Source organism: Enterococcus sp. AZ015 (assembly GCF_050499225.1).
In the GTDB taxonomy this organism is placed as follows: Bacteria; Bacillota; Bacilli; order Lactobacillales; family Enterococcaceae; genus Enterococcus_D; species Enterococcus_D entomosocium.
In genome coordinates, this window is record NZ_JBMHEX010000001.1 from 1,858,357 (window position 1) to 2,781,102 (window position 922,746).

General features: G+C 43.0%; 835 protein-coding genes, 5 tRNA genes, 1 pseudogene, 1 riboswitch and 6 other annotated features (2 of these 848 cut by a window edge). Of the genes and pseudogenes, 185 read left to right on the forward strand and 656 right to left on the reverse strand.

Going from position 1 to position 922,746, the window contains the following annotated elements; all coding sequences use genetic code 11:
- Positions 1-516, reverse strand: partial view of a hypothetical protein gene (locus IGK85_RS08720; RefSeq protein ID WP_008380126.1) — the start only. The gene continues 816 nt to the left of window position 1, outside the view; 516 of the gene's 1,332 nt are visible here — the first part of the coding sequence; its start codon is at positions 514-516; the stop codon falls past the left edge of the window.
- Positions 517-646: 130 nt separating this feature from the next.
- Between IGK85_RS08720 and IGK85_RS08725 the strand changes: the two genes are divergently transcribed.
- Positions 647-826: an SPJ_0845 family protein gene (locus IGK85_RS08725; protein ID WP_008380128.1), complete on the forward strand. Its 180-nt coding sequence runs from the start codon at positions 647-649 to the stop codon at positions 824-826.
- Between the two features lie 111 nt (positions 827-937).
- Here IGK85_RS08725 and IGK85_RS08730 read toward each other — a convergent pair whose 3' ends face one another.
- Positions 938-1,819: a helix-turn-helix transcriptional regulator gene (locus IGK85_RS08730; RefSeq protein WP_008380130.1), complete on the reverse strand. Its 882-nt coding sequence runs from the start codon at positions 1,817-1,819 to the stop codon at positions 938-940.
- 316 nt (positions 1,820-2,135) lie between these two features.
- Here IGK85_RS08730 and tnpA point away from each other — a divergent pair, with 316 nt between their 5' ends.
- Positions 2,136-2,588, forward strand: coding sequence for an IS200/IS605 family transposase (tnpA, locus tag IGK85_RS08735; RefSeq protein WP_315041940.1), 453 nt, complete (start codon positions 2,136-2,138; stop codon positions 2,586-2,588).
- A 129-nt stretch (positions 2,589-2,717) separates the two neighbouring features.
- On the opposite strand, the gene yihA is transcribed toward tnpA, so the two are convergent.
- The 7 genes from yihA to IGK85_RS08770 all read right to left on the reverse strand — a co-directional run bounded on the left by yihA (position 2,718) and on the right by IGK85_RS08770 (position 9,419).
- Positions 2,718-3,302 carry a ribosome biogenesis GTP-binding protein YihA/YsxC gene (gene yihA, locus IGK85_RS08740; protein WP_008382206.1) on the reverse strand — a complete coding sequence of 195 codons (585 nt, stop codon included), beginning with the start codon at positions 3,300-3,302 and terminating at the stop codon, positions 2,718-2,720.
- A gap of 70 nt (positions 3,303-3,372) precedes the next feature.
- Positions 3,373-4,617, reverse strand: coding sequence for an ATP-dependent Clp protease ATP-binding subunit ClpX (clpX, locus tag IGK85_RS08745; RefSeq protein ID WP_005235713.1), 1,245 nt, complete (start codon positions 4,615-4,617; stop codon positions 3,373-3,375).
- A 226-nt stretch (positions 4,618-4,843) separates the two neighbouring features.
- Positions 4,844-6,127, reverse strand: a complete 1,284-nt coding sequence (tig, locus tag IGK85_RS08750; protein ID WP_005235710.1) for a trigger factor — start codon at positions 6,125-6,127, stop codon at positions 4,844-4,846.
- A 119-nt stretch (positions 6,128-6,246) separates the two neighbouring features.
- A complete protein-coding gene (locus IGK85_RS08755; protein WP_008382205.1) occupies positions 6,247-7,194 on the reverse strand; it encodes a hypothetical protein in 948 nt (315 codons plus the stop codon).
- Positions 7,195-7,231: 37 nt separating this feature from the next.
- Positions 7,232-8,062, reverse strand: coding sequence for an RDD family protein (locus IGK85_RS08760; protein WP_008382204.1), 831 nt, complete (start codon positions 8,060-8,062; stop codon positions 7,232-7,234).
- A 2-nt stretch (positions 8,063-8,064) separates the two neighbouring features.
- The gene (gene sppA, locus IGK85_RS08765; protein WP_008382202.1) at positions 8,065-9,096 is read right to left on the reverse strand and encodes a signal peptide peptidase SppA; all 1,032 of its coding nucleotides are present in this window, start codon (positions 9,094-9,096) and stop codon (positions 8,065-8,067) included.
- Between the two features lie 32 nt (positions 9,097-9,128).
- Entirely contained in the window at positions 9,129-9,419 is a 291-nt protein-coding gene (locus IGK85_RS08770) for a hypothetical protein (protein WP_005235701.1), read from the reverse strand.
- 445 nt (positions 9,420-9,864) lie between these two features.
- Here IGK85_RS08770 and glmS point away from each other — a divergent pair, with 445 nt between their 5' ends.
- Positions 9,865-11,676, forward strand: coding sequence for a glutamine--fructose-6-phosphate transaminase (isomerizing) (gene glmS, locus IGK85_RS08775; RefSeq protein WP_008382201.1), 1,812 nt, complete (start codon positions 9,865-9,867; stop codon positions 11,674-11,676).
- A 289-nt stretch (positions 11,677-11,965) separates the two neighbouring features.
- On the opposite strand, the gene glmM is transcribed toward glmS, so the two are convergent.
- The 4 genes from glmM to nifJ all read right to left on the reverse strand — a co-directional run bounded on the left by glmM (position 11,966) and on the right by nifJ (position 19,284).
- Complete coding sequence (gene glmM / locus IGK85_RS08780; protein ID WP_008382200.1) at positions 11,966-13,321, reverse strand: phosphoglucosamine mutase; 1,356 nt, start codon at positions 13,319-13,321, stop codon at positions 11,966-11,968.
- A 39-nt stretch (positions 13,322-13,360) separates the two neighbouring features.
- Positions 13,361-14,452 (reverse strand): CdaR family protein, encoded by a 1,092-nt coding sequence (locus IGK85_RS08785; protein ID WP_008382199.1) that lies wholly within the window; start codon positions 14,450-14,452, stop codon positions 13,361-13,363.
- Positions 14,449-15,330 carry a diadenylate cyclase CdaA gene (gene cdaA / locus IGK85_RS08790; protein WP_005235688.1) on the reverse strand — a complete coding sequence of 294 codons (882 nt, stop codon included), beginning with the start codon at positions 15,328-15,330 and terminating at the stop codon, positions 14,449-14,451. Before cdaA ends, IGK85_RS08785 begins: the two co-directional genes overlap by 4 nt.
- A gap of 270 nt (positions 15,331-15,600) precedes the next feature.
- Positions 15,601-19,284 (reverse strand): pyruvate:ferredoxin (flavodoxin) oxidoreductase, encoded by a 3,684-nt coding sequence (gene nifJ / locus IGK85_RS08795; protein WP_008382196.1) that lies wholly within the window; start codon positions 19,282-19,284, stop codon positions 15,601-15,603.
- Between the two features lie 227 nt (positions 19,285-19,511).
- On the opposite strand from nifJ, the gene IGK85_RS08800 reads away from it, so the two are divergent.
- Positions 19,512-20,027 carry a DsbA family protein gene (locus IGK85_RS08800; protein ID WP_005235682.1) on the forward strand — a complete coding sequence of 172 codons (516 nt, stop codon included), beginning with the start codon at positions 19,512-19,514 and terminating at the stop codon, positions 20,025-20,027.
- A gap of 88 nt (positions 20,028-20,115) precedes the next feature.
- Here the strand turns inward: IGK85_RS08800 and whiA are convergent, their stop codons facing one another.
- From whiA to uvrB, 7 genes are all read right to left on the reverse strand, one after another.
- Entirely contained in the window at positions 20,116-21,051 is a 936-nt protein-coding gene (gene whiA / locus IGK85_RS08805; protein WP_005235679.1) for a DNA-binding protein WhiA, read from the reverse strand.
- A gap of 18 nt (positions 21,052-21,069) precedes the next feature.
- Complete coding sequence (locus tag IGK85_RS08810; RefSeq protein WP_008382192.1) at positions 21,070-22,071, reverse strand: gluconeogenesis factor YvcK family protein; 1,002 nt, start codon at positions 22,069-22,071, stop codon at positions 21,070-21,072.
- Positions 22,068-22,958 carry an RNase adapter RapZ gene (rapZ, locus tag IGK85_RS08815; RefSeq protein WP_005235675.1) on the reverse strand — a complete coding sequence of 297 codons (891 nt, stop codon included), beginning with the start codon at positions 22,956-22,958 and terminating at the stop codon, positions 22,068-22,070. Before rapZ ends, IGK85_RS08810 begins: the two co-directional genes overlap by 4 nt.
- Positions 22,959-23,071: 113 nt before the next feature.
- The gene (locus IGK85_RS08820) at positions 23,072-23,782 is read right to left on the reverse strand and encodes an amino acid racemase (protein WP_008382191.1); all 711 of its coding nucleotides are present in this window, start codon (positions 23,780-23,782) and stop codon (positions 23,072-23,074) included.
- Between the two features lie 3 nt (positions 23,783-23,785).
- Positions 23,786-25,039, reverse strand: coding sequence for a carboxylate--amine ligase (locus IGK85_RS08825; RefSeq protein WP_035007337.1), 1,254 nt, complete (start codon positions 25,037-25,039; stop codon positions 23,786-23,788).
- 308 nt (positions 25,040-25,347) lie between these two features.
- Positions 25,348-28,164, reverse strand: coding sequence for an excinuclease ABC subunit UvrA (gene uvrA, locus IGK85_RS08830; RefSeq protein ID WP_008382188.1), 2,817 nt, complete (start codon positions 28,162-28,164; stop codon positions 25,348-25,350).
- Positions 28,165-28,177: 13 nt separating this feature from the next.
- Positions 28,178-30,169, reverse strand: coding sequence for an excinuclease ABC subunit UvrB (uvrB, locus tag IGK85_RS08835; protein WP_008382187.1), 1,992 nt, complete (start codon positions 30,167-30,169; stop codon positions 28,178-28,180).
- A gap of 270 nt (positions 30,170-30,439) precedes the next feature.
- On the opposite strand from uvrB, the gene IGK85_RS08840 reads away from it, so the two are divergent.
- Positions 30,440-32,593 carry an amino acid ABC transporter substrate-binding protein/permease gene (locus tag IGK85_RS08840; protein ID WP_008382186.1) on the forward strand — a complete coding sequence of 718 codons (2,154 nt, stop codon included), beginning with the start codon at positions 30,440-30,442 and terminating at the stop codon, positions 32,591-32,593.
- A 1-nt stretch (position 32,594) separates the two neighbouring features.
- On the forward strand, positions 32,595-33,332 hold the full coding sequence (locus tag IGK85_RS08845; protein ID WP_005235668.1) for an amino acid ABC transporter ATP-binding protein: 738 nt from the start codon (positions 32,595-32,597) through the stop codon (positions 33,330-33,332).
- A 53-nt stretch (positions 33,333-33,385) separates the two neighbouring features.
- Here IGK85_RS08845 and IGK85_RS08850 read toward each other — a convergent pair whose 3' ends face one another.
- Positions 33,386-33,625, reverse strand: a complete 240-nt coding sequence (locus IGK85_RS08850; RefSeq protein WP_008382185.1) for a hypothetical protein — start codon at positions 33,623-33,625, stop codon at positions 33,386-33,388.
- A 391-nt stretch (positions 33,626-34,016) separates the two neighbouring features.
- Here IGK85_RS08850 and IGK85_RS08855 point away from each other — a divergent pair, with 391 nt between their 5' ends.
- Both IGK85_RS08855 and IGK85_RS08860 read left to right on the forward strand, forming a co-directional pair.
- Positions 34,017-34,559: a hypothetical protein gene (locus tag IGK85_RS08855; protein WP_008382184.1), complete on the forward strand. Its 543-nt coding sequence runs from the start codon at positions 34,017-34,019 to the stop codon at positions 34,557-34,559.
- 105 nt (positions 34,560-34,664) lie between these two features.
- A complete protein-coding gene (locus tag IGK85_RS08860; protein WP_008382183.1) occupies positions 34,665-35,420 on the forward strand; it encodes a hypothetical protein in 756 nt (251 codons plus the stop codon).
- A 95-nt stretch (positions 35,421-35,515) separates the two neighbouring features.
- Here the strand turns inward: IGK85_RS08860 and IGK85_RS08865 are convergent, their stop codons facing one another.
- From IGK85_RS08865 to IGK85_RS08885, 5 genes are all read right to left on the reverse strand, one after another.
- Positions 35,516-35,971 carry an S-ribosylhomocysteine lyase gene (locus IGK85_RS08865; RefSeq protein ID WP_008382180.1) on the reverse strand — a complete coding sequence of 152 codons (456 nt, stop codon included), beginning with the start codon at positions 35,969-35,971 and terminating at the stop codon, positions 35,516-35,518.
- A gap of 12 nt (positions 35,972-35,983) precedes the next feature.
- Entirely contained in the window at positions 35,984-36,628 is a 645-nt protein-coding gene (locus IGK85_RS08870) for a class I SAM-dependent methyltransferase (RefSeq protein WP_008382177.1), read from the reverse strand.
- Between the two features lie 2 nt (positions 36,629-36,630).
- Complete coding sequence (locus IGK85_RS08875; protein ID WP_008382175.1) at positions 36,631-37,776, reverse strand: cystathionine gamma-synthase; 1,146 nt, start codon at positions 37,774-37,776, stop codon at positions 36,631-36,633.
- Positions 37,766-38,731 (reverse strand): PLP-dependent cysteine synthase family protein, encoded by a 966-nt coding sequence (locus IGK85_RS08880; RefSeq protein ID WP_005235659.1) that lies wholly within the window; start codon positions 38,729-38,731, stop codon positions 37,766-37,768. The genes IGK85_RS08875 and IGK85_RS08880 overlap by 11 nt, the downstream gene beginning before the upstream one ends.
- 406 nt (positions 38,732-39,137) lie before the next feature.
- A complete protein-coding gene (locus tag IGK85_RS08885; protein WP_008382170.1) occupies positions 39,138-40,238 on the reverse strand; it encodes a glycerol dehydrogenase in 1,101 nt (366 codons plus the stop codon).
- Positions 40,239-40,492: 254 nt separating this feature from the next.
- On the opposite strand from IGK85_RS08885, the gene IGK85_RS08890 reads away from it, so the two are divergent.
- Positions 40,493-41,788: an ISL3 family transposase gene (locus tag IGK85_RS08890; RefSeq protein WP_429968628.1), complete on the forward strand. Its 1,296-nt coding sequence runs from the start codon at positions 40,493-40,495 to the stop codon at positions 41,786-41,788.
- Between the two features lie 159 nt (positions 41,789-41,947).
- Here IGK85_RS08890 and dnaJ read toward each other — a convergent pair whose 3' ends face one another.
- From dnaJ to IGK85_RS08920, 6 genes are all read right to left on the reverse strand, one after another.
- Positions 41,948-43,117 carry a molecular chaperone DnaJ gene (gene dnaJ / locus IGK85_RS08895; protein WP_005235650.1) on the reverse strand — a complete coding sequence of 390 codons (1,170 nt, stop codon included), beginning with the start codon at positions 43,115-43,117 and terminating at the stop codon, positions 41,948-41,950.
- 126 nt (positions 43,118-43,243) lie between these two features.
- Positions 43,244-45,073, reverse strand: a complete 1,830-nt coding sequence (gene dnaK, locus IGK85_RS08900) for a molecular chaperone DnaK (RefSeq protein ID WP_005235649.1) — start codon at positions 45,071-45,073, stop codon at positions 43,244-43,246.
- A gap of 52 nt (positions 45,074-45,125) precedes the next feature.
- Complete coding sequence (gene grpE, locus IGK85_RS08905; RefSeq protein WP_005235647.1) at positions 45,126-45,713, reverse strand: nucleotide exchange factor GrpE; 588 nt, start codon at positions 45,711-45,713, stop codon at positions 45,126-45,128.
- 38 nt (positions 45,714-45,751) lie between these two features.
- Positions 45,752-46,795 carry a heat-inducible transcriptional repressor HrcA gene (gene hrcA / locus IGK85_RS08910; protein ID WP_008378117.1) on the reverse strand — a complete coding sequence of 348 codons (1,044 nt, stop codon included), beginning with the start codon at positions 46,793-46,795 and terminating at the stop codon, positions 45,752-45,754.
- Positions 46,796-46,977: 182 nt separating this feature from the next.
- Positions 46,978-48,168 carry a radical SAM family heme chaperone HemW gene (gene hemW / locus IGK85_RS08915; protein WP_008378119.1) on the reverse strand — a complete coding sequence of 397 codons (1,191 nt, stop codon included), beginning with the start codon at positions 48,166-48,168 and terminating at the stop codon, positions 46,978-46,980.
- Positions 48,169-48,611: 443 nt separating this feature from the next.
- A complete protein-coding gene (locus IGK85_RS08920) occupies positions 48,612-49,259 on the reverse strand; it encodes a hypothetical protein (protein WP_005235640.1) in 648 nt (215 codons plus the stop codon).
- A gap of 117 nt (positions 49,260-49,376) precedes the next feature.
- Here IGK85_RS08920 and IGK85_RS08925 point away from each other — a divergent pair, with 117 nt between their 5' ends.
- Positions 49,377-50,243, forward strand: coding sequence for an aldo/keto reductase (locus IGK85_RS08925; protein WP_005235638.1), 867 nt, complete (start codon positions 49,377-49,379; stop codon positions 50,241-50,243).
- A 136-nt stretch (positions 50,244-50,379) separates the two neighbouring features.
- On the opposite strand, the gene iadA is transcribed toward IGK85_RS08925, so the two are convergent.
- From iadA to truB, 4 genes are all read right to left on the reverse strand, one after another.
- Positions 50,380-51,564, reverse strand: a complete 1,185-nt coding sequence (gene iadA, locus IGK85_RS08930; protein WP_005235636.1) for a beta-aspartyl-peptidase — start codon at positions 51,562-51,564, stop codon at positions 50,380-50,382.
- A 30-nt stretch (positions 51,565-51,594) separates the two neighbouring features.
- Positions 51,595-53,286 carry a putative basic amino acid antiporter YfcC gene (gene yfcC / locus IGK85_RS08935; protein ID WP_192810776.1) on the reverse strand — a complete coding sequence of 564 codons (1,692 nt, stop codon included), beginning with the start codon at positions 53,284-53,286 and terminating at the stop codon, positions 51,595-51,597.
- Positions 53,287-53,525: 239 nt separating this feature from the next.
- A complete protein-coding gene (ribF, locus tag IGK85_RS08940) occupies positions 53,526-54,479 on the reverse strand; it encodes a riboflavin biosynthesis protein RibF (RefSeq protein WP_008378129.1) in 954 nt (317 codons plus the stop codon).
- A gap of 2 nt (positions 54,480-54,481) precedes the next feature.
- Positions 54,482-55,408 carry a tRNA pseudouridine(55) synthase TruB gene (truB, locus tag IGK85_RS08945; protein WP_008378131.1) on the reverse strand — a complete coding sequence of 309 codons (927 nt, stop codon included), beginning with the start codon at positions 55,406-55,408 and terminating at the stop codon, positions 54,482-54,484.
- A gap of 122 nt (positions 55,409-55,530) precedes the next feature.
- Here truB and IGK85_RS08950 point away from each other — a divergent pair, with 122 nt between their 5' ends.
- Positions 55,531-56,109: a phosphatase PAP2 family protein gene (locus tag IGK85_RS08950; RefSeq protein ID WP_005235629.1), complete on the forward strand. Its 579-nt coding sequence runs from the start codon at positions 55,531-55,533 to the stop codon at positions 56,107-56,109.
- 51 nt (positions 56,110-56,160) lie between these two features.
- Here the strand turns inward: IGK85_RS08950 and rbfA are convergent, their stop codons facing one another.
- From rbfA to IGK85_RS09010, 12 genes are all read right to left on the reverse strand, one after another.
- Entirely contained in the window at positions 56,161-56,511 is a 351-nt protein-coding gene (gene rbfA, locus IGK85_RS08955) for a 30S ribosome-binding factor RbfA (protein WP_005225925.1), read from the reverse strand.
- 32 nt (positions 56,512-56,543) lie between these two features.
- Positions 56,544-59,249, reverse strand: a complete 2,706-nt coding sequence (gene infB, locus IGK85_RS08960) for a translation initiation factor IF-2 (RefSeq protein ID WP_429972227.1) — start codon at positions 59,247-59,249, stop codon at positions 56,544-56,546.
- 12 nt (positions 59,250-59,261) lie between these two features.
- Positions 59,262-59,564 (reverse strand): YlxQ-related RNA-binding protein, encoded by a 303-nt coding sequence (locus IGK85_RS08965; protein WP_005235626.1) that lies wholly within the window; start codon positions 59,562-59,564, stop codon positions 59,262-59,264.
- Positions 59,557-59,853 carry an RNase P modulator RnpM gene (rnpM, locus tag IGK85_RS08970; RefSeq protein ID WP_005225922.1) on the reverse strand — a complete coding sequence of 99 codons (297 nt, stop codon included), beginning with the start codon at positions 59,851-59,853 and terminating at the stop codon, positions 59,557-59,559. Before rnpM ends, IGK85_RS08965 begins: the two co-directional genes overlap by 8 nt.
- A gap of 16 nt (positions 59,854-59,869) precedes the next feature.
- On the reverse strand, positions 59,870-61,084 hold the full coding sequence (gene nusA / locus IGK85_RS08975; protein ID WP_008378144.1) for a transcription termination factor NusA: 1,215 nt from the start codon (positions 61,082-61,084) through the stop codon (positions 59,870-59,872).
- A gap of 21 nt (positions 61,085-61,105) precedes the next feature.
- A complete protein-coding gene (gene rimP / locus IGK85_RS08980) occupies positions 61,106-61,579 on the reverse strand; it encodes a ribosome maturation factor RimP (protein WP_008378146.1) in 474 nt (157 codons plus the stop codon).
- Between the two features lie 207 nt (positions 61,580-61,786).
- Positions 61,787-62,140 (reverse strand): DUF2752 domain-containing protein, encoded by a 354-nt coding sequence (locus IGK85_RS08985; RefSeq protein ID WP_034695542.1) that lies wholly within the window; start codon positions 62,138-62,140, stop codon positions 61,787-61,789.
- Positions 62,125-62,559 (reverse strand): DUF4234 domain-containing protein, encoded by a 435-nt coding sequence (locus IGK85_RS08990; protein WP_008378150.1) that lies wholly within the window; start codon positions 62,557-62,559, stop codon positions 62,125-62,127. Before IGK85_RS08990 ends, IGK85_RS08985 begins: the two co-directional genes overlap by 16 nt.
- A 174-nt stretch (positions 62,560-62,733) precedes the next feature.
- Entirely contained in the window at positions 62,734-64,674 is a 1,941-nt protein-coding gene (gene thrS, locus IGK85_RS08995) for a threonine--tRNA ligase (RefSeq protein ID WP_005235617.1), read from the reverse strand.
- A gap of 310 nt (positions 64,675-64,984) precedes the next feature.
- Positions 64,985-65,161: a 2-hydroxymuconate tautomerase gene (locus IGK85_RS09000; protein WP_005225916.1), complete on the reverse strand. Its 177-nt coding sequence runs from the start codon at positions 65,159-65,161 to the stop codon at positions 64,985-64,987.
- Positions 65,162-65,249: 88 nt separating this feature from the next.
- Positions 65,250-65,747 carry an ASCH domain-containing protein gene (locus IGK85_RS09005; protein WP_005235615.1) on the reverse strand — a complete coding sequence of 166 codons (498 nt, stop codon included), beginning with the start codon at positions 65,745-65,747 and terminating at the stop codon, positions 65,250-65,252.
- Entirely contained in the window at positions 65,717-66,589 is an 873-nt protein-coding gene (locus IGK85_RS09010; RefSeq protein WP_429972229.1) for an aminoglycoside 6-adenylyltransferase, read from the reverse strand. Before IGK85_RS09010 ends, IGK85_RS09005 begins: the two co-directional genes overlap by 31 nt.
- 140 nt (positions 66,590-66,729) lie before the next feature.
- On the opposite strand from IGK85_RS09010, the gene helD reads away from it, so the two are divergent.
- Positions 66,730-69,012, forward strand: coding sequence for an RNA polymerase recycling motor HelD (gene helD, locus IGK85_RS09015; RefSeq protein ID WP_008378157.1), 2,283 nt, complete (start codon positions 66,730-66,732; stop codon positions 69,010-69,012).
- 62 nt (positions 69,013-69,074) lie between these two features.
- On the opposite strand, the gene IGK85_RS09020 is transcribed toward helD, so the two are convergent.
- From IGK85_RS09020 to fabT, 24 genes are all read right to left on the reverse strand, one after another.
- Positions 69,075-69,734 carry a hypothetical protein gene (locus IGK85_RS09020; RefSeq protein ID WP_008378159.1) on the reverse strand — a complete coding sequence of 220 codons (660 nt, stop codon included), beginning with the start codon at positions 69,732-69,734 and terminating at the stop codon, positions 69,075-69,077.
- Positions 69,735-69,944: 210 nt separating this feature from the next.
- Positions 69,945-70,667 (reverse strand): YebC/PmpR family DNA-binding transcriptional regulator, encoded by a 723-nt coding sequence (locus IGK85_RS09025; protein ID WP_005225911.1) that lies wholly within the window; start codon positions 70,665-70,667, stop codon positions 69,945-69,947.
- 79 nt (positions 70,668-70,746) lie between these two features.
- The gene (locus IGK85_RS09030) at positions 70,747-71,913 is read right to left on the reverse strand and encodes a nucleotidyltransferase (RefSeq protein ID WP_008378162.1); all 1,167 of its coding nucleotides are present in this window, start codon (positions 71,911-71,913) and stop codon (positions 70,747-70,749) included.
- A gap of 27 nt (positions 71,914-71,940) precedes the next feature.
- Positions 71,941-72,669: a class I SAM-dependent DNA methyltransferase gene (locus IGK85_RS09035; protein ID WP_016612181.1), complete on the reverse strand. Its 729-nt coding sequence runs from the start codon at positions 72,667-72,669 to the stop codon at positions 71,941-71,943.
- A complete protein-coding gene (gene rsfS, locus IGK85_RS09040) occupies positions 72,669-73,010 on the reverse strand; it encodes a ribosome silencing factor (protein ID WP_034878521.1) in 342 nt (113 codons plus the stop codon). The genes IGK85_RS09035 and rsfS overlap by 1 nt, the downstream gene beginning before the upstream one ends.
- 11 nt (positions 73,011-73,021) lie before the next feature.
- Positions 73,022-73,621, reverse strand: a complete 600-nt coding sequence (gene yqeK, locus IGK85_RS09045) for a bis(5'-nucleosyl)-tetraphosphatase (symmetrical) YqeK (protein WP_008378167.1) — start codon at positions 73,619-73,621, stop codon at positions 73,022-73,024.
- Complete coding sequence (locus IGK85_RS09050) at positions 73,611-74,252, reverse strand: nicotinate-nucleotide adenylyltransferase (RefSeq protein ID WP_005235597.1); 642 nt, start codon at positions 74,250-74,252, stop codon at positions 73,611-73,613. The genes yqeK and IGK85_RS09050 overlap by 11 nt, the downstream gene beginning before the upstream one ends.
- 12 nt (positions 74,253-74,264) lie before the next feature.
- The gene (gene yhbY / locus IGK85_RS09055) at positions 74,265-74,576 is read right to left on the reverse strand and encodes a ribosome assembly RNA-binding protein YhbY (protein ID WP_008378170.1); all 312 of its coding nucleotides are present in this window, start codon (positions 74,574-74,576) and stop codon (positions 74,265-74,267) included.
- 15 nt (positions 74,577-74,591) lie between these two features.
- A complete protein-coding gene (gene yqeH / locus IGK85_RS09060; RefSeq protein WP_008378172.1) occupies positions 74,592-75,710 on the reverse strand; it encodes a ribosome biogenesis GTPase YqeH in 1,119 nt (372 codons plus the stop codon).
- A gap of 1 nt (position 75,711) precedes the next feature.
- Positions 75,712-76,236, reverse strand: coding sequence for a YqeG family HAD IIIA-type phosphatase (locus IGK85_RS09065; RefSeq protein ID WP_008378174.1), 525 nt, complete (start codon positions 76,234-76,236; stop codon positions 75,712-75,714).
- 359 nt (positions 76,237-76,595) lie between these two features.
- Positions 76,596-77,321 (reverse strand): amino acid ABC transporter ATP-binding protein, encoded by a 726-nt coding sequence (locus tag IGK85_RS09070; RefSeq protein ID WP_008378176.1) that lies wholly within the window; start codon positions 77,319-77,321, stop codon positions 76,596-76,598.
- Between the two features lie 16 nt (positions 77,322-77,337).
- A complete protein-coding gene (locus IGK85_RS09075; RefSeq protein WP_005225900.1) occupies positions 77,338-78,027 on the reverse strand; it encodes an amino acid ABC transporter permease in 690 nt (229 codons plus the stop codon).
- Positions 78,028-78,049: 22 nt separating this feature from the next.
- Positions 78,050-78,895 carry a transporter substrate-binding domain-containing protein gene (locus IGK85_RS09080; protein ID WP_005225899.1) on the reverse strand — a complete coding sequence of 282 codons (846 nt, stop codon included), beginning with the start codon at positions 78,893-78,895 and terminating at the stop codon, positions 78,050-78,052.
- A gap of 189 nt (positions 78,896-79,084) precedes the next feature.
- On the reverse strand, positions 79,085-79,870 hold the full coding sequence (locus IGK85_RS09085; protein WP_008378179.1) for an acetyl-CoA carboxylase carboxyl transferase subunit alpha: 786 nt from the start codon (positions 79,868-79,870) through the stop codon (positions 79,085-79,087).
- Positions 79,863-80,732: an acetyl-CoA carboxylase, carboxyltransferase subunit beta gene (gene accD, locus IGK85_RS09090; RefSeq protein WP_008378181.1), complete on the reverse strand. Its 870-nt coding sequence runs from the start codon at positions 80,730-80,732 to the stop codon at positions 79,863-79,865. Before accD ends, IGK85_RS09085 begins: the two co-directional genes overlap by 8 nt.
- Before the next feature lie 12 nt (positions 80,733-80,744).
- Positions 80,745-82,109: an acetyl-CoA carboxylase biotin carboxylase subunit gene (locus IGK85_RS09095; protein ID WP_008378184.1), complete on the reverse strand. Its 1,365-nt coding sequence runs from the start codon at positions 82,107-82,109 to the stop codon at positions 80,745-80,747.
- Positions 82,110-82,116: 7 nt separating this feature from the next.
- The gene (gene fabZ, locus IGK85_RS09100) at positions 82,117-82,545 is read right to left on the reverse strand and encodes a 3-hydroxyacyl-ACP dehydratase FabZ (protein WP_005225895.1); all 429 of its coding nucleotides are present in this window, start codon (positions 82,543-82,545) and stop codon (positions 82,117-82,119) included.
- A gap of 4 nt (positions 82,546-82,549) precedes the next feature.
- Positions 82,550-83,032 (reverse strand): acetyl-CoA carboxylase biotin carboxyl carrier protein, encoded by a 483-nt coding sequence (accB, locus tag IGK85_RS09105; protein ID WP_008378185.1) that lies wholly within the window; start codon positions 83,030-83,032, stop codon positions 82,550-82,552.
- Entirely contained in the window at positions 83,033-84,271 is a 1,239-nt protein-coding gene (gene fabF / locus IGK85_RS09110) for a beta-ketoacyl-ACP synthase II (protein WP_008378187.1), read from the reverse strand.
- Between the two features lie 12 nt (positions 84,272-84,283).
- Complete coding sequence (gene fabG, locus IGK85_RS09115) at positions 84,284-85,021, reverse strand: 3-oxoacyl-[acyl-carrier-protein] reductase (protein ID WP_008378189.1); 738 nt, start codon at positions 85,019-85,021, stop codon at positions 84,284-84,286.
- Positions 85,022-85,030: 9 nt separating this feature from the next.
- Complete coding sequence (gene fabD / locus IGK85_RS09120) at positions 85,031-85,954, reverse strand: ACP S-malonyltransferase (protein ID WP_008378194.1); 924 nt, start codon at positions 85,952-85,954, stop codon at positions 85,031-85,033.
- Between the two features lie 123 nt (positions 85,955-86,077).
- Positions 86,078-86,302, reverse strand: coding sequence for an acyl carrier protein (locus IGK85_RS09125; protein ID WP_005225890.1), 225 nt, complete (start codon positions 86,300-86,302; stop codon positions 86,078-86,080).
- A 52-nt stretch (positions 86,303-86,354) separates the two neighbouring features.
- Positions 86,355-87,317 (reverse strand): beta-ketoacyl-ACP synthase III, encoded by a 963-nt coding sequence (locus IGK85_RS09130; RefSeq protein WP_005225889.1) that lies wholly within the window; start codon positions 87,315-87,317, stop codon positions 86,355-86,357.
- Between the two features lie 9 nt (positions 87,318-87,326).
- Positions 87,327-87,767: a fatty acid biosynthesis transcriptional regulator FabT gene (gene fabT / locus IGK85_RS09135; RefSeq protein ID WP_008378199.1), complete on the reverse strand. Its 441-nt coding sequence runs from the start codon at positions 87,765-87,767 to the stop codon at positions 87,327-87,329.
- 320 nt (positions 87,768-88,087) lie between these two features.
- Between fabT and IGK85_RS09140 the strand changes: the two genes are divergently transcribed.
- The gene (locus IGK85_RS09140; protein ID WP_008378202.1) at positions 88,088-89,029 is read left to right on the forward strand and encodes a GIY-YIG nuclease family protein; all 942 of its coding nucleotides are present in this window, start codon (positions 88,088-88,090) and stop codon (positions 89,027-89,029) included.
- 68 nt (positions 89,030-89,097) lie between these two features.
- Here the strand turns inward: IGK85_RS09140 and IGK85_RS09145 are convergent, their stop codons facing one another.
- The 7 genes from IGK85_RS09145 to IGK85_RS09175 all read right to left on the reverse strand — a co-directional run bounded on the left by IGK85_RS09145 (position 89,098) and on the right by IGK85_RS09175 (position 95,247).
- Positions 89,098-89,328: a YkuJ family protein gene (locus IGK85_RS09145; RefSeq protein ID WP_005225886.1), complete on the reverse strand. Its 231-nt coding sequence runs from the start codon at positions 89,326-89,328 to the stop codon at positions 89,098-89,100.
- A gap of 83 nt (positions 89,329-89,411) precedes the next feature.
- On the reverse strand, positions 89,412-90,287 hold the full coding sequence (locus tag IGK85_RS09150; protein ID WP_005235572.1) for an NAD(P)-dependent oxidoreductase: 876 nt from the start codon (positions 90,285-90,287) through the stop codon (positions 89,412-89,414).
- A gap of 74 nt (positions 90,288-90,361) precedes the next feature.
- Positions 90,362-91,594 carry a glycosyltransferase family 4 protein gene (locus tag IGK85_RS09155; protein WP_008378207.1) on the reverse strand — a complete coding sequence of 411 codons (1,233 nt, stop codon included), beginning with the start codon at positions 91,592-91,594 and terminating at the stop codon, positions 90,362-90,364.
- Between the two features lie 31 nt (positions 91,595-91,625).
- On the reverse strand, positions 91,626-92,636 hold the full coding sequence (locus IGK85_RS09160; protein ID WP_005235568.1) for a glycosyltransferase: 1,011 nt from the start codon (positions 92,634-92,636) through the stop codon (positions 91,626-91,628).
- Positions 92,637-92,901: 265 nt separating this feature from the next.
- Positions 92,902-94,629 (reverse strand): phosphoenolpyruvate--protein phosphotransferase, encoded by a 1,728-nt coding sequence (gene ptsP, locus IGK85_RS09165; protein ID WP_008378209.1) that lies wholly within the window; start codon positions 94,627-94,629, stop codon positions 92,902-92,904.
- Positions 94,629-94,895, reverse strand: coding sequence for a phosphocarrier protein HPr (locus tag IGK85_RS09170; protein WP_003126335.1), 267 nt, complete (start codon positions 94,893-94,895; stop codon positions 94,629-94,631). The genes ptsP and IGK85_RS09170 overlap by 1 nt, the downstream gene beginning before the upstream one ends.
- Before the next feature lie 160 nt (positions 94,896-95,055).
- Positions 95,056-95,247 carry a hypothetical protein gene (locus tag IGK85_RS09175; protein ID WP_005235564.1) on the reverse strand — a complete coding sequence of 64 codons (192 nt, stop codon included), beginning with the start codon at positions 95,245-95,247 and terminating at the stop codon, positions 95,056-95,058.
- Positions 95,248-95,518: 271 nt separating this feature from the next.
- Between IGK85_RS09175 and IGK85_RS09180 the strand changes: the two genes are divergently transcribed.
- Both IGK85_RS09180 and IGK85_RS09185 read left to right on the forward strand, forming a co-directional pair.
- Positions 95,519-97,780, forward strand: coding sequence for an ATP-dependent Clp protease ATP-binding subunit (locus IGK85_RS09180; protein ID WP_034872578.1), 2,262 nt, complete (start codon positions 95,519-95,521; stop codon positions 97,778-97,780).
- 151 nt (positions 97,781-97,931) lie between these two features.
- Positions 97,932-98,243 carry a DUF1827 family protein gene (locus IGK85_RS09185; protein WP_008378223.1) on the forward strand — a complete coding sequence of 104 codons (312 nt, stop codon included), beginning with the start codon at positions 97,932-97,934 and terminating at the stop codon, positions 98,241-98,243.
- Between the two features lie 161 nt (positions 98,244-98,404).
- Here the strand turns inward: IGK85_RS09185 and IGK85_RS09190 are convergent, their stop codons facing one another.
- Both IGK85_RS09190 and IGK85_RS09195 read right to left on the reverse strand, forming a co-directional pair.
- A complete protein-coding gene (locus IGK85_RS09190; RefSeq protein WP_237714954.1) occupies positions 98,405-99,724 on the reverse strand; it encodes a helix-turn-helix domain-containing protein in 1,320 nt (439 codons plus the stop codon).
- A 471-nt stretch (positions 99,725-100,195) separates the two neighbouring features.
- A complete protein-coding gene (locus IGK85_RS09195) occupies positions 100,196-100,663 on the reverse strand; it encodes a hypothetical protein (protein WP_008378227.1) in 468 nt (155 codons plus the stop codon).
- 1,031 nt (positions 100,664-101,694) lie between these two features.
- Between IGK85_RS09195 and IGK85_RS09200 the strand changes: the two genes are divergently transcribed.
- Both IGK85_RS09200 and IGK85_RS09205 read left to right on the forward strand, forming a co-directional pair.
- Entirely contained in the window at positions 101,695-102,177 is a 483-nt protein-coding gene (locus IGK85_RS09200; protein WP_005235554.1) for a hypothetical protein, read from the forward strand.
- A 19-nt stretch (positions 102,178-102,196) separates the two neighbouring features.
- A complete protein-coding gene (locus IGK85_RS09205) occupies positions 102,197-103,255 on the forward strand; it encodes a WxL protein peptidoglycan domain-containing protein (protein ID WP_005235552.1) in 1,059 nt (352 codons plus the stop codon).
- 140 nt (positions 103,256-103,395) lie between these two features.
- Here the strand turns inward: IGK85_RS09205 and IGK85_RS09210 are convergent, their stop codons facing one another.
- The 8 genes from IGK85_RS09210 to IGK85_RS09245 all read right to left on the reverse strand — a co-directional run bounded on the left by IGK85_RS09210 (position 103,396) and on the right by IGK85_RS09245 (position 112,676).
- Positions 103,396-104,166 carry a hypothetical protein gene (locus tag IGK85_RS09210; RefSeq protein ID WP_008378229.1) on the reverse strand — a complete coding sequence of 257 codons (771 nt, stop codon included), beginning with the start codon at positions 104,164-104,166 and terminating at the stop codon, positions 103,396-103,398.
- Positions 104,167-104,831: 665 nt separating this feature from the next.
- A complete protein-coding gene (locus IGK85_RS09215; RefSeq protein ID WP_429972231.1) occupies positions 104,832-106,412 on the reverse strand; it encodes a peptide chain release factor 3 in 1,581 nt (526 codons plus the stop codon).
- Positions 106,413-106,604: 192 nt separating this feature from the next.
- On the reverse strand, positions 106,605-107,414 hold the full coding sequence (locus IGK85_RS09220) for a MetQ/NlpA family ABC transporter substrate-binding protein (protein WP_008378233.1): 810 nt from the start codon (positions 107,412-107,414) through the stop codon (positions 106,605-106,607).
- A gap of 11 nt (positions 107,415-107,425) precedes the next feature.
- Entirely contained in the window at positions 107,426-108,094 is a 669-nt protein-coding gene (locus tag IGK85_RS09225; protein WP_008378235.1) for a methionine ABC transporter permease, read from the reverse strand.
- On the reverse strand, positions 108,081-108,806 hold the full coding sequence (locus IGK85_RS09230) for a methionine ABC transporter ATP-binding protein (protein WP_008378237.1): 726 nt from the start codon (positions 108,804-108,806) through the stop codon (positions 108,081-108,083). The genes IGK85_RS09225 and IGK85_RS09230 overlap by 14 nt, the downstream gene beginning before the upstream one ends.
- A gap of 10 nt (positions 108,807-108,816) precedes the next feature.
- Positions 108,817-109,833 (reverse strand): lipoate--protein ligase, encoded by a 1,017-nt coding sequence (locus IGK85_RS09235; protein WP_005235525.1) that lies wholly within the window; start codon positions 109,831-109,833, stop codon positions 108,817-108,819.
- A 238-nt stretch (positions 109,834-110,071) separates the two neighbouring features.
- Complete coding sequence (locus tag IGK85_RS09240; RefSeq protein WP_005235523.1) at positions 110,072-111,448, reverse strand: hemolysin family protein; 1,377 nt, start codon at positions 111,446-111,448, stop codon at positions 110,072-110,074.
- Positions 111,449-111,560: 112 nt separating this feature from the next.
- Positions 111,561-112,676 (reverse strand): AI-2E family transporter, encoded by a 1,116-nt coding sequence (locus IGK85_RS09245; RefSeq protein ID WP_008378242.1) that lies wholly within the window; start codon positions 112,674-112,676, stop codon positions 111,561-111,563.
- A gap of 142 nt (positions 112,677-112,818) precedes the next feature.
- Here IGK85_RS09245 and IGK85_RS09250 point away from each other — a divergent pair, with 142 nt between their 5' ends.
- Entirely contained in the window at positions 112,819-113,262 is a 444-nt protein-coding gene (locus IGK85_RS09250) for a GNAT family N-acetyltransferase (RefSeq protein WP_005235519.1), read from the forward strand.
- A 58-nt stretch (positions 113,263-113,320) separates the two neighbouring features.
- Here the strand turns inward: IGK85_RS09250 and IGK85_RS09255 are convergent, their stop codons facing one another.
- From IGK85_RS09255 to recX, 4 genes are all read right to left on the reverse strand, one after another.
- Positions 113,321-114,283: an N-acetylmuramoyl-L-alanine amidase family protein gene (locus IGK85_RS09255; RefSeq protein WP_005235517.1), complete on the reverse strand. Its 963-nt coding sequence runs from the start codon at positions 114,281-114,283 to the stop codon at positions 113,321-113,323.
- Between the two features lie 160 nt (positions 114,284-114,443).
- Positions 114,444-114,977, reverse strand: coding sequence for a nucleoside tri-diphosphate phosphatase (ntdP, locus tag IGK85_RS09260; protein ID WP_005225863.1), 534 nt, complete (start codon positions 114,975-114,977; stop codon positions 114,444-114,446).
- Positions 114,978-115,070: 93 nt separating this feature from the next.
- The gene (mutY, locus tag IGK85_RS09265) at positions 115,071-116,222 is read right to left on the reverse strand and encodes an A/G-specific adenine glycosylase (RefSeq protein WP_005235515.1); all 1,152 of its coding nucleotides are present in this window, start codon (positions 116,220-116,222) and stop codon (positions 115,071-115,073) included.
- Complete coding sequence (gene recX, locus IGK85_RS09270) at positions 116,215-117,009, reverse strand: recombination regulator RecX (protein WP_008378247.1); 795 nt, start codon at positions 117,007-117,009, stop codon at positions 116,215-116,217. The genes mutY and recX overlap by 8 nt, the downstream gene beginning before the upstream one ends.
- 114 nt (positions 117,010-117,123) lie before the next feature.
- Here recX and rlmD point away from each other — a divergent pair, with 114 nt between their 5' ends.
- Positions 117,124-118,500: a 23S rRNA (uracil(1939)-C(5))-methyltransferase RlmD gene (rlmD, locus tag IGK85_RS09275; protein WP_008378249.1), complete on the forward strand. Its 1,377-nt coding sequence runs from the start codon at positions 117,124-117,126 to the stop codon at positions 118,498-118,500.
- 330 nt (positions 118,501-118,830) lie between these two features.
- Here rlmD and glyS read toward each other — a convergent pair whose 3' ends face one another.
- The 5 genes from glyS to IGK85_RS09300 form a co-directional block, all read right to left on the reverse strand.
- Positions 118,831-120,903, reverse strand: a complete 2,073-nt coding sequence (gene glyS / locus IGK85_RS09280; RefSeq protein ID WP_008378252.1) for a glycine--tRNA ligase subunit beta — start codon at positions 120,901-120,903, stop codon at positions 118,831-118,833.
- A 1-nt stretch (position 120,904) separates the two neighbouring features.
- A complete protein-coding gene (glyQ, locus tag IGK85_RS09285) occupies positions 120,905-121,816 on the reverse strand; it encodes a glycine--tRNA ligase subunit alpha (RefSeq protein ID WP_005225852.1) in 912 nt (303 codons plus the stop codon).
- Positions 121,817-121,831: 15 nt separating this feature from the next.
- Positions 121,832-122,071 (reverse strand): hypothetical protein, encoded by a 240-nt coding sequence (locus tag IGK85_RS09290; RefSeq protein ID WP_008378255.1) that lies wholly within the window; start codon positions 122,069-122,071, stop codon positions 121,832-121,834.
- A 298-nt stretch (positions 122,072-122,369) separates the two neighbouring features.
- The gene (locus IGK85_RS09295; protein ID WP_008378257.1) at positions 122,370-124,127 is read right to left on the reverse strand and encodes a glycoside hydrolase family 35 protein; all 1,758 of its coding nucleotides are present in this window, start codon (positions 124,125-124,127) and stop codon (positions 122,370-122,372) included.
- Positions 124,127-126,139, reverse strand: coding sequence for a beta-galactosidase (locus IGK85_RS09300; protein WP_429968728.1), 2,013 nt, complete (start codon positions 126,137-126,139; stop codon positions 124,127-124,129). Before IGK85_RS09300 ends, IGK85_RS09295 begins: the two co-directional genes overlap by 1 nt.
- A gap of 121 nt (positions 126,140-126,260) precedes the next feature.
- On the opposite strand from IGK85_RS09300, the gene IGK85_RS09305 reads away from it, so the two are divergent.
- The gene (locus tag IGK85_RS09305; RefSeq protein ID WP_008378261.1) at positions 126,261-127,067 is read left to right on the forward strand and encodes an AraC family transcriptional regulator; all 807 of its coding nucleotides are present in this window, start codon (positions 126,261-126,263) and stop codon (positions 127,065-127,067) included.
- Here IGK85_RS09305 and recO read toward each other — a convergent pair.
- From recO to IGK85_RS09350, 9 genes are all read right to left on the reverse strand, one after another.
- Entirely contained in the window at positions 127,061-127,834 is a 774-nt protein-coding gene (recO, locus tag IGK85_RS09310; RefSeq protein ID WP_005235491.1) for a DNA repair protein RecO, read from the reverse strand. The genes IGK85_RS09305 and recO overlap by 7 nt on opposite strands.
- 93 nt (positions 127,835-127,927) lie before the next feature.
- The gene (era, locus tag IGK85_RS09315; protein WP_008378264.1) at positions 127,928-128,827 is read right to left on the reverse strand and encodes a GTPase Era; all 900 of its coding nucleotides are present in this window, start codon (positions 128,825-128,827) and stop codon (positions 127,928-127,930) included.
- 35 nt (positions 128,828-128,862) lie between these two features.
- The gene (locus tag IGK85_RS09320; protein ID WP_016612211.1) at positions 128,863-129,252 is read right to left on the reverse strand and encodes a diacylglycerol kinase family protein; all 390 of its coding nucleotides are present in this window, start codon (positions 129,250-129,252) and stop codon (positions 128,863-128,865) included.
- Positions 129,236-129,712: an rRNA maturation RNase YbeY gene (ybeY, locus tag IGK85_RS09325; RefSeq protein WP_008378268.1), complete on the reverse strand. Its 477-nt coding sequence runs from the start codon at positions 129,710-129,712 to the stop codon at positions 129,236-129,238. The genes IGK85_RS09320 and ybeY overlap by 17 nt, the downstream gene beginning before the upstream one ends.
- Positions 129,712-131,913, reverse strand: coding sequence for an HD family phosphohydrolase (locus tag IGK85_RS09330; RefSeq protein ID WP_008378271.1), 2,202 nt, complete (start codon positions 131,911-131,913; stop codon positions 129,712-129,714). Before IGK85_RS09330 ends, ybeY begins: the two co-directional genes overlap by 1 nt.
- A gap of 21 nt (positions 131,914-131,934) precedes the next feature.
- Entirely contained in the window at positions 131,935-132,894 is a 960-nt protein-coding gene (locus tag IGK85_RS09335) for a PhoH family protein (RefSeq protein WP_016612213.1), read from the reverse strand.
- Between the two features lie 186 nt (positions 132,895-133,080).
- Complete coding sequence (locus IGK85_RS09340) at positions 133,081-133,530, reverse strand: GatB/YqeY domain-containing protein (RefSeq protein WP_005235483.1); 450 nt, start codon at positions 133,528-133,530, stop codon at positions 133,081-133,083.
- A gap of 33 nt (positions 133,531-133,563) precedes the next feature.
- The gene (gene rpsU / locus IGK85_RS09345; RefSeq protein ID WP_002356740.1) at positions 133,564-133,740 is read right to left on the reverse strand and encodes a 30S ribosomal protein S21; all 177 of its coding nucleotides are present in this window, start codon (positions 133,738-133,740) and stop codon (positions 133,564-133,566) included.
- A 160-nt stretch (positions 133,741-133,900) separates the two neighbouring features.
- Positions 133,901-134,332, reverse strand: coding sequence for a Fur family transcriptional regulator (locus tag IGK85_RS09350; protein WP_008378408.1), 432 nt, complete (start codon positions 134,330-134,332; stop codon positions 133,901-133,903).
- Positions 134,333-134,427: 95 nt separating this feature from the next.
- Here IGK85_RS09350 and IGK85_RS09355 point away from each other — a divergent pair, with 95 nt between their 5' ends.
- Positions 134,428-135,315: a pyruvate, water dikinase regulatory protein gene (locus IGK85_RS09355; protein ID WP_008378409.1), complete on the forward strand. Its 888-nt coding sequence runs from the start codon at positions 134,428-134,430 to the stop codon at positions 135,313-135,315.
- A 79-nt stretch (positions 135,316-135,394) separates the two neighbouring features.
- Here IGK85_RS09355 and thrB read toward each other — a convergent pair whose 3' ends face one another.
- The 6 genes from thrB to trxB form a co-directional block, all read right to left on the reverse strand.
- Positions 135,395-136,264 carry a homoserine kinase gene (gene thrB / locus IGK85_RS09360; protein ID WP_008378411.1) on the reverse strand — a complete coding sequence of 290 codons (870 nt, stop codon included), beginning with the start codon at positions 136,262-136,264 and terminating at the stop codon, positions 135,395-135,397.
- Complete coding sequence (gene thrC, locus IGK85_RS09365) at positions 136,261-137,319, reverse strand: threonine synthase (protein ID WP_008378413.1); 1,059 nt, start codon at positions 137,317-137,319, stop codon at positions 136,261-136,263. Before thrC ends, thrB begins: the two co-directional genes overlap by 4 nt.
- Positions 137,320-137,321: 2 nt before the next feature.
- Complete coding sequence (locus IGK85_RS09370) at positions 137,322-138,572, reverse strand: homoserine dehydrogenase (protein WP_429972233.1); 1,251 nt, start codon at positions 138,570-138,572, stop codon at positions 137,322-137,324.
- Positions 138,573-138,688: 116 nt separating this feature from the next.
- Positions 138,689-138,982 (reverse strand): ArsR/SmtB family transcription factor, encoded by a 294-nt coding sequence (locus tag IGK85_RS09375; protein ID WP_005235473.1) that lies wholly within the window; start codon positions 138,980-138,982, stop codon positions 138,689-138,691.
- A 246-nt stretch (positions 138,983-139,228) separates the two neighbouring features.
- Complete coding sequence (locus IGK85_RS09380; RefSeq protein WP_008378417.1) at positions 139,229-140,956, reverse strand: phospho-sugar mutase; 1,728 nt, start codon at positions 140,954-140,956, stop codon at positions 139,229-139,231.
- A gap of 147 nt (positions 140,957-141,103) precedes the next feature.
- Entirely contained in the window at positions 141,104-142,036 is a 933-nt protein-coding gene (gene trxB, locus IGK85_RS09385; RefSeq protein ID WP_008378419.1) for a thioredoxin-disulfide reductase, read from the reverse strand.
- 185 nt (positions 142,037-142,221) lie between these two features.
- On the opposite strand from trxB, the gene IGK85_RS09390 reads away from it, so the two are divergent.
- Together IGK85_RS09390 and IGK85_RS09395 are read left to right on the forward strand one after the other, a co-directional pair.
- Complete coding sequence (locus IGK85_RS09390) at positions 142,222-143,607, forward strand: MATE family efflux transporter (RefSeq protein WP_008378420.1); 1,386 nt, start codon at positions 142,222-142,224, stop codon at positions 143,605-143,607.
- Positions 143,608-143,760: 153 nt separating this feature from the next.
- Positions 143,761-144,231 (forward strand): glutathione peroxidase, encoded by a 471-nt coding sequence (locus IGK85_RS09395; protein ID WP_008378422.1) that lies wholly within the window; start codon positions 143,761-143,763, stop codon positions 144,229-144,231.
- A 231-nt stretch (positions 144,232-144,462) separates the two neighbouring features.
- Here the strand turns inward: IGK85_RS09395 and IGK85_RS09400 are convergent, their stop codons facing one another.
- Both IGK85_RS09400 and IGK85_RS09405 read right to left on the reverse strand, forming a co-directional pair.
- Positions 144,463-145,896 carry a 6-phospho-beta-glucosidase gene (locus IGK85_RS09400; RefSeq protein ID WP_008378424.1) on the reverse strand — a complete coding sequence of 478 codons (1,434 nt, stop codon included), beginning with the start codon at positions 145,894-145,896 and terminating at the stop codon, positions 144,463-144,465.
- A gap of 20 nt (positions 145,897-145,916) precedes the next feature.
- A complete protein-coding gene (locus IGK85_RS09405; RefSeq protein ID WP_008378426.1) occupies positions 145,917-147,308 on the reverse strand; it encodes a 6-phospho-beta-glucosidase in 1,392 nt (463 codons plus the stop codon).
- Positions 147,309-147,568: 260 nt separating this feature from the next.
- Here IGK85_RS09405 and IGK85_RS09410 point away from each other — a divergent pair, with 260 nt between their 5' ends.
- Complete coding sequence (locus IGK85_RS09410; RefSeq protein WP_005235454.1) at positions 147,569-148,489, forward strand: MurR/RpiR family transcriptional regulator; 921 nt, start codon at positions 147,569-147,571, stop codon at positions 148,487-148,489.
- A 76-nt stretch (positions 148,490-148,565) separates the two neighbouring features.
- Here the strand turns inward: IGK85_RS09410 and IGK85_RS09415 are convergent, their stop codons facing one another.
- The 18 genes from IGK85_RS09415 to IGK85_RS09500 form a co-directional block, all read right to left on the reverse strand.
- Complete coding sequence (locus IGK85_RS09415; protein ID WP_005235453.1) at positions 148,566-150,485, reverse strand: beta-glucoside-specific PTS transporter subunit IIABC; 1,920 nt, start codon at positions 150,483-150,485, stop codon at positions 148,566-148,568.
- A 197-nt stretch (positions 150,486-150,682) separates the two neighbouring features.
- Complete coding sequence (gene licT, locus IGK85_RS09420; protein WP_005235451.1) at positions 150,683-151,525, reverse strand: BglG family transcription antiterminator LicT; 843 nt, start codon at positions 151,523-151,525, stop codon at positions 150,683-150,685.
- Positions 151,526-151,939: 414 nt separating this feature from the next.
- Entirely contained in the window at positions 151,940-153,049 is a 1,110-nt protein-coding gene (locus IGK85_RS09425; protein WP_005235448.1) for a LacI family DNA-binding transcriptional regulator, read from the reverse strand.
- A 148-nt stretch (positions 153,050-153,197) separates the two neighbouring features.
- Positions 153,198-153,932, reverse strand: coding sequence for a hypothetical protein (locus IGK85_RS09430; protein ID WP_005235446.1), 735 nt, complete (start codon positions 153,930-153,932; stop codon positions 153,198-153,200).
- A complete protein-coding gene (locus IGK85_RS09435) occupies positions 153,929-156,058 on the reverse strand; it encodes a hydantoinase/oxoprolinase family protein (protein ID WP_005235444.1) in 2,130 nt (709 codons plus the stop codon). The genes IGK85_RS09430 and IGK85_RS09435 overlap by 4 nt, the downstream gene beginning before the upstream one ends.
- A 62-nt stretch (positions 156,059-156,120) precedes the next feature.
- Positions 156,121-157,473 (reverse strand): SLC13 family permease, encoded by a 1,353-nt coding sequence (locus IGK85_RS09440; RefSeq protein WP_008378434.1) that lies wholly within the window; start codon positions 157,471-157,473, stop codon positions 156,121-156,123.
- Between the two features lie 668 nt (positions 157,474-158,141).
- Positions 158,142-159,917 (reverse strand): ABC transporter ATP-binding protein, encoded by a 1,776-nt coding sequence (locus IGK85_RS09445; RefSeq protein ID WP_008378435.1) that lies wholly within the window; start codon positions 159,915-159,917, stop codon positions 158,142-158,144.
- On the reverse strand, positions 159,917-161,665 hold the full coding sequence (locus IGK85_RS09450; protein WP_008378437.1) for an ABC transporter ATP-binding protein: 1,749 nt from the start codon (positions 161,663-161,665) through the stop codon (positions 159,917-159,919). The genes IGK85_RS09445 and IGK85_RS09450 overlap by 1 nt, the downstream gene beginning before the upstream one ends.
- Before the next feature lie 198 nt (positions 161,666-161,863).
- Positions 161,864-162,082 carry a YneF family protein gene (locus tag IGK85_RS09455; RefSeq protein ID WP_005235432.1) on the reverse strand — a complete coding sequence of 73 codons (219 nt, stop codon included), beginning with the start codon at positions 162,080-162,082 and terminating at the stop codon, positions 161,864-161,866.
- Positions 162,083-162,189: 107 nt separating this feature from the next.
- Positions 162,190-162,993 (reverse strand): ABC transporter permease, encoded by an 804-nt coding sequence (locus IGK85_RS09460; protein WP_008378441.1) that lies wholly within the window; start codon positions 162,991-162,993, stop codon positions 162,190-162,192.
- Between the two features lie 2 nt (positions 162,994-162,995).
- On the reverse strand, positions 162,996-163,904 hold the full coding sequence (locus tag IGK85_RS09465; protein ID WP_005235429.1) for an ABC transporter ATP-binding protein: 909 nt from the start codon (positions 163,902-163,904) through the stop codon (positions 162,996-162,998).
- A gap of 252 nt (positions 163,905-164,156) precedes the next feature.
- The gene (locus IGK85_RS09470) at positions 164,157-165,680 is read right to left on the reverse strand and encodes a helix-turn-helix domain-containing protein (protein WP_008378444.1); all 1,524 of its coding nucleotides are present in this window, start codon (positions 165,678-165,680) and stop codon (positions 164,157-164,159) included.
- Positions 165,681-165,977: 297 nt separating this feature from the next.
- Positions 165,978-167,027, reverse strand: a complete 1,050-nt coding sequence (locus IGK85_RS09475; protein ID WP_008378446.1) for an LPXTG cell wall anchor domain-containing protein — start codon at positions 167,025-167,027, stop codon at positions 165,978-165,980.
- A 182-nt stretch (positions 167,028-167,209) separates the two neighbouring features.
- Positions 167,210-168,832 carry an Ig-like domain-containing protein gene (locus IGK85_RS09480; protein WP_008378448.1) on the reverse strand — a complete coding sequence of 541 codons (1,623 nt, stop codon included), beginning with the start codon at positions 168,830-168,832 and terminating at the stop codon, positions 167,210-167,212.
- Between the two features lie 265 nt (positions 168,833-169,097).
- Positions 169,098-171,188: an ABC transporter permease gene (locus IGK85_RS09485; RefSeq protein WP_008378450.1), complete on the reverse strand. Its 2,091-nt coding sequence runs from the start codon at positions 171,186-171,188 to the stop codon at positions 169,098-169,100.
- The gene (locus IGK85_RS09490; protein WP_008378452.1) at positions 171,160-171,936 is read right to left on the reverse strand and encodes an ABC transporter ATP-binding protein; all 777 of its coding nucleotides are present in this window, start codon (positions 171,934-171,936) and stop codon (positions 171,160-171,162) included. Before IGK85_RS09490 ends, IGK85_RS09485 begins: the two co-directional genes overlap by 29 nt.
- 89 nt (positions 171,937-172,025) lie before the next feature.
- A complete protein-coding gene (locus tag IGK85_RS09495) occupies positions 172,026-172,973 on the reverse strand; it encodes a sensor histidine kinase (protein WP_008378454.1) in 948 nt (315 codons plus the stop codon).
- Positions 172,970-173,665: a response regulator transcription factor gene (locus tag IGK85_RS09500; protein ID WP_008378457.1), complete on the reverse strand. Its 696-nt coding sequence runs from the start codon at positions 173,663-173,665 to the stop codon at positions 172,970-172,972. The genes IGK85_RS09495 and IGK85_RS09500 overlap by 4 nt, the downstream gene beginning before the upstream one ends.
- A 162-nt stretch (positions 173,666-173,827) precedes the next feature.
- On the opposite strand from IGK85_RS09500, the gene IGK85_RS09505 reads away from it, so the two are divergent.
- A complete protein-coding gene (locus tag IGK85_RS09505; RefSeq protein WP_005225804.1) occupies positions 173,828-174,445 on the forward strand; it encodes an FMN-dependent NADH-azoreductase in 618 nt (205 codons plus the stop codon).
- Positions 174,446-174,585: 140 nt separating this feature from the next.
- Here IGK85_RS09505 and IGK85_RS09510 read toward each other — a convergent pair whose 3' ends face one another.
- From IGK85_RS09510 to tyrS, 4 genes are all read right to left on the reverse strand, one after another.
- The gene (locus tag IGK85_RS09510; RefSeq protein WP_008378460.1) at positions 174,586-174,972 is read right to left on the reverse strand and encodes a cytidine deaminase family protein; all 387 of its coding nucleotides are present in this window, start codon (positions 174,970-174,972) and stop codon (positions 174,586-174,588) included.
- Positions 174,973-175,016: 44 nt separating this feature from the next.
- Entirely contained in the window at positions 175,017-175,910 is an 894-nt protein-coding gene (locus IGK85_RS09515; protein ID WP_008378462.1) for a deoxyribonuclease IV, read from the reverse strand.
- A gap of 88 nt (positions 175,911-175,998) precedes the next feature.
- Entirely contained in the window at positions 175,999-176,910 is a 912-nt protein-coding gene (locus IGK85_RS09520; RefSeq protein WP_008378464.1) for an AEC family transporter, read from the reverse strand.
- A 70-nt stretch (positions 176,911-176,980) separates the two neighbouring features.
- On the reverse strand, positions 176,981-178,243 hold the full coding sequence (tyrS, locus tag IGK85_RS09525) for a tyrosine--tRNA ligase (protein WP_008378466.1): 1,263 nt from the start codon (positions 178,241-178,243) through the stop codon (positions 176,981-176,983).
- A gap of 262 nt (positions 178,244-178,505) precedes the next feature.
- Here tyrS and IGK85_RS09530 point away from each other — a divergent pair, with 262 nt between their 5' ends.
- On the forward strand, positions 178,506-180,944 hold the full coding sequence (locus IGK85_RS09530) for a transglycosylase domain-containing protein (RefSeq protein WP_016612234.1): 2,439 nt from the start codon (positions 178,506-178,508) through the stop codon (positions 180,942-180,944).
- A gap of 142 nt (positions 180,945-181,086) precedes the next feature.
- On the opposite strand, the gene ccpA is transcribed toward IGK85_RS09530, so the two are convergent.
- Positions 181,087-182,085 (reverse strand): catabolite control protein A, encoded by a 999-nt coding sequence (gene ccpA / locus IGK85_RS09535; protein ID WP_008378470.1) that lies wholly within the window; start codon positions 182,083-182,085, stop codon positions 181,087-181,089.
- A gap of 194 nt (positions 182,086-182,279) precedes the next feature.
- Here ccpA and IGK85_RS09540 point away from each other — a divergent pair, with 194 nt between their 5' ends.
- Positions 182,280-183,380, forward strand: a complete 1,101-nt coding sequence (locus IGK85_RS09540; RefSeq protein WP_008378471.1) for a M24 family metallopeptidase — start codon at positions 182,280-182,282, stop codon at positions 183,378-183,380.
- 54 nt (positions 183,381-183,434) lie between these two features.
- Positions 183,435-184,313 (forward strand): NAD-dependent epimerase/dehydratase family protein, encoded by an 879-nt coding sequence (locus IGK85_RS09545; protein ID WP_008378472.1) that lies wholly within the window; start codon positions 183,435-183,437, stop codon positions 184,311-184,313.
- An 82-nt stretch (positions 184,314-184,395) separates the two neighbouring features.
- Here the strand turns inward: IGK85_RS09545 and IGK85_RS09550 are convergent, their stop codons facing one another.
- The 6 genes from IGK85_RS09550 to hprK form a co-directional block, all read right to left on the reverse strand.
- Positions 184,396-185,076 carry a YtxH domain-containing protein gene (locus IGK85_RS09550; RefSeq protein ID WP_005235400.1) on the reverse strand — a complete coding sequence of 227 codons (681 nt, stop codon included), beginning with the start codon at positions 185,074-185,076 and terminating at the stop codon, positions 184,396-184,398.
- A 14-nt stretch (positions 185,077-185,090) separates the two neighbouring features.
- Positions 185,091-185,516 (reverse strand): DUF948 domain-containing protein, encoded by a 426-nt coding sequence (locus tag IGK85_RS09555; RefSeq protein ID WP_005235398.1) that lies wholly within the window; start codon positions 185,514-185,516, stop codon positions 185,091-185,093.
- A 160-nt stretch (positions 185,517-185,676) separates the two neighbouring features.
- Entirely contained in the window at positions 185,677-186,594 is a 918-nt protein-coding gene (gene galU / locus IGK85_RS09560) for a UTP--glucose-1-phosphate uridylyltransferase GalU (protein ID WP_008378473.1), read from the reverse strand.
- A 17-nt stretch (positions 186,595-186,611) separates the two neighbouring features.
- Positions 186,612-187,640 (reverse strand): NAD(P)H-dependent glycerol-3-phosphate dehydrogenase, encoded by a 1,029-nt coding sequence (locus tag IGK85_RS09565; protein WP_008378474.1) that lies wholly within the window; start codon positions 187,638-187,640, stop codon positions 186,612-186,614.
- Between the two features lie 75 nt (positions 187,641-187,715).
- Positions 187,716-188,546 carry a prolipoprotein diacylglyceryl transferase gene (gene lgt / locus IGK85_RS09570; protein WP_005235390.1) on the reverse strand — a complete coding sequence of 277 codons (831 nt, stop codon included), beginning with the start codon at positions 188,544-188,546 and terminating at the stop codon, positions 187,716-187,718.
- 14 nt (positions 188,547-188,560) lie between these two features.
- On the reverse strand, positions 188,561-189,496 hold the full coding sequence (hprK, locus tag IGK85_RS09575; RefSeq protein WP_005235388.1) for an HPr(Ser) kinase/phosphatase: 936 nt from the start codon (positions 189,494-189,496) through the stop codon (positions 188,561-188,563).
- A 157-nt stretch (positions 189,497-189,653) separates the two neighbouring features.
- Here hprK and IGK85_RS09580 point away from each other — a divergent pair, with 157 nt between their 5' ends.
- Entirely contained in the window at positions 189,654-191,354 is a 1,701-nt protein-coding gene (locus IGK85_RS09580) for a M3 family oligoendopeptidase (RefSeq protein WP_008378475.1), read from the forward strand.
- A 63-nt stretch (positions 191,355-191,417) separates the two neighbouring features.
- On the opposite strand, the gene IGK85_RS09585 is transcribed toward IGK85_RS09580, so the two are convergent.
- From IGK85_RS09585 to rplU, 37 genes are all read right to left on the reverse strand, one after another.
- Positions 191,418-191,777 carry a phage holin family protein gene (locus IGK85_RS09585; protein WP_005225788.1) on the reverse strand — a complete coding sequence of 120 codons (360 nt, stop codon included), beginning with the start codon at positions 191,775-191,777 and terminating at the stop codon, positions 191,418-191,420.
- Positions 191,777-192,085 carry a PspC domain-containing protein gene (locus IGK85_RS09590; RefSeq protein WP_005235384.1) on the reverse strand — a complete coding sequence of 103 codons (309 nt, stop codon included), beginning with the start codon at positions 192,083-192,085 and terminating at the stop codon, positions 191,777-191,779. The genes IGK85_RS09585 and IGK85_RS09590 overlap by 1 nt, the downstream gene beginning before the upstream one ends.
- A gap of 49 nt (positions 192,086-192,134) precedes the next feature.
- Positions 192,135-193,697, reverse strand: a complete 1,563-nt coding sequence (liaX, locus tag IGK85_RS09595; protein WP_008378476.1) for a daptomycin-sensing surface protein LiaX — start codon at positions 193,695-193,697, stop codon at positions 192,135-192,137.
- 525 nt (positions 193,698-194,222) lie between these two features.
- Complete coding sequence (gene phoU / locus IGK85_RS09600) at positions 194,223-194,900, reverse strand: phosphate signaling complex protein PhoU (protein ID WP_008378477.1); 678 nt, start codon at positions 194,898-194,900, stop codon at positions 194,223-194,225.
- 11 nt (positions 194,901-194,911) lie between these two features.
- Positions 194,912-195,670: a phosphate ABC transporter ATP-binding protein PstB gene (pstB, locus tag IGK85_RS09605; RefSeq protein WP_005235379.1), complete on the reverse strand. Its 759-nt coding sequence runs from the start codon at positions 195,668-195,670 to the stop codon at positions 194,912-194,914.
- Between the two features lie 31 nt (positions 195,671-195,701).
- On the reverse strand, positions 195,702-196,508 hold the full coding sequence (gene pstB / locus IGK85_RS09610; RefSeq protein WP_005225783.1) for a phosphate ABC transporter ATP-binding protein PstB: 807 nt from the start codon (positions 196,506-196,508) through the stop codon (positions 195,702-195,704).
- A 13-nt stretch (positions 196,509-196,521) separates the two neighbouring features.
- Positions 196,522-197,406 (reverse strand): phosphate ABC transporter permease PstA, encoded by an 885-nt coding sequence (gene pstA, locus IGK85_RS09615; protein WP_008378478.1) that lies wholly within the window; start codon positions 197,404-197,406, stop codon positions 196,522-196,524.
- Positions 197,406-198,326, reverse strand: a complete 921-nt coding sequence (gene pstC / locus IGK85_RS09620; RefSeq protein ID WP_005235375.1) for a phosphate ABC transporter permease subunit PstC — start codon at positions 198,324-198,326, stop codon at positions 197,406-197,408. The genes pstA and pstC overlap by 1 nt, the downstream gene beginning before the upstream one ends.
- Positions 198,327-198,423: 97 nt before the next feature.
- Entirely contained in the window at positions 198,424-199,278 is an 855-nt protein-coding gene (locus tag IGK85_RS09625) for a phosphate ABC transporter substrate-binding protein PstS (protein WP_008378479.1), read from the reverse strand.
- A 399-nt stretch (positions 199,279-199,677) separates the two neighbouring features.
- The gene (locus tag IGK85_RS09630) at positions 199,678-200,409 is read right to left on the reverse strand and encodes an alpha/beta hydrolase (protein WP_008378480.1); all 732 of its coding nucleotides are present in this window, start codon (positions 200,407-200,409) and stop codon (positions 199,678-199,680) included.
- A 96-nt stretch (positions 200,410-200,505) separates the two neighbouring features.
- Positions 200,506-202,179: a DNA repair protein RecN gene (recN, locus tag IGK85_RS09635; protein WP_008378481.1), complete on the reverse strand. Its 1,674-nt coding sequence runs from the start codon at positions 202,177-202,179 to the stop codon at positions 200,506-200,508.
- 15 nt (positions 202,180-202,194) lie between these two features.
- Positions 202,195-202,644 (reverse strand): arginine repressor, encoded by a 450-nt coding sequence (gene argR, locus IGK85_RS09640; protein WP_005235362.1) that lies wholly within the window; start codon positions 202,642-202,644, stop codon positions 202,195-202,197.
- Between the two features lie 97 nt (positions 202,645-202,741).
- Positions 202,742-203,563 carry a TlyA family RNA methyltransferase gene (locus IGK85_RS09645; RefSeq protein ID WP_008378483.1) on the reverse strand — a complete coding sequence of 274 codons (822 nt, stop codon included), beginning with the start codon at positions 203,561-203,563 and terminating at the stop codon, positions 202,742-202,744.
- Positions 203,560-204,456: a polyprenyl synthetase family protein gene (locus tag IGK85_RS09650; protein ID WP_005235358.1), complete on the reverse strand. Its 897-nt coding sequence runs from the start codon at positions 204,454-204,456 to the stop codon at positions 203,560-203,562. The genes IGK85_RS09645 and IGK85_RS09650 overlap by 4 nt, the downstream gene beginning before the upstream one ends.
- The gene (locus tag IGK85_RS09655) at positions 204,453-204,674 is read right to left on the reverse strand and encodes an exodeoxyribonuclease VII small subunit (RefSeq protein WP_005235356.1); all 222 of its coding nucleotides are present in this window, start codon (positions 204,672-204,674) and stop codon (positions 204,453-204,455) included. Before IGK85_RS09655 ends, IGK85_RS09650 begins: the two co-directional genes overlap by 4 nt.
- Positions 204,655-206,007, reverse strand: a complete 1,353-nt coding sequence (xseA, locus tag IGK85_RS09660; protein WP_008378484.1) for an exodeoxyribonuclease VII large subunit — start codon at positions 206,005-206,007, stop codon at positions 204,655-204,657. The genes IGK85_RS09655 and xseA overlap by 20 nt, the downstream gene beginning before the upstream one ends.
- Positions 206,008-206,859, reverse strand: a complete 852-nt coding sequence (locus tag IGK85_RS09665; RefSeq protein ID WP_005235351.1) for a bifunctional methylenetetrahydrofolate dehydrogenase/methenyltetrahydrofolate cyclohydrolase — start codon at positions 206,857-206,859, stop codon at positions 206,008-206,010.
- A gap of 293 nt (positions 206,860-207,152) precedes the next feature.
- On the reverse strand, positions 207,153-207,617 hold the full coding sequence (nusB, locus tag IGK85_RS09670) for a transcription antitermination factor NusB (RefSeq protein ID WP_005235350.1): 465 nt from the start codon (positions 207,615-207,617) through the stop codon (positions 207,153-207,155).
- Positions 207,610-208,035, reverse strand: a complete 426-nt coding sequence (locus IGK85_RS09675) for an Asp23/Gls24 family envelope stress response protein (protein ID WP_005225770.1) — start codon at positions 208,033-208,035, stop codon at positions 207,610-207,612. Before IGK85_RS09675 ends, nusB begins: the two co-directional genes overlap by 8 nt.
- Positions 208,036-208,244: 209 nt before the next feature.
- Entirely contained in the window at positions 208,245-209,309 is a 1,065-nt protein-coding gene (locus tag IGK85_RS09680; RefSeq protein ID WP_008378489.1) for a M24 family metallopeptidase, read from the reverse strand.
- Between the two features lie 214 nt (positions 209,310-209,523).
- The gene (locus IGK85_RS09685; protein ID WP_005225767.1) at positions 209,524-209,763 is read right to left on the reverse strand and encodes a GlsB/YeaQ/YmgE family stress response membrane protein; all 240 of its coding nucleotides are present in this window, start codon (positions 209,761-209,763) and stop codon (positions 209,524-209,526) included.
- Between the two features lie 74 nt (positions 209,764-209,837).
- Positions 209,838-210,203, reverse strand: a complete 366-nt coding sequence (locus IGK85_RS09690; protein WP_005235348.1) for a DUF956 family protein — start codon at positions 210,201-210,203, stop codon at positions 209,838-209,840.
- Between the two features lie 116 nt (positions 210,204-210,319).
- The gene (locus IGK85_RS09695) at positions 210,320-211,231 is read right to left on the reverse strand and encodes a PTS system mannose/fructose/sorbose family transporter subunit IID (protein ID WP_008378490.1); all 912 of its coding nucleotides are present in this window, start codon (positions 211,229-211,231) and stop codon (positions 210,320-210,322) included.
- A 20-nt stretch (positions 211,232-211,251) separates the two neighbouring features.
- Complete coding sequence (locus tag IGK85_RS09700) at positions 211,252-212,055, reverse strand: PTS mannose/fructose/sorbose transporter subunit IIC (protein WP_008378492.1); 804 nt, start codon at positions 212,053-212,055, stop codon at positions 211,252-211,254.
- Positions 212,056-212,085: 30 nt separating this feature from the next.
- A complete protein-coding gene (locus IGK85_RS09705; protein WP_008378493.1) occupies positions 212,086-213,078 on the reverse strand; it encodes a mannose/fructose/sorbose PTS transporter subunit IIA in 993 nt (330 codons plus the stop codon).
- Positions 213,079-213,146: 68 nt separating this feature from the next.
- A complete protein-coding gene (locus IGK85_RS09710; protein WP_026008065.1) occupies positions 213,147-213,641 on the reverse strand; it encodes a PTS system mannose/fructose/N-acetylgalactosamine-transporter subunit IIB in 495 nt (164 codons plus the stop codon).
- A 229-nt stretch (positions 213,642-213,870) separates the two neighbouring features.
- Positions 213,871-216,645: a sigma-54-dependent transcriptional regulator gene (locus IGK85_RS09715; protein ID WP_051013021.1), complete on the reverse strand. Its 2,775-nt coding sequence runs from the start codon at positions 216,643-216,645 to the stop codon at positions 213,871-213,873.
- 230 nt (positions 216,646-216,875) lie between these two features.
- Positions 216,876-217,409 carry a GNAT family N-acetyltransferase gene (locus tag IGK85_RS09720; protein WP_008378501.1) on the reverse strand — a complete coding sequence of 178 codons (534 nt, stop codon included), beginning with the start codon at positions 217,407-217,409 and terminating at the stop codon, positions 216,876-216,878.
- Between the two features lie 96 nt (positions 217,410-217,505).
- Positions 217,506-218,414 carry a diacylglycerol/lipid kinase family protein gene (locus tag IGK85_RS09725; RefSeq protein WP_008378502.1) on the reverse strand — a complete coding sequence of 303 codons (909 nt, stop codon included), beginning with the start codon at positions 218,412-218,414 and terminating at the stop codon, positions 217,506-217,508.
- Between the two features lie 145 nt (positions 218,415-218,559).
- Complete coding sequence (phnE, locus tag IGK85_RS09730; protein ID WP_008378503.1) at positions 218,560-219,351, reverse strand: phosphonate ABC transporter, permease protein PhnE; 792 nt, start codon at positions 219,349-219,351, stop codon at positions 218,560-218,562.
- Positions 219,348-220,130 carry a phosphonate ABC transporter, permease protein PhnE gene (gene phnE / locus IGK85_RS09735; protein ID WP_005235330.1) on the reverse strand — a complete coding sequence of 261 codons (783 nt, stop codon included), beginning with the start codon at positions 220,128-220,130 and terminating at the stop codon, positions 219,348-219,350. Before phnE (IGK85_RS09735) ends, phnE (IGK85_RS09730) begins: the two co-directional genes overlap by 4 nt.
- Positions 220,127-220,915 (reverse strand): phosphonate ABC transporter ATP-binding protein, encoded by a 789-nt coding sequence (phnC, locus tag IGK85_RS09740; RefSeq protein ID WP_005235328.1) that lies wholly within the window; start codon positions 220,913-220,915, stop codon positions 220,127-220,129. Before phnC ends, phnE (IGK85_RS09735) begins: the two co-directional genes overlap by 4 nt.
- A 95-nt stretch (positions 220,916-221,010) precedes the next feature.
- Positions 221,011-221,946, reverse strand: a complete 936-nt coding sequence (gene phnD, locus IGK85_RS09745; RefSeq protein WP_005235326.1) for a phosphate/phosphite/phosphonate ABC transporter substrate-binding protein — start codon at positions 221,944-221,946, stop codon at positions 221,011-221,013.
- Between the two features lie 463 nt (positions 221,947-222,409).
- A complete protein-coding gene (locus IGK85_RS09750; RefSeq protein WP_005235322.1) occupies positions 222,410-222,874 on the reverse strand; it encodes a GNAT family N-acetyltransferase in 465 nt (154 codons plus the stop codon).
- Positions 222,875-222,983: 109 nt separating this feature from the next.
- Positions 222,984-223,277 carry a 50S ribosomal protein L27 gene (gene rpmA, locus IGK85_RS09755; protein WP_003126181.1) on the reverse strand — a complete coding sequence of 98 codons (294 nt, stop codon included), beginning with the start codon at positions 223,275-223,277 and terminating at the stop codon, positions 222,984-222,986.
- Between the two features lie 12 nt (positions 223,278-223,289).
- The gene (locus IGK85_RS09760) at positions 223,290-223,634 is read right to left on the reverse strand and encodes a ribosomal-processing cysteine protease Prp (RefSeq protein ID WP_005225752.1); all 345 of its coding nucleotides are present in this window, start codon (positions 223,632-223,634) and stop codon (positions 223,290-223,292) included.
- Between the two features lie 26 nt (positions 223,635-223,660).
- A complete protein-coding gene (gene rplU, locus IGK85_RS09765) occupies positions 223,661-223,969 on the reverse strand; it encodes a 50S ribosomal protein L21 (RefSeq protein WP_005225751.1) in 309 nt (102 codons plus the stop codon).
- A 19-nt stretch (positions 223,970-223,988) separates the two neighbouring features.
- Positions 223,989-224,059: a sequence feature (ribosomal protein L21 leader region), on the reverse strand.
- Positions 224,060-224,228: 169 nt separating this feature from the next.
- Here rplU and IGK85_RS09770 point away from each other — a divergent pair.
- On the forward strand, positions 224,229-224,882 hold the full coding sequence (locus IGK85_RS09770; RefSeq protein ID WP_008378509.1) for a uracil-DNA glycosylase: 654 nt from the start codon (positions 224,229-224,231) through the stop codon (positions 224,880-224,882).
- A 17-nt stretch (positions 224,883-224,899) separates the two neighbouring features.
- Here the strand turns inward: IGK85_RS09770 and leuD are convergent, their stop codons facing one another.
- The 4 genes from leuD to IGK85_RS09790 are packed head-to-tail and all read right to left on the reverse strand — an operon-like array spanning position 224,900 to position 229,431.
- Positions 224,900-225,487 (reverse strand): 3-isopropylmalate dehydratase small subunit, encoded by a 588-nt coding sequence (gene leuD, locus IGK85_RS09775; RefSeq protein ID WP_005235316.1) that lies wholly within the window; start codon positions 225,485-225,487, stop codon positions 224,900-224,902.
- Positions 225,487-226,869 (reverse strand): 3-isopropylmalate dehydratase large subunit, encoded by a 1,383-nt coding sequence (gene leuC, locus IGK85_RS09780; RefSeq protein ID WP_005235315.1) that lies wholly within the window; start codon positions 226,867-226,869, stop codon positions 225,487-225,489. The genes leuD and leuC overlap by 1 nt, the downstream gene beginning before the upstream one ends.
- Positions 226,850-227,914 (reverse strand): 3-isopropylmalate dehydrogenase, encoded by a 1,065-nt coding sequence (gene leuB / locus IGK85_RS09785; RefSeq protein ID WP_008378510.1) that lies wholly within the window; start codon positions 227,912-227,914, stop codon positions 226,850-226,852. Before leuB ends, leuC begins: the two co-directional genes overlap by 20 nt.
- Positions 227,911-229,431 carry a 2-isopropylmalate synthase gene (locus IGK85_RS09790; protein ID WP_008378511.1) on the reverse strand — a complete coding sequence of 507 codons (1,521 nt, stop codon included), beginning with the start codon at positions 229,429-229,431 and terminating at the stop codon, positions 227,911-227,913. Before IGK85_RS09790 ends, leuB begins: the two co-directional genes overlap by 4 nt.
- A gap of 575 nt (positions 229,432-230,006) precedes the next feature.
- Between IGK85_RS09790 and IGK85_RS09795 the strand changes: the two genes are divergently transcribed.
- From IGK85_RS09795 to IGK85_RS09805, 3 genes are all read left to right on the forward strand, one after another.
- Positions 230,007-230,705, forward strand: a complete 699-nt coding sequence (locus IGK85_RS09795; protein ID WP_008378512.1) for an O-methyltransferase — start codon at positions 230,007-230,009, stop codon at positions 230,703-230,705.
- Between the two features lie 145 nt (positions 230,706-230,850).
- Positions 230,851-230,924, forward strand: a tRNA-Arg gene (locus tag IGK85_RS09800).
- Positions 230,925-231,553: 629 nt separating this feature from the next.
- A complete protein-coding gene (locus IGK85_RS09805) occupies positions 231,554-232,411 on the forward strand; it encodes a PhzF family phenazine biosynthesis protein (protein WP_008378513.1) in 858 nt (285 codons plus the stop codon).
- Between the two features lie 152 nt (positions 232,412-232,563).
- Here the strand turns inward: IGK85_RS09805 and trpA are convergent, their stop codons facing one another.
- From trpA to trpE, 7 genes are read right to left on the reverse strand one after another with little or no spacing between them, the layout of a single operon-like run.
- Complete coding sequence (trpA, locus tag IGK85_RS09810; protein ID WP_429972236.1) at positions 232,564-233,340, reverse strand: tryptophan synthase subunit alpha; 777 nt, start codon at positions 233,338-233,340, stop codon at positions 232,564-232,566.
- Positions 233,337-234,530 carry a tryptophan synthase subunit beta gene (trpB, locus tag IGK85_RS09815; RefSeq protein ID WP_008378520.1) on the reverse strand — a complete coding sequence of 398 codons (1,194 nt, stop codon included), beginning with the start codon at positions 234,528-234,530 and terminating at the stop codon, positions 233,337-233,339. The genes trpA and trpB overlap by 4 nt, the downstream gene beginning before the upstream one ends.
- Complete coding sequence (locus tag IGK85_RS09820) at positions 234,527-235,174, reverse strand: phosphoribosylanthranilate isomerase (RefSeq protein ID WP_008378521.1); 648 nt, start codon at positions 235,172-235,174, stop codon at positions 234,527-234,529. Before IGK85_RS09820 ends, trpB begins: the two co-directional genes overlap by 4 nt.
- Positions 235,171-235,929 (reverse strand): indole-3-glycerol phosphate synthase TrpC, encoded by a 759-nt coding sequence (gene trpC, locus IGK85_RS09825; RefSeq protein ID WP_008378523.1) that lies wholly within the window; start codon positions 235,927-235,929, stop codon positions 235,171-235,173. The genes IGK85_RS09820 and trpC overlap by 4 nt, the downstream gene beginning before the upstream one ends.
- 26 nt (positions 235,930-235,955) lie before the next feature.
- Positions 235,956-236,990 (reverse strand): anthranilate phosphoribosyltransferase, encoded by a 1,035-nt coding sequence (trpD, locus tag IGK85_RS09830; RefSeq protein WP_008378525.1) that lies wholly within the window; start codon positions 236,988-236,990, stop codon positions 235,956-235,958.
- A complete protein-coding gene (locus tag IGK85_RS09835; RefSeq protein ID WP_008378526.1) occupies positions 236,990-237,586 on the reverse strand; it encodes an aminodeoxychorismate/anthranilate synthase component II in 597 nt (198 codons plus the stop codon). The genes trpD and IGK85_RS09835 overlap by 1 nt, the downstream gene beginning before the upstream one ends.
- Complete coding sequence (gene trpE / locus IGK85_RS09840; protein ID WP_008378527.1) at positions 237,567-238,973, reverse strand: anthranilate synthase component I; 1,407 nt, start codon at positions 238,971-238,973, stop codon at positions 237,567-237,569. The genes IGK85_RS09835 and trpE overlap by 20 nt, the downstream gene beginning before the upstream one ends.
- Positions 238,974-239,031: 58 nt before the next feature.
- Positions 239,032-239,277: a binding site (T-box leader), on the reverse strand.
- A 66-nt stretch (positions 239,278-239,343) separates the two neighbouring features.
- Positions 239,344-239,556, reverse strand: a binding site (T-box leader).
- An 812-nt stretch (positions 239,557-240,368) separates the two neighbouring features.
- Between trpE and IGK85_RS09845 the strand changes: the two genes are divergently transcribed.
- On the forward strand, positions 240,369-241,820 hold the full coding sequence (locus tag IGK85_RS09845) for a helix-turn-helix domain-containing protein (RefSeq protein ID WP_005235280.1): 1,452 nt from the start codon (positions 240,369-240,371) through the stop codon (positions 241,818-241,820).
- 16 nt (positions 241,821-241,836) lie between these two features.
- On the opposite strand, the gene IGK85_RS09850 is transcribed toward IGK85_RS09845, so the two are convergent.
- The gene (locus IGK85_RS09850; RefSeq protein WP_008378529.1) at positions 241,837-244,401 is read right to left on the reverse strand and encodes an HAD-IC family P-type ATPase; all 2,565 of its coding nucleotides are present in this window, start codon (positions 244,399-244,401) and stop codon (positions 241,837-241,839) included.
- A gap of 269 nt (positions 244,402-244,670) precedes the next feature.
- Between IGK85_RS09850 and IGK85_RS09855 the strand changes: the two genes are divergently transcribed.
- Entirely contained in the window at positions 244,671-245,009 is a 339-nt protein-coding gene (locus IGK85_RS09855; RefSeq protein ID WP_008378531.1) for a RidA family protein, read from the forward strand.
- A gap of 69 nt (positions 245,010-245,078) precedes the next feature.
- Here the strand turns inward: IGK85_RS09855 and IGK85_RS09860 are convergent, their stop codons facing one another.
- On the reverse strand, positions 245,079-246,245 hold the full coding sequence (locus IGK85_RS09860; RefSeq protein ID WP_081487913.1) for a glycerate kinase family protein: 1,167 nt from the start codon (positions 246,243-246,245) through the stop codon (positions 245,079-245,081).
- A gap of 167 nt (positions 246,246-246,412) precedes the next feature.
- Between IGK85_RS09860 and IGK85_RS09865 the strand changes: the two genes are divergently transcribed.
- The 4 genes from IGK85_RS09865 to IGK85_RS09880 are packed head-to-tail and all read left to right on the forward strand — an operon-like array spanning position 246,413 to position 249,492.
- Positions 246,413-247,603 carry a helix-turn-helix domain-containing protein gene (locus tag IGK85_RS09865; RefSeq protein WP_008378546.1) on the forward strand — a complete coding sequence of 397 codons (1,191 nt, stop codon included), beginning with the start codon at positions 246,413-246,415 and terminating at the stop codon, positions 247,601-247,603.
- On the forward strand, positions 247,596-247,823 hold the full coding sequence (locus tag IGK85_RS09870; RefSeq protein WP_005235274.1) for a PLD nuclease N-terminal domain-containing protein: 228 nt from the start codon (positions 247,596-247,598) through the stop codon (positions 247,821-247,823). The genes IGK85_RS09865 and IGK85_RS09870 overlap by 8 nt, the downstream gene beginning before the upstream one ends.
- On the forward strand, positions 247,820-248,731 hold the full coding sequence (locus IGK85_RS09875; protein WP_008378547.1) for an ABC transporter ATP-binding protein: 912 nt from the start codon (positions 247,820-247,822) through the stop codon (positions 248,729-248,731). The genes IGK85_RS09870 and IGK85_RS09875 overlap by 4 nt, the downstream gene beginning before the upstream one ends.
- On the forward strand, positions 248,728-249,492 hold the full coding sequence (locus IGK85_RS09880; protein ID WP_008378553.1) for an ABC transporter permease: 765 nt from the start codon (positions 248,728-248,730) through the stop codon (positions 249,490-249,492). The genes IGK85_RS09875 and IGK85_RS09880 overlap by 4 nt, the downstream gene beginning before the upstream one ends.
- Positions 249,493-249,544: 52 nt before the next feature.
- Here the strand turns inward: IGK85_RS09880 and IGK85_RS09885 are convergent, their stop codons facing one another.
- The 4 genes from IGK85_RS09885 to IGK85_RS09900 form a co-directional block, all read right to left on the reverse strand.
- Positions 249,545-250,162: a YitT family protein gene (locus IGK85_RS09885; RefSeq protein ID WP_008378566.1), complete on the reverse strand. Its 618-nt coding sequence runs from the start codon at positions 250,160-250,162 to the stop codon at positions 249,545-249,547.
- A gap of 168 nt (positions 250,163-250,330) precedes the next feature.
- Positions 250,331-250,891: an NAD(P)H-binding protein gene (locus IGK85_RS09890; protein ID WP_008378567.1), complete on the reverse strand. Its 561-nt coding sequence runs from the start codon at positions 250,889-250,891 to the stop codon at positions 250,331-250,333.
- A 66-nt stretch (positions 250,892-250,957) separates the two neighbouring features.
- Entirely contained in the window at positions 250,958-251,362 is a 405-nt protein-coding gene (locus IGK85_RS09895) for a MerR family transcriptional regulator (protein WP_008378568.1), read from the reverse strand.
- A 75-nt stretch (positions 251,363-251,437) separates the two neighbouring features.
- Positions 251,438-252,418 carry an aldo/keto reductase gene (locus tag IGK85_RS09900; protein WP_005235260.1) on the reverse strand — a complete coding sequence of 327 codons (981 nt, stop codon included), beginning with the start codon at positions 252,416-252,418 and terminating at the stop codon, positions 251,438-251,440.
- 173 nt (positions 252,419-252,591) lie between these two features.
- Here IGK85_RS09900 and IGK85_RS09905 point away from each other — a divergent pair, with 173 nt between their 5' ends.
- Complete coding sequence (locus IGK85_RS09905) at positions 252,592-252,993, forward strand: HIT family protein (RefSeq protein ID WP_254905026.1); 402 nt, start codon at positions 252,592-252,594, stop codon at positions 252,991-252,993.
- A 67-nt stretch (positions 252,994-253,060) separates the two neighbouring features.
- Here the strand turns inward: IGK85_RS09905 and IGK85_RS09910 are convergent, their stop codons facing one another.
- Genes IGK85_RS09910 through IGK85_RS09920 form a run of 3 tightly spaced genes read right to left on the reverse strand, consistent with a single transcriptional unit; the run spans position 253,061 to position 257,272 of the window.
- Positions 253,061-253,909 carry a PRD domain-containing protein gene (locus IGK85_RS09910; RefSeq protein ID WP_008378570.1) on the reverse strand — a complete coding sequence of 283 codons (849 nt, stop codon included), beginning with the start codon at positions 253,907-253,909 and terminating at the stop codon, positions 253,061-253,063.
- 20 nt (positions 253,910-253,929) lie between these two features.
- Positions 253,930-255,393 carry a glycoside hydrolase family 1 protein gene (locus IGK85_RS09915; RefSeq protein ID WP_008378571.1) on the reverse strand — a complete coding sequence of 488 codons (1,464 nt, stop codon included), beginning with the start codon at positions 255,391-255,393 and terminating at the stop codon, positions 253,930-253,932.
- 46 nt (positions 255,394-255,439) lie between these two features.
- Positions 255,440-257,272, reverse strand: a complete 1,833-nt coding sequence (locus IGK85_RS09920) for a beta-glucoside-specific PTS transporter subunit IIABC (RefSeq protein WP_008378572.1) — start codon at positions 257,270-257,272, stop codon at positions 255,440-255,442.
- A gap of 336 nt (positions 257,273-257,608) precedes the next feature.
- Here IGK85_RS09920 and IGK85_RS09925 point away from each other — a divergent pair, with 336 nt between their 5' ends.
- The 8 genes from IGK85_RS09925 (at position 257,609) to IGK85_RS09960 (ending at position 264,915) form a co-directional block, all read left to right on the forward strand.
- Positions 257,609-258,499, forward strand: coding sequence for a dihydrodipicolinate synthase family protein (locus IGK85_RS09925; RefSeq protein ID WP_008378574.1), 891 nt, complete (start codon positions 257,609-257,611; stop codon positions 258,497-258,499).
- Positions 258,500-258,521: 22 nt separating this feature from the next.
- Positions 258,522-259,169, forward strand: coding sequence for an HD domain-containing protein (locus IGK85_RS09930; RefSeq protein WP_005235250.1), 648 nt, complete (start codon positions 258,522-258,524; stop codon positions 259,167-259,169).
- Positions 259,170-259,484: 315 nt separating this feature from the next.
- The gene (locus tag IGK85_RS09935) at positions 259,485-260,549 is read left to right on the forward strand and encodes an ABC transporter permease (RefSeq protein ID WP_008378576.1); all 1,065 of its coding nucleotides are present in this window, start codon (positions 259,485-259,487) and stop codon (positions 260,547-260,549) included.
- A gap of 11 nt (positions 260,550-260,560) precedes the next feature.
- The gene (locus IGK85_RS09940; RefSeq protein ID WP_005235241.1) at positions 260,561-261,277 is read left to right on the forward strand and encodes an ABC transporter ATP-binding protein; all 717 of its coding nucleotides are present in this window, start codon (positions 260,561-260,563) and stop codon (positions 261,275-261,277) included.
- Positions 261,274-262,761 (forward strand): phytoene desaturase family protein, encoded by a 1,488-nt coding sequence (locus tag IGK85_RS09945; RefSeq protein WP_005235239.1) that lies wholly within the window; start codon positions 261,274-261,276, stop codon positions 262,759-262,761. Before IGK85_RS09940 ends, IGK85_RS09945 begins: the two co-directional genes overlap by 4 nt.
- A complete protein-coding gene (locus tag IGK85_RS09950; RefSeq protein WP_008378577.1) occupies positions 262,751-263,674 on the forward strand; it encodes a phytoene/squalene synthase family protein in 924 nt (307 codons plus the stop codon). Before IGK85_RS09945 ends, IGK85_RS09950 begins: the two co-directional genes overlap by 11 nt.
- A gap of 2 nt (positions 263,675-263,676) precedes the next feature.
- Positions 263,677-264,237, forward strand: a complete 561-nt coding sequence (locus IGK85_RS09955; protein WP_008378578.1) for a TetR/AcrR family transcriptional regulator — start codon at positions 263,677-263,679, stop codon at positions 264,235-264,237.
- 99 nt (positions 264,238-264,336) lie between these two features.
- Positions 264,337-264,915 carry a TMEM175 family protein gene (locus tag IGK85_RS09960; protein WP_008378587.1) on the forward strand — a complete coding sequence of 193 codons (579 nt, stop codon included), beginning with the start codon at positions 264,337-264,339 and terminating at the stop codon, positions 264,913-264,915.
- 106 nt (positions 264,916-265,021) lie between these two features.
- On the opposite strand, the gene IGK85_RS09965 is transcribed toward IGK85_RS09960, so the two are convergent.
- From IGK85_RS09965 to IGK85_RS10005, 9 genes are all read right to left on the reverse strand, one after another.
- Positions 265,022-266,026 carry a sugar kinase gene (locus IGK85_RS09965; RefSeq protein WP_005235232.1) on the reverse strand — a complete coding sequence of 335 codons (1,005 nt, stop codon included), beginning with the start codon at positions 266,024-266,026 and terminating at the stop codon, positions 265,022-265,024.
- A 9-nt stretch (positions 266,027-266,035) separates the two neighbouring features.
- Positions 266,036-266,785, reverse strand: a complete 750-nt coding sequence (gene dagF / locus IGK85_RS09970; RefSeq protein WP_008378590.1) for a 2-dehydro-3-deoxy-phosphogluconate aldolase — start codon at positions 266,783-266,785, stop codon at positions 266,036-266,038.
- Entirely contained in the window at positions 266,782-267,888 is a 1,107-nt protein-coding gene (locus IGK85_RS09975) for a DgaE family pyridoxal phosphate-dependent ammonia lyase (RefSeq protein WP_008378592.1), read from the reverse strand. Before IGK85_RS09975 ends, dagF begins: the two co-directional genes overlap by 4 nt.
- Entirely contained in the window at positions 267,872-268,984 is a 1,113-nt protein-coding gene (locus IGK85_RS09980) for an amidohydrolase/deacetylase family metallohydrolase (RefSeq protein ID WP_008378594.1), read from the reverse strand. Before IGK85_RS09980 ends, IGK85_RS09975 begins: the two co-directional genes overlap by 17 nt.
- 4 nt (positions 268,985-268,988) lie before the next feature.
- Positions 268,989-270,083: a DUF871 domain-containing protein gene (locus IGK85_RS09985; protein ID WP_035006620.1), complete on the reverse strand. Its 1,095-nt coding sequence runs from the start codon at positions 270,081-270,083 to the stop codon at positions 268,989-268,991.
- A 1-nt stretch (position 270,084) separates the two neighbouring features.
- Positions 270,085-270,336 (reverse strand): hypothetical protein, encoded by a 252-nt coding sequence (locus tag IGK85_RS09990; RefSeq protein ID WP_005235223.1) that lies wholly within the window; start codon positions 270,334-270,336, stop codon positions 270,085-270,087.
- 27 nt (positions 270,337-270,363) lie between these two features.
- Positions 270,364-271,662, reverse strand: coding sequence for a PTS sugar transporter subunit IIC (locus IGK85_RS09995; protein WP_005225702.1), 1,299 nt, complete (start codon positions 271,660-271,662; stop codon positions 270,364-270,366).
- A 387-nt stretch (positions 271,663-272,049) separates the two neighbouring features.
- Entirely contained in the window at positions 272,050-273,354 is a 1,305-nt protein-coding gene (locus IGK85_RS10000) for a PTS sugar transporter subunit IIC (RefSeq protein ID WP_008378600.1), read from the reverse strand.
- Between the two features lie 12 nt (positions 273,355-273,366).
- Positions 273,367-274,758 (reverse strand): glycoside hydrolase family 1 protein, encoded by a 1,392-nt coding sequence (locus IGK85_RS10005; protein WP_429972238.1) that lies wholly within the window; start codon positions 274,756-274,758, stop codon positions 273,367-273,369.
- A gap of 170 nt (positions 274,759-274,928) precedes the next feature.
- Between IGK85_RS10005 and IGK85_RS10010 the strand changes: the two genes are divergently transcribed.
- Positions 274,929-275,699, forward strand: coding sequence for a MurR/RpiR family transcriptional regulator (locus IGK85_RS10010; protein WP_008378604.1), 771 nt, complete (start codon positions 274,929-274,931; stop codon positions 275,697-275,699).
- 23 nt (positions 275,700-275,722) lie between these two features.
- Here IGK85_RS10010 and IGK85_RS10015 read toward each other — a convergent pair whose 3' ends face one another.
- Positions 275,723-276,460: a MurR/RpiR family transcriptional regulator gene (locus IGK85_RS10015; protein WP_008378606.1), complete on the reverse strand. Its 738-nt coding sequence runs from the start codon at positions 276,458-276,460 to the stop codon at positions 275,723-275,725.
- 14 nt (positions 276,461-276,474) lie between these two features.
- Positions 276,475-276,978 carry a GNAT family N-acetyltransferase gene (locus IGK85_RS10020; RefSeq protein ID WP_008378608.1) on the reverse strand — a complete coding sequence of 168 codons (504 nt, stop codon included), beginning with the start codon at positions 276,976-276,978 and terminating at the stop codon, positions 276,475-276,477.
- A 171-nt stretch (positions 276,979-277,149) separates the two neighbouring features.
- On the opposite strand from IGK85_RS10020, the gene IGK85_RS10025 reads away from it, so the two are divergent.
- Complete coding sequence (locus tag IGK85_RS10025) at positions 277,150-277,413, forward strand: hypothetical protein (protein ID WP_008378610.1); 264 nt, start codon at positions 277,150-277,152, stop codon at positions 277,411-277,413.
- Positions 277,414-277,526: 113 nt separating this feature from the next.
- Here IGK85_RS10025 and IGK85_RS10030 read toward each other — a convergent pair whose 3' ends face one another.
- The 3 genes from IGK85_RS10030 to IGK85_RS10040 all read right to left on the reverse strand — a co-directional run bounded on the left by IGK85_RS10030 (position 277,527) and on the right by IGK85_RS10040 (position 279,930).
- Entirely contained in the window at positions 277,527-277,697 is a 171-nt protein-coding gene (locus IGK85_RS10030; RefSeq protein ID WP_005225698.1) for a hypothetical protein, read from the reverse strand.
- Between the two features lie 131 nt (positions 277,698-277,828).
- Entirely contained in the window at positions 277,829-278,704 is an 876-nt protein-coding gene (locus tag IGK85_RS10035; protein WP_005235206.1) for a cation diffusion facilitator family transporter, read from the reverse strand.
- Between the two features lie 200 nt (positions 278,705-278,904).
- On the reverse strand, positions 278,905-279,930 hold the full coding sequence (locus tag IGK85_RS10040) for an NAD(P)/FAD-dependent oxidoreductase (protein WP_008378613.1): 1,026 nt from the start codon (positions 279,928-279,930) through the stop codon (positions 278,905-278,907).
- Between the two features lie 266 nt (positions 279,931-280,196).
- Here IGK85_RS10040 and IGK85_RS10045 point away from each other — a divergent pair, with 266 nt between their 5' ends.
- Complete coding sequence (locus IGK85_RS10045) at positions 280,197-280,922, forward strand: alpha/beta fold hydrolase (RefSeq protein WP_008378615.1); 726 nt, start codon at positions 280,197-280,199, stop codon at positions 280,920-280,922.
- Between the two features lie 2 nt (positions 280,923-280,924).
- Entirely contained in the window at positions 280,925-283,471 is a 2,547-nt protein-coding gene (gene mprF / locus IGK85_RS10050) for a bifunctional lysylphosphatidylglycerol flippase/synthetase MprF (protein WP_429972239.1), read from the forward strand.
- Between the two features lie 65 nt (positions 283,472-283,536).
- On the opposite strand, the gene IGK85_RS10055 is transcribed toward mprF, so the two are convergent.
- Together IGK85_RS10055 and IGK85_RS10060 are read right to left on the reverse strand one after the other, a co-directional pair.
- Complete coding sequence (locus IGK85_RS10055; protein WP_005235198.1) at positions 283,537-284,496, reverse strand: SPFH domain-containing protein; 960 nt, start codon at positions 284,494-284,496, stop codon at positions 283,537-283,539.
- A complete protein-coding gene (locus IGK85_RS10060; RefSeq protein ID WP_016620494.1) occupies positions 284,493-284,768 on the reverse strand; it encodes a hypothetical protein in 276 nt (91 codons plus the stop codon). The genes IGK85_RS10055 and IGK85_RS10060 overlap by 4 nt, the downstream gene beginning before the upstream one ends.
- Before the next feature lie 184 nt (positions 284,769-284,952).
- On the opposite strand from IGK85_RS10060, the gene IGK85_RS10065 reads away from it, so the two are divergent.
- Together IGK85_RS10065 and IGK85_RS10070 are read left to right on the forward strand one after the other, a co-directional pair.
- Positions 284,953-285,363, forward strand: coding sequence for an organic hydroperoxide resistance protein (locus IGK85_RS10065; protein ID WP_034872372.1), 411 nt, complete (start codon positions 284,953-284,955; stop codon positions 285,361-285,363).
- Positions 285,364-285,421: 58 nt separating this feature from the next.
- Positions 285,422-285,856: a MarR family winged helix-turn-helix transcriptional regulator gene (locus IGK85_RS10070; RefSeq protein WP_008378623.1), complete on the forward strand. Its 435-nt coding sequence runs from the start codon at positions 285,422-285,424 to the stop codon at positions 285,854-285,856.
- Between the two features lie 50 nt (positions 285,857-285,906).
- Here the strand turns inward: IGK85_RS10070 and IGK85_RS10075 are convergent, their stop codons facing one another.
- Both IGK85_RS10075 and IGK85_RS10080 read right to left on the reverse strand, forming a co-directional pair.
- Positions 285,907-286,269: a hypothetical protein gene (locus tag IGK85_RS10075; protein WP_008378626.1), complete on the reverse strand. Its 363-nt coding sequence runs from the start codon at positions 286,267-286,269 to the stop codon at positions 285,907-285,909.
- A gap of 278 nt (positions 286,270-286,547) precedes the next feature.
- Complete coding sequence (locus IGK85_RS10080; protein WP_005235188.1) at positions 286,548-286,916, reverse strand: DUF7006 family protein; 369 nt, start codon at positions 286,914-286,916, stop codon at positions 286,548-286,550.
- 455 nt (positions 286,917-287,371) lie between these two features.
- Here IGK85_RS10080 and IGK85_RS10085 point away from each other — a divergent pair, with 455 nt between their 5' ends.
- Positions 287,372-287,548 (forward strand): hypothetical protein, encoded by a 177-nt coding sequence (locus IGK85_RS10085; protein WP_005235184.1) that lies wholly within the window; start codon positions 287,372-287,374, stop codon positions 287,546-287,548.
- A gap of 54 nt (positions 287,549-287,602) precedes the next feature.
- Here IGK85_RS10085 and IGK85_RS10090 read toward each other — a convergent pair whose 3' ends face one another.
- Genes IGK85_RS10090 through IGK85_RS10100 form a run of 3 tightly spaced genes read right to left on the reverse strand, consistent with a single transcriptional unit; the run spans position 287,603 to position 291,422 of the window.
- Positions 287,603-289,762, reverse strand: coding sequence for a lectin-like domain-containing protein (locus IGK85_RS10090; RefSeq protein WP_008378631.1), 2,160 nt, complete (start codon positions 289,760-289,762; stop codon positions 287,603-287,605).
- An 18-nt stretch (positions 289,763-289,780) separates the two neighbouring features.
- Positions 289,781-290,830, reverse strand: a complete 1,050-nt coding sequence (locus IGK85_RS10095) for a DUF916 and DUF3324 domain-containing protein (protein WP_008378633.1) — start codon at positions 290,828-290,830, stop codon at positions 289,781-289,783.
- Between the two features lie 16 nt (positions 290,831-290,846).
- Positions 290,847-291,422, reverse strand: coding sequence for a WxL domain-containing protein (locus IGK85_RS10100; protein ID WP_008378634.1), 576 nt, complete (start codon positions 291,420-291,422; stop codon positions 290,847-290,849).
- A gap of 184 nt (positions 291,423-291,606) precedes the next feature.
- Between IGK85_RS10100 and IGK85_RS10105 the strand changes: the two genes are divergently transcribed.
- Positions 291,607-293,112, forward strand: coding sequence for a helix-turn-helix domain-containing protein (locus IGK85_RS10105; RefSeq protein WP_005235177.1), 1,506 nt, complete (start codon positions 291,607-291,609; stop codon positions 293,110-293,112).
- Between the two features lie 83 nt (positions 293,113-293,195).
- Here the strand turns inward: IGK85_RS10105 and IGK85_RS10110 are convergent, their stop codons facing one another.
- The 7 genes from IGK85_RS10110 to IGK85_RS10140 all read right to left on the reverse strand — a co-directional run bounded on the left by IGK85_RS10110 (position 293,196) and on the right by IGK85_RS10140 (position 302,852).
- Positions 293,196-294,083 (reverse strand): SDR family oxidoreductase, encoded by an 888-nt coding sequence (locus tag IGK85_RS10110; protein ID WP_005235175.1) that lies wholly within the window; start codon positions 294,081-294,083, stop codon positions 293,196-293,198.
- A 245-nt stretch (positions 294,084-294,328) separates the two neighbouring features.
- Complete coding sequence (locus IGK85_RS10115) at positions 294,329-296,029, reverse strand: DUF4091 domain-containing protein (RefSeq protein WP_008378638.1); 1,701 nt, start codon at positions 296,027-296,029, stop codon at positions 294,329-294,331.
- 2 nt (positions 296,030-296,031) lie between these two features.
- Entirely contained in the window at positions 296,032-297,003 is a 972-nt protein-coding gene (locus tag IGK85_RS10120) for an alpha/beta hydrolase (protein ID WP_008378639.1), read from the reverse strand.
- A 3-nt stretch (positions 297,004-297,006) separates the two neighbouring features.
- A complete protein-coding gene (locus IGK85_RS10125) occupies positions 297,007-298,371 on the reverse strand; it encodes a glycoside hydrolase family 1 protein (RefSeq protein ID WP_008378642.1) in 1,365 nt (454 codons plus the stop codon).
- Positions 298,364-299,269 (reverse strand): ROK family protein, encoded by a 906-nt coding sequence (locus tag IGK85_RS10130; RefSeq protein ID WP_035006625.1) that lies wholly within the window; start codon positions 299,267-299,269, stop codon positions 298,364-298,366. The genes IGK85_RS10125 and IGK85_RS10130 overlap by 8 nt, the downstream gene beginning before the upstream one ends.
- A 9-nt stretch (positions 299,270-299,278) precedes the next feature.
- The gene (locus tag IGK85_RS10135) at positions 299,279-300,631 is read right to left on the reverse strand and encodes a PTS sugar transporter subunit IIC (protein WP_008378647.1); all 1,353 of its coding nucleotides are present in this window, start codon (positions 300,629-300,631) and stop codon (positions 299,279-299,281) included.
- A 19-nt stretch (positions 300,632-300,650) separates the two neighbouring features.
- Positions 300,651-302,852 carry a glycoside hydrolase family 3 N-terminal domain-containing protein gene (locus IGK85_RS10140; RefSeq protein WP_008378649.1) on the reverse strand — a complete coding sequence of 734 codons (2,202 nt, stop codon included), beginning with the start codon at positions 302,850-302,852 and terminating at the stop codon, positions 300,651-300,653.
- A 160-nt stretch (positions 302,853-303,012) separates the two neighbouring features.
- Here IGK85_RS10140 and IGK85_RS10145 point away from each other — a divergent pair, with 160 nt between their 5' ends.
- From IGK85_RS10145 to IGK85_RS10155, 3 genes are all read left to right on the forward strand, one after another.
- Entirely contained in the window at positions 303,013-304,188 is a 1,176-nt protein-coding gene (locus tag IGK85_RS10145; RefSeq protein WP_008378650.1) for a helix-turn-helix transcriptional regulator, read from the forward strand.
- A 106-nt stretch (positions 304,189-304,294) separates the two neighbouring features.
- The gene (locus tag IGK85_RS10150) at positions 304,295-304,552 is read left to right on the forward strand and encodes a hypothetical protein (protein WP_008378653.1); all 258 of its coding nucleotides are present in this window, start codon (positions 304,295-304,297) and stop codon (positions 304,550-304,552) included.
- Positions 304,553-304,898: 346 nt separating this feature from the next.
- Positions 304,899-305,084, forward strand: a complete 186-nt coding sequence (locus IGK85_RS10155; RefSeq protein ID WP_008378656.1) for a hypothetical protein — start codon at positions 304,899-304,901, stop codon at positions 305,082-305,084.
- Between the two features lie 49 nt (positions 305,085-305,133).
- Here the strand turns inward: IGK85_RS10155 and IGK85_RS10160 are convergent, their stop codons facing one another.
- From IGK85_RS10160 to IGK85_RS10170, 3 genes are all read right to left on the reverse strand, one after another.
- Positions 305,134-306,603 carry a glycoside hydrolase family 1 protein gene (locus IGK85_RS10160; RefSeq protein ID WP_008378658.1) on the reverse strand — a complete coding sequence of 490 codons (1,470 nt, stop codon included), beginning with the start codon at positions 306,601-306,603 and terminating at the stop codon, positions 305,134-305,136.
- Between the two features lie 91 nt (positions 306,604-306,694).
- Positions 306,695-308,596, reverse strand: a complete 1,902-nt coding sequence (locus tag IGK85_RS10165; protein ID WP_008378661.1) for a beta-glucoside-specific PTS transporter subunit IIABC — start codon at positions 308,594-308,596, stop codon at positions 306,695-306,697.
- A gap of 169 nt (positions 308,597-308,765) precedes the next feature.
- Positions 308,766-309,608 carry a PRD domain-containing protein gene (locus tag IGK85_RS10170; protein WP_008378663.1) on the reverse strand — a complete coding sequence of 281 codons (843 nt, stop codon included), beginning with the start codon at positions 309,606-309,608 and terminating at the stop codon, positions 308,766-308,768.
- A gap of 1,047 nt (positions 309,609-310,655) precedes the next feature.
- On the opposite strand from IGK85_RS10170, the gene IGK85_RS10175 reads away from it, so the two are divergent.
- Positions 310,656-311,519, forward strand: a complete 864-nt coding sequence (locus IGK85_RS10175) for a helix-turn-helix domain-containing protein (RefSeq protein WP_008378664.1) — start codon at positions 310,656-310,658, stop codon at positions 311,517-311,519.
- Between the two features lie 311 nt (positions 311,520-311,830).
- Here IGK85_RS10175 and IGK85_RS10180 read toward each other — a convergent pair whose 3' ends face one another.
- Positions 311,831-313,624 carry an oligopeptide ABC transporter substrate-binding protein gene (locus tag IGK85_RS10180; protein ID WP_008378667.1) on the reverse strand — a complete coding sequence of 598 codons (1,794 nt, stop codon included), beginning with the start codon at positions 313,622-313,624 and terminating at the stop codon, positions 311,831-311,833.
- Positions 313,625-313,985: 361 nt separating this feature from the next.
- On the opposite strand from IGK85_RS10180, the gene IGK85_RS10185 reads away from it, so the two are divergent.
- The 5 genes from IGK85_RS10185 (at position 313,986) to IGK85_RS10205 (ending at position 318,744) form a co-directional block, all read left to right on the forward strand.
- On the forward strand, positions 313,986-315,287 hold the full coding sequence (locus IGK85_RS10185) for a DUF1576 domain-containing protein (RefSeq protein WP_005235137.1): 1,302 nt from the start codon (positions 313,986-313,988) through the stop codon (positions 315,285-315,287).
- Positions 315,284-315,634, forward strand: a complete 351-nt coding sequence (locus IGK85_RS10190) for a hypothetical protein (RefSeq protein ID WP_008378669.1) — start codon at positions 315,284-315,286, stop codon at positions 315,632-315,634. The genes IGK85_RS10185 and IGK85_RS10190 overlap by 4 nt, the downstream gene beginning before the upstream one ends.
- Positions 315,635-315,802: 168 nt before the next feature.
- Positions 315,803-316,165 (forward strand): YxeA family protein, encoded by a 363-nt coding sequence (locus tag IGK85_RS10195; RefSeq protein WP_005235132.1) that lies wholly within the window; start codon positions 315,803-315,805, stop codon positions 316,163-316,165.
- 7 nt (positions 316,166-316,172) lie between these two features.
- Positions 316,173-316,925, forward strand: coding sequence for an ABC transporter ATP-binding protein (locus IGK85_RS10200; protein ID WP_005235131.1), 753 nt, complete (start codon positions 316,173-316,175; stop codon positions 316,923-316,925).
- Between the two features lie 13 nt (positions 316,926-316,938).
- Positions 316,939-318,744 (forward strand): ABC transporter permease, encoded by a 1,806-nt coding sequence (locus tag IGK85_RS10205; RefSeq protein WP_008378672.1) that lies wholly within the window; start codon positions 316,939-316,941, stop codon positions 318,742-318,744.
- Between the two features lie 97 nt (positions 318,745-318,841).
- Here the strand turns inward: IGK85_RS10205 and IGK85_RS10210 are convergent, their stop codons facing one another.
- From IGK85_RS10210 to IGK85_RS10320, 23 genes are all read right to left on the reverse strand, one after another.
- The gene (locus IGK85_RS10210; RefSeq protein ID WP_008378674.1) at positions 318,842-319,555 is read right to left on the reverse strand and encodes a demethylmenaquinone methyltransferase; all 714 of its coding nucleotides are present in this window, start codon (positions 319,553-319,555) and stop codon (positions 318,842-318,844) included.
- Between the two features lie 247 nt (positions 319,556-319,802).
- The gene (locus tag IGK85_RS10215; RefSeq protein ID WP_008378675.1) at positions 319,803-323,846 is read right to left on the reverse strand and encodes a pectate lyase-like adhesive domain-containing protein; all 4,044 of its coding nucleotides are present in this window, start codon (positions 323,844-323,846) and stop codon (positions 319,803-319,805) included.
- Positions 323,847-323,867: 21 nt separating this feature from the next.
- Positions 323,868-324,494 carry a hypothetical protein gene (locus IGK85_RS10220; RefSeq protein WP_005235123.1) on the reverse strand — a complete coding sequence of 209 codons (627 nt, stop codon included), beginning with the start codon at positions 324,492-324,494 and terminating at the stop codon, positions 323,868-323,870.
- On the reverse strand, positions 324,487-325,110 hold the full coding sequence (locus IGK85_RS10225) for a hypothetical protein (protein WP_005235120.1): 624 nt from the start codon (positions 325,108-325,110) through the stop codon (positions 324,487-324,489). Before IGK85_RS10225 ends, IGK85_RS10220 begins: the two co-directional genes overlap by 8 nt.
- Positions 325,111-325,112: 2 nt before the next feature.
- Entirely contained in the window at positions 325,113-326,159 is a 1,047-nt protein-coding gene (gene pilM, locus IGK85_RS10230) for a type IV pilus biogenesis protein PilM (protein ID WP_008378677.1), read from the reverse strand.
- 108 nt (positions 326,160-326,267) lie between these two features.
- Positions 326,268-327,020 carry a prepilin peptidase gene (locus IGK85_RS10235; RefSeq protein ID WP_008378680.1) on the reverse strand — a complete coding sequence of 251 codons (753 nt, stop codon included), beginning with the start codon at positions 327,018-327,020 and terminating at the stop codon, positions 326,268-326,270.
- Between the two features lie 96 nt (positions 327,021-327,116).
- A complete protein-coding gene (locus IGK85_RS10240; RefSeq protein WP_008378681.1) occupies positions 327,117-327,641 on the reverse strand; it encodes a type II secretion system protein in 525 nt (174 codons plus the stop codon).
- 75 nt (positions 327,642-327,716) lie between these two features.
- Positions 327,717-328,928, reverse strand: coding sequence for a type II secretion system F family protein (locus IGK85_RS10245; RefSeq protein WP_008378683.1), 1,212 nt, complete (start codon positions 328,926-328,928; stop codon positions 327,717-327,719).
- 3 nt (positions 328,929-328,931) lie between these two features.
- Entirely contained in the window at positions 328,932-330,242 is a 1,311-nt protein-coding gene (locus IGK85_RS10250; RefSeq protein WP_008378685.1) for a type IV pilus twitching motility protein PilT, read from the reverse strand.
- A gap of 91 nt (positions 330,243-330,333) precedes the next feature.
- A complete protein-coding gene (locus IGK85_RS10255) occupies positions 330,334-331,908 on the reverse strand; it encodes a GspE/PulE family protein (protein ID WP_008378687.1) in 1,575 nt (524 codons plus the stop codon).
- A 14-nt stretch (positions 331,909-331,922) separates the two neighbouring features.
- On the reverse strand, positions 331,923-333,971 hold the full coding sequence (locus IGK85_RS10260) for a hypothetical protein (protein WP_008378689.1): 2,049 nt from the start codon (positions 333,969-333,971) through the stop codon (positions 331,923-331,925).
- Positions 333,958-334,644, reverse strand: coding sequence for a PulJ/GspJ family protein (locus IGK85_RS10265; protein ID WP_005235107.1), 687 nt, complete (start codon positions 334,642-334,644; stop codon positions 333,958-333,960). Before IGK85_RS10265 ends, IGK85_RS10260 begins: the two co-directional genes overlap by 14 nt.
- A 43-nt stretch (positions 334,645-334,687) precedes the next feature.
- Complete coding sequence (locus IGK85_RS10270) at positions 334,688-335,383, reverse strand: type IV pilus modification PilV family protein (RefSeq protein ID WP_005235106.1); 696 nt, start codon at positions 335,381-335,383, stop codon at positions 334,688-334,690.
- A 25-nt stretch (positions 335,384-335,408) separates the two neighbouring features.
- Entirely contained in the window at positions 335,409-335,732 is a 324-nt protein-coding gene (locus IGK85_RS10275; RefSeq protein ID WP_005235105.1) for a hypothetical protein, read from the reverse strand.
- A gap of 38 nt (positions 335,733-335,770) precedes the next feature.
- Positions 335,771-337,225 (reverse strand): hypothetical protein, encoded by a 1,455-nt coding sequence (locus tag IGK85_RS10280; RefSeq protein WP_035006635.1) that lies wholly within the window; start codon positions 337,223-337,225, stop codon positions 335,771-335,773.
- A 13-nt stretch (positions 337,226-337,238) separates the two neighbouring features.
- Positions 337,239-338,282: a hypothetical protein gene (locus IGK85_RS10285; RefSeq protein WP_008378699.1), complete on the reverse strand. Its 1,044-nt coding sequence runs from the start codon at positions 338,280-338,282 to the stop codon at positions 337,239-337,241.
- A complete protein-coding gene (locus tag IGK85_RS10290; RefSeq protein WP_034872257.1) occupies positions 338,275-339,654 on the reverse strand; it encodes a glucosaminidase domain-containing protein in 1,380 nt (459 codons plus the stop codon). Before IGK85_RS10290 ends, IGK85_RS10285 begins: the two co-directional genes overlap by 8 nt.
- Positions 339,587-339,961 carry a hypothetical protein gene (locus IGK85_RS10295; protein WP_005235091.1) on the reverse strand — a complete coding sequence of 125 codons (375 nt, stop codon included), beginning with the start codon at positions 339,959-339,961 and terminating at the stop codon, positions 339,587-339,589. The genes IGK85_RS10290 and IGK85_RS10295 overlap by 68 nt, the downstream gene beginning before the upstream one ends.
- Complete coding sequence (locus IGK85_RS10300) at positions 339,958-341,265, reverse strand: hypothetical protein (protein WP_429972241.1); 1,308 nt, start codon at positions 341,263-341,265, stop codon at positions 339,958-339,960. Before IGK85_RS10300 ends, IGK85_RS10295 begins: the two co-directional genes overlap by 4 nt.
- Positions 341,266-341,402: 137 nt before the next feature.
- Entirely contained in the window at positions 341,403-342,488 is a 1,086-nt protein-coding gene (locus IGK85_RS10305; RefSeq protein WP_008378707.1) for a DivIVA domain-containing protein, read from the reverse strand.
- Positions 342,489-343,278: 790 nt separating this feature from the next.
- Positions 343,279-344,007 (reverse strand): GntR family transcriptional regulator, encoded by a 729-nt coding sequence (locus tag IGK85_RS10310; protein ID WP_008378710.1) that lies wholly within the window; start codon positions 344,005-344,007, stop codon positions 343,279-343,281.
- Between the two features lie 101 nt (positions 344,008-344,108).
- Positions 344,109-345,464: a PTS cellobiose transporter subunit IIC gene (gene celB, locus IGK85_RS10315; protein ID WP_008378712.1), complete on the reverse strand. Its 1,356-nt coding sequence runs from the start codon at positions 345,462-345,464 to the stop codon at positions 344,109-344,111.
- Positions 345,448-345,960 (reverse strand): hypothetical protein, encoded by a 513-nt coding sequence (locus IGK85_RS10320; RefSeq protein WP_008378714.1) that lies wholly within the window; start codon positions 345,958-345,960, stop codon positions 345,448-345,450. Before IGK85_RS10320 ends, celB begins: the two co-directional genes overlap by 17 nt.
- A 418-nt stretch (positions 345,961-346,378) precedes the next feature.
- On the opposite strand from IGK85_RS10320, the gene IGK85_RS10325 reads away from it, so the two are divergent.
- Complete coding sequence (locus IGK85_RS10325) at positions 346,379-346,747, forward strand: iron chaperone (protein WP_008378716.1); 369 nt, start codon at positions 346,379-346,381, stop codon at positions 346,745-346,747.
- Between the two features lie 77 nt (positions 346,748-346,824).
- Here IGK85_RS10325 and IGK85_RS10330 read toward each other — a convergent pair whose 3' ends face one another.
- A complete protein-coding gene (locus tag IGK85_RS10330) occupies positions 346,825-348,165 on the reverse strand; it encodes a peptidoglycan DD-metalloendopeptidase family protein (RefSeq protein WP_008378718.1) in 1,341 nt (446 codons plus the stop codon).
- Between the two features lie 282 nt (positions 348,166-348,447).
- On the opposite strand from IGK85_RS10330, the gene IGK85_RS10335 reads away from it, so the two are divergent.
- Positions 348,448-348,879 (forward strand): GNAT family N-acetyltransferase, encoded by a 432-nt coding sequence (locus IGK85_RS10335; protein ID WP_008378720.1) that lies wholly within the window; start codon positions 348,448-348,450, stop codon positions 348,877-348,879.
- Between the two features lie 157 nt (positions 348,880-349,036).
- Here the strand turns inward: IGK85_RS10335 and IGK85_RS10340 are convergent, their stop codons facing one another.
- From IGK85_RS10340 to IGK85_RS10435, 20 genes are all read right to left on the reverse strand, one after another.
- Positions 349,037-350,443 carry a family 1 glycosylhydrolase gene (locus tag IGK85_RS10340; protein WP_194188348.1) on the reverse strand — a complete coding sequence of 469 codons (1,407 nt, stop codon included), beginning with the start codon at positions 350,441-350,443 and terminating at the stop codon, positions 349,037-349,039.
- A gap of 13 nt (positions 350,444-350,456) precedes the next feature.
- Positions 350,457-352,343 carry a beta-glucoside-specific PTS transporter subunit IIABC gene (locus tag IGK85_RS10345; protein WP_008378724.1) on the reverse strand — a complete coding sequence of 629 codons (1,887 nt, stop codon included), beginning with the start codon at positions 352,341-352,343 and terminating at the stop codon, positions 350,457-350,459.
- A 95-nt stretch (positions 352,344-352,438) separates the two neighbouring features.
- Positions 352,439-353,278, reverse strand: coding sequence for a PRD domain-containing protein (locus tag IGK85_RS10350; protein WP_008378725.1), 840 nt, complete (start codon positions 353,276-353,278; stop codon positions 352,439-352,441).
- Positions 353,279-353,509: 231 nt separating this feature from the next.
- Entirely contained in the window at positions 353,510-354,820 is a 1,311-nt protein-coding gene (locus IGK85_RS10355; protein WP_008378726.1) for an alpha-glucosidase/alpha-galactosidase, read from the reverse strand.
- A 19-nt stretch (positions 354,821-354,839) separates the two neighbouring features.
- Positions 354,840-355,661 carry a carbohydrate ABC transporter permease gene (locus IGK85_RS10360; RefSeq protein ID WP_008378727.1) on the reverse strand — a complete coding sequence of 274 codons (822 nt, stop codon included), beginning with the start codon at positions 355,659-355,661 and terminating at the stop codon, positions 354,840-354,842.
- 14 nt (positions 355,662-355,675) lie between these two features.
- Positions 355,676-356,572 carry a carbohydrate ABC transporter permease gene (locus IGK85_RS10365; RefSeq protein WP_008378728.1) on the reverse strand — a complete coding sequence of 299 codons (897 nt, stop codon included), beginning with the start codon at positions 356,570-356,572 and terminating at the stop codon, positions 355,676-355,678.
- 50 nt (positions 356,573-356,622) lie between these two features.
- Complete coding sequence (locus tag IGK85_RS10370; RefSeq protein WP_008378729.1) at positions 356,623-357,888, reverse strand: ABC transporter substrate-binding protein; 1,266 nt, start codon at positions 357,886-357,888, stop codon at positions 356,623-356,625.
- 136 nt (positions 357,889-358,024) lie between these two features.
- A complete protein-coding gene (locus IGK85_RS10375) occupies positions 358,025-359,047 on the reverse strand; it encodes a LacI family DNA-binding transcriptional regulator (protein ID WP_005235039.1) in 1,023 nt (340 codons plus the stop codon).
- A gap of 219 nt (positions 359,048-359,266) precedes the next feature.
- Complete coding sequence (locus tag IGK85_RS10380) at positions 359,267-359,959, reverse strand: response regulator transcription factor (RefSeq protein WP_008378730.1); 693 nt, start codon at positions 359,957-359,959, stop codon at positions 359,267-359,269.
- An 11-nt stretch (positions 359,960-359,970) separates the two neighbouring features.
- A complete protein-coding gene (locus IGK85_RS10385; protein ID WP_008378731.1) occupies positions 359,971-362,571 on the reverse strand; it encodes a sensor histidine kinase in 2,601 nt (866 codons plus the stop codon).
- A 12-nt stretch (positions 362,572-362,583) separates the two neighbouring features.
- A complete protein-coding gene (locus IGK85_RS10390) occupies positions 362,584-363,120 on the reverse strand; it encodes a potassium-transporting ATPase subunit C (protein WP_008378732.1) in 537 nt (178 codons plus the stop codon).
- 41 nt (positions 363,121-363,161) lie between these two features.
- Complete coding sequence (gene kdpB, locus IGK85_RS10395; RefSeq protein ID WP_008378733.1) at positions 363,162-365,192, reverse strand: potassium-transporting ATPase subunit KdpB; 2,031 nt, start codon at positions 365,190-365,192, stop codon at positions 363,162-363,164.
- Positions 365,193-365,204: 12 nt separating this feature from the next.
- On the reverse strand, positions 365,205-366,881 hold the full coding sequence (gene kdpA / locus IGK85_RS10400; RefSeq protein WP_008378734.1) for a potassium-transporting ATPase subunit KdpA: 1,677 nt from the start codon (positions 366,879-366,881) through the stop codon (positions 365,205-365,207).
- 272 nt (positions 366,882-367,153) lie between these two features.
- A complete protein-coding gene (locus IGK85_RS10405; RefSeq protein ID WP_008378735.1) occupies positions 367,154-373,084 on the reverse strand; it encodes a bacterial Ig-like domain-containing protein in 5,931 nt (1,976 codons plus the stop codon).
- Between the two features lie 28 nt (positions 373,085-373,112).
- The gene (locus IGK85_RS10410) at positions 373,113-373,841 is read right to left on the reverse strand and encodes a LytTR family DNA-binding domain-containing protein (RefSeq protein ID WP_005235024.1); all 729 of its coding nucleotides are present in this window, start codon (positions 373,839-373,841) and stop codon (positions 373,113-373,115) included.
- Between the two features lie 659 nt (positions 373,842-374,500).
- Positions 374,501-375,544, reverse strand: a complete 1,044-nt coding sequence (locus tag IGK85_RS10415) for a DUF916 and DUF3324 domain-containing protein (protein WP_008378736.1) — start codon at positions 375,542-375,544, stop codon at positions 374,501-374,503.
- A gap of 111 nt (positions 375,545-375,655) precedes the next feature.
- Positions 375,656-376,303: a WxL domain-containing protein gene (locus IGK85_RS10420; protein ID WP_005235021.1), complete on the reverse strand. Its 648-nt coding sequence runs from the start codon at positions 376,301-376,303 to the stop codon at positions 375,656-375,658.
- Positions 376,300-376,608 carry a hypothetical protein gene (locus IGK85_RS10425; protein ID WP_008378739.1) on the reverse strand — a complete coding sequence of 103 codons (309 nt, stop codon included), beginning with the start codon at positions 376,606-376,608 and terminating at the stop codon, positions 376,300-376,302. Before IGK85_RS10425 ends, IGK85_RS10420 begins: the two co-directional genes overlap by 4 nt.
- Positions 376,609-376,622: 14 nt before the next feature.
- Positions 376,623-378,092 carry an adhesive domain-containing protein gene (locus IGK85_RS10430; protein ID WP_429972242.1) on the reverse strand — a complete coding sequence of 490 codons (1,470 nt, stop codon included), beginning with the start codon at positions 378,090-378,092 and terminating at the stop codon, positions 376,623-376,625.
- A gap of 102 nt (positions 378,093-378,194) precedes the next feature.
- On the reverse strand, positions 378,195-387,623 hold the full coding sequence (locus tag IGK85_RS10435; RefSeq protein WP_429972244.1) for an Ig-like domain-containing protein: 9,429 nt from the start codon (positions 387,621-387,623) through the stop codon (positions 378,195-378,197).
- 1,153 nt (positions 387,624-388,776) lie between these two features.
- Here IGK85_RS10435 and IGK85_RS10440 point away from each other — a divergent pair.
- Positions 388,777-389,661, forward strand: coding sequence for a helix-turn-helix domain-containing protein (locus IGK85_RS10440; RefSeq protein ID WP_005235013.1), 885 nt, complete (start codon positions 388,777-388,779; stop codon positions 389,659-389,661).
- A gap of 71 nt (positions 389,662-389,732) precedes the next feature.
- Here the strand turns inward: IGK85_RS10440 and IGK85_RS10445 are convergent, their stop codons facing one another.
- Complete coding sequence (locus IGK85_RS10445; protein WP_008378745.1) at positions 389,733-391,295, reverse strand: polysaccharide deacetylase family protein; 1,563 nt, start codon at positions 391,293-391,295, stop codon at positions 389,733-389,735.
- A 234-nt stretch (positions 391,296-391,529) separates the two neighbouring features.
- Here IGK85_RS10445 and IGK85_RS10450 point away from each other — a divergent pair, with 234 nt between their 5' ends.
- Entirely contained in the window at positions 391,530-392,201 is a 672-nt protein-coding gene (locus IGK85_RS10450) for a CPBP family intramembrane glutamic endopeptidase (RefSeq protein WP_005235009.1), read from the forward strand.
- 81 nt (positions 392,202-392,282) lie between these two features.
- Here the strand turns inward: IGK85_RS10450 and IGK85_RS10455 are convergent, their stop codons facing one another.
- A complete protein-coding gene (locus tag IGK85_RS10455; protein ID WP_008378749.1) occupies positions 392,283-395,186 on the reverse strand; it encodes a MucBP domain-containing protein in 2,904 nt (967 codons plus the stop codon).
- A 635-nt stretch (positions 395,187-395,821) separates the two neighbouring features.
- Here IGK85_RS10455 and IGK85_RS10460 point away from each other — a divergent pair.
- A complete protein-coding gene (locus IGK85_RS10460; protein WP_008378751.1) occupies positions 395,822-396,436 on the forward strand; it encodes a helix-turn-helix domain-containing protein in 615 nt (204 codons plus the stop codon).
- 268 nt (positions 396,437-396,704) lie between these two features.
- Here the strand turns inward: IGK85_RS10460 and wecB are convergent, their stop codons facing one another.
- Genes wecB through IGK85_RS10550 form a run of 18 tightly spaced genes read right to left on the reverse strand, consistent with a single transcriptional unit; the run spans position 396,705 to position 415,459 of the window.
- On the reverse strand, positions 396,705-397,829 hold the full coding sequence (gene wecB / locus IGK85_RS10465; RefSeq protein WP_008378753.1) for a non-hydrolyzing UDP-N-acetylglucosamine 2-epimerase: 1,125 nt from the start codon (positions 397,827-397,829) through the stop codon (positions 396,705-396,707).
- Between the two features lie 2 nt (positions 397,830-397,831).
- Entirely contained in the window at positions 397,832-398,941 is a 1,110-nt protein-coding gene (locus tag IGK85_RS10470; RefSeq protein ID WP_008378756.1) for a capsular polysaccharide biosynthesis protein CapF, read from the reverse strand.
- Positions 398,938-399,960 carry a polysaccharide biosynthesis protein gene (locus tag IGK85_RS10475; protein WP_008378758.1) on the reverse strand — a complete coding sequence of 341 codons (1,023 nt, stop codon included), beginning with the start codon at positions 399,958-399,960 and terminating at the stop codon, positions 398,938-398,940. The genes IGK85_RS10470 and IGK85_RS10475 overlap by 4 nt, the downstream gene beginning before the upstream one ends.
- On the reverse strand, positions 399,950-401,179 hold the full coding sequence (locus IGK85_RS10480) for a hypothetical protein (protein ID WP_008378760.1): 1,230 nt from the start codon (positions 401,177-401,179) through the stop codon (positions 399,950-399,952). Before IGK85_RS10480 ends, IGK85_RS10475 begins: the two co-directional genes overlap by 11 nt.
- A complete protein-coding gene (locus tag IGK85_RS10485) occupies positions 401,163-402,422 on the reverse strand; it encodes a lipopolysaccharide biosynthesis protein (RefSeq protein ID WP_429968733.1) in 1,260 nt (419 codons plus the stop codon). Before IGK85_RS10485 ends, IGK85_RS10480 begins: the two co-directional genes overlap by 17 nt.
- The gene (locus IGK85_RS10490) at positions 402,385-403,464 is read right to left on the reverse strand and encodes a glycosyltransferase (RefSeq protein ID WP_008378764.1); all 1,080 of its coding nucleotides are present in this window, start codon (positions 403,462-403,464) and stop codon (positions 402,385-402,387) included. The genes IGK85_RS10485 and IGK85_RS10490 overlap by 38 nt, the downstream gene beginning before the upstream one ends.
- Positions 403,412-404,587, reverse strand: coding sequence for a glycosyltransferase (locus tag IGK85_RS10495; RefSeq protein ID WP_008378766.1), 1,176 nt, complete (start codon positions 404,585-404,587; stop codon positions 403,412-403,414). Before IGK85_RS10495 ends, IGK85_RS10490 begins: the two co-directional genes overlap by 53 nt.
- 6 nt (positions 404,588-404,593) lie before the next feature.
- On the reverse strand, positions 404,594-405,580 hold the full coding sequence (locus tag IGK85_RS10500; protein ID WP_008378769.1) for an SDR family oxidoreductase: 987 nt from the start codon (positions 405,578-405,580) through the stop codon (positions 404,594-404,596).
- 2 nt (positions 405,581-405,582) lie between these two features.
- A complete protein-coding gene (locus IGK85_RS10505; RefSeq protein ID WP_008378770.1) occupies positions 405,583-406,893 on the reverse strand; it encodes a nucleotide sugar dehydrogenase in 1,311 nt (436 codons plus the stop codon).
- The gene (locus tag IGK85_RS10510) at positions 406,886-407,980 is read right to left on the reverse strand and encodes a glycosyltransferase family 4 protein (RefSeq protein WP_008378772.1); all 1,095 of its coding nucleotides are present in this window, start codon (positions 407,978-407,980) and stop codon (positions 406,886-406,888) included. The genes IGK85_RS10505 and IGK85_RS10510 overlap by 8 nt, the downstream gene beginning before the upstream one ends.
- Positions 407,977-408,858 (reverse strand): NAD-dependent epimerase/dehydratase family protein, encoded by an 882-nt coding sequence (locus tag IGK85_RS10515; protein WP_008378776.1) that lies wholly within the window; start codon positions 408,856-408,858, stop codon positions 407,977-407,979. The genes IGK85_RS10510 and IGK85_RS10515 overlap by 4 nt, the downstream gene beginning before the upstream one ends.
- Positions 408,855-409,469, reverse strand: coding sequence for a sugar transferase (locus IGK85_RS10520; protein ID WP_192810775.1), 615 nt, complete (start codon positions 409,467-409,469; stop codon positions 408,855-408,857). The genes IGK85_RS10515 and IGK85_RS10520 overlap by 4 nt, the downstream gene beginning before the upstream one ends.
- Before the next feature lie 12 nt (positions 409,470-409,481).
- On the reverse strand, positions 409,482-411,299 hold the full coding sequence (locus tag IGK85_RS10525; RefSeq protein WP_008378780.1) for a polysaccharide biosynthesis protein: 1,818 nt from the start codon (positions 411,297-411,299) through the stop codon (positions 409,482-409,484).
- 12 nt (positions 411,300-411,311) lie between these two features.
- The gene (locus IGK85_RS10530) at positions 411,312-412,076 is read right to left on the reverse strand and encodes a tyrosine-protein phosphatase (protein ID WP_008378782.1); all 765 of its coding nucleotides are present in this window, start codon (positions 412,074-412,076) and stop codon (positions 411,312-411,314) included.
- A gap of 23 nt (positions 412,077-412,099) precedes the next feature.
- Positions 412,100-412,807, reverse strand: a complete 708-nt coding sequence (locus IGK85_RS10535) for a CpsD/CapB family tyrosine-protein kinase (protein ID WP_005234973.1) — start codon at positions 412,805-412,807, stop codon at positions 412,100-412,102.
- Between the two features lie 9 nt (positions 412,808-412,816).
- Positions 412,817-413,596 carry a YveK family protein gene (locus IGK85_RS10540; RefSeq protein ID WP_008378786.1) on the reverse strand — a complete coding sequence of 260 codons (780 nt, stop codon included), beginning with the start codon at positions 413,594-413,596 and terminating at the stop codon, positions 412,817-412,819.
- A 15-nt stretch (positions 413,597-413,611) separates the two neighbouring features.
- Positions 413,612-414,544 (reverse strand): LCP family protein, encoded by a 933-nt coding sequence (locus IGK85_RS10545; protein WP_005234969.1) that lies wholly within the window; start codon positions 414,542-414,544, stop codon positions 413,612-413,614.
- Between the two features lie 45 nt (positions 414,545-414,589).
- Positions 414,590-415,459 carry a hypothetical protein gene (locus IGK85_RS10550; RefSeq protein WP_008378789.1) on the reverse strand — a complete coding sequence of 290 codons (870 nt, stop codon included), beginning with the start codon at positions 415,457-415,459 and terminating at the stop codon, positions 414,590-414,592.
- A gap of 860 nt (positions 415,460-416,319) precedes the next feature.
- Here IGK85_RS10550 and IGK85_RS10555 point away from each other — a divergent pair.
- Positions 416,320-417,789: a helix-turn-helix domain-containing protein gene (locus IGK85_RS10555; protein ID WP_008378791.1), complete on the forward strand. Its 1,470-nt coding sequence runs from the start codon at positions 416,320-416,322 to the stop codon at positions 417,787-417,789.
- A gap of 298 nt (positions 417,790-418,087) precedes the next feature.
- On the opposite strand, the gene IGK85_RS10560 is transcribed toward IGK85_RS10555, so the two are convergent.
- From IGK85_RS10560 to IGK85_RS10570, 3 genes are all read right to left on the reverse strand, one after another.
- A complete protein-coding gene (locus tag IGK85_RS10560; RefSeq protein WP_008378793.1) occupies positions 418,088-419,281 on the reverse strand; it encodes a 3D domain-containing protein in 1,194 nt (397 codons plus the stop codon).
- 205 nt (positions 419,282-419,486) lie between these two features.
- The gene (locus IGK85_RS10565) at positions 419,487-420,254 is read right to left on the reverse strand and encodes a putative ABC transporter permease (RefSeq protein WP_005234965.1); all 768 of its coding nucleotides are present in this window, start codon (positions 420,252-420,254) and stop codon (positions 419,487-419,489) included.
- Positions 420,255-420,392: 138 nt separating this feature from the next.
- A complete protein-coding gene (locus IGK85_RS10570; protein WP_005234961.1) occupies positions 420,393-420,770 on the reverse strand; it encodes a DUF7006 family protein in 378 nt (125 codons plus the stop codon).
- Between the two features lie 489 nt (positions 420,771-421,259).
- Between IGK85_RS10570 and IGK85_RS10575 the strand changes: the two genes are divergently transcribed.
- Positions 421,260-421,883, forward strand: coding sequence for a hypothetical protein (locus tag IGK85_RS10575; protein WP_005234960.1), 624 nt, complete (start codon positions 421,260-421,262; stop codon positions 421,881-421,883).
- Between the two features lie 62 nt (positions 421,884-421,945).
- Here IGK85_RS10575 and IGK85_RS10580 read toward each other — a convergent pair whose 3' ends face one another.
- The 3 genes from IGK85_RS10580 to IGK85_RS10590 form a co-directional block, all read right to left on the reverse strand.
- Complete coding sequence (locus IGK85_RS10580) at positions 421,946-423,802, reverse strand: glucosaminidase domain-containing protein (protein WP_005234959.1); 1,857 nt, start codon at positions 423,800-423,802, stop codon at positions 421,946-421,948.
- A gap of 33 nt (positions 423,803-423,835) precedes the next feature.
- Positions 423,836-425,326, reverse strand: coding sequence for an NlpC/P60 family protein (locus IGK85_RS10585; RefSeq protein WP_005234957.1), 1,491 nt, complete (start codon positions 425,324-425,326; stop codon positions 423,836-423,838).
- A 367-nt stretch (positions 425,327-425,693) separates the two neighbouring features.
- Positions 425,694-426,314 carry a TetR/AcrR family transcriptional regulator gene (locus IGK85_RS10590; RefSeq protein WP_005225615.1) on the reverse strand — a complete coding sequence of 207 codons (621 nt, stop codon included), beginning with the start codon at positions 426,312-426,314 and terminating at the stop codon, positions 425,694-425,696.
- Between the two features lie 109 nt (positions 426,315-426,423).
- Here IGK85_RS10590 and IGK85_RS10595 point away from each other — a divergent pair, with 109 nt between their 5' ends.
- Complete coding sequence (locus IGK85_RS10595; RefSeq protein ID WP_005234954.1) at positions 426,424-427,026, forward strand: ECF transporter S component; 603 nt, start codon at positions 426,424-426,426, stop codon at positions 427,024-427,026.
- A 132-nt stretch (positions 427,027-427,158) separates the two neighbouring features.
- Here the strand turns inward: IGK85_RS10595 and IGK85_RS10600 are convergent, their stop codons facing one another.
- From IGK85_RS10600 to IGK85_RS10635, 8 genes are all read right to left on the reverse strand, one after another.
- Complete coding sequence (locus IGK85_RS10600) at positions 427,159-427,518, reverse strand: DUF1304 domain-containing protein (protein ID WP_005234953.1); 360 nt, start codon at positions 427,516-427,518, stop codon at positions 427,159-427,161.
- 2 nt (positions 427,519-427,520) lie between these two features.
- The gene (locus IGK85_RS10605; RefSeq protein WP_005234951.1) at positions 427,521-427,808 is read right to left on the reverse strand and encodes a putative quinol monooxygenase; all 288 of its coding nucleotides are present in this window, start codon (positions 427,806-427,808) and stop codon (positions 427,521-427,523) included.
- A gap of 14 nt (positions 427,809-427,822) precedes the next feature.
- Positions 427,823-428,458 (reverse strand): nitroreductase family protein, encoded by a 636-nt coding sequence (locus IGK85_RS10610; RefSeq protein WP_008378805.1) that lies wholly within the window; start codon positions 428,456-428,458, stop codon positions 427,823-427,825.
- Between the two features lie 14 nt (positions 428,459-428,472).
- A complete protein-coding gene (locus tag IGK85_RS10615; protein WP_008378808.1) occupies positions 428,473-428,880 on the reverse strand; it encodes a MarR family winged helix-turn-helix transcriptional regulator in 408 nt (135 codons plus the stop codon).
- Between the two features lie 209 nt (positions 428,881-429,089).
- Positions 429,090-431,756: a cation-translocating P-type ATPase gene (locus IGK85_RS10620; protein ID WP_008378811.1), complete on the reverse strand. Its 2,667-nt coding sequence runs from the start codon at positions 431,754-431,756 to the stop codon at positions 429,090-429,092.
- Positions 431,757-432,528: 772 nt separating this feature from the next.
- A complete protein-coding gene (locus tag IGK85_RS10625; protein WP_005234947.1) occupies positions 432,529-433,446 on the reverse strand; it encodes a cation diffusion facilitator family transporter in 918 nt (305 codons plus the stop codon).
- Between the two features lie 177 nt (positions 433,447-433,623).
- On the reverse strand, positions 433,624-434,751 hold the full coding sequence (locus IGK85_RS10630) for an LCP family protein (RefSeq protein ID WP_008378814.1): 1,128 nt from the start codon (positions 434,749-434,751) through the stop codon (positions 433,624-433,626).
- Between the two features lie 193 nt (positions 434,752-434,944).
- Positions 434,945-435,409: a VOC family protein gene (locus IGK85_RS10635; RefSeq protein ID WP_008378816.1), complete on the reverse strand. Its 465-nt coding sequence runs from the start codon at positions 435,407-435,409 to the stop codon at positions 434,945-434,947.
- 77 nt (positions 435,410-435,486) lie between these two features.
- Between IGK85_RS10635 and IGK85_RS10640 the strand changes: the two genes are divergently transcribed.
- The 6 genes from IGK85_RS10640 (at position 435,487) to IGK85_RS10665 (ending at position 441,037) form a co-directional block, all read left to right on the forward strand.
- Entirely contained in the window at positions 435,487-435,840 is a 354-nt protein-coding gene (locus IGK85_RS10640; protein WP_008378818.1) for a helix-turn-helix transcriptional regulator, read from the forward strand.
- Between the two features lie 5 nt (positions 435,841-435,845).
- The gene (locus tag IGK85_RS10645) at positions 435,846-436,418 is read left to right on the forward strand and encodes a WYL domain-containing protein (protein WP_008378820.1); all 573 of its coding nucleotides are present in this window, start codon (positions 435,846-435,848) and stop codon (positions 436,416-436,418) included.
- Positions 436,419-436,491: 73 nt separating this feature from the next.
- Complete coding sequence (locus IGK85_RS10650) at positions 436,492-436,851, forward strand: hypothetical protein (protein WP_005234941.1); 360 nt, start codon at positions 436,492-436,494, stop codon at positions 436,849-436,851.
- Between the two features lie 149 nt (positions 436,852-437,000).
- Positions 437,001-437,540: a GNAT family N-acetyltransferase gene (locus IGK85_RS10655; protein WP_008378822.1), complete on the forward strand. Its 540-nt coding sequence runs from the start codon at positions 437,001-437,003 to the stop codon at positions 437,538-437,540.
- A 15-nt stretch (positions 437,541-437,555) separates the two neighbouring features.
- Complete coding sequence (locus IGK85_RS10660; protein WP_008378825.1) at positions 437,556-439,286, forward strand: ABC transporter ATP-binding protein; 1,731 nt, start codon at positions 437,556-437,558, stop codon at positions 439,284-439,286.
- Positions 439,283-441,037 carry an ABC transporter ATP-binding protein gene (locus IGK85_RS10665; protein ID WP_008378827.1) on the forward strand — a complete coding sequence of 585 codons (1,755 nt, stop codon included), beginning with the start codon at positions 439,283-439,285 and terminating at the stop codon, positions 441,035-441,037. The genes IGK85_RS10660 and IGK85_RS10665 overlap by 4 nt, the downstream gene beginning before the upstream one ends.
- A 69-nt stretch (positions 441,038-441,106) precedes the next feature.
- Here IGK85_RS10665 and IGK85_RS10670 read toward each other — a convergent pair whose 3' ends face one another.
- The 6 genes from IGK85_RS10670 to IGK85_RS10695 all read right to left on the reverse strand — a co-directional run bounded on the left by IGK85_RS10670 (position 441,107) and on the right by IGK85_RS10695 (position 447,113).
- On the reverse strand, positions 441,107-441,379 hold the full coding sequence (locus tag IGK85_RS10670) for a GNAT family N-acetyltransferase (RefSeq protein WP_005234932.1): 273 nt from the start codon (positions 441,377-441,379) through the stop codon (positions 441,107-441,109).
- Complete coding sequence (locus IGK85_RS10675) at positions 441,367-441,645, reverse strand: (4Fe-4S)-binding protein (RefSeq protein WP_008378829.1); 279 nt, start codon at positions 441,643-441,645, stop codon at positions 441,367-441,369. Before IGK85_RS10675 ends, IGK85_RS10670 begins: the two co-directional genes overlap by 13 nt.
- A 190-nt stretch (positions 441,646-441,835) precedes the next feature.
- Positions 441,836-444,028 (reverse strand): alpha-galactosidase, encoded by a 2,193-nt coding sequence (locus tag IGK85_RS10680; RefSeq protein WP_008378831.1) that lies wholly within the window; start codon positions 444,026-444,028, stop codon positions 441,836-441,838.
- 40 nt (positions 444,029-444,068) lie between these two features.
- Positions 444,069-444,890: a carbohydrate ABC transporter permease gene (locus IGK85_RS10685; protein WP_008378833.1), complete on the reverse strand. Its 822-nt coding sequence runs from the start codon at positions 444,888-444,890 to the stop codon at positions 444,069-444,071.
- Positions 444,887-445,762 (reverse strand): carbohydrate ABC transporter permease, encoded by an 876-nt coding sequence (locus tag IGK85_RS10690; protein WP_005225588.1) that lies wholly within the window; start codon positions 445,760-445,762, stop codon positions 444,887-444,889. The genes IGK85_RS10685 and IGK85_RS10690 overlap by 4 nt, the downstream gene beginning before the upstream one ends.
- Positions 445,763-445,823: 61 nt before the next feature.
- Entirely contained in the window at positions 445,824-447,113 is a 1,290-nt protein-coding gene (locus IGK85_RS10695) for an ABC transporter substrate-binding protein (protein ID WP_008378836.1), read from the reverse strand.
- A 168-nt stretch (positions 447,114-447,281) separates the two neighbouring features.
- On the opposite strand from IGK85_RS10695, the gene IGK85_RS10700 reads away from it, so the two are divergent.
- Together IGK85_RS10700 and IGK85_RS10705 are read left to right on the forward strand one after the other, a co-directional pair.
- A complete protein-coding gene (locus IGK85_RS10700) occupies positions 447,282-448,805 on the forward strand; it encodes a response regulator transcription factor (RefSeq protein ID WP_008378838.1) in 1,524 nt (507 codons plus the stop codon).
- Positions 448,802-450,505 (forward strand): sensor histidine kinase, encoded by a 1,704-nt coding sequence (locus IGK85_RS10705; RefSeq protein ID WP_008378840.1) that lies wholly within the window; start codon positions 448,802-448,804, stop codon positions 450,503-450,505. The genes IGK85_RS10700 and IGK85_RS10705 overlap by 4 nt, the downstream gene beginning before the upstream one ends.
- A 109-nt stretch (positions 450,506-450,614) precedes the next feature.
- Here the strand turns inward: IGK85_RS10705 and yicI are convergent, their stop codons facing one another.
- The 4 genes from yicI to IGK85_RS10725 form a co-directional block, all read right to left on the reverse strand.
- The gene (gene yicI / locus IGK85_RS10710) at positions 450,615-452,897 is read right to left on the reverse strand and encodes an alpha-xylosidase (RefSeq protein WP_008378842.1); all 2,283 of its coding nucleotides are present in this window, start codon (positions 452,895-452,897) and stop codon (positions 450,615-450,617) included.
- A 12-nt stretch (positions 452,898-452,909) separates the two neighbouring features.
- Entirely contained in the window at positions 452,910-453,785 is an 876-nt protein-coding gene (locus IGK85_RS10715; protein WP_008378845.1) for a carbohydrate ABC transporter permease, read from the reverse strand.
- Complete coding sequence (locus tag IGK85_RS10720) at positions 453,782-454,648, reverse strand: carbohydrate ABC transporter permease (RefSeq protein WP_008378847.1); 867 nt, start codon at positions 454,646-454,648, stop codon at positions 453,782-453,784. The genes IGK85_RS10715 and IGK85_RS10720 overlap by 4 nt, the downstream gene beginning before the upstream one ends.
- A gap of 71 nt (positions 454,649-454,719) precedes the next feature.
- Complete coding sequence (locus IGK85_RS10725; RefSeq protein WP_035006650.1) at positions 454,720-455,994, reverse strand: ABC transporter substrate-binding protein; 1,275 nt, start codon at positions 455,992-455,994, stop codon at positions 454,720-454,722.
- A gap of 117 nt (positions 455,995-456,111) precedes the next feature.
- On the opposite strand from IGK85_RS10725, the gene IGK85_RS10730 reads away from it, so the two are divergent.
- Positions 456,112-457,059 carry an AraC family transcriptional regulator gene (locus IGK85_RS10730; protein WP_008378851.1) on the forward strand — a complete coding sequence of 316 codons (948 nt, stop codon included), beginning with the start codon at positions 456,112-456,114 and terminating at the stop codon, positions 457,057-457,059.
- An 82-nt stretch (positions 457,060-457,141) separates the two neighbouring features.
- Here the strand turns inward: IGK85_RS10730 and IGK85_RS10735 are convergent, their stop codons facing one another.
- The 6 genes from IGK85_RS10735 to IGK85_RS10760 form a co-directional block, all read right to left on the reverse strand.
- Positions 457,142-458,569: a 6-phospho-beta-glucosidase gene (locus IGK85_RS10735; protein ID WP_008378853.1), complete on the reverse strand. Its 1,428-nt coding sequence runs from the start codon at positions 458,567-458,569 to the stop codon at positions 457,142-457,144.
- 16 nt (positions 458,570-458,585) lie between these two features.
- Positions 458,586-460,457, reverse strand: a complete 1,872-nt coding sequence (locus IGK85_RS10740; RefSeq protein ID WP_008378855.1) for a beta-glucoside-specific PTS transporter subunit IIABC — start codon at positions 460,455-460,457, stop codon at positions 458,586-458,588.
- A 116-nt stretch (positions 460,458-460,573) separates the two neighbouring features.
- Positions 460,574-461,410, reverse strand: coding sequence for a BglG family transcription antiterminator LicT (gene licT / locus IGK85_RS10745; RefSeq protein ID WP_008378857.1), 837 nt, complete (start codon positions 461,408-461,410; stop codon positions 460,574-460,576).
- Positions 461,411-461,638: 228 nt separating this feature from the next.
- The gene (locus IGK85_RS10750; protein WP_008378859.1) at positions 461,639-462,685 is read right to left on the reverse strand and encodes a hypothetical protein; all 1,047 of its coding nucleotides are present in this window, start codon (positions 462,683-462,685) and stop codon (positions 461,639-461,641) included.
- Positions 462,686-463,035: 350 nt separating this feature from the next.
- Complete coding sequence (locus tag IGK85_RS10755) at positions 463,036-464,145, reverse strand: NADH-dependent flavin oxidoreductase (protein WP_086296968.1); 1,110 nt, start codon at positions 464,143-464,145, stop codon at positions 463,036-463,038.
- 171 nt (positions 464,146-464,316) lie between these two features.
- Complete coding sequence (locus IGK85_RS10760) at positions 464,317-464,688, reverse strand: MarR family winged helix-turn-helix transcriptional regulator (protein WP_016613534.1); 372 nt, start codon at positions 464,686-464,688, stop codon at positions 464,317-464,319.
- A gap of 321 nt (positions 464,689-465,009) precedes the next feature.
- Between IGK85_RS10760 and IGK85_RS10765 the strand changes: the two genes are divergently transcribed.
- The gene (locus IGK85_RS10765) at positions 465,010-465,669 is read left to right on the forward strand and encodes a hypothetical protein (protein WP_008378864.1); all 660 of its coding nucleotides are present in this window, start codon (positions 465,010-465,012) and stop codon (positions 465,667-465,669) included.
- Positions 465,670-465,712: 43 nt separating this feature from the next.
- Here the strand turns inward: IGK85_RS10765 and IGK85_RS10770 are convergent, their stop codons facing one another.
- From IGK85_RS10770 to IGK85_RS10815, 10 genes are all read right to left on the reverse strand, one after another.
- A complete protein-coding gene (locus IGK85_RS10770; protein ID WP_035006656.1) occupies positions 465,713-467,089 on the reverse strand; it encodes a TrkH family potassium uptake protein in 1,377 nt (458 codons plus the stop codon).
- 77 nt (positions 467,090-467,166) lie between these two features.
- Positions 467,167-467,796 (reverse strand): V-type ATP synthase subunit D, encoded by a 630-nt coding sequence (locus IGK85_RS10775; RefSeq protein WP_008378868.1) that lies wholly within the window; start codon positions 467,794-467,796, stop codon positions 467,167-467,169.
- Complete coding sequence (locus IGK85_RS10780; protein ID WP_008378870.1) at positions 467,777-469,174, reverse strand: V-type ATP synthase subunit B; 1,398 nt, start codon at positions 469,172-469,174, stop codon at positions 467,777-467,779. The genes IGK85_RS10775 and IGK85_RS10780 overlap by 20 nt, the downstream gene beginning before the upstream one ends.
- On the reverse strand, positions 469,158-470,945 hold the full coding sequence (locus IGK85_RS10785; protein WP_008378873.1) for a V-type ATP synthase subunit A: 1,788 nt from the start codon (positions 470,943-470,945) through the stop codon (positions 469,158-469,160). Before IGK85_RS10785 ends, IGK85_RS10780 begins: the two co-directional genes overlap by 17 nt.
- A gap of 15 nt (positions 470,946-470,960) precedes the next feature.
- Entirely contained in the window at positions 470,961-471,269 is a 309-nt protein-coding gene (locus IGK85_RS10790) for a V-type ATP synthase subunit F (protein ID WP_005225570.1), read from the reverse strand.
- Positions 471,259-472,245, reverse strand: coding sequence for a V-type ATPase subunit (locus IGK85_RS10795; RefSeq protein WP_008378876.1), 987 nt, complete (start codon positions 472,243-472,245; stop codon positions 471,259-471,261). Before IGK85_RS10795 ends, IGK85_RS10790 begins: the two co-directional genes overlap by 11 nt.
- Positions 472,246-472,248: 3 nt before the next feature.
- Positions 472,249-472,833 (reverse strand): hypothetical protein, encoded by a 585-nt coding sequence (locus tag IGK85_RS10800; RefSeq protein WP_008378878.1) that lies wholly within the window; start codon positions 472,831-472,833, stop codon positions 472,249-472,251.
- A gap of 13 nt (positions 472,834-472,846) precedes the next feature.
- Complete coding sequence (locus IGK85_RS10805; RefSeq protein ID WP_005225567.1) at positions 472,847-473,317, reverse strand: V-type ATP synthase subunit K; 471 nt, start codon at positions 473,315-473,317, stop codon at positions 472,847-472,849.
- Entirely contained in the window at positions 473,314-475,275 is a 1,962-nt protein-coding gene (locus tag IGK85_RS10810) for a V-type ATP synthase subunit I (RefSeq protein ID WP_008378881.1), read from the reverse strand. Before IGK85_RS10810 ends, IGK85_RS10805 begins: the two co-directional genes overlap by 4 nt.
- On the reverse strand, positions 475,253-475,585 hold the full coding sequence (locus IGK85_RS10815) for a hypothetical protein (protein ID WP_008378883.1): 333 nt from the start codon (positions 475,583-475,585) through the stop codon (positions 475,253-475,255). Before IGK85_RS10815 ends, IGK85_RS10810 begins: the two co-directional genes overlap by 23 nt.
- 111 nt (positions 475,586-475,696) lie before the next feature.
- Positions 475,697-475,750 (reverse strand) — a sequence feature (sodium ion sensor (DUF1646 type); this cis-regulatory element may regulate processes involved in with the transportation of sodium ions).
- A 720-nt stretch (positions 475,751-476,470) separates the two neighbouring features.
- On the opposite strand from IGK85_RS10815, the gene IGK85_RS10820 reads away from it, so the two are divergent.
- The 8 genes from IGK85_RS10820 (at position 476,471) to IGK85_RS10855 (ending at position 481,307) form a co-directional block, all read left to right on the forward strand.
- Positions 476,471-476,683: a hypothetical protein gene (locus tag IGK85_RS10820; protein WP_008378885.1), complete on the forward strand. Its 213-nt coding sequence runs from the start codon at positions 476,471-476,473 to the stop codon at positions 476,681-476,683.
- A gap of 24 nt (positions 476,684-476,707) precedes the next feature.
- Complete coding sequence (locus IGK85_RS10825; protein ID WP_016613544.1) at positions 476,708-477,235, forward strand: GNAT family N-acetyltransferase; 528 nt, start codon at positions 476,708-476,710, stop codon at positions 477,233-477,235.
- A 57-nt stretch (positions 477,236-477,292) separates the two neighbouring features.
- On the forward strand, positions 477,293-477,778 hold the full coding sequence (locus IGK85_RS10830) for a tetratricopeptide repeat protein (RefSeq protein ID WP_008378889.1): 486 nt from the start codon (positions 477,293-477,295) through the stop codon (positions 477,776-477,778).
- Between the two features lie 257 nt (positions 477,779-478,035).
- A complete protein-coding gene (locus tag IGK85_RS10835) occupies positions 478,036-478,407 on the forward strand; it encodes a hypothetical protein (RefSeq protein WP_008378891.1) in 372 nt (123 codons plus the stop codon).
- A gap of 116 nt (positions 478,408-478,523) precedes the next feature.
- Positions 478,524-479,108 carry an AAA family ATPase gene (locus tag IGK85_RS10840; RefSeq protein ID WP_008378893.1) on the forward strand — a complete coding sequence of 195 codons (585 nt, stop codon included), beginning with the start codon at positions 478,524-478,526 and terminating at the stop codon, positions 479,106-479,108.
- Positions 479,109-479,211: 103 nt separating this feature from the next.
- Entirely contained in the window at positions 479,212-479,634 is a 423-nt protein-coding gene (locus IGK85_RS10845) for a VOC family protein (RefSeq protein WP_008378895.1), read from the forward strand.
- A 228-nt stretch (positions 479,635-479,862) separates the two neighbouring features.
- Complete coding sequence (locus tag IGK85_RS10850) at positions 479,863-480,051, forward strand: hypothetical protein (protein ID WP_005234854.1); 189 nt, start codon at positions 479,863-479,865, stop codon at positions 480,049-480,051.
- A gap of 404 nt (positions 480,052-480,455) precedes the next feature.
- A complete protein-coding gene (locus IGK85_RS10855) occupies positions 480,456-481,307 on the forward strand; it encodes an Rgg/GadR/MutR family transcriptional regulator (RefSeq protein ID WP_008378897.1) in 852 nt (283 codons plus the stop codon).
- A gap of 71 nt (positions 481,308-481,378) precedes the next feature.
- Here the strand turns inward: IGK85_RS10855 and IGK85_RS10860 are convergent, their stop codons facing one another.
- The 4 genes from IGK85_RS10860 to IGK85_RS10875 form a co-directional block, all read right to left on the reverse strand.
- On the reverse strand, positions 481,379-482,605 hold the full coding sequence (locus IGK85_RS10860; RefSeq protein ID WP_035006661.1) for a glycoside hydrolase family 3 protein: 1,227 nt from the start codon (positions 482,603-482,605) through the stop codon (positions 481,379-481,381).
- A 130-nt stretch (positions 482,606-482,735) separates the two neighbouring features.
- Positions 482,736-483,266, reverse strand: coding sequence for a folate family ECF transporter S component (locus IGK85_RS10865; RefSeq protein ID WP_005234846.1), 531 nt, complete (start codon positions 483,264-483,266; stop codon positions 482,736-482,738).
- A gap of 26 nt (positions 483,267-483,292) precedes the next feature.
- Positions 483,293-483,394: riboswitch (THF riboswitch) on the reverse strand.
- A 233-nt stretch (positions 483,395-483,627) separates the two neighbouring features.
- On the reverse strand, positions 483,628-483,810 hold the full coding sequence (locus IGK85_RS10870) for a hypothetical protein (RefSeq protein WP_005225550.1): 183 nt from the start codon (positions 483,808-483,810) through the stop codon (positions 483,628-483,630).
- A 31-nt stretch (positions 483,811-483,841) separates the two neighbouring features.
- Positions 483,842-485,107 carry an MFS transporter gene (locus IGK85_RS10875; RefSeq protein WP_008378903.1) on the reverse strand — a complete coding sequence of 422 codons (1,266 nt, stop codon included), beginning with the start codon at positions 485,105-485,107 and terminating at the stop codon, positions 483,842-483,844.
- A 222-nt stretch (positions 485,108-485,329) separates the two neighbouring features.
- Between IGK85_RS10875 and IGK85_RS10880 the strand changes: the two genes are divergently transcribed.
- Positions 485,330-485,986, forward strand: coding sequence for a Crp/Fnr family transcriptional regulator (locus IGK85_RS10880; protein WP_008378905.1), 657 nt, complete (start codon positions 485,330-485,332; stop codon positions 485,984-485,986).
- Between the two features lie 54 nt (positions 485,987-486,040).
- Here IGK85_RS10880 and IGK85_RS10885 read toward each other — a convergent pair whose 3' ends face one another.
- The 15 genes from IGK85_RS10885 to IGK85_RS10955 all read right to left on the reverse strand — a co-directional run bounded on the left by IGK85_RS10885 (position 486,041) and on the right by IGK85_RS10955 (position 500,280).
- Positions 486,041-486,433, reverse strand: coding sequence for an OsmC family protein (locus IGK85_RS10885; RefSeq protein WP_005234839.1), 393 nt, complete (start codon positions 486,431-486,433; stop codon positions 486,041-486,043).
- Positions 486,430-487,320, reverse strand: a complete 891-nt coding sequence (locus IGK85_RS10890; RefSeq protein ID WP_008378908.1) for an ATP-binding cassette domain-containing protein — start codon at positions 487,318-487,320, stop codon at positions 486,430-486,432. Before IGK85_RS10890 ends, IGK85_RS10885 begins: the two co-directional genes overlap by 4 nt.
- Entirely contained in the window at positions 487,320-488,198 is an 879-nt protein-coding gene (locus IGK85_RS10895) for an ABC transporter ATP-binding protein (RefSeq protein ID WP_005234835.1), read from the reverse strand. Before IGK85_RS10895 ends, IGK85_RS10890 begins: the two co-directional genes overlap by 1 nt.
- Positions 488,199-488,201: 3 nt before the next feature.
- The gene (locus IGK85_RS10900) at positions 488,202-489,032 is read right to left on the reverse strand and encodes an ABC transporter permease (RefSeq protein ID WP_005234832.1); all 831 of its coding nucleotides are present in this window, start codon (positions 489,030-489,032) and stop codon (positions 488,202-488,204) included.
- Complete coding sequence (locus IGK85_RS10905) at positions 489,032-489,991, reverse strand: ABC transporter permease (protein WP_005234830.1); 960 nt, start codon at positions 489,989-489,991, stop codon at positions 489,032-489,034. The genes IGK85_RS10900 and IGK85_RS10905 overlap by 1 nt, the downstream gene beginning before the upstream one ends.
- A gap of 72 nt (positions 489,992-490,063) precedes the next feature.
- Positions 490,064-491,644, reverse strand: a complete 1,581-nt coding sequence (locus IGK85_RS10910) for an ABC transporter substrate-binding protein (protein ID WP_016613557.1) — start codon at positions 491,642-491,644, stop codon at positions 490,064-490,066.
- A 50-nt stretch (positions 491,645-491,694) separates the two neighbouring features.
- Positions 491,695-492,525 (reverse strand): MetQ/NlpA family ABC transporter substrate-binding protein, encoded by an 831-nt coding sequence (locus IGK85_RS10915; protein ID WP_005234826.1) that lies wholly within the window; start codon positions 492,523-492,525, stop codon positions 491,695-491,697.
- Between the two features lie 255 nt (positions 492,526-492,780).
- Positions 492,781-493,875, reverse strand: coding sequence for an aminotransferase class I/II-fold pyridoxal phosphate-dependent enzyme (locus IGK85_RS10920; RefSeq protein WP_008378913.1), 1,095 nt, complete (start codon positions 493,873-493,875; stop codon positions 492,781-492,783).
- On the reverse strand, positions 493,865-495,064 hold the full coding sequence (locus IGK85_RS10925; RefSeq protein WP_008378916.1) for a MalY/PatB family protein: 1,200 nt from the start codon (positions 495,062-495,064) through the stop codon (positions 493,865-493,867). The genes IGK85_RS10920 and IGK85_RS10925 overlap by 11 nt, the downstream gene beginning before the upstream one ends.
- Complete coding sequence (locus IGK85_RS10930) at positions 495,054-496,022, reverse strand: homoserine O-succinyltransferase (RefSeq protein ID WP_008378918.1); 969 nt, start codon at positions 496,020-496,022, stop codon at positions 495,054-495,056. The genes IGK85_RS10925 and IGK85_RS10930 overlap by 11 nt, the downstream gene beginning before the upstream one ends.
- Positions 496,023-496,421: 399 nt before the next feature.
- Positions 496,422-497,192: a C39 family peptidase gene (locus IGK85_RS10935; protein ID WP_008378919.1), complete on the reverse strand. Its 771-nt coding sequence runs from the start codon at positions 497,190-497,192 to the stop codon at positions 496,422-496,424.
- Positions 497,193-497,330: 138 nt separating this feature from the next.
- A complete protein-coding gene (locus tag IGK85_RS10940) occupies positions 497,331-497,942 on the reverse strand; it encodes a hypothetical protein (protein WP_005225537.1) in 612 nt (203 codons plus the stop codon).
- A gap of 118 nt (positions 497,943-498,060) precedes the next feature.
- The gene (rsmA, locus tag IGK85_RS10945; RefSeq protein WP_008378923.1) at positions 498,061-498,948 is read right to left on the reverse strand and encodes a 16S rRNA (adenine(1518)-N(6)/adenine(1519)-N(6))-dimethyltransferase RsmA; all 888 of its coding nucleotides are present in this window, start codon (positions 498,946-498,948) and stop codon (positions 498,061-498,063) included.
- Positions 498,945-499,517 carry a ribonuclease M5 gene (rnmV, locus tag IGK85_RS10950; RefSeq protein WP_005234813.1) on the reverse strand — a complete coding sequence of 191 codons (573 nt, stop codon included), beginning with the start codon at positions 499,515-499,517 and terminating at the stop codon, positions 498,945-498,947. Before rnmV ends, rsmA begins: the two co-directional genes overlap by 4 nt.
- The gene (locus tag IGK85_RS10955; RefSeq protein ID WP_008378926.1) at positions 499,510-500,280 is read right to left on the reverse strand and encodes a TatD family hydrolase; all 771 of its coding nucleotides are present in this window, start codon (positions 500,278-500,280) and stop codon (positions 499,510-499,512) included. The genes rnmV and IGK85_RS10955 overlap by 8 nt, the downstream gene beginning before the upstream one ends.
- Positions 500,281-500,465: 185 nt before the next feature.
- Here IGK85_RS10955 and IGK85_RS10960 point away from each other — a divergent pair, with 185 nt between their 5' ends.
- The 3 genes from IGK85_RS10960 (at position 500,466) to IGK85_RS10970 (ending at position 502,524) form a co-directional block, all read left to right on the forward strand.
- On the forward strand, positions 500,466-501,182 hold the full coding sequence (locus tag IGK85_RS10960) for a hypothetical protein (RefSeq protein WP_008378928.1): 717 nt from the start codon (positions 500,466-500,468) through the stop codon (positions 501,180-501,182).
- Between the two features lie 173 nt (positions 501,183-501,355).
- Positions 501,356-502,216, forward strand: coding sequence for a metallophosphoesterase (locus tag IGK85_RS10965; RefSeq protein ID WP_005234806.1), 861 nt, complete (start codon positions 501,356-501,358; stop codon positions 502,214-502,216).
- A 134-nt stretch (positions 502,217-502,350) separates the two neighbouring features.
- Positions 502,351-502,524 (forward strand): hypothetical protein, encoded by a 174-nt coding sequence (locus tag IGK85_RS10970; protein WP_005234804.1) that lies wholly within the window; start codon positions 502,351-502,353, stop codon positions 502,522-502,524.
- 27 nt (positions 502,525-502,551) lie between these two features.
- On the opposite strand, the gene IGK85_RS10975 is transcribed toward IGK85_RS10970, so the two are convergent.
- Entirely contained in the window at positions 502,552-504,309 is a 1,758-nt protein-coding gene (locus tag IGK85_RS10975; protein ID WP_008378930.1) for a metal ABC transporter permease subunit, read from the reverse strand.
- Between the two features lies 1 nt (position 504,310).
- Positions 504,311-505,033, reverse strand: a complete 723-nt coding sequence (locus IGK85_RS10980; RefSeq protein ID WP_008378931.1) for a metal ABC transporter ATP-binding protein — start codon at positions 505,031-505,033, stop codon at positions 504,311-504,313.
- A 572-nt stretch (positions 505,034-505,605) separates the two neighbouring features.
- Here IGK85_RS10980 and IGK85_RS10985 point away from each other — a divergent pair.
- Positions 505,606-507,120, forward strand: coding sequence for a flavocytochrome c (locus IGK85_RS10985; RefSeq protein ID WP_008378933.1), 1,515 nt, complete (start codon positions 505,606-505,608; stop codon positions 507,118-507,120).
- Positions 507,121-507,211: 91 nt separating this feature from the next.
- Here the strand turns inward: IGK85_RS10985 and IGK85_RS10990 are convergent, their stop codons facing one another.
- From IGK85_RS10990 to IGK85_RS11005, 4 genes are all read right to left on the reverse strand, one after another.
- Positions 507,212-509,269 carry a beta-galactosidase gene (locus IGK85_RS10990; protein WP_008378936.1) on the reverse strand — a complete coding sequence of 686 codons (2,058 nt, stop codon included), beginning with the start codon at positions 509,267-509,269 and terminating at the stop codon, positions 507,212-507,214.
- A gap of 9 nt (positions 509,270-509,278) precedes the next feature.
- A complete protein-coding gene (locus IGK85_RS10995; protein ID WP_008378938.1) occupies positions 509,279-510,133 on the reverse strand; it encodes a sugar ABC transporter permease in 855 nt (284 codons plus the stop codon).
- A gap of 1 nt (position 510,134) precedes the next feature.
- A complete protein-coding gene (locus IGK85_RS11000) occupies positions 510,135-511,370 on the reverse strand; it encodes a carbohydrate ABC transporter permease (RefSeq protein WP_016613570.1) in 1,236 nt (411 codons plus the stop codon).
- A gap of 139 nt (positions 511,371-511,509) precedes the next feature.
- The gene (locus IGK85_RS11005) at positions 511,510-512,781 is read right to left on the reverse strand and encodes an extracellular solute-binding protein (RefSeq protein WP_081487915.1); all 1,272 of its coding nucleotides are present in this window, start codon (positions 512,779-512,781) and stop codon (positions 511,510-511,512) included.
- A gap of 254 nt (positions 512,782-513,035) precedes the next feature.
- Here IGK85_RS11005 and IGK85_RS11010 point away from each other — a divergent pair, with 254 nt between their 5' ends.
- Positions 513,036-514,034 carry a LacI family DNA-binding transcriptional regulator gene (locus tag IGK85_RS11010; protein WP_008378943.1) on the forward strand — a complete coding sequence of 333 codons (999 nt, stop codon included), beginning with the start codon at positions 513,036-513,038 and terminating at the stop codon, positions 514,032-514,034.
- An 82-nt stretch (positions 514,035-514,116) separates the two neighbouring features.
- On the opposite strand, the gene IGK85_RS11015 is transcribed toward IGK85_RS11010, so the two are convergent.
- From IGK85_RS11015 to IGK85_RS11095, 17 genes are all read right to left on the reverse strand, one after another.
- Complete coding sequence (locus IGK85_RS11015; RefSeq protein WP_008378945.1) at positions 514,117-514,638, reverse strand: GNAT family N-acetyltransferase; 522 nt, start codon at positions 514,636-514,638, stop codon at positions 514,117-514,119.
- Between the two features lie 17 nt (positions 514,639-514,655).
- The gene (locus tag IGK85_RS11020) at positions 514,656-515,417 is read right to left on the reverse strand and encodes a YibE/F family protein (RefSeq protein WP_008378947.1); all 762 of its coding nucleotides are present in this window, start codon (positions 515,415-515,417) and stop codon (positions 514,656-514,658) included.
- A complete protein-coding gene (locus IGK85_RS11025; RefSeq protein WP_008378948.1) occupies positions 515,414-516,445 on the reverse strand; it encodes a YibE/F family protein in 1,032 nt (343 codons plus the stop codon). The genes IGK85_RS11020 and IGK85_RS11025 overlap by 4 nt, the downstream gene beginning before the upstream one ends.
- Before the next feature lie 168 nt (positions 516,446-516,613).
- Entirely contained in the window at positions 516,614-517,573 is a 960-nt protein-coding gene (locus tag IGK85_RS11030; RefSeq protein ID WP_008378949.1) for a D-2-hydroxyacid dehydrogenase, read from the reverse strand.
- On the reverse strand, positions 517,570-518,901 hold the full coding sequence (locus IGK85_RS11035; RefSeq protein WP_008378950.1) for an APC family permease: 1,332 nt from the start codon (positions 518,899-518,901) through the stop codon (positions 517,570-517,572). The genes IGK85_RS11030 and IGK85_RS11035 overlap by 4 nt, the downstream gene beginning before the upstream one ends.
- A 123-nt stretch (positions 518,902-519,024) precedes the next feature.
- Entirely contained in the window at positions 519,025-520,245 is a 1,221-nt protein-coding gene (locus tag IGK85_RS11040) for an MFS transporter (RefSeq protein ID WP_008378951.1), read from the reverse strand.
- A 188-nt stretch (positions 520,246-520,433) separates the two neighbouring features.
- Complete coding sequence (locus IGK85_RS11045; RefSeq protein WP_005234774.1) at positions 520,434-521,033, reverse strand: YczE/YyaS/YitT family protein; 600 nt, start codon at positions 521,031-521,033, stop codon at positions 520,434-520,436.
- 107 nt (positions 521,034-521,140) lie between these two features.
- Positions 521,141-522,625, reverse strand: a complete 1,485-nt coding sequence (locus IGK85_RS11050; RefSeq protein ID WP_008378952.1) for a response regulator transcription factor — start codon at positions 522,623-522,625, stop codon at positions 521,141-521,143.
- On the reverse strand, positions 522,618-524,366 hold the full coding sequence (locus IGK85_RS11055) for a sensor histidine kinase (RefSeq protein WP_008378953.1): 1,749 nt from the start codon (positions 524,364-524,366) through the stop codon (positions 522,618-522,620). Before IGK85_RS11055 ends, IGK85_RS11050 begins: the two co-directional genes overlap by 8 nt.
- Entirely contained in the window at positions 524,359-524,979 is a 621-nt protein-coding gene (locus IGK85_RS11060; RefSeq protein ID WP_008378954.1) for a DUF624 domain-containing protein, read from the reverse strand. Before IGK85_RS11060 ends, IGK85_RS11055 begins: the two co-directional genes overlap by 8 nt.
- 274 nt (positions 524,980-525,253) lie before the next feature.
- Positions 525,254-526,723 (reverse strand): ABC transporter substrate-binding protein, encoded by a 1,470-nt coding sequence (locus IGK85_RS11065; protein ID WP_008378955.1) that lies wholly within the window; start codon positions 526,721-526,723, stop codon positions 525,254-525,256.
- Between the two features lie 27 nt (positions 526,724-526,750).
- Entirely contained in the window at positions 526,751-527,671 is a 921-nt protein-coding gene (locus tag IGK85_RS11070) for a carbohydrate ABC transporter permease (protein WP_005225516.1), read from the reverse strand.
- 13 nt (positions 527,672-527,684) lie between these two features.
- Positions 527,685-528,566: an ABC transporter permease gene (locus IGK85_RS11075; protein WP_086294872.1), complete on the reverse strand. Its 882-nt coding sequence runs from the start codon at positions 528,564-528,566 to the stop codon at positions 527,685-527,687.
- Between the two features lie 240 nt (positions 528,567-528,806).
- Positions 528,807-530,198 carry a glycoside hydrolase family 1 protein gene (locus tag IGK85_RS11080; RefSeq protein ID WP_008378956.1) on the reverse strand — a complete coding sequence of 464 codons (1,392 nt, stop codon included), beginning with the start codon at positions 530,196-530,198 and terminating at the stop codon, positions 528,807-528,809.
- Positions 530,191-531,066 carry an ROK family protein gene (locus IGK85_RS11085; protein WP_005234751.1) on the reverse strand — a complete coding sequence of 292 codons (876 nt, stop codon included), beginning with the start codon at positions 531,064-531,066 and terminating at the stop codon, positions 530,191-530,193. Before IGK85_RS11085 ends, IGK85_RS11080 begins: the two co-directional genes overlap by 8 nt.
- A gap of 3 nt (positions 531,067-531,069) precedes the next feature.
- Positions 531,070-533,748, reverse strand: a complete 2,679-nt coding sequence (locus tag IGK85_RS11090; RefSeq protein ID WP_218193211.1) for a glycoside hydrolase family 38 C-terminal domain-containing protein — start codon at positions 533,746-533,748, stop codon at positions 531,070-531,072.
- 73 nt (positions 533,749-533,821) lie between these two features.
- Positions 533,822-535,111 (reverse strand): glycoside hydrolase family 125 protein, encoded by a 1,290-nt coding sequence (locus IGK85_RS11095; protein ID WP_008378962.1) that lies wholly within the window; start codon positions 535,109-535,111, stop codon positions 533,822-533,824.
- A 155-nt stretch (positions 535,112-535,266) separates the two neighbouring features.
- Between IGK85_RS11095 and IGK85_RS11100 the strand changes: the two genes are divergently transcribed.
- Both IGK85_RS11100 and IGK85_RS11105 read left to right on the forward strand, forming a co-directional pair.
- Positions 535,267-536,319 carry a GntR family transcriptional regulator gene (locus tag IGK85_RS11100; RefSeq protein WP_005234743.1) on the forward strand — a complete coding sequence of 351 codons (1,053 nt, stop codon included), beginning with the start codon at positions 535,267-535,269 and terminating at the stop codon, positions 536,317-536,319.
- Positions 536,320-536,324: 5 nt separating this feature from the next.
- A complete protein-coding gene (locus tag IGK85_RS11105) occupies positions 536,325-538,475 on the forward strand; it encodes a GH92 family glycosyl hydrolase (protein WP_008378965.1) in 2,151 nt (716 codons plus the stop codon).
- Between the two features lie 85 nt (positions 538,476-538,560).
- Here IGK85_RS11105 and IGK85_RS11110 read toward each other — a convergent pair whose 3' ends face one another.
- Positions 538,561-539,367: a Cof-type HAD-IIB family hydrolase gene (locus IGK85_RS11110; RefSeq protein ID WP_008378966.1), complete on the reverse strand. Its 807-nt coding sequence runs from the start codon at positions 539,365-539,367 to the stop codon at positions 538,561-538,563.
- A gap of 172 nt (positions 539,368-539,539) precedes the next feature.
- Here IGK85_RS11110 and IGK85_RS11115 point away from each other — a divergent pair, with 172 nt between their 5' ends.
- The 5 genes from IGK85_RS11115 (at position 539,540) to IGK85_RS11135 (ending at position 546,723) form a co-directional block, all read left to right on the forward strand.
- A complete protein-coding gene (locus IGK85_RS11115) occupies positions 539,540-540,535 on the forward strand; it encodes an ROK family protein (RefSeq protein WP_008378969.1) in 996 nt (331 codons plus the stop codon).
- A gap of 37 nt (positions 540,536-540,572) precedes the next feature.
- Positions 540,573-542,414 carry an FAD/NAD(P)-binding protein gene (locus IGK85_RS11120; protein WP_008378971.1) on the forward strand — a complete coding sequence of 614 codons (1,842 nt, stop codon included), beginning with the start codon at positions 540,573-540,575 and terminating at the stop codon, positions 542,412-542,414.
- A 189-nt stretch (positions 542,415-542,603) separates the two neighbouring features.
- On the forward strand, positions 542,604-543,542 hold the full coding sequence (locus tag IGK85_RS11125; RefSeq protein ID WP_008378973.1) for an AAA family ATPase: 939 nt from the start codon (positions 542,604-542,606) through the stop codon (positions 543,540-543,542).
- A gap of 2 nt (positions 543,543-543,544) precedes the next feature.
- A complete protein-coding gene (locus IGK85_RS11130) occupies positions 543,545-544,588 on the forward strand; it encodes a DUF58 domain-containing protein (RefSeq protein ID WP_008378975.1) in 1,044 nt (347 codons plus the stop codon).
- Positions 544,585-546,723 (forward strand): transglutaminase-like domain-containing protein, encoded by a 2,139-nt coding sequence (locus IGK85_RS11135; protein ID WP_008378977.1) that lies wholly within the window; start codon positions 544,585-544,587, stop codon positions 546,721-546,723. The genes IGK85_RS11130 and IGK85_RS11135 overlap by 4 nt, the downstream gene beginning before the upstream one ends.
- A 58-nt stretch (positions 546,724-546,781) precedes the next feature.
- Here IGK85_RS11135 and IGK85_RS11140 read toward each other — a convergent pair whose 3' ends face one another.
- Complete coding sequence (locus IGK85_RS11140) at positions 546,782-549,433, reverse strand: cation-translocating P-type ATPase (protein WP_035006737.1); 2,652 nt, start codon at positions 549,431-549,433, stop codon at positions 546,782-546,784.
- Between the two features lie 349 nt (positions 549,434-549,782).
- On the opposite strand from IGK85_RS11140, the gene IGK85_RS11145 reads away from it, so the two are divergent.
- Positions 549,783-550,526, forward strand: coding sequence for an NADPH-dependent oxidoreductase (locus IGK85_RS11145; protein WP_008378980.1), 744 nt, complete (start codon positions 549,783-549,785; stop codon positions 550,524-550,526).
- Between the two features lie 120 nt (positions 550,527-550,646).
- Here IGK85_RS11145 and IGK85_RS11150 read toward each other — a convergent pair whose 3' ends face one another.
- Positions 550,647-550,997, reverse strand: coding sequence for a hypothetical protein (locus IGK85_RS11150; protein WP_008378982.1), 351 nt, complete (start codon positions 550,995-550,997; stop codon positions 550,647-550,649).
- Between the two features lie 162 nt (positions 550,998-551,159).
- Here IGK85_RS11150 and IGK85_RS11155 point away from each other — a divergent pair, with 162 nt between their 5' ends.
- Together IGK85_RS11155 and IGK85_RS11160 are read left to right on the forward strand one after the other, a co-directional pair.
- Positions 551,160-551,468: a DUF5960 family protein gene (locus IGK85_RS11155; protein WP_008378984.1), complete on the forward strand. Its 309-nt coding sequence runs from the start codon at positions 551,160-551,162 to the stop codon at positions 551,466-551,468.
- A 127-nt stretch (positions 551,469-551,595) separates the two neighbouring features.
- Complete coding sequence (locus IGK85_RS11160; RefSeq protein WP_008378986.1) at positions 551,596-551,802, forward strand: hypothetical protein; 207 nt, start codon at positions 551,596-551,598, stop codon at positions 551,800-551,802.
- A 143-nt stretch (positions 551,803-551,945) separates the two neighbouring features.
- Here the strand turns inward: IGK85_RS11160 and IGK85_RS11165 are convergent, their stop codons facing one another.
- Both IGK85_RS11165 and pepV read right to left on the reverse strand, forming a co-directional pair.
- On the reverse strand, positions 551,946-552,239 hold the full coding sequence (locus tag IGK85_RS11165; RefSeq protein ID WP_008378988.1) for a hypothetical protein: 294 nt from the start codon (positions 552,237-552,239) through the stop codon (positions 551,946-551,948).
- Positions 552,240-552,459: 220 nt separating this feature from the next.
- Entirely contained in the window at positions 552,460-553,884 is a 1,425-nt protein-coding gene (gene pepV, locus IGK85_RS11170; protein ID WP_008378990.1) for a dipeptidase PepV, read from the reverse strand.
- Between the two features lie 159 nt (positions 553,885-554,043).
- On the opposite strand from pepV, the gene IGK85_RS11175 reads away from it, so the two are divergent.
- A complete protein-coding gene (locus IGK85_RS11175; protein ID WP_008378992.1) occupies positions 554,044-554,880 on the forward strand; it encodes an NAD(P)H-hydrate dehydratase in 837 nt (278 codons plus the stop codon).
- Between the two features lie 74 nt (positions 554,881-554,954).
- Here the strand turns inward: IGK85_RS11175 and IGK85_RS11180 are convergent, their stop codons facing one another.
- From IGK85_RS11180 to IGK85_RS11220, 9 genes are all read right to left on the reverse strand, one after another.
- The gene (locus IGK85_RS11180) at positions 554,955-557,009 is read right to left on the reverse strand and encodes a beta-galactosidase (protein WP_081487916.1); all 2,055 of its coding nucleotides are present in this window, start codon (positions 557,007-557,009) and stop codon (positions 554,955-554,957) included.
- The gene (locus tag IGK85_RS11185) at positions 557,006-559,243 is read right to left on the reverse strand and encodes an alpha-galactosidase (protein WP_008378996.1); all 2,238 of its coding nucleotides are present in this window, start codon (positions 559,241-559,243) and stop codon (positions 557,006-557,008) included. Before IGK85_RS11185 ends, IGK85_RS11180 begins: the two co-directional genes overlap by 4 nt.
- Positions 559,244-559,251: 8 nt before the next feature.
- Positions 559,252-559,719 (reverse strand): hypothetical protein, encoded by a 468-nt coding sequence (locus IGK85_RS11190; RefSeq protein WP_034878452.1) that lies wholly within the window; start codon positions 559,717-559,719, stop codon positions 559,252-559,254.
- Positions 559,720-559,772: 53 nt separating this feature from the next.
- Positions 559,773-561,107, reverse strand: coding sequence for a PTS sugar transporter subunit IIC (locus IGK85_RS11195; RefSeq protein WP_008379001.1), 1,335 nt, complete (start codon positions 561,105-561,107; stop codon positions 559,773-559,775).
- 100 nt (positions 561,108-561,207) lie between these two features.
- Entirely contained in the window at positions 561,208-562,242 is a 1,035-nt protein-coding gene (locus tag IGK85_RS11200; protein ID WP_008379003.1) for a LacI family DNA-binding transcriptional regulator, read from the reverse strand.
- Positions 562,243-562,382: 140 nt separating this feature from the next.
- Positions 562,383-562,985, reverse strand: coding sequence for a hypothetical protein (locus IGK85_RS11205; protein WP_008379005.1), 603 nt, complete (start codon positions 562,983-562,985; stop codon positions 562,383-562,385).
- Positions 562,982-563,842 carry a carbohydrate ABC transporter permease gene (locus IGK85_RS11210; RefSeq protein ID WP_005225484.1) on the reverse strand — a complete coding sequence of 287 codons (861 nt, stop codon included), beginning with the start codon at positions 563,840-563,842 and terminating at the stop codon, positions 562,982-562,984. Before IGK85_RS11210 ends, IGK85_RS11205 begins: the two co-directional genes overlap by 4 nt.
- Positions 563,842-564,753, reverse strand: coding sequence for a carbohydrate ABC transporter permease (locus IGK85_RS11215; protein ID WP_008379008.1), 912 nt, complete (start codon positions 564,751-564,753; stop codon positions 563,842-563,844). The genes IGK85_RS11210 and IGK85_RS11215 overlap by 1 nt, the downstream gene beginning before the upstream one ends.
- Before the next feature lie 132 nt (positions 564,754-564,885).
- Entirely contained in the window at positions 564,886-566,202 is a 1,317-nt protein-coding gene (locus IGK85_RS11220; RefSeq protein ID WP_008379010.1) for an ABC transporter substrate-binding protein, read from the reverse strand.
- Positions 566,203-566,444: 242 nt separating this feature from the next.
- Here IGK85_RS11220 and IGK85_RS11225 point away from each other — a divergent pair, with 242 nt between their 5' ends.
- Positions 566,445-566,948 carry an isochorismatase family cysteine hydrolase gene (locus tag IGK85_RS11225; RefSeq protein ID WP_008379012.1) on the forward strand — a complete coding sequence of 168 codons (504 nt, stop codon included), beginning with the start codon at positions 566,445-566,447 and terminating at the stop codon, positions 566,946-566,948.
- Positions 566,949-567,018: 70 nt separating this feature from the next.
- On the opposite strand, the gene IGK85_RS11230 is transcribed toward IGK85_RS11225, so the two are convergent.
- Positions 567,019-567,303, reverse strand: coding sequence for a hypothetical protein (locus tag IGK85_RS11230; RefSeq protein ID WP_005234711.1), 285 nt, complete (start codon positions 567,301-567,303; stop codon positions 567,019-567,021).
- A 288-nt stretch (positions 567,304-567,591) separates the two neighbouring features.
- Between IGK85_RS11230 and IGK85_RS11235 the strand changes: the two genes are divergently transcribed.
- The 4 genes from IGK85_RS11235 to IGK85_RS11250 all read left to right on the forward strand — a co-directional run bounded on the left by IGK85_RS11235 (position 567,592) and on the right by IGK85_RS11250 (position 570,357).
- Positions 567,592-568,725, forward strand: coding sequence for an alcohol dehydrogenase catalytic domain-containing protein (locus IGK85_RS11235; RefSeq protein WP_008379016.1), 1,134 nt, complete (start codon positions 567,592-567,594; stop codon positions 568,723-568,725).
- Between the two features lie 19 nt (positions 568,726-568,744).
- Positions 568,745-569,089 carry a YrhK family protein gene (locus IGK85_RS11240; protein ID WP_429972246.1) on the forward strand — a complete coding sequence of 115 codons (345 nt, stop codon included), beginning with the start codon at positions 568,745-568,747 and terminating at the stop codon, positions 569,087-569,089.
- A gap of 28 nt (positions 569,090-569,117) precedes the next feature.
- On the forward strand, positions 569,118-569,333 hold the full coding sequence (locus IGK85_RS11245) for a DUF378 domain-containing protein (protein WP_008379021.1): 216 nt from the start codon (positions 569,118-569,120) through the stop codon (positions 569,331-569,333).
- A 181-nt stretch (positions 569,334-569,514) separates the two neighbouring features.
- Entirely contained in the window at positions 569,515-570,357 is an 843-nt protein-coding gene (locus tag IGK85_RS11250; RefSeq protein WP_008379024.1) for a hypothetical protein, read from the forward strand.
- A gap of 51 nt (positions 570,358-570,408) precedes the next feature.
- Here the strand turns inward: IGK85_RS11250 and IGK85_RS11255 are convergent, their stop codons facing one another.
- The 10 genes from IGK85_RS11255 to IGK85_RS11300 all read right to left on the reverse strand — a co-directional run bounded on the left by IGK85_RS11255 (position 570,409) and on the right by IGK85_RS11300 (position 580,892).
- Positions 570,409-571,272 (reverse strand): formylglycine-generating enzyme family protein, encoded by an 864-nt coding sequence (locus IGK85_RS11255; protein ID WP_008379026.1) that lies wholly within the window; start codon positions 571,270-571,272, stop codon positions 570,409-570,411.
- Positions 571,273-571,287: 15 nt separating this feature from the next.
- On the reverse strand, positions 571,288-572,064 hold the full coding sequence (locus tag IGK85_RS11260; RefSeq protein ID WP_008379028.1) for a sulfite exporter TauE/SafE family protein: 777 nt from the start codon (positions 572,062-572,064) through the stop codon (positions 571,288-571,290).
- Positions 572,061-573,173 (reverse strand): radical SAM/SPASM domain-containing protein, encoded by a 1,113-nt coding sequence (locus IGK85_RS11265; RefSeq protein WP_008379030.1) that lies wholly within the window; start codon positions 573,171-573,173, stop codon positions 572,061-572,063. Before IGK85_RS11265 ends, IGK85_RS11260 begins: the two co-directional genes overlap by 4 nt.
- 29 nt (positions 573,174-573,202) lie before the next feature.
- On the reverse strand, positions 573,203-574,690 hold the full coding sequence (locus IGK85_RS11270; protein ID WP_008379032.1) for a sulfatase-like hydrolase/transferase: 1,488 nt from the start codon (positions 574,688-574,690) through the stop codon (positions 573,203-573,205).
- Positions 574,691-574,703: 13 nt separating this feature from the next.
- Positions 574,704-576,638, reverse strand: coding sequence for a beta-glucoside-specific PTS transporter subunit IIABC (locus IGK85_RS11275; protein WP_008379034.1), 1,935 nt, complete (start codon positions 576,636-576,638; stop codon positions 574,704-574,706).
- 110 nt (positions 576,639-576,748) lie between these two features.
- Complete coding sequence (locus tag IGK85_RS11280) at positions 576,749-577,570, reverse strand: PRD domain-containing protein (RefSeq protein WP_008379036.1); 822 nt, start codon at positions 577,568-577,570, stop codon at positions 576,749-576,751.
- A 214-nt stretch (positions 577,571-577,784) separates the two neighbouring features.
- Positions 577,785-579,098: a DUF438 domain-containing protein gene (locus IGK85_RS11285; protein WP_008379038.1), complete on the reverse strand. Its 1,314-nt coding sequence runs from the start codon at positions 579,096-579,098 to the stop codon at positions 577,785-577,787.
- A complete protein-coding gene (locus tag IGK85_RS11290) occupies positions 579,095-579,328 on the reverse strand; it encodes a DUF1858 domain-containing protein (protein WP_008379040.1) in 234 nt (77 codons plus the stop codon). The genes IGK85_RS11285 and IGK85_RS11290 overlap by 4 nt, the downstream gene beginning before the upstream one ends.
- Before the next feature lie 113 nt (positions 579,329-579,441).
- Positions 579,442-580,176, reverse strand: a complete 735-nt coding sequence (locus IGK85_RS11295) for an ABC transporter permease (protein ID WP_008379042.1) — start codon at positions 580,174-580,176, stop codon at positions 579,442-579,444.
- Positions 580,173-580,892, reverse strand: a complete 720-nt coding sequence (locus IGK85_RS11300; RefSeq protein WP_008379044.1) for an ABC transporter ATP-binding protein — start codon at positions 580,890-580,892, stop codon at positions 580,173-580,175. The genes IGK85_RS11295 and IGK85_RS11300 overlap by 4 nt, the downstream gene beginning before the upstream one ends.
- A gap of 96 nt (positions 580,893-580,988) precedes the next feature.
- Here IGK85_RS11300 and IGK85_RS11305 point away from each other — a divergent pair, with 96 nt between their 5' ends.
- From IGK85_RS11305 to IGK85_RS11315, 3 genes are read left to right on the forward strand one after another with little or no spacing between them, the layout of a single operon-like run.
- On the forward strand, positions 580,989-581,741 hold the full coding sequence (locus IGK85_RS11305; RefSeq protein WP_008379048.1) for a polysaccharide deacetylase family protein: 753 nt from the start codon (positions 580,989-580,991) through the stop codon (positions 581,739-581,741).
- Positions 581,738-582,715, forward strand: coding sequence for an ABC transporter substrate-binding protein (locus tag IGK85_RS11310; protein ID WP_005234681.1), 978 nt, complete (start codon positions 581,738-581,740; stop codon positions 582,713-582,715). Before IGK85_RS11305 ends, IGK85_RS11310 begins: the two co-directional genes overlap by 4 nt.
- Before the next feature lie 51 nt (positions 582,716-582,766).
- On the forward strand, positions 582,767-583,171 hold the full coding sequence (locus tag IGK85_RS11315; protein ID WP_035006739.1) for an arsenic metallochaperone ArsD family protein: 405 nt from the start codon (positions 582,767-582,769) through the stop codon (positions 583,169-583,171).
- Between the two features lie 21 nt (positions 583,172-583,192).
- Here IGK85_RS11315 and IGK85_RS11320 read toward each other — a convergent pair whose 3' ends face one another.
- Positions 583,193-583,852, reverse strand: coding sequence for a YczE/YyaS/YitT family protein (locus IGK85_RS11320; protein ID WP_008379053.1), 660 nt, complete (start codon positions 583,850-583,852; stop codon positions 583,193-583,195).
- A gap of 92 nt (positions 583,853-583,944) precedes the next feature.
- On the opposite strand from IGK85_RS11320, the gene IGK85_RS11325 reads away from it, so the two are divergent.
- The gene (locus tag IGK85_RS11325; protein ID WP_008379055.1) at positions 583,945-584,616 is read left to right on the forward strand and encodes a cyclic nucleotide-binding domain-containing protein; all 672 of its coding nucleotides are present in this window, start codon (positions 583,945-583,947) and stop codon (positions 584,614-584,616) included.
- Positions 584,617-584,738: 122 nt separating this feature from the next.
- On the opposite strand, the gene IGK85_RS11330 is transcribed toward IGK85_RS11325, so the two are convergent.
- The 24 genes from IGK85_RS11330 to IGK85_RS11445 form a co-directional block, all read right to left on the reverse strand.
- Positions 584,739-586,181, reverse strand: coding sequence for a glycoside hydrolase family 32 protein (locus IGK85_RS11330; protein ID WP_008379057.1), 1,443 nt, complete (start codon positions 586,179-586,181; stop codon positions 584,739-584,741).
- 43 nt (positions 586,182-586,224) lie between these two features.
- On the reverse strand, positions 586,225-587,601 hold the full coding sequence (locus IGK85_RS11335) for a PTS transporter subunit EIIC (protein ID WP_008379060.1): 1,377 nt from the start codon (positions 587,599-587,601) through the stop codon (positions 586,225-586,227).
- Positions 587,602-587,747: 146 nt separating this feature from the next.
- On the reverse strand, positions 587,748-588,743 hold the full coding sequence (locus tag IGK85_RS11340) for a LacI family DNA-binding transcriptional regulator (protein WP_429972248.1): 996 nt from the start codon (positions 588,741-588,743) through the stop codon (positions 587,748-587,750).
- Between the two features lie 373 nt (positions 588,744-589,116).
- The gene (locus IGK85_RS11345; RefSeq protein ID WP_008379064.1) at positions 589,117-590,427 is read right to left on the reverse strand and encodes an NCS2 family permease; all 1,311 of its coding nucleotides are present in this window, start codon (positions 590,425-590,427) and stop codon (positions 589,117-589,119) included.
- Positions 590,428-590,588: 161 nt separating this feature from the next.
- Complete coding sequence (locus IGK85_RS11350) at positions 590,589-591,188, reverse strand: NUDIX hydrolase N-terminal domain-containing protein (RefSeq protein ID WP_008379067.1); 600 nt, start codon at positions 591,186-591,188, stop codon at positions 590,589-590,591.
- A 206-nt stretch (positions 591,189-591,394) separates the two neighbouring features.
- Positions 591,395-592,015, reverse strand: coding sequence for a zeta toxin family protein (locus IGK85_RS11355; RefSeq protein ID WP_016613624.1), 621 nt, complete (start codon positions 592,013-592,015; stop codon positions 591,395-591,397).
- A complete protein-coding gene (locus IGK85_RS11360; protein WP_005234664.1) occupies positions 592,016-592,882 on the reverse strand; it encodes a class II fructose-bisphosphate aldolase in 867 nt (288 codons plus the stop codon).
- Between the two features lie 22 nt (positions 592,883-592,904).
- Positions 592,905-593,297, reverse strand: a complete 393-nt coding sequence (locus tag IGK85_RS11365) for a hypothetical protein (RefSeq protein ID WP_005225457.1) — start codon at positions 593,295-593,297, stop codon at positions 592,905-592,907.
- Between the two features lie 18 nt (positions 593,298-593,315).
- Complete coding sequence (locus IGK85_RS11370; protein ID WP_008379073.1) at positions 593,316-594,605, reverse strand: PTS sugar transporter subunit IIC; 1,290 nt, start codon at positions 594,603-594,605, stop codon at positions 593,316-593,318.
- A gap of 31 nt (positions 594,606-594,636) precedes the next feature.
- Entirely contained in the window at positions 594,637-594,939 is a 303-nt protein-coding gene (locus tag IGK85_RS11375; protein ID WP_005225455.1) for a PTS sugar transporter subunit IIB, read from the reverse strand.
- A 24-nt stretch (positions 594,940-594,963) separates the two neighbouring features.
- Complete coding sequence (locus tag IGK85_RS11380; RefSeq protein WP_008379075.1) at positions 594,964-597,033, reverse strand: BglG family transcription antiterminator; 2,070 nt, start codon at positions 597,031-597,033, stop codon at positions 594,964-594,966.
- A gap of 235 nt (positions 597,034-597,268) precedes the next feature.
- Positions 597,269-598,318, reverse strand: a complete 1,050-nt coding sequence (locus IGK85_RS11385) for an FUSC family protein (RefSeq protein ID WP_008379077.1) — start codon at positions 598,316-598,318, stop codon at positions 597,269-597,271.
- Between the two features lie 261 nt (positions 598,319-598,579).
- Complete coding sequence (locus IGK85_RS11390; protein ID WP_008379079.1) at positions 598,580-599,800, reverse strand: NAD(P)H-dependent oxidoreductase; 1,221 nt, start codon at positions 599,798-599,800, stop codon at positions 598,580-598,582.
- 26 nt (positions 599,801-599,826) lie between these two features.
- A complete protein-coding gene (locus tag IGK85_RS11395) occupies positions 599,827-600,432 on the reverse strand; it encodes an NADPH-dependent FMN reductase (RefSeq protein WP_005234653.1) in 606 nt (201 codons plus the stop codon).
- Positions 600,433-600,456: 24 nt separating this feature from the next.
- Positions 600,457-601,395, reverse strand: coding sequence for an FAD:protein FMN transferase (locus tag IGK85_RS11400; protein ID WP_429968739.1), 939 nt, complete (start codon positions 601,393-601,395; stop codon positions 600,457-600,459).
- Positions 601,396-601,596: 201 nt separating this feature from the next.
- Complete coding sequence (locus tag IGK85_RS11405; RefSeq protein WP_008379085.1) at positions 601,597-602,448, reverse strand: helix-turn-helix domain-containing protein; 852 nt, start codon at positions 602,446-602,448, stop codon at positions 601,597-601,599.
- A 65-nt stretch (positions 602,449-602,513) separates the two neighbouring features.
- Positions 602,514-603,236 (reverse strand): deoxynucleoside kinase, encoded by a 723-nt coding sequence (locus IGK85_RS11410; RefSeq protein WP_008379087.1) that lies wholly within the window; start codon positions 603,234-603,236, stop codon positions 602,514-602,516.
- 16 nt (positions 603,237-603,252) lie between these two features.
- A complete protein-coding gene (locus tag IGK85_RS11415; protein ID WP_005234647.1) occupies positions 603,253-603,693 on the reverse strand; it encodes a nucleoside 2-deoxyribosyltransferase in 441 nt (146 codons plus the stop codon).
- Positions 603,690-604,268: an LOG family protein gene (locus tag IGK85_RS11420; protein WP_008379089.1), complete on the reverse strand. Its 579-nt coding sequence runs from the start codon at positions 604,266-604,268 to the stop codon at positions 603,690-603,692. Before IGK85_RS11420 ends, IGK85_RS11415 begins: the two co-directional genes overlap by 4 nt.
- A gap of 323 nt (positions 604,269-604,591) precedes the next feature.
- Positions 604,592-604,999 (reverse strand): helix-turn-helix domain-containing protein, encoded by a 408-nt coding sequence (locus IGK85_RS11425; RefSeq protein ID WP_008379091.1) that lies wholly within the window; start codon positions 604,997-604,999, stop codon positions 604,592-604,594.
- Between the two features lie 246 nt (positions 605,000-605,245).
- Positions 605,246-606,469, reverse strand: a complete 1,224-nt coding sequence (locus tag IGK85_RS11430) for an amidohydrolase family protein (protein WP_008379093.1) — start codon at positions 606,467-606,469, stop codon at positions 605,246-605,248.
- A gap of 16 nt (positions 606,470-606,485) precedes the next feature.
- Complete coding sequence (locus tag IGK85_RS11435) at positions 606,486-607,847, reverse strand: hypothetical protein (RefSeq protein WP_005225442.1); 1,362 nt, start codon at positions 607,845-607,847, stop codon at positions 606,486-606,488.
- A gap of 348 nt (positions 607,848-608,195) precedes the next feature.
- Positions 608,196-609,119: a peptide-methionine (S)-S-oxide reductase MsrA gene (gene msrA, locus IGK85_RS11440; RefSeq protein ID WP_035006687.1), complete on the reverse strand. Its 924-nt coding sequence runs from the start codon at positions 609,117-609,119 to the stop codon at positions 608,196-608,198.
- 325 nt (positions 609,120-609,444) lie between these two features.
- Positions 609,445-609,990, reverse strand: coding sequence for a cysteine hydrolase family protein (locus IGK85_RS11445; protein ID WP_035006689.1), 546 nt, complete (start codon positions 609,988-609,990; stop codon positions 609,445-609,447).
- Positions 609,991-610,110: 120 nt separating this feature from the next.
- Here IGK85_RS11445 and IGK85_RS11450 point away from each other — a divergent pair, with 120 nt between their 5' ends.
- Positions 610,111-610,518, forward strand: coding sequence for an Lrp/AsnC family transcriptional regulator (locus IGK85_RS11450; protein ID WP_008379099.1), 408 nt, complete (start codon positions 610,111-610,113; stop codon positions 610,516-610,518).
- Positions 610,519-610,557: 39 nt separating this feature from the next.
- Positions 610,558-610,818 (forward strand): annotated as a pseudogene (locus IGK85_RS11455) (hypothetical protein); the annotation flags it as partial.
- 15 nt (positions 610,819-610,833) lie between these two features.
- On the opposite strand, the gene IGK85_RS11460 reads toward IGK85_RS11455, so the two are convergent.
- From IGK85_RS11460 to rlmH, 7 genes are all read right to left on the reverse strand, one after another.
- The gene (locus IGK85_RS11460; protein WP_008379101.1) at positions 610,834-611,184 is read right to left on the reverse strand and encodes a type II toxin-antitoxin system PemK/MazF family toxin; all 351 of its coding nucleotides are present in this window, start codon (positions 611,182-611,184) and stop codon (positions 610,834-610,836) included.
- Complete coding sequence (locus IGK85_RS11465; protein WP_016621415.1) at positions 611,178-611,468, reverse strand: AbrB/MazE/SpoVT family DNA-binding domain-containing protein; 291 nt, start codon at positions 611,466-611,468, stop codon at positions 611,178-611,180. Before IGK85_RS11465 ends, IGK85_RS11460 begins: the two co-directional genes overlap by 7 nt.
- A gap of 259 nt (positions 611,469-611,727) precedes the next feature.
- Positions 611,728-611,895 carry a PTS glucose transporter subunit IIA gene (locus IGK85_RS11470; protein WP_016621416.1) on the reverse strand — a complete coding sequence of 56 codons (168 nt, stop codon included), beginning with the start codon at positions 611,893-611,895 and terminating at the stop codon, positions 611,728-611,730.
- Between the two features lie 345 nt (positions 611,896-612,240).
- Entirely contained in the window at positions 612,241-612,339 is a 99-nt protein-coding gene (locus IGK85_RS11475) for a type I toxin-antitoxin system Fst family toxin (RefSeq protein ID WP_074534955.1), read from the reverse strand.
- A gap of 87 nt (positions 612,340-612,426) precedes the next feature.
- Positions 612,427-613,185 carry a type I methionyl aminopeptidase gene (gene map, locus IGK85_RS11480; RefSeq protein WP_005234612.1) on the reverse strand — a complete coding sequence of 253 codons (759 nt, stop codon included), beginning with the start codon at positions 613,183-613,185 and terminating at the stop codon, positions 612,427-612,429.
- A 42-nt stretch (positions 613,186-613,227) separates the two neighbouring features.
- On the reverse strand, positions 613,228-613,965 hold the full coding sequence (gene truA / locus IGK85_RS11485) for a tRNA pseudouridine(38-40) synthase TruA (protein WP_005225435.1): 738 nt from the start codon (positions 613,963-613,965) through the stop codon (positions 613,228-613,230).
- Positions 613,966-614,030: 65 nt separating this feature from the next.
- Positions 614,031-614,510 carry a 23S rRNA (pseudouridine(1915)-N(3))-methyltransferase RlmH gene (gene rlmH / locus IGK85_RS11490; protein ID WP_008379108.1) on the reverse strand — a complete coding sequence of 160 codons (480 nt, stop codon included), beginning with the start codon at positions 614,508-614,510 and terminating at the stop codon, positions 614,031-614,033.
- Between the two features lie 373 nt (positions 614,511-614,883).
- On the opposite strand from rlmH, the gene IGK85_RS11495 reads away from it, so the two are divergent.
- Positions 614,884-616,188, forward strand: a complete 1,305-nt coding sequence (locus tag IGK85_RS11495) for a S1C family serine protease (protein WP_008379110.1) — start codon at positions 614,884-614,886, stop codon at positions 616,186-616,188.
- 67 nt (positions 616,189-616,255) lie between these two features.
- On the opposite strand, the gene ytpR is transcribed toward IGK85_RS11495, so the two are convergent.
- The 4 genes from ytpR to pepA form a co-directional block, all read right to left on the reverse strand.
- Positions 616,256-616,870 (reverse strand): YtpR family tRNA-binding protein, encoded by a 615-nt coding sequence (ytpR, locus tag IGK85_RS11500; protein ID WP_005234600.1) that lies wholly within the window; start codon positions 616,868-616,870, stop codon positions 616,256-616,258.
- Between the two features lie 272 nt (positions 616,871-617,142).
- Entirely contained in the window at positions 617,143-617,604 is a 462-nt protein-coding gene (locus IGK85_RS11505; protein WP_008379114.1) for a universal stress protein, read from the reverse strand.
- A 12-nt stretch (positions 617,605-617,616) separates the two neighbouring features.
- A complete protein-coding gene (locus IGK85_RS11510; RefSeq protein WP_008379116.1) occupies positions 617,617-617,937 on the reverse strand; it encodes a thioredoxin family protein in 321 nt (106 codons plus the stop codon).
- A gap of 132 nt (positions 617,938-618,069) precedes the next feature.
- The gene (gene pepA, locus IGK85_RS11515; RefSeq protein WP_034872382.1) at positions 618,070-619,146 is read right to left on the reverse strand and encodes a glutamyl aminopeptidase; all 1,077 of its coding nucleotides are present in this window, start codon (positions 619,144-619,146) and stop codon (positions 618,070-618,072) included.
- Positions 619,147-619,438: 292 nt separating this feature from the next.
- On the opposite strand from pepA, the gene IGK85_RS11520 reads away from it, so the two are divergent.
- Positions 619,439-619,783, forward strand: coding sequence for a peptidase (locus IGK85_RS11520; protein WP_005234590.1), 345 nt, complete (start codon positions 619,439-619,441; stop codon positions 619,781-619,783).
- A gap of 60 nt (positions 619,784-619,843) precedes the next feature.
- Here the strand turns inward: IGK85_RS11520 and IGK85_RS11525 are convergent, their stop codons facing one another.
- The 3 genes from IGK85_RS11525 to IGK85_RS11535 form a co-directional block, all read right to left on the reverse strand.
- Positions 619,844-620,878 carry a hypothetical protein gene (locus IGK85_RS11525; RefSeq protein ID WP_008379124.1) on the reverse strand — a complete coding sequence of 345 codons (1,035 nt, stop codon included), beginning with the start codon at positions 620,876-620,878 and terminating at the stop codon, positions 619,844-619,846.
- A gap of 77 nt (positions 620,879-620,955) precedes the next feature.
- The gene (locus tag IGK85_RS11530; protein WP_005225423.1) at positions 620,956-621,357 is read right to left on the reverse strand and encodes an Ohr family peroxiredoxin; all 402 of its coding nucleotides are present in this window, start codon (positions 621,355-621,357) and stop codon (positions 620,956-620,958) included.
- A gap of 181 nt (positions 621,358-621,538) precedes the next feature.
- Entirely contained in the window at positions 621,539-621,787 is a 249-nt protein-coding gene (locus IGK85_RS11535) for a GlsB/YeaQ/YmgE family stress response membrane protein (RefSeq protein WP_005225422.1), read from the reverse strand.
- Between the two features lie 425 nt (positions 621,788-622,212).
- On the opposite strand from IGK85_RS11535, the gene IGK85_RS11540 reads away from it, so the two are divergent.
- Both IGK85_RS11540 and IGK85_RS11545 read left to right on the forward strand, forming a co-directional pair.
- Positions 622,213-622,434, forward strand: coding sequence for a hypothetical protein (locus tag IGK85_RS11540; protein ID WP_237714956.1), 222 nt, complete (start codon positions 622,213-622,215; stop codon positions 622,432-622,434).
- Positions 622,435-622,447: 13 nt separating this feature from the next.
- A complete protein-coding gene (locus IGK85_RS11545; RefSeq protein WP_035006693.1) occupies positions 622,448-622,636 on the forward strand; it encodes a hypothetical protein in 189 nt (62 codons plus the stop codon).
- Positions 622,637-622,707: 71 nt separating this feature from the next.
- Here IGK85_RS11545 and IGK85_RS11550 read toward each other — a convergent pair whose 3' ends face one another.
- The gene (locus IGK85_RS11550; protein WP_005234580.1) at positions 622,708-623,649 is read right to left on the reverse strand and encodes a magnesium transporter CorA family protein; all 942 of its coding nucleotides are present in this window, start codon (positions 623,647-623,649) and stop codon (positions 622,708-622,710) included.
- A 186-nt stretch (positions 623,650-623,835) separates the two neighbouring features.
- Between IGK85_RS11550 and IGK85_RS11555 the strand changes: the two genes are divergently transcribed.
- Both IGK85_RS11555 and IGK85_RS11560 read left to right on the forward strand, forming a co-directional pair.
- Positions 623,836-624,663: a manganese catalase family protein gene (locus IGK85_RS11555; RefSeq protein WP_008379129.1), complete on the forward strand. Its 828-nt coding sequence runs from the start codon at positions 623,836-623,838 to the stop codon at positions 624,661-624,663.
- 128 nt (positions 624,664-624,791) lie between these two features.
- The gene (locus tag IGK85_RS11560) at positions 624,792-625,631 is read left to right on the forward strand and encodes an aldo/keto reductase (protein ID WP_008379131.1); all 840 of its coding nucleotides are present in this window, start codon (positions 624,792-624,794) and stop codon (positions 625,629-625,631) included.
- Between the two features lie 50 nt (positions 625,632-625,681).
- On the opposite strand, the gene IGK85_RS11565 is transcribed toward IGK85_RS11560, so the two are convergent.
- The 4 genes from IGK85_RS11565 to IGK85_RS11580 form a co-directional block, all read right to left on the reverse strand.
- Positions 625,682-628,771 (reverse strand): alpha-mannosidase, encoded by a 3,090-nt coding sequence (locus IGK85_RS11565; protein WP_008379133.1) that lies wholly within the window; start codon positions 628,769-628,771, stop codon positions 625,682-625,684.
- Complete coding sequence (locus IGK85_RS11570) at positions 628,768-629,598, reverse strand: carbohydrate ABC transporter permease (protein WP_008379135.1); 831 nt, start codon at positions 629,596-629,598, stop codon at positions 628,768-628,770. The genes IGK85_RS11565 and IGK85_RS11570 overlap by 4 nt, the downstream gene beginning before the upstream one ends.
- Before the next feature lie 9 nt (positions 629,599-629,607).
- On the reverse strand, positions 629,608-630,501 hold the full coding sequence (locus tag IGK85_RS11575) for a carbohydrate ABC transporter permease (RefSeq protein ID WP_008379138.1): 894 nt from the start codon (positions 630,499-630,501) through the stop codon (positions 629,608-629,610).
- Between the two features lie 85 nt (positions 630,502-630,586).
- A complete protein-coding gene (locus IGK85_RS11580) occupies positions 630,587-631,957 on the reverse strand; it encodes an extracellular solute-binding protein (RefSeq protein ID WP_008379140.1) in 1,371 nt (456 codons plus the stop codon).
- Between the two features lie 414 nt (positions 631,958-632,371).
- Here IGK85_RS11580 and IGK85_RS11585 point away from each other — a divergent pair, with 414 nt between their 5' ends.
- Complete coding sequence (locus tag IGK85_RS11585; protein ID WP_429972250.1) at positions 632,372-634,318, forward strand: helix-turn-helix transcriptional regulator; 1,947 nt, start codon at positions 632,372-632,374, stop codon at positions 634,316-634,318.
- A gap of 149 nt (positions 634,319-634,467) precedes the next feature.
- Here the strand turns inward: IGK85_RS11585 and IGK85_RS11590 are convergent, their stop codons facing one another.
- Genes IGK85_RS11590 through IGK85_RS11610 form a run of 5 tightly spaced genes read right to left on the reverse strand, consistent with a single transcriptional unit; the run spans position 634,468 to position 638,818 of the window.
- A complete protein-coding gene (locus IGK85_RS11590) occupies positions 634,468-635,205 on the reverse strand; it encodes an SIS domain-containing protein (protein WP_008379144.1) in 738 nt (245 codons plus the stop codon).
- A complete protein-coding gene (locus IGK85_RS11595) occupies positions 635,206-636,456 on the reverse strand; it encodes a PTS ascorbate transporter subunit IIC (RefSeq protein ID WP_005234555.1) in 1,251 nt (416 codons plus the stop codon).
- A 2-nt stretch (positions 636,457-636,458) separates the two neighbouring features.
- Entirely contained in the window at positions 636,459-636,740 is a 282-nt protein-coding gene (locus IGK85_RS11600) for a PTS sugar transporter subunit IIB (RefSeq protein ID WP_005225413.1), read from the reverse strand.
- Positions 636,741-636,752: 12 nt separating this feature from the next.
- Positions 636,753-637,181, reverse strand: coding sequence for a PTS sugar transporter subunit IIA (locus IGK85_RS11605; protein ID WP_005234553.1), 429 nt, complete (start codon positions 637,179-637,181; stop codon positions 636,753-636,755).
- Positions 637,178-638,818, reverse strand: a complete 1,641-nt coding sequence (locus IGK85_RS11610) for a BglG family transcription antiterminator (RefSeq protein ID WP_008379149.1) — start codon at positions 638,816-638,818, stop codon at positions 637,178-637,180. The genes IGK85_RS11605 and IGK85_RS11610 overlap by 4 nt, the downstream gene beginning before the upstream one ends.
- Positions 638,819-639,019: 201 nt before the next feature.
- On the opposite strand from IGK85_RS11610, the gene ypfJ reads away from it, so the two are divergent.
- On the forward strand, positions 639,020-639,910 hold the full coding sequence (ypfJ, locus tag IGK85_RS11615) for a KPN_02809 family neutral zinc metallopeptidase (protein ID WP_008379150.1): 891 nt from the start codon (positions 639,020-639,022) through the stop codon (positions 639,908-639,910).
- 284 nt (positions 639,911-640,194) lie between these two features.
- Here the strand turns inward: ypfJ and IGK85_RS11620 are convergent, their stop codons facing one another.
- The 6 genes from IGK85_RS11620 to IGK85_RS11645 all read right to left on the reverse strand — a co-directional run bounded on the left by IGK85_RS11620 (position 640,195) and on the right by IGK85_RS11645 (position 646,292).
- Complete coding sequence (locus tag IGK85_RS11620) at positions 640,195-641,010, reverse strand: ABC transporter permease subunit (RefSeq protein WP_008379151.1); 816 nt, start codon at positions 641,008-641,010, stop codon at positions 640,195-640,197.
- Positions 641,007-641,891, reverse strand: coding sequence for an ABC transporter ATP-binding protein (locus IGK85_RS11625; protein ID WP_008379152.1), 885 nt, complete (start codon positions 641,889-641,891; stop codon positions 641,007-641,009). The genes IGK85_RS11620 and IGK85_RS11625 overlap by 4 nt, the downstream gene beginning before the upstream one ends.
- Before the next feature lie 445 nt (positions 641,892-642,336).
- A complete protein-coding gene (locus tag IGK85_RS11630) occupies positions 642,337-643,167 on the reverse strand; it encodes an energy-coupling factor transporter transmembrane component T family protein (RefSeq protein WP_005234547.1) in 831 nt (276 codons plus the stop codon).
- On the reverse strand, positions 643,157-644,866 hold the full coding sequence (locus IGK85_RS11635; RefSeq protein ID WP_008379154.1) for an ABC transporter ATP-binding protein: 1,710 nt from the start codon (positions 644,864-644,866) through the stop codon (positions 643,157-643,159). The genes IGK85_RS11630 and IGK85_RS11635 overlap by 11 nt, the downstream gene beginning before the upstream one ends.
- A 26-nt stretch (positions 644,867-644,892) precedes the next feature.
- The gene (locus IGK85_RS11640; protein WP_008379155.1) at positions 644,893-645,447 is read right to left on the reverse strand and encodes an ECF-type riboflavin transporter substrate-binding protein; all 555 of its coding nucleotides are present in this window, start codon (positions 645,445-645,447) and stop codon (positions 644,893-644,895) included.
- Positions 645,444-646,292, reverse strand: a complete 849-nt coding sequence (locus tag IGK85_RS11645) for an SAM hydrolase/SAM-dependent halogenase family protein (protein ID WP_008379156.1) — start codon at positions 646,290-646,292, stop codon at positions 645,444-645,446. Before IGK85_RS11645 ends, IGK85_RS11640 begins: the two co-directional genes overlap by 4 nt.
- Positions 646,293-646,384: 92 nt before the next feature.
- Positions 646,385-646,624: a binding site (T-box leader), on the reverse strand.
- Between the two features lie 631 nt (positions 646,625-647,255).
- On the opposite strand from IGK85_RS11645, the gene IGK85_RS11650 reads away from it, so the two are divergent.
- A tRNA-Leu gene (locus tag IGK85_RS11650) sits at positions 647,256-647,337 on the forward strand.
- A gap of 93 nt (positions 647,338-647,430) precedes the next feature.
- Here the strand turns inward: IGK85_RS11650 and IGK85_RS11655 are convergent.
- Positions 647,431-649,083, reverse strand: a complete 1,653-nt coding sequence (locus IGK85_RS11655) for a peptide ABC transporter substrate-binding protein (RefSeq protein WP_086373195.1) — start codon at positions 649,081-649,083, stop codon at positions 647,431-647,433.
- 562 nt (positions 649,084-649,645) lie between these two features.
- Here IGK85_RS11655 and IGK85_RS11660 point away from each other — a divergent pair.
- Positions 649,646-650,098, forward strand: coding sequence for a DIP1984 family protein (locus tag IGK85_RS11660; protein ID WP_005234539.1), 453 nt, complete (start codon positions 649,646-649,648; stop codon positions 650,096-650,098).
- A 234-nt stretch (positions 650,099-650,332) separates the two neighbouring features.
- Here the strand turns inward: IGK85_RS11660 and IGK85_RS11665 are convergent, their stop codons facing one another.
- The 4 genes from IGK85_RS11665 to IGK85_RS11680 form a co-directional block, all read right to left on the reverse strand.
- Positions 650,333-651,049, reverse strand: coding sequence for an NADPH-dependent F420 reductase (locus IGK85_RS11665; RefSeq protein ID WP_008379159.1), 717 nt, complete (start codon positions 651,047-651,049; stop codon positions 650,333-650,335).
- Complete coding sequence (locus IGK85_RS11670) at positions 651,042-652,103, reverse strand: LLM class flavin-dependent oxidoreductase (RefSeq protein ID WP_008379161.1); 1,062 nt, start codon at positions 652,101-652,103, stop codon at positions 651,042-651,044. The genes IGK85_RS11665 and IGK85_RS11670 overlap by 8 nt, the downstream gene beginning before the upstream one ends.
- 154 nt (positions 652,104-652,257) lie before the next feature.
- Positions 652,258-652,620, reverse strand: a complete 363-nt coding sequence (locus IGK85_RS11675) for a TIGR02328 family protein (protein WP_008379164.1) — start codon at positions 652,618-652,620, stop codon at positions 652,258-652,260.
- 14 nt (positions 652,621-652,634) lie between these two features.
- Positions 652,635-653,603, reverse strand: a complete 969-nt coding sequence (locus tag IGK85_RS11680; protein WP_008379166.1) for an NADP-dependent oxidoreductase — start codon at positions 653,601-653,603, stop codon at positions 652,635-652,637.
- A gap of 267 nt (positions 653,604-653,870) precedes the next feature.
- Here IGK85_RS11680 and IGK85_RS11685 point away from each other — a divergent pair, with 267 nt between their 5' ends.
- Positions 653,871-654,950, forward strand: a complete 1,080-nt coding sequence (locus IGK85_RS11685; RefSeq protein WP_429972251.1) for an ABC transporter substrate-binding protein — start codon at positions 653,871-653,873, stop codon at positions 654,948-654,950.
- Positions 654,951-656,555, forward strand: a complete 1,605-nt coding sequence (locus IGK85_RS11690; RefSeq protein ID WP_008379171.1) for an amidohydrolase — start codon at positions 654,951-654,953, stop codon at positions 656,553-656,555.
- Between the two features lie 117 nt (positions 656,556-656,672).
- Here IGK85_RS11690 and IGK85_RS11695 read toward each other — a convergent pair whose 3' ends face one another.
- From IGK85_RS11695 to IGK85_RS11705, 3 genes are read right to left on the reverse strand one after another with little or no spacing between them, the layout of a single operon-like run.
- On the reverse strand, positions 656,673-658,103 hold the full coding sequence (locus tag IGK85_RS11695) for a glycoside hydrolase family 1 protein (RefSeq protein ID WP_008379173.1): 1,431 nt from the start codon (positions 658,101-658,103) through the stop codon (positions 656,673-656,675).
- A gap of 28 nt (positions 658,104-658,131) precedes the next feature.
- Positions 658,132-660,003, reverse strand: a complete 1,872-nt coding sequence (locus IGK85_RS11700; RefSeq protein ID WP_429972252.1) for a beta-glucoside-specific PTS transporter subunit IIABC — start codon at positions 660,001-660,003, stop codon at positions 658,132-658,134.
- The gene (locus tag IGK85_RS11705; protein WP_008379178.1) at positions 659,993-660,850 is read right to left on the reverse strand and encodes a PRD domain-containing protein; all 858 of its coding nucleotides are present in this window, start codon (positions 660,848-660,850) and stop codon (positions 659,993-659,995) included. The genes IGK85_RS11700 and IGK85_RS11705 overlap by 11 nt, the downstream gene beginning before the upstream one ends.
- A 721-nt stretch (positions 660,851-661,571) precedes the next feature.
- On the opposite strand from IGK85_RS11705, the gene IGK85_RS11710 reads away from it, so the two are divergent.
- Complete coding sequence (locus IGK85_RS11710; RefSeq protein WP_005234527.1) at positions 661,572-661,718, forward strand: hypothetical protein; 147 nt, start codon at positions 661,572-661,574, stop codon at positions 661,716-661,718.
- Between the two features lie 219 nt (positions 661,719-661,937).
- On the forward strand, positions 661,938-662,522 hold the full coding sequence (locus IGK85_RS11715; protein WP_005234526.1) for an SOS response-associated peptidase: 585 nt from the start codon (positions 661,938-661,940) through the stop codon (positions 662,520-662,522).
- Positions 662,523-662,604: 82 nt separating this feature from the next.
- Here IGK85_RS11715 and IGK85_RS11720 read toward each other — a convergent pair whose 3' ends face one another.
- The gene (locus IGK85_RS11720) at positions 662,605-663,210 is read right to left on the reverse strand and encodes a short chain dehydrogenase (protein ID WP_008379180.1); all 606 of its coding nucleotides are present in this window, start codon (positions 663,208-663,210) and stop codon (positions 662,605-662,607) included.
- Positions 663,211-663,411: 201 nt separating this feature from the next.
- Positions 663,412-663,643 (forward strand) — a binding site (T-box leader).
- Between the two features lie 49 nt (positions 663,644-663,692).
- Here IGK85_RS11720 and IGK85_RS11725 point away from each other — a divergent pair.
- Complete coding sequence (locus IGK85_RS11725; RefSeq protein WP_008379183.1) at positions 663,693-664,532, forward strand: MetQ/NlpA family ABC transporter substrate-binding protein; 840 nt, start codon at positions 663,693-663,695, stop codon at positions 664,530-664,532.
- Between the two features lie 138 nt (positions 664,533-664,670).
- The gene (locus IGK85_RS11730; RefSeq protein WP_008379185.1) at positions 664,671-665,582 is read left to right on the forward strand and encodes a LysR family transcriptional regulator; all 912 of its coding nucleotides are present in this window, start codon (positions 664,671-664,673) and stop codon (positions 665,580-665,582) included.
- A 137-nt stretch (positions 665,583-665,719) separates the two neighbouring features.
- Here IGK85_RS11730 and IGK85_RS11735 read toward each other — a convergent pair whose 3' ends face one another.
- From IGK85_RS11735 to fdrA (IGK85_RS11785), 11 genes are all read right to left on the reverse strand, one after another.
- Positions 665,720-667,468: an ABC transporter ATP-binding protein gene (locus IGK85_RS11735; protein ID WP_008379188.1), complete on the reverse strand. Its 1,749-nt coding sequence runs from the start codon at positions 667,466-667,468 to the stop codon at positions 665,720-665,722.
- Positions 667,452-669,206, reverse strand: a complete 1,755-nt coding sequence (locus IGK85_RS11740) for an ABC transporter ATP-binding protein (protein ID WP_005234510.1) — start codon at positions 669,204-669,206, stop codon at positions 667,452-667,454. The genes IGK85_RS11735 and IGK85_RS11740 overlap by 17 nt, the downstream gene beginning before the upstream one ends.
- A gap of 463 nt (positions 669,207-669,669) precedes the next feature.
- Positions 669,670-671,313 carry a peptide ABC transporter substrate-binding protein gene (locus IGK85_RS11745; protein WP_008379190.1) on the reverse strand — a complete coding sequence of 548 codons (1,644 nt, stop codon included), beginning with the start codon at positions 671,311-671,313 and terminating at the stop codon, positions 669,670-669,672.
- A gap of 28 nt (positions 671,314-671,341) precedes the next feature.
- Positions 671,342-672,052, reverse strand: a complete 711-nt coding sequence (locus IGK85_RS11750) for a gamma-glutamyl-gamma-aminobutyrate hydrolase family protein (protein ID WP_008379192.1) — start codon at positions 672,050-672,052, stop codon at positions 671,342-671,344.
- A gap of 293 nt (positions 672,053-672,345) precedes the next feature.
- Complete coding sequence (ssb, locus tag IGK85_RS11755) at positions 672,346-672,828, reverse strand: single-stranded DNA-binding protein (protein WP_035006702.1); 483 nt, start codon at positions 672,826-672,828, stop codon at positions 672,346-672,348.
- A gap of 228 nt (positions 672,829-673,056) precedes the next feature.
- The gene (allD, locus tag IGK85_RS11760) at positions 673,057-674,118 is read right to left on the reverse strand and encodes an ureidoglycolate dehydrogenase (RefSeq protein WP_008379197.1); all 1,062 of its coding nucleotides are present in this window, start codon (positions 674,116-674,118) and stop codon (positions 673,057-673,059) included.
- Between the two features lie 48 nt (positions 674,119-674,166).
- Positions 674,167-675,384: a dicarboxylate/amino acid:cation symporter gene (locus IGK85_RS11765; RefSeq protein WP_008379199.1), complete on the reverse strand. Its 1,218-nt coding sequence runs from the start codon at positions 675,382-675,384 to the stop codon at positions 674,167-674,169.
- A 13-nt stretch (positions 675,385-675,397) separates the two neighbouring features.
- Complete coding sequence (gene arcC / locus IGK85_RS11770; protein WP_008379201.1) at positions 675,398-676,330, reverse strand: carbamate kinase; 933 nt, start codon at positions 676,328-676,330, stop codon at positions 675,398-675,400.
- Positions 676,327-677,577, reverse strand: a complete 1,251-nt coding sequence (locus IGK85_RS11775; protein WP_008379204.1) for an MFS transporter — start codon at positions 677,575-677,577, stop codon at positions 676,327-676,329. Before IGK85_RS11775 ends, arcC (IGK85_RS11770) begins: the two co-directional genes overlap by 4 nt.
- A gap of 15 nt (positions 677,578-677,592) precedes the next feature.
- On the reverse strand, positions 677,593-678,414 hold the full coding sequence (locus IGK85_RS11780; protein WP_008379206.1) for a DUF2877 domain-containing protein: 822 nt from the start codon (positions 678,412-678,414) through the stop codon (positions 677,593-677,595).
- Positions 678,404-681,412, reverse strand: coding sequence for a DUF1116 domain-containing protein (fdrA, locus tag IGK85_RS11785; protein WP_008379208.1), 3,009 nt, complete (start codon positions 681,410-681,412; stop codon positions 678,404-678,406). Before fdrA (IGK85_RS11785) ends, IGK85_RS11780 begins: the two co-directional genes overlap by 11 nt.
- A gap of 116 nt (positions 681,413-681,528) precedes the next feature.
- Here fdrA (IGK85_RS11785) and IGK85_RS11790 point away from each other — a divergent pair, with 116 nt between their 5' ends.
- From IGK85_RS11790 to IGK85_RS11800, 3 genes are all read left to right on the forward strand, one after another.
- Complete coding sequence (locus tag IGK85_RS11790; RefSeq protein ID WP_008379210.1) at positions 681,529-683,106, forward strand: PucR family transcriptional regulator; 1,578 nt, start codon at positions 681,529-681,531, stop codon at positions 683,104-683,106.
- Positions 683,103-683,900, forward strand: coding sequence for an alpha/beta hydrolase (locus tag IGK85_RS11795; RefSeq protein ID WP_008379212.1), 798 nt, complete (start codon positions 683,103-683,105; stop codon positions 683,898-683,900). Before IGK85_RS11790 ends, IGK85_RS11795 begins: the two co-directional genes overlap by 4 nt.
- Positions 683,901-684,104: 204 nt before the next feature.
- Positions 684,105-685,250 (forward strand): cation:proton antiporter, encoded by a 1,146-nt coding sequence (locus IGK85_RS11800; protein WP_008379214.1) that lies wholly within the window; start codon positions 684,105-684,107, stop codon positions 685,248-685,250.
- Positions 685,251-685,406: 156 nt separating this feature from the next.
- Here the strand turns inward: IGK85_RS11800 and abc-f are convergent, their stop codons facing one another.
- The 4 genes from abc-f to IGK85_RS11820 all read right to left on the reverse strand — a co-directional run bounded on the left by abc-f (position 685,407) and on the right by IGK85_RS11820 (position 691,139).
- Positions 685,407-686,876, reverse strand: a complete 1,470-nt coding sequence (gene abc-f, locus IGK85_RS11805; RefSeq protein ID WP_008379216.1) for a ribosomal protection-like ABC-F family protein — start codon at positions 686,874-686,876, stop codon at positions 685,407-685,409.
- Positions 686,877-687,235: 359 nt separating this feature from the next.
- On the reverse strand, positions 687,236-688,504 hold the full coding sequence (locus IGK85_RS11810) for a dicarboxylate/amino acid:cation symporter (protein ID WP_008379218.1): 1,269 nt from the start codon (positions 688,502-688,504) through the stop codon (positions 687,236-687,238).
- Between the two features lie 18 nt (positions 688,505-688,522).
- Positions 688,523-689,773: an MFS transporter gene (locus tag IGK85_RS11815; protein WP_005225368.1), complete on the reverse strand. Its 1,251-nt coding sequence runs from the start codon at positions 689,771-689,773 to the stop codon at positions 688,523-688,525.
- A gap of 151 nt (positions 689,774-689,924) precedes the next feature.
- Entirely contained in the window at positions 689,925-691,139 is a 1,215-nt protein-coding gene (locus IGK85_RS11820) for a pyridoxal-phosphate-dependent aminotransferase family protein (RefSeq protein ID WP_008379221.1), read from the reverse strand.
- A 130-nt stretch (positions 691,140-691,269) separates the two neighbouring features.
- On the opposite strand from IGK85_RS11820, the gene IGK85_RS11825 reads away from it, so the two are divergent.
- Complete coding sequence (locus IGK85_RS11825) at positions 691,270-692,901, forward strand: PucR family transcriptional regulator (RefSeq protein WP_016613699.1); 1,632 nt, start codon at positions 691,270-691,272, stop codon at positions 692,899-692,901.
- Between the two features lie 30 nt (positions 692,902-692,931).
- Here IGK85_RS11825 and arcC (IGK85_RS11830) read toward each other — a convergent pair whose 3' ends face one another.
- The 7 genes from arcC (IGK85_RS11830) to allC are packed head-to-tail and all read right to left on the reverse strand — an operon-like array spanning position 692,932 to position 700,899.
- The gene (gene arcC / locus IGK85_RS11830; RefSeq protein ID WP_008379225.1) at positions 692,932-693,867 is read right to left on the reverse strand and encodes a carbamate kinase; all 936 of its coding nucleotides are present in this window, start codon (positions 693,865-693,867) and stop codon (positions 692,932-692,934) included.
- Entirely contained in the window at positions 693,840-694,703 is an 864-nt protein-coding gene (locus tag IGK85_RS11835; protein WP_008379227.1) for a DUF2877 domain-containing protein, read from the reverse strand. The genes arcC (IGK85_RS11830) and IGK85_RS11835 overlap by 28 nt, the downstream gene beginning before the upstream one ends.
- 37 nt (positions 694,704-694,740) lie before the next feature.
- A complete protein-coding gene (locus tag IGK85_RS11840) occupies positions 694,741-696,003 on the reverse strand; it encodes a DUF1116 domain-containing protein (RefSeq protein WP_005234461.1) in 1,263 nt (420 codons plus the stop codon).
- A 12-nt stretch (positions 696,004-696,015) separates the two neighbouring features.
- Positions 696,016-697,770: an acyl-CoA synthetase FdrA gene (fdrA, locus tag IGK85_RS11845; RefSeq protein ID WP_008379230.1), complete on the reverse strand. Its 1,755-nt coding sequence runs from the start codon at positions 697,768-697,770 to the stop codon at positions 696,016-696,018.
- An 8-nt stretch (positions 697,771-697,778) separates the two neighbouring features.
- Complete coding sequence (allD, locus tag IGK85_RS11850; protein ID WP_005234452.1) at positions 697,779-698,855, reverse strand: ureidoglycolate dehydrogenase; 1,077 nt, start codon at positions 698,853-698,855, stop codon at positions 697,779-697,781.
- A gap of 13 nt (positions 698,856-698,868) precedes the next feature.
- Complete coding sequence (gene allE, locus IGK85_RS11855; protein WP_429972253.1) at positions 698,869-699,654, reverse strand: (S)-ureidoglycine aminohydrolase; 786 nt, start codon at positions 699,652-699,654, stop codon at positions 698,869-698,871.
- Between the two features lie 15 nt (positions 699,655-699,669).
- Positions 699,670-700,899 (reverse strand): allantoate deiminase, encoded by a 1,230-nt coding sequence (gene allC, locus IGK85_RS11860; RefSeq protein WP_008379235.1) that lies wholly within the window; start codon positions 700,897-700,899, stop codon positions 699,670-699,672.
- Positions 700,900-701,068: 169 nt separating this feature from the next.
- Here allC and IGK85_RS11865 point away from each other — a divergent pair, with 169 nt between their 5' ends.
- Positions 701,069-701,941, forward strand: a complete 873-nt coding sequence (locus IGK85_RS11865; RefSeq protein ID WP_008379237.1) for an alpha/beta hydrolase — start codon at positions 701,069-701,071, stop codon at positions 701,939-701,941.
- An 86-nt stretch (positions 701,942-702,027) separates the two neighbouring features.
- Here IGK85_RS11865 and tkt read toward each other — a convergent pair whose 3' ends face one another.
- From tkt to rhaB, 11 genes are all read right to left on the reverse strand, one after another.
- On the reverse strand, positions 702,028-704,031 hold the full coding sequence (gene tkt / locus IGK85_RS11870; protein WP_429968741.1) for a transketolase: 2,004 nt from the start codon (positions 704,029-704,031) through the stop codon (positions 702,028-702,030).
- A 165-nt stretch (positions 704,032-704,196) separates the two neighbouring features.
- A complete protein-coding gene (gene alsE / locus IGK85_RS11875) occupies positions 704,197-704,889 on the reverse strand; it encodes a D-allulose 6-phosphate 3-epimerase (RefSeq protein WP_008380955.1) in 693 nt (230 codons plus the stop codon).
- Positions 704,890-704,960: 71 nt separating this feature from the next.
- Positions 704,961-706,061, reverse strand: coding sequence for a PTS fructose transporter subunit IIC (locus IGK85_RS11880; protein WP_005234436.1), 1,101 nt, complete (start codon positions 706,059-706,061; stop codon positions 704,961-704,963).
- Positions 706,062-706,085: 24 nt separating this feature from the next.
- Positions 706,086-706,406, reverse strand: a complete 321-nt coding sequence (locus IGK85_RS11885; RefSeq protein WP_008380953.1) for a PTS fructose transporter subunit IIB — start codon at positions 706,404-706,406, stop codon at positions 706,086-706,088.
- Positions 706,407-706,430: 24 nt separating this feature from the next.
- The gene (locus IGK85_RS11890; protein WP_429968742.1) at positions 706,431-706,883 is read right to left on the reverse strand and encodes a PTS sugar transporter subunit IIA; all 453 of its coding nucleotides are present in this window, start codon (positions 706,881-706,883) and stop codon (positions 706,431-706,433) included.
- A 58-nt stretch (positions 706,884-706,941) separates the two neighbouring features.
- Positions 706,942-707,379, reverse strand: a complete 438-nt coding sequence (locus IGK85_RS11895) for a PTS sugar transporter subunit IIA (RefSeq protein ID WP_008380949.1) — start codon at positions 707,377-707,379, stop codon at positions 706,942-706,944.
- On the reverse strand, positions 707,372-708,850 hold the full coding sequence (locus IGK85_RS11900; protein ID WP_008380947.1) for a BglG family transcription antiterminator: 1,479 nt from the start codon (positions 708,848-708,850) through the stop codon (positions 707,372-707,374). The genes IGK85_RS11895 and IGK85_RS11900 overlap by 8 nt, the downstream gene beginning before the upstream one ends.
- Before the next feature lie 345 nt (positions 708,851-709,195).
- Positions 709,196-710,347 carry a lactaldehyde reductase gene (fucO, locus tag IGK85_RS11905; RefSeq protein ID WP_008380945.1) on the reverse strand — a complete coding sequence of 384 codons (1,152 nt, stop codon included), beginning with the start codon at positions 710,345-710,347 and terminating at the stop codon, positions 709,196-709,198.
- An 84-nt stretch (positions 710,348-710,431) separates the two neighbouring features.
- Entirely contained in the window at positions 710,432-711,256 is an 825-nt protein-coding gene (gene rhaD / locus IGK85_RS11910) for a rhamnulose-1-phosphate aldolase (protein ID WP_008380943.1), read from the reverse strand.
- Positions 711,257-711,263: 7 nt separating this feature from the next.
- A complete protein-coding gene (rhaA, locus tag IGK85_RS11915; protein WP_005234414.1) occupies positions 711,264-712,517 on the reverse strand; it encodes an L-rhamnose isomerase in 1,254 nt (417 codons plus the stop codon).
- Complete coding sequence (gene rhaB, locus IGK85_RS11920; RefSeq protein ID WP_008380940.1) at positions 712,492-713,976, reverse strand: rhamnulokinase; 1,485 nt, start codon at positions 713,974-713,976, stop codon at positions 712,492-712,494. The genes rhaA and rhaB overlap by 26 nt, the downstream gene beginning before the upstream one ends.
- A gap of 151 nt (positions 713,977-714,127) precedes the next feature.
- On the opposite strand from rhaB, the gene IGK85_RS11925 reads away from it, so the two are divergent.
- Positions 714,128-715,009: an AraC family transcriptional regulator gene (locus IGK85_RS11925; protein WP_008380937.1), complete on the forward strand. Its 882-nt coding sequence runs from the start codon at positions 714,128-714,130 to the stop codon at positions 715,007-715,009.
- A gap of 57 nt (positions 715,010-715,066) precedes the next feature.
- Here IGK85_RS11925 and IGK85_RS11930 read toward each other — a convergent pair whose 3' ends face one another.
- Both IGK85_RS11930 and IGK85_RS11935 read right to left on the reverse strand, forming a co-directional pair.
- The gene (locus IGK85_RS11930; protein WP_008380935.1) at positions 715,067-716,881 is read right to left on the reverse strand and encodes a beta-glucoside-specific PTS transporter subunit IIABC; all 1,815 of its coding nucleotides are present in this window, start codon (positions 716,879-716,881) and stop codon (positions 715,067-715,069) included.
- Complete coding sequence (locus IGK85_RS11935) at positions 716,878-719,535, reverse strand: glycosyl hydrolase (protein ID WP_008380933.1); 2,658 nt, start codon at positions 719,533-719,535, stop codon at positions 716,878-716,880. Before IGK85_RS11935 ends, IGK85_RS11930 begins: the two co-directional genes overlap by 4 nt.
- A gap of 152 nt (positions 719,536-719,687) precedes the next feature.
- Here IGK85_RS11935 and IGK85_RS11940 point away from each other — a divergent pair, with 152 nt between their 5' ends.
- Entirely contained in the window at positions 719,688-720,656 is a 969-nt protein-coding gene (locus tag IGK85_RS11940) for an AraC family transcriptional regulator (protein ID WP_008380931.1), read from the forward strand.
- A 172-nt stretch (positions 720,657-720,828) separates the two neighbouring features.
- Here IGK85_RS11940 and IGK85_RS11945 read toward each other — a convergent pair whose 3' ends face one another.
- The 50 genes from IGK85_RS11945 to rpoN all read right to left on the reverse strand — a co-directional run bounded on the left by IGK85_RS11945 (position 720,829) and on the right by rpoN (position 773,639).
- Positions 720,829-721,683, reverse strand: coding sequence for a GRP family sugar transporter (locus IGK85_RS11945; RefSeq protein ID WP_008380929.1), 855 nt, complete (start codon positions 721,681-721,683; stop codon positions 720,829-720,831).
- Positions 721,684-721,786: 103 nt separating this feature from the next.
- Positions 721,787-724,372, reverse strand: a complete 2,586-nt coding sequence (locus IGK85_RS11950) for a glycoside hydrolase family 38 C-terminal domain-containing protein (protein WP_008380926.1) — start codon at positions 724,370-724,372, stop codon at positions 721,787-721,789.
- Between the two features lie 2 nt (positions 724,373-724,374).
- Positions 724,375-725,511 (reverse strand): PTS fructose transporter subunit IIC, encoded by a 1,137-nt coding sequence (locus IGK85_RS11955; protein WP_429972254.1) that lies wholly within the window; start codon positions 725,509-725,511, stop codon positions 724,375-724,377.
- Positions 725,501-725,818 (reverse strand): PTS fructose transporter subunit IIB, encoded by a 318-nt coding sequence (locus IGK85_RS11960; protein ID WP_008380922.1) that lies wholly within the window; start codon positions 725,816-725,818, stop codon positions 725,501-725,503. Before IGK85_RS11960 ends, IGK85_RS11955 begins: the two co-directional genes overlap by 11 nt.
- 23 nt (positions 725,819-725,841) lie before the next feature.
- Positions 725,842-726,291, reverse strand: coding sequence for a PTS sugar transporter subunit IIA (locus IGK85_RS11965; RefSeq protein ID WP_005234407.1), 450 nt, complete (start codon positions 726,289-726,291; stop codon positions 725,842-725,844).
- A 1-nt stretch (position 726,292) separates the two neighbouring features.
- A complete protein-coding gene (locus IGK85_RS11970; protein WP_008380918.1) occupies positions 726,293-728,197 on the reverse strand; it encodes a BglG family transcription antiterminator in 1,905 nt (634 codons plus the stop codon).
- 302 nt (positions 728,198-728,499) lie between these two features.
- The gene (locus IGK85_RS11975) at positions 728,500-730,329 is read right to left on the reverse strand and encodes a hypothetical protein (protein ID WP_008380916.1); all 1,830 of its coding nucleotides are present in this window, start codon (positions 730,327-730,329) and stop codon (positions 728,500-728,502) included.
- Positions 730,304-732,568 carry a glycosyltransferase family 2 protein gene (locus tag IGK85_RS11980; RefSeq protein WP_051013031.1) on the reverse strand — a complete coding sequence of 755 codons (2,265 nt, stop codon included), beginning with the start codon at positions 732,566-732,568 and terminating at the stop codon, positions 730,304-730,306. The genes IGK85_RS11975 and IGK85_RS11980 overlap by 26 nt, the downstream gene beginning before the upstream one ends.
- Positions 732,565-733,605 (reverse strand): bifunctional glycosyltransferase family 2/GtrA family protein, encoded by a 1,041-nt coding sequence (locus IGK85_RS11985; RefSeq protein ID WP_008380912.1) that lies wholly within the window; start codon positions 733,603-733,605, stop codon positions 732,565-732,567. The genes IGK85_RS11980 and IGK85_RS11985 overlap by 4 nt, the downstream gene beginning before the upstream one ends.
- Before the next feature lie 60 nt (positions 733,606-733,665).
- The gene (locus tag IGK85_RS11990; RefSeq protein ID WP_008380910.1) at positions 733,666-734,718 is read right to left on the reverse strand and encodes a GGDEF domain-containing protein; all 1,053 of its coding nucleotides are present in this window, start codon (positions 734,716-734,718) and stop codon (positions 733,666-733,668) included.
- 332 nt (positions 734,719-735,050) lie between these two features.
- Entirely contained in the window at positions 735,051-736,160 is a 1,110-nt protein-coding gene (locus IGK85_RS11995) for a GGDEF domain-containing protein (RefSeq protein ID WP_008380908.1), read from the reverse strand.
- Between the two features lie 4 nt (positions 736,161-736,164).
- Positions 736,165-736,872, reverse strand: a complete 708-nt coding sequence (locus tag IGK85_RS12000; protein ID WP_429972255.1) for an EAL domain-containing protein — start codon at positions 736,870-736,872, stop codon at positions 736,165-736,167.
- A gap of 110 nt (positions 736,873-736,982) precedes the next feature.
- Complete coding sequence (locus IGK85_RS12005) at positions 736,983-737,165, reverse strand: hypothetical protein (RefSeq protein WP_008380904.1); 183 nt, start codon at positions 737,163-737,165, stop codon at positions 736,983-736,985.
- Positions 737,166-737,269: 104 nt separating this feature from the next.
- Positions 737,270-737,341: transfer RNA gene (locus IGK85_RS12010), tRNA-Gln, on the reverse strand.
- 4 nt (positions 737,342-737,345) lie between these two features.
- Positions 737,346-737,429 (reverse strand) — tRNA-Tyr (locus tag IGK85_RS12015).
- An 85-nt stretch (positions 737,430-737,514) separates the two neighbouring features.
- Positions 737,515-737,748: a DUF2969 domain-containing protein gene (locus IGK85_RS12020; RefSeq protein ID WP_005228752.1), complete on the reverse strand. Its 234-nt coding sequence runs from the start codon at positions 737,746-737,748 to the stop codon at positions 737,515-737,517.
- A 122-nt stretch (positions 737,749-737,870) separates the two neighbouring features.
- The gene (locus IGK85_RS12025) at positions 737,871-738,518 is read right to left on the reverse strand and encodes a CBS and ACT domain-containing protein (RefSeq protein ID WP_008380901.1); all 648 of its coding nucleotides are present in this window, start codon (positions 738,516-738,518) and stop codon (positions 737,871-737,873) included.
- 3 nt (positions 738,519-738,521) lie between these two features.
- Positions 738,522-739,223 carry an ABC transporter ATP-binding protein gene (locus IGK85_RS12030; protein ID WP_005234392.1) on the reverse strand — a complete coding sequence of 234 codons (702 nt, stop codon included), beginning with the start codon at positions 739,221-739,223 and terminating at the stop codon, positions 738,522-738,524.
- Complete coding sequence (locus IGK85_RS12035) at positions 739,223-739,999, reverse strand: ABC transporter ATP-binding protein (RefSeq protein WP_008380898.1); 777 nt, start codon at positions 739,997-739,999, stop codon at positions 739,223-739,225. Before IGK85_RS12035 ends, IGK85_RS12030 begins: the two co-directional genes overlap by 1 nt.
- Positions 739,980-740,957, reverse strand: a complete 978-nt coding sequence (locus IGK85_RS12040) for a branched-chain amino acid ABC transporter permease (protein WP_008380895.1) — start codon at positions 740,955-740,957, stop codon at positions 739,980-739,982. Before IGK85_RS12040 ends, IGK85_RS12035 begins: the two co-directional genes overlap by 20 nt.
- Before the next feature lie 9 nt (positions 740,958-740,966).
- Positions 740,967-741,845, reverse strand: coding sequence for a branched-chain amino acid ABC transporter permease (locus IGK85_RS12045; RefSeq protein WP_008380893.1), 879 nt, complete (start codon positions 741,843-741,845; stop codon positions 740,967-740,969).
- A 108-nt stretch (positions 741,846-741,953) separates the two neighbouring features.
- A complete protein-coding gene (locus tag IGK85_RS12050; RefSeq protein WP_008380891.1) occupies positions 741,954-743,141 on the reverse strand; it encodes an ABC transporter substrate-binding protein in 1,188 nt (395 codons plus the stop codon).
- A gap of 283 nt (positions 743,142-743,424) precedes the next feature.
- A complete protein-coding gene (locus tag IGK85_RS12055) occupies positions 743,425-744,306 on the reverse strand; it encodes an ROK family protein (RefSeq protein ID WP_005234383.1) in 882 nt (293 codons plus the stop codon).
- Positions 744,307-744,432: 126 nt separating this feature from the next.
- Entirely contained in the window at positions 744,433-744,891 is a 459-nt protein-coding gene (locus IGK85_RS12060) for a GNAT family N-acetyltransferase (protein WP_008380888.1), read from the reverse strand.
- A 39-nt stretch (positions 744,892-744,930) separates the two neighbouring features.
- Complete coding sequence (gene yidD / locus IGK85_RS12065) at positions 744,931-745,206, reverse strand: membrane protein insertion efficiency factor YidD (RefSeq protein WP_008380886.1); 276 nt, start codon at positions 745,204-745,206, stop codon at positions 744,931-744,933.
- A 92-nt stretch (positions 745,207-745,298) separates the two neighbouring features.
- Complete coding sequence (locus IGK85_RS12070) at positions 745,299-745,475, reverse strand: DNA-directed RNA polymerase subunit beta (protein ID WP_008380884.1); 177 nt, start codon at positions 745,473-745,475, stop codon at positions 745,299-745,301.
- 20 nt (positions 745,476-745,495) lie between these two features.
- Positions 745,496-746,788 (reverse strand): UDP-N-acetylglucosamine 1-carboxyvinyltransferase, encoded by a 1,293-nt coding sequence (gene murA / locus IGK85_RS12075; RefSeq protein WP_008380882.1) that lies wholly within the window; start codon positions 746,786-746,788, stop codon positions 745,496-745,498.
- Between the two features lie 90 nt (positions 746,789-746,878).
- Positions 746,879-747,112, reverse strand: a complete 234-nt coding sequence (locus tag IGK85_RS12080; RefSeq protein ID WP_008380880.1) for a DUF1146 family protein — start codon at positions 747,110-747,112, stop codon at positions 746,879-746,881.
- A 158-nt stretch (positions 747,113-747,270) separates the two neighbouring features.
- Positions 747,271-747,693: a F0F1 ATP synthase subunit epsilon gene (locus IGK85_RS12085; protein WP_005228716.1), complete on the reverse strand. Its 423-nt coding sequence runs from the start codon at positions 747,691-747,693 to the stop codon at positions 747,271-747,273.
- A 31-nt stretch (positions 747,694-747,724) separates the two neighbouring features.
- Positions 747,725-749,131, reverse strand: a complete 1,407-nt coding sequence (atpD, locus tag IGK85_RS12090; RefSeq protein WP_005234377.1) for a F0F1 ATP synthase subunit beta — start codon at positions 749,129-749,131, stop codon at positions 747,725-747,727.
- Positions 749,132-749,157: 26 nt separating this feature from the next.
- Positions 749,158-750,060: a F0F1 ATP synthase subunit gamma gene (locus IGK85_RS12095; protein ID WP_005228710.1), complete on the reverse strand. Its 903-nt coding sequence runs from the start codon at positions 750,058-750,060 to the stop codon at positions 749,158-749,160.
- 16 nt (positions 750,061-750,076) lie between these two features.
- Positions 750,077-751,633, reverse strand: a complete 1,557-nt coding sequence (gene atpA / locus IGK85_RS12100; RefSeq protein ID WP_008380876.1) for a F0F1 ATP synthase subunit alpha — start codon at positions 751,631-751,633, stop codon at positions 750,077-750,079.
- Positions 751,634-751,656: 23 nt separating this feature from the next.
- Positions 751,657-752,199, reverse strand: a complete 543-nt coding sequence (locus tag IGK85_RS12105) for a F0F1 ATP synthase subunit delta (RefSeq protein WP_005234375.1) — start codon at positions 752,197-752,199, stop codon at positions 751,657-751,659.
- Complete coding sequence (atpF, locus tag IGK85_RS12110; RefSeq protein ID WP_005228706.1) at positions 752,186-752,710, reverse strand: F0F1 ATP synthase subunit B; 525 nt, start codon at positions 752,708-752,710, stop codon at positions 752,186-752,188. The genes IGK85_RS12105 and atpF overlap by 14 nt, the downstream gene beginning before the upstream one ends.
- A gap of 88 nt (positions 752,711-752,798) precedes the next feature.
- On the reverse strand, positions 752,799-753,011 hold the full coding sequence (gene atpE, locus IGK85_RS12115) for an ATP synthase F0 subunit C (RefSeq protein ID WP_005228705.1): 213 nt from the start codon (positions 753,009-753,011) through the stop codon (positions 752,799-752,801).
- A gap of 32 nt (positions 753,012-753,043) precedes the next feature.
- Positions 753,044-753,763 (reverse strand): F0F1 ATP synthase subunit A, encoded by a 720-nt coding sequence (gene atpB / locus IGK85_RS12120; RefSeq protein WP_008380872.1) that lies wholly within the window; start codon positions 753,761-753,763, stop codon positions 753,044-753,046.
- 293 nt (positions 753,764-754,056) lie between these two features.
- Entirely contained in the window at positions 754,057-754,515 is a 459-nt protein-coding gene (smpB, locus tag IGK85_RS12125) for an SsrA-binding protein SmpB (protein WP_008380870.1), read from the reverse strand.
- A gap of 15 nt (positions 754,516-754,530) precedes the next feature.
- Positions 754,531-756,891, reverse strand: a complete 2,361-nt coding sequence (rnr, locus tag IGK85_RS12130) for a ribonuclease R (RefSeq protein WP_008380868.1) — start codon at positions 756,889-756,891, stop codon at positions 754,531-754,533.
- A 3-nt stretch (positions 756,892-756,894) separates the two neighbouring features.
- The gene (locus IGK85_RS12135; protein WP_005234371.1) at positions 756,895-757,647 is read right to left on the reverse strand and encodes an alpha/beta hydrolase; all 753 of its coding nucleotides are present in this window, start codon (positions 757,645-757,647) and stop codon (positions 756,895-756,897) included.
- Positions 757,648-757,770: 123 nt separating this feature from the next.
- The gene (secG, locus tag IGK85_RS12140; protein ID WP_005228700.1) at positions 757,771-758,007 is read right to left on the reverse strand and encodes a preprotein translocase subunit SecG; all 237 of its coding nucleotides are present in this window, start codon (positions 758,005-758,007) and stop codon (positions 757,771-757,773) included.
- Between the two features lie 156 nt (positions 758,008-758,163).
- Positions 758,164-758,436 (reverse strand): GNAT family N-acetyltransferase, encoded by a 273-nt coding sequence (locus IGK85_RS12145; RefSeq protein ID WP_008380865.1) that lies wholly within the window; start codon positions 758,434-758,436, stop codon positions 758,164-758,166.
- 17 nt (positions 758,437-758,453) lie between these two features.
- Positions 758,454-759,410: an alpha/beta hydrolase gene (locus IGK85_RS12150; RefSeq protein WP_005234368.1), complete on the reverse strand. Its 957-nt coding sequence runs from the start codon at positions 759,408-759,410 to the stop codon at positions 758,454-758,456.
- 144 nt (positions 759,411-759,554) lie between these two features.
- A complete protein-coding gene (locus IGK85_RS12155) occupies positions 759,555-764,561 on the reverse strand; it encodes a Cna B-type domain-containing protein (protein ID WP_429968743.1) in 5,007 nt (1,668 codons plus the stop codon).
- Between the two features lie 525 nt (positions 764,562-765,086).
- A complete protein-coding gene (locus IGK85_RS12160; protein WP_008380861.1) occupies positions 765,087-766,142 on the reverse strand; it encodes a hypothetical protein in 1,056 nt (351 codons plus the stop codon).
- A gap of 328 nt (positions 766,143-766,470) precedes the next feature.
- Positions 766,471-767,772, reverse strand: a complete 1,302-nt coding sequence (gene eno / locus IGK85_RS12165) for a surface-displayed alpha-enolase (protein ID WP_005234360.1) — start codon at positions 767,770-767,772, stop codon at positions 766,471-766,473.
- Positions 767,773-767,884: 112 nt separating this feature from the next.
- Positions 767,885-768,640: a triose-phosphate isomerase gene (tpiA, locus tag IGK85_RS12170; RefSeq protein WP_008380860.1), complete on the reverse strand. Its 756-nt coding sequence runs from the start codon at positions 768,638-768,640 to the stop codon at positions 767,885-767,887.
- Positions 768,641-768,703: 63 nt separating this feature from the next.
- Positions 768,704-769,894, reverse strand: coding sequence for a phosphoglycerate kinase (locus IGK85_RS12175; protein WP_008380859.1), 1,191 nt, complete (start codon positions 769,892-769,894; stop codon positions 768,704-768,706).
- A 99-nt stretch (positions 769,895-769,993) separates the two neighbouring features.
- Complete coding sequence (gap, locus tag IGK85_RS12180; RefSeq protein WP_008380858.1) at positions 769,994-770,995, reverse strand: type I glyceraldehyde-3-phosphate dehydrogenase; 1,002 nt, start codon at positions 770,993-770,995, stop codon at positions 769,994-769,996.
- A gap of 40 nt (positions 770,996-771,035) precedes the next feature.
- Complete coding sequence (locus tag IGK85_RS12185; RefSeq protein WP_005228675.1) at positions 771,036-772,073, reverse strand: sugar-binding transcriptional regulator; 1,038 nt, start codon at positions 772,071-772,073, stop codon at positions 771,036-771,038.
- Positions 772,074-772,319: 246 nt separating this feature from the next.
- Positions 772,320-773,639, reverse strand: a complete 1,320-nt coding sequence (gene rpoN, locus IGK85_RS12190; RefSeq protein WP_005234348.1) for an RNA polymerase factor sigma-54 — start codon at positions 773,637-773,639, stop codon at positions 772,320-772,322.
- A gap of 51 nt (positions 773,640-773,690) precedes the next feature.
- On the opposite strand from rpoN, the gene IGK85_RS12195 reads away from it, so the two are divergent.
- A tRNA-Arg gene (locus IGK85_RS12195) sits at positions 773,691-773,762 on the forward strand.
- Positions 773,763-773,926: 164 nt separating this feature from the next.
- Here the strand turns inward: IGK85_RS12195 and rpoE are convergent.
- Together rpoE and IGK85_RS12205 are read right to left on the reverse strand one after the other, a co-directional pair.
- A complete protein-coding gene (gene rpoE, locus IGK85_RS12200; protein WP_005234347.1) occupies positions 773,927-774,535 on the reverse strand; it encodes a DNA-directed RNA polymerase subunit delta in 609 nt (202 codons plus the stop codon).
- Positions 774,536-774,619: 84 nt separating this feature from the next.
- On the reverse strand, positions 774,620-775,057 hold the full coding sequence (locus IGK85_RS12205) for a DUF1934 domain-containing protein (protein ID WP_005234346.1): 438 nt from the start codon (positions 775,055-775,057) through the stop codon (positions 774,620-774,622).
- A 221-nt stretch (positions 775,058-775,278) separates the two neighbouring features.
- Between IGK85_RS12205 and IGK85_RS12210 the strand changes: the two genes are divergently transcribed.
- From IGK85_RS12210 to yidA, 3 genes are read left to right on the forward strand one after another with little or no spacing between them, the layout of a single operon-like run.
- Positions 775,279-776,100: a lipoate--protein ligase family protein gene (locus tag IGK85_RS12210; RefSeq protein ID WP_034878392.1), complete on the forward strand. Its 822-nt coding sequence runs from the start codon at positions 775,279-775,281 to the stop codon at positions 776,098-776,100.
- Positions 776,084-777,454, forward strand: a complete 1,371-nt coding sequence (locus tag IGK85_RS12215; protein WP_008380856.1) for an HD domain-containing protein — start codon at positions 776,084-776,086, stop codon at positions 777,452-777,454. Before IGK85_RS12210 ends, IGK85_RS12215 begins: the two co-directional genes overlap by 17 nt.
- A 9-nt stretch (positions 777,455-777,463) precedes the next feature.
- Positions 777,464-778,282 (forward strand): sugar-phosphatase, encoded by an 819-nt coding sequence (gene yidA / locus IGK85_RS12220; protein WP_005234343.1) that lies wholly within the window; start codon positions 777,464-777,466, stop codon positions 778,280-778,282.
- A 42-nt stretch (positions 778,283-778,324) separates the two neighbouring features.
- Here the strand turns inward: yidA and IGK85_RS12225 are convergent, their stop codons facing one another.
- Positions 778,325-778,768 carry an NUDIX hydrolase gene (locus IGK85_RS12225; protein ID WP_008380853.1) on the reverse strand — a complete coding sequence of 148 codons (444 nt, stop codon included), beginning with the start codon at positions 778,766-778,768 and terminating at the stop codon, positions 778,325-778,327.
- 147 nt (positions 778,769-778,915) lie between these two features.
- Here IGK85_RS12225 and gloA point away from each other — a divergent pair, with 147 nt between their 5' ends.
- Positions 778,916-779,290 carry a lactoylglutathione lyase gene (gene gloA / locus IGK85_RS12230; RefSeq protein WP_005234340.1) on the forward strand — a complete coding sequence of 125 codons (375 nt, stop codon included), beginning with the start codon at positions 778,916-778,918 and terminating at the stop codon, positions 779,288-779,290.
- A 76-nt stretch (positions 779,291-779,366) separates the two neighbouring features.
- The gene (locus IGK85_RS12235; protein WP_008380852.1) at positions 779,367-780,080 is read left to right on the forward strand and encodes a gamma-glutamyl-gamma-aminobutyrate hydrolase family protein; all 714 of its coding nucleotides are present in this window, start codon (positions 779,367-779,369) and stop codon (positions 780,078-780,080) included.
- 72 nt (positions 780,081-780,152) lie between these two features.
- Here the strand turns inward: IGK85_RS12235 and IGK85_RS12240 are convergent, their stop codons facing one another.
- The 9 genes from IGK85_RS12240 to zapA form a co-directional block, all read right to left on the reverse strand.
- On the reverse strand, positions 780,153-781,406 hold the full coding sequence (locus IGK85_RS12240; protein WP_008380850.1) for an ABC transporter permease: 1,254 nt from the start codon (positions 781,404-781,406) through the stop codon (positions 780,153-780,155).
- On the reverse strand, positions 781,399-782,298 hold the full coding sequence (locus IGK85_RS12245; protein ID WP_005234329.1) for an ABC transporter ATP-binding protein: 900 nt from the start codon (positions 782,296-782,298) through the stop codon (positions 781,399-781,401). The genes IGK85_RS12240 and IGK85_RS12245 overlap by 8 nt, the downstream gene beginning before the upstream one ends.
- Before the next feature lie 17 nt (positions 782,299-782,315).
- A complete protein-coding gene (locus IGK85_RS12250; RefSeq protein ID WP_005234326.1) occupies positions 782,316-782,996 on the reverse strand; it encodes a DUF2812 domain-containing protein in 681 nt (226 codons plus the stop codon).
- Positions 782,983-783,309: a PadR family transcriptional regulator gene (locus tag IGK85_RS12255; RefSeq protein ID WP_005234324.1), complete on the reverse strand. Its 327-nt coding sequence runs from the start codon at positions 783,307-783,309 to the stop codon at positions 782,983-782,985. The genes IGK85_RS12250 and IGK85_RS12255 overlap by 14 nt, the downstream gene beginning before the upstream one ends.
- A 123-nt stretch (positions 783,310-783,432) precedes the next feature.
- Positions 783,433-785,667 (reverse strand): L,D-transpeptidase, encoded by a 2,235-nt coding sequence (locus IGK85_RS12260; RefSeq protein WP_008380848.1) that lies wholly within the window; start codon positions 785,665-785,667, stop codon positions 783,433-783,435.
- Between the two features lie 178 nt (positions 785,668-785,845).
- Positions 785,846-786,160: a thioredoxin gene (gene trxA / locus IGK85_RS12265; protein ID WP_005228645.1), complete on the reverse strand. Its 315-nt coding sequence runs from the start codon at positions 786,158-786,160 to the stop codon at positions 785,846-785,848.
- Positions 786,161-786,256: 96 nt separating this feature from the next.
- Entirely contained in the window at positions 786,257-788,620 is a 2,364-nt protein-coding gene (locus IGK85_RS12270) for an endonuclease MutS2 (RefSeq protein ID WP_008380845.1), read from the reverse strand.
- Between the two features lie 78 nt (positions 788,621-788,698).
- Positions 788,699-789,253 (reverse strand): CvpA family protein, encoded by a 555-nt coding sequence (locus IGK85_RS12275; RefSeq protein WP_005234314.1) that lies wholly within the window; start codon positions 789,251-789,253, stop codon positions 788,699-788,701.
- 23 nt (positions 789,254-789,276) lie between these two features.
- Positions 789,277-789,717 carry a cell division protein ZapA gene (gene zapA, locus IGK85_RS12280; protein ID WP_005228634.1) on the reverse strand — a complete coding sequence of 147 codons (441 nt, stop codon included), beginning with the start codon at positions 789,715-789,717 and terminating at the stop codon, positions 789,277-789,279.
- Between the two features lie 216 nt (positions 789,718-789,933).
- Between zapA and rnhC the strand changes: the two genes are divergently transcribed.
- Positions 789,934-790,860, forward strand: a complete 927-nt coding sequence (rnhC, locus tag IGK85_RS12285; protein WP_429972256.1) for a ribonuclease HIII — start codon at positions 789,934-789,936, stop codon at positions 790,858-790,860.
- 88 nt (positions 790,861-790,948) lie between these two features.
- Here rnhC and IGK85_RS12290 read toward each other — a convergent pair whose 3' ends face one another.
- Positions 790,949-791,929, reverse strand: a complete 981-nt coding sequence (locus tag IGK85_RS12290; protein ID WP_008380840.1) for an ROK family protein — start codon at positions 791,927-791,929, stop codon at positions 790,949-790,951.
- A gap of 159 nt (positions 791,930-792,088) precedes the next feature.
- Here IGK85_RS12290 and IGK85_RS12295 point away from each other — a divergent pair, with 159 nt between their 5' ends.
- The 3 genes from IGK85_RS12295 to IGK85_RS12305 are packed head-to-tail and all read left to right on the forward strand — an operon-like array spanning position 792,089 to position 793,992.
- Positions 792,089-792,481: a VOC family protein gene (locus IGK85_RS12295; RefSeq protein WP_008380837.1), complete on the forward strand. Its 393-nt coding sequence runs from the start codon at positions 792,089-792,091 to the stop codon at positions 792,479-792,481.
- A gap of 13 nt (positions 792,482-792,494) precedes the next feature.
- Positions 792,495-793,136, forward strand: coding sequence for a sugar O-acetyltransferase (locus IGK85_RS12300; RefSeq protein WP_005234309.1), 642 nt, complete (start codon positions 792,495-792,497; stop codon positions 793,134-793,136).
- A 19-nt stretch (positions 793,137-793,155) separates the two neighbouring features.
- The gene (locus IGK85_RS12305) at positions 793,156-793,992 is read left to right on the forward strand and encodes a histidinol-phosphatase HisJ family protein (RefSeq protein ID WP_008380834.1); all 837 of its coding nucleotides are present in this window, start codon (positions 793,156-793,158) and stop codon (positions 793,990-793,992) included.
- A 119-nt stretch (positions 793,993-794,111) separates the two neighbouring features.
- Here the strand turns inward: IGK85_RS12305 and IGK85_RS12310 are convergent, their stop codons facing one another.
- From IGK85_RS12310 to IGK85_RS12325, 4 genes are all read right to left on the reverse strand, one after another.
- Positions 794,112-795,836 (reverse strand): ABC transporter permease/substrate binding protein, encoded by a 1,725-nt coding sequence (locus IGK85_RS12310; protein ID WP_005228611.1) that lies wholly within the window; start codon positions 795,834-795,836, stop codon positions 794,112-794,114.
- Complete coding sequence (locus IGK85_RS12315) at positions 795,829-797,043, reverse strand: quaternary amine ABC transporter ATP-binding protein (RefSeq protein WP_005228609.1); 1,215 nt, start codon at positions 797,041-797,043, stop codon at positions 795,829-795,831. The genes IGK85_RS12310 and IGK85_RS12315 overlap by 8 nt, the downstream gene beginning before the upstream one ends.
- A gap of 135 nt (positions 797,044-797,178) precedes the next feature.
- Entirely contained in the window at positions 797,179-797,832 is a 654-nt protein-coding gene (locus IGK85_RS12320; RefSeq protein ID WP_005234303.1) for a GntR family transcriptional regulator, read from the reverse strand.
- Positions 797,833-797,886: 54 nt separating this feature from the next.
- A complete protein-coding gene (locus IGK85_RS12325; protein ID WP_008380831.1) occupies positions 797,887-799,080 on the reverse strand; it encodes an NAD(P)-dependent oxidoreductase in 1,194 nt (397 codons plus the stop codon).
- 94 nt (positions 799,081-799,174) lie between these two features.
- Between IGK85_RS12325 and IGK85_RS12330 the strand changes: the two genes are divergently transcribed.
- The gene (locus IGK85_RS12330; protein ID WP_008380829.1) at positions 799,175-799,798 is read left to right on the forward strand and encodes a DapH/DapD/GlmU-related protein; all 624 of its coding nucleotides are present in this window, start codon (positions 799,175-799,177) and stop codon (positions 799,796-799,798) included.
- Positions 799,799-799,992: 194 nt separating this feature from the next.
- Positions 799,993-801,546 carry an AMP-binding protein gene (locus IGK85_RS12335; protein WP_008380827.1) on the forward strand — a complete coding sequence of 518 codons (1,554 nt, stop codon included), beginning with the start codon at positions 799,993-799,995 and terminating at the stop codon, positions 801,544-801,546.
- 73 nt (positions 801,547-801,619) lie between these two features.
- On the opposite strand, the gene menC is transcribed toward IGK85_RS12335, so the two are convergent.
- Genes menC through menB form a run of 6 tightly spaced genes read right to left on the reverse strand, consistent with a single transcriptional unit; the run spans position 801,620 to position 808,960 of the window.
- Positions 801,620-802,747 (reverse strand): o-succinylbenzoate synthase, encoded by a 1,128-nt coding sequence (gene menC, locus IGK85_RS12340; RefSeq protein ID WP_429968744.1) that lies wholly within the window; start codon positions 802,745-802,747, stop codon positions 801,620-801,622.
- A gap of 15 nt (positions 802,748-802,762) precedes the next feature.
- On the reverse strand, positions 802,763-803,602 hold the full coding sequence (gene menH / locus IGK85_RS12345; protein ID WP_008380823.1) for a 2-succinyl-6-hydroxy-2,4-cyclohexadiene-1-carboxylate synthase: 840 nt from the start codon (positions 803,600-803,602) through the stop codon (positions 802,763-802,765).
- Entirely contained in the window at positions 803,599-805,311 is a 1,713-nt protein-coding gene (gene menD, locus IGK85_RS12350) for a 2-succinyl-5-enolpyruvyl-6-hydroxy-3-cyclohexene-1-carboxylic-acid synthase (protein WP_008380821.1), read from the reverse strand. The genes menH and menD overlap by 4 nt, the downstream gene beginning before the upstream one ends.
- On the reverse strand, positions 805,304-806,668 hold the full coding sequence (locus tag IGK85_RS12355) for an isochorismate synthase (protein WP_005234289.1): 1,365 nt from the start codon (positions 806,666-806,668) through the stop codon (positions 805,304-805,306). Before IGK85_RS12355 ends, menD begins: the two co-directional genes overlap by 8 nt.
- On the reverse strand, positions 806,646-808,145 hold the full coding sequence (menE, locus tag IGK85_RS12360; RefSeq protein WP_008380818.1) for an o-succinylbenzoate--CoA ligase: 1,500 nt from the start codon (positions 808,143-808,145) through the stop codon (positions 806,646-806,648). Before menE ends, IGK85_RS12355 begins: the two co-directional genes overlap by 23 nt.
- Positions 808,145-808,960: a 1,4-dihydroxy-2-naphthoyl-CoA synthase gene (gene menB / locus IGK85_RS12365; protein WP_005228595.1), complete on the reverse strand. Its 816-nt coding sequence runs from the start codon at positions 808,958-808,960 to the stop codon at positions 808,145-808,147. Before menB ends, menE begins: the two co-directional genes overlap by 1 nt.
- A 188-nt stretch (positions 808,961-809,148) precedes the next feature.
- Here menB and IGK85_RS12370 point away from each other — a divergent pair, with 188 nt between their 5' ends.
- Together IGK85_RS12370 and IGK85_RS12375 are read left to right on the forward strand one after the other, a co-directional pair.
- Positions 809,149-809,517, forward strand: a complete 369-nt coding sequence (locus IGK85_RS12370) for a PaaI family thioesterase (RefSeq protein WP_008380815.1) — start codon at positions 809,149-809,151, stop codon at positions 809,515-809,517.
- Positions 809,518-809,718: 201 nt separating this feature from the next.
- Complete coding sequence (locus IGK85_RS12375; protein ID WP_008380813.1) at positions 809,719-810,918, forward strand: AI-2E family transporter; 1,200 nt, start codon at positions 809,719-809,721, stop codon at positions 810,916-810,918.
- Positions 810,919-810,964: 46 nt separating this feature from the next.
- Here the strand turns inward: IGK85_RS12375 and IGK85_RS12380 are convergent, their stop codons facing one another.
- The 15 genes from IGK85_RS12380 to IGK85_RS12450 form a co-directional block, all read right to left on the reverse strand.
- Positions 810,965-811,909, reverse strand: a complete 945-nt coding sequence (locus IGK85_RS12380; RefSeq protein ID WP_005234281.1) for an ROK family protein — start codon at positions 811,907-811,909, stop codon at positions 810,965-810,967.
- Positions 811,906-812,544: a GyrI-like domain-containing protein gene (locus IGK85_RS12385; RefSeq protein WP_005234279.1), complete on the reverse strand. Its 639-nt coding sequence runs from the start codon at positions 812,542-812,544 to the stop codon at positions 811,906-811,908. The genes IGK85_RS12380 and IGK85_RS12385 overlap by 4 nt, the downstream gene beginning before the upstream one ends.
- Positions 812,545-812,821: 277 nt before the next feature.
- A complete protein-coding gene (locus IGK85_RS12390) occupies positions 812,822-813,502 on the reverse strand; it encodes an amino acid ABC transporter permease (protein WP_005234278.1) in 681 nt (226 codons plus the stop codon).
- Complete coding sequence (locus IGK85_RS12395) at positions 813,502-814,353, reverse strand: transporter substrate-binding domain-containing protein (RefSeq protein WP_086297847.1); 852 nt, start codon at positions 814,351-814,353, stop codon at positions 813,502-813,504. Before IGK85_RS12395 ends, IGK85_RS12390 begins: the two co-directional genes overlap by 1 nt.
- A 12-nt stretch (positions 814,354-814,365) precedes the next feature.
- Complete coding sequence (locus IGK85_RS12400; protein WP_008380808.1) at positions 814,366-815,817, reverse strand: amidase; 1,452 nt, start codon at positions 815,815-815,817, stop codon at positions 814,366-814,368.
- Positions 815,818-816,076: 259 nt separating this feature from the next.
- Positions 816,077-816,919 (reverse strand): DUF368 domain-containing protein, encoded by an 843-nt coding sequence (locus tag IGK85_RS12405; protein ID WP_005234267.1) that lies wholly within the window; start codon positions 816,917-816,919, stop codon positions 816,077-816,079.
- Positions 816,920-817,040: 121 nt separating this feature from the next.
- Positions 817,041-817,550 (reverse strand): GNAT family N-acetyltransferase, encoded by a 510-nt coding sequence (locus IGK85_RS12410; protein ID WP_008380805.1) that lies wholly within the window; start codon positions 817,548-817,550, stop codon positions 817,041-817,043.
- A 113-nt stretch (positions 817,551-817,663) separates the two neighbouring features.
- Positions 817,664-818,290: a glycosyltransferase family 32 protein gene (locus tag IGK85_RS12415; RefSeq protein WP_005234264.1), complete on the reverse strand. Its 627-nt coding sequence runs from the start codon at positions 818,288-818,290 to the stop codon at positions 817,664-817,666.
- A gap of 176 nt (positions 818,291-818,466) precedes the next feature.
- On the reverse strand, positions 818,467-819,570 hold the full coding sequence (locus tag IGK85_RS12420; RefSeq protein ID WP_008380802.1) for an alpha-hydroxy-acid oxidizing protein: 1,104 nt from the start codon (positions 819,568-819,570) through the stop codon (positions 818,467-818,469).
- Between the two features lie 145 nt (positions 819,571-819,715).
- Positions 819,716-820,138 carry an NUDIX hydrolase gene (locus IGK85_RS12425; protein ID WP_008380800.1) on the reverse strand — a complete coding sequence of 141 codons (423 nt, stop codon included), beginning with the start codon at positions 820,136-820,138 and terminating at the stop codon, positions 819,716-819,718.
- A gap of 106 nt (positions 820,139-820,244) precedes the next feature.
- Positions 820,245-820,562 carry a DUF1292 domain-containing protein gene (locus tag IGK85_RS12430; RefSeq protein WP_005228559.1) on the reverse strand — a complete coding sequence of 106 codons (318 nt, stop codon included), beginning with the start codon at positions 820,560-820,562 and terminating at the stop codon, positions 820,245-820,247.
- A 22-nt stretch (positions 820,563-820,584) separates the two neighbouring features.
- On the reverse strand, positions 820,585-821,016 hold the full coding sequence (ruvX, locus tag IGK85_RS12435) for a Holliday junction resolvase RuvX (protein ID WP_005234242.1): 432 nt from the start codon (positions 821,014-821,016) through the stop codon (positions 820,585-820,587).
- Positions 821,016-821,282: an IreB family regulatory phosphoprotein gene (locus tag IGK85_RS12440; protein WP_005228556.1), complete on the reverse strand. Its 267-nt coding sequence runs from the start codon at positions 821,280-821,282 to the stop codon at positions 821,016-821,018. Before IGK85_RS12440 ends, ruvX begins: the two co-directional genes overlap by 1 nt.
- Positions 821,283-821,427: 145 nt before the next feature.
- Positions 821,428-822,258, reverse strand: a complete 831-nt coding sequence (locus IGK85_RS12445; protein WP_008380795.1) for a TIGR03943 family putative permease subunit — start codon at positions 822,256-822,258, stop codon at positions 821,428-821,430.
- 3 nt (positions 822,259-822,261) lie between these two features.
- Positions 822,262-823,209, reverse strand: a complete 948-nt coding sequence (locus IGK85_RS12450) for a permease (RefSeq protein WP_008380792.1) — start codon at positions 823,207-823,209, stop codon at positions 822,262-822,264.
- A gap of 220 nt (positions 823,210-823,429) precedes the next feature.
- Here IGK85_RS12450 and IGK85_RS12455 point away from each other — a divergent pair, with 220 nt between their 5' ends.
- Positions 823,430-823,792, forward strand: a complete 363-nt coding sequence (locus IGK85_RS12455; RefSeq protein ID WP_008380790.1) for a thioredoxin family protein — start codon at positions 823,430-823,432, stop codon at positions 823,790-823,792.
- Positions 823,793-823,884: 92 nt separating this feature from the next.
- Here IGK85_RS12455 and IGK85_RS12460 read toward each other — a convergent pair whose 3' ends face one another.
- Positions 823,885-824,559 carry a redox-sensing transcriptional repressor Rex gene (locus tag IGK85_RS12460; RefSeq protein WP_005228549.1) on the reverse strand — a complete coding sequence of 225 codons (675 nt, stop codon included), beginning with the start codon at positions 824,557-824,559 and terminating at the stop codon, positions 823,885-823,887.
- A gap of 217 nt (positions 824,560-824,776) precedes the next feature.
- Between IGK85_RS12460 and IGK85_RS12465 the strand changes: the two genes are divergently transcribed.
- The 4 genes from IGK85_RS12465 to add all read left to right on the forward strand — a co-directional run bounded on the left by IGK85_RS12465 (position 824,777) and on the right by add (position 829,955).
- Complete coding sequence (locus IGK85_RS12465; RefSeq protein ID WP_008380786.1) at positions 824,777-826,708, forward strand: ABC-F family ATP-binding cassette domain-containing protein; 1,932 nt, start codon at positions 824,777-824,779, stop codon at positions 826,706-826,708.
- A gap of 100 nt (positions 826,709-826,808) precedes the next feature.
- Positions 826,809-827,531 (forward strand): C39 family peptidase, encoded by a 723-nt coding sequence (locus IGK85_RS12470; RefSeq protein WP_008380783.1) that lies wholly within the window; start codon positions 826,809-826,811, stop codon positions 827,529-827,531.
- Between the two features lie 148 nt (positions 827,532-827,679).
- On the forward strand, positions 827,680-828,786 hold the full coding sequence (gene ald, locus IGK85_RS12475) for an alanine dehydrogenase (protein ID WP_008380781.1): 1,107 nt from the start codon (positions 827,680-827,682) through the stop codon (positions 828,784-828,786).
- A 152-nt stretch (positions 828,787-828,938) separates the two neighbouring features.
- Positions 828,939-829,955: an adenosine deaminase gene (gene add, locus IGK85_RS12480; protein WP_008380779.1), complete on the forward strand. Its 1,017-nt coding sequence runs from the start codon at positions 828,939-828,941 to the stop codon at positions 829,953-829,955.
- 68 nt (positions 829,956-830,023) lie between these two features.
- Here the strand turns inward: add and IGK85_RS12485 are convergent, their stop codons facing one another.
- The 16 genes from IGK85_RS12485 to IGK85_RS12560 form a co-directional block, all read right to left on the reverse strand.
- Positions 830,024-830,791, reverse strand: coding sequence for a histidinol-phosphatase (locus IGK85_RS12485; protein WP_008380776.1), 768 nt, complete (start codon positions 830,789-830,791; stop codon positions 830,024-830,026).
- A 273-nt stretch (positions 830,792-831,064) separates the two neighbouring features.
- Positions 831,065-832,048 carry a LacI family DNA-binding transcriptional regulator gene (locus IGK85_RS12490; RefSeq protein WP_008380774.1) on the reverse strand — a complete coding sequence of 328 codons (984 nt, stop codon included), beginning with the start codon at positions 832,046-832,048 and terminating at the stop codon, positions 831,065-831,067.
- Between the two features lie 286 nt (positions 832,049-832,334).
- Positions 832,335-833,174: a sugar phosphate isomerase/epimerase family protein gene (locus IGK85_RS12495; protein ID WP_008380772.1), complete on the reverse strand. Its 840-nt coding sequence runs from the start codon at positions 833,172-833,174 to the stop codon at positions 832,335-832,337.
- Positions 833,146-835,818: a beta-galactosidase gene (locus IGK85_RS12500; RefSeq protein WP_008380770.1), complete on the reverse strand. Its 2,673-nt coding sequence runs from the start codon at positions 835,816-835,818 to the stop codon at positions 833,146-833,148. Before IGK85_RS12500 ends, IGK85_RS12495 begins: the two co-directional genes overlap by 29 nt.
- 193 nt (positions 835,819-836,011) lie before the next feature.
- Positions 836,012-838,222 (reverse strand): helix-turn-helix transcriptional regulator, encoded by a 2,211-nt coding sequence (locus IGK85_RS12505; RefSeq protein WP_008380767.1) that lies wholly within the window; start codon positions 838,220-838,222, stop codon positions 836,012-836,014.
- Positions 838,223-838,308: 86 nt separating this feature from the next.
- Complete coding sequence (locus IGK85_RS12510; protein ID WP_005234200.1) at positions 838,309-839,187, reverse strand: carbohydrate ABC transporter permease; 879 nt, start codon at positions 839,185-839,187, stop codon at positions 838,309-838,311.
- A gap of 11 nt (positions 839,188-839,198) precedes the next feature.
- Positions 839,199-840,146, reverse strand: coding sequence for an ABC transporter permease (locus tag IGK85_RS12515; protein WP_005234199.1), 948 nt, complete (start codon positions 840,144-840,146; stop codon positions 839,199-839,201).
- A complete protein-coding gene (locus tag IGK85_RS12520) occupies positions 840,131-842,644 on the reverse strand; it encodes a hypothetical protein (protein WP_005234198.1) in 2,514 nt (837 codons plus the stop codon). The genes IGK85_RS12515 and IGK85_RS12520 overlap by 16 nt, the downstream gene beginning before the upstream one ends.
- On the reverse strand, positions 842,619-843,293 hold the full coding sequence (locus IGK85_RS12525) for a YesL family protein (RefSeq protein WP_008380762.1): 675 nt from the start codon (positions 843,291-843,293) through the stop codon (positions 842,619-842,621). Before IGK85_RS12525 ends, IGK85_RS12520 begins: the two co-directional genes overlap by 26 nt.
- Positions 843,293-843,961 carry a DUF1961 family protein gene (locus IGK85_RS12530; RefSeq protein WP_008380760.1) on the reverse strand — a complete coding sequence of 223 codons (669 nt, stop codon included), beginning with the start codon at positions 843,959-843,961 and terminating at the stop codon, positions 843,293-843,295. The genes IGK85_RS12525 and IGK85_RS12530 overlap by 1 nt, the downstream gene beginning before the upstream one ends.
- A 264-nt stretch (positions 843,962-844,225) precedes the next feature.
- Positions 844,226-845,740, reverse strand: a complete 1,515-nt coding sequence (locus IGK85_RS12535) for an extracellular solute-binding protein (RefSeq protein ID WP_005234195.1) — start codon at positions 845,738-845,740, stop codon at positions 844,226-844,228.
- Between the two features lie 419 nt (positions 845,741-846,159).
- Entirely contained in the window at positions 846,160-847,413 is a 1,254-nt protein-coding gene (locus IGK85_RS12540; protein ID WP_008380756.1) for a glycoside hydrolase family 28 protein, read from the reverse strand.
- A 424-nt stretch (positions 847,414-847,837) separates the two neighbouring features.
- A complete protein-coding gene (locus IGK85_RS12545; RefSeq protein ID WP_008380754.1) occupies positions 847,838-849,451 on the reverse strand; it encodes a glycosyl hydrolase family 28 protein in 1,614 nt (537 codons plus the stop codon).
- 75 nt (positions 849,452-849,526) lie between these two features.
- A complete protein-coding gene (locus IGK85_RS12550; protein WP_005234188.1) occupies positions 849,527-850,360 on the reverse strand; it encodes a carbohydrate ABC transporter permease in 834 nt (277 codons plus the stop codon).
- Between the two features lie 3 nt (positions 850,361-850,363).
- Positions 850,364-851,323 carry a carbohydrate ABC transporter permease gene (locus IGK85_RS12555; RefSeq protein WP_016608843.1) on the reverse strand — a complete coding sequence of 320 codons (960 nt, stop codon included), beginning with the start codon at positions 851,321-851,323 and terminating at the stop codon, positions 850,364-850,366.
- A 189-nt stretch (positions 851,324-851,512) separates the two neighbouring features.
- The gene (locus IGK85_RS12560) at positions 851,513-852,823 is read right to left on the reverse strand and encodes an ABC transporter substrate-binding protein (protein ID WP_005234184.1); all 1,311 of its coding nucleotides are present in this window, start codon (positions 852,821-852,823) and stop codon (positions 851,513-851,515) included.
- Positions 852,824-853,087: 264 nt separating this feature from the next.
- Between IGK85_RS12560 and IGK85_RS12565 the strand changes: the two genes are divergently transcribed.
- The 3 genes from IGK85_RS12565 to IGK85_RS12575 are packed head-to-tail and all read left to right on the forward strand — an operon-like array spanning position 853,088 to position 856,930.
- Positions 853,088-853,744, forward strand: coding sequence for a DUF624 domain-containing protein (locus tag IGK85_RS12565; RefSeq protein ID WP_008380749.1), 657 nt, complete (start codon positions 853,088-853,090; stop codon positions 853,742-853,744).
- Positions 853,713-855,482 (forward strand): sensor histidine kinase, encoded by a 1,770-nt coding sequence (locus IGK85_RS12570; protein WP_008380747.1) that lies wholly within the window; start codon positions 853,713-853,715, stop codon positions 855,480-855,482. Before IGK85_RS12565 ends, IGK85_RS12570 begins: the two co-directional genes overlap by 32 nt.
- Positions 855,479-856,930: a response regulator gene (locus IGK85_RS12575; RefSeq protein WP_005234181.1), complete on the forward strand. Its 1,452-nt coding sequence runs from the start codon at positions 855,479-855,481 to the stop codon at positions 856,928-856,930. Before IGK85_RS12570 ends, IGK85_RS12575 begins: the two co-directional genes overlap by 4 nt.
- 155 nt (positions 856,931-857,085) lie before the next feature.
- Here the strand turns inward: IGK85_RS12575 and rhaM are convergent, their stop codons facing one another.
- Positions 857,086-857,397 (reverse strand): L-rhamnose mutarotase, encoded by a 312-nt coding sequence (gene rhaM / locus IGK85_RS12580; RefSeq protein WP_008380743.1) that lies wholly within the window; start codon positions 857,395-857,397, stop codon positions 857,086-857,088.
- A gap of 39 nt (positions 857,398-857,436) precedes the next feature.
- Positions 857,437-858,543: a glycoside hydrolase family 88/105 protein gene (locus IGK85_RS12585; RefSeq protein WP_008380741.1), complete on the reverse strand. Its 1,107-nt coding sequence runs from the start codon at positions 858,541-858,543 to the stop codon at positions 857,437-857,439.
- 132 nt (positions 858,544-858,675) lie between these two features.
- On the opposite strand from IGK85_RS12585, the gene IGK85_RS12590 reads away from it, so the two are divergent.
- A complete protein-coding gene (locus tag IGK85_RS12590) occupies positions 858,676-859,560 on the forward strand; it encodes an AraC family transcriptional regulator (RefSeq protein ID WP_008380738.1) in 885 nt (294 codons plus the stop codon).
- A gap of 122 nt (positions 859,561-859,682) precedes the next feature.
- Here the strand turns inward: IGK85_RS12590 and IGK85_RS12595 are convergent, their stop codons facing one another.
- From IGK85_RS12595 to IGK85_RS12605, 3 genes are all read right to left on the reverse strand, one after another.
- A complete protein-coding gene (locus tag IGK85_RS12595; RefSeq protein ID WP_008380737.1) occupies positions 859,683-861,107 on the reverse strand; it encodes a 6-phospho-beta-glucosidase in 1,425 nt (474 codons plus the stop codon).
- An 11-nt stretch (positions 861,108-861,118) separates the two neighbouring features.
- On the reverse strand, positions 861,119-862,975 hold the full coding sequence (locus IGK85_RS12600) for a beta-glucoside-specific PTS transporter subunit IIABC (protein ID WP_005234172.1): 1,857 nt from the start codon (positions 862,973-862,975) through the stop codon (positions 861,119-861,121).
- A gap of 213 nt (positions 862,976-863,188) precedes the next feature.
- On the reverse strand, positions 863,189-863,344 hold the full coding sequence (locus tag IGK85_RS12605) for a hypothetical protein (protein ID WP_008380736.1): 156 nt from the start codon (positions 863,342-863,344) through the stop codon (positions 863,189-863,191).
- A 98-nt stretch (positions 863,345-863,442) separates the two neighbouring features.
- On the opposite strand from IGK85_RS12605, the gene IGK85_RS12610 reads away from it, so the two are divergent.
- Positions 863,443-864,264: an MBL fold metallo-hydrolase gene (locus IGK85_RS12610; protein WP_008380735.1), complete on the forward strand. Its 822-nt coding sequence runs from the start codon at positions 863,443-863,445 to the stop codon at positions 864,262-864,264.
- A 35-nt stretch (positions 864,265-864,299) separates the two neighbouring features.
- Here IGK85_RS12610 and IGK85_RS12615 read toward each other — a convergent pair whose 3' ends face one another.
- The 6 genes from IGK85_RS12615 to IGK85_RS12640 all read right to left on the reverse strand — a co-directional run bounded on the left by IGK85_RS12615 (position 864,300) and on the right by IGK85_RS12640 (position 870,587).
- Positions 864,300-865,187, reverse strand: coding sequence for a MurR/RpiR family transcriptional regulator (locus IGK85_RS12615; RefSeq protein WP_008380734.1), 888 nt, complete (start codon positions 865,185-865,187; stop codon positions 864,300-864,302).
- A gap of 125 nt (positions 865,188-865,312) precedes the next feature.
- Entirely contained in the window at positions 865,313-866,491 is a 1,179-nt protein-coding gene (locus tag IGK85_RS12620; protein WP_035006986.1) for an MFS transporter, read from the reverse strand.
- Positions 866,492-866,780: 289 nt separating this feature from the next.
- Positions 866,781-868,547 (reverse strand): 1-deoxy-D-xylulose-5-phosphate synthase, encoded by a 1,767-nt coding sequence (locus IGK85_RS12625; RefSeq protein ID WP_008380732.1) that lies wholly within the window; start codon positions 868,545-868,547, stop codon positions 866,781-866,783.
- Positions 868,548-868,955: 408 nt separating this feature from the next.
- Positions 868,956-869,123: a hypothetical protein gene (locus IGK85_RS12630; protein WP_005234163.1), complete on the reverse strand. Its 168-nt coding sequence runs from the start codon at positions 869,121-869,123 to the stop codon at positions 868,956-868,958.
- Complete coding sequence (locus tag IGK85_RS12635) at positions 869,116-869,409, reverse strand: zeta toxin family protein (RefSeq protein WP_231472762.1); 294 nt, start codon at positions 869,407-869,409, stop codon at positions 869,116-869,118. The genes IGK85_RS12630 and IGK85_RS12635 overlap by 8 nt, the downstream gene beginning before the upstream one ends.
- A 170-nt stretch (positions 869,410-869,579) precedes the next feature.
- Positions 869,580-870,587 carry an aldo/keto reductase gene (locus IGK85_RS12640; RefSeq protein ID WP_008380731.1) on the reverse strand — a complete coding sequence of 336 codons (1,008 nt, stop codon included), beginning with the start codon at positions 870,585-870,587 and terminating at the stop codon, positions 869,580-869,582.
- A gap of 253 nt (positions 870,588-870,840) precedes the next feature.
- On the opposite strand from IGK85_RS12640, the gene IGK85_RS12645 reads away from it, so the two are divergent.
- A complete protein-coding gene (locus IGK85_RS12645; RefSeq protein WP_005234159.1) occupies positions 870,841-871,287 on the forward strand; it encodes a MerR family transcriptional regulator in 447 nt (148 codons plus the stop codon).
- A gap of 140 nt (positions 871,288-871,427) precedes the next feature.
- On the opposite strand, the gene IGK85_RS12650 is transcribed toward IGK85_RS12645, so the two are convergent.
- The 5 genes from IGK85_RS12650 to IGK85_RS12670 are packed head-to-tail and all read right to left on the reverse strand — an operon-like array spanning position 871,428 to position 875,800.
- Entirely contained in the window at positions 871,428-872,501 is a 1,074-nt protein-coding gene (locus tag IGK85_RS12650) for an ABC transporter substrate-binding protein (RefSeq protein ID WP_005234158.1), read from the reverse strand.
- Entirely contained in the window at positions 872,498-873,334 is an 837-nt protein-coding gene (locus IGK85_RS12655; protein ID WP_005228535.1) for an ABC transporter permease, read from the reverse strand. Before IGK85_RS12655 ends, IGK85_RS12650 begins: the two co-directional genes overlap by 4 nt.
- On the reverse strand, positions 873,331-874,140 hold the full coding sequence (locus IGK85_RS12660; RefSeq protein ID WP_005234157.1) for an ABC transporter permease: 810 nt from the start codon (positions 874,138-874,140) through the stop codon (positions 873,331-873,333). Before IGK85_RS12660 ends, IGK85_RS12655 begins: the two co-directional genes overlap by 4 nt.
- A gap of 12 nt (positions 874,141-874,152) precedes the next feature.
- The gene (locus IGK85_RS12665; RefSeq protein WP_005228533.1) at positions 874,153-875,241 is read right to left on the reverse strand and encodes an ABC transporter ATP-binding protein; all 1,089 of its coding nucleotides are present in this window, start codon (positions 875,239-875,241) and stop codon (positions 874,153-874,155) included.
- A gap of 16 nt (positions 875,242-875,257) precedes the next feature.
- The gene (locus IGK85_RS12670; RefSeq protein WP_008380724.1) at positions 875,258-875,800 is read right to left on the reverse strand and encodes a helix-turn-helix domain-containing protein; all 543 of its coding nucleotides are present in this window, start codon (positions 875,798-875,800) and stop codon (positions 875,258-875,260) included.
- Between the two features lie 386 nt (positions 875,801-876,186).
- On the opposite strand from IGK85_RS12670, the gene IGK85_RS12675 reads away from it, so the two are divergent.
- Genes IGK85_RS12675 through IGK85_RS12690 form a run of 4 tightly spaced genes read left to right on the forward strand, consistent with a single transcriptional unit; the run spans position 876,187 to position 879,159 of the window.
- Positions 876,187-877,176 carry an acryloyl-CoA reductase gene (locus IGK85_RS12675; protein WP_008380723.1) on the forward strand — a complete coding sequence of 330 codons (990 nt, stop codon included), beginning with the start codon at positions 876,187-876,189 and terminating at the stop codon, positions 877,174-877,176.
- Positions 877,173-877,922, forward strand: a complete 750-nt coding sequence (coaB, locus tag IGK85_RS12680) for a phosphopantothenate--cysteine ligase (RefSeq protein WP_008380720.1) — start codon at positions 877,173-877,175, stop codon at positions 877,920-877,922. Before IGK85_RS12675 ends, coaB begins: the two co-directional genes overlap by 4 nt.
- 32 nt (positions 877,923-877,954) lie before the next feature.
- Positions 877,955-878,512, forward strand: coding sequence for a phosphopantothenoylcysteine decarboxylase (gene coaC, locus IGK85_RS12685; protein WP_008380717.1), 558 nt, complete (start codon positions 877,955-877,957; stop codon positions 878,510-878,512).
- 2 nt (positions 878,513-878,514) lie between these two features.
- Complete coding sequence (locus tag IGK85_RS12690) at positions 878,515-879,159, forward strand: ECF transporter S component (protein WP_005228527.1); 645 nt, start codon at positions 878,515-878,517, stop codon at positions 879,157-879,159.
- Positions 879,160-879,225: 66 nt separating this feature from the next.
- Here IGK85_RS12690 and IGK85_RS12695 read toward each other — a convergent pair whose 3' ends face one another.
- The 4 genes from IGK85_RS12695 to IGK85_RS12710 form a co-directional block, all read right to left on the reverse strand.
- Complete coding sequence (locus tag IGK85_RS12695) at positions 879,226-880,446, reverse strand: hypothetical protein (protein WP_008380714.1); 1,221 nt, start codon at positions 880,444-880,446, stop codon at positions 879,226-879,228.
- A 116-nt stretch (positions 880,447-880,562) separates the two neighbouring features.
- The gene (gene murB, locus IGK85_RS12700) at positions 880,563-881,447 is read right to left on the reverse strand and encodes a UDP-N-acetylmuramate dehydrogenase (RefSeq protein WP_375137363.1); all 885 of its coding nucleotides are present in this window, start codon (positions 881,445-881,447) and stop codon (positions 880,563-880,565) included.
- Positions 881,448-881,585: 138 nt separating this feature from the next.
- A complete protein-coding gene (locus tag IGK85_RS12705; protein ID WP_008380710.1) occupies positions 881,586-881,936 on the reverse strand; it encodes a type II toxin-antitoxin system PemK/MazF family toxin in 351 nt (116 codons plus the stop codon).
- Entirely contained in the window at positions 881,930-882,205 is a 276-nt protein-coding gene (locus tag IGK85_RS12710) for an AbrB/MazE/SpoVT family DNA-binding domain-containing protein (RefSeq protein ID WP_005234145.1), read from the reverse strand. Before IGK85_RS12710 ends, IGK85_RS12705 begins: the two co-directional genes overlap by 7 nt.
- Before the next feature lie 214 nt (positions 882,206-882,419).
- Between IGK85_RS12710 and IGK85_RS12715 the strand changes: the two genes are divergently transcribed.
- Positions 882,420-883,172, forward strand: a complete 753-nt coding sequence (locus IGK85_RS12715) for an exodeoxyribonuclease III (protein ID WP_008380708.1) — start codon at positions 882,420-882,422, stop codon at positions 883,170-883,172.
- Positions 883,173-883,256: 84 nt separating this feature from the next.
- Positions 883,257-883,790 carry a 3'-5' exonuclease gene (locus IGK85_RS12720; protein WP_005234143.1) on the forward strand — a complete coding sequence of 178 codons (534 nt, stop codon included), beginning with the start codon at positions 883,257-883,259 and terminating at the stop codon, positions 883,788-883,790.
- Positions 883,791-883,865: 75 nt separating this feature from the next.
- Here IGK85_RS12720 and IGK85_RS12725 read toward each other — a convergent pair whose 3' ends face one another.
- The 5 genes from IGK85_RS12725 to IGK85_RS12745 all read right to left on the reverse strand — a co-directional run bounded on the left by IGK85_RS12725 (position 883,866) and on the right by IGK85_RS12745 (position 887,418).
- Positions 883,866-884,381, reverse strand: coding sequence for a GNAT family N-acetyltransferase (locus IGK85_RS12725; RefSeq protein WP_008380705.1), 516 nt, complete (start codon positions 884,379-884,381; stop codon positions 883,866-883,868).
- A gap of 16 nt (positions 884,382-884,397) precedes the next feature.
- Positions 884,398-884,922: a GNAT family N-acetyltransferase gene (locus tag IGK85_RS12730; protein ID WP_008380704.1), complete on the reverse strand. Its 525-nt coding sequence runs from the start codon at positions 884,920-884,922 to the stop codon at positions 884,398-884,400.
- Complete coding sequence (gene tsaE / locus IGK85_RS12735; RefSeq protein WP_008380702.1) at positions 884,915-885,388, reverse strand: tRNA (adenosine(37)-N6)-threonylcarbamoyltransferase complex ATPase subunit type 1 TsaE; 474 nt, start codon at positions 885,386-885,388, stop codon at positions 884,915-884,917. Before tsaE ends, IGK85_RS12730 begins: the two co-directional genes overlap by 8 nt.
- 215 nt (positions 885,389-885,603) lie before the next feature.
- Positions 885,604-886,587: a phosphate acetyltransferase gene (gene pta / locus IGK85_RS12740; protein ID WP_008380699.1), complete on the reverse strand. Its 984-nt coding sequence runs from the start codon at positions 886,585-886,587 to the stop codon at positions 885,604-885,606.
- A 141-nt stretch (positions 886,588-886,728) separates the two neighbouring features.
- On the reverse strand, positions 886,729-887,418 hold the full coding sequence (locus IGK85_RS12745) for a uracil-DNA glycosylase (protein ID WP_008380697.1): 690 nt from the start codon (positions 887,416-887,418) through the stop codon (positions 886,729-886,731).
- Positions 887,419-887,550: 132 nt separating this feature from the next.
- On the opposite strand from IGK85_RS12745, the gene IGK85_RS12750 reads away from it, so the two are divergent.
- Both IGK85_RS12750 and IGK85_RS12755 read left to right on the forward strand, forming a co-directional pair.
- On the forward strand, positions 887,551-888,420 hold the full coding sequence (locus IGK85_RS12750; RefSeq protein WP_005234136.1) for a Cof-type HAD-IIB family hydrolase: 870 nt from the start codon (positions 887,551-887,553) through the stop codon (positions 888,418-888,420).
- Between the two features lie 39 nt (positions 888,421-888,459).
- Positions 888,460-888,981, forward strand: coding sequence for an LURP-one-related/scramblase family protein (locus IGK85_RS12755; RefSeq protein ID WP_005228514.1), 522 nt, complete (start codon positions 888,460-888,462; stop codon positions 888,979-888,981).
- Between the two features lie 4 nt (positions 888,982-888,985).
- Here the strand turns inward: IGK85_RS12755 and IGK85_RS12760 are convergent, their stop codons facing one another.
- Positions 888,986-889,552 (reverse strand): GNAT family N-acetyltransferase, encoded by a 567-nt coding sequence (locus IGK85_RS12760; protein ID WP_005234129.1) that lies wholly within the window; start codon positions 889,550-889,552, stop codon positions 888,986-888,988.
- Between the two features lie 93 nt (positions 889,553-889,645).
- A complete protein-coding gene (gloA2, locus tag IGK85_RS12765) occupies positions 889,646-890,023 on the reverse strand; it encodes an SMU1112c/YaeR family gloxylase I-like metalloprotein (protein ID WP_005234127.1) in 378 nt (125 codons plus the stop codon).
- A gap of 135 nt (positions 890,024-890,158) precedes the next feature.
- Between gloA2 and nrdI the strand changes: the two genes are divergently transcribed.
- Positions 890,159-890,608 (forward strand): class Ib ribonucleoside-diphosphate reductase assembly flavoprotein NrdI, encoded by a 450-nt coding sequence (nrdI, locus tag IGK85_RS12770; RefSeq protein ID WP_005228511.1) that lies wholly within the window; start codon positions 890,159-890,161, stop codon positions 890,606-890,608.
- A 41-nt stretch (positions 890,609-890,649) separates the two neighbouring features.
- Entirely contained in the window at positions 890,650-892,299 is a 1,650-nt protein-coding gene (locus IGK85_RS12775) for a MutS-related protein (RefSeq protein ID WP_008380690.1), read from the forward strand.
- A 67-nt stretch (positions 892,300-892,366) separates the two neighbouring features.
- Here IGK85_RS12775 and IGK85_RS12780 read toward each other — a convergent pair whose 3' ends face one another.
- From IGK85_RS12780 to IGK85_RS12800, 5 genes are all read right to left on the reverse strand, one after another.
- Positions 892,367-894,187, reverse strand: a complete 1,821-nt coding sequence (locus tag IGK85_RS12780) for an LTA synthase family protein (protein WP_008380687.1) — start codon at positions 894,185-894,187, stop codon at positions 892,367-892,369.
- Between the two features lie 190 nt (positions 894,188-894,377).
- Positions 894,378-895,202, reverse strand: coding sequence for an ammonia-dependent NAD(+) synthetase (gene nadE / locus IGK85_RS12785; RefSeq protein ID WP_008380685.1), 825 nt, complete (start codon positions 895,200-895,202; stop codon positions 894,378-894,380).
- A 62-nt stretch (positions 895,203-895,264) separates the two neighbouring features.
- Positions 895,265-896,731: a nicotinate phosphoribosyltransferase gene (locus IGK85_RS12790; protein WP_008380683.1), complete on the reverse strand. Its 1,467-nt coding sequence runs from the start codon at positions 896,729-896,731 to the stop codon at positions 895,265-895,267.
- A 244-nt stretch (positions 896,732-896,975) separates the two neighbouring features.
- Positions 896,976-897,332, reverse strand: coding sequence for a DUF1827 family protein (locus tag IGK85_RS12795; RefSeq protein WP_008380681.1), 357 nt, complete (start codon positions 897,330-897,332; stop codon positions 896,976-896,978).
- Positions 897,319-898,200 (reverse strand): HAD-IIB family hydrolase, encoded by an 882-nt coding sequence (locus IGK85_RS12800; RefSeq protein ID WP_005234118.1) that lies wholly within the window; start codon positions 898,198-898,200, stop codon positions 897,319-897,321. The genes IGK85_RS12795 and IGK85_RS12800 overlap by 14 nt, the downstream gene beginning before the upstream one ends.
- A gap of 114 nt (positions 898,201-898,314) precedes the next feature.
- Here IGK85_RS12800 and IGK85_RS12805 point away from each other — a divergent pair, with 114 nt between their 5' ends.
- On the forward strand, positions 898,315-899,088 hold the full coding sequence (locus IGK85_RS12805) for a MerR family transcriptional regulator (RefSeq protein ID WP_008380678.1): 774 nt from the start codon (positions 898,315-898,317) through the stop codon (positions 899,086-899,088).
- Between the two features lie 60 nt (positions 899,089-899,148).
- On the opposite strand, the gene IGK85_RS12810 is transcribed toward IGK85_RS12805, so the two are convergent.
- Entirely contained in the window at positions 899,149-900,066 is a 918-nt protein-coding gene (locus IGK85_RS12810) for a LacI family DNA-binding transcriptional regulator (protein WP_008380675.1), read from the reverse strand.
- 13 nt (positions 900,067-900,079) lie between these two features.
- Positions 900,080-900,343: a hypothetical protein gene (locus IGK85_RS12815; protein ID WP_005228502.1), complete on the reverse strand. Its 264-nt coding sequence runs from the start codon at positions 900,341-900,343 to the stop codon at positions 900,080-900,082.
- Between the two features lie 194 nt (positions 900,344-900,537).
- On the opposite strand from IGK85_RS12815, the gene IGK85_RS12820 reads away from it, so the two are divergent.
- The 3 genes from IGK85_RS12820 to IGK85_RS12830 all read left to right on the forward strand — a co-directional run bounded on the left by IGK85_RS12820 (position 900,538) and on the right by IGK85_RS12830 (position 902,661).
- Positions 900,538-900,786, forward strand: coding sequence for a helix-turn-helix domain-containing protein (locus IGK85_RS12820; RefSeq protein ID WP_008380673.1), 249 nt, complete (start codon positions 900,538-900,540; stop codon positions 900,784-900,786).
- A gap of 176 nt (positions 900,787-900,962) precedes the next feature.
- Positions 900,963-901,898, forward strand: a complete 936-nt coding sequence (locus IGK85_RS12825) for an ABC transporter ATP-binding protein (RefSeq protein WP_005234114.1) — start codon at positions 900,963-900,965, stop codon at positions 901,896-901,898.
- Complete coding sequence (locus IGK85_RS12830) at positions 901,891-902,661, forward strand: ABC transporter permease (protein WP_005228499.1); 771 nt, start codon at positions 901,891-901,893, stop codon at positions 902,659-902,661. The genes IGK85_RS12825 and IGK85_RS12830 overlap by 8 nt, the downstream gene beginning before the upstream one ends.
- Before the next feature lie 51 nt (positions 902,662-902,712).
- Here the strand turns inward: IGK85_RS12830 and IGK85_RS12835 are convergent, their stop codons facing one another.
- Positions 902,713-904,542, reverse strand: a complete 1,830-nt coding sequence (locus IGK85_RS12835; protein WP_008380669.1) for a glucose PTS transporter subunit IIA — start codon at positions 904,540-904,542, stop codon at positions 902,713-902,715.
- 290 nt (positions 904,543-904,832) lie between these two features.
- On the opposite strand from IGK85_RS12835, the gene IGK85_RS12840 reads away from it, so the two are divergent.
- On the forward strand, positions 904,833-906,032 hold the full coding sequence (locus IGK85_RS12840; protein ID WP_005234111.1) for an enolase C-terminal domain-like protein: 1,200 nt from the start codon (positions 904,833-904,835) through the stop codon (positions 906,030-906,032).
- 94 nt (positions 906,033-906,126) lie between these two features.
- On the opposite strand, the gene IGK85_RS12845 is transcribed toward IGK85_RS12840, so the two are convergent.
- The 5 genes from IGK85_RS12845 to IGK85_RS12865 form a co-directional block, all read right to left on the reverse strand.
- Positions 906,127-906,834 (reverse strand): GntR family transcriptional regulator, encoded by a 708-nt coding sequence (locus IGK85_RS12845; protein ID WP_008380666.1) that lies wholly within the window; start codon positions 906,832-906,834, stop codon positions 906,127-906,129.
- Positions 906,831-907,157: an MGMT family protein gene (locus IGK85_RS12850; RefSeq protein WP_008380664.1), complete on the reverse strand. Its 327-nt coding sequence runs from the start codon at positions 907,155-907,157 to the stop codon at positions 906,831-906,833. The genes IGK85_RS12845 and IGK85_RS12850 overlap by 4 nt, the downstream gene beginning before the upstream one ends.
- A 139-nt stretch (positions 907,158-907,296) precedes the next feature.
- The gene (gene uxaC / locus IGK85_RS12855; protein WP_008380663.1) at positions 907,297-908,685 is read right to left on the reverse strand and encodes a glucuronate isomerase; all 1,389 of its coding nucleotides are present in this window, start codon (positions 908,683-908,685) and stop codon (positions 907,297-907,299) included.
- A gap of 16 nt (positions 908,686-908,701) precedes the next feature.
- A complete protein-coding gene (gene uxuA, locus IGK85_RS12860; protein ID WP_008380661.1) occupies positions 908,702-909,778 on the reverse strand; it encodes a mannonate dehydratase in 1,077 nt (358 codons plus the stop codon).
- Between the two features lie 3 nt (positions 909,779-909,781).
- Positions 909,782-911,377, reverse strand: a complete 1,596-nt coding sequence (locus IGK85_RS12865) for a mannitol dehydrogenase family protein (RefSeq protein WP_008380658.1) — start codon at positions 911,375-911,377, stop codon at positions 909,782-909,784.
- A 188-nt stretch (positions 911,378-911,565) separates the two neighbouring features.
- Here IGK85_RS12865 and IGK85_RS12870 point away from each other — a divergent pair, with 188 nt between their 5' ends.
- Positions 911,566-912,234: a GntR family transcriptional regulator gene (locus tag IGK85_RS12870; RefSeq protein WP_008380656.1), complete on the forward strand. Its 669-nt coding sequence runs from the start codon at positions 911,566-911,568 to the stop codon at positions 912,232-912,234.
- A gap of 97 nt (positions 912,235-912,331) precedes the next feature.
- Here IGK85_RS12870 and IGK85_RS12875 read toward each other — a convergent pair whose 3' ends face one another.
- Positions 912,332-913,168, reverse strand: coding sequence for a YitT family protein (locus tag IGK85_RS12875; RefSeq protein WP_005234105.1), 837 nt, complete (start codon positions 913,166-913,168; stop codon positions 912,332-912,334).
- 58 nt (positions 913,169-913,226) lie between these two features.
- A complete protein-coding gene (locus tag IGK85_RS12880) occupies positions 913,227-914,147 on the reverse strand; it encodes a cation transporter (protein WP_008380653.1) in 921 nt (306 codons plus the stop codon).
- Between the two features lie 325 nt (positions 914,148-914,472).
- On the opposite strand from IGK85_RS12880, the gene IGK85_RS12885 reads away from it, so the two are divergent.
- Positions 914,473-915,264 (forward strand): L-threonylcarbamoyladenylate synthase, encoded by a 792-nt coding sequence (locus IGK85_RS12885; RefSeq protein ID WP_005234103.1) that lies wholly within the window; start codon positions 914,473-914,475, stop codon positions 915,262-915,264.
- 107 nt (positions 915,265-915,371) lie between these two features.
- Here IGK85_RS12885 and IGK85_RS12890 read toward each other — a convergent pair whose 3' ends face one another.
- Positions 915,372-915,689: a hypothetical protein gene (locus tag IGK85_RS12890; protein WP_008380648.1), complete on the reverse strand. Its 318-nt coding sequence runs from the start codon at positions 915,687-915,689 to the stop codon at positions 915,372-915,374.
- A gap of 514 nt (positions 915,690-916,203) precedes the next feature.
- On the opposite strand from IGK85_RS12890, the gene IGK85_RS12895 reads away from it, so the two are divergent.
- Positions 916,204-916,521, forward strand: coding sequence for an RNHCP domain-containing protein (locus IGK85_RS12895; RefSeq protein ID WP_008380645.1), 318 nt, complete (start codon positions 916,204-916,206; stop codon positions 916,519-916,521).
- A gap of 208 nt (positions 916,522-916,729) precedes the next feature.
- Here IGK85_RS12895 and IGK85_RS12900 read toward each other — a convergent pair whose 3' ends face one another.
- The 5 genes from IGK85_RS12900 to IGK85_RS12920 form a co-directional block, all read right to left on the reverse strand.
- On the reverse strand, positions 916,730-918,499 hold the full coding sequence (locus tag IGK85_RS12900) for an ABC transporter ATP-binding protein (RefSeq protein WP_005234100.1): 1,770 nt from the start codon (positions 918,497-918,499) through the stop codon (positions 916,730-916,732).
- 2 nt (positions 918,500-918,501) lie between these two features.
- Positions 918,502-920,211 carry an ABC transporter ATP-binding protein gene (locus IGK85_RS12905; RefSeq protein WP_008380642.1) on the reverse strand — a complete coding sequence of 570 codons (1,710 nt, stop codon included), beginning with the start codon at positions 920,209-920,211 and terminating at the stop codon, positions 918,502-918,504.
- A 229-nt stretch (positions 920,212-920,440) separates the two neighbouring features.
- Entirely contained in the window at positions 920,441-920,842 is a 402-nt protein-coding gene (locus tag IGK85_RS12910; protein ID WP_008380641.1) for an MmcQ/YjbR family DNA-binding protein, read from the reverse strand.
- 287 nt (positions 920,843-921,129) lie between these two features.
- Positions 921,130-921,747 (reverse strand): LysM peptidoglycan-binding domain-containing protein, encoded by a 618-nt coding sequence (locus IGK85_RS12915; protein ID WP_008380639.1) that lies wholly within the window; start codon positions 921,745-921,747, stop codon positions 921,130-921,132.
- 328 nt (positions 921,748-922,075) lie between these two features.
- On the reverse strand, positions 922,076-922,746 hold the 3' portion of the coding sequence (locus tag IGK85_RS12920; RefSeq protein ID WP_016612741.1) for a uracil-xanthine permease family protein. 613 nt of this gene lie beyond the right edge of the window; 671 of the gene's 1,284 nt are visible here — the last part of the coding sequence; its start codon lies beyond the right edge, outside the window — the gene reads right to left on this strand; it ends in the stop codon at positions 922,076-922,078.

Below are 922,746 nucleotides of genomic sequence, written 5' to 3' on the forward strand. Positions count from 1 at the left end.
CCCAGCAAATTGATTGCAATCAATACCGATCTCTTGTTCAAAATTTTTCCGCTTCGGTAACGCGTTGATTTCAGCAATCGATTGAAAATTTTGTCTTTTCTCGATTCGCTCGACGTTATGCATCAGGTACTCATCATATGAACGCAAATAGCCAAACATTCCATCTCTTTGCATCGTTTCATCGAAGTAACTTAAAATCACTGTTTTCTGTGTGGAGAATACGTCTTTCGTAAACAGGTGCCGTTGTAAAACAGCCTCTTGAATGATATGGATACTGGACTCATTTTGGCCGTCCGTCACAATCAATTCAGTATTGATTTCTTCAGGGGCGCTATGCAGCAGTTGACTGACCTCATCAAAATCATAAGGTTTCTTTTCTTGCTGATTGTAATAGTATTCCGTCGGCTGATAGCTAAGACGAACCAAAGCGAACCAATTTTCAATCAACAAACGCAACTGTGATGCTTCCATTTGTGTCGATTGTAGAAAGCCGTAAATTTTTTCAGTTTTGATCATCGCTATCCCTCTTTTCTATCCCCTTTCTTTAATTATAGTAAAGGGAGAAACGATTGAACACTATTTCGCTTTTTTTTGGTGAAATCTACGACCGTTCGTGGTAAACTAAAGGCGCTTGGAGGTGAACCTTATGGGCTTAAAATTCCAACGAGAAGACTCGCTAGATAAAATGTTTGATGATTTTGCCTTTCTTCCCGATAACGACAAAGACAATAAAAAGCAGGAAAAGGACATTGAGCGTTTCTTAAAAAACGAACCTGATGATGAAAAAGAGCAAAAAAAAGCAAATAATATAAAAAAAGCAGACTAACAAAAAAGGCACAGGACTGTGAGGTCCTTGCCTTTTTTACCTTTTTAGCTAAGAAATGAGCGACCAAATCAACTTATCTGGGAGAATTAGAATCTGATCCTCCTTCTCACATTACAACTCTTCATATAAAACACTTTGCCGTAAGCGAATCAAGCCGATAATCACCAGACAAAGAATGAAAACGACGCCTGCTAGGATCGTGACCACAAAGCCAGCTACCACGATTGGGGATTGAGTAAAGCGAATCATTGGTTCAAAAAAAGTGGTTTTGATCAAATCCGGGATGTCTGTCGCTAGCAGTTGCTGAATCGCATGATTGAAATCCTTTGCCGTTGCACTCGATGGCAAAACAGCCATAAAACTCCCTACACCATAATTTGCAACTCCAATCCATGCAACAGCAACATTTCCTAATGCAAGTAATCCGATACCAACATTTCCAACAACAACCGATCCAACGGCGATATTTCCTATACCAACGAGCAAGGCAAAACAGAAATGACCAAAAGCGAACGCGCCGATGCTGATGGTCCCGATTGCCAACGCGCCAAAGGACATAACACCGATCGATAGCAGTCCCAAACTGATAAGCCCCATAGCAATGACCCCTTTGGCTTTAACGCCAAGACAGAACCAGCCAGACGCAGTGGGTACCTCTTTCATCAGAACAAAAAACTCTCGAACGCTCGTCACTTGATTCAGTAATAAGAATAAATTGGGAATCAAAATGTGCATTAACGGAAGCCGTAGAACCCTCCGTTCACTTTTGTATTCATAATAGTAGGTTTCTTTCTTTTCTTTTAATAGCTCTTCCACTGGAGTGCCTAATAAATCGGCGAGACGAACCAATGTCTCGATGTCTGGCAACCCATTTCCTCGTTCCCATTTTGAAATGGCCTTATCAGAAACAAATAACCTCGCAGCTAATTCCTTCTGGGTTAAGTTATGTCTTGATCGATACTCTTTTAATTTTTTACTTAATGTTTCATGCATTTGACCACACCTCCTTGTTACAAGTTTAACAAATATTAAGGAGATTTTCGCTAAAATTGGGCAAATTTGGCACTCTACGCTCCGTAGAATAGCCTAAATCCCCAATTTTTACTTTTAAAAAGCAAAAAAACGAAGGGAGCGACTTGCTCGCTTCGTTTCTTTATTAATGACTTTAGTCAGTTTCGTTCGCGTAGCGTACGAAACAAAAAAACCGCGCGTTTCTACGCGTGGACGAAATAGCTTTAGCGATAAAAAACTCCTTTCGATATACTAATAGTGGCTACCAACCGCATATCAGATCGAAAGGAGTTTTTTTATGTCTAACGACGATAAAAGTTTAGCACATACCAGATGGAATTGTAAGTATCACATAGTCTTCACCCCGAAGTATCGACGAAAAGTGATTTATGGAAAGTTAAGAGTAAGTATTGGTCAGATATTAAGAAAATTGTGTGAGATGAAGGATGTTGAAATCATTGAAGCTCTTGCCATGCCTGACCATATTCATATGTTAGTAAGAATACCACCAAAGATTAGTATTTCTAGTTTTATGGGCTACTTAAAAGGACGAAGTGCAACCTTAATCCATGAAAAACATGCGAATTTGAAATATAAGTATGGGAATAAAAGCTTTTGGTCCAAAGGATACTACGTGAGTACGGTTGGGTTAAATCAAAAAACAATCGAAAAATATATTCGAGAACAAGAAGCAGATGATCGAATAAGAGATAGTATAAGTAAACAAGAGTATGTAGATCCATTTAAATAGTTAAAGAGAGATAGGGCTGTGAGCGGTTGGTGGTCATTTAAAAAGCCCCTTTTAAGGGGCTAGCGAGTGGTGAGCCCTTCTAGGGCTGTTAAAAAGCCACCCGTTTCACGGGTGGATATTTACTCAAAATTATTTGATTGCTGCTTCGATGGCTTTCCATGCTTCTTCTTTTCCTTGTTTGGTAATGGAAGAAAAAAGAATGAACGTATCAGCTGGATCAAAGGACAACGCTTTTTTGATCATACTTTCATGCTTATTCCATTTCCCACGAGGGATTTTGTCTGCTTTGGTGGCAACAACGATCACAGGGATCTCATAATACTTTAAAAATTCATACATTTGAACATCTTCTTGGGAAGGTGCATGGCGCAAATCTACCAAAGATACTACTGCTCGCAGCTGCTCTCTTTGTTCGAGGTACGTTTCAATCATTTTTCCCCATTTTGCTCGCTCGGTTTTTGATACTTTTGCATAGCCATAGCCAGGGACATCGACAAAATGCAGCGTATTTTCAATCAAATAAAAATTCAATGTTTGGGTTTTCCCCGGTTTTGACGAGGTTCGGGCTAAGTTTTTACGGTTAATCAATGTATTGATAAAGGAAGATTTACCGACATTGGAGCGCCCTGCTAAGGCAATCTCCGGTAAGGGTGTATCTGGGTATTGTGCTGGTGAAACAGCACTAATGACGATCTCAGCTTCATGTACTTTCATTGGATCGCTCCTTTTCATTTTTTTCAAAAAGAAAGCCGGATAGCAATGAAACTATCCGACTTGGTCTCGATTAGACTGCTTTTTTTGTCTCTTCATTGTAAATGATTTTTGGTTCGCCAAGTCCTTTCGCAGCTTCTTCCGTAATAGTGACTTTTTGAATCGACTCATCAGAAGGAACATTGAACATGACTTCCATCATGATATTTTCGATGATCGAACGTAATCCACGAGCACCGGTGTTTCGCTCAATTGCTTGCGCAGCAATCGCACGTAAAGCCTCTGGCTCAAATTCGAGTTCTGTGTCATCTAATGCCATCAATTTTTGATATTGTTTGACAAGGGCATTTTTTGGTTCAGTCAAAATATGCACTAAATCATCTACCGTCAATTTCTCTAAAGCAGCCATCACTGGCAAACGGCCGATAAATTCAGGGATCAAACCGAATTTAAGCAAATCTTCAGGAATGATCTGTTGCATCACGCTCTCGCCTTCTTCAAGACGTTTGTTGTTTGTACCAAACCCAATGGTTTTTTCACCTAAACGGTTTTTAACAATTGTTTCGATCCCGTCAAACGCCCCACCAACGATAAAGAGAATATTGGTCGTATCGATTTGGATCATCTCTTGATGCGGATGTTTCCGTCCCCCTTGAGGCGGCACACTAGCAGTGGTTCCTTCTAGGATTTTCAGCAAAGCTTGCTGAACACCTTCACCGGAGACATCACGAGTAATCGATACATTTTCACTCTTACGGGCGATTTTATCGATCTCATCAATATAGATAATCCCTTTTTCAGCCATTTCTACATTATAATCAGCAGCTTGTAAAAGCTTCAAAAGAATATTTTCCACATCTTCACCGACATAGCCGGCTTCTGTTAAACTGGTTGCATCAGCGATTGCAAAAGGCACATTCAGTGAACGTGCTAGCGTTTGTGCCAAAAATGTTTTACCTGAACCTGTTGGTCCGATCAAGCAAATATTGCTTTTCTGTAACTCCACATCTTCAGCTGTCGTTTCTACATTGACGCGTTTGTAGTGATTATAAACCGCTACAGCCAATGTTCGTTTGGCACGATCTTGTCCAATCACATATTCATTGAGGACATTCAATAGTTCTTGCGGTTTCGGCACTTCGGTAAACTCCCGAACTGCTTCTTCGTAAAACTCTTCATCAATGATTTCTTTGCACAAATCAATGCACTCATTACAGATATAGACCCCAGGCCCTGCAACGATCTTTTTCACCTCTTCTTGCGTTTTTCCGCAAAAAGAACAACGAACAGCTTCATTACCGTTTGTATTATCGTACATACTGTTCACCCCTTGAAAATTTTCCAACCTATTTAAAGGAGTGGAATTTGGTTTACTAACTTTGCAGTCTTAAACAATCATATCATAACTTTTTTGAAAGAAAAAGTCATTTTTACTTTGCCTAACGTTTTCTTATCATTTGTTAGTAATTCCAAAATATCCCCTATTTACTCCCATGAAAAAACGGCCAACACCACTAGATGTTCGCCGTTTTTAAGAGTTTTGCCTACGCTTCTTTTGCAGTGCCTGTTACAAGTTCAACTGCTTTTTTCATTGTAATATCATGTTTCAACATGTCTTCTGTTAAGACGCGTTTGATTTGATCTACTGGCATATTGTAAGCTTCAGAAAGTTCTTTGATTTCTTTTTCGATATCTTCTTCTGTTGCTTCCAAACCTTCTTCTTTAGCGATTGCTTCAATGACAAGGTTTGTTTTCACGCGTGTTTCTGCTTCGCCTTCAAATTGTGTGTGAAGATCTGCTTCAGTTGAACCAGTTAATTGATAATACATTTCTGGTGAGATTCCTTGACGTTGCATATTGTTCAAGAACTCATCCATTGAACGGTGTACTTCATCATGTACCATTGAATGTGGTAATTCAACGATTTCTGCGTTTTCAACTGCTTGACGGATCGCAGCTTCATCTTTTGCATCTTCTGCTGCTTTTTCTTTTGTTTCAGTCAATTCAGCACGATATTTTTCTTTTAATTCAGCTAATGATTCAACGCTGTCATCAACGTCTTTTGCGAATTCATCATCTAATTCAGGAAGTTCTTTTGCTTTTACTTCGTGAACCGTTACTTTGAAGACTGCTTCTTTACCAGCTAAATCTTCTGCTTGATAATCTTCTGGGAAAGTCACGGTAACGTCTTTGCTATCGCCAGCTTTTGTTCCTACTAATTGTTCTTCAAAACCAGGGATGAATGAGTTTGAGCCAAGTTCAAGTGAGTAGTTTTCACCTTTGCCGCCTTCAAATGTTTCTTCTCCTAAGAAGCCTTCAAAGTCGATAACGACTGTGTCGCCATTTTCAGCTGCTTCGTCTTCTTTGATAACTAATTCAGCTTGTGCTTCTTGTTCGCGTTTGATGCGTGCATCAACGTCTTCTTCTGTTACTTCACGGTCTTGTTTTTCAACAGTTAAATCTTTGTAATCACCAAGTTTTACTTCAGGTTTTACAGTAACTTCTGCTTTGATTACCCAGTCTTGACCTTTTTCCATGCTGTCAACGTCGATTTTTGGTTGCGAAACAGGATCGATCCCTGCTTCTTTTACAGCAGCTTCATAAGCTTCTGGAAGAACAGCGTTCAATGCATCTTCATACAACGCTTCTTCGCCGTACATACGGTTAAATACTTGGCGTGAAACTTTCCCTTTACGGAAGCCAGGTACGTTAAGATTGCCTTTCACTTTATTGAATGCAGTCGTCAAGCCTTTTTGGATTTCCGCTTGAGCGATCGTAAATGTCAAAACACCATCATTGGTGCCTGTTTTTTCCCATTTTGCAGTCATTTATTTCCCTCCGAATATTAATTGATTTACATATGAAATAGCTTCATGCATACCTTTAAATAGTACACTAACGTTGTTTAATTGTAAACATTTTACCATGAAAGTTGCGAATTTTTCTTTCAGCGAATGCTCAAACGTAGGATATTGCGCAAGTGTCGTTTGCGTTCTTCCATTTCATTGTCTGCTTTTGGCTGTTCTTTTTCTTCAAATAACCCGCGATAATCTTCAATGTAGCTTGCCACCCATGCGTTTGCCTCTTCTTTTGCCGGTAAAAACGGGTAACTTATCGCTAAATGATCATCGATTTCTGCTGAGACACTTTCCGCTAAAATCGGGTCCTCTTGGGCGATCGTTTCTTCGATCGCTTTATGGATCGCTTTAACAGCGTCATCCTCCTGTAAAAGTTTCAATTCTTTCGGAACGATTTGCTGCATATTCCCAAGGTAATCGATTAGGTCAAAAGGTTCGTCCACTTCAAGACGCACGAGCTCATCCACTAATTTAGGTAGCAAATACGGATTTTTGATGGAAGCCAACGTGTCATGCATCAGCGAGATAAATTGTGATTTGGTAATTGCTTGGGTAAAAACGTGCCACTCTGTTGCACTCACCGGTTGATTGGCTTCATCTAATGCGCGTAAATGCTTGCGTTTCCCATGAAAATCTTCCAATCCTAAAATTTGTTGTACTTCTTCTACTTTAGCTAGTTCACTAGCCAACTGTTCCTGATAGCGTTTTGGAATTTTTGTTTTCTGACCTAATGTAAGCCAGCGCCGAGTTTTTAAGTATTGACCATCCAAGATCAGCAGATGACCAATTTGTAAAAAACCATCAGTTTGTTTCAAATAATCATCTAGATAGTCTTCCGCAAGATCTAACGCTTTGGCAAAATCATTCAGCTGTTGCAAGCATTCCACGAGCCATTGATTGATCTCAAAACTGGCGTTTTTTTGATAAAGTTCATTGTACAAACGATAAGCCTGCAAAAACTCTTTTGACTGGTAGGCTTTTTCTGCCGCCAGACGAAGCCGCTCATTTGGTCCTGGGAAATCAATCGTCTCACCCATTCACGACCCCTCCTTTACTAATTGCTTGATCTGCTAGTTAGTTTTGTGCACCAATCATTACGTGATTGGCATCCACCTGTTTATTAAAGGCCTTGATCAAATTGATGGTTACCACACTTGTTTCTGCAAAATAATCCGCAGCCTGCTGCTTATTTTTATTAAAGACGATTGGTAAATAACCGAGATAAAAGAAAACATTGAATTGCAGAACATAGCGCCCGCAAAGTTCGCGAATCAAGACCGTTTGCCAACTGAGTTCTTCTTCTACAAAAGAAATAACTCGGATGCCAAAGAGCATTTTCCCAATTGTTTGGCCATGATTCAGCTTCGTCATCAGAACAAAATAGCCCAGATAGATCGCTAAGGCACAGATGTTGTAAAGACCAAACCGCTGATTGGTTGCCGTTAGATTCGCTAGATTATAGATACTGCCGATCGTCATTTGCGTGATTGCCCGGATCACTAGAAGATCCACTAAAAAAGCAAACAAACGAATCCAAAAACCGGCAAAAAAGTAGCTAGGAAAGTCATTAAAGAACCGTTTGTCTTCGGTCTGTTTTTCAGGTTCTTCAAAATGCTGCCACGCTTTTTGTCTTTCTTCGATCTCACTTTGGTTATACTCTTCTTCTTGAAAAGACGTCAAGACTTGTTGATAAAAATCATCGGGATGGTTTACTTGTGCGTTCTTCATCGCTTTGCTGGCGTTTACTGGTTCGGCTGTTTCTGAAACCTGCGCTTCAGTTCGCACATCCGTATGACCGGTTGACGGTGTGGAGGTTTCGCGCTGTTCCCTTTGATCGATTGTTGTACTTGTGTGACTGTCATCCGTTGACGATGTGCCAGTGGAATACTTGTTTTTATCTGTCATAGTTATTCACCTCCATAATAATAAAGAGGTTTAGGGGCATCGCTTGTTCCTAAGCTTTCCATCAATTGGATCACTCGTTCTGTATTTGATTCTTTTAGTCCTTGCAGTTCGGCTAAACTTGAACCTAACCAAGTAGAAGCAAATCCAGTAGATGAAACGTCATAGCTGAAAATCTCTGCATCTTCCAAGCCTAGATCTGCTTGCATTGCTGCTAATGTATCTTCAGGAAAACCGATTTCATCCACTAAGCCAACAGACACTGCTTGCTGACCATCATAGATGCGGCCATCAGCGATCTTTCTAACGGCTTCTTCTGTCATGCCGCGTCCTTCAGCCACAATTTTAACGAACCGACCATAAGCATTGTCGACATAGGTCTGCAAGACTTCTTTATCGGCTTCTGTTGGCTCTCTCGTTGCTGAACCTACATCTTTTAGTGCACCACTTTTATACGTATTGTCTTCGATCCCTAGCTTTTCGAATAAGCCGGCATAGTTGAGCCCCGACATGATCACTCCGATCGAACCGGTAATCGTTTCATCCGTTGCGAAAATTTTATCAGCACCTGCCGAAATATAATAACCGCCACTGGCTGCCATGTTTTTCATACTGACATACATCGGAATCCCTAACTCTTTGATTTTTGCTAATTCACGAGCAATCTCGGCACTTTCATAGACGCCGCCTCCTGGGGTATTGACTTCCATCAAGATGCCCCCAATAGTTGGATCTTCTTGGATCATCCGTAGTTTTTCTAAAAATCGCTGATGATCATAAGATTCTGTTGTGAATAAGCCGCCACTGGAGCTGCTGGCGATCGTTCCTTCTAAAGATAAGCGAACAATGCGATTGTCTTGATCTCCGGCAACTAACGTTGTCTCTTCGATCGCATTACTTCCGTAGAACAAAGCATTTAAACCTTGCAGCGTTTGAGTTTCCTCTTGCTCTGGACGATTTGTGATTACTGAAAAAACCCCCGAGCAGATAAATAACCCTGCTGCGATCGCCGCTGCGATCCATCTTCTTTTATTCATTTTCCCACCTAACTTTTCACCTTTCCCATAATTTAGTATAGATTTTTGATGACGATCACTGCTTCTTCGTCTCCAACCGCATCAAATTTCTCGCTTTTTTCAGCTAAGACGTAGCCGCCAAAAAATTCCTTTGTTAGTTCATCCTGGACTTTGAATGTTTGCGCGGTTTCCACGGTGACTGATCCGGGTAAAATTTCTTGCAAGCTGTCCCAGCCCGTATCCAACATGACCTTTGTTTCATCTGTGACATTAGGATCTTTTTCTATCGCAGCTACTATTTTCTTTAGCTCTGAAAAAGTCATACAATTTACAAATTCTGGCATTTCATTCCCTCACTTTCTTACTTTTTTATTGTAGCGAACTTAAAAAAAAAAGCATAGCTTTATGAGGAAATTTCTTGGGAATCTTATTCGACAAAGCTATGTCAGCTATTTTGATTCCCTATAGACTGGTTCAAATCAACCTTACCAATAACTATACCAATTATTTTCATATAACTTACAGTTGACAGAAACAGGAATAAATATTATGATATTGCTTGTATTTCTATAAAATATTTCACAAGGAGGATAGATAGACCAATATGGATAGCGCCTGATCTGGAAACAGATGACGAGGAAAGAGTTTATCGAAACATTCGGCGGATGACTCTAGGGACTGCACTCTACAGGCAAGAACAAATCTCATCGTAAGATGATGACAAAGACTTGCTGCGCAGATAGAAATACATAATGCCAAACTAAATTTTTTGAAAGTAGGATTATCATTATGTGTGGAATTGTAGGAATCGTAGGAAAATCAAATGCAGAACGAATTATTTTAAACGGATTGGAACGCTTAGAGTATCGGGGCTATGACTCAGCAGGCCTTTATGTCGCTGATCGGACTTCGGATCATTTAGTGAAAGCCCAAGGAAGAATCAAAAACTTGGAAGAAAAAGTGACTTCTGAAGTAACAGGAACGATCGGTATCGGACATACCCGTTGGGCGACCCATGGCAAGCCATCAGAAATGAATGCTCATCCTCACACTTCGGCAAACCAAGCACTCGTTTTGGTTCATAATGGTGTGATCGAAAACTTTGAAGAGCTTCATCAAGAATATTTAAGCAACCACCAGTTTGAAGGTCAAACAGATACCGAAATCGTTGTTCATTTGATTGAAGTGTTGAAAGAGCAAGACAACAGCACGACCAAAGCGGCCTTTAAAAAAGCTTTGTCCTTGATTCGCGGCTCTTATGCCTTTGCTTTAGTAGAAAAAAAAGATCCAGAAACCATTTATGTTGCTAAAAATAAAAGTCCCTTATTGATCGGTTTGGGAGATGGATTTAATGTCATTTGCAGCGATGCCTTAGCAATGCTCGATCAAACGACTCATTTTGTTGAGATCGAAGATGGCGAAATGGTGACCGTAACAGCCGATGCGATCGAAATCGAAGATCCAAAAGGAAACCTTGTGTACCGTGAATCTTATGAAGCACAACTAGATCTGACTGACATCGAAAAAGGAACGTACCCTTACTACATGTTAAAAGAAATCGATGATCAACCAACCGTGATGCGCCGCTTGATCCAAGAATATCAAGGAGAATCCGGTGAAGTAGTAATCGATCCAGCGTTAAAAAACGAACTTTTAGCGAGCGATCGAATCTACATCATCGCATGTGGTACCAGTAATCATGCTGGTTGGGCAGCAAAATCCATTTTAGAAAAGCTAACACAGATCCCTGTTGAGGTTCACTTATCTAGTGAGTTTGGCTACAACATGCCATTGTTGTCAGCAAAACCCTTCTTCTTGTTCTTATCACAAAGTGGTGAAACGGCAGATAGCCGTCAAGTATTAGTGACGATCAACCAGTTAGGTCTTCCTAGTCTGACGATTACCAATGTTGCTGGTTCTACTCTTTCTCGAGAAGCGAACCATACCTTATTGCTTCATGCTGGTCCAGAAATCGCCGTTGCCTCTACAAAAGCATATACCGGACAGATCGCTGTCATGACCTTATTAGCAAAAGCCATTGGTGATGAAAAAGCTGTCCCTGAAGCATTGGATTTTGACGTGTTCCATGAACTAAGCATCGTTGCTTCTGCAATGGAGGCTTTAGTGGATGAAAAAGCTGTTATCAGTCAATTTGCTGAAGATTTTCTTTCCGAAACCCGTAATGCATTTTACATTGGTCGTGGGAATGATTACTATGTATCAATGGAAGCGGCATTGAAATTAAAAGAAATTTCTTATATCCAAGCGGAAGGCTTTGCGGCTGGTGAATTAAAACACGGCACCATCGCGTTGATCGAAGAAGGTACACCAGTGATCGGTGTGATCACGGAAGAAGTGACTGGCTCTCATACGCGAGGCAATTTGAAAGAAGTCGAATCTCGTGGGGCTCACACCCTTGTGATCGTTAGTCAAGAGTTAGCAAAAGCGACTGATCAAATCATTTTGCCAAATGTTCATCCATTGGTAACCAGCTTAGTGGCAGTCGTTCCAACACAGCTGCTGGCTTACTTCGCCACTTTACAACGCGGATTCGATGTTGATAAACCAAGAAACTTAGCAAAATCCGTTACCGTTGAATAGTTTTTAAAAAAACTGAAACCGAATTGGTTATCTTCTGTTTAATAAAAAGAACTCCTCGTTCGATGACTCGATCGTTCATAGGGGTTCTTTTTTCTTGTTTTATGCACAACAAATCCGAAAAGACTTTTAAAAGCAACTATACTTCGCAAGGCTTGCCCACGGCGTGTTCCCTTTTAAGCGTTGTCGACAAATTCGTTGACAAGTTTCTCTAGTTCGCAAGTTGGCTTCTTGCTGGTAAGTAGACAAAAAAGACGACCAAAGAATATCTTTGATCGTCTTACTTCTTCATTTATTCCGCACCGATTTCTTCTCGAACGACCGCTGCGATTTTTTCAACATAGTAATCGACTTTTTCAATGGTTGGTGCTTCTGCCATCACCCGAAGCAATGGTTCTGTTCCTGAAGGACGAACCAAGATCCGGCCTTCACCGTTCATTTCTGCTTCTGTCTCTTCCACGATTTTACGGATAGCTGGAACATCCATCGCACCATTTTTATCTGTCACTCGAATGTTGACAAGTTTTTGTGGATAGATCGTTACCTCTCCTGCTAATTCCGACAGTTTCTTGCCCGTTTGTTTCATGATATTCAATAGTTGAATTCCTGATAGTAAACCGTCACCTGTCGTATTGAAATCCAAGAAAATCATATGCCCTGATTGCTCGCCACCGAAATTATAATCGTTTTTACGCATTTCTTCTACGACATAACGGTCACCGACTTGTGTGATCACATCTTTCAGACCAATTGCTTCCACTGCTTTGTGGAACCCTAAATTGCTCATGACTGTTGTAACGATCGTTCCTTGGTTCAAGCGTTTTTGTTCTGCTAAATATTTTGCACAGATATACATGATCTTATCGCCATCAACGATATTTCCTAGTTCATCAACTGCGATGACCCGATCGCCATCTCCATCAAATGCAAGACCAGCATCGGCCCCTTTTTCAACGACGAATTCGGCTAATGTTTCGGGGTGAGTCGAACCAACACCATCATTGATGTTCAACCCATCTGGGGAAGTTCCCATTGTGAAGAATTCTGTTTCTAGATCGGCAAACAAACGATTGACGCTTGTAGCTGTTGCGCCATTTGCTGCATCGACACAAACCGTGATCCCTTCTAAATCGTCAGGAATCGTTTGACGTAGAAATTGAGAGTATTTCAATAACCCTTCTGGGAACTCATCCACCGTTCCTAAGCCATCGGCAGAAGGTCGAGGAAGTGTATCTTCCGGCGCATCAAGCAATGCTTCAATTTCAGCTTCTTGTTCATCGACTAATTTAAAGCCATCATTTCCGAAGAACTTGATCCCATTGTCTTGTGCAGGATTGTGAGAGGCAGAGATCATCACACCTGCGCTTGCTTTTTGTACTTTCGTCAAGTATGCCACTCCTGGTGTGGAAATAACGCCTAATTGAAATACCTCGATCCCAACGGATAACAAACCAGCAATCAATGCGCTTTCTAGCATTTGTCCAGAAATTCGTGTGTCTCGCCCAACCAATACGCGAGGACGACGGTCCCCGGTTTCATGTTGACTTAGTACATAGCCGCCGTAACGCCCCAATTTAAATGCTAACTCAGGTGTCAATTCCTTGTTAGCTTCTCCTCTAACACCATCAGTACCAAAATATTTTCCCATTTTAATAACCTCTCTTATTCATTCTCTACAGTCAAACGACTAAGAACTACTTGTCGTCGTGCTGCTTGCGGAATTCTCTGTTTGTTCGTTCGTCGTGTCGACTGTTGAAGAGTTGTCTTGAGAATTCTCACTATTCACTGCTTCATTGCTATCATTGTTTGATTGATTCTCCGTAGTAGCTTCTGCAACCGGTGTGATTTGGATCGTCACGACCGTTGGATTGATTGTTGTCCCTTCAGGCATTGGAATGGTTACTGTCCGTTCCGTCGTTGTCGTGATCTCACTAACGTCCACCGGCACACCGATCTGTTGGGTTTCATCCAAGATACTTTGTGGTCCTGTCAGAACGGCACTGATACTGCTCATGCGATAAATGTAATGGGAGATCCCGTCTGGAGTTGTCCCTTGTTGTGTAACAAACAATTCAATTTCTTTGCTTGGAGCCTCCATCACCAATGCAACATCTACCGAATCAGGATCCGCGATGATCGCTAATGGATTGTTGTCGCTATCCCAGGCTTCGATGGTTCCATTGACAGTGATCGAATCCCCAGTGATATCATCTGGATTTACGATCGCTACCACTCGGTCGATTTCAGCTAATGTTTGATCGCCAGTTGTGATTTCTACTTTCTGCGGATCGACACTCATTGAATCGACGCCGTAACCACTCGTTGCTCCGTCAGTGGAGATGACGGGTTCAACGGTAAACGTTTGGGTCACTTTTTTCTCGATCGTCACAGTGACTGTTTTTGGTTCGATTTCAGCTGTGACGCTTGAACTAAGATTTTTTACTTCTAAAGGGACCTCATGGGTTCCTTCATCGAGCCCAGTCAAATCAGCTACGACTCGAAAGCTCCGTGTTTCCTCACTACGTTCTGCATTCAATTGTACACGATTTCGACTAGATAAAGTCACATCCACTGTTGTTTCAAATCCTTGGATGAAATATTCATCCGTGTCGTAGGTGGTCTGAATCGGTACATTTTCGATCTCTTCCTCATAAGGATTTGATGTTCCCGCAAGATTGACTTGCAGGCTTGATCCGCTGGCGATGAAAAACAAAACCAGACTAAAGAACAGCGCTAGTATACCATAAAATACGTTTTGACGACGCTCTTTCTTGATCATTTTCTTCCTCCTTTGTTGACCCCTTCAAAGAAAGATTGCAGCAAGTTGCGTTTGCCAGGTTTTTCTTCCGGAACTAATTCGCGATTCAACACGTCGAGATACTCTTGGCGAGAAAGTTCAGTCAGCATGCGATTATTTAGCGTAATACTAACGTCGCCGGTTTCTTCTGAGACGATAATGGTCAATGCGTCACTGACTTCTGATATCCCAACAGCTGCTCTATGACGTGTCCCGAATTCTTTCGGAATCAGTGGACTTTCTGACAATGGCAAGTAGGCACTAGCAACAGCGATCTTATCATCTCTTAAAATGACTGCACCATCATGCAGCGGTGTATTAGGAATAAAAATATTGATCAGTAGTTCGCCCGTCACATCCGCATCTAAGGGAATCCCAGTTTCGATGTATTCTTCTAAACCAGTCGTCCGCTCGATCGTGATCAATGCACCGATCTTTCGTTTTGCCATATATTGAACAGCTTTGTCCAATGCTTGGACCAAAACTTCATCCCGCCGTTTTTCGTTTTTAGAAGTCTTGAAGAAGGAGCTGCGTCCAAGATGCTCTAGCCCCCGTCGAATTTCTGGTTGGAAAATAACAATTGCGGCGATCACCCCATAAGTAATGACTTGATCCATCAACCAAGATAGCGTCTTTAATCCTACGATACCAGCCAAAAACCTTAGAACAATGAACAGTCCGACTCCTTTGAACAACTGGATCGCTTTTGTCCCTCGCACAAGCTGGATAAGCTTATAAACCAAGTACCAAACAACGATCACATCTAAAACATTTACTAAAAAAGACCAAGAAAATATATCAAATGAGAGCAATTCTCTCCAATAATCTAAATTAAAAAAATCCCTGAAATTTATCAACATAAACAGCCTTCCTTTATTCTTAAGACTTCAGATAATAGTATAACATAGGACCTCTTCAAAGATTTGAAAAAAAACAAATTTATGAAAAAGTTTTGAAAAAATAAACAGCTCTTTTATTTAGTTTACCATTATCATGAAATCATTGTTTGTCAAAGGTCTTAGAAGATTTCATCTAAAAGAGCTTCTTGCACGCATTTCATAGGAAAAACAACAAACGACCCTGAAAAAACGTGATAAACCGTTTTTCCAGGGTCGTTCCTCAGCTAGTGATTATTCTTGCTGACGACGTTTCGCGCGCGCTGCACGCCGTGCTGCTCTTTCAGCGAGCTGTTCTTCGCTTAACGGCTGTTTTTCTCTTCGCACACGCTCCGTTTTTACTGCCATTGGTTGTTCTGTATCAGTACTTACATTTTTTTCAAGCTTTGCTCGAATTTTTTCTTCTTGACCTGCTAAGCGGGCATAGTTATAGAAACGAGTTTTCGCATCTGAAACGGTTTTTTCAAACAAGGCTTGCGCCGCATTGGGATTGGCAGACTGCAAGGAAGCAAATCGGACTTGGGTCTGCATAAAGGCAGGCATTTGATCAAATGCTGGCTTTTTGAAATCGAGCGTCATTGGCTGTTTCCCATTTTCTGCCAACAGCGGGTTATAGCGGTAGAGACTCCAATACCCTGATGCAACTGCTTCTTGCGCTTCTTTCAAGGATTGACGCATTCCGCCAGCAAGACCGTGAGTGATACATGGCGTATAGGCAATGATGATTGACGGTCCCGGGAACCGCTCGGCTTCTTCAAAGGCTTTGATCGTTTGCATTTGATTAGCACCAGATGCGATTTGTGCGACGTAGACATGTCCGTAGGTCATCGCCATCATTCCTAAATCTTTTTTGGAAACAAACTTGCCACTAGCAGCGAATTTAGCAATAGCCGAAGTTGGTGTCGCTTTGGAGACTTGCCCCCCCGTATTGGAATAAACTTCATTATCTAACACAAGAATATTGACATCTGCACCAGAAGCGAGAACATGATCGATACCGCCAAACCCAATATCATATGCCCAGCCATCGCCACCTATCATCCATTGGCTTGGCTTAACAAACAAATCTTTTTCCTGCAGGATTTTGTTCAGCTGAGGTGTCGTGGAAGCCTCAGCTTCTAAGGCGGCGATCAATTTTGCTGCTCGCTGCTGTGTCCCAGCACTTTCTTCTCGATGAAGGTCCCAATCATCAATCAAAGCCTGCAATTCTTCTGATACAGCGGCTTTCAATGACTGCAACTGGGCTGCTAATTTCTCCCGTCGGGTTTGGTTGGCTAAGAACATGCCATAGCCATATTCGGCATTGTCTTCAAACAGCGAGTTTGACCAAGCTGGACCCTGTCCTAAGTGATTGGTTGTATAAGGGGATACTGGTGAGGTTCCACCCCAAATCGAAGAGCAGCCGGTCGCATTGGCGATCATCATGCGATCACCAAACATTTGGGTCAGAAGTTTGACATAAGGGGTTTCCCCACAGCCCGCACAAGCACCAGAGAACTCCAATAAGGGCTTATTGAATTGGGAGCCCAAAACAGTTCCTGGTTTTGCTGGATTTTCCTTTTGGCGTAAAGTCATCGCAAAAGCCCAATTTAAAGCTTGCTCTTTTTGTTCTTCGTAAGGACGCATCGTCAAAGCTTTCCCTTTGGCGGGACATGCCTCCACACAAAGGCCGCAACCTGTACAATCTTCAACGGAAACTTGAATTCGATATTTTTGGCCGTTCGCTCCTCGCATCTCTCTGACGATAAAGCCTTCCGGTGCTTCGGTTAATTCATCTTCATCTGCCAAAAACGGGCGGATCGCCGCATGAGGACAGACGAAGGCACACTCATTGCACATGGTACAGCGATCTGATAGCCACTCAGGCACTTCAACAGCGATGCCCCGCTTCTCAACCGCTGTTGTCCCGACAGGGATCACCCCTTCAGTCATTTGGTTCCTTACGAGGGTGCCGACGGATAGTTGATTGCCTTCTTGACGGTTGATGGGTTCCACAATTTCCCGCACAAATTGTGTCATAGCAGTGGATGTCCTTTCCGGCACTTCGATTGTTGCCCACTCGCTTGGAACAGGGATTTCTTGTAATAATTCGATGGTGCGATCAATGGCTGCTTGGTTCTTTTCAACGATCGCCATCGATTTGTGCCGATAACTTTTCAGCGCCTCTTCTTTTAAAATCGGCAAGATTTCCTCGGTCGGAATGATGTTTGCCAAGTAAAAGAAGGCTGTTTCCATCGCGGTATTGATCCGCCCACCTAAGCCAACTTCCATTGCCAACTGCATGGCGTTGATGGTATAAAAACGGATCTCGTTTTCAGCAAGATAACGTTTCATCTTCTTCGGTAGATTATTTAAAATTTGCTCTTGTGACCAGGTCGTATTTAATAAAAAGGTTCCGCCTTTTTTGAGTCCTTTCAGCAAATCATACGTATGCAAATACGCAGGCGTATGACATGCAACGAAATCCGCGTGTTCGATCAGATAGGTAGAACGAATGGGGGTATCCCCAAATCGCAGATGGGAAACCGTTAGACCACCAGATTTTTTCGAATCATAGTGAAAATAGCCTTGCACATATTTTTCGGTATGGTCACCGATGATTTTGATTGCTGACTTATTCGCCCCAACGGTCCCATCAGAGCCGAATCCCCAGAATTTCGCTTGGAAGGTGGATGGATCAGTTAGATCTAGCGTGCCTTTTGATGGCAACGACAATTGTGTCACATCATCCGTGATCCCAATGGTGAAGCGTTTCTTTTGGCTCGCTTTTGGCTTAATCAATTCGTCATAAACGGCAACGATTTGATCAGGCGTCACATCTTTTGACCCAAGACCATAGCGTCCACCAATGATCGTCGGCCGAATCGCTGCATCATACATGGCACTTTGCACATCCAAAAGCAAAGACTCTCCGTTGGCACCAGGTTCTTTGCTGCGATCCAATACAGCGATACTTTTGACGGTAGCAGGCAGTTTTTCTAAGAAAACTTCTAATGGGAATGGTCGATACAGATGGATCGACAAGACTCCCACCTTGCGTCCAGAAGCGCACAAATGATCCACCGTTTGCTGGATCGTTTGCGTCGAGGACCCCATCGAAACGATAACTTCTTCGGCGTCCGCAGCACCATAATAATCCACTAAATCATAGTTGGTTCCTCTTAAAGCATTGATTTTCTTCATGTAAAAACGAACGATCTCAGGCAATGTTTGATAGTGCTGATTGATCGTTTCCCGCTGTTGAAAATGGATATCAGGATTTTGATTCGTCCCACTCGTTGTTGGGTGATTCGGATTCATCGCTTTTTGACGAAAAGCAGCCAACTTTTCATGATTAACCAGTTGTGCGAGTTCTTCATAGTCCAGCACCTCGATTTTTTGAATCTCGTGACTGGTTCGGAAACCATCAAAAAAGTTTAAAAATGGAATGTTGGCTTCAATTGCTGCTAAATGAGCGACTGGCGCTAAATCCATTACTTCTTGAACACTGCTTTCCGCTAGCATAGCAAAGCCTGTTTGTCGAGTGGCCATTACGTCGGTATGATCTCCGAAAATATTCAAGGCATTGGTTGTTACTGCTCGGCTGGCGACATGAAAGACGCCTGGCAGCATTTCCCCAGCAATCTTGTACATATTTGGTACCATTAACAAAAGTCCCTGAGATGCCGTATAGGTCGTCGTTAAGGCGCCGGTTTTTAATGAGCCGTGAACCACACCCGCCGCCCCTGCTTCAGATTGCATTTCAACCACTTTCACCGGCTGCCCAAAAAGATTATGCTTTCCCTGAGCAGACCACTGATCCACTAATTCAGCCATGGTTGAACTAGGGGTTATCGGATAGATCGCCGCAAGTTCCGTAAAGGCATAGGAAATATAGGCAGCTGCCGTATTGCCATCCATTGTTTTTCTTTTTCTCATCTATATAACTTCCTTTAATCATCATTTTGCACAATAAAACACAATTCATTATAGCTGAAAATTAAGGAATATAAAAGCACCGGCTGGGTAATTTTCTTTATTTCGTGAAACGAAATACATAGTATTTAGCTAATTTCCCTCCTCATTTCACAGACTCGGATCAAAAGACCTGAGGCTTTTCTTTCAGTAGAAACTTCGGTAAACTAAAAGAAAAAGGAGGAATCTTAATGGATATTTCAATCATCAAAGCACAAGAAACAAATGCGGTAACAGGGATACATATCGGAGACCCTTCCGCTAAACCGATCGTCGAATTTATGAATTTGCGTTGTCCTTATTGTCGGCAATGGTTTGAGGAATCGTTACCGACCTTAAGTGAAGCTGTCACAGCTGGGAAACTACGCCGTGTCATCAAATTATTCGACAAAGAAAAAGAATCATTGCAACGAGGCAATGTGATGCATCGGTTTGTTTCCAGTACAGATCCTCAGGCAACGATCGCTGAGATTACAAAAATTTATCAAACACAAGACGAATGGGGTCATTTATCTTTAAATGAAGTGGCAGAATATGCGAAAAATACCTTAGGGCTATCTGAACAAAATCATCCTGCGATCGCCGGAGAAATTGTGGAAGAAGCGAAAAACGCCAACATTCAATTTGTGCCAACGATTATCTTAGATGGGCACATTTTTGATGAATCGATCACTGCTGAGGAATTAACTGCATTGATCAATGAGTAACCACAAATAAAAGAGCAGGAGCAGATTTGACGCGAACATCCACGTCAAATCTGCTCCTGCTCTTTTGATTCATTTTTATTCCATTCGACTAGCTGACTTGTTCACGAAGATGATCGGCAAATTCGTTGATTTTTCGAATGCGATGATTGATCCCTGATTTCGAGATCGCTCCTGATGGAATCATTTCTCCTAGCTCTTTCAAGCTGACCTCGGGATGTTCCAAACGTAATTCGGCGATTTCTTGCAGCTTTTCAGGTAGAGCTTGCAAGCCAACTCGATCTTGAATAAACTCGATATTGTCGATCTGCTTCGAAGCAGCATCGATCGTTTTGTTCATATTGGCGGTTTCACAATTCACCAAACGGTTGACTGAGTTACGCATGTCTCGCACGATCCGCACGTCCTCGAATTTCAACATGGAATTGGTGGCACCGATCAGTGTCAAAAAATCAGCGATTTTCTCAGCGCCTTTCAAGTAAGAAATATACCCATTTCTACGTTCTAATGCACGGGCATTCAAACCATATGCGTTTAGCATATCGCAAATATCTTGGTTATGCTCCTCGTAGATGGAATAAATCTCTAAGTGATAGCGGCTAGTTTCTGGATTGTTGATCGATCCTGATGCCATGAAAGCCCCTCGTAAATAGGAACGCATTTTTTGAGTATTGCCCATGATCTCATCAGAAACATGGCTTTGAAACATCAGCCCGTCCATGATATCTAAGTCCAAAAGCACGCGCTTTGTCTCTTGCTTCAAACGAACGATGTAGACGTTGTTCTTTTTTAATTTCATTTTGCGACGGACCAGCAACTCGCTGCGCACGTCGTAATGATCTTTTAGTAAAGAGTAGATGCGTCTGGCAATCGCCGCGTTTTCTGTTTGAACGTTTAAAACAAATTGCTGGTTGTTGATACTTAATGACCCATTCATCCGAATCAAAGCTGCCAGTTCTGCTTTGGCATGTTCGCGATGAACTTCTAATGCAGTCAATTCTTTTTTTACTTCTGCTGCAAAGGACATAAAAAAATCCCTCCTTTCTTAGATTTTGGCCCCGTAAACGATACGTAGAAGTTCTTCAATCACTTTATCTCCGTCATGAAAAACTCCGCCATCTCTAAGCTCCAGAAAGTCAGCTGAAATGACACGGCTGGCTTCTTCTCGCAGTCCTTGGAAATCGTGTTTCACTTGTACAAGATATTCATCATAAATCTCTGGGTCCATATATCCTTCTGGAACTTTCTCGGTGTTGACTAACACCGTATCAATAAAGGGTTTGCCTAAATGCTTATGCAAGACTCTCACATGGTCGGCATCACTAAAGTGTTCGGTTTCACCTTTTTGGGTCATGATATTACAAATATAAACCGTTTCAGCTTGTGTTTCCAACATTGCTTGGCCGATCTCGCTGATCATGAGATTGGGCAAAATACTAGTAAAGAGACTACCAGGACCCAAGACGATCATATCTGCCTCCATAATTGATGAAACAACTTTACGAGCTGCTTTCGGCTCATCATTATTTTCTTGATTACGAACAAAGACCCGTTCAATCGTTTTGCGATCAACCGCGATTTTGGACTCTCCTACCGCTTCGGTGCCGTCTTTAAAAACAGCGTGCAACACCAATGGCAGATCTGAGGAAGGATATACTCGTCCATCGATATGCATGATTTTCGACAAAATTTGAATGGCTTCATACGTACTGCTACGCATTTCAGCAATCGCCGCAATAATCAAGTTCCCAAGGGCATGATTGGCTAAAAATTTGTCTTCCGCTTTAAAACGGTATTGAAAAATATCATTATACAATTGCGGCATATCAGATAGAGCCGCCAGAACATTGCGCAGATCCCCCGGTGGTGAAATAGAGGAAACCAAATTGCGGATCTCGCCGCTGCTACCGCCATCATCAGCGACCGTAACGATCGCTGTGATGTCGACACCTTGATTCCGCAAGCTCTTCAGGATGACTGGTAACCCAGTTCCGCCACCTACCACAACGATCTTCGGCTTTCTGATCCGGTACGTTTTCATTTTCATGAACGATTCACCGTCTCTTTGCGCTTATCTTTGTCGCGATGAGTAATATTGACGCGATAGTCTTCTGCCAAAACCGCACCGATGCGCTCCGATAATGCAACCGAACGGTGTTGACCCCCAGTACAGCCGATAGCCACCGTCAAGCTGCTTTTACCTTCCTTGACATAGCCTGGCATGATCGTTTGCAACAGTGTACTAAATTGCTGATAGAATTCTTCCGTTTCTGGAAAAGACATGACGTAATCATACACGGGTTCATCTTTACCCGTTAAAGGACGCAACTCTGGAATGTAATGGGGATTCGGTAAGAAACGAACATCCATCACGATATCAGCATCGATCGGCAAGCCATACTTGAAGCCAAACGAAAGTATTTCAATACGAAACCCTGTCTCATGAGAAGCACGAAATTCTTGATTGATTTTTTCTCTCAGTTGCCGTGGGGTCAACGTCGTTGTGTCGATAACAATACTGGCACGCGTCTTCAAATCGTTTAAGATCGCTCGCTCTTTGCGAATGCCTTCCGTAACTAAGCCATCCATCGCTAATGGATGTGCTCTTCTCGTTTCCTTGTATCTTGACACCAATTCATTGTCCGATGCATCTAAAAAGAGCATCCGTGTGTCGATAAAATTCGTGTTTTCAATATCGATCAACATACTTTGGATTTCTTCAAAAAACGATCTTGAACGCAGATCGACAACTAAGGCAATTTTTGTCACTTTTCCTGATTCTTTGATCAGTTCCCAAAATTTAGGGATCAAGCTTGGGGGCATATTGTCGATACAAAAGTACCCCATATCTTCAAAACTCTGGATAGCGACCGTTTTGCCGGCTCCGCTCATCCCAGTAATAATGACCAATTCTAAATGATCCACTTCAGTCATAGGTAAAACTCCTTTCTGAAACAACTCTATTATATCATGCCGGGCGTATCATTGGAACACCGGCATAAAAAAAGACGTTAGCTCAAAAAATGCCGCTAACGTCGCTATCAGCTTTAGATTGCTTGGCGATTTGCCAATGCTTTTTCGATCGTCCGATCAACTAAAATCGATTGGGCATCGACGACTGGATACGGATTATCAGTCACAAATTCATCCATCAAGGACAACTCGGTACATCCAAGCACTACGCTTTCACAGCCGATACGTTCGGTGACTTCTTCCAGTATCTCAAAGTAAAGTTCTTGATCCAAGTGATCATTTTCTTTGATTCGATCATAGATCAATGTATTGACCTTTTTTTGGATCGTCGGCTCTGGAAGATAGACGTCAAGTCCCAACTGGCGCAATTCTTTCTCATAGATGCCGGCTTTGACACTGCCTTCTGTCCCTAGAAAGGCCACTTTCCCAGTGACGCCTTTTTCTAAAACGACTTTCGCTGCCTCACGAGGCATATGCAAAATCTCGATCTCAGTAGCAGCTTGCAACTCATCAAAAAAATAATGCGCTGTGTTACAAGTCAACACAATAAAATTAGGCTTTAACAAATTTTGTTTTTCGATGTCGTCCATTAAATATGGAACAGGGTTTTCTAACGTGTTGTCTAAAATATATGCCGTCCGATCTGGGACTGTGGCATGATTGAATAAAACATAGTTCAAGTAATCTTGGTCTTTATGGGTCTGTGTCCGTCGGTTTAAAATACGGACAAAACTTTCCGTCGCTAACGTTCCCATGCCACCTAAAATACTAAAAAAATTCTCCATCTTCTAGCCTTCTTTCGTATGGAAATACGTTTTGAATCGTTTGTTGTATAGATGGAACATTCTCTTTAATAGAATCCAACGCTTCAGCGATAAGTCTTCTTTATAAAAGACGGTCGTTCCCCAGCGATTGTCTGCTAATAATTTTTTTGCTCGTTCTTTCGCAGGATTTTCTTTTGCGTAAGTCAAGAAGATGTTTTTTGGTACACCTAGCCATAATTTCGCCTCCGGCGCGTCAGCTTTGCCATAAACCGTTTCTGTGTAAGGTTTTTCGAAGACTAAATCTTCAGTGATAAACTTTGCCAAATTCAATCCGCTTAAGGTAATAAAGAAACTGCTTCTTCCTTGACGCAAGTTGATTTCAAATAATTTATATTGCCCGTCGCGCGCATCATATTTCAAGTCAAAATTGGCAAATCCAACATACTCGATCTCTTTTAAAAACTTACGAATCATTTGATAGATTTGATCATTTTCATCTGGAATGATCACGACATAATTCCCAACAGCGCCAGGGGTTGGGTCTTCTAGTAAAGGATGACCTAAGCCCATCACACGAACTTCGTGATTCTCATCAACATAGGCATTTAAAACCCGCATGTTGCTGTCGTCGCCAGGAATAAAATCTTGGACGATCATTTCATATTGATAACCCGCTTGGTAAATGCGAGAAACGATTTCTTCAAATTCTGTTCGATTATCAATAATAAAGGCTTTTTTGCGTCCTTCAAAATCAACTGACAGCCACGCGACACTATTTGCTGGTTTCAAAGCCACAGGAAAATCAAAAGGCAGCTCTCCTTTGAACGTTCCTTCCGTCAACAGTTCAGGCGTTAAAATGAAGGTCTTAGGATAAGGCAAGCCATATTCCTCGCAGACTTCGTAAAAGCTTACTTTGTTGATCAACCGTTTTAGTAAAGAATAATCGTTAGCGATAAAGGTATAATAGGGCTTCAATTCTTCTTTATGCTTCGCTAACAGTTCCGCATAACCATCGCCGCAAGGAATCAACAAATATTTCATCGCAGGATCGTTGTAAGTATTTTTTCCTAACTTGATCAACGTTTCAGTGAATCCGGGATCATGGTCAAAACCTTCCACTTGATTGATTTTTACAATTTTACTAAAGCGGGTTGGCGCAAGTTCGGCGCCTGCATAGGCAACTGATTGAATACCATATGCTTCGTGGAACGCTCTGGCCATACCATAAACATTCATATCGCTTCCTAATAATATGGGAAGAAAATTTTCCTGACTCATCAAAAATCACTCTCTCTTTTGAATACGAAAAACGACCTCTCTCGTTTCGTTTAATTACAATAGCATTATAATACCACAAAGAAAAAAGCAATCAAAGTATCTATCTTTGATTGCTTTCTCCCACTTTGAACGGATAGAACTTATAGGCAGTTTATTCAATGCGAATATACGTATACCTATTGCTATTCTAACAAATAAAATTTTGATTTCAAGCCCTTATCATGAAATTTGCAGATATTTCACGCTTCCTTAAACTTTAGCGAAACCTATTGACAGACAAGTGAAAAAGTGAGTGCTTTTTCATCTGCTTAAAGGACTTTTTTCAAATAATGACCGGTGTAGCTGTCTGAAACCGCAGCAATTTCTTCTGGTGTACCAGTTGCAATGATCATCCCACCGCCTTCGCCACCTTCTGGACCTAGGTCAATCACATGGTCCGCTGATTTGATGACATCCAAGTTGTGTTCGATCACTAAAACGGTGTTGCCAGCGTCGACAAATCGTTCCAAAACTTTCAACAAACGGGCAATATCATCCGTATGCAGACCAGTCGTCGGTTCATCTAAGATATAAAAACTCTTGCCATTGGAATTTTTGTGCAGTTCACTGGCAAGCTTCATCCGTTGCGCTTCCCCACCAGACAAAGTAGTCGCTGGTTGTCCCATAGTGACATAACCTAAACCGACATCGACGATCGTTTGCAATTTTCGATGGATTTTGGGAATATGTTGGAAAAATTCCACTGCATCTTCCACGGTCATATCTAAGATTTCCGAAATATTTTTTCCTTTGTAATGAACTTCTAACGTTTCTGAGTTATAACGTTTGCCATGACAAACCTCACAAGGTACGTAGACATCAGGTAAGAAGTGCATCTCGATCTTGATGATTCCGTCCCCTTTACATGCTTCACAGCGTCCACCTTTTACATTAAAACTAAAGCGGCCTTTTTTATAACCACGGACTTTCGCCTCATTGGTTTTAGCAAATAAATCACGAATGTCATCAAAGACACTGGTATACGTTGCCGGATTGCTTCGAGGTGTCCGACCAATCGGGCTCTGATCGATATCGATCAATTTCTCAATAGCTTCATAACCAGTAATGGTTTTAAAGCGGCCAGGTTTGTTCGAATTCCGATTGATTTTTTGCGCCAAGGCTTTTTTCAAAATTTCATTGACTAATGTTGATTTACCAGAGCCAGAGACCCCTGTAACTGCGACGAACTTTCCTAATGGAAAATCGACCGAAATGTTTTTCAAGTTATTCTCAGAGGCACCGGACACACGAATCTTTTCACCATTGCCTTTGCGGCGTTCCGTCGGTGTTGGGATTTCTCGTTTTCCAGATAAGTATTGACCTGTTAAAGAAGACTCATTGGCAGCGACTTCATCGGGAGTGCCTGCAGCGACGATCTCGCCACCTGCATGTCCTGCACCCGGACCGACATCGATCAAGTAGTCTGCTGCCCGCATCGTGTCTTCGTCATGCTCGACGACAATCAGGGTATTCCCGAGATCACGCATTTTCCGCAATGAATCTAGCAAGCGATCATTGTCTCGTTGGTGAAGACCGATCGATGGCTCATCAAGAATGTAAAGCACCCCAGACAAATTGGAGCCGATTTGTGTTGCCAAGCGAATTCGTTGCGCTTCCCCACCAGAGAGTGTGCCTGACGCACGACTCAAGGTCAAATAGTCCAATCCGACATTTTTTAAGAAGCTTAAACGATCATCGACTTCTTTCACGATCGGACGTGCAATCATTTGCTCTTGTTCCGTTAGTTTCAATTCTTCGACAAAGTTCAAGGCATTGTTGATCGCCAACTCACTCATTTCACCAATATGCTTCCCATTGACTTGCACGCACAGCGCTTGAGGGTTCAAGCGATAGCCATGACAGGTTTTACAAGTCAACTCTGTCATATACAAACGCATTTGATCACGGGTAAAATCAGAGTTGGTTTCATGATAACGGCGTTTGATATTTGGTAAGATCCCTTCAAAAGCGACCTCAACATCACGCACCCCACCAAAATCATTCTCATAATGGAAATGGAACATCTCCCCATTCGAACCATTCAAGATAATATCTCTGTGTTCTTCTGGCAATTCTTCAAATGGTGTGTCCATATCGATATTGAATTCTTGACAGGCTTGTTCCAGCATTTGCGGATAATATTGTGAACTGATTGGATTCCATGGCAATAGTGCGCCTTCACGCAACGTTTTGCTTTGATCGGGAATCACTAAGTCGACATCGACTTCTAGCTTCACGCCAAGACCATCACAGTCTGGACAAGCACCAAAAGGCGCGTTGAATGAAAAGAGTCGTGGTTCTAATTCTCCAACCGTAAAACCGCAATAAGGACAAGAATAATGTTCACTGAAGAGCATTTCTTTTTGGCCGATCACATCGACTACCGCGTAGCCGTCCGCTAACCGTAATGCCGCTTCAAAAGAATCAAACAGGCGTGAACGTATGCCTTCCTTCACAACAATCCGGTCGATGATGATGGCAATATCGTGCTTTTTATTTTTTTCTAATTCAGGCGCTTCAGAAACATCATAGACTTCACCGTCTACGCGCATCCTTACATAGCCTTCTCTTTGGATACGTTCGAAGACTTTTTTGTGCTGCCCTTTCTTTTGGTAAACGATCGGTGCCAACAATTGGATCTTGGTGCGTTCTGGTAATGCCAAAACTTCATCCACCATCTGCTCAACCGACTGACTAGTGATCTCGATGTGATCATTTGGACAAATCGGGTGACCGATTCTAGCGTAAAGAAGCCGCAGATAATCATTGATTTCAGTAACCGTCCCTACTGTTGATCGCGGGTTCTTGCTGGTGGTTTTTTGATCGATAGAAATCGCTGGACTAAGTCCATCAATGCTATCTACGTCTGGTTTATCCATTTGACCTAAAAACTGACGGGCATACGCCGATAGACTTTCTACATATCGGCGTTGTCCTTCGGCATACAACGTATCAAAAGCTAAGGAACTTTTCCCTGAACCCGAAAGACCAGTAACAACAACGAGTTGGTCTCTGGGAATCGTCACATCGATATTTTTTAAATTATGGGCCCGTGCCCCATGGATCACGATTTTATCATTTGCCATAGTGTTTCTCCTTCTAATCAGCAGCTTTTAGCTCAAGAATAGTATCTCTTAAGGTAGCAGCCGTTTCAAAATCCAATGCTTTCGCAGCATCTTTCATCTCTTTTTCTAGCTTCAGCAACAAGGTTGCTTTTTCCTCACGACTCAGTTCTTCATAAGAAGTCGTGGTGTATTCACCGGTCTCTTCTGCTACTTTTGTGATCGCGATCAGATCGCGAATTTCTTTAATAATGGTTTTCGGTACGATCCCATGTTCTTCGTTGTAGGCTTCTTGGATACTTCGGCGTCGCGCCGTTTCATCGATCGCTCGCTGCATCGAATCAGTCATTTTATCAGCGTACATGATTACTTTTCCTTCAGAGTTTCGGGCTGCCCGTCCAATGGTTTGGACTAATGAGCGTTCGCTGCGCAGGAAGCCTTCCTTATCGGCATCAAGAATCGCAACCAGAGAAACTTCCGGCACGTCTAACCCTTCTCGCAGTAAGTTGATTCCGACCAGTACATCAAATTCACCGAGGCGCAGGTCTCGAATGATCTCTGTTCGTTCCAATGTTTTGATGTCACTGTGCAAGTATTTGACTTTGATCCCTAATTCTTTGAAGTAATCCGTCAAATCTTCAGACATTTTTTTCGTCAAGGTCGTCACAAAGACCCGTTCATTTCGCTCGACGCGCTCATTGATTTCTCCCACGAGGTCGTCAATTTGACCCATGATCGGTCGCACTTCGATCACCGGATCTAACAGACCAGTTGGTCGAATGATTTGTTGAACGACGGTATCGGTTTGATCGTATTCATAGGGTCCAGGTGTTGCTGACACATAGACGATTTGATTGACATGCTTCTCAAATTCTTCCAAGCGTAACGGACGGTTGTCCAGTGCAGAAGGCAAACGGAAGCCATAATCCACTAACATTTGTTTTCTAGCACGGTCACCATTATACATCCCACGAACTTGTGGCATCGTTACGTGTGATTCGTCGATTACTAATAGAAAATCATCTGGGAAGAAATCCAATAACGTATAAGGCGGTTCGCCTTCTTTTCGTCCATCCATGTGGCGAGAGTAGTTTTCGATTCCTGAGGTATACCCCATTTCTCGCATCATTTCAATATCATAGTTGGTTCGCTGCTCTAAACGCTGTGCTTCCAGCAGCTTATTTTCTGCTCGCAAAACTTTCAGTCGTTCATCGAGTTCACTTTGGATTGAAGCGATCGCATGTTCCATATGGTCTTCATTGGTCACAAAGTGGGTTGCCGGAAAGATCGACACATGTTCGGTGTCACTCATGATCTCGCCCGTCAAGGCATCGACTTCACGAATCCGATCGATTTCATCGCCAAAAAACTCAATGCGTAACGCTCGCTCATCACGAGAAGCTGGGAAAATCTCCACAACATCGCCGCGCACGCGAAAACGCCCCCGTTGAAAATCGATGTCGTTTCGTTCAAATTGGATCTCGATCAATTCTTTTAATAGTTGATCCCGAGACTTTTCCATCCCTACTCGTAAAGAAACAACTTGTCTTGCATACTCGATCGGCGAACCTAAACCGAAAATACAAGAGACAGAAGCTACAACAATCACATCGTTTCTCTCTAATAAAGAACTTGTCGCCGAGTGACGGAGCTTATCGATTTCATCGTTGACACTGGAGTCTTTTTCGATGTATGTATCACTGGAAGGAACATACGCTTCTGGTTGATAGTAATCATAGTAACTGACAAAGTACTCGACTGCATTATTTGGGAAGAAGTCCTTGAACTCGCCATATAATTGTCCAGCCAGTGTTTTATTATGGGCAATGATCAATGTCGGTTTATTGACTTCCTTGATTAGATTAGAAATCGTATAAGTCTTACCGGTCCCAGTGGCTCCTAACAAAATCTGTGCTTTTTTTCCACCGACCACCCCGTCAACCAATTGATGGATCGCTTCTGGTTGATCCCCAGCTGGTTGATATTTTGATACTAAGTCAAATTCATGGGAAGTTGTTCTTTCGATCATCTTCATTCCCCCTCGATTATTCTAAACGACAACAAAAAAAGAAAAACTCGCTGCCGCTTTTCCATAAATAAGTATATCATAGCGAACATACTTTCGCCATCATTTGCTATGAAAGTTTCATGCGATTAAGCATAACTTAACATGTTTGATTTTCTAACATCTGATGTGAGGTTTAAACGATTTTGTCATATTTTTAAAGAGAAAGACTTGTGTGTTGAAGAAAAAATCCATATAATCTATAAATACGTTATATCTAAAGGGGGAATTTTCTTGAAAAGAAAACACATGTCCTTCGCTTTAATCGCGCTGATTATCAGCATTTTTACGCTCTCAGTAAAGTCAGCAAGTGCGGAGGAAACTACGTATAAGATAGGAACAGATTTAACATTTGCTCCTTTCGAATTCCAAAATGAAAATAATGAATACGTTGGGATCGATATAGATTTATTAAATGCGATCGCAGAAGATCAAGGTTTTGCAGTTGATTTACGTCCTTTAGGTTTTGACGCCTCCATTCAAGGCGTGCAATCAAATCAGTTAGATGGCATGATCGCTGGGATGAGTATCACAGATGAACGTAAAGAAACCTTTGATTTCTCTGATCCTTATTTCGATAGTGGGATTCAAATGGCAGTAGCTGCTGACAATGACAGTATTACTAGCTACGAGGATCTTGAAGGCGAAACGGTCGGTGCAAAGGTTGGTACCGAAAGTGCCCGCTTTCTAGAAAGCAATAAAGACCAATATGGCTACGACATCAAATTATATGATGACGCTACTGGACTATATGGCGCTGTACGCAATGGTACTGTGGCAGCCGCTTTTGATGATTATCCAGTGCTTGGCTATGCTATCAACAATGGCGAACCAATGAAGCTTGTCGGCGAACCTGAAAAAGGCGCTTCTTACGGATTTGCCGTCAGAAAAGGCCAAAATCAAGAACTCCTGGAAAAATTCAACGCTGGTTTAGCCAATATGAAAGCTTCCGGCAAATACGACGAAATCGTCAATACTTACATCACAACGTCTGATACAGATGCAGGCACTAGTGAAATGGTGAAAGTCGAACCAAAGAAAGATGTTTACCGAATTGCCAGTGACTCAGCCTTCGCTCCATTTGAATTCCAAAATGAAGACAATGAGTATGTAGGGATCGATGTTGATTTAATGAACCGGGCGGCAGAATTGCAAGGGTTCAATATCGAATTCAATTTCATCGGCTTTTCCGGAGCTTTACAAGCGTTAGATGGTAACCAAGCAGATGGGATGATCGCTGGGATGACGATCACTGATGAGCGTCGTCAATCCTACGACTTCTCTGACTCTTACTTTGAAAGCGGCATTCAGATCGCTGTAAAAGAAGGCAATGATTCCATCAAATCCTATGAAGATCTAGATGGAAAAACCGTCGGTGCAAAAGTTGGGACAGAAAGTGCAGACTTCTTGATCGCCAACGAAGAGAAATATGGCTATTCCATCAAATATTATGATGCTGCCGATCAATTATATGCGGCTGTTAACGGCGGACAAATCGATGCCATGATGGATGATTATCCAGTGATTGGTTATGCCATCAGCCAAGGTCAAAAACTAGTGACACCGATTGAAAAAGAATCTGGTGGTCAGTACGGTTTTGCGGTGAAAAAAGGCCAAAATCCTGAACTGATCCAAATGTTCAATGAAGCATTGAAAGAAATGAAACGGACTGGGGAGTACGATCAAATCATCAATAAATACATTGAAGATGGATCTGCCACAGAAAAACGAGTGGATGAATCAACGATCACTGGTTTGATCAGCAACAACTATAACGTCTTATTAAAAGGATTATGGAATACCCTTTTACTAGCATTGATTTCTTTTGCCTTAGCATTAGTGATCGGAATCATTTTTGGACTATTTAGTGTTGCTCCAATCAAAGCATTGCGGGTTTTTGCAGGGATCTATGTTGACATCATTCGTGGTATTCCTATGATGGTATTGGCTTTCTTCATCTTCTTCGGCCTCTCCGATGCGATTGGTATCACGATTCCGGACTTTGCTGCTGGGGTCATTACATTGACCTTAAATGCCAGTGCCTATATCGCTGAGATCGTCCGTGGTGGGATCAACGCGGTGCCAAAAGGTCAGATGGAAGCCTCTCGTAGTTTGGGGATGACCTACACTCGGACAATGCAGAAAATCATTTTACCGCAAGCGATCAAAATCATGATTCCATCTTTCGTTAACCAATTCGTTATCTCGTTGAAAGATACAACGATCATCTCGGTTATTGGAGTCGTAGAATTATTGCAAACTGGGAAAATCATCGTTGCACGAACCACACAAAGTACCTATGTCTACTTGATCATCGCGATTATTTACTTAGTCGTGATCACAGCTTTAACGAAACTTGCAAAAGTTTTAGAAAAGAAGGTGAAATAGCATGAAAGAAAAAATCTTAGTTGAAAATCTTGTAAAAAAATACGGCGACAATACCGTATTGAACAATATCAATGTTTCAATCGCTGAAGGAGAAGTCGTTTGTGTGATCGGCCCTTCAGGATCTGGGAAATCGACGTTCTTACGCTGTTTGAACCGCTTAGAAGAACCAACCAGCGGCGATATTATCGTTGACGGCGCACATCTGATGGATAAAAACACCAATATCAATGCTGTTCGTCAACATATCGGCATGGTGTTTCAGCATTTCAATCTCTTCCCTCACTTGTCGGTTTTAGAAAATATTATTTTAGCTCCAATGGATCTAAAAAATGCTTCTCGGCAAGAAGCGGAACAAAACGCGATTCGTTTATTAGAGACGGTGGGTTTGGCAGATAAAAAAGACATGTACCCGGACAATCTGTCTGGAGGACAAAAACAACGGGTGGCAATCGCTAGAGCCTTAGCAATGAATCCCGATGTGATGTTGTTCGATGAACCAACCTCCGCCCTCGATCCAGAAATGGTTGGAGATGTACTCAATGTTATGAAGGATTTGGCAAAACAAGGAATGACCATGGTAATCGTTACTCATGAGATGGGCTTTGCCAAAGAAGTAGCAAACCGTGTGATGTTTATTGATGGCGGTAATTTCTTGGAAGACGGTACACCTGAGCAAATCTTTTCCAACCCTAAGCACGATCGTACGAAAGATTTCTTAGACAAAGTATTGAATATCTAAAAAAATCCTCTGCAACAGCTCTTTTCTCGGACTGTTGCAGAGGTCTTTTTTTTTTATTGATTTTTTCGTTTGGTTTCTTCTGAAATCCGCTTTTGATTTTCACCTAAAAATACTTTTGTATCGATAGGGTTGGCTTTGTTCGCCCCTCCGACGCCAGTATCAACCATCTTTCCCCAACCCTTCAATGGCTCTTTCCCTGCTGCACGAAGTTGCGCATTTTTTAAACGTAACGCTTGTTTTTTCGCTTCTTTTTTCGCTTGATGTTTTGCTTGCCACTGCTTTAAGATGCTCATCTTCATTCCCTCCTCTCCTTGTTATGAATCCTTACATAAATTCTTAGCAACCGGTATGCTGGTTCCTGTTGATCTGGTAAGAGTATACAGGGTTCACCTTTAAAATAGCAAATTTTTATTGAGTAGTTAAATCTATTATAACATTTCCTTTTCACCATCGTAAGCTGCAGATACTAATTTTACTAAAACCATGAAAGGACATTTGAAATCAAGTAGCCAGATCAGAAGCAACATGTTACACTTATTAAACAACACTCCCTCCAAACCAAAATAGGTATACAAACATTTTTCTTTTTTTATTTTATAGCAAATGACGGGATTTTCCTAATAAAAAACCAACATTAAAATAACAAAGGAAGGCCAAGAAAATCATTTTGGAGGAACCTATCTTATGAAAACCATCATTTTATTTTTCCCACTAATGATACTCTCCCTCTTTCTCACTGGCTGTACCTTGATTGACGAAATCATGGATGACAACACCAAAAGCAGTTTTTCACCAGAAGCAACGTCGTCTTCTCAATCTTTGTCAGCTTATTCAGAAACCAGAGCTTCTTCTTCCAGAACTGAGAACCATGCATCAGAACCCGCATCAGAAACAACTCCTTCTTCTGATGACGTTGCACAAGCTCAGAGCAGTACCGAAACAGCTGCCCCTCAATTTTCGTATTGTGAACAATTGCAGATCGGGCTGCCGCGACGGTGGAATCGAACAGTCAACAAAGACTTGCTCCATCAACTGCAAATAGGAATGTCTTGCGATCAAGTTCTTGAAACCATGGATGGCCTTCCTTCTTGGCGACTAGCAGTCGTAGGTGTGGAATCCAATGCCTGGATCAATTCCGATGGTGAAGCAATCATTGTCACTCTTATTAACCGAACCGTTTCTGATGTGGCCTGGCATGATCAGTTTTCTGAATCAGAAATTGAGTAATCCATTAAGCGATCTCACGTGACTGATATTGGTAAAACGCATGATGAAATTCAATCACCACTTTTATCAGAAGTCATCTAAAAAACTTGGGAGTTGAAGGATCAAATGACACTGAGTCGACTTAGAAAAAAAATCCGGGAGCATAGCAGAAGAAGCCTTTTGCTTTCTTTGGGTATCAGTTGTTTTTTGCTTGGCGCTGCCCTCTTCTACAGCGAAAACCAGCCGGCAGCTGCCTACGAGCAGTTTTTAGAGATCGATTACTTAACTGCTTTACTGGAAGAAAGACCTTCCCCTGAGTCCATCAGCGATCTTGGCCTCGATCTCATCAAACGTAGTGATCGGGTAAACCAAGAGCGCAGTGCCATCAACCGAAAGCGGCGCCGCGAAAATGTGATCGTCACAGAAGAGACTAGAAAAGTTTTTTCTCCCGATCAAGGAGCAATGGTTGATGAAGTAAGAAAAGTAACCACTCGCTTACCTGATTCAGCCATTGATTTGTTATCAATAATGGTTGATAGCAGCGCTCTCGAGACAAAAAGAGTGCCTTTAGGTTCACGGGACAAACTGTCCAAAATCAGCTTTGATTTTGACTTTGATGATTCTGGTAATGAAAGATTAGCGAAAATCACATTGGTTGATGTCCCAGAATTTTTCGGTATTGATTTCTCACGATTCGAGAAAGAGGCTGATGTTGAGGAGATCAAAGAGACATTGATCGTACAGTATGGTTTAGATGCTCACATCAGGGACGTTAGCGCCATTCGGAGACTTTTCTTTGTTCATGAAGGATTTGAGTTTTACATTAGTCATACCTACAATCCGAATGGAGTCGGCATCACCGTCCAAGCGGTAGAACCATAAACGAAAAATAGTGAATCCCCCCTCTCTTTGCGGGATTAACAAAAAAAGCGTCCGCGAATACAAACGCAGGCACCTTTTTTCTACTTCTATTTTGTTTAGGCAAAAACGGTCGACCAATTGTCACGTTCATCAAGAAATTCTTGCGCTAATTTTTGCGCACCTTCTAAGGTATGGTTCGCCGCCCAACCGCATTGCACTTCATTGCTGGCAGGTACTTCAGTTGCTTGCAAAACATCCTTCATGGTTTTTTCTAGGACTGTCAAAATCTCTTCATAATCGTCATGATTCAAGACAGTCAGATAGAAGCCGGTTTGGCATCCCATGGGTGACCAATCCACGATATAATCTGCATGATTACGAATCAACTCTGCCGTCAAATGTTCTAAAGAATGCAGACTTGCCATATCCATATGTGCTTGGTTCGGCTGCTTCAAACGAACATCATATTTGATGATGGTATCATTTGTTCCTTGTTTTTTATCGGCAACCCGTACATAAGGTGCTTTGACTTTCGTATGATCCAAATTAAAGCTTTCAACATTCATTTTCATTGTACTTCTCTCCTACTCTTTTTGTGCTTCCACAAGCCAAACATACTCATTGATTTGCTTAAAACGACTGGTAAACCCATGTTGGCGAAAATATCGTTCGATATCCGCAGTAACTGGATAGTACTCCCGTTGCAGATCAGCGGCTAGTCGCTGGTGTCCAGCTTGCCGCGCTTCATCGATTAGCTCCATTTTTCGGGCTAGGGAAAGAAACATCGTATCCCCGAAAAGCACTTTCCCGCCTTTTGGCAGCATCGCCGCATATTTGCCGATTGCCCGTTGTTTTTCGTCCTCCGTAAGATGATGAAAAACATAGGTAGAAACGATCGTATCGATTACATCCGTGATTTCAGGAAAAATCTCCATATCACCATCTACAAAAGTCACTTTAGAAAGACTGGGTTTTGACTTGGCGATCCGCCGCATCTCTGGCGATGGCTCGATTGCCAGCACGTTTTTTCCTTGATCAAGCAGAGCTTGTGTTAGATTTCCAGTGCCACTACCAAATTCTACCACAGACTGCCCTGCTTTTTCAGCTATTTCAGCGAGTAACCGTTCATATTTGAAAAAAACCGCTCGATATTCTTCATCCTTACCTGCAACTGTTTCATCGTACTCAGCTGCCCAGTCAGAAAAAATTGGAATAAACTCTCTCCCCATCACTAGCTACCTGCCTTTTCAAACGCTTGCTCTAAATCTGCCTGCAGATCCTCACCGTCTTCGATGCCCACCGACAACCGAATCAAGCCATCTTTGATCCCAGATTGCTCACGAATTTCTTTAGGGATCGAGGCATGGGTCATCACGGCTGGCACTTCTACCAAGCTTTCCACGCCACCTAAGCTTTCTGCTAAAGTAAAAATCTTTAATGATTCAACAAATTCTGCTGTTTTCGATTCATCGTTTAGTTCAAAAGATATCATACCGCTATACCCAGACATCTGTGATTTGGCGATCTCATGACCTTCATGGTCAATCAATCCTGGATAATAGACCTTTGCGACAGCTTGATGTGCTTGTAAGTAGTGGGCAATTTTCATCGCATTGTTTTGATGTGCTTTCATCCGCAAAGCAAGTGTTTTGATGCTTCGTTGGATCAACCAGCTATCATGAGGCCCCAATACACCGCCAATAGCGTTTTGTAAAAAGGCAATTCTTTCGGCGATTAGCGGCTCTTTGGCAACCGCTAATCCAGCTACTACATCACTGTGTCCACCGAGATACTTGGTAGCACTGTGAATCACAATATCTGCGCCTAATTGTAGCGGCTTTTGAAAATATGGCGTCGCAAAGGTATTATCCACGATCGTCAAGAGATCGTGCTGGGCAGCTAGTCTCGCAACCGATTTGATATCCGTGATTTTTAACAGCGGGTTCGTCGGTGTTTCCAGAAAAATCGCTTTGGTCTCCGGAAGAATTGCTGTTTCAATAGCAGCTAAATCATCGGTTTTGACAAGTGAATAAGTCAACCCGCTTTTTTCTAATACTTGATGAAGCAAACGAAATGTCCCGCCATAAACGTCATCTCCTAAAATGACATGATCTCCTGTCTGAAAAAGCGTGAAGATCGCATGGGTGGCTGCTAATCCAGAGGCAAAAGCAAACCCTTGAGCGCCTTCTTCAAGATCCGCAATCAATTCTTCTAAGGCAAAACGAGTTGGGTTGCCTGAACGACTGTATTCATATTGCTTTGGCTGACCAAGAGCATTTTGCCGATAGGTAGATGTTTGGTAGATTGGCACACTGACTGCACCGGTGAATTCGTCTTCGCTGATACCGCCGTGAATTACTTTTGTATTAAAATGCATTGTTTGTTCCTCCTATGAATGGTGTGATTGCTGATTGGCCAGCATAAATCTTTTTTGATAGATAGCGGTCGCCACCATCGGGAAAGACTGTGGCGATCGAGCTTCCGGTTGGTAATTCGAGGCTTTCTTTTACTGCTGCTGCCATCACGGCTCCACTTGAACTTCCAACAAGCAGACCATAGTTTCTTGCCAAGTAACGAGTAAAGGCAAAGCCTTCGGCATCACTTATCGTATAAATGTTATCAATAAGCAAATCGTCAAAAAATTGTGGAATGAACTCAACACCGATCCCTTCAATCTCGTGGCCATGGGCAGGACCGCCGTTCAAGATTGATCCTTCCGGTTCAACAACAGCAAGACGAGTGCTTGATTTTTGCTTCTTTAAGTACGTCGCGACACCCGCAAAAGTACCACCACTGCCAGCGCCTGCAACAAAGCTGTCAATTTTTCCATGTAATTCCTGATAGATCTCAGGCCCCAATGTTGCTTGATAGGCTGCAGGATTGTTCTGATTATGAAACTGCAATGGCATAAAACTATTCGGCTGTCCTTTTGCTAATTCCTTTGCTTTTTCGATTGCCCCTTGAATGCCAGCTTCCGTTGGTGTATGAACGATAGTTGCGCCTAATGCCTCAATCAATTGCTGCTTTTCAATGCTGAATTTCTCTGGAATAACAAAAATCATTTTTAGTCCATGCTCGATCCCGGCAATAGCTAAGCCAATCCCGGTATTTCCGGCTGTCGGTTCAATTACTGTTGTCTCATGATTGATTGTACGCTCACGAAATGCCTCATCGATCAAGTACTTTCCTAAGCGGTCCTTAATGCTGCCACCAGGATTTAAATATTCAAGTTTCGCATAGATTTTACTTCCCTTTTTTCCGCCTAAAGCTGCGGCATCAAATTCAAAGAGCGGGGTATGCCCTATCAATTCTTTTACATTTTTAACGATCATCGTTTGACTCCTTATTCAGATTTTTAGGCAAAACTTGTAAGCTTCATATACCTATTTTGGTTTACAATCATCAGCCGTCGCCAATGAAAGCGGTAAAAAAAAGCAAACAAAAAGGGGTACTGACTATTACATCAGTACCCCAAAAAAATGTCGTCTTATCCGGATAGAAGCGAATCACTAAAAAAATCAGCGATCTACTGCGACAAAGGAACTAATAATAGGCATGACAAATGGGTATGCTGCTTTTTGCACCATACAACAACAACAGGTAGTTTGTGTGTTGAAGTTCGTCATGTCTTGTTCCCTCCTTTAATTTGCTTGTTATCAAAATAGCACGACTCTTTTTTTTTGTCAAATATTTTTTTTAATCAACAAGTATCGATCAATGAACGTTTATAAAATAACATTAAAGAGGATAATAAGCTGTCACATAGGCATCCACGGCTTTGATCGCGGCTACAACATCTTCTGCGGATACCGTGAACGGCATATTGTGAATCGTCTCCCCTTCGATGGTTGCTTGTTTACCGACTTTCATGAGCTCTGCATCGCTAACATCAGAAAGATGCATTTCAGCTAATGTCGTTGGTAATTCCAACGCCTGATACAACTCAATATATTGGTCAATTTCATCAGGATCCGCGTTTTCCAGCATCAATTGTGTAAGTGTCCCGTAAGCAACTTTCTCCCCATGAGTCAAATCATGGACGTCTCCTTCAAGGGCTGTCAAGCCATTATGGATCGCATGAGCTGCTGCCAAACCAGCACTTTCAAAGCCTAAACCACTTAACAGAGTGTTGGCTTCCACGATTTGTTCAAAAGCTTCGGTAACGACTTGTTTTTTATTTGCTTGATAGGCTTTCAGTGCATTCTCAAAAAGAATCTCTTCGCATTTTTCAGCGATTGCCATGCCGGCAATTGGTTGAATACCACCCACCATATTCTTACTATGGCTTCGGGCAACGGCGCGTGCTTCGACATAGGTTGCTAGTGCATCCGCAATACCCGCTGCAAGTAATTTGGCAGGCGCTTTCGCAATAACGGCTGTATCCACTAAGACAAGTTCAGGGTTTTTGTTGTAAAAACGATATTTTTCAAAGCGACCTTCATCTGTATAAATAACAGAAAGTGCCGAAGTTGGTGCATCAGTAGAAGCGATCGTTGGCAAAACAGCAATCGGTATGTTTAATTCATCCGCAACAGCTTTCCCAGTATCGATGGCTTTCCCGCCACCTAATGCAGCAATTACTTCAATGGATTCGCTTTTGGCTTTAGAGACGATACGATCGATTTCATTTGCAGAAGCTTCTCCACCAAAAATTTCCTTTACCGGACCTAAATCAGCCGCTTTGAGATTTTCAAATAAATCTTCCCCGGCAATTTTCCAAACTGTTTCATCGGTCAAAAGCAGCACTTTCTTTCCTAGATCTTTAATGTGAGATAAACCATCCTTCAATACTCCTTTTCCTTGAACGTATCGTGACGGACTCGCAAATATTCTTTCCATTGTATCTCCTCCTTCAATTGGTCTACTTTTATTGTGACACACTAAGCAAGCGATTTCAAAGGAAAAGAAAAAAAGATGGCCAAGAAGATTCGATTCTCGCACATACTGCACATTTATAGGCTCTATAATTTATGGGACTGATGAATCAGAATTGATTCTTCAGTCCCATTTTCATTTTAGGTATTAAAAAACATATCGTTCTCTAGTATGATTAAATCACCACAAAATAAACAACTGAGAGGACGATATGCTATATGAATGATTCTATCAAAAAAATGCTGAGAATAATAGAGAAAGATTTGATGATTACAGAGGTCTCTTACGAGAACCTTCAGAAGAAAAAGACGTTGGTCGTCGATGCTGTTCTCTCGCCTACTCCTCGTGCTTGTAGAAGTTGTGGTTCTACTGTGGTAGATGGAAACGGGAAAGCAATTATAGTGAAAAATGGGAAGAAGGAAACGATTGTCCGTTTTGAACAATACAATCATATGCCTTTGGTTATGCGCCTAAAAAAGCAGCGCTATACCTGTAAAAACTGCCGAACCCATTGGACTGCTCAAAGTTATTTTGTCCAACCCAGACATTCAATCGCAAATCATGTTAGATATAAAATTGCTTCTTTACTGACTGAAAAAGTATCTTTATCTTTTATTGCGAAAAGCTGTCAGGTATCTTTGACCACCGTTATTCGTACATTGAAAGAGTTTAAAAGCTATTTGCCAAAGCAATCTAAGAAGATTCTCCCCAGAGTATTGATGGTTGATGAATTTCGTTCGCATGCTTCCATAGAAGATAAAATGAGCTTTATTTGCGCAGATGGCGAAACAGGAAAATTAATAGATGTTTTGCCTACGCGTAAATTACCTCGATTAACAAGCTATTTCTTAGGTTGTACCAATCCAGAAGAAGTAGAATTCTTGGTGACAGACATGAACGCCGCCTACTTCCAGCTCACCAAACGTGTTCTGCCAAATGCGAAAGTAGTGATTGATCGGTTTCATATTGTCAAACACATGAATCAAGCGTTCAATGAGTTGCGTATCCGTGAAATGAATGAACTTCGTAATGCCGGACAGAAAAGCCAGGCAGAAAAACTGAAAAAGAACTGGCGCTTTTTGCTAAAAAATCGTGCAAACATCAACCATTATGAATACAAAACATGGAAAAGTTTCCGAGCACCAAAATACCCATTTCTTACTGAAGCAATGATGATTAATCGATTGCTTGAGTTTTCTACGCCCCTGAAGGAGGCGTATCCCTTTTTTCATGAATTAGTTGAAGCCTTTCGAGACAAAGACCCTGACTTATTTTTCTCCTTATTGACAGAACTTCCCGAAACGTTAGATGACAGCTTTCGGGAGAAGCTTCAAAACCTTCTGACCTATGAAGAAGGCATCACCAACGCAATGATCTATCCTTATTCCAATGGAAAAATAGAAGCGAAGAATACCCACATAAAGACAATGAAACGAGTATCCTACGGATTTAAATCATTCGAGAACATGAGAATTAGAGTCTTTTTGATCAATCAATTAATCAAAGTAAGATAACAAAAAATCTGAGCCAGAATGTGGTTCATTCTGACCCAGATTTGATTTTACGCAACTCATCAGTCCTTATTGACAAAGAGCCCATTTATAGCCATACAAACACTCATGCCCTTATAAAACTGATGGTTTTATAAGGGCATGAATTGGATTATTTACTTGTTATTTCTTTTTCCCACCAAAAGCATCTTTCATTTTATCAAAAAACCCTTCTGGTTGTTGTTCGGTGGTTTCATGACCACTAGCTTTTGCATAAGCCCGCAATGCTTCTTTTTGTTCCTCATTTAAGTTCTTAGGTGTGATCAGCTTCACTTTGACTTGTTGATCGCCATTGCCGCCTCCCCGTAAGCGAGGTGCTCCTTTACCGCGTAAGCGGAAGTTCGTACCTGTTTGGGTCCCAGCTGGGATTTTTAACTTCACATTCCCGTGAACGGTTGGCACATTGACCTCATCTCCTAAAGCTGCTTGGACAAAGTTCAACGGCAACTCGTAATAAATCTCTGAACCGTCACGATCAAAAATATCACTTTCTTCCACACGGAAAACAACGTATAGGTCCCCATAAGGACCACCATTGGTTCCAGCTTCCCCTTGGCCAGATAAACGCATTTGTTGTCCATCTTCGACACCTGCAGGCACGTTGACTTTTACATTATGTTTTTTCTTTTCATGGCCAGTACCATGACAGGTTGTACATGGTTCTTTGATTTCTTTCCCAGTTCCATGACAAACATCACAGGTTTGACGGCTCATTACACGACCAAGCGGTGTTTGACGTTCAACATTGATAGTACCTGCACCATGACATTTATGACAGGTTTCTGGTGAAGTACCTGGTTTTGCCCCGTTCCCGCCGCAGGTATGACAGGTTTCTTCACGATTGTATTGAACAGTTTTTTCCACTCCGAAAATCGCTTCTTCAAAGGAAAGATCAACCGCATATTGCAAGTCTGCTCCTTGTCGAGGTGCATTAGGATTGGCTGCTCTGCCGCCTCCACCACCAAAAAACGATTCGAAAATGTCTTCAAATCCACCAAAACCGCCACCGGAGAATCCGCCACTGTTAAAGCCGCCGAATCCACCGCCATAACCGCCTCCGTAGTTCGGATCGGTACCAGCATGACCATACTGGTCATAAGCAGCTCTTTTTTGGGAATCACTTAATATTTCATAGGCCTCAGAAATCTCTTTAAACTTTGCTTCTGCATCAGGTTCTTTATTGATGTCTGGATGATATTGTTTTGAAAGCTTACGATAAGCTTTTTTGATTTCGTCATCCGAAGCCCCTTTTTGTAGACCTAAGACCTCATAATAATCTCTTTTGTCTGCCATTGGCTTCCCTCCACTCTATTCTTGCGTCTCTCGTATTTTAGCATATAATTCGCTCTAGAAAAATACGTTTCGCAAATTCATAAGAAAAAGCCAAAGCGGTGACTTTGGCTTTTTCACAAACAGCGATTATTTATCGTCACCGTCTACTTCTTCAAAGTCGGCGTCAACCACATCGTCTGCGCCGCCTTGTGCAGCTTCTGGATTTTCTTGTGCTTGTTGTTGTGCTGCTTGTTCGTATAATTTAACGGTTAAGTTTTGTACGATTTCATTCAAAGCATCACGTTTCGTTTTCATTTCTTCTAAGTTGTTTGCTTCAACCGCAGCTTTCAACTCATCACGAGCTTCTTCCGCTTTTTTGACTTCGTCTGCATCCACTTTGCCTTCAAGCTCTTTCAATGTTTTATCAACAGTGAACAACAATGCATCGACGTCATTGCGTAGATCAACTTCTTCTTTGCGTTGTTTGTCAGCTTCAGCGTTTGCTTCAGCATCTTTTACCATGCGTTCGATTTCTTCATCTGATAAACCTGAAGATGATTTGATCGTGATTTTTTGTTCTTTTTGTGTACCTAAATCTTTTGCAGAAACATTAACGATCCCATTTTTATCGATATCAAATGTTACTTCGATTTGAGGGATGCCACGAGGTGCTGGTGGAATATCCGTCAATTGGAATCTTCCTAATGTTTTGTTATCAGCAGCCATTGGACGTTCCCCTTGCAAGACATGGATATCAACGGCTGGTTGATTGTCTGCTGCAGTTGAGAAGACTTGTGATTTACTTGTAGGGATCGTTGTGTTACGATCGATCAGTTTTGTGAAGACAGCACCCATCGTTTCGATACCTAATGATAATGGTGTAACGTCTAGTAAGACAACATCTTTCACATCCCCAGTGATCACGCCACCTTGGATCGCAGCCCCCATCGCTACCACTTCATCTGGGTTTACTGATTTGTTTGGTTCTTTATTGGTTTCTTTACGTACAGCATCAACTACTGCCGGAATACGAGTTGAACCACCAACTAAGATCACTTCGTCGATTTCTGATTGTGATAGCCCAGCATCTTTCAAAGCTTGACGTACTGGAATTTTTGTACGTTCTACTAAGTCTGCTGTTAATTCATCAAATTTCGCACGAGTCAAGGTCATTTCCAAGTGCAATGGACCAGCATCGCCAGCTGTGATAAACGGTAAGCTGATTTGTGTACTTGTTACACCTGACAAGTCTTTTTTCGCTTTTTCAGCAGCATCTTTCAAACGTTGCAAAGCCATTTTATCTTTTCCAAGATCAATGCCGTTTTCTTTTTTGAATTCTGCTACCATGTGATCGATGATTTTGTTATCAAAGTCATCCCCACCTAGGTTGTTGTCCCCAGCAGTTGATAATACGTCAAAGACGCCATCACCTAATTCAAGGATCGATACGTCGAAAGTACCGCCACCTAAGTCAAAGACCAAGATTTTTTCATCTTTATCTGTTTTATCTAACCCATAAGCTAAAGCTGCGGCAGTTGGTTCATTGACGATCCGTTCTACTTCAAGACCGGCAATTTTACCAGCATCTTTGGTTGCTTGACGTTGTGCATCGTTGAAGTATGCAGGAACAGTGATGACTGCTTTTTCAACTTTTTCCCCTAAATAGTCTTCAGCAAATCCTTTGATGTATTGAAGAACCATTGCGGAAACTTCTTGTGGTGTATACGATTTGCCTTCAACTTCTACTTTGTATCCAGCTTCACCCATATGGCGTTTAATAGAAGAAATCGTATTAGGATTTGTCACTGCTTGGCGTTTTGCAACTTCCCCTACTTGGATCTCACCATTTTTGAATGAGACAACAGAAGGTGTGGTACGGTTTCCTTCTGGATTCGTAATGATTTTTGCTTCGCCGCCTTCAAGGACAGCAACAGCTGAGTTTGTTGTTCCTAAGTCGATACCGATAATTTTACTCATAAGTAATACACTCCCTTTTTTAATTTAAACATCTACTTATAGATAGAAAGAACTATTGTGCAACGATGACCATGCTTGCACGCAAGACACGATCATGCAATTTATACCCTTTTTGCAAGACAGTAACGATTGTGTCTGCCGGTGTTTCATCAGAGGCAGGTACAGTCTGCACCGCTTGATGCAAGTTCGGATCGAACATTGCACCTTCAGCAGGAATCTCTTCGATTCCCTCTTCTTTTAAGGCTTGACGCAGACTTTCAAGAACCATTTCAACGCCTTTTTTCAAATTCGCCGCTTGGTCTTGATCGACATCTGCTGCCATCGCTCGTTCCAAATTGTCGATTGCTGGCAACAGTTTTTTGCCAAGATCTTGCGAGCGGTATTTTTGTAAAAGTTCCCGCTCGTTGCGGTTACGTGAAGTGATATTTGCGATCTCTGCACGAGCACGCAGGAATTGATCTTCCAATTCATTATTCTTTTCTTGCAAAAGTTCCAATTCGCTTTTTTCCACTGTTTCTTCCTCTGGTTGAGGAGTCTGTGCTTCAGTTTCAGTTGATTCATTTGAAGATTCAGTTGTTTCTGCGGTTTCTTCAGCAGTTTTATCTAATTCTTCATCTAAACGCTCTTCTTTTTCCGTCACGTTTCAACCATCCCTTCTACGATTTGTTTCATTGCCGCTTATTCATTGGCAGCGTCTAATGCGCGATAATAATCGGCCAATTTTTTTGCTAACTCGCCTCGAAAAACTTCCATCAAACCAAACATCCGTGAATACGGCATACTTGATGGACCTAATAAAGCGATCGTTCCTTGTCCATGACCTTCGATTTCATAGCTAGCTTGGATCAGACTCATATTTTGTAACAAGTCATTGCCAAGCTCAGAGCCGATTCTGATTTGAATCGCAGAATCTCTTGGCGCCAGCAGCTGTGTCAGCTGATCTGCATTTTTCATAAATGAATACATCGATTTGAACTGACTAACATCTTGCGTCGGTTCAAAATCCAGAAGATTCATTCGCCCGCCGACGAAGATTTTTTCTTGAAAAATGTGGCTCAGCATCGTATCAAAGAGATCAACGATTCCGTCAGTCGTTTGAAAATACTTATGCAGAATCATAGGAATCTCTGTTCTTAAACGATGGTAGACCGTCATTAGAGGCTCACCGATCAATTTGTCGTTGATGATCCTTACCATTTTTTCCAAATCTTCGCTGCTCATCGATTCAGGAAGAGTAAAGACTTGATTTTCGACATTCCCTTTATCCGTCACGATGATCGCGATGATCTGTCGTGCATTCAATGGGACGATTCGAAAACCGGTCAATTTCCTTTCCTTCATATCTGGCCCGAGAGACAACGCTGTATAGCTAGTCAAGTTGGACAAGATCGTGGCAGACTGCTGGATGATTTCATTGATTTCATGAAAATCTTTTCCAAAAGAATGACGAATGGTTTGAATTTCGTTTTGGTCAACTTCCGATGGCTTCAATAAGTGATCAACGTAATAGCGATACCCTTTTATTGACGGCACACGCCCTGAAGATGAATGTGTCTTTAACAGAAGTCCAGCTTCTTCCAGCGCCTTCATCTCATTACGAATGGTGGCAGAGCTAGCTTCAACCCCATCTTCCATCAATCGCTTCGAGCCCGTGGGCTGACCAGTATTCGTATAATTTTGGATGATGAGGTGTAAAATCATTTGTTGTCTAGGTGTCAACATTTTATCCACTCCTCCGTTAGCACTCATTCCTATTAAGTGCTAACACGATTATAAATATACCATATTTGCTAGGAATGTCAAGTATTTGCATCACTTTTTTAGCACTCTTTCTAAGAGAGTGCTAAAAAAGAAATCAAAAAAAGAAGCAGCACGAAATGGCTACTTCTCTTACTCGTTCTTTCTTATTTTTCTCCATCCAAGAGAAATGCTTCAAACACTTCGTTGCCAATAAACATCCCAGCTTTCGTTAAAAAGACACGGTCACCTTGACTAGCCAACCAGCCTTTTTGAATCAACTGTTCGCTCGTTGAACCATAGATTTCCTGAAAAGACTTCCCGAATTTTTCTGCAAACTGTATTTTTGAAATGCCGACCTTTTTACGAAGGCCTAAAAACAGTTCCTCTTCCATTTGATTGCTGGTTGTCAATTCTTCGATTTCGTGGATTGGCAACTGATTTTCCTGTAATGGTTTCAAATAATGCTGGATTGGACCTTTGTTCTTGTAGCGAGTCTGTCCAAGATACCCGCTGGCGCCTGCCCCAAAGCCAAAATAATGTTCATTGTTCCAATACACTAGATTATGTAAGGACTCATACCCTGGTCGTGCAAAATTACTGATTTCATATTGGTTCAATCCAGCTTTTGTCATCGCGGCGATCGCCTCATCAAACATCTGCGTTTCAGCTTCTTGAGAAGGCAGTGCCATTCTCCCTTGGCGAACCCAGTTCATAAACATGGTTTTGTTTTCTAAAATCAAAGAATACATCGCATAGTGAGGCAACCCGAGATCAATCGCTCGCGTCAGTGTATCACGGAAGCTTTCTATGCTTTGTCCCGGAAGTGCATAAATCAAATCGATCGTCACATTCTGAAAATCATGTTTTTCCAGCAGCTGAATAGTTGAATAAACATCTTCAGCGGTATGCTTGCGGCCAATTTTTTTAAGCAAGCGATTATCAAAGGTCTGGACCCCCATCGACAAGCGATTGACTTGATGATTTTTCAAAACCAGCATTTTTTCTTCACTCAAATCACCAGGATTTGCTTCCACTGTAAACTCTTTGGTTGTGTGTGTTGGCAGCAATTCATGCACACCTGAAAGCAATCGATCCAGTTGGTTCGCCGAAAGCGACGTTGGCGTCCCGCCGCCGATATAAATCGTTTTCGCCTCATTGAGAGGCTGACGCAAGAGGGTCAGCTCAATTTCTTTTAGTAACGCTTCGATGTACTCATCCACTGGCTGCCCTTCTAAAAACACTTTGTTGAAGTCACAGTAGTAGCAGATATGTTCACAGAAAGGTATATGTATATACGCAGAAATATTTTGCGCGCTTTTTGTAGATGGATCGTTTATTGTTTGACCTTCAGGCATTCCTAAGTAATTCTCCTCTACCTTCTTTTTTGCTCCCACCGCTGAGAGCACCGGCACTCATTGTAGCATAGTTCTTAGAATTCTCCTATCACTTGGACTATTTTTAAGCAAGAAAAAACACCACTTCCAAGAAGTGATGTCTTTAAATATTCATAGAAAAAATAAAGAGCACTACTCTTATTAAGTACGGTAAAATACCGCTTTTGTTCTTATCCCGCCCAGAAAAAAATCTGTTTGTTACAAGAACTAACACTTCCCCCAAACTGTTAGCGCCACAATAGATAAGCTGTTGTTGACGGCTTACTTAACAAGAGCAGGACTCTTATTCATGAAAGACAATTGCTTGTCTTATCTGACTTAAGTATACCTTTTTAAAAAAATTAAGTCCTATCATCTTTTTCACCAGTCTATGAAAACGATGAGAATCTTCACCTTGGTAACAGTTATAAAATGTGCAGCAAAATATCGATCAGATAGCGGATCAACCGATACGCAATAAATAAGAAGAAAATATTTCCCAGCAAGAATTGAAAGACATTGCCAATCGATCCCTTAAAGGAGCGAAAACTGAAATAACGCGACCAACGATTGAACCCGTTTTGGCGGTTTCGTTTCAAACGATACGCTTCATCATACTTCATCTCCAAGAGGTCATAATAAAAAATCATCAAGGGTTGTTGCACAAAGAAAACTTTTTTATAGCCTGCCATCAACGTGTACTGCTTATTATTGGAAGGAAAGTTGCGATTGCCGTTTTTCTTCACGCGCATCGTTGTTCCATCATTCATTTGGAACGCATAATGATCCTCAAATTCTGTCAGTTGATGAATTTGCGGCACCTGATTTTCTTCTTCGAAAGCAAGTACGACCTCACTCGCTCGCTGATAAAGTGAAACCAACCACGCCATTATGCCTAGCAATATAACTAGCAAAATGATATTTAAAAGCAAACTTTCTTGTAACAAAAGTAAATAACCTAAGATAATCAAAATCGCCACACCAAGGGCAATCATTCTTCTACGGAAATAACTGCGATACATCAATTCAAAAGAGCGCCGATAATAGGCAAAATCTTCTTTAACAAAATCCATTTTTTCCACATCTTTCTGTGTTTAGGTTGCTGATAATGTATCAAAGATCCTTTTGAAAGTCAATTTCCCTCAAAAGTTTCAGCGTCTGATTTGTTTCAAACAAGAAAACGTTTTATAATGGAAGATGTAACAAAAAAAAGCGATGAAAGTAGGTTGAGATACGTGATATTACAAGAAACATTTACCTTGCAGAACAAACTGGCAATTCCTAAGATTGGCCTTGGAACCTGGCAATCTTCTCCAGAAGATGCTTACAACGCAACAAAATTTGCCATTCAAAATGGTTATCGACATGTCGATACAGCGGCAGCTTACAAAAACGAAGAAGCGGTTGGGAAAGCTGTGCGCGATTCAGGCGTTGCCCGCGATGAAATTTTTGTTACCACGAAAGTACCTGCTGAGTTAAAGACCTACCAAGAAGCGGTTGATAGCATTGATGCTTCTCTAAAAAAACTTGACTTAGGGTATATCGATTTGATTTTGATCCATGCCCCTCGTCCTTGGAAAATCATGGGAAACAATCCAGAAAACAAAGATTTTTATCTTGAAAACATCGATGTTTGGAAAGCATTAGAAGAAGCCTACTTAAGTGGAAAAGTAAAATCGATTGGTGTTTCCAACTTCGATCAAAAAGATTTGCAAAATATTTTTGATCATTGCGATGTGAAACCGATGGTCAACCAGTTTATTTACCATATTGGCCGCACAAATGAAGAACTATTGACATTTTGCAAAGCGCACGAAATTTTAGTGGAAGGCTATTCACCAATCGCTACTGGTCGTTTACTCGATAACGATGCAGTGAAGACGATTGCTGAAGCCTATGGAAAATCTATTCCACAACTTTCAATTCGTTACTTGCTACAAAAAGACATTCTGCCATTGCCAAAATCCGTTCATGAAGAATACATTGCTGACAATGCCAAAGTTGACTTTGAAATTTCTGAAGAAGACATGAAGAAATTGGATGAGTTGCAAGCTTAAGAATACTTGCGTTTAATTGAAAAAAGCAGTCCGATCAAGTCCAGTAAATGCTGGTCATGGATCGGGCTGCTTATTTTCTTCTACAACTCTGTTTAGAAAAACAACCGTTTCTTAGTCTGTTAAAACTGAATTCTTCTTATGTTAGTTGTTCAAAGGTACCCCACACTTTTACTTCTTGTTCTTCTACCATTGTTCTGCCTTTTGCTAGAACCGTTTCTACTGCTAATGAGTCTTTGTTCAGCAAGCAAATATCAGCATCCATCCCTGCTGCAAGACGTCCCTTTTGATCAAGCTTCAATACTTTCGCTGGATTGGAAGTGATTGCTCGAATGGCGATCTCCAATGGAATCTGCTCTTTTTGGACTGCTTCTTTAATGCCTACCATCAGCGCTCGCGAACTGCCGACACCCAGACCTATGAATTGATTGTTTTCATCAAAGTACGGGAGGCTGCCTTGCCCATCAGAGGTCATGGTAAATTGATCCAGCCCGATCCCTTCTGCTAACAAACGTTTCAATCCTTTACTGAAGCGAACCTCATCGTCTTCTTTTTCCCAGAAATCAGGATCTTCACTCGCCGTAAAATCGATCGTTCCACCCATTTTTGCAAAAGCAATACTTGCTTCGAAAAGCTCGCTGGTCCGATTGGCATGTGTCGGTAAAAATTGGCTGATTGGAATCTCTGTCTCTTCGATGGTTCGTAAAAGCAGCTCATATTTTTTCTTTCCTCCACCTAAGTGGACGTTTACGATGCCTGCTTTTCCAGAAAGCATCCCACCGACACGAGCATCCGCCACCGCGCGGGTAAATTCTTCGAAACTTGGTTGTGAAGAACGATGGTCAGAAACGGCAATTTCACCGATACCAATAATTTTATCGATAGTCAAAAAATCTTGGATGATGGAATCCGTGATGGGCGTCAAAGGCAATCGATACGAACCGTCATAAAGATAAGTCGTGATGCCTTCCGCCTCTAGTCCACGCGCCTTACTGATCAAGGCAGTCATATCTCTGCCTACTCCGTCAGTACCTAAACAGCCAACCACTGTCGTTACTCCTGCAGAGGTCAATTGACTCAATTTCACTTCTGGTGTCCGGTTTTGAAAGCCGCCTTCCCCGCCACCTCCTAAGATATGAAAGTGGCAGTCAATAAAGCCGGGCACAGCGAGTAACCCTGTGCCATCGATTTCTTCAAGAGGAACACCTGAGAATCCTCCTTCAATCGAATCTTGAATAGCAATGATCTTGTCTTCATTTAATAAAATATCTTTTTTTCCTAAATAGTCAGGAGCGTAAACCTCTGCTTGTCGTATCACCTTCATAAGTGCTTCCTCCTTGTGCCTGATTGCTTCTTATTGCAAGCCGATTGCGACCGCAATAAAGATAAAAATCGTTCCTAATACAAATAAGAAACCTTGCATTTTGATCTGGAATTTCGCCCATTTCACCCATTCGATTCTTGCGACACCTAAGACACCGATCAGACTTGCCGATACTGGAGTGAAGGCATCCATAAAGCCCGAGCCTAATTGATAAGCCAAGACAGCGATCTGTCTAGAGACACCTAAAAGATCGGCTAATGGCGCCATGATCGGCATGGTTAATGCAGCTTGACCTGAATTTGAAGTCACGATCAAATTGAAGAAGCTTTGGAAAATGTACATGAACCAGGCACCAATAAAAGCTGGAAAATTGCTTAACAATCCGCCGATGCTGTGCAAAATCGTATTCAACGCTGACGGCACATTGGCATCAGAACCGCCGAGAACCAGAAGAATCCCTTTGGCCATCCCTACAACGATTGCAGTTCCTGCCAATTCTGAGGCACCAGATTGAAAGGCACTCGCCACATCATTCAAGCCCATATTTTCTAATTTGAAAAGAACCGCTATGATTCCTGCCCCTAAGCCCATAACAAAGAATTGAGAAGCAATCTCGGGAATATAGTAGCCTTTCTGCGTCACACCCCATACGATCCAGATCAAAACCGCCAGCATTTCAACCAAGATCAATTTATGACCTAATAAAAATGGTTTTTGCTCACTGGAGGTTTTTTCAAGATGATTTCTAAAATACGCATCCGATTGATACGTTAGCGATTTCTCAGGATTCTTGCGAATTCTTTCGGCATAGATCATGAGGTACCCTGCGGATAGTGCGGTAACCACGACCCACATGATGATTCGGAACGTTGCGCCTGAAAGAACGGGAATACCTGCGATCCCTTGAGCTACTGCCACACTAAATGGACTCATCCACGAGGTGGCATTTCCAATCTGGGAGGCGACATAGGTGACGGTGACCGCCACGATCGAATCATACCCCAATGCGATCACGAAAGGCACCATGACCATCGAAAACGGAATGACTTCTTCTGCCATCCCAAAGGTAGCGCCCCCAAATGAAAAAGCAAAGAACAACAGCGGCAATGCCAAGCGTTCTAATCCACGAGTTTTGCTGATAAATGCAAAGATCCCCGCATCAATCGCTCCGGTCTGCATGATAATACCAAACGCACCACCGACCACTAGGATCAGTGCTGCGATCCCAACTGCTGAGCCGTATTTATCACCAGAAACCAATCCTTCAAAAACAAAATTTAAGAAGCCGAAACCGTTAAAGTCATCAGTTCCCCAAACCTTGGCTGTTTTGTGCAGTTTTTCAGAAGTATCATAAATTTTTTCGCCGTAAAGACTGTAAAGGGTGTCATCGGTTAGTCCCACCTCGTCTAATTGACTCTGGGACAACTCTTTAGGCCCTTCAGCTAAAACAGCTGCTAAAGCCTCAGGATCGACATCTAATTCTTCCAACTCTTGTGGATCCTCTTCCAATTGATTCAACTGTTGATAGACGTATTCGTTATCTAACGGGTAGGCATAACGAAACGAATCTTGCATCAAGACCGTTCTGGTACTTATTTCCCCATTTGCATCGGTATACTCGATTTCTTGTGTACTGAATTTCCCGGCGGGAACTAAGAAAGTCAGCAACCACGCCAACAATACGACCCCAAAGATGATGACATACGTATGAGGCGTTTTCATTTTAGTTAAATCTTTCTTTTCTTTCCCCTTTTTCGCTTTTTTTCCAATTGTCACTTTTTCTCTCCCTTTCCCTTTGCAGCGTTCTGCATAAATTATCATTTTTGCCTATTTTTTAGTATATCGAAAAAACGTTTTTTCCTCATGGGGAAAGCATTAGAATTCAAATAAACTACGTTATAAAAAGAAAGAAAAAGAAAAAGTGAAAAGAAGCCAGAAACGCTTCTTTTCACTACGAATGCTTAGTTTTCTTCAGAAAGCCCATCAAAATAAGTTTCAGTGTCTCGTTCATCTTGCTTTAATTGTTCGATCAACGCTTGTGCGCCATTGAAAGCGACTTGATCACGTAAGAAATGATGCCAGCGGATCGCCACGGTTTCACCATAGATATCTTGGTGAAAATCGAGAATATAGATTTCAACTGTTAACTGGCGCCCCTGACCAAACGTATCATTGTGACCAATCGATCCCATCGATGGATACCACTTGTCACCGACTTTGATTTCCGTCACATAGACGCCTTCTTTTGGCAACCGAACGGTGCTCTTTACTTTGATATTCGCGGTTGGAAACCCAAGTTCTCGTCCTCTAGCATCACCGTGAACGACGGTTCCTTCAAATTCATAAATATACCCTAACAAGCGATTGACTTGTGCCATATCGCCATTTTGTAGGGCAGAGCGAATGCGTGTGGAGCTAACCTTTTCTTCATCAAACGATTCTTGCGCGACAGTCACAACTTCAAAACGATTTTCTGCATATGTTGGTAACAGCGCCATGTTGGCTATCTCTTTCTTGCCGTAGGTATAGTCGAATCCAGCAACAACAACTTTTGCATGCAGACCGATCATGTATTCATCCACAAACACCTGTGGTGCCAGATTTGCAAAAGCAGAAGTAAACTCAATGATATAAAGAATATCTACTCCAAGCTTTTCCATATGCGCTTCCTTTTGAGCCAAGCTGGTCAGGTATTGCATTTTTTCAGGATCGACTTTTTGAAAAACGATCGAGGGATGTTGATTAAAGGTCATTAATGCCAATTTTAACCCTTTTTCTTCTGCGATCTTTCGTCCTGTTTCAATGACTTTCTGATGACCTAGATGTACGCCATCGAAAAAGCCTAACACTAAGACGATCTCCTCATCAGGAATCGTTTCGTGATCATAAGGGTGTCTCATTTCAATGATTTCCATGTTCATTCTCCTATTTCTGTACGGATGACTTTTACCGGTTTCATCATATCTTGGTATTTGTCATGAGCTTTATAGATACTGATCAATTGTTCTCGATAAAAAATCGCCACTAATTCCTCTGGGCGCTCTTGTAATCCAAACACGCTGAAAGGCAAGCGCATGCCATTTTTTACTTTCTGCCAGAGGTCCGCATCGATCGTCACTTGAACAAACTCCGATACCCCATATTCCACCGGTAGCAGTAGTTCCGAAACACGTTGTTCATCGACTGCCTTTTGCACCTCTGCAATCGTGTAAGATTGTTCTTTAGAAAAACCACCGCTTTTTAAGCGAGTCAAATCAGACATATGCGCGGGTACACCCAGCAATTTCCCTGTGTCGACCGCTAACGTGCGAACATAAGTCCCTTTTCCACAAGAAACTTCAAAACGCCAGCTTTGCGTATTGTCCTCATGAAAAACCGGCTCTGAAATTCGTTTGAAGGAATAAATTTCTGCTTTGCGCTGTGGTCGCTCGACAGTTTCATTGTTGCGAGCATATTCGTAAAGTCGTTTGCCATTGACTTTGACCGCCGAATACATCGGCGGGATCTGGGTAATCGTCCCCGTCAACTCTTTCATTGCCTGATCGATTTCTGTCTTCGTAAACGGACGAGTTAGTGCTTGTTGTTCAACGATATCCCCCGATCGATCTTCTGTAGTGGTACTGAAGCCCAAGGTGATTTCCCCGGTGTAGACTTTTCCAGAATCAACCAAGTATTCGACGATCTTCGTTCCTTTTCCGATACAAATGGGCAAGACACCATCCACGTCAGGATCTAGTGTGCCGCTGTGTCCGATTTTTTTTGTCTTTAATATTTTTCGTAATTTAAACACGCAGTCGTGACTTGTTTGTCCACGCTCTTTCCATAATGGTAAAATCCCGTCCATCGTATTCCTCCATTTCACTTCAACTTGCTTATTATAACATATAAAAAAAATTCATTGCACGACAAAATCCTTTTCGCTCCTTCTCATTACATGATAAACTAAGCATATAAGGAGGTCCTAAAATGGTTGTTTTAACGATAGGGTCATTTATTGGATTTGCCATCTTTTTGATCATGATTCAGCTCGGCACGATGCAGCGTTGGGAAGAAGCGTTTGCTTTGCAGATCATCCAAAGCCGTACGCCTTCTTTGACGCGCATGATGCACTTTTTTACCAATTTAGGAAAAGCCTTTCCGACAGTTGCGATCGCTTTACTATTGTTTGTCTTTCCATCATCGCGGGCGGATCTTGCACCAAAAACAGCAGTCAGTATCTTCATAGTATCAGCAGCTGCTTACCTGATCAAACGGATCGTCCGACGAGATCGTCCGATCGATCATCGTTTAGTTGAAGAAAAAGATCACAGCTTTCCTAGTGCCCATGCTGCCACATCCGCTGCCATGTACGGAACGATCGCCTTGAATCTTGGACAATTGGTTCCCTCAGCAGTCCTTCCGATGACTCTGCTGGCAGTTTTGTTAAGCTTTATGATCGGCTTTAGCAGAGTCTACTTAGGGATCCATTTTTTAACAGATGTGATCGGAGGCTGGCTCTTGGGGACAGGTGTTGCTGGACTGGTAACTTTACTGATGAATACCTGATGCTCTTTTCAAATAAAAAAGAACAGCTTCGATTGGAAGCTGCTCTTTTTTTTATTCTTCTGAGTGCAATGCGCGAATCATTTCATCAATTTTATTCCCGTATTGTACTGATTCATCCAATTCGAATTGGATTTCTGGAACTTTATAGAGCGTTAACGCTTGACCTAATTCACGACGAACCAAGCCAGTTGCTTTTTCCAGTCCTGCTTGGGCTTTTTGCTTATCTGAAGCTAAGTCCGTTAGGGTGCTGTAAAAGATCGTTGCTTGCTGTAAATCTCCAGTTACTCGTACATCTGTGATCGTCACATCTTGCACGCGAGGATCACGAACTTTTTTACGAAGAATTTGATTGACTTCTTTTAAGATTTCTTGTGCCACTCGGCGATCTCGATAGTTAGCCATTCAAAAAGCCTCCTTGTATAGTTGTCATTCCGTTATTTTGTCGGTACTTCTTCCATGACATAGCCTTCGATCACGTCATCAACTTTAAGATCGTTGAATTTCTCGATCATCGCGCCACATTCAAACCCTAGCTTCACTTCTTTGACATCATCTTTGAAGCGTTTCAAGCTGGCAAGTTTGCCTTCATAGATAACGATGCCGTCACGGATCACGCGGACGCCACTGTCACGGCGAATACTGCCTTCCGTTACGTAGCAACCTGCGATCGTGCCCACTTTAGATACTTTGTATGTTTCACGAACGATCATTTGACCAGTGATTTTTTCTTCGAATTCAGGATCAAGCATCCCTTTCATCGCAGTTTCGATTTCTTCGATCGCTTTGTAGATGATGCGATGCAAACGAATATCGACTTTTTCCGCTTCCGCTTGCTGTTTGGCTTGCGGTGTTGGACGGACGTTGAATCCGATGATGATGGCATTACTTGCTGCTGCTAGCGTTACATCACTTTCATTGATTGCACCAACGGCTGAATGGACGATGTTCACTCGCACACCTTCAACATCGATTTTCTTCAATGAAGCAGCTAATGCTTCAGCTGAACCTTGTACGTCTGCTTTGATGATGACATTTACTTCTTTCAGTTCGCCTTCTTTTAGACTTTCAAACAAGTTATCCAATGTCACACGACTGCTTGATGCGCGTTGCTCCATCAAAGCACGTTTTGCACGTTCTTCACCCGCTGCTCGAGCTGTTTTCTCGTCTTCAAAAGTAACGAAACGATCACCTGCTTGAGGCACATCATTCAATCCTGTGATTTCGACTGGTGTAGCAGGTCCAGCTGCTTTATCACGACGACCTAAATCATTCGTCATTACGCGAACACGACCGAAAGTATTCCCTACAACAATTGGATCACCTACATGAAGAGTCCCTTGTTGAACCAATAGTGTTGCTACAGGACCTTTTCCTTTATCAAGGCGCGCTTCAATGACTGTACCGATCGCCCGTTGGGTAGGATCAGCTTTCAAATCTTCGACTTCTGCTACTAAGAGGATCATTTCAAGCAATTCTTCAATGTTTTGCCCAAATTTCGCTGAGATTTCAACGAAGATCGTATCGCCACCCCAAGCTTCTGGGATCAACTCATGTTCACTTAATTCTTGCATCACATGTTGTGGGTTAGCACCTGGTTTATCGATTTTGTTTACTGCAACGATGATCGGCACTTTTGCTGCTTTCGCATGGTTGATCGCTTCTACTGTTTGTGGCATCACTCCATCATCAGCTGCGACAACAAGAATCGTGATATCGGTGATACTTGCTCCCCGTGCACGCATACTAGTGAAGGCCGCGTGTCCAGGAGTATCTAAGAAAGTAATTGGTTTGCCATTGATGTCGATTTGGTAAGCGCCAATATGCTGCGTAATTCCCCCAGCTTCACCACTTGTTACGCGTGAATGACGTAAAGTATCAAGCAATGTTGTTTTCCCGTGGTCAACGTGACCCATGATCGTCACAACAGGTGGTCGTGATACTAAATTCTCTTCAATTTGTTCTTCTGCTTCGAAGAATTTATCGATGTCTGCGATATCCACTTGAACTTTTTCTTGTGGTTCGATTCCGTAATCGGTAGCAAGCAGTTCAATCGTATCTTTATCTAAAGGTTGGTTTTGATTGACCATAACCCCCATCATAAAGAGTTTCTTGATGATCTCTGCTGGTTCACGGTAGATTTTTTTCGCGATATCCGCTACGTTCATGCCTTCTGAATATTCCAATACTTCTGGTAGCTCACGGAATTTACGTGCTGGAACTGGCGGTTTCTTTTCCGTCTGCTGACGGCCTTTTTTGCCTTTTTTATTGAATTTGTTGCGATTGTTATTGTTGAAATTATTGTTGCGTCCACCGTAGTTTGACTTGCCGCGGTTTTGATTTCCTCCACGAGAATCATTCGATCCTTGCGGACGGTTATTGTTACGGTCTGCCCCTTGCGTATTTCCTGCAGATTGAGCGGCCGGACGGTTTTGTTGCCCTTGGTTATTTGGACGGTTTTGCTGTCCTTGGTTTGTTGGGCGATTTTGTTGCCCTTGATTATTCGGACGGTTTTGTTGTCCTTGGTTTGTTGGGCGATTCTGTTGCCCTTGATTATTCGGACGATTTTGTTGTCCTTGATTGTTCGGACGATTTTGTTGTCCTTGATTGTTCGGACGATTTTGTTGTCCTTGGTTTGTTGGGCGATTTTGTTGCCCTTGATTATTCGGACGGTTTTGTTGTCCTTGGTTTGTTGGGCGGTTTTGTTGCCCTTGATTGTTACGATTCTCTTGGTTATTCACTCGATTATGACTTCCTTGGTTATTTGGTCTGTTACTTCCTTGACTGTTCGTGCGATCTACTTGTCCTTGACCAGCAGGACGGTTATTGCTTTGCGTAGTTCGCTGTTGACTTTGATTGTTATGACGGTTTTGGAAGTTAGGATTATTTCTTTGCGTTTTAAATTTCTTTTGTTCTTGTTTTTCCGGCTGGTTGGCTGGTTTCTGATTTGCGGGATTTGAGTTTGCAGATGTTTTACCATTTGGATTGCCGTCTAATGACTGCTGCAATTTTTGCGCCTCTCCATCTGAGATCGCGCCCATATGATTTTTGACATCAAAGCCTAAAGATTGTGCTTTTTCAACAACCTCTTTGCTCGACTTATTCCATTCTTTTGCAAGTTCATAAATTCTTTTTTTTCCCATGCAATCACCTTCCTAACCTAATATTAATTCCTGCACCTTCCTTGCAAATCCTTGATCTAAGATGCCAATGACCATTCTTGGTTTCCCAATGGCCGCACTGATTTCATCAGCAGAAAATGCATCTAGGAGCGGAATTTCGTAATAAGAACTTTTGTCCTTAATTTTCTTTTGTGTATTTTTACCAGCATCACTGGCGATAATGACTAAAGCAGCTTTCTCATTGCGAATCTCTTTTAAAGTCATTTCTTCACCAGTTACTAATTTCCCAGCACGCATGGCTAGTCCTAACATATTTAATGCTTTGGTTTTATTCATTTGCAAATAACTCTTTTCGCGCTTTTTGGTGCGTTACATAGTCCAATAGTTCTTGGTAAAATTCATCTGTCAATTTCGTTTCCAGCACTCGATCCAAGATACGCTTATCCCATGCTTTCTGGGCTTCAGCCGGTTCGATCGCTATATAAGCTCCCCGACCTGGCATTTTTCCTGTCGGATCGATGGAAACAACGCCTTCTTTTGAACGAGTGATACGAAGCATTTCTTTCTTAGGTAGCATTTCGCCTGAAATCACTGATTTTCGTAAAGGAATTTTTCGTTTTTTCATCACGATCTCACCTCAACTATTTTTCGTCAAACTCAACATTTTCATAATCATCCGCAGTCATGTCTGATGGAAGGATCGCTTCATCAACTGTTTCTGCAGATTCTGTTGCTTCTGTACTGATTTCTTCAGCAGCTTCTGAAGCATTGGCATCATACTCATCGATATAGTCGCCTTCATCCAGCTTCGCATAAAATTCTTCCATGTCTGTTTCTGATTTGATATCGATTTTGAAGCCAGTCAATTTGGCTGCTAGGCGAGCATTTTGTCCGCGTTTACCGATCGCTAATGATAGTTGGTAATCAGGCACGACAACAGTACAAGCCTTCGGATTATCAACATCAAAAATAACGTCGCTGACTTCTGCTGGATTCAACGCATTGGCGATGAAGATCGCTGGATCTTCATTCCATTCCACGATGTCCATGTTTTCGCCTTTTAGTTCATTGACGATCGCTTGAACCCGTTGACCTTTAGGGCCAACACAAGTGCCGACTGGATCGACGTTGGCATCAAAGGAACGAACAGCAACTTTGGCACGATCCCCTGCTTCACGAGCAATACTTACGATCTCTACAGTACCATCATATACTTCTGGCACTTCTTGTTCAAATAATCGGCGCAGCAAATCTGGATGGCTGCGGCTAACGAATACTTGAGGTCCTTTTGAAGTATTTTCAACACGAGAAACGAATACTTTGATCCGATCATGGGGTTGATAAAACTCATTTGGCATTTGGTCTTGTTTTGAAAGCACGGCTTCAATTTTGCCTAAGTTTACATAGATATAACGATTGTCTTGGCGTTCAACGATTCCTTGCAAAATGTCTTTTTCGTACGCACTAAATTCGTTATAGATAATGTTTCTTTCCGCTTCACGGACCCGTTGCAAAATGACTTGTTTTGCCGTTTGCGCCGCAATACGACCAAAATCTTTAGGCGTTACTTCAAAGCGGATTTTGTCGCCGATTTCATAAGCGGGGTTGATTGTCATCGCTTCTTTTAATGAAACCTCTAGTTGCGAGTCCATGACTTCTTCTGTCACTTCTTTGACTGCATAGACGTGGATATTGCCTTTTTTCTGATCAAATTCTACTTCCACATTTTGTGCTTGCCCGTAATGACGTTTGTACGCTGAAACCAATGCCGCTTCCAAGGCATCGATGACAATCTCTTTTGAAATGCCTTTCTCTGCTTCTAATGCATCCAATGCATTCAACATTTCTTTACTCATGATTCTTTCATTCCTCCGTGTTTAAAATTGAATGGCTAAACGAGCTTTGGCAATATTTTTCCGGTCGATCGTTCGTTCTTTTTCTCTGGTTTTGATTCGGGTCTTCATAACTAGCTGATTTTCATCGAATGACTGTAAAAAGCCTTCGAACTGTTTTTCTCCATCAATCGGTTGATATAAAGAAACATGAATGTACTCGCCGACTGCCCGTTGATAATCTGCTTCTTTCTTCAATGGACGCTCGGCGCCAGGGGAAGAAACTTCCAAGAAATAGGCCTGTGGAATAGGATCAGGTTCGCATTGGTCTAATTGTTCACTAAGTTGTTCACTGACAAAGGCACATTCCTCGATATCGATTCCGCCTTCTTTATCAATGAACACACGAAGAAACCAATTTTTCCCTTCCTTCACGAATTCTACTTCAACTAATTCAAATTTTTGCGCATCCAGAATAGGGGTCACTATATCTGTAACAGTTTCCACTACCGTACTCACAACATCGCCTCCTTTATTTCTCAACGAAACGAACTTCATTCCATTAAAAAGAGTGAGCGAAAAAACCGCTCACTCACTCTAAGTATCATTACATTGTAAATATAACACAATTTTCATAAAGATTCAACTACTGTCGCATGTTCCCTTCGCTTTCAGAAAAAAACAAAGCATTTTCTTAAAGATTTTTAATGCTTGGGTGAATGGCTGTTAGTGAATCACTTGACCAATCCGACGTAGTAGTTGTGGGAAAATGCTCTCTGGATCAAAGTCCATTGGCGCGTCATGTGGAAAATGAAGCCAGAGCCGACCACCATAAACCACTAGTACCAAAAGTGTCAATGTCACCCACAGGTTGTGACTGTAGTAAAGTTTGCTGATTTTCGGATTTTTTTTGAATAAAACGATTCCGAATACGATCGGCACTAACCAAAACAAGGGATGAAAATGCAGCGCACCTTCAAGATCACCCTGAAATAAGTGCAAGTAGGCGCGCGTCATGCCACAACCTGGACAAGGAAACCCCGTTAACCATTTAAACGGACAAATCAATAATCTACCCAATCATCTGAATCAGACGAATCGTTTGTATTGTTAGATGAGGTCATGGCATTTTGATCAGCCGCTTCCCACATTTGGTTCATATCACCTTGTAAAATCGCCATGTTGATGAAATCAAAAGCAAACAGGCTCAAGACGACAAAAAGAATTTTGTTGTCACTCAGACGAGGCATATTCGCTCGCTGTTGTGCACTCATAAAGATATCCGCAATTCGGTACCACCAATAAATTTGATACAATCCACAAGTAAGGATCGTGAGTAAAATCGACGTCTCTGGCGAAAGACGATTATCCCCGCTGTATTCTGCCAGCTCTTTGGTTGTTTGGTACATCCAAAAGAATGTATAAATGCCACAAGTAATAAATGTTAATAAAATGACCGATACAACCGATTTCTTTCTAACTCCGTAATTATAATTCATCACAAACTCCTTCTAGTTTATTCCTTTTTATCACATACTAATTATACACGATTTTATTCACAAAAACAAAAAAAATCTAATCATTTTATTTTATATAGATTAAAAAAGGTAAATAGCACCTACTGAAAGCAGGTGCCTATACTATAAAATCATTCGTTTTCTTTGAACCAAAAGCTATGCTCGGCTATAATTTTTCACTTCAGCAGCCATTGCATCAACAAACAGATTCAATTCTTCGACTTGGGTCTCCTTGCTGCCGTAGCGACGGATATTGACTGTCGCATCATTGACTTCTTGATCCCCAACAACAATTTGGTAAGGAATTTTTTGGGTTTGTGATGCACGGATCTTATACCCCATTTTTTCGTTGCGGTCATCCACTTCCACTCGCAGTCCTTGCGCTTGCAGGCGTTCTTTGATTTCGTAAGCATAGTCGCTGTGGGCTTCGACTGAGACCGGAATGATCGATGCTTGGATTGGTGCCAACCAAGTCGGGAATGCCCCTTTATAGACTTCTGTCAGGTAAGCCACAAAACGTTCCATCGTTGAAACGATTCCGCGGTGGATCACCACTGGACGGTGATTGTTTTCGCCATCTTCACCAACATATGTTAGATCAAACCGTTCAGGCAATAAGAAATCCAATTGGATCGTTGACAAGGTTTCTTCCATACCTAAAGCTGTTTTCACTTGGACATCTAGTTTAGGTCCGTAGAAAGCTGCTTCACCGTCAGCTTCAAAATAATCCAATTCTAATTCATCCATGGCCGCTTTTAGCATTGTTTGCGCATTTTCCCACATCGCATCGTCATCAAAATATTTGTCTTTGTTTTGTGGATCGCGATAACTTAAACGGAAACGATAGTCAGTAATATTAAAGTCTTCGTAAACGCCCACCATAAGATCCAGTGTCCGTTTGAATTCTTCTTTGATTTGATCAGGACGAACAAATGTATGACCATCATTTAAGGTCATTTCCCGAACCCGTTGCAACCCTGATAGTGCCCCTGATTTTTCATAGCGGTGCATCATTCCTAATTCAGCGATCCGAATTGGTAGTTCACGATACGAATGGATGTCATTTTTGTAAACCATCATGTGATGCGGGCAATTCATTGGTCGTAGAACCAGCATTTCGCCATCCCCCATATCCATTGGTGGGAACATGTCCTCGTGGTAATGATCCCAGTGCCCTGATGTTTTGTATAAATCCACGTTTGCCATGATTGGTGTGTAAACGTGTTGGTACCCAAGGCTAACTTCTTTATCCACGATATAACGCTCGATCGTACGACGGATCGTTGCTCCTTTTGGCAACCAGAAAGGCAAACCCGCGCCGACTTCAGGGGACAACATAAACAATTCTAATTCTTTCCCTAATTTACGATGATCGCGTTCTTTTGCTTCTTCTCGTAAACGAATAAATTCCTTCAAGTCTTTCTTATCGAAAAAGGCTGTTCCATATACCCTTTGCATCATTTGATTATCAGAACTTCCACGCCAATAGGCTCCGGCTACTGATAACAATTTGTACACTTGGATACGACCTGTCGATGGGACATGAGGGCCGCGGCATAAGTCAACAAATTCTCCTTGCTGATAGGCAGTAATCGTTTCGTCATCTGGTAATTCTGTGATCAACTCAACTTTGTATGGATCTTCAGCAAAAAGAGCCAAAGCTTCCTCTTTTGTTAATACACGTCGTTCAATTGGCAGATTTTCTTTAATGATTTTCATCATTTCTGCTTCGATTGCTGGTAGATCTTCCGCAGTTACTGGGTTTTCCCCATTGTCTGTGTCATAGTAAAAACCAGAATCAATTGCAGGTCCTACTCCAAAATGGATCGATGGATAGAGTCTGCGCATGGCTTGAGCCATTAAATGAGCTGTCGAATGACGAAGTAAACCTAAGGCGTCTTCATGATCGGGTGTCACGATCTCAATCGTTGCATCTTCTTCGATCGGACGTGAAAGATCGATCAGTTGTCCATTGACTTTTCCAGCTAAGGCTTTTTTTGCAAGACTTTTCGAGATACTTTCAGCAATCTCTTTAGTTGTTACCCCAACAGCAAATTCTTTTTTTGCACCATCAGGAAATGTAATAAATAATGACATATGAATGTCCTCCTTTGAATGATTTCAATCAATAAAAAAGTCCTAGTATCGGTTACGATACTAGGACGATCACTCGTGGTTCCACCTATTGTTCGAAAACAGAAAAAGTCTGTTTTCCTCTTCATGAGATAACGGTTCAACCGCCTCCGTTTCGACAGAGGTCTAAAAAAGTGGTCATCCTTTGGTTTTCTTCCAGGAAATTTTCAGCCAAGATTTCCCTCTCTTATCGAAGACTCTCAAACTCAGGTGTCTTTTTTATTGATCGATTATGGCTCAATTAAACCACTACCTACAAGAAAAAGCAAGAGAATTATTTCCAATCGCCATTCACAGCATAGGTTCCTTGCTTCATTTCATTGATGATGACATGGATATGCTCCTTAGGGGCACCCGTATTTTTATGGACCGCCTCAGTGATTTCTTTCATCATATTCGTCAGTTGTTCTTGCGAACGCCCTTCAACTAGTTCGACATGAATAAATGGCATACGATTTCCTCCTTTGTTTGCTTTTGATTATACACCTTTTTCAAAAAGACAAAAGCTATTCCCATGATTTCCAAAGAAAAACGTGTCTTTATTCCTCCTGATACACGACAGAAAACTTTTCACAAACGCATAGCATTTGATCGTGAAAAGACAACCCCGCTGAGGCATAAGCTCGTCGAAAAAAAGCTTCATGAACACGGCGCCAATAAGCCAAAGTGCGATCTCCTTCCCCTTCTAAAAAGGCAAACGCTGCTGTCACTTCATCAAATGGCACGATCGACACTGACTCTAAATAAAGAACAGCTCTTGGTACATCCGAACCATCTAAAAGGACACTATACGTTTCTGATTGTGGCAATGCTTCTTGCTCGATTTCATAGAGCGCAGCGGCGGAGGTCGTCGCTGTCTTTTTGCCAGCTAAAACAAGTGCTGCCAGTTCATCCGCCATTTCTGAAGTATCACCAAAGGACCAAGCATCTTCATAGGTCAGAGAAGATTGATTTCTTGGATTTGCTTTTAAAAACCGCTGCCAAAACGCTTGAATCTGACTGTCTTTTATTTTTGGTTCTCTGGTCTCATCTGCCAATTTTTTTCACTCCAATACTTCGTATATGTTTGGACATTCTCAGCTTCTTGCCAATCATAGGCCAACCCTAATTTATCGCTGATTTTCTTTGCTTGCTTATCAAATCGTTTTTGCATCTTCAAAAGGGACTGACCGCAAGCAGTGATCGTGGAAAAATCAAGCAATGAGGTCAATTCCCGCCACTCCTTTTCCGTTAGAAACGACTGCAGGTATTTATGATTTTTCCCAGTACTCACCTGAAATTGCTGAGCATGGGCAACAAACAAATCTTCTATCCATAACAATTCTTGCCAACAAATGGTGTATAAATGATCCGTAGCATAAATTAGTTGCTTTCGAAGCAGCCCTTTCACGACATACGTGCTTACCCACCAAAATTCGTTGCAGTGTTCTTGAAAAGCGGCTTGGGTCGGGCGCTTGATCCAGTAATGCGAATGATTTGCTTGATTAGCAAAACTTAGTAATTGGTCTGGATCAAGCAGCGGCTGCAAGCCTGGTTCTTTAGCAAGACGATCGACCAGTGCAAGTGGACATAGCATGAGATCGATTCTTACTCCGTCTAAAAAATGCATCAAGTACGTAAAACACCCGCCCAAACTCGGCGGATAAATCGTGCTAGCTTCCGGTGTTTGCCTGATCATGATTGATCCAAAGGCTTCTAACCATGAAGAATCATAGACCAAAGGCTGAATATCCTCCATCACGAAGACCACGTCAAAATCCTGCAAAATATCTTTTGGCGCCTGTGGATCGGTCCGTGAACCAGATAAACCGATGGCACGTGCCCCAACACGTTTCCCAACAGACAGGATCAATTGGCGCAATTCTGCTTCTTCTCTCACCTTTTCCACCTCTATTTCGTTTCGTTTTTGAACACCTAAGCTCTTTTTATAAATATTAGCATAGTTTCTTTTTTTCCACGACATTCACAGGGAAAATATGCTATAATTTTATGTCGCAATTTTTTTAAGGAGGATCCTTCGTGAACGAACGTCAAAAAGAACAACAACATGTCAATGAAACCATTGCTCTGATCCACAGAGAACAAGCGATCCTTTCGCAGCAAAAACAAGAATTAGCCGCTAAAATGGATGATCAATTAAAAGAAATCGCCGATAAGAAAATTCGCGGAGGCGACAGTGAAGCCTTTTATGAATCAGTGATCGAGTACCAGCAGCATGAACAAGAACTGCTGATCAAGTATCAAACCGCAGAATCACAAGAAAAACGCGTCAAAACCCTAACAACGATGGCAGGCAATCCCTACTTTGCTCGAATCGATTTCAAAGAAGAGCAAGAAACCGAGACCCTCTATTTAGGGATCGCTTCTTTACGAGACAAAGAGGAAGAAACGATCGTCATTGACTGGCGCGCACCGATCGCTAATCTTTACTATGAAGGAGAACTTGGTGAAACATTCTACGAAACAGACACCGACCGTTTTACGGTAGAGCTGCTCTTAAAACGCCAGTTTAAAATTCAAAATGGTGAGATCTTATCGATGGTCGATACTTCGGAGATCATCAATGACGAATTTTTATTGGAAATCTTGGATGAGGCCTCTTCTTCTCAAATGCGTAACATCGTTTCAACGATCCAAAAAGCACAGAACCAAATTATTCGTGATACCACCAATAAATTTTTACTGATCGAAGGGATTGCTGGAAGTGGGAAAACCTCTGCTTTATTGCAACGGGTCGCCTTTTTACTTTACCGTAATCGCAAATGGCTGGACGAAAAACAAGTCTTGCTGTTTTCACCCAATCATTTGTTTTCTGACTATATATCCATGGTCCTGCCTTCATTAGGGGAAAGTGAAGTGCCCACAACAACCTTCCACCACTTTATCCAATTGATTCTGACTGGCTATGAAGTAACAAAAGAAACCCAACAAGAAGAGAACTTTTTAAGCGGCGACGATGATGCCATTGAAAAAATCAAAAGTAGTCTTTTCTTGGTGGAAAAAATCAACCGTTATGTCCGTTCGATTGCACCGATCGGCCCCTTGTTCCGTGATCTAAAAATCCAAGGGCAAACCTATTTGACAAAAGAACAGATTCGCCGCTGGTACCAAGAAACCAATCATGAATTGCCGATTTACCAAAGAACCCAACTGCTTCAAACAAAATTATTAAAAAAAATCGGCGGCTTGGAAAAAGATGAAGCCAAAAAAGACTGGGTCAAAGAAGCGACCGAAGAGCAATTGCAACAAGTATTTACCAACGATCCTCATCAAGAATACAGCGAAGAAAACGAACGCCGTTTGCGGAAGAAACTCAGACAGCAGATCGTCCGTAAGAAGTTCCGTTCCTTGACGCGGGGAGTGAAAAACTTTCAGTTTATCAACCAAGCCAAGCAATACTTACACTTTTTACAATCGGTTGAGTCTGCTGCAGTCAAAGAAACTGGCATCGAGGCTGCGGCTTGGCAGCAAAGTATTGCCAACATTCGCCAAGGAATGCGCCAAAGACAAATCAAACAAGAAGACGCCGTTTTGTTTTTCTTACTGATCAAACAGCTTTATCCTGTTCACGTCGAAGAAAAAGCTCGGTTTATCTTTATCGATGAAATGCAGGATTTTCCACCAGCACAAGTGGCTCTGCTGCGTCAGCTTTATCCAAAGGCTGGTATCACCCTGTGCGGCGATTTGAACCAAAAAGTTTATGGCAATGAAACGATCGTCGGAGCATTAGCAGAATTATTCCCCCACGAAAGCGTGAAACGTTATCAATTGAAAACCAGCTATCGTTCGACTAAGGAAATCACAGATTTCGCCAATCAATTTTTAGTTGGCAGTGATCAAGTGGAATTGACGGCTCGTAAAGGTGCGGTACCAACAATTGTTAAAGGAACTGAATCTGAAAATCTGGCTTTCCTAGAAACCAGTATTCGAAAGGCAGCGGAGAATCAGCGTTGGCGCACCGCGATCATTTGTAAAACCGCAAAGGATTGCCAGCAGTTATATGCCCAGCTGACAGAAACAATGCAGGAACAAGTGCAGCTGATCACCTCTGAAGAAGACTTCATGAAACGCAATGTCATGATCTTCCCGGCCTTTTTAGCAAAAGGGCTAGAGTTTGACCAAGTATTTGTCTGGACACCAGGTGCCACTTTCGCGACTGAACAAGACCAATTGATTTTTTATACAATGGCGACACGGGCGATGCATCAGTTGACCGTCCTTACCCAAGAAGAATTGCCGCTTCTAGTGAAAGCTGATCCTGCCACTTATCAGTTTCAAGAAGCATCACGGATTGACGAATAACCTAACAAAAAAACATCACTTTCGACTGATTCTCAAATGAAACCAGCCGATTGTGATGTTTTTTAGCCTTTTAATTCGCCAATAAATAAGCGGGTTTCTGGATAACGCATCCCAACGATTGTTAAAATCATCTGCAGCTCAGAAACGTGTTCCGGATCTTCTGGAACAAATAATTTTGTATGACGTCCGATACTGCCATTATCGATCAAACGATGGGTACGATTCCATTGACTAAATTCCTCGATCGTTGTAAAGCGACTAAGAGGAAAACCAGCACCGTCGAGAATTTCCGTCAATCGAAAAAGCACATAAGAACTATCGATCACCAATTCTTTTCTGTGAGGTAAAGCACGCGTTCGCTTATAATCAATAATTGCTTTTTCTGGTCGGTGTTCCAAAAGCCAATCCAACAGCATGAAGAACCCTTCCATTCGATAATCATCGATAAAGAGCCGTTCAGAGTATTCCGACATGCGAAAGACCAAAGGAATCAAGAATCGCTCTTTATAAATTAACAAGGGTGCGCGATCAACGACGACATTTAAATAACGATTCAAATAAGAAGAACCACGATAATCGCCTAGACGATACCCTTCCACCCCATACTTTTGATATTTCCGACAAAGAGCCGAGCAGTCAGAAATCGATACAGACACTTCTGCTAGCTTTTCAAAACCACTTAAGATTCGATTAAATGGCTCTAAAACGATTTTTTCTTCCATGTCTGCCCCCCTAACGAGTTGTTTGCTTATGTAGTAAATCATAACATATAAAATGTCTGGAAACCAACTGAAAAGACGATGAATATTGAAGAATTTTCAAGAGAAGTGCTTCTCGCTCTCTTGTTTTTTTCACTTGACTAAACAACGGAAGGTTGATGAAAAAAACACCAAAAACTGGCAGCCAGATCACCTCTAGGCTGCCAGTATGTCTTATTCTTCAGCGTCTGCCACATTGTGATAGACATTTTGAACATCTTCAAGATCTTCTAATACATCGATCATTTTTTCGAATTTTTCTAGATCATCGCCAGTTAAGGTTACTTCATTTTGAGGAATCATTTGCATTTCAGCAATTGAAAATTCGGTGATTCCTTTTTCTTTCAAGGCTTCCTGAATGGCATGGAAGTCACTTGGTTCACCGTGAACGATAATTTGTCCATCTTCTTCAACAACATCACGAACATCGATCTCTTTGTCCATCAAGTATTCTAAGATCTCATCGGCATCGTCACCAGCAAAGCCAAATAATGCTGTGTTATCAAACATATAAGCAACTGCCCCAGAAACACCCATATTCCCGCCGTTTTTACCAAAAGCGGCCCGAACATCGGCTGCGGTACGGTTGACGTTGTTTGTCAAAGTATCGACGATCACCATTGATCCATTTGGTCCAAATCCTTCATATCGAAGTTCTGAGTATTGTTCATCGCCAGAACCTTTGGCTTTTTCAATCGCACGGTCAATAATGTGTTTTGGCACATTGTAGGTTTTCGCACGTTCGATAACAAAGCGTAATTTTTGGTTCGCGTGAGGATCAGGATCACCCGATTTTGCTGCTGCGTAGATTTCGATTCCAAATTTTGCATAAACTCGGCTATTGTTTGCATCTTTAGCAGTTTTTTTCGCTACGATATTTGCCCATTTACGACCCATGATTTCACTTCGCTTTCTTGTTTTTAAAAATCCTTATTCATTATACTTGTCAAATGGCGTTCTGTGAAGCAATTTTCACTTATTTATCAATAAAAAGCGGAATTCTTCGAAAATTTTGTTCTGAGATTTGAGGATTCCCTTGCTGATAAATCTGGTCGATCCGCAATGACAAGCCGTAGCGCTGTGCTTCTTTCTTACCGAATTTAGCGATCAGCGGCAGGGTCAGCTCTTTTTTGACTTCTTTTAAATATTGCTGCCCTTGCTTTGTATAGCCTAAGACTCGAATAAAGGGATGTGCTTGGGCTTCCTTCATTTCAGCTTTTGTCACTTGGAACAATACATAACAAGCAAGACGCTGCAGTCTCGTTTGGGTATAGCGTTTTGTCTTTAACAACTTGATAAAATCTGCAAACGAATCCGCCGCAGTCACATATTGTTTTAGTCGATATTCTAGTCCTTCTTCCATCTGGTAAATAGCAGCTAATTTTTCGAGGGGGGCAGAAATGATCTGGTATTGAAGATACGGCCAAAAGGCTTCCCAGTCGACTGTTTTTTGCGAAAGAAATTTTTGTGTTGCTTCAGGAACAAAATCCACAACAGCTTCACCTTGTTTGAGTCCTTGACGAATGGCTGTGGCACTAGCGATCGTTGGATGCTTAAATTGTTCTGAATGATAAGAGGCCGCAATTCGTTGAATGGGAACAAGCCTCATTGGTTTTTCATAACACAACACTTCCCGTGCATACGCCATACCCAACAGATGATTCGGCTGGTCTTTTTCTGCATGGTACTCAGGATAAAGCTCACTGAGGACCATACTCATTTTTTGACTATAGGTAGCATTTTGCCTAGCTATGCGTTGAAATGCGTCATCGATCATCCGCTGATTTTCTTTTTCAAACTGAGCGAACTTTGCATAGTCAAAGGGTTGTTTCGCATCTGTACCAAAACACAAAGAATCACATTGCAGATTTTGTAAGATCCTAATCGCTCCCGCTGCAAAAAAATCAGCAGACTGGACGGCCCAAGCGGATGGCAGTTCAACGACCAAATCGACGCCATTTTGCAATGCCGCTTGGGCTCGTTGCCATTTATCGATGATTGCTGGTTCGCCACGCTGTAAAAAATTCCCACTCATCACGGCTACAATGACATCAGCGTTGGTTTCTTGCCTGGCTTTGTCCACATGGTATTGGTGGCCATGGTGAAAAGGGTTATATTCTACGACTAGTCCGCAAGCCTTCATCGACATCCCTCCTGTTTTACATAACGGTTACTTATGGCAGACAAAAAACCAGCGACGGCTTTTTTCATTTGGTTTTGTATCGATAAAATCAGCGTAGCATTCAACATTAGCAAAACCAGCATTTTCTAACATTCTTAAATAGCTTTCGAGAGGATAGGTTCTTTCTTGATGAAGCTCATCTAAGCGTTCAAACAACCCATTCTCTTGTGCAACAAAAAAGGTCAAGAAATGTTCAATGCTATGGTCTTTTTCTCCTTGATAGCTTTCCCAAAGAAAGGCAAATTCATCCGTCTGGTAATGGTAGCTATAATCAGGAAACACTTCATTGATTTGATATAAGGAATGCACATCAAATAAAAAGACGCCATCTTCTTCTAAACAACTGTAAACACCATCAAAAACTTGCTGCACACTCTGCTCGTCTTCCATGTAGCAAAGGGAGTCAGAATAGCAAGTAATAGCTTGATAGGTGCCAATATCTACGAGATCCAGCATGTCACCCGCAACAAATTGCACAGCCGCCTCTTCTTTTTCAGCCCGTTGACTAGCGATCATCAGCATCTCTTCTGAAAGATCTAACCCAGTCACATCAAACCCAGCCTTGGCAAATTCAACGGCTAACGCACCGGTTCCACAAGCCAATTCTAACAGCTGTTTTCTTTTTCCTAAATGACGACAAGAAAAATCCAGCCACTTTTTATAGAGACTGGAATCCATTACTTCGTCATAGACAAATGCGAAGGTTTCGTAAGCCATTACGCCACGACCCATTCATTAAGATCCACAAGCGGCGCATCAGACCATAATTTTTCTAGGTTGTAAAAAGCACGTTCTGAGGCACTGAATACGTGAACGATTACGTCACCTAAGTCGATCAAGACCCATTTTCCACCATCTTTTCCTTCGACACGGCGAACAGATACTTGACTTTCTTCTTCTTTATCGATGACTTCATCAATGATCGCATTGATTTGACGTTCACTATTTCCTGAACAGATCACAAAGTAATCTGCTAGCAAAGAGATTTCCCGCACATCTAATGCCATAATATCTTCGGCATGTTTTGAATCGGCGGCTTTTACAGCAATTTCTAATATTTTCTGACTATCTATGGTAATTCCCTCCTATATTTGGCTACCCAAAAATTGTAGGTTTCGATCGTTTTTGGGTAGATAACTGCTTCTGTTTCGATCAAATGAAGCAAGGTATGTTTCGTTTCGTAAGCAACAGCGGCATCTAAGTCGATCATTGCGATTTCCCTAGCCTCAACGACTCCAGGAAACGTACGCCCGGGTTCGATATAATCTGCTACATAGATGATTTTATCTAGTAGGCTCATCTTGGCAGCTCCGGTTGTGTGCAAACGGATCGCTTGTAAGATTTCTTCGTCATCGATTTCTAATTCTCGTTGAACGAAATCAGCACCGACGAGTCCATGCCAGATAGCATTGTTCCAGTTCAAGAGATCCAATTCAAATCCGTCTCTACGAATGACTAATTGAAATTCTTCATCGCTGCGTTCCTTCGCATAATCATGCGTCAAAGCAGCGATGCTGGCTTTGACCGGTGAAGCACCATATTTTTCCGCAAGGGCAACGGCCGTTTTTTCGACACCCAACACATGCTCAAAGCGCTTTTGACTCATCTGCATTTGGACCTTTTGCATCAAAAGTTCCCGTTCTGCTTGTGTGTAGTGTTCACTCTTCATCCAAGTACAACCCCTTTTCTTGAATATAGTGTAACACATTATCTGGCAATAAGTAGCGAACCGAACAACCTTGTTGCACTTTTTTACGAATTGTTGTTGAGCTGACATCCATTAGAGGAATATCGATCCAAATAATCGGGTATGGGCTATCGATCGGCACTTCCGGGCGGCGAACCCCCACAAAAGTTACCAATTCCATCAGCTCATCGATTTGATGCCATTTTGGTAAATAGTTCACCATATCCCCGCCAATGATAAAATAATAATTAGTATCTGGATTCTTAGCTGTCAATTCCCGCATCGTATCAACCGTATAACTCTTACCTTTTCGTTCCAACTCAATGGTCTCTACAGCAAATCGCGGATTATCGGCGACCGCCAACTTCAACATCGCTAAACGATGCTCAGCGGGGATTGTCTTTTTCTCATCAACATGAGGCGGTAAATACTCAGGCATGAAATAAACTTTATCCAGCCCTAATGCTTGCCCTACTTGCTCACCCATGACCAGATGTGCGTAGTGTACTGGATTAAAATTTCCACCAAGAATGCCCACTTGCTTTTTCGGTACAAGTTCTTGTGTTTGTGTCTCTAAAACCGTTTGTACCTTTCCAAATGTTTGTCCTTGCATGCCTTCTCCCTCCTAAATTGAACGAACTTTGCTTGAAATTGTTTGGTATTTTTCTTTACTAGACGGTTTGAATAAAACGATCACTCGTCCGATGATCTGAACCACTTCACAGCCAACTTTCTCACGGATCGTTTCAGCTGCTTCGTCAGCAACCTCATCGGTATTTTGGAGTAATGAGACTTTGATCAATTCCCGTTTTTCTAGTGCTTCTTCAATTTGCGACACCATCGCGTCATTCAAGCCGCCTTTGCCGATTTGAAAAATCGGGTTTAGATGGTGCGCTTCACTTCGTAAAAATCTTTTTTGTTTTCCTCGTAAGTCCATAATCTTCCTTCTTCCTTATACTAATGCTTTACGTCTAAGCACATCGACACCTTTTGGCGCCCACCCGGCGATGACACATGGTTTGGTGATCGTGATCCAGCCAAGTCCAGCAAAAACGATATCGGTTTTTTCTTTGATTGAAAATTCGAAACGGACGAGTTCAGGAAAATCCGCCACTTCATCTGCTCGTGGCGGCTGCAGCAGCCCACCAACATGTTTCTCATAAAATTCATCGGCTTTACTTAATTTGGTCCGATGGATCGCTACATCATTCGCTACATAGGCAACAAACGAACTTCGTTCTCCTTGTATGAAATCAAAACGGGCAAGTCCCCCTAAGAACAAGGTTTGTTCAGGGTTCAATTGATACACTTTCGGTTTAATTTCTTTGGCTGGTGCCACGATTTTCAGATCTTTTTTACCTAAATAGTGTGCCATTTGATGACGATGAATGATTCCTGGTGTGTCGATCAAAAAGTGCCCGTCGTCCAATGGAATCTCAATTTTATCCAATGTAGTTCCAGGGAATCGCGAAGTGGTGATCAGCTCGTTGATCCCTGCTGTTTGTTTGATGATTTGATTGATCAATGTTGATTTTCCAACATTCGTCACACCAACCACATACACATCACGACCTTCACGATACGTTTCGATCGCTTGTAGCAACGCTTGGGTTTCACCCGGTTTCTTGGCACTCGTCAACAATACATCGACGGGTCTTAAACCGACTTCGTAAGCCCGTTCCTTCATCCATTGGGTCATTTTCGATTTTTTCAAAGATTTCGGTAAAATATCCACCTTGTTGCCCACTAATAAAACAGGATTATCACCAACAAAGCGGTGCAGTCCTGGGATCAATGAACCATTAAAGTCAAAAATATCGACGACATTAACGATCAAGGCGTCTTTTTCCCCGATTTCATTCAGCAAACGTAGGAAATCATCGTCTGTCAGCGCGACATCTTGGATCTCATTGTAATGACGCAAGCGGAAGCAGCGTTGACAATAGACTTCTCCTGATTCAAGTCCTTTTTCTAATGCAGATTGCGGGGTGTACCCCAATTCGTTAGGATTTGTTGTTTGAATCAATGCCCCGCAGCCGATACAGTGAATTTCTTCGATTCCTTCTGTCATATTAAATTCCTCCACGCCATTTTAACTCTGGGTTGTGTTTCAATAAATAGTTCATGATTTTTCTTTCTGCTGCTCGATTAAACTGGGTTTTCCAAGAATCCGTTGGGATCACTGGTTTCACTAGAATGCTGCGAACACCAGCACGATTGGCACCTCGTACATCCGTCATAATCTGATCGCCGATCATGACAACCTCTTCTTTTTTCAAGCCTAATTGCTGATACCCTTGTTTGATCCCTCTTGAAAAAGGTTTTAATGCGCGGTGTACGTACTTTAAACCAAAAGGCGCAACAGCCCGTGCCACGCGTTCACTATTGTTGTTAGAAACGACAATCACCGGGATGCCAGCGTTTTTCATTTCCAATAACCAGTTTTTTAATTCTTCGGTTCCATCAGGATTATTCCAAGCAATCAAGGTATTATCAAGATCGGTCAAAATCCCTTTGATCCCCTGTGCCTTTAGTTGGCTAGGGGTGATTTTATAAATCGCATCGACCATCCAAGTCGGTTTATAATTTGAAAACATAGAATCTCCTTTACTATCTGATTTCTTCGCATGTTAAAAGTCGGCGACTAGTCATCGATCCACATAGTCGATCTTTAAAAAGAAACCGTACTAGCTGTTGACAAGCAAGCAGGCAGTTTCTAAAAGGATCAGACCTCTTCAACCTGTAATTATACAATAGAATCTTTTTGAATACTAGCAAGTGCGCCAGTTTCTGCAGGTTTCTTGTAAAAGAACTGAAAAAGGAACCTGCCAAGACAACCGTTTGTTCTATCACTTCTTTAATGTAGTCATTTTTCCGTCAAAAAAGCATCCTTTTACTGAAAGGATGCTTAGGAAAGGTCCAAATTTATCACTAACAACTGCGAACTTCTCGCAGTTTACAATACTTTACTCAAAAAATCAATGGTTCGTGGATTTTTCGGATGATCAAAGATCTGTTCTGGCGTTCCTTCCTCCATAATGATTCCCTGATCCATAAATAAAATCCGATCCGCGACTTCTTTCGCAAAGCCCATTTCATGAGTGACGATGACCATCGTCATTCCTTGCTGAGCCAAACGCTGCATAACGGACAATACTTCGCCAACCATTTCAGGGTCTAACGCAGAAGTCGGTTCATCAAAGAGCATCACATCCGGTTCCATCGCCAAAGCTCGTGCGATGGCGATTCGCTGCATTTGTCCACCAGAAAGACTTTGAGGATAAGCTTTTGCTTTATCTGGTAAACCGACATCATTCAGAAGTTGTTTTGCCAACTGATCCGCTGCCGATTTTGCTACCTTTTTGACTTTCGTCGGGGACAAGGTAATGTTTTCTAAAACCGTCATATTCGGAAAAAGATTAAAATTTTGAAAAACCATACCCATTTTTTCCCGCATCTTATATAAATCATTTTTTGGATCGGTAATATCGGTTCCTTCAAAAAAAATCTTCCCGCTTGTCGGTACTTCTAATAGGTTTAAACAGCGTAAAAACGTACTTTTTCCTGACCCAGATGGCCCAATCACCACCACGACTTCTCCTTGATCGATCGTCGTGGTGATCCCTTTTAGCACTTGATTGCTGCCAAAGGTTTTGTGTAACTCTTGAATATCTAACATCATAGCTTGTCTTCTCCTTTTAACGACGATAGCCTTTGCCTAGTTTCTTTTCCCATAAACTCAATAGTCGCGAAGTCGTAAACGTCAAGATGAAGTAAATGACCGCCGCCACATAGAAAGGCGTTAATGGTTGGAAAGAACTGGTGACAACGATCTGCGCACTGTTCATCAGCTCGTAGATGCCGATCGTTGAAAGCAAAGAGGAATCCTTGATCAAAACGATAAATTCATTGCCTAGTGGCGGCAAAATGTTGCGTAGTGCTTGTGGCAACACGACATAACGCATCGTTTGAAAAGGCCGCAGCCCTAAAGATCCTGCCGCTTCTGTTTGTCCGTAATCAACGGCATTGATCCCTCCTCGGACGATTTCAGCAACGTATGCCCCGGAATTTAGTGATAAGGCAATGATCCCTGGAAAGAGCCGCCCAAAATCAAGACTCAGCACGCCGATTGAGACCGTCGGCAAAGCAAACATTCCTTGCAAAAGACCAAAAGCGATCAAAATTTGCACCAGCATCGGTGTGCCGCGGATGACTTCAATATACGCATTAGCAAACCAGCGCAAAGGCGTCACTTTTGATAATTTCATTAGGGCAAAAATCACCCCTAGAATCGTTCCAAAGATCACGGTGATGATAGAGATCACGATGGTGATCACCACACCAGAAAGAAAATAAGGGTAATATATCGCTAAAAAGGATAAATCCATAATTGTGTCTACTCCGTTCTATCTATTGCGCCGCATTTTCATTGGCTAGATCTGTGTTCTTTTGTACATACTCATCGATTGTACCATCTTCAATCAATTCTTTCAAAATACTGTTTAGCTCTTCTTGTAGTTCGGTACTCCCTTTAGGTAAAGCAATTGCATAAGAATCGCCTTCAGATGCTTCTAATGCTACATCAGTGATCACGAGGTCATCATTTTGTGCAACATACGATTCAGCAACCGCACTTTCAAGGACCAAACCGTCGATCGAGCCTTGTTTCAATTCATTGACTAGATTCGGGACTTTGGCAATGGAAACCAATTGCGAATCAGCTAATTGGTCTTGAACGATCATTTCTTGGATCGAGCCTTTTTGAGCGCCTACTTTTTTGCCAGACAAGCTTTCGATTGAATCAAATGCCGACTCGTTATTTTTATTGACAACTAATTTTTGTTCTGGTGTAAAATAGTTGTCGGTGAAATCAAAAGTCTGTTTACGTTCGTCAGTTGCTGAGATGCCTGAAACAGCGATATCGGCTTTTCCTTGTTGCAAAGCAGTCAAAACAGCATTGAAATCAAGGTCCAAAATATTTACTTCAACACCAAGACGATCAGCGATCTCATTGACCATATCGATATCTGCGCCCACGATCGTATCTTTGCCATCGATCAAGGCATGGAATTCAAAGGGAGCAAAGTCAGCAGAAGTTGCCACATTTAACACACCAGCTGCTTTGATGGCTTCCAATTGATTATCCGCCGAACCGCTGGCACTAGAACTTCCAGTACTCGATGAGCCGCCATTCCCACAAGCTCCTAAAACCAAAATCCCCGTCAATACAACAAGTGCTCCAAATAATTTTTTCATTAAAACGCTCCTCTTCAAAACAAATATTTATGCAATATAATCTTCTTATATTCAGAATATATACATAATAGCACAGAATAATTAAATTTTAAACTAAAAACTTTGTCATTTGCACGATTTATTCAATAACACTTTCAATAAAAAAATACTAGGATATCCTTCCTCTAATTAGAGTGGATATCCTAGTTGTTAAAATCGGCGAAAACGCTGATACCTTGCCTCAAGCAATTCTTCTGTTTGTAAGGTAGAAAGTTCAGCAAGTTTCGTTGAAATTGCCGCTTTCATCTGTTCCATCAATTGCTCTTTCGGTAAAAAGGCCTCTTCATTGGTTTCAGCAATCACTTTTTCAATAACGCCTAATTCATATAGTTCTTGGGCAGTGATCTTCATCAAGCCAGCAGCTTCTTTGGCACGGCTGCCATCTTTCCATAGGATCGAAGCAAAGCCTTCGGGAGATAAAATGGCATAGATCGAATGTTCCATCATCCAAACCTCATCGCCTAATGCCAGTGCTAAGGCACCGCCGCTGCCGCCTTCACCAATGATGATTGCCAAGATCGGCACCGTTAAATCGGACATTTCCATCAAGTTACGGGCAATCGCTTCGCCTTCTCCGCGCTCTTCCGCGCCAATACCGCAAAATGCCCCTGCTGTATTGATCAATGTGACCACAGGTCGCTGAAATTTTTCGGCTTGCTTCATTAAGCGTAACGCTTTTCGATAGCCTTCAGGATGTGGCGAGCCAAAGTTTCTGCGTAAGTTTTCAGGCAGATTACGGCCTTTTTGAATACCGATCACGGTCACTGGCTTGCCATCTAAACAAGCGATCCCACCAACGACAGCTTCATCTTCGCCAAATAGACGGTCTCCATGAAGCTCTTCAAACTCAGAAAAAATGCCTTCAAAGTAATCCAGTGCCGTCAAACGGTCTTTGCTGCGAGCGAGTTCAACGATTTCGTGGGCTGCTCTAGTCATTGCGATCCCATCCTTTCCGCGTATGCAAAGAAATCAAATGGTGGATTTTCTCCCGCAAGTTCGTCCGTGGAACGATTTGATCGACAAAGCCATGATCTAGCAAGAACTCTGCTTTTTGAAAATCTTCAGGTAATTCCTGACGAATGGTTTGTTCAATCACTCGTCGTCCAGCAAAACCAATCAAGGCTTGCGGTTCTGCTAGAATGATATCCCCTTCCATCGCAAAACTAGCGGTAACGCCACCGGTGGTCGGGTCCGTTAAAACCGTTAGATAAAACAAGCCAGCTTTACTGTGGCGTTTTACCGCCGCAGAGATTTTTGCCATTTGCATCAGTGACAAAATTCCTTCTTGCATCCGTGCACCACCTGAAGCGGTAAAAAGAACAACTGGTAGCTGTTTTTCGATCGCACGTTCAAACAAACGGGTGATTTTCTCCCCCACGACCGTTCCCATGCTGCCCATGATGAAATTCGCATCCATGACACCGATTGCTAACGGCAATCCTTGCACTTTGGCCTCTCCTGTCAGGACAGCCTCATGCAACCCAGTTTTTTCTTGCATTTGTGCGACTTTATCCAGGTACCCTGGGAAATCAAGGGGATCTTTTGTGGTTACATCTGTGTCCCATTCTTCAAAGCTTTTCTCATCAATCGTGATAGCGATCCGTTCCCAGGCACTGATTCGGAAATTATACCCGCAGTGAGGACAGACTTTTTCCGCCCCCATCTCCTTCGTATAAAGCGTTCGTTTGCAACTAGGACATTTCGCCCAAAGATTATCTGGGACGACTGGTTCATTCGTTGGCAGCTGACCTCGATTAGGATTGATGCGAATGTAGTTTTTTTTCTTAAATAAAGCCACTCAACTTCCCTCCTATTGTTCAGGTGTCCAATTCGGCAAAAATTCCTCTTGTAAAAAGGCGGTAGTATAGTCTCCCGCAATCACTTTCGGGTGACTGATCAAGTCCATTTGGAATTCTGCATTCGTAATGACACCATCGGTCACTAATTCGGCTAACGCCCGCTGCATCTTCATCAACGCTTCAAAACGATTCTCGCCGTGAACAATCACTTTAGCGATCATCGAATCATAATAAGGTGGGATCGTGTAGCCGGAATACATGGCACTGTCTACACGAACGCCTAGACCGCCACTTGGTAAAAACAAACTGTTGATCTTACCAGGAGAGGGTGCAAAATTGAAGGCTGGATTTTCTGCATTGATCCGACATTCGATCGCCGCGCCCGTCATCTTGATGTCAGCTTGCGTCAAGCCTAGCGGTTCGCCACTAGCGACTTCAAGTTGTTTTTTGACTAAATCAATGTTTGTCACCATTTCGGTGATGGGGTGTTCCACTTGGATTCGAGTGTTCATTTCCATGAAATAAAACTCCCCAGTGTCCGCCATTAAAAACTCGATCGTGCCAGCATTACGATACCCTACCGCTTGTGCGGCACGCACCGCTGCTTCTCCTAGTTCTGCTCGCTTGCTTTCAGAAATCACCACAGAAGGGGATTCTTCCAACACTTTTTGGTTGTTGCGTTGTAGCGAGCAATCGCGTTCACCAAGGTGGATAATATTACCAAAAGAATCACCTAACACTTGCACTTCTATGTGTCGAGCAGGATAAATGATTTTTTCAATGTACATTTCATCGTTGCCAAATGCCGCTTTCGCTTCTTGCTGCGCCGAAGCAAAATGATGCGGCAATGCTTCTTTATCGGCGACTTTCCGTATCCCTTTACCGCCACCGCCAGCTGCTGCTTTGAGCATGACTGGGTAACCAATCTCTTCAGCGATCGTTAAAGCTTCTTCCACATCAGAAATCGCGCCTTTGCTTCCGGGAATGACCGGTACTTCTGCTTCGATCATCAAGCGTCTTGCATTGATTTTGTTTCCCATTGCATCGATAGTCTCACTCTTTGGCCCAATAAAGACGATATTGCATTCCTCGCACATCGCAGCAAAGCGGCTATTCTCTGAAAGAAAGCCAAATCCAGGATGGATCGCCTCAGCCTTTGTGACGATCGCAGCGCTTAGGATCTGCTGTACATTCAAATAAGAGTCGGCTGCTTTGGCAGGTCCGATACAAATCGCTTCATCGGCAAGCTCTGTATGCAACGCTTCTTTATCTGCTTCTGAATAAACGGCGACCGTTTGAATACCTAATTCGCGACAAGCGCGAATGATACGTACGGCGATTTCGCCACGGTTTGCGATCAATACTTTAGAAAACATGTCTCACCTATCCAATCATGAAAGTCAATTCTGCTTCCGCCACTTTTTTCCCATCAACATAGGCAATTCCTTTGCCGATGCCGGCTGCAGATTTCACTTTGATTATTTCTACTTCTAAGATCAAGGTATCGCCCGGTGTTACTTTTTTTCTGAATTTCGCTTTGTCTAAACCGCCAAAGTAGGCAGTTTTCCCACGAAAATCTTCCAATGATAGCAATGCCACAGCACCTGCTTGCGCCATTGCTTCCACGATCAATACTCCGGGCATCACTGGTTCATGAGGAAAATGACCTTGGAAAAATGGCTCATTGATAGTAACGTTTTTCTTCGCAACGACCCGTTTGCCTTCTTCTAACTCCTCTACCCGATCCACTAAAAGCATCGGATAACGATGAGGGATGATTTCTTTGATTTCTTGAATCGTTAATGCGCTCATTGCTTTACCCTTCTTTCACACGGAATAATGGTTGATTGTATTCAACGATTTGTTCGCTTTCAACCAAGACTTCAACTAATTCGCCATCGACGTCGCTGACGATTTCATTCATGACTTTCATCGCTTCAACGATACAAAGAATATCGCCTTTTTTCACGTGATCGCCGATTTGCTTAAAGTTATCTTTGTCAGGACTTGGCTTCAAATAAACGACACCCACTAATGGAGAGACAACTTCTTTGCCCTCTAAGACAGGTTTTGCCACTTCTACTGTGTCAGGTGTTGCTGAGACAGCAGGCGTTGGTGCAACAGGAGTTGGCGCAGCATTCGCTGCAGGAGCAGGCGCAGGTGCAGAGGATGCATTTTGTAGCCCACTTGTCGTATTTTTATTAAAATAAAGTTCAAAGGTCTCTTTTTTTAATTGAAGCTCAGTTAACGTCGATTGATCGAATTGGCTGAGCAGCTCTTTTACCTCATGTGTTTCCAATTACGCTTCCTCCCAACGTTTCAGCAAGATCACTGCATTATGACCGCCAAACCCAAGTGAATTACTCATGGCATAGGTCAAATCTGCTGGTTGGCTTTGATTGATAACAACGTTCAAGTCGATCTCAGGATCTTGTTCTGTCACGTTGATGGTTGGTGGAATAAATTGATGTTGTAATGCTAATAGTGAAGCAATGGCTTCGATTCCACCAGCCGCCCCAAGCAAATGACCAGTCATTGACTTTGTACTGCTGACATATGGTTTTTTATAGTCTTCCCCTAATCCGTATTGGATCGATGTCGCTTCTGCACTGTCATTGGCGGGCGTGCTTGTACCGTGGGCATTGATGTAGCCAACTTCAGCTGGGGTGATCGCCGCTTCTTGCATCGCCAATTTCATTGCTTTTCCAGCACCTGATCCATCAGGGTTTGGTGCAGTCATATGGTAGGCATCACAGTTCGCACCATACCCTACGACTTCACCTAAAATCGTTGCCCCACGTTTTTGCGCATGCGCCAATGATTCTAAAATGAAGACACCAGCGCCTTCACCCATGACAAACCCACTACGATTTTTATCAAACGGAACGGAAGCTTTGTCAGGGTCTGATTCAGTGGTTAACGCCGTCAGAGACGCAAAACCAGCAATACCGATTTCACAGATCGTCGCTTCTGAACCACCAGCGATCATAACATCTGCATAGCCATGCTTGATGTTCCGAAAAGCTTCACCGATTGAATGGGTACCAGAAGCACAGGCGGAAACAGTCGTCGTACAAATGCCTTTCGCACCTACCCGTAACGCAATGTTGCCGGCAACCATATTTACAATCGACATCGGTACGAACATTGGTGATACTCGATTTGCTCCTTTGTCATGCATCCGAATCACTTGATCTTGAATCGTTGGCAAGCCGCCGATCCCTGAACCAACCATCACGCCAAAACGATCCACATCAATGGTTTCTGTATCTAACTTCGCCATTTCCATCGCTTCTAACGCCGCATAAATTCCATAAATGGAAAAAAGATCCATCCGCTTCGTATCTTTTTTAACGAAGTACTTTTCTAACGGAAAATCTTTGACTTCAGCGGCAACTGAGATCCCTGTTGCTTCTGCGTCAAATTTTGTAATCGGGCCGATGCCGTTGGTCCCGTTTTGTAAACTTGCTAAAAATGTTTCTGGGTCATTTCCGATTGGAGAAGTGACGCCGTATCCTGTAACTACTACTCGATTCATCTATTCTTCCTCCTACCCTTGCATTGCCATCCCGCCGTCTACACTGATCACCTGACCAGTGATGTAGGGGCTTTTTGCTAAAAAGACTGCTGTTTGCGCAACATCCTGTGTGGAACCAAAACGCTGTAATGGAATATTTGCCAATGATTGTTCTTTGACTTTATCCGACAGCACTTCAGTCATCTCTGTTTCGATAAATCCTGGGGCGATCGCATTGCAGGTGATCCCCCGAGCGGCACCTTCACGAGCGGCAGATTTCGTAAAACCGATCACGCCAGCTTTACTTGCCGCATAGTTGGCTTGCCCGATATTTCCCGTCAAGCCGACCACACTCGTCAAATTGATGATGCGGCCTTCTCGCAGCTTCATCATTTTTTTCAACGCGTGCTGCGTCATATTGAAGGTACCAGTCAAATTGATTTTGATCACTGAATCAAAATCTTCGGGTTTCATTCTCAACAATAATTTGTCATTCGTGATTCCGGCATTATTGACTAAAATGTGGATCGGTCCGACTGCCGCTTCTGCTTCCAAAAGCATGGCTGCCGCTTGATCAAAATCAGAAATGTCCCCATTGATCGCTACACATTTCACGCCGTAGCTGGTGATGCGATCGATCAATGACTGGGGAATTTCTTTTCGTCCATTTAAAACGATATTCGCTCCTTCTTTGGCAAAGGCTTCCGCGATGGTAAAACCGATCCCTCGCGAGCTACCAGTTACAAAGACGTTTCTATTTTGCAGATCCATAAATTCCTCCTAGTTGAATCGGGCTAGTGTATCTGCCAACGTTTGGCTATCTTCTACACGCGCAGTCTGGATTTCTTTGTCTATTTTCTTCATAAAACCGCTCAATACTTTTCCTGGTCCGATCTCGATGACTTGTTGGATGCCAAGCTGCTTCAGTGTCGCAATGCTTTCGTAAAAACGCACTGGCGATTTCACTTGCAGCGTCAACAGTTCCTTGATTTGGTCTTGCTGCATTGGCTGCGCGGTTGTATTGCTGATGACAGGTACTTGCAACTCATCAAAGGTGATTTGAGCTAATTCCTGTGCTAATTGCTGCGATGCGGGTTCCAACAACGCAGTATGGAAAGGACCACTGACATTTAAAGGAATCACCCGTTTGGTTCCAGCAGCTTTTAACAATTCCACCGCTTTATCCACTGCCGGCGCTTCACCGCCAATGACGATCTGCTGCGGCGTATTGTAATTGGCTGGTGTCACGATCCCGACTTGACTTGCTTCTTTACAGATTTCTTCAATCGTTTCAGCGGGTGTGTTCATCACAGCGACCATTTTCCCAACACCTGCTGGCGCCGCACTTGCCATATACCGACCGCGCTTTTGCACCAATGCGACTGCGGTCTGGAAATCAAGCGCACCACTAGCGACTAAGGCTGTATATTCACCTAAACTCAAGCCAGCAACAGCATCTGCTTTGATTTCTTGCGCATCCAAAAGTCGCCAAAAAGCCGTGCTTACTGTTAAAATGGCAGGCTGTGTATATTCCGTCTGGTTTAAACGTTCGTTTTCAGTAAAGCATAACTCGGCCATATCATATCCTAGAATCGTGCTGGCCTGTTCAAACGTCTCACGAACGATTGCTTCTTGGTGATAGAGCTCTTCCCCCATTTTTGGGTACTGTGCACCTTGACCGCTAAATAAAAAGGCTGTCTTCATTTTGCACTCCTTCATTACTTTGATGGTTATCGTTGGAGAACATGGATTCTTGCAGTTCGTCTATGAATCAGCAAAAACACGTTCTTAAAAAGGAAAGGCTAGGCTGTCTGCCTAGCCTTTGTTTTATGCTTGTTGTTTTTCTACATATTTAACTAGATCTTCAACGGTTGTGATACCATCTTCTGTTTCGATCTTCACATCGAATTCATCTTCGATCTCGTTAATGATTTGGAAAAGATCCAAGCTATCTGCTTCTAAATCTTCTTGGATGTTCGTGTTCAATTTGATTTCTTCTTTTTCTTTTCCTAATTCTTCTGCTACGATTTCTTGAATTTTTTCGAATACCATGTGTATATTCCTCCAATGTGTTTTTCAATAGTAATTTTGTTTCGTGAACAAGTTATAAGGTGGCTAACATAGTTCCCCATGTCAATCCGCCGCCAAAACCTGAGAACACCACTTTTTGACCACTGCCAAGGGACAGTGTACCTCGTTTGATTTCTTCATCTAGCAATAACGGAATCGAGGCTGCCGAAGTATTGCCATAATCTTGCATATTTTGCAAAAATTTCTCACGGGGCTGCTTCAGCTTGCGAGCAACTTTGTCTAAAATACGAGAATTTGCTTGGTGAAGCAAAAAATAATCGATTGCTTCATCTTGTGTCAGATCATTGATCGAGGCGACCACATCACGCGTCGCAAAATCAAAGATTTCTCGTCCAATCATTTGCATACAAGCACTATACGCCGGAGCGTTTTGTGAAAAAGGATTCTCATTCGTGCGAAAACCAGATGTCAAGGACATGCCTCGCGTCCCATCTGCTTTTAAAGACTCTTTGAGTAAATGCTGCTCTGAAGATGCTTCCAGCAATAGTCCACCGGCACCATCTCCGAATAAAACAGCCGTCGAACGGTCGTTCCAATCCAAGACTTTTGAAAGTACTTCTCCACCGATGACCAATCCTTTTTTAGCGCCTGTTCGAATCAGTTTTTCAGCCATAGACAATGCATAAACGAAACCAGCACATGCTGCACTGATATCAAAAGCAAAGGCATTGACTGCCCCAATCGCTCCTTGGACTTGGCAAGCAACCGCCGGTGTATTGAAATCCGGTGTGATCGTCGCTACCAAGATAAAATCCAGACTTTCTGCTGAAAGCTGAGCATCTTGCAAGAGCGTTTGAGCGACGCGAATACAAAGGTCAGAAGTGTTTTCGCCAACAGCGACTCTTCTACGTTTGATTCCCGTACGAGAATGAATCCATTCATCTGAAGTATCCATCAAATTTGATAGATCATCATTTGTTACGATTTTTTCTGGAACATAACTTGCAGTCGCGGTAATTTTCCCAAACATATTCATCCATTATTCTCACTTATAATCTTGTAAAAAGTCATGCAGATTTTTCAGTGCTTTCAACAGTGCCTGTTCCTCTTCAGGAGACATCTGACTCAAGACACCTTTCACCATCTCACGATGAAAATGCTGATGAACACGATAAAGGAGTTTTCCTTTTTTCGTCAAACCTAGTTTGACGACTCGCCGATCATCTTCACTGCGAATCCGTTCTACATATTCTTTTTTCACCAAACGATTGATCGCGATGGTCAAAGTCCCAACAGTGATCGAAAGCTCTTTGGCAACTTCAGTCGTGGTCTTTTTTTTGTACATCCCGATGGCTTCGATGGTATGCATTTCGGTAATTGAAAGGTCTTTGAATTGAGATTTTTTCAATTCAGATTCTTCAATCACTAAGATGTCATTAAAGACGCTGACTAAGTAGTCATTAACTGTTTCTAAATTGGGTTCCATAACCTTCACCATCCGAATACTTTGATAATCAAATCATTTGATAGTCAAACTATATCGGAAGTTATTGAGAAATGCAAGAATTTTTTCGAACTTTTTTGATTTTTAAGCGCATTTTTATTTAAGAATTGATTTTCTAAGATTCTAAAAGCTGCGAGTTGACAAAATAGTCCGTTTCCGTTATAGAGAAATTTCCTTTGAATATCAAAGTTTATCATTGCGTTGGCTCCACTCTATTTCTAATTTTTTCTTGTCAATGGCCAGCAAACGTTGCTCTCTTACGCTTCATCTGCTACTCTTTGGAGGAAGGAGAGGAACGATCGATGAATCCGAACAAAGAGTTTCTAAAAAACAAAGCAAATGCACTGCCTGAAAAGCCTGGTGTTTATCTAATGAAAGATCAGCACAACGAAGTCTTGTATGTAGGAAAAGCCAAATCATTGAAACAGCGTGTCGTTTCCTACTTCCGAAAAAACCAGCAGCATGCCAATAAGGTGCTTCGCCTTGTTTATAATGTTGTTGATTTTGAAACGATCGAAACAAATACAGAATTGGATGCACTTTTACTTGAATGTCGTTTGATCCAAGCTTTTCATCCTATCTACAACCGACAAATGAACCATTCAGCCAACTACTGCTTTGTTGACTTGACGAATCATACCTTCACGATCACTCAAACACCACAAATTGGCAGTTATGGCCCCTTTCGGCAAACAAAAAAATTGCCGATGTTGTTTCAATTATTGTCAGAAACCTTTCAATTGCCGACTGTCAACGAACTGACGCTACTGACCTTACGTAAGCAACTCCCTCAAATGGATGCGTATCCCTTGGAAGAGAAGTGGCGAGAAATCGGCTGTTTTTTTGCTGGACAAAAAACCGAGTGCTTCTCACTTTTGGATGAACGCTTAACCTATCTTATTGATCATTTATTATTTGAACAAGCAAGTTTGCTACAGGGAGAAATCCATTCGGCGCAAAGCTTTTACCAAGAAATCGTGAGGGTCAATCAGTTTATTCAAGAACCAGAAGTGATTTTTTCTATTCCCCTTGACTTAGAGGAGCCAGTATCACAGACGACTCAACTCAAATACTATCAAGTCAGCTTTGGTAAGTTGATCCAAACAAACATTCTTTCTCCCGAAGAAACATTCCAGCCACTTCCGCCAGCAAGCGCTGCGCTGCCTTTAGCCCCGGAAGATCTCGATCCATTAGGGATCATCCTTAATCACCTGTACCGCCAAGAAAAAGCAGCAGATAAATAAAAAACAGCAAGCCCAAGTAGGCTTGCTGTATAGAAATGAGAAAGCGACAACGAACGTCCCACTCATTCTTATTGGATCAAATCATAGATTTCCATGGCTACAATATCAACATTATCAAATTGATAAGATTGACTTGATTCTGCTTCCGTTAATTCAAACGTTTCTGTCGAATTGTCATAAGTAACGGTACATTTTTCGACGCCTTCTTTTTCAAAACGACGTACTTGAACTTCATTGTCTTGCGCTTCGACCATCGCTTCTAAACGTTTGATGATAGCGACTAATTGCGAACTTTTCATTCGTAAGCCTCCTTTTTCTGTCCGTTATATTGTATCAAAACATCCTCTATCTTGCATTGATTTTTCGTATTTTTTTTGTCATTTTAAGATTTTTTTCCATCTTGCCACCAAAGTTTAATCAGCGCCTGCGTTCCGTCATTTTCATAGCCTTTTTCAGCCAACTGATCATACAATTTTTTAGCTAAAGTGGTGCTTGGCAAATCCAATCCCATCTTCTTGGCTTCATCCAGAGCGATCCCCAGATCTTTGATGAAATGTTTGACAAAAAAACCTGGTGAATAATCCTCTTTTAGGATACGTGGACTGTAATTCGTCATGGACCAATTGGCAGCACCACCGCCAGAAAGGGTGTCAATCACTCGTGGTAAATCTAGACCCGCTTGGTTCGCATAGACCAGCATTTCTGTCATCCCCGTCATGGTTCCGGCAATCATGATCTGATTGGCCATTTTCGTATGCTGACCCTTTCCAGCCCCTCCTTGAAGTTGAAACGTCTTTCCTAATACTTCAAAAAGTGGTTTTACTTGTTGGTAAGCTTCTTCATCGCCACCAACCATAATCGTTAGCGTGGCGTTTCTCGCACCAAGATCACCACCAGAAACTGGCGCATCAATACTCGCTGCTCCTTTTTCCTTCGCTGTCTGGTAGATTCGTTCTGCCAAATCAGGTGTGCTGGTTGTAAAATCCACCAATGTTTTGCCCGTCACAGCCGTTTGAAAAATCCCTTGAGGCCCATAGTAAACCTCTTCAACGTCGGATGGATACCCAACCATTGTAAAGATGATTTCACTTTCTGATGCAACTTCTGTTGGGGTGTCACACCAAATTGCTCCATTCGCAACGAGTTCATCTGTTTTTGCTTTCGTCCGATTGTAAACATTCACTGTATGTCCTGCAGCTAAGAGATGACCAACCATCGCTTGACCCATGACACCAGTACCGATAAATCCTAATTTCATGCAGATCCCTCCAATATAAAAAAGTTCATGTCTTTAGTATACGCTAAAAACATGAACTTGCGAAAATTTTCTGTTTAATCGATCGTTCGGCGAAATGCCTTTAATTTTACTTTGAATTTTTCTAACGTCTGCTCGGTTTCTTTCTCGATGCGTTCGGTTTCATAATAGGCAACCATATCATGGTAGAAAGACAGCATCGACTCACCAAAGCGTAATGCCGAGATCTCGTACATCTTCCTAGAAAGAACTTCGGGATCAGCAGGAATCTTTTGTTCATAATAATCAATAAATGCTTTTGCGAAATCCCGATCACTCTCATAGGTGACGCCTAACGATGGATCATCGATCAAGGTGTTTAAGTAATCATTGCCTTCAACGACTAATGGGGTCCCAGCAGCCATTGCTTCCGTGTATGTCAGTCCTTGTGTTTCTGAAGTGGAGGCACTGACGAAGTAATCGGCAGCGTGGTAATAGATCGCCACTTTATCATTCGCCACTTCGCCGACAAATTGAACATGGTCAGTTAGCGCCATATCCACCACTTTTTCTTCTAATTTTTCTTTATGCGGACCTTTCCCCACGATCACTAATTGCGCATCAGGAATCTTGGTTAGAATTTCCGGCATCCCATCGATGATCGCTTGGATATTCTTTTCATAAGAAATACGACTGAGGGAAAGCAGCATGGGTTGATCCTCAGTGATGCCTAATTTCTCCCGCAATTCTTTTTTCATTTCAGATGTAATGTCCGGTCGACGAAACTTCTCGACTTCGATCCCTGTGGGGATGATCCGCATCGGTGAAACCACACCATACCCCCTCAGCGTATCGATGACTCGTTCACTTGGACAAACAACACCTGTCGAGTGGTTGGCAAATAGCCGCGAAAGATATTTCACGTGAGACGGCCGTAAGACCTTCCCATTGGCGATGTAGTGCAAGTAGTCTTCATACATCGTATGGTAGGTATGGATCACAGGAATTTGCAATTTGCGCCCCACCATTTTCCCTAACATCCCAGAGCCAAACTCGGTATGGGTATGGATCAATTCCAACTCTAACTCTTTGGCGATCAAATAGGCATACAACATGCCGCGCACTACGATTCGCCGATCTTTGAAGGACACAAACGGGACACTTGGCATGCGAATGATATCTTCTTCGTCCAGATCAGCATTGGGATCGGTCGTAGTAAAGATATACACTTTATGGCCTTTTTTCTCAAGCTCTTCTTTCAATGTCTTGATCGATGTCGCCACACCACTTACCTGGGGGAAGTAGGTGTCTGTAAAAAATCCGATTTTCAAAACGGTACCTCCAAACTTTACATTAGTTTCTTTATTCCGTATTCATCACTTTTGTATAAACTTCTTTTAGCTCATATCCGATTTCATCAATACTCTTTTGCTTGGCCGTTTCATAACCCGCTTCACTTAACTGTGGCAACGTGCCATCTACGATTCCTTTGATTTTCTCGATAAACCCTTGATTGGTTTTCTCCATGTATGCATTGTGCCCATTGCTTAGCCACCCTTTATATACTGGAATATCCCGAACAAGCACATTTTGGTGGCTGGCTAACGCCTCAAGGACCACGATCCCTTCTGTTTCTTCATAGGAAGGAAAGAAGAACAGATCAGCCGCTGAATATGCCCCTTCGATGATGTCTCCTTTGATATAGCCGGGAAACAGCACATTTTCTGGATGGTCTTCATTGACAAGGTCGCGGATCTGCTTAGGAATCGTCATCATTGGTGTATGACCAAACCAGATAAACGTATATTCAGGCAATTGTCTAGCTATCTCTACAAAATCAAGAATGCCTTTTCGTTCAAAAAACAAACCGACCGATATAATGACTTTTTGATCAGGTAAAAGCTGAAAATACTCACGAAAGGCTTTTTCTTTCTCATGATCCGGCTGATATTTGTCAAGATCGATCCCGTTTGAGATCGCTTCGATCGGCACTTGGATACCATACCCTTCCAAAAGTTCTTTCGAATAAGGGGTCGGGGTGATCAATTGATCGGCTCTGGAATAAAGATTGATCAAATATTTTTTATATAATGGCGAAAGCTGATTTGAACCGATAAATGAATTTCGAAAATCCTCTTCTGTAGAATGGGCATGGTAAATCACTTTTTTTCCTTGTCTTTTGGCTTTATTGACCATATGCATACTATTGATTCCATACGTGTTGATGTGAAGAATGTCATAATCCTCATCATTTTTATCAAGAGTAAAAGGAATCCCGACAGATGTCAGCGCTCGTTGCTGATGGGCCAATGCGCGACCGATACCTGATTTAGCTAATAATTTTTCTCCTTCAAAATAAAGAAGTACTTTCAAAGATGATTCCTCCTTGGAAATGCTTATATCTGATATTAGTATACCATAGGCGATCGCAGAGATACTCCTACCATGGTCCTAGATTTTGTTCCCCATTTAACCATGATACGGGAAAAGCTCAGGGAATCATAGCTTAATTCCAAGATATGACAAAACTGTTCGTTTTCTGAAAAAAGTAGTAAGTTGTTGCAAGTCAAATCAAACAAAATGTCTTCTTAAAACAAAAAAAGGCAACAAGCAAAAATTGCTTGTTGCCTAGAAATGATTATTTTACATACTGTTCGATTAACTCTACAACTTCTTCCATTGTATCGCAATCTTCTAAAGCACGTTTTGCTAATTCTTGCATGTCAGTGGTTGACAAACGTTTCATTAAGCTACGTGTTTTCAGAACAGATGTTGCACTCATTGAGAACTCATCTAAGCCCATACCTACAAGAAGTGGCACAGCAGTTTGATCGCCGGCCATTTCTCCACACATACCAGCCCATTTGCCTTCAGCATGCGCTGAATCGATCACGTTTTTGATCAAGCGTAAGATGGATGGGTTGTATGGTTGGTACAAGTAAGACACGCGTTCATTCATGCGGTCTGCAGCCATTGTGTATTGGATCAAGTCATTGGTACCAATACTGAAGAAGTCAACTTCCTTCGCAAACTTGTCTGCTAAGACAGCTGCTGCTGGAATTTCGATCATGATTCCGACTTGGATCTCGTTAGAAATCTCAACGCCTTCGTCAATCAATTTTTGACGCTCTTCTTCATACATTTTCTTCGCTGTACGGAACTCTTTCAATGTTGCCACCATTGGGAACATAATACGTAAGTTACCATGAGCAGAAGCACGTAACAACGCACGAAGTTGGGTACGGAACATGTCGTCCCCAAGTTCAGACAAGCTGATACGCAATGCACGATAGCCTAAGAAAGGATTCATTTCATGAGGCAATTTTAAGTAAGGAAGTTCTTTATCGCCACCGATATCCATTGTGCGGACAACCACTGGTTTTCCAGCCATTCCTTCTAAAACTGCTTTATACGCTTTATATTGGTCTTCTTCTGTTGGGAAATCAGGAGAATCCATGTACAAGAATTCAGTCCGGTATAAACCGACTGCTTCTGCACCATTGTTGTGGACACCTTCTAAATCTTTTGGTGTACCAATGTTCGCAGCTAATTCAAAGTGCTTACCATCAGCCGTAACTGTTTCAGCATCTTTTAATTTTTCCCACTCTGCTTTTTGATCTGCGTAGGCTTTCCCAGCTTCAACAAATTCAGCCGCTTGGTCATCTGTCGGGTTGACGATAACGTCACCGATAATGCCGTTAACAGCTAAGATGTCGCCCGCTTTCACTTTTGCAGTGATCTCCATCGTTCCAACGATTGCTGGGATTTCAAGAGAACGTGCCATGATTGCGGAATGAGAAGTACGTCCACCGATATCTGTTACAAAAGCTTTAACAAAGTTGCGGTCTAATTGTGCGGTATCACTTGGTGTCAAGTCATGCGCAACAACGACTACTTCTTCGTTGATCATTGAAGGATTAGGCAAAGTCACATTCAACAAATGCGCCAAGATACGTTTAGCAACATCTTTGATGTCAGCTGCCCGTTCTTGCATGTAAGCATTGTCATCCATTGCTTCAAACATACCAATATACATGTCAGTAACTTCTTTCAATGCAGCTTCTGCATTGACTTTGTTATCTGTCACGTTTTGTTTGATTTGACCGATCATCTCAGGATCTGAAAGAACCATTAAATGAGCATCAAATACTTGTGCTTCTGCTTCACCTAAAGTTTGCGCTGCTTTGTCGCGGATTTGTTGTAATTCCGCTGTTGACTTCGCTAACGCATCATCTAAGCGTGCTTCCTCTGCTGCAGTATCTTCAACTGATACTTTTGAAAAAGATAAATCAGGTTGTACTAACAGGTAGGCTTTCGCAACGGCTACACCATCACTAGCAGCAATTCCTTTTAGCATCTCAACCATTATTCAGACAAACCTTCTTTTTTCATTGTTTCTACGATTGCAGCGATTGCATCTGCTTCGTCAGCACCTTCAGCAGTGATAGTTACATCAGAACCTTGGCCAACACCTAATGACATTACGCCCATGATTGATTTAAGGTTTACTGATTTACCTTTGTACTCTAAGTTGATATCAGAGTTGAATTTGCTTGCTGTTTGAACCAATAATGTAGCTGGACGTGCGTGAATCCCTGTCTCAGCAACTACGTGAAAATCTTTCTTTTCCATATTGATCAATCTCCTTTATGATACGTTTTTTTGTGTGAAGGCAAAATTTCCATGCATGCAATGATACCCGAAAAAAATCGCCCTTTCAACTGTTAAGATTACCATTTTTTTCCTCGATAGACAACCGTTTTCTCTTAAATAAACGATTGAAATAAATGTCCTATTTATTTTCTTGCACGTAACGGTAGATGATCTTCCCATTTAACCCCGCTTCTCCGACAAAAGAAGACCGGTCTTCCAACTGGAGCCAGACATCTCTAAACGCCAGAAATTCCGGCTGTTGGACAATCAATTCTTGGATCTCTCCATTGCGTAAACGTACTACTTCTGCAGCAAAATCTCTGTTCTCCAACGTCTATTCTCACCTCTTTCTTTCTATTATATAGGAATTACTTTTTATTTAAAAGACCGCTTCTATAAGTGAAATCGAAGGGAAAATTTTTAAAGGTAAAATTCTTGCAGTCTGACAAAAAGTTAGTATAATAGAATTATGGTCAGTAAAGGTCAATAACACATTACCTTGAAGGTGACCGTTACTTTGCCCACAGCCCCTTTTCTTTTACAAGCAATCAAATGCGCCGTAAAATAGGGTTGTTGGAACAAATATGAAAGGTCGTGAATCTATGCTTTGTCAAAATTGCGGCAAAAATGAAGCTTCAATTCATTTATATGCCAATGTCAATGGTCAAAGAAAACAACTCGATTATTGTCAAAGTTGTTACCAAAAATTAAAAGCACAATCTGGGAATGCTGCAGCTGCAATGGCGCAAGATCCTTTTGGATTTGGCAATCTTGATGATTTATTCCGTCAAATGTCTCGTCAAATGCAGCAAGGAAATACCCCTTATGAACAAACCCCACCGACACAAACTGGCGGTAACGGTTTTGTTGGCGGGCAACCACCACGCAATAACCAAGCGCCTGCGGGTCTGCTGGGAGAATATGGCATCAATATCACTCAAATGGCTCGTGATGGTGAAGTCGATCCAGTGGTCGGTCGTGATTCAGAAATCAAACGCGTGATCGAGATCCTTAATCGCCGAACCAAAAATAATCCTGTATTGATTGGTGAACCTGGGGTTGGGAAAACTGCCGTTGTTGAAGGGTTAGCCCAAAAAATCGTTGATGGTGATGTGCCACAAAAATTGATGGAAAAAGAAGTTATTCGTTTGGACGTTGCGTCGCTTGTTCAAGGCACAGGTATTCGTGGCCAATTTGAAGAACGCATCCAAAAATTGATCGAAGAAATCAAGCAAGCGGAAAATGTGATCTTGTTTATCGATGAAGTCCATGAAATCGTTGGCGCTGGTGCAGCCGGCGACGGAAATATGGATGCTGGAAACATCTTAAAACCAGCTCTTGCCCGTGGAGAACTACAAATGGTCGGAGCAACGACGTTAAATGAATACCGCATTATCGAAAAAGACGCCGCTTTAGAACGGCGTTTGCAACCAGTACGTGTGGATGAACCTTCTGTGGAAGAAACCATTCGTATTTTAAAAGGCCTACAACCGCGTTATGAAGATTACCATCATGTGAAATATACGGATGAAGCGATCGCAGCTGCCGCTACCCTTTCTAACCGTTACATTCAAGATCGATTCTTGCCTGATAAAGCGATCGATCTGCTAGATGAAACAGGTTCGAAGAAAAACTTGACGATCCAAATCGTTGATCCAAAAACGATCGAAAAGAAATTACAAGAAGCGGAAGAACAAAAACAAGCTGCCTCTCGAGAAGAAGATTTTGAAAAAGCTGCTTACTATCGCGATCAAATCAACAAGCTTCAAAAAATGAAAGAACGTCAAATCAGCGAAGAAGAAACGCCTGTCATCACCGAAAAAGACATGGAACAAATCGTTGAAGAACGGACAAATATCCCTGTTGGGGAATTAAAAGAAAAAGAACAAACCCAGTTGAGGAATCTTGCGGATGACTTGAAAGCTAAAGTTATTGGTCAAGACGAAGCAATCGACAAAGTTGCAAAAGCGATCCGCAGAAATCGGGTCGGTTTAGGCAAACAAAACCGTCCGATCGGCTCTTTCCTATTCGTCGGTCCAACCGGTGTCGGTAAAACCGAATTAGCAAAACAATTAGCTTATGAAATGTTTGGTTCTGAAGAATCAATGATTCGTTTCGACATGTCAGAATACATGGAGAAACACAGTGTATCCAAATTGATTGGTTCTCCTCCAGGCTATGTTGGCTATGAAGAAGCAGGTCAATTGACTGAAAAAGTTCGTCGGAATCCTTACAGCTTGATTCTATTAGATGAAGTAGAAAAAGCCCATCCTGATGTATTGCATATGTTCTTGCAAATTCTCGATGATGGTCGCTTGACCGATGCTCAAGGACGTACCGTCAGCTTTAAGGACACCTTGATCATCATGACAAGTAATGCCGGAACCGGCAAAGTTGAAGCTAACGTTGGCTTCGGTGCGGCGCGTGAAGGTATCACTCGTTCCGTTTTGAATCAATTGAATAATTACTTTACACCAGAGTTTCTCAACCGCTTTGACGGCATCATCGAATTTAAAGCTTTAAGCAAGGAAAACTTGTTATCGATCGTGTCTCTCATGCTGCATGAAGTCAATCAAACCCTTAGCCAACAAAAACTGCATATCGACGTTCCACAAGACGTGCAAGAAAAATTGGTGGATCTTGGTTATAGTGCAACGATGGGGGCTCGCCCATTGCGTAGAACCATCCAAGATCAAATCGAAGACGGCATTGCAGAATTTTATCTTGAGCATCCACAAGTACATCAACTAAAAGCACAATTAGAAGATGCAGATAAAATCATTGTGACCTCCGCTGAGTCCCCTGCACCTCTTGAAGAAGCCAATCCGGCTTCTGAAGAAGAAGCATCGGAAACAAACGAGTAACAAGCTGCCAAAACGTGTAACGAAACGTTTCCTTTGCCAGACAACCATGTTTTGCCAAAAAATTGGGTAATTCCGAGTTGTCTGGCTTTTCTTTTGAAAAAAAACGCCCTATAATGTTATTAATAAATACATAGAATGTGAGGTGAGTCTGGTGAAATTAATCAATGTTACGAACAGCCATTCTCGACTAGTATTGAATCAACTTGAAAATACCGACGCGGAACTTGTAAAGGTTTACACAGCCGGAGATACAACTGTGATCTTTACCTCAGCGCCGAACCACAATGAAATTTTGCTGATCAATAAAAAAAGAACTATTCGCCCGACGGAAGTTGAAGAAATCAAAAATTACTTCTTGAAAAAATTACCTGATGGCTCTTATGATCCTGCAACGATCTCTGTGATCCAAATGCCCGAAGTGGTGGAAATCTCCATCAAAAAAACGTTATCCTCATCACGTTAGCTTTGCCTGATCACGGGTTTAAAAAATATCTATAAAAGGTGACTGTCGCAGCCCTCTTTTATAGATATCTTTTTTTGTCTTCTCTCTTCCTTCTATTAGTTAGTACTTCGACCAACGATACCTGATGTTCAAGTAAAAAAAGAGAGCCATACGCTCTCTTTTCAAGTATATTTATTAGAAATCATCGACTGGATCATCACATTTAGATTGTGCCAATCCTTGGTACTATGAACATTGCCAAAAAATGTGAATTTCTGCGACTCATTATGGATTAGCACGCCATCAGAAACCAATATATCTGAGTCTCCTAAATTCGAACTAAAGTGAATCACATTTTCATTGTAAATTTTCAACAGTTTGTTTTTAATGACCGGAATATATTCTGGATGGTTCAAAAGAGAAATACCAATGCGAATCGGTTCCTCTTCCTGGATAGGTAAATAAGACGCTGTGATCTGAGCGATTTTCCTTAAGAAGAGGGCTTCTTTTTCTATTACAAACGAATGGCGCTGCAAGGCAGCTGCAATCAGCTCTTCCACCTCTAATACTCGTTCGTTCGTAGAGGACAAATCTTCAGTAGACACAAAACTATCCAAAAAGAGATGAAGACAGCCCCATGTATTCATCACTAATTCATAGGTAATGAATTCTTCGATCTCTTTAGAAAGATTATACTTTTGCGACAAGACAGCTACAACATCGGCAGAAAATTCGACCAGCGGATTTCCTAAAAGATTTCTCAGCTTTTGGCCCAAAAGTAGTTTTTCTTGATCCGAGATCGTTTCAGGTATGAAAAGAAAAACCCAGAAATGATAAAAAATCTGTTCTTTCTCAATATCTTGCTGACTTCTGATCGGCAGCAGCTTGATCACTTGCTTTTCCCCATCTATTTGCTTGATTTGCTCATAAATAGTGATGGAAGCATCGTCTAACTCATTGACAATATAGCCTCTCAACACCGCATTTTCAATGATTGAAAACATAATGTCGTGCTTCACTTTTGTGGTTTTTAACGGCTCATATTCTTTAGCTGCTAATTCAACGCTGGCACGGGTTCGCTGATTGATGTATACATTACAAGCCATGATCTCAACTAAATAATGATACATCCTCACACACGGCTCTGCCCCTGTCAAATCAATGGAATCTGTATTGTTATTGATAGTAATCGGAACATTTTGGATAACCAGCATTTTCTTAAGATAGCTGATCAATTTATAACAATAAGAAATACTAAAAATCAATTCTTCCGAGATGTCCACCATACGGGTCTTTCTTTTTCTTAACAAATAGGATAATAGACGATAATAAGGAGATTCTAAGAAATATTTTTTCTTTAGATTCACAAAAATATGCAGGCTTTGTTCTTCATTTAATTCTCGTGACAAATAAACAGTTCTCTTTTTCAGCAAAAAAATTGACTCGTCAAAAGTCGTAAACTCTCTCATATCTTCGGCGATTTCATTGATCAATATTTTCACCTGATACAAAGATTTGTTTGTCGTTTCACATATTTTATCGAGAGACAGCTGCTTCTCCAAAATGATATTTCTAACAACAGTTAATTTATCTACCTGTTTTTTGGTTAAATAAAACCTATACAATTTTTCTATATACTCCAAAATTTTTTACCCGCCTTATTTAAAAAGTATCCCAGTATCCAATTATAGTAAAATAAACTTAAATTTAAGCTCTTTTTTCATTAAACGGACAATTTTAATAAAAACTTCAGAAAAATCCCCTCTTCTTTAAAACAGTACGGGTGAGAAAAACTTGTGAAACGATTCTTATTTTTTGTAACAAAAAGTGTTGGAAACCCTGAAAAAGAACCTGTGAATTAGCTGTTTCCATAAACTTAGAAAAAATTCGTATTCTTTCATTGATTGGTAAGTGACTTGGAGAGTAAAATCATTTTCTAGCTGGACAAACTTCTTTGAGGAATCAAGTTCATTTCAAAGAGCTTGTAATAAAATATCTTCTCTTTTTAGCCAGCAATCTTTGTATTCATAAATGTTGATGATCGACAATTCATCACTCATTTGATTGATTGACCGCATGATTTCTTCATCATCCGAATCAACATTGCCAATGACATGCAAATCATAATGAACACCAGATTTATCCACGCACTCAACGATATAGCTGATCACATCTCCCCAAAAATGTTCCAATCGATGAGTGCCGCCTGCTTTTTCTAACCTTGAACGTTCAGCGATACACAAAACGTTTTTCGAAGAGTATTGCAAGATGTTGATTTCCCCTAGTGATTGTGCTAAGTAGTCAAGAACCGATTGGCGATCATCTTCTTGATCCACAATTAAATTTCTCTCTAAAATCGTATTCGTCTTGTTGCTGAAAAAGCGCACAGTCAACATAGTAGCATTCTTTTGTCGACTGAAATTTATTTTGGTTTGCAGCATTTTGATTCACTCCTTAAAAGAACTTTGATCCTCTGCTATTAAGGATATAGTAAGAACCAGCCGATTTTTATCGTCTTTTTTTCAAAAAAACTACAAATAAAATAATCATTGTTCCTCATTTTTCTTTCTACTGACTAAAAGACCTGTTAATTAGAAACGAGTAGCAACTTCATAAAAATAAAAGAGACAAAAAAACTCTAAGGTTTCTTCAAAGAGTCTTATTGTATATTCTCCTAATATTATGAATCCTACTAAAATCTAGTATTAATGAGATAGTAATTCTAAACAGCTAATTTTTTTGAGATATTTTTAAAATGAAACAAGTACGGATTTATAATTTTAAGCTTGAAGCAACCTTTAATATCTCTGTCCCGTTAAGGTAGAAGATTTGTAGGTACAGATTACAAATTGAATAAAAACATTAATTGATAATTTTCAAATCTATGACTTTGATTGCCTATTCAATAGAAATGCATAAATAGAACAATACGTTCAATCCCCACCTATGCAATAGTTCATACTCGTATAACTACTTCTATAAATAGTATCTTAAAAATGATAGAAGATTGTATTCTACTGAATTGCAGATGTTCACGAAAGAAATAACAGATATGAATCTTCAGAACTGATTCCCCTGACAGCGACTGATTCAGAGCAAATTCTCAGAGACTACGAATAACAATATAATTACTTTGCTAGGTCGAATCCTAGTTGGAACGACAATTCTTTCAACTCTGAGAAGATCTTGACTTAAAATATTAGCCAAATTGTAACATTGCAACAAAATTGTTTTCATATAAATCATTACCGCACGGACAATTGCTACACAGAAAAATATGTGGACTTGATAATCAACATCACTTGACTACTAGAAAATTTGATTAAATTATTTTATAAAAAATCAGATTAATAAAATACTTTCTACTTTTTCATTAAAAATAGCGCAAAAACGGATAATAACTTAATACATCATCATTGTATACTTTATTTAAGCAGTAAATCATCTGCAAAAATTAAAGTGAGGTTTTATTATGAAAAAAGTTATTTTGGGTACTACATTGGCAACATCTTTACTACTAGTAGGAGGAATCACTGCGTCAGCAGATGTTGCTATGCCAGAGGTTCCCTCTGTTCCATTTGCTGTTACTATAACAGAAGGAACATCTAGTTTTGCATTTAATGATATGAATTTAAACGAAACGTTCGAAATAAGTCCAGCATTATTTGTCAACGGAACAATGACAGGAACTATTGAAAACGTTGGCGGAACATTAACAAACTTAACTCGTTCAGTTAATAAAGTTACAATTACAGTTTCTTCTGATTCTGAAGGAATCGTTATCACCGAAAATGGTGATGTTGCCGTTGAAGCAGAAGCTATTTCCCAATCAGTAGCTACCAGCGTAGATACAACTTTCACATTCAATCGTCAAACTGCTTTGCTAGATGGCACACCCACTATCACAGTTACTGCATCAGATACTACTGACTTAGACAATGGCCAAGACCTTTAATTCTTAAAAAGGATAACATATGGATAAAATATCAAAACACAGAGACTCCTTTCTAAGAGTTTCTGTGTTCTTCCTCATATTGACAATAATCGCAAATATAAATATAAGTATTGCAACAGCGAATGAGACAACGAATACTTTAAAACTATCGCTTAGCGATACCGAATATGAGACATCAAGAAATACTATTACTCTTCCTTCTGATGTTGATAAAAAGTATACATTTGACATTAAATTGGAAAACATCGGAGCTGGTGATTCATCAATAGTGGTCACTCCCTTTGCTTCAACTGCTATTTCAAGAGAATCCTCTATTTTGTACACTTCGAATACAGAGAACCTTCTCGATGATAAATACGACTTTTCAAATTATGTTACTATCGCTTCAGAAGCTATAGACGAAGAGAATCAAATAGAAATTGCTCCTAATGAATCTGTTGGTGTCAGCATTACCATAAATGTTCCAGACGACATAGAGCTTGAAGGTACTGTAATGGGTGGAATTAATTTTAAGCAAATATTAGGTGTTCAAACAGCTGAAGATTCTATTAGTATTGCGTCTGCCTACGAGTCTATCATTTTTATCAACTTAATTTTTAGCAAATATGAGGATATTCAAGATATTATTTATCAAGATTTCTCATTTGTTGCTCTTCAGGACACGATAAACCTACAATTTTATGCCCTCAACTATAATCCTATTTTAGGCAACTTAAACAATGCGCTCTACGAACTAATAAACCCAAATGGAGAAACAATTGCCTCTGGAGAGTTAGCAGATTCCGTTCTTTTAACGCCGTTAACCAAATCAAGAATGCAGATTCCTTTAATAGACGATAGTGAGCTTATTGAAGGCGAATACCGTTTAACAATAGAAACAACTAGAAAAGCGATCACCACTACTTTTTCTTATGAGAAAGAGGACTTGGATAACTTCAAAAAAGAGAACCGTCCAACGAACGCTGCCAACGTTCAGACAAATAATCAAATCCTTATCTGGATCATCTTTGTTCTCATTGCAGCGCTAGCAACTGCAGTCATCTACATTTTAAAATCAAAAAGAAAAAGAGAGGGCTAGTTCCTCTCTTTTGTTCTGCTTCTACTTATTCCATTGGTCATCAATTATTGAGAGATTCCTTTTTAAAGAAATGTTGCGTATCTTCTCTCCATGGTTTCCTCTTTAGGAAGAAATAGAAGAAGTGAGACAAGAAAAACTGCTCATATCAAATAAGCGGTTTTTCCTAATATAAATCTAAACATATTTGTTTCAATGATCATTTCTTTTGAAAAAAATGTTGCTGTCTCACATTGGCTTTTCTTCCCTAAAAAAAACTCAGTACCAGCCTCATCCTCAACATCACTGATTGAATCTTCTAGTTTGGTAGAATCCTTATCAAGCGAGTCTTCTTCCAAGTTTGCTTGCTCGTCGTAAATAGATTCTGCTTCTTCCTTTTGGCTCTCAGAATCATCTTCGATGCCATTGTCTTCTTGCTTTTCATCGTCTTGGTCTTCAGTCATTAAATTCTCATCCGATATCTCTTCTTTTTCCTCATCCGTCTGATTCATTTTTATATCTTTCGTAAAGGTCTCTGAATCATCAATTGCTGTAAAAGTGACTGATAGGTAGTACTCAGAGTTGGAATCAAGATATTCCTTTATGTTCAATGTTGCAGCTACGTTAAGAATCATTGATGCTTCATCAGTATCCTCAATCTGAATGATTTTCTCTTCCGAACCGTTCACGCTGTTTAGTTCTGCTGAAAATGCCTTCCCGACAGCTGTGATCTCTACGCCAAAAGCACCTTCACTGCCGTTGCTATCGACGGTCAGCTGAAGATCTTGTGTGGTTTTCAACAAATAATAGTGTTCGTCCTTAAAGTCAATCGTGTTCAAATCAAAAATCAACGTTTCGGAAACCTCATCAGCCGCAGCCTCTACTGTTGGAAAGAAAAATATCGCCGAAAATATAAATAACAAACTTTTTAGCACTACATGGTCCCCTTTCTTCTTTCAGAAATCACTTTTATTTAACAAATAATCATTCGCTTTAGCAAAATCGATCTATAGATAACTAGTAGACTAGCAATGAGACTAATTCATTTTGAAGTTATGAAGCCATGGTTCACCAACTGAAAACTTAAGCCATCTGTTAGAAGTGCTTCAAATGAAGTTTTAAGGGCTATAACCGAATCATGCTCAGATAAAGAAAGTTTAGTCTTCACTAGTAGCATCTGACAAAAAGAACTTGTCCCTCGATCAAATGATTAAATGACCTCTATCACTGGCAATCTATTCTCTGCTTTCCCTCTACTTTCAAACAAGTGAAAATTTCCTGAATCACCAAATGTGCCTATGATATTTTTCTATTCATTTCAAGTGCACTTCCTTGCGGTCATCTTTAATACTACGCTCTTTTTCCAACTCTTTTTATCTTCTTTTAAAAGAATGTTTATAAATTAGGATAATTGTCTGATCATTGGACCATTGCCCCAATCACACAGCCTTCTTTCTGTATCAAAAGCACGTTTTCAGCAAAAAAAAGCCCCTTCTTATCCATTTTGATAAGAAAGGACTTTCTACGATCGTTCAATTCAAAAAGATCAGCCTTACGTACAGAGTTGCGCATACCTAGACAGGCTCGCGGGAAACGGCTCTTACATCAAACTCTTCAATTCGACATCTGGGTACTTATCTGCGAACCAACGCATCGCAAATTGATTCTCAAACAAGAACAATGGCTGGTCGAAACGGTCTTTCGCTAAAATGTTACGACTGGAGCTCATACGCTCATCCAAGTCTTTCGGATCGATCCAACGGGCGATCTTGTGGCCCATTGGGGTCATGATGACTTCCGCATTGTACTCATTCATCATGCGATATTGGAAAACTTCAAATTGCAGTTGCCCGACAGCACCGATGATATACTCATCACTAAGATACGTCTTGTACAACTGGATAGCCCCTTCTTGGACCAACTGATAGATTCCTTTATGGAAAGATTTTTGCTTCATCACATTTTTCGCAGTAACTTTCATAAAGAGTTCCGGAGTAAACGATGGCAGCTCTTCGTAAGCAACTTTTAGTTTTCCTTCATAGATCGTGTCACCGATTTGATAATTCCCCGTGTCATAGACACCAATAATATCTCCGGCGACAGCTTCTTCAATATTTTCACGGGTATCAGCCATAAATTGAGTCACATTGCTGAGTTTCATTTTTTTGCCAGTACGTTCTAAAGTAACGTCCATGCCTCGTTCAAAGGTTCCTGAACAAATGCGGACAAAGGCGATCCGGTCACGATGGGCAGGATTCATGTTTGCTTGGATCTTGAATACAAACCCAGACATTTCTGGTTCATAAGGACTGACTTCCTCACCAGCTAGTGTTTTATGTCCGTAAGGTGCTGGTGCAAAAGTCAAGAAGGTTTCTAAAAAGGTCTGTACGCCAAAATTTGTGAAAGCAGAACCAAAGAATACAGGGGTTTGATCGCCCCGAGCGATTTTTTCTGTATCAAAGGCGTCGCCAGCTTCTTGCAGCAATTCCACTTCTTCTAAAACTTGTTGGAACAGCCCATCTTCGGCAAATGGATGATCTGCTGGGAATTGACCATTTTCATCTAGGGCAACTAAACGTTCCCCACCGTGATTGTCAGGACGGTAAAATTCGACCCGTTGGTTGTGGATATCATACAGTCCTTCCAAGCCTTTCCCCATGCCGATCGGCCAATTCATTGGAAATGATTCGATCTCTAAAAGATCTTCTAGTTCTTCTAATAATTCTAATGGTTCGCGGCCATCACGGTCGAGTTTATTGATAAAAGTAAAAATCGGAATACCACGTTTTTTAACGACCTGGAAGAGTTTTTTCGTTTGTGCTTCGATCCCTTTTGCGCTATCGATCACCATGACAGCACTATCCACCGCCATCAAGGTACGGTAGGTATCTTCAGAAAAGTCCTCATGCCCAGGGGTATCTAAAATATTGACCCGTTTGCCTTGGTAATCAAACTGCATAACGGAACTGGTAACGGAGATCCCCCGTTGTTTTTCGATTTCCATCCAGTCGGACTTTGCGAAATTACCAGTCTTTTTCCCTTTGACCGTACCAGCTTGGCGAATCGCGCCACCGAATAATAATAATTGTTCTGTAATGGTTGTTTTCCCCGCATCCGGATGGGAAATAATCGCAAAGGTACGGCGACTATCGACTTGTTGTTTTAATTTTGGATTATCCATTGATTCTATTGCTCCATTTCTTGTATTTACAATGCGAACAGTGTCTATTTTAGACTGTCGCTAGTTTTCTGACCAAATCAGTATATCATGGATAAGGGTGATAAAAAAGCAAAAAAAGACAAGAAACCCCTTTGACTACTCTCTTTTAGAGAGTTAGGCAAAGGGCGCTCCTTCCATTTTGATAGAAATAAATTAAAATGCTGGCAATAAGGTATCGCTATGCTCGTTTTCTAAAAACTCACGAACTTTATCGCTAGTCATGGCACGGCGCAATACAGCGATTTTTTCAGAATCTTGATTGTCTTCTCGAGCAACCAATGAGATAGCAAAGCGATCATCGATGGTCTTTTCTAAGAAAAGGGCATCTGCTGGTTTCAAACCGATTTTCGCGATATAGGTTGGGTAATTGTATACCAAAGATACGTTTGGTTCATCATAGGCTTCCGCAAGATTCAGTAAATCGACAGATAACCACTCAAAATTTTTCGGATTTTCGGTAACATCTTTAAGTGTTCCATTGACACCAACGCCTTCTTTAAGGGTGATCAATCCTTCTTCTGCTAAAATCGCTAACGCTCGACCTTCATTGGACACATCATTTGGCAATGCGACTTTCGTTCCTTCTGGAATATCATTGATATTCGTATACTCTTTGGAATAAAAACCGACTTTTGCGTTGTAGATTTTATCTAGTGCCACTAGGTTTGCATCTTTTTCTTCATTATACATTTGCATATATGGTTCATGTTGCGCAAAGTTAGCATCGACCTCGTCATTATTCAGCAACTCATTGTACTGGATATTGTCATTGACTTGGACCAATTGGATTTCCCAGCCATCTTCCACTGCTTCAGCTGCAACCTTTACGACATCGGTCATTGGCGTCGTTTGCGAAGCGACCTTGATGATTTTCTCTTCGCTCGCTTCATCAGAACCTGTACCGCAAGCCCCCAATACACCTAATGCCAATACACTCAATCCTAAAACAAATCCTTTTTTCACTTTTATTCCTCCTATTTTCGTTTATCAAGTTTTCTTGCTGCTTGATTGCCAATCCCTTGCAGGATAAAGACCAAAAGAATCATGATGATAATTGCAAAATACATCACGCCATACTCATAACGCTGGTACCCATAACGGATCGCAAAATCGCCGATACCGCCGCCACCAACGATCCCCATCACCGTCGAATAAGAAACCATGCTGACTGCTGTCGTCGTTAAAGATAAAATCAAGCCGCTTCTAGCTTCCACTAGTAAAAACGACCAAACATACTGCCATTGACTGACACCAAGAGATTTCGCCAAATAAGAAACTTCTTCTGGAACATCCAACAGCACTTGCTCCGTCAAACGAGCAAAAATACTCATAGCAACGATGCTCAAAGGAAAACTGGCGGGAATCGGTCCAAATGAGCTGCCTAAAAGCATCCGCGTCAACGGGATCAACGCTACAACAAATAATAAAAAAGGAAACGAGCGGATGATCGTCACAATGAGATTCAAACACTCATAAAGAAATGAGACTTTTTTCCCTCGGCTGCGACTGAGAAAAAGCCAGACACCTAACGGTAGACCTAAGACAATGGCTGCGAGCATCGAAATGCCCATCATGATCGCTGTTTCTTTCAAAGATTGCAGCAATTCAGGCAGATAATACAAAATACTCTCACTGATCGTCATGCAGCAGACTCCTCTCCACTTTGCTCACATAAGAGCTTTCAATGCGGACGATTGGTTGTGGCTGATTGGCAAACTCCGCCTCAAAGACGGCGTCCTCCAATACAAACACACGTTGACAAATTTGTCGGACGGCCGATAGCTCATGACTGACAAAGACGACAGCTGGTTGAAACGTCTGTTGAACATTTTGCAGCAAAGCAAGAACATCGGCTTTCGTATCTTCGTCCAGCGCACTAGTGGGCTCGTCACACAGCAAGATTTTTGGCTCACGGATCAAAGCCCGTGCAATAGCCACTCGTTGTTTCTCTCCGCCGCTTAACTTGGCCGGATAGATGTGGGCTTTATCTTCCATGCCAACAAACGAAAGCATCTCAAGTACCATATCTGCTGACTTTCCCATTAACTTCAAGGGCAAATAGACATTTTCGAAAACGGTTCGATTGTGTAACAGATTGTAATTTTGAAAAATCATGCCGATTTCTTGTTGTGCACGTAGCAGATGCTTTTTATTCGATGTATCGATTTTTTTGCCATCAAAAAGTAATTCCCCGCTGTCTGGGGTTTCAATCAAGTTTAAAAGCCGCAACAACGTCGATTTTCCTGAGCCGCTTTTGCCGACGACCCCAACGATTTCTCCTGCCTGAACAGAAAAAGACAAACCACCGAGAACTTTTCGATCGTAACGCTTTGTGAGATTGATCGCTTCTAACATCTTTTTCCTCCTAATCAAACAGCAATGCTAAAAATTCAGAAGCGGTCATCTGATGGATAAACTGATCAATGGCGATTCCCTCTAGCAAGCGGCTAATGGTGCTTTTTTCAAAATCAATACCTTGCAACATCGCTTCAAGTTCACTGATCTCTTTTTGTCCAAAAAAATCACCGGTAATTTGAATCGCTGCAATCTTGCCTTTGTTGACAGTAAAATCGACTTCAACAATCCCAACCTGCTCAAACCGCTTTCTTTTTTGCCATTCGAAAGCAGGCGCTTCATTAAAAATCCACTCATTATTGGCATATCGTTCTTCAAAGAGTGTTTGGATCGCTTGTCGATCGGTTTCCGTTAAGACGATCTCTTGCTCACTGATTTCATCAATCGATTCTACTTCATAGATTCGGCAAAGCAGTGTATCTCGAAATTCCTTGGTATCCATTGATTGGTATTGCTCTGCCAAAAAGGGCTTGATATTCGTCACACTTTTCCGAACTGATTTCGTGGCTTTAGAAGCAATTTTTTCTTGGGCAACATGTAGAACTTTCGTCAATTCTTCTAGATCCACATCATACATCAATGTGCCATGGGAATACGTCCGGCCTTTTTTTGTATACATCGCATTGCCAGAAAACTTTTTCCCATCAATGAACAGATCATTACGGCCATGTACTTCAACATCCTTGGCTCCCATTGCCGCTAAGCCTTTCATGATAGGTTGTGTTGCACTTTGATAGTCACCAAAGCTCGTGGCATCTTTTTTGGTGACAAAACTAAAACTCATATTGCCTAGATCGTCATAAACCGCTCCACCACCAGACGTTCTGCGAGTCAAAACGATCTTACGGCTTCTTAGATAGTCAAAATCAATCTCTTGATACGCATTTTGATTTCTGCCGATTATAACACATGGTTTTTGTATGTATAACAGAAGACAAGGCTCCGAAACATCTACGTTATTCATCAAATACTCTTCAGTCGCCAAATTGTAACGGATATCTTCACTAAGCATACGGTAAAATTTCATTTCAAGCCCCTCATTCTCATTATATTTCTATGGATATTCTCGCTTTTCTTACGGAAAATTGCAATCAAACTGCTTAACGATAAGATACACGTGTTTTTTTATCTGTTTTTAAACTGTATTATTCAATAAATTTATCGTAACCGTTTCTTCCATACAAATCAAGGGGAATACGTAAAAAAACGAACAAAAAAGACCAAAGCAACTGCCTTGGTCTTTCTCATTTCATTTATACGGAACTTTAACGGCGAGGCTCATCTTCCTCAAAATCTTTACGGAAATAGCGCCGCTCTTCCTCTGGTTCCACTTCCCCTTCTTCCGGGTCGTGGAAAATCACCCGGATCTTCAAGACGCGTGATCCTTCCATTTCTTCAGAGATCAGCTTCACATTGTCCACTTCGAAGGATAGTTTTTCTCCTTCATCGGGGATTAATCCTAAAGCAGTGATCAAATATCCTGCCATCGTATCCACATCACTCATATGCAAGCTCATGTTGAAGGCTTCATTAAAATCATCGATCAACATGCGTCCTTGGATGACATATTCTTTATCTGAGATTTTTTCATAAAGCTCTTCGACTTCATCTGATTCATCATCGATCTCGCCGACGATTTCTTCTAGCAAGTCTTCTAGTGTAACCAATCCAACGACGCCGCCATATTCATCAAGCAAAATCGCCATTTGGTTTTGGGTTTTCTTTAATTCATAAAGCAAATCATCGATAAAGACCGTTTCTGGCACAAACAATGGTTCCTGCAGGATTTGTTTGATGTCCATCGTATCAAAGCCGTATTTGTACGCACATTTCAAAAGATTTTTGGTATGTAGAATCCCTACGACTTTGTCTTTATCTTCATTATATACAGGAATACGAGAATAATTTTCTGCTAAAATTTCAGTCAAAATTTCTTCTACTGAGTCATTGATGTCCACCATAAAGGCTGAGGTTCTAGGAACCATGACTTCCCGGGCGACTTTCGTGTCTAATGAAAAGATCCCTTGCAGCATCTCTAATTCATCTTCTTCAAAGACCCCTTCTGTTTCCAACATATACCGCATTTCATCACGGGTCATCTTCGTGTCTTCATCGTCAAATTCCATTGGAGTGATGCGCGCCAATAAACTTGTCGAAGCAGATAAGAACCAGACGAAAGGTTTTGCAATAATCCCGATCGTTCGAATGACACCAGAAGTGAACTGGGCAACTTCTTCTGATTTGTTCATGGCGATCCGTTTTGGATACAACTCACCGAAAACGATCGACACATACGTCAAGATCGCTAAAACAATAATGTTCGCTAAGCTTTTAGCCGCCGTCCCTCCACCTAATAAAGGTGCCAAACGGGTCGACAAGGTATCTGCCAGAGATGCCCCAGATAAAATATTCACCAAGGTAATCCCAACTTGGATCGTTGACAAGAAATTTGTTGGATTATCAATGATTTTCAATAATTTTTGTGATTTGACATTTCCTTCTTCCGCTTTTTGCTCCACACGGTTTTTGTTAACTGAGACAACTGCGATCTCAGAGGCCGCTAGAAAAGCGTTGATCAATGTCAAAACGATCAATAATAAAATTTGCGCTAGAAGCGACTGACTCTCGGGGTCAGCATTCATAATAGCATTCTCTCCTTATTTTTTCATTTTCTAAAAAAAATCGTGGGCTTAGCCCACGATAAAATCCTATCACAAAGTTTTTTTCTTTGCAATAAAAAACACCAGTCATTGATTATTCGATCAACCGTTCCTGATTTTTCTTAATTTTGTCGTCTTTGATCAGGCGAACAATAAAGACGACGATCGTTCGGCAAATCGCATAAAATGGCACACCTAGGAAAATCCCCAGCAAGCCAGCTAGATTTCCAGCAACTAATAAGACCAAAATGATCGTTAACGGATGGATCGCCAATGATTTTCCGATTACATTCGGGTAAATAACATTTCCGTCTAATTGTTGGACGACCAGAACCACGATACAGCATAATAATGCGCGAAATGGTTCATCAAAGACCGTCACTAACACCGCCGGAATCAAACCAAGATATGGGCCTAAATAAGGGATCAAGTTTGTGACGCCTGCAATTACCCCAAAAAGAAAGGCATAGTTAACGCCGATCATCCAGTAACCAATAAACGTGAAGGTAGCGACAAAAATACATTCGATCGCTTGCCCACTAATGTAATTGGATAATGTCTTGTTTAAGTCACCTAGCAACCCAACAATCTGATCTCGTCTTCTTTCTGGAAAGACAGTTTTCAGATTAGGAACTAGCTTTTCTCCATCCTTCAACATGTAAAAAAGGATGAATGGTACTGTAACGATGATCATCGTCGCGGAAGCAATCGTACTGACGATCGATCCTAAGCTAGTGGATAACCCACTAAGAAACTGCTGCAGCAAAGAACCATAAGAAAGATTTAGGTTTTCTAACTGCTGCGCGATATCGATTTGTTTGAAAAATGGATCATCTGCGATTCTTGAGATCCAACTTTCCATATTTTTGGCAAATGTTGGAATATTTTCCGCCAATGAAGTAATCTGACTCACTAGATTAGGAATAACGCTGACGAAAATCAAGATGATTGCTGCTACTAATAACAACAGAACCAATATGACAGCAAACAGTCGTTTTATTTTTGTGGTTTTCATCAAAAATAAGACGATTGGATTTAGCAGGTAATACAGAAAGCCAGCAATCAATACTGGTGCAAATAAAGTAGAAAAAAACGTGCCGATCGGTGCAAATAGAAAATTGACTTTACTTAACACAAACACGAGTGTCACTAAAACCAATGCTTCCAATGACCAAAAGAACAGTTTTGATTGTTTGAATTTGTCGAACAAAAGATTCCCTCCCTTTTTTATAACATTATAGATGATTTTGAAAAAAAAAGCTTGCGACTTTAGCCGCAAACAAAAAAAATTTGTAAAAAAAGTGGTATACTATTAAAAATAACGGAGAAATCTTAGCTGAGGTGAATTTTTTATGCATATTGCACAAACAAAAGATACGCTGAGTGACATTTATTTGGCGTCATTGAAAATACGAAATCAAGTATTCGTGAAAGAGCAAGGTGTTCCATTAGCATTGGAAGTAGATGAAAATGAAGCATTGGCAGTCCACTTTGTCTTATATGACGACGATAATGAAGCAGTCGCAACCTTGCGTTTCTTACCTATCTCTGATCATGAAGTGAAGTTGCAGCGAATGGCGGTCCCCGCTGCTCATCGAGGTTCAGGTTATGGCAGACAACTGATCGAAGGTGCGGAAGCCTTCATTCAAAAACAAGGAATCAAAAAAGTCACTTTAGGGGCACAAATAACCGCAAAAGAGTTTTACTTGAAGTTAGGCTATCAGCCTGAAGGCGATGTCTTTTTAGACGCAGATATGCCCCATATCAAAATGAGCAAAACCTTTAACGAGAAGTGATTCCTTAAAACAGCGACCACAAAACAGATCCTTCCTCTGTTTTGTAGTCGCCGTTTTTTTATTTCTCTGCTTCAATGATCTCTTCAATCGCTGCCAGCAACGCTTGCGCCACCCTTTGATCATACCCTTCACTTGTAATCATTGCCAAATCATTGTCACTGTTCAAATAGCCTAACTCCAATAATACTGCTGGAAGATATTGTTCTCGCAACACATAATAGTTACCAAAACGAGTGCCGTTGGAACTCAATGCCACCGAAGAACTCAAATTGGCAGTGATCGTTTCTGCCATCTCTTTTGCCCCAGTATAGTAATAGTAAGTTGTCAGACCTTGATTACTGTTTGGTATTTCTGAATTATCGTAATGAATACTGATAAATAAATCTGGTTCTTCTGAAAGCGAAGCAGCGGTGATATCAGACAGCGAGAGATAACGATCTTCAGTGCGAGTATAACTGACTTGAATACCTGCTTCTGTCAACACTTCGCCGATCGTTTGGACCGTTGCTAGCGTCAAGTCTTTTTCCATGATCGTTTGATCCGTTGACAGTGCCCCAGAATCTTCGCCGCCGTGACCTGCATCAAGGACGACTTTGAAGTTCGATAGATCTTTTGGGATTGCCGAAAGCGCGACTTCTTGAATCGATGATGATTGCTTTTCAATATAACCAGTTACCCCATCGTCTGTTTGAATTTCAACCATGTCTTCTGTTTGACTGATGAAGGTTGCCCAACTTCCCCGATGGATTTTTCCAATGACTGTCTCTTGACTTGTTGACTGATAAATCGGTACATAATCGTTCTCACTTTCAATCGCTGCATCGTATTCTGAGGGATCTACATAAATTTGAACCATACTGGCAGTCTGAGCGGTCTCTTCTGTTTGAGCGTTAAGCTCAGTTTGAGAAGTACTTTCTTGACTCTCCTCACGAGCGGATTGGTCGTTTCTCAACACAGCAAACCCCGCTGCAAAAAGCAGAATCATGGTGGTCCCGATAACAAGCTTCCCTTTTTTCTTCATGTGCTTCCCCCACTAATTTTCTTGATCTCTCTATCATGGGACTGTCAGCTTAAACAGAACTTAAAACCTGCTGATTGAAGCATTCCATTAGAAACAAAAAAAACTTCAACCAACTTGGTTGAAGTTTCTTAGGGAAAATGAGCGATTCGACCCATTTTACTTATTTTTGAGACAACTGCTTGTAGCGATCATACCAAATGTCCACATACCCTTGCGAAAAGGGTCCTTTGCCATTATTGATCCAATCTACTAAAATTTTGACATTTTCTTTCAAGATAAAATCAATGTCTTGCGGATATTGCATAATCTTACTGTGCAATTCATACTCATCCACATCTAGTAAACGTTTCTCGCCATCAGGAAATACTTTGATATCAAGGTCATAATCGATATATTTCAATGCCTCTTCATCAAGTAAATACGGTGAAGCAAGATTACAATAATAGGAAACCCCCTTTTCTCGAATCATTGCAATAACATTAAACCAGTATTTTTTATGAAAATATACAATTGCTGGTTCACGGGTAACCCAGCGTCTTCCATCTGATTCGGTCACTAATGTATGATCGTTGACCCCTATCACTGAGAATTCACTGGTCTTTAAGACCATCGTATCCCGCCACGTTCGATGCAAATTGCCGTCATGTTTGTAGCTTTGAATGCTGACAAACTCTCCTTCTTTTGGAACTCGCATAGCAACCCTTCCCTCAGCAAGAAAACTTGCGTTTTGTTTGGGTGTTCATTACACCGACATCGTTAATATTATAGCAATAAAAGAAAGCTTTGCCTAGAAATCTTTATCGAGTTTCTGATATTTCTTTAATTGCTCGACTAATTTCTGCTGAGGTTTTGGAAAAACATAGTTTTCAAAGGATTCTTTGGCAGCCCATTCGCTGTCTTGTAACGGGATTTCTCCCCGTTTTCTACCGTAAAATAAAAGGACATGCCATTTCAAATGGCTAAAAATATGAGTGATCTCGCCGAAATGTCGTTTTTGCCAAACGACAGGAAGACCAGGAAAAATCTCGAGTGCATCCTCTTCTGCAATCAAATCCAACTGCAACTGTTCCTCTTTTACCCATGTTCGCTGCAAAGCATCATATTGTTCTTTCGTTACTTCTACCAACGGAAAATGCCACATAGAGGCCAATAAGCCTGTTTCAGGTCGCTGCACGAGTAGAAACGAACCTTGATCTTCGATGGCGCCAGCGATGTAATAGACATCTTTCGGCTTTGCTTTTTTCGATTTCACTGGAAAGTCTGTTTGTCGATTCTCCGCATATGCAAGACAGTACTGACCGATGGGACACTCTTCACATTTCGGTGTAGTGGGTGTACAGATTCGTGAGCCAAGATCCATCAAGGCTTGATTAAACTCACCAGGTTCATCGGGGGAAATGATTGTTCTCATCGCCTCGTCAAATGGTCTTCGGCTGCTGGCTTTCGCAATATCTGCTTCGATACAAAATAACCGACTGACGACCCGCATCACATTTCCATCGATTGCCGGTTCTGGCAAGCCAAAAGCAATACTGCCAATGGCTCCAGCTGTGTAGGGACCAATTCCTTTTAATGAGCGAATCTCTTCAATTGATTGGGGCATTTCTCCGTCGAATTCGGCAACGATTTGCTGTGCAGCAGCCTTAAGGTTACGGGCACGAGAGTAATAACCTAAACCTTCCCAAACCTTTAAAAGCTTTTGTTCTTCGGCTGCCGCCAAGTCTTGGATCGTCGGGAATTGTTCCATAAAACGATAGAAATAGCCAATCACTGTTTCCACTCGTGTTTGTTGAAGCATGATCTCTGAGATCCAGATTGCATACGGATCGTTGGTCGCCCGCCAAGGCAGATTGCGTTTTTCTTTATGATACCAAGTTAAAAATGTTTCTTGGAACGTCTTGATTTTTTCTTCATCCCAAGTTTCCCATTGCTTACTCATCCATTACTTCCTCATCTAAGAATCGTTGTATATCATCGATGGCAAACCCTTTTTGATAAAGGCCTTGCTTGATTTTCATTTTTCGTTTCATCAATGGTAACCGCTGATGCCGCCGCATAAGTCGGGCCCCTTCTCTTTGGAGCGCTTCATTTTCTTGGTCCTCATCTTTTTCCATCGGTAATTCATCCAAAATCATCTGAATGACTCCTTGATGAAAACCTTTTTGCATCAAATGCATTTTTATCTTTTGGATCATTTCTTTATGGCTTTTGTTGTGAAAACGACGCATCGCTTTTTCAGCCGTATGATACCCGACTTCAAACTGCATTTCCTCGGTATACAAAGGCAATACTTCCTGAATCACAGGATCTTTCAAGCCTTTTTTTCTCAATTGCTGACTGATGACCACGGGTCCTTTATCACTCATGCGGACTTGGGTGCGAATGTAGCTTTCTCCGTAGTTTTTGTCATCGATCAAATTCAACTCTTTCAGACGTTCAACGACTAAGTCTCGGTCTTGTTTTTCGATTTCTTTGTCTTTCAAATAGGTACGGACTTCCATTTCAGAACGCAGCTGATAGCTGATATAGTTCATGGCTTGCTGCAATCCTAAATCAAACCCCGCACTTTTTTTGATTTCTTTTAATTCTTCTTCACTCAGTTCCTTGCCTTTTAATAGCCGAAAACGGACCAAAAGATCTTCTGAGACCCGCAGCGTTTCACCTTCTGATGTCGCCACTTCATAAAATGGTCCTTTTCCTTTATTGATACGAATAATTGTATTCATCTTCTTCACCTCGCGAACGTACATTCTATTTTACCACAACTACGATGAAATTCCTTCTAATCAAGCTGAAAAAATGTGGTAAAATGAACTGACTATTTTATTTAAGGAGTTCACATGGCAAATACACAAGTCCAGCTTGGACAAAAACTACAACTAACGATCAAACGCTTGGGGATCAACGGAGAAGGCATCGGGTATTACAAAAAGCTGATCATCTTTGTTCCCCGTGTTCTACCGGGGGAACAGGTCATTGCCGAAGTCACCAAAGCCTCTCCCCGCTTTGCTGAAGCTAAGATGACCAAAATCATCAAGCCAAGCAGCGATCGCATCCAACCACCCTGCAAGTTTTACGACCGGTGCGGCGGCTGCCAATTGCAGCACTTAGTCTACGACAAACAATTAGACTTCAAAAAAGACCTATTGAAACAAGCACTTGAAAAATTTAAGCCAAAAGGTTACCAACAGTTTGAACTAAGGGATACTTTAGGCATGGATGTTCCTTGGCATTACCGCAACAAAGCACAATTTCAATTGCGTTACAACAGTCAAACCAAACGAATCGAAGCGGGTTTATACGAAATGGAGTCTCATCGCTTAGTCGCCATTGATGATTGCCTCGTACAAGAACAAGATACGCAAAAAGTGATCAACGGCATCGTCCAATTGTTGAACAAATACCAGATCCCGATTTACGATGAACGAAAAAATAGCGGGATTTTACGAACATTGATGGTTCGCATCGGGATCGCCACTGGCGAAGTCCAAGTTGTTTTCATTACCAATTCTGTCAAACTGCCGCAAAAAAATGCGCTGATTCGCGAGATCAATCAGCGCTTGCCGCAAGTCGTTTCCATCATGCAAAATGTGCAAAACAAAAAAACGTCCGTCGTCATGGGAGAGGAAACGATTCATCTTTGGGGCAAAGAAGCGATCGAAGAACGGTTGAATGAACTGACCTTCGACTTGTCCGCCCGCGCATTCTTCCAGCTGAATCCGCAGCAAACCAGCGTCTTGTATCAAGAAGGGTTAAAAGCCCTTGACTTAAGCAAAAATGAAACAGTTGTTGATGCTTACTGTGGTGTGGGGACGATTGGGTTGAGTGTGGCACCTTATGCCAAAGAAGTCCGCGGCATGGACATTATTCCTCAAGCGATCGAAAATGCCCAAGAAAATGCCCACCGTATTGGTGCCCAAAATACCCATTATGAAACGGGAACTGCTGAGGAGCTCTTACCAAAATGGTTCAATGAAGGCTTCAAACCTGATAGCATCATTGTTGATCCGCCAAGGACAGGCTTGGATGAACGATTATTGCAAGCTTTGCTGAAACAACCACCGAAGAAGATGGTCTATATATCTTGTAATGTTTCTACTTTAGCAAGAGACTTAGTCCAATTAGCCAAAGTGTTTCACGTAGAATATCTGCAATCAGTAGATATGTTTCCACAAACCGCCCGCTGCGAAGTGGTGGTAAAATTGACCCGCAAATAAACATTCGCCTGACAAATCATCTTGTGATCTGTCAGGCTATTTTATTGCACCTATCGTTTCAGCGTATTTTCAATGGAAAAATGAATCGGTCTGTATGATGAGAATCTTTGTATCATTATAATCATCATCAAATCCCCAATCATTAAAGCCGAAGAATCGTTCGATCCCTTGAAAAGTAATGGGTCAAAATGTTTTTTATTATATAATATTTAACACTGCAAGAAAGCAATTCTAAGTACAAAAAAAATCGAGAAACATAGAAAAAAAGCCAGAACTGATTCTTTCAGTTCCAGCTTTTTTATTCAGAAATGTGCAACTGCAAGCTGCTTTTTATTTTGTAATCAAAGCATCTAAACTAGCCACTGCCAGACTCATCTTCGCGATTTTATCCAACAAGGCAAAACGGTTGCGGCGAATCTGTTCATCTTCCACCATGACCATTGTTTGATCAAAATAAGCTTCAATCAATGGGCGCAGTGCCACTAAGCTTTGGTAGTTTTCTTCCATCGTTTGATGTGGGAACTTGTTCTCTACTGTTAAGACCGCTTCATACAAGGCAGTTTCAGAGTCGTTTTCAAACAAGGCAGGATCAATTGCTGCTTGTTCCAATTCGGCTTTTTTCGCTAAATTGATTACTCGGGTCAAGGCTTCCATCGATGGTTTGAAGTCGGTGTCTTGCAGATGTTCTCTTAACATCTGAGCCGTTTCAAATAGCGTACTGATATCTGCTTGGCGTGCGCCTAAAACAGCTTCAATGACATCATGACGCGTATTTTTGCTGAGTAAGAATTGACGCAGACGGCTTTTCACAAAATCGGTCACTTGTTCTTGACCTGCGGCAAGTTGAATACCAAAAATTTCCGGTTGGGCATTAATAGCTTCACGAATCTCTTCTTGTAACTGAGCAAATGGGAAATACCAGCGTTTTTCAGCTAGGATGCGGATAATTCCGTACGTTTGCCGGCGGAGTGCGTAAGGATCGTTTGAACCACTTGGAACCATATCGACAGCGAAGAACGCAAGCAAGCTGTCCAATTTATCCGCAATGGCTAAAACAGCCCCGATTTTCGATTGCGGCAGTTCACCTTCTGCTGAGATCGGCATGTAGTGTTCACGAATCGCTTGGGCAACTGTTGGTTTTTCTCCTTGGATCAAGGCATACTTTTCCCCCATGATTCCTTGCAATTCAGGGAATTCTCCCACCATATTTGTCACTAAATCAAATTTATAGATTTGAGCTGCCCGTTGGAGATCAGTCAGTTCTTCTTGTGTTAAACCAACAGTATTCCCGATGATTTGTGCAGCTAATCCAACACGCTGCATTTTTTCATACAAACTGCCAATTTTTTCGTGGAAGGTGACTTGCTTAAGCTTTTCCACGCAATGGTCGATGGTCAATTTTTTGTCCTCATTATAGAAAAACTCAGCATCTTCTAGACGGGCGGTCAGTACTTTTTGGTTTCCTTTGATGACATTATCAATTTTCACGGCATCCCCGTTGCGGGCAGAGATGAAATGCGGCAGCAATTCTCCATCAAGGGTGCGGACATCGAAGTAGCGTTGATGTTCTTTCATAGAAGTAACTAACACTTCTTCAGGTACAGAAAGATATTTTTCTTCAAAGTCCCCTACAAAAGCTGTTGGGTATTCAACCAGATTTGTCACTTCTTCGAGTAGGTCTTCATCTAAATCGATCCGCCAGTTGTTTTCTTGAGCGATCGCATTGATTTGTGAGGTGATCATTTGTTGACGTTCGCTTGGATCAGCAATGACAAACTGATGCTTCATTTTCTCCAAATAGTCATCCGCATGATCAAACGTGACTGCCTCACCTAAGAAACGATGACCTTTTGACTCGCGTCCGGTAACAATATCAAGGATTTGGAAAGGAATGACTTGCTCACCAAAGAGTGCGACGATCCAATGAATTGGTCGGATATATTCAAAATCGTAGTCTGCCCAGTGCATCGTTACTGGGAAAGTCAAACTCGTGATTACTTCCTGCAATCCTTTCAATACCTCAACGGTTGGTTGACCTTGGGTATGTTTCGTTACATAGACATACTCAACACCTTTTAATTCACGGAAGGTGATGTCATCGGTTGTCAATCCTTGTCCCCGAACAAATCCTTGAGCTGCTTTCGACCAATTGCCTGCTTCATCTAACGCGATTTTTTTCGCTGGTCCTTTGACCTCTTCTTGCGTATCCGCTTGTTTTTCAGGAAGACCAGTGACATAGACTGCCAAACGACGAGGTGTCGAATAAGCTTCAATCGCTGTATAAGGTAATGCATGAGCATCTAAGAAAGCTGCCGTTTTTTCTTGTAATTGTTTCATACTTGGGGTTACGACATGCGCAGGTAATTCCTCTAAGCCGATTTCTAATAATAGGTTTTGTGCCATCTTATTTTCCCTCCTCAATCAGTTTTTGCGCCACTTCTGGATCAAGCAATGGATAACCGAGGTTTTCCCGTTCTGCTACAAATAGTTTTGCTACTTGACGGGCCATATTACGGATACGTGCGAGGTACCCAGCACGTTCAGTGACGGAGACTGCGCCACGAGCATCCAACAGGTTAAAGGTATGGCTGCATTTTAAGATATAGTCGTAAGCTGGATGAACTAAGCGTTCATCGATACAGCGTTTTGCTTCTTTTTCAAAACGATCGAAGTTCCCTAAAAGCAAGTCTTGGTCACTGACTTCAAAGGAGTATTTTGAATGTTCATACTCAGGTTGGCGGAAAATCTCACCATATTTGACACCTGCAGACCATTCAAGATCGTAGACACTTTCAACTTCTTGAATATAAGATGCTAGACGTTCTAAGCCGTAAGTGATCTCTGATGTCACTGGCTTACACGCTAAGCCACCAACTTGTTGGAAGTAAGTAAACTGGGTGATCTCCATCCCATCTAACCAAACTTCCCAACCAAGACCTGCACAACCCATTGAGGGGTTTTCCCAGTTATCTTCGACGAAACGAATATCATGTTCTAATGGATCGATCCCTAAAAGACGCAAGCTTTCTAAATAAAGCTCTTGGATATTTTCAGGAGAGGGCTTCATCACGACTTGGAACTGGTGGTGCTGATACAAACGATTTGGGTTTTCCCCGTAGCGGCCATCAGCTGGACGGCGAGAAGGTTCTACGTAAGCGGCGTTCCATGGTTCTGGACCGATTGCACGTAAAAATGTGTATGGGCTCATGGTTCCAGCCCCTTTTTCTGTATCATAGGCCTGCATCAGCATACAGCCGTTTTCAGACCAGAATTTTTGCAAAGTCAAAATCATCTCTTGCACAGTTAGTTTACTCATCTTTTTCTTCCTTTCTTATAACGCATTGACGACAGGATAAAACTCGACAACTGATCCGGGGATCAATTTCACTTCGACCACGGCATCTGCTTCTAAAATATCAGATAAGTCGTAAAGCATTTGGTCTGGACTCGTTGTAAATTCATGTAAAAGCTGTTCATCCTTTAAAAGGCGAACCTGCAGTGGAATACTTGCTAATACTTTGAGCTTTTTTTCGGTAAACGCACTTGCTGGAATCGTCATATCAAATAACATAATAAACCTCCTTTATTTTTGGCTATTCTTAGTGTGAAACATAAAAAAGTCCCTATATCTATACAAAGTGTATAGATATAGGGACGATACATTCGCGGTTCCACCCTACTTCCGACAAGTCGGCAGCTTCATTGATCATGCTCACGGACGCCTGCGAAATAAGGTTCCAACTTGGCTTTCACTCTCCCAAGTTCGCTTCATGGAATGGTCTTCTTTCTTTCTTCCGGTCATAGCACGGATTCGATTACCCTTATGATAGTAGTTGAAGCTAGGGTTTGTCAATGATTAATTTGAACTTTTATCCTTCTGGACCTAAATCCGCCTGATCATGAAAGACGATCTCATCAGCGATTTTCCCATCACTTTCAAAAACAATGATCTCATTCATTCCAGTTTTTAAAAACGGCGCCGGGACGTACAAGCGCTGCTGCGGTCCTTTTTCCCAGAAACGGCCGATCATATGACCATTGACTTGGACAAACCCTTTGCCCCAGCCCGGCAATTCGATAAAGGTATCTGCACATTCATCAAAAACACATTCAAAGCGTGAGAAACTTGGTTGGCCTTTTTGCCATTTCCCTTGGAAATCAATGGCATGCAAATTATCCATCGGCAAGGGATAGATTTCCCAGTTGCTTTGGAATGCGCCATTAATGATCACACCGTCTTTAATGCCTTTGTGCTGATGGTTCATTTTAACGGAATAATTGACCCGCCCCATATTCTCCACCAAGATCCCCAACTCGTTTTCTGATTCTGATAGATCGAAACTGTAGGATTGACCGATTTCTCGATCGTAATCGATGCGCAAAAGTTCCTGGTTGATAAACGTATGGGCACGATCCATCGTATTGATCAGACGGTAGTCGGCAATCTTCCGTGCAGGCCCAATCAGTGAGCGATAGTAGATATAACCTGTCGCTTGATTGCAGGCTTCCATCGATAAAGGGTAATTCCTTATGATCGGTTGACTGATCGTGTCGATCGTCGAAAACAAGGAGACTCGTTCTTTCACTGAGAATGTTCCATAAGCTTTTCGCTCAAGTTTCATACTCAAGGGAAACTCAGGAATTTCCGCATAGTCAGCGATCACTTTTTTGAAGGCTTGGTATTTGGCAGTAGGTTCTCCCCATTCTGTCAACAAGGCATCATAATCATAGCTAGTGACATCCGGCGCTAAACGCTCGTAATAGTTTGACCCGTTCATAAAGCCAAAATTGGTCCCGCCATGGAACATATAAATATTGACAGAACCTTCTGCCAAGCAATCCTGAAGTTCCTTTACTGCATCAGCCGTTGATGTTGTATGATGATGGTCATCACCCCAAGCATCAAACCAGCCGATCCAAAATTCCATGACCATCAGTGGCCGTTTTTCTCCGTGAAATCTTCGAAGTTTTTCAAAGTTTTCCTTGATGTTGGAGCCGCAGTTGATCGTTGGCAATGCCAAGTCTTTGATACTGCCGTTTTCTAACATATCGTGCCAAGGTCCGTCAGAGGTCACTAACGGCGTTTCTACACCCTGTTGCCGCATCGCAGCCACCATTTTCCGCAAATACTCTTTATCATTGGCGTAGCTGCCGTATTCATTTTCTACTTGCATCATTAAAATCGGACCGCCTTGGGTGATCTGCAGATCCCGCACTTGTGGAAACAAATGGGCGAAATAACGAGTGATTTTTTCCATAAATGGTGGATAATCAAACCGAAGCTTCATCATAGGATCTTGCAATAGCCAATAAGGCAACCCACCAAATTCCCACTCCGCACAAATATAAGGTGCTGGTCGCAAAATCACATAAAGCCCTACTTCTTGTGCCGTTTGGATAAATCGCCGCAAATCAAGGATCCCCTCAAACTGATAGACACCTTCTTGTGCTTCATGGAGATTCCAAGGAACATAGGTTTCCACTGTATTACAGCCCATCAAGCGTAGCTTCTCTAAACGATCTTGCCAATATTCAGGAACGACACGAAAATAGTGGATCGCTCCAGAGATCACTTTAAACGGCTTGTTGTCTAAATAAAAGTCATCTTCAATAGCAAAAGTTCGCATCAGTTACGCTCCTCTTTGACGATATAGGTGGTGTACTGTGCCAGTTTCGTTTCTGAAGAAAGAACCTCACCCGTCAGGAGATCCGTTTCTCCGACGAAAATTTCTGGTAAAGGCTGTGCTTCTTCGTGGAAATTGATGATAACGAAGAATTTCGCCTCTGCATTTTCACGACAGGCAACTTCTAGTTTTGTTGCTTCCTCGATCACTGGGGTGATATCGTTTTCTTCGACAATCGTTTTGAAAAGCTGATCTTGCAGCTGATCTTCCAACTGTCCACCAAAGTAATAGACGGTGCCATCGCCAAACATATTTTTCGTCACTGCCGGCATTCCTGCATAGAAATTGCTTGTGTAATGCGCTAGCGCTTCGGCGGTTTCTAAATGGATCAAATCGCTGACTAAATTACTGGTTCCTGTCAGTTCTTCATTGACTAAGGAAACGCCGTTTGATTGTTCTGGGGCTAATGCATCGATTTCTTCCACCCAGATGCCAGCTAACTCCCGCAATGGCCCAGGATAGCCCCCTAAGTGAACGTTGTCAGATTGATCAACGATACCGCTCATATACGTGGTAAGTAAAGAACCACCTTGTTTGACGAAATCAGTGAGCCGCTCTTGCATTCCTTCTTTGATCATGTAGAGAACAGGTGCTGCGACTAATTTGTATTTTGATAAGTCAGCATCCACGGGAACCAAGTCGACGGCAATATTTTGTTCATGAAAATAACGATAGTAGCGATGGATCTGTTCTACATACTTCAGATCAACGGTCGGACCACTCGTATATTCTAATGCCCAATAATTGTCCCAATCGAAAATCACGGCAACCTGTGATTGAGTTTGCGTCCCAATAATGTCTGAAAGCTGCGCTAATTCAGCACCAAGAGCTGCCGTTTCTCGGAAAACTCGCGTGTCTTCATGACCGACATGTTCGATAACAGCTCCATGGAATTTCTCACAAGCACCGATGGAACGTCGCAATTGGAAATATTGGATCGTGTCCGCCCCATGAGCGATCGTTTGGTAGCTTTGCGCCCGCATTTGTCCCGGTTTTTTTAATGAGTTATAGGGTTGCCAGTTTTGTTGAGAGGGTGTTTGTTCCATCAGCATAAAGGGCTGTTGTTTCAAGCCGCGCATTAGATCATGTGTCATGGCTACTAAACTCCATGGCGTATTATACGCTGGATAATTATCCCACGAAATAAGGTCCATTTCCTTCGCCCACTTGAAATAATCCAGTCCTTTAAAGGTTCCCATCAAATTCGTTGTAATCGGTGTCGTGGGATCGATTTTCCGAATAGCGTCCCGCTCCATCATATAGTTTTTTAAAAGGCTATCCGAGTTGAAGCGTCGGTAGTCAATAGAAATTCCTGCAAATGCCGTCTTGTCATAGCCGATTCCTTCTGACAGCGCATTTGGCAGAACGATTTCATCCCATTCATATACAGTATGACCCCAAAATTCCATATTCCAGGCTTTATTCAGTGCTTCGATCGTTTGATATTTATCCTTTAGCCAAACACGAAACGCTTTTTCACAGTTGTCGCAATAACATTCGCCGCCGTATTCATTATTGATGTGCCAACAAGTCACTTGTGGATTTTCGCCGTAACGTTCGGCTAATTTCGTTGCCAGACGTTCTGCGTATTTTTGATAAACCAAACTATTGGGACAGGCATTATGCCGTTGCCCAAACTTATGATGGCGTCCATCATAATCGGTGCGAGCGACTTCCGGATACTTCTTAAACATCCAAGCTGGCAAAGCGGCTGTGGAAGTGGCTAAGACGATGTCGAAGCCCTCCGTACTTAATTTTTCGATGATTTGATCCAATTCCTCAAAATCATAACAATTTTCAGAGGGTTGGATCTTTGCCCATGAAAAAACATTGACGGTCGCGCTATTGATACTTGCTTTTTTAAAGATCCGAATGTCTTCTTCCCAAATCTCTTTCGGCCACTGATTTGGATTATAATCGCCGCCGAATAGAATTCGATCAAAAAATTTTGTCATATAAGTGAACGCTCCTTTAAAATAAAATGATTTCTACTCTCTTATTGTAAGGCTTTTCATTTTGTTGTAGTATAATACATGAAACACTATTTTATAACTTTTCGAAACATGGAGGTTGAACATGCCTATTTATTTTTATCAAACAAACCAGCAGTTGCCTTTGTCGCTTGAAAGTATCGGAAACGATTGGCCACAAGATGACGTTGTTCGTCTCGATGGCTACCCTTACTTTCATTGGCTGCAGACAGAACAAGGAGAAGGTCGCGTCACCTTTGGTCAAGAATCCTTTATTTTACGTCCCAGTGAAGGCATCTTGATTTTCCCTTTCACTCCTCATCGCTACTATCCCTTATCAGATTGGAAAACCTCCTTCGCTACCTTTCAAGGACCTTTGGCAGCTGAGATATTAAAACAATTTACAAGTCAACCTTATCTTTTAGTTGAAGAGTCTAAAACTTTTTCCTATATGACTTGGATCAAACAACGCATTAAAGAAGACCAAAAAATAAGCTGGGATCCGTTACGGGCTTCTAGTGAGTGTTATCGTTTTTTGCTGGCGATCATGCAAGAGCGCTCTGGGAATCCAACCGAAAAACACCCCTTGTTTCAACAATATCTGGTCCCTGTTATACAAGAAATCGAAACCAATTATGATCAGGCGATCACGATCAAAAAATTGGCTGGTTTAGTCTATGTTTCGCCTCAATATCTCTCTCGGTTGTTCCAGCGTTTTTTAGGACAATCCACCGCCCAATACTTATTAAACTATCGCATGACCCGTGCCAAAGAGCTTTTGGTGGCACAGCCGGATCTGCCCATTCAGCAAGCCGCTTTTGCTGTAGGGTTTCAGGATGCGAGTCACTTTACCGCATTATTCAAAAAAAGAGTCGGCTTAACTCCATTGAAGTTTCGCCAACTCTATCATTGATTTTTCGGTTTTAAGACGTCTTGCCATTGCCCCATCTGATCGATAAACTTCTTACTTTTTAAATGAATGCCCACATATTCATCATACAATAGATCGATCACTTGTCGAATCGCTGCTTTCGTTTCTGGCTTTAATTTGATCGAAGCAATCTGCTCGTAGGATATTTGCGAAAATAAGCGAATAAAATGGATCGCACGAGAATCCGCATGATAGCGACGTTCGTCCATCCCCCAGTGTTGTTCGCATAAAATACCGCTATACTTTGAGGAATAGTCAAACCGACCGTCGGTTTTTCCGCAGATGGCACAATGGGTCCAATTCGGAGTGATCCCGAAACGGTGCAAAATCTGGATCTCAAAGATATTGGTGATGATCTCTGCGTCGTTCCCTTGATCCATTAAGTGCAATGCCTCATGTAAAAATTGGTATAGATGTGGGTCATAGACCCGATCATCGATAGCAGAATCAGCCAAATTCAACAAGTAGGTCGCATAACCAGCAATAAAAATATCACTTTGGATCGTACGAAAAGGATGGATGTCTTTGGCATTGTTTAAAAAGGACAAGCCTTCCGTTTTGATGGTTCCCATGTAGGTGGCTTCAGTATAGGAGAGCAACGCTGGTGCCAAGGGGTTATTTTTCCGATGAGCACCCTTGACATAAAACATTTGCTTCCCGGCAGATTCCGTAAAGATTTTGACTAGCTTGTCTTTTTCTTTATGGTCCTTTGAAAAAAGCAAAATTCCTTTTGTTTCAACAAGATTCATCGTCGCACCTCATTTCTTGAAAAAAACTGATCCAGTTCGCTAACTGCATCAGTTTTTCCTCTTTAAAGCAGACCGTGATGGATCTGCCTTTCCTTAATACTCATCTTTACGATAGCCGTAATCCGTTAAGAAGGTTTGCTTGTCGCGCCAATCTTTTTGAACTTTCACCCATAATTCCAAGAAGACTTTGTCATCTAGTAAGTGTTCAATATCTAGACGGGCTTTCGTCCCGATCTGCTTCAGCATTTTACCGCCTTTACCGATGATAATGCCTTTTTGGCTGTCACGTTCGACAATGATCGTCGCTTGAATATGCACCTTATCATTATGATCTCGTTTCATGGAGTCAACGACGACCGCTACCGAGTGAGGCACTTCATCTCTGGTCAGCAGCAAGACTTTTTCCCGTACCAGCTCGGAAACGATAAAGTATTCCGGATGGTCAGTGATTTGATCTTCTGGGAAATACTGAGGACCTTCAGGCATTTCATCGACCAATAGTTTCATTAGCGTTTCGAAATTATTGCCTTCCGTTGCAGAAATCGGTACGATCTCGGCAAAGTCCATTTGTGAGGAGTAATCTTCAATGATTGCCAATAAAGCATCCGGATGGACTTTATCAATTTTATTGATCACTAGGAAAACCGGCGTCTGGCTTTGACGCAACCGTTCGATGATAAAATCATCACCCTTGCCGCGCTTTTGATCGGCACTGATCATAAATAGTGTCACGTCAACTTCACGAAGTGCGCTATAGGCGGTTTCCACCATAAAATCGCCTAGACGGTGTTTGGGTTTATGGATCCCTGGTGTATCGATAAAGATCAGCTGTGCGTCATCTGTCGTATAGACCCCTTGGATTTTATTACGAGTCGTTTGCGCCTTGTCACTCATGATAGCGATTTTTTGTCCTACAACTCGATTTAGTAGTGTGGATTTCCCAACATTTGGCCGTCCGACGATCGCAACGAAGCCTGATTTGTGTGTTGTCATTGTTGTTCCCCTTTATCTTGTGGTTTTAGTGCGTATCAGAAGAGCTGCAGTAATTTTGGCAAGAAGATGATCGCTGCGACCACTAATGCAAAAACTGCGGTCATCAGCACAGCACCAGCTGCCATATCTTTGATTTTTTTCCCGATTGGATGGAAATGAAAGTCCGTAAACATGTCAACGACATTCTCAAAGACTGTATTGATGATCTCCACGATCCAGACCAAGAAAACGGCTAACAGCAGCCAAAGCCATTCCATTTGATTCAAACGGAAAATAAAACCTGCAATGATCGCAACGATGCCTAACCCAACATGTTTACGCATATTACGTTCCTCTTTAAAGACGGTTTTTATACCGGTGAAAGCAAATTCGATTGACGAGATAAACTGTTTATTTTTCCCAATATTCTTATCTTTTGAGTCCATAGGCATCCAGTATTTCCTTTTGCAATCCAAACATTTCCTTTTCATCTTCTGGTGTCATATGATCATAGCCATTGATATGCAAGAAACCATGCAGCGCCAAGAAACCAAGTTCCCGATCATAGGTATGCCCATATTCAGCAGCTTGTTCCTTTGCCCGTTCTATGGAGATCATAATGTCTCCTAGATCACGAGGCATCTCTTCAAGGGCTTCGTCAAAAATAATCGGCATCTCCTCCGCCGTTTCTTCTTCGAAGGCAAAACTGATGACATCTGTCGGCATATCTTTGCCGCGATACTCCCGATTGATTTCTTGGATGGCTGCATTGTCCATAAACGTGACGGACATTTCCGTATCCTCTGGAAGGTCTAAATGTCCTGCAGCAAATTGCAGAAGTCCTTCGATCTCTTTGATCTTCGTTTCCCCCACTGAATTTGTCTCATCTAAAAAGGTAATCTCCATTAGCGCTCTCTTCTTTCTTGTTCTTCTTTCATTTTCTCTGCTTCCGATTTCATTTTTGGGTATTTGATCCGTGAATGGAAGGTACTGCATAGTCCGTTGACCAGTGATTTTTCAATCATCCGGATTTCTTTCAACGTTAGTCCCGTTTCATCTAATTGACCGTCTAAGATCCGATCATTGATGAGATTCGCAACAAATTCTTGAATTTTTTGATTGGTCGGATTTTCCATCGCTCGAACAGCTGCTTCACAACTGTCAGCGATACTCACGACACCCGCTTCTCGTGTCTGCGGTTTTGGCCCAGGATAACGGAAATCTTCTTCTGTCACCTCGGGATTACGCTCTTGAGCTTTTACATAGAAATAACGCATCAGAGTTGTGCCATGGTGTTGACGGCAAATATCGATCACCATCCGCGGCATTTTGGCTTCTTCGAGAATTTCCGCTCCGTCGATCACGTGACCGAAGATGATTTGTTTGCTGTCTTCCGGCAGCAAAAAATTATGCGGGTTTTCGGCACCAGCAGGTAAATTTTCTACGAAGAAATTGGCATGTTTGACTTTGCCAATATCATGGTAATAACAAGCCACGCGGGTCAGTAAGCTTTGCCCACCGATCTCGGCGACGGCATTGGCGCTAAGATTAGCAACCATCATACTGTGATGATAGGTCCCTGGTGCTTCTTCCAGCAACTGCTTCAATAACGGGTGGTTCGGGTTACTCAATTCATTCAACACGATCATACTTTCATCCGTTACCAATAATTCGATATATGGATGCAGCCCCATCGTCAGCAAATAGCTAAGAAGCGAGCCGGCCAATCCACAGACGAGTGTTGTCCACGTATTGCCGCGGGCCAAATCCATTCCTTGGAAAATGACCAACATGATGCTTAAGAGTAATGGGAAAACGATCACCCACATGACTGCGATTTTCCCTTGACTGGCGATACGTGCTCGTTTGATCATCGTCCCCATCAACCCAGAGAAGAGATAGGTCACTAAAACAGTCGTCAACAAGTTGGTCCCACTGGAATCAAAGTAAATGAAGAGTGCACTGACCACTTGGAAAATCGCGGCTAATATCCCTAAACGTCTGCTGGAGAAAATGCTTAGAATCAGCGGTGTAAAGGCTGCTGGGAAAAAGAGCGGAATAAAGGTCACTAATTCTGATTGGAACAGTTGGAAAAATTTCATGATCAAGATACTGAATGCCATCGCCAAAATATAAAAAGTGACGGCGTTCATTCGCTTTTCAACATCTTTTGTCTGTCTTGTATAATAAAACAGCATAAGCATTTGTAAGCAGGTCGCTAAAACTAAAGCGATTAATGGAAAAACTGAGAAGGTCTGATTGGTCATTCCTAAAAGCTGCAGCTTTTCCAATGCGTTGGCATCGATCTGTGATCCTTCACGAACAATGATCTCTCCTTGATAGATCATTACCGGTGGAACAGCATCCATGGCGGTTTGTCTCGCTTCTTCCGTCCGCTTTTCATTGGGAATATCATTGACGACGATTCCTTGATTGACAATGAAGCGTAAAACGGACGCCATATCCGAAGTAACATCTAGAAATTGGATCTTGTCTTCCGCCTCTGAGCGGAAAGTACTGAGTTCTGTTTGACGGATCTGTTTGGCCATTTGCTCGTCTACTAGCTGCAACGCATAGGTTCGTACCGTATTCAATTCATCGGTACTTAATGAAAACAATGTCGACAAAAAATTATTCGTCAATGACTGATAGAAATCAAGTTCATCATCACTCATTTTTTCAAACTCTTTTTTCAAGGCTGCGATGTATTCATCCGTACTCGGTTTAGGGATATTTTCATCCTCATCCGCCTCAGCAACTTCTTTTGCATGTGCCTCATCCGTTGATTTTTTGACTGAATCAACTAAGTCAAAAAGGTGGTCGATGCGATCGTGCTGTGTCTGCGCTAGAGTATCCTGATAGGTGTACTCTGGCGGAACCGCTTCTGCTGCCAATTTGCGTTTTTGTTCCGTTGCAGTAGTGTTTTCGATCGTTTTATTGGCACGAATGTTTTCTTCCGCCACCTGGCCTTCGCTATAATCGACATTATTCTGTTTGACACTGGTGTACATGATACCAATCGAAAAAAGAAAGAAGAGAAACATCAAAACTGGTAAATAAAACTTCCCGAGTCTTTCTCTAAGTTTCCGTAGTGGTTGAATGATCATAGTTCTCCTCCTGAAAGACGATCAGCGCTTGTCTTTAAGATCTGCTTCTTCATAAGCTCGAATGATATCGGCCACAACTGGGTGCCGCACCACATCTCCTGCTTCAAAATTAGCAAAAGCAATTTTAGGGATCTCCTGCAACGTTCGCTCCGCATGGATCAAACCGCTTAAAGTCCCTTTTGGCAAGTCGATCTGACTCGTATCGCCATTGACGATCATTTTGGAGTTGAATCCTAAACGCGTCAGAAACATTTTCATTTGAGCGATCGTCGTATTTTGCGCTTCATCTAAAATGACAAAGGCATCTTCTAGCGTACGTCCACGCATATATGCCAATGGTGCGATCTCAATGACGCCTCGTTCCATCAGACGGTTCGTATGATCCATCCCAAAAATTTGATACAACGCATCATAAACGGGGCGTAAGTAAGGATCGACTTTTTCTTTCAAATCGCCTGGCAGAAAGCCAAGGTTCTCTCCTGCTTCAACCGCGGGCCGTGTCAAAATAATCTTTTGCACTTGACCTTTCTTTAAAGCAGCGATCGCCATTACGACGGCCAGAAAGGTTTTTCCGGTTCCGGCTGGTCCGACCCCAAAGACCACATCATGTTTACGGACAGCTTCGATATATTTCTTTTGACCGGCATTTTTTGCCCGAATCGGTTTCCCATTACGGTCCTTGATGATTTCTTCTTCATACATATCTTTGAAATAATCAAGACTGCCTTTGTTTACCATGTTCAAAGCTGTGATCACATCAGGAGTACTGATATTGATGCCTCGTTTGATCAACTCTTGCAACGCTCGGATCACGGATTGTGCTTTTTCTGTAGCTTCCGCTTCGCCGACGATTTGGATCAGCTCCCCACGAGTGTGAATGACCGTCCCCGTCGAGTCTTCAATGATTTTAATGTTCTTATCGTGAGCACCTAAGAGTAAACGAACGTCATCGTTCTCACTAAGTGTTATCTCGATCGTCATAGTTTTGTCTGTCAAATATGTTACAGCTCCTTTTTTGGCGTTCTTATTAATAATAACATAAGATGGAAAAAAGAAAAATTACTTATAAAGTCCAAGGGTAGTTTCCTTTTTGTCCTTATGCTTTTTTTAAGTTTTTGAAATCAGAAAAAAAGCCGCGAGCATGTCATCCATACTCGCGGCGTGAGCTTACATTTGATCCAATAATTCTTTAACGATCGCATTGACTTGATTGCCGTCTGCTTTGCCTTTGACTTGCGGCATTACAGCACCCATCACTTTTCCAAATTCTTTGGAAGAAGAAGCACCAGTCTTTTCAATCGCTCCAGCAACGATTTGGCGGATTTCCGCTTCATCAAGTTGTGCTGGCAAATATTTTTCAACAACTGCAATTTCAACTTTGACTTTCTCAGCTAGATCATTTCGGTCAGCTTTCTCAAACTCATGTAAAGAGTCCCGACGTTGCTTCATCTCACGAGATAAAACGGTCAACTCTTCTTCTTCATTCAAGTCAGAACCTTTTTTGATCTGCTCATTTTGAATTGATGCTTTCAACATGCGGATCACCTGCAAGGTTTCCTTGTCTTTGGCTTTCATCGCTGTCTTCATGTCATCATTCAGTGTACTTAGTAGTGTCACACTACCAGCTCCAATTCTCAAAACAGTAGAAAATTAGAATTTTTTGCGTTTTCTAGCTGCTTCAGATTTTTTCTTACGCTTTACGCTAGGTTTTTCGTAAAATTCACGTTTACGAGATTCCTGTAAAGTACCCGCTTTTGACACGGAACGTTTGAAGCGACGAAGAGCATCGTCAAGTGATTCGTTTTTGCGAACGACTGTTTTTGACATGTAAATTCCCTCCCTCCGAGCTTAAAAAGTAACCGTAGTTGTTATTGAAATAAAATCCCAAAAAACACGACTGTCCTTTAAAAATTATAGCTAACCCCTGAAAAAGTGTCAAGGCATTCTGTTAAAAAAGTCTTCGATACTGTCAAGTTTGTTTGGGTTTTCATTGACATTCTTCACAACGACCCAAAATCTCGAAGCGATGACCCTCGATCAAACAACCGGGAAGCTGTTCTTGAAAGAAGTCCATTGGGCAAATATGCAGTTCTTTTGTTTTGCCACAAACCGTGCAAATAAAGTGATGGTGATGATGGTCTTCTAATTCTGCACAACAGTTATAGCGAAACTTCATCTCACCGTTCAGTTCTGTTTCTTCTAAAATACCGATCTCAGAAAAATCGTGCAAATTCCGGTAGATCGTATCATAACTCAAGCCAGGGTACTTTTCCGACATGTATTCGTGAATTTCTTTTGCCGGTAAATAGCGATTGCGTTTCACTAAATAGGTAATGATCGCTTCTCTTTTTTTCGTATTTTTAAAGCCATTTTCTTTCAACGTTGTCATGGCATGCTCTATGAGCGTTTGATTTTTCATCGTAGACCCTCCTGATAAATCAAAATCATTCCGATTCTATCAATCTTAAGTATGGTATAATGAAATCAATAAAAAAGCAAGAGAGGATTTTTCTTATGAAGCCAAATGAACCAGAACAACTAGACTTGCAAGAAAAATTGCAAACCAGTGCTGCAGTGACGATGTTCGTTTTGTCGGACTCTGCCGGTGAAACAGCATCGAAGCTTGCCCAAGCGACAATGGCACAGTACCCCAGCGTCGAATTTAACCTTTTTAGACGCACGTTTATCCACACGAAAGAGCACTTGATCAAAGCATTATCAGATGCTAAGAAACACAATGCCATTATTCTTCACACTTTGATCAAAGAAGAACTCGTGGATTTGACGAATCATTTTTGTGAAGAAGCGGATCTCTATCATTTCGACGTATTAACACCGCCTGTCAGTGAAGTGGCACGCCGCACTGGAGTAGCACCTTCGCGAGAGCCAGGGGCTTTGCACCACCTGAACGAAAATTATTTCAAACGCATCAAAGCCATGGAATTTGCGGTCATGTACGATGACGGAAAAGACCCTCGTGGCTTCTTGGAAGCAGATGTCGTGTTACTAGGGGTTTCTCGAACCTCAAAAACACCGTTGAGTCTATTTTTAGCGAACAAAAACTTAAAAGTCGCTAATTTGCCTTTGGTTCCACAAGCCCACATCCCGAAACAGCTCTGGGAAATCGATCCGAAAAAAATCGTCGGGTTAACAAATGATCCGAATGTGTTAAACAGTATCCGCAAAGAACGGATGCGTTCTTATGGCCTGAACCCTGACTCTGCATATTCCGATATTGAAAAAATCAAAGCAGAGCTGACGTTTGCTAATGATCTTTATGAGAAATTAGGTTGTGTCGTGATCAATGTCGCTTCCCTTTCCATCGAAGAAACCGCCTCAATGATTTTAAATGCATTAAACTTAGAAGACCATAGCTATTACACTTCAGAGACAAAAGACTGACAACGATAAAGCAATAAAAAAAGATGAACAGACTGCCGTCTGCTCATCTTTTTTAGGATATCTATCATTTCAAAGTGTTTTAAAAAACTTGCAGCCCTTCACGATCGATTTGTAATTGTTCGATATACGCATTGCTCTCCAAGGCATGTAGAAGTTTTGAGATTCGTTCTGCCCGTTCCTCTGGGACGATCGCTAAGACCGTTGGTCCAGCGCCGCTTAAGAAACAGCCATAGCCGCCTTCTTCTTCGCAAATCTGGCGAATGGTCGACAAGTGTGGCACAAGCTTTTCCCGATAGGCTTCATGAAAACGATCCTGCTGCATTAATTTCCCTGCAAGAGGCAGATTGCCATTGATGACCGCTGCGATCATAACATTGGCGATCGCACTGGCCTCAACTGCTTGCTCGTGAGAAAGTGTTTGCGGCAAGACTTGACGACTTGCTTCAGTCAAAAGTTCTTCATGAGGAATATAGGCAATGATCTCGCATTCTGGAAAATGATGCTTTACTAAATACGTATGCTTGTGCTGATGGTCATAAGCAGCAACTGCAAAATCTCCATAGATCGCTGGTCCAACATTGTCAGGATGCCCTTCAATGGCAGTTGCGATCTCAAGCTTTTGTGCTGCACTCAGATTCATGTGTGCCATTCGGTTGGCTAGTTCAATACCAGCGACGATCACCGAGGAACTACTGCCTAAGCCTCGTGCCAAAGGAATATCCGAACTCATACGGATCTTCAGGGGTTTCATGTCTGGTGCTAATTTTAGTGCCACACGCAAAAGTAAGTTAGTTTCATCGTTTGGGATCTCTGAGCCTAGCTCATGGATGATTTCCCATGTATCGTTTTCTTTTAAAACTTCGATGAACAAATACTTTGACAGGGCAATCCCGCAGGAATCAAAGCCAGGCCCTAAATTCGCACTGGTTGCAGGAACGCGGATCTTCATAACTTGGCAACTCCTTCACGAAGATGCTGGCGCATTTCTTCTAAATCACTCATTTTATTGATGGTTACTTCTGTCGCTTTGATAGCTGTATCAGGATCCTTCAGACCATTTCCAGTAAAGACGGCAACGACAGTCTCACCTGGTTTGATTTTCCCTGCTTTCACGTGCTGGATGACACCAGCCAGCGAGGCAGCTGAGCCTGGTTCAATAAACACACCATCTTGCGCAGCAATTTTACGGTAAGCATTCAAAATTTCCTCATCGGTTACTGCATCGATGTGTCCATTTGATTCATCACGAGCGGCTTCTGCCAACTGCCAGCTGGCTGGATTGCCGATCCGAATCGCTGTAGCGATCGTTTCTGGCTGTTCGATGACTTCCCCACGGACGATGGCAGCCGCACCTTCAGCTTCAAACCCATGCATTCTTGGCAACGCGGTGCCTTTTTTCTCATGCCATTCTTTGAACCCTTTCCAATATGCCGAGATATTCCCTGCATTGCCGACAGGAATCGCAAGAACATCCGGCGCTTGCCCTAATTGTTCGCATACTTCAAAGGCAGCTGTTTTTTGTCCTTCTAAACGATAAGGATTGACTGAGTTTACTAGTGCCACGGCTTCGGTTTCTGCAATATCTCGTACTGCTTTTAACGCTTCATCAAAGTTTCCTGGGATCGAAATGATGTCGGCTCCATAAACGATTGCTTGCGCCAATTTTCCCATAGCGATCTTGCCATCTGGAATAACAACGTAAGCTTTGATCCCCGCTCTGGTCGCATAAGCTGCTGCTGCCGCACTGGTATTTCCTGTCGATGCACAGACGATTGCTTTGGCACCTTCTTCCACCGCTTTTGCCACCGCCATCACCATGCCGCGGTCTTTAAATGAGCCTGTCGGATTCAGGCCTTCGTATTTTCCATACAATTGGATCCCTAATTCATTTGAAAGACTTGGTAATGGGATCAGAGGTGTATTTCCTTCAGCCAGCGACAATGCTGGGGTATTTTCGTTGACTGGGAGATATTCCTTGTATTGATGCAATAATCCTTGATACATGTTTATTCCTCCATCACTTTCATTATTTGCACGTTTTGCGTATTCGCGTATGCCTTGAGTGCTACTGTTAGTTCCTTTTCACTGATTGGCTTCGTGATTCCAGCTATTCGTTGGCTTGCTACATCAAATGCTGTGTGCTTTGATTCAAACCATTCTGGGAAAGAAGCTGCATTAAGGTCTTTATTTGAAAAGGAAACATAGTGTTGCACAGGAAGTTCTTGTACCGAAGCCAATGCTGTTTCTTTTTCAAAGGTTAAAAAAGGTTCAACGATCCCGAATGTTTTGTTTTTAGCCAATACCGTCAAATCGGCAACCACACTAGTGGCTGTCGGACGCGATCCAGCCCCTGGTCCATAAACCATCGACTGATCAATTCCGTCGCTTTTGATAAAAATACCATTGAACTCATTTTGGATCGTCGCCAAGGCGTGGTTTTTTGGCACTAACACCGGCCCAACCGATACAGTAAGGGAACCGTCATCAGTCTTTTGAGCTGCGCCAATCAATTTCACTTCATAGCCAAAAGCTTGTGCCTGCTTAATATCTTCTACAGCTAATCCGCGAATACCTTTTGTTGCAACATCTGCAACGTCGATTGTTTTCCCAAAAGCAAATTTGGTCAGGATCACCATTTTATAAGCCGCATCGATACCGTCAACATCATTGGTAGGATCTGATTCGGCAAAACCTTTTACTTGAGCTTGTGACAACGCATCTTCATAGGTCATGCCATCTTCCGTCATTTTCGTCAGCATATAATTGGTCGTCCCATTGACGATGCCAAAAATTCCTGTGATGGTATCAGGTAGATAGTGGGTGCTCAATGTGCGCAAAATCGGAATTCCTCCCCCCACACTGGCTTCATAATAAAGAGAAACACCGGCTTTTTCAGCAATTGCCAGCAGTTCAGGTCCATGGGTGGCAATCAAATCTTTATTTGCCGTCACAACATGCTTTTTATTTTCTAAAGCAGCTGAAATAAACGCTTTTGCCGGATCGATCTTCCCGATCAATTCCACAATTACGTCGATGGTCTCATCTTCAAACAACTCATTTGCCTCATTCGTCAAAGCAAACCCATACTTAGCTGCTAACGCAGACTTATCCTCATAAGGCGAAGCTAATGCTTTCGTGATTTGCACACTGACTCCTATGCGTGCCAGAATGGCTTCTTTTTGCTCTGCCAACACTTGGCATACCCCGCTGCCGACAACACCCATTCCTAATAATCCAATGTTCAATTGCTTACCCATAATGCCCCCTAACTGAAAACGTTATTAAAAACCGTTCATCTAATTTTAATATTTCCACTAGCATACCAAAAACAATAAGAAAAAACTAGGACTTTTGAGAAATTCTCGCCCTAGTTTTAACGGTGATGGATATGTTCGAATGTTTTTTGCAAAATATCCACAACATGTTTGTCATCAAGACTATAAAGGATGGTTTTTCCTTGTCTTTCCGACTTTACGATCCGATTATCTTTCAATAGTTTCAACTGATGAGAGACTGCTGATTGTTCCATATGTACTTGTTCCGCGATTGAAGTGACATTGCGTTCACCCTCTTGAAGGGACAACAAAATTTTTAATCTGGTCGGATCACTAAGCATCTTAAAAATCTGCGTTACTTGCTGAATTTCCTCTAATTTAGGCGGAGTCATCGCGCCACATCCTCTCTTATTTCCTTTTGCATTTTAGCCCCTGATAGACGGCTTGTCAATCAGCGGCCGCCAAACAAGGAGAAGTAATTAGATAAAAGACAAGAATAGATCCAAGTGTCAGAAAATTCCCTTTAGAAGCTTAGGTCCCTCAACAACTGTTCGTTGGGGAAACAAATGCTTCTTTTTCTATCACTCGGATCATTCAGTCAAATTGCAATTTTTTGATTATGAAGGCAGCAGATGACTTTAATCACCTGTGATTTCTTCAATCGCTGCTTGCAGATCAGCAATTTTTTGTTCTGCTGCTTCTGCCGTTTCGCCTTTTACACCAATATAAAACTTGATTTTCGGTTCGGTCCCAGAAGGACGAACCGCAATCCAGCTTTCATCTTCCAAGGTGTATTTCAAAACATCAGAAGGCGGTGTGGTCATTTTTTGTTGGTGACCATCTAAGCCCACACGAGTCAACAGTTTAAAGTCTTCTGTTTGTACGACAGGGGTTCCTGCGAAGACAGAAGGTGCTTTTTCACGGAAAGTCTTCATCAAGGCAGCAATCTTAGTTGCCCCTTCCATGCCGCTCATCGTTACAGAAATCGTTTTTTCTGCATAATAACCGTACTCTTCAAAAATATCTTGCAGACCGTCATACAATGTTTTGTTTGATTGTTTGTAAAAAGCAGCCACTTCTGCTAATAAAACGAGCGCTTGGATCGCGTCCTTGTCCCGTACGAATGGTTTTACTAAGTAGCCATAGCTTTCTTCAAAGCCAAACATAAAGGTTTGAGAATGGTCTTTTTCAAATTGTTGGATTTTTTCGGCAATAAATTTAAAGCCGGTCAATACGTTGATCATATCCACATCGTAGGATTTAGCGATCGCTGTTGGCAATTCACTAGAAACGATCGATTTTAAGACTGCTGCATTTTCTGGCAATGTCCCAGCTGTTTTATGGGCTTCTAAAATGTAACGGATCATCAATGCGCCTAACTGATTACCTGTCAACACTTGGTAGTTGCCATCTAGCATTCTTACTGCAGCTCCTAAGCGATCGGCATCTGGATCTGTTGCGATCAACAGGTCAGCACCTTCTTTTTCTCCTAAAGCAATCGCATATTCAAAGGCAGAGTGCTCTTCTGGATTCGGTGATTTTACTGTACTGAAATTTGGATCAGCAACCGCTTGAGAAGGTTCAATAATGAATTGTTGGAAACCAGCTTGTTTCAACGCTTTCTCCCCAAGCATCCGCCCTGTTCCGTGAAGTGGTGTATAGACAAGTTTCAAATCTTTGCCCACCGTATCGATCAATTCTTGATCGATCGTGACTTCTTTGATCTCTTTCAGATAGGCAGTATCGATTTCTTCGCCAATAATAGAGATCAAGCCGCTGTTTTTGGCTTCTTCTTCACTTAATACAGGGATCTCTAACGGATTTTCAATTTCCCGAACGAATTTTGTCAATGCATCCGCATCTGCTGGTGGCATTTGTCCACCATCTTCCCCATATACTTTGTAGCCATTGTATTCGGCTGGATTGTGAGAAGCTGTGATCATGATTCCAGTAAAGGTTTTTAAGTAACGCACAGCAAAAGATAATTCTGGCGTCGGACGTAAGCTTTCAAAGACGAAGGCTGGAATATCGTGTTTTGCCAATGTTTTTGCCGCTTCCATCGCGAACTCAGGTGAAAAATGACGGGAATCATAGGCGATCGCTACGCCACGACGTCTTGTTTCAGGATCTTGTGTATCCATAAAGCGAGCCAATCCTTCGGTTGCTTGACGAATCGTATAAATGTTCATCCGATTGATACCAGGTCCTAAAATTCCTCGCATACCGGCAGTCCCAAATTCCAAAGGCATATAAAAAGCGTCTTCTAACATCGCAGGATCTGCTTCTAATGCGGTCAATTGTTCTTTTAATTGTGGATCTAAGTGTTCACTGTTTTTCCATTGATTAAATGTTTGTTCCCATGCCATAAAATAACCTCTCCTTTTTCCGTTAAAATGCTCTAAAATTAGTATAACACTACTTACAGATTTCTCAAAGAATAACCAAACGAAAAATAAAAACAGCTGCTATCAAAAGTGATTGACACTTTAAAAATAACAGCTGATTCCATTAAACTATTTCGTTAATTGAGCATCCTTTTGTGTTTCAATAAAATCAAACACTTGTTGACCAGCAATACTGCCATCGCCGACTGCCGTCGTGATTTGACGCAAGCCTTTTTCACGAACATCGCCAACCGCGTAAACACCAGGAATTGAAGTTTCCATCTGCTCATTGGTTAAAATCCAGCCAGCATCATTCGTGATACCGCTGGCTTTGAATGGTTCTGTCAACGGATCTAAACCAACATAGATAAAGACACCGCCAGCAGCTTCTTCTGTCACTTCATCCGTTTTTACGTTTCTGATTTGCACGCCAGTCACGACCATCTCATTGCCTTTGATTTCTTCAACAACAGAATCCCAAATAAAAGAGATTTTCTCGTTGGCAAATGCGCGGTCTTGAATGATTTTTTGTGCTCGTAATTCGTCACGACGGTGAACGATCGTTACTTCGGAAGCAAATTGTGTTAAGTAGATAGCTTCTTCGACTGCCGAGTCGCCTCCGCCAACAACAATCAAGCGTTTGTTACGGAAAAAGGCACCGTCACAAACCGCACAGTATGAAACACCGCGTCCCGCAAATTCTTCTTCGCCTTTGACGCCTAACTTTCTATGTACGCATCCTGTGGCAATGATGATTGTTTTCCCTTGATAAGTTTTGTCTTCGGTGGCAACTTCTTTGAATTCACCTTGATCCGTGATGCTCTGAACAATCCCATAGGCATTTTCAACACCAAATTTAATGGCACCTTCATACATTTTAAATGCTAATTCAGGGCCTAGGATTGATTCGTATCCTGGGTAGTTTTCAACTTCAGCCGTATTGTTCATTTGACCGCCAGGTGCGCCTCGTTCAATCATTAGTACTGATAAATTCGATCTTGACGCATAAAGCGCTGCTGTCATCCCCGCAGGGCCTGCGCCGATGATAATTACATCATACATATATTTCCCTCCAATTTGGACTACCCATACTTTACTTTCAAAAGCAAATTCTTTCAACTCATCTGCTTACAAAAAATAATAAGATATTCCTGCTTTTACTTTTGAAAATTACATTGACTTTCTTTTCAATTTTTGTAAAATTTTCACGATACGTCTATTATATAGAAAATAAGGAGTCCTTACAATTGAATAAGAAAAAACTTTTAGGAAAATCAGACCGTGAACTGCTTTTCCTCAGCTGGCCGATTTTTGTTGAGCTATTTTTGCGGGTCGTTATTGGGAATGTCAACGTTTGGATGATTTCTCATTACTCCGAGCCAGCAGTAGCGGCCGTCAGTGCTGCCAATCAACTATTGAATTTAACGGTCTTTATTTACGGTTTCATCACCGTGGGTACTCAGATCATTATCGCACAATTGATTGGTGCGAAAAAACGCGACCAGATACCGAAAGTCATCAATACCGCTCTTTTTGGCTCATTGTTCATCGGGATTTTGATCAGCTTAATGTTCCTTTTCGGCTCAACCTATCTCCTTCGTTTCATGGGATTGGATGCTGAATTAGTTGCTTTAGGTCATGGGTACTTACAAGTGTATGGGGGAAGTCTGTTCCTTTCATCGATCACGGCGGTCATAATTGCTGTCATGCGTAGCCACAGTTTCACAAAACCTGCGTTATTGGTGCCGATGTTTGCTAGTATCCTAGCCGTCATTGGGAATTACTTTGTCTTATATAGCCCCTTTGGTTTACCGAATTTTGGTGTGACCGGATTGGCATTTTCTAGCGTCTTTGGTAATTCGATTGGTTTAATAATTGCCGCAATGTTGCTGAAGAAGCATGTGAATTTTTCTGTTTTATCTGCCCGTTTCTCGAATGTCTCTTGGGGTGTGATGAAAAACATTTTGACTTACGGATTGCCTTCTTCTGGCGAGTCTCTTTCCTATCAAGGAGCGCAAGTCGTAGTGACGATGATCGTGGCTCAACTTGGTGCCAGCGTCTTGATTGCAAAATCTTACGTAACAGCTATCACCCAATTTGTTTATTTGATTGCCTCCGCATTGAGTCAAGGGAATCAAATCATGATTGGCCGCAATGTCGGTGCTGGAGAATACGATCGCGCGCATCAGCGAGGCATGCGCACGATGGTGATCGGGATCATTGCCTCGGTAACGATCTGTTTATTGACTTACTTGTTTATTGAGCCAATCATGGGAATCTTTACCACCAACGCGGAAGTGATCGAGATTGCCAAAGGTGTCTTTTTGGTAGAGATCGTTTTAGAAACGGCGCGTGCAGTCAATATGATCCTTGTGGGTTCCTTAAATGCAAGTGGCGATGTGAAGTTCCCATTGATCTGTAGTCTAGTTGTTCTATGGGTCATCAGCTTACCGTTTTCCTATTCACTGGCGATCGTCTTTAAATTCGGCTTGATCGGCGTTTGGATCGCTTATGCCATTGACGAAGCATTGCGCAGCGTCTTAATGATTTATCGTTGGCACTCCGGTGTATGGAAAACTAAATCTGTCGTTCATCCACAAGAAACAGAACCCGAAGTATTGCCAGAAGCATAATTAAAGTCCAGCGGTCTCGGTGACTGCTGGACTTTTTTGTTTTCCATAAAAAATAAAATGCGCCAAGAAGTTTGCTTGGTTTTTTTGAAGACTTTGCTCTATACTTGTCTCAGAAGCTATCGACTACGATTTACATTAAAAGGAGCGTTTGCTATGTCAATCTATGACTACCAAGCAACATTGGAAAATGGCGAAACTTATTCGCTAGCAAAATACGAAGGTCAACCGCTAGTGATCGTCAATACAGCTACGAAGTGTGGTTTGAGCCCGCAGTTCAAAGAATTACAAGGTCTTTATGAAACTTATAAAGACCAAGGATTGGTCGTTTTAGGGTTTCCTTCTGATCAGTTCAAACAAGAAGTCGGGTCAGCCGAAGAAGCCGCAGCCTCTTGCCGAACCACCTATGGTGTCGACTTTCCGATGCACAAGTTAACAGTGATCAATGGAAAAGACGCGGATCCCTTGTTTCGCTATTTGGAAGAAGAAGCACCTGGCACGCTAGGAAAAGCCATTAAATGGAATTTCACGAAATTCTTGGTGGATCGCCAAGGTAAAGTCGTTGAGCGTTTCGCTCCCCAGACAAATCCTCAAAAAATGATTCCAGAAATTGAAAAAGTTCTTTAAAAAACAGAGAAAGGCGATTTTGAGGACAAAACATGTCATCCTTAAGGTCACCTTTTTGTGATTGCTACAACATACACATTATACAACAATCACATTGGCGCTTGTCAAAATATCTGAATGTCTATTTCTTCTTAAAGAAACCATTCGTTACAAAGATTTCAAAAAGACTTTAAAAAAACTGCAGTTGATCCCCTTTGATTTCTCAACGGGATCAACTGCAGCTTCTTTTGATTAGTTATTCGATAAATCTTCACCATTTGAAGCAATCACTTGTTTGTACCAATCAAATGATTTTTTCTTTGTTCGTTTCAAGGTGCCGTTTCCTTCATTGTCACGGTCCACATAAATGAAACCATAGCGTTTTTTCATTTCACCTGTTCCAGCTGAAACTAAATCGATACAACCCCAAGTCGTGTAACCCAATAAGTCGACACCATCTTGTTCAACCGCATCTTTCATTGCTTGGATATGCTCTGCCAAATATTGGATGCGGTAATCATCTTCCACATAGCCATCTGCATCTGGTGTATCCACAGCGCCTAGACCATTTTCAACGATAAACAATGGTTTTTGGTAACGGTCATAAATGTCATTCATTGTAATCCGCAAACCAAGTGGATCAATTTGCCAACCCCACTCACTTGCTTCCAAGTATGGGTTTTTCACAGAGGCAAAAATATTGCCAGCCGTTTGTTCTAACAATTCAGCGTCCGTTGTTGATACGCGTGAAGAATAGTAAGAGAAAGAAATAAAGTCTACGGTGTGAGCTTTCAACAGCTCAAGGTCGCCTTCTTCCATTTTGATTTCGATCCCATTGCGTTCCATTTCTTTCAGCGCATATTGTGGATATTCCCCACGTGATTGAACATCAATAAAGAAATAGTTTTCGCGATCTGCTTTGCGTGATTCCCAGACATCTTCTGGTTTGCTTGTATATGGATAGTACGCGCCAGCAGCCAGCATACAACCTACTTTGTTTTCAGGATCAACTTCGTGAGCGATTTTCGTTGCGATTGCGGATGCCAACAACTCGTGATGAGCCGCTTGATATTTCACTTGCTCAACGTTATCGCCTTCTTCAAAATAAAGTCCCGCTCCCATAAATGGCGCATGTAGAATCATGTTGATTTCGTTGAAGGTCAACCAGTATTTTACTAATCCTTTGTAGCGGTTGAAAATCACGTTACACAAGTTTTCATAGAATCCGACTAATTCACGAGAACGCCATGCTCCGTATTTTTCAACTAAATGCATTGGGCAATCAAAGTGAGTGATCGTTACTAATGGTTCGATCCCATATTTGTGGCATTCTTTGAAAAGATCTTCATAGAACTTCAAGCCGTCTTCATTTGGTTCTGTTTCATCCCCTTTAGGGAAAATCCGACTCCAAGCGATCGACAAACGGTAGGTTTTAAAGCCCATTTCGCCAAATAGCGCGATGTCTTCTTTGTAGCGATGATACATATCGATCGCTTCTTTTGCTGGGTAGAAATGTTCGTCATCAAAATCGAACATTTTCATTTGACCAGTAATGACTGGAAAACGATCTTTGCCGATCGGTACCACGTCAACGTTTGCCAAGCCGCGTCCTCCTTCTTGGTAGCCTCCTTCACATTGATTGGCAGCTGTTGCGCCGCCCCATAAAAAGTCTTTTCTAAATGCCATGTTTCTTTCCTACTTTCTCTTTATTTAACTAGTTCGCGATCAAGTTCGCGGGCTACTTCATCTTGTACTTCTACGCCTTCTTTTTCAAGACGTGCGATCGTTTCCTTAAATTTAGGCAAGTGATCTTTGTGGGCAATAAACAGTTCGTCCATGACACGTTTTGCCGTATCACCTGATGGAACCAATGGGTTGATGGTGAAGGCTTGTAATGCGATATTGTAATCCCCAGTCACTGCTGCTTCGATCGTTAATAATTCCATTGCTTTCATTACCTGTAACCAACCTTTTTCAGCTGTCGGTAACTCACCAAAGGCAACATTTCTAGCACCTTGTCCGCCAACGTAAGCTGTTACTTCAACTACGCAATCGGCAGGAAGATCTGGAACGGCGCCTTCATTTTTTGTTGAAACAACGATTTGGGTATTTTTATTGGCATAAATGGAAGCAATCGTTTCACACGCTGCATCTGAGTAATACGCACCACCACGTTTTTGCAGCTGTTCAGGTTTATGATCCAATTCAGGGTCTTTGTACAACTCAAACAATTCGGCTTCGGTTTGTTTCACTTGCTGTGCACGGGTCCCAACAGTCTTGTATTCTTCGATCGCATGATTCAGCATTTCTTCTTGACGATAGTAGTAACGATGATAACCGCAAGGGATCATCTTCATTTGTTCTAGCTGTTCTTTGTAAAATGGAATATCAAAGATATTCTTCGGTAAGCCATTGTCTTCTTCATACATTTTATCAATAATATCCATCGTTACATCGTTGCCGTGTGAATCAGCAACTTTGTGCCAATGGAAGTGATTCAATCCTGCAAATTTGTAGATCAATTCGTCCGGTTCTTTACCGATCAAGGCTGGCTCAATCATGGTTGCCATGACTGGCACATTACACAACCCGATCACTTTGTCCCATTTTCCGTAACGCACGATTGCTTCAGTCACCATGCCGCTTGGATTCGCAAAATTGATCAACCAAGCATCCGGACATAAACGTTTCATGTCTTCAACAATTTCAAGAATGATTGGAACCGTACGGAACGCTTTGAACATTCCGCCAGGGCCGTTGGTTTCTTGACCAATCATGCCATAATAAGCAGGAATTCGTTCATCTTTAATGCGGGCATTCAGCAACCCTACTCGAAATTGGGTCGTAACGAAATCAGCATCTTTTAGCGCTTCTTCTCGATCCAATGTCATGTGGATTTTTACATCGTAGGGTGACGCATCCCACATCCGTTGTGCCATCGCACCAACGATTGCTAATTTTTCTTTTCCTGCTTCGATATCTACTAGCCAAATTTCACGAATCGGCAATTCTTCATAGCGTTTGATAAAGCCTTCCATTAACTCCGGGGTATAGCTGCTGCCGCCACCAATGGTTGCAATTTTAATTCCTTTTGTCATTGTATTGCTCCTTTGCTATTTTATTTACATTCTTATTATCATTCATAAAAACATTTGATTCAATGTAAATAGCATATTTAGAAAAAGCGTTTGCAAATCTCGCTTCTTCTTGCAGATGTTTTGTAAAAAAGATTTACAAAGAGCATCAAATAAGGAATAATTAGGATGTAAACGATTCGCTAGGTACTGAATAAAAACGAATTTTTGTAAAAACCATTTACAAATAATCATAAAAAAATGTAAAAAGGAGCATATATACCATGTTGTTACAAGAAAAAATGCGCCAAATCAAACTAGCACCAGCGGAACGATCGTTGATCGATTATTTATTAGCCAACCCGACTGCGATGGCGGATCAAACCATTAAGGAATTGTCAGAAAAGACCTACGTTCATCCTTCTACTTTTATTCGGATTGCCAAAAAATTAGGCTTCAATGGTTGGCTCGACTTAAAAACGGCCTTTGTGGAAGAGCAAACTTATATGAGCAGCCATTTTACAGATGTAGATGCGAACTTCCCTTTTTCCTCCCATGACGGCATTATGACCATCGCCAAAAAGTTGGCAAAGCTTGAACAAACAACGATTGAAGATACGCTTTCCTTGATCCATCATGATGAATTACAAAAAGCGAAACAATCGTTGCTCAACGCCAACCATATCAAGATCTTCGCCAGTAATGCCAATACCTTGATTTCTCAAGACTTTGTTTTGAAGATGCGGCGTTTAGGAAAAAACATTCACGTCTGCGACACCTTCGGCGAGAGTGCTTACGAGGCATCTAACTGTACCTCCGATACGACCGCGATCTTGATTTCTTACACCGGTGAAAACAAAATGGTCAAAGAAATCGGTAAGATCCTTGCCGAGCGGCAGGTTTCCATCATTGGCATGACGAGTATCGGGGAGAACTCCTTGGCGAAATTAAGTAATTGTGTTTTGAATATCACGACAAGAGAACGGCTCTACTCAAAGATCGCCAACTTTACGATCAATACGTCCGTTTGCTACTTGCTGGATTTGTTGTACGCAGTCGTCTTTTCGGAGCATTATGAAAAAAACTTGCAGCATTTGATCGATATTGGCATGGCTTATGACAAGCGCCCTACATCATCGACGATAATCGCTGAGCCAACCTACGATAAAAATCTTCATTATAAAGACTCACTGTTTCCCAATTAAATGACTGACAAAAAGCGATCGCTTCACATGGGCGATCGCTTTTAACCTTACGTAGAACTTGTTAGAAAGTTTTTGGCTAAACTAAAGCCGTGATCAAATCATCGGAACAGCCTACCTCACGTTTGTCTGACTCGATGATATCCAAATAATCGGCGGAGTTGGTGACTAACACTGGGGTCTCAATATTAAATCCAGCTTTGATCAATGCATCCTTATCAAAGGTGATCAATTTTTGTCCGCGAGTCACCGTGTCTCCTTGCTTCACATGGGCTTCAAAGTATTCACCGTTTAATTGAACAGTATCTAAACCAATATGGATCAAAAGCTCTAAGCCGTTCTCAGAGATCAACCCAATGGCATGTTTGGTTGGGAACAAGGTCATTACTGTTCCGTCAAAAGGAGCCACAACTTCGCCTTTTGAGGGATGGATCAAGATGCCTTTTCCTAGAATCCCTTGTGCGAAGGCTTCATCTTTTGCACTGCTTAGTGGTGCGATCGTTCCTTCAACAGGGGAAGTGATTACTTCTTTCCGAACAGTCATCGCTGGTTGTCCTTCTGCGATTTCTTCTTCCACCGCATCATCTTTCCAGAAAGCCATCGTCAAACCAAAACCAATCGCTGCAGCGATCAAGATCCCGATGACCGAGAACCACATGCCACTGGCATCGCCTTCTGGAGTGATATAGTTAAAGATTCCAAAGACGCCTAAACCACCAGAGGTATAGCTCGTTGTGCCATTGATCATTAAGAAGGCACCTGCGACCGCCCCACCAATCATTGAGAAGAAAAACGGCATTTTTTTCGGTAACGTGATCCCATAAATTGCTGGTTCTGTTACACCAAAAAGTCCTGAGATAATGGCTGGTGGACATAGAGCTTTTAGTTTTTTGTCTTTAAGTTTAAAGTACATAGCCATCACTACCGCTGTTTGGGCAAAGCTGGCACCAAATGATGCTACCAAAATTTGACTGTAGCCGAGCTGTGTCACTTGCATAATGTGTAGTGGCACAACTGACCAATGCAAGCCGAAAATAACCAAGACTTGCCAGAAGAAGCCTAATAACAAACCATAAATCGCTGGAGAGAAGTCCATCAATGCTTCAAATCCTGAGCTTAAAAGATCCGTCAACATACTGATCACAGGTCCAATCACCAAAAAGCCAATTGGCAATGCAATCAATAAAACCAAGAAAGGCACTAAAAATGTTTGGACAACAGACGGAATGATTTTCTTCGCCAATTTTTGAACTTGTGCAGCGAATGCGATGATAAAGATTACTGGAACCACACTACTAGTATATGTCGCACCAACCCACGGAATCCCTAAGAAGGTTTCATACGCTGGCAAGCCTAATAAGCTATAAGGTGCAGCAGCTCCCTCGCCAGCTCCGGCAACAAATGCCGCTTGCAAGGCTGATCCTTGAATCGTCGGATAGCAAAGCGCCGACCCGATCACGATTCCCACCATTGGATTTAAGCGGAATTTTTTTGCTGACGTATACCCTAAAATCACCGGCATAAACATGAAGATCGAATCGCCGATCGCATTGAACATAACGTACGTCCCAGTCGTCGTTGTATAATCGATCAAGCCTGTTGTACCAATAAAAAGCAACAGTGCATTTAGACCTTTGATCATCCCGGCCGCACACAAAGCACCTAAGAAGGGTTGGAAGCAGCCGCTCAAAATATCGATCAAACGATCAAACAAGTTGCCACCTGAGGCTGTTTCTTCAGCATCACCACTGATTCCTGCAACATCGATCACTTCTGCATAGACATCTGGCACATGGTTTCCGATAACCACCTGGTATTGACCGCCACTCTTCATGACCGTCACGACACCTTCCATGTTCTTTAAGACTTCATCATTTGCGACGCCTTCATCCTTTAATTTAAAACGCAGGCGTGTGATACAATGCGTCAAGCTATTGATGTTCTCTTTCCCACCGACATTTGCGACAATTTTTTCTGCTAATTCACGATATTTACCCATTTTTGATTCCTCCAATTTTTTTGTATTGAAGGTTTAGCCAACTGAATGTCACTATCCAAAATGTTTCGTCTTTGATATGCTGCTTCTTAACTAGCGGTCCTAAAAATACGTTTTAATAAAAATCATTGCCAAAAAATTATTCTTTCTTCTATATCTTGCACTGAGTAAAACTCCTTCTCCTTTCTTCTTTATTTCAATCAACGATTTTTTTGCACAAGTCTGGCAATATGAATCGTTAAATACAAACTTTCGTCACTGGACATTTGATACTGATATTGATTTTCTAATAGTTCAGCGATTTTTTGTACGCATTGATACGCATTTCGGTACTTCACTTTGACCATAGCCAAAAGATCTTCATCGGTTTCATCCGTATGAGGGGTATGGTTTTGCATTCTTGAGACAAAAAATTTCAAATGCGTAGTGAAGCGATAAAAATAAACGGACTCTTCATCAAAGGTGGTTTTGAAAAAATATTTAACAATGTTAATGATGTCTTGCATCGTTTGGGTTAGCTCAGCAATATTGCCTTGGTCACCATTTTCGGTTTGCGCATTGACCAGATGCAGAGCAATAAAGCCAGCTTCATCATCTGGCAGCTGAATCCCGTAATGTTCTTTGATTTTTTCTACTGTTTTGCAGCCTATTTGGTACTCATCGGGGAAAAAACGCTTGATATCCCACAATAAGACATTTTTGACCGTCATTCCTTTTTTCGATCGTTCAATGGCACAGTGCATATGATCTGTCAGCGAGATGTAGATGGAATCATTGATGGGGGATGACAATTCTCGCCGAGCATACTCAATGATCTCATTGGATAATTCAAGATATTCCAGTGGTAAGTCAGCAAGCAGCTCTTGAAATTGAGATAAGATCGTCTGATTTTCTAAGCGATATACTTTATCGACCGTTTCTGAAGAAATGTCATCTCCCACTTTTTTCTTAAAGGCAATCCCCCGCCCCATAACAATAATCTCGTTTTGACTTTGATCGGTAGTGATCACAACATTATTGTTTAACACTTTACTGATTTTCATGTCCTACCCCCACTTACTTTATCATTGCGGATATGGTTCATTGCTTGTCTTTATTGTTTAGCCAACAGTCAACACAGAAAAAACCTCATGAAAGCAGCGCAAATACCGCAGCTTCATCAGGTTTAGCTTGTTAAAAATCAACAATCACTATCCATTAGAACCAGTTCTATTATCTTTATCATAGCAAAGGTAGAAAGCGCTGTCAATCGTTGTTCGTTATTTTTACTGACACCTAATACGAATCTATTGATCGTTTGTTGAAAACACGAGGGATCAATTTTTATTCGTTCTTATCTTAGATAAAGACAAAACCTTAACGAACGATAAAAAACCGCTCCCCAAAGACTTGACTGATCAGTCTAATGATGGGGAGTCGGCTATTATGTCATTTGCTTCTTGTTTTTTCAAAAAAAGCTAATCATCTTGTTTACGATAATTTTTTTTGATGTAAGGCTGGTTTTCTTGGTTCATACGGATAACGATTTTATCAAAACTATTGTCACTCACTTGTGTCGAACCACTCATTTTGATTTTTGGCTGTACTTCGATCACTTTTGGTTTATACTGCATTTTCCCTTTTGAGATCCGCTTGACTAAAAGTTCAGCAGCTTGCGAACCAATTTCATACGACGGTTTTTCAATCACAGACATTTCATGATGATAAAGTTTGTTCCAGCCTAAATCATCATAGCCCCCGATCGCAACGTCTTCTGGAATCCGCAAGCCCAAGCTATAGATCACATGGATCAATGCAAACATCAACTCACTGTTTTCAGCTAATATTGCTAAACGATAGCCTTGATTTTTTTTCAACAATTCGTTTAGTGATTCCTTACACGCGTCAAATGCCACTTGTGTTTCTTCGATCTCAAATGCTAGTTGCTCAGGATTTCTGACTGCGATTTTAGAACTTTCCAGAAAAAGAGCAAGTTTTTTCTTCCGACTAGGCGTTGTGAGCGGTGGTGTAAAGTAAGCGACTCGATCAAAGCCTTCTGAATAAATACGTTGAATCATCTCGGCCGTCGCTTTTTCATTATCAACGATGACTGTATCAATCATCAATTCTTCGATCGTGCAATCAGCCAGCACGATTTTGACCTTTTGCTCAGTCAAGCTTTTCACGAATGCTTCGTCCTGATTCGACGATAGAATAAGCCCTTCCACTTGACGGTCGATCAACGCTTGGATTTGATCCTGCTGAGAAATATTTTTTTGATCGGTTTCAACAAGAATCACCTGAAAAGATTTTCGTATACAATAATCATTGACGCCTCGAACTAAAGCTGCTACTTCCGGGATCATGATATTGCTGACAACGATGCCGATCAATCCCGTTTTATTGTTTTTCAACCCCTGTGCTAGCGCATTTGGACGGTATTCAAGCTCTGCGATCACTTCTTCGATGCGCTTTTTTGTCTCTGCTGACATAAATTCATATTTGCCATTCAAATATCTAGAAACGGTGGTTTTTGAAACATTTGCTTTTTCTGACACCATCTTAATGGTGATTTTCTCATTTGCCATTCAATCCACGCCTTGCTTTTTGCTGTTGGTCAATTATATCATGGAACCCTTGAAAAATGAACAAGGACCGATTTCGTTCGACACGGACTGTCCTATCTCAATAGTGACGGATCGTAAAGAAGCCGCTAAGTGAGCTATTTTCAAAGAACTAGCCCATTGCTTCAATGTGGCGCATTTCTTGCTGCACGACTTCATATATACTTTTTGAAAAGTCCACTTCCAACGGATAAGAAAGCAAAATATCTAATATTTGAGGCACAAAGTCTGCCTCACACAGTTCTTTTGCAAAAGCCATCGCAGCAATTTCCGAAGCACAACCAACCGTTGACCGGTGCTCGTAGGAAAAAAAGCGCCACAGTGGGATCGTTTTGGTGATATGGTACATCGTGGCACCATGTTGCTCTTCTAAATAGTGAAAAATTTCATGGGCGATCAAGATCCCTCGGACAACTTCTGGTTTAGGCAATATTTGCGAAGATTGAGTCAGCACAGTGTAGGCAGCAATGGGTTCAGTGATCAATTCAATGGAGCGCTCCATGACAAACTGCGCAAAGACCATGCGAAACTTCGTCGGTTTTCCAGATCTTTCCGTAATTGATAAACCAAGCTTATTCGCCAAGTACCAGGCACGATCTGCCTTTTCCTGTTTTTTCAAATCAAACTGGTCGAGCATTTTTTGCGCCCATGTTCTACCACATAAGATGGCTTCTTCAATGATTTCGTTTTTTTCCTCTTCCCTCACTTTATTACGTAGCATCTCGCGGGTAAACTCAAATACTCCCCAACTGAATTCGCTGATGGGCATGAGCTGTTCATACCACTTTTCTAATAATGCCAGATCAACCGTATTTTGCTGTTTTAAGAAAAACCTCTGCTTGATCATAGGGAGTTCGCCGCCAGAATCATCACTTCTTCATTAGAATCTAAAGTCGACATTTCGATATCGATCAACAACATCAATGCCTCCAAATCGTTTACTGAAAAATCCATCACCCGAGGTCCGGCACAAATATAGAAATCTGGACGCAAAATCACTTCTGTCTGATAGATCGCCAAATCATCCCATAGTTGCTCGACTGCTTGCACATAATTCTCCGCGGTGGTTTTGATGACCTTCCCTGAAGCTCGTTGTACTTTAATAAAGCCTTTTTTATCAAGGATTCGAATTGCCGGATTGTCTCCTGTAGAAACACGGGTTCCAAACACATAAAAATGCGAGCTTTTCTCTAAAAGATCAATTTCGTTAGTAGGTAGCCCTAAATCGCCCGCTGCTAATTCTTGGGCTTCCTCGACGGTTGCCTCTGCTAAAAGATCCGTCGTCTTGACTTCGGTGGAACCAGTTGCAATGGCTGTGACTTTAGACGTTTGAGGATCGATTTCGATAAAGACTTCCACACTTTCTGGGGTAGCCCCACTCTCAATGGCTTTATTGATAGCCTCTGTTTTGATTGATCGCAAGTCTTCTTTCGAAGGCGAAGGAATAATCCGTTCAACGACATCTCGTACCATCGCTAGGGCGACGCCAATAGAGGAAATCACTTCAGCATTCTCCGGAATCGAATATTTTACGCCCATTTTTTCTGACAAGTAGATAATTAATGACGAAGCGCCGCCACCAACTCCTACTAATGAAATCTGGCTTTTTTCTAGTTTGTATTTTTCTGCTAAAGCCAAAATGACTGGCTCTAATTTTGCGTAAGAACGCTCCATGATTTGAGTCGCGATATCTTCGATCGTCGTGCCACAATAATCCGCTAATACGCCCATCGCTTTTCGAGCCGCTTCGATATTCCCATAAGAGAAATGTTCCGGTTTGATCAAGCCCAACACGTTTGCTGCACATGAGTTGGTGATGGTTACCCGATCACCATTATCAAATTTGATTGCAACATAATCTGCAGGATCGCCTTCTTTCGGACTAAAGAATTCCACCGTTCCTCCTGTCCAGTTGATTGGATCAGAGTAAACTGCGTAGTCAAGACCGGCAATATGTGCAGAACGAGGTCCTACATCTACCACTCCATTAGCAGTTGCGCGAATCATGGACCCCCCTGCACAGCCCGTGATTCGTACATCCAAACTGGAAATGTATGTTTCATGTCCGCCAACGACAGAATAGTCGATCGCTGGCCGTCCGTTTTTAATGACACCGATATTGGTGGTTGTGCCGCCTACTTCAAAATACACGCCATTTGATGCTCGTAAATACATCAGTGAACCCATTACTGAAGCTGCCGGACCCGAGAGCATGGTCAGAACTGGCCGCTTTTTCATCTCAGCAATCTCCATAACCCCACCATCGCCTCTCATGATCATTAAGGGTACATCTACACCAGACTCCTTCACAGAGACTTCCGTGGAATTTGCGACAGATAACATTTTAGGTAAAATACTTGCATTGATAGTGGCAGTTCGTGTCCTTCTGGTCAATCCGTAAAGTTTCGTGATATCTGAAGCAACAGTACATGGAATTCCTTTTTCTGTACAAACTTCCATCACTAGATTCTCAGCATCATTATTATCTACACCAAAAGCCATACTAGCGACGATCACTTCTGATCCTTGCCTCACTAGATCATCGATCATTTCTTCAACACTCGCTTTATTCATTCCTTTGAGTTTTGAGAAGGCATTGATGATCTTAATGGATCGCTGATTCCCTAGAACGATATCGGCAATTTTTAATTGACGCTTTGCCAGAAATCCTTCGAAACCACCATGAGCCATACCGAAAACACCAATGTCAGCCACATCCCCTTCAATCAAAGCGTTCGTGGCTTGGGTGGTTGAATGAGCAACAAAAATCACACTTTTTGGGTCAATATCATTTTCTTTCATACAATTTTGAAAACTCTCGACAACGCCAGCAGCTACCCCCCGTTCATGATCATGAGTGGTCTTCACGCTGGATTTTCCTATGATCTCGTGAGTCAGATTATCGATAGCGACAGCTTTTGTATGGGTACCGCCTACATCGATCCCCATTCTAACTTTTCTTAATTCACTCATTTCCACTTTCCTCCTACATCCATAGTTGCATGATTTATTGATTAGCTACGTTCTTTCATCGACTAGTTATTCAAACCGAACAAAATGAGCGCAATGATACACAGGATCGCACTAGAAAGCCACCCAGCTGGTATCGAAAACTTCATGAAATCTTTAGAACCAACTTTATGATGTCCTAGACCCCATGCTACCCATGACTGAGTAATATCCAAATGCTGAGGAGCGATCGTGACCACAGCGAAAAGTGGAAAAATGAATGCCAGATCCCAATTTGTGGCAGCTAAGATCACTGCCGCTACTGCGCCTCCTGATCCGACTAAGTTCAAAGGACCGCGGAAGAAACCAAGGGGCGCTAAGATGGCAAATAAGATCGCAAGAGCCACGGTACTATGAGGAACTAGACCGCCAACGATTGGTTCAAAGAAAGGAACCGCTAGACTTGCAGCTGAATTAAACATAGCCAGTACTAATAAGAAACCTACCAGGGGCGCAACATCGACAGCACCATCTGCAAATTGTTTAGCTAACATGCGGCAAATATTCACGAAACCACCTTTTAATTTTCCGCAAGTCAGTAAGGCGTACAAAGCTGCGAGAATAAATGCTGGAATAATAGGAAATTCAGCAAACACAACGAGTAAGACTGGTGCGATCACAGCTACCCAAGAATACCAAGGAGCATCGCCTGAAGTTGCGCCAGGTGTGGAAGCCCACGCTTTGACTTTTGATGATTTCGCACGACTTAAAGCAATATTGGCAAAAACCAATGTCACAAGTAAGGAAACGACTAGTGCAATCATGCCGAATGTGAAATAATCGGAAAACCCATATTCCATCATGGATTGACTTCCGTCAGGTTGTAATGCCGCTAAAATACCTTGGTATTGCACAAAATTTGTTACATTGGCAAAAATTCCCGCCATGATGGAACCCATAAAAGCGAATAAAGCGATCGCTGTTGGAATACCCAACGCTTGCAAAATTGGCATAACGATCACTGCGATAGAGATTACAGGACCAATGCCCGTCATGGATGTGAAACATAAAGCAGTAACAGTACATAAAAGGGTCATGGTGATCCGTGGTTTATCCCCACCAAGCTCAACAACCTTGCGAATCAGCGTTGCTGCGATCCCTGTATCCATCAAAATCCGACCAAAGAAGGAACCGAAGAAAATATTGACCAGAATCGAACTAGCAAAACCGGCGGGTCCTGTTTGATAAATATTTGTGATCGTATCGACAAAATTCAAAGCTGTTAAATCCGGACTCAACGCATTGCCAATAAAAGCTAAAACGGTCCAAAGTGTTGCCATAACGAAGAAACCCACCATCAGGTTGAACCCTTTGACGCAGTACCAAACCATTCCTAAGAAAGAAACGATCATTAAAATACCAATTATAATTTCTACCATAAATTTTCCCTCATCTTTCCATTTGAACTTTTTTTGTTCATACATCGTGTTGCAAGTTTCTACGTTTGCTACTTCCCCTATTCTCGCTGAATGCGACCTTTATCATGAAATAATCGGCTAGACTTGTGACCATTTCCCACGTTTGCTTCCCTCCTCTTTTTTGTTAACCGTTTTAGTTAACCGGTTAACAAAAATTTTAAAAAAATAAAACAACGAATAATATCTCGTGTTTATCCACTATCTTTAAGCTTCCACTCGATTCTCCTTCGATCCCTTCTCGATGGGGAGCTGCCACTATTCAAATCAACCTCCATATTCCACTCTCGTCGGTTGGGCTCTTCGTAAAAGATAGGCTCAGGATGCTTGCCTTTTGATTAGAGCCGCTTCCCTCCTGTTTCTCCTCTATGATTCGATCCTCTTGTTTGCACAACATTTCACATAAGGCTCCTCTGACACTCGCCTGACCGAGCGTAATTACTAGTCTAAACCGAAAAGGATCCTAACCGATTAATCATTTGTTTGACTAGGTGCTAGTTGTTTTAATGTCTACATGATAGCAAAGGGTGAAAACGCTGTCAATCACAAATAGAAATTTTTGCTTCATTTGTTCAATTTATACAAAATAGACCTTAAAATACCTACGTGGTATTTTAAGGTCTATTGGCCGTTTAAACTTCACTTGCCTGCAAACGGTACATATCGGCATACAACCCTTTTTGAGCCAAAAGTTCATCATGGGTGCCTCGTTCGACGATCGAGCCTTTATCAAGCACCAAAATCAACTCAGCATCGCGAATGGTAGACAATCGATGGGCGATCGCGATCGTGGTTCGCCCTTGACGCATATTTGCCAAGCCTTCTTGGATCAGTCCTTCTGTTTCAGTATCGATATTGGCAGTCGCCTCATCCAAGACCAGCACTTTCGGATCGGTCACCATCGTTCGGGCAAAGGAAATCAATTGCCGTTGCCCGCTTGAATAACTGGCACCCCGTTCAATCACTTTGGCGTGGTATTTACCAGGTAGTTTTTGAATAAAGGCATCTGCTTGAACAAATTTTGCTGCTGCTTCGATCTGTTCTTCACGAATATCCTGATTCAATAAGCGGATATTGTCAGCGATGTCCCCATAAAACATGAAAGCATCTTGCAATACGAGTCCAACTTTTTTCCGAAGCTCTTCCATCGTGAAGTCGCGGATATCTTGATCATCGATCAAAATTTGCCCTTCCCCAAATTCGTAAAAACGCATCAACACATTGATGATCGAGCTCTTGCCACTTCCTGTGTGACCGACTAAAGCTACGGTCTCACCTGGATAGGCGATGAAAGAAATATGATTCAATACGTTGTTTTTTCCATCATAGGAAAAACTGACATCGCGAAATTCAATTTTTCCTTTGGTGATGGTTTGACTGGCATCGGAGTTTTGCTGCGGCGTATATTCTTCGTTATCCATAATCTTCAAAATCCGGCTGCCGGCTACCATCCCATCAGTAAAGACGCTGAGAAAATCCATCATCTGTGTCATTGGATTAAAGAATCCTTGAATATAGGTCGTAAAGGCGAAAATTAACCCAACTTCAATCGGCGATTCTAAAGCATCAAACCCAAAGAGCGTCAATGACAAGGCGATCGCTAAGGCATACAACAAACTAATGATTGGTGATAGTAGCAGCGCATTCGTGCGGATCATAGCGTATCTGGTTTTCAAATAATCATCGTTGGTCGCTTCGAATTCTTCATTCAGCCGCGCCTCTTGACGGAATTGCTGAATGATCTGCATACCAGAAATCGATTCATTCAATTTCGTATTCAGCTGACTCAGTTTTTCCCGCATTTGACGATAGATACGAGAGCTGAATTTTTGATAATACCAGATGACTACCATTAGGATTGGCAGAAAAATCAAGTTTAGTAAGGCAATTTTGACGTTGATGCGGAACATGGCGGCAAAAGAAGAAACCACCGCAAAAATTCCTGTCAATACCATCAAGAAGACATACCAAAATTCATACAATGTTTCTGTGTCGTTGCTGACCCGTGAAACGATCGAACCCGCTGGCGTCTGATCGAAATAGCGCATCCCAAGACTATGCAATTTTTCAAATAATTTTGCTCGAATATATTGATAGGTTTTTAAAGAACCCATTGAATAAAGGAACCATTGGAAAAACCAAATCACGGCTTTTACCAACACCCCAAAGAAATACAACGCAGCAAAGAAATAAATGACTTGCTGGGTCGCCGTCTGATTGGTCAAATAATTATCCATAAAGGTTTGAATGATCAAAGGCAACAGGATATTGACGATCGATAGCACAAAAGCAAAAAAGATCGCTGCATAGAAGGTTTTTCGAAACGGTTTGGCAAAAAGAAACATTCGTTTGATGATGTTTTTTTGCTCTTTAAAGGGAATCGATTTGCTCCATTCTGATTCTTGCATTAGGCTTCACTCCCTTCGATTTTGGCTTCTAGTTGCTGCTTGTCCCACATTTTTTTATACCAGCCATTTGCAGCCAATAATTGTTCATGGGTCCCACGTTCACTGATTTTCCCATTGTCGATCACGAGAATTTCTTCTGCATGCTTGACACTGCTTAGGCGGTGGGCAGCAATGATCGTTGTTTTATTCTGACGGAATGTCCGTAATTGTTGTAAAATAGCTTCTTCCGTTTTGGCATCTACTGCTGAAAGGGCGTCATCTAAAATCAATAATTCTGGGTCAGTGATCAAGGCACGGGCAATGGATAAACGCTGTTTTTGTCCGCCGGAAAGAGAAACACCACGTTCCCCCACCATCGTTTCGTACCCTTCAGGAAACTGACTGATATCCTCGTGGATCACTGCTAATCTAGCAGCCGCTTCAACTTCTGCTTGAGAAGACCGTGGTTGCGCGAAGCGGATATTGTCTCGAATCGTCATGGAAAATAAGAAATGATCTTGCGGAACATAACCGATCGAACCCAAAAGAGCATTCAAAGAGTATTGCTTGCTGTCGATGCCCCCGAAGGTGATCGCCCCATCAAATGAATCATACTCTCGCAACAAGAGCTTCATCAAAGAGGTTTTTCCTGCACCAGTTTTCCCGACCACACCAAGTGTTTGCCCGGCAGGCAAAGTAAAGTGGATGTCTTGCAGGGCAAAATCATCTCCTTGATAGTGAAAATCATTGATTTGAACGTTCACCGTTCCTTGGGCTGGGGTATAGACCGCATCTTTGGCTTCAATGATATGGGTCTTTGCCGCCAATAATTCGGCAACCCGATCATAACTTGCATTGCCTCGTTCCAGCACATTGAACAGGCGTCCGATGGCAAACATTGGCCAAACTAACATACCGATATAACTGATGAAAGATACCAATTGACCGATCGAGATGGTACCGTCCATGACATAATTGCCGCCAACGATGATCGTCAGCACATAGGAGATTCCAATGATGATCGTAATAAACGGATCAAATAAGGCATCCAGAAAATTGACTTTGCGGTTTTTGATGATGGCATGGTCGATTTTGGTTTGAAAATCAGCGATGTCCTCTTTTTCCTGTCCAAAGGTTTTGATGACTTTCATCCCAGTAATACTTTCTTGGGCTTTGTCGTTGATGGAAGAAAATGCTTCTTGCGAGTCACGAAACGCATCATGCAATTTGCTACCAAGAACCCGTGCCATGACTGCTAAGAAAGGCAGCGGCAATAGAGCAATGATCGTTAACCGCCAATCGATAAAGAGAACCATCGCAATGATGGTAGCTCCACCAGAGATGAAGGAATCAGCAAAGGTCAAGATCCCCGCCCCTGCCACATTCTGGATGGCATTCAAGTCATTGGTGGCATGGGCCATCAAATCACCTGTCCGATGCTTTTGATAAAACAACTGATCCATCCTTGTAAAATGTGCAAATAACTGTCTGCGTAACGTTTTTTCTAGCCGAGCGGCACTGCCCCAGATATGCGTTCGCCAGACAAAACGAAACACATATTGAGCGATAGCTGAAGCAATCAAGATCATGACCCAAAAAAAGATCGTCTGCATCGAGATCTCTTTTTCCGCAATTTCATCGATGATGATCCCGATAACTTTGGGAGGGGCCAACTGTACCAAGGCGACTAGGACTAAAGAGCCTACGCCTAACAAATAATGTTTCTTTTCTTGTTTAAAAAACCAACCTAACTTCCTAAATATTGACATAACACTCTCCATTTCTTTGTGACCTGTTGCCTAAATTTTGCGATTTTTCCGAATATTTATTAGATTCAGATTCGATTGCTACCCCGCTATTCACAGAACGTAAATAGAAAAAGCAGCCTGGGGACATTCTTTTAGTTTCTGCATTTTGCCGCAATAAAAAGCGAGCTGATAAAATCAGCCCGCTTCTTAGAAAAAAACCTACTTTTGGTTTTTCATTTGCTGCATCATCTGACGAATCTTTTTCTCAGAAGGTTTTTGACCCATTGACATCATCATCGAGCGAAGCATATCCTCATTAACGGGAGGATTTTTCTTTAGATAATCTTGCATATATTTACGCGCCAAAAAGAAGCCGCCGACAGCGCCTAGTAATGCTGCAACAACAGCGATCACGATTACGATTCCTACACTAACCATTTGAAAACTCTCCTTTCTCTTGTACTCTCAATGAATCATTTTACTAGAAAAAAACACAAAAAGAAAGAGTGAAAGTTGGATTTATCCAAAAACTTTCACTCGTTTCCTCAACTTAATGCGACATCTCTTTTATTGAATAACCAATTTGTTAAAAGGTAGATTAAAACACTATAAACAAGGATCCCGATCGCCATTTCCCAATAGCCCAATCCCGGATCAAAGGCAGTCATCTGCATGTCAGGACTATTTAATAAACTCGGTATCTGCTCTTTGATATTCATAAAATTAAACGGGTTCCACTTCAGCCATGGGTATTTTTCTTGAGCAAAAAGCATGATCGAGTTGATGATGCTGCTTCCAAACAACATACCCAAGCCTAAGCCAACCGCCAGGCTTTGAGAGCGAATGACGGCTGAGATAAAGATGGTCAATGCAATATAAAAGACAATCAATAGCAAGTTGGTTCCCGCAAAAACAAAGGCAACGAGAATCGCCGCTAGCCCGTTGTAGCCAGTAGCAGCAAAAGGTGATTCAGCTGCTAAAAATAAATTGGCGGCTGCTAAACTACTGATTAGTAAAACAGCAGTCCCTAAAAGCGCAAATAAAAACGTGTTGATGGCTTTTGCTGCTAAGATTTGGCTTCTGGAAAAAGGCCGAATCAATAAGAACTTGATTGTTCCACGACTGAACTCTTCCGCCACTGAAGAAGCTGCCACAATCACCACAAATAAGTTTAAAAAGGAAGTCATGTCGCTCAAAGAAGCGAATAAATCATTGGCACCAATCTCGGGACTACCTAAGCGAACCACATAGGTCAACCCAAAAGTCATTAGAACCAATAAAAGCAGCATGATCCAAGTAGAACGTTTTTTGGTTAATTTGATCCATTCATTTTTAATCAATGTCAGCATGCTTACAAACCTCCTTCTTCGGTCCAAGCCAAGAATGTATCTTCTAGAGAAGATTGCTTTGTCCGTAGTTCTTTCAAGCCGATCCCAGCCGTCACGATCGCTGCAGCGATTGCCGAACGCTGATCTGTTGCTAGAGTGACTTGCAATTCATCTGCAACCTGCAAGACCTCGACCTCAAAGGAAGCTTTTAACAGTGCTTCTGTTTCCGCATTATCATCAGTTTTAATAATCAGTACATTTTTCTCTGCTTTCAACTCTGCCATTGCTACTTGATGAGTGACTTTTCCTTTTTGCACCACGATCAAATGATCGGCAATTTGTTCGATATCGCTTAATTGATGACTGGAAACTAAGACAGAAACGCCTTTTTCTCTCAAAGAAAGAATCATTTCTCGAAACTCCCGCATGCCTTTAGGATCCAGGCCATTCATCGGTTCATCTAAAACTAATAAGTCTGGTTGATGGACCAATGCCTGGGCAACACCTAAACGCTGACGCATCCCTAATGAATAGGTTTTGACTTTTTGATGGATGTGTCCTTCTAAATGTACCTGACGAATAAGAGCTTCTAATTCTGCTGTCGTACTTTTTTTCTTCGCCATGCGCTGATACTGCATCAAATTTTCATAGCCTGTCATATAATTATAAAACTCAGGATTTTCAACGATCGCACCGACTGAGGCAATCGCGGTTTTAAAAGAAGAATCCAGTAAATTCCCCATAATGGCAATCGATCCTGTGTTGTGCTTCATCAACCCAACAATCATCCGAATGATCGTCGTCTTCCCAGCCCCATTAGGCCCTAATAAACCAACGACTTGTCCTTGGTCCACCACAAAGGAAACATCCTCAATGATTCGTTTGGTTCCAATCAATTTGGAAACATTTTGCAGTGCTAATACTTCTGTCAAAGTTACCCCTTCTTCCTAACACCTTTTCTGCAACGATTTTAAATAAAAAACGTTATGATAATATGTATACCATGCCATCTCTGTAAAAAAAAGTCAAGAAGCGAAAAAGGAACGACGATGTTCCTGTTTTTGCTTCTTGACACCTGTGTTTATCAAAGTCGCTTTTCACTTTCGCCTTACTGCCGAAACTTACGAAATTATAAGTTCTGTCTGCTCAGCCAACCCACGCGGCTGATTATTTACATGGTACGATCAAATCGATTGGGCAAAAACGAGCTTTTCAAAAGCTGCCTTGTTCTTGGCACTTCTGATCTGTTTGATCGTTTGTTTAAGTTGTTTCCACTCCTTTGCGCTTGGTTGACCGTTCCAATAAAAGATATAGGGCTGTTCTTCCTCAGAAAATTCTTGATGAATCGGATAATCACTGATGACCAAATCTGGTTTTTGAGTAAGTGAAAGATGCGCCATCGCTCGATGCGTTGCATTCAATAGTCGGTTCTTCATCCAAAGTTCTTGCGTTTTTCCGTATTTCGAATGGATCGAGAAAGTGACTGGCTGTTCATATTTGATAAAAATAACTCTCAATAACATACAGTATTGGAAAATCAATCGGTCATTCTTTTGCAGCAATCTACGCAACGCTGGTAAAGAAACAGTCGCTTCCAAAAAAAACCGTTTCATGGTTGGATAGAGCACCGGAAAAGCGCCTTGCAGGTCTTGCTCGTCGGTTGTTTTGCCAAAACTATCGCTTTTTTGTCGCGTACCAAAACAGCCAGAGGCGGAATGGATCATTACCAGATTAACCAGTAAATAGTTTTTTTCGGCTTCTGTAAACGTCAACCGAAAATACACGGCTAGTTTTTCAACGAGCTGCGCTTCTTGCTGGTACGTTGGCTGAGTCAGCCACGAGATGTTAGCAGCATCGAGATCCTCCTCAAGATAGGTGTTCATTACGCCAAACATATAATACAAGAAGCTGCGTTCATCCTCCGAAATATCAGAAAACGACAGATGATTCCTGTTAAACAATGGTTTCAAAAAGACCTGATCAAACTGATTTTTTTCAATTAATGGGTGCTCAAACGTCAGTACTTCTTTTGGTAAAAACGAAAGCGGATGCTTTTGATGGATTCTTTGCACGGAGATAGCGAATAGATGAAGAAATTTCTCGATATCGATTTTTCTCATATAAGAAGCATGGGTTTCAAACAACGCTACAGCCTGCTCTTTCTCCTTGAGCGATGCCAAGACTCGTGAGTCCTTCTCATCAAAAATTTGCCAATAGGTAAGATGATAAAAATAGCGGATCGCATATTCAGCACCTGCTAAAGGATCACCTTTTTTTAAACTATAGGACAAATGATAGTTCGCCAAAACATGATTTAACTCCTGCAATTTTCGTTGAATCGTGCGGGGACTGCTAAAGGTTTTTTGACTGAGTTGTTCAAGGGAATGATAGTCCCCCTGAAAGAGTGCATCCAGCAAGATAAATCCAACGGTTCCCCGCAACAATACACTATAGGCTTGACTCAATAGGAATCGTGGAGAAAAAGCAATGGACACTTCTTTCTCCAGCCGATCATAGGTCAAAGTAAACTGAGGATAGCGTGCACGAAACACCTCTACTTGCTGAACGATCGACTGCATTTTGTTGGTTTTCCTATCGAAAACACTTGAGAGCTCTTTCATTGTATAGTCTTTCTTGTTCGTTTCGTAACAATAACTTAGAAACGCATAAATTTGTTTTTCTGTCGTATCCAAAAGTGCCTGTAACATGAAATTTCCCTCGCTTGTATAATCAGCAAACGCTGTTTTTACCTTAAATTTGTCATCGTACAAAATTGTAAGCTGTCAATGTTTGGTGATCGTACCACCGTGCGCTCTTTTCTGTCAAATCACTTTTAACAAATTTTCCTTTCGTTATCTGTGTATTTTCATAAAAAAAGTCTGACGCCTCAAAACGATCGTCAGACTAATTATGAATTACGGCAAAACAACACGTGATTGTGCATTCTGGGGAAGAAATTTCCAATCGTGGGTTATCAATTTTCTCATGATTTTTGGGTATGTTCGTTACAGCTTCTCATCATAAAATAACTTTCGCTTCAGCCAGTAAAGAAACACAGTCAGAACCACTACTAGACCAAAGAGTAGATAGCGAAGATTGGTAGTTTTGCTGCCGGTTTTCGGTAGTACGGCTGCATTGACCTCCTTGCCACTGCTTATCTCCGTGGGTTGAAGTTGTTCCTTTTTGTCTTGAGAAGATGTTGTCGCTTGGTGCTCTTCTGTACGGACACTAGATGAAACGCTCGCCTGACTTTTCTGGGATTGATTGGCTGGCAATCCTTTGGTTTTCTTTTGTGAATCTGAATGCTTTGTCGAAGCAGATTCCTTCTCGGTAGACGTTATGGCTGTCGCTGCGTTTTCTTGACAGCTCTCTGTCTGACTTGGCTCGCTTTTAGTGACTGGTTGGGTGCTGACGGTTTCCGAATCACTGATATCGATAGTGCTTTGTGTGCTTTGGATGTCTTCACTGGTAATTTCAGCCTCAGAAGTCGTTGGATTCGTCGATTGAGACTCGCTAAATTTCGGCTCGATACTACTAGAGGAAGCGCTTGTTGCTACCGTTTCGTTTGAGCTTTTACTTGTCTCAGCTGTCGTACTCTCATTACTGCTTGGCGGCGCGGTTACTTGCCAATGACCGGGCTTCAGGTTTTCAGTTATTGTTGTTTCACCATCATATATAACAACTAAATCAACTTTATCCATACTTTTTATCTCATCAATAGCCATCTCCGCATGGATCCTTAAGTAGTTTTCAACACCTGAAAACCAATCGACTTTCGTTAAAACTGTTTCGCCGATCACTTTTTCACTGTGTCCGTTCCCATCCCAACCATAAGTTAGTAAGACACGAACCTTTTGTGAAGTCAGTGTTTTGTTCGGACGTACCGGAACCGTGATCATTTTCAAGGCTTCGTCATAAATCACTCGGTTCGTTTGTACAGAAAACGACAGATTTCCTCTGGAACGTTCTTTTGCTGAAGTATGATCGAAACCAAACACAAGAATCAATAACCCTATTAGCAGTATTGTGATTAATACACCAACCAGTTTTCTCATTTCCTCACTTCCTAAATGTATATTTCAAGATAACTTGATAAAGAAATTATAATAAAATCTCAGAGAAAACATGCGCCGAAAAAAAAAGGAAAGTGGCCATAAAATGGCATCTTTCCTTTAAATAAGTCTTTATTAATTTTTCTTCCAAGTAATAAAACTGCCTCCAAAATTTCAGTTTCTATCTACCTGATAAATTTACTCCAACCTAACTTCAATGCGCATCCTGTTAAAACCATTCCTATTGCAATCCATAAATGATTAGACACTTCATTCGTTTGAGGAAAGTGCTGTTTTTCTGATTGATTATGCAAATTATTTGTTTTGGATGACTTATTGATCCCAGAGGATGAATTTTCAGGTGACACCGCCCCAGTATTACTAGAACTACTCCTGTTAGTTGATTCGGTGGATTCACTGGTGCTACTGTCGCTACTTGGTTCCGTGCTATTACTAGTGATGCTTTCACTACTTGGTTCTGTGCTACTGCTGGTGCTGCTTTCACTACTTGGTTCCGTGTTACTACTTGTACTGCTTTCACTACTTGGTTCTGTGCTACTAGTAGTACTACTTTCACTACTTGGTTCGGTAGTACTACTAGTGCTGCTTTCACTACTTGGTTCTGTGCTACTGCTGGTGCTGCTTTCACTATTTGGTTCCGTGCTACTACTTGTACTGCTTTCACTACTTGGTTCGGTAGTACTACTAGTACTGCTTCCACTACTTGGTTCTGTGCTACTGCTGGTGCTGCTTTCACTACTTGATTCCGTGCTACTACTTGTACTGCTTTCACTACTTGGTTCGGTAGTACTACTAGTACTGCTTCCACTACTTGGTTCCGTGCTGCTGGACTCCCCTGGTTCACCGGTTCCGCCACCACCGCCACCATAGCGTGGCGTATAGCCAGTAATACTGCTTGTTCTTGGCACATCATTGACCACGGCATCAAGGATGCCCCGATTGGTATATTGTTCCAATGATCCATCAGTTTCTGTTTTATAGGTAATGTAGATCCGTTCCTCCGTATCCCGCAAAGGAATTTCAAAGGAGCCATCACTATTTAAAACGATCGGTACTTGCTCAACATACGTTGGGTTGGAAACGCTGGGGCCGTAAACCACTCGGGCAGTCGTACTGATGAGTGTCTGATGGGGACCTAAAATATCAATAAACGTTCCATCTTTGATCGTCACTTGATTTGTATCAAACGAGTTGATATACACACGCCAATCAATAATCCGTTTGGGTTCTTGCGTACCTAAATACAGTCCTTGTTTGGTGAGTAAGGCTCCCTCCCCTGTATCATCCACTGCTTGAATAAAAATAGGCACCGATTGCGTTCCATTTACTGTTTCGAAGTTGATGTTGTTGATTTGGTTCTCTGTCACTTCATCGCTGAACTTTGTCCAAAAATAAAAGTCCCCGTGTACATTGGTATTTTGTTCGACAAATTCCGTGAAAACAAAGGTCAGCTGATTGCCAACTTGGGTAACATTGACCACTAAGTTGTTATTTTCATCGTATAAAGCATACGTATTATTGACGCCTTCAATCTCAACTGGCAAGGTGACTGTTGCTTTGTCACCGGCTTTTAAGTCACCCAGATTTTCTAAACTCCACGTCATATCTATTTTAAACGAGTCATCTTTTTCGATACTTGTAATGACCTCATTGTGGCTATTGACGATCGACACATTTGTGATCAGCTTGGCGCCCACATCGGTTTCTCCATAAACAATCCGGATACCAGCAAATAAAGGAATCAGCAACAGTAAGACTGCAAATGCTTTTCCAAGTCGTGTGATCATTGGTCTCCTCCCTCAAATAAGTGCTTCCCTAAATCCATCGACCGCAGCCTTCACTGTACTCGAAATGAATTTTGCATCTGACAGTTGTCGTGTTCTAACAGTGTCTCTTCGTTTGTTTGACAAAATGAGCGTTACTTAATTTTATCTGCTTTTCAATGATTTGCACAATTAAAAGGCTTCATGGATAGAAATTTAGACAAACTAGCTAATAAAAAGCCAAATCCCAATCAGTACAAACTGAAAGAGATTTGGCTTGAAGAATAAATTACTCTGTAGGATCGGCGATCCTATCAATTTGCTGCAAGTACCGATACTGACAAACAAAGTAAAAAACGATTTGGAAAATCAAAAAGAGACTAACAATCACACCATAGTATTGCCATACAGGCAATTCTACTAAAATACGCAAAGCGGTCATTGCCACCGCAAAATGGATCATTGCCACGACTGTTGGCAAGAAGTACATCACTTGCAGTTGGCGTCGCAGAACTTTGTGACGCTCCTTCGGCGACACACCTAAGATATGCAAGGAACGGTGGTACGCCCCATCTTTATCTAAATCTGCAAATAAACGGAAATAGATAATTGAAGCGGAGAAAATAAAGAAAACCGAACCCAGTAATACCGTGATCATTAAGATGATGCCATTTCCTTGACGATTTTCTTGGAAAGCTTGGTATTTCGAGGTATAAGACGTACGCATCGGAATGTCTTTTGCTGCTTCTGCCCACTCTTCATCCGTATAGTCACCTTTGGCTTCAAACTCCTGACTGAGCTCTTCGTATTGCTGATCGATCAAGGCATTTTCTTTATCTAAATCCCCATTGAAATCAGATACCAATTCAGGTGTTTCAGCCCATTCTGGATAGTCTAACCAAATAAAACCAGATTCCATATCGTCGGTGGATTTTTGCAAGAGGGCTTGCCACTCCTCAAAGGTTTTATCTGTCACAACTGACAGTCCAAAGTAATCCAGAGAAAGCATTGAGGGACTGTGGACAATCGTAACATCTTTTTTTATACCGGTCTCTGATCCCAATTCGATTGGATAGATACTTGTACGTTCGTTCTCAGGGACTTCTAGAAGCTGTTTTCGACGTGAATAATTAGCACTAAGTGTCATTATTTGATTATCTGCAACAGAATCAGCTTCCTCACCAATTTGTTTCATCATTTTCTGATAGTCGCTTTCTCGCATAATTGAAAAGCCATTCGTCGTATAGAATGAATCATTCGTAACTGCAGATTCATCAAGATTCGCATATGCCCATAGTAAGGAAACACTATCCGTTACAGGCGCATACCCTTTTTCTTCTATAGCAGTTTTAATTTCGTTTACTTTTCCCTCGGTATGATCGAGGTCTTCTGGCCCAGACCACGGAAATACATAGGCTACACTAATTCCTTGGATCGAAGAAAAAGAAGAACTGCCAATCGCCAGCATCACGGAAATCCCAACGAATGCCACGGAGGTACTAATAGCAATCAGACTATACATCGCCGCATTGTCTCGCATGCGAAAAATCCATTCGCTGATAGTCAGCATCCGAGTCCCTCGTAAGAAGGTCGGGCGTTTCTTTAATCGTTTCAATAGAAATACGCTGAACTGATGGAATGACAAAATCGTGCCCGCAACAGTCAACAAGACTCCTAGCATAAGCGGCAGCATCGAGTACGTTTGGTAGCTAAAATAAAAGACCGATCCATAGCCAATTAGTAACAGCACAATTCCTGAAAAAGCCAATGCCCAATGGCTTTTTGGTTCAGGACGTGGCTTTTCATTTTCCTTGATCAATGAGATGATCTGTTCTCCTTGCAAGGCGCGGGTACTGAAAAAGGAGATCAAGAGAAAAATAAAGACATAGATCCCAAAGGTCAATCCTAAACCTTCCATAGGAACCATAAATTTCAGTCCTTCTGTTAGATACATGACATTTTGCGCAATCAGCAGCAATAATTTCGTCAATAAAATCCCTAACCCAATACCGGTCACTGTGGCACAGGTTCCTAAAAGGGCATTTTCGACAAACAAAATCTTTCGCAGATCTTTTTCTTCGATCCCCAAAATCAAGTAGATTGCCAGATCACGTTTGCGTCGTTTTAAAAAGACCACAAATGTATACCATAAAAACAACAGCGACAGTAAAGCGATCACCACAAGTGCGACGGATAGACCGACCTTCGCCAATTCTGAAAGTGTACCGCTATTGGACAAATTTTCTTCCAATTGCGGATGAAAGAGCAAAAGACTAAAGATATAAAACACCATCGCCGCAAAGGCGCTACTGACGAAGTAGGCCGCATAGGTTCGAAAATTCCCCCGCAGATTACGAATGATCAACTGTCTGAAATTCATGACGGCGACCTCCTAAATGTGCTAGGACTTCAAGAATTTTTTGATAAAATTGCTGTTGATCAGCCCCGCGATAGACTTCGTTATACAGCTTTCCATCTTTGATGAAAACGACCCGATCAGAAAAGCTGGCAGAATAAGGATCATGGGTGACCATCATGGTGGTGACCTTAAGTTGCTTGTTCATCTGACTTAGTATTTCCATGACATCTCGTGCTGCCTTTGAATCAAGATTGCCCGTCGGTTCATCTGCTAAAAGCAATTCCGGTTGATGGATCAAAGCTCTAGCAATCGCAACTCTCTGCTGCTCTCCACCGGAAAGCTGATAGATGCGTTTGTCTTTTTTCTCATAGATCCCAAGCTCACGTAATAGCTGTTCCGAACGTTCTTTCATCTCAAGAACCGGCACCCGATCCAATGTCAGTGGTAAAATCACATTCTCAAGCACGCTCAATGGCGAAAGTAAATTGTAGTTTTGAAAAACAAAACCTAGTTGCCGACGACGAAACTCCGCGAGTTTTTGCTTAGATAATTCTAGGGGCTGCTCGCCCTTGATGATCACCGAACCTGAAGTCGGTTTATCCAATGTTGCCACCAAATTCAGCATGGTGGTCTTGCCACTGCCAGATGGACCCATAATGCTGATAAATTCTCCTTCTGGCACTTTGAGATCGATTTGCTGTAAAACCTCAACAGACACTTCCCCTGTATAGGTTTTCGATACATTTTTCAATTCTAGTAAAGCCATCATCTTCACTCCTTTGCTACCAGTTTAGCAGGCGGCACCGCAATCAGTTATCGATTTCATGATAGAAAGCTTACAAAATTGTAAGAAAGTCTTTACGTCCGAAACGTTAATGTAACCGTCGTGCCTAGATTCTCCTTAGAGACCAAAGCGATATCGATATCCAATTGCTTGCTGATCGTTTCGACTAAGTAAAGTCCGATTCCAGTTGCCTCGCCTGTTTGCCGACCATTCTGACCTGTATAAAAGGGGCGAAAAACCCTTGGCAGATCCGCTTCTGCAATTCCGCACCCTTCATCTGAGATCGTCAATTTTCTAGAAAAAGGATCGATCTCAAAATAGACCTTACTGTCTGGCTTTGAGTACTTGACGGCGTTGCTGATGAGCTGAAAGAGCAAAATACCTAGCCATTTTTTATCTGTTGTCACCGTGATATCTGCTTCACTCATCAGCTTCGGATAGACTTCACTGCGAATGAAATTCCGCTTCTGGTCACCGATACTGTGTTTTAACAATTCCAACAGTGAGGCTGACTCGATAACGAAGTCCTCCGTGAAATCTTCCAAGCGCACAAAATTCAGCGCAGTCGCCAAGCCACTTTTTAAGCGATCTGTTTCAGCCAAAAGATCATAGCTATCGACTTCTTCACTTTCAGCCATTAGCGCCAACACTGAGACAGGTGTTTTCATTTGATGAACCCAGATATTCATGAAACGAATATGATTTTGATGGTGCTGATCTAATTCTGTCAGCCGCTCTTGCTCATGCTGCTCTTGTGCATCGAACTGCTTGCGCCATTGCCTGGAAAGGTAGCCATTGCTTCGGTGTGTCGCTCTTCCATGCTTGATATAATGATAAAACGCAGTATTGGAAAGGTAATCTGCCAAATAAACAAGAACAATGAATAGCCCGAATAGAAGCAGACCATAACCAATCACGAGGTTATTTCGATAGCCATCCAACCAAATCACTAAAACGAAAAATGAAATGGCTAGGAAGGTAACGAGTAGTTTAGGTAAATGAACACTTACATATGCTCTCATTCTTCTGTACCTACTACCGATAAGGCGTAACCCTTGCCGCGAATCGTTTGGATCGGATCATTGATGCCCATTGCCGCCAATTTTTTTCGCAAACGGCCGACATTGACAGAAAGCGTATTGTCATCAACGAAGCGCTCATCATCCCATAATAGATTTAAAATCCGTTCCCGTTTGACCATCTCTGGGTGTGCCGACATTAACAGGGTCAATAATTCTCCTTCTCGAACAGTCAGCCATTCACTGGCTTCACGATAGACCATCTTCAACGCTTCCGGATAATAGGTCAATTCGCCAGCCTTCAAGCTTCTCGCCCGATCAGACTGTGCATAATCCCCATAGACTCTGCGAATATGGCTCTTCACTTTAGCCAGCAGCAAGTCATAAGAAAAAGGTTTGACCAGATAATCATCAGCACCGTATTCTAATGCCATCACTTGGTCCATATTGCCGTCACGTGCGGAGATGAAGAGAATTGGAACCAATGAATGTTCCCTGATTTTTTGGCACCAATAAAACCCATCATAATAAGGCAGATTGACATCTAACAAAACCAAATCAGGTTGGATCAGCAAAAATTCAGCTAAAACCGCAGCGAAATTTTCCGGAACAAAGGTTTGATACGCATAGCGGGATAATTGATTTTCCATCATTTTGACTAACGATTTGTCATCTTCGACCACGAATATTTTCATAGAACCCCTCCTGTTTTCTCTAAAGTTTACCAAAACTACGTGAAAAATACTGCAAAATTCCAGCTTTTTTAAAAAAAGTACACTTATTTATTGTAAGCAAAATTATTTTATAGTATACTACGTTTTGTGATTAAAACTTACTTAAAGTAAAGGTGGAAAAAAATGAAAAATATTTTAGTTGTTAAAGCCAATAACCGTCCTGATGGAGTATCTGCAAAAATGTTTGATACGTTCGTTGAAAATCTTGATACGAACAATGTGGACGTTGTAACCTTTGATGTGTACGCACAACCAATGCCTTATATCGGTCAAACGTTATTTGAAGCATTTGGCAAACTTTCACAAGAACAAGAATTAAACCAAGAAGAACAAGAATTGATGACTGTCCGTCAAGACGTGATGAACAAATTCGCAGCAGCAGATACCATCGTTTTCGCTTTCCCAATGTGGAACCTAACGATCCCAGCAGCTTTGCACACATTCATCGACTATATCTTCCAAGCTGGCTTTACTTTCTCTTATAACGAAGATGGTTCAATGAACCAATTGTTGAAAGACAAAGAAATCGTTCTACTGAATGCCCGTGGTGGTGTTTACTCAGGCGAAATGAGCGCAATGGAAAACGCTGTAACCTTTATGGAAAAAGTTTTCGGTGGTATGTTCGGCATGAACATCACAGAAGAAGTAATCATCGAAGGTCACAATGCAGATCCTTCTAAAACAGCAGAAATCATTGCTGAAGGTTTAGAACGCGTAGCAGCAGCTGCGAAAAAATTCTAATCATTGCTATCGATCAACTCCTCAACAAAGCACTATTGCTGGTTGAGGAGTTTTTTTATCTAAACATGTTGATCGTCCATTGGATCGATAAAACAAAGATGCCCCTTAGAACAGAGCGGTCTAAGGGGCTAAATCTCTTTTTATTTTGATGCTTTCCAATCAAAAGGCAACAGCTCTTCTAGCGTCATGATTTTTCCTGCTGCGATCATGACCTGCGTGTTGTGGTTGGCGGGATCCAGCTGGCTGATGAATTCACGGCAACGACCACAAGGTGGGATCGGCTCACCTGCCGAATTGATTGCAACCATCTGTAACACCCGCTGCTGCCCATCGGTGATCATTTGCGCAGCCGCAGCTTGTTCGGCGCAAAAACCCATGGAACAGCTGGTATCGATACAGATCCCTGTATAAATCTGTCCATCTGCAGTAGCCAGAGCTGCCGCGACACTCCCTGCTTCTGCAAATTGAGAGAGCTGTCTGAATCCCAGTTTTTGTTTCGCGGCATCGATCAGCAACTGAAAGTCCATTTTTCTTCCTCCAAAATAAGCTGGTTCATAGTTAAATGAACCGTTTAAGCACCCGCCATGATTTTTGTTAATAGCTCAGGATCAAAGTTCTTTTCCCGCAGCATCGCGATTTCATAGCCATAAGGGGCTTTTTTGTTCTTTTTGTCTTCGCCGACATACGGTGTTTCCAAAATTTTCGGTAACGCTGATAATTGCTCATGATGAACGATCTTATTCAAGGCTTCAAAGCCGATCGTGCCAAAACCAATGTTCGCATGTCGGTCTTTGTGGCTGCCCTGTGGATTTTTTGAATCATTGACATGGATGACCTTCAAGCGATCCAATCCGATGATTTTGTCAAACTCGTTTAAGACGCCGTCAAAGTCTTCTTTGACATTGTAGCCGGCATCATTCGTGTGACAAGTATCTAGTGTAACGGATAATTTTTCATTTAAGGTAACGCCATCGATAATTGCTGCCAATTCTTCAAAGCTGCGACCAATCTCGGTGCCTTTACCTGCCATTGTTTCTAATGCGATCTGGGCGGTTTGATTTTTTTCAAGGACCTCGTTCAAGCCTTTAATGATCTGCTTGATCCCAGCTTCGGGTCCTGCACCGACATGGGCACCGGGGTGCAACGTGATTTGAGTTGCACCTAAAGCTTGGGCTCGTTGGATTTCTTCTTGTAAGAACGAAACGGCAAAGCCAAAGTTTTCTGGTTTGATGGTATTACCTAAATTAATGATGTAAGGGGCATGGACAACGATATTCGAAATTCCCTTTTCCGTCATAAAATCTTGTCCAGCTGCGATCTGCATCTCTTCGATCGGTTTGCGCCGCGTGTTTTGCGGAGCTCCGGTATAGATCATAAACGTAGTAGCTTGATAGCTAGCCGCCTCTTCTGCTGCTCCTAAAAGCATTTTTTTGCCGCTCATTGAAACGTGTGAACCAATCAACATTTTTCTTTTCCTCCTAAATCTAGTCTTCTCTATTATCGATAAAAGCACCTTGTAAAGCGATTATTTTGCTCATTGCCGTATTTTTTTATCAAGCGAGTCCAAATAACATCAGGACACCCGTCATTAGCGGCATACTTATCAAAAAGCTAATGGAAGAAACAAATCCCACCGCCTCTTCCTCCATCCCAGCAATTACGGAATTAATGACCCCAAATAAAGGGATCGGAGCAAACACTAACAAACAAAGTACTGGTTTTAATAAAACTGGGATCGGTAAAACATAGAAAGCCGCGAACAGCACGAAAGCCAGTCCGTAGCGTAAGCTTAAAATTTTGATTACCGTTGGCGTAGTGTGCTTCGGTAAGCGGAAATCCAAAAATAAGCCAATCATAAACATGGACAGAAACGTATTTGCGATCCCGATTGGCTGAACGAGCGCCAAGGCTGACTCGGGAATCCTCCAATCCGCACTGCGGATAATCAGTATCACTAGATAAATGGTAAATGTTGGCGAGCGCAGGAGATTCAAAAAGATTTTTCCTGGTTCAAACGTCGTCCGCTTTCCAATCAAGAACTCGATGAAAATCGTCGTTCCCCCTGCCAACATGATACTGTTCCCCATATCAAACAGCGAAATCAGTGGAATCCCTAAAGGATAAAAACTTTGGGCAAAAGGAATTGCAAAATTGCCGATATTAAAGCCTGACCCGCAGTACATAGCAAACTGTTGCAGCGTGTTCGATTCTTTTTTGGTCAAGAAAAATGCGAAGAGGATCTGGACGATCGTAATGATCAAGGCGATCACAATCAAACTAAGCGCACTGACTTGTACTTGCATTGAAGCTAAATTCAAAATGATTGCTGCCGGTAACGTCACATTCAAAATAATTTTGGATAAGATCGAGCCATCCGCTTTTGAAAGGACATTTAGCCGTTTAAGAAAATACCCTAAGAAGATCATGGCAAATAAACCGGCGGCATTCAACACTATATTTCCCATTCCAACAAAGACCCTTCCTCTACAAAAATTTGAAAAAAAGCGAACCAACAGGTCGGTTCGCTTTTTGCGATTAAAATGTTAATAAGAAATATTTTTTCTTGCCACGACGAATCACGACGTATTTTCCACCGATCCGATCACTTGCTTGGATCTCGTACGTTAGGTCTTGGACGCGTTCCCCATTGATGTAGATGGCCCCATTTTGTACGTCTTCTCTTGCTTGACGTTTTGATGGTTCGATTTTAGCAGTCGTCAACACTTCAACGATGTTCAAAGAATCATCCGCTGTTACCTGATGACTAGGAACCCCTTTAAAGCCTTGTTCGATCTCTTCAGCGTTCAATTCTTTGATATTGCCGCTGAATAAACTTGCTGAGATGCGTACGGCTTGTTCATAAGCCTCTGCCCCATGAACCAAAGTAGTGACTTCTTTTGCCAAAGCTTTTTGTGCTGCTCGAGATTCTGGTGCAGCGTTAAATTCAGCTTCGATCGCAGCGATTTCTTCTAATGATAAGAAGGTGAAATATTTCAAGAATTTGACTGCATCACGATCATCCGTATTGATCCAGAATTGGTAGAACTCGTAAGGCGTTGTTTTCTTGGCATCTAGCCAAACCGCATTGCCTTCTGTTTTCCCAAATTTGGTTCCATCTGCTTTTGTGATCAATGGCATAGTCAACCCAAACCCTTGGACTTCACGCTCACGACGCAATAATTCGATTCCAGAGGTGATATTCCCCCATTGATCGCTACCACCTAATTGCAACAAGCAACCGTGGTTGTCGTAAAGGTTCAAAAAGTCATAGGCTTGTAAAAGCTGGTATGCAAATTCCGTGTAGGAAATTCCTGTTTCGATCCGACGTTTGACACTTTCTTTGCTCATCATGTAGTTGATAGTAAAGTTTTTCCCAGTGTCCCGTAAGAAATCGATCAGTTTCAATTCCCCTAACCATTCATAGTTATTGGCAATGATGGCAGGATTTTCTTGGTCATCAAAATCAATAAAGCGAGATAATTGGCTCTTGATACTTTGTGACCATTCCAAAACGGTATCTAATGTGTTTAATTGACGTTCTTGATCTTTAAAGGATGGGTCACCGATCATTCCTGTACCGCCACCAACTAATGCGATCGGCACATGTCCGTTTTGTTGGAAACGGCGCAACATCAAAATAGGCAATAAATGACCAATATGCAGGCTATCTGCGGTAGGATCAAAGCCGATATATAGTTTCACAGACTCTTCATTTAATTGTTTGGTCAAGGCTGCTTCGTCTGTGGTCTGATGAACTAATCCGCGTTGCTTTAGTTCTTCAAAAAAGTCTGTACTCATTCTTTCTCCTCCTAATAATTGCTTCATTGTTCATCTTAACTGAAAAAGAGGGCAATGAAAAGTCTTTCTCTCAAAGTCCTTTACCAAAAAAGAAACTTTTAGGCAAATCTGTTCGTTTTCCCTTATTATCGCTGGTTCAATACAAATACCAACTGGCATTTTCTCCCACACTTCTTTCGATAACAGATAGGGTGCTACCCAAGCGCCTTGTTTTTTGCTATAATTACACGGAATCTATTCTAATTTATTGAGGTGACTCTTTTTGTCCCAGAAAACGAAAAATCAAAAGAATACAGAAAACAAAAATAGAGGCTGGTTCTATTTCAATATCAGTCTTAGGGTTTTACATGCCTTGTTCTTAGTGGCTATTTCTTTACTGGTGCTAGGCGGTTCTTTAGCTTTGGGGATCGGTGCCGGCTACTTTGCTTTTCTTGTGGAAGATACCGCAGCTCCTTCTAAAGATGAGTTGCAGAAAGAACTGACCGACATCACAGAGACTTCTCAACTCGCATACGCTGATGGCAGTAAAATCGCAACGATTCGCTCAGATCTGATGCGAACGTCGGTTAATTCCGATCAAATTTCAGACTACTTGAAAAAAGCGATCATCGCAACAGAGGACGAATATTTTAATATTCATAATGGCGTCGTACCAAAAGCAGTCGTGCGGGCATTATTATCCGAAGCGACAGGCTTTGGCGGCAGCGGGGGTTCCACTTTGACCCAGCAGCTGGTGAAACAACAAATCCTTTCCAGTGAAACGACCTTCAAACGCAAAGCCAATGAGATTTTATTAGCCATGGAAGTGGAGAAATTTTTCGATAAAGATGAGATCGTCACCATGTATCTAAACATCTCCCCTTTCGGCCGGAACAATAAAGGGCAAAATATCGCAGGTGTGCAAGAAGCGGCGCAAGGAATTTTTGGCGTTAACGCAGCTGACCTGTCTTTACCGCAAGCAGCCTTTATTGCGGGTCTGCCACAAAGCCCGATCGTCTACAGCCCTTATACAAATACGGGCGAGATCAAGGAAAACTTGACCGCTGGCTTAGAGCGGAAAGACTTCGTGCTCTTCAGTATGTATCGTAACCACGATATTACGAAAGAAGAATACGAAGAGGCGCTTAATTATGACTTGAAGCAAGACTTCAAAAAACAAGAAGCCATTGAACAAACGGATCAAAGCTTCCTTTATTACACTGTGTTAAATGAAGCAAAAGACATTATTGCCAAACAGCTGGCAGATGAAGATGATGTCAGTGACGAAGAATATGCCAAAGACGAAACCTACCAAAAATACTTCGAATTGGCGCAGCAAAAACTGGTTAATGGTGGCTATACCGTCACATCAACGATCGATAAAGATATTTATAATGCAATGCAAGATGCCGTCGATAAATACGGCTATATGTTAGACAACTGGGGCGACTCCACCATCGAAGTCGGCAACGTCATGATGGACAATGCCACCGGGAAAGTATTAGGCTTTATTGGTGGTCGTAACTATGCTGACAATCAATTCAACCATGCCTTTGATGCTAAACGCCAAGCAGGTTCAAGTATCAAACCAATGCTGGTTTACGGACCGGCGATCGAAAGTGGCTTGATGGGCTCTGAATCAATGGTTTCTGATTATGCCGCAAAATGGCGGACAGGAGAAAACGCCGGTGAGCCGATCGTCAATGCCACAAACCGTGGAACCAATACTTTTATGTCGATTCGCGAATCATTGGAAGTTTCCAGTAATATCGCAGCGACAAATATTTTCCAAGATCTGTGGGAAAAAGAAGGCGATCATTTTTATGCCTATTCAAATTATTTGAGCAAAATGGGCTATCCTGAAGATAACAGCTGGGCATATGAATCAGCGCCATTAGGGGTTACCGATGTCACAGTGTTGAATCAAACAAATGGCTTCCAAACATTTGCCAATAACGGTGTCTATCAGCAAGGCTACATCATCGAATCAATCAAGGATAATGAAGGCGAAGTGCTTTATCAGCATGAAGCCAAACCGGTCCAAGTCTTTTCTGAAGCGACAGCTTCCATCATGACCGACATGATGCGTAGTGTTATCGATGAGCAAAAAACCAGTTCCTTTAAATCGGTTATCAGCGGATTAGATTGGAACCTCGGGAATGCCGATTGGGTCGGTAAAACTGGGTCTACCAATAATTGGTCTGACTCTTGGCTAGTCGTTTCCACCCCATCGATCACCATCAGCAGCTGGTCAGGGCGGGATGACAATAAAGCTACCGATAGTGCAGCAGGAACTCGGACAGCCAATTACATGGCTTACTTGATCAATCGTATCTATCAAACAAACCAAGAAGTCTTTGGTGTAAATCAGAAGTTTGAACTTTCTAGTGATGTCAAAAAAGCTCAAGTTTCCAAGTTTACTGGTACCCAACCAGGAGGAACCGTGCGAGTCGATAATCGAACCTATACGAATCCAAGTAGTACCGTTACTTCTTATTGGGCAACTGGCGGACCAGATACGGTCGATTTCAAATTTGGACTCGGTGGTTCAGATGCAAACTATGCTGACTATTGGAAAAAAGCATCTTCTAGCCGTTCAACAAATCGTTCGTCGAATACATCATCGAATAACGCATCCAACAATGTTACACCTACTGCAAATGATGACGACGAGGACGAGCAAGAAAATAACCAACCTAATACAAATGATGATGATGACTGATCAGCCTTGTGCTGATCAGTTTTTTTATACAAAAAAAGTGTGGGTAGAAAATCCATAGATTTTCTACCCACACGAACGATCGTTGAAGCAAAAAGTGGAACAACAAAGCGTTGCTCCACTAGTCTTTTTATTAAATCGCTGCTTATTTCGTAGAGCTTTTTTCTGAAATACCGTAAGGCAAGACGATCGTTTTTTGTTCTACATCTTCTTTGTTCATCATTTTAGTTAATAGACGCATCGCAACGGCACCCATATCATACAATGGTTGCGTCACACTTGATAAGCGTGGACGAGCTGCTTCAGCCAATAATGAGTTGTTGCTGGTGATGATCTCGAAATCCTCAGGAACTTTAACGCCTTTGTCTAACAAACCATCTAAGACGCCGATCGCTAACTCATCGTCTGTAACATAAGCTGCTGTTGCACCACTGTTGATGATGCGATCAACTAATGCTAAGCCTTCTTTAAAGCTGTATGGTGATTCAAAGATCAACCCTTCAGAATAGTCAAGGTTGTTTTCTTTCAAGGCTTCTTTATAGCCTTTCAAGCGGTTTTGGCCATTGATTGGATCGATCAAAGCACCGCTGACAAAAGCGATTTTTTGATTGTTTTTCGCCAATAATGAAACAGCATCTTTGGCAGCTGCTGTGTAATCGATATTGACACTTCCTACTTGTTCATCAGGATCGATCGAACCAGCTAAAACGACTGGTGTTTTTGAGCGAGAGAATTCCCCGCGAATTTCATCCGTGATGCGATGACCCATGAAGATAACGCCGTCCACTTGTTTTGCTAACAAGTTGTTCAATACGTTGACTTCTTTCATCGTATCGCCATCAGAGTTGGCTAAGATGATATTGTATTTATACATGGTCGCTACATCATCGATCCCACGAGCAAGTGATGAGAAGAACATATTGCTGACATCAGGAATGATAACACCAACAGTTGTGGTCTTTTTACTTGCCAACCCTCGAGCAACTGCGTTTGGACGATAATCCAAGCGGTCGATCACTTCCAGCACTTTCTTACGAGTTGCTGGTTTTACATTTGGATTTCCGTTGACTACCCGTGAAACAGTTGCCATCGATACATTCGCTTCCCGTGCAACATCATAAATCGTAATTGTTTGTTTTTCCATGATATATCTCCCTTATTCTATTTTCAGAAAATCTTATTTACATTTCTTTGTTAGGATAGCAAATTTTTTCTGGATTTGCAACCGTTTTAATTTTGTTTTCATGAAAACTTAGCAATTTCCTACTTTCCCCTCCCCTATTCTCTTCGAAAGCATGATAAAATAGAAAAAGAATACTTGAAAGAAGGTTTTATCAAATGAATGATAAAAAAATCAATGAGTTAAATGCCTGGTTGAAAACCAATGGCGCCGATGTTACCTATATTTCTAATCCAGCAACGATCGCTTATTTTTCTGGTTTTAAAAGTGAACCTCATGAACGGGTCCTTGCTTTGTTCGTCGCACCTGGAAAAGATCCCTTTCTTTTCACACCAGCTCTGGAAGTAGAAGAAGCAAAAAATAGCGGCTGGCCCTTTGACATTATCGGTTATCTCGATAGTGAAGACCCTTGGGCGAAAATCTGCCAAGAATTGACCTCTCGTTACGAGGTTTCTTCCTTGGCATTAGAAAAAAATGACCTTTCCGTCGAGCGCTATGAAGCATTGAAACGGTTCTTGCCAAAAACCGATTTTTCTTTAGATGTGACCCCGGTGATTCAAAAAATGCAATTAACAAAAACCGCGTCTGAGATTGACACCTTACTAGAAGCTGGCAACTGGGCAGATGTTGCTTTTGAGGTTGGGTTTGCTGCCATCAAAGAAGGCGTTAGCGAAATGGAAATCGTGGCAGAAATTGAGTACGAGTTGAAAAAACGTGGGGTTTCCCATATGTCCTTCGATACGACCGTATTAGCTGGTGCCAATGCAGCAAGTCCTCATGGCGTACCTGGGGATCGCAAAGTGACTGCTAATGAACTCGTCTTATTTGATTTAGGAGTCATCTGGAAAGGGTATTGCAGCGATGCAACCAGAACGGTTGCCTATAAAGAACCGACTGCATTACAAAGAAAAATTTATGACATCGTTCTTGAAGCAGAACTAGCGGCTCAAGCAGCGGTCAAACCTGGGATCACCGCTGGAGAATTAGACAAGATCGCTCGTGATGTGATTACGGGTTATGGCTATGGCGACTACTTCAACCATCGTTTAGGTCATGGCATCGGGACCACGGTTCATGAGTTCCCCTCTTTGATCACTGGCAATGATTTAGTGATTGAAGAAGGCATGTGCTTCTCTATCGAACCAGGGATTTATTTGCCAGATCAAGTCGGTGTTCGTATTGAAGATTGCATCTATGTCACTGCAGATGGCTGTGTACCATTTACCAAAACAAAAAAAGAATTGTTGATTTTATCTTGATTCTTTTAATGAAACGGCGCAATATGTTGGAATTACATGAAAAGGAGTGTTCTTATGAGTAAAAAAGTGTTAGTTTTAGGCGGCACGCGTTTTTTCGGTAAATATTTGGTCCAATCTTTAGTGGATCAAGGCTGTGATGTCACGATCGCTACCAGAGGGAAGACGACTGATTCTTTTGGCGATCAAGTCAACCGACTTGTCTTTGATCGCACGGATGAAGAAAGTATCAAAACGACGTTGACACAAGAAACCTATGATGTTATTTACGACAATATTGCTTATACTTCCAACGACATTGAGATTCTACTGCGTCATGTCACACCCAAACGCTACATTGTCACTAGTTCGATGTCTGCCTATCATGAACTGCACTTCGATTTGAAAGAAACGGATTTTGACCCTGCCAAAGAAGCGGTCAAAATTGTCTGCTCTGAGGAAGTCAATTATGCTGAAGGCAAACGAACCGTTGAAGAGATTCTTACCCAAAACTACAGTCAGATTCCGTCCGTTTTTGTCCGCTTTCCTTACGTGATCGGTGCAGATGATTATACAAAACGTTTTGCCTTTTACATCGACCATCTGATAAAGCAAAAGCCAATGGCTGTCGATAATCTAACGCATCAAATGGGCTTTGTCGATGCTGAAGAAGCTGGCCAATTTTTAGCGTTTTTAGGTACCAGCTCTTTCACAGGACCCATCAACGGTGCGTCAAAAGGCACGATTTCTTTAGAAGAAGTGCTGCAATACGTAACGGAAAAAACCGGTCTTTCCCCTCTCTTTTCAGAAACAGGTGATCAAGGCCCTTACAATGGTACACCTGTTTATTCGATCAACGTTGCTCTCGCTGAGGGAATTGGGTTTCCATTCAGTCAACTGCGGGATTGGATCTATCAACTTTGCGATTGGGAAATCACCCAAGCATCAAACGAATAGCTACTGAAGTCACAAAAAACGTTCGCCGATTTAACTGGCGAACGTTTTTATCTTTTAAAGTAATCAAATTTTGTATCCTTGCTTATGCTTCAGGATTGTTTTTTTCTAATGTATCTTTTAATTCTTCTTTTGCATCTTCCAAGTCAGCTTTAGCTTCTTTTGTTTCTGCTTTCGCTGTTTTTTTGGCATCATCCGCTGCTTTTCCAGCTTCTTTTTTCAAATCAGCTGCGGCTGCTTGACCGTCTTTTTTGGCTTCTTCAACTACAGGTTTTGCTTCTTGTGCCCCTTCTTTGACGGTTTGTTTCATATCCGCTGCAGAAGATTTTGCATCAATGATGATATCTTGGACTGTATCATCTGCATCTTCTTTGGCATCTTTCGCTGTTTCTTTCACATCGCTTGCTGATTTTTTGAAGCGTTCTGATAGATCACCTGCTTGTTTCTTTAACTCTTCAACGGTTTCTTCTGATGAACCAGCTGCTGTTTCTTTTAAGTCATCGACTTTCGCTGTTAAAGAACCGGTAAAGTCAGATGCTTGCTCGCTTAATTTTGCTGCCTTATCTTTAGCGATATCGACAAGATCCGTACTTCTTTCTTTGGCTAAATCACCATAATCAGATGCTTTATCTAATAAATCGTCTGCTTGTTTTGCTAATTTATTTCTTAATGTTTTACCAGATTCTGGCGCCAACAAAAGTGCTGCTGCTGCTGCCGCTGTTCCTCCGATGATTGCTCCTAATAAAAATCCGCCTTTTTTACTCATTGAAAGTCCTCCTTTTATTTTTGGTTATTTTTGTCTTTGAAAAATTTCATGGCTGTTTGACCGACTTTTCCAGCTACCGTTGCTTTGGCAGTGGTCCGGCCAAGACTACCCACGCGCGTAATTAAATTTTTTCCAGAAACATTTAGTTCTGAAACACTGGTACTTAGATCTGCAACTGCTGTGAACAAAGGATCGATGGTTGCGACTTTTCCGTTCACATCTTGTAAAAGCTCATTCGTTTTTACCAATAGACCTTCAACCTCTTTTGAAAGAATATCAACATCTTTGGTAATGACACGGATGGTTGTGTTTGCTTCTTCGACCGTTTTGTCTACTTTGGTCATTGTCTTGCTGACTTGCATCAACAAACGAACGACGAAAATGACCAATACGACAAATGCGATCGCAGCAATCAATGCAGCTAGTTCTCCTCCTGACATAGAATGGCTCCTTTCCCCATTTACTTATATTAAGAATAGCATTTCACTGCACTTTCTACAAATAAAAGACTGCATTTTTAAGAAAATTATCCGCTTTCAACAGGAAATAATAAAAAAACAAAGCAATTTCATCAGAAATTGCCTTGTTTAGGAGTTTTTGTTATTTTTTTGACTCTTTCGGTGCTTCTTTGACTTCTTTTTGAGCCGGAGCTAGTTCTTTTCCTAACTCGATCAAATACTCTTTCAAGTTGTCTTTGACTTCAGGGTGTACTAAACCATACTCAATACTTGTTTTTAAGAAACCAAATTTGTCTCCTACATCGTAACGCTTGCCGGTAAATTGATGAGCAAACACGCGTTGGGTTTTGTTTAATGTGTCGATGGCATCCGTCAATTGGATCTCGCCGCCAGCACCAGGTTCCTGATTGGCTAAAATATCAAAAATTTCAGGGGTCAGCAAGTAGCGGCCAATAATTGCTAAATCACTTGGCGCATTTTCTGGCGCTGGTTTTTCAACAAAGTTTTTGACATTGAACAAACCTTTTTCAACTTCCATACCAGGATCAATGATTCCGTATTTTGATGTATCTTCATGAGGAACATCCATGACAGCGATCGTTGATGCATGCGTTTTTTCATAATTATCGATCAGCTGTTTCGTCAATGGCACTTGATCTTCCATCAAGTCATCACCTAGCATGACTACAAACGGTTCATTTCCGACAAATGCCCGCGCCTGTAATACGGCATGGCCTAATCCTTTCGGATGAGATTGGCGAATGAAATGCAGATTTACGTCAGTTGTTTCTTCCACTAATTTCAAAAGCTCTGTCTTGCCTTTTTCTTTTAGATTCATCTCTAATTCTAAATTGGCATCGAAATGGTCTTCGATCGGACGCTTTGCTTTTCCTGTTACGATCAAAATATCTTCGATCCCTGATTGTAAAGCTTCTTCCACGATAAATTGGATCGTTGGTTTGTCAACGATCGGCAACATTTCCTTTGCCATTGCTTTTGTAGCTGGTAAAAATCGGGTACCTAGACCGGCTGCTGGGATAACTGCTTTTTTGACATTCATGTGACTCGCTCCTTTAATCATAATGATTGATCTACCGTAAATTCGTTTTCTTCTTTGCCGTCTCGCAGCATAATATCTTTAGCTGCTTGCTTGATGTCTTTGCCTTCATACAAGACCGAATAAATCGTTTCTGTGATTGGCATTTCCACTGACAAAGCTTCTGCTAATTCGCGGGCAGCTTTGGTGGTTGAAACTCCTTCAACGATCATGCCCATATTGTCTAACACTTCGTCTAAGCTATGGCCTTTTCCTAATAGGTTTCCGGCACGCCAATTCCGCGAATGGACACTGGTACACGTGACGATCAAATCGCCAACACCACTCAATCCGATAAAGGTTAATGGATTTGCACCCATTGCCACACCGAGACGACTGATTTCTGCTAACCCACGGGTCATGATCGCAGCCTTCGCATCATCCCCAAAGCCCAGTCCAGCAATCGCTCCGGCACCAATAGCGATGATGTTTTTCAGCGCGGCGCCAGTTTCGACACCGATCACATCGTTATTGGTGTAGATTCTAAAGTAATCATTCATAAATAGCTCTTGTACATATTTAGCAGCCGATTCATTTTCTGAAGCTGCCGTGATCGTGGTAATATCATGGACAGCGACTTCTTCGGCATGTGATGGTCCTGACAGGACAACGATTTCTTGCCGTTTATCGGCTGGGATCTCTTCGGCAAGTACTTCTGAGATTCGTTTATGACTGCCTTGTTCTAATCCTTTTGAGGCATGGATGATGACTGGTTTACCGGTTGTCTTCTTAGTGAATTCTTGTGCCACGGCACGAATCGCTTTGGTTGGTACTACAAACAAGACAGCATCCGCCCCTTGGATCGCCTCTTCTAGATTTTTGCAGCCTAAAATATTTTCAGGTAATTTCAAATCAGGCAAATAATGCCGATTGGTATGATACGTATTGATTTCATCGATTTGGGCGGGATTGTTGCCCCAAATAGTCACTTCATGTCCGTTTTCAGACAAGACTTGTGCCAAAGCAGTCCCCCATGATCCGGGACCTAAAACGGCGATTTTCTGTTTCACTATGGAAACCTCCTCTATCCTTTTCGCAAATTCATGCACTTTATCATTTTACCATAATTTCGATAAAATAACTGTTTAGATAATCGTTTGGTTTTTGCCAAAGCTGCGATTGTAGTCTTTTAAAGTTTGGTTTTTCCGACGCCAGATCAATAGCCCAATCGCTCCAAAAAATAATAAAGCGGAAAGTGCTTGTGACACACGGATATCCCCAAATAAGTATAAACTATCGGTGCGCATTCCTTCAATAAAGAAGCGTCCGAACCCATACCAAATTAAGTAGCTCAAGAAAACTTCGCCTTCTTTTAATAACCCAGTTTTCTTGCGCAAGAAAATCAAAACGATAAATCCGATCACATTCCAAACCGATTCATAAAGAAACGTCGGCTGCCGATACGCTTCGTCGATATACATATTATCGATAATAAATTTCGGTATATACAAACTTTCTAAGAAGGAGCGGCTGACTTCTGCTCCAAATGCTTCATGGTTCATAAAGTTGCCCCAACGCCCGATGCCTTGTGCCAATAGGACACTTGGTGCGGCGATATCTAAAAAGGTCCAGGGAGAAATAAAATTTCGTTGGCAGAAAAAGTACAGCCAAATCCCCCCGGCGATCAATGCACCATAGATAGCGATCCCACCAGACCGAATATTGAAAATTTGACTTGGGTCATCAATATAGTATTGCAAGTCAAATAGAATATAATAAAGCCGTGCACCAATGATCGATACTGGCAATCCAATCAACATAAAATCAGTCACATCATCTGGCTTGAGCCCGACACGAACCGCCTCTCTCGTGCTTAACCACATAGCAATGATCACGCCTGATACGATAATGATCGCATACCAATAAATCGGCAAACCAAATAGTTCAAATGCGACTCGATTTACTAAACCTAACATCTATCTTATCCTCTCTAGTTTCCAGAATTTTCTTCGATCAATTGCGTCAATCGATTTTCAAAGGTCTTCGTAGCATCATAACCCATCGTTTTCGCCCGGAAATTCATGGCAGCAACTTCGATAATGATCGCAACATTTCGACCAGTTTTTACGGGGATTTTGATTTGTGGTACATCAACGCCACCAATTTCAACCGTCGTATCATCGGTTCCTAGTCGATCATACTTTTTGTCTTTCGCCCAAGCTTCTAAATACACCGCTACTTGAACCTGCATATACCCTCGTACGGCACTGGCACCAAAAAGATTCATGACATCGATGATCCCGATTCCCCGGATCTCGATCAAGTGTTGCAAGATTTTCGGCGGTTCCCCCACCAAAGTCAATTCATCTTGCTTATACACATCCACACGGTCGTCAGCGATCAACCGATGCCCACGTTTGATCAACTCTAATGCTGTTTCGCTTTTACCAATTCCGCTATCGCCTTGGATCAAAACGCCCAAGCCATAGACATCCACTAATACCCCATGGACACTGGTTCTTGTTGCTAAACGCCCATCGAGAAAACTAGAAAGCTCTCCTTGCAGACGTGACGTTGAGATGGGCGAACGTAGAATCGTAATCTCATGTTCTTTGCAGGCTTGAATCATTTCTGCTGGTACTTCCAAGCCGCGAGAAACAATAAATCCCGGTGTATCATCGGCACACATTTTGCGCATCACCATCAAGCGTTCTTCTGGCATCATTCGTTCCGCAAAGGTGATCTCTTTGCTGCCGAATAATTGCAGACGATCATGGGAATAGTAATTAAAATAACCCGTCAATTCCAAACCAGGTCGGGAAATATCGCCGGTAATGATTTCTCTTTCTAAACTGTTTTCAGTTCCTTCAACTATCTCTAAATTTAAAGCCTCCGCCAGCTCGCTGACTTTGACGGTTTCTGCCATAGTTTTTCCCTCTTTTCTCAATGATTCTTGCCGCTGCTTCTTGTAAACGACACTCTGGTTCTATTTTATCATTCTATCAGTAAAGTTACTACCTTCGCCAATAGAAGTCCTCATTCTTTTTCGTTTGTGTTATTATTTTACTAAGGAGGGATTTTTAATGAAATTTTCAGCATACACGTATCAACGCCCTGATTTTCCAGTCTATCAAGAAACATTCAAAAAAGCATTAGCAAACCTTCAGTCAGCCGATACCTTCTCGGAGGCGAAGCAAGCTCTTGATGCTTTGAACGAACTAAGAGGAACGATCGATACCGCAATGAACTTGGCTTCGATCCGTTATTCGATCGATACCAACGATGCCTTTTATGAAACAGAAGACACTTTCTGGAATGAATACCAGCCTCATTTTGAAGCTCTGGATTTTCAATTCTATCAAGCACTCTTGGCTTCACCGGTCTTAGATGAATTAAAAGCCGAATATCCAGAAACACTTTTCTTGTTTGCCGAAAGCCGCGTGAAGCTTTTTGATGATGCCTTGATCGAATTGTTTCAAAAAGAAAACCAATTGGCTTCCGATTACAGCAAATTGGTCGCTTCTGCCCAAATCGACTTCCAAGGAGAAACCTATACCCTCGCACAACTGCGACCATTTACCGAAAATAAAGATCGCAGCGTTCGTAAAGAAGCGTTTGAAAAGCAAACGGCTTTCTTCACGGAAAATGAAGACCGTTTTGATCAAATTTATGACGAGATGGTCAAGGTTCGTACCGAGATCGCCCACAAGCTCGGCTTTGAAAATTACGTCGCCTTTGCGGATACCCAAATGAATCGTTGGGACTATGATCGTTCAATGATTGAGACCTATCGTCGTGAAATTTTAGAAAAAGTCGTCCCAATCACCCAAAAACTGTACCAAAGACAGGCACAGCGTAATCAATTGGCACAAGCAACTTTTACCGACTTGCCACTTGTTTATCCTAGTGGCAACGCAGAGCCTAAAGGAACACCTGAAGAACTAGTGGAAAAAGCCCGTGTGATGTATCAGGAACTATCCCCTGAAACTGGCGAATTTTTTGACTTTATGGTCGAACATGACTTGCTTGATCTCCTCAGCAAAAAAGGCAAACAATCTGGCGGCTACTGTACCTTTATCCAAGAATATCAATCGCCATTTATCTTTGCCAACTTTAACGGTACTTCGGGCGATGTCGATGTTTTGACCCACGAAGCTGGCCACGCCTTTCAAGCCTTTCGCTCTCGTTGGATCAAAGAACCAGAAATTTTGTTTCCAAATTATGAATCTTGCGAGATCCATTCAATGTCGATGGAGTTTATCGCTTGGCCATGGATGGACGCCTTTTTTGGAGAAGAAACAGAAAAATACAAATTTGCGCATCTTGCTAGCAGCCTGCAATTTCTGCCTTATGGCGTTTTAGTAGATCACTTCCAACAAGACGTTTATGAGCATCCTGAATGGACACCATCACAGCGCAAAGCCCGTTGGCGGGAATTAGAGCGCCAATACTGTCCAGAACGGGATTATTCAGAGTATCCAGACCTTGATCGTGGCTTGTATTGGTTCAGACAGGGGCATATTTTTGAATCACCTTTCTACTATATCGATTACACATTGGCACAAGTGTGTGCGTTCCAATTTTGGTATCGATTCATCGTGGCAAAAGACGAAACCGCTTGGCAAGATTATTTGGCCATTTGCGAAGTCGGCGGCACGAAAACATTTCTTGAGATCCTGGCTCTGGCTCATCTACGTTCACCTTTTGAAAAAGGAGCGCTTGATGAAACGTTACAGGCAGTAGATACGTATCTGTCAGCCATCAAAGAAGAACAGTTAAACTAAAAAAAGACGTTTCCGTTTCTCCACTAGCTTCTTAGCTAGTAGGAGAAAACGTGAAACGTCTTTTTAACGTGAATATTTTTCGATATGGTGTTCGGTCACGATCATATTGATCACTGACATGATCAGTGCCACTAATAAAGCAGCCCCAAACGAGGAAAAGCCGAAGTTGGCTGACCCAACAAAATACGAAGTCAAATTCAGCATGAGCGCATTGATCACAAAGGTGAAAAACCCAAGCGTCAGTAAAGTCAATGGAAATGAAATGACGATCAGAATTGGTTTAATCAAAGCATTCAGGATCGACAGTACAAAACTGGCGATCACTGCAGTCATAATGCTTTGAACGTGGATCATATTTGGTAATAGAACCGCCAATGTGACAAACGTCAGTGTATTCATGATAAGCCGTTGAAAATAAGACACTAGAAGTCACTCCAGTCCTCATCCTCTACCTTTTCCGCTTCTTTACGGGGACGATTTGCTTCATTGTATTTGTTTTGTTTGTAATATCGATTGTCATGACCATATCCTGAGGTGCTCTTGCGTCCTGAAGGAATCAAGACCGCCATGATGATATATAAAGTGATTCCAGGGAACCCAGCAGTCACTAAAGATAGAAAGACATAGATCACGCGAACGATAGTTGGATCGATTCGCAAGTATTCTGCCAGACCCCCTAGAGTCCCTGTAATGACGACGTTATTGGCTGATTTTGTTAATTTTTTGTTCATTTATCTACACCTTCCTTCTTTTCTTTAATGAGTGTATACTCAACTATTCTTATTTATCTGTATCTTTGATAAAGACATTTCCTGTTGTTGTGGATAGATCGATTTGTGCGACTTTATCGGCAACCCGACGGAATTGCAATAGTTGGTTTAGGCGTTCTTTTTTCTCCCGTACAACTTCCATCTCACTTAAGCGATTGTTAATGCTACCTAAACTTGTTTTGGCGATCCCTTCAAAACCGATCCCTGCAGGTAATGCTACTTTAACATTGCCATTTACAGAGCTGGCGTTTAATTTTTGGACCGTTTCTTCTTTGTAGGTCACACGGATATTGCCGTTTACTAAAGAAATACCGGTGTTTTGTGGTGTGGCTGTCAACGTCACGTCGCCATTCACTGTTTCGATGATGGCATCTAAAATCTCACCCTCTTGAACAGTGATCGTTCCATTCACGCCTTCAATCTCTAACATCGATGCGTTTACTTTGCGGAAATCGATATTGCCATTTGTTGATTTTGTATAAACATCTTTTGCATCCAATTCAATGAATGTAACATTTCCGTTCAATAGTTTTACTGCCACATGATCATAGGTACGTTTTGGTAAATAGAAAACCAGATCGGCACGAATGCGTTTGTTTGGAATTTGGAAGGAGATGCGTTCATCATCGACATTGATTTGGCTTCTTGCTTCAAAAGCATCGAAAGGCTCCGCCGCATCCATTTTACCATATAGTTTGATTTTGGCATCTACTTTGACACCTGGTTCATCCCATAATTGGAAGGAAACATTGCCGTTGGCTAACTTCACATCGATCAATGTCGCTGCCGTTTCGTCATAGCTGAATGTGTGTTCAAATTTCGTCGCTGCAACACCGGGAACTTTCAAGTTGATATCTTTCCATTCCATGTTGTCGTTAACAGAATCCGTTACTGCTCGAACCGTTTTCTTCAAGAAGTGTCCGAAGTGGGTGCTGGCATCGACCATTTTTTCACTTACTTGATTGATAGTATCGGTCGCTTGCTCTTTCCAATCTTCTGGAATATCTAATTTTTGAGAGATTTTCTCTTTCGTTTGAGACCATTGGTCTTTGCGAATATTTTTTAGTTTTGCTTCCAATTCTGCTTTTTCTTCGGTTAAGCCATCTAACGTTTCTTCTAAGCTAGTAATGGTCGCTTCTGTTTCATGACGTGTTGCCAATTCCTCTTCTGACAATTGATCCAATTCTTCTTTGGTATTCAATTGCATCAGAGTTTCTTGCGCTTCTTTTAATTCTTCTTTGACGCCAAGAATTTCAGCATTGATTTCGTCCAACTCAGCAGATGCTTGGTTGGCTTCCGTTGCTAAGCCATCAAGAATCTTTTCAAGATTTTCTTTGTCTTGCGCTTCGTTTTGACGAAGTTTTTCTTCGCCGTCAAACGTGAACATCTCATCGTCATTTTCAGTATCATCAAATGGGCTTGTCGCATTCTTATCCGCGGTTACCTCAGCAGCAGCTTTGTTAATTTGTTTTTCGTCTTTGGCTTTTGCCATACCTTCTAGTAAATCTAAGGCTTCTTCTGTAGAAAGCACACCTTTTTTTACTAGATCCAATATACGTTCTCTTTCGTTCATGGAAATTGCCTCCTTCAGCAAATGTGTGATTGCAAGTTTAGCTTACGAACCTATTATGCCTTGTTTTTGCAAAAGTGTCATAGGTCTTAAGTACCAAGTTTTTCTCAATCTGCAGATTGGCAAGCAGAACCGGCACTTTTCTTCGTTACTTTAGGCACAAAACGATCTTCCTTATCTTAACAGTACCACGAAAAACCATTGGAAACAAAAGTTTCAGCTAATAGCAGCCTTGAGGAATAGGCCTGCTAGAGTAAATGATCTATTGTTCATTTCACTGCGGGTCGGGGATGAAAAGAGCAGAAGGTTCAACTTGAAAAATTCGGTTACGATAGAATCGATTTCCATTGTCCATCTTTAGGGAAGCCATTTTATAATTTGTCTATCTTGTTCACGTCATCTATTTCAGTGATTCTTCCAAATCAAAAAGACCGCCGAGAGAAGTTACTCCTTAAAGGTCAACTTCTTTCGGCGGTCTGTCCCATCTCTTTTAAAAGAGATAAGTGATCAAGAACCTAAGCTGGTTTCTTAAATCATTTCCGTACGGTTTGTATTCAATTCACTGATTTTTCCAGTAGCAAGATACACGATCCATTCACAAATATTCGTTACGTAGTCACCGATACGTTCTAAGTACTGTGCAACAGATAAATAATCGGTTCCACTAACAACGGTTTCCGGATTTTCTTTCATACTCTCGATCGTTTTGTAATAGATGTCTTTGTAATACTCATTGACCCGATCATCCATTTGGGCGATCATACGGGCATCTTCTTGGTCAGTTTTTACATAGGCAACTAAAACATTATCGACCATTTTCTTCACATAATCCGACATATCAGAAATTTCTTTTTCGATTTCAGCGATCCGTGTTTCACCTTTGACCCGAATCGTTGACTTCGCGATCGATACTGCATGGTCTCCCATTCGTTCCAAGTCAGAGCTGGCTTTCATTACAGTAATGATCATTCGTAGATCGGTGGTTACTGGTTGTTGCAAAGCAATCATTTCAAAGCTCTTTTTCTCCAAACGAACTTCCATATTGTTGATCGCCAAATCATTTTCAATCACTTCTTGAGCAATTGCTTTATCATGTCTGACATATGCTCGTACGGATTTGTGGATCGCGCTGCTGACTAGCATCCCCATCTCATAAAATTGATTGTGTAGATTTAATAATTCTTCTTCAAACTGTGTACGCAACATCCCTTTTCCTCCTAACCAAATCTTCCTGAGATATAATCTTCTGTTTCTTTTTTGCTTGGACTTAGGAACACTTTTTTCGTGTCATTAAACTCGATCAAGTTGCCGTCCAAAAAGAACGCGGTTTTATCTGAGATTCTTGAAGCTTGTGACATGTTGTGAGTCACGATGATCATGGTATAGCGTTCTTTCAGTGCCAAAAGGGTATTCTCGATTTTCCCAGATGAAATTGGGTCTAACGCACTGGTTGGTTCATCCAGCAAAATGATTTCTGGATCGACAGCCAATACCCGAGCGATGCATACCCGCTGCTGTTGTCCACCGGATAAAGATAGCGCACTTTGGTGAAGCTTATCTTTGACATCTTCCCAGACAGACGCTGCTTTCAAGCTTTCCTCTACCGTCTTATCAAGAATCGCCTTGTCCGTGACTCCTTTTAATTTTAACCCATAAATCACATTTTCGTAAATTGAAAAGGGAAATGGATTCGGTTGCTGAAAAACCATCCCGATTTCTTTACGCAAATCAACGATGTCTTGCTTCGGACTATAAATGTCTTTCCCTTTATAGACAACACTTCCTGTAATTGTCACACCAGGGATCAAATCATTCATTCGATTAAGAGAACGCAAGTAGGTCGATTTCCCACAACCTGAAGGACCGATCATCGCAGTGATCTCGCCTTTTTTGATGGAAAGGTCGATTCCTTTTAATGCTTCTTTTTTTCCGTAGTATAAATGCAGATCTTTCGATGTAATAATTTCTTCTGCCATTGTTTTGCCTCCGTTTACTGATCGAATCGGCTCAGCCAAAATGACCGGATACGTAATCTTCTGTTGCTTTAATTTTTGGACGAGTAAATATCTTACGGGTCTCATCGTACTCGATCGCATTTCCTAAGTAGAAAAAGGCGGTATAATCGCTGATCCGAGCAGCTTGCTGCATGTTGTGGGTCACGATGATGATTGAATAGTCGTTTTTCAAGTTGATAAGAGTTTCTTCCACTGTCCCGGTTGAGATGGGGTCAAGGGCACTAGCTGGTTCATCTAGAAGCAAAATATCTGGTTTCATCGCAATTGCTCGAGCGATACACAGACGTTGCTGCTGTCCACCGGACAATGCCAAAGCACTTTTGTCTAAGCTGTCCTTTACTTGATCCCAAAGTGCGGCTTGTTTCAAGCTGGTTTCGACTGCTTCATCCAATTTCTTTTTGTTTCTTTCTCCATGACGTCGCAAAGCAAAGGCGATGTTGTCATAGATCGATTTACTGAAAGGGTTTGGTCGTTGGAAAACCATGCCGATCCGCTTACGCATTTCGAAGACATCGACTTCTTTTGTGTTCACGTCGACCCCTTTGTACATGATGTTTCCTGTGACTCTCGTATTTGCGATTCCGTCATTCATTCGATTCAAGGAACGCAGATACGTTGATTTTCCGCAACCAGAGGGACCGATCAATGCGGTGATTTTATTCTTTTCAAATTGTAGATCAATGCCTTTGATGGCTTCATTTGATCCATACCATACATGCAAGTCAGTGGTATAAAGCGCCACATCTTCTGGTTTATCGAAGGTAATGATATTTCGATCATCCCAATTGTAATCGTTCATACTGTCATTCTCCTTATGCTGACGTCATTTTCTTGTACAACCGTTTGCCAGCTGCACGGGCGCCAAAGTTAAATAGCAAGACGGCAATGATCAATACTGCCGAAGCTCCAGCTGAAACTTGTGCGCCATCAGGCATCGTGCCCTCTGTATTGATTTTCCAAATATGGACTGCCAGCGTCTCCGCTTGTCGGAAAAGACCGATCGGGCTGGAAACACTCAATGGATTCCAGTTTGTAAAATCAAGGGCCGGTGCACTTTGTCCTGCAGTATAGATCAGCGCTGCTGCTTCACCAAAAATCCGACCAGAACTTAGAATGACCCCAGTCAAAATCCCTGGTGTTGCTTCTGGAACAATGATGCGTGTGACCGTTTCCCAACGTGACAAACCAAGAGACAAGCCTGCTTCACGTTGCGTGTAATGAATTGCTTGAAGTGATTCTTCTACATTTCTCGTCAATAGTGGCAAATTGAAGAAGGTCAATGCCAAGGCACCAGAAATAATTGAAAAGCCATAACCAAACTGAATAACAAAGACTAAGAAACCAAAGAGACCGACAACCACTGAAGGCAGTGAGCTCAAGATCTCGATCGATGTCCGAATGATATCCGTCAACCAGTTTTTCTTTGCATACTCTGATAAGTAGATCCCCGCTCCTAAAGAAATCGGGAAGCTAATGATCATTGTTACTAAAAGCAAATAAAGGGAATTGAACAATTGGATGCCGATCCCGCCGCCTTCTTGATACGCTTTTGAAGAAGAGGTCAGAAATTCCCAACTAATGTGAGGAACCCCCCGAACCAAAATGTACAGTAATAAGGAAGCCAAAATCAAAACAATGATTCCAGCAACGGCATACAAGACGCCGGTAGCAATTTTATCTGAACGTTTTGCATTCATTATTTCAAGGCTCCTTTCTTCCCAATAAAGCGAATAACAATGTTAAATAGTAAGGACATCAATAACAAGATCAAGGCTAATGACCATAAAACATTATTTTGGACTGTCCCCATGATCGTATTTCCGATACCCATCGTTAGGATAGAAGTCAATGTTGAAGCTGGTGTCACTAAGCTAGTTGGCATCAATGCCGCATTACCAATAACCATTTGAATCGCCAATGCTTCACCAAACGCCCGCGCCATTCCAAAAACAACCGCTGTTAAAATACCAGGAACAGCTGCTCGTAAAACAACTTTGTAAATCGTTTGCCAGCGAGTCGCACCTAAAGCTAACGAAGCTTCACGATAATGCCGTGGAACTGCCCGCAAAGCGTCGACAGTCATCGTAGTCACTGTCGGTAAGATCATGATAAACAGGACAAACGTCCCTGCCAAGATCCCAAAACCAGTACCGCCAAAAACGGAGCGGACTGCTGGTACAACGACAGACAAACCGATGAAACCATAAACAACTGAAGGGATACCGACTAAAAGTTCGATGACCGGCTGCAAGATCTTCTCTCCATTACGAGGTGAGATTTCTACCATAAAGACGGCTGCACCGATGGCAAAAGGTGTTGCCACGATCGCTGATAAGAACGTTACGAAGAACGATCCTAGAATCATCGGCAAGGCACCAACTAACGGTTGTCCATCAGGTCCCACAGCACTCGGATTCCATTGGGTACCAAACAAAAAGTCAAACACATTGACTTTGTCTACAAAGAATGTCGCTAATCCTCGGCTAGCAACGAAATAAAAAATGGAGATCACAACCAAAACAATCAACGCGATACAAAGAAAACTGATTAGTTTTCCTCTTTGTTCCATTCTTGCGCGCTTAGATTTTTTTGTTAACACTTCTTTTACATTTTCCACGAGGGTTCCTCCTCAAAAATCAAACTAAACTCATAACCATTAGTTTATCGGTTCAACATCAATTTCTGTTAAAGCTTGTGTAAATTTTGTGTAAAGATTATTCAACAATGTTGCCTTCCCAGTCTCTTTCCACCTGCATGATGGAAATTGGAATATAGCCTAGATCCCCAACGATATGCTCTTGGACTTCGTCAGAAAGCATATATTCTAAAAACTCAGCAGTTAATCCGGTTGGTTCTCCTTTTGTATACATATGCTCATACGCCCAAACTTTCCAATCATTCGTCGTCACATTTTCAATCGTAGGTTCAACGCCATCAATTGAAAGGACATTGACTTCATCAGTCACATAAGAAAATGCAACGTAGCTAATAGCCCCTGGTGTATCAGAAACGATCGAGCGTACCATCCCACTAGAATCTTGCTCTTGAGAAGGAATAGCGGTTTCGCCATCCATGATCCATTTTTCAAATGTGCTTCTCGTACCACTACCTGTCGCCCGGTTCAATAAAACGATTGGCAGATCATTTCCACCGACTTCGCTCCAATTGGTGATCTTTCCTAAGAAGATATTTTTTAGATCTTCTGTGGAAATGTCTGTGATACCAACTCCTTTGTTAACGATTGGTGTGATTCCCACCGTTGCCACCCGATGATCAACAAGGGCATCAGCATCGATTCCTGGCTTTTCTTCCGCAAACAAATCAGAATTTCCGATATCGACTGCACCGGCTTGGACTTGACTTAGTCCAGTTCCGCTTCCGCCTCCTTGGACATTGATGAACCGACCTGGATTTGAGTTTTGAAATTCTTCTGCAACTGTTTCTACTAGCGGCTGCAAAGCAGAGGAACCGACTGCGGTGATCGATTCTCCTCTATCTGCCCAGCTTGCACATCCTGAGAGTAAAATAACCAATCCGATAATAGGACTTAGAAGTTTAAATTTTTTCATCATAACGCTCCTTGTACTTTCGTAAGTCATTGATCTTAAAAATCAATTATTTTCATTTTACCATTAGTTGAATTTAATGAAAATTATTATTTGCTTTTTTTTCTGGAACAGCGTCCGTTCGTTTATTTAAAACGCTTTTTTTCTTTCTCAAAATAACTGTTTCGTAAAAAAAATGACAGAATTTCTTAATTAAATTACGTGCATCCAGAAGGTATGCTATGCTATACTGTGAGAGGAAACGTATTTTAAAAGAACATAATTATTAATCTTGCTTCCCCAATCAAGTACAATATGTTGTTATGTTCAGCGTTTTCACGATTTCATCAACATTTCCCCAAAATGTCTGTTGAATCGAAACGGCAGAAAGAAGCATTTCTATGCATCTTCTGCCGTCTTTTTTTACTCTAATTCACTTAGCCACGCAGCCATCTGCTCAACGATGGCTTTTTGCTGTGCTTCATTTGATAAATCAGCAGCGGCTTCTCCTTTTTGTAACCCATAGGTACCAAAGCCAGCATGATTGCCGCCTTCGATCGTTTGGAACGTGGTAGATTCTGGAAGGAAGCTGCGGGCAGCTTGCCAATTTTCTTGATTGACCACCTGATCTTGACTCCCTGTCAACGATAGCACAGAAATCGACTGATCAGCCAAAGACCCTTTTTCATCGGGATAGCTTGCGAAGAAAAAGACCCCTTTTAAATCCTTGTCGTTTGCAGCCAATTGATTCGCTGCAAAACGGCTCGCCATTACCCCACCTAATGAATGACCACCAATGACATAGGAGTTATGGGGAATTTCTTTCAAGACCTCTTCTGCACGATTGCCTGATAAAACAGCCATGTTAAAGGGCATTTTAACGATCGCGACAGGATAGCCTTTTTCCGCTAAACCTGCTGCCCATACACTATAGCTTTCCGCATCGACAAGGGCGCCGGGATAGAAAATGACCAATGGCTTTTCTTCATCTCCAGCAAAATAAAGGACATTCCCCTCATCTTCTGCCTCTTTCGCAGCTGTGACTGCAGCATCAACTGCTGGGTAGTGTAGTTGTTGCCAACCGATCCAACCGGCAATAGTTAAAATAACAACGGTGACCAATACACCAATCAAAACTTTTGTTCTTTTTCTCATCATATCCTCCTGCAAAAAAGAAGATCAGGAAAGGATGGCAGACGAAACTTGCTGGTCCATCATCTCCTGAATCTTTCTACGAATGTTTCCCAATTTTTATCGGTGTGCAAGTGCCAATAGTTCTCGTGCATGTTCGATCGTTAAATCGGTGATTTCTGCACCTGAGAGCATACGGGCGATCTCTGCCACCCGTTCTTCTTTAGATAGTTTACGGACGTGGGTTTCTGTCCGTCCTTCTTGAATTGCTTTTTCAATAAAATATTGATTATCCGCTACAGCAGCTACTTGCGGCAAGTGAGTGATACACAAAACTTGCGAATTGGCTGCGATCTTGGCGATTTTTTCAGCAATTGCTTGGGCTACTCGGCCACTGACCCCAGTATCAACTTCGTCAAAAACAATACTGGTGATTCCTTGTTTCCGAGAGAAAATTGATTTGAGGGCCAGTAAGATCCGTGAAAGTTCTCCCCCAGAAGCAACCCGCACCAACGGCTTCATGCCTTCACCAGGATTTGTGGTCAAATAAAATTCTACGGTGTCAAATCCGCTGCTACTCAATTGTTTTGAGCCAGGTGCAAACCGTACTTCAAATTGTGCGTGCTCCATGTACAGCTCTTTTAACTCTTGAACGATTTCTTTTTCTAAACGATGAGCCAGTTCACGTCGTTTGACGTGCAAGGCTTCCGCCAGCTGCCAAACTGCTTCAGCTTTTTGGGCAAGCTCTTCTTCTAATTGCTCCAACTGACCTTCTGTATAGGCAGACTCGCTGATTTCTTTACTGATCTCATCATAGTAAGCAAGAATCACAGGAATCGACTCCCCGTATTTGCGCTTCAATTGACGAATCGTTTCCAGCCGCGAAATGACTTCTTCCAGTCGGCCTTCATCTAATTCAAGATTGTCGACTTGCCGCGAAATATCAGTGGCTGCATCTTGCAACAAGTAATACGCACTTTGGATCGCTTCACTGATTTTTTCGTAAGCCGGATCAAGATGGGCGATTGACTGGATCTCGGATAAAGCTACACTGACCCCATCTAGGCTATTGACTTCTTCGGCAGATAAGGCACCATAGCTTTGCCCTAGAGCATCCACGATTTTTTGATAATTGGTCAGTTTTTCTCGTTCATCGATCAGCAGTTCTTCTTCATTTCCCATCAATTCTGCTTGGGCGATTTCTTCTTGTTGAAAACGCAACATGTCCATTCGCTGGACATATAGCTGTTCATTTTCTTGAATGGTCCTGACGTGTTTTTCTAAAGAGCGATAGCTTTGATAGGCTTGACGGTAATCCGCAAGCTCCGCTTTAAAGCTATCATCCCCAAACCCATCCATCAAGGTCAAATGTTTTTCTGGCTGCAGCAGCTCTTGATGCTCATTTTGTCCTTGGATATCGACCAAGAATAAACCGATTTGACGCAAAACCGACAAGGTAACGGTTCGACCATTGACACGACAAATATTTTTCCCCGATTGAGAGATATCTCGTTGTACGATCAAAACTTCTTCTTCATCAATACCTAAATCTGCGGTCAAGTCTTTGAACTCCTGCTGATTCGGCCATTCGAAGATCCCTTCTAAACGGCATTTCTCTGCTCCTTGACGCAAATAGTCGCTGGAACCTCTACCGCCTGCTAGCAAACCCATCGCATCGATAATAATTGATTTCCCGGCACCTGTCTCACCTGTCAGTGCCGTCATTCCCTCATGGAAAGATAAGTGCAAGTTGGAAATAATCGCAAAATTTTGGATCGACAATTCTAAAAGCATCCCTTGCCTCCTCTTCTAAACGTAACGTTGGAAATCCCTGAATAGGTTCTCGGTATCTGCTTCTGTTCTAGTGATCATCAAGACGTTGTCATCATCGTTTAACGTGCCAAATAATTCCTTGGCATAACGTTTATCGATTAAATTCGCCAAAGCCGAGGCATTGCCGGGCAGTGTGCGCAGGATCACAAATTTGTCCATTCGATCGACAGAAACAAAAGCCGTTTTTAGGATTTTATCTAGTTTACCACTCACGTCTTCCGTTGTCTCTTGCGGGATACTGTAGCGATAGCCACCTTTTTGGGAAGGAACTTTCACTAACTTCAATTCCTTGATATCTCTTGATATGGTTGCTTGTGTGACTGAGACGCCGCGATCTTTTAACAACTCGACAAAATCTTCTTGTTTCTGAATATCTTGTTCACTTAACAATCGTGTAATCAAGCGATGCCGTTCTTTTTTTCTCATCTCTTGTTCCTCCTGAATGAATTCCTACTAATTTTATCCTATTTTGCGCAAGAAAGAAAGAGAGCCGACAAGTAAAATGTCCACTCTCTTCCATTCTTTATTTTGGTTGATGAAAGGTCTCATGTGCTGATGCAACAACTTTCGGGATATCGATCCCTACTGCGGTACCTTCTTGCAGGCTTTTCTTTAAATGTACGATAAACTCGATATTCCCTTCGCCACCAGTGATTGGTGAAAAACTTAGGTTTAAGACATCGAAGTTTGTTTTCTTAGCAAATGCTAGTACTTCCTCCAAAACTCGTTCATGGGTTTTGGGATCACGAACGATCCCATTTTTCCCGACTGCTTCTTTGCCCGCTTCAAATTGCGGTTTAATCAGCGCCATCACTTCGCCATCCGCTACCAAAATATCATATAGCGGGGGTAAAATCAGTTTAAGTGAAATAAAAGAAACATCGATCGTAGCGGCATCTGGAAGACCGTCTAAAAAATCAGTTGGTTTTGCATAACGGAAGTTGACCCGCTCCATTACGATCACTCGCTCATCTTGCCGCAGCTTCCAGGCTAACTGATTGTAACCGACATCCAATGCATAGCTTTTTTTGGCACCATTTTGCAATGCCGCATCAGTAAAACCACCGGTGGATGCGCCGATGTCTAACATGATTTTATCGGTTACGTCAAAATCAAAGACTTTGAGTGCTTTTTCTAACTTGAGACCACCACGAGAAACATAAGGCAGCTTTTTGCCTTTGATCTGCAGCAGCGTATCTGCGGCAATTTTTTCTCCCGGCTTATCTAGGCGCTCATTATTTTTTTCTTTGTACACTAATCCAGCCATCACTCCCCGTTTGGCTTGCTCTCGGGTCTCAAACAGGCCTTGCTGGACAGCTAAAACATCTACTCGTTCTTTCTTCATGCGTTCCCTCGAATCTCAAATCGTTCCACAAATGCCAATAAAACATCCGGCGTAAATTGACCGTATTGACTTAATTGCGCCAGAATTTCTTTGGCCTTGCCTAATTCTTCTGTCAAGGCTTGCTGCGCGCCTGCTAAGCCAAGTAAAGCAGGATAGGTACTTTTCGCCAATTCGTCATCTCGACGGACAACTTTGCCTAGCTCTTCGGTCGTACTAGTGGCATCCAGCAGATCGTCGCGAATTTGAAAGGCTAACCCAATATGCTGGGCAAAGCGATCCAATTCATGCAGAACTTCTTCCGTCTGGTCGGCTAAGACACCTCCAGCAATCACCGCAAAGCGGATCAATTCTCCAGTTTTCCGTTCATGAATGGACATCAGTTCCTCAAGACTAAGGGCTTGGTTTTCTCCTTGAATATCAGCTGCTTGGCCGGCGACCATGCCTTGTGTTCCCGCCGCTTTACTCAATTGCTGCAGCAGCAAGACTTTTTGATTGGCTTCGATCTCCGCCATAGCGACTAATTGAAATGCAGCCGTCAAAAGACCATCTCCAGCTAAAATCGCTAAAGCTTCACCAAAAACCTTATGGTTGGTAGGTTTGCCTCGACGCAGATCATCGTTGTCCATTGCTGGCAGATCATCATGGATCAGCGAATACGTATGCACCATTTCTAGGGCTGCCGCACACTGGTACACCGCGGTATTGACGGGTTTGTGAAAAGCGGCGACTGTTGCTGCCAATAAAAGCGGGCGAATACGTTTGCCGCCAGCTTGGATCGAATACTGCATGCTTTTAAACAATCGTTGATCAGAGGTGTGTTCTTTGACAAAGCGCTCCATGACTTCTTCAATCAATGGGGCGTGTTCTTTTGTGAATTCTGTTAAAGCACTCATTGGTTTTCCTCTTCAAAAGGCACTTCTTCGTTAGATTCTGTCATCATTTTTGTTAAGGACTTTTCCGCTTTACTCAAAGTGTCCTTGCATTGCTTACTCAAAACCATCCCTTTTTGAAAAGCATCTAGTGCCTCTTCTAAGGGAACATCCCCTTGTTCCAAACGGGTTACAATTTGTTCTAATTCTTGTAATGATTCTTCAAATGTTGGATTTGCCATGATTAACTCCTTCTGTACTAATAACTTCGACAAGTGCTTGGCCATCTTGGTAATGGATCGTCAGCTGGTCTTCTGGCTCGATCGTATCAATCGATTTGATTACCTGCTCATTTTTCGTGGTATAGCTGTAGCCCCGACCCATGATTTTCAGTGGGCTTAGCAAATCAAGAGATTGGACTGCATTTGCAAATTGATTTTCTTTTGCTGCATAAATATCTTTCATGGCTTTCATTAAGCGTTGGGAAAGATAACTGACCTCTTGGTTACTAGCTTGCAATCGCGCTTTTGGTTGTTGTTGTGCTAACCGTGAAATCAATTGCTGTGCCTGGCGATCCTTGTCATAAAGCAAGGTTTGCAGACCTTGCTGCATCCGCTGCTGCAACTGATCGAGTTTGATGGACTGTGCCTCATACAAGCGCTCTGGTTGTCGAAAAACATATGATCCAATCACTCGCTGATAGCGTTCTTGTTTGTACTGGATCTGGTGCATAAAAGCTTGCTCTAATCGGGCTTGTCTTTCTTCGATCCGCAAAATCTCTTCTGATAGGACGGGCACTGCTAATTCGGCAGCTGCGGTCGGAGTTGCCGCCCGCACATCCGCCACTAAATCGGCAATTGTCGTATCAGTTTCATGCCCCACTGAAGAAATAACTGGGGTTTTTGCGTCAAAAATGGCTCTTGCCACTCGTTCTTCATTGAAAGGCCAGAGGTCCTCAATCGACCCACCCCCACGTCCGATAATCATAGTATCAAAGGTACCATCGGCTTCGACTCGTTGGATATTTTTCACCACATCATCCGCGGCTTTGTTGCCTTGTACCACGGTTGGATACAAAACGATCTGAGCAATGGGATAACGCCGCTGGGTCGTCGTGATGATATCTCTGATCACCGCCCCACTAGGACTGGTCAAGACTGCGATGCGTTTCGGGTATTTCGGCAAAGACTGCTTCGGTGCAGAAAATAATCCTTCCGCTGCCAATTTCTGCTTTAATTGTTCATAGGCTTGATAAAGGGCACCGACACCATCTGGTTCCATGTGATCGATCACCATCTGGTAATTTCCGCTTGCCTCATACAAGGTGATACGTCCAACCGCCATGACTTTCATGCCCTCTTCTGGTTGAAAGCGCAGCTTGTCAAAAGCACCCTTGAACATGACGGTCGAAATTTTTGCACCATCATCCTTTAAACTAAAGTATTGGTGATTGGGGCGACGACGAAAATTAGAGATCTCCCCCGTCAAATAAACCCGCTCTAAATACGGATCGACGTCAAACTTACGCTTGATATATTTTGTTAATGCGGTCACCGTTAAATATTCTTGCGCCATTTAGTTTTTCATTGTCTCCTTTGCTGCCTCGATCGTTTGGGCCATCAACATCGTGATTGTCATTGGTCCTACACCTCTAGGTACCGGGGTGATATAGCTAGCGATCGGTTCGACTTCATCAAATTTCACATCGCCGATCAACTTGCCATTGGCATCCCGATTCATTCCTACATCGATCACCACGGCCCCTTCTTTTACGAAGTCTTTTGTGACAAAATGACCGCGGCCGATCGCCACGACTAAAATGTCCGCTTGCTTCGCTAACTCAGGCAGATTTTTGGTTTTTGAATGAGCAATAGTCACGGTGGCATTTGCCCCTAAGAGCAAGTGCGCCATCGGTTTTCCGACAATGTTGCTGCGGCCGATAACTAAAGCATTTTTCCCTTCCAATTCGATCCCATACGCAGCAAACATTTTCATGATGCCATAAGGGGTACAAGGAATTCGGTCAGGTACACCGGCAAATAATTTTCCTAAATTGATTGGATGAAAACCGTCGACATCTTTTTCCGGTTTGATGGCTAACAGCACTTTTTCTTCATTGATATGTTTTGGCAAAGGAAGTTGAACTAAAATGCCGTGAAAGGCATCATCGTTATTGAACTGTTCGATTTCTGCTAATAATTCTGCCTCAGTAATGGATTCAGGATAGCGGGCAACACGGGAATTGATGCCGATTTTCGCCGCAGCTAGTTCTTTATTTTTCACATAAGTCTGGCTTGCTTTGTCTTCTCCAACAAGTAAAACAACTAATCCCGGTGTCACACCCTGCTCTTTTAGTGTTGCTGTCTCTGAAAGAAACGCCGCTTGCATTTTTTCAGCCAATTCTTTTCCATTGATCAATGTACCCATTCTGACAACTCCTCCAACCTGATTATACTGACTTATTTTGTAAAAAGAAACGCACCAATCGTTTGTCGATCTGCTTCTTCATGTTTTCTATCATAGCATTTTCTGAAAAGAAAAACACCGTCTAAGGCTCCCTTTTTTCGGAAAAAACGAGGTCAAACCGACAAAGTGTATGCAAAAAAACCGAACGATCAAGCAGGACCGTCAAAACAAGGCGGTTGCTCATAAATCGTTCGGTTTCTGCCTCGATCGAATAAAGGCTGTTTTCTTTTGTTCGATAGTGTTAAGGCTGAAAATTACTCACTTACTTGGTTGTTTTTTGTTTCTAGCTCTTGATTGACTGTCGATAAAATACCGTTGACAAACTTTCTTGACTGATCGTCACTAAAGGTTTTCGCTAATTCGATCGCTTCATTCAAAGCCACACGATTCGGCACATTATCCACATAGATCATTTCATACAAAGCGATTCGTAAAATCGTCACGTCCATTTTTGATAAACGCTGGATTTTCCAACCGGCTTTTAGATGACTTTGAATGACTTCATCCAAGGCTTCTTTATAATGACAGACACCTGCCACTAATTGATCTAAATAAACAGGGACAAAATGCTCTTGTTCTTCATCAATCAATTCATGGTGTTCCAACTCGATGGCATGCATGATGGCATCTTGTTTCGTTAAATCTTTGTTAAAGTCTAGTGGAAATAAAGCTTGTAACGCCATTTTCCGTATTTCATGCCGTGATAATTCTTTACTCATTTTCTTCCTCGTCGTTTCCAAATAATTCTTCGATGTCTGGTAAATCTACTTTTTCTGGCACGACTGCCACAACATGAACATTTACTTCAGCCAGTTGCACATCTGTCATAAATAAGACTTGCTGTTTGACCCGTTCTTGGATCTCCATTGCCACTTTAGGCACTGACATCCCATAAGTGATATAGCAGTAGATATCCACTTTGATCCCTGTTTCATCGATCGTTAAGTAGACTCCTTTGCCATGAGCTGCGCGGCCTAGTAATTCAGTGACACTGTTTGCCAGTGTTCCTCGCATCCCATAGACACCTTCCACTTTAGAAGCAGCGATCCCAATAATGATCTCGATCACTTCTGGCGCGATGACGATCTCGCCTAATTCAGGACTTGCATTTAATACAAGGTTTTTATCTTCATTCATACGTTTTTGCCTCCATTCTAAACAGCTGTACCGTATTGTTTGTAAAAAAATCGCTCGTTTTTTCCGTTTGAAGCAAGCCAGCGCTTGATTCAATCAATAACATCCATGGCACAGTGTTTCTTCTCGCTCTAAGTTTATCATTTTCTGCACTGAGAATCTATAATAACCCACTATTCTCAATGAATTTTCTGAAAAACAAGGTCGATGAATCAGAGAATGATCAATTCTTTCGGTGAATGTGTCAACACTTTATTACCAGTTTCAGTGATCAAAAGATCATCCTCGATACGAACGCCGCCAATTCCTGGAAGATAGATGCCTGGTTCATCTGTAATGACGTTTCCGACAACAAATGCTTTATCAGCACGGAAGGAGACATTTGGTCCTTCGTGGATTTCTAAACCAATCCCATGGCCTGTTGAATGACCAAAAGCATCCCCGTAGCCAAAGGAAGCTATGTGATCCCGGGCGATCGCATCTAGTTCAATTCCGGTCATTCCAGGTTTTGCTGCTGACAAGACTTTTTCTTGTGCTTCTAGCACGATTTGATAGATTTCTTTCAATTTATCGCCAGGATCCCCCACAGCAAAAGTTCTGGTCATATCAGACACATAGCCTTGATAGTAACAGCCAAAGTCTAACGTGATCAGATCGCCTTGTTCAATCACTTTTTCACTGGCAACCCCATGGGGCATTGCTGAACGAAGACCACTGGCCACGATCGTTTCAAAAGATACGCTTGTGGCACCTAATGAACGCATAAAGAAATCTAACTGATTCGCCACTTCGATTTCGGTCATCCCTGGGCGGATCATTTTCAAAATATGTTCGAACCCTTGATCGGCGATATGGCAGGCTTGTTGGATCAATGCGATTTCTTCCTCATCTTTGACTTCCCGCAATGCCTCGATCATACCAGATACAGGAGCTAATGAGGATTCCTCAATCAAGTCTTCTAAGACGGAGTATTCAGCAAAGCTGACGAAACTTTCTTCAAATGCTAAGACATTGATTTCTTCCTTTTGGCAGATAGTTGCAACTTCTTCAAAAATCGGTCCACTATTTTTTACGATCTCAAATCCTTGGGCTTGGGCAGCTGCTTGCTCTGTATATCGGAAATCTGTTACAAAAAAAGCTTTGTCCAACGTAATGACTGCTAAACCAGTTGTACCAGTAAAGTTTGTCAAGTAACGCAAATTGTATGGGCTGGTGATCAAGAACCCATCAATCGAATCTTTTCTCATTGCTTCACGTAATTTTTCAACTCTTAACATGTATCGTTCCCTACTTTCTTGTTCTATACGATAGTATTATAACAAACTTCCAGAAAAAGCGGAAAGTAAGCGAAAAGTTTTCTAAAAAATCAAACAATACGAACCTAAAGAATGGTGTTTTAAAAAGACTCTAGTTGGCTCTCTCGTTGTTCTTTTCTAGATAACTTTAATCCACAAAAAAAGCAACCCAATCAACGGATTGCTTCTTTGATAATTATCTTTTACGTCCCAAAAAGAATGATACGACAGCCACGAAAATGACTGCCCCAATGATTGCTGGCACGATTGCCATTCCTGCCACTTGCGGTCCCCAAGTGCCGAATAAGCCTTGTCCGATTGATGCGCCCACAAGTCCTGCCACGATATCAAAAATGCAACCGCGTTTTTCTCCTGCGATGGCGCCACCGATTGAACCGATGACCGCTCCCACGATCAATGTCCATAAAAAGTGCATAATAACCCCTCCTAAACTTTCTTATAAAAAGGGTAACATATTGAGAATCAATTGGAAAAACATATGCTCTCTTGTTATTTTCTACGGGTAATTGCCCGTTTCAAGATATCGAAAAAGCCAAGAGAATGGACCATATGATCTGGGTCAACGTATTCGCGAATTGCCCGCAGAACTTTTTTTGGTTCTTTTGATGAGAAGGTATATGTCCCATTCTTTTTGGTCCGAATCGCATACCGTGGGATCCAGCGTCCTTTGAACAAGACCGAAGCGATCACATAGTCGACATCTTCCCAAGGAATTTGAATAAACTTGCGTTTGTCACGATCATTATAAAACTCAAAGGCATTATCGCCGATCATTATTTTGCCGTATTCATTGATACCTAAAAAAGACGTAGCATCGATCGTCAAATCAACTTTTGTATTAAGGGATTGTACCATTTGCGCTTACTCCATTCTATATCGTCTTATCGTTACCTATTATACGTGTTTGCGGCATGTTTGGCGAATAAATAAAAAGATGCTTGGGTCTCCCCAAGCACCTATCATTGAAAAGATTATAACAATCCGATCAAGTGTCCACCGATACCGACTAAGAATAGACCGATAATAATGACGATTGGAGAAACTTTTTTCTTCAATAACCACATACATAACAAAGTAAGCAATAGTGCAGCTAAACCAGGAATCAATTGATCCAAGTTGTTTTGCAATGTTGTTACTTTTGTATCAGTCAATGCACGGCCTTCAGCTACTTGTTGGAAGGCTTGTTGCAAACCAGTTGAACCAGAAGGCAAGTTCGCCCAGTCGACATAAGCACCTTCATCAAGCGGTACGCTTGAGACAACTGGTGCAAAGGAAATCGATACCCAACGTTGAACAAGTGACCCTAATACGAACATCCCTAAAATAGAAGCACCTTTTGTTACATCTTGTAGCAAACCACCTGAAAGGTCATCTGTGATTTTAGAACCAGCACGGTAGCCGAATTCTTGTGTGTACCACATAAATGCCCAACGGATGATGTTCCAAGCAACGAAGAAGATGATTGGGCCTAAGATGTTTCCGCCTAAAGCAAGAGAAGCACCTAATGCACCTAACATCGGACGTACAGTAAACCAGAACACAGGGTCACCGACACCGGCTAAAGGACCCATCATCCCAACTTTTACCCCTTGGATCGCTACGTCATCGACAGGCGCGCCATTGGCACGTTCTTCTTCTAACGCTAAAGTTACACCTAAGATTGGTGATGCGATATATGGGTGAGTATTAAAGAATTCTAAGTGACGCTTCAAAGCAGCGGCACGGTCTTCTTTTGTTTTGTATAATTTTTTGATTGCTGGAATCATTGAGAATGCCCAACCACCATTTTGCATACGTTCATAGTTCCATGAACCTTGAATGAAGGTAGAGCGCCATGCTACGGCTAAACGATCTTTTTTATTTAATTGAATTTTTTCTGCCATTTTTTTCTCCTCCTTCGATTCTAATAGTCATTCAAGATATCGCCTAGAGGGTCGCCAGTGTTGCTGCCGCCGCCTCCATTTGATGATCCGCCCATTTTAGTTAGGTTCAAGTAGATCAATGCGATTGCTACTGCCAAGGCACCGATAGCGATCAATGTCAATTGAGAGATAGCTGCGATTACGAAACCGATAATAAAGAATGGCCATACTTCGCGAGTTGCCATCATGTTGATAACCATTGCGTAACCAACGGCAACAACCATACCACCACCGATAGCCATACCATCAGTTAACCATGCAGGCATTGATTCTAAGAAGTTTTGAACAGTTGCAGCAGGGATAGCCAACAATGCAGCTGCAGGAATCGCAATACGAACCCCTTGCATACATACAGCGATCACGTGCCACATTTCGATTTTACGAATGTTGCCTTCTTCAGCAGCAGCATCCATAAAGTGAACGATTGGCACAGCCAATGTACGAACGATCATTGTCAAGAACAACCCAGCAACAGCTAGAGGGATCGCAACGGCAATCGCTGTATCAACACCAGCAGTTCCTTGTCCACCTAAAACTAAAATAATTGCAGATGCGACAGACGCCAATGCAGCATCAGGTGCAACAGCGGCACCGATATTTGCCCATCCAAGTGCGATCATTTGTAATGATCCGCCCAAAATGATACATGCTTCCAAATTACCGGTCACTAAACCGATCAAAGTACACGCGATTAGCGGTTGATGGAATTGGAATTCATCCAAGATCCCTTCCATACCAGCTAAAAAGGCAACGAGTACTACTAATACCATAGATATAATAGTCATGATAGACCTCCTATTTAGTTGAATACGTTTCTATTTATTTGCCAATTCATTTTTGGCTTTGCGTAAGATTTCATCCATGTTGTCTCGAGAGTCATTTGGTACTTTACGCACATCGAATTTGATGCCGCGTTCTTTCAAATCTTCAAATGTATTCACATCATCTGTACCCATCGACAATACTTTACTTACAACAACTTTCCCAACAGAGTGAGCCATTGAACCAACGTTCACTTCAGTAATATCAACGCCACCTTCAACAGCACGTAATACATCTTGTGGGTTTTCAAATAATAGTAAAGCTTTCGTATTCCCGAAACGAGGGTCTTTAGAAACTTCAATCATTTTGTCCACTGGAATGACGTTCGCTTTTACTCCTGGAGGAGCTGCTTGTTCGATCAGTTTTTTACGCAAGTCATCTTTTGCCACCGCGTCAGAAACAACGATGATCCGAGATGGATTCACTGATTTTGTCCAAGCTGTAGCAACTTGACCATGCAACAAACGTGAATCGACACGAGCAAGTACGATTTTGATTTTGCCATCGCCTAGAACAGTTCCCGGAGGAAGTGATCCTTTAGGTTGATCGTCTTGCACTGCTTTTGGTGCTGAAGCTTCTTCTGGTTCAAGTTCTTCTGGTTTGACCTTGACCCCTTCTTTAGCTGTTTCAACGATATGCGCAGCAATTTCATGCGCTGTATTCATTGAAAAACGTGAAGCATAGGCTTCGATCACCATTGGTAAATTCATACCAGCAACGATTGCCCATTTGTCTTTGTGATCTTCAAACAAGCTGTTCGCTTGGTTGAAAGGAGTACCACCCCAAAGATCAACTAAGAATAATACTTCTTCTTGATCGTCAAATGTAGCAATTGCTTCTTGCATTTTTGCCTTGATGTCATCTGGACCTTCACTTGGCATCAATGTAACAGCTTTAACATTTTCTTGTTCGCCGAAGATCATTGAACCAGATTGCAAAATGCCGTTAGCAAATTCTCCATGACTTGCTAGGATAATTCCTACCATCTTTTTACCTCCTATATCAAAATTGAAAAATGTGACACGAATACGAAAGAAAAAACAACATCGAAAAACTAAGGGTGACTACCTTCTTTTTCCAAAATATCCTTCAAAAAGATTTTACGATCAGCTGGAACTTTGCGTATCTCCACTTCAATGCCTTGGTTTTGCAAGTAAAGCAATGAAGCAAGATCTTGATCATTGACTGACACGAAATTAGTGATCATTCGTTTTCCCATTGAAAAACTCATACCGCCGATATTGACGGAACGAATGTCAATGCCTCCTTTAACCAGAGTCACGACATCTTGAGGGTTGGTAAATAATAACATGACTTTTTGCGTATTAAATAATGTGTTATGCGCCACCTCAAGCATTTTCGCTACTGTCACCACATTGGATTTGATCCCTGGTGGAGCAGCTTCTTTCAAGAGAAACTTTCGTAATTGGTCATTTGCGACTTCATCACTGACCACGATGATTCGATTGATACCAGTCATTTTCGACCAAGCTGTGGCGACCTGACCATGAATCAACCGATCGTCGATTCGGGCAAGACGTATATCCATTCCCATTGTGCAAGCCTCCTACATCCATCGATCCGCTTTTCATATTGAGGATCTGTTCTTTTTTCAATCACCTCCTGTATCCACTTATATAGAAGCAAGAAGCGTGCCAAGTTTTTCCGATACACTATTCTTGAAAAAACCTTAAGAATCAGCATTCAGATAATACACTAAAAAAGATACACTAAAAAATACTGTATCTTTTTTAGTGTATCTGTATTATTTGTAAGAATTAAAAATACATTTCTTTTTCGTGATGGTTTTTGATCAGCTCTAGCAGATAGTACTCTTCAGTCTTAGGCACTTCGATATTCATCAAGCGTGAAAACGATTGGACATGCACATGCAATTGGCCATAAAGCGGATTCTCCTCCATCGCTGCTAAATCAATTTCAGAAACAGTCAATGGCTGCCGCAGTAAGATCCGCTCCAGCATACCTGCGCCATGCATCACAAAATTGATCTGAAAGCCTTGCTGCGCCCCTACCAAATCCAAATCGTGAATGATCTCTTCGCCAAATTTCCACAACGGCTCTACTACTTTTTTCGCATTGATATAGGTAAAGTTTTCCTCTAAATACCGGACACAGATTTCTTTCGCCTGCCGATCATCTAGCTGTACTTCATCTTCAAAACTCAAATCATTCTCTAATAGGATATCATCCAACAGTAGATCAACATCTTGATCAATAAAACGTTCTAATGAAATAAACGGTGCGTCGATATGGGGATCGATGATCCCTGTTGCGGCAATCAGACGGTAGCGCTGTTGAATCTGATCCAAGTCCGTCCTCAGATCCGCCACCGATAACGTCACCACTTCGACATTTTGGTTTTGACGTTTTGACAATGAGCTTTGGATCAATTCTTTGATGCGCTGCGCCGTTCCCTTTCCCGAAGCGCAGACCGCTAGAATCGCTTTAGGATGGTGGTTTTGTGTCACTGGTTCTTCCACAGTGACCGCTCCATACCCGCGGAACTTCCGTAATGAATCATAGAGCTGATCGAGGTCCGTGCCGATCACTGACGCTTTACGGACCGTCTCTAGGACGATGGAGGTGGTCACCATATCGACTGTTCGAACAGCCACACCCGTTTCTCGTTGGATTTCATTATTAAAGGTCGCTAAGGACCCCATATCGACTAAGAGGATCACCCCACTGCCATCATTGACTGCCCGTACACTATCCACGATTTTTTTCAACGCCACAGCCGGGGGCATATCTAACGGCATGTCCACCGCTGTCACTTGATCGACTTCCAGCAATTGTTTGACCACTTGTACCATGCTACTGGCTGTGCTGTTGCCGTGGGCTGCAACGACGACGCCGATTTTCCCAGAGGAATGAGAGGTTCTAAGAGAAACCAGAAGAACCGCTAAATAATAAGATTCGCTCTCAGGAATCGCCACTTGGAAACTATCACCAATAAAATCGCGGACTTCTTTGGCGACTTCAAACTCTTGAGGATAATCAGCTACCATCTGACGAATATTGTCATTGGTTTGTCGTTCTTCTCCCAAATGGATTTTTTTCAAAAACGAGCTGATGTGTAAGCTCATGGCATAGATGAAATTTTGCTGAAAATCATAATTTAAGCGTTGTCGAACCAGCTCATAGATTTGATTTGTTACACTGATCACTTTCTGATCGACGAATTCACTTAATTTATTGACCGAGTTAAAGGAAAACCCGTGATCTTTATAAAAAGACTTTAGGTGAACATTGATATCTGTTGAGATAAAATGATTGATCGCTTCTTGATCTAACCCATCTGCTTTTAGCAGAGCAGCCTTGTCGCCGATAATATCGTAAAGATTATAAGGCAATTCATAGGAATCTGATTGAATATTGTTTAAGTTTTGATTCGGTTGAATGCTGATCTTCGGTTCAAGGATCTTAGAAAGCTCTGCCAGCTCATTGCGGCGATTCCCCAAAACGATCAATCCTGAACGAATCCCTTCTGGCAAATCGATCAAATCGATTTCAATCTCATCTTGTTGCATATGATTCAAAAAGCCCCGTGCACAGACTAGCTGGACATTGGATTTCAATTGACCGATATTCCCAAAACTGACACTGCCGATCAACGCTTTGACCACATCTTCTGTCAAGGAGATCGTCCGCTGAATACGGGTCGCCTCTTGCCCGACTAATACCCGAACGAGATCGACTTTTTCTGATGCGGGTCGTTTCTCAAAAAAGGGCAGTTGAATATTGATGGGAATGCGTCGGGTAAAGGTATCTAATAGCGTTGAGTTGGGGTCTTCGGTAGTAGCACCAACGATTCGGACATTCGCTTGATGATTTTTGCCCGTCTCTCCTAGACGGCTAAAGGTTCCATGATCCATAAAGTAAAAAATCATTTCTTGCCCTTCTGGCGGTAATCGATGGATCTCATCGAGAAACAACATACTCTCATCCGCTTGATCAATAATACCAATCTTCTCTTGATCGGCACCCGTAAATGCCCCCCGTACATAACCAAACAAATGGCTCATCAAAAGCTCTGGGTTATTTGCATAGTCCGCACAGTTAAAGACGATCAATTCTTTGTCATCGGCAATTACTTGATTGCTTTTGGCAAACTGGAACATCGCATGGGCAAAGTACGTTTTCCCAGAACCAGTAGGCCCTGTGATCAAGCAGTTTAGCCCTTTCGGCGGATACAAGATCGCTGCTTTCGCCTGCTCAACAGCGTTTTTCATACTTCCGTTGGCACCGATGATCGTCGCAAAAATATCTCGGTCAGAGGGTTTTCCTTGTACTCGTTGAGGGAAAGCTTTTTCTCTTTGCGGGCGACTTTCTTTGTAGCTTGGGACATACTTTTCCTTACTGCTGGGATCGACCCCTGCCGCCCAATAACGAACAGGCCGCGAGTCGCTTTTTTCGACGCGCCCTTCTTTAACAAGCTTATTTAAATCCTTACTGGCATTACTGCGCTGAATGGCTAAATGATCGGCAACTTCTGAAGTAGACAACCCCTTCTTTTCCCCTAAGCCGCTCATCGTATTTTCGACGATATATTGATAAATCCGTTCGATTCGCTTGCCCAACAGCTTCGCCTCCTTGTTTTTTCCACTTGAATACTTTACTCATTTTTCTATAAAAAAGCAACTTTTTTTCCACACAGAAAAAGCAAAATACTTTGTTCGAAAGAATAATAGAACGTCCTTTCACATGCTACTCTCAGCATAAAGCATTTTGCCAAAAAAAGATATTCAAAAGTCAGGATGTGTTAGGCTTTTTCATTGGGAATGAACGTTGGCACCTGGTCTGGAAATCGTTGCAGTTCTTTTTGCATCCAAATCACATCGTGCCATTGATTGAACTTATAGCCGACATGCGAAAAATCAGCAACTTTCCGATACCCAAGCTTCTCATGAAAAGCCTCGCTTTGTTGATTGCCTCCTGTAATACACGCAGTCAGATTGACCACGTTTTGCGCTTTTAGTTTTTCTTCAAGCCCTTGATAAAGAGCGGTGCCGAGCCCTTTTGCTTTGGCATCCGGCGCTAAATAAACGGTTACTTCAACGGTCCAATCATACGCCGCCCGTTCTTTATAGGCTGACGCATAGGCATAACCGACAATTTCACCAGCCTCTTCTGCAACGAGATACGGGTAGCGTTTCAAGGTCTTGGCGATGCGTTCCGCGAATTCTTGAACCGATGGCACCTCCGTTTCAAAGGTAATCGGTGTATTTTCTACATAATAAGCATAGATTGCTGTCAAGGCTTGGGCATCTGCAATCGTGGCAGAACGTATCGTCATAGAACCCCTTCTTTCAGTAAATTTTTTCCCAGTATACTCTTTCTGAATAAAAAAAACAATCCGCTTTTGACGGATCGTTTCCTAGTTATGAATGATTTAACGGGCTTTTTCAACTCCGCAATACACGGTAAGATGTTGCGGCAGCACCGCTACTGTGATTGGCAATTCCGGCCCTGGATCACCATCGACATTCGTTTCGATCGTTGCCCCATCCGTCAAACGAATCGTTGCTTTATCAAAAGTTTGATAACCAAGAACATCATTTGATTCCGTAACTCCTTTGAGAAGCTCAGGCACGCTTTTGACAGTTTCCCAAAGATTCGTATCCTTTAAGTAGATCAGATGTAATTTGCCGTCATCGGTACTCGCTTTAGGCAAAAGAGATTCGAAACCGCCGATCGTATTGGATGAACCAACGATCATCGTACTGCTTTCCACAGCGATCGTCGTTTTTTCGCCATTATTTTCGGCGGTCACTTCAAACGGATGACTTTCATTTTTCCGCACTTCCCGTAGACCAGAAACAAAATAGGCCATTTTTCCCAGCTTGGTTTTTTCTTCAACTTCCACATTGTTGATCGCCGCTGGAATCATACCAATCGCCACTACATTGGTAAAATAGTCTTGATTAACCTGCCCAATATCGATTTTGCGGGTGTGATCCACTGCAAATGATTCGATGGCTTCCTTGGGATCTAGTGGAATCGCTAATGCTCTGGCTAAATCATTTACTGTGCCCAGCGGGAAGAAACCGAAATTTGGTCGTTTGTCATGAGGAGCTAAGCCATTGACCGCTTCATTGACGGTACCATCACCGCCCATTGCGAAGACACTGTCAAATTCTGCTGCTGCCTCAGAGGCAAAACGTGTAGCATCTCCTTCTTTTTCGGTATGTTTGACAACGACTTCTGAAAAAGCTTCCCGCAGCTTTTCTTCTGCCATCTCCTCAAATTCTTTCGCTTGTTCCCCACCAGAACTTGGATTGACGATCAATAATGCTTTCATAAAACAGCCTCCTTGTTTGGGTTCATTTTCTATGAATCCAGTATAACAAGTTTCACGAAACCTGTCTTAAACGACATCCGCCTATCCGCTGCAAAAAAACACAGCCTATGCAGACTGTGTTTTTTCGAGTACGCACCTCATTTTATTAAACCAATCGTTTACGCAAGCGCCCAGAAATAAAATCAATGATCGTGACCGTCACAACGATCCCTAATAAAATGATTCCTACACGGCTCCATGATCGCGCATTGATGGCAAAGATCATCGGCGTACCGATCCCACCTGCCCCTACGATCCCTAAGATCGAAGCTGAACGGACAGCCAGTTCAAAACGATACAAGGTAAAAGAAAGAAATTCTGGAATCAATTGTGGCAATGTCGCAAAGCCTAACACATCCCAACGATTTCCTCCCGCACTAACGACCGATTCTGAAGGACCGTGATCCATGTTCTCGATCGCTTCGCTATAGAGTTTCGCCAACATCCCAATGGAATGGACACTAACTGCCAAAACACCAGCAAAGGATCCGGGACCCACTGTTTTGATGAACATGATCGCTAAGACGATTTCTGGAAACGTTCGAATCGCCGTCAGCACGATTTTACCGAAACCTGATAGCCAGCGAGGGCTGTTTTTGCTGCGCGCCGCCCAAAAGGCAAAAGGAATACTTAATATTGAGGATAAAAACGTACCCACAAAGGCGATCGCAACGGTTTCGATCATCAAACTGATCAAATCTTCGCCATCACCGGTATAAACATAGCCCCAATCAGGATGGATCAGGCCATAAAAGATTGAGCCGACAATTTGACCGACATTTTCTTTAACACCCGCAAAAGGCACGCCAGCAAAAGCCCAAATATAAAGGAGGATAACGACTACTGCGATCAGCCAATTCCGTATTTTTTTCTTTTTCGGTTCTGCTGGCAACATCATAACAATCGCTCCCTTAATCTATTACTGATGGTATCAATCACCAAAACAACTGCAAAAATCACTAAGACGATAATCGACGTCTGGTCATATCGAAATTGGCTTAAAGATCGTTGTAAGAAAACACCGATTCCGCCTGCGCCGATATACCCAAGAATCGTCGATGCCCGCACATTGATCTCAAAGGCATAAAGCAAGTAACTAAGAAAATGGCTCATGACTTGCGGTACGACTGCATAGCGGATGATGTCAAACTTCGATCCTCCAGAAGCCGTGATTGCTTCGATCGGACCTTCATCAATCGTTTCAATCGATTCATAAAACAATTTGGTGATCATCCCAAAAGAAAACACAGAGATGGAGATCACCCCGGCAACGGGACCGATTCCGACAATGGCAACAAATAAAGCCGCCAGCATCAAATCAGGTACTGTCCGAATGATATTTAAAACAAAACGGAAACAACCGCTGATCCAATGATTCGTCATGATATTTCGTGCTGCTAAAAGCGAAAACGGAAAGGCCGCCAGTGCACCAAAGGTCGTGCCGATGATCGCCATTTGGATCGTTTGCAAAATCGGCTCAACAATGATTTTGGCATATGCCCAATCAGGATGAGCCATCTTTTGTAAAATGACATTCATTTGACTGCTATTGCTAAAGAACCGTGCCAAATCAACGCCTGAAATAGAGCCGCTAACGAACAATACCACTAAAAAAATGACGAGCCACAGAACATTTTTCCATAGTCCGCTGCGTTTCGGCAACGTATTTGTCGTCATTGTCCTGCCCCTTCCTGCTCTTCTATGATCTCGCTGCCATAAATCTGTTTCAATCGCTGATCGGTCGCTTCACTGACAGGGCCATCAAAAACCAAGCCTCCGTCTCGCAACCCGATGATCCGCGTGCCGTACTCTCTTGCCAATTGGACAGAATGCAAATTGACTACGATGGTAATCCCCAGATCTTGATTGATCCGTTTTAAGTCATTCATGACTTTTTCAGTGGTTAAAGGATCTAAGGAAGCAACCGGTTCATCCGCTAAAATAATCTTCGGCTCTTGCGTCAAAGCACGGGCAATCGAAACCCGCTGCTGCTGACCGCCAGACAATTCATCGGCTCGAGTATAGACTTTTTCTGCTAAATTGACCCGCTGCAGCGATTGATAAGCCAGCTCTTTATCCGCTTGCGGGAACAAACCAAGCAACATTTTGATCGTTGGGTGATAAGCTACTCGCCCAGTTAAGACATTTCGCAAGACACTCGAACGTTTCACCAAATTAAAGCTTTGGAAAATCATGCCAATGTCTCGACGAATCAAGCGTAGCTCTCTTCCTTTTGCTTTTGTGATCGACTTGCTATCGATTAAAATCTCGCCACTCGTGATCTCGTGCAGTCGATTGATGGAGCGCAGCATCGTTGATTTTCCTGCTCCTGATAAACCCACTACGATGACAAATTCCCCTTTTTTGATATCGATGTTTAAGTCCTTCAAACCTAATACCCCATTTGGGTATTGCTTGGTCACATTCTGAAATGAAATAATCGTTTCGTTCTCTAGAGCCATGATTCTCCTACTTTCTTTCCATTAGGTAAAAATTGCTTTCCATTCGAAAAGGGTACCTCAACTACCGGTACCCTCCCGATCTATTCATCTATTAGTTATTGTCCGACTTGTTCCGCATACTCTCTTACGATGTCGAAATTGCTGTCTTGTGAAACAACGTATCCTTCATGAGAGTAAATATCAGAGATGATTTGTTTTCCTTCTTCATCTTTACCGATCGCGATAAAGGCATCTTGGATTTTTTTGTCCCACTCTTCACTCATGTCGCTGCGGACACTGATCGTATCGTTCGGGATCGGTTCGGTAAAGTACATTGGTTCTACCTCATCCATGATTTCTGGGTAATCATTTTTGACCGTGTTGCGGGCATCTTCAAAAACGAACGCTGCGTCAACGTCGCCATTCAAGACAGATAAGACCGCTTGGTCATGGCCTTTGACTTGAACAGTCGTCACATCCGTATTGATATCGATGCCTGCTTTTTTCATTTCTGCTACTGGCCAAACATAACCGGCAGAAGAAGTAACATCTTGCGTGGCAATCGTTTTGCCTTTTAAATCTTCCAACTCTTTGATATCGCTGCCGCTTTTTACGACGATCATTGAACGATAGCTATCAACCAATTCATCCGTTGATTCCCCACCAGGCTGCTTGATGCCATAACGCTGTGCTTGTAATAGCACCTTAACATTGCTTTGTTCATTTGCTAAAACATAGGCATTCGGCGGTAAAAAGCCGACATCTACTTGTTTCGAAGCCATTGCTTCGACGATTGTATTGTAGTCAGTGGAAACACTCACAGTGACTGGAATCCCCAATTCATCACTTAATAATTGCTCAAGTGGTTTTGCTTTTGCTTCTAATGTTTCTGCTGCTTGTGATGGAACAAATTGAACGGTCAACTTTTCTGGTACATATCCTGCTTCTTCAGCCGCCGAGTCAGTACTTGCTCCACCTGAGCCACATGCCGCCAGCGTAACTGCTGCCACCAAACCTAAACCAAACATTGCCGTTTTCTTCCAAACTTTCATCACTTTTTCTCCTTTTCATTAAAAAAATCGAACTCACGGAATTCCGAACTTTCCTTTTTGATTATAAAAAATCAACGAACCAAAAACAATCTTTTTCGAATTACGAACGTTTTCTTTTTTGATAATGTTCGTGTTTTTACCAAAATCATTCGTGAGCACATTCTCAATAATCAACGTTTTTCGAAAGTTTCTTTCCATTTGTTCTACTTCCTCAGAGTATCAAATGAATATAAGGTTTGTGTTGTCAACGTGTAAAGATTTCGTTAATCGCAAAAGGAACTTTGTGAACAACAAAGCATGGATATACTCGTAATTCTTACCCTAAGTGCACAAAATTTCTTGAAAAATCTAGCCAGAAAATGACGGCACACTTTTTGGACCGGAAAAACACCAATAAAAAAAGCAGAGAATCCCCTTAAGAACCTCTGCCTTTGACCTCATTTTTTACTGTAGAAAGAGTCATTTACCCTTGATCCGTTGGCAGCTGCAACAAGAGTACATGCTCGTTATCAATCATTTCACCTGTCAAGACAAAGCCGTTTCGTTCGTAAAGCTTTGTTGCGATCTCGTTGCCATCTACAGCGGAGATCCTTAATTCTTGCGCTTGGATATGGGTTTTGAACCAATCTAACCCAGCAAGAAACGCCTGACTGCCTAACCCTTGATTTTGGAATTTTTCTGCGATCATAAACCGCTCGATCCACCACGAAGCTTTTGGATAATCCTCATCCGCTTCGTAAAAACTAAATAAGAGAAAGCCGACCATATCCTCACCATTGTAGAGGGCAAATGCCTGACGTGGTTCCTCATAGATCGCCTCTAACATTGAGTACCAATTGGGCGCAACAAAATCTTCTTGCTCCTTCGTTGTCTTCAAATTCATGCACGCACGATAGTTTTCCTTCGTGATTTCTTTTAATTGAATCATTGCTTCACTCCTTATCTAAGCCATTATAAATAACTATTTCGTTAAAACGGTTTCATTGGTGTATAAAAAAACACCCAGGTTACTTTTACGTAATCTGGATGTCATTTTCTTATGCTTCTTGCGCTACTGGATAAACAGATACTTGTTTTTTGTCGCGGCCTTTACGTTCGAAACGAACAACGCCGTCAACTTTTGCAAACAATGTATCATCTCCACCGATACCTACGTTTACCCCTGGGTAAATTTTAGTACCGCGTTGGCGATAAAGGATTGATCCGCCTGAAACGGTTTGACCGTCAGCACGTTTCGCACCTAAACGTTTTGATTGAGAGTCACGTCCGTTAGAAGTAGAACCCCCACCTTTTTTGTGAGCGAAGAATTGCAAATTCATTTTCATCAACATGAGATGCACCTCCTAGTTTTCTTTAGTAGTTTTGATTTGGATATAATCGTTGTACTCTTCTTGAACTGATTGCAAGCCGATCAACAAATTTTCTAAAAGAATTTGTGCGATATTCGACTGCTCTTGGGTCAAACGAGAAGGCAGTGTGACTAATAAGTACCCACCATTTTCGTTATCTGCTTCAACTTTTGGCGCAACGCCAGCCAAAGCATCGATCCCATTGACTGCACTGATCGCTAAAGCGGATGCTGCAGCACAGACGATGTCTTTGCCGTATTCTCCTGCTTGTGCGTGTCCAGCTAGTTCAAAAGAAACAATCCGACCAGAGTCATTTCGTTTGAATGTCCCTTTGATCATATTCGTTACCCTGCTTTTCGTAAGAATTAAGCGTTGATCGCGTCAATAACAACTTTTGTGTAAGGTTGACGGTGACCTTGTTTACGGTGTGAATGTTTTTTAGGTTTGTATTTGAAAGTTACGACTTTCTTTTGTTTGCCGTGTTTTTCAACAGTTCCTTCAACAGTTGCTCCTGCAACGATTGGGGCACCTACTTTTGTTGATTCGCCACCTACTAAGATAACTTCATCAAAAGTAACCTTTTGTCCAGCTTCAACGTCTAATTTTTCAACGTAGATTGCTTGACCCACTTCAACTTTTACTTGTTTCCCACCAGTTTTGATAATTGCGTACATGCTCTACAGCACCTCCTTATAATATACTTAGACTCGCCATCCCAAGTGACTTTCGTACTTACTACTTGTTCTGTGCGGTTGTAGCTGTGGAGTCCACAATTACAACAGATTAACTTTATCAAAATGTTTTCCTAAAGTCAATCACTAATTAAGGAAAAGACAGAATTCTTTTGCTACTAGACATTTCCTTTTGTGCATTTTTTATTTTCTATTACTATAGAAGAAAGAGCACAAGCGAAACAGAATGGGAGGAGTTTTCATGCAATACCCCAAAGAATTAGCCACTGCCGTTCAACAGGCATCCCGCAGTTATCCGTTGGAAGGATTTGTTCCAGGTCAAGGACCGCTGCAGCCCAAATTGATGATCGTTGGTGAAGCCCCTGGTCGAACCGAAATCGAGAATTTTATTCCTTTTAGCGGACAAGCAGGAAAAGAATTGATGAAATCGTTGGCTTTAGCCGGTTTGACCCGTGAGGATGTCTACATCACCAGCGCTGTCCGCAGCCGTCCATATTCCGTCAAAGAACGAATCAACAAGCGCAGCGGTGCCCATGAGATCGTCCATCCCAATCGGACACCTACCAAAAAGGAAGTCTTGCTACACGCACCACTGCTTGACTACGAGTTGTCCATCGTGGATCCGCCCGTCATTGCAACTGTTGGCAATATCGGACTACAGCGATTATTAGGCAACGCCTATTATATCAAAGACCACCATGGCGAAGTGATCCGTTCCAAAATTCAAGAAAGCAATCCGACAAAGGATGGCTATCAATGGTCGGAAAAAGAATATCTGATCGTGCCGATGTATCATCCCGCTGCGATCTTTTATAATCGGACGTTGACTCCGCAAATCGAAGCTGATTGGCGAGGGTTAAGAAACATTCTTTCACAAATACCAGCCAACGAATAACGACCAGTCCCCTAGCCCTACTGCCAATACGCTGGAATCGTCTGCTCATAGGCGGTGATTTTCGCCGCTTCCTGCAAGGTGATACTGATCTCATCGAGACCGTGGATCAATTTGTGTTTCCAGGTAGCATCGATTGCAAAGAAATGCTCCTCCCCGGCAACGATCACACATTGCCTCGGCAAGTCGATGCTGATTTTTTCAGAAGCAGGCAGCGAGGCGATCCTTTGGCGAACAGTCAAAGGCAGCTCGATGGGCAGCAGCCCGTTTTTGGTGGCATTCATATAGAAAATATCACCGAAGCTACCAGCAATCACGGCTTTAAAGCCGTAATCCAACAGCGCCCAAGCCGCATGCTCTCGAGAAGAGCCAGAACCAAAATTATCACCAGTGACGAGGACTTGAGCGGTCTGATATGCTGGATCATTCAAGATAAATGCTGGATCAGGCTTGCGTTGCGGCAAATAGCGCCAATCGTCAAATAAAAATTCGCCAAACCCCGTTTTTTCGACGCGCTTCAAATAATTTTTCGGTAGGATTTGATCGGTATCGATATTGTCATTCATCAAAGGCAGCGTCGTACCTTCAAATTGCGTAAAAGCTTCCATTAACCAACACCTCCAACCACTTCTCGTACATCGACAAAACGCCCATGAATCGCAGCTGCTGCCGCCATTGCTGGACTACAAAGGTGCGTCCGAGCGTTTTTCCCTTGCCGTCCAACAAAATTGCGGTTTGACGTGGAGGCACAGTGGACGCCTTCTGGTACTTTATCAGGATTCATTCCTAGGCACATGGAACAGCCAGGCTCCCGCCATTCAAAACCAGCCTCAATAAAGACTTTGTCTAAACCGATAGCTTCCGCTGCTTTACGAACAGGGCGTGAACCAGGAACGATAATGCCAGTGACCCCTTCTTTGATGGTCTGACCTTTCAAAATCGCCGCTGCTTCTTGCAGATCAGACAAACGACCATTGGTACACGATCCGATAAAGATGTATTCGATGGGGATATCGGCAGCCGTCTGTCCGGGGTGCAGTGCCATATATTCATAGGCTTGCTGATCATTATGATCTCGCACTTCAGGAAACGTTTCGCTGACCGGTACTCCCATTTCTGGATTGGTGCCCCAAGTGATGTAAGGTTCTAAGGTTGCTGCGTCTAAGGTGATCAGGGCATCATAGTTGGCACCTTCATCGGTATACAGGGTTTGCCAATCCGTCACCGCACTGGCAAACGCTTGTGGCGCAAAGCGTCGATCCTTCACATAAGCAAAGGTCGTTTCATCAGGTGCGATCAAGCCCATTTTCGCCCCACCTTCGATCGACATATTGCAAATGGTCATGCGCTCTTCCATCGTCAGGTTGCGGATCGTTTCGCCAAAGAATTCTACGGCATAGCCACCACCAAAATCTGTGCCATGCGTCGCGATCAATGCCAAAATAATATCTTTGGCGTACACCCCCGGCTGCAGCTGACCGGTGATCTCAACTCCCATGCGTTTCGGTTTTGTCTGCCAAATCGTCTGTGTCGCAAAGACATGCTCCACTTCACTCGTACCGATCCCAAATGCGATCGCGCCGAAAGCACCATGGGTGGCAGTATGGGAATCACCGCAAACGATCGTTTTTCCTGGTTGGGTCAAGCCTACTTCTGGGCCAACCATATGGACAATTCCTTGGTTGGCAGAGCCATTGTCACACAATTCGATCCCAAAATCATGACAGTTTTTACGTAACGTATCCATTTGCTTTTTTGCAACCAGATCGGTGATGGTAAAAATATCTTTGGTAGGCACATTATGATCCATTGTTGCGAAGGTTTTTTCGGGACAGCGAACTGTCCGTCCCGCTTGCCGCAAGCCTTCGAAGGCTTGCGGCGTCGTCACTTCATGGATCATATGCAGATCGACATAAAGCAGCTGCGCCTGCCCTTCTTCTCCTGTGATCACATGCCGATCCCATAGTTTATCAAACAGCGTTTTCCCCATAATTGCTCACTCCTAACTGTGCAATAACCGCTTCTGTAAAGGCAGTTGTCGTTGCCGTCCCACCTAAATCACGCGTCAAGATCCCCGCATTCATTACCTCATAACACGCACTTTCGATGGTATCTGCCAGCTGTTCCTCTTGAAAGGACTCTCTTAGCATCATCACGACAGACAAAATCATGGAAACCGGATTGGCACAATTTTGCCTAGCAATATCCGGTGCCGAGCCATGGATCGGTTCATATAAAGAAACCCCTTCTGCACCATGGCTTGCGCTTGGTAGCACCCCTAATGACCCCGGCAAAACCGAGGCTTCATCACTTAAAATGTCGCCAAAGAGATTTTCGGTCACGATTACATCAAAGTCTTTGGGATTTTGGATGATTTTCATAGCGGCGGAATCAACATATTGATGAGTCAACTGACAATCCGGGAATTCCTGTGCCGTTTCTTCCGCTAATCGGCGCCAAAGCCGGCTAGTCGCCAACACATTTGCTTTATCGACAGAGAGAACCCGCTTCTTCCGCGTACGGGCGATCTCAAAGGCTTTACGCAAAATCCGTCGAATCTCTGCTTGGTGATAATGATTGATGTCGTAGGCTTCTTCAGATTTTTCTGCTTTTTCGCCAAAATAGATACCGCCAGTCAACTCACGAACGATGACAAAATCTGTCCCTCGAAGGATCGTTTCTTTGATGGGAGACAAAGCAATCACCGCATCAACTACTTTGATGGGTCGAATATTGGCGTATAGACCTAACGCTTGACGCAGATTCAAAAGTCCTTTCTCAGGTGTTGTCGGTGCGTTTTCCCAAGCTGGATCACCGATGGCTCCTAAAAGGATCGCATCCGCCTGCTGGCAAGCTTGTAGTGTTTCTTGCGGCAATGGCTCTCCAGTAAGTGCCAGCGCCGCCCCACCAAATGGCCGCTGGTCAAAATGAAAGCGTTGGAGATGGTTCGGACAAGCCGCTTTCAATACCGCAAGGGCACTGTCCATAATTTCTGGTCCGATGCCATCTCCTGCTAAAACCACGATCTTTTTCAAACAAGGACACCTCGATTCTTTAGAGCTTCGCTAGCCTGTACATATGCTTTGGCTGACGCCTGCAAGACATCAAAGTCTAAGCCGATCCCGCTGATTTTTTCATTGGTTTCCTGGCATTCAATGACCACGTGCACTTCCGCTTGCGCATCTTCCCCACTGGTCAAGGCAGTGATCTCATAATTCAACAACTTCGGCTGCTGCTGGAAAATCTGATCGATCGAGTTGTAGATAGCTTGGATACTGCCGGCACCGATGGCTGATGCCACTTGTTTTTCCTCGTCTTTGATGATAGAAACCACTGCTCCTTGATGGCCATTGGACACGTATTGTAGCTGAACGGCGTCCAACTCGCAGCCGCCTTCTTGGCTGCGGCCTTGATCGGCCACCAAAGCCAGCAAATCTTGTTCGGTCACTTGCTTCTTTTTATCTGCCAATTCTTTGAAGCGTTTAAACAATTCGTTGGTTTCTTCTTTGTCAAACTGGTAGCCCAGTTGCTGCATTTTATCGACAAACGCATGGCGGCCAGAAAGTTTGCCTAAAGGCAACGAGTTGGTTTCTACCCCCACCAACTGTGGGGTAATAATTTCGTAGGTCTCAGGATTTTTCAAGACGCCATCTTGATGAATCCCTGATTCATGGGCATAAGCATTGCCTCCGACGATCGCTTTGTTTTTCGGTACCGTGATTCCTGACAAACGTGCCACCAGATCGCTGGTTCGTTTTGTTTCGTTTAATTTGATGTTGGAGGTAGCCTGATAGAAATCATTGCGAATATGCAACGCCAAGGCCACTTCTTCTAATGCAGTATTGCCCGCTCGTTCGCCGATCCCGTTGATCGTTCCTTCCACCCGATCAGCACCATTTTCAATAGCCGCCAGCGCATTGGCTGTCGCCATTCCCAAGTCATCATGACAATGGGAAGAAAAAATGATCTGCTGCTCGCTTTTGATATTGGCGATCAAATAGGCAAAAAGCGCACCATATTCTGTAGGATTGGTAAACCCTACTGTATCGGGCACATTGATGATCGTCGCGCCGGCATCAATCGCTGTTTGAACCGCCTCAAGCAAGAAGGCTTTATCGGTGCGGGTGGCATCTTCTGGCGAGAATTGAACTTTTTCAAAGCGTTCACGCGCATAAGTCACATGTTCTTTGATGGAAGCGAGTACTTCTGCTTTCGTCATATTCAGCTTGTACTGGCGATGCACCTTACTCGTTGCTAGAAAGACATGGATCTGTGGATCGACGGCTTGATAAAGAGCTTCATAGGCACGATCAATGTCTTTTTTCTGACAACGGGCAAGTCCTGCAACGGTCATTTTCGTCACCGCCCCAGCAATCGCTTTGACTGCTTGAAAATCTCCTTCTGATGCAATCGGAAAACCTGCTTCGATCGTATCGATGCCCCATTTTTCTAATTGCAGCGCCAGTTGAACCTTCTCTTTCGTATTAAAGTTGACTCCCGGGGTCTGTTCACCGTCTCGCAATGTCGTATCAAAAAACTGGATTTTTCTCATCACTATTTCCTCCTTAGCAGTGGTAGGAGCACGCTTGGCGCGACCTCATTCAAACACAATTGAAAAAATGGTATAAAAAAAGCACTCCATAAAGGGTTTCCTTCATGCAATGCGAATAGGACTCTTCAAATGATGCCTTAAAAAAGGCGGGTCATAGAAAAAGAGTCCTTACGATAATAATAATAAAAATGCAGCTGTTTGTTTCAATCGTTTATCCATCGTCGTCACCTATCACTTTTTTTATCTTGTTATGAAGATACCAAACAGCAGGTTCCTCTGTCAACACTTTTCCCTGAATTTTCTGAATATTTCGATAAAAAGTTCGTTTTTGCCCTGTTGATGGGTTGCTTTTCTTCTTGATGAAAATTTAAGCAGAACCTGACGAGATCTTCACAGGATTTTAACCAAACCTCCACATAACACCGTTATGATAGAAATATCCCAAAAATATTTTTCACCCCTTTATCCTGCCAGTCTTATGACTGGTTTTTTTGTTGTTCCAAAGACTCGAAAAGATTGAACTTAAGGTGAGTTATTCGTATAATAGGGGACAGCGATAAATTAGGAGGATGAAGATGCGCAACGAAATGATGCATCGTCCAGTAGTCAAACCTGAACTAGTGGCGTTTATGCGTGAAAAACAAAAACAATTACCCGGCGAACTTGGTGAAATCGAGCAGGCCGCTCATAAAAAAGAAGTGCCAATCATCCCACATGAAACAGTGGTCTTTTTGCAGTTTTTATTAGGACAACTCCAGCCAAAAGAAATCCTTGAGATCGGCACAGCGATCGGTTTTTCTTCAAGCTTGATGGCGCAATGTGTGAAAGATGGTCATGTCACAACGATCGATCGCTTTGACGTCATGATCCGCAAAGCCAAAGAAACTTACGCTCGCTTAGGAAATGAAGAAAAAATCACGCTATTAGAAGGACAAGCGGCAGACGTTCTACCTACATTGAGTGGCCCTTATGATTTTATCTTCATGGACAGCGCCAAATCAAAATACATTGAATTTTTACCAGAATGTCTGCGTCTATTACGCAAAGGCGGTGTGCTGATGGTGGATGACGTATTTCAAGCTGGAACGATTCTACAACCCATCGAAGAAATTCCTCGCAACCAGCGAGCGATCCATCGCAAATTGAATCTTTTCTTGGATACTGTGATGAACCATCCTCAGCTGACCTCCACGCTTGTCCCTTTAGGAGATGGTGTGATTCTCATTACGAAAGAAGCAGATAGCGTAATTCTTGAGGAACCTGAGAAAGGTTGAGGGCAGCTGCGCTTCCTTTTTTCAAAGAAAAAATAAGAAAAGGGCGAAAAGCGATTGACATTGCTGCGCCCTTTTTCTATAATGTTATTTGTTGCTGATTGATTTCAACAGCTTAGGCGAAGTGAGCATTCGCTGAAAATTATTTGTTCCAGTAGCTCAGCCGGATAGAGCATTCGCCTTCTAAGCGAACGGTCGGGGGTTCGAATCCCTCCTGGAACGTTATTTAACCGTCGAGAACCCTTGTTCTTGGCGGTTTTTGTTTGTTCTTGTGCCAAATGTGTGCCAAATTGATCTAATTTTTTTGCCATAGCAATTTGGTGACTAATCAACAGCCTGTTCCCTTCCTCATCACAAAGCAATCAAACGATCGCTTCCCATCCGCTTCAATCTTCAGCAAATTTCTTTCATCAGTATCATAATTTCAGTGTTTATCCTTATTATCAGTAATCCCCCCTTAAACTACTTGTTCTCTAGTTAAATGATGCCTCACCATGTTACTATTGGTCACTGCTCTCACGGGTGAAGGCTGGGCTTATTTTAGCATAACCTCAACGCTTTTTACCAAACGATTTAAGTAAATGAGAAAGCAACAGGGATGCTGCGTTCTCATTTGCTTTTTTGATAGCTAAAATATTTACTGGTACCTATAAGATAATAGTTGACGAGAAAGGTTGGCATGCTCAAAGGAACGTTTTTGCTATAGTATGCTTACATACCGCACTCTTCGATCACTCATTTTTTTCATTTTGTCGTACCTTCAGTATAACACGCTTACCCAATCCGTTTTCATATCCTCCTCCTGCAAAAATTATGCTATGCTTAACAAGAACAAAGAAAGCAGGTGTCCTATGGAGATAACGGTACATATCGCAAGTGGGTTTAGTAAAAATCAAACGGGTGGCAACAAGGCTGGAGTCGTCTTGTTGGAACAGCCTCTTACGCCACAACAAAAGTTAGCCGTCGCAAAAGAGTTAGGCTTTTCAGAAACAGCTTTTTTATCGAAATCCCCGCAGGCCGATTTCCGATTTGACTATTTTACGCCAAAAGAAGAAGTTGACTTATGCGGACATGCAACAATTGCCTCCTTTGCACTATTATCGTATCTAAACAAACTTTCCAAGCAACAGTATCGCATCGACACCAACGCCGGACGTTTGTCGATCACCATCAAAGACGGTGTCATTTTCATGGAACAGAACAAACCACTGTTTTCAGATGTACTTTCACTAGAACAATTAACTGACTGTTTTGATACCAATGCTATCAATGATCAAATTCCTATTCAAATCGTTTCTACTGGATTAAAGGATATCCTTATTCCAATCAAAACAACGGCCCAGTTGCAGCAAGTTACACCTAATTTTGAGGAAATAAAAAAAGTAAGTGCGCTTCAACAAGTAGTTGGCATGCACTTATATGCAATGGAAAAAGAACGAATCGTTTGCCGTAACTTTGCCCCATTGTTTGACATCAATGAAGAATCTGCCACAGGCACTTCCAATGCCGCCTTGGCTTGCTTCTTGTATCAAAAGTGTGCCCTCGAAAAAGAAGTGTATCGCTTTGAACAAGGCAGCAATTTAGGTGAACCTTCTGAAATCTTTGTCAAACTCGTTACGACTTCGCGAAAGGAAATCCAACATGTTTACGTTGGGGGCAGAGGGCATTTTTGCGAGACAGTAACCATCGACACGAATACACTGGCATAATCACGACAATTTGGGGCTGATCTTCAATCAGCCTTTTTTCTTTTCCTCTTCACACATTACGTTTTTTTCCATAGCAGCCCATCAGTACCTCGAATACTAGTTTTCTCATAAAAAAAAGAACCCAATTCGGGTTCTTTCCTTCACATTGTTTTCTATGGCTTACCAACAAGTTCTGCTAACAGCTCACTGACTTTAGGCAGTGGCTCGTTTTGTAGCGCTGCTACGATTTTTGAACCGATCACTACCCCATCACACACTCGGGCAAAGCGCTGCACGTCTGCGTGGGTCGAGACCCCGAAGCCAGCCAATACTGGAATGGGACTTTCTTCCGAAATGGCTTGCAAATGCTGATCCAGCTGTTCGTTGTATTGGCGATCTTCTCCAGTGACACCGTTCACTGTCACAGCATAAACGAATCCTTCTGCGTCTTCGATCAGCGTCTGAATTCTGTCTGGAGGACTGGTCAAAGAGACCAGTGTGATCAGCGCGAGATCCGCCGCATCAAAAGTAGGCGTTACTAGTGATCGATGTTCAAAAGGTAAATCTGGAATAATCAACCCTTTCACATTTGTCGCTTTTAACTCATTTGCTAACTGTTCAATCCCATAATGAAAGAATGAATTGGCATACCCCATCAATACCAGTGGAACCTCGGAATGGATTGTTTGCAGCAAAGCAATGATCTTTTTTAAAGTGGTCCCATTGGCTAATGCCTGCATTCCAGCCGCTTGGATGACCGCTCCATCTGCGACTGGGTCTGAAAAGGGCACGCCGATTTCAATGGTGGCGGCGCCATGTGTCGTCAACAGTTCGATTTCTTCTGGCAGGCGTTCCAGTCCGTTGGCACCCGCCATAATATAAGGAACAAATAGTGGCTTGCCTTGTTTTTGGCGCTCCTTTAGTTTCATCGTCAATGTTTTGCTGGTCATTTCGCTGCTCCTTTCCGGTCTTTGATTTGTTGAACATCTTTGTCCCCTCGCCCAGACAAGCAGATCACTAAGCGTTCTTCGGGTGTCATGATTGGGGCTAGCTTTAGGGCATAGGCAACGGCATGAGCACTTTCCAAAGCAGGAATAATGCCTTCGATTTGAGACAAGAGATAAAAGGCGTCAACGGCTTCTTCATCAGTGACAGCGAAATACTCCGCTCGCTCAATCTCCTTCAAGTAAGAATGCTCGGGACCGACCCCTGGATAATCCAAACCAGCTGAAATCGAATAAGGTTCGATCACTTGCCCATCATCGTCTTGCAGCAGATGCATTTTGGTACCATGTAAAATACCGATACTGCCTTTCGTCAAGGTCGCCGCATGCTCAGTAGTATCCACACCTTTCCCAGCTGCTTCAACGCCAATCAAACGAACGGTCTGATCATCGATAAAAGGGTAAAACATTCCCATCGCATTGCTGCCGCCGCCAACACAAGCAACGACTGTCGTCGGTAGTCGTCCTTCTTTTTCTAATAGTTGCCGTCGTGTCTCACTGCCAATCACACTTTGAAAATCTCGAACGATCTCTGGAAAAGGATGCGGACCGAGTACGGAACCCATCACGTAATGGGTGTCCTCGACGGTTGCGACCCAGTAACGCAGCGCTTCATTGACAGCATCTTTCAATGTCTGATTGCCTGAAGTGACTGAAACCACTTTTGCTCCCAACAATTCCATTCGAAAGACGTTTAGTGCTTGCCGCTGAACATCTACCGCACCCATAAAAATCGTGCATTCCATACCGAACAACGCGGCCGCAGTCGCTGTGGCGACGCCATGCTGTCCAGCACCGGTCTCCGCTACCACTTTCTTTTTCCCCATCCGCTTTGCTAATAACACTTGCCCTAGCGCATTATTGATTTTATGGGCGCCCGTATGATTCAAATCTTCTCGCTTCAGATAAATTTTGGCACCGCCTAAGTGTTGTGACAAGCGCTGTGCATGATAAAGGGGGGTCTCTCTTCCTACATACTCTTGCAAATATTCCTGTAATTCTGCTTGAAAACTTGCGTCCGCTTGTGCTTCACGATAGACAGTTTCCAATTGCTTGACTGCATACATCAATGTCTCTGGCACAAACTGCCCGCCAAAAGAACCATAAAAACCTGCTTCTGTGGGGTATTGGGTCATTTTATCTTCTCCTTTACTAAGTAAATAAATTGTTCGATTTTCCGACTGTCTTTCTTCCCCTGGGTTTCAACGCCTGAAGAAACATCGACAGCATAAGGCCTAAAAAGTTGGATCGCCTCTTCTACATTTTCCGCGTGCAAACCGCCAGCAATAAAAAATCGCTCAGACAACGGTAACGGTTTTCTCGCCGCTTTTTGCCAATCAAAGGATTGGCCGTTGCCGCCAGCATAAGGGTGATCTCTTACTGGAGCGTCCAATAACCCAAAATCTGCATCGCAGCTTAGGAAATCTTGTTCTAAAGTCTCTGCTTCTCCATCAAAGGCTTGGATCACTGCGATCTTTTGATGCGCAAAAATGCCTGTCTGGATGGCTGTTTGCAAAGATGGCAGAACCTTTCCATGGAGCTGAATCGCTGTCAGCTGGGCGGCTTGAATTGCCGCTTGCACTTCTTCAAAACTTGGAGAAACGAAAACCCCAACTTTCCCTACATTTTGGGGTACTTGCTCCGTTATCTTGCGGACTTGTGTCGGATCGATTCTCCGACGGCTTTCGGCAAAAACAAAGCCAAGGTAATCTGCTCCTGCACTGATGGCAGTTTCGACATGCAGCCGTTCGGTGAGTCCACAAATTTTCACTTTGGTCATCGGCGGCTCACCTGCAAATCTGCAGCTGTTTCAGCAATTCGATTGCTTCTCATCAACGTTTCTCCAACGAGGACTCCATGATAAAACGGTGCAAGCTGCAGCACATCGGAGGCAGTTCGAATACCAGATTCACTGATGTAAACCGCCTCTGACGGCTGAGGTGCTAAAGCAACACTGACATCCAAGGAAACGTCAAAGGTTTTTAGGTCACGATTGTTGACGCCGATGATTTTGGCCCCTAAGGCTTGGGCTTGTTGAAATTCAGCCGCATTATGAGTCTCAACGAGTACTTCCAACCCTAGTGCTATTGCCTCTTGATGAAGTATGGCTAAGCGTTCTGGTTTTAAAGCGGCCACGATCAATAAAACAATACTGGCACCCGCATTCTTGGCGCGAATCAATTGTTTTCTGTCGATAATAAAGTCTTTGCATAGTATAGGCACCGAAACGGCATTACTGACTGCTTCAAGATCTGCCAGCGAGCCTTTAAAAAACTGCTGGTCGGTCAAAACGGAAATCCCGCTGACACCCGCGGCTTCATAAGCTTGCGCTTGTGTGACTGGGTCGATTCCTTGGTTGATGTCTCCTTTTGAGGGTGAAGCACGCTTGATTTCAGCAATGAGGTGCATTTTTTGTGGTCGGTCCTTGACTTGCTGATAAAATGATGGACGTTTCGCTACGACCTTTTCGATTTCTTGTGGCATCGCGGCAACTTCTTCAACTTTTTTCTGGATGATCGTTTCTAAAAAATCCATGATTCTCCTCCTTACAGCTCTCGTAGTTAATGGCTATTTGACTGACGAATCAGCATCTGCAGTTTGTCGTAGGCCGCACCCGAAGCGATACACGCTCGTGCCATCGCAAAGCCTTCCGCTAGGGTGGCGGCTTTGCCGTTGGTATAAAAGCCTAACCCTGCATTTAAGACCACTGTCTCTAGATAAACGGAAGGGTGATTTTTCAAAACTGCTGTTAAGATCGCGGCGTTTTGAGCCGCATCTCCGCCGACGATCGCCTCGATCGGTGCTGGCGTAAAGCCATACGCTTGCGGATCCAAAGAAAAATTCGTCACCTTTCCTTCGTGATAAAAACTGATCGCCGTTTCACCAGCCAAATTGGCTTCATCCATCCCATTACATCCATGGATCACCATTGCTCGTTGCCGACCAAGACTGCCTAACGCCTGAGCGGTGTCTACCAAGCTCTCGCCAGCGTAAGTACCGATCAGTTGCGTAGTCAACGGAACAGGATTGATCAAAGGGCCTAATAGATTAAAAATCGTTGGTGTCGCTAATTCTTGCCGTATTTTCATCACTGCTTTCATGCCCGGATGCAACGACGGGGCGAAGAGAAAAGCGATGCCGACTGTCGCTAATAGATCGGCGATTTTTTCTGGTGATGCTTGAATTGCCACCCCCAAGCATGCTAAGACATCGGCACTGCCTGAACGACTAGAGATACTGCGATTGCCGTGTTTTGCCATCGTGATTCCCCCAGCTGCTAAAACGAAGGCAGCCGTAGTGGAGACATTAAAACTATTGGCGTGGTCGCCACCAGTGCCGCAATTGTCCATGGTGTCTCCTCCTTCATAAGGAATGGTCACGGCATGCTCTAACATAATTTCTGCTAAAGCAGTCAATTCGGCGGCTGTGATGCCGTTGATCTTCATCGCAACTAACGCTGCCCCCAATTGACTTTCTGAAAACATCCCGCTTAAAATTCCTTGAGCAAAGTGGCGCATCTCCTGATAACTTAAATGACGGCCATTAAATAATTGCTGAGTGATTTGTTGCGGCGGCTGCTTTTTTAGTGCTTGCATTAAAGATTCCTCCTTTTTTCATCTTGTGTTTTTTCTGTATTATCCGAGACGAGTTTAAGAAACTGTTCTATGAAAAATGCCCCCTCGTTTGTTCCCATTGATTCTGGATGGAATTGGAGTCCTACGATTGGTTTTTTGCGATGCTGAATCGCCATGATGATCCCTTCTGTTTCAGCCAACACCTCAAATTCCGCTGAAAGTGTCGCTGGCTCAATGACAAGCGAGTGATAGCGCATGACAGTCATGTCTCCTAGGTAGGTTTCGAATACGCCTTTTTTCTGATACGTAAGGGTCGATTGCTTGCCGTGCATAATAGCTGGTGCTTGGACCACTTTGGCACCAAACGCTTCACCAATGGCTTGATGACCTAAGCAGATGCCTAAAAGCGGCTTGCTATCATGGTATGTTTTGATCAAAGAAATCATGAATCCTGCCTCTTCGGGACGCCCTGGTCCCGGGGAAAAAATGATGCCATCTGCTTCTTTAGCAACAATAAAAAGCTCTGGATCGTCATTTCGCAAGACGATCGTATCCGCTGGACATTGCTGGACTAAGTTATACGTAAAGGAATCATAATTATCGACGAGTAAAATCATTGGCTGACACCTCCAATAGTGCTTTGGCTTTGTGTAATGTTTCTTGGTATTCAGATGAAGGATCAGAATCATAAACGATCCCCGCCCCTGCTTGGACATAAGCGATCTCGTCTTTCAATACCAATGTCCGAATCCCGATGGCAAAATCCGCTTGATCATTTCGTGAAAAATAACCAACTGCACCAGCATAGACCCCTCTTCGAACAGCTTCCCACTGATAGATGCGAGTCATGGCACGAATCTTTGGTGCCCCGCTGACCGTGCCTGCTGGCAGGGTTGCTTTCAAGGCATCCATTGCCGTCACACCTGCTCTGCGCTTGGCAGCCACTACCGAAACGATGTGCATGACATAGCGGTATTTCTCGATCACCATGTATAAAGGAACATGAACCGTCCCATGTTCAGCGATCCGCCCTAAATCATTGCGCCCAAGATCGATCAGCATCTGATGCTCTGCACGTTCTTTTTCATCTGCCAATAGTTCATTTGCCAAAGCTTCGTCTTCTGCTTTGGTTGCCCCTCGTTTGCGGGTACCAGCGATCGGATTCGTGGTGATTTCGTCGCCTTGAACGCGAATCAGGCTTTCAGGTGAGCTACCAATCACTTTAAATCCGTGATCGAAATCAAGATAATAGAGATACGCGGAAGGATTTGTCACTCGTAGTTTGCGGTAATAGTCAAAGGGCTCTTGTTTAAATGACGCTTTCAGACGTTGCGAAGGAACGACTTGGAACATGTCTCCCGCCGTAATTCGGGCTTTCGCCTCTTGAACGATCGCTTCAAAGGCTTGCTGTGTGACATTGCTGGTAAACTGCAGTTTTTCGTTTGACAATACACGGGTCTCAGCGGCGACTGGTGTCCTTAACTGCTGCTTCACTGCTTGCATTACCTGCTCCATCTCGACGGGTCCTCTTTGGCTATAGCAATTTTCAAGAATGATCGTTAAAGTTTCCGTCTGATGGTCCAAAACGAGAAAAGTTTCGAAAAGCCAAAAGGCCATATCAGGCACTTGCAATTCATCTGCGGGCAGTTGTCCGATGTCTTCATAGCAAGCGGCGATATCATAGCCCGCATACCCGATAGCCCCACTTTGCAGCGGTAGATTCGGTAAAGCGCTAATTTCCTTTTTGACTACATACCCTTCCATTTCTTTTAAAGGGTCCTGACACGGGTACTTGTTGACCGTTTTTTTCAAAAGATCCTCCACTTCAAAAACACCATCCTTAAAGGTCAGTTTCTGAACAGGATCAAAGGTGAGGATCGAATAGCGTCCGGTATCTTCTTCTCTGGGAATACTTTCCAATAAACATTTATGCGCCCCTTGAATCCGTAGAAAAACTGAGACAGGTGTCAAACAATCGCTGTTGATTCGTTCCATTCGATACATAAGCTGCTCCTTTCTTTGTAAACAAAAAGCCCTCAAGCAAACGCCATAAAAACGTCTGCTTGAGGGCGAATGATCGCGGTACCACCTCAATTGAAGTTGCCCAAATAAACAACTTCTTCTCTATCAACCGTCAAACAACGGTCTTCCTCTATAACGGGAGTTCCCGCATTTTCCTACTGCCAAAAAAGGGTTCAAAAAATGATCGGCTAAGGCCATTTCCTTGATTTCTTGGTGCCGGACTCTCATCACCGCCGACTTTCTGTAACCAAAAAAGACTCAAGTACTTCTCTTAGTTTGATTTTACGTTTATTTTTTTATTGGTTGAAGGGCAAGAAAAACAAAAAAGCCCTCAGGCAAACAAACTTGTCTGCCTGAGGGCGATTACTCACGGTGCCACCTCAATTGGTTCTCTAGATCGTCTATCAACGATCGTTCTCTGTAACGGGAGTTCCCGGAAAAAGCCTACTGATTTCAGCCTTTCGACACAAAAGTCCATTTCTGAAGCGTCAATCTGCTGATTTGCACCACCATCAGCTCTCTGCAAGACGAACGTCCTCATACTTCTCTTTTGTTTAGTCTTAATGAGTTATTGGTAGCTATATTACGCGGCTTTTGTTGATCTGTCAACAGGAAAAAGCGAATTTTATTTTTTTGACTCCTTTTGACAAAACAAGAAAACATCCTGCAACGGTTTGTCTTAACCAAAATGACGACACATTCTTTAGGCCAAAAATGCCCTTCACTTCTTTCAGATTACTTAATTATAGTTGCTGATCCATTTAAATAATATTTGTTTTTTTATAACCCTTTCGTGAAGATCAAGCTACGAAATATTCGCTATCTTTTACCAAAAAATCGACATTTACCCAAAATTTTCATGACATCATGAAAAAACAGAATTGTTATTCAAAATATTATTCTATATGATTGAACCGGATATAAGAAAGGGTGATTAAATGCACATAGACAAATTATATTTCTCCACCTTTATTTATAAAATGAGCTGCTTAGAATTTACTTACTCTCTCATTCAATCCAATGAGAAAAATGCCGATTTATCAGAGGAAGAACAAGCAGAAATTGAATGGATCATCGACTCTGCTCTCCATCGAAAACTCTACGCCTCTCGCAAAAAGAGTCTTTTTTCCTCAAAAATAAAATTATCGAAAGAAAGTTATTCTTTGTATTTGCGAATGAAGAAATACGAACATATGATAGACCTCTAACCGTTAAAACACATAAAAAACCTCATTCCTTTAGACAGTTACTCAGAAGGATACCCATTCCATCTTTTTTAATAGAAAAACATCATTCGGTGAATTGGAAATAGCAAAACTTGCCTTTTTCGTATAAAATCAAAAAGAACACGAAAGACTCAGAAAGGAAGTTTTTGTCATGGATGGGATGATGAAAAAAATCATTACCGAGAAGGATTTATTACGTCAGATCCTTCTCTTGGAACAACTGGCGAATCACAAAATGATCACTGCCAAGCAACTAGCAAAATTGATCGATACGACGGAACGAACGGTTTTTTCTGATATAACCTATATTCGTCAACAATTACCCGAAGGTTGGCAGATTGAAGCCGCCAGTAATGGCTTTGCTTTGACCCATGATGGGCCATTGTTGATGAGTCAGCTATGGGAAACGTTTTTCCCTCAATCGATCGGTGTTTCTTTAATGAAAGCATTGCTTTTTTCCAGCGAACTTAGCACGCAAGAAATTCTTGGCCAAGCAGGAACTTCCTATGAAACTTTGCGGCGGCATATTACAAAATTAAATAAAAGTTTGACGGATTTTTCCTTACGGATTCGCATCACAAATCGCGTGATCCGCTTTGAAGGAAGTGAGATCAATATTCGGGTCTTTTTCCATCGACTTTTACTGCCTTATACCCATAACAATTACTTTTTTGAGGAATATACAATTCATGAGTCCCACTATCAACATTTTTTACAGCGTCTGGGCAAAGATAAACTCCAAATCGACGTAGAACAAATCTTCGGTACTTGCTGGTTTTTTATCAATACAATCCGTATCAAGGCCAATTGCCGCATGGATTCCTTCGAATTTAATGGGGATGATCCCCTCTACGGTCTTTTCCAACAGCCATTAAGTTATCTCTACCAAAAAGAAGGCGTATATTTAGAATGCAGCGAACACTTCTTTAGCTTCTACTGTTTTTTAGAAAGCTGGAACTACAATAACGATTGGTCCCAAACGATTCAAGCGACTCTTGAAACGTATCAAACCATTCACGATAAAACGACCCATTTTGTCGAACAATTAGCCCGCTCGTTGCAGCTACCTCTCGCTAGCGGGACGCAGCTGATTGAGAATCTGTTGCTGCTCTTGATCAAAACGCAAGAGTCTGCCAAACTCTCAGAATGGTTTGGGTTAGAATTTCACGAGATCCAGCGCTTGAATCAGCCCTATTCGCTACCGATAGAAGCAACGATCCATGACTTTTTAGAAGAACAGACAAACAGTCAAAGGGAAACGAGTTTTCCTTTATGGTCAACCACCACCTTGTTGATCCAACAGGCTATTTTACAAATCAACCCTATCCGGGCAAAGGGATACTTTATCTTTCAAGGGGAGCCAGCATGGAAAGCTTACCTTATGCAAGAATTGAATGACTTTCTCGGAGCACGTATTCTACTATCGGCGATCGAACCAGGTCAACTAGAAGGGCTATCGGCAACCGACGTTGATTTTGTTTTGTCAAACTTCCCATTAGATGATGCCCCTGTCCCAGTCTTTTATTTATCGATGGTACCGACCAAAAATGAGCTCAATCAAGTGACTGAGCTCATTCAAACCTATTATTTAAGTTATCACTAGAATCATCAAGCTGCCTTTATTGTTTCACTGGGGCAGCTTTTTGACGTCCTTGCAGCTTGTTTGTAATAAATTTCTCACCTTCGACGACTGTGAAAAGAAGTGCCCCGTTGGCTGCAATGCTCAACTGCTGCATCAGCGTCAAAGAACCAATCCCTAAAAGCTGGTGTCCGATAGGTGTTAGGAAAATCGCTGCCTGCAATACAATCAGTAGTGCCAGGGAGACTAAGAGTGCTTTATTGGCAAAGAGTTGGCGATTCAACGCCGGCTTTACCAGCTCACGACAGTTCAGTAAGTAGACTGCTTGAGCAAAGACGATACTTTGCAGTAGCATGCTTTGTTGAAGGACCGTTCCTTCAAACTGAATCGCTAAGACGTAGGAAGGAATCATGATTAACAGCGAGACATAGAAGATGCGGAACAGACTGTACCAAGATAAGATACCTTCTTTGATTGGCCGTGGTGGTCGATTCATGACATCCGCACTTGCCTTCTCAAAACCGAGTGCGTAAGAAAGCGTGATGGTTGTCACCATATTTACCCATAAAATTTGTACAGGTGTCAGTGGCAGTGGTCGGTTCAACAAGAGTGCCGCAATAACGATCAATCCTTGTGCAACAGCCGTTGGTAAGAAGAAGTTGATGGTTTTCTTCAAATTATCGTAGATCCGTCGACCCACTCGGACGGCATTGGCGATCGTATGAAAATTATCGTCTGCCAAAACCATATCGGCTGCTTGCTTGGTTACTTCACTGCCTTTGATCCCCATAGCGATCCCAATGTCGGCTTTTTTCAGCGCTGGTGCATCGTTTACACCATCGCCGGTCATTCCGACAATCTCTTCATTCGCCTGCAAAGCACTAACGATCCGTAATTTATGCTCTGGGGTCGTTCGAGCAAAGATATCTGTCTTTTGGACTGCTTGCTGCAACTCCTCCTCAGACAGCAGATCGATTTCCAGCCCTTCCAACACGTGATTCGTGTGCTTCAATCCAATTTGCTTGCCGATAGCTTGAGCGGTCTTGCCATGATCTCCTGTGATCATTTTGACTTGGATGCCCGCTTGCAAGCACTCTTTTACCGCTTTGATGGCACTGTCTTTCGGAGGATCAATGATGCCAGCGATCCCAACAAAGGTTAAATTGATGAGTGCTTCGTGGGACAAGGACTCCTGTGCCGACAGCGTCAGATGCGCAAAGCCGATCAGTCGCTGCCCTTTCGCTGCTAATTTTGCACTTTCATCTAACCACCATTGCTTTTGATCTGAAGTCAGTTGGCTTTTCTCAAGCAACACTTCGGGCGCACCCTTGACAAACACTACCGAGTCATTCGGCTCTTCTTGATTTTGATGGCGTGTTGCCATGTACTTGTAAGAGGAACTAAAAGGAATTTTATCGACTGTTTTACGCAATGGTTGCTGCGCTAATTCTGCGTATTGTAACAAGGCTTTTTCGGTTGGGTTTCCAACGAGTTCAGCCGCCTTTTGTCCTTCGTCTTGCTTCAAATCTTGACAATTTGCCATGATATCAAGCGCCGTTGCTTTATCCACGTTTGACTCAACTAAGACATCGACGACCGTCATTTCATTTTTGGTCAAGGTTCCTGTTTTGTCTGAACAAATCACCGTCATGGCACCTAGTGTCTCCACTGATGGCATCGTTTTGATGATTGCTTGCTCCTCAGACATTTCCTTGACACCCATCGATAAAATCATGGTCAGCACGGCTGGCAAGCCCTCAGGAATCATTGCTACAACTAATGCGATACCTGATGAGAACAAGAGATCAAGATCAAAGCCGTAGCGGAAGGTAGTAAAGAAGATCAAGAAAATCACTAATCCGATAATGCCTTTAAAGATTTGGTGATTCAATTGCTTCATTTTTTTGATCAACGGGGTTTCTTGCGCTTTCACAGACTGAATTGCTTGATTGATCTGGCCGATTTGTGTATCGTCTCCTGTTTCAACGACGATCCCGCTGGCAGTTCCGCTTTCTACATGGGTACCAGAAAACGCCATGTTCCGCTGGTCACCAATCGTACTTTCTTGAGTAATGGGTTCGGTCATTTTTTGAACTGGCTCAGATTCGCCGGTTAAGATAGACTCTTCAATCACAAGATCATGGGTTTCGATCAAGCGCATATCTGCTGGTACGACATCTCCTGGTCCTAAAACGACTAAATCTCCGTTTACTAAGGAAGAAACAGCAATTTTCTTCTTGCGGCCATGAACATAAATTGTTGCTTCTTGCCCCATGAATTGCTTCAACCCATCCAGTGACTCTTGGGCTTTACGCTCTTGCCAGTAGCCGACTAATCCATTGATGACGACGACCGCCATAATAATGCCGCTTTCGATATAATCACCCGAAACCCCTTTTAAAACGGCTGCGACGATTAAGACCAACATCAGTAAGTCTGTAAAATGCTTGCCGACTTTCTTCCATGTAGGGATCTGCGCAGCCTCAGTAATTTTATTTTCACCTTGCTTTGCTAAACGCTGGTTGCGTTCTTCGGAGGAAAGGCCCTGCCGTGTTGTTTGCAACGTATGTAATAGTTCTTCTGTTGTGTTTTTGTACCAATTCATATTTTTTTCCTCCTTGTTTATTTATTTGATCTGAACATAGTATAAGACATTAAAACCATAAAATTCTGGCGATAATTTCAGTGGAGCCTGAAAAAAATGAGTGTTTTTATTAAAGGGGAAGGGCGGCTTCGTCCCGTGGTTTCACAAAACCAACAGAAAACGTTTGTTGATTGTTTTTGCAGGTGTAATCAAGTAAACTAAGACACACCCAATCAATTGCTATCTGTCCCTATCATCCAAAGGTAAGATAGAAGAAAGGAGCCAAATTAATGGCAATCTATACCGATACAAAAATCACGCAGGGACCTTTTCTTTTCATTTCTGGTCAAACGCCGTCACAAGACGGAGCCACACCTGAGGACCCGCAAGAGCAAACAGCCATCGTTTTGAAGAAAATCGAAGAGCATTTATCAGCCAATCAACTGTCTTGGTCATCAGTGGTCAAGATGACCGTCTTTTTAACGGATGCTGCTTACTTAGCTGCTGTCCGTACGGCATTCACAACCATTTTGGCAGAAAACAAACCGGCCATGAGTCTCGTCATCGTTGCCGGCTTGGTTGCCCCTGAATTTAAAGTGGAGATTGAAGCACAAGCCACCTTGGCTTAAAAAGGCGCAACACCAAAAAACTTCGTACTGGCGATTGCCTTCCCTACGAAGTTTTTTGGTGTTTGCTTCTTATTTGGTTGGAAAATCAGTGACTTCTGAAGGAGCTGATCCGGTCTTTTTTTGCCACTGCTCCACAAAGCCGGCGATGGCTTGAGCAATCTGTTGAGCATTAATCAAGGTTCGCTTTTTTTCCATCGCTTCTGCCAAGGAAACTGGTCCTTGTTGGATACTGAAGACTGTTGGAAGCAATTGCGACAGTTCACCGAGACATTCGGTTCGGGAGCCACAGATTGCAACAATTGGGAGTTGGCGTTTTTGAGCGATCAAAGCGACACCATAGGGTACTTTCCCCCTAGCTGTTTGGCCATCGATACGACCTTCACCGGTGATCAATAAGTCTGCTCCTTTGATTTTTTCCTCAAATCCAATCAAGGAAGCAATCGTCGAAAATCCCGGAACCAACTGACCACCTGCCAAATAAACCGCACCACCAAGGCCCCCAGCTGCACCAGCACCAGGGACTTCCAAATCGATCCCCGTGGTCCGCTTGATGTGTTCAGCCAAACGCTTTGCTTGTTGATCCAACTGCTGGATCGTTTCTTTGGTTGCCCCTTTCTGTGAACCAAAAACTGACGCAAATCCTTGTTCACCTGAATAAGGATTTGTTACATCGGCTAAAGCAAACAGGTCAATTTGTGCAAGCAGAGGGTTCAACTGGCTGAGCTCCAGAGATTCTGCCTGTAGCAAAGGATTGTTTTCCATTCGCACGTTTCTTTGAATGGTTGCTCCTAACGCAAGTAAAAAGCCTACGCCCCCATCAGAAGTGCCGCTACCGCCAAGGGTCAGGTAAATTTTTTTCACTCCTTGTCTGCAAGCTGCTAAGACCATTTGGCCTAAACCAAAAGAAGAGCTATTGCGGGTGGTCTCGTCACTAGGTTCCACGAGTTGCAATCCGATCACTTCCGCAGATTCAATCAAAGCGATTTTTTCTTCATTGATTTTTGTGACCAACATACGGGCTTGCAACTTACCACCTAATGGGTCGGTCACTGGAACCGTTTCGTAATTGCCTCCAAACGCAGCAAAAACTGCTGCCATCGAGCCTTCTCCCCCATCAGCGATGGGAATACTACATTTTTCCCACTGGTCTGAAAACCCGCTTAAGACCGCTTGATTTAATTCTGCGGAAGTGGCGCTTCCTTTGAAGGAATCAATCGCTGCTATAATTTTCATCATTCTGCCTCTCCTTCTAGATCATCTCTTTGTCAGAGATGGGGGCACCTACGTTAATAATCAACCTATGGTTAATCAAATCAACCAAAAGTTAACTAGTAATCCATTGTAAGTTATCCCTTCTCCTCTTATGATAGAAGTATATCAAACAAACCTATCGGAGGTGTACTATGGACTTACCAATTGGCGAGGAAATCGCCCGGAGAAGAAAACACAGAGGCGTTACGCAGCAAGAATTAGCAGCATTTATGAACGTGTCAAAAGCATCCGTTTCAAAATGGGAAACGGGACAGACGTATCCAGATATCACTTCACTGCCCTTATTAGCGGCGTATTTTGATTGCAGCGTCGATGAATTATTGATTTTAGATTCGCAGCTATCACCTAAAGAGATCCAGCGAATCTACCAATTATTAAAAGACGCCTTCCAAACAAAAACACCAACGGAAGTTCTCGCTCTTGCTCAAAGTTTTACCAAACGGTATTACTCTTGTTATCCATTCTTATTACAAATGGGGTCCTTTTACTTGAATCATTGGGATCTGTTGCCGGATGTCCCCGTAGAAGGCGTCCCGCAAGGGCAAACTTACGAAGACGCTTTGATGGAAGCAAAGAAAAATACCTATTTGAAGGAAGCAGAAACCCTGTACCAACGGATCATGGACCAAGGAGACAGTGAGCTGGCACAACAAGCGAAACAGATCGATGCTTATTGTCTTCTGATGAGAAACAAGCCAGAAGAAGTCTTGGCGATCCTTGGCACGAAAACTCTCTCTTTTTTACCTAGCGAACCGTTGATTGCCGCAGCATTTCAGCAAAAAAATCAGTTGCAACAAGCTGAGATCGTTACGCAAAGTGCGATTTACCAGTACTTAATTATTTTTATGAGTTTGCTAACGAATTATTTAGCAATGCTCACACAAGACGAGGAGCAACTGGAAAAAACCTATGCACGTGGACTGGCACTCAGCGAGAGCTTCCAACTGGCCGAATTGCATCCCCTCTCTTTACTGAATTTTCTAGCCGCTGGGATGGTTTCGTTTGCTGCTTTAGGAAAAGAAAGCTTATTGTTACAAGCATTAACGCTGTATGTCAAAACATTAGAAGCTACTCCAGAGGAAATCGTTTTGAAAGGAGATGATTATTTCAACAGCATCGATGAGTGGATCAGTGAATTAGAATTAGGGAGTCAGATCCCGCGTAACTCAGGTAGTGTCAAAAAACAATTTCTTGCAATAGCACAGCTGACACCCTTGTTTGAACCGTATCAAGAAAAACCCCCATTTAAAGAGTTGTTTCAGCGCTTGAGCAATCTGGCTGAACAAGTATCTAATTCGCAAAGGAGTGACTCACATGAATAGTTTTTCACTAAACGTACCAGAAAATATATCTGATTATTTGCCCATACTGATCCCTCTGATTCTTTTGCAATTGATCTTGATCGTTTTGGCAGTTCGAGATATTTTAAAACAAGAACAATTTAAGTTTGGCTCTCGTATTCTTTGGCTCTTCATCGCCTGTTTTGTTAGCCTGATCGGTCCTATCCTTTATTTTGCTTTTGGAAAAGGGGATCAACAATGAAGATGATCGAGATCAATCACTTATCCAAACGTTTTGGGCACAAACAAGTGCTACAAGACCTATCCTTTTCGGTCCCCAAAGGGAGTGTCGTGGGATTTGTAGGGGAAAACGGCGCCGGCAAAACAACCACCATGAAAGCGATTTTAGGATTACTCCCTATTGATGAAGGCGAAATCACTGTCTGTGGCGAACCAGTACAATTTGGCTCAACCAAGACCAATCGCTGGATCGGCTATTTGCCAGATGTGCCGCAGTTTTACTCTTTTATGACAGCTGTAGAATATTTGACTTTCTGCGGAAAAATTCAGCCAAATAAAGAATCTTTTCAGCCTCAGCGAGTGATGGAAGTCTTAGAGTTGGTAGGCCTGGAAGCTTCGAAACAAAAAATCGCTGGCTTTTCTCGCGGCATGAAGCAACGTCTAGGGTTAGCCCAAGCTCTGATCAACCGCCCCGCCATCTTGATTTGTGATGAACCAACATCCGCACTAGACCCTCTAGGACGCAAAGCATTTCTTGATGTATTGGAAAAAATCAAAGAAGAAACGACAGTGCTTTTTTCCTCTCATATTCTCGCAGATGTCGAACAGCTGTCAGATTATATTGCGATTTTGCACAAAGGTCAGATCCGTGCGTTCGAAACGATGGATTCCTTGAAAAACCGTTATCGAAAAACCGTCTTTGGGATTGTCTTTACCGACGAAGGTGACCATTTAAAATTTGCCAAAGTGTTAGCAATCCACGGTATTTCGGCGAAAAGAAAGAACAATCAATTACTGATCGATGAACAAACTGGAACCAATATCGGTTCACAGCTGCTACAATTGCTGAACGAACAACACATTGTCCCAGAATCCTTTCAAAGAATCGAACCATCGTTAGAGTCGATTTATTTGGAGGTGATCAAATGAATGCGTTTCTTGTTTTCTTAAAGAAAGAGTTTCTCGGCGGTCTTCGCAGCAAAAAACTACTGATTTGCTTGATCCTGTTTGCCCTGATTGGTATGCTTTCTCCCTTTACTGCCAAAATCATGCCAGATCTGATGGCCAGTATGATGCCGGAATCGATTGAAATCACAATTGCTGATCCGACATCGATCGATGCGTGGCTTCAGTTTTACAGCAACATCGGCACGATTGGCCTGCTAGTATTCGTGATTCTTTTTACCGATACGCTCTCAGCCGAAATAAATCAGGGTACCTTTATTCAGCTGATCACCAGAGGCTTACCAAAAACCACGATCGTCATAGCAAAAGCTTGCTATTTAATGATTCTTTGGTCTTTGAGTTACCTCCTAAGTGCCAGTGTCAGTGCTTTTTATACGATGATTTATTTCGATGATTCCAGCGCTGCTCAAGTCCCTAGCGCTTTGGTCAGCTATTGGCTTTTCGGTTTACTAGCAATCAGCATCCTGCTGCTAGGTTCCAGCTTTGCTAAAAGTAGCTATCAAGGTTTGTTGTTTATTGGCGTCTGTTATCTGATGGGCATGTTAGGCAACCTATGGAGTCAAGTAACAAACTGGAATCCATATTCCCTTTCCAGCCAATTTCCTAACTACTTAACCGACCAAATCAAACTAGGGGAACTGCTGCCAGCACTGTTGTTAACTTGCTTTTTGATCATCGCTTGTTTGACTGGTTCCATAGCTGTTCTAAGAAAAAGAAAATATTAAAAAACATCGGTGCAGATTTTTTGCACCGATGTTTTGCTTCTGAAATGTTACTCTATTTTGCTGTTCCTTGGACTTTCACAGATTTCTTGGCCTGCATTTTTTGTTCGATTCTCATGAAGAGCCGCATGAAGAAGGCAATCAAGTAGATTGAAAAGGCAGAAATAAGTGCTTCTTGCCAAGAAAAGATCAGAAGGTTCAATAAGATGATGATCAAATTGGTCAAGAAAACCCCACTAGATCTGCGAATGCCATAGTATTTTTCCAAAATTAGTGGCGGAATCGTCACACCGCCATTAGACGCACCAATTTTGTAGAGCGAAAAGATGCCGAAGCTAAAGAAGAAACTACCTAAAATCAATGAGATGGAATAAAAGCGCAGCAGCATAATTTCTGGTAAAAGTGCTAGAAGAACGGGAAATGCCAAACTACCGATAACCGTATTGACAAAGACCTCTCGTTTCAAAAGTAAAAACGCAAGGGCCAGCATCAATAAATTTATACCCCAGACAACGATATGGCGATTGATCGACCAGCCAGTTTCGATGAGGTAGCCAATCGACCCGACGCCGGCAGAAGCAATGCTGTGAGGTAAAAGGAAGAAGTTTAATGCGATGCAGATCCATAGCACCCCAAGCAATAAAGCAAGATTTTTTTTGATAAGTGTTTCCATCAACGTTCTCCTTTCGATCTGGCAAATATTTTTATGTATAAAAGCTTCTGTCTATTCTATCAAAAAAATCGTAAAAGAAAGAACCAATTTTTTCATGAAAACATGAAAAAATTGATTCTGACCTTCAAGAAAGTATTCTGCTATTTTTTCATTCCTTTAAGATTGCTGTTAAGCTGCACAGCAATCACAAGCGGAAAGGATTTCTTCTACAACAGATTCCCGCCATGCTCTTCTATTCGCCATACGTTTCTTCTCTGACGGCAAATGAACAAAGTAAACCGACAATTCTGATCCTTTAATCAATTGATAGGACATCAAGCGATTTTTTTGCTGCAATAACAGCTGATGCTTTTTCGGGGAAAGGGAAAGATCAGTTGCGGACACCAATTGCTTTAATGCCTCTGGATGACAAAGGTTTCTTTCTGGTGCGACACTGATCAATTGGCTGACCTCTGCTAATTTCATCGCCTCGATCACCCGCAGCGTTGCCCGCGGATCATGGATATCCGTCAAAAAAACCGACTGGCAACCTTGCAATGCCCGAACGAGTCGTCCTAAATCGAGAAAGTCACCATCAATGATCGTCTCACGCGCAGCATCAATCTGTTGCAAACGCTCCGTTGCCTGGCGGGCATAGAGTACTAGGGAGAAATTGGTTCTTTCTAAAAGTGTTTGGCGTGTCAGCTGCCCAATCGTTCCAGCAGCACCTAAAATCGCAAGTCGTTTCATAAGCTTCCTTTCTATTGGATTCCATTGAGCAGAACGTTTCAATTTCCATAGTAGCGAATTCAGTCATTAAGACTTAGTGACCAAATTGGCTTTTCGTTGACGCAATCGTTCTTCTGTCGGCAGAACATGCTCGTCGTAATGTTCTAGTTTGTATTCTAAACGTTCAACAGCTTCCGTCATATCTGAGATTTTCTCCCTGAGTACCGCAATTTGTTTTGCTAAGAGCTGCTTGCGCTCAGGAACCGTCCCTCGCCCTTCTTCAAATAAAGCCAGGTAATGACTCAACCCATCAATCGATAGTCCAGCATTACGCATTTGCCTAGTAAAGGTGATCCATTTTAAGTCGTCATCATCAAATTCACGAACACCGTTTTTATTGCGTTTGACCGGCGGAATCAGCCCAATTTTTTCATAGTAACGGATGGTATCAGCTGAGACACCGCTCAGTTCACTGACTTTTTTGATATTCATGGCTTCACTTCCTTGTTTTGCATTTTTTCCTAGATCGTTTTGTATGCTACGAGCCAGAAGCCCTTTTGTTACTCGTTATTCCGCTCCTACCACTGCATGAGGCAAGTAAGGCTCTTCCAAATAAGCAATCTCTTCGGCAGTCAGCTTTAGGTCAAGGGCAGGTAAAGCATCCAATAAGTGGCTTTCTTTTGTTGCGCCAATAATTGGTGCGACCACTTGTTCTTTTTGCAATAACCAAGCCAAGGCGATTTGCGACCGTTTGCTTTGGTGATTGTCAGCGATCTTTGCGACTCGTGCCACGATCTCCCGGTCTTGTTCCATCGTTTTGTCGTACTTTTGATTGGCGGTTTTATCCGTTAAGTACCGTTTGGTCTCTGCACCCCAATCTCTTGTTAAACGTCCAGCAGCCAAAGGACTATATGGCGTCACGGCAATTTTTTGATCGGCACACAAGGGCATCATTTCTCGCTCTTCTTCTCGATAAAGCAAGTTTAAGTGATTTTGCATCGAAACAAATTTGGTCCAGCCATTTTTCTCTGCAACTGCTTGTGCTTTGGCAAATTGCCAAGCGTACATCGCGGATGCACCAATATAGCGCACTTTTCCAGAAACCACCAAATCATGTAAGGCCTTCATGGTTTCTTCAATTGGCGTGTGGTAATCCCAACGATGGATGATATACAAATCAATGTAGTCCATTTGTAGGCGTTTTAAGCTTTGTTCGACTTGATAAAAGATCGCTTTTCGAGACAGCCCTCCACTGTTTGGCCGTTGCTTCATTTTTGAATACAGTTTTGTGGCAACCACGATCTCATCCCGCGGAGCAAAATCATTCAATGCTCGACCGACGATTTCTTCGCTCGCTCCATAAGAATAGACATTTGCTGTATCAAAAAAGTTGATGCCTAGATCCAAGGCTTTTTTGATGACTTCGCGACTATCTGCTTCTTCTAACACCCACTCATGAAAGCCACTATTGGGATCGCCAAATCCCATTGTCCCTAAACATAATGGTGACACATCAAGTCCCGTATTGCCAAATTTTACATAGTTCATTTGCTCGTCCTCCTGTTTTTTAAGTTACACTAAGCATACAGGTTGAAGTGCACTCTAAGTCAAGCGAATCAGCAAACTTTTTTTCATTTTACTCGCAAATGACTCATAATAACATGCTTTTTGTCGTACGTTTCATTTCGAATCAGCTTTTGGTACACTAAAGATAAGTATCGATACGCTATCTAGCTGAGAAAAAGGAGCGGAAGATTTTGACTTGTATTTTTTGTACTGCCTCAAAACATGCGATCATTGAAAACGAACGCTTTTATGCGATCTTTGATAAGTTTCCCGTCACCCCTGGACACCTGCTATTGATCCCCAAAGAACATCGAAGGGATTATTTTGCCCTCACCCAAGAGGAATTACAAGACTTGCAGGCTTTGTTGCAGGAAGGCAAAGCCTATTTGTTGGAAACCTATCGACCAGACGGCTTCAACATCGGTTTCAATTGCGGGGAGGCTGCCGGACAGACGGTCTTTCATTGCCATTGTCATTTGATCCCACGCTACCAAGGCGACGTGGAGGAACCAAAAGGCGGCGTTCGAGGCGTGATTCCTGACAAGCAAGCCTACTAAATACAAACAAGCCGTTTCTTCCAGCAAAGGGAAACGGCTTGTTTGTGTTTGTTAAAAATGAGGACGCTTAGGAATTGATCGCTGAATGGTTCATCAACCGATTGATATGAACGCCTAGATAGACGATTTCATTGACAGGGATCTTCGTTTGATATTCTTTATCGATATAGGCTTTGACTTTTGTCGCGATCTCCATAGCATTTGGATAAAGAGCCCACATTTGACGGTATAGTCCTTCGTCTTCTTCTTGCAGCAGACCATCCAAAAAGAACCGGTCAACGAAGAAACGCACGTGGGTGATAAAGCGATTATAATGGATCGAATTGGTGTTGACGTCTTGCTGGATCGAGTAGCGTACCATATTGACGATCAACCCGATCAATTTGGCTTTTTTCAACCCATCTTGATTTTCCTCGGTGTTCGACTGGGCATTGATCAAATGAAACGCGATATTGGAGGCTTCTTCTTCCGGCAGATCAATTTGATACTTCTCTTTCAACAAGCGTAGTGCCTGTTCGGCGGCTCGAAATTCCTCCGTATAGTAATTCTTGATTTCCCAATAGAGCCGATTCGTCACACTCAAGCCTTTTTGCTGACGTTCCACAGCAAAGTGCAAGTGATCCGATAAGGTAAGGTAAATCGTTGAATTTAGCGGATACGGCAGCATTTTTTGCGCCAGCTGAACGATTTCTTTGGTCATTTCAAAATAGTGCAACGGAATCTCATCCACCAAATCGGCAAACTGACCCGATTTTTTTTCATCGATTGGCAGAAAAACTTGATCGATCTGGGTATCGGCTATGCTGTCGCCGACTTTCTTTCCATAGCCGATCCCCTTCCCAAGTGCAATCATTTCCTGGCCTTCCTTATCAACAAGTACGACACTTGAATTTAAGACTTTCTTGATGTAAATCATGCACTCTCGCTCCTCACTGTTTATTCTGCCAAACTTGCGCCATTGGTAGCGATCACTTCTTTGTACCAATCGAAGGAATCTTTTTTCAAACGGTCATAACTGCCGTTTCCTTCATCATCGGCATCCACATAAATGAAGCCGTAGCGTTTCGTCACTTGTGACGTCCCAGCACTGACCAGATCGATCGGTGCCCATGAAGTATAACCAATCAAATCGACTCCTTCATCGATGGCTTCCTTCATTTGTTTGAAGTGTGCCTTGAAATAATTGACCCGATACGGATCATGCACTTGACCGTCTTCAAGGACATCCACGGCACCCATACCATTTTCAACGATCATCAATGGCACTTGATACCGATCATACAATGAAAGCAAGGAGATTTTCAAGCCTTTAGGATCGATCTGCCAGCCCCATTCAGTTGACGGCAGCTTGGGATTTTTTACCCCTAAAACCGTATTGCCCGGTGTCCGTTCCGCATGTGGGTCGCCTGATTCAGCCATAGACATATAATAACTGAAAGAAAGAAAATCAACGGTGTGATCTTTTAAGATTTGGCGGTCTTCTGGTGCCATTTCAATCTTGATGCCCCGTTTTTCGAGATCTTTTTCAATCATTCGCGGATAAGCACCTTTGACTTGAACGTCCGCATAAAAATCATTTTCCAAGTTTTTCTTTAAAGTTAATTCAACATCCAATGGGTCACAAGTCAATGGATACGTCATCAACTTCGTGATCATACAGCCGACTTTGTTGTCGGGATTTATTTCATGGGCGATTTTTGTCACTAATGAGCTGGCCACAAATTGGTGATGGAGGGCTTGATATACGTCTTGCTCTTCCTTACCAGCTTCTGATTGCTCAGGAATGAGACCTGCTGTTGTAAAGGGATGACGATGGATACTGTCGATTTCGTTAAAGGTCAGCCAATACTCCACATACTCCCCAAATTCTTCAAAGCAGACGGTCGCAAAACGGACAAAGTCATCGATCACTTTACGTTCCACCCAGCCATTGTACTTCAAGCTCAGCGCTAACGGCATCTCATAGTGAGACAACGTTACGATCGGTTTGATTCCCAAACGCTGCATTTCTTGGAAGACATTGCGGTAAAAAGCGATCCCTTCTGGATTGGGTGTCGTTTCTTCCCCAGTTGGGAACAAGCGGGTCCATGCAATCGATAAACGCAATACTTTAAAACCTATCTCCGCAAATAAAGCCAAATCTTCTGGATAGCGATGATAGAAGTCGATCCCTCGGCGTTTTGGATAAATGGTATCCGTTGAATCCGCCATTGCTTCTTTGACGGCTTCAACAGTCACGCTCATATGTGCTGCAAAGTTTTTCACGTCGACATGAGGTTTGTAAGTAGCCACATCCGCTACCGACAAGCCTTTGCCGCCAAGATTCCATCCCCCTTCTACTTGATTTGCGGCGATAGCGCCACCCCATAAGAAGTCCTTTGGAAAAGTTGTTTCAGTCATTTTTTCAATCCCCTTTTACATTGTTTTTGTTGCATTGCTCATTGGTTTAGACGATCGGTGCAATCGATAAAACACCTTGTTCGTTGCGCTCATCGGTTGATTCGATCGGTTTGACCGTAAAGTTTTCTTGATTGGTGACCACACAGATCACGATTGGATCAAACCCAGCTGCTTTGATGGCATCTAGATCAAATTGAATCAGGGGTTGCCCTTGTTTCACTTGATCCCCCGCTTTCACGTAAGGGGTAAAGTGTTTGCCTTCTAATTGAACGGTATCCAAGCCGATATGAAAGAGCAATTCTGCGCCATTACGAGTTTTTAACCCGATCGCATGGTTGGTTTCAAACAACATCGTGATTTCGCCATCTTCTGGTGCGATCAATTCGCCAGACGTCGGGATGATCCCGAAACCTTCTCCGATCATACCGCTTGAAAAGACTTCATCGTTGACTTCAGATAGGGCTACCACTTGGCCTTCTACTGGTTTACTCAATACTTCGGCTTTCGGATCGGCAACTGTCGTCTTATTTTCCACTGTTTTGTCTTTGAATAAGAAAAGGACAAGGACGAAGGAAACAGTAAAGGATACCCCTAACGTGACTAATGCCCACACAAGATTCATCGGGTTGGCTTCATCGACGAACATAGTGATACTTGCTAGACCGGGACCAACTAATGCGAAGGCCTTGATGGCAAATAACCCAGCCACTGCACCACCAACTAGGCTGGAAGCCATCACGCCGTAAAGCACTCGTTTGTGCAGGATCGTCACCCCATACAAAGCAGGCTCGGTTATGCCAAAAAGGGCGGAGATGCCTGCAGAAACAGCGGTTGAACGAAGTTTTTGGTCTTTGGTCCGAACACTCACCGCAAAACAAGCACCGGCTTCTGCGATGTTATGTGCCAATGAGGCAGGTAAGTATAACAGCTCTGCCCCCATCTCACTCATGGACGAAACAGCATAAGGAATCATAGCTTTGTGCATACCGGTAACCACCATCAATGGTAAAACAGCGGCTAAGATCCCCGTTGCCACCCAACCTAAATGGGCATACAGCCAAATAATCGCTGCTGAGAAAATCGTTCCGACTTCAAAGCCTAATGGGCCTAAAATCAATAAAGCAACTGGAACCGTAATAACTAAGCTCATCATTGGAACAAAGAAGATACGGATCGGTTTTGGTGAGATTCGGGTAAACAGTTTTTCAATTTGAGCGTAAAATAAAACCGTTAAAATGGCTGGAAATACTTGTGACGCATAAGCGATATTTTGTAAACCGAAGCCCATGAAAGCTGCGCCATCTGTCAATAGTGTTGTTAGTTCAGGCAAAATCAAGGCACCGACAGCGGAAACCGCCACCAATTGGTTGACCTTTAATTTATTTGCCGTGGTGATCGCCACTAAAATCGGTAAGAAATACAATGGTGCGCCACCGATCAGATTCAAAATTTGATACGTTTGGCTGGTATTGTCCATCAATCCAGTGACAGAAGCAAGTAGCAGTAAGGATTTCAAGACGCCCCCACCAGCGACCGCTGGAATCAACGGTTGAAAAATCGAGATAATAAAATCAAGCAGGACCGCACCCCACGATTGTTTTTGTTTGCCTTCACTTCCTCCATCCGCTGTTAGCTCATGACCTAACACGTTCATAACCTCATCATACACTTCGACGACATCATTGCCGATGATGACTTGGCATTGGACATTTTGTCGCACCCCAATCACGCCATCGACTTTTTCCAAGGCATCTTTTTGTACGAGGCTATTATCTTTTAAGGTAAAGCGCAAGCGTGTGGAGCAATGTTCCAAATGTGCGATATTTTCTTTTCCGCCAATCAACTCAACGATGGCAGTTGCCGTTTCTTTTACATTCATAATTTTCTTCTCCTTTAATTAGTTTTCCTTTGTTGGCCAAACAAAGAAAAAAGCAGGCAGCACCTACAAAAACATTGAACGGAATCCAACGATCCCTTCCATGTTTTTTATAGGTCCTGCCTGCATTACCAGTCACATGCCTGTTTTATTACTTGCATAATACCATGCTTTATTTGAAAACGCAACCACCGTTTTAAAAATATTTTGCTAAGCCTTTTGCTGAAACGAGAAGTTTGCTACACTTAGTGGATAATCAGTTATTTCGTCTTCCTTGGCTTGCACCAGAAGCAAGAAGAACATCGCTGGCTAAACGTATCACAAGAAAGGATGAATCGGATGACTTCATTGAATCACTCACTGCATGTTGCCGTCCCAACAGCATTTGATCATGCAGAAAGACTTGACACGAAAAGGACGATCGCTCATATCTTGCAACTGCAAAAGCAAGGGATCAAATCGGTTTTGGTGTGCGGCTCCACCGGTGAACAGCATTCATTGACCTTAACAGAAAAAAAACAGCTTCTACATGCCTTAGCGCAAGAAACCAGCTGGGCAGCCGATTTCGAAGTCCTCTTCGGTTTAGCTGGCATTGTATTTCATGAAACGCTCGCGTTGGCAGAAGCAATCAGCAAAAATCCCCGAATCGATGGTGTGGTTTTAGGCTTTCCCCCTTATCTTTGCCTGACCCAAAAGGAAGCCGTCCTCTATGCTCAGGGATTGATCCATACTTGCGAAAAACCAGTTATTTTATACAACAATCCCCGCCGCACGGGCTTTGATTTATCTGCAGAAAGTCTCTTGACCTTGATCGCTGACCCTCGGGTGATCGGCTCAAAAGAAGCTGGCAGTAAGGAGCGAGTGCCTCAACTAAAAACAAAGACGGCTGCCGATTTTCGTTTTTATGCTGGTGGTGAAGCGGACTTGGCGGAAAAGGTCGCACTAGGGTTTAACGGGCTGTCATCAATGGCAGGAAACCTTTGTCCCGAGGAGATCCAGGTGATTTGGCAAGGGTTACTCAAAGGTGCTGCAACGATTTCTACGTCGGATGAATGGCAGAAAATGGAACAAGCAGCTGCCGGCGATCCAACAGATACCATCAGTTACCTTCCGTGGCTCAAGCAGCAAATCACCATTGATGGACAGCCCTTTGGCTTTTGTCGTCAGCCGCTAGGTCTAGAAACGAGTGATCGGTTTGGCACTGGCTCAATTCCCCCTCATCTAGCATAAGAAAGGCAGGAGAACCAGACAAATGAAGATTGATCCACAACTAAAGCACTATATTGAAAGCTCCATCATCCCACAATACAACCAATTGGATAGCAGTCACTCCCCAGCGCACGTCCACCAAGTGATCCAAAATAGTTTTGAGATTGCTGAAACATTGCCTGTTGACCTGAATATCGTCTATACGGTAGCTGCCTACCATGATATCGGCTTGCTCTATGGCCGCAAAAACCACGAAAGCAATTCCCGCAAGATCGTTGAACAAGATGCTGTGTTGCCACACTTTTTCTCTCCTCCAGTCATTTCAATGATCGGCGAAGCAGTAGAAGACCATCGTGCTTCGCTGCCTTATGAGCCTCGCTCGCTTTATGGCAAAATTATTTCCGAAGCCGATCGTGACTTAGATTTTGAGCGAATCCTCAAGCGAACCTTGCTTTTTGCTTATGAGAAAAAGCAACTCACAGATCTAGAACAATTGCACCAAGAAGCGTATCAGTACATTTCAAAGAAATATGGTCCTCAAAGTGAGCTGAAGGTTTGGTTGGATTATCGCAAAAACCAAGACGGTTTGGCGATCATTTATCAAAAATTAGCACAACCTGAAAGCTTCCGCCACACCTTTGAAAAAATCGTGCCGTTAGTTATCGCTACAAGCAAAGAAACTGACGATTGACACTTTGATCCAGCACCAGACTTTAAATAGAAACCCTCTGATTTCAAAATACGCCAAGTGTTTGCGTGCGCTGAATCAGAGGGCTTTTACTGTTATCCTAGTTCTTTTTTCACTAAAATCCCCCGCTCCTTCGCTGCTCCAACGCTCCTATTGAAATCAGGGGGCAGCAACTGGTTTTCTTCAATCAACAGACGCCCTTCTAAATAACCTTCCTTTTTTCACCGAATTTACTCTTTGTAAGCAAGATAGTTTGCTGAAAATAAAAAAAATGGTATTTTTATTTTATCAAGTGATAAAATAATAGGAGGAATCGTTATGTTTTTGGCAATCAATGAAATACGCCATTCCAAATTGCGTTACGCCCTAGTCACAGGGGTCATGTTTTTAATCGCCTATCTGGTCTTTTTTTTAACTGGCTTAGCGTATGGGTTGGCTCAAGATAATCGGATGGCGGTCGACAAATGGGAGGCAGATCAAATTTTGTTGACTGAAGAAGCAAATGATAATTTAAACATGTCGATGCTTCCTCGCAGTCTTTATGACGAAGTCGATGCACCAGAAAAAGCTGTTTTGGCGCAAACCGCTGGGGTAGTGACTAAAGAAGACAACGGTGAAAAAGTCGATGTCACCTTTTTCGGCATTGATCCAGATCAATTTCTAGCACCAAATATTATCGATGGCGAGATGTTTGCGTCAGATGATGAAGCGGTCGCAGACAGCAGCATTGAGGAAGAATACGGGATTTCCATTGGTGACACCATCAAATTAGCCGGCAGTGACAAAAAATTGAAAATCGTCGGTTTTACAGATAACGCCCGCTTCAGTGTTGCTCCGGTCCTCTACACCTCGATCGGTGCCTATCAAGAAATTCGTTTTGAAAAAGAAGATGATTCAGAAAATGCCCGTATCAACGCGATCGTAACTCGTGGCAAAATCAAAGAAGTGCCAGATGATCTAGTCGCTACGGATATCAGCAAATTTATTAATGAATTGCCTGGTTACAACGCACAAGTGCTGACCTTTGGCTTTATGATCGGGTTCTTGATCGTGATCGCTGCCATCGTTATCGGTATTTTTATCTATGTGTTAACGATGCAAAAATCAGAAATTTTCGGTGTCATGAAAGCCCAAGGGATCTCTAGCCACTACATTGCTTTTTCGGTGATTGCCCAAACGTTCTTATTGGCAACCTCGGGTGTTTTGATCGGTGGGTTGGCAACGATCGGTACCGCCCTCGTGTTACCTGCGGCAGTGCCATTCCAAATCAATCTATTATTCTTTGCTAGTATCAGTGTAATGATGATTCTGATCGCGATGCTAGGTGCTTTCTTCTCGGTGCGAACGATTGTAAAAATCGACCCATTGAAAGCAATCGGATAGGAGGAAAAAACATGAGTGCCATTGAATTCAAACAAGTCAAAAAATCATTTAAAGATGGGGACGCGACGATTGAAGCCTTGAAAGAAACCAACTTTTCGGTAGAAAAAGGCGAATTTGTCGCCATCATCGGTCCTTCCGGCTCTGGGAAAAGTACCTTTCTGACGATTGCCGGTGGTCTACAAGCTCCCTCTGAAGGCGAAGTATTTATCAATGACGAACCTTTTAGTAAACAAAAAGAAAAGCAACGGGCAAAAACTCGTTTCAAAAAGATCGGCTTTATTTTACAAGCTTCCAACCTTGTCCCTTTTTTGACGGTCAAAAAGCAACTTCAATTGGTGGATAAGGTCAGCAAAGAACCCCAAGAGCAATCAGCTACTGAATTGTTTGAACAACTAGGGATTGAAAAGCTGCAGAACAAATACCCCGATGAACTATCTGGTGGTGAAAGGCAGCGTGTGGCTATTGCCCGAGCGCTCTATCATGATCCCACCATCATTTTGGCAGATGAACCAACGGCGAGTCTTGATTCAAAAAAAGCCGTCGAAGTCGTCAAAATCTTAGCAAAAGAAACCAAAGAAAAACAAAAAGCCACCATTATGGTGACCCATGATACCCGTTTGACAGATTATTGTGATCGGGTCCTCGTCATGAAGGATGGCGTTTTAGAAGAAAAAGAACACACGAAAAAAGAAGCCGAATCAAGTGATTCGCAGAAGGAGCAAGCATGAAAAAAATTATTGTTGTCGGTGCGGGCGTGTCAGGATTAGCTGCTGCTGTCCGTTTGCAAAAACTTGGCTATGACGTCACCCTCTACGAAAAAGAAGGTCAACCTGGGGGCAAAATGAATCAGATCAAGGAAAACGGCTTTACCTTTGATGTGGGACCCACCATCGTGATGATGCCTGAAATTTATCGTGAAGTGTTTGAATTTGCTGGCGTTGATCCGAATGACTATATTCCTATGGAGAAAGTCGATCCGATGCTGCAGCTGTATTTTGCTCAAGACGAACCGCTGACCTTCTCAAACGACTTAGTAGAATTGACCAAAACGCTAGAAGCGATCTCGGAAGAAGATGCTCAAGGCTATTTTGCCTTTTTAGCAGATATTTACAAACGCTATGTGATCGCCAAAGAGTCCTTCATCACCAAGTCGTTTCGGACATGGCGAGACTTTTACAATCCCAAATCATTATGGGCAGGGTTAAAGCTGCGAACGTTTAGTGACGCCTACTCTTCCATTTCTAAATTTGTCAAAGATGATCGCCTGCGAAAATCATTAGCGTTTCAAACCTTGTATATCGGTGTCTCCCCTTACCAAGGGCCGTCCCTTTATACCATCATCCCTATGATCGAGTTGATGTATGGGGTCTATTTCATCAAAGGCGGCATGTATACATTAGCCACTGGTATGGCACGTTTGTTCCAAGAATTAGGCGGAACGATCCATTACAATACCCCAATCGATGAATTATTGATCGAAAACAAGCAAACCAAAGGCGTTCGTGTCAATGGAGAAACGATCACCGCAGATGCCGTGATTTGTGCGGCTGATTTTCCTTATGCTATGGAAAGCTTGATTCCTGATGAATCAAAACGCGGCAAATACACCAATCAAAAAATCGCTTCGATGGATTACTCTTGTTCTTGTTTCTTGCTTTATTTAGGACTGGACAAAAAATATGAAGATAGCGCACTCCATAGCATTTATTTTGCCAATGATTTCAAACGCAATGTAGACGATCTTTTCGAGGCTGGCAAGCTGCCAGAAGATCCATCCTTCTACTTGTATCGTCCAACCCTGAAAGATGCTTCCTTAGCACCTGATGGTCAAGAAGGTCTTTATGTTTTAGTCCCAGTACCTGAATTATCTAAATTTGATCAATGGACGGATGAAACGATTCAAAGCTACCGCCAGCAGATCATTGGATTATTAAAAGAAAAAACGATCTTTACGGATATCGATGAACACATCGTGTATGAAAAAATGTATACGCCAGATACGTTCAATGATCGGTTCAATGCCTACAACGGTGCGACATTTGGCTTGAAACCAACCTTGGCGCAAAGCAATTACTATCGTCCCCATAATAAATTTGATTATGCAGAAGGCCTATACTTCTGCGGCAGCAGTACGCATCCGGGAGCGGGTGTGCCAATCGTGATGCAAAGTGCCAAGTTAGCTGTGGAGGAGTTGTTAAAAGATGACCGTTAAATCATTAAGCGTCTTTGATGAATACGACAACGATTTTTTATACTGTGAGGCCATCATAAAAAAGCATTCGAAAAACTTTCATACCGCCTTTTCTCAATTGCCAAAAGACAAAGCACGCGCCGTCTATGCCGTCTACGCCTTTTGCCGACGTGCCGATGATGCCGTCGATGAAAAGCATGACCCATTGTTGATCGAAGCCATGAAAAAACGCTTGGAAGAAATACAAGAACTATTAACCGGCGATGCGATCGACTTGCCGCAAGCCATCAAGGAAGAAGATCCTGATGAAGCCATTTGGCGGGCATTGACCCTTTCTTTCCAACAGTTTGACCTACAGTTTCAACCCTTTTTCGATCTATTGGTGGGACAAAAACAAGACCTTGACTTCCAGCAGCCCACCTCTGAAAAAGAGCTTTCCGACTATAGTTACTACGTAGCCGGCAGTGTGGGTCTGATGCTCTTGCCGATTCTCTCACAAACAGCCGCTGCGATTCAAGAGCCCGCCATAAAATTAGGTGAAGCGATGCAACGCACCAATATTTTACGTGATATTGGCGAGGATCTGCGAATGGGCCGCATCTATTTGCCACAAACGGTCTTGGCGCAATTCAACCTTTCGCGAGAGGCATTAGCAGCTGGCAATCAAAACCAGCAGTTTATCGAGATGTGGGAACACGAAGCGCAACTTGCTGAGACGCTTTATCAGGAATCTTTTGTCATGATGCCGCAAATCGATGAAGATTGCCGTGAAGCTCTATTAGCAGCTGCTTTGATCTATCGGGAAATCTTGACTGTGATCCGCAAAAACAACTATCAAGTATTTGCTGAAAAAACAGCGGTACCGAAACAACGGAAAATCCAACTTTTGTTTACCGCGAAAAAAATGCTTCGTCAGGAACGTTGGGAGGGCTGACTTTGAACTTGCGAGAAAAAATATTACGAGTCGCAGAAAACCTGTTTATGCAGCAGGGGTATCAAGCAACTTCTACTAGACAGATCGCAGAAGCCGTCGGCATCACCCAACCCAATCTTTATTATCACTTCAAAGGCAAAGAAGCCATCTATTATGAAGTGATGGTCTCTTTGGCACAAGAGGTTTCTGGAAAACTAAATCAGACTGTTGAAGATACTTCCTTGACGATCTCTGAAAAAATCTTAAACATGTTTCTTTTTTTAAGAAGTCGGCATCGCATCAATTTTTATATGATGATGCACGACATTCAGCATACCGTTTCTGAGGACACTTCAAAAAAACTGTACTTGCTTTGGCGGAAAAATTACAAAGAACCGTTTCTTGACTTGTTCCGTCGCAGTGATTCCAATCTTCGTTCGGATGTCGATCCAGAATTTGTTACCAGCCAGTTGTTAGTGCTGATGGCGGCTCACTTGGACTCACCGGGAAAAGAAGACAAAATGCCAGAAGCGATCGATTTGTTTTTATTCGGTGCACTAGGCAGTGGGCCAATTGCGAAATAGCGAGTCCAATTGGGTAATGCGCGAGAAAAATTATTAGACGAATTTCTGACAATCGCGTACACTGATCCTGTAAACTGGAACATAAAAGGATGGATGTACATGTCAAAAAATCGAATCGAAGCCTTTACGGATGCGGTCATTGCGATCGTAATGACCTTATTAGTACTGGAATTGCACCAGCCCGAAGGCGATACATTTGCTTCTTTTTTAGGAGTGGAACAGCAATTTATTATTTATTTGATCAGCTTTGTGATGTTAGCGATCTACTGGAACAATCACCATCATCTATTTCAAGTAGTATCTAAAATTGACGGTTGGACCTTGTGGGCGAATCATTTATTGATCCTGGCACTAACCCTCTTTCCTTTTGTAACGTCATGGGTCAGTCGTTATCCAGTCGCTCTTGCCCCTCAGCTGCTATACGGGTCTGTCATTTTATTGACGGATTTCAGCTATTTCCTTGTAGGAAAGTCCTTGGTGCGTGCCAACCCTGACAATCAAGCCATCGTAGAACTGTTTCGCGGATACAAGAAACTCTACTTTACGTTGTTTATCAACGTGCTGGCATTGCTCCTCGGCTGGCTGGTCCATCCACTACTTATCATCACGCTGGATAGTCTCGTGCTATTTTTGTGGGTGATCCCTGAGAAAAAAGTAGAAACCTTTTTAAAACAATAAAAACACTTGCGTCCTTCTCCTAAAAGCGATGGATGAATGCGCAAAAGCAGCCGATTGGTCTACTTTTGCACAGTCATCCATCAAGAGAAGGACGCAAGTGTTTTTTCTAGCGAATCAAGTCTTTCCCAGGTGCCCGTAAGACTTGTTCAACTTGTTCTTTGGTGGTTAAGGGGACATCTCCCAGCATCGTATGAGCCAATACAGCATTCGTGATTGCAAAATCAGCGGTGCGTTGGAGCGACCATTTTTCGGCATAGCCTAATAATACACCAGCGGCATAGGCATCCCCTGCCCCGATCCGATCCAATACTTGCAGCAGCTGCGGTGCCGTTTCATAGGCATCCTGCGCCGTAATGATTCTTCCACTGATAAACTGCTTGTCTTCCACGGCTAGACGGCGTGTCCCGCAGAACCATTCTAGTTGATACTGGTCAATAAAGGATTGGATCAACGCAAGCTCGGCACCTTCTGTTTCCTCTAAGGGATACGCCAGCAGCTCCTCCAAGTCACGGACAGAGCCGAAAACTAGGTCACAATAAGGCAGGATCGTTTCATACCGTTGTTTTAGTACCTCACGATTTAATTCTTCATTCAAGCTTGGGCGGAAGTTAAAATCAAAGCAGACGCGAATCTGCTTTACATGGGCCTGTTTCGCCAAAGCCAATGCAGTTTGCCAGGTTTTCTCAGTCAAACTAAGAGAGATCCCGCAAATATGAATGAGATCGACTGTTTCTAGAAATCCATCGATGGCATATTCTTCTGGACCTGAAACGCCAAAGGAACTATGATGGCGATTTTGATAAGTCACGTAAGTCGGACGAGCGCCGTAGCCGATCTCGGCGAAATAACTGCCGATATGGCTGTATTTTTTTCCAACAAATGCTGTTTGAATCCCATAGGAACGCAAGCTGGCTTTCGCCGTATCCCCTAAACGGTTGGCTGGCACTTGTGTCAGCATCGAGGTGGTCAAGCCGAAATGCGCCAAATTGCCTAACAGATTGACCCCTGTTCCTGTAAAATCCATCCGCAAAGAGTGGGTCTGTTCCAGTGTTCGATATTCTGGTGGTGTCAACCGCATCATTACCTCACCGTAAGCACCGATCCGCATCATTGATCCCCCCTATTTGGCTGCTGCCAGTACCTTTTTCGTCATTTCTGCTAATTTCTGTACATCTTCAGGGCGTGTGTCCCCTGTTTCGCCATCGATGATCGAGCTGTAAATATGTGGAATGACTTTTTTCACTCCTGCATCAACAGCGATCTGCAAGATTTCTTCAAAGTTTTCTAAATCGATGCCGCCGGTCGGTTCCAAATAAAAATCATTCGCAGCACAAGCCTCTGCTACTGCTTGATACTCTGCTTTATGAGCCAACCCTTTCATTGGAAAATACTTGATAGAACTAGCCCCCATATCTTTTAATAAAGCGATCGCTGTTTCGACGGGGACTTCTGCAGCTGGAGTTTGTGAACTCAATGGTCCAGTAGCAATATTGACATAGCCGACTTTTCCCGTTGGTGAAACAAGGGCATTGACGATCGTTTCAGATTGTCCTAGCAAAGCTCGTGAGGTCCCCGCTCCCGTGAACACTTGGTTAACATGCTGTGGCTGTAGAACAGCGGAAATTCGGGAGACCATTTCACTTTGGTTGGGGTCGCCAGCACCAAGTCCAACAGAAAGGGCATTATTTGTTGCCGCTTGATAGGTTTTCATGTCAAAGATGGCTGCCTCATCGCTAGCATAATTTTTTGATAAAACACCTAGGACGATGTTGCCCTCTGCTGCTTCATAACAAGCTTTCGCATTTTCAATAGAGTTTGCTAACACATTCAGACAGACACGGTCAGCGAAATAATTGGGTGAAGTTTTCATTTTTGGGTTGCTCCTAACATAATTTCTTGTAAGCGATCGGTGATCACTGCCATTTCTTGTTCATTGACTGCTCGGATATCAAATTCAATAATGCCGTTATTGGCTTGGTATTCACGGGTATAAATCGCTGGTTCTCCCGCTTTTAGCGCGTCGATCACTGCTTTGGCACTTGGTTCTTTCACTTTGACACTCGCTCGATAAATGTCTCTGCCGGCGCTGTCTTGAACGATTTTTGCTTCGAAACCAGTGATTTCATTGATTGCCGCAATAAATGGTTGTAGGCGCTCTTGCATCGAAGCGCCAGATTCTGTTCCCTCCGCTAGATAATCCGTCACGGCTTGGGTAAATCCGAGAATATTGTCTTTACCGATTTTCATTGCTCGACCAATACCTTTGGATTGCAGGCGCACCCAAGAGACATAGGGCTGCTTGCCGATCACTAAGCCAGCACTTGGTCCTGACAGTGCTTTCGCACCTGAATAGATCACTAAATCAGCACCTGCTTGGGTATAGGCAAACAAATCTTCCTCAGCAGCCGCATCAACGATCAATGGAAGATCGTGTGCCTTGGCAACTTGGGCCGTTTCTGCTACCGTCAGCATACTTTTTTGAACGGTATGATGACTCTTTATGTAGAGGATCCCCGCCGTTTCGGGCGTAATCATCTGTTCAATGTGCTCGGGTGTGCACATATTGGCATAGCCTGCTTCTACGACTTTTCCGCCGCCTTGCGCCACCATCACTTCCACCGGTGTGCCATAATCTACGTTGTGGCCTTTGGGCAAAATGATCTCCCGCTTGCTGATTTTCTCACTATATGGGTGGTACAAATGATAGCTGTCTCCTTGACCGATGAGTGCCGCCACTGATTGGGCGATTCCCGCCGAAGCGGAAGAAACGATTTGCGCATCTTCCGTTTTCAACAATTTTGCTAAATAGGCACCGGTTTTTTCTGCTAGATCTGCCATTTCAAAGAAATGCTCCCCGCCATAGCGCTGGGCTGCAAGCACGCCTTCGCTGACTTTCGAGACACCTAGAATCGTCATTTTGCCGGAAGCATTGATGACTTCTTTCAAGCCTAGTTCTTCAATATTCAGTGTCAAAAAGTTCCCCTCCTATCACCGCTTTTTGCGGCACGATCTGTTGTGTCGTGATTCGGCGATTGCCGTTAGAATCCGTCAATTCCTTTTCGCCCTCTTCAAAGCGGAAAATCGTAAAATCAGCATCATATCCCAATGCGATCTCGCCTTTGTCCTGTAAATGAAATTGCTTCGCAGGGGCACTGGTCACCTTCTCGATGATCTCACGCCAATCATACCCTACGACCGCTAATTTTTCCATAGTCGTCGCTAAATCAAAAACAGGTCCATTGGTACGATTGCGGATGTAGATATCCGTACTAATGGAAGAAGCCTTTAGCTGATTGGCAAAGGCCGTCTCCGCCACATCAAAATTAAAACTGTCTGTCCCATGACCAATATCGAAGACCAAGCCTTTTTCATAGGCAGCAAAGACGAAAGGCTTGATGGTTTGGTTCGTCTGATCCAAAATCCCATTGGCTTTGCCGTTAAAGCAATGGGTCACCACATCGCCTGCTTCCAATTCAGCGAGAATCTCTGCTAAATTCGGTGGTGCTGAGCCGATGTGAACCATCAGAGGCAGCGGTTGATTTTCAGCCTGGATCGCTTTGGCTAATTTCAACGGTGTGATGCCATTTTCGCCGATCACCGTTTTGCTCATTCGGGCTTTGATTCCGACGATAAAGTCAGGAAACTTCTGCAGCGCTTCTTTGACCAATTCTTTTTTGACTTTTGACAGATCCGCAAGTTCATCCTGCTCTACGATCCCCCATTTGGAAATATTGACTAAAGCAAAGACATTGGTTTTGGCTTCTTTGGCTAAATCATAAAACCGATGGATATTTTCGGCGCCAGTCGTCCCCGCATCGATAACGGTCGTGACGCCTCGTTTGACACCGATCTCGTCTGGATAATCATAATAGAGCGTCATTTCCTCGAAACAATGGACATGGTCATCGATCCAACCAGCTGACAAGAACTCCCCTTCTGCTAAGGTCAGCTCTTGTTTCGCCTGCTCCTGCAACGTGGGTGCCAAAGCAGTGATTTTGCCGTCTTGAACCCCAATATCAAATACTTCTTCATCGATCGTGCGGGCTTGACGAATAATCAAATCAAACATTTCGTTACACCTTCCTCTCTGTGAAAGTGAATTTCGACCAAGGATGGATAAAGGGCAGCAGAACTAACTCTTGTTCGACGATCGAACCGATTTTATTTTTTCGTGGGTCTGAGTGAGGCTCTAGCACTACTTGCAGCTCGTTTTTGTACTTGCCAAAACGATCATTGCCGATCACAACATCCCCTCGTTGAAAGACGCCTTCGTGGTCATGGGCAGGATTGTCATGGTTCTTATACTTTTTACGAACTTCTGTGGAACGGATCATCCGGTCAGTGATGTCGCCTCGGCGGTAATGCTGCTCGTCAAGGGCGATTCGGCGTTCAACTTCATTGATTTCAGGCACAAATTCAATCGCAAATGCCGTCTGGTAGCGATCAATCGCTCCTAGTGCCGCCAATTCTGCTTCCGAAGCATAAGCATTGCCGATAATGACATCATCAATCAAGCCTGTGGCAAACAAATGCTTTGCGGCAGTTTCTACAGGCATTCTTCGGTGCATTTCTAAGGTCGGTAAGCCATCATTGATATCCCAAGGTCCGATCGTTCCCGTTTGAGAAGAGATAAATGCGGCGGTTCGAATGCCTTTTTCCTTGAAACGACGACTGCATTTTTCAAAGAAATCATAGGGTAAGGCAGTCCCTTCTTGTGGATAGAAATTGTGGCAGCCGTATAAGTAAGGAATGTTGGCTTGATAGGTCAAAATATTGTCTAAATACGCCACATCATTGCTCATATTCAATTCAACAGCTAAACCAAAGGGATTGTAGGTCAACATCGCTTCTTTGTTGCCGTCAAAACCTAAATCTAAACGAATCCCATCGGCACCTAGTTCATGGAAAAAGGTCAAGTCATCATAGGAGATGCCTAGTTCAGAAAAGATGGCTGGTGCCACGTCTAAAATCGTTTCATAGCCTAACCCTTTGGCAAAATCAATCAACGCTTTAAATTTTTTCTGCACGTTTTCTTTGCCGTCGCTCACTTCCAACATACTCATAAAAATGCGGCTAAAGCCATAATCATGGGCTAATTGCAGATAGGCTTTATCTGTTTCAAAATCACTGTGATCGGGATACACCGATACTCCTAGTTTTCTTTTCAACTTATCTCATCCTCATTTCTTCATAAAAAGCAGTAAAACGTGTCAGTAAAAGCGAACTGCAAACAATCGTCGCCGTCATCGTCAAAAATGGTCCCCATGGAAACTGACGGCTCAGTAGGATCGCTGCAGCAACGCCAAGAATCCCGAACAAAAGCATCCGCCAAAACGGCACTTCTTGAATTTTTTTCCCTTGTGCTGATTTTGTTAACCAAATTTGACAACCAAAAAATAAACAAATGGCATAAATCCCCATGTTTGCACCTCACTCTTTTTGTTTTCCTTAAGCGGCTGTTTCTTCTTCTTGCTCTCGGGCAATCTGTTGTTTCTCAAAGACTTTAAAGAATGGGTAATAGATTGCGAGTGTGATAAAGAAGTTGACGATTACTAAAATCGCTGCTGCGATACTCCAGTCTGTACTCATCCAGGCGGCGATTGGTGCTGGAATGGCAAACCCAAGTCTGGCAGCCATCATCGGTACGACGCCCGTAATGGTCGCGAAGTAAGAAATCGTTGTCGTAATCAACGGTGCCACCAAGAAAGGAATGCCTAAGATCGGATTCATTACGATCGGTGCACCGAAAATCACTGGTTCATTAATATTGAATAGGCCTGGCAAGATGGACAAACGGCCCAATTGTTTCAAGTATTTTGATTTGGAGAAGAAGAACAAAACGACCAACGCTAAGGTCGTACCGGCTCCACCGATCCATACGAACCATTGTAAAAATTGTTCCGTAAAAATATTAGGCAATTCATGCGCATTGCCAGATGCTTGGAAGGCTTCCATATTTTCAGCGATGGAAATATCCCAGAAGGGACGAATGACAGGACCCATGATGGCTGGTCCATGAATTCCCAGTACCCAGAAGAAACAGATCAAGAAGACAGTCAATAAACCACCAAACAAACTGTTACCCGCTAGCACATCTTTTAACGGCATCAACAAGTTACTTAAAAAGCCATTGATATCAAAACCGAGCATATGACGGATCACCCAGAACAAAATCAAGATCGCTCCACCGGGAATCAATGCCATAAATGAATTTGTCACTTCTGGCGGCACACCATCTGGCATTTTGATGGTGATATTTTTTACGATAAAGAAACGATAGATTTCAACGGACAAGATCGCCGTAACGATCGCACCAAACAAAGAGCCGGAACCTAGGTTGGCCACATTGATATAACGCCCGGCATCAATGATACCTTCCACAGAATCAAAGACTCGCAACGGTGGTGCAGCGGTTACAAGAAAGGACATCGTTGCTAAGATACCCGCAGTCAATGAATCCAGCTTGTAGCTTTTGGCTAGCGATGAAGCAATCCCATACGTTGCATATAATGCCAATAATCCTACTGTATAACGAAAGGGAATATCCAAAACTTCCCGATACGGTTCGATCACCGCAGCGACCGATTCAATGGGGAAATTCAGCAAAATCGTAAAGAACGACCCAACGATCGTTAATGGTAAAGTAGCGATGATCCCCTTTCGAATCGCTACCATGTGCCGTTGCATCCCCACTTTATTTGCAATCGGCATCAATTTCTGTTCAATAAATTCTACAAACCCTTTCATAATTGCCTCCTTAGTTTATAACATTATAATGTTTATACAAGGATAATAGCACAGAGGATCAAGGTTCGTAAATAGTTTTTTAAACAGTAGATAAAATAATCTTTTCGCAATAACATTTCTTACAGTAACCATCAAGCGTCCTATCGTTGTCCTTTCGGTCGATACTGATACATAAATCGATTTTGGATGACGGTACAATTGATGATAAGTAACAAAATGAAAACTGGCGCCAAAGGAGTGCGGATCAACAGGAAAAACAAACTGAGTAAGAAAAGTAAGGAAACAAGTAATAGTTTCCAAAAAGCCAGCGTGATTCTAGCATTATTTTTTTCTAAAAGAAGATGGGTCAGAAAAATCAAGAGCAAACAACTCACTACTAGAACCATTCTACTCACCTTCTTTAACTGTTTCTAGCTCTTGCGCCACTTGAAGTTTCTCAAATGCTTTGAAGAATGGATAATAAATCGCTAACGAAACGAAGAAACAGACGAAGACCATCAAACAAGCAACCCAATTCCAATTTGAGGTAATCAATGCGCCAAGAGGTGCGGGAATTGAAAATGGTGGTTTGACCATCATCTTAGGCATCCAATTTAAAGCGGTAACGATATAAACTATAATGGTATTAGCAATTGGCACTAGAATAAAGGGAATCGCCAATAGCGGATTCATTACAATCGGTGTCCCAAAGATCATTGGTTCATTAATATTAAAAATTCCCGGTAAAATGGAAAGACGCCCCAATTGTTTTAAATAGTTTGAACGGGAGAACATAAACAAAACAACCAATGCAAGCGTTGATCCTGTTCCACCCATTTGGGCATACCATTGATAAAATTGCTCGGTAAAAAGATTTGGTAGATCAAAGGCAGACATCCCATTTTGGAACAATTCTGCATTTTCTAAAATTGCCTGATCCCAAAACGGGCGAATGATGGGACCTAAAACGGCATGGCCATGAATACCCAATACCCAGAATACACAGATTACAAATTGTGTGATGATCCCACCAATCAAATTATTTCCCGTTAAGAACCCTTTTAAAGGAGAGATGGCGATCGTCAACAATCCATTTAAATCAAAACCAAAAAAGTGTCGCGGAATCCAAAAGACTAAGATAACTAGCAAGGTTGGTAGGAGTGCCGCAAAGGATTCTCCTACCACAGGAGGTACGCCTTCTGGCATCTTGATTTCCAAGTTTTTTGCTTTCGTAAAATGATAAATCTCTACTGAAACTAGCGCCGCAATGATCGCACCGAATAATCCTTGTGATCCAAGTGAAGCAATGGGTAAATACCTTCCTGCAAGTACGGCATCTCCTGTCGTGCTGATGCCTTCCGCCAAATTGATTGGAACGACCATTAAAATCGTCGCTAACATGGATAAAAACCCACTTGTTATCCGATCGAGTTTGTAACTTGCACCTAAGTTGGAGCCGATCGTAAATGAGGCATAGAGAGACATTAGCCCCACCGTAAATCGAAAAGGAATGTCAAGTGCCGGTAAATAAGGAGCGACCCATTCGGTATAACCAGGAATCGGCAAATTTAAAATAATGGTGAAAAAAGAGCCAACGATCGTGAGCGGCAAAATAGAAATCAACCCATTTCGAATTGCCTGCAAGTGCCGCTGCTGTCCAATAGCATTGGCAATCGGTAATAACTTCATTGCAACCGAGTCTAAAACTTTCATTATAAAAACCTCCTAAAATTCGTTTGAAAAACCATTTCTTTGAATCACTTCTTTAAACCATAGACCAGACTTTTTCATCGTTTTTTCTCCTGTTTCTAAATCTAAGCGATAAAAGCCATAGCGATTTTTGAACGCATTTTGCCAACTCCAACAGTCCACAAATGTCCACATGTGATACCCCAGACAGTTACTACCCTCCGTCATTGCTTGGTGAAGCTCAATTAAATGCTCTTTTAAAAAAGCAATCCGATAGTTGTCTTGTACTTGCCCCCCTTCGATAAATGTTTCTTCTCCCTGAATCCCGATGCCATTTTCTGAAACAAACCAATCAATATTCCCATATTCTAACTGGATTTTTTTGGCGATATCATACAAGCCATGAGGATAAATCTCAATCCCCCTTGAAGTATTCATCCTTCTGCCGGGCATCTCGTAATCATCGTAAAACCATTCTGGCGAAAAAACTCCCTCGGGATTAGGCAATGATTCTTTGGCTTTCACTCGCCGTGGACGGTAATAATTGATCCCTAACAGATCAATCGTTGTTTCAGCAATCAAGGCAAGATCCTGTTCTTCCACTCGTGGCATTTGGTCGTAGCACGTTAAAATAGACTTTAACTCTTGAGGGTAACGACCTTTTAATATCGCTTCATTAAGGGAGCGAGTATAGAAGAGGTCTGCCATTTCCGCTGCCTTTAAGTCGGCAGGATGTTGGCTTCTTGGGTAAACTGGGATCACATCCATGATGATACCGATTTTCCCTTGATAAGTTCCTTGTCGAAAGACCTTAACTGCCTCACAGTGAGCAAGGATGATATGATGAAGTACTTGTGCCGCTCGTTTAAAATCAACTACATAAGGATAGTGCCGGTCATGCAAATAGCCGGCTTCTGCTGGAATCATCGGCTCATTAAAGGTAAACCAGTACGCAACTTTCTCATGAAATAAATCAAAACAAATTTTCGCATACGCCCGATACGCTTCGATGACCTCACGATTTTCAAATCCGCCGATTTCTTGTAATTTCATTGGCATGTCAAAGTGATAAAGATTGATAAACGGTTTGATGCCTCTTTGATTTAACCCATCAAGCATTCTGGTATAAAAAGCAACTGCTTCTGGATTGACTTCCCCTGTACCTTCGGGAATAAGACGTGACCAAGAGATCGAAGTCCGAAAAGAATTAAAAGAAAGTGCCGCCATTCGATCCAGATCCGCTTCCATTTCCTGATAAAACCTTGATGTATGTTCTGTTGTAACTCCTTCAAAAAACCGATGGTTATAGTTTTTTGATGCATAATCCCAAATGTTTTCTCCTTTCTTGTCTCCAGCTATCGTTCCTTCTGATTGTGTCGCACTCGTTGCTGCACCCCAGAAAAAATTCTTTGAAAAATTATACGCCATGTCGCCCTCCTACAATTCCTTTTTTACTAAGCGAAGCATCGCTTACATCGTTGAACAACGAAAGTATAGCATGAAGTAAAATCAATATAATGTTATAATCCTAAATAGAGAACGTTTTCATCCCTTGTCATTTGTTCCACAAAAAAAACACTTTGTTACGGAGGTGCATCATGCTTTTTCTTGTCTACAATCCTGAACTTACTGCACTAGAATACGAGGTTTACCTATTTGTATCAAAAAACTTGGCTTCAGTATCTAAAATGAAGATGAAAGTACTTGCCAAAGAGACCCATACCAGTACTGCTAGTATTAGCCGCTTTTGCAAAAAATTTGAATGTGATACGTTTACCGAATTTAAGATCAATTTGCGCTTTTACTTAGATTCTCTCGTAAAATCCAAAATATCCGATAGTGATGAGTCCCAAACAATTGATTTCTTAAAGCGAGTAAACCAACCCTTTTTATCTGAAAGAATCGATCGAGCAACAGAGATTCTTAAGAACAAAAGCTTTGTGCTATTTATTGGATCAGGTTTATCTGAAACGATTGCGGAATATGGTGCACTCTATTTTACTGACTTAGGAAAAACGGCATTAAAAGTTGATGATCCCTCAAATTATCCTATCGACTGGTTTCCAGAAGACATATTGTGCAAAACCGGTATCATTGTTTTGTCGATTTCCGGGGAAACACAAGAAATGATTCGATACTTACAAAAGTTAAATCAAAAAGAGTGTCAGATTATTGCCATCACGAATACGGAAGATTCAACCATCAGCCAGTTATCCGACTTAACGGTGCCCTATTACATCGAAAGAGAGACCATTTTTAAAGCTAGTCAAAAAAAAGAGAAAACCATTGAACTGACTTCTCAGCTACCAGCAATCTATTTAATTGAAAAAATTGCCAAAAGAATACGCCTATCAGAAGAATTTCTCTGATAGGCGTAGGTAGTTTTAATTATTCAGCGGCCTTCACAATCAGTAACTAAATCAAATAAAAGTTCCACCAAATAAATGGCTGGAATTTGTGAGGACAATGAATCAGCTTCTTGATTATCGGAATAATAATAAGCAAAATTTCGCTCAGATAGTTTAGCAATTGACGTTGTTGAACGATTTGTCAGTGAAATGGTTGAAATTCCAGAGAGGCTACATTCAGTGATCAAAGATTCAAGGAATGGATCGGCGCCTTTATTAGAAAAGACCAGCAACGTGGTTTCGCTACCTAAGGTTCGCCAAACGGATTTAATCGATGTTGCTTCTTCCTCTACGCTCACGATCTTATCTAAACGTGCAAACTTTTGTTGGGCATAGCTCAAAGCAAGTGTCGATTCCCTATCACTGGCTAAGATCAAAAGTTTTGCTTTACTTATTCGTTTGGCGATCGTTAATAATGTTTCTCGATAGAAGGATTCATCCATACGTTCAAAAAAATAGTGCAGGGCTTTTTTATCTTGTTTGAATAATCGATCAGTCTTTCCTTGTTTCTGTAACGTCTTTTTCAATTTGATTTTAAATTCTGAAAAACCTTCGCAATCAAATTTTCGACAAAACCGCAGAACAGTCGTTGAGCTAGTTTTTGTTGTATCAGCCAGTTCACGAATAGACATCGAACAGACTTCTGCTTGCTGATTTAAAACGTATTGAAATAGTTGCCATTCTTTCTTACTGAACGACTTATTCTTGGCAGTGAGTTCCATTCGTTTTCTCCTTGTTACGCCCCTTCGTCTCCAGCAATCTTCTTCTCATAAATAAAATCATCCATAACAAATCCCGAACCAATCGTAACGGTGCGTTCAGAAACGCGTTCAAAGCCGCGATGTTCATAAACAGCGATCGCTTGCTGATTTTGTTTGTTGACGTTTAAATGCAACGTTTTGCCTGAGGCGATTTCCTCATACCAATCAAAGACTTGGCTGGCATAGCCTTTGCCTCTAGTGGATTGGTGGAGATACAATTTACTTAAATAAATCTGCTGCGGCGTTTCTTCATACGCTGTATACCCCACTGCTTGGTCACCTTCCATTAGTAAAAGATAGACGGCTCCTTGCTGGACTTCGTTTTGAATCGCTGCTGGTGATTGATAATGAGCCAGCATATACGCGACTTGATCCAAACCAATGATTGGTGTAAACACTTCTGGCCAGATTTCTTTGATCAAACGATCCAACGTTTGGAAGTCTTCTGGTGATTGAATGATTTTTTGTGTAATTGCCATAAGAATCCCTTCTCTCTGTTGCTGTGCGAAACAGAAACTCGCTTATAAATATCTCTATTATAAGGGAAGAACCAAAAAAAGAAAGGGCACGTTGAATAAAGATCCCTAAAAGTTTCAAAAGATGGTAAACTAGAAGTGAAAAAATGGCTACTAAAAGGAGGTAGTAATACGATGCAACTCTTACAACTACTTTTACTAGCAATCATTTTTGTTTCTTTCTTCATGGTGTTGATTACACGGGTTTTATCGATGACCAATGGCTTGATCTTTTCTCGTTCTCCTCAGAAATTTAAAGCACACGCTCATGATTCTAACTATGAAAAAGAACGACAAGCAGGCAAGCGCTTGAAAGAGATTATATTTCGACGCATTATTCCTTTAGGTATAGCCTCTTTGCTCGTCTATGGATTAACCGCACTATTAAACGTCCTTTAAAAGTTTTTTAAAAGACTTGAACAAATCGAAAAATAACCGGCATCTTTTCCTGTTGATCAATGCTCCCTCGCTTTCGCTGCGGGGAACATCAATGCATAAGATGCCGTTTTTTTTTATTTGCTTACTGCTGCTTTAGAGGCTTGAACTTTTTTCAGTAAAGCGAAGAGGACTTGGCTATCATCGATAGCCGCAATATATTGTTGGCAAAGTGCCATCATTTCTGTTTCATCCATTTTATCTAAAGAAATAACTAATTCATTTTCTACTACCTGCTTATTATTCATAGGGCTCCCTACTTTCTTCCTTTGTTACCTCTAGTTTGCCATGAATGAGCAGGTTCCGTAAGAACTTTTCAGTTTACAAACAGGAAACGGGTGGTTTACATCCTTGTCCTACCAAGGTTTTGCCAGAAAATTTATTCGGTAGCTGGCTCAATGTGGATGTCAGTATCAAACACCTGAAAACGATCAGCTAAGAGATCTTCAATAGCATCTGCCACGTTATGACTCTTTTCAACCGTCAAAGATTTGTCCATCGTCACGACGACATCAAGAAAAACATTGGCGCCATACATTCTTCCTCGAATCGATTTAACAGATTTCACTTCAGAAAAACCAGCGATTGCCGCTTCATACTCCACGACTAACGATTCATCAAACCCATCAGAAAGTGAAAAGGCACTCTCGCGAAAAATGTCAACGGCAGTTTTGATAATCAAAAGAGCTACCACGATCGCAGTCAAACTGTCTAACCAACCGATACCAAATGAGGCGGCAAAAATAGCGATCGCCGTTCCAATACTCGTCCACGCATCGCTGCGGTTGTCTTTAGCAGCTGCTAGCAAAGCGGAGCTTTTTACGCGAGCGGATAATCGCTTATTGTAGTAATACATACCATACATCAAAATAGCTGAAATGATACCGACGACTGCCGCAATCATATCGGGACTTTGCGTTTCACCGAGTAGAATCGTTTGAATGGAGGACCATAAAACCTGCAGACCGACCGCCAGCATAATCAAGGATGTTACGAGACTCGCCACATTTTCTGCTTTCCAATGACCATATTTATGGTCTTCATCTGCTGGCTTTTGAGCCAAACGCAAACCGATCAAAACAGCGATAGACGCTACAATATCCGTCGCATTGTTTAATCCATCCGCCCATAATCCTTCAGAGTTTGCCAAACGACCAATAACTAGTTTGGCGATGGAAACAAAAATGTAGGCAACGATACTTAAGATAGCGCCTCTTTCTGCTTGTTTTAATTCTGCATATCTTGTTTGATTCATGTCATCCCCTCCAATTAGTCAACTTGAAAATAATAGCTGAAATTTTCATCAATTGCATCATTTATTTGAGAGATTTTATTTTTTAGGAGTGGCAAACATTCACTTCTAGTGAAACGAATTTCTGTTCTGAGGTTACCAAAAAAACAGGACTCCCAAGGGAATCCTGTTTTTTGCTTTTTTTCTTTCACAAAGAATCGCTGCTACTCGTTCACCAGCAGCTGTCGATTTCTTTCACTGAATTTCTCATTATGGGAAGAAACCATCGCCTGTGGGACACTGGTCGGCTCTAAATAGTGTTTGATTTGGTTGACTGCTTGCGCAGCATCTTGAAAGGCGCCTGCCAAAAGATTCACTTTGCCTTTGAAGTAATGGATGTCACCAGCTGCAAACACACCGGGATGGCTAGTTTTTGTGGGGATCTCGCAATTGAGATAAAAATCTTCATGACGTGCGAGATCAAAGGAAACTTTATCTAACAAGGCACTGTCCCGGTCATAGCCATGTTGGATCAACAAATGATCGCATAAAAAATCGATCGTTTCTTGGTTAGCACTGTCTTTTAATCTTAGAACCATATTGAAGGTTTCGGCTTGATTCACCCCGTCAATCGTGTGATTCATCAGCACTTGAATCCCTTCTGCTTTCATCTTCTTTACTTGTGCTTCATGGGCCTTCAATTTCTCGCCCCGATAACAAAGCGAAACTTTTGCCCCATAAGACGCCGCTTCAATCGCATAATCAACTGCTGCATCCCCGCCGCCAGAGATCACAAGATGTTTGCCTTGGATCGCTTGCTGGTCAGGAAACTGATAGTGGATATAGTTGTCGACATTATTATGGATGAAACAAGGCAATTTTTGCGGAGAAACGACACCGCCGCCAATACAAACTAAAACGGTGCGTCCAACATGGGTCCTCCCTTGGTCATCAACTGCATAAAAAAGATCGTCTTCCTTGGTCAATTCGATGATTTTCGTTTTCAGATAGATCGTTGGATCAAACAACTTAGCCTGTTCAATCAAGTGTTCTTTGACTTTCTTCCCCTTGGTTGGCGGCAATGCACCCACATCCCAGACCATTTTTTCAGGATAAAAATTGATCTTCCCGCCTAATTCGGCTTGTGCTTCAAACAATACGACCGATAGATCACGTAATCCAGCATAAAAACTCGCATAGAGCCCCGTGGGCCCTCCTCCGATAATCAGAACATCTGCTATAGTGGTCATTGGCTAGCCTCTCTCCCATAAATGAAAATCATTCTCAATTAGTTAGTTCGATTATAGTCAACGAAACCGTGTTTGTAAAGAATTTTCTGAAAACAAATTAATTAACTTAGCCGATTATTTTTATTTACATTGTAAAGAAAAAAGCCTTTTCCTAAATATCTGCTAAAGAAAAAATGAGTAGAATGTTATTTTTTCTCATTTTATCTAGTGATATGTTTGTGATAGCTACTGACTTCAAGGTATACTCTTAGAAAGTAGGTGAAAAAATGGAAGTTGAAAAATGTTACGCACCCTTACCGGATGGGTCTGTCCTCTATTACGAAAAAACCGGTTCAGGATGCCCTCTTTTTTTATTGCACGGAAATGGCGGTAGCAGTGCCTATTTCTCAAAGCAGGTCGACGCATTGCGACAAAAACATCAATTGTACTTAATCGATAGCCGTGGGCATGGCAAGTCCACTAACACACAGAAAAAGATCGATTTTTTTAAAATGGCAACGGATCTTTTAGCAATCATTCAGCAAGAAAATTTGTCTAAAATCGCCCTATTAGGATTTAGTGATGGGGCTAATCTAGCAATGGTCTTTTGTCATCTTTACCCTGAGTATGTTAGTTGTATGATTTTAAACTCGGGCAATACTGAGCCACGGGGAGTTAGACTCTTTTCTCGAATGGGGAGTGTCTTGCAATATCTGATCGTTTGGCTTTGTTCCCCATTCTCAAAAGGAATGCGGGGCTTTCTCCCTATTTTGGGATTGTTGTTTCGTCCAATCGGTTTATCTACAGCCGATTTGAATCACCTCAGTGTGCCGACATTGATTTTGGTCGGCAAACGTGATTCGATCAAGCTTTCCCATTCATTTTATATTGCAAACAGTATCCCTCAGTCCAATTTTATCGTCGTCAAAGGACAAGGACATAGTTTTGCACGAAAGAATCCAGAGGTATTTAACACGAAAGTATTATCTTTTTTAGAAAAGGTCGGTGAATAACTATGAGAATCTTTACTTGGCTCCGCGACCACCGCTCACTGTTTAAAACACTCTTCTTGATTGCAGTAGCCGTGATCGTGTTGGGCGAACTGCTTTCATTAAGCAAGACGATCTCCATTGATCAATTAAAAGAGTTGTTTGCGCAACTGGCACTTTGGCGAGTGGCATTAATGGCTGTCATTGGGTTATTATGTGTCTTGCCAATGGTCTTATATGACATTGTCTTGAACCGCCTATTAGGGGACAAACCTGATCGCCGTTATTTGCTGGAAACCAGCTGGATCATCAACACTATGAACAACTTAATCGGCTTCGGCGGCTTCATCAGCATCGGATTACGCTCGGAATTTTACGGCAAAGGAAAAAAAGGCAAAGAAGTTGCCCAAGCAATTTCGAAGATTTTTATTTACCTGATGTCTGGTCTTTCGATTTTATCCCTTGCTGCACTAGCCTTCGTCTTATTTGGTCCAACGACAGATTATCTGCAACAGTATTGGATCTGGCTTTTAGGCGGTAGTCTTTATTTTCCAGTTGTCTATGCCCTTAGTTTTTCCAAAAAAAATGCTTACTTAGGTGGACTGCAACGGCGTGATCGTCTGCAGTTGATCGCCGCTTCCTTATTAGAATGGCTAGGTGTTTTTGCAGCCTTCTTTACGACTGGTCTCTTGATGGGCATCTCGGTGGATGTGTTTCAATTGTTGCCACTTTTCATCGCTGCCTCCGTGATTGGGATCGTTTCGATGATTCCCGGAGAACTTGGAACCTTTGATGTAATGATGATCATGGGAATGGGCTCACTGCAGATTCCCCGTGAAAGTGTCATTGCTTGGCTGTTGCTTTTCCGCCTGTTTTATTACATCATTCCCTTTTTGATCGGTTTGCTTTTTTTCTCAAAAAATGTCGGCGTCTCCCTCAACCAGCGCTTTTCTGGTATCCCCAAAAGCTTATTGTTGGAGGTATTCCATAAGATCGAAGTGTTGCTGCTTTATTTGACGGGAACGATGTTGGTGCTCTCCGCCACGATTCCAGAAGCCTTTGATCAAATCAAATGGTTAGCCCACCTCAATCCGATTCGCTTGAATTTTGTGATGCAGTACCCGAGTATTTTTCTCGGTTACCTCTTTTTAATTGCCGGTCGAGGTATATCTGCCCGTGTCAGTTGCGCGTACGTGCCGACGCTTTTGTTGATTGTAGCAACAATCGGTTATGCTATTTTTGCTGGCTTCCGTTTTTCGACCATGCTGTTTCTTCTATTATTATTAGCAATCATGATTTTTTCAAAAAGCGAGTTGTTCCGTAAACAACTCGTCTTCTCGTGGGAATGGCTGACGATCGATGGTTTGTTAATTGGTTCGTTGACGATCCTCTATGTCATTATCGGGGTCTACAATATGCCTCATATCAATCGACATCCAACGCATCACCATTCGATGGATTTTTTGCTTTTCCCTTCTGAAAAATTATGGCTGCAAGGGTTCGTTGCGATTTTATTCGTCGCCATTGCGATGCTGCTGTTTGCCCGGTACTTGATGGGACCAAAACACCAATTAGGCGTCAGTGCTGCCACTGATAAAGTGAAACATGTTTTAAATACTTACGGTGGCAACAGCGACAGCCATCTGGTGTATCTAAAAGACAAGAAAGTATACGTGTATCCAGAAATTGGCGAGCCGACGGTCTTTTTTCAATTTACGACCTTTAATAACAAATGTTTAGTCATGGGGGATCCTTCTGGGAAGCAAGCAGACTTTCCACAGGCACTGGAAACTTTCTTAACAGAAATGGATCAATGGAATTATCTGCCGGTCTTTTATGAAAGTAGTGAAGAAATGGTGATGCTGCTGCATGAATTTGGGTATGACTTTATCAAATTCGGTGAGAAAGCTTATGTGGATCTACCTAGCTTCACCCTCTCAGGAAAGAAAATGAAGGGACAGCGAGCATTGAACAATAAGATTACTAAAGAAGGCTTTACTTTTGATGTGCTCACCCCACCCTTTTCAGCCGAAACATTTGCAACGCTTAAGGAAATTTCTGACAACTGGCTAGATGGACGGAAAGAAAAAGGGTTCTCCCTTGGGTTCTTTTCAGAATCCTATCTAAGCACCGCACCAATTGCTGTCGTCCGAAATCAGCAACAGGAGATCGTCGCATTCGCTTCCTTTATGCCCACCTATCAAACAGGCCTAGCATCCATTGATTTGATGCGCCACGATCCTGAAAAAGCGCCGAATGGAACGATGGATTTCTTGTTTATTCAGCTATTCGACTATTTTAAAGAACAAGGCTACCAACAATTTGATTTAGGCATGGCACCATTAGCCAACGTTGGTACTTTCCGCAGCAGTTTCTTGCAAGAGCGGATCGCCTATCTCGTTTACACCTTTGGTTCTCGTTTCTATTCTTTTGAAGGGTTACGCGAATACAAACAGAAATATGCCGCTTCTTGGTCCCCTCGCTACATTTTATACTCTCGGGATAGTTGGATCGGGTATGTCATGATGGCCCTCTTGATCGTCGATAATCAATCGGCGGAAAAAACGAAGTAAAAAAGGTTCCCATACTCCTCTTTCTTTTCGGAGTATGGGAACCTTTTTCAATTGTTGTGCTTAACTTATTCAGCCGATTTAGATGGTGCATTTTCCCAAAGTTGTTTGACGACTGGAATATTTCCCAGTTCCGTCATATTTGATGGCAGAATGACCGTATTGGTATTGCTATTCACCACATCTCTGAAGGCTTCGATCCCTAGATATGATAGTGAGCGCTCGTCGAGCTGGCTTTCTTTGATTGCTTCATTGATGGCTAAAATCCGTTTGCGTTCAGCTTCAGTGATTTTCGCGATTCGTTCTGCTTCCGCCTCGGCATCAATCCGTACACGCTTTGCCCGCGCCTCGGCATCGATTTGAGTTTGTTCCGCTCGGGCTTCGGCGTCGATCGTCATTTGAGAAGCTTTGGCTTCTGCACTCAAGACTGAAGAAGATTTCTCACCTTGGGCTCTTGTGATCATCGATTCTTTGTCTCTAGAGGCAGTGATCAATTTGTTCATTGATTCAATGATTTCTTGCGAAACTTTGATTTCCCCAATGTTGATTCGGTCGATCGCTAACCCATAGCCTGCCGTGATATCTTTGATTGAAGTAAACAATGCTACGTTGATTTCTTCAGTCCCATTTAAAACTTCATTTAAATCCATTTTCCCGATGATTCCCCGCAAGTTCGACTGGGCATCTTGGATCATTGAAACAACGGAGTTTTCATTTTCGTAGACAAAGGCACGCACATCTGTGACATGGTATTTGATTGCTTCATCAATTTGAACGATTACATTATCTTTTGTGATTGCACTTTGGGGTTCGATCTCCAAAGGAATCTGTTTCAAGGACACTCTTTCTCTAACTGTATACAAAATCGGAACAAGAAAATGAAGCCCTGGTTCCAACGTTCGAACGTACTTCCCAAAACTTTCGACAACTTTGACTTCCCCTTGACGAACGATCACAGCAGTGCTTGCAATCAGCCAAATCAGAATCACTAATACTAAAATAACTAAAATAATTTGGATAATGATCATTGTAAAAACCCTCTTCCATTTTCAAATAATGTATTGTTTACACGGGTCAATAAGACACCGTTTTCAACCCCGATAATCTCTAACATGACATTTTCAGCAGGAATCCCTGCAATCACCCGATATTCTGTATAGGTGCCATAAAGCCGTATATAGCCTGAATAATGATCCGTCAACGATCGAAAATAGCGCCCTACCGCTCGTTTTTCCATATAATCTACGATGATTTTCACCCTCTTTGCCTTCATGCAGTAAATTTGAAGCTTCAAACTCATTTGTTAATCTATTACAAGTGTTACTAACTATGATAGCACGTTTCACCCAAGAGAACAGTAAACTTATGCTGATTCCGCTTTTTTTTAGAAAAAAAAATAGAACGAAAACCAATTCCTTGCATTTTTCATTTAAATTGCATACAATTTAATTGTACAAAATATAAAAATCAGGAGTGAAGAAATGATGAAAAAAATGTATTCGACTAAAATGATCAACACTGGTGGCCGTTCAGGAGAAGTACACAGTCCCGATCATTCATTTGAGCTAAACATCACTGCACCTGGCAAACGTGTCGAAAATGCTACCAATCCAGAACAACTTTTTGCAGCTGGTTTTAGTGCTTGCTTCAACAGTGCCCTTGAATTGGTGAAAAGCAGCAAAGGAATCGATGGTGCTTCTACGGTGAGCGCACAAGTGACCTTATACGCAGAAAGCGAATCCAGTTTTGTCTTGGGTGTTGAGATCGAAGGTCAAATCGAAGGATTGTCAACAGAAGAAACACAAGAATTGCTTGAGATCGCTCATACCGTATGTCCTTATTCAAAAGCCACAGCTGGCAACATTGAAGTGACTGTCAAAGCCGTTAGCGAGTAGACTTTCGTTGAAAAAACAGCTATGATAAGAGGCGGATATTAGAAAAAGGGGTGAAAACATGAATGTCTTAGCGTTAGAAAACCAATTGTGTTTTCCTCTATACGCCGCTTCAAAAGAAATTATCAAACAGTACAAAGACTTACTGGACCCGTTGAATTTGACCTATACCCAATATTTAGTGATGTTGGTGTTATGGGAAGATGAAGCGATCAGTGTCAAAGCATTGGGGAAGCAATTATGTCTCGACTCTGGCACACTGACACCGGTTTTAAAAAAGCTTGAAGCAAAAGGCTACCTAGCAAGAAATCGAAATCAAGACGATGAACGTTCTTTGCGGGTCACATTGACTGACTCAGGCAAAGCGCTCCATGAACAAGCGTTAGAGATCCCCTACAGAGTGACCGAATTCTTGCCTCTTGAACCGGAAGAACTGTCCGTGCTCCATCAATTGACGACAAAAATGGTACAAAAATTTCAAGAACAAGAAAAATGATCCGCTGTTTTCACAGCGGATCATTTTTTTATCATGCAAACGAGTATTCTTTAAGAAGCTTTAGTTTTCAATTCACCAATCACATTTAGCAACTGGGTTAATTGTTCAGGATCTTCGATTTTTCTGATGGCGATTTTCACTAATTCAAAAATCTGGTCATCGGTTAGGCCTGTCTGTAATATCTCCAATTCACTTACAGCTGGCTGAAAGCGACGAGCCAAGACTGATCCGCTCATTTTGATACTTGCAATCTCCAGAACTCCTTTGTTTACTAACTTGCGAATCACGGACAGTGATGTGTTACGGTTTAAGCCGAAACGTTCACTAAATTCTGTACAGCACAGAGGTTCATCCACAGCCCAAAAACAAACTAAGACTTCCCACTCTTTTTTTGAAAAACTCAAGTAATCCATAATTGCTCCTTTCCATGCCGATGAGGCTGGTTCTTATTTTCTAAATTAAAACAATCGCAGCTATTTCAGTCAGCTGGCTTTCCTCTTCCTTTTTTCGATTGTTTTTTCTTTCACTAAAAGGATTATATACCAATAATAATCTATTTTATTCATAATTTCAAAATAATTTTTATTTTAATGATAAATAACATGTTTAATTATTCTTTTTCTTGATAAAAAAAAACGACTAGATCAGCTAGTCGTTTTCTTACTCTACTTGATATTCCTACGAGAAGTGTTTATTGAACACTGAAGATCAAACTCTCATGCTCTTGTTCTTTTAAGGAATAGCCACAAAATTCTTTATTCAAATTCGGAAAATCACGTTCGATCATCTGAATAATCTCGATTTCCGTCAACAGTTTGTCTTCTGACAATTGCAGCGAGTTCAACAAAACAAAGCGAGAATCATAGCCTAAAATTTCCGGCATCAACCGCCAAAAATTTGTGCTGTCAATTTGTTGGATCGTTTGTTCCATAGCAACAATCAAGTTTTGCACGTGTTCATAGACTTTAGGATAATCAGATTTTAGTAGATCCAACAGTGCTTGGTCTAGCACTTTATCTAAATAAGCCTTTGTATCGGTATAAATTATTGAAGAAATCACTTATTTCATCAATCCTTTCATTCAAATGCCATATTCGACATTGTCAAGGATGGCTCCTTGTTCTTATATATAGCATACTATCGGTGATTTTCGTTCTCAGATTAAGGATAGAATATAGAAAAAAAAGAGAAGCGTCTTTTCTTGTCCCCTAATCTTACTCCACAATAGCAAAATTTTGCTAAACTGATAAGCAAAGCGATTCAGCACCTATCGAAAATGAGAAAATTGTCAGATTTCCTTCCTTTTTTATCTATAGCGATTCCTACCCATCGGGCTCTGTAACTGCCAATAGCCTCGCAATTACACACTTCCACGCCTCCCCCCAATAAACGTAGGTTTTTTCTCATTTTAACAAACGTCTTACACAGCATAATTTCAGACAGAACCTTATACAACATGTATAATTAAATTATAGAAAGTCATCAAAATAAAACGAAACGAGGAGTGGATCACAGATGAAGAGTCATTGTAAATGTGGAAAAAAAATGAATGCCCATGAAAAAAGCTGTCCAGACTGCAAACACAAAAAACAGCAAACCTTAGAATCCTTGGAAAAATTCGTTAAATACGGCAGTTTTGCTTTAGCAGGCCTATCATTAGTTTTAAAAATTGCGAAAAGCCGCCAAAGTTAAAGGGACCGACATAAACTTTTAGACGAAAAAAACGCCTTCTAGGCGTTTTTTTTTCTATTCATTAATGATTGTACTCTCCAACAGCCAGTTGACTGTGCCTGTATAGGTACCTGGTAAAATCAAATCTAACTTGGGGAAAAAGCGAAAGTAGCAATCATATTCCTGAAGATCCAAGGTTAAGTCCGTTGCTCCTGTTGGCTCCTGCTGGAAAATCACTTGTTCTTCAGAAGTGACAGAAGCCACCAGCTGATTGGTCACCGGATCATAGAGTACCAACTGAATTTCTTCTGCCAATAGTTGCTGCTCTAGCATAAAATCCTTTATCTGTCCACTTAACTGCCAGGTTCCTTCGCTGGTATTGCTGATAGACAAAAGGGCTTCTTGATCAAAAGCAATCGCTATATAAGCAAAGCCATCGTCTCTGATGGATCGTACCAGTTCATTCAAGGTCACTGTCGCTGTGATTGAAGCAGGCGCACGCTGAAATTCTACAATCCCACGAAAGTCAATCCCATAATAACGTGTCGCCGATCGATTGCCTTCTGTATCGATCACATAGGAAGCCAGATAATAGGTTGTGCCTGGTTCTAGTTCTTCGGTGTCTAACACCAATGTATCCGTTAGCGGCTCCGACAATGTTCCCCGTTCAACCAACGCTGCTTCAGAGAAATCGGTTTCGGTGATTGTCACATCCTCCGTAAAGAACTCCGTGACATATATTTTGGCTTGGGTCGAGTTTTGGTCATCAATCGTGATCGGTATATAGGAATTGCGCTTTTGCCGCACGATCTGCAGGTCTGCTTTTGATTCTGCCAATGACGCCGAACCTGTTGTAAGCGTTGGTGGAAAGATTCCAGTCATTTGATAATAATGAATTTCTGGATCACCTGACGTCATACTGGAAACAAAAGCATTTCCATTAAAAACAGTTTGGACAGGGATGGCTATATCTAAATTCTGATTGAGCGGCGCTTCTGTGTAATTGACGGAAAAGTGAACGATGTATTCATCCCCTTTGACCATGTCAGGCAGTGTCGCAACCAATTGCCCATTTTCAATGACAAAAGGTAAGGCAGTTCCGCCTTCCGGCATGCCATTAACCATGATTTCACTGGCTTTTCCAAAATAAACCGCCTCGGGAACTAATGATAGTCCTTCTGGAAAAAGCGATGAGAGCAAGATTCCCGATTCCAAGTCAGCTAGATCACTGGTGCTTTTATAGGAGAGATAGGTCGCATAAGTAATGGTTTTGCTATTGTCGACAGTGGCTGGCTGGGAAAGTGTCGTACCAGTATCCAACAATAGTTTGACTGGGTCTTTTTCAAAAACACCGGTTCGCATCTCAAGTTCTACTAATCCTTCAACATCGACAAACGCCACTGCTTTTTCTTGAACATAGCCCCCGTTTGCACCAGTAAAACCAAAATAGACCGGTGCACTATTAGTCAGGTTCAAATTTGATTTGAAGGTGTCATCAACAGGTACCGTCACATCAACACCGAAATCTGGTACGGTGTAACGCAACGTTTGCGTTGGCTGATCAAAAACTACTGTAAAACTATGCCACACCCCATCGGAAATATCACTTACTGATACCGTATCACGATGATTTAAGACTTTATCGATAATCAGCCAGCCATCGGTGGTATATGCGTCATTTGAGCCGGGAAAATTCCATGCGATATGATGGCCGGAAGGAACATCGCGATCCATCATACCGTCCCCAGTCAAACCGGCATTATTATAGAACGTATCGAATTCAATCGCAAAACTTTGCGGGATTGCCCCCGTATTTAAAGGAGTCGTTCCTCCTGTATTTGACCAGACGCCAATCGTCGGTCCTGCTTGTTCTGCCAGCGCATTTAAGCCATTGCTTTGCATCACAAAAGCGAGCCCATCGCTGTCCGTTGCTGTATTATCGATACAAAATGCCATTTCTAACCGAAAAGAGCGAGTAAAAGAAACCGGCTTATTGAACCAGACACCACCACTGGAGTTGGTAGTAGCTCCATCATTAATCTGAACATAATTAACGCCCGGTTCCCCTTGTGGCGACCCCGCTTGTCCCACAGGAGTGATCAGAGAATCGTCAATCGCTAACGTAGGAAAATCTGGCGCAGATACCGCAGCATGGACGATTTCTTGTTTCCCACATAGCAGCAAAATGCTAAAAAAGAACACATAGCCCCATCGGATAATGCCAAACTTTTTCATCACTGTCCTCCGCTTTCTTCATTCTGATTCTTCTTGCACTGACAGCCTAACATCTGCTTCTGCTTTTTTACGTCTCCTATATAAAATGAACAAGAGAAGTAGGACAAACAGGAAGAGAAGTAGCCCTCCTGCATAGAGCCAGTACTGTTTTTGAAGATACGCTGCACCTAACGTTGTCTGACGGTTGATAAGGTTGGCTTGCTTGCGATCAACCACCACCGAATCCTCAAACACCCATGTTCCTTTAGGCGCATTCAACTCAATCCGTAATAGATAGGTCCCCGGTTCGAGAATGTTCTGATCAAAGGCACTAAACAGCTCCAAAACCGAATTCGGAGCTATTTGAAAATTCTCTGCAGAAAACCCACCGACCTTGTTGCCGCTATCTTGCTCACGTATCACTGTTTTGACAGTGATGTTGCCAAAGGCTGTGGGCTGATCATTGCGGATCCTACTTTTGAGAGCTGTAGAACCATATCTTTCCACCGCCTCAGAATTGACCAAAGACAACTGGGGGTCAGGCATGGTTGCTACATTCTGACGCAAGCGGACCCCTTGTTGAATTTTATAGTTGGCTTGCAGATTTGTTTGCTGACTTTCAGTTGTTTCCGCCGGTTCTTCTTCAAAGTCAAACACACCAAGTATTTCTCCTGCAAATTCTTTTGCCTTCATTGAAAGGGTAAAATGGACCTGACGACTTTCTCCAGGGTCAAGCTGGATCGTCTGTCTCGGATTTTCAATCAATTGACTAAACGAGATTCCTTGGTTCTCTTCGGCGGTCTGTTCTGCTTGGTACGCGATGATCCCAGTAGAGGCCGTATAACTATTTAGTGCTGCTGCTTTAATGGTCAACGGCTCTGAACTTGTATTATGAAGGGCAACGGTCAAATTCTGTTCGGTCTCATGATTTACCAGTAAGTCGAAATAACTGACGTCACTGACTTGATTTTGGGGAAGTTCTGGGGTTACAGTGAACCGTGTGGCCTGTGCATGACCGGTGACTTTCGTAAAGCAACACAAACTGATAAAGAAACTAATGAGTACGAAGCACTTGATTTGTTTTTTCATTGTCGCCCTTTCCTTGCTATTCTGCTTGATAGGTGTTTGATAATGTCCAAGTGATCGTTCCACTATAAGTGCCGCTGTTCACATTTTGTTTTGGTACGGTTAATGAAGCATTGGAAAAGTTAAAGTCATTGGTTGCTAAGCCGGTCGTCCCATTAGCAGAAGCGATCAATGTAGGTTCTGTTGCCCCTACCATCAATTCGGTGCCCGATACTAGCGTTGCATCGCCCGAAGCCGTTGAACCATTTAAAGTGACTTTGGCATTTGCTAGCTCGTTATCGCTGGCATTCGTCATTTTCGATAATTGCGCAGTCAACTGCCAGCCAGCTTGATTTGGTCCACGGTAATCCGTGATCGATGTCACTTCATCCGACGTTGTTTGAATTACTTGTTCATCGGTAGCGATATCTTGGATACTGCTTGTACCGAAGTTAAAATTGGTCACCTGATCCAGTGACAAGATTCCTTGTTCGATCGTTAGTGTTGCTTGACTCGTCATTGAAGCCGTTGGATTCGCTTCTGCTGCAGCTGCCGCAGTGGGCGCCATTCCTAAACCCATTCCGACCAAACCTAACATTCGTACCTTTTTGTTCATTTTCATCTCTTCCTTCACTTTTTTTTATGAGAAACCGAGGGTCATCAAAAAAACAGCCTTAAAAAATAATAATTTAATTGGTGTTTTTTCATTCTATTCTCATCTATCATAAGTATAATCCATCATGGTTATCATACGGTTCACAGATTTAGCGTAAAAAAAACGCCAAAAAGGAGAATCCCTTATGTATCGAGAATTCATTTCTCCCGCAGAAGAAAAGAAATTAGAGATTTTCAAAGTTGTCTGCAATTCCAACGGAGTGACATTGGTCCAACTGTCAGAAGTTTTGAATATCCCGCAAAAAAGCCTGCAAAAATATATCTATTTTTTAAATGAAGATTTGCAGCTGCTCTCACCTCACCTGCTTCTATCAAAAAATCATTACAATCAGTATTTTCTTGATCGAACAGAAGATGATGAACCTTTCTATGCACAATTGATGTATCATTACTTGCTCAACTCCACACAATATAACCTGATTCATTACTTGATTGGGCGCCCGCAAATGACCTTGACTCAATTATGTTTGGATTTGCATGTCAGCCAATCGCATATGTATCGGTTGATCAAGAAAATCAACCAACTATTGGAAAAATTTCAAATCCGAATTCGAACAGACCTGAATAATCGCATCGTTCTTGCTGGAAAAGAGCTTGATATCCGTATTTTCACCTACAGTTTCTTGACCCAAAGTGCGCCTGCTGATTTGTGGCTTTTGCCGAGTGTTTCCCATAAAAATGTCGAAGAATTTACGGCATTCTTTGCTGTTTCTCACTTTGATCCGTTGACGAAAAATAAACTCGCTGCATTTTGGCAAGCAGTGGTCAGCCGAACGATCCAGAAAAAATATTTACCGCCGATTCCTGAAAAATACATGGGATTGATGAATTTCTATTGTTTTTTACCAGAAGAAATTCTCGAATCACTTTTTTTGAGTGCCGATTATGCCTCAGAAAAGATGCTTCAGTCAGAGTATCTTTACTTGAATTTCTTTTTGCATGTCTTTTTGCCAGGGGTTGTTCCCCAAGAAAAGAATCAAACGATCATCCAAGAGATCAAACATTCTGATACTGATCTTGTGCGCTTTTTCACTGCAATGATCAAAGATTGGCACGATACCTTTGCTCCAAGTCAGGAAGCCGCCGAATTCGAAAAATTATTAAGCAGCTGTCTACTGGTCTTCAATCTATCGATCATTATCGGCATCGATCTTCTGGAAGTGTGGCAGCTAGAACACCAACTGTTGACTGAAAATGCTCCTTCCAAAGACAGAACCTATGAAGCAATCTGCACACTTTTACTGACCCATGTTGAAAAGTATCCATTTGCTGACTTGGATAAAGAGTATTTTGAACAGACACAGTTGCCTTATCTGGCTCATCTCTTGTATTTGGAAACACAGATGAATACGCCCCCGACCGTGTCGATCTATATTCAAACGACGATTCAATACCGCACAAAGCAAATGATTGAGACGAGGATTCGTTCGATTTATTCTAAAGCTTCTGTGACTTTCGTCAAACAAATGGAAGCCGCAGATTTATTGATCACGGATAATTATGAAGAAGTGATGTTTTCCGAAAAATTAGTCTTACTGTCTAACCTGCAAGCCGAGCAAGAGTGGGCAGCCGTTTTTGCAAAGATCAATCAACTGATGATGACCAAGATGTTTGCCGAACAAGGAAAATAAGTTGCCGATTCCATTTTCATCCGCAAAAAAAGCCCGAGCCTCTTTGCTCGAGCTTTTTTTCTACTATTTTAGTCCTAGGAATTTTAAGCGAAGAAGCTACCGCCAGTTACACTGTAAACTTGACCAGTTACATAACTTGCTTCATCAGAGGCTAAGAAAACATAGACTGGTGCTAATTCGACTGGTTGTCCAGCACGTTTCATCAGTTCTTTTTGACCAAATTCTGGAATCGCAGATTGTGGCTGTCCACCCGAAATTTGAAGTGGTGTCCAGATTGGACCAGGAGCCACCGTATTGACCCGAATGCCTTTTTCACTTAATTGAGCAGCTAGCCCTTTACTAAAGGAAGTAATAGCACCTTTCGTGGCTGCATAGTCTAAAAGATGGGCACTAGGCTCCGCACTTTGGATCGAAGTGGTCGTGATGATGCTCCCACCAGCTGGCAGATAATCCAACGCTTCTTGGACTGTCCAATACATCGAGATGATATTCGTTGTAAAGGTATCTTGAATTTGTTGTGTAGTCAACTCTTTGATGTCCTTCACCGCTTGTTGCATCCCAGCATTTAGAACCAACGTATCTAACCCGCCTAATTCTTTGGCTGCTTCATGAACCAATTGACGAGCGAAAGTTTCATCTTTCAAGTCTCCTGGGATCAAAACTGCTTTGCGTCCAGCTTTTTCAATGACTGCTTTGACTTCTTGCGCGTCTTCTTCTTCAAAAGGAAGATAGTTGATTGCAACATCGGCGCCTTCTTTGGCAAAAGCAATCGCTGCTGCTCGACCAATACCAGAATCACCACCGGTCACTAATGCTTTGCGTCCAGCTAATTTGCCTGAACCTGCGTAGCTTTCTTCCCCGCAATCAGGTACTGGCTGCATCTTTCCTTGAATTGCCGGTGCTTCTTGCACCTGTTTTTCAAATTTGCCATCATAATACTTCGTTAACGGATTGTTGATTTTTTCTGACATGCTCGTTTCCTCCTTGATTATTTCTACTTCTATTTGTCATCGTTTGTTATGACCTTACTTAAAAGTGTAAAGGAAGATGGAGGGAATGAAAAACGAAACGCTCACCAGAAAAAAAGCATCTGTAAGAAAACAGATGCCTAGTAAAACGAAAAAGCTGCGTGAATCAGTAGTGAAAACGCCCACAGGTATCTCACTATTCTTCTGGAAAATCGTAGTGAAATTTCTGGGTGCAGTGTTTGATTTTGCTACTTTTCTAGCAGTTCGAGGAGGGCCCGATGAAAGGCCTCCATCTCCTCCGCGGTCTGTAGAAAAACATCGGGATGACTGTGATGGCTGTCGATCATCCAGTGTTTCGTGTCTGTAACTTTAAGAAAATCTGCTACTACGGCGTCGGTTTGCTGCGGTTGTGCAGCTTGAGCGGTCTTCAAGAGATAGAAATCTTCAATCCCCCGCTGTAGTTGTTTATACCTTAGGGACAACAATAAATGTCCGTGATTGCCAGGATAGACGAAACAAAGATCACCGATCGGTAGTGAGCTCGTATTGTACCGAATATCGGACCGAGCATGTTCTGGCCAGCAATTGTAGGCCCAACGCAGAAAGCCGTCTGTTTTGAACTGATACGATAAGATTCCTTGCATTCGCGTCTCTAACAGGGGACTATGCAAAAAGGTATTTGGTTTGTCGGGATAATTGCAGACATAGTACTGCATCTTGCCCGGATGGCTTTGTGCTAGTGTTTCGTAATGGTTGCAAGTACAGTAATAGGAAGTCACAGGATGATCGATCACTGGCAGCAGCTCAAATAACACGTCTTCTTTATCAAAAGCAGCTTTGATCTGGATCGACGGATCAATTTCTTTTAAAACAGCTAACGAGGCTCGGAAACTGTCGATTTGATGTTTCTTCGGTTCGTCAGAAACGATGCGAACCTTCTCCCACAGATTCTTTCCTTTAAAATAATCAAATACTTGGCGTAGATACTCCTGCAACTCAGCTTTTTGATTAATAAAGCCAAAGGCGCCTTTCCCCTCATCATAAAAGCGAATCACCAATTTTTCTGGATGGTCCAAGTTGACTAACGGAAAAAATGGCGGTTCCCAGACCCCTAATAAACCAAACACATCAATTTCATCTTTGATGCCCGCAGCAAAAAAACAATCAAGGTAACGTGTCAGCACAGAAAAATCGCAGGACAGTTCTCCGTCTGGCGTCTTTTTGACCTTTACCATCGAATACTCATATAAATTGGCGGGATAATCTTTGACGATGTAATTGAACCAGCCCTTCCAAGGGATCTCTCCGGCGATCACTGTGATCGCTTTTTGTCCTATCGCAGCGAGACTCTCAGCCATTTCCTTGATCAAGTCAAAGTGGGCATCGCTCCATAACGGAACGTCAAAGGTGCGAGCCAAATTGCTGGGCTGCTGCCACATATTTAAGTGGAACGTTTCTAAATATTCTTTTGGAAAAGTAAAAGCGTCCACTTCAATCGTTAGGTTCTTTTCTAACAAGCACTCCTCTTGGCTAGTCAAGTGTGCCCGATAGACCTTGATTTTCACGGGATAAACTTTCGGTTTGATCGTCTTATCGATCTGCCACTCCAAATAAAGTGGTGCAAAGCGATCGCCAGGATAGGTTTTGGCAGTTCGTTCAAGTAATTTATCGGCGTACGCCAATTCCTGCTGACCGACATAATAGTCGACGAATTGCGCTTTGACCGGCAATTCGCTAAAAATCTCAACGCGTATCATGGGAATCTCGATTTCATCGGGGATCGAAAACTCGTCGCCAATAATATAATGATTGCGGTTGCCATCGTGCAGCAGCAACTGACAAGCAGCAGTACTGTTACGAACAGCTGATAACTGTTCAATCGCTTGTGGCTCTTGGGTGATCAATTCTGTTGAAGCCTTATAGCTTTCATGGACCAGGATTGCTTTCATTTTTACTCTTCCTTTCTAGGATCAATCAGCTGCAAAACAAGCGCTTGATAAGAAACATTCTCAAAAGCTTCTGGCATGATCGTTAGTAGTTGCTGCAAGCTGATGTTTTTTACGATTTTTAAGCGGCTTTTGTCTGCCCATGATGGAAAAGCCTGCAACAGCAAGCGTTTGTTTTCACCTGACTCGAGTAATGCCCGAATTGGCCACTGCCCTAAATCAGGAAACAAAGCTGGCTGGGCAACTTTATCTGCCCAGTTCAACTCTAGCCATTCGACGCATTCATCAAACCAACGGGCAAAACGTGGATCAACTATTTCTTTACGATTACCGAAGCGTTCGGTCGCCAAAGAAAGACCGTGACGTCCTTTTTGGAAAATATGACTTTCAAAGGGAACCTCGTGATCTTCTAGGGCCTGCAGATACGCCAATGAATTTTCGATAGGAACGACATTGTCTTCAAAGGTTGAAAACAAAAAGGTGGGCGGCGTATCTTTTGTGACACATTCCTCTAATGAAGGGGCATCGATCTTCATCACAGTAGCAAATGAAGACAATATCGCTGGGTAGCCTAAAATACATAAGCTCGGTTTCATTGAGGAGAGTGTTGATAACGCCGCTGCCAAATGGCCGCCGGCAGAAAAGCCGATCACAGCGATTTTTTCGGCATCGATTCCCCATTCACTTGCAAGTTCTCGGATTTTAGTAATCGCTTTTTCTGCATCTGCTAAGGAATGGCTGAAACTGCGATGTGTCCCTACATGATAGCGTAAGACCCCGGCGTGAAAACCTTGGGCAGCAAAATTTAAAGCAATCGGCTCAGCTTCCCGCTCACTACAAAAGGAGTAGCCGCCACCGGGAATCACCAAGACAAACGGACGATCGCCCACCCGTTCATACTCGGCTTTTTCCTCATGCAGGTACACTGTCAAACCGGCTTGCGCTTCTGGATCAAATAGATATTCCTGAAAAAACATCGCTTACTCTCCTAACCCGTTTTTATCGATGACGTTTTGATACCAATAAAAACTATCTTTCTTGTATCGCGCCAAGTCCAACAGCTGCTCGTCCGTACGATTGACATAGATAAACCCGTAGCGTTTAGCGATGCCTTCATGAGTACTGACTAGGTCAATCGCACTCCATGGACAATAGCCGATCACATCGACGCCGTCTTCGATTGCGAGCGCCATTTGTTCGATGTGCTGTTGCAAGTAGTCGATCCGATAATCATCGTGGATTTTACCATCAGTTGTCAAAACATCCTTGGCACCAATGCCATTTTCCGTGATCAAAAGAGGCAGACGATAACGGGAATAGATTTCGTTCAACGTAAAACGAAAGCCCTCTGGATCAATCGGCCAGCCGAATTCAGTCATGGGCAAATGGGTGTTTTCTACTGCTTGGAAAAAGCCGGGAATCCCGAAACCAGACTGTTGATCGAGTTTTGTCTCTTTTTGAAAATAGCTGCTGACGGTCATCGTATTATAATAATTCAATGCGATGTAATCACATGTTCCAGCCGCCAAAATCTTTCGATCTGCTTCAGTGACTGTCGGTGCTGCACCAATCGTCTCTAACAAATGCCATGCGTTATGGTTGTATGTGCCGAAAACAGCCGCATCTAGGAATAACCAATTTCTCAGCGCACTCATAGAAAGAGCTGCCAGCTGATCGGCTGGTTTTTCAGAAGCTGGATAGACACTGGCGATATTCGGTGCTGGGCCAATCTTGCCGCTAAAATTACCGGCATGAAACTGTTGGGTCACCAATGCTTGTGCCACTAGCATATGATGATTTTCTTGAAATTTTTCTTTCATGGATTTTTGACTCGTCCCAATGACCGAACCAGCAAGTGCCATCACATTTTGCTCGTTGATGGTTTGCCATAGCGGGACTTGATGGCCAAAGTTTTCGAACAGTACTTGGCAGTAATCAGCAAATGCTTGGATCGTCTCTCGGTTTTCCCACCCGCCTTGCTTCGCGATCATAACGGGCAGATCAAAATGGAATACGGTGACGATTGGTTGAATCTCGTTTTCTAGTAGCAGATCGATCAGGTTTTGATAAAACGCCAATCCTGCTGGGTTGACCTGACCATCGGGCATGACTCGACTCCATGATATAGAAAAACGATAGGCTTTTAACCCTAATTCTTTAAACAATTTCACATCTTCTTCATAGCGATGATAGTGATCTGATGCTACTTTAAAATCAGTGGTCCCTTGCGGAATCTCTTTGATGTCTTGCACTGAGGGACCTTTGCCGTCTTCTGCCCATGCGCCCTCTACTTGATAAGCACTAGTGGATGCTCCCCACAAAAATGCTTCCGGAAATTTACTCATCCCACGGTTCCTCCTTGGCTGCGCCGATCAAGTTGGCGTCCGCTTGAAAATAAGCGGCTTGGATCGCAACTGGCTGCAGCGTTTTCTCAATGATTGGTGCGGTTTTAAAAATAGCTTGATAGCTGCTAGATATGGCTTCGATCAAGCGTGGCTGACGGCTGATCCCGCCACCGATAACGATTTTCTCCAGAGCTAAAAGACACTGAAGATCGAAACACAAGACAGCGATTTCTTTGGTATAAGCTAAAAATAAAGCCTCTGCCTCAGGATCAGCAGTTTTCGTAAGGGTATCAAAGACCAAAGGACCATCAGGCGCGATAGCCATACTAGCAGCCAAACGCTCAATTAATCCGACAGCCGAAAGACCGATTCCCACAAAAGAGTCCGCGCCTCTCATTTGTCGGTCACGAATCATAAAACTGACTTCACCAGCTTGTCCATGATGCCCACGATAGAGTTTTCCATTGAGACAAAGACCAACTCCCACACCTGTTCCTAAAATGATTGCCGCACCATTTTGGATCCCTTGCAGATTGCCGGCTTTCATTTCCCCTAGCGCGGCGGCTTTTGCGTCGTTTTCGACAGTAACCTCTGTCACCATGCCATCGCTTAACTGGCAGATCAATTCTGGCAAATTTACCCCATCAAGGTATCGCAAGGCACCACCAAAGAAGACCGTCCCTGTTTCATTAACTGAACCAGGGACTGCGATAGCCACTTTCGTGAAAGAAACTTGACGGGCATAGCTTTGGAGGATCGTTTTGATAGTTTCACTAAATGCCGCCAGCGTTGCCGGGGTGGGAAAACTTCGTCCGTCGGTGACTTCATTTTTTTCAACCCATCCCGTTTTGATGTGCGTCCCACCGATATCAATTCCTAAATAAACCAAATGTGCCACTTCCTTTGTTTACGCTTGAATTTCTTCCACGACTTTTTCTGTCATTTTTGCTGCTTCACTTGCTTGCTTTTTTTCAGCAGCCATTTCTAATTCGTACTCTTTTTTATCCGCAATTTTTAGAAACGGATACCACATAACAATACCGATCAGCATACAGATAACCATCAAGATCGTGTAATTGAGCCCTCCTGAAAAGGGCATTTTGATAAAAGTCGGTGTAGTCCATGGCAATAGACTCATGGTTGGATTCAAACTGATTGGGAGGATCGTTGTCGCCAATCCCCAGGTCACAAAGCCAGCGATCAATTGTGTAAAGACTTGCGGAATAAAGAACAACGGATTCAAAATAATCGGCATCCCGAACATGATTGGCTCTGTGATGTTAAAGATCGACGGGATAAACGACAATTTTCCTAATTGTTTCATTTTTGCCGATTTGCTGCGGATCATAAAGAAGGTCACAAAGCCCATGAAGCCAGCAGCATACATGCCCATATAAATCACTGAAGGAATCAGATAAGGCAGCGCTTGTCCTTGTTGGTAAGCGGCAATATTTGAAACGACCATGGTCATACTAATCGCCCCGAGTGGTCCTTGTAAAACTGCATTATGAATTCCGAAAAACCATAAAACAGCTAATAATTCCATAATGATGATGATCGATAGCGGGCTGGCAACTAAGGAGTTCAACGGCGCATTGATCACATCGATAAAGAATTGGAAAATCGAACCGGATGAAGTAAACCCAAATAAGACACGTAAGACAAAGACGACTGCAAAAATGATCGTGACAACAAACACTGGTGCTAAAGATTGGGTTACCATTGGGGGAACACTATCCGGTAGCTTGATCATAATGTTTTTTCTCGATAAGAAAGCATAAAAGCGAGTGACCAACAAAGCGGTCAGCATGCCGATAAACAGTCCTTGCCCGCCTAAGAAATCAAGCTTCAAGGCACCAATCGTTTGTTCCACTGCTTGGCCATCTTGCATGACAGTTGTTGCGACGGTTTGTGGCATCAACATAATGAAACTAGCTAAAGAAATAATCGCTGAATTGCGTTCATTGCTTCCTAATTGTTTTGCGTAAGAATACGCCAAACTGTATACAACATACAAGGCAAAAACGCCAGTTGCTCCGTTGGTGATCGCTTCAACATGCTGGAAGATGCCAATTTTCGTCAAATAGTCCGTCCAACCAGGAATCGGAAAATTTCCAATGATCGTGATAAACGCAATTCCTAAAGTGATGGGACTTGTTCGAATAAAACCCTCCATCAAAGCGGCCAATACTTTGTTTTGTTGTAATTTTTGTGACATTGGTAATAGTTTGCTACTTAAAAATGCTTCTAATTTTTCCATTCTTTCTCACTCCTTTAGTTTAGATCGTTACACTAAGCATCGTTTCTTTTTGATCGATCCGCATTAGGAATCGATAAGTACCTTTGGTTATGTGTTTCTTCCCTTGATTGTCATAGAAAACAAGTTCTGACAACGGCAGTGACAATCTGCGCTCTTTTTCTTCTTGGGGCGCGAATGAGATGAGGTCACTCGCAATTAATTGGCGACTTGGACGAACCATTGCCGCTGGGCGCTGCATGAGATAAATTTGGATGACGGTTTCTGCAGCTATTGCCGATTGGTTTTTCACTCGATAAGCCAAATGGATTGTCTCGCTAGATACTTCACTACCAAGCCATTCACCAGTAAACGAACTGTAACTAAGACCTGTTCCGAATGCGAATAAGGGTTCATTTGATTCATCGCGGTATTTTGACAAAAAGCGATCAGAATGCTCACTATCTGTCAAAGGTCTGCCCGTTGGCAGTTGGGCACTGTATAGTGGGATCTGTCCTTCACTCCGAGGAAAGGTCATCGCCAGTTTTGCCGTCGGAGAAGCCTGCCCACTCAACAGATTGGCGATCCCGATCCCGCCCATCGTTCCTGGATACCATACGAGCAACAGACTATCAAATAATGCTTCCACTTGTGTTAAGACTAACGGTCTGCCAGTATAAAGCACGCCAATCAAAGGCTTGCCAGTTTTTTTCAACGCTTGGATCAAACGAATTTGTTTCAATGGCAGCTGCAAATGAGCTTTTGATGCCCCTTCGCCGCTCTCCAAAAACTGCTCTCCAAAAGTCAAGACGATAACTTCGGCGGCTTCGGCGGCTTCCATGGCTTCCAAAAGCAACTGATCTTCTGGTTCGATCGGTCCATTCAGCTGTTCGATCCCGGCTTTTAAAGGACCAAATTGCTCATACGAGTCGAATAGATTGTATCCACGAGCAAAGATCAAGTTTTCGGGTGCGAAATGCTGCAGCAAACCGGTTTTTAAAGGAATCGTGTCTTGTGGCTTGCCGCTGACTGACGCCCAAAAACCTAAGGTCAACCGGCTTTCTCCATAAGGACCGATCACAGCGACGGTTTGGTCCTTTTTCAAAGGTAAGCTGCCCTCATTTTTTAACAGCACACAGCTTTTTTCTACTAGCTTAACGGCTAGCTCTTTGGCTTTATCCGACAAAACCTCTCCAGTTTGTTGCGTTTTCAACCCTCGATAGGGTTCCTCAAACAAACCTAATTGATTTTTTAGTACGAGAATTCGCCAGACTGCTTCATCCAGCAACGCGGCTAATTCGGGTTGTTTAATCAGTTCTGGCAAATGCGTCGCATAGACCGATGTCATCATATCAAAATCAACGCCCGCTTCCAAACCTTTCTGAGCGGCCTCCCGTTCATCTTTGACAAAACCGTGGGGGACCAATTCTTTGATGGCGGCATGATCGGAGACCAGTACCCCATCAAAACCGAAACGTTCGCGCAAAATCTCTCGGTTCAACCAGCGGCTACCCGTTGCAGGTTCACCATTCAATATGTTGAAGGCCGTCATCACTAGCAGTGCTTGGGCTTCGATCGCCGCTTGATAGGGTTGCAAATATTCATTGAATAAGCGCTGATTGGACATATCGACCGTATTGTATTCTCTGCCCGCTTCGGGTGCACCATAACCAGCAAAATGTTTGATGCAAGCAGCAACGTGATTTTCTGCCACTCCTTGATCAAGATTGCCTTGGTAGCCGGTCACGACGCTTTTAGCAAAACGTTTGGCAGTATACACATCCTCTCCTGGCGACTCCATCACTCTGCCCCAGCGAGGATCGCGAACAAGATCCAGCATGGGTGAAAAGATCACATGAAGGCCATTTTGGTAACATTCTTTGGCGGTCATCTCAGCGGCTTGCCCGATCAAATTAAAATCGTAGGAACCTGCTTGGGCAAGGGGAATCGGAAAAATCGTTCGAAACCCGTAGATGACGTCCGACATAAACAGCATAGGAATCTTTAGTCGGCTGTGTGCTAACGTTTCCCTCTGTAACTGAATCAATTTTTGGTAATCGTTCACATTATAAATCGAACCAATCTCGTGAATCTTCAAATTTGGTGGAAGCCCTAAATCTTGCATCGGGCCAGTAGTCATCACCTCATTTTCAATGACTAAACTGCCATTCAATTGAATCGTCTGAGCGATTTTTTCTTCTGGCGTCAATTGCTGAAACAATTCTTTCAATTTTTTACTATCCATGTTTACTCCTTCCTGTAACCGTTTTATTTATCTGAATTATAGAAAGAATCCTTCCTTAGATATACTAAAAAACTAGTGTTTATAATAAATTGTTTATTGAATGCTAAAAAATTTACGTTATACTAAAAGAAAAAACAATGTTTGGACTTTGAGGTGTCTCATGAACAAAACAACACTTACGACCGCCATGGATCTGCTTTATCGCAAATATTTGATCCCGATGATTCTCTTGGATCAAGAAGGGACTCCGCTGTATCCCCCACTCACCTTAACAGCCAAGAATCCTCTGAAACACTATTTGGAAGAAACGAACGGCCCAGTTGCAAATCTCTATCATTTCGGCAAATATATGCTTGGTTGTTTTGCGTTTCAGTTAGCTGGAAAAACCTGTTATATGGTCATCGGACCCTGTGGAGTGATTGGTACACCAGATACGTCTTACCTATTTCTTGAACATGAATACCACTACAATGTGCACTATTCCAAAGAAGACAAATACTCCTTTGAAGAATACATCCAGCTGCTTTATACGCTGTTTGCGGAGCAGCCGTTGGCAAAAGACCAAATCCATTGGCATTACCAAACTGAATCCCACGACCGATCCATGCAAACAGATCTTAGCTTGGAAACTAATCTTTATGAACGCCGTGTGCATGAAGCTACCTTTGATTCCTATCATTTTGAATTGCGCTATCTTGACTACATCAAACGAAACGAGCCGGAAAAAGTAGTCTGGGTATTTAACAAAATGAAAGAGACCTACAGTGTTTCCCTTTCCCCTCATGAACTGGAAGGCTTAAAACTAAAGTTTTCGGCCTTTGTCGCTGTCGTGACCCGCATGAGCATTGATGAAGGAGTACCAGTCAACCAAGCATTCGGCTTATCTGATTCATTGATCCAAGGTCTGGTTTATATTCATTCTGCCGAGGAGTGCCTCCGCTATATCAAAGAAGCCACCTACCGCTTTATGGAGCTTCTGCATAGCTATCCGCTGGCGCAAAAATCACTGTTGGTCAAGACGATTGTTAATTATGTCGACAGCCATCTCTATGAAAAAGTGACCATTGATGACCTCGCAGCCATCACTCAAAAACATAAGACCCATCTATGTAATCAGTTCAAAAAAGAAATGAACAAAACGATCCACAGTTACATTCAGGAACGAAAAATCAGTGAAGCCAAACATCTATTGCTGTTCACAGATTTTTCCTACGAAAAAATCAGCACCCAGTTGGCATTCGCCAATCAAAGCCATTTTATCCGCAATTTCAAAGCCGTTACCGGGCAAACACCAAAAGAATTTAAAGAGAAACATTACGCTCATGCTTTAAGTTAAAGACACAATTTCCGAAAAAATGCTCAGAAACAATGGTTATTATTTTTAATAACAAACGTTGTAAGCTATCCTTTTACTCAAATCAATTTGAATGAGGAGAGATAAAATGATCCATCTTGCTCGCTTGATCTTTTGGATACCAGTCATCTTTTTTTCGTTAGGATTGATCATCGTAACGAAACGATTGCCGCGTTTCACATGGGTTTCCTTATCCATCACGGTTTCTTTAGTGATCTTTGTTTGTAAGATTTTAGAGTATTCCTATACGATGCCTGACATGCAGCTAACTTTCTATTTTATGGGTTTCTTGATTTCGGCTAGTCTTCTTTGTTTTATTTTCTACTTGAGGATCAGAAAACGGTGAATGACAGTGGCGGGTTTTCCACGTAAATTAGTCAGGTCCCCAGCAACTAGGGACCAATAGCTCCATCAAATACACGGGTTTCTTCCTATCTTTTTAAAGAGCTCCCCTCCCCTGAAAAGGGGCTTTTTTATTGCTAGTTCTGATTCTAACCTCAAGCTTACTGTGTTACTCTAGAAAGATTCGAATCAAAATACAAGGATGTGCCACTCGTTTTTCTCCCCCCTTCCTGCACACGATCGTTATTCCATGAGCTCCTTGCCTTTTTAACGAACTAAATATATAATGAATTTGCAAAATAATAACACAAAAGAACAAATCATCTATCCTCATAAAAGGAGCTTACCCTATGAACTGGCTGACCTTTGTCGTCCAACCACTGACCCTGCTGTTTTTTCTTACAGTATTCTCTCTCGTCTATTTGATGCCCGAATCCCTTGTGCCTAAGCCCAAAATGAAAAAATGGGCGTTGACTGTTTCATTGATCTTTCTAGCATGGCAGCTGCTAACCCCCTTTCTCTTCTTTTTTTACTGAGCACAACAAAAAAGCGGCTCTCTTTTTTGAGAGCCGCTTTGGTTTATTTTTAATCCTGTAACAAACTACCGCCATTGGTGGCAATGACTTCTTTGTACCAGTAGAAACTATCTTTGCGAGAACGATCAAAGCTGCCATTTCCTTCATCATCCGCGTCTACATAGACAAAGCCATAACGTTTCGACATTTCTGACGTTGAAGCCGAAACTAAGTCGGTACAACCCCAAGGCGTATAGCCCATCAATTCCACACCATCTTCGATCGCTTCATACATTTGTTCGATATGCGCCTTCAAATAATCGATTCGATAGCTGTCATGGATCGAACCATCCTCTTCCACCGTATCCAAGGCACCTAAGCCGTTTTCAACGATAAACAATGGTACTTGGTAGCGGTCGTACAAGTTATTCAAAGTCACACGCAAGCCGATTGGATCGATTTGCCACCCCCAGTCAGAGGCTTCCAAGTAAGGGTTTGATTCGCCTAAAGAAAAGTTGCCGGCCGTTGCTTCGCCGCCTTCTTCAGGATTGTGGCGGGCAATAGAACTCATGTAGTAAGAAAAGGACATGAAGTCGACAGGGTATTGCGCAAGAATGTCTAAATCGCCATCTTCGAAGGTCACTTCGATGCCGTTTTCTTTAAAGAAGCGCTTCGTATACGCTGGATACTTCCCACGAACTTGGACATCAGAGAAGAAGAGATTCTCGTGGTCACGCTTGATTTCTTCCATCACATCTGCTGGATTTGGTGTAGCTGGGTAGGCTTGCATCCGTGCCAACATCATCCCTACTTTGATATCAGGATTGATTTCGTGGGCAAATTTTGTTGCTAAACTAGAAGCCACAAATTGATGATGCACAGCTTGATACATGTCAGAAAGGTTTTGCGTGCCATCTTCGGATAACAAGGCACCGCCAACATAGCCAGAGATCCCCATGATATTGATTTCATTGAAGGTCAACCAATATTTGACTTTGTCTTTGTAGCGGGTCAACACAGTTTCTGCGTATTTGACGAACAAATCGATCACTTGGCGATTTTTCCAGCCGCCATAGTTTAACGCGATCCCGATAGGTGTTTCGTAGTGAGAGAGGGTCACTAAGGGTTCGATCCCGTATTTTGCACACTCATCAAACACGTTGTCATAAAATTGCAAGCCTTCTTCATTTGGCTGAACATCGTCACCATTTGGAAAAATTCTTGACCAAGCGATGGACAGACGGAACGTTTTAAAGCCCATCTCTGCGTACAAGGCGATATCTTCTTTGTAACGATGGTAGAAATCTGATCCCCAACGTTTTGGATACAAGCCTTCTTTGTCATTTAAGGCAAACAAGACTTTTTCCCGAGTCATTGGTGCAGCAAATTCTGCCATGTTTTTACGGTCTTCTGGTTTGACAGCGATCGCCGTATCGGATGTCGCTGGGCCACGTCCGCCTTCGTTCCATGCTCCTTCAAATTGGTTGGCTGCAGTGGCGCCGCCCCATAAAAAGCCTTTTGGAAATTGTTTTTCTGTCATGATTAGCCTACTTTCTTTTTCTTTATTGATCGACACAGCGGATCAGTAAGAAAGCATTCTTACTGATCCTACGACGTGCCGATAAACGCATTTATTTTACGACTTCGATCAAATTGTCGTTCGCTGTTACTTCTTTTGACTGTGTCGTTTGGATGTCACTGTAGTCGTTAGAGTTTGTGACGATGACTGGTGTCAGTAAGGAATAGCCTTCCGCACGAATCGCTTCAGTATCAAAAGAGATCAATTTTTGACCGGCTTTGACTTTGTCTCCTTGGTTGATGTAGGCAGTAAAGTGATTGCCTTCAAGTTCCACCGTATTCATGCCGATGTGGATCAATAATTCTGTCCCATCCTCAGTGACTAAGCCGATGGCATGTTTTGTTGGAAACAAGATTTTGACTTCTGCATCTGCTGGAGCAGTGATTTCACCGATCGCTGGTTCAACGGCGATCCCTTTTCCCATAGCACCTGAAGAAAAGACTTTGTCTTCCACATCTGCTAAAGCAACCACTTGACCGGTTACTGGACTTTTGACTGTTTCATCTTTGACGCTGGCAGAAACGGTTTTTACTTCTGGTGCTGGTGCTGCTGGTGTTGCTTGACCGTCGACTGGTGAATCAACAGTTGTATACAAAGTTGGTACTTTCAATAACATCATGATGATAAATGACGCTACGATTGCAATAACTGTACCGATGGCTAAGTGGATCACGCTATGGAAGCTGCCTGTTGCTGGATCGATATATGCAGGATACAAGAAGATGCCCATACCGCCCATTGCGTAACCAGTAACGTTAAAGATTGACAAGTAGATACCAACGAAACCTGAAACTAAACAAGAAACGATAAATGGTGTTTTCATTGGCAAAGTGTAACCGTAGATCGCAGGTTCAGTCACACCGAAGATCGATGAGATCAATGCTGGCATTGCGCCTTGTTTGACTTTTGGTTCTTTCGTTTTCAACCAAATCGCTGCTAGCACACCCGTTTGCGTGAAACATGGTAGCACAGCGGCGGTCAAAATAATCGAAGAGCCGTTTTGCGCCATATCCATGATCGCCAATGGCACAAGACCCCAGTGAAGACCAAACATTACCAATACTTGCCATAATGCCCCTAAAGCAAATCCATAAATGATTGGGCTGAAATCATAAACCGCTTGGAAAGCAATACCGATCCAGCTAGATGCTGTATTTGCGACTGGACCTACCACAAAGAAGGTCAACGGCACAGTGATCAAAATCGTTACAAAAGGAACCACAAACATTTTGACTACATCAGGTATAACTTTGCGCATAAACTGTTCAATTTTCGAAGCGACAAAAATCGCTAAAATAATCGGCAGTACGCTATTAAAGTAGCCACCTGCTGGTAAGGTCAAGGTTAGACCAAAGACTTTGCTCGCTTCAGCAACGCTTTCTGCTAAACCAGGATAGACCATCGCACCTGCAATCGCTAATGCTGTATAGGTATTCATCTTGAATTTCTTTGCAGCAGTTACGGCTAAGATCATAGGTAAGTATTGGAACAAACCATCGCCTAGGGTATTCATTACTACATAGATTCCATTGGTCGCTTCCATCCCAGTTGCTGCAAGTAGCGCCGTGATCCCTTTTAAAATACCGGCTGCCGCTAATGGACCTAAGAACGGTTGAAACAAGCTTGAGATGACATCGATAAAGCGGTCAAACAAACTGCCTTTCTTTTCGTCGCCTTCGTCGATATCAAGACTGCCGCCATCGGCTAATCCGCCGACTTTCAGCACTTCATCGTAAACATCTGGCACATGATTACCGATAACCACTTGGTATTGTCCGCCTGCTTTGACAACGGTCACGACACCGTCACGTTTTTGCAAATAATCTGTGTCTGCTTTGCTTTCGTCTTTTAAGTGGAAACGTAAGCGAGTCACACAGTGTTTTACAGAAGAGACATTTTCTTTGCCGCCAACGTGGGCCAAAATGTCTTGTGCTAATTCAGTATATTTTGCCATTTTGATTTCTCCTTTTTAATAGATCATTTAATAAAAATAAAAAGACCGGCCATTTCTACAATAAACAAGCAGGAGTATCACCCATAAAAAACGAGACGGGTCTCCTCAACGAGTATTGTAAGAAAGTGCAGGTCTTGCCAGCCGAACTGTAACGAATCCATTTCCATTCTTAGGTTAATTTTGAGTGAGCGGCTAAGTTACCGATATGCAGAATCAAATACATCAATTCCATATCGTTGACATGCCAGCCCTTTTGTTCAAATAAGTATTCTTTGATCGAATCTGCGGTTTCTTTTTCTTTCGGATAGCTGCTGAAAGCCAAGGCAATCATCGGATTAGCCAATACTGGCTCTTCTTTTTCTTGACTTTGTCGAATTAAATAATAGCGAATGTGGGTCACAAACCGTTGGAAGTAGGAAGAATTCTCATCGTACTCGATGTTCATACTATACTTAACGATCCGTAAAATATTGTTGGTCAACTCGGTGTGCTCATAGGCACTTTGATTGGCGCTTTTTTCAATTTGCGCATTGACGAAATGCAAAGTGATAAACGCAGCTTCTTCTTGCGAAAAATCGGGATACAGCTCTTTGCGGATCAACTCGACCGCTTGGACACTGACCGCATATTCCTTGGCATAGATTTTCTTGATTTCCCAATGCATGGGATTGGTCAAAACAATTTCTTGCTTTTGACGACTGATGGCAAACAAGATATGATCCATCAGTGTGAAATAAACGTTTGGATTGAAATCGGTTCCAACACTTTCCCGAAAAAGACGCACGATTTCATAAATGACGGCCATTTGTTTCTCGTCAGCCTTCGTCATGACTTTCGACATATGTTCCACTGTCAAGTCATCTTCTGGGTAGTATTTTTTTTCGATTCGCTCAGCCGGAATCAGGTCACCCGGTTTCGTTTGAAAGCCGATCCCTTTTCCCATTAGGATCACTTCAACTTCATCTTCTTTTGAAAGTACAACATTGTTGTTGATCCTCTTGATAATCTTCACGAACGATCCTCCTTGATCAGCATAGCGCATACACAGCTTTGCATCGTTTGACGTCTATGCAGAAGGTCTTGTATTTTTTTCTTTCTCTGACTTGCCATTAAGTGACGAGGTGAATGTCTGCTCCAGGCAGTACTGCAGGATATCGTCAAACCTAGCTGGCACTTCATTGCGTTTTACTTCTCCCCTCCTTTGATGATCAATGACTGGACCTTACCTTGGAACCGGTTCTTTTTTAGCGAATAGAAATAATGGAGCAAAAAAAGAAGACCAAAGCAAAAAAGTGTACAACCCAAGAAACTTTGGGTAATCAATGCACTTTTTTCCTCTGGTCTTGCCTGCCGAACAGTAACGAATCCAGTAATGAGAACACTCTCGTGTTCCGTTGAGATAATAGTACTCATTCTGAGAAAAAATGTCAACACTTTTTTTGCAAACGTTTTTCTTTTTTTGTTTTTGACTATTTTTCACTATCGTTCTCACTGAATTTCTTTTCTAGCTTTGGTCTTTTAGTTCACTTGAAATACACGGTTTACTGTGTAGCACAATAAGACCACAAAAAACCGTAATCTTCGTGCATTACGGTCATAGCTGGAAGTATGATGCTGGAAAGACGATCAATCACAAAGAATCAGAAAATTGGGGAAGGTCTGGTGCATGACAGACATTCAATGGGACTGACCACCTTGCGCGATTCATGCGTTTCATGACTTCCACAAACGAAAAGGTCTCTTTGAGTGGGGGAATCAACCAAATAACCTTTCGATTCTTCAAGATCTTCTCTTTCCTGCTTAGAATGTTCGCAGTTCGCCGCGAAAAAAGCAGGACGTAAACTAAATTTCATTTATCAATCTGTCACTGATCCTTCAATGACAAGTATCTAAATGAAAGCCTGTACTAGTTTTTAAATGGGTTGATTTCCCAAGGACCAAATGGTTCAAATTCCATGAAAAACGACCTCCTTTATTATTTGCTATACCCTATTATATTTGATAACATGTTATTAAAATCACATTGTTCAGAAATGCGTCACAATTAAGGAGGTCCCCCATGAAACAGCAAGGCTCTTTAATCAAAAAACTGCGCACAGATCGCAAAATCTCGCAAGCCAAGCTTGCCGAAGGTATTTCCTCTCGCACCACCCTTTCTTCTTTCGAAAATCGCAAAACAAATCTCTCTTCACAAACCTTGTTTGACTACTTAGACAAAATGAATATCACGGTTCATGAGTTCAGTCTGTTGATCGACAGCGAAGCCACAGGACAGAAACGTCAGCTGGTGCAAGATTTCTATACCCGATACTATGATCGAACACTGACTATCGACTACTTGACTAGCCTTGAGGAACGCTACTTTGAGACACAAAATTTTTTTTATTATTCTTTGTATGTCCAAGGCCTGCTGCTGCTCAACCGTGAATCATTTCTGATGAATCGAGGAGCTTACACCCAAGAAGTTGAACTGGTAAAGCAATACTTGTTTGATATCGAAACCTGGGGGCGCTTTGAGTTGAACTTATTCTCAAATTTGTTATTTATTTTCGACCAAGAAACCATCAGTTACTATTTAGATCATGGGATCAAAAAAATTCTTCGCTATGCCAATGATCCCTTTTATGCAAATCTGTTAAGTGTTGTGATCTTAAATGGCTGCGCCTTTGCCAGTGAAAGTAAGGATTCCTATCTGCTTAACAAGTTTCTGCTTTTGTCTCATCCCTTGCCTAATACACCTCTGTATTTTTATTTGAAAATCCATCAAGTCTTGTATCAAGAAATTTACTCCTATTTGCAATCTTCTCAATTAAACAAAGAAGTGTTAAGAAACAGCTTAATCGTTATCGAACAAGCCGGTTACCAGAACCATAAAAATGACCTGCAAAACTTGATTCATACCGTGACGAATATCTCCATTTAACATTCTTCCCTTTGAATCATCCTATATACTTACAAGCATGATTTATCTTTTTCGTAAACGCCTGTCTGCTCATTGAAGGACAGGCGTTTTTCAGTCAAATGCTGGCCTAACTTGTACACAAAAAACCAGTTAGGTGCGTAGACCTAACTGGTTTTCGGGCTAAAATCTTAAAACGTATCTGGTTTATCCTGACCCAGATTTGATTTTGCACAACTCATCCCTCCGGTTAACTATAGAAGTAAACTGAGCTGGCTTTTCAGAAAACGACAAAAGCGTTGTTCTTTTTTGATTTCAGTGATTCAACAAATCGATTAGCGAGATTCTGAAGTCACTCCAACTCGTGCCCATGGATTATGATCTGGATCATATGCCCACGTAAAGTTTGCGACACGATCAGAGACCGGCAAAACTTGGTTACGGTACAATGTCGGAATAGCAAACGCTTCTTCAAATGCATATTCTTGCCATGCATCAAATGCTTCTTTACGTTTTTCTTCATCGAAGGAATCATTTGAATCGATGGCTGCTAACAATTCTGTATTGCGTTCAGACTCGTAACGAGTGTAGTTAAAGGCTGAATTTGGTCCCCATAAGCTAGTTGGTGATGGATCTGATCCAGTAGACCAAGCAGCTTGGAAAACATCGATATCTGGATCATCATTTTTCAACTTGTCATAGAATGCTTGGAAGTCGATCAAACGTCCTGTAGAGTATTGGACATCCAAACCGATTTCTTGCCATTGTTGGACATAGTAATCTGCCAGTGGTTGTGCCACTTCTCCACCTGACATTGAAGCAAAATTGATGGTTAATTTATTGCCATCTGGATCTTCCCGGAAGCCATCACCATCAACATCGATAAAGCCAGCATCATCTAGGAGTTGATTTGCTTTATCCATATCTAAGTGGTAACCTTCCACATCAGTGCTGTGCAAACTACCATAAACCGGTGGGATCAATGTTGTACCATTTGAACGCAAGCCATGGTAGAAACGCTCACCAATCGCATCATTATCGATAGCATAGCCCATTGCTTGACGCAATGCTTTGTTGGCCATTTTTGCGTTTGGATCAAAATCAACACTATTTGTTTCGTCATTCCATGTTCCTAAATTAAAACCAAGATAGGTGTAAGATTGTTCTGGTCGTCCTAACATTTGGTAGCCATCCATATCTTGATACGTATCGAACGTATCTGTTGGCATTTTCAATACTAAATCATATTGTTTTGCATTTAGTGCTTCATTGATCGATGCAGATGGAACATTACGCATCACAATTTTTTCTAATGTTGGTGTTCCCCCATAATAATGTTCATTCGGAACATACTCTACGGTTTCCCCAGGTACGATATTCGTCATCTTGTAAGGACCAAAACCAATTGGGTTTGTCCGTACAGGATCACTGGATGGCATATCTGCTACTTCAATACCTTCAAAGGTATGTTTTGGTAATGCCGCGTTCCAAATTGCTCCACCGGATTGCTGCATTCCAGGATGCATTTCCTTAAATTCGATCTCAACTACTTTATCGCTAACTGCTGTGATCCCAGAAATCGTATCTGCTTCACCGCTATGGTATTCTTCCATTCCAACAATATTAGTAAAGTCATTATTGTAGCGAACGCCATCATAGTCTTGATGACCAATGACTTCATAAGAAAAAATGACATCTTCGGCTGTAACATCTACCCCGTCCGACCATTTTAGTTCATCACGTAATGTGATCGTCGCTTTATTGTTTTCGACATCCAAGTCTAAGTCTGCAGGTCCACCATCAATAATCTTAAAATCCTCATCTTGTAAGAATAGATATTCATGACTTGGTAACATAAAGTCACGGTCATAGGCATCCTGATAGAACTCCCACTGGAATAATCCTTGGAACTGAGTGTCCATTACTACAGCAACGTCTAAAACTCCACCTTCAATCACTTCATCATCATTGACTACCGCTAGCGGTAATGTGCTGATATCTGATGCTGCAGCGTCTGATGACGACTCTCCTGTATCTGTCGAACCTGTTCCACCTCCGTTACTTTGTCCGCAAGCCCCTAAAACAAGCGCTGCCAATAAAGTAATCATGCCAAACTTCGTTTTCTTCATACTCTTCCTCCTTATTAAATCCCCTCATTTGTGATTCACTGATAAAAAAACCAAGCAAACAGTTTTTTTTATCTTAAAATGGCTTTTTTATTAGAAAATCTGAACGAGATTAACTAAATTATAACAATTTTCTCAAAACTCTTTCCGTCAATAATTTCATCAATCTATGAAATTATTGAAAATAAGACGAAAATCATTGATAAATCGCTATTGCTTTTTTTCAAATATCCTTAAGTTTTTCTTTTATGACGTTCCTTTTCTCTCATATTTTTCGAAAAACGCCTTGTGGAAACTGTCAAAAAAACCTTCTTAGACGAGAAAAGATGTGATACTATGAAAAAAAGGAGCGTTCAGTGAAACTATGTCAGACAAACGAATTTTCTTACAAACGAAATCGAAACCTTTTGCACCGATCTCACAGCTCTTAACTCAGCGGTTGCTTCTGGCTTACAGCTGTGTGTTGATTCTACTCGGCTTGTTCACCTCGCCGCCTCAGGCATTGTGGCAAGGATCGTTGGCTATTTTGAATGCCCCTAGCAATTTGATTTCTGATTATTTTGCAATCGGCAATCTCGGAAGCGCCTTTTTGAATAGCGGCTTATTGACTTTGATTAGTATCCTGCTTGCTAAAAAGCAAGGAACCATTATTAGTGGTCCGATGATCGCCGCTTTCTTTACCATATCCGGCTTTTCTTTTTTTGGAAAAAACATCTTTAACTCAATCCCCATTCCCTTGGGTGTCTATCTATACTCTTACATACAGCAACGGCCCTCAACCCAGTACTCACTTGTCGCTTTATTTGGCAGTGCTGCCTCACCCGTCATTAGTTACTTAGCATTTGGCTTAGGCTTACCTTTGCCCCTAGGAATCGCGTTAGGTTATGGAATCGGCATTTTGATTGGCTTAACACTCCCCCCACTGGCAGCACAATTTTTACAATTCCATCAAGGATTTTCTTTGTACAATATTGGCTTTGCCACCGGTATTATCACTATGTTTTTCACTAGCTTTTTACGATTATTCGACATGGAAGTCTATTCGAACAAGCAATTGACGACTGACTATCACTATTATCTGACGGCTTTCTTGCTCATCCTTTGTTTTTTCTTGTTTTTTATTGGTTATTTTTTAAATAAACGATCAATAAAAGGTTTAACGGATCTTTTTAAAACTTCTGGGAAACTGATGACCGATTATGTCACAATTTTTTCACTAGGAATCACCATGATGAACATGGCAATGATGGGGCTCTTGATGTTAGTCTTTATTTTCCTGCTGCAAGGCGAGCTTTCCGGTCCACTTTTAGGGGCTGTATTGACCGTGATTGGTTTCAGTGCCTTTGGAAACCATTGGAAAAATAGTTTGCCCGTGATGATTGGGGTGGTCTTAGCCACCAAAGTCGGTTTGACTTCTGATGTATCCACCTTCAGCTTATTACTCACAGCGATCTTTGGAACAAGTTTAGCTCCGATCAGTGGGTATTATGGTCCTGTAGCTGGTATCTTAGCAGGCATCGTCCATGCAGCACTGGTCACAAATATCACTTATTTACATGGAGGATTGAACTTATACAATAACGGTTTTTCCAGTGGATTTGTCGCGGCGGCAATGGTACCATTGTTAGATGAATACCAACAAATCAGAAGGCGGCGAAAAAAATGATTGAAAAAGAACGGGCACGACGAATCGTCGATGAAGTAGTCACCTACTTTTTGTCCCATGACTGTCAAAAGATAACGAGCGAGATGGCCTTTGAAGCAGAAGGTTTCAAAGCAGTCGTGCAGGGCCCTTTCCCTGAACAGCCCTCTGATCTAGAACATTTTATCAACATGCTCAATACACCAAGAGACAGTACCTTGGAAAACTATTACGTTGAACTGTTGGGCGGTCATCAAACGATCCATGAAGAAAAAGATTACTATTTATTGGGATTAATGATCGATGAAGCCGCCATTATGTATGATGAGGGACAACTAGTCGTTGAACTGTTTCGCAAAAAATATGACTGAAGAGTAACAAGCAAACGACGTTTCTGATTTGTGGATCACACAATTCAGAAACGTTTTTTTGTTCGTTCCTCGTGACAAAATTGAAAGTTTATTGATAGATTTTTCACACTCCTTTTCAGAAAACTAGCGTTATACTTTCATCATAATAAAAAACGAGGTGACCTATTTATGAAAAAATTTTTGATTGGACTAGCAGTTGTCGTGCTTGTGGGATTTGGTGCATTGCAAATTGCTGAATCAGTCATCATGGGGGGCGACAGCTATTATGTCCAAATCACGACAGATGGCGAAAAGACGACTTCTAAAGATGACAGTGGCAATGTCTATACTCAATACCACTATGAACTACCGGCTTATGACGAAAATGGCAAAAGCAAAACCCTTGATTTCAATGGTTTCCAAGAGCGGCCTTTGCGTAAAGAAGCCTATTTGAAACTTACATGGAATGAGAAAAAAGGCGTGACCAGCTATGAAGAGGTCAAAGAAAAAGACATTCCCGCAAAAGCACTAACTCAATTAAAAGGAGCGTAACTTAATCATGGAAAAAATTATTCAAGCAAGTGAACTTACTAAAGTTTACGGAAAAGCCAACGAAAAACAAACCGAAGCCTTGAAAGGCATCAGCTTTGATATTGAAAAAGGTGAATTTATCGGAATCATGGGAGCTTCAGGCTCCGGTAAGTCTACCTTGTTGAACATTCTTTCAACCTTGGATCATCCAACCAAAGGTACGATCCGCATCAACAACAGCGACATCACCAAACTAAAAGGCGATGCCTTGGCAGATTTTCGCAGCCGTGAAATTGGCTTCATCTTCCAAGATTTCAATCTCCTAGAAAACTTAACAGCTTCTGAAAACATTGCGGTGCCCCTTTCTTTACAAGGAGTCAAACCAAAGATCATCCAACAACGGATCAAACGAGTCGCAGAACGTTTGTCTATCACGCATATCCTCGACAACTATCCGGCAGCAATCTCAGGTGGGCAAAAACAACGGGTGGCAGCCGCTCGAGCCTTGATCACGGAACCAACGATTCTTTTTGCGGATGAACCGACAGGTGCCTTGGATTCAAAAAGTGCCAAAGACTTATTAAATATGATGGACGACTTGAATACCAATGACCAAGTATCGATTTTATTGGTCACTCATGATCCCCTTTCTGCCAGCTATTGCCAACGTATTTTATTTATCAAGGACGGGAAGATCCATCAAGAAGTGAAACGTGAGGATCAAAGCCGGGAAGAATTTTACCGCAAGATCCTTGTCATTCTAGGAAACTTGGAACAATAAGGAGGAAGAACACATGCTTTGGAAATTATCACTTACCGGAATCAAAGGCCGGTTGAAGGATTATATCGTCCTCTTTTCTGGTTTAGTCATGGCCTCAGCCATCTTCTATATGTTCGAATCAATGGCCAGCAATGAAGCCTTTTTAAAAAGCAACTCGATCATCAGTATGGTGGTCTTTATCTTTCGCTTTGGTTCTGTCTTATTGGGGATCATCACCTTTGCCTACATTTTATACGCCAATTCTTTCTTAATGGCGATGCGGCAAAAAGACTATGCCATGTTTATGATGCTAGGAGCCAAAGGACGTAAGATCGCCCAAATGATTTTCATTGAAACATTCTTGGTCGGGATCGCCGCCACTGCTGTTGGTTCTTTACTAGGTATTGGATTAGCCAGTGGTGTCAATACCTTACTAGTGAACCAATTAAATTTACAGATCAGCCATTATGCGGCCTTTAATCTACAAGCATTAGTCGTGACACTTGCATTCTTCTCGATTCTCTTTTTGATCGCTGCTATCTTTAATGCACGGGCAATTGCCAAGAAATCAATTTTAGCCTTGTTACGAGAAACCAGCACTCCGGCGCAAGTCAAGCAACGTCCTTTCATGCTCTTTTTGCAAACTGTCTTAGGGATTTGTTCTTTAGCAGTCGGTTATTATATGATGAGCGACTTGATGAAATTCCAATTGATGGGGATCGGTGTTGCCCTAGTTACTATTATTTTAGGGACCTACCTTGTCTTTCGTTCCGTGATCATCACGATTTTATCTTTGCTGAAGAGGACCGATGCCATTGCTTTGAAAAGGTTAAACAATTTCACCTTGTCTCAGCTAAGCTTTCGGATTCGTGATTATACGCAGATGCTATCGATGGTAGCCATGCTCTTTGCTCTTGCATTAGGTGCCTTGACTGTTGGTCTGGGCTTCAAAAACGAGATCCCAATTATGGCAAAATCCGTTGCCCCTTATGACTTGTATTTGAATAATGCCCAAAATGCTTCTGACGAAAAAGTTGCAGCCTTAAAGCCGACTCTTGATGTCACTTATAGTCTGAAGGAAACAGACGACACCCTTTATTACAATAAAGATCAATTCAACAAGAACAACTTGCTCAGCACCAGTACGAATCAGTTGAGTATCGACGTTACCTACAGCAAGCTGTCGGGAGACCAATTAGCCAAAGATATCACCGCGCAGGACCAATTGCGTAGCTACCTCTTGCCAGAACAACGAGGCAAAGAGATCCAAGTTGTCGATCAAACCGCTTTTGACACAATCAATGCCCCTGAATCCAGCTTGCGAATGGTGCAAGTCAAAGACTTTCAAGCAAGTTACGATGCATTACATGAATTGGCGCAAACAAACCAAGAAACCAATACTACTGAAACTGCCGATACGAATTTTTCGCAACGGGTTTTCGTCTATGACACGTATAATGGTCTCTTCTCGGGTTTTGAATTTATGGGCTTTTTCTTGGGGATCGCCTTCTTGACGATGTTAGCAAGCTGCTTGATGTTTAAAATTCTTTCTGGGGCCAACAGCGACATTCAACGCTATACGATGTTGAAAAAAATCGGAACCCGGACTAGCTTATTGAAAGGATCGATCCGCAAAGAGATTGGTGTGCTCTTCCTAGTTCCTGGTATCTTAGGGATGATCCATGTCTTGTTCGGATTACAAATGTTCACAACATTGATGATCGATCCGTACCACGATCTATGGCTGCCCTTTGGCATCTTTATTGCTCTCTATGCCATTTATTACGTGGTGACCATCTGGTTATACACCAACATCGTTTTACGACCAAACAAAAAATAACTCGTACAGACTTTCTGAATTGCTCAACGCAAAGAGACCATCAATCCGCTTGATGGTCTCTTTCATTTCGTCGCTCTTCTATCGAAAAAAAACGCCGTTAGCTTTGAGGTTTAACGCCCATATGCATCGCGGCCGCACCTCCTGCATAGCTTTTGACTTGCAGCACATCAAAGCCAGCTGCCTGAAACTCCCGTTTCAATGCCTCCTTGTCAGGAAAATCCCGCGCAGACTCCTGGAGCCATGAATATTCTTGATAGCTTTTGGCGAACAATTTGCCAAATAACGGCATGACATGGTGAAAATAAAAAGTAAACAGTTGCCGCCAGCCGATCAGTGCGGGCTGTGATGTTTCGAGACAAACGATTTTCCCGCCTGGGCGCAGCACCCGATGGATTTCCGCCAAGACTTGTTGGCGATCCGCGACATTTCTCAACCCGAACCCGATCGTCACATAATCAAAGTGCGCGTCTGGAAAACTTAATGCCATCGCATTGCCGGTCTGCCACTGGATCTGCGTTTGTTGCTTTTTCTGTGCCTTTGCTTTGGCAACCGTTAACATTTCTTCGCTAAAATCAACGCCGGTCACTTGCCCCGTCGGACCGACCGCTTCATTTAAAGCAAACGCCCAATCCCCGGTACCGCAGCATAAATCTAATATCTCCGCACCCATTGGTACTGCCATTCGTTTCATGGTATCCTTGCGCCACCGTTTGTGCAGCTGAAAGGAGATAATACCGTTCATTCGATCATAACGGGAAGCGATCGATTCAAATACATCATGTACTTTGGTTTCTTTGGCTGTTGTTGCCATTGCGGCACGTCCTTTCTTTGTTCCCTTCGTTTTGCTGTTGCTTCACGTGCTTCTGCTTTTTAGTCTAGCACGAAAAAACCTGCGGAACAAAAACCCTGCTTTCTCCTTTTCCTTCAGTCATTTCCCCACCAAAAAACAGCCTTTCCTACATAGATCCCCACGTTGTTGACCAAGGCAATTCGGTCAGCAATAAGCGGATCCAGCAGTGAAAGACTGTTCTTCTAGCTTTTAAACAGGTTATTCACGTTTAATCGATGAAGTCCCAGATATTGTTCCAATAAGAAACACGGTCTGCGCCATTTTCATCTTTGTAGCGCACAGAAATCAAATTACGGATGTCATGAACAGGAATGTCAAGGGTGACAGAATCCGTTACGGGTCTTTGCTGCACGTTGTATGTTCGATAAAAGGTGCCATCCATATAGACGTCAAAGGTACTAAGATTGGAATAAAAAATCTGCAGATGATTGTTATGAACAGCAAGGTTGATCAACTCACCAGTGACAGCGCGTGTACCGGTCTGAAGCGTGAGACTGTCTTCCCCTATCAAAATGTTTTCCGTCTCTGGTTGATTCCCCGAAACTCTACCGTTGATCGTTACCGGGGTCAGAACATTCCCAGCAGCTGCCTGTTCATCCACCCGAGCAGTCAAGTTCCATTCTATGCGATCTCCAGGTGCGATCGGGCGTTCTAAGTGGATCGTGATACGATCGCCAGAAAGAGTTGCCGAGGCGACATTGTCTTGGTACACGAGCGCATCGACATTTAAGAACGTCAATAAATTCGGCGAGATATCTAGCGTCACAACAGCATTTTCAATATCGTCTTTCCCAGAATTTCGCGCATCGTTGCTTTCTACGATCGTCCGCAAGATCATTTGATTGCCGACGGTGATAATCGGATTGCCTTCTTCATCACGATCAAAGCTTTGCGGTACTCGCAACGTAATCGATGGGTCAGAAGGTCGAATACTGGTGACTTCAAAGGATAGCGCTGGTGGGAAACGATCATCGCCAATGGCATCACGATACCCTAAATAGTCCTCGTAATCGCTGGCGGAAGGACTCGTGCTCCCCAACTGACCATTGGGTTCCGTCGTGGTCGTATCTGGTAACGTTCCTACGAAATCGTCATAACGATCATTTGCAAAATCTTTCGCGTAAAATTCGATATACACATCCTCTTCAGGATCAAGGCGACGTGGTAATTGATACTGCCATGGCACGGAGTTGCCTTGTTCGGCATCAAGCGTAATGACAAATGGGTCACCTGAAGCATCACGGATCAATCCTTGCGCGGTACTCGCATAAATGGCGACGCGCTCTTTTGGCTGATCGTCTTGCGGAGAATGAAAATCCATGATCCCCGAAACTGTTGTCGTCCGTTCATTAAAGACCTGATCCTCTGCCACTTGCAGACCAGTCGGTGGTCGTACATCCACGACGACCGCATCAGGCAAAGCGGCAATACTCTCTTCTGTTGCATGAATGAAAATCGAATCGTCAACATCCTCCATCGTCGGGTCTAATCCTCGGTGGGCACGCAGCACTTCAAAACGTTGACCTGTCTTGAAAAAGTCGTCCCGCGTCCATGCGATCACACCATTATGCACCTCACCAAAAACATCGACAGTTGATTTGGAGGAAAGCCATTGCGTTTCAAGCTGGTTGCCTGCTTCGTCCTTCAAAGCAACTTCCACCCAGACCTCATCATCCCAGGCATCGCGAATCGCCCCCGTGTATTCATACGGAACGACCGCTTTGGCATAAAAGGTTTTGTCGGCATTGGTCGGGGTCACTAAGTGCTGGATCATTGGCGGATAATTATTGGCAGAAAATCGCGTATAGGCATTCCCGCCCCTAAAAGTCGTACTGTTGAATTCATTTGAAAAAGGCTCTCCCGGCTGCGGACTAACGATTTGTGCAAAATTGACATTGCCTAGTTGATAGCTCAGTGGATTCCAGAAATTGTCCGGATCACCATCTAGATTCACGTCGTTGCGCTTTTCCCAAACCGCTAGTCCAACACGATTAGACATAAAGGTACTGTTACGGTTCGAATTAGAAAAAGCTTGTCCGCCATTCGGACGATTATTTCGGAAGTCATAAAACAGTGGTTCATCAATCACAAAATTGCTTCTGGCAACCGAACTGATTATTCCATTATTTGCACCTAGGGTCCGACCTTCCATTCGAAAAGTCGCGTCTTTTCCAGCTAAGAACTCGGCTTCTCCGCCTTGCATCCAAACAGCAGGTCCACGATGTGCATAGATATGGATTCGACTGTTTTCACCTTGTGCATGAAAAACCGAAGTTCCACTGCCATCAAGAGGAAATTGAATGCCTTGTCGACCAGCCGTATCTGAGCCATTACTGGCAGTAATGGTGGAATCAGCAGATGGGTCAAATTCTCGTTCTTCATCATTGTACTGATCAAATACGGCAAAACCTGTTTCATCAATATAGATGCCATCATCTGCCGCAGTCCTGGTGCCGGCATGGTTAAAGATATTCAACTGACCAGCTGACTCCACATAGAACTCGTTGTTCCGCCCGTACATCCGCACTGCAGCCGCATTGCCATGGTATTTGACGATATTCATTTTCCCTTGGTCGGCAAGCACAAAGGTCTGCTCCCCTACTAAGCGAAACCGCATAACTGAACCATAGTCATGATGTTGACCATCGCCAAACAAATTAAACTGCGACCCTTCCCCAGTTACCGTCACATTGCCGCCGAGTTTGGTGGTCGATCCCGCTTTCGAAATCTGATTGACAAAAGCTGTGGTTCCTTGCGGTACACCATTCGTGGGACTGGGGGCTCTAGAATAGGAGTTTACGACCGCACCGCCAGAAATAATCGTACGAGAAAACTTGTTATTCCCCTCATCCCGTTGTCCAATCAAGGAAATTATTGCGCCGTTCGCTCCCGCTAAATTCATTTGTGATGAGACATTTAAGACCGTGCCTTCTCCATCGACTTCAAAAATCACTTCATTAGTACGTCCTTCGAGATTTGCCCAAATTACTTGCCGCTGGACGCTGTAGAGGTCTACTTTAGAACCCTTATTGACTCGAAACGAGGTTGAAATGTTGTTGTTATTTGGATGAAGTCGAAAAATTGGCCGAGTATTTGAGATCTTGACATCCGCCTCATCCGTAATCAAGACACTTTTGACATTAAAGCTGCCATTATCATTATTAGTACCTGCGGTTGGATTCTTGTGAGCCACCCAATGGAACGTTCCGCGAATCTCGAGATTTCCTTGCTGCAAATAAAGGAAATCATTGCCCGTACTTCCCTCTAGCACACCACTTTTTGCCTCGATATTTTCTATTTTGACCGTCCAAAAAGCCGAAGCTGCCAGCGATTGTTGATAGATCAACGCGTTTAATCCTAGATTGTTCCCCTGAAAATCGATCGTCATATTTTTTAACTCAAAGACCGCTGGTTGACGATCATGGGTAGTCGTCAGTTCAAAGAAACGTCCAGTAGGATTCGTGCTATAGTTTGGTGTCCCGTTCGTGTTGAAACGCTTCGGTGTGGTTAAGGTAAAGCCATTCCCATCGATGGACACCGAACGATTCAACGCAGTTAAGCGATTGTTGGCCTCATTCGTATAATCAGCGGTAATGTCAGCGAGAAACACGATTTCAGAGATCGAGGAATCACTAAAAGCAGCCCGCAGCTCTTGATAGTCCGAAACTTCGGCACGCTCTCCTTGCATCGCCCGTTCTGAAAGTAGTTCGACTGCCGCTGACTCATTGGTTTCCTGCTGCTGAATGTCAAGAAAGGCTGCTTCTTCTGCAGCCATGTCGGCTTCCAATCGCAAGGCTTGTCGTTCCTCGAGAGAAGGCGGAGCGATTTTTTGCAGCGTTCGGTTTCCCCGTTTAAGAACAAATTCGATGGCGTCTTCTTCTCCTAAAGAGACCGGTAATGCCAAGGACAACGTTTCTTCCGTAGGCGCCACTTCGATTGCCACACCATAAACACCCTCTTGTTCAGCTGGATGCAAGGTCGCTTCCTCAAGCTCAAGCATTTCAAACATTTCTAATGACACCAGCGCTTCATGATTCGCCATCAAGAAAAGCGTCTCGCCTGCGGCTTGTTCCGATTCGATCGTCACTACATATTGTCCTGTTTCTGGGTCAAAGTGACCGGACACTTCATAGGAATTGCCACCATGGATAGCAAAGACCGCATACAAGATAGAAATTACGATAAAGCCCCCTAATGCAGCGGCAGCCAGTTTGATTTTCGAGACAGTCGCCAGAACAGTAAATGATTTCATCTAGGCACCCCTTTCCTTTGATTACTCCAACAGTTCTTGTCCCGTTTCAAAGCTCGATAGATAATACAGCTTGATAACGACACTTGCCGAAAACGCATCTGCTCCTGACGTATTACTTCCTTGCCGATATTCGACTGATTCCACTTTTAAAAAGCGATTCAGGTTTTCCATCCGATCAATAAAACGCACGATTCCTTCATTCGTCTCACTCAGGAGGTCAAAGCCGATCCTTGTGACCCGAAATTGCGTAGCCAAAGGATTGTCACCGGTCTGATCCGCCAGTTGTTCTGGTGTAGGGTAAAGCATCTCTTCATTAAAGGTCGATTGCAAAATCGTGATCGGCAATTCCGTTTCAAGGGCAGCGAGATCGGTAAAATAAGACTCGATCGCCATACCATTGGGAATGATTGGCACCTCATTGACCGTCTCTGAGGAAAGAAGGTCTGGTTCCGCTTGTAGGTAGACCAGCTGTTCCTGAATGTCACGGATCTCAGCTTCGATCCCAGCTAATTCCTGAGCCAATTCGATCCCTTCGGCACGTTTGGGATTCAGTAAAAATAGCCAGAAAATGAGTACTGAGGTAGCGAGAACTAACGCAATTACCGCGGAGATGATGATGTGTTTTTTGGAGAAAAAGACTTTAGTCATCCGCTTCCACCTCGCTTTCCTCTTCGCTCTCTTCACTGATCACTTGTGGTGCAGCGATTCGTGAGAGGTAGACAGTGATGCGCCCATCTTGCGGCGTTGAACTATGAGAAAAAGATTGATAAGTCACATGATGTACCCAATCAATTGCTTCAAAAGCCGATTTAAGGCGAATCAGACTTTCATAAACATCTCCTTGGACCGCCAAGTTCACCGAAGGAAACAATGGTGTGCCGTCTTGGGCTGTTTCGGACATTGTCCCCTCACCATTTAGCAGCAAATTATACGAATTGATGGTCACATCGATCCCTGATGCCACTTCCTCAAAGGTTTCCATAATGGGAGCCGTGAAATATTTCTCTTGCTTTTGCAGGACGATGAATTCTTGTAGCTCTTGTGATTTTGATGCCAGCATCTCTTCTAACTGGCGCTGGAAAACGATGCGCTCTGCTTGACTAGACATGATATTGCTTTGATTATTGGTCACCAGCCTTTGATAATACCAAAAGCCTAACCCACAAACCCCAACGACTACTAACGAAAGGAGAAGCGAAACCGAAAGAATGACTTCAAACGCCCGATTACGGATAAATTTATTAGGCAATAGATTGATGTTCATGGTTACACCTCTTTCGTCGCTAATCCCGCAGCCAAGATATAGCGGTCGGGAATTTTTTTCTTGCTGGTTTCACTTACTTTTGCGGAAATCGTTTTGACCGGCAAAGAAGACAACTCATGAAATATTTCTTGGACTTCTTTCCGCAGCAGTGGATGACCGCCGACTAAGTAGATTTTTTTCAATTCACAATCAGGCGAGATTTCCTGATAATAGTAAGCAATCACCGAATTCAAGGTTTCTGCTAACCCTTCCAGAGCTTGGATCTCCGCACTTTCCCTAAAGTTCACTTGCACAGATTGGGCTTTTTCAATATATTTCCAGTTGGCTTGATTATAATCTTCATACTGCACGTAAGTCGGCACCAATTCTTCAAAAAAGGTGATATTAGCGATGCCAGCATCTAACTCGACCAGCACGAAATTTTCACTCCAGTTGATCTGTCGCTGAAACATGCGACTATACGCCAGAAAACTGCAATCGACGCCCATCAACTGATGGCCGCCTTTTTTCAATGTATCGCCTAGTTGAATCAAAATCGGCTCTGATGTGACCACGACTGGCACATTGCCATTGATGGTAAACCGATTCCGCTGGATGACCACAGCTTGCGGCTCTGCTTTTTCTTCCTTCTTGCTGGCTTTTTTCTTTTGTGCTTTTGGTGCTTTTTCCTTGTTGCCTTTACCAAGGATCAGTAGATCAAAAATCGGGTTTTCAAAAGGCAAAGAGATGGACTCCCCCAATTCAAAATACAAGTACTCGCGAATCTCTTTTTCCGAGTTCATCTTACCGATTGGGATCTGTTTGATCAGCAGACGAGAATTTAGTGCCGTGATCACCACACTCATCGTGCGTAATCCCAAGCGTTTGGCAATCTCATTGAAGGCGGCTTCAAGACTATCAGGATTGCGCAGCTTATCATCTTTAAAAATCGTACCATTCACAACCAGCTCGCCGTATTTGAGACGGTCACCTTTTTTGGTACAGTAACGGATGCAGTTTTTTTGGATGTCGATCCCTACTAAGCGGGGAATTGTTTTTTTGCCAAACATACGAGGACCTGCTTTCTTCTTGTTGGTTTTATATGAAGGAACCAACGTTATTTCTATGTACAACGCTTGCTTAGCAAATCAAGCAAACGCCAAGGTCAGCAACCCAATTCAAAGGAACCAGCCGCTGCCAAGATAAACCATGCCGGTAGCAATGGCGATAAAGGGACCAAAAGCAATGTAGCGGCTTTTGACTTTGCCCCGTAGCATTTGGATCACGTAAAAGATCACTGCCAAGCAAGAAGCGACAAATAAAACCGTCAAGACTTGTACTGGGCCGATATACACGCCTAAGACGGCAAATAATTTGATATCGCCGCCACCCATGCCTTTTTTACTGAGCTCCGCTAAGAGATACAATGGCAAGAAGCCAGCAAAAAAGCCAACGAGCCAATACCACCAAAATTCATTTTGCGGTTGGATCAACCGTAAACCGATCCCTCCGGCGAAAAAAGGGGCTAACACTTTATTGGGGATCAGCTGATAGAAGATGTCGCTGGCAGAAATAATGGCTAATAAGGCTAATAAACACCAAGCGGCAATCACTTCAGCAGTGCCCCAAAACAGCAAGGTCGTACCCGTAAATAGCATGCCGATCAACACTTCATAAAGAAAAGCAATCAGCGGGATCTTTTTTTGACACTTACGGCACTTGCCTTTTAAAATAAGGTATGATAAAACTGGAATGAGGTCCCTTGCACCTAATGTCTGTTGGCAGTCATCACAGTGCGAGCGAGTCAGCAGGGATTCCTTTTTCGGAACCCGCCAACCAACCACTAGGAAAAAAGAACCTAGACACATTCCTATGATGAAAAGATATCCAATGATTAGGCCCATTGGGATCTGTTGCAAAATTTCGTTCATAAAAAACTCCTTTTTTCCTGGGGGGTTGAGTTGCCGTACACCTTAGGTCAGGTTAGTGACTTGAGGTGTTTTTAGTTTCCTAAAAAAATTAATATCTTATAACGGTGGAGGAGCTGGTTGAGGATCTCCAAATACATACTCTCGAGTTAAACCATTGATTTGATTTTGTGTTAACCCAGTACCGAGAACACCTATCTCGTTGCTATTTTCTTGTCCAGCCTTTAAAACGCCAGCTGGAGCATACATTGTTAAAGCACCTGTTGATCCGATATAAAACATAACATTATCAGTATCTTCCCATGATGTACTGTTTAGTAATCCATCATCCATTACATCTTCTAAGGTAAAATCTAAAACCGCGTTAGCTGTCCCGTCATTCAAGTTGCTATTAGTTGATTGATAGAGCACTGCTGCTGAGAAAGCTTGTTGAATATCAGAAACAACTGCATCTTCTCGAGCATTTTGAATCACGTTCCCAATCGCAATAACCCCGATCCCAGCGATGATCGCTAAGATAACGACTACTGCCAGCAACTCGACCAAGGAGAGGCCGCGCTCGTCTTTCAATAATTTATTCAATCGATTGTCTGTTGTTTCTTCTGCTAAAATTGCATCAATCATAGTGTGTTTACTCCTCCTGTTTCTTCCATATATATTAAACAAGCCGTCTAGGTGGCTTGATAATACCAAAATTCATTACCCTTGGATCGCACCGAATAAATCGAACATCGGGATCATGATCGCCGCAACGATCAAGCCAACGATCACACAGATTATCAAGATGACAATCGGTTCCATGATCGTTTTCAGTCGCTTACTGGTTTCATCAACTTCTTTTTGATAGATGATACTCAATCGTTTCAGCATGTCCTCAAGGGAACCAGTACTTTCGCCAATCTCGACCATCTGGGTCACTAACATCGGAACCATCATGTTGCCGCGAAAGACATCGCTCATCTTGCCACCTTCTTCAATTTGAAAGGCACAGTTATCGATGATTCGCTTGATGTATTTATTGGCAACGACATCCCGACTCATATTCAAGGCGGTCACCATACCGACAGAGCTGCTAAGCAGTGTCGACATGGTTGTCATAAATAATGAAAAACTATTTTTGGTGATCATATCGCCCACCAGTGGAATGCGTAATAGAAAACTTTGAAAAGCGAAATCAAAGGTTGGATCGCGTCGCGCGATCCACAGTCCGACGAAAAATCCGACGATCAAGACGGCTAAAACCCATCCTCTGGACTGAAGGAACTCGCTGATCGCCATCGTTGCGACGGTGATCGTCGGCAGATCGGCATCAAATCCTTCAAATACTTCCACGAACATCGGAACGATCATCACCAATAAAATGATCCCCACGATAAAGGTTAAAATCACTAAAATAATTGGATAGACCATCGCGGTAACGATCCCGCTACGGTTTTCGGCGCTTTTTTCATAGTAATCCGCCATATCCTTTAAATTTCCTTCCAGTGATCCAGACATCTCCGAAACAGCGATGACACTGGTCAGAAGTGTCGGAAAGGCATTGGGATGATCTTTATAGGCTTCTGAGAGCGGGCGTCCGCTATCAATCTCATCCCGAACTTCGCCAAGAATTTTCTTGAAATTCGGGTTTTTTTGTTGCTCTTCCAGCATTCGTGAGGCATCAACAATCGTGATCCCCGAAGCGATCAGTGTCGAAAACTGGCGCAAATACCCTACCAACAGTTTTAACGAAACTTTCGTAAAGAGTTGAATCTCTTTGTTCGCCAAGGTTTCTGGCTGTTCGATCAAACTGTTGACTTTGATATGCTTTTGGCGCAGTTTTTGGCGGGCTTCGACGGAGGAATTGGCACGCAAGCTGCCAGAAAACGTTTCGCCTCGGACATTGGTGCCTTGATAGGCAAAGAGTGCCATCGGCTATTCGCCCCCTTCCTCCATTAAGTTATCTGCCACATCAGCATCGACCCGTTCCGCAGCAACCAGTTCTTCTAAAGAGGCGCTCATGGTATGCATGCCTTCGTTTTTCCCCATCTGCAACATATTATGGATCTGGTGGGTTTTCCCTTGACGGATCAAGCTGGCGATCCCTCGGGTATTGAGCATCATTTCGGTTGCTGCTACACGTCCGTTGCCATCGATCGTTGGCAGCAAGCGCTGGGACAAGATCCCTAGTAATGCGCCAGCAAGCTGTGTACGAATCTGAGTCTGCTGATCGGCAGGAAAGACATCGACGATCCGTTCAATAGTCGCTGGGGCACTTGACGTATGCAAGGTTCCTAATACCAAGTGTCCCGTTTCCGCTGCCGTCAAAGCAATCGAGATTGTTTCAAAATCTCGTAGCTCCCCTACTAAGATGACGTCTGGATCTTGACGCAGGGCAGCTCGTAAGCCATTGCCAAAGGACATGGTGTCGCTGCCGACTTCGCGCTGGGCAACGATGCTTTTTTTGTGGTTATGGATGTACTCAATCGGGTCTTCCAACGTCAAAATATGCGTCTTTTTGGTATCATTCAAATAGTCCAGCATCGCAGCCAGTGTCGTTGATTTCCCTGAACCGGTCGGCCCTGTAACTAAGAACAAGCCTTGGCTTTTATGGATCAGAGTCCGCAAGACGGTCGGCATACCGAGTTTGCTTAACTTCGGGATCTCGATGGGGATCTGCCGCAAGGCGATCGAAACGGTATCTTTTTGGCGGAAAATATTGACCCGAAAGCGACAGATGTCGCCTAGTTCGTAGGCCAAGTCGGTCTCGCCTTTTCCCTTGAATTCCTCCCATTGCCGTTGGTTGCAAAGGATTTCGGCAATGGCTTCGATGTCCTTGGTGTCGATGGTCGGAACCCCTTCGATCGGTAGCAAGTCGCCGTGGCGACGAAAAATCGGCGGTACGCCTTCGACTAAATGGATATCCGATGCTTTTTGTTCGACGGCGATCATCAACCAATGATCGATCCGCTCTTTAGGTGACATGGCAGCAAATTGCGCCGCTTCGTTGCGATTGACGCCCTGTGTACTGCTGGCAGTCGTCGTTTTTGTCACTGCTTGCCGTTCTGCTTTTTGAATGATCTCCCGCGTCGAGACAGATCGGTCTTGATCGCTCTGGCGACTGTGGGCACGTTTTTTTTCTCTCAGTTCACGATTTTCCCGAATGCGGGTACGGGTCGGAGCTGTTTTTTCTCTCGTCGCCCTTTTGGTTGCTCGCTCTTGTGTTGCCACTCTCGTTTGATCCATTAAACCAGCCCCTTTCTATGTGCATTTCCTTTTAAAACAATGTATGTAGTTCTTCGGTGATCCCTAGATCACCGATAAATCAATCCGCGCCTCACTCTTCTGCGGCGACCACCTTCAAGACTTCTTCGATGGTGGAAAAGCCTTGTTGCACTTTGTCTAACCCATCATCCAACAAAAAGCGCATCTTTCGTTCCTGAACATAATCCATCAGCTGGTCGTTAGTCGCTTTGTTCGTGATCATACGACGCAGCTTGGCATCGATCGTCAACAGCTCTTGGACGGCCATTCGCCCTTTGAATCCCGTATTGCCACACTTTGGACAGCCCACAGGCTGTGCCAGTTCCGTAACCGTGATGCCATAGGATTCAAATAACTGCTTGTCCTTGTCGCTGGCTGGTCCTACTGTTTTACAAGAAGAACAAAGGGTTCGGACGAGCCGTTGAGCTAAGATGCCTTCTAACGCATTAGCGACCAGAAACGGTTCTACCCCCATGTCGACTAAGCGATTGATGGTGCTGACGGAATCATTGGTATGCAGGGTGGATAATACCAAGTGCCCGGTCATGGAAGCCCGAATCGCAATCTCCGCCGTTTCGCCATCTCGAATCTCTCCCACCATCACGACATTGGGGTCTTGCCGCAAGATCGACCGTAACCCAGCGGAAAAGGTCAAACCGACATTGCTGTTGACTGCCACTTGGTTGATACCTTGCAGCTGAAACTCTACTGGGTCTTCGACGGTGATAATATTGATCTCCGGCGTGTTCAACTCTTGCAGCGCCGCATACAAGGAAGATGATTTCCCTGATCCTGTCGGTCCTGTGACAAGAATGATTCCATGGGGTTTATGCAAAATCGCTTTAAAGGTCGCCAATACCTTCGGTTCAAAGCGAAACTCATCTAGGCGCCGAATGCCACTGGAGCGATCCAACACCCGAATCACGACTTTCTCCCCATGAATGACAGGCAAAACCGAGACCCGCAAATCAACCACGTTGCCCCCGTTACGAATCATTGCCCGACCATCTTGTGGCACACGTGTTTCGGTGATATCCAAGGAGGAAATGATTTTCAGTCGTGAAGTCACACCAGTCTGAATACTCTTAGGCAAGTTTTCATGGGTACGAAGCTCCCCATCGACCCGTAAGCGGACAACTAATCCTTTTTCTTGGGGATCGAAATGGATATCACTGGCGCCCCGATCCACTGCATCTTGCAGCAGGGTATTGACCAATTTTACGATTGGCGAATCATCTAATTTTGAGTCGCCTTCTGGATCGATGGTTTCAACGAGAGAGTCGCTCAAGCCATCCAAACTGATCTCAGAAGGGTAATCGCGAACGATCAGTTGTTGGATATCGGCATTGTGGGCTTTTTGCGGACGAATCAATAACCCAGTGATCAAACGCATTTCATTGATCGCCGCATAATCCCCAGGGTTTGCCATCGCAACCGTCAAGCGGTTGCCTTTTTTTTCTAATGGAAAGACGCTGTGCTGTTTGGCAAACGAGCGGGGGATCAGTGACAAAACCTCTGAGCTGATCTCTAAGTCAAACAGGTTGCCTGTTTGTGTTTTCTCAGCGGTGGTTGAACTTGGACTACTCTCAGACTTTTTGAGAGGCCTTCTAGGTTTTCTACGTGGCGTTCTTTCACTTGATTGCGGCAACTGGCGCCCTCCTTTCAATAATCGAGTTTGTTGATATAGTCAAACATTCGTGTAACGGTTAAATATGCTTCATCATCAGACCACATGTTTCGATCCAAAAAACTTCTGAGGATCGTTACCTCCCCCGGTTGTGCCTGACTTTCAAAGTCGCGGACGCGATAATTGACGCCTAATTGTTGCAGTTGATTTTCTAGTTCCACCTGGTCATCCATATAGTAAGGTACGAGAACGACCGTTCCTTCAAGACGACGGTTATGAGCCCCTGTTGCTAAAAAAGTCGGGTCAAATAATGCCAAATCTGGCAGTATTTCCATGACAAAGGTCGACTCTCTATCCACAGCTAAATGAAAGGGTTCAACGCCTGTATGACCCAAGATCAGCTGGGCACCATTTTTTAAGGTGATTTGATTCCAATACGCTGGATCTTCATAATAAGAATCAAAAACCGCTGAACTGCCGGCTTCTGCTAATGCCAATCTACGAGCAGTTTTCGGCGCATCGATAAATGAAAGCCCGTGAACCTCCATTATGGTATTGCTGCCATCCAATGTGATTCTTGACGGGTCATGGGGCACTGTGAATTGATTTTGATTCTGAAAATACGAGAAATCATCGATTGTTCCACCACTAGGCATCATCGTATTCGTCAGCATAAAATCACCATAAACAGTAATCCTTCGTTCCGTATCTTCGGTACTATGCACGATCGAGCCTTCCGTGACTGGTCCCGCATAAAAATTGCTGCTCGTCAGAACCATCGACGGCTTCATAAACGTCAAACTACCATCTGCCGCAGGGTTCTGTTTCGTGGCTTCTCGATGATAAAAATTAAAATAATTGGTATTTAATTCGCCTAACCCAGTGCCCGCATCCGGTGAATTTACGGAAACATTTAGATGGCCTTCAGCAAAGAGAACCCCTTCTTGCTCAACTCTCGAAGCCGAACTATTGGTGTTGTTGATCCATACGTTTCCAGCAAGGATATCCGTATATGCTTGTGATAGGACCAAGCGACTGCCAGCTCGACTGCCCAAATCGATATACATTCCTAAACCGGCTTGCAAGAAGATGTCTTTGATCACGTTCAACCCGTTACTAGGCTGTCCGCCATCATTCTGGATCGCAAGCAGACTTTTTGCCGAAAATTGCCCGCTTCCCTGTCCTTCCATCTGGACCCCATGATTAAAGAAAAAGGAACCATCGAAATGCAGCCAATTAAGAATCGGCTTTGTTCGAAAATCTAAAAATCTGCCGTCTTGAAAATCTTGCAGGACATTGTTGGCAAACCCGAATTGCAAGAAGTCATCCGATTCAAAAGCGAGATAATCAAACGATGGACGTACGCGTTGAAAATCGGCGACTTCAAACAATTTTCGAACCCAAGTATCGGCGGATACAGCTTGCCCTGCTGTAGAGGGTAAGTAATAGGGATAAAAAATGTTTCGCCAAATATCCAGCTGTGTTTGTCTTTGTTCGAGGTCTTCTTCTTCAAGCTGCATTTCATAGATATATTCGGCAGAAGCTGTATGTACTCGCGGTTGCCCTTCAGCCAATTGCGTCTGATCCGTGACTTGCGATTGAATTTGAATAATGATTTGAAGATTGGTTTTATCTGGCAGCATCGAGGCGGATTGGATCCATCCTTGCTCCCCACCAGATTTGGTCATTACATAAGGGGCGATCTCATTATATTCATAGTCAACGACAGAGGAGGTAAAAGAAAATTTATCATCGATGTTCTCATTCACATCGACTTCGTCCAGCACAAATCTCAATTCGTTATCTAGATGGTCTTGCCAGTCATTATTATTAGAATAGAAGCCGCCATTCTGCATGGTTCGAGTGATGAAATCATCTATTCTCAGTTTTAGCTCCTGAGAAGCGAGTTGAAAGGAATATTCGTGTACATCTTCCACTCGACGGAAGCTATCTATCGTTCGAATTTGTGAATTGACATTTCGAGCAACAAGGAAGACCAAGCCAATCATCAAAGAGGAAAGAATGATCGCCGCGAGGGCATAAATCAGCGCAAAACCAGCTTCATTTTGTCTACCATCGTCCATTCCCGGGTACCCCCCCTCTTGCTTTCTCATTGTCACGATAATTGATCGTAAATTCTCGTTTATAGATAATCTGCTTGTGGTAATCAGTGACCAGATCCTCCATCTGCCACCAGCCAGTCAAATCATCATAATAATCCGCAAAGTTGATCGTTTCCGTGTAAAATAAAACGAAAAACTTGGTCTGGATACTGAACGTATCGCGATAATTTGGCGTATAGTGATGGGTCAACGTCGCTTCATTCTCATTTTTTTGTTGAATGATCTTTAACTTAATCGTAGGATCTTTCGTATCATAGACTCTGGCACGAATATTGTTGGTATCTGTGATATCAGTCACAACCATTCGCGGACTGCCCTCTTCCGTAATCGTTGCCCCTAAGGTTCCTTCGGGCATTGTTTTGACAATATGTTCCTCGTGGAAAAGAAGACTATCATATTTTCCTAAATACCCCGCATGTTCATAGATACCATCAATTTTGGCGATTCGGTCTGCTTGCGCCAAGATTTCATTCGCTATCCCTTGAAAGGCAGCAATTCGACCTTGACGAACAGAGGCTTGGACGATCAAAAAGAGTGTCCCAGAAAAGAGTGCAATGATGATGCCGAATATGACCATCGCCCCTAACAATTCGACAAGCGTGATTCCTTGCTCATCCTGTAATCGATGCTTCATCTGCGCCCCTCCTTTGCAACTTCCGCAAGAACAGCCAGCCCTTTCAATAGTCTACTACCCAATGCAGATACGTTTCTGTCAAAAATGCGCCCGTTTGTTTATCGAAGACCTGAATAATAAGTCCGAGCCCGAGCTGACGACGGTCGTAACTGTCTTCTCGCAGTCCATGTCTGGGGTCTTCGCGAATGGAGACCTTGACCAAATAGTTGGTGGTTTCTTCATTCTCCGACAAGTACGTTCCCATATAGAGGCGATTTTCTTCCGAATTTACCAAGGGCTGCGGCAAATGAGCGCCAGAATGATCGTATACCACCTTGCGAATAAATCGGCCCCGATTGAGATCATCTACAGCAATCGGGATTTCTTCATACATCGGTTGCCCTTGCGCATTGTATTGAATCCCTGAATTATCGAGGACCAAATGGTGTCGGCGAACTTCTGAGGGATCATCTGGATCGACCATCATCCAAGAAGGTCTAGCCGTAAAGATCCCGATATTCAAATCCGCCAAGTCTTGAGTCTGTGCCCGGTAGATTAGCCATTCCTTGACATCATCTCGTGCTGCGATGGCCTCTTCCATTCGGGTATTGTAGCTAAGGATCAGGTTGTTTTGGATGATCAGCATGGCGATCATGACCATTGCGATCCCGAGAATGACGATCGCTCCAAGGATCTCAACCAGGCTGAACCCTGATTCATCAAGTACTTTATGTGCTTGTCTGCCGTTTTTCAGTTTCATCACCTGCTTTTTACCTAGCCCCCGATCAAGGAGAATCCTTTTCTTCTAGCTGGTTGATACTTGTATCTGGGTCAAGAAAAGATAATTTGCTAAGGGCAAACCCCCAGTGAATCAGTTTATTGAAATCAGGGTAGTCAGCTAATGGAATACTTTTTTTGGCTTTGCGTGTGATGCGGATTCGTTCCCTGATATAATGATACCTTTCTTCTTCAACCAGTCGCTGAATCTCGGCGATCCCTTTTTCAACATCAGGATCTTCGACATTCGCTTGCATATATTGTTGGTAGAAATAATCCAAATACTTCCCGTATTGAAGAAAATAACGGTATTCAATTTCTTCAATGACCATTTTCACGTGAATCTCTCCTTGACTTATTTTCTAGCAACTTATTGAAGTGAGTACAAATGCCGATAGATGATCGCAGTAGCACTCTCTGGGCGATCATTGTCTAACTGAAAGACCTCCTTTAATGATTGTCGATCAGAAGCTTGAATGACTTCGACTTTCGGTAAAAGTTCGTAGGCAAGATGGCTATCGTCTGCGACACTTGTATCGATCATCACTTGTTCGATCAGTGAACGGGTGACGCCATAACCGTCTTCACTTTGATAGGATCGGTCCAAAGGGAAACTATAATAAAACCAGCCATCATCGGGATTATAGATCCAAGTGTTGCGATCGATCTGACGGTAATCGCTCAAAGAGCCGAATTCGATCATGATGGCTTCTGAATCGATCTGGGCAGGACTTTCAGAGACAAAGCTGCTTAGCGTTTTCACCGTTTGGGTCGGATACAACCCAGCAGCATCGGGAAACGCACTGATCATCTCTGGCAAGTGAAAGGCACTGCCTAACCCAGATTCTGTCGTCGTGTAATCAAATGACGACTGGTCAATCGTTCCCTGTTCTCCGAGATACGTGAATCCCGTAGGTTCCTCACTGGTGGAAAAGGGGCTGGCTAGCTGCGACTCCGCCCAGTTTCGAACAAAATAACGATACCCTTCAAGATAATAACTATAGGTCAAGTTGGCTGCTTCAAAGGTCCACTCAGCAACCGGATCAGCAGGATTGAGCAGCAGCAGTTCCCCACTCATTTTCTGCATGACCGGTTGTTGGTTTCGTCGAAAGGAATAGCTGAAGTGAGCTTCGACAAGGACCGGTTCTTGCCAGAGATCTGGTGGACCATCGATCAAGTCTGATGACGGTAGCTCCTCCATTTCTTCATTGCCTTCGGTGCGATCGTAGAAGTTCTCAGGATTTTCCTGTTCTTCAGCGTCTAGTTCCCCCAATAACTCCTGCATCTCCTCACTATCGAAGGCATCCAAGGGAGGCGTGGGTGCCAACTCTTCGATCGTCTCATCGCTGATCCAAACCATCACTTGACCATCAAGAGCATTTCCAATGAGTTCTGGGATCTGCTGGGTCACGTTCTGATACCCCCTTGCTAAAATTTCGTTTTCATCAAAGCGAGACAGTACTGGTAATAAGTCTGGCGCATCACTCGCATCTGCCGCCTGCTCAAAAGCTGCTTCCTCACTGTCTGGCGCGATATAGCGCAGCACTTCTTCAAAACTTGCTCGGACAAAGACTGGCACTTCACTAGCGTTCATTACCCGAACGGATCGTTGGATCGTCGTCCCTGTAAGGGTCATTCGTTCCTGCCATTCTTCCAAAATCTCGATTTTTTCGAACACTTCATTTTCATCCGCTAATCGACGAATATGAATAGACTGATTATTCTGCCAAATCAAGATGCTAAGCAACAAAAGAAAGAAAAGCAGACACGCGATACTATTTCTTAACACAATTTTTTTTTGCACCCTTGTTTCCTCTTTTCTCAAGTAATGACGGCTCTCAAGTAAAGAGATAAATGCCTAATAGAATGAATAAGGCGATCAATGATACACAGAAGATGATGGATAATATCAAGTTTTGATCAATAAAACGAAACACATCTGCTACATGGTTGATACTCATTGAGACTTCTCCAACGAAACGGTCTGCTTCGATGGCTTCTTCCCCAAATGCCTGTCCATCACCAATGACGGATAAATGATAGCCCTGCTCTTCGTCAGCCTCGATCGATAGTACTCGGCGAGCAATATAGCCGGTTCCTGAGCCATTTGTAAAGACCGCGAGCCCGTTTGGCTGTACTTGAGTGAAGGCTTGTTCTCTTAAAATGATCAAATCTTGTGTGCGTAATGCGGAGCTGTCAAGATTCGCCATCCCATTATCTGATAAACGCACCACCCGATGATTAAAAACTGTCATTTCGTTTTGATCAGTCACATATAAGCCGATAAACGTAAATAGGACAGTCATGCTACAAACCAAGAAAATCAGATAGATGATTTTCAGTACGAGATTGCCAGATTTCTTTTTGGCTGTTGGTTTCTTCGTCGCGGCTTTGCCTTTTTGCGGGGGACGTCGTTTCTGGGAAACTTCCGCTGGTTTTTTGCCGTGCTTGTGGGTCCCTTTTGATTTGGCATTAGGATGACTTGATTTTTTGATTTTCCCCTGCTCGTTGTGCTGACTTGGACGTGCTTGCTGCGGTGGACGCTTTTTCTTTTTGCGTGGTGCTTCACTGGTCGTACTGGCAGCTGCTCTTTCTTTTTGCTTGCTAGGATGCTGCTTTTCGGTCGGTAATTTGGGGCGATTCGCTGTGCCAGCCGCTTTTTTTCGTTTCTTTTTCACAGGCGCCTGTCCTGTCGGTTCTTTTTGGGTCGGCTTTTTTGGTCGTTTCTTGCCACTAGAAGGGCTGGCTTGCTTTCCTTGCGCCTGAAACTTTTCGATTCGGGGATTTCTCGGTGTATCCTCTGATTGGTCTCGTTTTTTTTCACGTTTGGCAGGCTGTGGCGGACGTTTTTTTCTTCTAGGTGCTTGCGACTGATTACTCATTGGCATCTACCTCGCTGCCCGCTCGTTCCATCCCTCTTAATTGGTTTGCATAAGTATTGGCATTGGCATTTTCCTGCAAGCGATCCTTGACGGTCCGAATGGACGCTGGCAAATTCCCTGAGCCTCGACGATTTGCCGCGCTTCTTTGCAAGTCTTCAAACAACGAACGGGTCGTCTCCGCTTCTTCCTTGCGGGCTGCTTCGATTGCTTGTGCACGTGTGCGTTCAATCTCTTCCAAAATCTCTTCGGTCGGCTCATTATCATAAATGGTTAGATCATAGGCCTCAATCAACGCATTCAGCTTTTGGTCATAATGGATGTCCGTAGCATAGCGCCCGGTCAACCACGCAGTTGCTTCCCGATAAGTTGGGGCATTTTCTTTCCAAACGGGGGCATAAAAGCGCGGGTTGCCTGTGATGCCTCCTCTTAGTAAGCGAGCGTAATCTTCGATGGATTCACGGTAACTTGGGTATTTACGGAAATTGGAAGAGATCGTATACCACGCACCACTTCCATCATCTTCTTGCGTATTGAAGGTCACTTTTTGCCCACGAAAGCTGCCCTTGATGCCAAAGAGATTGTGGTTTGGCGGACTGGATAAGGCACTATTTCCTGAGCCAGTCTCCAAGATGGCTTGTGCGATCATCACTGAAGCATAAAGATCATTGTTATAGGCAACATCCTGCGCGTCAGAACCAATCTCATTGATGAATTGTTGTGTCGTTAGATTACGAGAAACCGAAAATTGAAAGTTGCTTTCCCGCTCTTCTTCATCGATCGGCGATTCGGGTTCTTCAGTGATTGGATCGGGCTCTTTTTCTTTGTCCTGATTGGTTTGATTCCCATTTGATTGGTTGTTTCCGCTATTGTTGCTGCTGTTGGTATCGTTGGTTTCTTGCTCATTCGTTTCAGGTCCAGCAGGCTGATTCGGCTGTTGATCGCCTTCTGAAGGATCTGGCGTCGACGGAACGTCTTCGGCCTCTTGATTTTCTGTTTCATCCGTGCCGCTCTCCATTTCTTCCTCGTCTGTCTGTCCCTCGTCTGCCGGTCGTTCCACATCATTTACGACTTGGACTTCCGTTCCTTTTTCGCCCTGCTCCGCTTCTTCTGGAAGGGTTTCTTTTGTTTGTTCTGGAGGAGTATCAAGTTGCTCCGTTATCCTGTCAGCTCCTTCGTAAGAGACCGGTCGGAGGGCATCCGTTATCGATTGCCCACGACTTTCTCGTTGTGCATCGATGGTTTCCATATAAGTAGATGGTTCTACACCTAAGATCGATCGAACCATGGCTTCAGAAATCGTTTGATTATTGATGATTCCGATAAATGCTCCGATCGCTAACAGACTTTTTACGTTTCTTCTGGGCTTTTTCATCTTCTTGATCCTCCTCCTTGGGGCTGTTCTTGCTGGTGCCTTTTTTTGGTCGTTCATGGTCTTTGCTTTCATTTTTCTCAAGCTGCACAAGCAGCAATTGATAATGAAAGGCATTGTTCCGCAAATACATCGTAAAACCTAGCAAAAGAGCGAGTAAAAACAAGTGACTGATAGTGACATATTCTCGAAAGGCAGAGAGATAAAAATAGGCGGTCAGCTGCAAAAATACCGCTAATGGGATCAAAGAAGCAATAAAGTAGATGCGGTATAAGAATAAGAATCGTTGTTTTTGCTTTTGGGTTCTCATAGACTGCTCCTAACGTCTGTATTGCCTTCGATCAATGCTTTTTTTTCTAATAGATAGCTTTCGCTTTGGAGAAGATCAAAGTAAGCGGCTTTTCGTAAAAGATTGTCATAGTCCATCTTCATAATGCGTGCGTAAGGTTTTCTAAACCATGGTCGCTCATACAATTTGACTCGTGATTCAATCACGCTGCATTCATAAAAAACTAAACTGATATCTTTAACAGATAGGTTGTTGTCGACCACTTGCTGCACTTGCCCTCTCTCATAGGTCAATTCTTTTTCGTTCAACGTCATTTTTTCGATCTTTTGTACGAGATTGTCATTGATGCGCCAAACCTGTTCGAGGTATTTGGCTTTTTGAAAAAGATAGGTATATTCTCGTAAGCTGATTTTCAATTGCGTATGCCAGTTCTCGTCTTCTTCATCGGTCAAGCTGTTTAAATAGTGGATACTATTTTTGATCAAAGAGGCTTCTAAGTTTTCGATGTAGATCTCAAGCTTTTGATTGGCCAAGCGCAAGCGCTCTTTGCTTGCTCGTTCTCGTTTCGCCTCTTCCTCCAACGCTAATTCATTGGCGTTGACTTTGGACAATTGCTTGGCTTTTTTTGACTGTTTTTTTTTGCTGCTTTTTTTTCGAACTTTCTTTTTGAACTTTGGTGGCTCATCCGCACTGACCTTTTGGAACTCGAGCGTGTCTTCCAGTTCTTTTTTCATTGCATTGGTTTTGCCCTGACGTTTTTCTTCATGGACTTGCGCTTTCGGGCGACTCACAAACGTGACATTTTGTTCGTCGATCACGCTTTGTACGATTTTTACCAGTTGCTCTTTAAAGTCGTTCGCATCACTTACACCAGCGGGGGCTTGCTGCTGCAAGCTAGCATGCAACTGCATCGTAAAGGGAAACTCTTCTTCTGTGTATGCGATTGGTACAAACTCCAAAAACAAATTGCTTTTCTCATCGGACACATGATTGATGCCGATTTGCGTCCACACAAACTGAGGAAATTGCTGTTCCAATGGAATGCGTAATTTTGAGTAATCGATTTTTTTCCGTAAGATCTCCATCTCGATATGATGGGTGAAGGCTTCGATGGAATAAAATTGCTCAAAGTAATGCGTCACTTGTTTGCGAATCGACGATTTGAGCGGCCACTTTTTTTGATAGAGGTTGTCACAGGCAGTGATTACTGATGGAAGTGCCTCTTGTTTGTAAAATAATTCCTCAAGATTTGGACTCAAGGTTGGATAGATGGCAATTTTTAAAATATCATTCGTCACATTCGTCCCAATAACCAACATGCTCATAAGAAATCAAGTCGTAGTTGTTGCCTGTGATTTCTTATACAGCATATATGGTCCTAGTGGGTTTCCCTCCTTTGTCGTGTCGCTCTCGGAAATTATTTAGCAGACCTTTTCGTCTATTCCGACTCATAACCTTCTTTTTAGTCTGGCAGATTCAACACTTTGCTATGCTGGATCAACTGCTCAAACAACCCTTTCGATTCATGATGAAACGTCGTAAGTCGTTCTTGGTATTGCTTGATCTCTTGACGGATTTTCATCACTTCCATCGATGCTTCTGAAATGATCTTGTGGGCTTCATTTTCCGCCATCTGACGTCTTCTGTCGGCTTCCAGTTCTGCTTCAGCAGCGGTTTCCCGTGCTTTTTCTTTTGCTTCGATCAAAATCGTCGCCAGCTCGTCCTTCATTTGTTCGACCTTTGCCAGCTCACGTTCCAAGTCACGCTGTAAGACATTCTTATCCGCCAATTGTTCGACTCTTGAACGTTCGAGATCCCGATATTTCGCTTCCGCTTCTTGCAAGCGCAAGTTCAACTGTTGATTTTCATTTTCAAGCGAAGTGATCCGGCGCATGCTTTCGACTTCTTTTAATTTGTAGTTTTCGATTATCGCCGCTTTTTCTTCTAAATGAATCGCTTTTTCTTCAAAAGCTTGGACTTGCTTGCTTTTTTCTTCTAATTCTTTTAGCAGTTCATCTTCTCTTTGACGCAATTGTTCGAGCTCTTCTTCTACTTCGATCAATTCGTCTTCTTGACTCGTCAACTGCTCAATTTCTTGCTCATAATTGGTTTTGAGGGCTTCTTGTTGACGTTCTGCTTCTTTTAACTGCTGCTGTAACTCGTTGTAGCGCATTTGCAGCTGCTTGTTTTCATAAATGATACTTTCTTGTTGCGTCGCTTGCGAAGCCATCCGATTGATGGATTCTTGTTTGTTTTCCAATTGCTTGGTCAAATGTTCGACGGTCTTGGTCAGTTGTGAAACGGTATTTTCTAATGCCAGCAGCTCTTCTTGGGCATCATCCTCATACTCGTCTTCCTCGTATTCTTCATCATCGTACTCATCGTCCTCGTACTCGTCGTCTTCATATTCTTCATCGTCATACTCATCGTCATCATATTCTTCATCATCGTACTCGTCTTCGTCGTACTCTTCTTCATCATATTCCTCGTCGTAGACATGAACGCCTTCGTAAGTTTCTTCATCTTTCTTTTTGCGAAATAATGCCATGTTACCCCTCCTGATTCCTCACTCATCGATGATTTGATTCGTTAACAATTTAGTGTGTCTACAAATTGGTCTACTTGAACGTCTACTTTCGTGAAAAGTTGCACTTTTGCTGTTCTACCCTCGGGCTTTTTTTCAAGCGAGCTGACGTTTCTGCTGTGACCTTTTGAGCAGTGATGTCCGTTTCCTTCTTGCCATCATTCGTTCAAAAAAAGAAAGCAAAAACCACCACACCCCATGATTTCCACGGCCTCCATTTATTTTGGAGGATAGGAATCAAGTCAGTGAATCGGCCTGTTTCTCAATAAAATAGCCATTAAACGAAAAGACGGCTTCCGTTCGCAGAACATCTGTTGTCTATTTGATAGTATCAAAGCAAAAACAGATTGAAAAATCAGATATTTCTTCACTTGATGAAATATCTGTCAGAGCAAGTCGGTTATCAACATGATATTGTTAAAAATTGAGCAAAATATCCTCGTATTAAGGAAACGAATGGTCTTCTTTAAACGATCTTTATCTTAAATCAACAATCACGCCTTCCTAACCGCCGATCAATCCCCTCAAAAAAAACAGCGACCTTATAAGCCAAGGTCGCTGATCGATTCTTTACCTATTATATAGTTTTACTGCTCAGTCATCTTTCATCCATTGGAAGCGATCCCTTTTCTCTCAGTTTGAAAGCCGGTTCCTGTCTACCGATCTGCAACTGTAAGTCTTTTTTCTCCCTGATGGGCTGCTTTTCTCTTGCCTTCAAAAAAAGAAAGAACCGTTTCTTGAAAATCAGTTTGCTTTAAACGAATAACTTTTTATGCATGTATAATGTCGCCATCCGATAATCATAATGGATCATCGAAAAGGCTAATAGCTCCCCATTTCTCAGATAGCTGTCATCTCGTACGATCAATGCGGGCATGCCTTCTTCTAGATGAAAGAACGCAGCTTGTTCCTGTGATAACGGTTTGCTTTGAATGAACTTGTCGATGAAGGCGACTGTCAGTTGTTTTTCTTCTGCCAAAGCTTGGAACATTGACCCCTCCATCATTGTTTCGGAGATCTCCCCTACGATTTCAGGTATATAATAGGAACGTTCAATCAAATACGGTTTGTCATCTAGCGTGCGAAACCGTTGGACTTCGATAAAGTGCTGATCTTTCGCAAATTGTTTTTGACTTGGGAGAAACAACGCCTCTGATACTTTGACCAGTCGCTTTGAGGCTTTGACCGTTCGAATGTTTTTCTCGCCCCGGGTCAAGTCTTCATTGAAGCCAAGATCTCCTTGTTCAATGGTCGGTTTTTGGTTGTTATGAAAACGAATATACGAGCCGCGGCCTTGCATCTGGTAGATCCAGCCCATCTTGCTCAACTTATTGAGGGCTTGACGTAACGTATAACGAGAAACTGGATAAATTGCCAAAAGCTCTCGTTCACTAGGCATCTTCCCCTGCTCATTTCCAATGTCACCAGCTTCGATCTTTCTGATCAATTCTGCTGCTAAGTCTTCAATACTGAGTTTCGTCATCTGCCTACTCCTTTCCTTGCGATTCTCTACTACTATTATCGTCTTTGGCGTAAAAAAAGCCAGCTATTTTTCATAGCCGGCTTATCAAAAAAACGGAAAGATTATGCCTTCGTTGCGTTTGCTTGTTCGTCCTTGTATAATTTGCCATCATACATTTTGATGAATGGGAACCAAATCAAGAAAGCAACGACTGCACAGATGATTGCTAAGACAAAGGCACGCCAGTCACCACCTGAACCAATAAAGCCGGATAAGCCAATAGGGGTCGGCCACGCTACTTGGGCAATCGGTGGGTTAACAAAGCCTAAGTTGATGCCAAAATAAGCAACGGACATTGAAACCATCGGTGCTAAGAAGAATGGGATCGCTGTGTACGGGTTGTATACCACTGGCATCCCGAACAAAATCGGTTCATTGATATTGAAGAAGGATGGCACGATCGCTGCTTTTCCTAAAGCACTTAACTGCGCTGATTTTGCAAAGAAGGCGATGAAAATCACCATTCCTAACGTCGCTCCTGAACCACCGATCGTTACGAAACTATTGTTAAACTCACCCGCAAAGGCAATGTTGGCACCATTTTGGTTTTCCACCATATTCGACAATACGATTGGCGTCAAGAATGAGGTCACGATCGTTGCCCCATGAATACCCACGATCCAGAGCGCATGCATGAAGAAGTAGATAACAAGTAGTCCGACCCAGGTACTGGTCAATTGCGTCACGAAACTAAAAGGAATCGCAATGACTTTGAAAATATCTGTGCCCATTGCGACTAATGCACCATTGATGACGATTACAGTAAGTGCGATTAGCGCTGTAGGAATCAAAGCAGTAAATGAGGAAGAAACACCTGTAGGCACTGTATCAGGCATTTTGATGACAATATTGCGCTTCACACAAAACGCGTAGATTTTTACCGCAATGATCGCCATGATGATCGCTGTAAAGATCCCAGTTGTTCCTAAACGAGTAACGCCTCCTCCGATTTCCCAACCATTAATGATTTTTTGATCGTCAGAAATCACTTCTACTAGCGTGGCTACTCCGCCTTCAAACACTAGTTGCGGTAAGCACATAAAGAACGCCATCATTGAAAGCAATGCCCCATTGACTGGACTTAAAACAAGTTTTTCTTCTTGTGCTTGAATCTTAGTATACTCATATCCAAAGACAATACAAAAATATAGTGCTAAAATCCCCATTGTTGCAGTATTACCCAGCATATATAGATTAACTACTTTATCAAATGATGTGCTCCAAATGCCCTCTAATACAGGAAAACTTTGGGGTAAAACGCTGATGATCAAGAACATAGATCCTACAATAGTGAAAGGAATCGACGCCATCCCGGCTGCCATGACCCCACGAACGATCCGTAATTGTGAGATTTTCCCCATTGGACCCATTAAGTAGCGGTCCAAGAAGGCAAACATTTTGTTATTTTCTGAATCCATTGACTGTTCCTCCTTGAGTTTCAAATGTAGTCAAATACGTGAAATATTTGTCGCGGTCATGCTCGATCAACCACGCTTTACGCTGGATGAACAGGCACGCGATCATGCCGACAGTAAACAAGGCAAGTAAGATGCCTCTACCCGATTGATTCATAAAAGGAATCAATGTTGCTTGCTGTCCGATCAAAATAAATAGAATTGCAATCAGATTGACACCGAATTGGAGCCAATATCCGATTTTTGACACCAGTAAACGATTCGATTGCTGCCAATATTTTTGAGTTTGTTCAATAAGTATAAGTCCATCAACGATCAATAAGGCAATGGGAATCAAACCAGCCCATGTCCATTGAGACAGACTCAATAGGGTCCAATAAAGATTGACAAAGAAAAAGATCGCAGTCATATAACGAAAAAGTAAAAAACGATTAAACCGCATACTTTTGTTTGCATATTCTTTCTTGGCTGCTTGGGTTACCGGTTTCCTTTTGGTCACAAGTCCTCCTCCTTTCTTTTTGCTTTCGCTCAACAACTTGTTCGAACAAGTTATATTCTAGCAGAATTCTTGTTGAATGCAACCGATTTCTTTTTGAAAGTTTTCTCTGAAAATAATCTGCTTTTTCATTTGTTATTTCTGAAAAGTTAAGCTGATCTCAAGGAACCGTGCAGGATAATACTGGAATGTTCCTGATGTTTGGCTTTTGTTCGAGCAGAAAAAAAGTTGTTTTTAGCGTTACTTTTTGCAAAAAATGTTTGTTTCTGAAGGCTTTATCCCCCATGCAAGGCAACAGGTTTGTCAACTTACTAACTTTACAGTACACTCTAAGTAACAAAATAGTTGATTTCAAACATGCGTTATTTTTATTAATCGACATTGCCTGTACTCGTTCCTTAAAACGAAAGGAGATCTCCCAATGGATGTATTAGAAACTTACTTAACCAGCATTGAAGATCCAGTAAAACAAGAAAAACTGCGTGCCTTATTTGCCGCTATTACCAAGAAATTTCCTGACCTCGTTCCAGTCATTAAATGGAATCAGCCGATGTTCACCGCCCATGAAACCTTTATTATCGGTTTCAGCGTTTCAAAACCGCACTTTTCTGTCTCTCCAGAAACCAAGTGTCTTGAACAGTTTATCGATGCCATTGAAAAAGCTGGCTACAGCCATACGGATAACATTTTTCGCATCAAGTGGACTGAGCCGATCGATCAAGCATTGATTGAAGACATGATCGCTTTCAACCTGAAAGACAAAGCGGAGATGTCCCGATTTTGGCGCTGAGCCAATTGAGACTTCGTAAAAGAATAGCAACCAAAAAATCCGCAGAAGCCTGTTCGCTTCTGCGGATTTTCTGACTATTATAAGCCCAATTCTGGTGCCGGATCAAAGAATCCTGACCATAAGCTTGTTGACATCCCTAAATGTAGATGGACGCCAGTTGAATTTCCAGTCGTTCCCATACCGCCTACATATTGTCTAGCTGAGACGCTTTGTCCGACCGAGACAGCTGGCAGTGTACTAAAGTGCATGTAGTAGCTGTAAATGCCATTGGCATGTTTGATGATCACATAGTTACCAGTTGACGGACCATAGCCCGCTTCGACAACTTCGCCTGCTTGAATCGCATAGATCGGTGTTCCTGTCCCCCCGGTAAAGTCGATGCCATTATGTTGATTTCCTGATGCCCCTGTTGGATCTGTTCGATACCCAAAACGACTCGAAATATGAACCGAATCGACTGGCATTTGCCATCCACCTGTGCTTGCTTGTTCTTTTGGCTCAGTTGCTTGCTGCACAGGTGCAGGAGTAGCTGCAGTTTTTTCTGGAGCCACCGATGTTTCTGGCGCCACTGCTGCTTCCGTCTTCGGCTGTGCTGCTGCCACTGCTGCTTGTTGAACGGCAGGATTTTCAGCAGTTTTAGCTGACTCGGCTTCTGCTGCTTGCTGGCGTTTTGCTGCTTCTTCTGCTTCTTTGCGCGCTTTTGCTTCTTGTACTTCTTGCTCAGCCAGTTGCTTCAACGCTGCTTCTCGTTGCCGTTTTGCTTCTGCTTGGTCCGCTTCCAATCGGTCTTTTTTCTCTTCTTCGGTGTTCAATGCCAAGGCAAGGTCCGCTAGTTCAACTTCTTGATTCAATTTGACATCAGCTAATTCCGCTTGTTTTCCTTGCAATGCGTTTGACTGCTCTTCGATCACAACCAATTGTTCCTGCAACTCTTTTTCCAATTGCTGGCTCGTTGCGATATCTTCTTGCTGTTGTTCGACGATGCTATTGCTGGCATTCATGATCGTTACTGAAGCGATCGCCCGTTGAATGGCTTCTCCGATGGATTCAGCATCAACGATTTTTTGGAACAACCGATTGGAAGGTTCCGACGTTTGAATGTCACGCGCTTGATTCGCCAGTACCTCTGTGCGCTTGATGATTTTTTCTTCAAGGACTTGGATCTCTTGTGCCAAGGCATTGACTTCTTTTTCGGTCGTCGTTTTCTTTTGTAGGATTGCTTGGATTTCTCCTTCAATCGATTGAATCTCTGCCTCTGTGGAGTGTTTCAGTGATTCTAATGAGGTAGATTCATTTTTTATGTCATTGATTTTTTCATTTTGCTGCTGGATCTTCTGATCAAAGCTGTCTGCGGATACCGTCACGACAGGCAGCGTCAGCAAAACAAGTGAACTTGCAACCAAAAGTGTCTTTTTCATTTTTTCTCCTTAACTAGATGTGTCTTATCGCTTTCTCTAGCATACCGAAAGATTTCATTCTTGGGGCTGTTTTCACACAAATAACATCTGGCTGCAAGAAATTGACATCTAGCTGAAACGAAATTGTTAGAATATTTCAACGAAAAAGATTGCTTTTCTTCGTCATTTAACCTTCGTTACTTATCAAGCGGTTCGTCTCCTGACCAATTGCCTACAAAAGTGCCGCGATTCGCAGCAATCAGCAATATACCTATGCTATACTGAATAAAAACGGAGGTTCTCATGATACAACAAGTGACCCAATTTACTGATTCTGAATTAGAAACCATCGCCCAGATTTGGCTGCAAAGTAATTTGGATGCCCATGACTTTATTTCGGCTGCCCATTGGCAAGATAACTATGATTTTGTGAAAAAAGCCTTCTCTGACGCCCTTATTTACACCTATTCGGTGGATGATCATCCCGTCGGCTTCATCGGGATGTTGGGTGATTATATCGCTGGTATTTTCGTTTTGAAAGACTATCGTGCCCACGGCATTGGCAAGCAGCTTTTACAAAAAGTACAAGCAGAACACGAGAAGCTGACTCTGAATGTCTACCAAAAAAATACAGCTGCTATTGCGTTTTATCTCAAAAACGGCTTTACCATCGTTTCTGAACAACTGGATTCTGATACCAATGAAATCGAAAACACCATGGAGTGGCATCGTTGATGCTGCTCTTTTCACCTTCTTTTTCCCCTTTTGATCAATCGTACGACCATAACCGCTTATCGGCTTACCCGTCGAATTAATGGATACAATAAACGACAAAAAGCATTACCTTCCATTTGCTGGATCGGCAATGCTTTCTTTATTTACTAGCGGTATTTCAACCAATGGTTCCCCCATTGGTGACAATCACTTCGCGATACCAATCAAAGGATTTTTTTCGATACCGTTTGAGTGAACCAGTTCCATCATCGTTTCGGTCTACATAAATGAACCCATAACGCTTTTTCATCTCTGCGGTCGAAGCACTTACTAAATCAATACACCCCCACATGGTATAACCCAATACATTGACACCATCATCGATGGCTTTAGCAACGGCTGATAGATGATCATTTAAATAATTAATGCGATAATCATCAACAACGGTTAATTCTCCGTCAATTTCAATTAACTGATCAACAGCACCTAAACCATTTTCAACGATAAAAAGTGGCAACTGATAGAGATGCGAAAAACGGTTCAAGAGAATACGTAATCCGTCTGGATCAATCTCCCATCCCCACTCCGTTTCATCAAGGTAGGGATTTTTTAGAACGTTTGTCATATTTCCTTTTCCCTGTTGGTACTTTTCAGGCGTAGCAGAAACACATCGGGACATATAATAACTAAACGATATAAAATCAACGGTATTTTTTAATAATTCGAGATCGTCAGGTTCCATCTCGATAGTTGCATTATACCTCTGCCATTCTCTTTTGATCCAATCAGGATAATATCCACGAGCTTGAACATCCATAAAATAGTTTAAGTTTTTATCCGCCTCCAAAACAGCCAATGTGTCTTTCGGGTTTGAAGTCATCGGATAATTATAGATCCCTAACACCATATTCCCTACCTGCATCTGTGGATCAATTTCATGGGCGGTTTTGACTGCTTGGGCACTGGCAACAAGCTCGTGATGTGCTATTTGAAAGAGATCTTGCTTAGATAAGCAATCTTTTTGTGTCATCACTCCTGCTCCCATTAAGGGAAAATTCCAAAGCGCATTGATTTCATTGAAAGTTAACCAATATTTCACTTTCCCTTGGTAACGAGTAAACACAGTCCGACAAAAACGATCAAAGTAGTCTACCAATGCCCGATTACGCCAACCATCGTAACTTTTTGTAAGGAAATAAGGTGTTTCATAATGAGAAAGTGTAATTAGCGGTTCGATCCCATGAGATAAGCAACAATCAATCACCTCTTCATAAAACTGCAATCCAGCTTCGTTTGGCTTTTCCTCATTGCCATTAGGGAAAATTCGTGTCCAAGCAATCGAGAAACGTAAAACTTGAAAGCCCATCTCGGCGAACATTTGAATATCTTCTCGATAACGATGATAAAAATCAATGCCTTCTAATTTTAAGTTTTGCGGATTTAGCTCAGGATCTAGTGGCCTTGTGACTCCATTTGATAAGAAATCTTGAATGGAAAGTCCTTTGCCATCTTCGTTATAGGCACCTTCCGCTTGATTGGCGGCAATCGCACCACCCCATAAAAAAGTTTCTGGAAATTTTGCCATATTTGTCCCCTCTTTATTCAAAAATCGATACTAAAACATCACCCTGTTTGATGGTTCCATCCTCAGAATGGACAATAACATCTGTAAAATCTGCTGTGTTTGTCACTACGATCGGTGTCACTGTAGAATATCCTTGACTAACAATATATTCTGGATCAAAGGTTACTAGCAAATCGCCTTTTTTAAAGGTATCTCCTACTTTGATTGCTGCAGTATAACCTTTGCCATCAAGTTCGACCGTATCGATACCAATATGGATCAACAGCTCAACTCCTTGCTTATTTTTGATCCCAATTGCGTGATTGGTGGGAAAAATCGTCACTACTTCACCATCAAATGGTGCAACTACTTGACCATTTTTTGGTTGAATAGCCACTGTTCTCCCCATGATCTCATTGGCAAATACACTGTCGGGAATTTCATGAGTCGCCAACCTATCCCCTGCCAAAGGACTGCTGATCTCTAAAGGTGTCCGTAATGATCGAATTGGTTCAGCAACCTGATTCGCATTTGACGTTTGACTTTGTGAAGACACTTCTGCTTTTTTCTTTCCTTCTGCATTTACAAAAAACAAAGTAAGTGCAAAAGACATTGCGAATGCAATAACAATGCAAATCACTGCGTTAACGATATTTGACAGATCATCCGTTAAATAGACAGGTAACGCCAAAACCCCTGCAGTTGCTGATGCATAAGTTCGCATGTTGGTCAAACCTGCCCATAAACCAGCTACTCCTCCAGAGGCTACCACGACCCATAAAGGCGTTTTTAGTTTCATCGTCACCCCATACAAAGCAGGTTCCGTGATTCCAAATAACGCTGTGGTACTAGCTGAAAAAGCCGTTTGCTTCATCTCTTTATCTTTGGTTTTTAATGCTACTGCCAGTGAAGCACCAGACTGAGCAATATTTGATGCTAGCATTCCCGGTCCTAATAACGTTCCATAGCCCAATGTGGCATATTGTGCTAGTTGAACAGGCATAAAACTGTAATGCATCCCTGTCATGACGAAAAATGGGGTAAATGCCCCCATCAGGACTGGTAAAACCCAGCGTGCTTGTTCATTGAAGAATTCAAAGACTACTAATAACACATCACCAACTAATGCTCCTAGTGGACCGATAATGATCCAAGCTAAGGGAGCCGTAACCAAGAAAACCAATAAAGGGACCAGAAAAATCTTCACAGGATTTGGCGATATTTTTTTTGCTAAACGTTCAATGTGCGCCATTACCCATACAATCAAAATTGGCGGTACAACTGCCGAACCATAAGATACAGCTCTGACAGAAAGACCTGCAAATGAAATAGGTTCACCAGCTGCAACCATAGCTGTAAAAGCTGGGTGAATCAGCATTGCACCTAAAACCGCTGCATAAAATGGATTCGCTTTAAAGTATTGTGCACTTGTTACTGCTAACATTACTGGAAGAAAATAAAATGCTGAATCGGCTAGTAAACTTAAAAGCTGATACGTTTGAGCTTCTGCGTTTAATACCTCAAAGAAAACAAGTAAAGCTAAAACAGCTTTTAACATCCCTGCCCCACAGATTGCTGGAATAATCGGTTGGAAAATTGAGGTGATCGCTCCTAAAACTCGATTGATGACTTTTTCTTCTTTCGGTGACGTTGGTTCTGAAGAGTCACTTCCAAAGTCCCCCATTTTGTTGATTTCTTCCGTAACATTTGCTACATCTGTTCCAATAATTACCTGATATTGTCCGCCTTTTAAGGCTGTTCCTTGAACACCTGGTGTTGCTTTAAGATGATCTTCTTTGACTTTTGAATTATCTTTTAATACGAATCGTAACCGTGTCATGCAATTCGTTACAGACTCAATATTTGACGTTCCTCCAATATTTTCAATGATATTCTGTGCAAGCTCTTGATACTTAGTCATTTTTTTCCTCCTTATAAATAAAACAGACCAAATAAAAACTAAGCCCATATTTGGCTCAATCTTTATTTGGTCTTGCCCATTCGGTAACAAAACATTTAATCTAGTTCTCTTGTGGTCACTCGATTGATATGAATGACAAAATATAACAATTCTGAATCTGTAATTTTCACTTTATATTGACCAGCAATATGCTTCTTGATTTTCAAGCCAGTTTGATAAGCTTTCGGATATAATTGCTTCACATGTTGCAATAAATCAGCTTCATCTTTTACTTCTTTACTTTCTGAAAAAATTCGGCTTACAAAATAGCGTATATGGGTCAAGAATCGATCATAGTTCATGGACGTCTCATCCAACTTCATCCCATAATCATACTCCACGATCTGAACAATCTCTGCAATTACTTTTGTCGTAAAAATCGTCTCATTTTTAAAGCGTGAACTTGAGCTAGCGTTTACAAAATGCAGGGCTATAAAGCCAGCTTCATCTTCAATAAAACGAATCTTCTCTGATCGTTCAATAAACTGCAACGATCGCTTTGCTGCTGCAAATTCTCGTGGGTAATATTTTTTGATTTCCCACATTAAGTCATTGGTGATCGCTTCTCCTTTAAGATTACGCTCAATTGCGTAATTAATATGATCACCAAGAAATAGATAGATGCTGGAATCAAATGTTCGTGCAAGATCCTTTTCTGCTTCTTCAATAATTTTGGCGGTCAGAATCACATGCCGTTCATCCATTCCTGCCATCAGCGACCCAAATTTGTTTTGGGTAAATTCTGCATCTAAGACATATTTTTTATCAATTTTCGTTTGATCAATCACCCCACTGCCTTTTACACCAAAACCAACACCGTTGCCAATCACTACACATTCTGTGCCATTATCCTCCACAAGGACGGCATTGTTATTGTAGATCGTGATTGGTTTCATCTTTTCTCCCCCCTTCAAACAGACAAAAAAACCGACAAAAATATACACTCCGAGCATAAATAAGCTAGTGTATATTTTGTCGGTGTCGCCTTTTCAGTAGCAATCCTAAATCCGATTATAGCTTTGACCAATTTGGTTGTCAACAACTCTTTTGCCATATCTCTCCAAAAAAACCAAAGAAATGTTGGCGCTATCAGTATTCGTAAAGAAAACTGCGCGTCCATTTTTTTATCAGTGATAATCTGGTAAATAATCCCCATGGGCTTCGAACAAATCATCGACTAATTGGGTAATGTCTGCCAAAGATAGTTCTGATGACAAATGAGGATCGAGGTAAGCTGCTTGATAAATTTTGTCTTTCTCAAGGGTCAACGCTGCTTCGACAGTCAATTCTTGCACATTGATGTTGGTTCGGTTCAATGCAGCAAGCTGCGTTGGTAAAGCGCCGACGTAGGTTGGTTGGATGCCGTTCTTATCCACCAAACATGGAACTTCCACACAGACATCCTCTGGTAAATTGGTGATCAAGCCTTTATTCAACACATTTCCAGCAATAACGGTTGGATTGCCGGTCTTGATGGCATCCATGATGTAAGAGGCGTATTCCCGACTTCTCTTATGGGTCAAATCGCCATTATCGACGATATCCTCCCGCATCGTTTCCCAATCGCGAATCTGATTTTCGCAACGGGTTAAATATTCATCCAACGGAATCCCCAGTTCGTCGATCAATTCTGGGTATTTTGATTTAATGAAATAAGGGTGATACTCGGCATTGTGCTCACTAGATTCTGTAATATAATAGCCAAAACGTTTCATCAATTCAAAGCGGACTGAATCACGGTGGGGATTTTCTTTCTCTTCAGCCAACTGACGGATCGTTGGATAGAAATCTTCCCCATCTTTGGTAATTTCCAATAAAAATGCCATATGATTGATCCCAGCAATTTTCCACTGGAAGTCAGCCAGATCATATTGTTCTTTGATCCCTAAATGCTCGAATAATTCTGGAACACATACTTGCACACTATGACAAAGCCCAACCGTTTTGATGGATGTTGCTTTCAATACCCCCATCGTCAGCATCGCCATCGGGTTCGTATAATTCAGCAACCATGCATTTGGACAAACTTCCTCCATTTCTCGAGCAAATTCCAACATGACTGGTAACGTACGCAACGTCCGAAATATTCCGCCAATGCCCATCGTGTCACCTATTGTTTGGCGTAAGCCATATTTCTTCGGTATCTCAAAGTCAATAATGGTGGAAGGTTTGTAGCCACCAACTTGAATGGCGTTTACTACAAAGTCGGCATCTCTTAGTGCTTCTTTGCGGTCATGATAGACCTGTATTTCTGCTCGGTTTTGATTGGCATTTTTATTGATCGTCTTTAACATTGCCTCAGATTCACGAAGTCGTTTCTCATCGATGTCGTAAAGGGCGATGTGGGAATCTGCTAAGCTCGGGGTCAACATTGCATCTCCTAGAACATTTTTAGCGAAAATAGTGCTTCCTGCTCCGATAAAGGTGATTTTTGTCATTTTCTATTGCTCCATTCTTTTATAATTTACCGCCAGTAGTGGCAATTCCTTCAATAAATTTACGTTGAAAAATGATAAAGACAGCAACCATGGGCCAAATCGCTAGTAGCGAGCCTGCCATCAATTGTGGGAAATTGGTCGCATATTGTCCCTGAAGATTGGCTAACCCTGCTGCCAATGGCATTTGTCGAATTGATGTATTGACGATCAGTGGCCACATTAAATCTTTGAAAGCAAAGAGGGTTGTAAAAATACCTAGTGCGATCAACCCGGATTTCGCCAATGGCAGCATGATTTTGAAAAAGATCGTCCATACATTTGCTCCTTCAAGGTGTGCTGCTTCCTCCAGCTCACTTGGTAAGCCTAGAAAAAACTGTCTAAGTAAAAAGGTTCCAAAAGCGCTGACAACACCTGGCAATATCAATGCCGGTACTGAATTTAGAATTCCTAATCTTTGCGCTAATAAATATTGGGGTGTGATAAAGATTGATGCGGGAATCATCATTTGGATAAGGACTAGAGCAAAAAAAAGATCTCGCCCAGGGAAGCGCAAGCGTGCGCAGGCATAGGCTGCCATCGCTGAAAATAAAACGGAACCGATCACACGTCCAATGACCATCAAAAAAGTATTGAGATAGAAGGCACCAAAGGGTAAAAGATTTAAAACTGCCTGATAATTTGACAGTTGAAAGGATTTAGGAAACCATGTTGGTGGAATCTGAGTCGATTCAACAAGTGTTTTTCCAGAAGTCAGAATCATCCATACAAAAGGCAATGCCATGATTATTCCGCCACTGATCAAAAGTAGATGGATAAGCCAATTCTTGCTAATTCGTTGCATCAAGAAACCTCCTTTTAGTAGTTGACCCATTTTTTTTGCAACTTCATTTGTAGGGCTGTGATCAGCAAAATAATACATAGAAGAAAAACGACGATCGCTGAACCATACCCTTTATCATTTAAGATAAAGGAATGTTTGTAGAACAAGTATGCTAATGATTGTGTCTTCAGCATTGCCTCACTTGAAGGTGCGATCATCATAAAAATCACATCGAATACTTGAAAAGCATTGATAACCGTTGTGACCACGACAAAGAATAGCGTTGGTGTCACAAGCGGTAAAGTGATTTGAAAAAATTGCTGCCATGAAGAAGCTCCATCGATATCGGCTGCCTCATAGTAATCTTTGGGTATCTCCTGTAGTCCAGCTAAGAAAAGCACCATATTGTAGCCAATAGCACTCCATATTCCGACAATAATGACGGAATAAATCGCAACATTCGGATCGCTAAGCCATGCTGGACCCGTTAGACCAACTTTTGATAAAAGCTCGTTGACTAATCCATAATCATCATTGAACATCCAACGCCAGATCATGGCGACTGCAGAGGGGGCTGCAACTACAGGTAGAAAATAAATCGTTCGATAAATCGACACGCCTTTGATTTTCTTATTCATTAGGACCGCGACTAAAAGTGATAACACTATGATTGATGGAATTGATACCACTGCATAGATCAAGGTATTGATCAAGGATTGCAACACCTCTCGATCCGTCAAAAGTTTCTGATAGTTGGCTAAGCCGATCCACTCGGTGTTACCAAAACCAATTGTTCGTTGAAAACTTAGAATGATTGTTTGGATCGCTGGCCAAATATTCAATAAAATCAATCCGACTGCTGTTGGGAGAATAAATAAGTATCCCCAGAAAAGGTGGTCTTTCTGGTAATTTCCAAGCATACGATTTTTCATAGAGGTCTCCTTTTGTTTAGGTGAGTTGATTAGCTAATTTTCCGTTTTGATCAATTACTTTCAGCTAAAATTGCATCAACTTCTTCCGCAATCTGTGCAGTCCCTTCCTCGACACTTAATTCTCCAGAAAATACCCGGTTCATAATTTCTGTCTCTATTTTTTCCGCATTCAAGCCATTTTTGTTATAGGGACGAGGCACGCCATACTCTAGCATTTCTGCAAAAACACTTAAATTGAAAGTATCCGCAGAACTTGCCCAAACTTCCTCAAATCCTTTTAGCGCTGGGATCGATGCCCCTGTTTCTGCTTGAATTTGGTTGGCTTCTTCACTTGCCAAGAATGCTAATAATTTTTTTGTTTCTTCAGGATGCTTGGTATTGGCACTAGCTGCCCAACCTAAACCATTTGTGATCGTCGCATTTTCTTTTCCTTTAGGTAAAACGGCAACATCCGCATTTTCAGCCAAGTATTCATTCTTTAAAAAACCTGGTGTTTGCCAGTTGCCCTCCACGATCATCGCCAATCTTCCTGCTTGAAAACGACCCACTTTATTCGTATCTTGCAATTCTTTCGCTGAAGGTGATGACTGATCATTTAGATAAAAATCAATATAATACCTTAATGCATCTTGTACTTCTTCGCTATTCATTCCCGATTTCGTATTATCATCAATAAAGACTTCTCCACCATTTTGATAAATAAATGGCCAATAGCCTCCCTCAGTTGAATTATCCGCAGCAAATCCATAAATACCTGCTTCTTCATCTGTTAACTGAACAGCTGCTTCCTTCAATGTATCCCATGTCCACGTTGCGTCTGGATATGCAATTCCTGCTTGATCAAAGAGCTCTTTGTTGTACCACAATCCAATAACGGAGGCATCTTTAGGAATCGCGTAAAGTTCTTCTTCATACGTATAAGACTCTGCGATTCCTTCGGTAAAGTTTGTCATGTCAATGTTATTTTCTGCAATCAACTCATTTAGACCCATAAGCATCGATTGAGACATATATTTGTATGATTCAGTTGAATGCATCGTGACAATATCAGGCATATTTCCTCCAGTAGTAGCAGCTTCAAGCTTCACCCAATATTGATCCCATGGGGTGGTTTCCATTTCGACTTTAATATCTGGGTTTTGTTCTTCAAAAGCATCAAGCATTTTTCGCAGCCCCGGTGCTTGTTCAGTATCCCAACTCGCATAACTTAACGTGACTTGATCCCCACTATCACCGTTGCCATTACCACAAGCTCCTAAAACCAAAGTTCCTAAAAGACTCAAACTAACAAGTGTTACTCTCTTGAAACAATTCATCTTTCATTCCTCCTCTAGTCTCGATTCATGTATCCGCTTTCTTTTCACAAAACAAATATACTGTTTACTAATAAATTTGTCAATACTTTTTAACTAAAATAAAAAGATAAACACATTAACGTGTTTACCTTGAACATTAATCTCTTTCTTTTTCACTTTCTCTGACGATCATCTTACTGGCCACCATGATTTTAACAGGTACTTGACGAATGCCTTTGATCCGCTCTTCTACCATCCGTAAAGCAATTTTTCCCAGTTCTTCCATATCGATGGCAACGGTACTTAAAGATGGGGTCAAAAATTCTGCAACTTCGATATTGTTGAAACTGACTACTGAGATATCTTCTGGTATCCGATACCCACGTTTTTGCAAGGAGCGATATGTACCAACTGCAATCGAATCATTGGCGACCATAATAGCTGAAGGAAGGCTCTCTTTGCATTGTTCAAGCAATTGCTCAGTGGCTTTGATACCGTCTAATGTGTTCCATCCTTCTAGGTAAACATTGATGTATTCTTCCAATCCTTTTTCTTTCATCCAATACACATAAGTGTTCATCCGCATATCATCTGGCGATTGATGTTTCTCACTGGATGCATCCAAACGTACCCGATATCCCCCAATAAAAGCGATATTTCGATGCCCTTTTTTATACAAACGCTCTAAGTGCTCGGTTGCTGCTATAGAGAAATCCGTATATACCGCATCCCATTCTGAAGACAAAGAAGGATCATCGATCACGACGATATGAGGATTGACTGCTGCGATCTTTGCTAAAAAAGTTGGCAAGACTTGACCAATGACAAGGACGCCCTGATACTCTTTCAGCTCCTCAATGGCAACGGGGCGTTCAGACATATAATACGTTTTTTTTATGCGAAACTTATTTTGTTCTGCTTGTGCTTGAATGCCACGACGAATCGCCCGAAAATAGGGATCTTCTAATTCAGCTTCTTCCGAAACAGTGGATACCACTGCAATATTCATTGCCTTTTTCACAGGTACTTTCTTCTTACTATAGTGAAAATATTCCACGGCTTCGTTGATCTTATTTTTTGTTTCTTGCGTGACAGATAACGTAGGATCTTCATTGAGCACCCTCGATACAGTTGCGATCGATACACCCGCTCGTTTTGCGACGTCTCTAATTCCTGCCATAATACTCTCCTTTTTTACTTTATACTATGATATAAACACAAAATGATCAGAATGAAAAGAAATTTTAGTTAACAACCAACCTACTTGTTTACTTACAGTTTCAACTCATCTACGGAGAAGCAATCAGTTCAACGTCTCTTCGCAATTAACAACAAATAGAAACGTGCAGCGACCAAAGAACCGCTGCACGTTTTTCCTCCTTATTTCCTATGACGACCGCTATTCTGCTGGATACTCCCGCAAGCGATACCCGACGCCGATTTCAGTGATCAAATATTCTGGCTGCAGCGTATTGGTTTCGATTTTTTTGCGAATGTTTGAGATATTGACTCGTAAGGTTTGTGCATCCGCTGCAAAAGGTCCCCAAACTTCGCTGGTGAGCGTATCATAAGTGACGACTTTGCCTAAATTCTTGAACATAACTGCCATGATGCGGTATTCGTTTTTGGTCAAATGGATCTCATTTTGATTCTTGTACAGGATTTTCTTCTCAAAATCGATCGTTAACTCCTTGTTTACGAGAATCGGGCTGCTGCTAAAGGCAGCTGACTCCTTGTGCCGCAATGCCGTGCGGATACGGGCAAATAATTCATTGGTACTGAAGGGCTTTGTTACATAATCATCGGCACCGAGGTCTAACGCTTGCACTTTGTCTTGTTCATCTTTGCGGGCAGAGATCACGATGATCGGTGTGTTCATGCGCTTACGAATGATTTTTAACAGCTCCATGCCGTCAATGTCCGGTAAGCCCAGATCCAGCAAGATGAAGTCGATAGTTTCTTCCTGCAAGAGCATCAATGCCTCCATGCCCGTGCCAACTGACGTAAAGTTGTAGTGTTCTCTTTGCAAGACGACCTCCATAAAATCAACGATATTCGAATCATCTTCAATCAATAAAAAATGTCGCTGCATGCTCTTCCTCCTTACTGCTTTAAATAAATACGAAAGATGGTACTGCCAGCTTTCGTTTCGATCGCCAATTTGCCTTCATGGGCATGGATGATGGTTTTAACAATACTCAGTCCGATGCCTAGTCCATTTTTGGAATCCACCGGCACTTCGGTGTCATTAGTCAAATTCGCTTGGATTTTTTGGTATTGCCCTAAGGGGATCTCCCCTTGGTTCTCGATTTCAATGACCACTTCTTGCTCCTGAAAAACTCGCAAGAAAATCGGTGTATCGGCGGTTCCATGGCGTACGCCATTTTCAATCAAATTAAACAAGGCTTGTTCGATCAAGATTGGATCGACTTTGACAAAAATCAGCTGATCGGGCATCTTCACGATGATTTTTTGTTGCGGATAGACTTTTTTTAGGTGCGTTAAAACCGCTTCGATAATTTCTTCGATTGGTTCTTCACTGCGCTTGACCGCCATGTTAGTCAAATTGATGCGGGTCACCGACAGTAAGTTTTCGACCATGCGGATCAACCACTGGGATTCACTTTGGATATCTCCTAGCAGCTTTTGTTTCGTTTCCTTTTTGATCGCGCCTTCGGTTTCGCTCAATGTTTCGGCAATGCCAGAAATCGTCGTCAGTGGCGTCCGCAAGTCATGAGAAACCGCACGCAGTAGATTGCTACGGACTTTTTCCCGTTCGTTTTCCAATTGGATCTGTTCTTTCTCACTCGCCAGAGAGACTTGCTCCAACACGGTAGCGATTTGGGTGATCACTAAACGTAAGTAATTCAATTGACTATTGGCCAACTGATGCTCCTCGTTGCGTTCTACCCCAAGGGCGCCTAGTGGTTTGCCGTTTAAAACGATCGGCAAGTAAAATCCATTGGCACCAATCAGAGTATCTGTGCCGCGACCGGCTTCTTTTTGATTTTTCACGACCCAAAAAGCGACGGCTTTCTCATCCTTGCCAGTCAGTTGAGACAATGTTTCTCTTGAAGAATGCAGACTTCTCAAGTGACCTTCTCTGTCATATAACGCCACTTCTCGCTGGAGTAAGCGTGCCAAATAGGTGGTCGTACTTTCATAAATGTCTTGCTCATTCCGCGTTTCCATGTATTGTTTGTTCAACTCATACAATATCTCCATTTGATGCTCTTTTTCCTTGGCATTTTCTGCCTGGGTCTTCAATCGAACCATCAAATTACTGATCATTAAGGCAACGATCAGCATGATCACTAATGTGATTGGATAGCCTGCTTTATAGACCGTCAAGGAATACAAGGGTTCGACAAAGAACCAATTGTAAGAAAGGACACTAATGATCGATGCCATGGCACTCCAAAGATAGCCACTTGTGTAACGTGCCACTAAGAGAACAAAAAAGATATAAACCAGCATCAAATTCTGATCGCCGAAATGTAAGTACTGCATGCCTTCTGTCACTATGGTAGCGAGCATGATCAGCCCAAAGGTCAAGGTGAAATCTCGACCACCACCTTCAAATAATTGCGAAAACGTCAGCCGTGGTCGCTGCATTTTTTCTTTAAAAGGAATCAAATGGATCTCAATATCATCAAGGCGCCGAATCAAGCGGTCTTCCAAATCCTCGACAAACAATTTTTGGAACCACTTCTGAGAAACCTGTTTCCCCATGATAATGTCACTGGCACCCGTCATTTTGGCATACTCTACGATGGTCTCAAAACTGTCATCCGCTTCGATGTTGATGACTTCTGCTCCCAAACGCTCTGCCAATGGCACCTCGGTAGGTGTATCATCTAACGATCGAACTTGAATCACCGTCCATTCCGCCCCCACTCCTTGGGCTAAGCGGGCGGTCCAACGAATGCATTTCTCTGCCATTTTCGGCAAGCGATCATCAATAATCGTCAAAAGCTTGCTTTGGACTCGTTTTCGACCGCCGTTCATTTGATTGATATGATTGGAAGCTTTTTGGATCGCTAATCCACGTAAATGATCAAGTTTTTCTGGCGTAAAAAAGTTTTTTAGTGCCCGCTTGGCATTTTCATCGGCATAGATTTTGCCTTGTTCCAACCGATCAATCAGTTCGTCTGGTTCAACGTCCACCACTCGTAAGCTGGCGTGCTGGAAAAAGGTGTCGGGTACAGTTTCTCTGACTTCCACTTCCGTGACCTTTTCCACGATGTCATTCAGACTTTCGATATGCTGGACATTGATGGTCGTGTAGACGGTGATTCCTGCATGCAAAAGTTCATCAACATCTTGGTAACGTTTTTTGTTTCGCGCACCAATGGGATTGGTATGTGCTAACTCATCGATCAAGACGATATCTGGTTTTAGTTGGATCAGTCGATCGATATCCGGCTCATATAGGGTCAATTGCTTGTGCTGGTATTGCTTTAATGGTACTTGTGGTAACCCTTCAAGCAATCGATTGGTATCGGGACGTTTGTGGGGTTCGATATAGCCGATCACCACATTTTTGCCCATGAGCAAACACTCATGGGCTTCGGTTAACATCGTATAGGTTTTTCCGACACCGGCAGCAAAACCGAAAAATACCCGCAGCTTGCCACGTTTGGGGCCAAATCCGGCTTGCAGCAGCATCTCTTCTGGGATTGTCTGCTGGTTGTTTTCACTCATAGATGCTTCCCCCTATTCTTCGGGTAATTGATCGAGCTGCTGATTCAAGGTCATGATATTGACATATTCTCTCGTGGAGAACAGATCAGCTACTTTATTTCTGTTTATTATATCATGAATTGTTTGTTCATCGATGCCTCTTGTGTCAGCGATCCGCGGCAGTTGAAAAAGTGCCGCTTCGACACTGATATCAGGATCAACGCCACTACCCGAAGCGGTCACGAGATCGATCGGCACACTGGTTTGGGTTGGGTTTTCTGCCAGTAACGCCGCTGTCCGCTCAGCTACAGTCTTTTTTTGGGTCGGATCATAGGGCGACAATTGTGAAACGGTTTGATCACGGCCTTGGAAGTAACCTGCTTGGTCAAAGGGTTGTGCAAGCAGCTCAGACCCTTTGACCTCTCCACCTTCCACGATTTGACTGCCATTGGCTTGATGGGCAAAAAAGACTTGTCCGACACCGGTGACCAACAATGTATAGAGACCGCCAAATAGCACGGTACTAAATAGTAAAAATTTGATACTGGCAAAGAGGGTGTTCTTCATCATGTTTTCCTCCTAAATGACTCTTTGACTCTGATGGACTTCTCTTATAGTAGAACAGCTGACAAAAGCAAATCTACTAGCTTGATACAAATGAATGGTGCGATGATGCCGCCTAGGCCGTAGACGACAAGATTGTGCAGCAGCATTTGGCTGGCTGGTTTTTCTTGGTATTTGACCCCTTTTAACGCCAGAGGGATCAAGGCGATGATCACGACTGCATTGTAAATGACTGCGGACAAAATCGCCGTTAAGGGACTACCAAGATTCATGATATTCAGCGCTGCAAGTTCTGGATAAATCGCATAAAACAGGACAGGGATCACTGCGAAATATTTGGCGATATCATTCGCGATACTAAAGGTCGTCAATGCCCCACGGGTCATCAGCAGCTGTTTACCAATTTGGACTACTTGCAGTAATTTGGTTGGGCTGGAATCAAGGTCGATCATATTGCCCGCTTCTTTGGCTGCTTGTGTACCAGTGTTCATCGCCATTGCCACATCGGCTTGGGCGAGTGCGGGTGCATCGTTGGTTCCATCCCCCGTCATCGCCACCAAATGCCCTTTTTCCTGATATTCGCGAATCAGGTTCATTTTGTTTTCTGGTGTTGCTTCGGCTAAGAAATCATCGACGCCCGCTTCCGCAGCAATAGCAGCTGCCGTCAAGGGGTTGTCTCCGGTGATCATGATCGTCTTGATGCCCATCTTGCGCATGTCGGCAAATTTTTCTTTGACGCCATTTTTCACGATGTCTTTTAAATAAACGACCCCGAGTACCTGGCCATTTTTCACTACGACCAATGGGGTTCCACCAGCTTTAGCGACTTTTTCCACGATCTCGTCACATGCAGTGGGATAGATCTGCCCTTTTGCCGTCACGTATTGCTTGATCGTATCAGCAGCTCCTTTACGGATCTCATCACCACGATAGTCGATCCCAGACATCCGGGTTTTGGCACTAAAATCGATCCAATGGACATCAGCTTGCTGAAATACCCGTTCACGAATATTGAAGGCTTCTTTGGCTAAAATTACGATACTGCGTCCTTCTGCCGTTTCATCGGCAAAAGATGCCAACTGCGCTGCATCTGCTAACTCTTTGGCGGTGACCCCCGGTACCGGTAAGAACTCGCTGGCACGGCGATTTCCCAGAGTAATGGTTCCTGTTTTATCCAGCAGCAAAACATCCACATCTCCTGCAGCTTCAATCGCGCGTCCACTCATGGCGATGACGTTTTCTTTGGTCAAACGGCTCATTCCAGCGATCCCAATCGAGGAAATCAAGGCGCCGATCGTGGTTGGTGCGAGACAAATCAATAAAGCGATCACGATCACACTGGAAATCGCCGTTCCCCGACCAGATAACTGACTGCTAAAATCAGTAAAGGGAATCAATGTGATGGAAACAGCCAAGAAGATGATGGTCAGTGTCACTAAGAACAGCTGCAAGCCAATCTCATTGGGTGTTTTTTTCCGCTGTGTCCCTTCCACCATCGCAATCATCTTATCCAAAAAAGAATGACCATTTTCAGCGGTCACTTTAATGACCAAGTAATCGGAAACGACTAAGGTTCCTCCCGTGACTGCACTACGGTCGCCACCAGATTCACGAATGACAGGTGCTGATTCTCCTGTGATGGCACTTTCGTCCACCGAAGCAGCACCTTCCACGACATCCCCATCGGCAGGAATTTGTTCGCCAGAAGGAACATAAACCAAGTCGCCTTTTTTCAAATCGGAGGAACGGACTTCGATAAAAGCCTCTTTGGCGACATCTTCCAAGGACATGACTTTGTAGGTCATGATGTCTTTTTTGGCTTGCTTCAAACTATCCGCTTGTGCTTTGCCGCGCCCTTCTGCCACTGCTTCGGCAAAATTGGCAAACAATATAGTCAACCATAAGAAGACGGTCACACTGATGCTAAACCACAACGGGACCGTTTGTTCTTGAAAACATAAAATCGTTGTCAAGATCGCCCCTAGGTAAACCACAAACATCACGGGGTTTTTGATTTGTTGGCGAGGGTCCAATTTCTTAAAGGATTCGCCGATCGCCCATTGATAGATTTTTTTCATTTTTTCTCTCTCCTATTTCGTTGTAAAAAAGTCTGCGATTGGCCCTAAAGCCATCGCTGGTAAAAAGCTCAGTGCACCGATCACGATGATCACAATGATTAGCATCGTGACAAAGACTGGACTCGTGGTTGACAAGGTTCCTTCATTACGAACGGTTTTCTTTTTGGCACCCATGTTTTCTGCCAGATACAAGATGGCTGCGATGGGAACGAAACGTGAAACGAACATCAAGATACTACCCAAACTATTCAGGAAAACAGTATCTGCGGTCAAGCCGCCAAAGGCACTCCCGTTGTTGTTGCTGAAGGAAGTTGCTGCATACAATAGTTCGCTAAAGCCATGGGCGCCTTGGTTGGTTAGCCAGCTCATGATGTCAGGATGCAAGGTCATCAACATAGCCCCGAAAAGCGTCAGTAGCAATGGCGTCAAAATAACGATACTCGTCATTTTAATGTCAAAGGCTTCGATTTTTTTGCCGATATATTCTGGTGTTCGTCCCACGAGTAAACCAGCGATAAAGACCGTCAATAATAGAAAAGCGATCATGCCATAAAGTCCGCTACCGACACCGCCAAAGATGATTTCCCCCAGCTGCATCAAGAACATTGGGATCGCACCCCCGAGTGGTGTGAAACTATCCAGCATGGCATTGACTGATCCACTGGAAGCGGCGGTGGTACTCACTGCCCAGAGGCTCGACCAACCGATACCAAAACGTACTTCTTTGCCTTCTAGATTGGCCGTTCCAAGCACTTGACTGAATTGCGGTCCATAGGCTTCACTGATCACTACGCCAATAAAAGCAAGGATCAAAAAGACGGTTGCGGTGATCAAGATCGTACGTCCTTGTTTCCACTCTTTGATCCAAAAGCCAAAGGCAAAAATCAAAGCAGCTGGCAGCAACAAGATCGCTAAGTTTTCTAAAAAATTACTGAACATCGTTGGGTTTTCAAATGGATGGGCAGCGTTGGCACCAAAAAAACCGCCGCCGTTGGTCCCTAATTGCTTGATGGCGATTTGACTCGCTACCGGTCCGAGCGCCATCCAAAAGGATTCTCCCTCAAATCCATTGACTTCAACGCCGCTGCTCAACGTTTGGACGACGCCTTGAGACAGGAGCAAGATCGCTAAAATCAATGAGAGTGGTAAAAGGATATAGAGCAAGGAACGGGTGATGTCTTGCCAAAAATTCCCTACCGTTCGTTTTTGTTTTTGCTGCAGCCCACGAATCAATGCACAAAGTACGGCTAGTCCTACTGCCGCAGATAAGAAATTTTGCACCGTTAATCCTAATGCTTGGGAAAGATTGGTCAGTGCTTCTTCCCCAGCGTAAGCTTGCCAGTTCGTGTTCGTTACAAAACTGACGGCTGTGTTCAATGCTAAGTCAAAGGACAAATTCTCAACGGCCGCCCCTTGCGGTAACCAGTGCTGGACCATCAATAATCCGGTCAATCCGATGATGGAAAAGACGCTGACGGCCAAGACTGAAAATAGATAAGTTTTGGCGGTCATTTCTTTTTTGCTGACCGAACCAATCACTCGATAGGTCAACCGTTCAATGGGTTGAATAAAGCGGACAAACCGCGGTGTTTTTCCTTGCATGATTTCTTTGATATACCAGCCCAAAGGAACCGCTGCTGCTAGTAAGATCAGTAAAAATAAAAAGCCTTGCACAAAATAGCTACTCATCGTTCTCCCCCCTCAAACAAGTACCAAAAGAGATAGATCATTACGATCACTCCGATTATTCCTAAAACAAGATTCATATTCTTCACTCCTTCATGACGTAAGCATACGCAAAAAGAAATAAAAATAGTGTAAATCTTCTGCTAGCATCTTTATATCTTCTTTATACGTCTGCTTATCAGACAAGAAAACCGCAATACTGTAGGATTTTTTTAGAAAACAAACTAAAAACAGCGGATATCCTTAAGGATATCCGCTGTTAGAGTCATTGAGACTTATTTTGTTTTTCTGCTTTTGTTCGTGTGTTTCTTACGAAAGAAGACGATCCCCGCTAGTGCAATAAGGCTCACTCCTGCAATCGAATAGCCTTGAGTGATGGCTGTACCGGTCTTTGGTAACACCCGCTTGTCCTTTGCGGTCGCTTTGCTTTGTTTACCAGGCTGTCCTGCATCCGTTGGTTTTTCTTGCCCTTTATTAGAATCATCTTTCTCTGGCTGCTTATCATTTTCCTCTGGTTCTTCTGCTTTTTCAATGACTTTGATCGTCGCTGTGGCGGTGACTGCTTCTTGTGAGTCAGTACCAAATAAGCGTGCGAAAAAGTTAGGAGTTGCTGCTTCATCGGTTACGATTGAATAGGTGACTTGATAGGTACCCGTTTTGTTCGTATCCACCGAACCGTCCACCAGTAGTTGCTCCAACGTGAGTGACTTACCGTCACGATCTGTAGCGGAGACAAAATTGTCGCCAGCTGTCCAGTTATCACCGACATAAATCACGCTATCTTTCACAGTCACAGAGGTCTGGTCTGCCAACACGGTAATTGTGGCAGTGGCTTCGGCTTTGCCATTGCGATAGATGACTTGGTATTTTCCAGGCACATCAGTATTGACTGTACCGCTAATCAATACTTGATCATAATCGACTGCTTGTCCGCTTTTATCTGTTGCCGAGACAAAATTATCGACGGCTTGCCACTTCTCTCCTTCATAGATTGTACTATCTTTTGCTACGACCGTTTCTTCGTGAGCAACCACAGTGATTGTCGCTATGTCGCTGACTTTTCCATTCGTATAAGTGACTTCGTATGTGCCTTCTTGATTGGTATCGACGGTACCAGTAACCATTACTCCTGATAATTCAACCGTTACTCCCGTTTTGTCTGTGGCTGAGACAAAGTTGTCGGCAGCTTGCCAGTCATCGCCGACATACAGGGTACTGTCTTTGGCTTTGACACTCGTTTGATCTGCCAACACGGTAATCGTGGCAGTCGCTTCGGCTTTGCCGTTGCGATAAATCACTTCATATTTCCCTGGTGTGGCGCTATCGACTGTACCTACTGTTGTGATATCTGCAAGTTTTAGCTCATTACCGTCCTTGTCTTTGGCTGACACGAAGTTGTCGGCAGCTTGCCAGTTATCATCCACATAAATCGTACTGTCCTTAGCGACTACGGTTTCTTGGTTCGCAACGACTGTAATCGTCGCCGTTGCTTTGACATGACCATTTTGGTAAACCACTGGGTACTCGCCTGCTTTGGAGGTATCGACTGTGCCACTAACCGTCACTCCTGAAAACGGTAGATTTGCTCCCGTTTTGTCTGTTGCTGAGACAAAGTTGTCGGCAGCTTCCCAATCGTCGCCGACGTATAAGGTACTGTCTTTAGCTTTAATGCTTGTTTGATCAGCTAACACGGTGATCGTCGCTTTTGCTTCGGCTTTGCCATTGCGATAAATTACTTCATATTTCCCTGGTGTGGCGCTGTCGACTGTACCTACTGTTGTGATATCAGTCAGTTTTAATGCGTTGCCGTCTTTGTCTGTTGCCGACACAAAGTTATCGGCGACTTGCCAGTCATCGCCTTCATAAATCGTACTATCTTTGGCGACTACCGTTTCTTGGTTGGCAACGACCGTAATCGTCGCCGTTGCTTTAACATGGCCATTCTGGTAAACCACTGGATATTCGCCTGCTTTGGAGGTATCGACTGACCCACTAACCGTCACTCCTGAAAATGGTAGGTTTGATCCGGTTTTGTCCGTTGCGGAAACAAAGTTGTCGGCGGCTTCCCAGTCATCACCGACATATAAAGTACTGTCTTTAGCTTGAACGCTCGTTTGATCCGCTAACACGGTAATCGTGGCAGTTGCTTCGGCTTTGCCATTGCGATAGGTTACTTGGTATTCTCCAGGTACTTTCGTATCCACTTCACCACTGGTGGTGACTTCTGCCAAGCTTAACGGTTGTCCCTTCTTATCCGTTGCTGAAACAAAATTATCCGCAAGCTCCCACGCATCTCCAACATAAAGTGTACTATCCTTGGCAACGACTGTTTCTTGATTGGCAACCACGGTGATCGTGGCGACTGCTTTTTGATTGCCATTTTGATAAACCACTAAATATTGGCCTTCTTTGGAAGTATCCACGGCTCCACTAACTGTCACATTTGAAAATGGAACGTTCGCTCCTGTTTTGTCCGTTGCCGAAACAAAGTTATCAACCGCAAGCCAGTCGTCCCCGATGTATAAGGTGCTGTCTTTGGCTTTAACCGAAGTTTGGTCTGCTAAGACCGTGATCGTAGCTGTTGCTTCGGCTTTGCCGTTACGATAGATTACTTGGTATTCTCCAGGTGTATCCGTGTCAACTTCACCGGTGATGGTCACTTCTGTGATTGCCACTGTGTTACCGTCTTTATCCGTTGCCGCTAGAAAATTATCAGCTGCTGTCCATGCATCGCCCACATATAACGTGCTGTCTTTGGCTGCCACCGTTTCTTGGTTGGCCACCACAGTGATCGTCGCTGTCTCGCTCACGTTGCCATTCATGTATTTGACTTCATAAGTGCCGACTTTAGATGTGTCGACCTCACCGTTGACGGTAATTTCCGAGAAGGTCAACGCATTGCCATGCTTGTCTGTCGCTGAAACAAAGTTGTCTTCAGCATGCCATTCATCTCCCACGTAGATCGTGCTATCTTTGGCGTCGATCGTCGACAAGTCTTCTTCTGGTGTGATGCCGACAGAAAGATGATTGCCCGTCCGGTTCACTTGCACCTCTTTACCAAGCTGAAGTTCCTGTGGTATGACGTAACCTTCTGGGACGTAGGAAACATAAAGCATATAGGTCCCTGTATAAATATCAGCTAATTGATACTCTCCCTTCTCATCCGTTACAACAGAAATAACATCTCCAGTCAACTGATTCCAAAGCATCAATGTAACGCCTGCAATTTTCTGAGTTGGTTCTTCGGTATTATAAACATCAAGTGACGCACTAGTTTTGTAAATGATCCCGTTTGAATCACCTGCCGAAAATTGCAGGTTAGTCACCGTCGAAGTAGCCGTCCGTTTGGCTTCCGACAAGGTATCAATCGTATCAGAAACGATCGTTGCTGAAGCTGAGATTTGGCCGGCGTTTTGTGAAAGTACGTTGTAACTGATTTCGATATTTTTCGTTAAAACATAGTTTGAAAAGACAAGCTGTACGTCTCCGTCAACTTCTTTGATTTCGTAGCTATCGTCTGGCACATTTGAAACATTGATTGACCTAAGATCGATTTCACCATTGGTATTTCCCAATGATTTTAGAAGGATCGTTGGATTTGCTACTTTTTTCGAGCCATCATCGATATTTTTTGTTGTGACCTTGACCTGAGTCATGTTTTTTGTATTATTCACGGTATTTTGAGTAATCCCAATAATATCCGTCGCTGTATTGGAAACCGAAACGGTAGTTGAGCCTTGCTGATTATTTGATAGCGGCTCTTTTGCAAAACCAGGTACATAAATCGTACTCATTTCCTGCCAACCATTGGCATACCGATAGGAAATGATGTAGCGATGGTTAGTCGTCCCAAAATCAAAGGTATAATAGTTGGTTGCCTCATCATGGGTGATCGTTGGATAATTCGGATCGCTTTCTTTCATGGCTTGATTATCATAATAACCACGATCCCAGTACTGTGGATAAATGCCACTGACTTGTTCATTGGAAACATCGATGATCGAAAACACAACATCCGTATTTTTCGGAACATGGGTCTCAACAGTCAAATCACTGATGGTATCTTGACGCGCGTTGACTAAAAACTGATTCTTACTGCTTTGGAGCGTGCGTTCAGAATACAGTTTTCTTCCGGTATAGACGGAGGTATGAACCGTGTCAAGTCCTGTCGCGGAAATCGTGATTGGAATTGTATCGTTAGGAATTGATTTTGTCGGTGCTAAACTGTCTGGCACATAATTGAAGCCAATATCAAATTGAACAGAATAGGTAATGGGCGACGTAAAGGTGACCATCGTTCCGCCTGCTACTTCTTCAATCGTATAATCAGTTCCTAAAGTATAATAGAAGCCGACTTTTGGTACCTTTCTTAAAGAAAGATACTCGGGATGTTCAATAAACATTTGTAAATTTTCGATCGGTTGTGAGGTGCTGCCTTCGATATTGACTGAAGTGTCACTGGCATAGGCACCATTTTGATCATAATTTCCCCAAGCAGTTTCAGCGTTATTGGGATTAAGAACACTGATTGGTTCGACGTAGTTGTCTTCAACGATTTTGAATTCTTTATTAGCAATTAACGGTGTCGAGACATTGAGGATGATATCTTTCTGATCAAAGGGTACGGTTATGTTCGTGGAACCAAGAGTGAGATTGCTGTCTTTTGTGGCCGTCACAATCAGTTTGTCCCCATTATTTTCGACAGAAAAATAATCCGTAAAAGTCACATTTTGATAGAAGGCGTCTCTTGCTGTTAACTGTTTCGCCGTGATCGGCTGTCCGTTTTGACTCGAAAGAATGATTTGTTGACCTGCTTTCATCTCCGTCGGCATTTGATGAATTGATACATAGTAGTTTCCTTTAGAAAGGCCATTCATAAAACTGGCAGAAGCAACCCCCATATAATACCTAGAATCGACTTCTTTTTCATCTTTACTGGTTGCTGCGGTAAAGGAAAACCCTCTGCTTTGGGCAGCTGTTTGTTTTAGCTGTACCGAACCAAATCCGGTCGTCGGATACCCTTTTGAAAAAGAAGAAGTATAATCCGTCAACGCGGTCAAACTCATCGTGAATTGATAAGAAACACCATAGGCCTTTTGCTTGTCCATTTGTTTGACTTCAACAGCAGTATTGTAGAGACTATTTGAGGTGATTGTGTAGTCCGTCCCTTCAGTCAATGCTGTTTGTGTTTCTGGCTTGATCTTTCCTTTGATATCCACTTCATAGCTGAAGACTTTTAACGGTTGGGTCTCAATCTTTTTGAAGGACGCACCCGGCGTATCAACCAAATGCAGTGAAAGAGTTTCCGTTCCAGATAATGTCCGATCGGTATTGTAGTAAACCATTCCTTGCATCCCAAAGACATTTTTTTCTGACACATATTGAATCGGGTCAACTTCTTCATACAAATCAATGGCGTAGCTTGTCTGGTTTTGATCGCCCATCTCAATGGTTAGCTGAGGCTTGTCTTCTGAATAAAGATAACTGGTCAACTCGATCGAAAATGATGCATCATGAATGGATTGGTTAAAGGTGATCGTTAATTGATGGGCGGCACTATCTACTGCCCACGAAGCATTGATTGCTTCATTTGTTCCTTGCATATCACTAAAACCAAGGCCTTCCGGCAGGTCAAAAACAGCAGTGGTGCCGGCTAAGTAGTCTTCGTCATTGATTTCAAAGTCTAATTTCAGTTTCACCGGACTATTGTTTAAAATCCGCGTTTCTTCCGTTTGACTGAACTCCTCACCAGCAATCGTCAGTAATGTGCCTTTTTCTAAAAGCTCTTGTCCATTGATGCGGGTGCTGACACGGGAACTCTTTTCGGCTCCTTTTGCCTCTTTCGATTCAGTTTCTGAAGAACTTGTTTGCGTCGAATCTGTAGTATCTGCTGTATGCGTTGATGAAGTTGTAGCAGGCGTTTCACTTTGACTCGTTGTTGCTGCATCCGTCTTGGAGGTTGCTTCGCCGCTTTCTTCTGAAGAACGATCCGTTTGAGTAGTCTCAGTTGTTTGCGCGTCGCTTGTGTTTGTTTCATTGGCAACGCCGCTGGTTGATTCCAGCAGATGATTTGAGTTATCTAAAGTACGAATGGTCTGTTCCTGTTCCGTGGTTTCCGCAAGCGCCATGACCGGAGTGATCACTTGGGACAGACCTAAAGCGGTAACAACAATGCCATGACGAATTCGTTTATTTCTCTTTTTCATTTTTTTCCTCCATTAAATATATGTAGTTTTAACTGATTGCTTTACGGATTTTTTTTCCAACTTCTAATTCTTCCCCATTAAAAAAGCAAAGAACATTGTTTGTTCGATCAATCATTTTGATTTGTCGCGCATTAATAATGTACGATTTGAATACTTTATAATACTCAGGCAAATCTAGCTGTTTGATGACCTTTAACGAAGTTTCAATGCACTCAACTGATTTCTTTTGATGGAATACGATTCGGTTTCGCTCACCTTTGATCGTTGTTATGTAGTTGATTGCTTCTGCATCAACGATCATCAACTCTCGTTTACTAACAATTTTTAATAAGTGTTTTTTTCCCAGCAATGATCGTTTCACTTCAATTGCTTCTGTTAACAAATTTCTTAACTGCATTGCCACATCCTTTTCTTCTGTATCGATGATTCCTAAAGGACAGATAAGATTCAGTTTCTTGATTTCGATTTTGGACGCATAGGCACCATAAAAAGCAATTTGACACTTTTTGCACTGCTCCCTCAATCGCCCTGCTAATTGAAAACTTCGATCAAAGCCCATCATTTCAATGGAAAATAAAAATAAATCGTTAACATCTGTTAAGTACCCTTCAAGAAAAGAATCTAGTTCTTCCGGTGAAATGATCTCCACCATAGAATAAGGAACATGACTTTCAGTGATCATTTTTTTCATCAAATTTCCATTAAAAAAGTTGTCATCTACTATATAAACAGCGAAATTGCTCAAATTTGCAGACATCTTAATTCTCCTTTTCACATCATTTCTAATTGTATTCTTAATTAAAAATGCCTGCTTGCACTTTCAAACGAATTAGCGAAACGTTTATGCAAAAAAGGTAGTTTAAATTAAAAACAAAGTAAGAAAAGACTTTATAATTGGTCTAAACCTATTATAGTAAAGGAGTTCCCGTCGTACTGCTTTCTTAACACATTTATAAGACAGAAAGCGCAAACAACAATAAAAACTTATGTTTTTTTAAGTAGTTTAACTAATTAACAATTCCAAAACTTACCGACTACTGCCCAGCCTTTCTAATGATTTTCAAAAAAATAACCTTCGTTCAAATAAAATATTAATCGTTATTTATTCTTCGTTTTTTCGCAAAAAAAAAGCTACCCTTCTCTTTGGGCAGTCCGGTTAAGGGTAATCAACTGTTTCCTCTGAAGATTTTCCATCAAAATAAAAGTGATCGTTCGCTGCTGCAAGATGCAATCAAAAAAAATTTTCTACTTAATTTACCATATCGAATCTTCATGGACACGACAAAAAACCATTTATTTCGAACAATAAATGGCCTGTTTGCTGCTTTTATTATGCTTCTGATTTACATGCATCCCGTGAATTTTAATTGTTTTCTTTTTTTCCTTCTATATTAATAAGGAATTTCTTACAAGTGCTCATGGGGTTTTATCATCTGTTTTTTTTAATGCTCGTTTTAGTTTTCGATTATGCCAAATCAGATAAGCGATGATCAAACATAAAACACCACCAATCGATAGATAGAGAAGGATCGGCGAAGCGGTTTCTTCAATACTGACATCTTGCTCGTTTCTTTCTTGCGCTTCTTGCCTTGCAACTTGGAAGGTCGGCTCTCCCTGCCATTCTTGATCGGCTGCTTTAAGGGTCGCTTTTATTTCATACTCTCCTGATAGCAGTTCCTTTCCATCCAGCGGAAGTGCGTAATTCATTAATGCATTGGGCGCTAATTGGATTTCTTTTTCCCCTTTGATGGCTGTTGCTTTTCCTTCATGGAACACTTCATAAGCAAGCGTGGCTTTACTGAGATAATCGGCTGCTGCATTTTCCACCGCTACGATGATGACATTGCGGCGGTTGATCTCTTCCAAATGGGCTTCTTCAATTCGGACCGCTGGCGGGATGTCTGACTCTTTATTTCGGAGCAATACCGCCACTTCTCTTGCTAATAGGTTTTGAACATTCCCTTGAAATTCTTCACTGCCGGTTTGCTGTACGTATAGTCCCCCTGCCAAAATCCCATCAAATGATTTAGATGGCATCCGGACTGTCAAGATGATTTCTTTTTGTTCATTAGGGGCTAATGAAAGTGTTTCATCACTCAAAGTAACGAGTTCTTCGATCGCGTACGGAGCAGAAGGCGTTGCTTCCTCATTTGCCCCAGAGTACTCAACGACGCCAGTCATGTTCGTGACCGCTCGATTAAACGATAGCTGTAGATTGATTGGTTGCTCGCTTTTATTGGAAACCATGACTGCTAGTTTTTCTTCTGCCTTGGGCTCCAGCAACAAATCATAGTACATCAACTCTTTGTCCCGCTGTGACTCCGGCAATTTGATTTGAACATCGAAGGTATCAAGTGAATCTGCTGCCCCCGTACTACTAGTACCAATGAAAAATAAGACCGTTAGAATACTTACTACCCAATACTGAAATCCTTTGCCTCGAAGTTTGTTCTGATGCATCCTGTCAGATCCTTTCTACACAAAATAGGAAAGAAAAATCAGCTAGCATAAAAAGCAGCCGCTTAGGCAAGCTGCTTTTTTTCTGCTAACTGTTAAGCAATGACTACTAACCTATGGGGTCGTCGGCGCACTGCTGATCGTCCAAACGAGGGTCGTTTGATAGGTTGCCGATTGTTTTTCCGTATTGGCTGGGATCGAAAGGGTAAATTGTTCTAGAGGCATCGACGTTTCACCGATCCCTTCACCAGCATTGGCGGTCAAGAAAGCATATTCATTGTTGATCGCCGCAAAATCAAGCTCGCCATTGGCAATATCACTGGTTCCGGTTGGCGGCGAACTTAAGTTGTTGGTCAATGTACCCGTATCTACCGTTAATACCGCACCGTCCAACGTACTGTCTCCTGCCGTAAATTGGGTTGCTTGCCGTACTTTAATTGCCCAAGAAGAGTTCGCCTGTCCTCGGTTATCACTGACTGCAACTGCCCCTCTTTGCAGCGTGGACCCATCGCCAGGTAGTCCAGTCCCATCCGTAGTAGCCACCCACGTTTCGGCATTTTCTGTTTGGATCTCATGGGCACCAAAATCTAAATTCGTTGGTAGCTGCGTATTGGGATCACTCCCGCCTTTATCCGGGTCAAACACGATGCCACCAGAGGTATATTCTACGACACCGGTCGTATCGTCCGCTTGCACCGTGGTCACAATACTAAGGGCGGTCAATACCCCCAATGCGCCTATTACCGATTTCTTTGAAATCATTTTGCCATCCTCCTTTTTTTGATGCAAATGATCAATGTCAGACTAATGAAGAATCCACCTATTAAGGGCAGCCAAAAGTGATTGGTTTCAGCAAGCTGCGGCAGTCGTTCTTCTACGTTAGTGACCGTTTCTTGACTGGGCGGTGGTTCAATTTCTTCATCAATTGAATCACTGCTAGCTGTTTCCGTTGGTCCTTCATAAAACTCAATGTTGCCGGTCGTCGTATTGGCTACTGCTGATGGAACGAAACTGCAGAAACTGCCGATCATCAAAATCAGAAGCAGCACAAGGGAATTCTTTTTCATTCTGCTCTTCCTTTTCAAGGTGTATCGGAAACGGTCCACACGACTGTGGCGCGATACTGACCTTGAAATTTAGGTGTTTTCTCAGGTACAAATAAATTGAACTGGGAAAAATTAACGGTCAGTCCACCAGTCGATGCCGCATTTTCCAACGCCACCACATTTTTTTCGACATTTTGCTGCAGGGCAATCGTTGCATTATCAGGTAAAACCACTCGACCATCCGTAAAGGTTGAATTGACAGTGCCAAGCTGAACCCTTAATTCGGCGGCTGGCAATGTGCGTGTACCATTGACCCAATTGGTGGATTGTCTGACCTTTACTTGCCATTTTTTCTGCCGATTGCGGGTATCATTGATCCGTAAAATCCCAGTTGTAGCAGCTGCGCTTTGATCGCCGTTGGCGGTTGCCCGCCACGTCTCACTCTTTTTCGTTTGAATGGTATGTCGGCCAAAATTCAGCTGAGTCGGTAGATTCGCCCGATCCATCGTCAATGCTTCGACCATGAAATAAATTATGGTTTGGCGACTGCTGATATTTAGCGCACTAAAGTTCAAGAGATTGATGTCCGTCGGCTTTGCTTTCAAAACAGAAGCGGAAAAATTAGCGGTCCAATTTGCAGTCAACTGACCCGGACCTGAAAGTAACGTCGGAATTTGAACATCCGTTGCTCCTAAAACAGCTGCATCCGCCAGCTGTTCTTGGACAGTTGTCAAATCATTCAACGCTGAGTTCACGGTGCTAAGCAGAGTATTGAGCAACCCTTGCAGCAATGCGCGCACGACGCCGCCAATATCGATGCCGATCACTCGGATCTGGGTATTTTGAATCGCGGTACTTAAATTCCGTAGAATTTGCGGGACATTGGTTCCTAAGACGACACCAAGGTTCGAACTCATATTGGCATATAAAGCTTCTTTCTGGGTCGTAAACTGCAACGGACTGGTAAATTCAACATTCCCAATATTTCCGACAGTCTTTAGTAAAGAAATCTGCTGATTGATCGCTGTCAAATCGATTTGAACAATCCCAAGGTTGAGATTTAGTGAACTGGTCAAGGAATCAAGCGCTGTTAAGATCGCATTCAAAAGTGGGACATTGGCAATATTGACTGTGGTCGACGTCTTGATCGATGCTGATCCATTGGCACTAATGCTAGTTCTCAATTCTGCTGGGATCGCTAATAAAGCAAATTTATCTTCCCCACTGACATTGACAGAAGCGTTCAACCCGCCGTTGCCTTTAATAGAAAAAGTCACTGGTCGATTTGTCACGCTGCCTGGCCATGGAACGCTTACTGAGGTGCCACTTGCATTGGCACTCGTTAAATTGCTTAAAATCTCCACATCTAAAACATTCACTGCTGCTTCGGCTTTTATTGTCGTTGTTAAAAGATACAAATTGACGAAACTGATGCTGGTCAAAAAGAGAATTAATTGGCCGATCGTCCATTTGTAAAGACGTTTTTCCCTCCTTCTGCTTTTCATACCATTTCTAACCCTTTCTTTACGAAACGATGATCATTGCTTCAAAACTATTGTTCACTAGAGATACCAGCGGAGGATGTCCACTCCGCTGGTAAAGTCATGCTATTTTTGTTGGTCTTTTTTCTTTCTTGCTTTGAAGAACAAACCAATTCCTCCTACAACGAAGACTGCTGCCCCAATCAGTGAAGCATACCAAGTTCCTTCAGATCCCGTTTTCGGTAGGTACTTACTTCCCCACCAGCTTTGGTTGTTATTGCTACCGTTGCCGTTGTTGTTCCCCCAACTGCCCCAGTTACCCCAAGCGCCGTTGCTTCCGTCGGTACCATTCGTTCCATTGGTACCGTCCGTGCCATTGCTACCGTCCGTGCCATTGCTACCGTCCGTGCCATTGCTACCGTCCGTGCCATTGCTACCGTCCGTGCCGTCGGTACCATCCGTACCATTGTCACCCGTTGGTACCACGATTGGTGTTGCTGCACTGCGGTATTCTCTGCCACCTGCTGTAACGATAGCCACAACGTTAAGGGTTTCTTCTGGTGAAACATCCTCTGGGTCTAATGTGATGCTGAAGGCACCATTCCCATTGGTCGTTCCAGTTCCGACAACGTCACCCGCTTCATTCAAGATTTCGATCGTCGCATTGGCTGGCCCATTCCCGAAGACTGGATAGCCATCGGTAGGATTGCCAGTGATCGTGGCAACCGGTGCGTCAACCGTCAAGGCACCGACTACGGTCGTCGTCGGATCACTTAAGGTTTCGCCTTCGGCTAAAGCAAGAACCGTAACAGTTTCGCCTTCCGTCGCTTCCGCGGATAACTCAACATCCCAGTCACCATTTTGATCGGCGATCGTTGTGATTGGTCCTTCAGCCGCGAAGATGGTCAGGAATCTACTTGTTAACGGATCGCTGATGGTAACGGTGATCGTAGCACCTGGCTCACTCGTTCCGCTGATCGTTGTATCACCAGCCGTAACTGGGTCAATGGTTGGTGTATCTGTCTTGATGCTTTCATCATCGACAGGTACGACGATTGGTGTCGGATTACTGCGGTAGTCATCCCCACCAGCAGTGACGATCGCCACAACCGTTAAGTTTTCTTCTGGTGCGACATCCTCACTAGTCAATGTGATCGTATAGTCACCATTTTCATCGGTCGTGCCTGTTCCAACGACATCCCCCGCTTCATTCAAAATTTCAATCGCTGCATTGGCAGGCCCGTTCCCGGTTACTGGATAGCCTTCTTGGGAATTACCCGTAATGGACGCTGAAGGTGCGTTGACCGTGATGCCATTAACAACGGTCGTTGCTGGTTCACTGGTGGTTTCTCCTTCACTTTGCGCCACTGCTGTTACGATTTCATCTCGAGAAACTTCTGCAACTTCCACTGACCAATTTCCTGCTTCATCTGCTTCGGTTTCAACCGCTTCTTCTCCCGTTACCGTCACGGTGACCATCGATCCCGGTACAGCAGTACCAGTGATGGTCGTGTCACCAGCTGTGACTGGTTCGATGATTGGTGTGGCGGTTTGATCGATCGTATTCTCAACGGGCACTACGATTGGTGTGGCATTACTCCGATAGTCTTTGCCGCCGGCTGTAATGATCGCAACGACGTTCAATGATTCTTCAGGAGAAACATCTTCACCAGAGAGCGTGATCGTGTAGTTGCCATTTTCATCAGTATTGCCTGATCCAACGACATCCCCCGCTTCATTCACGATTTCAATCGCCGCATTTGGTGCTGCCATCCCCGTCACTGGATAACCATCCTCTGGATTGCCAGTGATGGAAGCGGTCGGTGCTGAAACCGTGATGCCATCCACACTCACTGTGATTGGTGCACTAGGGTCTTTTTCAGGGGATTGTGCCACAACAGTGACGGTATCACCCTCCGCAACTTCAGGTACCTCGACTGTCCAATTGCCCTCTTCGTTCGTTTCAGTTGTGATCGGTTCATTTTCACCAATCGTTACCGTCACCGTCGAACCTGGTTCGGCAGTCCCGCTGATCGTCGTATCGCCAGCTTTGACTGGATCGATCGTTGGTGTTGCAGTTTGTTGCTCTTCTTGATCCAAAGGTACCACGATTGGTGTCGCATTACTGCGGTATTCTTTGCCGCCAGCTGTCAGAACTGCGACGACTGTTAGGCTTTCCGCTGGTGCAACAGCTGTTGGTTCAAGAGTGATACTGTAGTTTCCTTCCGCGTCTACGGTTCCTGAACCGACGATTTGTCCATCGCTATTCAAGATTTGTATGGTGGCATTGGCTGGTGCCGTTCCACTTACTGGATAGCCGTCCGTGCTATTGCCTGTGATAGTTGCACTAGGAGCAGTGACCGTCAACGCACCCACACCAACTGTGACTGGAGCGCTTGGGTCTTTGTCAGGTGATTGTGCCACAACAGTGACTGCATCGCCTTCAGAAACTTCTGGTACTTCTGCCGTCCAATTGCCTTCGTCATCCGTTTCAGCCGTGATTGGTTCCGCATCTGGTACGGTGATCGTCACGGTTGAACCTGGTTCAGCCGTTCCGCTGATGCTGGTATCCCCCGCCGTGATTGGATCGATCGTTGGTGCTGCTGTCTGATCCACTACCGTTTCTGCTGGTACGATGACCGCTGTTGGATTACTGCGGTACTCTTTCCCACCAGCTGTAACGATGGCAACGACGTTTAAGGTTTCTTCTGGATCGACAGTTTCAGCAGTTAAGTCCACTGTATAGTTGCCGTCTCCATCAGCAGTGCCTGTTCCAACGACTTCATTGTCTGCGTTCAAGATCTCGATCGCTGCATTGGCTGGTGCTGTACCAGTCACTGGGTAGCCATCCGTGCTGTTGCCGCTGATGGAAGCTGTTGGTGCTGCGACAGTCACTCCTTCAACGATGACAGTGATTGGATCACTTGGGTCTTTGCCGTCACTGTCTGCGACGACTGTGATGGTATCCCCTTCAGACAATTCAGGCACATCGACACTCCAGTTGCCCTCATCATCTGTTTTGGCGGTTTCTTCTGTGCCGTCAGGTAGTGTCACAGTCACAGTTGAGCCTGGTTCTGCCGTTCCGCTAACTGTTTCATCGCCTGCTTTGATTGGATCAACCGTTGGTGCCGTTGTTTGATTTTCACCCGGTTCAGCTGGCACCATGATTGGTGTCGCTGGACTACGATAATCTGTACCACCAGCTGTGACCACCGCAACTACCGTCAATTTTTCTTCAGGAGAGACACCTTCACTGGTCAAATCGATCGTGTAAAGCCCTGCATCATTGGTCGTACCCGTTCCAACTGTCTCGCCAGCTTCGTTCAAGATTTCGATGGTCGCATTCGCTGGTCCTGTTCCGGTCACTGGATAACCATCGGCTGCATTGCCACTGATGGACGCACTAGGAGCCGCCACCGTTAATGCACCGACTGTGATCGTTGCTGGTGTACTTGGTGTCTCATTTTCTACTTCTGCTACTGCCGTAACAGTCGTCCCTTCGGAAAGCTCTGGCACATCAACTTGCCAATTGCCCTCTTCGTCAACTTCGGCTGAGATTGGGTCTTGCTCACCGACCGTCACGTTGACTATTGCTCCTGGTTCGGCTGTCCCGCTGATTTCTGTTGCGCCGGCAACTGCTGGATTGATCGTTGGTGTTGCCGTTTGATCCGCAGGTACCACGACAGCCGTTGGTTGACTACGGAAGTCATCCCCACCTGCTGAAACGATTGCAATGACACGGACCGTTTCTCCTGCTGATGCCTCTTCACTGGTCAAGGTAACGGTGTAAACACCATTCTCATTGGCCGTCCCTGTGCCAATCACTTGATCATCAGCATTTAAGATTTCGATTGACGCATTAGCTGGTGCTGTACCAGTTACTGGATAGCCATCTGCACTATTGCCAGAAATCGTTGCCGTTGGTGCTGCCACGATCAGCCCTTGCACCGTCACTGTTACTGGTAAACTTTCTGTTTTGCCGTCTGCCAAGGCAGTAACTGTCAAGACATCATCCAGAGAAACCGTCGGCACAGTTGCCGTCCACTCACCTTCGTCATTCGCTGCCACTGTAACAGTATCGCCGTTTGGTAGTTCAACCGTTACATCTGCCCCAGGTTCAGCCGTTCCGCTAACGGTTGTAGCCCCAGCAATCACTGGTGCGACAGTCGGTGCCGCTGTTTGGTCTTCTGCGTTATCTTCTGGCACCACGATAGTAGTTGCCGGACTGCGATAGTCTTGACCGCCGGCTGATACGATAGCCACCACTCGCAAGGTTTCTGCTGGTGAAACACCTTCTGTCAAGGTGATCGTATACTCACCGTCTCCATTGGCAGTACCACTGCCTACCACTTCATTGGCAGCATTTAAGATTTCAATGGTTGCGTTGGCTGGTGCTGTTCCTGTGACTGGATAGCCGTCAGTACTGTTGCCCGTGATCGTTGCGGTTGGTGCAGCCACGTTCAAGGCACCGACACCAACACTGATTGGTGCACTTGGGTCTTTGCCTTCAGCTTCAGCAACCACTGTGACCGTGTCGCCTTCTGAAAGTTCTGGTACGGTGACTGTCCAATTGCCTTCCTCATCCGTTTCGGCAGTCACTGGATCTTCTCCAGGAATCGTTACCGTCACCGTTGAACCAGGTTCGGCAGTTCCTCCGACGGATGTATCACCTGCTTGCACTGGATCGATCGTTGGGGTGGTCGTTTGGTCTGCTGGTACCACGATGGAGAGCGGCGTACTGCGGTACTCATCGCCGCCAGCTGTTACCACTGCCACCACCTGAAGTGCTTCTGAAGGATCAACATCGTCGCTGCTCAATGTGATGCTGTAAGCACCTTCCTCATTTGCTTCACCGCTACCAACAACCTCACCGGCTGCATTTAAGATCTCAATCGCTGCATTTGGCGTGGCCGTTCCGGTTACTGGATACCCATCCGAACTATTGCCGCTGATCGCTGCTGTCGGTGTCGCCACAGTGAGTGGATTTACGACGACCGTAGCTGCATCACTTGGTGTTTCCCCATCAAGGGTCGCTACCACAGAAACAATTTCTCCTTGAGAAACCTCGGGCACAGTTGCCGTCCAATTGCCTTCGTCATCCGCTTCGGCAGTGACTGGCTCTGCGTCACCAATCGTGACCGAGACTGTCGCACCAGGTTCAGCCGTACCACTGATGGTCGTGTCGCCGGCTGTCACCGATTCAATCGTTGGGACTGCAGTTTGATCCAAAGGTACTGTGATTGGTGCAGCCGCACTGCGGTACTCTTGACCACCGGCTGTGACTACCGCCACCACCCGTAAGGCTTCAGCTGGAGACGCGTCATTACTCGTTAACGTGATCGTATATTGGCCTTCGTCATTGGCGGTGCCAGTACCTATGACCTCGTCATCGGCATTCAAGATTTCGATGGCTGCATTGGCTGGTGCCGTTCCCGTTACTGGATAACCTGCGGTACTATTGCCGCTGATCGTCGCGGTTGGTGTAGCGATCGTCAACCCATTGACTCCAACACTGATCGGTGCACTTGGGTCTTTGTCTGGTGCTTGTGCGACCACTGTGACGGTTTCTCCTTCAGAAACTTCAGGAACTTCAACTGTCCAGTTCCCCTCGTCATCGGCTTCACCAGTAACAGGTTCTTCACCTGGGATCGTTACCGTCACCGTAGCGCCTGGTTCTGCGGTCCCACTGATCGTCGTATCCCCGGCATTGATTGGGTCGATGGTTGGTGATGCTGTTTGTTCAAGCTCATCTGCTGGGACCGTCACCGGTGTGGCAGGACTGCGGTACTGATCTCCGCCTGCTGTAACGATCGCAACGACAGACAAGGTTTCTTCTGGTGCTGCATCGGATGGTGCGATGGTTACCGTATAGTTTCCATCCCCATCGGCTGTCCCAGTACCGATCACATCGCCTGACTCATTCAACACTTCGATCGCTGCGTTCGCTGGAGCAGTCCCCGTGATTGGATAGCCATCGGTACTATTGCCGCTGATGATCGCTGTTGGTGCTGCAACGGTGACTCCATTGACTCCAACGCTGACTGGCGCGCTTGGCTCTTTGCCTTCGGCTTCCGCAACGACTGTGACTGTATCGCCACCAGAGACTACTGGCACTTCCGCAAGCCAGTTTCCTTCGTCATCCGTTTCAGCCGTTACTGGTTCTTGACCGGTGATCGTCACAGTAACCGTCGAACCTGGTTCTGCCGTTCCGCTAATCGTGGTATCACCTGCTGTGACCGGATCGATCGTTGGTGTCTCTGTTTGTTCAATGTCTGCTGGTACCGTGATTGGCGTGGCATTACTGCGGTAGTCTTGACCGCCCGCTGTCACAACTGCCACCACCTGCAAGGCTTCTTCTGGCGCCACATCGGCTGGATCTAAGGTCACGGTATAAGCACCCGCGTCATCCGCCGTCGTGCTACCAACGACATCTCCTGCTTCATTCAAAATCTCAATGGCCGCATTCGGCGTGGTTGTTCCACTGACCGGATAGCCATCCGTACTATTGCCTGTGATGGAAGCGCTCGGTGCACTGACAGTCACACCATCAACGGTCACGGTAATCGGTGCACTTGGCTCTTTGCCTTCTACTTCGGCAACGACTGTTACCGTATCACCTTCCGTTAATTCTGGTACCGTCGCTTCCCAATTGCCTTCGTCATCGGCTTCTGCCGTGATCGGATCGCCTTCAGGCAGCGTAATCGTCACCGTTGCCCCTGGTTCAGCCGTTCCGCTGACGGTCGTATCCCCAGCTGTTACTGGGTCGATTGTTGGTGTTTCAGTTAAATTTTCTTCATCATCTGCAGGAACTACAAGCGGTGTGCCTGTACTGCGATAATCTTCACCACCAGCCGTCACGATCGCTTCCACTCGTAAGTTGTCGCCAGCTGTCACCTCTTGAGGATCAAGGGTGATCGTGAAGTTACCATCCTCATCAGCTGTTCCGCTACCAACGACCTCTCCTGCTTCATTCAAAATTTCAATTGCTGCATTGGCAATCGCTGTTCCCGTTACTGGATACCCATCTGTGCTATTTCCGGTGATCGTAGCCGTTGGTGCCGCCACGGTTAAACCGTTTACACTCACGGTGATTGGGGCACTCGGATCTTTGCCTTCAGACTCAGCTACGACGGTCACGGAATCGCCTTCTGATAATTCAGGAACCGTTGCTTCCCAGTTGCCTTCATCATCGGCTTCAGCCGTGATTGGATCGCCTTCAGGAAGCGTGATCGTTACCGTTGCCCCCGGTTCCGCTGTCCCACTAACGGTCGTATCTCCAGCACTGACTGGATCGATCGTTGGTGTTTCCGTCTGCAGGATATCTGCAGGCACCACAACAGGTGTTGGGTTGCTTCGATAGGTTTCGCCGCCAGCGGTCACAACCGCTGTCACATTCAGGGTTTCTTCCGCGTCAACATCCGCTGGATCTAACGTGACTGTATAAACACCATTCTCATTGGCGGTACCTGTTCCGACAATTTCGCCATCCGCATTGGTGATCTCAATGGCCGCATTTGGTGCTGCTGTTCCAGTCACTGGATAGCCCTCTTGACTATTTCCTGTGATCGAAGCCGTTGGTGCGTTGACTGTTAAGGCGGACACGGTGGTGCTAGCCGGTTGGCTTGGCGTTTGTCCTGCTAGTTCGGCGATAGCTGAAACCGTATCGCCCTCTGACACTTCGTCCACATCAACACGCCAATTGCCCTCTTCATCGGCTTCCGTCACGATCGGATCTGCACCGTTGATGGTCACAGTAATCGAGGCACCAGGCTCAGCAGTTCCGCTGACGCTTGTATCCCCGGCAGTCACCGGTTGAATCGTTGGTGTTCCCGTTTGTTGCTCCGCATCGTCTGCTGGAACGACGATTGGCGTATTGCCACTACGGTAAGTTTGCCCACCGGCAGTGACGATTGCGGCAACATTCAAGTTTTCATTTTCTGCTACATCTGCTGGGTTCAACGTGATACTGTAGTTGCCGTTCTCATTTGCCGTCCCAGAGCCAACGACTTCACCTTCGGCATTGGTGATTTCAATGGCTGCATTTGCTGCGGCTGTCCCCGTCACAGGATACCCATCGGTACTATTTCCTGTAATCGAAGCCGTTGGTGCATTAACCACTGGTGCTGCTACCGTTGCCGTTGCAGGCTCACTCGCCGATTCCCCATCAGCTTCCGCTACTGCTGTGACTGTATCGCCTTCCACCAATTCAGGGACATCTGCCGTCCAATTGCCGTCACCATCTGCGGTTGTTGTAATAGGTGCACCGCCGTTGATCGCCAATGTGATGGCTGCGCCTGGCTCAGATGTTCCGCTGATCGTCGTTTCCCCTGCTGTCAATGGATTGATTGTTGGTGTATCGGTTTGATCTTCTGGTGTATCTGGCGCAAACCAAATCGAGTTATTGCCGTCAGCATCCGTAAATAAATCAATGGTGATCAAATCAAGTTGAGACATCGTTCCTTCGAAGCGGGCTTCGTAAGGATTAGATGGATTCGCCACGCCGTTTTCAACCAATTGTGCATAGGTCGGACTGGTGACATTCGTTGGAACGACCACATTGGTTTGACCTAAAACAGATGCAGAAGCGATTTGATCTGCTAAATCTGTCGTTGCATTGAAGACTGTTTGTGCCGTTTCAACCGTTGCGTTTAAAGTGGCTTTAGCTGTATTAACGGTACTTTGTACCAACGTATTGATTTGACCGATCAAGGTACCGATGCCTGGAATCCCACTTGCACCATCCAAAATACTGACTTGAATCTGGGCTGCTTGTAAATTATCGAGAATTTGATTGATGCGTTGATTGATAACGATAAATAAACCATCATCCACATTGGCAATCAGGGCACGTTCGTTATCGGTTAGTCCAGCTGGAACTTCAAAATTCGCTTGGCCAAATTGTCCAAGTTGATTTAATAAGTCTAACTGGGTAGTGATTTCATCTAAGTTGACGGATATCACTTGGCTAACATCCACGATTGAAGCCGCCGTATACAACGGATTTGGCAAGCCGCCAACGATTGTTGGCGGAATATCAAGTGCATCAGCTAAATTTTGATTGACGATTCCATCCACCGTGCTGATCAAGGTATTGACTGCTGGTGTGACTGTACCGATCAGTGTTTGCAAGGCTGGGAAATTCCCCAGTTGGAGTATCACATTGGTGGAAATCGATGCATTCCCTGCCGGTTGAACCAAACCAGTAAGGCCTTGAGGAACCCCAACAACCGCGACTTTATCCCCATTCAAGACATCAACCGTTACTGCATTCGATCCAGAAATCGAGAAATTGACTTGGTTCGTTGCACCAGGAGTTGCATAAGGTGCAGACGCACTCGTGCCTGAGTTATTAGACGCTGTGATATCTGAGAAAAGTTCAGCTGAAACCAAAGCAGCTTCAACCGTCGTTGGTGCCCATAACAAACTTGCTGGCACGACCACCGTACTTGTCAACAACATTCCACTGACAGTTAAATTCGCAATAATATTTTTCTTTGTTCGAACGCGTGTGTTTTTCTTTGAATCCATGAGCTTTTTATAATTAATGCCTTTCATTCATTCTCCTCCTGTTCGAAAAAAATTTAACCGACAAAAGATAAAACTGATGATCTCTGGAATCCTTCTTTCCCCCTTTAAAACCAGATGAAAATCTATTTCAACCCAACACCTAAAGGCATAGAGAGAAAACAAAAAGTAACCGATCGCAAAGCGAAGATTTTTTCGCATGCTTTCTGAAAAACCCAGTGATTTTTGTTCAAATAGTTTAGAAGCACATTAGCTCACTCTTGTGAAACTAAAAAATAAAATAACTAAACGAACACACTGTGTACCAAAATTCTAGCAAATTTATTTCTTTCCAACAAATTATAAACACGATAAATAATTAAAAAAACACTGAATTTCACCTTTCAAAACACAAAAGGTTTATTTTATAAACAAGCAGAAATTATTTATATTTATCTTATAAACAAATGTATAATGATAAAATATTGCCTTTTTTCGTCAGTTAACCTTTCTTTTTTTTATGTTTAATCAATATAATGAATACGATTTCAATTGCATGTTTATACATCTAGATAGAGAAAAATGATGATTGTGTTTTTTCATAATTTTAACCTCGTTTTTTACCTCCGCAAATAAAAAAACAAAAATAATTCAGACGTTTTTTCACGATATCACCTAAAATAACTCTTGCTAACGAAAAAAAGGAATCGAAACGCTCGCAGAAAGTTCTGTGAAAAAAGAATGAAACTATTCTATCAAAATCAACGTTGCACTATTATGAACGATTATTTCTTCAGTTGCTCTTCGCTGCTTTTCATCCTCACCTAGTTATTTGGTCCTACATTTCGGACGTAAGCGTTCATTCTACTCGAAGCGGTTATACTTGTTGGTAAGAAGGAAACACCGCTGCCCAATTGGCTTCTTCTAATACGACTTAAGGAGCAATAAACGATGCATTGGCTAGTAATGATTTTTCTATTGATCTGCCTCAGTTTTGTCTAAAAAAAGCGTGAGAACCGAATGTTCTCACGCTTTTCTACGATTCCCCTCTGAGGATCCTCTATCACAAAGATTACTGAACGATTTCTTCCACCAAATCAAGGAAAGTCTGAAATAAAAGACCTTTTAGATTCCTCTATTGGCTTTACTTTACTATAATGGGGATACAAGATCTCATTAATTCAACGAGAGCGGAGGCTTTCTTATGTATGGCGAAACGATCAGACAAATCCGATTGAAAAAAGGCTTCACCCAAAAAGAAGTCTATGGCACGATTATTTCAAAGTCTTATGCCATCGAGTTCGAAAAAGGCAAGCATCAAATTGCTGCCAACTTGCTGTTGCAAATTTTAGAAAATCTCTCAATGGATATCGATGAATTTCTCTATATCGCGAATGGCTATCGCCTGGATGAGCAAAACAGCTATAATCATCGGTATAATCAATATTCAAACAAACACGATCTGCCAAATTTACAAAAGCTGTTACAGGAACTACAAAAAACCACTAGTAGACTGAACAATATCCGTATTGCAGAGGTTCGCTCACGAATTCGCATGCTACAATGCTTGGCAGAACATGGGGTCTATCGACAAAGTGCTGTTTTAGAATGCGATCGCCAAACGATCACTTCTTACCTCATTGATGTTGAGAGCTGGACGTTACAAGAAATCCAACTATTTGGCAACACCATCGATCTTCTGGACAACGACCATAATTTCTTCTTTTTCAAAAAAGTATCCAAGATGCTCGAGTACTACATCGATATGGAAAAAGGTCGTGAAATTTACTGCGCCTTGCTGATCAATTTGATTGAATATACGCTAAAACACCAGCAGTACGATGCGACGGAAGTTCTCGTTGTCCAATTGAAACTTTTAGCGACAGACTACAAAGAATTTTTCCACCAAACCGTCTGCAAGTTTTTCCAAGGCGTGTTGCTCATAAGAACCGGCGATCAAAAAGCTGGTGAAACGATCACGCAAAAGATGTTGGCTATTATGCGAGAACTGGATCAAGAAGCCCTTGCCGATGATTTTGCTTTGCTATTGGATGAAGATTATCTCCGAGCATTTGCCTCCTCCGAGTGATAAAGCGGCAACTGCAGCGTTCGTTAATAAAAAAAGGAAGTGATGATTGCCATCACTTCCTTTTTCAGCTATTAGCTAACACTACGTTCGTCTGTCGCTCCAAAGTATTGATACATTGGTTTTTGGTTGCCATTGAGCAATTGATCCACCGTCACAAATTCATAGCCTTGCGCTTTCAGCGTTTGAATAATACCAGGTACGGCTTGAACGGATTTCGGATGAATATCATGGAGCAGAATTATTGAACCATCGTAGACATTATTTTGTACGACCTTCAAAATTTTGTTCGGATCTTTTAGCTTCCAATCCTCGGTATCAACACTCCATTGAATGATCGATTTTCCTGCCGCTTGGGCGCTCTGTTGATCGATCGCCCCATACGGCGGGCGCAAATTCTTAGGTAAGACTCCTGTTGCCTGATAGATTGCTTTGTCGGTCTTAGTTATTTCAGCTTTGACATCCTCCGGCGACAACGTATTTAATTGCGGATGTGAATAGGAGTGACTGGCAATTTCATGCCCTTCCTCATGGACTTTTCTCGATACTTCAGGATACCGATCCACCATTTGTCCTAATTCAAAAAACGTTGCTTTGACATCGTTGTCCTTTAAAATCTTCAAAAGATCTAATGTGGTTGTGTCGTTAGGGCCATCATCGAAAGTCAGTGCAACATATTTTTTGTTTTCGTCCAATGTCGATTGTTGCTCTTTCAATTGATCCGCATTAACAAGTTCCGGATCAATAAACGGTGCAATCTCTTTGTACGCCAACGTGATCTCAGATACGCCAGTTTGATTTTGGGGCAACTGGATCGTTAATTTTTCAGGATCATACGTAAATTTCGACTCATAGGTGATTCGATCCATCGCCAAGACCGCATCAATGACTTTATCAGGTTCCTTGGCTTGGTCTAAAATCTTTTGCTGAATGACTTGTTGTATTCCTAGCAAGCTGCCCTCGTCTGGAACCAAGTCTTTCAAGGATAATTCATTGCCGGTTTTCTCGGAAATAAAAATTGGATCGGCAACCACGCTATCCGCATCTTCAAAGCGACCAGTTTCCCGATTCCAAACATAGCTGTCCGCTTTTAAAGAATAGGTTGACACTTTCGATGCGACCGCTTGTGCTTCAATCCGAGCAACGGTGACTGTCTCTTTGTCGGTGTGTTTTTTGCATAATTTGTTTGCCATGGTCGACAATTTCTTGCTTGCATCTTTGACAGGAATCGTACTTTCTTCTTTTGGTCGGAAAATTAATTCTTTCTTGTCCCCATTAGACAATGTTTCGAGTTTTGCTGGGATTCCCTCTTTAACTTGTTCTTCTTGGATCGATGCCAATAACTTTTCAGCAGCAGCCTCATATTTTTCCCGTGCCAAGGCTTCTTGCTGCTTCAACGTAAAGGCGATATAGCCGCCAGTGGCGATAATGACAATTGTCAGAAGCGTCATCAATGAAAAGAGATACTTACGATGGGTTGGCTTCTTTTTAGAAACTTGACGATCGTTGATTTGCGTGCGTCTTGCCGTTCCCGTTGTTTGCTTTTGATGTGATTCGACCTTTGAAAAAGGTGCTTGTTTTTCAGACGTCGCTTCTTTATGTTGTGAATTATTTGAATAATTACTTGATTTCTTCATAAACATTCTCCCTAAAACATAATAACGTAAACAAAATGTAACATAAGCGTAATAATATTTCAACAGTGTTACAGAGATTCTTATAAACTTCTCTTTTTGTTCACCATTTTTGAGAATTGTTCTAAGAAATCTTTTATTCTGATACTAATAAAAGCAAGCCTATCAGCCATGATATCGTATTCACTCCGTTTTATTTTCGTTTAAAAATAATGAGAGAGATCTTTTTGTACTTTGATGTTTTTTCTGTTTATAATTCAGCGTGTGGCAATTACTTTAAAGGATGTGTTCAAAATGAAACACAAGTCAACAACGTATTTATTTATTCTTACATTAGTCATCGGTTTAACCTATCAAATGCTTCCCTATACACCCCTAAGCGATTCCGTTTTATCCATCATTGGTACTGTATGGAATGTGATTTTGGCATTTGGTGCAGGGTACTTTCTCTTACGAAGGACCTTTTTGGAACAATTCAAGCATTTTCGTTTCATCGTTTTATTATGGGGTGTGCCTTTCGTCATTTTGACTGGCGTGTTCTTTTCCTTTATTTATGCCGCTATTTTTGGACAACCAACAACTAACTCGATCGGCGAAACCATCACTGTACAAATGGTCTTTTTACAAGTACCCTTCATGTTGATGGGAGAAGAGTTGCTTAGTACCAATCTCTTGTTAGCTTTACAGAAAAAAGGATTCTCTTTCCTCTGGTCTTCCATCATTTGCAGTGTGCTGTTCGCTTTGTGGCATATCCCAGCGTACGGTTTTCATCCAGCACAATTATTGATCACCTTGATGCCCGCAAGATTGGCACTCAACTTCGTCTGGAAAAAATCCAATAGTGTTTGGGTCAGCTGGATCTGCCATTTTCTTTATGATGGACTCGGTTTTATTTCATTCTTTCGTTAAATAATCAAAAAAAGACAGCTGAATCGTAGCTGTCTTTTTTTGATAGTCAGTAACGCCTTTCCCCAATGACTTACTTGATCGCTATTTTCGCTTTCTGAAATAAAGCCAGCTTGCTGTGGCGACGAAGCACAAACCAACTACAAATGGGAACAACGTCCCCTGCTCATCGGTTTGCGGCAATCTTTGCGCAGAATTGCTTTTTTTCGAAGTGACAGTCGCTGTTGGGTCTTTTTCTTTTTTATCAGAACTATCCACTGTTGCTACGTTTTCTTTTGTATAAACATACGTCACAGTTGCCTCCTGCTTACCGAATGTGCCTTTGGCATTTTGCGGCAGCTGACTTCCATCTAACGTGTAGCCTTCGATTGTTAGTTGATATTTTTCTGTGCTGGCATCATAAGAGTCGCCTACGTTTCCACTGATCCTTTGTGGAGGGTGAATTTCTTTGCCTTCTGTGTCCACATACTCGACTGTTATATCCGCTGCGGGTACAGAATTTTTTGTGTAGATGTAGGTGACTGTTTGTGCTGTTTCGCTAAGCACACCTTTACTATTTTCTGGTAATTGACTTTGATCTAAGGTGTATCCGTCGATTGTTACTTGGTATTTTTCTGTGCTGGCATCATAAGACTCGCCTACGTTTCCAGTTATGATTTGAGAAGGGTGAATTTCTTTGCCTTCTGTATCCACATACTCGACCGTTATATCCGCTGCTGGTAAAGAATTTTTTGTGTAGATGTATGTGACTGTTTGTGCTGTTTCGCTAAACAAACCTTTACTATTTTCTGGTAATTGACTTTGAATTAAGGTGTAGCCTTCGATTTTTAATTGATATTGTTCTGTGCTAGCATCGTATGGGTCCCCTACATTTCCACTGATCGTTTGAGAGGAGTGAATCTCTTTTCCTTCTGTATCCACGTACTCCACTGTTACATCAGCTGCTGGTACCGGATTTTTTATATAGATATACGCAACTGTTTCCGCTGTTTCGCTAAAAATACCTTTACTATTTTCTGGCAACTGGGTTTCATCTAGAGTATAGCCTTCGATCGTTAATTTATATCGATGTGTGCTGGCATCGTATGAATCACCTATACTTCCGCTAATCGTTTGGGAGTCATGAATTTCATTGCCCTCTGTATCAAGGTATTTTACTGTTATATCCGCTGCTAGTATCGGATTTTTTATGTAAATGTAGGTAACAGTTTGGGCCGTTTCGCTGAATACACCGATACCATTTTCTGGTAGCTTAGTTTCGTCTAAAGTGTAGCCTTCGATTTTTAATTGATATTTTTCTACGTTGGCATCGTATGATTCACCTACATTACCGCTAATCGTTTGGCTAGCGTGTATTTCATTGCCTTCTGTATCCACATACTCAATCGTTACATCCGCTGCTGGCACGGGATTTTTTGTATACACATAAGTGACTGTTTGTACGGTTTCACTAAATACTCCTGTGGTATTTTCTGGCAGTTGGCTTTCATCCAGTGTATAGCCGTCGATCGTTAATTGATAGTTCTCTGTACTGGCATCGTATGGATTGCCCACAATACCGCTAATCGTCTGAGAAGCGTGGATTTCGTTGCCTTCGGTATCTATATATTCGACCGTGATATCCGCAGCTGGTACGGCATTTTTTGTGTAGACATAAGTGACTGTTTGCACCGTTTCGCCAAATACACCGATACTATTTTCTGGTAGTTTAGTTTCGTCTAAAGTGTAGCCTTCGATTTTTAATTGATATTGTTCTGTGCTAGCATCGTATGGGTCCCCTACATTTCCACTGATCGATTGAGAAGGATGAACTTCTTTGCCTTCTGTATCTACGTACTCGACTGTTACATCTGCTGCTGGTACGGGATTTTTTGTATACACATAGGTGACCGTCTGTGCTGTTTCTCCCAAGATACCTTTACTGTTTTCTGGTAACTTAGTTTCATCTAACGTGTAGCCATCAATTGTTAACTTATATTCTTCGTTGCTGACATCATATGGTTCACCAATGGTACCGGTCAAGGTCTGCATCTCATGGATTTCTTGCCCTTGACCATCAAGGTATCGGACATTTACCTCTCCAATTTGCTCCGGATCGACAATGACATTGACCACATGTGTGGTATTCACGCTATAGGAGGCTTGTCGAGCCATAAAAATTGCTACATAGGAACCTGGGTTGCTTGGGTCAACATTGGTGTAGTAAGGATAGATTTGCGAGTCAGAAATGCTTTTTTCTATATTGCCGCTAAAATTTAGTTTAAACGCCTCAATGCCTAATGCTTTGGTTGAGAAATCAAACGTACTGTTTACAGGAATATGAATCGTATCGGGACTGTTTCCAAAAGCATACTCACCCGTAATTAAACGCTCGTAGAGTTCAAGTGTTTTCGTTTCCCCAGGCTGCAAGGTGATGGAATTTCCAACCGACGTGAATGCATAGTTTTGTCTTTGATTCGTGGTACCAACTTGCTTAATAAAATAGCCACCTGAAGGAAGTTGAATTGTAACCTTTCCTGAACTGTCCGTGACTAACAATGTCACTTCACCAGATGTCGAGGAGGTCAATGCGAAATAAGCTCCTTGGATCGGTTGGTTTGAATTACCATCTAACACTTGAACCGTCAGTTGCCCATTGACAACTCTTGCAGCTGAAGCATTAACAGATGAGGGGACCTTATCTACAGTGCTTACAGCAGAATCTTCTTTAATATCTGATTCAGAAATATTTTTTTCATTATCACTGTTGACTTGCGTTTGCTCGTTTTTAGCATCCACACTCGATGAGGTCATTGATGTCATCGCAGCATTATCTGCTTCCGTTGAATCATTTGTATCATTAGATGGTGTAGCTATCTTTTCGTCTTGCTCCAACTGTTGGGAATCTGAAAAACCTTCGCTTTCCGCCATTACCTGAAATGCTGGTGTTACCACCGCAGCACTTAATAGGATTATTAAAGACATAATATGTTTAAATTTCTTTTTCACAAACTTTCACCTTAACCTTCTTTTTCAAAATTTAGACTTTTTTATTCAAGCTTTTTTCACGCCTGAAAATCATTATAATTTATTAAATTTTAATTTACAAACATTTTTTTATTTATTGTATGCTCCACTCCTAGCTGAAATTTTTATGCGGACTCATGAAATGCCCTTTATCTTGTGTATACCTGATTCATTTATCATTGCACTACATCACCTCTTCAGAATTTTATAATTCAAGTACCCTTCCCTTCAAGCAAATCCAGTGCAAATCAGCGCAAAGCTTCTTTGCATCCTTGTTTTATCAACGATTTCCGTTTTCCTAAAACAGGACACTATTTTCACCTAAGATTTCCTTTCTTTTTTGAATGACTCATATAAAAATACCTCCTAATTTTCAAAAGAGATATTTTTTCAAGTTTCCAGCTCAGAACAATAGAATTAGGTATTATTTAAAAGAAAAAAACACTAAAAATAATCGAGTTGCCGTGAATATCCAATGCGAAATTCTAAGCTAAACTCATTTTATTTTCATTTTTTGAAAACGAAGAAATACACTTGTGCATTTCTTCGTTAAATCGAGCTTTACAATTGTTTCTTTGAACCGCTTTATGATAGGATATGTCAGAAGGAGCATTGAAATGACTATAGCTGAAAAAATAAAAGAGAGTCGCTTGAAATTAGGACTCACCCAACAAGAAGTTTCCGAGAAATTATTTGTTACCAGACAAACGATCTCCAATTGGGAAAACAATCGAAGCATCCCAGACATCGATACATTGATCAAATTAAGTGATCTCTATCAAATTGATTTAGAGTCACTGCTAAAACCAGAACAATTAGCAGACGAACCAGAAAGAATGAGTGAGGAGAAGAAACCAACCTTCCGCCTTCCTCTATACTTGCTCAATTTGACTGCAGTCGTCGCTTGCGTTTTCACCGACTTCTTAACACCTACAGGAACAACGACCCTATGGACAGCTGCTGCACATTTTTTGTTGCTAGTTAACTTTGTCCTTTTATTCGGCTTTTTCCTCACAAAAAAAAGACCCCTCCCTGCAAAAACAATTGTCTTTGCATTAGGAAAAGGCCTGCTGATCTTAGCCATTATATTAGGTTTTACTCTTTGGTCGAATAAAGGAGCTTCCGCTGATGCGTTACATCTGATCGGCCATAATTATGGTCATTTTGTCTATTTGATGTTCAAAGCAATTGGGGTGATTTATTTGTTTGATTGGCGGAAGTTTGAGATGTAGCATATTAAATTGATAGTTGACCAATTTAAAGATCACTCAAGTAAAATTTCTAAATATACTTAATCAAAAAGATTTTTCCCCATCTTCTTTTATCTTAAATTTTACTATATAATTAATAGAGTAATTGCTTATTTGTATTTTTAGAATACAATTTTTAATTAGTAACAACAATTTTTTAATAATCTTCATAACATTGTTCGGATCACTAAAAATGATATTTTAATAAAATTGATTCTTCTACAAATATTAAACCCATAAGCAGTCTTATTTATTCATACCATACCTTACGTTTCACATAATCTGTATAAGAAACAATAATCCTTAACACCTTCTCAGATACATTTGGCATTGAATAATCTGATACTTGTCGGAGAGTATCATTTTCTTGTGTTTCTAAAACTTCTAATCCTTCGAGAATTCTATTTTTCTTCAAGCCTACCATCATTACACTAGCTTCTTCCATAGCTTCTGGTCTTTCATGGGCCTGACGGATATTTAAAGCTTTAAACCCGAGGATCGATGCTTCTTCACTAATCGTACCACTATCACTTAAAACAGCTTTAGCGTTCATTTGAAGTTTATTATAATCATTAAAACCCATAGGTTTCATAGTTTGAATCAATTTATGGAATTGAACTCCCTCTGCTTCTATCATTTTCATTGTCCGTGGATGGGTACTAATAATGATTGGATATTGATACTCTTCAGCAATTGAGTTTAGTGAATCCACTAGATCATGAAAATTTTCTTTTGAACTGATATTTTCTTCCCTATGTGCCGATACTAAAAAGTACTCATTTTGCTTAAGGCTTAGTTTTTCCAAAATAGGTGAGTGCTCAATATCTTTTTTTCTAGAATTCAACACTTCAAACATGGGACTACCGGTTTTAATGATTCGATCCGCTGGAAGCCCTTCTCTCAATAAATATTCTCTGGCGATATCACTATACGTTAAATTAATATCAGCTGTATGGTCAACAATTTTTCGATTTGTTTCTTCTGGTACTCTTTGATCAAAACAGCGATTTCCAGCTTCCATATGAAAAATAGGAATGTGTCTTCGCTTCGCGGCAATGGCACATAAACAACTGTTGGTATCTCCCAAGACCAAAAATGCATCTGGTTTTACTTCTTCAAGAATTGGATCTATTTTGATCAGTATATTCCCAACGGTTTCAATGGCTGTACCTGTTGCTGCATTCAAAAAATAATCTGGCTTCTTTAATTTAAAGTCTTCAAAGAAAACTTCATTTAGTTCATAATCATAGTTTTGACCAGTATGTACAAGTACATGGTCAATCGCTTCAGAACTCTCTAAACGATTAATAACTGCAGATAAGCGAATGATTTCTGGACGAGTCCCAACGACTGTCATAACTTTTAATTTTTTCAATGCTAGACCTCCACGTAATAAGTATCAGGATTTTCAGGGTCAAACGTTTCGTTTACCCACATAACAGTGACCATGTCAGTATTACCTAGGTTCTCAATATTATGAGTATAACCAACAGGTATATCGACTACTTCTAATTTCTCACCAGAAACAAAATACTCGATAATTTCTTCAGAACCAATCTTTCTAAAGCGGATAACGCCTTTTCCACTTACTACCAGAAATTTCTCATTTTTGGTATGATGCCAGTGATTTCCTTTAACAATCCCCGGCTTTGAAATATTAATTGAGACTTGTCCGCGATCTTCAGTCCTCAAAAATTCGGTGAATGATCCGCGATCATCGATATTCATCTTTAAAGGATATGAAAACTCATCCTCTGGTAAAAAGCTAAGAAATGTACTATACAGATTTTTTTCTATTCTACGATTCAATTGAGGTACAGATAGATTTATTCTACTTTCTTTAAAAGAAAGAATCATGTCTCTCAAAGCGCCCACAGTCACTGTATCCGTTTCTCTTACTGAACAAAAGTCATCGACAATAAATGGTTTTGCTTGAAGGCAATGCAGCAATTCCTTAACAACATCATCAATATAGCAAAGTTCAATTACTGCATTTTTATCATTAACGGTTATTTCTTCACCTCGAGCTACTTTATAACAAAAAGTAGCTACTACCGTATTATAATTTGGTTTCGACCATTTTCCATACAAATTAGAGAATCGGTAAATGTAGACTTTCGCTCCAGTTTCACTTTGATATTTTCGTAAAAGATCTTCTCCAGCTTTCTTACTACGACCATAAGCATTGTTAAGAGTAGCTTGAATAGAGGATGATATCATTACTGGACAGGTATTGTTGTATTCCTTTAGTTTATCTAGAAGAACTGAGGTGAAACCGAAATTTCCTTCCATAAACGCTTCTTCTTCCTTAGGACGATTCACGCCCGCTAAATGGAAAACAAAATCTGCTTTTAAGCAATATTCATCTAATAAATGTGGAGGAGTATCTATATCATATTCAAAAATATTTCCATAACCTTCATTTCGAAGCTCTGCAATTAAATTTTTACCTACAAATCCATTGGCTCCTGTAACTAAAATATTCATCGACTTTTCCACTCTTTCAACTCTTCTTGAACATAATCTAATGCTAATAATTTTTCCTTGATTTGTTCTACAGATAGTCGTTCCGTGTTATCAGAATTGTATTCACCTTCGTGTGTCAACTCGGTACTGCCTTCACTAAAATATTTCTCGTAGTTAAGATCTCTAGTATCGGCTGGAACACGATAGAAGCCGCCCATATCTTTCGCAACGAGATATTCTTCTTTCGTAAGAAGCGTTTCATATCTTTTTTCACCATGACGTGTACCTATAATTTGAATCTCATTTTCGACTTTAAAAAGTTCTTTCACTGCTTGTGCTAGATCACCGACCGTTGACGCAGGAGATTTTTGAACCATGATGTCTCCTGCTTTTGCATTTTGAAATGCAAAAACAACTAATTCAACTGCTTCTTCTAAACTCATCAAGAATCTAGTCATGCCCGGGTCCGTTACAGTTAAAGGTTTTCCGGCTTTTATTTGCTCAATAAATAATGGAATCACAGAACCTCTGGATGCCATGACATTACCATAACGAGTTCCGCAAATCATTGTGTTTTCATCTGCCACAGTTTTTGCTTTTGCTACAAATACCTTCTCCATCATTGCCTTTGAAATCCCCATTGCGTTGATTGGATAAGCTGCTTTATCAGTTGAAAGACAAATAACTTTTTTTACCCCCATCTCAACAGCAGCTGTAACAACGTTATCCGTGCCCATTACATTTGTTTTAACAGCTTCCATTGGAAAGAATTCGCATGAAGGAACTTGTTTTAATGCAGCGGCGTGAAACACGTAATCTACACCATGCATTGCATTTTTCACACTATTTATATCACGAACATCTCCAATATAAAATTTTAGTTTGTCGCTATTATATTTTTTCCGCATATCATCTTGCTTTTTTTCATCGCGAGAAAATATACGAATTTCTTTTATACTGCTATTAAAAAATTTTTTCATAACGGCATTACCAAATGAGCCAGTTCCACCTGTAATTAAAAGTGTCTTATTATTTTCCATTATTATTCTCCCTTAAAGTAAAGTTATTCGAAATGAAATAAAAAATCAAGATAAATAAAAACGACATACTATTACCAAATGTATGAAAGAGTTGATTATTTGCTGGTATCATAAAGCAAAATATAAATAATTGGCCTACTAGAGCAAAAGAATAGGGGTTTTCTCTGAAAATAGCGTTTATCCAAACTTTCTTTAACATTTTTCCAACTAAATACATAATTACTGGGATAAAATAAAACGTAAAATCGGATGCAATCCATGGAAAAATTGTACTCCATAACTGTAAAGCAGGTCGCCCGTTTGTAAGTTGATTCCTCATTAAATAACTATTATTAAAGTAATCTGTGTAGTTAAAATATGGTCCAATTGTTTCTACTAATCCTCTAAAAGTGGTTTGAAAATAGGTAAACTGAAAGGGCATGGTAATCATTTGACTTAATCCCTCATATCCATGAGAAATATAAAAACTAATTCCAATGAACCCTTTTATTATCCAGCTTGTCTCACTTGTTCCAAACTGTGACTCTCTGCTCCCCATAAAAAATAATATCCCTAAAAATCCAAGTGTAATGAATATTAACAACATAAGCTTAACTTTCTTATTATTATTATTATTCCATATAAAATAAAGCAAAGGTAATAGCAAAAAAATTACTACTCCAATATTTATCATCGCACCAATTAAAAATGACTGTATAAGATAAACAAAATAGGTCACGATGGAAATTATTTTGAGCAATTTAGACATATGTTTCCAATAAAGGATTGACATAATAAAAAAGAGAGTTCGAGAAAAACTTAAAATGTTAAGTAATAAACTTATTGTCCTTCCAAAAACTATAGGATTTGGGACTAAATTATTGTTCCGCATATGCTTTACATAATCATAACTCTCTCCAGGTCGAGTAATATATTCCATTATTGTATTAATATTTGGAAAATAAGTTAAAATAGCTTGTATGCTAGTCATTAAAGTCAGAATTAAACAAATCCAAATTATATATTTTTGATTTTGATTCCAATTGAATTTACTTTTCAAGTTTACACTCTTCTGATAAGTTGTGACATAGCCTAAAAGAAGGGCTAAAAAATTTATTAATACATATAATAAAGTAAAAAATCGATCACTAGTTATAGGATAAGAAAAACCAAACATCATAAGAGTGGTTACTAGATAAATTATAATGATTTTTATGGGCCAATTATTTAATTTCGTCATTATTTAGCTCTCTCCTAATATACTTCCTATATTCAATAATTAATAAACCACAATATACTATGCTAGAAATTAATCGAGTCATTGTTAAGCCCCAAATTTTAAAAGTAGGTACTAGACATACTGCTAAAACTATAAGAACAATCCCAGAATAATATGCACAACGTTTTATTCTAACACCCTCTCCATGTGCACTTAGGAAGCTATTAAAATAGTCACCTAATCCATAAAAAGAATATGTTAATAATAGCCAAAACAAATACGACAATGCAGGTAAGTATTCTTTATCATATACAAATGGAAAAAGAACGTGTATTGTAATAAAAATGCAAATAAGAAAAAATCCTGTTAACAAAAAAGTTACTTTGATATCTTTTTTTTCTATATATGAAAGTTCAGCATTTTTTTTAAAACTAATCACACCCATGATGCTTGGAATCTGAGTTATCATTGTACTTAGACTTACTGCCAATGAATAAAAAGCATATTCCATACTTCCCACTAATGATCCAACAATTACATTCATTAAATCACCTGTAAATACAGAAAACAGAGAGCCTTTATAAATCTGAAAACCATTATCTCTTTGTTCCTTTAAAATTAACTTAACATAGTCTAATGAGTCTTTATTAAGTACAGCTTTAATCCTTTTGATTGTTAGCAAATCTGCTAGTAAGTATGATGCTCCGTAAATTAACAAGACAATAAAAAGTGATGCAGTATTGCTATAAAAAATTAACAAGACGAAATAGATTATTACGGCTATAGCATTAGGTGCCAAAGTTTGAAAAGCAATATCTTTTATTTTATTAGTGCCTCTAAGCATATATGTAAAAGTTCTTTGAAAGAATAGAGTAAATAAAAGAACGGCTCCATACATAAATGAATCATTCATAGCATCCCCTAAAAGTAATTTCATTAGGAAAACTAAGATAACAACAGTGACATAGATAAAAAAATTCAGTAATAAAGTCGCACCATAAATTTGACTATTATTTTTTTTAGAAATCAACAATCTTGCGCTGGAATAGTAAATTCCAAAATTAAAAAAGGCTGTAAACATGGAAATAATACTCACAATATATTTATATTCTCCAAATTGTGAAACATTTAAAAGTCTTGTTATAACTAAGTTTAATATAAAAGAAATAGCAATACTGCAAAAATTTGAAAATAATAATAATGAGTACTGCCTTGAAGTTTTATTCTTACATAAGAGATTTATATATTCTATCAATTTTTTCATAAATTACCTTCTGAGAAAATTTATTTTCAATAATGTTTCTGGAATTTTCAGAAAAATATTTGCATAATTTTTTGTTTTCATTTAAAGAATTGATTTTGGCATTGATATCATCCGGATCATTCGGACTAATAAAATATCCATTATAATTTTCTTCGACAACCTCCATATTCCCACCTACATTTGTCACTACTACTGGAAGACCGACTGTCATAGCTTCTAAAAGCGCATTAGACAGATTCTCATGATAAGTTCCAAAAAGAAACACATCTGAAGCACAAAGTAAGGATAGAACATTACTTGTTTTTCCAAAAAATAATAATTTATGATTACTAATTTCTGTAGAATATTCTTCTTGCAATTCTTCTTTTAAGGGACCATCTCCAACTATAAGAAATTTTATATTTTCAACGTCACTCTTTCTAGCTGCCTCACATATGTCCAATATTCCTTTATCTATAACTATTCTACCTACCACAATAACAACAAAATCATCTTCATTATAGCCTAATTTCCCCCTGAAATCTTGCCTATAATTCGCGTATTCTGTACTAGAGTATTTTATTTCTGGAGCTGCATTATGAATAACACCTAAATATTTCTTCTTATTTAGTTTTTTTATCATTTCTTTATTCTCAGATTCTTTAGAAACAACGTAAACCTTTCTTGAAAGTTTCAAAGTTAAAGGTTCAATAATATATTTAAAAACAATTTTTTTTATGAAAGAAACTTGGCTATCATCAAAGGCGAACCCTCTGACAGTTAGTAATATATTTCGATAACCTGCTAGTCTGGACGCTATCACGGCGTGAAATCCAGAAGATTGCATTCCAGATATATGAATTACATCCGGATCAAATTGTTTGATTTGTTTTTTTAAATCCATTATTAGCTTTAAGTTTATTTTACCACCAGCCAATGTGCTCTGAGTCAAAAATTCAAACTTATACTTATCTCTCAAATAGGATTTAGAGATTCTTTCAGCAGCTATATTAGGACCGCTTACTTGATCCGGCATAATTTGATGTAGCATTACTTTTTTCATTAAAAACCTCGTCTATAAATTTTTCTGTTTTATGATAAAAATTTGTATAACTAAAAATTGTATTATCAAAAATCATAGATTTTCTTTTTAAAATTATACTTTCTATTTCCTTTTCTAAGTCATTCTGATTCACATAAAAACCATTATAATTATTTTCAACAAACTCAGTTACTTCCATTTCTTGATTGATTAGCACAGGCGTTCTAGCTGTTATACTTTCGGCAAGTTTTGTTGGAAATCCTGCTTGGGTAACCCTGTTAATTGGTCTGATAATAATTGAATAATCGGCTTTAGTTATGTTTTCTATTACTTTAGAATGTTCAATTCTCCCTTTAAACTCAACATGAGCCAAATTATTCGCGTATATTTTTCTTTTATACATTTTAAAATATTCGTTCTTAGTTATTCCAATTATCTTAAGATGAATATTATAGTCGAGACTTACTTTATCCATTACTTCAACTATTAAATCTAGATTTTCTTTTTCTGAGCTGGGTGATCCTGCATAGATAAAACTCACTTTATTCTTGCCATTTTTTAATTTAGAGACTGCCTCCCACTTACTATCATTTAAATCAACCATTGGAGGAAGCTTTACTTTTAGAGATTGATAATAATAATTCTCTAAAAAATCACTTATAACGATTAAACCATCCAATTTTTTATTCGTAAATAACATTCGCAAATTGGAATCAAAACCTTTTATAATTTTTCTTCGTAAGGGTAATCCCTTAGTTCCATACCACTCAGTAATGTCCCCCACAACTTTTATATTTCTTTTTCTACAATACTTAATTAATTTAAGAGTGGCTATCGACGGAAAATTGTAGGCAATAATCAAATCAATCTTCTCTTTTACAATTATTTCTTTTATTATTTTAATATTGGTATATTGGTTCAGTAACTCACGTGAAGAAGTTATTTTCTTTTCTTCATAACATTTAAATCCAAAATATTCAGTTTCAATAAGACTATTATCTTCAGATTCATATAAATTTTTTCTATTATAAAAAATAACTTCATTGTTTAAATCACGTAAAATTTTACTTATTTGAAGTACTCTTTGGGCTGCAGCATTTCCTTCTGGAAGTTCAAAACCTCCAACATAAAGAATTTTTTTCATAAATAATTACATACCTTCTTCATTATTTTTATACCATTCAATCGTTTTCTTTAGACCTGCACTGAAGTCATATGAAGGACTATAATTTAACATTTTAGCCGCTTTTGAAATATCTGCATTAGAATGCTTAATATCGCCTTTTCTATCATTCTCAAATACAGGTTTAATGTGTTTCTTTGAAAGAATATTTGAAATTTCTTCATACAAATTATTTAATGAGACTCTTCCACCATAAGCAATGTTAAAAGCTTCTCCACTAACGGACGAATCAGAAGATGCTGCTTTCAAATTAGCTTCAATAACATTCTCAATAAAAGTGAAATCCCTAGATTGATTTCCATCTCCATTAATAATTGGTGCCTTGTCATTTAGTAAAGAGAGAATAAATCTTGGAATCACAGCAGCATATGCTCCATTCGGGTTTTGCTTATATCCAAAAACATTGAAATACCTTAATCCTATAGTTTCTAATCCATATATATCAGAATATATTTTACCGTATTCTTCTGCAACTTTTTTTGTTAGTGCATAGGGTGAGAGAACGTTCCCTTCAATCCCTTCCACCTTAGGCAGGATAGGGCTATCACCATATACAGATGAGCTAGATGCATAGACAAATTTCTTGACTTTATTTTTTAGTGCCGCATCCATCATATTTACAGTACCTTTGATATTTACTTCTTCATAAAATACAGGCATTTCAATACTTCTAGGCACACTTCCCCATGCAGCCTGGTGCAAAACATAGTCAACATCTTTACACGCATGATTACATACATCATAATCGGTAATAGTGCCATTAATAAATTCAAAATTCATATTATTGATAAATGGTTTGATATTCTCGTAAAAACCATTTGATAAGTTATCTAAACATCTTACTTTATATCCCATGTTTAATAATACTTCACATAAATTACTTCCGATAAAACCGGCACCGCCTGTAACTAAAAATTGACTATTTTTCGGGAAAACAACTTCGCTATAACTCAATTTTATAACCTCCAGTAAGCGACATCTAATGCTTCTACTTCGTCTTTATCCAACATACCTTTTAAATCCATAATAACTTTTTTACTTTTAATTCGGTCTAACCAATAATTTATAGTTTGATTAACAAAGCTATCGTGATTAACAGCAATAATCATTAAATCTAATTCATTCATCTCTTCTTCTTTTACAAATTTCAGTCCATATATTTGATCAGCTTCTTCAGCATCTGCCTCTGAATCAAAAACTAGAGGTTCAATATTAAATTCTTTTAATTCATTTATGATATCAATAACTTTTGTATTTCTAGTATCCGGACAGTTCTCTTTAAATGTAAAACCGAAGATCCCGACTTTGGCATGGGAAACATCTTTTTTATTTTTGATCATTAGTTTTATAGCACTTTCAGCAACGACTCTTCCCATATCATCATTAATTTGTCTTCCTGCTAGGATAATCTGTGAATGATATCCTAATTGCTCTGCTTTATGAGTCAGGTAATATGGATCTACTCCGATGCAATGGCCACCAACAAGTCCAGGAGAAAATTTAAGAAAATTCCATTTTGTACCAGCTGCTTCAAGTACTTCTTTAGTATCTATTCCCATCTTATGAAAAATTAGAGAAAGTTCGTTCATAAAAGCGATATTTATGTCTCTTTGCGAATTTTCAATAACTTTTGCTGCTTCAGCAACTTTAATACTGGCAGCTCTATACACCCCAACTTCAACAACAAGTTCATATGTTTTTGCGATAATCTCCAAAGACTCTTGATCCATTCCTGAAACAACTTTTACGATTGTCTCAAGTCGATGGACTTTATCTCCTGGATTAATTCTTTCTGGAGAATAACCTACTTTAAAGTCTTTCCCACAAATCAAACCTGACTCTTTTTCTAAAATAGGTATACAAATTTCTTCTGTAACTCCTGGATAAACAGTAGATTCAAAAACCACAATAGAACCTTTAGTCAAATTTTGACCAACAATTTTACTTGCTGATTCTACTGGTGTTAAATCAGGTGTATGGTCTTCATTAACTGGTGTAGGAACAGCTACAATATGAAATTTCGCATTTTTTAAGTCAATAGCTTCAGAAGTGAATTCTACTGCAGTATTTTTAATAACATCGTCTCCAACTTCTTTAGTTGGATCAATGCCATTTTTGTATAGTTTTATTTTCTCTTTACTTAAATCAAATCCTATTACTCGAGCTTTTTTTGCAAAAGCTACAGCGATAGGCATTCCAACATATCCTAAACCTATCACAGAAATTTTTTCTTTTTTGCTTACTATTGCATCATATAAATTATCCATTACAAATCTCCTCAATTCTTTCAACATATTTATTGACAACAATTTGACGATCAAAATATTGTGAAACTTTTTCTCTTGATGCAAGACCCATTTTTTTACGAATTTCATAATTTAATGTTAAATACTTTTCAACTGATTTAAATAAACTATCTTCATCTTTTGGTTTACAAAGAAAACCGGTAACGCCATCCTCAATTATTTCTTTACAGCCCGGAATATTGGAAGCAATTGAAACTCTCCCAGACGCGCTAGCTTCTAAAAGTACGTTTGACATCCCTTCATGATAACTAGGTAAAATTACACAATCTATCTCTTTTAACAATTCTTGAATATTATCAACCATACCATGATAAGTTATAATGCCCTGTGATTCTTTTTCACTAATTATCTTTTGGTAATCACCATCAATAAAACCAGCAATATGGAATTCTACATTTTGGTAGCTTTGCAAAATTTTTTCTGCTACAAGAATAAACTCATCAATACCTTTTTCTTTCATCACTCTCGAAATAAAAACAAACTTGATTAAATTGTCATATTTGTATTCCAAGTACTTAAAATGCTCAAGATTGATTCCTGATCCTGGTAATAAAATACTGTTATTTATTTTTATCTTATTAAGATAGAAAAATTTTTTATTTTCTTCATTTTGAAATACAACTGTATTGATTTTTTTGAAAGTTAAACGATACATTCTTATTAGAATTTTTTTTAGTAAACCATCATTTTGAAACGGGGAACCTAACCCAGTAACATTTGCAATGCTTGGAATATTCCTTTTACTTGCTTCAAGACCAGCGTAAACATTAGGTTTTATTGTATACAACAAAACAATATCAGGCGTAAAGGAGTCCATTACTTTACCGTATTCTTTTTTTAATTTAAGTTCAGTGAAAATATTTTTTCCATGTCTGTCTAATTTACTGTTAAAAAATACACATCCTAAACTAATAAAATAATCTACTTCTTTTCCGTAGGGACAACAGATTCCTACAGAATAACCTTTTTTAATTAGTTCTTCTATCAATTCTCTTCTAAGGTTATATACATATTTTGGGTGATTTGCAATAAGCAACACTTTGGTCATAATAATTCTCCTGATTTTTCTGTAAGTTTTATGCTAGTATCAAAATTTATATAGGAATAATCCATTTTGATTCCATCAACATACGAACCTGGCGAACCTAAAAGCGAATGATCATAAAATAAATCACCAAAAACTTTGGAGAATAATGTACTATTTTTCGCACATAATTTTATAAGCGGCGAAAATCCTTTAACAAAAAAAATATTAGACTTATTTATTGCAGCTATTAATGATACCATTTCTGTTGTATTAACATATTTTGAATTTTGAGGATGTAGTATTCCTACTAGCTTGTAATCTATAATGGTTTTTAAAAAAAGATTCATATTATTTATAAACAGCATACTTCTTTTATTGTCTACTTTGGGAAATACAATAATTTTTTTTGCCACATTTGATAATCTTTGGTAATTTCCAACACATTGCGGACCGTAAATCATAGGAGGTCTGATTATCGCTACATTGAAAGAATCAGTTGCTAACCTTTCAATCTGTATCTCAGCTTCTCTCTTAGATTTACCATACGGTGTTGTAGGATTTATTTTAGTCTCTGCAGAAATAGCTCCGCTCTCTACTCCGAAAACAGACATCGTGCTAAAAAAAATAAAATGCTGTACATGTTCTTTCTTTGCTTTTTCTGCTACTTTAATAGCTAAATCACGATTTACTTTGTAATACAATTCTTCATTCGTTTCTTTGACGTGAACAATAGCTGCAAGATGAATCAAAACATCATATACAGAAAAATCAACATCTTTCCAAATACTCTCCCTAACACTAATCGTTTCAACTTGATAATATTCTTTATATTGCTCTATCCATGTTTTAAATGATGTACCAATATAGCTATTTTCTCCTGTGATGAGGATACGCTTCATTGCCCATCCTCCTTCTTAATACTACTTGTTCCGCCTTCTATAACACCCTCACTTTTAAAAACAGAAACAATCGTTCCAAGAAAACACTTCAGATCCATAGAGGGTGAAATGCTTTCAGTATAATTCCCATCTAAAAGAGCTTTTTGTTTAATTTCCAACTCATCTCTACCACTAATCTGAGCCAACCCAGTCAATCCTGGTCGAATATCATTTGCCCCATACTTATCTCGTTCTTCGATCAAATCATATTGATTCCATAGCGCTGGACGAGGACCAATGACAGCCATATCTCCTTTGATAATGTTGAACAATTGAGGCAGCTCATCCAAACTAGTTTTTCTTAAAAATTTTCCGACCTTGGTGATGTAAAATTCTGGGTCTGCTAATAGATGTGTCGGCATTTCTTTCGGTGTATCAATCTTCATTGTCCGAAATTTATAAATATTAAAATGGGTTTTATTTTTACCAACCCGTTTTTGCTTGAAAATAATTGGTCCCTTAGAATCTAGTTTTATAGCTAAACATAAAAGTAATAAAACTGGTGATAAAACAACGATCCCCATTAGCGATAAAATAAAATCAATGATTCGTTTCAATCCATCCTTATACAACAAAACCCACTCCTATTTGTTTGAAGCATTTGCAAATTTCACGATTTCCTTAGCCAATGTAGCACTATCTTTAGGAAGTGCATCTACAAAACAAAGTACCTCTTCCAATGGATATCCTTTGATATTCCCAACAAAAATTTTCTCAAAAACTGCTTCATCATTTCGTTCTTTATCCAATAATAGTTCTTCGTATAATTTTTCCCCAGGTCGAATCCCGGTTTCAATAATCTCAATCTCTTCTTCGCTATAACCACTTAGACGAATCATATTCTTCGCAAGATCAACGATTTTCACCGGTTCGCCCATATCTAAAATGAAGATTTCTCCACCTTTAGCAAGTGCACCTGACTGAATAACCAAGCGGCTTGCTTCTGGAATCGTCATGAAGTAGCGAGTCATACGAAAATCAGTCACTGTGATTGGTCCGCCTTTTGCTATTTGCTCACGGAATACTGGAATCACACTGCCTCTTGATCCTAAGACATTACCAAAGCGTACAGCAGAAAATTTCGTGCAACCTTTTTCATTTAAGCCAGTAACAATCATCTCGGAGATGCGCTTTGTTGCCCCCATAACGTTTGGTGGATTATTGGCTTTATCCGTAGACACCATTACAAAGTTTTTCACTTTCGCAGCTTTGGCAGCTTCAGCGGTATTTTTCGTTCCGTAAATATTGTTTTTAACTGCTTCTTTAGGATTGTATTCCATCAACGGTACGTGTTTATGTGCTGCCGCATGATAAACGATATCCGGTTTGACTTCCTTCATGATTTCAAACATCTTTTCTCGATCTTGTATATCGGCTATAACAGGAACGATTTCGGTAATATTGTCTTTAAAATTGATTTTCAACTCACGGTCAATTAAGTAAATCGAGTTTTCGCCATGTCCTAACAAAACTAGTTTTTTAGGATTGAATTGAATCACTTGGCGACAGATTTCGGAACCGATCGATCCACCAGCACCAGTCACTAATATCGTCTTTCCAGTAATTTGATCTTTGATGGAGTCGATATCCAATTTGACTTCATCTCTCCCTAACAAATCAATGACATCGATTTTCTTCAAACGTGAGGTACTGATTTTTCCAGAGGCGATTTCTTCCATTGATGGCATCGTGTTGACTTTGACATGCAAAGGTTCAATTATGCCAAAAATACTCCGCAATTTTTTTCGTGACAAAGAAGGAATGGCGATAGTGACCATATTGATCTCATACTTTTGAATCAAATCAGGTAAATCACTGATACAACCCAAGACTTTTTTTCCAGAAAGATAAGTGTTTCGTTTATTCGGATCATCATCGACAAATCCGAGAATATTAATGTCACTTGCCGTTTTCGAACCTACAAAGCTATTATAAAGAATTCTGCCGCCCTCACCTGCGCCGACGATTAAGGTATTCTTAACAACCTCATTGGATGACACTCTCATGTTTTTTCTTTCAACATAGATCCGCCATATCAATCGACTAGCAATGATCAAAAAGAGTGAAAGAAAGTACGTAAAGATCACTAAGCGCATGCTATAGGTTTCATCACCGAAAAACAAGATCACGTTACAGGTAAAAGCGCTGCATGATACAGCCAAGAAGATAGCAATCATTTCTTTCAAGTTCGTGTAACGATTGATTCGAGAAAAAACACGAAACACTGATCCATAAAAAAGATAGAAACCGACAGAAAGGCTCACCGACATCAATGTAAATTCTTTTGGAATCGCCACAAAGGGTTTCATAAAATAAACTGCTGCTATATTCGCTGCTATGATCAATAAACTATCTACAACTATCAAAGTTACAATTTTTCTTCTTCTCGTTAATTCAAACAACCCAGTTGCCCCCTAAAATAACCCGAATTTCTTTTTTTTCACTTCTGTAAAAGCTGGAAAACTGATTTGATCCCCGTTTATCAAATCTTTTGCTACTTGTTTCATCAATGTTACTTTGAGCATGCCAAAATCTTGCTCAATTTGCTCATAAGCTTCTTTTAAATTAAAGGTGCGTTTTGTAACGCCATGAGCATCCGAAGCGACCATCTGAACAAGATTATGTTCAACCATTGTTTTTGCTGTTTTTTGGATTTCTTTTCCAAATACGCCGACATAACTTGGCGCAGTTAACTGTGCCAAACAGCCCATATCCAAAAAAGGGATGAGATTGTTAGGGTCTTTTCTAAAATGAGCATTCCGCTCGGGGTGGACAATGACTGGAATCTTTCCCAGCTGTAGTAAATCGAAGAATATTTGTTCTGTATACGTAGGCACTTCAATCGTAGGAAATTCTATCAAGATATACGTATCATCAAGATCTGTAAAAAGGATGTCATTTTTCTGTATATCCTCAATTAAATCTCCTGTTATCCTAACCTCTTGCCCCTCAAGAACTGTCAAGGGCAGGTTCCGTGCGTCTAATTCTTCTTGCAAAGAAGTAACGAGAGAAATGACCTCTGACTTCGGATTGCGGTATTTTCCATTGTTATGATGTGGGGTACAAAGGATATGCGTAATTCCTTGGCTAATCGCTTTTTCAGCCATAGCAATGCTCGCATTGATGTCTTCTGCACCATCATCAATTCCTGGTAAAATGTGGCAATGTAAATCAATCATTTCTCTCGTCTCCTTCAAATTAATTAATTTCCATAATAATAGTAGTAACCTGAATCTTTCGAGTGTTCGGCACCGTTATAGACCACCCCAATGATTCTTGCTTGAACCATATTCAAAAGATCTCTCGCTTTTGTTAAGGATTCTTTACGTGCAACATTTTCTCGAACCACTAAGATCGTCCCATCTGCTTTAGATGCCATGATTTGTGCATCGGTGACTGCTACAACTGGTGGCATATCAAAGATAACCACATCGTAAAGGTTTTTCGCTTCTTCCATCACTTGGTTCATTCGTGCTGACCCAAGTAGCTCAGAAGGATTTGGTGGTTTTGGTCCGCTGGTTAAGACAGATAAATTATCAATCACCGTTTTTTGAGCTGCTTCAAGGACGCTCGTTGAGGTACTTAATACGGTACTCAATCCACTCGCATTGTTTAAGCTAAATGTTTTGTATACAGTAGGCTTTCGCATATCGGCATCAACTAACAATACTCGTTGTCCTGATTTTGCAAAAACAACCGCTAAATTAGCTGAAGTTGTCGATTTCCCTTCACCTGGACCAGAAGAGGTAACAACAATGGTCTTGATTTGTTTATCTGCTGAAGACGCAAATTGAATATTTGTACGGATCGTACGATATTGCTCTGAGATTGGTGAAGAAGGATCAATTAGCGTGATCAAACTTACTGCATGTGTCTGTGTCCCAGTACGTTCTTGTTTTTTTGCCATCATTGTTCCCTCCTAGACCCGGCTACGACTACGGCGTGATTCTGCCGTTTTGTCGCCTTGCGGTTTCTTAATAAATGGTGCGCTTGGCTTTTTCTGAATGGTTGCAGCCAATTCTTTTGGTGACATTTGGGGTACAGTACCCAATACGGTAAAGCCTAATGTTTCGGTTACAAATTTATCATCTTTGACAGTTCGATCTAGTAGCTCCAATAAGAAGGCTAAACCGACACCGACCATGATCCCTAATACCAGACCAATGGCTAAATTTAGTTTGTTGTTAGGTGAAACGGGTGTAGTACTAGCTACCGCACTTGAAATGATTGAGATTTTATCAACATTCATAACATCTTGAGCATTTTCTTGAAAGACCAATGCTGTCGTATTGGCAATATTTTGCGCTGACACTGCATTTGTACTAGTTGCCTGAATGGAAAACATCTGTGAGTTCTGTGACTGGTTGATCGAAATGGATTCTTTCAATTGTCCGACAGTCAAGTCAAGGTTATTTTCAGACTCCAAACGATCCTTTACTTGTGTCATAACCAAGTCACTGACAATCATATCTTTATACGTATTGATCATTTGCAAGTTTGTATTCACATCGTTGGCATTGGTAGTTTCGGATTGTGGCAATGTCACAATCAACTGAGCTTGTGAACTGTATTTCGGTGTAATGACAAAGAAGGTGAATATTCCTGCTAAAGCTAAACCAGCAAACATTGAAATAAAAATAGCAGCTAAGTGTTTCCGTAGAATTGCGAATATTTCTTTTAAGCTAATTGTTTCTTCCATCTTTTCTCCACTTTCCTATTCATTCTCTAGATTTAGTTGAGCTTTCAACTCTTTTTGAACTCTTGCTAGTTCTTCGTCACTCACACGCTGATATGAGATGCCGTCTTGCATGAATCCTTCCCCTTGCAACTGATCTTGTTTGATCGTTTGAAAGGCACTGCGATAGTTAAATGCTAAGGTTCGCATGTCATCGAAACTCATATCTGTCTTCATGTTTTGCTCAACGGCATTTAAGATCGTTTGATATTGGGTGATTCCATCAAGACTCAAGACTTTCTTAACGATCCCTTCAACGATTTTACGTTGGCGTTCTTGACGTCCATAATCGCCGTTTGGATCTTCATAACGCATTCTTGAATAGGCAAGGGCTTGTTCGCCATTTAGTGATGTACGTCCGATAGCAAAATCAAAGCCGTCTTGCGAAAAGGTGATTTCATTATCAACTTCAATGCCGCCAACCGCATCGACTAATTCTTTCAAACCAGCCATATTGATTGATACATAATGATCGATCGGAATATCCAAGAATTTTTCTACGGTATTCATTGCCATCGCTGGTCCACCAAAAGCATAGGCATGATTAATTTTATCTGTCGTCCCATGTCCAACGATATCAACATAGGAATCTCTTCCAATACTCACCACCGTCGTCTGATTGTCTTGTGGGCTGATGGTCGCAACCATCATGGTATCAGAACGTCCTTGTTCGACTCTTCCTAAATCACCGGTATCGATCCCCATCAGTAAAACCGAGAAGGAATCTTTTTGGGATAGGTCGACATCATTTTCACGTAGACGATCTTCTCGATCACGTTCGACTGATTGATAGGTTTCTTGAATTGAGTTTGATACATCAAAATATAATTTTGCAGCGACACCGATCATTCCGATGACTAACACTGCAACGATTGAAAAGATGATTAAAAAGATTTTTTTTCCTTTTGACATTTGCTTTCCTCCAGTTATCTCTATTTTCTTCGATACATCTTTAAATTAGTAAACAGTGTCTGAACTTTGATCTGTCCAGGTGCCATCTCCTGCGGATGTATCCTCTGAATAACTTTCCGTTGAAGCGGGGGGTGTATACGTGCTGTATCCTGTGTACCCCATTTGGGTAGCGACTTTATCTGCTAATTCGGTGAATTTCTCTTTCAATTCTTCGTTGCGAACTTTGCTAATACTGTCGACTGCACTCAGGTATTTTTCTAAGGTGACTTCACTTGTCACCTCATCCCCATCAAGCATTTCATCAAAAGTTTCTTGTAATTTTGCAATGCGGTCCAATTGAGTATCCGCATATTCTAAATAGGAAACGACTAACTCTTTCCATTTACTATCCTCAAAAAAGCTCAGATTTTCACGGACATTCCCGACATCCGTTTCTTTTAGATCAGCTCTAATGATGACATCATTTTCAGCACTTTGCCAATTTGAAACACCTTCAGTAAATAAGGCTTCCGTATCCGCTTGTACTTTTAATTTTGCCTCGATGTCTTTTAGCTGATCATCAAGGGCGGTTTTTTCTTGTTGGATCTCCACTGACTCACTTGGCAGTGCATCATCATCGATCCCATAATCGTCTGCAGATACTTTCACTGCAGAAAGTTTTGCGACTGTTTTAAGAACGTCTTCTTCTTTAAGATCTTTTCGCAAAAACGTTTGATCTTCGTTGCTGTAAAATTCAGCAATTTCATTTGACAACTCATTGATGCGATCTTTTTCGCTGGCAATCGCTGTCTGTGCATATTCGACTCGTTGCTGATATTGCCTTTGGTTATTTTGTCGGTAACCAATAAAACAAATTGCAACGGCGCCAATACCAACGGCTAAAACAGTCAAAGTCTTTATTAACGGCTTTCCCATGAACACACTCCCTACTTCAATTGTGCTTGTTTAAGCATTCTGCCTTCCTCTCACATAATAAAGGCAATTCTAGTTTATTATAAGAGAAATGTATCATTAAATAAAGGAAATTCCCGTTTTTTATTTATTAAGGTATATTTTTCGTCAATAAAAGACTTATATCATGCCAAACATCAGTTATTTTAAAAAACCATAAATAACGTCTACTTTACTTGACAGTTTTTTTAAACCCTCATTTTAAATAATGAATAATTCAGTTATAATCGTTGTTATCATCACCTTTGAAGGTTGTCACATTATAGAAAAATAACCTTAAGAGATTATATTCGTTCACTTTCTCAACATCTTTTCATTATAAATAGAAAAGATAAGAAATTCAGAAAGTATTTTTATACACTTTTCTTGTTATTATAAATTAATTTGGCAAAGCTGAATTCTTTTCTTGGCGCACTTAGGGTTTCCTTTGCGGCTGCTATTTATTTACGTCAATCGTTCCTGTTAAAATTATAAGTTGCCTTTCGCAATGTGACTTTTTTCTTCAATTCTGTTCCCCTTAATATTCAATCGCCCCCCGAAAAACAATAATCATTTAATTTTTATTCCACCACTAAAAACTTATCGTCTCGCCCCCTCTCTGGCTATTCAATTTCCATCAATCTTCTTCGACATGCTGGAAAAAACGTGTTTCTACCTATATATATGCCGATCGTCAGTTGATTTATAGAAAATGCAAAAAATCTCGCATAGACTCAGGTATAGATTTCACCAATCGATGAAATACGTGATTTGTTTTTTCTTCCCTATCTTCTTTAAGATGAATAAGTAAGATTTGCGATTTTGTTCATGAAAGGAGCCACGTCTTGAGAAATTTTCAAATAAATTTTATTACTAACACTGCAACGATTCGATGGCTGAAAATTTTGAGGGCATTCGAGAAAAATTATCAATGTTCGACTCAAGGTTTGGCAAAAATTTCAGGAAGTACCACGCGAACGATCGTTACGGATGTGACGGATCTAAAAGAGTACTTTGGCGATTGTTTATCGATCGACTCTTCTCACAAGGGGTATATTTTTTCGATCAAACATTCAGCTGTTTATTTAACGAAAAAACGTGCGCTGATTGCCAATGAGATTCTCTTCCATATCATCGAAAGTATTTTCCACAATGATCTTTATAGCTCATCTGAATGGGCAGAGAAGTACCATATATCAGAAAGCACTGTTCTTCGCTATTTGCGGAAAGTGCAACCGATTTTTTCTTTCTATCGTTTGGAGATCCAAACCAATCCTATTTGCTTTATTGGTGAGGAGATCAATATTCGCAAGTTTTTCCATGATTTCTATTACGAATCGGAAATTACTGCCCATACGATTTTTCCGCCGATCGCCATCCAAAATATCACTGCTAGCGCTTTTTCTAGATGTTATCAACTTGACCAGCATGCTTGTTCATTTGGTGAATTCAATTATTACCTGTATATCACCTTTGAGCGCCATTGTGCGGGTCAAGGTATCGAGTTGCCTAAGCAAATAAAAAAAATATTTGAGCAATATAATGATTTTCGGCTATTTTCTGAAATCAACGAGGCAATGAGTGAACAATACCAAAAAGAACTTCCCTATGAGGAAGTCCTTTATTTGTTCTTATTGGTGAAAACCCGCCGCTCGATCAGCAACTTGGCGATCGAACATTCCTTTTGTAAAGAGTATAATCATTGGCCTGAAATTAAGCAGCTTGCTGCAGCCTTTGTCAAGGATTGTTTTCCAGATACTCAAGATAGCGCTCGTGATCGGCTCTTAGTAGAATCCTTTTTTACGGTAGCAAAAATCAAGCAATTATTATCCCCCTTATTAAACCATATGATTTCGGATACCGTTCATTTTGTCGAAGAGGCGTATATGGATGATTACCATCTATTTAAAAACTATCTGTTGACGCAACCATTAGCCAGAGAAATTTGGGACAGTATCACACTGGAACACTTAGGAACGAGTCTTACGATGTACGTTACCTCTATTAAATCTTTGTACTGGCAAGCAAAGAAGAATATCGCTTTTTTGTTTGAAGGTCCCTTTTATTTATGCCAATTATTAAAATGCAAATCTGTTCGTTATTTGCGCAGCTCTCGGACATTTTATTTTCCAGACTCCAATGAATTGTCGGCAGGCTATTTGGAAAAAAATCAAATTGACTTGATCGTCACCAACTATACGGAATACATTACCGAATATGCCCAAGACATTGATTATTTGCTATTCAAAACTTTTCCCGATGAGCACGACTGGGAAGCTTTAGAAGAAAAACTGAATGCCAACTTCAATCCTTGATAAATGAAAATCTTGGCTCTTTAATTTATGGGACTGAGGAATCATAACTGATTCTTCAGCCCCATTTTCATTTTAGGTATTTAAAAACATATCGTTCTCTAGTATGATTAGATCACCACAAAATAAATAACTGAGAGAACGATTGTAAGGACTTGTGAGCAATTTAAATCAAAACAGAGCGTATCGTTCGGGTCGGCACTGACACAGCGATACGCTCTCTACTTATGCCTTATTCTATTAAAAGCAAAAAAAGAAGCAGCCACTTCATTCAGTGAGCTGCTTCTTGCTAGTTGATTGATTAATCGAGAATCGTTACTTTTACTTGACGACGTCCCCATTGGATACATTGTGCTACGTTATCAAAGTGAACATCAATGATATTTCCTTTGATCGCGCCACCAGTATCAAGCGCTAGTGCTACGCCATAGCCTTCAACATTGACTAAGGTGCCTAACGGAATCACGCTTGGATCCACGGCAACTGCCATTGGATTTTTACGTAAGTCTGTACCGCTTGCTGTAAAGAAACTGGAGCCAGCTTCTTTATAAGAGTAGGCAGTTGATTCCATCATCAATGTCCGACCACTACTTGTATTGCTGTTGTTGCTATTGTTATTGTTGTTGTTATTGCTTGAGCTGCTATTTGAGCTATTGTTACTGCTTGAAGAGCTGCTCGATGATGAGGTGCTGCTTTCAGTCGTATTGCTGCTCGATGAAGCAGCCGATTGTGATTCAGAAGCGCTTGAACGTTCGGCAGCTTGGGCTGCTTCTTTTTCTGCTTTTTCTTTCGCTGCTTGTTCTGCCGCTTCTTTGGCTGCTCGTTCTTCTGCTGCTTTTTCAGCAGCTAAGCGAGCTGTTTCAGCTTCTTTGCTTGAAGCGATTTGTGCCAAGGTTGATTCGTTTTCTTTCAATTGGGCTTGTAGATTCGCAATTTTTGAATCCAGTGTTTTGGCTTCTGATTCTAATGCGGTTTGATTTTCTTTCAATGATTGCTGTGTTGACTGTGCTTTTTCTTCTAAAGCTTCTAGCTTTTCTTTTTCAGTTGTTAATGAATCGATCTTTTCTTTTTCCAAGTTTTGTAACATCGTCATCGCATAGGCACGATTGATAAAATCTTGGATGTTTGATGATTCTAACAGTACCGTCCAGTCTCTGGTAGCCCCGCCATTGACTTGGATGTCTTTCATACGTTCCGCAACGACTGCTTCACGCTTTTCAATTGTTTCTTGTGCAGTTTTGATTTCTGCTTTGGTTGTTGCTAATGATTCTTCATTTTCAGCGATTTGAGCTTTTAGCTCTTCTACCTCACTGTATTTCGCATTCACATCAGTCAATGCAATCTGTACTTCCGTACTGATTTCCTGACTTTGCTGCATGACGGCACTTTCTTGCTCTTGCAATGATTCAAGTGACTCAGCCTGCGCAAAGATTGGAGAAACGATTCCTGCCGCAAAGACAGCGACAACGATTGTTCGTAGTTTCTTTGCCTTCAAAAAATTCCCTCACTTCTCACTATGTTTTCCAACATATCCTATTATACAAATTCTTAAGAAGAATTTTATTGCAGGACCTTTACAATTTGTTACAAATTATCGTAATAGTGGGTGTTTTAATCGTCTTTTTCAACTGAAATCAGTCAGAAGTGGGAAGAATCAGCATTGATAAGGGTTTATTTTTTGTAATCTTACCGTAACAAACCTATTTTTTCTTACGGATCGCTTCAATAAATCGAGACAATTCCTGACTGCTTTTTATCTGATTAATTTCTAACTTTTGAAAGTTTTTTAAGAGTCTTCTTTGATGGAAATTCAATCTCGGTAGATTCTGTTTTAATACGCGCCATTCTTCTGGAAACGCTGCGAAGCGCCCTTGCCAATCGTTTTTATATTGCTCAATATTTTCAGCCAATTCTTTTTTGTGCTGTTCAAAGGCTTGATTGACCTGTTGCACCGCTTTCTGAAAGGCAACCAAGTTAGCTAGGGTATAGCCCATATCAAAAGAGAGAACCATTAATAAGAAAACTGGCAATAAGAATCCTACGCGAGCACTCAATGTTTGAACAATCTCCAGCATTTGCGGATGAACAAATCGAACAATGAGCACACAGCACACGCCCCAAAAAAGAGAAATCGGCAATGCCACCCGTCCATTGATATTCAATGGGACTTCTTTATAATCCCACCATGAGGCATGAAAAAAACGCTCAAGTAAATAACTTGTCACATATTCAAGCACGGTAACCAACAACGCTGCCGCAAAGAACAGTGGAATCACTTGCTCATGCAATGGCCGCAATAAATAGACAACGCCAAGAATCCCAAAGCCGTAGATGGGTGTGATGGGACCAACAAGGAAGCCCCGATAAACAAAGTGCTTGGCTTTTAGTGAGCAATAAATGGTTTCCCAAAGCCAACCGATAAATGAGTACAAGAAGAATAATAAAATGATCCGTTCAAATTGAACCATACCTATCCGCTCCTTTTCAAACTGTCACAATGATCTGTGCAATCGTACTTGTCATCACAATCATACCACAAATCAATCAGTCTTATTTTGAATCAGTGCAGTAGCTTATTCCCTGTTTGAACGTTCTTTTTTCGTTGCTTATTGATCACCAAAAATAATTGATGGGTGCACTTGTTCTTTCAAACTATAGCCACACAGTTCTTTGTTAAAGGTAAAATGATCTTGTTCCACATTTGCAATGATCTCATCTTCGGAAAATCCGTGAAAATCGTAGTCATTGATATAACTGCGAAGTAATACTAATTTTGCATCGATCAAGAGAACTCTTTGGATATCCATCCAAAAAGCCATGTCTTTGTTTTTCAATATTTTTTTCAATTCTGCTTCCTGTGCTAACCAGTACGCATAGACTGATGGCATTTCACCTTTAATGGTTTCAGCAGATAATCCTTCTCTCATTTTTACTAGATACTCATTTACTGATTGATAAAACAATTTCCTTCCCCCTAGTTCCATTATTTTTAAACGTAGATCTTATGTTTCTTCTATTCCTCGCCGCTTTGAGCTATCTTTCTCTATCCGGCTGTCGCTGATGTCGCCCTACTTTTTGTATCGAAAGAAGCCATAGTATTTCGCAACAAAATTCTGACAATTATTCAAAACAAATAGATAAATAAAAAACACACTATTATTTTATAGATATAACCGACACAATTTTTAACTTCACTATTCTTTTAATGCTTCCTTTCTTTTCTAAAGCATAGCAAAAGTCGCCCCGTATTTATAATCAACTTTTGCATCAATCTAAGAAAAAAGTGAAAATAAGCGGTAACAGTCAGTTATTTCGGCTTCATTTTTTTAAATTTATTATTTAACAATCCTTTATTTTTTTCTTTTCATGCAGTAACTGAGAATATTTTATTGCGTTATTTCCTTTCCTATTATACGATTAACTAAATAATGTTGGTTATTTGAAAATAGAAAACAAAGGGGAACGTGAGAATAATGAGAAAAAGTGTTGTTTTTAGTTTATTGGGGTTCACACTTCTTTTTGCTGGCTGTACGCCAAAAGAGGAGAAACCAGCTTCAGAAAGCACGGAAAATGCAAGCGCTACAAGCTTATCTATGACTTCGTCAACAGAAGTCGCGCAAGAATCGACGGGCTCTTCCAGCGAAGCGGCTTTACCGAGTTCGGAACAAACCATCACAGGCGTGAGTGGAACAAACTATACCATCGATTTGCCTAGTAATTGGCAAGAGGTACCCGATTTCACTTCATTGAATCCTGACAATGATTTCATGTTGTCAGATGCGTTAGAAACGAAATACTTAGCTGCAGTCGTTGAATCGAAACAAGATTTTGCCGATTTAGAAACTTATCTCGGATTGGTTCAAGAAAATTTGGCAACAAGCTTCGATACGACCGCCACCTTTTTACCAATTCCTGACACGAAGGCCTATTTCGTTGATTTCCCAGCGACAGTTGAAGGGCTAAATATCCACTATATTTATTATGTACTTGAAACCGACAATAATTATGTTCAGTTGTATGGTTGGACGTTAGAAAGCTTATACGACTCTTCAAAAGACGAGCTAACAGCGATCATGAACAGCTTCAAAGAAGAATAAACAAAACATCTGGAACCATTTTGGCAAATAGCCGCAAAAATGGTTCCAGATGTTTTTTCATTTTATCTACGGACTACAAGACGCTGTCCTACAAGAATCAATGAGCCAGAAAGATTATTCCACTGCATCAACTGATTCACAGTCACACTGTAGCGTTGCGAAATGCCCCATAGAGTGTCTCCCGAACGTACGGTATAGGTGGTGCTGTTTGATGAGGAAGTGTTCGTTTCTTGAACATACGCTGCACTTACCCAGCCACGCCCTTCAATTCGATACCAGACGTTGTTGCCATTCACACTGGTTCCGGTCTTTTGCGCAACCGCGCGAAAAGAGGAGTTGTTTAACAAAGAACCAACTATTCTGGCACTGGTAGACGCATCAGAGCGAATATTCAATGTTGCGGTTGTACGAAACTCTTTGTTGATGCTTTGCTCAGAGCTATTACTTCCAGCGTTCACTTCTGTCACGTACGTAGCACTCACCCAGCCGCGTCCTTGAATTCGATACCACACATTGTTTCCGTTGACACTCGTTCCCGTCTTTTGAGCGACTGCTCGAAATGTCGCATTACTTGCCAAGGAGCCAACAACAGAAGCGCTAGTCGATGCATCTGAACGGATGTTCAAGGCAGCAGTTGTGCGGAACTCTTTGTTGATGCTTTGTTCGGCATTGTTGTTATTGTTGTTGTTACCATTATTATTGTTGTTATCATTCCCACCCGTATTCGATGAGATCTCCGTCACGTGAGCAGCACTTACCCAGCCACGTCCTTGAATTCGATACCACGTCGTATTGCCGTTCACACTGGTACCAGTTTTTTGCGCTACTGCTTCAAATGTTGCATTGGCAGCCAATGAACCAACGATCGAGGCGCTAGTGGAAGCATCCGAACGGATATTGAGTGCTGCATTTGTTCTGAATTGCTTATTGATCGCCTGCTCAGAATTGTTATTGTTGTTATCATTTGAACCGCCACCACTTGATGTATCGTACTGGGTCAAATTGTGCGTTTCAATCAAGTTGTTTAGCTTACTTGCATAAGAAGTATCGGTGGCATAACGTCCTTGCAGCCATTGAGTCGCGTCACGATAAGAATTTGTATTAGACTTCCATGCCCCATGGTAGAAGAAAACACCCGGCGAAAATGAGGTAGTTCTCAAAACGTGCGCATTGTCTTGAAAAGATTCTTTTAATGAGGGGTATTTACGAAACCTAGCAATAATCGGATAGAGATTGCCATTCCCGTCATCTTCCATGGTTTGCATCTCTACAAATTGTCCATTGTAAGATCCCTTGATACCAAACATATTATTTGCAAGAGTGGTCAGCGTGGATTGCCCCCAACCTGATTCTAAGATCGCTTGGGCAATCATGACCGAAGCGTAGAGGTCATTTGCCCCGGCAACTTCTTGTGCCATTGGTCCTACTTGCTGAATAAATGCTTGCTGATTGTTGGAACGTGCCATTGGATTATTGTAGTTGGGCATGACCTTCGTTTCAATGGCGATCCGCTCTTCTTCTGACAGAACAGGAATATCACTATCGGTTTCTGCTTCATTCTGTTCAGAAGCATCATCTGCTGGTGCATTTTCGGGTACCTCTTGGATGTCTACTCCATCCGCACTTTCAGCTTCTGATGGATCGGTACTATCTTGAGTTGCTGGTGATCCCTCGTTCACTTCTTGATCTTCTACAATGCTCACTGAATCATGCGTCGATGTGTCTTGGGTTGACTCTGCTGTTTCAACTACTTGAACACCATTTTGGGCTTCTGCTGACTCGAGTGTATCTGCTAAAACATTCATCGGCAAAATATTCACCGTACTAACAAGTGCAGCGGTTGCCGCCGCACTTTTACGGTAAAGAAGCCCTCTTTTTTGTTTCTTCGCACGATAACGAAGTTGTTTTCTTTCTTCCATTTGTCTCTCCTTAAAACTACAGCTAGCTACTTCTTACATTCTTACTGCAAAGCTAGGTGTAAAATGAGCGGTGCTGCCAACAGAAACATTTTGTCCTGGGCGTGGTGCATGAATGTATTGTCCGCCACCTAAAGCAATGGCTACATGATAGGTGCTACCTGATGAACCCCAGAATAAAAGATCTCCTGGTTGTGCTTGGCTAACGGAAATCACTGTACCGGCTGTTTCTTGTGGCACCGTCCATCCACCAATATCTCTCCCTGTTACTTGTAAAAAGACATAGCGAGTAAACCCAGAACAGTCAAAGCTGTCCGGTCCTTTGGCACCCCACACATAGGGTTTTCCGATATGCTTATAGGCTTCTGCCACGATTGCAGCACCATTTGTTGATGCTGGTGCAGAAGGTGCTGGCGGCGTCACGATCGGTGCAGGTGACGGAGCAGGCGTTGGCGCCGGTGTTGGTGTAACTGGCGTCGGTGCTGGCGTTGGTGCAGGAACTGCAGGTGCACTGTCCGCTGGCGTCTCCGGTGCTGCAGGTGTCACTGGTGTTTCTGGCTCATGAATTTCTGGTGTATCTACTGGTGTTTCCTCTGGAACCTCTGGTGTTTCAACCGGTTCAGATTCTTGCGTTTCCTCTGGTTGCGTTTCTGCTGGTGCTTCTGGCTCTTCCACTGGCGCTGGGCTCTCTGTTTCTACGTCAGGTTCTGTGCTCTCTACTTGAACAGCTGCTTCATTCAAGGCTGCTTCTTCCGCTGCAGCTTGTTCTGCCTGCTGTTGCGCCGCTTGTTCCGCTTGGGCTTGTAAAGCAGCTACTCGGGCAGCTTCTTCACGAATTCTCGCTTGCTCCGCTTCATAGGCTTCTTTTTCCGCACGCAGCTGTTCTTTTTCTTCTTCTTTCGTTGCTTCTTCGTAGGCTAAATTACTAACTAAGACATTTAATTCTGCTTGGCTTGCTTCCAAAACACCTTTTTGTGCTTCCAGATGGCTCTGTGCTGCTTGCAATTCTGCCACTTTTTCTTGTGATTCCGCACGCTTTTGTTCAACAGCTTGTTGGTCGGCTTTTTGCTGTTCGATCACTTCATTATTCGCTCGAATGATCGTCGTCATGGCATGTACACGACCCACTAGATCACTGACAGAGTCCGCCTCTAGTACCGCTGTTAGAAAATGGTCGCCTTTTCCATTAACTTGTGTTTCTCTGGCTTGCTTTTCAATGTTTTCTGAGCGTTTGGCAATGCGCTCTTCTAACTGACTGATTTCCTGATCCAATCCTTCGATCGCTTGCAACAAATCACTTTGCTGCGCTAAAATGATTGCTGCTTCTTGATTTAACGAATCAATTTCTGCAGACAATCCGTCAATTTCCCCTTGTACGCTTTGACGTTGCTGTCTCAACTGATCAATTTCGTTATTTTTTTGTTCGATCAATTGATCGTGATTCGTAGCAAAAACGGTCACAGGTCCGCCGAATGATGACAATACAATGCCGCACATACACACTGTTGCAAAGATTTTCTTCTTCATCTGATCCTCCAAATTCAATTTTAAAACTTTTTTTTCATTTATTTGACCATTTTCATTTTACCATAGTTCAGCAACAAACCCAATCCGTAAGCGATTTACATTTTAGTTACATAAATAAGCTCTGTTTTTTTATTACATGTTCCCCACTCCTATCCCACCGACACGCCGATTGAATCCCTATGTATCAACTGTTCAAGAAAACTTCATAGAAAAAGTCCTTTTTCTTAAGAAAAAATAAATAATGTTGTAGATTTCACTTTTATTACATTAATTTTCTGCAAAATATGCTTGATTCACAAAGTTATAAACAGACGAAAAAAGCTCCTTCCTAGTGTTTTCTAGAAAAGAGCGAGTTTTTTTGTCTGTGTTATTCACGATAAGGGAGTAGTTGTCTCATTACGGCGATTTGGTCATCAATGGTCTGTTCTGTGATGTGACCGGTCAGAGCCAAAATCCCTAATCCTTCAATCACGAACATATAGTTTTCTGCAATCACTGCCAAGTTTTCATCTTTTAATACACCTTGCTGAACGCCCACTTGAAAAATCTCATGGATCGTCCGTTTCGTCTCAGCGAGTTGAGCTTGCTGCAGTGAACTGGAGGCTTCGGTTTTATGCGTATAGTAATACTCATAGACGGCTCGCAGCATACCGTCAGAAATGCTGTGGAGTAGACGCTTGCGATGGTCGGAAAAATATTTGTTTAAAATCGTTTCAAAGGGTACTTGCTCCATGATCATCTCTCGTACATCATCAAATTTTCGTTTGGAACGCTGCTCTAACACTGCCAAAAAAATCTCATCCACCGAACGAAAGTACAAATAAATGCCGCCGCGACTAATGCCGCACTCTTCGATAATGTCCTTCATTGTCGCATCAATCAAACCTTTCTTACTAAAGACGACTTTGGCACTTTCAAGAATCAAATCACGCTTTTGTTGTTTTTTCTTTTCAGCTGTAGTCAATTCGCTCTGCTGCTTCTTCGCCATTTTTTTGGCTCCTTTCATCACATTATTAATGACACTCGTGTCATTTTGTTGTATAATCAACCTAACTTAAAAATGACACGAGTGTCATTATAAAAAAGGAGTTTTTACAATGAATACAAAAAGCAAAACCTATCGCCTTGTCATTCGTGCCATTTTGACTGCTATTATTATTTTACAGACGATGGTGCCTTTCCTTGGATTTATTCCGATCGGTATCACTAGTTTGACGATCATCCATATCACGGTAATCGTCGCTGCCATCGTTTTAGGGACAAAAGACGGGATGTTCATTGGCTTAGTCTGGGGCATTTTTACCATGATCCGTGCGTTTACCTCCCCGACAACGCCCTTGGACATTGCCGTTTTCACCAACCCAATCATCTCAGTGGTCCCCCGTGTGTTGGTTGGCTTAGTGGCTGGTCTCTTATTTACGATCATTTACAAAAAGACCAAAAAAGTCGTCGCTGCTTCGATTGTTGCAGCGATCTTTGGGACCATCACAAATACAGTTTTGGTCTTAACCCTAATGGGAACCTTATATACTGGGTTAGTTGCCAATACCTATGGTGTCGATGCTTCGGCTTTATTCGTGACCCTCGGTGGAATTGCTATAACGAATGGAATCTCTGAGGTGATCACAGCTGCGATCTTAACACCCATTCTAGTAAAAGCCTTATTTGCGGCAACCAGTTTACGTCCAGAAAATCGTTAGTCCCTTCTCTTATCCTATCATTTTTTTCACGTTCTGAGTACTCTTTGCCCAAACATTAAAAGCCCCCGATTTAAGAAAGCTTCTATTGTATAGAAAGGCTTTCTTAGATTAGGGGGCTTCTTCTTTTATTGGTTAAAAAAAGGTGGACAGCAAGGCAAGGATCGCTAGACCGCCTTGGGTCAAAATAATTTTCTTGTCGCTAGTCACACTGCCATATGCAGCTACTAAGATAATGTAGATCAGCAACAAGCGACTGATTTCCAATGGCGCTGAAGCAAAGGTAATACTATACAGTAACCCCAAACCGATCAGCCCATTGTAAACCCCTTGGTTTTTGAACAAGGTCACGACGATCGGTCGTTCAAGTTCTGCTTTCGTCACGTTGAAGATCCGCGCTGTTGCTTTGGACGTAGTGGCAAATGTTTCTAAATAGAGAATATAGAAAAATTCTAAGGCAACCAGTACAATCAAAATCGTCGATAAAATCGTCATCTTTATTCTCCTTGTTGAGCGACAATGATCTCGCTCGGTTTGGCTGCGAAGTCAGGCATTTGCTGGAATAATTGTTGCAGCAGCGGGTTTTGATTGTGGACGGTGATCGCTTCTTGATTCGCCCATTTTTCGACCATGACAAACCGATTGTCCTCTTTCAATGATTCATAGAGATGATAGCCGTGGCAGCCATCCTCAGTTCTTGCCGATGCTATTAATGGGGTAACAGCGGCTAAAAAATCTGCCCGCTTTTCTTCTTTGATGTAAAACGTTGCATTGATGATTTCCATCGTTTTCCCTCCTCTTATAGAAATGTCGTAATTTGTTCTGCGTCTAACCGAACGGATTCATAGCCTAATTCTTTGGCTTTTCCGACTGAAAGGATCATGACAGGAACATAACGCTCTTTGTCTAAGCCAAAAGCTTCGGCTAATTGATCTGCTTCAAAGCCGCCGATTGGGTTGGTTTCATAGCCATGCGCCCGCGCAACTAACATAAATTGCATGGCAGCTAAACTAGCGTCGATCTTCACCACATCATTCATTTGTTCTTTTGTAAGATTTTCGTAATGAGGAATGATCGCTGCTAATTGTTGGTCACGTACTTCCGCTGGCATTTTGCCTTCTGCTACTGCTTTGTTATAAATTTCTTCTCCTAGTTCATGACAAAGCATATCGCCAAAAATCAAGACCATTGCAGAAGATGTATCATTTTGTCGGACGTTGAAACGAATCAACGGTTTCAATTTTGCTTTTTGCTCATCGCTTTCCACAACGACAAAGCGCCAAGGCTGCATATTGACTGAGGAAGGTGCTGTCGTTGACTCTTGGATCATGGTCAACATTTCTTCATGGGGGATTTTGTAGGTTTCATCATAGACACGGACCGATTTTCGGCCAAAGGTAATCTCTGAAAAATTGTTATTGCTGTATTCTGTCATGGGTTTGCCTTCTTTCATGGAACTAATTTCATAAGTAATGTTAGAAGCTGTGCTTCTTCTTCTTCGGTCAAATTGATGCCTAACGACTCCTCAGAGCTGGCATGCTTTGAAGCACAACTAGCCAAATCGGCTTGTGCTTTCGGTGTCAAAGAAACAAAAATCTCGCGGTTATTGTCTTTGTTTCGTTCCCGTGTCACAAATTGTTTTTCTTCGAGAATCTTCAAATGCCGAGTGACCGCTGCACTATCGATCTTCAATTCATTCTGTACTTGATTTTGGGTACAGCGTCCTTGCTCATTCAAAAACTGCAGCAACTGATAACGGGTCAGACTAAAGCCAGTCTCTTTTTCAAAGATCGCCGTTAATTCTTGATTCACGATTTTCATCCGATACAGCAATCCGCTTAGCTCACGTAAATTCATTGCATAAACCGCTCCTTTCATCATTGACTTGTCAACTATTGACTAGTCAAGTATAAATCATTTTCTTTTGCTTGTAAAGAGTAAGCAAAAAAGACCCGCAGCTAGGCGAACTTCATCAAGGATCGAATCAAGAATCCTTTGGCGAAGTTGCGCCATTAGGCTGCGGGTCTTCGTTACTCCGGTATTGAGAAAATACTGGAGAATTTATTTTATTTTAATTGGAAGAGTTTCTTCAAGCCCATCACAATCAGTGTAGAGATCGCTGCAGCAGCGAAGATGATCCCCCACGTGCCAGCTTGAATTGGCATCGTGTCTAATAGCTCATTCATAAACGGTACATAGACTGCTGAAAGCTGCAAACCTACGGAAAGGAGCAATGCCCCCATCAACGGTTTGTTTTTCAAGAGAGTTTTGTCTAATCCAAAACCGCTGCTCTTACGAACGTTGAAAATATGCATCAATTGTGCTACTGCCATAAAGGTAAAGGTCGCTGTTTGTGCATAAAGCAACTCGTGATCCGTCAACATCAAGAAATTGAAGAAGCCAAACGCCACCAAACCAATCACAACACCACTTAAAATGATGCGTCCTAAGAAGCGTTTGTTGACGAGGCCATCAGCTTTCGACCGTGGCTGACGTTTCATGATATCGTCTTCTGCTGGTTCAAAGGCTAACGCCATTGCTGGCGCAATATCGATGACTAGATTTAAGAAAAGGATATGCAGCGGTTGGATCGGCATTGGCATCAAGAAGATGACACTTAAAAAGATCGTCACGATCTCAACCATATTACATGAGAATAAGAAAGAAACATATTTTTTGATGTTGTCAAAAATGATGCGTCCTTCTTTGATGGCATCGACGATTGTTCCAAAACGGTCATCCGTTAAAATCATATCGGAAGATTCTTTGGCTACTTCTGTCCCACGAATCCCCATGGCGATCCCGATATCGGCGCCGTTGAGTGCCGGCGCATCGTTAACGCCATCGCCAGTCATAGAAACGATATCGCCTTCTTCACGCAAGGCTTCCACAAGTTGTAATTTATTTTTTGGAGAGACTCGAGCAAAGACAGCGACTTCTTCGATTTTTTCGTTAAAGCCTTCCTGCCCTGCCAATTCATCAATCTCGCGACCTGTCATGGTTTTTTCATGATCTTTTAAGCCAATTTCTTTGGCGATCATTGATGCGGTCTTCGGATGGTCCCCCGTGATCATCTTCACTCGGATCCCCGCTTCTTGGGCGACCTTCACTGCCTCTTTGACATCTGTTCGTGGCGGATCGACGATGCCCGCAAAGCCTTGGATCTTGATTTCCTGTAATGCTGCTTTCAGTTCTGCTTCGTCCGTCCCACCTTGATAATCTTTGATGCAACCGACAGCGATCACCCGCTGCCCATGACTGGCTAACGTGTCATTGTATTCATGAAGTTGTTCTTTTTCTGTGGCATCAGCATCAGCTAAATCAATTAAGACATCTGGTGCCCCTTTGATGATCAATGTCCGTTGCTCTCCTTCATACACGGTCACCATGTATTTGTTGTCGGAATCAAAGGGCATTTCTGCGATTTTCTTCAGCCCGCTGTCCTGCTCTTTTTGCCGATCGATGCCGATCTTTTGACCTAAAACGACAAACGCCCCATCCGTTGGATCACCGAGGATCTCGTATTGCCCTTCGTTTTCACGTAAAGTGGCGGTGGTACATAAAGCGCCATTTGCAACCATCCCTTGCAGCGCATCATGATTGGTTGCGTCGATCTCGGAATTATCATCCGAGTCTGCCTTATAGAATTTTCCGTTGGGTTCATACCCATTTCCTGTCACTTTGAACATTTCCCCAGAACCTAAAATGATCTCAGCAACCGTCATTTGGTTTTCTGTCAGCGTCCCCGTTTTATCACTGGCAATGATACTGGTTGCGCCAAGAGTCTCTACGGCTGATAACGATTTGACGAGTGCTTTGTGCTCGGCCATCGTTCGCATGCCTCGAGACAATGTGATCGTCGAAACGGCTGGCATTGCTTCGGGAATGGCTGCGACCGCTAAAATAATCGAGATATGGATCATTTCGACAAATGGCTGATTCGTCAAAATACCTGCGACCAAAACCGCGATCGCGGCAAAAAGCGCTGCAATAATGATTGCTTTTCCAAGCTTGTCCAATTCGATATCTAACGGCGTTTGACGCTTTTTGTCCCCCGTCAGCATATCACTGATTTTTCCAACCTCGGTCTTCATGCCGGTTTCTGTCACTACTGCATAGGCATTTCCCCGAGTTGCCGCAGTTCCTGCGAAAACGACATTGCGGCGATCGCCTAATGGAACATCTTCTTCATAAGTTTCTCGTGCATCTTTTTCAACAGCTTCTGACTCACCGGTCAGCGCTGATTCGATGCAGGCAAAGTTGCTCGTTTCAAGTAAGCGGGCATCTGCGGCAATAGCATCCCCTTCTTCCAAAACGAGAATATCGCCTGGAACGATCTTTGCCGACTCGATCTCCATTACTTCTCCATCACGAATCACTTTTGCGGTAGTGTAAATCATGCTTTGAAGTGAATCAATTGATTTTTGTGCTCGTAATTCTGTAATGAAACCGGTCATTACAGCAATCACCACGGCAATCAATACTGCAATTCCTTCAACCGTTTCCCCCATCGCAAAAGAGAGTAACGCAGCTGCTAGCAAGAGATAAACAATCAAGTTGTTCAAGTTATGCCACAGCAATTCCCATACAGAAAGGGATTCTTGTTGCTGGATCGTGTTTTCTCCGTATTTTTCTAAGCGTTTGTCGGCTTCTTTCCCGCTTAGGCCTTGCTTGCGGTCACTTTCAAAATGTTTCAAGGTCTCTTCAGTCTTTTGCTGGTAAAATTTTTCCATCAAATTCCTCCTTTTAATTGTAAACTTCTTGCCGAGGGTTTCCACGTTTCTGAAGGGATAAAGCGATACAGATACCTTGCACAGTCATTTTTTGATTTTGAATCGGTTCAGGCAATTGCTGATTGAAGGGAATATAACCAATAAGAAAAGCAAGCGCAGATTAACTGGCTGAGGGAAAAGGTATGTGTGATGAGCATCGATCATTTTGCGAACAGTGAAGTAACTTTTTTTTGTAGTCGCAAGTGATCTTTCTATGTACGTACTTTGTGAAAAAACCATTCGGCATATTTCTAACCTATCATGGATGAAGATGTTCGCAAAGGATTTTGCTTCACAAGTAAAGTAAAAAAACAGTCGTGACAAAATTTGCACCTCAGCTTTTGGTGTCGATTGGGCAGCATGTCAGTAATGGCAAACAGGCACTCGTTTCGGCGTTTTCTTAATAACCTGAGCTTTCGCTATGTTGTGATTTACAATGTTACAACTCTAGCAAAAAAATAACTTTAAAAAGAGAACACTCGCTGTCCTTACTTTATTTTAACAAAAAAACACAAACTTTTGAACAAAAAAAACTGTTTACTGCTAGAAAAATAGATAAATCACTGGATCTTTCCGCTTACAGTCTAATTCCTGATCGTCAGAAAAGCCTAAAGTTAAAACAAGCCATTGATCCTTTGTGTTCATTCAACACGAGCTCACCACTACCCAAAACAAGCATTCATCGGTTGATTGATGAATCATCAGCCGATGAATGCTTCGTATTTATTCTACTTTAAGAGGTAATTTCCTCATTCTCGATATAGCAATAGACCCTCAGTTCAGGCAAAGCCTGCTTTATTTGCTGCTCAATGGTATCAATAAACGTGCTTGGTTCTTCATCCGGCGCTAGTTTCAAGCTAAGGTCGGCGACGATCAAAAGTTCCTCTGGGCTTAGATGGAGGGTTCGTAAATCTTTGATTTGAATGATTGCAGGGTCGGCTAAAATTTGTTTGATCGCCATTAAATCCGATGCGGATGCCCCTTCGCCAATCAAAAGGCTATAAAATTCTTTGGCTAAAAAGACAGCAGCAGCAATCAACAACAATCCACCTAAAATGCCCCCGAGGGAATCAAATACCGGATTGCCTGTCAAAGCAGTCAATGAGATTCCTACGATGGCGATCGTCACACTGCCTAAGGCAAACAAATTTTCCGTGAAGCCTAAAAGCAGATCGGAATCGCGGCTTTCTTTTAAGAAACGGACGAGGGGCTGGTTTTGCTTGTTTTGTTCTTTGACTTCTTGCCATCCCTCTTGTACAGCCGTCACTTCAATGAACAAACTGACAAATAAGATCGCTGCCACCAGCTGGAGCTGTTCCACTTCGTGGGTTGGGTCTAGTAGATCACGGCTGGCTTCAACAACCGCTAAAATCCCACCGCCTAAAAAAACTGTCATGGCAACTACGGTACTAAAAAAATAGGTCGCTCGTCCTTCACCAAACTGATGCAGTTCACTGCGTCCTCGCTGTGCTCGGTTTTCACCGATGGCTAGAAGTCCTTGATTGATGCAATCGATCAGACTATGGATACTTTCGTTCATCAAGACAGCACTGCCGCTAAAGAAGTAGCCGATGGCTTTCATGATCAACCCTAAGACGTGGGTCAGCAAAACGATTCTACGGGCTTTTTGTTCTTGCTGTTTTTCCATCATGGTTCCTCCCCCAGTGTATGACTTGCTGCAACAAGTTGTTTCTTTTCTTAAGAATAGCACTGCACTTCTGAGATGCAAACGAAAGCGGCTTGAGAGACTGAACTTGTTTTCAATCGATTTTTAAAGGTCTGAGGGTATAAAAAAAAGTCAGGAATGTTCCTGACTTTTTTCTCTTGATTAGTAGCCGGTTCCGTCATCAACGACATCCGAGCCGTATCCGTCACCAGTTCCTGCACCTGTCTCGTTTCCAACACCGGTTTGTGTTTCTGTATTGGCATCTGCTTGCGAATCTGCTGGTGCTTGACCTAAGGCTTTCAGCATATCATTACGGATTTCATTGTAAGAATAGTCTTGAATATATACGATCGATTGTCCATCATAAGATTCCCCATCGTACCATTCAAAGGTATGTTTTTGAATATCGAACCCAGACAACATATTGCCCGCTAAAGATACTAAGTCTTCAAACTTAAAGTTTGTATTCACATCTTCGCTGACAGAATCTAAAATTTCTTGGTACTTGGTGACATTATTGATTTTCAAAGCTTGGTGGATCGCTGCTTCAATAACTTCTTGCTGACGGTTTCCTCGATCCACATCAGTATCCATTTTCCGGATACGGGCAAAAATCAAGGCTTGTTCACCGTTCAACAATTGACGTCCTTCTGGAATCAACGTTTCTCCCGTGTTGTCTGAAGTATATTTCTTGTTGATGTCGTAAGGCACATCAACAGTGATTCCGCCAATCGCATCGATTATTTTTTCAAAACTTGTAAAATTGATGTTTACGTAATAGTCAATTGGCAATTGCAGGTAGTTTTGGACTGTTTCAATCGTTGCGTCTTCCTCACCAATCGTGAATGCACTATTGATCTTGGCTGTAGTAGCAATTGTCCCAGTTCCTGTTCCATCATAAATATTGGTCCAAATATCTCTAGGGAGACTAACCATATCGATTTTCTTGTTTTCGCCATCATATACCATGTAAATCAAACTGTCGGTACGGGCACTGTCCAAATGTTCTGTCTTTTCACGTTCCGCGTCATTATCGACACCCATCAGCAAGATCCCAAACTTTGAATTCACATCAGAAGCTTTCAATGAGTTGTCTTCTTTACTTTTATTGGAACTGATTACAGCGGATTCTTTAAACATTTTATCCACTGAATTTTTTGCTGCATAATACGTATAGCCGGCAAATAAAACGATGCCTGCAATGGCGAAAAGAAAGATTCCTCCAATAATCACGCGTTTGTTGCGCGCTTTGTGGGCTCTTTGCTGTTTATATCTCGTCTTTCTATCCATAGTGCCTCCTTCATTTCTCCTGAATTGCTCTCCCCGATTGTACCAGAATTTTTGCGATCCGCCTATTTTTTTAAGAAGTTTTATTCTTTTTCTGTGAAGTCCTTTAAACATTCCTTAAAAATAATTCTGAAGATGAAAGAAAGCTGGATAATTAGTCAACTTCTATGGATATTTTATTAAAAAACGATTTTTTTCATTCACCCTTTTTTGATGGATCAACTTCTTTTTCGACAGTAAGCTGAATAATTACACCAAAAGGGTCACGAACACTTGCATAAAAAAACGCAAACGGATTTTCACTAGGTGCCTGGATCACCTGACTGCCCTTTTCCACTAGTCGTTGATAAAGCTTTTGAGCTGTTTTGGTGTCGTCTATCGTCAAACTCAAGGATAAGTGATTCCCTGCTTGAATGGGCTCCCCTTCGATCAATGGATTGTCAGCCAGCTGCAACTGGAAATCTCCGATTTGTAGGATGGAATGAGAAAGATACTGTTCTTGACCTGTACGAATCTCCAGCGTTGGATCAAGTTTTTCTTGATATTCTTGGTTGGTGATGGCGAATAAGAGGGTCGCATCTAATGTTTCCTGATAAAAGTGGATGGCTTCTTGGGCTTTGCCGTCTAAGGTTAAAAATAAAGCGATTTTTGGTTCGATCATTTGTTGGTTCCTCCTTTTCTTGTTACCATAAGTGTAACTGTGAATATTGCCAAAACTTGGCACCATTGGAGAAAGAAATGAAAAAATCAGAACGTTTAACTCAGGAGCTATTGTATTTACAAGGAAAAACCACTTTTCATCTAGCTGATTTGATGGAAACCTTTGCGATTTCAAAACGCACAGCCGTCCGCGATGTCCAATCGTTGGAAGAGCTGGGCTTGCCTCTCGTGGTAGAAGCCGGTCGTTATGGCGGCTATCAGATCTTAAAAAATCAACTGACCCCCTTGTACTTTGACAAAAATGAACGTTATACCCTTTTCTTTGCTTTACAGCTCTTACAAAAACTGTCCGATTCTCCTTTTGATCGGAGCTATCAAGGGCTGCGGCGAAAACTTTTGCATCTTTTTATCAAGGAGATACCGACTGGTTAGAAAAAATGGAGACGGCGGTTTCGTTTCAAGGGGTGCCTCAATTGACGAGTGCACCGATCCTCTCAGCGCTTTTTTCAGCAATCGTACAAGAACAGGTCATCCAATTTACCTATCAGCGTTATCAAAAAACGAACAAGACCGTACAACCCTATCAGCTGGATTTTCGTGCTGGTTACTGGTATTGTTTGGCCTTTGATTGTCAAAAGCAGGTCTTTCGCCGCTATCGCTGTGATGCAATGCAGGGACTTGCTCCGACTGAAAAAACAGGCTATACCTTGCAGCAGTTAGCTGAAAAACAGCTGCAGCAACAAGTGTTGACACAAACACTGGGCTATCACATCCGCTTTGATCTATCGGCAAAGGAACGCTTGTGGCAAGAAAAATATCCTGATATGGCAGTGGTGGAACGTCCTAGTGAGCTTTGCTTAGAAGGACACATTGCCGACAATGAGCTTGATTTTCTAGCTGACTTTCTCTTGCAATTTGGGCCAACCATCAAAGAAATCGAACCGTTAGCCCTCAAACAGGCGTATACTGAAAAAGCTCGGCGGATGCTGCAGCCATTTACAACTGACTAAGCGTCTTCACGCTGTTCGATGATGGTTGACACTCTGCCTAAAACGATTCTTACTTATAAGGAGTTTTCTACCCATGTTTCTTTTAAATAAAAAAACCTTCCAAGCGTTGGCAGCCCCCTATTTGACGGAAGGAGCTGTGATCGGCTATGCAAAATGGCAGTCCTTCAATGCCATCACCAGCCGTACCCTGCTCGTCTTAGATGATCAGCAATTGACGATTTTGGCATTGAATCTTTTCTCGACAAAAGTCCTGCAGCACAAAAGCGTGCCGCTTGCTGAGCTAAAAAAACAGCACAAAGATCCTGTTGTAGGGATGCTCGTCCCGATTCGCTTTACTTATAAAGGGGAAACCTACCGTTTTCAAATGCAGCGAGTGATTTTGCCCTTGGGCGATTGGCAAAAAACCTTTCTTGCCCGCTGGCAGGCGTGGTAAATAGGCAGCAACTGGCAAGTTCTAATTGTAAAAGAAAGAATTTTCATGAAATTTACACTCTTTTACAAGAAAGTTGTTGTATTTTTCTGATAATGTTTTCGGCTATTTCGTTCTATGGTAAGATGTCCCTAAAGAAATGGAGGCTGTCTATGGTATGTATGGAAAGTGAACGGTTAACGATCCGTCCGTTTCAAGAAAGTGATTTTGCCGATACCTTTGCTATTTATCAGCAAGCGGAAGTTTGCCGTTTCTTACTTCATGAGCCTTGGCAGACAGAAACGGCAGCGGCGTCTTTTGCCAAAAAATGTCAACAGCACATCTTGACGGACCAAGCAGGTCTTTCTTTGGCGGTACTACACGATCAAACGGTCATCGGCGATTTGTCGGTGTGGTCTACTGGTCAGCCGTCTTCCGTTGAAATCGGCTATGCCTTCCATCCGTCATTTGGCGGACAAGGGTTTGCTCAAGAAGCCTTGAAAGAGTTGATGGACTGGTTGTTTGCCAGTCAGAAGATCCATCGGGTCCAAGCGACGCTAGATGCCCGCAATCAGGCCTCAGCCAAGCTTTGCCAACGGATTGGATTGCGCCAAGAAGCACATTTTATCCAAGACTGGTGGAACAAGGGGGAATGGACCGATAGTTTGGTTTTTGCCTGTTTAGCCAGTGAATATCCTGCTCATCCGAAATAATTTAGGAGGTTTTTTATGATAAGCTTGTTACGCTACGCCAAGGATTATCGCAAACAGATTATTCTTGGTCCGTTTTTCAAATTTTTAGAAGCGGTGTTTGAATTGGTTCTGCCTTTGCAGATGGCCGCTTTAGTCGATGAGGGCCTACGGCAAAACAATTGGTCGAAGGTCGTTGAAATGACGATCTGGATGATCGTGATGTCCGTGGTGGGGATGATCTGTGCCGTCATCTGTCAGTATTATGCTTCCGTCGCTTCTCAAGGATTCGGGACAGAATTACGCAATCGCTTGATGAAAAAAATCAACACCCTTTCCCATAGCGAACTGAACTTATTCGGTACTGATACGTTGATTACTCGAATGACCAATGACATCAATCAGATGCAGATTGCTTTGGCGATGCTGATTCGGCTGGTGGTCCGGGCACCCTTCTTAAGTATCGGTTCCGTGATTATGGCCTTTGTCATTGATTGGCAAGCTGGCTTGATTTTCCTACTCGTTTTACCGCTCTTTTGTATCGTCTTATTCTGGATCATCGCCAAAACCGTGCCATTGTATAAGAAAGTTCAAGTCCATTTAGATGAGTTGAATGAGCTAGTTAGTCAAAATTTAAGCGGGATTCGGGTGATTCGTGCCTTTGCCCGCACAAAAACGGAAACGAAACGCTTTGATAAGGCAACTGATGATTTAAGTGAGGTCTATTTACGGGTGACAAATCTGTCTGCTTTATTGACGCCTGCCACCACCTTGATCATGAATGTCGGCATTATCGCGTTGTTTTATATCGGTGGATTCAAAGTCAATATAGGCAATTTGCAGCAAGGACAAGTGCTGGCACTGGTCAATTACATGAATCAAATGCTCTTAGCATTGATCGTGGTTTCCAACTTAGTGATCATCTTTACCCGTGCGGCAGCATCAGGTTCACGGATCAACGAAGTTTTAACCACTGAGCCATCGATCGGCGACGAGCTTTCAGAAGTCTTTATGGATCAGCCGAAAAACAACGTCGGAGCGATTCGCTTTGAACATGTTGATTTCCGCTTTTCAAAAGAATACGGATTAGCTTTGAAAAACATTGATTTCCAAGTCGCGCCAGGGTCTATTTTAGGTATCACTGGACCAACCGGTAGTGGGAAATCTGCCTTGACCCAATTGATTCCCCGCTTCTACGATGTAGCAGATGGCAAAGTGATCGTTGACGGTCACGATGTGCGGAAATGGCCTTTACAGCAATTACGCCAAAAAATCGCTATGGTGCCTCAAACCGCCGTGCTGTTTACGGGGACGATTCGGGAAAACTTGCAATGGGGCAAAAAAGAGGCCACCGATGAAGAATGCTGGCGCGCTTTAGAGATCGCTCAAAGCCGTGACTTCGTTGAAGCCTTGCAGCAGCAACTGGATACCCCGATTTTTGAAGGTGGCAAGAACTTTTCTGGGGGACAAAAACAACGGTTAACGATCGCCAGAGCGTTGATTGCTAAACCAGATATCTTGATTTTGGATGATTCTCTGAGCGCCCTTGACTATCAAACCGATCTTGATTTGCGGATGGCTTTAAAAGAAAGCATTCCTGGCACGGTCATCATTATCTCTCAACGGGTTCGCTCCATTCAAGATGCGCAGCAGATCTTAGTCTTAGACCAAGGGAATTTGGTAGGCAAAGGGACCCATGAAGAGCTGTTGGCATCTTCAAAAGAATACCAAGAAATCGTCGCATCACAGGCAGAGGAGGAAGAAGCATGAAAAAGAAATCATTCGATTGGTCGGCCTTTCGTCGCTACCTCCCTTATTTGACTGCCTACGCGAAGGAAACTTGGGCAGCAGTTGTCCTCGGGATCGCTGCTGGCGTCTCCTCGGTTTATATGACGTATCAGATTGGTCAAGCCGTCGATCAGCTGATAGGTGCTGATCAAGTGCAATTCAGCGCTCTCTATCGTATTTTGCTTCTGTTTGCCGGAGTGGTTTTAGTGACTGTGGTCAGTCAATGGTTGATCCAGCGACTGGGTAACCGCGTGGCGTATTTATCTGTCGCCGATTTGCGCAAAAAAGGTTTTGCGCATCTCAATACATTGCCTTTGCGCTATTATGACCAAAACTCCCACGGCAACATCGTCAGTCGTTTTACCAATGACATGGATAATATTTCCATTGCCGTCGCTGCAGTCTTCAACCAGCTGTTTTCTGGTATTTCGGTCGTCTTGATCGCCTTAGTCGTCATGCTGCAAATGAGTGTGCCCTTAACGTTGGTCGTATTGGTTTCGACCCCGATCATCTTTTTGGTCAACTGGATCGTGGCACGAACGTCACAATCGCATTTTGCTCGGCAACAAGAAATCGTTGGCGAAATTTCTGGCTTTGTTACGGAAATGATCGGCAATCAAAAAATCGTCAAAGCCTTTGATCGAGAAACCATCAACCAAAACCGTTTTGAAACGATCAACCAAGAATTGAATGTCCGGGGGCAAAAGGCACAGTTTTCTTCTTCTTTGACCAATCCCCTTTCACGATTCGTCGATCATTTGGCGTATCTGTCAGTCGGCTTTGTCGGCGGTCTGCTTTACTTTTCTGGTTCAGGTGCTGTCACGGTTGGGATGATTTCCAGCTTTACGATCTACTCCAGTCAGTTTTCGAAACCATTCATTGAATTGTCAGGAATTACGACCCAGATCCAAACGGCATTGGCTGGACTTTCAAGAACCTTTGAGCTGTTGGATCAAGAGCCAGAAACAGCCGATGACCAAGAATCTCAATCACTGGGAGAGATCAAAGGCGAGATTGCCTTTGAGGAGGTGTCTTTTGCTTATGATCCTGGTCAAAAATTGATCGAAGATTTCACTTTTACTGCAAAACCTGGAGAAACCGTCGCAATCGTCGGAAAAACCGGTGCCGGTAAATCGACGTTGGTCAATTTGTTGATGCGTTTCTATGATGTCGATAAAGGCGCGATCAAGATCGATGGCACCGATATTCGTCAGTTGAAACGAGAAGAATTACGGCAAAGCTTCGGAATGGTCTTGCAAGATACATGGCTCTTTGATGCCTCTTTACGAGAAAACTTGCAATACGGAAATGACACTGCCACAGATGAAGAAATCTATGATGCCCTAAAGCATGCCTATATGTATGAATATGTGATGCGCTTACCAGAAACACTAGATACACCGATCGGTCATCAAGGCATCAAGATCTCTGACGGACAACGACAGCTATTGACGATTGCCCGCACGATGATCAGTAACCCACCAATGCTGATTTTGGATGAAGCAACCAGTTCGGTTGATACTCTGACTGAGAAAAAAATCCAAGATGCCTTTTTGAAAATGATGGAAGGCAAAACCAGCTTTGTGATCGCCCATCGGTTATCAACGATTCGAGCAGCAGACAAGATCCTTGTAATGGATGCCGGTCAAATCGTGGAGCAAGGAACCCATGAAGAATTACTGGCAGAACAAGGCTATTACTATCGCCTGTACCATGCTCAATTCCAACATTGATCAGTCATACAACAACCCCCACCACCTCAAAGAGAGACTCTTGAGTTGGCGGGGGTTGTTTTGGTTGATTTATTGGTTCCAAACATCGGCATATTCTGGTTTGCGTTCAAATTCTTTTTTGGCAAAGGGACACAAAGGAATGATTTTCTTTTGTTCTTTGCGGGCTTTTTCCACCCCTTTTGCCACTAATTTTTCGGCGAGTCCTTGTCCCCGATAAGCAGGATCGACAAAGGTATGATCAATGATCATACGCGTTTCACCGGCTTTTGACCACGTCATTTCACCAATTTCTTTGTCACCGTCTTTTAACACAAATCGAGCATTTTCTTCTAAGATTTCCATGATTGTTCCTCCTTTAACACATACTTTAATGCACCGCTTGGACAGGTATGGATCACTTGTGCCGCTTGGGCTGCTTCCCCATTATCAGGAATCACCCAGGGACGCCGTCCAACTTCAAAAATGGCGGGATTGCCCCGCACACAATTACCGCTGTGGGTGCAGATCTCTTTGTTGTAATAAATATCGATCGCTTCACCACGATACTTCCGATATCCTGCAGCAATCAACCCTTCTTCTGTTTCATTCGCTAGTGGCTGTTCGTCCATGTTGAACACCCTCCTCTTACTGATTGTCAGAAGCAAACTGCCTGCCTCCTCCTTCATCATACGACTTCTCGAGAAAAAAATAAATCATTTGTTCTAAAATAGCCTCTCAGTTGCCGATCATTAGCCAAAAGCTTGCGGCAGCACAATAAAGCGTTCCGTCAAAACAGCATGTTTTGACGGAACGCTTTTTTCATTCGTGGGGCACTTTTGCAACAAAATGAAACCGCTGCGTGGCGTAATCCCCTGCTAAATGAGGATCGATATATAACCCGAGTTGCATCAATTCATCGCCACCGAAGTTCTCTCCCCCACTTTGATAGGTGAGGTCAGGATCAAGACCAGCCAGCTTTAAAGTAACCAATGGTGCAGAGGCTTCGGCTAAGACTCGGAAGTAAAAGACGATCGCTTCTTTTTTATCTGGAGAAACATACAGCCAGGCGGCGTCATTGCCTTCATAAGGGCTGAGCAGTCGAACAAAGCGGCCCAACTGCAGCAGGCGCCGATGTTTTTTATAAAAAGTGATTTGTTCTTTGATTTGCGCTTTTTCTTCTTCTGTCAGCTGTGTTAAGTCAAGCTCATAGCCCAGCAAGCCAGACATCGCAGCATTGCCGCGAATCGCTAGATCCGTTGCCCGTTGGGTCTGATGGTTCGGGATCGCTGAGACATGTGCCCCCATGGTGGATGGCGGATAGGCCAGACTGGTTCCGTACTGGATCTTCAAGCGGGCGATGGCGTCGGTGTTGTCACTGGTCCAAATCTGCGGCATATAATACAAGAAACCGGCATCAAAGCGCCCGCCACCGCCAGAACAGCCTTCAAACAGGATCGTCGGATAGGCAGTGGTCAGTTTCTCTAGGAACTCATACAAGCCCAGCAGATAGCGATGCGCGACCTCCCCTTGCTGGGCAGGATCGAGGAGCAAGGAATAGACATCCGACAGACTGCGGTTCATGTCCCATTTGATATAGTCGATGGCAACCGTATCAAACAGTTGGGTTAACTGCTGATAGAGATGGTCTCTGACATCTTGTCGAGAAAAGTCCAACACATACTGACTGCGGCTAAGCGCTGGCTTGCGATTTGGTACTTGTAACAGCCAATCGGGGTGTTGTCGGTTCAGTTCACTGTCACCCGAAACCATTTCTGGTTCCAGCCAAAGCCCGAATTGCAGCCCTTTGTCATGGACTTTTTGGGCAAATCCTGCCAAGCCAGAAGCTAGCTTGCCTTCGTTTTCAAACCAATCGCCTAATGAGGTTTGGTCATCTTCTCGCTGACCAAACCAGCCGTCATCCAAAACAAACAGTTCAATTCCCAGCTCCTTCGCTTCATCAACGAGGGCATCCAGTTTTTCTTCATTGAAATCAAAGTACGTTGCTTCCCAGTTATTGATCAGGATCGGCCGTTCTTGCTTTTTGTATTTGCCCCGAATCAAATGCTCATCATAAAAGTCATGATAGGTGGCTGACAGCTGGTTCAAGCCAGCCTCACTATAAGCAATCACGGCTTCTGGGGCTTGAAAGCTTTCAGTTGGCGGCAATTGCCAGGCAAATTGATGGCTGTTGATCCCCATGATCACACGAGTCTGATGGTAAGGATCTTTTTCGATGATAATTTCATGGTTGCCACTATACAGCAAACTAAAACCAAAACACTCCCCAGCAAACTCCGTAGCATTAGGTTCCAGTATGACGGCAAAGGGATTTTGCTGATGGCTACTGGAACCACGCTTGCTGTCCAAACGCTTGATGCCGCGATTGATTGGTTCTCGGGTGACTTGGCGTTCTTTCGCCCATGCCCCCGGCAAGTGGATCAAATCAAAGGGACGGTTAGGAAAATCGAGCGCTTGACTCGCCAGCTGCTCGATCGTAACAGGTTGGATTCCGTGGTTGATTATTTTACTTGAGCGGACGATCACTGCCGCATCCTCGAAAATCGTGTAAAACAGCTGCAGTTCGAGTCCCGCCACATCATCTTTTAAGGACAGAATCAGTGTTTCGATCCCGTCGTCGGCACCATGTGTCTGAGGCAATCCTGCTAGGGCGGGTTTGCCTTGTTGAATCTGGTAATCACTAAAGACAAAATGGCTGACTCGGCTACCGTTAGACTGGCGAATCCTATAAGCTGCTTCTCGAAAATCTCCGAAGCCGTTGCCAGGAAATTCCATCATCAAGGTGTCTAATGAGAAAAGCCGGTCGCTGCTGTCTGGGGGATTGGGCGAAAAGGACCGATCAAGACGTGGATAACGACAGCCGCCAGAATAATGAGCGATTTTTTTTCCAAAATAAAGGTGTGCCACATTGCCCCCTTCTTCTATTTGTATGAGATAGCTGATTTGATCGTTGCTTAAATGAAAGACGTTTAATTGTTTGTCAAAAAGAATCATATCGTACCCTCTACTTTATAATTGTTCGCTGATGCCCCGCTTATTTCACGGATCCCAGCATACCTTGGACAAATTGTTTTTGTAAAACGAAGAAAATGATGGCCGTTGGCAGTGTGGCGATCACAATGCCGCACATCATCATGCCATAATCAGGTGTATAAGAAGCACCCATAGCCGAAAGAACCAGTGGAACGGTCCGTTTGTCTGGTGATTGCAAGGCAACTAATGGCCACAAATAATTGTTCCAGCTGCCCATAAACGTAATGATCGCGGCAGCTGCATAAGTATTTTTAGCCGTCGGCATGTAGACTCTAAAGAAAATACTCAGTTCATTCAAGCCATCGATCCGAGCAGCTTCGACTAATTCTCTAGGGAATGCCTTGATGTTTTGGCGGAAAAAGAAAATCAAAAAGGCGGTACAGACCGAGGGCAAAATCACGACAGCGAAGGTATTGATCCCGATTGGTGTGCCGCTAAGCTTGCTGAACATCCGATATAACGGGATCATTAGAGCGGCAAAAGGTACCATCATCGACAGCAATAGAATATTAAAGATACGGTCTTTGGTTTTCGTCCGATAGATCTCAAAGCCATACCCTGCCATGGAGGAGAACAACAGTGCAAAGAAGGTCGTAATCACGGCAATCACCGCTGAGTTTCCTAATGCCCGAGTAAAATTCAAATCGGAAGAAAAAAGATTTTGGAAGTTGATGACCAACTGATCCCCAATCATGATTTTCCCGGCAACGATATCAAAGGTTTGATTGGTCATCCCTAGGATCATCCAAACAAATGGAAAAATAGAGATGAAAGCCAAAATCGCAAGAAAGACGTATTTTAAAGTGAGTGAGATTGTTTTCAATTTTCTTTTCCTCCTATTTTCGTTTGGATGATCGATAAAATCACGATTGCAATCACGATAACAAAGGAGACCGCAGCGGCATACCCAAAGTTTGGCGTGAATTTGTAACTTAAATTGTAGATGTATTGTGACAAGGTCGTCGTAGCATTGGCTGGTCCACCGCCAGTAATATTTTGAACTTCATCGAATAATTGCAGCGTACCGATCGTTGAAGTGATCGTGGTAAATAGGATGATTGGACGCAAGTTGGGAATCGTGATTTTGAAGAATTGATCCCATTTTGAAGCGCCATCGATCTCTGCCGCTTCATAAATACTTGGATCGATATTCTGCATGCCAGAGATGAAAAAGATCATATTGTAGCCGGTCCAACGCCACGTGATGGCAAAAATAATCAGTACTTTTGCCCAAAAAGGATCTGTCAACCATTGGATCGGCGCATCGATCAGATGTAGCTGCGTCAAAAAGTTATTGACTAACCCGTTTGCCGAAAAGAGACTTTTCATGATCAAGGAATAAGAAACCAAGGATGTGATACATGGTAAAAACAAGGCGGTGCGGAACAGCCCTTTAAATTTCAATTTTTTGTCATTCAATATGTTCGATACGATCAGCGCCAAAAAGAGCATGATCGGAACTTGGACTAATAAGTATAAAAACGTATTGCCAAAGGCTTTTTTAAAGGTTGAGTCGCTCAACATCCGCTGATAGTTGCCAAGACCGTTAAAGGTCATCGCTGTCGGTGGTCCTGATTGGAATGACGTGAACAATGCCGAGACCATCGGGATAAAGACCAGCATCGTGATCAAAATGACGGGTAAGGTAATAAAGGCATTGCCGTTTGCAAACCAATTTTTTGTTTTGTTTTTCATTGTAATTCCCCCTTAACACAGAAACTCGCGATCGCTCACGAGTTTCTGCAAAGTTGTTCGATTAGTTTGCAATTTGTGCTTCCACTTGTGATTGTGCTTCTTCTAATACTTTATCGATGTCTTCACCGTTGATCACTCGTTGCAAGCTTTCAGTCAAGACGGATTCAATGGCATAGGTGTGATTGCCGTAGTTCACGGCTGGAATTTCTTGTGACCATTGTGAGAAATCTTGGAAGACTTTTTGACCGCCATAGAAATCAAGACCCGACGTATATTCTTCCGTTTCTTCTGCAGCATTCATGGTTGAAACTAAACCGATCTCGGTAGCTAATGTACCCATCAATTCTTTGTTTGAAGCAAAGGTATTGGCTAAAAAGTCTTTGGCATTTTCTTCGCCGTCAACCCCTTTGATCACGTACCAGCCTGCTCCGCCGATGCTGGAAGCATTGACTGAATTGCTATCGCCAGCGATGGATGGGATCGGAGCGATCGCCCATTTGCCGCTTTGATCTTCAGCGCCTTGAATTGTGCTAGAATACCACGCACCGGTTGGCGCAGACGCAACATTCCCCGATTGAACGGCATTGACCCCGCCATCCCAATCGGAAACTTGTTCAACTAAGCCTTCATTCAACAATGTTGCCAAGACATTTAGACCGGCTTTGAAGGATTCATTGTCTTTGATGGTCACGGTGGAGCCATCTTCACCGGTATACCATTCGCCTGCAGATTGCATAATGATTCGTGCCAAGCCAAGATCGCTTGGGTCTAACGACATCATAGCGTGACCCGTTTTTTCTTTGACATCTTTGGCAATGCTGATAAAATCATCCCAGGTAATATCTTGGAGATCCGCTTGCTCATAGCCTGCATCGGTCAAATAATCTGTGCGGTAAAATAGTCCTGCGACGCCACTGTCAAATGGCACCCCATAAATGACATCGTCGACTTTATTGACCGCAAATTTATAGCTGGAGAAATCCTCCTCATTCACGATATCCGTTAGATCACTAAACGCATCTGGATAAGAAGAAAGGTACCCTTGGATTCGGTAGTCTTCGATCAAGACGATATTTGGCAGTCCGTCCGTATTTCCTGATGCCAGACTAGTATTTAATTTTTGGACGATATCATCTTGCGACATCGTCACAACTTCCACATCGACATCTTGATTTTCATACACTTTTTTGGCTTCATTGACTGCCTTGATGTTGAAGGTCTCATCCCATGCCCAGACCGTGACTTTGTTTGAGGACTCGCCGGAATCCCCAGAGCTTGTGTTGCTGTTTCCGCAAGCCGCCAAAGTCAGCACTGCAGCCGCCGTTACCATCGATGCAAGTAGTTTTTTCATTTTTATCCCTCTTTCCTTTTATTTACAAGGCTAACTATACACTGATTTTGTAACCGTATTCAACGATTATGAAAGAGCTTACTAAATTTGTCCAAAAATAGAAAAAAGTTACAATACCTTTCTTTTTTGAAAGCGTTTATAATAAAGAAGAGATATAGGGGGGATACCATGACTATTTTACGCACGGTCTTAGTCGTTGATGATGAGGCAACGATCCGAGATGGATTGAAACATATGATACGTTGGGAGCAAGAAGGGTTCCGTCTCTTAGGCGATGCAGCGAACGGGCAAGAAGCATTGGCGCTGATCCATGAGCTAAATCCCGACATCGTGATCACGGATTTGAAAATGCCACAAATGGATGGTCTTCAACTCACAACGATCATTCAACAACAATATCCAGAAGTCCATTTTTTGGTCTTGAGCAGCTACGATGATTTCCAATACGTCAGTCAGTCTTTTAGAAATGGTGCCATAGATTATCTTTTAAAACCGACACTGACACCGACACTCTTGTTGAAGACGCTGCACAACATCTCACAAAAGCTGTCACATACAAAAGGCTCCGTGACTGAGGAAACGCAGCTGCAAGAATCGTTGAATCGCTATTTAGCAGGGTATGAAGAACCGTTGGCTCCTTTAGCGGACTCTCTTGCATTGGGTCAGCCGCAACAGCAAGCCCAAATTTTGACCACCAATTTTAGCGGCTTTCGTGCCAATGATCAGCTGCTACATGCGTTGACAGAATTTACTCAATCACAACCGCAGGTAAAGACGCTCTTTTTTCAAACCAGTAATAAAGATGCCGGCTTAGTGATCAGTTATCCAGAAGGAACGAATTTTTATTCCGCTTTGAAAGAAACGTTGGAACAATTGCGTTTTACCGAGCCGGATGCCTTCTTTACTCTCAGTGTGCCCTTTCGAAAGATTGAACAGTTACGGGATCATTTTGTGACGCTTAAAGCCAAAAGCCAAGGACAATCGTTTTTTTATAAACGCCAACGGTTGGTACAAGAACACGAACTCTTTTTGTACATCGAAAGTGATCGCTTTGATACGAAGAAGTTCTTACGGGCTTTGTTAGACAACAACTTTTTGCTAGGAATCACCAGAATCGAGGAATATTTTAATGACATGATTTTATCCAATGTCGATCCGACATTTTTAAAACAGCAGGCCAGCAGTATTTTTTACACGTTACTCTCCCGCTTGGAAGAAGAATTTCCCACTGCTCCACGCTTTAGCCGCTTAAAAGCTGAATTTTTGCACGCTATCGGTCACGTGCAGTATTTGGAAGATTTTTCTGATTTATTGTTGGCGACCATCGATGATATTCGTCAACAGCTGACGACCTTATCACCGCTGGATGAAGATGATCTACTCGTTGCGATCCAGCGCTTTATTCAAGACAACTACACCAAAAGTCTGTCTTTGTCTGAACTGGCTGAAACCTTTCATTTTAGTTACACCTATCTTTCGGCTTTTCTTTCTGCAAAACTGAAAATGAGCTTTTCTGAGTACGTAAAGAAAACCCGCTTGGATAAAGCCAAAGAACTACTGACACAATCTGATCTGAATCTATCTGAAATCAGTGAAGCGGTCGGGTATTCGGATATCAGCTATTTTTCTCGTATCTTTAAGAAAGAATGTCAGGTCACCCCATCGAAGTATCGGCGGTTGAATCAATTATGAAAATCAACCAATGGATTCAGAAAAATGAATTATTCAGTCGGATCTTCCTCTTTGTTGTCGTCGGGGTCATTAGTGTATGTCTGCTAACCGTCGTCGTGATCTATGGTCGCTCGAAAGATGCCTATGTTGCTTCGTACCAAAGCTCCAATCAGCTACTTCTGGAAAAAATCCAAGAAGATTATGAGCGTCTGAACGAGAATATCCATCGGATTTTTGACATCGTCGATGAAAGCAAAGCCGTTGAAACATACTTAGAAGGCGACATGAATCAAGGCCGTACGATTTTAGAATTAAACGAGCAATTAAAAGACACCCGCTCTTTGTTTCAAGACATCCCCTCAAATTTAGTGTTGATTGGGGTCAACGGGGGTACTTTTTTCCAAAACGATGCGGTTCGCAATCAATCGGTGGATGATTTTCTCGCCAGTACCTTTATCCAGCAAATCAATGACAATGACGCCATCAGTCAGTATTATTTCTTGGACCAAGGCTTAAGTACCTCCACCAGCGACTCCCCTGGCTTGATGTACGTGCGCAAATTAATGAAAGAAGAAACGATTTTCGGCTATGCCCTGATTTTCTTAAAGGAATCCGATTTTTCTTCAATTTATCGTCAACTCTTAGATACCAGTCTTCACTCGATCTATATCGTCAATGAACAAAATCAAATTCTCTCCACTTCTGATCCGAGCCTTTTAGGCAAGCCGTTTGAAAATCATCTCGTCACGGTCAAAAGAGATACTAGCATCAATCAGCTGCCCCTTTATTCGTATCACTTTACTTTTTACGATGTCTTGGATGAATCGCATCTGGTACGCAATATGAATCTGATCAAGCCAGCTCTTTTGATTTCTGTCGTCAGTATTTTACTCTTTAGTCTGCTGGCATTTTGGATCATCCGCAACATCACCCAACCGATTTATCAGCTGATTGCCAAGCTGCCGGCGGTCACTCAAGGCGATTTCAGCGACAAGGTCACCATCAACGGGACGTATGAAACGCGAGAATTGGGGCGTGCCTATAACTTGATGCTGGAGGACTTGGAATCTTATGTCGATCATTTAATGGTCACAGAAGCCGAAAAACGCAAGTTCGAGATTCGTTCACTGCAAATGCAGATCCAACCGCATTTTGTCTACAACACCTTGACCGCTATCAAGTTTTTAATCTGGCAAAACGAACAAGAGGCCGCCACCCAAGCGATTGAAAGTTTTGTCCAATTGTTGCGGCATACCTTTAACCGCAAAGAGATCGTCCCTTTAAAAGATGAACTAGCGATCGTGGAAGAATACCTCGTTTTAATGAACGTGCGTTATGGCAATCGCATCCAATCGACGATTTTTTCAGAAGATGGCTGTGAAAATATTCTCGTACCGAAAATGATTTTGCAACCGATTATCGAAAATGCCTACCTGCATGCCTTTCCCGAAGAGGATTCAGGATTGATCCAGATTTTTTCTCGTGTCAGTAAGGAAGGCCTGAAAATTGAGATCATCGATACGGGCATCGGGTTCAATGAAGAGCACCCAACCAGCTCCGCGAACCACTTTGAACACTATTCGGGTATTGGCTTAGACAATATTGATCAGCGTATCAAGCTGCTCTATGGGGAAAAATACGGATTGACTGTAGAATCACGCATCAACGAAGGAACCACCGTTCGCTTGCTGCTGCCGATCCAGCGGGAGGAAAAAAACTGAAGCAAAGAACTGCGTCTGCACTTTGCCGTTAGCTTTTCAATGCTTCATTCACTACAAAAAACCTACCGTCCTTGATAAATACCCATCAAGAACGGTAGGTTTTGTTTCCTTATTCAAAGACGATCATTTCTTGTCCGTCCATGGTGATCATGCTGCCAAAAGGATGTCGTTGGGCGTTTGCAAAGCTTCGATTGCGAAACAGTACCTGAACGTTTTCCACCCCTTCCATACAAACTCGATAACCGCGTTCCTCTGGTTCAATAGAAATTTTTCCAGCTGGCACGCCCTGCTGATCACAGACTTCAGCAGAAACTGCTTCCGTTATTTCAAAGGCATGGATGGTGAGGTTTTCGGTGTAGTCATAGGCGGCGGTCTGTTCAACGCTTCCTTCAATGATCAGTGAATTCGGTCGTACCATCAACGGAAGATGGAAATAGTCATAGCTTTCTTCCCACCATTTTTGGCCTTCATAGCGTTTGTTGTCTAAATAATTTGTCCAAGTACCCGCTGGCAAATAGAACGGAACCTTTCCTTGCTCATTAAAAATCGGTGCAGCCAATAGGCGATCCCCTAGCATATACTGCTTATCAATGGCATAAACCGTCGGATCCTCTGGAAACTCTAGCATCAATGGACGCATCAGGGGAATGCCCGTTTTTGCAGTGGCTGCTGCTTGACGATAAATATAAGGCATCAGGCGATTTTTCAATTTTGAAAAAGCTTGACTGACTTTTGCTGCTTCTTCGCCAAAATTCCATGGTACCCGATATTCAACATTGCCATGGTATCGACTGTGGGTCGACAATAAACCAAATTGCGTCCAACGTTTATACAGGTCGGGGGTCGCTTGTTCTTCAAACCCGCCAATATCATGGCTCCAAAATCCGAAACCAGATAAGACAAAGGATAAGCCACCACGCAGAGACTCTGCCATCGAAGAATATTCAGATAAATTGTCGCCTCCCCAATGGACTGGAAATTTTTGGGAACCGACAGAAGCAGAACGGGCAAAAAGAACGGCTTGATTTTCCCGCATTTCCGCCAGCAGTTCAAAAACGGTTTCATTGTATAGATAGGCATAATAATTGTGCATTTTTTTCGGATCTGATCCGTCATAATAGACAGCATCTTCAGGAATCCGCTCACCGAAATCCGTCTTAAAGGAATCAACACCTAATTCAATCAATTCCTTTAAGCGATCTTTATACCATTGACGAGCCTCTGGGTTGGTAAAATCAATGATCCCTTGTCCAGCTTGCCAAAGATCCCACTGCCAGACTTCACCTGCTTGGTTCTTAATAAAGTACCCTTTCTCTTTGCATTCTTGATATACAGAGGCTTTTTGCCCAATGTAAGGATTGATCCATAGACTGACTTTTAATCCTTTATCATGGATTTTCTTTAGTAATCCTTTCGGATCAGGAAACAACTCATCATTCCATTCAAACCCACACCATTCAAATTCCTTCATCCAGAAACAATCAAAATGAAAGACATCAAAAGGAATATCACGAGCTTGCATTTCATCGATAAAGTGCATCACTGTTTCTTCACTATAATCAGTCGTAAACGAAGTGGATAGCCATAAGCCAAAAGACCATGCTGGCGGTAAGGCGGGTTTTCCTGTCAAGTCGGTGTATTTTTCTAGAATGGCTTTCATATCTGGTCCATAGATGATGTAATAGTCTAGACGCTGCCCCTCGACACTGAATTGCGTGCGGGAAACGTTCTCAGAAGCCACTTCAAAGGAAACCGCTTCGGGATGATCAACAAAAATACCGTAGCCTTTATTCGTCAGATAAAACGGAATATTTTTGTATGCCTGCTCGCTACCCGTACCACCGTCTTGATTCCAAATATCAACGGTTTGACCGTTCTTGATAAAAGGGGTGAACCGTTCCCCTAATCCGTAAACAAGTTCATAAGGATCTAGCGAAAGCTGTTCTCGCATATACTGTTTGCCGTCATTTCCCGAAATTTTTGCCTGTGCTTTAGGCATGGAAGAAGTCAACAATCTGTCTTCTCCAAAAAAGTCGATTTTAAAAGCCGCTTGTTTAGGGACTTTCGCTTCCAGTGATCCAGATTTGAAGATATACATGTCTTCTTTATCGGTATCGATCTTCACGTCTGCTGGTTGGGTATCCACTGTAAACGACGGGGCGTGCATTGTCTTGTCATGATGCACCAAACTGACTTTGATCACATCGTTTTGCGGAGTCGAGAACGTGAGTGTGGTTAAACCAAGGTTTAAGGTATCGCCACGCCGCTGAATCTCTTGATAGGGCAGATAAAGGGTCAATTGCTCCTTTTCTACCTTATGATCATAAGCAATTCGGGGATGTTCGAGTTGGACGCCTTCTTTTGCCAGCCAATAGCCATTTGTAAATTTCATCTTCTTTTCCTCCTACTTTACTGCACCATCTGAGATGCCTTTCACTACATGTTTTTGCAAGGCAATAAACAAGAGAATGATTGGCAGAACAACGATCACCAGAGCGGCTAGCGCTAAATGCCATTGCTTGTTAAATTCGCCGAAGAAATAAAACATCCGCAAGGGAATCGTATACATTCCGGCTTTATTAATACTTAATGAAGGCAATAAATAGTCATTCCAAAACCACAATGTATTCAAAACAATCACCGTTACCGTCGTTGGTTTCAACAAAGGCAATATTACTTTCCAATAAATCTGAAAGGTATTCGCCCCATCAATGATCGCTGCTTCATCCAGCGAACGTGGAATGCCTCTTAACGCACCATAATACAAAAAAGTCGACATACTGACAGCCAATCCCAAGTACATTATCATTAGACCCGGCTGATTTAACAAATTCATTCGTCCAAAAAGAGAAATCAGTGGAATCATGATCCCTTGAAAAGGGATCAGCAAGCCGATGGCAACAACAAAATAGAGGACTGAACTTAAGCGGCTGGTATTTCTCGATAAAGCGTATGCTGCCATTGAAGAAACAAAGACCACCAAGATCAAAGAACCGACAGTAATCAACAATGAATTCATTAAACTTCTGATGAAATCCAGTTTTTCTAACGCCTCTTGATAATTCTCAAAGGACAATCCGCCAGGCAGCGACAACGTACTCTGAAAGATCTCTGCTTTTGTTTTAAATGAATTGATCACGATCAAGAAAAACGGATAAAACCATAAGCACGCAAGTAAAAGACCACTTACGATCAGCAGACTGTGCTGCAGCTTTTTTTTCTTCTGCCGTCTACTTTTTGTATTCCCCTTTTTAGTAGAGGAGTGACGAGTCTCGATCATGCGCTGATCTCCTTTCTGCGGGTAATTGAGATTTGAATAATGGAAATAATGACAATGATCACCAGAAATATCATCGCTTTTGACTGAGCAAAGCCCATTTTTCTCATTGAAAAAGCTTCATTGTAAATATTCATGGCTGCCATCTGAGTCGAATTGAACGGTCCGCCCTGTGTCAACGCCAAGTTTTGATCATAGATTTTAAAGGCATTTGACAGCGTCAAAAACAATGTTACGGTAAACGCGGGCATCAGCATGGGTAGTTTGATTCGGAAAAAGACTTGTAGCGGATTGGCGCCGTCCATATCTGCTGCTTCTAAAATTTCTTCTGGAATATTATTTAGAAACGAAATATAGATCAACATCATATACCCGCTCATCTGCCAGACGAACAAGATAACCAAACCCCAAAAACCTGTTTCTGGTGTATTCAACCAGCCATTAAAAAAATTGATCCCAGTCAAATCGGCGATACTCTCGAATGCTTTGTTAAAAATAAATTGCCATATAAATCCTAGTATGATCCCACCAATTAAGTTCGGCATGAAAAAGACGGTCCGAAATAGAGTGGTCCAGCGTCCCAGTTTTTGCGTGACTAAAGTTGCTAACAACAGCGCGATGACATTGATCAAGATCACACTGTAAACAGAAAATTTCGCCGTGAACAACAAGCTGTTAATGAACGCCTGATCTTTAAAAGCGCGCAAGTAGTTTTCCAATCCGATAAAGTCGCTGATCGTATTGCCGTTCCAGTTGGTCAGTGAGTAATATCCCCCTGTAAATAAAGGAATAAACAGAACGACCAATAATGCGACGAATGCCGGTGCTAGCAGCAGCCAAAATGATTTTGAACGATTTGTTAACATACAGCTCCTCCTATGATTTCCTTGATTTTGCCTATCCTGCGCGCATCACTGCAGGATAGGCATCACTTTGGTTATTGACGTTCTTGCGCCCAGCTGCTTTTCAGCTGATCAGTAAACTCAGTCCATGAGATTTGATCGGCTGCATAAGCCTGGAACTGAACCCCAAAAATATTTTGTCCGTATCCATCTGGATAAGAGTTATGGACCCAAGGAACCGTTTGGCCATTCGTTAAATACGTATAAATGTCATTGGACAACGGATCAGAAATATCGTCACTGGAGAAGTTCGTATAAGCTGGAATAAACTCAAAATCATCGATGATCGCGGTCATCGCCTCTTCATCGGTATACATCCATGTCAAAAATTGTATGGAGGCATCGATCACTTCTTGTTCCTTATCTTTGTTGACACCCCAATACCAAGCTGGTCCGGCTACAATTTTGCTGCCGTCTCCCACTTGCATTGGGACGATCGCTAATTTTTCTTTTGCAAATGTATCATCCAAGCTGTTTAATGTAGGAACGATCCAATTGCCTTGATGAATGATGGCAACCTTCTCACTAGCAAATAATTCTTCGACTGACGTGCTGTAATCCATTGATTCCAACGGTTGAGCATTGTATTGGATCGCCAGATCAGCGTAGTCTTTCAGTTGTGCCTCATAAGTTAAATGAAGCTCTTTGGCTTCCAGTGTTTCTTTCAAGCTATCATTAAATTCAGGTGCAAAAAAGTTCGAACTGAATTGACTGGAAACCCATGTTTCACCGCCGCTGAAGCCGAATACACCGTCTAATCCTAACTCTTCTTTCTTACTATCTAACGTTTCTACTGCCTCCTTAAAATCGGCAAATGTTTCAATCGCTTCACTATCGATTCCCGCTTGCTGAAACAGCTCTTTATTGATCAGCCAACCGTAGCCTTCGATATTCATCGGCAAGCCATAGACTGTCTCATTCAGTGTTGCCCCTTCCAACGTTCCCTCAATTGCTTTTTGGGCTAATTCTGTTTCCCCAAGGTCATATAACTTGTGTTCCCATGTTTGCGTATCTGCTAGTCCCCCCAGCATAAAAATGTCCGGTTCATCACCAGATGAAAATTTTGATTGGAGAGCCGCTGTGGCGTCCGTTCCTCCACCTACAGTAGTCATATTGATTTTTATGTCCTCATGGCTTTCTTCAAAAGCCGCAACCAATCGATCCATCTGTTCTGCAGTCTCTGTCTTGATGTTAAAAACTTCTAGTGTTACACTACCATCATCTGAGGTACCGCTTCCAGAATTTCCGCAACCAGCAATTCCGATCACACTTAACATAGTAGCAGCCGTCAACAAAATTCTCTTTTTCATCATTGTTCCCTCCTCAATCAATTCGATCACAAATTGATTATATTGATATTTCGGCCCTTCTGTAATCGTTATCTTAACCGAAATACCTTGTAATATTGATGAAAATGGAGGAGACAGATGGTAACCCAACCCTATATTTTTACGCCAAACCCTAGTGAATATGATATTGATACTTCTTTAAAAGAGATCACAGAACATGGTGATAGCTTGTTTCCAGTGAGTGTTTATTTGACAAATCATCCTGCTGATCAAGCAAATATGATCCACACCCATTGGCATCGCGAGCTTGAGATCCTATATATTTTTCGAGGAAAGATGGAAATAAAGGTCGAAGGTGTTTCTTATATCGCTAAAGAAGGCGAGCTTGTATTTATCCCTGCCAATCAGCTACATGAGGCATTAAATTATCAACAAACAGCTTGTACCTTCTTTGCTATCGTCTTTGACGCGACCTTTATTGAGAGCCGCGTCTCTGATTTGATCCAGCAGTCCTATCTGGACCCGTTGCTCCATTCCGCGGATCAGCAAGCGATTCACATCACAAGTGATTTCGTTTCTCATATGAACATTCAACAGGCATTGACTCATATTATAGATTTATTTGCATTAAAGGAACCATTGTATGAGCTGGCGATCAAAGCGGAACTCTTTTTATTTATTAAATATCTTTGTCAAAATACCCAATACATTAATCGCAATAAGAAACCTATCGACAGTAAAAACAAACTCAATACGTACAAATGCAAGAAAATCCTACTTTTTATTGAAGAAAATTATCAACGCCCAGTGACACTTGAGGAAGTCAGTCAGTATATTGGCTATAGCAAAGAGCATTTCTGCCGTTTTTTCAAAAGAAATTTCCAGATGAGCTTTTTTACTTATCTAAATAAGTTTCGCATCAAAAAAGCGGAGTATCTCTTACTCCATACGGATTTAAAAATCATCGAAATCGCATTGGAAACTGGGTTTGATGATCCGAATTACTTTACGACACTTTTCAAAAGGGAGACTGCTTTGACCCCTTCCAACTATCGCAAACGACCGAGCAATACCACGAGTTTATAACTCTGAAAATCAATAAAACAAGGGTATTCCGCTAGTTGAAAAAGCGGAACACCCTTGTTTTATTTTTTATAAATTAACTGGCTTAAGCCAAATCTTCCCCATTTGTGGCAATCACTTTTTTGTACCAATAAAAAGATTGCTTCTTGCTGCGGACTAATGTACCATTGCCTTCATTGTCGCGATCGACATAGATATAGCCATAGCGTTTCTTCATTTCTCCGGTTCCTGCAGAGACCAAATCGATACAGCCCCATGAAGTATAGCCCAACAGTTCCACACCGTCTTGGTCAATCGCTTCTTTCATCGCAGCGATATGCGCACGTAGATAGTCGATGCGATACACATCATTGATTTTTCCATCTTCGTTTGGCGTATCCACCGCTCCTAGACCGTTTTCGACGATGAAAAGCGGCTTTTGGTAACGATCATAGAGATCATTCATCGTGATTCGCAAACCAAGCGGATCAATCTGCCAGCCCCATTCTGACGCTTCTAAATACGGGTTTTTAATGGTCGGGAACAAGTTGCCTTCCGTTTTCTCAACACCGGAATCTTCTGAAGCAGCAACCCGAGAGGCATAGTATGAAAAGGAAATAAAATCGACGGTATGGGCTTTTAATAAAGCCGCATCTTCGGCGGTTCGTTCCAAAGTGATTCCTTTATCAGCTAGCATCTTCAAACCATAATTTGGATATTCTCCTCGCGATTGCACATCGATAAAGAAATAGTTGCCGCGATCGCTTTTTTTGCTTTCCCAGACATCTTTCGGATTGCAGCTGTAAGGATAATAACTAGCCGCAGCCAGCATACAGCCAACTTTATTTTCTGGATCGATCTCGTGGGCGATTTTTGTTGCCAACGCACTTGCGACTAATTCATGATGAGCAGCTTGGTATTTAATTTGTTCTTCATTTTCGCCTTCAGCAAAGGTCAGCCCAGCACCGAGAAATGGGGCATGCAAAATCATATTAATTTCGTTAAAGGTCAGCCAGTACTTCACCAATCCTTTGTATCGAGTGAAGATCGCTCGACAAAGGTTTTCATAAAAGGTGATCATCTTACGGTTGCGCCAACCGCCATATTCTTTGATCAAATGGATCGGACAGTCAAAATGAGTGATCGTCACCAAGGGTTCGATTTGGTATTTACGGCACTCTAAAAAAAGTTCTTCATAAAAGCGCAAGCCTTCTTCATTAGGGGTTTCTTCATCCCCCTTCGGAAAAATTCTTGACCAAGCAATCGATAAACGATAGGTTTTAAAGCCCATCTCCGCAAACAAGGCGATATCTTCTTTGAAATGATGGTACATATCGATCGCTTCTTTGGCTGGATAGAAATACCCTTCTTCAAAAGCAAGCATCTCACGCTTGCCGGTAATAACTGCTCGGCGGTCCTTGCCAGTCGGAATTACATCGACATTGGCAAGCCCACGCCCGCCTTGATCAAACCCGCCTTCACATTGATTGGCGGCTGTTGCACCGCCCCATAAAAAGTTTTCTGGAAATCCCATGTCTTATTCTCCTTTTTTAGCCGATCACTTTGATGATTTGATCGCCAAACGTAATCGGGCCACTGTTAGCCGTCAAAATGTCCCCCACTTCAGTACTGTTTGTGATAACGATCGGCGTGATTACTGGATAGCCTTTTTCTTTAATAAATTCAATATCAAACGTAATCAATGGATCCCCGACTGTCACTTTTTGCCCTTTTTCTACTTGATAGGCATAGCCTTCACCATTTAATTGCACTGTATCGATCCCCACGTGGATCAATAGTTCAATGCCTTCCTCACTGGTCAAGCCAATAGCATGTTTTGAATCAAAGACTGCTGTGACAGTCCCGTTTACTGGAGCTAGCACTTCTCCGACGGTTGGCTCAATCGCTACCCCTTGGCCAAGAATCTCTTCCGAAAACATGCCGTCATTGACTGCTTGCAAGCTTTTTAGTTCCCCTTTTAAAGGTGCTTTGATCTCTGCGCCGCTGATTTGATGTGCGGGTTCTTGCGCTTTGTCTGTCGGTGTTGCTTCAGGTGCTTCTTCTGTGACAGGGTCTTTGTATAAGAATAATGTCGCAATAAATGTGATCACGATACTGATTGCCGCACCGATACAAGCATTGGTCAAATGACGTAAGGTGTCATCGCCGATATAGCTTGGCAAAGTCAACAGGCCTGGTGATCCGCCTGAGAAATTGCGGACACGCATGATTCCCATAAATAGACCACCAAATCCGCCACCGATCATTGCTGCATACAAGGGTGTTTTAAACCGCAAATTGACCCCATACAACGCCGGTTCAGTAATGCCGAATAGCCCAGTCAGACCAGCAGAAAATGCCAATTGTTTGATCGTAGAATCTTTTGATTTAAAACCAACGCCGATAGCTGCAGCTCCCTGACTGACGTTTGAAGCCAGCATGCCAGGGTAGATCACTGTGTCATAACCTGTGGTCATCCGGTTGTTGATACCGATAGGAACCAATCCATAGTGGGTACCAGTTGCCACGAACAATGGCGTGAAGGCACCAATCAGTAATGGAACGATCCATGGGCTAACCGTTTCTAAGGCTTGGATCCCTGTAGAGATCGCTTCACTGATCATGTAGCCTAGAGGGCCTAAAGCAACTAATGCTACTGTCCCTACGACGAAGATCGTTAGCAACGGTTTGCTGAAGAATTTGATTGCTTTTGGCGAGACTTTATCGGCGATCGGTTCAACGTAAGACATGAACCAAACACTCAAGATGATTGGGATAACCGATGATGAATAACTCACTGGTGAAATCGGCAAGCCGAATAAATGGATGCCGCCGCCTACCTCATTGACTGCTGTCACCATCGCGATAAAGTTCGGATGGAGTAAAATCCCCCCCACCATCATAGCTAAGTACATATTGGCTTTGAATTTTTGTGCAGAAGAAGCAGCCAGCAAAATTGGCAAGAAGTAGAACGCCGCATCCGCCATAAAGTTTAATATTTGGTAACTTTGACTCTCTGCCGTCAAGACATTGAAGACCACTAGCAATGAAAGAACCGCTTTTAGCATCCCAGCTGCCGTGATGGCTGGTAATATTGGAGTGAAGATCCCGGTGATCGTATCGATGACTTTCGCAACACGTCCGCGATCGTCTTCTACTGTTTCTTGGTCACTAGTCAAATTGGTTTGGGCAGTGATTTCGTTGTAGACATTGCCAACATCACTACCGATGATTACTTGGTATTGCCCACCTTTATTGACCACACCCATGATCCCTGGTGTATGTTTTAAAGTACTTTCTTGGGGTTTGCTATCATCTTTCAAGTTGAAGCGCAAGCGGGTCGCACAATGGGTCAAGCTTTGGATATTTTCTTCCCCACCAACATTGGTGATGATCGTTTTTGCTAACTCTTTGTAATTCATGTCGTTCCTCCTATTTTGGTCTTTCGCTTGTTTTTTGTGTGTCAAACCATAAAAAAATACCTAAACAAACCCCTTGGGAGTTCATTTAGGTATAGCCTGCCAATCCAGTAACAATCCTAAGCACTTGTTATTCGTTTGATGTGTATAGTTAAATAGATCAATTCGTCTTCTTCTAACGGTCTACCGAATTCTTTGTTGATGTAGTCACTGATTTTCAACGCACACGCATATTCCTTCATGTAGCGGTCTTTCAACATAAAAATAAAACTGCCGGTTCCTGCATCATCGAGCTTTGTACCGCTGAATAAGCGCTGGACAAAAAATTTCAAATGGGTCACAAAGCGCTCGTAGTTCAATGAATACTCATCAAGATCCATTGAAAAATGATATTTGACGATGTTTAGGATATGCTGAATGATCTTCGCCATTTCCGATACTTGACTGACCTGCGCCATATCCAACTCAGCATTGACGATGTGCAGAGCAATGAAGCCGGCTTCATCTTCCGGCAGCTCGATCGCCAAGCGATTTTTAATGATCGATAACGCTTCTTTGCCAATGAGGTATTCATGGTTATAAAACCGCTTGATCTCCCATAGCAAGGCATTTTTGATTTCCATGCCGTTTTGATAGCGCTCGATAGCATAATTGATATGATCGGTCAGCGTCAGAAACAATTTTTCGCTCAACTTTTTCCCAAGGGAAACTTTTGCAAAACTGATGATCTCATTCGCTGCTTGAATATGTTCGATAGGGATAGAAGAAAGTAATTGGGTTAGTTTTGTGACATTCCACTCTTGTGTACTGAGATAGACTTTTTCAATCTTGGTATCGTCGATCGCATCGCCCGGCTTTTTCTTAAAGCCTAAGCCTTTGCCCATGACGACCAATTCTTGTTTTTCCTCATTCTCAGAAATCACAATGTTGTTATTGATCACTTTTGTTACGTTCATTTTAACGACCCTATTCTTCTTTAGATTTCTTCACACAAAAAAATAGGTATAGCCCGCCTAAAGCGGTAACAATCCTCAGAGCCAGTGTAGCATGAGAAAAATCACTCGTCAATGGGGATTTTCAACCGCTTGTTTAAAAGCAGAAAACAGCGCTGCTGCCATTTGACTCTTTGGCAGAACGCTGTTCACTGGTTTATAAATCACTAGCTCTCTTGATGAGAGGTAAAATTAGATACGGTTTTCGTGGTCAGCAGTTTTAACTAAGTTTGCTCCCACCATACCACCGATTGACGTAAGAGCGAGTCCTAAGACCATTGCCACAAAGCCCCAAATAGACGCTTTGGCTGTTGCATCACTTGCTTCTTCCGCTTTTTGACGAGCGTCTTCCACTGCTTGGTCAATGTCTTGTTTGGCTTGTTCAAGATTTTGTTGTGCATTTTCGATTTGTTTTTGTGCTTCATCAGAAGCATCTTGTAAGCCGTTCACGATATTGTTCGTTGCTTCTTCCGCTTCTTGTTGGCTTAGATCTGTGTTTTGAGCCACTGCATTTGAGATTGCTTCTTTATCGACTGAATCACCGATCGTTGTAGCACGATCTTGTAATTTGCTTGCTAAATCATCAATGATTTTATCAGCATCATTTGGATTGGTTGCAATGTCTTTGCCGGCATCTTTGATGTCGTTCGTCGCATCAGACAATTGATTTTGCAAGTAGTCTGGTTGCAATTCAGGAACATCGGTATCTTGTAAAACATCATTGACATTCGCTTGTAATTCATCTGTATTGACGTCTTCCATGTTTCCTGTTATTTCATCGAAGGCTTTTGAAGCGACATCGCCAGCACCTGAGGCAACTGTTTCAACGCCACTGCCAACAGCAGAAGCAACGTTTCCTAAAAGTGAACCGACTACAGAAAATGCACCGATCGTTAAGTAAGAGAGCATAACCATCATCACGATCATACTAGTTGCCCATGTTAAGAAACCATGAACCAATCCAACACGTCGAGCCGCCACACCTGAAACAAAACCTGCACCGAATAATGCCAAGACAAAGGTAATGACTGTCCAAATCAATAATCCTGTACCCACACCATCTAATGGATTATTTGATGTTGGTTCCACCAAACCAAAACCGATTGCTGAGCCGATCATTGACAGTGTCATGAACAATGCGATAAATGTTACGACCCCTGCAAAGATAGAACCCCAAGACAAATTATAGCCTGCCTCCCGCTCATCTGAACCTAAATAATTTCTGAATCCTTTTTTCATCATTACATCCCCTTTTTGTTTTTTTAACCTGTATTCAGTCTAACAACTGATTGTTTTTTTATCAATCAACTCGACTTGCGCTATCTTTTTGTAAGAAAAATGAATGATTCTGAATTGTTTGACTATTTATTAAAATAAAACAAAAATTCATTCGTGTATTTTAACTAAAAAAATCTTTCCACGCTCTTTCTTTCGATTACAGGCTTGTTTCTCACATTCTTCTCTTGATTCGCTATTTTGAAGCTAACAAGGTTTCATTAGAGAAAAAAACAGCTTTTCTCAACGTGACCCAAATGAGTGGCAATCGCGAAAAACCACCTTTGCCCAAGGCAAAGGTGGTTGTCTGCTTATTATTCTTCATTTAGTCGATCTGGCATCATGTTTTCCATAAAACCCCAAACGCCATTTTGTAATACGAGTTCCTCACGTTCGTAAGTAGAAACCGTGGTGCGGATCAACTCATCTTGACCGTCTAAGACTTTTTGTCCCCAATGAGGATCGATCAACAATGCCCGCCCCACTGCAACAAAATCTGCATGTTCTAGCAAGCCCGCGGCATCTTTCGACGTTCGGACATCCCCTACACCAATCAAAGGAACCCGCTGAGCGATTTTTTCATAGACATACGCCAACATTGATTTTTCTTGATACGCTTTTGAAATCGATTTACGGGTATAATCCGCAAGAGAAATGTGCAGATAGTCTAATCCTTTTTCTGCCAGTTGGTCCACTAAGAACAACGTATCTTCAAAGCGAATCCCTGGTTCTTCGAATTCTTCCGGTGAAAACCGATAACCGACGATAAACTCCTTCACACCTGATTGGTCTACTGTTTCCAATACTTCATCGACGAGCTTCTCAATAAAACGATAACGGTTCTCTAGTGAGCCACCCCATTCATCGGATCGACGATTTGAGTGAGGAGAAAAGAATTGTTGAATCAAATACGTATTGGCTCCGTGGAGTTCTACGCCATCAAACCCCGCCTTGATCGCCCGTTCGGTAGCTTTTTTAAAGTTTTCAATAATCGCTAATATCTCATCCACCGTAACTTCTCGGGGAACTTGGGCATTTGGTCGTTCAGCTGCAACCGCGCTGGCGGATATGGGTTGTGTGCCTCGTAGAACTGAGTCATCCGTCATCCGACCGGCATGAAAAATCTGTAAAATGGCTTTGGTCCCATTTGTTTTGATGGTGCTGGCTAATTTGCTTAATCCAGGTAAAAAGGCATCGTCATAAGCGCCTAATTCCCCTTCCCAGCCCTTGCCATCTTCTTGGACATTGGCTGCCGCTGTGATGACTGCTCCGACTTCCCCAGAGCGTAAGCCATAGTAAGCCAACTCATCTTTCGTAATCACCCCATCAAAGAAGGACATCTTGGTCGTCATTGGTGCCATAATGATTCGATTTTTCAACTGTAATCCGCGCTTAAATGTTGCTTTGTCTGTTACATTTCGCATGGGTTTCCCACCTTTTCCATTGGATTCATTTCGCTTTGTAAATCTGACTGGCTTCGTTACCTAAGGAGATCCCTAAAGCAAATCGGTGCATTTTTTTCTCTTTTGCCAAAATATACATGCACATGCATCTATATTACAAAAGAATCAAGGAGAAAACAAGTGAAAACATCTTTAGTCTAGCATTTCCTCCAAGACTTTTTCAAAAACGACTTTTGAGCGCTGCAGTTTCTTTTCCCCTGATTGGGTCAAATCAATATAGATCCCCCGCTTATCCTCTTGACAAGAATGCCGTTCGATCACACCACACAGGTTGTCTTCCATGCGCATGATCATGCGTGACATCGCACTTTGACTCAAATCAAAATGGGCGATCAAATCGTTGAGGCGCATGCTATGATTGGGGGTCTTTTCTAAGTAATAAAGCACGTAATACTCATTCAAAGACAGATTGCTTTCTGCTTTGAGGGCTTGTTCCAAGCGAGCTTCGATCGCTTGATGCTGATTCGTGAAGGCTAACCATTGGCCCATCCGTTCTTTTTCCATCCTCTTCACCACCCCATTCTCCTATACCAAGGTATTTTAATCTAGATCCCTGCGTTACGCAAGCCGCCAGAAAGCTTCGCCACTATGGCTGAAACTTTATTATACAAAACTAGCCAGCTGCTGCGGACGTTAATGAATATTTTATGATAGAATTGACGAAAAATTCAGCAAAAACTTCCTATTCTTTTTCAGTGTTCTGGATTACAATATCTTTAACATTAAAGAATATTTAAACGCTATGTCAGCAAAATTGTGCATTTCGCTACAATAGTTTGCTTGTTTTAGATGCTTTAGTATTCTAAGGAAAGGATGAAGTAAACAATGAAAAAAACATTTTCTTTGATTGGCACACTGACGCTCGTCAGTCTGGGGCTTTTGACAGGCTGTAACAACGAAAAAGATACCGCGCAATCAACAAGCGAGCTAAGTCAGAGTCGTGTGTCTACTGAAAGCAAAAAAAGCACGACGGCGCAAACGACTGAAAGTAGTTCATTCGATTCAACCTCTACTTCAAAAACTTCAACCACAAGCCAGCAATCGACGGATCACTCTGACGCAACGCAAACAACAGCAAGCTCAGTATCCACCAATGAGTTTCCATATGCCGTTGATCTTTCCCAATATGGCCCTTCACTGACTTTTTATTTCCATGGCGTCAATGTACCAGATGCTGTCACGATTCAAAATACGAGCCCATTGATCATTTCGATCGGCGACAGCGCAAGCTATGAAGCACAAGTCGATACGATCGCAACAAAAGAGATTCGCGTGTTTTCTGCGAAAAACAATGAGATTCGCACAGTAAAAGTGAACACTCAGTTGACCTTTTCGAAAGGGATCACTTCCAATGGAAATCCTGATTTTAACCAAAACCTGTACCTATTTACAAATAAAGAGGGTGGTCTATCTTTAATCACACCAAATTATGCGGGGAATGTCAGCGATGACCAACGAGATGTGATGTTAGAAGTACTTCAATAAACGAAAAACAGGGAAACGAAGCGTGCTTCGTTTCCCTGTTTCGTTACCCGATCATCACGGTTTCATCAGGATATTTGTAGCCGGCTTCTTGTTTGTTGGCTTTTTTCATCAGTGAAAAAGCAACGGTCATGATGCCAACTCGACCAATGAACATCAAAAAAATGATCAATAGTTTGCCAAAAACCGACAAGTAAGGCGTCAACCCCATGGTCAACCCCACGGTTCCAAAAGCGGAAAAAACTTCAAAGGCAATGGTTGGTAATCCAAAGTTTGGGTTTTGTGGCATACGCTCAGTGATCGACAATAAGAAAATCGCTACGAAGCATAACGTCAAGGTAAGGAAGAACAACGTAAAGGCACGCGATACAGCAGATTCTTTGATCGTGCGACCGAACACTTCCGCTCGACTGCGCCCTTTCAATAAACTGCGGATCTTGATGATCAAGACTGCAAACGTCGTTGTCTTCAATCCCCCAGCCGTTGATCCCGAGGTCCCGCCGATATACATTAAAATCATCGTCAGCATCAAGCCTGCTTGACTCATTTGTCCGTAATCAATACTGAAAAATCCCGCGGTTCTTGGGGTGACCGCTAAGAAGAGGTATTGGAAAAAACGTTCGATGACCGAGTCACCCGTGATCAACTGTGAATTGGCTTCGGTCAAAAAGAACCCTGCCGTTCCAAAAACCACCAAAACGATCATAGCGATCCATGCCAAGCGACTATGCAGGGACCGTTTTTTGGACGCCGTATGCAGGAGATCGAACCAAACGAGAAACCCAAGACCGCCGGCAATGATCAAGAAACTGATAATCCCCAGCACAAATGGGTCATTTTGAAACCCTACCATGCTGTTGCCGAACAAATCAAACCCAGCATTACAAAAGGCCGAGATCGCATGAAAAACGCTGTACCAAAGGCCTTGCTCCCAACCAAAACGGGGCACGAATGCAAAAGCCAGCAAGATAATCCCGCTGACTTGGATCAAAAAGGCGATCCGAATCAGGTACCATGCCAAATGGATCTCTCCAGACATCCGATCCAGGTTCAATGATTCCCGCAAAATCATCCGGGTACTAAGATGGACTCTTTTTCTCGCCAAGATGTAAAAGAAGACGGGAATCGACATGAAGCCGATCCCACCGATCTCAATCAACATCAGCAAAATCCCTTGGCCCCAGAGATTGTAATGGTCGGCTACTGTCAAGGTCGAAAGACCCGTCACGCAAACAGCCGATGTGGCAGTAAACAGTGCATCTAAAAAGTTGGTACCTTCACCACTTTTGGTGACAGCCGGCAGCATCAGTAAGCCAGTTCCTGCCAATATCAGCAAAACGAAGACCAGTGTGACGATCTGCGGAATCAAAAAGCGTTGCGATGCCAGCTTTTTTTTCAAACGATTTCTTTTTTTCATTTTCATTTCCTTTGACCTTTTGCAAAAACCAATGGCTTGGTAATCCTAGTTTATTGCAGTTGTTTTTCACTTATCATACCATTTTATTTTGATTTATTCTTCACTTTGATCATTCTTGTTACGTTTGCTCGTTCATTTTCTTCCAGCCGCATTTTGATTCCATAAATGGCTTCTTCCAGCTCGGGAATCGTCAAATATTCTAGGGCATTGACGCGTCGGCGAGTACGTTCGATTTCCCCTGCCATCAATTGACAGGTCTTTTCGATTTCCGTTAGCTCCAACAGCTTCGGCATGGCGTCGGTAAAACGGGCGACCGCATTATCTAACGGAACATTGGAATTCAAAAAGCCATATTCGATCGGCGCTTGCATCACCGTATCGTCATAATCAAAATGCATCACTGGCACTTCCACACTCATGATATTTTTCGTGGATAACTCAAGGGAGACCTCAGTTGCTGGTAAAATAAACATTTCTTCAATGTATTTTTCATTGATCGTGGCATTGGCTAAGCGAAATGCCTTCATGGCACGCTGCAATTGTTCTTCTACTTCTTTACGCAAGTGGTCATTCTTTTTGATCAATTCAATAAATTGACGCATGAGTTCGTCTTGTTTGTCTTTTAATAATTTATGTCCGCGTTTGGCTGTCGCCAATTGTTTGCTGAGGCGCGACAGCTCCATGCGGGTTGGATTAACGGTTTTTTGCGCCATTGTTCTCCTCTCCCGGTAAGTATTCCGCCAGTAAGGCATCGCTGATCCGCTTCAGTTCGACTTTTGGCAGCATCGCCAACAAGTCCCACCCTAATTCCAAGGTTTCGATAATCGAACGGTTAGTGCGGTACCCTTGGTTCAAGTATTCATTTTCGAAGCGTTCCGCAAATTTGGCATAGGTTTTATCTACTTCCGACAATGCCGATTCTCCTAAAACGACTGCCAATTCCTTGGCTTGCTTTCCTTGAGCATACGCAGAAAACAACTGGTTCATCGTTGCGGCATGGTCTTTACGTGTCTTGCCTTCGCCGGTCCCTTTATCTTTTAACCGTGACAATGACGGCAAGACATCGATGGGCGGCTGGATGCCGTTTTTATACAAATCACGAGACAAGATGATTTGTCCTTCGGTGATATAGCCGGTCAAATCGGGAATCGGATGGGTTTTGTCATCTTCTGGCATGGTCAAAATCGGCAGCTGGGTCACTGAACCTTTCAAGCCGCGAATCCGTCCAGCACGTTCATATAACGTGGATAGATTGGTATATAGATACCCAGGATAGCCGCGACGTCCTGGCACTTCACGACGAGCAGAGGAGATCTCCCGCAAAGCTTCACAGTAGTTGGTCATATCCGTCATGATCACCAAGACATGCATGCCCTTTTCATAAGCCAAGTATTCGGCCGCCGTCAGTGCCATTCGGGGAGTAGCGATCCGCTCGATCGCTGGGTCATTGGCTAGATTCATAAAGACGACAGAATGGTCGATGGCACCCGTTTGACGAAAATCTTCCATGAAATATTCAGCTTCTTCAAAGGTGATCCCGATGCCAGCAAACACAACAGCGAAATCATCTTCTGAATTCAACACTTGTGCTTGACGCGCAATTTGCGAAGCCAATTCTTTATGAGGCAGACCAGATCCAGAAAAAATCGGTAGCTTTTGTCCCCGAACGAGCGTATTCAAGTGGTCGATCGATGAGATCCCCGTTTGAATAAACTCATCAGGATAATCCCGCGCTGCTGGATTGATCACTTCGCCGTTGATGTCCATAAATTTTTCTGGGACGATCTCTACTCCGCCATCTTTGCCCCGACCTAAGCCGTCAAAGACTCGCCCGATCATTTGCTCGGAAACGCCTAATTCCAAAGGATGTCCTAAAAAGCGGACCGCAGATTCCCGCAAATTGATCCCGCCGGTTCCTTCAAAAATTTGGACCAACGCTTTGTCTTCTTGGATCTCAAGTACTTGTCCTTGCCGCGTTTCTCCGTTTTGCATGCGGACTTCGATCAACTCTTCGTATTTGACACCGGAGACGCGATCGACGGCCATCAATGGTCCGACGACTTCTCCAATCGTTTTATATTCCTTGATCATCAGTGCGGTCTCCTTTCTGTAAAATTTCTTTCATCGTTGCTTTGATCTCTTGATGCAAAGCAGGAATTTTTGCTAATTCTGCTTCAGGCAGGTACTTCATACGTGCCACTTTGTCTCGCAATTCTTCGGTCCCTGCATAGATTTCTGAAAGATACGCACCTAGTGTCAACGCATCTTCCGCTTCTTTGTGGAGCAGCAAGATCGTTTCCAGCATTTTGAACTGCTTTTCACGAGAGGTAAACGTATCAACGTCGTCAAAAGCGTTTTGCTGCAAGAAATCTTCTCGCAAAGACTTGGTGGTTTCTAGCAATAACTGATCTTTTTCGGATAAAGCGTCGATGCCGACAAGTCGAACGATCTCTGACAACTCAGATTCTTTTTGCAGCATCCGCATGGCTTCTGTTACTTGTTTGGACCAATCTACTTGCATTTGTTGGTCCAAAAAGGCACCCAATTCGTTTTCGTATAAAGAATAGCTCTTCAACCAATTGATCGATGGAAAATGACGCTTTTGCGCTAAGGTGGCATCTAAGCCCCAAAAGACTTTAACGACCCGCAACGTATTTTGGGTAACTGGTTCTGAAATATCACCGCCTGATGGTGAAACAGCGCTGATGGCAGTGATGCTGCCTTCTTGATCAGAACCTAAGCAAATCGCTTTTCCAGAACGCTCATAATACTCTGCCAAGCGGCTGCCTAAGTAAGCCGGATACCCTTCATCCCCGGGCATTTCTTCCAGACGACCAGACATTTCCCGCAGTGCTTCTGCCCAACGTGAGGTGGAATCCGCCATGATCGCCACGGAATACCCCATGTCTCGGAAGTATTCCGCAATCGTGATCCCAGTATAAATCGACGCTTCCCGAGCGGCTACCGGCATATTGGAGGTGTTAGCGATCAACACGGTTCTCGCCATTAAAGATTCACCACTGCGAGGGTCGATCAACTCTGGGAACTCGTTCATTACATCGGTCATTTCATTGCCGCGTTCGCCGCAGCCGACATAGACGACTAGGTCGACATCCGCCCATTTGGCGATTTGGTGCTGAACGACAGTCTTCCCTGCACCAAAAGGTCCTGGAACGGCTGACGCCCCGCCTTTAGCGATTGGAAAGAAGGTGTCGATCACTCGCTGGCCAGTAATCATTGGTTCGACTGGATTCAGTTTTTGCTTTACAGGACGACTATGACGAACGGGCCATTTTTGCAGCATCGTGAAAGACCGTTCTCCTTTGGGTGTATCTAAAACATAAATCGTTTCATCGATCGTAAATTCCCCCGCATAAACAGCCTTGACTGTTCCTGAAACGCCATGAGGAACCATGATCTTGTGATTGATCAATGGTGTTTCTTGCACGGTGCCGATGACCATCCCGGTACTGACTGCCGCGCCGACTTCCACAGTCGGTACAAAAGGCCACTTTTTCTCATGATCCAACGCAGGCAATTGCACCCCACGCGTCAAGAAGTTGCTTTGGGTGACAGACATGAAGGTTTCTAAGGGACGTTGGATGCCATCAAACATTTGTGACATGATCCCAGGCGCCAATTCTACGGATAGCGGTTCGCCGGTGGTTTCGACTGGTTCACCAGGTCCGATCCCGGACGTTTCTTCATAGACTTGGATCGAAGCGACGTCGCCGCGCATTTCGATGATCTCACCGACCACGCCTAAATCTCCTACATAACAGATATCTTCTAAACTTGCATGGCCCATATTTTTGGCTAACACCAATGGACCGGATACTTTAATAATTGTTCCTTTTTCCACAACATCGGCTCCTCTCTATAGTATGTTTTGCCCAACTGCTTTTTCGACATTTTCTTGAATCATTCGTTTGCCGATTCCTCGGGAACCATCGTAATCAGGGATCAAGATGACTGCAGGTGTCATTTTTTGTTGGACTTTTGCTAATTCATCGGGAATCAGCTCTGCACATTTTTCAGTCAGGTAGATGATCGTACTGTTCTTCATTAATTTTGCCAGCGCCTGCTTCACTTCTTTTTCTTCCGAGGCATAGCAGACCTGAAAGCCAAATAGTTGAAAAGGAATGACGGATTCTTTCTCGCCGATCACGCCGATTTTATGAGTCATAGTGCCGCATCCTTTCTCTGATTTGTTCTTCCGTAAAGCCGCTGCGTTTGCCTACCAGCAAGATACGCAGATTTTGCAGTTCCAAAACCTTAGCATTCAAAAATGCGAGTAAAGGCAGTGGTCCTAAAGCATCCGTTTGAGCTTGACCATAGCTTTCTGTGATCAAATTGTCTTGTAAAAGTGCCAAGCCAGCAAAGTCGATCACCTGTTCATGAATCAAAGGTCGCAACACTTCCTGATAATCACTTTCTAATAAGAAGGCTAAAAAGTCGCTATAGGACGCATCCGCAAACGCTAAAAATTCTTCTTTCGGGATACTGCCGACACTCACTAGGACTGCCTCCATAAAACTGCGCGATCGTTTTTGAAGTACACAACGAGCGGCGATCGTTAGATTGGTCAGATCGATCATCTTGATTACAGCTTCTTGTAGCTCAGGGATCTTGATTTCATCTGCCAGTCGCCGTTGTTCATGTAAATACCGGCGATCGTAAATGATATCGATGCCTTGCAGCACGGCGCCGCCTTCTAAGTACTCCCGCACCTCTTGGATCGTAGTCACGATTTTCTCAGGCAATACCTCTGAGGTTCCCGTTTTGATGGCGGTCCGACACTCATCGATCGTGTAAAAACCATCTTCGATCAGTAGATGATTATAATCTTTTTTAGTGACTGACTCTTTGGTCAAGACTTTTAGATTATGGAAAGTAAAAGGCATCATATACAGTCGGAGGATCTCTTGATCAGGAACCAACTCGGCCAATTCTTTGATCGTCTTTAACAATTCTTCATCGAGATAGGTTTCGAATCGTTCATGAAAATCCGGCTTCAAATAGCGTTGATAATGGGTCTGCTGCAAGACAGCTTCGACTTCAGCAAACCCTTTTGCCGCAATCATTTGCTCGACTTCTTGCGACTTTAACAACGTCATCTCTTTCAGCCGAATGATTGGATTCAATTGATGATAGTTCCTCATGGATCAACCTCCTTGTTGTATGATCTGCAACCACCGTTCTCGGGTTTCTTTCTTGTATTCATCAAGCAGTACCTGATAGGTAAAATTGTATTGAATGCCGTTGTCATCTACCAAAAAGCCCGCTTCTGTCAATGGTGCGCCTGCTTTGATTTGATACGGTAGTTTTGATTGACAAGACGTAAGCCAAGCGGCATCTAGATGGGCTGCTTGCTCAGGACCAGCGTGGAAGGTCACCGTCCCACTGATCGGCAACTGCTGCAGCACATTTTCAGCAAATGACTGCAGCTCTTCTGGCGTCCAGGCAACCATTTTTTGATACGCTTGCTCAAAAAGTTGTGTCAGGTATTCGTTTTGTTTCACCATTTGCTGCTGCTTAGCGGCACTTGCTTGGCGATTCAGGGCTTGCTGATAATGTTTTTCGGCTTGCTTTTTTGCTTGCTGGGCACGAAGCTGCAAGTCCGACTCTTTTTTCGCCCAGTCACGTGCCATCGTTTCACTGATCCTAGCACGTTCAGCGGCAGCCAAACGTTCCCGTTTTGTCTGCGCTTCTTGGTCTAGTTCAGCAATCATTTTGTCGATTGCGTCCATACCTTCGCCCCCTTTAAATCGTTCCTAAAAGTAAGAAAGAAATAACAAAGCCTAAGATGGCATACATCTCAACCATTACTGAGAACATGACCCCTTTAAAGAAATGCTCTGGTTTCTTCGCTAAAATTTGAATCCCAGCTGCAGCGACCTTCCCTTGGGCCATTCCTGAGAATAAGCCAGTAAAGGCAACTGGCAGCGAGGCCATCAAATACGCCATACCAGTCACTGTCGACATTTCACCACTTAAGCTACCATAGATCATAAACGCAATAACGAATCCGTATAGCCCTTGCGTTCCGGGAAGTAATTGTAAAATCAAGGCTTGTCCAAACTTCTCCGGCTGATTCGTCGTTAAGGCTGCCGCTGCTTCACCAGTTTGGCCCACCCCTTTGGCTGAACCGATCCCAGAAAAGATCGTAGCGATCCCCATTCCGATAATTGCAAACACCATACCACCATTATTATTAATTAAGTAATCAATCATTTATTGTCTCCTCCATTTTCTTTATCAAAATCAACGTATTTCTCACTTGGCTTGAAGGTTTCAAATTGGCGCCCCCCACCAGTGAAAAATTTTCCGAAAAACTCTACATATTGTAAACGTGCGGCATGCACATATGCACTCAGTAACGATAAAAAGATGTTTAAAGCTTGTAGAACAACCAATAAGAGAATGCCTACAGAAAAACGAGCGGCTGGCGTCAAGTAGCCCACCAATAAGTTGAAAGCTGCTGCGATACTCCCACCGGAGATCCCTAATGCCATCAAGCGGCTGTAGCTGACAAAGTCGCCGATGTAACTGGTCACACCGTACAAGTCATACAACCCAAAAAAGAAGCCGCCCACTTTGGTTTTCCCTTTCAGAATCGGTACCACGATGATCAATAAGGCACTAAAGCCTGCTAAAATCAAGCCGACGGTTGTTAGTGCTGGGACATCGATCAAAAGATTGCCTGCGGCTGCCACTAAAAGACCACTCAAAAGTCCTAGCCACGCAAAGCCATCGTTGACTGCACCTAAAAGATCCTTTTTGCGGATATGTTCTTTGGCTGCTAAATAAAGGCCTGTAAACAGTTGGATCCCACCAAAAATCATGGATAGACCAAAGATCGCCATAAAATCTTCGGAAGGTGATAAAAGTTGGAAGGGCAATGTAGCGCCAAAGAAAGAGCCGTAGACTGCGCCCCAAATCATAGTTGGCACGGACAAAATCTGGAACAATTTCAGAAACCGTTTGGTCCCTTTGGGCAAACGCATGGCGTGCAGCCCGATCGTGGTCGCTACAGCCATTAATGCACCATAACCTAAGTCAGCCACCATCATACCAAAGAAAACATAGTAAAAGGGCGTCATCCATGGGGTTGGATCGATCTCATCGTATTTTGGCAGGCTATACATCTCCGTCAACATTTCAAAGGGTTGAATAAACGAGGCGTTTTTTAGCTTCGTTGGCACTTGATTGGCAGCAATCTCCTCTGCAGTGGGTTCTTCAAACGAATAGTAAATCTCGTTGGCAAAGGATTCTTGGACCATTTCCGCCACTAACGGTTGATCCTTTTCTGCGATCCAGCCGCGCAAGAGGGCAAAGGTCTGACCAGCTGCTAAGCGCTGTTGCATCATTGCCCGATTCTCACGAGTCAAAAACAGTTCTTCCGCTTGCTGTAACAGGATCAGCCGTTGTTTGTGCTGACTGATTTCTGTAATCAGTTCTTTGCGCTGCTGGGTCAAGGAAGTCAACGCTTGTTTCGCGTTTTGCAAAACCACTTTTGGTGATTCGGATGTTAGACCGGTTTCTTTCTTCACCCCATATCGGTGAAACAATTGGAACACTTGCTCTTCGATCGCTGCTAAAAATAGGCAGCTGAAATTGACTTTTTTTGGCTCAGAATAGATCACTTCGATATGAACCTCTTCCAATTGTCGCAAGGCTTCAGCTAGATCTTCCCAGCGTGGGCCTTCGACACGCCCAGCAAAAAAACTTGTATGAGCAGGTGCTTCGATCTCCAACGGCACGTCAAGATTTTGCCACTGTGTCGCCCATTCTTCCGTCTGCGTCGCTGCTTCGATCGCTTCGATCGTCTCTACCCAGCGCTCTTGCAAATTCTCGACTTCAACCAGCTCCGTCAATGCTGCTGCTTCATCGAAGCTTGTTTCAAAGTCCGACAGCCGCAAGGCATCTCGTTGCCATTCTATGCCTTTTTTCGCATCACCATTTTGGCGAATAAAGCGGATTGCTTCTTGCAGTCGACGAATCATTGGTTGGTGAGAAGCACCTTCTGGGGTGGCTCCTGCAAAAAATTCCCGTAGCCAAGTTTCGTTCGCTTCCTGCTCAAATACGTTCTCGATTTCAACAAACTGCATCGTTTGCAGCTTCGTCAATACCCTTTCTTGGTAGTGCTTCGGGGTGATCAACGTTAGTTTATTTAGTTTGGTTACTGCCATAAGTTCCGATCACTCCTTCAACGATCTGTTGAACCGCTTGCTCTTGGAAGCTTTGCATATTTTTTTGGTAACGATCTAACACTTGCTGGGTCTCTTTTGCCAGCTGCTGCTTTTGTGCTTCTAGTGACTGTTGCAACTGGTCTTCGACTGTTGCTTGTTCCTGAGCAAGGGCTTCTTCCAAAGCGGAAGCCCGCTCTTGCAATGCTTGTTGCTGCTGCGCTTCTTCCGACTGCAGTTCTTTTTTCAAAGCGAGCAATTGCTGTTCATTGGCTTCTTCTGCTTCTCGTAAACGAGTCAAAGCTTCTCTCATCGATTTCCCTCCCATAGTGATTTATATTCTCAACTGAAAAATAAACAAAAAAAGCATACCTCACGAAGAAGTATGCTGATAACAAAAAAAGGCCAGCATTCCTCCAAGAATGTTTGCCTCACCCCTTGGCAAACCTGATCCTTGAAGCATAAAAAATGCTCAACCTTTGTCTATTTTATTTTTCAATTCCTGAACTATTATAGCAAAAAAAAATGTTCCCTTCAAGTAGAATCGTTTTTTATGAGAAAAAGACGATTTCTACTATTGTATGTTCGCTCGTAATTCCACTGCTCTTGGCTGTCCGAATAACCATTACTATTCGTTCAGTCTCTTGGGGACTTTTCACCTAACATTTGTCAGTGATCGGATTGTTCTTACTAAATTGAAATCGGTCAAAATCAATTTAAGCCTTAGAATGGTCTGAATGAAGAACGTTGAGATTTTTTGAAAATGCTAGACATCATTTGATTGGTACCAAAAAGGAGATAACAATTCCAACAACCCGTTCGATCCCTGACAAATCTTAAGTGAGAAGTTCGCTTATTTCGCTTCTCTTTTTATCGATGGCAGCGGTTGGCCCTTTTCTTCACAAATGAAATAACCGCCTCGGTAAAGGCATGTATAAATCTTACCGGGCTCCATTGTTAGGGGAAGCCCATTTTTTAAATACATCGGTTTTCTTTCCATTGAGCTCACCTTGTCTTTCGTGGGATAATAAGTCAAAATAAAAAACAACAGCTATTTCTAATCTTATCTTCAAGATTACCAAAAAATAAACTAATTTTCTAGTTTTTAATCAAAATATCGCAACTATATTGAATATTTTATAAAAAGATGGATATTTATCCGAGAGCGTGTGTAAAGAATGAACAGGAGGAAAAAAGGATGTCAGATGAACGTTGGTTTCAAATAAGAAGAAAGCGAAACATCGAATTAGGAATTTGTTTGCTCGTCGTCCTGCCGATGGTCTATGGCTTGTGGTTTCAACTGGCTTTTTTGATCCATTACATGTCGTTTTTGTTTCTGGTTGCTGTCTTTACTGCAATCTACGAAGGAATTCGTTGTATCTGGGCTTTCATTAGAAAAAAACGATCTTGAGAAAGCTTTGCTCTGCTATAATAAATGAAACGAGCAGAGAGGAGTGCTTCTATGAAACGAATCATTATGGCTTGTGACTTACAACATACCCCCAAAGCTTTACAAGAATCCGCCCTTTCTTTTGACCCCTTTATCCCGGATTCTCGAAGTGTCGCAGAACTTTTTTATTCGGCCTATCATGAAACGACGGATGACGAAGGGGAATCGATTGCTGACTGGCAAAGAGAGCTGAGAGAGACTGCTGACGGAAAATACGGTCCCTTGAGTCCAGAGCTTTCTTTTCGGTTGCAAATGGATAATTATCCTATCGGTGCCGTAGTAACCAGCACGTTTCAAGAGCTTCCCCTGCTATTATTTGTTGTTATGAGCGCAGCCTTTAAAGGCAAAGGCTTATCCAAGCTAATGATGAATGAAGTGATCCAACGAGCAAAAGCCATGGGACTCACTCACCTTTATCTGGTAGTGACGGTTGAAAATCAGCCAGCCTACAAGCTGTATGAAGCATGCGGTTTTTCCTTTGCAGGTGAAAGCTGGGCTGATCTTTCCCCTTAGCTAGGCTCGCAAGTTATCCGTGTCATTTTCTACTATTTGAAAAGGAGCTTCGAACCAATGAATGAACGACTAGCTGCTGCGATCCAACTGCGGGCTGAAAAAAAGCTGCAACAATCAAATGAACAATTGATTCAATTAGCTGCCGAAAATCCCCAAGATGCCTTTGTCCACTACCAAACGGCTTGGAGTTATGATCTTTTAGGGGAAGAACAACAGGCAATTCCTTATTATGAACAAGCAATCGCGTTAGGTTTATCAGAAAACGACTTGCCAGATGCCTACCTAGGTCTAGGCAGCACCTATCGTGCCCTCGGCAAGTATCAAAAAGCCGAAGAAGTGTTTTTACACGCGATACAGCTGTTTCCAAAAAATCATGCTTTGCAAACCTTCTATGCCATGACACTGTTTAATCTAGCCGAGTATGAGCAAGCCGCTGAACGATTATTGACCCTGCTTGCCGAAACCTCTAGCGATCCAGACATCCAGTCTTACCGACAGGCACTTTTGTTTTATGCGGATAAACTCAATGAGACATGGGGTTAGATGTTTCCGTCGGATCAATCAAGCACTCCCTTCTCGATTAAAGAAAGGGAGTATTTCTTTTTTCCTGTCCCTTAATTACTCCTTCGCTATCAGCGCTTTGCTGAATCAATAGCCATCGACTTTCCTATGGTCCTTTTTCCTTCAATCAATACCAAACATCCATTATCGAAAATTTCGATAACAAAACCAATTGACGAGTACTGTCAAATTTGCTAATTTATCTATGCTTTTTTTATCAATATTTTGGAGGAATGACTATGCCCTTTATTGTCTATTTTTTTCTATCCTTATTGATTATTTATATTCCGACACCCACACTTTTGCTATTTTTTCAAAAACTTGCCTCCCAGCATGACAATCTGACGGCTTTTAGCAAACTTTTTCTATTATTGATGATCTTGCTGGATTATTACTTAAGCTATTATTGGTTGAAAAACTGCAAGGTCAAAAAAGCGCACTACCTTTATTTAGTCTTTGTCAATGTCTTCGAATGGCTGATCCACTTCTATCTTTATTCACGATTTGAAACGATCAATCTACTAGTCATTTTGTTGTTCCAAACCGTGCTACTATGCTGTATGATCTTTTTTCCTGTCTCGGAGAAATTTCGCTCATTCCTTTTTACCTAAAAAAAGAGCATCCTTGGTTTCCACATAAAAAATCAAGCTTCTCAATCGTTTCTTTCTAAGAACGGATTTACACGATAGCCCACCTTTGTTACGATTGATAAAAAGGATGTGTTGTGATGTCATTGATCGTCTTGATTGGCGCGCAAGCGGTAGGAAAAATGACTGTGGGGAAAGAACTGGAAAAACGGTTGGATGCAAAACTATTATTCAATCACCAGACCATTGATCTATTTGCGAATTTTCTTGGCTATAGCCCAGCAGCATTTGCTTTGTCTAATCAAACGCGGATCGAACTCTTCAAAGCCTTTGTTCATAATGAAGCCAATAATACGACAAAATCAATCATCTTTACGGTCTTGATTGATTTCGATCAAGCGGGAGATTTAGCTTTTTTACAAGAGATCGCCCAGCTATTTACCGATGCCCGACAAGAGGTCTATTTTATCGAATTAGTGGCTGATATTGAGGAACGTTTAAAGCGCAATTGCCATGAGGACCGTTTAGCCGCAAAGCCGTCAAAAAGAGCGCTGGCTTTTTCTAGAAATGAGCTTTTGTCTTCGTATGAAAACTATCGCTTAGAAAGCCTGCCACAGGAATTAACTACCCTTTTCCCAACGATTCCTTCGCTGAAAATCAACAATACCCACTTGTCACCTGATGAAGTGAGTCAAAAAATTATTGCCCATTTTTCCTTGACTTAAGTGCCAAAGAAACGCCATTATCAAGCTTTGCTTCAATACGAAAATGTCTATTGACTTTGACGCTGCGTCAAGCGGTATCCTCTAATCAAGAGGAGGTGTCAAAATGAAAGTTTATGTTATGCCAATGTTTTACCAAATGAAGACAAAAGATATTGTGCAATCATCGAAATGGTTCACAGAAATCTTGGGTTTCCAGTCATTGTATCAGTTTCGCAATCAAGAAAATCAAGTGATGATGGACCACCTGCGTCTTGCTGACTACCAAGATTTGATGCTGATTGCAGCAGAAGCGTTCACTGTTGGCGATGGGGCAATTTTGAATGTAGCGATGAATGATCTTCAGAATATCGCTCAGAAAATTCCCGCAAAGTGGATCGTGGAACCTTTGATGGAAAAGCCTTGGAATGCCCTTGAAATGACCATCAAAGACCCCAACGGTTATTTGTTTACCCTAACAGAGGCAATAAGAAAAAACGAATCAGACTTTCAAACCTTGATGGACCAAGCCAAGGATTATTTTCAATAAAAGGAACCGAGTAAGAAGAATTGCTTTCTTACTCGGTTCCTTTTTTATATAAAAACTTGATTCTGGCAGCAATGACAAAAAACGACCCTTTCCTAGATTTACCTAGCGAAACTTTTTGCCCCATCAGATGTACCAATACACCGCTTTAGTATATTTTTAAGTATTGAAGGTAATTATTAACACACCTAACTCAGAACATGTTACACTAAGCGAAAAGGGGGATTTCCTATGGAAAAGAAATCGCAGCTTCCGTGGTACAAGCGTAAAAAATTCTACCTTCCAGTTGCCGTCGTCCTCGGCGTGATTGGGTTTCTTCCCAGTCTCGTTTCTCTTTTCGGGGTATCGATCGATGATGAATTCAATCCTGATTACTATTCTGATCCGAATGAACCAATGTTTAAGAAAAAGCAAAACTGACTGTTGCGATGCCGTATGCAGTTTTTTTGACCAACAAAAAAAGAGCAATCACTCGCTGTTGTGTTTGCTCCTTTTTTAAAAGGGATTCGGCAAACCTACGCACCTTGACAGGGTAAGCTGTTTGGGGAGAGGGCGTTTGAATGCGCGAATGAACAGTAACTTATTACGTGAAACCACTTATACTTTTTTCCTGTTAAAAAATCAATTGCTAACCAATCACAAAGGATCGATTATTTGAAGAAAGAAAAAACGTTAGCCATTAGTTCTACAACTTCCCAGGGAAAACTAAAAAAATCAAACATCCATTTCTCCTCCTTTAATTGACTTTCTTCAAGTTTACCCGCAAAATAAAGCTGTAACATATTTGGACTATTTTTCCGTCCACTTTTTTTAGGAGGGATTTTTTGAAGGCCAATGACTTGTTAAAAGAGTTACGAACGGAACGAAATATCTCACAGCGAAAATTGGTTGAGAACATTTCAGAACGCAGTACACTGGCAACCTTTGAACAAAAAGGGCATCGCATCGCCTTTGATATTTTGCACCAATATTTGGACCGCTTAAATGTCACCTTAGAGGAATTTGAGTATCGCTTGGATGACAATCAAGTCAGCGAGAAAAAACAGCTATCCAAACAGTTGACCACCGCTTACTATGAAAGCAATTATTCTGAAGTACTCTCTTTGATCAACAAAGCCCAAGCACTGTATAAAACCACGAAGGATTTTTTCTATTATGTATTGTATAGTCAATTCTTTTTGATTTTAGAGAAAAAAGGCGTAGTTACCGACGAGGAAGAACGTTGCATCATCGAAGCGACCATCAAGAAATACTTGGAACGAATCGACACGTGGGGAAAGTTTGAAATCTCCTTATTTACCAATCTGCTTTTCCTTTTTTCTGACGAGTACATCTTGTATCAAATGAAACACCTGAATAAAAAAATTTTTTACAGCAATACGCTAAGTATCAATTATCAAATCTACACAAAATTGCTGACGAATGCGGCTTTCTTGTTTATCGATCGCAAAAAACCTGCCGAGTTGGCGCATGTGCTGACGTATCTAGCCGATCACCTGCCGCCGGACAATGATCGTATCCGCCTGATGATTCGTTATTTCGAAGGCATTTACGCCTTGTTCCAAGGAGATCGTACGCTGGGAATGGCCACGATTGAAAAAGCCTTGGACTATCTGCGATTTATTGGACAAGAAGCCTTTGCCAAAGAATTAGAGGTACTGGCTCATAGTATCTAAAAAAACCTGCTGCTTCCTCTCAGTAAGAGAACGACTCTCTTACACGGAGGAAACAGCAGGTTTATTTTTTCTTAAAGTAAATGCAATGCTTCTTTCCAGAGCAAAACTCGTTTGACGGAAGCATTCAAATCAGCTTCCAAATAGCGGCCATCTTCAACCGCTTGTACGACAAAGGGGATCTGTTCTTGGTAGGTAGATGAGATCACTAGATCATTTCCCGCCTGCAACGCCTGTAATGCGGCTTCATTTTGCGGAATGAACTCAGAAAGTCCTGCCATATCCAAGTCATCCGTCATGATGACCCCTTCAAAATGCAATTCATTTCGGAGCAGCTCATGCACGGGTTTTGAAATAGAGGCGGGTACAGTGTTATCGATACTATTGACAATCGTATGGGCCACCAAAATACTATCGGCACCAGCCTTGATCCCTGCGGCAAAAGGCAGAAAATCCGTTTCCCGCAGTGCAGATAGCGGGCGGTCATCGGTGACGATGGCGACATGCGAGTCACGATTGTTGCCATAGCCGGGAAAATGCTTCAAGGTTGACCCCACGTGGTGTTTCTGCAAAACATGAACCACACGTTCTACAAACGCACTCGTGCCCTGCGCATCCATGCCAATGGTTCGGTCGTAGATAAAGGACTGCGGATCAGTGGAAACATCGGCAACGGGAAACAGCCCGGCATTGATGCCATACGCTTTTAAAATTTCCGCTTTCTTTGCTGTATCTTCTTCGATCGCCGACCATCCACCTTGGGCATATAGCTGTTGTGGTGAGAGAAAACGCTGATCCGTAAGGTTCGGATTGCGGCTGATGCGAGTCACCGTGCCCCCTTCTTCATCCATACCGATCAACAGCGGAATGGCGCTGGCTGCTTGGTAATCTGAAATTTTCTGTTTCAAGCTCTCCGCCGTCTCATTTTCGGTATCACGGCCGAATAACAGATAGCCGCCAAAGTGATAGTTTTGAAGTTCTTCGATTTGATTGCTTTCAGGTACACGCACAAAAAACAATTGCCCGACCTTCTCCTCCAAACTCATCGTGGCGATTTTTTCTTCTATTGCCTCTTCTGACTGTTCTTGCGTGGAAGTTGAAACAGAAGGTGACGTGGAAATTGAGGTGGTTTCTTGGCTTGCACTGCTTTCTTCCTTTGTTTCGTCTCTCGAGCTGCTTTGCTGGATCACGGATGACTCCTCCGTTTGCTGTTTTTGCTGTTCTATCACCCACTTCATCCCTCCCATTGCTGCTAAGACCAAGAAAAGAAACAGTCCCATAGCGAGTCCTTTTTTATTCATAGGTTCACCTTCCCCTCTAAACAAGTTATTGAGAATGACTAAGCCCATCCTTAGAAAGAAAAAAGTGAACCACTGTCGAAATATTCGCAGATGATTCACTTCAATGGATGTTATCGTTCTTTTTTACTCGTTAAACGAACCGTCGGATCAGCCGTTTGTATGGTACCGCACGCCCTACGATGTAAATCAACGCAGTTTGTATCGGGAACATGATGACTGCTTTTAGCAAGCGGACCGACCAGATGGCCCAGCTTGTCAAAGGAATATTCAGCATCATAGCTAACCAAATCGGAGTTAAGATCAAGGTTATCAAAATAGTATTTAACAAGACGACCGTTGCCGCTCGTTTTAATGTGACTTCTTTCCGATAGAAGAAGTAGCCATAAATCAGTCCACCAACAAAGGCATTGATGGTAAAGCCGAAAAAGTAGGCTGATTTTGGAAAAATCACCATTCCTGCGATATCAGCTAATGACGATCCAACTGCGGTCCAAAACGGACCAAACAGCATACCCATGATCAGCTGTGGTACAAAGGAAAATGTGATTTTGATATAGGAGGTTTCAAACCCCAAGATTTGCGACAAGACCACCATTAAGGCAATCAAAAGTCCCATGACCGCAATCATGTGTGCATCGACTTTTCTTTTCATAGCGAGCATCTCCTTTTAGAGTTGCTACAAATTCATGCAGCGAATGCGAAAATAAAACCGCGAACGAATGACCGTTCTTCGTCCGAAAGGCAACATCCCATCCTTTCAGCACTTAACGCTTTATTTCCTACTCTGATTTTTATTAGGTATTACTACCCAGACACACTATAGCATACAAGCGCGGACTGCCACAATTTTTCTTACTTATTTTCTTGTACAAAATCTGCCAATGTTCGCTTTTCTTTTTTGCGCATCAAAAAAAAACGCTTTTCTTATGTGAATTTTTCTGCCACTAGTAAGTGAGCAAAAAACATTCTCAAAAAAAGCGTTCATTCTGTGTTTCTTGTTTCATTTCATGCTTTATGACAAATTATCCAATCAGATTGTCATTGATCAATACCGATTTGATGTCGCGTAATTGATGATCGATAGCTAGCTGTTCATGGGTCATCGTTGCTGTGACCTCTTTCATAGCGTGCATTTCTTCATTTAATTCGTTGATGTTCGTCACTAATTTGTTCAATGCTTCAATAATCAATTGATTGTTATCCATGGTGAAACACTCCTTTTTGTGATGGTTGAGGTCATTCTTCTTCGTTGATTGGCTGCTTCAAAGTACCAACGGCGGCAACTGCGCGTTTCGTTTTATAAAACAATTTGTATAAAACAAGAACGACGACTGGGATCAGTCCGCATAAGATGTAGATCTGCGAGTAATCAAACAGACCGTGCAAGCTTCCTAATGCATAGGGACCTACGCCTAAGCCGAGGTCCAGCCCGATGAAATAGGTGGAGAGCGCTACGCCGACACGGTGAGGATCGACCTCTTTTAGACAAACGGCTTGGCCATTCGACATGAAGGTGCCATAGCCCAAGCCGACAAAGCAACCCGCAAGCAACAACATCCAGCTGTTGCCGGTAATACTCAATAGGAAAAGACCAAGGGTCAAGAAAAGAAAGCTAGGATACATGACCGCATCTGCGCCATGGCGGTCAAATAGTTTGCCAGTCATTGGCCGTGTGAAAGTCACGGAAAGTGCATAGACGATGAAGAAAAAGGCACCGGCCGTTTCTAACCCAAGCTCACTGGCGTAGATCGACAAGAAGCCGAGAACACTGGAGTAAGCCAACCCGATCAAAAAGGCAATCCCGGAAATGAAAAAGACTTTTGGTTCGACAAAACTTTTGATGGACCATTTTTTTAGTTGTGCTCTGTGTTCTTCTGTTAATGGGATGTTTTTGACTGGGAACCAGAAACACGCGATGGCTGTTGCGATTGATAAGATGGTTGCTAACCAAATAATGAAATCAAAGCCGACGGTCGGTAATAATAGCATGCCAATAAAAGGCCCGACTGCCGCTGCTAAACTGGTACTTAATCCATAGTAATTGATCCCTTCGCCATGTTTGGAAGCTGGGATATATGCTGTGACGATCGCATTAGCCGCTGTTGAGACAGCACCATAAGCAAAGCCATTGAAAAAGCGCACAGTATCTAAAATATAAATGTTGACTGAGACCAAATAAGCAGCGGTGGTAATGACATAAAACAATATCCCCCAGCGCAAAACAGCTTTACGACCAACTAATTCTAAAATTTTTCCAACATACAAGCGAGCGATCAAGGTCCCGATAATGTAGATCCCCGCTGCCAAGCCAGCTTGTGCGGTGGATGCCCCTAACTCCTGAGTGGCAAATTTCGCAGTGATGACGACAAAACAATAATACACGAGAAAGACGATAAAATTGATCAAGGTAATCGTGATAAACCCTTTGTTCCATAGTTTTTCATTTTTGGTTGACGGCGTCGAGCTGACGACTCCTTCTTGATTGGTTTCCCTATCTGACATGTTTCTTCCATTCCTCCTGTTTGTGCTGTGATGCGTTTTACTATACCGAAACTTCCTCTGCTTGAAATGCGCTTTTGCTGTTAAAAAAGAGCATTAACAAGAAACATTAACATTTGTTATTGCTTTTTCACCAGAAATGTCTTTTAATGAAGCATGAATAGAGGAAATTTCAGATTTTTTTCAGAAAATGTTGGGTTGGCATGAAGTGAAGGAGTAACGTGGGTGGAGAAACAGATATTACGTGATTATTTAGAAAAACAAGCAATACCGGTCGTTATCCGCAAGAAAAAGAGTTACTTGACGTATGAAGGCATCCCGGATCGGTACGTCTATATTTTAAAAAAAGGCATCATCAAAACTAGCGTAGTGACCCATGAAGGGCGCGAATTCAACTTGCGCTATTTGACGGATTTCGAGATCGTCTCTTTGTTTAAAGACGAATCTTCTCAAGAAGTCGAAGCCCCTTTTAATGTGCGGGTTGAATCAGAAGAAGCCGAATTATACAAAATCGTGCGGGATCAATTTTGGGCAGATGTCAATCGTGACCGTCTGCTACAGGATTATGTCAAAGAGTATTATCGGAGAAACTTGATGGATACGATGAAAAAGATGCAGCAAATGCTGATGAACGGCAAATTTGGTGCTGTCTGTACCCAAATCAATGAGCTCTATGAAACGTTCGGAATCCAGACAACAGATGGTGTCTTGATTGACTTTGAAGTCACCAATGAGGAGATCGCTCGCTTTTGCGGCATTACCTCTGCCAGCAGTGTCAATCGAATGATGCAAAAATTACGAGAATCTGGCGCCCTAAAAAGTGTCGATCGCAAACTATTAGTGACAGATATCGACTTTATTCGGGAGAATATTATTTATTGATCAAAAAAAGACTTTGTACGCCTATTGGTTGTAGGCACACAAAGTCTTTTTCGATTAAATAAACGTCACCGTTTCCGTCACTTCGATCGCTGGATCTAATGATTGGATCACGGGACAATTTGGTGAAACGAGTTTTAGGCAACGGGTCGCTTTGTCATGATCAGCTTCGGCGATTTTCGCATAAAACTGAATTTGGATAGCACTGACTGGTTGGGCTTTTTTATTGTCGTCTCGGTCATAGCTGACTTCGATCTTTTCGATTTCTGCTTCAACCTTTGAATTCTCTAAGACAGATGCGTATACATAGCCGCCGCAAGCAGCTACCGCACTCACAAGCATTTGGACTGGCGAATAGCCTTTTTCCCGTGCTAACACCCAATTGCCAGTTGGGGTCGTCATTTCAAATTTGTCGCTTCCTTGATGGATCGTCAATGTTTCTACTGTCATCGTTTTTCTCTCCTCACAAAATGATCTGGTTCAACTTCGACCCATTCATACAATGGTGTCAAAGTAATCGTGCTTTGAATTTCCGTTTGTTCCATCGCACCTCTTGCTAACACAGGATCAGCGATCGGAGCTGCTGCTAATAATTTCTTCGTGTAAGGATGCAGCGGATTTTCAAACAAACGGTCGGTAGGTGCCAATTCAACTAATTTCCCTTGATACATGACGGCTGTTCGATCACTGATATGACGAATCACGGACAAGTCATGGGAAATGAATAAATAAGACAATGAAAACTCTTTTTGTAGACGCAGCAGCAATTGGATGATCTGAGCCTGAATGGAGACATCTAATGCCGAAGTCGGTTCGTCACACAAGACGAACGCCGGGCGATTGACCACCGCACGAGCGATACCGATCCGTTGCCGTTGTCCGCCGCTGAAACTGCGAGGCAGTTTATGAACATCATCACCGGTGATCCCGACGATCGCTAAGATTTCTTTGGCTTTCGCTCGAGCAGCATCTTTCGTTTCATGATACAACGGCTCCATCACCAGTTCAAGTGCTGTCATACGGGGATTCAATGATGAATACGGATCTTGGAAAATGATCTGCATTTGCTGATACGCTGCTTTGCGATCTTCTGCCGTCAATGCTGTTATCTCTTTGCCTTCAAAGAAAATCTCCCCGCTTGTTAAGGTCTCTAAATTTAAAATACTGCGTCCTAAAGTGGTTTTCCCACTCCCAGATTCCCCCACTAGCCCCAATGTCTCGCCCCGATGGATCGTAAGGCTGACATCTTCGACCGCTCGGACTTCACTGACAGTGCCGCGCCAGTTTTTACTGCGAAAGATTTTCGTCGCATGTTCTACGCGAATCAGTTCTTCCATTATTCTGTCACCTCCTGATTGCGCCAGACGCGATGTGTCTTAGATAGTTGCGTTTCTTGCAGTTCATCTGCCAATGTCTCATGATAGTCAAAGACTTTTAATTCGGCATGCTTGTCGCCTAAATGGGCCGCCTGCAATAATTGTTTCGTATAAGGATGTTCCGGCTGATAAAAAATTTCTTCCGTGGTTCCTTCTTCCACGACTCGGCCTTGATACATCACTTTAATAAAGTCGCACATTCCTGCAACGACCCCAAAGTCATGGGTCACAAGGACGACGGAAAGCTGGTTCTCTCTTTGCAGGTTTTTGATCAATGCCAAAATCTGTGCTTGGATCGTCACATCTAAAGCCGTTGTCGGTTCATCTGCGATCAGCAATTTCGGTTGCGCCAACAAAGCCATGGCAATCATCACCCGCTGACGCATCCCCCCAGATAGCTCATGAGGATATTGTTTCATGCGTTGTGCTGGAAAAGGTATGCCGACTTTTTCTAACTCTTTGACGGCGATTTCTTGTGCTGCTTTTTTCGATACTTTTTGTGAGCGGCGAATCACTTCGATCAAATGATAGCCAATCGTGCGCAAAGGATTTAACGAAGTCATCGGGTCTTGAAAAATCATGGCGATCGGTAATGTTCGACGATCGGTCACTGCTGCTCCTTCAAATGTATAACTGGTATAGTGATCGGTCACTTTATCAGGCAAAAGATCCATGACGCTTTTCATGGTCATACTTTTGCCGCTGCCAGATTCGCCAACGATCCCAACGACTTTGCCCTTAGGAATTACCAGATCAAGATTTTTTACTAACGGTTTCGGACCGGTTTTGCTTTGAAATGTCACATTCAACGCTTCGATCGCTAATAACTCTGTCTTCATCGGTCACACCTCTCTCTGCAAGACATGTTTGATCATGTCGCCGATATTGTTAAAGGAATAGATGGTGAAAATAACAAAGAGCCCTGGAAGAATCGCCATGTATGGTGCCCGCTGCAAGCTGTTTTGCGCGTTTTGCAACAGACTGCCCCACGAAGCCATCGGTTGCTGTATTCCTAAGCCTAGAAAACTCAAAGCCGATTCGGTCATGATCGCTCCTGAAATACTTGCAGATGCCGCAACGATCAAGGTAGGAAGCACTGCTGGGAAAACATGCTTCACGATAATACTAAATGAAGAACGTCCGATAAATTTCCCGTAAGCGACATATTCCCGTTCTTTCGCCGCTAACGTTTCACCACGAATCAAACGAGCGATGTTCATCCAGGAGAAGCCGCCGATCACAATAATAATCGTAGTTAGTCCGGGACGTAAAAAGACGCTCAAAACGATCACTAACACCAACCAAGGAATCGATGACAATACATCGACGAGCCGCATCAGCAGGTTGTCGATCCAACCGCCAAAGTAGCCAGAAACAAGACCGACAAGAGTCCCAATAAACGTCGCTGTGATCATTGCCAAAACACCTACAAACAATGATACCCGACCGCCGTAGACGACCCGAATAAAGTAATCTCGCCCCACTTCATCGGTTCCAAATAAATGAGACCAACTCGGCGGCTGTGACATGTTGCTGACATCCGTTGCATTAGGATCGATGGGGATCAAAGGTGCAACAAGCGACAAAATAATCAATAACGTCAGGAAAACGACAGAAAAGGTATAGATGGGCGAAGCAAGCATGACTTCACTGATTTTTTTGAAACGTTTCATTACTTACTCCCTCCTTTACGGATACGTGGATCAACCACGGAGTATAATACATCCGCTAACAAATTCCCTAAGATGACCAGTGTTGCTGACAACAGCATGATGGCCATGATCACAGGATAATCGAGGCTTTTCGTCGCACTCATCAAGTAAGGGCCGACGCCCGGCCAGCCGTAGATCGTTTCTGTAATGATCGCACCGGTAACTAACATCGGCAACGCCAAGCCGATTTGGGTGACAACGGGAATCAAAATATTTCGACTAATATGACGGCTGAAAATCTGCCATTTGCTGGCATGAAATGCCCGTTGCACCATCACGTAGTCTTCTGAAACTTGTTGTGTCGCTGATGCGCGGATATACCGCGTCAAATCTGGAAAGAAGGCGACTGTCAATGTGGTATATGGCAAAATAAAATGCTGCAGAAAATCGCCAAAATCCCCTTCTTTACCGACCGTATACATGCCAATGATTGGAAACATATTTAATAAGTAACCAAATACATAAATCAAGATCATCGCAAACCAGAAGGTCGGCACAGCGATTCCTAGAGATGCCACAGCGTCAATGATCCGATCCCAAATCTTTCCTTTGTTGGCAGCAGCCAACAGGCCCAAAATGATGGCCAACAACAAGGCAGTCAAATAAGCGGGGATCACTAGGCGCATGGTATTGGGAATCCGAGTCGCAAGTTCTTGTGAAATACTACTTTGAGACACCAAAGAAAAGCCAAGATTACCGGTAAGAATATTTCTGATCCAAAGAAAATATTGAACCAAAAAGGGTTGATCCAAGCCATAGCGCTGCCGCAAAAGATCGATTTGCTCTTGCGACATATTGGGTGTCGTGATGGAGTCGATCACATCATACGGTGCGATATGTATAAGTGAAAAAACGATAAAAGAGATCACAAACAGCAAAGGGATTGCTTGCAATACTCGTTTTGCAATGTATCGAAACATAACTGACCTACTTTCTTTTTCATAGAAAAAAGCTGTGATAAAAAAGATTCCTCTTTATCACAGCCAATGGATTTACTTGATTGTCAATTTAGACATATCTTCGAATGTATAGATTGGGATCAAACCTGCATCTTCTACATTACCAATTCGGTTATTGACCGCTAGGATTTTCTTGTTGTCAACGATTGGGTAAATGATCGCTTCGTCAGCAATGGCCTTTTGCAAATCATCATACAATGCTTCACGTTTGTCCGTGTCTAATTCAACTGCTGCTTGGGCAAACAAATTGTCAATGGTTTCGCTATTGCTTTGGAAGTAGTTGGCACTACCGCCAGTTTCAAATAGACTGCCGTATAAGTCAGGGTCATTTCCCATGATATACCCGCCAAGGAATAAGTTGTACTTCGTTGAATCAGGTTTCTTCAACTCGGTAAAGATCGCTGTACCATCGCCACCTTCAAGTGTAACCGTTATGCCTGCTTGTTGCAATTGTTGTTGGATCAACGTAGCTTGGATCGTTTGGGCTGGATCGGTTGAGTTGAAAGCCAAATTCAATGACAAATCAGTCACACCAGCTTCTTGTAAAAGTTCTTTTGCTTTTTCAGCATTCGTCTCATATTTTTCAACATCATCAGTGACGTATGGGTTGTTCGGTGGCAAGAATGAATATGGTGTTGCATAATACTCTTCATCTAAATATGCTGCTTGATTTAATTCATCTTTGTTCAACGCATAGAGAACTGCTTGTCGAACTTTCACATCTTGCAAAGCATCTGAGTGAGTGTTCAAGCCTAGATAACCAACACGGTTTTCAGTATAAGGATAAACAGAGATCTGCTCATCATCTAAGTCTTCAATATCTGAAGGCAAGACAACGGCTGCATCCACTTCCCCTTTTTGCAAAGCGACTTTCGCAGTATCGGTACTTTCGATGATGCGCAACGTCACATTTTGAATCGAAGGCTTGCCGCCATAATAGTTTTCATTGGCTTCAAAAGTAAAGTACTCACCACGTTTGTATTCTTTCAGTTGATACGGACCAGTGCCGACTGGTTTTTCAGGCAGTTCACTGACAGAGAAGTCGGTAACATCTTTAAAGATATGCTCGGGAATGATGTATGTTTCGGTTGCAATATTGCTGATCGCTGCCGCACTCGGTGTCGGCAACACGAATTTGACGGTGTATTCATCCACTTTTTCGATCGCGATTGGTTGGTCGTCGACCCAAAGGGAATCGGCATTGCCATTTTCTTTTTTGACTTTTTGTTCATATGTGAAAACAACGTCATCGGCGGTAAAGTCTTCGCCATCTGACCATTTCACATCTTGTTTCAAATGTACTGTCAATGAAAGGCCGTCTTCAGCTGGTTCCACTGATTCTGCCAACGCATTTTGTGTTGTTCCGTCTGCTTCCACTGTAACTAGTGGAGAATAGATCATGTTTGTCACTGTCAATCCCCAACGATCACTGGTGTTGATCGGGTTAGTGGACGATGGGTCCCCGCTGATCGCATAAGTGAATGTTGAATCATCCCCAGCTCCAGCTGCACTACTGGTTGACGTTTCTTCTGTATTTGATCCACCGCAGGCTGCTAGAACAAATCCTAGTCCAACGACGGCAACACTTGCTAAACCTTTTTTCCAATTTATCATTTTTCCATCCTACTTCCTGTTCCTATATAGTAATAGTCGTTTTTAACTTTCTATTCCCATACAGGTATACTAGATTTCTTTGTTACTTCCTCGATGATTGCTTTTACTTCATCGGTCTGATAATATCGAACGACCGTTTGGTAAACGTCATTGTCTGCTTCGTCTGCTCGCGCAGCGATCACATTATAATAAGGCTTGGAGGAATCAGCCACAGGTTCTAAGAAAATCGCATCTTCTGTAGGAACCAAACCAGCATCGACGGCCATGCCATTATTGATCAAAGAAATGTCGACATCGGTCATTGCCCGAGCAGTTTGATTGGAGTCAAGTAGCTCAAATTTCAGGGCTTTGGGATTGTCAATGACATCACTGGTTGTTGGCAGTAAACCTTTTGATTCATCCAAAGTGATCAAACCGGCGGTCTGTAAGAGTAATAGTGCACGGCTCTCATTTGAGACATCATTGGGTAAAGCCACCGTAGCACCATCTGCCAATTCGTTGACATCGGTGATTTTATCGGAATAAATACCAAGTGGGTTTAATGTCGTATAGGCAATCGTCGTGTTGGAATAACCACTTTCTTCGTTGACATTGTCCATAAAAATCTCCGTCAATGCTGCGTGAAGGTCAATTGAGCCATCCTCAAGCGCCACGATTGGCTGACGATAATCGGTGAATTTCACCAATTGCAAGTCGATATTTTCGTTTTCCTTCAATTCTTCCTGCACATGTTCCCAGGCTTCGTTTTGCTCACCCACGACACCCAATTTGACAACGGTGGCTTCCTCATCTGCTTGACTGCTGCCGCAAGCGGCGAAGCTGAACAATGCCAGCAATCCAAGAGCCCCTGTTGCCAATCCCTTTACTACGTTTCTTTTCATCCCTTTTTCCCCTTTTGTTCCCTCCTCAGATCAATCGTCCCGTTTTCTTGACGTATTGCTCAACTAGACCAATTTTACCTCTGTTTCTCAAAACAAATTGTTTTTTCAAAGGAGAAATGGCAAATGCCTGTTGCCGTCAACCGAAAACATCGGACTCACTATTCATATGTAGTGTAACTTTATCCTATACAACTAAAACTGTCAATAAAATTACTCTACAAAAGTAAGTTTTTAACTAGCTGATCTGTGGTCGGGTTATTTGAATATCTTCAGTGCATTTTCTAAGTCATCGATCAAATCTTTACTACTTTCGATCCCAATGGAGATCCGTAAAAGATCCGGCGTCAATCCATAAGATTCTCGTACCTCTTGAGGAATATCGGCGTGAGTCTGTGTCGTTGGATACGTGATAAGACTTTCCACACCACCTAGGCTTTCTGCAAAGGTAAAAACCTTTAATGCCGCTAAGAAGCCGCTGATTTTGGTTTCATCAAGCACCCGAATACTGATCATCGCGCCGGCATTCGGGTACAGCACCTCTTTGATCGCCGGATGGGCTCGTAAAAAACGGCCGACTTCCTTGGCGTTGGCTTCCTGTCGTTCAAAGCGCAACGGCAGCGTCTTTAAACTTCGGATAAATAACCACGTATCAAAGCTGCTCAAAGTCGGGCCTGAAGTATTGGCTAAATAATTCAAACGCTCCCCTAATTGCGCATCTTTGGCGATCACGACACCAGCCAAAATATCATTGTGGCCAGATAAGAATTTGGTGCCTGAATGGATCACTAGATCCGCGCCTTCTTCTAATGGCAACTGCCGTAACGGCGTCAAAAAGGTATTATCCACGATCAATAGTGCCCCATGATCGTGAGCAAGCTTGGCGGTTTCAGCAATATCCGTCACGGTCATCAAAGGATTCGTTGGGGTCTCTAAGAAGACAGCCGTTACCTCGTCAGTTAATTTTTCACTTAATTCGGCTAAAGTACTGAAGGTATCGAAAAAGGCCCGCTGGCTATTTTCCAGTTCCGCAAAATAGCGAAAGCTACCGCCGTACAAGTCACGAGAAACCAAAAAGCGGCTGCCGCTGGCAAATAAATCAAAAATCAAAGCGATCGCACTCATGCCAGAGCTGGTCACTACTGCCCGAGCCCCTTTTTCTAATTCGGCAAGGCCTGCTTCTAAAATATCCCGGGTCGGATTTTTGGTCCTAGTATAATCATAGCCGGTACTTTGCCCCAATTCAGGATGTGCAAAGGTCGTGGAAAGATAAATTGGCGGACTGATCGCCCCGGTTTGCTGATCCGAATGATTGCCTAATTGGGCGAGAAAAGTTGCTGTATCAATGGTCATGTCGTTCCTCCTTTTTGATTGCCTCAATCAAACGATCAAGGGCTTTTTGAATGATCGTTGGTGTTGTCGCAAGATTCAGACGAATCAAGCCCTGACCGTCTTGTGAAAACCATTCCCCATAGTCGACTGCGAGACCGGCAGTATCTTGGACCACCTGCTTGGTTCGTTCTTTGGCGATGACTTGCCGCAGATCGACCCAGAGAAGATAGGTTCCTTCTAATGGCAGGAGCTCAATTTTGGGAAATGCTTCTTGCAGTTGCTGGCGGACCATTTGTTCATTGGCAGCAATCACCAAAAGCAGGTCATCTAGCCATTGATCCCCCGATTCATACGCGGCTTTCGCAGCCACCAATCCCAAACGATTGACTTCCGTCTGCTTGTATCGTCGGCACCAAGCCTGATAGGCTCTGCGCATCTCTAAATCAGGAATCCAAACATGAGAGAGTAACAATCCTGCTAAGTTGAAGGTTTTTGAGGGCGAATCCAGAACGATCAGCTTCTCAAAGCCGAACCCCTGTGCCACTGTCACGGCTGAAACAAATTGCTGCTCACCGAGTATCAGTTCACGATGGATCTCGTCGGCGATCACGACAACCTCATGTTTTTGGCAAATGGCCAATAACTGATGCAGTTCTTTCTCTTGCCAGACCCGCCCTACTGGATTGTGGGGGGAGCAGAGAATAAATAGTTTCACTTTTTCTTCAATGATTTTGGCTTCAAAAGCAGCAAAATCGATTTGATAGGAATTCTTCACCTTTTGCAAGGGTGCTTCTATCAAGCGCCTTTTCGTCTCTTTGATGCTGTCAAAAAAGGGATAATAGACGGGCGGCTGGATCAAGATGCCATCGTCTCGTTCTGTGAAACAATGAAGCAAATCAACCAAAGATTGGACGACCCCTGTGGAAAACGAGAGCCATTTTTCTTCGAATTTCGTCCCCCAGTGGCGATCTTGCCAAGCTTGATAGGCTAAAAAATAGCCTGAGGGGGGAATCGCATAGCCAAAGGTTCCTTGAGCAACCAGTTGCTGCAAGGCTTCTTCCACTGCCTTTGGCGCCGCAAAATCCATATCAGCTACCCATAAAGGCAAAAGCTTTTCTCCTTGGAACCGTTGATCCACAAGATCCCATTTTAAAGAATTGGTGCCTTTTCGCTGCCTGGCATAGTGGGAGAGAAAATGCTCAATCGTCATTGATACTCACCCGACCTTCTGGCTCACTGCCAATTCGGTAGCCTTCTTTCGTCGGCGTGACGGACAGGTCATACGGCGTTCGCAAATAGGTTTCATTGATCCAATTGCTGAAAAACAAAGAGGCATGTCCCCGCCAACGATTGGTGATTTTTCCCCCTAAGCGGTCATAAGCAAAGTAATTTTTGGGCAACGCGGTATCTAAGCCCCGTTCCATGTCTCGCAAGTACTCTTCATTCAGGGTCGTTGTGTGGTATTCAAAATGTCCTAGCAAGAAGGCATTTTTATGATCTTCTGATACGAAGATGGAAGGCCCTGTTTCAACGCCCGCTGCCAATATTTCTAAAGGCGCTTGGGCCAGCTGGACATCATCGATGCCAGTATAGCGCGAATGCGGTGTATAAAAGACGTCGTCAAAGCCCCGAACCAGTGGATGAAAATGCGTGACTGTTTGTTCGAAGACACCGAACAATTTGCTTTGGTACAACACTTTGTCGATACCGTAATGGTAATAAAGCCCCGCTTGTGCCCCCCAGCAAATATGTAGGACTGAAGTGCAATTCGTCTGACTCCAATCCATGATTTCTTGTAGTTCTTGCCAATAGTCAATGGCTTCGAATGCCATTTTTTCAACTGGGGCTCCGGTGATGATCAAGCCATCGAATCGTTGCGGCTGGATCACTGAAAATTCTTGATAAAACTTTTCCATGTGATCGACAGAGGTGTTTTTGCTTTCGTGGTATTTCATTTTTAGTAAAGTCACCTCAATTTGCAGTGGACTTTGGGAAAGTAAACGCAACAACTGATTTTCTGTAGCGATCTTTTTCGGCATCAAATTGACGATCGCGATTTTCAAGGGACGGATCTCTTGCTTCGCCGCTTTATGCTGCAGTAAGGCAAAGACATTTTCTTTTTGCAGGACCGCTGCAGCGGGTAATTCTTTGGGAATAATGATTGGCATTGCTTCAACCCCTTACAGATAAATTTCTTGTTGAAGAGAAAGCGAACAGTTTCGGCTGTGAAAAACAAAAAAAGCCGCCCTTTTATCCTTATGGATAAAAGGGACGACTTGATGCGCGTTACCACCCTAATTCGTGCTATTCTCACAAATAACACCTCAACAGTACACTATGATACTTGGCGCTGTAACGGGCGCATGCCGTTTTGCTGGCGTGAACCAACAAAAAAACTCAGAGCTCATCTTCACTGATCACCGCATGTCTCCTTTTTCACCAACCGGAGTCTCTGTACCTTTGTTGATCTGCTACTCTTCTCTTCAACGTTATCGAATTCTTTGTTTAATTTTAAAAAATTATAATTGTTTTTTCATTTACTGTCAACGGCAAGTTGAGACTTTTTCTTAGATTTCTTCTAAATATAAGTATTGCTGACCCATTTTTTCATAGATCGCTGCTAAGTCTTCTTTGCTGACTTCGCGATCCTTATGCCCATAAGGGTCGTTGACATACATCGTATCACCATCGATGCCAGTGATCACTACCGAATGGATCAATGCAGTCACAAGGATTTCGCCATTTTGGGTATTCCATTGAAAGAAATCAGCATCGGTAGGTACTTGTAATTCTAACGTCGCGATCATCCAAACTGGTTTCCCAGATTGCAGGACTTTGACGATCTCATCAAAACTTTTGTCTCGTCCACTAACGACTTCATATTGCTCTTTTACAATACTTTCGGCGACATCAGTGATCGGTTCTACGTCAACACCCATCGCGCTATCGCCGCCATAGATGTTTCCAACAAAGCCTTCTCGCGGATCTCCATGGTGATTATAATCCTCATAAAGTGGGACATACACTAATTCTTCTGCCAATTGATTTTTATTGGTATCAAATCCGTAAAAATTCAAGAGCATCGATAAAGCCGTTACTTCACAACCATTTCCTAACGTAACTTCATCGAATTGATTTTCTAACGGAACATCCAATTGAATAACGTCACTGTATTCAGGCTCTGGTGTTTGTTCTTCATCCGAAAGTGCTAGTGTCAATTCATCCTCTATCTTTTCAAAGGGGGACTGCCCATTCTTACTGTCATAAAAAATCAGCAGAAAGAAGAGCATCAAGACGAACAAACCTAAAAGTAACCGTTTTAACTTTTTCTTCTTCATCTACTTCCTCCTCTTTTATATTATAACTTATTTCTGTTTATTATTTCACTATAATAAACGTTTTAAGAAGGAGTATTTTCTTAATCTGAATACAAAAAAATAGACCCGTTTACGCAGCGGGTCTATTCAAACTGGCGCTTATGCCGCTTTCTTCTGTTTCTGAATAAAGCGTCCTTTTGCTTTTGAAAACGAACGAATATCAAATTGTTTGCTTAAGGCACCTGCAACAAAATAAGCCAAATTGAAATCGATCAAGCTATGGATCAAGCCACCGATCCCCATCAAAACGAACAAGAAATAGTAGAAATTGCCATCGAATGCTGTCCCTGGTACATTTCCTGTGAAGTAAAAGGCGGCAACGACTGCCATTTCAACGGCAGAATGAATCAGTCCGATAATCAAGTTAAAGCTCTGAAATTTGATATTCAATAAAGAGGGTTTGCCATTTTTCAGTAAAATATCTGGGTGCTTCTGTAAATAAAAGGCACCGATGACTGCAAAAACAACATGGGACAATGCCCGTAATGCAATGATTGGTGGTAGTGTTAAGAAAAAGCCAAAGGTCGTTCCTAAAGCTACAGCGATCGCCATCGCTGGTGAAAAGAACATCGCCACAAATACGGGAACATGGCTAGCTAAGGTAAAAGATGCAGGTCCGATGACGATTTTGGGCATTACCATGGGAATGACGATCCCCATGCCGATTAACAATGCAGCGATCGTTAAATGGCGGATGGAATGATTTTTCATTTATACTCTCTCCTTCAATGTGTCATGACAGTTCTGTCTTGCTTATTCTACTGGTATTTCCACAAGGTGTCAAGACACAAAAAAACGAATGTTTATTCAACATCCGTTTTTATAGAAGTTATCCTTTGCGCGCTTGCATTTCATTGCTTAATTTGGCAAATTCCGCTAACGACAGCGTTTCTCCACGACGTTTCGGATCGATCCCACTTGCTTCTAAACTGTCTGCCAACCACTGTTTGGTTTCTTCATCTTTTCCATAGCTATTTTGCAAATTGTTCCAAAGGGTTTTACGACGCAACTGAAAGGCTGCTTTCGTTAATTTAAAGAACTCTTTTTCATCGGTGACTGCGACCGCTGGTTGTGGACGGCGCGTCAATTTCAAAATAGCCGAATCAACATTCGGTTGGGGTACAAAAACGGTTTTCGGGACGATGAATGCCAGTTTTGCTTCCATGTAGTATTGCACAGCGATCGACAACGAGCCATAGGCTTTGGTCCCGGGAACTGCTGAGATTCGATCAGCCACTTCTTTTTGCATCATCACGACCATTTCATCTACTGGTACCTGAGACTCTAAAAAGTGCATCATGATAGGCGTAGTAATATAATAAGGCAGATTTGCGACAACTTTTAATGAAGCAGCCGTATCGCTGAATTCTGACCGAATGGTCGTTGATAGGTCTGCTTGCAAGACATCTTGATGAATGATCTTTACGTTTGCGTAAGGCTGCATCGTATCAGCTAATACAGGGATCAACCGATCATCGATTTCAAACGCCAACACTTGCTTGGCATGTTTTGCCAACTGTTCGGTCAGCGCACCGATTCCAGGTCCAACCTCAATGACGTTTGTCGTTTCGTCGATGCCTGCTGTTTCTACGATTTTCCGTAAAATATTCGGTTCTGTTAAGAAGTTTTGTCCTAAACTTTTTTTAAAGGTAAAGCCATGTTTCGCTAAAATCTCTTTGGTTCTTGAGGGGGTTGCTATATCCCGTTCTTCCTTCACAATTCTTCCTCCACTGTTTTCATAGCTTCTGCCAACTCTGCATCGGTGATACGAAACATTGCCAGCCGCTTCTCTAATTGTTTGCCGTTCGTATAGCCGATGCGTAAAAGATCTCCTAGCCGCTCTCGTTTCTCTTTTGCTCCAGCGCCTGCGATCAAGCCATACGCTAATAACTGTTGGCGATCAATGGTTCCTTCACTGACTTCATTTGAAGCAATCGGGGTTACGACTTTTCGCAAGGCTTCTTTCAATGCTTCATGGCTGGCGTGTTCCACGCCCAAACTGCCTTTGCTTTTCGGTGCTGCCTGACTGCGCGGTAAAAAGGCATGCTTGGCATCCGGAACCACTTCCATAATGATTTTGCGGATCTTTTCTCCCGAAAAATCGGGATCGGTAAACACGATGACCCCTCGTGTCTCTTGGGCATGCTCGATTTGATCAAGGATCGTATCATCGATCGCTGAACCGATCGTTTCGATCGTATCTACTTCGAACACTTCTTGCAATCGACGGGTGTCGTCTTTGCCTTCGACGACAATGATTTCTTCGATTTTCGGTTTATCAGTCATTGATCCTAAACAAGCGGTGGGCATTTTTTGTCGTGTAGGCCGCAACATCAGCGACCGCTTCTTGCCGCAGCTCCGCGATTTTATCCACCACATAATGGGTATAGCCGGGTTCATTGCGTTTGCCGCGATAAGGAACAGGGGCTAAATACGGCGCGTCAGTCTCAACGAGTAGCCGATCTTGTGGCACGACTAGTGCAGCTTCTTGTACCTCCGTAGCCTTTTTGAAGGTCACGACACCACTAAAGGAAATGTACATTCCTAGATCCAAGAACTTTTTCGCCCATTCTCCGTCTCCACTAAAGCTGTGCATAATACCACCGATTGTTTGGACTTTTTCATCCTTTAAGATCGCATAGGTATCTTCTAAGGCTTCACGGGTATGAATACTGATGGGCAGCTGATGTTCACGAGCGATTGCCATTTGCCGACGAAAGACCTTTTCTTGAACTTCTTTCGGATCTTCCATCCAGTGGTAGTCTAAACCGATTTCACCTAGGGCAACGACTTTTGGTCGTTCCAAGCGCTCTTGCAAATAGGTTTCTACGTGTGGGGTATAAGAACCAGCTTCGGTGGGATGCCAACCGATAATGCTGTAAATGCCAGGATATTCTTTGCTTAATGCTAACGATTTTTCAATCGTTGGCTGATCGAAACCGACGACCGCCATCTCCGTTACTCCTAGTTCTTGCGCACGGGCGACCGTTTCGGGAATGTCTTCGTTAAACTGTTCTGCATTCAAATGTGTATGAGAATCAAAAATCATGAAATCTCCTCCTTAGTCCTTCTATACTCTAGCATATTTTGACGGTTTAAGAAACGAATCCTCTTCGCTTTTTTCAGCAGTTTAAGAAAACTTTCAGCAAGCAAAAAAAATCCGCCCAAAGTTGGAGGACGCCGAAGCTGATTTTCTCTATACTGAGTGTAACGAAATCGTATGGAGGTGGAAATATGGAACGATCAAAAATTGATCCCGGCCGCTTTTTTTCTGGCCAAAAAGCAGCAGCTAAAGGCACGTTAAAACATCAATATCATTACTATCGGCAGCAAAATGCCCATCAAGCATTCAATAGCGACTTTCAGCGAAATTTCCAGCAAGATTTCCCCAATTTTGCTACATGGCTAAAACTGCAGCAGCAGACGCCACAAAAGAATCAAACAGCGACTTTTTCTCACTGGTTATTGGTTGGTTTCTTCGGACTTTTGACGGCAGCAAGTTTTTCGCAACAGCTCTTATTCCTACTTTTTGTCTTTGTCATAGCTGCTCTCGTCAAAGGCCCAGGCATGATCTTATGGGGCATCGTTTATTCCTTCTTAGTTAGTCTGTTTCCTCCATTGGGTATCGTTCTTTCTGGCTTGTTTTTCTTACTGACCTTGCGTCAATTAACCAAAAATGTCACTTTCGTTTTGACTGCATTGTACTTTTACGGCTATCCGTTTGTCATCACAGCCCTCCAGCACTTCACGAATTGGGACCCGCAATGGCTGTGGGTCGGTAGTATCGGTTTTGCCTTGATCAGTGGCCATTTTGTCTTACAGCAAAACTATCCCTTTGCTTCAAGTAAAAGTCTCGCATGGGCGATCATCTCTGTCCCTTATGATTGTGTCATGGCTTTGATCCCTGTCAAACACAAGGCACGCTTCAAACGATTGGTGAAAATCAAATAATTGCGATCTAGGATACAAAAGATAGGCTGTTGCAGCTTCTTTTGTATCTTTTTTAATGGAAAAACCAAGCGAAATACGATGGATATTTTTTGTTATTTTTGCTTCCGTATGATTGCTTTTTTTGTAAGAATCTACTATGCTAGAAACTAGCAAATCAAAAAAGGAGCCACGCCATGTACACCCTCATTCTTATTGCATTCCTCCTTACGGGCTTGCTAGTTTACTCCTTTATTATTGAACCGCATCTTCTCAAACAACGGCATTATCTCATAAAAAAAGACAAGCGCACCGTCTTAGATATTTCAAAAGCTTATGACCTTTACCAAGCAGAAAGCAATATCGTGATTGCCCATATCAGTGATCTCCATTTTTCTCGTTGGTTTAAACCAAGACGAATGAATCGCATCATTCGATCAACGATCCAAAACAAGCCGGATCTGATCATCATCACGGGGGATCTGATCGATAATTATAAAAAATGGCCGCATCGTTCAACCAAGCGACTGATCGAAAAGCTGAAAAAATTGCAAGCGCCTCTGGGTAAGATCGCAGTTATGGGGAACCATGACCATTTGAATGACGGTCATTACTTTGTTAAGGAAATATACCAGCATGCAGGGTTTACCTTACTTGATAATGAGTCGGTTTTTGGTTCTGATGACAAGACGTCGATGAATATTGTCGGTATCGATATAGAAAGTCCGAAAGTCAGTTTTACCTATGAAGCAACCTTAGCAGAATGGCAGCTGCTTTTGCTCCATGAACCCGATTATGTTTCTCGGATCACCAATCTGCCAAACTACGACTTGATTCTTTCTGGCCATAGCCATGGCGGGCAGATTCGCTTGCCTTTTTATTATGCGAAAACAAAGGGCGCGTTGAAATATACCGATGGGCTCTACCTTTTAGGAAATGAGACCTTATTGAGTGTTTCCAGTGGGGTCGGTATGACCAAGATTCCCGCCCGACTCGGCGTCCCGCCAGAGATCCTTTATTACCATTTAGAACCGCAACAGCAATTGAACGTTTCTTAACTGTTCATCGTTGTAATTGGGAAAAAATCAGCAAATCGTTTCAGCAAACGTTCGATTCGCTGATTTTCTTTTTGCCCCTACCGTGTTAAAATATACCAAATAAATACTTTTAAACAATTAGGAGGAACCAAAAAATGGTCATCTCAGGAACACTCTGGTTTTTGATCGCCTTCTTTGCTTATACAGCCTATGTTTACGGTCAGGGGTTGTACTTTCCTGTCATCGCATTTCTTGCTGCCTTGATGGGCTGCGGATTTTATCTCTTTGCTTTTCTCCAGCACAAAAATACGACGAAAAAACATCCTTAGCCAGAACGAGCTAAGGATGTTTTTGTATTATTGATTCAAGCCTTGATAAATCGTCTCGAGATTCCACTTCATCATGTTATAGTAGCTGTCGCCTTCTTCTCCCGGTTCTGCAATCGAATCGGTAAAGACGGTTCCGAAAATCGGAATGCCCGCATCACGAGAAACACTTTGCATTGGACGAGTATTGACGCTGCTTTCGACAAACAAGGAAGCGACGGCTGAGTTTTGCAGCTGATCCACTAAGTTTTTGATTTGCGCAGGGGTACCTTCTTCTTCGGTATTGATTTCCCAAATATAGGCGGACGGTACACCATAGGCTTTAGAGAAGTATTTGAAGGCTCCCTCACTGGTGACGATCAATTTCTTCTCTTCAGGAATCGATTGGAAGTTTTCCTTCGCTTGCTGATCCAGTTCTTCTAATGAAGCCAAGTAGCGTTCAAGGTTTTCTTCATAGAAAGAGCGATTGTCAGGGTCCTTTTCACTCAGGCGTTGAGCGATGTTACGGGCATAGATCATGCCGTTTTCTAGATTTAACCATGCATGAGGATCGGCTTTGCTGTGGTCTTCATCATCAGATAAATAAAGCACATCCACGCCATCACTGACGGCAAAGTAATCTTCATTTTCTACCTTATTGGCATTGTTCATCAATTTGGTAAACCAGCCATTGCCGCCAGTTTCTAGATTCAAGCCGTTGTAAAGGATAAGATCAGCATCGGTCGCTTTTCGAACATCTTCCACTAAAGGTTCATATTCATGGGGATCACGCCCCACTGGTACGATACTGTGAAGATCGATTCGATCACCGGCAATGTTTTCCGTAATATCAGCAATGATCGAATTGGTCGCTACTACTGAAAGTTTCCCTTCTGTTTGGGCCATCTGTCCGTTTTGCTGTGCCAAAAAGAAGCCACCGGCTACAGCTGCCGTTGCTAAAACCGCTGTCGCTGACCAGCGCTTGACTGGACTGGTCTTTTGTTTTGGTGAGAACAAGAAACCGATCACGAAAAAGGCTCCTGCGGTCAAAACGATACTTGATCCTGCGGCAATATTAAAGCTGTACCCGATAAACAAGCCGATAAATGAGGCGAGACCACCTAAAACCCCTGCGATGATCATCATATGCTTCAATTGTTTTGTATATAAATAAGCCGTTGCTGCTGGAGTGACTAATAAAGCCACGATCAAGATCGTTCCGACGCTTTGCATCGCTGTCACTGAAACCAAAGTTAATAAGAACATCAATAAGTAGTGATAGGCTTGCACTTTCATCCCAAAAGCCTTTGCCATCATCGGATCAAAAGAAGTGATCAGCAGTGGACGGAAGAAGAGGATGATCACTGCCAGCACAAGGATAGCGATAGCGATCGTCAGCCATTTGTCGCTATCTTGCACCGCTAGCACATTCCCAAACAAAATGTGAAACAAATCAGTCGAACTATTTGCTACCCCAATTAAGATAACCCCTAAAGCTAGAAACGAACTAAAGGTGATACCGATCGCCGTATCGCTTTTGATCAGGCTGTTATTGGCGATATAGGTAATGATCATGGAGGCTAAAATCCCAAAGAAGATTGCCCCGACAAAAAAGTGAACGCCGAAGATATAAGACAAGGCTACCCCTGGTAAGACCGCATGAGAGATTGCATCCCCCATCAAGGACATCCCTCGTAAGATGATAAAACAACCAATCACCCCTGCGACGATCCCGATCGCGACTGCCGTGATCAAGGCATTTTGTAAGAAATGATAGTTACTTAAACTCGTAAAAAAGCTTGTCAACATGTTAAACGCCTCCTTTCACGATGATCGCATCACCAAATGTTTGCTTCAAATTGCTTTCGGTAAAGACTTCACTCACTGGGCCCGCAGCGATCAGGGTTTGATTGAGCAGAACCAAGTAATCAAAGTATTCGGTGATTTTCCCCAGATCATGGTGAACGATAAAAATCGTCTTGCCAGCATCTCGCAAGTTACGTAACAGCCCGACGATGATCGCTTCACTGGTGGCATCGATCCCTACAAAGGGCTCATCGAGGAAGATATAGTTAGCATCTTGCACCAACGTTCGAGCAATCAAGACCCGCTGAAACTGCCCACCGGACAATTCCCCAATCTGACGCTCCGCAAAGGATTCCATTTCTACCGCTGCCAGAGCGGCTGTCACTTTCTGCCAATCGTTGGCCGACATTCTTTGGAACATGCGCATCTTAGGATACAAGCCTAAAGATACGACTTCTTTGACTGTGATCGGAAACGTGTAGTCAACCGCAGTCTTTTGTTCGACATAGGCAATTTCCTTTTGAAAATCTTTTAACGTTTTTTTGTTGACACTCATGTTCCCACTGGAAGGGATCAACTTCAACGCCGCTTTGATCAGCGTCGACTTCCCTGCCCCATTTGGTCCGATGATCCCTACGATCGCCGGTTTCTCTACTTGAAACGACAAATCCGAGATCACTTGATGATCGCCATCATAGGCTGCGGATATTTCTGAAAAAGTAATCATTATTTTCACTCCATTTCCATAGTTAAGGATAGTTTATTTATTTTTTAGGTAGACCTAACTTATTTTTATTATACAAGAAAGGATTGGTTTTGCAAGACAGTTCTCTTGATTTTTTTAAGAAACACCGCAATTTTTTGGCAATGGTTCTTGAAACCCAAGATTCTATCTCTATTTATTGAATAAAAATTGGCGACCACAAATACTGATTCCACTAATTTCTTTCTATCTTTTGATCGCAAAGCGTTTAATTTATTTTCAATAAAAGAGATCGTTCCTCGGCACCTCAGTGACGTACTTTTTTTCAATAACAGAAAAGAGAAAAATCAAATCTCATTTCATACTCCCTTCATGATTAATACCAAACAAATCAAAGAATCAGTAATTCTTCTATTTCCACAAATTCACGAATCTACTCTTTTTTATGATGACCAAGAAACCCTTTCATCTCGACTAAAACGCTTTATAAATTAAACTTTTCTAATTATTATGTGATTTTTCGAACAAAACCTAAAAATAACATGACAACTATGTTAGTCTTTGATTTGGAAAAAGTTTTAGGAGGAATAAAAACAATGAAGAAAATTTTCCAAACACTATTAGTCCTAACCTCGTTAGCAACTTTGAGTGCTTGTGGCGCTGATTCACAAACAAGCAGCAGCACAAGTACTGGTTCATCTGCTAATGAAGAAACAGATGCAACTTCAGCTGCATCTGGTCAAGAATACACAGACCCTAGCGAACTTGCAGACAGCTACGATGTCGTGATTGTCGGTGCGGGTGGCGCTGGAATGGCCGCTGCGATCCAAGCAAAGGAAGCTGGCGCAAACCCAGTTATTTTAGAAAAAATGCCAATTTCTGGTGGGAATACATTGAAATCTTCTGCAGGAATGAACGCTTCAGAAACCAAATTCCAAGAAGCAGAAGGCATTGAAGATTCAAACGATCTATTCTATGAAGAAACATTAGCTGGCGGTCACAACACCAATGATGAAGAATTGTTGCGCTACTTTGTGGATCATTCAGCAGAAGCGATCGATTGGTTAGATTCCATGGGTATCACTTTAGACAACTTAACAACGACTGGCGGGATGAGTGAAAAAAGAACGCACCGTCCATCTGATGGTTCCGCGGTTGGGGAATACTTAGTTGATGGCTTGATGCGCAACATCCATGAATTGGAAATCCCAATTTTTGTAAATGCCGATGTCAAAGAAATCAATGAAGAAGATGGTCAAGTCAACGGGGTGACCGTTGAAGTAGAAGGAAACGAACAAACCATTGATGCCAAAGCAGTTGTCGTTACAACAGGCGGTTTCGGTGCCAATTTCGACATGATCACCGAGTACAAACCAGAATTGGCAGACTACGTGACAACGAACCAAGAGGGTTCGACTGGTGATGGAATCAAAATGATCGAAGCGTTAGGCGGACAAACGGTTGATTTAGAGCAAATCCAAATCCACCCAACAGTGGATCAGTCTAAATCACTGTTGATCACTGAAGCTGTCCGTGGAGAAGGCGCGATCTTGGTCAATCAAGAAGGCGAACGGTTCTTCAATGAAATGGAAACACGAGACAAAGTCTCTGAAGCGATTATTGCCCTACCTGAAAAATCGGCAACGTTAGTTTTTGATGCAGGTGTCAAAGAACGCGTAACAGCCATTGATTTTTACGAGCAACAAGGGTTAGTCAAATCCGCTGACACGATCGAAGAATTAGCAAAAGAATTGGACATGCCAGAAGCAGCGCTTGCTGAAACGATCGCTACCTGGAACAGCAGTGTGGCTGCTGGTGAAGACGAAGCCTTTGGACGCAGCACAGCAATGGACAACGATTTGTCAACAGGACCTTACTATGCCATCGCCATTGCTCCTGGTATCCACCACACGATGGGCGGCGTGAAGATCAACACGAACACAGAAGTGATCGCTACGGATAACGAGATCATTCCAGGTCTCTTTGCAGCCGGAGAAGTAACTGGTGGGTTGCATGGTGAAAACCGAATTGGCGGAAATGCAGTTGCCGATATCATCATCTTCGGACGCCAAGCAGGAACAAAAGCTGCCGAATTTGCGCAAGAAAATTAAACCATTCTCTATAAAAAAGAAGTACTAACGCTTTTCATCAGCGTTAGTACTTCTTTTTTCTCATATAATTGACACAATAGTTTTATTGATCTTATGCTGTCACTTTGATGATCTGCACCTCATAAGGCGCCAACTGAAGAAGTTGGTTTGTCGTTTTTCCTGTAAGCAAGTCGATTCCTGAAGTTGCTACCTCTACTTCTTGATTTTCTTCGGAAAAATTCATCACAAAATAATAGGTAGTCGGAGCGAGCTGCTCTTGCTGACTTTCTCTACTTTGAATCGACACGTTCGTTGAACCTTGGCGGACCCACTCATTTTGTAAGCGAAGCTGTTGTGTTACTTCTTGATAGAAGTCTTCCAAAAAGGCTTGATCCGTCCGTCCCCCAAGATAGTAGGCACTTCCTTCACCATAATCATTTACGGTCACTGCAGCTTGACCTTGATAAAAATCTGCACCGTACACCCCTAACGTTTGGGCGGTGTTTGTTTGGACAATACTACAATAATCATGAATTTGGTACTGCTGTTCCTTCATTAAAAGCAGATTTTTTTGCTTCAGATATAACGTATCGATTTCTTTCACAGACACACCAAACAGTTCTTCTAACTCTTGGGGCCATCCTCCTAAATAGGTCAAGTCCGTTTCATTCACGATCCCCGTCAAATAAGTGGAAACCAGTGTCCCGCCATTTTTCGTATACTGTTGAAATTTTTTCATAGTTTCTTTTGGTAAGAGGTAAAGCATCGGAGCGATGATCAATTGATAAGCATCAAAGTCATGATCTTTCGTGATGACATCAACCGCGATGTCATGATCCCAAAAATAGCGGTAATGCTCTTGCAACGTTTGTGGGTAGCGTTTGCTCTCTAAACCAAAACCTTGCGCATCATTGAGCGCCCAATTGTTATCCCAATCATAGATGATCGCCACTTTGGCTTTTTTGTGCAATCCTTTGATTTCTTTGATTTCTTCTAAGGCTTTCCCCACTTCTGCTACATCTTGAAAAACACGATTTTGCTCGTCGTTGTCATGGTCCACGACGGCCCCATGGAACTTCTCAGATGAGCCTCGAGATTTTCGCCATTGAAAATAAAGATTACTATCTGAACCGTGAGCAATAAATTGCATAGAAGACAAAAGATGCATCCCGGGACGTTTCGTGCGATTGACTGGATGCCAATTCACACCACTAGGGGTTGATTCCATGATCAAAAATGGTTGCTTTTTCAAGCTACGATATTGATCATTGATAAACCCAACCTTACTTGCCAAATCAGCTGTCGTTCCCCAATCATTATGCCAAGCAGGATAACAGTCCCAACTAATGACATCCACATGCTGGGCAAATTTTCCATAATCAAGACTATAAAAGGGAATCAAATCACGGGTATCTGCCATGAAATTCGTTGTGATCGGCACATCTGGAGACAAACGACGAATGTCTTTGATCTCATGTTCATAGAAATCAATAGTCTGATCGGTTACAAAACGATGCCAGTCTAGATTTAGTCCATGAACTTGCATTTCGCCGATCGGTGAAGGAGATTCGATTTGCGACCAATCGGTGATGGTATGGCTCCAGAACGGTCCCCACCAGGCCTCATTCAAGGCTGCTAGCGTTTGGTACTTCTGCTTGACCCACTGACGAAAGTTTTCTTGGCAAATAGGACAATGACAATCTCCAGAATACTCATTGGAAATATGCCACATCAATAGTGCTGGGTGATCGTGGTAGCGTTCAGCTAATTTCCGATTGATGATCGCCACTTTCTCACGATAGATTGGCGAAGAAAAACAGTGATTGTGTCGCCCACCGTGTAACATTTTTTCCCGTTTTTCATTGGTCCGGAGAACTTCAGGGTATGCTTTAGACAACCAGGCAGGACGCGCACCGCTTGGCGTCGCTAAAATGACGTTACTGTTTCGTTCGGCGAGCTGATCCATGATTTTGTCTAACCATTCAAATTGAAACACCCCTTCTGCTGGCTCTAAGGCACTCCAAGCAAAAATACCAAGGGAAAATGTATTAGCATGAGCTTTTTCCATTAGTTCTAAATCTTTGGCTAAGATCTCGGGATAATTTAGCCACTGGTCAGGATTATAATCCCCACCATGTAAAAAGCGTTCTTCTAAGTTATATCTTATCATCTTCTCTTCCTATCCTTTTGTGCCGCCAGCGGTCAAACCGGTGACAAAATGTTTTTGTAATGCAATAAAGACGAGCGCGATCGGAATACTGATCAAAATGGCCCCTGCCGCAAAAGTCGTATAGCTGGCACCCATTTTATCCGTGACTAATTTGTATAACCCGATGGGTAATGTATAGTACTCAGGATTACGTAAAATCACTGAAGACAGGGCAAAGTCTCCCAGTGGTCCGGTGAAACCATTCATGGCAACCACTGCCAGCATTGGTCGAGATAATGGAATCAAAATTTGCCAGAATATTCGCGTATTGCTTGCACCATCTATCTTGGCACTCTCGTCTAAATCTAACGGAATCGAGTCAAAATATCCTTTCAATAAGTACGTGTTCATGGGAATCTGACCCCCAACGTAAATCAAGATCAGCAACCAATGACTATTGATCAAGCCGAGCATTTGCGCCAGTACAAAAATTGCGATCAAGGCAGAGAACTGCGGGATCATTTGTAGTAGTAAGAACAGCATCAATCCATTTTTACGGCCTGTAAAACGAAACCGTGAAAAGGAATAAGCCGTCATGGAGACAAAGATCAGTGACAGGAACATAGTGCATACACTGATTTTCAATGAATTCAAATACCATTGACTATAATATAGCGAGTTGTCACCAGCAAACAATTTCGTGTAGTGACTTAATGTCGGACTCGTCGGAATCAGACTCGTACTTATTAAACTGTTCCCAGGATTAAAACTAGCACCGATCGTCCATAGTAAAGGGTAGACGATCACCACTACCGTAAAAATCAGTACAAGATATGTCAAGGATAGGCGGACAAATTTTTGTTTTTTCATACTTGCTGCCTTCATGTTATCCAACCTCCTTGAATGAATTTGTTCGGCGGAATTGCCATAAAGCAATCGCGATCACGACGATCGATAAGAGAATCGTCAATGCTGCTGCTAGTGCATATTGACTATTTTGCATCGTGAGCTTATAGATCCATGAAACCAAAATATCGGTACCACCAGCGGTCGAACCAGGAACTGCCGGTCCGCCAGAATTAAACAGATAAATGATATTGAAATTGTTGAAGTTAAACGTATATTGCGTAATCAAAATTGGTGCCATTGCATAAAGCAGTAATGGCAATGTGATTCGTCGGAATTTTTGCATAGCTGAAGCACCATCGATGGTCGCCGCCTCATACAAATCATCAGGAATGGATTGCAGCGTCCCTGTAGTCACGATAAAAATATACGGAAAGCCTAGCCAGCCTTGAATCAGTAACAAAGCTAAACGGGTCCAATTCGCACTCGTTAGCCAAGGAATCGGTGAAATCTGGAAGAAATTCAAAATCGTATTATTGATCGCACCAAAGGAATCATTGAACATTCCTGAAAATACCAAGATCGTAACAAATCCCGGAACTGCCCATGGGAGGATCAAAATTGTTCGAAAGAACTTTTTGAATCGTAGTTCTTTTTGATGCACCAGCACCGCTAAAAATATTCCGATAGAAACTTGTAACGTTGAGGCGATCAAGGTCCAGATAACTGTCCAGCCTAGAACATTGAAGAAGGTACTACGCCAAATATCGACAGTAAAAATCTTCTTAAAGGTCTCTAATCCCACCCAATCTGCTAAATTGGCAGGTGCAGAATGATAGAGATCATAGTTCGTAAAAGCTAACGCGATACTAAAGAGAATCGGAAAAATAACAGAAAACACGAGTAAGAAAAATGCTGGGCTACTCATTAAATAAGGATAGCCTTCTCTTAATAGTGCCTGGTAGCTTTCACGGATAGAGTTGACTGGTAGCTCATTGTCTCTTAATTCGCCGTTTTTATAGGCATCACGGATGTTTAAATAATAGAACAACAGACCAAAACCGATGACGATCAAGGCAACTAATCCTTCTGCTAATAAAAAGATGGAATTGTCTCTCGGCACTTCCACGCCTAATGTCACGATGCCCCAAAGTCCCATATTAAATAAATCTTTAAAGACGACAAGATACATAGCAAAAAAGAAGAAAAATAAAGCGCCTTTGATTTTTTGCCGATTATAAAATTGACCGAATCCTGGTATTATCGAGAATAGCATTGCTCGTTTTGCATACGACTGCGTGTTTTTCACATTTTCGCCCCCTGTAAGAAAAAGCCGCTGACAAACGTTTCGTTCGGCATTACTTGATTCCTAGTGCTGAATCACCATCCGAAACGTTTGTCCTCGTAACGACTTTTTAGTTTTGAATTGCTGCAATGGCTGATTTGATCTGATCGACTGCCTGTGGTAGAGCTGTTTTCGGTTCAGACTTTCCAGTAGCAATGGTTTGCAATGCGGCATCCATTGGTTCCCATACTGAATTCATTTCAGTGATCCCTGGTGTTAGTTCTGCGTGTTGGGACTGAGCGGCGATGGCTGCAGCACTTTCACTTTCTTGAACTGCTGGATCATCTGCCAAAGAAGCAACCGCTGGTACTTCCTGTGTTTTTTCATAACGAACTTTTGAGTTTTCTTCATTGCTGATAAATTTGACGAACGCTTCAGCTAATTCAGGGTTTTGGGAATAGCTACTTACGTTGTAGCTTTTGACACCGATAAAGGAGCCCATATGTTCACCATTGCCTAATAATGGCAATTCTTTCACACCATAGTCGATGCCCGCTTCTTTATAAGGAGACAAGTTCCATGGTCCCGAGACGACAGCTGCAGCTTTTCCTTCCGTAAATAAAGAGTCCAACACATTGATTCCTTGTTCACCGACCAATCCGGATGGAAAAACACCGGCATCATAAAATTGTTGGATATAGTCTGCTCCTTCGATCGCACCTTCATTAGCTAATCCAATATCTTCAGGGTCATAGGATCCATCGGCATTCTCGCCAAAAACATAACCGCCATAACCGCTCAATACACCTTGTGCGTAATAAATTTGATCCCATAATGCCAGTAACCCATAACTGTCAGCACCTAAAACAGATTTAGAATACTCTAGCCACTCATCCGTTGTCTGTGGCAAGTCTTCTTCGGAAATTAGCTCTTTGTTATAATACAAAATTTGTGTTTCAACCGCTTTTGGTAAGCCGTAGACTTTGCCATCAACGATTTGCGATTGCATTGCTGATTCCGTATACAGATCTTGTAGCGTTTGATCGACTGTTAATTCTTTCAACAACCCTTCGGTAACGGCTGTACCGATTTGATCACCAGGAATTGTGATGACATCCGCACCTGTACCAGCGGGTCCATCCAATCGTAAATCTTCAATCTGTCCACCATAGGCTTTTTCGACCACTTTGATCGTCACATCGTGTTCTTCTTCAAATTGTTTGACTGCCTCTTCAATCCCAGCTGATTTTGCTTGGTCTTCCCAGACCAATAGATCATAGTCCTTATCGCTGCCACTATTTGCTGCAGTACTATCTGTCCCTTCACTTTGTGGACCGCAAGCACCTAATCCTAAAGCTGCTACACTTAAAAAAAGAACTCGAGACATTTTTTTCATCATCATTTCTCCACCTTTTCTTTATTTTGCAAACGCTATCTTCTCATTTATAATAAATTATTTTACTTAATATGTAAATAGTTTTACTAAATTTATTTCTTTAACAGAGTAAACAAACGTTTTAAATCAAGGTTTTTCAAACAAACATTTTTTTGAAACATCTCCGCGCTCTGAAATTTCACTATTCAGTAAATATATTTAGTAAATTCATTTACTTGGTAAAGTTGTTAGCGTATACTAGAAGAAAGAGGTGAAGAAGATTGGTTACAATAAAAAAAATTGCCGAGCAATCAGGCTTTTCACAAGCGACTGTTTCCCGATTATTGAAAGGCGACGAATCGTTGTCGATCGCAGCCGATACGCGTCAAAAAATTATTCATACCGCTTTATCACTAGGTTATGATCGCTCAAAAATAAAAACAACACTAGAAAAAATCGCCGTCCTTTTCTGGCTGACAGAACAAGAAGAGCTTCAAGATGTCTATTTTCGACAATTGCGAATCTCTTTAGAAAAATATGCGAAAATCAACAATTTGGAAATTCAATTGATCACCCATGAAGATGATGTTTTAGAAACATTGCAAGAGGTCGCGGGGTTTATTGGGATTGGCTCTTTCACTGAGAAAGAAACGCAGCAGTTCAAATCCGTTTGCCCCTATGGTGTCCTTTTGGAAATCAACCCCTGTCCAGAGCTGTTCGATACGGTCAAACCCGATACTGATCGAATGACGCAACTGGCGATCGATCTGTTTTTAACAAAAGGATACCGAAAGATCGGCTTTATTGGTGGCGCTTATCTAAATCCTGATACTCAACGCGCAGAAATGGATAGTCGCGAGATCATCTTCCGTCAAACGCTGGCTCGTCGAGATGCGTTCGATGAGGCGTTCCTGTTTACTGGTGGCAATTTTTCCGTTGAAACCGGCTATCGTTTGGCGAAAAAAATGGTGGAATCCCTTGGTGACAATTTGCCAGAGGCGCTCTTTGTGGCTTCTGACACCGTCGCAGTTGGTGTGCTCCAAGCGTTAAATGAACGATCTATCATCATTCCTGATCGCTTGGAATTAATCAGTATCAATGACAATGAGATCGCAAAATTTGTGGCTCCCCCACTAACAACGTTTAACATCGATGTGGAGGAAATCGCCAAAACCGCGATCGATTTGCTGGTGGATCAGATCGTTCATCCTCGAGCGATCACCAAAACAGTCCTTTTAGGGGCTGAACTCATCGAGCGAAAAAGCTTTACGCAAGCTTAAAAAACGCCCCTAGAAAGTTAGGAAAAGCTAACTTTCTAGGGGCGTTTCATTGTCTAAATCGAAAAAAGCATTCTTTCGTTTTTCACATCTCTTTCGCCACAGCATACACAAGATGCGGCATGTCCACTTGTCGATAGTGTTTAACAAAGCGATCCACCAGCTTCATTCCATTGCGCAATGCCACATTTATGGAGGCTTGATTGGACTCACGAATGATCGAATAAATAATATCGGCATTCAGCGTTCCAAACGCATAGTCTTTACAAGCCTGGGCGGCTTCTGTGGCAAACCCATGATGCCAGAAGTTCTTTTGAAACAAGTACCCAATTTCTAAAACAGCTTCTCCCTTGACGTCTTGCCACGTCAAGCCGCATTGACCGATCGCTTGCCCGGATGCTTTCTCAATCACTAGCCACAAGCCAATGTGATCGTTTTGATAGCGTTGCAGCTGTTTGTCGATCCAACCAGTGACTTCCTGCTCACTGAAGGGTCCTTCATAGGCAATCATGACTTCTGGATCTTGCAAAATCTTTTCAATCGCTGGACGATCGTCATGACTCATTTCTCGCAACAATAATCGCTCGGTTTCAATTAGTGGTTCCATAGTTGTTGCGCTCCCTTCTATTCCATTCGGTTCCTTTTCCAAAAATACCAACTCGCTGACCATGCGGTGATGGGTAAAATAATCACCGCTGCCAGACCCGTGATCAAACAAACGATCAATTCTGAGACGAACGCCTTTGAATTGATCATTTCACCAAAGGAGATCGACAAATCTTGAAACCACGCAATCAACGCCAGATTACTTCCCATAAAGGCAAACAATAAGGTATTGATCGTCGAAGACAATACGTCTGATACCACTGTCATACTACTTTTACTTAATGCCTTGATTGAGACTTGCGGGTTTGCTTGAAAAAGTTCATAGGTCGCAGTGCTGATCGCCATACTCCCATCTGCCACCGCCCCCGAAAAACTCATCAAAATGATCGCAGTCATCAATGTCTTAAAATCGATGGCTACATCAAAGGAATACATCGCCAACTCATCGAGTTCCTCTGCCGAAAACCCATGAAGATTCATTGCAGAGAGCACAAGAGGAAATAATAGTAGAAAAAGCCCTAGAAAGACCAACACACAGACAAAGGCAATTTTGGTTTTCTGATTGACGCCGTTCACGAAAAACAAGGTGATCGCCGCCACGGCTAAAAAGGCAACACAAGCCGCTGGTAAAATCGGTGCCCCTCGGTCAATCAGGACCAGTAGCGCTAGAAAGACGGCCACATTCATAAACAGACCTGTGACTTGAAACAGCCCTTCGATCCGAAAAACAGCGAAAGTCAGCAAGAGAAAAAGCAAGATCAACACAAACAAAACAGTCATTTTGCTTTCCTCCTATGCACTTCAAAACAAAGGAGCGTCAACGGTACCGATAAAACCAAAGCAAAGCCGCCGCATACTGTACGCACTATTTCTAAAGAAAGATGCATCGGCAATGCTTGCGAAAGCAGCCAGCCATTGGCTAGGTAAAACAATAGCGCTGGCATACTCCCACTTAAATAGGCAAACAACAAGACATTGATCATCGAAGAAGTCGTATCTTGCGCGATGGACCGACCGATCGCTAATCGTTCCTTGCGGCTCGTCTGGGGATTGATGCGTTGGATCTCATCTAAACTGGCAATCAGCATGACGATATTGTCCATGCTGGCACCGATTGCGCCAATCAGCAGACTTCCTAGATAGACACTGCGATACGGACGGGTCAGAAACGACATTTCCTCATAGCGCAACCCATGATCTTGCAAAAGATCCATGGCGAATCGACAGAGAAAAAACGCCAAGAGAACGCTGGCTAAGGAGGCAATGATTTTGCGGCTGTCGATCGTGCGAAAGCCATAAGAAATCCCCATCGTCATAACCAACGAGACGATCGTAAAAACGATCATCAAAAAGACCAATGAAAAGGAGCTGTTGCCTTTGTGAAACCAAAGAAAAAGGAGCAGCAAGCCAGTATTCACAAAGATACTAAGCAAAGCCCGTAAGCCTTTTTTGCCACCAATTGCGACTACTGCCATCAGGAATAAGGCAAGGAAGAAAAAGAGATACCCATCCCGTTTTTGTGTTTGTACCTTCCAGCCATCCCCTTCTTTTTGCAAAAGCAGCTGTTGTCCGGTCTGATACAACGGATGAATCGCACCGTTGGGGGTGTATTGCGTAGTGACTGTCCGCAGTGCCCCAGCTTCTTCTCCGTTGCGAAGGATCCCTTGAATCTGCTGCTGGTCGGCGGTGACTTGAACCGTTTGTACTTCTATGATCGGCTGTGTATAAAAGCGACTGCTTTGGGTTTGGATCAGCCAGCTCAAGACCAGCAAGCTAACAAAGGCCGCTAGATAATAATACTTTTTCAAGACCGTCTCCTTTCATTTTCAGCAAAAAAAGACTTAGACAAACCACCAGTCCTACGACCGACCACCTTGTGAGGCTAGATGACTGGTCGAAATGGTTACTGTGTTGGCGAGACTAACTGCTTTACTAGTCGCCTGCTTTGTCAAAGTCCTTTTACTTGCTCGTTTTGCTTACACGACATTTTGCGCTGTACCTGCTTTAAAGCCGCTTAGGTTCGCCACAGCGATCCCCATCAAACGACGTCGGGTTTCGACTGGCGCCCAAGCGATATGCGGCGTCAAATAGCAATTTGGTGCTTGCAACAAGGGATTGTCCGCTGCAATCGGTTCTTTCGAGACGACATCTGCCGCCAAGGCTGCAATCTGCCCGGTTTTCAGCGCTTCAGCAACTGCTGCTTCATCGATCAAGCCGCCACGGGCGGTATTGATCAGGATCGCAGAAGGTTTCATTTGTGCCAAAGCTGTGCGATCGATCATTTTTTCTGTCTCAGGAAACTGTGGAACATGAAGGCTAATGATATCTGCTTCTTGATACAGTTCCGCCAACGACACTTGTTTTGCCCAAGTAGCTTGTGCTGGTTTTGGTCGATGATTAAAGTAGATTACTTTCAATTGAAACGCATGTGCGATCGTGGCAACTGCTTGAGCGATCGCACCATATCCAATCAGCCCAATCGTTTTGCCTGCCAATTCCATCAATGGTGTCTGCCAATAAGAAAAATCTTTGCTGGTTTGCCAGTCACCCTGATGCACGGAACGATTATGGTGTCCCACTTGGTTCGTCACTTCCAGCAGCAAAGCAAAGGTCGCTTGTGCCACTGCATTGGTACTATAGCTAGGAATATTGGTCACGGTGATTCCTTGTTCCCTCGCTGCTGCCAAATCAACGACATTGTATCCAGTTGCTAGTACCCCAATGTAGGTCAATTGCGGACATGCTTTGAGCACATCAGCGGTGATCGGTGTTTTATTTGTCAAAATCGCTTCGGCATCACCGATTCGATCAATTATTTCTTGTTTATCTGTATATGAGGTACGATCATACACCGTCACCACTCCTAATTCTTCAAACCCTTGCCAAGCCAAATCCCCTGGATTCAACGCATAGCCATCAAGTACAACGATCTTCATTCTTTCGCCCCTCTCGCTTTTCCTTTTGCTTTTCCATAAAAAACGGGAATTCCTAGTAACGTCACGCCGATTCCCACGACTGCTAACCACGTGTCAGTGATCAAGGTCATGATCAAGATAAAACAGCCGCCTAAAATCGCAATCAAGGGAATGATTGGATAGAAGGGAACTTTATACGGACGCTTCATCTGTGGTTCTGTTTTTCGCAAACGAAAAACTCCTACAAACAATAATACACTAAAGAACCACATAACAAAAACCAGCATATCGGTCAAAAGATCAAAGGTGCCTAAAAGCATCATGATACAAGCGATCCCTAATTGTAAAAAGGCCGCCGCATAGGGTGCATTGGTGGTTTTGCTTAGGGTCGCAAAGGTCTTACTGAAAGGAATCTCATCTTCCAACGCCATCGCATATGGGACCCGCAAGCCAGTCATTGTATAGCCGTTCAATGCGCCATAAACAGAGATCAAGATACCGATCGTGACCAGTTTTCCGCCAAAACTACCGAACAAGGCCATCGCAGTTTCTGAGGCACTGTTCAAATTACCAGCGATTTGATCGATCGGCAATGTTTTTAAAAACGCAACATTGATCAACACGTACACCAAGGTGACAAAACTCAGCCCAAAGATGATGGCTTTAGGCAAATCTTTTTCGGGTCGCTTCATTTCTCCAGCGACATTGCCGACCCCCATCCAGCCATCATAAGCAAAAAGGGTTGCTAAGAGGGCACTACTGATACCAGCTGCAAGGGAGCCTTGAGTATTGGAAGAAAAATCCACCAATGAGACCGATACTTGACCTGGTGTCATCAGGCCAGCCACGATAATCACCGCAATCGGAATCAGCTTGACTGCTAAGGTGACGGACTGGACTTGAGCTGCAGCTTTTGTTCCCAAAAGATTAATCAAGGTCACACTCGTTCCGGTCAAAATCGATAAAGGAAGCAAATAATTGCTAGGTAGATGAAATAAGTTCAAACATTGTGTTGCGAAAATAATACTTAAAGCCGCCACGTTCGCTGGAAAGTAAATGATACTTTGTGCCCAGCCTAATAAAAAGGAGGGTAATTTCCCATAAATTCTTTCGATATATCGAATAGGTCCGCCGGTCTCAGGAATCGCCGTCGCTAACTCTGCCACGGTCAAGCCGCCGCAAATCGTTAGAAAGCCGGCAAGCAGCCAAACCAACAAGGTCAATCCAGTCGATTGGGTCTGCTGGACCACAGCCGCTGCTTTGAAAAACACGCCGGCGCCAATCACCGTTCCCATTACTGTCGATAATGCCCCAAAAAAACTGATTTCTTTTTTCAATTGACTTTTCACAACATCACTTCCTTTTTAAATGAATAAGTCAAAGTATAGCGGATAGAAACTATCTTGACTAGAGGAATTTCAGAAAACAAAAAGCAAATACCATGAAAAGACGGCATTTGCTCCAAAATTTTTTTATTCTTTTGTGGATTCTTGAAAAACCAGCAACGGAAGCTGTCGTTTTTTGTGCATTTGTTGAACCAAATAAATTCCTGCCAGCAAGATGATCGGGAATATGATCGCACCTAAAATCCCAACCTGCAGCTGTTGTCCCGACCATTCGACGATGCTACCGACGACAGCGGGTCCGATTGAACATCCTAGATCTCCCGCTAATGCCAAATAAGCAAATAGCGCCGTCCCGCCGTTGCGAATGTATTGCGCAGCAAGACTAAAGACCCCCGGCCACATGATCCCTACGGCAAAACCGCTTAAGCCGCAGCCAAGGAACCCGATCAATGGCAATGAAGCAAAGCCGATCATCATATACGCCAGTAGGCAAAGCAAAACACTCAAAAACATAAAGCGTTTCAAATCGATTCGTTCTCCAAATTTGCCGTAAAGCAAGCGGGAGATCCCCATCATCAAGGCAAAAACCATCGGTCCTGCCAAATCGCCTAGTGTCTTACTAACACCTAAGCCCTGTTCAGCAAAGGTCGATGCCCATTGGCTGACTGCTTGTTCGCTGGCTCCAGCACAGACCATCATCACCAGAAACAGCCAAAAACTTTTCAAGGAAAAGAGCTGCCGAGTGGTCAACCCTCGTTCTCCTTCGGCAACGATTGGCGCCAACGGGACTTTGGTAAAGAAAAACAAATTGACCAACGGGATCAGCGCCCAGACGATCGCTAAAATCGGCCACTGTTGAATACCGAACACCATGAAGAACGCCGTTGAGAACAAAACGACCCCCACGTACCCCCAGCAATAAAACGAGTGCAGCATGCTCATCGTTTTTTCCTTATGTTCCGTTGGACAGGCTTCAACGATGGGACTGACTAAAACTTCCAGCAAGCCACCGCCAATGGCATACAGCAAAACCGCTGCTAATAATCCGCTAAACGGGGTCGGAAACCATAAGGGAAAAATGGCTAAACCAATCAAGCCGATCGCTGCAAAAAAATGCGCCGCTACGATCGAAATACGATAGCCGATACGGTCTACAAAAAAGATTGCTGCAAAATCGACGGCTAACTGAGTCAAAAAGTTAAAACTGACCAACAAAGTTATCTGGCTGATTGGTAGCTGGTATTGGCTTTGAAAGGTCAAAAATAATAAGGGGGCAAAATTATTGATCACGGCTTGAACGATGTACCCTACAAAGCAAGCCGCAATCGTCGAACGATAACTTTTCATTTTCACTTCTCCTTTACTCGTCTTATCAGTATACCAAGTCCAATCAGCCGGGAACCATGGAGAAAACACTTTTTTTACCCAGAGAATCTTAAGGAAATCAGGATTCCTCTTTCTTCAGATGATTTCCTTAAATGGAAGCAGCAAAAAAGCTGCCCTCACAGACAGCTTTTTCCGACTTATTCTCAAGGCTAGGCGTTTTTCCTTCGGGCAGCGATGGTTTTCATGGTGGCTTCAAAGATTGGGCCAATAAAGACGATACACAAGAGAGTACCTAACCCCACACTGGCGCCTAACGCAAAACCGATCAAGACCATCGCAGCATCCAAGCCGATACGGATCGTTTTTTGGGTCAATTTGCTTCGTTTATAGATCAAGGCCGTCAAGGCTTCTAACGCCGCTGAACCTTTGTTGGAAGAAACGTAAATGCCGGCGCCGATGCCAAATAAGATCGGTGCAGCGAAAATAGCGATCCATGGGTAGAAAGGCAAATGAATTGATACTTTGTCCATCACTGGTTCAAAGATCCCAATCAACAAGCCTAAGCCGATCCCGTTGATAAAACTGCCAATGCCTAATTCGGCACGATCAAAGACTGCAACGATCAACAAAACAACAATGTTAAAACACAAACTGGCTATCCAAAAAGGGACATCGATAAAATTCAAAATTCCTAACAAAAACGTACTGATCGTATCATATCCTTGATGGGCAGTGATCAATAAGGATATGGCTAACGCAATCAGCCCGGTACCTATCAAAACTTGTGCAAATTTTTTGGTTTCTTTCACAACATCACGCTCTCTTCTTTATTTTTCCTCTCTTAGTTTACCGTGAAAGCGTCACAATTACTATCATTTAATCACAAAAACCGGATTTTTTTTGAAGAAATCTAAATTCAATCAAGGGATTCATAATGCTGTTCATAGGTATCGCGAAACTCTTTGGGGGTCAAACCATTCAATTTCTTAAACATTTTGGAAAAATAGTTGGTATTGTTGTAACCAATGCGATCCCCGATCTCACTGATCGTGGCTTTCGAATGAAGCAGCAGCTGTTGGGCTTGCTTGATGCGCACCAGATTGACATACTGATTAAAACTCATTTCCGTTTCTTTCTTAAAGAGTTGCCCCAAATAAACAACGCTAACGTGCAGTTCTTCTGCCGCTGATTTGACCGTCAAATCATGGGTGTAGCCTTCTTCAATCAGCTGGATCGTCTTTTGAACGATCTCTGAATAACGTTTTTGCGGCGGCTGCGATTTGGCCAGCTCCAACACATCATCAAAAAGTTGCCGCAAATCTGCCAATGTATTGGACTCGCGAATCCGTGCCAAAATCTGCTCATGGTTTTCTTGGGAAAGCACCGGCAGTTGCCGATAAATATCATTGAACAACAAAAAAGAAACATAGCGAACATGTTCAGGGTCTGCTTGGGTTTGTTCCAAAATAGCGAACATTTTATCTAGCTCATGTTGGATTGTTTTAACATCCCCGATGGTCAGCGCTTTGTTAAAAGATAGAAACGGTAGTTCTTCGTTTCGCTCTAATATATCCACGTGGATCGTCTGTTCTTGTAAAAACAGATCTGGATAGAAGGCTTGCAGCGATTGAACCTGCTTGATTTTCTCATAGGCTTTATACAAATTCTCCCACTCGTTGATGGTTTCGCTCATGATCAACTGCCAGTCTTTACTATTAAGCTGCTGGGCGAGTGCTTTTAAGTCAGCGTTGATTTGCTGTCTTGGTCCGGCTGCGGTAATGATCACTTGGTTTTCATCTAATCGCCCTGGTAAGATCAATGGCTGATCGTGTTGCTGAAAAAACGTCGTGATTTTTTGTAAGATCTCGGCAGTCCCATTGAACTGCAAAACGGTAAAGGGGGCTGCTAGCGGCACCCTCTGTTGCGCCAGCAAATGGAGGTACTCGCTTTCGTTCAATTCATCATTCAACCAAAGCAGCAGGCTTGATTCTTGATAAAGTTCTTTTTCTGCCAACAGTTTTTGCTGCTCCTCTAACTCAGCTGCAATCGCTTGAACACTGCTACGCAGTTCTTCTTTGTTAACAGGTTTGACTAGATAATTACGCACACCTAACGCCATGCCTTGTTTGACAAAGGCAAACTCTTGATAACCAGATAGAATGATCGAAAAAAATCGATTCCCAAACGCTTGCGCTTGGCGGATCATATCGATGCCGTTCATTTCTGGCATCCGAATATCCGTGATCAGCAAATCAACGGAATGTTCTTGTAGATACTCGAGGGCCTCACTAGCACTTTTCGCTGTATGCACCACCTCAAAGCCCAGCTCTTGCCAAGGCAAGATCATTTGCAGCCCTTGCAAGATCATATATTCATCATCAACGAACATTGCTTTATACATCTGCCTCATGCCCCCTTTGCAAATTGTTTTCATCTAGACGGATCTTGACCGTAAACCCAGCGGCTGCTTGAGACGTAACGTCCATTTGATAAGCGCCATTGAACATGCCCCGCAACCGTTCGTGAACATTTTTGATCCCGATTGAAGTTTGGGCTCCGATCTCCTGATTTTGCAATTCTTCATGAATCATCCCTAACTGCTGCGGATCTGCGCCTTTGCCGTTGTCTTTGACTTCAATCACGATTTGACCGGCTTCTTTATAAGCTTTGATACTGATGGCGTTATCATTGCGCTGATAATCGATGCCGTGAACAAAATAGTTTTCGACAAGTGGCTGCAGTGTGAACTTCGGCAATTCCAACTGTTCTAATGCCGGATCGATGGTTACATGATAGGCGATCTTATCTGGGTAGCGCATCTGAAACAAGTAGACATATTTTTCACAAAAATCGATTTCTTCTTTTAAGGTCTTCGTCTTTTCTTGCGTCGTGTTGTTCCGTAATAGGGCCGAAAAAGCATAGACGACATCCGCCAGCTCTTCTTGGTTGCGGCTCAAGGCATACATTCGAATGTATTCTAATGTGTTATAGAGAAAATGCGGATTGATCTGGGCTTGCAGCGCCCGCATGTCGGCATCCCGTTGTTTGATCTCTAGCGTGTAAATATCTTTGATGTACTCGTTGATACTGTAGGTCATTTGATTGATGGCTTCTGCGATTTCTTTCAGCTCTTGTTGGACATTGGCGGTATCGATCCGTTTGTCAAAATTCCCTTGGCTGACTTCTTTCGTCGCATAGACGATCTGCTGTACTTGCGATGTATAGCGCTTAAAGGTGCGATGAAGCACCCATAGGACTAATAAGAGAATCCCGATCCCGAAACTAAAGATCCAAATGGCACTAGAAAAAATATCACGCCAGATCACCCTTTTTGACAACAAAACCAGGGACACTTCTCCGCTGACAGTGGTTTGTTTTTTGATATAAAAGTCTTTCGAAAGAGTGTCGTGAATGGTTCCGTGAGCAACCGCCTGATCTATTTTGGCTAAAGTTTCCTTGCTGAGGTTCGTGGCATCCTTGTAAAGGCGCTGACCATTTGAGGTAAACAAAAAACTGTTGATTCCATGAACTTGGTTGTCTTCTTGTCGATTGGCTAAAACATCGTCTGAACGAAAGATCACGTAGACTTGTCCTAAGGGCTGGGCATAATTACTTGGTTGGGCGATCGAACGAACAAAAAACAGACGATTTTTTAAATCAATCTGTTTGCCGCTGTGTTTTTCTCCATAAGGTGTATCCGGCGTTGCCACTAATGTCTCATTGCTTTCATCCAATTGAATGATGATCTCTTCGATACTAGGATGATTACGAATCAAACGATAGAGAATATTGGGCAAGTATACACTCTGTCCCGTCTGGCGAAAAATATCATTACTATAGGAAAAATAATCTGGCAATGAAAGCTGCAAATAGTTGCGTAATGATTCAAAGGCGGTATCTGAACTAGTAAATTCGCCAAGTACCGTTGAAACAACGGTATTTTGATCTTGCACGTAAGCATCCAGCTGCAAGCTTGTGCTCTCCACTAAACGTTCACTCGTAGTAAAACGATCCGCTCCGGTATAAGCGGTCAGGACCAACATAATAATGATGGAGATGATCACCAAGAGTACACTGTACAGCTGCATCAACTGATTGATCAAAAAATCGTGTTTGAACAAACGAAAACGCCACTTAGTCATGTGCCAAATCCCGATCAATGACGTTTTTTTCCTGACTGATCGCCACATGGCACCATAAAATCAGTAAGCTGAAGGTTCCAAAGAGCAAGAGCCCTTTCATCATCCAAGTAAAAACTAGAATACTAGCGATCCCAACCAGCAATTTTAGAAAGGTCGCCATATGAAGAAACAGACACACAAAGGACAATTTCAGGTTATTCCACAAGGATATCTCATAAGACGTGTCAAAAACCACACTTAACAGGTACAGTAAAACACTCAATCCACTGACAACAACTAAAACAAAAGAGATCATCAACCAAATCAAGCCTTGGATCTGGGTAGCTAAATACAGGTTATACACTAAAAACCCTGTCAGTAGGAAGAACAGATAAAACTGCTTATTGGCCTTGACAAAGACGTTGCGCCAAATGCGCCATGCGCTACGAAAACTTTGATTCTCATAATTTAGTCCATCTTCGTGGATCAAAGCACTGATGGTATGAAACGCTGGACCAATCCCTAAGATTCCCCCACCGGCAAGCGTCAATACGACAAAAAACAAATTCAACTTCACGATCGCCCAAATCAAGCGAAAGCCCTTGACCAACCCGCTATTTGCTGTTTCTTCCATTTAAAATTCCTCCCTTATTTGTTCCCTACCGAAAATGTAGCATGATTTCAGCTTCCTACTCAAGCTACCTGAGAATCTTTTAATGCTATGTACGTTTTAGATGCAACATGCTTGCTGTTTGAACGTTAAAAACAAAAGTAACGTTTTTTATCAAAGATTTTGCTACTTACTTTAAAAGAAAAAGCAGCCAAAAGCTAGACGTGGGAACCATTGGTCCTGATGCGTTTAGCCTCCGGCTTGCTTGATCTATTGATTTATGAGAACCACCTGTTGCTTATTCTTGGCTTGCGCGGTACTCATCAAATTGTTTTTGCATTTCATCGCGGACCTTCTCCCAGCCAGCGGTTTTTAATTCTTCGTTTAGTTTCGGAACATTTTCTTCTGGATCGATCGTTCCGGTTGCTAAACTTGCTTTGTAACGGTTCATGACATTGGCGATATTCGTGATTTCTGTTTTCACGTTATCAGTCTTGAAGTTGAACCCTAAGATTGGTGATGCTTCCGCGTTAGCGATGTTTTCATCACGCTCTTTGATCATATCGTCTGTGATGGATTCTTGTGTGTAAAGGATCATGTTGTTTCCAGTGTTCCAAGCAGCCATCCGGGTATTTGGCAAGTAGCCATCAAGGAGACGGATTTTGTTGTCTTGGCCTTCGATTTTTTCCCATGCTTCGCCTTCGACACCCCAAACCAATCCATTCAACAATTCAGGATCGCTGTTCAACAAGCCCAACACTTCCACTGCTTTTTCTTTGTTTTTCGAAACATTCGCTACGACAAAGTTTGCCATTTGCGCTTGTCCGGTTGATTTTAATTGTTTCGTGATTGGACGTGAAACCAATTCATGACCTGCGGCATTGCTTAAGATCGTATCGCCGTAATCCATTGGTCCTTGGGTTTCTTCACGCATGAACCATGTGTTGCCTTCTAATGGGTAACCAGTTGTATTGGTGGCTGCATCGGTTGGGATCAAGCCTTCGTTGTACCATTTGTGCATCAATTTCAAGTTTTCCATTTGTTCATCATCTTCGTATTGATTGATGATCTTCGTTGTATCGCCATCCAATTTGACAGCAAATGGGTAATCTTTCCCAATCACATAATCATAGTTTCCAGATACATTAAAGGTTTGTCCGATCGCAAACGGTGCGATGTTTGGTTCTTCTTCTTTGAACTTCTTCAACACGTCTTCGGCATCTGCATAAGATTCGATCCCGCTGATATCCAAATCATATTTGTCTAAATATTGTTTATTGAAGGTCAAGACTTGTTGGGCATAAATATTGCCGTTGACTGGAAAGGCATATAATTTTCCGTCGATCGTATTGCCTTTGATATAAGATTCGTCTAATTGATCATACGCTTCTTTGGCATATTTTGGTGCTAACTCCGTCAAATCTGCATACGCGCCTTTTTGCGCATTGGCAACATAGTTTGAGGCAAAAGAAATATCGTAGTTTTCACCCGATGAAATGATGGTGCTCATTTTTTGATCCCAGTCTCCCCAGCCGATGTACTGCAGATCGATGCGAGCGTTGGTTTTTTCTTCAATGCGTTTATTAGCGATCTCCATTAATTGATCAAAGTTTTCTGGCTTGTCCCCGACTTGATACATCAATAAAGTCGTTACGCCGTCTGCATTGTTCTCTGAATCGGATGTTGCGCCGTTCGACCCACAGGCAGTCATTCCCAAAGTTGCCGCTGCGGCCATCCCAGCAAAAGCTGTTTTTTTCCACAAATTCATTTTTGTTTCCTCCCTATACTTATTTAATTATTCTTTGACGCCACCAATTGTCAGACCACCGACAAAATACCGTTGGAAGAATGGATAGGTGATCGCAATCGGTAAGGTTGCAACAACAACGATTGCCATGCGAGCAGTTTCGCTTGGCAAAGCGGCCAAACCGCCTTGGATCTGGGCAGCCATACCGGAGCTTTTGGCTAGATAGTCCAAGTTGCTTTGAATCCGCATCAAAAGTGCTTGTAACGGCACTAAAGAGTCTTTTTGAATATACAACAATGCATTGAACCAGTCGTTCCAATAGCCAAGAGCGGCAAATAGACTGATCGTTGCGATTCCTGGAACCGCTAACGGCAACACGATGGACAGAAAAATCTTCATTTCGCTGGCACCGTCGATCCGCGCAGATTCTATAATACTATCTGGTACCGTCTTTTTAAAGAAGGTCCGCATAACAAGGATATTAAAAGGCCCTAAGGCAAGGGGTAAGATCAATGCCCAAATCGTGTCTTTCAATTGGATCAAGTTGACCATCACTAAGTAATTGGCAACCATCCCTGGCGCAAATAACATGGTGATCAAAGCGAAGATCGTAAAGAACCGACGGAATGGAAAATTTGAGCGAGAGATGACATAGGCATATAGCGAAGTCATCGTTGCATTGACGAAGGTACCAAAAACAGTGATAAAAATAGATACGCCAAATGCTTGGAAAATTTTGCTGCTCATTTGTCCGCTAAACAGGTAGGTATATGCTGCGAACGAAAATTCTTGTGGCCAAAAGCGATAGCCGTTTTCTGCCAAAGAGGTTTCACTGGTCAATGAGATCGCGATCACAAAGAGAAACGGCAAGACACAGGAAATCGCGAACAGACCGATCACGATATTAAAAATCAGGTTGACCGTTGGGTTAAAGGAGCGGATCTCGACTTTCGTTACTTTTTTCTTCATTTATCCATCCTCCTTAGAATAATGCTGAATCTGGTTCTAGTTTACGAACAACCAAATTCGCTGTTAGTAATAATAATGCCCCAACCACTGATTGATAAAGGCCGGCAGCTGCGGTCATCCCGAAGTCGCCTGTGGCAGTCAGTCCATTATAAATGTACGTATCTAAAACGGAGGTGACTTGGTACAACGCCCCAGAGTTTCGTGGGACTTGATAGAAAAGTCCGAAGTCGGCACGGAAGATCCCACCGATGTTCAAAATCAACAAGACGGAAATCATTGGAATCAGTTGTGGCAACGTCACATTTTTAATCTGCTGCCATTTGCTGGCGCCATCGACCATCGCGGCTTCGTAATACGTTTGATCGATCCCGACCACTGACGCATAATAGATGATGCTGTTGTAGCCTAAGCTCTTCCAGACATTCATAAAGACGAAAATAAACGGCCACCATTTCGGATCAGCATACCAGTTGATTCCTTCACCGCCCATACCCGTGATCCATTGGTTGATGATCCCTTTGTCTGGACTCAAAAAGGCATAGACAAAGTACGAAATAACCACCCAAGAAAGGAAGTACGGCAACAGGGACATCGTGTGATAAACTTTTACCAAACGCTTATTGCGTAGCTCACTCATTATAATGGCAAAGGCAATCGCAAAGAATAGGTTGAATGCTAAAAATACGATATTGTAGAGTAACGTATTTCTAGTGATCAGCCAAGCATCATTGGATGCAAATAAAAATTTAAAGTTATCAAAGCCGACCCACGGGCTTTGTTTCAAACTGGCAAAAAAGCCGTCTGGTGAAATGTGGAAATCTTTGAACGCCACCACATTTGCGAATACAGGTATATAGAAAAAAAAGATAAACCAGACAACACCTGGCAAAGCCATCAATATTAACGCTTTGTATTGCCAGACATTCCTCCAAAACCCCTTTTTCTTCACATCTCATCATCTCCTTCATGCTATTAGAATAACGCTTTCATCCCTAAAAAATAAGGAACAAACTAAAGATAAAATGAAACAAATTAAAGGTCTTTGTTTATATTTTGTTTTTATTCTCTAAAAACCAGAAAAACGTCCTACCTTTTGCAAGATAGGACGCTTCATTGAGTTGTTTTTTACAAAGGATCAATCGACAAAGCCGTTTTGCTGAATCACTTCGCGGAACCACTCACCTGACTTTTTGATGGTGCGTTTTTGGGTAGCCAAATCAACGGCAATAAACCCGTAACGATTTTTGAATTCATTCAGCCAAGACCAATTATCCATGCAAGTCCACATGTGATACCCGCGGCACCGGCTGCCTTCTTGGATTCCTTGGTGAACATACCGCAAATGATCTTTGATAAAGGTGATGCGGTACTCATCTTGGATCTGACCGCTGGCATCGATAAAGCGTGTTTCATCTTCGACTCCCATGCCGTTTTCTGAAATATAACAAGGGATATTGCCGTAGTTGTCTCGTAGGTTGATCAAGGTATCATAAATGCCTCGTTCATAAATTTCCCAGCCTCGATGGGGATTGATTTTCTTTTCTGGCCAATCATAAACATCGAAGTAATCTTCTGGCATTGGAGTGTCAGCTGTTTTGGCAGAACGCTTTTGCTGCACCCGCCGCGGCTGATAATAGTTGACCCCCAAGAGATCGACCGTGTTTTCTTTAATGATCTGCAAATCTTCTGCTCTAGTTTCTGGCATGATCGCCAACTCGTTTAAGACAGTGATCAATTCTTCCGGAAAGGTGCCTTTGACCGCTGGATCTAAGAAGGAACGGTTGAAAAAGGCATCTGCCAGTTGCGCCGCTTGGCCATCTTTTTCATCATTCGGATCTTTCGGATAGGTCGGTGTCAAATTCAAGATGATGCCGATTTCGCCTGATTGCTGAGACTGACGGAAGCGTTGGATCGCTAAAGCGCTGGCGAGTGCTTCATGGTAGCCGACTTGCACCGCATGTGCCAAGTTGATTTCTGCTGGGTAATGCTGTTGATACAAATACCCCATCTCCACTGGCACGATCGGTTCATTTTGCGTGAACCAATGACGGACTTGATCACCGAACAACTCAAAACACAAAGCGGCATAATCTGCAAATGCTGTGACAGTCTCGCGATTGAGCCAGCCGCCTTCTTTTTGCAGTGCCATCGGCATATCAAAATGATACAAATTGATGAAAGGCTCGATGCCATTTTCGATCAAAGTGGCGAAGTACTCGCGATAAAACGCCACCGCTTGTTGATTGACCGCTCCTCTTCCTTCTGGCAGCAAGCGACTCCACTGGATCGAGGTTCGAAAAGAATTAAAGCCGATCTCTTTCATCAATGCTACATCTTCTGGGTAACGCTGCAGCAGCTGGACGGTATCTTTGGGTCCCCGTTTTTGATAAAAGCGTTCTGGTTCCGTTGCGTACCAATAGTCCCAAATCGAATCGCCTTTGCCATCATCGGCCGTTCGTCCTTCAGTTTGCGGACCGCTGGCAGCGGCTCCCCACCAAAAATCTTTAGGAAAATGCAGGTTAGTCATGGGCAGTCACCTGCTCTTTGCCTAACAAGAGACAGCCGATAATGCCACTTTTGTTCGGCAAGCCCCAAGTGACGATGTAGTCTTCCACTGGTGGTGTCTCCATATAGCCTGCCATTTGTTTCAGGAAGGCTTGTTGGATTTGAGCGAGTAAATGCGGCTGATTCATGACCCCACCGCCTAAAATGATTATCTCAGGTGCTAAAGTTAACGTGATATTGACCAGCGCTTGCCCTAGATAAAAGGCCTGCAACCCCCAAATCTCGTGCGCTTGCGGCAAGTCTTGTCCTTTGATCCCCGTACGTCCTTCCAAAGAAGGCCCTGCGGCTAATCCTTCCAGACAGTCGCCGTGATACGGGCATGTACCAGCATACATATCTTCACTGTGACGTTTGACATAGGTATGACCGATTTCTGGATGACCGATCCCTTCGAAAATCTTTCCTTCACGAACGACCCCGGCGCCAATGCCGGTCCCGACCGTCAAATAGACACAGCTGTCTTTGCCTTGTGCCGCTCCTTGGCGTAATTCTCCATAAGCGGCAGCATTGACATCTGTTGTCCAAGCAAATGCTGTCTCTGGGTAGCGCTTCTTCAACGCACCGAGAAAATCGAACTGCTGCCAGCCCTGTTTCGGCGTGGCTAGTATGTGGCCATAGGTCGCTTGGGTTGGATCGATCCCGATCGGACCAAAGGAACCGACCCCTAATGACACGAGATCGTAGGGATCGAAAAAGGCAAAGATCGCCGCTAACGTTTCCTCTGGCGTTGTCGTTGGGATCGACTCTTGGGCGATGATCGTCAGCTGTTCATCGGCAACGGCACAAATCATTTTTGTGCCGCCGGCTTCAATTCCTCCGTAAACCATCATTTCTCACTCCTTTACTCCAATGGTTCGAATTTCATATGGGTGTAATTGCTCATTGACGGACGATGCTTGTTCTTCCTCTAATAGGTTCAACAGACAGAGTGTCGCCTGCTCTTTTTGCACATGAAAGGCAGTGGCTTGATCCGCCAAATTATAGCCCCGCAAAACGATCTGCTGGTCTTGGCGATTGCGTTTTAAGGCGGTGATAGCTACCGTTGTTCCATGAGCTTCCATGTATTGGTTGCTGCTGGCTAGCTTGCCTTGATGCTTGTCGGTCTGGCTTGCCGTCCAAGGAACTTGGGCAGCTTGTGCTTGGCGATACGTTTCATAACGTTCTTCAGGAGCCCCATGACAGGCTACGCCATATTCAAAGGTGTGGCTGCCTAAGCATTGCGCTTCTGGTGTTGGGAAGTAGCCCCAATCGCCTAGCTCTCCCGTACAGCGCAACAAGGTCAAGCAGATCTGATCCTTCACGATTTCATATTCGTTCAAACCAAAATTAGAAACCGTCATGCCGCCTGTTTCATCATGCAAGTTGACAAAGGCGTGTTGATGCTGCGGATTCGTTGGGTTTTCCCAATGACTGGAAACCTGATTCGGCCGTTTTACGACTTCATAAATGCTGTCAGCTTCATGGAAATCCGTGATGATCCCTGTTGGGAATAAAACCCGCAGTCGGTGATCTTTGCTTTGGTTGTTGACGGTGGTTTTAAATGCCAGGCGGTTGCTGGTTCGTTCTAAGCGAATCTCCGTCTCGATCTTGAAAGCAACCAATTCTTGACTCCGCTGTGCTTTACGGAAACGGAAATCGACGACAGCTTTTTGTTCTTCTAACAAACGGTCATCTGCTGAAACAGGAATCTGTAATTCTTGTGTCAGTCGCACAATTCCCACCAGCGGATCGTTTTGTTCGATCGTCACCTGATGCGGAAATTGCGTCGATAAGATTGCTTGATCCCCTTCTGGTTGTTTGAAGATGTACTCATTGGCGATATCCCCCACATCCTCGAAAACCAGTAAATTGCGATACGTTTTTTGGGTTGCTTTGTCTGTAATCGTCAAGCTGCCGTTTTCAGTAATGACGGCTTCCAAATGTGCGTTGGCAAGTTTACGCCCTCCTTCTGAAACGATCGGTGCACTCTCTACTGGCGTAGCGGCTTTTTCCACTAGGGCAAAGGTCTGCCATGAGAATTCTGGCAACTGGTTTGCTTCTACTTGGACCGTGACAAAGCGTTTCATGAAAGGAATCCGAAAGGCATCTTTAGGCAATTCATAGTCAAAAAGGACCTCTTCTTCACTGATGATCGCAGCAACAGGTTTCCCCTGTTCATCGATCACCGAATAAGAACCTTTTGGCTTCGCCAATAATTCGTGGTAAAGCTTGCTTGGCAATCCTTCACGGAATGTTTTACGCTCAAGTTCGATCACGACTTCCACTAAACCAGAACGGGTGCTGCCAGTGGTGTTGAAGACCACAAAGGGACGACTCTCCTCAGGAAACCTGCTCGTGTCGATGGCGGCTACTAAATTGCGTAACGCTTCATCTGCCACGAACTTACCAATTTCATTGGCTTTTTCAAAGCGCGGCATCATTTCTCGGTGTACTTCGTCCACTGAACAGCCGCAGATACTGTCGTGAGGATGATTTTGCATCAGTGTTTTCCACGCATGATCCAACATATCGTGAGGATAGCTGTCGCTTGCTTCATAAGCCATAGTTGCTAATGGTTCAGCGACATTTTCTAATTGGCGGGAAACCTTTGTATTCCATTGTTTCAGATAGACTCGGGAAGAGGCGGTATTGGCTAGAGTATACCAACCATCGGTTTCTTGACTGGTCAATTCACCGGTGACAGTTCCTAGGTCATCTGGCAGATCTGCTTGCACCGCTTCAAGGTATTCGGTAAAGCTGGCGTGTTTGAATTCATACTCTGGGAAAAGCTCGTTAGCTGTACGAATCGCTGCCGAAATGTCTTTTTGGACAGGTTGATGATCGACCCCATTCATCATTAAGTAATGATTGGTGGCACCAAATTTCTCTACATCTTGCAATTTTTGCGTCCAAAAAGCTTCGGCTTCTGCTTTATCCACCGGAATCTCATTGCCATTGGAGTACCAGTTGGCAAAAAGTAGACCAAAGATTTGACTGCCATCTGGTCCTTCCCAATGCATTTCAGAATATTGGGAAGTAAATTGATCATCGGGTAAAACTTCGTTGTCAAAGCCGATTGGTTTGACGCCACGTCCAAATGCAGCACTTTCAAGATTGGCTTGCAGCATCATTTGCGGGGTTTGCCCCATATTGCCGAAAGTATCTGGGAAATACCCCAACATAACAGGGGTGCCCCACTTTTTGCTTTCTGCCATTCCAATCAGCATATTACGGGTGTTTGATTCAGCACTGATCAAAAAGTCATCTTGCAAAATATAAAACGGACCGATCTGTAATTTTCCTTGTTTGATGGCCGCTTTGACCGCTTCGCGTTTTTCAGGTCGCACTTCTAAATAGTCATCCAAGATGATCGTCTGCCCATCTAGATGGAAGCTGTGGAACTCAGGGTCATTTTCAATTAACTCTAAAAGATCATCCATCAATTCAACTAGCCGCATGTGATGCTGTTCGTAAGGCATGTACCATTCCCGATCCCAGTGGCTGTGAGAGATGATATAAACTTGTTTCTTCATTGATTTTTACTCCTCGCTGTTTGCGTCGTTGGACTGCTTTTTGTGTCACTCGAACGGTCGTGGGTCGTGCTGCTTATTTTTCCACTCGGATATCGAAATAATCCATGACCAATTCACAAAACATCATGTTCGCCCAAGAGAACCATTCTCTCGTGTATTGCGAAGGATCATCGACATCGAACCCTTCATGCATCAAATTTGTACCCGCATCTGTCGCCACTAACTGATCCAAAATTCGTTTCTTTTCTTCTTTGTCAGTGGCGGTCATGCCTTCCATTGCCATGGCGATCGGCCACACATAATTTTCTGGCGTATGAGAGCTGCCAATGCCTTTAGCGTATTTGCCTTCATAGAAATACGGATTTTCACTGCTCAACAACGTTTTACGGGTCTGAAGATAAAGGGGATCTTCCATACTGCCATACCCCAAGTAAGGGGCGGCGATCAAATTCGGCACGTTGCTGTCATCCATCAGTGTGCCATTGCCGAATCCATCCACTTCATACGCGTAGACTTCTTCGCCAGCTTGATTTTTGGTCAACCCGTATGCTTTAATCCCTGCTTCGATCTCTGCTTGCAATTTTTTCGCTTGTGCCACGATCGCTGTGTCTTCTAAAACCGTCGTAAAGATTTCTTGGATATAGCCTAAGACCACCACCGCAAACATATTGGAGGGAATCAAATAGCCGTATTTGCAGGCATCATCACTTGGTCGAAAACCTGACCAAGTCAAGCCAACGGGTTTCACCGGCGCGCCTTTGCCGTCATGAGTCAAGGTATCTTCTTTTCGCCAGGTATCCCGTTCAAAGCGATACGGGGATTCCTCATGGTTTTGTTCTGTTACAAACACCTCCAAGGCTTTTTTGATGCCTGTTACAAAATCATCATTGAACTGATCTGTTCTGCCTGTGTTTTTATATAGCAGATAGGCCAGTTGGATCGGATAACACAAAGAATCGATCTCATATTTGCGTTCCCAGATCCAATCGTTCATTTCTGTATCGTCTGTTTGGTGGCCAGCGCCATTGGCTGATTCGTTAAAGGCATTTGCGTAAGGATCGATCGTAATATAGTAGAATTGCTTCTTGACCAACCCGCTGATCATACTTGCTAAGTCTTCATCTTCTTTGGCGATCACTAAATACGGACGAACTTGCGCAGTGGAATCTCGCAGCCACATGGCTGGAATATCCCCCGTCAGTAAAAAGGTCGTGCCATCCTCATGACGCTTGACCGTCGTTAATAGTGTATTAGCAAAAGCTGCATTAAAATTTTTCGCCCAATCGGCATGCGTTTCTCCGCATAGATCCGTAATCGTTTCCATAAATGTTGCTACTGAAGTTGGTATTTCTTTATAAACCATTCCATCACCTTCCCTGATTTGATATATCAATTTACGAACCTAGTATATCATGAATCATGTGAATGTCTAGCGCTTTTTCAAAATAATTAAAGGGTTTTCATTTTTATCGGTTTATGGTATGCTAACAAATATGATATATCAAAAGGGGTTTTCTTATGAAACAACCATTATATAAAAAAATTTACTCGGAGCTTCACGAAGCCATCGTTGAAGGGCGATTAGCTCCGGGCAGTCGTGTCCCTACTGAAAAAGAACTATCTGAACAATACCAAGTCAGTCGGATCACCTCTAAAAGAGCCTTGACGGAACTGGAACAAAATCAGCTGATCTATCGCGTGCAAGGCAGCGGCAGCTTTGTCCGAGAATTGAAGGAAAAAAAAGCGACTGGACGTATTTTGTTTGTCTTGCCCTTTGCCAATGATCTCTCTTTAGGAAACTTTACCGAAGGCATTTACCCCGTGATGCAAGAACACGGCTTTGAACTTTTGATGACACCAGTGGATTATTTGGAAAAAACGACGGCAGCTGAGCTGATGCAAGAATTCGACGGCCTGATCTATTACGCCAGCAATACGTTTTCTTACTATGACTTGCTGTTCGAATGTGCTGAAAAACACTTTCCTATCGTGACCTTAGATAAAAAGCTGCATGAGTTTGATTTTCCAGCGGTCATGCCAGATAACTTTCAAGGTGGACAGCTAGCTACGGAGCATTTACTTGCGTTGGGGCATCAACGGATCGCTTATATTTTTGGTGATACCCATCATCCACAATCCGTCCGTCAGCGTTATCTAGGTTACATCGATGCGCTGAAAAAAGCCCAAAGAACCTTTCGCACCAAGCTCGACGACACAGCTGCCAGTATCGCAAATGCGCTTGCCTACCTGGAAGAACATCAGGTCACGGCAGCCGTCTGTGAAAATGACTTGATCGCCATCGAATTGATGCGTGCACTGCGTCAAGCAGATTTGCACGTCCCTGCCAACATTTCCCTGGTTGGTTTCGATAATATCCAAGCCGCTGCCCTCGTTGATCCAGCACTAACGACCATCGGGCAGAATTTTGCGGAGATGGGGCGCTTGGCAGGAAACCAAGTGATTGAGAAAATCAACGCTGCGAAGGCAGCACCCCCAGTACCAACGGAGACGACCACCCATTTAGTGGCTGTTTCTTTGATCAAAAGAGAATCAACCCAATTAAAGGAGTGAACCAAGTGAACGTATCAATGATCGACACACGACACGGAACAGACAACCAATATAGTTTTTCCCATGGCAACTGCCTGCCTTATACAGGGGTTCCTTTTGGCATGAACTACTTTGCCCCGCAAACCAGTGATCAACGAGGCAGTTGGTGGTTTCATCCAGAAGATCGAACCTTTCAGGGCTTTCGCATCACCCATCAGCCTAGCCCTTGGATGGGTGATTTCAGCCATCTGACGATGCTGCCGATAAACGGCACGCTTTCTGAAAATACCCTTTTCCATGCGCAAAGCTCGTATCGTCCGGAAGAAAGCACCTTTAATCCAGCCTTTCTTAAAATCAAGACGCAGCGGTATTTAACAACAACGACTTTGATTCCCAGTATGTATGGCGGTGTGCTGTCTATTGAAAACTGCGGGGATCAGCCGGGTCTTGGCTTGTCACTGCCGGGTGACTATGTCTTAGAACAGTTGGATGAACAGATAGTGGCTGGTCAACTGATCGTATTTTCAGGATGCGAAGACGAAAGCTTCACCTTCCATTTCGTCTATCGTTTTGAAACACCCATCACGGCGATCGAAGGTGCCTTGACAGGCAAAGAAGCCTTCGTCGTTCTCCGCTTTGATGATTGCCAAACACAGACGATCCGTTTTGCAACCTCGTTTCTCAGTCGCGAACAAGCTTGTTTGAACTTGCAGCGGGAACAGCAATGGGCTCCTGCCGATTATCTGGCTTCTGTCCAACAGCAATGGAATCATTTTTTGCAAAAAATCGAGATCGAGCATCACGATCAAGCACAAGTTTCTACTTTTTATCATAATTTTTATCGCTTATTCTTGTTTCCTCAAACCTTCTTCGAAATCGATCAAGAGGGTCGCAAAGTGCACTGGGATACCTTGGCAAAAGCGATCAAACCAGGACCACTGTACACAAACAACGGCTTTTGGGATACGTATAAAACTGTCTACCCGCTCTTTTCACTCTTGGCTGTCGAACAATTGGAAGACATGCTGGAAGGCTTTTTGAACAGTTATCGCGAAAGCGGCTTTTTACCAAAATGGCTATCACCTGATGAGCGTGGATTGATGCCCGGGACGCTGATCGATGCCGTGATCGCTGATGCCGCAGTAAAAGGCATTCGTCCCGATTTGATGCCCGAATTTTTAGCAGCGATGAAAAAAGGTGCCACCGTCCAAAGTGAAAATCCCAATTATGGTCGGCGCGGCACGACGGACTATTTGACTTACGGGTATGTGCCATTGACGCATCATGAATCGGTCAATCACACCCTTGATTATTGTTACAGTGATTTTTGTATCTCACAAGTCGCGCAACAGCTGGGTGACGAGCAAGCAGACTATTATCAGCAGCAATCGCAAAATTACCGCAACATTTTCGATCAGGAGACCGGCTTTATGCGGGCAAAAGACCCAGATGGCGCTTTTCGTCCAGAGTTTAGTGACACACGCTGGGGCTTGGATTATGCAGAAGGCAGTGCGTGGCAAAGTAGTTTTGCTGTTTACCATGATTTCGCTGGCTTGATCACTGCACACGGCGGCAAAGCGGCCTTTGAAGCAAAACTGATCGACTTGTGCAATCAAGAACCTCGCTATACGACAGAAGGCTACGGGTTCGAGATCCATGAAATGAGTGAGATGGCCGCACTCGATTTTGGTCAGCTGGCGATCTCCAATCAGCCAAGCTTCCACTATCCGTATCTATTCAGCTATTTGGGCAAACCAGAAATGGCACAGCCCTTGATCAAGCAGTTACTGACACAGTGCTTCAATGACTCACCAAAAGGCTTTCCTGGCGATGAAGACAACGGCAGCATGGCTGGTTGGTACATCTTCAATGCCTTGGGCTTTTATCCAGTCACACCGGGGACAGGCGAATATGTCATTGGCATGCCCTTATTTGATCAAGCAACACTGCATCTTGCTTCAGGCAAAGACTTAGTGATCAAGAGCACGCCCAATGCGCCGCAACAGCTCTTCGTGGATAAAATTACATTGAACGAAGAACCCTTCGAGCGATTATTTTTCACCCACCAAGAATTGACTGCCGGTGGTACATTGAACTTCCAGCTAGGTATCGTCCCTCGCAGCAAAGAGTGGTCAGCCGATGCCTATCCTTATAGCGTCAGTCAACCACATGCATAACGAAAAAACCGCTCCTTAGCAACAGGCAGCAGTCTACTTTCAGTCAATTGAAAGTGCACGCTGTCCCTGCCAGGGAGCGATTTTTTTATTGTTTCATTTGTAGCGGTAACAGACGTTCGATAGTTTTCAGCACGCCATTTTCATCGTTTGATTTGGTCACAAACGCTGCCGCTGCCTTGACTTCCTCAAAGGCATTGCTCATGGCGAAACTAAACGTGCCAGCTGCCATCAACTCCAAATCGTTCAAGCCATCGCCGAAAACCATTGTCTCCTCGGGTGTGACGTGCAGCAATTCTTGCAAGTGTGCCACAGTCGTTCCTTTGTGGACGCCTTGATTGGTGATATCGATCCAAGCGGCTTCCGAAGCCACGATGTACGCTTCATTGGTAAATTCGCTTAACTGTTGGACATGCTCAAAACAACGTAGTTTGGGATCAAAAATAGTGAGCTTCACAAAATCTTCTGTGATAGTTTGATAATCCGCCACCGTTTTGACCACCCGATAAGAGCCACGCACTTTCTGCGCATCCGCTTCATTGGTTGTGTCAGCAATGTACGCCGCAGTCGGTGTACAAGCGATGATCACATGATCTTGCGCAATCGCAGCGAGCTTCGCAATGATCCGCAGCCCTAATTCGTTTGGCAGCAGCGATTCAAAGATGTACTCTCCTTGATGTTTGATGCGGGTCGCGCTATCCCCAAGAATCCAAACATCCGCTGCTGCTTCACCAAACAGTTCTTCCACTCGTTCACACTGTTTGCCGGTACACGCAGCAAAAGCAACACCCGCTTCTTTCATTTGTTGGCTGACTTGTTCATAATAAGGCCGATCAAAACTGCCTTGGCTGTTCAAAAATGTACCGTCTAAATCTGTGATGACTAATTTGATCATACGTTTCTCTTCCCCTCTACCTCGTGTCCTCTTCATTCCAAATCACTTAATTAATGTTGTTAATTAAGTATACTTATTTTCAAGTTTTCCGTCAAGTCAGTCTTTTAAAAACTTTACATCGTTTCATCCCGTCGGTATACTTAATTAAATCACTTCATTAAGGAGAACATTTATGGCTTCTACCACCCATACCATTCGCCAGCAAAACAAACAGCTGGTTTTAAAAACTTTGTTTCAAAACGGGGCATTATTCGCCTCCGATTTAGTGAAGAAAACCGGCATCAGCATGGTCACCACTAACTCATTATTAAAAGAATTGTTAACAGAGGGGGAAATCACGAAAGGTCCGCTGGAGCAAAAAGAGCTAGGACGACCAGCAGTGACCTATCAGCTAAATCAAGACCGAGGTCATTCTCTTTTGCTTAGCTTTATCGATCACGATGGCTCCTTGGCTCTTTGGTCCATGCTGATCGACCGCAAGGGGAAGGTTTTGGCAAAACACGACCAGCCCTTTCCTGATGTTTCCCCTCATCGCTTTCAAGAATGTGTAACGAACGAGCTGGCATTATTTCCTTCTGTGGAACAGATCGCCCTCTTTTTACCAGGAAAAATCAGTGGAGGAACCGTGACTTCCAGCTGGTATGAAAAATTTAACGGCTGGCAGCTGGCAGCCCTCGTGGCAGAGGTCACTGCACTGCCCTTCTACTGTCAAAACGATGCCCATATTTTAACGATCGGCTATTGCATCGCCCAACAGATCTCCTTGCAGCAAACCATCGTTGGCATGTACAATCCTGAAAAAAGCATGCCCGGTATCACGCTCCTAGTCAATGGTGCGCTTTTAGAAGGAAAAGATGCCCTAGCGGGAGAGGCAAAATTTTTACCCGGCTACTTGGATCAAGGTGCACCGCAAGACCGCACGGCTTTGGTCCAGCGCCTGACAAGCATACTGCCATTTTACAATGCAGCTTTTGCCCCCCACTGTATCATTTTAGCCAGCAGTGATGCAGTAAAAACCGATCTCCTAGACGCGATCCAAAAAAATCCATTGCTGCAGCAACAACCCAATCAGCCCGCTTTCCATTATATCGATGCTATCGATGAAGCCATGGTGCTAGGCATGCACTGGCTGATTTTCCGCAAGACACCTTTTGACTTAGCCCGTTGATGACACAAAGACCATAGAATAATTGAGGTGGTGTGATATGAAAATAGCGATCATTGGTGCTGGTCCTCGTGGACTTTCACTTTCAGAACGGCTGATTGCTCATAGCAAACAAAACAAACAAGCCATCGACTTGCTGCTGTTTGATCCTTTTCTTCCTGGGGCAGTTTGGCGCACGGACCAATCGGCAGATTTGCTATTGAATTCTGTGACCAGCCAAGTCACCCTTTTCACGGATGACACATTAAGCACCGGCGGCCCCGTGGTTAAAGGACCTACCTTATACGAATGGGCAGTGACAGAAGGGAAACATTTCGCAGCCACGCATGCCCCTGAGCTCGTTGCGAAATGCACAGCACTTGATTCACTTGATCCTAACGGGCATTGCTCGCGGGCGTTATATGGACTCTATCAACAGTGGTTTTATCAGCAGTTGTTAATAGAGCTACCTGAATCCATTACCGTCAACCATCTGTCAGATAGTGTCAGCTCTTTGATCCCTCTTTCCAAAAATCGCTACCAGTTGACGACGGCTCACCAAACATTCCTTGTTGATGCCGTCGTCTTAGCTACAGGCCATTCACAGGCCCAACTGTCATCAGGGGAACAACAATTGGCGGCTGCCGCAGAAAATAATGGCTGGTTTTATGCACCGCCAGCCAATGCGGCAGATACGGATCTAACGGCTGTGAAAGCCGGAGAACCTGTGATTTTACGGGGACTAGGACTTGCCTTTTACGATTACGTCACCCGCTTGACCAGTGGTCGGGGCGGAACCTTCGTCAAAGTCAATGAATCCCTCGTCTATCAACCTTCTGGTGAAGAACCGCAAATCATCGCCGGTTCTCGTCGGGGTGTCCCGTATCATCCTCGTGGCCGCAATCAAAAAACACCAACGCAGCAGCGAAAGCCCGTTTTTTTGACCCCTGAACGCCTAGCTGCTTGGCAAGCAGCCAAAACGGTTGCTGGCAAGACACTGCTCTTCTATTTAAAGAAAGAGGCAGAACTCGTCTATTATCAGACGCTGCTTTTAGAAAAACAGCGGCTTGACAAAGAGCAGCTTGACGCTTTTACCACCGCCTTTGTTGCCACGGAAGGATCTGAAGACTTGCTAAAAAAATGGCAGCTTCCTAAGAGGGAATGGTGGTCATGGCACCAACTAGCCGATCCCTTTGCTCAGAAAGAGCAGCAGTCCTTGCAAGACTTTTTCATTGCGCTATTACGTACCCAAATCCAAGATGCCGAAAAAGGCAATCTAGCGGGACCTATCAGCAGTGCCTTGGAAGTCTTCAAAGATCTGCGTGACCCGATTCGGTTTGTTCTCGATCATCAGCTAATGCCAGCAAAAGACCTGAAAACACTCTTTTGGCAGTCTTTCGTTCCCTTTAACAGCTTTTTATCGATCGGTCCGCCGGTTCAACGACTGCAGGAACTGGTCGCCTTGATGGAAGCCGGAGTGGTGACCTTACTAGGTCCTGACATGACTGTTGAGATTGAGGAGGCTTATTGTACGTATTCAAAGCGATTTCCCGACACACGCTATCACGCGACGCAACTAATTGAGGCCCGCATTCCATCGACAGCGATTCGTCGAACCAACAATTCCTTGTTGCGGCAACTGCTAAACGATCGGATCATTCACCCGCACCGGTTGCCGATACCCAATGAGGTGCCTTTTGAGACGGGTGCTATCGCCATCGATTCTGAGACCAATCAGGTCCTTGGACCAGATGAACGCCCCTACACTGCCCTCTATTGTTTCGGGATTCCCACAGAAGGCATCCACTGGCTGACGGCTGCCACTGCTCAGCCAGGAACCGATGCTTGGAATTTACGGCAGGCGGACCAGATCGCCGCTGACCTCTTACACCACATCTTCTAGTCGCTTCTTTTCTATCAAACGCAAACTTCCGAGGAAACGCTTCGGAAGTTTTTTGTTTTTCTTTCGCAAATCCGCAGAAAGGATTTTTTTTTTGAATATTCTTGAAATTTTCTTTAATTGTTACACGAAAATTGCGACAGTCCTAGAAAACCGTTACAATGGAAGAAACGAATGTAGGGAGGTTATCAGATGACCACTGAATTACAAAAAATAGATGCCTTGATCGCAGAAGTGGAAAAAGTGATTTTAGGCAAACGAGATGTGATCCAATTTACCGTGGCTGCGCTGCTTGCTGGCGGACACGTTTTATTCGAAGATATCCCTGGTGTTGGGAAAACGATGTTGGTCAAATCATTAGCCAAAGCCATTCAAAGTGACTACAAACGGGTACAGTTTACCCCAGACCTTTTGCCTAACGATGTGTTAGGTGTGTCGATTTTTAATTCCCAAAGCCACCAGTTCGAGTTTCGTCCCGGCCCGATCTTCACCTCCGTCCTCTTGGCAGATGAGATCAACCGAACCACACCAAGGACGCAAGCCTCGCTCTTAGAAGCCATGTCAGAAAATCATGTCACCATCGACAATCAAACGTACCCATTGAGTCCCCACTTTTTTGTGTTAGCTACCCAAAACCCAATCGAATATGAAGGAACGTATCCTTTGCCTGAAGCCCAATTGGATCGTTTTTTGTTCCGCCTGCATATCGGTTACCCAGATTTTCAAGATGAGCTCGCCCTCTTGACTGGAAAACGACAGCAAAGCTTGGATCAGATCCAAACCATTTTACATGCTGATGAAGTGACCGCTTTGAAAGCGATGGTGGACGACGTGTATGTCGATGAGCGGGTCGCCCGTTACGCATTGCAGCTGGTTCAAGCGAGCCGCCAGCATAATGCCATTGACCTTGGTATCAGTCCTCGTGGTGGGATCGCCTTCTTAAAAGGGGCAAAAGCGTTAGCGTTGACGGAAGGACGGACCTTTGTCACGCCGCAAGACTTGCAGCGAATTTTACCAGCAGTCTTCGGTCATCGTTTATTACTGAAAGGCGGCGTTCATGCTAGCGCGGAGACCCTTTCAGATTTGATGAAACAGATGATCCAACGGGTGCCTGTCCCTACGAGGAAATAGCGATGAAGAAAAAAAAGCTTGAACGCGTGCTGCGCCTCCTGTTGTTTAGCGCTGCCTATTTTTTGCTGCTGGCTTACTGTGTGATCTTTAATAATAATGCCGGTTGGAGCCTCTGGTTTTTACTGACTCTGTTATTGTTGCTTGACGCAGTATTCTTGCTGCCCTCCCTCAAGAAGGTCCAAATCGTTTTAGAAGAATCGATCCAAGCTGAAACACAGACAGCGATCACCTTACCGCTGCAAGTCTTCAAGTATCGCCCGACGCTGCTGCCGCTGGTCGATTTCACCTTGCAGTTTGACGATCGTTTCAAGGAAAGTCATCACAGCGCCTTTTATCGAGGCAATCTGATTCGGCTCCATCTGCCTTGGACCCCAAAGGAGCGCGGCAGCTATGAAGAATTGCCCGTTCAATTGTACAGCCATGATCTCTTTGGCTTTTTTGAAAAAAGCTACGCTGCAGGTGCGAAACAATCGATTTTGATCCTACCGAAATTGAAGCTAGAAGCCGTTGCCCTATTGCCATTTTTTAAACAGCAAGTCCGCAGCCAAACCCACGGGGAACCCAATTTTTCTATTCGACAGTTCCGTCAATACCAGTTAGGGGATTCATTAAAAAATATCGATTGGAAATTATCCAGCAAACAACAGGAATTGATCTATCGCGAACGAGAATACGAAGAAGAACAAGACATCTTTCTGCTCTTTTGGGGAGAAGATCATCCTGCTTTTGAAGAGACCTTGACACTGTTTTATTCGATCCACCATTTCTCACAAAATCAACGACTTTTTCAGCCGCTCTTGATTGGTGACGGATTGACTTCCCCTTACCAAACGGATGCCGCTGCCTATGCCCAGATCCTTCCCTTCGAGAAAGTTCCTGAAGGAGTACCGCTCTTGACTGGCAGCCATCTTATCTTCATTACCCCGGTTTTCACCCCACAACTGGAAAACTACCTCAGTCAGTTGGAAGCAAAAAACAGCTGCCAAGTGTTTACCTACGCTGATTTAATGAGGCAGTTGAATGAACTTGAGGAGGTGGTAGGATGAGATTTATTAAGAAAGCACTGATTGGTCTTTTGACCTTTCTCAGTCTATCACTGGTGATCTTGCCGTTTATCGCAGTTTATGACCTTGGCAATCAGTTCACCCTTTTAACTTATGCCTTTAGTGTCTGTTTGATTTTGACCATCGTGCCGAAAGTCCGTTACAGTTTGCCTTTGCTGGCAGCCGCTTGGCTGATCGTCTTGTATCGGATCTTTCCTTATGGGACTGCCTTTTCTTTTGATTGGCTACTGCGTTTTTGGCTAGACCTGCACCGTGCCTTTCAAGAGATCCTCAGTGGTGAAGTCGGCTATATCACCGAACTGGCGGCGGTGACATTGATCGTTAGTTGGGTCTTGTTTTTAGCGATCTTACCGATTGCTTATCAACGCTTTTTCTTGATTTACGGTACCATGATCGGCTACTTGCTGACAGTCGTGATTTTTAATCAATTTGATTTGACGTGGCATTTGATCGGTATTTTTCTTTGCGCGCTGGCTTCTTCCATGATCCAGCGCAGCGCCTTTCAATCCAGTCAAACGATCGCCCCTTGGTTTGGCGTGATGCTATTGATTGGTGGCTTAGCCGTCACTGCTGTCTACTTGCCGCAGACGAGCGTGCGGGATCAGTTGGCAGCCCGTTCCACGCCTATACGGACAAATCTGAATCAGCTGGGTTTTTATCAATTTATTGAAGAACATGGCACCCCCACTGGTTCTCGCACGGGTTTCAGTGAAAATGATCGTCAATTAGGCGGACCACTACTTGATGATGCGACGATTTTATTTGAAGCGCAACAAGAAACCCCGCATTACTGGCGGGTGGAAAGCAAAGACTTTTATTCTGGTAAAGGCTGGATCAGTACGAGCCGCGAAGACGTTCGCTTGGAAGCAGACGATGTCACCATCGCTGACCAGAGCTATCAACAAACCTATCCTGAGAATGAACAAGTGCGGATCCAATTCCAAAACCATGGAGACTATGTGCCATTGCCCTATGGCCGCAGTAGGTTATCCCTTGAAAGCGGCGCACGTGGCTTTCAAATCAGCGACGCTATTCAACGGGTCGATTTGATTGATTCGCTACCAGACACCACCTTGACCTTCGATTGGGACCATCCAGATTTTGCCGCAGAAAATCTCCAAAATCTGCCTTTGATCTATCCGGATTCTCCGATCGATTATATCCAGTTACCCGATTCTTTGCCGCAGCGGGTACGAGATCTCGCCGCTGAGATCACCACTGACAGCAACAGTCTGTTTGACCGAGTCACCGCAATTGAAAGCTATTTGAAAGATCCGCTCGTATTCCGCTATTCCAAGACCGATGCCGTCGTGCCTGCAGAAGAGCAAGATTACGTTGATCAATTTTTATTTGAATCACAAGTCGGCTACTGCGACAATTTTTCCACGGCAATGGTCGTGCTACTACGGAGTTTAGAGATCCCTGCTCGCTGGGCTAAAGGCTTTTCTCCTGGATCCCCCGTGACAGAAAACGGCATCACTACTTATACTGTCCGTAACTTGAATGCCCACTCATGGGTGGAAGTCTACTTTGACGGATACGGCTGGGTGCCTTTTGAACCGACACCTAGTTTCCAAAATCCAGATCGTCCCGTGTTGACGCAAGAATCTACTAGCTCCGAAGAAACACCGACCGCTAGCAGCGAGACAACACCAACGAGCAATACGGAAACAGAAAGTAGTGAAACCACGACCAGCAGTTCTGCAACAGCCGCGGTTACCGATGATGTTTGGTTGACTGAGGAGCTGAAACAAACGCTGCGTAATGGCTTCTTTGGAGGCTTAGCTCTCCTAGGACTTGGCCTGCTTTTCTATTTCCGCCATTCGTTTTTCCGTATTCATTTATGGTTGATCTGCCGCTTTAACAAACAGCCACTAGTTGCTGCCTATCCTTTGTTTTTAAGGCAAACGACGAAAGTTTTGTACCGTAACGAGGCGGAGCCGTTGATTGATTATGCCCAACGACTCGAAGCATTCTATCCACTGTTTCATGGTGATTTTATCCGCTTGACGCAGCAATACGAAGCCTACCTTTACAGCCAAGAACAGCCGGCTGGTCAAGAAGCCTTCTTGAAGCAAGTCGCTGCCCAAATCAGTCAGCTGAAAAAAATCAACTAAGCAGTGAGGAGAAACGACAAAAAAACGTATCGATCAAAGGATCGATACGTTTTTTGCTTTAGGCGTTTCCTTGACGTTTTTGAACGGCAATAATAATCAGTTTTGTGATTTCCATCAAAACAACTGCCACAGCAGCCATTGCGATACATAGACCGACATGTCCTAAAGTGAAGGTTGCTGGAATCGCAAAGACTTCACGGATGCCAGGAATCAAGGTAATGCTGTATAGTCCACCACAAACGACGATCGCCAACCACACCATTTTATTGGCAAAAAGGCCAGCTTGCCAAGCAGTCTCGGTATTTGAGCGTGCTGGCAATGTTTGCAATGTCCGGCTCCAGATAAGTGTTGAGAAGGCCATCGCTACACCTAACTCAGGTGATTGGCTCATCCCTAACCATTGTGCCAAAATCACGACAGCGGCAATCAAAATACCGCGATACGTTACTGAGATCAAAGTTTTTCCAGTGAAGATACCTGCATTTGGATCTCTAGGCTGACGTTGCATGATGGTTGGTTCGGCTTTTTCCATTCCCAGAGCAATTGCTGGTAATGAGTCGTTGACTAAGTTGATAAAGAGTAGCTGCAAGGCAGTAAATGGATTGTCCCAACCCATCACTAAGGCAAAGACGATCGCAATGATCGCACCTAAGTTTCCAGCAAACAAATACGAAATGGCTTTTTTGATGTTGTCAAAGACGTTTCGGCCAACTTCTACGGCACGAATGATCGAGGCAAAGTTATCATCCGTCAAGACCATCGCCGCTGCATCTTTGGCAACGTCCGTTCCGGTTCCCATTGCGATCCCGATATCCGCTTGTTTCAAGGCGGGTGCATCATTGACTCCATCTCCGGTCATGGCAGAGATCTTGCCTTTGTCTTGCCAAGCCCGCACGATACGGATTTTGTTTTCCGGCGAAACACGAGCATAAACCGTGATTTTGTCTAATTGATCCGCTAGTTCGGTTTCAGAAAGAGAATCCAATTCCGTACCAGTCAAGGCTAAGTCGCCCTCAGCTGAAATACCGATCTCTTGTGCGATCGCCACGGCTGTCGTTTTGTGGTCCCCTGTGATCATCACTGTTTTGATACCGGCAGATTTGGCATCTGCTACGGCTTGTTTGACTTCTTTACGAGGAGGATCGATCATTGCCATCAAACCAACCAAAATCAGCTCGTTTTCATCCTCAAGTGTCAATTCTCGTGATTGGGCATCGGTCAATGGACGGTAAGCAAACGCCAAGACCCGTAATGCCCGTTTTGAGAATTCTTCGTTTTGATGCTGCAATTTATTTCTGATTTCATCTGTTAAAGGCACGACTTGATCATCGATCAAGACTTTGGTACTGCGGCCAAAGACGATGTCTGGACCACCTTTGGTCAACAACAAATGTTCGCCATCGATCTCATGTAAGGTGGACATCAATTTACGATCAGAATCGAAAGGCAATTCTTGCAAACGAGGAAACTGTTGACGAATCGCCCGATATGGCTGATTTAGTTTCTCACTGTAATCCAGAAAAGCAATTTCAGTAGGGTCTCCTAGCTTCGCCCCATCTTCACTGATGGCAGCATCATTTGCCAAGACACTGATCTCTACTAAGCGTTTTTCAGGCAATGTCCAGGTAGTTGGCTCATCGGGGAACGTGCCCGTTTGCCCATTTGGTAAATAGTAGTCAACAACGGTCATTTTGTTTTGGGTCAAGGTCCCTGTCTTATCTGTACAAACGATACTCGTTGAACCCAATGTTTCAACCGCCGGTAGTTTTCGAATGATGGCATGACGCTTCGCCATTTGTTTTGTTCCGATCGAAAGGACGATCGTCACGATCGATTGCAATGCTTCTGGAATCGCTGCAACGGCTACGGCTACCGCAAACATAAAGGCGTTGACTAAGTCTTCCGTCATATCACCTGTTCCGTCACCTAAGAACAACCGTGCTACTTGAACCCCTAAAATAATCAATGAAAGGACCAAGATCGCCAAGCTAAGTTTTTTACTGAAGCTGTCCAGTCCTCGTTGCAATGGTGTTTTGTGTTCAACTGTACTTTCCAATAAGCCAGCCACTTGACCGATTTCCGTCACATTACCAGTCGCGGTTACGATAAACCGACCACGTCCATAAGTGACGATCGTTCCACTGAAGACCATGTTGTCACGGTCGCCGATCGGTGCGGTACGATCGATCACACCTAATTCTTTTTCCGCTGGCGTTGATTCCCCAGTCAGCATTCCTTCATCGACCTTCAAAGAACCCTCTTCGATCAATCGACCATCTGCTGGTACATAGTCCCCAGCTTCTAAAATAACGATATCGCCGACAACCAATTCTTTCGCCAGCACACTTTGTTCTTTGCCATCCCGAATGACGTTAGCATCTGGTGCTGACAAGCTTTTCAAAGCGTCTAACGATCCTTCGGCTTTTTTCGTTTGAATCACACTGACGACGGAATTCAACAAGAGTACTGCAAAGATAACGATCGACTCAACGTGGGCACCCATAACCATTTGGATGATTGCCACAATCAACAAGACGATCACCATCGCATCTTTGAAGGTATCTAAGAATAAGGCAAAGCTTGATTTCTTAGGTGCTTCCTTCAGCTGGTTCAGGCCATTTTCTAACCGCTTGGCTGCCTCTTGCTGCGTCAACCCCTCTGGACTGCTCTGGACCTCTGCCATAATTTCCGAGATTTCTTTTTGATACATTTCTTTCGCCAATTTTTTTGCCCCTTTTAATTTTATTTTCCTTAGGCACTCTGCTAGAAAAAAAGAGACCTAAGACAAGTATACGCTTGTCTTAGGTCTCACCATTTCAAATAATACCAGAAAGCTGTCGCCAGCTTACTTACTGTTGATATTATCGCAGCTTGCGCCACCGGTTACTCCCCTAAGGAATAATAATAAGAATGTATCATTATCATAACGGAAACTGTTGTGCTTGGCAACTATAAAACATCAATTTGAAAATTTTTTGAAAACATTCTTTTTGTTCCCATTCCTTTTTTTCTGTTACACTAAAGAAGAAAGAAATTTGTACGTTACAGGAGGAAAAACGATGGATCTTTTTGATACTTTTACCCGCCACAGCTCTGTCAGAGATTTTCAACCACGCCCACTATCAAAGGAACTCAAGCAAAAATTAGTAACGGTTGCCCAGAGCGGTTCCAGTTCGAACTTTGTTCAAGCCTATTCGATCATTGAGGTCAGTGATCCTGAAAAACTGGCTGCCATCGAAAAAATTGCCGGTGCCCCAAATTACATTACTCGAACGGGCGTCTTCTATCTTTTTGTCGCCGACTTACATAAGCATCAGCAGCTGCTGACCCAAGCAGGGTTGCCGGATACCCACTTAACCACGATGGAACCGTTTATTGTGTCTGTCGTTGATACGACGATCGCTGCCCAAAATATGGTAGCATATGCTGAAGCACAAGACTTAGGAATTTGCTACATCGGCGGCATCCGCAATGATTTGCCTCGTATCGCAGAACTTGTCGGCTTACCAAAATTGACGTTTCCGTTATTCGGCTTGACGATCGGTTATCCGCAACATAGAAATGAGCCGAAAGTCCGCTTGCCTCAAGAAGCGATCGTAAGTGTCGATCAGTATCAACCGCTGACGCAGGAGCAAACAGCCCAGTACAACCAAACGACGGAAGCCTATTATGCACAGCGCAGCAGCAATCAACAGCAAACCAATTGGCAAACGAAAATGACGGAATTTTTCCGTGAACCGCGACGTCCAGATGTCGCTGCCTTTATGAAGCAACAAGGCTTCTCAGACCACTTCGGCGAATGAGGACACTAATCACCACGGGAAAATAAAAAACGATCTTTGGCAAGGAATCTTGTCAGGATCGTTTTTTTACTTGGTGTAAAAAATCAGGTTCAGGCGGCTCTTGTATCTTTGTCGCGCTAATTAACGTGCGGCTTCTTGTGCGGTTTCGTTGACGGCAACTGCCTGCTCACATTTTTCCATTAATTCTACGAATGCTTTATCTAACACGGCTGCATTTTCGGAGGTTCGCTGACTGATTTGCGTCATAGGTTGCGCCGCAAGATCCAGCAAATAGGTAGGGATTGCTTCTTTTTCAGAAAAAGTGCCCTTGATCAGCGGCTGGTAGACAGACTCGCCACAAGGTCCAGTTTTGATAAAGGCTAGTTCGAACTGCGCCTTCCCTGACAAGCGCAACCGATAGAACCCTTCATTGGTCAGCAGTTTTTCATCGGTAAAGCGTGCCTGTAATCGTGCAAAGCGTTCATAATCCATGGTATCTGCTCCTTTTTGATTCCTTCTTTCCTCTAGTGTAGCAAATTTCTTGTTAGCAAAACATCTTTTTCATAGAGAACGCACCCCCTTTTTCCTCGTCTGGCGATTTTCCACTTTACAAACGGAACAAACGTTCGTATAATTCAAGTGAGGTGAATGCGTATGCCAGCTGCAAAAATCGCTTATGCAAAACAAGAAACCTATGCATTTGAAAAACACTATTATGAATTGGTAAACTTTCCCACACCAGTGGCGCTTTTGTTTGATGAATTCGCATTGACGATGGAGCGCAATCAAAAATCATATATTGCGATCCCCGCGCGCTATTCCGTCTTAAAGGTTCCGCTCGTCTTTGTTTTTCGACTAGAGACTAAGGATGCGCCTGTTTATTATTATGAGCACGTACTTGCTGAAAATAAGATCATTCGCCGCTACAACCCCGAGCGTAACTATTTACCCGGTGGAAGATAGACAAATGGTTCGATACGTTTGCTTAGATAAGCGGATGCTCTCTCCTGATGAAAATCATGGGTAGCAGTTCGAATGTTTGTCATCAAAACAAAACCCCTCTATACTAAAAAGAAAGGGGTTTTTCACAATGACGAAAAAACCGCCGCAAACGTCTGAAGAAAAAGAAGCCGCTTCTAACAATATGGGATTGGGGATCGGTGTCGGAATGGCCTTAGGTGCTGCATTTGGGATGCTGTTTTTTGACAACCTGGCATTAGGCATGGGTTTAGGCATCGCACTAGGTGTAGCGATCGGTGCCGGTATGGATCAAAAAAGCAACAAAGACAAGAAATAGCTGAAGCAAAGAGCTGTGTTTATCTGTCACAGCTTGCTGCCCAGTAAATACAAAAAAAGCCTAGGTTCTGCACTTGTTGTACAGGACCTGGGCTTTTTTGCTACTTCGAGCAATTTTCTCGAAAACAGTTGCTTCACAGTTGGTTACAGCAGATTTCTTTTCGCCATTTCCGCGCGATACAGTTCATAAACCGCATCACTTTGCTTTGCATGACTGCGGTAAAAGAGCCCATAAGAGAAAATCGCTTGGAAATTGCTTCCTTGATTTGCTCGTGCTACAGCGTGGTACAAATTCGCCAACTGCTGATCAGACATCTTCCCGCTTTTGATTTGTTTGGCAACTGCTTTTTGAGAAAGGGTAAATAAAACCGTCGTAAATACTTGATAAACCACCCAAATCGCCAGAATGACCAAAATAAATTTCACCAAATCAGGCATCACTTTTCAACTCCTTACAAAAAGTAAATCATTCGGATGATTTGATGTCAATAATAAAATAACCCAACGAAAATAAAATATTTATTTCCCAAAGTAATAAAATAGCAGTATGACAATGATTGAAACAATCAGTCGTACTGCTATTCCTTTATTACCTCTATTCATCTAAGTATCAATAAATCGACTCCGCTAAAAAAGAATAGACGGTATCAATGTCTCTTTATTTCGCCAAACGGTAGATAGCATCTGCATAGATCACCGCTGCGTTGAATAGGTCATCCAAGCTCATGAATTCATTGGCTTGGTGCATGGTGTCAACATAGCCTGGGAACATTGCGCCATAGGCAACGCCGCGTTTCAATAGACGGCCGTATGTGCCGCCGCCGATGATTTGTTCAAAGCCTTTTTCGCCGGTATGTTCTTCATAAACCGCCAATAAAGTTTCTACCAATGGATCATCTGCTGGCACGTAGTGAGGTTCCATGTTGCGGTCATTGCGAGTAACGGTGGCCCCTTCCATACCGACGGTGCGTTCCACACCGATTTCAAGTCCTTCCGCAGTTACCCCTTTAGGATAACGGAAGTTCAAGGCGATAAAGTTGTCTGCTTGCGTTCCTGCTTGGTTCGCTTTAAAAGCAAACAAGCCAGCATTCATAGTTAATTTACCCATTTTTTCGTCTTCGTACGCCACACCTAATTTTTCACCGTAGAAATCTTCATGGACATAGGCTGCTGCTGCATGGATGAATTGTTTTGCGCCGCCGCCAAAGGCATAGTTATCTAAGAAGACAGCTAAGAAGGTTCCCGCATTGATTCCTGATTGTGGGCTGGCACCATGGGCACCTTTACCGACTAATTCGATCGTCACTTGTTCATTTTCTGTTTCAATTGTGCCCGTCACTGGATTGGCTTCAACGTAATCGAAAAAGGCTTTTTCGATCGCTAATGCTTCTTCTGTTGATGGAGCAATGAAGCTTGCCGTTGCCGTTCCTGGTACCATATTTTCTCGCAAGCCAGCAGTGAAACTTTGTAGCGTGAAGTCTCCTTCATTGTTGCCTTGGAAATGGATCCCTAATGTCACATTTCCTTTTTCTCCATTGATGATTGGGAAATTGGCATCTGGCGAGAAGCCAAAATCAGGCTTTTCTTCATGCTCAAAGTAGTAATCCATATCTGCCCAGCCGCTTTCTTCATCAGAACCAACGACAAAACGGATTTTTTTCGATAATGGCAAGCCCAATTCTTTAATGATTTTCATCCCATAATAGGCGGCCATTGAAGGACCTTTATCATCAGAAGAACCACGAGCATAGATTTTGTTGTCATTGATGACTGGATCATAAGGATCGGTTGACCAGCCGTCACCTGCAGGAACAACATCCATGTGACCGAAGATCCCTAATGTTTCGTCTCCTTCACCAAATTCGATGTGACCAGCGTAATTATCGACGTTTTTGACTGTGAAGCCATCACGTTCGCCATAAGCTAGCATGTGTAGCAACGCATCACGAGGTCCAGGACCAAACGGCGCGTCCGCAGTCACTTTATCATCTTCTCTTTCACTTTTCACTTTCAATAGATCAATCAAGTCGTTCAGCAAATCGTCTTTGCGGGCTTCGACCTCTTTTTTCCAATCGATTGTCATAGTGTTCCCTCCATTTCTGTTCTCGCTATTTATGATAACACTCTTAAACCAAAAAAGGAAAAAAAATTGCGCCTTTTTCCATGGGTCTTTTCTATGAAATTTCTAGGAAACAGGTATAATAAATATAACTCGATTTTGATTAACGAAAGGAGTCATTGCATGGAGCAACTTGATTCTGCGATTTTATCCAAAGTGATCCAACAGCGCCCGACAAAAAGCCACAAAGGTACCTTTGGCCGGGCCGTTTTAGTAGGGGGCAACCGCCAATTCGGTGGGGCGATCTTAATGGCGGCGCAAGCCTGTGTATATGGGGGAACTGGTTTGACCACTGTGATCTCCGATGGCGTCAACCGAACCGCCCTGCACGCCCGCTTGCCTGAAGCGATGTTTGTCGATTGGCAGCAAACAGAACTGATCGATACGGTCACCGAATCGGCGGACGTCCTACTGATTGGTCCCGGATTAGGAGAAGGAAAAAGCAATTTTGATCTGCTGCAGCGGATCGTTTCTGCCCAAAAAGAACACCAATGGTTGGTGATCGATGGTTCGGCGATCAATTTGGCTGCCAAATATCCGCTGATCATCCCCTTTCCTGAACAAGTCGTCTTCACGCCGCATCAGATGGAATGGCAACGGCTCAGCGGACTGGCAATTGCCGACCAGACCGAAGAAAACAATCAGCAAGCCCAACAAAAACTCGGAAGTCTGGTGGTCTTAAAAAGCCATCGCACGCAAATTTACGGTAGCAGCATCGCCCAAAATCCCCTAGGAACACCCGCAATGGCGACCGGCGGCATGGGGGATACGCTGGCAGGCATGATCACCAGCTTTTTGGCACAGTTTGAAAAAACAGAGGAAACGATCCAAGCGGCTGTCTATCTCCATAGCCTGATTGGCGAAGACTTGGCAAAAGAGCACTATGTCGTGTTGCCGACACAAATCAGTGCCGCATTGCCTCAATGGATGAAAAAGCACCAAGCATCTGATCCCGAATGATTTCTTATAAACCATTCACCAAAAAAACGTCCCTTTCTGTATTTGTCGAAAGGGACGTTTTTTCCAATGGTCAGTTAATTGTTAAAATAAACCACTCGCACTTCATACGGCGCCAAGGTTGCTGTTGGAGGAACTGCTTGATTGGTCTCTAAATCAACGACTTCTTTGATCAAGTGTAGTGTCTGCTCTTTCTCAGAAAAATTCATGATGAAAAAGTACGTTCGTTCTGGACTGATCCTGCCTTGGATCGAGACTGCAGGATTGGCATGCGCGATCCTTTCCTCTGCCAAGGACAGCTCACGGACCAAAGAGGCATAAAACTGTTCGAAAAAGTCATAGTTGGTGCGAGCCGCCAGATAGTAGGCGGTGCCTGCACCAAAGGTATGTTTGGTGATCGCAGGTGTTCCTTGGTAAAAATCCGCTTGATACACCCCTAGTACCTCCGCTGTTTCGGCTTCGATGATTGCAGAATAGTCCCGTGTTTCAAAGGGCTGTCCTTGAAAAACCACTTGATTGTGTTCAGTGTCAAAAAGAGTTTCCAGCTCCAGCACGTTGATGCCTAATAACCCTCGCAACGGCTGTGGCAAGCCCCCCATATACAACAGGTCGGTTTCATTGACCATGCCGCTAAAGTAACTGGAAATCAAGGTACCACCAGCTTCCGTGTACTGGCAAAGTTTTGCCATCGTCTCCGATGACATCAAGTAAAGCATCGGAGCGATCACCAACCGATAGTCAGAAAAATCTTGCTCTGGCGTCAAAATATCGACCGCGATGTCTTGTTCCCAGAAATAACGATAATGCTCCTGCAACGTTTGCGGATACCGTCTGGTTGGTCGACCAAACCCGCCGCCTCGCTTCAATGCCCAGTTGCTTTCCCAGTCAAAAAGGATCGCCACTGCTTTTTTTCTGGTGGTTCCTTGAATCTCTTTGATTTTTTCCAAGCGCTTGCCGTAAGCGGCAACTTCTTTGAAGACCCGATTCTCCGTAGAATCATCATGTCCCACGACTGCCCCATGGAATTTTTCTGAATTGCCGCGGGATTGGCGCCATTGAAAATACAAGGTACTATCTGAGCCATGGGCGATCTGCTGCATGGCACTCAACTGATGGACACCAGGCTTTTTCGCTTTATTGAAGGAATGCCAGTTAACAAAACTCGGCGTGCATTCCATCACTAAAAAGGGCTGTTTCTTCAAAGACCAGTACTGGTCATGCACATAGGCAGATTTCATCGCTGTCGCTGCCAAGGATTCAAAGTTGTTGTTCCAATCAGGGTAACTATCCCAACTAACGATGTCCACATGACGAGCGAACTTGCTGTAATCAATGCCTTCTAAAGGAATAAAATCTTGGGTAGCATGTCCTTCCGCCATAAAATTCGTCGTCACAGGAATGTCCGGTGTCAGTTGGCGAATCGGCGTACATTCATGCAAATAAAAATCGATCGTCCTATCTGTGACAAATCGTTTCCAATCAAGATCCATGCCATGCACTTTGTGTTCTCCTAGAGGCGAAGGCGGTAAAACCTGCGACCAATCGGAGTACGTACCACTCCAAAAAGAAGTCCACCAGGCATGATTCAACGTGGCTAAATCACCATATTTCTTTTGCAGCCAGCTGCGCCAGTTTTCTTGACAATAGGAACAAAAGCATTCACCAGAGTACTCATTGGAGATATGCCACATGGCTAATGCCGGATGCTTGCCGTAACGTTTTGCCAACTGCTGATTGATTTGCGTCACCTTTTCCCGATAGATCGGTGAAGAGTAACAGTGATTGTGGCGAAACCCATGGGTATGTTTTTGCCCTTGGGCGTTGGTCCGATTGACTTCGGGATACTTTTGGCTCAGCCATTGCGGACGCCCACCGCTAGGAGTGGCCAAAATGACTTTGCCGCCGATGCCATGGATCTGATCAAACACACGATCCAACCAGTCAAACTGATAAACGCCTTCTTGCGGCTCTAAGGCACTCCAAGCAAACACCCCTAATGTGACGGTGTTGACATGGGCTTGCTGCATATAAGCAAGATCCTTTTGCAAGATTTCTGGATAAGCCAGCCATTGATCGGGGTTGTAATCCCCGCCATGCATAAACTGCTGATCAAACAATTGATTGCTCATCATTCTGCTCCTTTTTTGGCTTGTAAATGGTAGACAAATGATTGAAAATCGCCAGTGACTTGCGCCGTTCCATGGTTGACGGCATTAAACTGATAGGGTTTACGCAACCCTAATTGTCTTAACAGCTGACCAGAGACGGGTTCGCCATTGACCTGGTACACCTGTTGGCCATCGAGAAAGGCTGCGGGCAAAAAGTCTTCCGCCGTCGGATTGGCTTGTGCCAACACGCGAAAGAAAGCAACCAATGCTTCTTCGTTTTGCGGATCATACACCGCCCAAGTTTTTTCATTGCCATGGTCCAACTGCTGCAGCTGGTAAAAAGTGCCAAAGGTCAGCAATTGCCGCTGCTTTTTATAAAAAACGATTTGGGATTTGATTGCCTGCTTTTCAGCGTCAGACAAGTGAAAGAGATCGAGTTCATACCCCAATGGCCCAAACATTGCGACGGTTTGCCGAAAGGCTAAAGAAGTTGTCCTGCCGACTTGGTGGTTTGGTGCCGCCGACACGTGATTGCTGAAGGAGGACAACGGATACCCTAACAACGTTCCGCTTTGGATGGCTAAACGTTCCACTGCATCACTATCATCACTAGGCCAAATCTGCGGACTGTAAAACAAGATCCCCAAATCGTATCTGCCCCCGCCGCCAGCACAGCCTTCGATCAAAAGGGTCGGAAACGCCGCTAAGATTTTTTCATATAAGCGATAAAGGCCTAAAATATAACGATGATAAAACTCCGTCTGAGAAATTCCCTGTTCCGCTAAGTAAGGAGAGTAAGCTTCCGTGATATTGCGGTTCATATCCCATTTGATGTAATCCAGCTTGGTTTCAAGGATCACTTTTTGCATCGCTTCGAAAATTGCCTCGACCACTGCTGGATTGGCAAAATCCAACACGTATTGCCCGCGCCCCACAGAGATCCGCTCATAAGGATGCCTGACTACCCACTCAGGATGCTCTTGGTACAACTGACTATCTGGCGAAACCATTTCCGGTTCAAACCAAATCCCCAGCTGCAGCTGCATGGCATGAATTTTCTCAGCAAAAGAACCGATTCCTTTTGGAAATTTGGCAGGGTCCGCCACCCAATCGCCTAATGAACTGCGGTCGTTGTTACGTTTTCCAAACCAACCATCATCCAGCACAAAGCACTCCATCCCTAACGCCTTGCTTTCTTGGGCTAAGGTCAACAGCTTCTCTTCATTAAAATCAAAATAAGTCGCTTCCCAGTTATTAAAGACGATCGGCCGCTGCCGCTTTTGCCAATAAGGGGCAATCACATGCTTTTCGATAAATTGGGCGGATTCTTGACTCAAACCATTCAGGCCAGCAACGGTGAAGGTGAAGATGCATTCTGGGGCTTCAAAGGTTTCTCCTTGTGAAAGCTGCCAGCTGAAATGCTCAGGATGTATCCCCAACATCAATCGAACGTTGTCCCATTCATCCATTTCCGCTTGTGCCAAAAAGTTGCCCGAATAAATCAGGTTGGCACCATAGACGTGACCAGTATCATTGGTGGCTTGCTGTTCTTTTAAGGCGACAAAAGGATTGTGCTGATGACCAGACGCTCCTTTTAACGAGCCGACACTGATCGTCCCTTGGGTCAAAGGGACCGTCTTGATATGCCGTTCTTTCAGCCATGCGCCTGAAAGATGCAGCAGTTCAAAATCGCGATTTTTCAGCTCCAAGACACCACTCAAAAAGCGCTGGATGGTTCTAGGCTTGCTTCCCGTATTGGTCAGTGTCTGCTGCCTCGTGATGGTTCCTGATCCTTTGAAGATCGTATAGGTGATCGCCATTTCCAGCTGTCGCTCTTGATCTACTAATTCAAAGACGATGCTTTGGCTTTCATCGGCAGCCGCGAAGCTGGCTGGTTGCGCCAGCTTTCGTTCTTTGCCCTCAAAACAGTGAAAAGCCACAAGTTTAAAATCAACATAAAGTGGGGTTTCTTCCTCAAAAACCGACACTACCCCTTCTCGAAAATCAGAAGTCCCATACGTTGGCAATTCTTGAAAACGGTCTGCCAAGGTAAAAAGATTGTCTGCTTCAAAAAATTTGACGGTTCCTGCCGATTTATTCTCTTTTTTCTCAAGGTACGCTTGATCAAACGGCGCCAGTGTGCCTAGAGATGGCCCAAAATAGACATGACCCAGTTGCTGATTTGGTAACACATTTATGATATAACTGATTTTTTCATTGTATAAGTGAAAGAGTTGTTCGTTCTTTATTTCTATCATTGCTATCCTCAATTTTCCCCATTTTTTTCATTTGTCCCTGCTCGTTGACAAGCTGCTTCAAGATAACGCAAGCGTTTTTTGACGCCACGATTGAAAAAGAATTTGTAAAACAGCGCCGCCAGCATAAAACTGTAGGTTGTTTTCTGCTGCTCAAAACGGCTTTGTTCCGAATACGTGACTTGCAGCTTCCCTTTTCGTCCTGGAGCAAAACTGTACCGTTGATCGATCGCTCCTTCTTCATGGGTCGTACGAAGCCACAGCTCATCCGCGGCAATTTTTTTGACCGTCATAACGGCAGGTACCAACCGCGGAGCGGTTTTGGTTTGAATCATCGTTTCAATACGGCAACCTTCCCCGAACGGTTCTTGGGCTTGTTTGGCTAGAAAGAATTTCTCTTGTTCCGCCAATAACACACGGGAAAAGTCCGTAGGTGTGGTATTCATTTGATAACTGCAAGACAATGTATCGGTTCTCATCACAAATTCCTTTCTAAAGGATGCGCGTATTGCATTCCTTTACGTTTCTGGGCTTATCTTTCTTCTACCCTTTGATTGATCGTCTCAGATGCCGCTTGTTCATTTAATGCCGCTTCTGCTTTTTCTTCTTTCAAGTACCCGCGATCCATTACGATCAAGAATGGCACCCAAATCAAGGTCATTACGGCAACCGTCACTAACTGTAAGATTGCGCCGGCAACAGAACCCGTGCCTAACCAACCAGATAAGAAAACAGGGGTCGTCCAAACCACCGTTGCTCCAATTGGTCGTGGCACCAAGCCTGCGGCGATCGCAAAGTAAGAGATCGTCGTACTGGCTAATGGCGCTAAGATCCATGGGACAAAAGCGATCGGGTTCAAGACGATCGGTAAACCAAAGGTCATCGGTTCAGATACGTTGAAAACAGATGGAGCGATCACCGTCTTCATTAATTTTTTCATCCGAATCGAACGAGCGATAAAGAAGGCCATTGTAATCGAGATCCCCAGCTGCATTCCTTGATTGACGAACACGCCCATAAAAGTAGTGTTAATGATATGGGGCAATTGCTCAGCTCCCGCTTTGTAAGCTTCATAGTTTTCAATCGCTAACGCATTCATGATTGGATCGATCACCGCATTGACCACTAGTGTCCCGTGAATCCCAAACCACCAGAAGAATTGGGTGAACAAGACGGCGATCAGTACTGCTGGCAACGTACCGCCTAAGCCCATCAATGGTTTTTGCAAAATCTCATAAACGAAATCAACGGCATTGCCCCATGAAGTAAAGGTGAACAAGTAGCGGATCAAATTGAAAAGGAACAACGGTGCCGCACCAGGAATGATGGCGACAAATGATTCTGCGATCATTGGCGGAACCGAATCTGGCATTTTGATCGTCAGCCCAGCCGCACTGATTTTGCAATAGATCTGCGTAGCGATAATGGCCGTGATGATTCCAACAAACATTCCCTCAGCCCCTAATTTCGACAAGGGGATCACTGTACCTAACTCTTCGGATGAGCCAAAAGGCAGCAGCATCAAAAACGAAGACAGTGAGATGGCACCCGCAAATAATTTGGCTTGTCCATACTTGCCAGCCAACTGATAGCCGATCCCAAAAACAACGAAAATAGCGGTGATACTCATGGTTGCATTTCCGATAGGACCAAAAAAGTCGTTTAGAAACGTGATGAATCCCTCTGGAAGTTTTTCCGAGAGTCCGAAAGTAGCAGGCAGATTTTGAATAATAATCATAATTGACGCAAACATTGTCGCAGGAAAAGCGACCATAAACCCATCACGCAGACTTAACAAGTATTTGTTGTTGGCAATGATCTGAGCAAAAGGCACCATCTTTTCGGCTAATTTATCAATAAACTTCATTTCGTTTTCTCCTTTATTTTTAACTGTAAACGTTTACTACAATCAGTATAGTTGTTTAGTTAATGTTTACACAACCCCTAAAATAAAAAAAGATCAGACGTCACTGATCTTTTTCGGCAATCGATTCTCTAATGATCAATTCACTGCCACAAACGACGCGAACCGGCATCGTCCGCACCCCAAGGATTTTATTTTTCGCTAATTCGACACTCATCTGCCCCATCTCTTCAGCTTTCATCTTGACGGAAGACAGTGCGGGCGTCATAAATTGCGCCATTTCGATATCATCAAAACTAACGACTGACACATCTTTAGGAATCGATAGCCCCGCTTCAGTGAGTGCCTTGTAAACCCCGACAGCCATAGGATCGCTGGCAACGACGATCGCTGTGGGGCGAGGATTCATTTGCGCGATCTGCTGACCAAAATGCAAACCAGTCTCTGGTGACCATTTCCCCTGCAGCACGGTTGTGAACTTTTCCAATTTATTGAGCAGCATCCATTGGCGGTAGTTTTCTGCTCGAATCTCTTGTTCATCGTAAACGACTTCGCCAGAAATCGTCACTCGGCTGGCAACACCGCCCACAAAGGCAATATTCTCATGGCCCTTCTCTTTTAACAACGTGAGGATCTGGTGAGTCTTTTGGGCAAAATCGGTTTGGATGCAATCGTAGCTGGGTGCTTCACTATAATTATCCACCAGGATAATATTGGCATTTTGCTGACTGATCTCTGCCAAAGCATCGCTGGTCATCTCTCCAATAATAATGACTGCGCCATACTTCGCCAATTGTGCCAAATCTTTTTGAGGCTCCCGCATGGAAAAGGCCCGAATCGTTTTTAAGCGCCACTTCGCCGCTTCTTTTTCGATCCCATTGCGGATCATCATAAAATACGGATCGTTTCTTTCCGACTCTCGATCGTGGCGGGTAATGATGGCAATCGTGTTTTGGTCGCCGACTTCACGGGAATGGGGTTGATTTTTTTCTTTTGAATAATTCATTTGGTTGGCGATCTCAATGACTCGTTGACGCGTGTGTTCATTGATACTGAAGGTTTCATCATTGTTAAGGATTCTAGAAACACTTGCTACCGACACCCCGGCTAATTTCGCGATATCTCTCATACTTGCCATAGCTGCACCTCATCTGTTTACTGTTTACTAAATTTACCTTCAGCATAGGCATAATTTTCGACCCTGTCAACCTTCTTTTCACAAAAAAACGGAACTCCCTAGCTTTTCACTAAAGAAGTTCCGGGATACCCGTTTGTTTTCTATTTGAACGCTTTGTCACAGAGCACGACATTGACCAAATACAAGGTGCTGATTCCTAAGACCAATAAGTAGACAGGACCAAACAGCAAAAAGGTCAAGACAAGTGTCACTGTTACTAAAAGATGCGCCAGTACTCGTTTTGGTGAACGCGCAAACTGATAAAAACTATAAAACAATGAGATGGGCTGCTGCGGATAGGTGTGAAGCAGCCTCGTTTGATAAAGTAAGACCAAGCAAAACAAGCCAAAGGTGAGCGCTAACGCGTAACTAGCGATCTGAAACAGCGGGTGCTGCAAACGGCTAAAGATAAAGCTGTCCGCCAAAAGCAGCAGGAAGAATAGACTGAGCAAACGGTCTTGCCCTTTTCTTGTTGTCCACTGTTGATGAAATGCCTGCTGAAAACGAGCTTTGCTGCTTGCCTCCAAGCCATCGTTCCGCAGTTCCGTCAACGTCTCGATCAATGCTCGACTAGCGGTGGTACTGGTGATCAAAGGCAAGGAATACAACAGCCACATGCCTTGTAAAACCAGTAAATGCGGAAGCCAGTTGATGCCAGTCAACAGCGCTTGGTTCAAGCGTTGCGGGGTAACTTTTGTTCTCATCCTTTGGAACCTCCCGTCAGATCCATTCCCTCAATAAAGTAGCGTTGTGCGAGGAAGAATAGCAAGATCGTCGGCAATAGCACAAGCGTTGCTCCTGCCATCAAGTAGTTCCATTGGGTCGTTGATTGGTTTTGGAAGACTTGCAGGCCAATCTGCAGCGTGTACTTTTCTTGATTTTGAATATACAGTAATGGTCCTAAGAAATCATTCCACGCCCCATTGAAGGAGTTGATGGCAATCGTGATCAGCGCGGGTTTCGTCAATGGGATCATTAGATGGCTCCAAATATAAAGATGATTGGCGCCATCGATCTTAGCGGCTTCGATCAATTCATTGTTGACGGACAAGTAAAACTGCCGCATCAAGAAAATGTTAAAGGCGTTGCCGAAAAACGCTGGAACGATCAGCGGCAGATAGGTGCCGACCCAGCCGATTTTGGAAAACAAGACATACTGCGGGATCATCGTCACAAAGCCAGGAATCATCATCGTAGATAAGACGAGGGCAAAGATCAAATTTTTTCCTGGAAAGGCCAATTTTGCAAACCCATAAGCAATGAAGGAATTTGATAAGACATTCCCGAAGACCACTAAGACGGTAATGAATAACGTATTTTTTGCATACTGCCAAAAAGGAAAGGCGTTGATGGTCTCCAAATAATTGCCAAGATTGATTTCTTCTGGGAAAAAGGTCGGCGGGTAACGCACGATCTCCTCCATCGGTTTCAATGACGTAAAGACCATCCACAGCAACGGAATCAGCAGCACGATCCCGATGATCGACATCACCACATAGCTGATGATTTTCTTGACTCGCTGTTGGCTTGATTTGCTTCGCGTTTTTGTCGTCATTTCCATTAGCTGCCACCTCCGGTATAGTGAACCCAGCGTGGTGCCAGCTTGAGATTGATAAAGGTCAAGACTAAGACGATCAAGAACAAGATCATCGACATTGCCATCGCATAACCCATATCAAAGGCAACAAATGCTTTGTTCCACATATGCAAATTATAGAAGAGCAACGAATTCGCCGGACCGCCGGTACCATTTTTGGTCATCACGTATGCTTCTTGGAAAATTTGAAAAGAACCGATCGTTGAAGTAATCACATCATAGAAGATGATCGGCGTGATCAAAGGAATCGTAATATTTTTGAATTTCGCCCAAACCCCCGCTCCATCGATCTCAGCCGATTCGTACAGCGTCGGCGAAATATTTTGCAAGGTAGCTAGATACAAGAGCATCGCGCCCCCTGAACTCCAAATCTTCATCAAAATCAACGCTGGTTTCGTCCATTCTGGATCAAACAGCCATGCCGGACCTTTGATATTGAACCAGCTCAAGAAGGTATTGATCAATCCTGCGGAAGGAGATAATAATTGCATCCATAAGACGTAGACGGCAACCCCTGAAAGGATCGCTGGTAAGTAAAAGGTCGTTCGGAAAAAACTGATTCCGCGGATTTTTTGATTCAGTAAAGTGGCTAGAAAAACACTGAATAACGTGGTTAAGGGAACATTGAAGAGTACAAAATACGCCGTGTTATAAAGAGATTTCCAAAACAGGGTATCTTGCGTGAACATGCGGGTAAAGTTCTTAAAGCCGATAAAATTCATTTTTGAAGTCAGATTGTAATCGGTAAAGCTTCCTACGAAGGAAAACAGCATGGGCCCTAACATAAAGATCACGAACCCAAGCAAAAATGGTGCTACGAAGAAGTAGCCCCAAAGAGCTTCTTGCCGTTTACTTTTTGAACGCTTCTTTGGCATTCCTTCCACTCCATTCTATTTTTACTCATTGTTTGTTCAAGAAAACATGTCCGCTTCGCAAAGCAGAAAGCAAAGCCCAGTCCGCTAACCGACTGGACTTTCCTTCTTTTTTAAAAACGCTCGTTTTGAAATTTATTTGTTTTGCTCAACGAGATCTTCGACCGCTTTTTGCGCATCTGCCAACCCTTCAGCCGGTGTTTTGCTGCCCAGCATGATTTGGTCGATCTGTTCATTGACAAGACTGCTGAAATCAGGAGCTGTCAATGGTACAGGTGTGATCACCGTATTGGCAAAGTTTTCATCTGCCATTTGGTAGATCATTTGGCCGTTTTCATCTAGATTGTCGTTGTTGACCAAGTTTTCGTTGGCTGTTCGATTCGCCATGATATCAAAGCTTTTCTCACCAAATTTCTCTTGAACTTCTGGTGTCGACAAGTATTTGATAAACTCATAGGACGCTTCAGGATCTTTGGCTCCGTATGGCACTTCTAAGACGAACCCGCCACCCCATGACCAGTGACCAGAACCACTTTCTTTTTCAGGAATTTGAATGACCCCAAATTCAAAGTCATCCGGTGCATTTTCCGCTAAACTTGAGTAGTAGTTGATGTTTTGCGCACGCATCGCCACTAATCCAGAAATGAATGGATCGGCAACACCTGAACCAAATTCAGCTTCTAACCGATTGATGGTATCTTGCCCATAATACTCTTGCCAGTCTAAGATCCATTCCAACGCTTCCACTTTGTTGTCTGTATCGATTTTGACGTTCTCATCCTTGTCAAACCAGCTGACGCCATCGTCGGCATTCAAGGCCCACACGTCAGCGCCTAAATTCCACAATGGGTAAAAGCCGATCCGCTCAAAGTCATCACCGTTTTTGACATCTAATTTACGAGCAACTGTTTCTAACTCCTCCCACGTTTGTGGCAGTTGCTCTTCACTGATACCAGCCTCTTTAAAGAGTGTCTTATTGTAGAAAATCACTTGCGTGTCTGTATTGAAAGGAACCGCATACGCATCCCCTTCATACTCCACCGTATCCCATAATTGCGGATAAAATTCATCAGAAAAGCCTTCTTCGATATACTCGCTTAAATTTGTTGCTTGCTGCGCTTCTGCCCGCTGAGCAACAGAATTAATATCTTGTACAATAACATCAGGCGGATTACCAGCAGTGATCGACGACAGTGATTTTGTCCAAATATCGCCCCAAGGCTGGTAGCTGTATTTGACCTCGATTTTATCTTGTGACGCATTAAAATCATCAATAATTTCTTCAATTACTTCTTGTCTTGCACCAGACCCCCAGAAGGACCAAAAATCCAACGTCGTTTTGCCATCTGCTGACTCATTCCCCGAGGAATCAGCGGTTTCGCTATTGCCACATCCTGCCGCCAGTACACCAACTGAAAAAAGCAAAGTCCCCATATAAAATAACTTTCTCATTTAACCTAACCTACTTTCATTTATTTTTAATGTACTATTTAAAAGCTATCACTACTTCTTCTTTTCAGCAAACAAAAAGCATCGTTATTCGAATAAAAAAATAACATTTTTACCGTTTCACGATAAGAAGAGCGTTTTCTTTGAAAATTTAAAAAAAGTGGGGCATCATAGAAATAGCACCTATTTTTCAACCTCTCGTTAGATCATTTGAAAAACGATGTTTATAGAAAGGGAGTAACCACATGCTAGTCATTGTCGATATGCAAAACCAAATTCTCGATGAAGAGAACGAAGCGTATGTGCCAGATAGCGCCGCTCTCGTCAAACGAATCGCCAAGCGCCTAGAACAAGCGCGGGCGAATGGGGAGTACATCTTACACACCCGCGACATCCCAATCGAAGTCAAAGGAACGCCTGATGAAGAAGCCGCTGCCCTGCAGCTTATCCCAGAACTTAAGCCTCTCGAAAATGAAAAAGTCGTCAAGAAATACTATTACAGTATTCCACCTGAAGTCTTGATCGACATCAAGAAAAATCTATTTAAGCCTGAAGAAGAAAAGAAAATCGAAATCACCGGTGTTGAAACCAACATCTGCGTCCTTTCCAATACGATCGAGATCCAAAGCGCCTTTCCTGACGCTGATTTCACCATCAATAAAACATTAGTCGCCGGTAAAAATCACGAGTCGCAAGGACTCGACATCTTACGAGACTTCAATGTCCAAATCATTGATGGAACAAAATAAACCAATGACCAATAAATAACGAAAGCTCCCTGTTCAAGGAACAGAGAGCTTTTTCAATTTAATTATTCATTCAATTCATTGAGCCATCTAATAGCTCGGTCGGAATTTCAATCCGAACCTCATTTTCTGTCTGACAGTTTGGACATACGAAGGTTCCTTCGATGGCTTCCTTCACTTCCCCGTAAGTATAATGAATAGCGATTTCATCTTCTGCCAATTCATTCGTTTCCAACGGTGGTACCATGGTTAATTGCCCCTCGCTGTCTTCTTGTAAATGAACGACTAGCTTCCCATCAAAGTTTTCATTGCAATTGGTGCAGGAAGCTTTTCCTCGAATCGTTAGATCCATGATCATCCCTCCTCATTTCTTGTCACTGGTTGATGCAGGTTCCAGTAGATACTCGTAACACATGCATGCTTCACTTTAATAGTGTCACGCTTTCACTTTTTTAGCAAATCATCTGTTTTTCTTTTTTTAAACCATTGATGAAGAAAAATCCTAATCAACCGTTTTGAGCGTTTTCGTTGTCAAATCGTTAAAATCCTTGCAGAATTAACTTATCTGTTACTGAAAAGTAAAAACATGTTGTTGGAAAAATTAGTGATTGTCCGAACTTATCTGAACAAACAAGGAGGAAAAATGATGCAAGCAGTAACCTGGCAAGGAAATCAAAAAATGGACGTTCGCCGTGTAGAAGATCCAACGATTTTAGAACCGACGGATGCGATCATCCGAATCACCGCAACTGCAATCTGCGGCTCTGATCTCCACCTTTACCACCATGGCGGCTCGGTTTTGGAAGAAGGCTATGTCGTTGGTCACGAACCAATGGGTATTGTCGAAGAAGTCGGCAGTCAAATACAGAAACTAAAAAAAGGCGACCGCGTCGTCATCCCTTTCAATATCGGTTGCGGTCACTGCCACTTTTGTCAAAATGAGATGGAAAGTCAATGCAACAATTCTTCAGAAGATACATTGTATGGCGGCTTATTCGGTTTTGGAAAAATGAACGGCAACCACTGGGGCGGTCAAGCCGAATTCTTGCGCGTACCGTTCGCAGATTTCACCTCGTTTATCGTACCTGAATCAACGATCCCTGATGAAAAAGTATTGTTTTTATCTGACATCTTACCTACAGCATATTGGAGCGTCCAAAATGCCGGCGTCAAAAAAGATGATACCGTGATCGTCTTAGGCTCAGGACCAGTTGGCTTGTTTGCGCAAAAATTTGCTGTGATGGCAGGCGCTAAGCGGGTGATTGCCGTGGACCCTGTTGCTCATCGTCTAGAAAAAGCCAGCAGCTACAATCAAGTCGAAACATTCCAATTGGATGATCTGGCTACTAGTGCCGATGAATTGTATGAGCTGACCAAAGGTGGCGCTGATGTGATCATCGACTGTGTTGGGATGGATGGTTTAGAACCCGTCAAAGAAAAAGCCAAAAATCTAGTCAGCTTGCAAAGTGGAACAATCTCACCGATCCAGATGGCCGCCAAGGCAGTCAAAAAATTTGGTACCGTCCAAATCACTGGCGTTTACATGACACCTGCTTCTTCTTATCCATTGCAAGAATTCTTTATGCGCAACATTGATGTCAAACACGGGCAAGCACCTGTGATCCATTTGATGCCAAAAATTTATGATATGATCTGTGACGGTTTGTTTGACCCGTCACAGATCATCACCCACACGATGCCTTTAGCAGATGCTGCCAAAGCGTATGAGATTTTTGACAAAAAAGAAGACAAGAACATCAAAGTTGTCTTGAAACCTTAGCACAAATAAAGGAGCAGTGATGGCACCTATGCCAAAAATCAAACGGAGTGAACATCAATTCGATCCTGGAAAAGAAGAAGATGTGATCATCAAGGCAAGTCGCTTTCGCATCTACTTACAAAATCGCTACATGTTGATCTCACTTACGAATGATATTTTGACGGGCTTGTTTTATATTTTCGGGAGTATCGTTTCATTAACTAGCTTACCTGCGATTTACGGAACGATCGCCTATTTGATCGGCGGTGTCTTTTTGACCATTCGCCCGCTGATTAAAATCGTTCGCCATGTCTATATCTATAATGATCGCAATCAAGAAGGCGAGAAAGAAAAAGATGTCACCATCACCGACGATGAAAGTTGATGGGGCGACAACTAGAGAGGAGTTTCCTATGTTAAAAACATTTGATGGGATCGCACTGACACTATTGATCATCGGTGGGATCAATTGGCTGCTGGTCGGCGCCTTCGAGTTTGACCTTGTCGCAGCGATCACCGGCGGCAGCACGTCGATCATTGCCCGCGTCATTTATATTCTAGTTGGGATTAGCGCATTGTATAGCCTAAAATTCTTTCCAGCTATCGCCCGCCAACAAACACTCGACTAAATGAAAATAAAGCCTGCATCTGCGGTGTGCTGACCCCAAAAAAGTTAGATTTTTGGTCTAACTTTTTGAGGTCGCATCTGTGGATGTAGTTTTTTTGTCTACAATCATTGAAAAAAAACACCAGTTGTACTACTCTTGTATTTAACCTACTATTTTCGAAAATATAAAAAGGACGTGACTCATGACCCCACCTACTAGACCCTCGCTGATACGTCGGATACTCGGTCGGATGCTTTTGCTATTGATTTTCTTATTTATTCTAGGTATTATTGGCGGAATTATTGTTTTAAATAACCTCACCATCGCGGAAAATTGGTTTGGTCTGAATGAATACCAAGTCGTTGAAACCAGGCATCAGATCATTCGTTTGTTCCCCTACTTTTGGGTAGCAGGGATCCTGCTGGTCTTTTTGATCGGTCTGATCATCGGCCTCAAAAAACACAAAAAGTCGCCATTTTACTGGTTATTCTCATTGCTCTTGCTGCCAGCGATTCTCTTTTGTATTGGCGTAGTTTCCACCTTTTTACCTGTAGACCGCCAACTCTTTCGAGAAGAAACCAGTGCCAAAGAAATTATGGCGGCGCTGCCAAATCAATCTTCATTCAAGGACAAAGAGCTGCAACTGGTCAGCTATAGTTTTCACATCCGCAATGTCCCGCTAAAAAGCGGCATTTATGCAGTTGCGCGAGTGATCAATCCAAACACAGGCCTACAAGACGAGTATTGGTATTACCCAGAAAATCTGTTGACCAAATGGAAAAAAGACGACGATACGATCGAGCTTTCGATGGAAGATACCATTGCCTTTGATGCCATCGACTGGGGCGTCATTCCCAAGATCATCAAGGATTCTGAGGCGCGAGCAGCTCAGCTAGATCACTATGTTCCTGGCGTCAGCATCGTCATTTTAAACGGCTTCCAAGGTGAATGGACTTGGACCGTTGGTTTAAATGGGATTCGTAATCGAACCGAGATCAATTATGTCTATGATCTCAAAGGAAATTATCAATCCGAATGGCAATAAAACAAGCGGCACCTATCCCTGTGAATAGGTGCCACTTTTGCTTTTATCGGTTTACTGATCCAAGTCTTTGACACACCGAAACCCTAAATTATTGGCTGCCGACATCCCAGAATTACCATTTCTAGCGGCAATTCGGTATCGTTTGCAATAGGATTCATGGCACAAAAATGAACCGCCGCGAGTCGCATACATTTGATCATCTTGTGTTTGATTCCTTATCCAAAAGGTTTGTCCCGTCTGTTGTTGAAACTGCGTCAACGGGATGCGGGCAGGATTGACGCACCATTCCCAGACGTTGCCGATCACTTGATACAGACCAAAGCCGTTGGGCTCATACCATTTCGCTGGCGCTGTATTGGCAAAGCCATCTGCTCGCGTGTTGCTTTTTGGAAACTCTCCTTGCCAAATATTGCAATGATAGGTATTTTCTGCCAAAAATTCCCTTCCCCAAGGATATTTTTCAAAACTTGTCCCGCCTTTTGCAGCGATCTCCCACTCTGCTTCTGTCGGGAGGCGTTTTTTTGCCCATTGGCAATAGGCGATCGCATCGTTGCGAGACACCTGAACCACTGGGTGATCCATCCGCTGGGCAATCGTTGAATCAGGTCCTTCAGGATGACGCCAATCTGCGCCGCTAACCGCGTACCACCAAGCCATATTCGGTACCTTTTGACTGCGGTGTTTCGTTTGCTCACTTAAAAAATAGTGAAAAACGAACGACCAGCCAAAGCGCTCGGCTTCTGTGACATATCCTGTTGCTTCCACAAAAACTTGGAAAGCTTGGTTCGTCACCGTCGTGGCATCAACGGCAAATGCTGGGCTGTCGAGGCTGATTTGCGGTCCCTCAAGATCCTCGGCAAAGCCGTCCATCGTATTCGTGCCAATTCGAAAAGTTCCTGCTGGAATCGTGGGCATCTGTTTGCCTCCTTTTTACAATAATTGATAGCCATTGTACAGATTGATCAGTAACACCAGCACGATCACGGTTTGGAATACCAGTGTCACTCGCTGCGGTGACAGGACGTTGCTGGCCTTGGCGCCTAATAGTCCTCCCACGATCGCGGCTGGAATAACAAACCACAAAATTTGCAGATCATACGCACCAAAACCTGTCGAAAAAGCGATCGTCAAAATTTTTGCCAGCTGCGAGAAAAAAATCGTACAAATTGAATAAATCGTCGCCTCTTTGATCGGCATGGCAAACAGCAACATCAATAAAGAAACATTGATGGGTCCGCCGCCGATCCCCAGCAAACTGGCTAGAAAACCGAGAATCAAACCGCAAGCTGCATACCAGCCGACTTTTTCCAACGCAAACCCGCGCCAGTTATATTTTGTATACAAAAAAGCAAACAATAGTGTCAGCACGGTCACAAGGATTTGGATCAGCTGAACCATCTTGTCGTCTCGAAAAACCAGCAATAGCTGTTCAAAGGCAACATTGCCTAAAACACCGCCTAACACAGCACCACCAGAAACCCACAAGGCAATCGACCAATTGATTTTCCGTCCACTGGCTAATTGTCTAGCTGTCGAAACGATAGACATCGTGAAGACAGCTGTCGCCGAGTAAAAAGAGATCGCAGCAACAGAATGGGCGCCGATAAAATCGAAAATCGGTTTGATCAGCACGCCGCCCCCCATGCCGGAAACTGCACCTACGGCATTTGCTAAGACGATCACGAGAAAATAAATCAGTCCGATCATTGTCTCACCCCTTGCAACAGCCCCAATATCTCATTGATTCTGGGTGTGAAGTCTTTTAACAGCTCCTGATAGCCGCAAAACCCCTCACTATCCACGTACATTGCATCTTTCATTCGTTTACAGCCTCCTCGGCACATTTTTTGGAAAGGACATTGCGTACACTTCGAAGGCATGTCTTTTTTCTGGCACAAAAACTGCTGCGAACAGTCTTGAGAAAACAATTCCCGCAACGTTTGCTCTTGGATATAGCCCATGCGAAACTCATCTAATACATAGAAGTCACAAGGATAGACACTGCCGTCGGCTTCGATCACATACTGCACTTGGCAGTTGCCTAGAATCCCACAGGCAGTTACTTGCTGCCGCACCAATAGATTTAGTAAATCATCGAACAGCTTAATACTTAGGTAGCGCCCTTGTGTCAATTCCTGCAGCCAAAACGCCAACAGCTGCTGATAAAAGTGCGCAAAGCTTCTTGGTGTCAAGGCATAGTCGTTCGTTGACGTGGCATCCAAATCAGCCAAACAAGGAATGAACTGCGCAAAGGCAATCTGCTCTTCCTTGAGAAAATCAAACACACGCTGGGCTTCCTTTGCTAATGGATTTGTCAACACGCACAAGACATTGTACTCGATCTGATAGGCGTCCAATAATCGCTTGGTCTGCAAAACCCGCGCAAAGGTCCCCCGCCCTTTGGCGTCTAATCGATGCCGATCGTGCGCAAGCGGATGCCCATCGATCGACAGCCCGACTAAAAAGCGATACTCTTTCAAAAAACGACACCATTTATCATTGATCACCATGCCGTTGGTCTGGATCGCATAGTGTACTGTCACTCGCTTTTTTTGCGCCGCAACATAAGCCGTTAGTTTTCTAAAATAACTCAGCCCTGCCATCGTCGGCTCTCCGCCTTGAAATGCCAACGTCAAATGATCGCCAGCTTCTAAGTCTGCATAGATGTTTGCAATCATCTTTTCCATTATATCCTCTTTCATTTTGCCAAAGGAACGCACTTCGCGCAAGGAACTGACGTTGGCATAAAAGCAATAGGTGCAGCGCAGATTGCAAAGAGAGGATGCTGGCTTGATCAAAACGGAGATATGTTTCATGTGGAGGCCTCGATTCTTTTTTTACTTTTTTAGCGTTTGTCGCGTTTCATCGGAACAAAATCAGTCGTTTCCATATAAAAACGAGTAACGCGTTGTTTCATTTTCTCGACAATTTCGGCGTATGCTTTTTCTAGCGCCAAATTCTTGATTTCCATCGGGTCTTTTTCCAAATCATATAGTTCGTCATGCTCATAAAGACGCATCACATATTTATAGTTTCCCATCTTGCACATAACTGCTTTTGTATGTTCCGGACCTTCGCTATACTGTGTCGCAAGCCGCGGCCAATACGGAGATTTCGGTCCATGCCCCAGCTCCATCGCTTGTGTCTCCCCATGAGTGCGTCCGCCTTCGCAAAAAACAGCATCTTTGTGCTCTTCGGCTCCTTTGATCACAGGAACCAAGGATTTTCCAAATTGTGTATAGGAAAGATCAAACTCAGCCATTTCGGCGATCGTTGCTGGTAAATCTAGCAGTTCCGCTTGTGCTTTGGTGATTCGCGGCACACTTTCAATCGTTTTAGCAGGTTTGATGACCAATGGGACATTCGTGATCGGCTCTTCAAAACAGTTTTGGACTTTTTCAGTGATCGTGTAGTCACCAGTATAGTCCCCATGATCACTGAAAACAATGAGGTTTGTCTCATCATAAAAGCCTGTTTCACGCAGCTTCTCTTTGATCATGCCCAGTTGATGATCAAAGCGCGAAACCATTGCTAAATAGGTGGCGCGTAATTCATCAAAGCGCTCTTCTGTCCAACCGTTCAAATTCTGTTTCTCATTGATGCCATACAGCATTGAGGCTTTGTTAGGAATATCTTTGATGTTCGGTCGGCGTTTCGGCAGTTTCTGACGATCAATACTCGAATACCATGGATCTTCGCAAGCATAGGGTGGATGTGGGAATGAGATCGTACAATAAACGAAAAATGGTTTGTCTGTCTTTTCCTGACTGCGACGTTCAAGATAGTCCAACGCCTTTTTCACACAATTCCAATCCGTTTTGCCATAACCCTCACTATCTGGTAATTTTCCCATATAAAATGAATAATACGTATCTCCTGAAAGCATCTGGTCGTATAGCTGTTTACTGGCTTCGTTCATATCGGCGGAATGATTGACTTCACTGTTTTGTGCATCCCGAGTGTTTTCGTCTACCACACCGTCATAATATTCATCACAATAGTCTGTTTTTGGTTTATCTCCCGGAACCACATCATTTCTGCCGATCCAGATGACTTCATAGCCTTGATTCTTCATTTCTTTCAAAATATTGGGTTCATCTTCTCTTTGCAAATAGTGCATCGTTCGATGCCCATTGACATGTGGATAAAAACCCGTCAGAAAACTATTTCTAGAAGGCACACAGACGGGGTTTTGGCAGTAGGCATTTTCAAATGAAACCCCTTCTTCTGCCAGTTCATCAAAGTTAGGGGTGATTGATGCGGGATTCCCCATATGTGAGAGTGCGTCATTTCTCATCTGATCTGCTACGAATAAAAAGATATTTTTTTTCAACTTGTCTTTCCTCCTAACCGATGACCGTTAATAAGGTATCTTGTTTTTCAACATCTTGTTTGTCTGTTTCAACAATATCTAGGTAATCCGCCGTGTTTGAAATAATAATCGGTGTCACGATGGAATAGCCTTCTTTTTCCAATGCGTCTTTATCAAAACTCAAAAGTAATTGTCCCTTCGTTACTGAGTCTCCTTGGGCAACTGCTGGCTGGAAATACTGTCCTTTCAAATTCACTGTATCCATCCCTACATGAATCAGAACTTCAACGCCATCTGCGGTCGTGATTCCCACTGCATGATTTGTCGGAAAAAGTGTTGAAACGATTCCATCTGCTGGTGCGTAGACCTTTCCTTCTGACGGAATGACAGCTAATCCTTTCCCTAACAATCCGCTGGAAAACGCTTCGTCTTTTACTTCTTTTAGTGGGATGATCGTTCCTCTAACCGGTGTTGCCAAATCATAGAGAACAGTTTGTCCAAGTTCATGATTCAGTGTCGATGGCTCCACGTTTTTTTCCTCGGTGCCTTCACTAGCTGGTTCATCATCGCTTTTAGGATCATAGGCATAAAAGAACGTGATCAAAAATCCTAATGCAAAGGCAACGGCACTAGCTATGGCAAACCCGATAAAGCTATTATCAATGCCATTTTCTGGGTGAATAAATCGTGGTAAAGCGAAAATACCTGTCCCGCCGTTGATGTAGACTCTCGTTTTGAACAATCCCATGATTCCTCCGGCAACAGCGACTGCGATGGAGGTAGTATAAAATGCTTTTTTCCTAGGTAAGGTTACCCCATACAGTGCCGGCTCCGTGATACCAAAGATAGCCGAAAGAAAAGCAGGGAAGGCGATTTCTTTTAATTTTTTGTTTCTAGTTTTCAAAAAGATTGCGAGGGTGACTCCCGCCATCGCCACGGGAGTTGCCAGACCAGCCATCATCACGACATCGTACCCTAGTGTGGCATAGTTGTTCAAAGCGATCGGCACAAAACCCCAATGCAGGCCAAACATAATGAAGACCTGCCAAAATCCCCCAATAACAATACCAGCGATAATCGGACTAAATTCGTAAGCAGCTGACAATGCTTGCCCTAATAATAATCCTGCCCAAGTAGTAATCGGTCCAACGATTAGAAAGACTAAGGGAACTGTGATGATCAAGGTCAGAAAAGAAACAAAGAAACTCCGCACTGCTCGTGGAATCAATAAAGAAAAGAAAGCTTCTAGTTTTGATGCCAAATAAGTAGCTGCAATAATCGGAATCACGCTTGAAGTATAGCTCATCAATATAACAGGGATTCCAAGAAAAGTAATATAGATTGGAGATTCTAAGACAGAACCTGCAAATAAGGTATACATCGCTTCGCTTCCGCCATTTGCTGCTACGATCGTCGGATAAACTAATGCTGCCCCGATCGCCATTCCGATAAAGGGTTTACCCCCAAATTTTTTCGAAGCAGTGTACCCTAGAAAGAGTGGGAAGAAATAAAACAATCCATCCCCTGTCGCATTTAAAATCAAATACGTCCCTGATGCTTTATCCAGCACTTCAAATGTTGTCAATAAAGCAAGTAACCCTTTGATCATCCCTGCTGCCATCAAGACATTGATGATCGGTGTAAAAATACCAGCGACAATATCGATAAACCGATTTAGAATCCCTTTGGGTTCTTCCTCTTGCCCAGAAGTTTCTTCCGTATTCATATCGATCATGTCCGTAAATTCTTTGTAAACTTCTGCTACGTGATTTCCGATAACTACTTGATATTGTCCCCCACTTTGGACGACGGTGACAACCCCCGGCAAGTTTTTGATCGTTTGGGTCTGGGCTTTTGATTCATCTTTAAGTTTAAACCGAAGACGGGTAATACAATGCGTCAACCCAGCAATGTTTTCTTTTCCGCCGATATTCTTTAAAATTTGTTCATTCAATTCTTGGTATTGCATCTCATTCATTCCTTTCTCTACTATCAACCAATGAAAAAGGCAAGACCAAACAACACTACATTTCTTGTAGTCTTGTCAAGTCTTGCCTGCTTTACCAGTAACACCTTGAATTATTGATCGATCAATTTTTGTACATGAAGCGTTAAGTACAATTGTTCATCGTCATATAATGTTTTATTTAAATATTCGCCAATCAAACGGGTGGTTTCATAGGCTTTAGGATATTTATCGATCACATGAACTAATAGGGGATTCCCCACGCCTTCAACGATTTCCTTGTTTTCAATCCGTTTAAAAAAGAATCTCAAATGGGTGACGAAGCGATCGAAAGCTAAACTATTCTCATCAATGTGCACACGATTGTGAATACGAATAAGTGAAATAATGTCTTTGATTTTTTGTGTCAGCAATTCGATATCTTCCATCTTCTCTGAATCGTCATTGATTTGCGCATTAATAAAATGCATGGCGATATTACTGATCTCTGCCTCATTTAGGGAGAATTGCGTTTTGCTTTCGATCAACCGAACCGCATGCTCTCCTACTGCATACTCGTTGGGATAGAAACGCTTGATTTCCCAAGTCAAGCGATTGTTGATGCTGATCCCTTCTTCTTTCAAGCGAATCAAATTATAGATGTGATCCGTCAAAGAGATGTAAATGGAATCACTTAATTGGTAGGAAATGACTTGCTTTCCATAACGGATAATATCATCCGCAAGAGACGCATATTGGATTGGAATGTTCTCTAGCAATTCCATCAAACGATCAGAGGATTTCTTTTGAAGCACAAACACTTTTTCAATTTTTGATTCATCGGCGGTTTGTCCTGGTTTCATTTTGAAGCCAAGGCCGGTACCGATCCAGATAAAATCTTTGCCATCTTGTCCGACCAAAACTGCATTGTTGTTTAAGATTTTTTTGATCTTCAAGACGCTTCTCACCTCCTTAAAATGAAAAAAGGCGATACCTTAATACATGTGTAGGATCCATACACACGTAAAAAGGTATAGCCTGCATTATCAGTAACTACCCATTTGATTGCCTTTACTATACTATTTTTCTAGAAACGTTGCAAGCGTTTTATTGATTTTTCTTTTTTTGCTTCGTTTCAAATAGACACGGATCAGCCTTTCTCCAAACTGCTCACTGATCCAGCAACCGGCTTTGCCCTTCGATTGTTTGGATCTCCGTAATGTCTTGCGTGACTTCTAGACAACCTAAATAGATGCCTGCTTCATTTTTTAATGCAAAATAGCGAATATAGATTTTACGGCCTCGCATATCGATCCAAAATTCAGCAGTCTCCCGTGTGCCCGCGCGAAAATCATCCAAAATCTGCTGCACGAGATGCATGCTTTTCGGTGGATGGCAGTTGACGACTTCACGGCCTAAAACCGAATTCGTTCGTGGAAAGACGCGACTCTTGCCTTCTGAATAAAAGCGCACCCGCTCTTCACTATCTACAAAGGTCAAGTCCACTGGCAACGTTTGAAAAATCGCCACCAATTGTTCAAATTGCAAATTACCAGTAGGCAATGAGAGGGTCGGCTGTTCAGCAATTTGCGGCGAATTTTCCGTTTCTATGACTTGAAATTCATCGAATCCTAAACCGGCTGCGATGCCGGCGGTTGTTTCTTGGGCTTGTTTGATCGCCGCTTGCCTTGCGGGTTCTGCCGCCTGTTCCTTTTCAAGAGCTTCTTGGCTCGGTTTCCAAGGAAGCGGTTCTGGAATAAAGGCAAAGCCGATGTCAAAACTGTCAGCCGCAATTTGTTCCCAATCTTTAAGACTGAAGACATCCAGCGTCATTGGCACCATGATTTCTTCTTCTTTGAAAATCATCTCTTCGATTTCGTTTTTGACCGCTTCCCATTGGACAGCAATCGGATTATAGGCAGTTTTTTCGGAAGCCAAAAGCTCATTGAGCGCTTTGATCATGACCCGAATATTATCATCGACACCCCACATCACTTTTGGCGGTGCAGTGATGCCGTACTTCTCCATGTAAGAAAAAATCAACGTTTCTTTTCGCGCATAATGTTTGTCGATCTGCATTAAATCATTGCAGGCAGCTTTTAGACGCTTTTTAGGCGTCCAATCACCGGTTTTTATTTTAGCTAAGAGGCTATCGATCTCATCGGTCAACAAGGATTGCAGGACTTGGTTCTCCAATTTCAGAGTATGCACAGGATGGCCTGGTTGCCCATATTCTTCATTGGAGTGATGGATCTCATTGATCGATCCTTTAAAAACAGCAGCATGAATATTGCACAAACGCTGAATCTCAGAAGGGTCCAACCCCGTTTGGATCAAAGCTTTTTCAGCAGCAGTGATCTCCGTCACATCCACACCATCAAATTCTTCGTTAAACAAGCGTTTAGCTTCTTCAAAGGAACCGCCTTGGTGAAGCAAACTCAGTATTTCGACGATCCGTTCTTGTCTTTGACTGTTAGTTTTCATTTCGTCGCTCCTTTCACAAGAAACCCTTGTTTTTCGAAAGCGAGACAAACCCTTTCCAAGGGGATCTTCTTCATCTGAGCCCCTTTGGGAATCGTCATGTAACGTCCAGCAGTTTGTAGCATCCCTGGTTGATTGATCGCCGTAAACCCTATTTTACTCATGATTTCTTGTATTTCAGGGTATTGTGCCACAAGTTCATAGAGCGTTTTTGACAGATCGATTTCTTTCATAGTAAGGTCTTCCTTTCAGTGAGAATGATTCTCAATAAGATATCCTTAGTATAAATCATTTTGTTCAAAAATACACGAACTGCCGCAAACATTTATCAATCGATCATTCTTTTCTAAGATTGTCGGTAACGGCACACCACTTTTTCCAACCAATCGATACTGGCAAAAAGCAGATAGCCCATCAAAGCAATCAGGAGGATACCCGAAAGCATTTGTGGGTAGTCCATTTTTGACCACGCACTTAAGATCAGATAGCCGACACCATACGTCGTGTTATAGTTTTCGGCAAAAAAGAGGGACGCCAACGCGATCCCGATACTGACCCGCACACTGGCAAAAAGTGCTGGCATGAGCGCGGGCAAAATAACGAAGCGCAAGACATGGTGCCATTGGTTGGTATAATTTTTCATGACCTGAAAATACGCTGGTGGGATCTTCGTGACTGCATCACGAATCGAGACGATCACTTGAATGACGATCACCGCAAAAATCAAGAGAATTTTTGAGAGATTGCCTAAGCCAAAGAAAATCATAAAGACAGGTAAAAACGCAACTTTAGGAATCGGATATAAAAAGTAAAGCAGTGGACCAAGCAGCCGATCCACTCTTTGGGATCGCCCAATCAAGATTCCTAACGGCACCCCGACTAGCAACGCCCCACTCAACGCCGCAAATACCCGCAGCAAACTGGCACCTGTGTGGATCAGTAAGACTTCTCGCAGTGCCCAAAAACGTTCGGCCGTTTCTAAAGGATTAGGCAGTGAGCGATTGTTGGTCACCCAGCTTACTCCCCACCAAACCACGACAAACGAACAGAAGCCCCAAGCAAAAGATTTGATGGGTTTCATTGCCTCGCCTCCCTCATTTGTTCTTTCAACTGCAAGACGACTTCATAAAAAGCCAACGAGTCTCGTTCCAGCTGGCTGCCGTAAAATGGATTACTGATCGGCGTAACGTCCTGATCTTTTAGCAACAAAATCGTCTGCCCCAAAAACACTGCCTCTTCTGGATCGTGGGTCACCACGATTAAGCTGTTTTGTCTGCGCTGCTGTTGAGCAGCGATCATGACTTGTGCGTTTGCTTTGGTTTCTTGATCCAGTGAAGCAGTCGGCTCATCCAATAATAAAACATCGGGCTGTGTGATCAGTCCCCGCCCCATGGCGGTCCGTTGTTTTTGACCGCCACTAAGCTGATGTGGATAGCGGTCCTGCACCTGCGTCAATCCCAACTCCGCCAAACAGCTTGTGACCCGTTTTTTACGGCTCTCACTGGGTGTTTGATTGATAAGCAGCGGCATTTCCAGTGCTTGGTAAACTGTTTGCCAAGGAAACAAATGCAGTTCTTGGAAAACGACCTCGATGTTGTCAGGGGAACAGCCTTGGTAAGTGATCGTGCCTGATTGCGGTCGCTGCAACCCTTTGATCAAGGATAAAAGCGTGCTTTTGCCAATCCCCGATTCTCCCAGCAGCACATAGGTCGTTCCTTGTTCAAAACAAAACGAAAGATCCTTAAAAATGACGGTTTCCCCATACGTAAAGGAAACGGAATCGAATCGAATACTCATCAGAGAATAAACTTCTTTCTTAAAATTATTTGTGTTGGTTTTCACATTTTATGCTATACTATTTTTTGCGTGATTGATAAGAAAGGATGGTTTATGATGTTTCAGACCCTCGTATTTCATGAAATACGTCCCGAAGCAGAACTTTATGATCAGGTGCGCCCGATCAAAGTCGCAGACGGCTATCAAGATGCCTTGCCTCTGCCCTTATTCAATAGCACTTCTCATTTTAAACAACAAATCGACTTTTTGAAAGCAGAAAATTACCATACGTTGACCCTTGCAGAAGTCAAAGATTTTTATTTCCGGCAGCAGCCGCTACCAGAAAAATCCGTGTTGCTGACCTTTGACGACTGTTATCAATCAATGAAAGAATATGCCTACCCACTGTTGAAGGAAGCTGGTTTCAAGGCCACTGCCTTTGTCGTGATCGGCTGGCTTTTTGATGCCCCTCAGCCTTACGAACCAGAAGTTTCGCGGACATTGAGCAGTGCCGAATTAGCCGAAATGAGCGATGTCTTCGAATATGCCAATCATACCGCTCATTTTCACGAACGCAAGGACCAGCAAGGGCGGTCAATGTGGGAAACACCGGCAGCCTTTGCGCAAGACTTACGAAGCTGCAATCAGCACGTGCCCATCAAGGATGTTTTTGCCTATCCCTTTGGCTTTTATGATCCGCAGACGATCGCTACCTTGGAAAAGGAAGGCTTCGTTCTAGCATTTACCACCAAACCAGGTATCAACACGGCACAAACCAAGCCCATGGAACTCCATCGGGCAGTCATCCCGTTCTCACTACCAATGGCTGCTTTTGAACAACGATTTAGAAACGAGGAAATGAACCAATGAAAAAAACGATTTTAGCAAGTATCCTAGCACTATTCGCTGTTGGCGCTGCCGCCTGCGGTAACACTGGCGAAACAGCAAGTACCAGCAATTCCAGCACTAGCAGTACAGAAGCTGCGGTCACAGATCAAACATTGACGATCGGGGTGTTACCAGCAGAATCAGCGATTCCGATCATTCTAGCAAAAGAAGAAGGCTTTTTCGAAAAGCAAGGATTGACTGTGGAACTCAAATCCTTCACTTCCCCGAATGACCGCAATGTGGCGGTGCAGGCAGGCGAGCTGGATGGTACGATCAGCGATGTCATGACAGAAGCGACCTTTAAGCAAAACGGCATTGATATGACGATCACTTCTGATATTTTGGAAAACTTCAAGATTCTCGCTTCACCGAATTCAGGGATCACTGAGATGAAAGGGTTAGCGGATAAAAAAATCACCCTTGTACCGAATTTCATTTTAGAATACATCATGGACCAATTTGCACAGGAAAATGATTTTACCTATGACATCGTGGATATCGCTTCTTTTTCTGCCCGTTCCGAAGCATTGCTCAATGACCAAGTCGATGGCGCTGTTTATACGGAACCGCAAGCCAGCATGTTGGCTGCCCAAGGGGCGATTGTTTTAGGCAGCTCTAAAGATGCTGGCATCAAAGGCGGCACACTGCAATTTATGGACGAAGTTATCCAAAATCGCCCGCAAGACCTAAAAGCATTCTACACTGCTTACAACGAAGCCATCGATTACATGAATGCTCATTCAGCAAAAGACTATGCCGATATCTTGGCAGACTATCAATTTCCCGATGCTATGAGTACCTACTTAGACAGCCAGGAAGACTATCCGTATGCCCAGACAGTGCCGCAAGAGCAATTCGACGCAATCATTGCTTGGACGAAAGACAAGGGTCAAATCGACCAAGCGTATTCTTACAACGAGTTGACCAATTTCGATTTTTTACCCGCTGACGAATAAGAAACAACAAAAAAGACGCATTTGCGTCTTTTTTTGTTGTTTCACTTCTTTTTGATACTCTTTTTTGCTCGTGGCAAGAAATTCAGGTATACTTTTGACAAATCAGCTGCCATGAAAGGATTTGATGCAATGCCAACGATCGCGGTTTATGCCGACCAGAAAGAAGATACTTGGGAAGCACACTTGACTCACCAGTTAAAAATAAATGAAGAAAGGACCCAGGCTCATCAAACATTCCATAACGAACCTTTAACGATCGACGAATACTTCTTTACAGAAGATTCTGCCCCTTTTCATACGAATCAAGCCGTCAAGCAGCAATTAGCAAGCAATGGCCGCAGCTGTCTGCCACTCGTGTATGTCGACGATCAGCTATTTTGCCAAGGTCGCTTGCCAACGATCCGTGAATGGGAACAATTGACGAAATCTGGGATCACTGTGCAATTTGATGCGTAAGATCAAAAGGCGTTGAAGGATTTACCCTTGACGCTTTTGCCGAGTCGGTATTCCCAAAGTCAAATCACGTTCCTTCGACCAAGCGATGGCACCTGACAGCAAAAAGAAACTAATGACCGTCCCTTCCCTCACCGCTAGCGGTAAGCCCAAACTGATTGCTAGCAAGAGCGCCCCCGAAATACAGACTGCATCAACGCCATAACGGTACTGCTTAAATGTCCAACGACTGCGTTGCGCCAGCAAATGACACCAGTGCTCGATTGGAAATTTCAAGACCTGCAACCGTAGGACTTGCCCCGTCGCCGTTCCAGAAATCAAGATCCCACCGATCAAAGCAGCTAGTTGGCTCCAATAATTCGTCAAGTGCAGCGATGCCAAGAAGTAGTAAACAAAGCCATTGATCAAATAGCCGAAAGCCAGCAAAGCGAAAAACATAATCAAGTACTCACTGCCTTTTTGTTTGAGGGGCGTCTGCCGCCGATCCAATAGCCAACAGGCAGCTAGAAAGCCCAAGTTGATGGCTGTTGTGATGGTGCCGACTTTGATTCCTGACATCGTTGCCAGCGTGACATTCAAGGCATTAAAACTACTGACCCCAACGCCTGCTTTAATGGTCAAGCTGATCCCGAATGCACTCAGCCCATAAAAAATCCCTGATCCTATCCATTGCTTTTTATTCATTTTTTCTCCCACACTTTCTTTTTTGCTTTTCTAAGTATGTGCTATACTGACTAAAAACAAATAGGAGATTTCTCCTAGTTCGGAGGAAAAAAGTGAAAAAAACCGCTTATGCCTTGGCAATAAAGCAGGTACCAATCAAAGAAAGCTGCCCTTTGCCGATTCCTGAGGAGATTTTACAACAAAGTGCCCTCTGGACCTTTGATCATCGAGAAGCGATCCAAAAAGAAACGGTGCCGATGTCGGTTTTTTTCGTCCTATTGACTGGCAAAGCCAAGATCATTCAAACGCAAGAAAACGGCAAACGTGCCTTGCTGCAGTTTCTCCATTCTGGTGATTGCATTGGCGATCTCACGTTGATTGGCGCCGAAACAGTACCGAAAACCGTGGTTGCGATCGGTGAAACAACATGTCTGGGCATTCCGATGCAAGCAGCAGCTCACGGGCTCATGCAAGACCTGGCTTTCGTACAAACACTAGGCAAAACTATCGGTGAAAAATTGCTGCTGCGTATGGATCATTTTTCCGTCAATCAAACCTATCCCTTAGCTTGGCGCCTTGCTCATCTACTGTTGGAAGCTTCGATCGATGATCTTTTTCAAGAAAAATTGACGGAGACCGCAGAATACTTAGGCGTGAGCTATCGCCATTTGACGTATACCTTAAAAGATTTCAAAACGCAAAAACTAGTCACAAAAACTGCTGACGGCTATCGGATCGATGCACCTGCACTGCAGACCTTTATCCAAAACCAACAAAAGCAGTAACAAGCAAATAACGACAGCAAAATAGTTGGTATGATACACCCTCTAAAAGCCAGAGAAAAAGCTGACTCTTGGGGGTGCAACAAGAAAAACCAACTGTTTGCTGTCGTTTTCGGATCGTTGCTTTATTTTTTCGCCAATGCCCAAGCATTGACAGTAACCGTGCCGGTTCCGCTGAGAGCGATCGCCTCGGTCCGTTTTGGATACACGCGAGAGGTCAAACAATATTGCCCGCCATTTAGGAAGATCTCAATCGAAGACGTATCGACAAAAATCTGCAGCTGCGTCAGTTCATCGACCTTGACACTGCGCTGTTTACGACCGTAGCCAGAAACGCCATGATGGATCGTGAAGACACCAGCTTTATAAGCCAAAGTTGTATCTTGCAAAAGCCCAAGCTGGAACTGCTGCAATGGGGCTTCCGCCGTAACTTGCAACTCATATGCCAATTCATCGAAAGACAAGTGCTGCGGTTTCTCTGAAAGCACAATTTTTTGGCTGACTTGCTTGTCTCGCAATTTTTGGAATTCTGGCAAAGGTTCTTGATACAACTGGTCATTTTTGACCGAAAGCTGTCTTGGCAGCGTTGCGGCATGCTGCCAGCCGCGAGGGATCGTAGGATTGCTGTATTCAGGACTGGTATCCCCTAGCCCCATCCAGCCCCACAAGATCCGACGTTTCTGCTCATCTTCAAAGGTTTGCGGGGCATAGAAGTCAAACCCATAATCAAGTTCACGAAACGCAGAAGTTTCTTTAAACGTCAGGGTTTCCCAATCCACCTCACCGATCAGATACCCTGATTGATGAATATTTTGGTAGGCATGTTCTTTGGCTGCCAAGCCTTGCGGTGAGAAGACCAACACATCTTTGCCATCTAAATGGAAGTAGTCTGGGCATTCCCACATGTAGCCTAGAGCATAGTCCTCACCGAAAAAGATTCCTCGATAGGTCCATTCATTTAAATCCGTCGATTCATAAATCAAAATTTTCCCTTCGTTTTCCAACGTACGCGCGCCTAGCAGCATATAGTAGGTGTCTTCGTGGGCAAAAACCTTTGGGTCACGAATATGATCGGTAAATCCTTCAGGGTAGTGCTCATGAGGAATCACGACTTCTTGCTTTTCGACGGTATAGCCGTCTTTGCTGATTACATGGACCGTGTTTTGTTCTCGTCCACTAAAGGTATAGTCATGATCACCAGGATGTTTGACATTCCCAGTATAGAAGAAATGGATCGCGTCATTCTCGATAAAGGCAGAGCCCGAGTAGACCCCGTCTTTGTCATAGTCGTGTTCGGGAGAAAGAAACAGCGCTTCTTCTTGAAACGTGACATAATCCGTCGACGTTTTGTGTCCCCAGTGAGGTGGTTCCCCGCCATGGGGCGTTTGCGGTACATATTGATGGTAAAAATGAACCACGCCTTTGAATTGGCAAAGACCATTCGGGTCGTTCATCCATCCTGTTTCTGGCATCAAATGATAGTTCAAGCGCCACGCATCAGCACTGATTTTTTCTGCTAATTCGTTTTGTGTTTGGGCAAGCTGTGCCCAGTATTCCTTCGTTAACAATGCGGTACCTCTTTTCTCTTGCCGATGAACAGCAAGGGATTATTTATTGGTTCAACTCTTTGGCTAGCGGTTTGCGCTGCAATTGGACACCAGCAAAACCGACTGCAAAGGCAATCAAAATCACGACGACGTATTTCAGCATGGCACCGAAATCTCCAGTATACAACAATAGTCCTGGAATAAAAGTGATGCCCATCCCAGTGGCAGCTAATTGGAAGACATACGTCGCAAACCCGCCGACTGCGCCCCCCAACATGCCTGCGCCAAAAATCCGCATTGAGCGTAAGTTGACCCCAAACAGTAAAGGTTCCGTGATCCCAAATAAGGTTGGAACCGCCGCACTGATGGCATTTGAGCGTTTGACTTTGTTTTTATAAATAAATGCCGCAGCGATCGCAGCCCCAAATTGTCCCGCCATACTTGCTGTACCTAAGACTTGTAGGACGTTTTCGCCTGTCGTATTCAATAACCCTAACTCAATAATACTTAACGAATGGTGCAATCCAGTGATCACGATCACTTGCTGAACCCCTCCGTAAATGATATAACCGATGCCCAATGGTGCTTGCACCAAGTAAACGATACTGTTGATGACTGCTCTTTCAGCTACTTGCAAGATTGGTCCTAACGCAAATAAAATCAAACCTAAAGTAATGACGATCGTTAAGAATGGTGTCACAATCAAGTCCATCATTTGCGGAACAAATTTACGGAACCATTTTTCTAGCTTAGAAACTAAGATCCCGACAATAATTGCTGGAAAAATCGACCCTTGATACCCAGAGATCGATAAACCGAATAAGTGCAGTGGCTCTGCATCCCCGCTGGCAACTGCCCAAGCGTTAGGCAATTGCGGTGCCACCATCATCAATCCTACCACGATCCCGATGATCGGATTACCGCCGAATTTTTTCGTCGCACTATAGGCGATCAAAACAGGTAAAAAGGCAAACGCTGTATCCGTTAACATTTCAAACATGGCTAACCAGTCAGCACTATAGGTGACCCCCAACTCAGTCAATAATCCCCGAATCCCCATCAAAAGCCCCGTCGTTACCAAAGCTGGAATCAATGGCACCAAGACATCTGACAACGTGCGGACAATTTTTTGGACGGGTGACAGATTCGAATAGACATCGTCTTTGAAGCCAGCTTTATCAGCGGAGGCGTCATTGCCCATTTCTGCTGCGAAGGCTTGATAAACTTCATTGACTTTTCCTGTTCCAAAAATGAACTGATGCTGTCCCGTGTTGAAAAAATAGCCCTTGCTGCCCTCAACTGCTTCCGCTTTGTCTTTATCTACTAACTGATCGTCTTTCAAAATCAAGCGCAAACGTGTGGCACAGTGTTCAAAGTTTTTGACATTTTCTTTGCCGCCAACAGCTTCTAACACTTGGTCGATCGTTTTTTGTTCCTTCATTTTTCCCACTCCTTTGATCGTCGGTTCATTTGTGGAACCGGTTCTACATCTGTAGATTAACAGAAACCGTTTGCAATTGCAAGCAAAGAAAATAAAAAAACAGAACGCCGCAAATGGTCGTCCTGTTTTCTCTAAAAATATTTGCTTTATTTCTCCTGCTTTTCACGCTTGGCAGTCGACTGTTTGACCACTAATCGATTCGGCAATTTGATCACTTCAGGAACCTCTTCCCCTTGCGTCAGTTTTTGGATTGTTAAGACGGCATCGATGCCTAATTGGACATAGGGATATTGGGTCGTTGTGATGGTCGGATAGACATAATCCGTCGAATCATAGCCGCCAAAGCCGTTCAAGGAAAAGTCTTGCGGCACTTGATACCCTAGTTCATGGGCGGCTTTCAATACAGCAACAGCAATATTGTCGGTAGCACAGGCGATGTACGTTGCCGGTTGATCTTTCAAGAACACAAGGGCTTTTTGGTACGTTTCTCTTCTTGAAAAAGACGTTTCGATAAAGTCGACTTTGACGTTGGGGGTTTGTGCCAAGACATCAAGAAATCCTTTTTTCCGCAAGACACCTACCGCATAATCATTTTCGCTGACACCAACAAATAAATAACGTCGGTGGCCAGCGCTGACTGCATATTCTGCCATGGTTTTGCCAGCTTGATAATCTTCATGGACGATGGAATGAATGCCAGCTAACTGTTGACCTAACAATAAAACAGGCATAGGAACCTCTGCCAGCACCGCTTGCAGCTGCGGCGTGATTTTGCGCGCAAAAAGGATCATCCCTGCTACTTTTTGTTTGACTAGCATTTCGATATTTTCTAGTTCCCGTTCATCGCTTTGATCAGAGTTGGTGATCAGCATTTGATAGCCGTTTTCCCGAGCCGTCGTATCGATCCCTTTTAACACATCATTTGTCGAGGGCGAATTCAATCGAGGAATGATCACGCCCAGCAATTTCGTGTCTTGGGCTTTCAGCGATCGAGCAAATGTATTGGGGCGATAACCAGTTTCAGCAATGATCTGATCAATTTTTTTGCGCTTTTCTTCACTGATATAGCCATTGTTCAGATAGCGGGAAACCGTACTTTTCGCTACTCCCGCCTTTTCAGCAATGTCCTTGATCGTTGTCATGATTTCCCACCTTTGTATTTTCTTTTATTATAACAATAACTGAAAGAAAAGCGCAGGTTTTGCGTAAAAATTGTTGGGTTGGGCGGTTTTGGAATGAAGCTTCACTTCAAAGTAATCTTACAATCAATGAATGGTAGAGAAACTAAAATCTCCCTTTACAAGCTATGGCGAAGATCGATCAGATCATTGAGCATATTTTTTAAGCAATACACCGCCATGATTCGTCAGCAGATAAACCACGGATAGTAAACCATTATTGGATTCTGAACATCTTTATAGCAAGCGACATATAATAAAAAAACCAGTTAAGCCACGCTTAGCTGGTTTTTCATTAGTAGAAATCCAATCCTAAGTTTACATTAAAACGCCTCTATCACACATTCAAAATCCACATAAACCCAAGAAAGACAAAGAACAAGCCGTACATGATCGGTGAGACTTCTTTGCCGCGTTTGGCTGCTAACATGGTGATTGGGTAAAAGATGAAGCCCAAGGCGATCCCATCGGAGATGCTGTAGGTCAACGGCATGCCTAATAGAATCAAGAAGGCTGGGATTGCGATTTCCATTTCGTGCCATTTGATCTCTCGCAGCGATTGCGCCATCAATACACCTACGACGATCAGTGCTGGTGCCGTCACTTGAGAAGTGACAACGGATAGCAATGGTGAAAAGAACAAGCCGAACAAGAAGAAAATTCCAGTCGTCACAGCAGTCAAGCCAGAACGACCGCCCACGGCGATCCCAGCGGAAGATTCCACATACGCCCCTACTGGTGAGGTCCCTAATAAAGAACCGGCGAGCATGGCGGTGGAGTCAGAAGCAAGTGCTTTGCCGACCCGCGGCATTTTGTTGTCTTTCATGAAGCCTGCTTGGTTGGCAAGCCCCACCAAGGTGCCTGCGGTATCAAAGAAAGTGACGAGTAAGAAAGTCAGTACTACGACCCACATTTGCAGGGAGTTGATGTCTCCTACATGGTTTAGCGCCACTAAGAATGTGGAAGAAATACTTGGTGCAGCAGAAACGATACTGGATGGTGCTTGGATCAAGCCAGTCAAAAGACCTAAAACAGTTGTTGCGGCCATCCCGATAAAAATTCCACCAGGAACTCTGCGAACCATCAAGACGGCAGTGATCACTAGACCAAAAATCGTCAGCCACGTCGTACCGACACTCAATGAGCCTAGTGCCACAAGGGTCGAATCGTCGGAAACGATGATCCCGCCTTCGCTCAGTCCCAAAAAGGCGATGAACAGACCGATCCCGCCAGAGATGGCGTATTTTAAATCAGCAGGGATCGCATCAATGATCAGCTCCCTTAATTTGAAGATCGTGATCACGATGAAAATCAGTGATGCCACAAACACACCCGCTAATGCTGTTTGCCATGGAACCCCCATTCCAATACAAACTGAATAAGAAAAGAAGGCGTTGATCCCTAATGCGGGTGCTGTAGCGATCGGGTATTTTGCTAAAACCCCCATCAAGATACAGCCCAATGCACTGGCTAACGCCGTTGCTGTAAAGACGGCACCTTCGTCCATCCCAGATGCCCCGAGGACCGTTGGATTGACGAATAAAATATAGGCCATTGAGATAAAGGTGGTGAAACCAGCTAAGATTTCTCGTTTGACCGTTGTTTGTAAGGTATCTAGCCCAAAAAAGGAATTGATTTGATTCTTCATTTTTACTCCTCCAGCAATCAAGCAAAGGTGTCGCCATTGCTTGATTTTTTTATAATGAAAACGACGAAATCAATCATAAACCAACTTTATCTGCAAGTAAATATTATCCGGTTAAAAAAACCAATAAAACGCTTTTTCCAACATCTTACCCTTAGTTGTTTCTAATCAACGTGTAACGACTTCTCATTCACCAATTGCTCCAGCTGTTCCTTGGTGGTGCGCTTGATGGAAAGCTTTGGCAACTCGTTCAACGCAAAGTAATCGCTGTTGGAGGTTTCACTGTTTTTGATAAAGTCCCCTGCCAGAACCTCACATTCAAAGACCAACTTATAGTATTGAAACACTTGCGGAATGTCTTGTCTTAGATTCGTATCAAAAATTGCTCGCAGCTCCTTCACCTCTACTAGCAAACCGGTTTCTTCCAGCACTTCTTTTTTGATGTTTTCCCGAGGCGTCAAGCCAATCTCTGCATAGCCACCCGGCAGTGACCATTCTTTCGTCAGGCTGTCTTCCACTAGCAAGATTTTTTCGTCTTTTTGGATCAATGCTCGTACGTCGACTTTAGGTGTAGGATACCCCTCATTTTTTTCTGTTAAGAGGGTCAACGCAGCTGCGTCTTGATCCACGACGGTACTCATCAAATGCAATGCCAACTCTTTGATTTCTTGGTATCGTTCCTTATCGTACACATCTTTGCCATAGTACAAACCTGCTTCAGCGATCGATAACAGGCGTTTGTATTGCGCAAAATAATCTTTCATCCATTCCCCGCCTTTTCCATTTCTCTGTTATGCTTCTTATTCTAGAGGAAATCGGCGGTTTTGCAAAAGAAAGTCTTCTGAGACATAAGAAACAATCCGTCTTGCTGTGACAGCTAAACTTCCCCAAAAGCTGAGTCATGAGAAATAGCTCATAAAAAAAAGCAGTTGGCATGTACCTAGAACAGGTATAACGCCCACTGCTTTGCTTATTTACTTAGCTCAATTGCGATTCTCTCGATCAACGGACGATAATCCACTTGCTTGTAATCTTCCACATTGACTTCGATAAGCTCCCCTAACTGAAAGTCATCGTAACGGCGATCGGTGATGATTTGCCGAAACGCTTCTTTGGTTATATGGTTGGTTGCAGCTTGTCTATCTTCCAGCACATCCCCGTAATGGTATCGTTCCATGATAAAACTCAAATGACGGTCATCCGCTCGATCACGTATGAAACGTCTTTCCCATAAGGTTTCAAACGAGGCAGTCAAACGTATGGTCAAGCAGTCGTAGCCATAACTTTGAGCGAGAAAAGTCAGCAAGGGCTTCTGCTTTTCACTAAAGGGGTATTCCGAGACCACCAAGCGTTTTCCTAGAGACATGTACAAGCCCAATGCCTGATAGTAAAAAGGCCAAACATACTGCTTTTCGATCTGGGCTTTTTCTGCCAATGAATCAAAGCCGAGGGATTCGGCATAGCATTCTTTGATTTCATCTGGCGTAAGAGCGAAAAGATCAGGAAAACGTGTCTTCAACAGATTCAATAAATAACTTTTTCCAGTTCCAGGGCTGCCTGCCAATAAAACAAGCATCTTTTTGCGTACCATCTATTTGCCGATTGCAGTCGGCGCTTTCGTATTCATGAAAAGGCCGATCTTGTGCTTGACGATTTCTTTGATGGCTTCATTGGATGGGATCACGTTGTGGCGCAAAGATTTGTTGACTTCCGTTGCCCCAAAATTTTCTTTCGCAATCTTCGTCCAGTTGACCAACAATTCAGTACCTACATTAAACTTGCGAATGCCGTTATTGATCAATTCAGGATAATCTTCTTCCTTGACGCCAGTTCCTCCATGAATGACTAGCGGCACGTCGACGACTGCATGGATCTCCTTCAATAACGCAACATTCACTTCGGTTTTGGAGCGGAATTGGCCATGATTGGTTCCGATAGCGATGGCTAGCGCATCGACGCCAGTAGCAGCGACAAATTCTACCGCATCTTCTGGGCGTGTGAAGACTTTATCGTCTTCTTCCACATGAATGCCTTCTTCTGTGCCGCCGATCGTTCCTAGTTCTCCTTCGACGGACACCCCATGGGCATGGGCGTATTCTACGACTGCGCGCGTTTTCAAAATATTCTCTTTGAAGGGCAAATGCGAACCATCATACATCACCGAGCTATAGCCGCTATCAATCGCCGCTTTGATCTCATCGAAATCTCTGGCATGGTCCAAATGCAAGACAGCGTCCACCAGCTCGTGATCGGCAATCGTTTTGACGACATTGACCAAGACATCATAGCCGATGTATTTCGCCGTATCGATACTTGTTTGAATGATGATAGGTGCCCCCATCTCTTTGGCTGCCCGCAGCATGCTTGGCAGCATTTCTAAATTATGGGTATTAAAAGCCCCCACTGTAAAATTCAATGCTTCTGCTGTTTTCGTTACTTCTTTTAATGTTGTATACATCCTTGATTCCACCTCGTCTAGTTTAATTGCCGCTGATCGTAAGTTGTTTGGCGATTTGCCGCATTTCTTCCATTTTATCCATGTAATAGTCGATCTTTGCATCGTCGCCATTTCGTGCGGCGGCGGCACGCTGAGCATTGTAAAGGGACATCAGTTTTTTGTAGCCGTCCCCGATCGATTTCTTCGCCTGCAAACTTTTTTCCAATGCGTCGATCGCTTCTTCTGTGCGAGAAAGTTTTGCCTGGGCTAAGCCTAACGCTTCATACAATTTTGCCTGTTCGTCGATGTCGGTTTCTGCTTGCAACTGACTTTCTAGATTTGCAATAAGCGCTTCTGCCTCTTGGCTTTCTTCAGCGGTCAAAGGAACCGCTGGTGTTTCTGTGGGCTTTTTTTCTTTTTTGAAAAAAGAGAACATGCGTCTTCCTCCTAGCGATTAAAAGTTTTTCAATAAGGGACTGATGATCCAAGCATATAGCAAGGCTGCCGTGACGGTATCCACATCAGTTGCCGTAGCGTTAACAAAGCCCATTTGATTGAAGATCGTTACAAGTAGGGCTGGCAATAACGTAATGAAGAAACCGTGAAAGATCCCTCCGATGATCGCCCCTCGACGTCCACCGACCGCATTGCCGAAGATCCCAGCGGTACCGCCGGCAAAGAAGTTCGTCAGCATCCCCGGCAAGATCATCGCCAAGCCAAAGACTGGTAAAACGAACATGGCGATGACTGTCCCAATCGTTGTAGTAATGAAGCCTAAAATAACTGCGTTTGGGCTATATGGGAAGAACACCGGGCAATCGAGTGCTGGTTTTGCATCGGGCACCAATTTCATGGCGATCCCACGAAACGCCGGGACAATCTCGCCTAAGAGCAATCGCACACCGGCTAACAAAACATAGACCCCAACCACGAATTGGATGGCTTGCAAGAAGGCATACATGATATAGTTTTGATCACCAGAGAGCGTAGAAGCAAAGGTTTCTCCAGCAAACAAGACCGTCACGATATACAGTGGAACCATCACGACCATGACAGAAAGATAGGTGTCTTGTAAAAATTCAAAAGAACGTGGCAGTTTGATGTCTTCGATCGATTTTTTCTTCTCGCCTCTTTCTCCAAACAGATAGGCAACGCCTGCTTCAAAGAGGTAGCCGATCGTACAAAAATGTCCGAGAGCAATGTCGTCTGAACCAGTGACTTTGCGAATGATGGGCTGAGCCATCGCTGGCATCGCTACGGCAAAGATCGCCCCAATCAACCCACCGACAAGAATCAAGACAACGCCCCGTAAACCAGCGAAATAGCCAAAGACCGTCGTCATGGTCGCCATCCATAAAATGGCTTGACCCGTCAAGAAAATATATTTCCATTTTGTAAAGCGTGCCAATAAAATATTAAAAACAAAGATGGCTAAAAATGTCAGCGCTATGTCCCGACCCAAGCCCAACTCATTCATCGCTTGCCCGTTGATGGCTTCGATGGAAGGAATTATGCCTTGCATGTCGAATCCTTCTGTGAAAATCTCGCCGAAATAGGTCAAACTACCGACGATGATGCTAGAACCAGCGCTTAAAACCTGGAAGCCCAATAGCGTCTTCAAACTTCCTGAAATGACTTGACCTGCTGACTTTTTCTGAAGCAGCAGCCCTAACATCGCGATTAAAGCGATCGTGATCGATGCCTGCGTTAAAATATTATCAATGATAAAATTGATGATGCCCATTTTTTCAAACTCCCTTCGTCATTCCTCTTCCTTACAGTGCACCTTTTTCCGTTAATACCGGGGTGATTTTTTCTTCGATTTCTGGTTTTGAAACGATGTTGCGTAAATAAATGATTGCGGTTGTCGGGTCCAAGGCAAACTTTTCAAATTGCGTTCGGAAATTCTCTGCCGTAATGATGATGTCTGGTTTCATTGATACCGCTGATGAGATATCAACATGATCTAATTTCGCCTCCACTCCTAATTTCGTTAAGACATCTTCTGTTGACATCTGAGCCGCAAAACTGCTGCCAAGACCTGCACCGCATACGAATAAGATCGATAATTTGTTCATGATTTTTTCCCCTTTTCTTGTTTTTTATGAAAATAGCAATGATTGAAAAGCTTCAATCGTAGAGCAAGCCAGCAACTGCGTGACTTTTTCTTCATCATTGATCAGTTCGATCAATTCCTTCATGATGGCAAGATGAGAGTAAGAGTCCACCGCAGCCAAGCAAAAAATGATTTTGACAGGGTCCATTTCTGGGTTCCCAAATGCGACTGGCGGCGCCAAGGTGAGGACACTCACACCCAACTGCTGGGCGCCATCTTCTGGTCGGGCATGCGCCAGCGCCAAATGTTTGCCAATGACGATATAAGGACCGTATTCCTTCACCGCAGCAACCATTGCCTCGATATAGCGTTTTTCGATGATCTGTTCTTTTACTAGCGGCTGCGCCGAGCGTTCAATGGCTTCTTCCCAATTTTGAACAGGAACATTTAATTGAATATGACTAGCGGATAAAACATCTTTTAACATTGGCTGAATCTCCCTTGCATTAATGGCTAATTGATTTTGTTCAAACAAGTGTGTCAATTTGCGATAGGCGGCAGCATCGACCGTTCCACCGCTTTCTTCAATGACTGTAAGCAATTGATTGAAGAACAGCGTGGCATTTTTTTGGTCAAAGGCGATCCGCTTGAATTGTTCATTGTTTTTTAAGAAACGGCGGATCACTTGGTGATTTTCTTCATTGATGATCGGTGGGATCAGTAATACCGGCTTTTCTCGATAATCGATCTCATAGGTTGAAAAAACCAGATCCACATCGAATTTCGTGATCAAATTGACTTCTTGTGAATTCAAGACTGCCGCAACTTCTACTTCTGGAAACTTCTCCTTGAGGCTGGCTGCCAGCAGATTGCCGGTTGCCATTCCATGGTTACAGACGACGACCGCCTTATAGATCGTAATAATCTCGTGGTTCAATGAACTTAGGGCTGTAGAAAAATGAATCACGAGAAATGTCAGTTCATCTTCTGATAGTGGTTGACCGACGATCTCTTCGATCGTGGGGGCGAATCCCTTGACGGCTTGGTAGATTTGTCCATAATTTTTGCGAACGGTCTCTTTGATCGGATTGGGTACTTGAATGCCGCTCTTGGCTCGAACGATCAGCGCTGCCATATGTTTATACAATCCCTCTAACAACTCTTCTTCCTTTTTACTAAAAGGGATCTTGGTTTGGCATTCCACAAATTGGATCAGCTGCAGCGACAAGAGTTGCGCATGCGCCCATTCGATGGAATTGGACAAATCTTTAAAATTCAGTGATTCGATGATGAAAGAAAGATAGTTGACTTCGATTTCTGGTGGCTCGATCGAAAAGGTATCAGCGATCGCCTGGATATAGGCTGACCCTTGGAGCGGATTGCTGGAAGTAGACCAGTTCATGCGAGTGATAAATTCCTTCATTCTGATGCGCATCAGCCAAATGGCGGTAAATAATAAGATTTGGCTGCTGTACAACTCATTTTGATTTGGCGGCAACACTGCTTGCATCACTTGTTGGATCTGTTTGATTTCTTTTTGCGGCAAATAGCGATAAAGCAATTTTGTAAAGACTAAATCTGGGGTCTGTTTATCAAGTGGCAGCCTACCGATCCGCTGATTGATGATGTCAAAAATCATCGTCCGAATCGCTCGTTCCGATCCATTCAACCGCAGTCCTTTTTTTCCTAGACTAATGATCTCAATGCCATATTTATTGATGTCCGCCCGCAAACGGCGCATGTCTTCATCCATGCTGCTTTTCGATATCTGGTACGCTTCTTCTTTTTTATTCAACACCAGGATCTCTTTTGAAAATGTCAGATGCAGTAGCAGATCAAAACTACGCTCTTCACGGGTCATATATTCCGACTGTTGTGCCTGTAATGCCTGCCAAACGATGGCTTGCTGCTTTGAGGGCATTTTCAAAAGGATGCCCTTTCCTCGCAGGGTTTGGACCGGTCCGATGTGTAAGTCAGCGAGAAACGTGTTGATCTCATTCAAATCATTGCGGATCGTCCGCCCACTCGCTGCGGTCTCTTCTGCCAGTTGCTCGATGGATAGTGGATAATCAGTCACCAACAGGCGATGCAAAACATCTACGATTCGTTTTTTCACAACTTTCTCTCCTTCTCTGATTTGAGTATATGATTTCGCTTACAACAAAAAAAGTAGATGTTTCTGCCACTTTAGTTTGCAAAAATGTAAACGCTTCTATTTCGAATTAGGAATCTTTGCTCGATTATTTCATATTTTCCTTATTTTTCCTATCCGATGGAGAAAACGTTTAGCTAGAGAATCAGATGCAAAAAAAGCAAGAGCAGCTGCTCTTGCTTATCGATGATGGTGCATTCTATTGTGTTTGATCCGTCGTGTCTTCTGGCTTATTTCCCAGCGCTTGCTCCATTTGCTTTACTGCCCAATCCATTAGAAAGATCAACAGCATTGCCAGCACGCTGCCAATCAATGCCCCTGAAAAACGCAATGGGATCAATTTCAGTGGCGTAAAACTAGTACCGATCGTCATTAACAGCAGGACTTGTGGGTTGGTAAAGAAATTAGCAACGGTATAATTGACTGGCATAAAAAACTCCGTCAATATGTTTAGAATGATCAAGACAACTGCGATCGCTTCAAGGGGCATATGCAAGGACATCAATAAGAAACCCAGCAGCAGCCCTACGATTCCTCCCAGTACCCTGCCGATCGTGCGATTTTTGATTTTTTCCATATGTTCCCCTGCCAAGACGGCAGCAGCGGAAATCAAGATCCAATACCCGTTGCTGTCTCGCAACAGATAGGCAATGTAGGTCGCAATAAACAATATCAAAGAAAAGTGCAGTGCTTTGATGACCATTTCTGGTTGCTGAGATAATGCCAGCGAATATTTCTCGTGCAAGCTCAGTTGTTGAAAGGCCGTTTTTTCTTCTTTCAACGGTAGCTGTTCAGCTAACGAAATCACCAGTCCAGCAAGCAATGAGCCTGCGATGCCGTAAAGCAAATAGGAACTGTGGTGCAAGATTTCTCCAAGATGAGCGGCGTTAAAGTTAAAGCCGGTGGCATAAAGCATCAACACGAAGAAATAATCCGGCTTAGGGATCCGCATCACTTTTGACAACAAAAACGCGGAAAACGATAAAGCGCCGATAATAAAAGGCGCGCTCCAAGGAATCAGTGCTGTCCCAGCACCTAAAATAAAGGCCAACAACAACGCCGCGCCGTGGGTCAAAATGGCGCGCAGATTATAAAAAAGGGACCGATGTTGAAAAGCTAAGTATGAAAAAGCCCCCATCGCCCCCACAGAACTTATCAAAGGGTCCTGAACAAGAATCCCTATAAACAAAGGAACCGCCATCGCAAACCCTGATCCTAGTGGACGCAAGACTTTTCGTTTGTCTTTCATGCAATTCCTCCTATCAAAAAAATATGTACGATGATACAGCGTTTTATAAACAACGTCCTAAACTAGTATACGAAGCAAAAGATGAATATGCAAATTTTTTTCAGAAACTTTTCGAAATCCTCGCAACGATGTCCTTGATCAATTCAATCGCTCATAGAAAACCGTTCATTCATGAAAAAGCAGCAAAAAGAGAAGCATTCGCTTGGCAACTGATTGCAAGCGAATGCTTCTAGCGATTCCTTCTCTCCCTTTAGACAACCCTTATTTCACTGAAGCGCTGGTGACCGCATCTGCTGCAGGTGCGTCATGAGTACTGGCACTAGTGACCGCATCGGTCGGTTCTTGGTGCACAGAAGCACTGGAAATGGCGTCTTCATTGCCGACAAGTTTTTGACCGGTTTGTTGCAAATACCATTCGATGATTGGCTTGAAATCAAGGATGTATTCGTTGATCCCCGCATATTCGCCGTTTTCATCGTGCATCGCTTGATAATTGTGGACGATGTATTTTTCTGGCACCTGTTTCGGCACATGGACCCGAACCGCGTCGGTTGCCCCACTGCGCAGCTGTTGGATCACCCACTCAACATTTTTGAAGGATTTTTCAGGATGGCATTTTGCTAATGGATTGCCGACTTGTCCTGGCACACGTGCTGCCAGCATATTTTGGGCTTCTTCCCGCAGATTGTAATACAAGAATTGGTTGTTGCTATCGGCAAATGTCAATTCCATCGGCATCGAATCTAAGAAGTAATTGATCTGATCGACTGTCAGCAAGCCGCGATTTAGTTTGACGTAGGTATTGCCAGAAACGGCACCGACTGCTTCAGCGGCTTTTTCCAGCCATTGATCATCATACATATCCACTCCTTCCACGGTGGTTGCGGTTTTCCCTGTGGCGTAGAGGTCTTCGGGCGGCAATTGTTTAGGACCCGCTAAGGCAGAAACGACTTTGATAAATTGCAAGAAGCTGTTGATCGTCGCATCCAAAAAAGCAACCGTTCGGGCATCGATCAAATCACCCGCTTCATCGAAAGCTTCTTTGGCTTTGCCCAACAAAAACTCATTTCCTGGCATCACTAAAGCATTGACTCCCGGTGCGTCCAAAATCTGGCGCAGATGCAGCTGGGCCCTTGAAGTTCCTTGATCGTAGTAAGAGGCACCCACGATCATTACTGGTTTGTTTTCCAGAGGATGGATCTTGAATGAAAGCCATTCTAGCAAGCTTTTCAGTCCTGCCGTCACGGTATGGTTGTGCTCTGGTGTAGCAATGATCACACCGTCTGCCATCAATAATTGCCGATTCAAACGCTGGATGGCTGGGCTTTGGGTTTGATCTTCCTCTTGATTAAAGAGAGGAAAGTCTTTGATCTCTACAAGTTCTAACGTGAATTCCTTTTTGTATTGCTTTTTGATAAAGTTCAGCAGCTGACGATTGGTGGAGACTTCAGCGGCTGATCCGACGATTCCGATCAATTTCATTGTCTTTACGCTCCTATCTTTTGCGATTAGATGGTTTCCCATGAAAATTCAGCAGCTTCTTTTTGATTGGCGGCATGGGCGTGCTGCAACTGGCTGGTAATTTTTACAAATAAAAGAAAATCGTTGAACAGTCCTTGCAGTTTTTGGGTCTGCTCTTCATCGATCAAGTTGCCTTGCTCGTCAAACGCTTGCAGCGAATGACCTAATAGAAATTCAGAGCTAGGCATGATCCGTGCTTTTAACTCTGGAGAGTCCAGAATCTGTCTTAGATGGGCTTGGGCACGAGAAGAACCTAACGTCCCATAAGAAGCACCAGTGATCATCACTGGCTTGTCAACAAACGGGAAAATTCCATAGGACAACCAGTTCAGGGCATTGATCAACGCTGCGGGTACGGCATGATCATATTCTGGTGTGCTGATGATCACACCGTCTGCTGCCGTGATTTTTTCGGCAAGCTGGGTTACTTGTACGGGCAACTCCTTTGATTCTGGTTTGTTGAACATTGGAAGATCTTTGATCTCGACTAGTTCAATCTCTGCCTCATTGGCAAACATTTTTTTCATAAATTGCAACAACGTGCGATTGGTGGAACGAGTGGCATTGGTTCCTACGAATCCGATAAATTTCATCCTGTCTCTTCCTTTCTGGTTGGGCTATCTTAAAAGTCTTGCCTGAATGCCTTTAGAGGCAATGACTTCATTTTCTTTGGTTACGATGATTCCTTCGATTTCTGGCTGCTGCTGAATCTCTTGTAAAACAACTGGAATGGGCTTGCCAAACAAGCGCGAAGTCCAGATTTCCCCCAGTAACGATGTCGCTGCAACGATCGTGATGCTCAAATACCCACATTCGATGGGAAAGCCACTCTGAGGATCAATCAAATGATGATACGTTCCTTCAGCGGTGGCCAAGACCCGCTCATAGATCCCCGAAGTGACGACAGTTTGGTCCTTGATTGGCAGAATGCCCAAGGTGTCTGCCCGACCACCTTTGGGATCTCGGATCCCGATCCGCCAATGCCCGTCCGAATGATTTGGTGCAGCGCCGAAACAGACAATATTTCCACCTAAGTTGATCAATCCATACGCTGCTCCACGGGCTTGGCAAAGGGTGCGTAACTTATCAGCGATGTAGCCTTTTGCTAATGCTCCGAGGTCGATCCTCATTCCAGCTTTTTTCAAAAAAACCTTGCCTGCTACCAATTGGATCTGTTGCGGGTCTGTTAGCGCAAGCAATTCTTTGACCTGCGTCTCTGATACGATGCGGGCATCTTCAAACCCGATGCGCCATGCTTGGACCAGTGGACCGATGGCAATATTCAGCTGACTGTGGGGAGCACAGCTATGATGTTTGCCGATTTCGATCAGCTGGTACAATTCTGGATCAAGCACAAGCCCCTTTTGTCCTGCCAACTGATTCAGCTGATTCAGTTCCGATCGCGGATCATTGGCACTAAAGCGATGGTCGTATCCTTTCAGCTGGGTCTCCAGCTCGTCCAGTACACTTTCTGGTTTTGTATGAGCGACTTTTAACTCAATGGACGTGCCCATCCGCTGAATCGTGCGAGTGGCTTCTCTCACTGCTGCCTTCATAAAATCCCTTCTCCTCAAAACGATGCATCTCAAATTATGTTAGTTTTTTCACAATTAAAGAATACTCCCGATATATTTTTTTGTCAACACGATTATATATTTTTTTATATAAAAGGAATTCAAAAAAGCAGTCCCTTCGTCGAAAGGACTGCTAGTTATCAAGCATTTGAGCAACAAAACTTTTTTGTCGAAAATATATTTTTAATCAATCGTTTCTTCGACCGCTTTTAAATGCGCCAGTAATTTTACATTTTTATTGATTTTGGCATACGCTCGTGCATCGTGTAACATTTCCAAAATTGTTTCTTTCGGCTGTTGTTCACGAATGGCATTTTCGGTCAGTTGGGCTGCCGCGCGAGCCAAGTAGTAGGTCAAATGATTGTCGGAACAAATCGCCAACACATAATTCAACAAGGTATCACTAGTTTCCAAATCATCGACTTTGGCATAAAAGACGCCGCAATGAAAGACGATGTTCAACACCCGCCACGTGTCTTCGATCGTTTTGATCGGATAGGTATAAATTTTCTCAAAGACCTTCGTCACATAAAACTCGGCCTTTGCCCATTCTTCTTCTCTGGCATACACCAAACCGATCCCCGTATACGCTAAGAGATCAAACAATTCCTCCGCCGTTTCATTCATCAATAACTGATCGAATTGAAACAGGACATCGGTAATCGCCGCTTCATTAAAAATCATTTCAAAGCCTTTTAAATAATCATATTGCGCTTTTAAAGCTGGTTCATCGATCAACTTCACTTCGATTTGACTTAACAATGCAGCCAACTGTTCATACTCGCTCGTGATCAAGTAGAATTCGGCTTTGCCCAATTCTTCTTTGATTTTGGTCGTTGCGACATTCATGGAAGAAAACAAGTCGACCAATGGCAAGCCGATCCGATTACACAATTTGATCAAAATTTTGAGGGACGGTGCTTGACCGTTGTTTTCAAATTTACTCAAAGTGGCTTGCGTACAGATTCCTTCCGAAAGTTCTTGCTGCGAGAAGCCCGCCTGTTTCCTCGCTTCAATAAATCGTTCAACATTCATCGCCTTGCTCCCTCCCATTGTCGATAAGACACTTGTTTTTTTCGTAAGCTGTCTCAACTGCTGGGTCAGCTTGTCACAGATGCTGCGTTTTTCTTAGAAAAATCACCTTTTGCGATGGCTTTGTCCGTACAATAGTGGCCTTTGCCATGGGTCTGACGGACTTCTGCCAATTTTTCTTGGATCATCTCGAGGATCACCATGAGGTTGTCTTCATTGGCAACAAAGTCCAATTGATCCCCATCAATTTGCATTTTCGGACAAACGTCAAAGTTTTCATACCATTCATCGTATCGCTGATTCAATTCTTTGTAATAGTCGTACAATGTCGGATCATTGGCAATTTGTTCATAGGAACGACCACGTTTATTGATCCGTTCGATCATCGTATTCAAGGAAACCTTGATATGAACCATTAAATCTGGATGTTTCAACGGCGACGATTCTTCCAATTCCCGCAGCATCGTATTCAACAGGTTATCGTATTGTTCGACCTCCATCGGTGCGATTCGACCTAGATCCGCATTTAGATGAAACATCAAACTGTCCTCATAGATGGAGCGATCAATGACATTGTCATCATTCGACAAAGCTTCTCGCATCCCTAAAAAACTTTTGTTTAAGAAAAAAATCTGCAATAAAAAGGCGTATCGTTCTGGATTGGAATAAAACAATGGCAGAACATCGTTGTCCTCCACGTTTTCATAAAAAGGCTTCGACGCCATTTCCTTCGATAAAAAATCAGTCAAACTGCTTTTTCCTGCCCCGATCGTACCTGCGATTAATAACACATTCATCCATCCTTTATTAAATATAGTCACCGACAAATGCTCGGTGCGCCATCTTTTCAAAATCATACGCTGTTCGTGCCGTCAAATCAGTCAAATACGCTTGTACCGACTCCGTCAACATCAGATTGACCGCCGCGGCTTTTTCCTGAAAAGCGATCACTGGTTTATTTAGTACGTGTGCTGCGCCGATTTCAAAGGCTGTTCCCGGATCAGTGATTCCTTCATGGTAATCCAAAACGGCAACGACGACGTCGGCTCGTGTCAATTCCAGCACGTCTTTTTCAAAAATTTCTCTCGTCCATTCCGGTGTATTGGGTTCAGATGAACCTTCTTGATACAGGCGCGGCGAATAGACCGCCAAAGGCTGTGGGTTTTCAGCTAAACTGCATTCTACCTGTTTGAGTCGTGCGACTTGTTCGTTTGAAAAAAACGGTCCAGCTAAATAGACATGCTTCATCCTGCCAAGCACTCCTTTCCTGACCCCTTCGCCGCCAATCGTTGGATCAACGACTCAACGTCAGATAGGAAAAAGAGCGTTTCCGGCAGTTCAGCCCAAGCAAAGCTGGAAGCTTCAAACATTTTTAGCAGTGGCTTCAGTCCATCCTTCAAGCCTTCGTTCATCAACACACCGATTGGCTTGACTGGCAATTTCCCAAGAGTCATAAAAGAGCATATTGATGACAACTCCTCTAGTGTACCAAATCCACCAGGTAATACAAGGTAGGCATCGCTCATTTCCAGCAATTGTTGTGTTTGCTCCTCCCTCGTATCCGTATAGAACTCGGTGTATGTGCTTGATCCAGTGACGATTGGCGGCAAATCTTCTGCAAAGGAACCTGATGGATAGATCCCCGTCACTGCGCCTTCTTTTTCAAAGACCCCATTAACGATCTCCCTCATCAAGCCAGCCAAAGGGGCGCAATAAATCAACTCGATGTGATTTTTTGCTAAGGCATTGCCGATGGCACGAGCGGTCTTTGCCAACTTTTCCTCATTTTCTAAACGGGTACCGCAAAATACAGTTACTCTCAAAAACAACAGCTCCTTCTTCACTACACCTGCTATTTTACACAATCTATTAAAAAAGTAAATACTACATATTGTGCTTTATTTAGATAAAAATCGATCTATTCACTATATATTGTATATATCCGTTTACATCTTTTCGCTTTCCCTTAAACGTTACAAACTTTGAAAATAGCAGATAAGAAAAAACAGAATCAGCTTCCATCGATTGCCTCAGTCCTCTTTCATCCCACATAAAAAAACACGATGCAGGTAGGCTCGTGTTTTTTTATCCATCACTTTTTTTCTCTTGTCCAAGCAAAATTTAGCAAAAAACTGTATAAAAAAAATTATTTTTCTTCAGTAGCTGCTTTCAGTTTTTCCAAATCCTCTTGCTCGACAAAAAAGGTCACTTCTCCTGTTTCTAAATCGACGGATGCTTTGACTTCAACCCCTCGTGGGAAAAACTTGCTGGCATCGGTCTCGATTTTCAAACGCATCGTTCCATCTTTCAATCCAGCACCATAGGTCATCGTACGAAAGTTCTTTTTCATTCCTGCTCGCTCCTTTTTTAATAGCTCATCGACACTGCACCCATAAAGGGTACTCAGTTTTAATAAATTCAAACTGTCTGGGACCGTCTTGCCGGTTTCCCAATTTGAGATCGATGTGCGGGTCACTAAAATTTTTGTTGCTACTTCTTCTTGGCTCATTTGTTGTGTGACTCGATGGTTCTTTAGTGCTTCCCCAATCGTCATCTTGGCCTCCTTCTTCTACCTTAACGCAGACCTGCTGTGATTGCTGCTCAAATCCATTGATATTACGGCATTGTCAAACAGTTTTGACAGGTTTTTCTTAAACGAACTCTCCGTGATAGCGGTTTTCTTTCTATCATAGATGAAAAAAGAACAAATGACTAGAAAATGATTTTTTTATCTCGACTATATTACTACAAAAAAAGTAGCACGAATAAATCGTACTACTTAAGAAAACATGACCTGTTGCTAACGGTGGATCGTCACTTCTTTTTTGACTTCCACGGTGATGCGGCCATTTTTGATGACCACTAAACGTTCAGGAATATCGATCAGCACATCGGCTTTTCTCTGGGTATCTAAAAGAATCAAATCTGCGCGGTTGCCAACAGCGATCCCATAGTCTTTGATATTTAATGCTTTGGCGGTATTGGTCGTAATCATTGGCAAGACTGTCGGCAGGTCATCGGCGCCGCCTAAATGCGCCACTGGCACAGCCAACATAGCGATTTGAATCAAATCACCGTTGCCATAGGGCGTAAAGGCGTTACGAATATTGTTGCTGCCTAAGCAAATATTCACACCGGCATCACGTAATTTGCGAATCGGCGTAACGGCACGACGAACGTTGTAGGCATCGTTTCTAGCACCTAAGTGTAAGTCGGTCGCAGGCAACGGCATCACATTGATTTGGGCTTTGACCATCAAATCGATAACTTCTGCCAGCTGATCCGGTTCCATAGCGTGCAGCGCAGTCAAATGTCCTACAGATACCCGACCTTGGTAGCCTTCTGCGATGGTTTTTTCACACAAGTAGACGATCGATGTATCGTCTGCTTCGTCAGCAAAATCCTGATGCAAGTCAATGTCTTTGTCAAATTGTTTGGCGATCTCAAAGATCAAGTCGATGTGTTCATTGGCTGGCGCATCATTGTAAGGAATGCCGCCCACGACATCGGCGCCTTTTTCCATCGCTTCAATCATCATTTTATCCGTTCCGGGTGCTTTAAAAATTCCTTCTTGCGGAAAGGCAACGACCTGAATGTCGATCAGGTCTCGGTATTCTTCTTTTAAGCGCATGATGGTGTCAAACCCAGTGAAGCCTTGCGCCGGATCAAATTCGGCATGGGTGCGAACAGCAGTCGTGCCATGTACGATCAGCATTTCTAATGCACGTTTCGCTCGATCATAAATATCTTCTTCGGTAAAAGTCGGTTTGAGCTTTGCCGTAACTTGGATCGCTTCTTGTAATGTACCTGAATTATTAGGTTCACGATCGGCAATCAAGGCTTTGTCTAAGTGGATATGGCTTTCGATCAATCCGGGGATCACCACTTTGCCTTTCGCCTCAATCGTTGTTGCTGCTGATTCTTCAATGTTGGGTGCAACTGCGGTGATTTTTCCTTCTGAAATTGCAATGTCTACTAATTCTGCATCGTCTTCAAGACGTGCTTGCTTGATCAATAAATCCATGTTTTCCTCCTATCCATCAGCCAAACACTAAGCCGATGACTAATAATAATACGGCTGCTAAACTCAACCACTTCACGTTTCCTTTGACTACATCCAGAATCGGAATTTGGAAACCAGAAGATAAAGCTTGCATCGTAATGTTGACGAAACTCATTTGACTGCCGAGGCCAACCCCCATCGTTACAAAGCCAAGAGCTAAGACTGGGAAGCCTAATGAAACGGCAACTGGTAGCACGAGTGTTAAAACGGAGCCGACATAGGCACCTGCGGGAATCCCAATCAAGACACCCGTCAAGATCGCCACGGGAACGACGATCGCTGCGGGGGCATTTTGTGCCGCACCTGCAATTACAGCAAACGTCCCAGTTTCAGCGATCACGTTGATGAAGGCTAAAAAGATCCCCACTTGGAACAAGCGGGTCAAAATATACGTCGATCCGTCCACCATCGCTTCCACCGATTGATTCATGGAAAAGTCGGTACAAACAAAAATCAACGCTAACGTGACCACCATATAAACTAGCGGTGTAAAGAGGACAAAGCCGATCAGGTCATTGATCAACGGACCAAAGATGACCGCAAAAAGCAAGAAGATCGCAGGCAGTGTCGTTTTGAACAACTCGCCATTGCTTTTGTTTTCATACTCTTGGTTGGCTGATTCTTTGAAGCCTAGATGACGACGCTTGGTCCCGAAGAATGCCAATAAAATCGCCAAACCAACGAATAACAACCAAAATGGGCGCATTTGATCGACGTAAGAAGCGACACTAAAACCGCCTAGTTCAGACACGATACTAGATTCCAAAGAGGCAGGAGAAGTCGTAAAGGAGACAGCTGCCGCCAACGACATCGCTGCGATCAATTCGGGTACCACCCCAACTGCCGCAAATGCTAACGGTGCGATCACCATTGCACTCCCGCCGCCGATCCCAGACATATAAGTCGCTGCTGCCAATAAGATGACAATAAAACCAGCCACATATTCCACTTTTCCTTTGGTCCCTCTTTTGGCTAAGGTTAAGGCCGCCGTATAACTGCCCGCTTTGAAGACCGCCATCGCTACAGCGGAATTGATGATTGGCACCGTAATACTCAACATCGTCGGAATAGCTTCCAACAGTTGCGAATTGGCTTCAGCTAAACTGATCCCGCCAATAATCATCGCCAATATCCCAGCAATCAAGCCAGCAATGATCATATCTACTTTTTTAAAGAGTAAAACCAGTACTAACACTAACGGAATCAGTACTAAAAATGCTTTGACTCCAGTTGGTGCAACGATCTCATTGATCGCTTCTGCCGCAAACACTGTTCTTTCTGAAAAGATAAAAAGAATGAGAGCCATAAACAGTGAGACGAACGTTCCCTTTTTTTTCATCACATTTCTCCTAACTTATATGAATCTTCATATAATAAATGTTGTGTTGCTATGGGGTGTTGCTGATTGATTTTTCCGCTGATTTTTCTCTGGTGTTTCCCACCTTCTTTCCTCGAAGAAAGGAACCAAGCAAAAGGAACCTGCTTTTTCGACCTTTTTCGCCACTTTTTCTTTCTCTATTATAATTCTTGTTGTTAACGCTTTCTTTGGACATTATTCTAAAATAAATCTTCGTTTTTTATCCAATTGGCTAAACGCGCAGAAAAAAGCGCGGCCTGTGGAGAAAAGAGCCTTCATTTGATCCTCTGGCCTTTTCTCGGAGCCCCGCTTTTTTGATGTATCTTCTGCCTATGATCGTTTTTCCCCTCGGTTTATCCAGCGTTTCAGTTTATAAAAAAGCATCAGTTGCTTGCGCGCTCGCTTGATCCGCTGGTAGCGCTTGGGCTGCTTCTTGTAAAATGCTTGATGGTAGTTTTCCGCTGGCCAAAAGGGTGCAGCCATACGGATCTCGGTCACGATGGGTTGCTGATAATAACCAGATTGTGCTAGTTCCTTTTTGGCTCGTTGCGCAAGCACTTCTTGCTCAGCAGTCGTATAGAAAATGATTGGACGATAAAAATTGCCGCGATCTTGAAATTGTCCGAAAGCATCTGTCGGGTCTGTCACTTGCCAATACAACTGTAACAAGTCCTGATAGGTGATGATTTTGGGATCAAAAATGATCTCTACTGCTTCGACATGCCCTGTTGTTCCACTTAGTACTTGGTCATACGTCGGATTCGGGACTGTTCCCCCAGTATACCCCGACAAAACGGAAAGAATGCCCGGCTGGTCTTCAAAAGGCTCTACCATACACCAAAAGCAGCCGCCAGCAAAAATAGCCACTTCTTGTGCTTTTCCACCTGTTTCGGTCGGCTCCACGGAAACTTCTGCTGGTTGGGCTTTGCTTGTTTCTTCATTCATTGCCTTTTTCGGTGCTGGCTGGCTGATTGTTTGATAAAACTCGGCGACATTCGGGGTCAGATTGTTTCTCAGTGCCAAAGGACGCAACGACGCTTCTAGTTTTTCCAAAACCCGTCTGGTCTGTTGGTCTTCAAGGCTATTTAACGATTCCTTTTCGTGTTTGCCTGCTTTTTGTTTGGTCGCCAGCTGAGTTTCCAGTGTATTTTTTGCTTGCACCAGTTGTTCTCGTTCCCACTGTCTCGTGCCAGGATGCAAGATCAAATTATAGATTTCTGACAGCCACGCCATCGTTGTTTGCTTCATCACCATTGCCCCTTTGTCTCATGAAGGAGCGGCTCTCGCTCCTTGTTTGGTTGCACTGTACCATAGTTTCGCCGATTCGCCCAATTTGATGCCCAAAAAACGTTCGAGAGAAATCCTCGAACGTTTTTGGCTTTTGTATGGGTTGGTGCGTAATTGGTTCGCATGCATCCTTTGAGGAATCAGCTCAGTATAATTGGTGGGTACGCAACTGGGCATTCATTTTTTTTAGAAACATTGAAGCGGAATGAGATAGGATCGCCAATTTCAAAGAGTGATCAAGAACCACTCAATGCAAATGAACGTTGCCTTTGTTAGTAAATACGCAATTTTTCTACAATCCGTTTAAATAGTCATCGGTTTTCATCACCGTAGAGAAGGTTTCCAACGCCGATAAAAACGCTCGTTGAACAGCTTCCGCAGGAATTTCGTGTGCTTCAAATGTTAATGCTTTCGTTGCCGTGGCATCAGAAATCAGTATGGGCTGATAACCGAGTTCTTTACTAGCTCTTGTGGTTGAATCGATGCACATATGCGTCATCATCCCAGTGATGATAACTTGTTGAACACCTAAAGAGTCTAACGTCTCTTTTAAATTTGTTTCAATGAAGGAGTTAGGAAAGTGCTTTTCGATAATAATAGAAGAATGCGTTGTTTTTAACTGTTCATGCAGCAGTACACCTTTGGTCCCTCGTTCAAAAAAATCAGCTGCTTCTTGATCGTTGATGTGTTGGATATAGATGATCGGGAGTTGCTTTTCGATAAAAGACGCTTCTAGTTTATTTATGTTTGCAAGCGCCTGTTCAGGGGAATGAAGGGCCATTCTTCCTTCTTTAAAATAATCATTTTGGACATCAATAATTACTAAAGCTTTTTTCATAGAATCACCATTTCTTTTCTTATTTGTTATAATCCAGTATAAATACATATGAACCTACAACAAAGTGTCTCTTGAAAAAGATAAAGTCAATTTACTTTCATTATGAAAGGAGGAACCCTTATGGACATCATCGATGAACAAATCCTAGCTATCCTGAAACACAACAGCAAATTATCGAACAAAGAAATCGGCGAAATGGTCCACCTGACGGGACAAGCCGTGGGCAATCGGATCTTGAAATTGCAAGATGAGGGAATCATTCAGCGATTTAGTATTGTAGTAAACTACCCAAGTACGCAATACATCCGGTTTTTTATGGATTCAAATCGCTATACAGCTTTTGAAGCCTTCGTGAATCAATACAAAGAAATTGAGGTCTTTCATAAAGTTTCGGGTCAAGCTTGTTATCTCTTGGTCAGTCATTTTACAGATGTAACCTTCCCTTTATTTATAGAGAGTCTCTCAAAATGGGGCAGGTATAGTGTAGAAACCTTTGTGGCTGACAAACTCAATCATGGGGATGTTTGATGTTAGCGGCTGTGGGCTAGTCCTCCATTCATTAGATTCCTTGATAAATTTATCGAAGACTCAATCGTCGAAATTTTGGCAATGATGCCTAGCAGCAGCGTGCCGAATTCAAACATCGCCAAGCATAAAGTATTAAGACTGCTAGTGCAAACACAAAAGCGCCCCCATTGCCTTGTTTATAAAAGTATCGTTCAGGATCACGGGAATAGAGCTAGTATCTTAAAGATTGCAATGGAGTATAATGTTACGAGACAAAGCGTTTATAGAATAAAAGAAAACAGCATGGTCAACATCGATTAGATGATCATGCTGTTTTTATCTACTTACTTTTTGAAATACTGTTCTAACTTTTATCAATAACTCATCAACCAAGTGCTCATGCGCTTTTTCCAAAAAAACACATGCTCTGGCTTCATAATCAATTGTCGTTAATTGATCCAACAATACTTTTCCTGTTGTCTTCATTCCATAATCTGGATTAATACTTACATATAACGGATAATTTCTACTTGTACTAGAAATTGGAGCAACGGTGGCAACGTTACTATAATTTGCAATCATGTCATGACTTAAAACAATATAGGGTCTTTTTCCCGTTTGTTCATGTCCAGAACGAGGAGCTGTATCCAATAACAAAATATCCCCTTGTCTAGGTTTTCTTACCATTTTTCATTCCCTACTGCTTCACCTAAATGTTGAATTACCACATGATTTTTCTCAGCAGAGTAATTTTCAAATAACTCTTCAATCGTTAACTCGTTTTCTAAATTTGCTGCTTCGATGATTAGCCGTTTATGTCCGTTTACTTCTTCTTGTATTATCTTCACTTTGTCATCAGTATGAATGCCAAGATACTCCATAATGTACTTTGGCAATCTAAGACCGTTACTATTGCCCCATTTTTTTATAGGTAGCATTTCCATGCGCGACACCTCTTTCTGTATATACATAGTATAACATATATTGCGACAGAGTATATACATAATTATCCTTTTTGGTCGATTCACCTAAATTCATTTAAAAAGAATTGTTCTTACAAGTTTACACTGCTGTGCTAATAAAAATTTGTAGTATACCAAAATGTCAAATTGCAGGACAATGACTGACATAAACGATTTGATTATAACCACGTTGATACACACTTTAGGTATTAACAATATTTGGATGCAAGTAAGTAGTAAACAACAGGGATTGCTGTCCCTCCCCTACTTATTCCTTCATGTGTTCTATATTCGATAGCATAGCTAGTTCGAAAAAATAGTTAACTTTCCCACTAATCAGGGAGCCAACAATTTCTTCAATAGGAATACCTGCAAAACCGTCACCCATGGCTTTATCAGAAAATACTGGGTCGTTTACTTTATCCGAATTTATCACTTACATGTACACCTAATTTAAATTTTTCTCTATTTAAAAAAAAGAGAAAACAATAACTCCCACTATAGACTATTTTTTTCACGGTAATACCTCAAGTGGGGGTTACCATCCATATTTCGGAAAATAGAAGTAGAGGTAATTAAATTTCAAATTTATTAGGTTTTCTTTATCTATTCGAGTGGATATCACGGGTAGTTTTTTATTTTCCCTGTGATATAATAACCTTGCGAAACGATAGAAAGTTTATAGCACTACAGCACAAAGGCGCTCCCTAACCGCGACGAAAGGGAGCGCCTTGTTTATGCTAGTTGCGACTGCTAGCATGTGAGTTGGATAGCAACTTGCTTAGTTATCGTCTTTGTCTTTCTCATCCAACCAGTGAGAAAATAGTTCGATGACTATACCAACAACAATTGGTGCGACAACCAACGATAGATAAATCATATACACTATACCCTCCACAGGGGGAGTAGAAAGTATTCATGTTACGGAAATTACACACAGTTATTTTTCAAAGACATTAAGTGATGTTCACGTTTCTTCCTTTTGCAACGTCATGATGACTGGACCTTCTTTGGTGATGGCGATCGAATGTTCATATTGGGCACAATAGCTCCCGTCAATCGTGCGTGCTGTCCAGCCGTTTGGGTCCATCTTCATGCGCCAAGTGCCGGTCGTGATCATCGGTTCGATGGTGATCGTCATGCCCTCTTTCAAACGAATTCCTTTACCAGGTAACCCGAAATGAGGAAAGAATGGTTCTTCATGAATGGTTGGGCCAATGCCGTGAGCAATAAAGTCCCGCACGACACCATACCCTTTTTCTTCAGCGAAGCTTTGTATCGCATAACCAATATCGCCGACTCGGTTGCCAACCTGTGCTTGCTCGATGCCTCTCATCAAGGCTTCTTTCGTTACTTCCATCAGTGCTTGATGTTCTGGCGAAATCTCTCCTACAGCATATGTCCAACAGCTGTCAGAGATTGCTCCTTTGTAATCGACACAAAAATCGACTTTGACGACATCGCCTGATTTTAAAACATATTCTGAAGGGAAACCATGACAAATCTCTTCATTGACACTGATACACGTCGCAAATTCATACCCTTCAAACCCGATTTGCGCGGCTGTTGCCCCTGCAGCTTCTATCTGTTGATGGACAAAGGCGTTGATTTGGTTCGTGGTGATACCGGGAACGATTTTTTCCCGTAGCTGCTCGTGAATACTTGCCAAGATACGACCAGAAGTTTTCATTTGTTCGATCTCTCGTGGGGATTTTAATGTGATCAATAGATGATCTCCTTTCCTTAAATAGCCATTACCATGTTTCTTTTAATAATACACCTCATCTAGAAATAAGCCATGAGAAGGCACTGTTTCACCAGCTGCTTGTCGTACTTTATCGGCTAACACTTGATCGATCACTTCTGGCGGTAGCGTGCCATCGCCAATGGCAATCAGTGTGCCTGTCAAGATTCGGACCATTTTATGCAAAAAGCCGTTGCCTTTGAAGGTAAACCGCAATAGGTCGCCTTCTGGTGTGATAGTGATTTCATCGATTGTGCGCACCGTTGATTTTTTTGATTTTTTCAACGCAGAAAAGCCAATAAAATCATGGGTGCCGATCAACTTCTCAGCCGCTTGCTGCATTTTTTCCAAATCAAGGGGCTGCGGGCAATGAAAACTGGTATTGCGAGCAAAGACCGATGGGATCGCGTTGTTCCAAACATAATAGCTGTATTGCTTGCCTTTAGCGTGATAGCGTGCATGGAATCGTTCAGGCACTTCTTCAATCTTGTTGACAACGATGTCTTGCGGCAAATAGCGGTTAAAGAACTGCTGCATCTCTGGCAAACTCATTTGATGGGTCGTCTTGAAATTTGCCACTTGTCCTCGAGCATGCGTGCCCGCATCGGTTCTACCAGAACCCACGATCTCAATTTCTTCTCCCGTCAATAATTTGATGACCCCTTCAACTTTTTCTTGGATCGTTTTTTCAGAATCTCCTAGTCGTTGCCACCCTAAGTAGCGCTTGCCGTCATATTCAATCGTTAATTTGATATTTCGCATGGTTGTTGCTCCTTTTTACCGGTAGTACCGGTGGTTAATTTTTTCTATTATACTGCTTAAGATATTTACTTATGATACGGCGCTCCCGTATTGATTCGATACGCGCGATAAATCTGCTCCAATAAGATCAGTTTCATGAGTTGGTGGGGGTAGGTCATTTTGCCAAAGGAGATTTTGGCATCACTGCGAGTCATGACTTCTTGGCTTAAGCCTAGGGAGCCGCCGATGACGAAGGTCAGTTGGCTTTTTCCTTGGATGCCGAGTTGATCGATTTGTTTGGCGAAGGCTTCGCTGGTGGGATTGGTGCCTTCGATTGCTAAGGCAAAGACATATTCGGTGTCTTTGATTTTGGCTAAAATGCGCTGGCCTTCTTTTTCTTTGATTTGCAGCATTTGGGCTTCACTCAAGGTTTCTGGCGCTTTTTCATCTGGTACTTCGACAAACTCAAGCTTTGCGTATGCCCCCAATCGTTTGGCGTACTCGTTGATTCCTTGAACGAGGTACTTTTCTTTTAGTTTTCCTACTGTGACGATTTTGATTTTCATAGGTTCCTCCTCGTTATCCCCTTATTTTATGAAAATGTGGACAATGCTATCCACAACCTTTTACACACTTTGACTTTCTTTGAAATTCTTCTATCTTATCTATAAAACTGGGACAATTCAATGATTTCTTCATCCACCCAACCAACCCCATCAAGATTGTCCACACACTGTGGATAAAAAAACCTTTGCTCCTCCCCAGATTTCTCTGCTATTTTTATTCAAAAATGAACGGGTCTTGCGAAGAAAATTTCATCGTTTGAAACAGATTCTTACGCAACTTCTTCATATTTTTTTCAAAATCTCTTAGTAGACTAATCTCAGATAGAAGGAATATACTGATTATAACGAATTATTCATTAAGGGGGAAATAGTAATGGCAAGAAAATATGTCACACCAGGTAAGAAAACTTCTCCTGGTTTATTAAAACGATTAGGTATTGGGATTTTAGGCGGTATGGTCGGCGGATTATTGACCTTCGGCGGTCTGTATCTGGCAATGGGTTCATCCTTGACTTCAACACCAGAAACCACGACCAACAGCGGGGTCCAAGATTCTAACGGACAAACACAAGTATCTAATGTCAAACTTGATGTGACCAGCGATGTCACTGAAGCAGTTGAAAAAGTACAAGATTCCGTCGTTTCCATCATTAATTTACAACAAAGTCAAAGCAACGATTGGAACAGCCTCTTTGGTCAGCAAGGTGGACAAAGTGAAGGCGATAGCCAAAGCGAAGACGACAGCGCCTTAGAAGCTTCTTCTGAAGGGAGTGGGGTCATCTACAAAATCGATGGCGACGATGCCTATGTCGTAACCAACAACCACGTAGTTGAAGGTCAAGATGGTTTGGAAGTTGTCTTAGCAGATGGTACAAAAGTCAAAGCTGAATTGGTAGGTACCGATTCTTACACAGACTTAGCCGTCTTAAAAATCTCTTCTGAAAAAGTTACAACTGCCGCAACATTTGGCGATTCAAGTGCCTTGAAAGTCGGCGAACCAGCAATCGCGATCGGTTCTCCTCTAGGCTCTGACTATGCAAACTCTGTGACACAAGGGATCGTGTCTTCCTTGAATCGTCAAGTAACAAGCCAAAACGAATCTGGTGGTACGATCAGTATCAATGCGATCCAAACGGATGCGGCGATCAACCCAGGGAACTCAGGTGGTCCACTGATCAACGTTGATGGTCAAGTGATTGGGATCAACTCAAGTAAAATCGCCAGCACCTCGGGCTCTGCTTCAGGCGTTAGTGTCGAAGGGATGGGCTTTGCGATCCCAAGTAACGATGTCGTTGAAATCATCAATCAACTAGAAGCAGACGGCAAAGTGGTTCGCCCTGCACTAGGGATCCAAACGATTGATTTAGGTTCAATCACATCACAACAACAAGAACAAATCTTGAAAGTTCCTTCATCTGTAACTTCAGGCGTTGTGATCTACTCAGTCAACAATGCAACACCAGCAGAACAAGCAGGATTGCAACAATATGACGTTATCACGAAAATCGATGATACAGAAGTCAGCACCACAACGGATCTGCAATCTGCGTTGTACAAACACAAAGTCGGTGACACGATCACTGTAACCTTCTATCGTGGCGATGAAGAAAAAACAGCAGAAGTAAAACTTTCCGTTGATACATCGATCAACGAACAATCAACAGACAGCAGCAACTAATCACCAAAACCAATCGAAACAATCAAAAAATGAACTGCCGCAAAAACAGGAAGCGGCAGTTCATTTTTTAGGCTTTACCGACTGGAAAAGCTTCACCTACAACGGCATCTTGAGGCAGCTCAAGGATGCCTTTTTTCATTGGGGCACCTTCTAAATGTAGTTCTTTAGCAGAACAGATCATTCCGAAGCTTTCTACGCCACGAAGTGTCCCCGGCCAAATCATCAAGCCATCCGGCATCATTGCGCCAGGTTTTGCGACAACGACTTTCAATCCTTTACGAATATTGGCAGCGCCACAGACGATTTGCAAGACTTTCCCATCTCCAACTTCTGTTTCCGTGATAGAAAGATGGTCGCTGTCTGGATGTTCTACACAAGATTTCACATAGCCAACGACGATTTTTGGTTCCGTATCTGCAGGCAGTTCTTCGCTGAATCCTGCTTCTTTGATCATGGTGTTCAATTGTTGGATTTGTTCTTTCGTCAACGTCACTTGACCACGGCCTTCGATCGTCATCACTTCTGAGATCGCAAAAAAGTTCCAGCCAACGATCGTACCTTCTTCATTTTTGATTTGGGCAACATTGCCTTTGCGTTCGACGGTTTGTTCTAATCCTTTATCATCTGCTGTGATGGCAAGCAGTGTATCACTGACATATTCTTTGTTATAAGCAAAAATCACGTTTTTTCCTCCTTAGGTACTTACACATTCCGCCCATAATCTTATCAAATTTTTCGGCATCCGTCATGGAATTTCTTTATTTTCCTTGAAATTCTAGTTATTTTCAAAGACAAAAAAGCCTGAAAACCAGCTACTGCTCATTTGCTAAAGACAATGCTTCACTAGCGAGCAAAACCGCTGGTTCTCAGGAACTTCCTTTTGTCACTTGTTACTACCATGCAAACTATGGAAAAGAACACGGCAACGACAAGCTTATTTTTTCCAAAATGACCTTACGCTTTGGTTTCTTCGGGTGATACGATCAGCACGTCGCACCGGGCTTCACGGATAACGAAGCTGGCGACACTCCCCATCATGAAGCGTTCCACGGCGTTCAGCCCGGATTGCCCCACCATGATCAAATCGATGTCGTATTGATCCGGTAATTGGGTGGCAAGGGCGTCTTTGATGGAGCCGTAAGCGACGATGCCTTCTACTAGATCAAAATCCACTGATTTTGCGTAGGCTTTGCAGTCGTCGATCAGATTTTTCGCCGTATCTTTTTCTTGTTCTAAGATGGAACTATCCAAAGGTGCATAGCCCATCATGGTCGGCACTTGCTGATCGATGATCGTTGCAGCATAGACCTTCCCTTGATTTCGACGAGCGACTTCCACTGCTTTTTTGAAGGCTGACATCGCTTGTTCTGAACCATCGATCCCTACTAAAATGTTTTGATATCTTTGTGCTTCCATCTTTTTCCCCTCCTATGCTGATTGTACGCTGGTTAAAAAGGCTTCGATCTCTTCTTTGGTTTTGCGATCCTTGTTGACTAACCGTCCCAGCTCCTTGCCGTCTTCGATAACGACGAGGCTAGGAATACCAAAAATGTTCCATTCAACCGCTACATCCATGTATTCATCACGGTCGACTTCGATAAACTGAAGCGCTGGAAAATCCGCTTCGATCTCAGGCAATTGCGGTTTGATATATCGACAATCGCCACACCAATCGGCGGTGAAAAAGAAGACATTTTTGCCTTTCTCCACATATGTTGCTAACTCTGCTAAATCTTTTGGAATAATCAAATACTCACCACTTTCTTTTCTTTAAGTATACACCTTTCTTTCAGGGACTACCAACTGACATGCTGGTCTCAGAACCCCTGCAGAAAAAAAGAGACAACGGATTGCTGTCTCTTTGCTTTCGTTCGTTCTAGCTTATTGTCCAGCCAAAATCGTATCAACAGTGGAACGATCCAAACCTTTCAAGACTTGAATCACCATTTCCCGTGCCGCTTCAAAATCAGCGATACTGAATAGGGTTTGGTGGGTATGGATGTAACGTCCAGGAACACCGATGACAGAACTTGGGATCCCTTCATTTGCCATGTGTGCTGCACCAGCATCGGTACCACCTTTTGAAACAAAGTATTGGTAAGGAATGTTGTTGCTTTCTGCTGTATCCAACAAGAATTCTTTCATCCGTGGCAACATGATCATGCCTGGATCATAGATTCGCATCAAAGTCCCGGCTCCTAGATGACCAAAGGTGCCATTTTTCGTGACTGTGTCATCTGCTGGCGAACAATCTACTGCAAAGAACAAGTCTGGTTTGAATTTTGTCACAGACGGACGAGAACCCCGTAAGCCGACTTCTTCCTGAACGTTGGCACCAGCAATCAACGTATGGCCTAATGTTTCCTCTTTCAAGGCTTCAAGTGCTTCTAATACGACCGCACAGCCGTAACGGTTGTCCCAAGCTTTCGAGATGATGTTTTTCCCATTGGCTGTTTTGATGGTTTCCACTTGTGGGACGATCGTATCGCCAGGACGTACGCCAAAGCTTTCTGCTTCTTCTTTTGATTCAAAACCAGCATCAAACAAAATATCTGTCACTTCGACATTTTTTTGACCGCTGCTTCCTCGCAACAAATGTGGCGGTACTGAAGAAGAAACGCATGGGTAATCGCCCTTCGCTGTTTTCAATGTAAACCGTTGAGCAGATACCACATAAGGGTTCCATCCACCTAAAGGAGTGACTTTGAATAAGCCGCGATCGGTGATCGTCGTCAATAAGAAACCAACTTCGTCCATGTGAGCAGCTAACATCACTCGTGGTGCATCTGCTTCTTGGTGGTGACGCAAACCGAAGATGCCGCCTAAGCCATCTTGTTGGATTTCATCTACCAATGGAGTCATCGCTTCACGCATATACGCTCGCACGTCGTGTTCAAACCCGCTGGTTCCTTGTAACTCCGTTAGTTCTTTGATGCGTTGAAATGTTTTTTCTTCCATGATCATTCGAGAAACACGTATCGGTTGTTTGCTGCCCCAAAGAAACAAAGCTGCTTTTTTTGAAAAAGCAACGCTTGCTGTTGCTGTGTTTTCCAGCAATTTTTGGGTGAAACAACGGATGTGCTCTCTTCCTCCTTATTCCTACTGATATTCTTTATTATAGCGCAAATTTCTATTGTTGGTTATTTTTCTTATAGAATATTTCTAAACTATGGTAAACTATTGTTAAGAGAACCTGTGCTTTCACCGAGATCAAAACATTCGGGAAAACTTACTTTAGGAGGGACATTAGATGGAGAATGAGCATCCATTGCATTATTTTAAAAATGGACTGACCATCGGTTTAGGTCTTGGCTTTGCAGGAGGGATTTTTTCAACGATCTGGTTGAAGAAAAGGCAAGCCATGAATGCCGATGATGTCTTAGACAATATAAAAGCGGCGTTTATCAAAGAAGGACCGATCGAAGGTTCTTGGATCAATTTCGAAAAACAACCTTTGCGCAAATTTGCGATCACTTCCCAAGGATATACTGGCGGCATCACCCGCACCGAAGACGGACAGCTTGTCACCTATGAATTTTTGGCAGATGCTCATACCGGCACCGTCTTAGATATCCAACGAGCAATCGTGGAATAATTACTGCACTTACGACCAGCTTCTTAAGAGGCTGGTCTTTTTTCTTTTTAAGCAGTGATTTTACTGAAGTAAGGTCGCAAGGTCCAATACCACGACTTCATCGATGCTGCCGCCTTTTTGGCGATACGCCCATGCCCCACTTTCAAACAAGCAGTACAGCTGCCCTTTTTCTACCACGATCTGTTCAAGGTAATGGGGAAACTTGATGCGCCGCAACGCATGTTTGCGGGTCAGCACCGTTGCATCCTTTGAAAAGACCCATAACTCAGCCGACCTTGGTCCAAAGGAACGTGCCAGCAACAAGTATTCAGTGGTAAAGGCGACACTTTGGACTTTCGTGGTGGTGACCCTTCTCTTACGCGGCTTGATGCGAGGAGATGCTTTGCGACCGCTGTCTGAAAGAACAGGCAGCGGATAATTCGCCACCACACCACCGTTTTTCAAGGCAAAGGTCCCTGAGACAAGTTCACCGCTATCGGCTGCCAAATAGGAGCTGTGAGTGATGCCTGCCAATTCGATGACTTGCTGATAAGCGATCGGCTGACTGGTTGCCAAGGAATCATCTTCCAGCAGTGTCTGCAAAGAAACACACGCCACTCGTCCCATTCCTTTCCCAGTGATGGTTAGCCACAGCACTTGCGTTGCTCGATCAAAGACTAATCCGCCGACATGGGGGCGTTTTGGCAGAACCACCGTTTTCAGATGCCGTCCGCTCGTTCTTTCTATTATATAAAGCTGTGAGTGATGTTCCTGCTGCGAACAGTACGCAGAGAGGAACAAATAGTCCTCCGAAACGGCCAACCCTTGTGGAGTCATTGCCTGACACTGATCCGCATGCTTGTACAGCCTCGTTTCTGCTTTCGCCGTTGCCGTCGTTGCAACTGCGGCAGTAGCTTTTTTTAAACCGGGAACCAAAAGGACTGCTTCCCTTTTTGCCCCGGCTGCCAGCCACGCTTTCCGCACGCTGGGATAACGCTTCAGCTGAGCTGCCAGTGCTTGATTGTGGCGCGCATGTCGGTGCTTTTTCAGCCAGTACACCACAAAAAGGCCAACCACAAACACGCCCAAAAGCAGCAAGATCTCTGTTTGTCTCATTGATTGGCCTCCTTGATGAATTCCCTCTTGTCGGCTGATTCATCAGCCGCTTATTGTTTGTCTAGCTGCAATAATGCTTAGACTACTTGTACTTCGACATCAATGTTGCCACGAGTTGCCCGAGAATACGGACAAAAATCATGGGCTTCTTCTGCGATTTTCTCTGCCTCGGCTTTTTCAACGCCTGGTAACGACACTTCTAAAATCACGCCGATTTGGTAACTGCCGTCCTCATGCTGATACAAAGACACTCTTGCTTTAACTTCGGATTCGGATTCGATGTTATGCTCTTTCAGCATATGCTGTACGGCACCGTTGAAACAAGAAGCATAGCCAGCGGCAAATAATTGTTCTGGGTTTGTGCCCTCACTGTGAAGACCCGGTTTGTCGATTTTCAGGTGAAAACTGCCATTTGGTGCTTCGACCTCTCCGACACGTCCGCCTCGATTGATCATCGCTGTTTCATATTGCTTTTTCATTGAACCTCTTCCTTTCTTTTTTTGACCTACTTCAAGTGTAACGACAATTTCCCGATATGACAAAAGGATTGCTTATGCTTCCTTAAAAACAAAAAAGGCAAACCCAGAAAATCTGGATTTGCCTGTCTATTCGAGGTAATTACTACCCGAAATAAATGAATGGAAACAATTGCTGAATGGACTAGCCGTTTGAACGTCCTAAGAAGAATGAAACAACAGCAACTACAATAACCGCACCAATAATTGATGGGACGATTGCCATTCCAGCAAGTGATGGACCCCAAGAACCTAAGATTGCTTGTCCAATAGCTGAACCTACTAAACCTGCAACGATGTTGGCGATCCAACCCATTGATCCACCTTTATTTGTGATAGCTCCGGCGATCAAACCGATAATAGCTCCTACGATTAATACCCATAACCAATGCATATTTTTCTCCTTCTTTCTTTTAAGTAGTTATTACACATATTATGTTACGCTTAATCCCCGTTTTAGACAAAAGATTTGCACTCAATTTGCAAAAAAAAATTTCAAACCTTGTTATATTAACGTTTATCAGTACTTCTTAAGTATCGTTGTAAGAGCTTTAATTCGTTTTTTTTAGTATTGGTGCATTTTTTGAAATCGTTTTATTTTTTATTTTGCATCTTCTTCGCTAAACTGAGGGAGAGCCACTCTCATTTTGTCAGATAATTGGCACTTTTTACTCCTCAGTGCGTTTTAGGACAGCTATCTTTTCAGCACTTCAGCTATTTTTCATTAGGGGACGTTTCGATCGTTGCCGATTGGAAATATCTTCGCAGATTCCCATGTTTGCTTCCAGAGCTCCTAGCGAAGGCGGTACTTATTTGAAAATGACGGGAAAATACACAGAAAAAAACGGTGTGACTGTAGAAGTTCCTGATTTGCCTTACGCGGATTTATTGAGGATTCTAGTCAGTGCCGACTGCAGCTATGCGCTTACAAAATACGATGCCATTTTTTTCTTCCTCTATCATCGCCATCACCATGCTGCCGATTGCCCGACCAATCATTATGACACTGGAGATCTTCTCCTTCCAGTAGCGATGGAATGATTATATCTGGCCCTTGATCGTCTTGAATAATCCGAAAAAATACACCTTGCAAGTGGCGAACCGCAGCTTGGTGGGCGCGGAAAATATCCATTGGACGATTTTGATTGCTGCCTCGGTAATTTACATCTTGCCTTTGCTGCTGGTCTTTCTCGCCTTTCAGCGCTGGATTCTCGACAGCAATTTGGACAGCGGGTTAAAATAAAAAAATGCCAACTGCTTCGTCGCACCATTCTCCTTTTATGGATGAACGGTGCCACAGAGCAGCGGCGCTTTTTATTTTGAAAAGTCTTTCCGTGACAAGTAAATGGCGGTTAATATCCCAACTAAAATAGCCAAACCAAAGACAATGATCGTACCGATGGCATTGTCTTTTCCTGGCAGTCCCCCGGTGTTGATCCCCCATAGCCCCGCGATCAAGGACGGCACAGCCACCACCAATGCCGCAGAATCTAAGTATTTCATCAGATGGTTTAGATTGTTGTCCATCATATCGGAGAACAAGCCACCAATGGTTTCTAACAAGTCGCGATAGATAGTGACCATTTTCATGGCAAACTTCTGTCGTAGCTTAATGTCATAAACGAGTGCTTCATTATCCAAACGATCCAAAAATTCTTTGCGATCCATCAAACGATCGACGGTATGGTTCTGATCCCGTAAGGTGTGATCCAGATAGACCATGTCTCGTTCGGTATCGGCTAAATTAAACAATTCGTTGTTTTCCGTCGTTTTACGAGCTGCTTCATCTAGTGCATCGATCTGTTTCTTCATTTCCTGCAGACCTTTGATGTAATGGGTGTAGATCATCAGCGTCGAGTAGGCAACAATATCTTCATACCGTTGAATATCTTGCTCATGCTTTTCAATCAGGCGTTTAATCAGTGTAGATTGATGAGAGACATACGTGATTAAAAGATCTTTGGTATAAATAAACGTCACCGGTTCTAAACGATCTTCGATGCGGTCTTGTGTCACTTCTGACAAATCGATCAAGGTATAAAGAATCGGATGATTTAACTTAGTGTTACGTAAGTATTCCAAACGTGAGACTTCTTCCGGTTCGTTGGCGCCAATAAAAATATCTTCGGGCAGTTGATACTTATCTAACAAGTGGCGTTGTTCCTCTGGATCTGTCCCAGAAACCACCAGCCAATTGTAATCTTCCCCCGAGGATTCCCTTATTTTTCGGTCGTCCATTTTGTAATACTGAAACATGGTGACTCGCTCCTTTTCTAATTCTCTCTTAATTTAACTATCTAACGCTTCTCGCTTTTTGTCAAAGTAAATGGCTTTTCTTTTTGGAGCTTTTTTCATTTTGAACTAAGTGCATTTTATTAGACGAACCTTTCGATTCATGAGAAACTTTTTATGGGTCCAATAAAAAATTTTAGGAGGAATAGTATGTTTCGTCATCAAAAAGAACTACAGTTTGAAGCTAAACCAGAAAAACCAAATCCGTTAGTTGCGAAATACCTTCAAGAATTAATCGGTGGACAATATGGAGAGATGAGTGTTGCCATGCAATACTTATTCCAAGGATGGAGCTGCCGTGGGGAAGAAAAATACAAAGACATGTTGATGGATATCGCTACTGAAGAGCTTGGACACGTTGAAATGTTGGCAACGATGGTTGCACGTCTGCTGGAAGGTGCACCTGTGGAAGATCAGGAAGCTGCCATGAAAAAAGACCCAACGATCGGTGCGATCATTTCTGGAATGAATCCGCAACATGCCATCGTTGCCGGCTTAGGACCACGTCCTGCTGATAGCGTCGGCAATCCATGGTCAGGTGCATATATCATTGCTAGTGGCAACTTACTTGCTGATTTCCGTGCCAACTTAAATGCGGAATCACAAGGTCGTCTGCAAGTAGCACGCATCTATGAAATGATCGATGACCGTGGGGTCAAAGACTTACTTTCGGTCTTATTGGCGCGTGACAGCTACCACCAAAATCTCTGGGCAGCTGCCGTGAAAGAATTGGAAGAAAACGAAGGCTCAATTTTAGTGCCGACTACCTTTAACCGCAAAAACGAACGCTTAGATATCGCTTATGATTTCTATAACTTCTCAGAAGGCGACCAAAGTAAAGAAGGCTCTTGGGCGAAAGGCAAAGCACTTGATGGTGAAGGCGAATACCAATGGCTAGACGAACCAAAGATCGAAGGAAAAGCGCCAAAACTCGATCAAGTCACACCAAAAATGTATGGCACACCGCCTGAAAAATAATTTAATCAAAAAGAGCAATTGTTTCTGAAACAGAAACCGTTGCTCTTTTTTCTTTGTTTGAGCAAGTTGGTTACGTTCCTGGCAAAAAAGCGTTAGAGTAGAATGTAAAGAAAAGGAGGAATCATTTTATGAAAGCACCTTTACTGACATTAAACGACGGCAATTTACGCCCCGCCGTGGGCATCGGTACCTATCAGATCCGCGGTGGCGAAGGGTTGAGCCAGCTGCAAGCAGCAATCGCTGACGGGTATCGATTAATCGATTCTTCAACCAATTATGACAATGAAGGCATTGTCGGCAAAGCGATCCGTCGCTCTGGTATCCCACGTTCAGAATTTTATATCACCTCAAAATTACCGGGAAAATACCATGGCTATGATGATGCCTTAACCAGCATTCAAGAATCCCTTGCTCGCATGGGACTCGACTACTTCGATGCCTTTTTGATCCACTGGCCATTACCAAAACGCGGCAAATATGTCGAAGCTTGGCAAGCCTTAGTGACCGCCCAGAAATTAGGTTTGATCCGTTCCATCGGCGTTTCCAATTTTGAACCAGAACATTTGGATGCCATTATTGAAGCAACTGGTGTGACCCCTGCACTAAATCAAATTGAGATCCATCCTTACTGGGTCCAAGAACGAATGGTCGCAGAAAACAAAAAACGCGGCATCGTAACGGAAGCTTGGAGCCCATTAGGTCGTGGCAGCGATGCCCTGAAAGAACCACTGATCACTGAATTAGCTGAGAAATACCAAAAATCAGCTGGTCAAATCATCTTACGCTGGCATGTGGAACGTGGCATTTTGCCCCTGCCAAAATCAAGAAACCTCGCCCATCAACGAGAAAATCTTGCGATCTTCGACTTTGAACTGACTGAAGATGAAATCAATCAATTCAATCAGTTAAACAAAGCAGACGGCCGTATCGATGGTCAAGACCCAAATGAGTATGAAGAATTTGAATAAACACAACCAGCAGATTCTCCGCTATAAATGGAGAATCTGCTGGTTTTAGTTTATCTCAACTCAAAATGAAATGTTTTTATTTCGAAGGGTGACAAGGTAAATGAGACTTCATCTTTCCACTGCTCATTATTTAAAGGTATCTCCATTAAATCTGTTTCTTGCCAAAAACTGCTTGGCAACTGCAATGTAACCTTTCTAGTTCCTCCCGTGTGATCATGTAAGCGTAAAATCCACCCTTTGCCGGTTTCTGCTTGCTTGATGGCGTCGATGGTAACTGAGGTTTCACAGTCTATTTGCAACGGAAGCAACCAAGAATGTTCTCCGTTAATAACCGTTAATGGCGAGTTGAGGGACCATGCTTCTTCCATTGTTCCTCCATCGATGGCATCGTGCTCGTGGGCATAAAAACTGTAAGTAAATTTGTGATCGCCATCGTCAGCCAGTGGATCAGGATAGATAGCGCCTTTAAGCAAGGTCAAGCTTAATTGATTTTCCTTAACAGCATAACCATATTTACAGTCATTCAATAAACTTACCCCACAATATTTTTCTGAAAGATCTGCCCATTGGTGGCCTACTGTTTCAAACTGAGCCAATTGCCAACTGGTATTAGCATGGGTAGCTCGTTTTACATTTCCGTACTGAATATCAAATACTGCTTCAGTTGATCGAATTGCTGCATCAAAGTTTACCTTCAACAGTTGTTGGCGTTCATGCCATGACACGTTTGTAAAAAAATCGATTCGTTGTGTATGAGCATAGACCCGCATTTCCTGATGTATCTGCGAATTACCAAACGTATACTCAAATACTACGGAAGCGTAAAGCGCATTATTTGAGCGTAATCGTATTTGATCGGCTTGAAGCACTGTTGGTTTTTCTTGATAAAAACTATCGATATCCCATGCATCGTAATTTAAAGGTTTGTCTTCAAATAGCTGAAAAACATTCCCTTTTCCTTCCAACATTTCTCTACCTAGTTTCTTATCAAAAATGCTGATCAAATTTCCCGATGTTTCCCATAAAATTCGCAAACGATCGGTCTCAAGCGCTCCCTCTGTGAACTCAGCGAGCGGTTTGATGTCTTTATTTTCTGCTATCGGTTGAAACTCTATCATCACCTGACTCATTGGCGGAACATTTGTCACAAGAACAGACTGTTTTTCTCCATCAAAATAAGCCGGAAGTTCTTTTCCTTGTGAATCAATAAAGCGACCTTCTTGTAAAAGTGGAAGTTCAATCAGTTCATTCCTTGACCAGCTAGCTGTATTGTTGACTGTATACTTTTGATTAGCAGGTCCATCTAATTGTTCAAATAACTGTTGAATGGTCTGAGTCACGACGGCAAACTCTGCTCTATGGTCTTGATAAACTTCTTTGATCGAAGAACCAGGAATAATATCGTGGAATTGATTACGAAGAACCGTCTCCCATGTTTCAAAAAGCGGATCCTTAGGATACTCGTCTTCTTTGCTGGCTGCTAAACATGTATAGAGAATCTCAAGTTCCCGTAGAGCAATTTCAGCTTTTCGATTCATTTTTTTGACAAACGCTTGCGAGGTATAGGTTCCTCGATGATATTCCAAGTACAATTCGCCATCCCAACGAGAGACCAGCGACTTATTTCGTTCTACTGTCTGATGCAGTCGTTCAAAAAAGGCTTTCGCTATTCCTGTTTTGACTTGCGGCAATCCTGGAATCTGGTCAAGGCGTCGTCGATTTTCCAGCATCTCTCTAGTGACACCGCCTCCGCCGTCCCCATGACCGTAAGACAGCAGAAATTCTTGATTCAAACGCTTGTCTTGATATCCGTCGTAAATTCCTTGAACGGTCCCCGGAGAGAGCGTTCCATTGTAGGTATAAAACCATTCTTCTGCCCATTCATCCGTTTTACCATCAACTGGCGTGGTGATAAAATGCGTCAAAATATCTGTCCCATCGATTCCCCGCCAATAAAAGGTATCATGAGGCATCCGGTTATATTGATTCCAGCTGATTTTGGTCGTCATAAACGTCTCAATACCGGATTTTTTCAAGATTTGGGGCAGTGCCCATGAATAACCGAACACATCCGGAAGCCACAAGAAATGCATTTCTTTGTCAAATTCTTCCTTCACAAATTTTTTCCCATGGAGTATCTGACGGACCAATGATTCGCCTGACGGTATATTGCAATCGGCTTCCAGCCACATGGCTCCGTCCACTTCCCAACGGCCTTCTTTGATCCTCTTTTTGATTTTCTCATAAAGTGCTGGATAGCTTTCTTTGACATATTTGTATAGCTGAGGTTGGGTTTGTAAGAAAATATATTCTGGGTATTGTTCCATCAAACGTAAAACCGTTGAAAAACTGCGGACAGCTTTTTCCCCTGTATGCTTCAGCCGCCACAACCAAGCAACATCGATATGTGTATGGCCGATAGCCGTCACAGTGATCTCCGAAAGTTTAGGTATTTTTTGCAGTTCTTGATTTAAATAATGATCAGCTTCCTCAACGCTATGGTAAAAAGAGATAGATCCGGGTACCTGCCACTGAATCAAACGAAAGGCATCATCTAAAAGACTCAACAGCTTGTATCGTATCGGTTCATTTTCCGGTAACCCATCGATAGTTTTCGCCATCATATCAGCGAGAAAGAAACAGTCATCAGCAGCTAAGTGTCGTTTTGCCAAACAAGCTTGCCGAAACTCATGCCGTTGAATGACTTCAGACCCACCGCCTTCCAAGCCCGACCATAGTTTTAAATCAAGTCGGATGGTTTTCCCTCGGTAATGATCCGCCAGAAAAATCTCTGTATGATTCGAATCGACACCCTGATAAGGTTCACCATCGATCAACAGCAAGGACTCAAAGCCTGAATTATAGCCACCACCTGTACGACCAAAATCGATCAGTAACCATAAGTCTTCCTCCTCTGGAACTGTCAATTCATGATGAGCCCAAATATAACGGTCTCTCCCTTGCCAGAAATCGCTAACTGAAAGTGTAAAGTCCCACTCTTCTGGTGGGTGTTTTTCCGTTTTTGACTTATCTTCTTTTGCCGACCACATTGTAAGGTCTTGTACTTTTTGAAAACGATACGCTTTTAGTTCAGCGATTCGTTTCGTTAATTTTTTTGTCGTATGAAATGGATCTTTCATCCTTTCGTCGCTCCTCCCATGCTAAATCCTTTAGACATATACGTTTGTGACAAAGCATATAAAATGACGACTGGTAAGGTATATAGCACCGAAAAAGCGGCTAAACGGCCATAATTGACCATACCAAAGTTGCCGAAAAACTGAAAGATCGAGACTGATGCCGGCATTTTTTCGGGTGACTGAATCAAAATATAAGGAACAAAGAAGTTGCCCCAGCTTCCAGTAAAAGTAAAAATACCAACCGTACAAATACCTGGAACCATCAGCGGCGCTACGACTTTTCGCACCCCTTGCCATGTTGAAGCCCCATCGACCCAAGCGGACTCTTCTAAGTCGATTGGTACCGAATCCATAAAGTTCTTCATCATCCAAATCCCATAAGGCAGTGAGGACGCCGTCAAGAAAAACGTCACCGCCAGTAACGAATCTTGAAACTTCAAAAAGATAAACAGTTGATAGACCGGCACGATGACAGCAGTCATCGGTAATGAGGTCATGAACAGCACCGCCATCAAAAAACTTTTTTTATATCTTAGCTGATACCTCGACAAGGGATATGCTGCCAAAACACATAAGACAACAACTAAAATCGATTGACAGCCGGACAAAAGCAAGCCGATTCCGAATGACCGAATGATAGTTTGATCAGAAAGGATCGAAGCAAAATTTTCAAATGATACTGCTTCAGGTAATTTCAAAGTTTGAATAGCGCCCGGATCAATAGAGGCGATCAGCATCCACAACAATGGGAGCAAAAACAATAAGGCTAATACTGCCAAAAGCAGATAATGAATCATGGTCTCCAATTTTTCACTGCGTTTTACCATTTTTTTCACCTACACTTTCACTTTCAGCATTTTCATATAAATCAAGCTTGCGGCAGCACCAATCAGTAGCAAGACCAGCGAAATCGCTGTTCCGTATCCTAGCTGATAGCTCACAAAAGCTTGTTTGTACATGAAGACCGGCAGGGTTGCAGTCTGATTGCCGGGACCACCACCAGTCATAGTATAAATCAACGTAAAGACACCCAATGTCTGCAAAGTGACGAGCATCAAATTCGTTGCAATGGTACCTTTGACCATCGGTATCGTAATTTTTCGAATCACTTGCCAGCGGCTGGCGCCATCCATAACTGCAGCTTCCTCTACTTCCTTAGGGATCTCATCTAAAGCGGATTGAAACACCATCATTGAAAAAGCGGTTCCTCGCCAAATATTGGCAACCACAACGCTTATCATAGGAAAAGCAAACAGCCAAGCAACCGGCTCAAATCCCATCAGTCCCATCAACCAATTAGCTGTTCCGCTATCTCCTAAAAAAGCGACCCAGCAAAAGGAAACAACGACTTCCGGCGTAACCCATGCAGCAATGATGATCAGACCAACGACTCGCCGAAAGGCTCGATTTTTCTCCCGCATCATAAATGCAATCAAAAAACCTAAGAAACATTGACCGATCACTGCAGAAAAAATGACAAAAATCAAGGTTCGTACGACACTAGTTTGAAAAGCCGGATCATTGAACATGCGCACAAAATTTTCAAAGCCGATGAACCGCAATTGACTTGCTTCAGCACCGGTCAGAGCCAAGTTCGTGAAGGAAAAGATAAAAGTTAAGATAACTGGACCAACAAAAAATATCAGCAGCAAGAGCCAACTGGGAAATAAAAAAATCAACGCTTTTTTACTATTGGACATTTGCTGCTCTCGTTTTAGCGAATTTTCCATTCTTTTCTCCTTTCTTTTTTTAAAGAGAAGAAACGTTAGCCTCCATTCGGATTGTTTGCTGCAATTCCTTCTCTTTATTAATGATTTAGTTAACGGCATCGTCTCCAACGATCCTTGTTACATTGGCGGCATAATCACTAGCTGCTTCTTCCGGTGTCTTGCTGCCAGTGGCAACTGCTTCAACCATTGTTTGGATTTCTACTGAAACATTAGGATATTTGTCATCTGCCGGACGGAAATGAGCATATTGTAAGAAAGAGGTTGCTTGCTCAATAAAAGGTTGCTCCTTATATTCAGCTATTTCTGCTGAATCGTCTCGGACGGTTAAATTCCCTTCAGCGATTGCTCGTGCAGCTTGCTGTTCTTTTCCACCGAGTGCTTGAACTACTCGCCATGAAGCTTCTTTATTTTGTGCTTTTTCAGGAATGGCCCATGTCCAACCTCCGGACATGGTCGTAAATGGCGGTTCACCACCATTTTGTGTAGGCATGGCTGCAAAACCAAAGCGTTCTGTCATATTCTCAACAGGAGTTGCCCCATTTTCGGCCCAGTTGCCGGCACTCCAAAAGCCATCTAGAAGCATACCAACTTCGTCATTAGGAAATTTATCTTGGAACATCACAGATCCGTAATTGCTGTTGATCGCAACGGATAATGATGGTCCTAATTGTTTTTGGTTATACACTTCATCAATGAAAGCCAATGAATCAATGATTCCTTGTGTATTTACTTGCCATTTACGCGTTTCACTATCAAATAATGTATCTTGAGTACCATATAAGAGCATCTGGAAAGTCTGCATGGAAACCGACTCACCATTGGCTTTAGCCACACCTAATCCTAAGGGGATCACATTCTCATCGGAAGCTTTGATTGCTTCAGCTGCCTCAATAATCTCCCCCCAAGTTGTTGGCTGCCAGTCTTCAGGCAGACCGGCTTTCTTAAAGACATTTTTGTTGTACCAAATCCCGCGAGAATCAGAAGTTCCTGGAATGGCATACGTACTACCATCTTCAGCAATGACACCAGCTTTTAAGTTTTCTGTATATTTATCCCATTGATCCCAGTCAGCAACATATTCATCAAGATTGGTTAAGTAACCGGCATTTGCATCAGAATTCAACATAAACGAATCCTCTGCCACTACATCAGGTGCTGTGCTCTCCGATTGCATAGAAAGAGCAACTTTTGAAAAATAGTCTCCCTCACTTGCGGTAATCGGAGAAAGTACGATTTTAATGTCCTCATTTTCTTTCTCAAATTGTGGAATAAATGTTTCTTCCAAATATTGGGTCATTTTATCGTTTTCCCCGGTATTGCGCCAAGTAACCTTTATCTCGGTTTTCCCCTCTGCCCCGTCCCCATTTGACGAGCCGTCGCTGTTCCCACAAGCAGCTAAAACCATTGGTAGTGTCATTAGAGACAGTAATGATACAGCTTTTCTTTTCATCGACATAATCGTTCCTCCTAAATTTTTTCATTTTCTCTTGCTTAAAGTAAGCGCTTTAAATATAGCCTGTTTAGCCATTGTTGAATATCATTATTATTCGTTGAAATATACACTTTTTACTCTTAATATCAAGTTTTGTAGACAACTACAAATAATGATGATTTGACTCAAGCTAATTTATCTCTATAATCAATGTAAACGTTACCAAAAAAAGAAAGGAGCACTTATGAAATCAAAAACATATCGAAAAATATTCTTAACCTTTTTAACGGTAATCATTGCATATACTATTTTTATTATGGTGATTGTCATCAATAATGAAGTTAATCAGCGGAAAACTGAACAAACTACCCAAAGTATTATGACGCTAGAAAACAGTGCTTTTCGCATTGATCACAACTTCGATTTGCCCTCAATTCAATGAAATCTTTAGCAACAAAAGAAAGTATTATACTGTTTTCCCAAAGTACTGAATCTGATTATGCGCTGTTTTCAGCGATGTATGATGAAATTCGTGAAAACTATTTATTAATGAATCAGTTTGAATACTCTATCGGAATCTTGAATCCAGAAAATCATATCATCGTAAGTTCTGACGGCTATTTTGTTTACAATGATTTCTTTTCCTTCTTGAATATAGAAACAAAATCCGGGCTTCTTTCCGAAATGCTGGCAGATGCCAGCTTCAGTTCCTCCATCTTCGAAACCCTTGATCAACGGCTGATCATGCTTCATAAAGAGCAAGTAGAGAATCAGACCCTCTACTTCTTTGCCTACTGGAAAAAAAATGAACTACTGTCTCCAATGAATCAAGGACTACAAGTTATCGATCAACAATATCCTTCTAGTAAGACTAGTTCACCGATACTTACTGATTTTACACAAAATACCATTCAGCATGAGACCCAATCAGATACTATCGTTTTTATAAAAAATTCAGAGGTGCTCCCTTTTGCCAATTATGAATTGACAACCGCGATTCAAAGCAGTTTTCCACTCTCTACAATTTCGTCCTTTCTCCTTCCATTAATGGTTTTGATCGTACTGGGTGCTTTGATCGTCATTTTCTTGAGTAAGCGGATGTACAAACCTTATCTAGAAATATTAGATGAAATCAAAAAGAGTAATGTTGATATTTTAACAGTTGATGATATCAACTTAGCTTTGCACCAGATAATCGAGTCGTCTAGTTCGATCAACCAGCTCCAATCCCCTGTCTCAGAAGAAGTAAAGGAACTATTCTTGAAGAATCTGCTTTACGGAAAATATACGTACAATATGAGCAAGAGTTTACTGCCCACTTTCCATCTTGAAGGCATAGAAAAACGTGGGAGTTTTGCTTTTCTGACCTTCTCAGGCGAGATGGCGGAAGAAGCCACTTTTAATGAAACAGAGATCATTCATGTGCGAAAACAGTTGATCAAGAAAAATCTTCATATCAAGTGTTATGATATCATCAGTTTTTCCGAAAAACACCTTGCCATTCTTTTTTATGATCAGGAATTTTCACAAATCATGAAAGAGATCGATCAATTGAAACTAACAATCGAAGACAGTTTGAACTTAAGAATGACTTACTTGCTATCAAAACCTTTTCATTCTCTTGAACATTTTATCGAAGTCTTTCATGAAACCTGTCAGTGGTCAGATGAATGCAATGGCGAAGATCAGTTCCATCAAATACCGGTTCCAACATCCAATGCTCTTCATAAAATCAATTATACCGTTGATGAGGAACAGTTATTGATCCAATATTTCAAAGTAGATGATTTTGTCCATGCCAGAGAATTATTGCAACAAATCGTGGAGATCAATATTTCCAGCAACCATTCCCTAGGCTTCCTTCAGGAATTTTCAACCGCTCTGATCTTAACAATAAAACGAATTGCTGTGATCAAAGAGATTTCCTATCCTGAATTCTACAATCAAAATAAGAAACAATTTCTTTATTTAAGAAAAGGGTTTTCAGATCCCGATGTGAAAAAAACGATTTTTTCCCTTTTTGACACGCTGATCACTCAGATCGAAACCATGGAAAAAAATAATGGATCCAAAATAGATGAAATCATTCAATATATTAATAGCAACTATTGCAGCGACCTCAGTTTAACAGATATTGCCCAGCAGTTTCATCTAAGTGAAGCCTATTTAAGCCGGTTGATTAAAGAACGACTGTCCATGTCCTTCAAACCATACGTCAATCAACTACGTGTCGAAAAAGCCAAACGTCTGATGAGCGAACAAGAAAGTTCAATCAATGAAATTGCTAGTAAAGTCGGCTTTAAAAATACCAATTCCTTTATTCGGGTATTCAAACAATTTGAAGGGTCGACACCTGGTACTTATCGTACCAATAAAATTCATTAAGCTCTAAAATTCTAATACAAAAAAAACGATCTGAACGAGATTTGACCACTACATTTACGAATTGATTCCCCCAAGAAAATTCGTTCTATTAGTAGTTTTCAAATTTTTCGTTCTGATCGTTCTAATAAAAAGATAAGTTACTTATACAGTCACAGCTGATAATGGATCGCTTCTTGGTACTTTTCAAACAGGGACTGGTTCAATTCATCCCCGCCGTCTAGGTTCGCTGAGTAAAAAATCGGCGGATAGTCGACACCGGCTTCTTTTAGTTTTTGGCAAACTTCAACGATAATCGCATTTAAGATCGTTGCGCCGACTACGGTGGATGTAGGTCCGACTTTTTGTTCTACGTCTGAAATCGTACACGCAGCATCGCCAATCTCCCCATGATTGTCGATGACGATATCCGCCGTTTCAAACAAACGCAAGCCTGATGTATGACGGCTGCTGACTGTTTTCGAATAGGTAAGGTTCGTTAATGCGATGATCTTGACCCCTTTTTCTTTGGCATGAAGCGCCATATCGATGATAACTGGATTTCGCCCAGACACCGAATGCAAGATCAGCACATCGCCTGCTGTAAAGGGCTGGGTCGCCGCCAAGGCACTACCGTAGCCTTCTAAGCGCTCCATTTTACTAGTGAAGGTGATTGGGCTGCGATCAAGCATCAGTTCTCTTCCAAAGATCGCGTTGATCGTCATCATGCCGCCTGCTCGATAATACATCTCTTCGGCTAAGATCCCAGCGTGACTAGCGCCAAAAATGTAGATGGATTTTTTGGTCAAGTTGGCTTGCGTCAGCAATTCAATGGCTTGCTCAATCGCTGGTGCTTCTTTTTCTTCTACAATAGACAATAGTTCTTTTGCTTTTTCAAAGTATTGAAACATTTAAAACCCTCCAAACAGCTTGCCGATCAATTCACCAAGGATGCCCCATAGAGATAAATCGTTCCCACCGAAAATCAAGATCCAGTTTTGAATCGTCGTTGAGAATAACGCTGCAGAGATCCCAACGAGTGCTACCATAACGACAGAAGCTGTGATCGTACCAATAATGGCCCCTCGCAAGCCCCCTTGTCCTTCACCGATCACCGCAGCACCGCCACATTCAAAGAAGCTGGTGATGACTAAAGGAACGATCAAAATGCCAAAGACGTTGGTGGTATTGGCAATCACCACTAAAATCGTTGAGGTGATCATCGCCACGATAAAGCCGATGATTACAGCATTTGGACGGTAGTTGAACAAGATTGGCACATCAAAAGCTGGTTTTGCTCCAGGAACGACTTTTTCTGCGATCCCTTGAAAGGCGGGAATGATTTGGTTGATCAATAGACGTACCCCATACAACATGATCAATAATCCTGCACCGAAGTTCAAGCCAGCATCAACCGCAAACATCACCAAGTTGCCCCCTTCAGGAACTAATACGGGCGCAATCAGACCGATAACGATATTCATCAAAAACATCACTAACGCGCCAGTAATCGATATTTCACGGAAAAACGATAGATTTTCTGGCACTTTCAAATCTTCCGTCGATTTTTCTTTGTTTCCGACCCGTTTTGCAACAAAGCCTGAAACCAATGACAAGATCCCCGTTGGATGACCGATCAAGAATGAATCATCGCCTGTGGCATCCCACACATATTTACGCATGATCCATGGCATGAAGGACCAGTAACAAGCAGATAGAACCGCCCCTAAGATCAACAGTGGGATTCCGGTAAGTCCGCCTTCAACGCCCCCAGCGACGATGACGAATGGGAACCACCACAACATGTGACCGGTGAGGAAAATCGTCTTCACAGGTGTAAAGCGAGCAATCAATAAATGAATGATCAGGCCGAAAAACATCGCTAAACCAACTGTTCCGCCGTATTCTGCCGTAAAGGTGATGTCAGAGAGTCCATCTGACACAGCAACGCCTAATTGGGTTTGAACCGCAGCATTGATCGGTGCGATCGTTCCCACCAACATGTTTACCCCAGCCGTCAATGCCACCATCCCGAAGGAAGCTGTTAAGGTTCCTTTAACAACTTCTGCAAAAGGTTTTCTTTGTACCAATAACCCAATCATGGCAATAATCCCCAATAGGACTGGCGGATTTTTTAAAATATAATCCGTGACAAAATTCATGATTATCCCTCTCTTTCAGCTAAAAATTTTTCCATTTGCTGTTTGACTTCTTCTTTATCCATATACTTTTTGATTGGATAAACGGGTGCTTTCACGGATGCTTTTAACTCATTCAATAATTCATTACTCGTAAAATAGACATCTGCTGGTGTCGCTTTTGCCGTTGATAAATCAGTATTCTCGGCAGTTGCCGTCAACCCTAACTCTTTGATCACCTTATCGATCGTCATCTTCAATACCATTGAGCTTCCTACACCAAATCCACATACTGCTAAAATTTTCATATTCTTTTCCTCCTAATGGAATAATTGACAAATTTGTTCCCGATCGCCGTTTAATATCACGTTGTATTTTTCTTCATCCATAAAGATCGCCATGATCTCTTTCAAGCTTTCTAGATGGCTTTCACTATCTGCGGCGGCTAAGACAAGAAATATCCGCACCGGTTTGCCCTCAAGATCGATGGGCTGTTTCGTTACTAAAAGGCTCATACTTTGCTCCAAAACCCCTTCTCCAGGACGGGCATGCATCAGCGCAAAGTAATCCGCCAACACCATGTAAGGACCATTTTCTTCCACGCTTTGAATCATCGCTTCGATGTATTCTGACGTGATCAGCGCTTCATCGAGCAAGGGCTGACTGGCTAATTTTACGGCTGAGCGCCAATCTGCCACTGTCTCATCCGTCTGTATATGCTTCTCAGGCAAATAATCCTTCACTTTCATTCTGATTTAACCTCCAACATTTTTGATAGGAACCATTCTTTGTTTTCGATTCCTTGCATGATCAATTTCATCATTGGTTCCACCTTTTGCGTCTCATCCTCTCGGATCATCAATAAAATAATGATGTCCGCTTTTTGGTTGCCCCATTCTACTGGCTGATCCAAAAGCAGGATCGAGATCGCTGTTTTTTCGACATAATTCGGATTGCCATGAGGGATGGCAAAGCCATTATCTAAATAGGTTGATTGTAGCTGCTCTCTTTCAATGACGGATTGCTGAAACTGCGCTTTTCGTTTTTCATCACTAAAAGGGGTTTGTTCGATCAAAAAATTGATGGCTTCTGTTTTACTGGCAAATCGCTCGAAAAAGACGGTTGGCTGGATCATCGATTGGGCTTGAAGAAGTAAACCATTTTGATCGACCACCGCCTCATTATCGATGACTAAATCGATGTAGTGATTCATGATCCGCTTCATGTCGCGATTGGTCACCATAGGCGAGATCCGCACCACAGGTTTTTGAATCCCTACGAGATCGATGGTTGAAATAATAAAATCGATCGCCGAAATGTCCATCTGCTTTAATTTTTCTACTGAAACGGTTTCGATACTGTCGATCTCAGGTAGAATGCGACGGATTTTCGCAGAGACAAATGAGCTAGTGCCGACGCCATTGGGACAGACAAAAATGATTTTGTTCATGCGGCGCATTCGTTCGATTGCTGCTTGAAAATGGATTGTGACAAATCCGATCTCATCATCAGAGATCCCCACTTGATACGCTTTCAAGAAATCATGAAGCGAGAACCAGACCACGCCATACAAGGCAGGATAGTTTTGTTTGATTTCTTCTAACAAAGGGTTGATGACTGTGGTTTGCGCTTCGATCCGCAGCAGTAGTTGATACAGATGGATCGTCACATCTTCTTCCAAACGATTGTCTTGGGTCAAGTCGGTGCCTAAGCCTTCGCTGATCTTTTGAATCAAGTTACGCACTTTTCCCCGAAAGACGAAAGGAACTTTTTCACTTTTCATAAAAAATTTCAAGCCGCTACCGACAATCAGGTAGGTTAGATATTGCACTTCTTTTGGTGAAAATTGATAAATGTGTTGTTCTTCGATTTCTTTCAGTAGCTCATAGACTAACGGATATTTGTCGAACTCCAAAAACAGCTTCCCCACTTGGCGGTTTTCTTCAATCACTAAGTTTTCCGCATGACTCGCCCGCTCGATCAGCAGCACGATGGAAAGGACGATACTTTGAATATAGCTGTCGGGCATTTCTACTTGTTTTTCCACTAACGCTCGACGAAAGGCCTGATTTACTTCCTGGTATTTCTCAGGTTCCACCAACAAGGAAAACGCCGCTGGTTGATCCAGCATCATTAAGCAAAAGCGTTTGAGCACTCGATGGATCTGGGATTCACTTCCTTCAAAAAATGTACCTGAATTATCAAATCTCAGACGTAAGCTTTCTTTTTGAAACAGCTCTTTTAAATAAGAAATATCTTTGGCAATACTGCTGCGGGAAACGAAATAATCCTCTGCTAACTGCTGATAGCTGAGGTGCTCGCCAGCAATCAACCGTTTAAAAATCAAAATCCTTCGTTCCGATGTCCCCGAATAATTCATTTTCATACGCTCACCCTCTACATCTATTTTATTGCTACTGTACCAAATTAGAAGGCTAATTGTTAGATTAAAGAATGATTAAAAGGAGTGTACACTTTGATTTTTAAGGCTCCTGAAGGCATTTTATAACAATTTCAAGGCGCTTTTTTTCACAATCTGCCGCCTTTCTCTTATAATTAAGCTAGGATTTATATAGGAGGAGATAACATGAAATGGCGTGGGGGTAGACAAAGCAGCAATGTCGATGATCGAACGGGGCGATCATCTGGCTCAGGTGGGATGTTGGCTGCTGGTGGCGGGATCGGTACGGTGATCATCGCTGTTTTATTTTTCCTGTTTAGCGGTGGTGATTTAAATTCGCTGCCGGATGTCTTGGGTGGCAGCGGACAAGCAGCCAATTACCAGACAGAAAATGTGGGCACCAGTGAGTACACGGAAGAAAAAGAGTTTTCCGCAGTCGTGTTCGGCTATTTAGAAGATTACTGGCAAGACGTTTTTCAAGAGCGGCAAGAAACCTATCAAGACCCAACACTCGTATTATTTACGGGAAGTGTCCAGTCGGCATGCGGCTATGCCACGTCACAGGTTGGTCCGTTTTATTGCCCAGCAGATGAGAATGTGTACCTTGATCTGAGTTTTGCCAATGAGCTTTCTGATAAATATGGCGCAAGCGGCGACTTTGCAATGGCCTATGTCATCGCCCATGAAGTCGGTCATCATGTGCAAAATGAGCTGGGGATCACCCAACAATTGGACAAAATCCGCCAGCAAGTTTCAGAGAAGGAGTACAACCAGTACAGCGTTCGCTTGGAGTTGCAAGCTGACTACTTAGCTGGTACCTTTGCGAAATATTTGCAAGGCGAAACCTATCAAGGACAGCCGATTTTAGAAGCTGGCGATATTCAAGAAGCGATCACGGCTGCCAATGCCATCGGGGATGATACGCTGCAAAAAGAATACCAAGGCTATGTTGTTCCAGATAGTTTTACACACGGCACATCGCAGCAGCGCGTGGACTGGTTTAACCGTGGCTATCATTATGGTGACTTAGCACATGGCGACACCTTCAATGTCGATAGCCTTGATTTGAGCAAGTAGCTTTAACTAAAAAATCACTCCGAAACAGCATGAACCGCCTGCTGCTTCGGAGTGATTTTAGGTTCTTGTTGTCCCTTCAAGCCTTTTGGTGAAGGGATGCTTTACGCTTTCTTAACTTTCGCAATGATTTTTTCGCAAAAACGTGCCTGCTTCGTCATACTTTTTTCACATTTCGAGACTATTATATAAGCATACCAACAAACAACCCTAACACTTTTTCATTTTTACTCCTTTGCCTGTCAGTCCCCGCTGACAGGCTCTTTTTTGTCTTTTGATTGTTGTGCTCAGACCTGCAAGTCTTTGCGCTCGTAACGGTAAAAGGTGCCAAAGAAACACAATACACCGATCAGCAGGACCCATAGGACTGATGTGGCGCCGTTATCCATGAGTTGGACGGGTAATGCCATCCGCACAGGCGAAAGTCCTGCCAGCCATTCCAATTTATCGTAGAGTTCCCCCACGATGCCGAGCAAATACAGCCCGAACACGCAGCCTAAGCCGACACTTGCGGTTTGTTTGCTGGAACGCAAGATCGTGGATAAAAAGAAACCTAGACAGAGGAAGAAGACTAAGACACCATACTCGGCAACGAAGATTTTGCTGATTTCTTCTATAAAAGAGGACAGGTCGTCTCCTGGTAGTTTGAATAGAGCAAACGAGGCCAGACTACTGCCATAGGCAATCAGCCAAAAGCCAGTCAGCAGCAACAATCGGGCGAGGAACTTCCACCCAACGATTTCTCTACGGCTAATAGGCTGAGCATATAAATACTCGATCGTTCCTTCTGATTCTTCAGTGATCAGACTGTTCAAGCCTAAAAGCATCCCATAAATACACGCGGCGATAAATAAGTATTGAAAGTAGTACCCGAAAAAGCCTGTCGGTGAAACCAAGCTTGAGGGTCCTGTCAGTTGGATGTTAAAGATGCTTAGTAATTCTGGGCTGAAAGAGCCCAACATCTGGTCTAAGGACGTTTTCATTTCTGGCGTGATCATTTGAGGATAGATAGCCGTAAATGCAAAAATGATTGCTGCAAAAAGGATCGTCCAGACCAGCCAGCCTTTGAAGGTATTTTTAAGGTCGATTTTCATTAAAGTCATTTTTGAGAACCTCCTTCATAGAGCAGCATAAATTGCTGTTCAAGGGTTGGGTGTTCGATCGTGAACTCTTTAATGGCAGGATTGGTTAAAAAATGTGCCAGCTGATTCATGTCCCCTTGATAGAAAAAACGCAAGCTGTGTGATTCCTGAGCAAGAACTTGCACGTTTTCCAAGCCGGCTAATGAGAGGCTCCCCTCATTCGTGAGCGTTACAACTTTGCCGAAATTTTCTTCCTCACTCAGTTCTTTCACGGTGATGATCTGTCCTTCACGAATAAAGGCGGTCCGATGGGCATAGGTCTGAATTTCATGCAAATCATGGCTAGATAGAAAAATCGTCATCCCCTGTTTGTTTCTTCTAAGGAGCTCTTCAAACAGCCGTTTTTGAATCAAGGGATCTAAGCCATTGGTCGGTTCATCTAAAATCAACATTCTCGGTTGTGCAATCAAGGCGCTCGCAAGCCCGACTTTTTTCTTGTTGCCCAAAGAAAGTTCTGCGATCGATTTGTTTGGATCAATTTGAAAAAGCTCCATCAAATTCTGAATCTCTTTTTTTGGCTGCTTGACTTGATGAAAATCTGCCGTAAATGCCAGCAATTCTGCTGTCGTCATTTTTGAATAAAACCGTACATCACTGGAAACATATCCAGTAAACGTTTTGATTTCTTTGGCTTCTTGTTGGCAATCTCGTCCAAAAATCGCCGCATGCCCTGCATCCGGTTTAATAAAATTCAACAATACTTTGATGGTCGTTGATTTTCCCGCACCATTTGGTCCGATAAAGCCAAAAATCTCTCCTTCTGCCACTTGCAATGATACATTCTCGATGGCGTACTTCTTGTTGTATTGTTTGCTTAATCCGTTGATCGTAATGGCATCCATCCTGTCCCCTCCTTGTACTGCTTTGATGCCATCAGTGTAGCCTTATTTCGTGTTTCCGTCAATCAAAGATCTAAAAGGGTTCCGCTGGAATGTTTTACGAAAATCATCAAAAGATTGACACACTTCTATTACTTTCTTTTCCGATATTTTTCACATTTTCCCGCTATTATCAATACATACCAACAAACAACCCTAACACTTTTTCATTTTTACTCCTATCCCGCCAGTCTCCGCTGGCGGGCTCCTTTTTTTTATCGGCAAAAAAACGCAGACCTAGCAGCAACTGGCTTTAGCAAATGTAGCACTCGCTAAAGTCAATTGACTGACTGTCCTGCGTTTTTTGTCTCGATCATTTATGGGACCGGATGAATCAGAGTTGATTCATCCGTCCCACTTTCATTATTGACAATGAGTCCGTTTTTTTAAGTTTTCATGTGTTGATTTGTTAACGAAACGGATTGTAGAAGCGTCCGCCATTAAGGACCATCAAGAACAATCCAAGTGCAACGATCAAGCAAACGACTGCAATCGCCAAGAGATCTTTGCCTTGGATCGGCTTAGCTTTCAGCCAGGTACGCTGCTTATGCTTGCCAAACCTTCTTAGCTCCATGGCAGCAGAAATATGGTCGATCCGTTCCAAGCTGGAAAAAATCAAAGGAATCGCGATCGCGACATTGCCTGCCACTCGTTTGCGCAAAGGTGCTTTTTTAGAAAGCTCCACGCCACGTGCTTGCTGCGCTTTGGCAATGGTTCGAAAATCCTCTTGAATATCAGGGATGTAACGCAAAGCCAGTGCGACTGCATAGGCGATCTTGTAGGAAATCCCGATGCGGTTGATACTGGACGCCAACTCGCTTGGATTAGTGGTAAACAGGAAAATCAACCCTGGCGGAATCGTGACAAAATATTTGATCAACAGATTCAACTCATAAAACACTTGCTCTTGGGTCAATGTATACCGACCGATCCCTTCGAAAATCACGTGGCGCGTCCCATAGATCTCCACCCCGTATTCTGGAGCGAAAAGATAGACCGCCACCAAATTCAAAATCGAAAAGAAGATGATAAATTTCAACACAAAAGCGATATCTCGGTAGCGAATTCCAGCACTGGCAAATAGAAAGACCGAAAACAATGCCAGTCCAATAAGAAAACGCGTATCATAAGAGATCATCCCGATAACGGATAGCAGCAAAAAACAAATCAGTTTTGCGGCACCGCTTAATTGGTGGATCCACGTTTTGCGGTCAAGATAGCCGATTAGATTACTCTCCATCGTGTCCCTCCTTCTCGCTGGCAATGAAGGCGGCAGTAAAAGCGGCGGGATCTGTCAGCTGGTTAAGGGTCGCCAGTGTGTACAAGCTGGTTTCTTTGAGGTTCGCGGCACTCACCACTTGTTTGTCTGCTAAAACAACTTCTGGCGGTGCGTCCAGCAAAATCGTTCCTTGCGTCAAAACGATCGTCCGCTGTGTATACTCCAACATCAGGTGCATATCGTGGGTGATCATAACGATCGTTAATCCCCGCTGGTTCAACTCCTGTAAGAATTGCATCATTTCGGTGTAATGGCGATAGTCTTGTCCTGCTGTTGGCTCATCCAATAAAATGAGTTCAGGATCTAAGACGAGGATCGCTGCAATGGCGGCTCGGCGTTTTTGCCCATGACTTAGTGCCGACAATGGCCATGAGCGAAACGGATAAAGACCACAAATTTTCAAGGTCTGATGAACTTTTTCTGTGATTTCAGCCTCTGGGACATTTCGGTTGCGCAAGCCTAAGGCAACTTCGTCAAACAGGAAGTTTTTTGACAGCATTTGATTGCTGTTTTGCAAAACATACCCGATTTTTTGCGCTCGTTCTTTGATGGAATCATTGCCCATGTCTGTTCCTTGCCAAAGCAACTTGCCAGAAGTCGGTGTCAAAAAGCCGGTAATCAAATGGGACAAGGTCGATTTTCCTGCGCCATTATGCCCAACCAAACTAATCATTTCTCCTTGATGGATGGTAAAATCCAGTGCCTGCAAGATTGGTTTGCCCACTTGGTAAGAAAACGATAAATTCTTCGCTTCCAACAACGGCGGCTGTTGGCTAGGAAGTGCCGATTTCGGATATTCCTTTTGAAACCTAGTCAGTTTTTCGGCAATCTCAGGTGATGCAAATGCTTCTACCGCGACCAAATCAGCAGCATCGGTCACAGGAACCCCCGCTTTTTTTAAGGCGGCTAAATACAGTGGTTCACGAATGCCCACTTGCTGCAGCATGTCCGTTTTTAATAGTTCATTCGGTGTACTGTCGGCAATGATGCGGCCTTCTTCCATCACGATGATGCGATCGACAGCGGCGGCTAACACTTCTTCTAAGCGATGTTCGATGATGATGGTGGTAAAACGCTTCTCTTGATACAGCTGGTCGATCATTTTGATGGCTTCCACACCTGTTTGCGGATCTAAGTTGGCTAGCGGCTCATCAAACAGTAGAATCGGTGTTTCATCGATCAAAACACCTGCCATTGAAACACGCTGCTTTTGGCCACCCGATAATTCCTGCGGTTTTTTTGCCAAATGATCCATTAAGTCGGTCTTTTCTGCCCAAACGCGCAGCGCCTCCTGCATCACAGCTTGACTACGCTGATCGTTTTCCAAGGAAAACACGATATCTTCTGCTACGGTCAAGCCTACAAATTGGCTATCGGTGTCTTGCAGCACCGTGCCGACGGTCAAAGACAGCTCGTAGATGGAAGCTTGCCCAAAGGCATTGGTACCGATCGTCAATGCTCCGGTACTACTACCTTCGTCATTTTGCGGGATCAAACCGTTCAAACATTTTCCTAATGTACTTTTGCCAGAACCGCTAGCACCGACGATCAGGACTTTTTCTCCTTCATAGATCGTTAGATCGATGTTTTTCAAGGTCGGTTCCGCTTGTGCATCATATTGGAAAGAAAAATTCGTAAATTGAATGATTTTTTGTTTCATTTTTTAGCCTTCACACATTTCTTTGTTTAGGATTCCTTGCTCAAGCTGCCTTTTTTGGTTTTGGTTTGGGCATAGGCTTTTAGCAGGATCACTCCGATTATCCCAGTTACGACTGTGTTGGTCAATCCCGCAATGACTCCTTGCGCAAAGACTTTGTTCGCTGGTTCGCCATAGATCAAAATATCACCGATTGGGGCAATGATCACCCAGACGACCAAATTTGCGATCGATTCGCCAATCAAGAAGGTCCGAATTTCTTTAGCGCCAAAGGTTCCTTGCTGGATTGGAATCCAACGAGTCAAAAGTCCGAAGAACACCCCTAAGATCCCTGAGGCGGCGATCCAAGACCACCATGGACCATAAGTCGTCAAATCTCCTAGGGCATGGCCGATAAAGCCCGCTAAACCAGCAACGATTGGACCGTAGACAACGCCTAATAGTGCCAAGAAAGGATAGGCTGTGGCGATATCTGTATTTGGAAAACCAGTTGGAATCGTGACGAAACGTTTTAAGACGAAAAAGACGGCAGCACCGATTCCGATAGCAACAATGTGTTTTACTGTAAATTTTGATTGATTCATTTTTCATTTCTCCTTTTTTTGAGGGTAATTTTCCAATTCGTGCCAGTCCCGATTTTATAGGTTTCAGCAAATGAAGCCAAGTTGAGCCCTAAACCAATATTCAATAGGGAATTGACATATAAGACAGGTTCATTTTCCGACACTTGCGCAAAAGAGCGTCCGAAGCGCACTTCTTCTTGATAACGCAGCGTATCTTGGTAATAAATACTGACGAGCAGCGGCTCATTGTACTGTACCTGCCATTGCTTAAAGAACGTATGGGGAATATTCGTCCACAACGAACCAAAACGAATATCAAGAATATCGATCGTGCCAGTGATCGTTTCTGCTGTTTGGCTTGGCTTTTCAATGGCAAAGACTTGGATCGCTTTTTTAGGTTCGGGTGTTCCTAGCTCATCAAAGCTGATGGCGCCACTGGCGAGACGCGCGGCGTTATACATATAAACATCCCGACCATGAAATGTATGGCTTTCGGCTGATCCTGCCAACCGCTCAGTTGCCTCATTGATCACCCGTAGTTCAGTGATTCCGATATAAGTCGCTAAATAAGTCAGTGTGCCATTATCTGGTGTCAAAACCAACTGTCCGGTCGCCAACTTGGCAACCACACTTCGTCGATCAGACCCTACGCCAGGATCGACCACTGAAACAAAGACCGTTCCTGCCGGCCAATAGGTGACGCTTTGCAGCAGACGATAGCTGGCATCATGAATGTTGTATGGCTCGATCTCATGAGTCAAATCAGCAATGACCAGCTCCGGTGCCACTTGATAAGCTACCCCGTACATCGCATTAACCGCTCCATCTTGCAAACCAAAATCGGTTTGAACCACTAATTTGTGCATTTTTCTCTCCTCCCAACAACCTTTCTCCTTTTTAACAAAACCTGCGCTTGAAACAGCTGACCGTGCAGACACAAAAAAAGCCCTTAGCCAAAGCTAAGGGCATCACCTGCGGTACCACCTTAATCTGCAAAACCTTCACAGGCTTCACCTCATTCAGTACCCGAAAACACTCGGAGACTGTCGCTTGTTAACGGGGCAACCGTATTTTCCTAATTAGTCAGAAAATCCGCTCCAAAGTCATTTTCAAATCATTCGTTGTCGTTCCTTCCCACCTACCGGAACTCTCTGCTAGACAACTTCCTTGATTCTACTTTCTTTTTCATCGCGTTTGCATTTTGTTTCATTTAAATTATCAAAGCTTGTGCCTTTTGTCAATTCTCTTTTAAGAAAAAATTCAAACAGAAGGCATAATTTGTCAAAAGATTCACGCAATTCCTAAATTTCGCTCGAAAATTCTTCATATTTTCTCGGTATGATACTTGTATACCAACAAACAACCCTAACACTTTTTCATTTTTACTCCTTCCCGCCAGTCCCCGCTGGCGGGCTCCTTTTTGTCTTCTGACTGTTTTACATGGTTTCACTTTTTCTTGGCGATTTCTTCTCAGAATTCTGTTTGATTCGTCAACTTTTTTTCACATTTTCACGCTATTATAAATGCATACCAACAAACAACCCTAACACTTTTTCATTTTTACTCCTATCCCGTCAGTCCCCGCTGGCGGGCTCCTTTTTGTCTTCTGATTGTTTTATCTAGTTTCACTTTTTCTTGGCGATTTCTTCTCAGAATTCTGTTTGATTCGTCAATTTTTTTTCACATTTACACGCTATTATAAATGCATACCAACAAACAACCCTAACACTTTTTCATTTTTACTCCTATCCCGCCAGTCCCCGCTGGCGGGCTCCTTTTTGTGAGATTGGACTTGCATTTCTTCCTAGAAAGGATTATCTTTATCTTATGCGGAAGTGGCGGAATGGCAGACGCGCACGCTTCAGGCGCGTGTGAGTTTATCTCGTGTGGGTTCAACTCCCATCTTCCGCATTTAGCAGTTCAGCTTTCTGAACTGCTTTTTTTGTTGCAAAAAGCGCATGTTCATCGAATAAACATGCGCTCTTCATTCAGCTATTTTTCTCCTTATTCACTGACATAGGCGGTGCGGAAAAAGAAATGCGCGCCATAGGCTGGGAATTGGATGTCTTTTACATTTGATTTGATCAGATAATTTGAAGCACTCTGGTATAGAGGGACTTGCGCAGCATCTTGTTCCAACAAAATTTCTTCTGCCGCTTTGTAATCTTCAAAATATTGATCGGGGTCATTGGCATGAACGGTGCGAGCATCTTCCGTCAATGCCGTATATTCTTCGTTGACATAGCCGCCGTAGTTAAAGGAAGCGCCATTTTTGTATAAGATAAAGAACATATCCATGTCACTACTTCCAGCGATCCAGCCAGAAACGGAAAGCTCGTAATCACTATTTGCTCTTGATTGATTCAAGCTGGCACGTGGCTGTTTGTTGATGGAGATCGACAAGCCTGGCAAGTTTTCTTGCAGTTGGCTTTGCAAGTACTCCCCGATTTTTTGACCATTGTCATCATCTGTCACTAATAAACGCAACGTCGTACTTTCGCCAATTTCCGCTTGGGCTTTTTCCCACTCTTCCTTGGCCGCCTCTAAATCATACAAGTTGTAATCACCGCTATATGCTCGAAAATCTTCGCCAGTATTTGGATTCGTAGCTAAGCCGGTGGGGACCAGCCCGTTTAAAACTTTCGCTCCATCGTTCAACACATTATCCACGAGACTTTCTTTGTCGATCGCCAACGCGATCGCTTTACGCACATGAACATTTGCCAAGGCATCGTTGGCCGTTTTGTTAAAGTCTAAGAAAAAGTTCGCAACATCATTTTGCGTAACTAGCTCTTCATTGTCTCCATATTGTTGAACGTAGATCCCACTGATTTTTTGCAAATCCAGGTCGCCGCTTTCAAACAATTGGATCCCAGTATTTTCTTCTTTGATGGTGGAGCCTTTGATCTCCTCCAATTGAACGACATCAGCATCATAGTATTGGTCATTTTTCACCAATGTCCACTCATCCCCAGTCTGTTGCCAATCGGTCAAGGTAAAGGGACCAGAATACAGCAAATCTTCACTTGTACGAGCATAGGTATCACCTTTTTCTTCAACAAAGGCTTGGTTTTGCGGTGCCAACCAGCCGATGGAAATCAAGGATAAAAAGGATGGCTGTGGCTGCTCCAACTGCACGATAAAGGTCGCGTCATCTGGGGTCTCCAGACCAATCGTTTCTATATCAGCATTGCCTTCACGAATGTCTTTACTATTAACTACATTATCTAACAAATAGGCGTTAGGTCCCATCGTTGCTGGATCGACTAACTTTTTCCACGCATAAGCAAAGTCAGCTGAAGTGATCGCTTCGCCATTGCTCCACTTCGCATCCTCTCGCAAGGTAAAGGTATAGGTTTTGCCATCTTCACTGATTTCGACTCCTTCTGCCAAGCCCGGAACTGGTTCACTGTTTTCATCGAAACGGTAAAGCCCTTCGAATAAATGTTGAACGATGGTAAATGTTGCTTTATCCGTCGTTTGAGTCGTATCGAGAGTCGTCAGCTCAGCCGGTAGACTCACCGCAATCGCTTGATTCGGCGCTCCGTTAGTTTCAGCCTCTGATCCCTCGGTATTTCCTGTTGTCGTGCAGCCGGAAAGGGTCAACCCAATCACTCCTGCTGCAACCAATAAACGCTTCTTCCAGATCATTTCCATTCTTCCTCCTATGTGATTGCGCAACCAACGCAAGTGTTTTTCATGACGGCAAAAAACGCATTCATCGATAAAAAGAAAAAACCTCATCCCTTTGCTTATCAATTTTGACAAACAAAGGGACGAGATTTTCGTGTTACCACCCTTTTTCGCACCATCCTCACAAATGGCACCTCAACAGTACGCTAAGATACTTGGCACGATAACGGCTGCTTTCCGTCTGATTTGCGTGAACAAATCAGATCACTCAGAGCTCATCTTCACTTTTTTTCTGCTGCCCTTTCTCACCATCCGGGTTCTCTTCTAACAGATTCCAAAGCTACTCTTCTCTTCATCGTCTTTCTTTTTATCTAAAAAACAGGTAAATGACGTTTTTTTGTCTATTTCATGATTGTTATAAAGTATACTATTGGTGTTTTTGGAAGTCAACAAGAATTGCGAATATTCAGTTTTTTATGATTTTTCTGGCAGACCTTTTTTTGCATCTTGCTTGCCTTTCATCACGTTCTTCTCTAGGATAAGAACTAGATAAGCTGTTCTCATTTGTAAAAAGGAGTGTGCCAAAATGAAATTAGCAGAAGCGTTACTTTTAAGACGGGATTTGAACAATCGTCTGTTTCAATTACGTAACGAGATCTCTAGCAGTGTGTTAGTCCAAGAAGGCGATACCTTGGATCGTAGTATCACAGAATTGTTCAAGGAATACGATGAGATCAATCAACAATATTCAGAATTAGTCGTTGCCATCAATCGGAAAAATGCGACTGCCTCTTTAGCAGATAGTGCGTTATTGCTGATGGAAGCACTAGAACAGCGAGAACAGCTGCGCCGCAAGCATGCACTGCTAACGCAAGCACTGGATGAAACCAAAGCAGCTCCCCGAATAGGTCGCAACGAAATTCGACTGGTGCGTACGATCGATACAAAAACGCTAACGGAGCAATTGAATGCGACCGCCAAGCAGCTGCGAGAATTAGATGGAAAGATCCAACAAACCAACTGGCTGGTCGATCTTTAATCAATATGGGTGGGTGTCAAAGGCGAGCACAAAGCAGGTACAGGCTGATATGTACACTATGGAACGTCTGGCAGAGACGTAAACGTAACAACCACTGCTTACGAATCACAATCGTAGCAATCACATTGTATTTTTTAGCGACCACGTGCTGATTTGACTGGATGGGAAAACCCTCTTCTTTTTTGAGAAGAGGGTTGTTTTTATCGTATCCAGTCGTACATGGAGGCGGCTCTTTTACTGCGAAGCCTGCTGCTTGTTACTCACAGCGGAAGGACGCGCCAGAAACGCTTGCCCTTTCTCACTGCTCCAAAACTCCTTCATCAATGCCGTCAATCCCTCTTTGTTTTGATTGGCTCCGAAGAAAGGGCTGTCGGGTTCTAACATGATGCCATTAGCTAAAGCACCGATAGGAAAGGGATCAAAACCGAAAGCGGCAACGATTTCGTCTGTCTGATCGAGGGCGGTTTGGTCATCACCAGCAATGGCGATGGCTTTTTTGGTAGTTCCTTGAGCAGCCGTTCTCGTCAGCAAGGATTCCTCTTGGATGTCGTGGTACCCCATATGATTGAATCCTTTGACTACTTTACTTTGGGAAAAATAGCGTTGCACACGTTCCGAAGAAGTCTGCTCGATGGATGAGTATTCTGTTTCTTTGCCATCGACTTCCCACCAATAATTCATGGCATCGATCACTAGCTTGCCAGCCAATGCTTCTGCCGGCAGCTGTTGGTACTTACTCAATGGGATTGCCAAAATGATCGTTTGAGCTTCCGCCATCACTTCAGCGGCATTTTTTGCGATCGCTCCCGGAGCCAACACAGAAACGGACAAGGCGATTTTTTCTGCTGGCTTCGTACTGGCGATCAAGACCCGATAGCCCGCCTGGGCACCAAGATTTGCGAGCGCTAAGCCTAACTTGCCTGCGCCTAAAATACCGATGGTTTTAGGCATTGCCATCACCTGCTGCCAACAATTCTTTCACCCGTGGAATCACTTTGGTTCCATACAATTCAATCGTTTTGAAACGGTCTTTTTGCAGTTGTCCGCCAGTACCGTATACCAGATCAAAGCGTTCTACTCCGACTTGCGGCATCATACGAGCGATTTTTTGCGCCACGGTTTCTGGACTGCCTACATAATAAGACCCATGTTCGACTTCAAAGTCAAAGCGCTCTTTGCTCATGGCTGGCCAGCCGCGATCAAGACCGATTTTGTCCATGCTCTTTTTGATGTAATTCCAGCCGATTTCATAGGCTTCTTCGTCGGTATCGGCGATCACACCATGAGAGTGCATGCCGATTGGCAAAATCGGTTGCCCTAGTTGCTGCGCTGCCTTTTTATATAGGTCAACATAGGGCGCAAAACGAGCGGGTTCGCCACCGATGATCGCTAACATAACAGGAAACCCATAACGGACGGCACGAATGATCGATTCAGGGGTTCCACCGACACCCACATAGGTATCTAGTTGATGCCCCTCAATTTTTGGAAAAACGTCGGCATGTTTTAAGGATTGCGTAAACTTGCCTTCCCAAGTTAATGGTTTGCCTTTTCTCAATTCACTGAACATTGCTGTTTTTTCTTCAAATAGTTCTTCATAATCTTGCAAGTCATAGCCGAATAGAGGAAATGATTCAGTAAAAGATCCTCGTCCCAGCATGATTTGTGCGCGACCGTTCGACAACGCATCAACGGTCGCGAACCGTTCGTAGACCCGCACGGGATCATCCGAACTCAAGACAGTTACACCGGTACCTAATTTGATGGTTTTGGTAACCATTGCTAAAGCCGCTAGTACCGTATCAGGACTTGAGATCGAATATTCTTCCCGATGGTGCTCCCCTAAGGCAATGACATCGATGCCGACTTCATCGGCTAATTTTCCTTCCGCTACGATATTGCGCAACGATTCGCTGTAACTGATCCGTTCTTTCGTTGTATCATCAAAGGCTAGATCGCCAAAAGTATCTAACCCAAATTCAAGATTTCTATGATTGATGGTCATTTTCTTTTCCTCATTTCTCATTACTGATTCTCTGTTCTCACTATAACAAGGAACAAAAAAAGTTGCGAACAATATGCTTACTTTTTGTAAGTTAACGATTTTAAAGCGAAAAAAAACACTTTCCCGAACAAAAATTCAGGAAAGTGTTTGGTCTTTAAAGATAGATCCCCTTATGATGGAGATTCACTAAGCATTCTTCCAAGTATGCTTCATCATGTTCTGGATAGATCGGCGTAGTCAAAGGAACAGCTTGAACGGAGGGTTCCAGCGGCAGATTTTTGCCACGATACGCTGGATCGTACCATTCAGGTGCTGGCCGATAGCCTCGACGAGTCATTTCATCCAGCACTAACTGATGGTATTGAAACAATTTATAGGGTGGATGAGTAAAAACGTAATCGACGGTTGCATGCTTCTTGCCCCAGCCTAACCCTCGTAAGGCTGCTGCTTCACGATGCTGGCCTAACAGCTGCTGCCGAGGCAAAGCAGGTATCAGTGCTTCATGCCATAAGCGCATCGGTTCAGCCTCCTTTATTCTGCGTCTTGGCTGATGAAATTGTCTTGATTTTCAATAACGATCTTGCCGACCGCATGATGTGTCTCACTCAATGCGTGGGCATCGTAAATTCCTTGTGCCGTCAATGGGAAGGTTGCACCGATGACACTGGTGACTTTTTCTGCTTCGATCAGCTCTGTCAATTCTGCCAATTGTTTGCCGTTGGTTCGTAACCAAACTGCTTTGGCGAAGATGTCTTTTTCTTTTGCCAAGTCTTCGTCTTCAATACTCAAAATCGAGATCAGACGGCCCTTAGGTTTTAAGACAGTGAAACTTTTCTTCTGGGTGTCGCCCCCCATCGTATCAAAGACCAAATCGATGTCTTGCAAGACTTCTTCAAAATCTGTCGTGTGGTAATCGATGATCTCATCGGCACCAAGTTTTTTTAATAACTCATGGTTACGAGGACTAGCCGTCGTGATGACGTAAGCGCCAGCTGCTTTTGCTAGTTGGATCGCATAGGTACCAACTCCGCCTGCTCCGGCATGGATCAAGACTTTTTCCCCTTCTTTTAAACGACCGTGTTCAAACAACGCTTGGTAAGCAGTCAAACCAGCTAATGGCACTGCAGCTGCTTCTGCGTAGTTTTGGTTTTCTGGTTTAATCGCTGCTAACTCAGCATCCACGATGGCATAATCAGCATACGTCCCAAAACGAGTCGTTTCAGGGCGGGCATAGATTGCATCACCAACTTTGAATTCTGTCACGTCAGCGCCTATTTCTACGATATCCCCTGCGACATCCCATCCTAAAATAATTGGGAAGTCCCATGGAAACATTTGTTTCAAATAGCCTTCTCTTAATTTCCAATCGATTGGGTTGATGGATGTTGCGGCAACTTTGACTAATAATTGATTTGCTTTTAATTCTGGTAATTGGACCGTTGCTTCTTTTAATTGGTCTTTTCCACCATAGGCTTCAATAACGACAGCACGTGTTTCCATTGATGCTTCACTCCTTACATTCATTCTTCATCAAAGAGAGGTTCCTGTTTTTCCATCCCTTGATTTCTCACTTCCCTAGCTTAGGCAAAAGGAAGAAATTTGACAAATGATATGTTTGGAAACTGCCGCAGCCACCTGGCCATTCCTCCTGCTAAGCCTTGAAAGAAACGGGTTTATTTTTTCTTCATTTTTTTATTGCCTTTTCTTTAAAAATCAATTACGCTACTCAAGAAATACGAAATTGTAAAGAAAGAAGGAATTGATGAATTGAAAAGGTTGTGGGTATTTTTTGGCGGTGTGATCGGCATCACCGCATTGCTGTTTTTCGGTGCTTCGGTGTTAACGAAAGAATCGGGGGCAGCAACGTCGTCCGACAAAAATACAGTGATTATTTACAATTGGGGCGAATATATTGACCCCGAATTGATCAAAACATTCGAAACTGAGACTGGTTACTCAGTGATTTATAATACATTTGACTCCAACGAAGCGATGGAAACAAAAATCAAACAAGGCGGCTCACGCTATGATTTGGTTTTCCCTAGCGAATCGATCATTCCGAAAATGATCGAAGAAGGACTGTTAGTGCCTTTAGATCATCAGAAATTGACGGGAACGGAAGATCTGTCGCCTTTTTTGATGGATCAAGCCTTTGATCCAAACAATACCTATTCGATCCCCTATTTTTGGGGCACGATCGGGATCATGGCAAATACTGAAGAAGTCGATGTTTCTTCGATCCATGGCTGGGGGGATTTATGGAACCCTGCATTTAAAAATGATGTATTGATGGTGGATGGTGCTCGCGAAACCTTAGGAATCGCGTTACAGACGCTCGGTCTTTCCCAAAATGAAAAAGACCCGACCAAAGTCGCCAAAGCCTTGAAGAAGCTGGAAAGTATCCGTCCCAATGTCAAAGCAGTTTTGACCGACGAGATCAAAACCTTGATGATCAACAACGATGCCCCTTTAGGAATCGGGTATTCGGGCGATGCCGCTTATGTGATGGCGGAAAATCCTGCCGTCACCTATATCGTTCCCAATGACGGCGGTGCGATTTGGACAGACAATTTTGCGATCCCGAAAACCGTTGGTAATCTTGAAGGAGCCTACGCCTTCATCAATTTTATGCTCCGCCCAGAAAATGCCGCACAAAATGCCGAATACGTAGGCTATGCCACGCCGAGTGAAACGGCCAAAGCCATGCTGCCGGGTGAACTGACTGCTGACAAAGCTTTCTACCCTGAGCCAAGTGCGATGGAACAAATGGAACATTATGAATACTTAGGAAAAGAAGCGGTTGAGCTTTACAACGACCTTTTCCTTGAATGGAAGTTGGGATTATAATTGTCACTATTACTAAAATCTGAACACATCTTTGATACCAAAACGAAAACGACTTTTGCGGGCTTTCTCCTGATAGAAGACCAGAAAATCACGGCTGTGGGTCCTCTTTCAGCGCTGCCAACACTTGCTGAAGACACCCAGGTCATTGATCTCAAAGAACAAATGATCATCCCGGGCTTTATTGATGCTCATGTTCATTTTTATCTTTCCGCATTACTCCATCAAGGGGCACTGACCCATCTTACGGGAGTGACAGAAGAAGCCGTTGCCCAGCAAGTGCCCGCGCTGCCCATCACACATGGATGGAAAATCGGCATCGGCTGGTTCAGCAGTGATTTCGGTCAGCAAGTCTACCCAACGAAAGATTCGATCGACAACTATTGTGCCGACACGCCTGTCATGCTGATTTCCGGTGATGCCCACAGCATTTGGTTAAATAGCCAAGGGATCGCTGCTTTAGGGATCACACCTGAGAACTTGCCAACGGGGATCAGCGGGGAGGCATTGCTTGACGAAAACAGCGGACAATTAAGCGGCTGCTTTTTAGAAGCGATCGCCATTCATTATTTAGCAGAGGTCTTACAGTCATTCCAAGCGCAAAGCTCTGCTGCTTTTCTGACCTATATGAAACAGCTCAATCAATACGGCATCACGACGATCGGCGATGTTGCCTTGACAGGAGAAAGCTGGGACGATTTGGTCTACCCCAATCTTTATCGACAAACGGAAGCAGAAGCGACCTTGCGCGCTGTCTTTTATCCAGCCATGCGAGAAGACATCACGCAACTAAAAGAAACTTACCGTACGTATCGCTCCGAAAAAGTACAAATGGGCGGCGTCAAACAATTTTTTGACGGCGTGACGAGTACGCACACGGCTTTTTTAAAAGCGGAATATGAAACACCGTATTTTGCTGGTGATGTCGGGATGCCGTTGATCGATGTTCAACGGATGCGCCGCTTTATATTACAAGCTAACCAGCAAGACTGGCCGATGCGCATCCATACCATCGGTGATGAAGCGATTCGACAAGCACTCCTCTTTTATCAAGAAAGTGCTGCTGCTCACCCGCTTTCTAAAGGCAAAGCCAATACCTTGGAACACTTGGAAGTGATGGATGCCGCCGATTTGCCACTAGTTCGCCAAGAACAACTAGTACTCTCCGTACAGCCTAGCCATCTATTAGTCGGTTATGAGACCCTCGATGAAGAAGTAGGACCTCAGCGTGCCAGTCAAATGTTTCCTTTTCAATCCTTTCTAGAGCAAGGTGCCACCTTGGCTTTTGGGACTGATACGCCGGTCGTGATCGACGTGACCCCTTTAGACTCGCTGTATTATGCGGTTGCTCGGCAAGAAAAAAATGGCCAGCCAGCAGGCGGATTGATGCCACAGGAAAAAATCACCATCGCCGATGCCCTCTATGCCCACACCGCAGGCGCCGCCAAAGCCTTGAGTCGGCAAGATATCGGTCAATTAGAAGTTGGCTGTTTAGCCGATCTTTGTATTTTGTCACAAAACATCTTGCCTTTAACTGCCGAAGAATTGCTTCAAACGACCGTTGAAGCCACCGTATTTGATGGACGATTTGTTTATTGGGGCAACTAACATGAACCCCTGATATGGACCACGCGTGTTTTACGCGTGGTTTTTGTTTTGTACGCGCTGAAATTGATACGCAAAAAAACTCCAGCACTTGTACACCGCAAGTACTGGAGTATTTAATCATAAGCCGTTTCGTTCAATCACTTTTTGATACCAATAGAAACTGTCTTTTTTCTTTCTATCTAAAGTCCCTGTCCCGTCGTCATATTTATCCACAAAAATGATGCCATACCTTTTTTTCATTTCTCCTGTAGAAGCACTGACAATATCAACGGCACTCCAAATCGTGTAACCAATCAACTCGACACCATCATCGATGGCTTTCTCCATTTCAGCAATATGCTTTTCTAAATAATCGATGCGATAATCATCATGAATCTGTCCATCTTCAGCAACAGTTTCTGAAACCCCGATCCCATTTTCCACGATCATCAATGGCAGTTGGTAGCGATCATAAATATCATTCAACGCAATTCTCAATCCTACTGGATCAATCATCGCATTCCATTCCGTCTGCTCTAGATAAGGATTATTTACGCCTGAACCGCCAATCATACTGTGCCCATTTTTGGTAACTTTCTCATCTGCAGAGACACAAAGTGTTAGATAGTAACTAAACGTGTAGTAATCCACTGTTCCCTTAGCTAGGATCGCTTGATCTTCTGGTGCAAACTCGATTGCAAAGCCATGATCAGCAAAATATTTCTTTGCATAATAAGGATATTTCCCTGTGACCTGCACATCGCCACAAAATTTCGAGTGCATATTTTCTTCTTGTTTGGCTAGTAATACATCATTTGGATGGCTAGTATAAGGATAGCGTGGCATATAAGAAATCATACAGCCGATTTTCAGGTCTGGATAATGCTCATGTCCGTAAGCGACAACCTTTGCACTGGCAACAAATTGATGATGCAGGGCTTGGTAGCGTTGCTGTAGATTATCCGGCTGATTGATAAATTCAGATTCACCAACTTGCAGTCCCAGTGATAAAAAGTTTCCGATACTTAAGGTGGCCGTGTTGATTTCATTAAAAGTGATCCAATAGTTTACTTTTTCGTGATAGCGTTCCAACAACACCGCCGCATATCTCGCATAAAAGTCGATCACTTCACGACTCGCCCAACCATTGTATTCTTGGCTCAAATATGCGGGAACATCAAAATGAGCAATGGTTACAATTGGTTCAATCCCGTACTTCCGACACTCGTCAAACACGCGATCATAAAAGGCCAGGCCTTCTTCATTCGGTTCAGCGTCGTTGCCCTTGGGAAAAATTCGGGTCCAGTTGATAGACATGCGGAAAGCTTTAAATCCAGCTTCTGCAAACAATGCAATATCTTCTTGATAATGATGATAAAAATCAGTTGCTTCGTGGCTTGGATACAACAACTCTTCTTCAATTTTTGCTGTGATTTTCCGAGAAGTCGTATGGCTGCCACCGCTGATCAAGTCAGCACAAGCGAGCCCTTTTCCGCCCTCATTATAGCCGCCTTCATATTGGTTTGCCGCCGAAGCGCCGCCCCATAAAAAATGTTTTGGGAAACTCATTGCTGTCATCCTTTCTTCTTTCTAATGGTTAAAAAATGGCTAATAACTGATCGCCAGCTTTAATTTCTTGCTGTTGGGCAAGTGCCACAACATCTAAGAAGTCTGCCGTATTGGTAACAGTGATCATAACGGTATCTTCATACCCTGCCTGAGCGATTTTTTTTGCATCAAAGTGCAATAATGTTTCTCCCATAGTGATTTGATCACCTTCATTGACTAGTCGTTCAAAGGCACTTCCTTGCATATTCACCGTATCAATACCGATGTGGATCAGAAGTTCAATCCCCTCGGTACTGGTAAGTCCAATCGCATGATTTCCTGGAAAAACGGCAGAAACCTGTCCCGTAAATGGGGCAATCACCTGTTGATCTTGTGGCTTAACAGCAATTCCTTTACCTAATGCCAATGAAGCAAACGCCTGATCATTGGTTTCTGTCAATGGAACGGCAGTTCCTTTTAAAGGTGATAATACAATTTTTTCAATCGCTGATTGTTCTTTCTTCGTTTCAGAAGAAACATCAGTTGCTTTGGCTGTCACATCTTGCGCTCCAGATTTGACTGCTTGCGGCTGATTATTATTAGGAAAATCTGCATCTTTGACCATGACCCAGGTGTAAGCAAAGGCAATCGCAAAAGTAATCAACGAGCCGATCAGCGCATGAAACACACTGCTGTATGATGGAAGCGCCACAAATGAAGCAATGACTACTGGCGTATTGATTTTCATCAAACCAAAATAAAGTCCCCCAGCAGCACCCCCAAGGATCATTCCGACAATCGGTTTTTTCAGACGTAAGGTTACTCCGTACAAAGCAGGTTCAGACACACCCATCAAGGCAGTAATTGCCGATGAAAAACTCACTTGTTTAAATTCCGTATCCTTAGCTTTGATTCCAGCCGCTAAACAAATCGCTGCTTCGGCAGCCAATCCAAGCAGCATACCAGGGACGATCAAATCATCATACCCGTACGTTGCCAAAGAAGTTAATAAAATAGGGGTCAGCGTCGTGTGCATGCCCGTCATTACTAGCAATTGAGCAAAGGCACCCATAAACAAGACGGCTAACGGACCAAAATTGTTTGTTAAGTAGTTCAAAAACTGTGACACATAGTTGCCGATCGTCACACCTAATGGTCCGATTAGCAATAGAGCCAGCGGTGTGATCACGATGATGGCGATCAATGGACGTAGAATAAATTTGACACTGTTCGGTAAAATCCGATCGGCGAACCGATAGACATAAGACATAACCCAGACACTTAATAAAACTGGCAAAACGGAGGCATTGTAGCTCACATTCGGTACGAGCAATCCAAATAATGTGATTCCTCCTTCTTGGCTAAGAAGGGCCGTCAATCCTGGCATCACAAAAATCGCTCCGACGTAGCTTCCTAAGAAAGGATCAATTTTCAATCGTTTGGCCACAGAATTTCCTAAATAAACGGGAATGAAAAAGAAGGCTGCTTGCGATACTTGATACAATACGAGATACGTATCGTCAGTTGCAGCTAAAATTCCTGATAACTCCAATAGTGAAAGGACCACTTGCAGCATTCCTCCAGCTGCTATGATTGCAATCATCGGTGTAAAACAGCCTGCGATAAAGTCAAGGAGTCGTGAGATGATCGATTGATCGCTACTGCTTTGATCAGCCGTCGTTTCTGTCGTCGGTAGTTGAGCGTATACACTCGATACATCTGGCCCAATAATCACTTGGTATTGACCATTTCCCTGAACGAGTCCAGTCACTCCTTTTAACTGTTTGATTGCTTCACTGTCAGCTTTTTTGTCGTCGGCCAGCGTGAAACGCAGTCTTGTTGCACAGTGGGTCACGTGCTGGATATTTTTACCACCGCCGACATTTTCATAAATTTCATTGGCTAGTTTTTTATAGTCCATTGTTTTTCTCCCTTTCTCCTTGTTCCGTCAATTTCTGGATATGGAGTGATAGATAAATTTCTTCATTTTCTGAGATGCTGATATCATACGTATTTTTGATATAAACCTTGATTTTTTCCACACAGTGAAACGCTTGCGGATACATCTTCTCAATTTGTGCATAGAGCGTCGACGCTTCATAGCTGGGAAGTGTATGATTGATCACATTTTGTGCAAAATAGTGCAGATGCGTGACAAAGCGAGAATAATGGAAACTATTCTCATCAAAATTTTGTTTGTACTCATACTTTACGATCGTCAGTACGTCTTCTATAAATTTCGCGATTTGATTGGTAACCGCCATATCCTTCTTTTGTGATTGGACATTTACAAAATGCAATGCGATGGAGATCGCTTCTTCTGTTGGTACATCGATCGCTAGTTCTTGCTCCATAAGCTGGACAGCATACACCCCAATGGCATATTCATCGGGATAAAATCGCCGAATATCCCATTGCAAAGGACTATGAAAAGTCATTTGCTGCTTGATCCTATGAACAGTGAAATCAATATGATCCAGCAAAGTCAAATAAATATAGTCGCTGACTGCTAAGCGATAATTCTGTTTGGCATAAGCCACGATTTTAGCAACGATCGCTACGTATTTCGGATCGCATTTTCCTAATTGATAGCTAAAATGTTCCAACATTGCGTGAGTATCCAATACAAAAATCTTTTCAAAATCTTGTTCTTCTACATCATCTCCTACCTTCTTATTGAAGCTGATGCCTGTAGAAAATCCGATAATTTCATTGCTGCCTTTCTTTAGTAAGACAACATTATTATTTAAAAACTTCTTTATTTTCATGATTTCCTCCACCTTAAAAACACTAAAAAACCTCATACTCCACCCTTGGTGGAATATGAGGTTTGCCTTCTTACAGTAACACGCCTCTTGGTCACAGCACTTCTGTAACCGTTATCTAATTACATCGGTATCATAGCACTTCAAAAAAAACTTGTCAATCGCTTCCTTAAATTTTTTCACACGATCGCTAAGCCACCGTTGAGCTTCTCACAAAAGCTATTTTTGTCAGACTGGTGTTTTAAGAACAACTTTTGCTTTTTTTAATCCCCAAACCAGCAACTTGCCGGCACAATAAACAACAATCTTCGTGCTTATGCAGCGCTTGAATCATCGTTTCTTTCTACAAACCATTTTTTGAGGGGAAAATGTCTCAATAACACGCAAATACAAAAATAGATTCTCTTCTCTACTTTTGACACCTATCTTAGCTATTCCTCGATTGGTCTATTTGTTTAAATTTCAAAACAAAACAGCTTTCATTCTTTGTCCTTCTATGCTGGAAAGCAAGTAGCAGTAACTTTATACATCTAGGTTCCTTCGTCTTTCCTTTCAAATGCGCATTGGTCTATTCCACACCTCCTCCCTTTATCTCTCAATCTTTTCTTAAGCGTTTGAACAATTTCTTAATAAAATAACTAACAAAAAATAAACTTTTACTATATCTCTTGAATGTAAGCGGTAAATTTGTTATTATTACGAAGGATAAGGAGGTGTTTATCGATTGTATGCGATTAAAATCTTTCATGGTTATCTAACCGCCGAAGGAAAAAGAACACGGGACAAAACAATTGCATTGACCTATACTTGCAGAGAAGATGCTGAACGTTTCGCAAATAAAATCGGCGGGAGAGTTAAAAAAATTGGCTAACCAACTAGAATAAAAAAGGCTGTCAACCTCAGTAGGTGACTGCCTTTTTTTGTTATCTGATTTCTTTTAACTCTTTTCGCGGTACTAACTTTTTACATAACCGTCCCTATCCTTTCCTTGTCGAATCACGCTGTGAAGCAAGTTAGTTGGTTTTGACGCCTTGAGTCTTTATACTGAAACAAAGGCACCAGCCAATCCAAAAAAAGGAGTGACCTGTCCATGTGCGGCCGATACTTATTTGATCCATCAACTGGCGAATTGTCAGAATATTATCAAGAAGCCGCGGCGAAAGCCCGCAAGCGCCAACAGACTGTCGCTATCAATGATGTTTTCCCCTCCAATCACGTCGTAACCATCGGTGCAAATCAACAACAACAAGTTGTAGCTGGTGTGACAAGATGGGGCTTTACCGGCTTTAAAAAAGGGCATTTGATGATCAATGCGCGTTCTGAGACCGTTGAAGAGAAACCGACTTTTCGCCAGCCTTTCCAAGAGCATCGCTGTGTCTTTCCGATGTCTGGTTTCTATGAATGGAATCATGAAAAGGAAAAGTTCCTCTTTTCGCAAGATCACGTGATTTATGCTGCTGGTTTTTATCGCATCCTTCAAAAAGAGGATCAGATCGAAACCGAATCAATCATTCTAACGACTGCCGCGAACGATTCTGTTGAACCAGTCCACGATCGAATGCCTCTGTTCTTAGAAAAAGAAGCGATTGCTTCTTGGATCAATGACTTGGCTTTTGCTCGCCAACAACTCAAAGCAGAAATGCCCAAGCTGAAAACCCAATTGCTCTCTTCTTAACTGCTTGCTACTTCTTTTTCAGCAGAACAAAAACCGCCAAGTCAGCTTTGATTTGGCGGTTTTTTTCTACTTCTGCTTTTCCTTAATAAACGGTGAAGGTCTTGCCAGTCATGATTCCAAAGACTGCTTTTTGATACGCTGCAAAAACGGGTGCGTCACCAACGGGAATAAAGCCTTTGAAAGAATCGGCGAAGGTTTCCCAAGAGCCCACAAGCGCATTGGGACTGACTGCATTGATTCGTATCCCCTGACCGATCTCAAAAGCTGCCGATGCCACGAAGGCTTCTAAACCGCCGTTGACCAGTGCTGAAGGCGTGCCCATTGGGATAAATTCGTCTTTGATAATTCCAGAAGTCAGCGTGATACTGCCACCTTCATTGAGAAAATGCTGGCCAATCAACGCAAGGTTGACTTGTCCTTGCAGCTTCGAAGCCACCGACTGTTGAATATCTGCTGGCGTCAATTCCTCAAAGGGTTTAAACACTGTGCTTCCCGCAGCGGAAACAATGGCATCCACTTTCCCAGTGGCTGTAAATAGCTGGCTGACACTGTCTGCATCCGCAATTTCGACCTGATGATCGCCATTGCTACGGCTAGCCGTGATCAGCTCCACCTCTGGTACCTGCTGAAAGCCTTCAACTAAAAGCTGCCCAAGTGTGCCGGTATGTCCAATCAAAAGTAATTTCATTTGCTCGCCTCTTTTTTTGTTTTGTGTTTCGATTCTAACCCAACCAAGCGATTTCGACCATTCATCTGCTTTTCCTGCTTTTTAGGTCTATTCTTGCCCTTGTCCATTTGTTCCCCTACTACCTGCGTAGTGATTGGAATCACCTATCACGAAAGCAATTGACAACTTTCTCATCTTGTTCTAAGATACTACTAATTTCATACACATGCAGTGAGAAGAAGAGTACGATCCCCCCTTTCTTTCAAGAGAACTCGGAACTGGTGGAAACGAGTAAGGAAGACGATCCGAAAATGACCTTTGAGCATTCGTGGACGAACAATCCCCGACGGAGAAAGCCCGATAGCGCAATGCAGTTTATTTGATGAACTGACTGAGGTTTTTTGTTTCAGCAAAAAACAAACGAAGGTGGTACCGCGAAATGATCGTCCTTCCCAAAGACTATTCTTTGGGAAGGCTTTTTTTATAAAAAAGGAGGAAAAGTTATGAAACGAAAGATTCGATTGGGTGTGGGCATTGGTTTATTGTCCTTAGTTTTATTTGCCGGTTGTGGCAATCAAGAAGAAGTAACGGGAAATGCCGAGGAACAGCAGACAGAAATCAGATTGGGGACGACACCAGGGCCTTACAGCGAACTGTTTCTCAAAGGAATCAAACCGATTTTAGAAGAAGCTGGCTATACTGTGACGGATATTGGCTTTACTGGGGTCTTGGAAGCGGACATTGCATTGAACGATGGCGAGATCGACTTAAACGTCGATCAGCACACCGCCTATTTAGAAAACTTCAATGAAAACACGGATGCCGATTTAGTGGGTATCACACCGATTCCTACCGTTCCAGCCGGCTTGTATCCTGGCAGAAAGGACAATTTAGCAGCGATTGAAGCAAACGATACCATCGGGATCCCCAATGATCCGTCAAATAGTGCCCGGGCCCTGTTGCTGCTGCAAAAAGCCGGCTGGATCGAACTTGACCCGGAAGTGGCGCCCATTGACGCGACGTTAAGAACCATTACTGACAATCCTTATGACTTGGATATCGTTGAGATGGATTCTGCGCAAATCCCCCGCAGCTTAGCAGATTTAGACTATGCGGTGATTCCCGGCAGCATCGTTTACAGTGCTGGAATCGCTGCAGAGGAAAGCTTATTAAGTGAAGACATTTTGCAAGAGTATGAACTGGTGGCAACGGTAAAAAAAGCCAACAAAGATAGTGACTGGGCACAGGCAGTGGTGGCAGCTTATCATTCTGAAGCCTTTAAAGAACTGCTGGCAGAAGAAAATCAAACGGGTTATTGGTTTATTCCTGAAGAATTGCAATGACCGCTTCACAAGTAGCAATAGGCAGCAACTGTCGTCGTATTTTTTAAAGAAGCTTCTATTACTATAGAAGGAAAAGACATGACTACTATTGATTAGTGGACCATTCCCCGTCTGAATCTTTGTAAAGGAGGTCAAAAATTGAATATTCAACAAATGCGCATCGTGCAAGCGATCGCTGACCATGGAAGTTTTCGTGAAGCAGCCAAACGGCTGTATCTTTCGCAGCCAAGTCTTTCCCAAGCCGTGAAAGAGTTGGAAACAGAATTGGAGGTCCAGCTTTTCGAGCGTACGAATCAAGGCGCCCGCTTGACTGCCGAAGGCTCGGAATTTCTAGACCATGCCCAGCCGATCTTGAGTCAAGTGGCGCAGCTGCAAACGCGTTTTTCCAGCAAGCAAGCAGCGAGTCAAACCTTCGCTATCGCAAGCCAGCACTATGATTTCACGGCTGGAATTTTCAGTGAGCTGCTGCAGGAATTTCCCGACTGCCGCCAGTTTCGCTTATTAGAAACCACGACCTTAAAGGTGATCACGGACGTGCAACAATATCGAAGTGAATTTGGGATCCTTTATTTGAATGAGCAAAACCAAGCAGGATTGGAACGACTGCTGCAAGGCGCCCAATTGTCCTTCGAGGCGTTGGGACGGTTTCGCCCCCATGTCTTTTTGCGAGCAGCTCATCCCTTGACAGAAAAAAGGCAGCTTTCCTTAAGAGATCTCGCCCCTTATCCACAAGTACGCTTTTTGCAAGAAGATGAACGCTATTCGTTCTTCTCAGAAGATTTGATCGACTTCGCTCAAAGCCCTCAAGTGGTGCATGTCAGCGATCGAGGCACGATGGTCCAGCTATTACAACAGACGGATCTTTATGGAACCGGCTCGGGGATCGTTGCCCAACCAGAACGCCAAGACTTAGCTTTTCTTCCTTTGATCGACGCGTCCGAGGGTGAGATCATCCTCATTAAAAAGAACGATCGCCCGTTATCAGTGATCGGCGAGCGTTTCTTAGCAAAATTACGGCATCATCTTACAGCTTTTCCTATTGATATATAAGCGAAGGCCTCCTCTTCCAACTCCCCATAGATGATTGGCTGCTCCTTCGCATTATATAAAAAATCCTTGAGCCACTTCCCATGCAGGAGGCTCAAGGATTTTCTTTTACGGTTAACATTGTCGGCAATCACCGCTGATTACAGCTGCTCTGCCTGCATTTGATACATTTGCTGATAGATTCCTTGCCCTTGGACAAGACTCGAATGGGTTCCCCGTTCCACGATCTTCCCTTGATCCAAGACCAAGATTTGATCTGCTTGTTTGATCGTTGACAAACGGTGAGCGATCATAAAGGTCGTCCGTCCTTTTTGCAAGATGGTCATCGCCTTTTGAATGATGGATTCTGTTTCAGTGTCCACATGGCTCGTCGCTTCATCCAGAATCAAGATTTTCGGATCAAACACCAATGCACGGGCAAAACTGATCAGCTGGCGTTCTCCACTAGAAAACTCATTGCCTTTTTCAACGACTGGATGATGGATGCCTTTTTCGTAGCGGCTCAAAAGGTAGTCAGCGCCGACTTGTTTCAAGGCATCGATAATCATCGCTTCGGTGATCGTTGGATCGTTCATTCCGATGTTGCTGGCGATCGTTCCAGTAAATAGATAGGGATCTTGCATGACGATCGCCATTGAATCTCTTAAACTATGACGATCAAAATCAGCGATCACTTGTCCATCCACAACGATTTTTCCGTGCTGCGGATCATAAAAACGGAACAACAGGTTCAAAATACTCGATTTTCCAGAACCAGTATGACCGACTAGAGCAATGGTCTCTCCTGCGGCAACGTCAAAGTTGATATCGTGCAAGATCGCTTGCTCAGGATCGTAGCCAAAGGTCACCTGTTGGAAAGAAACATCGCCATTCGTGACAGTCAGCTGCTCACTTTGTTGTTTTTCAACCGGCTGATCAGCAAACTCAAAGACCCGCTGTCCGGCAGCCAATGATTGCTGCACATTGGTGATGGTTTGGACAAGCCCTTCGATGGGATCATACAGGCGGTTGATGTAATCAATAAAGGCATACAGCAAGCCTGCTGAGATCGCCAAGCGGCCATCAAGGAAAAAGGCGGCCAAGGTCGTGATCAAAAGCAAGATCGTTGAGTTTCGCAACAAATTGCCTAATCCCCAAGCGATACTTGAATCGAGTAAGAGGTATTTACGTCCAGTTTTGAACCATTTCTCTACTGTTTCATTAAATTCTTTCTGCAACTGCTTTTCTCGTTGGAAGGCTTGGATTATCGCCATTCCTTGGACAAATTCATTTAACTGCCCACTGATTTGTGAGATGTATTCCCGCATTGCTAAATTGTAACGAGAGGCATATTTGGTGTAAAAATGCTGCCAGATTCCTAAAATCGGGATCAGGATCAGCATCGCTGCTCCTAAGGTGCGGTTCAAAAGAAATAATGCAATAAACGCACCAATGATTTGGATAATGTTGCTTAACAAATTACTGATCACGATCACGTAGAAATTAGACCGCAAGACTTCGGTGTCATTCGTGATCCGTGCGACGACCTTGCCGGCTGGAATCTGGTCAAAGTAAGAAACCGGTAATTTGTGCATATGGTCAAAAAGCTGATCCCGCATTTTTTTGACAATACTGTTGGACATTTTTCGCAATTGCAGCAAGCTGATATAACGAAAGAGAGAACCAATCAAATTGACCAGCAAATACCCAGCGAGTAATTGGATCAAAAGCATCGTGTTTAGGTTTCTGCTGTCAACCGCCGGTGTCATCACTCGGTCGATCAGCTGTTTGGCAATCAGTGGTGAAGTCAGTTCGAGCGCTGCTGCCAACAACAGCAAGATTGCGCCCACGGTAAATTGTTTTTTATAATAGCTCAAATACGTGAGCAAACGCTTAATCGTTGAGAACACTTGTATCGTCCTCCTTTAACTGTTGATGGTAATACTGTTCTTGGTACCAGCCTGGCGTTTCGATCAACTCCTGATGGGTACCACGCTGTGTGATCCGTCCGTCTTCTAAGACGATGATTTGATCCGCTTCGGTGATGGCGGACAATCGATGGGTCACGATGATGGAGGTCGGTGCCTGCTTCATCGTTTTCAAATTCGTGATGATGGCTTGTTCCGTTTTGGCATCAACTGCCGAAAGGGCATCATCCAGTAAGAGGACTTCACTGTTTCGTAAAAACGCCCGTGCTAAGGACAAGCGTTGTTTTTGTCCACCAGACAGGGAAACGCCTTTCTCACCGACGACCGTTTCGAGCCCTTCTGGCATCCGCTTGATGTCTTCACTAAAGCAAGCGGCTTCCAGTGCTTCCCACAACACTTCTTCGGAAGCATCTGGCTGTCCGAATAGCAAGTTCTCGCGAATTGTTCGTGAAAACAAGGTATGTTCTTGCGGCACTTCTGCAAAGTGGTTGCGCACTGCTGTTGTTTGATAGGTCGTCAACGGCTGCTCGTTAATCAAGGGTACTTGATCAGAGTATGGATAGCGGTGACCGAATTGTCTTAGCAGCGTCGTTTTTCCGCTACCGGTCTTCCCAACGATCCCTAAGACTTCTCCACGAGTGATCGTCAAATCCAGTCCTTCTAACACATAACGAGCTGCTTGTGGGTATTGGAAATGGTATGCTTCAAAACGGATCGTATTGATGGCTTGCAGGTCGGCTTCACCAGGAGTTTCTAATTCATCACCCGTCTGCAGCACTTCATTGATCCGACGCCAGGATGCGGCACCTTGTTGCATCACATTCACAAGATCTCCTGCTGAGATCATCGGCCAAACGACCATTGTCAAGTACACTTGGAAAGAGACCATCGCACCGATGGTGATTGTTTGGTTGGCAACAAGAAACGCCCCGACACCAAAGCTCATCACAAAACTGATCGCTAAGATGATGGTAATCAGCGGCCCGAAACGGGAATCGATCTCAGAAACGATATTGTTTTTTGCTCTTGTTTCCAGTGTTTTCTTTTGAAACTGTTCAGTGGTAGCTCCTTCTAGTCCATAAGCTCGGACGACCCGAATGCCATCAATGATCTCCAACACTTCACTATTCATCTCAGAAACAGAATTCTGCGCTTCCGTAAACGCCTTATCGACTTGTGAGCCCCATTTGAAAATGTAATAGGCTAAAAGCGGCATTGGAATCAAGGCAATCAAGGTCAATAGCCAAGAAACCGTCCCAGCCATCATCGCCACGATAAAACTTAGATACAAACTAGTATTTAAGAAAACCATCAGTCCATACCCAACGGTCATCCCCATCACTTGGACATCGTCACTGGAACGAGTCATTAAATCGCCTGTTCGGAAACGATGGTAAAACGGCGCCCCCATTTTAAGAAAGTGGCTCATCAATTGTTCCCGTAATTGTTTTTGCAAATCGTAGGAACCAATAAATAAATTAAACGTCCAAACAAATTCGGCCAGATATCCTAACAAGATAGCTCCGGCAAAGAGGGTCACGTATTGGACCAGTACCGAATAATCAAAATTATCTTGGATCAGCGCATCAATGAATAAGCGCAAGATATAGATTGGTGCGACATACATCGCACTAGCAATCACCATAAAGACGAATACGAAGGTATAGCGCACCTTATGTTCTTTAAAATACGTTGTTAATTGTTTTAATACATACTTCATGTTTTATCCCTCACATTCTAAAAAAGTACACAAAAAAGCTCTGTCCCTTCGGAAAAAGGACAGAGCATAAACGTCGTTATTATAGACATTATCTGTACACTAATGGTTACCGAATGAGGGATTCACTTTATTCAATTTGGTTGTTTTTTTATCAAATACTTTTTGCATCGTAATCCCTCCTTCTCTTTTTATTTTGCTGACTACACCTAACACTTTACAGATAAGTTTCTGAGAATGCAACAACTTTTATTAATTTTCTTTAAAAAAGATTGACTTTTCTAAAAACACAGATGTGAAAACAGCCCTTTTTAACAACCTTTTTTTGAAAACGAATTCCTGTTTTACCCCAAGAGTTGCAACGATTTTGGCTAAAATAAAAAAACAGATGCCCTTCTCTTCAACAAACGCTGTTTGATCAGCACACTTAGTTGAAAAAAAGTTCCTCTGTTTTCTTACTACCTGTTTATTCTGTGACAGATGCTAGGCGATAGGATACTGTTCGTCCAAAAGGAAACACTTGCACCCCTTGCAAACGATCTGTTTTCAAATACGCCACCGCCCCTTGATATAACGGCAAAACGGCTGTATCTTCAACGATCAATTGTTTTTCCAGTTCTTTCAATAAGTCCCAACGGGCAGCTGGGTCGTTTGCTAAAGTCGTCCGTGCTTCTGCTAACCCTTGATCGTAACTTTCACTAGCATACCCAGACGTATTCAAGCCACCTGTTGAATCATAAAATTCTAAGAAGTTGATCGGGTCCGCGTAATCTGGTGTCCAAGTCCCAAAGACGAGATCAAATTCACCTTGGGATTGCAAGTCCAAACGGTTTTGTAAAGGAATCGACTTGGCATCGATGGTTAATCCCGGCAAATTGGTTTCTAACTGCCCTTGGACAAACTCGATGGTTTTCTTGGCTGCTGCTGTATCTGCTGACAACAGTTCCAAAGTGATTTCCTCTTGTCCCAACTCTTCTTTGGCTTGTGCCCAAAGCTCTTGTGCGGCTGTTAAATCGTACGGCAGTAAATCGCCATTTTCTTCACGAAAATCTTGGTCTGTTTCAGGATCTTTGGCAAAGTTGCTTGGCACAAAGCCGTTCAATGCAGTGGACCCATCACCTAAGATATTTTCGGCAAATGCCTCTTTGTCGATGGCTTGTAAAATTGCTTGACGTACCTTGACATTGCCTGTGACTTCTCGTTTTTGGTTGGCACTTAAATACCCCACCAGCGCCTTTGGCACATAGTTGGCTTGAGCTGAGTTTTGGTATTGCTGCGCGTAAGTATCCGTTAAGGTGGTGTAGTCCAGTTCTCCTGTTTCAAAAAGGCTGACACCAGTCGCCGTTTCCTTCACTACTTGCACGTCGATCTTGGTCAATTGGACATTCTCAGCATCCCAATAATCAGGATTTTTCGTTAACGTCCATGATTCGTTGGTCCCGTTCCACCCTTCGATCAAGAATGGGCCATTGCCGACAAAATTTTCCGCTGATAACCCATAATCGGCACCTTTTTCTTCAGCAAACGCTTGGTTTTTTGGCATAAAAGGTGTCCCGACCAAAATTTGATCCAGATACGAGATTGGACTTGCCAATGTCAGCTCTAACGTCTGCTGGTCCAATGCTTTTGCACCTAACTCACTCACCTCAGCGTCCCCTTGACGCACTTGACTGCCATTTTTCAACACATCCATTTGATTACTGCTACTAGAACCATTCTCTGGATTAGCAACATATTGAAAGGCGTAGACAAAATCATCCGCAGTAACAGGATCGCCATTGCTCCATTTTGCATCACGAATGGTGAAGGTATAAACCAGTCCGTCTTCTGATACCGTAGGCTCTTCAGCGGACATCGCAAGCTCAGGATCCCCCTCTTGATCCAGACGGTATAACCCTTCTGCCACTTGTCCGATCATATCGGAACTATTGACATCCGTGTATTGTCCGCTATCAAGGGTTGATAAGGCGCCAGCGGTTGACACTTGAATTTCTTGCGCAACGGCTCCTTGCTCCTCTTGCTGTCCAGAATCCGTCGTGGGGCTCGTGGTACTGCAGGCACTTAAAACCAATACTGTGAAAGCAGTGATACCCATCATTTTCTTTTTCATTTTTCTCCTCCTTGCGTGATCCTCTTTCTTACAATACGTCAACGACATACTTGAAAACCGCTTGTTCTTGTATAAGCGCATCATAGGCAAAATCAGGATGCCATTGAACCGCCAACAAGCGCTGACCCACGTGTTCAATGCCTTCAATGATGCCATCAGGACTCCAAGCTGTCTTTTGCAATGGACGAGCCAATCGATCCACCGCTTGATGATGAAAGGAATTAACCTTTGTTTTTTGACCGTAAACACGAGCCAACATGCTTTTTTCAGCCGTCACGATGGCATGGGTCGGCACTTCTTTCGGAATCGGCGCCTGCATATGAATGATCTCACTGAAGGTACTGATGTCTTGCTGCAGCGTGCCACCGAATGCCACGTTGACCAGCTGCATTCCCCGACAAACCGCAAAAATTGGTTTCTTTTGCAGCAGCGCTTCATCGATCAGCGCTAGTTCAAACTCATCCCGTGCCAACAAACCGCTTCCAGTTGCCTGATGGGCCTCCTGCCCATAAAACTTGGGTGAAACATCTTGTCCACCAGCTAATACCAGTTTATCGATCTGTGAAACATAGTCCTTGGCTGCAGCTGGCTCACTGATTGGCACGAGCAATGGCAGTCCGCCCGCTTGCTGGATCGCTCGCACATACCCTAATGGTGTGTAGGCGATCGGCAAATGATGCAGCACATCGCCAGCATCTTGCACTTCATTCGCAGCGATCCCTATAATTGATTTGCCCATCGACTTCCCTCCCTGATTAACGATTTTTTCAGAAAAAAGCGGTATCTAGCAGTTGAACAAGGCAAGCGCCGCTCTTTTTCTCAAGATATGTTTCAACTATTCTAAACCAATCCGCACTTTTTGTGAAACACTATTTTCACTTTCGCGATCATTTATTACAATCACCATTCTATTTAACCCCCTCTTTGATAAGCAATAAAGAACACCGCTAGTCAGATATAGTTGAATTTTACCAATACTTTCTCTACGTAAAAAAACATGCGAGAAGCCGTTGCTTTCCGCATGTTTCGTCATTAAAATAATCGATTGTCTTTTAAAAACTCCAGCATCTGTGTTTTTAGGGGATCTTTTTCATTACGGATCGACTTTGTTTGCGTTGTTTCATCAAGTGTCGATAGCCGCTTTTTAGGAAAAGGCGCCGCTGGTTCTTCTGCCAACTCTAAGATTTGGAAGCTATCCACCACCACTTCTGCCGCACAAAGTCTCTGACCTTCTGGTGTTTCATAAGGACAGCCTTGCAAGTGTCCATTGATTTTGATACTTGCCCCTTTTTGAGTATACCGTAAAAAGGTCTCTGCCTGTTTTCCATGAATGACGCAAGCAAACCATTCATGGTGCACTTCTTCACTGTTTTGCCATTGAGACACAATGACAAGATCAAAACGTACGCCCTGATCGTCCGCCGCATCAAACGCTTCTTTACTAGGCATCTCTGCGATTTTCCCAGTAAGAACCACTTTATTCATTGCCACGTTGCATCCTCGCTTTTCTCTCATTTCTTGAGTGATCTTAACTTATGCGACCTATTCTACCACATTCCAAAAAACAAGCAATCAAAGGTCGAATGGCTTAAGAAATGCTTTGAACAAAATGAACCAACTCAAAGAATTCGTCTAATCTTTCCAATAATGTGCGATTTTCTGACTGAAAACTTCTCTTTGCTCCAGACAGCAAAAAAACAGTTGGTTCAATCCCCCTCTGAACCAACTGCCTTTTGCGGATTTTTATTTAGCAAAGGAATCTTGACTACCATAGCGATCAAAATGGAGGGTTTCGCTTTCGAGATAATCGATGATCGCTTTGGGGATCATGACCCCTTCTTGCTGGGCTTTTTCAAAGTGTATTTGGCTGATCTCTCCAGGATAGTAGACTTGTGATTGCCCTTCTACTGGCGGGATTGCATGCAGCTCAGTCACCATCTGATCGATGCTTTGCTTGAAGGTTTCGGTGTTGGTAAAACGAGATGGATCGATCACAAGAAGGAATTGTCCTAAGCGGCGTTTTTCCGTCAAGTCCGCATACATGGAGGTGACCTGTTTACCAAAAGCCAAGCCTAGCATCGAGCCAGCTAAAATATCCACCATCATCATCAAGCCATATCCTTTAGCACCAGCGATTGGCAATAATCCTTGGACAGCATAGGGATCGGTGGTAGGCAAGCCATGCTCGTCTACTGCCCAAGTATCGGGGATCTGCTGCTTCTTCGAGCGAGCATCCAAAATTTTGCCCCACGCTTGAACCGTCGTCGCCATATCAAAAACCACCGGTGGATGATTGGCTCGTGGTGCAGCAAACGCGATTGGATTGGTGCCAAAATAGTTTTCGGTTCCACCAAAAGGCACCGCCATCGGATCCGATTGACACATGGCGATCGCTACTAAGTCGGCTTCAGCAACCTGTTTGACGTAATACGCCATCGTCCCGCTATGGCTGGTCTGCTCGATTCCTACTGCAGCGATCCCGGCTTCTTTTGCCAGATGAATGGCGATCGCCATCGCTTCATTGCACACATAATGCCCCATGCCGTTATCTCCGTGGAAAATTCCGGTAGCGGCGCCTGTTTTTTCAAAAGACATGTTTGGTTCCAGCGTGATGCCACCTTTTACTAAACGCTCGGCATAGTAGTCCATCCGCACGGCACCATGAGAATGGATCCCGCAAGCATCCGCAAAGGTCAAATGCGCCGCTGTTTCACTGGCAGCGGCTTCTGGCAAACCAGCAGCCAATAGTTTCTTTTTCATCAATGCTTCTAATTCCAGCAGAGAACGTCTGCTCATTTCTTCCATCTTTTCTCCTCCTTAGAAAAAGAGAAGCACGCTTGGCAACGGCTTCTCTTATTGATTAAACACGCGATAATCCAGTTCATCGGCTGACTTAGCGATCAGCAGCGCTGAATAGACGTCTGAGTTCACGTTCAAAATTGTCCGCAGCATGCCAACAAACCATTCGACACCAGCAAATAGCGCAATGCTTTCGATTGGTAAACCAAGCTGGGGAACGATGATTGCCAAGGAAACTAACCCCGCTCCGGGAACAACTGCATTGGCTAAAGAAACGAAAGTCGCAGTTACAGCTACCATCACCATTTGGATCCCGTCAAAGTTGATTTGATACATTTGGGCGATTGTCATGACGGTAATCGCCATATGCATCGCTGACCCATTGCTGTTCAAAGACATGCCCAATGGCAATACCAAATTGGTGATGCGGCTACTGAGTCCTAATTTGTTCTGGGATTCTTCCATAGCGATCGGCAGCGTGATGGCAGAGGAGGTCGTCGCCAATGCCATGACCGACATATTCTTCATATTTTTGATCAATCGTAACGGATTGATCCGACAATAAACGGTCAATAAGACTAGCCACAGCCCAAGGAACGTGACGGTGGCTAGACCGTAGACGAGCAAATAGCTGCCTAATGGCAAAATGATCTGCAAGCCCAGGGAGCTGATCGTTGAAGCGATCAAAGCAAAAATACCGATTGGTGCCACGATCATCACGTAACGAATGATAGCGATGACAACCTCATTTAGATCCACGATCAGCCCATAAAGAGATGACTCAGGTTTCTTTTGCATAAAGCGATTGAGAGCAACACCAAAGAACAACCCAAAAACGATGATTTGAATAATTGACCCTTTACTCAACGCATCGAAAATATTCGTGGGAATAAAGTTGATCACAGTCTCTGATATAGAAATTTCTTGTGCTTGCAGAGGTTCGCCGACAGCTTGTGAAAAGTCGATCCCTTTGCCTGGAGCAAAGAAGAGCGCCATCAGCACGCCCCATGCAGCAGCGAATAAGGAGGAAATCCCAAAGACAGCGATCGTTTTTCCACCCAAACGAGTGAGTTCTTTCGGGGCAATCCCCCCAACTGCTTGAATGATTTGTCCAACGATCAATAACGGGATCGCCATTTGCATCAGACGCAAGAAAAGATCGCCCAAGATTTTTAGGAATGAAGCGGCTTGCCCAAAGAACAAACCGCAAAGAATCCCTAGAAGAACGGCAATAACGATCTGCGTCACCATCGGTAGTTTTTTTGCTTTCACTTTGATCCCCTCTTTATTTTCGAAGTATGGTTCCTGTATGCTGATCCAGTTCAGCTAACTTTTCGATTGAGGTAATAATCGCGGTTCTGGCTGCATCTTCTTCAACAAAATCAATCGCAGCTTCTATTTTTGGCAACATACTGCCCGCTGCAAAATGGCCTTCCTCGATGTATCCCTTGGCTTGTGCCACACTGATTTCTCCTAAGGCTTGCTGATTCGGCTGGTTGTAATTGATGTAGATATTGTCGACACCGGTCAAAATAATCAGGCGATCGGCCTGCACATCTTTTGCTAAGACACTGGCGGTAAAGTCTTTGTCGTTGACGGCTTCCACGCCAGTAAACCCATTATCGTTGCGAACGACAGGTACGCCACCGCCACCGGCACAAATCGTGATCACACCTGCATCGACCAATGTTTTGATGGCTTCTTTTTCAACAATTTCTTGCGGTTTCGGCGATGGAACCACTTTGCGGTAACCACGCCCAGCGTCTTCTTGATACACCCCGCCATTGGCTGCCATCGCAGCATTGGCTTCCTCTTCACTATAAAAAGGTCCGACTGGTTTGGAAGGTTTCTCAAACGATGGATCTGCTGGATCGACACGAACTTGGGTGACTAATGAGATTACCGATGGATGTGCTTGACGTGTGGCAAACTCATTGATCAAGGCATTTTGCAGCCAATAACCGATACTTCCTTGGGTCATCGCTACGCAGCTGTCTAATTTCAATTGGGGATTTTTTTCACTTTCCCCGGCTTTTTGCTGCAACAGCAAGTTGCCGACTTGTGGTCCATTGCCGTGACAAACAATGACTTTTTCCCCTTTTTCGACAAAATCGGCAATATAACGTGCTGCTTGCGCAACGACTGCTTTTTGTCCTTCATCACTGGGGTCTTTATCTAAAATAGCATTGCCGCCTAAAGCGATCACATTCAAACTCATTTTATGCTCTCCTTCTGATTTTCCTTTGCTAATACGGCAAAAACACCTAATCCGATCAGCAGTAATAAACAAGACAGGTAAAACCCGACCTGCATCGATCCTAAAGAATCGGCTAAAAAGCCAGTAACATAAGGCGCTAAGATCGACCCCGACATCCCGATAAAGTTATAGGCACTCAAGGTTGTTCCTAAGGCGCCTTTTGGTGCGTTTTTCGTCACAAAGGTCACGACGATTGGATCAAGCGCCAGCTTGCCAGTCAATCCATACAAAATCAAAACAGTGATCAATAAGGTACGATCCGTTACAAAGGCAATGGCAAATACGGAAAGGGTCGCCAATGGGACCAATAAATAGACTAATTTTTTCGTCGCGCCAGTTTTATCATTCAATCGAGCAAAAATCAACGCACCTGGAATCGATGCCCATGGGACTAAGGAAGCAATAAAGCCGACACTCGCCCCTTCAAAGCCACGCTCGGCAATCAAGAATTGCGGCAGCCAAGTTATAATCACAAAGTTTGCATAAATGCTGGTAAAGCATAGAACAAAGGCTGCCACGAGATTGCGGTTTGAAAAAATCTGCTTCAAGGAAATCTTTTCTTTTGGCCCCTCTTCTTTTATTTCTTGTCCTTCATCTTCTGGACGAATCACTTTTTCTTTCAAAACAAAATAGAACAAGACACCGACAATCAAGGTCGGAAACGCCATTAGGAAGAAGGGTTGGCTCCAATGGCCCCCGTTATCCAAGACCAATTTACTAGAAAGCAAGTACCCGCCAGACGTTCCAAACGCCATCCCACTGTTGATAATGGCATTTCCGACGGTCCGTTTGTTGTCGGGAATCGCTTCGGTAGACAATGCGTATTGCGGACCGTAATAGGCACCTTGACCAATCCCTGCAATGGCACGAATCACTAAGAACAAAACGAAGCTTGTGGCTAGTCCACTGAAGTAAGTAGTCACCGCCAATAAAACAAAACCTAGGGCGATCACCAATTTGCGACCGATTTTGTCGCCGATGATGCCAAAAGGAATTTGCGCAACGGCATATGTCAAAAAGAAAATACTATTGGCAAGTCCTAGTTGTGTGTTGCTTAAATTGAATTCTTCTCCGATCACACCCATGATTGGATTGAAGATCGTCCGTGTGGCGTACATTAAAATCCAGCCGACAAAGAAAATAGCAACGACTTTTTTCCAGTAAGAATTGCTTACTTTGACCGCATCTTTCTGGTTACTGATTTCCATGATTTCTCCCCATTTCTATTCTTTTTCCTCAAGTGACAATGACTCCAACGCTAACAAGAACCCAAAACTAAGATCTTTGCCTGACGAATGACCAACGGACATCAACTGCTGCACATCTTTTTCAATCACTTGTGGGTTTTGCTTTTTTAAGTCTTTGAATAATTGCAGCATCAGAGAATTGACATACCCTTGACTGGCACTTTGAATATAAGCAAGGCTGACATCCGTCGTAGACAGCGGTTTTGCCAATGCTTGCGCTAACGCGTCAGCTTCCGGCTGCTGCAAGGCATAGAGCATCGCTTGATAGGCAACTAAAAGATCATCGCCGCTAGGTGTCAATCCTTTGCCGCGGCCAATCAGGTGAGCAATGATTGGTTCCCAATCTGAGACAGGCTGCCGCAATGCCGCAAACACTGCTTGGGTTTTCTCATCTTCGGGCAACCCAATCTTGGTTTCTAGTTTTTGTTGAAGCAGGATTTCTTTCAAAAGCTGCAATTCCGCAGAGGTGAAGGATAGCTCCTTCACCTGCAGCGAAACCAATTCTTTTTCCTCTAATGACAGAGAAAATGTTCCTTTTGTGCTGTAAAAAATCAGACCATGCTCTCGGACTTGCACGCGATTGCCGACCTCGATCAAAGGCAGGACTTGCTCAAACAATGCATCTGGTAAAAAGACTCCGAAGCCAGTCAAATAGTTGCGATAGTTGTTGATATTGACCAGCTGCTGCCCGATCATCACATTGAATGAACGATCAAACACGCTATGCACCCGACCGGTACGACCGAATCGTTGCAATGGGTCTAGATAATCACTGATTTTGATTTTCTCAGTCAACATCGATCCCCAGATCCTTCGCATAAGCCGTCAAGGCATTTTCAAAACAGCCTAACGGTGCACGCACCGTCCCTGCACCGACTTGACCGACACCTGCTTCTTTATGGGCGATCCCAGTATTGATGATTGGGGTGATGCCTGTTTCAACGACTTTCCGGATGTCGATCCCCAAACAAGTCCCCTGGAAGTCCCATGTTGGGATCGAGAAGGTCGGATTATGACCGAAACAGATTTTTGCCATTTCATTGGAAGTTTCTAGCGCATCTTCAAAGCCACCAGCGCCGACAAAGCGTGTTACACCTGGTGCGGCTACCATCGCCATTGCTCCGACACCGACGGTTTCAGTAATGGCACTGTCCCCAATATCAGGATTGCCATCTGCTTCGGTAAACCCAGTAAAGTACAAACCTTTCGGCGTATTGACTGGTGCAGTATGCCATTGGTCTTCTGTTTGGGCGACACGAACCCCAAAATTGACGCCGTTTCTCGTCATGGTGGTCACGATCGTTCCTTTGGCATCGACACGGGCACCGTCAACGATGGCTTTGCCGGTTGCCATCATGATATTCAAGAAGAACTGATCGGTATCTGCTAAGAACTTGATCACTTCATATTTTTGCTTTTCATCGATTTCTGTTTGGATGATCAACGGCGCGATCTCTTTCAAGAAGTTCAATGATGCTGCAATATTTCGTTGATGGAATTCATCCCCCATTGTGATCGACCGGGCAATCAATACATTCAAATTGATGCCTTCTTCAGTTAGTTTTAATGCCTTGGCAATGGTTGGTCCTAAGACGTCTTTGATCCAATCCAAACGATCGATGACTTCTTGTGAATAAGCACCGAATCGCAAGACTTTACCGATCCCTTCGTTCAAAATACAGTAGGCTTTGTTGCCGACAAGGCGGTTTTCAACCACAAAGACAGGCATATTCCCTGAAGTGATCCCGCCCATTGGACCGACTGCCTGGACATGGTGACATGGCATAAAGCGGACTTCCCCACTTTCTAGTAGGCGGCGGGCTTCGTCTTCATCCTTCGCCCAGCGTTCAAACAAGGCAGCGCCGATACAAGATCCTTGCATCGGTCCCGTCATTTCCGACCATTGGATCGGCGGTCCTGCATGCAGCAAGGTTTTCTGACTTTCGTTTAATTCAGCGATCACTAATTTAGCCGGAACGACATCGATCAAGAATGGTTGGGCATTTTTGATTTTATCCGTCACTGCTTGGTTTTCAGCTGTGATTTTTTCGTCAAATTCTTCTAACGCGTCTAAAATACGGATCATTTTCTTGTTGCCGTTAGCACGAGGACGCCAGTTGAATTGTTCTGTTTTCCCGCCATATTGCAGGATCGATTCATTGAAGCTTTGCAAGCCAACATTGATGATCCGTGGTTTGGTGGTCAACAGCTCCATTACTTTCTCGCTGACTGTCGGCACCTCAACCTTGCTACCAGTATAGTCATTGACTGTTTTGTCTGCTTCAGAAAGAGTCGCCCCTTTTAAAGCTAGGGCTAATTGCACTGCTTGAGCATTGCTTGGTGCCACATAGACGCCAGCTGCTTTCAAACGGTTGACCGCTTCTTGGTAGTTTTGCGGATCTTTTTCAGTTCCGCAGACGGTAGCAACAAAGTACAACGCGCGATCAGCTGCTTGGGCTGTTTGCTGTGCAGCTTCGATAGCTGGTAACAAAGCTCCTACCATATCTGCATGCGCGCCGTAACCTAGCACCACATCAAATAGAATGACCCCGGTTTGCTCATCTTGCGCATAGTCTTCGATTTTTTTGATGCGCACTTCAGGATCGATCATTGGATGCGGTTTGCCTTGGGTATAGATATCATCACCAAGGTCGATCACATCGTAGCCATGGGAATGTAAGATATAGCCTTCTTGTTTTACAAGGCCTTCTAAATTCAAGGCTTCGGAGATCAGCATTCCTGCTTCGGCAGCTAATGTTCCGCCAGAATAAAGACCTTTAACCACTTTGTCGGCAGCGAGCTTGGGCACATCTGGGGTTTCCACGCGTTCAAAATAGTTCGCCTTGACTGGTTCTTCATTGGCAAGATCAACAGCAATGCGCGCTGTTTCTTCCAGCGTATGTGCCAAATAGACTTTTCCTTCATGGGCTTCTGGTTTTTCTCCTAAGAAAATCGCTACTACAGGTTTGCTGATACTTTGTAGCAATTGAACGACTTCATCCCGCACTTCTTTTGCAGGTGGTTTCGAGATCACGCAAATCACATCTGTCGGTTCATGATTTTCTAAAGCAACGATGGCATCTTTGACAGTGATCGCCCCAACTTTGTCGCTTAAGTCACGTCCGCCGGTCCCGATGGCATGAACGACACCACCGCCTAATCGGTCAATGATCGTCGTCACTTCTTGAATCCCCGTACCAGAGGCACCAACAACACCGATGTTTCCTGGTGCCACGACATTCGTGAAGGCAATCGGAATGCTGGAAATAATACCGGTCCCACAGTCTGGCCCCATCATCAATAAGCCTTTTTCATGAGCCAGCTGTTTCAAACGCACTTCATCTTCGATAGCAACATTGTCCGTAAACGAGAATACATGCAAGTCATTTTTCAAGGCTTTTTCCATCTCGGCAGCACCATATTCCCCAGGAATACTAAATAGTGCAACATTGGCATCCGGCATTGCGCTCAAGGCTTCTTGCCATGAAGCCGCCGCTGGCGTTTCTTTGCCTTGATCTTTTGCTGAAAGATCAGCTAAAAATGAATCGATTGCTGGCATTACTTGATCCATGATCTGTTCGTTTTGGCTATCGACTACGATCATCATATCGTTGGGTGAAGCACCTTCAGCCTCTTTAGAAAGCAAGCCAGTGTTATTTAATATGTCTTTGTTTGCATCCGTCCCCATCATGATTTGACTCATTTCGACATCGCCTAGATCATTGATCGTATTCGTCAGCAGCATTAAGTTAATGGAATCTTGGTAGTTATTCTTTAAGATTACTGTGTGCAGCATTTGTTCTCCTCCTTTTCTTATACTCTCATTCTAACGAGCCTTGTTTGCGTTTTCATTGGATAAAGTTCTAAAAAAATGCTATACTTTTTATCCAAAAGAGAAAAAAGGAGCATTTTATGAAATTAAAAGAATTGGTTGAACTGCCGCTTTTTGAAAAAAGTAAAGTCCTGACTGGCTCCATTGGTTTAACAAATTCCGTTGGTTCCGTTATGGTGTTGGAAGCGATGGATATCGAAAAATGGAGCAAAGCCCATCAATTGATTTTGACTTCTTTTTATGCCTTCAAAGACCAATCGCCTGAGGAACTGCGTGTTTTTTTTGAAAAAATGCAGCAAATCGGTGTCAGCGGTTTAGTGATCAAAGTGGATCGCTTGATCCCTATGATTCCAGATTGGGTGATTGAGCTTAGCTTTGCTTATCAGATCCCTTTGATCAAAGTACAGCAAGAAGTCAGCTATGAAGCCATCATGCTAGCGGTTTACGAACCATTGCTGAATCACCAAACCCAGCTGCTGCGTACCTATTACGAAGTTCGCCAGCGCTTCATGAAAGTCGAGCGCAACCACTCTTCTTTCGATCAGATCATGCAAGAGTTCTATCAATTGATCGAAAAGCCTTGTTCTTTGCGCATCCCCCATTTAGATGTGCATGTGTCCGTCGGTCAATCCTTTAAGAATTTCGTGGTGACCAAACAAGAACCTATGAAGACCATCGAGTTTACCAAGAACCACTACGAATATTTGGAATTATTTTCTCATGAGAACAATCAATATGTGACTGCCATCAAAGTAGAGATCATCAATCCTTACAATGATCTATGTACCCTGATCGTTTATCAGAAAGATTCGCAGATCCCTGAGGCAAAAGTCATGATTATTGAAAATGTGATCGACGTCATCTATGAACGCCTCCAAATGGCGTATTTGTTGAAGAAAGAGCGCTACAATCGCATGAACAATCTTGCCGATGCGATCTTGCAAAACACTCCTAGCAATTTGGCTGAGCTGGATCTTTTGTTAGAAGAAGCGCAACTGGATCGCTACGATTTTTACCAAGGCATCGCCTTTGCTTCCAACAGCTTTAAAGATAAGGAGCGTAAGTCCGTCGTTTTGCACAAGCTACGGGCGTTGAAAACACCCCACGTCTTTTTTGAACACCACAATTATTTGGTGATCCTCTATAATTTCCAATCGATCGCCCATCAGGTGACGAAACAGATGCTGCAGACACATTTTGATGATGCCCTGTTAGCCGATGAACATGGCTGCTTGGTGGTCAGCGAAGTCTTACGCAAGGAACAGATCAAAGAGATCCTGCCAGAGTGTTTGGATGCGATCCGCTTCAATCGGCAGTTTTATTTGGCGCCGATCATTGCCTATAGCGACTTAGGTATCTTTAGTTCCTTTATCAAGGAGAACCAACTAGAAAAGCTGCAGCAAAGCATTCCCCCGAAGCTGTATCAACTTTCGGAAGAAAATGAAGAGCTGTTCAAAACGCTGTATACCTTTTTTATCACGAATCGCAATTACAAAAATACGGCTGAAACCTTGTTTCTTCATGCCAAAACGATTCGTTATCGGCTAAGCAAAATCGAACAGCTACTAGAGATCGATCTGACAAGTCCGATCCAATTAGTCAATTACGAGATCGGCACCTATTTATTAGAGCTTCAGAAAAGGAGTCAAGCAAAATGAAAAAAGAATGGCAATTGACCACCGGTGCTTCGGTGTCCCTTTATCCTGCTTCGGAGAAATACGTGATTTACTTTCACGGCGGCGGTTTTGTTTATGGAACCCGTCAAGACATTCCCGCATCACTGATCGCACTATTTCAAGAGCAGCAATACAGCGTCCTCACAGTCGATTATTTACTGGCGCCCAATTCCTCGTTAGCGGAGATTTTGGCGCTGAACTGGCAAAATTTTCAAGAATTGCAAGCAACTGTGCTTAAAGATAACCCGTTTTGTTTCTGCGGACGCTCAGCTGGCGGTTATTTGATGCTGGCGCTGACCCAGCAATTACTGAAGGAACAACAGAGATTGCCTGAAAAACTGGTCAATTTTTATGGGTATACCGATCTTTCTTTTATTGAAAACAAACGAGTCTTGCAGCAGCCGCTCTTAAGCAAAGAGCAAGTCCCTTCTTTGGATCAAACCGAGATCGTTTGGGATGATCCGCAGTTTCAGCGCTATTTGCCTTATGTTTATTGGGTTCAACAGCAAGAACTCACCACGATCTATGGTCTAACAGCTGAAGCTCTTTCTGACTATGCCATTGATCCTGAGCTGCTTGCTCAATTTCCTCCAATTTTCAGCAGTGCCAGCAGTACCGATGAGGAAGTTCCTTTTCGTTACAGCAAAGGCTTGAAGAAAGTGCCTAAAAGCAAATTTGTCCCTGTCTATGATTTGCCCCACGACTTTTTGAAAAACGTCGAGGAGCCGCAAGTCCAAATGGTGTTTCAGCAGCTCGCCCGTTGGCTCAAACAATAATTTGATACAAGTAAAGTGAAAATAATGTTTTTTTATTTCGACGAGTGCACAGAAAAACTCTGATTGCCTTCGCTTCCTCCTTATCTCAAAAAACGTGTGGTTTAATGAAACTCTTTTAATAAAAAAAGGCTTGATACAGGCTCAATTCAAGAGAGAATGCTATACTAAAGGGGAGTATGTTATAGGAAAGAAGGATGAGGTTTTATGCATTTTGTCGGGATTTTGTGTTTGATCCTAATCACGACGACCCTCTTCTCGCATCTGGCGAGACAGATGGGCGTTCCTGCTGTTATCGGGCAGTTGTTAGCGGGGGTTTTATTAGGAGGCGCAGGACTCAATTGGGTCCATCCAGATATTCTGGTTCATGATTTTTCAGAGATTGGTGTTATTTTGCTGATGTTTTTAGCGGGATTGGAAAGTGATATTTCTTTATTGAAACGCTATTTTCGTCCAGGGATGCTCGTTGCCCTTTTGGGGATCGTGTTCCCTATGCTCTTCGGGTATGCCACGGGGGTCGGTTTTCAAAGCAGTCCCACAGAAGCGTTCTTTTTCGGGATCGTATTAGCTGCCACCTCAGTCAGTATTTCTGTCGAAGTATTGAAAGAGTTGAATGTGGTGAATACGAAAGAAGGGTCGACGATTCTTGGTGCTTCCGTCGTGGATGATATTTTGGTCGTGTTGGTTTTGAGTCTTAGCCTTTCCTTTTTAGGCGGCGAAAGCAGCCAAGCAACACCACTGCCGGTCACCTTATTGGTAGAATTGATTTATTTTGTGTTGATTTTTCTATTAGTGAAATGGATTGCTCCGTTCTTATTGGCACTTGCAGAAAAGCTATTTGCAAATTCCGCGGTGATCATCATGTCACTGATCATCTGCTTAGGAATGGCGTATCTTGCTGACCTCGTTGGGTTAAGCTCGGTCATTGGTGCCTTCTTCGCAGGGATCGCTGTCAGTCAAACGAAGGTTCGTGAGGAAGTGGAACACAGTGTCGAAGCATTAGGTTACGCCGTCTTCATTCCGGTGTTCTTTGTCAGCGTTGGCTTGGAAGTTGATTTTTCCCGCTTAAATGAGCAATTATTCTTTATTCTTGCCTTTACCGTGGTCGCGATCATGACCAAATTGGTCGGCGGCTATGTCGGGGCGAAAATCGCGAAATTCTCAAACAACAGTGCTTGGATGGTGGGAGCTGGAATGATTTCCCGAGGTGAAATGGCATTGATCATTTTGCAGATTGGTCAACAAAACCAATTGATTTCGTCCGCATTGTATTCCCCTTTGGTGATCGTTGTCTTGTTGAGTACCTTGATCTCTCCCCTGATCTTAAAATACTTTACGAAAAAGATTTATTAAGCGATGTAGCAACAGCTAGGCGATACCGATGATTGCGAAAAAAACAGCACGGGTTTTGTAGTGACCGCTCAACGGCCGATTGTTGATCGAACGTTGGGCGGTCGCTTCCTTTCCCGCGCTGTTTTTCTTTATACAGGTATAAAAGCGACAATGCTGCTAGTTACTGGAAACCAATGTTAATTTTCCATGATCGATTTGATACACATCATCCGCGACGGCATCGATAAACGCTTGATCGTGAGATGTGAACAAAACCATGCCTCGATAGCTGCGAATCAATTGTTCCAAGACGGTGATTGTCGGCAGATCAATAAAGTTCGTCGGTTCATCAAGTATCAAGACATTGGCAGGTTGAGTAAAGATGCGTGCGAGCTCGACCCGTGTCGCTTCTCCGCCGCTTAGCACATTGACTGGCTTCATCACGTCAATCTGGCTAAATCTCAGATTGTGTAAAATACTGCGGACCAGTGGTTCCTGATAGTCTGTTTGAGCCATCAATTCCGTCAAAAGCGGTGTGGTGCTGTTTTTTCGATAGCCCATTTGCTCGTAGACCGCAAAGACGATTTTCGGTGATACATAGATTCCCTCTCCACCTGCGATGATTTCTTTTAGTAAAGTCGACTTTCCCGAACCGTTCGGACCCACGATAGCGATTTTCTTCCCGGCAGCAAACTGGAAACTGCTGCTGTCTAGCAATCGTTTCGCCCCTCTTTGAATGGTTACTTGCTCCCCACGAATCGGTCGTTTATTATGCAGCTCCACTGCAGGGACTACTGGAAAACGAATCACCTGCTGCCGGGCGACGCCCTTCACTTCTTCCAACTGATCCAAGCGGCTTTCCATGGCTTTGACTGTTTTTTGCAATGACTTTTGCACCGTGTCTTTTTGTTTTGATGACGACAAACGGTCTGGTCGGATGTTCTGCTGTCGCTTTTTTTCAGAAATACGACTGCTCTTGATCGCTTGTTCTTTTTTCTTTTGGATTGCTTGGGTCAACTGCTGTTTTTGTTGCTGATACTGCGCAGCCTCCCAGGCAATACGCTGTGCCGCTTGCTCTTTTTGCTGTCGGTAACTGTCATAATTGCCAGCATACTCGGTGACTTTTCCTTGATCGACTTCCCAGATTTTCGTTGCCAGCTGATTCAATAGATACCGATCATGACTGACCACGATCAGGGTGCCATAATAATACTGCAATTCCTCAATCAAGACTTGAATTCCTTGCTGGTCCAAATGGGTCGTTGGCTCATCGAGCAAAAGTCCTAACTGATAGGAAGATAACGTTTGTGCCAACCGGTATTTGGTCTCCTCCCCGCCGCTTAGTGTCGCCAATCCATTTGTTGGGATCGAAAAACGACCGAACAGCGCCCAGTCAAGGGCCTCCGTCTTTTCAGTCACCTCAGCGATTTGCGGGAAATAGTGAAACGAATTTTCTTTTTGGATCGTTCCTGAATCAGGATCGACCACTCCCGCAATCAACTTCAGCAAGGTAGACTTGCCTTGCCCGTTTGCGCCCACGATCCCGATACGATCCGTTTGATAGGCACTCAGTTCTTCAATGTTCAGTACTTCTTTGGCCCCATAATTTTTGATTAGATTGTTTATTTTTACACTTAATTGTTCCATCAGTCTGTCCTTCCCGTCTAGGAAAACGCAAGCACAAAAAAAGGGCATAGCCTACCGCTATACCCTGATTTTAATAAGAAATTGGAAAAAAGAGGACACTCATCCCTTGAAATCACGATTGCCTAGACTTTTGAAATAGATTTAAATTAGCTATTCAAAAGGTCAATCCACAATTTCATCGATGCTGTCATGTTTTTTCCTCCTCTTTTTGTCGTAGTTGTCTGTTGAATGACAAGCGGAAAATCAGCCGCTACTGTTTACCGTTTACGGTATTTCAGGAAGCTTCTTTAGTCTATCAACGAATCAATCGTAGCACGTTTCCAAAAAAGAGTAAAGTTTCATCACAAGAATGATTGGTCTTATACGCCATCGGTGATTTTTTCTGCTAATTTGACCTGGGCTTTTTCACCATTGAAGATTGCACGATCCAGTTCTCCTTCATCATGAGCAACGATCAACGCCACCGTGACGTCAGGGTCAACATTCAAGAGGGTCCGAAACATCCCAGAAAACCAATCGATCCCTGCCAGTAAGGCGATGCTTTCATTAGGCAGTCCTAACATAGGTAAAACCGTAGCCAGTGTGACTAATCCGCCGCCTGGAACGACGATCGTTCCCAAGCATGCCAACGAGGACAACAAGACCACTTGCAAAAGATCCCCCCAGCTCAATTGGATCTGGTACGCCTGAGCAACGGTTACGATTGCCAGGGCTAAAAATAAGGAGAGCCCATTGCTATTTAAGGTCATGCCTAGAGGCATCACGAGCTTATTGATTCGATCACTGATCCCAAATCGTTCTTTGCCATCTTCGATTTGAAACGGCAATGAAACAGCAGAAGAGGTGGTCGTAAAGGAAATCACCGATAGACGCCACATATTCTTTATCAAACGAAACAAGGAAACTTTGCAATAGAGCGACGTCAAGAGAAACCAAAGAAACAAAAAGAGCAAAGATGCCGCTGCTAACGTCAATAAAAAACTGGCTAACATTCCCAACACACGAATGCCGGTATCTTCTACCAAGGAAGCAACAAGGCCGAAAATCCCGATCGGCGCCAACTTCATGATCATGCTGACCATTTTTAACAAAATATGATTAAAACTACTGATCATATCTAGAAACAGCTGATTCTTTTTTTCATGCTTGATTAAGCTCAAGGCAAGGCCAAAGAAGAGCGAAAAAATAATCACTTGGATCATATTCTGCTCCACCATGGCTTGAATAATGTTCAGTGGAACAAAGTTCAAGATGACTTCTTCTATACTGCTGGTACTTAATGCAGTTTCTGTACTTTGCAGCAGCGACTGGTCAAGGCCTGCGCCGGGCTTGAGGATCAAGGCGAACAAGAGACCGAAAATAGCGGCGACGAGGGTCGAACCGGTAAACCAGAGGAAGACTTTCCCGCCGATCCCACCTAATTCTTTTGGATCAAGTCCCCCCACCGCTTCAATCACCGAGCCCATGACCAACACGACCACAGACATTTGAATCAGTCGCAAGAAGAAGTCCCCGACTAGCTGCATTTGATCACCTAAACCGGGAAAGGAAACGCCCCAAAAAATCCCCAATACCGTTGCAATCATGATTTGGTTGGTCAAACTGATTTTTAAGGATCGTTTTTTCATCTGTTGTTCCTCACTTTTCTACTTTGCTGTTTTCTTAGAGTTTACAGTCAAGAATAAGAATGTACCACCGATCAACAAAATAATTGCGATATAAAAGCCCATTACTTTTGACCCTGTTGCATCCGAGATCGATCCGGTCAATGTTGGTGCGATAACGGAAGACATCATGCCGAAAAAGTTGAAGACCCCTAATGTCGTACCGACCCCAACTTTTGGTGCATTTTCCCCTAGCCAAGAAATGATGATTGGTTCAACCGCTAGTTTTCCAAGGAACCCGTACAAGATCAACGCGATCATTAAGAAGGTCGAATTTGTTGCTTGCACCGTTACTAATAACATCAACGCCGCTAATACTTCTAAAATAACGATAAAGGTAACTTTTTTATGCATGTATTTGTCTGCCAAGCGGCTAAAGAACAAGGCCCCAGGAATCGAAGCAAATGCCACCAATGAAGAAGAGAATCCGATTGCGACTCCTTGGAAGCCTCGTTCTGTTCCTAAGAAGTTTGGTAGCCAAGTAACCGTCATATAGTAGGCATAACACGTCGCAAAATATAACACATACGTAAAGAGCATCCGCAGGGAGAACAAGGTCGAAAGGGAAACTTTTTCTTTCGGCTGATCCGTTGTTTCTTCTTCAGCTGCTGCTTGACTCTCCAAGAAAGCTACGTCTTCTTTGTTGCTGCGGATCACCAATGCGAAAGCGATCGTCATACAAACGATCAAGAAAGCGGATAAATACATCATTGTTTGCCAAGGCATGTTCATCTGAATAACGATAAAGCTTGATAAGATCATCCCAAACCCTGAACCAACGGCAGAACCACTATTGACGATCGCTGTTGAGAAGCTCTTCTTTTCTTTCGGAATGTTCTGTGAGGTCAAAGAATACGCGGAACCATAAAATGATCCACAGCCGATCCCTGCTAAAAAGCTACCGGTATAGATCATGGAGATTGAAGAGGCTTGTGAAATCAGTAAAGCTGCCAGTGCAAATACCACAAATCCCGGAAGCAGAACTGTTTTCTTCCCAATCTTATCCACTAAAAAGCCGGCAGGGATCTGCATGATCACATAGCCGAAAAAGTAAAAGCTGGCAATCGATCCTAATGCTGTATCAGAAATATTGCCGCCAAGTGACTCATTGATTTGCGGATAGACCGGTGATAACGCAGCGCGATAAATCCAGATAGTGACCCAGCCTGAACACATTAAGATAATAATTTGTTTCCAGTAGGCAAGCCCACCACGTTCTTTATTGATTTCCATTTTTTTCCCTCCATCAGTTACACAAGTAAAGTTTGTGAAGCACGTCAACGAAAGCGCTTTAAGATAGTCTTAGTGTACGTTTTTTTGCCGACGATTGCATTTGTCATTTTTCACAAAGCGCTTTCAGTCGTTGTGCATTTGTGCTAAAATTTTAAGTCGTTTTTTGGTAGTAATTTAACGCAGCGATGAGTGCTTTGCCGGCAGAAATTGGTGCTTGCTGGTACAATAGTGCCCCTTCTAACGCGGCTAGGACATGTAAAATATTTTCTTTGCGGCTGCTGTAGCCCATATTTCCAATCCGCCAGATTTTTCCTTCTAGATCACCAAATGAACTAGCGATCTCTACACCAAAGGAGTGAAGCATCTCTTCTCGGACAGCTTCGCCATCAACACCTTCTGGAATAAAGATGGGGGTAACTGTCGGCATTTTGGTTGCTTTTTCGCCATAAATCGAAAGCCCCATTGCCTCCAGTCCAGCGACCAACGCCCCTTCATTCGTCAAATGACGTTGATAGGCTGCATCGAGGCCTTCGTTTAGCAACATCCGTAATCCTTCATGAAGCGCATAGATCATACTCGTCGCTTCTGTGTGATGGTTGATTCGCTCTTTGTTCCAGTAGCGTTGCAATTGACTCAAATCCAAGTAATTACTCATAATGTGCCGCTTGTTTCGATCCGTTTTGCTCAAGCCTAATTCTTTTTGGTAACGGGCATTAAGGACGGCTTCGACTCGATCGTTGTAGGTCACTAATGAAAGACCAGACGGCACACTTAAACACTTCTGTGTACCGGCAATTGCCAAATCGACACACCAATCATCGACTGACAGGGCCACGCCACCATAAGTCGCCACCATGTCAACGACAAAGAAAATATCTTTTGCGCGACAATACTGCCCAATTTCTGCTAACGGCTGCATTTGCCCATTGGCAGTTTCCCCGTGGACCATCGCCACGATCTTGGGTTGAAATGCGTCGATTTCTTTGATGACCTCTGCGGGTGCAAAAGGAGCCGTCCATTCTTTTTCTACATATTTGACTTGCGCTTGAGCACGTTCACAGATTTCTCCCAGTAAGAAAGCAAAGCGCCCATAGGCGGGGATCAAGACTTTGTCCCCTGGTTCGATCAAAGCGATCAGCGCCGCTTCTAAACCAGCTCGGGAAGTCCCGTCAATGGCAAATGCCTCTTTGTTTTTGGTTCCAAACGGTTGTTTGATCATTTCTTTGACCTCATCCATGATCGCCAAAAAATTCGGATCAAACTGCCCCAAAATGCGATTGGTCATTGCTTGTAGAACAGCAGGATGGGCTTCTACAGGCCCAGGTGTCATGATCGTACGTTGTGCGATCGTTAACTCTTTATACATCTTTTTCCCTCATTTCTCTTTTTGATTTCACTGCCCAACGCCTTGTCAACGTTTCCAAGTTTGTTGTACAATAAAGCTAAAAAAGGACATGTTTTTGTTTGTTTTGTTCAATTCTAAAAGGAGTTTCTCTATGAAGTTAGTTGCTGAATTGCTTGCTACACCACGCTTTTCCAATTTGCGTTTGTTGACAGATCCCATTACCGCGGAAATTCCCGTCGACAGTATCGAAATCACTGAGACCCCCGATATCGCCCACTATATTCCTGAGCATACCTTTATCTTAAGCACGGCGATGGTTTATAAAGATAATCAAGGAGCACTGCTTGAACTGATCGATTCCCTCGTAGCCAAAAATGCCGCTGGATTAGGCATCAAGATCGGTCGCTTTTTGGATGTCATCGATCCTGAAGTCATCGCCTACGCCGATAGTTTAGGTTTCCCCATCGTAGAAGTACCTGCCACGATGCCGCTGGGCCGTTTGATGCACCAGCTTTTGAATTTACTATGGAACACCAAAACCGAGCAGCTGAGTTATGCCTTAGATATCCAAAAACGGTTCTCTGCTTCCTTGATGAAGGATGTCAGCATCGCTCGCTTTATCGCTGATTTTGGCCAAATGGTCAATACACCGATCATTTTGTTGAATCCTTTCAAACAAGTGATTGCCCATTCCAAGCATTTCACCCGCATGTCAAAACCCGCGGAGTACTACATCCATCAATTAGGACAAACGAAAGGGGTTTTTACTGGTGAAAAAAGCGGGGCGATCCCTATCAAAGATCTCCATGAAAAAACGTCACAAATTTCTTATTATGCCATTGAAACCTCCACTTATTTCCCCCATTATTTAGTCATTTTGAATCCTGAGGCGATTCCTTATCCTGTCTCGGATTTTGCGCTGGAACAAGCAGCATTGGTCTTGTCGTTTATGCTCTACAAAAACCAAAAAGTGCAAGAATCTTTTGAAGATTTAAAAAGTGACTTTTTAACACGGATGATCGAATACCAGCAATCTTCCAAACAGGAACAAAAAGATTGGTTAGATCTCGGAAAGACTTACGGGTTGGTCAAAGCCCGCCATTATCGTGTCATCTATGGTGCCTGTGAACCAACCAAAGAAACCAAAGACAAAGACAAATACCTAAAAGAAGAAAGTGACTTGGTCTATCAGTGGTTTAGTGAACAACTGCCTTATCGCATCAAAGATGTTTGTCTCTTTCGCTTAAAGGGCAGCAATCACTTTGCGATTTTCGTGCAGCATAAGTGTGATGCCTTAGAAGACCATTTGATTGAGACCGCCAATGCTTTGACCAATCGGTTGCCTTTTCGAATGGCCTTTGGTGTAGGGAGTGTCTGTGAAAGCATCAATGATTTAGCCAGCTCCTACATTGAAGCAAAGACTGCTTATGAAGAACGAAGAGGCCAACATGATTCTCCCATCGTCTCTTTCTACCATCAACGGGGAATGCGGAGTCTATTTGAAAAAATGAGCCCTGAAGATATCCATTATTTCTGCCGCACGATCCTCAAAGAATTGGCGTTTCCGCAAGAAGATGCCACCATCGAATTGCGCAAAACCTTACGGGCTTACTTGGATTATCAATGTGAGATCACCCGCACCGCCAAAGCCTTGTTCGTTCATCGCAATACGATCAAATACCGCATCGAACAGTGCCAAAAGCTACTAGGAAAAAACGTGCATGATCCTAGCATTAGCCTGGATCTGCGCTTAGCCCTTGAGCTGTCCGAAGAAGGCGACTAATAGGCGAATCAAGCAGTTGGATCGCTGGTGTTACCCAGCGATCCTTGTGCCTGCTTCACCTAACAATGCTAAGTCTGCTTCTTCCAATGAGCAGATGATTGCCGTCTTTCCTTGCTTGGCAAACGCAATCGCTGCTTCCATTTTCGGCCCCATACTGCCTTCTGCAAAATGCCCCGCATCAAAATATGCTTGCGCTTCACTTACGGATAACCCCGTTAATTTTTCTTGCTCCGGTGTTCCGTAATTGATATAAACGTTGCTGACGTCGGTCAGCATCATAAATACATCGGCATCCACTTGTTCTGCCAATTTTTTCCCAGTTCGGTCTTTATCGATGACTGCTTCGATCCCTTTCAAGCCTTCCGCTTGTTTTACGACTGGAATCCCACCGCCGCCACCAGCGATCACGATGGTATTTTGATTCAATAAATGAACCATTGATTCCACGCCGTGGATCGTCACAGGTTGTGGGGATGGCACGACGCGACGGTACCCACGTCCAGCATCTTCTTCCATAACCCAATGTTTTTCCTCAGCCATTGTTTTTGCTTCTTCTTCTGAGTAGAACAAGCCGATCGGCTTCGTTGGCTTTTCAAACGCGGGATCATCCGCTGCCACTTCCACTTGAGTCAATAAGGTCACGACATTGCTGGTCAGTTCTTCTTGATCGATTTTATTTTTGATGCTTTGCTCCATCAAATAACCGATAAAGCCTTGTGACTCTGCATTGCAGACATCCAGTGGAAAAGGCGGCACGACTTCTTTGGCTTCTTCATTTTGTCGTAAAATATTGCCGACTTGCGGCCCATTGCCATGCGTCACAACGATTTGATGGTCAAGTTTCTCGATTTTAGCGATCTGTTCTGCACTTAACTGGATATTTGCAAGCTGTGTCTCTACGGTCGCTGGTTGATTCGGTTTTAAAATTGCATTGCCCCCTAGAGCGATGACCACTCGTTTTGCCATATGAATTCCTCATTTCTATTGTTTTGAAATTGATTGATACTGCGAGCAAACCCTGCCAAAAAGTCAGCCCCCGAGGTATGACCGATCGCTAGTATCTCTTTGATTACTTGGTAAAAAGCCGCTGAATCGGTACACCTGGTCAAGGATAACGCCGATTGATTGAATGCGCCTGTCAACGCATGCAGAAGATAATGTTTACTGACGTCAGTCGTCAAATCATTGACTGTCAACAGCCTTCTTTGTAGATAAGCCACCAAGCGGGTATCTTCTTGCCCCATCACTCGGCGAGCCAGCAAATGACCAACTAGCATATCATCGCCTGTGGGGGTCAATCCGACACCCCGTCCGACTAAATAAGCGACTGCTTGCCGTTGTTCTTTAAATGAAGGCGTGCATAGCTGATCGATTGCGTCATAAAACGGATGATTGCTGCTGATGGTTTGTGAAACAGCTTCTTGAATCCCCGTCTTTTCCGTGACATGTTGGAGGGTTGACCAAAACAGTTCTCGATCAAATGGGGCTGTGCCAGCTGGGAAGGTGGTTGTAAACATGGCTGCCTTTTGAAAAGACAGACGATGATGCGGAAAATGGACCACCCGTTGCTGAACCAAAAGAGTGGTACCAGCAAGCAAGTCGGTCGCCAACGCTGCATAATCGTCGGCAGCTAAAATCATCCCTTTGGGCACGCGAGCCGCTTGTTTAGAGACACAGATCAGCTGATCCTGACGAGGATCTTGCAGATTGAAACTATGCTGAAACACACTGTGAACGAGCCAGGTGCCATTGATAAATGCGGGTTCAAATAAAGCTTGGTCGATCCATTTTGCCTGTATCATCGCTAGGTTGCTCCTTTTCACGTTTTCAGACCCTGAGTTATTCTTCAAATCCTAATTTTTTTGCATAAGCCAAGACAGCTTTTTCAAAGCAATCCATTGGTGGTGTCACTGTCCCGGCCCCAATTTGTCCCCGTCCAGCTTGTTTGTTGGCGATCCCTGTATTGATCACCGGTAAGATCCCTGTTTCCACGACTTTCCGAGCATCGATCCCTAAACAGATCCCTTTGAAGTCCCATGTAGGAACGGGAAAATTCGGATTGGTATCAATGGAGATCTCTAACATCTCATTGCTGGTTTTCAACGCATCGTGAAATCCGCCGGAACCAACGAAGCGTGTCACAGCTGGGGCAGCAATCATCGCCATTCCCCCAACACCAAAGGTTTCCGTAATGGCACTGTCGCCCATATCTGGAGAGGCATCTTCTTCACTGAATCCTGAGAAATACAACCCTTTTGGTGTATTGACAGGACCGGTAAACCACTCGTCCCCCATACCAGAAATACGGATACCGAATTCATGCCCGTTGCGACACATTGCTGTCACAACCGTTCCTTCTTCAATCGTCCGGGCGCCATCAAGCACCGCTTTTGAAGAAGCCATCATGATATTCAAAAAAAACTGATCCGTGTCTGCTAGAAACTGAATGACTTCTGGTTTTTCTTTTTCAAATCCTTCAAGGGTAACGATCGCTGGTGCTACTTCTTTTAAGAACGCCAACGAAGCAGCGATATTCCGTTGATGGAACTCATCCCCCATGGCGATTGCTTTTGCGACTAAGACATTGATGTTCAAGCCATCGGGTTTTGTTTGTAGTGCAGCACTTAAAACTGGTGCTAACGTATTTTTCATCCAATGCAAGCGATCAATGACTTCTTGAGAATAGGCGCCAAAACGTAAAACTGCCCCAATCCCTTCGTTCATCGTACAGTACGCTCGGTTGCCGTCTGTTTTGTTTTCCACCACGAGAACCGGCATATTGGCAGAGGTGATGCCCCCCATTGGGCCAACCGCTTGCACGTGGTGACAAGGAATCAGTTGAACTTCCCCAGATGCTAATAAATGACGTACCTCTTCTTCCGTTTCGCCCCAGCCTTCAAAAAGTCCCGCTCCAACACAAGCGCCTTGAATCGGATCGATCATCTGGTCGTAGCGGATCGGTGGTCCTGCGTGCAATAGGACTTTTCCTTCACCTAATTCTGGAATGACACTGACTGCTGGAACGACATCCAACAAAAAAGGCGAACCGGCAACGATCTTGGCAATAACGGCTTGGTTTGCTTCTTCAATAGTTTCGTACACGATAACTTCCTCCTACTCTGATAGTGACACTTGTGCTAAGAAACGTAAGGCTTTTTGTAACGTTACGTTCCCACCAGCAATTGGCTGCCAGTCGTATTGAACGACTTGACCGTGATGCGTCTGGATCGCTTCTGCAAAGCTACGCAACCCTACATTGATGAACGCGTCATTCGACAACAATTCGCGGCTCTTTTCAGATGGCTCTGGCAACCCATCGGCAGTTGTCACTGCTTTTGGCAACAGCTTACGACTAATTGGGGAAAAGGGATGGCCGAGCATTGCTAAAGCTTTTTTGACTGCTTGGGCATTGCTTTGACACAAAATCACGCCAGCTGCGGTTAAAATCTCTGCTTGCTCGTTGCTATCTTGGGGGTCTAAATCAGTTCCAACGATCGTAGCGATCACCGCTAACTCCCGACCAGCTGCTTGTGCTTCTTCCTTCAATGATTTGATGGTCGGTGCCAATTCACTCGCCATATCTTGATGAGAGCCGTACCCTAAAACGATATCTAACAAAATCACTGCCGTTTCAGGATCTTCCCCCGCTTGTTTCAACAGTTCGATCCGCTTTGTTGGGTCGATCATCGGATGGGGCTTGCCTTGAGTATAAATGTCATCACCTAAATCGATGATCTCATGGCCAGCTGCTTTTAAGATGTATCCTTCCTGATGGGTATCTTCTTGTTCCAGATTTAATCCTGCTTTAACAAGCATCGCTGCTTCGTACGCCAATGTTCCGCCAGAATAGTAAGCTTTGATTTTTTGTTGTTCAGGTCCAAAAGTGGCAGCTGCTGTTTCCTCTTTCACTGGCTCTAGTCCAATCTGTTCTTGACGTAGCAGCTGCACGGCTAATTGAGCCGCTTCTTCCAGCGTGTAGGCTCGGTAAAGATTTTCTTCGTGGTCCGTTGGCTCTTCCCCAAGAAAAATCGTGACTGCAGGTTTTGTTCCTCTTCTTAAAAGTGCCAACACTTCATCTCGGACACGTGGTGCAGGTGGTTTGGAGATCACCACGATCACCTCCGTATCAGGATCGTGTTCCAAGGCAAGAATGCTATCTTTCATGGTGATCCCACCGACGGCTTCTTTGAGATCTCGTCCACCGGTTCCGATGGCTTGTGTCACACCGGCACCCAATTTATGAATAATAGTGGTGACTTCTTGGATACCAGTACCCGAAGCGCCGACAACACCGATTTTCCCTTTACGGACGGCATTGGTGAAGGCTACTGGTATCCCGTTGAGAATCCCTGTGCCACAATCTGGTCCCATTAAAAGAAGTCCTTTTTCATGCGCCAGTTTCTTTAGCCGAACTTCCTCTTCCAATGAAACGTTATCACTGAAACAAAATACATGTTTGCCCGCTGCTAATGCGGTTTCAATTTCTGGTGCTGCCATAGTACCGGGAATCGATAAGACAGCGACCTTCGCATCTTTTCCAAGATCTAAGGCTTTTTCCCAAGTTTTGACGCTTTGGGTTTCCTCTCCTGCGCTATTGCTTTGGTCCGATAAGAAGGCATCGATTTCTGACAGGACTGTTTCGATGATTTCTTCCTCTTCGATGTCTAAAACGAGCACCATATCGTTGGATGTCGCATTGCTCATCTCCTCGGTATAAAGACCACCCGTCTTGAAAATGTCCTTATTGGCAGGTGTGCCCATCATGACCGAAGCGTTGTTGATCCCTTCGATCGTCAGTAGACGATTGGTCAAAAGCATTAAAACAATGGAATCTTGGTAATTGTTTTTTTGAATAATAGTGTGTAACATGGGTCTCCTCACTCTCCTGTTCCTGTCTGTGCAAAGGCATCTGACCCAGAATACTGGTCAAAATGAACCGTGTCGCTAATGAGATAGCGATAAATGTTCTTCTCGATGGGAATGCCTTCTGCCATATATTTTTCATAGGTTAGTTGATTGATCTCGCCTGGATAATAGACTTGCTGGAACTGTTCAGCAGCCGGTATGTCATGCAGTTCGGCAACCATCGTCTCCACCGACTCTTTAAATGTGTCTAAATCTGTAAAGCGTTGCGGATCGATCAGCAAAATAAATTGCCCTAAGTCGCGACCTTTCGTCAGATCGTTGTACATAGAGGAAACATGCTTGCCAAAAGGCAGCCCAAGGAGCATTCCTGATAAGATATCCACCATCATCATCAACCCAAAGCCTTTTGGCCCTGAGATCGGCAGTAAGCCGTGGACATGATGTGGATTCGTCGTTGGCTTGCCATGAGCATCCACGGCCCATGTCGCAGGAATCTCTTTATTTTTGGAGCGAGCGTCTAATATTTTGCCCCACGCTTGGACCGTCGTTGCCATGTCAAAGACCACCGGTGCCCCCTGTTTTCTTGGTGCGGCAAATGCGATTGGATTGGTACCAAAATAATTTTCTTTGCCGCCAAAAGGAACCACCATTGAATCTGATTGGCACATAGATAATGCAATCAAGTCAGCTTCTGCAGCTTTTTTGACATAATAGGATAGCGCCCCACTATGACTCGTTTTCCGTACACCAACCGCCGCGATCCCAGAACGTTTGGCCATCTCAATGGCATGCTTTGTCGCTTCTAATACAACGACCTGCCCTGCGCCATTTTGACCGTGAACGATCCCGCTGCTAGGCCCAGTCTCTTCAAACGTGATCTGTGGAGTGCGATTCATTCCACCTTTAGCGATCCGCTCTGCGTAATAGTCTACCCGTACAGCCCCATGAGAGTGGATCCCGCTGGCATCGGCAAAGACCAAATGCTCTGCAACGATGGCTGCGTGCGCTTCAGACAAACCAGCAGCCGCTAATTTTTTTTGGATCAATTGCTGTAACTCTTGTGACTGTACAATAACCGTCTCTTCCATTTTCTAAACTCCTTTAAATTTCCGGATCGCGGTTGCAATCTTTGGAATAAATATAGGTCAATGGTTCGTCACGACCAACACCATAGGCCGCTTGCTGTACATAGGCACTCATGAAAATGTAGTCGCCTTTTTCCACTGGGAACCACTCATTATCTAAGTTATACATCCCTTTACCTGACAGTAAGTACGCTCCATGTTCTTGGTAGTGGGTCTCAATGTATCCATGACTTGCCCCTGTTTCAAAGGAAAGGATATGGATATTCATGTCAAAGCCCAGCTCTTTGGGCAGGAAATCCCAAAGTAGGACGTCTGCCATCCCTTCGTATTGGATCGGTGTCAACTCTGAAAGATTCCCCACTACTTTGTAGGCTTGGTGATTTTCTAGCGGTTGGTAACGCTTCTTATACAAGAATACTTCTGTCGCTTCTTCTTGGAGATTTTTCATATACAGTTTTTCTCCAGCAGGCAGATAGATATAGCCTCCGTCCGTCAATGTATGGGTTTCTTTACCATCACTCACTTCCAGTTTGCCCGAGATGACATACAAGAAACTCTCGATCTCTGGACCGCCGAAGCCCAATTGGTTGGCGCCATCTTTTTTGAATGAAATGATGTAATCGACAAAAGACGCCCCTAATTTTGGTGTGCCGAGTATCGAACATTCACAGTTTTCGAATCCTGGAATGACATTATTCACTAGCCCATCATGCGGCAAGATCGCAAAATTATTTTTTCTAATGACTGCTCGTGATTGCAGCAATCCATCTAAATAGCCCGTATTATTATTTTTATATCCCATGTGTGTCCCTGCTTTCTATTCTTTGTATGCTAGCTCATAAAGGGAAGCTGCTAAAACTTCAACCCCAGCTACTAAATCTTCGATAGTCGTTGATTCGGCTGGGTTGTGGCTAATCCCATCAATACTTGGTACAAACAGCATCGCCGTTGGAAAATGTGGTGCAATGATTTGGGAATCATGACCCGCCCCACTATGCATCACTTTGTAGCGTTTGCCGGTTTGCTTCACCGCTTGTTCCACCGTGGCAACGATCGTATCGTCCATCGGCACAGGGCGTTCATCCATCCATAGATCCATCTCCACTGTCAGGTCATGCTCTTGGGCGATCGCTTGAATGATCTGTTCTGCTTCAGCAGTAAAGGCATCCAATAGTTGCCCATCGGTATGGCGACAATCCATCGTAAACAACACTTCACCAGGAACCACGTTGACCGTATTCGGTTTTGGCTCAACTTTACCGAATGTCACTACTAATGGATCCCCAAGCTCTAAGCCACGGTCAATCACTGCGGCACACATTTTGGCAAAACCATACACAGCATCTTGACGATAGCCCATCGGTGTGGTTCCTGCATGATTGGCTTGTCCTTTTAAGACAAAGGTGTAGCGCTTTTGACCAGCGATACTATTGACGACACCGATCTGCAAGTTTTCTTTTTCTAAAACACTGCCTTGTTCGATATGGATTTCCACGAAGGCTTTGATGTCTGATCGAACCGGTTCTTGTGGGTCGCGAAAGTCAAAGCCCTGGCGTTGCATCTCTGCCACGAAGCTGTTGCCTTCAAAATCTGCGATCGCTTCAACATCGGCTTTTTTGGCTTCTCCGACAAAGTTTTTGCTTCCCCAAAAAACGGTTGGAAAACGACTGCCTTCTTCTTCTGCCATTGAGATGACTTCCAAGGAGCGTAAAGGTTGTCCATAGGTCTCTTTTAAATACTTGATCGCTAAAGCAGCAGCAACGACCCCGTATTGTCCATCCAATGTGCCACCGTTGACGACGGTATCGATATGTGACCCTGAAAGAATCGTTTCTTCTGGATACTGGCTGCCTTCCATTCTGCCGAAGAGATTGCCGACTGCATCATAGGACGTCGTTAAGCCAGTTTCTTTTAATTGTTTTTCTACAAATGATTGCGCTTCTTTCCATGAATCGGTATAAAGCAGTCTAGTCATTCCTCCAGTTGGATCATTCCCAATCTGAGATAATGCATCGATCATTGCCGCTACTTCTTTTTTCAACTCCATTGTTCTGCCTCCTTTAATTTATACGGTTATTGTAAGCGTGTTACTGAAGGACATCATTGTTCACTTTCGACAAAACCGTTTCTATTTTTAGTCATAACGCTGTTTTTTAAACCGCTTCCTTCTCCTATACTCTTCCTTATACTATCGAAGAAGAGAAAGGAAGAAAACAATGGTTTATCCTAAAAATGCCTTTGCGCAAACAGAAAAAATCCAATTTGACACCTACGGCACTTTGCCGTTAGAAGTGACGATCCTAAAAGCAGCGCAGCCTCGGATCAGCTTTTTGTATTTTCATGGTGGTGGCTTCCTCTATGGTCAGCGGGAAGACCTTCCGCAGGATTATGTCCACCAATTGCTGGCTGCCGGTGTTAGCCTTTATCTCTTTGATTATCCACTGGCTCCCGAAGTAGCGCTGAACGACATTTACCTTCATACAAAAAAGGCAGTGGAATGGTTTTTGACAGAGGGCTGGCACTTCAGCGGCGTTGGTGCAAATGAGTACATTCTATTCGGTCGCTCCGCCGGCGGTTTTTTAGCGACCTTACTGACCGCACGCACAAAGCATCCGGAGCAAAAAGGCTTGATCCGATTTTACGGATACCAAGAGTTGTTTTATAAAGAATTTTTGCAGCCGGCACGCTTTTACACGCAATTTCCGAAAGTCCCGCCACTCGACGCCGAAGCTATGATCGAAAGCCAACCAATCACCCACGGCACGTTAGAAAAACGATTCCCTTTGTACCTTTCCGCCCGTCAATATGGCAACTGGCAGCGTTATTTAGGCAATCGGGAACAGCTGGCAGCCTTGGCGATTCCTGCTGCCGCTTACAAAGACTTTCCTCCTTGCTTTGTCGTTCATTGCAAAAAAGATCCAGACGTTCCCTTCAGCGCCTCCGAAGCTTTCGCAGCACAAGTCCCCCGTGCCAAAACACTTTGGCTCGATTTAGATCAGCATGACTTTGATCGGACACCAAACACTGTCGCTGATGACTGCTATCGACAGATGATTTCATGGCTCCTTTTAATAATAGAGAAACAATGAGCGTAAACTTATCCGCGTTTCCTTAATAAATAAAAACAGGCGATCTTCAAAGGAGTATTCCCCTTTAAAGATCGCCTGTTTTTTGATTATAGTGAGTTGAAGTTATTCACGACATTCTCAACACTGAAGCCGAATTCCGCTAAGACTTTGTCACCAGGTGCGGATGCACCGAAGTGATCGATCGCGATCACTTTTCCATGACAGCCAGTGTAACGTTCCCAACCAAATGGGGAAGCCGCTTCGATCGCTACCCGTTTCTTCACTGCTTTCGGCAAGACGCTTTCTTTGTATTCTGAGCTTTGCGCTTCAAACAGATCAAAGCTTGGTAAGGAGACCACCGATACATCGATGCCTTCTTCTGCCAATTTAGCTTGTGCTTGAACCGCAAGATTCACTTCAGAACCTGTGGCGATCAAAATCCCCGCTGGTGTTTCACCGGCTTGTTTTGAAATCACGTAGCCGCCTTTTGCGACATTTTCATCCGCACCAGTTTGCGTGCCTTCGATCACTGGTAGGTTTTGTCGGCTTAAGACTAAGACCGTTGGTTTATCCGTTGTTGTCAGGGCCAGTTTCCAAGCAGCACGGGTTTCGTTGCCGTCTGCTGGACGAATCACTTGGACATTTGGCATGCAACGGACGCTGGCTAATTGCTCGATCGGCTCGTGGGTCGGTCCATCTTCCCCAACCGCCACGGAGTCATGTGTCAAGACATAGATCACAGGTGCATGCTGGATCGCAGACAAGCGCACCGCTGGACGCAAGTAATCAACGAAGACGAAGAAGGTTCCGCCATAGATTCGGGTACCGCCATGCAATTGGATCCCGTTCATGGCTGCCGCCATCGCAAATTCTCGGACACCAAACCAAATGTTGCGGCCTTCGTATTGGCCAGGTTCAAAGTCTTTTTCTGCTGCCACCATCGTGTTGTTGGAACCAGAAAGGTCAGCCGATCCGCCCCAGAGACTAGGGACGGCTTTGGACAACGCTTGGATCATCTCTTTGCTGGATACCCGGCTAGCTTGTGAGCTGCCAACTTCGTAGCTTGGTAATGCTGCAGCCCAATCTGCTGGCAATTCACCCGCAAAGGCTTGTTTGAATTGCGCCGCAAGTTCTGGGTAGGCTGCTTCATAGGCATGGAAAGTTTCGTTCCAAGCGGCTTCAGCTTTTTGTCCTTCATCGATCATGGTTTCTTTGAAGCGCGCGGCAACTTCGTCAGGTACGGTAAATTCTGGGTATTCCCAGCCATAAATCGCTTTGGCTGCTGAAATGCCTTCGGCACCGATCGGCGCACCATGAACGGCAGAGGTGCCTTGATTTGGCGCACCGTATCCGATCACAGTCTTGATTTCGATCAAGGTTGGTTTGTCGCTTTCAGCTTTTGCTTCGTCGATCGCTTTTGAGATTGCTTCTAAATCATTGCCGTCTTCAACGAGAATGTGTTGCCAGCCATACGCCTCAAAACGCGCACCGACATTTTCTGTAAAGGCTTTTGAGGTCGGACCATCTAGGGAAATGTCGTTTGAATCGTACAAGACGATCAGTTTGTCTAATTTCATGTGACCCGCCATGGATGCAGCTTCTTGCGAAACACCTTCCATCAAATCCCCATCGCCACATAAGGCATAGGTATAGTGATCGATGACTTGATACTTGTCGCGATTGTAGGTTGCAGCCAAGTGGGCTTCGGCCATTGCCATACCGACTGCCATGGCGATCCCTTGTCCTAAAGGTCCAGTGGTTGCTTCGACGCCGTCTGTGTGATCGACTTCTGGATGTCCTGGCGTGCGGCTATCCCATTGACGGAAGTTTTTTAGATCCTCAATGGTCACATCGTAGCCAGACACATGCAACAAGCTGTACAATAACGCCGAACCGTGCCCAGCAGACAAAACAAAACGGTCACGATCCACCCACTTGCGAGAAGTCGTTGGATTGACTTTCAAGTGTTTCGTCCACAAGGCATAGGCCATGGGTGCTGCCCCCATCGGTAATCCTGGATGTCCTGAATTGGCTTTTTGTACGGCTTCGATACTTAATGTACGAAGGGTGTTCACTCCTAATTGATCGATTTTATCAAATAGTTTTTTCAATTAAATTGCCTCCTTCACTTTCTTCAGCCAGCATGTTTCTATTCACTGCCTTTTCACAATAGAAAAGAACCGGACGTCCAAAGTTTACTGGCTAATAGGCAACGAATGCTCCTCTTTTTAACAGTCCTAACTTTGGTCGTCCGGTTCTTTTGCTTTCGGCTTTGCTTAGCTACTCAAAACTTTTCCAGTCATTTCTTGATAATCTGCGACCATGATCGACCATGCTTTGGCAATGTCGTCATCTAAACCAAACAATCCACTGCGTCCGACAATATAGATGTCTGGATTGGCTTCATCAATCCGTTTGAAGGATTTCCGATTGGAGGAACCGTCCATTTCAATGACATAGTGATAGTCATATTCTTCCCGTAATTCCCGCAGTTCAACAATTTTATCTAACGCCCCTTCAATAAAGCGTTGGCCAGCAAACCCTGGATCAACCGTCATGATCGTGACTTTATCCAAACGATCAATATAAGGCAAAATGACCGATACTGGCGTTTCAGGATTTAAGACGATCCCGGCTTTTAATCCAGCATCATGGATTTGATCGATCAGACGAAATGCTAACCCATCCAAAACTTCAGCGTGCATACAAATCCATTCACAGTTGATATCGATCAGCTGCTGCACCCAAAAGGCAGGTTCAGTGACCATCAAATGAGCGGACAAAGGCAACGTACTGATTTTGCGGACCTCTTGAATAAACCATGGGGATAGGGAAATATTGGGTACGTAATGACCATCCATAATATCAATATGATAGGAGTCCACTTGGTCATTCAAAAAAGTGATTTGCTCTTTAAATTTATCTAGATCCATCGTCATCAATGACGGTGAAAATTCAACTTTGTTCATAGACTTATCCTTTCTCCTCGATCAGTCTTGTACTGAGAGGAACGATTCTTCTTTCAATTGAATCGCTTTTCTTAGAAAATTTGAATATCATCTAAATCGATTTCTTCTTCTTCCACTTCTGCTTGCGCGGCTACTTGTTCTTCAGTGACATTTTTCTTGATCAAAGCCAAGGTGATCCCAGTCACTACTATATTTACCAACAAAGCTACTGCCCCAGCCCATGGACGAGTCATAGTCGGCAGCATCAGCACACCACCAAACGGTACCGTTGCATCTGCCCCTAAGACCATTGAAACAGCACCTCCAGCAGCGCCACCGATAGCTGTTGCGATCAGCCCTCGGACGATATCGTTCATAACGATTGGGATCACCCCTTCAACGATATTGATCACACCCATTGGTACGGCAGATTTTAACGTTTCCACTTCTACAGGCGTATAGATGTTTTTGCCGAACAATTTTGCAATAAAGAATGCTAAACCAAAACCGATTGGTGTTGCAGTATTGACTAATTGCAACGCAGTGATCGGTCCATTGATCCCTTCTGCTTGCATCGTCAGAACAAAAGCAAAGACCGTTTTATTGATTGGTCCGCCATAATCAACGCCACTCAACAAGCCGATGACCGCACCAAAAACCAATAATGAAGAGGAGCCTAAGCTATTTAATGCGTTCGTTAGTAAGTTCGTAAAGGCAGTGATCGGTGTACCGATAATATAGACCATGATCAGACCACCGATCAAAGAGGTCAAAAAGGGAATGATCAATGTCGGCATCAAGCCTTTCGCCCAATTTGGTACTTTAATAAATCGTAAAATAGCAATTACTAGATATCCAGCTAAGTAGCCGCCCAAGATTCCTCCAATAAAACCTGCACCAATGGCATTGGCTGTCAAACCAATAATAAACCCTGGCGCGATCCCCGGTTTTTCGGCAATCGCATAAGAAATTCCTGTCGCAATGACCACCGGAAGCAACCCGAGTCCTGCGCCTCCCATCGTAGCTAAAGCATCCCAAATCGTAAATTCACCTGGCACCAGTTGTCCCTGACTGGTGCCGCCGAAAGCCATGCCAATGGCAATCAAGAATCCGGCACCGCAGACGATCGGAATCAAATAGGAGATGGCTGTCAACAAATGTCCTTTTAAATTCAATGCTTTGATTTTTTCCATAGTTTCCTTCCTCCTTCGGTTTGCTTAGACCGCCTGCTGTTGAACGACCTCTTTGGCTTTTTCCAACAATTTGCTTGGGGACTTGATGGCAACTTCGGTCGGCACTTGAATGATCCGTTTCCCTTCAAATCGTTCACGTCCTGCTACTTTGACGTCAACTGCTAAAATCACGACATCTGCAGCCGCAATCGCTTCAGGTGACAATTCATTTTCACGGCCGATCGTTCCTTGTGTTTCCACATGGATCTCGTAACCTGCCTTTTTTGCCGCATTTTCTAACTTTTCTTGCGCAATATAAGTGTGAGCGATCCCTACTGTACATGCACATACTCCGACGATTTTCATAATAATTCCTCCTTAAATTTTCTGTTATCCTTGAAATGCTTCAATCACTTGCTGCGGCTCTTTTGCTTTCAACAAGGCAGCCGTCACCTCGTCATTTCCTAATTTCCGAGCGAACAAAGAGAGCAGTTTCAAATGCTTTTGCGCCCCTTGCGTGTCATCACCGACGGCAAATAAGATAATTCCTTTCACTCCCTTGCCATCCAACGTTTCCCAAGGGATCTCTTGTTTTAAAACCCCGATTGCTACGCCGATCTCCTTCACATGAGCACTTTTTCCATGGGGAATGGCAATGTAATTGCCAATCCCTGTTTGACCAACTGCTTCCCGCTCATAGACATCTTTTAAAAATGCTGCCTGATCCGTCAAGTACTCATTGGTATATAAAAGCTGACTCAATTGCTGCAGGGCTTCTTCTTTAGAAGCGGCCTCCATGTTGGTTTTGATTATTTTTGGATCAATCACTGTTGAAATATCCATTCGTTTTCCTCCTCTAGTTGAGTACCTCTTGCCTTACTGAATTGACCATTCATTCCTATCAGCCGCATTGGTTGAGAAGGAAGGCTTCGATTTCTTCTTTTGATTTTTCTGCAATGAATTGCAGATTTTCTTCATAGGCGAAACATTTCATTAAGCGGATGACTGCTTGTTTCACCGCGGTTGTTTCGTTAGTCTTCATCAGGATCGCAAAAATCGTTTTTGCTTGCAGCGTTCCCTGCCAAAGGACTTCTTCACCTCTGACGAGAACGATTCCGCTTTTTTTCAACACAGTACTTTCAATGTGTGGTAGCGCAAAATCTTCAGCAATCATCGTATTGCCGCTCGCTTCTCGGGCTTGCAGTGCTTCAAATAGCAGGGTTTTGCTCTCCGTCAGCCCGATTGTTTGGCTAACACCTGCAATCTTCCTTAAAACATCGACTTTCGTCTCTCCTGCTTCTGTTGAAACTAAAGTAAGGGACAAAGGGAATTTAGTCATTTCTCACCCTCCCAATCATCGCTTCAAGGCGTTTTTGGTCTTCCATCGTCAGCATGGCGCTCACGATCACAACCGGAATCGGACTATCGATCGTTAATTGAACGGTTGAGATGATCATCTCCGTAGCCGGGTGTTGCTTTAAAGCCGCTTCCACATCACGAGAAGGTAGGACAGCGGTGATTGCTAACTCACGAAATTTCTTATGCACTTTTACTTTTAATAATTCGGAGGTCCCGATTCCTGTAGTACAGACGATCATTACCTTGAGTTGTTGAGGATGTTCTTCGATCGCTTGAGCAAAGTAAAGGGTGACAAAGCCGATTTCATCTTCTGTGAGCGCTGGCAAATCGTACACTTGGCAGATTTCTCTTGCAGTCTCTTCGGTAGCAAAAAACAAATCTGTATATTCTAATTTGATTTGCTCCAAAAGATTGTTTTTGACTTCGATCCCATGTCGCAACCGATTGATCATTGGTTTGATATGGCGAGCCAATTTACCGAATAACTCCTCGTCTTCAAATGACCGCTGCAGCTGAGTGCTCATTTTTTCTATAAATGCATTAGAAATTAGTTTTACTTGTTCTGACAGATCCTCTAATTCATCCGTGGCCTTTTGCATCCGTGAGGAGACGAGGTATTGATACATATAATAGCTTTCGTTTTCCGGTAATTTCGTATGCAAGTACTGTTCGCTATTGCCAATGATCTCTTTGGCGATGGTGGCTAATTCTGGGTTTTCTTGCATTTGCTGTTTCTCTTTCTCATCTAAAATATCCTCGTTAAACGAATTCCCTACTTTGCGAAACCGTCGTAATAAGATATACAGGTGAGAAAAAAGATTAATGTTATAAGGATGTGGTATTACTAATCCTAGGTGATTTTCAATCAAATTCAGCTGTCGCAAAACAAACTCCGCATCATAGCGGTTGAACGCCTCATTCGTCACATGCAGATCATCCAAGCGGATATTGCGGGTTTGCTGGATATACTCCTGCAATGCTCGACGGATATTTTTTTCTGCACCGTTCACCCCGATCATTTTATTTTTGCGGGAAACCGTCAGCTCAAAACGCTGCAAAGCTTCAGAAATTAATTTCTCATCACTGTTGATAACCGTTTCACTCACATAAAAAGGCTGATACAGGGAAAAAATATTCTTTCTTTTTGGGGAAACAAGCAATAGCTCCTCCATCACCTTGTTCCGGCGTTCCACTGGTGTCAGCGCATTCGGCATTTCCGCTTTCTGACTCTGGGACTTTTCTTGATGATGGAAACTTAAGCGGTAGCCTTTCCCTTTTTCTGAGAGAATCACATAGTCAATCGCGGCATCCTCATTGATTGCTTTTACGATGCGATAAATCGACTTTGTAGAAAGTCGAAGCGCTGCGGATAGTTCATCGGCCGTGACAAATTCTCTCGTATTGGAAAGAATATGGATGATTTTTCTCTTTCGTTGTTCCATAACAGTCATGTAACCGTTCTCCTTTCTACACACTTATCATAGCACTAGGAAATGTAAGCGTTCTATCATTCTTTGTCCCCTTCATGGGACAAAGATGATCAATAATAAGAATTACAATACAACGTTAAGGACAAAAAAAACAGCCATTTTTCAAAATGGCTGTAACAAAGTCAGTGTTATCATCAATGTTCATTATTCAACTGTTGGAATAAGAAAAGCTGCTAGTTCCCATGAAACGAGAAGGAAAACGCCGTTTATCGAAACCCTTCAACCGTCGTTAAGGAGTAATCCAGGTTTGAGCGCCTATACAGCAAGCGAAATAAGCACGCTCATTGAAAGGAACGATTTGAGCTTTTACATCAACGAACGATAAAGCTCAATAATCTCTTCTAAAGTCGTATCCCGCGGGTTGCCTGGTGTGCAGACATCATTCAAGGCATCTTTGGCGATGGCTGGGATATCTTCTTCTTTGACGCCTAATTCAGAAATGGTCGCTGGAATACCCACATCTGTGCTTAACTGATCGATTGCTTGGCAAGCAGCATCTCGGACGTCTTCAAGTGACATCGTTTCTGCCCCTTCAATGCCTAAAACGATCGCGATCTCACGGTATTTTTCACCCGTAAAGTCTTTGTTGTATTTCATGATGGTTGGCAACAAAGACGCGCACGCTACTCCGTGAGGAATGTTGTACCAAGCGGACAATGGATGTGCCATGCCGTGGACTAAGCCCAAGCCGACGTTTGAAAAGCCCATACCGGCAATGTATTGCCCTAGTGCCATCGCTTCTCGTCCTGCTTGATCGCCATTCACGGAATCTCTCAATGAGCGCCCGATGATCTCGATTGCTTTGATGTGCAGCATGTCAGTCATTTCCCAAGCGCCTTTGGTGATGAAGCCTTCGATGGCGTGGGTCATGGCATCCATCCCCGTTGCAGCTGCCAGGCTCTTCGGCATCCCCATCATCATATCGCTGTCCACAAAGGCTACTAGAGGAATATCGTGAGGATCTACACAAACAAATTTCCGATGATTTTCTTCATCTGTAATCACATAGTTAATCGTTACTTCGGCTGCAGTCCCAGAAGTTGTCGGTACCGCTAAAATCGGCAAGCATGGATTTTTCGTGTCTGCCACGCCTTCCAAACTAATCACATCTGAAAATTCAGGATTCGTAGCAATGATTGCGATCGCTTTTGCCGTATCGATCGGTGAACCACCGCCAATCGCAATGATACAATCGGCTTGGGCTTCTTTGACAAAGGCTAAGCCGTCTTTGACATTTTGGATCGTTGGGTTGGGCACGATCCCATCATATAACGCATAGTCGACACCTGCTTCATCCAATAATTTCGTCACTTTGGTTGCTACTTCAAATTCCACCAAATCTTTGTCGGTGATCACAGCCGCTTTTTTGAACCCTCGTGCTTTGAATTCGGTTGGTACGTTCTCGATCGCTCCTTTTCCAAAATACGATGTTTCATTCAAAATCATTCTATTTGCCATTCTTCCTACCTCCATTTGTTTGTTTATTCACAATATATTTTAAATAGAAAAGACTGAGAGCCTTTTCTATTCTTCTACCATTACTTATACCTCAAGATAGCCTGCTCGGGGAGTGACTTTGAAAGCGTCAGCCAATTTTTTCAGATTTTCATCTGTAATGGTTTGTAAGATTGGGCCTTGCGCTTTAACATAGGTGTACACTTCCGCAGCTTTCTCTGCCGTTTCAATCAAGCCAAAGACTTCGTCCATATCTTTGCCAGCGCCATAGATCCCATGTTGTGGCCAAAGAACCAAACGGGTCTCTTTCATTTTAGCAGCCGTTGCTTCGCCGATCTCATTCGTTCCTGGGACCATCCAAGGAGTGATGGAGACGCCTTCTGGGAAGACCACCAAGCACTCCGTACACATTTGCCACAAGGTCCGCGTGAAACTGCGTTCATCCAACTCATGGGTAAAACTCATGGCTAAAAGATGAGATGCGTGGTTATGCATGATGATTCGGTTTTCTGGATCGACCGACAAGCGAGCGATATGACTCATGAAATGACTTGGCAGTTCACTCGTTGGCACCGCACCATTTTCCAAGCCCCAAAGCAATTCCAATGTTTGCCCATCTTCTTTGACTCGGATCACACCAAGGTTTTCCGCTGGATGTGCCGCTACATTTTTAAAGTATTTTCCTGAACCTGTCACGATAAAGTACTTGCCAGCTAGTGCCGTGGCATCAAAAATCATGGGAATTTCCCGCAAGACGCTTTGCGGATCGATGAAAGGCAAGATCTCTTCTTCTGTTAATAAGTAAGAAATATTGCCGCCGTTGCGCTCATCCCACCCTAAACGGTAAAGGTTTGCTGTCGTTTCCATCATTTCTTGTACAAAATTTGCTTGTAAAATATCAATCTTTTTCATCGTTCTCCTACTTTCTGGCTTTTAAGACGGTTTCTTCATAGGCTTTCACTTCTGATAGCCAATCCAGACCTGCTGGTACCCCTTGGCTTTCACAGAAGTAATTCCAAACATCTGCATACGGATAGTCTTTTAATTCTTCCGTCATGGCTAAACGAGTGGTGAAATCACCTGACAATTCGATTGCTTTTAGTTCTTCGATCGGTTCTAGCATCGCTTTTAGCAACGCTTTTTGAGTATTGCGCGTCCCGATCACCCACGCAGCGACCCGATTGATCGTCGCATCAAAGAAATCTAACCCAATGTTGGTTTTTGGCAATAAGTCATTGCGAACCAATTCGCGGCCAATCTCTTGCAATTCATCGTCCATGATCACGACATGATCACTATCCCAGCGTACAGGACGGCTGACATGTAGCAAAATGCCTTTGCTGAATAGTGCCAATGAAGACAATTTATTGGAGATCACTTCGGTTGGATGGAAATGTCCAGCATCCAAACAAATCAATTTATCGCGCGTCAAGCCATAGCCCATATAAAATTCATGAGAGCCGACGGTGTAGGCTTCGGCACCAAGACCAAACAACTTGCTTTCCACGGCATCTACCGTGTATTCCGCTGGCAATTCTTCAGCAAAAATCTCATCTAATGCTGTCATCAAGCGTTCCCGTGGTGTAAAACGATCGATCGGGTTGTCTTTGTAGCCATCTGGCACCCAGAAATTATTGACACAGACTTGCCCAGTTTCTTTCCCCATATAGGCAGCGATTTGACGAGAACGTTTGCCGTGTTCGATCCAGAACTGACGAACTTCTTCATCTGGTGAAGCAAGGGTAAAGCCATCTTTGAACATGGGATGTGAGAAAAAGGTTGGATTGAAGTCTAAACCTAAGCCTTGTTCCTTCGCCCAAGCAACCCATTTTTCAAAATGCTTCGGCTCCAATTCATTTAGATCCACTGCTTCCTCGGTGTCTAAATAGATGGCGTGAAGGTTCAATTTGTGTTTTCCAGGAATCAAAGAGTAGGCTTTTTCTAAATCTTGGCGCAACTCCTCTGGGGTATGGGCAGCACCAGGATAATTCCCCGTTACAGAGATCCCACCAGATAATGCTTCATCACTCAAAAATCCTTGCACATCGTCCCCTTGCCAAACATGCATCGAGATTTTCACATCGGCTAATTTTTTCAAAACCGCATCCGTGTCGACGTCTAATTTGGCATATGCTGTCTTAGCTTCTTCATAACGCTGTTGAATCGTTGTCATTTTTTCCTTCTCCTTCTATAAAACGTTGATAGTTGCTTAAAATCTTGTGATCAAAAGGCTGTGGTTCATGAACACTGCAAGGAAATGAGTGTTTGACCGCGCGGCGTGCTTCAACCAGCGACGTGAAGATGCCAGCACTCATCATCTGCATTAAAAGATTGCCGATCGCCGTTGCTTCACTTGGGCCAGCTTCGATCGTCAGCTGCGCAGCATCAGCCGTCAGTTGATTTAAAAAGCGATTGTTGGAACCGCCCCCCACGATATGCAGTTTTTGCAGCTTGTTCGTCGTACCTGTCAGCTGTTCCAGCTTTTGCAATTCGCTGGCATAACAAAGCGCTAAGTTATCATACACACAGCGAGCCAGTTCACCTGCGGTTTCTGGAACTTTCTGCTGGGTTTCTCGACAATACGCTTGCAGTTCAGTAATCATATTTTCTGGATTCAAAAAACGAGGATCATTGACATCGACAAACTGTTGAAAAGCAGGCGTTGCTTGCGCCAATTCCGCCAATTCTGCATAGGAATACTGATAATCTTGCTGCCGAGCCACTTCTTGGATCAGCCACATGCCCATGATATTTTTTAAAAAGCGAATCGTGTTGTGGGCACCCCATTCGTTCGTATAATTTTCATCGAAGGCGGCAAGGGAAACATTGGGTACTTTGGTTTCGATCCCCAGCAATGACCATGTCCCGCTGCTGATGTAGCCCCACTCTGACCCTTCTCCGGGTGTACCGATGATCGCCGACGCCGTATCATGACTAGCGACAGTGACAAAGGTCGCTTGTGGCAAATCATAGGCTGGAAACTTCTGAGTTTGCAGTGCGCCTAAAACCGTCCCAGCATCAACCAATGGTGGGAACAGTCCTTCTGTTACCCCAATCTCAGCTAATAATTCTACATCCCATGTTTGGGTATTGGCATTTAGAAGCTGCATCGTCGAGGCATTGGTTTTTTCCGTGACCATCTTGCCGGTAAAAACGTAGCCCAAATAATCTGGAATCAACAGCAGTTTGTCGGCTTTTTGCAACAGTTGCGCTTCTTCTGTGGCTAATTGAAAAATCGTGTTGAAGGGCTGCAGCTGAATGCCTGTTTTCTCATACAGTTTTTGCAAAGAATAGCGCTGGCCAAAAGCCGCGATCGCATCATTGGTGCGACTATCTCGATAAGCGACTGGGTCGCCTAAACGTTCGCCTGCTTGATCGATCAAACAGTAGTCCACTGCCCAGGTGTCGATTCCGACGAAGCAGTCATTGATACCGGCTTGTTTCACTTTTTGCAGTCCTACTAAAATCTCTTGGATCAAATAATCGATCGCCCAGCGGTCAAAGCCTTCATGGGGACGAAAGCCGTTTTTAAAGCGATGGATCTCTTCTAAAGTGATCTGCTCATTTTCCCAACGGCTCAACATCAGACGACCGCTTGATGCGCCGATATCGATTGCGATAAATGTGTTCACTGGTCTCCACCTTTCATTATCTTGGTTAAAAATAAATCGATTACAATTTACTGATTCATTCTTGTTGCCTCAATTTTAGCTTGACAATCAACGAGTTTCATCACACAATTTTGATAAAGACTTGCACAATCTTGGTAAAAAGGAGGATCCGATGGATTACTGGGAAAAAGCCAACCACTCATGGTCAACCGATTCACTGCGTTACATCAATACTTCAACCCAAAAGCAGCGTGAACTTTTCTATTACATTCAAGAAATCGGCTATTTCAAAGCCAGCAAACCTTACTTTACAGAACGAGAGAACCTGCCTTCTTATTTGATCAAATATACATTGTCCGGTTGCGGTGAATTGCGCTACAAAGGAAAAAGCTATCAATTAAAAGCAGGTGATGTGTTTTTTATCGACTGCCTAGACTATCAGTACTACCGCACCGTTAGTCAAGAGCCCTGGGAAATGGACTGGATCCATCTATATGGCGCCAACGTCGCAGCGTTTTATGATGAATTTCTCAAAAATGGCAGTCCAGTTTTTCACACAAATCCTGCCAGCAGCCGCCAAAATCCGATCCATTTGGTCTTACAAGATTTATTGATGTTACAGCCAGAACCAAATGCGAAAACTGCCTTCCAAAGCTCTGTTTTGATCCATCAGCTACTCAATGAACTGCTCCTGCAAAAATATCATCTCGATTTTTCGGATAGTGAGATCCCGCCTTATATTTTGCAGATTCGTGACCAGCTAGAAGAGGATTTCCGTCAAGGGATCACCTTGGAATCTTTGGAGGAAAGGTACCATATCAATAAGTATCAAATCGTCAAGGAGTTTTCCAAATACATGGGCTTGCCCCCCATCGAGTACCAGATCAGCAAACGCATCTCTTACTCGAAAGACCTTTTGCGCTATTCTCGTCTTTCCATCAAAGAGATCTCATTGGCGATCGGCATCGAAAACACCGCCTATTTCAGCCGTTTATTCAAGAGAAAAGTCGGCATTTCACCTAGTGATTATCGACAAACGGAGAATGGACGGTAAAAAAGAAACATGAAATCATTCACTGATTTCATGTTTCTTTTCATTGAATCTAAGGTTTTAGTTGGCAACAATAAGTGACTCTTTTTCATTCATGATCTTCTCAAATGCTGACGCATTCGTTACCACAACTGGCGTAATGGTCGCATATCCCTCTGCTTGGATAGCTGCGAGATCGGCTTTTATCAGCGGCTGGCCCTTTTTGATTGCTTGATTTGCTTCAATAAGGGTCGTAAAGTGCCTTCCCTCTAGCTCTACTGTGTCAACACCGATATGGATCAAAAGTTCAACGCCTTGATCACTGGTCAAGCCGATCGCATGCTTTGTTGGAAATAAAGCAGTGACCACGCCATCAAAAGGGGCATAAAAGGTGTTTGATTGTGGTTTGATTGCTTTCCCTTGCCCCATCAAGCCTTCTGAAAAAACTTTGTCAGGAACCTCTGTTAAGGGAACGACTTCTCCTTGAACGACTTCTTGAAAATTGATTTTTGTATTCACTGGCTCTTTTGAATTGACTGCTTTCCTTTTTTCAGGTTCTACAATTCCCCAAAAATAGGTGATTAGAAATGCCGCAACAAGCCCTACTACCTGCGAAGCAATCCCACCATAAAATCCACCATCGATTCCTGCTGGATTGATAATCAAAGGAATACCCAACAATCCTGAACCACCAAAAGAATACTGCACTGTCTGCATAAATCCTGCAATAACACCACCTAAACTTCCACCGATGACAGCAGCGATCAACGGACGTTTATAAGGAAGTAATACTCCGTACAATGCTGGTTCACTGACACCAATCAGGGTTGTCAGACCTGTTGAGTATGCGAGTGCTTTCGTTTTATCGTTTTTCGTTCGTAGACCAACCGCCACGACAGCTCCAGCCATTGCCATTTGGTTCGCTAAGAGCAGACCCATCACAGGATCGAATCCTTGCATCGCCATGTTGTTAAGAAAAATTGGAATGAATGCCCAATGCAATCCGAACATGACCATCAAGATCCATGGTCCCCCAATCACCAGCCCGCCCAAAACCGGACTGAAGTGATAAACATTATTAACAAGCGTTGCCAGTAGACTTGATAAGTTGGATATAATTGGACCAACGACCAGCAAGGCAAGAGGGACAGAAACTAGTAACACGATAAGAGGCTGTACCATGAATCGCAAATCTTTCAACGGCCAATTCTGAACGAAGCCATTGATTTTGGCTGCCACCCAGACAGCAATGATTGCCGGAAAAACGGAAGAAGTATAGTCCATCATATTCACGGGAATCGACAAAAAGGTCAAACTACCTTCTGTCGCATACGGCAGCAAAGTAGGATAGATCAATGATGCCCCAATCAACATTCCGACATAGCTGTTTAATTTAAAATAATTTGCCGCCGAAGCACCTAATAAGATTGGCATGAAGTAAAAGAAAGCATTAGACAATGCATACAAAACGATATAGGTTCCCGAAGTTTCTGACAAAATACCTGCTACTGATAAAATCGTCAAGATCCCTTTGATCGTTCCTGACGCAGCCATAGCGCCTAAAGCTGGCGTGAAAATCCCTGAAATCGTGGAGGTAAACTGATCAAAAAGAGATTTTTTTGTTTTTTCATGGGTAGTGTCTTCTATTAATTCGCCGACTTGTTGCAGGACCGCTTCATAGACATCGTTTACACGATTTCCTAAAACGATCTGGTACTGTCCGCCCTGTTCAACGACTGAAATCACTCCGTCAAGACTAGCAATGGTCTCCTTACTTGGGGTATCTATATCATGCAATACAAAACGCAGACGTGTGACGCAATGGGTCACCGATTCGATATTGGCTTTTCCACCAATTTCCTTTAAAACCTCTGTTGCCAACTGCTGGTTGTTCATTTTTGCTCCTCCTCAATAAAAAGTTTGATTTCGCCAGTGATCCCCAAAGGCTCGAACAGGACAAACTGTGAAAGATAATCCCGCATACTGCGACCTAAATTATTGATCACTTCAATCTGGATGGAATTATTCGTTTCTTGAAGCAGGTCCGTCAACTCAAATGTATACGGTGTACTGATTCTTGTGCCTACACAATGACCGTTCACTGAAACAGTCACAACTTCTGAAGCATCTTCAATACTTAATAAAACCTCTCCTGCTGCTTTAGGGAAGTCCACGGTATAAGTGATTTTCCCGCTAAACCGACTGAAGTCATCACCGACTCCCAGTAAAGGCAATGACGAATATTGTTTTTGACAGGCAACTACCGCTTGCTCTTTCCCGATTCCTTCGAAAGTGACTTGCCATGGCTGATCGTTTAGATGAACTTCTTTCACTGGTTTGCTTCTATCAATACGCAATGGTTGTTCCGAGGTAGCTTCAAAAAGAATCATACTCTCTGCTGGTGCTAAATGAATCTCATAGCTGCCATTTTTATATGACACAGGTTTCAGTTTATTTTCTACTGGATCATATTGAACGAAAGGCTTCTTAGCAGGAAAAACAGCCTGAAACTGCAGCGATTCACTGTCATTTTCATTGAAAAGCATGAATATTTCATCTGTCTGCTGCTGATAATGATAGTAGCGCAAATACGGCAGAGCTTTTGATGTTTCTAAACGATCCCGTACCTTCAAGCCAACGTTATCAGTGAGTGCTGTGAGCGGTGTTACTTCCGTAAGGCGAGCGAGAAGCCGCAGTTCATGGGTAAGCAGAGTTTGTTCAAGGGCTTCTTTCACCATTTCCTCAACAAAAATAATTTGAATTCCAGATTCTGCGAGAGCTGTCAGCTTTTTGATCAATGGACCAGACATTCGCTCAGTATATGGAATGACTAGTGTTTGAAAGGCATACTCATTGATGACAAACGTTTGATCCGTAAATTGCGCATCAAGCATCATCTCAACCGAAACGATTTCAAATTCGTATTGATGTTCCATCAGTTCACGAGCAACTTTTTGAATCGGCATATAAGCGCCTGCCCACTCCGCTTCAGCATGGTACAGCACAGCAATATCCGCTTGATGTTTCCCGTCGCTAAATAGATAACTCAAACGATTCATATACGTCATCAGCTGTTTGAAGCCCTCAAATTGTGGATTATGGCCTTGCGCATAAAAGTGTGGCGGGCAATCGGCATCAGGAAAGTCATTCATTGAAAAAGCATGAGGGACAAAATGATTGACCCCTCGCACCAGCATGTGATCGGTTAGCCATTTCATCAGTTTGGTTCCTTCTGACCAACCATATGCACCGAATACTTCGCACATCGTTCGACCTTGTTTCACAGGGTCTAAGTTTCCTAAAGATGCCCCCATTTTCCCTAATGCGTAATGGAAAAATTCGCCATCCCAGCCAGTAGATGTCATGGCTTCAAAGTATCCGTCATTTTGTTGCGGCATCAATTGATGCAAAACGACATCGATCCCTGCCATCGATTGTCCTTTCATCGATTGAAAGAAGTGACCTGCCCCATAGCCTAAACGTGCATGGGCATTGTTATCCTCAATCACATGTCCGATATAGTCGACCTTATGTTCCCGACACCAGCGTCCGATCCGCTGAGAAAAGTGTTGACTATATAGCTCAGAAACCAACGACATATAATTGTAACGAATCTTAACCGTCTGTTTTGATTCACCACGATAGAGAGCCGGCAACAGCCCTCGCAGCTCAGTTTCAGATATGGCTAGCTGGTTTGCTAACAAAGTCAACAAATCATACCGCCACGGCAATGGCATATCTACTTTTCCAAGGACTGCATCAGGACCCTTGATATTCCCAAACCGCGGTTCATCTGAGAAAAATCCTTGGATCGTTGTGCCAAATTTCTCTCCAAAGTGTTGATAATGACTTTGATAAACCGTTTCCAGCAAAACATCCGTTGCTTCTGGTACCAAAGGATTCAAGTACCCTTGTGTCGAAGCTTCCCCTCCTTCTTGTGTCGTGTAAAAGACAAAGATACTCCACTCTCCTTCAGGAATAGACCAATACAATGTCTCATCAATCATTGAGTCTGTAAGGTCGATCCACTCCTCCTCGCTGATCTGCTTAAATCCAGTTTTTTTGACCGCAACGGCGCTGATGATTTCAGCAGAAAAAAATGATTTGCCACTCTCGTTAACCGTTTCCCCTTCGGAATTCAAAATATTCGGTCGCTCTGCATTGAAACACCAATCCAACATAATTCCAGCATTCTTTTTTGGGCCTACAAAATCAAATTGTCGAAAATTCAAAAATTCTTTCTGCAAATGTCGATGATTCTTCTCAATTTCTCCTGCGGCGTAGCCTGTTGGAAAGTGCTTGTCATCCAAAATCCAAAGTGTCATTTGTCTTTTTTCACACTCTTCAATGATGATCGCCAACTCGTCCCACCATTGCGCTTTCAAAAATTCTTCATGGGGTCGTGATTCGATGCAGACAGATCGGATGCCGGCTTCGTAAATTTTATTGATGTAAGTTTGAATCGTCTCCTTCTCTTCTCCATGCATCCATAAAAACGGAAAAATATGATTATCATATTTTTCGTTCAATAAATTCGTTATCTTTTTCATACAAATTCCTCTTTCTTTCTCATTCAACTTCATTTAAAATCATAATAAATACGCTTTCAAATGTATCATAAGCAATTCTGCAGATTGAAACAATGTCATCTTCTTTGCAGATAATTATCACATTTTTAGATTTACGAAAGGAGGAGATCATAATGACAACCGAAGAAATGGAAAAAAAGCTTTTTCAGTTATCTGAGCGGGAATGCTATCACAGAGACCATCCAAACCACCTTTCTGACTATTATCAACAGCTGGAAAAAGTGATGATCAATGGCCGACAAGTTTACTTATTCGATAATCTGATGGAAGAACAAGAAAACTTTACTCTGTTAAAGCAAAGCCGCTTCAGTCCAGTTCCTTATCATAACCACAGTTTTATCGAATTAAATTATATCTACTCAGGAACATGCACCCAATTGATCGATGATCAGAAAGTTACGCTGACAAAAGGACAAATTTGTCTGATTGATACCGGAATTCCCCATTCGATTGAAATGACTGGTGAAGACGATGTTTTGATCAATCTTTTGATCAAGCGGGATTATTTCGCTCAATTGATTAGTCGAGAACAGTTTAATGAAGGGGTCGTGCTTGATTTTGTTCTGACTGCATTGTCAGACAAGCACGCGCATGACCAATATATTGTCTTTAAGAACAATAAAGATGATCGGATCCATGCTGTGATTCAAGAAATGCTGAAAGAAACTTATGAAAAAGCCATTGGTAGTAAACGAATCATCAGCAATCTAATAGCCATTCTTTTCACTTTTCTCGTACGTGAGTTCGACTATCAGACCAACAAGCAAGAAGCGGCAAAAAAACAGCACATTCTAGCGATCTTGACCTATATCGAAGAGAACTTCCAAACGGTTACTTTGCCAAAACTCGCCACCCTTTTTAACTATTCTCCTTCCTATTTAAGTGCATTGATCAAACGAGAAACTAGTAAAAATTTGACCGAATTGATTATCGAAAAGAAATTGAATCTCGCCCACAACTTAATTGCTTCCTCCACCAAACCAATCACCCAATGTGCGGCTGAAGCAGGTTTCACCAATATCACTTTTTTCTATAAAAAATACAAATTGTATTATGGGCATACGCCAAAAAAGAAAAAATGATTCTATGTCGCTACTTGCTTAAATAAAAAAATGTGGCATAAGTTAAATATTCATGTTCTAAACAAAAAAAAGAGTGGTTACCCACTCTTTGATTTTTAAGATAAGTTCTTTATTGGTTAAACTGTTATCTGCTACTTTATTGATCACTAACTAAAATTGCTCAGGTGCAAAGTTATTTCAACCAACTCATCCCTAATACACCAACAATATAGAGCAAGCTACCAAGAGCTACAAATTGCTTTTCTCTGCCAACTTTTTGTTCCTTTAAGAGGACAATACTTCCATAAGTAGCAACAAGTAAGCTCATTTGAGAAAATGAATAGGTTACGCCTACACCTAAAGAAGACGATACAGCGAATAACGAAGTATTCGCGATAACCCATGTGCTACCAGTACCTAAATTGTGGATTATTTTGCGGAAACGCAACTGTTGCTTACTTTTCAAGGAAATTACGCTTCCCCCGAGAAACATCCCTACTGCCTGAGGCAAGAAAATCTGTGCGCCACTTATCTGAAACAGACCAGTGACTGTCACATATAGCATCAAAAAAGCTGAAGAACAACATAGATAAAGAAGTACTTGCTGTGTTAAGCCTGTTTGCTGATGAGTTGTCTTAGTTACAAGGAAAACACCAGTTAGAATGACTCCTAATGCCATGATTGAGAAAATTACAGTCGTTAAATCTGTCCATTCTTTGAGAAAGAAGCCAGATGCTAATGTAACAAATAATAATTGGGTCCCGACGGAGACGGGCATTACTTTAGAAACCTCCGCTTTCTTCAAAGCGAGAAATTGGAAGTATTGTCCGCAAGCCCAAAAAACCCCAGATAATAAACTGATGAAAAATGGCACCATGGCATAACTCACTTGATTCAAGAAACCAAATACACTACCGAAAATCAAGGCTGCGATTGTTGTTCCTAGCAGTTGTTCCTCTGATTTCCCTCCCATCAATTTAGCGACGATTGGCATTAAGCCCCATCCTAGTGCAGGCAGTGAGGCAAGCAATAAAAGTTGTACGGACATAAAAACTCCTTCTAAATATTGTAAAAAAGCGAGAACACAAAATCTTGTAGAGGAAAACGTTACAGAAGCAATTCCTTCTCGACAAATTTTGTGTTCTTTATTCCTAGTTTTTAGTTAATAAATAGGTTGCTACTCCATAAGCGTGGATGATATGATCCGCTTCAAGCGGTTCTTCTAAGGCATTGATTCGCTGATATTCGTACCCATTAAATAATCTTTTGGGCTCAAGAGGACGTTCTTTGTTCGTTGAATTGACGAAACGGACAACGATTCCCTCAGAGTAATACGCATTATGGAGCGCACTGACTCCCACACCTGGTTCTAAGCTGCAAGACAACAAAGAAAGAGACATGTCGGTCAGAGATAATGGATCAATGCGCTTTTGAATTTTATTGTCTATACGATAAATAAAGTAATTCAAATCTTGCAATTGATAAGAAATCGATGGCTGTTCTTTAACAGTTTTCCAAGTAGCCAACAACTCTTCAGAAATAGCTGTTGATGCGACCCTTAGGGAAAAATCGAAGACCATCTCATAGTTTTCCATTTGAGCAAGAGGTGTTTCCATCATAATATGTCCCTTTTTGGTTGTATCGCCAGAAGCACGACCTGGTCGATACAACAAATCTGGTTTTCCTAGAGAGTCGGTTGTAGCTAGTACCGTTACATATAAGGAGTCATCGATATATTCATACTCTTTGCTCTGCTCGCTATAAAAAACGAGGGCGTTCTCTTGATCATAAACAACCACTTGTTTTTCAAATGGTTCAATATTGACAGGTTTTTCTGCATATTTTTCTTGCCAATTTTCCAGTGTTTGATTTCTTTTTTCAAGATAGCCAAATTGAATGGCCGCAACCGCTCTTTCTATCGGCTTGTTTAATCGAGCTTTCACTCGAATCCGATGATTTAAAAGCGTATTTTTAAAACGTAGCTTTGCGTTTACCTCACCATTTTTTGTCAGTTGGAGGGTCAATGTATAAGCGAATGTTTTGGTGGCGATTCCTTTCATCCGTTCTTCGATCGTATACGGTAGCTGTAAACTTCCTTCCAAAGCCAATGTTTCTTGCTTCCCTTTGCAGCTGGCAAAACGAAGCGTTATCGGTTGATCATTCAAAATAGGCGAATAGTCATACGTATCACCGGCATTACTATCATCGATGATCGACAAGAAATCCACGATCTGTTGTTTTCCATCTGAATAAATCAGATGGCCGTCTTCAAAGGAAAGCATGTATTTTCCATTTCTAATCCATGTGTTTTGATCTAAAGACGAATCGGGAGTTGTCTCTTGCTCTTCAAATGTAAGGACTTGATAACCAAGGCCTGAAAAGGCACAGGTCACTTGAACGGTTAACAGATAATACCCCTCTTCTTCAATAAAACGGTTGCCAGCCGGAGTTTCTTCCATAATATTTTTCCTGCTTGGGATATACACTGCTTCAAGTACAGATGAATCAGCTCCAATAACCTTGATATTGTTGGTTCTGGATACGATCTTAACTAATTTCTCTCCTTGAAATGGCACTGGTGTTGGATGAAGAATCAGAAATTGGTTGGCTTGTAAAGCGAGTCCTTCACTGATTCTTTTTAAAATCAAATTTTCAATGCTCTCACAAATCTCACTGATTTCTTTTAACCGATGACTGATATCTTGTGCAACACTATCTGATACACAGCCTGCCAAACTATCATGGGCTTGACATTCAAATAACTTTTTCCAAGCTTTCATTAGCAAGCGATTGCTTAATTCGATCCCTAAATCTTTCGCAATAACTAACATTGGTTCAATTTCTAAAACTAATTTGTTTTCTAATCGAAAAATCTCACGTTTCAGATCCATTCGTACAGAACCAATCGTTTTGTGAACCCGTGCAAAAACCGGTGCACGAAACTCTCCTTGATAAACTTCCAGTTCTTTTTGACGGACGATCTCCATAAATGCTGGATAGGTGCTCAATTGATACTTGTATTTTCCAAGCTGATTGATTTTCGTTAGTTTTTCTTCTATGGCAGAAACAATGCCTAACTGATCATTTCCAGTTGGAATCAAGATTTCAGGTTCATTCGCGTAGCTCTTAATAAAATCAACACCTCTATCGAGTCTGCCATCTACATAACTGCTCGTTGGCTCCAATTGCTGCTGTGCACCATATCCTTGAGGAAAATTCACCGCATACAGTGAACCTCGCCCACTTAAACTCGTCCATTTAAAGTAAGGGGATTTGACCTGTTCCCCTAAATCGATGCCTCGCCAAAAGATAATGTTATCAAGTCCAACTTCGTTCAATATGGTTGGCATTTGAGCATTAAAACCAAATGTATCTGGCAAATAACCGATCGGCATATAGCTGCCATATTTTTTGCTATCAAATATACCAATCATGGCATTTCGAATGATGGACTCACCAGAAGCGAAAAAGGCATCTGTTTGGGTGTACCAAGGCCCGATGAACAATTGACCATTGGCGATCAACTCTTTGACCTCAGTCAAGCGCTCAGGATAGAGTTCTAAGTAATCGTCCAGAATAGACATTTGTCCATCTAGCACGAAAGATGCAGTCGGTTGCCTCTTTAGTTCTTTTAGTACATCACTAAATAATTGGTCACTCAAAACGACACAGTCCATCGAAGTAAAATACCATTCACGATCCCAATGGGTGTGGTTTACTATGTGTACATTTGTCATAGCTATGCTTCCCACTGCTCTTCCCAAGCCGCTTCGTCAAACTCTTCCATCGTGGCATCTGTTTCTTTCCCCGCATCTTTTGAACGTAGCAAGCTTGTACAAATCGCAATAAATAATGAGCCAGTAGCAATCGATAAAACATACAGTGTCCATTTTTCTACGGTGAACCAACCATAAAAACCAGAGATTGGCGCTGTATTGACAGCTCCTAGACCTACAGCCATTGCAGAACCAATCGCTGAACCAATCATATTCACTGGGATCACTTTTAGTGGATTTTCCACCGCAAATGGGATCGCTCCTTCTGAAATACCTACTAGTCCCATAATGATCGACGATTTTCCTGCTTCTTTTAGTTCGTTATTGTATTTATTCTTTGCAAAAACAGTCGCTAATCCTAAACCAATTGGCGGAATGATAATCGCCACTTGTGCTGCAGTGTTTGGTGCATAAACGTTACTTGTCAATAAAGCCATCGCGGTTGTCACAGCTGCCTTATTTACTGGCCCTCCAAGATCAAATCCAACCATTGCCCCTACAACTGCCGCCATCACGACCGCATTTCCGCCACTCAATCCGTTCAACCATGACTCTAAGCCCACATTGATAGCTGCAAATGGTGTACCGATCACATATTTCACAAGTAGGACAGTGACTAAAGTACCTAAAACAGGAACTAAGAACACTGGAACTACCGATGCCATCGATTTTGGCAGCTTTATATGGTTTTTGATCCACAAGCAGATGTACCCAGCGATCAGCCCTGAAACAATTGCGCCTAAGAAGCCTGCGTTAATGTCTTTTACTAACATACCTCCAACAAGACCAGGGGCTATCCCTAGCTTATCGGAAATCGAATAAGCAATAAATGCCGATATTACGGGAAACATCAATCCTAAAGCGATGCCACCGAATCCATCTAAACTATGGAGTAATCGGATGATCGTATTCGCACTTTCTCCATGAGAGGCATCCCAAATATCGACGATCCCAAATATTGATCCGCCTACTCGAGAAATCGCCATGATAACTGCTCCGGCAATCACCAGAGGAATCATATAAGATATTCCTGTTAAAACATGATTTTTCATTTCACTTGCCAAATTTTTCATCTGATTTTCCTCCTCTTTATTGATCAATCAGCTTTAATGCATCTTCAATTACTTTTTCTGCATTTTTTATAGGGGCTGCTACCGGGACTTTAAGGATCTCCTTGCCATTGAAACGCTCCTCATTTCTCACTTTCGTATCAACGGCAAAAATCACAACTTCCCCAATTTGACAATCCCGCTCGTTCAATTCATTTTCGATACCTGTTGCTCCTTGTGTCTCAACCTTGATTAAATCCCCACGTTTCGCTGCTGCTTTTTTTAGCGCCTGTGCCGCCATAAAGGTATGGGCAACTCCTGTGGCACACGCCGTTACTGCAATAATTTTTCTCTTCATTCTTCTTTCTCCTTTTCTCCGTTTTATTCGCTTAATAGTTTCGCGATAATCTCTTTATCTGTTTCGCTTTTCAGCGCTTCTGTGATGTCTTCATCCATCAATTTCATGGCAATTTCTGATAAGATCCGTAAATGGGTGTCTCCTTGATGTTCTTCAGGAATAGCAAGCATAATCACAACCGTTACTGGTTCATCATCTAAGGATTGCCATTCTAATGGTGCCTTTAACCGAGCAAAAACGATTGCGGGTTCAGAAACTGCACGACTTTTTCCATGGGGGATTGCTATATTATTGCCTATTCCTGTGGTCGAGTGATCTTCTCTTTCCATAACTGATTGAACATACTCATTTTCGGATTGAACAATTCCTTCAATTACTAATATTTTTGCTAATTGACGGACCACTTCTTCTTTAGTGGTTGCCTCTAGACCAAGAACAATATGTTCAAAAGGTAGTAGTGTTTCTATATTCATTTTATGTTCCCCCTTGTAAATACTTTTTTAATTCATCTTTCGTCCCTTTAAGGAGGAAGGTTCGTTCATCTGATTCCATCACATTAAGCATCGTGTCATAGATTTCCTCAAGGTCTTGTACAGTTTCATCCTTGATACAGATGAAAAAGACATATTTCACCTTTGTTTCTCCCCAGTGGATCTCATTATTAAGACGTAAAAATACAATCGCTGATTTTTTCACGTATTCTGGCGTCCCATGAGGCGTTGCGAATCGTCCAAAAGAAGTAAAGGAAAGCTGTTCCCTTTTTAGGGAAGAATCAATCATTTCCTCGATCACATACCCACGAGTAACCAACTGCTCTCCAATAAATGTAATCACCTCTTGATAATTTTCAAAATGATGATCTAAAAAAATCAAGTCCTCGTGAATCAGTTTCGCAAACTGACTGAAAGAACCATTTTGCTTTTCTTCGACATTTTTTAAAAAGGTTTCTATTTTTCGCTGCTCATCTTTATTCAGTACAGGTGAAACATTGATTGTTGGAATCGAATCGATTTTTAAATCCACTGTCGATAAAATCAAGTCCTCATAAATATTGGTCTGAATCAACTCTTGAATAGAAAGAATTCTGGAAATATCGATTTGCTCATAATTTCTCCGAATGCGAGCAGCTAATAGCTGTGAAGTGCCTTTCCCACTGCTACAAACTAATAAGACACTCACTTTCTGCGGTTGTTTTTCTTCTCGCTGTTCTTTCATCACTTGGATGTGTACGGCCAGAAAAGCAACCTCATCTTCGGGGATCGAAATCGAAAACTGCCAATTTAAGGCATGAGCTAATCGAAGCGCTTCCTCAAAAGACAAAGGGAAATTCTTCTTCACATCATTTAGAAACGGGTTATGAATGACTAATCCTTTTTGAATGCGATAAATAGCTTCTTTGATATGTGATACCAATCCTAACAAAAGACTTTCATTGCGTAGGGAGATCGTCTCATGAATCAATTTTCGTATCGTTTCATCAAGCAAATCATCGGAGTCATTCTTCTTCATCAACGAATCCCCATAGATATGAAGCGAAATATAATGAACTTCCGAAACTGGCAACAACAGAGAAAACGTTTCTTCTATTGATGCGATAAATCGATAAAAAGCTCTATTCTCCATCAAAGGATGGCTTCTTTCTTCGAAAGTCAGATAATTCTTCTCTTTGACCCGATCAATCATGATGATTAGATGAAGCAATAGTGAGTGATAGGCAGCATCATTAAGCGTAATTTGTTCTTTTTTCAAATACTCTTGTAAGAGCGTATCAACTAAAGAAATTTTTGTCAGGTCAATAAAATCATTAACAAACTGAGGAATTCCTTGAATCGAATGCAAATAGCGTTGCTGCTCTTGTGTTATTTTCCAATTTCCACCCCAGAAATAGTAGATCAAATCAAATGCTAAACGACGTTTTTCTTGTTCTGACAAATTCAAAAAGGAACCCTTCCCCGGTAAAACTTCAATCGTAACGTTAAAATGACGAAAGATCTCGCTTACCTGCCCCATGTCATTTTCTAAAGTTGATTTACTGATGTAGAGTGCATCTTGCAGTTGTTGACGCGTAAAATACGTTTTTTGTTTCAGTATTTCAAAGCAAAGAAACTGAATACGATCTTTTTTGCTCGTCGGTAAGTTTGATTCCTCGTTCCCATCAAGATACTTTAGAATTTCAGCTGAATCGCCATCAAGAAATACACCTACTCTAGGTTTGCGAACAAGCCTTATTGCTGTTTCCTGCAAAAATTCATCAATTCTCTTTAGCGATTGCGAAACTGTCTTTTGCGAAAGCGACATATGCAACCCAATTTTAGCAACCGTTGTTGGTCCATTCTCTAAGAGATATCGAATAATTGCTTTTTCCCGTTCACTGATCATGAAACTTTCACCTCGTCTACATTTCTAATGGTAGCTGTTTCTCAAAAAAATGAAAACACTTACTTTTACTGCATTGATTACAGTAAATCATAGGCACTGAAAATATTGCGCCGTTTTTTTATTCATGTGTACCCTTTCGTTTAATCCAGATTATTTACATATCCTTTGGTATTTTCATAGTATAGAGGATATTACTCAGTGGGAACAGAAAAAAATACCAATGAACAAACGATACGTCTGTTTCATTGGTATTTTTACTATTGATTCTCTAATAAGGAGACGCGCTTGAGAAATTCCTTCATTTATTGCCCCAACACCTCCGCCACCGAATAGACACCAGGGGCAAAGGTCTTGCCTGTTAGCTTCTTCGTCATGGCATTAAAGGTATAGTGCTCTTCTAGGACGACGACTTCATCGTATTGCTTTAATAGCGTGCGAAAATCTGCATCTGATAAGAGGAAATTCTCTCGGCCATCGACATTGGGTGAAAACAAGTAATATTTGCCGACATAGCCAACTAAGTAGCTGTCTACTGCTTCTTTATTGGTACTGACGACCAAGTATTTTTTCTGGTTCAGGTCAAAGTGATCGCCAGTAACGGCTGAAACCTGTGCTGGAATCGAAACAGCATATTCACGATTGGTATAACGCATGCCATTATTTTCTGAAAGGATCAGCAATGTCGCAAAAAATAGTAGAATCAAGGTGCTGTATTGATAGATTTTTTTTGTGGTCAAACTGGCAAAGCTACGGTAGTTTCGCCGATCGATCGCTTGTTCATGATACAAATAATCAATGCCCCGGACCATGAAAAAGGTCATCAAACCTAATGCCAAGATCACAATACTCGAGGCATAGCGATCGAACCCTGCCAAAGACAATGCTTCATCAGTCGGCATCGAAAACAAGAACATGGCGTAAATACCCAAGTAATAGAGACCAATAATACCATCGATCAACAGCAGTTCTTTTAGAAATGGATTGCGTTTTTTTATAATAAATCGGACAAATAGCCAACTGCCCAACAGGATGACCTGGATCAAGAGAATCCCTTGCGTGGAAACCGTCGCAACATCCGTGATCGTTTTGACAAAAACATCCGTAATCTGCTGCAGTATCTGAGAATCCTTTTCACCAAAAATCTGTTTATAAGCGGTCACGCTGACTTCATGCTTCGATTTAGGAAAATTCGCTTTGACATGCAGGTTCCAAAGAATCGCCGGCAGGACAGATAGCCCAATGGCAGCTAATCCTACAATCATCAAGCCTAGCCGTTGCCGCCAACGAATTGATGCCTGCCATAAGCAGACTAGTAAATAGCCGCCTAAAATCAGCAGAAAAAAGACGGCACTATTTTTGACCAAATCAAGAGAGGCGCCAATCAAAAGAAAGTAGCTGATTGAAGGCAGCACTTTGCCTTTTAAAGAAAATAACCCGGAGATGCCTGCCAAAGTTAAAACGGGAAGAATGAAGTCTACCAGCAAATTATTCATTCGAATCGCAATATTAAAATAATTGAATACGGCCATGCTGGTGAAGACCAAGACAAAAGCCAGCTTTCTTTTCGGATCACGAATAATCGCAAAAAAACTATACAGATTACAGAAAATCAAAATCAATTGACCAATCAGCAAGACATTCTCATGATAGCCAACGATGATTGCTGTATAAGTAACAAACAGTGAGCTGCCTAAAGGATAGGAAGTAAAACTGATGATGGCATCGGTTGCCGTTGGCAATTGTCCCTGCGTATAAAGGAATTTAACGATCGTCGCCCAATGAGAGAAGTTGTCATAGTGGGTCAAATGACTGTGAAGCAATGTTAAAACGAACAAAGCAAAATAGCCATAAAACCAAAGCATGATGGGCTCTTGTAAACCCCACCGCACCTGATGGCGCTCCTGCCAAAAACGCCAAACGCATAATAGTAAGCCAAGACCAAATAAAAACCAGGCCCCCCAGATCAACCATCCTTTGGGACCATATGCGACAAAAGAAAGAACGAGGATCGGCAAACAGCAGGCAGCGATCCAGCTAATGTATTTGGTAAAATGACAAACTCGTACAAAAAGATAGGCATAGCCAGCTAATGATAAACCAAATAGACTAAATCGCAGCAGGATCTCGATCATCGTCTGCCTCCTTTCTCAGCAAGCTGTCTACCCATTCTTGGAGGGCTACTGTGGAACGCAGCTCTGAAAGATTGCTTACTTGATATATCACTTGATTTTCTTTTGGCTGAAGCGTCGCTTTTTCAGCGTGAAGCACAAGATTACTGATCGGTAAGTTTAGATGGACCGGCATCTCGACCTCTTCTGTTTTTGCCAACGTGAACTGATCAAAACCAAATGTTGTGACCGCATAGGTTCCTTCATCAAAGTGCCATTTTTGATCAATGGTCAGTATGGGCACTCGTTGAGGCGGCAATGGCTTTTGTTTGGCTTGCAGCAGATGCTTACCGAGATTTTCAAAAAGACTGTCAAAGAAGGTCATCCACGGATCCCGCAGAACCGGCAGGCTTTGATTGAAGCCATCATAAATGATCTGCAGATAGGCTAAGTAATCTTTTTCTGTCAACTGGTTTAAAGCAACGCCATAGACCCAGCGATCTTTTCCAGAAAAGACGCGGACAATATTTCCAGTCATCTCTGCTTGGTAGCCATCACGGGTGATTTTAAAAGTCAGCGGCGCATCTGGCGGAAAATAAAGAGGAACGTCAGAAACGAAGGACAAGCCATTTTCTGAGATATTTTCTGTCATCAAAGAATAGCTGGCGTCTTGGTCGGAAACTTCAACAGGATAATGGGCTCTGAACCGTTCCGTCGTTCGATAAATCGGGCGACCGAGATAAAATAAGACCGCAAAGGTTAAGTTAAAGAAATGGGTCAGCAGCCAGAAGGTCAACACACTGCCGTAGAAAATCTCTGAGCCGAATTTGCCGTAATTAAACTTCACTAAGCCGATAATCGTCAAAATCAACAGCAACAAATGCGGCACCACAAACAACAAGTCTTTTTTAGACTGAGTTGCTGCTTTATTAGTCACCTTGAAGCGGGTCTCTTTGATGCCAATGGCTTGCAAAAAGACAGGAATCACTAGGTAAGGTGCAAAAATCGTTTCCTGGATCTCGCCCCAACGCTGCGTTCGAATATCACTGCTCAAATCCTGCATCGCCAAATGCAAGAACGTATAGCTTGGCAGCCAAAACAGCAGCAAGACCCAAAAGTTTGTCTCTACGACCCTTACATTAAAGACGGTGTACAAAATCGGCGCGAAAATAAATAGTAGCCGTCGTAGAAACGACCACCAATACAAATAGCTGTTTAAGAAAACCATTTTTTGCGCCAAAGACAACGTCTTATTCTTAAAAAGATGGAGATTGTGGACACTTTGGACCACTCCTCTTCCCCAGCGAATTCGCTGCTTTAAGGCACTTGGGATATCAATTGGAGACAGACCGCTGGCCATTGGCTGCAGTGTTGATAAACTGCGATAACCTTGGCAATTGATCAAGGCGCCTAATTCAAAATCTTCCGTGATCGTGTCCGTCGGAAATCCGCCAGCGGCTTCGATCGCTTCTCGTGCAATCACCGTATTGGAACCTGTATAAATAGCGGTATCATGGGCGTTGTTCAAAACATTGACTTCTCTGGAAAAGAAGTCCTGCTCGTTAGGGATCGCCGCTTCTGAAAAAAGATTGTACTGAAAAAGATCCGCATTGTAAAAACTTTGCGGTGTTTGAACAAAGCCCAACGGTTTGATGGTCTGGTCATTGCGGCGTTCCTGCTGATTTGCCACAAAATATGGCACTGTTTCCAGCAAAAAATCTGAGTAAGGAATCATATCTGCATCAAAGGTCGCCACTAGCGGCGAATTGGTTTTTGATAATGCATGATTGAGATTGCCTGACTTGGCATGCTGATTGCCGATCAATCCGATATAGCCGATGCCAAATTTATCTGCCAGTGCTTTGACCTCTGGACGGTTGGTGTCATCTGACAAATAGATGTGAACTTTTTTGGGATCGGGGTATTTCATATGAACTGCCGCATTGACCGTTTTTAATAAAAGCGGCACTTCTTCATTATGAGTAGCAATCAACACATCGATCGCCGGATAGTCGGCTTCTGGCACGACCGGTTTTTCAAAGGGCTTTGCTTTGTTTTTGTTCCAAATCAACAGCAAGCCCGTAAAGTTCGATACGATCTCACTGCCCCAAAGCAGCAAACCAAACAGCAAGGCAAACCAAGACTCGTGCCATGGCAATGTATACAGCCCCCGCCATGATAAATAGATCAGCGAAAAGACAAACGCCAGAAAGTAAACGACTTTTTTCGCCCAAGGCAAACGTTTTTGTTCCACCTCAATCACTCCTTAAAGATGACATTTTTTTGCACATGGTAACTAAAGAAAAAGAGCAGGCAATCGACGCCTATTTTTAACAACACAGAATCTCCGATCGGTAGGATCAAATAAATCAGGTAGACGAGAAAAGAGGACAGCAAAATCTGTACGATCACCAATAAAAAATACTGCAGCATACTGTTCTTTGTCCGTTGACCAAAAACAAGCTCGCGATTGATGTAGTAATTGACGATCGCCGAAATCAATCGGGCACCCAACGAAGCGATCACGATGGAGGACAGATTGATGACAGACAAGAAATGGATCAATAACGCATAAGCGATCACATCGACAAAAAAGGAGACCACAGATGAAAACAAATACTTCAAAAAGACGCTATAGATAGCGACAGAATCTGCCAAGACCCGAAAATGGGAAGAGGCATTTTCTTCAATATAGATGGTTGCGATCGGTTGTGAAAGAATCGGCCACCCCCGCTTCTGGGCTTCGATTAGCATCCGCGTTTCATATTCAAAACGCTCACCTGAGATCGCCAACAAATCTGTCATGAATTTTCGAGGGAAAACCCTTAAGCCCGTCTGCGAATCCTCAATAGCAAGACCAGTCGCTAAACGCAGGATATTTCGGGTCAAAATGTTGCCGAACTTACTCCGCAAGGGCACTTCTTTGCCAAAGGATCGGGTCCCTAAAATAATGCTGTCCGGATGGGCTTGGGCCTTTGCTAAGCAAGCCATCATATCGGTATACTCATGCTGCCCGTCCGAATCAATGGTCACCATAAATTCAACAGCTGGCTGGTTTGTCAGCACTTCAGTGAGAGCGGTTTTGATGGCTGCGCCTTTTCCCTGATTCTTTGGATGGGTCAAAACCTGACAACCAAACTTCTGTTCCAATGCCGAAAAGACGGACTGATAAGCTGCCCCACTGCCATCATCCACGACCAAAATCGGCAGGTGCTGATTATGCAAACGAATTTTCTCCACCAGAGCCAGCAGTTTGTGGTCAGGTTCTAGCGAAGGAATCATGATTAAACTATTTTCCATATGCGCTCCTCATTTAAGGTAGTATTTTTGAAAACAAAAAAAGAAAAGAAGCCACCCCCATCAGTAAAGACAGAGTTGGTCGCGACCGCTGCGTTTGGCTCGATACAGTGCTTGATCCGCACGTTCTTGCGTTTGTTGTAGCAACTCACCCCTTTGCCGTTGTGCGATCCCAATCGACAACGTGATGCTGACCGAATCGCCTGCATCCAAGATGATTTCTTGGTAACGGATGCGCTTTTGGATTTTTTCGAGGAGATAAGCAGCAGCCTGTGCGTCTCCTTGAATCAAGATTGCAAACTCTTCCCCACCGATGCGATAGACCGGATTGCTCGCCGTACAGTAGGTCGAAAAAATACGAGCGATTTCTTGCAAAATCACATCCCCGGCACGGTGTCCGTAACGGTCATTGTAATTTTTGAAATGATCGATATCGATCAAAGCGATCGATAAGTCCACCTCGGTCGTATCTAGGCGTTGGCGGTCATCTTGAAATTTACGAAAGTTGTTCAACTGCGTAAGATCATCGATTTTGACCAATGCCAAAATGCGCTGCATATCATTGACTATCGAATAAAGGAAGAACGCCAACGTATAGGCGAGAATGCCATAAACTATATAAATTAGGGTCGTTTTTTGAATATCACCCGTCAAATAAAAACCAAAAAGAAAGGAGATAGCGATCAAGTAGGTTATTGATAGGAACAACTCTTGTTTGTCAGTAAATCGCCGTTTGGCCCAGGCATGCAGAAATGTCAGTGTCACCATCAAAAAAAACGTAAGATATAAGTTCAGCCAAGAAGATTTTGATACTTCAAACAAGAAACGCCCTAACGCTAGATTGACCATCGTCGGTACGGTCACCTTCCACCCCAGATATTTCATGGAAAAAGCGTAAAGTAAAAAGCGCATGTCAAATCGCGTTTCGTATACGACGTAAGAGAAATTCATCATCAGCATCCCCACCACGGTTTCACAAGCAATCGCCGCTGCGATCTGTTTCGCTTTGAATGTCCCTTGACCTACGAAGCCATCACTGATTTTGAATAACAAATAAATATTGATGATAATTGCGCCTAAATTTGCGAGTGTATTGACAACCAGCGTATTTGCCATTTCCTGTGCTTCCTTTCTAAAAAAAAGAACCCTTACTTGCTGATTCGACGGGACAATTCCAGAGACATTTCATTGGAAAAGCGGACAAAGCATCAAGTAAGGATCACTATTTATTATTGACAGTTTTTATCACTCTTGATTTAGAATAATTTACCAGAAATTATACATAGTTTCAATCTTTTTGTTGATATGCGAAGATTCTCAAGATAAATAAAATAATCAAAATGTATATTTTGTAAATAAATAACATTATTTCTTTATTATTACTAACTTTTTGTGCATAAACATTTAATTCTTTGTGAATTTGTGTAAATTATTTTTCCATTATTTTTTTACGTCTCAGGCAAGGTGCACACCCGGTTTCGGCCACTTTGTTTTGCGAGATAGAGTGCTTGATCGGCTCTTTCAACAGCTGCCAAGATATCGCCATGACAAACTGTACTCGCTTCAACGCCGCAAGACAAAGACATCGTCCCTTTTTCAAAATTAGCCACAGGAAACATACTGCTGGAAATGGTTTGACACAGTGTCGTCATTGCAGCTACGGTCCGTTCTTTGACATCCCCTTCGATCACGAGACAGAACTCTTCGCCGCCATAACGATAAAAGGAATAGGTCTCGGCAAAATGCGCCTCTAAAAAAGTAGTCGTCCGTGAGGCAAAGGTTCTCAACAACTCATTTCCGGCGATATGACCATAACGGTCGTTAACCTTTTTGAAGTGATCGAGATCAATCATGGCGATCGTCACAGTCTTTTTCTGTGAAACGGCTTGAAGCAGATCGTGGTTATAGGTCCCATAGTTGAAGCAGCCGGTCAACGCATCGATCTTACTATTCGCCAGCTCTGCCAGTACTTGGTATTCTTGCCCCTCAATCAATCGATGCAACCACATAAAACTTCCTAGCAGCACGAAAGAACCAACAAATACTGCCAACATCGCTTCCCAGTCATAGGTCGTCGTATGATGGACTAGCATCGAAAAACGCGGTGAGAGCAGGCAGGTCAAAAAATACATCATATAAAATTGCTGTTGCGGACGGATCAGCTTGACTTTTGATAAAAGAAAATCAAGGACAAAGATCCCCACTCCGAATAATGGAAGATAAAAAGCTTTACCCACATCAGAAAAACCGACAAACCACAAATAAAAGACGACCATACACGGCGTTATCAAAATCAAGATCTTGCCACGATCACCATAGAAAAAATGACTCGCAATAAAAGCAGTTGTGTATTGATAACAGATAAACCCAACTGAATTCATTGAAAAAGAAAGAATAAAATACAAATGCGTAAACGTCAGAATACCAATAATAAAATACTTAAATGGACGAGAAACCGATATTTTTTGCACACTTCGTACAAAAACATCTGCGGTCACCAGTAAACTGGCAATCATCAGCGGCAAACCAAACGCCAAAAGCACGCCTCGTTCTAACATTCCATCACAATCGCTCTCCTTTAGACCATAAATATCCTTGTTGCAAATGCACCCCCATCTCAAGCAACTGGACCATTTTTTCGCGGTTCTCGATCCCTTCAACGATCAGCTCAAGCTGATATTTTTGGGCAACCTTCAACCAACAAGCCAAAAAGCTGAAGCCAATCTCCTCATCAAGCTGAATAAACGGTAACAACGAAAATTTCAAACAATCAACGCTGGCAAGATTGGCAAAGACCAACGAGAGGGTATTTTGTCCGCAACCGATATCATCGACCGCAATCACATAACCATAAGCTTTAATTTTTGCAATGGCTACAGACAAATCAAATGACTCTTGCTGTATGCGTACGGGGTGTTCCGTCAATTCAATCTGCAACTGCGCCTTATAAACAGCCATCGTTTCAAAAAAGGACCACGTAGACTGCCACAGCAGCTGTTGTGGATTTATATTGACACTAAAGCGGGTTTCCGGCTTTTTTTTGCATAAACGCCGCAATTCCTTGGCATACCATCTCATCAATTGCTGATTGCCACTTTCAGTTTGAATCATTGTGCTGAATTCTTGCTGTGGAAATCGGTTGTTCTTCTCGCTACGTAGCAAGACTTCATAGCCATTCATCTCTTGCTGACTTAGCGATTTTACCTGCATGATTGGTTGACACAACAGATAAAGGCGGTCTGTGTTCTCCCAAGTCGTTTCATTTCCCATCTTCGTTAAGCCCCCATCTAGTAAAGTTATCACTTCCGAAAATCGGTAATATTCCTGTCATCGCTCGTTTCTCATGCTATAAAATGGTTCTCTCAAAGGAACTGATTTGCCTAAGTATACCAAACAGAACCAAAAATGCCCAAATATTTTAAATTCTCTGAAAAAAATTTCTGTGAAAGAATCGACTGTGATTTTCCGTTCCACTCCATACCTGTTTCATAGAAATGCCCCAAAGCAACCATTGCTTTTTTCAATTTCGTAGAAACTAGCTTGTTGAAAGTGGCTTCTTCCATATCAGCCTCCTGTTTCTTTAAGTACTTATAAAAAAACACGATTCTTTTTAAATAACAAAAAAACAGCAAGAGTGCTTGCTGTTTTTTTCTACGTATCTCTTTGACTGGGGTAGCTGGATTCGAACCAACGCATGACGGAGTCAAAGTCCGTTGCCTTACCGCTTGGCTATACCCCAATAATGGTGGAGGAGAGTGGATTCGAACCACTGAACCCTAAGGAACGGATTTACAGTCCGTCGCGTTTAGCCACTTCGCTACTCCTCCAAAAGGTTTTTCTCAAACCTGACAATAGTTATAATACCGAAAAAGATAACAAATTGCAAGAGCAAAAAGTAAATTTTTCTAGAAATTATTCATGTAAATTCCATTGACGAATAATCATCTCGATGGCAGCTTCTAAGCTTCTGCTCGAACCTAGATCTTCATCCCCTAAAAAGCTTTGAAATTCTTTTGGTCCAGTTGTTAAAATCTCACCAATGCGTTTTTTTCCGATGAATAATTCATTGACGGTATAGTCTTTGCCATGAATGGCTTTTGTTGTTTCTTCAATACGTACTTCGATATCTTTATTTTTCTTAGACATGGTTGCACCTCTTTCTTTACAGCACCTTCCTATTTTAACAGAAAAGCAACAAAAGAAAAAGAAAATCTCTTCTGGAAATAAAAAAAGTAGCCAATCTTTACGATCAGCTACTTTTTCTTAGATCACTTCTGGTTCGTCAAGACAGCACTCGTCACGGTATAGCCTGCATCGCTTAAAATTTTCTCGATTGCTGCGACTTGCCGTGATTCTACTTGGATCTCAACAACTGTTTTTAGTGCCATCCGATTTACCACAATCGTCAAAATACTCATCTGATGATCCGCAAGGAGTTTCGTCACGTCTGCTAAAACCCCCACATGGTCATCCGTGATCTCAATGGACACTCGTGTTCCACCATCGTGGTACCCAGTGATTTTCAAAAAGGCATCGAAAATATCATTGTTGGTAATGATTCCCACTAAGGCATCATCATCCATGACTGGTAAAACCCCCACGTTCTCACTACGCATGACGGAAATGGCGTCCTCTAATAGTGCATCTGGTTCAATCGTAGTCACTTTTTTCAACATGATATCAGCGACTGTCGTTTTATTTAAGAGATAGTTCATTTCATAAACACTTAAACTTGTCGCTTTTGAGGGGGTTGCTTCAGCGATCGTTCCTTCCGTGATCAACCCTACTAATTTGCCATCATCAACGACAGGTAGACGATGGATATCGTGCTGCTTCATCACATCTATTGCATCAAAGATCGGTGTTTGTGAATCGACGGTGATGACCGTCTTCGTCATAAAATCACTTACGCTCATTGTTTAACCTCCTAGATACGCTTTTCTAACTTCATCACTTGCTAGTAATTCTTCTCCAGTACCTTCTAAAACGATTTTCCCGGTTTCTAATACATAGCCGCGATCGGCAATCGATAAAGCCATTTTCGCATTTTGTTCGATCAGCAGCACAGTCGTTCCTTGCTGCTTGATTTCTTGAATGATGGAAAAAATTTCTTTGATAAAAATTGGCGCCAAGCCCATCGATGGCTCATCCAGCAAAAGCAAGCGCGGTTTTGACATCAATGCCCGCCCCATTGCCAACATCTGCTGCTCACCGCCAGATAATGTCGACGCATCTTGCGAGAGGCGCTCTTTCAATACAGGAAACTTGCGGTAAACTTGTTCATAGTCTTCTTTGACACCACTGTCTTTACGCAAGAAGGCGCCCATCTCTAAGTTTTCTTGAACCGTCAAACCGGAAAAGACGTGCCGCCCTTCTGGCACCTGCGACAAGCCGTTTGCGACGATTTTTTGCGGTGCTTCTTTCTCAATTTGCTTTCCTTCAAAAGTGACGGAGCCTTTTGAAGGACGGATCAATCCAGAAATCGTCCGTAAAATCGTGGTTTTTCCGGCACCATTGGCACCAATCAGCGAAACGATCTCTCCTTGATTGACGTGGAAGGAAACATCATGAACTGCTTGGATCATGCCGTAGTGAACACTTAAATTTTGAATTTCCAGCATCAGATTTCCCCTCCTAGATAGGCTTCGATTACCCGTGGATTGTTTTTGATCTCTTCTGGTTCACCGTGGGCGATGACTTGCCCGTATTCCAGTACATAGATCCGTTCGCACACTTCCATGACCAAACTCATATCATGCTCGATCAAGAGGATCGTCAATTGAAAATCTTTTTGGATCTTATAGATCAGCTTTGTCAGTTCTGTTGTTTCCTGAGGATTCATCCCCGCTGCCGGCTCGTCAAGAAACAAAATTTTTGGCTCTGTAGCCAATGCGCGTACGATCTCTAAACGGCGTTGCTCGCCATAAGGCAAATTTTTCGCTAACGTTTGGCTTTTGCCATCCATATCAAAGATCCGTAACAGCTCTAAGGCTTTTTTCTTCATGGATTCTTCGTTTTTGTAATACTTTGGCAAACGCAAGATGCTCGTCAGTAGTCCTTCTTTATGCTTACTGTTCATAGCGATCAAGACGTTATCCATTACGGTCAAGTTTTTAAACAAGCGAATATTTTGGAAGGTTCTTGAAAGGCCTAAATCCGCGATTTTATAAGGCTTCACGCCATTTAAACGTTTTGGCTTACCTTGGGTCTCAAAAAGCACTTCGCCTTCACTAGGCTCATAAACACCTGTCAGGAGGTTAAAGAGCGTTGTCTTGCCGGCACCGTTTGGTCCAATCAACCCGACCAGCTCATTGGTATCTAGATGGAGGTCTACATGAGAAACAGCAGCTAAACCACCGAAGTTTTTCGTTAAGCTTTTAACTTCTAATAGAGGCATCATTGTCATCCCCCTTTTTTCTAAATTTGTCCAACAGTCCTTTTACGGAGAATTCCCAGGTCCCTAAAAGTCCGCTTGGTTTAAAGATCATGATGATGATCAAAGCCAATGCATAAATGATCATGCGCAAATCAGAGAAGCCTTGCAAGTACATGTTTAAGATTCCTAGCACTACTGCCGAAACAACCGCTCCTGTGGTACTCCCAAGCCCTCCAAAAACGACGATGATCAACACATCGATCGATTTCATAAAACCGTAATCTCGTGGGAAAACCGACTGCTGATAGCTGGCATAAAGGGTACCAGCAATGCTTGCCATCACTGCCCCCATCACAAACGCAATTACCTTGTATTTCGTTGTGTTGACCCCCATCGATTCTGCAGCGATCTCATCTTCCCGAATCGCTAAAGTCGCTCTGCCTGGTCCGCTATGGATAAAGTTTGAAACGACAAGAATCGATAGAACGGCAAAGAGAAAGACGATCTGCCAATTACTGAATTGGGGCAATCCGAAAATTCCAGCAGGACCATTGGTCAAGCCTCGTAGGTTCACCAACAAGATCCGAATGATCTCTGCCACACCTAGGGTAGCGATCGCTAGATAGTCGCCTTTTAAACGGAGGGTCGGAATCCCAACCACTAATGCGACTGCACCTGAAACCAGCATCCCCACTAGTAAACCAGTTAAAAAGCCGCCAAAGGTTGGATTGCTTGCCGACAGGATCGCGCCAGCATAAGCACCGATTGCCATAAACCCAGCATGTCCTAAGGAGAATTGCCCTGAAAAGCCGATGATTAGATTCAAACTGACTGCCAAGATGATATTGATTCCGATATTGACGATGATCGCATCAGAGAACAAATTAATCATTCCGCTATTGTAGGCTGCAAATAATCCAAAATAAAGAATAGCTGCCAGAGCGAGCCAGATTAAGTTGTAACGTAAATTCTTTTTCATTTCTGCCACCTACACTTTCTCTTTGATATTTTTGCCGAGGATCCCAGCTGGACGAACCAACAATATAATTATTAAAATGACATACACTAAAGCATCCTTGTAATCAGAAAAACCAAGCGCTGTCGCTGCTGTCTCCACTAAACCGATCACAAAGCCGCCTAAAGCTGCACCAGGAATGATCCCGATCCCGCCGAGAACCGCCGCAACAAAAGACTTCAGACCAGGAACGACCCCCATTGATGGATCAATGGAATTATAATACAAACCGATCAGCATCCCTCCAGCTGCAGCTAAAGCCGAGCCTAAGGCAAAGGTAAAGGAAATCGTTCGATTAACATTGATCCCCATCAAACGCGCTGCATCTGCATCAACACTTACTGCACGCATCGCTTTTCCCATACGGGTCTTTTTCACGATCAATTGCAAGAGAATCATTAAGGTAACCGAAACAGCCAAAATCAATAACTGGACATTACTTACTTGAACAAACCCGATGGAATAGGTTTTTCGTTCGATTGCTTGCGGAAACGGGCGCACATTGGCAGAAAAGAAAAAGATCATGACATTTTGCAAAAAATAAGAAACCCCGATTGCCGTAATCAATGCCGAAATTCGCGTGGAATTTCTCAAAGGACGATAGGCTAAAAATTCAATCGTTACCCCAAGTGCTGCACTGGCGATCATCGAAATGAATAACGCTGGGAAAAAGCCCAATTGCCATTGATTGATCAAAAAGTAACCGATAAAACTACCAATCATATAAACTTCTCCGTGGGCGAAGTTGATCAGCTTGATGATGCCATACACCATCGTATAACCCAACGCTAACAAGGCGTAGATACTGCCTAGAAACAAGCCGTTGATCAATTGTTGGATCATCATTTCCATATACTCACTTCCAATATCATTTATTATGGTTCTTCTCATTAGAGAAAAGAAACTGAGACAAACACATCAGGTCTGTCCCAGTTTTCACTGCCAAACAACTACAGGTTTTTAAGGTTCCACAGTGTCTGCTGAGGTTTCCTTCCCGTCAGTCAATCCTAAAACAACTGCTGATTTCTCAGGGTTATGATTTTCATCCATTGTGATTTCACCTGTCACGCCGACAAAGTCTTTCAGTTCAGACAAACCAGCTGCAATTGCCAATGAATCTGCTGAGTTTTGATCTTCGATTGCTTGTTTGATCATGTAAACTGCATCATAGGCTAACGCATTAAAAGCAGAAGGTTCTTTGCCATACTTTTCATTGAAAGCTGCCACAAACGGCTCAACTTTGTCGTTTGCTGGTGCTTTGGTAGAGAAGTGACCGGTATAGTAAACATTGCTGACATTTTCTGCACCAGCTGTTTGAACCATTTTTTCATCACCGAATCCATCGGCACCAATGATTGCTTGATCAATTCCTAATTCTCGCGCTTGCTTGATGATCAAACCAGCTTCTGTGTAGTAGCCTGGAATGAACAAGACATCGAAGTCGACATCTTTGATTCTTGTAAGAACTGCTTGGAAATCTTTGTCGCCTTCAGTAAAGTTATCTTCTAAGACAATTTCGCCTGGGTAACTTTCTTTAAATGCTTCCGTCAATCCAATTGCGTAATCACTTGAGTTGTCTCCCAAGATCACGGCTTTTGATGCATCCAAATTTTCAGCCGCATATTTCGCTAAGATCGTTCCTTGGAAGCTATCTTGGAAACAAGAACGGAAGGCAAATTCTTGCACTTTCCCACTAGTATAAGTAATCGCATCGTCAGTACCTGAAGGTGTAACCATTGGTACTTGTGCTCTGGTCACGTTAGGCAAAGCCGCTTTCGTAGCACCAGAAGTTGCTGGACCAATGATGGCTACAACTTTATCATTTGTAGCTAAGTTGGCTGCTACCGTTGCAGCTTCATTGTTATCTGATTTGTTATCTTTCGAAATAATTTCAATTTGTTTTCCAAGAATACCGCCGGCAGCATTGATTTCTTCTACTGCTAAGTCGATTCCTTCTTTTTCAGCCGTCCCATAAGCAGCTACGGCTCCTGACAACTCTAAGTTGGTTCCGATCTTGATGGTATCTCCCTCTTGTTTATTGCCACCTTCAGCAGCCCCGCTGCCATCCGTTGATCCACCTGTTGGTCCAGCGCTACATGCTGTCAACAAAAACAAACTCGCAAACAAAAACGCAAATTTCTTTTTCATAATTTTCCTCTCCTTCACTTCCCCTGAATATGTTATCCAATATACTGAAAAATCTGGAAAATGTCAACGAATTATCAGAATATTTCACCTATTCAGAATTTATTTTTTTTACTAGGAAAAAATGGTGTTTTTAAAACACTGTTCCATCAATAATGGAATCGCTTTTCATTTTTTTGAACAAAAAGAAAAGCAAGCAAAGTTTTTTTCCTTTGCTTACTTTTTGATCATTTCGAATTGCTTCATTTTTTGTCAAAAGGACGTTTGAAAACATTACATCAAGATGTTAGCGGCTATTTCGTGGATACAATGCTTGAAAATTGGCTGCCGCCCCAACTAGATTGGCATCGTTGCGATAGTCACATAGCTTGATCAGTGGGACAAAATCATTTAAAGCTTGATCTGCCAACATTTTTTTCAACCGTTGATTCACTTCTTCTAACAAGCCATTTTTGGCACTGACACCGCCACCGATAATGATCACTTCAGGATCAAAAGCAAATTGAATACTGAATAGTCCTTGCGCTAAATAGCGGTAAAATTTATTGACTTCCTCGATCGCAATGGCATCCCCATCTTCTGCACGTTGAAAGACCTCTTCGCCGGTAATTGTGGTTCGATCTACACCAATTCGATCACAATAACGCCAAGCCATCTGAACCGCTGTCCCTAGTTGCGAAAATGTTTTGCCTTGATCCAAAATCATCAACCCAAATTCACCGCCGTATAAATGTGCCCCACGGACTAGCTCACCATTTTGAAACAGGGTACCGCCAACGCCTGTTCCGATCACAACGAAAGCTGCTTGCTGATACTCTTTGCCCGCTCCTTGATAGAATTCAGCCATTCCAGCGCAATTAGCATCATTTTCGATGGTTACTGGTACCCCAAACACTCCTTCGAGTTCAGAGTAGATGTCAAACCCATGGATATAAGGAATCGCACTGATACCGTCGATTCGACGTTCTTGGGCATTGACTGCACCTGGAGCACTGATCCCGACCCCTTCGATCTCTTCGTTTACGCTTGCTCTTACTTGCTGCAACTGGGCTTTCATTTCTTGCCACGTGCTTGGTGTAGTAAATTTGCCTTTACTCACCAAAGAATCCTGTGCCCAGACGCCATATTTTACTGCTGAACCACCCATATCAAAGACTAAAATCGCCATTTTTTTCCCTCAATCCTTTATTATTCTGATACTATCTATTTTACCGTAAGTCCCCGCTTGAAGAAAGCGATTTCCGAGAACAATAAAAAAAACAGCCTAAAATCGCCATAGACTGTCTCTATGGGATTAGAGCTGCTTTTCCAAAATAACTTGATCGATCAACTGCTGCCCATTTTCGAAAATCGGTTCAGCATAGTGAGTGGTGAAATAATTTTCCATCCGGTCTTTTTCAACATAGTCTTGCGTTTGGTACAAAGTCAGGGCTGCAGAGGGCAGACTACCAGTTTTGATCACTACAATCGGCCGTTTTGCCCCAAGGTGTTGACTGAGGATCGCTTCTTCGGCAGCTTGCAGCAATTGACGACCAATGCCCATTCCTTGCTTTTCTGGAGAAACGGCCACATTCATAATCTCCCAGTTGTTGCCTTGATTTTGATAAACTAGCACACCAATCATTTCTCCAGCTTCTTCATAAACAAGTGTTTGGCTATTATATAGATAGCTTTCTACGACTGCTTTTTCAGGATCTGCATCCAGCAGCAACGCCCAAGGATACGCTTCATTAGAGTCGATTGGACGAATCATGGCTTTTTGGCTCCTTTTTTACATTTTTGTTGATTCCTTTTAACTTTTCCGATAACGGTACGTTGGTTTGACTTTGTCTTGCGTATTTCGTTTTAAAGTAAACGTCTGGGGTACGTAATCTATACCGCCTTTTACAAAGGGATGGCAGCGTAAGATACGAGCCACCCCCATCAAACCTCCTTTGGCTGCGCCATGGACTTGGATCGCTTGGATCATGTATCCTGAGCAAGTCGGATAATAACGACAGCTAGGAGGAAATAATGGGGAAATAAAACGTTGATAGAAACGAACAAAGCCAATCAAAAGTTTACTCATTTCTTGCCAACCTTTCTTTTTATGATCACGATTCAGTGAAGATAGATAGAAAAAACTAGGACTCAGCACGAGGCATAAGTCCTAGTTTGGGGTTACTTCATAAACTCAAAGATATGATTCCAAAGACTTGGAGAGAAGACTTTAAAAGGACTACCGTCGCCAATCAGCCCATAGCCAATCATCGTTCCGGCTAAGAACAATAAAATAGCTAATAATATGACGATTAGAATTTTTATCAAGCTAGTTAGAATGTAACGGTTCAACTTCACTTTATTCTCTCCTACTCCTACTATGCGTTTACTGGTACGGTTTCTTCAACTGCTTCAGAAACTCGTTCCACAGAAGCACCTAATTGCTGCAATTTTTCATGGAATTTGTAATAGCCACGATCCAAATATTTTAGATTGCGGACACGTGTCCGACCAGTTGAACGTAGACCTAATAAAATTAACGCTGCTGCTGCACGTAAATCCGTTGCATAGACCAGCGCACCTTGCAATTCATGGCCGCCTTCGATCACTGCTACGTTGCCGTCTATTTTGACATGAGCATTCATCCGACGCATTTCTTCTAAATGTTGGAAACGGTTCTCAAATACAGTTTCGTTCACAACACTCGTTCCAGCTGCTAAAAGTTGAATAGCAGACATTTGCGCTTGCATGTCCGTAGGAAAACCTGGATGAGGCATTGTTTTCACATCTGTTGCCTTCAATTGTTCAGGTCCAACGACACGAATCCCTTCAGCTACTTCAGTCACTTCTGCGCCCATTTCGATCAATTTTGAGATCAATGGACGATTGTGTTCTGAGATCGCATCTTTAATAATGACGTCTCCTTGGGTCATCGCTGCTGCAACCATAAAGGTTCCTGCTTCGATACGGTCTTGGACGATCGAATGTTCCACCGCATGAAGGTGATCGACCCCTTCGATACGCATCGTTTCGGTTCCTGCACCAAAGACTTTGGCACCCATTTTGTTTAAAATGTTTGCTAAATCGACGATTTCAGGTTCACGAGCGACGTTTTCAATGATGGTGATACCTTTAGCTTTTACCGCAGCCATCATGATATTTTGCGTTGCGCCGACACTTGGGAAATCCAAGTAAATGCTATTGCCTTTTAACTCATCGGCGATCGCTTCTATGTATCCATCTTTTTGGATGATTTGAGCGCCTAGTGCTTGAAATCCCTTCAAATGCAAATCAATTGGTCGTTTGCCGATTGCACAGCCGCCAGGCATTGCCACTTTGGCATGACCATTACGGGCTAACAAAGGCCCCATGACTACGATTGAAGCGCGCATTTGGCTTACATACTCATAAGGTGCTTCGATCGCTAACTCTTGTGATGCATCGATCGTCATCGTATTGTTTTCTTCTTCAAAATCGATTGCGACATTTAAATGCCGAATCACTTCTTTCATTGTTAATACATCGGAAAGGATCGGTACATTTGTTAATGTCGTTGTTCCTTCTTCCGCTAATAAGCTTGCCGCTAAGATAGGTAGAACAGCATTTTTTGCCCCTTCGATCTTCACTGTTCCAGTTAATCGATTACCACCTTGAACGATCATCTCTTCCATTTATGTTCCCTCCAAATAATGCAGTGACTCACACAAATCTTGCCAATTATAGCATAATATTCGGTGTTTTTGCATATATTAATGAAATTCTTAAAAACCTGTTAAAAATAAATTACGACATAACGCAATCAACTCAAGGAAAAAAGTACTGGCGGTGTAGCCTAATGCAATCGCAAGAAACACCATGACCATTCGTATCTGAGTCGTTCGTAAGGCTTTAAAAAAAGCATCGATCCGCACAGATTGCAATGCCCAAAATGCTAAATAGATGAACGCTAAATGACTCACGATTCGAATGATTGCATCAATTCCATACACTTGCATACTTCCTGCTCCTTTTTCATAATTGAACATTCCTATCATACCACAAAGATGTCAAGATAAAAAATAATCTTTCTTGAAACCTTCATGAAAAGACTTTAAAAAGTTTTTAAAACGTTTTCTCGAATAAAAAAAAACAAAGGCAAGATGCCCTTGTTTTTTTAGGAATGTTTTGACACGTTGATTCGATTAATGGCGCGGTGCAAAGCAACCGTTGCGCGACGAAGCTGGTCGATATCTTCGACTTGTTTGGCCTCTTCGATTTGACGTTCTGCACGTTGTTTTGCTCTTTCTGCCCGTGAAACGTCGATATCACGATCACGTTCCGCACTATCGGCTACGATGGAGACAACATTGTCCCGCACTTCAAGGATACCGCCATTGACGGCGACCCAGTCGACGTGAGTATCTGAATCGATCCGTTTGACCCGGACTTCATCAATCGTCAAAGGAACGATGATTGGGGCATGATGCGGCAAAATACCGATCTCACCATCTGTCGTACGTGCAACCACGATTTTCGCGTGATGATCGTAAACCAAACCAGCAGGTGTCACCACATTGACTGTTAAAAATTGATCCATGAGGTTCCCCTCTTTCTTCAAGGCTGGTTAATTAATAGCCAATTTTTTTCGCTTTTTCAATGACGTCTTCAATTCGTCCTACACTACGGAAGGCTTCTTCTGGAAGATCATCATATTTTCCTTCAAGAATCTCAGCAAAGCCTTTGATCGTTTCTTCAACTGGTACATAAGAACCAGGTTGTCCAGTAAACTGTTCCGCTACGTGGAAGTTTTGCGACAAGAAGAATTGGATCCGACGCGCACGAGCCACTAACGTTTTTTCTTCATCAGACAACTCATCCATCCCTAAGATAGCGATGATGTCTTGTAGTTCGCGATAACGTTGCAACGCATGCTGTACTTCAGTCGCTACTTCATAGTGTTTTTCACCAACGATTTCAGGTGCTAACGCACTAGAAGAAGAAGCTAGCGGATCAACAGCTGGATAGATCCCTTGTTCAGTCAATTTACGTTCCAAGTTGGTTGTTGCATCCAAATGGGCAAAAGCAGTCGCTGGTGCCGGGTCCGTGTAGTCATCGGCAGGAACATAGATTGCTTGAATAGAAGTAACCGATCCTTTTTTTGTTGAAGTGATCCGTTCTTGCAATTGTCCCATTTCGGTTGCTAGTGTCGGTTGATATCCAACGGCAGAAGGCATCCGACCTAGTAAGGCAGATACTTCAGAACCAGCTTGAGTAAATCGGAAGATATTATCGATAAACAAGAGCACGTCTTGTCCTTCTACATCGCGGAAGTACTCCGCTAAGGTCAACCCAGTCAAGGCAACCCGCATCCGGGCACCTGGTGGTTCGTTCATTTGTCCAAACACCATGGCTGTTTTTTCGATAACGCCAGATTCTTTCATTTCATTATAAAGGTCGTTTCCTTCACGTGTCCGTTCACCAACACCTGTGAAGACAGAGATCCCCCCATGCTCTTGGGCAATGTTGTGGATCAGTTCTTGGATCAAGACAGTTTTACCAACACCGGCACCACCGAAAAGACCAACTTTCCCCCCTTTTAAATAAGGGGCTAATAAGTCGATAACTTTGATCCCAGTCTCAAGGATCTCGGTACTTGTTGACAATTCATCAAAGTCAGGAGCTTTTTTGTGGATCCCACTGCGGGGTGCTTCTTCAGGAAACGGTGCTTCTAAATCGATGGTGTCCCCTAAGACATTAAACACCCGTCCTAAGGTTTCTGTCCCAACTGGAACAGAAATGGAGGCGCCTGTATCGATTACTTCCATTCCTCGTTGTAAGCCATCTGTTGATTCCATGGCAATCGTACGGATAACGCCGTCGCCAAGTTCTAAGGCAGCTTCTAACACAACTTTTGTTTTCTGCTCATCTTTTTTGTAAACAATCAACGCATTGTTGATATCTGGTAATGATTGGTCTAGAGAGAATTCCACGTCAACAACGGGACCAATGACTTGAACAATCTTGCCTGAACTCATTCGTATTCCTCCATTCGTTCTTGAAACTATTCTAACGCGGATGCCCCCGCCACAATTTCAGTAATTTCTTGGGTGATCGCTCCTTGGCGCGCTCGGTTATAAGAGATCGTCAAGTCCCCAATAATATTTTTGGCATTATCTGTTGCTGTTTTCATCGCTGTCATTCCGGCAGCATGCTCGGCTGTTTTTGCGTCAACAATCGCACCATAAATCAAGCTTTCAGCGTATTGAGGCAGTAATTGATTCAAAATTGCTTCTCTGGAAGGTTCAAACAAGTATTCTTGTTCATAACTTTCGGCTTCTTCAGGATCTAGATCGGAAATCGGCAACATTTTCTCCACACGAAATTGGCTAGTCAATGAGTTGATGTGATGGTTATAACACACATATAATTCATCGAAGACTTCGTTTTGGTACATCGTTGTCGCCAATGTTACGATTTTACGCACCTCGTCAAAGCTTGGTTGATCCGAAAGGTTTCTTAGCTCGTACGCCAAATTGATGCCCCGTGCTTTGAAAAAGTCAGCGCCAGTTGCACCAATGGCAATCATGACATACTCTTCTTCTTTTGCATGGTCTTCATCCAGCATGGTCATCATTTGCTTCAAGATGGAACTATTGTAGCCGCCCACTAGACCGCCATCAGAAGTGATGACGATGTAGCCTGTGCGTTTGACCGGACGACTAACCAACATACTGTTATAGTTCACACCATCTTTAGGACCAGAACCTGCAAGATCGGAAAGCTGCTGCGCAGTTAAATGCGTCACGATTTCACGTACTTTGTTGGCATACACTTGAAACTGTTTCGAATGAGCTTCAGATTTTGTTAATTTTGCAGCTGAAACCATTTGCATGGCCTTTGTGATTTGGCTGGTTTTTTTTGTTGAGGCAATTCGTTGCTTGATTTCATTTAATGAAGCAGCCATTTTCTCTCACCTCTTTTTATGCGTTTTGCATTGTCGATATTTTATCTTGGGGTGTCACCCGAGAACCGTTGGATGCCATGAAAATATCTTTGAATGCTTTAATGGTGTCATCTAACAAGCTTTCTTCTGGCAAGTCTTTCGTTGTCCGAATGGTTTCAAAAATCGTCGCTGCATTTGCTTCGATATATTCAAATAATTCTGCTTCAAAGTCCAATAGTTTATTGACTGGTACACTATCAATGAATCCATGCGTCAAGGCATAAAGAATCACGACTTGTTTTTCTACTGCCAGTGGTTCATGCAGTTTTTGCTTCAAGATTTCAACGGTTCGACGACCGCGGTTTAATTTGGCTTGTGTTGCAGCATCTAGATCAGACCCAAACTGCGTAAAGGCCTCTAGTTCGCGATAGCTAGCCAAGTCCAAACGCAAGGTACCGGCAACTTTTTTCATTGCTTTGATCTGCGCAGACCCCCCAACCCGTGAAACGGATAATCCAGCCGCTACGGCAGGACGAACACCAGAATAGAAAAGGTCGTTTTCTAAGAAAATTTGTCCATCTGTGATAGAAATCACGTTGGTTGGGATATAGGCTGAAATATCCCCTGCTTGTGTTTCAACAAACGGCAATGCCGTCATCGATCCACCACCTAGTTCATCACTTAATTTCGCTGCACGTTCCAATAAACGAGAATGCAAGTAGAAGACATCCCCTGGGTATGCTTCACGACCTGGCGGACGACGTAGAAGTAGAGAAAGTTCACGATAAGCGACCGCTTGTTTTGATAAGTCATCAAAGACGATCAAAACATGTTTGCCGTTATACATGAATTCTTCCCCCATCGCAGCCCCCGCATAAGGTGCGATATAAAGCAGTGGTGCTGGTTGTGAAGCACCTGCTGAGACCACGATCGTGTAATCAAGCGCACCGTAACGACGCAATGTTTCCACTTGTGCACGAACAGTTGAATCTTTTTGGCCAATTGCGACATAAATACAGATCATGTCTTGCCCTTTTTGGTTGATGATCGCATCAATAGCGATCGTTGTTTTTCCGGTTTTCCGGTCACCGATGACTAATTCCCGTTGGCCACGACCGATTGGTACTAAAGCATCAATAGCTTTCAACCCTGTTTGCATTGGTTCCGAAACGGATTTCCGTTGCATAACACCTGGTGCAGCTGCTTCGACTGGGCGTGATTTATCTGTTTCGATCGGACCTAAACCATCGATTGGTTGCCCTAATGGATTTACTACCCGGCCAATTAATGCATCGCCGACAGGAACTTCCATGATTTTACCAGTTCGTTTTACTTTGTCCCCTTCACGAATGGTTTCAAAATCACCTAGGATGATGATTCCGACATCGTTTGACTCTAAGTTTTGTGCCATCCCATAAGAACCGTTTGAAAACTCAAGCAGTTCTCCACTCATGGCATTTTCTAAACCGTGGGCGCGGGCGATCCCGTCCCCAACATATGTGACAGTACCGATTTCTTCTACAGAAAGTTCGTTCTGATAATTTTTAATTTGCTCTTTGATCAAGGCACTAATTTCTTCTGCTTTGATGGCCATCCGATTCACCTCTTATCTCTTGTTTATCTGCCGATTTTTTGTCGCAGATAATCCAGTTGGCTCTTAATACTACCGTCGATCACTTGATGATTTGCTTCAACGATGACACCGCCTAAAATCGTTGGATCGATCGTTTCTTTCAATTGTGCCTGCTTGTACCCAAGCTTATCGGCGATTTGCTTTTCGATTTTGCTTTTTTGTTCTGCTGACAAAGCAACAGCCGTTGTGATCGTTCCGAGAACAAGACCTTGATATTCATCGTAACGACGTTCGTATTCATCAATGATCAGCAATAAATCATCCATGCGATCATATTCGTAAACGATCTCCAAGAAATTTCTGACTAAACCTTCAAAGCCCTTCAGCAATTGATCGACTAATTGTCTTTTCTCATGAAGATCCAAACGGTTATCGGTCACGATTTGGCCGAATGTTGGAATTTCCTGATAAATCTGACGCAAGGTCAATAATTCTTGGTAAACTTCTGTCAAGCGCTGTTCTTCCATCGCCAATTCGAACAACGCTTTTCCATAACGTTTTCCCACTGTGAATTTATCGAGTTTCATTAACTGAACCCAATCCTTCGATATATTGATTGATTAGGGATTCATGATTTTCGGGAGTCAATTCGCGGCCTAAGATTTTTTCTGCGATTTGAAGCGAAAGTTCTGCAACATCATCTTTCACTTCTTTTAACGCAGTTTCTTTTTCAAGGGTGATATCTGAGTTTGCTTTTTCTTTCAAACGAGCCACTTCTTCTTTGGTCTCGCTCAAAATATTTTGCCGACTCAATTCCCCGCTATCTTTGGCGCTCTTGATGATCTCCGCAGCTTCAGAATGAGAACGTGCCAATTTTTCTTGGCGTTCTTTTTCTAATTTTGCTGCATTCAAGCGTGATTGTTCCGCTGAATCCAAATCATTGGCGATTTTATCTTCCCGTTTTTGCATCATGCTGCTGATGGCATCCCATGCAAAATGTTTCAATAAGAATAGCAAAAGAAGAATTGACCCGCTGACAACGATAATATTGCCAAGCATTGGATTTTGAACTTCCGCTATAACCAACTGATTTAGCATAACGATTCTTCCTTTCTGAAAGTCATTGTTTCATTAGAAAAAAGCAAAAACGAGTGCAATTGTTCGTTTCTGCCTTTTCGTGCTCGTCTTATCGGAAGACTAATAACAGCGCGATAACTACCCCTAGAATCGGTACAGCTTCGACTAACGCTACCCCGATAAACATTGTTGAACGTAGTTGACCTGACATTTCAGGTTGGCGTGCCATTGATTCGATTGTTTTTGCGATTACTTGTCCGTTACCATACCCTGCACCAATTGCTGCTCCGATAATTGCTAATCCTGCTCCAATAAAGTTCATTCTTTTTTCCTCCTAATTGTATGTCGATTCGATTAATGTTCTGCCACGATTTTGTGGCTCATAAATACCATGGTCAATGTAACAAATACATAAGCTTGGATCGCTCCAATAAAGAGCGAGAAGCCAATCCAGATCATTTCTAGCGGCATCACGATCGGCAATGACCACCAACCAAGACTAATAAACATGTTGGCAATCAATCCTAATAACACTTCACCAGCGAATATATTTCCATATAAACGCAAGCCTAACGTGATGACATTCGTAAATTCTTCGATGATTTTTAGCGGCAATAAAAAGCCCACCGGTTTCAGATACGAATTGATCAAGTAATTTTTGAAGCCCAACGACTTGATCCCAAAGAAATGTGTCAAGGAAATAACCATAAGTGCAAGTGTCAATGTAACAAACGGGTCTGCTGTCGGACTTTTCCATAAGGTAATGTCATCTGTCGTCACGATTTTTGTGACTAAGCCGATCTCATTTGCCACAAACACAAAAAGAAACATTGTTACACCGAGCAAATGAAAGTTGTTCACTTGAGATCCTGGTAGATTGTCCGCCACGATGCCACGAACAAAGTCAATGACCCATTCAATGAAGTTCTGCTTCCCTTTCGGTTTCATTTGCAGGTTACGTGTACAAATAAAGACCACCAAAAAAACAATAATACAAGAAATGATTGTCATCATAGCTACAGTTCCATCAAACCATATAGGACCGATATGAAACATAAGCGATTTATCTTCCAATCTTTCTCACCTCTTTTCCTGTCATCTCCAGAAAAAAATCTGGTGTTACAATGCGTTTCCTCTCATAACAATCGGTATCATACCACCACGAATGGAAAATTTCAAAGCATTTTCAAGAAAATTAGACAAAAAACTCACAATGCCAAAAATCCTAAATTAATTGAAAAATTCTCGTGTCGCTATGTGGAAGAAAAAGCCTGTTATATCAACAGCTTTCCCTTAAATGCTACCAAATTTAGCGTGATTTTCAAAGCAATAACCTCTATCGGATTCTAAAAGAAGTTCTTAGAAAATTAGAAATTTCTAAGAACTCGGTCAATTTGTCTTTCTTGATCTTTGCGTTTCAAGGATTCCCGCTTGTCATATTCGCGTTTTCCTTTCGCTAAACCAATCAAAACTTTGGCATAACCATCCTTGATATACACCTTTAATGGCACAATCGTCATACCGGTATTTTTTGTTTCGCCAATCAGACGAGCGATCTGCTTTTTGTGTAGCAACAGTTTTCTCGTCCGCAATGGATCGTGATTAAAAATGTTTCCTTGCTCGTAAGGACTGATATGCACATTGACTAAGAATGCCTCACCGTTACGAATGCGTACAAAGCCGTCTTTCAAATTGATCCGGCTGTTACGGATCGCTTTGATCTCTGTTCCCTGTAAGACGATCCCCGCTTCGATCGTATCGAGGATCGTGTAATCATGGCGGGCCTTTTTGTTTTGGGCGATTAATTTCCCTTCTCCTTTAGGCACGGGCCATCCCTCCAATTATTTTTTCTTGATTCCTTTGTAAAAAGGTTTTTTCTTTTTCACTTTGCCAGCTTTTTTCGGCTTGCCTTTGCCTGATTGCTCAAAGCGTTTCCCTTGGTTTTTCTCAGGGTTTCGTTGTTTTTTTCCACGGCGGCTAGCTTCATTTTTTTGATTGTTGTTACGTTTGTTGGCTTTTGGTGCTTGCAGTTTTTCAACTTCTTCTGCTGCTACCAGTTCGAAATCGATCTCTCTTGTTTCTGGATCAGCCTTTACGACTTTGATGCGAACTTTCTGACCAATTTTAAAGGTCAGGCCTGTCCGTTCACCCACAAGTGCCAGATGGTTTTCCAAATAATGGAAGTAATCTTGCTTCAGATTATTGATATGGATCAACCCTTCAATCGTGTTAGGCAGTTCAATAAACAAGCCAAACTTAACGACGGAACTGATGATACCGTCAAACTCTTCTCCTACTTTATCGGCCATATACTCAGCTTTTTTAAGCGCATCGACTTCTCTTTCTGCATCGACTGCTCGTCGTTCCATCTGGGAGCTGTGCATGGCGATGTCAGGCAAGATTTCCGCCCATTTGTTTTGGTTGGCTTCAGAGACATCTTCACTGTAAGAACGAATCAAGCGGTGTACGATCAAGTCGGGGTAACGACGGATCGGTGATGTAAAGTGGGTATAATCTTCCGCTGCCAAACCATAGTGGCCGACGTTTTCTTCTGAATACTTCGCTTGCTGCATACTTCTTAGCAGCATTGTATTGACAACCATTGCCTCTGGCTTATCTGCGACATCTTCAACCACTTTTTGCAATTGTTTTGGTGAGATCGAGCCATTGGTCTGCTTGACTACGATCCCTAAAGCAGATGCAAAATCAAAGAAGCGGCGCATTTTCTCTTCTTTTGGTTCCTCATGGATCCGGTAAATAAATGGTAAATGCTTCTGATTGAAATGACGCGCCACGGTTTCATTGGCTGCCAACATGAATGATTCGATCAATCGTTCGCCGACGCCCCGTGCTCGTAGAACGATTTCTTGCGGGTGTCCTTCTCCATCGACCAAGACTTTTGCTTCTCGGTCTTCAAAAGAAACTGCCCCACGTTTGATGCGCATCGCTTCTAACACGTGATGCAAGGCGGCCATATCATGGAACATCGGTACTAATTCCGCATATTCTTTGGTGGTTTCTGGATCATTGTCTTCAATGATTTGATTGACTGCTTGATACGTCATACGGGCACTTGTTTGAATAATACTTTGGAAAATATTGTAATCTGTGACGATCCCCTCTTGGTTGATCCACATTTCACAGCTCATAGTCAACCTTGGGACATTCGGATTCAACGAACAGATCCCGTTTGATAAACGCTGTGGGATCATCGGAATCACACGATCCGTAAGATAGACACTCGTTCCCCGATCAAACGCTTCTTTATCCAATGCGCTGTTTTCGGTCACATAATAAGAAACATCGGCGATATGCACGCCCAAATAGAAGCTACCGTCAGGCAATGCTTTTACGGTCACCGCATCATCCAAATCTTTGGCATCCGCTCCATCGATTGTTACAATCTGTTGATCTCGTAAATCCCGCCGTTCCGGAAAGTCGGCAGGATCGATCGTATCTGGTACTGCATCTGCCGCTGCTAAGGTTTCTTCCTCGAATTTTGTTGGAATCCCGTTCGCCACGACGATCGATAATATATCCATTCCAGGATCGTTTTTATGTCCTACAACTTTCGTGATCAACCCCTCTAAGCTTTTCGAATAACCTTTTTCTGGGTAATGGCTGATTTCAACGATCACAATGCTCCCATCTACAGGTCGAATCCCTTGAGCACCAATAAACACCTTTAATTCACTTAGTTTTTTATCTTTAGGCTGAACAACGCCATATAGATCCGACTCTTCGATCTCTTTTTCATCAAATAATGTAAACTCGCCGACCAACTGACTGATGGCCCGTTGTTTGATCTCAACGACTTTCCCCTCTGCACCACGATCTGAGAAAGGATCCGCAACGTGCACGATGTCCACAGCAACGGTATCGCCGTCCATGGCATAGCCTGTTGCTTCTTTAGGGATATAAATATCGTCTTCTTCTTCATCCAACGTGACAAAGCCGAAGCCCCGCTCGTTGGCACGGAAGGTTCCTTCCACAAACACTCGTTTCATGGGTAATTTCACTTTGCCTTTTTTGTTAAAAATCACGCTGCCTTCTCGTTCCATCGCCGCTACTGTCTGGACAAGATTCTTAAAGTCTGTACTTTTTTGAAGTCCTAGACCTTCAGCAATTTCTTCCATTGAAAAACTTTTTTTGCGGCTTTCTTCGAGAAACTGAATAATTTTTGTTTTAATCGTTTCTGTCATAACTCACTCTTTCCAAGCAAGTGTTTCTAAGAAAGCAAACACATCCTGCTCTAATTTTTTCCGTTCTGGTCCAACGGTCACCACATGACCGCTTTCGGGATACCATTGAAGCGTATAGGGAACATGGGACAGTGCCCCTGCTGTTTTGAAAACCGTCTGTGGATCGATCATTTGATCCTTTCCTGCTTGTGCTAGAAAGACTGGGCGCTCGATTTTCCCTAAATGCCCAGCTGTGGTTTGTCCGACTGTTTCGATCCCTTGCAGTTGCTCTCTGACCTTACGAGGGACTTCTGCCAATATTTCTTTTTGGGTCGCCTCGTCTAAATCAGCATAGGGTATGACCATTTCAGCATACTTTTCAAAATTGACTGGCACTTCATTCTTGGTTTCAAATAGTGGCGAACAAAACAGTCCGCCCCCCATCAATGTTGGATCTTGTGTCAAACGATCCATCGCTAAAATCCCGCCCATCGAAAGTCCAAGAACGGCAACTTCTTCATAGCCTTTTTCTCTTACATAAGTAACTGCATCTGCAGCATCCTGCTGCCAAACAGCCATCCCTTGATTTAAGATATCATCTGGATTGGGCGTACCATGTCCAGTAAACATCGGCGTATAAACCGTGTAGTCTTTTTGTTCTAACGAACGACAAAGCATACGCACATCGTTAGGACTACCTGAATAGGCATGGAACAAAATGACTGCTCGCTTGCCGTGTTCAGCAAAAACCGGTTTTGGTTGATTAAATGTTTTCATGTTTCCTTTCACCTCACGTCCAATTCTACCATAGTTAAGAAGAATACTTCGACAAATGCGATCAAAATCTTCCCCTTAAAAAGAAAAAAACCTCTCTTTACGAGAGGTTCGCTAGCAAAATGATTAGTTTGATGAAAGAAAAGCCAAAATAAAGAGCAAGACCATCCAAACAAAACCTAAAATGGCCGTTGAGCGCTGCATCACTGCTTCAAATCCACGGGCTTTTTGCTTACCAAACAATTGATCCGCACCGCCAGTAAAGGCACTAGCTGCACTATTTTGCTTGCTAGGCTGCATCATGATCGTAATGACCATTAAAATCGAAATAACAATTACAGCAGTTAATAAGATATTATACACGTTAGCTCCTCCTTGCTTGCTAAAGTCGTCCTTTCTATTTTAGCATTTTTCGCTAGAAATTACTACTCCCTTTTTGTCATTGCTCGTTGCGTGACGGTTTAAAAAAAAGACTGTCCTTTCTGACAGCCTTTTTCTCATAGATCGCTTTCGTTCAAATCAGCGAACGAGTACGTCATCATATTCTGGTTTTTCTTTGAACTCTTTGACCGCAAAGGAGCAGACAGGCATAATTTTTTTCTCTTCCCGTCGTGCTTTTTCAACAACTGCTTTGAGCAATTTTTGCGCCAATTGCTGTCCACGATAATCAGGGTTGACGAAGGTGTGATCAACTTCAAGTACATCATCTTGTGTTTCTTGCCATGTAATCTCACCAATTTCTGTTTCTCCATCATATAAAGCAAAACGCTTGTTTTCTTCTTTTATTTCCATTGTTTTCGCCCTTTCTATCAGACAATGTCTGTTTTTTGTTTGATATTCTCAATAAATTGCAAAACGGTTGGCCAATATTCTGGGGCATCTTTAACTGCCTGTAAATGTCCCATATTGGGAAAAAGGACTTTTTGTTTCGGACCAGCCGTTGCTTCCATTAAAGTATTGATTTCTTTTTCAGAAAGAAACGTATCCTTTTCTCCTTGTAAAAACAGCACAGGTAAATGGTTGCTGCCGACTTGTCGGGTCACTGAGATTTGTAGGAAGGGGTAGCCGACTAAGTGTTTACTGTAACGATTGGCTAATCGCAAAAAGCGCTTGACGGGTAACCGAGAAAATTGTGGTAGACTTGCCCGAATGGCACTATAAACGGACGTATAACTGCTGTCTGAGATCAAACCCGCAACTTGCACCGGCATGACTTCTCCACTGGCCAGCAGCAAAGTCGCCGCTCCCATCCCTAAACCATAGAGGAAGATTTGGGTTTGTGGGTCTTTTTCCAAAATCTTATCGATCCACAAAAGCAGATCCATCCGATCTAGCCACCCTAAGCCGATCTCTTTGCCTTCACTACGGCCATGTCCACGCAAATCAGGAACTAAAACATTGTAACCCGCAGCCCAGAATTTCTCGGCCGCATCTTGACAGTCTGCTTGCCCATCACTGCGATACCCATGCAAGCAGATCACCCACGTTTTAGCACACTGATCAAAGACTTCTGCTCTCAGGATCAGATCATCGGTGGTCGTTACCGTACATTCCGAACCTTGTGACCAAAAAGCCGAACTGCTTTTCGCGATCCGCTCTTTGTATGGAATCCCCAGTTTCTTTCTGCCTTCTTTTTCATACCATTCATTGTTACGCATAATAATTGCCGAAACAAAATAGCGTACGCCCTTTTTCATCACAGACGTGCGATATACATAGTACACCAAAAAAATAAAAATTAGCAGTAGTAGCAATAGCCAAACCATAGGATCCCCCCTTCATTTTAGTTTACCATTTACACCGGTTTTCAGCCAAAGTTTTGTCGCAAGTCTTAAATAAGTCCTATACTTTTTTAAGAAAAAATCTTTGTACTGACTTCTAGCGAAGGAGCAGTACAAAGATTTGTTTGGTTAAATATGTTTCTGTTTATAGAATAGGAAGGCGATCATGGTGAGTAAAATACTTCCAAGAACACTTAGTTCATAAGAGGATTCCTCATTTGTCTTTGGCAATCGTTTTTCATTATCTGTCTGTGATGACTCTGTCTGGTTCTTTTTGTCATCCAGCTTTTGCTCGGCGTTTCCGGCTATTTTTTTCGGTTTATCAGACTTGTCAGAAGGTGTTGGTACTTTGGGACCGCTAGGATCATTCGGTGTCTCAGGCGTTTTTGGTTCGACATAAGTATTGATCAAATCATAGTCATGGACTTCTGACTTGTATCCTTTGACAGCCACTTCTTGAATGCTATAGGTGTACGCTTGACCTTTCTCATCATATTTTGGCAGATCTTCAAAACGATAGGTCCAGTTGCCTTCTTTATCTGCTTTTACGGTTTGCTTGTCGATTTCTTTACCGTTTTGCATTAATTCGACAGTGATGCTTTCAGGGCGGGTATTGAACTTGTTATCATAGTCTTTCCATGTCTTTGTTCCAGCTACGCCTATTGTATCGGTGTTATGGTACGTGTTTACTAAATCATAGCCGTTGACTTTAGTGGTGTAACCTGGCACTTTTTCTTCTTGGATCGTGTACGTGTACACTTTTCCTTCGGCATCATACTTAGGCAAATTTTCAAAGCGATAGGTCCAGTTCCCTTGGTTATCTGCTTTTACGGTTTGTTTGTCAATTTTTTTATCATTTTGCATCAGCTTCACAGTGATACTCTCTGGACGGGTGTGGAACTTGTTGCCATAGTCATTCCACGTCTTCGTTCCCGATACTACCGTTGTTTCGGTGTTGCGATAGGTGTTGACTAGGTCATAACCATTGATTTCAGTGGTGTAACCTGGCACTTTTTCTTCTTGGATCGTGTAGGTGTAAGCTTGACCTTTTTCATCATACTTAGCCAGATTCTCAAAGTGATAACTCCAGTTGTTTTCTTTATCAGCTTTTACGACTTGCTTGTCGATTTCTTTATCATTTTGCATCAGCTTGACAGTGATGCTTTCTGGTCTTGTTTCGAATTTGTTATCGTAGTCATTCCATGTCTTTGTTCCGGCTACGTCTGTCGTTTCAGTATTGCGGTAGGTGTTGACTAGATCATAACCATTGATTTCAGTGGTGTAACCTGGCACTTTTTCTTCTTGGATCGTGTAGGTGTATGCTTGACCTTTTTCATCATACTTAGGCAGATTCTCGAAGTGATAGGTCCAGTTGTTTTCTTTATCAGCTTTTACGGTTTGTTTATCAATCTCTTTACCGTTTTGCATTAAGTCGACAGTGATGCTTTCAGGGCGGGTATTGAACTTGTTATCATAGTCTTTCCATGTCTTTGTTCCAGCTACGTCTGTTGTATCGGTGTTATGGTACGTGTTTACTAAATCATAGCCGTTGACTTTAGTGGTGTAACCTGGCACTTTTTCTTCTTGGATCGTGTACGTGTACACTTTTCCTTCGGCATCATACTTAGGCAAATTTTCAAAGCGATAGGTCCAGTTCCCTTGGTTATCTGCTTTTACGACCTGCTTGGCAATTTTTTTATCATTTTGCATCAGCTTCACAGTGATACTCTCTGGACGGGTGTGGAACTTGTTGCCATAGTCATTCCACGTCTTCGTTCCCGATACTACCGTTGTTTCAGTATTGCGATAGGTGTTAACTAGGTCATAGCCGTTGATTTCAGTGGTGTAACCTGAAACTTTTTCTTCTTGGATCGTGTACGTGTATGCTTGACCTTTTTCATCATACTTAGGCAAATTTTCAAAGCGATAGGTCCAGTTCCCTTGGTTATCTGCTTTTACGACCTGCTTGGCAATTTCTTTATCATTTTGCATCAGCTTGACAGTGATGCTTTCTGGTCTTGTTTCGAATTTGTTGTCATAGTCATTCCATGTCTTTGTTCCGGCTACGTCTGTCGTTTCAGTATTGCGGTACGTGTTGACTAGGTCATAGCCGTTGATTTCACTGGTGTAACCTGGCACTTTTTCTTCTTGGATCGTGTAGGTGTAAGCTTTACCTTCGGCATCGTACTTAGGCAGATTCTCAAAGTGATAAGTCCAGTCGCCTTGGTTATCCGCTTTTACGACTTGCTTGTCGATTTCTTTATCATTTTGCATCAGCTTGACAGTGATGCTTTCTGGTCTTGTTTCGAATTTGTTATCGTAGTCATTCCATGTCTTTGTTCCAGCTACGTCTGTCGTTTCAGTATTGCGGTACGTGTTGACTAGGTCATAACCGTTGATTTCACTGGTGTAACCTGAAACTTTTTCTTCTTGGATCGTGTACGTGTACACTTTTCCTTCGGCATCATACTTAGGCAGATTCTCGAAGTGATAAGTCCAGTCGCCTTGGTTATCTGCTTTTATGACTTGCTTGTCGATTTCTTTATCATTTTGCATTAAGTCGACAGTGATGCTTTCAGGGCGGGTATTGAACTTGTTGCCATAGTCATCCCATGTCTTTGTTCCAGCTACGTCTGTCGTTTCAGTATTACGATAGGTGTTGACTAGGTCATAGCCGTTGATTTCAGTGGTGTAACCTGAAACTTTTTCTTCTTGGATCGTGTAGGTGTATGCTTGACCTTTTTCATCATACTTAGGCAGATTCTCGAAGTGATAAGTCCAGTCGCCTTGGTTATCTGCTTTTACGACTTGCTTGTCGATTTCTTTATCATTTTGCATCAGCTTGACAGTGATGCTTTCTGGTCTTGTTTCGAATTTGTTATCGTAGTCATTCCATGTCTTTGTTCCGGCTACTTCTGTCGTTTCAGTATTGCGGTACGTGTTGACCAGGTCATAACCGTTTACTTTAGTAGAATACCCTTCAACAGGTGTTTCTTGGATTGTGTATTCATAAGTCTGACCAGATTCGTCAGTTTTCGGTAGATCAGTAAATTCATAATGCCAGTCCCCCTCTTTACTTTGGGTAACCGTTTTAGTTTGGAATACTTCACCGTTTTGCAATAATTGAACCATAATGCTTGTCGGACGGGTATTGAATTTGTTGTCATAATCATCCCACGTTTTGGTCCCGCTGATTGTCGTTGTATCAAAAGAAAGCAATTGATTCATGGCAGCTAGTTTAATAGTCGGCACGATTGTTTCATTTGCTTGCAGATCCCAGCGATGGGTTTCTGCGTTGACCAGCACTGTATCAGCAATGATACTGCCGTCAACATTTTGATGGACATCGACTGTATCACCAACAGCCAAGATGGTTCCTTGGAATGGACTATTAATCGAAATCGTTTGGCCCTCTGATTGGTCAACAAAATTCCATAAGATAACAGCATCATCAAACTCTTCTGTTTCATGGCTATTACGAGACGTACCATCCGTATATTCTAGTTTGATTTGGGACTTAACATTAACGGTGCTGGCTCCCTCAGTGTCCACATTGATGATCACAGGCGTATTTCCTCTTGTTAGCCCTTTAATGGTGATTGGCGTATCTTTTTCTAATTCCGTTTTTGAAAGAGAAACAACAACCTTTTGATCTTCTTTCGCAATTGTATCTTCTGAAAAAGAAATGGGTTTTTTATCAATCAGATAGCCGTCTGGCGCTTCCGTTTCCACAAAGGAATATTCTCCCTCTGGAAGACCAGCTTCGATCACCTGCCCATCATCATTTGTGACTTCTTCATCGACTTCCTTATGCGTCTTGTTGTTTTGAAGTTCGTAAACACCATCATCAAGTGGATTTCCTTGTTCGTCTGTCAAGGTCAAAACAACCGCTTGTGTCTCATCTTCGGCATCGGCTGTATTGATGACCCGCTGATTATTATCAGTGAAATCCTTGGTTACACCGGGTGTCTGCGGATAAGCTCCCAGTCTTTCTGACGTCGCCTGTAACGTTGAAAATGCCTGTTCAAAGTCTATATAAGGCTCACTCACGGATTGATCTTGAAAAACTTCGGAAGTCTTCAAGTGATCCATTCTCTGACCATTTACAAAAACGGCAGGTTGTTGATTTTGATCTGCTAAATCTACTGTGACTGATGGGCCAAAGACAACTTTGTTTTTTCTGCTATCAGTTCCTGACACAAAGGAAGAATTTGCGATCGTATTGACTTTTTGAATATAATTGATTTCTGTTGGCAAAGAACCATCCTGAATACTGGTCCCAAAATTGACATTTCCGTTTAATTCACCAACGGCCAAATTTCCGTTCGTGTGTGTATTTAGCGTCGCATGGTTAGCAAAAATATGAAAATATTGCGCTTCTCCTAGAAGTGCGTCATCAACTTCAGGAACATCATTTTTAAAAATGCCCCCACTTGAAAGTTGTGAAGCTGCTGGCGCACTTGCTTGGGTATCAGGCGTTGATTCTATGGTTTTTGATGCAGTATTTGACGCCGTTTGTTGTTGTGACTCGTTGCTTGTTGTTACAACCTTTTTTTCAGAAGCCTCTGTTTGATCCTGAGTATCAGAAAGTACGGCTTCTGTACTCGTTGCTTCTGTGGATTCATTTTCAGGTAGAACAACTGCTACATCTGTTGTGTTGATGATGTCTTCTTTCACTTGTCCATTTTTTTCATCTGTTTGAAGAAAGGCGGATTTGATTGTCAATGTTTGAAGACTTTTTGTTTGAAACGTTAGCGTCATTTGGCTAAAAGAACTGCTAGCGGTTTCTTCCATCAGCTGCTGTCTTTGCGGATCATATGTAAATGGCGTGCCGCTGCTTTGAATCGAGTTCGGCAGAACCGTTTGTTCCCCTTCACTCAAGCTGAATGCTAGTTGATTAGCTGCTGCTTGTTGATTTTTTTCTACCTCGATCGTCCAAGTGATTTCTCCTGTCGTAGGATCTGGTAATGAGGTCACTTGCGCTGTGCCCTTTTCGTTTTGAAATAGGATTGTTTTGGGATTCTCCTCGGTGTCCGCATTGGCTGTGATGACTGATAATAAAGGCGCCAAATAGGATAACATAAGTAAGGACAGCATGAACATTGGGTAAGCTATTTTTTTCACATAAGTACACATTTCTCTTCCTCCAAACAACAAATTTTACTCAGGTGATTATCCTAATCGGAAAAAAGAGAAAATGCAAAATGACCCAAATTTTGATTCTGTGAGAAAAATGAGAGCAAAAACCGAAAAATGGGTCCTGCTCTCAAGGAAATTTGTGAAAATGAAATAGGATTTCTTTTGTTTGAAAAATAATAGAATATTTTTTTCATGATAAATACTCAAAATCCAGAAAGAATCTTTTGTTTGTGATAAAAGTTCTTTCATTGAAAACTCTTAAACACCAGGAGTGATTGGCTACTCGCTAAAATTTCACTTGTCAAAAAAAAATAATTGTAAACTGAAAATGAAAATTTTCATAAACAATCATATTATTTTCATTTTCGGTTACGAAAATTTTAGCAGATTCTTTAAAATCTTATTGTTATTTTCCCTCTATTTATAAGTTCTCTTAACTTTTCAACTTACATTCTATAGAAAAAAACTGTTCCTTGTTCATCTACTAGAAACAGATTTTTTCTATATAGCTTTCATTCACTTTTAATTACTAAAAGTTTGAACAATCTCCTCTTGATCAAAGTCACAAGCCACATCCAAGGACAAAGAATCCGCAGTAGCCAATGCACCCCATGACAAACAAAATCTTAAATCAGCTGGACTTTGATTCCCCTCAATATAATAAGCTGGGAATCCCGAGTCAGATCTGTCAAGTTGATATACACCCCCGGATTTTTTCAGGAAACACTCATCGTCATAATATTGAGTTACAGCAAAATTAAGGTTATTGGCAGATTTTTTTAACAAATATTGCGCGCCATAGTATCTTTGCCCACTAACGATTTCAAAATCACGGAAAGAGTGTCGAGGAAGATTCGTTTTTATCTCAAGTTTTCCCTTCCCTTTGATCATTTTTAAATTAGGCAATAAGATAAAGCGACCGATTATTTCGCTGACCCAATCTGGATGACTTTCACCGTAGTCACTCGAAAAATTGCTATGACCATCGATTACTTTAAAAGAAATCGGCTCCCCGTTAAAGGTTAACCACCAGTTGCCAACAGTTGTGGGTAGCAACTGTTGACTATAAAGATCGCCAAACGATCTGTCTGGTCTTTCATCACATGAATCAGACACAGCTATATCCTTACAATGCTTTTCTATATATACCAATAGATCTGTATCGTCTGTAACGACAGAATATGAGCTACCATCATCAATGATTAATTCTAAGCTGCCTAATGGATGCTGAACGTACGGAAGATCTACATCACGATTCCAGCCTTCCCACTCAGGATAAGAATCAAAGATCAAAAGATCATCCAAAGAAATGCTGGGTAAAAAACCAGTTAGCACCCCTTCATAAAGATAAGTATCTTTGATTGCATCCAATAAATTATGGCCGCTCAGCCAAATAAGCGACTTTCCATTTTTCTTCTTTTCAATCGAATGCAAAATACTTATGTCACCTGAATAATCGGTAATCAGCCAATTATACTGGAGGATCACTTCTTTTGGAAATAGGTCAATAATTCCTGCAGCCGAAACAATATGTTCTACTTCCTTTGATACTACATTATTTATGTACAATTTTTTCATCAGCATTCTCTCCTAAAATACTAAGTTTTCCTATAGTCTATCATACAATTAGCATACCGAAAAAACTCTTTTTCCACTTTGATTCCTGTGAAAATTTTATCAGATTAAAAGTTAATCAAAAAATAAGTGTTCACGAAATTTGAATGAAGCAAAACCAATCCACGGTTTTTACTTAAATAAATCTACCAACCAGTTTTGTTGACCTGTTTCAGCTAAACTCCCTGATCCGTGAATTGTAAGTAAAAAAGTCCCCTCATGTCATTTACACATGAGGGGACTTTACCATCATTTCAGTTCAGCCAAACGACAACGTTTGATTAAGCTAAGATTATTTATTTTTTAAGTTGTAGAAAGCTTGCAAGCCTTTGTATTCAGCAACTTCACCAAGTTGGTCTTCGATACGTAGTAATTGGTTGTATTTTGCAATACGGTCAGTACGTGAAAGAGAACCAGTTTTGATTTGGCCAGCGTTTGTTGCAACAGCGATATCAGAGATTGTTGAATCTTCTGTTTCACCTGAACGGTGAGAAACTACTGCAGTGTAACCAGCTTCTTTCGCCATTTCGATAGCATTGAATGTTTCCGTCAATGTACCGATTTGGTTAACTTTGATAAGGATTGAGTTACCGATACCGTTTTTGATTCCTTTTTCAAGGATTTCAGTATTTGTAACAAACAAGTCATCCCCTACTAATTGAACTTTGTCGCCTAAGCGTTCAGTTAATAGTTTCCAACCATCCCAATCGTTTTCATCCATACCGTCTTCGATAGTGATGATTGGGTATTTGTTAACTAATTCTTCTAAGTAGTCAACTTGTTCAGCAGCAGTACGTTTTACGCCGTTTTCGCCTTCAAATTTAGAGTAGTCGTAAACACCGTTTTCGTAGAATTCTGATGATGCACAGTCAAATCCTAGATATACATCTTTACCTGGTTCTAAACCAGCAGCTTTGATTGCTTCTAAGATTGTTTCAACACCGTCTTCAGTTCCTTCAAAACGAGGAGCGAAACCACCTTCGTCACCTACTGAAGTTTCTAAACCACGTTTAGACAAGATTGATTTCAAAGCGTGGAATACTTCAGTACCCCAACGTAAGCCTTCTTTGAATGTAGGTGCGCCTACAGGCAAGATCATGAATTCTTGGAAAGCGATTGGTGCGTCAGAGTGAGAACCACCGTTGATGATGTTCATCATAGGAGTTGGCAATACTTTTGTATTGAATCCGCCTAAGTAGTGGTATAAAGGTACTTCTAGGTAATCAGCAGCTGCACGAGCAACAGCGATAGAAACACCAAGAATCGCGTTTGCGCCTAATTTGCCTTTGTTAGGAGTTCCGTCTAAAGCGATCATTGCTTTATCGATAGCCATTTGGTCACGTACATCGTAGCCGATGATAGCTTCTGCAATGATGTTATTTACATTGTCAACTGCTTTCGTTACACCTTTACCGCCATAACGAGCTTTGTCGCCATCACGTAATTCAACTGCTTCGTGTTCACCTGTTGAAGCTCCTGAAGGAACCATTCCGCGGCCGAAAGCACCTGATTCTGTGTAGACTTCTACTTCGATAGTTGGGTTACCACGTGAGTCTAAGACTTCGCGTGCGTAAACATCAGTAATAATTGACATGTTTTGTCTCTCCTTTGAGTTTGTTTTATCTTAAGGGGAATGCCCCTTGCGAACAACTTAATTGTAGTGAAAAAATGACGATTCTGCAAATGTTATTTTCATGAAAATGAAATTATTTTACAGCATCTAATAATGCTAGGAATGAATCAGCTTGCAAGCTTGCGCCGCCAACTAATGCTCCGTCAACATTTTCTTTTGCCATGTATTCAGCAATGTTTTCAGGCTTTACAGAGCCGCCGTATTGAATACGTACGCTGTCTGAAACTTCTTTGCCGTATAATTTTTCAACGGTTTTGCGGACAACGCCACAAATTTCGTCTGCGATGTTTGCATCCGCAGATTTACCAGTACCGATCGCCCAGATTGGTTCGTAAGCAATCACAAGATTACTTACTTGACCGTCTGTTAAACCGTCTAAGCCAGCAGTGATTTGTCCTTCGATCCACTCCGCTGTTTTGCCAGCTTCATAGGTTTCTAAAGATTCACCACAGCATAGGATTGGGATCATGCCGTTTGCAAAGATTGCTTTGGCTTTTTTGTTGATGTCTTCATCTGTCTCATGGAAGTATTCACGACGTTCTGAATGACCAATGATGACATAGTCAACACCTAGATCTGCTAAAGCTGCTGGTGAAGTTTCGCCAGTAAAGGCACCTTCATTTTCCCAGTAGCTGTTTTGAGCAGCAATTTTTAATTCTGTTCCTTCAGCAGCATTCACTAATGTTTCTAAGAATAAAGCTGGCGAACCGATCACAGAGTCAACTGTCTCGTTGCTAGGAATTTTTGTTTTGACTGCTTCAGCAAATTCTTTTGCTTCTTTCGCAGTTTTATTCATTTTCCAGTTTCCGGCAATAATTGGTTTGCGCATGTTCTGGCACTCCTTTTCGTTATCAAGCGTGCAAAGGAGATTCTTTGCACGGCTTGTCATTGATTATTTATCGTTGATCGCAGCTAGGCCAGGAAGTGTTTTTCCTTCTAGCAATTCAAGGCTGGCACCGCCACCTGTTGAGATGTGGGTAAATTTGTCAGCAAACCCTAATTGTTCTGCTGCAGCTGCAGAGTCACCGCCACCGATGATCGTTGTTGCATCTTCAAGGTTGGCAATTGCTTCACAAACACCGATCGTACCGTTTGCGAAGTTAGACATTTCAAACACACCCATAGGTCCGTTCCAAACGACTGTTTTTGCGCCTTTTAATGTTTCAGCAAACAAAGCGATGGTTTCAGGTCCGATATCTAAGCCCATTTGTCCTTCAGGAACATCACCAGTATGTTCTTCTGTTGGGACATCATTTGAAAACTCAGCAGCAGTGATTGAATCAACTGGTAATACTAATTTATCGCCAGCTTTTTCGATCAATTCTTTTGCTAATTCTACTTTATCTGCTTCCACAAGAGAATTACCGATTTCCATGCCTTTTGCTTTGTAGAACGTATACGTCATTCCGCCGCCGATCAAGATTTTGTCTGCTTTAGGAATCAAGTTTTCGATTACGCCGATTTTATCAGATACTTTTGCTCCACCAAGAATCGCGATCATTGGACGTTTTGGTTCTTCGACTGCTTCCCCGATGAATTTGATTTCTTTTTCCATTAAGAAACCAGCAACTGTTGGGATACCTGTTGAAGCGATCCCTACGTTTGAAGCGTGTGCGCGGTGTGCGGTACCAAAGGCATCATTTACAAAAACATCGCCTAAAGAAGCCCAGTATTTGCCTAGTTCAGGATCGTTTTTGCTTTCTTTTTTACCATCGATGTCTTCGAAACGAGTGTTTTCAAAAACAACGACATCGCCATCTTGCATGTTGTTGATCGCTGTTTCTAATTTTTCGCCGCGGGTTTCATCAATGAAAGTTACTTCTTTGCCTAATAATTCGCCAAGACGTTTCGCAACTGGCGCTAAAGATTTTCCAGCTTTATCTGCTTCTTCTTTCACACGACCTAAGTGTGAGAAAAGAATTGCTTTTCCGCCGTTTTCGATCACATAATTGATTGTTGGTAATGCTGCTTTGATCCGTGTATCATCTCCGATCACTCCATCTTTCAATGGAACGTTGAAGTCCACACGTACAAGAACTTTTTTATCTTTTAAATCGATATCTTGAACTGTCATTTTAGCCATGAACAGATTCCTCCTAGCATAATTGTTAAAAAAAGCGGAGAAGCGCGATGCTTCCCCGCTTTCTCTTGCGATGGTTTAAATTAAAGTCGTTCGCAACTCTTATAGGTTAGCGAAGTATTCTAAAGTACGTACTAATTGTGCAGTGTATGACATTTCATTGTCGTACCAAGCAACAGTTTTAACTAATTGTTTGTCGCCAACAGTCATAACTTTTGTTTGAGTTGCATCAAATAATGAACCGTAAGTCATACCAACGATATCAGAAGAAACGATTTCGTCTGTGTTGTAACCGTAAGATTCGTTTGAAGCTTCTTTCATTGCTGCATTGATTTCATCAACAGTTACTTCTTTGTCAAGAACAGTAACTAATTCAGTTAATGAACCAGTTGCAACAGGAACACGTTGAGCAGCACCATCTAATTTGCCGTTCAATTCTGGGATTACTAAGCCGATCGCTTTAGCAGCACCAGTTGAGTTAGGCACGATGTTTGCAGCAGCAGCACGGGCACGGCGGAAGTCACCTTTAGGGTGTGGTCCGTCTAGAGTCATTTGGTCACCTGTGTAAGCATGGATTGTAGTCATTAATCCTTCAATCACACCAAATTTGTCGTTCAATGTTTTCGCCATAGGAGCTAAACAGTTTGTTGTACATGAAGCACCAGAGATAACTGTTTCTTCACCTGTTAAAGTTTCATGGTTTGTGTTGTAAACGATTGTTGGAACATCGTTTCCACCAGGAGCTGAGATAACTACACGTTTTGCACCAGCTGTTAAATGTTTTTCAGCAGCTGCTTTAGAAGTGAAGAATCCAGTACATTCTAACACGATTTCAACACCTAGTTCGCCCCAAGGCAATTCTTCAGGGTTGCGGTTAGCTAAAACTTTGATTTCGTTTCCGTTCACATTGAATGAACCTTCGTGAACTTCAACTGTACCGTTGAAACGTCCTTGGGTTGTATCATATTTTAACAAGTGAGCTAACATTTTAGCATCTGTTAAGTCATTGATAGCCACAACTTCGATTCCTTCTACTTCTTGGATACGACGAAATGCTAAGCGTCCGATACGTCCAAATCCATTAATACCTACTTTAACTGTCATTTAAGATTTCCTCCTTATGAAAATCATAAAAATATTTATTTTAAAGGGTTGCCCCTTTTAAAATCTCATTTGCGCAAGCTTCATCGGTGATGAGCCAGGTTTGTTTTGGTGCATTTTTCATGTATGCATTGACCGCTTTGGCTTTTGATTGTCCGCCAGCGACCGCAAAAATGATTGGGACTTTTTGTAAATCTTTTAATTGAAGTCCGATTCGAGGAACTTTGTAAACGACCTCGCCTGCTTCGTTAAAGAAATACCCAAAGGATTCTGCAACTGCATTTTTTTGTTTCAACATCAGAATTTCTTGTTCTGACATTTTTCTTCGAGCCGCCATATGCAACGCCCGTCCAATACTATGAATAACACAATTTGCTTGACTTATCAAGTTTAAGACATCAACGATGGCGGGTTCTTTCAAGAGAAACTCGTAGGTGTTCATGCTTAATTGTTCTGGTACAAACAAGGAGCGATAATCGCCATTTGTCTGCATTGCCATCACCGAGCTGACAGAGTTTGCTTGCACGTTGACTGATTCTCCGATACCACCACGGGCTGGAACAAACAAGTTATGACGTTTGGCGGTTTCCAAATTACCCAATTCCTCGGCAACTTTCGCCATTGTCGTCCCTCCCATTACTGCGATGGTGTTTTTGCCTTCTGGCAATAAGAGATCCAACGATTCATTCAGCAACTGGCCAAATTCAGCAATAACTTTCGGTTGTCGATCACCATCGCCGCTCGCAATCAAACAACGTTCGATGCCAAAGGTCTCTGATAATCGTTTCTCGATTTGGTGCATTCCGAACAGCTGATCCATCAGTGCACCAATCTTCGTGTACACTTCTTCTCCGTAGGCGGTCAATTGCATGCCGCTTTTTGAAGAGTCGATCAGTTTCAGCTTTTTAAGGATATCTGTTTCCGTCCTCAACACGCGTTCCGTCATTGATAAACTTTCCGAAAGTGTCCGGCGGCCAACGGGCTGCATCCAATAAATATTTCTTAAGATACGGTAACGTTCCTGGAGTACAGCGAGAATATCCGGGGTGATTGCCTCAATCAATTTTAATTCATCGAGCATTTTATATCCTCCCGTTGGACAATTTTCGTCCTACAATGACTTAAAATGACCCATCGATTGCAAAAAAAATTTAAATCTGTTTCCTACACCAATAATAGTAGCACTTATCGCCTTGATACGCAACTATTTCAGTCACAAAATCTTGCTTTTCATAAAATCGTCATAATTTGAAAAAGAGGAAAGGATCGATAAAAAAAGGAAAGGCTTTGCTGCCTTCCCTACTCATCGTTAATAGTAAGTTTTGCTTTACTCGAATCGTTTCCGCTTGGAAGAACCAGGGATATTCATGGCTTCACGATACTTTGCCACCGTTCGTCTAGAAATATCGATGCCTTGGGCTTTGAGGGCATCTGTCAACTTTTGGTCTGACAATGGTTTGTTTTTATTTTCTTCATCGATCAGTGCTTTTAGCTGCTGTTTGATCGATGCCGTTGTCAGGTCATCACCGCTTTCTTGCGTCGAAACTTTCTGTCCAAAGAATAGTTTTAATTCAAACACCCCAAAGGAGGTCTCCAAGTATTTCCCATTGACTGCCCGGCTGACCGTTGATTCATGAATTCCTAATTCTTCGGCAACTTCTCTTAAAACCAATGGCTTTAATGGTCGATCTGGTTGAGTGAAAAACTCCTTTTGCCGCGCAACGATCTGCACCCCGACACGATAGATGGTATCCCCTCGTTGCAGCAAGGTCTTCTTTAACCACTCGAACTCTTGGGCTTTATTGTCTAAATAACTTAAGACTTCTGGATCACCGCTTTGCTTCAATTGGTCAAAGTACTGCTGCTGAAAGCGAACCTCTGGTAAGGCGCGTTTGTTTGATTTCACGATCGGTTGTCCTTTTTCAACCGTCACTCGCAGGTCAGGAACGATGTAAAGCCCATCGGTCGACCCAAACGCCGCCCCTGGTGTGGGGGTCAATGTTTGAACATAATCAAAGACCTTTTGAATCTCAGTTAATGGAATCTGCAGCGCTTTGCTGATTTTGTCCCACTTGCGCTCTGCCATTTCCGTGAAGAATTCTTCTAAAATGAGATAAGCCATTGGCGGCGCATAGTCATCTCTTTCCGTTTGCAGCATCAAACACTCTCTTAGATCACGAGCACCGACTCCTGCCGGATCCAGTTGCTGGATCAAGGTTAAAGCATCAAGCATTTGGATTGGCGTCCCCCCGACAAGCTTCCCAGCTTCTTCCAAATCAATCGTCAAAAAGCCGTTTAAATCAATGTACTCGACTAAAAATAAAACGATCGTCCGCAAAAAGGTGTCGCGGTAATTTAAATGGACTTGATCAATGAGGTGTTCGAATAAAGACGTGTGCTGATCAGGGATCTGGCTTAAGTAATCCATTATTTGTTCTGACGAGCCGCTGCTCTTGCTTAGTGTGATGGGCGAATCATATTCCCCCAGATCAATCAACGGATTTTCTAATGCCTGGTTATCTATGAAGGACAATAATTCGTCTGCGGAAAATTGCAGCACTTGGATCGATTGCTGTAATTTCTGCGTCATAGCAAGCTTTTGCGTCTGTTTTTGTTGTTGTGAAAATTGCTGTTGAAATTTCATCATTCTACCTCTTGTTTTTTTCACTGAAATTGGTTAAACTAATATTTGTGCTTCGCGCCTTTAGTGTAGTGGATATCACGTAAGATTCCGGTTCTTGAGACGGGGGTTCGATTCCCTCAAGGCGCGTTTTTTCTTTTCGTTACAAGTATACTCGATTCAAATCAATAATTCAAAAGCACTTAGGGACCGCTGATGCGGTTCCTTTTTTATTTGTATCTATGTAAGAAGGCGAACTCGTCCTTCAACGATTAAAAGCTGCTTGCAGCCATAAGGCGAAAAAAAGAAGAGGATTACTCCTCTTCTTCCTCTTCATCCGCAAAATCATCTTCATCATCGTCATCGATAATGGTGAGATCTTCCTCAATGCTGTCAGGTAATTCTTCTTCATCATCGGTGCTATTGTCGGCGCCGATTTCTTGCAAGTCTGAATTGTATGCCGAGATTTCTTCATCCTCGTCATCATCATCATCAAAGAGATCATCTTCTTCGTCATCTGACAAATCAGTATCCTCAGGATCATCATCGTTATAATCGATTGCATCTTCATCATCGTTGATAAAGGCATTGACTTTTTTACGTTTGCGACGACGTGGTGTATCTTCATCCTCGTCTTCGATGCCATGGTTGACTTCTTCATCGATCGAATCAATGGCGTACCATGAACGTAAGCCCCAACGATTGTCGCCTAAAGAAATAAAACTACCGTCGATATTCAAGTCTGTATAAAACTGCGCCAATGAATCACGAATCTCGCTGTCTGAAGTTTCAAGATAGTTTTGAATTTGGTTGACCAAATCAGAAAAATCCATCACGTCACCGCGCTGCTCTAAAATCGCATGGGCAACTTCAATCATCGACAATTCGTTTTTATTTACACCTTCAAATACATTAATTTCCAAACGGGACACGTCCTTTCACAGTCTACTCCTAATCATACAAAATTACGTCTCAAATTGCAATTTTTTCTTTCAATTTCCCTTTGATTAAGCGGTAAATTCTAAAGACAGTTTGTATTCGCCGACTTTGTCAGCAGCCATGAACAAGTCATAATCGATATCGATCTTTCCCGAGTATGGACGGTCTTTCAAGCTAACGTGCAAGTGATTGGTGAAGGTGTGGAACATCATCAAGCCATACGGGGTTTGATAACTCGTCTCTAAACGTTCCTTATAAGAAAATTTCAAGCGCATGCGCATTTCCCCTGAGCGAATCAATTGAATCAATCCGTCTGGCATAATTTTCATCGTAACGGGAATGTCGGTGCCGTCTGGCTGGATCTCTTTGTAACGGAGATATAAGGTATCACCGATCTTGACTGCTTGTCCTTGCAGATCAAACAGAAAGTTCTCTGTTTCCCCTGCTTGACGTACATTGGTTGTTAAATGAATCGAGATTGGGATTCCTTTTGATAATTCTTGCATGTACGTGTGCCTCCTTTGAAGATTTCAGTTTCATTCTTGCTTTTTTTCATTCGTTTGTCAATCATTTCAGTTGATTCTCCTTAGTCTATTTCTTCATTGAAAATAAAAAAAGAAAACAATAGCAAGTTTTCATTCTTTTCTCCAAGTAATTTTCCAAGAATCGTATATAATAAGGATAACAGGTATTTTAAAGGAGTTTAACCGATTTGACTATCTATGTAATGGATCAAACCTTACCACGTATCCACAATCCTTATGAGCCGTTTGCCTTCACCGATGTTGCCACCGAAGTTGCTGGCAAACAGGAACAAGTTTATTGTCATTTTTGGCAGTTGTCCGATACGATGATTTTAGGCATGAAAGATACCCGGCTGCCTTTTTTGACAGATGGTCTGCAGGTTTTGAAAGAAGCTGGCTATGCCTCGATCATCCGCAACTCAGGGGGGCTTGGCGTAATTAATGATGCCGGTATTTTGAATGTCTCCCTCATCTTCCCTAAACATTTGGCTGCCACCACAGATGCAGCCTATGAAATGATGGCGACATTGCTGCAAACCGCCTTTCCTGAGCGGACAATTTTGGCTTATGAAATTGCTGACTCGTATTGCCCAGGCACCTATGACCTGAGTATTGATGGGAAAAAAATTGCTGGTACAGCACAACGACGAATCAAAGACGGCGTGGCTGTCATGATGTATCTGAGTGTCAACGGCGACCAACCAGCCCGCGGCTCTCTCGTTCGTCGTTTTTACCAAGCAGGTTTGAAAGAGCGCTTTGGTACAGATGGCTATCCAGCCGTCAATCCTGCGAGCATGACCACTTTAGAAGCGGCCCTCGGCCGTAAGTTTACCACACACGAGGTGACTGACCGCTTGCAAAAAGCCCTGCTTTCCTTGATCACAGACCAATCCCTATATCCGCTTGAATCACTGGATCAATGGCGGACAGAAAATAACCTTAGCGAACAAATGCAGCAACGCTTAGCTGGCATGGAAAAGCGAAACCAACCAATAAAGGAGTTTAGCGATGAGCCTACCATATAAATATCAAACCTTAGCGATAGAAAAAGTATTTCGTGATCCTGTTCATAACTATGTCCATGTACAGCACCAAGTGATTTTAGATTTGATCAATTCCAAAGAAGTGCAGCGTTTGCGGCGCATCAAACAGCTGGGAACTGCTTCCTTTACCTTTCACGGAGCAGAACATAGCCGCTTTTCTCACTCCTTGGGCGTTTATGAAATCAGCCGTCGCATTTGCGATATTTTCCAACGCAATTATTCCCTTGAAAAAGTCGGACCAAACGGCTGGGATGATAAAGAGCGTTTAGTGACCTTGTGTGCAGCATTGCTTCATGATGTGGGCCACGGACCATACTCCCACACCTTTGAGCACATTTTCCATACAGACCATGAAGCCATCACAGTGGCGATCATTACTTCTCCTGAAACGGAAGTTCATCAGATATTGAACCGAGTGGAAGCTGGATTTCCTGAGAAAGTCGCAAGTGTTATCACTAAAACTTATCCAAATCCTCAAGTCGTTCAAATGATTTCTAGTCAAATCGATGCTGATCGGATGGACTACTTGCTGCGCGATGCTTATTTTACCGGCACTGAATACGGCACGTTTGATCTGACCCGAATTTTACGAGTGATTCGTCCGTACGAAGGCGGTATTGCTTTTTCTATGAATGGCATGCACGCTGTGGAGGACTACATCGTCAGTCGTTACCAGATGTATGTGCAAGTTTATTTCCATGCGAGTTCTCGAGGGATGGAAGTGATCTTAGCCCATTTGCTGGATCGAGCTGCAGAATTGTATCAAGTGGATTCAGAATTGTTTCAAGGCCATTCGCAGCTGCTTCTCCCATTTTTAAAACAAGAATTCACCTTAGATGAATACTTGAAACTCGACGATGGCGTTCTGAATACCTACTTTACCCAATGGACGGAAGAAAATGATCCGATCCTCAGCGATTTGGCCAAGCGGTTCTTAAATCGTAAACCGTTGAAATCCGCCCGCTTTGACGATGAGACGCAGTTGCCTATGATTGAAGAAATGCAGGGACTGGTGGAAAAAGTCGGCTTCAATCCCCGCTATTATACTGCCATCAATTCAAGCTTCGATCTGCCTTATGATTTTTATCGGCCGACTTCAGGCAAACATCGGACACAAATCGAATTACAGGAAAAAGATGGTTCCCTTGTGGAATTATCCCAAGCCAGTCAGCTAGTTGCAGCTTTAGCGGGACAAACCCAAGGTGACCAACGCTTTTATTTTCCAAAAGAAATGATTGACCCCAACATCCAAAATCACTATGATTTATTTGGAGAGACGTATCAAGAGTTTGCCAAGCACATTCGCAATGGTGCTTTGATCAAACCAAGCCACTAGGAGGAACTTATGAGTATCAAATTGATCGCCATCGATATCGATGGTACCCTGTTGAACAACGACCGCAAGATCACCCCAGCCGTTTACAAGGCATTGAAAGACGCTGAAAAGCAAGGTGTACGCATCGTTTTGTGTACGGGACGCCCTTTAACTGGTGTCCAAGATTTATTAAAGGAACTAGACTTATTTACGGACAATGATTTCGTTATTACTTATAATGGCTCTTTGGTTCAAAAAACCAAAAACCAAGAGATCATCTCTGAATTCGGCTTGTCCCAAGATGACTATCTCTTTGTTGAGATGACTGCGAGAAAATTAGGGGTTCATCTTCATGTAGAAACCGAAGATACCATGTATACCGCTAACCGCGATATCAGTCCTTATACGATTTATGAAGCCTTCTTAGTCAACATGCCATTGAAATATCGGACACCAGAAGAAATGACTGCTGACTTGAATATCATCAAAATGATGATGATCGATGATCCCGAAAAACTTAATCAGATCATCCCACAATTGCCGAGCAGTTTGACGGACAATTACAATGTGGTCAAAAGTGCTCCTTACTTCTTGGAAGTTCTAAATAAACAAGCCCATAAAGGGGCTGCTGTCAAAAAATTGGCGGAGCACTTAGGCATCAAACAAGAAGAAGTCATGGCGATCGGCGATAACGAAAATGATTTAACCATGGTGGAATACGCTGGTATCGGTGTGGCGATGGCCAATGCCACTGAAAACGTGAAAAATGCCGCAGATGTCCTAACTGCATCAAACGAAGAAGATGGTGTGGCAGAAGTAATCAACAAGTATGTTTTAGCAAATAACTAAGTGTAAAAGGCAGGTTTCCTTTTTATCGGAAGCCTGCCTTTTTTATTTTGCCAACCATTGTTCAACTGCCCATTTATGGCTGCCGCGTTTCAATCGCTGAATCGCTTCTTCTGGCGTATGCCATGACAACTGATTGTTTTCTTCTGTCGGTTCACAGACTTTTTTCCATTTGGTCATTAAATAGAAATAGCCGGGATGATGGTAAAATGTATCGCGATGGCGTGAATAGAAATATTCAACTGCCTCCCCTAAATAGGCAGCGATCTCCCCTTCAAATCCAAGTTCTTCTATTAATTCTCGCTGGATCGCTTCTTCTTTGGTCTCATTTGGTTCAATTTCACCGCCTGGTAAAAAATAGGCGCCATTGGGTGCTTGTACCAAGATCACTTCATTTTTTTCATTTGGAAGAACGACATACGCGCCATATCTTGATTTGTATGGTTTCCCCGCTTCTTTTTCCCCGAACACAATTTCCTTTTCTGGCATGATTCCCTCCACCAACACTTTCTTTCCATTTTACCCTATGCCAATAGTCTGGACAAGCTGGAAATAACGCTCTGTTGTCTTTTATTCGTTATAAAATGAGAAAATATGTTATCATACAACTATCAAGATCGAAAGGATGATTTACCCATGAAAATGGCTCACACTTGTGTCCGCGTCAAAGACTTAACGGCTTCTCTAGATTTTTATCAAACTGCCTTTGGTTTTGAAGAATCTCGCCGTCGTGATTTTCCTGAACATCAATTTACTTTGGTTTACTTAACATTGCCTGGAGATGATTACGAGCTAGAGTTGACATATAACTATGACCATCCTGGCTATGAGTTAGGCGACGGCTATGGCCACATCGCCATCAGTACCGATGATCTAGAAGCGCTTCATGAGAAGCACCAAGCTGCCGGATTTGACGTCACTGACTTGAAAGGACTACCAGGGACTTCTCCATCTTACTATTTTGTGAAAGATCCTGATGGTTATAAAATCGAAGTTATTCGCGAAAAATAAAGCGAAGATGCTCGAAAAAAGGACCTCGTGTCCTTTTTTCTTTTCGTTCCATTTACTTATAGAAAGGTTTGATCAAATGAAACCCATTATCGGCATCGCTGCTAATGAACGGCCAATGATTGAAGAAGCAGAACATTGGTTGTCCTATACACCCAAAAATTTTGTCACCCATATCCAACAAGCCCAAGGCATTCCCCTAATATTACCAATGGGTGTCGTGGAAGATGCTGCGACTTACATCAGCAAAATCGATAAACTCTTGTTAGCCGGTGGTCATGATGTCTCCCCTGATCATTATGGCGAAGATCCTCATCCTTTGATTCAAGGCATTCATCCTGATCGTGATGTCTTTGAATTGGCATTGATCAAAGAAGCAGTGGCTCAAAACAAACCCATCTTTGGAATCTGCCGCGGCATGCAGTTACTAAATGTCGCATTTGGTGGGAGTTTGTACCAAGATCTCTCTTTGATCGATCACCCAACGATCAAACACGTGCAATTGCCAACGTTCTTTCAATTCCCTACACATCGGGTGGAAATCAAGGCAGACAGTCGTTTGGCTGCTCTTTTAGGCACAACCTATCAAGTCAATTCTTTTCATCACCAAGCAGTCAAAACAGTTGCAGATGATTTCAATGTGACCGCCACCGCTCCTGATGGTGTTGTTGAAGCCATTGAATCCACCGCCTATGGCGCACCGATCTTAGGCATTCAGTGGCATCCTGAGCTAGCCGCTCACAAGCTGCCTTCTGAGCAATCGATCTTCGACTTTTTTGTGCAGGAATTCTAAGGGCCTGCACCTTGTTTTCTAGATGCTAGCCAGTAAAAAACGCCCGATCACAAAAAGGATCGGGCGTTTTGTTTATTTCTCATTTTTCATTAACACCAGTGATTGTTTCAACGTTGCCAAGATGCCATTGTCGTTATAGATCAAGACATTTGATTTGTACATTTTTGCAGAAACCAGCATCAGGACGATCGTGGTAACAGCAAGGATCCCTACTGAAATCAACGCTCCGCCAATCCCCACTGTATCATTAGCAAGCCGTACTGGCATAATATATGAGGACAAGAATGGGATATAAGAAGTTACTCGTAAAACAACGTTATGCGGATCCATACCGCCTAGTACGATTCCTAGCATATACCCGCCCAACGAAAGATACGTCACTGGAATAATGGCTTTCGCCGTATCTTCTGCTTTGTTCACTAACGACCCGCAAAGAGCTGACAAGACAGAATAGATCAAGATTCCTAAGAAGACGAAAACGATCGCAAACACGAGGAAAGGACCAAAAATGCCATCTGATGAAAAACTTGCCAATAAGTCTTTTACCATGGAGTTGTCCTTGATCCAGAAATAACTCCCGCCAAAAATCGCAACATACGCAACTAGCTGGGTCGCTGCAACCATGATCACCCCAGTTAATTTGGCGTAGTAATGGGTTTGCGCCCGGGTACTAGACAAAATGACTTCCATGATGCGTGTGCCTTTTTCAGAAGCAATTTCTTGCGCAATGATTTGTGCGTAAGTGATGATAAAGAAAAAGAGAACGATTGTTGCGATGGTACTAACTGCTGCTTGCATCGCGGTATTATCTTCTCCATAGGTCATTTCGCCACCTTCACTGAAGGAAACTTTTTGCCGGTCAAGCGGTGCAACTTCACTAAGAACTGCCACTTGCTCAGCAGTCAATCCAAGCTCACTAGCTCTAAAGGAGGACTGCAAGCCCGTCAATAATTGTTGGATCGTCAGCTCTAAAGCTTGCCCCATTGAGGACTCGCTTAATAATTCCCCTTGCAGCGTATCCCCTGAAGCAGTAATAACTAACAAGGCATCAGCATCTTTGTCAGCCAACTGTTGTTGTCCTTGTTCTTCGCTTTCCACAACTTCAAATTCATAATCATCGCTACTTTGCTCCACAAAGGTCTGCGCAATGGCTGGTTCATTCGCATAAACGACAATTTTATCCACACTGCTCATACCATCGGCAAAGTAACTAATCAGATAAAATCCGCCCATTGCAATGAATGGAACCAATATCATAATCAAAAACGAAATTGATTTGATATTTTTCTTATAAACATCTAATGCGATTACCCAAAACTTATTCATTTGTTTTTCCTGCCTTCCGCTTAAAGATTTCTTCTAACGTTGGCGGTTGTTGATTGAACATAGGGATATAACCATCCGCCGTCGCTAAATCAAATAAGGTTTTTCCTACTGCAGGATCAGCGATCGTAATATCATAGCTGCCGTCTTCTCTGGCAATGACTTCCTCAACACCTGCCACTGCCAAAAGCTGTTCTTTCGTCAAATTAGACTCCAAATAAACTTTCGTTCGTCCAAAGGATTCACGAATTTCATGGACCTTTCCGTTTAAGACAGTTTGACCATCCCTTAGCATAATCAAGTGGTCACAGATTTTTTCTACGTTATCCATATTATGACTGGAGAAGATGACACAAGAGCCATTTTTTTTCAGTTCAATGATCCCGTTTTTCAACAGTTCCGCGTTGACTGGGTCTAAGCCACTAAACGGTTCATCTAGAATCACTAATTTTGGTTCATGGATCAACGTTGAAATTAGCTGAACTTTTTGCTGATTTCCTTTTGATAAAGATTTGACTTTATCAGTTTTCTTGCCTTTGACTTTAAACTTGTCCATCCAATAGTCGATTTTGGGTACGATGTCTTCTTTCTTTTTGCCACGTAAACGCGCGAAGTAGATCAATTGATCTTCAATCGTGACTTTTGGATACAAGCCGCGTTCTTCTGGCAGATAGCCAATAAGATTGTATTCTTTTTCACTAATTTTGTGACCATCCCATAATACTTCTCCTTGATCGGCTTTCAAAAAATCCAAGATCAATCGGAATGTCGTCGTTTTTCCTGCTCCGTTTTGACCAATTAATCCCATAATCTGACCATCATTGATGGTAAAAGACAATTGATCGACTGCTGTATAATCCCCAAATGTTTTTACTAGCTGTTTTGCTTCTAACACATGCTCACCTTCCCTGTCTAATAAAATATGTCACTAAAGAAAAAACCGATAATGGCACCAACGATTGCTCCTGCAACCATCAAGATGATAGAGTCGCGGATCACCCGTTGGCGTTTCGCCAGTTTCTCTGGTTCATTGTAATAACTTGCTCGATTTTTGTATAAAAATTTCATCAAAATCGTGGTCAATCCTACCCCTATCGGAATAAATACTAGCCCAGTAATCAATCCTAGCCCAAAGGACCAAAAGGGATTTGTACGAATATTGAAATAACGAATGGAAAAATAAATCACTGCTAAAATTGCTAAACTGACCACTGAAAACAGAATCGATTTTTTCATCAAATAGCGCGTCTCATTATCGATTCGTTCTTGATAGCTTTCTTGATCGCTGAAAATCGCTGGTGTATCCGGAGATGCTTTAAAATAAAAATACCGATCTTTATAATTGCTGATATAGGTCCAGCCCCCAGCTTGATACATCGCTAGGTAATCAACGATCTCAGAAGGATCTCCTTCGAAAAAGTCCACTGCATATTTGGTCGTTTCCGATTTTCCTTTGATAAACTTCAAAAACCCTAACCGATTCATCTTCACAAAATGCCAGCCCATTGACGCTTGTTTTTGTAAACGAACCATTTCCTTTTCCGGATAATAGGCGACTCCAAGAGAAAGAAGATATTTCTTATTGATGCCCATCTTGTTCCCCTCCTAACGCTTCGAAGACCTGTTCTCCGATTTGATAAAATAGTTTGCGTCGCTGAATATCTTTCTCCAGAACCTGTCTTCCTTCTGGTGTAATCTGATAGATTTTTTTTCGATCGACGCTTTCTTCTAAATCGATCCACCCCTTTTTCGTCAGCTTTTTCAAAATCGTATACATCGTCGCGGGGCCAATCTCAAATGTTCCTTGGCTTAGCTCATGGATTTGTTTCATAATGACATACCCATGTTTTGGCTTTAAAAGCGCTAATAAAATCAAATAGGTTGAATCTGTCAATGCCTCATCCATTTGATTCCTCCATCCCACTAACTATATCACTTAATGATATATTATCGAATGATATAGCCAGCGTCAATCTTTTTTTTGGGGAAAATAAAAGCCGTCTCCGTTGACGGAAACGACTTTTGATCATTAATTAGCAATTTTGACAGGCGTATTATAAGGCATGTTATAGTAAAACCATTTGGCATCCGGCACTGCTAATCGAATACAGCCATGAGAAGCCCGAGTGCCTAATTTTCGTCCTTCAACGGAACTAAAAGCATTGGTGGACCAAGCGATACTCGTTGGGATCGTATGGAATAAATAGACCCCATGGTCTTTAAAGGAACGGTAGTAGGCGGCTCCTGAAAAAGCTAAGCCTTTTTCTGCTTGGATGCGAAAATTCCCTAAAGGTGTTGGTGTATTGAAGGCACCGGTCGAGCAAAGCATCGTATAAATCACTTTATTCCCTGATTTGATATAAACCCGCTGTTTGCTGATGGATACTTCAATATTTAAGTTTTGAACGTTTAATGAAGGATATTTTCCTCCAGTAGTATACATCCAAAAGTTACTATTTACATTTGTGGTTTGATTTTCCTTGACCCAACCGATTCGACCGGCTGGCGAAACGAGATACAGGTAGTTGCCATCACTCGTTTTTGCTAGTTTGGTCGCTTGTGCCATATACCCTTTGTAGGCACTCTTTTTCCCAAGTTTCGTACTATTTGGATCAGCTTTTTCAAAGAAATTGCCATCCCCATTCTTGACGACCACGTAGCGGCTAATATTGCTTTGAGAGGTGATCGTATGGGCATTAGTCACCCCACTTGCATTGATGTAACCCAGCCACTTGTTATTGAGATAAAGTGAATAGTAGGTGGAGCCGTTGAAATGTTGATATTTCCCAGTAACTTGAATATTCTTGTTCATATAATCAGCGCTGCTGCCTTTTTTCTTCGCAAAAGCTAAATCTTGCCATAAGGTATAATTCTTACTTTTTAGGCGGACTGTGCGTTTTTCACTTTGCCAAGTACCGCCTTGATTGTTGGCAACCGTTGCTGCATCGGCATTTAAGTAGCCGATCCATTTTCCGTTAGCATCATAAAGGGACAAGTAGACACCGCCATTGACATGGTTATATCTTCCTTTTGCAAGATAGGTTTTTCCCGCTAATTTCGTTGTAGTATTTTTCTTACTCGACCAACGGAAATTCCCCCAAATCGTGTAATTTTTCTTGGTCAATGTCACATATTTTCCGTAGGATTGATAGGCACCTTGTGCATCCGTCGTTAACTTAACACCCGAGGCATTGATATAGCCTAGCCATTTATTGTTATTTGTATAAAGGGAATAGTACGTCGACCCATTCAAGTGACGATATTTCCCAGTAACTTTGACTGTTTTGCCATTTAAAGCGGCTGTCGTTCCTTTCTTCGCTGTCCAATTAAAATTTTGCCATAGCGTATAATTCCCGCTGATGATCGTGGCATATTTTGATTCAGACTGCCATGCACCCCCAGGAGTTGTCGCTAACTTAACGCCGGTAGCTTTTATCCAACCGATGAGAACATTTTTATTTGAATACAATGCGTAATAGACCACGTTATTATTCGTCGTGAATACTTCTTTGATTTCAAAGGTTTGACCAGCAATGCTTGAAGAAGTGCTCGTTTTTTTATCTAAAAACACATCTTGCCAAAGCGGTTCTTTCGCACTTGTAACGGTTGCATATTTTTTCTCGGTTTTGAAGGTTCCGCTGGCAACTTTCACTGCTGCTTCTGCTACGACACCGACAACCTTTTGATCGTCACGAATTTCAAGATAGGTCCGCTTATCGGCACCTTGATACCGTTTGACACTACGGTATACCTTGCCAGCTAATTCATCGATCGTTCCTTGTTCGATCAATTGATCCTTCTCAAAACGGTAAAGGATTTTGTGTGTTTCTGGATCCGTTGCTACGACCGGCTTGATTTTTACATATTGGTTTTTATCTGCAACTGGTTCAACATCAATGTTCCCAAGTTCTGGTTCTTCCGAAGTTTCTTCCGTCGATTGAGTAGATGAGTCTTGGGTGGTCTCGGTCTGACTGGTCTCAGTCGTAGCCGTGCCAGTACTTGACGTTGTTTCTGATGAAGAGGTAGCCGCTGATGAGGACTCTGTTGCCGTACTTGACCCTATACTCTCAGTGCTGGCCTCTTGAGATGATGCTGCGCTTTCTTCTGAGAAACTTTCTGACGTCGTCTCTTGCGCAGCGAAAGAAGCTGTTGTCGAATCCCCTTCATTTGCTGCATAGACTTGTGTGATCGTTCCTACGATGGGTGCAACCAGTACCCCAACAATCGCAACGCCTTGAAACAACCCGCGTTTCAACTTTTTCATTTTTATTCCCCCTTTAATCCTATTTTGGTATCACTTTCTTACTATATAAACGAGATATTTTTTAGTGCCACTCCCCACTTTAAGTATACCACTGCCGAAAGAAATATCTAAAAAAAACCTCCCAAAAACAAAAAAGCAATAGCCTCTTTCGGCTATTGCTTCAAAAACACTTCTTCTATTACATATGTTCCGCAACTAAAGCTTTCAATTGATCTTTTGTATGCACCCCAATTGCTTTATCAACGACTTGTCCGTCTTTTTTCAACAACAAAGTAGGAATAGACATGATCCCGAATGAAGCAGGTGTTTCAGGATTTTCATCCACATCCATTTTCACGATCTTCAATTCGTCTTCCTCATATTCATTCGCTAATTGTTCCAAGATCGGTGCTTGCATACGACAAGGGCCACACCAAGTTGCCCAAAAATCAATAAGGACTAAGCCTTTATCGGTTTCTTCTGAAAAAGTTTTATCGGTAATTTCTTTTGCCATCGTACTTCCCCTCCATTTTTAAAACTAAAAAAAGTATACCACGTATCGGAAGTTTTTTAAAATCGTCTGCTTACAAAAGGTAAGGGTTCTTAAAGGTTAGTTAAACTTCACAATGGTCGCCCCATTGCCCCCTTGATTTGCTGGCGCAAATTCAAAACTTTTCACCGAGCGATGATTTTTTAGGTAGTCAGTGATCCCTTGACGCAATGCGCCGGTTCCTTTTCCGTGGACGATTGTCACTTGCGGATAGCCTGCCAAAATCGCTGCATCTAAATACTGATCCACTTCATTGAGGGCTTCTTCGTACCGCTTGCCGCGTAAATCCAACTGATTGACCACTGGACTGCTGTCAGCAGAACGAATCGTATTGACGATACGCTGTGTAGGCTCCTTCACTGGCGCTGCTGGTTGGAGATCTGTTTCTGGCAAATTCATTTTCAAAATACCGATTTGGACTTGCCATTGATTTTTGCCTGCTTTTTTCAATAAGACCCCGCGCTGCCCATAAGATGTTACAAGCACTTCGTCTCCTTCTTTCAGCGTCTTGGCTGCTTTGGCTTTTTGCAGAACCTTGTTTTTTTGCAGATGTTCTTCTTGTTGCAGTCCTGATAACTTGGTGCGCGCGTCGATCAGCTCGTGTTCTTTGACCTTCGTTTGACCGCCGGCTAACTGCATTTTACGAATATCGGCAATGATTTTTTCAGATTCTTCTTTGGCTTCTTCAACGATCTGATTGGCTTTTTGCCGAGCTTTCGCCAATTCTTTTTCACGTTCTTCAAAGAAATAACTATAGGCTGCTTCTAGCTCTTGGTGCAAGCGGGCCGCTTCTTTTACATGATGACGGACTTCAAGATACTCGGTTTCCGTCATTTTTCTTCGATTTTCTAAATCAGCGATCATTTCATTCAGGTCTTGGCTTTCTCCGTCCATGATCTCTTTGGCTTGATCAATGATCGTCTCTGGCAAGCCAAGTCTTTTCGAAATCTCAAACGCATTGCTTCGTCCCGGAACCCCGATCAACAAGCGATAGGTCGGACTTAAGGTATCGACATCAAACTCCATAGAGGCGTTGATCGTATTGGATCGGTTATAGCCATAAACTTTCAATTCTGGATAATGAGTCGTCGCCATGACATAAGCCGACTTAGCCCCAAGTTCGTCCAAAATCGCAATTGCTAGTGCTGCCCCTTCTTGGGGATCGGTCCCAGCACCTAGTTCATCAAAAAGCACCAGACTTGTTTCGTCGATTTTTTTCAACACATCAACGATCGTTGTCATATGTGAAGAAAAGGTCGATAGACTTTGCTCAATGGATTGTTCATCACCAATGTCCGCAAAAATTTCATTGAAGATCCCCATTTGGCTTTCTTCTTCTGCCAAGATTGGTAAGCCGGCTTGGCCCATGATCTGCAATAGCCCTAATGTTTTTAAGGTGATGGTTTTCCCGCCGGTATTCGGCCCAGTAATGACAACAGCTTGATAGTCTTTTCCAATCGTAATATCGTTAGGAACGACTTTTTCTTGATCGATCAATGGATGACGTGCTTGTTTAAAAAAGACATGGTTATCTTGATTGATCGCTGGTACGATTGCCTTCATCTCTTTCCCAAAACGAGCCTTGGCATTCATGAAATCCATGATTCCGATCACATATGCATTATGGAGGATCTCTCTTTGGTACGGAGCTAACTCTGCTGATAATTCCGCCAAAATACGAGTGATTTCGTCCCGTTCCGCAATTTGATGCTGACGCAAGCGGTTATTTTGTTCCACTACTTGTTTCGGTTCGATAAACAAGGTTTGACCAGATGAACTTTGGTCGTGAACCACGCCGCCGAAAACACCTCGGTATTCTTGTTTGACTGGAATCACATATCGCTCATTTCGCATGGTTACGATCGTATCACTTAGATACTTTGCATTGCCACCTCGGACGATGCCATCCAATGTCTCACGGATCGTCCGTTCTGCTCGTCGGATCGATTGACGAATTCCCCGAAGTGCTGGAGAGGCATCATCTGTGACTCGGCCATCCTCATCGATAGCTTCTTTCAAGCGACGATTCAAGGTTGGTAAAGAAACCAACTGTTCTTCCCAGTGATACAAGCGGGAAAATTCAATCTCACTTTCAGACAAATCAGCAAAAAAGCGTTTCAATTCCTGCGTAGTTGATAAGACGCGGGCAACTTGTGCCAATTCAACGCCGTTTAAATCTGCGCCGATTTCGATCCGTTTCATTTGCGGACGAATATTCTCAATTTTTGGTACAGGGATTCCGCCTCTTAAACGCTGGATCTTGATCGCGTCTTCTGTTTCTGCTAGCCAAGAGGAAATGACTTGCGCATCACTTGATGGCACAAGCTTTGCTAAGGCTTCTTTTCCTTGGGCTGTTACGATATACTGACCGATTTGACTCTTTACTTGTTCAAATCCTAAAACATCAAGGATCTTAGTATTCATTCTTTTCTCACCTGCTTTGTTTTAACTTTTTGTTCCTAAGAAAAAGGCAGAATGGCTCTGCAACCATCTGCCTGCTTTTTACCCAATCACATCTGTGATCCACAATCGATAGAAGTAATCTGAGAGAATCGGTGACCGATCAACGATGAAATTCGCAGTTCCGCTCGTTTCAAACAGATTTTGAATCGTGGCAAACGGGATCATTGAGAGAATCATGAAAAACATATACAAATTGATATACATCAAGATGACATTCAAAACACCCGCAACTGCCCAGTCATAGCCGCCTAAAAAACGTAGGCGTTTGTAACGCAAACTGTCTGCAAAAATCACTAATAGTTTGGTGATCAGCCAACCAGCAAAGAGTACCATCACAAAAGCGATGGCCGCATAATAGGCTTTGTCTAAATCTAAAGCCAGTTCCATATCGTAGTATTTTAACTTTGAATCCGCCGTTACTGACATATAAGGAACATAGAGCTCAATTTTTTTCGCAATTTCTTGGTAATTCGCAACTGCAAAGAAAAAAGAGATCAAATAGCCCAAAACTGAGACCAATTGTAAACTGGTTCCGCGCCGCGCGCCGCCGTAAAAGGCTGCCAACAACAAAACCAAGACAAATAATCCAATCATTTAGGAATCCTTTCTACGCCGCACTACCCATGGGCTGTCTTTTCTTGAATTTTTCGTTTCCTTTGTTCATTTAAGATCTGTTGTGCTTCCACATGATTATGGATCTCCACATCACTGCGACCTGTCTCATCGAGAACTTTCCGTGCTTCGGATTCGATTGCTTCGATCCGCTTGATGCGATTCTCAAGCTCCGTTGCTTTAATGGCTTGTCCCCGCAACTCGTCCACTTTTTTTTGTAGGACCAAAAGCTGTTCTTGTTTTTTCAGCTGGTCGGAAACAGCGTTGATCGCTAATAAGATCGACGCTTGTTCTTGATCGGTTTGTGGCGATAATTGCATGATCTCAAGCAGTTGGTCATTGACCAATCTTGTCACCATATCCATGTGTTCTTTGCTTTCGCGTCCAATAATCGTGTAACTTTGATTCGCGATAACTGCTTTATAGCGTTTCTTTTGCTCCGTCATAGGAATATTTCCTCCCATTGCTTACATTCTGCTCTATTCTATCACTTATTGAACATGTGTCGCAAACTCTTAACTATTATACGTGATTTTCTTATGAATTTCCATGCCAATCGTTTGTTTGCTGATCGTCTTAGTAAAAAAGAATAAGAAGTATGGTAAAATCTTAAAGTATCCTTTTGTCTACCTAAGAAAAGACAAAAAAACAGGAGGAATCAAATGAGTACGATCGTTATCAAAGTACCAACTTCAACTATCAAAAAGATGCAGCAATTTTACCAACGAGAACTGCTGGCTAAGAAAGTTCCTTATACAGCGTTTGTCGCCAAAAAAGGGCCAACGACGATCACTGCTTATACGTCTGGAAAAGTCATGTTTCAAGGAGCGACTGCTGAAAAAGAAGCTTCCTTATGGGGCGATACGGCAAGTGCTGTACCGGATAAGAAAAAAGCGACTGTTTCAACCACTGCGTTGCCAGCAGGATTTAGCGAAAAAAGCGTCGTCGGCAGTGACGAGGTCGGCAACGGCAGTTATTTCGGTCCTTTGGTGGTCTGTGCCGTCTATGCCAAAAAAGAGCAATTGCCACAGCTGAAAGCCTTAGGTGTCAAGGACTCAAAAATGCTGACAGATCCAGAGATCCGTAAGATGGCGCCGAAAATCAAAGAATTGGTTCCTTACCAATTGCTCACTGTTACACCCAGCAAATACAACGAGATCCAACCAAAATACAACACGGTCCGAATGAAAGTTGCTTTGCATAATCAAGCCATTCGTTTGCTTTTGCAAAAGATTGCTCCTGAGACACCAGATGCCATTTTGATCGATCAGTTCACAAGCGAAAAAAATTATCGCACTTATTTAAAATCGGAACAAGCAGCGGTTACCGAAAAGCTCTATTTTGCGACGAAAGGTGAACAATATCATCTAGCAGTAGCGGCAGCCTCTATTTTATGTCGTACAGTCTTTTTGGATGAATTAGAGGCAGCCTCCAAAGAAGTCGGTATGCGCTTGCCTTCTGGCGCCCACGCAGCTGCTGACCAAGTTGCCGCAAAATTACTGCATCAAGGTGGCATAGCACTATTGGGCAAATATGCCAAACTGCATTTTGCGAATACCGAAAAAGCACAGAAACTCGCTAAACTGTGAGTTCTCGTATTTTCAAAAAAACTGCCACTGCTTCTGATAAAGGAAGCAGCGGCAGTTTTTGTCCTCAGTACCAGTTAAATGCTGCGAATCAAAGCCCTAAGCCCGCTGCTTCGATTCCCATCGTGATCAACCCAGCCAAATAGTTTTCTGAAAACCGATCTGAAAAGTGTAACTTTGGTAAGACGTCATAATGAAACACTGCTGCCAGCTGCTTTTCCAAAAAAGAGCGCGGCACAAGCGCCTGCCACTCAGAGGGCAAAAACAAAATGACTTGATGCGGGTCCGTGACTGCCACGATCGCTTGAAGAGTGGCAGTCACTTGCTCTTGGATCGCCTCTGTTGCCAAAGGGTAAGAAACTTTGTAAAGATGCGGCAAATGCTTGATTTCGCCACTTAAATGGTTGGCTCCTTTAAAGAGCTGTTGGTCGATGACCAGTCCCGCACCTGGCGGATAATTTTTCGGAAAATAAATGCCAGCCACGATTTTTTTCTCTTCTTTGAAATGGAATACCGCTGCATTCACGTCATTCTCAATAAGCGTTTTTACCGCGATCTCCTTTTCAATCAATTCCCCTAGCGCCATGTCCTTAAATGCTGGAGCATCCATGATCTTCAGTCTTCCAGCAATTTCCACACCAGGAATTCCCACGACTGCCAAGCTGATTTTCGGGTATTCCTGTTTTATCTGACGAATCACTTGCAAGAACTGCGGCAATCGGCCCTCTGCTGACTGCTCATGATGCAAAATGTTCCCGACGAGATCGACGACTGAAAAACGAATCACGATCTGCTGGTCTTCTTCGATAAACTGAATGATCAACAACAGTGTCCGTTGCGCATTGTACTGGTAAGCCGCAGCTTGACGTCCTCCCGTTCGTTGCGGTTGATCCGTCGTCAAAAGCAACTGCTTTTCTATCAATTCAGGAAGCAGCTTGTTGATCGTTACCACGCTTAATTGAGAGGCATCTGCCAGTTGGCGCTTGGTCATAGGCGCTTGCTGCTGTTTTAGCAAATCCAGCAATACTGCCTGATTATGTAATTTAATGGTCGTTGGCTGATAAGCTTTCATTTTTCTCCCCCTCAACGCTCCTATTTTAACAGATAAAAAGCTGGGAATATACCTTTATAAATTTTGTTAACAAAGGTATAATAGAAGCAACTTATTAAACAAAGTTTACTAAGTTCAAAAAAAAACGATCTATGTTGCTTATTAAAGGAGTTGTCGATAATGAAAATTGAACACATCGCACTATATGTCAATGATTTAGAAAAAATGAGAACATTTTATGAAACCTACTTTCAGGCGGTCAGCAACCAAAAATATCATAATCCGAAAACAGGCTTTCAGTCCTATTTTTTGACCTTTGATTCTGGAAGTCGGTTAGAATTAACGACCAAGAAATTTTTAAGCCCTCGTGTCAGTGAGAGCTTAGGCTACACTCACCTTGCGATTGCAGTAGGTGATCAAGCTGACGTTGATCGATACGCTCAACGGTTTGTTGAAGATGGCTACCCTCTTTTAAATGGTCCTCGTACGACAGGCGATGGCTATTATGAAGCAGTTGTCCAAGACCCCGAAGGCAATTTGATTGAATTAACCACCGACGATTTACCGTCTTAGAAAGGATTTTGCAATGAAAGAAGATTTTGATTATCAAGCGATGTTGGCTGGTCAACTGTATCAAGCTGCCGGTATTCTCCCTGAGAATGGCTCAGTGGAGGGGAAAAAACGTGCCCAGGAAATCAACCTTTTACCAGTCGATGACCGAGAAGGAATCATCGCCAAAGAAAAAGCACTCTTTGGCAAATTTGGGCAGCATTGCTTTGTCCAACCACCCCTTTTTGTCGACTATGGTCGCCATGTTGAGATTGGTGATCACTTTTATGCCAATATGGATTGCATTTTTTTAGATGTCAATAAGATTCTGATTGGTGATCATGTGATGGTGGGACCAAGGGTCAGCTTCTATACAGCCGGCCATCCGATCGATTCTGTGATCCGCAGTCAAGATTTGGAATTTGGCCTACCGATCACCGTCGAAGATTACGTTTGGATCGGAGGCAATAGTACGATTTTACCAGGTGTCACGATCGGCAAACATGCCATCGTCGCTGCTGGTTCCGTCGTCACAAAAGATGTGCCGCCGAATACGATCGTCGGCGGCAATCCAGCCCGTCTGATCCGTGAGATTCAGCCGACTGACAAAGAGCATTGGGAAACGGCCGCCCAGCTTTATTATCAAAAACGAGCAGACTGGCAGAAGCAGCAAAAATAACGAAACAAAAGGAGACGCCATGATTTTTACAGACTATCACGTTCATAGTGATTACAGCGATGATTCTTGGTATTTGATGGAAGATGTAGTCAAAGACGCCATTAACCTAGGCTTAGCAGAAATCTGCTTTACCGATCATGTGGATTATGGGGTCAAAGAAGACTGGCAAGCGACGGATGCGTACCTCGTCGGAGCCAATAAAGTCGTAAAAAATGTCTACTACGACTTGTATTTTACCGAACTGGCACGCTTAAAGGAAACATACAGTGACCAAATCAAGCTAAAAACTGGGCTGGAATTTGGGATGCAAATGCACACGATCCCACAATTTACCCGTCTTTATCATTCGCATCCCTTTGACTTCATTTTACTTTCCGTTCATCAGGTAGACGATCAAGAATTTTGGACCGGAGAATTTCAAAAAGGACGCAGCCAACAGGAATGCTACGAGCGCTATTATGATGAAATGTATCAGCTGGTCACGACATATAAAGAGTATTCCGTCTTAGCCCATATGGATTTGATTCGTCGTTATTTAGATAATGAGAAGGACGCTTTTGAACAAACGAAAGAACAAATCGCAGCGATCTTGAAAGTCGTGATCAAAGATGGCAAAGGCATCGAACTGAATACCTCTTCCCACCGTTACGGAATCAATGGGTATACGCCATCGATCGAGATCCTCAAGCTTTATCGTGACTTGGGGGGAAGCGTGCTAACCATCGGCAGCGACAGTCATAAACCAGAGCAGCTCGGGTTTCAAATCAAAGAGGGACAAGATCTTTTACGATCATTAGGATTTACTGAACTCTGTACGTTTGAACAGATGCAGCCGATTTTTCATCGTTTTGCTTAACCTGCACAAAAGCTCCGTCTTTTGCAAAAATCATCCCCTCGTCTTTCGTTATGAACCTAAGTATTTTAAACAACAAAAAGAACGACCGCTTCAATCTGCGGTCGTTCTTTTTTTAGACATTAGTTCGTCCAAGCAGCAACTTCTTCTGGGTGATTGGCTACCCAATCTTTGGCTGCATCTTCGGCTGATGTTCCGTCATTGATTGCTAACATGACTTCTTCCATATCTTCTTGTGTCCAGTTGAAACGATCAAGTACTTCGTAAACTTCTGGCATGTCATCTGCTAATCCTTGGCGTACAACAGTGTTGATGCTTTCTGCTTCACCCATTGTTCCTTCTGGATCATCCAGATATTTCAGATCATATTTCGCAAACATCCAGTGTGGAGACCAACCAGTAATAACGATCTCATCTTGGTTCTTGATGGCTTGGCCCAATGCCACTGTCATCGCTCCAGAAGAAGAGGTAGCGACATTCCAATCGGAAAGGTTGTCATACGTCGCAACCGTATTCTCCGCTGCATTCACGACACCAGCGCCTGGTTCGATACCAGTGATGGTTTTTCCAGCTTCGTCAGAAAGGTCTGCGATGGAATCTACATCCATATAGCTTGGGACAACGATCCCCAGTTTTGCCCCTTCTAAGTTAGGACCTAAGTTCTCGACTTGGTCTTGGTACTGTTCATACTGGGATTGATGCGTAGATGGCAGCCAAGCAGCAACCATCCCGTCAACTTCCCCTTTTGCCACCGATTCCCACATGATGGCATTATCCAAAGGCGTCGTGTTGACTTCGTAGCCCATTTGCGACAAGACTTCTGCCACCACATGGGTAGATGCGACTTCCGTATCCCATTCGACATACGCCAAGTTCACCGTGCCTTTGCTGTCAGAAACATTTCCAAAGGCAAACGATGCGCCAATCAAAGCAACGACTGCCGCTGCAGCAATCCCGCCAAAAAGACGTTTTTGTTTGCGACTCGTCTTGCTCGCTGCTTTTTGATGTGCCGAACGGTTCAAATTCTGGGTAAAGCGATCCATGATGATCGCCAAAATAACTAAGGATACCCCACTGACAAATCCGTTACCGACTTGTGCTCGTTGCAAGGCAGACAAGACGCCGCGCCCTAACCCAGGAGCACCGATCATTGACGCGATCACGACCATTGATAATGCCAGCATCGTGGTTTGGTTGACCCCAGCCAAAATAGTGCTTTTGGCTAGTGGCAATTCTAATTTGATCAGTTTTTGCCAGCCAGTCCCACCGAAGGAATCAGAGGCTTCCACCAATTCACGAGAAATTTGGCGAATCCCTAAGTTCGTCATCCGAACGGTTGGTGGTAGAGCAAAGATCACTGAGGCGAAGACCCCAGGAACCATCCCGATCCCAAAGAAAGCAACCGCAGGAATCAAATAAACGAAACCAGGCATCGTTTGCATAAAGTCTAAGATCGGCGTCACGATACTTTGCGCTTTTTCGCTTTTCGCCATTAAGATTCCTAGTGGAATCCCAATGATGATCGAAACCAAACTCGACAATAAGACCAACGTCACGGTGTTCATCAAGTCTGTCCATAACCCTTGGTTATAGATGAACAGCAACCCGACAAAAGTAAAAGCTGGCAAGCCGAATTTTTTGCGTGAAACGAAAAAGGCAGCAGCCGTCAATAAGACGATCATTAATAACGGTGGTACAAACAGTAATACATTTGTAATAGCGTCCATGATAAATTGTCCGAAAGACTGTAAGGCTGAAAACAATCCACTGAAAGTTCCTGTTAGCCAATCAGTAAAGTTTTCGACCCAATCAGCCACCGGAATCGTATGTTGTAAGAAATTATCCATTTGTCACTACCCCTTCCTCTGCTTGAGCGGCTGAATCAGTCTCAGCCAATGCTTCAATCACACTTCCGCGGATCACGACTCCGATCAAACGATCGTTTTCTACCACGGCTAAAGGTGTAGGCGAATCATAGATCAAATTGAAGATATCCGTTACCAGCATATCTTTATCGATCTTTTTAACATTTTTATCAATAACTTCCTTCAAGGTCAGATTGTTTTTCCGTGCCTCACGAGCAGACTCGGCTGTCAGGCTTCCTTTTAGGTGACGACGTTTGTCGACGGCTAACAGCATGCTGACTTCTTCTTTCCGCATCCGGTTCAATGCTACGCTTGGTCCATCGATCTCGATGTTCGTCGTCAATGCTGGAACCATGATATTTTGCGCAGTCAAGACTTTGGAACGATCGACATCTTCCACGAAATCACGCACGTATTGGTTGGCAGGATTCGTCAAAATATCTTCTCCTGTACCGATCTGCATGATCTGACCATCTTTCATTAAAGCGATCCGGTCACCGATCCGCAAGGCCTCGTTCAAATCATGGGTGATAAAGATAATCGTTTTTTGAACATTGGCTTGCAATTCTAAAAGTTCATCTTGCATTTCACGGCGAATCAGCGGATCTAATGCTGAAAAGGCCTCATCCATCAAGAGGATCTCTGGATCATTGGCTAACGCACGGGCAAGTCCCACACGCTGTTGCATCCCTCCAGACAGCTGGTCAGGGTATTGGTCTTTAAAAGAAAGCAATCCTGAGTTTTCTAACGCTTTTTCCGCTTTCGCTGTTCGTTCTTCTTTCGAGACCCCACGGACTTCTAGTCCGTATTCTGTGTTCTCTAAAATTGTCCGATGAGGGAAAAGGCCAAAGCTTTGGAAAACCATGTTGATTTTGTGACGGCGAACTTCTCGTAGTTCCTCTTTACTCATTTTGGCAACATCCACGCCATCTATGTAAATATCTCCGCCAGACGGCTCGATCAATCGATTCAATAGTCGAATCAATGTTGACTTCCCGCTTCCAGAAAGGCCCATGATGACGAAAATCTCGCCTTCGTTGACTTCAAAGTTCACATCATAGACCCCGACGGTGGCACCCGTTTTTTCTAAAATCTCGTTTTTGCTGCGTTGTTCTTTGACCATGGCAAGAGCTTGCTGCTTTTTCTTACCGAAGATTTTGGTTAAGTGTTCCACTTTAACTTTACTCAAATGATTAATACTCCTTTTTCTGAAAAATTTCACGAAAGTGACCATACTATCTTAACAAGATGTGGTCACTTTGTCAAAAAAAATTTCCCAATGCTTTTTCTTTTGCAAAAAAAGCATGGGAATCAGGAAAAAGAATTACGCTGAATGGTCCGTTGGATAGAAGAAATTGGTCATGCGCTGCAACGCCAGTTCATTTCCGACAAAATAAATCGTATTGCCTGCACTAAATTTCGCATAAGGTCCTGGTGACAACAACAATTCTTCGGTTGTTTGGATTGCGATGATCGTCGCCCCTGTGGCTTGCCAAATATTCAATTCATTGATACTTTTTTCCAAATGCTGCGCTTGTTCCGTCAACTGAAGTTCAAAGGGCACAAACGGACTCATATGGTGTACCTTTTTGGTCTGCTGCACTAACGTGTTCAACAAGTCAGAAAAATTATCCAGCTCTTGCTGCTGCCGCTCCACACTGTCTAAAATGTCTTGTCTGATTTCTTGGATCGACTGCACATCTTGGTATTGTTCCACAAAGGCCTGTGCTTTTTCCTTTGAAGCAATATAGGCGCCGCTGCCATGACGGACATCCATGATTTCTAAATCAACTAATACATTGATCGCTTTGCGGGCTGTTTCAGGAGAGACATTGAAATTGCTGGCTAACGTTGAGCGCGCATGGATCTTTTGCCCAACTTGGTAGCGATTTTCAACGATTCGTTCCGCGATCGCCACGGCAATCTGCTGATAACGAGGCAAAGCGACCTTCTTTTTATCTTGAAACTTATTCGTCATGATGAACTTCCTTTACTTTTTTTTCATCATAACAAGAAACATTGTTGGTGGCAACTATTCACTGGTTCGCGAATTTTTGATCAAGCGGGCACGGATGACCGCTGTTTCTTGCTGTATCTGCTTCTGTAGATCTTGCAGCAGTATTTCATTTGTCTCATCAAGATCAATCAAGGTATAGGCGACTCCGGCTTTTCTCTCACTCGCCAAATTATCGATATCTACGCCTGCTTCAGAAATGATCCGCAATAGCGGGGCAAAAGCACCAGGCTTGTCGTGATAAAACAGCGCCAAGCGATACGGTGCCAAAAAAGGCAACTCTGCATGAGGAAAATTGACCGATTCTTGAATCGTCCCAGCGCGCAAATAGGCATGCATGCGATCAAAAACTACGTGATCCCCCTTTTCCAAGGCATTGGTAGTACTGCCGCCGATATGCGGATAACACAACACTTTCTGTTGTCCGATCAAGCCGGCACTAGGAAAGTCGGTGATGTATTGTTTGAGCTGATTTTTGGCTAGTGCTTCTAAGACGGCTGCTTCTTCCACGATCTCCCCGCGCCCAAAATTCATCAACACTGCATTTTTTTTCATCTGCTGAATCGTTTGTCGATTCAGCATGCCTTTGGTTTCCTGACTTAAAGGGAGCAAAACCACTACAAAATCTGATTCGGTCAACAGCATTTGCAGGTCACTGACTTGCTCGTAATCGTGTGCTGCTTTCTTCGTTCGGGCATAGCCCAAAACCTCCATCCCTAGCTGATGACAGGCTTTTGCCACCCGTTCACCGATCTCTCCTAAGCCTAAAATACCGATGGTTTTTCCAGCTAATTCTTCGCCAATCACTTCTTTTCGCCGTTCTTCAGCTACCTTCAACACCTCTTCTGCTTCAATTTGACCGGACGTTAGTTCTTCTTGCAAATCGGCTACCGTCTGGATCGCTTTGAATAAGGGGCGGACGCTGAGAAATAAATTGGATAGCACCAACTCTTTGACTGCATTGGCATTGACACCAGGACTATTGAAAACTACTGTGCCATTTTGAGTACACCGTGCCAAATCGATCGTATTGGTGCCTGTTCCTGAGCGAGCGATCACAGCTAATTCTGGTGTGATCCATTCGTTAGGAACCGTTGAACTGCGCACAAACAGCGCCTCTGGGGCCGCTTGATCTTTTAACGAGTATCCTTTTTTGATTGCTCGCTTAGCTATCGTTTCGGTCATCTTATCTAACTGATAAATCGTCTCCATAAAGCAGACCTCCTTTTGTCTTTAGTGCGTATTAGTCAAATAGTACAAAAAAGTGCGGTAAAATGATAGCAATACGCAAGAGAGGATGATTTCTATGCACCTATCGATCACAAATTTTCCAGATGAACAGCCGATCGTTGGCAAAGACTCGCAGCTTCAAGACACAACTTTAGGAGACTATGTCGAAATTGGCGAAGCCAATCACATTGATCATTCTTCCATCGGCAATTATACCTATACGGGGCAATATTGCTTTATTCAGAACAGCCAATTAGGACGTTTTATCAGTATCGCAGCGATGGTCCGCATCGGCCCTACCAATCATCCCTATGAACGCCCTAGTCAGCATCTTTTTGCCTATAATGGCGAAGGCTATGGATTTGCGCCAAAGGACGAGTCCTTCTTAGAAAAACGCAAAGCAAAAACGACCGTCATTGGCAATGATGTCTGGATCGGCCACGGTGCCGTGATCCAATCTGGTTTGACCGTCGGTGATGGTGCCGTGATCGCCTCAAACGCAGTCGTAACCAAAGATGTGCCGCCTTATGCGATCGTCGGCGGGGTTCCAGCAAAAGTGATCAAATACCGCTTTGATCCAGAAACGATCACTGCTTTACAAGAAATCGCTTGGTGGAATTGGAGTCGTGCAGAATTAGAAGCACGCTATCTGGATTTCCGGCTCCCAATCGAAGATTTTATAGTAAAATACACCCGTTGATTATGCGCTTTTTCCGCTTAGTACGAGGAATGAATGATAACACATCACAGTCATTCATTCTTCGAAAGTCTTTGAGGGAAGGATTTTTTAGAAATAAATAAAAAACACTGAAAATCTATTGTATCGAGAAATTCCTGTGCTAAAATGGAGAAATCAAATGAAGTTTTTCACGAACTTTTAAAGGAGTGTTCTATTTGACCATTTTAGACTATCGTCCATTAAATCTTTACACCAATTACCGCGAAGCTGCCGAGGCATTTCCTGACACAACCATCATCCACGATGAAGTGCTGCCAGCATTTCCTGAACTTGGCTATCGTAGTACTTACCATTCGAGCCATGAAATGATTTTAAAACGTGCTTACCAACTTGCTGCACTAGGCGTGCAAGCCGGCGATAAAATCATTCTTTATAAATCTTCAAAATTCGATACCTATTTATTAGCAACGGCTGCTTCTTACCTTGGCGCAGTGCCTGCTATGATCTCTTACCATTTCCCTGCTGAAACCATCGAAGTGTTTGTGGATCGCTTAGAAGATCCATTCATCTTATTTGATGAAGAAACCGAAGGCCGCGTCGCACAAGTGAAAAATAGCAGTACTGACAAACAGATTGCTGTTCGTCGTCTGCTGCAACAACCAGCGGAACCCGTGGCACAAACTGAGTTACCGGTGGATCAAATTTCCTATATGACCCACACTTCTGGAACAACGGGTATTCCAAAATTGATTTGTCATTCGGCAAACTCCATGGGCTGGCGGACAAAATGGCAAAAAACGATCTTCACCAAGATTGATCGCACCAAGGCAGACTCTGATAATGCAGACTCTGATTTAGTGGCGTTCCATATTTCACCGGTGCACTCCCGCTTCAATATCGGCATCTCATCCTTGATGGCGATGGGCTTTCCGATGATGCCATTAGCCAATGCCAACGGCGCTCATGTCGTAAGCATGTTAAAAGAATATCCACCAATCGCTTTGGAAACTCATCCAAACAATTTTGTCCAATGGAGCTTTGTGGCAAAAGAACAACCAGATGCTTTCGCCAATATTCGCTATTACCATTCAACCTTTGATGCCATCAACAACCAAACAATGGCCACTTTTTTAAATACTTCAGCAACAAAAGAAGCAATCTTTTTGCAAGTCTATGGTCAAAGTGAATGCGGGCCAATGATCCTAAAAGCACATACCTTAGAAAGCATCGCTACCAACGATGCCCGTGATATGGGTGTTGGTCTAGAGGACTTAACGAGAGCACGGATCGCCGATGCAGAGGGCAACGAGCTGCCAGCCAATACCGATGGGCACATCCATTTCCTTTCAAAAGGACGCGCGTTGACCTATTATAAAGAAGATCAGCGTTTTGCTGACAATGTCTATGGCGCTTGGTGGGACAGTGGTGACTACGGCATGATGGATGATCAGGGACATCTTTACTTAAAAGACCGTCAAGTGGACTTGATCAAAAATATTGAAAGCAATCTTGCTTTGGAAGACCTTTTGCTGGATCATTTAGACTTCCTTGCCGAAGTTGTGATCGTTCGCGACAAAGAGAACTCACCACAACCTATCATTGCTTTAGCGCCAAATCGTGAAATGGATTGGGATGCTTGGTGGAAAATGGTGGAAGATCTCCCTCACCTCAATCAGCCAATTTTACGCGACTACGAAGATATCCCACGAACAGCAACCATGAAAGTTCAACGACTACAAATTGAAAAAGAATTCAAAAACGCAGACTAAAACAAAAGAAACGGCCAGCAGATTTCCCTGCTGGCCGTTTCTTTTGCTTTCGCTGTGTTTTCTTTCGCTGCGGTTATTCTTTCGCTGACCGTTTTCTTGAGTAGATACGTTCTTTAGATTGCCCATATTGACTTAGCTTTGTTTCAGCTAATGTGATACCAAAGCCCTTTCCATCAGGTACCAGCAGCTTTCCTTCATGCAAAGTTGCAGGCTGTGTAATGACATCATCATAAAAGTAACGGTCAGAAGCGGAAAGGTCCCCGGGAAAATGGAAAATATCTTGACTCGCAAATTGCAAATTCATGGCTCGTCCTACACCAGACTCAAACATGCCGCCTAACCAAACGAGTAGTCCATGGGTTTGACATCGATCAAGGATTCGCAAAGCTTCGGTGATCCCACCGACACGAGGGATTTTCAGGTTGATCGCACGGCAGCTGTCCAGTGCTGCGACTGTATCGACGTCTTCTGCCGTTCGAATATCTTCATCCAAACATAGAGGCGTCTTCATCTGTCGCTGTAGCTGACTGTGCCCCACCAGATCTCGTACCTTAAGGGGTTGCTCGATCATCACCAAGCCTAAGTCATCAAGTGCCAAAATGCGTTCAGGCTCATTTTGATAGGCCCCGTTCGCATCTGCCATCAAAAGCAATTCTGGAAAGGCTTGTCGAATCGCTCGCAAGGGTGCCACATCTTGCCCCGGCTTGATTTTTAACTTGATTCGTTGATACCCTTGGGCGACATAAGCGGCAACAAGAGCCATTAGTTTTTCGACAGAGTCGTGTATGCCGATACTAACGCCAACAGCGACACTCGGTCGGGTCGCGGTATACAGCTCTTTCACACTTTGATGCGTTTGCTTGCCATATAGATCCCAAATTGCTGTTTCCAAAGCCGATTTTGCCATGTAGTTTCCTTGGACCGTTTGAAACAATTGCCAAACTTCTTGCGGATGCTCGATCTCCTGGTCAATCAATAATGGGATCAGTGCTGTTTCAATCACTTGTCGAGCAGAAAAGAGGGTTTCTTCAATGTAATCTGGCTGCTCAAAAGCGACCAATTCACCGATGCCCACCGTTCCCTCCTCTGCAGTCACCAAATAAAGATCAAAGGCTTTTTCTGTTAATTGTCCGTAACTTGTCACAAAGGATTGTTTGAGGGGCAAGCGACAGGCGATACGTTCAATTTTCTCAATCTTCATTGCGTTCTCTCCTTGTCAATCAGCTGACTGTGGCCTCGATCCTTTTACAAACCATTGATCGATTTCATGACGAACCTGTGTCGGCTGTTCTAAATGGATACAATGTCCAGCATTAGCAACGACTTTGATGGTCATCTCTGGTTGCAGCTGCTTCATTTGGTGGGCGATTTTCCGAAACTTTAAATCTTTTTCCCCCGCTAAATAAAGAATTTCACAAGCTAGCTGCGGAAGTGCCGACCAACAGCTTGGCTGTTTGCCAGTACCACCGTAAACCAAGCTTACTGCCAAGCCAAATTTATTTTGCTGCAAGCGTCCTTGCCGTACAGCAGCCTGCTGCACTAAGGGCAGCTCCTTTTGACTAGCAAACAACGGCAGTTCTTGCCAGTAATCGACAAAATCGACCAAAGGCTCCCTTAGTAAGCGCAATCCTAAGCAGCGATCGTGCCGCTGACGAGCGAGTCGTTCTCCTGGATCAGCCAACCCGGGGGAACCACTCTCAAGCAAAAGATGGGTCACTGCAGCTGGTTCCTTGACTGCCCAGACAAGTGCGATTCGTGCCCCCATCGAGTAGCCATAAAGACCATAGCGTTCAATCCCTAACTTCGCTAAAAGCTGTGCGAGATCCTCCACCAGTAAAGGAAGTTCATAACGCATGGGATGGACATAAATCGATGACCGTCCATGTCCAATCAAGTCGACAGCCAATACATTATAAGAACCTTCCTCTACAAAAACCGGTCGAAAACTTTCCGAAGAACCCGTGAAGCCATGCAATGCCACAAGGGTTGGTAAGGCTGGTCGGTAAGGTTGCAACCACTGATAAAAATAACTGACACCATTTATCGTGTCCCTCATTGCTGCGCTCCCGCCTCGCTAAACTGCTGTTGCAGTGCTTGCCAAGTATCAACCGGATCTTTTTGCTCACCCTTCACTTCGATTATTTGAAAGCACGGCTGTTGGCTTGTTTCCGTTAAAATCGTTTGAAACTCTAGCAAAGAGGTCGGTGTGTGCCAATCTGCCTCATATAAGGCCGCCACTTTTTGAAACTCAAGGTCTAACGGCGTGCCAAAGAGCGGGACAAAGTCGTTTGGTTCTAAGGTGTTTTGTGACAAAAAGGAAAAGATCCCACCACCGTTATTATTCAGTAAAATGATCGTTATTGGCAATTGATACTGACGCAGTAGTTGTAGGCCGTTCATATCATGGTACAACGCTAAATCACCAATCAACAAGTAGGTAGACTTTTGACTGGCGGAAGCAATCCCAGCTACGGTCGAGACAAGGCCGTCGATCCCATTGACGCCCCGATTTCCATACACTCGATAAGTGGAGGAAGTTTTGCTGCCGTAGCGATCAAAGAAACGGATCGCATTGCTGTTTGCCAAAAGAATTTGCGCTTCTTCAGGTAGACATTGTTGGAGCATGCGCACAGCGCTGCTCTCATCCCATTGTTTCAACTGCGGACTTGCAGCAATCACCTGATCTGCCCGCGCTTGAAGTGCTTGCCATTGTTGTTGCCACGCCGTATGTTTGACGATCGGCAACTGGGTGATGGCCGCCACGAAAGTGCTGATCGCTGCTTCGATCAAATAGTTTGCCCGATGCAGCTGATCTTGCCACTGCCCCGATGGATCAACAAAGAGCCACGTCGTCGTATCCGCTGCTTTGTTCAACCATAATAGGACATTTTTAGTGACTGGTAAGCGACCAAAACGCACGACCACTTCTGGTTGGAAGGCAGAAGTCAATTGCGGGAAAACAAGATCGGCTTGACTGATAAATGTTCCTACTTTGGTACCGGCTGTCGCCAGATTGGTCAATGGATCGCCGACAATCGGCCAGCCTAATTTCTCTGAAAAAGCCAGCAACTGCTGCGCTTCTTCGATCGTAAGGCTTTCTCCAGCAATCAGAATACCTTTTTTATCAAAGTAAGGGGCTAGCTGGGTGATCATCTCTGCTGACAGCTCTTGTTGTGGTGCCAGATAGCTCACGTCTTGCTGAATACTGCATTGGCGACTAAAGTCAGGCAACAGCGGCTCCCGTAATGGAAAGTTGATTTGGACCGGGCCTTTCGGCTGTTTTTGCGCTTCGATCGTGCAAGTTGTAGCTTGCCAAAAACTATAACGCAACAAAGCAGGATCGTTTTCTGGCACCGTCATCTCTACCATCTTTTTGACGTGAGAGGCATACAAATTCTGTTGGTCCATTGCTTGTGGCGCCCCAACGCCCCGCAGTTCTGGCGGGCGATCAGCCGTTAAGACGATCAATGGCAAGTTGGTGGCCTCTGCTTCACAAATTGCTGGATAATAATTGGCTGCTGCAGTTCCAGAAGTACACAGTAAGATCGTCGGTTGGAGATCAACTTTGGACATCCCTAAAGCAAAAAAAGCAGCCGAACGTTCATCGACAGCCACCATACAGGTGATCTCAGGATCACGATGCAATAGTAGCGCCAATGGCGTTGAGCGTGAACCGGGACTAATAACCGCTCGCTTCGCACCCGCTGCTTTTAGTCCTTGGATTGCCGCTAATAAATAGTCTGTCATGACTGTCTGGTTATTCATCTCCTAAGATCCCTCTCCTCATCGGTTGAAATTTTAACCGTGTTTCTTGACGTTCGGATTCCGCATCTGAATCGGCAACGATCCCACAGCCTGCATACAGCGTTGCTTGATTGCCGCTAAAGAATCCTGAGCGGATGGCCACTGCAAACTCGCCAATATCTTCTTGAATACCCAACCAACCGATCGGTCCACCGTACATCCCTCTGCTGGCTGGTTCATGGGTACGAATCCAAGAGACGGCTGCTTCTTTCGGTTCTCCCCCCAATGCTGGGGTCGGGTGTAGTTTTTGCACGGCGCTCAGAAAGTTGACTCCTGCTTTTCTTTGCCCTGCTAAAGGAACAAACAAATGCTGAATGTCACGATTTTTGATGACGGAGCGGGCTTCTGATTGAAAACCGTCAGCTAACAAAGTAGCCAATGCCGTTTCCAAGCGATCGACAACTACTTGATGTTCATGGGTATTTTTTGCGTCCGCTAAGAGGGCTTGTGCCAGTGCCTCATCTTCTTCTTTGGTTTTGCCTCTTGGCGCGGAACCTGCGATACTTACCGTTTCAAACTGATCGACAGTTGCTTTTAGCAAGCGTTCTGGCGTCGCACCAGCAAAAACATGGCCCCCATGTTCGATGGCAAAAAGATAGGTATTCGGCTGCTGTTGCGCCAACCGTTGCAACACCCCAGCACTAATGATCGACTGCTTCGTTTCTATCTTCATTCTCCTGGCCAGAACCACTTTTTTCAACGGTGTTTCAGTCGAGCGAATGGCTGCCACTGTCTCTTCGACCGCTTGCAGCCATTGGGGCACCTCTAGTTCCTCTTGTGCCTGAAAAGCAGGCGTTTCTGCTACAAGACTCTTGTCCGGGTTGGCATTCAACCAGCTTGCGACTTTTTCCTGTAAGGCAGCGACTTTTTGTTGTCGTTGTTCCTCGGAAGAAGCGGCTACTGTATAAACGACGCCACACTGATCATCAGTTTTGCTGACCAGTATTTCTGGCAACGCAAAGAGACCGGCACCTAGCTCAGCCCAATCCTGACTGACTTCTGCCTGTTCATCAAAAGCAAAACCACCAACCAACTGCGCCTGCAAAGGTGCCTCTGGTTGATAATGGGCTTGCTTTAAGAGAGAGCGGACTTCTGAAAAGTCTGCAAGTTTGGGTTGCGAAAAAGTGGCTAACCAACCCAACCCTACCAGACTAGTCGTTTCATCAGGGGTACGCCAGAAATAGCGTTCCCCTTGATATTCTTGTGCCGCTGCATAAAGAGCCAGTAAGTCACACCTTTTTAAAGGCTGATACTCACTCAAATAGGTTTTCCCGGCAGCGATCGCTGCTTCATAATTACTTGATGATTTGCTGTTCAATGTAGTTCACTCTTTCTTCACTCAGCAATAGCCGTTTTAAAAGTTTGCCGCTTGCTGTGCGCGGCATTTCTCGCACGTGATAAAAACGGCGCGGAAATTTATAATGGGCGATCTGCCCTTCTAATGTATCCAACAAGGCTTGGAGTCGGACGGACTCATTTAACGTTAAATAAGCCGCGACAGATTGTCCCCACTCCTCGTCTGGTTCCCCCACCACAGCTGCCTCTTTGACCGCTGGATGCTGCAACAAGGCTTGCTCCACTTCTGCGGGATAGATGTTTTCTCCACCAGATATGATCAGTTCGCTTGCACGACTGACTACATACAAAAAGCCCTCTTGATCAAGATACCCTAGATCTCCTGTGGCAAACCAGCCCTCTTGGTCCCACTGCTGTGGACTGCGATCGTTCAAGTAACGAGTCGTGATCGCAGGTCCTTGCAGTTGGATCTCTCCGATCGGCTGGGTATTTTCAGCAGTCTGGTGGTCTGCCATTTTCCCATCAGTCGCAATTCGTAAATGAACACCTTGCAGGGGAACCCCAGAGGCGCCGATTTTTTCAGAAGCTTTTTCTGGCGGCAATGCCACCACTTGTGAACAGGTTTCTGTCATCCCATAGGATTGAATCACAGAAAGCTGATTTTGCTGGCATTTTTCCAATACACTTTTGGCAATCGGACCGCCGCCTAGCAGGATATAACGCAACGAATCAAAGCCTTGTTGGGGCACCAAGGGCAGCAAATCTGTCAACATTTTTGCCACCAAAGAAACGATCGTCCCTTTCCCTGCTTCAAGGTCTTTTGCCATTTCTCCAACATCAAAGCGCTCATACAAACGAACACTCATCCCAAGTCGCAAGGACCGTAAGAGAATTGATAACCCACTGATATGATACAGCGGAACTGCACAAAGCCAACAATCCTCGCTAGTGATGGCTAAGTTTTTTTGAGTCGCTTCGGCACTTGCTAGATGATTCCCAAAGGTTTGCGGCACACCCTTGGGATTGCCCGTCGTACCGGATGTATACATAATCGAAGCCACTTGTTCTGCTTGATAGATTGCTTTATTAGGAACAAATGAAGGATCAAAAGAACTGGCAAGAGCCTTCGCCTGTTCCATCGCTTGTCCAAAGGTCAGGCTGCGAACACCCGGGACCGCTGCCTGATCCGCCGTGATCACCCAGTCGCAGTGGGCATCTTGCAATTGGAAGGTGATTTCAGCGGCTGTCAATCGCGTATTCAACAGCTGGACTTCGATCCCCAACTCCCACAATGCAAGGATCGTAAAGACCATTTCAGGGGAGTTATTGCTAAAAAGGGCTACCCGGTTTGGCAGAACAACGAATTGGGCTTGATAATAAGCAGCATAAGCATAAACCTCTTTTTGCAAGGCAGCAAACGACCAGCTTTTTTCATGCCAATAAAAAGCTGGTCGTTCTGGATGAAGTTGTGCTTGCCTTTGCAGCCAACTCCCAGTCATTATGGGAATTTAGGGAATTGGTCGAAGTCTGGTTGACGTTTTTCTTTAAACGCGTCACGACCTTCTTTGGCTTCATCCATCGTGTAATACAATAAGGTCGCATCGCCGGCCAATTGCTGAATGCCAGCTAATCCGTCCGTATCGGCATTCATTGATGCTTTGATCATACGTAACGCCAACGGGCTCTTTTGCAGCATCGTTTCGGCCCATTCCATCGTTTCATCTTCTACTCGATCAAGAGGAACGACCGTATTGATCCAGTTCATTGCCAATGCTTCTTCGGCAGTATATTGTTTTGTCATGAACCAAACTTCCTTGGCTTTTTTATGTCCAATCGTCCGTGCAAGATACCCCGAACCATAGCCACCATCAAAACTACCGACATTTGGTCCTGTTTGACCAAATTTAGCATTGTCAGCGGCAATCGTTAAATCACAAACTAATTGTAAAACATTCCCGCCGCCGATCGACCAGCCTTTGACCATGGCGATCACCGGTTTTGGCAACGTGCGGATCAAGCGTTGCAGATCCAATACGTTTAAGCGAGGAACCTGATCTTCCCCAACATAGCCACCGTGACCACGGACTTTTTGGTCTCCGCCTGAACAAAAGGCTTTGTCGCCGGCGCCTGTCAAAATAATCACGCCGATGCCTGGTTCATCGCGACTGATTGAAAACGCATCAATCATTTCAAACACCGTTTTTGGTGTAAACGCATTGTGGACTTCTGGGCGGTTGATCGTGATCTTCGCCACTTTTCCATGTTGTTCAAATAAAATTTCATCATATTCTTTTAAGGTTTTCCATTCTCTCATTACTTGTTCCTCCTCAATTCACATAGCTCTATTATACACATATCTAGTCGCTTTTCGTTAGAAATTGCTTTGGTTAAGGGAATTTCTTAAGACTTCTCCCCCTGTTGCTGTCTTTCTTAGAACTTCGGCTATTTCTACCAAAACTCGTGCTATAATCATGGTAACTTTCTTAGAAAAAGGAGCAAAAAATGAACTTACTAGAAGCTTTAGAAATCGAAGTAGAAACAGCAACAGCCGATTTTGTTCGTTTACGGATGCCCATCAAAGAACAGCACAAACAGCCTTTTGGTCTCGTTCACGGTGGCATTAACGGCGTTTTGATCGAGACTGCCTGCAGCATCGGTGCCAATCAAGCTTTGGCTCAAGAAGAAGCCTTCGCCGCCGGCGTTGACCTACAAGTCAACCATCTAGCCGCCGCTCAAGAAGGAACCCTGATCGTAGAAGCTAGTCCTGATCGTATCGGCGCTCGTATCCAAACTTGGCAAGCCACTATTTGGTTAGCTAGCGGGTTAAAAACTGCCGTTGGTCGCTGTACCTTGACGACAGTGCGCAAATAATTCTTTTCGCTCCTGTGTTGTAAACACGGGAGCATTTTTGGCCTGCTTTGAAGAAAGATGCCATCAGTTAACCCCTTATCAAAGATATTCTTTCATTATAAAGATATTGAGAATATGAGCGTAGTTTTTTCAAAAGGTACGTTGTTTTTTTACAGAATAGGGGTCTTTCGTTATAATGTAGCTAAGAAAGCGAGGCTTATTATGAAAAATAACCGATTGATCCACTTTTTAGGCGGCAAAACAAGCTATTATGTCTTAGGACTGATTATCTTGTCGGCAGTTGCTGTCTTTTTGCTAAATCAGATTTCTTTTTTATTTACACCCTTTTCAGCCATACTTACAGCTATTATCCCACCCTTTTTATTTGGGCTGATCCTTTACTATCTGTTTAACCCGGTAGTCGATAAATTGGAATCGAAAAAAATTCCCCGCAGTGTTTCGATTGCTGGGATCTATCTTTTGATTCTTTTATTGATCGTCTTTGCTGGTTTCCAGCTTTACCCGATTTTGGAGCAGCAAACCACCGATCTGATCAACAGCTTACCGAGTTTGGTCAGTGACTTTGAGAAAAACGCGACCGCCTTTTTAGAAAATACCCCGTTTCAAGATGAGATGGCACAAATTACAGACACATTGCAAAATATTACCAACAACATCATGAGTTTTATTGGAGACTATTGGGAAACTGGTGCTGCTGGGCTCAGCAGTTTGTTTTCAACGATATCGACCTTGTTCATCGCTTTGTTTACGGGACCGATCATTGCCTTTTTCTTATTGCGCAACCCCAACAAGTTTTATTTTTCGGTTCTCTCGTTAGTGCCACCACGTTTTCGCAAAGACTTTAATGAAATCGTCAAGATCTCTGACATACAAGTCGGTGCCTTTTTGAAAGGACAAATCATTTCTTCCTTGATTTTAGGGGCGATCTATTGGGTCGTTTTCCTATTGATTGGCTTAGAGTATGCCAGTATTCTGGCGATCGCCGCTGGTCTGCTTTGCATCATCCCCTATATTGGTCCTTTTATCGTCTTTTTCCCGGGACTTTTCATTGCCGCACAAGACTCCACCGGGATGTTGGTTAAATTTTTGATTGCTTGGTTTGCTGTACAGTTGCTTCATGGGGATTTAGTCGTGCCCCGTGTGATGGGTGACCGATTGAAAATTCATCCTATTACGATTCTGGTTGTTTTATTAGTGATGGGTGATTTGATGGGGATCGTTGGGGTGATTTTCGGGATCCCAATTTATTGTCTGCTAAAAGTTCTTGTCGTTTACGTGTTCCGCAAATTCAAGCAGCGCTATAACCGCTATTACGGTCAAGAAGGCAAATACTTCCACAGTGCCTTCACTAGCAAAGATTACCTAGGTGACGAAGACAAAGACCCCAAGAAAAAAGCCTAAAAAAACTGTCGCGAATCGTTGGTTCGCGACAGTTTTTTGGTCTATTTTATTTCATCTCATGTTCCAAAAAGAAATGATAGAGCGCCCCTAATAAGTTGGCATCGTTTTGAAATTTGCACGCTTGGATCTCCGGCTTCGTCAAAGTCTGCTGCAAAATCGGTAAACTAGCTAGCAGTTGCTGATACTGACGGTCAATTTCTTCCACCACGATCGCTTGGGCACTGATGCCCCCGCCAATCACGAAGCGCTCTAAGTCGATCACGGCTTGAACATTGAGCATGACACACGCGATTTCTCGGCAATACGCTGTAAACAGCGCCCAGACCTGTGGTTGTTTCTGATTGATGGCGTCAAAAACTGCTTCACCATCCGCAAGATCAGCTAAGCCTAGCAGTTGGGCGCTGCGACGAATCATGGCGACCGCTGAACCGCTAAAACCTGCCAATTGCTGCAGGGTCAATCCCTGATTGACTGGTTGCTCAGCGTTTTCTTGAGTGTCACTTCTCTTAGTGGCATTTAGTAGAAAACTTAATTCCCCGGCTTGAAAATGTGCACCTTGGATCAGTTTTCCCTCAACGATTACGCCACCGCCCAAACCAGTACCTAATGTTATGGCAGCTCCGTTTTGAATCCCTTTAAGGTTTCCTAGCCACCATTCAGCTAATGCGGCTGCTTTGCCATCGTTGGTCACAGCAAGCGGCATTTGATACTTTGCCAGCAGCTGTTTTAAGGAGACCCCATCTAAAAAAGGCAATGCCCCGCCAAACGAGATTGTCCCGGTCTCTGGGTTGACTTTTCCCGGGGTACTAACCGCAATGCCCCGAATGCTTCCATGAACGTCCTCAACGATCGTTTCAATCCCCGTCAAAAATTCCGCAAGACTTTTCGGCGTATCCATCCGTCCCCGTGTCAGAATATTCCCCGAGCGATCAATGACAGCCGATTTGATTTTCGTGCCGCCGATGTCGATGCTTAAATAGTTTTTATTCACTGAATCCCACCTTCTGATTCTACTGCCCATCGCAGGACGGTTTTGGCTTTATCTGGTGAGACTTTTCGCGGATCAGACAAATAGATTTCTCGATGCTGGAACGTGTCCATCGTTGGACGGATCACTAACTGTTCTTGTTTTAACAGCTCCTTCATTTGCGCAAATGTTTCCGCTTCAGTATCAAAAGAGCCTGTATGCATTGCTTGCAGACACAGTCCTTCTTCATAACGTTCAAAGATGAGCTTCTCTAGATTGGGATTGTCTTTCTTCTCTTTGACTGCCAAGAGCTGTTCTTGAAACAGTGTTTCCGTGACTGGATCTGGTTGGCGAATCATGATTTTATAGATCAATTCTTCTTTGTTGATGGCACCCTCTGGCTTTGTCAGAGAGGTCCACACGCCTTCCAAAGGAAAGACCGTGTATTCAAAGGGTTCATTGCCAAAAGCCCCTTTTTTTAACCCCATCCTGAGTGAATAAGAAATCGTATATAAAGCGGCGATTTCTTCGCTGAATTCAGGACGATTCGGATCGCCGCTGCCGCTCAAACTGATAAATTGATACGTTGGCACCTCGATCACTGTTGGTTTTTTGGGAAGATAAAGCTCTTTTTCTAGTTTGCGCCATTCATACTTCATAAAAGACCCTCCTCGATTTGCTTTTCTTTATTTTACCATGAATCACTTGAGCCGAACGAATGAAATATAGACTGTTTAAGTGAAGGAAAATAACTTGGTCAGCACCATTTTCATACTGAAACTAGTTTGACATTACAGAAATTTCTCTATCTTCCTTGCCTTCGCTCATTGTTTTACTATGGCAATCTCCTTTCTTCTATCTTTTCAAATACAAAAACTGCAGAAATCAATTCAAGAAGAGAGTGATTTCTGCAGTGATCGAGCCTCGGCTCTTTTTTTATTGTCTTACAGCCTCATTAGCAGCAAAGCGTTTTGAAAAATGTTGTTCTAATCGCTTTTGCCCGGCTTCAATCAAAATGCACAACAGCCAATAGATGATGGCAACTAGCACGTACATGGACATGTAATCAAAAGTTCGTCCGCCAACGATCTTGGCTTTTTGAAAAATATCAGGAATCGTGATCATTGCTGCCAAGGAGGTTCCTTTCAACAAATCCATTGCCACATTACTCAATGCCGGTACAGATATACGAAAAGCTTGCGGCAAAATAATCAGACGCATCGTTTTCGTAAATGATAACCCTAACGCATAGGCAGCATCAAATTGCCCACGATCCACTCCAGCAATTGATCCTCGGTAGATTTCCCCGATAAATGCGCTGCTGGTCAATGTAAAACAGATGATCGCAGCACTAAGCGCCGACAATTGATAGGGCAAGCCAAAATACAGGAGGAACAACAAGACCAACGCTGGGACGCCTCTTAGAAAGGAGAGATAGCCCCGCACGAACCCTCTAATGATGGGGTTTTCCAGCATCCCTAAGAAGGTGAGCATGATCCCTAAGAGGTTGCCACCTAGAAAAGAAACGACAGCAATGCCGACCGTATAGGACAAGCCCGACAGCAAATAGGGCAATGAGTCCCACATCAACGGCAAATCAAGGGTTGGAATATACATTAGTCTGTTTCAACCGTTTGGATCGCTTGATCAGATTTTACTGAAATATCGGTTTGAAAATACGTTTCTGCAAGTTCTTTTAAACGGCCGTCTTCTTTCATTTCTGCTAAAACAGCATCCACTTTTTCCTGCAATGCTTTATGATCCTTCACAAATAAGAAGCCCGTTTCATTCGGATTAAAGTAGACATCTTCTAAAATTTTTACAGGGATATCTGGCAAAGCAGCAACCGCCATTTTTTGCAAATAGTAATCATTCAAGATCACATCCGTTCGACCATTCGCAACATCTGTCAAATACTGATCATTCGTTGCGTTGTCGTAAGTCACTAATTCTGCCCCATAAGATTCGGCTAAGCGCATGTAGCTGGTATTCGGTTCACCAGCAGCTTTTTTGCCATCCAAATCTTCTAAAGAAGCAATCCCTGAGTCATCACTTTTACGCACGATCATACTATCGAACGAGTATTTGATAGGCGTTGAGAGACTGAATTTTTCCGCCCGTTCATCCGTCAAACCAAAATCGTTGGCAGCAAAATCGGCTTCTCCACGTGTTAAAGAAGAAACTTGTCCATCGACATTGTACTCTTTAAATGTGATCTCTACGCCTAATCGTTTGGCGACTTCTTTTGCCACATCGACATCATAGCCCACTAATTCATTTTTATCGTTATAGTAAGACGATGGATACAAGGTTCCCGAAGTAGCAACAACCAATGTTTTGGCTTCTTCCACCTTGCTTAGACTTGAGTCTTCTTCCGTTGGTTTGCTGCAGGCACTTAACAGGACCCCCGTAAATAAACCTAAAAAGCCAACCATTGCAACGATTTTCCCTTTTCTAACTTGTTTCATAATATCCTCCTCTTAGTTTCCTTGTTTTGGCAACAGAAATCGTTGCTGTGTTTCAAATAAATAGCCGACTTGGAAAAGCAGATCTTCTCTGCCTTTAGACGCCATAAATTGGATCCCTAGCGGCAACCCTTCCTCGCTAAGAGCAGTTGGCAAGCTGATGGCTGGCTGCCCCGTTAAATTGGCTAATTGAGTGTAAGGTGTCAGAGCATAGCTCTTGGAAAACATTTCTTCGATCAACTCACCCGCAGCACTTTTTCCAAGCGATTCGATCTCATGCAGTCTTTGGCGAATGCTATCGCTTTGTAAGTCTTCCTCGATCAAAGGGGCTGGAAAAGCCGTCGTCGGTGTTAAAAAGAGATCATAGGTCGAAAAGACTTCTTCCATTTTTTCTGCCAGCTGATCCCACCACTGCAAGGCAAGAACGTAATCGGCGGCCGGCAGTTTTTTGCCATATTGGTAAAGTGCCCAGGTCATCAATTCCATTTCTTCCCGTCTGACCGGTTCTTGACGAGCAGCATCGATCTCAGCAAACATCGCAGCTGTTTCGCCACCATTCATGGCGTAATAAGTGGTCATCATTTGCTGACCATCCACTGGATAGCCCACTTCAATGACTTCGTGCCCCTGCTTTTCTAAAAATGCGGCTGCACTTCGGACTGCTTGGATGGCAGTTTCAGACACTTGGCCACCGGTCGGCGATGCGGTAGTAAAAGCAACCTTCAACCGCGGTTTTTGACTCGCTTGCTGATGATGCCATTCTACTTGCGGTGCCTGATAAGGGGCTGCCGGCTGTGACGTCCGCAACGCATAAAACAACTGTTCCGTATCACGCATAGAAAGCGTCAACGCAAAGTTGATGGAAGCGCCTTGCCAGCTGCGCCATTCACTAGGACCCACTGGCATCGTGCCACGGGTTGGCTTCAAACCGATCAATCCGCTAAAGGAAGCTGGAATGCGGATCGATCCGCCGCCATCACTGGCACCTGCAATCGGAAACATCCCCGAAGCCACTGCCGCTGCCGCACCACCACTGGAACCACCAGCTGAATAGGCAGGATTCCACGGATTACGTGTAGGCCCATACAATGTTGGATCAGTGATATTTTTGAATCCAAATTCTGGTGCATTGGTTTGCCCTAACGGCACAAAGCCCGCCTCTTCTAAACGAGAGACAAAATGAGCCGTGCGGCTGGCTCGTGCTTTTGCAAACAGTTTGGCTCCTGACGTTGCTGGCCACCCTGCTTTGGTTTGGCCGAGTATTTTTAACGGCATGGGTTGTCCACCAAAAACCGTTTTTTGAAGATGCTGCTCGTAATGCTGGATCGCTGCTTGCGGATCAAATGTTACAAGCGCATTCAAAAGCGAATTTTGTTGATTGACTTTTTCTTCGATCATCGCCACCCGCTCTGCAAAGCTGATTTGTCCTTGCCGCAATTGTTCCGCCCAATAGGTCGCATCTTGCATGCTTGTCCCTCCTTTTTCTCAATAACCTCAAACAATTATCTAAACTGTAACACATGAAAAATTCTTCTTTATATAGACTACAATATACCAAACACTAGGAAATCTTTCAACAAAAATAGAACAGTTTTTAAACCTGTATCACATCGTTATCAAACGTTCCAATCTTTTTACTACTGGCTGTCCACCAACGCTTTCTCTTAGCTGCCCGAATCATAACCTAACAAAAACGGCACATCGCCAAACGATGTGCCGTTTTGATTTACTTGTATTTTTCTTCCAGCTTGCTCATCCAAAGACCTAACCAAGCCCCCAAGACAAACAAGATAATTCCGATGACGGCCGTTACCCAAGTAAAGCCGCTATAGTTTGCCACCGGAGGAATCACGATCAAACCCGTTGAGGCAATAACGATCCCTAAAATGAAGTGATAGACTTTTGAATGATAATGCGTCAATAGCCACTCCATCAATTTCGAAAACAACAGCATCACTGCCAAGCCACCAATGGCGATCGGTAGAAAGACACCCATGATGTCAAAGCTCTTAAAGCCTTTCAACATCGGATCATAAAGGCCCAGAACGAGCAAAAGGTTTGAAGGACTCAAGCCGGGAACCAAAACACCTAACGCGATCAGACCGCCGGCGATCACAAAACCTATGAAATTAGCAGGGATGGTTCCTAAGATATCGCCCATAAAATAGAGGAACAAGAAGCCGATGACCATACTGCCGAAGAACCAAATCAAATCACCGGTTGTTCGTTTGCTTTTTAAAGTCGATTCTTTGGCAAGTGCCGGTAATGTCCCAATAATTGCCCCCGCAAAGCCCCACAAAACGATGATTTGATAATTTTGCAGCAACCACTCTAATGGCTTCGATAAAAGACCGATCCCTACGATTCCCCCGATCCCTACTGGTAGGAAAAAGAGGAAATTCTCTTTAAAATTCTTCGTCAGATGTGCCATAAAGCGCAGCATCCGCTCATAAATGCCTAAGATGGCTGCCAATACGCCACCTGAAACACCAGGCAAGATAAAGCCCAAGGCAATCACCACGCCTTTAAGAAAACGTGACAAAATACTTTCGTTTCTCTGTTTTTCCATTTACAATTGCTCTCCTTAGCGATGGTTTTCACCAATCGTTCTTTTTTCATCAATCCCTTTAACTATACTTGATTGCAAAAAAAATGGAAAGTAATTTCTAATTCCTCATACAAGGCGGCACTCAAAGCTCTTTCAGCATCAAGAAATCCGTCTGCTCATCATCCCCCATAAAAAAGGAATGACTGCCAACTCTTTCAAAGCCCATCGTATGATAAAAAGCCAACGCATTGTCGTTAAATTCCCAAACGCCTAACCAGATCGACTTTTTCTGCAGCTTTTTGGCGGTCTCTTGGGCAAACAGCAGCAGTGTTTTGCCATAGCCCATCCGCTTATGTTCTTTTTTGATATAGATCCGTTCAATTTCCAACCCCTCTGGGGCGATTGCTTCCGTCTGTGCCTCCCCCCAGTTAAGTTTGATATACCCTACGGTTTGATCATTTTCTTGCAAAAAATAAAACGCCGATTGCGGATTTTCTAACTCTCGGGTCAGTTTCGGCAGATTGTAGGCTTCTTCTAGATAGATGTGGGTATTTTCCTCCGTATTGAAAGGAGCAAATGTATCGTAATAGGTGGATACGCTGATTTCTCCCAATTCTTCTAAATCTGCCAAAGTACATCGTTTGATAGCCATCAAAACGCCTCCTCATTTTTTCAAGCTATTCTATCACATCTCCATCATCCCTTGCAAAAGCAAAAAGGACGGACAGCTTTCCCCACTGTCCGTCCTTTCATAGACTTACTCTTTTATAACCAAGAGCCAGAAAACTGATGGATTACCATCGTACTCGGATCTTCCTCGACCTCACCCGTGATATAGCTTTTTGGTGAAAACGTCATTTGCGGGAAGATTTCTACACCCTTAACGGTTTGTTGTTGATTATTCAATTCTAATCCGTGGTTTTGCAACAGTTCCGTCACTCGGATCACATTGGTGACGACATCTTCCGTTTTTTCTGCCCGGACAAATTTTCGGTCATCGTAATCGTGGTACCATTCTTCCATAAAGGGATGGTGCGGAACCGCTCCAATGATCCCAGTAGAAATCTTGGTTTCGATCTCAAAGCCCATAAATGCCTCCAGTGTCAAGAGCTCATCTAAAGGTTTGACCACCTCGATATCAGTATCCATATAAATACCGCCTTCTGTCACTAACGCATACAAACGAACCACATCTGACACAAATGCCCATTCTTCTTGGTCATAGGCCTCTTTTAGATAAGGACCGAATTTTGAAAGGTCGATCGTTGATTCATCCCAACGTTTGATCTCATAATCCGGACAATATTTTTTCCAGGTATCCATGTATTTCTTTTCTTGTTCACCTAATGGATTGCCGCCAAACCAGCAATAATGAATAATTTTTGGAATCATCAATCTCTCTCCTTTAGTTTATTGGTCTCTTTTAAGTGTAGCGGATTTTGCAATTGTTTCAAAATCATATACACTTTTTACGGCAAAAAGAACTGTTGGCTCTGCTCTTCAGGATCAGAAAGGATCATTGAAAAAAGCACCTGAGTCAACGACTCGAGTGCTTTTTGAGGGATTGCTTATAAATAATGATTGTCCCGTAAGACGGCTTTTTTGATATCTGCCACCGTTTGCGTCCCCGCAAGCTGCATGACCATCTCCAATTCTTTTTTGAAGAAATCAAAGACTTGTTGAACACCGGTGGCACCACCTAGAGCCAACCCATAAATCACTGGTCGACCGATTGCCACCAGATCTGCTCCGCAAGCAATCGCTTTAAAGACATGTTGTCCTCGCCGTACCCCGCTATCAAAGACGATCGGCGCCCGACCTGCTACTGCTTCAGCCACGATCTGCAAGGAATCAAAGGAAGCTGGACCACCATCCAATTGGCGTCCCCCGTGATTTGAGACCCAAATCCCTTGTGCACCTGCCCCTAATGCTCGTTCCACATCTTCTTCTGATTGCACCCCTTTGACATAAACCGGCAAATCAGATTCTTTGGCGATAAAAGCGACATCCTGAGGACTTAATTTTTGTTTTGAGGAGCCGTAAACGGCATCCATCGTTTGTCCGATCCCTGATTGATAAGCCTGAACGATCGGCATTGCCAACGGAAAGGTGAAGCCATTGCGGCGATCCGTTTCTCGATTGCCTCCCACGGTTGCATCTGCGGTCAAAACGATCGCTTTGGCGCCATTGCGTTTTGCCATCGCCAAGATGTCTTTGTTAATACCATCGTCTTTACTCATATAAAACTGGAACCACTGCGGCGCTTCTTGACCTCCAGCCGCTCGGATTTCTTCCAACGTACAAGAGGCATACGAACTCGCCGTATAGATCGTGCCAAAACGTGACACACCTTTGGCTGACGCTTGCTCTGCCGCAACATTTGCTAAGCCGTGGGCAGCCACAGGCGCCATAATGATTGGCGCTGACAACGTGTCACCGCCAAAGGACAACGTTGTGTCCGGTAATTCAATGTCCTTTAAGACATGAGGAATGATCAATTTGTGATTGAAGGCGCGTTCATTTTCTTGATAGGTAAAAATATCCCCCGCACCACTGCTGATATAGCCATACCCACCTTTAGGAATCACTTCCTCTGCGGCGATCTCCAAATCGCGCATATTGATAAAATCAATTGCTCCTTCTGCTGTACTTGCTTGATAGATTTTTTCCATGCCTTTCCCTACTCTCCGATAAGATAACGTTTACATTTTTATCCTACGCCTGATTGTAGGATCACGCAACTCATTCGCTCACTCCTGTCAAATAGGCTTACTTTACTTTTCCACTCAAGACAGCCCTCCATTTGAACTAGCTGAATTATTGTTTTGTTCGTTTAAGATATTCTGCCAATAACAACGGCTGAATCGTTGGATATGTCCAACTGACAGGCGGCTTTGCCCTTACATAGATTGCTTCGATCTCTGAGGTCAACTCATCCTCCAAGTCCGTGATCTGGGCTTCGAACACCAAGCCGTAATCGGTCTCCCCGTCTTTTTCTACCCCATAGATAAATAACGGCTCTAGAGTAAAGTGCTTGGCTCCTGGTTCTTCCTTTAATTCACGGGCGGCACACGCTGTGATGCTTTCTCCTGATTCTCGCTTACCTCCGGGTATTTCTAATGTGTCTCGTTCTTTGTGTTTGACATAGACGAGCTTTTCTTGATACTTGCTGATGATCACCGCAAAAACTAGCTGCTCTTCTGCGATCTTTTCAAGCTCAAAAATCGTTACGTGATTCATTTTACTCATTCCTTTCAAAAAAGCAGGCTTGCTTCTATAATAAACAGTCGTTAAAAATCAAAAAAAGTGCTGATCCCTTATGGAAAGGATCAGCACTTGCAGCTTGTTATTCTTCTTCTTCCGCCATGAATGTGTTGAAGACTTCTTCAATCATATCCCATTCTGCTTCTGTTTCGATCTGTTCTAATTCACCTTCAGAACCGTCTTCGTTTTCAATATAAGCGTACGCTTGTAATTCAACGTCTTCTTCTTCCGGTACGCCTGCTGGATAAAGCAAGACGTAGTTGCGGCCGAATTCTTCCGTACCGTCAACCGTTAATAGAATTTCGTATAAGGTTTCATTTCCTTGGTCATCGATCAAAGTAATGTGTTCATGTCCTTCATGATCGTGATCGTGGTTATGATCGTGTGTATGTTCTGACATTTATTTTCCTCTTTTCTGTAAATTAAAACAGCTGTTTCCCAGCACCATCTAAATAATTCTGCAAAATCATGACTGCTGCTAATTTATCAATCACTTTTTTTCGTTTGGCACGCGATGTATTCGCCTGTTCTACCAGCATTCGTTCTGCTTGAACGGTCGTCAGACGTTCGTCTTGGTAAACGACCGGCAAACCGAATTGCTGTTCGATCGCTGCGCCGTAAGCCATAGAAGCTTCCGCTCTAGGTCCGATCGTATTATTCATATTTTTAGGTAGTCCTACCACAAAACGTGAGACTTCATATTCTTTCACCAATTCAGCAAGTCGATCATAACCGAAATTGCCTTCATCTTCATTGATGCGAATGATCTCGATCCCTTGTGCTGTCCAGCCCATTGGGTCACTGACCGCCACGCCGACTGTCCGCGAACCAACATCCAATCCCATGATTCTCATTATAGGTTGATCCCGTGATTGCCTAAATAATAACGGATCAGAACTTCCATGATCTCATCCCGTTCGTGACGACGAATCAAATTCCGGGCATCCCGATAACGAGGAATGTAAGCCGGGTCGCCAGAAAGGAGATAACCGACGATTTGATTGATCGGATTGTATCCTTTTTCCTCTAATGCTCGGTAGACGATAGCTAATGTTTCGCTGACTTCTTTTTTACGGCTATCATCAAAATCAAAGCGAACTGTTTCATCTGTAAAACCCATTTCACGACACCTCTCTTTTGTATAGATTTTAGCATATGTTCCTACTATATTGTACTAAACGTTTGATAAAACTACAAACATATGCTTAGATTTTCTTCATTATAACAAAGGTTTATGATGTTTCTATGAACTTTCTTAAAAAAAGCTAGAAAGCGCGATAGACATACTGGTTTTCTGGTGCTTCAATCGTCTTCTCTTGGTCTGCTACCACCATCGGCAAGTCTCGTTTGAAGGGTTGATAGTACTTCGATTGGATCGTCCCTTCCACGTGGAGCCACTGGTTATTTTCTGCAGTCGCTTGCTGCGGCAATTCCACCCGTAAACCGAAAACGCCTGAATCAGCCACACAATGGATAATGCCAAAACGAAACAAAAAGATTTCATTGGCATCATCTTGATCTGCATGGTACACAAATCCATCATAGGTAATTTTCTTACCAATGAATTCACTCGGGTACGTATAGATCAACTCCATGACTTCCAAGTAATTTTCTTCCGTTACCGCAATCGTCTCATCTTTGGCGTAACGTGCCAAGGCTGCATCCATCTGAGTGTCATAATCTTCTTTGTTAAAATAAAGACTTGTATCGGGTTTCAGATATTGGGTCGTCATTTCTGGATCCCCCACAGATTCTTCACTTAGGGGGAAATTAAACCCTTTTGCTTCAACGATCGTCGTATCCAAGCTAACGGTGGGAAAAAAGAGACCCACGATGATCGGTAAGGCTAATAGAAAATACGCAATCACTCGTTGGTATTTTTTCTCTAATCCATGCTGGTGCTCGTCGTCATGATGATGCTCGGGCTCTTGTTTGACCCAAAAGTACAGCTGGACCAAAGCCAACAATAAAGAAATGATCATAGATAAAATAGCGAGATAGCGATAATGAATGTTGATAAACTGATTGAGTTTGCCCGTCACTTGCAAATACATCATTAATTCAAAATAGCCTGATAAGATCAAAAAACGAATCATTCTTTACACCACCCATGCATAAATTGAAACGACGATTGCGACTAAACCAACCAGAGAAGCGATAAAACGCCCCGAAAAGTACCGCTTCATCATCAACAGGTTTTTAATATCTACCATTGGACCAAAAACCAGGAAACCGACGACTGGTCCAGTGCCGAATAAACTCAACAACGAAGAGCCGATAAAGGCATCTGCTTCGGAACATAGGGATAATGTCAGTGCCAACAGCAGCATGACGAAAACCGCTAACAGCTTCGTGGAGCCTAATGTCAGCATCAAGCCAGTTGGCAGATAGGTCTGCATCGCTGAGGCGATCAACGCACCAATGATCAAATAACGCCCAGTATCGAAAAACTCATCCAAACTATGCTGTAGCAAATGACGAATCTGCCGAAGAAGCGGATGACTGGTCTTTTCTGTTTGATGGTGGGCGTGATCATGCCCATGATGGTGTGGGTGAGCTACTTGCTCATTCCCGCCACTTAATTGATTGGCAAGCCGTGTTTTTAAGACCTCTTGTTTGTTAAAATACGCCAGCCAGATCCCCACGACCATTGCGACCAATAAGCTGCCCAGTACACGCAAAAAGGCGAACTTCGCGGAATTTCCAAAGGCAATGAATGTCGAAAAAATCACGATAGGATTGATGATCGGTGCAGTCAGCATAAAGGCAAACGCCGTATACACTGGCACTTCTTTTTTTACGAACTGATTAACGATCGGTACGATCCCACACTCGCAGGAAGGAAAAAAGACCCCCAGGCCACAACCAACAGTGATCGATGCCAATTTGTTTTTTGGTAAGAGTCTCGTGACTCTTTCTGGCGTCAAGAAGACTTGTAAAGCACCTGATATCAAGCAGCCCAATAGGACAAAGGGCAAGGCTTCAATGACGATAGATAAAAAAATAACACTCATTTGCAGGACAGAATTCGGTAATGCCTGAAACATAACTTTAACCTTCTTTATCAATAAATTCGAAACGCTGGAATTACTATACGTTTTTTCCTTTTTTTATACAACGTTTTTTTTAAAGCAGTCTGTTTTTTTAATCGTTGCTTTAGATTTTCCTTATCTTTAAATCCTTCTTGTTCACCTAAATGATCAGCAACTATCAGATATTTTGACTTTTCCTCAAGAACAGCGTACATTTTCCATGGAGGAATGACTTATGCAAAAAAATCAACCGATCCAAGAGAGGCTCGCCCAACATCCGTTGGCACTACTCTATCTCTCTCAACCAAATTGCAGTATTTGTGTTGCGGACAAACCACGCATCCAAACACTGGCACAAACCCAACAACTCCCACTATTTACCATCAACACGCTGACAGAGCCAGAAGCAGCCAGTTTATTTTCGGTCTTGACGGTTCCCGTCGTCCTCTTGTTCGCAAATGGGAAAGAAGTGCATCGCGAAGCCCGCATCATCGATTTCACACGTTTGACTCAACAAATCTTGCGGTATCAAGAAGCGCTCACAAGCGTTGAAGAGCAAGATTCCTACGAATCACTTTTTGACCAGTTAGACGAGTAAGATCAATGGCGAAAAGCAAAAAACAGCTGTCAGATCGTTGTATATACTACGATCTGGCAGCTGTTTTGTTGGTTCCTATTTATGTGATGCGATTATTCGCTTAGTGATGGTTCTTCTACTGGTTCTTCATGTGACAAGACGTTGCCTGAATGCAAGAAATAAATCAATGTTTGCAATTCATTGGTTAAGTCAACGTTTTGAATCAGCACGCCTTTTGGTGCAGTGATCCGTGCAGGTGTAAAGTTCAAGATTCCTTTAATGCCAGCTTTCACAAGCTCATTCACTAAATCTTGTGAATGTTGTGCGGGAACCGTCAAAATAGCCACATCGATCTGCTGGATCTTCACTTGTTCCTTCATGTCATCCATTGGATAGACCGGCACACCATCTACGATTCGACCAACTAGATCTTCGTTGACATCAAATGCAGCACTGATCCGAATGCTGTTGCTTTGGTGAAATTTGTATTTCAACAAGGCGCTCCCCAAGTTTCCGACACCGACTAAAGCTACATTCGTCATGTGGTCTTCGTTCAATGTCTTCGCAAAGAACTGCATCAAGCTTTCAACGTCATAGCCATAGCCGCGTTTTCCTAATTCACCAAAGTAGGAAAAGTCGCGGCGGATCGTCGCACTATCAACTTGAACAGCTTCACTTAGTTCGGTCGAAGAGACTTTTAATTTGCCAGCTTGGTGCAAAATACGCAAGTAACGATAATATAAAGGCAATCGCTTCGCTGTTGCCTTTGGAATTTGATGATCTTTCAAAGAATACTCCCCCATTGTGAAAAATTCACTTGTGATGAAGCTATCATAACAAATACATTGTTCAAAAATCAATTTGAATGCTCATAATTTGAAATATAAATTTTATAATGGTAAAATCAAACTTTTTCCCAATCGCCGTTTCCCCTAAAATATGATAGACTTGTAGTATTGTAACCTTGATACAGACAAGTTTCTTAAAGATAGGAATGACATACACATGATTTTATTACAAGCCAACCAAATCGCCCGTCTTTTCGGAGCCGAGGTTTTATTTGAAAATATCCAATTAGAGATTGCCAGCAATTCCCGAATCGCGCTTGTTGGGCGCAACGGTGCTGGTAAATCAACGCTGCTGAAAATTATTGCTGGACTCGAAAGTCCTGATAAAGGAACGATCGCTAAAAACAAGACCGCTACGATGGGCTACTTAGCTCAAGATACCGGACTTGCTAGTCAGGCCACCGTTTGGGAAGAAATGCTAGGAGCTTTTGCAACGGTTCGACAGATGGAGCAGCGCATGCGTACCTTAGAGATCGCCATCTCCGAAGCAGATCCTGCTGCTGACTCTGGCAATCTTCTGAAAGAATACGATCAATTGCAACATGAATTTGCAGAAAAAAACGGCTATGGCTATGAAAATGAAATTCGCTCCGTCTTGCACGGTTTTCAGTTTGATCCTTCTTTTTACACACAGCCGATCGATACCCTTTCCGGTGGTCAAAAAACCCGCTTGGCATTAGCAAAAATGCTGCTGCAAAAACCTGATATCTTGATCCTCGATGAGCCGACCAACCATTTAGACATCGAAACGTTATCTTGGTTGGAAAACTATCTACAAGGATATGCCGGTGCGTTGCTGATCGTTTCCCATGACCGTTACTTCTTAGACAAAGTTGTCAACGAAGTCTACGAACTGAGTCGGCAAAAAATGCGCCACTACAAAGGCAATTACAGCCGCTATTTGACCTTGAAAGCTGAACAGCTGCAAAGCGAATGGAAAGCCTTTGAAAAGCAGCAAGAAGAAATCAATAAACTGGAAGACTTTGTTGCCCGCAACCTTGTCCGTGCCTCTACCACCAAACGCGCGCAAAGTCGCCGTAAGCAATTAGAGAAAATGGACCGGTTGGATCGCCCGCAAGGAGATGAAAAATCCGCCCACTTCCTTTTTTCCATTGAAAAACCTTCAGGAAATGTTGTGATGCAAGTAGAAAATGCCGCTATCGGTTATTCTGAAGAAGAAGTTTTATCGGCGCCCATCGACTTAGATGTTCGTCGCAAAGATGCGATCGCTTTAGTGGGGCCGAATGGGATCGGCAAGTCAACCTTACTGAAATCGCTGATTCATAAAATCCCCTTTATTCAAGGAAAGGTGCATTTTGGCGCCAATGTTTCAATCGGGTACTATGACCAAACTCAATCCGATCTGCACTCAACAAAAACGATCCTCCATGAGCTTTGGGATGACCACAGTACCACACCTGAAGTCGAGATTCGCAATATATTAGGCAGCTTCTTATTTTCGGGAGAAGATGTTGAAAAGCCGATCACGCTGTTAAGCGGTGGCGAAAAAGCCCGTGTCGCTTTGGCAAAATTAGCCATGGACCATGACAATTTCTTGATTTTGGATGAGCCAACCAACCATTTAGACATCGACAGCAAAGAAGTCTTAGAAAATGCCCTGATCGATTATGAAGGCACGTTGTTCTTCGTATCTCATGACCGCTACTTTATCAATCGAATCGCCACCAAGGTCGTGGAACTGTCTGAAAACGGCAGCAAGCTCTATCTAGGCGATTACGATTATTATTTAGAAAAGAAACAAGAAGAAGCTGAGATCGCAGCAATGTTGGAAGCAAAAACAACCGAAACCACCATCTCAGCGGGCAAGCAAAACTTTGTCCAAAGCAAAGAACAGCAAAAAGCCGTTAGAACCTTACAGCGAAAAGTCGCCCAAATCGAAGAAGAACTTGCCACGATAGAAGAAACGATCCAGCAACTGGAACAAGACATGACCGCACCAGAAGCGTTGAATGATCATGTAAAATTGACCGCGTTGAATCAAGCGTTAGAACAAGCCCGCACTGAACAAGAAGCCCTATTAGAAGCATGGGAACATACTAGCTTAGAACTAGAGGCATTTGAAAGTTGATCGTGGAATCGGTCTGTAGGCCGATGACAAGCGCCCCCTCCTTTGTTTTACTTAAAAGAACAGGATGAATACGTACGATTCGTAAAACAAGGAGGGAAAAATGCAAAAACAGACAGATGTTTATCGAAAGCGTCGGCCAATGATTGTTTTAGCAGGATTGGTGTTGATTTGGATAGGGTTCAATCGAATCTCTCATCACGTGTTGTACGGAGAGTTGTCCGAACACGTGCACACCGTCGTTGCCTATGATGAGAGTTATGACGACGAATATATTTACTCTCAAGCTATTTTTAGTGAAGATATCAATGCTTACTTAGGGGAAATGGACATCACAACACCGATTTTCCTGCAGACGAACGAAGAATGGGCCGATAGATCCTATGGCAATGACGGCAGCCAAACCTTAGCAGAAAACGGCTGTGCGATCGCTTCTCTTGCGATGGTTCAATCCTATCTTGAAGGCTATTACATTACGCCACCGGAAGTCCTTGATTGGGCAGGAGATCATTATTACGTTGACGGCCAAGGAACGGACTGGCGGATTTTTTCTGACTTTGCCGATGCAAACGGCTACAACTATTATGATCTTAGTACTGACCTAGCTAGCGTTGAAGCCTACTTGCAACAAAATCATCCCGTCATCGTTTCTATGACCCCAGGGGAATTTACAGATGGCGGCCATATCATGGTCTTAGGTGGAATGATGGGCGATCAAGTGTTTGTCTTAGATCCCAATGATGATCCGGAAAAATCCCACTACGCTACTTACTACACACTAGATGAAATCGCTGATCAAAGCTTACGCTTTTGGACCTTCAGCTGATTGTTCGAAAAAAGTCCCATTGTGGGGCTTTTTTCTTTGTCGTCCCGAAAGCAGCAACTGGATCTTATTTTTTTAATAAAAAAACCCTTTTTTCTCCCTTTGGGAATCCGCTTTCTATTATAATGGAAGAAAGAAAGGTGTGAAATCTATGAAAATCGGTATCCCCAAAGAAATTAAGAACAATGAAAATCGTGTGGCATTGCCGCCCTCCGGAGTCTATGAGTTAGTCCAAGACGGACACGAAGTCTTCGTTGAACAAGGCGCTGGTGCAGGATCAACCTTTTCTGATCAAGCGTATCAGGAAGTCGGCGCTACGATTGCTACCGTTGAAGAGGTTTGGGCCTCTGAATTGGTTATGAAAGTCAAAGAACCTTTACCAGAAGAATACCCCTTTTTGCATGAGGGACTGGTTTTATTCACCTATTTCCACGTAGCCGCCAATCAACAGCTTGCTCAAGCGTTGATCGACAGCAAAGTGATCGCTGTTGCTTATGAGAACGTCCAGCTGGCGAACGGCACCCTGCCTTTACTGTCTCCCATGAGTGAGATCGCTGGAAGAATGTCTGTTCAAATTGGCGCGCAATTTCTCGAAAAAATTTATGGCGGAAAAGGGATCCTGCTCTCGGGTGTTCCCGGCGTCCGTCAAGGTCGGGTAACGATCATTGGTGGTGGCGTTGCCGGCGAGAATGCCGCGAGAGTCGCCGTAGGTCTAGGCGCACAAGTGACAATTTTAGACGTTTCAATCCCACGCTTACAAGAGCTGGATCGACAATTTTCTGGTCAAGTCCAAACTTTGTATTCCAATCGTTTGAATATCGAGCGAACGATCCAATCCGCAGACTTGGTGGTAGGAGCCGTTTTATTGCCAGGACAAAAAGCCCCGTGCTTAGTGACCCGCGACATGGTGAAACAGATGCCTGAAAAATCCGTGATCGTCGATATTGCCATTGACCAGGGCGGAATTTTCGAGACTGAAGACAAAGTCACCACCCACGACGAGCCAACCTATATCCGGGAAGAAGTTATTCACTATGCAGTGGCGAATATGCCGGGAGCTGTGCCGCAAACGGCAACCATCGCATTGAGCATTGCCACATTACCGTATGCCCAGCAGCTAGCGAAAAACCCTTTAGCAGCGTTGCGAGAAAACGAGGCCCTTGCCAAAGGGGTCATCGCCTATGAGGGCGCATTTACTTCAAAAGAAGCCGCTCACGATCTGTCATTGCCTTTTACCGATCTATCGGAATTGATTTGAGCCACTCTCCCACAATAAAACCAGCAGCCGCACAAGTAATTCGCGGTTGCTGTTTTGCTTTCTATGAGAATTTCCTTTTTTGGGTAGCATGGGCTTTGGAAGTATGCTATATTCATACTTAAAAAAAATTCGACCTAGACAGGAGGAACACTGTGCTTACTCAACAACAAATCCAAGCATTTCCCAAAGTAGAACTTCACTGCCATCTCGACGGTTCCATTCGTCCAGAAACATTGATCGCCATCGCCAATCAGCAAGAACTACCGATCGAGCAAGACATCGAAGCTGTGAAAGCACAGATGCAAGCCCCCAAAGATTGTCATGACCTGAGGGATTATCTTAGCTGCTTTGATTTCGTTCGGCCGTATTTGCAAACACAAGAAGCGTTAGCAGCTGCTGCCTATGACGTGATGGAACAAGCCGCTCAAGATGGGGTCGCTTATATTGAGATCCGCTTTGCCCCCAGCTTATCGATGGACAAAGGACTCACTTGCAGCCAGACCATCCAAGCCGTGATCGAAGGCATCGCACGAGCAGAAAAACGCTACCCAATCAAAGGCAATGTTTTGGTCATTGGGATGCGTCAAGAAGACCTACCAGCTATTACGGCGATTTTTGATGAAGCGATCGCTCTTACCGATGAAAAAGTAGTCGGTATTGATCTAGCAGGTCCAGAAGAAGACGGGTACGTCCCTGATTTAGCTGCTAGCTATCAAGTGTTCCTCAAGAACCAAAGTGTCCAGCTGACCTTACATGCAGGCGAATGCGGCTGTGTGCAAAACATTTATCAAGCTATCGAAAGCGGTGCGCAGCGGATTGGCCACGGCATCGCCTTAAAAGGAGATCACACTGCCCAAGCGTTTGTTCGAGAACAAACGCGCTGTATCGAAGGCTGTCCTACCAGCAATGTTCATACTCGTGCGATTCCCACATACTCGGCATACCCATTAAGAGAATGGCTAGAAGCCAAGGTCCCTTTTTGTTTGAATACCGATAACCGAACGGTCTCAAACACGACATTGACCAATGAATACCTGCAAATGGCTCATCATTGCAACATGACCGAATCAGAGATGCGTTTCTTAAACGTAACTGCCGCTCAGCATTCCTTTGCGGAAGCTTCCGACAAAGCGGTACTCTTGAAAAAAATTCAAGAATGGCAATTCTAATAAATATGGACGCTAGTGATCCCCACTGGCGTCCATGTTTATTTCCAAAACGATCAACTTTCTTTCCTTTATGCAAAGAAGAGCCGATCGATCCTTGTTAACCCCAAGGCATCGATTTCTAAAAGAGCTCTTTCGTAAATTTCTGTATTCGTGAAAGCCGCACTCTCGTGGGCATCGATCCCAATAATACAAGAGCAGCCGACTTCCTTAGCGATCTTCCAAAATTCAGGATGCGGATAGCCACCATTCGTATAGCCCGCCAAATTATACTCCAATGGCAGCTGATACTCTTTGGCTTTTTCACATAAGCGGTAGGCAACTTCTTCGCAATGAGAATCGAAGGTTTTATAGCCCCGCATGAACACATCTGGATGTGCCATATAAGCAAAAATTTCTGATTCGATCCCTTGTAAAGAAACACGGAGATAATCTTTGATCGCTTTTACCGAATCCCCGGGTGTATGGTCGTAATAGTGATTGCTTTCGATTTCAGGAAAATGATTGCCAAAAATCAAATAGTCGATCGACAGCTTTTCTTTCTCCGCAACTAACCAAGGGATCATTGTTTCAAAATATTCACACTCTAATCCTAATTTCACATCGATTTGTCCTTGATACTTTTCCCGTAAGCTTTTCACCGATGAAACGTAATCTTCCAATTGCGCAACATCCATCCGCATAGGCGAGACATACCCATCCTCAAAGGGCCAGGGACAATGATCAGCGAAGCCGATTTCCTTAAAGCCAGCTTGGATGGCTTTGATCACATAGTCTTCATCAGAATCCCGTGCATGTTTGCATCGAGTTGTGTGGGTATGATAGTTTGCTTTCCACATGGTTAATCACTCCTTCATATTACATTTAGGTTAATTTGTTCTTGTGATCACATTTTAGGTACGCTCTTCTTAAGGCGTTATCCTTCAAGCCGTTCGCTATTTTACAGAATCTTTTGTAAACGGAACCATTTTTTCGAAAAAATAGTACTAGCTATCAACACCTATCACTTAGCAACTTCCTCATTCTGGATTTATTCCAGTCCATTTCATTATAGAATTGCGGCTATCCCAAGACAATCAAAAGAAAGCTGCAAACGGTTGCTTCTTTTCCCATCACTTCCATTGAGTCGTTTCTCTTGGGACAAATGAATTTTTCAAGAGGACGTGTCTTGGTGCGGTTTTGTCTCCTTGTACCTCTTGAAAAAGTAGCTGGGTCGTCCAATCCACCATCTCCTCTAAAGGTCGTGCGATGGACGAAAGCAAAGGGCTAGTACAAAGACAAACATTGGTGTTTTCATAACCAATCACCTGAATCGCTTCACCAATCTTTTTATCCAGTGAATGAAGGGAACGTAAAGCACAGGCTGCCAAAAAATCGCTTGCCGCAAAAATGCCATCGATAGAAGGCCATTGATGAAAAAGTTGATCAAAGGATGTTTGCGTGACATTTACAAAATCGAGTATGACCTCGTGAACATGGATCTCTGGGTATTGGTCCATCACTTGATAAAAACCAGCTGATTTTTCTTGAACGGAATGTAATGTCTTTGGTCCATTAACGAAGAGGATCTCGCGACAACGATTTTGGATTAAGATCTGTGCTGCCAACTGTCCACCTGAGGTATTATCCGCAGAAACGGAGGATACTTCATCGCTAAGGACTCTACCCACACTCACTAGAGGTAATTTGAGAACCTTTTGCAACAATGGACCTTGCGTACAAAGGTTGGTACATAAAATTACCCCATCAATATTATTTGCGAGAAACAAGTTCAAAAAATAGGCTTCTCTTTCAGGATTTCCTTGTGTGGTACCAATCATCAAACTATAGCCTTTCTCAATCAGTTGCGACTCGATTCGGGTAATAAATTGATTATAAAAATCATTTTTCAAATCATAGATCAGCAAGCCGATCATCTTTGAGGAATTGTAATAAAAGGACCGTGCTAATTCATTTGGTACATAATCAAGTGTTTGAATTGCTTCTAGCACAATCTGCTTTGTTTCTTCATTGACATATTTTCTGTTATTGATCACTCGTGAGACGGTGGTCACAGATACATTGGCAAGTTTTGCCACGTCTTGCATGTTTGCCATTGGTCCCTCCTTTCTCTCTTTTACATGTCTCGTAAATATTAAATCCTTTTCCATTTGATCTATTATCCGAATGCAACATTCCAAAACGCTTTCTTTTTATTCTATAATAGCAAACCTTACCTTACATTTTCTATTTTTATGAAAATAAAAAAGCTGTTTAGATGAAATCTCACCATAAACAACTTTTCTATGCTAGATAAAAGTTTGCATTAATGTCAGCGTCTTTGAAGAAAACAAGAAAATCACTCCCGTGTTCTCTTAAACAATCATTTACACAAGCACCCAGCTAATTTTTTAAATCTAAGCCTTCAATCAACGCCACCGCACGATCGATCCCAGCGTCTTTTGTTTCTTCTAACACCACGTAACAGTATGGCTTGTGTTTGATCAGAAGCTGTAAAATTTCTGGATACCGTATTTGTCCTTCACCTAACGGGACAGGGATCACTTCTTCTCTCGAGAGTTGAAAATCCTTTAGGTGCAAGCAGACGATTTTCTCGCCAAAAAGAGTAAACGCTTCTTCTACCAATGCAACTTGATCAGCAGCCGTTTTTGCGGTGATCAAATTCGTTGGATCGTAAATGATCCCTAGATAATCAGAAGGAACACGTTCAATCAGCTCGGCGATGCGCTGATTCGAATACAACGGATGATTCATTCCTGCTTCGATCCCTACCATGGTTTTATGTTTTTCTCCTACTCGAACGAGTCGCTGGATCACATGGATCAAGTCTTCAAAAACCTCATCCGAAAAATTCTCTTCGCTATATCCCAGCGCGGCAATGACTGAGCCTGTTTCTGAAGCCACCATGCTGGCACCAAAATAACGGGCATGGAATAAGTAGCGCTCAAATTTCTGTAAGATTTTCTCTCGTTCCTCTGGTTCGGGATGAATCAAGTTACTATAACAACTTAACAAAGCGATTTGAACGCCTTGTTCTTGGAATTCATTCTTGAAGAAGGTCCCCATACCTGGACTCATTTTTTCAGGAGCACTTAGGTCTGGAAAAGACGCATTCAAGGCAAACTGAACGTTTCTTATTTTCTTTGCTCCTACCGCTTGTGCTAGCTGCTTGGGTGTATATTCTCCTGAGAGGTCATGCCCTCGGATGGCTAAATGAATCATCTGACTCCTCGCTTTCTACTGTTTTTTCCCATTCAATAATCAAATTTTCATAAGGTTCTAGCCTATGGTTACCCCGCGCCAGCGCTTCACCTGATAAGCGTTCGAAACCGGGGAGATGTAAGGTAAAGTCAGCTGTCGTCATCCCTAAGTTACTGATCCAGAGTTGGACATGGGTCGCTGACTCTCGGCGATACTTCATCACACCTTCCGAACATTTGATCAACAGGCGCTCTGATTCATAAGGGAAAAGTTCTTTGTGACAAAACGACTGCCATATCAAACTGTCTGGTAAATTGCTAGGTAGCGCACCTAAATAGATGATCTCTCCTTGAGCCAGTTGTTTCTTAGCTAGTAGCGTTTGGTCATTCCCTCGTCCGATCGTTTCCCAATCTTCTGGGCAATGAAAAACTGTGACCAAATGATCCAAAGGTTCTTTTAGGCCGTCATAGGTTAGCTGATAAGTCAGTCCTTTCACCGTAAACTGCTGGATTTGGTCAAACCCGAGCCATTCTCCTAAACGATCTAAGCCATTCGTCGCTGGCCACGCTAGCTCTTTTGTCCGATCCCCCGTCATCGGGCCTAAAATCAGCTTGCCTCCTGCTTCAGTAAAGGCGGCAAATTTTTTCAGCAAGGTAGGACTGATCCAACGAACAAATGGGGCAAGAACAACATCATACTCTTCTAACGGACTATTTTCTTGAATGATTTCTACACGAATCCCTTGGCGAATCAGACTGCCGTAAAATTCGGTAAACAGGCTGCGATAATCATAAATACCCCCATGATCGATCGTGTAAAAGCGTTTCGAGTAGTCCGAGTAGATGATGGCTATTTTTGCAGATACATACTTCGTTTCTGCTAAAAGTGGTGCGATCTGTTGTCTTAGTTCGCCAATCCGAACTACCTCTTCATACCCACGATCTGGCTCTCCCCAAGCAGTTAACACGGCGCTATGGGGTTGCTCCACACCATAGCGATGTCCACGAAAATGCCAAAAACAGAAGGATTTCAAATGACCAGCATAGCCAATGAACGCTTCACTTGTGACAAACCCATGAGGACGAGGTGCCGCATAGTTTTCAATATGACCGGCATTGGCGGTACAAGTTTCTAACAATAACATTTCCTTGTTGCGCGGTTTGACATTCCGCCAACGATCCAAGTTCATGGTATACGCTGGATAGTTGTCTGCCGGTGCATACGTATCAAAACCGGCAATATCTAAATCAGCAAATAGCTCATCATTTTGCAAGTTAAACCCAAAAGCGGAGTTATGGGTAATGGGTAACGCGGTCTCCATTCGGATAAAATGACAAAGATCATGCGCAAACTCATTCAACGTATCGGTGGTAAAGCGGCGAAAGGCATTCATCAGGGAAGAATTATGCAAAAACGGGGTCGTTAGTGGCAAGACGACATCCTCAAATGCGTCATACCACTCACTCCACACCTTCGTGCCCCAACACTCGTTGAGGTTGGTCACGGATTGATAGTTGTCTTTTAAATACGTATGCCAATGCGTTTGGCACGTCGTACAGTAACATAGATCGACATGACATTTAAACTCATTGTCCAATTGCAACATAACGACATTTTCATGTTTTTCGGCAATCTCAGCGATTTTTCTCGTCAAACGATAGGCATAGCGGCGAAAGTCCTCGTTGTTGGTACAGACATGCTGTCTTGAGCCATGATGCATCTTCGTCCCATCTTGATTAGTGATTAAAGCTTCTGGGTACTGTTTTGTAAACCAGCGGGGCGGAGTTGGCGTTGGAATACATAAGCAAACATCGATGCCATTTGCTTGGTACTGTTCTAGCGCACGTTCCAACAACGCAAAATCATATTCTCCAGGTTGAGGCTCCAAGTCACGCCACATGAATTCCCCAATTCTAGCAAAATTCATGCCCAACGTTTTCATCGTTTGACTATCACTTTGCATGATTTCTTCCGACCAGACTTCTGGATACATGCAGGCGCCGTAATAAATATCAGGAAACAGTGGTTGCTCATGGAAAAACGCCTGTAAACGAATCGCTACATAGCGAGCGATCATATGCGCCCCGACCTTTGAAAAGTGGGTATCATCTGCGAGACCTGCAGGATAATTGGGGTGCTCATCCGGTGCTAACCAAACAAAGAGCGCTTTGGAAGCTTCTAGTCCTAATGTGTCATAATAATGATAGGTATAGCGATTTAAATCAAACAAATCCACTTCTTCCGTTCGACTAAGTTCTCTTAAGACAGGTAAAAATGCTGACAACGTATGCGCCAGTCGTCCCTCTTCCCCTACACGTCGTTCAACAGGTGTACACAGGATAGGAATTCCTGCTTTTTCTTTGATTTGACGGATCATGTCTGTCAAATGAGCAATGTACGCCTCCATCGTGACATGATTTTTCTCTTTTTGGTCATTATGTCCAAATTGCAGTAGGACGACTGTATTCGGTTCGACTTCTTGCAGGAGTTGCTTAAACAACCCTTCTTCGATAAACGAACGAGTCGTACTGCCGTTTTTCGCAAAATTGTGTACGTCTACTTCTGGGGACAGATAGCTTGGTAAAGCTTGTCCCCAGCCCATCATTGGCTGTTGATCAAGGGGATAATCCGCCACGGTTGAATCTCCGCCTAGAACGATTTTCATTTCTTTTCTTCCTCCATCTATTTACTATCAGATTTCCAACAACTTCGACAAGTCCACTGGTTTTCTTGCTGAACATAAGCTGCATTAGAAATCGCTTTCTTTTCTATTATACAAAACATTTGCTGACGAAAACATGGAAAAATCAGAGCAAAAGCTGCGAAAATACGAGCTTTTCCGCAGCAACCAACAGTGATCAGCTCTGACCTTTTCGATATTGTCCTGGGGTCATTCCCGTGCACTTTTTAAATAAACGATTGAAGTAACTGGGATTATACCCAAGGTTTTCTGCAATTTCATTGATTTGGTGATCAGTTTCGAGCAACTGCCGTTTTGCTTCTACGATGCGAACATTGGTTAAATAATCAATAAAGTTGACCTGCTTGGCACGCTTGAACTCCTTACTCAAAAAGATTGGGTCTACTTCGAAACGATCCGCAACGTATTCTAACGAAATTTGTTCATTGCGAAAATCAGATTGGATGTACTCCGCTACTTTTTGGATCATTTCACTATAAGAATTAGCGACATTTTCTTGCCAGAGGATGGAGACGGGTTTTAAGAAATGATGGTACAAAAAGGCTTGGATCTGATTGATGTCCAAAAGTCGTTCGATTCGCTCTAACACAACCGTTTTCGATACATAATCCGTTCGTGAGACCCCATTTTCATTTAAAAGGTAATCGACTTGATCGTACAGTCGATTGACCACATAGATCACCGCAGCCTGTTGATTGTTTTCTGCCACGACCTGTTCTAAAAACCGCTGGACACTTCGTTGCAATTCTTCATGATAGCCACTTTTCAGCGCTGTTAAAATCAAATTTTCTTGCGAAAGAGAATACTTCGGCAGCGGGCGCATTTTCTCTCCTTGAAGCACTTGATTTTCGGGAATCAACCGTTGCAGATGGATTTGCTTTTTGAGACGTTGGGCAACTTCAGGCAACTTGCGAATCTCTGTTTCTTGTTGCGAACTAACGATGGTGACATAACGGCAGACGATCAAATTGATTTGCTTGGTGATCATCGTGAAGTAATCTGTCAGTAGCTGCTCTTGATTGACCACAAAAACCAAAATCCGTCCTTCATTTGAAGAAACAATGGTTGATTCAGGGAAAAACATGGCTGTGACATCCGCTATAATGTTTTCTAAGGCAAACAAAATGTGGGTTTCATCTTGTGAATTTGCTTGATTGCTTAATAGATCATTGAGTTGGAAATAAAACAGGCGATACCCTTGGTCACTTAAGCACCAGTTTTTTTGCTGCAGTAATTGTTGCGATTCTTCCTCCGATAAATAGCCATAATACCCTTCCATCAAATGTTGGATCACTTGTCGCTTCAGCGAATCTTGAAAGCGTTCCGCCTGATTTTGCAACAATCCTTTTTCCCGACTTAATTGTTGCCAACGGTCCACCAAAAACTCCAGATCGTTTTCTTTTTTCCATTGGGTATTACCAAAGAGCTGATCCATCGTTTTTTCAAAAGGTTGGTATTGTTTTTTTGCCAAAAAGAGACTCATGACTGCCACACAAGCAATAAAAAGAATGCTTACGACGATCAGCACTCTAGCCAAATGAGTGACTGGCTCGGTAATCAATGCTAAGGGAACGACGGTATAAAACGTCCATATTTGGTTGAGTCGCGTACTGTTTACGGCGATCATGCTATAATCATTGCCATTGATCGATTCGACCCAGGTTCCTTGATGCTCCTCACTCAGCGGTTGGATAACATTCGCTAAGTTCTGATCGCCAATAAAACGAAAACTCTCATGATTAAAGGAAATCGCTGCGAGTCCATTTTCAATTTGAGTATCATAAAAATACTTTAACAATGATTGCTCGTCGATCGTTGCAACTAAAAAAATTTTAGGCTGATCTTCGCCTTGGCTATCAATGTTTTGTACAAAAATCAATTCATCCTCTTCTTCAATGATCTTCCACTGATACTGCCTACCATTATCGATCCGATAGCGTTCAAATGCTGTTTTGGTTTGCTCGAGCGTTAATTCATACGTGCCGCCACTTTCAATCCCAAAGGGCGCCTCTCCGAGCGAATAAATACCGATTCGATTGACATAATTGGAGCTATTGGTTAAGTAAAACAATTCTTCCGACAGCTGGATCAACGTCTGATAATTCGTCGTTTCCAATAAATCTTCTTGGTAGCGCCTTTGAAACGATTGCCCCCAAACGCTTAAAGTCACTTCCAGCTGCGAGAACTGTTGGTTGATGTTACTAACGATTCCTTCGACTTGGCGATTGTTTAGTTCTTGATACGATCGTTGTAATGGTCCGATCAAATAGGCATGCAAAAAGATTGCAACGGCTAATAGCGGCACGACGATCCATAGACTGGCTAGCTGCAGTTTTCGATGAAAACCGCCTGTTTTAAAGTACTTCATTCCCAAACACCCTTGTAATAGATTTTATGTAACAAATTGTCATGCGAAAAAACGCATGACAACCTATCCACAACTATTGAAGTGTATCATCCTTTGACGGATCCAATCAGCATTCCTTTGGCAAAATGTTTTTGCAAAAACGGATAGAAGATCAAAATTGGTAAAGTCGCCACAATGATGACTGCAAATTTGATTCCTTGTTCAGGCGGCACATAGTTTGGGTCCATACTTGCTAACGCATTGGCACCACTGGAGGCCATCGTGATCTGTCTTAACAATAACTGAATCGGCCATTTTGCTGAATCGTTGATATAGAGCAATCCACTCATGAAGTCGTTCCAGATACCAACGGCGTAAAAAAGGGTGAAGGTCGCGATCACTGGTTTTGATAAAGGCAAAATGATTTTCCATAAGATCCCTAGTTCCGTACAGCCGTCCATCTTGGCGGATTCTTCCAACTCGATCGGCATTTCTTGGAAAAAGTTTTTGATGATCATTAAGTTGAAGGGATTGATCGCGATTGGCAAAATCAATGCCCAATAAGAATTGATCAGTCCTAAATTTTTCACCACGATAAACGTTGGGATCATCCCACCTGAAAAGAGCATTGCAAAAATCACGAGATTCAACAAGGTGTTCCGTCCTTTTAGGTGCTTGCGTGATAAAGGATAGGCAAAGGTGAAGGTACAGAAAAGCTGCACCAGCGTGCCAACGATGGTAACGCCGACCGTTACAAGCAAACTACGGATAAAGGTGTTGGTTGAAAAAATAAAGCGATAGGAGTCGAGACTGATCTCATTTGGCCATAAGAAAAACGAACGTGTGGTCAATTCTAACTCCGTAGCAAATGAACCTGCGATCACATAAATAAAAGGAATCACCATGAATAACCCAATCAATGCCAAAAATAGTGCATTAAAAATGTCAAATATTTTCCCTGCCTTCGTATTGTGTAAAGTATCCATCTTTTTCCTCCTTAGTATAAGCCGCTTTCGCCAAAGCGTTTCGCTAATTTATTGGTACAAAGTACGAGGATGATCCCAACGATCGATTTAAATAATCCGACGGCTGTTGAGTAACTGTAAGCGCCATTGGTGATCCCCATCATATACACATACGTATCAAAAACATCTGCTACTGTTCGGTTCAACTGATTGGTCATCAAGAAAATCTGATCAAACCCAGTAGACAAAATCGACCCGATCCGCATGATCAGCATAATGATGATCGTCGAACGAATCGCAGGCAAAGTGATATGCCACACACGACGAAAACGTCCTGCACCATCCATGATCGCGGCTTCGTATTGTTCCTGATCCACACCTGATAAGGCAGCTAAATAAATAATGGTCCCCCAACCGATCTCTTTCCAAATCGATTGCATCACGATCATGGGGCGGAACCATTGCGGGTCTGAGAGAAAATCGATTTCCACGCCTGTCAACGAAGCGATAAATTGAGTGATCGCTCCATGATCGATGTTGAATAAAATATGCCAAAGACTAACGACGATCGTCCATGAAAGAAAATGCGGTACATAGACGAAGGTTTGAATGGTCCGCTGAAACAGCTTGTTGCGTAATTCATTCAGTAACAGTGCCAAAAAGATTGGTGCTGGAAACGAAAAGAAAATGTTTAAAAAGGCAATCATCAACGTGTTCCACAAGATTCGAAAGAAATCAGGATTATTGAAGAAATCCATAAAATTTTGTGTTCCTACCCATGGGCTATCTGCGATTCCTAAAAAGGGCACATAATCTTTGAAAGCAATGATCAACCCATACATCGGCGCATAACGAAATACTGCAAAATAGATGATCCCGGGAATCGTCAAAATATAGAGCCATTTATTTTGTTTAAAATGGTTGAGAAAACTCCCCCATTGCTCTTTCGTTTTCGGCACTTTTTTTATTGTTGTTTCCATTCATTCTCCTCCTCTAATTCCGCTCCAATCAGTGCTAAACAACAAATCGTATTTAGCCCCCACTGTGACAACACATTGGTCGATACCCACGGCATTTCTTTTATTTTTTTCCACGTTGTCGCTGCTTCAATGGTCGCTTCGATCGGCAATGGAACACCCGATTTGTCATTATCAAGCAATAACTGCCAAGCCCTTTGACTGATTGCTCGATCGTTACGCACTCGCCCAGCAAAGGCCATCATCGTCGACGCAAACATTGGCCAGGCAAAATGAGGTTCCGTCAGTACCTCGTTTGACTCTTCTGCTTTTATTTCAGGACTCAAGCTATAAAACCAGCCAAACTCCCCTAACATCTCTGTCCACTCTGGGTCTTCCAGCACTTGAGCAAGTTCTAACCAAACTTGCGGCGCCCCAAAGGAGATGACCATGTGATAGCCGCCAAAATTCCCTGTTCCCATATAAGATAAGGTTTTGTCTTGTGGATCAAATAACACTGTGGGACCAGACAATAGGCGCTGGGGCATGGCTTTGATGCAGGTGATGCCGGTGCGAATTCTTTCAAGGTACACAGGATCATTCGTCCGTTCCCACTGGGTAAACCAGTTCGAGACTAGCGCAGCCCAATCTGGTCCGATGCGAATCGGTATCCGCTTCGTTTCTCGTTCATAAAACTCGCGCATCGGTGGTAACGCATCAAAAGCATAGGTTTCATTGTCTTTGACTTGTTCCATAATCTCTCCAATGCGTTCATCCGCTGTCAAATAGTAGTAGTAGCGATGGAGACCCGCCATTGAAATTCGAACTTCTTTGGCTTGGCAACCCCAATGAACGACATTATGCCGTGACCCTAATCCTTTGTATTCCCCAGCATGATACTGATCGACTTCTGAAGTATGTCTCGTCATGCTTTCAGCCAGATAGTAGACGCTTGGATCACCAGTCCGTAAGAAATCTAGCCAAAGCCACATGTTAGGGACCAATTCAGTGTTTTGCCAAGCGTACCCACCAAGATCGTAGCGCCATTGGTGTCGAAACTGATCATAGGTATGCATGACATCACCATAGTTCCAATAGCCATACCAACTTCTTTGTTGGACTTCTGCTAAATAGAATTGACGCATCTCAGCCAATTGTTGCTCCAGCAACTGTTTCGTTTTCGTTGATTCGTCTGGTAAACTGATCTTGCCAAAAACCCTCGTCTCTTGATAACGCTCTGGCAATGAAACGATCTGGGCAGGTTCTTGGTTTTCTTGAGCTAAGTCCAGCAACACTTCTTCTGACGGGGCTTCCTCATAAAGATCCAACCAACAACGCGTCGTATTTGCTACGCCAACTGCCGTCGAACGAATCTCTTCCATTCCTTCGTATCCGCTAAGCACATGATCCCGTTTGGAATAGTGCTGAAAATCCATTGGCTTGGCATTCGGTGACCACTGCCACATCGTGATTCGGGTTGCTTTTTGGGTGATGCCTGCCACCTCGATCGCAGATGGTGCTTTTTCCCAAAATTTCTCCATACTGCAAGCAACGCCGCCGGTTTCTCCCCCAGCGTAAAAGGTACCTGAATAACGCTCACCATCCCCAATGGGCAACCAACAGTACCCAGGTTCTGTCTGTTTTTCTAATTCAAATGACCGATGATTGATTTGATTGACCCGAAAATTGTCCCAAATAGCATTTTCCACCGCATGAGACAGCATCGGCTCGTCCGCTGGGGTCAATGAAACGAGCTGTCCACTGGCTTGTTCTTGATAGGGAATGTTTTGTTGATAGTGTCGCCGTGAAAGTAACAATTGCGCCGCTTCATGATACACAGCATCTGCAATAAATTTGACTTGTCGATTCCAATTTTCACCTGTCAACGCATAATCAAATGCTACCCCCATGCCTTCATAAGCAAGTGGTTTGATGATAATGACCGTATGAATGATTTCCAATTTGCTGATTTCGCGAAAGATACGGAACCGTAAAATAAACTCTTGCACCACTTCTTGATTGATCTCAATGACGCCCGATACTTTGATAACGGCTTTTTCTGAACCATTTTCTTCCAACATCAAGTCCGTTACTTTGGACTGCACCTTTTTGTTTTGGTATTGCAGGATTGCGTGAAGATCTTGCAATTTTTTCTGCCCATTGACCGCTACCCAGTCCAATACATTTTTCCCTTCCCCATGTTTCGGGAAGAAGCCTTTGATCGTACCGTTGTCAAAATAAATACCGTTGTATGCTTCCCTAGCAATCGCCTGTTTCTTCTGGACACGCTGTTTTCTTTGAAAAAGTAACTGCGTCGTTTCTGCCACCAGACCACTGTGTCCTGTCCATTTCACACTGCCATCTGGCCAGTAAGCCAGTACTTTCGTTTGCAGCGGCTCCTCCCCCAGCAAAAACAGTTCCTCACTTAGAACCTCAGGTTGTAAAGCTCCTTTTTCCCATGGATACCCAAAACTCAGCCCACGTTTTCCCTTAGGTTTATTTTTGAGCCATTTCAATGCCATGCTCGATTTCCTCCTCTTCCCTCTCTGCAGGTTGAACTGCATCGTTTTGTTGCTTTAGCTTTTGTTCATTTTCATCAAATAATTTCAAGTAAATCCCCATTGTGCCAATGATCCACATCCCAATACTTAAAAATGGCAGGAGACCGGGGAGAAAAAAGCTGATCGTACTACAAATCCCAAACCAAAGGACGCCTAAAAAGGTGCCAATAGGTTGAAAGAAAAGAAAGCGTAGTGAAGCGCCTAGGTACTTCTTCGTTGGGAGCACATAATATTCGTACATGCTAAGCAATGTATTAATCACAGCGATCGCGACGCATTGGCTAACGATCAATAGGATCAAGCCTGTTTGAGTCAATGCCGCTAAAAATCCTTGCTGGATCACTACCATGGGGCACAAATAAAAGAGAATGATCGGTAAGCCCAAGCGATTCGATCGCCAAAAGTTCCTGCGGTAATACCGAAAGAACGTTTGAAAAAAAGGCGGCGATTCCTGTTTAAGGGTTTTCTTTGCTACGTGGAATCCTGCTTGTATGCTAGGCGCCAGTCCAAAGATGATCCCACCTACTAGCGCACCTATAATAACGGTTACATTTATCAGCAAACAATAAAAGACAAAATCTGCTGCTTGATATACTTTCTGCCAATTCATCACCGTTCCTCCTCTAAGGAATATACCTTTAAGTCTTTATAGCGGGCCTTCATTGGCGCCATTTGCCGAAATCCGATCGCTCCTTTGGTTAATATGGGACCAAACTGTTCCTCATCAAGGTACCTTAACACCAATAAGTCGTTGATCCAAAAGGAGATCGTTGCACCTACCTTATCGATTCTTAGGTGATAAAACCCTCGGGCATCTGCTACACTCGGAAGTGGATCTGCGCCTTGGGCGACCAGATGAAACCCATGGCTTTTGCGCAAATTACACGTTTCAAACGCCCGTTCCTCCTCATACTTTCTTCGAAAATAAGAAAGGTGGTAAGCATCGATCCCTCCAGAATGATACTCGGGATATGCCCCGGTTCGTTTGGGTACTCCAGAATCGAAGATCGAGCCACCCTTGCGATTGGCTGCTGCAAAAAAGAGCATACATAAGCCTGGTTCAGCCAGTGGTTGAAACTGCCAGGTGATTCGTAGGTCCGCTGGAAATTGTTGAGGCAGCCATAAAACAAAATGTGGTTGTTTGTTTGATTCTTCAGAATACGTATTCGCCAGAATCATCCCGTCTTGGAAAGTAATCTTGGGCTCTCCTTCAGCAATAAAGTGTTGAATATCTGCTGCTTGATTCAGCGGATTTTCATAGATCAATTTCGCTAACATTTCTTCTCCTTTTATGCGTATATGAGCTGCTTTTCTCTTTTCATAGTAAACTTGACCTACATTTCTAACAATTGACTTTTTTTGAATTCTTTGATATCAAGCGTTAGATTAGGGTTTTCATTTGCTTGTTTCCATTTTTTCTTTTCTGATTTCTCACTACCTGTCTCGTCTCACTTGACTATTACTCCATTTTATTAGCTGAAAAAAATTATTGAAAAAGAAAAAGGTTGAGAGCAAGATCCACTCAACCTTCTTCGACTGTCGTTATTGTGCTTGATGAAGGGCATTCGTTTCTTCCATCAGCTGCGTGCCTCCTTGATTCTTCCAAAGTTCGATCGCAGCTTCCCAACCCGCTTCATCGATTTGTCCTGCGATAAATTGAACCCGCGCATCACTAATGATCTGATCAAGCTGTGCCCCTTTTGTTACATACGTATCTGTATTATAGGAGGCTGCTGGGTTAAAGACAGCGTGCTCTAAATCAGCTTCCATCAATGACAATCGTTTTTCATAGCTTTCAGTAGCCGCTTCTGTATCAGGCTTAGCAATATAGTACAGGGTATCTTCCGTTACATTCATCCCAATTTGTGAGTACCCTTTGACCGCATTGGCTAACGCTTCAGCTTCTGATCCTTCTAGTGCGACGGACATTCCATCCACTACTTCAAAATTGATTCCTTCGATTCCGTTGTTCAGCAATACCTGTGCTTCTTTATCATTTAATTTATCAAGGAACGTCAACACCTCTTTTAGATGTTCCTCTGTCTGGACACTCGACTTAGGAATCGCCAAGAAACCAGAATAGCCATCTGTCGGTAACGCATTCATCGTACCGCTATTATCTTTTAAATTCCCTGTAAAGACGACGAGGTCTTCTTCTCCAGCTTGCAATAATTTATTACTGATTTGTGCTGCTCGTGAATACGTATCAATAATGATCCCACCACGTCCATTGATAAACGGCTCATCCCATTTATCTGCTGCCATGGTTGCAAAATCACGATTGACATAGCCTTGTTCCACCATATCTTTAACAAATTGCATTGATTCTAGGTATTCTGGTTGCATAAAGGATGGCTCTAAAGTGCCGTCTATTTCTTTCCAAGCATTTCCTGCCCCAAACCAAGTAGCTAACACATCGTAAGGACTATTTGAATTGATCGAGCCAGGCCATTGGGGAATAATCAAACCAAACGTATCATTTTCACCATTCCCATCGGGATCGTTCTCAGTAAATGCTTTGGCAATCTCATAAAGATCATCGATCGTTTCTGGTACCTCTAAGTTTAAGTTTTCTAACCAATCTTTTCGGATGATCACCGCCGTCCGCATCGCATCACGTTTCCGATAAATTCCGTACACTTTGCCATTCACAGAAGAATTACGCAAAACATCCTCGTTAGACTGAGAGAGATTAGGATAATCAGCTAAATAGTCGGTCAAATCCCAAAAAGCCCCATTTTCTGCTGACTTGATAAATCCTCCTGATTTTCCTTGAATGACCATCACTTCTGGAATATCATCTGAAGCTAACGTAATATTCATTTTATCCTCATAGGATGTATTGGGTGCCCAGGTAATATCAATGTTTTTGCCAGTGTAAGCTTCTAATTGTTTCAAAATCTCGTTGTCACTTGCAGGTGGTTCAGTTTCAATGTACGGCGATAAAATCGAAATCGTATCATAATCTGTTGTGGAACCTGCTTCCTCCTTCCCACATGCCGACAAAAAGGCGACTGATAGTAACCCCAAACCAAGAATCGTACTTAATTTTTTCACTACTTTTCCTCCTTAGATTTTGTTGTTGAGCTCGATTAAATAAACCGCTTTCAATACCAAAAGCATAACGAAAAGCAGGATTTCCAGCAATTGACATTTTTTGTTAATCGTTGATATATGGCTGGGTAGGGAGTTTTGCTCTACATTTGCAGGTATCGTAAATTATAGGAAAAAAGAATAAATAGTTCTTCGTGTTCTTAGTTCGCTCAATTAATTTAATTATCGCAGTTTTTCTGATTCCTATCATTCTTAAATTCTCGTTGTAGAAAAAGTAGCCTAAGTACTGATGTTCTTATTCGTGAGAGATTTGGAAACATCTTATCATGAAAAAAAGACCAACTCATTGGTCTTTTTTGATAATTCATCAGTTTTGTAGTACTAAGCGGATCACCACTCATTCATATCCGACAGAAAGAGTACTACCGCTCATACACATCATTTTGATCCAAGGTTGGCGCTAACGCAGTGACGATCGTTTCCACCATCTTTAAGTTTTCGACCCCTGCAATCTTGCCGAACTCGTCGGCATGGATGGAAAGATTTTTCATTGTTAGATTGCGGATCGGTTCTGCTGGGCTGGCCTCGATGAAGAAAGCACGCACGCTTTGTTGTCCTATTTTGGTAGCTTGCACGTTTTCAATAGTAATGTCGCAGACCTTTGCTGGACCTACTGGAATAGCAGGTTGTGCCATCAATTTGTGCCAATAGTCGGGAATCTCTTCCGCATAATCAGCTGGCAGTTCTGGATAACTATAATCTGGGTACCAATTTGTTTGTAAGAGAAAAGGAAAGCCAACATCCTTCATCGTTAAATCCGAAGCAGTGACCTTGCGTATAAATCCACCTCGATTGTTAGCGGATTTGATCCGAAACCCTGCCCCAGTTTGCTCAAAGACGACTTTTTGGATTTTGATCTCTTCGATCCCACCTGAAGTTTCACTGCCAATGGCAATTCCTGAACCGTACCCTAACTGACAGTCTTTGATCGTGATTTTCCGACAGCTTCTTTGCTGGGCTAAGGCTTCTGCCCCACGTCCCGCCTTGATCGAGATATTGTCATCGTTGCAGGAAATGTAGGCATTTTGAATGGTGACTTCTTCACAGGAATCAATATCGATGCCATCAGTACTAGGCCCTTTTCCATTGTCTATCGTGATGCCGTCGATCAATATGTGGTGAGAATACGTGATTTGTGTATTCCAAAAACCCGACTGTACCGACGAAATATCTTTGATGGTTACTTGCTGACTTTCATAAACAAGGATATTTCGTGGACGCTTGCAATCATAATCTGCTGCCCAGCGTAAGCCTTTCTTTGCATAATCCGCCATCATCCCGCTGGCTTCATCTGTTCCCCAAAACGTTTGCCACCATGTTTCTCCACGACCATCAAGTTTCCCTTTTCCCGAGATCATGACATTTTCTGCGTGAAAAACATTGATCATCGCTGCAGGCCACTTCATATTGATCCCTGCGACCCGATTATCTACTTCGGGATAATCGGCCAGTTCTTGACTACCATACAGAATCGTATCCTCTGAGACAATCAAGTGCACATTGCTTTTTAAAAACAACGCGCCGATTTGATAGGCGCCGGGTGGTGTAATCACTGTTCCCTGCACAGTTGATGCTTGGTCAATTTCTCGTTGCAATAATTGCGTGATGTCTTCCATTCTTGCTTACCTCCTACGCTTTTGTTTTACGCTACAAATAGGTTTATCGATATCCATGACTTTTAAAAATTTGCGCATCGCCAACCTTTTTTCATCTATCATTTATTTGGATAGAACTAAGTGCTTCTTACTGGCGCTGTCCATCAAGTAAAGCGTTCCTCTTGGCACATCTCGTTGTCTTTTCCCATGTGCTTTCTGGCGTCCTTTTTTCCTACATTCTTTACTATAGTCCCCTTAGCGGCAAAAGAAAGTCCTTTTTGATTTCTGAGGATCGTCTTTTTTTGTAACGTCCTTTCTTGTTAGAAAAATGCGCCTTTTTGTCTACAAAAGCAAAAAGGCGCAACCTGTCAAGGAAGGAAATAAGGTGCTTAACTAACTGTTTCTCATTGGGAAAACCAACGCAGATCATTTCCAAAAGCTTGTTCTACGTGCGTTTCTTTTGCCCCACCATGGATAGTTCGACTGTTTCTTGGCAACTTATTGCGTCACTTATAGCCGCTCGATCAATGATGGCTGCTTCTTTAAAGCTGATCTCCTGACACTGTTCAAAAATCATTTTCTTTTGCCCTTTAGCTGATTCAAAGGCAACTGACTCAAAAGTAACGCGTTGGATCGGTGAAACCTGCTGTGCTTGTTCATCGACAAACCCTTTTAGCTCGACCAAAGGGTTCTGCCCTACGATACGGGTATTCTTGACCAAAATATCCGAAATGATCGGTAACTGTTGTGCTGCCTGACCATCGGCATTGTAAGCAACAGGATGAGCCATGAAACGATCCAACAGGCAATCGGTGATCGTCACTTGACGAATATAGCCACCACGATCATTCTGCGCTTTCAATTCTAGCCCATAAAGCGTATTGGTCAGTTGACAATCTCGAAAAGCGATATTTTCAACACCACCAGATTGCTCACTACCAATCGCGATGCCATGTCCCCCTCGAATAGCCAAATCAAACAGCCGAATATTTTTCGCTGGTCTATTGATCTGATTTCCTTCTGGATTTTTGCCAGATTTGATTGCGATACAATCATCGCCCGTATCAAAAACGGTGTCAAAAATCAGCAAATTTTGCGAAGAATCTGGGTCCCAACCATCGCCATTGTCGATGCCTTTGGACTGAATAGTCACCCCATGGGTCACAACGGTGTCACAGTAAATCATATGAACAGTCCAGCATGGTGGATCAATCAACGTCAGCTCTGTCAAATGGATGTTTTTGGCCTGCATCATACAGATCAAACGTCCCCTTACTCGTCTTCCAGGTTTTCCATCAGAAACATATTCTGGATACTGTTCACGGTCTGCATAAGGGTTTCGCATCGCTAGTCCTAATGGATTCCCGCCACCAATGATCGTTCCTTTGCCACAAAGACGGACATTTTCACAAACGATACGCCCTCGATCGCCCCGATCGATATACCCAATGTTGATCAATGAACGAAAACAAAACAATTCCCAGCCTTCATAACGGCTTAATGGCAACCCCTCTTGATTCACGCTTCCTAAATAATCGTGAGGGGCAACCCGATACGTTTCTATGTCGAGGCTTGCTTGCAATGTGCCATCTACCTGAAAAATCATATTGCTTTTTAGCTCCAACGCACCAGAAAGGATCACTGCCCCTGTTGGGATCCAGACAGTGCCATTGCTAGGGCAATCGTTGATCGCTTGCTGGAGAATGGCGGTACTATCTTCTTTGCCTGCGCTATCAGCATGGTAGGGTGCTTGCGTAACATCTAACAAAACACTTTTTTTCTTTGTACGAAAGGTCGTCGTGACTGCGGTATTTGTAAGCAGGCACCCCTGATGATCGAGGCAGATGATCGTTACTTGATACGTTTGATCGGCAGATAAGTTTGTCAACGTCCAATGCGTCTTGTTTGTTGGTCTGGTTTGGATCAAATCGTTGTCTAAAAACAATTGATAACCAAAAATAGCTTGGGCGTGCAGCGGCTTCTCCCAAATAAGGGTCGCTTGATGAGCGCCGATCGTGCTTGGTACCACATGAAAATCAATTACTTGAAATGGTTGCATCGGTTTGTCCTTTCTTCAACGAATTCATTCAATAGAAAAAAGATATTCCAAAACAGCGAATATCTTTTTCCACACTTATTTAAGACCAGTCGTGCTGATGCCTTCAACAATGTATTTTTGGAAAATAAAGAAGATGATCAACACAGGCAGCAAGGAGACGACAGACATCGCGAACATCGCTCCCCAATTGGAGGTGCTGCTAGCATCTAGGAACTGCTTTAAGGCAATCGATACCGTGTAGTTTTGCGGACGTGTAAGGTACAGCATCGGTCCGATCAGTTCTTCCCATTTCCAATAGAAAGAGAAGATCGCAGCGTTTGCCAAGGAAGGCTTCATCAACGGTAGAATCACACGGAAGAAAATACCGACCCGTCCACAGCCGTCCATTTTTGCTGCTTCATCTAAATCTGTCGGGATCGCAGAGACAAATTGAACCATCATGAAAATAAAGAAAGCTTGTCCGAAGTATGAAGGAACGGTTACCGGACGAATCGAGTTAAGCCAGCCTAATTGATTGAACCAAAGATACTGAGGCACCATGATGATCTCTTGCGGCAGCATCATCGTGACCAAGATACAAGCAAACCAAAAGCCTTTTCCTTTGAAAGGAATTCGACCAAATCCATAAGAAATGACAGCCGAAGAACAGACCGCCCCTACCATTGAAATCAACGCGATTTGCAACGAGTTGAAAATATAGCGAATGAAGGGAATCCCTGCGATCCCTTCAAACCCCTTGGTAAAATTTTCTAACGTCCAGCTTCGGGGGATCAACTCCGTTGCCGTTCGAAAAATGTCACTACTAGGTTTAAAGGCACTAAACAGCAGCCAGAAAATCGGATAAAGCATCAGTAATGCAGCAACTAAGATCACGGCATCAAAGAAATAATTTTGTTTTTGTTCACGCATCAATCAAACCTCCTCGTTTTCTTTAAACACCCAAAATTTCGATGTTGCGAACAACAGAATCGTAATCAACCCAACGATGACCAGTAAAATCCACGCTAAGGCTGAAGCATAGCCCATTTTGAAATCGGTAAAGGCTCGTTGATACATGTACAAGGAATAGACTAACGTGCCGTTACGGGGTGAACCCGTCCCATTCGAAATGATAAACGCAGGTGTAAAGGTCAAAAAGGCCATGATCGTTTGATAGATCAGATTGAAAAAGATGATTGGCGTCAGGACTGGAACCGTGATATTGAAAAACTGTCTGATTTTTCCTGCCCCATCAATTTCTGCCGCTTCGTAATAATCTTTCGGAATATTTTTCAAACCGGATAAGAAAATCAACATCGACGAGCCAAATTGCCACGCTGCTAATAAAATCAAGGTCATCAACGCTAAGCCAGGACTTTTAAAGAAGTAGATCGGGTCTAAGCCGATCGCCGCTAGCACGCCATTGATCAACCCTGAATCGCCAAAAAGATTCCGCCACATGATCGAGACCGCCACGCTCCCACCTAAAATCGAAGGGATATAAAATAATACCCGATAAGCGCCGCTTAATTTCGATGGGCGGTTGATCAGCATCGCCACTGCTAATGCGACGATCAGCCGTAAAGGGACTGCCAACACAACATATTTCAGCGTAACAGTCAGTGACTGAACAAACTTGGGATCATTCGTAAAAATCGTCTTAAAGTTATTCCAGCCAACAAATTGCGCCTCTGTCAATAAATCATAGTCATGAAAAGACATAAAAAGAGAAATCCCCATCGGGACGATAATAAAAGCAAAAAAGCCAATGATGAAGGGTGAGATAAATAAGTAGCCTGTAACCATATTCTGTTTTGATTCTGGTAATCGATTAAACCAGCTTTTGAGTTTCCCAGGCTCTTTTGCCGTGGGTGATTTTGATTGTAGTTCCATAATTTTCACTTCCTACCTCCTATAGTTGATTACGCTTACAAGTTGATTTTAACGAAGTGCTTCTTAAGAATGAATAGAAAAAAAAGCACAGAAATGTGAAAAACTAGAGGACCTATATTTTTTTCCTCCAGTGCTTCTCCTAAAAAAACGCCTTTACTGAAAAAGTCAGTAAAGGCGCCGCATCTATGCTTATTGATAGTTTTCTGCAAAAATTTCTTCGCAGCGTTGCGTAAAGGCATCATAAGTTTCTTCTGGTGTCATCGTGCCATAAGTGATCTCTGCGTACAGCTCTTTAAAGTACGTGTTGATTTCAGCAAACCCAATTGGTGGGATTGGGGATGGATCACCGACGATGTCTGCAATATCATCTAAGAAATCAGATGACTCTTGCTCTTCTGGTGTCATGTCGGCATAAAGCAATTCTTTGATGGCATCATTAGAAGGAATTCCCCGCTCAGTACCGATGATCTTATTGGCTTCTTCACTATTCACTAAAAAGTCAACAAACTTCGCAGCTGCTTCTTTTGATTCAGAAGCATTCGCGATCGAATAAAAGAACCCTGGTCGATACGCCATCGCCCCGTTTTCTGAGTCGAATGGACGAGCCAAGTTGATTTCGACATCTTCTGCGGCGGAGGCTTTATAAGTCAAGTATTGATTGGACCAAGTCATCATATAGGCTGCTTTTCCTTGTGAAAACGGATATTGATCCATACTGTTGGCATTGCTAGTCACTTCTGCGGTTGGCATTGCTTTGGCTTCCGTAAGATCCGCGATAGCCCCCATAAATTCAACCCAGTTTTCTTTGGTAAAACCGATCTCTGGTTTGCCGTCCGCATCGTATTTGTATAGATCTTCACCTTTAGTGCGTAAAAAATATTGCAAAATCGTACTGTTGTCATTGTTATCATTCCAACCGTAATCACCTGTTGCTTCAGCGATCGCTGCCGTACTTTCTACAAGGTCATCGAAGGTATAATTGCTAAAGTCGATCCCAGTGCCCCCTTGTTCTACCAATGATGGATTGTAGAGCATCGCCATAGTATTGACAGAAGTTGGTATGCCAAAAATGTTTCCATCTAACTCGCCAGTTGCTAAAATCGATTCTTTGATATCATCGGTTTGAATCTCATTGCCGATAAATTCCGACATATCTGCTAATTGATTTTTCGTTCCATATTGCGCAATGTACTGCACATCCATCTGGATCACATCAGGTAATTCTCCAGAAGCCGCTTTTGTTGCTAGTTTTTTCCAATGGTCATCCCAAGAACCATATTCATATTCAACTTTGATGTCAGGATTTTGTTTCTCAAATTCTTTGATTGATTCGATATACTTCTCGTGTCTGACTTCTGAGCCCCACCAGGTAAAGGAAATCGTCGTTTTCCCATCTGCATCAGCTTCTGAGCTTCCGCTACTATTGCCGTTGTTGCCACAAGCTGCTAAGGTCGCACCAAGAAACAACAAGCTCGCTGCTTTAAAAAAAGTTTTCTTCATTCTTCTACACTCCTTTTTGTTTGCGCTTACAAGCTGATTGTAATGGAAATCCTCGTTAATAAAAATGAAAAAACAAGAGCAAATATGTGAAAAACTAGACTGTCGTTTTTGCTGAAGGCTAAGCCTTCACGGGCAATAGCTAGAAAAAAATAGAAAAACAGATGAAAAATGTAAAAAAACAGACATGCTCTATTTTTTCCAATATACTATGCTATACTAGCGTTGAAAAGGCTTTCTTTTCAAAAAACAAGGTAGGTGGAAACAATGAAAAAAATACAAACCGGACTGTTTCGTCTTTTTACGGTAACAGCTTATTTTGCTAAATTAAACCTTTTATGGCTTTTCTTTACCCTTTTAGGATTGGGGATCTTTGGCTTCGGTCCTGCCACCGCTGTCACGATCAAATGTTTACATGATTTTCGTAAAACTGGCCATGACTATTCGGTTGTTGCCTTCTGGCAAGCCTACAAGCAAGCCTTTCGCACCTTTTCCCTTTTTGGCATTGGACTATTAAGTACAGTACTCCTGTTATTGTTTAACTTACGGATCACTCATTTTTTCCCGACTGAAATGGCTTGGCTGCGCCCTGTCTATTTACTTTTAACGATTCTCCTCCTTTACACTGCATTCATCAGCTTTATGACCTATGCCAAAGCCGAACAACACGCTTGGAAACAGACCTTGTACGTCAGTATCTTTCTAGTCTTTCGCTACCCACTGCAAGACCTTGCCTTGTTGTTTACCTGGTATTTATTGTTTCTCTTATTGACTGCCAAAACCTCTTTGTTACTCGTCTTTGGACTGGTGATTTTCTTGTTCTTCGCTGAATTTTTTCATGGTCAGATGATTGAAAAAACCAAACAATTGCAAGCAAAGCGAGGCAGTGTCCATGAAGTCCCAGAAGCTGATCAATCACTTTAAAAAGCAGCCTTTTGAGCGACAGTTACATTTTGTCTTTTTTGCGACGGTGGCAATTATCGTCTCATTGGCTGTTCTCCTGACCTTAGTTTGGCGACAAGTCTACATGGCGCAGCTGAAAGAAGCCGCGTATAAAGATGTCTCGATCATTTCAACAAATATCGCCAAGCGTTTAACTGCCGTCGAAACCCTCTCTTTTCGCATTATCGATAGTGCACCGATCCAAAATGGCCTACAAAGGATCTTGGCACAAGATTCCTTGCAATCCTTAGAGGCGATCGACCAAAAGAATGCCTTAAGTGCAGAAATCAACGCCCTCGTACGCAATGAATCAACGATTCAAAACGTCTATCTCTTTACCCCAACGAACGAAAACATGATCAACTTTCTAGCCGAGACCGACCATATCTTTAATGGCCAAACCATCAAAGATATGATCGAGACTTTGCCCGATAAGCCTGCCAAAGGGAGTTGGTTTTTTGCAAAAGACCTTTCTCAAGGCGTCTACCTGCGAAAAATCTATTCAACAGCCGATCTTTCTTTAACCTATATTGGTACGGTGATATTTCTAGTGAATACGTCCTTCTTTCGTAACGAGATCGAAAGTCTTCCCATTGTCTCCGAACAAAACCAATTTTTCATGGCGTATCAGAACCAATTTTATAGTACCGCAAATGACGAGCAAACCCTCGCTGCGGATCAAAATACCTTGCAGCAAAAAATGGAAACCTTCCAGCGATCGATCGGCTCCATGACGTTTGATAATCGCCAGTACTACTACGCAATGGATCGGAAGACGATGCCGAATATGACCTTCATTTATTTACTGCCTGAAAATCAAGTCTTAGCTGATCTTTATAAACTACAAGGCCTTTCCATCGCTGTGAGTTTGCCTTTTTTATGTTTGATTATTGTTGTGATTCGGAAAATAAGCAATCAGCTGACCCGCCCTTTAGCTGACTTGGCTTCGCAAATGGCAGTTCTGCGGAAAACGAAAAAACTGGCCTCTTTAAAGACCCTCGCTGTCCCAGAAAATAGTCAAGAAGAGATCATGGTCCTTTATGAAAGCTACAATACGATGATCGATGAATTAAATGCCTTGATCAAGGACAATTATGAAATGCGTATATTGTCCCAAGAAATCGAATTTAAAGGATTGCAAGCGCAATTAGATCCACATTTTCTATACAATACGTTAGACTCGATCAACTGGATCGCCATTGAAAATCAGCAGTGGCAGATCTCAGAGATGGTCACCTCCCTTGCCTATTTGTTTCGAAAAAAAATCGATACCAAGTCTGACTTCACAACGCTACAAGATGAATTAGATATCGTGCACGCCTATATCAATATTCAAAACGTTCGCTTCGGGAAACGGATCGAGTATATCGAAGTAATTTTGGTGAATGACTTGTCCTTTAAGATTCCTAAGTTACTGATTCAACCATTGATTGAAAATGTCTTTAAATACGCGGTCAATGATATGAAGGAGACGTGTCGCCTCGTCCTTACGATTGAACAACAAGCAACCTTTCTCCAAGTCAGTGTCTCTGACAATGGCCCTGGTTTTAAAGCCAACTTCTCGATTGAAAAAGAAGGCGGCATCGGATTGACCAATATTCAAAAACGATTGCAACTGCATTATGGTGATCAAGCGTCCTTAGCCATCGTCTCCTCGATTCCCTTCAAAAAGACGACGGTGCGCTTTGTGATCCCCTTAAAAGGAGTGAGTGAAACATGAAAAATATCCTCGTTGTTGACGATGAACCCTTGATAGCAAATGGTGTGGCTAACCTCGTTGCTTCTTTTGATTTCCCATTAGTGGTCAAAGGAATTTACACAGACAGTGAAGAAGCCTTGGCATTTTGTCAGCAAAACACCATCGACATCGTGATTACCGACATCAATATGCCTAAAGTCAATGGACTTGCCTTGATCAAAAAATTAAAAGCCATCAATCCTGCGATTCAAATCATTATTTTGACAGGCTTTGGCAGCTTCTCCTTTGCCAAAGAAGCGATGGCTTTAGGGGTCAAATTTTTCCTTGAAAAACCTGTTTTTCCGAGCAAGCTTTCAGAAGCGTTGGCTGAGACGATCGAACGTTCTGAACGTCGTCAAATGGAATCTACCCTCTATTTAAAACAACAAATTGAACAATACATCAATAGCTGCGGAGAAGAACCGCTGCCTGAATCGTTCGTTTTTCCATTTTGTATGTACTTATTTGATTCGAAATTCTATCACGCCATCGCCAAGCGGATCGAAAGCTATGAGAACCATCACGAGTTGGTGATCGGTCATCAAAACAAAGTTGGCTATATCCTGAACTTCAGTACGGAAAATACCTTTAATCTCTTTTTTAAAACGAAGGTACAGGCTGCGCATCTAGGAAAAGGGATCGCCATCAATTGCTGGGTCGAAACCCCCGAAAAATTTTTACTCAGTTATCATTTAGGCAAGCGGAACTTGGATAAGGAGTTTTATTTTGATACCTTTGAAGTCATCCAAGAAGCCCAAATCTCACAAGAAAATGTCTATGAAAATAGTCTCTATATGGAATACCGTGAAAAACTTTTGGCATTGATCGACAAAGGCGAACTGACTTTAGCCCAAGTTCTTACGGAAAACTTTTTTTCTACCTGTCGCATGGAGCTTTACCCTGTCCAACTATTGCGGCTGCAGGTCAACGATTTGTTATCGGCAATTTTTGAAAACCATCGCATCAAAAAAGACATCTACTTTGATGACTATTCCCCAAAGATCATGCTCTTGAATAATTGGCACGAACTCCAGTTTATGCTGCTTCACTGTATCGATTTGATGCGGGGCAGCTTAGACGATAGCGAGAACATGCAGCTGTCCCAAAAAGTCAACCTGATCATCGAAGAATATTATGACCATGAAGCATTGTCATTGAAATGGATCGCCGCCCATCTTTTGTACTTAAATCCTGAATACTTAGGAAAAACCTATTACAAAGAAACCGGGATTCGCTTCAATCAAAAATTAGCCGAATACCGCATCCAAAAAGCACAAGAACTGCTGAAGAAAAACTACAAAGTCTACGAAGTGGCAGCGATGACGGGCTTTAGTAATGCCCCCGAATATTTTGTTCAAACGTTTAAAAAGATTACCGGTATGACACCAAAGAAATTTTTGAAGCAGCAAGAAAAAGCACTTCTCTCTTAACGTTTCTTCTATCCGAAATGACTGTGTTGCTATTTCAACAAAAGAGGTAGTCCGCTCACATTCGTGAGCGAACTACCTCTTTGACTAACCAGTAATTGATGTCAAACAATTGATGCGACCGTGTTCGTTTTAAGAAATAAACATTTTTGTCTAGCTTACAGCGTAAAGACTTCCTTTAACTCCTGTGTCACTGGCGAATCATCCGGATTTGTTTCCATAAGTTCTGCCATGTAATGCCACCATTTTTGGTTGATCTCGGTTGCCGCTAACTGCTGCCAGCGGGTTTCATCTTCAATCTCAAGGTAGCCAAACAACGCAAGGCTTTCTGGATCTAAGAAAATCTGGTAGCTTTTCGCCCCGTGTGCTATGAGCTGCTCTTTTAGTTCTGGCCATAGTTCGCGATGCCGTTTTTCATATTCTGCTTCATAACCAGGATGTAGCTTCATCCGAATCGCTTTTTTGATCATCTTTGTCTGCTCCTCTCTTTATTACGTAAGGTGTTTAACTTAACAAAATGAAACCAATAGTTCAGTAAATGCTAAAACTGTCAGTGATTGCCCGTAAGGCATTGCTGTAATCGCGATGTTTTTGTAGTACTCCAAGTCTTCTCCCATTCCAGTACCGATGGAAACATTTTGGACTTCTCCATCTTCTGCGACTTGTTCGATCAAACCGGCTAACGCTTTATAGGCAACATCTTCCCAAGCTTTGTCAATGTAACGCTTATGAACGGCTTTTAAAATCCCATAGGCAAAACCAGCCGTCGCAGAAGCCTCCACATACGAGCTAGGATCATCTAACAAGGTGTGCCACAAACCACTTTCATCTTGCATTTCTTGCAAGGCAGCTAGTTGGTCTAAGAGGGTATTGATCAAGAAGCCTCGTAACGCATCTCCTTCTTGCAAGTCGAGAATGTCAATGATCTCAGGAATCGCAATGGTGATCCAGCAGTTGCCTCTTGCCCAAAGCGCTTGCGCATAATTGTGGCGTTCTTCAAAGGTCCAGCCGTGGAACCAAAGACCAGTTTTTTTATCAACTAAGTATTTGATATGGATCATAAATTGTTGTTTTGCTTCTTCGATATAGGCCGGACGATTCAGCAACATGCCAATTTTCGCCAAAGGCAAAGCGGTCATCATCAAGGTATCGTCCCAAAGCTGGTTGCGATTTTCTGGTCCATAGGTCGCATGCTGCAGACCATTTTCATCGGTTCGCGGCATATCATGCATGACCCATTCCGCCCATTGTTCAAGGTACGGCAAGTAACGAGAATCTTTGGTGTCTTCATAAAGATACGCCATTGCCAAAAGCGGCGCCATCGTGTTGACATTTTTAGGCGGCGCGCCTTCTAACATCCGCTGCTCAAACCATTCTTCCACAACTTGGAGCGCTTTGGGATTTTTGGTGATTTGGTAGTTTTTATAAATGCCGTATAGTCCCACCCCTTGCGGCCAGTTCCAAATCCCCCAGCTTTTATCATCAACGATCAAGCCGTCAAAGTCTAATAGAAATTCGCCATTATCATCCTTGATCGTCGTTAAATTTTCGATCATGCGATCAATTTTTTCTTCTACAACACGTTTTTCCACAAATAACTGTTCTAAAATCACCATTGGGTTCATCCTCTCATTTCTCTTTGATAGATTGATCGTAACACGCTTACATTTACACAAAAATAGCAGTTATTGACACTTTACTATCTATTCTTGTATGATAAAAACAAACGAGTACGAAAGGAGCCAATCATGGAGAAGCAAAGTGCGGATACGATGATCAACGATCGTTTTGAGGCCTTTCATATCAAAGACATCGTAGAAGAAAACAATACCCTTTATCATTACCATAGTTTTTATGAGATTCACTGTACCTTAAAAGGATCAGCGGTCTTCTTTATCGATGGCGGAGAATTCCCTCTAGAACCTGGTACGATCATCTTGATTCCTCCAAACGTCTTGCATCGAATCGTTCATCAAACTTCTGATTTTTTCGAGCGAACCTACCTGTATATCAATCCTAGTTATCTCGCTGCCCTCTCCACTACCCAAACAGATCTCACTGCCTGTTTTCGTAGCAACGGCGGCATCAACAGTCGTATTTTATCGATCGATGCCGACCAACTAGACCAGCTATTGCGTCCTTTACGCAAAAAAACGGATAGCAATTATGGCACCGACTTACTTTATCAAAATCATTTGATTGCGTTTTTGATTTCCATCAATACGATTGCCTATCAGGAAAAAGAACCGCTATTTTTATCCGACTCACTCTATAAAAATAAAGACATTTTGGCTGCTATTACCTATATCAATCAGCATTTGACCGCTGATCTCTCCTTAGAGACCGTCGCCAAAGCCCTTTTCATGAGCCCATACTCGCTTTCAAGGACCTTCAAAAAAGAAACTGGCGTCGCCTTTCATGCCTATGTGGTAAAGAAACGACTCTTAAAGAGCAAAGAAATTTTACGTAAAACCAGAAGCGCCACCGCCACGTTCGAAGCTTGCGGCTTCAACTCCTATACCCATTTTTTACGCTGCTTTAAACAAGAATTTCAGCTGACACCAAAAGAATTTTTACAAGAAGAAGCCCAAAATCAGTTTGTCCGTTTTACGCATTTTGCAGGGAAAAAATAGCAAGCCGTTGCAAAGCGCCAATCATTGGCTCGTGAAAAAAGAGTTGCTGCTTCCCTTTCCTGATGTTAGATGACACAATACAAAAAGAATGACACGAGGAAATGTGTCATTCTTTTTGTATGCTATAAAACTTCCCCATTTGAAGCGATCACTTTTTTATACCACTCAAAGGATTTTTTCTTGGTTCGTTTCAAGGTGCCGTTGCCTTGATCGTCTCGATCCACGTAGATAAAGCCGTAGCGTTTACTCATTTGACCGGTGCTGGCTGCTACAAGATCAATACAACCCCAAGTAGTATAACCAAGTAGTTCCACGCCATCGATCGTCACTGCATCTTTGAAGGCTTGAATATGTTTTTTTAAATAGTCGATCCGATAATCGTCTGCGACAAACCCATTCTCATCAGGGGTATCGATCGCCCCTAACCCATTTTCTACGATAAACAACGGTTTTTGATAGCGATCATACAATTGATTCAATGAATTTCTCAGTCCTAACGGATCAATCTGCCACCCCCACTCAGTCGATGATAGATGTTCATTTTTAATTGATGGAAAGAGATTCCCTGTCGCTTGCGCATAGTCTTCTGGGTGGGCACTGACCGTTCGCGAACAGTAATAAGAAAAACTGACAAAATCAACAGGAGAAGCCTCTAAAATCGCCTCGTCCTCAGGTGTTATTTTGATTGTTAAGCCTTCTCGCTCAAATTTTTTCAAGGCATAATTGGGGTATTTGCCTCGGGCTTGCACATCGATAAAGAAATAGCCTTCGCGATCACGATCGATTGCTTCTTGATAATCTTCAGGTCGGCAAGTATAAGGATAATGACTGCCACCAGCCAGCATACAACCAACTTGATTGGTCGGATCGATTTCATGAGCCTTTTGGGTTGCTAAGGCACTGGCGACTAACTGATGATGCGCTGCTTGGTATTTGATTTCTTGACGATTGTCCCCTTCTTTAAAGACGATCCCGCCACCTACAAAAGGCTGATGCAGCAAAATATTGATTTCATTGATCGTCAGCCAATATTTGACCAACCCGCGATAGCGCTGGAAGACGGTTTCCGCATAGGTCACATAGAAATCAATGAGCCGACGATTTTTCCAGCCCCCAGATTCCTTGATCAAATGCAGCGGAACATCGAAGTGGGCAATCGTGACCAATGGCTCGATTTGATGTTTTCTCAATTCTTTGAAGATTTTCTCATAAAAAAGCAGTCCTTCTTCGTTGGGCTCTTCGTCATTGCCATTTGGAAAAATCCTTGACCAAGAAAGTGACATCCGATACACTTTGAAACCCATTTCGGCAAAAAGGGCAATATCTTCCATATAATGGTGATACATATCAATGGCCGTTTGGGCTGGATAAAAAGAATCTTCCTGCCATTCTAACATCTCCAACTTACCAGCAGCGACTCTTGCGCGATCAGGACCAGTTGGTAAGAGGTCGACATTTGATAAGCCACGTCCTCCTGCTAATACACCACCTTCTGCTTGATTGGCAGCCGTTGCACCGCCCCATAAAAAATCATCTGATAATCCCATGTTATTTCCTCCTAAACTTTGACCACAAGTACTTCCTCTTCTTTAGCTACCAAACCTTCTTTCACACGTTCGACTGCGGTATATTGTGGTGTATTGGTAACGATGATCGGTACTTGTGTGACATATCCTGCAGCTTTTATCTGCGGTACATCAAACGTCAGCAATCGCTGCCCTTTTGTAACTTTTTGCTCTGCTTCTACTAAAGCATCAAAATACTGACCATTTAGTTCCACTGTGTCTAAACCGACATGGATCAACAATTCGATTCCGGTGTCTGAAACCAAGCCAATCGCGTGTTTGGTAGGAAAAACAGCAGCGACTTTTCCATCAAAAGGCGCAATGACTTCACCGATGGGTTCATCGACGGCAAATCCTTTTCCGAGTGCTTCAGAAGCAAATGCGTCATCTTTGACTTGATTCAACGGAATCACGATTCCCGGTACAGGATTGATCAAGCCGGTATCTTCTAGTACTACTGCTTTCATCTCCGGAACATCAATTGTCACTTTTGTTTCATATTTGAAACTTAAGACATAGGTAACGGCCCCACTCACCACAGCTGCAATCACCAATGCGATAATGATGTTCCAAAAATAGCGCATCGTATCATCACCGATATATAGTAAGACTGCTGGGAGACCAGACGAACCGGTCGCAAAGCGATGCGTATTGGTCAAGCCAGCATACAAACCACCAGAAGCCCCACCAATCATTGCCGCAACCAACGGATATTTTTTGGGCAAATTGATGCCATATAAAGCGGGTTCGGTAATCCCCATGTAGGCAGTGATTGCCCCTGATACCGCCAACTGCTTAGTTTTTTTCTCTTTCGTACGCAATGCGACAACTGCTACTGCGGTTGCTTGAGCAATGTTTGAGACCAATGCCCCTGGACCAAAAATACTGTCATACCCAAGTTCTGCCATTTGCATCACCCCTAAAGGAGCAATCCCATTGTGCAATCCAAACATCACCATGATTGGCAAAAAGCCCCCAATCAAAACCGCTGGAACCCAGCTAGCATGGACACTTAAGAAGGTAAAGAATGTTGCCAAATAACCACCCAAGATACTACCGATCGGTCCAAATAGCGAGAAGGCTAATGTACCCATTATCAAGAATGTTAGCATCGGAACAAAAACCAGCTCCACTGATTTTGGAATCACTTTGTTCAAAAACTTTTCGACATACGATTGGAAAAAAATCACGATCAGGATCGGAATGACTGATCCCGTATAATTTGCTAATGTAAAAGGAATAACCCCAAAAAAGTGAACGGGTTCGCCTGCTGTGACCAAGGCACCCCAATTAGGATGCATCATCATAGCAGCCACTGAAGCCGCTAAAATCGGATTGCATCGCAATTTTTGTGCCACAGTGAAGGCCAGGATCATTGGTAAGAAGAAGAAAACACCATCTGCAAAAAGATTCAGCATGTAATAGGTTTGCGAATCAGCCGTGATCACATCAAAAACGATCAATAAAGCCAAAACTGCCTTAACCATTCCGGCACCGGACAGTGCGGGAATAATTGGTTGAAACGTTCCTGCCACAAAATCGATCACTGCAGCTGCTGGTCCTTTTTTCTCCCCAGGTTCCGACGCCCCTGATGATTGAAGCGAAACCAATTTTGTGACTTCTTCATAGACATCTTTGACATGTGTTCCGATCACGACTTGATGTACCCCTGCGTTATTAATGTATTTGGCAACCCCATCGAGTGCCTCTAGTTCTCCTTGATCTATACGCTTTTCTTCATTGACTTTAAAGCGCAATCGGGTTTGACAGTGATAGGCATCCGTGATATTTTCTTGTCCCCCCAGATACTGGACGATTTTTTTTGCTAATGATTGATAATTTTCACTCATACATTCCACCCCTAAATAAATTTCAAAGAAAATCTATGTTGTATGTGCTTACCGGTATAACATACTGTTCTTTCTGCCAGCAATGTACCATTTATAGAGAGCGTTTCTAATATATTTTCCTAAAGACGAAATGGATTTCATCTTTTCATTAAAAACCGCTCTTTTTTCGAAATCCATTCCATTAAAAGACCAAACATCGCCTTGACGAAGCCACTAGAAACAATGATATAATTTACTAGATGATTGTGTTACTTTTGATTTATCGCGATCATAATAGGCTTTTTCAACGTAATGGACCCACCAACCGAAAAAGAGCGCCCCGATGATCCCGCAACAACGGATCAAACCACTGCTTCTTCCCCCAACCATTGAAGCAATCCTTACTGAATCAACGATTTGGTCTAGCCTGTTATGAACGGCTATTCTAGGTTGGATTTATAAAAAACAGGCGAAGGGAACGAAGAAACATGACAAACGCGAAACAAGCAATACCCCCAAAAACGATTTTCTTTCATGAAGAAGCTTTTCAAAAAACAGATCAAACGATCATTCGCTGGTTAGGAAACTCCGGTATTCTTCTAAACAGCCGTGGTACATGTATCATGGTCGATCCGGTCTTAGAAGGATTTGACCTGCCGTTACTGATCGATCTGCCAATCAAACCGGCGGCAGTCCCTCACTTAGATGCGGTATTGATCACCCATTCAGATAATGATCACTACGGCATTCCGACGATTGAAAAATTAGTCCCGGTTACCGATAGCTTCCATGGACCCAAATATGTTGCCGAACTTATGCAAGAGCACTTTCAAGTTGCTGCCCAAGGTCACGAAATCTATGATTCATTCACCGTTAAAAATTTGGAGATTTCTTTAACAAAGGCGTATCACCTTTGGCAAAATGAGACGACAAAATTTGACCGTGTCTTCCAAATTGAGGACTATTGCGGCTTTTGGATCGATACTCCGGATGGTTCCTTGTGGATTCCTGGCGATTCTCGTCTTTTACCAGAACAATTAGAGATGCCTCAACCAGATGCGATCTTATTTGACTTTAACGACAACGCTTGGCATATCGGCTTTGAGAACGCCGTGAAACTGGCAAATACCTATCCTCATGCTGAATTGATCCTCTCCCATTGGGGAACAGTGGATGCTCCGCATATCGATGCTTTTAATGGGGACCCTGAAGCTTTGTACGATCGGATCGTCAATCCGAAACGGATTCGTCTAGTTGCTGCCGGTGAGCCGATCGAATTGAAATCAACCACTTCCAACAATTTAGAATAGGAAAAAAGGACTACACCGTTTTTGGTGTGGTCCTTTTATTCTTCTGCCATCTCTTTAAACGTCGTTCTTCGACTCGTTTCTAAATAACGAGCGTTGCTGATTTTCATTTGGATATTCTCCTGATAATCGAGGGAAAAAATCTGAGCAAACAAAACCGTCAAAAGGAATTGAATCGATTCTTCTGTGGAAAAATTTCCGATTTTAGAATATAGTTTTTCTCGGCTAGCAATCGTCAAGACGATCGTCGAATAGTCCCGCAAATAGTTGTCCCCACCACTCGTAAGACTGATAATTGGCACACCATTTTTCAGCAATGTTTTCACATTTTTCATAGGATAGGTCTCTGAATTATTGCCAGAATAAGAGATAAGAATGGCACAATCCTGCGGGGTCAGCGTTTGGGAAATCAAGCCCGCTTCGTCCGTATCCGCAACAAAGGCTTTTTTATGAATCGTGTTTAAGTTGCGTTTAAACAGCTGCCCGAAATACGAATTTGGACTACGCCCATAGATGACAACGTTTTGAGCGCCATTGATTAGTCGAGCGGCTTGATTCAGGTCTTTTACCGTCATAAGTGCCGCTGTTTCTTTAATCGTCTGCATGCGCAAGTTCGCCAAGTTTTCAATGATTTCTAATGTGTCTGCCGCCTCACCAAAAGGGATATTCACATCGATCGTTGCTGAGCCATCATCAAAGTGTGCCAGTTCATGCACGAAGGCATACACAAATTCTTTCCAACCGGAAAAGCCAAAATATTTTGCAAAACGGACTAACGTCGGCTTTGAGGTATGGGTCAGTTTTGCGATTTCTTCCATAGTATACTCACTGACTTTTTCCCGATTGCCTAGTAAAAAATCACCGATCGTCCTTCTTGCATCATTTTGTTTAAACGCTGCTTCTTCAATTTTTTGAAAAAGATACATCTGGTTCTCCCTTCTGATTGCTGCTGTTAGTTTTACACGTCCCATTCATTCACGTTTCTTTCTATCTAAAAGCACTGAAAGTGATGAATTGAAGACAGAAAAGCGTGGAGCACGCCAGCGTATGCCTACCCTCGTTCAAAATACAAAAAGAATTTATTTCCCAAAAGGGCGATCATACCAATCAGACATAGCATGCCCCCTGATAAGATCATCTGCATCCCTGCTGTTTCATTGCCGCTGACTAGTATCAGCAAGCGTGATGCATAGGGTGCGAGCGTGACCCCTAAATTGTAAGCAACGATCGAGACGATCGTGCCAAACTTAGCTTCTGCTTCACCACCAGTCGTCAGCAAGTGGGTGAAAAAAGGCATGATGCTGCGAAAGGCAAAGCCTAATAATAAAGAACAACCCAAGAGTAGCCCCACTGTCTGCAATGGATAAGTCAAATAGATGCTGCTTCCTGCAAGCAATGCCGCAATGGGCAGCAACCAGCGATGTAGGCGACTGTATATCAAGCCAAAGGCATTGCCGGCGATAAATGCTCCCGTCGCAATGGCGGCAATCATGTTACTGCCTTCAGTGGCGTCCCCGATTCCTTTTTCCAATAACAATGGTGTGATCTGTAAATTGTAATTAATAAATAAGACAACGATTAGAAACAAGAGCACACCCAGAACGAATGATCGCGGTTTCCGTTCTTTTGAAACCGTGACGTTCGCCAATAACGTCTCATTAGTCACAGCCTGTGTTTCGTTTGGAATAAACAGCTGGACAAAGAAGAGACTGATCAGGGCAAAGCCATAAACCAAGAAGGACATTTCCCAACTGATTTTCACTAGCTGCCCAACCAGCAAAGTCATAAAGATACCACCTAAACCACCGACGGCACTTTCTAATCCAAGAGCTTTGGCTTTCTTTTGCGGCTCATTTTGAAACAGCAAACTAATCATTTGAATCGCCAAACGATTGAATAAGCCGATCCCGAAGCCAAGAATCCCTCGAGAAAGAAACAAGACGGGAAAGCTCCCCTGATACCATGCCGGCAGCGTGCCAAAAACCGCCACAATGACCAAGCCGGTGACCATCGTGTATTTTTTGCCGATCCTTTTTTCGATCATGCTGGTAGTAAAAATCCCCAGTAAAAGAAACAATGATGGAATCGTGGTCAGTAACCCAATGTAGACCGCATCAACTTCTGGAAAGCTTGCCGCAATCGCTGGGACATTGGCAGAAATCGCCGGTGCCGAATAGACAACCATTGCCACCGACAGCAGTGCCAACAACTTCATAGAAAAAAATTTCATAAATACCCCTTTCCTTAAAAACACCTTTTCTTCCTTGTCTCTGAACACAATAGTCCAAGATGACAAAGTGATCCTTTCACTACCTTATTATTCGCCAGATTGTCCTCGTTGACCAATGCTTAACGCGCTTGGGCTTTATGCTTGAAAAGCATTGGTCTTCTGTATTTTACTAGGTTTCTATGGCGATTGCTGGAACTCATTTATGTTTGTCTAAAAAAAGAAACCTTGCAGTATGTTTTCTGCAAGGTTTCCTTCTTTTCATAAATCGACTGTAACTACTCAGAATGCTTTAGTGAATTGATTGCTGTAACTGTTCCATAACGTCTTTCGTAATTGTCTCAACGGTGATACCAAGTTCAGATAAAACGTCCGCTGCCCGGTAATTATCATAAAATTTCTTTTCTAAGCCATAGTTTTTGACGACAATCTCACGATCACCCAGGTAGCTGGCAATCATTTGTCCATAGCCACCCTCTCGTATGCCATCTTCCAACGTGACAACGAGTTTGTGTGATCGTGCCACAGCATCCAACAACTCTTTGTCGACCCCTGAAATAAACTTAGGATTGATCACCGTTGGCGTAATTCCATGTTGCATTTTCAATTGTTCTGCGATCTCTTCCGCTAGCGCATAAAAGTTCCCAACACCGACGATGGCTACCTGCGTGCCAGCTTGAGTCACTTCATTTTTTTGATCACTGTAGTCAGTAGAGACTGTCACTGCCATTTCGTTGACAGGTCCAACCGGTACCCGGATCGCAACTGGTGCGTTGGTTTGTTCCAGCGACCAATCCAACATTGCCAGATATTCTTCTTTAGAGGTTGGCGCAAGATAAATAAGGTTGGGAATATGTGCCAAAAATGGAATATCAAAAATTCCCAAATGGCTCTCGTCATTCATGCCGTGAATCGATGCACCATATACCAGAATCGTTCCAGGCAGATGATTTAAGGCCAAATCATGGGAAATTTGATCAAAACTACGTTGCATAAAGGTAGAAAAAACGGCCCAGACAGGTTTTGCTCCATTTTTTGCTAACCCAGCAACCATCGATACCGCATGTTCTTCTGCAATACCTACATCTACAAATTGTTTGCCTGCTTTTTCTCTTTGTTCCGGAGAAAAAAGCAGCATCGGTGTACCAGCGTTTACTGCCACGACTTTAGGATCTGTCGCCATTTTTTCTAATAAATAATCCGTCGTTAAGCTGTTGTATGTTACTTGATTGCCCCCAGCAGAAATATATTCGCCTGTTTCTAAACTAAAGGGACCGCCTGCATGAAACTTTTCACGATTTTCTTCCGCAAACTTGAAGCCTTTGCCTTTGATCGTATGAATGTGTAATAAAACAGGATGATCAATGTCTTTCACTTTTTCAAATAAAGCGATCAAGGCAGCGAGATCATTTCCTTCATCCAAATAGTGGTACTCAAAACCAATCGCTTTGAACAGATTGTCTGCTGCTTGCCCCTTGGTTTCCCGCAATGTCCGCAAATTCTGATACATCCCCCCATGATTTTCTGCAATCGATTGGTCATTGTCGTTGAGGATCACGATGGTATTGGTGCCTAATTCCACGATATTGTTCAAGCCTTCAAACGCTAAACCGCCTGATAGAGAACCATCGCCAATCACAGCAACGACGTTATACGTTTCATTTTTTAGGTCACGGGCTTTCGCCACACCATTTGCCAACGAAACTGAGGTGGAGGTATGACCGACCGTAAAGAGATCGTGCTCGCTTTCTTTCGGATTTGTGTAACCAGAAACCGCATCATACTGCGAAGCATCAAGAAAGGCATGGGCGCGTCCTGTCAGCATTTTATGGATATAAGTCTGATGAGACACATCAAAAATCAGCTTATCTGTGGGAGAATCAAAGACTTTATGCAACGCGATCGTCATCTCAACCATCCCCAGATTGGGGCCATTATGCCCCCCATGGTGACTGATTTTTTCCAATAAAGCAGTTCGTGCTTCTACTACCAGTTCTTGAAGTTGCCCATTGGTCAATTCTTTTAACTCTTTAGGGCTTTTGATTTTTTCTAATAACATGTACGTACCTCCTGTAGTAATGTTTGAATGATTCGTGTGTTTACTCACAAGGAAAAAGACACGAAGTCGAAATGAGTAGATCGTTCTCTGGAATAAAAAAATGCGGCAATCGGAGCTAGACGCTCTTTTTAGAATTCCTGTTAAACCGAGAAATAGCAAGTTATCCTAAAGGGGAATCGTGATTTTTCTGAGTTTCAACAATCGCTGCTCATTTCTTCTATCTAAAAAGATACCACCTAGAGTTGACTTTAGGTCAAGCACTTTTTGTGAATTTATTCTATTTTGATCCTAACATTACGGCACGCCGCCATAATGATATAAAAAAAGATAAGAAGCGCTTGCTTCTTATCTCGGGTTTTACTTGTTCAATGGTCATTCTTAAGAAACCTAAATTTTTTCATTGACCACTTATTCTTCTTTCTCTAAGCCAACAAGCACTCGCTGTTTACGATTCGATTCTTCTGCAACAAAGTTTAAAACTGTTTTCAGTTCGCTAGGCGTTGCCTTTTTCTGTAAGATCGAGAAGTTTCGATGATATTTTATCATGATTGTTTCTACTTTTTCTTTCTCAGTCATTGAGCTTCTCCTCCAATTCTTCCTTTGTGTATGTTAATGGCAAAGCGAACGATACATTGTCAACTGCCATCAACGTATGAGAATGGCGATTTTGAAAATCTTTTATAAAAATATTAACGGTCACATTTTCTTTATACAATTCCTTCATTTTAATCAAGTTATATCTTGATTGAAAAAAAGCATTTATAAAATGTTCTTTAGGAACAAAGCGTCCTTCTATTTTTTCACGTTGCTTCGTATAATTCCAAGCAATAAAAGGATCTTGATAGATATAATAGATAAGCACATCATAATTCTTTTTTAAGCATCGCGCAATATTTTGATCAGCTTTTTTAGTGGGTAAAGCAAGAATCATTTATTGCGAGAAGTAAGATGGCAAAAATTTCTGTTAATGAACTATACGCAAAAAAACAGACTACATTCGTCATGCAGTCTGCTTTCCAACTTTTTCTTAATTTAGTGTTTGTCCCACTGTTTTCCGAAAGATTGTTGTTGTGATTCGACATGTCCTCGATGGCCATATACAGGTATTTGATTCAATTGGTTTTCAATTACTTGAAACTCGGTATCTGTAAGCTGTACATCCCAAGCAGCTAGATTTTCCAAAATCCTGCCTCGATTTTTTGATCCAGGAATCGGCACTGCATTCGGGTACTTGTGAAGCATCCACGCCAATGAAATTTGGGCATTTGTCGCCTGCTTTGCTTGAGCGACTTCTGCTAGCATATTTAAAATCGGTTGATTGGCTACGAGGTTTTCTTTAGCCAGCTGAGGGACGAATTTGCGAACATCATCCCCTTCAAAGGATGTATCTGGTGTGACTTTTCCAGATAAAAACCCACTAGCGATTGGTGAAAAAGGAACGACGGCGATCTCGTTCTCAAGACAATAGGGGAAAATCTCTCGCTCACAATCACGCTCAACCATTGAATAGAGATTTTGCACAGCACCAACGGGGGTAATCCCATGTGCTTTAGCAAGTGTCTCCACGGAAACTTGTGAGAGTCCCCATTCTCTGATCATACCTTCTTTGATCAATCGTCCCATCACCTCAGCTATTTCTTCTATAGAAATCTGTTCATTGATTCGATGAAGATAATAGAGATCAATATAATCGGTGCGCAGTTTTTCCATTGAAGCAACCAAATGGTTACGGATGGCTGTGTAAAGAGTTGTGCTTTCATTCACTTCTTTTTCGTCGAGATGATACTTGGTGGCAAGAACAACTTTGTTTCGAAAAGGCGACAGTGCTTTACCCACCAACTCCTCATTATGTCCAGAATAAAACATTTCTTTTCCATAAGCTTCTGCTGTATCAAAAAATGTACAGCCAAATTCGTAAGCTTTGCGAATAGATGCAATACTCTCTTTTTCTTCTGGCACCTTTCCATATCCGTGAGAAAACCCCATACACCCCATTCCGATTGGCGAAACTGCTAAACTTCTGATTTTTCTATTCTTCATATTATAATTCCCTCCTCCATCGATACTTTGTGTGCTCGCTAAGCTAGCTAAACTTTAGCATCTTCGAGTCACTCGAAGTCAAGGAGTTTCTAACAATCATTTTTCTTCCACCTTTTTTCTTTTTGAGGCTCTCAAATAGGAAGCTACTTTTCTCCACAAAATTATCTGTGCTATAATACGCGATATAAAAATAAAATGATCTACAACAGTTTTTACTAATACGTTCAAACGACTTGCTTGACTACAGCAAATTATGAAAGGCGTGACCAACATTTACTCTATCAAAGAAGCAGCCACGATCACTGAATTGTCTGAACACACGATTCGCTATTATACCGATATGGGTTTGGTTCCTAGTTTGATCAGGGACAAAAACAACAGACGGGTTTTTAATCAGACTTCCATCAATTGGTTAACTGGTATCAAGAATTTGCGCGAAACAGGCATGTCTTTAGAAGCCATTAAGCATTATATTTCGCTTTGCCTCCTTGGCGATTCGACGATCAAAGAAAGAGCCTACATCATTCAATCGCAAAAAGAAAAAGCGCTCGTTAAACTTACAGAAGCGCAAAAACGAGTCGCTTATTTAGAAAAGAAAAGCAATACCTATCAAGAGCTCATCAACCAGAAAACAGCTTCTAACGATCCATTGAATCCGGCAACTTGGGAGGAGGAAGCAGTATTGCGGAATAGAACTTGAATGAAGATATTTTACCAATGATTTGGATCAATAGACACTTAATTTTTTGATGATTATATTCGTATAGTGCTGAAATAGACTATTCATTACTAAAAAACTGCCATTAAACAGGATTCATTCCCTGCTTAATGGCAGTTTGCTTATTTCCGATACATCTTCAATTCCAAGAACAAATCGTTATAGATGCCAAGATACTCAGCACCTAAGTTTTCATAGACTTCGAGGTGTTCCATCAATTCATCGGATGGATAGAACTGTTCGTCTTCGGTGATCTCGTCAGGCAGTAATGCCATGGCTTCTTGGTTAGGTGTGGAATAGCCGATGTACTCTGCGTTTTGTGCAGCATTCTCGGGTTCTAGCATAAAGTTCAAGAAGGCGTAAGCACCGGCTTCGTTTTGTGAAGTCTTAGGAATGACCATATTATCAAACCACAAGTTGGAGCCTTCCGAAGGGATCACATAATGAATGTGTTCATTTTCGTACATCATGTCGGCTGCTTCCCCAGAAAATGTGACCGCAACCGATGCTTCTTCATTGGCCATGTACATCTTGATTTCATCTGCGACGATGGCTTTGATATTTGGGGTCATGGTCCGCAACTTATTGAATGCCTCTTGCAGTTGATCATCGTCTTTGCTGTTAAGAGAATAGCCTAAGCTGTCCAAACCTAATCCCATTACTTCACGCGCGCCATCGATCAGCATGATGCTGTTTGCTAATTCGGGTTTCCAAAGATCGTCCCATTGGGTGATCTCACCTTCATCAAAGAATTTATCGTTATAGACGATCCCCAGTGTTCCCCAGAAATAAGGGATCGAATATTGATTGCCCGGATCAAAACTCAGGTCTAAAAAGCGAGGGTCGATATTGTCTAGCCCTTTGATTTTGCTGTGATCCAATGGTTTTAAAAGATTTTGTTCCATCATTTTCTCAATCATGTATTCACTCGGTATGGCGATGTCATAGGACGTACCGCCTTGTTGGATCTTCGTGAACATCGCTTCATTTGAGTCAAAGGTTTCATAATTGACTTTGTAGCCAGTCTCTTCTTCAAACTTACTGATCAAATCAGGGTCGATGTAGTCGCCCCAGTTGTAGATGTTGACGACCTCAGCACCTGCCATACCAGAGGTGCGTTCCAATTCACGGACACCAAAGAGCAAGATCAGGACGATCGCAACAATACCGATAATCAGAGATTGTAGTCGTTTCATCGCAGATTTGCCACCTCCACACGGCGGTTTTTACGTAATTTCTTCGCGCCGTTTTCTTTACTGATAAAGTAATAGCCTACCACCAGAATCATGGAGAATAAGAAGACAAGTGTGCTTAATGCATTGATTTCTAAACTGATTCCTTGACGTGCTCTAGAATAGATCTCTACTGATAAGGTACTAAAGCCATTGCCCGTCACAAAGAATGTCACGGCAAAATCATCAAGTGAATAAGTAAAGGCCATGAAATAGCCGGCGATGATGCCCGGTGTCAAGAAAGGCAAAATGATATTTTTGATGACTTGAAAATTATTCGCGCCTAAATCACGGGCAGCATCGATCATTGAATCGTTCATCTCTTGCAATTTCGGCAAGACCATCAATACCACGATCGGGATACTAAAGGCGATATGCGAAAGCAATACGCTGAAAAAGCCTAAGCTAAACCCACGGAACAAGTTGCCGATCATCGTAAAGAAAATCAAGAAGCTGGCACCAATGATGACATCTGGTGAAACCAGCAAAATATTATTTAAACTCAACAAGGCCGTTCTCGTTCGGCGCTTGCGGGTATAGTAGATGCCCATCGCACCAAATGTGCCAATGATCGTTGCCAGTAATGCTGATAAAAATGCTAGCATAAAGGTGTTCAACACGATGATCATCAAGCGGGTATCTTGAAAGACGGATTGGTAATGTTCAAAAGTGAAACCCGTAAAAGCATTCATGGTGCCTCCTTCATTGAAGGAATAGAAAATCAAATAAAAGATCGGCACGTACAAAAGAATAAAGACGACGATCAGATAAAGATTCGACCAGCGAAATTTTTTCATTTACGTTGCCCTCCTTTTTTCTTTTCTCCCGTAAACAACATCACGAGGAACATGGCGATGATCAAAATGACGCCGATGGTCGAACCCATGCCCCAATTTTGGGTAACGAGAAAGTGCTGCTCGATTGCCGTACCAAGCGTGATCACGCGATTGCCCCCAATCAAACGGGTCAACATGAAGAGGGAGAGCGATGGAATGAAGACGGCTTGGACGCCGCTTTTTACCCCGTTTAACGACAGAGGGAAAATCACTCGTCGAAACGTATCATAGCTGTTTGCCCCTAAATCGCGACTGGCACTGATCAAAGAGGGATTCATTTCTTCTAAGGCATTAAAAATCGGCATGATCATAAAGGGCAGTTCGATATAGACGGCAACCGTCAAAAAGCTAAAGTCGGTAAACAAAATCTGCTTTGGTCCAACACCCATGATTTCTAGAAAATTGTTGACACTACCGTGAATGCCGAAGATGCCAATAAACGCGTAGGCTTTTAACAATAAGTTGACCCACGTTGGTAAGATGATCAACAGCAGCCACAAATCTTTGTGACGCAGCTTAGTTAAGAAATAGGCTGTCGGGTAGCTGATCACTAAGGTAATCAAGGTGATCAAAAAGGCATACCAAACCGAGTTTAAGGTCATGATCAAATATTTGCCAGAACCTAAGTAGCTTTGATAATTGACCAGCGAAAAGTTGCCGTTCATATCAAAAAAGGATTGGTAGATGATCAATAAGACTGGTGCAATAACAAATAGCAATAACCAAAAGACATAGGGTATCGCATAAAAACGACGCATTTTCGTCATTTGCTTTCCCTCCTAATCTTCGTAGCTCTCTAAACGAGCATCAAAATCTTCTTCGGACTCATTGAAACGCATGACGTGGATGTCTTCTGGTTCAAAGGAAAGCCCAATCTTGCTTCCTTCAGTGGCTTTTCTTGTAGAGTGAACCATCCATTCGTTGCCTTGTTCGTCGTAACAAATGATTTCGTAATGCACGCCTCGGAACAATTGCGTGTCTACTTCAACGACCAGCTTGCCTTTTTCCGCCGTCGTCAAATTCAAATCTTCCGGACGGATCACGATCTCAACGGCTTCATTCGGCCGCATCCCGCCATCGACACATTCAAATTGCTTGCCGACAAACTCCACTAAGTTGTCTTCGATCATCGTGCCTGTGACGATGTTGCTTTCACCGACAAAATCCGCCACGAAATGGTTGATTGGTTCATCGTAGATATCCACTGGTGTTCCGCTTTGGACGATCTTCCCTTTGTTCATGACGAAAATCTCATCACTCATGGCCAACGCTTCTTCTTGGTCATGGGTGACAAAAATAAAGGTGATGCCTAGTCGCTGCTGCAATTCCCGCAGCTCGTATTGCATGTCAGTTCGCAATTTCAAGTCCAATGCGGACAATGGTTCATCAAGAAGCAATACTTTGGGTTCATTGACGATCGCTCGTGCGATTGCGACCCGTTGGCGTTGACCTCCTGACATTTCGCTGATTTCACGATTCTCATAACCAGGAAGTTGTACTAACCGTAACGCTTCTAAGACTTTTTTATTCACTTCATCTTTTGGTAATTTTTTGATTCGCAGACCAAATGCCACATTTTCAAAAACGTTCATATGTGGGAATAAGGCATAATCTTGAAAGACAGTATTCACTTGCCGTTGATTGGCAGGAACGTCATTAATTCTTTGTCCATCAAAATAAACGTCGCCTTCTGTTGCGTCCGAAAAACCCGCAATGATGCGTAAAATAGTTGTTTTTCCACAACCTGAAGGACCTAACAATGTATAAAAGCGACCTTCTTCAATATCAAAACTCACTTTTTTCAAAACTGTTTCATCATCATCAAATCGCTTCACCACATTGTTGAATGAAATTATTGTTTTTCCCACACTCTTTCCTCCTGTACTATAAATAAGAATCCGTCACGACTACGAGCACACGGCTTTTTTTGCCGGCGATATTTTTTAATTGATGCGGCTCAGTCGCCTGATAATAGATCGATTGGCCTTTACGAGCCTTGTACTGCGTTTCTCCTAACGACAACGCCACACTGCCCTCTAAGACATAGATAAATGTTTCTGCTAACGATGGTTCAAAGGTCTTGTATTCGCCGGCTTTATCAAAAGTCAGCAAGACTGGCTCCATTTCTTTTTCATTGGAATCGGGAATCAGCCATTTCAATTCATAGCCATTTTCTTCATCATAATAAAGCGTACTGTCTTCTTCGCGATAAACCACTTGATGCTGCGCATTTTCTTCTCGGAAAAATTCCTCTGGTGTCACGCCTAAAACTTCTAAGATCGTAAAAAAAGTTTCCATAGAAGGCGAACTCAAATCACGTTCCAACTGTGAGATATAGCCTTTCGTCAAATCGGTCCGCTCGCCTAATTCTTCTTGGGTCAAATTCTTTTGAACGCGCAAATTGCGCAGCTTCTCGCCAATCTCCATGTTCATTCCCCCTTTTATTGACACAACTGCAAGTAAAAAAGTTTGCTATAAGTAAACTTCATGTTTAATTTCACTTTTTCTAGTATACAAATAATTGCAAAAAACACAAGCCTTTTTTCTTCATTTCTTTGAATTCTTTTCTCCCTAATCAAAAAAAGGAGTGATGCTAAATGCTTGTGCTATAAAGGAAACGATTGGCGGTCCCGTCATTTTCGCTTTTCACAGGTTTAAAAGAACATCTTCTATTTTAACGAAGAAAAGGTAGATTTAATAATGATCTGTTTTTACTGATTTTTTGATAAGAAGCCCTGCCTTTTCTTGCTTCACTGGTTAAAAAAATAAAACTTATGGTATTATGAGTACAAACCATCAAAGGAGTGTCTGAAATGACGAATTTCTCTACCTTTCGTGTCATGAATGAACCAAATTTTACTGCTTCACTCACAACTGCAACCCTTGACGAGCTGCCAGCAGGCGATGTGCTTGTCCGTGTTGATTACTCAGATGTTAATTACAAAGATGCCTTGGCAGCAAATGAAAATGGCGGCGTGATTCGCACGTATCCGATGACGCCGGGAATCGATTTAGCAGGGGAAGTCGTGGACAGTCAGTCTGCTGATTTTGCCCCAGGCGATCAAGTTTTAGTGACTGGCTATGGCTTAGGGGTTTCTCACCCAGGCGGTTACAGTCAATTTCAACAGGTCCCGGCCGAGTGGCTCGTAAAACGTTCTGCTGGTTTTTCAGCGAAAGACAGTATGACCTATGGCACGGCTGGGTTCACAGCAGCTTTAGCGGTGCAAGAATTAGAGCAGCTGCACTTAGCAAAAGACGCTGCGATTTTGGTGACAGGTGCGAGCGGTGGCGTCGGCAGTGTCAGCATTGCCTTATTGAAAAAACTGGGCTATACAAATATAGTGGCGCTATCTCGTAAAACCGATGCGCAATGGTTGTTAGACCTAGGCGCAGCAAAAATCATCCGTCCGGATGAAGTGGTACCCGAAAAGGTCAAACCATTAGCAAAACAATCGTTTGCAGCGGTCATCGATACTGTTGGCGGTCCATTGCTTGCGGCAGTGCTTCCGCAAATCGCTTATGGGGGCGGTGCCTTCTTATGCGGCAATGCTGGTGGGATCAAAATCGAAACGACTGTCTTACCCTTTATTTTGCGTGGGATTCGCGTAATTGGGATCGATTCAGTCAATGTTTCCCATGAGATCCGCACGGCATTATGGGAGAAATTAGCGGGTGAGTGGAATGTGATCGATCAGCTTTACACGAAAGCCATCACTTTGGAAGACTTACCAGAAACGTTGGCAGCTTTATTAGCTGGCACGCACCAAGGACGGACGATCGTTGAGGTGTCACAAGGGCAATGAGAATTTTGATTACGGCTGGCGGTACTTCCGAAAAAATCGATGATGTCCGTGCAATCACGAATCATTCCACGGGTTCACTTGGTCAAGCGATTGCCAATGAATGGCTGCGGTACCCTGAGGTGACCATCGATTACGTTACGACGAAAACTGCCAAGCAACCGCCTACCGATCCACGAGTTACCTGTCATTTCATTGAAGGGACCACGGACTTGTTGGGGCAATTGACCGATTTATTGACGACCCATTCGTATGCTGCCGTGATCCACAGTATGGCAGTTAGTGATTTTACCCCTGCTGCTCATTTTTCAGAAGCAGCCTTTTATGAAGCAATCAACGATGCCCTACCGACTTATGACAACCAGGTCACTCCGGCATTGATGGCACACGTGCTCGCACAATCTGAAGCAACGGCAGGCAAAGTTTCTTCCAATACGGATCATTTGTTTTTAGTGTTGAAGAAAACCCCGAAAGTGATCCAAACCATCAAAGCATTACAGCCGACAACCTTATTAGTCGGATTCAAATTATTAGTAGCCGTAGCGGAAGACGAGTTGTTCGCTGTCGCACGAAAAAGTTTGCTGGCTAGCCAAGCGGATTATGTGTTGGCCAACGACTTGACGCAAATTTCAGGAAATCAGCATGTTGGCCACCTTTTGACACAAGAAGGACAAATCGGGACTGGTCGCACAAAAGCTGAGATCGCAACCTTGATCGTTGACACATTACGCAATGACCTGCGTGCTTAGCTAGATGTTTTTTTAGAAAAGGAGAAAGAATCATGAAACAAAAACACGTTCTGCTTGGCGTCAGCGGCAGTATCTCTGCATACAAAGCAGCCGACCTGACCAATGAATTAACCAAAAAGGGCTATGCAGTGGATGTCTTAATGACTCAAAATAGCACACAATTTATTACGCCTTTGACGTTACAGTCATTATCCAAACGCCCGATCCATGTGGATGTTATGCAAGAGCGCCAACCAGATCGGATCAATCATATTGAACTAGCCAAACAAGCCGATCTTTTCTTGCTCGCCCCAGCCAGTGCTAACAGTATTGGCAAGCTGGCGCATGGGTTAGCCGATGATTTGATCTCAACAGTTGCCTTAGCGTTGCCGTTATCCGTGCCCCGCTTGATTGCACCAGCCATGAATACCGTCATGTACGAAAACCCGATTGTTCAAAGAAATTTGGGGATTTTGAAAGAAGTCGGCTTCCAAGAGATTGAACCCCGTGAAGCGTTACTGGCTTGCGGTGATTTCGGCAGAGGCGCATTAGCAGCAACAGAAACGATTCTCGAAAAAGCATTGACTGCTTTGGAAGTACGGAGTGTCTAACAATGAAAAAAATATCAACTTTTGAACTTGTCTTAACAGCTTTCTTTTTAGGAATCTTGATTCTTTTAGCATCGGTACCCTTTCTTGGATTTATTCCCTTAGGACCAATCAATGCGACAACGATGCACATTCCTGTCATCATTGCTTCCATTGTATTGGGCCCTCGGATCGGCGGCTTTTTAGGCGGTGCCTTTGGGATCATCAGTATGGTACGTTCGACGTGGATCATCACCCCGCTTTCTTTTGTCTTCTCTCCTTTCGTACCGATTTATGGGAGTGATCAAGGAAGTTGGAAAGCGATCCTCGTAGCGCTGATTCCCCGTATTTTGATTGGTGTCGTTCCTTACTTTGTTTATAAGGGCTGTCAAAAAATCTGGAAAAACAAACAGCAAAGTCTTTCGCTACTAATTGCTGGTGTTGCCGGAGGTTTGACGAATACGATTCTGGTAATGAACTTGATCTACTTCTTGTTCCAGCAAGAATATGCGGAGGTTGTGGGGAAAGCTGGCAATGCTGTTTATGCAGCGATTTTGGGTGTGATCTTCGCCCAAGGTGTACCTGAAGCCATTGTAGCGGGAATCGCCACGATGGCAGTTGGAACCGTCCTTTTGCGCTTAGTCATGAACCGCAAAAAAAATCGTATCTAAAAAAATAGCGACCGCCTAAAGTTAGCTTTTTGGCTAACTTAGGCGGTCGCTTCCCTTTTGAGTGACTCATAAACTTTGTGTCATCTGGAGTGCTTCGACAAGCTCTTGATACTGCTCTTGGGTCAAATACTCTTCATAAAATGTCAGATAATCATCGATATCTGCTTGGGTCAAATAAGGCAGCTCTTGCTTGATTTGCAGTAGCAGTTCCTCGAACTCCTCATCCGTCAGCATATAAGAAGACCAATCATCGGCTTCATCATAGCTATCCCAGTACTCATCATCATAATCATTCTCATACCCATCGTCATAGCTGTCATCCCAGCCATAATCATAGGGAGAAAACAATTCTTCTGGGTCAATCAATTCTTCCGCTGTGGGGATCGCAACGGCTGTATCACTTTTCTTTCCTGTAAAAGTCACCGTAGCTCCGATAGTCGTTTGCAGCTCATCCGCTTGCACGAAGTGAAAAGCCATTTTCTGCTGATTTGTTTTCGTATTGACGGTCATAGCTAAGTCAAACTGCTCGACTTCTTCCAGCATCGTTTCTAATTCGGCGACTTGCTTTTGATCGGCACCGTGTTCTTGGGCATAGGTTGCATAATCTGCCAATTCTTCTTTGGTAAACGTATGGCTGATCGTATCTCCATCTCTTTTGAAAGCATCCGGTTCGAAGGTTTTCAAATAGTCTGCAAATGTCTCATTATGAAAAAGACTGTTCATGGTAAAGAGGTTTTCAGGCGCTTTTTCTGCTTCGGTCGTCCCCTCGCCGTCCTCTGCAAAAGTTCCTTCGCCAAAGTAAGAATCTAAGGTTTCTTGATCGATGCGCAGGTATTTGCCTTCATATTCCGCAGCGTCTGGTTTTGTCCCATAACTGTCACTACCAAATGCGCTGATATACCCTTGCAGTGTTTCATAGATTTCAGCTGACACATACGCTTCTTGTTTTTCAGGATCGACGATCAGCTTGATCGGCAGCTCCTGCCCCCCATAAGCGACTGCCAGATTGAGTAAAATCGCTTTGGTTTCCTTGTCTTGGACGAAGTCCCCTTTAAATGACGAGCCGACTAACTGTGACATCAACATAGAGGCATACCTATCGGCTTCTTGACCGTATTCGCTGCTGTTGCCTATCTCAAAGGTATCGATCGTCGCTTGGAATTCACCAGCATTCGTTGCTTGCTGATTCGTTAACTGTTCGGCAAACTGTTCTTGCGGTAATTTCGTACAACCACCGAAAAGAAAGGCGAACCCAACAAACAAAATGACGCATCCCCACTTTTTCATCCTGCTCACTCCTTTTCGTTTATTGTACCGAAGACTGCGAAAGCTTACAATCATAAGCTCTTTTTATTAGCTCTCATGAAAAAAAGATTGCCCCGCGGGACAATCTTTTCGCTAATCTATTCTTCGCCGATGATTCGGACTTCTGTTTCTAAGGTGACATCAAAAGTTTCTTTGATGACTTGTTGGATATGAGCGATCAGTTCAACGTAATCCGTGGCTGTTGCTTGATCGACATTCACGATAAAGCCCGCATGTTTTTCCGAAATTTGGGCACCGCCCCATTTCAATCCTTGTAAGCCTGCATCTTGGATCAGCTTGCCGGTAAAATGACCGACTGGGCGTTTGAAGACACTCCCACAAGAGGGGTATTCTAGCGGTTGCTTCAATTGCCGCAATTCTGTCAGTTCATCCATTCGCTTTTTGATTTGCTCTTGATCGCCTTTTGCTAGATCAAAGCGACTGCTCAAAATGATCATCTTTTGCTCTTGCAATTTGCTATGCCGATAAGCAAATTCCATTTCTTCCTTGGTATATGTCACGATTTGACCATCAGCCAGCAAAACGTCGCAGGACGCAAAGACATCTTGGATCTCGCCATCATAAGCGCCAGCATTCATAAAGACGGCACCGCCGACACTGCCAGGAATCCCGCAGGCAAATTCAAAACCAGTCAAGGATTCATGCAAAGCGACATAGGTGGTATCGATCAACTTTGCTCCAGCATCGACGATCAAAGAAGTGCCGTCTACCACGATTTGGTTCATTTCCGACAGCATGATCACCACGCCGCGAATACCACCATCACGGACGATCAAGTTGCTGGCGTTTCCTAAGACGATCCAAGGAATCGCTTGTTCTCGGCAATAATCAAGCAGCTGTTTAGCCTCTTCTGCTGTTTTGGGAAAAGCCAAAATGTCTGCCGGTCCACCAGTTTTTGTATACGTATAGTTCAATAAGGGTTCATCTTTTAATAAGGCAATTTCAGGGAATTGCGCAATCATCAAGTCTTTATTCACGAGAAGGTTTCCTTTCACAATAAACATCTCACTTATTTTAGCATGTTCAAGGAAAAGTTGCTACCTCTGGTGAATCAAAGAAAAGCTTAATAATCGAATGACCTGATTAATAAAGAGTAAGCTTCAAAAAAAGTGTTTTGTTATTTCAGATAATCGTTCTTTCATCTCCGTAGTGACTTTATCGACTACTTCTAAGTTGCTGTGATGCAAGAGGTCCACACTGCGAATATGCTGACAAAGAATCGTCCCTTGAACTTTACTCTTTTGTGTTTCGGTAACTGTTTGAAACGCATTCGATCGAGCGAATTTTTCTTCTACATATTTTTTTGAGCTACTGATTGGCATCACTAAGACGGTATTGAAACTCTTGTTATAATAATCATTACTAACCACCACACACGGTCTTTTTTTTGCCATTTCATTTCCTTTGGTGGGATTTAAGTCAATAAAAAGAATATCTCCTTGTCTTACCATTCAATATTCTCCTCACCTAAATCTTCTCCAAAAAACATCTCACCTGTATCAAATTTCCCCGTTTCTTCTACGATCGCTAATTCTTGTTTCCAAAAATCTTCAAAGGAAGGTGCTGCTTTTTCGCCTGTTACCTTGATCTCGCCTTCTGGAGTAAATTCAAAAATTACCCGCTGATTCTCTTTTAAGCCTAACTTTTGCCGCACACTTTTTGGAATAGTTATTTGATTTTTCGAAGTCATTTTCGCTGAAACTTGCGCTTTGATCGTCATGTGAACTGCCCCCTTTTCAAAACGATTGTAACATAAAACGTAAGGAAAAGTAAGGATTTATTAATCCTTTTTCGTACCACAAACGAATTTTCTCTAGCATCCAAATTTAATCCTCATTCTTCCTCCTTGTTTTCCTTATTCCGCTCACTTGCTTTGCGCTTCTGGCTTTTTTAGGTAAAATGGGAGGCGTAGTGGAAAATAAGGAGGAGTCTCAATGAAATTTATTTCTTGGAATGTCAATGGTTTACGGGCCATCGTTAAAAAAAATTTTTCTGAAGTGTTTGAAGCCCTCGATGCTGATTTCTTTTGTTTACAAGAAACAAAGCTGCAAGAAGGTCAGATTGAATTGGATTTACCAGGCTATCATCAATACTGGAATTATGCGGAGAAGAAAGGCTATTCTGGCACGGCGATTTTCGCAAAAGAACCTGCGCTATCTGTCCGTTATGGATTAGGGATCGAAGAACATGATACGGAAGGTCGCGTCATCACGCTGGAGTATCCTGAATTTTTCTTGATTACTTGCTACACACCAAATTCCCAAAATGAATTGCGCCGCTTGGATTATCGCATGACTTGGGAAGATGCCTTTTTGGCTTACTTGACTGAATTGAAACAACAAAAGTCAGTGATTCTCTGTGGTGATTTGAATGTTGCCCATAAAAATATCGATATCAAAAACTGGAAAACCAATCAAAAAAGTGCTGGGTTTACACCTGAAGAACGGGAAAAGTTTTCGACTCTTTTGGCTGCTGGCTTTACCGATACGTTCCGTTATTTCTATCCAGATGCAGAAGGCATTTATTCTTGGTGGAGCTACCGTTTCAACGCTCGCAAAAACAATGCCGGCTGGCGCATCGATTACTTTGTCGTTTCGGATAACTTAAATGAGCGCTTGCTAGATGCCAAGATCCATACAGATATCATCGGCAGTGACCATTGCCCGGTGGAACTGGATCTCAAATAACCGTAAGAAAACTTCAGTTTTTCTTAACGTTTGTTCGCTTTTCATTCTTTGATTTTGTGCTAGAATGGCAATGAGGTGAGTCTGATGAATTTTATCGCAATGGACTTTGAAACAGCAAATTATCAAAAGCATAGTGCCTGTTCCCTTGCACTAGTCATGGTACAAGATAGCAAAATCGTGGGCGAATATTACACATTGATCCAACCGGAAACGGAATTTTTTTGGAAAAACATTCAAATTCATGGCATTCGTCCAGAAGATGTGCAAGAAGCGCCTAAGTTTCCTGACGTATGGAAACAAATCCAACAATATTATCAATTAAACAGTCTGATTGTTGCGCATAATGCTGGTTTTGATACCGGCGTTTTGGCGGGGTGTCTTGACTATTATGGGTTGTCACAACCAAACTATCTTTCCTTGTGCACGGTACGAACAAGCCGCAAACTGTATCCAGAATTTACGAACCACAAATTAAATACGGTTTGTGAGCAATTGCAGATTCCTTTACTAAACCACCATGATGCCTTGGAAGATAGCCGGGCATGTGCCCAAATCTTATTGCGTCAAGAAGAAGAATTTGGCATCGATCCATTAAAAAAAATGGTTTTAGTCAAATAAATAAGAACGTGCGTCCTAAAGTCAGCATTGCGCTAGACTTTAGGACGCACGTTTTCATTTAAGGAAGGAATCATTTTAAGTTAGATCGATCCAATAATGACAGATTACAGCGCCATCTTCAGGATCAATGGCTTTTTCGGTTAGTTTACCTCCGTTATTTTCAATGACTTTGGCGGAAGCACGATTGGCTTCTTCACAGGTTACTAACACGTTTTTCAAGCCAAATTGTTTGGCCTTTACCAATGACTGTGCCAGCATTGCCGAGCCGATGCCTTGCTTTCGATGGTCTGGGTGCACCGAATACCCGATGTGTCCGCCAATTTGGCGCAAATACGCATTAAGTGTCAGACGCAGATTCAAGAGACCGACCACTTTTTGATCTTGGATAGCCAGATAGGTACGGGCGGGGACGAATCCTTCTGGTACCGTTTCTGCTGTTTTAAAATCCGCCAATCCCTCTAGCCAGTCTTTGGCTGTCGGACTTTCTACAAGTCCTGCCCCACCGTGGATGACTTCTTGATTCTTCTCAAACGCTTGCCGATACGCTTCGATTTGATCGCAGTCTGCGATCGTCGGTTCCCGAAACTCCATTTCCTTCACTCCTTTTTTATGATTCAAAAAGACGTGCCATCATCAAGACGTCAACTTTTTGCCCCTCGCGGGTTTGCACTGCTTCTTTCATGCAGCCTTCTGTTAAAAAACCAAATTTTTGATACAGATGGATCGCTCGTAGATTTCTCGCTTGGACGGTCAACTCGATGCGGGTCAATTCGCCAACTTCTACTACCCAGTCCAGTAATTCTTCAATCAGGAGCGAACCTAAACCCAAGCCCCAATAGTCTTTTAAAATCGAGATACCGATCTCCCCGACATGGGCTAATTGCCACTCTTCGTTGCCTTTGACTGATGCCATGGCGATCAATTGTTCTTGATCAAATGCCAACAACAGCAAATAGTCCTCCCGTTCATAGATAGCATCCAACTGTTCTGCCAATAGGGCTTCTGGCAACGCCAAGCCGCTTTCGTCCATTAAGAGAAAATCCGTTTCTTCTCCTAGCTGTTGACTGACTGCTAACACGGCTTTCGCATCAGCACCCGTGGCTTCTTTGATCTGTAATTGGATCTCACTCATGGGCTGCCTGCCATTTGGTTGTGATCCGTTGCAAAAAGGCGGTTGCTTTGGAGCCATATGCATGACATTTCACAAGACGTTTTTGTTCATCTGTATCATCTTTTTCCAAAATCAGTTCTAAATAATCCTCTGGCAGGGAGGCTTCTAAGAGATTGCCCCACTCGATCACACACAAGCCATCCCCTTCGAAATAATCATCCAGTCCTAAATCTTCTGCACCGTATTCCACCCGATAGACATCCATATGGTACAGGGGCATCCGCCCATTGGTATATTCACGAATGATCGTATAGGTCGGACTTTTGATCAGTTGCTCGATCCCTAACCCCAAGGCGATGCCTTTCGTCAATGTTGTTTTGCCAGCACCCAAATCGCCCGTCAATACCAGATTATCCCCTGGCTCGGCTACTTCTCCAATGATTTTTGCAAATGCTGCGGTTGCTTCTAAGTCGTTAATGGTAAACATAGTCCCCATCCTTTGATCAATCTAATTTACTAGTTGCTAGTATAGCTTGTTTTTCAAGGAATTGTAAAGAAGGAGCTTAAGGAAAATTTCCCGACGACCACTGGATCGTTGATTCATATGGACGCCACCTGCTTTGTTGCCCTCAACTTTCCAAAAGCAAAACAAAAAACTGACCCTCAAGGGATCAGTTTTTCATAAGTGCAGCGATTGGCTGCTTATTTTTCCATTAATGTTTGTGCCGCAGTAATGATTGATAATTTGTAGACATCTTCTTCATTTGAACCACGGGACAAATCAGAGATTGGTTTGTTCAACCCTTGTAAGATTGGTCCAATCGCTTCAAAGTTACCGAAACGTTGGGCGATCTTGTAGCCAATGTTTCCTGATTGTAAATCGGGGAAAACAAAGACGGTTGCTTTACCTGCTACTTCAGATTCAGGAGCTTTCAATTGCGCAACTGCTGAGATATACGCAGCATCGAATTGCAATTCTCCATCGATTTGATATTCTGGTGCCAATTCTTTGGCGATTTTTGTTGCTTCAACGACTTTATCTACTTCCGGTGCTTTCGCAGAACCTTTCGTTGAGAAGCTTAACATAGCAACTTTTGGATCGATTTCAAATAATTCAGCGGTTTTCGCTGAGTCAACAGCGATTTCTGCTAGTTCTTGTGCATTTGGGTTTACATTGATGGCACAGTCTGAGAACAAGTATTTTTCTTGGTCACGACCACGAACCATTAAGAAAGCACCACTTGTACGGCTCACACCTGGTTTTGTTTTGATGATTTGTAAAGCGGGTCTTACTGTATCACCCGTAGAATGGATCGCTCCGGAAACCATTCCTTCAGTAATGCCCATGTAAGTCAACATTGTACCGAAATAGTTGACATCTTTTAAGATTTCTTCTGCTTGTTCTTTCGTTGCTTTGCCGTTGCGGCGTTCCACAAAAGCTTCAACCATTTCATCCCAACGATCATAATTTTCAGGATCTAAAATTTCAAAGTTTGATACGTTGATTCCGCGAGCTTCTGCTGCTTTTTCAATTTCAACCGGGTTACCGATCAAAACGGGTTCAATCAATTCTTCTGAACGTAGACGGCTAGCAGCACCTAAGATACGAGGATCTGTTGCTTCTGGAAAAACGATTTTGATATGACGACGCACGATTTTAAATTTTAAACTTTCGAATAATTCCACGGGTAAAGACCTCCAGTTTTTTTATACCCTTCCATTGTACAATAACTGCGAAAAAAAGAACAGATAAAAATCCTGTATTAGTCGATTATTTTAAATATCGTTACCTTTTTCACAAAATCATCAGTTCTAAATAACACAGTTTTACAACTGTGTTATTTTTTCCGGTAACGCCCAAGAAATCGGTTCTTCCCCTAATGCCAGCAACGCTTGATTGATCTTAGAAAAAGGCTTTGAACCAAAGAATCCTCGATGTGCCGACAACGGACTTGGATGAGGCGCTGTTATAATAATATGTTTGCTGGTATCTAGTAAAGCGGCTTTCTTTTGAGCGGGTTTGCCCCAAAGCACAAAAATGACCGGTTCTTCTCGTTGATTCAATTTTTCGATAATCGTATCTGTCAGCTGCTCCCAGCCATGCCCGTGATGTGAATAGGCTTGTCCCTCACGTACCGTCAATACGGTATTCAACAATAAGACCCCTTGCTGCGCCCATGGCACAAGATAGCCATGGGACACAGGTGCAATCCCTAAGTCATCGGCTAATTCCTTGTAAATATTGCGTAAGGAAGGCGGTATTTTGACCCCCGGCTGCACGGAAAACGACAGTCCGTGGGCTTGGTGAGGGCCATGATAAGGATCTTGACCTAAGATGACAACTTTTACGTCATGGTATGGTGTCAGTTTAAGTGCTTCATAAATATGGTCCATCGCTGGATGGATCTTTTGCTGGGCATATTCTTGTTTCAAGAAAGCCCGTAGTTGTTGGTAATAGGGTTGCTCAAATGATTCTTGCAATTGCTCTTGCCAATCATTGTCCAATAGTCGTTTCATGGCGAATCTCCTTTGTTTTCTTCTAGGATAACAAATCCCGCCCATTAGAAACAAGAATTACTCTTCGAAAGAAAAAAAATCCGTGATTTATGGTACACTATTTGTAGAAACGATTAAGAAAGGACGCTGACAATGATCAAATTAATTGCTTCTGATATGGATGGTACGCTTTTAAATGCCAGTATGCAGATTTCAGAAGAAAATATCCAAGCAATCAAATATGCCCAATCCAAAGGAATCGAATTTATGGTCGCAACTGGCCGTAACCGTAAAGAGGCATTGCCACCGCTGCAAGAAGCCGGAATCGACTGTGCAATGATCACTTTGAATGGGGCCCAAGTCTATGACGAAACGGGTAATTCATTATTTACTGTGCCGATCAGCCATGAACAAACTCGTTCGTTGATCGACCTACTAAAAGAAAACGACATCTATTTTGAGATCTCAACGAGCAATGGGATCTATTCGGAAAGTCAGACACGTCGGATCGAAAATTTTGCGATCCATACGGCAGAAGCAATGCCCCATTTAACCCATAAGATGGCGATTGCTATGACAGCAGCCCGTTTAGAATTTTTACCGATCAATTATGTCGATGATTTCAGTGAGTTGTTTTCGATCGAAGAATTAGAATTTTTGAAAGTGATCTGCTTCCACCAAGACGGTGCCCGGGTATTGGGTCCTATCACGAAAATCATCGATGGGTACGGCGATCTAGTGGTGACTTCTTCTGGACAAAACAATATTGAGATCAACCACCGAAACGCGCAAAAAGGAATCGCAGTGGCACATGTCGCCAAAGATCGGATGATCTCACTGGCGGAAGTGATGACGATCGGTGACAACTTAAATGATGTAAGTATGCTGCAACTGGCAGGCGTTAGTTTTGCAATGGGAAATGGCGAGTTAGAGGTAAAAGAAGTCGCGAAGTATTTGACGGACACCAATATTGAGGCTGGTGTCGGCAAAGCAATCGTTCGGGCAATTGATGAAAATCTTTAAACCACGCAGCTTTTTGGGGATACATGAGGAGGCGTAAGTATGTCAGAATTTTTCATCCAAGATAGGCAACTTAGCAGAGTCACACGAACCATTGTCAAAGATGAAACAGGCAAATCACTATTTTTGATGGTGGGACGTTGGGGAACCAAGGGCGATGCCCTCTCCCTTTACCGTTTAAATGGGCAAATGGTCGCTAGTATCAAACAAATCAGCTTTACTTTTGGTACACGCTTTGAGATCTACAAAGACTTTGAGAAAGTCGGTACACTGCAAAAAATCTTTAACTGGCCAGGTGATTTCTACTATATCCAGCAGCTTCACTGGGCGGTCCACGGCGATATCTATAATCATCGCTATGGGATCCATCATTTCAATAAAAAGATTATGGAGATGGACAAAGCGACCTTGTTGACGGGGGATTATTATGTACTGGATGTTGTCGATGACCGGGATGCGCCGGTCTGCATCTGTATTGCGGCCGTCATGGATTACTGGCTGTACAATCGGCACCGCAAAAAAGACCATCCTCTTGAGCTTCGACTAACAAATGGAACCAGCTGAAAAATCAGCTGGTTCTTTTTTGCATATGGTCGTAAAGATGGCCACTGATCTCTCTTTGGGCCACGACTTCAAATCCGTGCTTTTCATAGAGCCGCTTCGCATGGGGATTTGCTCGGTCAACACTCAAGCCGATCACCTCATAACCATCTCTAGAAGCAATTTTCGGCAATGCTTCTAACAAGGCTGAGCCGACGCCTTTGCCCCGAAATTTCTCAGCCACACAGATGGTATCTAAGTACCATTCATTTGGTAAAGTCTCTTCATCGATAAACAGCTTCATGTCTTTACTCAAACCGTACTGTTCCAGCACTTTATCTAGAGGCTGATCGATCGTCGCCTCTTCTTTGTCTGGATATCCAAAGGCGACGCCAGCAACTTCTCCGTCGATCTCATTGACTAGCGCACGGCGAAAGCCGTAACGATAATCGGGTTCTAGCATGGCATCTGCCAAGATCTCTAAGGTCTTGGCTTCTCCGATCTCTTTGACAAACGGCAATTCCATGTCCTTTAAAATGACTAAAACGAGTTCAGCCATGACAAAACGATCTTCTTCTTTTGCAAATCTTATCACGTTTTTTCCTCCTTGCTTCTATACATAGAATAACAATTCTCTCAAGAAAAACCAAGTTGAATCGACAAAGGATCAACACAAAGTCTTCCTTGTTTATTCATGTAATTCCAACGGCAAGCCGTCTGGATCTTGGAAAAAGGTCATCTTCTTATTGGTGAAGGTATCAAAACGAATCGGTTCGCACACAATCCCTTTAGTGGCTAACTCCGCTACGACTGCTTCAATATTTTCCACCGCAAAGGCCAAATGTCGCAAGCCGGCTGCTTCGGGAAAACTTGGTCTTGCTGGTGGGTTTTCCACCACAAACAGTTCTATTTCTGATTCCCCAAAGCGCAAGTCGATTTTTACATCTTTCTTTTCTGGGCGCGCATGTTCACGAATCACTTCAAAGCCTAATTTTTCTACATAAAACTCTTTGGTCTGTTGGTAATTACTAGCGATGATCGCCACATGATGCATTTTTGAAAACATTATTGCCACTCCTTTGTATTGGACTCCTCTCTCAGTTTAAAGCCTTTGGCTGCATTTTACTAGAAAAGACTGCCGAAGTTCTCCTCTTTTCATAAATGGTTTCTGTTATACTAGAAAGCGGAAGGTGATGAAAAAATGAAACTACTTTATATTTCAATCTCTGGAAATACCCGTGCATTCGTCAACCGCTTGTTGGCCTATGCAGATCAGCAAGACACACCGAGCACTTGGGAAGCCAAAGAAATTCATGACAATAGTGTCTTTGAACAAGAAGACGAACCTTATGTGGTTTTTGTCCCTACCTATTTAGAAGGTGGAAACGGCGTCGATAACGGCGATCAGGAGATCCTCACAGAAACCATGCGGGAATACATTGACTATGAAAACAACGCCGCTCTTTGCTTAGGCGTGATCGGCAGCGGCAACAAAAACTTTAATTATCAATATTGCTTGACCGCAAAGCAATATGCGGAACAATTTTCGATTCCGTTCTTAGCGGATTTCGAGCTGCGAGGCACGACCCAAGATATTGAACGGATCTATGCTTGTTTAAAAGAAATCGATCCTGCCCACAGCAACACTTAGCTTTAGCCAGCATTCATTAGCCATTAGGAGGACTTTTGCATATGGAACCACAAACGATGGTCATTTTGATCATACTCGCCAGCATTCTCATCTTGACCGCACTAGATATCTGGAATCGATACAAAGTACGTCGTTACGTTCGGCTTGCTTGGGGAAAACTTCCCCGTCAGCCCCGCTTTGATAAAGAAGCGAGTTTGAAAAAAGCTTGGCTGACTGAGAAGAAGTTTCACGATTTTGATAGCGAGGTCGATGACATCACTTGGTATGACTTGGATGGCTTTTCGTTGTTTGAGTCCATTAATCTGACGTTTTCCAGTGTTGGTTCAGAAGCGTTGTACCAGCAATTACGCAATTTCCACTTTAAGCCGGACAAACAGCTGACCAAATTGATCGACTTTTTTGCTGCTGACAGTGCCGCACGCGAACAATCCCAATATACATTTGCTCGTTTAGGAAAACAAGATGATAATTTTTCGAAAGCCTACTTGGCCAATGAAGCGGCGCAATCGATCGGTTCTCTGCCGTTCTTTGTCTTTTTAGGTGTGCTGCCATTAGTCGGCATCTTGCTGCTCCTGCTGGGGATTGTCCAAGGCCTCCTGTTGACGTTGATTAGTGTCGTTTTCAATACGATCTATTACTCCATCAAAAAAGCCAAGCTGGAAACAGAACTGAACAGCATGCGCTATTTGGTTCAAACGATTGCCTGTGGCAGTCAGATCGCTAAAATCAACACGCCCCTCCAAGATGAGCTCAAACAATCTTTGTCACCATTAAAGAAGATCACTCGTTTCGCTTTCTCATTTCGTGCCAAAAACGGCAGCGAAGGAGACATGTTGTTTGAATACATCAATATCATTTTTATGCTGCCGTTTATTTCCTACCAAACGGTCACCACTACTCTGGCCAAACACCAACAAGCAGCCATCGACCTCTGGAATTTATTGGGGAAATTGGAAGTCGCAGCCGCCATTTTAAATTTTCGCACGTATATGCCCATCACTTGCCTACCGACCTTCCAAACAAGCGGAGGTGTAGAAGCAACGGGTACGTATCATCCCCTTCTGAGTGAAGCAGTCATGAATGATGTCACTTGGAACCACAATACCCTTGTAACTGGCTCCAATGCCTCAGGCAAATCGACATATGTCAAAAGTGTCGCCATCAACTGTATTTTGGCACAAACCATCCAGACAGCAGTAGCTGAAACCTTTACGATGGTTCCTGGTCACGTCATTACCTCGATGGCTGTCGAAGATGATCTATTTGAAGGCGACAGCTATTTCGTGGCGGAGATCAAATCCATCAAACGCCTGCTAGATACCGTTGCCACGAAACAGCGCTGCTACTGTTTTGTTGATGAGATTTTAAAAGGAACCAATACGGTGGAACGAATCGCTTCTTCTGCCAGCATCATCCATTGGTTGCGAGCCTACCCATCATTGGCCTTTGTCGCTACCCATGATATTGAGCTGACTGAAATTTTGAAAAATGATTGCCGCAACATTCATTTTTCTGAACAAGTCACGGAAGATGACGGCATTTCCTTTGATTATAAGGTCAAATCCGGTCCTGCCTTGAGCCGCAACGCGATCGCCCTCTTAAAAGTCATGGGCTACCCTGAAACGATCGTTCAAGACGCCTACGCCGCCGCCAATGATTTTGATCAAAATCGTAAATGGCAGGAATTATAACTTCACACAAACAAAAGCGCCTTATCCCAGTGTCAGTCACAGGATAAGGCGCTATTTTATGTTTCATTTAGTCAAACAAACCAGTCGTTAAACTGTATTGCTCTCCTTGTAGCACATCATATTGGATCAAATTGTAGGCATCATAGATTTCTTGGGCTTCTTGATCCAACGCAAGAGTCGTCTGCCATTGTCCCTCTTGATAATATTGACCCAGTTCAAAAGCCGGCAACTCATCTTGCAAGGCCAACAACAACTGGTAAAACCCGCTGGTTGGTTGATCACTGGCTTCTAATAGGTTCGGCGCAAAATAAAAAGGACTTGTTACTGGTACATCTTCTGGCGCAAAATTCCCTTGCGAATCAACCATCAAAAATTCGGTTTCATGCAGGGCAGCCGTTTCATTTTGATCCTTGATCTCATCGGCATAAATGCCTGGTAAATGATCTCCCCAAAAGACGACCAGCGTTCGCCGATCCAGCTGCTCTAATTCAGCCACAAAGTTTTTCAACGCTGTACTGCTATAAGAGATATCCTGTAGGTAGTTTTCCAAAGAAGCCATATTGCCAGGACCGCTCGCTTGGTAATTCAACGTATCGTATTTGCCAGCATAAGGCATATGGGTCTGCATCGTCACTAAATGGACAAATTGCGGTTGCTGATCGTTTTCCAACAAAGCCAGCACTTCTTTGTAGGCCGCCTCATCAGAGATATAAGGATTATTTTCGATTTTGTCGGTATAGGTCATCGTATCTTGATCGATAAACTGTTCAAACCCCATCACCCCATAGACATCCTTGCGTTTGTACATCGATGTATCGTAAGGATGGATCGCCGCTGCCGTATACCCTGATTGTTCCAAGAAAGAAACCAAGGATGGCAGTTGCGTCAATTTCGGCACTAGCATCGTGTAAGGCGTTGTCATCTGTGGATTCAATAGGCCCATGGCAAAACCAGTCAACGCTTCAAACTCGATGTTTGCCGTACCGCCTCCATAATTTTGCGAAAGCATTTTTCCACTGATGGTTTGATCGGCGACGTGGTAATAGTCTTTCAACGGATCGCCGGTGATCGATAAGCCATTTAAATGGCTCGGGTCGGAAAAACTCTCGCTCATCACATAGACGATATTTGGTGCTTCACTTTCACGGTCTTGATTTTTCTCCGCAGCCTGTGCATTGTAGGTGTCCGCAATCGCTTGGATCGCTTCTTTTGAATACCCCTCAGGCTTCGTCATGGCATCTACCCGCAGGTTGTACAAAAACCCACCGATAAATCCCGTATTGTAGTAGTTCATTTTTTGTGAATACGGAATCCAGAGCGCCGTCTGATTGTAGGCTTTGCGTAGAAGGTTGTTGCTGTCGTTGAAGTGTGAAACATAGACTAAGCCCAGCGAGCATACGACCAGCACTGCCCCTCGCATTACTTGTAAACGCCGGTTTAATTTGCGGCTGCGATAGATACTCCAGCCGATCGCCCCGATCGCCGCCAGAGCAAAGAGGATGGCTAAGAAAAACGCGCCATTGCCGATCATGGTTCGTAGAAGGTCGAATTGAGTGACCATCTTTAAATCATCAGGATAGATTGGTTCTTGGCGATAGACCATCTTCGTATGGTTGGCGTACCCTAAGATTCCGATGACGACACTATAAAAGATGCCCCCGATCAGTACTGAACCTGCCAAACTGGCAAACACCCCATACACCAGCAGTAGCACCCCACAAGCCAAGAAAAACTTTGCTGTATGCCACGAAAAGGCAAATTTCAAGGCTAATTCAACGGAAAGATTGTTTTGACACCATTGCAAATATAAATTACTGAAAATGATCAACAGGACGATGGCGATGCCTTTTAATGCGATCTTCAGATAAGGATGGCTATTTATTTTCACGAAGGAACATTCCTCCTTTTCTACACATTCTAGGTACCCTCGTATTTTATGCTTTCAAGGCAAGAAAGTAAAGCCGAGGTAAGAAGCTTTTGTTATTTTTAAAGAAAGCAACCCTCATAAAAAAGAGTCTAAGGTTTCTTGCCCCTAGACTCTTCTTTCTATCCGAATGGAACTCAATCACTGGTTTTGTTTATTTCCAAAAATCATCAAAAATCGTGACTGGCAAGTGGCGTTTGTGTTGCGTTTTGTTCCACCAGTTTTCAATGGTTTGTTGGGCTTCAGCCGCAATTTCCTTGCCTTCTAAATAGTCATCGATGTCGTTGTAGGTCACTCCTAAAGCTGCTTCATCTGCAACTAAAGGTTTGCCGTCTTCCAAGTCCGCAGTCGGGACTTTGGTATACAATGCTTCTGGTGCGCCTAAGTATTGCAAGAGTTGGCGGCCTTGGCGTTTGTTTAAACGAAACAGTGGTAAGATATCGGCACCGCCATCGCCGTATTTCGTAAAGAAGCCGGTGATATTTTCAGCAGCGTGATCCGTACCCAGAACAGCTCCTGCTTTTTCACCCGCAATGGCATATTGCGTAATCATCCGTTGACGGGCTTTGATATTGCCTTTATTAAAGTCAGAAACCGCTAAGCCTGCTTCTTCCACCGCTTGCACTTGGGCATCGACGGCGTCTTTGATGTTTACCCGCAGCTCAATATCTGGTTTGATAAATTCAATGGCTTTTTTGGCATCTTCTTCATCTGCTTGTTCCCCATAAGGTAAGCGTACCCCTATGAACTGATAGTTGGGATTCCCGGTTTCACTGCGCATTTCCTCCATCGTCAATTGCGCGATCCGGCCAGCTAATGTCGAATCTTGCCCACCACTGATCCCCAAGACAAACGTATGCAAGAACGAATTCTTTTGCAGATACGCCTTTAAAAAATCAATACTCTTACGAACTTCTTCTTTCGGGTCGATGGTCGGTAAGACTCCTAATTCTTTGATAATTTCTTGTTGCATGGTCATAGAAACGCCTCCTCTTATTTTTTGAAGCAGCTGACTGATCCTAGGACCAGCGCAGTTGCGGATTATAAAATCGCGCCATTGGTTTGTTTGCGTACTTTTTCAATCGTGCGCATTTTATGATCCCAGCATTCTTGCGAGAGATCGACTGGGTATTTCTGTGGATTCAAATCACGTTTGTACTCATCCCAAAGGGAATCCAAGCAATTCGTCGCATAGGCTTTGACGTGTTCTAAGTCAGGTACTTGATACACTTGCTGGCCATCCACAAAGATATCTTGCAACAATGGTCGCGCATCAAAGTTCGTCACTGTTTTGTTGATAAAAGTGTGAACAGGATGGAACATGAACAGTTCGTCTGCTGCTTGCGGATTTTCTTCCCATAGCGTGACATAATCGCCTTCTGATTTGCCGTCCGATTTACGGGTGATCCGCCAGACTTGTTTTTTCCCAGGGGTCGAAACCTTTTCGGCATTGCTGGATAATTTGATGGTGTCGATCATTTCTCCCTGCTCATTTTCGATGGCAACCAGTTTATAAACCGCACCTAATGCCGGTTGATCGTAAGCGGTGATCAGCTTGGTGCCGACACCCCATACATCGATTTTCGCCTTTTGCATTTTCAAGCTTAGAATCGTATTTTCGTCTAGATCATTGGAAGCATAGACTTTGGCTTCCGTGAATCCCGCTTCATCCAACTGTTCACGGACTTTTTTCGAGATATAGGCCATATCGCCGCTATCGATCCGCACACCCAAGAAATTGATCCTATCCCCCATCTCTTTGGCCACACGAATCGCATTTGGCACACCTAAACGCAAGGTATCATAGGTATCGACTAAGAATACGCAATCTTTGTGGGTTTGGGCATACGCCATAAATGCATCATAGTCATTGCCATAGGATTGCACGAGGGAATGGGCGTGGGTTCCGCTGGCTGGGATGCCAAAAATCTTCCCTGCCCGCACATTACTCGTCGCATCCGCTCCGCCAATATAAGCCGCTCGGGTCCCCCAAATGGCTGCATCCAATTCTTGTGCCCGACGTGAACCAAATTCCAACAAGGGATCCGTGCCGATCACAGATTTGATGCGGGCAGCTTTCGTGGCGATCAAGGTTTGGAAATTGACCATATTCAGTAGCGCTGTTTCGATCAGCTGCGCTTGTGCTAACGGCCCTTCTACTTGAATGATCGGTTCATTATTGAAGACTAAATCGCCTTCTAACGCTGAACGAACGGTACAAGCAAACTTGAACTCCTTTAGATACTCTAAAAAAGCTTCTGGGTAGCCGCCGATTTCTCGCAAGTAGGCAATATCCGTTTCTGAAAAGGATAAATCGTTCAAATAATCGATCAAACGTTCCAGACCGGCAAAGATCGCATAGCCATTTTCAAAAGGCATGTCACGGAAATAGCATTCAAACACCGCATTACGATCGGCTCTGCCTAACTCCCAATAGGTTTGCATCATGTTGATTTGGTAGAGATCGGTGTGCAGCGTCAAGCTGTCATCTTTAAATAATTTCTGCATGTTCTTACTCCCTCTAGCTTACTTCTTCTCATTATAGCAAAAAAAACACAAAAGACAGAAAAACTTGTTTTTTCAAAAAAAAGTTAGGCTTTTGCCAGTACAAGGCAATCCATCTGAGAACAAATTGCTCCAAAGCATGGGTCAGCCTCCTACTTATTGCGCATTATTTGCGCGCTCGTATAAGGTCGCCCCTTTGTTCAACGTTTGATTGCTCTTGCAACGTGCATGTCCCAACTTCTTTCAACTAGTGTTCTTTCACAGGCAATTGAACAAGAATGACATCTTTTCTCGGTTTAGAAAAGGTGATGCCTCTTGCTTCCATTTCTTTACGAATATTGATATTGACGGTCACGTCTTTGCGATCGACCTTCAGCAAACGATGAATCGCTGTATCGACTTCTTCCCGACTGATTTTCTTTTTATTGTTGATCAATACTAAAGAAATCGTATCAAAACTATCCACATAGAGAATCTGCGTCCGATCAAGCGAATACAATTTATAGTATTTGATCGCTATTTTGTCGAATAGATACTTGGAGATGTTCGGGTAAAAAGTTTCCATATTTAGATTTTGGTTTACTGGGGTTTCAATCAACTTCATGCACAACATCCTCTCTCGAAACTAATTCTGTTAAAATAAAGCGGCCAACACCGCCGTCTTCCGCGCGCTCAATGGTTCGATCACAAACTGCTTTGATCGCTGGGCTGGCATTTGCTACAGCCAAAGAAACATCCACCGCTTCAAACATCGCAAGGTCATTTTCACCATCACCGATCCCGTAGCTTTTGGCAGCGGGAAAAGCTTCTAAAAAGCTACGGATCGCCGCACCTTTGGTCGCCAATGGATCAACGATTTCCAGTGTTTGGACAAAGGATTGAAAAATCGCTGCCGTTTCTGACTGGATCATCGCCCGCAGCCGTTCTCTTTTTTCGTCTGACGCTTCCATCAGTTCGATTTTGATGACCTTTATCTCTGGATGTTCCTTCATAAACTGCAACACGTCGTCTTTATGAAGGCATTCGTTGTAGAAGAACTCGTATTTGTAGTCAGCGATGATTTGCCCTCGCTCCCCTAACTCCGCGAGTAACTGCTTACGGCTTTCTTGAAATTGCGCTTCATACAAATGCGCTTGTGGGGAAATGATGCCATGGTCAGTATGTAAGAAATAAAAAACCGCTTCTGTCTCTAAGATACCAATCACTTGTGCCAATGTCTTATAGGGTAAGGTATGCGTCAAAACAGGCGCTTCTCCTTTTATCATCAGACCGGCGCCGTTTCCGAAAATCACATCGCAGGAAAGGCCTTCTTCCGCCATCATATCTTGAACAAGCTCAAATCCTCGCCCTGTGACAAACACAAAGTGATCCCCTTGGGCTTGCAAACAACGGATGGCTTCTTTATTGATCTCATGAATCGGGTGCCCCATTTCTTGAAACGTCCCATCAATATCAGAAAAAACTATTTGCATCTTATCTTCCTTTCTTTGTTATAATTATAGCACATTTTAAAAAACGCAAAAAAATTTTCTTGACTTTGTCGTTACGTCAACCTTTAGGATACAGGTGTAAGGAGGGAAAAGCCGATGGAATATACGATCAGTGCCTTAGCCAAACTGTCAGGAGTCAGCAGCCGTACCCTGCGGTATTATGATCAGATCAAGTTGTTACAACCGCAACGCACCAACTCAGCTGGTTACCGTATCTACGGGAGACAGGAAGTCGATCGCCTACAGCAGATTTTGTATTTTAAGTCTTTTGGGCTGTCATTAGAAACGATCCGCGGGATCTTGGATGAGCCGCAAGCATCGATCCAAACGGTCTTGTTGCAGCATTACCAACAGCTTTTACAAGAGCGAGCAGCCCTGGACAGTCTTTTGACCACCTTAGCGCAAACAATTGATTATTATGAAGGAGAAAAGACGATGACCGATCAAGAGAAATTCAGTTATTTTAAGGAACAAAAAATTCGTGAAAACGAAGCAAACTACGGTGCCGAGTTACGAGAAACCTACGGTGAGGAGATCATCGAAAAAAGCAACCAAAAGTGGCAGCAGATGACCCAAGTCGATTATCAAGCACTGACCGACAACGAAAACCGCTTATTGCAGCTGTTAAAAGAGCTATTGACTGAAAAGGAAGGGAAACGAATCCCTTCTGACAAAGCCCAAATGGCTTTTGCTGCACATCAAGCATGGCTCAAACAAGCAGCACCCTTTTACTCAGCAAAATATCACCGATCTTTAGGGGAAATGTACGTTCAAGACGAGCGTTTTACCGCCTATTACGATCAAAAAGCGGGCGTCGGCAGCGCCCAGCTGTTGAAACAGATCATTGACCATTACACCGAATCCCATTAAAAAAAAGATGCGCAAGCACTGCCCGTTCAGGGGCTTTGTTTGCGCATCGTTTCGTCTATGCTATCGTTTGATGAACTCATAGGGCATGCGATAGTTGCCGCTTTTTTCCATTATCGCCAATTGGACGGCAGTCTCCCCGCAAGCTTGCAAGTGATGATCGATCGTTGAAAGCTGCAGCAGCTCGCTGATGTATAAATTGTCCCGTCCAATCACAAGCCATTCTCCCGGCGCCTGCGACTGGATCCCAGCAGCAACATGATCCCCATTGGTGAAAATCGCTTCGACCCCTTTATCTGCAAAATAAGCAGCTGCTTCTTTGCCATCTTCTTCCGTCAAACAATCCCAAAAGATCAAGTCTTCGGAAAAAGTCGAAAAATAGTCATGAGCCAAACGGACCGTGATTTTTGAATTGCTGCTGAGCTTGCGGCTGCGTCCCAATGTCACGCCAATTTTCTGGATACCTTGTTCCTTAAAATACGTAAAGACTTCTTTGATCGATTCCTCTCGATCAATATAGGTGCAACCGTCAGTCAAATACGAGATATTCTCACAAAAGACGATGCGACCGTAAGAACGATAAGGCAATAAGGTTTCGATCGGATTCGCCCGCGAGGCAATGATCAAGGCATCAAAGCTTTTCGCCGCAAATTCTTGCAAATACGCTTCCTCTACTTGCGGATCATAGTTCGTGGCTAAAAGCGTCACCTTATAGCCCCGAGCAAACGCTGCTGTTGTGATGCCGCTCAATAATCGATCAAAATAGGGATGATTGACAAACGGCAGGATCACACCGATATTTTTGGTTTTACCAACACTCAACGCTCGTGCCGTGTAATTTGGAATATAGTTGACCTCTTTCATGACAGCCAGAATCTTGCGACGCTTTTCTTCACTGACATACGGATTGTTGTTAATGACTCGTGAAACTGTGGAGACCGAATAACCGGTCAAGCGTGCAATATCCCGAATGTTTGCCATGACTCACTGCTCCTTAAACGAATAATTGTTCTTTCATATAGTCTATCACACTTAACCCACATGTATAAAATTCATAGTAATCATTGTGATGAATAAATCCGATCCGCTGAGACCCGAAGTGTTCATCACACGTCAAGTGACTGATCTCATCCACAGGAATTTCTACTAATCGTTCTTGAAAGAACCCTTTTGGCTTCGTCAATACCAGTTGTTGTCCATCAAAAGCCAACGTTACATAACAACATTCCGCACCATTTTTCTTCATGTATGTATTCATTTTTTCATCCCGCCTTCCTTTTTATAAATCAAGCATACTGTATGAAACGCGTCTCAGAGCAAGTCATTTGTTTCGCTTTTTAACAAAAACCGTTCGACCTTCATGTGAATTACTTCGCATATTTTGCTTTTGTTGGTACAATAAAAAGAGAACAGTGCGAAGGGAAGCGCAATTTTTTTAAGGAGGACCGCAAAGTGACATTAGAAGAAGCTTTTTTATTAGACACCTTGCGTTGCCGCTTCAAGTTTTTAAGAGAAGAACGCGGATTGAGCCCAAAAGAAGTATGCCAGCATCTCGATGTGTCTTACCCCGATTACACCTTATACGAAGCAGGCGATTGCTTACCCGATGTATTGACGCTGCTACACGCAGCTTCCCTTTATAATGTTTCTGTCGATTACTTATTAGGACAGACAGAACGACCAGAACGGTATTTATGCTAACAATCGACTTTATCGAAAAAACGATCAAATGGTCGTTTTTTCTTTTGCCTCTTTCCCACTTTTCATCGATTAGCAACAATTGTTATCTAATCAAATGAAAAAAATCAAATCATGCGGTTCTTCTTGAAAAAAAATGATAGAATAAACCATCATACATAGAAGGAGTTCAAACAAACATGACCTATGCACTAGAACTAACCGATTTACGCAAAGTCTATGCCACCGGCGTTGAAGCGTTGCGGGGCATAAATTTGACGGTGGAAGAAGGCGACTTTTATGCCTTGTTAGGCCCTAACGGCGCTGGAAAGTCCACCACCATCGGCATTATCACCTCTCTTGTCAATAAATCTTCCGGAAGCGTCAAAGTCTTCGGCTACGATTTAGACAAAGAATTGGTCCAAGTCAAACAACAGATTGGTTTGGTTCCCCAAGAATTCAATTTCAATCCCTTTGAAACGGTCCAGCAGATCGTGGTCAATCAAGCTGGGTATTATGGTGTCCCCCGCAACGAAGCCATCAAGCGCAGCGAAAAATACTTGAAGCAGTCGAATTTGTGGGAAAAACGCAATGTTCGTGCGCGGATGCTGTCAGGCGGGATGAAACGCCGTTTGATGATCGCTCGTGCCCTGATGCATGAACCACGGCTATTGATTTTGGATGAACCGACGGCAGGTGTCGATATCGAATTGCGTCGGGAAATGTGGAGCTTTTTGCGGGAGCTGAACCAAAATGGCACAACGATCATTTTGACGACCCATTATTTAGAAGAGGCGGAAATGCTTTGCCGCAACATCGGGATCATTCAATCTGGTGAACTGATCGAAAACACCAGCATGAAATCCTTGTTGGCAAAACTGCAATTTGAAACCTTTCTTTTTGATATCGCACCGATCAAACAAGCACCAACGATCACTGGATATCCGATCCAAATGGAAGATGAACAGACCATCGCCGTTGAAGTCGCTCGAGACCAAGGCGTCAACGATCTTTTTGCTCAATTCAGCCAGCAAGGGATCAATGTCCTCTCCATGCGCAACAAATCCAATCGCTTGGAAGAACTATTTTTGAAAATCACCGAAGAAGCACACGAAGCGGAGGAAAACCATGTTTAGTCTTTATTTTACAGCCTTAAAAAGTTTAGCGGTCAAAGAGACCAACCGCTATTTAAGGATTTGGGTGCAGACCCTCGTCCCACCCGTCATCACTACTTCCTTATACTTCATTATCTTTGGGAAAATGATTGGCAGCCGCATCGGCGAAATGGGCGGCTTTTCTTATATGGAATTTATCGTTCCTGGGCTGATCATGATGTCGACGATCACCAGCTCTTACTCCAATGTGTCTTCTTCCTTCTTTTCACAGAAGTTTCAAAAAAACATTGAGGAACTCTTAGTGGCGCCGGTTCCTACTCACGTCATCATTTGGGGCTTTGTCTTTGGCGGACTTGGCCGTAGTATCTTGGTGGGCACATTGGTGACCATCATTTCCCTTTTCTTCGTGCCATTACATGTGTATTCTTGGGTCATCGTTGTCTTAACCCTAGTCATGACCGCCATCTTATTTTCATTAGCAGGGTTGCTAAATGGGATCTTCGCCCAATCCTTTGACGATGTTTCCATCGTGCCAACCTTTGTTTTACAACCATTGACCTATCTTGGAGGCGTCTTTTACTCCATCAGCATGCTGCCGCCGATTTGGCAAACGATCTCCAAAGTCAACCCGATCGTGTATATGATCTCTGGTTTCCGCTACGGCTTTTTAGGCACCATCGATGTCCCAATTTTCCTATCCATCGGTATTTTGGTCTTGTTCATTGTTGTCTTATACAGCGTATGCTGGTACTTGATCCAAAAAGGCCGTGGGCTGCGTAGTTAATTGCAATAAAAAAAAGATGAACTTCATTAATGAAGCTCATCTTTTTTTTTATTAGGCATTCAAAACGACTTTTTCCAGCAATGCACCGGCTTGGTGTCTGCCTTCTAAATCAGTACTTCCAGAAAATTGCTGCACGCGATCCATGTTGGTGATCAAAACGATCACCATGGTTTCTTTGCCTTGCTGCTTGATATAAGGTAGATCCATTTGTGCCAGTTTGGTTTGCGGAGTGACTTGCTCCCCAGCTTTGACAAAGACATCAAAGCCTTGTCCGCCAAGTGAGACTGTATCGATCCCCATATGCACAAGAACTTCAACGCCGTTTTGGGTTTTGATCCCGACGGCATGTTTTGAAGGGAACACAGTGGTGACTTCGCCACTGACCGGTGCAAAGATTTGCCCATCTTGTGACTCGATGGCATAGCCTTCTCCCATCATTTTCGTTGAAAAAACTTCATCTGGTACATCTTCTAATGGGACATATTCTCCATGGGTCACGGCATGCAGATCCACTTCGTTGGTGTAACGATCGCCTTCGGCTGCTTGATTTGGTACCAAGAACCAGCTCATTGCAAAGGATAAGCCGATTGCCAAGATGATCCCTAAAACAGCATAGATAAAGTATTCCCCAATATAGGCTGGCAAACTAAAGATACTTGAAAGAATATATCCATAAATCCGAACACCGAAGAAACTGATGAAGGCAGACGCCACAGAACTACCAACTGTTGCTGCGATAAAGGCTTTTTTATACTTCGACAAAATCCCGAATAACGCAGGTTCTGTGATCCCTAATAAGCCAGAAACCGCCGAAGATAGAATGATCGATTTTTCTTCTTTGGTTTTGACTTTGAAATAAATAGCTGCTGTTGCGCCGGTGATTGCCATATTTGCCATAAACATCATTGGCATCAACATGTCATACCCTTGATTGGCGAAGTTTTGCAAAGCGATCGGGGTCATGGCATGATGCAATCCCGTGAAGATTGCAATTGGTCGAATCGCCCCTACCACAATTCCTGCTAAGACAGGCGAGATAGTGAATAAACCAGCCACGCCAGCAGCCAGTAAGTTTCCTAGATGGATACTGATTGGGCCAATGACCGTTAATGTCAAGATACCAGCGACAAACAACGAAATCGTCGGTGTAAACACGGTACGCAGCACTTGTGGTAAGAGTTTATCGACCCAACGGTAAATATAACTGAGCGCCAGCACGGCAAAGATAATGGGAATCACTGTTCCTGCATAGTTAAAGACGGGTACTGGCAGTATGCCGAACAAGCGAAAGGCGGAAATACTTCCTTCGGCTACCGCATTGGTCATCGTTGGAAATTGCAGCGTTGCCGCGATTGCGATCGCTAAATATTGATTGGTTTTAAAAATCCGAGCGGCTGAGGCAGCAACAAAAAATGGCAAGAATGTAAATACGCCGCTCGCGATCATGTCGATCACTAAATAGGTGTCTGTTTGATTAGAGATGACATTCAAAGCCACCAATCCAGCCATTAATCCTTTGATCATTCCTGCGCCAGCGATAGCTGGAACGATCGGACCAAAAACGCCAGAAACGGTATCCATAAATAAGGAAACGGCCCCTTTTTTCTCTGATGTTCCCCCTTGGTTCGCTTCATCAAGACCTAATTCTTTGGCTAAAGGTGCATAATAATCAGCAACATCCGTTCCTATCACTACTTGCAGCTGATTGCTTTGATATTTTGTTCCTACGACTTTGGGTGTTTTTTCTAACGCCGCATAGTCGACTTTCTTCTCATCCTTTAAATCAAAACGCAAGCGAGTCATACAGTGCCATGCATTGTTGATATTTTCTGATCCGCCAACATCTTTAATAATCTGTTTTACGATGTCTTCTTTGGTCATCTTTTTTTCCCCCTGTTGTTTGCTAACGGTCCTGATCCTTTTGACGGGCGCCCTTTCAGGTGTTTCCGTTTTCACACACATAGTAGCATGCTCACACATACTTGTAAAACCAGTCCTTTTTTGATAAAAACAGAATAAAAACGCTATATATCAACGTTTTATTATAAAAAAGTAAAAAATTGGACTGGTTTTATGGTGTATATCTAGTTTTTATTAGACCAAATTGACAGCGGTTGCCAAGCATGTTTCAATGGCTATAGCAACTAGAGACAAAAATTGGAGTGAATGAAATGACACCAACGATCATCACCGACGTCAAAGCCTTTGCGATCAAACCTGATCGCCATAACCTTGTTGTCGTTAAAGTAGAAACGAACAAAGGCGTATCTGGGTTAGGCTGCGCAACCTTCCAGTTTCGCCCACTAGCCGTAAAAACCGTCGTTGACGAGTATTTACGCCCCCTCTTACTTGGCCGCGATGCCAATCAAATCGAAGATCTTTGGCAAGTGATGAATGTCAATTCTTACTGGCGGAATGGTCCAATCACCAACAATGCCATCTCAGGAGTTGACATGGCTTTGTGGGACATCAAGGGACAATTAGCCGATATGCCATTGTATCAACTGTTAGGTGGAAAAGCGCGTACGGCGATTCCCGCCTATACTCATGCCGTGGCAGATAATCTAGAAGATCTTTATCAAGAAATCGATCGCTTCTTGGCTGAGGGGTATCGCTATATCCGTTGTCAATTAGGCTTTTATGGTGGAAATCCTAGCCAACTGCAAACACCCGATCAGCCCATCGCTGGTTCCTATTTTGATCAAACAGACTACATGGACACAACACTGAAAATGTTTGCTGCGATCCAAGAACGATACGGCAATCAATTTCAAATGCTGCATGACGTGCATGAACGGCTGCATCCAAACCAAGCGATTCAATTTGCAAAAGCCGCTGAACCTTTTAATCTCTTTTTCCTAGAAGATATTTTGCCGCCGGATCAAAACAAGTGGTTGCAGCAACTCCGCAGCCAGTCGGCGACCCCGATCGCGACCGGCGAATTGTTCAATAATCCGATGGAATGGCAAGAGCTAGTCAAAAATCAACAGATTGACTTTATGCGTGCCCATGTCTCACAAATCGGTGGGATCACGCCAGCATTGAAATTGGCTCACTTCTGCGATGCGATGGGCATTCGGATCGCTTGGCACACGCCGTCTGATATCAGCCCTGTCGGCTTAGCCGTCAACACCCATCTAAATATCCATCTGCACAATGCCGCGATCCAAGAAACGATTGCGATCCCAGCAAATACCCAGTCGGTCTTTGGTGGCAGTCCGCAACCTGAAAACGGCTATTTTTATCCGATCGAGAAAAGTGGGATCGGAATCACGTTCGATGAAGCAGCAGCTGCGGAATTTCCCGTGGTTTACCGTCCTCATGAATGGACCCAGAGCCGTACACCAGACGGCACATTGATCACTCCTTAAACACAACAAAAGACATCCCCTGTCCAACCGACGGGGGATGTCTTTTGTTCTTTCTGGATAAAAAAGACGCAACTGGCAAATTTGCTTTTCCAAATCAATCGATGCGTGAGCGATGGATCTCACGGTCAAAGGGACGGATGTAGGTCACGGCATAATCAATGGCAACGATATTACTGAACTCATACACGCGGCCGTCTTCTAAAATCGCCCGATTGCTGATCTGCATTGCCGGCGTCCCCCGCTTGCACAATAAAATGCCCGACTGCGCAGTCGATGTGGTGATGGGGGTATAGCTGGTGATGTAGTGGGAAATGCGGTATCCGCAGATTTCGACATAGCGTTGGATCGAGTGCTCCACGATTTCTTGTGTCAATTCAGGAAATAGGCTGACGGGCAATTTAGAGGTTTCCAGCTGTTCGATTTTATAATTGACGATCCGCACTCGTTCAAAGGTCCAGACTTCCTCGTCTGGGCCTATTTGGAAAATCTGCTGTTCATCCAACGTTGCTGCCGCCTTATTCAAGGAAATCATTTTGGAATGGATGCGGTCATAAGGGGTGCGGGTCAAGGAATTAAAGATCATTGGGTTTTTGACCCATTTTTCATGGATAAAAATCCCTGAACCTTGTACTACTTTGACGATCCCGATCTCTTCAAGGTTTTTGATTGCTTGCTGGATCGTAAACCGCGAAACGCCATAGGTTTGCGCAAGGGTTCTTTGGTTGGGTAATTTGCCGGCAGAAAATTCTTCCTGATAGATTTTACTCAACAGATCTTGCACGATAAATTCACGTTTTTTCATAATGGCTCCTTCATTTGAGCGGGAGCGATCTCGCTCATGGACCAACTGCAAGCCTTCATATCGATACGACCACTGGCTTTGAAGACCACCCCTTCATCGACGAGTGCTGCTTTTCGCACATTGGCGGTGGGACCAACTAAGACGCCATCTGCCCGCACGACTCGATGGGCAGGGACATCCTGAGGGCTCAAGCGCATCGCTCGACCGACTGCTCGCGCGCCGTTGATTTGTCCCAATTTCCACGCAATCTGACTATAGGAGACGACTTTACCAAAAGGGATCTGCCGCGCCAGCGCATAGACTTCTTCATAGAATGGATTCATACTACTCGCTCCTTCTTTGATTCTTTCTATCATAGTACTGGATTCCCTGCCAATAGTAAATGAACAGACGCAACTTTAGCAATAGCCATCCAAACACTCGATTCCTTCTCTAGCAAGCCAAGAACGAATCGAGTAGTCATTAGTTTGGAAAATCAAAGTAGGTTTTCGCATTGTGATAAGAGATATCTGCGACGATCTGCCCTAAATACATTTCATCTGCTGGTAGTTGTCCGTCTTCTACCCATTCACTGATCACCTGACACAAAATCCGCCGGAAATACTCGTGGCGTGGATAAGACAAAAAGCTGCGAGAATCCGTCAGCATGCCGACGAAGTTTCCAAGAATCCCGCCTTCTGCTAGGGTCGTCAACTGATATCGCATACCAGAATACGTATCATTGAACCACCAAGCAGAGCCTAATTGCAGCTTGCCTTTGCTCTCTTCTTGGAACGCCCCCATCAGCGCAGTCAACACTGGATAATCTTTGGGGTTCAGTGAATACAAAATCGTCTTCGGCAATAAGCTTTCCGCCTGAAGCTGCGCCAATGTCCGACTCAAGCCGCTCGCTAGACGATCGTCCCCCATCGCATCACCGCCGCTATCAGGTCCTAGTTGTTGGAAAAGTTTTTGACTGTTGTTGCGAGTCGCCATCAGATGCAATTGCGCGGTCCAGCCTTGCTTCGCGTATTGGCGCATCAAGTCAATCAGCAAGCCGGTTTGAAACTGTCTGATTTCTTCATTAGTCAGTGTCCCAGTGGTCAAACGCTTCTGAAAAATCGCTTCAAGTGCAGCGGTATCGTAGGCTTCCTCTCCAAGACGTGATAGACTGTGATCTGCTAAACGACAGCCCCGTTGCTGGAAGTAAAAAATACGTACGGCCAATGCTTCAACCAGCGTTTGATAGCTAGTGATTTCTTTGTTCGCAGCTGCAGCCAATTGCTTAAGGTATGCTGGAAATTCTGGATTCTGCAGATTGATTGCTTTGTCAGGACGAAAGGTAGGATACACGGCAAAGGATTCTTCTGCCAACTTTTGATGATATGTCAACGAATCAATGGGATCATCCGTCGTACAGATTACCTCAACGGCCATCTTTTTGATCAGTTCTCGTGGTGAAAATTCCTTCGTCTGCAGCTGTTGATTGACTTTTTCCCAAATGCTTGCTGCATTGGCTAGTGTCAACCGCTCATCAATACCAAAGATTCGCTTCAATTCCAAATTGGTCCAGACATATAATGGATTGCCAATGCAAGCCTCCAAGGTCTGCGCCCAAGCACAGAATTTTTCGTAGTCATCAGCATCGCCAGTGATCAAAGATTCTGCAACACCATTGGCACGCATCAAGCGCCATTTGTAATGGTCCCCCGCCAGCCACGCTTGGGTGAGATTGGTGAAGTTTTGGTTTTCGAAAATCTCTTTCGGCTCTAAATGGCAATGGTAATCAATGATCGGCTGCTTTTTTGCATACTCATGGTACAACTGTTTGGCAAAGCTGTTTTTCAAAATAAAATCGTCAGTTAAAAACATTTCTTCGCTCCTTTTCTTAACGCCCCACGCTCTTGTCGATGGCTTCCCACAACCCTAATAAGTAGGAAGCGCCGATCGCCCGATCATACAAGCCATAGCCAGGACGTCCCGTTTCTCCCCAGATCATTCGCCCATGATCTGGTCGAATGTAGCCGTCAAAGCCATTTTTGTACATCGCTTCTAGGATCTGATACATGTCTAATGAGCCTTCAGATGAGAGATGCGGTGCTTCATAAAAGTCTTTGTCATTGCCCAAGTATTGAATGTTACGAACATGGGCAAAAGGAATCCGATCCCGGCGACAAAACTCAGCCAAAATCTCATAGACATTATTGGCTGGGTCTTCGGCGATACTGCCAGTACAAAGTGTGATACCATTTGACGGACTGTCTACCACGTTGCAGACCCAATCCAAATCATCGCGGTTTTTAACGATACGAGGCAGACCAAAAATCGAATAGGGAGGATCATCTGGATGAACAGCCATCTTGATGCCGACCTCTTCACAGGTGGGAATGATGGCTTTTAGGAAATAAGCAAAGTTTTCTCTTAATTTGTCATCATCGACATCCTTATACGCAGCAAACAATTCTTTGACATGTGCCAAACGTTCTGGTTCCCAGCCTGGCAAGGTATAGCCAGAGCTTGACTCCTCAACTTCTTTGACGATCTCTTCTGGGTCTTTGTCGATCCCTGCTTTTTCAAATGCCATCGTAGAAGAACCGTCGGCTAAGCGATAATCGAGATCCGTTTTGATCCAATCGAAAATCGGCATAAAATTATAGCAGATCACTTCGACCCCATATGCTGCCAAATTACGAATCGTTTTTTTGTAGTTTTCGATATACAGGTCTCTCGAAGGCAAGCCAATCTTGATGTCATCATGAATATTGACGCTTTCGATCACCTTCAGGGAAAGGCCAACTGCTTCGACTTCTTCCACGAGCGCCTTGATCCGTTCTTTCGGCCAAACTGCCCCAGCAGGCAAATCAAAGAGTGTGCCGACGATGCCTTTCATTCCAGGAATTTGACGGATATCTGCTAACTTGATTTTATCGTAGTCTTTTCCATACCAACGAAATGTCATTTCCATTTTTTATTCGATCCCTTCTACTGTTTCATGTAATGTTTTACGGACTGCGCCGGTTCCTGCCAGCATCTTAGCGAACAAGTGACCCACCTTTTCAGCGATTCCTGCTTGATAAAGATCCAAACCAAAAATCTGCGGATTTGCTAAGATTGGTCGAATGATCCCTTGAACATCGGCGGCTGTCCCTAACTGACACTCACGTAAAATCTCTTGTAATTCTGCTAAGAGGGGATCAGGACTTGGGCCAAATGGATGGCCTTCATCATCGATCGCTAATAGATAACGCAACCAGCCTGCAATCGCTAAGGGAATGAAAGTCAGCTCAGAAGCCGAGCCTTCTTTCTCCACATACTTTTTGATGGTTTCGCCAAAACGGATGGCGATTTTCTGTGAGGTATCTGCGGCGATCCGCTGTGGAGTGTCAGGAATCAGCGGATTGGGTAAACGAAGGCCCACCACCTCATCGATAAATTTCTTTGGCTGAATGATCTCAGGATCTTCCACTACCGGCAAGCCTTCACGATAGCCGATTCCTTTGATCAAAGCAACAATATCTGGATCGGTCATTTCCGCAGCAATGGATGTATAACCGAGTAAACAGCCGAACAAACTCATTGCGGTATGCAGTGGATTCAAACAAGTTGTGACTTTCATACTATCGGTTTTGTCGACGATCTCTCGACTCGTCAAGATCACCCCCGCTTTATCCAAATTCGGGCGACCATTTGGAAAATCATCTTCAATCACCAGGTAATGAGTCGTCTCTGTGTTAGCAAACGGAGCGATATTCGTTCCTTTATCGGTACGGATGACTGGCAGCTGCTCGATCCCAGCTGCTGCTAATTCTTCTGCAACTGCTGTTGAAGGATTTGGCGTGATCCGATCGATCATTGACCACGGAAACGTCACCTGCGCGTTGTTTTCTAAGTATCGGACAAACGCTTCTGAAACATGCCCCAGCTTTTGCCATTCTTTTGCAATGGTGACAATCGCCGTTTGGAAACGGAGCCCATTTTGCGAAAAATTATCGGTGGAAACCATAGCGATCGGAAGTGCCCCTGATTGAAAACGATCCCATAAAAAGCTAGCCAAAATGCTCATTGTATGGTTGACCTGATGGGGACCCGCAGCGAGATCCGCTTGTACGACAGGTAAAAATTTCCCCTGACTGTCTTTTAAGCCATAGCCTTTTTCTGTGATCGTTACGGTAACCAACTGTAGTGACGGCTCCTGAAATACTTTGCGTATTTGCTCATAACTCGCAATGCGGGAAGGATGGCAATAATAACTAGCCGCCGTTGACTGGAGCAATTTTTTCTCCAACCGTCCCCCTTCATGCATGACCACTTCTAAAATATCATTCTCGTAAGGGGCATATACTTGATCAATCACCTGTTCATCAAAGGTTTCACAAACTACGATTCCTTTTGTCAGCGCTTGTTGATCGATCAACGTTTGGGCTACTTCTGCGTGAAATGCCCGATACAAATTTCCCCCACCAAAGTGTAACCATTGAAACTGAGTATCTGATTGATCCGTCACTTCTTTGGGAACGATCGGCATCGTAACTCCTGCCTGCTTCAAGGCAGCAAAATCAAACATCCTACTTCCTCCTTTTCTTTAAAACTGATATATTAGTATTCTAGTTCATTCTGTGCTGAATTGCAAGCCTTTACAAAAGGTTATTCAACTTATATACTAGTTTTATTACTCAAAACTATCCCTAGGCACCTTCCTTCAGAGTTTTTCTTTAGAAGGTAATTGAATGCCTGATACAGAAAGAAGCGTTTATGTTGAAACCTACAAATTTTCAATCACAAGCTTATGAATCAATCAAAGAGTTGATCTTAACCGCCAAACTGATTCCCGGTCAAAAAATATCTGAAAAGGAATTGGAGCAGCGGCTAACCATTGGCAGGACGCCGATCCGTGAAGCAATTATTCGTCTGCGCCGTGAAGCACTGATCCATGTCGTTCCCCAAAGCGGCACCTATATTTCTAAAATCAGTATCAAACAAATTGAAGAAGCTCGTTTTGTCAGAGAGACGCTTGAAAAAGAAGTATTCGTAGCGGCCTGCCAAGCCATTACAGAAGAGCAGCTGAAAGAACTAGAAAAACTCGTTATTTTGCAGCGGACCTATGCCCAATTGAAGGATGAAATCGAGTTTTTCCAACTCGACGAGGCCTTCCATCAGTTGATTTATAAAATCGCCGACAAAGAAAATGTCTGGAATTGGCTACAAACGATCAATCTGCCTTTAAATCGCTTCCGCTTCTTACGTTTAGAGGTGGAGGAATTGTCTTGGGAAATTATTTTGCGGGATCACGAAGAAATCTTAGCCACTTTAAAAGAAAAAGACCAAGCCAAAATTGCTCCCTTGGTCGGACAACACATTGATGTCATTGATAACGATTTGATTTTTGTGGAAAAGGCCTTTCCCGATTACTTTACGGAGTAAAGCTATTTGAAAATCATGGACCTTAAAAACCACCCTCGTCGAGTAGATTGCCTACTTGACGAGGGTGGTTTCATACGCTGAACAAGCGAGAATACGCTCATTCGATTGGGTGATAACTAAAGCCTTGGCCCAGTACTTCTGAGACATTATTGACGATCACAAACGCTTTTGGGTCAATGGTCTCAATGATTTGTCTGATCTGCATAAATTCTTGGTCGCTGGCCACGATCAACAGTACTTGTTTGTCTGCTTGCTGGTAGCCGCCTTGGGCAGCCAATAGTGTGGCACCACGAGCTGTTTTATCAAAGACTGCTTCTCGAATCTCGTTCACGTGGTTCTCACTTAAGATCATGATGGATTTCTTCCGGTTAAAGCCCGTTTCAATGTAGGTCATCACACCAGAGGTGATCACGATCGATAATATCGCAAACAAGAACTCTTCAAACCCGAAAACGAACAAGTTCATGGAGACCACGATCGCATCGGTCGCCAGCAAGCCAATCGCTGGATTCAAATTAAAGTATTTCTTGAAAATCAGCGGTGGAATCGTTGTACCACCGCTAGAAGATTGATTTTTGTACAAAATCGCTACTCCTAAAGCAAAAATCGCACTGCCAAATATCACGGAAAGCAGCCGATCTTCAGCCACCATATATTCTGGGACTAAAGCAATTGCTACTGGAAAAGCAAAACTACCATAGAGGACTTTCAAAAAAGGCCCCTTCCCTAAAAAGGCATAGGCAAGAATAAGCATGAGAATATTCAAGACCATGATCACAGCCGCTCGATCCCAACCGAGGGCTGACTCTAATAAAATACCGATTCCGCTGACACCGCCAGCTGCCACATGATGCGGGCCTAAAAATAAATTGATGCTTGCCGCTAACAAGAAAAGTGCTGCGGTGATTTTTCCATAGGTTTTCAGAATTGTCATTTGTTTCCTCTTTTCTCTGTCATTTTCACGGTTTATTCAAGCCGCTTTGCAGCCATTCTTACTCCTCACTATACGCCCATTTGATGTCACCGACAAAATTTATGTTTAGCCAGAGGGAATAACCGGAAATCTGTTGGCTGATTGCTTGATTCAATCGTTCTCGCAAGGGATCTTGCCGCCCAACTGTATCGAGAGGTGTTGCAGGTAAAATCACCACATCTAATTCCACAATGACTTGATTGCCGACTTTGGCGGTACGTAACACAAAGTCCACCACTTCTTCTGCGCGCAGTTCTTTTTCAACGATCGTCATGATGGACTCTCGTAGTTCTTCTTTCGGAGTTGAAGAAGTCAATTCCAGAATGGCCGCTTTCAACTCTTTAATCGAAAGCTGAATAAAGAACAAGGTGATCCCGATGGAGATGATTGGGTCGACATACATCGCGAAATTTCCATAGGGACTGGCTTGAATCAGCCATGACACAAGAAATGAACCGACGACACCCAGACTAAAGAAAAAGCCGAAACGCCATTGTTCTAGTTCTACCCAGTAAAAGGGATGAGTCAGTGGTTTCTTTTTTAAGTACAAGTAAAAAGAGAAACAGTAGATCGTACCAATCAGCGAGAAATACAAACCGATTGGATCAATCATGCCATCACTGACGTGTAATAAACTAAAAGCAGATTCAATGACTCCATAAATTGAGATCAGCAAGATGATACTATATTGAATAAAAACAACCAACGGCATCAACGCTTCTTTGCCGAATGGGAAACGTTCAAAGTCTTGGGCTTGGATATATTTTGCCACATACAAAGCAATCAGTGACATCACTGCACCAATCAATGTATAAACACCATCTAACAAGAGGACGTTATAACTGACCAGTAACCCAAAAAGCAAGGCACCGCCGCCATAGATACTCCCAGCGACAATCGATGCCAGCAAAAGCTTGCGTATTTTTTTCTTTTCACTCATGATACTCCTCTTTCTTTTTTTCAAAGAAACTATCAATTTGATTGCATTCTTCTATCTATAAGCCTATCTTCCCATATAAATAACATAAAAAACAGTCAATTTTTTCATACAAAGCGGAAAAAAATAGTATTGCTGTCAATCATTCACTCTATTCTCAAGTGATGCATATTCGATCTTTCTATTCCACTCTTTTTACATTCTGGTGTAAATCCCCTTGACTACGCGGATTGATTCCCTTATCATCAAGGGTAACCATATTCAATCAGAATTTTCAGAATATTCCGTTATATTTTTCATAACGGCGATTCATTGGAAGACAGGGAGGATGAAGAGAGTGAATGAAGCAAAACAAGTCCCATGGACAGGAGAACCAAACCAACGAGCGATCAACTATTTGAATGAAGAAGGCAAAGTGATCGTCTGCCCAACCAAAGTCGGCTATATCATTGCCGTCTCTGATAAAAAAGGGCTGGAACGCAAGTTTTCAGCAAAGAATCGCAAGCGTAACAAACCAGGTGTCGTTCTTTGCAGCTCATTGGAGCAGCTACATGAATTAGCCGAATTAAATGCGGAAACCGCCGCCGTTTATGAAACGTGTTGGAACAATGACGTGTTATTCGGTGCGATTTTGCCTTGGAAAGAATCAGGAAAAGCCTATATCCCAAAAGATGGTTCAGAAGAATTGATGACGGACGTTCGGGGAACCAGCTGTTTCGTGATCAAATTCGGTGTCCCTGGTGAGCAGATCTCAAAAGAACTTTGGGATCAAAAAAAGAAATTGCTTTTCGCCAGCTCAGCGAACCCTTCAGGCAAAGGAAACCGCGGACTTGTTGAAGGGATCGGCGAACAAATCGCGCAAGAAGCCGATCTAATCATTGAAGGCAACGACTATGTTGCATCGATCCAACCAGACAAAACGCTGGAAACCCGCTACGAACAAGGAGTCATGGTTTCTTTCGTTGATAAAGACGGTAACTTGATTCCAGAGCAAGGAGACCAACGCTCCATCACTCCCGCACCTGTCTTGATCCGTAAAGGACTCGATGTTGAAAAAATCCAAATGTACCTTTCTGATCACTTCAACTCATGGGACTATCGCCACGGGGAGTATTATTAATCTTTCATCGTCAACAAAGAACCGAAGAACCAGCTAACGGCCCTCCTATTCAAGGAAAAACGCTCAGCTCGTTCTTCGGTTTTTCAATAGAAAAAAATACTTTTCTTCTATCGTGTTTCTTTCAAAAGCTGAATGATCTGTGCCTGTTGTTTGATGATCGTATCTTGTTGCTTGATTTTAATCCAGTTTTGGTCGATTTGGATAGCTGCTCCGAGATTTTTGTAACTAAGGTTGGGGATCTCCATGAAATGTATTCGGTGTGCAGATAAGTCATTAAAGATCTGAACAGACAGTTCCTCACTCAATTCATGAACCTCTTTTTCTACAATATACTGGTTGATCAGGTCTTCTACAGTCAAACGCTTTTTTCGTTTCTTGCCTTGTGTGCCATTCGAATTTTCAGATTTCTTGTTCGTACCAAACATTTTTGTTCTCCTTTCGTTAGGTCATCCTTCCTCCATTTTGTGATTCCGTGTCTCTTCTTCAGTGACCAAAATAAAATTGAGCGAAACCTACATACGAACATTTTGTCATAAAATAGCATTATAATCTAAATTTTGTTGTTTTTAAAGATAAAAAAGGAGATAAATTACGATCAGGTTTTCTCTGTCATAGAATTCCAACTCTATTTCTGCTATAATCCCCTCATAAACACATAGGAGGGACTCTATGAAAAAGCATTCCTCAATTGCTTTCTAGGGGACGACGCCAATGACAGTGACTTTGGACTACACTTACTGCTGGGTTGTGGGCTGCCGCAACACAGTGCTTAGCACAAAACGAAAAAACTAAGCGTGGTACGGATTGCGAAATCGCATGAAGCTGGAAGCAGAAGTAATCGTTACGGACGGTGAATGTGTCCCTAGCCAAAGAAGCCTGATGAAGAACGAACGGAACCCTTTTCTCTCAAAAGAAATCATTCTTTTGGAGGAAAGCAAAATGAGAAAAGGTGAAAATACGACCTTTGTTTGTAAAAACTGCAGTACGCCTGTGGCACCCTTGACCAATGGTTCTTACCGCAACCATTGTCCCCAGTGTCTCTACTCGTTACACGTGGATATTCGCCCAGGTGATCGTCAAAATACTTGCCATGGCCTGATGCGACCCATCGATTATCGCCAACATTCCAAAAAAGGCTATCAGCTGCTGCATCAATGCACTCGCTGCAAAAACCAGCAGTGGAATATCGTGGCACAGGATACGCAACAGCCTGACCATTTTATTGAGTGGTTAGCTCAAACCGCTGCGTATCACTAAACAGCCAAAGAAGACCATGCTTCAGGCTGGTCTTTTTTGGTAATCAGAACAACGGCCCCCTTATACCACTAACTGCTCATAGACATTGTCGTCATAAGAAGTGCTTACTTTAACCTAAAAAAAACAGCTCGCTGTCTCGTCGATTGGTTGACGAAATCAGCGGGCTGTCCTGCTAGTGTCTTCTTGATGATTTTACGTTGGTTTGCGCTTATTCAAAAACGAATTGATTGTGATACAGTTCCGCATAAAAGCCGTCAGCCGCCACCAATTGATGGTGATTGCCTTCTTCAATGACTTCGCCGTCCTTTAAGACAACGATGCGATCGGCATTCAAAATCGTCTTCAAGCGATGGGCGATCACAAAACTGGTTCGTCCTTTGATTGCTTCATCCATTGCTCGTTGAATTTTCGCTTCGGTCACGGTATCAACATTACTGGTGGCTTCATCCAAAATCAACAATTCTGGATTGGTCAAAATCGTTCGGGCAATACTCATCAATTGTTTTTGACCAGTACTGAAAAGATTGTTCTCTTCGGTGATCTCCGTGTCATAGCCTTTTTCCAACGTCATAACAAACTCATGGATATTGGCTTGTTTCGCTGCTGCAATGACTTCGGCTTCAGTCGCTTCTGGTTTCCCAAAAGCAATGTTTTCACGAATCGTCCCTGAGAACAGCACGGATTCTTGCAAAACGATTCCCACTTGAGAACGCAGCAGATCCAAGTCTAGCTCCCGGATGTCGATGCCGTCAAAGGTCACAGAACCACCATTCACATCATAGAAGCGATTCAACAAGTTCATGATGGTCGTTTTTCCTGAACCAGTCGGTCCGACCAATGCGACCATTTCGCCTTTGTTGACCGTGATCGACACATCTTTTAGGACCAATTTTTGACTGTCATACCCAAAGTCCACATGATTCAAAGCAACCGCCTCTTTGATGCCCTTCACTTTGATCCCGTCTTTTGGTTTGACCTCATCAGGTTCATCAAACATTTCATTGATTCTGCGCGCACCGGTGATCGCCAACTGAATCATGCTGTAACCAGAAGAGATCTGCATCAATGGTTGGTAATACTGCTGCGAATACTGGACAAAGGTCACAACTAATCCTAAAGCAACGGAACGTTCTAAGTCACCGTTCAATGCTAACCAGCCACCAAAGAAAATCACGATTGCCGTGTTCAACAAGGACATCCCTTGCATCAAGGGGAAAAGCAGCCCAGAGTAGACTTGCCCTTTGTAGGTAGCTTCCCGGACTTGTTGGTTGTGGACCAGAAAACCATCGATGGTTTCTTCTTGCAGTCCATTGGTGATGATGATTCGTTGACCACTGATTTTTTCATCGATATAGCCGTTTAATTTTCCGACTTCATCTTGCTGCAGATCGACATATTTGCGGGCTTTTTGGATCACGATCACCGCGATCAACACCGCAATCGGGGTAGAAGCAATCGTTGCCCATGCCAATTCAACGTTTTGACGGAACATCATGATCAAGATCCCCACCATTAAGACTACATTGGTCAGCACTTGCAACAATGCTTGGTTCAGACTGTTTTGGATGTTATCCAAGTCACTGGTGAAACGGCTCAAAATATCACCGTCTTGATGAGAATCAAAGAATTTGATCGTCAATTTTTCCAGTTTATTAAATAAACCGATCCGCATTCTGTTGGTTGATTTCCCCACCACTTGCGTGAACAAGATACTATAGACAAAATTAGCTGCACTGGCTAAGACATAAAAAATCAACAGTTTCCAAATGATCGATAGAAAAGCCGATTTATCATCGACCCCTTGCATCAAACCGCCAACATAATTCGCCAATTCCTGGAACGCTTCTCCGATAAAGACTGGCGCTTGTACTTGCAGATACGTTGCCAGAATCACCGTCACAAAAATGAATAGAAACGACCACTTGTATTGTTTTAAGTAATGGTAGAAAAATTTACTCGCTTTGAACAAATCTGTCATGGTTACTCCTCTCCTTTCTGTGTTGCGAAGATTTCTTGATAGATGGCATTGTTATTGGCTAAAAATTCATGGCTTCCTTCACCAACCAAACGTCCATTATCTAAAACGAAGATGCGGTCGGCTTTCACAACAGAGGCAATCTTTTGCGCGATAATGATTGTTGTCGTGTCTTTTAATTGTTTTTCAAACGCTTCGCGAACCAATTTTTCCGAACGAGCATCTAATGCACTCGTACTATCATCCAAAATCAAAATTTTCGGTTCACCGATCACGCCTCGAGAAATCGATAAGCGTTGCTTTTGTCCTCCAGAAAAATTGCTGCTGCGCTCGGAGACCGGCGCTTCAAAACCCGCTGTCAATTTTTGAATAAATTCGCTGGCTTGAGCGATTTCTGTTGCGCGAGACATCTCAGACTCTGAGGCATCTTTTTTCCCTTGCCGTAAGTTTTGGGCAATCGTTCCTGAAAAGAGGATCGCTTTTTGCAAGACAAAAGCGACCGTTTTACGCAAGCTTTGTTCATTGACTTCTTTCAAGTCAACACCGCCAACCCGCACGACACCTTCTGTTGGGTCAAACAAACGGGGAATCAGTTGCACCAGTGTTGATTTGCCGGCACCAGTCGCTCCTACGATCCCAATCATTTCGCCAGGTTTGATGGTAAAACTGATAGCCGTTAGGGCATTTTTTTCATCCCCAGGGTAACGGAAGCTGACGTTTTCAAAAGCGACACTTCCAGACAATTCTTGTTCTGGGACATCTTGGTATTGCAGATCCGGTTCGGTATCTAGAATCTCTTTGATCCGTTTTAGCGAAACTGCAGCCCGTGAAGTCATCATCATCATCATGCCGCCGATAATGATCGCCATCATAATTTGCATCAAATAATTCATGAATGAGGCAATTCCCCCAATCAAAGTTGGGTCATCTTTCGCTAGATCACTGACAAAGAAAATCGCGCCGACCACTGCTAAGTTGGCCGCCAGCATAAAGGAGGGGATCATTACAGAGAACAGGGTTCCTACAATAATATTATGCTTCGTTAACGTTTCACTGACTTTAGAAAAGCCTTGCAGTTGGTTGTCTTCTTGAACAAAAGATTTCACCACACGAATCCCCATCAAATTTTCTTTGGCAATCCCATTGATTTTGTCGATCAAGTTCTGGATGATCATAAAGTGTTTGCCCATCCGTGTAAAGGATAGTGCCGTAATCACTAGGACAGCGATAATCAGTAAGACGATGATCCACCACAGTTGCGGCATGGTTGTCATCGCCAAAATGAAGGCACCGATAAATAAGAACGGGATCCGAAACAACGATTGTAGCGAGATCATCACTAAGTTTTGAATTTGCGTGATGTCATTGGTCAAGCGCACCACAAGATTTCCCGCTGAGAAGGTTTCGATATTTCCAAATGAGAATGTCTGGATTTTCCGAAACATCTCTTCCCGAATATCGGCACTAACGCCTTGCGCCACTTTCGCAGAAAAAACCGTGTTGATGATCCCTGCAACAAGGCCTAGCAATGCTAGCCCAATCAACTGCACACCAATTTTTTTCATTTCATCATTGTTTTCGGTAATAATTGATTCTAGCACTTGCTGCAAGAGCTTTGGCTGCCATAATGCAGCAACGACCATTAAAATGACCGATAATAAGGCAATGCTGGTTGCCGCTTTGTACTTTTTGACATGGCGTAAGACCAGATCCATATACGTACCACTCCTTTGTGTTTAGCAGAAAAGACTGCCAAAAAATTTCGGTTGCACAACAATTTACCATGGATCACGACTAGAAACAAGCGAACAAATAAAACAAAAAGAGCTTTCATGAAAGCTCTTTGAAAATATTGCATAAATGTTGGCGAAAATAACGAATAATAAAGGGATTATGATGATCCTCAAGAGGGTCTTCCTTATTTTCTGGCGCTAAATCTTTGACTTACGATTCGCTGTTTTCCAGCTCACTTTTTTGTTTTTTTGTCAGTTTTTGTTTGACTAGATCGTAGGAAACCAAAATCATTTGTTCGATGTTTTCTTCCATCAAGGCATCAGATGCCAACTTGATGGTATTCCAATGGGTCTTATTGGCATAATACCCCGGAATGATGACGTCAGGAAATTGCTCTCGCAGCGTTTCGTTGACCTCGGGCAGATTTTTCAAAGTCAAAAATGCTGTTTCTTCTGCTTGCGGACTCATGATCCCAAACTGTTTTCCTACTAAATCAAAGTAGATTGCATCCCAATCTTCGCGGTAATAGACTTTGGCTCCCGGCAAGCCTTCCCCAAATGCTTGAAATCGCTGCATTTTTTGTGCAATTTTTTCTTCAATCGATGTACTCATTGTGTTTCCCTCACTTTCTACTATCAAAACCGTCATTTTCTGTCTCAATTTTGACAGATTGAATCGCTTTCTGCTCTATTTCCTACTATTATACATGGTTGCCGTGTAAAAAGGGATTTTTTATCAATGGCATGTTGCCTGAAAATGACTCTTGAGAGTTGCATGCGGCGTTACATTCATTCATCTCTCTCAGAAGATACAAAAAAACCCTTATCAGCGAGTAAGATGTACTCGCCAATAAGGGCAATTGATTACTAGATGTCATGGACAAGATTCATTTTAGAATCTTAGTACCAACCATTTGCTTCCCAGAATGCTTTGGCAGCAGACCAAGAACCATAACGTGATGCAACATATTCATCGGCAACCTTTTCTTGGTTAGCAGCTGAATAGTCACCATTTAAGTAAGAGTTGGTTAATTGGTAACGGCCGTAGTATTGTCCGTTTGTCGCTGTGTAAGAACCACCAGATTCTTTGTTTGCGATCCATTCTTTTGCTGAAGCTTCTGAGCCGCTAGCTGAAGAGCTGTAGCTTGAGCTGCTTTGTGTGCTTGCAGCAGCAGATTGTGTGTTGCTTGATTGTGAAGCTGCTGGTTCACTTGGTTGTTGTACACTTGCTGCAGCAGTCGTGTTTGCAGATTCTGTATAAGTGGCAGTGCCATCTGTAGGGATGATCAATGCTTCCCCAACAAAAATCAAGTTTTTATCAGCAATCTCGTTTGCTTCAACGATCGCATTGATCGTATCATCAGAGCTATAACCGTAAAAGTTAGTAGCGATTGTTGATAATGTATCACCAGATTGAACAGTGTATTGTTCGTCTGCAAAGGCGTCTTTCCCACCTAAGAAAAGGCCGAAACCGGCAAGGACAGCTGTACTAAGTAAAACAGTTTTTAAAGACTTCATATAATTAAATCTCCTTCTTTGAAACTCATTTTGCGTCATTTGAGATGACTCAAGCGCATAAACAAGTCTAACACCGAAGAATATTTCATAGGTAAAGAAATCATTACAGATGATTACGAAAACGACAGTTGCCTTACGTTTCGTAAGAATTGAAAAAGACTATCATATCAAGCTTTTCTCTGCTGTAATTTTTAACATTACAGTTATTTTGTTTCTAGGTAAACCAGTTAACCTTAGAAAACCTTTCCTATATTACAAAAAACCCTCTTTTTACACAGATTTGTAACAAAAGAAGGAACGAGACAAGGTCTCATTCCTCATTTACTTCCTATTTTTTCTTCACTGGGATCAATTTATTCATGACGATCGCCGCAATAGCGCTTAAAGCAATCGGTGAATCTAATAAATATTGTAAGAATTGAGGCGCAGATTCTTTGATTTCTGCTGGCATAAACAACAAGCCGATGGCAATAATCAATGGTACCCCGATAATATACAACTCACGCTCGGAAAACTCTTCATTCTTAATGACCCGAAAGCCGCTCAACAAAATAATGACACAGACGACCGCGAACACGCCGCCGATGACAGCAGAAGGTACTGCGTGAATCAAGGCTGAAAGTTTTCCCATGAAGGACAATAGGATAAACCAGACGGACGCCATCACAAAGACTTTTTTACTAGCAACCCCGGTGATCGAAATGATCCCTGCATTGGTAGAATAACCAGTTACAGGTGTCGTTCCAACTAAGGCGGCAACCAAGCAGCCTAACCCTTCACCGATCACGCCTTTATTGATCTGTTCATCCGTAACAGGTTCTTCTGTCACAGAACTGACCGCGTACCAAGTTCCTGTTGTTTCTGCTAGGAGAACCATATAGATCACTAGCATCGTTAAGATCGCTGAAACATCAAAATGCAGGCCATAGTTTAGAAATACCAGTTTTGGCAGGCTAAAGAAAGAAGCATCCGCCACCGACTGAAAATCAACGCCTCCCA

Excerpts from the sequence above, each read along its gene's own strand:
- IGK85_RS08725 (WP_008380128.1), top strand. The coding sequence starts at position 647 with ATGGGCTTAAAATTCCAACGAGAAGACTCGCTAGATAAAATGTTTGAT.
- IGK85_RS08730 (WP_008380130.1), bottom strand. The coding sequence starts at position 1,819 with ATGCATGAAACATTAAGTAAAAAATTAAAAGAGTATCGATCAAGACAT.
- tnpA (WP_315041940.1), top strand. The coding sequence starts at position 2,136 with ATGTCTAACGACGATAAAAGTTTAGCACATACCAGATGGAATTGTAAG.
- yihA (WP_008382206.1), bottom strand. The coding sequence starts at position 3,302 with ATGAAAGTACATGAAGCTGAGATCGTCATTAGTGCTGTTTCACCAGCA.
- clpX (WP_005235713.1), bottom strand. The coding sequence starts at position 4,617 with ATGTACGATAATACAAACGGTAATGAAGCTGTTCGTTGTTCTTTTTGC.
- tig (WP_005235710.1), bottom strand. The coding sequence starts at position 6,127 with ATGACTGCAAAATGGGAAAAAACAGGCACCAATGATGGTGTTTTGACA.
- IGK85_RS08755 (WP_008382205.1), bottom strand. The coding sequence starts at position 7,194 with ATGGGTGAGACGATTGATTTCCCAGGACCAAATGAGCGGCTTCGTCTG.
- IGK85_RS08760 (WP_008382204.1), bottom strand. The coding sequence starts at position 8,062 with ATGACAGATAAAAACAAGTATTCCACTGGCACATCGTCAACGGATGAC.
- sppA (WP_008382202.1), bottom strand. The coding sequence starts at position 9,096 with ATGAATAAAAGAAGATGGATCGCAGCGGCGATCGCAGCAGGGTTATTT.
- IGK85_RS08770 (WP_005235701.1), bottom strand. The coding sequence starts at position 9,419 with ATGCCAGAATTTGTAAATTGTATGACTTTTTCAGAGCTAAAGAAAATA.
- glmS (WP_008382201.1), top strand. The coding sequence starts at position 9,865 with ATGTGTGGAATTGTAGGAATCGTAGGAAAATCAAATGCAGAACGAATT.
- glmM (WP_008382200.1), bottom strand. The coding sequence starts at position 13,321 with ATGGGAAAATATTTTGGTACTGATGGTGTTAGAGGAGAAGCTAACAAG.
- IGK85_RS08785 (WP_008382199.1), bottom strand. The coding sequence starts at position 14,452 with ATGATCAAGAAAGAGCGTCGTCAAAACGTATTTTATGGTATACTAGCG.
- cdaA (WP_005235688.1), bottom strand. The coding sequence starts at position 15,330 with ATGTTGATAAATTTCAGGGATTTTTTTAATTTAGATTATTGGAGAGAA.
- nifJ (WP_008382196.1), bottom strand. The coding sequence starts at position 19,284 with ATGAGAAAAAGAAAAACAATGGATGGCAATACGGCAGCTGCCTATATT.
- IGK85_RS08800 (WP_005235682.1), top strand. The coding sequence starts at position 19,512 with ATGGATATTTCAATCATCAAAGCACAAGAAACAAATGCGGTAACAGGG.
- whiA (WP_005235679.1), bottom strand. The coding sequence starts at position 21,051 with ATGTCCTTTGCAGCAGAAGTAAAAAAAGAATTGACTGCATTAGAAGTT.
- IGK85_RS08810 (WP_008382192.1), bottom strand. The coding sequence starts at position 22,071 with ATGAAAATGAAAACGTACCGGATCAGAAAGCCGAAGATCGTTGTGGTA.
- rapZ (WP_005235675.1), bottom strand. The coding sequence starts at position 22,958 with ATGACTGAAGTGGATCATTTAGAATTGGTCATTATTACTGGGATGAGC.
- IGK85_RS08820 (WP_008382191.1), bottom strand. The coding sequence starts at position 23,782 with ATGGAGAATTTTTTTAGTATTTTAGGTGGCATGGGAACGTTAGCGACG.
- IGK85_RS08825 (WP_035007337.1), bottom strand. The coding sequence starts at position 25,039 with ATGAGTCAGGAAAATTTTCTTCCCATATTATTAGGAAGCGATATGAAT.
- uvrA (WP_008382188.1), bottom strand. The coding sequence starts at position 28,164 with ATGGCAAATGATAAAATCGTGATCCATGGGGCACGGGCCCATAATTTA.
- uvrB (WP_008382187.1), bottom strand. The coding sequence starts at position 30,169 with ATGATCGAAAGAACAACTTCCCATGAATTTGACTTAGTATCAAAATAT.
- IGK85_RS08845 (WP_005235668.1), top strand. The coding sequence starts at position 32,595 with ATGAAAGAAAAAATCTTAGTTGAAAATCTTGTAAAAAAATACGGCGAC.
- IGK85_RS08850 (WP_008382185.1), bottom strand. The coding sequence starts at position 33,625 with ATGAGCATCTTAAAGCAGTGGCAAGCAAAACATCAAGCGAAAAAAGAA.
- IGK85_RS08855 (WP_008382184.1), top strand. The coding sequence starts at position 34,017 with ATGAAAACCATCATTTTATTTTTCCCACTAATGATACTCTCCCTCTTT.
- IGK85_RS08860 (WP_008382183.1), top strand. The coding sequence starts at position 34,665 with ATGACACTGAGTCGACTTAGAAAAAAAATCCGGGAGCATAGCAGAAGA.
- IGK85_RS08865 (WP_008382180.1), bottom strand. The coding sequence starts at position 35,971 with ATGAAAATGAATGTTGAAAGCTTTAATTTGGATCATACGAAAGTCAAA.
- IGK85_RS08870 (WP_008382177.1), bottom strand. The coding sequence starts at position 36,628 with ATGGGGAGAGAGTTTATTCCAATTTTTTCTGACTGGGCAGCTGAGTAC.
- IGK85_RS08875 (WP_008382175.1), bottom strand. The coding sequence starts at position 37,776 with ATGCATTTTAATACAAAAGTAATTCACGGCGGTATCAGCGAAGACGAA.
- IGK85_RS08880 (WP_005235659.1), bottom strand. The coding sequence starts at position 38,731 with ATGATCGTTAAAAATGTAAAAGAATTGATAGGGCATACCCCGCTCTTT.
- IGK85_RS08885 (WP_008382170.1), bottom strand. The coding sequence starts at position 40,238 with ATGGAAAGAATATTTGCGAGTCCGTCACGATACGTTCAAGGAAAAGGA.
- IGK85_RS08890 (WP_429968628.1), top strand. The coding sequence starts at position 40,493 with ATGAATGATTCTATCAAAAAAATGCTGAGAATAATAGAGAAAGATTTG.
- dnaJ (WP_005235650.1), bottom strand. The coding sequence starts at position 43,117 with ATGGCAGACAAAAGAGATTATTATGAGGTCTTAGGTCTACAAAAAGGG.
- dnaK (WP_005235649.1), bottom strand. The coding sequence starts at position 45,073 with ATGAGTAAAATTATCGGTATCGACTTAGGAACAACAAACTCAGCTGTT.
- hrcA (WP_008378117.1), bottom strand. The coding sequence starts at position 46,795 with ATGTTGACACCTAGACAACAAATGATTTTACACCTCATCATCCAAAAT.
- hemW (WP_008378119.1), bottom strand. The coding sequence starts at position 48,168 with ATGCCTGAAGGTCAAACAATAAACGATCCATCTACAAAAAGCGCGCAA.
- IGK85_RS08920 (WP_005235640.1), bottom strand. The coding sequence starts at position 49,259 with ATGGATTTTGTTAAAGAAGATTTTGCCTATTATCGGCGCTCTTTTGAA.
- IGK85_RS08925 (WP_005235638.1), top strand. The coding sequence starts at position 49,377 with ATGGAAGATGTAACAAAAAAAAGCGATGAAAGTAGGTTGAGATACGTG.
- iadA (WP_005235636.1), bottom strand. The coding sequence starts at position 51,564 with ATGAAGGTGATACGACAAGCAGAGGTTTACGCTCCTGACTATTTAGGA.
- yfcC (WP_192810776.1), bottom strand. The coding sequence starts at position 53,286 with ATGAAAACGCCTCATACGTATGTCATCATCTTTGGGGTCGTATTGTTG.
- ribF (WP_008378129.1), bottom strand. The coding sequence starts at position 54,479 with ATGGAAATCATTGAAATGAGACACCCTTATGATCACGAAACGATTCCT.
- truB (WP_008378131.1), bottom strand. The coding sequence starts at position 55,408 with ATGGACGGGATTTTACCATTATGGAAAGAGCGTGGACAAACAAGTCAC.
- IGK85_RS08950 (WP_005235629.1), top strand. The coding sequence starts at position 55,531 with ATGGTTGTTTTAACGATAGGGTCATTTATTGGATTTGCCATCTTTTTG.
- rbfA (WP_005225925.1), bottom strand. The coding sequence starts at position 56,511 with ATGGCTAACTATCGAGATCGCCGAGTGGCACAAGAAATCTTAAAAGAA.
- infB (WP_429972227.1), bottom strand. The coding sequence starts at position 59,249 with ATGGGAAAAAAAAGAATTTATGAACTTGCAAAAGAATGGAATAAGTCG.
- IGK85_RS08965 (WP_005235626.1), bottom strand. The coding sequence starts at position 59,564 with ATGAATAAAACCAAAGCATTAAATATGTTAGGACTAGCCATGCGTGCT.
- rnpM (WP_005225922.1), bottom strand. The coding sequence starts at position 59,853 with ATGAAAAAACGAAAAATTCCTTTACGAAAATCAGTGATTTCAGGCGAA.
- nusA (WP_008378144.1), bottom strand. The coding sequence starts at position 61,084 with ATGAGTAAAGAAATGTTGAATGCATTGGATGCATTAGAAGCAGAGAAA.
- IGK85_RS08990 (WP_008378150.1), bottom strand. The coding sequence starts at position 62,559 with ATGAATTATAATTACGGAGTTAGAAAGAAATCGGTTGTATCGGTCATT.
- thrS (WP_005235617.1), bottom strand. The coding sequence starts at position 64,674 with ATGTCATTATTTATTACATTTCCTGATGGTGCAAAAAAAGAATTTGCT.
- IGK85_RS09000 (WP_005225916.1), bottom strand. The coding sequence starts at position 65,161 with ATGCCATTTATTCATGTCGAACTAGTTGAAGGGCGTTCGCAAGAACAA.
- IGK85_RS09020 (WP_008378159.1), bottom strand. The coding sequence starts at position 69,734 with ATGGAAGAAAAAATCGTTTTAGAGCCATTTAATCGAATCTTAAGTGGT.
- IGK85_RS09025 (WP_005225911.1), bottom strand. The coding sequence starts at position 70,667 with ATGGGTCGTAAATGGGCAAATATCGTAGCGAAAAAAACTGCTAAAGAT.
- IGK85_RS09030 (WP_008378162.1), bottom strand. The coding sequence starts at position 71,913 with ATGAAGGCTTGCGGACTAGTCGTAGAATATAACCCTTTTCACCATGGC.
- IGK85_RS09035 (WP_016612181.1), bottom strand. The coding sequence starts at position 72,669 with ATGGCTTACGAAACCTTCGCATTTGTCTATGACGAAGTAATGGATTCC.
- yqeK (WP_008378167.1), bottom strand. The coding sequence starts at position 73,621 with ATGAAGAGTGAACACTACACACAAGCAGAACGGGAACTTTTGATGCAA.
- IGK85_RS09050 (WP_005235597.1), bottom strand. The coding sequence starts at position 74,252 with ATGCAAGGACAAACATTTGGAAAGGTACAAACGGTTTTAGAGACACAA.
- yhbY (WP_008378170.1), bottom strand. The coding sequence starts at position 74,576 with ATGGACTTACGAGGAAAACAAAAAAGATTTTTACGAAGTGAAGCGCAC.
- yqeH (WP_008378172.1), bottom strand. The coding sequence starts at position 75,710 with ATGACAGAAGGAATCGAAGAAATTCACTGTATCGGCTGCGGGGCATTG.
- IGK85_RS09065 (WP_008378174.1), bottom strand. The coding sequence starts at position 76,236 with ATGTTTTCAAATTATAAACCGACTTGGATGGTCGATGCGATTTATAAA.
- IGK85_RS09070 (WP_008378176.1), bottom strand. The coding sequence starts at position 77,321 with ATGATGTTAGATATTCAAGAGTTACACAAAACCTTTGGCAGCAATCAA.
- IGK85_RS09075 (WP_005225900.1), bottom strand. The coding sequence starts at position 78,027 with ATGGATTTATCCTTTTTAGCGATATATTACCCTTATTTTCTTTCTGGT.
- IGK85_RS09080 (WP_005225899.1), bottom strand. The coding sequence starts at position 78,895 with ATGAAAAAATTATTTGGAGCACTTGTTGTATTGACGGGGATTTTGGTT.
- IGK85_RS09085 (WP_008378179.1), bottom strand. The coding sequence starts at position 79,870 with ATGACTAGAGCAGCCCACGAAATCGTTGAACTCGCTCGCAGCAAAGAC.
- IGK85_RS09095 (WP_008378184.1), bottom strand. The coding sequence starts at position 82,109 with ATGTTTTCTAAAGTATTGATCGCAAACCGTGGCGAAATCGCCGTACGT.
- fabZ (WP_005225895.1), bottom strand. The coding sequence starts at position 82,545 with ATGAGCGCATTAACGATTCAAGAAATCAAAGAAATCATCCCTCATCGT.
- fabF (WP_008378187.1), bottom strand. The coding sequence starts at position 84,271 with ATGAATCGAGTAGTAGTTACAGGATACGGCGTCACTTCTCCAATCGGA.
- fabG (WP_008378189.1), bottom strand. The coding sequence starts at position 85,021 with ATGGATCTGCAAAATAGAAACGTCTTTGTAACTGGTAGCTCGCGAGGG.
- fabD (WP_008378194.1), bottom strand. The coding sequence starts at position 85,954 with ATGAAGACAGCCTTTTTATTTAGCGGTCAAGGTGCACAGTACCCAAAA.
- IGK85_RS09125 (WP_005225890.1), bottom strand. The coding sequence starts at position 86,302 with ATGGTATTCGAAAAAATTCAAGAAATCGTAGCAGAAGAATTAGGAAAA.
- IGK85_RS09130 (WP_005225889.1), bottom strand. The coding sequence starts at position 87,317 with ATGAATATGTTTGGGAAAATTACCGCGACTGCAAGTTATGTTCCAGAA.
- fabT (WP_008378199.1), bottom strand. The coding sequence starts at position 87,767 with ATGGAACCCAATTTAGAAACAGTTAATGACTACTTAGTCAGCGTCTTT.
- IGK85_RS09140 (WP_008378202.1), top strand. The coding sequence starts at position 88,088 with ATGAATCCGAACAAAGAGTTTCTAAAAAACAAAGCAAATGCACTGCCT.
- IGK85_RS09145 (WP_005225886.1), bottom strand. The coding sequence starts at position 89,328 with ATGAAAAGTTCGCAATTAGTCGCTATCATCAAACGTTTAGAAGCGATG.
- IGK85_RS09150 (WP_005235572.1), bottom strand. The coding sequence starts at position 90,287 with ATGAAATTAGGATTTATCGGTACTGGTGTCATGGGTCAAGCGATGGTT.
- ptsP (WP_008378209.1), bottom strand. The coding sequence starts at position 94,629 with ATGGTTGAGATGCTAAAAGGAATTGCTGCTAGTGATGGTGTAGCCGTT.
- IGK85_RS09170 (WP_003126335.1), bottom strand. The coding sequence starts at position 94,895 with ATGGAAAAGAAAGATTTTCACGTAGTTGCTGAGACAGGGATTCACGCA.
- IGK85_RS09180 (WP_034872578.1), top strand. The coding sequence starts at position 95,519 with ATGCTTTGTCAAAATTGCGGCAAAAATGAAGCTTCAATTCATTTATAT.
- IGK85_RS09195 (WP_008378227.1), bottom strand. The coding sequence starts at position 100,663 with ATGCTGCAAACCAAAATAAATTTCAGTCGACAAAAGAATGCTACTATG.
- IGK85_RS09200 (WP_005235554.1), top strand. The coding sequence starts at position 101,695 with ATGAAAAAAGTTATTTTGGGTACTACATTGGCAACATCTTTACTACTA.
- IGK85_RS09205 (WP_005235552.1), top strand. The coding sequence starts at position 102,197 with ATGGATAAAATATCAAAACACAGAGACTCCTTTCTAAGAGTTTCTGTG.
- IGK85_RS09215 (WP_429972231.1), bottom strand. The coding sequence starts at position 106,412 with ATGGATAATCCAAAATTAAAACAACAAGTCGATAGTCGCCGTACCTTT.
- IGK85_RS09225 (WP_008378235.1), bottom strand. The coding sequence starts at position 108,094 with ATGACGATCAGTGAGAGTATTTTGTATTATCTGCCTGAATTGCTGCAA.
- IGK85_RS09230 (WP_008378237.1), bottom strand. The coding sequence starts at position 108,806 with ATGTTAGAAGCGATCAATCTCACAAAGCGTTACGATCGAAAAGTTCTC.
- IGK85_RS09235 (WP_005235525.1), bottom strand. The coding sequence starts at position 109,833 with ATGAAATTTTACCGTATGCTTAGTGAAGATATCCGTTACAATTTGGCG.
- IGK85_RS09240 (WP_005235523.1), bottom strand. The coding sequence starts at position 111,448 with ATGAATGCTGACCCCGAGAGTCAGTCGCTTCTAGCGCAAATTTTATTA.
- IGK85_RS09250 (WP_005235519.1), top strand. The coding sequence starts at position 112,819 with ATGCATATTGCACAAACAAAAGATACGCTGAGTGACATTTATTTGGCG.
- IGK85_RS09255 (WP_005235517.1), bottom strand. The coding sequence starts at position 114,283 with ATGAAGAAAAAAGGGAAGCTTGTTATCGGGACCACCATGATTCTGCTT.
- ntdP (WP_005225863.1), bottom strand. The coding sequence starts at position 114,977 with ATGCGAGTTCCAAAAGAAGGAGAGTTTGTCAGCATTCAAAGCTACAAA.
- mutY (WP_005235515.1), bottom strand. The coding sequence starts at position 116,222 with ATGAGTAAGCAATGGGAAACTTGGGATGAAGAAAAAATCAAGACGTTC.
- recX (WP_008378247.1), bottom strand. The coding sequence starts at position 117,009 with ATGAATACAATTATTCGTATCAATAAAGGAAAAGGACCATTTTATGAA.
- rlmD (WP_008378249.1), top strand. The coding sequence starts at position 117,124 with ATGGCAAATACACAAGTCCAGCTTGGACAAAAACTACAACTAACGATC.
- glyS (WP_008378252.1), bottom strand. The coding sequence starts at position 120,903 with ATGGCACAAAACCTATTATTAGAAATCGGCTTAGAGGAATTACCTGCG.
- glyQ (WP_005225852.1), bottom strand. The coding sequence starts at position 121,816 with ATGAGTAAACTAACTGTGCAAGAGATGATTTTGACTTTGCAAAAATTC.
- IGK85_RS09290 (WP_008378255.1), bottom strand. The coding sequence starts at position 122,071 with ATGTTATTTGATATGACGATTCCAGCAAGTGCGTTTACCGAAAAAAAG.
- IGK85_RS09295 (WP_008378257.1), bottom strand. The coding sequence starts at position 124,127 with ATGCGAACTTTTGCTATTGAAGATGACTTTTATTTAGACAACAAGCCG.
- IGK85_RS09300 (WP_429968728.1), bottom strand. The coding sequence starts at position 126,139 with ATGACAAAATTTTTTGATCGAATTCTATTCGGCGGCGATTATAATCCA.
- IGK85_RS09305 (WP_008378261.1), top strand. The coding sequence starts at position 126,261 with ATGCCTATTTATTTTTATCAAACAAACCAGCAGTTGCCTTTGTCGCTT.
- recO (WP_005235491.1), bottom strand. The coding sequence starts at position 127,834 with ATGAATCTTGTTGAAACAAAAGGAATTTTGCTTTTTTCAAAGGACCAT.
- era (WP_008378264.1), bottom strand. The coding sequence starts at position 128,827 with ATGACAACACACAAATCAGGCTTCGTTGCGATCGTCGGACGGCCAAAT.
- IGK85_RS09320 (WP_016612211.1), bottom strand. The coding sequence starts at position 129,252 with ATGGACTCAAAAGATAAGAATATTGGGAAAAATAAACAGTTTATCTCG.
- ybeY (WP_008378268.1), bottom strand. The coding sequence starts at position 129,712 with ATGGAGATTACCTTTTTAGATGAGACAAATTCAGTGGGGGAAACGAAG.
- IGK85_RS09330 (WP_008378271.1), bottom strand. The coding sequence starts at position 131,913 with ATGATCATTCAACCACTACGGAAACTTAGAGAAAGACTCGGGAAGTTT.
- IGK85_RS09335 (WP_016612213.1), bottom strand. The coding sequence starts at position 132,894 with ATGACGATCGAGATAACACTTAGTGAGAACGATGACGTTCGTTTACTC.
- rpsU (WP_002356740.1), bottom strand. The coding sequence starts at position 133,740 with ATGTCAAAAACAGTCGTTCGCAAAAACGAATCACTTGACGATGCTCTT.
- IGK85_RS09350 (WP_008378408.1), bottom strand. The coding sequence starts at position 134,332 with ATGAAAAATCAAACGCTCATAGAGCATGCCATGACAACGTTGAAAGAA.
- IGK85_RS09355 (WP_008378409.1), top strand. The coding sequence starts at position 134,428 with ATGAAGCCAAATGAACCAGAACAACTAGACTTGCAAGAAAAATTGCAA.
- thrB (WP_008378411.1), bottom strand. The coding sequence starts at position 136,264 with ATGAAGATCCGCGTTCCTGCAACCAGTGCGAATTTAGGGCCTGGCTTT.
- thrC (WP_008378413.1), bottom strand. The coding sequence starts at position 137,319 with ATGTATCAAGGATTATTGCATCAATACAAGGAATATCTCCCAGTCAAC.
- IGK85_RS09370 (WP_429972233.1), bottom strand. The coding sequence starts at position 138,572 with ATGGGTAAGCAATTGAACATTGGATTATTAGGAATGGGTGTTGTCGGC.
- IGK85_RS09375 (WP_005235473.1), bottom strand. The coding sequence starts at position 138,982 with ATGACTCCGCCTAAATTAGAGGAAATTCAGCAAGTAACGCAGATTTTT.
- IGK85_RS09380 (WP_008378417.1), bottom strand. The coding sequence starts at position 140,956 with ATGGCATGGGAACAAACATTTAATCAATGGAAAAACAGTGAACACTTA.
- trxB (WP_008378419.1), bottom strand. The coding sequence starts at position 142,036 with ATGTATGATGTAATTATCATCGGCGCAGGCCCTGCGGGGATGACAGCA.
- IGK85_RS09395 (WP_008378422.1), top strand. The coding sequence starts at position 143,761 with ATGTCAATCTATGACTACCAAGCAACATTGGAAAATGGCGAAACTTAT.
- IGK85_RS09400 (WP_008378424.1), bottom strand. The coding sequence starts at position 145,896 with ATGGCATTTAGAAAAGACTTTTTATGGGGCGGCGCAACAGCTGCCAAT.
- IGK85_RS09405 (WP_008378426.1), bottom strand. The coding sequence starts at position 147,308 with ATGACAAAAGGAATTAAAATTGCAACCATTGGTGGCGGCAGCAGCTAT.
- IGK85_RS09410 (WP_005235454.1), top strand. The coding sequence starts at position 147,569 with ATGTTGTTACAAGAAAAAATGCGCCAAATCAAACTAGCACCAGCGGAA.
- IGK85_RS09415 (WP_005235453.1), bottom strand. The coding sequence starts at position 150,485 with ATGGGTAAATATCGTGAATTAGCAGAAAAAATTGTCGCAAATGTCGGT.
- licT (WP_005235451.1), bottom strand. The coding sequence starts at position 151,525 with ATGAAAATCAGTAAAGTGTTAAACAATAATGTTGTGATCACTACCGAT.
- IGK85_RS09425 (WP_005235448.1), bottom strand. The coding sequence starts at position 153,049 with ATGGCAAATGAGAAAATCACCATTAAGATGGTGTCAGAAAAAGCAAAT.
- IGK85_RS09430 (WP_005235446.1), bottom strand. The coding sequence starts at position 153,932 with ATGATCAAGCAGAGGTTTTTCTTAAAACAGCAAAATACGGTTGATCTG.
- IGK85_RS09435 (WP_005235444.1), bottom strand. The coding sequence starts at position 156,058 with ATGAGTGAATTAAGAAAAGTTAGAATGGGGATCGATGTAGGCGGTACC.
- IGK85_RS09440 (WP_008378434.1), bottom strand. The coding sequence starts at position 157,473 with ATGGTAGAAATTATAATTGGTATTTTAATGATCGTTTCTTTCTTAGGA.
- IGK85_RS09445 (WP_008378435.1), bottom strand. The coding sequence starts at position 159,917 with ATGCAAGAATCAGAATGGAGCAAATCGATTCCCTTTAAAGAGCAAAAA.
- IGK85_RS09450 (WP_008378437.1), bottom strand. The coding sequence starts at position 161,665 with ATGTCAATATTTAGGAAGTTAGGTTGGTTTTTTAAACAAGAAAAGAAA.
- IGK85_RS09455 (WP_005235432.1), bottom strand. The coding sequence starts at position 162,082 with ATGGTTAGTGTAGGAATCGTAATCGTGATCGCTGTTGTTGCAGCATTA.
- IGK85_RS09460 (WP_008378441.1), bottom strand. The coding sequence starts at position 162,993 with ATGCTGACATTGATTAAAAATGAATGGATCAAATTAACCAAAAAACGT.
- IGK85_RS09470 (WP_008378444.1), bottom strand. The coding sequence starts at position 165,680 with ATGTTACAGGCACTTTTGGATACGACAGAAAAACAAATTTATGCGTTT.
- IGK85_RS09475 (WP_008378446.1), bottom strand. The coding sequence starts at position 167,027 with ATGAGAAAACTGGTTGGTGTATTAATCACAATACTGCTAATAGGGTTA.
- IGK85_RS09480 (WP_008378448.1), bottom strand. The coding sequence starts at position 168,832 with ATGATCACACGACTTGGAAAAGCATTTGCAGTCTTACTGTTGCTGATT.
- IGK85_RS09485 (WP_008378450.1), bottom strand. The coding sequence starts at position 171,188 with ATGAATTTCAGACAGTTGATCATTCGTAATCTGCGGGGGAATTTTCGA.
- IGK85_RS09490 (WP_008378452.1), bottom strand. The coding sequence starts at position 171,936 with ATGATGGCTTTACTAGAATTGAAAAATGTATCGAAAACCTATACAGGG.
- IGK85_RS09495 (WP_008378454.1), bottom strand. The coding sequence starts at position 172,973 with ATGAGAGCATATGTAAGTGTTCATTTACCTAAACTACTCGTTACCTTC.
- IGK85_RS09500 (WP_008378457.1), bottom strand. The coding sequence starts at position 173,665 with ATGAAAATATTCGTGGTCGAAGATGACAAATCGTTAGTCAAAATGATG.
- IGK85_RS09505 (WP_005225804.1), top strand. The coding sequence starts at position 173,828 with ATGAAAAATATTTTAGTTGTTAAAGCCAATAACCGTCCTGATGGAGTA.
- IGK85_RS09510 (WP_008378460.1), bottom strand. The coding sequence starts at position 174,972 with ATGGACTTTCAGTTGCTGATCGATGCCGCGAAACAAAAACTGGGATTC.
- IGK85_RS09515 (WP_008378462.1), bottom strand. The coding sequence starts at position 175,910 with ATGTTGATTGGTTCACACGTTTCAATGAGCGGCAAAAAAATGCTTTTA.
- IGK85_RS09520 (WP_008378464.1), bottom strand. The coding sequence starts at position 176,910 with ATGGGAAATATAGTGTTGAATGCCGCCGGTTTATTTGCCATGATCTTC.
- tyrS (WP_008378466.1), bottom strand. The coding sequence starts at position 178,243 with ATGAGTACAGACTTTTTTGAAGAACTAAAGCAACGCGGATTAGTTCAT.
- ccpA (WP_008378470.1), bottom strand. The coding sequence starts at position 182,085 with ATGGAAAAACAAACAATTACGATTTATGATGTTGCACGGGAAGCGAAT.
- IGK85_RS09540 (WP_008378471.1), top strand. The coding sequence starts at position 182,280 with ATGAATGATAAAAAAATCAATGAGTTAAATGCCTGGTTGAAAACCAAT.
- IGK85_RS09545 (WP_008378472.1), top strand. The coding sequence starts at position 183,435 with ATGAGTAAAAAAGTGTTAGTTTTAGGCGGCACGCGTTTTTTCGGTAAA.
- IGK85_RS09550 (WP_005235400.1), bottom strand. The coding sequence starts at position 185,076 with ATGAGTAAAAAAGGCGGATTTTTATTAGGAGCAATCATCGGAGGAACA.
- IGK85_RS09555 (WP_005235398.1), bottom strand. The coding sequence starts at position 185,516 with ATGTCAGGAGGAGAACTAGCTGCATTGATTGCTGCGATCGCATTTGTC.
- galU (WP_008378473.1), bottom strand. The coding sequence starts at position 186,594 with ATGAATGTCAAAAAAGCAGTTATCCCAGCAGCCGGTCTAGGTACCCGA.
- lgt (WP_005235390.1), bottom strand. The coding sequence starts at position 188,546 with ATGTTAGGTTTAGTAAATCGAGTCGCATTTGAACTATTTGGTTTGCCG.
- hprK (WP_005235388.1), bottom strand. The coding sequence starts at position 189,496 with ATGGCAGAAACCGTCAAAGTCAGCGAGCTGGCGGAGGCTTTAAATTTA.
- IGK85_RS09580 (WP_008378475.1), top strand. The coding sequence starts at position 189,654 with ATGAAATTTTCAGCATACACGTATCAACGCCCTGATTTTCCAGTCTAT.
- IGK85_RS09590 (WP_005235384.1), bottom strand. The coding sequence starts at position 192,085 with ATGAACAAAAAATTAACAAAATCAGCCAATAACGTCGTCATTACAGGG.
- liaX (WP_008378476.1), bottom strand. The coding sequence starts at position 193,697 with ATGAACGAAAGAGAACGTATATTGGATCTAGTAAAAAAAGGTGTGCTT.
- phoU (WP_008378477.1), bottom strand. The coding sequence starts at position 194,900 with ATGTTGCGTACACAGTTTGAAGAAGAATTATTAAATCTACACAATCAA.
- pstB (WP_005235379.1), bottom strand. The coding sequence starts at position 195,670 with ATGGCAGAAGAAATTATTACATCGAAAGATCTGCATTTATACTACGGA.
- pstB (WP_005225783.1), bottom strand. The coding sequence starts at position 196,508 with ATGAACGATTACAATTGGGATGATCGAAATATCATTACCTTCGATAAA.
- pstA (WP_008378478.1), bottom strand. The coding sequence starts at position 197,406 with ATGAATGCAAAACGTTCAGATAAAATTGCTACCGGCGTCTTGTATGCC.
- IGK85_RS09625 (WP_008378479.1), bottom strand. The coding sequence starts at position 199,278 with ATGAAAAAATTTAAACTTCTAAGTCCTATTATCGGATTGGTTATTTTA.
- IGK85_RS09630 (WP_008378480.1), bottom strand. The coding sequence starts at position 200,409 with ATGAGAAAAAGAACAAAAGTTTTGATTGGTGTATTGGTCACCGTTGTT.
- recN (WP_008378481.1), bottom strand. The coding sequence starts at position 202,179 with ATGCTTTTAGAATTGTCGATCCAAAATTTTGCGATTATTTCCAACTTG.
- argR (WP_005235362.1), bottom strand. The coding sequence starts at position 202,644 with ATGAGAAAAAAAGAACGGCATCGCTTGATTACACGATTGTTAAGTGAA.
- IGK85_RS09645 (WP_008378483.1), bottom strand. The coding sequence starts at position 203,563 with ATGAAGAAAGAACGAGTAGATGTTTTAGCTGTCCAGCAAGGCCTGTTT.
- IGK85_RS09650 (WP_005235358.1), bottom strand. The coding sequence starts at position 204,456 with ATGAGTGCTTTAACAGAATTCACAAAAGAACACGCCCCATTGATTGAA.
- IGK85_RS09655 (WP_005235356.1), bottom strand. The coding sequence starts at position 204,674 with ATGGCAAATCCAACATTTGAAGAATCATTACAAGAATTAGAACAAATT.
- xseA (WP_008378484.1), bottom strand. The coding sequence starts at position 206,007 with ATGGCGCAAGAATATTTAACGGTGACCGCATTAACAAAATATATCAAG.
- IGK85_RS09665 (WP_005235351.1), bottom strand. The coding sequence starts at position 206,859 with ATGGGTACATTGATCAATGGAAAAGAATTGGCTGAAAAAATGCAAGCG.
- nusB (WP_005235350.1), bottom strand. The coding sequence starts at position 207,617 with ATGAGTAAAGAATTATCACGGCATGAAATACGGAAAATGGCGTTACAA.
- IGK85_RS09675 (WP_005225770.1), bottom strand. The coding sequence starts at position 208,035 with ATGAATGAAGATAAAAACCTTGTATTAAATGCAAGTCCTGAATTAGGC.
- IGK85_RS09680 (WP_008378489.1), bottom strand. The coding sequence starts at position 209,309 with ATGTTAAGAGTTGAAAAATTACGTGAAGCAATGAGAAAAGATTCGATT.
- IGK85_RS09685 (WP_005225767.1), bottom strand. The coding sequence starts at position 209,763 with ATGCACTTTTTATGGACATTGATCGTGGGAGCGGTCATCGGTTCAATC.
- IGK85_RS09690 (WP_005235348.1), bottom strand. The coding sequence starts at position 210,203 with ATGGTACAATCCCTTAATACAAAAGTTGATTTGACGATCGATGCTACG.
- IGK85_RS09695 (WP_008378490.1), bottom strand. The coding sequence starts at position 211,231 with ATGGCAGAAAAAATTCAATTAAATAAAAAAGATCGTTTAGCCGTAGCA.
- IGK85_RS09700 (WP_008378492.1), bottom strand. The coding sequence starts at position 212,055 with ATGACTATTATATCTATGGTATTAGTAGTACTCGTTGCCTTTTTAGCT.
- IGK85_RS09705 (WP_008378493.1), bottom strand. The coding sequence starts at position 213,078 with ATGGTAGGAATTATCCTAGCAAGTCATGGAGAATTTGCTAACGGCATT.
- IGK85_RS09710 (WP_026008065.1), bottom strand. The coding sequence starts at position 213,641 with ATGGATATACGTCTTGCCCGAATCGACGATCGGTTGATTCATGGTCAG.
- IGK85_RS09715 (WP_051013021.1), bottom strand. The coding sequence starts at position 216,645 with ATGAGCGGCTTAGGGGAAAAGAAGGGGTTGTCTACTTCAGAAGTTGCC.
- IGK85_RS09720 (WP_008378501.1), bottom strand. The coding sequence starts at position 217,409 with ATGACGATACGTTCTGCCACGATTGCAGATGCCCAAGCCTTGACAGCA.
- IGK85_RS09725 (WP_008378502.1), bottom strand. The coding sequence starts at position 218,414 with ATGAAAGCATTATTGATCGTCAATCCAAGTTCTGGTGGGGAACAAGCG.
- phnE (WP_008378503.1), bottom strand. The coding sequence starts at position 219,351 with ATGATGTTGCCAGCAGAACCGAAAAAGAAAAAAATACGGAATTGGCTG.
- phnE (WP_005235330.1), bottom strand. The coding sequence starts at position 220,130 with ATGACGACAAATACGTTGCCGAAACGCAGCGGACTATGGAAAAATGTT.
- phnC (WP_005235328.1), bottom strand. The coding sequence starts at position 220,915 with ATGGCTCTAGAGAACGAAACGATTATTTCATTTCAGAATGTGACCAAG.
- phnD (WP_005235326.1), bottom strand. The coding sequence starts at position 221,946 with ATGAAAGTTTGGAAGAAAACGGCAATGTTTGGTTTAGGTTTGGTGGCA.
- IGK85_RS09750 (WP_005235322.1), bottom strand. The coding sequence starts at position 222,874 with ATGATTCAATTAAAAGAAATCACGAAGGAAAACTATCGTGCGTGCATG.
- rpmA (WP_003126181.1), bottom strand. The coding sequence starts at position 223,277 with ATGTTGATGAAAATGAATTTGCAATTCTTCGCTCACAAAAAAGGTGGG.
- IGK85_RS09760 (WP_005225752.1), bottom strand. The coding sequence starts at position 223,634 with ATGATCAAAGGGACATTCAAACGAAATGACTCTGGTCGGATTGTTTCT.
- rplU (WP_005225751.1), bottom strand. The coding sequence starts at position 223,969 with ATGTACGCAATTATCAAAACTGGTGGGAAACAAGTAAAAGTTGAAGTG.
- IGK85_RS09770 (WP_008378509.1), top strand. The coding sequence starts at position 224,229 with ATGCAATACCCCAAAGAATTAGCCACTGCCGTTCAACAGGCATCCCGC.
- leuD (WP_005235316.1), bottom strand. The coding sequence starts at position 225,487 with ATGGAAGCTTTTACGCAATTTGAAGGTACGACGCTGCCTTTGATGAAT.
- leuC (WP_005235315.1), bottom strand. The coding sequence starts at position 226,869 with ATGGGGAAAACGCTGTTTGATAAACTATGGGATCGGCATGTGATCACA.
- IGK85_RS09790 (WP_008378511.1), bottom strand. The coding sequence starts at position 229,431 with ATGAGAAAAATCCAGTTTTTTGATACGACATTGCGAGACGGTGAACAG.
- IGK85_RS09795 (WP_008378512.1), top strand. The coding sequence starts at position 230,007 with ATGCGCAACGAAATGATGCATCGTCCAGTAGTCAAACCTGAACTAGTG.
- IGK85_RS09805 (WP_008378513.1), top strand. The coding sequence starts at position 231,554 with ATGGAGATAACGGTACATATCGCAAGTGGGTTTAGTAAAAATCAAACG.
- trpA (WP_429972236.1), bottom strand. The coding sequence starts at position 233,340 with ATGACCAGCAAAACATTGACGATGAAACTAAAGGAGCGCCAAAAACAA.
- trpB (WP_008378520.1), bottom strand. The coding sequence starts at position 234,530 with ATGACCCAATACCCCACAGAAGCAGGTTTTTATGGTTCTTTTGGCGGG.
- IGK85_RS09820 (WP_008378521.1), bottom strand. The coding sequence starts at position 235,174 with ATGACCAAAGTGAAAATTTGTGGACTCACCGAACGGCTGCATGTCGAA.
- trpC (WP_008378523.1), bottom strand. The coding sequence starts at position 235,929 with ATGGATTTTTTAGAAACGATCATCCAGAAAAAAGTTGAAGAAGTTGCC.
- trpD (WP_008378525.1), bottom strand. The coding sequence starts at position 236,990 with ATGCAAGCACTAAAAAAGCAGCCGCCGCAACAAATCACTCAGCAATTA.
- IGK85_RS09835 (WP_008378526.1), bottom strand. The coding sequence starts at position 237,586 with ATGATTTTACTCGTCGATAATTATGATTCCTTTACGTATAACTTAGTC.
- trpE (WP_008378527.1), bottom strand. The coding sequence starts at position 238,973 with ATGTATCGAATGGAACGAATCAACAGCGATTGTTTGACACCTGTCTCA.
- IGK85_RS09845 (WP_005235280.1), top strand. The coding sequence starts at position 240,369 with ATGGATGGGATGATGAAAAAAATCATTACCGAGAAGGATTTATTACGT.
- IGK85_RS09850 (WP_008378529.1), bottom strand. The coding sequence starts at position 244,401 with ATGAATTGGTACAAAAACACAACAGAAGAACTATTACATACGTTGCAA.
- IGK85_RS09855 (WP_008378531.1), top strand. The coding sequence starts at position 244,671 with ATGGCAATCTATACCGATACAAAAATCACGCAGGGACCTTTTCTTTTC.
- IGK85_RS09860 (WP_081487913.1), bottom strand. The coding sequence starts at position 246,245 with ATGATGAAAATTATAGCAGCGATTGATTCCTTCAAAGGAAGCGCCACT.
- IGK85_RS09865 (WP_008378546.1), top strand. The coding sequence starts at position 246,413 with ATGGACTTACCAATTGGCGAGGAAATCGCCCGGAGAAGAAAACACAGA.
- IGK85_RS09870 (WP_005235274.1), top strand. The coding sequence starts at position 247,596 with ATGAATAGTTTTTCACTAAACGTACCAGAAAATATATCTGATTATTTG.
- IGK85_RS09875 (WP_008378547.1), top strand. The coding sequence starts at position 247,820 with ATGAAGATGATCGAGATCAATCACTTATCCAAACGTTTTGGGCACAAA.
- IGK85_RS09880 (WP_008378553.1), top strand. The coding sequence starts at position 248,728 with ATGAATGCGTTTCTTGTTTTCTTAAAGAAAGAGTTTCTCGGCGGTCTT.
- IGK85_RS09885 (WP_008378566.1), bottom strand. The coding sequence starts at position 250,162 with ATGGAAACACTTATCAAAAAAAATCTTGCTTTATTGCTTGGGGTGCTA.
- IGK85_RS09890 (WP_008378567.1), bottom strand. The coding sequence starts at position 250,891 with ATGAAACGACTTGCGATTTTAGGTGCTGCTGGAACGATTGGGCAGCTG.
- IGK85_RS09895 (WP_008378568.1), bottom strand. The coding sequence starts at position 251,362 with ATGAATATCAAAAAAGTCAGTGAACTGAGCGGTGTCTCAGCTGATACC.
- IGK85_RS09900 (WP_005235260.1), bottom strand. The coding sequence starts at position 252,418 with ATGAACTATGTAAAATTTGGCAATACGGGACTTGATGTGTCACCATTA.
- IGK85_RS09910 (WP_008378570.1), bottom strand. The coding sequence starts at position 253,909 with ATGATTTACATCAAGAAAGTCTTAAATTCAAGTGTCGTACTTGTTGAT.
- IGK85_RS09915 (WP_008378571.1), bottom strand. The coding sequence starts at position 255,393 with ATGACTGAAACAACTTTTCCAAAGGACTTCTTATGGGGTGGCGCTATC.
- IGK85_RS09920 (WP_008378572.1), bottom strand. The coding sequence starts at position 257,272 with ATGAATGTAAAAGAAACGGCAACTGCCATCGTTGAGTTGATTGGCGGA.
- IGK85_RS09925 (WP_008378574.1), top strand. The coding sequence starts at position 257,609 with ATGACTTCATTGAATCACTCACTGCATGTTGCCGTCCCAACAGCATTT.
- IGK85_RS09930 (WP_005235250.1), top strand. The coding sequence starts at position 258,522 with ATGAAGATTGATCCACAACTAAAGCACTATATTGAAAGCTCCATCATC.
- IGK85_RS09935 (WP_008378576.1), top strand. The coding sequence starts at position 259,485 with ATGTTTTTGGCAATCAATGAAATACGCCATTCCAAATTGCGTTACGCC.
- IGK85_RS09940 (WP_005235241.1), top strand. The coding sequence starts at position 260,561 with ATGAGTGCCATTGAATTCAAACAAGTCAAAAAATCATTTAAAGATGGG.
- IGK85_RS09945 (WP_005235239.1), top strand. The coding sequence starts at position 261,274 with ATGAAAAAAATTATTGTTGTCGGTGCGGGCGTGTCAGGATTAGCTGCT.
- IGK85_RS09950 (WP_008378577.1), top strand. The coding sequence starts at position 262,751 with ATGACCGTTAAATCATTAAGCGTCTTTGATGAATACGACAACGATTTT.
- IGK85_RS09960 (WP_008378587.1), top strand. The coding sequence starts at position 264,337 with ATGTCAAAAAATCGAATCGAAGCCTTTACGGATGCGGTCATTGCGATC.
- IGK85_RS09965 (WP_005235232.1), bottom strand. The coding sequence starts at position 266,026 with ATGATGCGGATCGGTGCTTACGGTGAGGTAATGATGCGGTTGACACCA.
- dagF (WP_008378590.1), bottom strand. The coding sequence starts at position 266,785 with ATGAAAACTTCACCCAATTATTTCGCTGACCGTGTCTGTCTGAATGTG.
- IGK85_RS09980 (WP_008378594.1), bottom strand. The coding sequence starts at position 268,984 with ATGTTTGATTTGATTATTCGTCAAGCCCGCACGATCGATGAAGAAGTA.
- IGK85_RS09990 (WP_005235223.1), bottom strand. The coding sequence starts at position 270,336 with ATGGGGATTTATGCCATTTGTTTATTTTTTGGTTGTCAAATTTGGTTA.
- IGK85_RS09995 (WP_005225702.1), bottom strand. The coding sequence starts at position 271,662 with ATGAAAGGGTTTGTAGAATTTATTGAACAGAAATTGATGCCGATTGCA.
- IGK85_RS10000 (WP_008378600.1), bottom strand. The coding sequence starts at position 273,354 with ATGAAAGTTTTAGACTCGGTTGCAATGAAGTTATTACCGATTGCCAAT.
- IGK85_RS10005 (WP_429972238.1), bottom strand. The coding sequence starts at position 274,758 with ATGGCGTATAATTTTTCAAAGAATTTTTTCTGGGGTGCAGCAACGAGT.
- IGK85_RS10010 (WP_008378604.1), top strand. The coding sequence starts at position 274,929 with ATGCTTTTTCTTGTCTACAATCCTGAACTTACTGCACTAGAATACGAG.
- IGK85_RS10015 (WP_008378606.1), bottom strand. The coding sequence starts at position 276,460 with ATGGAACTCACTGCCAAGAATAAGTCGTTCAGTAAGAAAGAATGGCAA.
- IGK85_RS10020 (WP_008378608.1), bottom strand. The coding sequence starts at position 276,978 with ATGGCAATTACACAAAAAATCATTCAATCACCAGAAGACTTCCAAACG.
- IGK85_RS10025 (WP_008378610.1), top strand. The coding sequence starts at position 277,150 with ATGCAACTCTTACAACTACTTTTACTAGCAATCATTTTTGTTTCTTTC.
- IGK85_RS10030 (WP_005225698.1), bottom strand. The coding sequence starts at position 277,697 with ATGAATAATAAGCAGGTAGTAGAAAATGAATTAGTTATTTCTTTAGAT.
- IGK85_RS10035 (WP_005235206.1), bottom strand. The coding sequence starts at position 278,704 with ATGAATCAAACAAGATATGCAGAATTAAAACAAGCAGAAAGAGGCGCT.
- IGK85_RS10040 (WP_008378613.1), bottom strand. The coding sequence starts at position 279,930 with ATGACCACTATAGCAGATGTTCTGATTATCGGAGGAGGGCCCACGGGG.
- IGK85_RS10045 (WP_008378615.1), top strand. The coding sequence starts at position 280,197 with ATGGAAGTTGAAAAATGTTACGCACCCTTACCGGATGGGTCTGTCCTC.
- mprF (WP_429972239.1), top strand. The coding sequence starts at position 280,925 with ATGAGAATCTTTACTTGGCTCCGCGACCACCGCTCACTGTTTAAAACA.
- IGK85_RS10055 (WP_005235198.1), bottom strand. The coding sequence starts at position 284,496 with ATGATCATTATCCAAATTATTTTAGTTATTTTAGTATTAGTGATTCTG.
- IGK85_RS10060 (WP_016620494.1), bottom strand. The coding sequence starts at position 284,768 with ATGAGTTTGAAGCTTCAAATTTACTGCATGAAGGCAAAGAGGGTGAAA.
- IGK85_RS10065 (WP_034872372.1), top strand. The coding sequence starts at position 284,953 with ATGAAAAAAATGTATTCGACTAAAATGATCAACACTGGTGGCCGTTCA.
- IGK85_RS10070 (WP_008378623.1), top strand. The coding sequence starts at position 285,422 with ATGAATGTCTTAGCGTTAGAAAACCAATTGTGTTTTCCTCTATACGCC.
- IGK85_RS10075 (WP_008378626.1), bottom strand. The coding sequence starts at position 286,269 with ATGGATTACTTGAGTTTTTCAAAAAAAGAGTGGGAAGTCTTAGTTTGT.
- IGK85_RS10085 (WP_005235184.1), top strand. The coding sequence starts at position 287,372 with ATGAAGAGTCATTGTAAATGTGGAAAAAAAATGAATGCCCATGAAAAA.
- IGK85_RS10090 (WP_008378631.1), bottom strand. The coding sequence starts at position 289,762 with ATGAAAAAGTTTGGCATTATCCGATGGGGCTATGTGTTCTTTTTTAGC.
- IGK85_RS10095 (WP_008378633.1), bottom strand. The coding sequence starts at position 290,830 with ATGAAAAAACAAATCAAGTGCTTCGTACTCATTAGTTTCTTTATCAGT.
- IGK85_RS10100 (WP_008378634.1), bottom strand. The coding sequence starts at position 291,422 with ATGAACAAAAAGGTACGAATGTTAGGTTTGGTCGGAATGGGTTTAGGA.
- IGK85_RS10105 (WP_005235177.1), top strand. The coding sequence starts at position 291,607 with ATGTATCGAGAATTCATTTCTCCCGCAGAAGAAAAGAAATTAGAGATT.
- IGK85_RS10110 (WP_005235175.1), bottom strand. The coding sequence starts at position 294,083 with ATGTCAGAAAAAATCAACAATCCGTTAACGAAGTATTATGATGGCAAA.
- IGK85_RS10115 (WP_008378638.1), bottom strand. The coding sequence starts at position 296,029 with ATGAAAGCAATCCTGGTCCATGAAAGCTATAAGGCTTCAACAGAATTG.
- IGK85_RS10120 (WP_008378639.1), bottom strand. The coding sequence starts at position 297,003 with ATGTTTTTTCAGGAATATCTATTTGATCCAGAAGCGCAAGCCGGTTTG.
- IGK85_RS10125 (WP_008378642.1), bottom strand. The coding sequence starts at position 298,371 with ATGAGTAAATTTCCGGAAGCATTTTTGTGGGGAGCATCCACTAGTGCT.
- IGK85_RS10135 (WP_008378647.1), bottom strand. The coding sequence starts at position 300,631 with ATGGAAAAATTAGAAGCATTTTTAAGTAGCAAACTATTACCAATGTCA.
- IGK85_RS10140 (WP_008378649.1), bottom strand. The coding sequence starts at position 302,852 with ATGGATAGTAAAAAATTGAAAGAATTGTTTCAGCAATTGACGCCAGAA.
- IGK85_RS10145 (WP_008378650.1), top strand. The coding sequence starts at position 303,013 with ATGAACAAAACAACACTTACGACCGCCATGGATCTGCTTTATCGCAAA.
- IGK85_RS10150 (WP_008378653.1), top strand. The coding sequence starts at position 304,295 with ATGATCCATCTTGCTCGCTTGATCTTTTGGATACCAGTCATCTTTTTT.
- IGK85_RS10155 (WP_008378656.1), top strand. The coding sequence starts at position 304,899 with ATGAACTGGCTGACCTTTGTCGTCCAACCACTGACCCTGCTGTTTTTT.
- IGK85_RS10160 (WP_008378658.1), bottom strand. The coding sequence starts at position 306,603 with ATGACAGAAAAACAATTTCCAAAAGGCTTTTTATGGGGCGGCGCCACT.
- IGK85_RS10165 (WP_008378661.1), bottom strand. The coding sequence starts at position 308,596 with ATGGCAAAATATACTGAATTAGCACAAGACATTTTGGCCCACGTTGGC.
- IGK85_RS10175 (WP_008378664.1), top strand. The coding sequence starts at position 310,656 with ATGAAACAGCAAGGCTCTTTAATCAAAAAACTGCGCACAGATCGCAAA.
- IGK85_RS10180 (WP_008378667.1), bottom strand. The coding sequence starts at position 313,624 with ATGAAGAAAACGAAGTTTGGCATGATTACTTTATTGGCAGCGCTTGTT.
- IGK85_RS10185 (WP_005235137.1), top strand. The coding sequence starts at position 313,986 with ATGTCAGACAAACGAATTTTCTTACAAACGAAATCGAAACCTTTTGCA.
- IGK85_RS10190 (WP_008378669.1), top strand. The coding sequence starts at position 315,284 with ATGATTGAAAAAGAACGGGCACGACGAATCGTCGATGAAGTAGTCACC.
- IGK85_RS10195 (WP_005235132.1), top strand. The coding sequence starts at position 315,803 with ATGAAAAAATTTTTGATTGGACTAGCAGTTGTCGTGCTTGTGGGATTT.
- IGK85_RS10200 (WP_005235131.1), top strand. The coding sequence starts at position 316,173 with ATGGAAAAAATTATTCAAGCAAGTGAACTTACTAAAGTTTACGGAAAA.
- IGK85_RS10205 (WP_008378672.1), top strand. The coding sequence starts at position 316,939 with ATGCTTTGGAAATTATCACTTACCGGAATCAAAGGCCGGTTGAAGGAT.
- IGK85_RS10210 (WP_008378674.1), bottom strand. The coding sequence starts at position 319,555 with ATGGCAACAACAGCCAAAGAAACCAAAGTACATGATGTATTTGAATCG.
- IGK85_RS10215 (WP_008378675.1), bottom strand. The coding sequence starts at position 323,846 with ATGAAATCATTTACTGTTCTGGCGACTGTCTCGAAAATCAAACTGGCT.
- IGK85_RS10220 (WP_005235123.1), bottom strand. The coding sequence starts at position 324,494 with ATGACTAAAGTCTTTTTCTCCAAAAAACACATCATCATCTCCGCGGTA.
- IGK85_RS10225 (WP_005235120.1), bottom strand. The coding sequence starts at position 325,110 with ATGAACATCAATCTATTGCCTAATAAATTTATCCGTAATCGGGCGTTT.
- pilM (WP_008378677.1), bottom strand. The coding sequence starts at position 326,159 with ATGTTTGGCAAAAAAACAATTCCCCGCTTAGTAGGGATCGACATCCAA.
- IGK85_RS10235 (WP_008378680.1), bottom strand. The coding sequence starts at position 327,020 with ATGAACGAAATTTTGCAACAGATCCCAATGGGCCTAATCATTGGATAT.
- IGK85_RS10240 (WP_008378681.1), bottom strand. The coding sequence starts at position 327,641 with ATGATTGATGCAATTTTAGCAGAAGAAACAACAGACAATCGATTGAAT.
- IGK85_RS10245 (WP_008378683.1), bottom strand. The coding sequence starts at position 328,928 with ATGGCACTCTTTGCCTATCAAGGCACCAATGTCCGAGGCGAAACGTTT.
- IGK85_RS10250 (WP_008378685.1), bottom strand. The coding sequence starts at position 330,242 with ATGGATCAAACGAGAGTGGCAACACAAGAGCGAGCAACCAAAAGGGCG.
- IGK85_RS10260 (WP_008378689.1), bottom strand. The coding sequence starts at position 333,971 with ATGGACGATGGTAGACAAAATGAAGCTGGTTTTGCGCTGATTTATGCC.
- IGK85_RS10265 (WP_005235107.1), bottom strand. The coding sequence starts at position 334,644 with ATGAAGCATCGATTACAGGATGAGCAAGGAATCACGCTTGTCGAATTG.
- IGK85_RS10270 (WP_005235106.1), bottom strand. The coding sequence starts at position 335,383 with ATGAAACTGAAAAACGGCAGACAAGCACATAAAGTACTTGATGAATCA.
- IGK85_RS10275 (WP_005235105.1), bottom strand. The coding sequence starts at position 335,732 with ATGGTCATTGAAGAAATTGAATACCGTTATTTTCTTCAATACGGGAAG.
- IGK85_RS10285 (WP_008378699.1), bottom strand. The coding sequence starts at position 338,282 with ATGAGTAATCAGTCGCAAGCACCTAGAAGAAAAAAACGTCCGCCACAG.
- IGK85_RS10290 (WP_034872257.1), bottom strand. The coding sequence starts at position 339,654 with ATGAAAAAGCCCAGAAGAAACGTAAAAAGTCTGTTAGCGATCGGAGCA.
- IGK85_RS10295 (WP_005235091.1), bottom strand. The coding sequence starts at position 339,961 with ATGAGAACCCAAAAGCAAAAACAACGATTCTTATTCTTATACCGCATC.
- IGK85_RS10300 (WP_429972241.1), bottom strand. The coding sequence starts at position 341,265 with ATGAGCATGTTGGTTATTGGGACGAATGTGACGAATGATATTTTAAAA.
- IGK85_RS10305 (WP_008378707.1), bottom strand. The coding sequence starts at position 342,488 with ATGGCATTATTTCGCAAAAAGAAAGATGAAGAAACTTACGAAGGCGTT.
- IGK85_RS10310 (WP_008378710.1), bottom strand. The coding sequence starts at position 344,007 with ATGACGAAACTCAGTATTGAAGACTTAGCAGCAGAATTGATCAGAAAG.
- celB (WP_008378712.1), bottom strand. The coding sequence starts at position 345,464 with ATGGATTCAGAAAATAACAAAATGTTTGCCTTCTTGGACCGCTACTTA.
- IGK85_RS10325 (WP_008378716.1), top strand. The coding sequence starts at position 346,379 with ATGGATGTATTAGAAACTTACTTAACCAGCATTGAAGATCCAGTAAAA.
- IGK85_RS10330 (WP_008378718.1), bottom strand. The coding sequence starts at position 348,165 with ATGAAAAAGACACTTTTGGTTGCAAGTTCACTTGTTTTGCTGACGCTG.
- IGK85_RS10335 (WP_008378720.1), top strand. The coding sequence starts at position 348,448 with ATGATACAACAAGTGACCCAATTTACTGATTCTGAATTAGAAACCATC.
- IGK85_RS10340 (WP_194188348.1), bottom strand. The coding sequence starts at position 350,443 with ATGGCAAAATTTCCAGAAACTTTTTTATGGGGTGGTGCGATTGCCGCC.
- IGK85_RS10345 (WP_008378724.1), bottom strand. The coding sequence starts at position 352,343 with ATGACTAAGTATCAAGAGCTTGCACAGAATATCATTGAAAATATTGGA.
- IGK85_RS10350 (WP_008378725.1), bottom strand. The coding sequence starts at position 353,278 with ATGAAACCAATCACGATCTACAATAACAATGCCGTCCTTGTGGAGGAT.
- IGK85_RS10355 (WP_008378726.1), bottom strand. The coding sequence starts at position 354,820 with ATGACAAAAATCACCTTTATCGGAGCAGGAAGCACTATTTTCGCTAAA.
- IGK85_RS10360 (WP_008378727.1), bottom strand. The coding sequence starts at position 355,661 with ATGCAACGAATTAGCAAGAATTGGCTTATCCATCTACTTTTGATCAGT.
- IGK85_RS10365 (WP_008378728.1), bottom strand. The coding sequence starts at position 356,572 with ATGAAAAATCGTATGCTTGGAAATTACCAGAAAGACCACCTTTTCTGG.
- IGK85_RS10370 (WP_008378729.1), bottom strand. The coding sequence starts at position 357,888 with ATGAATTGTTTCAAGAGAGTAACACTTGTTAGTTTGAGTCTTTTAGGA.
- IGK85_RS10375 (WP_005235039.1), bottom strand. The coding sequence starts at position 359,047 with ATGGCAGGAATTAGAGACGTCGCAAAACGAGCGGGTGTATCGATCGCA.
- IGK85_RS10380 (WP_008378730.1), bottom strand. The coding sequence starts at position 359,959 with ATGCAGCGACATTTTTTATTGATTGAAGATGATTCGAATATCGTTGAT.
- IGK85_RS10385 (WP_008378731.1), bottom strand. The coding sequence starts at position 362,571 with ATGAGTGAAAACAACCAGCAGACAATCCCAGAAGAGATGCTGCTGCAA.
- IGK85_RS10390 (WP_008378732.1), bottom strand. The coding sequence starts at position 363,120 with ATGATGAAGAACACCCTCTTTGCCAGTATCAAATTTTTACTATTTAGT.
- kdpB (WP_008378733.1), bottom strand. The coding sequence starts at position 365,192 with ATGAAAAAAATCTATCAATGGGCGATCGGCGAATCCTTTAAGAAATTG.
- kdpA (WP_008378734.1), bottom strand. The coding sequence starts at position 366,881 with ATGAGTAGCTATTTTGTGCAAGGCTTTTTATTTTTACTGATCTTACTA.
- IGK85_RS10405 (WP_008378735.1), bottom strand. The coding sequence starts at position 373,084 with ATGAAAAAGAGAAATAAACGAATTCGTCATGGCATTGTTGTTACCGCT.
- IGK85_RS10410 (WP_005235024.1), bottom strand. The coding sequence starts at position 373,841 with ATGTCTGCAAATTTGAGCAATTTCGCTGTTTATATAGTAGATGACAAC.
- IGK85_RS10415 (WP_008378736.1), bottom strand. The coding sequence starts at position 375,544 with ATGCATCAGAACAAACTTCGAGGCAAAGGATTTCAGTATTGGGTAGTA.
- IGK85_RS10420 (WP_005235021.1), bottom strand. The coding sequence starts at position 376,303 with ATGATTTCAAAGAAATCGGTAATAGGCGCATTGGGGGTATTGACCGCC.
- IGK85_RS10425 (WP_008378739.1), bottom strand. The coding sequence starts at position 376,608 with ATGAAAAAGAATTCCCTTGTGCTGCTTCTGATTTTGATGATCGGCAGT.
- IGK85_RS10430 (WP_429972242.1), bottom strand. The coding sequence starts at position 378,092 with ATGAAAAGCAGAAGGAGGGAAAAACGTCTTTACAAATGGACGATCGGC.
- IGK85_RS10435 (WP_429972244.1), bottom strand. The coding sequence starts at position 387,623 with ATGAAAGGCATTAATTATAAAAAGCTCATGGATTCAAAGAAAAACACA.
- IGK85_RS10440 (WP_005235013.1), top strand. The coding sequence starts at position 388,777 with ATGTATGGCGAAACGATCAGACAAATCCGATTGAAAAAAGGCTTCACC.
- IGK85_RS10445 (WP_008378745.1), bottom strand. The coding sequence starts at position 391,295 with ATGAAGAAATCAAGTAATTATTCAAATAATTCACAACATAAAGAAGCG.
- IGK85_RS10450 (WP_005235009.1), top strand. The coding sequence starts at position 391,530 with ATGTTTTTTCTGTTTATAATTCAGCGTGTGGCAATTACTTTAAAGGAT.
- IGK85_RS10460 (WP_008378751.1), top strand. The coding sequence starts at position 395,822 with ATGACTATAGCTGAAAAAATAAAAGAGAGTCGCTTGAAATTAGGACTC.
- IGK85_RS10470 (WP_008378756.1), bottom strand. The coding sequence starts at position 398,941 with ATGAATATTTTAGTTACAGGAGCCAATGGATTTGTAGGTAAAAATTTA.
- IGK85_RS10475 (WP_008378758.1), bottom strand. The coding sequence starts at position 399,960 with ATGGAAAATAATAAGACACTTTTAATTACAGGTGGAACTGGCTCATTT.
- IGK85_RS10480 (WP_008378760.1), bottom strand. The coding sequence starts at position 401,179 with ATGACGAAATTAAATAATTGGCCCATAAAAATCATTATAATTTATCTA.
- IGK85_RS10485 (WP_429968733.1), bottom strand. The coding sequence starts at position 402,422 with ATGAAAAAATTGATAGAATATATAAATCTCTTATGTAAGAATAAAACT.
- IGK85_RS10490 (WP_008378764.1), bottom strand. The coding sequence starts at position 403,464 with ATGAAAAAAGTAATGCTACATCAAATTATGCCGGATCAAGTAAGCGGT.
- IGK85_RS10495 (WP_008378766.1), bottom strand. The coding sequence starts at position 404,587 with ATGAAAAAAATTCTTTATGTTGGAGGTTTTGAACTTCCAGAAGGAAAT.
- IGK85_RS10505 (WP_008378770.1), bottom strand. The coding sequence starts at position 406,893 with ATGGATAATTTATATGATGCAATAGTAAGCAAAAAAGAAAAAATTTCT.
- IGK85_RS10510 (WP_008378772.1), bottom strand. The coding sequence starts at position 407,980 with ATGACCAAAGTGTTGCTTATTGCAAATCACCCAAAATATGTATATAAC.
- IGK85_RS10515 (WP_008378776.1), bottom strand. The coding sequence starts at position 408,858 with ATGAAGCGTATCCTCATCACAGGAGAAAATAGCTATATTGGTACATCA.
- IGK85_RS10530 (WP_008378782.1), bottom strand. The coding sequence starts at position 412,076 with ATGATTGATTTACATTGCCACATTTTACCAGGAATTGATGATGGTGCA.
- IGK85_RS10535 (WP_005234973.1), bottom strand. The coding sequence starts at position 412,807 with ATGATGGCAAAAAAACAAGAACGTACTGGGACACAGACACATGCAGTA.
- IGK85_RS10540 (WP_008378786.1), bottom strand. The coding sequence starts at position 413,596 with ATGGAAGAAACAATTAGCTTAAAAGAAATATTCGCAATTCTACGGAAA.
- IGK85_RS10545 (WP_005234969.1), bottom strand. The coding sequence starts at position 414,544 with ATGTCAAAAGGAAAAAAAATCTTTTTAATCATCTTTTCAATCGTTGCA.
- IGK85_RS10550 (WP_008378789.1), bottom strand. The coding sequence starts at position 415,459 with ATGGGAAAGCCGTTAATAAAGACTTTGACTGTTTTAGCCGTTGGTATT.
- IGK85_RS10565 (WP_005234965.1), bottom strand. The coding sequence starts at position 420,254 with ATGGTTCAATTTGAACGGATCATTTTATTATTCTTCTTGTACTCATTT.
- IGK85_RS10570 (WP_005234961.1), bottom strand. The coding sequence starts at position 420,770 with ATGGAACTAGGGGGAAGGAAATTGTTTTATCAATCAGTAAATGAGTAT.
- IGK85_RS10575 (WP_005234960.1), top strand. The coding sequence starts at position 421,260 with ATGAGAAAAAGTGTTGTTTTTAGTTTATTGGGGTTCACACTTCTTTTT.
- IGK85_RS10580 (WP_005234959.1), bottom strand. The coding sequence starts at position 423,802 with ATGGAAGAAAGAAAACAACTTCGTTATCGTGCGAAGAAACAAAAAAGA.
- IGK85_RS10585 (WP_005234957.1), bottom strand. The coding sequence starts at position 425,326 with ATGAAGAAGAAAATCTTTGCAACAGTGTGTATGTGCGGCATTGTATTG.
- IGK85_RS10590 (WP_005225615.1), bottom strand. The coding sequence starts at position 426,314 with ATGGCGAAGAAGCAGCAGAGCGAATTGACTACAGCTGAAAAGAAAAAA.
- IGK85_RS10595 (WP_005234954.1), top strand. The coding sequence starts at position 426,424 with ATGAATACAAAAAGCAAAACCTATCGCCTTGTCATTCGTGCCATTTTG.
- IGK85_RS10600 (WP_005234953.1), bottom strand. The coding sequence starts at position 427,518 with ATGACGATTTTATCGACGATTTTGATTGTACTGGTTGCCTTAGAATTT.
- IGK85_RS10605 (WP_005234951.1), bottom strand. The coding sequence starts at position 427,808 with ATGGAAATCATCAATGCAACGTTTTACATCAAAGAAGAAAAGCGGGCA.
- IGK85_RS10610 (WP_008378805.1), bottom strand. The coding sequence starts at position 428,458 with ATGACAGAATACAGCAATAACAATTTTTCAGAGATTACCTTTGGCCGA.
- IGK85_RS10615 (WP_008378808.1), bottom strand. The coding sequence starts at position 428,880 with ATGAATTTACGTGAGCTAAGCGGATTGCTGTATCGGATGAAAATCGTG.
- IGK85_RS10620 (WP_008378811.1), bottom strand. The coding sequence starts at position 431,756 with ATGGAAAAATTTTACCAGCAAAAGACTGAAGAGACCTTGAAACATTTT.
- IGK85_RS10625 (WP_005234947.1), bottom strand. The coding sequence starts at position 433,446 with ATGATGGAAAAACAGCAAGAACAAAAAGCCCGTAGAATCGTTTTGCTG.
- IGK85_RS10630 (WP_008378814.1), bottom strand. The coding sequence starts at position 434,751 with ATGGATAGAAAGACGAGATATAAACAGCAAAGAGCCCACAAAGCGCGC.
- IGK85_RS10635 (WP_008378816.1), bottom strand. The coding sequence starts at position 435,409 with ATGATCGAACCAAAAATCGCTTTATTTTTAACCTTAGACGGCAAAGCC.
- IGK85_RS10640 (WP_008378818.1), top strand. The coding sequence starts at position 435,487 with ATGAAAAAATCAGAACGTTTAACTCAGGAGCTATTGTATTTACAAGGA.
- IGK85_RS10645 (WP_008378820.1), top strand. The coding sequence starts at position 435,846 with ATGGAGACGGCGGTTTCGTTTCAAGGGGTGCCTCAATTGACGAGTGCA.
- IGK85_RS10650 (WP_005234941.1), top strand. The coding sequence starts at position 436,492 with ATGTTTCTTTTAAATAAAAAAACCTTCCAAGCGTTGGCAGCCCCCTAT.
- IGK85_RS10655 (WP_008378822.1), top strand. The coding sequence starts at position 437,001 with ATGGTATGTATGGAAAGTGAACGGTTAACGATCCGTCCGTTTCAAGAA.
- IGK85_RS10660 (WP_008378825.1), top strand. The coding sequence starts at position 437,556 with ATGATAAGCTTGTTACGCTACGCCAAGGATTATCGCAAACAGATTATT.
- IGK85_RS10665 (WP_008378827.1), top strand. The coding sequence starts at position 439,283 with ATGAAAAAGAAATCATTCGATTGGTCGGCCTTTCGTCGCTACCTCCCT.
- IGK85_RS10670 (WP_005234932.1), bottom strand. The coding sequence starts at position 441,379 with ATGGAAATCTTAGAAGAAAATGCTCGATTTGTGTTAAAAGACGGTGAC.
- IGK85_RS10675 (WP_008378829.1), bottom strand. The coding sequence starts at position 441,645 with ATGGACGAACAGCCACTAGCGAATGAAACAGAAGAAGGGTTGATTGCT.
- IGK85_RS10680 (WP_008378831.1), bottom strand. The coding sequence starts at position 444,028 with ATGATTCTTTTTGACAAACAATTAAACGTCTTTCATTTAAGCAACGAT.
- IGK85_RS10690 (WP_005225588.1), bottom strand. The coding sequence starts at position 445,762 with ATGAAAAACAAAACAAAAAATTGGTTTGCAAACGGCAATGCCTTTATT.
- IGK85_RS10695 (WP_008378836.1), bottom strand. The coding sequence starts at position 447,113 with ATGAAAAAACTACTTGCATCGATGGTAACGGCGGCTGCAGTGCTGACT.
- IGK85_RS10700 (WP_008378838.1), top strand. The coding sequence starts at position 447,282 with ATGACTATTTTACGCACGGTCTTAGTCGTTGATGATGAGGCAACGATC.
- IGK85_RS10705 (WP_008378840.1), top strand. The coding sequence starts at position 448,802 with ATGAAAATCAACCAATGGATTCAGAAAAATGAATTATTCAGTCGGATC.
- yicI (WP_008378842.1), bottom strand. The coding sequence starts at position 452,897 with ATGAAATTTACAAATGGCTATTGGCTGGCAAAAGAAGGCGTCCAACTC.
- IGK85_RS10715 (WP_008378845.1), bottom strand. The coding sequence starts at position 453,785 with ATGATCGAGACTCGTCACTCCTCTACTAAAAAGGGGAATACAAAAAGT.
- IGK85_RS10720 (WP_008378847.1), bottom strand. The coding sequence starts at position 454,648 with ATGTTAACAAATCGTTCAAAATCATTTTGGCTGCTGCTAGCACCGGCA.
- IGK85_RS10725 (WP_035006650.1), bottom strand. The coding sequence starts at position 455,994 with ATGAAAAAGAGAATTTTGTTGACGGCTGCTACTATGTTAAGTGTGATC.
- IGK85_RS10730 (WP_008378851.1), top strand. The coding sequence starts at position 456,112 with ATGGTAACCCAACCCTATATTTTTACGCCAAACCCTAGTGAATATGAT.
- IGK85_RS10735 (WP_008378853.1), bottom strand. The coding sequence starts at position 458,569 with ATGGGATTTCCAGAAAACTTTTTATGGGGCGGTGCAACAGCCGCCAAT.
- IGK85_RS10740 (WP_008378855.1), bottom strand. The coding sequence starts at position 460,457 with ATGAATTACAAAGAGTTAGCAAAAACGATCATCACCAATGTTGGTGGG.
- licT (WP_008378857.1), bottom strand. The coding sequence starts at position 461,410 with ATGAACGTAACAAAAGTGATCAATAACAACATTGTGATTTCTGAGAAT.
- IGK85_RS10750 (WP_008378859.1), bottom strand. The coding sequence starts at position 462,685 with ATGAAAAAAGGATTCAGAAATTATTTAGGTTCAGATGAGCGGGAGGCA.
- IGK85_RS10755 (WP_086296968.1), bottom strand. The coding sequence starts at position 464,145 with ATGCGAAATGTAACAGACAAAGCAACATTTAAGCGCGGATTACAGTTG.
- IGK85_RS10760 (WP_016613534.1), bottom strand. The coding sequence starts at position 464,688 with ATGGAAAAAGAACGGATGGGCCAATGGTTAGCCTTCACGAATCAGCAT.
- IGK85_RS10765 (WP_008378864.1), top strand. The coding sequence starts at position 465,010 with ATGAAAAAAACATTTTCTTTGATTGGCACACTGACGCTCGTCAGTCTG.
- IGK85_RS10770 (WP_035006656.1), bottom strand. The coding sequence starts at position 467,089 with ATGAAAATGAAAAAAAGAAATCGTTTGAAAAAAAAGCTGGCATCGCAA.
- IGK85_RS10775 (WP_008378868.1), bottom strand. The coding sequence starts at position 467,796 with ATGGCGCAAAAAACCGTTAATCCAACCCGCATGGAGCTGTCGCGCCTC.
- IGK85_RS10780 (WP_008378870.1), bottom strand. The coding sequence starts at position 469,174 with ATGATCAAGGAATATAAAACGATTGGAGAAGTCGTCGGACCATTGATG.
- IGK85_RS10790 (WP_005225570.1), bottom strand. The coding sequence starts at position 471,269 with ATGACTCATAAAATCGGCGTGATCGGCGAGAAAGAATCCGTCATTCCT.
- IGK85_RS10795 (WP_008378876.1), bottom strand. The coding sequence starts at position 472,245 with ATGAGGAACTATCATCAATTGAATCCAATCATTCGGCTGAAAGAGATG.
- IGK85_RS10800 (WP_008378878.1), bottom strand. The coding sequence starts at position 472,833 with ATGGACGCAATCGACAAAATGATTGCTGAACTAGACCAAGAAGCGCAG.
- IGK85_RS10805 (WP_005225567.1), bottom strand. The coding sequence starts at position 473,317 with ATGATTGATTACTTAATTAATAATAATGGTGGTATGGTGTTTGCAATT.
- IGK85_RS10810 (WP_008378881.1), bottom strand. The coding sequence starts at position 475,275 with ATGGCAGTAACCAAACTAAATAAACTAACGTTGATCACCCCGAAGCAC.
- IGK85_RS10815 (WP_008378883.1), bottom strand. The coding sequence starts at position 475,585 with ATGAGAGAAGCTTTGACTCGTTTACGAGAAGCAGAAGAAGCCAATGAA.
- IGK85_RS10820 (WP_008378885.1), top strand. The coding sequence starts at position 476,471 with ATGTCAGATGAACGTTGGTTTCAAATAAGAAGAAAGCGAAACATCGAA.
- IGK85_RS10825 (WP_016613544.1), top strand. The coding sequence starts at position 476,708 with ATGAAACGAGCAGAGAGGAGTGCTTCTATGAAACGAATCATTATGGCT.
- IGK85_RS10830 (WP_008378889.1), top strand. The coding sequence starts at position 477,293 with ATGAATGAACGACTAGCTGCTGCGATCCAACTGCGGGCTGAAAAAAAG.
- IGK85_RS10835 (WP_008378891.1), top strand. The coding sequence starts at position 478,036 with ATGCCCTTTATTGTCTATTTTTTTCTATCCTTATTGATTATTTATATT.
- IGK85_RS10840 (WP_008378893.1), top strand. The coding sequence starts at position 478,524 with ATGTCATTGATCGTCTTGATTGGCGCGCAAGCGGTAGGAAAAATGACT.
- IGK85_RS10845 (WP_008378895.1), top strand. The coding sequence starts at position 479,212 with ATGAAAGTTTATGTTATGCCAATGTTTTACCAAATGAAGACAAAAGAT.
- IGK85_RS10850 (WP_005234854.1), top strand. The coding sequence starts at position 479,863 with ATGGAAAAGAAATCGCAGCTTCCGTGGTACAAGCGTAAAAAATTCTAC.
- IGK85_RS10860 (WP_035006661.1), bottom strand. The coding sequence starts at position 482,605 with ATGAATAAAAAAGGACTCGCTATGGGACTGTTTCTTTTCTTGGTCTTA.
- IGK85_RS10865 (WP_005234846.1), bottom strand. The coding sequence starts at position 483,266 with ATGCTCGCTATGAAAAGAAAAGTCGATGCACACATGATTGCGGTCATG.
- IGK85_RS10870 (WP_005225550.1), bottom strand. The coding sequence starts at position 483,810 with ATGGATAACAATCAATTGATTATTGAAGCATTGAACAAATTAGTGACG.
- IGK85_RS10875 (WP_008378903.1), bottom strand. The coding sequence starts at position 485,107 with ATGTCAGATAGGGAAACCAATCAAGAAGGAGTCGTCAGCTCGACGCCG.
- IGK85_RS10885 (WP_005234839.1), bottom strand. The coding sequence starts at position 486,433 with ATGACAGTAGAAACATTGACGATCCATCAAGGAAGCGACAAATTTGAA.
- IGK85_RS10890 (WP_008378908.1), bottom strand. The coding sequence starts at position 487,320 with ATGGAAGAACTGATTCGCGTAGAACATGCGACGAAAATCTTTCGCAGT.
- IGK85_RS10895 (WP_005234835.1), bottom strand. The coding sequence starts at position 488,198 with ATGAAGACAGAGTTATTAGCGATCGAAGCGTTGAATGTGACATTTCAA.
- IGK85_RS10900 (WP_005234832.1), bottom strand. The coding sequence starts at position 489,032 with ATGAAACGTTTCAAAAAAATCAGTGAAGTCATGCTTGCTTCGCCCATC.
- IGK85_RS10905 (WP_005234830.1), bottom strand. The coding sequence starts at position 489,991 with ATGTTTCGATACATTGCAAAACGAGTATTGCAAGCAATCCCTTTGCTG.
- IGK85_RS10910 (WP_016613557.1), bottom strand. The coding sequence starts at position 491,644 with ATGATAAATTGGAAAAAAGGTTTAGCAAGTGTTGCCGTCGTTGGACTA.
- IGK85_RS10915 (WP_005234826.1), bottom strand. The coding sequence starts at position 492,525 with ATGAAAAGAAACGTAGTAAAGGGATTGGCAACAGGGGCTCTTGGATTG.
- IGK85_RS10920 (WP_008378913.1), bottom strand. The coding sequence starts at position 493,875 with ATGACCATTGATACAGCAACTTTTCTCGCCCAATTAGGCAATCATTCG.
- IGK85_RS10925 (WP_008378916.1), bottom strand. The coding sequence starts at position 495,064 with ATGACGATTGAGCATTTTCTCTCCCACTATGCCAGGCAGCGAAAAGGC.
- IGK85_RS10930 (WP_008378918.1), bottom strand. The coding sequence starts at position 496,022 with ATGCCAATCATTATTCCCAAAGAATTACCCGCTGCAGCGGTCCTGCAA.
- IGK85_RS10935 (WP_008378919.1), bottom strand. The coding sequence starts at position 497,192 with ATGAAGAAGAAAAAGTTAAAACGGTTACTTTTAGGTTTGTTCGTCTTG.
- IGK85_RS10940 (WP_005225537.1), bottom strand. The coding sequence starts at position 497,942 with ATGAAAAATCATTCCATCCGCCATTTAACGATCGCTGCATTGTTAATC.
- rnmV (WP_005234813.1), bottom strand. The coding sequence starts at position 499,517 with ATGACTGATAAACCGAAAATCGAAGAAATCATTGTCGTCGAAGGCAAA.
- IGK85_RS10955 (WP_008378926.1), bottom strand. The coding sequence starts at position 500,280 with ATGATTTTTGATTCTCATACACATTTGAATGCAGAACAGTTTAACGAA.
- IGK85_RS10960 (WP_008378928.1), top strand. The coding sequence starts at position 500,466 with ATGGAACGATCAAAAATTGATCCCGGCCGCTTTTTTTCTGGCCAAAAA.
- IGK85_RS10965 (WP_005234806.1), top strand. The coding sequence starts at position 501,356 with ATGTACACCCTCATTCTTATTGCATTCCTCCTTACGGGCTTGCTAGTT.
- IGK85_RS10970 (WP_005234804.1), top strand. The coding sequence starts at position 502,351 with ATGGTCATCTCAGGAACACTCTGGTTTTTGATCGCCTTCTTTGCTTAT.
- IGK85_RS10975 (WP_008378930.1), bottom strand. The coding sequence starts at position 504,309 with ATGTTGACAAGCTTTTTTACGAGTTTAAGTAACTATCATTTCTTACAA.
- IGK85_RS10980 (WP_008378931.1), bottom strand. The coding sequence starts at position 505,033 with ATGATTACTTTTTCAGAAATATCCGCAGCCTATGATGGCGATCATCAA.
- IGK85_RS10985 (WP_008378933.1), top strand. The coding sequence starts at position 505,606 with ATGAAGAAAATTTTCCAAACACTATTAGTCCTAACCTCGTTAGCAACT.
- IGK85_RS10990 (WP_008378936.1), bottom strand. The coding sequence starts at position 509,269 with ATGATAAGATATAACTTAGAAGAACGCTTTTTACATGGTGGGGATTAT.
- IGK85_RS10995 (WP_008378938.1), bottom strand. The coding sequence starts at position 510,133 with ATGAAGGCAGCAAGTATGAAAAAACAAAAATTTGTCCGCCTATCCTTG.
- IGK85_RS11000 (WP_016613570.1), bottom strand. The coding sequence starts at position 511,370 with ATGCTATTCTCGATAATACCAGGATTCGGTCAATTTTATAATCGGCAA.
- IGK85_RS11005 (WP_081487915.1), bottom strand. The coding sequence starts at position 512,781 with ATGATGATGAAAAAAATGTCTCGAGTTCTTTTTTTAAGTGTAGCAGCT.
- IGK85_RS11015 (WP_008378945.1), bottom strand. The coding sequence starts at position 514,638 with ATGGAACCACTAATTGAAACCGAGCGATTATTGTTGCGAGAAATGAGT.
- IGK85_RS11020 (WP_008378947.1), bottom strand. The coding sequence starts at position 515,417 with ATGACTGTTTTGTTTGTGTTGATCTTGCTTTTTCTCTTGCTGACTTTC.
- IGK85_RS11030 (WP_008378949.1), bottom strand. The coding sequence starts at position 517,573 with ATGAAGATCGTTGTACTTGATGGCTATGCGTTGAATCCAGGGGATTTG.
- IGK85_RS11040 (WP_008378951.1), bottom strand. The coding sequence starts at position 520,245 with ATGAAAAGTTATCGTTCGACGATTGCGGCTTGCTTTGTAGGGTACATC.
- IGK85_RS11050 (WP_008378952.1), bottom strand. The coding sequence starts at position 522,625 with ATGTATAAAGCAATGTTCGTTGATGATGAATATATGATCTTGCAAGGG.
- IGK85_RS11055 (WP_008378953.1), bottom strand. The coding sequence starts at position 524,366 with ATGACTAAGTGGCGTTTTCGTTTGTTCAAACACGATTTTTTGATCAAT.
- IGK85_RS11060 (WP_008378954.1), bottom strand. The coding sequence starts at position 524,979 with ATGGAAGAAACAGCAAATAGCGGGTTGGTCAAGGGCTTTCGCTTGATT.
- IGK85_RS11065 (WP_008378955.1), bottom strand. The coding sequence starts at position 526,723 with ATGAATTTGTGGAAAAAAACAGCTTTTGCTGGGATGGCCGCAGCGGCA.
- IGK85_RS11070 (WP_005225516.1), bottom strand. The coding sequence starts at position 527,671 with ATGAAGAAAAAAGTAACGAAAGTCGAGATCCGCTCCTTTAACCCAACG.
- IGK85_RS11075 (WP_086294872.1), bottom strand. The coding sequence starts at position 528,566 with ATGGCTTTGCCAGGTGTTGTCTGGTTTATCTTTTTTTTCTATATACCT.
- IGK85_RS11080 (WP_008378956.1), bottom strand. The coding sequence starts at position 530,198 with ATGACTAACCTGCATTTTCCTAAAGATTTTTGGTGGGGAGCCGCTGCC.
- IGK85_RS11085 (WP_005234751.1), bottom strand. The coding sequence starts at position 531,066 with ATGATGGTTTACGGAGGAATTGAAGCCGGCGGCACAAAAATGATTTGT.
- IGK85_RS11090 (WP_218193211.1), bottom strand. The coding sequence starts at position 533,748 with ATGAAGAAACAAGTTTATATCATCTCTCACAGCCACTGGGATCGGGAA.
- IGK85_RS11095 (WP_008378962.1), bottom strand. The coding sequence starts at position 535,111 with ATGGTTTATAAAGAAATACCAACTTCAGTAGCAACATTTATGGAAACG.
- IGK85_RS11100 (WP_005234743.1), top strand. The coding sequence starts at position 535,267 with ATGAAACAACCATTATATAAAAAAATTTACTCGGAGCTTCACGAAGCC.
- IGK85_RS11110 (WP_008378966.1), bottom strand. The coding sequence starts at position 539,367 with ATGATCAAATTAGTCATCACAGATTTAGACGGTACATTTTTGAACAGC.
- IGK85_RS11115 (WP_008378969.1), top strand. The coding sequence starts at position 539,540 with ATGGCTTCTACCACCCATACCATTCGCCAGCAAAACAAACAGCTGGTT.
- IGK85_RS11120 (WP_008378971.1), top strand. The coding sequence starts at position 540,573 with ATGAAAATAGCGATCATTGGTGCTGGTCCTCGTGGACTTTCACTTTCA.
- IGK85_RS11125 (WP_008378973.1), top strand. The coding sequence starts at position 542,604 with ATGACCACTGAATTACAAAAAATAGATGCCTTGATCGCAGAAGTGGAA.
- IGK85_RS11130 (WP_008378975.1), top strand. The coding sequence starts at position 543,545 with ATGAAGAAAAAAAAGCTTGAACGCGTGCTGCGCCTCCTGTTGTTTAGC.
- IGK85_RS11135 (WP_008378977.1), top strand. The coding sequence starts at position 544,585 with ATGAGATTTATTAAGAAAGCACTGATTGGTCTTTTGACCTTTCTCAGT.
- IGK85_RS11140 (WP_035006737.1), bottom strand. The coding sequence starts at position 549,433 with ATGTATCAAAAAGAAATCTCGGAAATTATGGCAGAGGTCCAGAGCAGT.
- IGK85_RS11145 (WP_008378980.1), top strand. The coding sequence starts at position 549,783 with ATGGATCTTTTTGATACTTTTACCCGCCACAGCTCTGTCAGAGATTTT.
- IGK85_RS11150 (WP_008378982.1), bottom strand. The coding sequence starts at position 550,997 with ATGGATTATGAACGCTTTGCACGATTACAGGCACGCTTTACCGATGAA.
- IGK85_RS11155 (WP_008378984.1), top strand. The coding sequence starts at position 551,160 with ATGCCAGCTGCAAAAATCGCTTATGCAAAACAAGAAACCTATGCATTT.
- IGK85_RS11160 (WP_008378986.1), top strand. The coding sequence starts at position 551,596 with ATGACGAAAAAACCGCCGCAAACGTCTGAAGAAAAAGAAGCCGCTTCT.
- IGK85_RS11165 (WP_008378988.1), bottom strand. The coding sequence starts at position 552,239 with ATGCCTGATTTGGTGAAATTTATTTTGGTCATTCTGGCGATTTGGGTG.
- pepV (WP_008378990.1), bottom strand. The coding sequence starts at position 553,884 with ATGACAATCGATTGGAAAAAAGAGGTCGAAGCCCGCAAAGACGATTTG.
- IGK85_RS11175 (WP_008378992.1), top strand. The coding sequence starts at position 554,044 with ATGGAGCAACTTGATTCTGCGATTTTATCCAAAGTGATCCAACAGCGC.
- IGK85_RS11180 (WP_081487916.1), bottom strand. The coding sequence starts at position 557,009 with ATGATGAGCAATCAATTGTTTGATCAGCAGTTTATGCATGGCGGGGAT.
- IGK85_RS11185 (WP_008378996.1), bottom strand. The coding sequence starts at position 559,243 with ATGATAGAAATAAAGAACGAACAACTCTTTCACTTATACAATGAAAAA.
- IGK85_RS11190 (WP_034878452.1), bottom strand. The coding sequence starts at position 559,719 with ATGAGAACCGATACATTGTCTTGCAGTTATCAAATGAATACCACACCT.
- IGK85_RS11195 (WP_008379001.1), bottom strand. The coding sequence starts at position 561,107 with ATGAAGTTTATTGATAAATTAGCCGAAAAGATGGTGCCTTTTGCTCAG.
- IGK85_RS11200 (WP_008379003.1), bottom strand. The coding sequence starts at position 562,242 with ATGGCAAGTATGAGAGATATCGCGAAATTAGCCGGGGTGTCGGTAGCA.
- IGK85_RS11205 (WP_008379005.1), bottom strand. The coding sequence starts at position 562,985 with ATGAGAACAAAAGTTACCCCGCAACGCTTGAACCAAGCGCTGTTGACT.
- IGK85_RS11210 (WP_005225484.1), bottom strand. The coding sequence starts at position 563,842 with ATGGAAATGACGACAAAAACGCGAAGCAAATCAAGCCAACAGCGAGTC.
- IGK85_RS11215 (WP_008379008.1), bottom strand. The coding sequence starts at position 564,753 with ATGCCAAAGAAGCGTTCAAAAAGTAAACGGCAAGAAGCTCTTTGGGGC.
- IGK85_RS11220 (WP_008379010.1), bottom strand. The coding sequence starts at position 566,202 with ATGAGAAAGTTATTTTATATGGGGACTTTGCTTTTTTCAGTTGGTGTA.
- IGK85_RS11225 (WP_008379012.1), top strand. The coding sequence starts at position 566,445 with ATGCTAGTCATTGTCGATATGCAAAACCAAATTCTCGATGAAGAGAAC.
- IGK85_RS11230 (WP_005234711.1), bottom strand. The coding sequence starts at position 567,303 with ATGATCATGGATCTAACGATTCGAGGAAAAGCTTCCTGCACCAATTGC.
- IGK85_RS11235 (WP_008379016.1), top strand. The coding sequence starts at position 567,592 with ATGCAAGCAGTAACCTGGCAAGGAAATCAAAAAATGGACGTTCGCCGT.
- IGK85_RS11240 (WP_429972246.1), top strand. The coding sequence starts at position 568,745 with ATGGCACCTATGCCAAAAATCAAACGGAGTGAACATCAATTCGATCCT.
- IGK85_RS11245 (WP_008379021.1), top strand. The coding sequence starts at position 569,118 with ATGTTAAAAACATTTGATGGGATCGCACTGACACTATTGATCATCGGT.
- IGK85_RS11250 (WP_008379024.1), top strand. The coding sequence starts at position 569,515 with ATGACCCCACCTACTAGACCCTCGCTGATACGTCGGATACTCGGTCGG.
- IGK85_RS11255 (WP_008379026.1), bottom strand. The coding sequence starts at position 571,272 with ATGCCCACGATTCCAGCAGGAACTTTTCGAATTGGCACGAATACGATG.
- IGK85_RS11260 (WP_008379028.1), bottom strand. The coding sequence starts at position 572,064 with ATGATCGGACTGATTTATTTTCTCGTGATCGTCTTAGCAAATGCCGTA.
- IGK85_RS11265 (WP_008379030.1), bottom strand. The coding sequence starts at position 573,173 with ATGAAACATATCTCCGTTTTGATCAAGCCAGCATCCTCTCTTTGCAAT.
- IGK85_RS11275 (WP_008379034.1), bottom strand. The coding sequence starts at position 576,638 with ATGCAATACCAAGAATTGAATGAACAAATTTTAAAGAATATCGGCGGA.
- IGK85_RS11285 (WP_008379038.1), bottom strand. The coding sequence starts at position 579,098 with ATGAAAACTAACAGTCAAAGACAAGAACGGATCGTCGAAATACTGAGT.
- IGK85_RS11290 (WP_008379040.1), bottom strand. The coding sequence starts at position 579,328 with ATGAAAGAAATCGATCTGTCAAAAACGCTCTATGAACTTGTGGCACAA.
- IGK85_RS11295 (WP_008379042.1), bottom strand. The coding sequence starts at position 580,176 with ATGAAACCCATCAAATCTTTTGCTTGGGGCTTCTGTTCGTTTGTCGTG.
- IGK85_RS11300 (WP_008379044.1), bottom strand. The coding sequence starts at position 580,892 with ATGAGTATTCGATTCGATTCCGTTTCCTTTACGTATGGGGAAACCGTC.
- IGK85_RS11305 (WP_008379048.1), top strand. The coding sequence starts at position 580,989 with ATGTTTCAGACCCTCGTATTTCATGAAATACGTCCCGAAGCAGAACTT.
- IGK85_RS11310 (WP_005234681.1), top strand. The coding sequence starts at position 581,738 with ATGAAAAAAACGATTTTAGCAAGTATCCTAGCACTATTCGCTGTTGGC.
- IGK85_RS11320 (WP_008379053.1), bottom strand. The coding sequence starts at position 583,852 with ATGAATAAAAAGCAATGGATAGGATCAGGGATTTTTTATGGGCTGAGT.
- IGK85_RS11335 (WP_008379060.1), bottom strand. The coding sequence starts at position 587,601 with ATGAAGGAACAAAAAACGATCGACCAAGTGTTAGAAGCTGTTGGCGGC.
- IGK85_RS11340 (WP_429972248.1), bottom strand. The coding sequence starts at position 588,743 with ATGACAACGATCAAGGACATTGCTGAAAAGGCGGGAGTAGCGAAAAGT.
- IGK85_RS11345 (WP_008379064.1), bottom strand. The coding sequence starts at position 590,427 with ATGAAGAATCAAATCAATTCCTTTTTTGGGCTAGATACCTTACAAACA.
- IGK85_RS11350 (WP_008379067.1), bottom strand. The coding sequence starts at position 591,188 with ATGAAAGATTATTTTGCGCAATACAAACGCCTGTTATCGATCGCTGAA.
- IGK85_RS11355 (WP_016613624.1), bottom strand. The coding sequence starts at position 592,015 with ATGGTACGCAAAAAGATGCTTGTTTTATTGGCAGGCAGCCCTGGAACT.
- IGK85_RS11360 (WP_005234664.1), bottom strand. The coding sequence starts at position 592,882 with ATGTATACAACATTAAAAGAAGTAACGAAAACAGCAGAAGCATTGAAT.
- IGK85_RS11365 (WP_005225457.1), bottom strand. The coding sequence starts at position 593,297 with ATGTTCTCTTTTTTCAAAAAAGAAAAAAAGCCCACAGAAACACCAGCG.
- IGK85_RS11370 (WP_008379073.1), bottom strand. The coding sequence starts at position 594,605 with ATGGGCATCATCAATTTTATCATTGATAATATTTTAACGCAGGCATCG.
- IGK85_RS11375 (WP_005225455.1), bottom strand. The coding sequence starts at position 594,939 with ATGAACAAATTATCGATCTTATTCGTATGCGGTGCAGGTCTTGGCAGC.
- IGK85_RS11385 (WP_008379077.1), bottom strand. The coding sequence starts at position 598,318 with ATGAAAGACAAACGAAAAGTCTTGCGTCCACTAGGATCAGGGTTTGCG.
- IGK85_RS11390 (WP_008379079.1), bottom strand. The coding sequence starts at position 599,800 with ATGAAATTGATCGGAATCGTCGGATCAGCCGCTGAAGTCTCCACCAAT.
- IGK85_RS11395 (WP_005234653.1), bottom strand. The coding sequence starts at position 600,432 with ATGAAATTTATCGGATTCGTAGGAACCAATGCCACTCGTTCCACCAAT.
- IGK85_RS11400 (WP_429968739.1), bottom strand. The coding sequence starts at position 601,395 with ATGAAGGCAGCAGTGAGAGAAGCCACTCGCACGATTCAGCGGATGGGC.
- IGK85_RS11405 (WP_008379085.1), bottom strand. The coding sequence starts at position 602,448 with ATGAATGTTGAACGATTTATTGAAGCGAGGAAACAGGCGGGCTTCTCG.
- IGK85_RS11415 (WP_005234647.1), bottom strand. The coding sequence starts at position 603,693 with ATGAAGCATGTCTATTTAGCTGGACCGTTTTTTTCAAACGAACAAGTC.
- IGK85_RS11425 (WP_008379091.1), bottom strand. The coding sequence starts at position 604,999 with ATGACGATTGGGGAAGCACTAAAGAACCATCGAGTCACACAACAAATG.
- IGK85_RS11430 (WP_008379093.1), bottom strand. The coding sequence starts at position 606,469 with ATGGATTTATTGATCAAGCAAGCACGTCTTGAAGACGATGCAGAATTA.
- IGK85_RS11435 (WP_005225442.1), bottom strand. The coding sequence starts at position 607,847 with ATGAAAAAAAAGGGAACGTTCGTCTCACTGTTTATGGCTCTCATTCTT.
- msrA (WP_035006687.1), bottom strand. The coding sequence starts at position 609,119 with ATGGTGATGAAGCAAACAACGATGGCGTGGCTGTCAGAAATCTATAAT.
- IGK85_RS11445 (WP_035006689.1), bottom strand. The coding sequence starts at position 609,990 with ATGAAAAAAGCTTTAGTAATTATTGATGTCCAAAATGATTATTTTAAA.
- IGK85_RS11450 (WP_008379099.1), top strand. The coding sequence starts at position 610,111 with ATGGACATCATCGATGAACAAATCCTAGCTATCCTGAAACACAACAGC.
- IGK85_RS11460 (WP_008379101.1), bottom strand. The coding sequence starts at position 611,184 with ATGGTAAGAAAACCTAGACAAGGGGATATTTTGTTATTGGATACAGCT.
- IGK85_RS11465 (WP_016621415.1), bottom strand. The coding sequence starts at position 611,468 with ATGTATATACAGAAAGAGGTGTCGCGCATGGAAATGCTACCTATAAAA.
- IGK85_RS11475 (WP_074534955.1), bottom strand. The coding sequence starts at position 612,339 with ATGATTTATCTATCGTTGGTTGTCGCACCAATTGTTGTTGGTATAGTC.
- truA (WP_005225435.1), bottom strand. The coding sequence starts at position 613,965 with ATGCGAAATATCAAATTAACGATTGAATATGACGGCAAGCGCTACTTA.
- rlmH (WP_008379108.1), bottom strand. The coding sequence starts at position 614,510 with ATGAAAATCAAAATCGTCACAGTAGGAAAACTAAAAGAAAAGTACCTC.
- IGK85_RS11495 (WP_008379110.1), top strand. The coding sequence starts at position 614,884 with ATGGCAAGAAAATATGTCACACCAGGTAAGAAAACTTCTCCTGGTTTA.
- IGK85_RS11505 (WP_008379114.1), bottom strand. The coding sequence starts at position 617,604 with ATGGAAGCACAAAGATATCAAAACATTTTAGTAGGGATCGATGGTTCA.
- pepA (WP_034872382.1), bottom strand. The coding sequence starts at position 619,146 with ATGGAAGAAAAAACATTTCAACGCATCAAAGAACTAACGGAGTTACAA.
- IGK85_RS11520 (WP_005234590.1), top strand. The coding sequence starts at position 619,439 with ATGGAGAATGAGCATCCATTGCATTATTTTAAAAATGGACTGACCATC.
- IGK85_RS11525 (WP_008379124.1), bottom strand. The coding sequence starts at position 620,878 with ATGAGACAAACAGAGATCTTGCTGCTTTTGGGCGTGTTTGTGGTTGGC.
- IGK85_RS11530 (WP_005225423.1), bottom strand. The coding sequence starts at position 621,357 with ATGAAAAAGCAATATGAAACAGCGATGATCAATCGAGGCGGACGTGTC.
- IGK85_RS11535 (WP_005225422.1), bottom strand. The coding sequence starts at position 621,787 with ATGCATTGGTTATGGGTATTAATCGTAGGAGCTATTATCGGTTTGATC.
- IGK85_RS11540 (WP_237714956.1), top strand. The coding sequence starts at position 622,213 with ATGACGGGAAAATACACAGAAAAAAACGGTGTGACTGTAGAAGTTCCT.
- IGK85_RS11550 (WP_005234580.1), bottom strand. The coding sequence starts at position 623,649 with ATGTTTCAGTATTACAAAATGGACGACCGAAAAATAAGGGAATCCTCG.
- IGK85_RS11555 (WP_008379129.1), top strand. The coding sequence starts at position 623,836 with ATGTTTCGTCATCAAAAAGAACTACAGTTTGAAGCTAAACCAGAAAAA.
- IGK85_RS11560 (WP_008379131.1), top strand. The coding sequence starts at position 624,792 with ATGAAAGCACCTTTACTGACATTAAACGACGGCAATTTACGCCCCGCC.
- IGK85_RS11565 (WP_008379133.1), bottom strand. The coding sequence starts at position 628,771 with ATGAAAGATCCATTTCATACGACAAAAAAATTAACGAAACGAATCGCT.
- IGK85_RS11570 (WP_008379135.1), bottom strand. The coding sequence starts at position 629,598 with ATGGTAAAACGCAGTGAAAAATTGGAGACCATGATTCATTATCTGCTT.
- IGK85_RS11575 (WP_008379138.1), bottom strand. The coding sequence starts at position 630,501 with ATGGAAAATTCGCTAAAACGAGAGCAGCAAATGTCCAATAGTAAAAAA.
- IGK85_RS11580 (WP_008379140.1), bottom strand. The coding sequence starts at position 631,957 with ATGTCGATGAAAAGAAAAGCTGTATCATTACTGTCTCTAATGACACTA.
- IGK85_RS11585 (WP_429972250.1), top strand. The coding sequence starts at position 632,372 with ATGAAATCTTTAGCAACAAAAGAAAGTATTATACTGTTTTCCCAAAGT.
- IGK85_RS11590 (WP_008379144.1), bottom strand. The coding sequence starts at position 635,205 with ATGTTTCAATACTTTGAAAAAGCAAAAGAACTATTGTCTATTGTAGAA.
- IGK85_RS11595 (WP_005234555.1), bottom strand. The coding sequence starts at position 636,456 with ATGAATTTTGTCACGGATTATATTTTAAAAAATCCGCCAGTCCTATTG.
- IGK85_RS11600 (WP_005225413.1), bottom strand. The coding sequence starts at position 636,740 with ATGAAAATTTTAGCAGTATGTGGATTTGGTGTAGGAAGCTCAATGGTA.
- IGK85_RS11605 (WP_005234553.1), bottom strand. The coding sequence starts at position 637,181 with ATGAAAGTGAAGGATTATTTGCCTGAGAAGCATATACAGACGGATGAG.
- IGK85_RS11610 (WP_008379149.1), bottom strand. The coding sequence starts at position 638,818 with ATGAAAATGAATTATTCGGGGACATCGGAACGAAGGATTTTGATTTTT.
- ypfJ (WP_008379150.1), top strand. The coding sequence starts at position 639,020 with ATGAAATGGCGTGGGGGTAGACAAAGCAGCAATGTCGATGATCGAACG.
- IGK85_RS11620 (WP_008379151.1), bottom strand. The coding sequence starts at position 641,010 with ATGACTTTAATGAAAATCGACCTTAAAAATACCTTCAAAGGCTGGCTG.
- IGK85_RS11625 (WP_008379152.1), bottom strand. The coding sequence starts at position 641,891 with ATGGATGCCATTACGATCAACGGATTAAGCAAACAATACAACAAGAAG.
- IGK85_RS11630 (WP_005234547.1), bottom strand. The coding sequence starts at position 643,167 with ATGGAGAGTAATCTAATCGGCTATCTTGACCGCAAAACGTGGATCCAC.
- IGK85_RS11635 (WP_008379154.1), bottom strand. The coding sequence starts at position 644,866 with ATGAAACAAAAAATCATTCAATTTACGAATTTTTCTTTCCAATATGAT.
- IGK85_RS11640 (WP_008379155.1), bottom strand. The coding sequence starts at position 645,447 with ATGAATCAATCAAAATTTACAGTAAAACACATTGTTGCTATCGGAATC.
- IGK85_RS11645 (WP_008379156.1), bottom strand. The coding sequence starts at position 646,292 with ATGCACAAATTAGTGGTTCAAACCGATTTTGGTTTGCAAGATGGAGCG.
- IGK85_RS11655 (WP_086373195.1), bottom strand. The coding sequence starts at position 649,083 with ATGGAAATGATCTGGAAGAAGCGTTTATTGGTTGCAGCAGGAGTGATT.
- IGK85_RS11660 (WP_005234539.1), top strand. The coding sequence starts at position 649,646 with ATGAAATTAGCAGAAGCGTTACTTTTAAGACGGGATTTGAACAATCGT.
- IGK85_RS11665 (WP_008379159.1), bottom strand. The coding sequence starts at position 651,049 with ATGCCTAAAACCATCGGTATTTTAGGCGCAGGCAAGTTAGGCTTAGCG.
- IGK85_RS11670 (WP_008379161.1), bottom strand. The coding sequence starts at position 652,103 with ATGACCATCAATCATAGAAATCTTGAATTTGGGTTAGATACTTTTGGC.
- IGK85_RS11675 (WP_008379164.1), bottom strand. The coding sequence starts at position 652,620 with ATGCGCTTATGGCATGAAGCACTGATACCTGCTTTGCCTCGGCAGCAG.
- IGK85_RS11680 (WP_008379166.1), bottom strand. The coding sequence starts at position 653,603 with ATGGAAACACGTGCTGTCGTTATTGAAGCCTATGGTGGAAAAGACCAA.
- IGK85_RS11695 (WP_008379173.1), bottom strand. The coding sequence starts at position 658,103 with ATGAGTTTCCCAAAACATTTTTTATGGGGCGGCGCTTCGGCGGCAAAC.
- IGK85_RS11700 (WP_429972252.1), bottom strand. The coding sequence starts at position 660,003 with ATGGACTATAAAAAACTAGCCAATGAAATTTATGAAAATGTCGGCGGT.
- IGK85_RS11705 (WP_008379178.1), bottom strand. The coding sequence starts at position 660,850 with ATGAAAATAAAGAAGTTTTTAAATAATAATGTTGTCTTACTAAAGAAA.
- IGK85_RS11715 (WP_005234526.1), top strand. The coding sequence starts at position 661,938 with ATGTGCGGCCGATACTTATTTGATCCATCAACTGGCGAATTGTCAGAA.
- IGK85_RS11720 (WP_008379180.1), bottom strand. The coding sequence starts at position 663,210 with ATGAAATTACTTTTGATTGGACATACCGGCACACTTGGGCAGCTTTTA.
- IGK85_RS11725 (WP_008379183.1), top strand. The coding sequence starts at position 663,693 with ATGAAACGAAAGATTCGATTGGGTGTGGGCATTGGTTTATTGTCCTTA.
- IGK85_RS11740 (WP_005234510.1), bottom strand. The coding sequence starts at position 669,206 with ATGAAGTATGTATTAAAACAATTAACAACGTATTTTAAAGAACATAAG.
- IGK85_RS11745 (WP_008379190.1), bottom strand. The coding sequence starts at position 671,313 with ATGAAAAAGAAAATGATGGGTATCACTGCTTTCACAGTATTGGTTTTA.
- IGK85_RS11750 (WP_008379192.1), bottom strand. The coding sequence starts at position 672,052 with ATGGGCAAATCAATTATAGGGATCGCTGCGAATGAAGTGCAAGATGCT.
- ssb (WP_035006702.1), bottom strand. The coding sequence starts at position 672,828 with ATGAGAGAAAAGCGAGGATGCAACGTGGCAATGAATAAAGTGGTTCTT.
- allD (WP_008379197.1), bottom strand. The coding sequence starts at position 674,118 with ATGGAAGAAATGAGCAGACGTTCTCTGCTGGAATTAGAAGCATTGATG.
- arcC (WP_008379201.1), bottom strand. The coding sequence starts at position 676,330 with ATGAGTTTGAATGTGATCGCTTTAGGCGGCAATGCTATTTTAGATAAA.
- IGK85_RS11775 (WP_008379204.1), bottom strand. The coding sequence starts at position 677,577 with ATGGAAATCAGTAACCAGAAAGATGCGGTCAAAGTAAGCAATTCTTAC.
- IGK85_RS11780 (WP_008379206.1), bottom strand. The coding sequence starts at position 678,414 with ATGTTGACTGAGAAAATCAAAATCAGTGATTATCTAGACCCATTGCAA.
- fdrA (WP_008379208.1), bottom strand. The coding sequence starts at position 681,412 with ATGCTGCACACAGTAATCTTAAAGAATAACTACCAAGATTCCATTAAC.
- IGK85_RS11790 (WP_008379210.1), top strand. The coding sequence starts at position 681,529 with ATGAAATTAAAAGAATTGGTTGAACTGCCGCTTTTTGAAAAAAGTAAA.
- IGK85_RS11795 (WP_008379212.1), top strand. The coding sequence starts at position 683,103 with ATGAAAAAAGAATGGCAATTGACCACCGGTGCTTCGGTGTCCCTTTAT.
- IGK85_RS11800 (WP_008379214.1), top strand. The coding sequence starts at position 684,105 with ATGCATTTTGTCGGGATTTTGTGTTTGATCCTAATCACGACGACCCTC.
- abc-f (WP_008379216.1), bottom strand. The coding sequence starts at position 686,876 with ATGGAACAATTAAGTGTAAAAATAAACAATCTAATCAAAAATTATGGG.
- IGK85_RS11810 (WP_008379218.1), bottom strand. The coding sequence starts at position 688,504 with ATGAAAAAACGATCCTTAAAAATCAGTTTGACCAACCAAATCATGATT.
- IGK85_RS11815 (WP_005225368.1), bottom strand. The coding sequence starts at position 689,773 with ATGGAAATCAATAAAGAACGTGGTGGGCTTGCCTACTGGAAACAAATT.
- IGK85_RS11820 (WP_008379221.1), bottom strand. The coding sequence starts at position 691,139 with ATGTATAAAGAGTTAACGATCGCACAACGTACGATCATGACACCTGGG.
- IGK85_RS11825 (WP_016613699.1), top strand. The coding sequence starts at position 691,270 with ATGAAGTTAGTTGCTGAATTGCTTGCTACACCACGCTTTTCCAATTTG.
- arcC (WP_008379225.1), bottom strand. The coding sequence starts at position 693,867 with ATGGCAAAACGAGTGGTCATCGCTCTAGGGGGCAATGCAATTTTAAAA.
- IGK85_RS11835 (WP_008379227.1), bottom strand. The coding sequence starts at position 694,703 with ATGATACAGGCAAAATGGATCGACCAAGCTTTATTTGAACCCGCATTT.
- fdrA (WP_008379230.1), bottom strand. The coding sequence starts at position 697,770 with ATGTTACACACTATTATTCAAAAAAACAATTACCAAGATTCCATTGTT.
- allD (WP_005234452.1), bottom strand. The coding sequence starts at position 698,855 with ATGGAAGAGACGGTTATTGTACAGTCACAAGAGTTACAGCAATTGATC.
- allE (WP_429972253.1), bottom strand. The coding sequence starts at position 699,654 with ATGGGATATAAAAATAATAATACGGGCTATTTAGATGGATTGCTGCAA.
- allC (WP_008379235.1), bottom strand. The coding sequence starts at position 700,899 with ATGGAGTTGAAAAAAGAAGTAGCGGCAATGATCGATGCATTATCTCAG.
- IGK85_RS11865 (WP_008379237.1), top strand. The coding sequence starts at position 701,069 with ATGGTTTATCCTAAAAATGCCTTTGCGCAAACAGAAAAAATCCAATTT.
- alsE (WP_008380955.1), bottom strand. The coding sequence starts at position 704,889 with ATGAACAAAGTTGAATTTTCACCGTCATTGATGACGATGGATCTAGAT.
- IGK85_RS11880 (WP_005234436.1), bottom strand. The coding sequence starts at position 706,061 with ATGGAAAAAATCAAAGCATTGAATTTAAAAGGACATTTGTTGACAGCC.
- IGK85_RS11885 (WP_008380953.1), bottom strand. The coding sequence starts at position 706,406 with ATGAAAATCGTCGGAGTATGTGCATGTACAGTAGGGATCGCTCACACT.
- IGK85_RS11890 (WP_429968742.1), bottom strand. The coding sequence starts at position 706,883 with ATGGATATTTCAACAGTGATTGATCCAAAAATAATCAAAACCAACATG.
- IGK85_RS11895 (WP_008380949.1), bottom strand. The coding sequence starts at position 707,379 with ATGACTAAATTCCCTTTGTCCCTTACTTTAGTTTCAACAGAAGCAGGA.
- IGK85_RS11900 (WP_008380947.1), bottom strand. The coding sequence starts at position 708,850 with ATGACTGTTATGGAACAACGAAAGAGAAAAATCATCCATATTCTTTCC.
- fucO (WP_008380945.1), bottom strand. The coding sequence starts at position 710,347 with ATGGCAAATAGAATGATTTTGAATGAAACATCGTATTTTGGAAAAGGA.
- rhaD (WP_008380943.1), bottom strand. The coding sequence starts at position 711,256 with ATGAAAAAGATTGATATTTTACAAGCAAATTTTGTACAAGAAATGATG.
- rhaA (WP_005234414.1), bottom strand. The coding sequence starts at position 712,517 with ATGACAACGATTCAACAGCGTTATGAAGAAGCTAAGACAGCATATGCC.
- IGK85_RS11925 (WP_008380937.1), top strand. The coding sequence starts at position 714,128 with ATGGATTACTGGGAAAAAGCCAACCACTCATGGTCAACCGATTCACTG.
- IGK85_RS11930 (WP_008380935.1), bottom strand. The coding sequence starts at position 716,881 with ATGAACAACCAGCAGTTGGCAACAGAGGTTTTAAAGGAAATTGGTGGA.
- IGK85_RS11935 (WP_008380933.1), bottom strand. The coding sequence starts at position 719,535 with ATGAAAAAGATAACGAATTTATTGAACGAAAAATATGATAATCATATT.
- IGK85_RS11940 (WP_008380931.1), top strand. The coding sequence starts at position 719,688 with ATGACAACCGAAGAAATGGAAAAAAAGCTTTTTCAGTTATCTGAGCGG.
- IGK85_RS11945 (WP_008380929.1), bottom strand. The coding sequence starts at position 721,683 with ATGTCCGTACAACTTTTATTGCTTGCCTCACTGCCTGCACTAGGATGG.
- IGK85_RS11950 (WP_008380926.1), bottom strand. The coding sequence starts at position 724,372 with ATGACAAATGTACACATAGTAAACCACACCCATTGGGATCGTGAATGG.
- IGK85_RS11960 (WP_008380922.1), bottom strand. The coding sequence starts at position 725,818 with ATGAAGAGAAAAATTATTGCAGTAACGGCGTGTGCCACAGGAGTTGCC.
- IGK85_RS11965 (WP_005234407.1), bottom strand. The coding sequence starts at position 726,291 with ATGAATATAGAAACACTACTACCTTTTGAACATATTGTTCTTGGTCTA.
- IGK85_RS11970 (WP_008380918.1), bottom strand. The coding sequence starts at position 728,197 with ATGATCAGTGAACGGGAAAAAGCAATTATTCGATATCTCTTAGAGAAT.
- IGK85_RS11975 (WP_008380916.1), bottom strand. The coding sequence starts at position 730,329 with ATGATCGAGATCCTGCTGCGATTTAGTCTATTTGGTTTATCATTAGCT.
- IGK85_RS11985 (WP_008380912.1), bottom strand. The coding sequence starts at position 733,605 with ATGGAAAATAGTTTAATCATGATTCCTTCGCTAGAACCTGACCACAAA.
- IGK85_RS11990 (WP_008380910.1), bottom strand. The coding sequence starts at position 734,718 with ATGGCAAATACGCTGGTTGTCAATACACTCGCAAATTTAGGCGCAATT.
- IGK85_RS11995 (WP_008380908.1), bottom strand. The coding sequence starts at position 736,160 with ATGTTAGAACGAGGCGTGCTTTTGGCGTTTGGTTTGCCGCTGATGATT.
- IGK85_RS12000 (WP_429972255.1), bottom strand. The coding sequence starts at position 736,872 with ATGGGAAATGAAACGACTTGGGAGAACACAGACCGCCTTTATCTGTTG.
- IGK85_RS12005 (WP_008380904.1), bottom strand. The coding sequence starts at position 737,165 with ATGGAAGAAGCCACTTTCAACAAGCTAGTTTCTACGAAATTGAAAAAA.
- IGK85_RS12020 (WP_005228752.1), bottom strand. The coding sequence starts at position 737,748 with ATGTCTAAGAAAAATAAAGATATCGAAGTACGTATTGAAGAAACAACA.
- IGK85_RS12025 (WP_008380901.1), bottom strand. The coding sequence starts at position 738,518 with ATGAGCGTAAGTGATTTTATGACGAAGACGGTCATCACCGTCGATTCA.
- IGK85_RS12030 (WP_005234392.1), bottom strand. The coding sequence starts at position 739,223 with ATGCTGGAAATTCAAAATTTAAGTGTTCACTACGGCATGATCCAAGCA.
- IGK85_RS12035 (WP_008380898.1), bottom strand. The coding sequence starts at position 739,999 with ATGCCTCTATTAGAAGTTAAAAGCTTAACGAAAAACTTCGGTGGTTTA.
- IGK85_RS12040 (WP_008380895.1), bottom strand. The coding sequence starts at position 740,957 with ATGAAAAAGAATTTACGTTACAACTTAATCTGGCTCGCTCTGGCAGCT.
- IGK85_RS12045 (WP_008380893.1), bottom strand. The coding sequence starts at position 741,845 with ATGGAAATGATGATCCAACAATTGATCAACGGCTTGTTTCTAGGCAGT.
- IGK85_RS12050 (WP_008380891.1), bottom strand. The coding sequence starts at position 743,141 with ATGAAAAAGAAATTTGCGTTTTTGTTTGCGAGTTTGTTTTTGTTGACA.
- IGK85_RS12055 (WP_005234383.1), bottom strand. The coding sequence starts at position 744,306 with ATGGCGATTTTAGTCTTTGATATGGGTGGTTCAGCAGTAAAATATGGC.
- IGK85_RS12060 (WP_008380888.1), bottom strand. The coding sequence starts at position 744,891 with ATGATTCGTCCAATCGACTCTAATGAAGCGTATCCTTGGGCGTTGCTG.
- yidD (WP_008380886.1), bottom strand. The coding sequence starts at position 745,206 with ATGAGTAAACTTTTGATTGGCTTTGTTCGTTTCTATCAACGTTTTATT.
- murA (WP_008380882.1), bottom strand. The coding sequence starts at position 746,788 with ATGGAAGAGATGATCGTTCAAGGTGGTAATCGATTAACTGGAACAGTG.
- IGK85_RS12080 (WP_008380880.1), bottom strand. The coding sequence starts at position 747,112 with ATGCAAGTGTATGGAATTGATGCAATCATTCGAATCGTGAGTCATTTA.
- IGK85_RS12085 (WP_005228716.1), bottom strand. The coding sequence starts at position 747,693 with ATGGATCAATTTTTAACAGTCAATGTGGTGACACCTGCTGGTTTGGTT.
- atpD (WP_005234377.1), bottom strand. The coding sequence starts at position 749,131 with ATGAGTTCAGGCAAGATTGTTCAAGTCATTGGTCCCGTTGTTGACGTG.
- IGK85_RS12095 (WP_005228710.1), bottom strand. The coding sequence starts at position 750,060 with ATGGCTGCTTCATTAAATGAAATCAAGCAACGAATTGCCTCAACAAAA.
- atpA (WP_008380876.1), bottom strand. The coding sequence starts at position 751,633 with ATGGCCATCAAAGCAGAAGAAATTAGTGCCTTGATCAAAGAGCAAATT.
- IGK85_RS12105 (WP_005234375.1), bottom strand. The coding sequence starts at position 752,199 with ATGAAACTCGATAAATTCACAGTGGGAAAACGTTATGGAAAAGCGTTG.
- atpF (WP_005228706.1), bottom strand. The coding sequence starts at position 752,710 with ATGCTAAATCAGTTGGTTATAGCGGAAGTTCAAAATCCAATGCTTGGC.
- atpE (WP_005228705.1), bottom strand. The coding sequence starts at position 753,011 with ATGAACTTTATTGGAGCAGGATTAGCAATTATCGGAGCAGCAATTGGT.
- rnr (WP_008380868.1), bottom strand. The coding sequence starts at position 756,891 with ATGACAGAAACGATTAAAACAAAAATTATTCAGTTTCTCGAAGAAAGC.
- IGK85_RS12135 (WP_005234371.1), bottom strand. The coding sequence starts at position 757,647 with ATGAAAACATTTAATCAACCAAAACCGGTTTTTGCTGAACACGGCAAG.
- IGK85_RS12145 (WP_008380865.1), bottom strand. The coding sequence starts at position 758,436 with ATGGAAATAAAAGAAGAAAACAAGCGTTTTGCTTTATATGATGGAGAA.
- IGK85_RS12150 (WP_005234368.1), bottom strand. The coding sequence starts at position 759,410 with ATGGTTTGGCTATTGCTACTACTGCTAATTTTTATTTTTTTGGTGTAC.
- IGK85_RS12155 (WP_429968743.1), bottom strand. The coding sequence starts at position 764,561 with ATGTGTACTTATGTGAAAAAAATAGCTTACCCAATGTTCATGCTGTCC.
- IGK85_RS12160 (WP_008380861.1), bottom strand. The coding sequence starts at position 766,142 with ATGAAAAAATTGTACATAAATAATGTAGTATCAAAGGAAGTAGAACAT.
- eno (WP_005234360.1), bottom strand. The coding sequence starts at position 767,772 with ATGTCAATTATTACTGATGTTTACGCACGCGAAGTCTTAGACTCACGT.
- tpiA (WP_008380860.1), bottom strand. The coding sequence starts at position 768,640 with ATGCGCAAACCAATTATTGCCGGAAACTGGAAAATGAATAAAACTGCG.
- IGK85_RS12175 (WP_008380859.1), bottom strand. The coding sequence starts at position 769,894 with ATGGCTAAAATGACAGTTCAAGATATCGATTTAAAAGATAAAAAAGTT.
- gap (WP_008380858.1), bottom strand. The coding sequence starts at position 770,995 with ATGACAGTTAAAGTAGGTATTAATGGATTTGGACGTATCGGACGCTTA.
- IGK85_RS12185 (WP_005228675.1), bottom strand. The coding sequence starts at position 772,073 with ATGCTCGATGAATTAAAATTGATTGAGGCAATCACCCCGGATATTCTC.
- rpoN (WP_005234348.1), bottom strand. The coding sequence starts at position 773,639 with ATGATGAAATTTCAACAGCAATTTTCACAACAACAAAAACAGACGCAA.
- IGK85_RS12205 (WP_005234346.1), bottom strand. The coding sequence starts at position 775,057 with ATGCAAGAATTATCAAAAGGAATCCCAATCTCGATTCATTTAACAACC.
- IGK85_RS12210 (WP_034878392.1), top strand. The coding sequence starts at position 775,279 with ATGGATCAAACCTTACCACGTATCCACAATCCTTATGAGCCGTTTGCC.
- IGK85_RS12215 (WP_008380856.1), top strand. The coding sequence starts at position 776,084 with ATGAGCCTACCATATAAATATCAAACCTTAGCGATAGAAAAAGTATTT.
- yidA (WP_005234343.1), top strand. The coding sequence starts at position 777,464 with ATGAGTATCAAATTGATCGCCATCGATATCGATGGTACCCTGTTGAAC.
- IGK85_RS12225 (WP_008380853.1), bottom strand. The coding sequence starts at position 778,768 with ATGCCAGAAAAGGAAATTGTGTTCGGGGAAAAAGAAGCGGGGAAACCA.
- gloA (WP_005234340.1), top strand. The coding sequence starts at position 778,916 with ATGAAAATGGCTCACACTTGTGTCCGCGTCAAAGACTTAACGGCTTCT.
- IGK85_RS12235 (WP_008380852.1), top strand. The coding sequence starts at position 779,367 with ATGAAACCCATTATCGGCATCGCTGCTAATGAACGGCCAATGATTGAA.
- IGK85_RS12240 (WP_008380850.1), bottom strand. The coding sequence starts at position 781,406 with ATGAATAAGTTTTGGGTAATCGCATTAGATGTTTATAAGAAAAATATC.
- IGK85_RS12250 (WP_005234326.1), bottom strand. The coding sequence starts at position 782,996 with ATGGGCATCAATAAGAAATATCTTCTTTCTCTTGGAGTCGCCTATTAT.
- IGK85_RS12255 (WP_005234324.1), bottom strand. The coding sequence starts at position 783,309 with ATGGATGAGGCATTGACAGATTCAACCTATTTGATTTTATTAGCGCTT.
- IGK85_RS12260 (WP_008380848.1), bottom strand. The coding sequence starts at position 785,667 with ATGAAAAAGTTGAAACGCGGGTTGTTTCAAGGCGTTGCGATTGTTGGG.
- trxA (WP_005228645.1), bottom strand. The coding sequence starts at position 786,160 with ATGGCAAAAGAAATTACCGATAAAACTTTTTCAGAAGAAACCGATAAA.
- IGK85_RS12270 (WP_008380845.1), bottom strand. The coding sequence starts at position 788,620 with ATGAATACTAAGATCCTTGATGTTTTAGGATTTGAACAAGTAAAGAGT.
- IGK85_RS12275 (WP_005234314.1), bottom strand. The coding sequence starts at position 789,253 with ATGATTGGATTATTTGTCTTGGTTTTGTTGTTGGCAGCCTTTTACGGC.
- zapA (WP_005228634.1), bottom strand. The coding sequence starts at position 789,717 with ATGACGGAGCAAAAGAAACGCTATAAAGCAGTTATCGCGAATCAAAGT.
- rnhC (WP_429972256.1), top strand. The coding sequence starts at position 789,934 with ATGAGTACGATCGTTATCAAAGTACCAACTTCAACTATCAAAAAGATG.
- IGK85_RS12290 (WP_008380840.1), bottom strand. The coding sequence starts at position 791,929 with ATGAAAGCTTATCAGCCAACGACCATTAAATTACATAATCAGGCAGTA.
- IGK85_RS12295 (WP_008380837.1), top strand. The coding sequence starts at position 792,089 with ATGAAAATTGAACACATCGCACTATATGTCAATGATTTAGAAAAAATG.
- IGK85_RS12300 (WP_005234309.1), top strand. The coding sequence starts at position 792,495 with ATGAAAGAAGATTTTGATTATCAAGCGATGTTGGCTGGTCAACTGTAT.
- IGK85_RS12305 (WP_008380834.1), top strand. The coding sequence starts at position 793,156 with ATGATTTTTACAGACTATCACGTTCATAGTGATTACAGCGATGATTCT.
- IGK85_RS12310 (WP_005228611.1), bottom strand. The coding sequence starts at position 795,836 with ATGGATAATTTCTTACAACATACGATTCCGGTGGCTGATTGGGTCGAA.
- IGK85_RS12320 (WP_005234303.1), bottom strand. The coding sequence starts at position 797,832 with ATGACGAATAAGTTTCAAGATAAAAAGAAGGTCGCTTTGCCTCGTTAT.
- IGK85_RS12325 (WP_008380831.1), bottom strand. The coding sequence starts at position 799,080 with ATGGAGACGATTTATCAGTTAGATAAGATGACCGAAACGATAGCTAAG.
- IGK85_RS12330 (WP_008380829.1), top strand. The coding sequence starts at position 799,175 with ATGCACCTATCGATCACAAATTTTCCAGATGAACAGCCGATCGTTGGC.
- menC (WP_429968744.1), bottom strand. The coding sequence starts at position 802,747 with ATGAAGATTGAGAAAATTGAACGTATCGCCTGTCGCTTGCCCCTCAAA.
- menH (WP_008380823.1), bottom strand. The coding sequence starts at position 803,602 with ATGAGGGACACGATAAATGGTGTCAGTTATTTTTATCAGTGGTTGCAA.
- menD (WP_008380821.1), bottom strand. The coding sequence starts at position 805,311 with ATGAATAACCAGACAGTCATGACAGACTATTTATTAGCGGCAATCCAA.
- menE (WP_008380818.1), bottom strand. The coding sequence starts at position 808,145 with ATGACTGGGAGTTGGCTGCAAAGGCAAGCACAACTTCATCCAGAACGA.
- menB (WP_005228595.1), bottom strand. The coding sequence starts at position 808,960 with ATGAGAGAATGGAAAACCTTAAAAGAATATGATGAAATTTTATTTGAA.
- IGK85_RS12370 (WP_008380815.1), top strand. The coding sequence starts at position 809,149 with ATGAACTTACTAGAAGCTTTAGAAATCGAAGTAGAAACAGCAACAGCC.
- IGK85_RS12375 (WP_008380813.1), top strand. The coding sequence starts at position 809,719 with ATGAAAAATAACCGATTGATCCACTTTTTAGGCGGCAAAACAAGCTAT.
- IGK85_RS12385 (WP_005234279.1), bottom strand. The coding sequence starts at position 812,544 with ATGAAGTATGAATGGCGCAAACTAGAAAAAGAGCTTTATCTTCCCAAA.
- IGK85_RS12390 (WP_005234278.1), bottom strand. The coding sequence starts at position 813,502 with ATGTATATTCCAACCCTTGATTTGCCGTTGATGTGGGACTCATTGCCC.
- IGK85_RS12395 (WP_086297847.1), bottom strand. The coding sequence starts at position 814,353 with ATGAAACAAGTTAGAAAAGGGAAAATCGTTGCAATGGTTGGCTTTTTA.
- IGK85_RS12400 (WP_008380808.1), bottom strand. The coding sequence starts at position 815,817 with ATGCAAGATGCGACCTATTGGGCGGAACAATTGCGGCAAGGACAAATC.
- IGK85_RS12405 (WP_005234267.1), bottom strand. The coding sequence starts at position 816,919 with ATGGAAAAACAGAGAAACGAAAGTATTTTGTCACGTTTTCTTAAAGGC.
- IGK85_RS12410 (WP_008380805.1), bottom strand. The coding sequence starts at position 817,550 with ATGGCTATCAAACGATGTACTTTGGCAGATTTAGAAGAATTGGGAGAA.
- IGK85_RS12415 (WP_005234264.1), bottom strand. The coding sequence starts at position 818,290 with ATGATTCCAAAAATTATTCATTATTGCTGGTTTGGCGGCAATCCATTA.
- IGK85_RS12420 (WP_008380802.1), bottom strand. The coding sequence starts at position 819,570 with ATGGAAAAAATCTATCAAGCAAGTACAGCAGAAGGAGCAATTGATTTT.
- IGK85_RS12425 (WP_008380800.1), bottom strand. The coding sequence starts at position 820,138 with ATGAATCACGTAACGATTTTTGAGCTTGAAAAGATCGCAGAAGAGCAG.
- IGK85_RS12430 (WP_005228559.1), bottom strand. The coding sequence starts at position 820,562 with ATGTCAGAACATACACACGATCATAACCACGATCACGATCATGAAGGA.
- ruvX (WP_005234242.1), bottom strand. The coding sequence starts at position 821,016 with ATGAGAATCATGGGATTGGATGTTGGTTCGCGGACAGTCGGCGTGGCG.
- IGK85_RS12440 (WP_005228556.1), bottom strand. The coding sequence starts at position 821,282 with ATGGGTTTTACAGATGAAACAGTTCGCTTTGATTTTGATGATAGCCGT.
- IGK85_RS12445 (WP_008380795.1), bottom strand. The coding sequence starts at position 822,258 with ATGATTCGTTTTTTGATCTTATCAGGCTATTTTGAATTAATGATGTAT.
- IGK85_RS12450 (WP_008380792.1), bottom strand. The coding sequence starts at position 823,209 with ATGTTTCAGGCATTACCGAATTCTGTCCTGCAAATGAGTGTTATTTTT.
- IGK85_RS12455 (WP_008380790.1), top strand. The coding sequence starts at position 823,430 with ATGCAAAAAAATCAACCGATCCAAGAGAGGCTCGCCCAACATCCGTTG.
- IGK85_RS12465 (WP_008380786.1), top strand. The coding sequence starts at position 824,777 with ATGATTTTATTACAAGCCAACCAAATCGCCCGTCTTTTCGGAGCCGAG.
- IGK85_RS12470 (WP_008380783.1), top strand. The coding sequence starts at position 826,809 with ATGCAAAAACAGACAGATGTTTATCGAAAGCGTCGGCCAATGATTGTT.
- ald (WP_008380781.1), top strand. The coding sequence starts at position 827,680 with ATGAAAATCGGTATCCCCAAAGAAATTAAGAACAATGAAAATCGTGTG.
- IGK85_RS12485 (WP_008380776.1), bottom strand. The coding sequence starts at position 830,791 with ATGTGGAAAGCAAACTATCATACCCACACAACTCGATGCAAACATGCA.
- IGK85_RS12490 (WP_008380774.1), bottom strand. The coding sequence starts at position 832,048 with ATGGCAAACATGCAAGACGTGGCAAAACTTGCCAATGTATCTGTGACC.
- IGK85_RS12495 (WP_008380772.1), bottom strand. The coding sequence starts at position 833,174 with ATGATTCATTTAGCCATCCGAGGGCATGACCTCTCAGGAGAATATACA.
- IGK85_RS12500 (WP_008380770.1), bottom strand. The coding sequence starts at position 835,818 with ATGAAAATCGTTCTAGGCGGAGATTCAACCGTGGCGGATTATCCCCTT.
- IGK85_RS12505 (WP_008380767.1), bottom strand. The coding sequence starts at position 838,222 with ATGAAGTACTTTAAAACAGGCGGTTTTCATCGAAAACTGCAGCTAGCC.
- IGK85_RS12510 (WP_005234200.1), bottom strand. The coding sequence starts at position 839,187 with ATGGATACTTTACACAATACGAAGGCAGGGAAAATATTTGACATTTTT.
- IGK85_RS12515 (WP_005234199.1), bottom strand. The coding sequence starts at position 840,146 with ATGGAAACAACAATAAAAAAAGTGCCGAAAACGAAAGAGCAATGGGGG.
- IGK85_RS12520 (WP_005234198.1), bottom strand. The coding sequence starts at position 842,644 with ATGGCATTGAAATGGCTCAAAAATAAACCTAAGGGAAAACGTGGGCTG.
- IGK85_RS12525 (WP_008380762.1), bottom strand. The coding sequence starts at position 843,293 with ATGAATTGGCAGAAAGTATATCAAGCAGCAGATTTTGTCTTTTATTGT.
- IGK85_RS12530 (WP_008380760.1), bottom strand. The coding sequence starts at position 843,961 with ATGTTAGCGAAATTGATCTATGAAAATCCGCTGAATCAAGCAGCAGAT.
- IGK85_RS12540 (WP_008380756.1), bottom strand. The coding sequence starts at position 847,413 with ATGGAAGACATCACGCAATTATTGCAACGAGAAATTGACCAAGCATCA.
- IGK85_RS12545 (WP_008380754.1), bottom strand. The coding sequence starts at position 849,451 with ATGCAACCATTTCAAGTAATTGATTTTCATGTGGTACCAAGCACGATC.
- IGK85_RS12550 (WP_005234188.1), bottom strand. The coding sequence starts at position 850,360 with ATGCGTGAACAAAAACAAAATTATTTCTTTGATGCCGTGATCTTAGTT.
- IGK85_RS12555 (WP_016608843.1), bottom strand. The coding sequence starts at position 851,323 with ATGGAACTACAATCAAAATCACCCACGGCAAAAGAGCCTGGGAAACTC.
- IGK85_RS12560 (WP_005234184.1), bottom strand. The coding sequence starts at position 852,823 with ATGAAGAAAACTTTTTTTAAAGCAGCGAGCTTGTTGTTTCTTGGTGCG.
- IGK85_RS12565 (WP_008380749.1), top strand. The coding sequence starts at position 853,088 with ATGAAAAAAATACAAACCGGACTGTTTCGTCTTTTTACGGTAACAGCT.
- IGK85_RS12570 (WP_008380747.1), top strand. The coding sequence starts at position 853,713 with ATGAAGTCCCAGAAGCTGATCAATCACTTTAAAAAGCAGCCTTTTGAG.
- IGK85_RS12575 (WP_005234181.1), top strand. The coding sequence starts at position 855,479 with ATGAAAAATATCCTCGTTGTTGACGATGAACCCTTGATAGCAAATGGT.
- rhaM (WP_008380743.1), bottom strand. The coding sequence starts at position 857,397 with ATGATCAAAAAAGCGATTCGGATGAAGCTACATCCTGGTTATGAAGCA.
- IGK85_RS12585 (WP_008380741.1), bottom strand. The coding sequence starts at position 858,543 with ATGGTGATTTTAGAACAGTTATTTGTGGAAAAACGTGTTGTAGAAGAA.
- IGK85_RS12590 (WP_008380738.1), top strand. The coding sequence starts at position 858,676 with ATGGAGAAGCAAAGTGCGGATACGATGATCAACGATCGTTTTGAGGCC.
- IGK85_RS12595 (WP_008380737.1), bottom strand. The coding sequence starts at position 861,107 with ATGGGATTATCAGATGATTTTTTATGGGGCGGTGCAACGGCTGCCAAT.
- IGK85_RS12600 (WP_005234172.1), bottom strand. The coding sequence starts at position 862,975 with ATGAGTGAAAATTATCAATCATTAGCAAAAAAAATCGTCCAGTATCTG.
- IGK85_RS12605 (WP_008380736.1), bottom strand. The coding sequence starts at position 863,344 with ATGGTTGGGGGAAGAAGCAGTGGTTTGATCCGTTGTTGCGGGATCATC.
- IGK85_RS12610 (WP_008380735.1), top strand. The coding sequence starts at position 863,443 with ATGACAAACGCGAAACAAGCAATACCCCCAAAAACGATTTTCTTTCAT.
- IGK85_RS12615 (WP_008380734.1), bottom strand. The coding sequence starts at position 865,187 with ATGTATCTTTTTCAAAAAATTGAAGAAGCAGCGTTTAAACAAAATGAT.
- IGK85_RS12620 (WP_035006986.1), bottom strand. The coding sequence starts at position 866,491 with ATGAAATTTTTTTCTATGAAGTTGTTGGCACTGCTGTCGGTGGCAATG.
- IGK85_RS12625 (WP_008380732.1), bottom strand. The coding sequence starts at position 868,547 with ATGTTATTAGAAAAAATCAAAAGCCCTAAAGAGTTAAAAGAATTGACC.
- IGK85_RS12630 (WP_005234163.1), bottom strand. The coding sequence starts at position 869,123 with ATGACTGAGAAAGAAAAAGTAGAAACAATCATGATAAAATATCATCGA.
- IGK85_RS12640 (WP_008380731.1), bottom strand. The coding sequence starts at position 870,587 with ATGAAGAATAGAAAAATCAGAAGTTTAGCAGTTTCGCCAATCGGAATG.
- IGK85_RS12645 (WP_005234159.1), top strand. The coding sequence starts at position 870,841 with ATGAAAGGCGTGACCAACATTTACTCTATCAAAGAAGCAGCCACGATC.
- IGK85_RS12650 (WP_005234158.1), bottom strand. The coding sequence starts at position 872,501 with ATGAAACGACTACAATCTCTGATTATCGGTATTGTTGCGATCGTCCTG.
- IGK85_RS12655 (WP_005228535.1), bottom strand. The coding sequence starts at position 873,334 with ATGAAAAAATTTCGCTGGTCGAATCTTTATCTGATCGTCGTCTTTATT.
- IGK85_RS12660 (WP_005234157.1), bottom strand. The coding sequence starts at position 874,140 with ATGACGAAAATGCGTCGTTTTTATGCGATACCCTATGTCTTTTGGTTA.
- IGK85_RS12670 (WP_008380724.1), bottom strand. The coding sequence starts at position 875,800 with ATGGAGATTGGCGAGAAGCTGCGCAATTTGCGCGTTCAAAAGAATTTG.
- IGK85_RS12675 (WP_008380723.1), top strand. The coding sequence starts at position 876,187 with ATGACGAATTTCTCTACCTTTCGTGTCATGAATGAACCAAATTTTACT.
- coaB (WP_008380720.1), top strand. The coding sequence starts at position 877,173 with ATGAGAATTTTGATTACGGCTGGCGGTACTTCCGAAAAAATCGATGAT.
- coaC (WP_008380717.1), top strand. The coding sequence starts at position 877,955 with ATGAAACAAAAACACGTTCTGCTTGGCGTCAGCGGCAGTATCTCTGCA.
- IGK85_RS12690 (WP_005228527.1), top strand. The coding sequence starts at position 878,515 with ATGAAAAAAATATCAACTTTTGAACTTGTCTTAACAGCTTTCTTTTTA.
- IGK85_RS12695 (WP_008380714.1), bottom strand. The coding sequence starts at position 880,446 with ATGAAAAAGTGGGGATGCGTCATTTTGTTTGTTGGGTTCGCCTTTCTT.
- murB (WP_375137363.1), bottom strand. The coding sequence starts at position 881,447 with ATGATTGCGCAATTCCCTGAAATTGCCTTATTAAAAGATGAACCCTTA.
- IGK85_RS12705 (WP_008380710.1), bottom strand. The coding sequence starts at position 881,936 with ATGGTAAGACAAGGAGATATTCTTTTTATTGACTTAAATCCCACCAAA.
- IGK85_RS12710 (WP_005234145.1), bottom strand. The coding sequence starts at position 882,205 with ATGACGATCAAAGCGCAAGTTTCAGCGAAAATGACTTCGAAAAATCAA.
- IGK85_RS12715 (WP_008380708.1), top strand. The coding sequence starts at position 882,420 with ATGAAATTTATTTCTTGGAATGTCAATGGTTTACGGGCCATCGTTAAA.
- IGK85_RS12720 (WP_005234143.1), top strand. The coding sequence starts at position 883,257 with ATGAATTTTATCGCAATGGACTTTGAAACAGCAAATTATCAAAAGCAT.
- IGK85_RS12725 (WP_008380705.1), bottom strand. The coding sequence starts at position 884,381 with ATGGAGTTTCGGGAACCGACGATCGCAGACTGCGATCAAATCGAAGCG.
- IGK85_RS12730 (WP_008380704.1), bottom strand. The coding sequence starts at position 884,922 with ATGAGTGAGATCCAATTACAGATCAAAGAAGCCACGGGTGCTGATGCG.
- tsaE (WP_008380702.1), bottom strand. The coding sequence starts at position 885,388 with ATGTTTACCATTAACGACTTAGAAGCAACCGCAGCATTTGCAAAAATC.
- IGK85_RS12745 (WP_008380697.1), bottom strand. The coding sequence starts at position 887,418 with ATGAAACGACTATTGGACAATGATTGGCAAGAGCAATTGCAAGAATCA.
- IGK85_RS12750 (WP_005234136.1), top strand. The coding sequence starts at position 887,551 with ATGATCAAATTAATTGCTTCTGATATGGATGGTACGCTTTTAAATGCC.
- IGK85_RS12755 (WP_005228514.1), top strand. The coding sequence starts at position 888,460 with ATGTCAGAATTTTTCATCCAAGATAGGCAACTTAGCAGAGTCACACGA.
- gloA2 (WP_005234127.1), bottom strand. The coding sequence starts at position 890,023 with ATGTTTTCAAAAATGCATCATGTGGCGATCATCGCTAGTAATTACCAA.
- nrdI (WP_005228511.1), top strand. The coding sequence starts at position 890,159 with ATGAAACTACTTTATATTTCAATCTCTGGAAATACCCGTGCATTCGTC.
- IGK85_RS12775 (WP_008380690.1), top strand. The coding sequence starts at position 890,650 with ATGGAACCACAAACGATGGTCATTTTGATCATACTCGCCAGCATTCTC.
- nadE (WP_008380685.1), bottom strand. The coding sequence starts at position 895,202 with ATGACCATGCAACAAGAAATTATCAAAGAATTAGGAGTCTTACCGACC.
- IGK85_RS12790 (WP_008380683.1), bottom strand. The coding sequence starts at position 896,731 with ATGCAGAAATTATTTAAAGATGACAGCTTGACGCTGCACACCGATCTC.
- IGK85_RS12795 (WP_008380681.1), bottom strand. The coding sequence starts at position 897,332 with ATGAAGTTGATTGAAACCCCAGTAAACCAAAATCTAAATATGGAAACT.
- IGK85_RS12800 (WP_005234118.1), bottom strand. The coding sequence starts at position 898,200 with ATGCAAATAGTTTTTTCTGATATTGATGGGACGTTTCAAGAAATGGGG.
- IGK85_RS12805 (WP_008380678.1), top strand. The coding sequence starts at position 898,315 with ATGGAATATACGATCAGTGCCTTAGCCAAACTGTCAGGAGTCAGCAGC.
- IGK85_RS12810 (WP_008380675.1), bottom strand. The coding sequence starts at position 900,066 with ATGGCAAACATTCGGGATATTGCACGCTTGACCGGTTATTCGGTCTCC.
- IGK85_RS12815 (WP_005228502.1), bottom strand. The coding sequence starts at position 900,343 with ATGAATACATACATGAAGAAAAATGGTGCGGAATGTTGTTATGTAACG.
- IGK85_RS12825 (WP_005234114.1), top strand. The coding sequence starts at position 900,963 with ATGACCTATGCACTAGAACTAACCGATTTACGCAAAGTCTATGCCACC.
- IGK85_RS12830 (WP_005228499.1), top strand. The coding sequence starts at position 901,891 with ATGTTTAGTCTTTATTTTACAGCCTTAAAAAGTTTAGCGGTCAAAGAG.
- IGK85_RS12835 (WP_008380669.1), bottom strand. The coding sequence starts at position 904,542 with ATGACCAAAGAAGACATCGTAAAACAGATTATTAAAGATGTTGGCGGA.
- IGK85_RS12840 (WP_005234111.1), top strand. The coding sequence starts at position 904,833 with ATGACACCAACGATCATCACCGACGTCAAAGCCTTTGCGATCAAACCT.
- IGK85_RS12845 (WP_008380666.1), bottom strand. The coding sequence starts at position 906,834 with ATGAAAAAACGTGAATTTATCGTGCAAGATCTGTTGAGTAAAATCTAT.
- IGK85_RS12850 (WP_008380664.1), bottom strand. The coding sequence starts at position 907,157 with ATGAATCCATTCTATGAAGAAGTCTATGCGCTGGCGCGGCAGATCCCT.
- uxaC (WP_008380663.1), bottom strand. The coding sequence starts at position 908,685 with ATGTTTTTAACTGACGATTTTATTTTGAAAAACAGCTTTGCCAAACAG.
- uxuA (WP_008380661.1), bottom strand. The coding sequence starts at position 909,778 with ATGGAAATGACATTTCGTTGGTATGGAAAAGACTACGATAAAATCAAG.
- IGK85_RS12865 (WP_008380658.1), bottom strand. The coding sequence starts at position 911,377 with ATGTTTGATTTTGCTGCCTTGAAGCAGGCAGGAGTTACGATGCCGATC.
- IGK85_RS12870 (WP_008380656.1), top strand. The coding sequence starts at position 911,566 with ATGTTGAAACCTACAAATTTTCAATCACAAGCTTATGAATCAATCAAA.
- IGK85_RS12875 (WP_005234105.1), bottom strand. The coding sequence starts at position 913,168 with ATGACAATTCTGAAAACCTATGGAAAAATCACCGCAGCACTTTTCTTG.
- IGK85_RS12880 (WP_008380653.1), bottom strand. The coding sequence starts at position 914,147 with ATGAGTGAAAAGAAAAAAATACGCAAGCTTTTGCTGGCATCGATTGTC.
- IGK85_RS12885 (WP_005234103.1), top strand. The coding sequence starts at position 914,473 with ATGAAGAGAGTGAATGAAGCAAAACAAGTCCCATGGACAGGAGAACCA.
- IGK85_RS12890 (WP_008380648.1), bottom strand. The coding sequence starts at position 915,689 with ATGTTTGGTACGAACAAGAAATCTGAAAATTCGAATGGCACACAAGGC.
- IGK85_RS12895 (WP_008380645.1), top strand. The coding sequence starts at position 916,204 with ATGAGAAAAGGTGAAAATACGACCTTTGTTTGTAAAAACTGCAGTACG.
- IGK85_RS12900 (WP_005234100.1), bottom strand. The coding sequence starts at position 918,499 with ATGACAGATTTGTTCAAAGCGAGTAAATTTTTCTACCATTACTTAAAA.
- IGK85_RS12905 (WP_008380642.1), bottom strand. The coding sequence starts at position 920,211 with ATGGATCTGGTCTTACGCCATGTCAAAAAGTACAAAGCGGCAACCAGC.
- IGK85_RS12910 (WP_008380641.1), bottom strand. The coding sequence starts at position 920,842 with ATGAGTACATCGATTGAAGAAAAAATTGCACAAAAAATGCAGCGATTT.
- IGK85_RS12915 (WP_008380639.1), bottom strand. The coding sequence starts at position 921,747 with ATGAAGTCTTTAAAAACTGTTTTACTTAGTACAGCTGTCCTTGCCGGT.